This is a genomic window from Pseudomonadota bacterium (assembly GCA_037200975.1).
GTDB lineage: Bacteria > Pseudomonadota > Gammaproteobacteria > Steroidobacterales > Steroidobacteraceae > CADEED01.
In genome coordinates this window covers 1,430,870-2,353,615 of the sequence record JBBCGI010000001.1, presented here as the reverse complement: position 1 = coordinate 2,353,615, position 922,746 = coordinate 1,430,870, and the positions used below count along the sequence as shown (strand labels likewise).

Annotated in this window: 818 protein-coding genes, 1 tRNA gene, 1 other RNA gene, 6 pseudogenes and 1 riboswitch (2 of these 827 only partly in view); of the genes and pseudogenes, 486 read left to right on the top strand and 340 right to left on the bottom strand. The window is 64.9% G+C overall.

Annotated features, from left to right (window positions below; translation table 11 throughout):
* The 4 genes in view from yidC to rpmH are tightly spaced (at most 27 nt apart) and all read right to left on the bottom strand, a layout consistent with a single transcriptional unit that may run on beyond the window.
* On the bottom strand, positions 1-575 hold the 5' portion of the coding sequence (yidC, locus tag WDO72_10540; GenBank protein ID MEJ0086112.1) for a membrane protein insertase YidC. 1,165 nt of this gene lie to the left of the window's left edge; 575 of the gene's 1,740 nt are visible here — the first part of the coding sequence; the start codon lies at positions 573-575; its stop codon lies off the left edge, out of view.
* Positions 565-804, bottom strand: coding sequence for a membrane protein insertion efficiency factor YidD (gene yidD / locus WDO72_10535; GenBank protein ID MEJ0086111.1), 240 nt, complete (start codon positions 802-804; stop codon positions 565-567). Before yidD ends, yidC begins: the two co-directional genes overlap by 11 nt.
* Positions 789-1,157, bottom strand: a complete 369-nt coding sequence (gene rnpA / locus WDO72_10530) for a ribonuclease P protein component (protein ID MEJ0086110.1) — start codon at positions 1,155-1,157, stop codon at positions 789-791. Before rnpA ends, yidD begins: the two co-directional genes overlap by 16 nt.
* A 27-nt stretch (positions 1,158-1,184) precedes the next feature.
* Positions 1,185-1,319, bottom strand: coding sequence for a 50S ribosomal protein L34 (rpmH, locus tag WDO72_10525; GenBank protein MEJ0086109.1), 135 nt, complete (start codon positions 1,317-1,319; stop codon positions 1,185-1,187).
* A gap of 194 nt (positions 1,320-1,513) precedes the next feature.
* On the opposite strand from rpmH, the gene dnaA reads away from it, so the two are divergent.
* The 5 genes from dnaA (at position 1,514) to WDO72_10500 (ending at position 9,962) form a co-directional block, all read left to right on the top strand.
* The gene (gene dnaA, locus WDO72_10520; protein MEJ0086108.1) at positions 1,514-2,860 is read left to right on the top strand and encodes a chromosomal replication initiator protein DnaA; all 1,347 of its coding nucleotides are present in this window, start codon (positions 1,514-1,516) and stop codon (positions 2,858-2,860) included.
* 206 nt (positions 2,861-3,066) lie between these two features.
* Positions 3,067-4,164, top strand: coding sequence for a DNA polymerase III subunit beta (dnaN, locus tag WDO72_10515; protein ID MEJ0086107.1), 1,098 nt, complete (start codon positions 3,067-3,069; stop codon positions 4,162-4,164).
* A 24-nt stretch (positions 4,165-4,188) separates the two neighbouring features.
* Positions 4,189-5,247, top strand: a complete 1,059-nt coding sequence (gene recF, locus WDO72_10510) for a DNA replication/repair protein RecF (GenBank protein MEJ0086106.1) — start codon at positions 4,189-4,191, stop codon at positions 5,245-5,247.
* Positions 5,248-5,273: 26 nt separating this feature from the next.
* On the top strand, positions 5,274-7,688 hold the full coding sequence (gene gyrB / locus WDO72_10505) for a DNA topoisomerase (ATP-hydrolyzing) subunit B (protein MEJ0086105.1): 2,415 nt from the start codon (positions 5,274-5,276) through the stop codon (positions 7,686-7,688).
* Positions 7,689-8,048: 360 nt separating this feature from the next.
* Positions 8,049-9,962, top strand: coding sequence for a M13 family metallopeptidase (locus WDO72_10500; protein MEJ0086104.1), 1,914 nt, complete (start codon positions 8,049-8,051; stop codon positions 9,960-9,962).
* Between the two features lie 59 nt (positions 9,963-10,021).
* On the opposite strand, the gene WDO72_10495 is transcribed toward WDO72_10500, so the two are convergent.
* The 8 genes from WDO72_10495 to WDO72_10460 form a co-directional block, all read right to left on the bottom strand.
* A complete protein-coding gene (locus WDO72_10495) occupies positions 10,022-11,017 on the bottom strand; it encodes a glycoside hydrolase family 11 protein (protein ID MEJ0086103.1) in 996 nt (331 codons plus the stop codon).
* A 343-nt stretch (positions 11,018-11,360) separates the two neighbouring features.
* A complete protein-coding gene (locus WDO72_10490; GenBank protein MEJ0086102.1) occupies positions 11,361-12,329 on the bottom strand; it encodes a nucleoside hydrolase in 969 nt (322 codons plus the stop codon).
* A gap of 13 nt (positions 12,330-12,342) precedes the next feature.
* Entirely contained in the window at positions 12,343-13,299 is a 957-nt protein-coding gene (locus WDO72_10485) for a phosphatidate cytidylyltransferase (protein MEJ0086101.1), read from the bottom strand.
* Positions 13,296-13,916, bottom strand: coding sequence for a lysophospholipid acyltransferase family protein (locus tag WDO72_10480; GenBank protein MEJ0086100.1), 621 nt, complete (start codon positions 13,914-13,916; stop codon positions 13,296-13,298). Before WDO72_10480 ends, WDO72_10485 begins: the two co-directional genes overlap by 4 nt.
* Positions 13,917-14,540: a CDP-alcohol phosphatidyltransferase family protein gene (locus WDO72_10475; GenBank protein ID MEJ0086099.1), complete on the bottom strand. Its 624-nt coding sequence runs from the start codon at positions 14,538-14,540 to the stop codon at positions 13,917-13,919.
* Positions 14,541-14,612: 72 nt separating this feature from the next.
* Positions 14,613-15,371, bottom strand: a complete 759-nt coding sequence (locus WDO72_10470) for a DNA-binding domain-containing protein (protein ID MEJ0086098.1) — start codon at positions 15,369-15,371, stop codon at positions 14,613-14,615.
* On the bottom strand, positions 15,355-16,212 hold the full coding sequence (locus tag WDO72_10465; GenBank protein MEJ0086097.1) for a DUF692 domain-containing protein: 858 nt from the start codon (positions 16,210-16,212) through the stop codon (positions 15,355-15,357). The genes WDO72_10470 and WDO72_10465 overlap by 17 nt, the downstream gene beginning before the upstream one ends.
* Positions 16,213-16,218: 6 nt before the next feature.
* Positions 16,219-16,485, bottom strand: coding sequence for a DUF2282 domain-containing protein (locus tag WDO72_10460; protein ID MEJ0086096.1), 267 nt, complete (start codon positions 16,483-16,485; stop codon positions 16,219-16,221).
* 345 nt (positions 16,486-16,830) lie between these two features.
* On the opposite strand from WDO72_10460, the gene WDO72_10455 reads away from it, so the two are divergent.
* The 7 genes from WDO72_10455 to WDO72_10425 all read left to right on the top strand — a co-directional run bounded on the left by WDO72_10455 (position 16,831) and on the right by WDO72_10425 (position 27,492).
* A complete protein-coding gene (locus tag WDO72_10455) occupies positions 16,831-19,932 on the top strand; it encodes a TonB-dependent receptor (GenBank protein MEJ0086095.1) in 3,102 nt (1,033 codons plus the stop codon).
* A 301-nt stretch (positions 19,933-20,233) separates the two neighbouring features.
* Positions 20,234-21,100: a TonB-dependent receptor plug domain-containing protein gene (locus WDO72_10450; protein ID MEJ0086094.1), complete on the top strand. Its 867-nt coding sequence runs from the start codon at positions 20,234-20,236 to the stop codon at positions 21,098-21,100.
* The gene (locus WDO72_10445) at positions 21,033-23,372 is read left to right on the top strand and encodes a TonB-dependent receptor (GenBank protein MEJ0086093.1); all 2,340 of its coding nucleotides are present in this window, start codon (positions 21,033-21,035) and stop codon (positions 23,370-23,372) included. The genes WDO72_10450 and WDO72_10445 overlap by 68 nt, the downstream gene beginning before the upstream one ends.
* A 336-nt stretch (positions 23,373-23,708) precedes the next feature.
* Complete coding sequence (locus tag WDO72_10440) at positions 23,709-26,156, top strand: TonB-dependent receptor (GenBank protein MEJ0086092.1); 2,448 nt, start codon at positions 23,709-23,711, stop codon at positions 26,154-26,156.
* Positions 26,084-26,713 carry a TonB-dependent receptor gene (locus WDO72_10435; protein MEJ0086091.1) on the top strand — a complete coding sequence of 210 codons (630 nt, stop codon included), beginning with the start codon at positions 26,084-26,086 and terminating at the stop codon, positions 26,711-26,713. Before WDO72_10440 ends, WDO72_10435 begins: the two co-directional genes overlap by 73 nt.
* Positions 26,710-26,844 carry a hypothetical protein gene (locus tag WDO72_10430; protein ID MEJ0086090.1) on the top strand — a complete coding sequence of 45 codons (135 nt, stop codon included), beginning with the start codon at positions 26,710-26,712 and terminating at the stop codon, positions 26,842-26,844. Before WDO72_10435 ends, WDO72_10430 begins: the two co-directional genes overlap by 4 nt.
* A gap of 279 nt (positions 26,845-27,123) precedes the next feature.
* Positions 27,124-27,492 carry a hypothetical protein gene (locus tag WDO72_10425; GenBank protein ID MEJ0086089.1) on the top strand — a complete coding sequence of 123 codons (369 nt, stop codon included), beginning with the start codon at positions 27,124-27,126 and terminating at the stop codon, positions 27,490-27,492.
* On the opposite strand, the pseudogene WDO72_10420 reads toward WDO72_10425, so the two are convergent.
* The 11 genes and pseudogenes from WDO72_10420 to WDO72_10370 all read right to left on the bottom strand — a co-directional run bounded on the left by WDO72_10420 (position 27,455) and on the right by WDO72_10370 (position 34,768).
* A pseudogene (locus WDO72_10420) lies at positions 27,455-27,759 on the bottom strand (hypothetical protein). The gene WDO72_10425 and the pseudogene WDO72_10420 overlap by 38 nt on opposite strands.
* Positions 27,760-27,802: 43 nt before the next feature.
* Positions 27,803-28,507, bottom strand: a complete 705-nt coding sequence (locus WDO72_10415; protein MEJ0086088.1) for a beta-ketoacyl synthase N-terminal-like domain-containing protein — start codon at positions 28,505-28,507, stop codon at positions 27,803-27,805.
* Between the two features lie 142 nt (positions 28,508-28,649).
* On the bottom strand, positions 28,650-28,784 hold the full coding sequence (locus WDO72_10410; protein ID MEJ0086087.1) for a hypothetical protein: 135 nt from the start codon (positions 28,782-28,784) through the stop codon (positions 28,650-28,652).
* A gap of 19 nt (positions 28,785-28,803) precedes the next feature.
* Positions 28,804-30,471, bottom strand: coding sequence for an MMPL family transporter (locus WDO72_10405; protein MEJ0086086.1), 1,668 nt, complete (start codon positions 30,469-30,471; stop codon positions 28,804-28,806).
* A gap of 4 nt (positions 30,472-30,475) precedes the next feature.
* Positions 30,476-31,126, bottom strand: a complete 651-nt coding sequence (locus WDO72_10400; protein ID MEJ0086085.1) for an outer membrane lipoprotein carrier protein LolA — start codon at positions 31,124-31,126, stop codon at positions 30,476-30,478.
* A complete protein-coding gene (locus WDO72_10395; protein MEJ0086084.1) occupies positions 31,123-31,548 on the bottom strand; it encodes an acyl-CoA thioesterase in 426 nt (141 codons plus the stop codon). Before WDO72_10395 ends, WDO72_10400 begins: the two co-directional genes overlap by 4 nt.
* Entirely contained in the window at positions 31,545-32,282 is a 738-nt protein-coding gene (locus tag WDO72_10390; GenBank protein ID MEJ0086083.1) for a glycosyltransferase family 2 protein, read from the bottom strand. The genes WDO72_10395 and WDO72_10390 overlap by 4 nt, the downstream gene beginning before the upstream one ends.
* On the bottom strand, positions 32,251-32,664 hold the full coding sequence (locus WDO72_10385) for a hypothetical protein (protein MEJ0086082.1): 414 nt from the start codon (positions 32,662-32,664) through the stop codon (positions 32,251-32,253). The genes WDO72_10390 and WDO72_10385 overlap by 32 nt, the downstream gene beginning before the upstream one ends.
* Positions 32,661-32,924, bottom strand: coding sequence for an acyl carrier protein (locus tag WDO72_10380; GenBank protein ID MEJ0086081.1), 264 nt, complete (start codon positions 32,922-32,924; stop codon positions 32,661-32,663). The genes WDO72_10385 and WDO72_10380 overlap by 4 nt, the downstream gene beginning before the upstream one ends.
* A 49-nt stretch (positions 32,925-32,973) precedes the next feature.
* Positions 32,974-33,810, bottom strand: coding sequence for a lysophospholipid acyltransferase family protein (locus tag WDO72_10375; protein MEJ0086080.1), 837 nt, complete (start codon positions 33,808-33,810; stop codon positions 32,974-32,976).
* A complete protein-coding gene (locus WDO72_10370) occupies positions 33,803-34,768 on the bottom strand; it encodes a hypothetical protein (GenBank protein ID MEJ0086079.1) in 966 nt (321 codons plus the stop codon). Before WDO72_10370 ends, WDO72_10375 begins: the two co-directional genes overlap by 8 nt.
* Before the next feature lie 76 nt (positions 34,769-34,844).
* Between WDO72_10370 and WDO72_10365 the strand changes: the two genes are divergently transcribed.
* From WDO72_10365 to WDO72_10325, 9 genes are read left to right on the top strand one after another with little or no spacing between them, the layout of a single operon-like run.
* On the top strand, positions 34,845-35,642 hold the full coding sequence (locus WDO72_10365; GenBank protein ID MEJ0086078.1) for a class I SAM-dependent methyltransferase: 798 nt from the start codon (positions 34,845-34,847) through the stop codon (positions 35,640-35,642).
* Entirely contained in the window at positions 35,639-35,917 is a 279-nt protein-coding gene (locus WDO72_10360) for a phosphopantetheine-binding protein (GenBank protein MEJ0086077.1), read from the top strand. The genes WDO72_10365 and WDO72_10360 overlap by 4 nt, the downstream gene beginning before the upstream one ends.
* A 14-nt stretch (positions 35,918-35,931) precedes the next feature.
* Positions 35,932-36,561 carry a hypothetical protein gene (locus WDO72_10355; protein ID MEJ0086076.1) on the top strand — a complete coding sequence of 210 codons (630 nt, stop codon included), beginning with the start codon at positions 35,932-35,934 and terminating at the stop codon, positions 36,559-36,561.
* Positions 36,558-37,856 carry an AMP-binding protein gene (locus WDO72_10350; protein ID MEJ0086075.1) on the top strand — a complete coding sequence of 433 codons (1,299 nt, stop codon included), beginning with the start codon at positions 36,558-36,560 and terminating at the stop codon, positions 37,854-37,856. The genes WDO72_10355 and WDO72_10350 overlap by 4 nt, the downstream gene beginning before the upstream one ends.
* A 4-nt stretch (positions 37,857-37,860) precedes the next feature.
* Positions 37,861-38,151 (top strand): hydroxymyristoyl-ACP dehydratase, encoded by a 291-nt coding sequence (locus WDO72_10345; GenBank protein MEJ0086074.1) that lies wholly within the window; start codon positions 37,861-37,863, stop codon positions 38,149-38,151.
* A complete protein-coding gene (locus WDO72_10340) occupies positions 38,148-39,044 on the top strand; it encodes a lipid A biosynthesis acyltransferase (protein MEJ0086073.1) in 897 nt (298 codons plus the stop codon). The genes WDO72_10345 and WDO72_10340 overlap by 4 nt, the downstream gene beginning before the upstream one ends.
* The gene (locus tag WDO72_10335) at positions 39,041-40,222 is read left to right on the top strand and encodes a beta-ketoacyl-ACP synthase (GenBank protein MEJ0086072.1); all 1,182 of its coding nucleotides are present in this window, start codon (positions 39,041-39,043) and stop codon (positions 40,220-40,222) included. The genes WDO72_10340 and WDO72_10335 overlap by 4 nt, the downstream gene beginning before the upstream one ends.
* Positions 40,219-41,004, top strand: coding sequence for a beta-ketoacyl synthase chain length factor (locus tag WDO72_10330; GenBank protein MEJ0086071.1), 786 nt, complete (start codon positions 40,219-40,221; stop codon positions 41,002-41,004). Before WDO72_10335 ends, WDO72_10330 begins: the two co-directional genes overlap by 4 nt.
* Entirely contained in the window at positions 41,001-41,417 is a 417-nt protein-coding gene (locus tag WDO72_10325) for a hypothetical protein (GenBank protein ID MEJ0086070.1), read from the top strand. The genes WDO72_10330 and WDO72_10325 overlap by 4 nt, the downstream gene beginning before the upstream one ends.
* On the opposite strand, the gene WDO72_10320 is transcribed toward WDO72_10325, so the two are convergent.
* The 5 genes from WDO72_10320 to WDO72_10300 all read right to left on the bottom strand — a co-directional run bounded on the left by WDO72_10320 (position 41,410) and on the right by WDO72_10300 (position 46,364).
* On the bottom strand, positions 41,410-42,117 hold the full coding sequence (locus WDO72_10320) for a lysophospholipid acyltransferase family protein (GenBank protein ID MEJ0086069.1): 708 nt from the start codon (positions 42,115-42,117) through the stop codon (positions 41,410-41,412). The two genes, WDO72_10325 and WDO72_10320, sit on opposite strands and share 8 nt — an antisense overlap.
* A gap of 9 nt (positions 42,118-42,126) precedes the next feature.
* Positions 42,127-44,217, bottom strand: coding sequence for a glycine--tRNA ligase subunit beta (gene glyS, locus WDO72_10315; protein ID MEJ0086068.1), 2,091 nt, complete (start codon positions 44,215-44,217; stop codon positions 42,127-42,129).
* A complete protein-coding gene (gene glyQ, locus WDO72_10310) occupies positions 44,214-45,146 on the bottom strand; it encodes a glycine--tRNA ligase subunit alpha (protein ID MEJ0086067.1) in 933 nt (310 codons plus the stop codon). Before glyQ ends, glyS begins: the two co-directional genes overlap by 4 nt.
* A 79-nt stretch (positions 45,147-45,225) precedes the next feature.
* Positions 45,226-45,921, bottom strand: a complete 696-nt coding sequence (locus WDO72_10305) for an RES family NAD+ phosphorylase (GenBank protein ID MEJ0086066.1) — start codon at positions 45,919-45,921, stop codon at positions 45,226-45,228.
* 29 nt (positions 45,922-45,950) lie between these two features.
* Positions 45,951-46,364 carry an MbcA/ParS/Xre antitoxin family protein gene (locus WDO72_10300; GenBank protein ID MEJ0086065.1) on the bottom strand — a complete coding sequence of 138 codons (414 nt, stop codon included), beginning with the start codon at positions 46,362-46,364 and terminating at the stop codon, positions 45,951-45,953.
* Between the two features lie 262 nt (positions 46,365-46,626).
* Between WDO72_10300 and glnA the strand changes: the two genes are divergently transcribed.
* From glnA to WDO72_10275, 5 genes are all read left to right on the top strand, one after another.
* Positions 46,627-48,036 carry a glutamate--ammonia ligase gene (gene glnA / locus WDO72_10295; GenBank protein MEJ0086064.1) on the top strand — a complete coding sequence of 470 codons (1,410 nt, stop codon included), beginning with the start codon at positions 46,627-46,629 and terminating at the stop codon, positions 48,034-48,036.
* 187 nt (positions 48,037-48,223) lie between these two features.
* Complete coding sequence (locus tag WDO72_10290; protein MEJ0086063.1) at positions 48,224-48,757, top strand: DUF4124 domain-containing protein; 534 nt, start codon at positions 48,224-48,226, stop codon at positions 48,755-48,757.
* A 36-nt stretch (positions 48,758-48,793) separates the two neighbouring features.
* Entirely contained in the window at positions 48,794-49,885 is a 1,092-nt protein-coding gene (glnL, locus tag WDO72_10285) for a nitrogen regulation protein NR(II) (GenBank protein ID MEJ0086062.1), read from the top strand.
* Positions 49,886-49,902: 17 nt separating this feature from the next.
* Complete coding sequence (ntrC, locus tag WDO72_10280) at positions 49,903-51,336, top strand: nitrogen regulation protein NR(I) (GenBank protein MEJ0086061.1); 1,434 nt, start codon at positions 49,903-49,905, stop codon at positions 51,334-51,336.
* A 366-nt stretch (positions 51,337-51,702) separates the two neighbouring features.
* Entirely contained in the window at positions 51,703-51,861 is a 159-nt protein-coding gene (locus tag WDO72_10275; GenBank protein MEJ0086060.1) for a hypothetical protein, read from the top strand.
* Between the two features lie 33 nt (positions 51,862-51,894).
* Here WDO72_10275 and WDO72_10270 read toward each other — a convergent pair whose 3' ends face one another.
* Positions 51,895-52,848, bottom strand: a complete 954-nt coding sequence (locus tag WDO72_10270; protein MEJ0086059.1) for a dihydroorotate dehydrogenase — start codon at positions 52,846-52,848, stop codon at positions 51,895-51,897.
* A gap of 29 nt (positions 52,849-52,877) precedes the next feature.
* Between WDO72_10270 and WDO72_10265 the strand changes: the two genes are divergently transcribed.
* Positions 52,878-54,239 carry a TonB family protein gene (locus WDO72_10265; protein ID MEJ0086058.1) on the top strand — a complete coding sequence of 454 codons (1,362 nt, stop codon included), beginning with the start codon at positions 52,878-52,880 and terminating at the stop codon, positions 54,237-54,239.
* An 11-nt stretch (positions 54,240-54,250) separates the two neighbouring features.
* Positions 54,251-54,709 carry a tRNA (cytidine(34)-2'-O)-methyltransferase gene (locus WDO72_10260; protein MEJ0086057.1) on the top strand — a complete coding sequence of 153 codons (459 nt, stop codon included), beginning with the start codon at positions 54,251-54,253 and terminating at the stop codon, positions 54,707-54,709.
* 6 nt (positions 54,710-54,715) lie between these two features.
* Here WDO72_10260 and WDO72_10255 read toward each other — a convergent pair whose 3' ends face one another.
* The 4 genes from WDO72_10255 to WDO72_10240 are packed head-to-tail and all read right to left on the bottom strand — an operon-like array spanning position 54,716 to position 57,004.
* Entirely contained in the window at positions 54,716-55,741 is a 1,026-nt protein-coding gene (locus WDO72_10255) for an NAD(P)H-dependent glycerol-3-phosphate dehydrogenase (GenBank protein ID MEJ0086056.1), read from the bottom strand.
* 43 nt (positions 55,742-55,784) lie between these two features.
* A complete protein-coding gene (gene secB, locus WDO72_10250) occupies positions 55,785-56,279 on the bottom strand; it encodes a protein-export chaperone SecB (GenBank protein ID MEJ0086055.1) in 495 nt (164 codons plus the stop codon).
* Between the two features lie 39 nt (positions 56,280-56,318).
* Positions 56,319-56,579 carry a glutaredoxin 3 gene (grxC, locus tag WDO72_10245; GenBank protein ID MEJ0086054.1) on the bottom strand — a complete coding sequence of 87 codons (261 nt, stop codon included), beginning with the start codon at positions 56,577-56,579 and terminating at the stop codon, positions 56,319-56,321.
* Entirely contained in the window at positions 56,579-57,004 is a 426-nt protein-coding gene (locus tag WDO72_10240; GenBank protein MEJ0086053.1) for a rhodanese-like domain-containing protein, read from the bottom strand. Before WDO72_10240 ends, grxC begins: the two co-directional genes overlap by 1 nt.
* Positions 57,005-57,106: 102 nt before the next feature.
* Here WDO72_10240 and WDO72_10235 point away from each other — a divergent pair, with 102 nt between their 5' ends.
* The 7 genes from WDO72_10235 (at position 57,107) to WDO72_10205 (ending at position 64,302) form a co-directional block, all read left to right on the top strand.
* Positions 57,107-58,267, top strand: coding sequence for a peptidoglycan DD-metalloendopeptidase family protein (locus WDO72_10235; GenBank protein MEJ0086052.1), 1,161 nt, complete (start codon positions 57,107-57,109; stop codon positions 58,265-58,267).
* 166 nt (positions 58,268-58,433) lie between these two features.
* Positions 58,434-60,617: a bifunctional diguanylate cyclase/phosphodiesterase gene (locus WDO72_10230; protein MEJ0086051.1), complete on the top strand. Its 2,184-nt coding sequence runs from the start codon at positions 58,434-58,436 to the stop codon at positions 60,615-60,617.
* 48 nt (positions 60,618-60,665) lie between these two features.
* Positions 60,666-61,949 carry a S41 family peptidase gene (locus tag WDO72_10225; GenBank protein ID MEJ0086050.1) on the top strand — a complete coding sequence of 428 codons (1,284 nt, stop codon included), beginning with the start codon at positions 60,666-60,668 and terminating at the stop codon, positions 61,947-61,949.
* 7 nt (positions 61,950-61,956) lie between these two features.
* Positions 61,957-62,589, top strand: coding sequence for a DedA family protein (locus WDO72_10220; protein MEJ0086049.1), 633 nt, complete (start codon positions 61,957-61,959; stop codon positions 62,587-62,589).
* Positions 62,586-63,047, top strand: a complete 462-nt coding sequence (locus WDO72_10215) for an SRPBCC domain-containing protein (GenBank protein MEJ0086048.1) — start codon at positions 62,586-62,588, stop codon at positions 63,045-63,047. The genes WDO72_10220 and WDO72_10215 overlap by 4 nt, the downstream gene beginning before the upstream one ends.
* Position 63,048: 1 nt before the next feature.
* Positions 63,049-63,426 (top strand): phage holin family protein, encoded by a 378-nt coding sequence (locus WDO72_10210; GenBank protein ID MEJ0086047.1) that lies wholly within the window; start codon positions 63,049-63,051, stop codon positions 63,424-63,426.
* Between the two features lie 102 nt (positions 63,427-63,528).
* Positions 63,529-64,302, top strand: a complete 774-nt coding sequence (locus WDO72_10205; protein ID MEJ0086046.1) for a hypothetical protein — start codon at positions 63,529-63,531, stop codon at positions 64,300-64,302.
* A gap of 119 nt (positions 64,303-64,421) precedes the next feature.
* On the opposite strand, the gene WDO72_10200 is transcribed toward WDO72_10205, so the two are convergent.
* The 8 genes from WDO72_10200 to dtd form a co-directional block, all read right to left on the bottom strand.
* The gene (locus tag WDO72_10200) at positions 64,422-65,369 is read right to left on the bottom strand and encodes an EamA family transporter (protein MEJ0086045.1); all 948 of its coding nucleotides are present in this window, start codon (positions 65,367-65,369) and stop codon (positions 64,422-64,424) included.
* A 98-nt stretch (positions 65,370-65,467) separates the two neighbouring features.
* A complete protein-coding gene (locus WDO72_10195) occupies positions 65,468-67,435 on the bottom strand; it encodes an oligopeptide transporter, OPT family (protein ID MEJ0086044.1) in 1,968 nt (655 codons plus the stop codon).
* Positions 67,436-67,439: 4 nt separating this feature from the next.
* Positions 67,440-69,302: a M2 family metallopeptidase gene (locus WDO72_10190; GenBank protein ID MEJ0086043.1), complete on the bottom strand. Its 1,863-nt coding sequence runs from the start codon at positions 69,300-69,302 to the stop codon at positions 67,440-67,442.
* Entirely contained in the window at positions 69,299-70,828 is a 1,530-nt protein-coding gene (locus WDO72_10185) for a peptide MFS transporter (GenBank protein MEJ0086042.1), read from the bottom strand. Before WDO72_10185 ends, WDO72_10190 begins: the two co-directional genes overlap by 4 nt.
* 157 nt (positions 70,829-70,985) lie before the next feature.
* Positions 70,986-71,771, bottom strand: a complete 786-nt coding sequence (gene tatC / locus WDO72_10180) for a twin-arginine translocase subunit TatC (protein ID MEJ0086041.1) — start codon at positions 71,769-71,771, stop codon at positions 70,986-70,988.
* A complete protein-coding gene (gene tatB, locus WDO72_10175) occupies positions 71,768-72,235 on the bottom strand; it encodes a Sec-independent protein translocase protein TatB (protein MEJ0086040.1) in 468 nt (155 codons plus the stop codon). Before tatB ends, tatC begins: the two co-directional genes overlap by 4 nt.
* 27 nt (positions 72,236-72,262) lie before the next feature.
* Positions 72,263-72,490, bottom strand: a complete 228-nt coding sequence (gene tatA / locus WDO72_10170) for a twin-arginine translocase TatA/TatE family subunit (protein ID MEJ0086039.1) — start codon at positions 72,488-72,490, stop codon at positions 72,263-72,265.
* Positions 72,491-72,625: 135 nt separating this feature from the next.
* Positions 72,626-73,084 carry a D-aminoacyl-tRNA deacylase gene (gene dtd, locus WDO72_10165; protein ID MEJ0086038.1) on the bottom strand — a complete coding sequence of 153 codons (459 nt, stop codon included), beginning with the start codon at positions 73,082-73,084 and terminating at the stop codon, positions 72,626-72,628.
* 110 nt (positions 73,085-73,194) lie between these two features.
* Between dtd and WDO72_10160 the strand changes: the two genes are divergently transcribed.
* On the top strand, positions 73,195-73,854 hold the full coding sequence (locus WDO72_10160; protein ID MEJ0086037.1) for a c-type cytochrome: 660 nt from the start codon (positions 73,195-73,197) through the stop codon (positions 73,852-73,854).
* 12 nt (positions 73,855-73,866) lie between these two features.
* Here WDO72_10160 and WDO72_10155 read toward each other — a convergent pair whose 3' ends face one another.
* Positions 73,867-75,813, bottom strand: coding sequence for a prolyl oligopeptidase family serine peptidase (locus tag WDO72_10155; GenBank protein MEJ0086036.1), 1,947 nt, complete (start codon positions 75,811-75,813; stop codon positions 73,867-73,869).
* Positions 75,814-75,846: 33 nt separating this feature from the next.
* Here WDO72_10155 and WDO72_10150 point away from each other — a divergent pair, with 33 nt between their 5' ends.
* The 10 genes from WDO72_10150 to WDO72_10105 all read left to right on the top strand — a co-directional run bounded on the left by WDO72_10150 (position 75,847) and on the right by WDO72_10105 (position 85,516).
* The gene (locus tag WDO72_10150; protein ID MEJ0086035.1) at positions 75,847-76,782 is read left to right on the top strand and encodes an MBL fold metallo-hydrolase; all 936 of its coding nucleotides are present in this window, start codon (positions 75,847-75,849) and stop codon (positions 76,780-76,782) included.
* On the top strand, positions 76,782-77,249 hold the full coding sequence (locus WDO72_10145) for a DUF2269 family protein (protein ID MEJ0086034.1): 468 nt from the start codon (positions 76,782-76,784) through the stop codon (positions 77,247-77,249). The genes WDO72_10150 and WDO72_10145 overlap by 1 nt, the downstream gene beginning before the upstream one ends.
* 89 nt (positions 77,250-77,338) lie before the next feature.
* The gene (locus tag WDO72_10140; protein ID MEJ0086033.1) at positions 77,339-78,613 is read left to right on the top strand and encodes a thiamine pyrophosphate-dependent enzyme; all 1,275 of its coding nucleotides are present in this window, start codon (positions 77,339-77,341) and stop codon (positions 78,611-78,613) included.
* On the top strand, positions 78,614-79,630 hold the full coding sequence (locus WDO72_10135) for an alpha-ketoacid dehydrogenase subunit beta (protein MEJ0086032.1): 1,017 nt from the start codon (positions 78,614-78,616) through the stop codon (positions 79,628-79,630).
* A gap of 6 nt (positions 79,631-79,636) precedes the next feature.
* The gene (locus tag WDO72_10130) at positions 79,637-80,965 is read left to right on the top strand and encodes a dihydrolipoamide acetyltransferase family protein (protein ID MEJ0086031.1); all 1,329 of its coding nucleotides are present in this window, start codon (positions 79,637-79,639) and stop codon (positions 80,963-80,965) included.
* A gap of 3 nt (positions 80,966-80,968) precedes the next feature.
* Positions 80,969-82,366 (top strand): hypothetical protein, encoded by a 1,398-nt coding sequence (locus WDO72_10125; protein MEJ0086030.1) that lies wholly within the window; start codon positions 80,969-80,971, stop codon positions 82,364-82,366.
* A gap of 73 nt (positions 82,367-82,439) precedes the next feature.
* Positions 82,440-82,724 carry a hypothetical protein gene (locus tag WDO72_10120; GenBank protein ID MEJ0086029.1) on the top strand — a complete coding sequence of 95 codons (285 nt, stop codon included), beginning with the start codon at positions 82,440-82,442 and terminating at the stop codon, positions 82,722-82,724.
* The gene (locus WDO72_10115; protein MEJ0086028.1) at positions 82,721-82,873 is read left to right on the top strand and encodes a hypothetical protein; all 153 of its coding nucleotides are present in this window, start codon (positions 82,721-82,723) and stop codon (positions 82,871-82,873) included. Before WDO72_10120 ends, WDO72_10115 begins: the two co-directional genes overlap by 4 nt.
* Before the next feature lie 21 nt (positions 82,874-82,894).
* Positions 82,895-83,539 (top strand): methyltransferase domain-containing protein, encoded by a 645-nt coding sequence (locus WDO72_10110; protein ID MEJ0086027.1) that lies wholly within the window; start codon positions 82,895-82,897, stop codon positions 83,537-83,539.
* A 12-nt stretch (positions 83,540-83,551) separates the two neighbouring features.
* A complete protein-coding gene (locus tag WDO72_10105; GenBank protein ID MEJ0086026.1) occupies positions 83,552-85,516 on the top strand; it encodes a pyrroloquinoline quinone-dependent dehydrogenase in 1,965 nt (654 codons plus the stop codon).
* Positions 85,517-85,608: 92 nt separating this feature from the next.
* Here WDO72_10105 and gor read toward each other — a convergent pair whose 3' ends face one another.
* Positions 85,609-86,979 carry a glutathione-disulfide reductase gene (gene gor / locus WDO72_10100; protein ID MEJ0086025.1) on the bottom strand — a complete coding sequence of 457 codons (1,371 nt, stop codon included), beginning with the start codon at positions 86,977-86,979 and terminating at the stop codon, positions 85,609-85,611.
* A gap of 54 nt (positions 86,980-87,033) precedes the next feature.
* Here gor and WDO72_10095 point away from each other — a divergent pair, with 54 nt between their 5' ends.
* From WDO72_10095 to WDO72_10055, 9 genes are all read left to right on the top strand, one after another.
* The gene (locus tag WDO72_10095; protein ID MEJ0086024.1) at positions 87,034-87,474 is read left to right on the top strand and encodes a hypothetical protein; all 441 of its coding nucleotides are present in this window, start codon (positions 87,034-87,036) and stop codon (positions 87,472-87,474) included.
* Positions 87,471-88,469: an oxidoreductase gene (locus WDO72_10090; GenBank protein MEJ0086023.1), complete on the top strand. Its 999-nt coding sequence runs from the start codon at positions 87,471-87,473 to the stop codon at positions 88,467-88,469. Before WDO72_10095 ends, WDO72_10090 begins: the two co-directional genes overlap by 4 nt.
* Before the next feature lie 12 nt (positions 88,470-88,481).
* Positions 88,482-89,390: a methylisocitrate lyase gene (prpB, locus tag WDO72_10085; protein ID MEJ0086022.1), complete on the top strand. Its 909-nt coding sequence runs from the start codon at positions 88,482-88,484 to the stop codon at positions 89,388-89,390.
* Positions 89,387-90,550 (top strand): 2-methylcitrate synthase, encoded by a 1,164-nt coding sequence (gene prpC / locus WDO72_10080; protein ID MEJ0086021.1) that lies wholly within the window; start codon positions 89,387-89,389, stop codon positions 90,548-90,550. The genes prpB and prpC overlap by 4 nt, the downstream gene beginning before the upstream one ends.
* A 62-nt stretch (positions 90,551-90,612) precedes the next feature.
* The gene (locus tag WDO72_10075) at positions 90,613-92,061 is read left to right on the top strand and encodes a bifunctional 2-methylcitrate dehydratase/aconitate hydratase (protein ID MEJ0086020.1); all 1,449 of its coding nucleotides are present in this window, start codon (positions 90,613-90,615) and stop codon (positions 92,059-92,061) included.
* A gap of 6 nt (positions 92,062-92,067) precedes the next feature.
* Positions 92,068-92,748: a 16S rRNA (guanine(527)-N(7))-methyltransferase RsmG gene (gene rsmG / locus WDO72_10070; GenBank protein ID MEJ0086019.1), complete on the top strand. Its 681-nt coding sequence runs from the start codon at positions 92,068-92,070 to the stop codon at positions 92,746-92,748.
* Between the two features lie 40 nt (positions 92,749-92,788).
* On the top strand, positions 92,789-93,637 hold the full coding sequence (locus WDO72_10065) for a ParA family protein (GenBank protein MEJ0086018.1): 849 nt from the start codon (positions 92,789-92,791) through the stop codon (positions 93,635-93,637).
* Positions 93,638-93,656: 19 nt separating this feature from the next.
* Positions 93,657-94,589, top strand: a complete 933-nt coding sequence (locus WDO72_10060; GenBank protein MEJ0086017.1) for a ParB/RepB/Spo0J family partition protein — start codon at positions 93,657-93,659, stop codon at positions 94,587-94,589.
* Positions 94,555-95,271 carry a DUF6250 domain-containing protein gene (locus WDO72_10055; protein ID MEJ0086016.1) on the top strand — a complete coding sequence of 239 codons (717 nt, stop codon included), beginning with the start codon at positions 94,555-94,557 and terminating at the stop codon, positions 95,269-95,271. Before WDO72_10060 ends, WDO72_10055 begins: the two co-directional genes overlap by 35 nt.
* Positions 95,272-95,288: 17 nt before the next feature.
* Here the strand turns inward: WDO72_10055 and WDO72_10050 are convergent, their stop codons facing one another.
* Entirely contained in the window at positions 95,289-96,707 is a 1,419-nt protein-coding gene (locus tag WDO72_10050) for a M20/M25/M40 family metallo-hydrolase (GenBank protein MEJ0086015.1), read from the bottom strand.
* A 294-nt stretch (positions 96,708-97,001) separates the two neighbouring features.
* On the opposite strand from WDO72_10050, the gene WDO72_10045 reads away from it, so the two are divergent.
* The 33 genes and pseudogenes from WDO72_10045 to WDO72_09885 all read left to right on the top strand — a co-directional run bounded on the left by WDO72_10045 (position 97,002) and on the right by WDO72_09885 (position 123,136).
* The gene (locus tag WDO72_10045; GenBank protein ID MEJ0086014.1) at positions 97,002-97,415 is read left to right on the top strand and encodes an ATP synthase subunit I; all 414 of its coding nucleotides are present in this window, start codon (positions 97,002-97,004) and stop codon (positions 97,413-97,415) included.
* A gap of 11 nt (positions 97,416-97,426) precedes the next feature.
* Entirely contained in the window at positions 97,427-98,254 is an 828-nt protein-coding gene (atpB, locus tag WDO72_10040; protein ID MEJ0086013.1) for a F0F1 ATP synthase subunit A, read from the top strand.
* Between the two features lie 27 nt (positions 98,255-98,281).
* Positions 98,282-98,566 carry a F0F1 ATP synthase subunit C gene (gene atpE / locus WDO72_10035; protein MEJ0086012.1) on the top strand — a complete coding sequence of 95 codons (285 nt, stop codon included), beginning with the start codon at positions 98,282-98,284 and terminating at the stop codon, positions 98,564-98,566.
* 29 nt (positions 98,567-98,595) lie between these two features.
* Positions 98,596-99,066, top strand: coding sequence for a F0F1 ATP synthase subunit B (locus WDO72_10030; GenBank protein ID MEJ0086011.1), 471 nt, complete (start codon positions 98,596-98,598; stop codon positions 99,064-99,066).
* Positions 99,067-99,603 carry a F0F1 ATP synthase subunit delta gene (locus WDO72_10025; protein MEJ0086010.1) on the top strand — a complete coding sequence of 179 codons (537 nt, stop codon included), beginning with the start codon at positions 99,067-99,069 and terminating at the stop codon, positions 99,601-99,603.
* Between the two features lie 21 nt (positions 99,604-99,624).
* A complete protein-coding gene (gene atpA, locus WDO72_10020; protein MEJ0086009.1) occupies positions 99,625-101,163 on the top strand; it encodes a F0F1 ATP synthase subunit alpha in 1,539 nt (512 codons plus the stop codon).
* Between the two features lie 11 nt (positions 101,164-101,174).
* Positions 101,175-102,038, top strand: a complete 864-nt coding sequence (atpG, locus tag WDO72_10015; GenBank protein MEJ0086008.1) for a F0F1 ATP synthase subunit gamma — start codon at positions 101,175-101,177, stop codon at positions 102,036-102,038.
* 36 nt (positions 102,039-102,074) lie between these two features.
* Entirely contained in the window at positions 102,075-103,493 is a 1,419-nt protein-coding gene (gene atpD / locus WDO72_10010) for a F0F1 ATP synthase subunit beta (protein MEJ0086007.1), read from the top strand.
* A 12-nt stretch (positions 103,494-103,505) separates the two neighbouring features.
* Entirely contained in the window at positions 103,506-103,931 is a 426-nt protein-coding gene (locus WDO72_10005; protein ID MEJ0086006.1) for a F0F1 ATP synthase subunit epsilon, read from the top strand.
* Positions 103,932-104,039: 108 nt separating this feature from the next.
* The gene (locus WDO72_10000) at positions 104,040-104,465 is read left to right on the top strand and encodes a hypothetical protein (protein ID MEJ0086005.1); all 426 of its coding nucleotides are present in this window, start codon (positions 104,040-104,042) and stop codon (positions 104,463-104,465) included.
* 102 nt (positions 104,466-104,567) lie between these two features.
* Positions 104,568-105,959: a toll/interleukin-1 receptor domain-containing protein gene (locus WDO72_09995; GenBank protein MEJ0086004.1), complete on the top strand. Its 1,392-nt coding sequence runs from the start codon at positions 104,568-104,570 to the stop codon at positions 105,957-105,959.
* Positions 105,956-109,180: a hypothetical protein gene (locus WDO72_09990; GenBank protein ID MEJ0086003.1), complete on the top strand. Its 3,225-nt coding sequence runs from the start codon at positions 105,956-105,958 to the stop codon at positions 109,178-109,180. The genes WDO72_09995 and WDO72_09990 overlap by 4 nt, the downstream gene beginning before the upstream one ends.
* On the top strand, positions 109,156-109,647 hold the full coding sequence (locus WDO72_09985; GenBank protein MEJ0086002.1) for a PGDYG domain-containing protein: 492 nt from the start codon (positions 109,156-109,158) through the stop codon (positions 109,645-109,647). The genes WDO72_09990 and WDO72_09985 overlap by 25 nt, the downstream gene beginning before the upstream one ends.
* A 3-nt stretch (positions 109,648-109,650) precedes the next feature.
* Positions 109,651-110,685 (top strand): hypothetical protein, encoded by a 1,035-nt coding sequence (locus tag WDO72_09980; protein ID MEJ0086001.1) that lies wholly within the window; start codon positions 109,651-109,653, stop codon positions 110,683-110,685.
* Positions 110,686-110,833: 148 nt separating this feature from the next.
* The gene (locus WDO72_09975; protein MEJ0086000.1) at positions 110,834-111,349 is read left to right on the top strand and encodes a hypothetical protein; all 516 of its coding nucleotides are present in this window, start codon (positions 110,834-110,836) and stop codon (positions 111,347-111,349) included.
* Positions 111,350-111,478: 129 nt separating this feature from the next.
* The gene (locus WDO72_09970) at positions 111,479-112,105 is read left to right on the top strand and encodes a YkgJ family cysteine cluster protein (GenBank protein MEJ0085999.1); all 627 of its coding nucleotides are present in this window, start codon (positions 111,479-111,481) and stop codon (positions 112,103-112,105) included.
* 31 nt (positions 112,106-112,136) lie between these two features.
* Positions 112,137-112,592, top strand: a complete 456-nt coding sequence (locus tag WDO72_09965) for a hypothetical protein (GenBank protein MEJ0085998.1) — start codon at positions 112,137-112,139, stop codon at positions 112,590-112,592.
* Positions 112,593-112,670: 78 nt separating this feature from the next.
* Entirely contained in the window at positions 112,671-113,111 is a 441-nt protein-coding gene (locus WDO72_09960) for a GNAT family N-acetyltransferase (GenBank protein MEJ0085997.1), read from the top strand.
* Complete coding sequence (locus WDO72_09955) at positions 113,108-113,884, top strand: hypothetical protein (GenBank protein ID MEJ0085996.1); 777 nt, start codon at positions 113,108-113,110, stop codon at positions 113,882-113,884. The genes WDO72_09960 and WDO72_09955 overlap by 4 nt, the downstream gene beginning before the upstream one ends.
* Positions 113,885-113,943: 59 nt before the next feature.
* Positions 113,944-114,489, top strand: a complete 546-nt coding sequence (locus WDO72_09950) for a DUF1697 domain-containing protein (protein ID MEJ0085995.1) — start codon at positions 113,944-113,946, stop codon at positions 114,487-114,489.
* On the top strand, positions 114,486-115,154 hold the full coding sequence (locus WDO72_09945) for a DUF4386 family protein (GenBank protein MEJ0085994.1): 669 nt from the start codon (positions 114,486-114,488) through the stop codon (positions 115,152-115,154). The genes WDO72_09950 and WDO72_09945 overlap by 4 nt, the downstream gene beginning before the upstream one ends.
* Positions 115,155-115,271: 117 nt before the next feature.
* Entirely contained in the window at positions 115,272-115,505 is a 234-nt protein-coding gene (locus tag WDO72_09940; GenBank protein ID MEJ0085993.1) for a hypothetical protein, read from the top strand.
* Between the two features lie 61 nt (positions 115,506-115,566).
* Positions 115,567-116,946 carry a bifunctional UDP-N-acetylglucosamine diphosphorylase/glucosamine-1-phosphate N-acetyltransferase GlmU gene (gene glmU / locus WDO72_09935; GenBank protein ID MEJ0085992.1) on the top strand — a complete coding sequence of 460 codons (1,380 nt, stop codon included), beginning with the start codon at positions 115,567-115,569 and terminating at the stop codon, positions 116,944-116,946.
* Positions 116,947-117,012: 66 nt separating this feature from the next.
* Positions 117,013-117,519 (top strand): hypothetical protein, encoded by a 507-nt coding sequence (locus tag WDO72_09930; protein MEJ0085991.1) that lies wholly within the window; start codon positions 117,013-117,015, stop codon positions 117,517-117,519.
* On the top strand, positions 117,519-117,917 hold the full coding sequence (locus WDO72_09925; GenBank protein ID MEJ0085990.1) for a hypothetical protein: 399 nt from the start codon (positions 117,519-117,521) through the stop codon (positions 117,915-117,917). The genes WDO72_09930 and WDO72_09925 overlap by 1 nt, the downstream gene beginning before the upstream one ends.
* Positions 117,917-118,438: a 2'-5' RNA ligase family protein gene (locus tag WDO72_09920; protein MEJ0085989.1), complete on the top strand. Its 522-nt coding sequence runs from the start codon at positions 117,917-117,919 to the stop codon at positions 118,436-118,438. Before WDO72_09925 ends, WDO72_09920 begins: the two co-directional genes overlap by 1 nt.
* A 120-nt stretch (positions 118,439-118,558) precedes the next feature.
* On the top strand, positions 118,559-119,020 hold the full coding sequence (locus WDO72_09915) for a GyrI-like domain-containing protein (protein MEJ0085988.1): 462 nt from the start codon (positions 118,559-118,561) through the stop codon (positions 119,018-119,020).
* Positions 119,021-119,022: 2 nt separating this feature from the next.
* On the top strand, positions 119,023-119,409 hold the full coding sequence (locus tag WDO72_09910) for a DUF488 family protein (protein MEJ0085987.1): 387 nt from the start codon (positions 119,023-119,025) through the stop codon (positions 119,407-119,409).
* Positions 119,410-119,680: 271 nt separating this feature from the next.
* Positions 119,681-119,833, top strand: a pseudogene (locus tag WDO72_09905) (excalibur calcium-binding domain-containing protein).
* A gap of 20 nt (positions 119,834-119,853) precedes the next feature.
* The gene (locus WDO72_09900; protein MEJ0085986.1) at positions 119,854-120,168 is read left to right on the top strand and encodes a DUF2845 domain-containing protein; all 315 of its coding nucleotides are present in this window, start codon (positions 119,854-119,856) and stop codon (positions 120,166-120,168) included.
* A 4-nt stretch (positions 120,169-120,172) separates the two neighbouring features.
* A complete protein-coding gene (locus tag WDO72_09895) occupies positions 120,173-120,772 on the top strand; it encodes a glutathione S-transferase (protein ID MEJ0085985.1) in 600 nt (199 codons plus the stop codon).
* A gap of 249 nt (positions 120,773-121,021) precedes the next feature.
* Positions 121,022-122,857, top strand: coding sequence for a glutamine--fructose-6-phosphate transaminase (isomerizing) (gene glmS, locus WDO72_09890; protein ID MEJ0085984.1), 1,836 nt, complete (start codon positions 121,022-121,024; stop codon positions 122,855-122,857).
* A gap of 15 nt (positions 122,858-122,872) precedes the next feature.
* Positions 122,873-123,136, top strand: coding sequence for a hypothetical protein (locus WDO72_09885; protein MEJ0085983.1), 264 nt, complete (start codon positions 122,873-122,875; stop codon positions 123,134-123,136).
* Positions 123,137-123,160: 24 nt separating this feature from the next.
* On the opposite strand, the gene WDO72_09880 is transcribed toward WDO72_09885, so the two are convergent.
* A complete protein-coding gene (locus WDO72_09880) occupies positions 123,161-124,138 on the bottom strand; it encodes an NAD-dependent epimerase/dehydratase family protein (GenBank protein ID MEJ0085982.1) in 978 nt (325 codons plus the stop codon).
* Positions 124,139-124,228: 90 nt separating this feature from the next.
* Here WDO72_09880 and WDO72_09875 point away from each other — a divergent pair, with 90 nt between their 5' ends.
* A complete protein-coding gene (locus WDO72_09875; protein MEJ0085981.1) occupies positions 124,229-125,140 on the top strand; it encodes a LysR family transcriptional regulator in 912 nt (303 codons plus the stop codon).
* A 24-nt stretch (positions 125,141-125,164) separates the two neighbouring features.
* On the opposite strand, the gene rimO is transcribed toward WDO72_09875, so the two are convergent.
* Positions 125,165-126,499 carry a 30S ribosomal protein S12 methylthiotransferase RimO gene (gene rimO, locus WDO72_09870; protein MEJ0085980.1) on the bottom strand — a complete coding sequence of 445 codons (1,335 nt, stop codon included), beginning with the start codon at positions 126,497-126,499 and terminating at the stop codon, positions 125,165-125,167.
* A gap of 54 nt (positions 126,500-126,553) precedes the next feature.
* Between rimO and WDO72_09865 the strand changes: the two genes are divergently transcribed.
* The gene (locus WDO72_09865; protein ID MEJ0085979.1) at positions 126,554-127,054 is read left to right on the top strand and encodes a hypothetical protein; all 501 of its coding nucleotides are present in this window, start codon (positions 126,554-126,556) and stop codon (positions 127,052-127,054) included.
* A gap of 123 nt (positions 127,055-127,177) precedes the next feature.
* Positions 127,178-127,810 (top strand): TonB family protein, encoded by a 633-nt coding sequence (locus WDO72_09860; GenBank protein ID MEJ0085978.1) that lies wholly within the window; start codon positions 127,178-127,180, stop codon positions 127,808-127,810.
* A gap of 4 nt (positions 127,811-127,814) precedes the next feature.
* On the opposite strand, the gene WDO72_09855 is transcribed toward WDO72_09860, so the two are convergent.
* The gene (locus tag WDO72_09855) at positions 127,815-128,039 is read right to left on the bottom strand and encodes a hypothetical protein (GenBank protein MEJ0085977.1); all 225 of its coding nucleotides are present in this window, start codon (positions 128,037-128,039) and stop codon (positions 127,815-127,817) included.
* A 62-nt stretch (positions 128,040-128,101) separates the two neighbouring features.
* On the opposite strand from WDO72_09855, the gene WDO72_09850 reads away from it, so the two are divergent.
* The 6 genes from WDO72_09850 to mgrA are packed head-to-tail and all read left to right on the top strand — an operon-like array spanning position 128,102 to position 132,606.
* Positions 128,102-128,548, top strand: coding sequence for a DUF3592 domain-containing protein (locus tag WDO72_09850; GenBank protein ID MEJ0085976.1), 447 nt, complete (start codon positions 128,102-128,104; stop codon positions 128,546-128,548).
* Positions 128,545-129,132, top strand: coding sequence for a class I SAM-dependent methyltransferase (locus WDO72_09845; GenBank protein MEJ0085975.1), 588 nt, complete (start codon positions 128,545-128,547; stop codon positions 129,130-129,132). Before WDO72_09850 ends, WDO72_09845 begins: the two co-directional genes overlap by 4 nt.
* A gap of 24 nt (positions 129,133-129,156) precedes the next feature.
* Entirely contained in the window at positions 129,157-129,345 is a 189-nt protein-coding gene (locus tag WDO72_09840; GenBank protein ID MEJ0085974.1) for a hypothetical protein, read from the top strand.
* Positions 129,346-129,789, top strand: coding sequence for a DMT family transporter (locus WDO72_09835; protein MEJ0085973.1), 444 nt, complete (start codon positions 129,346-129,348; stop codon positions 129,787-129,789). It begins immediately after the preceding gene.
* A gap of 44 nt (positions 129,790-129,833) precedes the next feature.
* Complete coding sequence (locus tag WDO72_09830) at positions 129,834-131,609, top strand: choice-of-anchor B family protein (GenBank protein MEJ0085972.1); 1,776 nt, start codon at positions 129,834-129,836, stop codon at positions 131,607-131,609.
* Between the two features lie 10 nt (positions 131,610-131,619).
* On the top strand, positions 131,620-132,606 hold the full coding sequence (gene mgrA, locus WDO72_09825; protein ID MEJ0085971.1) for an L-glyceraldehyde 3-phosphate reductase: 987 nt from the start codon (positions 131,620-131,622) through the stop codon (positions 132,604-132,606).
* Between the two features lie 362 nt (positions 132,607-132,968).
* Here the strand turns inward: mgrA and WDO72_09820 are convergent, their stop codons facing one another.
* The 3 genes from WDO72_09820 to WDO72_09810 are packed head-to-tail and all read right to left on the bottom strand — an operon-like array spanning position 132,969 to position 137,668.
* Positions 132,969-134,276, bottom strand: coding sequence for a gluconate:H+ symporter (locus WDO72_09820; GenBank protein ID MEJ0085970.1), 1,308 nt, complete (start codon positions 134,274-134,276; stop codon positions 132,969-132,971).
* A gap of 28 nt (positions 134,277-134,304) precedes the next feature.
* Positions 134,305-135,360 carry an SMP-30/gluconolactonase/LRE family protein gene (locus tag WDO72_09815; GenBank protein ID MEJ0085969.1) on the bottom strand — a complete coding sequence of 352 codons (1,056 nt, stop codon included), beginning with the start codon at positions 135,358-135,360 and terminating at the stop codon, positions 134,305-134,307.
* A 13-nt stretch (positions 135,361-135,373) separates the two neighbouring features.
* Complete coding sequence (locus tag WDO72_09810) at positions 135,374-137,668, bottom strand: glycoside hydrolase family 3 N-terminal domain-containing protein (protein ID MEJ0085968.1); 2,295 nt, start codon at positions 137,666-137,668, stop codon at positions 135,374-135,376.
* 95 nt (positions 137,669-137,763) lie between these two features.
* Here WDO72_09810 and WDO72_09805 point away from each other — a divergent pair, with 95 nt between their 5' ends.
* Genes WDO72_09805 through WDO72_09785 form a run of 5 tightly spaced genes read left to right on the top strand, consistent with a single transcriptional unit; the run spans position 137,764 to position 142,654 of the window.
* Positions 137,764-138,111 carry an L-rhamnose mutarotase gene (locus WDO72_09805; GenBank protein MEJ0085967.1) on the top strand — a complete coding sequence of 116 codons (348 nt, stop codon included), beginning with the start codon at positions 137,764-137,766 and terminating at the stop codon, positions 138,109-138,111.
* A gap of 53 nt (positions 138,112-138,164) precedes the next feature.
* Positions 138,165-139,568, top strand: a complete 1,404-nt coding sequence (dacB, locus tag WDO72_09800; protein MEJ0085966.1) for a D-alanyl-D-alanine carboxypeptidase/D-alanyl-D-alanine-endopeptidase — start codon at positions 138,165-138,167, stop codon at positions 139,566-139,568.
* Between the two features lie 28 nt (positions 139,569-139,596).
* A complete protein-coding gene (locus WDO72_09795; GenBank protein ID MEJ0085965.1) occupies positions 139,597-141,027 on the top strand; it encodes a GTP-binding protein in 1,431 nt (476 codons plus the stop codon).
* A 2-nt stretch (positions 141,028-141,029) separates the two neighbouring features.
* Entirely contained in the window at positions 141,030-142,067 is a 1,038-nt protein-coding gene (locus WDO72_09790) for a WD40 repeat domain-containing protein (GenBank protein MEJ0085964.1), read from the top strand.
* Positions 142,064-142,654, top strand: coding sequence for a hypothetical protein (locus tag WDO72_09785; GenBank protein MEJ0085963.1), 591 nt, complete (start codon positions 142,064-142,066; stop codon positions 142,652-142,654). The genes WDO72_09790 and WDO72_09785 overlap by 4 nt, the downstream gene beginning before the upstream one ends.
* On the opposite strand, the gene WDO72_09780 is transcribed toward WDO72_09785, so the two are convergent.
* Positions 142,651-143,793: a glycosyltransferase gene (locus tag WDO72_09780; protein MEJ0085962.1), complete on the bottom strand. Its 1,143-nt coding sequence runs from the start codon at positions 143,791-143,793 to the stop codon at positions 142,651-142,653. The genes WDO72_09785 and WDO72_09780 overlap by 4 nt on opposite strands.
* A 73-nt stretch (positions 143,794-143,866) precedes the next feature.
* Here WDO72_09780 and WDO72_09775 point away from each other — a divergent pair, with 73 nt between their 5' ends.
* From WDO72_09775 to WDO72_09765, 3 genes are all read left to right on the top strand, one after another.
* Positions 143,867-145,183, top strand: coding sequence for an amidohydrolase (locus WDO72_09775; protein ID MEJ0085961.1), 1,317 nt, complete (start codon positions 143,867-143,869; stop codon positions 145,181-145,183).
* A gap of 118 nt (positions 145,184-145,301) precedes the next feature.
* Positions 145,302-146,603 (top strand): MFS transporter, encoded by a 1,302-nt coding sequence (locus WDO72_09770; GenBank protein MEJ0085960.1) that lies wholly within the window; start codon positions 145,302-145,304, stop codon positions 146,601-146,603.
* A 202-nt stretch (positions 146,604-146,805) separates the two neighbouring features.
* Entirely contained in the window at positions 146,806-146,973 is a 168-nt protein-coding gene (locus tag WDO72_09765) for a hypothetical protein (protein ID MEJ0085959.1), read from the top strand.
* A 10-nt stretch (positions 146,974-146,983) separates the two neighbouring features.
* Here WDO72_09765 and WDO72_09760 read toward each other — a convergent pair whose 3' ends face one another.
* The 3 genes from WDO72_09760 to WDO72_09750 are packed head-to-tail and all read right to left on the bottom strand — an operon-like array spanning position 146,984 to position 152,920.
* Positions 146,984-149,113 carry an ATP-binding protein gene (locus WDO72_09760; protein ID MEJ0085958.1) on the bottom strand — a complete coding sequence of 710 codons (2,130 nt, stop codon included), beginning with the start codon at positions 149,111-149,113 and terminating at the stop codon, positions 146,984-146,986.
* Between the two features lie 5 nt (positions 149,114-149,118).
* The gene (locus WDO72_09755) at positions 149,119-150,771 is read right to left on the bottom strand and encodes a protein kinase (protein ID MEJ0085957.1); all 1,653 of its coding nucleotides are present in this window, start codon (positions 150,769-150,771) and stop codon (positions 149,119-149,121) included.
* A gap of 4 nt (positions 150,772-150,775) precedes the next feature.
* Positions 150,776-152,920, bottom strand: coding sequence for a TonB family protein (locus WDO72_09750; GenBank protein ID MEJ0085956.1), 2,145 nt, complete (start codon positions 152,918-152,920; stop codon positions 150,776-150,778).
* Positions 152,921-153,146: 226 nt separating this feature from the next.
* Between WDO72_09750 and WDO72_09745 the strand changes: the two genes are divergently transcribed.
* From WDO72_09745 to WDO72_09735, 3 genes are read left to right on the top strand one after another with little or no spacing between them, the layout of a single operon-like run.
* Positions 153,147-154,076: a hypothetical protein gene (locus tag WDO72_09745; protein MEJ0085955.1), complete on the top strand. Its 930-nt coding sequence runs from the start codon at positions 153,147-153,149 to the stop codon at positions 154,074-154,076.
* 4 nt (positions 154,077-154,080) lie between these two features.
* Positions 154,081-154,560, top strand: a complete 480-nt coding sequence (locus tag WDO72_09740) for a GNAT family N-acetyltransferase (GenBank protein ID MEJ0085954.1) — start codon at positions 154,081-154,083, stop codon at positions 154,558-154,560.
* 11 nt (positions 154,561-154,571) lie between these two features.
* The gene (locus WDO72_09735) at positions 154,572-155,000 is read left to right on the top strand and encodes a rhodanese-like domain-containing protein (protein MEJ0085953.1); all 429 of its coding nucleotides are present in this window, start codon (positions 154,572-154,574) and stop codon (positions 154,998-155,000) included.
* A 73-nt stretch (positions 155,001-155,073) separates the two neighbouring features.
* Here the strand turns inward: WDO72_09735 and WDO72_09730 are convergent, their stop codons facing one another.
* From WDO72_09730 to WDO72_09700, 7 genes are all read right to left on the bottom strand, one after another.
* Positions 155,074-155,820: a general secretion pathway protein GspB gene (locus WDO72_09730; GenBank protein MEJ0085952.1), complete on the bottom strand. Its 747-nt coding sequence runs from the start codon at positions 155,818-155,820 to the stop codon at positions 155,074-155,076.
* Between the two features lies 1 nt (position 155,821).
* Positions 155,822-157,417 carry an AAA family ATPase gene (locus tag WDO72_09725; GenBank protein MEJ0085951.1) on the bottom strand — a complete coding sequence of 532 codons (1,596 nt, stop codon included), beginning with the start codon at positions 157,415-157,417 and terminating at the stop codon, positions 155,822-155,824.
* Positions 157,418-157,536: 119 nt separating this feature from the next.
* Entirely contained in the window at positions 157,537-158,811 is a 1,275-nt protein-coding gene (gene dinB, locus WDO72_09720) for a DNA polymerase IV (GenBank protein ID MEJ0085950.1), read from the bottom strand.
* 43 nt (positions 158,812-158,854) lie between these two features.
* Entirely contained in the window at positions 158,855-159,286 is a 432-nt protein-coding gene (locus WDO72_09715) for a DUF4399 domain-containing protein (GenBank protein ID MEJ0085949.1), read from the bottom strand.
* Positions 159,287-159,311: 25 nt separating this feature from the next.
* Positions 159,312-160,436, bottom strand: coding sequence for a DUF3667 domain-containing protein (locus WDO72_09710; protein ID MEJ0085948.1), 1,125 nt, complete (start codon positions 160,434-160,436; stop codon positions 159,312-159,314).
* Between the two features lie 10 nt (positions 160,437-160,446).
* Positions 160,447-163,008 (bottom strand): acyl-CoA dehydrogenase, encoded by a 2,562-nt coding sequence (locus WDO72_09705; GenBank protein ID MEJ0085947.1) that lies wholly within the window; start codon positions 163,006-163,008, stop codon positions 160,447-160,449.
* 72 nt (positions 163,009-163,080) lie between these two features.
* Positions 163,081-163,992 (bottom strand): LysR family transcriptional regulator, encoded by a 912-nt coding sequence (locus WDO72_09700; protein MEJ0085946.1) that lies wholly within the window; start codon positions 163,990-163,992, stop codon positions 163,081-163,083.
* A 93-nt stretch (positions 163,993-164,085) separates the two neighbouring features.
* On the opposite strand from WDO72_09700, the gene WDO72_09695 reads away from it, so the two are divergent.
* Positions 164,086-164,523 (top strand): DoxX family protein, encoded by a 438-nt coding sequence (locus WDO72_09695; protein ID MEJ0085945.1) that lies wholly within the window; start codon positions 164,086-164,088, stop codon positions 164,521-164,523.
* 9 nt (positions 164,524-164,532) lie between these two features.
* Entirely contained in the window at positions 164,533-165,303 is a 771-nt protein-coding gene (locus tag WDO72_09690; protein ID MEJ0085944.1) for a class I SAM-dependent methyltransferase, read from the top strand.
* Here the strand turns inward: WDO72_09690 and WDO72_09685 are convergent.
* From WDO72_09685 to WDO72_09670, 4 genes are all read right to left on the bottom strand, one after another.
* Positions 165,287-166,264 carry a malate dehydrogenase gene (locus WDO72_09685; protein ID MEJ0085943.1) on the bottom strand — a complete coding sequence of 326 codons (978 nt, stop codon included), beginning with the start codon at positions 166,262-166,264 and terminating at the stop codon, positions 165,287-165,289. The genes WDO72_09690 and WDO72_09685 overlap by 17 nt on opposite strands.
* Positions 166,265-166,355: 91 nt before the next feature.
* Positions 166,356-167,030 carry a hypothetical protein gene (locus WDO72_09680; protein ID MEJ0085942.1) on the bottom strand — a complete coding sequence of 225 codons (675 nt, stop codon included), beginning with the start codon at positions 167,028-167,030 and terminating at the stop codon, positions 166,356-166,358.
* Positions 167,030-167,593, bottom strand: coding sequence for an RNA polymerase sigma factor (locus WDO72_09675; protein ID MEJ0085941.1), 564 nt, complete (start codon positions 167,591-167,593; stop codon positions 167,030-167,032). The genes WDO72_09680 and WDO72_09675 overlap by 1 nt, the downstream gene beginning before the upstream one ends.
* 86 nt (positions 167,594-167,679) lie before the next feature.
* Positions 167,680-167,889, bottom strand: a complete 210-nt coding sequence (locus tag WDO72_09670; protein MEJ0085940.1) for a hypothetical protein — start codon at positions 167,887-167,889, stop codon at positions 167,680-167,682.
* 162 nt (positions 167,890-168,051) lie between these two features.
* Between WDO72_09670 and WDO72_09665 the strand changes: the two genes are divergently transcribed.
* The 8 genes from WDO72_09665 to WDO72_09630 all read left to right on the top strand — a co-directional run bounded on the left by WDO72_09665 (position 168,052) and on the right by WDO72_09630 (position 174,081).
* Positions 168,052-168,204, top strand: coding sequence for a hypothetical protein (locus tag WDO72_09665; GenBank protein MEJ0085939.1), 153 nt, complete (start codon positions 168,052-168,054; stop codon positions 168,202-168,204).
* Positions 168,205-168,219: 15 nt separating this feature from the next.
* Positions 168,220-168,642 (top strand): GntR family transcriptional regulator, encoded by a 423-nt coding sequence (locus WDO72_09660; GenBank protein ID MEJ0085938.1) that lies wholly within the window; start codon positions 168,220-168,222, stop codon positions 168,640-168,642.
* The gene (locus tag WDO72_09655; protein ID MEJ0085937.1) at positions 168,626-169,501 is read left to right on the top strand and encodes an ABC transporter ATP-binding protein; all 876 of its coding nucleotides are present in this window, start codon (positions 168,626-168,628) and stop codon (positions 169,499-169,501) included. The genes WDO72_09660 and WDO72_09655 overlap by 17 nt, the downstream gene beginning before the upstream one ends.
* Positions 169,498-170,460, top strand: coding sequence for an ABC-2 transporter permease (locus tag WDO72_09650; GenBank protein ID MEJ0085936.1), 963 nt, complete (start codon positions 169,498-169,500; stop codon positions 170,458-170,460). Before WDO72_09655 ends, WDO72_09650 begins: the two co-directional genes overlap by 4 nt.
* A gap of 112 nt (positions 170,461-170,572) precedes the next feature.
* Entirely contained in the window at positions 170,573-171,715 is a 1,143-nt protein-coding gene (locus WDO72_09645; protein MEJ0085935.1) for an ABC transporter permease, read from the top strand.
* A complete protein-coding gene (locus WDO72_09640) occupies positions 171,715-172,503 on the top strand; it encodes an ATP-binding cassette domain-containing protein (GenBank protein MEJ0085934.1) in 789 nt (262 codons plus the stop codon). The genes WDO72_09645 and WDO72_09640 overlap by 1 nt, the downstream gene beginning before the upstream one ends.
* Complete coding sequence (locus WDO72_09635; GenBank protein MEJ0085933.1) at positions 172,493-173,428, top strand: MlaD family protein; 936 nt, start codon at positions 172,493-172,495, stop codon at positions 173,426-173,428. Before WDO72_09640 ends, WDO72_09635 begins: the two co-directional genes overlap by 11 nt.
* Positions 173,425-174,081 carry an ABC-type transport auxiliary lipoprotein family protein gene (locus WDO72_09630; protein ID MEJ0085932.1) on the top strand — a complete coding sequence of 219 codons (657 nt, stop codon included), beginning with the start codon at positions 173,425-173,427 and terminating at the stop codon, positions 174,079-174,081. The genes WDO72_09635 and WDO72_09630 overlap by 4 nt, the downstream gene beginning before the upstream one ends.
* Here the strand turns inward: WDO72_09630 and WDO72_09625 are convergent.
* Complete coding sequence (locus WDO72_09625; GenBank protein MEJ0085931.1) at positions 174,078-175,619, bottom strand: phospholipase D-like domain-containing protein; 1,542 nt, start codon at positions 175,617-175,619, stop codon at positions 174,078-174,080. The two genes, WDO72_09630 and WDO72_09625, sit on opposite strands and share 4 nt — an antisense overlap.
* Entirely contained in the window at positions 175,612-177,507 is a 1,896-nt protein-coding gene (locus WDO72_09620; GenBank protein ID MEJ0085930.1) for an ATP-binding cassette domain-containing protein, read from the bottom strand. Before WDO72_09620 ends, WDO72_09625 begins: the two co-directional genes overlap by 8 nt.
* A gap of 76 nt (positions 177,508-177,583) precedes the next feature.
* Here WDO72_09620 and WDO72_09615 point away from each other — a divergent pair, with 76 nt between their 5' ends.
* Positions 177,584-178,246 carry a DUF6348 family protein gene (locus WDO72_09615; GenBank protein MEJ0085929.1) on the top strand — a complete coding sequence of 221 codons (663 nt, stop codon included), beginning with the start codon at positions 177,584-177,586 and terminating at the stop codon, positions 178,244-178,246.
* Positions 178,247-178,271: 25 nt separating this feature from the next.
* On the opposite strand, the gene WDO72_09610 is transcribed toward WDO72_09615, so the two are convergent.
* Positions 178,272-180,776, bottom strand: coding sequence for an EAL domain-containing protein (locus tag WDO72_09610; protein MEJ0085928.1), 2,505 nt, complete (start codon positions 180,774-180,776; stop codon positions 178,272-178,274).
* A 139-nt stretch (positions 180,777-180,915) separates the two neighbouring features.
* On the opposite strand from WDO72_09610, the gene WDO72_09605 reads away from it, so the two are divergent.
* Positions 180,916-181,641: a M15 family metallopeptidase gene (locus WDO72_09605; GenBank protein ID MEJ0085927.1), complete on the top strand. Its 726-nt coding sequence runs from the start codon at positions 180,916-180,918 to the stop codon at positions 181,639-181,641.
* On the opposite strand, the gene WDO72_09600 is transcribed toward WDO72_09605, so the two are convergent.
* The 4 genes from WDO72_09600 to aroE form a co-directional block, all read right to left on the bottom strand.
* The gene (locus WDO72_09600) at positions 181,622-182,620 is read right to left on the bottom strand and encodes a hypothetical protein (GenBank protein MEJ0085926.1); all 999 of its coding nucleotides are present in this window, start codon (positions 182,618-182,620) and stop codon (positions 181,622-181,624) included. The genes WDO72_09605 and WDO72_09600 overlap by 20 nt on opposite strands.
* 233 nt (positions 182,621-182,853) lie before the next feature.
* The gene (gene xth, locus WDO72_09595) at positions 182,854-183,645 is read right to left on the bottom strand and encodes an exodeoxyribonuclease III (protein ID MEJ0085925.1); all 792 of its coding nucleotides are present in this window, start codon (positions 183,643-183,645) and stop codon (positions 182,854-182,856) included.
* A gap of 29 nt (positions 183,646-183,674) precedes the next feature.
* The gene (locus WDO72_09590; GenBank protein ID MEJ0085924.1) at positions 183,675-185,693 is read right to left on the bottom strand and encodes a M3 family metallopeptidase; all 2,019 of its coding nucleotides are present in this window, start codon (positions 185,691-185,693) and stop codon (positions 183,675-183,677) included.
* The gene (aroE, locus tag WDO72_09585) at positions 185,690-186,514 is read right to left on the bottom strand and encodes a shikimate dehydrogenase (protein ID MEJ0085923.1); all 825 of its coding nucleotides are present in this window, start codon (positions 186,512-186,514) and stop codon (positions 185,690-185,692) included. The genes WDO72_09590 and aroE overlap by 4 nt, the downstream gene beginning before the upstream one ends.
* A 50-nt stretch (positions 186,515-186,564) precedes the next feature.
* Here aroE and WDO72_09580 point away from each other — a divergent pair, with 50 nt between their 5' ends.
* Both WDO72_09580 and WDO72_09575 read left to right on the top strand, forming a co-directional pair.
* On the top strand, positions 186,565-187,089 hold the full coding sequence (locus WDO72_09580; GenBank protein ID MEJ0085922.1) for a sigma-70 family RNA polymerase sigma factor: 525 nt from the start codon (positions 186,565-186,567) through the stop codon (positions 187,087-187,089).
* Positions 187,086-187,754: a DUF3379 family protein gene (locus WDO72_09575; protein MEJ0085921.1), complete on the top strand. Its 669-nt coding sequence runs from the start codon at positions 187,086-187,088 to the stop codon at positions 187,752-187,754. Before WDO72_09580 ends, WDO72_09575 begins: the two co-directional genes overlap by 4 nt.
* On the opposite strand, the gene rlmJ is transcribed toward WDO72_09575, so the two are convergent.
* The gene (rlmJ, locus tag WDO72_09570; GenBank protein ID MEJ0085920.1) at positions 187,738-188,574 is read right to left on the bottom strand and encodes a 23S rRNA (adenine(2030)-N(6))-methyltransferase RlmJ; all 837 of its coding nucleotides are present in this window, start codon (positions 188,572-188,574) and stop codon (positions 187,738-187,740) included. The genes WDO72_09575 and rlmJ overlap by 17 nt on opposite strands.
* Before the next feature lie 53 nt (positions 188,575-188,627).
* Between rlmJ and WDO72_09565 the strand changes: the two genes are divergently transcribed.
* Entirely contained in the window at positions 188,628-189,131 is a 504-nt protein-coding gene (locus tag WDO72_09565; protein ID MEJ0085919.1) for a hypothetical protein, read from the top strand.
* A 132-nt stretch (positions 189,132-189,263) separates the two neighbouring features.
* Here WDO72_09565 and WDO72_09560 read toward each other — a convergent pair whose 3' ends face one another.
* The 4 genes from WDO72_09560 to WDO72_09545 all read right to left on the bottom strand — a co-directional run bounded on the left by WDO72_09560 (position 189,264) and on the right by WDO72_09545 (position 194,715).
* Positions 189,264-191,840: a DNA topoisomerase I gene (locus WDO72_09560; GenBank protein MEJ0085918.1), complete on the bottom strand. Its 2,577-nt coding sequence runs from the start codon at positions 191,838-191,840 to the stop codon at positions 189,264-189,266.
* Complete coding sequence (locus WDO72_09555; GenBank protein ID MEJ0085917.1) at positions 191,840-192,307, bottom strand: DUF494 domain-containing protein; 468 nt, start codon at positions 192,305-192,307, stop codon at positions 191,840-191,842. The genes WDO72_09560 and WDO72_09555 overlap by 1 nt, the downstream gene beginning before the upstream one ends.
* Positions 192,297-193,430 carry a DNA-processing protein DprA gene (gene dprA, locus WDO72_09550; protein ID MEJ0085916.1) on the bottom strand — a complete coding sequence of 378 codons (1,134 nt, stop codon included), beginning with the start codon at positions 193,428-193,430 and terminating at the stop codon, positions 192,297-192,299. Before dprA ends, WDO72_09555 begins: the two co-directional genes overlap by 11 nt.
* A 67-nt stretch (positions 193,431-193,497) precedes the next feature.
* Positions 193,498-194,715: a LysM peptidoglycan-binding domain-containing protein gene (locus tag WDO72_09545; GenBank protein ID MEJ0085915.1), complete on the bottom strand. Its 1,218-nt coding sequence runs from the start codon at positions 194,713-194,715 to the stop codon at positions 193,498-193,500.
* A 217-nt stretch (positions 194,716-194,932) separates the two neighbouring features.
* Here WDO72_09545 and def point away from each other — a divergent pair, with 217 nt between their 5' ends.
* Genes def through WDO72_09515 form a run of 6 tightly spaced genes read left to right on the top strand, consistent with a single transcriptional unit; the run spans position 194,933 to position 202,003 of the window.
* A complete protein-coding gene (gene def / locus WDO72_09540) occupies positions 194,933-195,472 on the top strand; it encodes a peptide deformylase (protein MEJ0085914.1) in 540 nt (179 codons plus the stop codon).
* A 31-nt stretch (positions 195,473-195,503) separates the two neighbouring features.
* Positions 195,504-196,445 carry a methionyl-tRNA formyltransferase gene (gene fmt, locus WDO72_09535; protein MEJ0085913.1) on the top strand — a complete coding sequence of 314 codons (942 nt, stop codon included), beginning with the start codon at positions 195,504-195,506 and terminating at the stop codon, positions 196,443-196,445.
* Positions 196,442-197,806: a 16S rRNA (cytosine(967)-C(5))-methyltransferase RsmB gene (gene rsmB, locus WDO72_09530; GenBank protein MEJ0085912.1), complete on the top strand. Its 1,365-nt coding sequence runs from the start codon at positions 196,442-196,444 to the stop codon at positions 197,804-197,806. Before fmt ends, rsmB begins: the two co-directional genes overlap by 4 nt.
* An 8-nt stretch (positions 197,807-197,814) precedes the next feature.
* Complete coding sequence (locus tag WDO72_09525) at positions 197,815-198,414, top strand: DUF4390 domain-containing protein (protein ID MEJ0085911.1); 600 nt, start codon at positions 197,815-197,817, stop codon at positions 198,412-198,414.
* Positions 198,411-200,639: an ATP-binding protein gene (locus WDO72_09520; GenBank protein ID MEJ0085910.1), complete on the top strand. Its 2,229-nt coding sequence runs from the start codon at positions 198,411-198,413 to the stop codon at positions 200,637-200,639. Before WDO72_09525 ends, WDO72_09520 begins: the two co-directional genes overlap by 4 nt.
* Positions 200,636-202,003 (top strand): sigma-54 dependent transcriptional regulator, encoded by a 1,368-nt coding sequence (locus WDO72_09515; protein MEJ0085909.1) that lies wholly within the window; start codon positions 200,636-200,638, stop codon positions 202,001-202,003. The genes WDO72_09520 and WDO72_09515 overlap by 4 nt, the downstream gene beginning before the upstream one ends.
* Before the next feature lie 76 nt (positions 202,004-202,079).
* Here WDO72_09515 and WDO72_09510 read toward each other — a convergent pair whose 3' ends face one another.
* The 5 genes from WDO72_09510 to argS form a co-directional block, all read right to left on the bottom strand.
* Positions 202,080-202,931, bottom strand: coding sequence for a hypothetical protein (locus tag WDO72_09510; GenBank protein MEJ0085908.1), 852 nt, complete (start codon positions 202,929-202,931; stop codon positions 202,080-202,082).
* Positions 202,932-203,034: 103 nt separating this feature from the next.
* Positions 203,035-203,898: a cytochrome c gene (locus WDO72_09505; GenBank protein MEJ0085907.1), complete on the bottom strand. Its 864-nt coding sequence runs from the start codon at positions 203,896-203,898 to the stop codon at positions 203,035-203,037.
* A complete protein-coding gene (locus WDO72_09500; protein MEJ0085906.1) occupies positions 203,899-205,002 on the bottom strand; it encodes a CapA family protein in 1,104 nt (367 codons plus the stop codon).
* 4 nt (positions 205,003-205,006) lie between these two features.
* The gene (locus tag WDO72_09495) at positions 205,007-205,543 is read right to left on the bottom strand and encodes an SPOR domain-containing protein (GenBank protein MEJ0085905.1); all 537 of its coding nucleotides are present in this window, start codon (positions 205,541-205,543) and stop codon (positions 205,007-205,009) included.
* Positions 205,544-205,603: 60 nt separating this feature from the next.
* Complete coding sequence (argS, locus tag WDO72_09490; GenBank protein ID MEJ0085904.1) at positions 205,604-207,355, bottom strand: arginine--tRNA ligase; 1,752 nt, start codon at positions 207,353-207,355, stop codon at positions 205,604-205,606.
* 139 nt (positions 207,356-207,494) lie between these two features.
* On the opposite strand from argS, the gene WDO72_09485 reads away from it, so the two are divergent.
* A complete protein-coding gene (locus WDO72_09485) occupies positions 207,495-207,959 on the top strand; it encodes an EF-hand domain-containing protein (GenBank protein ID MEJ0085903.1) in 465 nt (154 codons plus the stop codon).
* A gap of 76 nt (positions 207,960-208,035) precedes the next feature.
* Here WDO72_09485 and WDO72_09480 read toward each other — a convergent pair whose 3' ends face one another.
* A complete protein-coding gene (locus tag WDO72_09480) occupies positions 208,036-208,641 on the bottom strand; it encodes a hypothetical protein (protein ID MEJ0085902.1) in 606 nt (201 codons plus the stop codon).
* A gap of 118 nt (positions 208,642-208,759) precedes the next feature.
* The gene (locus WDO72_09475; protein ID MEJ0085901.1) at positions 208,760-210,007 is read right to left on the bottom strand and encodes a S8 family serine peptidase; all 1,248 of its coding nucleotides are present in this window, start codon (positions 210,005-210,007) and stop codon (positions 208,760-208,762) included.
* Positions 210,008-210,050: 43 nt separating this feature from the next.
* Between WDO72_09475 and WDO72_09470 the strand changes: the two genes are divergently transcribed.
* Together WDO72_09470 and WDO72_09465 are read left to right on the top strand one after the other, a co-directional pair.
* On the top strand, positions 210,051-210,560 hold the full coding sequence (locus WDO72_09470) for a sigma-70 family RNA polymerase sigma factor (protein ID MEJ0085900.1): 510 nt from the start codon (positions 210,051-210,053) through the stop codon (positions 210,558-210,560).
* The gene (locus tag WDO72_09465; GenBank protein MEJ0085899.1) at positions 210,557-211,303 is read left to right on the top strand and encodes a hypothetical protein; all 747 of its coding nucleotides are present in this window, start codon (positions 210,557-210,559) and stop codon (positions 211,301-211,303) included. Before WDO72_09470 ends, WDO72_09465 begins: the two co-directional genes overlap by 4 nt.
* A 70-nt stretch (positions 211,304-211,373) precedes the next feature.
* Here WDO72_09465 and WDO72_09460 read toward each other — a convergent pair whose 3' ends face one another.
* Entirely contained in the window at positions 211,374-213,608 is a 2,235-nt protein-coding gene (locus tag WDO72_09460; protein MEJ0085898.1) for a primosomal protein N', read from the bottom strand.
* Positions 213,609-213,959: 351 nt separating this feature from the next.
* Between WDO72_09460 and WDO72_09455 the strand changes: the two genes are divergently transcribed.
* Genes WDO72_09455 through WDO72_09440 form a run of 4 tightly spaced genes read left to right on the top strand, consistent with a single transcriptional unit; the run spans position 213,960 to position 215,555 of the window.
* Positions 213,960-214,496: an RNA polymerase sigma factor gene (locus tag WDO72_09455; GenBank protein MEJ0085897.1), complete on the top strand. Its 537-nt coding sequence runs from the start codon at positions 213,960-213,962 to the stop codon at positions 214,494-214,496.
* Between the two features lie 12 nt (positions 214,497-214,508).
* Positions 214,509-214,859: a DUF3619 family protein gene (locus WDO72_09450; GenBank protein MEJ0085896.1), complete on the top strand. Its 351-nt coding sequence runs from the start codon at positions 214,509-214,511 to the stop codon at positions 214,857-214,859.
* Positions 214,856-215,041, top strand: coding sequence for a hypothetical protein (locus tag WDO72_09445; protein MEJ0085895.1), 186 nt, complete (start codon positions 214,856-214,858; stop codon positions 215,039-215,041). The genes WDO72_09450 and WDO72_09445 overlap by 4 nt, the downstream gene beginning before the upstream one ends.
* Positions 215,034-215,555 carry a DUF3106 domain-containing protein gene (locus tag WDO72_09440; GenBank protein ID MEJ0085894.1) on the top strand — a complete coding sequence of 174 codons (522 nt, stop codon included), beginning with the start codon at positions 215,034-215,036 and terminating at the stop codon, positions 215,553-215,555. The genes WDO72_09445 and WDO72_09440 overlap by 8 nt, the downstream gene beginning before the upstream one ends.
* A 4-nt stretch (positions 215,556-215,559) precedes the next feature.
* Here the strand turns inward: WDO72_09440 and WDO72_09435 are convergent, their stop codons facing one another.
* Positions 215,560-216,045 carry a cupin domain-containing protein gene (locus tag WDO72_09435; protein MEJ0085893.1) on the bottom strand — a complete coding sequence of 162 codons (486 nt, stop codon included), beginning with the start codon at positions 216,043-216,045 and terminating at the stop codon, positions 215,560-215,562.
* 64 nt (positions 216,046-216,109) lie between these two features.
* Between WDO72_09435 and WDO72_09430 the strand changes: the two genes are divergently transcribed.
* Positions 216,110-216,652 carry a TIGR00645 family protein gene (locus WDO72_09430; protein ID MEJ0085892.1) on the top strand — a complete coding sequence of 181 codons (543 nt, stop codon included), beginning with the start codon at positions 216,110-216,112 and terminating at the stop codon, positions 216,650-216,652.
* Between the two features lie 71 nt (positions 216,653-216,723).
* On the opposite strand, the gene WDO72_09425 is transcribed toward WDO72_09430, so the two are convergent.
* Genes WDO72_09425 through WDO72_09415 form a run of 3 tightly spaced genes read right to left on the bottom strand, consistent with a single transcriptional unit; the run spans position 216,724 to position 219,594 of the window.
* Positions 216,724-218,157 (bottom strand): NAD(P)(+) transhydrogenase (Re/Si-specific) subunit beta, encoded by a 1,434-nt coding sequence (locus WDO72_09425; protein MEJ0085891.1) that lies wholly within the window; start codon positions 218,155-218,157, stop codon positions 216,724-216,726.
* Positions 218,157-218,462 (bottom strand): NAD(P) transhydrogenase subunit alpha, encoded by a 306-nt coding sequence (locus WDO72_09420; protein MEJ0085890.1) that lies wholly within the window; start codon positions 218,460-218,462, stop codon positions 218,157-218,159. The genes WDO72_09425 and WDO72_09420 overlap by 1 nt, the downstream gene beginning before the upstream one ends.
* A gap of 4 nt (positions 218,463-218,466) precedes the next feature.
* Positions 218,467-219,594 carry an NAD(P) transhydrogenase subunit alpha gene (locus WDO72_09415; protein MEJ0085889.1) on the bottom strand — a complete coding sequence of 376 codons (1,128 nt, stop codon included), beginning with the start codon at positions 219,592-219,594 and terminating at the stop codon, positions 218,467-218,469.
* Positions 219,595-219,853: 259 nt separating this feature from the next.
* On the opposite strand from WDO72_09415, the gene WDO72_09410 reads away from it, so the two are divergent.
* Positions 219,854-220,411: an HNH endonuclease gene (locus WDO72_09410; protein MEJ0085888.1), complete on the top strand. Its 558-nt coding sequence runs from the start codon at positions 219,854-219,856 to the stop codon at positions 220,409-220,411.
* Here the strand turns inward: WDO72_09410 and WDO72_09405 are convergent, their stop codons facing one another.
* The 6 genes from WDO72_09405 to WDO72_09380 form a co-directional block, all read right to left on the bottom strand.
* Positions 220,412-221,179, bottom strand: a complete 768-nt coding sequence (locus tag WDO72_09405; protein MEJ0085887.1) for a hypothetical protein — start codon at positions 221,177-221,179, stop codon at positions 220,412-220,414.
* Positions 221,180-221,191: 12 nt separating this feature from the next.
* Positions 221,192-221,812: a sigma-70 family RNA polymerase sigma factor gene (locus WDO72_09400; GenBank protein MEJ0085886.1), complete on the bottom strand. Its 621-nt coding sequence runs from the start codon at positions 221,810-221,812 to the stop codon at positions 221,192-221,194.
* A 69-nt stretch (positions 221,813-221,881) separates the two neighbouring features.
* Positions 221,882-223,354 carry a S8 family serine peptidase gene (locus WDO72_09395; protein MEJ0085885.1) on the bottom strand — a complete coding sequence of 491 codons (1,473 nt, stop codon included), beginning with the start codon at positions 223,352-223,354 and terminating at the stop codon, positions 221,882-221,884.
* A 77-nt stretch (positions 223,355-223,431) separates the two neighbouring features.
* Complete coding sequence (locus tag WDO72_09390; protein MEJ0085884.1) at positions 223,432-223,998, bottom strand: hypothetical protein; 567 nt, start codon at positions 223,996-223,998, stop codon at positions 223,432-223,434.
* Positions 223,999-224,049: 51 nt separating this feature from the next.
* On the bottom strand, positions 224,050-227,262 hold the full coding sequence (locus WDO72_09385) for a CHAT domain-containing protein (protein MEJ0085883.1): 3,213 nt from the start codon (positions 227,260-227,262) through the stop codon (positions 224,050-224,052).
* Between the two features lie 350 nt (positions 227,263-227,612).
* Positions 227,613-230,888 carry a CHAT domain-containing protein gene (locus tag WDO72_09380; protein MEJ0085882.1) on the bottom strand — a complete coding sequence of 1,092 codons (3,276 nt, stop codon included), beginning with the start codon at positions 230,886-230,888 and terminating at the stop codon, positions 227,613-227,615.
* A 225-nt stretch (positions 230,889-231,113) separates the two neighbouring features.
* On the opposite strand from WDO72_09380, the gene WDO72_09375 reads away from it, so the two are divergent.
* Together WDO72_09375 and WDO72_09370 are read left to right on the top strand one after the other, a co-directional pair.
* The gene (locus WDO72_09375) at positions 231,114-231,830 is read left to right on the top strand and encodes an iron-containing redox enzyme family protein (protein MEJ0085881.1); all 717 of its coding nucleotides are present in this window, start codon (positions 231,114-231,116) and stop codon (positions 231,828-231,830) included.
* 42 nt (positions 231,831-231,872) lie between these two features.
* Entirely contained in the window at positions 231,873-232,787 is a 915-nt protein-coding gene (locus tag WDO72_09370) for a 5'-3' exonuclease H3TH domain-containing protein (protein MEJ0085880.1), read from the top strand.
* On the opposite strand, the gene WDO72_09365 is transcribed toward WDO72_09370, so the two are convergent.
* Positions 232,788-233,642: a DUF4097 family beta strand repeat-containing protein gene (locus WDO72_09365; GenBank protein MEJ0085879.1), complete on the bottom strand. Its 855-nt coding sequence runs from the start codon at positions 233,640-233,642 to the stop codon at positions 232,788-232,790. It lies immediately after the preceding gene.
* Positions 233,643-233,738: 96 nt separating this feature from the next.
* Between WDO72_09365 and acs the strand changes: the two are divergent.
* Positions 233,739-235,694: pseudogene (acs, locus tag WDO72_09360) on the top strand (acetate--CoA ligase).
* Positions 235,695-235,947: 253 nt separating this feature from the next.
* On the opposite strand, the gene WDO72_09355 reads toward acs, so the two are convergent.
* Positions 235,948-236,607: a hemolysin III family protein gene (locus WDO72_09355; protein ID MEJ0085878.1), complete on the bottom strand. Its 660-nt coding sequence runs from the start codon at positions 236,605-236,607 to the stop codon at positions 235,948-235,950.
* A 44-nt stretch (positions 236,608-236,651) separates the two neighbouring features.
* Positions 236,652-237,401 (bottom strand): hypothetical protein, encoded by a 750-nt coding sequence (locus WDO72_09350; protein MEJ0085877.1) that lies wholly within the window; start codon positions 237,399-237,401, stop codon positions 236,652-236,654.
* A 33-nt stretch (positions 237,402-237,434) separates the two neighbouring features.
* Here WDO72_09350 and WDO72_09345 point away from each other — a divergent pair, with 33 nt between their 5' ends.
* Together WDO72_09345 and WDO72_09340 are read left to right on the top strand one after the other, a co-directional pair.
* A complete protein-coding gene (locus WDO72_09345) occupies positions 237,435-238,577 on the top strand; it encodes a glycerophosphodiester phosphodiesterase (GenBank protein MEJ0085876.1) in 1,143 nt (380 codons plus the stop codon).
* A gap of 94 nt (positions 238,578-238,671) precedes the next feature.
* Positions 238,672-239,091, top strand: a complete 420-nt coding sequence (locus WDO72_09340; protein ID MEJ0085875.1) for a VOC family protein — start codon at positions 238,672-238,674, stop codon at positions 239,089-239,091.
* On the opposite strand, the gene WDO72_09335 is transcribed toward WDO72_09340, so the two are convergent.
* On the bottom strand, positions 239,060-241,249 hold the full coding sequence (locus WDO72_09335) for an acetyl-CoA hydrolase/transferase C-terminal domain-containing protein (GenBank protein MEJ0085874.1): 2,190 nt from the start codon (positions 241,247-241,249) through the stop codon (positions 239,060-239,062). The genes WDO72_09340 and WDO72_09335 overlap by 32 nt on opposite strands.
* Before the next feature lie 48 nt (positions 241,250-241,297).
* Here WDO72_09335 and WDO72_09330 point away from each other — a divergent pair, with 48 nt between their 5' ends.
* Positions 241,298-241,768: a cupin domain-containing protein gene (locus WDO72_09330; GenBank protein MEJ0085873.1), complete on the top strand. Its 471-nt coding sequence runs from the start codon at positions 241,298-241,300 to the stop codon at positions 241,766-241,768.
* 22 nt (positions 241,769-241,790) lie between these two features.
* Here WDO72_09330 and WDO72_09325 read toward each other — a convergent pair whose 3' ends face one another.
* From WDO72_09325 to WDO72_09315, 3 genes are read right to left on the bottom strand one after another with little or no spacing between them, the layout of a single operon-like run.
* Positions 241,791-242,309: a hypothetical protein gene (locus WDO72_09325; GenBank protein MEJ0085872.1), complete on the bottom strand. Its 519-nt coding sequence runs from the start codon at positions 242,307-242,309 to the stop codon at positions 241,791-241,793.
* Positions 242,310-242,333: 24 nt separating this feature from the next.
* The gene (locus WDO72_09320) at positions 242,334-242,939 is read right to left on the bottom strand and encodes a YceI family protein (protein ID MEJ0085871.1); all 606 of its coding nucleotides are present in this window, start codon (positions 242,937-242,939) and stop codon (positions 242,334-242,336) included.
* Between the two features lie 4 nt (positions 242,940-242,943).
* On the bottom strand, positions 242,944-243,495 hold the full coding sequence (locus WDO72_09315) for a cytochrome b (protein MEJ0085870.1): 552 nt from the start codon (positions 243,493-243,495) through the stop codon (positions 242,944-242,946).
* Positions 243,496-243,645: 150 nt separating this feature from the next.
* Here WDO72_09315 and WDO72_09310 point away from each other — a divergent pair, with 150 nt between their 5' ends.
* Positions 243,646-244,275: a YceI family protein gene (locus WDO72_09310; protein ID MEJ0085869.1), complete on the top strand. Its 630-nt coding sequence runs from the start codon at positions 243,646-243,648 to the stop codon at positions 244,273-244,275.
* A gap of 90 nt (positions 244,276-244,365) precedes the next feature.
* On the opposite strand, the gene WDO72_09305 is transcribed toward WDO72_09310, so the two are convergent.
* The 5 genes from WDO72_09305 to WDO72_09285 all read right to left on the bottom strand — a co-directional run bounded on the left by WDO72_09305 (position 244,366) and on the right by WDO72_09285 (position 250,631).
* Complete coding sequence (locus WDO72_09305) at positions 244,366-246,423, bottom strand: S46 family peptidase (protein ID MEJ0085868.1); 2,058 nt, start codon at positions 246,421-246,423, stop codon at positions 244,366-244,368.
* Between the two features lie 123 nt (positions 246,424-246,546).
* Positions 246,547-247,266, bottom strand: coding sequence for a hypothetical protein (locus WDO72_09300; protein ID MEJ0085867.1), 720 nt, complete (start codon positions 247,264-247,266; stop codon positions 246,547-246,549).
* Between the two features lie 12 nt (positions 247,267-247,278).
* Positions 247,279-248,496, bottom strand: a complete 1,218-nt coding sequence (locus tag WDO72_09295) for a multidrug effflux MFS transporter (GenBank protein MEJ0085866.1) — start codon at positions 248,494-248,496, stop codon at positions 247,279-247,281.
* A 12-nt stretch (positions 248,497-248,508) separates the two neighbouring features.
* On the bottom strand, positions 248,509-249,963 hold the full coding sequence (locus WDO72_09290) for an NAD-dependent succinate-semialdehyde dehydrogenase (GenBank protein MEJ0085865.1): 1,455 nt from the start codon (positions 249,961-249,963) through the stop codon (positions 248,509-248,511).
* The gene (locus WDO72_09285; protein ID MEJ0085864.1) at positions 249,960-250,631 is read right to left on the bottom strand and encodes a dienelactone hydrolase family protein; all 672 of its coding nucleotides are present in this window, start codon (positions 250,629-250,631) and stop codon (positions 249,960-249,962) included. Before WDO72_09285 ends, WDO72_09290 begins: the two co-directional genes overlap by 4 nt.
* Positions 250,632-250,727: 96 nt before the next feature.
* Here WDO72_09285 and WDO72_09280 point away from each other — a divergent pair, with 96 nt between their 5' ends.
* From WDO72_09280 to WDO72_09270, 3 genes are read left to right on the top strand one after another with little or no spacing between them, the layout of a single operon-like run.
* On the top strand, positions 250,728-250,931 hold the full coding sequence (locus WDO72_09280) for a hypothetical protein (protein MEJ0085863.1): 204 nt from the start codon (positions 250,728-250,730) through the stop codon (positions 250,929-250,931).
* 3 nt (positions 250,932-250,934) lie between these two features.
* A complete protein-coding gene (locus WDO72_09275) occupies positions 250,935-251,159 on the top strand; it encodes a hypothetical protein (GenBank protein ID MEJ0085862.1) in 225 nt (74 codons plus the stop codon).
* Positions 251,160-251,162: 3 nt separating this feature from the next.
* The gene (locus WDO72_09270; GenBank protein MEJ0085861.1) at positions 251,163-251,645 is read left to right on the top strand and encodes an aminoacyl-tRNA deacylase; all 483 of its coding nucleotides are present in this window, start codon (positions 251,163-251,165) and stop codon (positions 251,643-251,645) included.
* Between the two features lie 7 nt (positions 251,646-251,652).
* Here WDO72_09270 and WDO72_09265 read toward each other — a convergent pair whose 3' ends face one another.
* The 3 genes from WDO72_09265 to WDO72_09255 all read right to left on the bottom strand — a co-directional run bounded on the left by WDO72_09265 (position 251,653) and on the right by WDO72_09255 (position 255,192).
* Positions 251,653-252,642 (bottom strand): fumarylacetoacetate hydrolase family protein, encoded by a 990-nt coding sequence (locus tag WDO72_09265; protein MEJ0085860.1) that lies wholly within the window; start codon positions 252,640-252,642, stop codon positions 251,653-251,655.
* Positions 252,639-253,766 (bottom strand): homogentisate 1,2-dioxygenase, encoded by a 1,128-nt coding sequence (locus WDO72_09260; GenBank protein MEJ0085859.1) that lies wholly within the window; start codon positions 253,764-253,766, stop codon positions 252,639-252,641. Before WDO72_09260 ends, WDO72_09265 begins: the two co-directional genes overlap by 4 nt.
* 127 nt (positions 253,767-253,893) lie before the next feature.
* A complete protein-coding gene (locus WDO72_09255) occupies positions 253,894-255,192 on the bottom strand; it encodes an acetyl-CoA C-acetyltransferase (GenBank protein MEJ0085858.1) in 1,299 nt (432 codons plus the stop codon).
* 176 nt (positions 255,193-255,368) lie between these two features.
* On the opposite strand from WDO72_09255, the gene WDO72_09250 reads away from it, so the two are divergent.
* Positions 255,369-257,153 carry a DUF885 domain-containing protein gene (locus WDO72_09250; GenBank protein ID MEJ0085857.1) on the top strand — a complete coding sequence of 595 codons (1,785 nt, stop codon included), beginning with the start codon at positions 255,369-255,371 and terminating at the stop codon, positions 257,151-257,153.
* A 93-nt stretch (positions 257,154-257,246) separates the two neighbouring features.
* Here WDO72_09250 and WDO72_09245 read toward each other — a convergent pair whose 3' ends face one another.
* Positions 257,247-257,585 carry a DUF2845 domain-containing protein gene (locus WDO72_09245; protein MEJ0085856.1) on the bottom strand — a complete coding sequence of 113 codons (339 nt, stop codon included), beginning with the start codon at positions 257,583-257,585 and terminating at the stop codon, positions 257,247-257,249.
* A 107-nt stretch (positions 257,586-257,692) separates the two neighbouring features.
* Here WDO72_09245 and WDO72_09240 point away from each other — a divergent pair, with 107 nt between their 5' ends.
* The 4 genes from WDO72_09240 (at position 257,693) to WDO72_09225 (ending at position 261,599) form a co-directional block, all read left to right on the top strand.
* Positions 257,693-258,328 (top strand): SRPBCC family protein, encoded by a 636-nt coding sequence (locus WDO72_09240; GenBank protein MEJ0085855.1) that lies wholly within the window; start codon positions 257,693-257,695, stop codon positions 258,326-258,328.
* 45 nt (positions 258,329-258,373) lie between these two features.
* Positions 258,374-259,954, top strand: coding sequence for a glutamate--cysteine ligase (gene gshA / locus WDO72_09235; protein ID MEJ0085854.1), 1,581 nt, complete (start codon positions 258,374-258,376; stop codon positions 259,952-259,954).
* Positions 259,955-260,080: 126 nt separating this feature from the next.
* A complete protein-coding gene (locus tag WDO72_09230; protein MEJ0085853.1) occupies positions 260,081-260,281 on the top strand; it encodes a hypothetical protein in 201 nt (66 codons plus the stop codon).
* A gap of 85 nt (positions 260,282-260,366) precedes the next feature.
* Positions 260,367-261,599 (top strand): diguanylate cyclase, encoded by a 1,233-nt coding sequence (locus WDO72_09225; GenBank protein ID MEJ0085852.1) that lies wholly within the window; start codon positions 260,367-260,369, stop codon positions 261,597-261,599.
* Here the strand turns inward: WDO72_09225 and WDO72_09220 are convergent.
* A complete protein-coding gene (locus WDO72_09220; GenBank protein MEJ0085851.1) occupies positions 261,596-262,516 on the bottom strand; it encodes an isoaspartyl peptidase/L-asparaginase in 921 nt (306 codons plus the stop codon). The genes WDO72_09225 and WDO72_09220 overlap by 4 nt on opposite strands.
* Positions 262,517-262,643: 127 nt before the next feature.
* On the opposite strand from WDO72_09220, the gene WDO72_09215 reads away from it, so the two are divergent.
* Both WDO72_09215 and WDO72_09210 read left to right on the top strand, forming a co-directional pair.
* Positions 262,644-266,093, top strand: a complete 3,450-nt coding sequence (locus tag WDO72_09215) for a pyruvate carboxylase (protein MEJ0085850.1) — start codon at positions 262,644-262,646, stop codon at positions 266,091-266,093.
* A gap of 177 nt (positions 266,094-266,270) precedes the next feature.
* Positions 266,271-266,888 carry a hypothetical protein gene (locus WDO72_09210; GenBank protein MEJ0085849.1) on the top strand — a complete coding sequence of 206 codons (618 nt, stop codon included), beginning with the start codon at positions 266,271-266,273 and terminating at the stop codon, positions 266,886-266,888.
* Between the two features lie 7 nt (positions 266,889-266,895).
* Here the strand turns inward: WDO72_09210 and WDO72_09205 are convergent, their stop codons facing one another.
* A complete protein-coding gene (locus tag WDO72_09205) occupies positions 266,896-267,846 on the bottom strand; it encodes a LysR substrate-binding domain-containing protein (GenBank protein ID MEJ0085848.1) in 951 nt (316 codons plus the stop codon).
* Between the two features lie 127 nt (positions 267,847-267,973).
* On the opposite strand from WDO72_09205, the gene WDO72_09200 reads away from it, so the two are divergent.
* The gene (locus WDO72_09200) at positions 267,974-268,720 is read left to right on the top strand and encodes an SDR family oxidoreductase (protein ID MEJ0085847.1); all 747 of its coding nucleotides are present in this window, start codon (positions 267,974-267,976) and stop codon (positions 268,718-268,720) included.
* A gap of 63 nt (positions 268,721-268,783) precedes the next feature.
* Here WDO72_09200 and WDO72_09195 read toward each other — a convergent pair whose 3' ends face one another.
* A complete protein-coding gene (locus WDO72_09195) occupies positions 268,784-269,635 on the bottom strand; it encodes a c-type cytochrome (GenBank protein MEJ0085846.1) in 852 nt (283 codons plus the stop codon).
* 44 nt (positions 269,636-269,679) lie between these two features.
* Positions 269,680-269,920, top strand: a riboswitch (cobalamin riboswitch).
* A 97-nt stretch (positions 269,921-270,017) separates the two neighbouring features.
* On the opposite strand from WDO72_09195, the gene WDO72_09190 reads away from it, so the two are divergent.
* On the top strand, positions 270,018-271,940 hold the full coding sequence (locus WDO72_09190) for a ribonucleoside-diphosphate reductase subunit alpha (GenBank protein ID MEJ0085845.1): 1,923 nt from the start codon (positions 270,018-270,020) through the stop codon (positions 271,938-271,940).
* 112 nt (positions 271,941-272,052) lie between these two features.
* Complete coding sequence (locus tag WDO72_09185; GenBank protein ID MEJ0085844.1) at positions 272,053-273,096, top strand: ribonucleotide-diphosphate reductase subunit beta; 1,044 nt, start codon at positions 272,053-272,055, stop codon at positions 273,094-273,096.
* 27 nt (positions 273,097-273,123) lie between these two features.
* On the opposite strand, the gene WDO72_09180 is transcribed toward WDO72_09185, so the two are convergent.
* Positions 273,124-275,346, bottom strand: coding sequence for an EAL domain-containing protein (locus WDO72_09180; protein ID MEJ0085843.1), 2,223 nt, complete (start codon positions 275,344-275,346; stop codon positions 273,124-273,126).
* 131 nt (positions 275,347-275,477) lie between these two features.
* Entirely contained in the window at positions 275,478-276,293 is an 816-nt protein-coding gene (locus tag WDO72_09175; protein MEJ0085842.1) for a hypothetical protein, read from the bottom strand.
* Between WDO72_09175 and WDO72_09170 the strand changes: the two genes are divergently transcribed.
* The gene (locus WDO72_09170; GenBank protein MEJ0085841.1) at positions 276,292-276,435 is read left to right on the top strand and encodes a hypothetical protein; all 144 of its coding nucleotides are present in this window, start codon (positions 276,292-276,294) and stop codon (positions 276,433-276,435) included. The two genes, WDO72_09175 and WDO72_09170, sit on opposite strands and share 2 nt — an antisense overlap.
* 82 nt (positions 276,436-276,517) lie before the next feature.
* On the opposite strand, the gene WDO72_09165 is transcribed toward WDO72_09170, so the two are convergent.
* From WDO72_09165 to WDO72_09155, 3 genes are all read right to left on the bottom strand, one after another.
* Positions 276,518-277,855: a M56 family metallopeptidase gene (locus tag WDO72_09165; GenBank protein MEJ0085840.1), complete on the bottom strand. Its 1,338-nt coding sequence runs from the start codon at positions 277,853-277,855 to the stop codon at positions 276,518-276,520.
* Positions 277,852-278,238: a BlaI/MecI/CopY family transcriptional regulator gene (locus WDO72_09160; protein ID MEJ0085839.1), complete on the bottom strand. Its 387-nt coding sequence runs from the start codon at positions 278,236-278,238 to the stop codon at positions 277,852-277,854. The genes WDO72_09165 and WDO72_09160 overlap by 4 nt, the downstream gene beginning before the upstream one ends.
* 120 nt (positions 278,239-278,358) lie before the next feature.
* On the bottom strand, positions 278,359-279,630 hold the full coding sequence (locus WDO72_09155; GenBank protein MEJ0085838.1) for an FAD-dependent oxidoreductase: 1,272 nt from the start codon (positions 279,628-279,630) through the stop codon (positions 278,359-278,361).
* Between the two features lie 232 nt (positions 279,631-279,862).
* Here WDO72_09155 and glnK point away from each other — a divergent pair, with 232 nt between their 5' ends.
* On the top strand, positions 279,863-280,201 hold the full coding sequence (glnK, locus tag WDO72_09150) for a P-II family nitrogen regulator (GenBank protein ID MEJ0085837.1): 339 nt from the start codon (positions 279,863-279,865) through the stop codon (positions 280,199-280,201).
* Between the two features lie 242 nt (positions 280,202-280,443).
* Entirely contained in the window at positions 280,444-281,424 is a 981-nt protein-coding gene (locus WDO72_09145) for a quinone oxidoreductase (GenBank protein MEJ0085836.1), read from the top strand.
* Here the strand turns inward: WDO72_09145 and WDO72_09140 are convergent.
* Both WDO72_09140 and ilvN read right to left on the bottom strand, forming a co-directional pair.
* Entirely contained in the window at positions 281,408-282,793 is a 1,386-nt protein-coding gene (locus tag WDO72_09140; GenBank protein ID MEJ0085835.1) for a serine hydrolase domain-containing protein, read from the bottom strand. The two genes, WDO72_09145 and WDO72_09140, sit on opposite strands and share 17 nt — an antisense overlap.
* A gap of 14 nt (positions 282,794-282,807) precedes the next feature.
* Positions 282,808-283,308, bottom strand: coding sequence for an acetolactate synthase small subunit (gene ilvN, locus WDO72_09135; GenBank protein ID MEJ0085834.1), 501 nt, complete (start codon positions 283,306-283,308; stop codon positions 282,808-282,810).
* Positions 283,309-283,492: 184 nt separating this feature from the next.
* Here ilvN and ilvB point away from each other — a divergent pair, with 184 nt between their 5' ends.
* The 4 genes from ilvB to WDO72_09115 are packed head-to-tail and all read left to right on the top strand — an operon-like array spanning position 283,493 to position 286,784.
* Positions 283,493-285,283 (top strand): biosynthetic-type acetolactate synthase large subunit, encoded by a 1,791-nt coding sequence (ilvB, locus tag WDO72_09130; protein ID MEJ0085833.1) that lies wholly within the window; start codon positions 283,493-283,495, stop codon positions 285,281-285,283.
* Between the two features lie 15 nt (positions 285,284-285,298).
* Positions 285,299-285,718 carry a VOC family protein gene (locus WDO72_09125; protein ID MEJ0085832.1) on the top strand — a complete coding sequence of 140 codons (420 nt, stop codon included), beginning with the start codon at positions 285,299-285,301 and terminating at the stop codon, positions 285,716-285,718.
* Complete coding sequence (locus WDO72_09120; protein MEJ0085831.1) at positions 285,715-286,446, top strand: AzlC family ABC transporter permease; 732 nt, start codon at positions 285,715-285,717, stop codon at positions 286,444-286,446. Before WDO72_09125 ends, WDO72_09120 begins: the two co-directional genes overlap by 4 nt.
* Complete coding sequence (locus WDO72_09115) at positions 286,443-286,784, top strand: AzlD domain-containing protein (GenBank protein MEJ0085830.1); 342 nt, start codon at positions 286,443-286,445, stop codon at positions 286,782-286,784. The genes WDO72_09120 and WDO72_09115 overlap by 4 nt, the downstream gene beginning before the upstream one ends.
* On the opposite strand, the gene WDO72_09110 is transcribed toward WDO72_09115, so the two are convergent.
* Genes WDO72_09110 through WDO72_09100 form a run of 3 tightly spaced genes read right to left on the bottom strand, consistent with a single transcriptional unit; the run spans position 286,779 to position 291,034 of the window.
* Positions 286,779-287,468: a phosphatase PAP2 family protein gene (locus WDO72_09110; GenBank protein MEJ0085829.1), complete on the bottom strand. Its 690-nt coding sequence runs from the start codon at positions 287,466-287,468 to the stop codon at positions 286,779-286,781. The genes WDO72_09115 and WDO72_09110 overlap by 6 nt on opposite strands.
* A complete protein-coding gene (locus tag WDO72_09105; protein MEJ0085828.1) occupies positions 287,468-289,384 on the bottom strand; it encodes an LTA synthase family protein in 1,917 nt (638 codons plus the stop codon). Before WDO72_09105 ends, WDO72_09110 begins: the two co-directional genes overlap by 1 nt.
* A 15-nt stretch (positions 289,385-289,399) precedes the next feature.
* A complete protein-coding gene (locus WDO72_09100) occupies positions 289,400-291,034 on the bottom strand; it encodes a hypothetical protein (protein ID MEJ0085827.1) in 1,635 nt (544 codons plus the stop codon).
* Positions 291,035-291,157: 123 nt separating this feature from the next.
* Here WDO72_09100 and WDO72_09095 point away from each other — a divergent pair, with 123 nt between their 5' ends.
* From WDO72_09095 to WDO72_09080, 4 genes are read left to right on the top strand one after another with little or no spacing between them, the layout of a single operon-like run.
* Complete coding sequence (locus tag WDO72_09095; protein ID MEJ0085826.1) at positions 291,158-291,748, top strand: sigma-70 family RNA polymerase sigma factor; 591 nt, start codon at positions 291,158-291,160, stop codon at positions 291,746-291,748.
* Positions 291,745-292,731, top strand: a complete 987-nt coding sequence (locus WDO72_09090) for a FecR family protein (GenBank protein MEJ0085825.1) — start codon at positions 291,745-291,747, stop codon at positions 292,729-292,731. Before WDO72_09095 ends, WDO72_09090 begins: the two co-directional genes overlap by 4 nt.
* A gap of 4 nt (positions 292,732-292,735) precedes the next feature.
* Positions 292,736-295,027 (top strand): TonB-dependent receptor, encoded by a 2,292-nt coding sequence (locus WDO72_09085; GenBank protein MEJ0085824.1) that lies wholly within the window; start codon positions 292,736-292,738, stop codon positions 295,025-295,027.
* Positions 295,028-295,050: 23 nt separating this feature from the next.
* Positions 295,051-295,527, top strand: a complete 477-nt coding sequence (locus WDO72_09080) for a cupin domain-containing protein (GenBank protein MEJ0085823.1) — start codon at positions 295,051-295,053, stop codon at positions 295,525-295,527.
* 10 nt (positions 295,528-295,537) lie between these two features.
* Here the strand turns inward: WDO72_09080 and WDO72_09075 are convergent, their stop codons facing one another.
* Entirely contained in the window at positions 295,538-296,647 is a 1,110-nt protein-coding gene (locus WDO72_09075; protein MEJ0085822.1) for an NAD-dependent epimerase/dehydratase family protein, read from the bottom strand.
* Positions 296,648-296,656: 9 nt separating this feature from the next.
* Positions 296,657-298,723 (bottom strand): S9 family peptidase, encoded by a 2,067-nt coding sequence (locus WDO72_09070; protein MEJ0085821.1) that lies wholly within the window; start codon positions 298,721-298,723, stop codon positions 296,657-296,659.
* 150 nt (positions 298,724-298,873) lie between these two features.
* Between WDO72_09070 and WDO72_09065 the strand changes: the two genes are divergently transcribed.
* Positions 298,874-299,650: a GNAT family protein gene (locus WDO72_09065; GenBank protein MEJ0085820.1), complete on the top strand. Its 777-nt coding sequence runs from the start codon at positions 298,874-298,876 to the stop codon at positions 299,648-299,650.
* Here WDO72_09065 and WDO72_09060 read toward each other — a convergent pair.
* Complete coding sequence (locus tag WDO72_09060; protein MEJ0085819.1) at positions 299,636-300,340, bottom strand: alpha/beta fold hydrolase; 705 nt, start codon at positions 300,338-300,340, stop codon at positions 299,636-299,638. The two genes, WDO72_09065 and WDO72_09060, sit on opposite strands and share 15 nt — an antisense overlap.
* A gap of 251 nt (positions 300,341-300,591) precedes the next feature.
* Here WDO72_09060 and WDO72_09055 point away from each other — a divergent pair, with 251 nt between their 5' ends.
* From WDO72_09055 to WDO72_09045, 3 genes are read left to right on the top strand one after another with little or no spacing between them, the layout of a single operon-like run.
* Complete coding sequence (locus WDO72_09055) at positions 300,592-302,103, top strand: FHA domain-containing protein (protein ID MEJ0085818.1); 1,512 nt, start codon at positions 300,592-300,594, stop codon at positions 302,101-302,103.
* Between the two features lie 25 nt (positions 302,104-302,128).
* Positions 302,129-303,649 carry a threonine ammonia-lyase, biosynthetic gene (ilvA, locus tag WDO72_09050; GenBank protein MEJ0085817.1) on the top strand — a complete coding sequence of 507 codons (1,521 nt, stop codon included), beginning with the start codon at positions 302,129-302,131 and terminating at the stop codon, positions 303,647-303,649.
* Between the two features lie 54 nt (positions 303,650-303,703).
* Entirely contained in the window at positions 303,704-304,021 is a 318-nt protein-coding gene (locus WDO72_09045; protein ID MEJ0085816.1) for a PGPGW domain-containing protein, read from the top strand.
* A 17-nt stretch (positions 304,022-304,038) separates the two neighbouring features.
* On the opposite strand, the gene WDO72_09040 is transcribed toward WDO72_09045, so the two are convergent.
* Positions 304,039-305,853 (bottom strand): DUF885 domain-containing protein, encoded by a 1,815-nt coding sequence (locus tag WDO72_09040; GenBank protein ID MEJ0085815.1) that lies wholly within the window; start codon positions 305,851-305,853, stop codon positions 304,039-304,041.
* A 93-nt stretch (positions 305,854-305,946) separates the two neighbouring features.
* Here WDO72_09040 and WDO72_09035 point away from each other — a divergent pair, with 93 nt between their 5' ends.
* The 11 genes from WDO72_09035 (at position 305,947) to WDO72_08985 (ending at position 320,215) form a co-directional block, all read left to right on the top strand.
* The gene (locus WDO72_09035; GenBank protein MEJ0085814.1) at positions 305,947-307,191 is read left to right on the top strand and encodes an MFS transporter; all 1,245 of its coding nucleotides are present in this window, start codon (positions 305,947-305,949) and stop codon (positions 307,189-307,191) included.
* Positions 307,192-307,356: 165 nt separating this feature from the next.
* Positions 307,357-308,430, top strand: a complete 1,074-nt coding sequence (locus WDO72_09030) for a PA0069 family radical SAM protein (GenBank protein MEJ0085813.1) — start codon at positions 307,357-307,359, stop codon at positions 308,428-308,430.
* A 127-nt stretch (positions 308,431-308,557) separates the two neighbouring features.
* The gene (locus tag WDO72_09025) at positions 308,558-309,241 is read left to right on the top strand and encodes a hypothetical protein (protein MEJ0085812.1); all 684 of its coding nucleotides are present in this window, start codon (positions 308,558-308,560) and stop codon (positions 309,239-309,241) included.
* A 17-nt stretch (positions 309,242-309,258) separates the two neighbouring features.
* On the top strand, positions 309,259-310,134 hold the full coding sequence (locus WDO72_09020; protein MEJ0085811.1) for a hypothetical protein: 876 nt from the start codon (positions 309,259-309,261) through the stop codon (positions 310,132-310,134).
* Positions 310,135-310,151: 17 nt separating this feature from the next.
* Entirely contained in the window at positions 310,152-311,441 is a 1,290-nt protein-coding gene (locus tag WDO72_09015) for a hypothetical protein (protein MEJ0085810.1), read from the top strand.
* 24 nt (positions 311,442-311,465) lie between these two features.
* The gene (locus WDO72_09010) at positions 311,466-313,847 is read left to right on the top strand and encodes a protein kinase (protein ID MEJ0085809.1); all 2,382 of its coding nucleotides are present in this window, start codon (positions 311,466-311,468) and stop codon (positions 313,845-313,847) included.
* A 7-nt stretch (positions 313,848-313,854) separates the two neighbouring features.
* Positions 313,855-316,299, top strand: coding sequence for a PEGA domain-containing protein (locus WDO72_09005; protein ID MEJ0085808.1), 2,445 nt, complete (start codon positions 313,855-313,857; stop codon positions 316,297-316,299).
* Positions 316,300-316,307: 8 nt separating this feature from the next.
* On the top strand, positions 316,308-316,691 hold the full coding sequence (locus tag WDO72_09000; protein MEJ0085807.1) for a hypothetical protein: 384 nt from the start codon (positions 316,308-316,310) through the stop codon (positions 316,689-316,691).
* Positions 316,692-316,705: 14 nt separating this feature from the next.
* Positions 316,706-318,064 carry an FHA domain-containing protein gene (locus WDO72_08995; GenBank protein ID MEJ0085806.1) on the top strand — a complete coding sequence of 453 codons (1,359 nt, stop codon included), beginning with the start codon at positions 316,706-316,708 and terminating at the stop codon, positions 318,062-318,064.
* Positions 318,061-319,158 carry a VWA domain-containing protein gene (locus tag WDO72_08990; GenBank protein ID MEJ0085805.1) on the top strand — a complete coding sequence of 366 codons (1,098 nt, stop codon included), beginning with the start codon at positions 318,061-318,063 and terminating at the stop codon, positions 319,156-319,158. The genes WDO72_08995 and WDO72_08990 overlap by 4 nt, the downstream gene beginning before the upstream one ends.
* 13 nt (positions 319,159-319,171) lie before the next feature.
* A complete protein-coding gene (locus WDO72_08985; protein MEJ0085804.1) occupies positions 319,172-320,215 on the top strand; it encodes a VWA domain-containing protein in 1,044 nt (347 codons plus the stop codon).
* 732 nt (positions 320,216-320,947) lie between these two features.
* On the opposite strand, the gene WDO72_08980 is transcribed toward WDO72_08985, so the two are convergent.
* From WDO72_08980 to WDO72_08965, 4 genes are read right to left on the bottom strand one after another with little or no spacing between them, the layout of a single operon-like run.
* Positions 320,948-322,387, bottom strand: coding sequence for a tetratricopeptide repeat protein (locus tag WDO72_08980; GenBank protein ID MEJ0085803.1), 1,440 nt, complete (start codon positions 322,385-322,387; stop codon positions 320,948-320,950).
* 10 nt (positions 322,388-322,397) lie between these two features.
* A complete protein-coding gene (locus tag WDO72_08975; protein ID MEJ0085802.1) occupies positions 322,398-323,450 on the bottom strand; it encodes a class I SAM-dependent methyltransferase in 1,053 nt (350 codons plus the stop codon).
* The gene (locus tag WDO72_08970) at positions 323,447-323,923 is read right to left on the bottom strand and encodes a DUF2062 domain-containing protein (protein ID MEJ0085801.1); all 477 of its coding nucleotides are present in this window, start codon (positions 323,921-323,923) and stop codon (positions 323,447-323,449) included. Before WDO72_08970 ends, WDO72_08975 begins: the two co-directional genes overlap by 4 nt.
* Positions 323,924-323,929: 6 nt before the next feature.
* Positions 323,930-324,274, bottom strand: a complete 345-nt coding sequence (locus WDO72_08965) for a DUF1475 family protein (protein MEJ0085800.1) — start codon at positions 324,272-324,274, stop codon at positions 323,930-323,932.
* A 152-nt stretch (positions 324,275-324,426) separates the two neighbouring features.
* On the opposite strand from WDO72_08965, the gene WDO72_08960 reads away from it, so the two are divergent.
* A complete protein-coding gene (locus WDO72_08960; protein ID MEJ0085799.1) occupies positions 324,427-324,984 on the top strand; it encodes an NADPH-dependent FMN reductase in 558 nt (185 codons plus the stop codon).
* Positions 324,985-325,065: 81 nt separating this feature from the next.
* Positions 325,066-325,488 carry a helix-turn-helix transcriptional regulator gene (locus tag WDO72_08955; protein ID MEJ0085798.1) on the top strand — a complete coding sequence of 141 codons (423 nt, stop codon included), beginning with the start codon at positions 325,066-325,068 and terminating at the stop codon, positions 325,486-325,488.
* Between the two features lie 47 nt (positions 325,489-325,535).
* On the opposite strand, the gene WDO72_08950 is transcribed toward WDO72_08955, so the two are convergent.
* Genes WDO72_08950 through WDO72_08940 form a run of 3 tightly spaced genes read right to left on the bottom strand, consistent with a single transcriptional unit; the run spans position 325,536 to position 327,590 of the window.
* Entirely contained in the window at positions 325,536-326,159 is a 624-nt protein-coding gene (locus WDO72_08950) for a hypothetical protein (GenBank protein ID MEJ0085797.1), read from the bottom strand.
* Between the two features lie 43 nt (positions 326,160-326,202).
* Positions 326,203-326,739, bottom strand: coding sequence for a hypothetical protein (locus WDO72_08945; GenBank protein MEJ0085796.1), 537 nt, complete (start codon positions 326,737-326,739; stop codon positions 326,203-326,205).
* Positions 326,736-327,590, bottom strand: coding sequence for a hypothetical protein (locus WDO72_08940; GenBank protein ID MEJ0085795.1), 855 nt, complete (start codon positions 327,588-327,590; stop codon positions 326,736-326,738). Before WDO72_08940 ends, WDO72_08945 begins: the two co-directional genes overlap by 4 nt.
* A gap of 206 nt (positions 327,591-327,796) precedes the next feature.
* Here WDO72_08940 and WDO72_08935 point away from each other — a divergent pair, with 206 nt between their 5' ends.
* The 4 genes from WDO72_08935 (at position 327,797) to WDO72_08920 (ending at position 334,089) form a co-directional block, all read left to right on the top strand.
* The gene (locus WDO72_08935; GenBank protein MEJ0085794.1) at positions 327,797-328,516 is read left to right on the top strand and encodes an NAD(P)H-binding protein; all 720 of its coding nucleotides are present in this window, start codon (positions 327,797-327,799) and stop codon (positions 328,514-328,516) included.
* Between the two features lie 124 nt (positions 328,517-328,640).
* The gene (locus WDO72_08930) at positions 328,641-331,181 is read left to right on the top strand and encodes an EAL domain-containing protein (protein MEJ0085793.1); all 2,541 of its coding nucleotides are present in this window, start codon (positions 328,641-328,643) and stop codon (positions 331,179-331,181) included.
* 269 nt (positions 331,182-331,450) lie between these two features.
* A complete protein-coding gene (locus WDO72_08925; protein MEJ0085792.1) occupies positions 331,451-331,972 on the top strand; it encodes a C40 family peptidase in 522 nt (173 codons plus the stop codon).
* A gap of 227 nt (positions 331,973-332,199) precedes the next feature.
* The gene (locus tag WDO72_08920) at positions 332,200-334,089 is read left to right on the top strand and encodes a hypothetical protein (GenBank protein ID MEJ0085791.1); all 1,890 of its coding nucleotides are present in this window, start codon (positions 332,200-332,202) and stop codon (positions 334,087-334,089) included.
* A 3-nt stretch (positions 334,090-334,092) separates the two neighbouring features.
* Here the strand turns inward: WDO72_08920 and WDO72_08915 are convergent, their stop codons facing one another.
* A complete protein-coding gene (locus WDO72_08915; GenBank protein MEJ0085790.1) occupies positions 334,093-334,869 on the bottom strand; it encodes a DeoR/GlpR family DNA-binding transcription regulator in 777 nt (258 codons plus the stop codon).
* A gap of 101 nt (positions 334,870-334,970) precedes the next feature.
* On the opposite strand from WDO72_08915, the gene WDO72_08910 reads away from it, so the two are divergent.
* The 5 genes from WDO72_08910 to WDO72_08890 are packed head-to-tail and all read left to right on the top strand — an operon-like array spanning position 334,971 to position 342,046.
* Positions 334,971-337,742, top strand: coding sequence for a TonB-dependent receptor (locus WDO72_08910; protein ID MEJ0085789.1), 2,772 nt, complete (start codon positions 334,971-334,973; stop codon positions 337,740-337,742).
* 12 nt (positions 337,743-337,754) lie between these two features.
* Entirely contained in the window at positions 337,755-338,657 is a 903-nt protein-coding gene (locus WDO72_08905) for a DMT family transporter (GenBank protein ID MEJ0085788.1), read from the top strand.
* On the top strand, positions 338,654-339,925 hold the full coding sequence (locus tag WDO72_08900) for a D-tagatose-bisphosphate aldolase, class II, non-catalytic subunit (GenBank protein MEJ0085787.1): 1,272 nt from the start codon (positions 338,654-338,656) through the stop codon (positions 339,923-339,925). Before WDO72_08905 ends, WDO72_08900 begins: the two co-directional genes overlap by 4 nt.
* A gap of 8 nt (positions 339,926-339,933) precedes the next feature.
* Positions 339,934-341,076, top strand: coding sequence for an SIS domain-containing protein (locus tag WDO72_08895; protein MEJ0085786.1), 1,143 nt, complete (start codon positions 339,934-339,936; stop codon positions 341,074-341,076).
* On the top strand, positions 341,060-342,046 hold the full coding sequence (locus WDO72_08890; protein ID MEJ0085785.1) for a BadF/BadG/BcrA/BcrD ATPase family protein: 987 nt from the start codon (positions 341,060-341,062) through the stop codon (positions 342,044-342,046). The genes WDO72_08895 and WDO72_08890 overlap by 17 nt, the downstream gene beginning before the upstream one ends.
* Before the next feature lie 17 nt (positions 342,047-342,063).
* Here the strand turns inward: WDO72_08890 and WDO72_08885 are convergent, their stop codons facing one another.
* The 3 genes from WDO72_08885 to WDO72_08875 all read right to left on the bottom strand — a co-directional run bounded on the left by WDO72_08885 (position 342,064) and on the right by WDO72_08875 (position 343,455).
* Positions 342,064-342,366: a hypothetical protein gene (locus tag WDO72_08885; GenBank protein ID MEJ0085784.1), complete on the bottom strand. Its 303-nt coding sequence runs from the start codon at positions 342,364-342,366 to the stop codon at positions 342,064-342,066.
* Between the two features lie 54 nt (positions 342,367-342,420).
* Positions 342,421-342,600 carry a hypothetical protein gene (locus WDO72_08880; GenBank protein ID MEJ0085783.1) on the bottom strand — a complete coding sequence of 60 codons (180 nt, stop codon included), beginning with the start codon at positions 342,598-342,600 and terminating at the stop codon, positions 342,421-342,423.
* 174 nt (positions 342,601-342,774) lie between these two features.
* Complete coding sequence (locus WDO72_08875) at positions 342,775-343,455, bottom strand: energy transducer TonB (protein MEJ0085782.1); 681 nt, start codon at positions 343,453-343,455, stop codon at positions 342,775-342,777.
* Here WDO72_08875 and WDO72_08870 point away from each other — a divergent pair.
* Positions 343,455-345,047 (top strand): RHS repeat-associated core domain-containing protein, encoded by a 1,593-nt coding sequence (locus WDO72_08870; protein ID MEJ0085781.1) that lies wholly within the window; start codon positions 343,455-343,457, stop codon positions 345,045-345,047. The two genes, WDO72_08875 and WDO72_08870, sit on opposite strands and share 1 nt — an antisense overlap.
* Here the strand turns inward: WDO72_08870 and WDO72_08865 are convergent.
* The 4 genes from WDO72_08865 to uvrA form a co-directional block, all read right to left on the bottom strand.
* Positions 345,007-346,151, bottom strand: a protein-coding gene (locus tag WDO72_08865) for an IS3 family transposase (protein MEJ0085780.1) whose coding sequence is annotated in 2 segments (ribosomal slippage) — positions 345,007-345,884 and positions 345,884-346,151 — 1,146 coding nt in all. Because the reading frame shifts where the segments join, the coding sequence is not laid out codon by codon here. The two genes, WDO72_08870 and WDO72_08865, sit on opposite strands and share 41 nt — an antisense overlap.
* A 374-nt stretch (positions 346,152-346,525) precedes the next feature.
* Positions 346,526-347,845 carry a HipA domain-containing protein gene (locus WDO72_08860; GenBank protein ID MEJ0085779.1) on the bottom strand — a complete coding sequence of 440 codons (1,320 nt, stop codon included), beginning with the start codon at positions 347,843-347,845 and terminating at the stop codon, positions 346,526-346,528.
* Positions 347,842-348,135, bottom strand: a complete 294-nt coding sequence (locus tag WDO72_08855; GenBank protein MEJ0085778.1) for a helix-turn-helix domain-containing protein — start codon at positions 348,133-348,135, stop codon at positions 347,842-347,844. The genes WDO72_08860 and WDO72_08855 overlap by 4 nt, the downstream gene beginning before the upstream one ends.
* A 147-nt stretch (positions 348,136-348,282) precedes the next feature.
* Positions 348,283-353,874, bottom strand: a complete 5,592-nt coding sequence (gene uvrA, locus WDO72_08850; protein ID MEJ0085777.1) for an excinuclease ABC subunit UvrA — start codon at positions 353,872-353,874, stop codon at positions 348,283-348,285.
* 243 nt (positions 353,875-354,117) lie between these two features.
* On the opposite strand from uvrA, the gene WDO72_08845 reads away from it, so the two are divergent.
* The gene (locus WDO72_08845) at positions 354,118-355,770 is read left to right on the top strand and encodes an MFS transporter (protein ID MEJ0085776.1); all 1,653 of its coding nucleotides are present in this window, start codon (positions 354,118-354,120) and stop codon (positions 355,768-355,770) included.
* A gap of 78 nt (positions 355,771-355,848) precedes the next feature.
* On the opposite strand, the gene WDO72_08840 is transcribed toward WDO72_08845, so the two are convergent.
* Positions 355,849-356,457, bottom strand: coding sequence for a superoxide dismutase family protein (locus WDO72_08840; protein ID MEJ0085775.1), 609 nt, complete (start codon positions 356,455-356,457; stop codon positions 355,849-355,851).
* A gap of 265 nt (positions 356,458-356,722) precedes the next feature.
* On the opposite strand from WDO72_08840, the gene WDO72_08835 reads away from it, so the two are divergent.
* Positions 356,723-359,131, top strand: coding sequence for a TonB-dependent receptor (locus WDO72_08835; GenBank protein MEJ0085774.1), 2,409 nt, complete (start codon positions 356,723-356,725; stop codon positions 359,129-359,131).
* A gap of 122 nt (positions 359,132-359,253) precedes the next feature.
* Here the strand turns inward: WDO72_08835 and WDO72_08830 are convergent, their stop codons facing one another.
* Both WDO72_08830 and WDO72_08825 read right to left on the bottom strand, forming a co-directional pair.
* Complete coding sequence (locus tag WDO72_08830) at positions 359,254-360,498, bottom strand: FAD-dependent oxidoreductase (protein ID MEJ0085773.1); 1,245 nt, start codon at positions 360,496-360,498, stop codon at positions 359,254-359,256.
* Complete coding sequence (locus WDO72_08825; protein MEJ0085772.1) at positions 360,495-363,911, bottom strand: HEAT repeat domain-containing protein; 3,417 nt, start codon at positions 363,909-363,911, stop codon at positions 360,495-360,497. The genes WDO72_08830 and WDO72_08825 overlap by 4 nt, the downstream gene beginning before the upstream one ends.
* Before the next feature lie 116 nt (positions 363,912-364,027).
* On the opposite strand from WDO72_08825, the gene WDO72_08820 reads away from it, so the two are divergent.
* Genes WDO72_08820 through WDO72_08810 form a run of 3 tightly spaced genes read left to right on the top strand, consistent with a single transcriptional unit; the run spans position 364,028 to position 365,358 of the window.
* Entirely contained in the window at positions 364,028-364,840 is an 813-nt protein-coding gene (locus WDO72_08820; GenBank protein ID MEJ0085771.1) for a hypothetical protein, read from the top strand.
* Entirely contained in the window at positions 364,837-365,148 is a 312-nt protein-coding gene (locus WDO72_08815) for a hypothetical protein (GenBank protein ID MEJ0085770.1), read from the top strand. Before WDO72_08820 ends, WDO72_08815 begins: the two co-directional genes overlap by 4 nt.
* A gap of 9 nt (positions 365,149-365,157) precedes the next feature.
* Positions 365,158-365,358, top strand: coding sequence for a hypothetical protein (locus tag WDO72_08810; GenBank protein ID MEJ0085769.1), 201 nt, complete (start codon positions 365,158-365,160; stop codon positions 365,356-365,358).
* 2 nt (positions 365,359-365,360) lie between these two features.
* On the opposite strand, the gene WDO72_08805 is transcribed toward WDO72_08810, so the two are convergent.
* Positions 365,361-367,604, bottom strand: a complete 2,244-nt coding sequence (locus WDO72_08805) for a winged helix-turn-helix domain-containing protein (GenBank protein MEJ0085768.1) — start codon at positions 367,602-367,604, stop codon at positions 365,361-365,363.
* Positions 367,605-367,746: 142 nt separating this feature from the next.
* On the opposite strand from WDO72_08805, the gene WDO72_08800 reads away from it, so the two are divergent.
* The 3 genes from WDO72_08800 to WDO72_08790 all read left to right on the top strand — a co-directional run bounded on the left by WDO72_08800 (position 367,747) and on the right by WDO72_08790 (position 369,397).
* Positions 367,747-368,430, top strand: coding sequence for a hypothetical protein (locus tag WDO72_08800; protein ID MEJ0085767.1), 684 nt, complete (start codon positions 367,747-367,749; stop codon positions 368,428-368,430).
* Between the two features lie 143 nt (positions 368,431-368,573).
* Positions 368,574-368,918, top strand: a complete 345-nt coding sequence (locus WDO72_08795) for a helix-turn-helix domain-containing protein (protein ID MEJ0085766.1) — start codon at positions 368,574-368,576, stop codon at positions 368,916-368,918.
* Positions 368,891-369,397 carry an SRPBCC domain-containing protein gene (locus tag WDO72_08790; GenBank protein ID MEJ0085765.1) on the top strand — a complete coding sequence of 169 codons (507 nt, stop codon included), beginning with the start codon at positions 368,891-368,893 and terminating at the stop codon, positions 369,395-369,397. The genes WDO72_08795 and WDO72_08790 overlap by 28 nt, the downstream gene beginning before the upstream one ends.
* A gap of 3 nt (positions 369,398-369,400) precedes the next feature.
* Here WDO72_08790 and WDO72_08785 read toward each other — a convergent pair whose 3' ends face one another.
* The gene (locus WDO72_08785; protein MEJ0085764.1) at positions 369,401-369,823 is read right to left on the bottom strand and encodes a globin domain-containing protein; all 423 of its coding nucleotides are present in this window, start codon (positions 369,821-369,823) and stop codon (positions 369,401-369,403) included.
* Between the two features lie 175 nt (positions 369,824-369,998).
* On the opposite strand from WDO72_08785, the gene WDO72_08780 reads away from it, so the two are divergent.
* From WDO72_08780 to WDO72_08765, 4 genes are all read left to right on the top strand, one after another.
* Complete coding sequence (locus WDO72_08780; GenBank protein MEJ0085763.1) at positions 369,999-370,223, top strand: DUF167 domain-containing protein; 225 nt, start codon at positions 369,999-370,001, stop codon at positions 370,221-370,223.
* Positions 370,224-370,228: 5 nt separating this feature from the next.
* Positions 370,229-370,945, top strand: coding sequence for a glutathione S-transferase family protein (locus WDO72_08775; GenBank protein ID MEJ0085762.1), 717 nt, complete (start codon positions 370,229-370,231; stop codon positions 370,943-370,945).
* Positions 370,942-372,006, top strand: coding sequence for an acetylxylan esterase (locus tag WDO72_08770; protein MEJ0085761.1), 1,065 nt, complete (start codon positions 370,942-370,944; stop codon positions 372,004-372,006). Before WDO72_08775 ends, WDO72_08770 begins: the two co-directional genes overlap by 4 nt.
* 255 nt (positions 372,007-372,261) lie before the next feature.
* On the top strand, positions 372,262-372,861 hold the full coding sequence (locus tag WDO72_08765) for a hypothetical protein (protein ID MEJ0085760.1): 600 nt from the start codon (positions 372,262-372,264) through the stop codon (positions 372,859-372,861).
* Positions 372,862-372,880: 19 nt separating this feature from the next.
* Here WDO72_08765 and WDO72_08760 read toward each other — a convergent pair whose 3' ends face one another.
* Both WDO72_08760 and WDO72_08755 read right to left on the bottom strand, forming a co-directional pair.
* Complete coding sequence (locus tag WDO72_08760) at positions 372,881-373,234, bottom strand: hypothetical protein (GenBank protein ID MEJ0085759.1); 354 nt, start codon at positions 373,232-373,234, stop codon at positions 372,881-372,883.
* 201 nt (positions 373,235-373,435) lie between these two features.
* Entirely contained in the window at positions 373,436-374,491 is a 1,056-nt protein-coding gene (locus WDO72_08755) for a lactonase family protein (GenBank protein MEJ0085758.1), read from the bottom strand.
* A 298-nt stretch (positions 374,492-374,789) separates the two neighbouring features.
* On the opposite strand from WDO72_08755, the gene WDO72_08750 reads away from it, so the two are divergent.
* Positions 374,790-376,820, top strand: coding sequence for a S9 family peptidase (locus tag WDO72_08750; GenBank protein MEJ0085757.1), 2,031 nt, complete (start codon positions 374,790-374,792; stop codon positions 376,818-376,820).
* A gap of 112 nt (positions 376,821-376,932) precedes the next feature.
* Entirely contained in the window at positions 376,933-379,485 is a 2,553-nt protein-coding gene (locus WDO72_08745) for a glycosyl hydrolase 115 family protein (GenBank protein MEJ0085756.1), read from the top strand.
* 8 nt (positions 379,486-379,493) lie between these two features.
* Here the strand turns inward: WDO72_08745 and WDO72_08740 are convergent, their stop codons facing one another.
* Positions 379,494-380,210 carry a Crp/Fnr family transcriptional regulator gene (locus WDO72_08740; GenBank protein MEJ0085755.1) on the bottom strand — a complete coding sequence of 239 codons (717 nt, stop codon included), beginning with the start codon at positions 380,208-380,210 and terminating at the stop codon, positions 379,494-379,496.
* 117 nt (positions 380,211-380,327) lie between these two features.
* On the opposite strand from WDO72_08740, the gene WDO72_08735 reads away from it, so the two are divergent.
* From WDO72_08735 to WDO72_08680, 12 genes are all read left to right on the top strand, one after another.
* Positions 380,328-381,098, top strand: coding sequence for a HAMP domain-containing sensor histidine kinase (locus WDO72_08735; protein ID MEJ0085754.1), 771 nt, complete (start codon positions 380,328-380,330; stop codon positions 381,096-381,098).
* 127 nt (positions 381,099-381,225) lie between these two features.
* Positions 381,226-381,627, top strand: coding sequence for a DUF4398 domain-containing protein (locus WDO72_08730; protein ID MEJ0085753.1), 402 nt, complete (start codon positions 381,226-381,228; stop codon positions 381,625-381,627).
* Entirely contained in the window at positions 381,624-382,547 is a 924-nt protein-coding gene (locus tag WDO72_08725; protein MEJ0085752.1) for an OmpA family protein, read from the top strand. The genes WDO72_08730 and WDO72_08725 overlap by 4 nt, the downstream gene beginning before the upstream one ends.
* Positions 382,548-382,754: 207 nt before the next feature.
* On the top strand, positions 382,755-383,462 hold the full coding sequence (locus WDO72_08720; protein MEJ0085751.1) for a hypothetical protein: 708 nt from the start codon (positions 382,755-382,757) through the stop codon (positions 383,460-383,462).
* A 236-nt stretch (positions 383,463-383,698) separates the two neighbouring features.
* Positions 383,699-385,933, top strand: a complete 2,235-nt coding sequence (locus WDO72_08715) for a YgiQ family radical SAM protein (protein MEJ0085750.1) — start codon at positions 383,699-383,701, stop codon at positions 385,931-385,933.
* A gap of 284 nt (positions 385,934-386,217) precedes the next feature.
* Complete coding sequence (locus WDO72_08710; protein ID MEJ0085749.1) at positions 386,218-387,024, top strand: BON domain-containing protein; 807 nt, start codon at positions 386,218-386,220, stop codon at positions 387,022-387,024.
* Between the two features lie 177 nt (positions 387,025-387,201).
* On the top strand, positions 387,202-387,735 hold the full coding sequence (locus WDO72_08705) for an RNA polymerase sigma factor (protein ID MEJ0085748.1): 534 nt from the start codon (positions 387,202-387,204) through the stop codon (positions 387,733-387,735).
* Positions 387,732-388,460 (top strand): hypothetical protein, encoded by a 729-nt coding sequence (locus WDO72_08700; protein ID MEJ0085747.1) that lies wholly within the window; start codon positions 387,732-387,734, stop codon positions 388,458-388,460. The genes WDO72_08705 and WDO72_08700 overlap by 4 nt, the downstream gene beginning before the upstream one ends.
* Before the next feature lie 13 nt (positions 388,461-388,473).
* A complete protein-coding gene (locus tag WDO72_08695; GenBank protein MEJ0085746.1) occupies positions 388,474-389,385 on the top strand; it encodes a HEAT repeat domain-containing protein in 912 nt (303 codons plus the stop codon).
* On the top strand, positions 389,385-390,374 hold the full coding sequence (locus WDO72_08690; GenBank protein ID MEJ0085745.1) for a HEAT repeat domain-containing protein: 990 nt from the start codon (positions 389,385-389,387) through the stop codon (positions 390,372-390,374). The genes WDO72_08695 and WDO72_08690 overlap by 1 nt, the downstream gene beginning before the upstream one ends.
* A 139-nt stretch (positions 390,375-390,513) precedes the next feature.
* Positions 390,514-391,692, top strand: a complete 1,179-nt coding sequence (locus WDO72_08685) for a hypothetical protein (protein MEJ0085744.1) — start codon at positions 390,514-390,516, stop codon at positions 391,690-391,692.
* Between the two features lie 66 nt (positions 391,693-391,758).
* Complete coding sequence (locus tag WDO72_08680; GenBank protein MEJ0085743.1) at positions 391,759-392,601, top strand: PA4780 family RIO1-like protein kinase; 843 nt, start codon at positions 391,759-391,761, stop codon at positions 392,599-392,601.
* A gap of 34 nt (positions 392,602-392,635) precedes the next feature.
* Here WDO72_08680 and WDO72_08675 read toward each other — a convergent pair whose 3' ends face one another.
* A complete protein-coding gene (locus WDO72_08675; protein ID MEJ0085742.1) occupies positions 392,636-393,685 on the bottom strand; it encodes an alpha/beta hydrolase in 1,050 nt (349 codons plus the stop codon).
* 80 nt (positions 393,686-393,765) lie between these two features.
* On the opposite strand from WDO72_08675, the gene WDO72_08670 reads away from it, so the two are divergent.
* On the top strand, positions 393,766-394,467 hold the full coding sequence (locus tag WDO72_08670) for a VIT family protein (protein MEJ0085741.1): 702 nt from the start codon (positions 393,766-393,768) through the stop codon (positions 394,465-394,467).
* A gap of 8 nt (positions 394,468-394,475) precedes the next feature.
* On the opposite strand, the gene WDO72_08665 is transcribed toward WDO72_08670, so the two are convergent.
* From WDO72_08665 to WDO72_08650, 4 genes are read right to left on the bottom strand one after another with little or no spacing between them, the layout of a single operon-like run.
* Positions 394,476-395,771, bottom strand: a complete 1,296-nt coding sequence (locus tag WDO72_08665) for an ATP-binding protein (GenBank protein MEJ0085740.1) — start codon at positions 395,769-395,771, stop codon at positions 394,476-394,478.
* 10 nt (positions 395,772-395,781) lie between these two features.
* A complete protein-coding gene (locus tag WDO72_08660) occupies positions 395,782-396,504 on the bottom strand; it encodes a response regulator (GenBank protein ID MEJ0085739.1) in 723 nt (240 codons plus the stop codon).
* Positions 396,501-396,911, bottom strand: a complete 411-nt coding sequence (locus WDO72_08655) for a DUF3019 domain-containing protein (protein ID MEJ0085738.1) — start codon at positions 396,909-396,911, stop codon at positions 396,501-396,503. Before WDO72_08655 ends, WDO72_08660 begins: the two co-directional genes overlap by 4 nt.
* Positions 396,899-397,804: a MipA/OmpV family protein gene (locus WDO72_08650; protein ID MEJ0085737.1), complete on the bottom strand. Its 906-nt coding sequence runs from the start codon at positions 397,802-397,804 to the stop codon at positions 396,899-396,901. The genes WDO72_08655 and WDO72_08650 overlap by 13 nt, the downstream gene beginning before the upstream one ends.
* Before the next feature lie 191 nt (positions 397,805-397,995).
* Here WDO72_08650 and WDO72_08645 point away from each other — a divergent pair, with 191 nt between their 5' ends.
* Both WDO72_08645 and WDO72_08640 read left to right on the top strand, forming a co-directional pair.
* Complete coding sequence (locus WDO72_08645) at positions 397,996-398,364, top strand: hypothetical protein (GenBank protein MEJ0085736.1); 369 nt, start codon at positions 397,996-397,998, stop codon at positions 398,362-398,364.
* 83 nt (positions 398,365-398,447) lie between these two features.
* The gene (locus tag WDO72_08640) at positions 398,448-399,074 is read left to right on the top strand and encodes a hypothetical protein (protein ID MEJ0085735.1); all 627 of its coding nucleotides are present in this window, start codon (positions 398,448-398,450) and stop codon (positions 399,072-399,074) included.
* A gap of 78 nt (positions 399,075-399,152) precedes the next feature.
* Here WDO72_08640 and WDO72_08635 read toward each other — a convergent pair whose 3' ends face one another.
* On the bottom strand, positions 399,153-400,772 hold the full coding sequence (locus WDO72_08635; GenBank protein ID MEJ0085734.1) for a winged helix-turn-helix domain-containing protein: 1,620 nt from the start codon (positions 400,770-400,772) through the stop codon (positions 399,153-399,155).
* Between the two features lie 95 nt (positions 400,773-400,867).
* Between WDO72_08635 and mddA (WDO72_08630) the strand changes: the two genes are divergently transcribed.
* Entirely contained in the window at positions 400,868-401,635 is a 768-nt protein-coding gene (gene mddA / locus WDO72_08630; protein MEJ0085733.1) for a methanethiol S-methyltransferase, read from the top strand.
* 17 nt (positions 401,636-401,652) lie between these two features.
* On the opposite strand, the gene WDO72_08625 is transcribed toward mddA (WDO72_08630), so the two are convergent.
* Entirely contained in the window at positions 401,653-402,009 is a 357-nt protein-coding gene (locus tag WDO72_08625) for a PRC-barrel domain-containing protein (protein ID MEJ0085732.1), read from the bottom strand.
* Positions 402,010-402,242: 233 nt separating this feature from the next.
* Between WDO72_08625 and WDO72_08620 the strand changes: the two genes are divergently transcribed.
* Together WDO72_08620 and WDO72_08615 are read left to right on the top strand one after the other, a co-directional pair.
* Positions 402,243-403,523, top strand: coding sequence for a HAMP domain-containing sensor histidine kinase (locus WDO72_08620; GenBank protein MEJ0085731.1), 1,281 nt, complete (start codon positions 402,243-402,245; stop codon positions 403,521-403,523).
* A complete protein-coding gene (locus WDO72_08615; GenBank protein MEJ0085730.1) occupies positions 403,524-403,886 on the top strand; it encodes a response regulator in 363 nt (120 codons plus the stop codon).
* A 102-nt stretch (positions 403,887-403,988) separates the two neighbouring features.
* Here WDO72_08615 and WDO72_08610 read toward each other — a convergent pair whose 3' ends face one another.
* The 7 genes from WDO72_08610 to WDO72_08580 form a co-directional block, all read right to left on the bottom strand.
* Positions 403,989-405,107 (bottom strand): S8 family serine peptidase, encoded by a 1,119-nt coding sequence (locus WDO72_08610; GenBank protein MEJ0085729.1) that lies wholly within the window; start codon positions 405,105-405,107, stop codon positions 403,989-403,991.
* Positions 405,108-405,185: 78 nt separating this feature from the next.
* The gene (locus tag WDO72_08605) at positions 405,186-405,812 is read right to left on the bottom strand and encodes a hypothetical protein (protein MEJ0085728.1); all 627 of its coding nucleotides are present in this window, start codon (positions 405,810-405,812) and stop codon (positions 405,186-405,188) included.
* Complete coding sequence (locus tag WDO72_08600) at positions 405,809-406,402, bottom strand: sigma-70 family RNA polymerase sigma factor (protein MEJ0085727.1); 594 nt, start codon at positions 406,400-406,402, stop codon at positions 405,809-405,811. Before WDO72_08600 ends, WDO72_08605 begins: the two co-directional genes overlap by 4 nt.
* A 129-nt stretch (positions 406,403-406,531) precedes the next feature.
* Entirely contained in the window at positions 406,532-407,788 is a 1,257-nt protein-coding gene (locus WDO72_08595; protein MEJ0085726.1) for an ATP-binding protein, read from the bottom strand.
* Positions 407,789-407,961: 173 nt separating this feature from the next.
* Positions 407,962-408,618: a DUF1349 domain-containing protein gene (locus WDO72_08590; GenBank protein MEJ0085725.1), complete on the bottom strand. Its 657-nt coding sequence runs from the start codon at positions 408,616-408,618 to the stop codon at positions 407,962-407,964.
* 10 nt (positions 408,619-408,628) lie between these two features.
* Positions 408,629-409,243 (bottom strand): HAD family phosphatase, encoded by a 615-nt coding sequence (locus tag WDO72_08585; protein MEJ0085724.1) that lies wholly within the window; start codon positions 409,241-409,243, stop codon positions 408,629-408,631.
* Positions 409,244-409,313: 70 nt separating this feature from the next.
* Positions 409,314-409,937, bottom strand: coding sequence for a LysE family translocator (locus WDO72_08580; protein MEJ0085723.1), 624 nt, complete (start codon positions 409,935-409,937; stop codon positions 409,314-409,316).
* Positions 409,938-410,023: 86 nt separating this feature from the next.
* Here WDO72_08580 and WDO72_08575 point away from each other — a divergent pair, with 86 nt between their 5' ends.
* Positions 410,024-410,446, top strand: coding sequence for a hypothetical protein (locus WDO72_08575; GenBank protein ID MEJ0085722.1), 423 nt, complete (start codon positions 410,024-410,026; stop codon positions 410,444-410,446).
* A gap of 83 nt (positions 410,447-410,529) precedes the next feature.
* Here the strand turns inward: WDO72_08575 and WDO72_08570 are convergent, their stop codons facing one another.
* Positions 410,530-411,978, bottom strand: coding sequence for a Gfo/Idh/MocA family oxidoreductase (locus WDO72_08570; GenBank protein ID MEJ0085721.1), 1,449 nt, complete (start codon positions 411,976-411,978; stop codon positions 410,530-410,532).
* Between the two features lie 112 nt (positions 411,979-412,090).
* On the opposite strand from WDO72_08570, the gene WDO72_08565 reads away from it, so the two are divergent.
* The 12 genes from WDO72_08565 to WDO72_08510 all read left to right on the top strand — a co-directional run bounded on the left by WDO72_08565 (position 412,091) and on the right by WDO72_08510 (position 431,074).
* Positions 412,091-414,325, top strand: coding sequence for a hypothetical protein (locus tag WDO72_08565; protein MEJ0085720.1), 2,235 nt, complete (start codon positions 412,091-412,093; stop codon positions 414,323-414,325).
* A 198-nt stretch (positions 414,326-414,523) separates the two neighbouring features.
* Positions 414,524-415,048, top strand: a complete 525-nt coding sequence (locus tag WDO72_08560; GenBank protein MEJ0085719.1) for a GNAT family N-acetyltransferase — start codon at positions 414,524-414,526, stop codon at positions 415,046-415,048.
* 56 nt (positions 415,049-415,104) lie between these two features.
* Positions 415,105-416,076, top strand: a complete 972-nt coding sequence (locus WDO72_08555; protein ID MEJ0085718.1) for a LysR substrate-binding domain-containing protein — start codon at positions 415,105-415,107, stop codon at positions 416,074-416,076.
* Positions 416,076-417,566, top strand: coding sequence for a tryptophan halogenase family protein (locus tag WDO72_08550; GenBank protein ID MEJ0085717.1), 1,491 nt, complete (start codon positions 416,076-416,078; stop codon positions 417,564-417,566). Before WDO72_08555 ends, WDO72_08550 begins: the two co-directional genes overlap by 1 nt.
* 186 nt (positions 417,567-417,752) lie before the next feature.
* On the top strand, positions 417,753-419,297 hold the full coding sequence (locus WDO72_08545) for a tryptophan halogenase family protein (protein MEJ0085716.1): 1,545 nt from the start codon (positions 417,753-417,755) through the stop codon (positions 419,295-419,297).
* A 28-nt stretch (positions 419,298-419,325) separates the two neighbouring features.
* Positions 419,326-420,837: a tryptophan halogenase family protein gene (locus tag WDO72_08540; GenBank protein ID MEJ0085715.1), complete on the top strand. Its 1,512-nt coding sequence runs from the start codon at positions 419,326-419,328 to the stop codon at positions 420,835-420,837.
* A gap of 114 nt (positions 420,838-420,951) precedes the next feature.
* Positions 420,952-422,235: a cation:proton antiporter gene (locus WDO72_08535; protein MEJ0085714.1), complete on the top strand. Its 1,284-nt coding sequence runs from the start codon at positions 420,952-420,954 to the stop codon at positions 422,233-422,235.
* 113 nt (positions 422,236-422,348) lie between these two features.
* The gene (locus WDO72_08530; protein MEJ0085713.1) at positions 422,349-423,635 is read left to right on the top strand and encodes a cation:proton antiporter; all 1,287 of its coding nucleotides are present in this window, start codon (positions 422,349-422,351) and stop codon (positions 423,633-423,635) included.
* 500 nt (positions 423,636-424,135) lie between these two features.
* Positions 424,136-425,230: a putative zinc-binding metallopeptidase gene (locus tag WDO72_08525; GenBank protein MEJ0085712.1), complete on the top strand. Its 1,095-nt coding sequence runs from the start codon at positions 424,136-424,138 to the stop codon at positions 425,228-425,230.
* 78 nt (positions 425,231-425,308) lie between these two features.
* Positions 425,309-427,750: a glycoside hydrolase family 9 protein gene (locus WDO72_08520; GenBank protein ID MEJ0085711.1), complete on the top strand. Its 2,442-nt coding sequence runs from the start codon at positions 425,309-425,311 to the stop codon at positions 427,748-427,750.
* A gap of 93 nt (positions 427,751-427,843) precedes the next feature.
* Positions 427,844-429,880: a S9 family peptidase gene (locus tag WDO72_08515; protein MEJ0085710.1), complete on the top strand. Its 2,037-nt coding sequence runs from the start codon at positions 427,844-427,846 to the stop codon at positions 429,878-429,880.
* Positions 429,881-429,922: 42 nt separating this feature from the next.
* Complete coding sequence (locus tag WDO72_08510; GenBank protein MEJ0085709.1) at positions 429,923-431,074, top strand: serine hydrolase domain-containing protein; 1,152 nt, start codon at positions 429,923-429,925, stop codon at positions 431,072-431,074.
* Here WDO72_08510 and WDO72_08505 read toward each other — a convergent pair.
* The 3 genes from WDO72_08505 to WDO72_08495 form a co-directional block, all read right to left on the bottom strand.
* A complete protein-coding gene (locus WDO72_08505) occupies positions 431,031-431,486 on the bottom strand; it encodes a polymer-forming cytoskeletal protein (protein ID MEJ0085708.1) in 456 nt (151 codons plus the stop codon). The genes WDO72_08510 and WDO72_08505 overlap by 44 nt on opposite strands.
* 13 nt (positions 431,487-431,499) lie before the next feature.
* Positions 431,500-431,880 carry a polymer-forming cytoskeletal protein gene (locus WDO72_08500; GenBank protein MEJ0085707.1) on the bottom strand — a complete coding sequence of 127 codons (381 nt, stop codon included), beginning with the start codon at positions 431,878-431,880 and terminating at the stop codon, positions 431,500-431,502.
* A 219-nt stretch (positions 431,881-432,099) separates the two neighbouring features.
* Positions 432,100-432,735 carry a VOC family protein gene (locus WDO72_08495; GenBank protein ID MEJ0085706.1) on the bottom strand — a complete coding sequence of 212 codons (636 nt, stop codon included), beginning with the start codon at positions 432,733-432,735 and terminating at the stop codon, positions 432,100-432,102.
* Between the two features lie 102 nt (positions 432,736-432,837).
* Between WDO72_08495 and WDO72_08490 the strand changes: the two genes are divergently transcribed.
* The 3 genes from WDO72_08490 (at position 432,838) to WDO72_08480 (ending at position 435,409) form a co-directional block, all read left to right on the top strand.
* Positions 432,838-433,992 (top strand): redoxin family protein, encoded by a 1,155-nt coding sequence (locus WDO72_08490; protein MEJ0085705.1) that lies wholly within the window; start codon positions 432,838-432,840, stop codon positions 433,990-433,992.
* Between the two features lie 73 nt (positions 433,993-434,065).
* Positions 434,066-435,007, top strand: a complete 942-nt coding sequence (locus tag WDO72_08485; GenBank protein MEJ0085704.1) for a hypothetical protein — start codon at positions 434,066-434,068, stop codon at positions 435,005-435,007.
* A 3-nt stretch (positions 435,008-435,010) separates the two neighbouring features.
* Positions 435,011-435,409 carry a VOC family protein gene (locus WDO72_08480; GenBank protein ID MEJ0085703.1) on the top strand — a complete coding sequence of 133 codons (399 nt, stop codon included), beginning with the start codon at positions 435,011-435,013 and terminating at the stop codon, positions 435,407-435,409.
* Positions 435,410-435,423: 14 nt separating this feature from the next.
* Here WDO72_08480 and WDO72_08475 read toward each other — a convergent pair whose 3' ends face one another.
* The 5 genes from WDO72_08475 to WDO72_08455 form a co-directional block, all read right to left on the bottom strand.
* Entirely contained in the window at positions 435,424-436,323 is a 900-nt protein-coding gene (locus WDO72_08475) for an alpha/beta hydrolase (GenBank protein ID MEJ0085702.1), read from the bottom strand.
* A gap of 2 nt (positions 436,324-436,325) precedes the next feature.
* On the bottom strand, positions 436,326-436,520 hold the full coding sequence (locus WDO72_08470; protein ID MEJ0085701.1) for a helix-turn-helix transcriptional regulator: 195 nt from the start codon (positions 436,518-436,520) through the stop codon (positions 436,326-436,328).
* Positions 436,517-436,903 (bottom strand): hypothetical protein, encoded by a 387-nt coding sequence (locus WDO72_08465; GenBank protein MEJ0085700.1) that lies wholly within the window; start codon positions 436,901-436,903, stop codon positions 436,517-436,519. Before WDO72_08465 ends, WDO72_08470 begins: the two co-directional genes overlap by 4 nt.
* 135 nt (positions 436,904-437,038) lie before the next feature.
* On the bottom strand, positions 437,039-437,509 hold the full coding sequence (locus WDO72_08460) for a GFA family protein (protein ID MEJ0085699.1): 471 nt from the start codon (positions 437,507-437,509) through the stop codon (positions 437,039-437,041).
* Positions 437,510-437,514: 5 nt separating this feature from the next.
* A complete protein-coding gene (locus tag WDO72_08455; GenBank protein ID MEJ0085698.1) occupies positions 437,515-438,372 on the bottom strand; it encodes a neutral zinc metallopeptidase in 858 nt (285 codons plus the stop codon).
* A 41-nt stretch (positions 438,373-438,413) separates the two neighbouring features.
* Here WDO72_08455 and hrpB point away from each other — a divergent pair, with 41 nt between their 5' ends.
* Together hrpB and WDO72_08445 are read left to right on the top strand one after the other, a co-directional pair.
* On the top strand, positions 438,414-440,924 hold the full coding sequence (hrpB, locus tag WDO72_08450) for an ATP-dependent helicase HrpB (protein MEJ0085697.1): 2,511 nt from the start codon (positions 438,414-438,416) through the stop codon (positions 440,922-440,924).
* A gap of 54 nt (positions 440,925-440,978) precedes the next feature.
* Positions 440,979-441,728, top strand: a complete 750-nt coding sequence (locus WDO72_08445) for a TMEM175 family protein (GenBank protein ID MEJ0085696.1) — start codon at positions 440,979-440,981, stop codon at positions 441,726-441,728.
* Here WDO72_08445 and WDO72_08440 read toward each other — a convergent pair.
* Both WDO72_08440 and WDO72_08435 read right to left on the bottom strand, forming a co-directional pair.
* The gene (locus tag WDO72_08440) at positions 441,725-442,747 is read right to left on the bottom strand and encodes an NAD(P)-dependent alcohol dehydrogenase (GenBank protein MEJ0085695.1); all 1,023 of its coding nucleotides are present in this window, start codon (positions 442,745-442,747) and stop codon (positions 441,725-441,727) included. The two genes, WDO72_08445 and WDO72_08440, sit on opposite strands and share 4 nt — an antisense overlap.
* Positions 442,748-442,935: 188 nt before the next feature.
* Positions 442,936-444,933: a PhoX family phosphatase gene (locus tag WDO72_08435; GenBank protein ID MEJ0085694.1), complete on the bottom strand. Its 1,998-nt coding sequence runs from the start codon at positions 444,931-444,933 to the stop codon at positions 442,936-442,938.
* Positions 444,934-444,988: 55 nt separating this feature from the next.
* On the opposite strand from WDO72_08435, the gene WDO72_08430 reads away from it, so the two are divergent.
* Complete coding sequence (locus WDO72_08430) at positions 444,989-446,632, top strand: thioredoxin family protein (protein MEJ0085693.1); 1,644 nt, start codon at positions 444,989-444,991, stop codon at positions 446,630-446,632.
* Here the strand turns inward: WDO72_08430 and WDO72_08425 are convergent, their stop codons facing one another.
* The 5 genes from WDO72_08425 to hutC all read right to left on the bottom strand — a co-directional run bounded on the left by WDO72_08425 (position 446,633) and on the right by hutC (position 450,913).
* Positions 446,633-446,836 carry a toxin-antitoxin system HicB family antitoxin gene (locus WDO72_08425; GenBank protein MEJ0085692.1) on the bottom strand — a complete coding sequence of 68 codons (204 nt, stop codon included), beginning with the start codon at positions 446,834-446,836 and terminating at the stop codon, positions 446,633-446,635.
* A 9-nt stretch (positions 446,837-446,845) separates the two neighbouring features.
* The gene (locus tag WDO72_08420; protein MEJ0085691.1) at positions 446,846-447,739 is read right to left on the bottom strand and encodes an SPFH domain-containing protein; all 894 of its coding nucleotides are present in this window, start codon (positions 447,737-447,739) and stop codon (positions 446,846-446,848) included.
* 552 nt (positions 447,740-448,291) lie between these two features.
* Positions 448,292-448,669, bottom strand: coding sequence for a DUF1428 domain-containing protein (locus WDO72_08415; GenBank protein MEJ0085690.1), 378 nt, complete (start codon positions 448,667-448,669; stop codon positions 448,292-448,294).
* Positions 448,670-448,835: 166 nt separating this feature from the next.
* The gene (locus tag WDO72_08410) at positions 448,836-450,209 is read right to left on the bottom strand and encodes a formimidoylglutamate deiminase (protein ID MEJ0085689.1); all 1,374 of its coding nucleotides are present in this window, start codon (positions 450,207-450,209) and stop codon (positions 448,836-448,838) included.
* Positions 450,209-450,913, bottom strand: coding sequence for a histidine utilization repressor (gene hutC / locus WDO72_08405; GenBank protein MEJ0085688.1), 705 nt, complete (start codon positions 450,911-450,913; stop codon positions 450,209-450,211). The genes WDO72_08410 and hutC overlap by 1 nt, the downstream gene beginning before the upstream one ends.
* Before the next feature lie 116 nt (positions 450,914-451,029).
* Here hutC and hutH point away from each other — a divergent pair, with 116 nt between their 5' ends.
* From hutH to WDO72_08390, 3 genes are read left to right on the top strand one after another with little or no spacing between them, the layout of a single operon-like run.
* Positions 451,030-452,568, top strand: coding sequence for a histidine ammonia-lyase (gene hutH, locus WDO72_08400; GenBank protein ID MEJ0085687.1), 1,539 nt, complete (start codon positions 451,030-451,032; stop codon positions 452,566-452,568).
* A 32-nt stretch (positions 452,569-452,600) separates the two neighbouring features.
* Complete coding sequence (hutU, locus tag WDO72_08395) at positions 452,601-454,265, top strand: urocanate hydratase (GenBank protein MEJ0085686.1); 1,665 nt, start codon at positions 452,601-452,603, stop codon at positions 454,263-454,265.
* The gene (locus WDO72_08390; protein MEJ0085685.1) at positions 454,266-454,847 is read left to right on the top strand and encodes a HutD family protein; all 582 of its coding nucleotides are present in this window, start codon (positions 454,266-454,268) and stop codon (positions 454,845-454,847) included.
* 10 nt (positions 454,848-454,857) lie between these two features.
* On the opposite strand, the gene WDO72_08385 is transcribed toward WDO72_08390, so the two are convergent.
* Both WDO72_08385 and WDO72_08380 read right to left on the bottom strand, forming a co-directional pair.
* Positions 454,858-456,297 (bottom strand): M20/M25/M40 family metallo-hydrolase, encoded by a 1,440-nt coding sequence (locus WDO72_08385; GenBank protein MEJ0085684.1) that lies wholly within the window; start codon positions 456,295-456,297, stop codon positions 454,858-454,860.
* 171 nt (positions 456,298-456,468) lie between these two features.
* Positions 456,469-457,362 carry a LysR substrate-binding domain-containing protein gene (locus WDO72_08380; protein ID MEJ0085683.1) on the bottom strand — a complete coding sequence of 298 codons (894 nt, stop codon included), beginning with the start codon at positions 457,360-457,362 and terminating at the stop codon, positions 456,469-456,471.
* A 215-nt stretch (positions 457,363-457,577) separates the two neighbouring features.
* Between WDO72_08380 and WDO72_08375 the strand changes: the two genes are divergently transcribed.
* On the top strand, positions 457,578-458,573 hold the full coding sequence (locus WDO72_08375; GenBank protein MEJ0085682.1) for a putative sulfate exporter family transporter: 996 nt from the start codon (positions 457,578-457,580) through the stop codon (positions 458,571-458,573).
* Between the two features lie 277 nt (positions 458,574-458,850).
* Here the strand turns inward: WDO72_08375 and WDO72_08370 are convergent.
* The 5 genes and pseudogenes from WDO72_08370 to WDO72_08350 all read right to left on the bottom strand — a co-directional run bounded on the left by WDO72_08370 (position 458,851) and on the right by WDO72_08350 (position 463,877).
* Positions 458,851-459,075 (bottom strand): annotated as a pseudogene (locus tag WDO72_08370) (LysR family transcriptional regulator).
* A 97-nt stretch (positions 459,076-459,172) separates the two neighbouring features.
* Entirely contained in the window at positions 459,173-460,654 is a 1,482-nt protein-coding gene (locus tag WDO72_08365) for a leucyl aminopeptidase (GenBank protein ID MEJ0085681.1), read from the bottom strand.
* A 20-nt stretch (positions 460,655-460,674) separates the two neighbouring features.
* Positions 460,675-461,682, bottom strand: a complete 1,008-nt coding sequence (locus WDO72_08360; GenBank protein MEJ0085680.1) for an ABC transporter ATP-binding protein — start codon at positions 461,680-461,682, stop codon at positions 460,675-460,677.
* 15 nt (positions 461,683-461,697) lie between these two features.
* On the bottom strand, positions 461,698-462,618 hold the full coding sequence (locus WDO72_08355) for an extracellular solute-binding protein (GenBank protein ID MEJ0085679.1): 921 nt from the start codon (positions 462,616-462,618) through the stop codon (positions 461,698-461,700).
* Positions 462,619-462,773: 155 nt separating this feature from the next.
* A complete protein-coding gene (locus WDO72_08350; GenBank protein ID MEJ0085678.1) occupies positions 462,774-463,877 on the bottom strand; it encodes a hypothetical protein in 1,104 nt (367 codons plus the stop codon).
* A 149-nt stretch (positions 463,878-464,026) separates the two neighbouring features.
* On the opposite strand from WDO72_08350, the gene WDO72_08345 reads away from it, so the two are divergent.
* The 10 genes from WDO72_08345 to WDO72_08300 all read left to right on the top strand — a co-directional run bounded on the left by WDO72_08345 (position 464,027) and on the right by WDO72_08300 (position 479,470).
* Positions 464,027-464,887 carry an ABC transporter permease gene (locus WDO72_08345; GenBank protein ID MEJ0085677.1) on the top strand — a complete coding sequence of 287 codons (861 nt, stop codon included), beginning with the start codon at positions 464,027-464,029 and terminating at the stop codon, positions 464,885-464,887.
* Entirely contained in the window at positions 464,884-465,726 is an 843-nt protein-coding gene (locus WDO72_08340; protein ID MEJ0085676.1) for an ABC transporter permease subunit, read from the top strand. Before WDO72_08345 ends, WDO72_08340 begins: the two co-directional genes overlap by 4 nt.
* Positions 465,727-466,113: 387 nt before the next feature.
* Entirely contained in the window at positions 466,114-468,279 is a 2,166-nt protein-coding gene (locus tag WDO72_08335) for a TonB-dependent siderophore receptor (protein ID MEJ0085675.1), read from the top strand.
* A 28-nt stretch (positions 468,280-468,307) separates the two neighbouring features.
* Positions 468,308-469,258 carry a DUF1684 domain-containing protein gene (locus WDO72_08330; protein ID MEJ0085674.1) on the top strand — a complete coding sequence of 317 codons (951 nt, stop codon included), beginning with the start codon at positions 468,308-468,310 and terminating at the stop codon, positions 469,256-469,258.
* Positions 469,258-469,806 carry a TlpA disulfide reductase family protein gene (locus WDO72_08325; protein ID MEJ0085673.1) on the top strand — a complete coding sequence of 183 codons (549 nt, stop codon included), beginning with the start codon at positions 469,258-469,260 and terminating at the stop codon, positions 469,804-469,806. Before WDO72_08330 ends, WDO72_08325 begins: the two co-directional genes overlap by 1 nt.
* A 92-nt stretch (positions 469,807-469,898) precedes the next feature.
* The gene (locus WDO72_08320; protein MEJ0085672.1) at positions 469,899-472,436 is read left to right on the top strand and encodes a M14 metallopeptidase family protein; all 2,538 of its coding nucleotides are present in this window, start codon (positions 469,899-469,901) and stop codon (positions 472,434-472,436) included.
* A gap of 14 nt (positions 472,437-472,450) precedes the next feature.
* Positions 472,451-473,554, top strand: a complete 1,104-nt coding sequence (locus tag WDO72_08315; protein MEJ0085671.1) for an ABC transporter substrate-binding protein — start codon at positions 472,451-472,453, stop codon at positions 473,552-473,554.
* Positions 473,555-474,386: 832 nt separating this feature from the next.
* Positions 474,387-476,552 carry a TonB-dependent siderophore receptor gene (locus WDO72_08310; protein ID MEJ0085670.1) on the top strand — a complete coding sequence of 722 codons (2,166 nt, stop codon included), beginning with the start codon at positions 474,387-474,389 and terminating at the stop codon, positions 476,550-476,552.
* A gap of 21 nt (positions 476,553-476,573) precedes the next feature.
* The gene (locus WDO72_08305; protein ID MEJ0085669.1) at positions 476,574-477,524 is read left to right on the top strand and encodes a DUF1684 domain-containing protein; all 951 of its coding nucleotides are present in this window, start codon (positions 476,574-476,576) and stop codon (positions 477,522-477,524) included.
* On the top strand, positions 477,524-479,470 hold the full coding sequence (locus tag WDO72_08300) for a CocE/NonD family hydrolase (GenBank protein ID MEJ0085668.1): 1,947 nt from the start codon (positions 477,524-477,526) through the stop codon (positions 479,468-479,470). Before WDO72_08305 ends, WDO72_08300 begins: the two co-directional genes overlap by 1 nt.
* A 7-nt stretch (positions 479,471-479,477) precedes the next feature.
* Here WDO72_08300 and WDO72_08295 read toward each other — a convergent pair whose 3' ends face one another.
* Both WDO72_08295 and WDO72_08290 read right to left on the bottom strand, forming a co-directional pair.
* Positions 479,478-479,795, bottom strand: a complete 318-nt coding sequence (locus tag WDO72_08295; GenBank protein MEJ0085667.1) for a 2Fe-2S iron-sulfur cluster-binding protein — start codon at positions 479,793-479,795, stop codon at positions 479,478-479,480.
* A 10-nt stretch (positions 479,796-479,805) separates the two neighbouring features.
* Entirely contained in the window at positions 479,806-480,849 is a 1,044-nt protein-coding gene (locus WDO72_08290) for an aromatic ring-hydroxylating dioxygenase subunit alpha (protein MEJ0085666.1), read from the bottom strand.
* Between the two features lie 140 nt (positions 480,850-480,989).
* Here WDO72_08290 and WDO72_08285 point away from each other — a divergent pair, with 140 nt between their 5' ends.
* The 3 genes from WDO72_08285 (at position 480,990) to WDO72_08275 (ending at position 485,998) form a co-directional block, all read left to right on the top strand.
* The gene (locus WDO72_08285; GenBank protein ID MEJ0085665.1) at positions 480,990-481,871 is read left to right on the top strand and encodes a LysR substrate-binding domain-containing protein; all 882 of its coding nucleotides are present in this window, start codon (positions 480,990-480,992) and stop codon (positions 481,869-481,871) included.
* Between the two features lie 224 nt (positions 481,872-482,095).
* Complete coding sequence (gene nhaC, locus WDO72_08280) at positions 482,096-483,502, top strand: Na+/H+ antiporter NhaC (protein MEJ0085664.1); 1,407 nt, start codon at positions 482,096-482,098, stop codon at positions 483,500-483,502.
* 390 nt (positions 483,503-483,892) lie between these two features.
* Positions 483,893-485,998 (top strand): ATP-binding protein, encoded by a 2,106-nt coding sequence (locus WDO72_08275; protein MEJ0085663.1) that lies wholly within the window; start codon positions 483,893-483,895, stop codon positions 485,996-485,998.
* Positions 485,999-486,011: 13 nt separating this feature from the next.
* Here WDO72_08275 and WDO72_08270 read toward each other — a convergent pair whose 3' ends face one another.
* On the bottom strand, positions 486,012-488,282 hold the full coding sequence (locus tag WDO72_08270) for a hypothetical protein (GenBank protein MEJ0085662.1): 2,271 nt from the start codon (positions 488,280-488,282) through the stop codon (positions 486,012-486,014).
* A gap of 37 nt (positions 488,283-488,319) precedes the next feature.
* Entirely contained in the window at positions 488,320-489,474 is a 1,155-nt protein-coding gene (locus WDO72_08265; protein MEJ0085661.1) for a hypothetical protein, read from the bottom strand.
* A 276-nt stretch (positions 489,475-489,750) separates the two neighbouring features.
* Here WDO72_08265 and WDO72_08260 point away from each other — a divergent pair, with 276 nt between their 5' ends.
* From WDO72_08260 to WDO72_08250, 3 genes are all read left to right on the top strand, one after another.
* On the top strand, positions 489,751-490,326 hold the full coding sequence (locus WDO72_08260) for an ECF-type sigma factor (protein ID MEJ0085660.1): 576 nt from the start codon (positions 489,751-489,753) through the stop codon (positions 490,324-490,326).
* The gene (locus WDO72_08255; GenBank protein ID MEJ0085659.1) at positions 490,323-492,809 is read left to right on the top strand and encodes a serine/threonine-protein kinase; all 2,487 of its coding nucleotides are present in this window, start codon (positions 490,323-490,325) and stop codon (positions 492,807-492,809) included. The genes WDO72_08260 and WDO72_08255 overlap by 4 nt, the downstream gene beginning before the upstream one ends.
* 166 nt (positions 492,810-492,975) lie before the next feature.
* Positions 492,976-493,251 (top strand): hypothetical protein, encoded by a 276-nt coding sequence (locus WDO72_08250; protein ID MEJ0085658.1) that lies wholly within the window; start codon positions 492,976-492,978, stop codon positions 493,249-493,251.
* A gap of 43 nt (positions 493,252-493,294) precedes the next feature.
* Here the strand turns inward: WDO72_08250 and WDO72_08245 are convergent, their stop codons facing one another.
* On the bottom strand, positions 493,295-495,070 hold the full coding sequence (locus WDO72_08245; GenBank protein MEJ0085657.1) for a glycoside hydrolase family 11 protein: 1,776 nt from the start codon (positions 495,068-495,070) through the stop codon (positions 493,295-493,297).
* 604 nt (positions 495,071-495,674) lie between these two features.
* Between WDO72_08245 and WDO72_08240 the strand changes: the two genes are divergently transcribed.
* Genes WDO72_08240 through WDO72_08230 form a run of 3 tightly spaced genes read left to right on the top strand, consistent with a single transcriptional unit; the run spans position 495,675 to position 498,134 of the window.
* Positions 495,675-496,442, top strand: a complete 768-nt coding sequence (locus WDO72_08240; GenBank protein ID MEJ0085656.1) for an SDR family NAD(P)-dependent oxidoreductase — start codon at positions 495,675-495,677, stop codon at positions 496,440-496,442.
* Positions 496,439-497,686 carry an FAD-dependent oxidoreductase gene (locus tag WDO72_08235; protein ID MEJ0085655.1) on the top strand — a complete coding sequence of 416 codons (1,248 nt, stop codon included), beginning with the start codon at positions 496,439-496,441 and terminating at the stop codon, positions 497,684-497,686. Before WDO72_08240 ends, WDO72_08235 begins: the two co-directional genes overlap by 4 nt.
* A gap of 7 nt (positions 497,687-497,693) precedes the next feature.
* Positions 497,694-498,134: a hypothetical protein gene (locus tag WDO72_08230; GenBank protein ID MEJ0085654.1), complete on the top strand. Its 441-nt coding sequence runs from the start codon at positions 497,694-497,696 to the stop codon at positions 498,132-498,134.
* Positions 498,135-498,143: 9 nt separating this feature from the next.
* On the opposite strand, the gene WDO72_08225 is transcribed toward WDO72_08230, so the two are convergent.
* Positions 498,144-499,130 (bottom strand): acetylxylan esterase, encoded by a 987-nt coding sequence (locus WDO72_08225; GenBank protein ID MEJ0085653.1) that lies wholly within the window; start codon positions 499,128-499,130, stop codon positions 498,144-498,146.
* Positions 499,131-499,194: 64 nt separating this feature from the next.
* Between WDO72_08225 and WDO72_08220 the strand changes: the two genes are divergently transcribed.
* Positions 499,195-500,817: a pectate lyase gene (locus WDO72_08220; protein ID MEJ0085652.1), complete on the top strand. Its 1,623-nt coding sequence runs from the start codon at positions 499,195-499,197 to the stop codon at positions 500,815-500,817.
* Between the two features lie 56 nt (positions 500,818-500,873).
* Positions 500,874-502,907, top strand: a complete 2,034-nt coding sequence (locus WDO72_08215) for a hypothetical protein (protein MEJ0085651.1) — start codon at positions 500,874-500,876, stop codon at positions 502,905-502,907.
* Here WDO72_08215 and WDO72_08210 read toward each other — a convergent pair.
* Positions 502,879-505,386, bottom strand: a complete 2,508-nt coding sequence (locus WDO72_08210) for a TonB-dependent receptor (protein ID MEJ0085650.1) — start codon at positions 505,384-505,386, stop codon at positions 502,879-502,881. The genes WDO72_08215 and WDO72_08210 overlap by 29 nt on opposite strands.
* Positions 505,387-505,575: 189 nt before the next feature.
* Here WDO72_08210 and treF point away from each other — a divergent pair, with 189 nt between their 5' ends.
* Positions 505,576-507,198, top strand: a complete 1,623-nt coding sequence (treF, locus tag WDO72_08205) for an alpha,alpha-trehalase TreF (GenBank protein MEJ0085649.1) — start codon at positions 505,576-505,578, stop codon at positions 507,196-507,198.
* A gap of 46 nt (positions 507,199-507,244) precedes the next feature.
* Here treF and WDO72_08200 read toward each other — a convergent pair whose 3' ends face one another.
* From WDO72_08200 to WDO72_08190, 3 genes are all read right to left on the bottom strand, one after another.
* Complete coding sequence (locus tag WDO72_08200; protein MEJ0085648.1) at positions 507,245-510,385, bottom strand: efflux RND transporter permease subunit; 3,141 nt, start codon at positions 510,383-510,385, stop codon at positions 507,245-507,247.
* A gap of 2 nt (positions 510,386-510,387) precedes the next feature.
* The gene (locus WDO72_08195; GenBank protein ID MEJ0085647.1) at positions 510,388-511,512 is read right to left on the bottom strand and encodes an efflux RND transporter periplasmic adaptor subunit; all 1,125 of its coding nucleotides are present in this window, start codon (positions 511,510-511,512) and stop codon (positions 510,388-510,390) included.
* Between the two features lie 131 nt (positions 511,513-511,643).
* Positions 511,644-513,155, bottom strand: coding sequence for a nucleoside hydrolase-like domain-containing protein (locus WDO72_08190; protein ID MEJ0085646.1), 1,512 nt, complete (start codon positions 513,153-513,155; stop codon positions 511,644-511,646).
* Positions 513,156-513,338: 183 nt separating this feature from the next.
* On the opposite strand from WDO72_08190, the gene epmB reads away from it, so the two are divergent.
* The 3 genes from epmB to WDO72_08175 all read left to right on the top strand — a co-directional run bounded on the left by epmB (position 513,339) and on the right by WDO72_08175 (position 517,295).
* Positions 513,339-514,346 (top strand): EF-P beta-lysylation protein EpmB, encoded by a 1,008-nt coding sequence (gene epmB, locus WDO72_08185; GenBank protein ID MEJ0085645.1) that lies wholly within the window; start codon positions 513,339-513,341, stop codon positions 514,344-514,346.
* A 66-nt stretch (positions 514,347-514,412) separates the two neighbouring features.
* Entirely contained in the window at positions 514,413-514,943 is a 531-nt protein-coding gene (locus WDO72_08180) for an RNA polymerase sigma factor (protein MEJ0085644.1), read from the top strand.
* Positions 514,944-514,952: 9 nt separating this feature from the next.
* A complete protein-coding gene (locus WDO72_08175) occupies positions 514,953-517,295 on the top strand; it encodes a von Willebrand factor type A domain-containing protein (protein MEJ0085643.1) in 2,343 nt (780 codons plus the stop codon).
* Between the two features lie 21 nt (positions 517,296-517,316).
* Here the strand turns inward: WDO72_08175 and WDO72_08170 are convergent, their stop codons facing one another.
* From WDO72_08170 to WDO72_08160, 3 genes are all read right to left on the bottom strand, one after another.
* On the bottom strand, positions 517,317-518,141 hold the full coding sequence (locus WDO72_08170; GenBank protein ID MEJ0085642.1) for a hypothetical protein: 825 nt from the start codon (positions 518,139-518,141) through the stop codon (positions 517,317-517,319).
* Between the two features lie 91 nt (positions 518,142-518,232).
* Positions 518,233-519,603, bottom strand: a complete 1,371-nt coding sequence (locus WDO72_08165) for a GAF domain-containing protein (GenBank protein MEJ0085641.1) — start codon at positions 519,601-519,603, stop codon at positions 518,233-518,235.
* Positions 519,600-520,088, bottom strand: coding sequence for a hypothetical protein (locus WDO72_08160; protein MEJ0085640.1), 489 nt, complete (start codon positions 520,086-520,088; stop codon positions 519,600-519,602). Before WDO72_08160 ends, WDO72_08165 begins: the two co-directional genes overlap by 4 nt.
* Before the next feature lie 144 nt (positions 520,089-520,232).
* Here WDO72_08160 and WDO72_08155 point away from each other — a divergent pair, with 144 nt between their 5' ends.
* From WDO72_08155 to WDO72_08145, 3 genes are read left to right on the top strand one after another with little or no spacing between them, the layout of a single operon-like run.
* Entirely contained in the window at positions 520,233-521,189 is a 957-nt protein-coding gene (locus tag WDO72_08155) for an NmrA/HSCARG family protein (protein MEJ0085639.1), read from the top strand.
* A gap of 5 nt (positions 521,190-521,194) precedes the next feature.
* Positions 521,195-522,220: a hypothetical protein gene (locus WDO72_08150; protein ID MEJ0085638.1), complete on the top strand. Its 1,026-nt coding sequence runs from the start codon at positions 521,195-521,197 to the stop codon at positions 522,218-522,220.
* A 20-nt stretch (positions 522,221-522,240) separates the two neighbouring features.
* Positions 522,241-522,816 carry a diheme cytochrome c-553 gene (locus WDO72_08145; GenBank protein ID MEJ0085637.1) on the top strand — a complete coding sequence of 192 codons (576 nt, stop codon included), beginning with the start codon at positions 522,241-522,243 and terminating at the stop codon, positions 522,814-522,816.
* An 83-nt stretch (positions 522,817-522,899) separates the two neighbouring features.
* Here the strand turns inward: WDO72_08145 and WDO72_08140 are convergent, their stop codons facing one another.
* A complete protein-coding gene (locus WDO72_08140) occupies positions 522,900-523,265 on the bottom strand; it encodes an AgmX/PglI C-terminal domain-containing protein (protein MEJ0085636.1) in 366 nt (121 codons plus the stop codon).
* A 270-nt stretch (positions 523,266-523,535) separates the two neighbouring features.
* Here WDO72_08140 and WDO72_08135 point away from each other — a divergent pair, with 270 nt between their 5' ends.
* From WDO72_08135 to WDO72_08115, 5 genes are all read left to right on the top strand, one after another.
* Positions 523,536-524,147 carry a PepSY-associated TM helix domain-containing protein gene (locus WDO72_08135; GenBank protein ID MEJ0085635.1) on the top strand — a complete coding sequence of 204 codons (612 nt, stop codon included), beginning with the start codon at positions 523,536-523,538 and terminating at the stop codon, positions 524,145-524,147.
* Between the two features lie 21 nt (positions 524,148-524,168).
* Complete coding sequence (locus WDO72_08130) at positions 524,169-524,696, top strand: DUF2271 domain-containing protein (GenBank protein MEJ0085634.1); 528 nt, start codon at positions 524,169-524,171, stop codon at positions 524,694-524,696.
* A gap of 29 nt (positions 524,697-524,725) precedes the next feature.
* Positions 524,726-525,526 (top strand): DUF4198 domain-containing protein, encoded by an 801-nt coding sequence (locus tag WDO72_08125; GenBank protein MEJ0085633.1) that lies wholly within the window; start codon positions 524,726-524,728, stop codon positions 525,524-525,526.
* 4 nt (positions 525,527-525,530) lie between these two features.
* Complete coding sequence (locus tag WDO72_08120) at positions 525,531-526,529, top strand: FAD:protein FMN transferase (protein ID MEJ0085632.1); 999 nt, start codon at positions 525,531-525,533, stop codon at positions 526,527-526,529.
* A gap of 112 nt (positions 526,530-526,641) precedes the next feature.
* On the top strand, positions 526,642-527,514 hold the full coding sequence (locus WDO72_08115) for a YihY/virulence factor BrkB family protein (GenBank protein ID MEJ0085631.1): 873 nt from the start codon (positions 526,642-526,644) through the stop codon (positions 527,512-527,514).
* On the opposite strand, the gene WDO72_08110 is transcribed toward WDO72_08115, so the two are convergent.
* Positions 527,511-527,966 carry a hypothetical protein gene (locus WDO72_08110; GenBank protein ID MEJ0085630.1) on the bottom strand — a complete coding sequence of 152 codons (456 nt, stop codon included), beginning with the start codon at positions 527,964-527,966 and terminating at the stop codon, positions 527,511-527,513. The two genes, WDO72_08115 and WDO72_08110, sit on opposite strands and share 4 nt — an antisense overlap.
* A 38-nt stretch (positions 527,967-528,004) precedes the next feature.
* Between WDO72_08110 and WDO72_08105 the strand changes: the two genes are divergently transcribed.
* The 4 genes from WDO72_08105 to WDO72_08090 all read left to right on the top strand — a co-directional run bounded on the left by WDO72_08105 (position 528,005) and on the right by WDO72_08090 (position 534,540).
* Positions 528,005-528,964 (top strand): 2-keto-3-deoxygluconate permease, encoded by a 960-nt coding sequence (locus WDO72_08105; GenBank protein MEJ0085629.1) that lies wholly within the window; start codon positions 528,005-528,007, stop codon positions 528,962-528,964.
* On the top strand, positions 528,965-530,242 hold the full coding sequence (locus WDO72_08100) for a four-carbon acid sugar kinase family protein (GenBank protein MEJ0085628.1): 1,278 nt from the start codon (positions 528,965-528,967) through the stop codon (positions 530,240-530,242).
* Positions 530,239-531,258, top strand: coding sequence for a 4-hydroxythreonine-4-phosphate dehydrogenase PdxA (gene pdxA / locus WDO72_08095; GenBank protein MEJ0085627.1), 1,020 nt, complete (start codon positions 530,239-530,241; stop codon positions 531,256-531,258). The genes WDO72_08100 and pdxA overlap by 4 nt, the downstream gene beginning before the upstream one ends.
* A 204-nt stretch (positions 531,259-531,462) precedes the next feature.
* Positions 531,463-534,540: a TonB-dependent receptor gene (locus WDO72_08090; protein ID MEJ0085626.1), complete on the top strand. Its 3,078-nt coding sequence runs from the start codon at positions 531,463-531,465 to the stop codon at positions 534,538-534,540.
* A 96-nt stretch (positions 534,541-534,636) separates the two neighbouring features.
* Here WDO72_08090 and WDO72_08085 read toward each other — a convergent pair whose 3' ends face one another.
* Genes WDO72_08085 through WDO72_08075 form a run of 3 tightly spaced genes read right to left on the bottom strand, consistent with a single transcriptional unit; the run spans position 534,637 to position 539,271 of the window.
* A complete protein-coding gene (locus WDO72_08085) occupies positions 534,637-535,779 on the bottom strand; it encodes an alpha-hydroxy acid oxidase (GenBank protein MEJ0085625.1) in 1,143 nt (380 codons plus the stop codon).
* Positions 535,780-535,836: 57 nt separating this feature from the next.
* On the bottom strand, positions 535,837-537,135 hold the full coding sequence (rhaI, locus tag WDO72_08080; protein MEJ0085624.1) for an L-rhamnose catabolism isomerase: 1,299 nt from the start codon (positions 537,133-537,135) through the stop codon (positions 535,837-535,839).
* Positions 537,136-537,153: 18 nt separating this feature from the next.
* Positions 537,154-539,271, bottom strand: coding sequence for a bifunctional rhamnulose-1-phosphate aldolase/short-chain dehydrogenase (locus tag WDO72_08075; GenBank protein MEJ0085623.1), 2,118 nt, complete (start codon positions 539,269-539,271; stop codon positions 537,154-537,156).
* 151 nt (positions 539,272-539,422) lie between these two features.
* Between WDO72_08075 and WDO72_08070 the strand changes: the two genes are divergently transcribed.
* The 7 genes from WDO72_08070 (at position 539,423) to WDO72_08040 (ending at position 546,663) form a co-directional block, all read left to right on the top strand.
* Entirely contained in the window at positions 539,423-540,226 is an 804-nt protein-coding gene (locus tag WDO72_08070; GenBank protein MEJ0085622.1) for a DeoR/GlpR family DNA-binding transcription regulator, read from the top strand.
* 69 nt (positions 540,227-540,295) lie between these two features.
* Positions 540,296-541,255, top strand: a complete 960-nt coding sequence (gene rhaS, locus WDO72_08065; protein MEJ0085621.1) for a rhamnose ABC transporter substrate-binding protein — start codon at positions 540,296-540,298, stop codon at positions 541,253-541,255.
* A gap of 19 nt (positions 541,256-541,274) precedes the next feature.
* The gene (locus WDO72_08060; protein ID MEJ0085620.1) at positions 541,275-542,732 is read left to right on the top strand and encodes a sugar ABC transporter ATP-binding protein; all 1,458 of its coding nucleotides are present in this window, start codon (positions 541,275-541,277) and stop codon (positions 542,730-542,732) included.
* A complete protein-coding gene (locus WDO72_08055) occupies positions 542,729-543,718 on the top strand; it encodes an ABC transporter permease (GenBank protein ID MEJ0085619.1) in 990 nt (329 codons plus the stop codon). Before WDO72_08060 ends, WDO72_08055 begins: the two co-directional genes overlap by 4 nt.
* The gene (locus WDO72_08050) at positions 543,715-544,650 is read left to right on the top strand and encodes an ABC transporter permease (protein MEJ0085618.1); all 936 of its coding nucleotides are present in this window, start codon (positions 543,715-543,717) and stop codon (positions 544,648-544,650) included. Before WDO72_08055 ends, WDO72_08050 begins: the two co-directional genes overlap by 4 nt.
* A complete protein-coding gene (locus tag WDO72_08045; protein ID MEJ0085617.1) occupies positions 544,647-546,017 on the top strand; it encodes an FGGY family carbohydrate kinase in 1,371 nt (456 codons plus the stop codon). The genes WDO72_08050 and WDO72_08045 overlap by 4 nt, the downstream gene beginning before the upstream one ends.
* Before the next feature lie 190 nt (positions 546,018-546,207).
* The gene (locus WDO72_08040; protein MEJ0085616.1) at positions 546,208-546,663 is read left to right on the top strand and encodes a ferritin-like domain-containing protein; all 456 of its coding nucleotides are present in this window, start codon (positions 546,208-546,210) and stop codon (positions 546,661-546,663) included.
* A 111-nt stretch (positions 546,664-546,774) separates the two neighbouring features.
* On the opposite strand, the gene WDO72_08035 is transcribed toward WDO72_08040, so the two are convergent.
* Entirely contained in the window at positions 546,775-547,635 is an 861-nt protein-coding gene (locus WDO72_08035; protein MEJ0085615.1) for a uroporphyrinogen-III synthase, read from the bottom strand.
* Positions 547,636-547,673: 38 nt separating this feature from the next.
* On the opposite strand from WDO72_08035, the gene hemE reads away from it, so the two are divergent.
* The 18 genes from hemE to WDO72_07945 all read left to right on the top strand — a co-directional run bounded on the left by hemE (position 547,674) and on the right by WDO72_07945 (position 567,522).
* Positions 547,674-548,708, top strand: a complete 1,035-nt coding sequence (gene hemE / locus WDO72_08030) for a uroporphyrinogen decarboxylase (protein ID MEJ0085614.1) — start codon at positions 547,674-547,676, stop codon at positions 548,706-548,708.
* 5 nt (positions 548,709-548,713) lie between these two features.
* The gene (locus tag WDO72_08025; GenBank protein ID MEJ0085613.1) at positions 548,714-549,790 is read left to right on the top strand and encodes a hypothetical protein; all 1,077 of its coding nucleotides are present in this window, start codon (positions 548,714-548,716) and stop codon (positions 549,788-549,790) included.
* Positions 549,787-550,782, top strand: a complete 996-nt coding sequence (hemC, locus tag WDO72_08020; GenBank protein ID MEJ0085612.1) for a hydroxymethylbilane synthase — start codon at positions 549,787-549,789, stop codon at positions 550,780-550,782. Before WDO72_08025 ends, hemC begins: the two co-directional genes overlap by 4 nt.
* A complete protein-coding gene (locus tag WDO72_08015) occupies positions 550,685-552,022 on the top strand; it encodes a glutamate-1-semialdehyde 2,1-aminomutase (protein MEJ0085611.1) in 1,338 nt (445 codons plus the stop codon). The genes hemC and WDO72_08015 overlap by 98 nt, the downstream gene beginning before the upstream one ends.
* Entirely contained in the window at positions 552,022-553,053 is a 1,032-nt protein-coding gene (locus WDO72_08010) for a HAMP domain-containing sensor histidine kinase (protein MEJ0085610.1), read from the top strand. The genes WDO72_08015 and WDO72_08010 overlap by 1 nt, the downstream gene beginning before the upstream one ends.
* Entirely contained in the window at positions 553,046-553,738 is a 693-nt protein-coding gene (locus WDO72_08005; GenBank protein ID MEJ0085609.1) for a response regulator transcription factor, read from the top strand. Before WDO72_08010 ends, WDO72_08005 begins: the two co-directional genes overlap by 8 nt.
* Positions 553,735-554,679 carry an oxygen-dependent coproporphyrinogen oxidase gene (gene hemF, locus WDO72_08000; protein ID MEJ0085608.1) on the top strand — a complete coding sequence of 315 codons (945 nt, stop codon included), beginning with the start codon at positions 553,735-553,737 and terminating at the stop codon, positions 554,677-554,679. Before WDO72_08005 ends, hemF begins: the two co-directional genes overlap by 4 nt.
* Positions 554,676-555,677, top strand: coding sequence for a ferrochelatase (gene hemH, locus WDO72_07995; GenBank protein MEJ0085607.1), 1,002 nt, complete (start codon positions 554,676-554,678; stop codon positions 555,675-555,677). Before hemF ends, hemH begins: the two co-directional genes overlap by 4 nt.
* Entirely contained in the window at positions 555,665-556,102 is a 438-nt protein-coding gene (gene hemJ, locus WDO72_07990) for a protoporphyrinogen oxidase HemJ (protein MEJ0085606.1), read from the top strand. The genes hemH and hemJ overlap by 13 nt, the downstream gene beginning before the upstream one ends.
* A gap of 155 nt (positions 556,103-556,257) precedes the next feature.
* Positions 556,258-556,413 (top strand): hemin uptake protein HemP, encoded by a 156-nt coding sequence (locus tag WDO72_07985; GenBank protein ID MEJ0085605.1) that lies wholly within the window; start codon positions 556,258-556,260, stop codon positions 556,411-556,413.
* Positions 556,414-556,532: 119 nt separating this feature from the next.
* Positions 556,533-558,737 carry a TonB-dependent hemoglobin/transferrin/lactoferrin family receptor gene (locus tag WDO72_07980; GenBank protein MEJ0085604.1) on the top strand — a complete coding sequence of 735 codons (2,205 nt, stop codon included), beginning with the start codon at positions 556,533-556,535 and terminating at the stop codon, positions 558,735-558,737.
* A 3-nt stretch (positions 558,738-558,740) separates the two neighbouring features.
* Complete coding sequence (locus WDO72_07975) at positions 558,741-559,688, top strand: DUF6607 family protein (protein MEJ0085603.1); 948 nt, start codon at positions 558,741-558,743, stop codon at positions 559,686-559,688.
* A complete protein-coding gene (locus tag WDO72_07970) occupies positions 559,689-560,027 on the top strand; it encodes a hypothetical protein (protein ID MEJ0085602.1) in 339 nt (112 codons plus the stop codon).
* Positions 560,024-560,524 (top strand): hypothetical protein, encoded by a 501-nt coding sequence (locus tag WDO72_07965; protein MEJ0085601.1) that lies wholly within the window; start codon positions 560,024-560,026, stop codon positions 560,522-560,524. Before WDO72_07970 ends, WDO72_07965 begins: the two co-directional genes overlap by 4 nt.
* A 67-nt stretch (positions 560,525-560,591) precedes the next feature.
* Entirely contained in the window at positions 560,592-562,322 is a 1,731-nt protein-coding gene (locus WDO72_07960; GenBank protein ID MEJ0085600.1) for a DUF885 domain-containing protein, read from the top strand.
* 192 nt (positions 562,323-562,514) lie between these two features.
* Positions 562,515-566,711: an outer membrane beta-barrel protein gene (locus WDO72_07955; protein ID MEJ0085599.1), complete on the top strand. Its 4,197-nt coding sequence runs from the start codon at positions 562,515-562,517 to the stop codon at positions 566,709-566,711.
* Positions 566,712-566,788: 77 nt separating this feature from the next.
* Positions 566,789-567,013 (top strand): hypothetical protein, encoded by a 225-nt coding sequence (locus WDO72_07950; protein MEJ0085598.1) that lies wholly within the window; start codon positions 566,789-566,791, stop codon positions 567,011-567,013.
* Positions 567,014-567,093: 80 nt separating this feature from the next.
* Positions 567,094-567,522, top strand: a complete 429-nt coding sequence (locus WDO72_07945; GenBank protein ID MEJ0085597.1) for a hypothetical protein — start codon at positions 567,094-567,096, stop codon at positions 567,520-567,522.
* A gap of 16 nt (positions 567,523-567,538) precedes the next feature.
* Here the strand turns inward: WDO72_07945 and WDO72_07940 are convergent, their stop codons facing one another.
* From WDO72_07940 to WDO72_07915, 6 genes are all read right to left on the bottom strand, one after another.
* Positions 567,539-568,417, bottom strand: a complete 879-nt coding sequence (locus tag WDO72_07940; protein ID MEJ0085596.1) for an NAD(P)-dependent oxidoreductase — start codon at positions 568,415-568,417, stop codon at positions 567,539-567,541.
* Entirely contained in the window at positions 568,417-569,475 is a 1,059-nt protein-coding gene (locus tag WDO72_07935; GenBank protein MEJ0085595.1) for a hypothetical protein, read from the bottom strand. Before WDO72_07935 ends, WDO72_07940 begins: the two co-directional genes overlap by 1 nt.
* Before the next feature lie 72 nt (positions 569,476-569,547).
* Positions 569,548-570,297, bottom strand: a complete 750-nt coding sequence (gene kduD / locus WDO72_07930; GenBank protein MEJ0085594.1) for a 2-dehydro-3-deoxy-D-gluconate 5-dehydrogenase KduD — start codon at positions 570,295-570,297, stop codon at positions 569,548-569,550.
* A gap of 4 nt (positions 570,298-570,301) precedes the next feature.
* Entirely contained in the window at positions 570,302-571,138 is an 837-nt protein-coding gene (kduI, locus tag WDO72_07925; protein MEJ0085593.1) for a 5-dehydro-4-deoxy-D-glucuronate isomerase, read from the bottom strand.
* A gap of 149 nt (positions 571,139-571,287) precedes the next feature.
* Entirely contained in the window at positions 571,288-572,406 is a 1,119-nt protein-coding gene (locus tag WDO72_07920) for a LacI family DNA-binding transcriptional regulator (GenBank protein MEJ0085592.1), read from the bottom strand.
* A 54-nt stretch (positions 572,407-572,460) separates the two neighbouring features.
* Entirely contained in the window at positions 572,461-573,249 is a 789-nt protein-coding gene (locus WDO72_07915) for a 2-keto-4-pentenoate hydratase (GenBank protein MEJ0085591.1), read from the bottom strand.
* Between the two features lie 128 nt (positions 573,250-573,377).
* Here WDO72_07915 and WDO72_07910 point away from each other — a divergent pair, with 128 nt between their 5' ends.
* Positions 573,378-574,652, top strand: coding sequence for a pectate lyase (locus WDO72_07910; GenBank protein MEJ0085590.1), 1,275 nt, complete (start codon positions 573,378-573,380; stop codon positions 574,650-574,652).
* 64 nt (positions 574,653-574,716) lie between these two features.
* Here the strand turns inward: WDO72_07910 and WDO72_07905 are convergent, their stop codons facing one another.
* The 3 genes from WDO72_07905 to WDO72_07895 form a co-directional block, all read right to left on the bottom strand.
* Positions 574,717-576,318 (bottom strand): carboxylesterase/lipase family protein, encoded by a 1,602-nt coding sequence (locus tag WDO72_07905; GenBank protein ID MEJ0085589.1) that lies wholly within the window; start codon positions 576,316-576,318, stop codon positions 574,717-574,719.
* Complete coding sequence (locus WDO72_07900) at positions 576,305-577,276, bottom strand: alpha/beta hydrolase (protein MEJ0085588.1); 972 nt, start codon at positions 577,274-577,276, stop codon at positions 576,305-576,307. The genes WDO72_07905 and WDO72_07900 overlap by 14 nt, the downstream gene beginning before the upstream one ends.
* An 83-nt stretch (positions 577,277-577,359) precedes the next feature.
* Entirely contained in the window at positions 577,360-580,188 is a 2,829-nt protein-coding gene (locus WDO72_07895) for a TonB-dependent receptor (GenBank protein MEJ0085587.1), read from the bottom strand.
* Positions 580,189-580,642: 454 nt separating this feature from the next.
* Here WDO72_07895 and WDO72_07890 point away from each other — a divergent pair, with 454 nt between their 5' ends.
* Positions 580,643-581,452, top strand: a complete 810-nt coding sequence (locus WDO72_07890; GenBank protein MEJ0085586.1) for a M48 family metallopeptidase — start codon at positions 580,643-580,645, stop codon at positions 581,450-581,452.
* Here WDO72_07890 and WDO72_07885 read toward each other — a convergent pair.
* From WDO72_07885 to WDO72_07865, 5 genes are all read right to left on the bottom strand, one after another.
* Positions 581,394-581,915, bottom strand: coding sequence for a response regulator (locus WDO72_07885; protein ID MEJ0085585.1), 522 nt, complete (start codon positions 581,913-581,915; stop codon positions 581,394-581,396). The genes WDO72_07890 and WDO72_07885 overlap by 59 nt on opposite strands.
* A gap of 148 nt (positions 581,916-582,063) precedes the next feature.
* Positions 582,064-582,471 carry a hypothetical protein gene (locus WDO72_07880; GenBank protein ID MEJ0085584.1) on the bottom strand — a complete coding sequence of 136 codons (408 nt, stop codon included), beginning with the start codon at positions 582,469-582,471 and terminating at the stop codon, positions 582,064-582,066.
* Between the two features lie 70 nt (positions 582,472-582,541).
* Positions 582,542-583,159 (bottom strand): response regulator, encoded by a 618-nt coding sequence (locus WDO72_07875; GenBank protein MEJ0085583.1) that lies wholly within the window; start codon positions 583,157-583,159, stop codon positions 582,542-582,544.
* The gene (locus tag WDO72_07870; protein MEJ0085582.1) at positions 583,156-584,676 is read right to left on the bottom strand and encodes a PAS domain S-box protein; all 1,521 of its coding nucleotides are present in this window, start codon (positions 584,674-584,676) and stop codon (positions 583,156-583,158) included. Before WDO72_07870 ends, WDO72_07875 begins: the two co-directional genes overlap by 4 nt.
* Positions 584,677-584,726: 50 nt before the next feature.
* On the bottom strand, positions 584,727-585,002 hold the full coding sequence (locus WDO72_07865) for a DUF2934 domain-containing protein (GenBank protein MEJ0085581.1): 276 nt from the start codon (positions 585,000-585,002) through the stop codon (positions 584,727-584,729).
* A gap of 167 nt (positions 585,003-585,169) precedes the next feature.
* Between WDO72_07865 and WDO72_07860 the strand changes: the two genes are divergently transcribed.
* The gene (locus WDO72_07860; GenBank protein MEJ0085580.1) at positions 585,170-585,622 is read left to right on the top strand and encodes a CBS domain-containing protein; all 453 of its coding nucleotides are present in this window, start codon (positions 585,170-585,172) and stop codon (positions 585,620-585,622) included.
* A 42-nt stretch (positions 585,623-585,664) separates the two neighbouring features.
* Here the strand turns inward: WDO72_07860 and WDO72_07855 are convergent, their stop codons facing one another.
* Genes WDO72_07855 through WDO72_07845 form a run of 3 tightly spaced genes read right to left on the bottom strand, consistent with a single transcriptional unit; the run spans position 585,665 to position 588,600 of the window.
* The gene (locus WDO72_07855; GenBank protein ID MEJ0085579.1) at positions 585,665-587,068 is read right to left on the bottom strand and encodes a patatin-like phospholipase family protein; all 1,404 of its coding nucleotides are present in this window, start codon (positions 587,066-587,068) and stop codon (positions 585,665-585,667) included.
* A gap of 25 nt (positions 587,069-587,093) precedes the next feature.
* Positions 587,094-587,543, bottom strand: coding sequence for a GNAT family N-acetyltransferase (locus tag WDO72_07850; protein ID MEJ0085578.1), 450 nt, complete (start codon positions 587,541-587,543; stop codon positions 587,094-587,096).
* Positions 587,544-587,589: 46 nt separating this feature from the next.
* Positions 587,590-588,600, bottom strand: a complete 1,011-nt coding sequence (locus WDO72_07845; protein MEJ0085577.1) for a threonine dehydratase — start codon at positions 588,598-588,600, stop codon at positions 587,590-587,592.
* 83 nt (positions 588,601-588,683) lie between these two features.
* On the opposite strand from WDO72_07845, the gene WDO72_07840 reads away from it, so the two are divergent.
* From WDO72_07840 to WDO72_07795, 10 genes are all read left to right on the top strand, one after another.
* Positions 588,684-590,093, top strand: coding sequence for a PLP-dependent aminotransferase family protein (locus WDO72_07840; protein MEJ0085576.1), 1,410 nt, complete (start codon positions 588,684-588,686; stop codon positions 590,091-590,093).
* Positions 590,094-590,162: 69 nt separating this feature from the next.
* Positions 590,163-591,068 carry an SDR family NAD(P)-dependent oxidoreductase gene (locus tag WDO72_07835; GenBank protein MEJ0085575.1) on the top strand — a complete coding sequence of 302 codons (906 nt, stop codon included), beginning with the start codon at positions 590,163-590,165 and terminating at the stop codon, positions 591,066-591,068.
* Between the two features lie 67 nt (positions 591,069-591,135).
* Complete coding sequence (locus tag WDO72_07830; protein MEJ0085574.1) at positions 591,136-592,383, top strand: ABC transporter substrate-binding protein; 1,248 nt, start codon at positions 591,136-591,138, stop codon at positions 592,381-592,383.
* A 31-nt stretch (positions 592,384-592,414) separates the two neighbouring features.
* Entirely contained in the window at positions 592,415-593,437 is a 1,023-nt protein-coding gene (locus WDO72_07825) for an ABC transporter ATP-binding protein (GenBank protein MEJ0085573.1), read from the top strand.
* Complete coding sequence (locus WDO72_07820) at positions 593,434-594,345, top strand: ABC transporter permease (protein ID MEJ0085572.1); 912 nt, start codon at positions 593,434-593,436, stop codon at positions 594,343-594,345. The genes WDO72_07825 and WDO72_07820 overlap by 4 nt, the downstream gene beginning before the upstream one ends.
* 34 nt (positions 594,346-594,379) lie before the next feature.
* Entirely contained in the window at positions 594,380-595,156 is a 777-nt protein-coding gene (locus WDO72_07815) for an ABC transporter permease (GenBank protein ID MEJ0085571.1), read from the top strand.
* Complete coding sequence (locus WDO72_07810) at positions 595,134-596,558, top strand: gamma-aminobutyraldehyde dehydrogenase (GenBank protein ID MEJ0085570.1); 1,425 nt, start codon at positions 595,134-595,136, stop codon at positions 596,556-596,558. Before WDO72_07815 ends, WDO72_07810 begins: the two co-directional genes overlap by 23 nt.
* Before the next feature lie 510 nt (positions 596,559-597,068).
* Positions 597,069-597,569 (top strand): hypothetical protein, encoded by a 501-nt coding sequence (locus WDO72_07805; GenBank protein ID MEJ0085569.1) that lies wholly within the window; start codon positions 597,069-597,071, stop codon positions 597,567-597,569.
* A gap of 175 nt (positions 597,570-597,744) precedes the next feature.
* Positions 597,745-602,421 (top strand): RHS repeat-associated core domain-containing protein, encoded by a 4,677-nt coding sequence (locus WDO72_07800; protein ID MEJ0085568.1) that lies wholly within the window; start codon positions 597,745-597,747, stop codon positions 602,419-602,421.
* 18 nt (positions 602,422-602,439) lie between these two features.
* Positions 602,440-602,883 carry a hypothetical protein gene (locus WDO72_07795; GenBank protein ID MEJ0085567.1) on the top strand — a complete coding sequence of 148 codons (444 nt, stop codon included), beginning with the start codon at positions 602,440-602,442 and terminating at the stop codon, positions 602,881-602,883.
* Between the two features lie 323 nt (positions 602,884-603,206).
* Here WDO72_07795 and WDO72_07790 read toward each other — a convergent pair whose 3' ends face one another.
* The 4 genes from WDO72_07790 to WDO72_07775 form a co-directional block, all read right to left on the bottom strand.
* Entirely contained in the window at positions 603,207-603,425 is a 219-nt protein-coding gene (locus tag WDO72_07790) for a hypothetical protein (protein MEJ0085566.1), read from the bottom strand.
* Positions 603,426-603,719: 294 nt separating this feature from the next.
* On the bottom strand, positions 603,720-604,388 hold the full coding sequence (locus WDO72_07785; protein MEJ0085565.1) for a rhomboid family intramembrane serine protease: 669 nt from the start codon (positions 604,386-604,388) through the stop codon (positions 603,720-603,722).
* A gap of 104 nt (positions 604,389-604,492) precedes the next feature.
* Positions 604,493-605,176 (bottom strand): GNAT family N-acetyltransferase, encoded by a 684-nt coding sequence (locus WDO72_07780; GenBank protein MEJ0085564.1) that lies wholly within the window; start codon positions 605,174-605,176, stop codon positions 604,493-604,495.
* 68 nt (positions 605,177-605,244) lie between these two features.
* Entirely contained in the window at positions 605,245-605,586 is a 342-nt protein-coding gene (locus tag WDO72_07775) for a hypothetical protein (GenBank protein MEJ0085563.1), read from the bottom strand.
* 192 nt (positions 605,587-605,778) lie between these two features.
* On the opposite strand from WDO72_07775, the pseudogene WDO72_07770 reads away from it, so the two are divergent.
* Positions 605,779-606,006, top strand: a pseudogene (locus tag WDO72_07770) (DUF3592 domain-containing protein).
* Positions 606,003-606,692: an alpha/beta hydrolase gene (locus WDO72_07765; protein ID MEJ0085562.1), complete on the top strand. Its 690-nt coding sequence runs from the start codon at positions 606,003-606,005 to the stop codon at positions 606,690-606,692. Before WDO72_07770 ends, WDO72_07765 begins: the two are co-directional and overlap by 4 nt.
* Before the next feature lie 60 nt (positions 606,693-606,752).
* On the opposite strand, the gene WDO72_07760 is transcribed toward WDO72_07765, so the two are convergent.
* Positions 606,753-607,997 carry a glycerophosphodiester phosphodiesterase family protein gene (locus tag WDO72_07760; protein ID MEJ0085561.1) on the bottom strand — a complete coding sequence of 415 codons (1,245 nt, stop codon included), beginning with the start codon at positions 607,995-607,997 and terminating at the stop codon, positions 606,753-606,755.
* A 132-nt stretch (positions 607,998-608,129) separates the two neighbouring features.
* Between WDO72_07760 and WDO72_07755 the strand changes: the two genes are divergently transcribed.
* Entirely contained in the window at positions 608,130-608,324 is a 195-nt protein-coding gene (locus WDO72_07755; GenBank protein MEJ0085560.1) for a DUF4177 domain-containing protein, read from the top strand.
* Positions 608,325-608,336: 12 nt separating this feature from the next.
* Here WDO72_07755 and WDO72_07750 read toward each other — a convergent pair whose 3' ends face one another.
* Positions 608,337-609,584, bottom strand: a complete 1,248-nt coding sequence (locus WDO72_07750; protein MEJ0085559.1) for a hypothetical protein — start codon at positions 609,582-609,584, stop codon at positions 608,337-608,339.
* Positions 609,585-609,903: 319 nt separating this feature from the next.
* Positions 609,904-610,389: a hypothetical protein gene (locus WDO72_07745; protein ID MEJ0085558.1), complete on the bottom strand. Its 486-nt coding sequence runs from the start codon at positions 610,387-610,389 to the stop codon at positions 609,904-609,906.
* A 135-nt stretch (positions 610,390-610,524) separates the two neighbouring features.
* Here WDO72_07745 and WDO72_07740 point away from each other — a divergent pair, with 135 nt between their 5' ends.
* Complete coding sequence (locus tag WDO72_07740; protein ID MEJ0085557.1) at positions 610,525-612,375, top strand: winged helix-turn-helix domain-containing protein; 1,851 nt, start codon at positions 610,525-610,527, stop codon at positions 612,373-612,375.
* Between the two features lie 85 nt (positions 612,376-612,460).
* Complete coding sequence (locus WDO72_07735; protein MEJ0085556.1) at positions 612,461-613,231, top strand: hypothetical protein; 771 nt, start codon at positions 612,461-612,463, stop codon at positions 613,229-613,231.
* A gap of 169 nt (positions 613,232-613,400) precedes the next feature.
* On the opposite strand, the gene WDO72_07730 is transcribed toward WDO72_07735, so the two are convergent.
* Both WDO72_07730 and nhaA read right to left on the bottom strand, forming a co-directional pair.
* Positions 613,401-615,464, bottom strand: coding sequence for a ferritin-like domain-containing protein (locus WDO72_07730; protein ID MEJ0085555.1), 2,064 nt, complete (start codon positions 615,462-615,464; stop codon positions 613,401-613,403).
* The gene (gene nhaA / locus WDO72_07725; protein ID MEJ0085554.1) at positions 615,461-617,290 is read right to left on the bottom strand and encodes a Na+/H+ antiporter NhaA; all 1,830 of its coding nucleotides are present in this window, start codon (positions 617,288-617,290) and stop codon (positions 615,461-615,463) included. The genes WDO72_07730 and nhaA overlap by 4 nt, the downstream gene beginning before the upstream one ends.
* A 151-nt stretch (positions 617,291-617,441) precedes the next feature.
* Between nhaA and WDO72_07720 the strand changes: the two genes are divergently transcribed.
* The 5 genes from WDO72_07720 to WDO72_07700 all read left to right on the top strand — a co-directional run bounded on the left by WDO72_07720 (position 617,442) and on the right by WDO72_07700 (position 624,795).
* Positions 617,442-620,009, top strand: a complete 2,568-nt coding sequence (locus tag WDO72_07720; protein ID MEJ0085553.1) for an ATP-binding protein — start codon at positions 617,442-617,444, stop codon at positions 620,007-620,009.
* A 100-nt stretch (positions 620,010-620,109) separates the two neighbouring features.
* Positions 620,110-621,000, top strand: a complete 891-nt coding sequence (locus WDO72_07715; protein ID MEJ0085552.1) for a sugar phosphate isomerase/epimerase — start codon at positions 620,110-620,112, stop codon at positions 620,998-621,000.
* A 22-nt stretch (positions 621,001-621,022) separates the two neighbouring features.
* Positions 621,023-622,078, top strand: a complete 1,056-nt coding sequence (locus WDO72_07710) for a sugar phosphate isomerase/epimerase (protein ID MEJ0085551.1) — start codon at positions 621,023-621,025, stop codon at positions 622,076-622,078.
* A complete protein-coding gene (locus WDO72_07705) occupies positions 622,075-623,205 on the top strand; it encodes a Gfo/Idh/MocA family oxidoreductase (GenBank protein MEJ0085550.1) in 1,131 nt (376 codons plus the stop codon). Before WDO72_07710 ends, WDO72_07705 begins: the two co-directional genes overlap by 4 nt.
* Before the next feature lie 54 nt (positions 623,206-623,259).
* Complete coding sequence (locus WDO72_07700; protein ID MEJ0085549.1) at positions 623,260-624,795, top strand: MFS transporter; 1,536 nt, start codon at positions 623,260-623,262, stop codon at positions 624,793-624,795.
* A gap of 83 nt (positions 624,796-624,878) precedes the next feature.
* On the opposite strand, the gene WDO72_07695 is transcribed toward WDO72_07700, so the two are convergent.
* Positions 624,879-626,762, bottom strand: coding sequence for a TonB-dependent receptor (locus WDO72_07695; GenBank protein MEJ0085548.1), 1,884 nt, complete (start codon positions 626,760-626,762; stop codon positions 624,879-624,881).
* Between the two features lie 71 nt (positions 626,763-626,833).
* Here WDO72_07695 and WDO72_07690 point away from each other — a divergent pair, with 71 nt between their 5' ends.
* Positions 626,834-630,028 carry a hypothetical protein gene (locus WDO72_07690; GenBank protein MEJ0085547.1) on the top strand — a complete coding sequence of 1,065 codons (3,195 nt, stop codon included), beginning with the start codon at positions 626,834-626,836 and terminating at the stop codon, positions 630,026-630,028.
* Positions 630,029-630,112: 84 nt separating this feature from the next.
* Here WDO72_07690 and gstA read toward each other — a convergent pair whose 3' ends face one another.
* Positions 630,113-630,730, bottom strand: a complete 618-nt coding sequence (gene gstA / locus WDO72_07685; protein MEJ0085546.1) for a glutathione transferase GstA — start codon at positions 630,728-630,730, stop codon at positions 630,113-630,115.
* A gap of 259 nt (positions 630,731-630,989) precedes the next feature.
* On the opposite strand from gstA, the gene WDO72_07680 reads away from it, so the two are divergent.
* Positions 630,990-631,301: a helix-turn-helix domain-containing protein gene (locus WDO72_07680; protein MEJ0085545.1), complete on the top strand. Its 312-nt coding sequence runs from the start codon at positions 630,990-630,992 to the stop codon at positions 631,299-631,301.
* A 152-nt stretch (positions 631,302-631,453) separates the two neighbouring features.
* On the opposite strand, the gene WDO72_07675 is transcribed toward WDO72_07680, so the two are convergent.
* A complete protein-coding gene (locus WDO72_07675) occupies positions 631,454-633,637 on the bottom strand; it encodes a S9 family peptidase (protein ID MEJ0085544.1) in 2,184 nt (727 codons plus the stop codon).
* Positions 633,638-633,716: 79 nt separating this feature from the next.
* Here WDO72_07675 and WDO72_07670 point away from each other — a divergent pair, with 79 nt between their 5' ends.
* Both WDO72_07670 and WDO72_07665 read left to right on the top strand, forming a co-directional pair.
* Complete coding sequence (locus WDO72_07670; GenBank protein ID MEJ0085543.1) at positions 633,717-633,851, top strand: hypothetical protein; 135 nt, start codon at positions 633,717-633,719, stop codon at positions 633,849-633,851.
* Positions 633,848-635,053: a citrate transporter gene (locus tag WDO72_07665; protein ID MEJ0085542.1), complete on the top strand. Its 1,206-nt coding sequence runs from the start codon at positions 633,848-633,850 to the stop codon at positions 635,051-635,053. The genes WDO72_07670 and WDO72_07665 overlap by 4 nt, the downstream gene beginning before the upstream one ends.
* 425 nt (positions 635,054-635,478) lie before the next feature.
* Here the strand turns inward: WDO72_07665 and WDO72_07660 are convergent, their stop codons facing one another.
* The gene (locus WDO72_07660) at positions 635,479-636,906 is read right to left on the bottom strand and encodes an FAD-binding oxidoreductase (protein MEJ0085541.1); all 1,428 of its coding nucleotides are present in this window, start codon (positions 636,904-636,906) and stop codon (positions 635,479-635,481) included.
* Between the two features lie 117 nt (positions 636,907-637,023).
* Between WDO72_07660 and WDO72_07655 the strand changes: the two genes are divergently transcribed.
* A complete protein-coding gene (locus WDO72_07655) occupies positions 637,024-637,761 on the top strand; it encodes a helix-turn-helix transcriptional regulator (protein MEJ0085540.1) in 738 nt (245 codons plus the stop codon).
* Here WDO72_07655 and WDO72_07650 read toward each other — a convergent pair.
* Positions 637,703-638,155: a hypothetical protein gene (locus tag WDO72_07650; GenBank protein ID MEJ0085539.1), complete on the bottom strand. Its 453-nt coding sequence runs from the start codon at positions 638,153-638,155 to the stop codon at positions 637,703-637,705. The genes WDO72_07655 and WDO72_07650 overlap by 59 nt on opposite strands.
* The gene (locus WDO72_07645; GenBank protein MEJ0085538.1) at positions 638,152-638,709 is read right to left on the bottom strand and encodes a hypothetical protein; all 558 of its coding nucleotides are present in this window, start codon (positions 638,707-638,709) and stop codon (positions 638,152-638,154) included. The genes WDO72_07650 and WDO72_07645 overlap by 4 nt, the downstream gene beginning before the upstream one ends.
* Positions 638,710-638,778: 69 nt before the next feature.
* Here WDO72_07645 and WDO72_07640 point away from each other — a divergent pair, with 69 nt between their 5' ends.
* Entirely contained in the window at positions 638,779-639,165 is a 387-nt protein-coding gene (locus tag WDO72_07640; protein ID MEJ0085537.1) for a LysR family transcriptional regulator, read from the top strand.
* A gap of 9 nt (positions 639,166-639,174) precedes the next feature.
* On the opposite strand, the gene WDO72_07635 is transcribed toward WDO72_07640, so the two are convergent.
* From WDO72_07635 to WDO72_07625, 3 genes are all read right to left on the bottom strand, one after another.
* Positions 639,175-639,657, bottom strand: a complete 483-nt coding sequence (locus tag WDO72_07635) for a hypothetical protein (GenBank protein MEJ0085536.1) — start codon at positions 639,655-639,657, stop codon at positions 639,175-639,177.
* Between the two features lie 99 nt (positions 639,658-639,756).
* Positions 639,757-640,458 carry an MgtC/SapB family protein gene (locus tag WDO72_07630; GenBank protein MEJ0085535.1) on the bottom strand — a complete coding sequence of 234 codons (702 nt, stop codon included), beginning with the start codon at positions 640,456-640,458 and terminating at the stop codon, positions 639,757-639,759.
* Positions 640,459-640,489: 31 nt separating this feature from the next.
* Positions 640,490-641,212, bottom strand: a complete 723-nt coding sequence (locus WDO72_07625) for a hypothetical protein (GenBank protein ID MEJ0085534.1) — start codon at positions 641,210-641,212, stop codon at positions 640,490-640,492.
* A 238-nt stretch (positions 641,213-641,450) separates the two neighbouring features.
* Between WDO72_07625 and WDO72_07620 the strand changes: the two genes are divergently transcribed.
* Positions 641,451-645,866, top strand: a complete 4,416-nt coding sequence (locus tag WDO72_07620; protein MEJ0085533.1) for a DEAD/DEAH box helicase — start codon at positions 641,451-641,453, stop codon at positions 645,864-645,866.
* Between the two features lie 27 nt (positions 645,867-645,893).
* Here WDO72_07620 and WDO72_07615 read toward each other — a convergent pair whose 3' ends face one another.
* Together WDO72_07615 and WDO72_07610 are read right to left on the bottom strand one after the other, a co-directional pair.
* On the bottom strand, positions 645,894-646,235 hold the full coding sequence (locus WDO72_07615; GenBank protein ID MEJ0085532.1) for a hypothetical protein: 342 nt from the start codon (positions 646,233-646,235) through the stop codon (positions 645,894-645,896).
* 106 nt (positions 646,236-646,341) lie between these two features.
* Positions 646,342-648,336 (bottom strand): tetratricopeptide repeat protein, encoded by a 1,995-nt coding sequence (locus tag WDO72_07610; protein ID MEJ0085531.1) that lies wholly within the window; start codon positions 648,334-648,336, stop codon positions 646,342-646,344.
* A gap of 72 nt (positions 648,337-648,408) precedes the next feature.
* On the opposite strand from WDO72_07610, the gene WDO72_07605 reads away from it, so the two are divergent.
* From WDO72_07605 to WDO72_07590, 4 genes are all read left to right on the top strand, one after another.
* The gene (locus WDO72_07605; protein ID MEJ0085530.1) at positions 648,409-649,239 is read left to right on the top strand and encodes a methyltransferase domain-containing protein; all 831 of its coding nucleotides are present in this window, start codon (positions 648,409-648,411) and stop codon (positions 649,237-649,239) included.
* Between the two features lie 164 nt (positions 649,240-649,403).
* Positions 649,404-649,730, top strand: coding sequence for a hypothetical protein (locus WDO72_07600; GenBank protein MEJ0085529.1), 327 nt, complete (start codon positions 649,404-649,406; stop codon positions 649,728-649,730).
* The gene (locus tag WDO72_07595; protein ID MEJ0085528.1) at positions 649,723-649,911 is read left to right on the top strand and encodes a hypothetical protein; all 189 of its coding nucleotides are present in this window, start codon (positions 649,723-649,725) and stop codon (positions 649,909-649,911) included. The genes WDO72_07600 and WDO72_07595 overlap by 8 nt, the downstream gene beginning before the upstream one ends.
* Complete coding sequence (locus WDO72_07590; protein ID MEJ0085527.1) at positions 649,908-650,303, top strand: hypothetical protein; 396 nt, start codon at positions 649,908-649,910, stop codon at positions 650,301-650,303. The genes WDO72_07595 and WDO72_07590 overlap by 4 nt, the downstream gene beginning before the upstream one ends.
* Positions 650,304-650,320: 17 nt before the next feature.
* On the opposite strand, the gene WDO72_07585 is transcribed toward WDO72_07590, so the two are convergent.
* The 3 genes from WDO72_07585 to WDO72_07575 are packed head-to-tail and all read right to left on the bottom strand — an operon-like array spanning position 650,321 to position 651,944.
* Positions 650,321-650,764 (bottom strand): nucleoside deaminase, encoded by a 444-nt coding sequence (locus WDO72_07585; protein MEJ0085526.1) that lies wholly within the window; start codon positions 650,762-650,764, stop codon positions 650,321-650,323.
* Positions 650,764-651,117, bottom strand: a complete 354-nt coding sequence (locus WDO72_07580; protein MEJ0085525.1) for a hypothetical protein — start codon at positions 651,115-651,117, stop codon at positions 650,764-650,766. The genes WDO72_07585 and WDO72_07580 overlap by 1 nt, the downstream gene beginning before the upstream one ends.
* Before the next feature lie 35 nt (positions 651,118-651,152).
* Positions 651,153-651,944: an SDR family oxidoreductase gene (locus WDO72_07575; protein ID MEJ0085524.1), complete on the bottom strand. Its 792-nt coding sequence runs from the start codon at positions 651,942-651,944 to the stop codon at positions 651,153-651,155.
* A gap of 93 nt (positions 651,945-652,037) precedes the next feature.
* On the opposite strand from WDO72_07575, the gene WDO72_07570 reads away from it, so the two are divergent.
* On the top strand, positions 652,038-653,147 hold the full coding sequence (locus WDO72_07570; protein ID MEJ0085523.1) for a pyridoxal phosphate-dependent aminotransferase: 1,110 nt from the start codon (positions 652,038-652,040) through the stop codon (positions 653,145-653,147).
* Here WDO72_07570 and WDO72_07565 read toward each other — a convergent pair.
* Complete coding sequence (locus tag WDO72_07565; GenBank protein MEJ0085522.1) at positions 653,144-653,611, bottom strand: hypothetical protein; 468 nt, start codon at positions 653,609-653,611, stop codon at positions 653,144-653,146. The genes WDO72_07570 and WDO72_07565 overlap by 4 nt on opposite strands.
* A gap of 65 nt (positions 653,612-653,676) precedes the next feature.
* Here WDO72_07565 and WDO72_07560 point away from each other — a divergent pair, with 65 nt between their 5' ends.
* The 6 genes from WDO72_07560 (at position 653,677) to WDO72_07535 (ending at position 657,392) form a co-directional block, all read left to right on the top strand.
* On the top strand, positions 653,677-654,366 hold the full coding sequence (locus WDO72_07560; protein ID MEJ0085521.1) for a GDSL-type esterase/lipase family protein: 690 nt from the start codon (positions 653,677-653,679) through the stop codon (positions 654,364-654,366).
* 381 nt (positions 654,367-654,747) lie between these two features.
* Positions 654,748-655,059, top strand: coding sequence for an RNA-binding protein (locus tag WDO72_07555; protein MEJ0085520.1), 312 nt, complete (start codon positions 654,748-654,750; stop codon positions 655,057-655,059).
* 66 nt (positions 655,060-655,125) lie between these two features.
* Positions 655,126-655,524: a hypothetical protein gene (locus WDO72_07550; GenBank protein ID MEJ0085519.1), complete on the top strand. Its 399-nt coding sequence runs from the start codon at positions 655,126-655,128 to the stop codon at positions 655,522-655,524.
* 96 nt (positions 655,525-655,620) lie between these two features.
* The gene (gene mddA, locus WDO72_07545; protein MEJ0085518.1) at positions 655,621-656,391 is read left to right on the top strand and encodes a methanethiol S-methyltransferase; all 771 of its coding nucleotides are present in this window, start codon (positions 655,621-655,623) and stop codon (positions 656,389-656,391) included.
* 175 nt (positions 656,392-656,566) lie between these two features.
* Entirely contained in the window at positions 656,567-656,866 is a 300-nt protein-coding gene (locus WDO72_07540; protein MEJ0085517.1) for a hypothetical protein, read from the top strand.
* Between the two features lie 4 nt (positions 656,867-656,870).
* Positions 656,871-657,392 (top strand): DUF6036 family nucleotidyltransferase, encoded by a 522-nt coding sequence (locus WDO72_07535; GenBank protein ID MEJ0085516.1) that lies wholly within the window; start codon positions 656,871-656,873, stop codon positions 657,390-657,392.
* A gap of 60 nt (positions 657,393-657,452) precedes the next feature.
* Here WDO72_07535 and rpoD read toward each other — a convergent pair whose 3' ends face one another.
* From rpoD to rpsU, 5 genes are all read right to left on the bottom strand, one after another.
* Entirely contained in the window at positions 657,453-659,660 is a 2,208-nt protein-coding gene (gene rpoD, locus WDO72_07530) for an RNA polymerase sigma factor RpoD (protein MEJ0085515.1), read from the bottom strand.
* A 222-nt stretch (positions 659,661-659,882) separates the two neighbouring features.
* Positions 659,883-661,736, bottom strand: a complete 1,854-nt coding sequence (gene dnaG, locus WDO72_07525; GenBank protein MEJ0085514.1) for a DNA primase — start codon at positions 661,734-661,736, stop codon at positions 659,883-659,885.
* Between the two features lie 31 nt (positions 661,737-661,767).
* Entirely contained in the window at positions 661,768-661,962 is a 195-nt protein-coding gene (locus tag WDO72_07520; GenBank protein MEJ0085513.1) for a hypothetical protein, read from the bottom strand.
* Positions 661,963-661,967: 5 nt separating this feature from the next.
* A complete protein-coding gene (locus tag WDO72_07515) occupies positions 661,968-662,414 on the bottom strand; it encodes a GatB/YqeY domain-containing protein (GenBank protein MEJ0085512.1) in 447 nt (148 codons plus the stop codon).
* Between the two features lie 11 nt (positions 662,415-662,425).
* Positions 662,426-662,644, bottom strand: coding sequence for a 30S ribosomal protein S21 (rpsU, locus tag WDO72_07510; protein ID MEJ0085511.1), 219 nt, complete (start codon positions 662,642-662,644; stop codon positions 662,426-662,428).
* A gap of 126 nt (positions 662,645-662,770) precedes the next feature.
* On the opposite strand from rpsU, the gene tsaD reads away from it, so the two are divergent.
* From tsaD to folK, 3 genes are read left to right on the top strand one after another with little or no spacing between them, the layout of a single operon-like run.
* Positions 662,771-663,796: a tRNA (adenosine(37)-N6)-threonylcarbamoyltransferase complex transferase subunit TsaD gene (tsaD, locus tag WDO72_07505; GenBank protein ID MEJ0085510.1), complete on the top strand. Its 1,026-nt coding sequence runs from the start codon at positions 662,771-662,773 to the stop codon at positions 663,794-663,796.
* A 37-nt stretch (positions 663,797-663,833) separates the two neighbouring features.
* A complete protein-coding gene (gene folB / locus WDO72_07500) occupies positions 663,834-664,259 on the top strand; it encodes a dihydroneopterin aldolase (GenBank protein ID MEJ0085509.1) in 426 nt (141 codons plus the stop codon).
* Complete coding sequence (folK, locus tag WDO72_07495) at positions 664,256-664,741, top strand: 2-amino-4-hydroxy-6-hydroxymethyldihydropteridine diphosphokinase (protein MEJ0085508.1); 486 nt, start codon at positions 664,256-664,258, stop codon at positions 664,739-664,741. Before folB ends, folK begins: the two co-directional genes overlap by 4 nt.
* 105 nt (positions 664,742-664,846) lie before the next feature.
* Here the strand turns inward: folK and WDO72_07490 are convergent, their stop codons facing one another.
* Entirely contained in the window at positions 664,847-665,596 is a 750-nt protein-coding gene (locus WDO72_07490) for a pteridine reductase (protein ID MEJ0085507.1), read from the bottom strand.
* Positions 665,597-665,610: 14 nt separating this feature from the next.
* On the opposite strand from WDO72_07490, the gene WDO72_07485 reads away from it, so the two are divergent.
* The 4 genes from WDO72_07485 to WDO72_07470 all read left to right on the top strand — a co-directional run bounded on the left by WDO72_07485 (position 665,611) and on the right by WDO72_07470 (position 669,350).
* Positions 665,611-666,813 carry an SAM-dependent methyltransferase gene (locus WDO72_07485; protein ID MEJ0085506.1) on the top strand — a complete coding sequence of 401 codons (1,203 nt, stop codon included), beginning with the start codon at positions 665,611-665,613 and terminating at the stop codon, positions 666,811-666,813.
* A gap of 167 nt (positions 666,814-666,980) precedes the next feature.
* Positions 666,981-667,463: a cytochrome P460 family protein gene (locus WDO72_07480; GenBank protein MEJ0085505.1), complete on the top strand. Its 483-nt coding sequence runs from the start codon at positions 666,981-666,983 to the stop codon at positions 667,461-667,463.
* 19 nt (positions 667,464-667,482) lie between these two features.
* Positions 667,483-668,598, top strand: coding sequence for a sensor histidine kinase (locus WDO72_07475; protein MEJ0085504.1), 1,116 nt, complete (start codon positions 667,483-667,485; stop codon positions 668,596-668,598).
* Positions 668,595-669,350, top strand: a complete 756-nt coding sequence (locus tag WDO72_07470) for a LytTR family DNA-binding domain-containing protein (GenBank protein ID MEJ0085503.1) — start codon at positions 668,595-668,597, stop codon at positions 669,348-669,350. The genes WDO72_07475 and WDO72_07470 overlap by 4 nt, the downstream gene beginning before the upstream one ends.
* A 14-nt stretch (positions 669,351-669,364) precedes the next feature.
* Here the strand turns inward: WDO72_07470 and WDO72_07465 are convergent, their stop codons facing one another.
* From WDO72_07465 to WDO72_07450, 4 genes are all read right to left on the bottom strand, one after another.
* A complete protein-coding gene (locus tag WDO72_07465) occupies positions 669,365-669,631 on the bottom strand; it encodes a helix-turn-helix transcriptional regulator (GenBank protein ID MEJ0085502.1) in 267 nt (88 codons plus the stop codon).
* 203 nt (positions 669,632-669,834) lie between these two features.
* Positions 669,835-670,641 (bottom strand): undecaprenyl-diphosphate phosphatase, encoded by an 807-nt coding sequence (locus WDO72_07460; protein ID MEJ0085501.1) that lies wholly within the window; start codon positions 670,639-670,641, stop codon positions 669,835-669,837.
* Positions 670,642-670,696: 55 nt separating this feature from the next.
* Entirely contained in the window at positions 670,697-673,726 is a 3,030-nt protein-coding gene (locus tag WDO72_07455) for a prolyl oligopeptidase family serine peptidase (protein MEJ0085500.1), read from the bottom strand.
* Between the two features lie 23 nt (positions 673,727-673,749).
* Entirely contained in the window at positions 673,750-674,982 is a 1,233-nt protein-coding gene (locus WDO72_07450; GenBank protein ID MEJ0085499.1) for a multifunctional CCA addition/repair protein, read from the bottom strand.
* Positions 674,983-674,989: 7 nt separating this feature from the next.
* On the opposite strand from WDO72_07450, the gene WDO72_07445 reads away from it, so the two are divergent.
* Together WDO72_07445 and WDO72_07440 are read left to right on the top strand one after the other, a co-directional pair.
* Positions 674,990-676,039: an aminopeptidase gene (locus WDO72_07445; protein MEJ0085498.1), complete on the top strand. Its 1,050-nt coding sequence runs from the start codon at positions 674,990-674,992 to the stop codon at positions 676,037-676,039.
* Positions 676,040-676,101: 62 nt separating this feature from the next.
* The gene (locus WDO72_07440) at positions 676,102-676,827 is read left to right on the top strand and encodes a hypothetical protein (protein MEJ0085497.1); all 726 of its coding nucleotides are present in this window, start codon (positions 676,102-676,104) and stop codon (positions 676,825-676,827) included.
* A 27-nt stretch (positions 676,828-676,854) separates the two neighbouring features.
* On the opposite strand, the gene WDO72_07435 is transcribed toward WDO72_07440, so the two are convergent.
* A complete protein-coding gene (locus WDO72_07435; GenBank protein ID MEJ0085496.1) occupies positions 676,855-678,078 on the bottom strand; it encodes an NAD(P)/FAD-dependent oxidoreductase in 1,224 nt (407 codons plus the stop codon).
* 13 nt (positions 678,079-678,091) lie between these two features.
* Positions 678,092-679,489 (bottom strand): DegQ family serine endoprotease, encoded by a 1,398-nt coding sequence (locus tag WDO72_07430; protein ID MEJ0085495.1) that lies wholly within the window; start codon positions 679,487-679,489, stop codon positions 678,092-678,094.
* A gap of 21 nt (positions 679,490-679,510) precedes the next feature.
* Here WDO72_07430 and WDO72_07425 point away from each other — a divergent pair, with 21 nt between their 5' ends.
* Positions 679,511-679,711 carry a hypothetical protein gene (locus tag WDO72_07425; protein MEJ0085494.1) on the top strand — a complete coding sequence of 67 codons (201 nt, stop codon included), beginning with the start codon at positions 679,511-679,513 and terminating at the stop codon, positions 679,709-679,711.
* 132 nt (positions 679,712-679,843) lie between these two features.
* On the opposite strand, the gene WDO72_07420 is transcribed toward WDO72_07425, so the two are convergent.
* Complete coding sequence (locus WDO72_07420) at positions 679,844-680,263, bottom strand: Hsp20/alpha crystallin family protein (GenBank protein MEJ0085493.1); 420 nt, start codon at positions 680,261-680,263, stop codon at positions 679,844-679,846.
* A 588-nt stretch (positions 680,264-680,851) separates the two neighbouring features.
* Here WDO72_07420 and WDO72_07415 point away from each other — a divergent pair.
* Together WDO72_07415 and WDO72_07410 are read left to right on the top strand one after the other, a co-directional pair.
* Entirely contained in the window at positions 680,852-684,076 is a 3,225-nt protein-coding gene (locus WDO72_07415; GenBank protein ID MEJ0085492.1) for an LAGLIDADG family homing endonuclease, read from the top strand.
* A gap of 14 nt (positions 684,077-684,090) precedes the next feature.
* On the top strand, positions 684,091-684,849 hold the full coding sequence (locus WDO72_07410) for an NrdJb (GenBank protein MEJ0085491.1): 759 nt from the start codon (positions 684,091-684,093) through the stop codon (positions 684,847-684,849).
* Positions 684,850-684,986: 137 nt separating this feature from the next.
* On the opposite strand, the gene WDO72_07405 is transcribed toward WDO72_07410, so the two are convergent.
* Positions 684,987-686,267 carry an ATP-binding protein gene (locus WDO72_07405; protein ID MEJ0085490.1) on the bottom strand — a complete coding sequence of 427 codons (1,281 nt, stop codon included), beginning with the start codon at positions 686,265-686,267 and terminating at the stop codon, positions 684,987-684,989.
* Between the two features lie 249 nt (positions 686,268-686,516).
* On the opposite strand from WDO72_07405, the gene WDO72_07400 reads away from it, so the two are divergent.
* The 3 genes from WDO72_07400 (at position 686,517) to WDO72_07390 (ending at position 687,930) form a co-directional block, all read left to right on the top strand.
* A complete protein-coding gene (locus WDO72_07400; protein ID MEJ0085489.1) occupies positions 686,517-686,906 on the top strand; it encodes a hypothetical protein in 390 nt (129 codons plus the stop codon).
* A gap of 14 nt (positions 686,907-686,920) precedes the next feature.
* Entirely contained in the window at positions 686,921-687,547 is a 627-nt protein-coding gene (locus WDO72_07395) for a hypothetical protein (protein ID MEJ0085488.1), read from the top strand.
* A 161-nt stretch (positions 687,548-687,708) separates the two neighbouring features.
* Entirely contained in the window at positions 687,709-687,930 is a 222-nt protein-coding gene (locus tag WDO72_07390; protein MEJ0085487.1) for a hypothetical protein, read from the top strand.
* 88 nt (positions 687,931-688,018) lie between these two features.
* Here WDO72_07390 and WDO72_07385 read toward each other — a convergent pair whose 3' ends face one another.
* Together WDO72_07385 and WDO72_07380 are read right to left on the bottom strand one after the other, a co-directional pair.
* A complete protein-coding gene (locus WDO72_07385) occupies positions 688,019-688,780 on the bottom strand; it encodes an ABC transporter permease (GenBank protein MEJ0085486.1) in 762 nt (253 codons plus the stop codon).
* On the bottom strand, positions 688,777-689,700 hold the full coding sequence (locus tag WDO72_07380) for an ABC transporter ATP-binding protein (protein ID MEJ0085485.1): 924 nt from the start codon (positions 689,698-689,700) through the stop codon (positions 688,777-688,779). The genes WDO72_07385 and WDO72_07380 overlap by 4 nt, the downstream gene beginning before the upstream one ends.
* 133 nt (positions 689,701-689,833) lie before the next feature.
* Here WDO72_07380 and WDO72_07375 point away from each other — a divergent pair, with 133 nt between their 5' ends.
* The 4 genes from WDO72_07375 (at position 689,834) to WDO72_07360 (ending at position 697,209) form a co-directional block, all read left to right on the top strand.
* Positions 689,834-690,790, top strand: coding sequence for a hypothetical protein (locus WDO72_07375; GenBank protein MEJ0085484.1), 957 nt, complete (start codon positions 689,834-689,836; stop codon positions 690,788-690,790).
* The gene (locus tag WDO72_07370) at positions 690,787-692,760 is read left to right on the top strand and encodes a serine protease (GenBank protein ID MEJ0085483.1); all 1,974 of its coding nucleotides are present in this window, start codon (positions 690,787-690,789) and stop codon (positions 692,758-692,760) included. Before WDO72_07375 ends, WDO72_07370 begins: the two co-directional genes overlap by 4 nt.
* A gap of 100 nt (positions 692,761-692,860) precedes the next feature.
* Positions 692,861-694,723, top strand: a complete 1,863-nt coding sequence (locus tag WDO72_07365) for an ABC transporter ATP-binding protein (protein MEJ0085482.1) — start codon at positions 692,861-692,863, stop codon at positions 694,721-694,723.
* A gap of 143 nt (positions 694,724-694,866) precedes the next feature.
* Positions 694,867-697,209, top strand: coding sequence for a glycoside hydrolase family 44 protein (locus tag WDO72_07360; GenBank protein ID MEJ0085481.1), 2,343 nt, complete (start codon positions 694,867-694,869; stop codon positions 697,207-697,209).
* A gap of 129 nt (positions 697,210-697,338) precedes the next feature.
* Here WDO72_07360 and WDO72_07355 read toward each other — a convergent pair whose 3' ends face one another.
* Positions 697,339-697,647 (bottom strand): RNA-binding protein, encoded by a 309-nt coding sequence (locus WDO72_07355; protein ID MEJ0085480.1) that lies wholly within the window; start codon positions 697,645-697,647, stop codon positions 697,339-697,341.
* A 462-nt stretch (positions 697,648-698,109) separates the two neighbouring features.
* Here WDO72_07355 and WDO72_07350 point away from each other — a divergent pair, with 462 nt between their 5' ends.
* The 3 genes from WDO72_07350 (at position 698,110) to WDO72_07340 (ending at position 705,325) form a co-directional block, all read left to right on the top strand.
* Positions 698,110-698,535 (top strand): MAPEG family protein, encoded by a 426-nt coding sequence (locus WDO72_07350; GenBank protein MEJ0085479.1) that lies wholly within the window; start codon positions 698,110-698,112, stop codon positions 698,533-698,535.
* A gap of 278 nt (positions 698,536-698,813) precedes the next feature.
* The gene (locus tag WDO72_07345; GenBank protein ID MEJ0085478.1) at positions 698,814-702,278 is read left to right on the top strand and encodes a M12 family metallo-peptidase; all 3,465 of its coding nucleotides are present in this window, start codon (positions 698,814-698,816) and stop codon (positions 702,276-702,278) included.
* Between the two features lie 464 nt (positions 702,279-702,742).
* The gene (locus tag WDO72_07340) at positions 702,743-705,325 is read left to right on the top strand and encodes a TonB-dependent receptor (protein MEJ0085477.1); all 2,583 of its coding nucleotides are present in this window, start codon (positions 702,743-702,745) and stop codon (positions 705,323-705,325) included.
* Between the two features lie 100 nt (positions 705,326-705,425).
* On the opposite strand, the gene WDO72_07335 is transcribed toward WDO72_07340, so the two are convergent.
* From WDO72_07335 to WDO72_07300, 8 genes are all read right to left on the bottom strand, one after another.
* On the bottom strand, positions 705,426-705,944 hold the full coding sequence (locus tag WDO72_07335; GenBank protein ID MEJ0085476.1) for a RidA family protein: 519 nt from the start codon (positions 705,942-705,944) through the stop codon (positions 705,426-705,428).
* Positions 705,945-706,036: 92 nt separating this feature from the next.
* On the bottom strand, positions 706,037-706,651 hold the full coding sequence (locus WDO72_07330) for a c-type cytochrome (GenBank protein MEJ0085475.1): 615 nt from the start codon (positions 706,649-706,651) through the stop codon (positions 706,037-706,039).
* A complete protein-coding gene (locus WDO72_07325) occupies positions 706,648-708,216 on the bottom strand; it encodes an FAD-dependent oxidoreductase (protein ID MEJ0085474.1) in 1,569 nt (522 codons plus the stop codon). The genes WDO72_07330 and WDO72_07325 overlap by 4 nt, the downstream gene beginning before the upstream one ends.
* A 319-nt stretch (positions 708,217-708,535) precedes the next feature.
* Positions 708,536-710,092, bottom strand: a complete 1,557-nt coding sequence (locus WDO72_07320) for a biopolymer transporter TolR (GenBank protein ID MEJ0085473.1) — start codon at positions 710,090-710,092, stop codon at positions 708,536-708,538.
* Positions 710,093-710,268: 176 nt separating this feature from the next.
* Complete coding sequence (locus tag WDO72_07315) at positions 710,269-711,351, bottom strand: glycoside hydrolase family 88 protein (protein MEJ0085472.1); 1,083 nt, start codon at positions 711,349-711,351, stop codon at positions 710,269-710,271.
* A complete protein-coding gene (locus WDO72_07310) occupies positions 711,348-712,565 on the bottom strand; it encodes a DUF4861 family protein (protein ID MEJ0085471.1) in 1,218 nt (405 codons plus the stop codon). Before WDO72_07310 ends, WDO72_07315 begins: the two co-directional genes overlap by 4 nt.
* Positions 712,566-712,639: 74 nt before the next feature.
* The gene (locus WDO72_07305) at positions 712,640-713,893 is read right to left on the bottom strand and encodes an endo-1,4-beta-xylanase (GenBank protein ID MEJ0085470.1); all 1,254 of its coding nucleotides are present in this window, start codon (positions 713,891-713,893) and stop codon (positions 712,640-712,642) included.
* Complete coding sequence (locus tag WDO72_07300) at positions 713,890-714,213, bottom strand: hypothetical protein (protein MEJ0085469.1); 324 nt, start codon at positions 714,211-714,213, stop codon at positions 713,890-713,892. Before WDO72_07300 ends, WDO72_07305 begins: the two co-directional genes overlap by 4 nt.
* A gap of 12 nt (positions 714,214-714,225) precedes the next feature.
* Here WDO72_07300 and WDO72_07295 point away from each other — a divergent pair, with 12 nt between their 5' ends.
* Entirely contained in the window at positions 714,226-716,184 is a 1,959-nt protein-coding gene (locus tag WDO72_07295; GenBank protein MEJ0085468.1) for a sialate O-acetylesterase, read from the top strand.
* 82 nt (positions 716,185-716,266) lie between these two features.
* Here WDO72_07295 and WDO72_07290 read toward each other — a convergent pair whose 3' ends face one another.
* Positions 716,267-717,358 carry a Gfo/Idh/MocA family oxidoreductase gene (locus WDO72_07290; protein ID MEJ0085467.1) on the bottom strand — a complete coding sequence of 364 codons (1,092 nt, stop codon included), beginning with the start codon at positions 717,356-717,358 and terminating at the stop codon, positions 716,267-716,269.
* A 260-nt stretch (positions 717,359-717,618) separates the two neighbouring features.
* On the opposite strand from WDO72_07290, the gene WDO72_07285 reads away from it, so the two are divergent.
* From WDO72_07285 to WDO72_07275, 3 genes are read left to right on the top strand one after another with little or no spacing between them, the layout of a single operon-like run.
* Positions 717,619-718,251, top strand: a complete 633-nt coding sequence (locus WDO72_07285) for a LysE family translocator (GenBank protein MEJ0085466.1) — start codon at positions 717,619-717,621, stop codon at positions 718,249-718,251.
* On the top strand, positions 718,248-718,982 hold the full coding sequence (locus WDO72_07280) for a hypothetical protein (GenBank protein MEJ0085465.1): 735 nt from the start codon (positions 718,248-718,250) through the stop codon (positions 718,980-718,982). The genes WDO72_07285 and WDO72_07280 overlap by 4 nt, the downstream gene beginning before the upstream one ends.
* Before the next feature lie 6 nt (positions 718,983-718,988).
* Positions 718,989-720,089: a DNA alkylation repair protein gene (locus WDO72_07275; GenBank protein MEJ0085464.1), complete on the top strand. Its 1,101-nt coding sequence runs from the start codon at positions 718,989-718,991 to the stop codon at positions 720,087-720,089.
* A gap of 6 nt (positions 720,090-720,095) precedes the next feature.
* Here the strand turns inward: WDO72_07275 and WDO72_07270 are convergent, their stop codons facing one another.
* The 3 genes from WDO72_07270 to WDO72_07260 form a co-directional block, all read right to left on the bottom strand.
* On the bottom strand, positions 720,096-721,076 hold the full coding sequence (locus WDO72_07270; GenBank protein MEJ0085463.1) for an aspartyl protease family protein: 981 nt from the start codon (positions 721,074-721,076) through the stop codon (positions 720,096-720,098).
* A 130-nt stretch (positions 721,077-721,206) separates the two neighbouring features.
* Positions 721,207-721,932 carry a proteasome-type protease gene (locus tag WDO72_07265; GenBank protein MEJ0085462.1) on the bottom strand — a complete coding sequence of 242 codons (726 nt, stop codon included), beginning with the start codon at positions 721,930-721,932 and terminating at the stop codon, positions 721,207-721,209.
* A 70-nt stretch (positions 721,933-722,002) separates the two neighbouring features.
* Positions 722,003-722,878 carry a hypothetical protein gene (locus WDO72_07260; protein ID MEJ0085461.1) on the bottom strand — a complete coding sequence of 292 codons (876 nt, stop codon included), beginning with the start codon at positions 722,876-722,878 and terminating at the stop codon, positions 722,003-722,005.
* A gap of 62 nt (positions 722,879-722,940) precedes the next feature.
* Here WDO72_07260 and glnE point away from each other — a divergent pair, with 62 nt between their 5' ends.
* Complete coding sequence (gene glnE / locus WDO72_07255; protein ID MEJ0085460.1) at positions 722,941-725,832, top strand: bifunctional [glutamate--ammonia ligase]-adenylyl-L-tyrosine phosphorylase/[glutamate--ammonia-ligase] adenylyltransferase; 2,892 nt, start codon at positions 722,941-722,943, stop codon at positions 725,830-725,832.
* Positions 725,833-725,851: 19 nt separating this feature from the next.
* Positions 725,852-726,046, top strand: coding sequence for a zinc-finger domain-containing protein (locus WDO72_07250; protein MEJ0085459.1), 195 nt, complete (start codon positions 725,852-725,854; stop codon positions 726,044-726,046).
* 51 nt (positions 726,047-726,097) lie between these two features.
* Here WDO72_07250 and WDO72_07245 read toward each other — a convergent pair whose 3' ends face one another.
* The 3 genes from WDO72_07245 to WDO72_07235 all read right to left on the bottom strand — a co-directional run bounded on the left by WDO72_07245 (position 726,098) and on the right by WDO72_07235 (position 728,857).
* A complete protein-coding gene (locus tag WDO72_07245) occupies positions 726,098-727,291 on the bottom strand; it encodes a Xaa-Pro peptidase family protein (protein MEJ0085458.1) in 1,194 nt (397 codons plus the stop codon).
* A 94-nt stretch (positions 727,292-727,385) separates the two neighbouring features.
* Positions 727,386-727,778, bottom strand: a complete 393-nt coding sequence (locus WDO72_07240) for a DUF6165 family protein (GenBank protein MEJ0085457.1) — start codon at positions 727,776-727,778, stop codon at positions 727,386-727,388.
* Complete coding sequence (locus tag WDO72_07235) at positions 727,775-728,857, bottom strand: glycosyltransferase family 9 protein (GenBank protein ID MEJ0085456.1); 1,083 nt, start codon at positions 728,855-728,857, stop codon at positions 727,775-727,777. The genes WDO72_07240 and WDO72_07235 overlap by 4 nt, the downstream gene beginning before the upstream one ends.
* A 24-nt stretch (positions 728,858-728,881) precedes the next feature.
* On the opposite strand from WDO72_07235, the gene WDO72_07230 reads away from it, so the two are divergent.
* Positions 728,882-729,643, top strand: a complete 762-nt coding sequence (locus tag WDO72_07230) for a 3-deoxy-D-manno-octulosonic acid kinase (protein ID MEJ0085455.1) — start codon at positions 728,882-728,884, stop codon at positions 729,641-729,643.
* A 5-nt stretch (positions 729,644-729,648) separates the two neighbouring features.
* Positions 729,649-730,908 carry a lipid IV(A) 3-deoxy-D-manno-octulosonic acid transferase gene (gene waaA / locus WDO72_07225; GenBank protein MEJ0085454.1) on the top strand — a complete coding sequence of 420 codons (1,260 nt, stop codon included), beginning with the start codon at positions 729,649-729,651 and terminating at the stop codon, positions 730,906-730,908.
* On the opposite strand, the gene WDO72_07220 is transcribed toward waaA, so the two are convergent.
* The 3 genes from WDO72_07220 to WDO72_07210 all read right to left on the bottom strand — a co-directional run bounded on the left by WDO72_07220 (position 730,909) and on the right by WDO72_07210 (position 733,464).
* Positions 730,909-732,387, bottom strand: a complete 1,479-nt coding sequence (locus WDO72_07220; GenBank protein ID MEJ0085453.1) for a TolC family outer membrane protein — start codon at positions 732,385-732,387, stop codon at positions 730,909-730,911. It abuts the gene before it with no gap.
* Positions 732,388-732,475: 88 nt separating this feature from the next.
* Positions 732,476-732,796, bottom strand: coding sequence for a rhodanese-like domain-containing protein (locus tag WDO72_07215; GenBank protein MEJ0085452.1), 321 nt, complete (start codon positions 732,794-732,796; stop codon positions 732,476-732,478).
* A gap of 17 nt (positions 732,797-732,813) precedes the next feature.
* On the bottom strand, positions 732,814-733,464 hold the full coding sequence (locus WDO72_07210) for a protein-L-isoaspartate O-methyltransferase (protein ID MEJ0085451.1): 651 nt from the start codon (positions 733,462-733,464) through the stop codon (positions 732,814-732,816).
* A 240-nt stretch (positions 733,465-733,704) separates the two neighbouring features.
* Here WDO72_07210 and WDO72_07205 point away from each other — a divergent pair, with 240 nt between their 5' ends.
* A complete protein-coding gene (locus WDO72_07205) occupies positions 733,705-736,062 on the top strand; it encodes an EAL domain-containing protein (GenBank protein ID MEJ0085450.1) in 2,358 nt (785 codons plus the stop codon).
* Between the two features lie 8 nt (positions 736,063-736,070).
* Here WDO72_07205 and WDO72_07200 read toward each other — a convergent pair whose 3' ends face one another.
* On the bottom strand, positions 736,071-736,391 hold the full coding sequence (locus tag WDO72_07200) for a hypothetical protein (protein MEJ0085449.1): 321 nt from the start codon (positions 736,389-736,391) through the stop codon (positions 736,071-736,073).
* Positions 736,392-736,407: 16 nt separating this feature from the next.
* Here WDO72_07200 and WDO72_07195 point away from each other — a divergent pair, with 16 nt between their 5' ends.
* Positions 736,408-736,794: a VOC family protein gene (locus WDO72_07195; protein MEJ0085448.1), complete on the top strand. Its 387-nt coding sequence runs from the start codon at positions 736,408-736,410 to the stop codon at positions 736,792-736,794.
* Positions 736,795-736,823: 29 nt separating this feature from the next.
* On the opposite strand, the gene WDO72_07190 is transcribed toward WDO72_07195, so the two are convergent.
* From WDO72_07190 to WDO72_07180, 3 genes are all read right to left on the bottom strand, one after another.
* Complete coding sequence (locus WDO72_07190; GenBank protein ID MEJ0085447.1) at positions 736,824-737,612, bottom strand: redoxin domain-containing protein; 789 nt, start codon at positions 737,610-737,612, stop codon at positions 736,824-736,826.
* Between the two features lie 131 nt (positions 737,613-737,743).
* On the bottom strand, positions 737,744-738,862 hold the full coding sequence (locus tag WDO72_07185; protein ID MEJ0085446.1) for a sigma 54-interacting transcriptional regulator: 1,119 nt from the start codon (positions 738,860-738,862) through the stop codon (positions 737,744-737,746).
* A 156-nt stretch (positions 738,863-739,018) separates the two neighbouring features.
* Positions 739,019-739,483, bottom strand: a complete 465-nt coding sequence (locus WDO72_07180; protein ID MEJ0085445.1) for a DoxX family protein — start codon at positions 739,481-739,483, stop codon at positions 739,019-739,021.
* 338 nt (positions 739,484-739,821) lie between these two features.
* Between WDO72_07180 and WDO72_07175 the strand changes: the two genes are divergently transcribed.
* A complete protein-coding gene (locus tag WDO72_07175; protein ID MEJ0085444.1) occupies positions 739,822-740,187 on the top strand; it encodes a hypothetical protein in 366 nt (121 codons plus the stop codon).
* A gap of 99 nt (positions 740,188-740,286) precedes the next feature.
* Here WDO72_07175 and msrB read toward each other — a convergent pair whose 3' ends face one another.
* The 3 genes from msrB to WDO72_07160 form a co-directional block, all read right to left on the bottom strand.
* Positions 740,287-740,688, bottom strand: a complete 402-nt coding sequence (gene msrB, locus WDO72_07170; protein MEJ0085443.1) for a peptide-methionine (R)-S-oxide reductase MsrB — start codon at positions 740,686-740,688, stop codon at positions 740,287-740,289.
* Positions 740,689-740,828: 140 nt separating this feature from the next.
* Positions 740,829-742,919 carry a sodium-translocating pyrophosphatase gene (locus tag WDO72_07165; protein ID MEJ0085442.1) on the bottom strand — a complete coding sequence of 697 codons (2,091 nt, stop codon included), beginning with the start codon at positions 742,917-742,919 and terminating at the stop codon, positions 740,829-740,831.
* A gap of 229 nt (positions 742,920-743,148) precedes the next feature.
* Positions 743,149-744,435, bottom strand: coding sequence for a 6-phosphofructokinase (locus tag WDO72_07160; protein ID MEJ0085441.1), 1,287 nt, complete (start codon positions 744,433-744,435; stop codon positions 743,149-743,151).
* A 110-nt stretch (positions 744,436-744,545) separates the two neighbouring features.
* On the opposite strand from WDO72_07160, the gene WDO72_07155 reads away from it, so the two are divergent.
* Positions 744,546-745,427: an adenylate kinase gene (locus WDO72_07155; GenBank protein ID MEJ0085440.1), complete on the top strand. Its 882-nt coding sequence runs from the start codon at positions 744,546-744,548 to the stop codon at positions 745,425-745,427.
* On the opposite strand, the gene rnd is transcribed toward WDO72_07155, so the two are convergent.
* Positions 745,413-746,498: a ribonuclease D gene (gene rnd, locus WDO72_07150; protein ID MEJ0085439.1), complete on the bottom strand. Its 1,086-nt coding sequence runs from the start codon at positions 746,496-746,498 to the stop codon at positions 745,413-745,415. The two genes, WDO72_07155 and rnd, sit on opposite strands and share 15 nt — an antisense overlap.
* A gap of 45 nt (positions 746,499-746,543) precedes the next feature.
* On the opposite strand from rnd, the gene WDO72_07145 reads away from it, so the two are divergent.
* The 3 genes from WDO72_07145 to WDO72_07135 are packed head-to-tail and all read left to right on the top strand — an operon-like array spanning position 746,544 to position 749,081.
* Positions 746,544-747,104: a hypothetical protein gene (locus WDO72_07145; protein MEJ0085438.1), complete on the top strand. Its 561-nt coding sequence runs from the start codon at positions 746,544-746,546 to the stop codon at positions 747,102-747,104.
* Positions 747,105-747,119: 15 nt separating this feature from the next.
* Positions 747,120-748,493: a UDP-N-acetylmuramate:L-alanyl-gamma-D-glutamyl-meso-diaminopimelate ligase gene (gene mpl / locus WDO72_07140; GenBank protein ID MEJ0085437.1), complete on the top strand. Its 1,374-nt coding sequence runs from the start codon at positions 747,120-747,122 to the stop codon at positions 748,491-748,493.
* Between the two features lie 3 nt (positions 748,494-748,496).
* Positions 748,497-749,081, top strand: coding sequence for an LON peptidase substrate-binding domain-containing protein (locus WDO72_07135; GenBank protein MEJ0085436.1), 585 nt, complete (start codon positions 748,497-748,499; stop codon positions 749,079-749,081).
* Between the two features lie 71 nt (positions 749,082-749,152).
* On the opposite strand, the gene WDO72_07130 is transcribed toward WDO72_07135, so the two are convergent.
* From WDO72_07130 to cpdA, 3 genes are read right to left on the bottom strand one after another with little or no spacing between them, the layout of a single operon-like run.
* Positions 749,153-750,046 (bottom strand): CPBP family intramembrane glutamic endopeptidase, encoded by an 894-nt coding sequence (locus WDO72_07130; GenBank protein MEJ0085435.1) that lies wholly within the window; start codon positions 750,044-750,046, stop codon positions 749,153-749,155.
* 10 nt (positions 750,047-750,056) lie between these two features.
* Entirely contained in the window at positions 750,057-750,974 is a 918-nt protein-coding gene (locus WDO72_07125) for a TraB/GumN family protein (protein MEJ0085434.1), read from the bottom strand.
* The gene (cpdA, locus tag WDO72_07120) at positions 750,971-751,738 is read right to left on the bottom strand and encodes a 3',5'-cyclic-AMP phosphodiesterase (protein ID MEJ0085433.1); all 768 of its coding nucleotides are present in this window, start codon (positions 751,736-751,738) and stop codon (positions 750,971-750,973) included. The genes WDO72_07125 and cpdA overlap by 4 nt, the downstream gene beginning before the upstream one ends.
* 232 nt (positions 751,739-751,970) lie before the next feature.
* On the opposite strand from cpdA, the gene WDO72_07115 reads away from it, so the two are divergent.
* The 5 genes from WDO72_07115 (at position 751,971) to WDO72_07095 (ending at position 758,513) form a co-directional block, all read left to right on the top strand.
* Complete coding sequence (locus tag WDO72_07115; GenBank protein MEJ0085432.1) at positions 751,971-752,681, top strand: class I SAM-dependent methyltransferase; 711 nt, start codon at positions 751,971-751,973, stop codon at positions 752,679-752,681.
* A gap of 366 nt (positions 752,682-753,047) precedes the next feature.
* A complete protein-coding gene (gene tkt / locus WDO72_07110; protein ID MEJ0085431.1) occupies positions 753,048-755,066 on the top strand; it encodes a transketolase in 2,019 nt (672 codons plus the stop codon).
* Positions 755,067-755,098: 32 nt separating this feature from the next.
* Positions 755,099-756,112: a type I glyceraldehyde-3-phosphate dehydrogenase gene (gene gap, locus WDO72_07105; GenBank protein MEJ0085430.1), complete on the top strand. Its 1,014-nt coding sequence runs from the start codon at positions 755,099-755,101 to the stop codon at positions 756,110-756,112.
* A 10-nt stretch (positions 756,113-756,122) separates the two neighbouring features.
* Positions 756,123-757,301, top strand: a complete 1,179-nt coding sequence (locus WDO72_07100) for a phosphoglycerate kinase (protein ID MEJ0085429.1) — start codon at positions 756,123-756,125, stop codon at positions 757,299-757,301.
* 111 nt (positions 757,302-757,412) lie between these two features.
* Complete coding sequence (locus WDO72_07095) at positions 757,413-758,513, top strand: DNA methyltransferase (protein ID MEJ0085428.1); 1,101 nt, start codon at positions 757,413-757,415, stop codon at positions 758,511-758,513.
* Here WDO72_07095 and WDO72_07090 read toward each other — a convergent pair.
* Positions 758,492-759,118, bottom strand: a complete 627-nt coding sequence (locus tag WDO72_07090) for a hypothetical protein (protein MEJ0085427.1) — start codon at positions 759,116-759,118, stop codon at positions 758,492-758,494. The two genes, WDO72_07095 and WDO72_07090, sit on opposite strands and share 22 nt — an antisense overlap.
* Positions 759,119-759,275: 157 nt before the next feature.
* The gene (locus WDO72_07085) at positions 759,276-759,701 is read right to left on the bottom strand and encodes an NIPSNAP family protein (GenBank protein ID MEJ0085426.1); all 426 of its coding nucleotides are present in this window, start codon (positions 759,699-759,701) and stop codon (positions 759,276-759,278) included.
* 76 nt (positions 759,702-759,777) lie between these two features.
* Between WDO72_07085 and pyk the strand changes: the two genes are divergently transcribed.
* Genes pyk through WDO72_07065 form a run of 4 tightly spaced genes read left to right on the top strand, consistent with a single transcriptional unit; the run spans position 759,778 to position 765,709 of the window.
* Complete coding sequence (pyk, locus tag WDO72_07080; protein ID MEJ0085425.1) at positions 759,778-761,226, top strand: pyruvate kinase; 1,449 nt, start codon at positions 759,778-759,780, stop codon at positions 761,224-761,226.
* A gap of 4 nt (positions 761,227-761,230) precedes the next feature.
* Entirely contained in the window at positions 761,231-763,627 is a 2,397-nt protein-coding gene (locus WDO72_07075) for a penicillin acylase family protein (protein ID MEJ0085424.1), read from the top strand.
* A gap of 12 nt (positions 763,628-763,639) precedes the next feature.
* Positions 763,640-764,494, top strand: a complete 855-nt coding sequence (locus WDO72_07070; protein ID MEJ0085423.1) for a MoxR family ATPase — start codon at positions 763,640-763,642, stop codon at positions 764,492-764,494.
* 9 nt (positions 764,495-764,503) lie between these two features.
* Positions 764,504-765,709, top strand: coding sequence for a VWA domain-containing protein (locus WDO72_07065; GenBank protein MEJ0085422.1), 1,206 nt, complete (start codon positions 764,504-764,506; stop codon positions 765,707-765,709).
* 107 nt (positions 765,710-765,816) lie between these two features.
* Here WDO72_07065 and WDO72_07060 read toward each other — a convergent pair whose 3' ends face one another.
* Positions 765,817-766,371, bottom strand: coding sequence for a peroxiredoxin (locus WDO72_07060; GenBank protein MEJ0085421.1), 555 nt, complete (start codon positions 766,369-766,371; stop codon positions 765,817-765,819).
* Between the two features lie 62 nt (positions 766,372-766,433).
* Between WDO72_07060 and WDO72_07055 the strand changes: the two genes are divergently transcribed.
* Positions 766,434-767,543 (top strand): patatin-like phospholipase family protein, encoded by a 1,110-nt coding sequence (locus WDO72_07055; GenBank protein ID MEJ0085420.1) that lies wholly within the window; start codon positions 766,434-766,436, stop codon positions 767,541-767,543.
* Positions 767,540-768,259, top strand: coding sequence for a 4'-phosphopantetheinyl transferase superfamily protein (locus tag WDO72_07050; protein MEJ0085419.1), 720 nt, complete (start codon positions 767,540-767,542; stop codon positions 768,257-768,259). The genes WDO72_07055 and WDO72_07050 overlap by 4 nt, the downstream gene beginning before the upstream one ends.
* On the opposite strand, the gene mgtE is transcribed toward WDO72_07050, so the two are convergent.
* The 9 genes from mgtE to WDO72_07005 all read right to left on the bottom strand — a co-directional run bounded on the left by mgtE (position 768,230) and on the right by WDO72_07005 (position 775,995).
* On the bottom strand, positions 768,230-769,585 hold the full coding sequence (mgtE, locus tag WDO72_07045) for a magnesium transporter (GenBank protein ID MEJ0085418.1): 1,356 nt from the start codon (positions 769,583-769,585) through the stop codon (positions 768,230-768,232). The two genes, WDO72_07050 and mgtE, sit on opposite strands and share 30 nt — an antisense overlap.
* Positions 769,586-769,699: 114 nt before the next feature.
* Positions 769,700-770,626: an RNase adapter RapZ gene (gene rapZ, locus WDO72_07040; GenBank protein ID MEJ0085417.1), complete on the bottom strand. Its 927-nt coding sequence runs from the start codon at positions 770,624-770,626 to the stop codon at positions 769,700-769,702.
* A gap of 9 nt (positions 770,627-770,635) precedes the next feature.
* Entirely contained in the window at positions 770,636-770,956 is a 321-nt protein-coding gene (gene raiA, locus WDO72_07035) for a ribosome-associated translation inhibitor RaiA (protein ID MEJ0085416.1), read from the bottom strand.
* A gap of 46 nt (positions 770,957-771,002) precedes the next feature.
* Positions 771,003-772,442, bottom strand: coding sequence for an RNA polymerase factor sigma-54 (locus tag WDO72_07030; protein MEJ0085415.1), 1,440 nt, complete (start codon positions 772,440-772,442; stop codon positions 771,003-771,005).
* Between the two features lie 69 nt (positions 772,443-772,511).
* Positions 772,512-773,237: an LPS export ABC transporter ATP-binding protein gene (gene lptB, locus WDO72_07025; GenBank protein ID MEJ0085414.1), complete on the bottom strand. Its 726-nt coding sequence runs from the start codon at positions 773,235-773,237 to the stop codon at positions 772,512-772,514.
* The gene (gene lptA, locus WDO72_07020; protein ID MEJ0085413.1) at positions 773,234-773,917 is read right to left on the bottom strand and encodes a lipopolysaccharide transport periplasmic protein LptA; all 684 of its coding nucleotides are present in this window, start codon (positions 773,915-773,917) and stop codon (positions 773,234-773,236) included. Before lptA ends, lptB begins: the two co-directional genes overlap by 4 nt.
* A complete protein-coding gene (gene lptC, locus WDO72_07015) occupies positions 773,895-774,506 on the bottom strand; it encodes an LPS export ABC transporter periplasmic protein LptC (GenBank protein MEJ0085412.1) in 612 nt (203 codons plus the stop codon). Before lptC ends, lptA begins: the two co-directional genes overlap by 23 nt.
* The gene (locus tag WDO72_07010) at positions 774,503-775,012 is read right to left on the bottom strand and encodes an HAD-IIIA family hydrolase (protein MEJ0085411.1); all 510 of its coding nucleotides are present in this window, start codon (positions 775,010-775,012) and stop codon (positions 774,503-774,505) included. The genes lptC and WDO72_07010 overlap by 4 nt, the downstream gene beginning before the upstream one ends.
* A complete protein-coding gene (locus WDO72_07005) occupies positions 775,009-775,995 on the bottom strand; it encodes a KpsF/GutQ family sugar-phosphate isomerase (GenBank protein ID MEJ0085410.1) in 987 nt (328 codons plus the stop codon). The genes WDO72_07010 and WDO72_07005 overlap by 4 nt, the downstream gene beginning before the upstream one ends.
* Positions 775,996-776,049: 54 nt before the next feature.
* On the opposite strand from WDO72_07005, the gene WDO72_07000 reads away from it, so the two are divergent.
* From WDO72_07000 to WDO72_06975, 6 genes are all read left to right on the top strand, one after another.
* Complete coding sequence (locus tag WDO72_07000) at positions 776,050-776,286, top strand: BolA/IbaG family iron-sulfur metabolism protein (GenBank protein MEJ0085409.1); 237 nt, start codon at positions 776,050-776,052, stop codon at positions 776,284-776,286.
* 37 nt (positions 776,287-776,323) lie between these two features.
* Entirely contained in the window at positions 776,324-777,583 is a 1,260-nt protein-coding gene (murA, locus tag WDO72_06995; GenBank protein ID MEJ0085408.1) for a UDP-N-acetylglucosamine 1-carboxyvinyltransferase, read from the top strand.
* A gap of 302 nt (positions 777,584-777,885) precedes the next feature.
* A complete protein-coding gene (locus WDO72_06990) occupies positions 777,886-779,913 on the top strand; it encodes a TonB family protein (GenBank protein MEJ0085407.1) in 2,028 nt (675 codons plus the stop codon).
* Positions 779,914-779,927: 14 nt separating this feature from the next.
* Positions 779,928-782,207 carry an ATP-binding protein gene (locus tag WDO72_06985; GenBank protein MEJ0085406.1) on the top strand — a complete coding sequence of 760 codons (2,280 nt, stop codon included), beginning with the start codon at positions 779,928-779,930 and terminating at the stop codon, positions 782,205-782,207.
* 19 nt (positions 782,208-782,226) lie between these two features.
* On the top strand, positions 782,227-782,616 hold the full coding sequence (locus WDO72_06980; protein ID MEJ0085405.1) for a response regulator: 390 nt from the start codon (positions 782,227-782,229) through the stop codon (positions 782,614-782,616).
* Between the two features lie 5 nt (positions 782,617-782,621).
* Complete coding sequence (locus WDO72_06975; protein ID MEJ0085404.1) at positions 782,622-783,071, top strand: chemotaxis protein CheX; 450 nt, start codon at positions 782,622-782,624, stop codon at positions 783,069-783,071.
* A 3-nt stretch (positions 783,072-783,074) separates the two neighbouring features.
* Here WDO72_06975 and WDO72_06970 read toward each other — a convergent pair whose 3' ends face one another.
* Positions 783,075-784,262, bottom strand: a complete 1,188-nt coding sequence (locus tag WDO72_06970) for a trypsin-like peptidase domain-containing protein (protein MEJ0085403.1) — start codon at positions 784,260-784,262, stop codon at positions 783,075-783,077.
* A gap of 138 nt (positions 784,263-784,400) precedes the next feature.
* Here WDO72_06970 and petA point away from each other — a divergent pair, with 138 nt between their 5' ends.
* From petA to WDO72_06945, 5 genes are all read left to right on the top strand, one after another.
* On the top strand, positions 784,401-785,027 hold the full coding sequence (gene petA / locus WDO72_06965) for a ubiquinol-cytochrome c reductase iron-sulfur subunit (protein ID MEJ0085402.1): 627 nt from the start codon (positions 784,401-784,403) through the stop codon (positions 785,025-785,027).
* On the top strand, positions 785,027-786,268 hold the full coding sequence (locus tag WDO72_06960; protein MEJ0085401.1) for a cytochrome b N-terminal domain-containing protein: 1,242 nt from the start codon (positions 785,027-785,029) through the stop codon (positions 786,266-786,268). The genes petA and WDO72_06960 overlap by 1 nt, the downstream gene beginning before the upstream one ends.
* The gene (locus tag WDO72_06955; GenBank protein ID MEJ0085400.1) at positions 786,258-787,031 is read left to right on the top strand and encodes a cytochrome c1; all 774 of its coding nucleotides are present in this window, start codon (positions 786,258-786,260) and stop codon (positions 787,029-787,031) included. The genes WDO72_06960 and WDO72_06955 overlap by 11 nt, the downstream gene beginning before the upstream one ends.
* A gap of 86 nt (positions 787,032-787,117) precedes the next feature.
* On the top strand, positions 787,118-787,717 hold the full coding sequence (locus WDO72_06950; protein ID MEJ0085399.1) for a glutathione S-transferase N-terminal domain-containing protein: 600 nt from the start codon (positions 787,118-787,120) through the stop codon (positions 787,715-787,717).
* Positions 787,714-788,115: a ClpXP protease specificity-enhancing factor gene (locus WDO72_06945; protein ID MEJ0085398.1), complete on the top strand. Its 402-nt coding sequence runs from the start codon at positions 787,714-787,716 to the stop codon at positions 788,113-788,115. Before WDO72_06950 ends, WDO72_06945 begins: the two co-directional genes overlap by 4 nt.
* Positions 788,116-788,145: 30 nt before the next feature.
* Here the strand turns inward: WDO72_06945 and can are convergent, their stop codons facing one another.
* From can to WDO72_06930, 3 genes are read right to left on the bottom strand one after another with little or no spacing between them, the layout of a single operon-like run.
* Complete coding sequence (can, locus tag WDO72_06940; GenBank protein ID MEJ0085397.1) at positions 788,146-788,814, bottom strand: carbonate dehydratase; 669 nt, start codon at positions 788,812-788,814, stop codon at positions 788,146-788,148.
* A gap of 54 nt (positions 788,815-788,868) precedes the next feature.
* A complete protein-coding gene (locus WDO72_06935; GenBank protein ID MEJ0085396.1) occupies positions 788,869-789,216 on the bottom strand; it encodes a YraN family protein in 348 nt (115 codons plus the stop codon).
* A gap of 20 nt (positions 789,217-789,236) precedes the next feature.
* Positions 789,237-791,078 (bottom strand): penicillin-binding protein activator, encoded by a 1,842-nt coding sequence (locus WDO72_06930; GenBank protein MEJ0085395.1) that lies wholly within the window; start codon positions 791,076-791,078, stop codon positions 789,237-789,239.
* Positions 791,079-791,175: 97 nt separating this feature from the next.
* Between WDO72_06930 and rsmI the strand changes: the two genes are divergently transcribed.
* The 25 genes from rsmI (at position 791,176) to WDO72_06805 (ending at position 819,588) form a co-directional block, all read left to right on the top strand.
* Positions 791,176-792,033, top strand: coding sequence for a 16S rRNA (cytidine(1402)-2'-O)-methyltransferase (gene rsmI, locus WDO72_06925; protein MEJ0085394.1), 858 nt, complete (start codon positions 791,176-791,178; stop codon positions 792,031-792,033).
* Positions 792,034-792,128: 95 nt separating this feature from the next.
* Positions 792,129-792,497: RNase P RNA component class A (rnpB, locus tag WDO72_06920), an RNA gene on the top strand.
* 436 nt (positions 792,498-792,933) lie between these two features.
* On the top strand, positions 792,934-793,386 hold the full coding sequence (mraZ, locus tag WDO72_06915) for a division/cell wall cluster transcriptional repressor MraZ (protein MEJ0085393.1): 453 nt from the start codon (positions 792,934-792,936) through the stop codon (positions 793,384-793,386).
* Between the two features lie 137 nt (positions 793,387-793,523).
* Positions 793,524-794,450 (top strand): 16S rRNA (cytosine(1402)-N(4))-methyltransferase RsmH, encoded by a 927-nt coding sequence (rsmH, locus tag WDO72_06910; protein ID MEJ0085392.1) that lies wholly within the window; start codon positions 793,524-793,526, stop codon positions 794,448-794,450.
* On the top strand, positions 794,450-794,734 hold the full coding sequence (gene ftsL / locus WDO72_06905) for a cell division protein FtsL (GenBank protein MEJ0085391.1): 285 nt from the start codon (positions 794,450-794,452) through the stop codon (positions 794,732-794,734). Before rsmH ends, ftsL begins: the two co-directional genes overlap by 1 nt.
* Before the next feature lie 10 nt (positions 794,735-794,744).
* Positions 794,745-796,523 (top strand): penicillin-binding transpeptidase domain-containing protein, encoded by a 1,779-nt coding sequence (locus WDO72_06900; protein MEJ0085390.1) that lies wholly within the window; start codon positions 794,745-794,747, stop codon positions 796,521-796,523.
* Positions 796,520-798,028 carry a UDP-N-acetylmuramoyl-L-alanyl-D-glutamate--2,6-diaminopimelate ligase gene (locus tag WDO72_06895; GenBank protein ID MEJ0085389.1) on the top strand — a complete coding sequence of 503 codons (1,509 nt, stop codon included), beginning with the start codon at positions 796,520-796,522 and terminating at the stop codon, positions 798,026-798,028. The genes WDO72_06900 and WDO72_06895 overlap by 4 nt, the downstream gene beginning before the upstream one ends.
* Complete coding sequence (gene murF / locus WDO72_06890; GenBank protein MEJ0085388.1) at positions 798,025-799,392, top strand: UDP-N-acetylmuramoyl-tripeptide--D-alanyl-D-alanine ligase; 1,368 nt, start codon at positions 798,025-798,027, stop codon at positions 799,390-799,392. Before WDO72_06895 ends, murF begins: the two co-directional genes overlap by 4 nt.
* A gap of 4 nt (positions 799,393-799,396) precedes the next feature.
* Entirely contained in the window at positions 799,397-800,482 is a 1,086-nt protein-coding gene (gene mraY / locus WDO72_06885; GenBank protein ID MEJ0085387.1) for a phospho-N-acetylmuramoyl-pentapeptide-transferase, read from the top strand.
* Positions 800,479-801,840, top strand: coding sequence for a UDP-N-acetylmuramoyl-L-alanine--D-glutamate ligase (gene murD, locus WDO72_06880; GenBank protein MEJ0085386.1), 1,362 nt, complete (start codon positions 800,479-800,481; stop codon positions 801,838-801,840). Before mraY ends, murD begins: the two co-directional genes overlap by 4 nt.
* Positions 801,837-803,024, top strand: a complete 1,188-nt coding sequence (ftsW, locus tag WDO72_06875) for a putative lipid II flippase FtsW (GenBank protein ID MEJ0085385.1) — start codon at positions 801,837-801,839, stop codon at positions 803,022-803,024. The genes murD and ftsW overlap by 4 nt, the downstream gene beginning before the upstream one ends.
* Positions 803,021-804,118 carry an undecaprenyldiphospho-muramoylpentapeptide beta-N-acetylglucosaminyltransferase gene (murG, locus tag WDO72_06870; protein MEJ0085384.1) on the top strand — a complete coding sequence of 366 codons (1,098 nt, stop codon included), beginning with the start codon at positions 803,021-803,023 and terminating at the stop codon, positions 804,116-804,118. Before ftsW ends, murG begins: the two co-directional genes overlap by 4 nt.
* Entirely contained in the window at positions 804,115-805,542 is a 1,428-nt protein-coding gene (gene murC / locus WDO72_06865; protein MEJ0085383.1) for a UDP-N-acetylmuramate--L-alanine ligase, read from the top strand. The genes murG and murC overlap by 4 nt, the downstream gene beginning before the upstream one ends.
* Before the next feature lies 1 nt (position 805,543).
* On the top strand, positions 805,544-806,491 hold the full coding sequence (murB, locus tag WDO72_06860; protein ID MEJ0085382.1) for a UDP-N-acetylmuramate dehydrogenase: 948 nt from the start codon (positions 805,544-805,546) through the stop codon (positions 806,489-806,491).
* A complete protein-coding gene (locus WDO72_06855) occupies positions 806,491-807,462 on the top strand; it encodes a D-alanine--D-alanine ligase (protein MEJ0085381.1) in 972 nt (323 codons plus the stop codon). Before murB ends, WDO72_06855 begins: the two co-directional genes overlap by 1 nt.
* Positions 807,462-808,256 carry a cell division protein FtsQ/DivIB gene (locus tag WDO72_06850; protein ID MEJ0085380.1) on the top strand — a complete coding sequence of 265 codons (795 nt, stop codon included), beginning with the start codon at positions 807,462-807,464 and terminating at the stop codon, positions 808,254-808,256. Before WDO72_06855 ends, WDO72_06850 begins: the two co-directional genes overlap by 1 nt.
* A gap of 5 nt (positions 808,257-808,261) precedes the next feature.
* Positions 808,262-809,497: a cell division protein FtsA gene (gene ftsA / locus WDO72_06845; protein MEJ0085379.1), complete on the top strand. Its 1,236-nt coding sequence runs from the start codon at positions 808,262-808,264 to the stop codon at positions 809,495-809,497.
* An 84-nt stretch (positions 809,498-809,581) separates the two neighbouring features.
* Positions 809,582-810,796: a cell division protein FtsZ gene (gene ftsZ / locus WDO72_06840; protein MEJ0085378.1), complete on the top strand. Its 1,215-nt coding sequence runs from the start codon at positions 809,582-809,584 to the stop codon at positions 810,794-810,796.
* A 180-nt stretch (positions 810,797-810,976) separates the two neighbouring features.
* Complete coding sequence (gene lpxC, locus WDO72_06835) at positions 810,977-811,903, top strand: UDP-3-O-acyl-N-acetylglucosamine deacetylase (protein ID MEJ0085377.1); 927 nt, start codon at positions 810,977-810,979, stop codon at positions 811,901-811,903.
* Positions 811,904-812,039: 136 nt separating this feature from the next.
* On the top strand, positions 812,040-812,606 hold the full coding sequence (locus tag WDO72_06830) for a gluconate 2-dehydrogenase subunit 3 family protein (protein MEJ0085376.1): 567 nt from the start codon (positions 812,040-812,042) through the stop codon (positions 812,604-812,606).
* Positions 812,607-812,615: 9 nt separating this feature from the next.
* The gene (locus tag WDO72_06825) at positions 812,616-814,310 is read left to right on the top strand and encodes a GMC family oxidoreductase (protein ID MEJ0085375.1); all 1,695 of its coding nucleotides are present in this window, start codon (positions 812,616-812,618) and stop codon (positions 814,308-814,310) included.
* 517 nt (positions 814,311-814,827) lie between these two features.
* Positions 814,828-815,739: a M23 family metallopeptidase gene (locus WDO72_06820; GenBank protein MEJ0085374.1), complete on the top strand. Its 912-nt coding sequence runs from the start codon at positions 814,828-814,830 to the stop codon at positions 815,737-815,739.
* 210 nt (positions 815,740-815,949) lie between these two features.
* Positions 815,950-818,763: a preprotein translocase subunit SecA gene (gene secA / locus WDO72_06815; GenBank protein MEJ0085373.1), complete on the top strand. Its 2,814-nt coding sequence runs from the start codon at positions 815,950-815,952 to the stop codon at positions 818,761-818,763.
* A gap of 7 nt (positions 818,764-818,770) precedes the next feature.
* Entirely contained in the window at positions 818,771-819,169 is a 399-nt protein-coding gene (gene mutT, locus WDO72_06810) for an 8-oxo-dGTP diphosphatase MutT (GenBank protein MEJ0085372.1), read from the top strand.
* Between the two features lie 29 nt (positions 819,170-819,198).
* Positions 819,199-819,588 (top strand): hypothetical protein, encoded by a 390-nt coding sequence (locus WDO72_06805; GenBank protein MEJ0085371.1) that lies wholly within the window; start codon positions 819,199-819,201, stop codon positions 819,586-819,588.
* Positions 819,589-819,656: 68 nt separating this feature from the next.
* Here the strand turns inward: WDO72_06805 and WDO72_06800 are convergent, their stop codons facing one another.
* On the bottom strand, positions 819,657-821,876 hold the full coding sequence (locus tag WDO72_06800) for a DPP IV N-terminal domain-containing protein (GenBank protein MEJ0085370.1): 2,220 nt from the start codon (positions 821,874-821,876) through the stop codon (positions 819,657-819,659).
* A gap of 213 nt (positions 821,877-822,089) precedes the next feature.
* Here WDO72_06800 and WDO72_06795 point away from each other — a divergent pair, with 213 nt between their 5' ends.
* The gene (locus WDO72_06795; GenBank protein MEJ0085369.1) at positions 822,090-824,174 is read left to right on the top strand and encodes a prolyl oligopeptidase family serine peptidase; all 2,085 of its coding nucleotides are present in this window, start codon (positions 822,090-822,092) and stop codon (positions 824,172-824,174) included.
* 77 nt (positions 824,175-824,251) lie between these two features.
* Here WDO72_06795 and zapD read toward each other — a convergent pair whose 3' ends face one another.
* From zapD to WDO72_06735, 12 genes are all read right to left on the bottom strand, one after another.
* Positions 824,252-825,058, bottom strand: a complete 807-nt coding sequence (zapD, locus tag WDO72_06790) for a cell division protein ZapD (GenBank protein MEJ0085368.1) — start codon at positions 825,056-825,058, stop codon at positions 824,252-824,254.
* A 68-nt stretch (positions 825,059-825,126) separates the two neighbouring features.
* A complete protein-coding gene (coaE, locus tag WDO72_06785; GenBank protein ID MEJ0085367.1) occupies positions 825,127-825,735 on the bottom strand; it encodes a dephospho-CoA kinase in 609 nt (202 codons plus the stop codon).
* Positions 825,736-825,756: 21 nt separating this feature from the next.
* On the bottom strand, positions 825,757-826,581 hold the full coding sequence (locus WDO72_06780; GenBank protein MEJ0085366.1) for an A24 family peptidase: 825 nt from the start codon (positions 826,579-826,581) through the stop codon (positions 825,757-825,759).
* 147 nt (positions 826,582-826,728) lie between these two features.
* Positions 826,729-827,967 carry a type II secretion system F family protein gene (locus tag WDO72_06775; GenBank protein ID MEJ0085365.1) on the bottom strand — a complete coding sequence of 413 codons (1,239 nt, stop codon included), beginning with the start codon at positions 827,965-827,967 and terminating at the stop codon, positions 826,729-826,731.
* 13 nt (positions 827,968-827,980) lie between these two features.
* Complete coding sequence (gene pilB, locus WDO72_06770; protein MEJ0085364.1) at positions 827,981-829,729, bottom strand: type IV-A pilus assembly ATPase PilB; 1,749 nt, start codon at positions 829,727-829,729, stop codon at positions 827,981-827,983.
* Between the two features lie 204 nt (positions 829,730-829,933).
* The gene (locus WDO72_06765) at positions 829,934-830,410 is read right to left on the bottom strand and encodes a pilin (protein MEJ0085363.1); all 477 of its coding nucleotides are present in this window, start codon (positions 830,408-830,410) and stop codon (positions 829,934-829,936) included.
* Positions 830,411-830,623: 213 nt separating this feature from the next.
* Positions 830,624-832,195 (bottom strand): NAD(P)/FAD-dependent oxidoreductase, encoded by a 1,572-nt coding sequence (locus WDO72_06760; GenBank protein MEJ0085362.1) that lies wholly within the window; start codon positions 832,193-832,195, stop codon positions 830,624-830,626.
* Between the two features lie 4 nt (positions 832,196-832,199).
* Complete coding sequence (locus tag WDO72_06755) at positions 832,200-834,095, bottom strand: hypothetical protein (protein MEJ0085361.1); 1,896 nt, start codon at positions 834,093-834,095, stop codon at positions 832,200-832,202.
* Positions 834,095-834,526: a GtrA family protein gene (locus tag WDO72_06750; protein ID MEJ0085360.1), complete on the bottom strand. Its 432-nt coding sequence runs from the start codon at positions 834,524-834,526 to the stop codon at positions 834,095-834,097. The genes WDO72_06755 and WDO72_06750 overlap by 1 nt, the downstream gene beginning before the upstream one ends.
* Entirely contained in the window at positions 834,523-836,391 is a 1,869-nt protein-coding gene (locus WDO72_06745; GenBank protein ID MEJ0085359.1) for a hypothetical protein, read from the bottom strand. Before WDO72_06745 ends, WDO72_06750 begins: the two co-directional genes overlap by 4 nt.
* Positions 836,392-836,404: 13 nt before the next feature.
* Positions 836,405-838,174, bottom strand: a complete 1,770-nt coding sequence (locus tag WDO72_06740; GenBank protein ID MEJ0085358.1) for a hypothetical protein — start codon at positions 838,172-838,174, stop codon at positions 836,405-836,407.
* Between the two features lie 31 nt (positions 838,175-838,205).
* Positions 838,206-839,177: a glycosyltransferase gene (locus WDO72_06735; protein MEJ0085357.1), complete on the bottom strand. Its 972-nt coding sequence runs from the start codon at positions 839,175-839,177 to the stop codon at positions 838,206-838,208.
* A gap of 185 nt (positions 839,178-839,362) precedes the next feature.
* On the opposite strand from WDO72_06735, the gene WDO72_06730 reads away from it, so the two are divergent.
* The 4 genes from WDO72_06730 to WDO72_06715 are packed head-to-tail and all read left to right on the top strand — an operon-like array spanning position 839,363 to position 842,308.
* Entirely contained in the window at positions 839,363-840,073 is a 711-nt protein-coding gene (locus WDO72_06730) for a class I SAM-dependent methyltransferase (GenBank protein ID MEJ0085356.1), read from the top strand.
* 35 nt (positions 840,074-840,108) lie between these two features.
* Positions 840,109-841,251: a glycosyltransferase family 4 protein gene (locus WDO72_06725; GenBank protein MEJ0085355.1), complete on the top strand. Its 1,143-nt coding sequence runs from the start codon at positions 840,109-840,111 to the stop codon at positions 841,249-841,251.
* Positions 841,248-841,904 carry a class I SAM-dependent methyltransferase gene (locus WDO72_06720; protein MEJ0085354.1) on the top strand — a complete coding sequence of 219 codons (657 nt, stop codon included), beginning with the start codon at positions 841,248-841,250 and terminating at the stop codon, positions 841,902-841,904. The genes WDO72_06725 and WDO72_06720 overlap by 4 nt, the downstream gene beginning before the upstream one ends.
* Complete coding sequence (locus WDO72_06715; protein MEJ0085353.1) at positions 841,901-842,308, top strand: GtrA family protein; 408 nt, start codon at positions 841,901-841,903, stop codon at positions 842,306-842,308. The genes WDO72_06720 and WDO72_06715 overlap by 4 nt, the downstream gene beginning before the upstream one ends.
* Positions 842,309-842,338: 30 nt before the next feature.
* Here WDO72_06715 and WDO72_06710 read toward each other — a convergent pair whose 3' ends face one another.
* Together WDO72_06710 and WDO72_06705 are read right to left on the bottom strand one after the other, a co-directional pair.
* Positions 842,339-843,733: a sigma-54 dependent transcriptional regulator gene (locus WDO72_06710; protein MEJ0085352.1), complete on the bottom strand. Its 1,395-nt coding sequence runs from the start codon at positions 843,731-843,733 to the stop codon at positions 842,339-842,341.
* Between the two features lie 9 nt (positions 843,734-843,742).
* Positions 843,743-845,362, bottom strand: coding sequence for a PAS domain-containing sensor histidine kinase (locus WDO72_06705; GenBank protein ID MEJ0085351.1), 1,620 nt, complete (start codon positions 845,360-845,362; stop codon positions 843,743-843,745).
* Positions 845,363-845,482: 120 nt separating this feature from the next.
* On the opposite strand from WDO72_06705, the gene sucC reads away from it, so the two are divergent.
* From sucC to WDO72_06690, 3 genes and pseudogenes are all read left to right on the top strand, one after another.
* A complete protein-coding gene (sucC, locus tag WDO72_06700) occupies positions 845,483-846,655 on the top strand; it encodes an ADP-forming succinate--CoA ligase subunit beta (GenBank protein ID MEJ0085350.1) in 1,173 nt (390 codons plus the stop codon).
* 3 nt (positions 846,656-846,658) lie between these two features.
* Positions 846,659-847,522, top strand: a pseudogene (gene sucD / locus WDO72_06695) (succinate--CoA ligase subunit alpha).
* A gap of 187 nt (positions 847,523-847,709) precedes the next feature.
* On the top strand, positions 847,710-849,353 hold the full coding sequence (locus WDO72_06690; GenBank protein MEJ0085349.1) for an NAD+ synthase: 1,644 nt from the start codon (positions 847,710-847,712) through the stop codon (positions 849,351-849,353).
* A 31-nt stretch (positions 849,354-849,384) separates the two neighbouring features.
* On the opposite strand, the gene WDO72_06685 is transcribed toward WDO72_06690, so the two are convergent.
* Entirely contained in the window at positions 849,385-850,194 is an 810-nt protein-coding gene (locus tag WDO72_06685; GenBank protein MEJ0085348.1) for an outer membrane protein assembly factor BamD, read from the bottom strand.
* A 117-nt stretch (positions 850,195-850,311) separates the two neighbouring features.
* On the opposite strand from WDO72_06685, the gene rluD reads away from it, so the two are divergent.
* From rluD to WDO72_06650, 7 genes are all read left to right on the top strand, one after another.
* Positions 850,312-851,277 (top strand): 23S rRNA pseudouridine(1911/1915/1917) synthase RluD, encoded by a 966-nt coding sequence (gene rluD, locus WDO72_06680; GenBank protein ID MEJ0085347.1) that lies wholly within the window; start codon positions 850,312-850,314, stop codon positions 851,275-851,277.
* Positions 851,274-852,041 (top strand): peptidoglycan editing factor PgeF, encoded by a 768-nt coding sequence (gene pgeF, locus WDO72_06675; GenBank protein MEJ0085346.1) that lies wholly within the window; start codon positions 851,274-851,276, stop codon positions 852,039-852,041. The genes rluD and pgeF overlap by 4 nt, the downstream gene beginning before the upstream one ends.
* Positions 852,042-852,066: 25 nt before the next feature.
* Entirely contained in the window at positions 852,067-852,858 is a 792-nt protein-coding gene (locus WDO72_06670) for a ZIP family metal transporter (GenBank protein MEJ0085345.1), read from the top strand.
* 145 nt (positions 852,859-853,003) lie between these two features.
* The gene (clpB, locus tag WDO72_06665; protein ID MEJ0085344.1) at positions 853,004-855,583 is read left to right on the top strand and encodes an ATP-dependent chaperone ClpB; all 2,580 of its coding nucleotides are present in this window, start codon (positions 853,004-853,006) and stop codon (positions 855,581-855,583) included.
* A 49-nt stretch (positions 855,584-855,632) separates the two neighbouring features.
* On the top strand, positions 855,633-856,073 hold the full coding sequence (locus tag WDO72_06660) for an FmdB family zinc ribbon protein (GenBank protein ID MEJ0085343.1): 441 nt from the start codon (positions 855,633-855,635) through the stop codon (positions 856,071-856,073).
* Positions 856,074-856,085: 12 nt separating this feature from the next.
* A complete protein-coding gene (locus tag WDO72_06655) occupies positions 856,086-857,471 on the top strand; it encodes a transaminase (GenBank protein MEJ0085342.1) in 1,386 nt (461 codons plus the stop codon).
* Entirely contained in the window at positions 857,468-858,838 is a 1,371-nt protein-coding gene (locus WDO72_06650) for a glutamine synthetase family protein (protein ID MEJ0085341.1), read from the top strand. Before WDO72_06655 ends, WDO72_06650 begins: the two co-directional genes overlap by 4 nt.
* A 91-nt stretch (positions 858,839-858,929) precedes the next feature.
* On the opposite strand, the gene WDO72_06645 is transcribed toward WDO72_06650, so the two are convergent.
* Positions 858,930-859,631 carry a thiol:disulfide interchange protein DsbA/DsbL gene (locus WDO72_06645; protein ID MEJ0085340.1) on the bottom strand — a complete coding sequence of 234 codons (702 nt, stop codon included), beginning with the start codon at positions 859,629-859,631 and terminating at the stop codon, positions 858,930-858,932.
* A gap of 207 nt (positions 859,632-859,838) precedes the next feature.
* On the opposite strand from WDO72_06645, the gene aspS reads away from it, so the two are divergent.
* Together aspS and WDO72_06635 are read left to right on the top strand one after the other, a co-directional pair.
* On the top strand, positions 859,839-861,614 hold the full coding sequence (gene aspS / locus WDO72_06640) for an aspartate--tRNA ligase (protein ID MEJ0085339.1): 1,776 nt from the start codon (positions 859,839-859,841) through the stop codon (positions 861,612-861,614).
* On the top strand, positions 861,614-862,249 hold the full coding sequence (locus WDO72_06635; GenBank protein MEJ0085338.1) for an alpha/beta fold hydrolase: 636 nt from the start codon (positions 861,614-861,616) through the stop codon (positions 862,247-862,249). The genes aspS and WDO72_06635 overlap by 1 nt, the downstream gene beginning before the upstream one ends.
* A 28-nt stretch (positions 862,250-862,277) precedes the next feature.
* Here the strand turns inward: WDO72_06635 and mutS are convergent, their stop codons facing one another.
* On the bottom strand, positions 862,278-864,911 hold the full coding sequence (gene mutS / locus WDO72_06630) for a DNA mismatch repair protein MutS (protein MEJ0085337.1): 2,634 nt from the start codon (positions 864,909-864,911) through the stop codon (positions 862,278-862,280).
* 62 nt (positions 864,912-864,973) lie between these two features.
* On the opposite strand from mutS, the gene WDO72_06625 reads away from it, so the two are divergent.
* The 10 genes from WDO72_06625 (at position 864,974) to WDO72_06580 (ending at position 873,352) form a co-directional block, all read left to right on the top strand.
* Positions 864,974-865,486: a nicotinamide-nucleotide amidohydrolase family protein gene (locus WDO72_06625; GenBank protein ID MEJ0085336.1), complete on the top strand. Its 513-nt coding sequence runs from the start codon at positions 864,974-864,976 to the stop codon at positions 865,484-865,486.
* The gene (thpR, locus tag WDO72_06620) at positions 865,483-866,040 is read left to right on the top strand and encodes an RNA 2',3'-cyclic phosphodiesterase (protein ID MEJ0085335.1); all 558 of its coding nucleotides are present in this window, start codon (positions 865,483-865,485) and stop codon (positions 866,038-866,040) included. The genes WDO72_06625 and thpR overlap by 4 nt, the downstream gene beginning before the upstream one ends.
* Before the next feature lie 90 nt (positions 866,041-866,130).
* Positions 866,131-867,168, top strand: coding sequence for a recombinase RecA (gene recA, locus WDO72_06615; protein ID MEJ0085334.1), 1,038 nt, complete (start codon positions 866,131-866,133; stop codon positions 867,166-867,168).
* Between the two features lie 90 nt (positions 867,169-867,258).
* Positions 867,259-867,795: a regulatory protein RecX gene (locus WDO72_06610; protein MEJ0085333.1), complete on the top strand. Its 537-nt coding sequence runs from the start codon at positions 867,259-867,261 to the stop codon at positions 867,793-867,795.
* 36 nt (positions 867,796-867,831) lie between these two features.
* Complete coding sequence (alaS, locus tag WDO72_06605; GenBank protein ID MEJ0085332.1) at positions 867,832-870,453, top strand: alanine--tRNA ligase; 2,622 nt, start codon at positions 867,832-867,834, stop codon at positions 870,451-870,453.
* On the top strand, positions 870,450-871,679 hold the full coding sequence (locus WDO72_06600) for an aspartate kinase (protein ID MEJ0085331.1): 1,230 nt from the start codon (positions 870,450-870,452) through the stop codon (positions 871,677-871,679). The genes alaS and WDO72_06600 overlap by 4 nt, the downstream gene beginning before the upstream one ends.
* Before the next feature lie 114 nt (positions 871,680-871,793).
* Positions 871,794-872,030 (top strand): carbon storage regulator CsrA, encoded by a 237-nt coding sequence (gene csrA / locus WDO72_06595; GenBank protein MEJ0085330.1) that lies wholly within the window; start codon positions 871,794-871,796, stop codon positions 872,028-872,030.
* 57 nt (positions 872,031-872,087) lie between these two features.
* Positions 872,088-872,178, top strand: a tRNA-Ser gene (locus WDO72_06590).
* Positions 872,179-872,340: 162 nt separating this feature from the next.
* Positions 872,341-872,514, top strand: coding sequence for an Arm DNA-binding domain-containing protein (locus tag WDO72_06585; GenBank protein MEJ0085329.1), 174 nt, complete (start codon positions 872,341-872,343; stop codon positions 872,512-872,514).
* A 358-nt stretch (positions 872,515-872,872) separates the two neighbouring features.
* A complete protein-coding gene (locus WDO72_06580; GenBank protein ID MEJ0085328.1) occupies positions 872,873-873,352 on the top strand; it encodes a hypothetical protein in 480 nt (159 codons plus the stop codon).
* Positions 873,353-873,991: 639 nt separating this feature from the next.
* Here WDO72_06580 and WDO72_06575 read toward each other — a convergent pair.
* Positions 873,992-876,853, bottom strand: a complete 2,862-nt coding sequence (locus WDO72_06575; protein MEJ0085327.1) for a serine/threonine-protein kinase — start codon at positions 876,851-876,853, stop codon at positions 873,992-873,994.
* On the bottom strand, positions 876,850-877,416 hold the full coding sequence (locus tag WDO72_06570) for an ECF-type sigma factor (protein MEJ0085326.1): 567 nt from the start codon (positions 877,414-877,416) through the stop codon (positions 876,850-876,852). Before WDO72_06570 ends, WDO72_06575 begins: the two co-directional genes overlap by 4 nt.
* A gap of 131 nt (positions 877,417-877,547) precedes the next feature.
* On the opposite strand from WDO72_06570, the gene WDO72_06565 reads away from it, so the two are divergent.
* Positions 877,548-879,689 (top strand): hypothetical protein, encoded by a 2,142-nt coding sequence (locus WDO72_06565; protein ID MEJ0085325.1) that lies wholly within the window; start codon positions 877,548-877,550, stop codon positions 879,687-879,689.
* A gap of 706 nt (positions 879,690-880,395) precedes the next feature.
* Here the strand turns inward: WDO72_06565 and WDO72_06560 are convergent.
* From WDO72_06560 to WDO72_06550, 3 genes are all read right to left on the bottom strand, one after another.
* Entirely contained in the window at positions 880,396-881,190 is a 795-nt protein-coding gene (locus WDO72_06560) for a DUF2306 domain-containing protein (GenBank protein ID MEJ0085324.1), read from the bottom strand.
* A 322-nt stretch (positions 881,191-881,512) separates the two neighbouring features.
* A complete protein-coding gene (locus WDO72_06555; GenBank protein ID MEJ0085323.1) occupies positions 881,513-882,853 on the bottom strand; it encodes a hypothetical protein in 1,341 nt (446 codons plus the stop codon).
* On the bottom strand, positions 882,850-884,172 hold the full coding sequence (locus WDO72_06550; protein ID MEJ0085322.1) for an Npt1/Npt2 family nucleotide transporter: 1,323 nt from the start codon (positions 884,170-884,172) through the stop codon (positions 882,850-882,852). The genes WDO72_06555 and WDO72_06550 overlap by 4 nt, the downstream gene beginning before the upstream one ends.
* 751 nt (positions 884,173-884,923) lie before the next feature.
* Here WDO72_06550 and WDO72_06545 point away from each other — a divergent pair.
* The 4 genes from WDO72_06545 to WDO72_06530 are packed head-to-tail and all read left to right on the top strand — an operon-like array spanning position 884,924 to position 892,052.
* Positions 884,924-887,638, top strand: a complete 2,715-nt coding sequence (locus WDO72_06545; protein MEJ0085321.1) for a TonB-dependent receptor — start codon at positions 884,924-884,926, stop codon at positions 887,636-887,638.
* A gap of 29 nt (positions 887,639-887,667) precedes the next feature.
* Complete coding sequence (locus WDO72_06540; protein ID MEJ0085320.1) at positions 887,668-888,963, top strand: D-2-hydroxyacid dehydrogenase; 1,296 nt, start codon at positions 887,668-887,670, stop codon at positions 888,961-888,963.
* 14 nt (positions 888,964-888,977) lie between these two features.
* The gene (locus tag WDO72_06535) at positions 888,978-889,868 is read left to right on the top strand and encodes a 2-hydroxy-3-oxopropionate reductase (GenBank protein ID MEJ0085319.1); all 891 of its coding nucleotides are present in this window, start codon (positions 888,978-888,980) and stop codon (positions 889,866-889,868) included.
* A 21-nt stretch (positions 889,869-889,889) separates the two neighbouring features.
* Positions 889,890-892,052 carry an alpha-amylase family protein gene (locus tag WDO72_06530; GenBank protein MEJ0085318.1) on the top strand — a complete coding sequence of 721 codons (2,163 nt, stop codon included), beginning with the start codon at positions 889,890-889,892 and terminating at the stop codon, positions 892,050-892,052.
* 29 nt (positions 892,053-892,081) lie between these two features.
* Here WDO72_06530 and WDO72_06525 read toward each other — a convergent pair whose 3' ends face one another.
* Positions 892,082-893,356, bottom strand: a complete 1,275-nt coding sequence (locus tag WDO72_06525) for a DUF4147 domain-containing protein (protein ID MEJ0085317.1) — start codon at positions 893,354-893,356, stop codon at positions 892,082-892,084.
* 128 nt (positions 893,357-893,484) lie between these two features.
* Here WDO72_06525 and WDO72_06520 point away from each other — a divergent pair, with 128 nt between their 5' ends.
* The 7 genes from WDO72_06520 (at position 893,485) to WDO72_06490 (ending at position 902,531) form a co-directional block, all read left to right on the top strand.
* Complete coding sequence (locus WDO72_06520) at positions 893,485-894,303, top strand: FCD domain-containing protein (GenBank protein MEJ0085316.1); 819 nt, start codon at positions 893,485-893,487, stop codon at positions 894,301-894,303.
* A gap of 116 nt (positions 894,304-894,419) precedes the next feature.
* Entirely contained in the window at positions 894,420-896,033 is a 1,614-nt protein-coding gene (locus WDO72_06515; protein ID MEJ0085315.1) for an L-lactate permease, read from the top strand.
* A gap of 22 nt (positions 896,034-896,055) precedes the next feature.
* Entirely contained in the window at positions 896,056-896,937 is an 882-nt protein-coding gene (locus tag WDO72_06510; protein MEJ0085314.1) for a hypothetical protein, read from the top strand.
* Positions 896,938-897,840: 903 nt separating this feature from the next.
* Entirely contained in the window at positions 897,841-898,890 is a 1,050-nt protein-coding gene (locus WDO72_06505) for a VCBS repeat-containing protein (protein ID MEJ0085313.1), read from the top strand.
* A 518-nt stretch (positions 898,891-899,408) separates the two neighbouring features.
* Positions 899,409-899,780: a GntR family transcriptional regulator gene (locus WDO72_06500; GenBank protein MEJ0085312.1), complete on the top strand. Its 372-nt coding sequence runs from the start codon at positions 899,409-899,411 to the stop codon at positions 899,778-899,780.
* A 4-nt stretch (positions 899,781-899,784) separates the two neighbouring features.
* The gene (locus tag WDO72_06495; protein ID MEJ0085311.1) at positions 899,785-900,669 is read left to right on the top strand and encodes a hypothetical protein; all 885 of its coding nucleotides are present in this window, start codon (positions 899,785-899,787) and stop codon (positions 900,667-900,669) included.
* Between the two features lie 152 nt (positions 900,670-900,821).
* Positions 900,822-902,531, top strand: a complete 1,710-nt coding sequence (locus WDO72_06490) for a serine hydrolase (protein MEJ0085310.1) — start codon at positions 900,822-900,824, stop codon at positions 902,529-902,531.
* 431 nt (positions 902,532-902,962) lie between these two features.
* Here the strand turns inward: WDO72_06490 and WDO72_06485 are convergent, their stop codons facing one another.
* Positions 902,963-903,277, bottom strand: coding sequence for an addiction module antidote protein (locus tag WDO72_06485; GenBank protein MEJ0085309.1), 315 nt, complete (start codon positions 903,275-903,277; stop codon positions 902,963-902,965).
* Positions 903,274-903,570, bottom strand: a complete 297-nt coding sequence (locus WDO72_06480) for a type II toxin-antitoxin system RelE/ParE family toxin (protein MEJ0085308.1) — start codon at positions 903,568-903,570, stop codon at positions 903,274-903,276. Before WDO72_06480 ends, WDO72_06485 begins: the two co-directional genes overlap by 4 nt.
* Positions 903,571-904,124: 554 nt before the next feature.
* On the opposite strand from WDO72_06480, the gene WDO72_06475 reads away from it, so the two are divergent.
* Both WDO72_06475 and WDO72_06470 read left to right on the top strand, forming a co-directional pair.
* Positions 904,125-906,221 carry a hypothetical protein gene (locus WDO72_06475; protein ID MEJ0085307.1) on the top strand — a complete coding sequence of 699 codons (2,097 nt, stop codon included), beginning with the start codon at positions 904,125-904,127 and terminating at the stop codon, positions 906,219-906,221.
* Positions 906,222-906,273: 52 nt separating this feature from the next.
* Positions 906,274-907,092 (top strand): hypothetical protein, encoded by an 819-nt coding sequence (locus WDO72_06470; protein MEJ0085306.1) that lies wholly within the window; start codon positions 906,274-906,276, stop codon positions 907,090-907,092.
* Positions 907,093-907,268: 176 nt separating this feature from the next.
* Here the strand turns inward: WDO72_06470 and WDO72_06465 are convergent, their stop codons facing one another.
* Positions 907,269-909,248, bottom strand: a complete 1,980-nt coding sequence (locus tag WDO72_06465) for a TIR domain-containing protein (GenBank protein MEJ0085305.1) — start codon at positions 909,246-909,248, stop codon at positions 907,269-907,271.
* A 120-nt stretch (positions 909,249-909,368) separates the two neighbouring features.
* Here WDO72_06465 and WDO72_06460 point away from each other — a divergent pair, with 120 nt between their 5' ends.
* Both WDO72_06460 and WDO72_06455 read left to right on the top strand, forming a co-directional pair.
* The gene (locus tag WDO72_06460) at positions 909,369-910,691 is read left to right on the top strand and encodes a glycoside hydrolase family 2 (GenBank protein ID MEJ0085304.1); all 1,323 of its coding nucleotides are present in this window, start codon (positions 909,369-909,371) and stop codon (positions 910,689-910,691) included.
* A gap of 107 nt (positions 910,692-910,798) precedes the next feature.
* On the top strand, positions 910,799-912,457 hold the full coding sequence (locus tag WDO72_06455; GenBank protein ID MEJ0085303.1) for an Npt1/Npt2 family nucleotide transporter: 1,659 nt from the start codon (positions 910,799-910,801) through the stop codon (positions 912,455-912,457).
* 12 nt (positions 912,458-912,469) lie between these two features.
* On the opposite strand, the gene WDO72_06450 is transcribed toward WDO72_06455, so the two are convergent.
* Both WDO72_06450 and WDO72_06445 read right to left on the bottom strand, forming a co-directional pair.
* The gene (locus WDO72_06450) at positions 912,470-914,320 is read right to left on the bottom strand and encodes a metallophosphoesterase (GenBank protein ID MEJ0085302.1); all 1,851 of its coding nucleotides are present in this window, start codon (positions 914,318-914,320) and stop codon (positions 912,470-912,472) included.
* A gap of 11 nt (positions 914,321-914,331) precedes the next feature.
* Complete coding sequence (locus WDO72_06445; protein MEJ0085301.1) at positions 914,332-915,315, bottom strand: hypothetical protein; 984 nt, start codon at positions 915,313-915,315, stop codon at positions 914,332-914,334.
* 186 nt (positions 915,316-915,501) lie between these two features.
* Here WDO72_06445 and WDO72_06440 point away from each other — a divergent pair, with 186 nt between their 5' ends.
* From WDO72_06440 to WDO72_06425, 4 genes are all read left to right on the top strand, one after another.
* The gene (locus WDO72_06440; GenBank protein ID MEJ0085300.1) at positions 915,502-916,287 is read left to right on the top strand and encodes a methyltransferase; all 786 of its coding nucleotides are present in this window, start codon (positions 915,502-915,504) and stop codon (positions 916,285-916,287) included.
* A gap of 72 nt (positions 916,288-916,359) precedes the next feature.
* Positions 916,360-918,444 carry a copper-translocating P-type ATPase gene (locus WDO72_06435; GenBank protein MEJ0085299.1) on the top strand — a complete coding sequence of 695 codons (2,085 nt, stop codon included), beginning with the start codon at positions 916,360-916,362 and terminating at the stop codon, positions 918,442-918,444.
* A gap of 42 nt (positions 918,445-918,486) precedes the next feature.
* Entirely contained in the window at positions 918,487-919,266 is a 780-nt protein-coding gene (locus WDO72_06430; GenBank protein ID MEJ0085298.1) for an IclR family transcriptional regulator, read from the top strand.
* A gap of 106 nt (positions 919,267-919,372) precedes the next feature.
* Positions 919,373-920,671 carry an aminotransferase class III-fold pyridoxal phosphate-dependent enzyme gene (locus tag WDO72_06425; GenBank protein MEJ0085297.1) on the top strand — a complete coding sequence of 433 codons (1,299 nt, stop codon included), beginning with the start codon at positions 919,373-919,375 and terminating at the stop codon, positions 920,669-920,671.
* A 3-nt stretch (positions 920,672-920,674) separates the two neighbouring features.
* Here WDO72_06425 and WDO72_06420 read toward each other — a convergent pair whose 3' ends face one another.
* Positions 920,675-922,057, bottom strand: a complete 1,383-nt coding sequence (locus tag WDO72_06420; protein MEJ0085296.1) for a hypothetical protein — start codon at positions 922,055-922,057, stop codon at positions 920,675-920,677.
* Between the two features lie 123 nt (positions 922,058-922,180).
* Here WDO72_06420 and WDO72_06415 point away from each other — a divergent pair, with 123 nt between their 5' ends.
* A protein-coding gene (locus WDO72_06415; GenBank protein MEJ0085295.1) for a glycoside hydrolase family 2 TIM barrel-domain containing protein crosses the window boundary here: on the top strand, positions 922,181-922,746 show its 5' portion. Its footprint extends 736 nt past the window's final position; the window shows 566 of its 1,302 coding nt (coding positions 1-566); the start codon lies at positions 922,181-922,183; its stop codon lies off the right edge, out of view.

The following is a 922,746-nucleotide window of genomic DNA, read 5'->3' as shown; positions in this document are numbered from 1 at the left end:
TTGCCATCGGTCCAGGTCAACGGCACCCGGATCTCGTCCTGGCCAGGCGCCAGCGAGTACTGCGTGGCAGGGCTGGTAAATGTCTCGAGATGGGTCGGGCGACGCTCCTCGGCCTTGTCGCCGCTCAGGCCCGACTGCAGGACGTAGTTAGTCGCGGCCGAATCGCGGTTGAACAACACCACCGGCGCGGGCTGACCTTTGACCATCGGATAGCCGGTCAACTCGGCGCGAACCAGCGTGCCGCCCTTCAGGTCGATGTCGAGGACGAGCACGTCGGTCGTGACGCGCACGATGCCGCCGCTTTCGAGCACGGCGGCCGGCGCGGCCGAAGGGGCCTGGGCCGTCTGGGGGACAGCATCCGCGGCTCCGGGAGCCGCCGATGGTACCGCTAATGGAACAGTGTCCTCGATAGTCGCCGGCTTTGTCTCGATAACGGTGCCATCGGGCAGGGTCGTGCTGGTCGTGGCAGCGGGCGGCGCCGGCTTCGGCGCGTAGTCGATCTGCCACTGGCTGAAGTTGACGTAGACGGCCAGGGCGAGCGCAAGCCAGAGGAAAACGCGGATGTTATTGGTCATGCGAATGTTTCAGGCAGCGGTTCGGAACCGGATCGAAACCGCCTTCATGGAAAGGGTGACAGCGGGAAATGCGTTTGATCGTGAGCCAGATACCGCGCAGGGCACCGTGCGTTTCGATCGCCTCCATCGCGTACTGCGAGCAGGAGGGATAGAAACGGCAGCGCGGCCCGAACAGCGGGCTGATGGCGAGCTGGTACCCGCGGATCAGGAATTTCAGGACGAAGCGCATGTACGAACGACGCGTTGCCAAAGGGTCGCGAGGCTAGCACGCAGCGTTGTCGCCGGTGCTTCAGCCGAGGGGAATTTTGCCGCGACCACGATATCGACCGCAGGCAGTTCATGCTGGATCAGACGAAAGGTCTCGCGGACCAGGCGCCGCAGGCGATTGCGCTTCACCGCGTTGCCGGCCGTCTTCACGGCGACGGCAAGGCCGATGCGGGGAAATCCAAGACCATTGGGCCGCACGCGCAGCCCGAAGAAGCGATCGTCGATACGCTTGCCCGACGCATAGAGGGCATCGAACTGCAGCTTGCTGCGCAGGCGCAGTTCGGCGCCGAGGCGTAGACGATCAGTGGGCGGCATAGCTGCCCGCGCCGCGACGCTGACGCGTCAGGGAACGATTTTCTTGCGGCCCTTGGAACGGCGGCGCGCGAGAACCTTTTTCCCGCCAGTCGTCTTCATGCGGGCGCGGAACCCGGTGGCGCGTTTGCGCTTGATCTTGCTCGGCTGATAAGTGCGTTTCATGATGATCGGCCCGAAGCCGCTGATCTCTCGGAAAAAAGGGCGGGAAGGTTACGCAGCGGGTGCCGCCAGTGTCAACAATCCTCGCGAGAAAGACCCTCCAGAAAGCCGGTTGGAACGGCTAGACTCGCTCCCCCTTTTTTCCCGTAACCCCCAACCGGACAATCCACCCCGTGACAGCAGCGACCAGCGAAAGCCTGCGGGTGGAGAGCGGATTGTGGGCGCGCTGCGTGCGTGCGCTCGAGGACGAGTTGCCGGGCGAGCATTTCAACATGTGGGTCCGGCCGCTGCAGGCGGTGGAGAGCAGCGGGGCGCTCAAGTTGCTCGCCCCCAATCGTTTCGCGGTGGACTGGGTCAACACCCACTTATTGTCGCGTCTCGGTGAGATCGTCCGTCGCTTCGTCGAGGGAGATGCTCCCATCGTGACGGTGGAAGTTGGTTCGCGTGGTCCCGAGGTCGTGCAGATTCGCGAGCCGGAGCCGAACGGCATCCCGCGCCCGAAGCGCAGCGAAGGCATCGTCGTCGGTGTCCGGCTCAATCCCGATTTCACGTTCAACGGATTCGTCGAGGGCAAGAGCAATCAGCTCGCGAAGGCCGCGGCGATCCAGGTCGCCGAAAATCCGGGCCGCGCTTACAACCCGTTGTTCATCTACGGCGGTGTCGGTCTCGGCAAGACGCATCTCATGCAGGCCGTGGGTCACGCCATCAAGGCACGCGATCCCGATGCGCGCATCGCGTACATCCATTCCGAGCGTTTCGTCAGCGACATGGTCATCGCGCTCCAGCACAACAAGATGAACGAGTTCAAGACTGCGTATCGCTCGCTCGATGCGCTCTTGATCGACGACATCCAGTTCTTCGCCAACAAGGATCGCTCGCAGGAAGAATTTTTCCACACGTTCAATGCGCTGCTCGAAGGGCAGCAGCAGGTGATCGTCACGGCGGATCGTTATCCGAAAGAAGTGTCGGGTCTCGAAGAACGCTTGAAATCCCGCTTCGGCTGGGGTTTGACCGTGGCCATCGAACCGCCCGAGCTCGAGACCTGCGTGGCGATTCTCATCGGCAAGGCGCAGGCGGCGAACGTGCAGCTGCCGGAAGAGGTTGCGTTCTTCGTCGCGAAACGGATCCGCTCCAACGTGCGTGAGCTCGAGGGTGCGCTGAAACGCGTGATCGCGAATTCGCGATTCACCGGTCGGCCGATCACGCTCGAATTCACCAAGGACGCGTTGAAAGACCTGCTGACATTGCAGGCGAAATTGATCACTATCGAAAATATTCAGAAGACGGTGGCGGACTACTACAAAGTGCGCGTGGCAGATCTGCTTTCGAAACGCCGTAGCCGTTCCATCGCGCGGCCGCGCCAGGTCGCGATGGCGCTCGCGAAGGAATTGACCACGCACAGCCTTCCGGAAATCGGCGATGCGTTTGGCGGTCGCGACCACACCACCGTGTTGCATGCCTGCGGGCGGATCCGTGAGTTGCGCGTAGCGGAGCAACGCGTCGGTGAGGACTATCAAAACCTGTTGAGAACCCTGACCGGATGACTGTGGAAGGCCTGTGGATAATTTTGTGGATAAAAGAGTCCACAGGTCACACACAGGGGATGATCAGGGTGTGAGTAACTTCGTCCAGCGAGTGAAGGGAAGATAAGGGACTGATTCAAAGGCGCGATTTGGGGTTATCCCAACAGTCCACAGGCTCTACTACTGCTACTACTGACTTTAAAATCTTAAGAACAGAAGGCAATCGCATGAAGCTCTCCGCGACCCGCGAGCAAATCCTCGCTCCCCTGCAAAGCGTCATTGGCGTCGTTGAACGTCGGCAGACGATGCCGGTTCTCTCCAATGTGTTGCTGGCGGCGCGTAACAACCGGATCAGCATTACGGGTACCGATCTGGAGGTGGAGCTGGTCGCATCGGCTGACGCCAAGGTCGATCAACCGGGAGACGTGACCGTTCCGGGCCGTAAATTGCTGGACATCTTCCGCGCGCTGCCGGAAAAGACGGCTGTAACGGTGGCGACTGACGGCGATCGTGTCTCGATCAAGGGCGGAAAATCGCGGTTCACGCTTTCTTCGTTGCCCGCCGCCGAGTTTCCCGTGGTCGAAGAAATCAACGCGCAGCAGACGCTGACTCTGTCCCAGGGAGATTTCAGACGTTTGATCGACAAGACACACTTTTCGATGGCACAGCAGGACGTTCGCTACTACTTGAACGGTCTGCTGCTCGAAACGGAGGGTAAAACCCTGCGTGCGGTCGCGACCGATGGTCATCGATTGGCACTCAGCGAGGCCGAACTCGAGTCGAAAGCCAAAACCAACCAGCAGGTAATCCTGCCGCGCAAAGGTGTGCTCGAGCTGCAGCGCATCCTGGGCGGAGACGGAACGGTTGATCTGGCCATTGGCACAAGCCACGTTCGCGTGCAGATTGGCGACATTCGATTCACTTCTAAGCTCATTGACGGCCGGTTCCCCGAATACGGCCGCGTGATTCCCGCGAATCCCACCAAGCAGGTCGAGGCTGACCGTGAGGGCCTGCGCCAGGCATTGCAGCGCACCGCCATTCTCTCAAACGAGAAGTACCGCGGAGTTCGCATCAATTTGAAGACAGATCTCGTCACGATCCAGGCACATAACCCCGAACAGGAAGAGGCCGAAGACCAGGTCGAGGTCACTTACACGGGCGACGAGGTCGAGATCGGCTTCAACGTCACGTACCTGCTGGATGCGTTGGCCGCGGTGGACTCCGAGAAGGTTGTTCTTGGCCTCACCGACGGGAACAGCAGCTGTCTGGTGCGCGCGGCTGGCATCACGAGTTCGAAGTACGTCGTGATGCCGATGCGGCTCTAAGCCGCAGCTCGGCGGCCGCAGTCGATGTCGCTCGCCGAACTGCGGATCGAGAATCTGCGCAGCGTTGAATCCGCGGTGCTCGAATTTTCGCCGCAGCTCAACCTCATCTCAGGTGCGAACGGCGCAGGCAAGACATCCATCTTGGAGGCGATTTTTTTGCTGGGCCGCGGGCGGTCGTTTCGAACCCGCAGCAGCGAGAGGCTCATTCGCCACGGCTCGACGGCTTTGACCGTATTCGGCCGCACGGACGATGTGCCATCCAAGCAGGCGGGAGTAGAAATCGCGGCAGACGGCGGCACGCGGGCCAGGATCAATGGCCAGAACGCTCAATCGCTGCTCGAACTCTCCGGCGTACTGCCCGTTCAGGCGATCGACCCGGAAATCCACAAGCTCGTTGATCAGGGACCCGAGCGCCGTCGGCGCTGGCTGGATTGGCTTGTGTTCCACGTGGAACCAAGCTTCGGCCTCCATTGGGCACGCTACAACCGCGCCCTGAAGCAACGGAATGCCGCGCTGAGATCCGGAGCAGGCGATACGAAAGCCTGGGATGGCGAGCTGATCCGGAACGGCGAGGCGATCACGGCCTCCCGCCAACAGGCGCTCAATCGACTTGCTCCACGGCTTGCGAAGACTTTCGATCGATTCGGTGGCCTCGATGTCAGCGCGGGATTCTTCTCCGGCTGGGCGGCCGGTACCGCGCTCGAGGAGTCGCTTAAATCGCATCTGGAAAGGGACCGGGCACGTGGAATGACATCGTCCGGCCCGCATCGCGCGGATGTCACGCTCAGGCGGAGCAATCGCATTGCCCGGGAGACGCTCTCGCGCGGGCAGCAGAAGCTCACGGCCGTCGCCATGATCGTTTCGCAACTGCAGCTGCTCCAGGACGAGCTCGGCATGAATGCGGTGCTGCTTCTGGACGATCCCGCCGCCGAGCTGGATGAGAAAAATCTGCAGCGTTTGTTCGATGAATTGGCATCGCTCCGATGCCAGATGATTGCCACGTCGCTGACCCCGGAAACCGCGCTTTTTCAAGCACCTAAAGCGACGTTTCACGTGGAACAAGGGCGCGTGAAACGGGTATAATTCCGGCCCGTTTTTCCGAGTCAGTCATGGCCAACGACGACGTCTACGACTCCAGCAAAATCAAGGTCTTAAAGGGTCTCGACGCCGTTCGAAAAAGACCCGGCATGTACATCGGCGACACCGATGACGGCACCGGCCTCCATCACATGGTTTTCGAGGTCGTGGACAACGCGATCGACGAGGCATTGGCCGGCTATTGCGACCGCGTTGTCGTCACGATCCACGCCGATGAGTCCGTAACCGTTTCGGATAACGGCCGCGGAATTCCGACCGACATTCACCCCGACGAGGGACGCTCGGCCGCCGAGGTCGTCATGACCGTCCTGCATGCAGGCGGCAAATTCGACGACAGCTCGTACAAGGTTTCCGGCGGTCTTCACGGCGTCGGTGTGTCCGTGGTGAACGCGCTCTCCGATCATCTCTGGCTGACGATCAACAGCGACGGCAAGGTCCACAAGATGGAATTTCGCGGCGGCAATCCCGTCGCGCCACTGGCCGTCACCGGTGAGACCACGGAACGTGGAACTACGGTGCGTTTCAAGCCAAGTCCAGCAACTTTCACGAACATCACGTTCGTTTACGACATTTTAGCCAAACGTTTGCGGGAGTTGTCGTTTCTCAACTCCGGCGTGCGCATCGAACTCATCGATGAGCGCGAGGCCAAGTCCGATGTGTTCCAGCACGAAGGCGGCCTGCAGGAGTTCGTCAAACATCTGAACCGTTCGCGCTCGGGCATTCATCCCTCGGTGTTCTGGTTCAAGACCCAGGAAGGCCCGATCGGCGTCGAAGTCGCGATGCAGTGGAACGATTCGTACACCGAGTCGATGTTCTGCTACACGAACAACATTCCGCAGAAGGACGGCGGCACCCATCTCTCCGGTTTCCGCGCCGCGCTCACGCGCACGCTGAACGACTACATCGAAAAAGAGATGGCGGCGAAGAAGGAGAAGGTGCCGACCACGGGCGATGATTCGCGCGAAGGTCTGACGGCCATCCTGTCCGTCAAACTACCCGATCCGAAGTTTTCCTCGCAGACCAAAGAAAAGCTGGTCTCGTCGGAAGTGAAGGGCGTGGTGGAATCCGCCGTCGCCGAGAAGCTTTCGGAATTCCTGCTCGAGCATCCGGCCGAAGCGAAGGCCATCGTCGGCAAGATCATCGACGCCGCGCGCGCACGCGAAGCGGCCCGAAAGGCGCGCGAGATGACGCGTCGCAAAGGCGCGCTCGATATCGCGGGCCTGCCCGGCAAACTCGCCGACTGCCAGGAGAAAGATCCGGCGCTGTGCGAAATCTTCATCGTCGAGGGTGACTCGGCCGGTGGCTCCGCCAAGCAGGGCCGCGACCGCCGCACGCAGGCGATCCTTCCGCTGAAGGGCAAGATCCTCAACGTCGAGAAGGCACGCTTCGACAAGATGCTGCAGTCCGTCGAAGTCGGCACGCTGATCACCGCGCTCGGCTGCGGCATCGGTCGCGACGAGTTCGACATCAACAAGCTGCGTTATCACCGCATCATCATCATGACGGACGCGGACGTCGACGGTTCGCACATCCGCACGCTGCTGCTCACGTTCTTCTACCGCCAGATCCCGATGCTGATCGAGCGCGGCCACATCTACATCGCGCAGCCTCCGCTGTACAAGGTGAAGCGCGGCAAGCAAGAGGTCTACGTCAAGGACGACCTCGAGCTCAACACCATGCTGCTGGCCTCGGCGCTCGACGACGCGGCGCTGCACGTCAACGGCAGCGCGCCACCGCTGTCAGGTCCCGGTCTGGAAGGCCTGGCGCGCCAGTACATGGAAGTGCAGGCCATCATCAAGCGCTGGGCGCGCCGCTACGACGAGCGTCTGCTCGACCAGCTCATCTACATGCCCGAGGTCACCGCGGCGGAATTCGACCGCGTCGACTGGATGCGCGACTGGACCGCGGATCTCGCGCGCCACTTGAGTGGCCTGGCCGACAGCCCGCGCAACTATCGCGTGGAACTGCGCCAAGTCGACGGCCATCCGGCCCGCGTGATGGTCAGCAAGACCGAACACGGCTCGATCACCGAAAAAGCGCTGCCGAAGGAATTCTTCGAGTCGGCCGAGTACCGCCGCATCGTCGAGCTCGGCAAGACGCTGGCAGGGATGATCGGCGAGGGTGCGTATATCGCGCGCGATGGCGCGCGCGAAGAGATCGGCTCGTTTAAGCAGGCCATGCTCTGGCTGCTCGACCAGGCGCGCAAGGGTCAGTCCATCCAGCGCTACAAGGGCCTGGGTGAGATGAACCCGGAGCAGCTCTGGGACACCACCATCAACCCCGAAACGCGCCGGCTCATGCAGGTGCGCATCGAGGATATCCTGGCGTCGGACGAAATCTTCACCACGCTGATGGGTGACCAGGTGGAGCCGCGCCGCGAGTTCATCGAGAAAAACGCGCTGGCAGTTTCTAACCTGGATGTCTAACTACCGCGCTGTCTGACGGGCGCGCGGCGATGCGCCTCGCCCTTCTCGATGCGTAGAAGGGCCGGTCGCGGCAGGGCCTGCCCATCGCCAGCGGCCGGACATACCGGCGGGACTTCGACGCCTGACTCCGCTCGCCGCACTTTCGGGACGCTCCGGCGAGTTCGGTTGCGACGCAACGCAATGCCAGGAGTACGCTTCGGAAATCTGAACTCCTCGGTACATCCCATGCGTTTCTCCACCCTGCCTTGCGTCCTGGCGGTTCTTGTCCTGTCATCCTGTGGCAAGCAAGTCGAACCGCCTGCACCCCCACCTGTTCCTGCCAAGCCAGCCTTCGGATCCTTCGGCGTGGATCTCGCCCAAATGGATACCAGCGTCCGCCCCGGCGACGACTTCTACGGCTACGTGAACGGCAAATGGCTGGCGACCGCGACGATCCCCGCCGACCGGCCCTTCAACGGGATGATCGTCGCCCTGTTCGACAAGACCGAGGCCAACCTCCACGGCATCGTCGATGAGCTCGCCGCCAGCAAACCCGCTGCCGGAAGCGTCGACCAGAAAGTCGCCGATCTGTACGCCAGCTGGATGGACGACGCCGGCATCGAGGCGCGTGGCATCGAGCCGCTCAAGCCGTATCTCGCGCAGATCGATGCCGCCAAGGACAAGACGGATCTCATGAAGCTGGTCGGCTCGATCGACTTCCAGGCGCCCTTCAATGTCTTCGTCGAAGCAGATACCGCGGATCCGACGCGGTACACGGTGTGGGTATCGCAGTCCGGCCTCGGCATGCCGAACCGCGACTACTACATCAACAAGGGCCCCAAGTTCGACGCCTACCGCGCGGCCTATCTCGCTTACGTCACGAAGCTCTTCGAGCTCATCGGCGCTCCGGATCCGGCCGCCTCCGCGAAAAAGGTCATCAAGCTCGAGAACAAGATCGCGCAGGTTGCCTGGCCCGAGGACCTGCGCCGCAACGTCAGCAAGACGAACAACCCGATGGATCTGGCGGCGCTCGAGAAATATGTGCCGACCGTCGATTGGGATGTGGTGCTCGCGGGTGTGGGTCTCGGCGAAGCAAAAAACTTCATCGTCAATGAAACCACTGCGATACGCGACGGCGCCAAGCTGCTAGGCACGGAGCCCATTGCCGACTGGAAGGCGTACATGACTTTCCATTTCGTGGATTCGTACGCAACCGACCTGCCGAAGGCCTTCGATACGGCGCAATTCGACTTCCGCAACAAGGCGCTGCGTGGCATCGAACAACAGCGCGATCGCTGGAAGCGCGGCCTACGCCTGCTCGACGAATCCATCGGGGAAGGACTGGGCCAGATTTACGTGCGGAAATATTTTCCGCCGGAAACCAAGGCGAAGATGGACGACATGGTCGTGAACCTGCGCGCCGCACTCAAGCAGCGCCTGGCCGAGTCCGCCTGGATGGACGACGCCACGCGCGCGGAAGCGCAGAAGAAGCTCGACGCCTTCGAGCCGCGCGTCGGGTACCCGGACACCTGGCGCGACTACTCACAGCTCGTCATCGAACGCGGTAAACATTTCGAAAATTCCCGCAACGCGCGGCTCTTCGATTGGGAGCGACGTGCGAAACGCCTGAAGGAGCCGGTCGACCGAGTCGAGTGGGACATGTCGCCGCAGACGATCGATGCCTACTACAACCCGCTCAAGAACCAGATGACCTTCCCGGCCGGCATCCTGCAGCCGCCCTTGTTCGATCCGAACGCGGACCCGGCGGTGAACTACGGCGCGATCGGCGCCGTCATCGGTCACGAGATCGGCCATGGCTTCGACGACCAGGGTCGAGAGTTCGACGGGTCGGGCAAGGTTCGCAACTGGTGGACGCCGGAAACCAACGCGAAATTTCTCGCGGCGACCAAAAAGCTGGCCGCGCTCTACCACACGTACTGTCCGCTCGAGGGGGCATGCATCAACGGTGAGCTGACGATGGGCGAAAACATCGGCGACCTGGGCGGGCTGCAGATGGCCTACAGCGCCTACCAGCTTTCGCTCAAGGGCCAACCCGCGCCGGTCATCGACGGATTCACGGGCGACCAGCGCTTCTTCCTGGCCTTCGCGCAGCTGTGGCGCTCGAAGATGCGTGACGACGCCTTGCGGCAGATGCTGCTGACGGACTCACACTCGCCGCATCCCGCGCGCGGCACGTTTCCGGAACGCAATATGGATGCCTGGTATGAAGCGTTCGGCGTGAAGCCGGGCGACAAGATGTATCTGAAGCCGGAGGATCGCGTCCGTATCTGGTAACGCGCTCGAGTCAGGCGCGCGGCGGAGACTCTCCGCCGCGCGCCGTTCAGAGCATCAGGTCACGGCGTGTTGCCGTACCCGATCTGCCCGTTGCAATGCATCCACTCGCTGTTCGATCCGCCGCCGCAACGGCCGTTGGCGTATAGCCCGGTGTTGTAACTCTGGGCTTCCGATTGCCGCGTCGCACCGTTCACCTGGATGTAGTCGACCTGCACGTCACGATTGCCGCTGTCGTTGGTGTAGGCCACCGTGATGCCACCGCTCAACGACGTCGTCGCCGTGTAATTCTGCATGCTGGTGCCCAGCGTCCAGGTCTGGACGTTCTGGTTGTTGACCTTGAGCGTGATGGATTCCCCACCGGCGACGCCGCGCGCACGTACGACGATGGTCTTGCTGCCACCGCCGCCGCCACCACCGCCTGGGGGCGCACTCGTCCCCTCGCTCACCGTGATGTCAGAGCTGCCACTGCTCTGGTAGCCCTCGGTGGCCAGGATCTGGTAGTTGTGCGTTCCCAGGTTCATTCCATACGCGGCCCACGCGTCGAAGTGATTTCCAGAGGTGATGGTTCCGCCCACGCGCTTCTGCTGACGCACGCTCCAGTACTGATAGAACGTCGCGTTGCCGATGATGGAAGGTTGATTGACTCGCTGGGTCCGGTAGACGTCGTAGGTGCCGCCATCACTGGTCACCGTGCCCATGAACCCCGAGCCCGGCGGGCGCCATGATCCCCAGCTGTCCACGATGTAGTACTCGACCAGCGGATTCGTCGTCCACCCATAGAGGGTGAGATACGAATTGCCGTTCGGGCTGAAGGTGCCCGAGTAACTCACCGCGCGTCGGCTGCCCGTCTGCCAGCCCTTCCCGCCCACCCAGTTGTTGATGTTGCTCCACTGCGATGTGTACCGGCCTCCCGCCTGCAGACAGAACGTGACGTTGCCGCTGTCCTTCCAGAACGAATAGTAGAAGCCGTTGTTGGTGCCGGTCTGGTTCGCCGTGAGGCACTGCTGGGCGTTGGCCGGCGAAGCACCAAGACCTGCGATCAGGACGACAGCCATGGCGAGCTTCGTGCGCGTCACGGCGATTCTCTTCAGAACGAGACTCATAGAATTTCCCCCTCTATGTGGCGCGCGCTGGCGAGATCCGGCGCGCGAAGCGATCGACTAGTTAGTTAACGCGTGTTCCAGAAAACGAACTCGGTGTCCGTTTGCTGCGCTGCTCCTCGAGTTGTTACCGCTACCTGGCGGCCAAATAGTTATGCGCGGCGCGAATTTGAGAGTCAAGTAAGGGAAAGCGCCGGGCCGGGTAGTTCGGTGTAGGAATGGGCCGCGCCGCGAAGCGACACGTCCTTTCCCGTGGTTCCCCCGAGTCTGTTCACCGGCGAAGCGGCGCGCAGCCGGCTCAGCGATTCAGCAGCGCGATGCTCTCCGCCATGAAAGAGCCTGCGTCTATCTTCAGCGCCACTTCGGCATTGGGTTTGCCGCCCGGAATCGGTCTGGTTGCGCCATCGGCGCTGACTTCGATGTGTAATGGCGTGAGTTCATAGGGCTTGCGCGGCTGCACGAGCTGCACCGCCAACACATCGAAATATGTCGGATTCTCGCCGTTCCAGTGATTGGTGTGGCGCCAGATGGAGTTGAGCGCGGCCAACGCATCGTTGACCGCAGTACCGCGCGTAAAAACCTGCACGCGCATCTCGGGCGTCATCTTCAGGTCCGCCGTGGAATCGAGCGGTGCCACCAGCAGCGGCACACCCGAAGCAAATACCGCGCGCGCGGCGGCGGCATTCGACTTGATGTTCCACTCCGGCTCCGGCTTCGAACCGGCCGCGTAGCCACGGTAGATGGAACCTCCCATCAGCGAGATCGCACGGATCTTCTTTCCGATGCCCGGCTCCGCCTCGAGCAGCGCGGCGATATTCGTGAGCTCGCCGACCGCGATGATGGTGATTTCCCCGGGGCGCCGGTTGATCTCATGGCGCATGAATTCCACTCCGCCGGAGACATGCAGGCTGGGTGACTCGAAACCCCGCGCCCATTCGACCTGCTTCATGTACTGGAGCGGCGTGGAAATGCCGGCGTACACCGGCAGGCTCGCCCACTTGCCGCCGGCGACGTACAGGAACTTCGCGGCGAGCCGCGCCCGCGCCACGGCATCGCTCGAAACCGTCGTGACACCGAGCACCTGCAGCTCCGGGCGCTGCAGCAGCAGCGCCAGCGCGTAGACATCGTCAATGTCGGTACCGATGTCCGTATCGAAGATCACGGGCACGGGCGTGAACTTCTCGGCAGCTGCCTTCGGCTGCTGCGCAAAGACCGGCGCCGCGCTGACGCACATTGCGAGCACAAATCCGACAACTGCTGCGCGCATGGCCGACCCCGAACTACGTGTAGAAAAACCGCACGATGTGGAAAAACACCGGTGCAGCGAAGCAGATCGAATCGGTGCGATCGAGCATGCCGCCATGACCTTCGATCATGACTCCCCAGTCCTTCGCCCCCAGGCTGCGCTTGACCGCGGACAACGTCAGCCCGCCCAGGAATCCCATCAACACGATGACCGCGGAGATGGCCGCCGACTCGAACCAGGTGAACGGTGTGATCCACCACATCGCGCCACCGATGGCGGTGGCGGCGAGGCCGCCGCCGACGAAGCCCTCGACCGTCTTCGACGGGCTCACCACCGGCGCGATCTTCGTGCGCCCGAACAACTTGCCGAACACGTACTGCATGACGTCGCTCATCTGCACGACCAGCAGTAGATAGAACAACAGCAGCGCGCTGCGGCCGGCCTGCCCCGGGATCTCCAGCATCAGCAGGGCGGGTGCATGACTGAGGCAGTACACGGTCACCATGAGACCCCACTGCTGTTTCGCGCTGCGCGAGAGGAAATCGTCGATGTCGGAGCGCAACGCCGCGATCGAGGGCAGCAGCAGGAACGCATACACCGGGATGAAGATCGCGAAGATGCCGTATCGCGCCGTGCCGATCAGCACGAACTGCAGCGGCAACACCACGAAAAATGCCAGCGACAAAGGCAAACGGTCGCCGGGCCGGCTCGGCGTCAACGTGATGAATTCGCGCAAGGCGAAGAACGAAGCCAGCGCGAACAAGATCAGCGTCATCGTCGACCCGGCGAGGAACGCCACGGCGAGAATGCCGACCATCACCCACCACGCATTGATGCGCGCGGTCAGATTGGCGCGGCTTGCAGCCTTTTTTTCATCCCCCGGCCGGCGCGCCAGCAACGTGGCCACAGCCGAGGCGATACCTAACAAGATCACGAGTGCGCCGAACAGCCAGAAGAATTCGACGGGAATCGTGCGCAGGTGATCGATCATGCGGCCGCCTTGGGGTCCGCAAGCGCAATCACGGCCGCGCGCGCGCGTTCGAGAAAAGTCTCCTTGCTCTCGCCGCTCGCAAGTACGACCGGTGCACCGAAACGCACCGTGCACACGATGGGCACCGGTAGCAACGCACCCTTCGGCAGGCTGCGATGCAGGTTGTCGAGATACACGGGTATCAGCTCCACGGCAGGAAACTCCGTCGCCAGCCGGAACAGGCCGCTGCGAAAACGCGCCGGCAAGGCGCCGGTACCGCGCGTGCCTTCCGGAAAGATGATCAGCGAATCGCCGTCGCGCAGCGCGGCGCGCAGCGGCTCGAGCGGATCCACCGCCGCGTTCTCGCGCGCGCGGTCGATCAGCACGGCGCCGAAGCCGCGTGTTGCGATGTACTTCCTGATGCCCGTTCCCCAATAGTCGCGCGCGGCGATCGGCCGCGTGCGCCGGCGCAGGCTGCGCGGCAACGATGACCAGATCGCAAGCGTGTCGATGTGGCTGGTGTGGTTGGCGTAGTAGATGCGTTGCGCCGGGCCGGGAACCGTGCCGATCCAGCGCGCATAGGCGCCCACCAGCAGCTTGACCACGCCGACCAGCAGCGCGCTCGAGGGGCGCATCATCTAGCGCGCCTTCAACTGGCGCGCGATGGCGTGAATGCGTGTGCCGCACGTGACGATGGCGCCAATGGCGATGATCCACGCCGCCGCGATCACCGCACGCTCTCCGCCGTCCACGAAATATTCGCCACAGCCGATGAGACAACCGAGCGTCATGACGAACATGCGATGTTGTTTGGCCAGCGGCCCGCGAAAGTCCTGCGCAAGGCCGAAGGTTCCGCCGAGCACGCGAATGTAGGCCGTGACGGCAGCGGCCAATGCCGCGAGCCACCCCAACCACGGGATGCCGATCTCGTAGCCCAGCGCCACCAGGAACAGCGAATCCGCGACCCGGTCCGGCACCTCGTTGTACAACACACCCACTTTGGACTTCTTGCCGCCCTCGATCGCGACCATGCCGTCGAGCAGATTGCACAGCAGCCGCAGCTGGATGCCGGCCGCGCAGGCCAGCAGATTCCACGGCCTGGGCAGCAGGAGCAGCGCGGCGGCGCCGGCGGCTGCAACCAGCAACGACAGGATGGAGATCCCGTCGGCGGTGAAGCCGGCGCGGACCGCGGCAGTGGACAGGAAGCCCGCCCAGCGGGTCGAACGACTTGCCAGCGGGCGGCGGGCCTCGGGAGCATTCATGATATTTTTTTGTTGTAGTTCTGAAGGGGCCGGGTCGGCGCGCGGCATTGTGAAAGAAACTGCCCGTTCAAACTACTGCGGGCACACGGGGATCGACCCCAGGTCCACCGAGGTGACCAACCCTTCCATGAAAATGAACCCGAGGGCCTGCGAAAGGGCGCTGCCATCCAGCGCCGCGCGCTCCATCGCTTCACCCAGGGTCTCGCCGCCGGTCAGCGCACATAGATAAGAGAAGAGGCGGGGCTCCAGCGTGCGAACTCGGAGCGAATCAGCGCGTAAAAGGATCAAGCCGCACTCTGCACCCAAAGATTGATCCGCTGGAGAAGCAGTCGTGCCCTGGTTGGCCTGCCAAACGGAAAAGACCGGGTAGGCGCAGGAGTGCAGCCGCAGTGACGGCTGGAAGGCGAAAACCAGCTCTTCCAGTTGTTCGGGCGCGAAGCGCGCGAGCACTTCTGCGCCGACGGCAGGAAGTACGGGAGAGATCAGCGCCTCTTCACGCGCCCACTCGATCCGCGCGAGATCGGCGAGCCACGCATAGTCGCCATTGCTCAGATGCTCATCGAGAAAGCCTGCGAACTCCTGGCCGACGAAATGCAGGTCGCCGCTGCGCGATGGAAACGCCTTGCGATAGTGATGCGCGAGCTGGCCGAAGTACTCGTCGCCGACGCGTCGGCGGACGACTGGAAAACTGGCTGCGAGCGCCGAACGAAACGCGTGGCTGACGTTGTTGCGATAGATGGAGAGGTTCGCTGGCGGAGCGACGGGGCAGGCGGCCTGCGGGTCGCGCAGCGCCGCGGCGAACGAACTCTGCAGCTCACGCAGCGAGGCCATGCGCCTCCTCGAGCACGCGATCGGCGCGCGCGGCTTCATCGACCAGGACGCGGAGCGCGGGGATGTCGGTGTCCCATTCGATCAACGTAGGCCTCGGGCCAAAGCGCGCGATCGCACACCTGTACAGCTCCCACACCTCGTCGCACACCGCAGACCCGTGATCGTCGATCAGGATCGCGCCGTTGCGCGTATGGCCGGCGAGATGGATCTCGCGCACGCTGGCGGCTGGAACGCCGGCAATGAACGCGTGTGCGTCGAGCCCGAGATTCTTCGCGCTGACGTAGATGTTGTTGAGGTCGAGCAGCAGGCCGCAGCCGCTTTGCTCGACGACGGCGGTGAGGAAGTCCCACTCCGTGAGCCGCGAATGTTCGAAGGCCACGTAGGCCGAGACGTTCTCGATGAGCAGCTGAACACCGAGGAAATCCTGCGCTTCGCGCACGTGTGAGGCCAGCAGCATGACCGCCTCGTCCGTGTACGGCAGCGGCAGCAGGTCGTTGAAGAACTCGCCGCCGGCATGTCCCCAGCAGGCGTGTTCGGAAACCAGCGCGGGCTCGAACCGCGCGATGGCGCGTTTGACGCGCGCCAGGTGCGCACGGTCGATGCCGTCCACCGAGCCCAGCCCCAGGCCGACGCCGTGCAAGCTGAGCGGGTAGTTAGTCCGGGCGCGTTCGAGCGCGCGCGGCGCGGCGCCGTCGTGAAAATAATTCTCGGTATGCGCTTCGATCCAGCCGATGGCCGGACGCTCTTCGAGCAGCGCATCGTGATGGGCGAACCTGAGGCCGATCCCGGCGCGTGCCGGAATCGGCCCCAGCGGCACACCTCGTGTGGCGAGGCGTGACATCGGCCGTTACATCGCTTTTTCTTTGGCGGCGACGGGTTTGCCGCCCATCTTCTCGCACTCACCTTTCGGCACGTACTTCCACTCGTCCGCGCCCTTGTCGACCTTGGACTGGCCCGCGCAGGAATGTTTGGCGGTGGCGCAGTCGTTCGCGCCGGCCGCGGCGATGCCCGCGCACTTTTCCTTGGCGGGAGCATCGGCCGCCGTGGCCGCGGCGCTGCCGAGAGCGAGCAGGCTGCCGACGGCGGAGGCAATGGCGATGGTCTTCAGATTCATGAGACTTCTCCGGAGTTGTTGTCTTGGTTTACGAACTCAACGCGATACCAGACCCGGGTCGACGGCTGTTTATTTCCAGTGTCCCGTCGGCTTGGCGCATATCGCCGTCGGGCCGTCGGCGGTTCGGCGGACGATAATCCTCGCGCGGCGTTGCAAGGGCAACCGTTCCCAATCGGTGACATATGCCCGTGCGGCCGGTTGAGAATCGCAGTGCGGCATGCGTCAGCCACCGTCCCGGAACCGGTTCCCTTTTCGCAGGCCGTTGATATGCTGCGGCGGACGAAAAAGAACTCGCGGCGCCGACACCGATCGTGTGATCCGCGGATGTTTGCCTCAGGAGTCTCCATGTCCGCGTCCGGGTTTCGCGGCGCCGTCCGCGCGCTGATCGTGTTCTGCGGCCTTTTCGCCCAGAGCGCGGTGGGGTTTGCAGCAGACAGCCCAACCGACGAGAAGAGTGATGACAAACGCGTGGCCGAAGTGCTGGTAACCGGATCGCGCATCAAGCGGGCCGGCTTCGACACGCTCGAGCCTGCGCTGGTCGTAACCGGCGACTACGTGCGCAGCCGCGGCCTCACGAACGTTGCCGACGCGTTGAATGAAACTCCGGGCTTCGGCACGGGCGTCACGCCCGAAGGTGGCCAGTCCTCCTACGCGCCGGGCGTGAATTTCGTGAACCTGTTCGGTCTCGGCACGAACCGCACGCTCACGCTCGTCAATGGCCGGCGCATCGTCACGTCGAACCCGCCCGCGTTGTTCGGCCCGACCGCGCCCGGCAACCAGGTGGATCTCAACTTCATCCCCACGGTGTTGCTCGACGACGTCGAGACGCTGACCATCGGCGGTGCCCCGACCTACGGCTCGGATGCGATCGCCGGCGTCGTGAACGTGAAGCTCAAGCAGAATTACCAGGGAGTAGAAGCGTTCGGTCAATACGGCCAGCTCGACTCCGGCGGCGGCCGGAGCAACAGCCTGGGCCTCGTGGGCGGCTGGAATTTCGCCGGCGACCGCGGCAACGTCACAGCATCCGTTCAACGCAGCCGCACCGACGGCGTGCTGGCCACGTCCAACAAACGTTTCGCCGACGCGTACACGTTCGTGGGAAACCCGAATGCGACGGCGATCGCGGGCCAGACCGGGCGCACGCCGGCCAACGACGGACGCGTAAACCCGGCCATCCCGTTCAACACCGGCGCAGCGGACGGCATCCCCAACAGCGTGTTGATCCGCGACCGGCGCAGCGTCAATCACAATTACAACGGCGTCGTGTTGCCCATCGGCCTCGACAAACTACCGGACGGCCGGCTGCGCTGCTTCGGCGCCGACAGCAACAATTGCCTGCAATTCGCGCCCGACGGCAGTCTCGTGCCCTACAACCGCGGCATCAATTTCGGTACGTCGGATGCTTCGGGCGGTGACGGACTCTATTTGATGGGCACGCTGCCGCTCATGACCGATCTCGAACGCACCACCGCCACGCTCGGCGCGCATTTCGACCTGACCGACAATGTGCGGCTGTTTGCCGACGTGTTCGCCTACCACAATGAGGCGACGGAGCTGGTCGACCAGCCGGTGTTCAACACCATCAGCTTCGCGGGCAGCTCGAGCGGTCCGATCACGCTGCCGGCGAATCATCCGCTGTTGACCCAGCAGGCGCGCGACACGCTTGCGGGCCTCGGTGTCACCTCGTTCCGCATCTCGCGCGCCAGCCGCGACCTCGCGGTGAACAATTCGATCGGCAGCGGCGACCTGTACCAGGCGGTGGCCGGTGCCACCGGGAACTTCGACGCCGGAAATCGCCGCTTCGGGTGGGAAACGTACTTCAACTTCGGCCGCAACGAATCGAAGTACGAAGGCGCGCAGCTCGATCACCAGCGATTCGTCAACGCGCTCAACGTGGCGCCGGTCGGCGGCCAGCTGCGGTGCACCGCCACACCTAACTACACCGGGCTGCCGGACCCCCAGGGCCGCATCCTCGTCAACGGCGAAGGCCCGGTGGCGGATCCGGCCTGCGTGCCGCTCGACATCTTCGGCGATGGGCGCCCGTCCGCGGCCGCGCTCGCCTACGTCACCAGCATCCAGCGTGCCGACGCCGAGCTCGAACAACAGGTATTCAACGCCAACATCGGCAGCGTGTTGTTCGATATCGCCGGCGGCCCGGTCGAGTACAACGTCGGCTTCGAACACCGGCGCGAAAGCGGCGCATTCCTGCCGGACGACTACTTGTTCGCGGGGCTTGGCCGCTCCGCGCCCGTCGCGCGTATCCACGGTGACTACTCCACCAATGAATTTTTCGGCGAAGTCACCGCACCGCTGTTCTCGCACGAGAACGCGCTGCCCGGTCTTTCGCGGCTGACCCTGGTTGCGAAGGCGCGCCGCGTCGACACGTCCATCAATGGCGACTTCACGGCCTGGACCGGCGGTATCGAATGGTTTCCGGTGGAAGACGTCGAGCTGCGCGGCAACGTCACCCGTTCGCTGCGGGTTCCGGCGATCACCGAGCTCTATCTACCGGTGTCGCCGCTGTTTGGCCAGGTCAGTGACCCGTGCAGTTCCGCCTTCCTGACCGCCGGCACCCGCAAGGCCATTCGCCGTGCCAATTGCGAAAGGTTCTTCGCCGAGCACGGCCTGCCGAACGACGGTTCGTGGGTCTCCAACGCCACGACGGCCGCCGTGCCCGGCACCTCGCAGGGCGATCCAAACCTCGGCAACGAGACCTCGAATGCCTGGACCGCGGGCTTCGTGTTGCGGCCGCGCTGGGTGCCGGACCTGACGCTTTCGGTCGACTGGATAGACGTCCGCATCGACAACACGATCACGCGGTTGAGCGGCGCGGATCTGTCTTCCGCGTGTTTCGACAACGCGGCCTATCCGAATCACTACTGCGACTATTTCACGCGCGGGGCGCCCGGCTCCGGGCAGCCCGGTCAGATCACCTTCTTCCAGTCGGGCTACGCGAACGGCGCGTTCCAGTCGATGGCGGGCGTGCTCCTCGAAGGCCACCTGCGGCACGACTTCGGCGCGCTCGGGGACCTCGAGCTTGGCGTGAGCTACTACCGGCTGCGCGAGGAACTGCGTTCCGCCACGGGGCTGTCCACGACCAACAGCGAGGAGCAGATCGGCAGCCCGAAAGACACCGCGCAACTCAACCTCGGCTGGTCACGCGGCAGCCTGGGTGCGCGCTGGCAAACTAACTACGTGGGCAAGCAGCTCTACGACCGGACTTTCGACGCCGAGAGCCGCGACATCCTCGAAGTGAACGGCGACTGGGTGCACAACCTCTCAGTCAGTTATCAGCCGATGGCCAGCACCGTCGTGCGCCTCGCGGTGACCAACGTATTCGATGGCGCGCCGCCCTTCCCGATATCCGTCGACGCCTTCAACGGCAATTACGATTTCCTGGGCCGGCGTTACTCGCTATCCGTGACCTACGATTTCGGCGGCAGGTAGCCAGTCACGGCCGCTTCGCGCAAGTATGTCCCTTTTTTGCGACATTCCCCATTAATTGACCTGCTTCAGGGACGACTGGCCCACCCTCCGGACAGTCGCCGCTAAAAAGTAAGTCTTTTCTTACAGATACTTGGCCGCTCAATACAAAAGGCTCTGTTCTTTCCGGTGCCTATTGATAAGCTCCGCCACATCGATGCGTGCATGCAACATCTGCACGCATCAGAGGGGTTTACAGCAATCGCTGCTGTCGTGACGAAACCAAATTCGCCCGACCGCCGCCCAGTCTCTTGCAGGAGGGAACATGTCTTCTCATCACAGTCGCGGCGAACGTCGCGCGGCATTCATGCTTTGCGGCCTGTCCGCAGCCATCGGTTCCTCAGTCGTCTCGGCCCAGTCGCCGCCCGCCGAGGACAAAAGCCTCGAGGAAGTCGTGGTGACAGGCTCGCGCATCGCGCGCCCGAATCTCGAATCGGCGGTTCCGGTCACGACGGTCGCGGCCAGCGAGCTGTACGAGACCGGCAGCACGTCGGTCGGCGATCTGCTCAACGATCTGCCCGCCTTGCGCAGCACGTTCAGCCAGTCGAATTCGAGCCGCTTTCTCGGCACGGCGGGTTTGAACCTGCTCGACCTGCGCGGCCTCGGCACGCAGCGCACACTCGTGCTGGTCAACGGCCGCCGCCATGTCGGCGCCGACATTCTCGCCAATGCAGTGTCACCGGACACGAACACATTCCCGACCGATCTGGTCGAGCGTATCGACGTCGTCACCGGCGGCAACTCCGCGGTTTACGGCTCCGATGCCATCGCCGGCGTGGTCAATTTCATTCTCAAGAAAGACTTCGAAGGCCTGCAGTTCCGCGGCCAGGGTGGTCAAAGCAGCGAAGGCGATGCCGGCAACTACTACGCCAGCGTTCTCGCCGGTACCAACTTCTGGGATGACCGCGGCAACATCGCGGCCAACTTCGAATACGCCAGGCAGGATGCCTTCTTCGCCTCGGATCGCAGCAACCTGAGCCACCAGGGCTTGTTCGTCACGGTCGATTCGGACACGGCAGGCGACGTCAACGGCTCCGATGGTGTGTCGGACCGTCTCTACTATCGTGACGGTCCGCGCGGTCACTTATTCGAATGGCGGCAGCTTCATCGTCAATCCGTTTCAGTCGGATGATCCCGGCGTGCCGCTGCTCACGCCCTGCGGCGTGGGCACCACCGGCACTCCGCATACCTGTTCGTTCATCTTCCAGCCCGACGGTTCGCTCGTGCCGCAGACCGGCACGCGCATCGGATCTGCCGCGAACGGCAATTTCGACGGCGGCAACGGTTCCAACAACCGCGAATACGAGTTGTTCGCCATCTACCCGAAACTCGATCGATACAGCTTCAACGTCTTCGGCAACCTGAAAATCTCGGATGCGTTCGCGCCCTTCATCGAAGCCAAGTACGTTCGCACGAAATCCCTGAACCAGAGCGGGCCGGCGTTTTTCCAAGGCGGCACGATCGATGGCGACCGTGAGAATCCGCGCTTCGACAATCCCTATCTGACCGATGGCGCGCGCGCCACCATCAATGCGGCGCTCCTCGCAGGCGACAACGATCCGCTCTCGGGTGCAGATCAGTTCTCGCTGTACAAGAATCTGTCCGACCTTGGCGGCCGCGAAGAAGACGCGACGCGCGAGACCACGCGCATCGTGCTCGGCGTTGGCGGCGAAATCGGCAGTGGCTGGAGCTATGAGGTCTCCGCGAACTACGGCCGCTTCAAGGAAGAAACCGAGGTTCTCGGCAACCTGCAGATGCAGCGCTTCGTGCTCGCGATGGACGCCGCGCGCGACACGAACGGGAACATCGTCTGCCGTTCGCAGATCGATCCGGACGCGGCCTATGCCTTGTACGATGACCCGAGCACCCCGGAAGTAGAGGCTCCGGGCTACGCAACGGATCGGCTCGCAGCCGACATCGCAGCCTGCGCGCCCATGAATCCCTTCGGCGAAGGCAACATCTCCCCGGCCGCGCGTGCTTACGTGCTGCAGAACACGACCTCGGTCGCCAAGATCGATCAGCTGGATTTCAGCGCCTCGATCACCGGCGACAGCAGCGCGTGGTTCTCGCTGCCGGGCGGTCCCGTCGGCGTGGCGTTCGGCGTCGAACACCGGGTAGATAGCGTGTTCTTCGAGGCCGACGAACTGGTGTCGAGCGGCATCACGTTCTACAACGCGTTGCCGTTGCTCGATCCGCCGAAGCAGAAGGTCAGCGAAGTCTTCACGGAATTCCGCGTGCCGCTGCTCAAGGAAATGAAGGGCGCCGAGGAGCTCACGCTGAACCTCGCCGCGCGCTACTCGGACTACAACGGTTCGACCGGCGGCGTGCTGGCGTACAACGGCAGCCTGGAGTGGGCGCCGATTCACGGTGTGCGGCTGCGCGCTGGCCTCGCGCGCGCGGTGCGTGCGCCCAGCCTCGTGGATCTGTATTCCGAGCAAAGCCAGAACTTCGCGGACATCACCGATCCTTGCGCCAGCGACAACATCGCGGCTGGTTCACCGACGCGCGCGGCCAATTGCGCGGCGGCCGGCATTCCCGCCGACTTCAACTACATCTATACGGCGACTCCGGAGATCCTGAGCGGCGGTAACCCGGATCTCAAGGAAGAGACCTCCGACTCGTTCACCGCCGGATTCGTCCTGCAACCGGAGTTCCTGCCGGGTTTCAGTTTCTCGGCCGACTACTTCGACATCGAGATCGACGACGTGATCACGGCGCCGGATGCGCAGCAGATCATGGACGCCTGCTACGACGCGGCCGATCTGAACAACCAGTTCTGCAGCCTGTTCCAGCGCCTCGGGCCGGAAGGCAGCCCCGAAAATGGTCCCGAAGATGCGTACGCGCTCGAGAACGGCACCCTTCAGCAAACACTGCTGAACTATGCGAGCTCGCGGGCGCGCGGCATCGACTTCGAAGTCGCCTACGCACGCAACATCGGCGATCTGGGCAAGCTCAGCACCCGCCTGGTGTACACGCGCATGCTGCAGCGGGACGACTACCTCGATCCGGCGCATCCGGAAGATCCGGACCAGGTGTTGTATGAGCTCGGCGATCCGAAAGACGCGTTCAACCTGAATACGGACTTCGCCGCCGGCAAGTTCACGTTCGGTTATCAGCTGCGTTATCTGGGTCACATGGTCATCGACCTGGCGGAGAACGTGTTCTCGGTCGGTGGCAATCCGCCGCAGAATGCCGACTACGCCGAAGCGAAGTACTACCCGGAAGTGTTCTACCACGACGTGCGCGCGGCCTACGACATCACCGATGACGTGAACGCGTATGTGGGTGTGGACAACCTCGCCAACCGCGTTCCGCCGTTCGGCCTGACGGGCGCCGGTGGCGGCAGCGGCATCTACGAATCGCGCGGGCGGTTCTTCTACGCCGGCTTCAAGGTGGGCTTCTAGCTCTCTAGATAGTCTCGAAAACGAAGGGCCGGGCGTCAAAACCCGGCCCTTTTGCTTTTGCGCCACAGAATCGCCGCCTTTGCCGCCGGTGCCTCGCGCGGGCCAGTCAACGGCTCGTCGCGCGAACCTCTCGGTTCGCCGCAGCTAACTACTCATCCGCGGCGCTTTCAGAACAGGTGCCGTTTTCGGGCGATTCAATTCCTTGCCTCCATTGTTAACCTCCGGCTCACGGATGCGCGCGTGCAACAGACGCAGACATCAAGGGTTGTTAGTCCAGCTGCCGCGAGCGGAACGTTTCGAACACGCACCGGCAGCGCAGATTCCGCAGGAGGCTCAATGATTTCCCCACGTTATCGCGGCTTGCGCCGCGCGTTGTCGTTGCTTTGCGGTGTCACCGCGGCCGCCACCACTTCGATCGTGTCCGCACAATCCACGCCGCCCGACGATGCGGCGCTCGACGAGGTCGTCGTGACCGGCTCGCGCATCGCGCGGCCCAATCTGGAATCCGCCGTGCCGGTCACGACCGTCTCCGCGTCGGAGTTGTACGAAACCGGCAGCACGTCCGTCGGCGACCTGCTCAACGATCTGCCGGCATTACGCAGCACCTTCAGCCAATCGAACTCGAGCCGCTTTCTCGGCACCACCGGGCTCAACCTGCTCGATCTGCGCGGCCTCGGCACGCAACGCACGCTGGTGCTGGTCAACGGCCGCCGTCACGTGGGCTCCGACATCCTCGGCAACGCCGTGTCCCCGGACACGAACACATTCCCCACGGACCTGGTCGAACGCATCGACGTCGTCACCGGCGGCAACTCCGCGGTATATGGTTCGGACGCCATCGCGGGTGTCGTCAATTTCATCCTCAAGAAGGACTTCGAGGGCCTGCAGTTCCGCGGCCAGGGTGGTGAAACCACCAGCGAACACGACGCGGGCAACTACTACGCCAGCGTATTGGCGGGCACCAACTTCTGGGACGACCGCGGCAACATCGCGGCCAACTTCGAATACGCCAAGCAGGATCCGTTCTTCGCCTCGGACCGCGAGAATCTGGCGCGGCAAGGCTTGTTCGTCGTCACCGACGCGGACGGCCCGGACGCGGTGGACGGCTCGGACGGAGTTCCTGATCGCCGCTATTTCAGCGACGTTCGCTCCGTCACCATCGCCAACGGCGGCAGCATCCTGCTCGCGACGCCGATGGGTGGCACGGCTGCCCCCTGCGGCCGCGACGTCACCGGCGCGCCTTTCGCCTGTTCGTTCCTGTGGCAGCCCGACGGTTCGCTGGTGCCGCAGACCGGCGAACGCATCGGTCTCGCCCCGAACGGCAGCTTCCAGGGCGGCAACGGCACCAACAACCGCGAGCGCAACGCGCTGGCTATCTACCCGAAACTCGAGCGTTACAGCTTCAATGTCTTCGGCAACCTGCAGGTCTCGGAGGCGTTCGCGCCGTTCATCGAGGCAAAATACATCCGCACGGAGTCGGTCCGCTTCGGCCAGCCGGCGTTTTTCCAGGGCAGCACCATCGACGGCGACCGCGAGCGCCCGCGGTTCGACAATCCGTTCATCACGGACGCCAATCGCGCCACCATCAACGCCGCACGCGTGGCGCAGGGGCTGGATCCCATCACGGACGGTTCGACGCCGTTGATCTTCCGCCGCAACCTGCTCGATTTCGGCAACCGTGAAGAAGACGCGACGCGCGAGACCACGCGCATCGTGCTCGGCGCCGGCGGCCAGATCGGCGAGGGCTGGAACTACGAAGTGTCCGTGAACTGGGGCCAGTTCAAGGAAGACACGCTGGTGAAGAACAATCTCGATTCGCAGAAGTTCGGTCTCGCGATGGATTCGGTGCGCGATTCCAGCGGGCAGATCGTCTGCCGGTCGCAGATCGATCCGGATGCCGCTTATGGCTACGGCGACAACCTCGACGACCCGAACACAGAGGAACGCGAGCCGGCGGCCTTGTTCGCCGACGCGCGGCTGGCGAACGACATCGCAAATTGCGTCCCGATGAATCCCTTCGGTGACGGCAACATCACCAGACAGATGCACGACTACCTCACCGACGACACGACCTCGGTGGGCAAGATCACCGAATTCGTGGTGAACGCCACGGTGACGGGTGACTCGAGCGCATGGTTCTCGTTGCCCGCAGGCCCGGTGGGTCTGGCATTCGGCGTCGAGCATCGCACCGAAGAGAATTCCTTCCAGGCCGATCCGATCGTGTCGAACGGACTCACGTTCTACAACGCGCTGACGGCGCTGCAGGCGCCGAAGTTCAAGGTCGACGAAGTGTTCACGGAATTCCGCGTGCCATTGCTCAGGGAGAAGACCGGCGCAAAGGAGCTGACGCTGAACCTCGCCGCGCGCTACGCCGACTACAACGGCTCGACTGGCGGCGTGCTCGCGTACAACGGCGGTCTCGAATACGCCCCGATCGAAGGCCTGCGGTTCCGTGCCGGCATTGCCCGCGCGGTGCGTGCGCCGAGCCTCGCCGACCTGTACACCGCTCAGGGCCAGAACTTCGAAGCGGCCCCGATCGATCCCTGCGCCCGCGACAGCCGTGGCAACGGCTCGCCGACGCGTGAGGCGAATTGCGCGGCGGCCGGAATTCCCGCCGACTACAACTTCCTCTACACCTCGTCGATCGAGATCGTCAGCGGCGGCAATCCGGAACTCAAGGAAGAGACGTCGGACTCGTTCACCGCGGCATCGTGTGGCAACCCACGTTCCTGCCGGGCTTCTCGTTGTCGGCCGACTATTTCGACATCACCATCGACGATGTGATCACCGCGCCGACGGCGCAGGACATCATGAACGCGTGTTACGACGCGCCGGACCTGAATAACCAGTTCTGCGGCCTGTTCACGCGCAACGGCGCGGGCATCGGCCCACACGAGGAAGTGCCGTACCAGATCGTCCAGGGCAGCCTGCAGCAGTTGTCGCTCAACTACGCCAGCTCGACCGCGCGCGGCGTGGACATCGAAGCCGGATATAGCCACGACATCGGCGATGCAGGCCGGCTGACCACGCGGCTGGTGTGGACGCACATGCTGCAGCGTGACGACTTCCTGAATCCAGCCGCGCCCGGCGATGCCGATCAGGTGCTGCTGGAACTGGGCGATCCGAAAGATGCGTTCAATCTGAACACCGATTTCGCGGTGGGCAAGCTCAAGATCGGTTATCAGCTGCGTTACATCGGTCCGCAGGTCCTCAATTTCTACGAGGACACGTTCGGCCTGCAGGGTAATCCCCCGCAGAATCGGACTACGCGGACGCGCGCTACTACGGCGAGGTGTTCTACCACGACATCCGCGCAGCCTATGACATCACCGACTCGGTGAACGCGTACCTCGGCGTCGACAACCTCACGAACCGCATCGCGCCATTCGGGCTCACCGGCACCGGCGAGGGCAGCGGTATCTACGAATCGAAAGGACGCTTCGCGTACGCGGGCGTCAAGGTCAACTTCTGACCGCCTGAAGTTCCCGGCGCAAACAAAAGGCCGCCCGAAGGGGCGGCCTTTTTCATATCGCGCCGCAATCTACGGTAGTTTGACGACGTCGCCAATGAAGGCCGTGCCGCCGGTCACGTTGCCCCGCACCGCACTGGTATTCGGTCTCACTCGAGAACTCGTGGTTCTTGTAGTTGCTGCGGATGTTGACGATGGCGTTGCCACCGACGCGCTGCGCGTAACTGCGTGAGCGTGATCATCGAGGACAGGAACGCCCAGTCGCAGCCTTCCTGATCCGTCTTGTTGAAGAAATTGGTCTTCTTGTTGGTGCGCGCCCGGGCCGAGCTGCGCGGTCGGCTTCGGGTGTTTCTGCGCGCCGAAGAACAGCTTGATGCCGGGGGCGAGCTGGCCCGTGGCCTGCGCCTTGGCGAGCGCCGCCTCGAGCGAAAATTCTGCAGCGTGTCGCGCGCGTCGGCGACGGGCGAGGTCGCGAGCAGCGTCACCGCGGCGGCGGCCAGGCGCGCCGGCGGAAAGTCTGTAGGCGATCTTCTGGGTGTTCACTTGTGGTCTCCTCATTGGGTCCGCGCGAAGATCAACGACGTGTTGATGCCGCCGAACGCGAAATTGTTGTTCATCGCAATGCCGATGTCGAGCTTGCGCCGTAGATAGTCGAGATCGCCGCAGCGCTCGTCGACCGTGTGCAGATTACGCTCGGCGCGAACCAGCCGCCGTGCATCATCTGGATCGTCGCCCAGCTTTCGAGCGCGCCGCAGGCGCCGAGCGTGTGGCCGAAATGCCCCTTGAGCGAGCTGACCGGCGCCTTCTGCCCGAACACGCGGAACGTGGCCTGCGATTCGGCGATGTCGCCGTGTCGGTGGCGGTGCCGTGGGCGTTGATGTACTGCACCGCGGACTCGTCGATGCCCGCGGCGGCCATCGCCATGCGCATGACGCGCTCCATGGTGTGGGTGTTCGATGCGTCACGTGATCGCCGTCGGAATTGGAGGCGAAGCCGATGATCTCGCGTAGATGCGCGCGCCGCGAGCGACGGCCCGTTCGCGTTCCTCGAGCACCAGCGAACAGGCGCCCTCGCCGATGACCAGCCCGTCGCGGGTCTTGTCGAACGGCGCCGGCGTCGTCTTGGGCGCTTCGTTGCGAGTGGACGTGGCGTACAACGTGTCGAATACCGCGGCCTCCGACACGCACAGCTCTTCACCGCCGCCCGCCACCATCGCGTCCTGCAATCCGAAACGGATCGCCTCGTACGCATATCCGATGCCCTGACTACCCGAGGTGCAGGCGCTCGAGGTCGGGATGACGCGGCCCTGCAGGCCGAAATGCACGCCGATGTTCACCGCGGTCGTGTGGCCCATCATGCGGATGTAGGTGGTCGCATTGATGTTGCCGGACTCGCCGCTCGTGAGCATGTTGCCGAAGTCGCGGATCGCATCGTGCTGCCGGTGCTGGAGCCGTATGCGACACCGACGCGCCCCGATCTCAGGAATGCCGTGTCCGTCCTTGAGACCGGCGTCTTCGAGCGCCACTTCGCTCGAACGCACCGCCATCTGCGCGACGCGGCCCATGGTGCGCGTGGTCTTGCGCGTGTAGTGAGGCGGCAGCGTGAAGTCGGTCACTGGCGCGCCGAGCCGTGTGAGCAGGTCGCTGTAACGTTCCCAGTCCGGCATGCGTTGCACGCCGCTCGCGCCCCGCGCGCAGATTCTTTACGATCTCGGGCCAGCTCTGGCCGAGCGAGGTGACGCCGGACATGCCGGTCACGACCACGCGCCGCGTGGTGATGGATGAGCGCTCGCCCGGCTGCGCAGTCATCTAGACCAGTCCACCGTTGACGCCGATGACCTGGCGCGTGATGTAGTCCGCTCGCGCGACATCAGGAAAGCGAGTCGCGTCGAACGCCGCGCGCCGGGTCGCGATGACCTCAGGCGCGAATCCCAACTGCTGCATGACATGTGTCAGCGCTCCGTCATCTCCATAGACCTGGCGTTCGAGCAACTCCCGATCGCGCCCGCTGCCGTTCGAGCGATGCCAGGCTCGGGCTCATGCTCATGTGCCCCTGGATGCTACCGTCGTGTTCGAGCCGCGCGAACACGGGTTCCAGCGCTTCGAGCCGCTGCAGGACGAGCTCGGGTGTCGCGGCCGCGACCAGCACGAAACGCGTGTCGAACCCCACGCCTAACAAGGTACGCACGCGTTGTTCGGCGGCCACTAGTTCGGGCGGCGGGCGCTGCAGGGCGCGCACGTCGTCGCGCGGCTTCAGCATGGACGCGCCCCAGATCGTCGCCGCCAGCAGTACGGCCAGCAGCGCCCACATTGCGGGCCGCGGCAACAGCGTGAGCGGCTGGAAACGTGCCAGGCGGCCTATCCATTGCGGCACCGCGCGCGGCGGCTTCGTCCCTTCCAGATGCAGCCGCCGGAATGCGACGCTCAAGGCGCTCAAGCCGGCCGGATAGAGCAGGATGACGATCGCACACGCCGTCGCGAGGCCGACCGCGGAAAACAACGCGATCTGCCGCAGCCCGGGAATCGGCGCCACCAGCAACGTCATGTAGCCGGCGACCGTGGTCGTGCAGCCGAGGATCAGCGCCGGCACGATGTTGTGAGGCGTCGTCGCGCCGCCGCGTGATGGCATGCGATTGACGAAATAATGCAGCGCGTAATCCACCGACACGCCGATCAGGCTGGTGCCGAAGGTCAACGTGAGGATGTGCACCTGGCCGAAGGCGAGCTGGCAGGCGGTGATCGCCGCCAGCGTCGCGATACCGATCGTCAACAGCGTCACCAGCAACGGCCGCAGCTGGCGGAACACCAGCACGATGAGTACGACGACGGCGAGCAGGTCGACGCCGCCGAACGTCGCGACTTCCGACTGCGCCTTCGAGGCCGCGGCGGCAGCATGCAGGATGACACCGGACCCGGCGATCTCGGCATCACTCGCGGCGCCGGATGCCGCGGCACGCGCCGCGGCGATGGCGCCCGTCACCTTCTCCTGCGTTTCGGTGCGGTAAGGATCCTGATCCGTGGTCGCACGCACCACGGTCCAATGCCGGCCTTCGCCACCGACGACGAGAATGTCGCCCTCGAGCCGCGCCTTGCCCGAACCGGGCAGCGCTTCGGCAAATGCCGCCGAAGCCAGACCGAGTGGATCGTCCGAAATGCCGAACGGCCGCGTGAACCCGAGCGGCGTGTATGCCGCGCGCAGCGCATCACGTTCCAGCGCCCGCACGTCGTGCTCCAGCTGTTCGCGTTGCCGCGCGGATAACAACGCGGCGCGCAGGGAACGCTCGGCGCGCGCCGCGCTCACGTAGCGATCGTCGACGACGAAATCCACGCGCGCGAATGCGCCGGACCGCACCAGCGCATTGGCGAAGGCCAGACCCGTGGCGCGGAGACGGTCGCGTTCGGCCGTCCCCACCACGAAGACGAGCTCGCGGCTCGAGCGGTCGGCGAATCGTTTGACCGCATCGAGCTGCACGCGGTTCTCGGCCGTGGCCGGCAGCAAGGCGAGCAGGTTGGTTTCGATGCGCAGCCGCGGCGCCACCACGAACGCGAATGCACCTAACAAGACGAGCACGCCGGCCAGCGCCAGCCAGAAGCCCGGTGTCCGTGCGGATGGAGGGCTGGCGTCGGTCACGGCATCAGAAGCGGCGGCGTTCGTCCGCCGTCAAACCCGCCGGATCGTACGACACGCCCTGCAGCAGGATTTCCGAGCGGTCGCCGTTGCCGTCCTCGAGCACCACGCGCTCGACGGTGGCGCCGCCGCTCACGACGGCTTGGCGAAACACGCTGCCGAGCGCTTCGGCGCGCGGCTTGAGCCCGAGCACCCAGCCGGCGCCGCGCGGTTCGCCGTACAACTCGAAGTCATGCGACAACGCGCCGATGTCGAGCGCGAACAACGCGAAGAACACGCGCGACACCACCGCGAGCGCCGGTTGGTCGGCGGCCTTGACGCTGAGGGTCACGCCGCCCTCGTCGCGCTGGGTGATGCCGGACTCGGCCAGCAGGAACTGCGAGTCGAACGGTAGTTCGGTGTGCCACTCGATGCCGGCGCCGCGGGCGAACAGGAAACTGCCGGAAGACAGCAGCGGCTGCGCGAGATCGGCGAGATAGCGCCGCTGCACGAACTTGCCGCGCACCGCCTTCGCCTTCTCGAGCGACAAGGCCGTCGGCCGCGTGAGTGTCACGAGCTGCGCGGCGCTGGCCGGATGCGTGAACACCGAGTCGGCACCCAGCACCGGAGCGGCAGCGCACAAAAGCGCGACCCACGCCGCGCGGCGCAGGTTCTTCATTCCACACCCAGGCGCTGAAAGATGACCTCGGGCGACCGCAGGCACATCTCGTGCGTCTTCAGATCCACCGCGACCTGGATGCTGGTGCCCTTGCAGACCCGCAGCCCGGAGACGGCGTCGGTGACCAGGTAGTCGATGCGCAGCCGGTACTCCCATTCCCGCAAGGTGGCCTTCACGGCGAGTTTCTCCGCGAACCGCGCGGCCTTCACGTAACGCAGGTGCAGATCGATCACGGGCCAGGAATATCCGGACAGCGCCATCTGGTCGTAGTTGTAATTGAATGTTTCGAGCAACGCGCAGCGCGCGATCTCGAAATACTTGGCGTAGTTGCCGTGCCAGACGATGCCGACCGGGTCGAGATCGTGGAACGGCACCTGCAGCGTGATGCTGTGAGACCTGAGCGCGGGAACGGGAGCAGTCATGAACGGATGTTACGCGCGAGCAGCATGGGCAGCCGCCACAACATGCCGAAGAAGAGGCGCGTATGCATCCACGAGATGCGCACGTTGTCGCGCCACATCTTGAAGTGCGAGACGCCGTCTGCCGGGTACACCACCTGGGTGGGCATCGACACCAGCGGAATGCCGGCCCAGACCGCGCGCACCAGGATCTCCGGATCGAATTCCATGCGGCTGCCGAAACTGGCGTGTCTGGCGAGCGTGAGGATGGAATCGAGTGGATAGACGCGAAAACCGCACATGGCGTCTTCGATACGTGTGGACAGGGTATTGATGCGCACCCACAACGTGGTGAACTTGCGGCCGATGCGGCGCGAGGCGGGCGCGCTTTCGTCGAACAGCGGCACGCCGGTGATGATGGCCGCCGGATTCTCGCGCGCCAGCGCCGCCATGCGCGGGACCGCCGCGAAATCGTGCTGACCATCGGCGTCGATCTGCAGCGCGTGGGTACAACCGGCGGCGTGCGCCGCCCTGAAGCCGGTCAATACGGCGATGCCCTTGCCGCGATTCACCGGGCAGCGAATGAGCTTGAGCCAGTCCGATTCGTTCGCCGCCAGTTCGTCGAGCAGCGGCGCGCAACGCGCATCGCTGCCGTCGTCGACGAGCCAGCATTCGTGGCCATGCGGCTTAAGGGCGGCAACGGTCGCGCGAATCGCGTGCTCGTGATTAAAGAACGGAACTATCAGTCCCAGCCGCATCATCGGTGAATTCTATGCGTCCGCTCGCGCAGGCAGTATCGCCGCGCAGGTAGGTGAACGCGACGCTGCGTCCGTCGGCGGCGCGCGCCAGATCGAGCGTGAGCTCGGCCGGTGGCTGGACGATGGCGAGGAATTTGAGCGCGCGCAGCCCGGTGAAACGTGGCGGGAGCTCGAATTCATCGCGCGCGATGCGCACCGCCCAGTCGATCTGCGCGACCGCGGGCAGGATCGGCGTGCCGGGGAAGTGCCCGTCGAACGCGGCGATGTCGGCGGTGAGATCGAGCACGAGACGTACACGCTCGCCAGCGTCTTCGGTGTGACGCGTACGCCGCAGTATCTTCGGCAGCAACGGAGTCGGTAAAGGAGCAGCCGGCGGCGTCACGCCGCGGCGGGCTTGTTCTGTACCAGCGCGTGAATGGCGTTGACGGCATCGCCGACCGTGCGCACATGGCGAAACTGGTCGGGCTGGATCTTGCGCCCCGTCAGTTCCTTCAAGCGCAGGATCAGGTCGATGGTGTCGATGCTGTCGATCTCGAGATCTTCATAGAGATGGGCCTCGAGGGTGACCTGCGAAGGCTCGATCTCAAACAGCTCGTGCAGCACCTTGCGGAGCTGTTCGAATATTTCTTGTGTTGATTGCACGATCCCATCCCTACGAACGGCGCAAATTATAGCGAATCGTTGCGCCGCGTCAGCCTTTGAGCCGTGTTTCCCGTCGCATTTCGTGCAGCTGTTGCGCGGCGCTTACGTCAAACCAGTCCGTCAGCGCTTTGGTGAGATGGCGGGCGGCCAGCGAAGGGGGCTCGCCGCGGGCGAGAAAATCGGCCACCGGGATGGGTTCGCCCACGGCGATCACGAAATGGGCCTTGCGCGCGGGCACTCGATACCACGCGTTCCCCTTGAACAAGGTGATGGGGTCGCAGGTGATGGTCACCGGGCGCAGCGGCACCCGGGCGGCGAGCGCGATCTGGGCCGCGCCGCGCTGAAAATCGAGCGATCCGCCGGGTTTCGTGCGCGTTCCCTCGGGAAACACCATCAGCGACCGGCCGTCCCGCAGCGCCGCCACGCAGGCGGCGATCAACCCCTCACCGGTGGCATTGCTGATGTATCCGGCCCAATAGACCGGCCAGCGCAGAAAGACGTTGCGCCACAGCGCCTGTTTCACGATGCAGTCCACTTCCGGCATCAGGCCGACCAGGATCACGACGTCGATCAGCGTCGGGTGGTTGGCGATCACGAACTGGCCACGCTGCGCCAGCCGTTCCCGGCCGTGAACCTCCGTGCTCACCACGCCGAGCGTCTCCATGAGCCACAGGAATACGCGCATGGACACCGAAACCGCCCGTTGCACGCGGGCGATTCCACGGCTGCGATCCAGCGTCGAAAGTCTGAGGATGGGCCAGACCGTGAAGCCGAGAAGTACCGCGCCCAGGCCGAAACACACGAACGACAGCCCGGTACCGAAGACGCGCCACAGCCGGTTCGCCGCCCCGCTCGGCGCGAGGCGCGCTGACTGCGGCTCATTCAAGAGCGTAGGTTCCCTCGATTTCGACCAGCAATTCGCGCCGGCAGATATCGGCGCGCAACACCAGCGGCTCCGCCTCCACGGCGAACAGGCGACGGATGCGGGGAATCAGCCGTGGGTAATCCTCGCGATTGCGCAGGTAGACCTTCAAGGATTCCAGCCGCACCCGGGAGGCTCGCGGCCCGCCCGAATCGGCTTTCATGGCGGCCTCGACCAGGGCTTCGAAATTCCGTGCGGTCTCTTCGAGCTGCGCCAGAGGATCGCCGATATGCAGGCTCTCGTGGCCGACGATGCTGGCGGTGCCTGAAACCAGCAGCTGCGCGCCGCGGCCGTTCGGCACCAGCGCCGCGCGCGCGAACATCGGGCTGCGTAGCCCGTAACGCCGCGGGTACAGCGAGGCGCTCACCTGCCGCGGATTTTCGATTTGCACGCCGGGCTTGCGGCCAGCCAGGCAACACAATACGAAGCCACCCGTTTCACTGCCCAGTGCGCTGGCCGCGGGCAGATTCTGCTCGACGCCACTCGAGAGACCCACGGCGCTGTAACGCCCGGCGTTGAAGCGCCGATATCGCTCGGCCTCGCCGTCGCCCGCCGTGATGTCGACCAGGTAGTTCCAGGCGCGCAGCCAGTACGGATAGCCGCGGCTGCGAATCAGATGGTCGAGCCGCAGGTAACTGGAGCGGGTCAGCCTTTCGACGTCGTCACAGCGCTCCGCGGGCACGACCAGGTTTGCGAACAGGTAGTCGCCGTCATGCGCGAAGCCGAAGTCGCCGAACGTGCCGGTTTCGACCGGGGTGTCGGTGCTCCAGCGTTCGATCCGCGCGTCGCCGCCCAGCAGCGGCAGCGCCACGGGGATGAGGCGCGGATCGTGGCCGGGCCGGGTATCGGCGCCGAAATGAAACTCGGCCAGCGTGTGGCGGTTTTCGGGCTCGTCCCGCGAAAAATGATGTACGTGCAGCAAAGTCTAGAGTCCCAAAACTGCACAGTCAGGAAGGTTCATGCGATCATTCGCGCCCGTCTAATCCAGTGGAATATCGATGATGCCCGAGTCCAGTGGCAGCGTGTCCGGTGCCTCGCGCGTCGCCCCTCATCCCCTGCTGAAAAGCTATTACGCGGATGAGCCGGGCCGCAAGCGCCGCGTGAACGAGATGTTCGACGTCTCCGCGCCTCACTACGACTGGATCACCGGTGCCATGTCGTTCGGCACCGGCCGCTGGTATCGCGGCGATGTGCTCAAGCGCCATGGCGTCACCGCCGGCACGCGGCTTCTGGACGTAGGCTCGGGCACGGGAGTGATTGCCGCTCTGGCGCAGCAGATGGTCGGACCCACGGGTGCCGTGGTCGCCGTCGATCCGAGTGAGGGCATGCTGGCGGAAGCGAAGAAAGCCGGCGTGCGCGACACGCGCATCGGGCGCGGCGAGCAGCTGCCCGTGGCGGACGCCGAATTCGACATCCTCACCATGGGTTATGCACTGCGGCACGTCGAAGACCTGGTCGTCACGTTCCGTGAGTACCTGCGCGCGCTGAAGCCGGGCGGCACGGTGCTGCTGCTCGAGATCACGCGGCCCGAAGGGCGTTTCCAGTACCAGATGGTGAAGTTCTACCTGAAACACGTGGTGCCGGTGGTCACGCGGGTGTTCCGCCGCTCGGCCGAAGCCGAGAAGCTCATGCGTTATTACTGGGACACCATCGAGGCCTGCGTGCCGCCGGCCGACATCCTGGCCGCCCTCGAGACCGCCGGCTTCACCGCCCCCAAGCGGCACGTGCTCAACGGCATGTTCAGCGAATACTCCGCGGTCAAGCCCGCGGCGGCCAGCAGCGAGGGCAGGCCGTGAGCGCGCTAACTACCGAAGAAAAGCAGATGGCCGAGGTCATCGTCACGGCGCTCAACCTCGAACACATCCAGGCCGAGACGGTCGATCCGGCGATGCCGCTGTTCGGCCAGGGCAATCCGGGCTGGGGCCTCGATTCCATCGATGCACTCGAGATCGTGCTGGCCATCCAGCAGAAATACGGCGTCGAGCTCAAGGCCGACGACGCCTCGGTGACGAAGGCGTTCGCCTCGTTGAGCGCATTGACGCGCCTCGTGGCCGAGCGCCGCGCGGCCTGACGACAAGCCCGGTCGTGAGACCTCCCGCGCGCGCTCTCATCGTCGCGCTGTCGTTCGTGGCGAGCTCCGTTCTCATCCATGTCGCCGTGATGGGCGCCACGCCCTGGCTCGAGTGGCTGGCGTTGGTCTCGCTGGTGTTCGTGCCTTTCAGCCTGCCGTTGATCGCGTTGCGTTTTCGCGCCTGGCTGCTGTTCGCCGTACTGTGCGTGGGACTGTGGTGGCTCGTGCGTCACGGCGGCGGCCGCCCCCTGCTCTATCTGCCGTCGATCCTCATCCCTGCGGCACTCGCCTGGTTTTTCGGCCGTACGCTCGTGGCGGGCCGGCAGCCGCTGATCACCGCGGTTGCCGTGGCCGCGCGTCCCGCCACGCCGGATTACCTGCTCGCGTATTCGCGCCATCTCACCGAAATGTGGACCGGCATCTTCATCGCGATGACGCTATGGGATTTCGCGCTGGCGGCATTCGCGCCGCGCGAAGCCTGGAGTTTCATGGCCAACGGCGCCAACTACCTCGTGATCGGCGCAACGGTGACCTTCGAATACCTGTTCCGCCGGCTGCGGTTTCGCGACTACGACCATCCCGGCTTCGCCGAATATCTGCGCATCGTCGTGAGCGCCGATCCGCGCCGGATGCGCGGGCCATGAGCCTTGCGTACGTGACTCCCGCGCCCGATGGCATCGCCGCGTGGCGCGGCGGCGCGGCCGTGACGCGCGCGCAATTCGCCTGTCATGTCGAGCGCATCGCGCGGGTTCTGCCGGCCACGCGCTGGATCGTGAACCGCTGCGCCAATCGTTATCACTTCGCCGCGGCGTTTCTCGCGGTGTGCCGGCGCGGCGCCACCAACCTGCTGCCACCGGGCGTCGGGCCCCAGGCGACCGCCGAGTTGTTAGACGGCTACGAAGGCGCCTGGCTGCTCGAAGACGCGCTGGTCGAACGCGCCATCGAAGCCGGCGCCACGGACGATGCCGGGCTGCCGGCCGCCGACGTGGCGCCGCGGATTTCCGACGATCATCTGGCCGCGCTGGTGTTCACCTCCGGCAGCACCGGCAAACCGAAGGCGCATGAAAAGCCCTGGCGCGCGCTGGCCATGTCCGCGCGCTGCTGCCGGCTGCGGCTCGGCGAGCGCGCGGTGAATATGGTGGTGACCGTGCCGCCGCAGCACATGTACGGTCTCGAGACGTCCATCTTCACGTTGCTGGCCGGGGACTGGGCGTTACATGACGGCAATGCGTTCTATCCGGATGAGATCGCCGCGGCGTTGCGCGTTTTGCCCGCGCCGCGTTTGTTGATCACCGCGCCATATCATCTGCGACACCTGCTCGCGAGTCGTGTCGAATTGCCGCCGGTGGACCTGGTGTTGTCGGCCACCGCGCCGCTGTCGGCCGAACTGGCCGGCGAAGCGGAGCGGCGTCTCGGCGCGGAAGTGTTCGAGATCTACGGCTGCACGGAAGCGGGCAGCATGGCCACGCGGCAGACCGCGCACGAGGAGATCTGGACGCCGTATCCATCGCTGCGCTTCAACGTCCGCGACGGCGCAACCTCGGTGCGCGCCGCGCACCTTGCGGGCGAGGTCGCGGTGGGCGATCGCGTCGAGATCGCGCCGGACGGGCGCTTCACCTTGTTAGGCCGCGACGCGGACATGATCAAGATCGGCGGCCGGCGCGGCTCGCTGGCGGACATCGCTGCGCGCATCGCGACGTTGCCGGGCGTTGCCGATCAGGTGGTCTTCATGCCCACCGACGGCGAGACCGCACGGCCGGCAGCATTGATCGTGGCCCCGGGCCGTAGCGCCGACGATCTGCGCCGCGAACTGGCGGTGGTGCTCGATGCCGTTTTCGTGCCGCGGCCCCTCAAAGTGGTACCCGCGTTACCTCGCAATGAGCTCGGAAAACTGCCGCGCGAGCGGCTGCTCGAGCTCCTGGCGAAAGTGGAAGAATGATCCTATGACGGACTCGCAGGCCAATATCGAGGCTCCATTGACTCACCCGTGTTACGCCGGGCACTTTCCGGGCAACCCCGTGGTTCCCGGAGTTTTGCTGCTCGAGCTGGTGATCGAGGCCCTCGGCCGTGGCGCGCCGCGCGCGGTCGTCAGCGCGAAATTTCACCGGGTATTGAAGCCCGGCGAACGCTTCGATCTCGAATGGAAATCCATGAGCTCGAAGTCGACTTTCCGTTGCCTGCGCGGCCCCGAGCTGCTGGCGGAAGGCATCCTGGAATTCGGGCCGGCACCGTGACCGAACCGGTTCAATGGCACGAGCACGGCGAGCGCGGCAATACGATCGCGTTGCGTGCCTTGCGCTTCGCCGCGCTGAGACTGGGCCGGCGCGTGATCCGCCCGGTGCTCTATCCATTGGCGCTGTATTTCGCGCTGACTTCGCGCACCACCCGCCGCGTGTCGCGTGAATACCTGGCGCGCGTGTTGCCGCACCCGCCGCGCTTTCGCGACGTGCTGCGGCACATCTTTTCATTCGCCAGCATCTCGCTCGATCGCGTGTTCCTGCTGACCGGCTCCTATCCATTCAAGGTCGAGGATCACTACGACGATGGCTGCCTCGAAATCGCCCGGCAACGCGGCGCGCTGCTGTTCCTGTCGCACTTCGGCAGCTTCGAAGTCATGCGTATCGGCGCGGTCCGCCGGCACGATCTGCCGCTGCGCATCGTGCTCGACGTGAACATCGGGCGGCGGTTCATGGCCATGCTTGCCGAGCTCAACCCGGGCATTGCCGCCGGCATCATCGATTCGTCGAACCGCGGCGTGGACCTGGTGCTCAAAGTCCGCGAGGCGCTCGATGCCCGCTCGATCGTCGGGCTCATGGTCGATCGCACGCGCGCGGGCGACCGCACCGTCGCGGTGAATTTTCTCGGCGGCACCGTGCAGCTTCCCGCCGGCCCCTGGTTGCTGGCCTCGGCGCTCAAGGTGCCCGTGATGCTGGTGTTCGGCGTCTGGCGCGGCGGCGACCGTTACGAAGCCCACGTGCAGCTTCTCTCGGAGAAGGTCGAGCTGCCCCGCGCGAACCGCGATGCCGAATTGACACGGCTCGCGCAGGCCTACGCCGACCGGCTCGCAACACAGGTGCGTCTCGCCCCCTACAACTGGCTCAATTTCTTCGACTTCTGGGCACGATGAAACCGCTCGCAATTACTTCTTATACGGTGACGAGCGCGGTGGGCGCGGGCCGCGCGGCGCACATCGACGCGTTACGCGCCGAACGCACCGGTCTCACCGAACAAGCCTTCGAAGATTCGACGCTCGCCTGCTGGATAGGCGCCGCCGGCGGCCTCGAATCCGTCGCGCTGCCGCGCCGGCTCGCGCTCTTCGACTGTCGCAACAACCGGCTGGCCGAGACGGCGCTCGCGCAGGACGGCTTCCTTGATGCGGTGGGCGCGGCGCGCGCGAAATACGGCGCGCGGCGCATCGGCGTGTTCATCGGCACGAGCACGTCCGGAGTGCGCCATACCGAGCTGGCGTATCGCGATCGCGCGGCCGCCGACAGCGAGAATCTGCCCGACTGGTTCGACTACCGCACCACACAGTGCACCTATTCGATCGCCGAATTCACGCGCCAGCGGCTCGAGCTCGAAGGAATCGCAGCCGCGATTTCCGCGGCCTGCGCATCGAGCGCCAAAGTGTTCGCGTCAGCGGCGCGTGCCATCGAGGCGGGCTTCTGCGATGCGGCCGTGGTGGGCGGCGTCGACAGCCTCTGCCTTACTACCCTTTATGGATTCAATGCGCTGCAGCTGGTGTCGCCCGAGATCTGCCGGCCAGCGGATGCGCAGCGGCGCGGACTGTCGATCGGCGAGGCGGGCGGCTTCGCGTTGCTCGAGCGCGCGCCCGCGAGCGGCCAGCCGGCGTGCCTGGGCGTGGGCGAATCCAGCGATGCGCACCACATGTCGCAGCCGCGGCCGGACGGTTCGGTCGCGAAAGTGGCCATGGCCGGCGCGCTCGGAACGCTGCCTGCGGAGCGGATCAGCTACATCAACTTGCATGGCACGGCCACGCCCGCCAACGATGCCGCCGAAGACGCGGCGGTGACCGCACTGTTCGGCGCGCGGGTGCCGTGCAGTTCCACCAAGGGCTGGACGGGCCACACGCTGGGCGCGGCCGGTATCGTCGAAGCGGCGCTCTCGTTGTTAGCCATCGAACACGGCTTCATGCCGCGCAGTCTCAACACGCGCGAGCTGGACCCGGATATTCACGCGGCGGTGTTGCTGCAGGCGCGAACCGGCAAGGTCGAATACGTGTTGTCGAATTCCTTCGGCTTCGGCGGCACCAACTGCAGCGCGTTGTTCGGGGCGGCGCCATGACCGCGTGTTTCATCAGCAGCGTCGGCATCGCCGCGCCCGGGCTGGCCGGCTGGAACGCATCGCTCGACATCCTGCGCGGTGCCGCGCCGTACGTTGCGATCGCGGAGACACCGTACGCGCCCACGCTGTTGCCGCCCAATGAGCGGCGCCGCGCCACTGCCTCGGTGCGCCAGGCGTTCCGCGCCGCCGAAGATGCAGTCGCCGGCAGCGGTGGCGACGCGCGCGAGCTCGCCTCGGTGTTCGCGAGCTCGGACGCCGACATGACGGTGCTGCACCGGATCTGCGCCGCGCTGGCAAAAGAGCCGCGCGTGATTTCGCCCACCGATTTCCACAACTCCGTGCACAACGCCGCCAGCGGCTACTGGAGCATCGCGGTGCAGAGCCAGGCGTTGACCACGACGTTGTCGGCCTACGACGCGAGCTTTACGGCCGGGCTGCTGGAAGCGGTGGGGCTGGTCGACGCGCGGCGCGACGTGTTGCTGGTCGTCTACGACGCCGTGTCGCCACAGCCGTTGCTGGCGAAGCGGCCGCTGGCGGTATCAGCGAGCGTCGCGGTAGTGTTGAGCGCGCACGCCCGTGCCGGCGCGCTGGGCCGCGTCGTCATCGGTGTTGGCGACGCGCCCGAATCTCAATGCGCGAACCCGGAGCTCGAAGCGCTGCGCACCGCGAATCCCGCCCTGCGCGCGCTGCCGCTGTTCGAACTGCTGGCCGCGAAGCGGGCCGCGTCGGTGAACCTGCGAGGCACCGGCGAATCGCAACTCGCGTTGTCGTTCACACCATGATCGCCGACATCCGCGCGCTGGTGCCGCACGTTGGCGATATGTGCCTGCTGGAGCGCATCGTGACGGCGAGCGAATCCGAAATCGTCTGCGCGACGTTTTCGCACCGCTCGCCGGCGAACCCGCTGCGGCGCGACGGCCGGCTCGCGGCATTGCACCTGGCGGAATATGGCGCGCAGGCCATGGCCGTGCATGGCGGCCTCGAGGCCGCGGGCGAAGCCGCGCGCGGCGGCATGCTGGTCGCGATCCGCGATCTGAAGTTGCACGTGCAGCGCCTCGATGACATCGAGGGTGAGCTCGCGGTCCACGCGCTGAAGCTGGTGGCCAACGACAGCGGACGCATCTATTCGTTCGCGGCGCGGGCCGGCGGGCGTGAACTCGCCACGGGACGCGTGTCGGTGATGTTCGCTAGCTAGGCCTGCTGTGGGCTTCGATCCACGTCTGCACTTCTTCGTTTACCGCGCGCGGGTCGCGGCCAGCCGGATCGATCGGCGGGCCGATGATCACGCGCACCACGCCGGGCTTCTTGAGCAGGCCGCGGCGCGGCCAGAAATAACCGGCGTTGTGCGCCACCGGCACGATCTTGCGATGCTCCTGCGCGGCCAACAAAGTGCCGCTCGAGCCGTAGCGGCGCGTTTCGCCCGGCGCCATGCGCGTGCCTTCGGGGAATACCAGGATCCACGCGCCGAATCGCTCGAGCCGGTCCTTGCCCTGCGCCAGCACCTGGTTGACCGCGCTCGCGCCGGCCTTGCGGTCGATGGCGATGCAGCGCGCCAGCAGGCAGCCCCAGCCGACGAACGGGATCCACAGGATCTCGCGCTTCATGACCCAGACGAGTGGTTCGAACAGGATCATGATCGCGTAGGTTTCCCACGTCGATGAGTGCTTCATGAAGATGACGTGGTTGCCGGCCGGCAGATTCTCGCGGCCCTCGACCGTGTAGCGGATACCGCAGAACACGCGCAGCCCGAAGAACACGACGTGGGTCATCACGCCTGCCATCCGGTACCGGCCGCGGAATGACAGGAACGGCGTGATCAGGCAGTAGGCAATGGCGAACACCAGCATCCACGACATCTGGAACAGGAAGAACAGGATGGAGCCGAGCCACTGCATGCGAACTAGCTAGCCCGGCAGGCAGGAAAGGTCGGCAATACGCGTGAAGTGGTGGCGCAGCTGCGCCAGCAGCGCGAGACGGTTGCGCCTCAGGTTCGGATCCTCGGCGTTGACCATGACGTCGTCGAAGAACCCGTCCACCGTCGCGCGCAGTGTCGCGAGTTTGCCAAGCGCCGCGCCGTAGTCGCGCTTCGCCAGCGCGCGATCGACGTCGGCCACGATGCCCGCCAGCGCCTCGTGCAGCGCCTTCTCGGCAGGCTCGGTCAACAGCGCGACGTCCACCGAGCCGGCGCCGCCGCCTTCGGCCTTCTTGAGGATGTTCGCGATGCGCTTGTTGGCCGCCGTGAGGCTGGCGGCTTCGGGCAGGCCGAGGAACTTCACCAGCGCGGCGAGCCGCGAACCGAAATCCACGGGCGATACCGGGTTGCTGGCGCGCACCGCATCGAACATCTCGGTCGTCACGCCCGCGACCGCGCCGGCGTTGGCGGCATCGAGGAAGTAGGCACGCAAACGCTCGACGATGTAGTCCCAGAGCTCGGCGTCGACGGTCGGGCTGCTCACCGGCTGCAGCTGCACGGCACGCGCGGTCAACGCGCGCAGATCGAGATCGAGTTTCCTCTCGACGAGAATGCGCAACGACCCGATCGCCGCGCGCCGCAGGCCGAACGGATCTTTCGTGCCGCTCGGCTTCTGGCCGATGGCGAAGATGCCGGCCAGCGTGTCGAGCTTGTCGGCCAGCGCCACGGCGATGCCCGGGCCGCTGTTCGGCAACGTGCCGCCCGCGCCGCGCGGTAGATAGTGTTCGTCGATCGCGGTGGCCACTTCCACGGGCTCGCCATCGGCGGCGGCGTAGTAACGGCCCATGATGCCCTGCAGTTCCGGGAATTCGCCCACCATCGCGGACAGCAGGTCGCACTTGGCGAGCTCTGCGGCGCGCACGGTGCGGGCGCGATCCGCGTCGATGAGCAGCGCGATTTCACCCGCCAGCGTCGACACCCGCCGCACCTTGTCGCCGATGGAGCCGAGTTTGGCCTGGAACGTGACCGCGTCGAGTCCGGACTGGCGCGCGGCCAGCGGCTGCTTGCGGTCCTGGCTCCAGAAAAACGCGGCGTCGGACAGCCGCGGCCTGACTACCCGCTCGTTGCCGGCGCGCACCTTGTCGGGCTCGCGGCTTTCGATGTTGCTGACGGTGATGAAGTGCGGCAGCAGCTTGCCGCCCGCGCCTTCCACCGGAAAATACCGTTGGTGCTCCTGCAGCGTCGAGATCAACACCTCGCGCGGCAGCTCGAGAAAACGCGCCTCGAATTCTCCCGCGACGGCGCTCGGCCATTCCACCAGCGCGGCGACTTCGTCGAGCAGCTCGTCGTCGAGCAACGTCGCGCCGCCGAGCTGTTTGCCCGCCGCGGCGACCTGCTCACGGATCGAGGCACGCCGCGCGGCGAAGTCGGCGATCACTTTGCCACCAAGCAAAGTGGCTTCGTAGTCGGCGGGTAGTTTGAGCGGCAGCTCGCCCGGCGCCATGAAGCGATGGCCGCGCGTGGTATTGCCGGCGGCGGTATCGAGAATCCGTGCCGCTACGACCTCCGCGCCAAACAACATGACCAGCCAGTGCACCGGCCGCACGAACTCGGCGCTCGATGCGCCCCAGCGCATGCGCTTGGGGATCGGCAGTGCGTCGAGCGATTTCTGCACGATGCCGGGCAACAAACTCGCGGTGCTCAGCCCGGGTTTGGAGCCTTCGAAGAACAGGAACTCGCCTTTGCCCTCGGTGATGCGGCCGAGCGCCGACACATCCACTCCGCATTTCTCGGCGAACTTGAGCGCGGCGATGGCCGGCTTGCCGTCCTTGCCGATCGCGGCAGACACCGGCGGCCCTTTGAGCTTGAGCGTCTGCGCGGGCTGCATGGCGGACAGATCGCGGACCAGCACCGCGAGACGGCGCGGCGTCGCGAATGAGCGCAGCTCGCCGTGCGGCAGCGAGGCCTCGGACAAGCCGGCGCGAATGCCGTTTGCAAAGGCCTTCTCGAGTTCGGGCAACGCCAGCGGCGGCAACTCTTCGGTGCCGAGCTCGACGAGAAAATCTTTCGTGACGGTGTTCAAGAGGTCGGCTCCCCTTTGAGCATCGGGAAACCGAGCGCTTCACGGCTATCGTAGTAAGTCTGCGCAACCGCGCGCGCCAGCGTGCGCACGCGCAGGATGTAGCGCTGGCGTTCGGTCACCGAGATCGCCTTGCGCGCATCGAGCAGGTTGAAGGTGTGCGAGGCCTTCATCACCTGCTCGTACGCCGGCAGCGCAAGCTTCGCTTCCAGCAGCTTCCCGCAGGCGGCTTCGTAGTCGTCGAAGTGCCGCAGCAACACCGCGGTATCCGCGTATTCGAAGTTGTACTTCGACTGCTCGACTTCGTTCTGATGGAACACGTCGCGATAGGTGACGCGACCCAGCGGCCCATCCGTCCACACGATGTCGAAAATGCTCTCGACGCCCTGCAGATACATCGCGAGACGCTCGAGTCCGTACGTGATCTCGCCCGTAACGGGTTTGCAGTCGAGCCCGCCGACCTGCTGGAAGTACGTGAACTGCGTGACCTCCATGCCGTTGAGCCAGACTTCCCAGCCCAATCCCCAGGCGCCGAGCGTCGGAGATTCCCAGTTGTCTTCGACGAATCGCACGTCGTGCACCTGCGTGTCGAAGCCAAGCGCGCGCAACGAGCCGAGATACAGGTCGAGGATGTCGAGCGGCGAGGGTTTGATGACGACCTGGAACTGGTAGTAGTGCTGCAGACGGAACGGGTTGTCGCCGTAGCGACCGTCGGTCGGGCGGCGCGAGGGCTGCACGTACGCGGCGGACCACGGCTCAGGGCCGATCGAACGCAGGAAGGTCGCGGTGTGGAAGGTACCGGCGCCCATCTCCATGTCGTAGGGCTGCAGGATCACGCAACCCCGGTCGGCCCAGTACTTCTGCAGCGCGAAGATCAGGTCCTGGAAGGTGCGGGGCGGGGTGCCCAGGGCAATGTCGGGTGATGAAGGCATGTCGAGATGGTCTTTGAGCCGGCGCGCAGTATAGCCGTGGTTTTCAGCCACTTGCGCCCCGCCGCGCGCTCTTGATCGTCTACAGGTTCAGCACCCTTATTTCATAGACGTCGGCAATGGAATGGCCGTCCCAGACGTATCTCAGATGCACGCTTTGACGCACGTTCTGCACCAGCCGCGGCCGGAAGATCGCCACGCACTCGCCGCCGTCGCGGCGCACGCTGTCGAAGGCGATGCCGTTGGACCCCGCGTCGCGGATTTCACGGCCTAGCTTCTGCGAGGCCGCGTAACTGCCCGGATCGTAGACAGCCGGAAATTCCCGGCGACGCGTGCGCAGGTCGTGCAGCTCGCAGCCGACGTCCGCGAGATAACAGCGCATCTCGAGCTCCAGCGGCGGCTGGCTGGTGGCGCGCAAAAAATTCTTGCGATGAAAACGCGTTTCGGCGATCGCGGTGTCGATCGATTCGGCGGCGTAGTAGGCGCCGAAGCGGCCATCGGTGAAACGTGTGCCCTGCGGCGCGAGATGTGTGAACGGCGCCATCACGATCGACGCATTGGGCCCGCTCACGCGGTCGGCGACTGGCACCAGGCGCAGCTCGCCGATTTCATTGCGGATTCGCGGATTCGTCATCGATTCGAGTGCATAAAGGGCATCCCAATCGGCCGGATCGGCGACGCGCTCGAACAGATGGATCGTGGGCAGGCGGCTCGCCACGATGCGGTGGCATGGCGCGAACTTCACCGCGCGAGCGGTGATGTCGGAAATGGCGGTCACCGTCCGTGGTATCCGAAGGGCGTGCCGCCCTATCCACGCTCGGCATCGAGGTACTGCCGCACGACGTACAGGTCGGCGACCTGGCCGGACAACATGCGGTCGAGCGCGGAACGGCCGCCGAACAGCGGCGCGTTGTTGGGCTTGCGGATCCATTCGTCCGCGGCGCGCGTCTCCGGCAGCAGTATCTGCAGGGATTTGTAGATGCCGAGCAGATAGGACAGACGTTCGAGCGTGTCGCGCGGCAGACGCGGTTCGCGTTCCCGGCGCCATTTGAAGAAGGTGGAACGCGAAGCGATGCCTAACAACTTGAGCTGGTCGGCAACCGTGAGGCCCCACGCCTCGGCGATGTTCGCGAACGCGCGCAGGCCGGGGCCGCCCAGCGAAGTGGAGCCCGATCGCCCGGCATCAGCACCTCGGGAAGGATTCGCAATCGTGAGACTCATGGTGTTCTCCAATAGTCCATATAAGAACTATACACATGAAAAATGCATATAGGTACATTTTCTCGCTTCATGCGAGTGCGGGGCTCACTAGTGGGGCACATTTCTGACTTCAAATGACGCAAAATTCGCCGCATGCGCACCAAAAATGTGCGATCAATGGGCCGAAATTCACCTAAGTCGCTGATTTAAAAGCAAATCGGCAACTGGCACAGCGAATGCATTGAGACCGAGGCTCAAACCCCTTCCCAGAGGATCTCTAACAATGAAAGCGGCAGATGTAATCAAGTTGATCAAGGACAAAGAGGTCAAATACGCCGACCTTCGCTTCACCGACACCCGCGGCAAAGAACAACACGTAACGATTCCCGCGGCCCTCGTCGATGAGGACCTGTTTCGCGACGGCAAGATGTTCGACGGCTCGTCGATCTCGGGCTGGAAGGGCATCAACGAGTCCGACATGATCCTGGCGCTCGACCCGACCACGGCCGTGCTCGACCCGTTCTTCGAGCAGACCACGGTCAACATCCGCTGCGACATCATCGAACCGGCCACGATGCAGGGTTATGAGCGCGATCCGCGCTCGCTCGGCAAACGCGCCGAGGCGTATCTCAAGTCCACGGGCATCGCCGACGGCGCGCTGTTCGGTCCCGAGAACGAATTCTTCATCTTCGATAGCGTGCGCTGGAACAGCGGCCTCAACGAGTCGTCGTACCACATCGACTCCGTGCAGGGCGCGTGGAACAGCAACACCGCGTTCCCCGACGGCAACAAGGGGCATCGTCCCGGTCTGAAGGGCGGCTACTTCCCGGTTCCGCCGGTCGATGCCTTCCAGGACATCCGCGGCGCGATGTGCGATGCGCTCGAAGAGATGGGCCTCAAGGTCGAAGTGCATCACCACGAAGTCGCCACCGGCGGCCAGTGCGAAATCGGCGTGGGACCTGGCGGTCTCGTGAAGAAGGCCGACGAAGTGCAGATCCTCAAGTACGCCATCCACAATGTGGCGCACAGCTACGGCAAGACGGCCACCTTCATGCCGAAGCCGCTGGTCGGCGACAACGGCTCGGGCATGCATGTGCACCAGTCGCTGCAGAAGGCCGGCACGGCGCTGTTCGCGGGTGACAAGTACGGCGGCCTGTCCGAGACGGCGCTGTTCTACATCGGCGGCATCATCAAACACGCGAAGGCGATCAACGCGTTCACGAACCCGGGCACGAACAGCTACAAGCGCCTGGTCCCCGGCTTCGAAGCGCCCGTCATGCTCGCGTACTCCGCGCGCAATCGTTCGGCCTCGATCCGCATTCCGTGGGTCGCGAATCCGAAGGCGCGCCGCATCGAAGTGCGTTTCCCGGATTCGGCCGCGAATCCGTACTTCGCATTCGCCGCGATGATGATGGCCGGCCTCGACGGCATCCAGAACAAGATCCATCCGGGCGAACCGGCTGACAAGGATCTCTACGATCTCGAGCCCGAGGAGGAGAAGCACATTCCGCAGGTGTGCCATTCGCTCGACATGGCACTCGAGCACCTGGACAAGGATCGCGAGTTCCTCACCCGTGGCGGTGTTTTCACCAACGACGTGATCGATGCTTACATCGGATTGAAGACGCAGGAAGTCACGCGCTTCCGGATGTCCACTCATCCGGTCGAGTTCGACATGTATTACAGCTGCTGAGGCTGCGTGAGGCGGCGGGAAGCCACGGAAACGGCGGACGCGGGCGAAGGCCCGTCGACCGCTCCCGCCAGCCTCCCGGCCCCGAGCGTGCTGGAAATGCGGGCGGCGGCGTCTTTCAGGCGCCGCCGCTGCATTATGAGTGCTGCGTTTTGTCTGGATTCAGGTGCAGGGGCTATGCTCCTCTCCCATGAAGCGCGTATTTGCCATAGTTTTGCTGAGCTCGCTGTGCGCCGCGCCGGCGCTGGCCGAGACCTATGTGCGCGTCGAAAAGGATGGTTCGAAGACATATTCCGACCGTCCGTTGGCGGGCGGGCAGCCCGTCGAGTTGCAGCCGGCGCAAACCTATTCCGCACCGCCGGTCGACGCCGCTGCGAACTCCAACCTGCCGCGCGAGCAGCAGCTGCTCAAGGAAATGAGCGATTTCCGTTACGCGAGCTGCGTGCTCACGCCGAAGAACGACGAGACCTTCACCAATCCGCAGAGCGTCAGCGTCGGCGTCGTGTTGCAGCCGAATCTGCGGCCGGGCGATACGGTCGATCTGCGTGTCGACGGTACGAGCGTGCCCGGTCCGAGCACGTTGTCGTTCGCGCTGCCGCAGCCGTATCGCGGCGCGCACACGGTCTCGGTGCTCATCAAGGATCGATACGGCAAGACACTGTGCAACGCCAGCGCGACCTTCCACGTCTTCCGCCCGTCGATGAATTCGCCCGCGCGGCGCTAACAGGGCTGGCTACCGCATGCATGGCCGGAGGCCTGCATGGCGGTTGAACGTTTTCTTCCTTCCGCGATAGCTCACTTCGAGCCCGCCGACCTGATCGGCGCGCTCACCACGGGCATCGTCGTGCTCGATTCCGACCTGTGCGTCGTGTACGCGAATGTGGCCGCGCAGGATCTGCTGGCCGTCAGCGTCAACCAGGCGCGCGGCAAACCCTTTCTTTCGCTGGTGCTCGAAGCGGATTCGCTCGGCGTGCTCATGCGGCGCGCGCTCGAGACCGGCGAAACATTGTCCGAACGCGAGATGGCGGTGCAAGCCGGCCCGCTCGGACGCGAACGACGGGTCATCGACATCACGATGACGCCGCTCGACAGCGAATTCGAACGCAAGTACCTGCTGATGGAAATTTCCGACGCCACGCAGCGTCAGCGCATCACGCGCGAAAACGAATTGATCTCGCGTCTCGACAGCAGCCGCCAGATGGTTCGCCAGCTGGCGCACGAGATCAAGAATCCGCTCGGGGGTTTGCGCGGAGCCGCGCAGTTGCTCGAGCGCGAATTGCACGAGCACCTGCGCGAGTACACCGGCGTCATCATCAGCGAGGCGGATCGCCTGACCGCGCTGGTCGATTCGATGATTGGCCCGGCGCGCGCGCCGCAGAAGGCGCTGATCAACGTGCACGAACTGTGCGAGCACGTGTACCGCTTGTTGCGCAGTGAGGCGCGCGGCGGCGTGCTGGTGGAACGCGACTACGACCCGTCGCTGCCGAACGCCGAGGTCGACGCCAATCAGATCATCCAGGCGCTGTTGAACGTGGGGCGCAATGCCTTGCTGGCCATCGGCGAACGCGGGCGCATCGTGATCCGCACGCGCGTGGCGGCGAACGTGAACATCGGCACGACGCGCCACAAACTCGCGGCCAGCCTTTCGGTCGAGGACAACGGTCCAGGGGTGCCTCCGGATATCGCCGACACGATCTTTTTCCCGCTGGTCACCGGGCGTGCGAACGGCACGGGCCTCGGCCTCGCGGTATCGCAGGACCTCGTGACCCGTCACGGCGGCCTCATCGAATTTGAAAGCAAGCCAGGGCGCACGGTGTTCAACATCCTGCTGCCCCTACCGGAGAACGCATGAGCGTCGATCCAACCTATATGCACACAACGCCACCGCCGAACGCCAATCTACCCGCACTGCGGGTGTGGCTCGTGGAAGACGACGCCTCCATCCGCTGGGTTCTCGAGCGCGCGCTGCGCGCCAGCGGCATGGTGCCGCGTGCCTTCGATTCCGCCGAGCCCGCGTTGACCGCGTTGCGCAGCGACGCGCCCGACGTATTGCTGACCGACATCCGCATGCCCGGCAGCTCAGGCATCGACCTGCTGCGCCAGGTGCGCGAAACGCATCCAACCATGCCGGTGATCGTGATGACGGCGCACTCGGACCTGCCGAGCGCGGTGTCGGCCTACGAAGGCGGCGCGTTCGAATACCTGCCCAAGCCGTTCGACATCGATCAGGCCGTGGAGCTGGTGCGACGCGCGGGCCAGACGGCGCGCAAGGGCGACGACGTGCCCGCGCAGACGCCGGAGATCCCGGAGTTGTTAGGCAAGGCGCCGGCGATGCAGCAGGTGTTCCGCGCCATTGGCCGCCTGTCGCGTTCGAGCGTGGCGGTGCTCATCACCGGTGAATCGGGTACCGGCAAGGAGCTGGTCGCGCGCGCGTTGCACGAACACAGTCCGCGCCAGCAGAAGCCGTTCGTCGCGTTGAACACCTCCGCGATTCCGGCCGAGCTGCTCGAATCCGAGTTGTTCGGCCACGAGAAAGGCTCGTTCACCGGCGCCGACAACCAGCGGCGCGGGCGCTTCGAACAGTCGAACGGCGGCACATTGTTCCTCGACGAAATCGGCGACATGTCGACGCCGCTGCAGACGCGGCTGTTGCGCGTGCTGGCGGAAGGCGAGTTCTATCGTGTCGGTGGGCAGACGCCGATCAAGGTGGACGTGCGCGTCATCGCCGCGACGCACCAGAATCTCGAGGAGCGCGTCGAACGCGGCATTTTCCGCGAAGATCTTTATCACCGTCTCAACGTGATCCGCATCGAACTGCCGCCGCTGCGTTCGCGCACCGAGGACGTTCCGGACCTGCTGACGCACTACCTGCGCCAGGCCGCGATCGAGCTCGGTACCGAAACCAAGACGCTGGCGCCGATCACGCTCGAGCGCCTGCAGGCCTATCGCTGGCCAGGCAACGTGCGCGAACTGGTGAACCTGTGCCGCCGCCTCACCGCGCTCGCACCCGGCAGCGAGATACAGCTGCAGGATCTCCCGTCGGAGATGCACATCGTCACGCCGGCCGCGCAGACCGACTGGGCCGCGGCGCTGACGCTGTGGGCCAAGGCGCAGCCATACGACGGCACCGTCGCTTGGCTCGATCAGGCGCTGCCAGAGTTCGAGCGCGTCCTGATCCGCGTGGCGCTCAATCGCACGCACGGTCACCGCCAGGAAGCCGCCCGCGTGCTCGGTTGGGGCCGCAACACCCTGACGCGCAAGCTCAAAGAACTCGGCATGTCCGACGACGAGTCGCTGCCGTAGACAGGAGATGGTGCCGGGTGGGGAAAGTGGGGAAAGTCTTCTTTCCCCACTTTCCCCACCCGGCACCAACCCCTAACCACTCCTAGGCTTCCGCCTGCTGGCGCTGCCTCGCGCCCGGGAAGACACTCGCGAGTGCGAGGGACATCACACTTTGGGCGTTCGAGATAGCGAGATTGTTAGCGCTATCTTTTCGGCGGCTATCACGCTTTTTCCTGAGGTTTTCTTCTCAAGGGTTACATAACCGAAGCATCGCGTGATTGCCGTCGCGAATCGCAAACGCCTTTGTTTCCAGTGTCCCGAGCTTGTTCCATTCTTCGTCCCCAACAGGGATCCGGGCATTTCTGCGTCCGGACAAAGAGAGGAAACATGCAAGAGATCGTCGTCACCAGCACCAAGTACCCCGAGATCGTCGTCCAGGGTTCGCGCGTGGATTACACGTCGGACGTCGTACTGATCGTCGTGGGGATTCTCGCCGCCGCCGCCATCATCTGGCGCTACACGGCTTCGCGTCGGAGCAAAGATTGATTCGTTCCTGCTCGTTGCGCGCGGACTGACAGATCAGCAGTCCGTGCGCAGCGAGCCTACGAGGTCCGAAATGCCTCGCAGGTTGTTGAGCTCCAGGTAGTCCGCCACGCCCTTGTTGATCTTGCGGCACAGAAGCGGATCGTAGAAAAGCGCAGTCCCCAGGCCCACGGCCGTGGCGCCGGCAATCATGAATTCCAGTGCATCCGTCGCGGTGGCGATTCCACCCTGGCCGATGATGGGCACGTTGTGTTTTTTCGCGACCTCGTAAACCTGGTGAACTTTCAGCAGCGCGATCGGTTTGATCGCGGGTCCTGACAAACCACCCTGGATATTGCCGATCACCGGCCGCCGCGATTTCACGTCGATGGCCATGCCCATGATCGTGTTGATCACCGCCAGTCCGTCCGAACCCGCCTCGATGCAGCGCCGCGCGTTCTCCTTGATGTCCGTCTGGTTCGGCGAGAGTTTGGTGATGATGGGCTTGCTGGTCACCTTGCGGCAGGCCTCGACCACCTTCGCCGACATATCCGGGTAGTTGCCGAATGCGACGCCGCCTTCCTTCACATTGGGACAGGAGATGTTGATCTCGATGGCGTCGATCGGCGAATCGTCGAAGCGCCGCGTGACCTCGGCATACTCCTCGATCGTCGACCCCGAGACATTGGCGAAAAAACGCGTCTCGCTGAAATCGAGCGTCGGCAGGATCTTCTTGACCACGTGTTCGACGCCGGGATTCTGCAACCCGATGGCATTCAACATGCCGGATGGGGTTTCGTAGACGCGGTGTGGCTTGTTGCCCAGCCGCGGCTGGCCGGTGGTGCCCTTGAGCACTATCGCGCCCACGTCGCGATTCGAGAACCCCTCGATGCGGGTGTATTCCTCCCCGAAACCGACACATCCCGACAGCAGGACGATGGGTGAAGCGAGCGAAAGGCCGCAAAAATCGACCTGCAGCGGCTTGAGCAATGACTTCGGCGCGGCATTCATGGCGGGCCGCATTGTACGATGCGCCCCCCATGCAAAACCTCTCTCTGCTGCTGGCCGCTGCCCTCGTCGCCTCGACCGCCGCCGCCCAGTCCCCAGCCCCAGCCGCTATGGCTGCCCCACCCGCCAGCTCCGGCCCCAGCTTTGCGGCGTCGGATCAACTGCCGGATTCGCTTGGCTACAACGACGCCTATGCACTTTATGAAATCCGCGTCGCAGGCGAGCCGCTCTCCGAAGATCAGCAGGTTCTGCGCTGGCAGGCAGAACTGAACGCCGGACGCGCCCGCGCCGGTGCGCTGGTCGGCAACTATCTGGCATACCGTGCGTTGACCCCGGCCGATTGCGCCGCGGCCCGCGACGCGCTCCTGAAAGCCGACGAGCTCGGCAGCGACCAGGCGTCGTGGGCACTTTCCGCGCTGGAGCAGAACCAGAGCTGCGGCGACCCGGACCGCGCGAAGATCGAGCGCTGGCTCAAGAAGTCGGTGCTGCTCGACAACATCGTGGCGGCGGAACGCCTCATCGAGTGGTACGCGCCGGACGGCAGCAACGGCGATCCGGTGCAGCGTTATATCTATGCACGTGTCGCCGGCGGCTACGCGGAGGCGGTGGCGGAGGCGAATGACGCGCAGCCGCGATCGGGATATGACGCGGCTGCGTTGCAGGCGATGGAGAAGGACCTGTCCGCCGCCGACCGCGCCCGTGCCACCAGCGAAGCCACGAAAATCCTCGAGCAGATGCTCAAACGGCATCAGCGCTTCATGCGCGTGCAGCCGGTCGAATTCACGCGCGCCAGTGCCGGCGGCAAGGCGAGCCATGAGTTCGTGGCGTCGACGCTCGACTATCGCCACGAGTGCCAGTGGAACCTGCGGGGTAATTGCGCCGGCGCGCAGCGTCTGGCATTTGTCGACTTCACCAGCAAGAGCGCGGACTTCATGTCCTGCAAGATCGTGCTCAAGGCAGGTGACTTTGCCGGCGCCGCGCCGCGGGAACTCGCCCGTGAGTTCCTCATCGGGCCGCAGGCGAAGCGCACCCTCGCGCTCGGCGACGTCAACGAACAACCCGACAAGAAAGCGGTCGCGGTGACTTGCGTGCCAGTGCCGAATCTCGCGGCGAATGCCGCCGCGGGTAAATGCCGCGCAAAACTCAAGGGCACCATCGACGTCGAGAACTTCTACCCGCCCGCCGCGCGCAACAACGGCACGGAAGGGACCGCGGTGGTGCGTTATTTCGTACCGCCAGGCGCCGACGCGGCCAGCGACGCGGAGATCATGACTTCGAGCGGCGATGCGACGCTCGACGACGCGGCGCTGGCGACGATTCGCAGCGGCAAGTACACCAACGAGTGCGCTTACGGACTCAGCACGATTCGCATCGCGTTCAAACTATCGAACTGACGCGCGCTCCCATGTTTCACATCGTGGTGTTCGAGCCCGAGATTCCGCCCAACACCGGCAACCTGATCCGCCTCGCGGCCAACACCGGCTGCCAGTTGCACCTCATCAAGCCGCTGGGATTCAGTCTGGACCGCAAATCGGTGCGCCGTGCCGGCCTCGACTATGACGAGCTCGCCACGGTGCACGTGCACGACAATTTTGCCGCGGCACGCGCGGCATTGCGCGGCCGCTGGTTCGCGATTGAGACCGGCAGCGCGCGCCGGCATGTGGATGCGCAGTTCGAGGCGGGCGACGTGTTGTTGTTCGGCTCGGAGCGGCGCGGGCTGCCTCCCGAAGTGCTGGCGCAGATCGAGCCGGCGAACGTCCTGTCGCTGCCCATGGTGCCCGGCAATCGCAGTCTCAATCTTTCCAACGCCGCCGCGGTCGCGGCCTACGAAGCATGGCGCCAGCTCGGCTACGCCGGCAGCTGAGCGGCGTCACTCCACTTCGGGCCGGATCGGCCGTGTCATCAGGTCTCTAACTACATCCTTCGCGGGTTCCTTGCCGTACAGGATGCGATAGATGCCGCCCACGATCGGCATGTCGACCTTCTCGCGCAGCGCCACGTGATACACGGCGCGCGCGGCGCTGTAACCCTCGACCACCTGGCCGATTTCGCGCAGCGCGTCCTCGACGCTCTTGCCGGCGGCGAGCGCCAGCCCGAAGCGGCGATTGCGCGACTGGTTGTCGGTGCTGGTCAGCACCAGGTCGCCCAGGCCCGCCAGCCCCATGAAGGTCTCGGCCTGCGCGCCGAGCGCGACGCCGAGCCGCGTGATCTCCGTCAGGCCGCGCGTGATCAGCGCGATGCGCGTGTTGGCGCCGAACCCCAGGCCATCGGACAGCCCGGCGCCCACCGCCAGCACGTTCTTCACCGCGCCGCCGACTTCGACGCCGACGATGTCGGTCGAGGTGTAGGCGCGGAAGTTCGAGGCGTGCAGGCTCTTGGCGAGCTGATTGGCGTAGGCCGCGTCGGGCGAGGCGATGGTCATCGCGGTGGGCAGGCCCATGCCGACTTCCTTCGCGAAGGTCGGGCCCGACAACACCGCCACCGGGTAACGGTCGCCGAGCACTTCGCGCGCGACCTGGTGGGGTAGTTTGCCGCTGTCGAGCTCGAACCCCTTGGTCGCCCAGGCGAGCCGCGCATTGGCCGCGAGCAGGGGCTTCAACCGGGTGAGCAACGCGCGCAGCGAATGACTGGGAACCGCGATGATGATCGCCACGGAGTTGGCGACCGCCGCCGCCAGGTCGGCGTGGATCTCGACGCGCTCGGGGAATATCGCGTCGGGTAGATAGCGGCGGTTGTGGCGCTCGGCCGTCATGGCGGCCGCATCGGCGGTGTTGCGGCTCCACAGCCGGGTCGGATGACCCGCGCGCGCGAACTGGATCGCGAGCGCGGTGCCCCAGGACCCGGCGCCCAGCACCGCGACGGGCTCGAGCTCGACGTCGTTGGCGGTGCCGGTCACTTGTATTGCGCGGCCGAGGCGGTCACGCCGCGCGCCGTGCCAACTAGTTAGCCTGACCGGCGCCGCCGGCGCCGGCCTGGGCCGCCGCCTGCTGCATGCCACGCGCGAACAGCTGGTCGAAGTCGACCGGCGGCAGCACGAAGTTCGGGAACCCGCCCTGCGTCACCAGATGTGACACCGCGACGCGCGCGTACGGGAACAACACGTTCGGGCAGATGGTGCCGATGGCGCGGCGCGTGTCGTCGGGAGTCAACCCGCGCATCACGAACAGGCCGGCCTGTTTCACCTCGACCAGGAAAGCCGTGGCGTCGCCCTGCTTGGCGCCGACCGTCACGGTCAACACGACTTCGTTGATCTCGGGCGACACGACGTTGGCCGTGGTGTTGATGTCGAGGGAGATCTGCGGGCTCCAGTTCCCGTCGATGCGCGGCCCCTTGGGCGCTTCGTATGAACAGTCCTTGAGGTACACGGATTGCACCGTGAGCATCGGACCGGTCTGGTTGTCGGCAGCCGCCGGGGGCGCGCTCTGGTTTTCCATTGTCATTGTCCTTCGTGTGTCGGTCTGTGTTGAAAAGGTTCAGCGGCCCAACAAGCCATCGAGCTTGCCCGCCTCTTCGAGGGCGTACAGGTCGTCGCAGCCTCCGATGTGCTGCTCGCCGATGAAAATCTGCGGCACGGTGCGCCGGCCGCTGCGGGCCTGCATTTCGGCGCGCTTTTCCGGCTGCGATTCGACGTCGAACTCCTCGAAGCTGACGCCCTTCGTCTCGAGCAACTTGCGGGCGCGGGCGCAGTAGGGACACCAGCCGGTGGTGTACAGGACGACTGCCGGCGCGCTCATCAGGCCGCCTTCGAGACGGGCAGGTTTTCGGTGCGCCAGGCGGCGAAACCGCCGCGCAGCGTGAACGCCTTGGTGAATCCCTGTTGAGTAAGCTGCCGCGCCGCCGCCGCCGCCAAAGAGCCCGAATCGCAGTACACGATCACGGGTTTTTCCTTGAAGCGCTTGAAGGTGTCGCCGGCGGTGAGGATCTTGTCGGAATCGAGCTGCTTGGCGCCGTTCACGTGGCCGGCGGCAAACTGCTCGGGTTTGCGGATGTCGAGCACCAGCGCGCCCTGGTTCATGAGCCGGATGAGGTCCTGCGCGGATATGGCCGACTGGGTGACGCTGCGCATGCGCGACTCGAAGGTGACCACGAGGACCAGCGCGAGCACGACGGCGCTCGAGGTCAGCGGATGACGGGTCACGTATTCGATGAGGCGTTCCATGGGCTTGGGGGGCTGTCCGGGCGGGCGAAAAAGGGAGCGCATTATAACGACCTGCACTTTTTTCGCGGGTTCAGGTTGGCGCCGGGTGCCTAGAATATGACCATGACGTTTCAACGGTGGCCCGCGGGGCTGCTCCTCATTTGCCTGCTCGGCGCCGCGACGGCGGCCGACGACCCGAATCCGGCCAAAGCAGAGGCCGAACTCAAGGCCGTCCGCTCGCAGATCGACAAGGTTCGCGAGGAGATGGAACGCGACGCGGGCAAACGCACGCAGCTGTCGCGGGATCTGGAGGAGTCAGAGCGCGCGGTCGGCGGCGCGCGCGGCGAACTGTCGAAACTGCAGCGTGAACGCGCGGCGCATACCGCGAGACGCACCGAGCTCGCGGGCGCGCGCCGCACGGAAGAGAGCGCGCTCTCGAAGGATCGCGAGGCGCTGGCGGGGCAGATCCGCGCGGCGCACATGATCGGCCAGGAAGAGCCGCTCAAACTACTGCTGAACCAGCGCGATCCGGCGCAGACCGGCCGTGTGCTCGTTTATTACCAGTATTTCGGCCGTGCGCGCGCCAGCCAGATCGCCGCGATCAATTCGCATCTGTCCGATCTCGCCACGCTCGACGCACAGCTCGCGGCGGAAGAGGAGCGCCTCGCCGCGCTCGAAGAGCAGCGCAAGGGCGAGCTGTCGAAACTGCAATCGGCGCGCGAGCGTCGCGGCCGCGCGCTGGTGTCGCTCGATGCGGAGGCGAAGAATCGCGCGAAGGAGCTCGAACGGCTCAAGGATCAGCAGGGCGGTCTCGAAAAACTGGTGCGCGAGTTGCGCCGCGCGCTCGAGCGCATCGACAAATTCCCCACCGACAGCAAGGACGCCTTCGCGAAACTGCGCGGCAAACTCGCCTGGCCCGTGGCCGGGAAACTCGCGGCGTCTTTCGGGCAGACCCGCGCGGGCGGGGTCAAGTGGGATGGCGTCCTGGTCACGGGCGCCCAGGGGACGCCGGTGCGGGCGATTTATCACGGGCGCGTGGTGTACGCGGACTGGCTGTCGGGTCTCGGTCTCCTGACGATCATCGATCACGGCGACGGGTATCTGAGCCTGTACGGCCACAACGAGCGGCTCTTCAAGGAGGTAGGAGAGCGAGTCACGGCCGGCGACACCATCGCCACCCTGGGCGACACCGGGGGCCGCGCTAACCCCGCGCTGTACTTCGAAATTCGCAAGGGCGGGCGTCCGATCGACCCGCGCCCGTGGTTCAAGACCGGAGCCCCCTAGAGTGGTGCCGGGGTGCAATTCTCGTAATTGAGCCGGCGTCGGCGCTGGCCCCGACGCCGGCTCAATTACGAGAATTGCACCCCGGCACCACAAAAACGCCAACTGCATCAACGCCCTACGGCCACCGATAGGCCATGTTCCGCCGTTGATGTCCTTCGAAAACTCCATGCAGCCGTATGCCCAGCTGGTGCGCTCGCTGGTGCCGCGCGCGAACGCGGTCAGCTTGTTCGACAACACGGGCAAGCTTTTGTGGTCGAGCGCCGCGAGCTCGAACCCGGATCTGTTCGCCCTGGTGCTCGACGCGATCTCGCACCTCGACGACGACCGCGACGGCGTCGGTCAGCACTGCGCCTTGCCCGACGAGGCGCCGGCCTATCTATTCTGGCTGCGCGATACGCACGACAAGGTCGTCGCGATCGTGGCGGTGGTTTGCAACCGCCTGCCCTCCGATGCGCACTTCCTGCCTTTCTCCTATGTCCACGATCATTTGAAGCCCGCGCTCGAGCTGCTGCGCCGCGACCTGCTGGCGCGCGCCGACATCGAGCAGCTGAACGAACACCTGAGCGCACGCGACAAGGACCTGGAGCTGCTGCTGTCGGTCACCGGTTCACACCCCAGCTCCTCGGCTTCCGACGACCTCCAATCGTTGTTGGCCAATGCGGCCGGGCACCTGAAGTGCGTGCTGGCCGGCATCGTCGTGCCCGACAAGGGTCTCGTCCTCACGGACCCCGAGGGTGGCGACGCCAGCATCCTCATGCGTACCCAGCGGCAGTTGCTGGCCGTGACGCAGACGCGGCGCGATCCGCTGGTGATCAACAAGATCGCGACCCAGGCCGGGCAGGTCGCCATTCCGTATCGCATTCTGGCTTGCCCGCTGCGGCAAGGCTCGGGCCGCACCTCCGGCGTGTTGGCCTTGTTCCGCAGACTCGAGGCGCCGGAATTCGTCGGCCGCGACGTGCACCTCGCCGATCTCGTGGCGCACAAAATCGCGGCCAGCATCGAAACGAGTTACGACGCGTTGTCCGGCCTGCTGACGCGCGCCGCGCTCGAACAACGCGTCAAGCTCATGTTCAACGAAACCGGCGCGCGCGCGCAGCGCTGGAGCCTGCTGTACGTGGACATCGACGAGCTGCACGTCATCAACGAAAACTTCGGCATGCACGTCGGCGACCAGGCCATCGCGCAGATCGGCGACCTGCTGCGCAAACATCTGCCGGTGAGCTCCTTCGCGGCGCGCATCTCGGGCGACCGCTTCGCGATCGTCATGCCCTCGGACATCGACGAGGCGGCCATGTTCGGCGAGGGCCTGCGCGAAGGCGTCACGCGCCTCGCCACTGCCGGCGTCGACGCGCGCTTCCGGCTGTCGATCAGCCTCGGCTGCACGCCGTTCAGCGGGCGCGACGGCGATCTCGGCCGTTCGCTGGCCGAAGCCGAATCCGCCTGCAAGGCCGCCAAGGATCGCGGCCGCAACCGGCTCGAGAGTTTCCAGGAAAACGACGTCAGCATCATCCGCCGCTTCACCGACATCAACGTCGCGACCGACGTGCGCGCGGCGCTGGCGGAAAACCGCCTGCGCCTCGAAGCGCAGCTGATCGTCCCGTTCAACGACTCGGCCGATTCGAAACCGCACTACGAACTGCTGCTGCGCATGCTGGACCCCGAGGGCAACACGATCGGTCCGGATCGTTTCCTGTCGGCGGCGCTGCGTTACCAGATGATGCCCACCATCGACCGCTGGGTGATCTCGAGCGTGATCGAGCTGCTGCGCCCGCATCGCGAATTGCTGGCCCACGTGCCGGTGGTCTTCACGATCAACTTCTCCGGCCAGTCGCTGACCGACGAGGAATTCCCCGACTACGTCATACGCAGCATCGAATCCAGCCGCATCAACCCGGCGGTGTTCTGCTTCGAGCTCACCGAGAGCGCGGCGGTCGCCAGCATGAAGGACGCGGAAGCGCTCATGTCGCGGCTGCGCAAGCTCGGCTGTGGTGTCGCGCTCGACGATTTCGGCACCGGCCTGTCGTCGCTTTCCTATCTACGTTCCATGCCGGTTTCGATGCTCAAGATCGACGGCAGCTTCGTGCGCGACATCCTGCGCGACGAACGCGCCGAGTCGATGGTCCGCGCGATCGCGCAGCTGGCGCGTGCCATGAACATCACGACCGTGGCCGAATACGTCGAAACCGAGGAGATCCGCACGCGTGTGCGCGCCCTCGGCGTCGACTACGGACAGGGCTTCGCCATCGCGCGTCCGGTGCCGGTGGGCGAAGTGCTCGACGTATTGCCCGTGCTCGCGGCCGCGACGCCGGGTGCCCTCCTGCTGGAAGAACAGGCACGGCAAGCCGGCTGACGCCGGCCACGCAATTCCCCGCGGGCAATCTTGTTACCATCCGCCCCCATGAAGCTTCTGGCTCTAGGGGTGGTGATCGGCTTCCTCATCGCACTCGGCGGCAATGTGCTCGCGCATCGCGAGGCCGCCGCGCCGCCGGCGCAAGTGCGGGCAGTCGTGCCCGCACCGGCCGGCGCGCCGCTCAGCTCGAGTGAATCCGCCCAGCTCGCCGAAGTTCTCGAACGCGTCAAACGCGAATACGTCGACGACGTGAAGCAGCCCGAACTGATCGACGATGCGCTGCGTGGCCTGGTCGGCGGACTGGATCCCTACTCCTCCTATCTAGATGCCGAGGAATACGCCGACCTGCGCGTGAGCACCGCCGGCACCTACGCCGGCATCGGGATCGAGGTGTCGACCGCGGACCGGGCGCTGCGGGTGGTGCGGCCGTTCCGCGATTCCCCTGCTGCGTCCGCCGGCATCCGCAGCGGCGACGTGATCTCCGCGATCGACGGGCAAGCCGTCGGCGGCGACCTCGACGGCGCCATGGCGCGCATGCGCGGGCCGCGCGGTTCCATCGTGAAGCTGGTGGTGGTTCGCACCGGCCAGTCGCTGCCGCTCGAATTTGCCGTGGAACGCGCGCAGGTGGACGTACACAGCGTCGCCACCGTCGCGCTCGACGGCGCCTATCTATATGCGCGCATCACCACCTTCAGCGACACGACCGCTGAAGATTTCGCCGCGGGTGTCGCCCGCGTGCGGCGCGATCTCGATGCGAAACCGCGCGGCGTGATCATCGATCTGCGCAACAATCCGGGCGGAGTGCTCGAGTCGGCAGTCGAGGTCGCCGACCAGCTGCTGGAAGAGGGCGTCATCGTCACCGCCGAAGGCCGCACGCCGGCGTCGCGTTTCAGCATGGATGCCACGCCGGGCGACATCCTGCCGGGCGTGCCCGTGGTGGTGCTGGTGAATGGCACGACCGCTTCCGCCGCCGAGATCCTCGCCGGCGCGTTGCAGGATCATCGCCGCGCCGTTTTGTTAGGCCGTCGCACATTTGGCAAGGGGCTGGTGCAGACCGTCATGCCGCTCACCCACGGGCGCGCCATCAAGCTCACCACGTCGCGTTATTTCACGCCGTCGGGCCGCTCGATCCAGGGTCACGGCATCGATCCCGACGAACCGTATGACGGCGTGGACGCCGCGCCGATGGATCTCGAAGATGCGCGCCTGCGTCTGCAGCTTCCCACTCACGACAGCGGCGTGCGTGCCGCGCTCGAGCTGCTCAAGGGACGCAAACCCAAGGGCGCGCCGGCCGGCATGACCGCGAGCGCCGCGGCGCCGTCGCGCAAATAAAGGATTCATGGAATTAGTCAGCTGGGTTCTCGATCTCATCCTGCACCTCGACAAACACCTGGTCGAGCTGCTGCGCGACTACGGAATGTGGGTGTACGCCATCCTGTTCCTGATCGTCTTTGCCGAGACCGGCTTCGTGGTGACGCCGTTCCTGCCGGGCGATTCGCTGCTGTTCGCCGCCGGGGCACTGGCCGCGGTGGATACCACCGGGACGCTGTCCGCGCCGTTGGTGTCGGTGGTGCTGGTGATCGCCGCAGTGACCGGCAACACGACTAACTACCACATCGGCCGGTGGATCGGACCACCGGCCTTCAGCGGCAAATATCGCTGGCTCAAGGTCGACTACCTCAAACGCACCGAGGCGTTCTTCGTGAAACACGGCTCGATGACGATCGTCCTGTCGCGTTTTGCGCCGATCATCCGCACGTGTGCGCCGTTCGTCGCGGGCGTCGCGCGCATGCCGTACGCACGTTTCCAGGCGTACAACATTCTCGGCGGCCTGGCCTGGGTGTTGTCGTTGACCTGGGCGGGCTATTTCTTCGGCAACATCCCCATCGTCAAGGACAACTTCGGCCTGGTGGCCATCGGAATCATCGTGATCTCCATGATCCCGGTGGCGTGGGTGGCGCTCAGGAAGTGAGCATCGCGTACCGCAGCTTCGCCCACCGCGTCGACATCGGCGCGCCGGTCGAACGCGTGTGGCGCGCTTTCACGGACAGCAAGATGTTGGCACGCTGGAGCGCCCAGGGCGCGACCATCACCCCACGCGAGAAAGGGCGCATGCACGTGGTGTTCAGCGCGGAGATCGAACTCGACGCGTTGATCGATGTCCTCATCACCCCGCAACGCATCCGCTTGATTCTGCTGCCGACGCGCGGCATGCCGACCACCGACGCGGTGATCATCGAAGACTTCCTGTTCGAGCGGGCGCCGAAAACCAGTACCGTGGTGCGGCTGCTCGGCAGCGGAGTGCCATCGAGCCCCGCGTGGGTGAAGTACTATCTGTCCAAGCGCCGCTATTGGGAGCTGGCGCTGACCCGGCTCAAGGTATTCCTCGAGAAGGGCCTCGATCAGGACAAACCACAGCAAGGGTACTGACATGGCAGGTTTCCTGTTGCGCGCGCTCATCGCTGCGCTTGGCCTGTGGGCCGCGACGGCGCTGCTCGACGGCTTCGTCATCGACACGCCGGCGACGCTGATCATCGCCGGATTGTTGTTAGGCGTGGTCAACGCCATCGTACGGCCGTTCGCGTTGCTGCTGTCGCTGCCGGCGCTGCTGTTCACGCTCGGGCTGTTCCTGCTGGTAATCAACGCCGCGATGATCGGCCTCGTGGCGCTGATGCTGCCGGGGTTCAAGATCGCCGGCTTCTGGACCGCCGTCGGCGGCTCGCTCATCGTGAGCCTGGTGAGCTGGATCGGCTCCTGGTTCATCGGCTCGCGCGGCCGCGTGGAAATCATCCGCCACCGCCGCGATTGATGGGGACCGGCCCCCTTTGGGCCGTTCCTCGTTTCCTGGCAAGTGGGGATGCGCCTTGGCGTGCGCGGCATCCGGATTGGCGTACTGTGCGTATCACCTTCCATGCGCACGCAACTCCACATCGCCGGCGCGTTCAGTCTGTTCGCAGGGCTTGCTGGCGCGAGCGACGCGTCGTTCACGGGTTATGCACGCAGCCTCGATGGTCGCGATCTGCTCTATGTCGAGTCTCATTCGATCTCGGGTGGCGGTAGCGCCGATGAGACTCGCGTCGTGCTGTATCGCTGCGCTGTGGGCCTGGCGCCTTTCGCTCGCAAAGACCTCGACTACACGGACGAACGAATTGCGCCCGCGTTCGCTTTCGAAGACGCGCGCAGCGGATTTTCCGAAGGTCTGCGGCGCAATGCCGTTGGAATGGAAGTATTCGCGCGCGCAGGGTCTGCGGCGAAAATGCGCAGCGAGGTATTGCCGCCCGTCCCCTTGATGGTCGCCGACGCGGGCTTCGACGAGTTCGTGCGCACGCGTTGGGACCTGCTCGAGAAGGGCGGTTCGATCGAAGTGCCGTTCCTCGTGCCGAGCCGGCTCCACAGCGTGAACTTCAAAGTGCGCAAGGTCGCCGACGCGACCATCGGCGGCGACGTCGCCAGCGTGTTTCGCCTGTCCGTGGCCGGTCCGCTCGGCTGGTTCCTGTCCGACATCGATGTGAGTTATCGCCAGCGCGATCGGCGCCTGGTGCGTTATCGCGGTATCACCAATGTACGCAACGTGTCGGGTTCGATGCTCGAAGCGCAGATCGATTTCCCCGATGCGGATCGCAGCGACGCCACCGTCGATCTGTCCGCGTTGCGCGCGCTGCCGCTGGTGTCAGCCTGCCGGTAGCGTAAGTCGGTGCCGGGTCGGACTTAGCGGCGGCAACGATCGATTCACTCTCATGAGTGCAATTCGAAAGTCCGACCCGGCACCGACTTACTGCTGCACCGACCTGGGCCCCCACTTCCTCACCCGCAGCCGGCGGTCGACGGATCCTTCTGCTCGTCCTCATCCAGCCGCTTCACATCTTTCTTCGGCCAGCTCACCAGCGCGACACCGAGGAACATCACCACCATCCCGGCAAGCTGGTTCACGCCTAACTTCTCGTGCAGGAACCACCAGCCGAGCACCGCGGCGATCGCCGGGTTCACGTAGCTGTAAGTCCCGACCAGCGCGGGCGTCGTGTTCCGCGCCAGCCACGCAAACGCTGTGTACGCGAGGCACGAGCTCAGCAGTGTCAGATACGCCATCGCGGCCAGTCCGGGCTTCGACCATGACCACAGCGCCGCCTCGCCTTTCGCGAAGCCGATCGCCAGCATCATGATGCCGCCCAACAACATCTGCACGGCGGTGAACGGCAGCACGTCGAGCTTCGAGTGCACATTGCGGATGTACACCGTCGATGCCGACCACGAAAACACCGCCACCAGCACCAGCAACTGCATGCCGAGGTGACTGGTCTGCAACGTGCCGCCCGCTGGCCAGATGAGGAGCGCGGTGCCCGCGAAGCCGATCACGAGGCCGATCAATGTGCGCCGATCGATGGCATGCGCGCGCCGCCCGCGCGTCGCGAGCAGCGCGATCCACAGCGCCGCGGATGCATTGAGGATCGCCGTCTGGTTGGAGGCGATGTGTTGCATGGCGATGTTGGTGAAGCCATTCGCGATGACGACATTGCCGATCGCGACCACGAACATGTGGCGCCATTCGGTGGCGTCGAGCTCGAATTTCTGGCCCAGCAGCAACGCCGTGGCGCCCAGCAGTACCCCCGCGACGGCGAAGCGGATGCCGCCAAACAGGAACGGCGGCAGCGCATGCAGCCCGATGCTCGCGACCAGGTAGGTGGAACCCCAGACGAGATAGACCGTGGCGAAACACACGAGGAGTTTCGCCCGATGCGAGGATTCGGGAATCATGGTGGCGGAATCTAAGGTGCCGGGTGGGGAAAGTGGGGAGAGACGTAAGCGCGCATGCTACGCGCGCCTCTCCCCACTTTCCTCACCCGGCACCCTCTCTACGCCGGGCCGCGTTTCCCGGCGCGGTACAGCCAGTAGCCCACGACGCCCAGGACCGCGAGGCCGGCCCATTCGCCGAGCGATCCGCCGAGCTGCAGGCCTGCCGGCAGCGCGAACACGTCGGCGCTCTTGGTGCCGTAGATCGCGAAGCCGATGAAGATGCCGATCAGTGCCTCGCCGGTGATGAGGCCCGCCGCGAACAAGGTGCCGATGCGATTGCGCTTCTCGACTTCGTCTTCGCTCAGGTTCTTGCCGAACGTGCGCGTGACGAGATGGTTGAGCAGGCCGCCCAGGAAAATCGGCACCATGGTCTCGAGCGGCAGGTAGATGCCGATGGCCGCCGCCAGTACCGGCACGCGGAACTTGGCGCCGCGCGCCTTCAACACCTGATCGAGAATGATCACCGCGATGCCGATGCCGGCACCGATCATGATCATCGTCCAGGGCAGGTGTCCGCCGAACAAACCCTTCGCGACCGACGCCATGAGATTCGCCTGCGCCGCTTCGAGCGAACGCGGATGTTCGAGCGTGCGCGGCCCGATGCCGTAGCTCTGCGCGAGCATGTTCAGCACCGGCGCCATGACGAGTGCGCAGCACACCGAACCGATCGCCAGCATCACCTGCTGACGCCACGGCGTAGCGCCCACCAGGTACCCCGCCTTCAGATCCTGCAGGTTGTCGCCGGCGACGCAGGCCGCGCAGCACACCACCGCGCCGATCATCACCGCTGCCACCGGCCCGATGGCCGAGTCCTTGCCGAGGAACGCCAACAACACGAGCGCGGCGAACAGGATGGTCGCGATCGTGATACCCGACACCGGGTTGTTGGATGAACCGACCAGCCCCGCCATGTACGCGGACACCGAGCAGAACAGGAATCCCGCGACCACCATGATGACGGACATCGCGAGGCCGACCCCGACGCTGCCGACGATGCCGGTATAGAGCACCGCCAGCGGCAGCGTGAACGCCACGATGCCGACCAGCACCCATTTCATCGGCAGGTCGCGATCGGTGTGCGCCACGATCGTGTCGCTGCCGGCGCGCGCCGCGGCCAGGCCGCTCTTCACACCCGAAACGATGGACTTGCGCAGCGTGATCAACGCCCACAACCCGCCGACCAGCATCGCGCCGACACCCAGATACCGGATCTGTGCGCCGCGCAGGATTTGCGCCGTCGTCTCCGCGCACTGCTCGCCCGTGAGCCCCTGGCAGGCGCCCGCGACGGTTGCCGCAAGTTCCGGGTTATCCGCCAGGAAATACGCGTGATAAAGCGGAATCGCGATGTTGAACGACAGGATGCTGCCGGACACGACGACAATCCCGATGTTGAGCCCGACGATGTACCCGACGCCCAGCAACGCCGGCGAAATATTCGTGCCCATGTAGCCGAGATACTTGCCGACGAAGCCGCTGGCCAGCGCGCTGTCCGGCACCAGCCGCATGCCACTCGCGGCGATCATCTTCCCGACGCCGCCGATGAGCGCCGAAACGCCCAGCACCTTCACGCCTTCCTTCGGATTCTCGCCGGCACGCAGCACTTCGGCCGCGGCCTTGCCTTCCGGGAACGCCATCTGCTGATCGACGATCAACGAGCGGCGCAACGGCACCGAGAACAACACGCCTAACAATCCGCCGAGGCCGGCGATCGCGCACACCCACCAGTACTTGAAGTCCGGCCAGTAACCCATGATCACCAGCGCGGGTACCGTGAAGATGACGCCCGAGGCGATGGACGTCGCGGCCGACGCGCCGGTCTGCACGATGTTGTTCTCGAGGATGCCGCCGCCGCCGAGCGCACGCAGCACCGCCATCGAGACCACCGCCGCGGGAATCGCCGACGCGATCGTCATGCCGGCGAACAGGCCGAGGTAGGTATTGGCAGCGGCGAGTATCACCGCGAGCACGATCGACAGGATGATGGCGCGCGCAGTGAGCTGCGGCGCCGGCGCGGCGGATACGTTCATCTATCTACTCCCGGTCCCAGCCGCAGGTTTCGCCCTTGTTCTGCTCCGCCAGCCACCCTTCGAGCGGCTGGAAGTATTCCATGATCGCGGAAGCATCCATCGTGCGTGTACCCGTCAGCTGCTCGAGCGAATCCTGCCAGGGCTGGCTCGCGCCGAGCTTGAGCATGGCCGCATATTTCTCGCCGGCCGCCTTGCTGCCGAAGATCGAGCATTCCGACAGCGGGCCCTTGAAGCCCGCGGCTTCGCACAACGCCTTGTGGAACTGGAACTGCACGATGAACGACAGGAAATAACGCGTATACGAGGTGTTGCCAGGTACGTGGTACTTCGCGCCCGGATCGAAGTCCTCTTCGCTGCCCGGCACCGGACGCGAGACGCCCTGATACTTCTCGCGCAGGTCCCACCAGGCCTTGTTGTATTCGGACGGCTTGATGCGGCCGTCGAACACGCCCCAGCGCCACTCGTCGATGAGTTTGCCGAACGGCAGGAACGCGACCTTGTCGAGCGCCATCTTCATCTGCTGATTGATGACGGCTTCCTTCGACGGCGGCACCGGGCCCGCGAGGCCGATCTGGCGTAGATAGGCCGGCGTCACCGAAAGATTCACGGTATCGCCGATCGCTTCATGGAAGCCGTCGTGCGCGCCGTCCTGGAACAGCTGCGGCTGGTCCTTGTACCAGATGTAGTAATAGACGTGGCCGAGCTCGTGGTAGATGGTGAAGAGATCCTCTTCGATCGGCTTCATGCACATCTTGATGCGCACGTCGTCCTTGTCGTCCATGTCCCAGGCGCTGGCGTGGCACTGCACTTCGCGATCGCGCGGGCGTACCAGCATCGAGCGCTCCCAGAAGGTCTGCGGCAGCGCCGGGAATCCGATCGAGGTGTAGAAGCTCTCCGCGGACTTCGTCATGCGCACCGCGTCCCACTTCTGCGCCTGCAGGTAACGGTCGGCCGATTCGATCTTGACGGCCGGATACGGCTTGAGCAGGTCGTCGTACACGCGGTTCCACTGCTGCGCCCACATGTTGCCTAACAACTGCGCGGGGATCGGTTTGCCCTCGGGCACCTTGTCCTTGCCGTACTTCTGCGCGAGGCGTTTGCGCGCGTAGCAGTGCAGGCCTTCGTACAGCGGCTGCACCTGGCCGTACAGCCGCGCGGCCTCTTTCTCGAAATCCGCCGCGGGCATGTCGTACTTCGAACGCCACATGTCACCGACGTCCGCGAAACCCAGCTCCTTCGCACCCTCGTTCGACAACTCGACGAAGCGCTCGTATTTCGCGCGCATCGGCTTCGAGATGGTGTGCCATTGCACCCAGGCGTCGGTCAGCTCCTGGTAATTGCGGCTGGTGGCGATGATGTCGGACAGCTCGTCGAGGTTCTTGCAGCCTTCGCCCTTGCCATCTTTGTTGGACCCGGGCGGGCAGTACTTGCCCTCGCCGTACATCGCCTCGAGCTCGGTCGAGAGCGTCGCGAGCTCCGAGCGTTTCGCGGCGTCGGCCGGCGCCGGCGCGCTGGCCGCAATCTTGATCAGCTTGAGCGCGCGCTCCGTCGACGGATCGAGCTTGTCCCCGTCAAACACCTTCGCTTCGCCGGCCTTGCGGCTGTAGAACTCGAGATACCGGTCGGTGGCCTTCGAATTGAGGAACTGCGTGTCCACCGTGATGTCGGTGGCCATCGTCCAGCCCGCGGCGTTGCTCTCGCGATTGATGTCGACCAGTTCCTGATTGACCCTGGCCACGAAGCCGTTGGGGTCGTTCTTCTTCGGCGGCGGCTTGGGCCCCGGGCCGGGGCAGGCGGTGAGCGTGAAAGCGGCGCCGACGGCCACGGCGATCGCGGCCGCGCCGCGCAGGTAGTTAGCGGTGCTCATTTGCGGTCTCCAATCCAGCCGCGCAGGGTGCCGGCGAACAACATGATCACCACGCCGGCGCCGCCGCCGATCAGGGTCATGATCCAGAACTGGTGCGGCAATTCGGACTTGGTGAGTGAGGCGGTGTGCCCGCCCACCAGTCCCGCGACCGTGTTGCCGATCGCGGCGCCGAGGAACCACGTGCCCATCATGCGGCTGACGAATTTCGGCGGCGACAGTTTGGTCACGTTGGAGAGACCGACCGGGGAGAGGCACAACTCGCCGAACGTATGGATGAGGTAAGCCATGAACAGCCACTGCGGGCCGACCTTGCCATCGGTGGAGACCACCAGCTGTGCGGCGAACATCATGATCAGGAACCCGAAGCCCAGCATCAAGAGTCCGAAGCCCATCTTGAACGGCGCGGACGGATCCAGGTTGCGCGCGCCCAGCGCCACCCAGATCCACGCGAAGAACGGCGCGAACAGGATGATGCCGATCGGATTGATGGCCTGGTAGTACGCGGCCGGATGCATGCCCTCGTTGTAGAAGCGGCCGAGGAACGAGCGATCCGTGAAGTCGAGCGCGAAGATGTTGAAGGTCGTCGCCTGCTGCTCGAAGCCGCCCCAGAAGAGGGCCGCACACAGGAAGAAGATGATGATGACGCCGACGCGTTTCTTGTCGGCGGTATCCAGCCCGCCAAACAACAATACGTAACCGAAGAACGCGACCGCCAGCGCCACCTCCGCGACGAACAGGCCCTGGGCCAGCGATTTCTCGGAAGGCACGTTCTCACCGAGGAACAAGGTCGCCGCGCCGATCAGCGCCAGCACGAACACGGCCGCCACCATGATCCAGGTGCGCTTGCGTTGTTCGGGCGGCACCAGCGGAGCCAGCCCGGACGTTCCCAGATATTTTTCCGTCAGCTTGAACTGGATGAGGCCGATGATCATCGCGACGCCGCAGATGCCGAAGCCGAGACGCCAGTTGATGTCTTCGCCGAGGCCGGCAGCAATGATCGGCCCGAGCGCCGCGCCGAGATTGATGCCCATGTAGAAGATCGAGAAACCCGCGTCGCGCCGCGCGCCGGGCTGGCCTTCATACAACGCACCGACGACGCTCGAGACGTTCGGTTTCAACAGGCCGATGCCGAGCACCGTGAAGGCGAGGCCGCCGTAGAACACCGCGGGCGTCGCGGGGATCGCGCAGATGAAGTTGCCGATGGTGATGAAGACGCCACCGATGAAAACCGCATTGCGCTGGCCGATCAGCCGATCGGCTATCCAGCCGCCGGGCACCGTGACCAGGTAGGCGCAGCCGGCGAACAATGCGTACACCGCGCCGGCGGTTTCATTGTCGACGCCGTAGCCCGGATTCGCCGCGGTGGTCGAAGCGGCGAGGAACAACACGAGCATCGTGCGCAACCCGTAATAGGTGAAGCGCTCGAAGAACTCGGTCATGAAGAGAGTCGCGAGGCCGCGCGGATGTCCGAAGAAACTGCGGCTGTAGTCCGGCGACACGATGGTCGTCGAGTTCGGATCGTTCATTCTTATGTGCCCCGAATTTTGTAGGCGCTGTTGCGCCGCGATGGCGCCGAGTCTGACCTATGGCTGCCCGCGCCAGCAAGGCGCACGAATCAAGGGAACAGCGCTGCCAGGGCTTTCCGGGTGGCTTTATTTACAGCGCCAACGAACCGGCGTGCGATCAACTCGCCCCGGCTTCTTCCTTCTCGGCCGCTTCCGCGGCTTCGCGGCGCATCTTCTGCATGATGCGCGCCATCACCAGCCCGCCCTCGTAGAGCAGGTACATCGGGATGGCCATCGTGCATTGTGAAATCGCATCGGGCGGCGTGAGGAAGGCCGCCACCACGAAAATGCCGATCAGCACGTAACCGCGATTCGCGGCCAGCTTTTCCACCTTCGCGATGCCCGTGAGCACCAGCAGCACCACCGCGACCGGGACCTCGAAGGCCACGCCGAACGCGAAGAACATCATCAGCACGAAATCGAGGTAACTCGCCATGTCGGGCTGGTACTTCACGGCGATCGGCACGGTGCCGACGAAGAAGTTGAACATCACGGGGAACACGGCGTAGTAGGCGAACAACACGCCGATGTAGAACAGCAGCACCGAAGACACCAGCAGCGGCACCGCGAAACGTTTCTCGCGCCGGTACAGGCCGGGCGCGACGAAGGCCCAGATCTGGTAAATCACCACCGGCATCGCCGCGAACAGCGCCACGTAGAACGACACCTTGAACGGCGTCATGAACGGGCCGACCACGGTCGTCGAGATGAGCGTGCTGCCCTTGGGTAGTTTGTCGACCAGCGGTTGCGCGATCAGCGTGAACAGGTCGTTGGCGAAATACGCGCATGGCAGGAACAGCAGCAGGATTGCCAGCATCGCCTTCATGAGCCGGTCGCGCAGCTCGAGCAGATGCGACATCAACGTGCCTTCCGCCAGCTCCTCGCTTTTCTTCTCGTCGCTCACGGCGACTTCTGGTCCGGGGTAGTCAGGTCGAGTTCGCTCTGCGTGCCGCCTTCCTCGGCGGGCGCCGGCGTGGGCGCCGCGGCCGGGCCAGCGTACGGATCCGGATCGGCGGCGCGCTGCGAGGGGTGCATGTGGTGATCCGGCGGATAGAACTCCTCTTCCGGTTCAGGCGTCGCGACCGCGGCGGCGGGCAGTGCGGCGGCGGGAGCCGCGGCAGGAGTCGCCGGCGTCGCGGGTTTGGGTTTCGGATCGAGCGAGGTGTCGATGCCGGGGTCGACGTCGAACTTGCTCTCGAGGTTCGACGCCTCTTCTTCCAGCTGTTCGCGGAACTGGCGCGCCATCGCGCGCGCGCGGCCAACCCAGCGACCGACCTGCTGGGCGAGTTTGGGCAGCTTCTGCGGGCCCAGCACCACCAGCGCGATCGCGAAGATCAGCAGCAGTTCTGAAAATCCAACCTCAAACATGGAGATCTCGGCGCGAGGCGCCGCGGATCACGCCTTGTGCTCGCTCTTCTCCGCTTCTGACTTCGCGGGGTCGGGAAACTCGGCGTCCGCCTTGAGCTGCTTGACGGATTCCTCGGCGTCGCCGTCGCTCATCGACTTCTTGAACCCGCGCACCGCGGAGCCCAGATCCGAGCCGATCGTCTTCAGTTTCTTGGCGCCGAACACGAGCAGCACGATCACGAGGATGACGAGTAATTCTCTAAAACCGATGCCCATGAGCCGCTCCTGTGGGGGGCGCGCGGCCCCTCGAAAAACTGCCGGAATGATAAGTCAACAGAGGCCCCAAACCTAAGAAAGTTCGGCCCGGGGCGAGACTCCCATCACGCACTGCGCAGGACTGTTAAGTCTTTGTCATTCCTGGGCAGTTTGCAGGGGAGATCGCAGCCAGAAGGTGACCGGCCCGTCGTTCACCAGCGCCACCTGCATGTGTGCGCCGAATTCACCCGTCGCGACCTGCGCATGACGGGCACGCGCGGCGGCCACGACTTTCTCGAACAGCAGGCGCGCGAGCTCCGGAGGTTCGGCCGTGCTGAACCCGGGGCGAGTTCCCTTGTGGGTGTCCGCCGCGAGCGTGAACTGCGGCACCAGCAGCAGCCCGCCGCCGACATCGGTGAGCGAAAGATTCATGCGCCCGCCGTCGTCCTCGAAGATCCGGTAGGTCAGCACGCGCTCGAGCAGGCATTCGCCGCGCGCCAGGTCGTCGCCGCGCTCGATGCCGACGAGCGCAAGGATGCCCCGCTCAATGCTGCCCACTACGCGGCCTTGCACCGTGACGGCTGCCTGGCTGACACGCTGAATGAGTGTTATCAATCGTCGACCTCTGCGCGCCCCGCGCGCCGGGATTGTGCCCGGTGGCAATTGAGCGCCCAAGTCCTTAATATCGCGACCTGTTTTTGAGAGCTCAAAGGCTTACATCCGTCATGGCATTGCGTACTTCGCTCGTCGTCTCGCTGACCCTCACCGCCGCCGCTTTCCTCGCGCCGCTCGCGCAGGCGCAGGCGCCCGTCGGAGATGCCAAGCGTGGCCACGACCTGGCCTACACCTGCCAGGGCTGTCACGCCATTCCTAACTACAAGAACGTCTACCCCACTTATTCGGTGCCCAAGGTGCACGGCCAGCGGCCCGAATACCTGCTCGCGGCGCTCAAGGCCTACAAGAGCGGCGAACGTTCCCACGGCACGATGCACGCGCAGGCGGCATCCATGAGCGAGCAGGACATGGCGGACATCGCGGTGTACTTCGCCGGCCCCGACGTGTTGACCAAGTCGACCAACGACGTGCCGGCCGACCGGCGCCCGAAGGCGACCGAGACCTGCCTCGCCTGCCACGGCACCAACGGCGTCGGCATTACCGCCGATTACCCGACGCTCGCCGGACAGCACACGGACTACATCGAGCGCGCGTTGCACGACTACCAGAAGGGCGGGCGCAAGAACGCCATCATGGCGGGCATGGCGGCGACGCTCACGCTGGAAGACATCGTCGCGGTGGCGGAGTACTACTCCAGCAAGACCCCCGGCCTCCAGACCCTGCCGAAGAAGCGTTTCTTCTTCTCGGCCGATTCGGGTCCCGCGCACTAACTATCCTCGCCGCTACTTGGGCGCGGCGAGCTGCTTCTCCAGGAACGTCACGATCGTCTTCTGATAGAAGTCGCGGTTCGACTTCTTCCTGAACCCGTGGCCTTCGTCCTTGGCCGCCAGATACCAGACCTCGCCGCCGCGCGCACGGATCTTCGCCACCATCTGCTGGGATTCGGTCGCCGGGACGCGTGGGTCGTTGAGCCCCTGCACCACCAGCATCGGCTTGTTTATCCTGGCCGCGTTGGTGAGCGGCGAAATCCGCTGTAGATAGGCGCGCATGCGCGGCAGCCGTTCGTCGCCGTATTCGGCGCGGCGCAGGTCGCGCCGGTACGCGGAGGTGTTCTCGAGGAAGGTGACGAAATTCGAGATGCCGACCACGTCGATGCCGCCGCGCAGCCGGTCGCCGAAGTTCGCCATCGTCGCGAGCGACATGTAGCCGCCGTAAGAACCGCCCGAGACGAAGACTTTCTTCGCGTCCAGGTCCTTCTGCAGGCCGACCCAGACCAGCAGCGCGCCGATGTCCTTGACCGAATCCTCACGGTCCTCGCCGTCGTCGAGATTCATGTAGGTCTTGCCGTAGCCGGTCGAGCCGCGCACGTTCGGCGTGATGACCACGAAGCCCATCTCGCGCACCAGGAACTGGGTGAACGGATTGAAGCTCGGAATGGCCTGCGATTCGGGCCCGCCATGGATGTCGATGAGCACCGGATGCGGACCCGGCGTGGACGGGCGCACGATGAACGCGGGAATCTCGCGGAACTTGCCGCGCTCGCGATCGAAGGTCGGATATCGCACCAGTTCGGCGGGTGAGTACTGCAGCGGATCGTTCGGCCCGACCTCGCTCTTCGTATACCGGACCAGTGCATTGCGCTCGACTTCGAGCACGAACACATCGCGCGGCGATTGCGCATTTTCCAGCGACAATGCCAGACGTTTGCCGGTGCGATCGAAAGCGATGCGGCCGATCCGGCCGTCGGGCAGCGGCGGCAGGCTCTCGGTACGCGCCGCAACGTTCACCACGGTCAGGCGGCTGACGCCATCGACGTTGGCGACCCAGGCGAGATAGCGGCCGTCGTCGCTGCGCGCGAAGTCTTCGATATCCCAGGGGATGTGGCCGGTGAGGTTTTCGGCCACGCCGGTGGCGAGATCGATGCGTTTGAGTTGTTCGAACTCGCTGTCACGGTTGGTGATCAGATAGACGCCGCGGCCGTCGGCCGTGAAACGCGCGCCCGAAACGCTGGCGACGCCCTTGCCCTCGCCGACTGGCGTCAAAGCCGCGGTCGCGAGGTCCATCACGTACAGGTGCGATTCGTTCGCCGAGACGAAGTTGGTGATGAGCAGCTTGCTGTCGTCGGGCGACCAGTCCGCCACCGACCATTCCTTCTGGAAGCCGTTGTAGACGAGGCGCGGCGGCACGTTGTTAGCCGGCTCCGCCACGAACAGGTCGTAACTCACGCCATCGCGGCCGGTGCCGTGAAAGGCCACGCGGCGGCCGTCATGGCTCCAGCGCAGGCCGCCATGCAGCCCCTTGCCGTCGCTGATCATGTGCACGGCGCGGGTATTGACGTCGTAGTAGAAGACCTGCGACATCTCGTTGCCGCCGATGTCGCGCAGGAACACGAAGCCGGGCGCCACCGCCGATTGCGGCGACCGCGCGGACGACACGGGCTCGCGCGAAAAGGTGAGTTGCTCGCGCATGCCCAATGGTTGTGCAACCCGGTGCAATTGCTCGGTGTCCCCGAAGCGCGTGGCTATCAACATGCCGCCGTCGGGTAGCCAGTCGACGAAGGTCGCGCCGCGCGCGTTCATGTAATCGTCTAACTTGGCTGTTAGAGGTGTTTCGACCGGTGGAATGTTGTCGAGCACCAGGTTGCCGCGTTCCTCGATCGCGGCGTGCGCGCCCGATGCGAGTTGTATGAAAATGCAGGTTCCAATCGCCAGCAGAAAGTTACGTCTCATGCTGCTATGTTGCCGTAAGCCATGAATGCCGTCATGCCACGTCTCACGTCATTCGCCGATGGCATCACCGCCGTCGACACCGAATACGTGCGCCCGCAGATGGACGCCTCGCACGTCGTGGCCGTTAACGGACGTGCGGCCATCATCGATACCGGCCCCAACACGGCCGTTCCGCTGATACTCGCCGCGCTCGAAAAGCTCGGGGTCGCGCCCGACGCGGTGGAGCTGCTGTTCCTCACACACGTGCATCTCGATCACGCCGGGGGCGCCGGTGCGTTGATGCAGGCGTTGCCGAATGCGGTCTGCGTGGTGCACCCGCGCGGCGCGCCGCACATGATCCACCCCGCAAAACTCATCGCCGGCACCCGGGCCGTCTATGGGCACGAGCTGCACGAGAAGTTGTATGGCGAGATTCTCCCGATCGCGCGCGAGCGGGTGGTCGCAACCACCGACGGGCAGCTTTTCGAGCTCGCCGGCCGCGCCTTCGAGTGCGTGCACACACCCGGTCACGCGCTGCATCACCAGGCGATCGTCGATCGGGACACGACCGGCATCTTCACCGGCGACACCTTCGGGCTCTCCTATCGCGAATTCGATACCGCGCGCGGGCCGTGGATCACGCCCACCACCACCCCCACGCAGTTCGATCCGGCGCAGCTCAAGGCTTCCATCGTGCGGCTCATGCAGTTCAAGCCGCGCAAGTTGTACCTGACTCACTACAGCGAAGTCGGCGACTGCGCGCGCCTGGCCAACGACATGTACGACGCCATCGACGAGTTCGTGAAGATCGCGCGCCGTTGCGGGCTCGACGATCGGCGCCTGAAATTCGAGCTGCGCCAGCGCTCGCACGAATCGCTGCGCGAACACGGCTGCCAGCTGAGCGCCGACGCGATCGATGCGCTTCTCGGCAAGGACTTCGAGCTCAACGCGGCCGGTCTCATCCACTGGTTGAAGCGCGAGGCCGGCTGATGCTCTATCTACTGGTCAAATCGCTGCACATCGTCAGCGTCGTGCTGTTCCTCGGCAACATCATCACCGGCGTGTTCTGGAAATTTCACGCCGACCGGACCGGCGAGCTGCGTGCCCGCGCGCAGGCGCTGGACGGGATCATCGCCAGCGATCGCTGGTTCACGACGCCGGGCGTCATCCTCATCATCGCGACCGGCGTGATACTCGCCTGGCTGATGGACTATCCACTGCTCACGACGAAGTGGATCGGCTGGTCGCTGGTGCTGTTCGGCATTTCCGGCGCCGCGTTCTCCTTCTTTGTCGCGCCGCTGCAGAAGAAGTTGTTAGCCAACGTTCGCGCCGGCATCGCCGGCGCCTGGAACGAGACCGAATACGAAGCCCTGTCCCGCTCCTGGAAAATCTGGGGCGCGGTAGCGACGGGCGCTCCCCTCGTCGCACTGTTCCTGATGGTCTTCAAACCGACCTGACCCACGCCGCCCGCGTTCCGGGCCGCTCAGGAACCGCGGCGCAACCGCGCCCGGAATGCCCTCGATTCGCCAGCAAGGTCGAGCCGAGTATCATCCGCCTCATGCCAAGACTTCACGTTCCGCAACCCCCCACTCGGCCCGGGGACAAGCCCGACTTTTCGTACGTCGAGCTATCTCCCGCCGGCGCCATCAACAAGCCCGACGTCAACGCCCGCGCCCGCGACATGGAAGAAGTGTCCGTCGGCCTGGTGCGCGTGCTCGACGACAAACACGAGGCCGTCGGCCCGTGGAATCCGTGGCTCGAACCCGAGGATCTGCAAGTCGGCCTGCGCCACATGCTGCTGACACGCATCTTCGATGACCGCATGCAGCGTACGCAACGCCAGGGAAAGATCTCCTTCTATATGCGTTCGTACGGCGAGGAGGCCGTCGCGGTCGCGCAGGCCATGGCGCTGCAGCCCGGCGACATGTTGTTCCCGTCGTACCGGCAGCAGGGCATCTACATGGTGCGCGGCAAGCCGCTGGTCGACCTCATGTGCCAGTTGCTCTCCAACACGCGCGACATGTGCAAGGGCCGGCAATTGCCGGTCATGTACCACTGGAACGCCGGCCGCATCTTCTCGATCTCCGGCAATCTAACTACCCAGTTCCCGCAGGCCGTGGGTTGGGCCATGGCCGCCGCGATCCGCAACGAGGATCACATCGCCTGCACCTGGATCGGCGAAGGCTCGAGCGCCGAGGCGGATTTCCACCACGGCATCATCTTCGCCGCCGTCCACCAGGCGCCGGTGATCATGAACATCGTCAACAACCAGTGGGCCATCTCGACGTTCCAGGGAACGGCCGGCGGCGAGCAACGTTCGTTCGCTGCGCGTGGCCCGGGTTACGGCATCGCGGGCATCCGCGTCGACGGCAACGATTTCCTGGCCGTGTACGCCGTCACGCAGTGGGCCGCGCAACGCGCGCGCACCGGCGGCGGGCCGACACTCATCGAGCTCGTGACCTACCGCGCCTCCGCGCACTCGACCAGCGACGACCCGACGCGTTATCGCCCCAAGGACGACTACGAACACTGGCCGCTCGGCGACCCGGTAGATAGACTGAAGAACCACCTGATCGCGCGCGGCGAGTGGAGCGAGAAGCAGCACAAGGATCTGCACGCCGAGCTCGACGCTCAGGTGGTCACGGCCTGGAAGGAAGCCGTGCAGTTCGGCGCGCTGAACGAAGGTCCGCGCCTCGACCGCCACCTCATGTTCGAGGACGTCTACAAGGACTTCCCCGAAAACCTGCGCCGGCAGAGCGAGCAGCTCGCCGAGGAAATCAAACTCAATGCCGAGCTCGGTCTCGCCGCGAAGGTGGACTGAATGGCACAGATGAACATGATCCAGGCGCTCAACTCCGCCATGGACGTGATGATGGCGCGCGACCCGTCGGTGGTCGTGATGGGCGAAGATGTGGGCTACTTCGGCGGCGTGTTCCGCGTCACCGATGGCTTGCAGCGCAAATACGGCGAGCACCGCGTGCTCGATTCGCCGATCTCCGAAGGCGGCATCGTCGCCACCGCGATCGGCATGGCGGTGAATGGATTGAAGCCGGTCGCCGAGATACAGTTCGCCGATTATATCTACCCGGCGGTCGACCAGATCGCGAGCGAGCTGGCGCGCATCCGGTACCGCAGTGCCGGAGATTTCTCCTCGCCGGTCGTCATCCGCGCGCCCTGCGGCGGCGGCATCCGCGGCGGGCAGACGCACTCGCAAAGCCCGGAGGCCATCTTCACCCACATCTGCGGTGTGAAAGTGGTGATGCCTAGCAATCCGTACGACGCCAAGGGCCTGTTGATCGCGGCGATCGAAGACGACGACCCGATCATCTTTTTCGAACCCAAGCGCATCTACAACGGCCCGTTCGACGGCGACCCTAACAAGCCGGCTATTCCGTGGACCACGCACGCGAAGGGCGAGGTGCCCGAGGGGCACTACAAGGTGCCGATCGGCAAGTGCGAGATCGTGCGTTCCGGTGAGCAGGTGACCATCGTCACCTACGGCACGATGGTGTACGTCTGCGAGGCCGCGGCCAAGAAGCTCGGCATCGACGCCGAAATCATCGACGTGCGCACGATGTCGCCGCTCGATCTCGACCCGATCTGCAGCTCCGTCAAGAAGACCGGGCGCTGTGTCGTGGCCCACGAAGCCACGCGTTTTTCCGGCTTCGGCGCGGAGCTGTCGGCCAGCATCCAGGAAGAATGTTTCTGGTATCTCGAGGCACCCATCCAGCGCGTCGCCGGCTGGGACACCCCATACCCGCATGCCTTCGAATGGGAGTATTTTCCCGGGCAAGCACGGGTGGCGCTCGCGCTGCGAGCCGCGATGGGCCAGGAGTAACAAGCCATGAGCCGCTACGTTTTCAAGATGCCGGATCTCGGCGAAGGCACGGTTTCCGCGGAAGTCGTCGCCTGGCACGTCAAGCCGGGGGACCTGGTGCAGGAAGACCAGGTGATGTGCGAGGTCATGACCGAGAAGGCCGCGGTGGAAATGCCCGCGCCGGTCACGGGCCGCATCCTTTCGATCCAGGGTGAGCCGGGCGACATGGTCGCCGTGGGTTCGGAGCTGGTCGTATTCGAAACCGACGCAACTTCCGCCGCGGCGGGTGCCGAGCCGGTCGCGAAGGTCACTGCGCCGCCGCCGCCGGAGCCGCTCACTCCGCAGCGCCGTGCCGGCGACAAGCCGGGCGACAAGCTGGCTACCGACAAACAACAGATAGCCGCCGCCGCCAACGGCGCGCACAACGGCAACGGCTCGAACGGCACCGGCCAGCACAAGGCCGCGCGCGTCATGGTGTCGCCGGCCTCGCGCCGCCGCGCCGTCGAAGCCGGCCTCGATCTAACTACCGTCACGGGCACCGGTCCCGCCGGGCGCATCGAACCGGGCGACATCGACTCCGCGCTGGCCGCCGGTGCCGCGCGCGGCGCCGCGCCGTCGATGAACGCGCGCGCCAACGCCACGCGCGAACCGCGCGCCGGCACCGAGGAGGTGAAGATCATCGGCCTGCGCCGCGTGATCGCCGAGCGCCTGACCGAATCGGCCAAGAGCATTCCGCAGTACTCGTACGTGGAAGAGTGTGATCTCACGCGTCTCGAGGCGCTGCGCAAACACCTGAACGACCGGCGCCCGGCCAGCGCGCCGCCGCTGACCTTCTTGCCGTTCATCGTCGCGGCGCTGGCACGCGTGCTCGACAAATTCCCCCAGTGCAACGCGTTGTACGACAGCGCGCGCGGCGTGCTCGTCAAACACAAGGCCGTGCACGTCGGCATCGCCACGCAGACGCCGCAGGGGCTCAAGGTGCCGGTGGTGCGCAACGCCGAGTCGCGCGCGCTGCACGATCTGGCCGCCGAGATCCGCCGCGTCTCCGAGGCTGCGCGCACCAACAAGTCGCCGCGCGAGGAGCTCACCGGTTCCACGATCACGATCACCAGTCTGGGCAAACTGGGCGGTATCGCTTCGACGCCGATGATCAACATGCCCGAGGTGTCGATCATCGGGATCAACAAAGCCATCGAACGCGCCGTGGTCGTCGACGGGCAGATCGTCGTGCGCCTGATGATGAATCTGTCGTCGTCGTTCGATCACCGGTTCGTCGACGGTTTCGATGCCGCCTCGATGATCCAGGCGTTGAAGGATCTGCTCGAGCAGCCGGCCACGATCTTCATCGACGGCTGAGGCGTGCGGTTACTGCCGCTTCTCGCATTGCTGGGCACGGCGGCCGCGCAAGCGGCCATTGCCGACAAACCCGGCATACCGCAAGTGCGCGTGGAAGTCTCGCGGCGCGGCGACGAGTGGAGCGCCGAATTCCAATTCGACCGGCGGGTAGCGGCCTGGGTGTTGCCACGTTCGGATCGGACGGCGCTGGCGGGCACCCCGTGGCGCGAAGGTAGCTGGACGGTCGAAACGCGCGGCGTGAAGCTCGCGCGCCACGGCGCCTATGACGTCTTCGAGGCCGATCGCGGCGAGCTTCCGCTGCGCGTTCGCATCGGCTTCACCCCGGTCGCCGAGCGCCTGCAGGCGGACTATCCACCGGCGCTGCGTTTCACCGACGGCTCCGTCGCGCTGTTCGTCGCGCAGTTCGACCTGTTTCCGATGGATTCGCTCGCGAAGGTGCGCGCGTTACCGAACGACCTCAACAACCAGATGGTGCCCGCCGCCCAGCTGCGCTACGTGTTCGTCGACAGCGCAGGCCCGGTGCTGCTGGAAGGCAGGCGCGCGGCAGTCGCCAGCACGATCGACAAGGACACCTACGTCCTGTTCGGCGCGACGCGCCCCATCGAAACGCCGTACATGGTCGCGGTGCTCGATCCCGAACTACCTGCGTGGATCAAGGACTCCATTTCGACCGCCGTGCCGTCGTTGCTGTCGCGATATACGCAGGAGCTCGGCAAGCTGCCCGACGGGAAGCCCACGATCATGGTGAGCTGGGCCGGGCCCACCCCTTATCTGGTATCGCGCGCCGGCAGTGCGTTGCATGGCCTCATCGTCATGACGTACGAGGGCACCGGCATGCTGAACGAAACCCCCGAGCAGCGCGCGCAGGGACTGTGGTTCGTCGCGCACGAAGCGGCGCATTTCTGGCTCGGGCAGACGGTCTCGTACCAGTACGCGCGCGATGCGTGGATCACCGAGGGCGGCGCCGACTTGTTAGCCATCCGCGCCGTGGCCGAGGCCGACCCCACCTACGATCCGCGCATGGAGCTCAACCGCGCCATCGAAGACTGCATCTCGCTGACGCGCCGCAAGGGTGTCGCCAGCGCGCGCGAGCGAAACGAACATCGCGCCTACTACGCCTGCGGCGCCGTATTCGGCTTGGTGGCGGAAGCCGGCTCGGGCCGTTCGTTCTACAAGTTCGTCCGCGCTCTGCTCGACGCCAACCGGGCCGATGGCATCGTCTCGCGCGCCGAATGGCTGGCCGCGCTCGATGCCGCGACGCGCAAGCCCGACCTGTCGCGCGACATCGCGCACCTGCTCGACCGCGGCGCGCCCGAACCGGAAGACTTCATCGCCGATCTGCTCGGCCGGGCCGGTGTGGATTTCACGCTGGACACCGCCGGCGTCCCGAAGCTGCGCTGACGCGGCCCGGCACCTACAGAAAAGTGTGCGCCGGTTCCGCTTGCGTTTTCGCGGCCGTGGATACAGTCGGCGCATGCATTCGCGCTGCAAAAACTGCCTGTATTGCGGGCTCATCCAGTACGTGAGCCTCGGCGATCCGCCGCCGGTCACCCAATGGAAACGGCCGGTGCTGCTGGTCGCGGGTCTCGCGCTGACGGTGTGCACGGTGCTCGCGCTGCGCTTCGCGTGGGAGCGCAACGACGGCTCGTTCTTCGCCGCGGTGTCGATCATCGTGATGCTGGTCGGATTGCTGGGCATCGTTATCTCGGTGCGCGGCTGCGATGTCTGCGTGGCGCGGTACCTGGGCAAGACGATATGAAAGAGCCTTGCTCACTCAAGACGACGCGCGCGGCGAAGCAGCGCCAGTTCGTCGTGCGCGGCAAGAAGCGTTCGGGTTGCCGATACGCGTCCATCTTCTTCTGCCAGGGCACGGGCGATCGCGCACGCCGGACGGATTCGAGCCGCTAGTCCTGCCACAATGCGCGGCCGATGGCAGCGCCCGATGAAAACCATTTCTGGGATCAGGCGGCGGGAACGAAGCAGTTCACGCATCCGCTCGATCACGCGCGCTTCACGAATGCGGTGTCGCGCGACGCGCGCATTTTAGATTTCGGCTGCGGCCAGGGGCGCATCTGCGCCGAACTCATGGAGCTTGGATTCCTTCGGGTCGTCGGCGTGGATTCATCCGCGCAGATGATTCGCATCGCCAGGCAGGTCTGTCCCAATTTCGATTTCGCCGTGAACGACGGCAGCCAGCTGCCGTACGAGGCGGCCAGTTTCGACGCCGCGCTGCTGTTCGCCGTGCTCACCTGCATCCCCGACGATGCCGCGCAGAAAAATCTGCTGGCCGGATTCAAACGGATACTGCGCCCCGGCGGTCTATTGCTGATCAGCGATTACCCGCTTCAGACCGACGCGCGCAACCTGGAACGTTATGCGAAATTCTCGCAGGAGCCGGGCGGATACGGTTCGTTCCGCTTGGCCGAAGGGACGCTGCTGCGGCATCACCGGCGCGAGTGGTTCGCCGAGCTGCTGACGGGTTTCGAGGCCGAGGAATTCGTCGAGCTGGACGCGACGACGATGAATGGCAACCCGGCGCGGATCGCGCAGCTGTGGTGCCGCAGGTCCGCCTGAAAGGGAGTGTCGATGAACAACTACGCATTCACGCGGTTCGCAGCCGCATGCGCCGGCCTGCTGCTGGGCGCACCGACGCTGGCCGCTCCGCCGGACGGCGACTGGCCTAACTACGGCCGCACTCCCGGCGGCGACCGCCATTCGCCGCTCACGCAGATCGATCGCGGCAACGTCGGCAAACTCGCGCTCGCCTGGGAATTCAAGACCGGCGAAGCCGCCATCGAAACCGGCGAGCCCACCGCGCTCGAAACCACGCCGCTGGTTATCGAGGGGGTGATGTACATCTCGACGCCGCTCGGCAAGGCGATCGCGCTCGATCCGGTCAGCGGCAAGGTGCGCTGGTCGCGCGATCTTTCCGTCGAGCGCAAGCGCGACTTCGGCGACTGGGTGACGCGCGGTGTGTCTTTCTGGCGCGACGTCCGCGCGAAGGCCGGCGCGCGTTGTGCGCGCCGCGTGATCTTCGCGCCGGTCGACGCGCGGCTGGTCGCGCTGGACGCCGCGGACGGCAGCCTGTGCGAAGGCTTCGGCAACGGCGGCACCGTCAACCTGCTGAATGGCTTGCGCAACGCGCAATCGTTCGGTGACGAATACGAGCAGACCTCGCCGCCGGCCGTGATCCGCGATGTCATCGTGGTGGGTTCGGCGGTCGCAGACAACAATTCGACCACGGGTTCGAGCGGCGAAGTGCGCGGCTTCGATGCGCGCAGCGGCGCGCTGCGCTGGACCTGGAACCCGGTGCCGCAGGATCCGCAGGACCCTAACTACGCGAGCTGGAGCGGCAGCGCTGGAACACGCACCGGCGGCGCGAACGCCTGGTCGATCATCGCCGCCGATCCGAAACGCAACCTCGTGTTCCTGCCGACCAGTTCGCCCGCGGTCGACTACTTCGGTGGCACGCGCCTCGGAGACAACCGCTACGCGAATTCCATCGTCGCGTTGAACGCCAGCACCGGCAAGCTTGTGTGGTACTTCCAGACCGTGCACCACGACCTGTGGGACTACGACAATGCCGCGCCGCCAGCGCTGGTGACTTTGCCCGATGGGCGTGACGCCGTGATCCAGGGCACGAAGACCGCGCAGTTGTTCGTGCTCGATCGCGACACGGGCAAGCCGCTGTTCCCGGTGGAGGAACGCGCAGTGCCGAAGAGCGACGTGCCGGGTGAAGTTGCCTCCGCGACGCAGCCGCTTTCGTCGCTCGGGCCCGGCTTTCGCACACTCACCGCTGGCGACATCTGGGGCGCGACACCCGCCGACCGCGAGGAGTGCGCGCGGCGCTTCGCGACCCTGCGTTACGACGGCCCATTCACGCCGCCTTCCGAACGCGGCTCCGTGATGTTGCCCGCGCACGTCGGCGGTGTGCACTGGGGCGGCGTCGCGTACGACAGCCAACGCGGCATCGTCGTCGTTCCTAACAACACACTCGCGGCCGTGATCACGCTGATTCCGCGCGAGCAGTTCAAGGCGATGAACGAGAAGCTCACGGCGGGTGAACGTGTCGGCAAGGATTTCACCGACATGCGCGGCACGCCCTACGTCATGCAGCGCGAGATCTGGCTGTCGAGCCGGCGTTCTCCTTGCACCCCGCCGCCGTTCGGCGCGTTGACCGCCTTCAGTCTCAAGACCGGCGAGAAACTATGGGATGTGCCGCTCGGCACGGATGAGGGCCTCGACCGGATAGGCCTGCCGAAGCTGCCTCCGAACAGCGGCATGGTCAATCTCGGCGGCGCCATCACGACCGCGGGCGGCCTGGTTTTCATCGGCGCAACCCTCGACGCCTACGTCCGCGCGTTTGACGTCGAGACGGGCAGGGAGGTGTGGAAATTCAAGCTGCCGGCGGGTGGCAAGGCCACGCCCATGACTTATCTCGGCGCGGACGGCCGTCAATACGTGGTGATCGCGGCGGGTGGCGATGGAAAATCCTGGGGCAAGGCGGATTCGATCATGGCGTTCGCGCTTCCGCGGCAGCCCATTCCATAAGGGCGCGAGAGCGAGGATAGTTAGCGCGCGTGAGCGTTCGATGAGCTCGCGATCGCCGAGGAGCAGCAGGCGCGCGCGCGGCGCTACGCGCGTTAACCCAGCGAAGGAATCGGGACCTTCTGCCGCATCAGCACCAACTCCTCGGCAGCGGTTGGATGCAACGCGACCGTGCTGTCCCACTGAGTCTTCGTAAGCCCGGCCTTCACCGCGACCGCAGCAAGCTGCGCCATCTCGGGTGCGTCTTCGCCCGCGATGTGCACGCCTAACAACACATCCGTCTTTCGGTCGACCACGAGCTTCATCAGCGTGCGCTCCTGGTTGCCCGCGAGCATGTTGCGCATCGGGCGGAAGTTGGTGCGGTAGATGTCGACCTCGTCGTGGCTGCGGCGCGCATCGGATTCCGCCAGGCCGACGGTCCCGATGGGCGGCCGGCCAAACACCGCGCTCGGTACCGTGGAGTGATCGACCGGAGTCGGGCGATTGTTGTAGATGGTGTCGGCGAAGGCATGGCCGTCGCGGATCGCCACCGGCGTGAGATTCATGCGGTTGGTCACATCGCCGACCGCGTAGATAGACGGCACGTTGCTCTGCGAGAACTCGTCTACGATCACCGCGCCGGCGTCATCGAGTTTCACACCGGCCCGCTCGAGCCCGAGCCCGGCGGTGTTCGGAACGCGGCCGATGGCGTGCAGCACCACGTCCACTGCAGCGGTTTCGCCGTTGGACAAGGTGACGCGTAGTGCGCCGGCTTTCTCGATCTTCGTGACCGTGGTCTTCATCGTGAGTTTCAAGCCCGCGCGCTCGGCCTCGATGTGCATGTGTGCACGCAAGTCGTCGTCGAAGCCGCGCAGGATGCGATCGCCGCGGTGCACGATGCGCGTCTCAGCGCCGAGCCCGTGGAAAATGTTTGCGAATTCGAGCGCAACGTAGCCGCCACCGACTATCAGCACGCGGCGCGGAAACTTGTCGAGCAGGAATGCTTCATTCGACGTGATGCCGAATTCGTGCCCGGGGATGTCGTTCGGAATGTGCGGCTGCCCGCCGGTCGCGACGAGAATGCGTTCGGCCGAAAGCTCGCTGCCGGATTTCTTGAGTTTCACCTTGTGCGCATCGACGACCTCGGCGCGCTCCTCGAACGCGGTGACGTTGGCCTTCGCGAGATTGCTGGTGTACAGGCCCGACAGCCGCGTGACTTCGGTCTGCACATTGTCGCGCAGCTTCGCCCAGTCGAACGTCGGTTGCGGCACCGTCCAGCCGTAGCCGGCCGCGTCCGCAAATACCTGCGCGAACTCCGAGCCGTACACCAGGAATTTCTTCGGCACGCAGCCGCGGATCACGCAGGTGCCGCCAATGCGGTATTCCTCGGCGACCGCGACACGCGCGCCGGCTTGTGAGGCGATCCGCGCCGCGCGCACTCCGCCCGAGCCCGCACCGATGACGAACAGGTCGTAGTCGTATTTCATGGCACGATACTAGCCTGACTATCACCGAGGTCTAGAACGGAAGTGCGCTACCGCATGGTCATCTTGCTCGCGCTGACCTTGCCCGCCGCCGGTTGCCAGCTGCCGCAAATGAACCGGGGCCGGGTGATGGCGGTGACGGTGGGCGCGCACGCGGGCTGGTTCCGGCGCGTCAACGGCCGCTGGCCCGCCGACTTCGCCGAGCTCGTGCGGCTCGACTGTCCGCGACTGGATGAAGCTGCCGTCGACGCATCGCCGGCCGGACCGCCGCCGGAAAGTGACGAGAGCCTCTGCAACGTGCTGTCGGAGCTGCCGTACCCGGTCACCATGCACACGCGCGGGCGAAACCTGCGGCTCACGGTGCGGAGAAACAAAGGCCCGATCGTATGCACGCTGACAGTGCTCGCGCCCCCGCCGCAGAGCGCCAACGAACTGTCGCCGCTCATCAGGCTCAAAGTGACCGCGTTCGATTGCCCGGGAGAGGGGAAAGCGTTGTGAACACCTTCAAGGCATTTCGCATTCACGAGGAGGGCGGAAAGATTTCCGCGCGTTTCGAAGACATCGGGCTCGATGCCCTGTCGCCCGGTGAAGTGGTGATCCGCGTCGCCTACTCGGACATCAACTACAAGGACGCGCTGGCGGCGACCGGCGCGGGAAAGATCCTCAGGCGTTATCCGCTCGTCGGTGGGGTCGACCTGTCCGGCGTGGTGGTCTCGTCCGACGACGCGCGTTATCGGCCGGGCGAACCGGTGCTCGTGACCGGCAGCGGTTTGTCCGAAACGGTAGATGGGGGTTACGCGGAAGTCGCGCGCGTGAAAGGCGACAGCGTCATTCCCATGCCGGCCGGGCTCGACACACTGCGTGCCATGCAGCTCGGCACCGCGGGTTTCACCGCGGCACTGGCGATCAACCGCATGGAGCGTAATGGGCAGGTTCCCGCGCGCGGGCCGATCGTCGTCACCGGCGCGACGGGCGGTGTGGGCAGCATTGCCATCGACATGCTGGCCGCGCGCGGATACGAAGTGGTCGCCGTCACCGGCAAGGCCGGCTCGGTCGAGTACCTGAAGTCGTTAGGCGCTAGCAAGGTGCTGATGCGTGACGAGATGGCGTTCGGCACCAGACCGTTGGAAGCCGCGCGTTTCGCCGGCGCCATCGACAACGTTGGCGGCGAGATGCTGTCCGGGCTCACACGCCACGTGGATTTCTGGGGCAATATCGCCAGCATCGGGCTCACGGGCGGATTCGAGCTCAAGACCACCGTCATGCCGTTCATCCTGCGCGGCATCAACCTGCTGGGCATCAATTCATCAGCGACGCAGCGCGCGGAGCGGCTCGAGGTCTGGCAGCGCATCGCGACCGATCTGGCGCCGCGCCACCTGGCGCGCATCGCGGGCCGGACCATCGAATTCGTGCAGCTGCCCGACGCGTTCCAGGACTACATCGACGGCAAAGTGACCGGTCGCACCGTGGTGAAGATCAGTCATCGGCCGTAAACTGCCGGCAACATGAATTCTTCCAAAACCGCTCCCGCATCCGCGGGCGCCAAACTCCGCGCCGCCATCGAAGCCGAAAGGCCGTTGCAGGTGGTCGGCGCCATCAATGCGTATGCGGCGCGTCTGGCGGAAGCCACCGGCTTCCGCGCTCTCTATCTATCGGGCGGCGGCGTCGCGGCCAACTCGCTGGGGCTTCCCGATCTCGGCATCAGCACGATGGACGACGTGTTGATCGACATCCGGCGTATCACCGAAGCGAGCTCGTTGCCGTTGCTGGTCGATGCCGACACCGGCTGGGGTGGCGCATTCAACATCGCGCGCACCGTGCGCTCGTTCATCAAGGCGGGCGCCGCCGGCCTGCACATCGAAGATCAAGTGCAGAGCAAGCGGTGCGGCCACCGGCCCGGCAAAGAGGTCGTGCCCCGAAACGAGATGGTCGATCGCGTGAAGTCCGCGGTGGACGCGCGCACCGATCCCGCGTTCGTGATCATGGCGCGCAGCGACGCGCTGCAGAGCCACGGGCTCGACGAGATGATCGAGCGGCTGGCGGCCTGCGTGGCGGCCGGCGCCGATGCGGTGTTCCCCGAGGCGATCACCGACCTGTCGATGTACCGCAAGGTGCGCGATGCGGTGAAAGTGCCGGTGCTCGCGAACATCACCGAATTCGGCAAGACACCTTTATATACACGCGAGGAACTGGGTGGGGTCGGTGTAGACATCGTGCTGCACTGCTGTTCGGCGTACCGCGCGATGAATCTGGCCGCGCTCAAGGTGTACGAAGCGATCCGCAAGGACGGCACGCAGAAGAACGTCGTGAGCGCCATGCAGACGCGCGACGACCTGTACAAGTATCTCGACTACCACGCGTACGAAAAGAAACTCGACGAGTTGTTTGCCGCGGAGAAGGGGGAGAAGAAATGACTCCTGACAATGTGCCGGCCGCGGGCGCTGCGAAGCCGAAAAAATCCGTCGCGTTGTCCGGCGTCACCGCGGGCAATACCGCACTGTGTTCCGTCGGCCGCAGCGGCAACGATCTGCACTACCGCGGTTACGACATCCTCGAAGTGGCCGAGACCTGCGATTTCGAAGAGATCGCCTATCTATTGATCCACGGCCGGCTGCCCAACAAGGCGCAGCTGGCCGCGTACAAGACCAAGCTCAGGAACCTGCGCGGGTTGCCGGCGCCGGTGCGCGCGGTGCTCGAGCAATTGCCGGCCGCGACGCATCCGATGGACGTCATGCGCACGGGCGCGTCGGCCATGGGTTGCGTGTTGCCCGAGAAGGAAGATCACGATCCGGCCGGCGCCCGCGAAATCGCGGATCATCTGCTCGCCTGCTTCGGTTCGATGCTCTGCTACTGGTATCACTTCTCGCACAACGGCCAGCGCATCCACGTCGAGACGGATGACGACTCCGTGGGTGGGCACTTCTTGCACTTGCTGCACCGGCGCTCACCGCCCGGTAGTTGGGTGCGTGCCATGCACACCTCGCTCAATCTGTACGCCGAGCACGAGTTCAATTCCTCCACGTTCACGGCGCGAGTGATCGCGGGCACCGGGTCGGATATCTATTCGTCCATCACCGGCGCCATCGGTGCATTGCGCGGACCGAAACACGGTGGCGCGAACGAAGTGGCGCTGGTGATTCAGGAGCGCTACGACAACGCCGACGAGGCCGAAGCGGATATCCGCCGGCGCGTCGCCGACAAGGAGATCGTGATCGGGTTCGGGCACCCGGTGTACACGGTGTCGGACCCGCGCAACGTGATCATCAAGCGCGTGGCCGGGAAGCTGGGCGCGGAAGCCGGCGACCTGAAGCTCTACCAGGTGGCGGAGCGGATCGAATCCGTGATGATGGACGTGAAGAAGATGTTTCCGAACCTCGACTGGTACAGCGCCGTGAGTTATCACCTGATGGGTATTCCCACCGCGATGTTCACGCCGCTGTTCGTGATGGCGCGGATCACGGGCTGGAGCGCGCACGTCATCGAGCAGCGCGAGGACGGCAAGATCATCCGCCCGGCAGCGAACTACACCGGCCCCGAGAACCGCAAGTTCGTGCCGCTGGCACAAAGGCCGTAAAAGGGGACATGCCTATTTTTCGGTCGCCGAAAAACAGGCATGTCCCCTGAAGAGACGCAACGATGTCATCGCACGATTACAAATCCGCGCAACGCCCGCAGCCGGACGACCTGCTGGTCGCGATCGCGGACTACGCCAGCCACTACCAGGTAGATAGCGCCCAGGCATACGACACCGCGCGTTACTGCCTCATGGATACGCTGGCCTGCGGTTTCCAGGCGTTGAAGTATCCGGCCTGCACACGCTTGTTAGGTCCGGTGGTGCCAGGTGCGACCATGCCCGGCGGCTCGCGCGTGCCGGGCACGAGTTTCGAGCTCGACCCGGTCATGGGCGCCTTCAGCATCGGCACCATGGTTCGCTGGCTCGACTTCAACGACACCTGGCTCGCAGCGGAGTGGGGCCACCCATCCGACAATCTCGGCGCCATCCTCGCCGTCTCGGACTATCTATCGCGCCGTGCCATCCTGCTCGCCGAGAAACCGTTGACGGTGCGCGACGTGTTGACCGCCATGATCAAGGCGCACGAGATCCAGGGCGTGCTGGCGCTGGAGAACTCCTTCAATCGCGTCGGGCTCGATCACGTGCTGCTGGTGCGTGTCGCTTCGACGGCCGTCGCCACGCAGATGCTGGGCGGCTCGATGGAGCAGATCGTGAATGCGCTGTCGAATGCCTGGATCGACGGCGGCGCGTTGCGTACCTATCGCCACGCGCCGAACACCGGTTCGCGCAAGAGCTGGGCCGCCGGCGATGCGACCAGTCGCGCGGTGCGCCACGCGCTGTTCGCGCTCAAGAACGAGATGGGTTATCCCTCCGCGTTGTCCGCGAAAACCTGGGGTTTCCAGGACGTCCTCTTCAAGGGGAAGCCGCTCACGCTGGCGCAGCCGCTCGGCAGCTACGTCATGGAAAACATCCTGTTCAAGATCAGCTTCCCCGCGGAGTTTCACGCGCAGACTGCGGTGGAATGCGCGATGGCGTTGCACCCGCAGGTGAAGGACAAACTATCGCTGATCGACAAGATCGTGATCGAGACGCAGGAGCCGGGCGTGCGCATCATCGACAAGACCGGGCCGCTCTCGAACCCCGCGGACCGCGATCACTGCATTCAATACATGGTCGCGGTGCCGCTGATCTTCGGCCGCCTGACCGCCGCGGATTACGAGGACCAGGTCGCCAACGACCCGCGCATCGACGTGCTGCGGAGCAAGATGCAGGTGAAGGAGAACCCGCGTTTCACCCGGGAATACTATGAGCGCGACAAGCGCCACATCGGCAACGCGCTGCACATCACCTTCACCGACGGCTCGCCGAAACTCGAAGTCAGCATCGATTTTCCGGTGGGCCATCGCAAGCGCCGCGCCGAGGGCATACCGCTGCTGGTGCAGAAGTTCGAGGCCTCGGTGGCTGCGCACTATCCACCGAAGCAGAGCGAAGCATTAAAAGCTTTGTTCGCGCGCCCGGACCTGGATGTGATGCCAGTGAACGAGTTCATGGCCCAGCTCGTGGCCAACTGACCGCGCATGACTAACAACCTGGACGAAGCCGGCTGGAAAGCCCAACTGGATTCCGGCGCGCAGGAGCTCGGTGTCGAGCTCGATCAATCGGCGCTCGAGATCCTCTGGCGTTACGGCGTCATGCTGCGCGAGCGCAACGAACACGTGAATCTCACGTCCATCGTCTCGCCGCTCGGCATCCTGCAGCTGCACATGCTCGACAGCCTGACGCTGGTGCCGCACCTGGGCGACGCGAGGCGCATCATCGACGTGGGCACCGGCGGCGGCTTTCCCGGTATTCCGCTCGCCGTGGCGCAGCCCCAGCGCCAGTTCACGCTCATCGATGGCACGCAGAAAAAGATCCGTTTCGTCGCCGAGAGCATCGCGGCGCTCGACATCCGCAATGCGCGCGCGCATGCGGCACGCGCAGAAAGCTACGACGGTGAGAAGGATTTCGACCTGGTGGTGGTGCGCGCGGTCGGTTCGCTCGCCGACGTGCTACATAACGCGGGGCACCTGGTCGGGCCGGGCGGGCGGTTGCTCGCGATGAAGGGCCGTTTGAACGACGACGAGATCAGCGCCGTACCGCGCGGCTGGTCGGGAGAAGTTTTTTCACTGCGCGTCCCGGGCCTCGATGCCGAGCGCCATCTTGTCGCCCTGTCGCGTCACAAGTCCTCGGCCGCCCCCCGGAAAAAGCTCGAGGAATAAGCGGAACAGCCGCGCTCGTACCCGGGGTAAGATCGCCGCCATGAAGCGCATCATCGCGGTCGCGAACCAGAAGGGTGGCGTCGGCAAGACGACCACCGCGGTGAATCTCGCGGCCTCGTTCGCCGCGACGCGCCGGCGCGTGTTGCTGATCGACATCGACCCGCAGGGCAACGCCACGATGGGCTGCGGCGTCGAGAAATCCCAGATCCAGCGCGGCACCGGCGACGTGTTGTTAGGCGAGGCGGAGGCCGCCGACGTCATCATCGCGCTCGAGTCGACGCCCGGCCTGTCGCTGATGCCGTCCAACCAGGACCTGACCGCCGCGGAAGTCAGGCTACTAACTACCATGGCGGGCCGCGAGCTGCGGCTGCGCAACGCGCTCAAACCCATCCAGGACCAGTACGAAGTCATCATCATCGACTGTCCGCCGGCGTTGAACATGCTCACGTTGAACGCGCTGGTCGCGGCGCAGAGCGTGTTGATCCCGATGCAATGCGAGTACTACGCGCTCGAAGGGCTCACCGCCCTGGTCGGCACCATCGAGCAGATCAAGGCCTCCGTGAGCCCCGAGCTCGAGATCGAAGGCATCCTGCGCACGATGTTCGATCCGCGGAACAACCTGGCAAACGAGGTCAGCAGCCAGTTGATCACGGTTTTCGGCGACAAGGTGTTCCGCACCATCGTGCCGCGCAACGTGCGGCTCGCCGAGGCGCCGTCCTTCGGCAAGCCCGTCCTGCAGCACGACAAGGACTCGCGCGGCGCGCTCGCCTATCTCGCGCTCGCGGGCGAGATGCTGCGCAAGGACGATGACGCGGCCGCGGAGTCCGGATCGGCCCCGCCGCCGTCCGGCGAAGCCGCCGCTCCCGAAGGCGAGCATCCGCTGAATTGAGCCGATATCATCGCGCCCCATGAGCCTGAAGAAACCGGTCATGGGACGAGGACTCGAGGCACTGCTCGGGCAGATGTCCAACCGGCCTGCGCCGGCGCCGGCCGCGCCCGGTTCCGCGCCGCCGCCGCCCGCCAGGCTCCCGGGCGATGAGCTCGCCCATCTGCCGCTCGATCTCCTGCAACGAGGCAAATACCAGCCGCGCGTCGACATGCGTCAGGAGTCTCTGGAAGAACTCGCCGCGTCGATCAAGGCGCAGGGCATCATCCAGCCGATCGTCGTGCGCGCCGTCGAGGGCGCCGCGGCCGGCGAATCGCAACGTTACGAGATCATCGCGGGCGAGCGTCGCTGGCGCGCCGCGCAACTGGCCGGGCTGGCAACCGTGCCGGCGGTCATCCGCAAGGTGCCCGACGAAGCCGCCATCGCGATGGCGCTCATCGAGAACATCCAGCGCGAAAACCTGAATCCGCTCGAAGAAGCGCGTGCGCTCGAACGGCTCATCGGCGAATTCGGCATCACGCACCAGCAGGCCGCGGACGCGGTCGGCCGTTCGCGCGCGGCGGTGTCGAACCTGCTGCGCCTGCTCGAGCTTGCACCCGAGATCACCGCGTACGTCGAAAAACGCGAGCTGGAAATGGGTCACGCACGCGCGCTGCTCGGGCTCACTCAGCGCCGGCACCAGATCGAAGTCGGCGCGCTGGTCGCAAAGAAGGGCCTCTCCGTGCGCGAGACCGAGGCGCTGGTCCGCAGCATGCTGGCCAAGGCCGCGGGCGGCACTGCGGCCGCGAAAGATCCGCAGGCGCTCGACCCCAATGTGCGGCGGCTGCAGGACGAGTTGTCGGAAAAACTCGGCGCGAAGGTGCAGATCGAGCACAGCGGCTCGGGCAAGGGCAAGGTCGTGATCAGCTACCACTCGTTAGATGAGCTCGACGGGATCCTCGCGCACATTCACTAGTGCGCTGGCCGCTGCGCTCGCATGCGTGGCCCTGTGCGGTTGCGCCGTGCGCCCCGAATTCGGCGACGTGTTGTATTCGGATGATTTCGAGACCGGTCTCGACAACTGGCAGATCGAGGCAGAAAAGCCCGGCCGCATCGAAGCCGCCAACGGCACGCTCGAAATCGATGTGCCCGCGGGAGCGACGCTGTGGTTCAAACCGAAGCTCCAGGGTGCGGTGGCCATCGAATTCGAAGCCACCGCGGTTGCTGCCGGCGGACCCAACGACCAGGTCAGCGATCTCAGCGTCTTCTGGATGGCCAACAATCCGGATGGCGTCGAGCCGGTTTTTGCCGCGTCGCGAAGCGGTGCCTTTGCGCAATACGACAACCTGCGCACGTATTACGTGAGTCTCGGCGGCAATCGGAATACGGCGACGCGGTTCCGCCGCTATACCGGCGATCCGTCGCTGCGGCCCCTGCTGCCCCAGCACAATCTGTCGGCGCGGTCGGCCATGTTGATGCCGAACCGCAAACAAATCATCGTCCTCATCGCGAACGGCACGAACATCGAGTTTCGCCGTGACGGCCAGCCGCTGTTGCGCATGATGGATCGCGAGCCCTACACCAAAGGATGGTTCGCGTTGCGCACGACGTTCAGCCATCTGCGCATCCGCGCGCTGCGCGTCTACAGCCTCGATTAGCCGCCCGCCATTCGCGGCTATTTCTGCATCGAGTAGATCTTCACGAGGTCGTAGAGGAAGGCGCGTGCATCCAGCAGCGATTTCACGCCCACGTATTCATTGAGCCCATGAATGTTTCCGAGGTCCGGGCCCATGAACAGCGGCCCGATGCCGTAGGTGGGGATTCCCACGCCGTTCAGGTACAGCCCGTCGGTGGCACCGGCCTGCAGGACCGGCAGTACCGGCACGCCGGGGAAATACTGCGCGTTCAGCTTCTCGAACGGCGCCATGATTTTCGAGCTGAGCGGCGGCGGCGCGGAAGGCTCGCCGCGTACTTCCAGCATCGTGACCTTCACGGCAGGATCGGCAACCAGTTTCTCGAGCTGGTCGCGCACCGATTCGGGAGTCACGCCGGGAAATATCCGGCAGTTGATGTTGGCACGCGCCCGCTGGGGGAGCGCGTTGGTGGCGTGGCCCGCGTCGAGCACGGTTGCAACGCAGGTCGTACGCAGCGTGGCGTTCCAGCTCACGTCTTTTTCCGACACCAGCGCGAGCGCCTGTGCATCGTTCGGATCCGCGACGATGGCGTTCATCGCCGCCGCGACGTCGGTATTCCCTCTGGCCGCCTGGATCTTCGCCATGCCGGCGAAATACGCGCGACTCGCATCGGTGAACTGGGCGGGAAATTCATACGCCTCGATGCGCGGCAACGCGGCGGCCAGCCGGTAGATGGCGTTGTCCTTGCGCGGGCGCGAGCTGTGCCCGCCGGGGTTGGTGACCTCGAGTAGATAGTTCTGCGCGGCCTTCTCGCCGGCCTGCACGTTCATCGAGACGCGGTTGCCCTGCGCGTCCATCTCGCCCCACGCGCCTTCGTTGAGCGCGAACTCGGCGTCTATCCAGTCGCGGTGATTCTTCGACAGCCACTGCGCGCCGTTGAATGCGCCGGCGGTTTCCTCGCCGCAGGTCAACGCGAGCTTGATCGTGCGCCGCGGCTTGAACTTCTCGTTTGCGTAGCGGATGAGCGTGTCCACCCAGATCGCCGCCTCGGACTTGTCGTCCACCGCGCCACGCGCGTAGAACGAGCCGTTCTCCTCGACCAGCACGAACGGGTCGCGGGTCCAGTCTTCGCGTTTGGCTTCGACCACGTCGAGGTGGGCGAGCAGCAGCATGGCCTTTGCTTTCGGATCGCTGCCGGGGAATGAGGCGACCAGACCGCCTTCACGGGGATGATCCGGTGCGGTGAAGACCTGGACCTGCCCGATTCCCGCTGCCTTGAGGCGCGCGGCCATGCGTTCGGCCGCCAGCGTGCAGCTGCCATTCGACAAGGCGGTGTTGGTTTCGATCAGCTCTTTGTAGAGCGCGCGAAATTCAGGCTCGTCCCCCCGGGATTTCGGCTCCGCGGCGGCGGCGGTGGCACAAAAGGCGAGGGCAACCGTTGCAACGAAGGTCTTGAGCATGGGCGAGGTCCAGGGAGTGGAGTCGCCCGATACTAGACGACTGCTGCACAGGCGAGGCAACGAGCCGCGCCGGGCACCACCCACCTATTCGTAAAAGACCCGCGGAAATATCGTGTTTTCCTGCGGCTTTTTTGTTGAAGGGGCAGGGGTCGGCGTATATAATTCGCGCCCCTGGCCCAAGGCACACGTAAGTCGTTGCCAAGCCAAACAATTTTCGAACACAGCTGATCACGCCTGCGGCCTCCGTGGGCCCGAAGTTGTGTTCAAAGATTGTCGACTTGCAGTAGGAGTGTCGTGGTCACCCTCGAGTTGCCCCAAGCGAGGCGACTGGCCGGAAGCGTAGTGCTCGGTCAGGTCGTCGTTACGGTCGTGGCTGCGGCAATTTGCTTTGCGGTGTGGGGTCGTGTCGCCGGTTTGTCGGCGCTCGCGGGCGGTGGCATTTCCGCGGCGGCCAGCGCGGTTCTCGCGTTGTTCGCCTTCGGTTCTCCGGCGGGTGCCGATGCGGCGCGCGTGGCGCGCGCCTTCTACCTGGGCGAGGGCTTGAAGCTCGCGGTGACCGTGGCGCTGTTCGTGATCGTGTTTGTGACTTTCAAGGTTTCGTTCGCCGCTTTGTTCGGCACGTATATCGCAACCTTGTTCGTGTATTGGATTGCGCTGGCGAATGCGCTGCCCCCTCTGGCGGGCACTGCCACCGCCGCGAAGCGTTAGGAACGAGATAGATGTCAGCAGCCGTAGAAAATGCCGCGCACGAGCAGACCTCGAACGAATACATCGTTCACCATCTGGCCAATCTCCGGCATGGCGAAGGTTTCTGGTCTTACAACGTCGACAGCATTTTCTTCTCGGTGCTGCTCGCCGTGGTGTTCGTCGGCTTCTTCCTGATGGTGGCGCGCAAGGCCACGTCGGGCATGCCGGGCAAGGCGCAGTTGTTCGTCGAAGTGCTGGTCGATTTCGTCGACACCCAGGTCCGCGACTCCTTCCACGGCACCAGCAAGCTCGTGGCGCCGCTCGCGCTCACCATCTTCTGCTGGGTGCTGCTGTTCAATTTCATGGATCTGCTGCCCGTCGACCTCCTGCCGCAGGCCGCTCACAAGGTCGGTATCGAGCACCTTAAGGTCGTGCCCAGCACCGATCTCAACATCACGCTGGGTATGTCGATCACGGTCTTCCTGCTGGTGATGTTCTACAGCGTGAAGATCAAGGGTGCCGGCGGGTTCATCTGGGAACTGCTCACGCATCCGTTCGGCAAGTGGATGATGCCGTTCAACCTGCTGCTCAACATCATCGAACACCTGGCGCGCCCGATGTCGCTCGGCCTGCGTCTGTTCGGCAACCTGTTCGCGGGCGAAATGATTTTCCTGCTGCTCGCCGTGCTCGGCGGCAGCTTTGCGATCAATACATTCGGCGGCATCGGCGGCGCCATCGGCCAGCTGATCATGGGAACCGCGTGGGGCCTGTTCCACATCCTGGTGATCCCGCTTCAAGCGTTCATTTTCATGGTGTTGACGATCGTGTACCTGGCACAGGCGCACGAGACTCATCACTGATCATCGTAAATTTTGGTTGGAGGAAACATGGAACACATTGCTGAATACGCTCACATTCAAGGTCTCACCGCTCTCGCCGTCGGCATCATCTTCGGCATGGGCGCGCTCGGAACCGCCATCGGCTTCGGTCTGCTCGGCGGAAAATTCCTGGAAGGCGCCGCGCGCCAGCCGGAACTGACCCCGGCGCTGCAGGTGAAGATGTTCATCGTCGCCGGTCTGCTCGACGCGGTCGCGATGATCGGCATCGGCTTTGCGCTCTTCTTCACGTTCGCGAACCCGTTCCTGGGCCCGCTCACCCCGGTTGCCCAGTAAGCAATAGTTAGTTCGTCGAGGAGACGCGCGTGAATATCACAGTAACTCTCATCGTCCAGATGCTGGTGTTCGCCATCGTCATCTGGGTCGTGATGAAGTTCATCTGGCCGATCATTCTCGGTGCGATGAACGAGCGCGAGAAGAAGATCGCCGCCGGTCTCGCCGCCGCGGAAGAAGGCCAGAAGGGCCTGTCCGAAGCGCAGAGCCGCGCCGACGACGTGATCAAGGAAGCCCGCACCCGGGCGCTGGCGATCGAATCGCAGGCGCGCACGCAGGCCAACCAGATCGTCGAAGAAGCACGCAAGGCCGCGAGCCTCGAGGGTGAGAAGGCGCTGGCCTCGGCCAAGTCGCAGATCGAACTCGAGAGCAATCGCGCGCGCGACAGCCTGCGTGGCCAGGTCGTCAGTCTCGCGGTCGCGGGCGCCAAACGCGTCCTCGAAAAAGAGATCGACCCGAAGACGCACGGCGAGCTGCTCGATCAGCTGGCGGCGAAACTCTAGATGGCAGAGCGCACCACAACCGCACGGCCGTACGCGAAAGCGATCTTCGCGCTCGCACGCAAGGGCAATACGCTGGCGGCAACGTCGGCGAGCCTGATCCGTGCCGCCGAAGTCGTCGCCGACGCCCGCGTGCATGCCTTGCTGGGCAGCCCGCACGTGACGGCCGCGCAGCTGGCCGAGTTCGTCACCGGCATCGTGGGTGCCGGTCTCGACGAGTACGGCCGCAACTTCATCTCGTTGCTCGCGCAGAACCGCAGGCTCGGATTCCTCCCCGAGATCGCGGCGCTGTTCGAGCAGATGAAGGCGGACGTGGAAAACGCGGTGGATGTCGAAGTCATCTCCGCGACCGCGCTCAACTCCGACCAGGAGAGCCGTTACGTCGCGGCATTGCAGAAGAAACTGGGGCGCTCGGTGCGCCTGCACACCAAGGTCGACGGCAGCTTGTTAGGCGGCGCCGTCCTCAAGGCCGGCGATCTCGTGATCGACGGCTCGATCAAGGGCCGGCTCGAACGCCTGGCTACTGAACTGACCGCATAAGTATTTCCGAGGATTCAGAACATGTCCGTCAAAGCATCCGAAATCAGTGACCTCATCAAGTCACGCATCGAGAACTTCAAGTCCGCGAGTGAAGCGCGCAATGTCGGCACCGTCGTCACGGTGACGGACGGCATCTGCCGCATCCACGGGCTGGCGGACGTTCGCTACGGCGAAATGATCGAATTCCCCGGCAACATCTTCGGTCTCGCGCTGAACCTCGAGCAGGACTCGGTCGGCTCGGTGGTGCTCGGCGACTACAAGGGCATCCGCGAAGGCGACACCGTGAAGACCACGGGCCGCATCCTCGAAGTGCCGGTGGGTCGCGAGTTGTTAGGCCGCGTGGTCGACGCGCTCGGCAACCCGATCGACGGCAAGGGCCCGCTCAAGACCACGAAGACCGCTCCCATCGAGCGCGTGGCGCCGGGCGTCATCTATCGCAAGAGTGTCAGCCAGCCGGTGCAGACCGGCTACAAGGCCGTCGACTCGATGGTCCCGATCGGCCGCGGCCAGCGCGAGCTCATCATCGGCGACCGCCAGACCGGCAAGACCGCGATGGCGATCGACACGATCATCAACCAGAAGTCGTCCGGCATTAAGTGCGTGTACGTCGCCATCGGCCAGAAGCAGTCGACCATCGCGAACGTGGTGCGCAAGCTCGAAGAGCACGGCGCGATGGGCCACACCATCATTGTTGCCGCCTCCGCTTCGACCCCCGCCGCCATGCAGTACATCAGCGCCTACTCGGGCTGCACGATGGGCGAGTTCTTCATGGACAATGGTGAAGACGCGCTCATCATTTACGACGATCTGTCGAAGCAGGCCGTGGCCTATCGCCAGATCTCGCTGCTGCTGCGCCGCCCCCCGGGCCGCGAAGCGTATCCCGGCGACGTGTTCTATCTGCACAGCCGCCTGCTCGAGCGCAGCGCGCGTGTGAACGAAGAATACGTGGAGCAGGTGACCAAGGGCGCCGTGAAGGGCAAGACGGGTAGTTTGACCGGTCTGCCCATCATCGAAACGCAGGCCGGTGACGTGACCGCGTTCGTTCCGACGAACGTCATCTCGATCACCGACGGACAGATCTTCCTCGAGACCGACCTGTTCAACTCGGGCGTCCGCCCGGCCATGAACGCCGGCATCTCGGTGTCGCGCGTCGGTGGCGCGGCCCAGACGGACATCATCAAGCGCCTGGGCGGCGGTATCCGTCTGGCCCTCGCGCAGTACCGTGAGCTCGCGGCGTTCTCGCAGTTCGCCTCGGACCTCGACGAAGCCACCCGCCGTCAGCTCGAGCGTGGCGCGCGCGTCACCGAACTGATGAAGCAGAAGCAGTACGCCCCGCTGTCGGTGGCCGAAATGGCGCTGTCGATCTACGCCGTGAACAATGGCTTCTTCGACAAGGTCGATCGCAAGAAGGTCGTGGATGCGGAAGCCGCACTGCAGTCCTTCGCGAAGTCGGCCCACAAGGCGACGCTCGATGCCGTCAACGCGGAGCCGGTGCTCAAGAAGCACGAGGCCGCGCTGAAGTCGCTGTGCGAAGACTTCCTCAAGAACGGCGTGTTCTGAGAACTAGCTAGATGCCCGGCACAAAAGAAATCCGCGCCAAGATCCTGAGCGTCAAGTCGACGCAAAAGATCACCAAGGCCATGCAGATGGTGGCGACCAGCAAGATGCGTCGCGCCCAGGACCGCATGCGCCTGGCGCGTCCGTACGCCGACAAGATCCGCGCGGTGATCGGCAACCTCACCCAGGCGAATCCGGACTACCGCTCGCCGTTCCTGGTCGAGCGCGCAGATGTGAAGAACGTCGGCATCATCGTGATCTCCTCGGATCGCGGCCTCGCCGGCTCGTTGAACATCAACATCTTCAAGGCCACGCTGCTCGCCATGCGCGACTGGCAGTCCAAGAGCGCGCAGATCTCGATGTGCCTGATCGGCGGCAAGGCCACGGCCTTCTTCCGCCGCCTGCCGAATCCGATTCTTGCGAACACGCAGGGTCTCGGCGACCAGCCGCGCATCAAGGACCTGATCGGCACGGTCAAGGTCATGCTGGATGCCTACAAGGACGGCAAGATCGACCGCCTGCTGCTGGTGAATTCGCGTTTCGTGAACACGATGACGCAGAAGCCCGAGGTGCAGCAGTTGCTTCCCGTAGAGCCGGTGGAAGGCGCCGATCTGCAGGACCACTGGGACTACATCTACGAGCCGGACGCTTCGGCGATCCTGGATGGCCTGCTGATGCGTTACATCGAATCGCAGGTCTATCGCGGCGCGGTCGAGAATGTAGCCAGCGAAATGGCGGCCCGCATGATCGCGATGGGCGCCGCCTCGGACAACGCCGGCAAGCTCATCGGCGAGCTCCAGCTCATCTACAACAAGGCCCGCCAGGCCGCGATCACGAAGGAACTGTCGGAGATCGTGGGCGGCGCGGCTGCCGTCTGATACGGCACGTAACGAATTAGTTAGAGGTTAAGCATCATGGCCTTAGGAAAAATTACCCAGATCATCGGCGCCGTCATCGACGTGGAATTCCCGCGCGATTCGATTCCGAGGGTTTACGACGCGCTCAAGCTCAAGGACGTGGACCTCACGCTCGAAGTGCAGCAGCAGCTCGGCGACGGCGTCGTGCGCACGATCGCCATGGGTGCCTCCGAAGGCCTGAAGCGCGGCCTCGCGGTGGAATCCACCGGCAAGCCGATCAACGTGCCCGTGGGTCAAGCCACGCTCGGTCGCATCATGGACGTGCTTGGCGTGCCGCAGGACAACCGCGGCCCGGTCGCCGCGAAAGAAACGCTGCCTATCCACCGTCCCGCCCCGTCGTACGACGAACAGGCCGGCGGCCAGGATCTGCTCGTCACGGGCATCAAGGTCATCGACTTGTTAGTGCCGTTCGCCAAGGGCGGCAAGGTCGGCCTGTTCGGCGGCGCCGGCGTCGGCAAGACCGTGAACATGCTCGAGCTCATCAACAACATCGCAAAGCAGTACTCGGGTCTGTCCGTGTTCGCGGGCGTCGGTGAGCGCACCCGCGAAGGCAACGATTTCTATCACGAGATGGCGGAGTCGGGCGTCATCGACTTGAAGAACCTCGAGAATTCGAAGGTCGCGATGGTGTACGGCCAGATGAACGAGCCGCCGGGCAACCGCCTGCGCGTCGCGTTGACCGGCCTCACGATGGCCGAATATTTCCGCGACGAGACGCAGGCGAACGGCAAGGGCCGCGACGTGCTGTTCTTCGTCGACAACATCTACCGTTACACGCTGGCCGGCACCGAAGTGTCCGCGTTGTTAGGCCGTATGCCGTCGGCGGTGGGTTACCAGCCGACGCTGGCCGAAGAAATGGGCGTGCTGCAGGAACGCATCACCTCGACCAAGAAGGGTTCGATCACGTCGATCCAGGCCGTATACGTTCCGGCCGACGACTTGACCGACCCGTCCCCGGCCACGACGTTCGCGCACTTGGACGCGACGGTGGTGCTCTCCCGCCAGGTCGCCGCGCTCGGCATCTACCCCGCGGTCGACCCGCTCGATTCCACCAGCCGCCAGCTCGATCCGCTGGTCGTCGGCGAAGAGCACTACAACACCGCGCGCGGCGTGCAGGCCGTGCTGCAGCGTTACAAGGAACTGCAGGACATCATCGCGATCCTGGGCATGGATGAGCTGTCCGAAGAAGACAAGCAGACCGTGTTCCGCGCCCGCAAGGTACGCAGCTTCCTGTCGCAGCCGTTCAACGTCGCGAAGGTGTTCACGGGCCAAGACGGCAAGATCGTCTCGCTGGCCGACACGATCCGCGGCTTCAAGGGCATCCTGGCCGGTGACTACGATCACCTGCCGGAGCAGGCGTTCTACATGGTCGGCTCGATCGAAGAAGCGGTCGAGAAAGCCAAGACGCTGAACTAAGGTAGATAGACCATGGCCACAGCGCACACCGTCCACGTCGACATCGTTTCCGCCGAAGGCGAGATCTTCAGCGGCGCGGCGTCCATGGTGTTCGCACCGGGCGCGGACGGTGAGCTCGGCATCGCGCCGCGCCACGCCCCGCTGCTCACCTTGCTCAAGGCCGGTGAAGTGCGGGTGCAGACGCCCGATGGCGCCGAGCAGCATTTTTTCGTCGGCGGCGGCGCGCTCGAGATCCAGCCTAACAAGGTCACCGTGCTGGCCGACACCGCGTTGCGCGCCAAGGATCTCGACGAAGCCGCGGCACTAGCCGCCAAGCAGCGCGCGGAAGACGCCCTGCGTGGTGCCACGGACAAACTGGAACAGGCGGAAGCTCTCAAGGAGCTGGTACGCATGAACGAGCAGATCAAGCTCATCCAGAAGCTGCGCAAGGTCAAGTAGTCAGGGAAGATCGATCCTCCCACGGCTTCGCCGCGCCCGAAGCCACCCAAACCATGCGATTGATGTGTTCTCGCCCGGGGCGGAGCACACTTGCGCCGGCGAACACCCATGGACATCCCGGACTTCGAACAGATAGGCAAACGCGGCTTCTACCGGCCGTCGGCCCGTGTTTCGTTCGAACAGGCGGTCGAGATGGTCGCGGGCGTCATGCGCGAAGCCCGCAGGCTCGAGCTCATCGACCTGCTGGTCAACACCAAGGGCCTGGTCGGCTTCGGTCAGCCGAGCATCTTTGCGCGTCATTCGCTGGCGGTGGAATGGGCCCGCAGCTCCGGTCCGAATCTGCGCGTGGCGCTGGTGGCGCGGCCCGAAGTCATCGACCCGCAGAAGATCGGCGTGTTGATGGCGCAGAATCGCGGCGTCGCCGGCGATATATTCACGAACGAAGCCGAGGCGCTCGCCTGGCTCGACAGCCATCTCATCAGCGCGACGGGCACCTTCATAGGGCTGAACCCGAATCTGAAGCCGCCGCCGTAAGTCGCAGGCGACCGGGCTGCAATACCCGATGGATTAGGTGACAATCGTTTGGGCGATGGATCGCTGCAGCAAGCGATCACCTCCACTGGAACAAGAGCCATCGTGACCCACGCCACCGCCACGTCCCTCATGCCGCTGTCCGTCCTGGATGACGACGCCTGGGACGATCTGCTGAGCTACATCGAAGAGCGCCGGGTCATCCCGATCATCGGGCCCGAGCTGCTGATGGTGGGCACGGAATCCGGACCGCGGCTGTTATACGACTGGCTGGCCGAAAAACTCGCGAAGCGTCTCAACGTCGACCTGAGCCAGCTGCCCGGCAAATACACGCTGAACGACGTCGTATGCTGGTTTCTCGCCTCCCGCGGCCGGCGTGAAGAAGCCTATGTCCGGCTGCGCGGCATCCTGAAGGACGCCAATTTCGAGCCGCCCGAAGCACTGCGCCGCCTGGCGGCAATCCCGGAATTCGATCTGTTCGTCACGACCACGTTCGATGGACTGCTCGAGGCGGCCATCAACAGGGAGCGCTTCGGCGGCGCGCCATCCACCGAGGTGATCTCGTACGCCCCGAATCGCGTGGTGGATCTGCCCTCCGAGCGCGACCGGCTGCAACGGCCGGTGGTCTACCACCTGTTCGGGCGGCTGTCCGCATCGCCGACGTACGTGATTTCCGACGAGGACCTGCTGGAGTTCATCTGCGCGTTGCAGAGCGAACACCTCGCGCCGGAGAAACTCTTCCACGAGCTCGAACACAACCACTTGCTGTTCATCGGCAGCAATTTCACCAACTGGCTCGCGCGGCTGTTCCTGCGCATGGCCAAGCGCCAGCGGCTCTCCGACCCGCGTGACGTGGGTGAAATCATGGCGGACGATCACACCAGCGAAGACGAGCGCTTGGTCTCGTTCCTGCAGCAGGTGAGCGTGCGCACGCGCATCTACGTCGGCGCAGAACGCTTCGTCGCCGAGCTGCACGATCGCCTGGCTGCCCGTCGCAGGTCGTCGGCCGCGCCCGCGCACGCGGCAGGCCCCACACGTTTCCTGCCGCCCGCGCGCGAGATGCCCGACAACGCCGTGTTCATCTCCTACGCGCGCGAAGACCTGCCCGCCGTCCAGCAGATCAAGACGGGCCTCGAAGCCGCGGGGATCACCGTCTGGTTCGACATGGATCGCCTGGAATCGGGCGACGACTACGACCGCAAGATCCAGCGCAACATTGCGCGCTGCTCCTATTTCATCCCCGTGGTCTCCGCGACCACGCAGCGCCGGCTCGAAGCGTATTTCCGCCGCGAGTGGAGCTACGCGATGGACCGCGTGCGCAACATGGCCGATGGCGCGTTGTTCATCCTGCCGGTCACCATCGATTCCACGAATGCCGCCAACGCGCTCGTGCCCGACAAATTCAAGGCGCTGCATTTCACGGAACTGCCCGGCGGCGCCGTGACACCGGAGTTCGCGCAGCGCCTCGGCGACTTCATGAAGGCGCGCCAGTCATGAACGCGCAGCTCGACATCGAGAACGAAGCCGTCGCGACCATCGACGACAGCAATCCGTGGATCGGTCTCGCATCCTTCACCGAAGAAACGCGCGACTACTTCTACGGGCGTGAAGAAGAAGTGGCCGAGCTCGCCCGCCGCGTGCAGCGCAAGCTGCTCACCGTGCTTTTCGGTCAATCCGGTCTCGGCAAAACGTCGATCCTGCGCGCCGGCCTCGTGCCGCGTCTGCGCAACCAGGGTTATTGTCCGGTGTACGTGCGCGTCGATTATTCGAAGGAAGCGCCCGAGCCCGCCGAGCAGCTCAAGCAGGCGATCGCCAAAACCGCGCGGCGCTCCGGCCAGTGGACACAGGCCGGCGTCGCCGTCGAAGGCGAGACATTGTGGGAGTTCCTGCATCACCGCGACGACATGCTGCAGGACGAGAACGGCAAGACGCTCATCCCGCTGCTGATCTTCGACCAGTTCGAAGAAGTGTTCACCGTCGCGCAGTCGGACGAATTCGGCCGCGCGCGCGCCGCGCGTTTCATTGCCGACCTGGCGGATCTCGTCGAGAACCGGCCGCCGGCGTCATTCGAGGCAAAGCTCGAAGCCGACGAAACGATGGCCGAACGTTTCGATTTCGCGCGCAGCGATTACCGCGTGCTGATCTCCCTGCGCGAGGACTATCTAGCGCCTCTCGAAGGATTGAAATCCGGCATGCCGTCGGTCACGCAGAACCGTCTGCGTCTGGCGCCCATGAACGGCAAACAAGGTCTCGCCGCGGTCATGTTGCCCGGCAAGAAGCTCGTGACGGAGGAAGTCGCCGAGGCCATCGTGCGTTTCGTTGCGGGCGGCTCGGAAATCGCGAACGCGGAAGTCGAACCGTCGTTGCTAAGCCTCATCTGCCGCGAATTGAACGACACGCGCAAGGCGCAGGGCCGCAGCGAGATCTCGCTCGACCTGCTCGCGGGTTCACACGCGAGCATCCTGAGCAACTTCTACGAACGCGCGCTCGCGGATCAACCTGCCGCCGTGCGCCGCATCATCGAAGACGAACTGCTCACCGATTCCGGCTTCCGCGAGAACGTCGCGGAAGAACGGCTGCAGCGCAGCTTCGACGCCGTGGGCGCCGCGCCCGGCACGCTGGCGATTCTCGTCAACCGCCGCCTGCTGCGCATCGAGGAGCGTCTCGACGTGCGCCGCGTCGAGCTCACGCACGATGTGTTGTGCGGCGTGGTCAAGAGCAGCCGCGACGTGCGGCTCGAGCGCGAAGCGCGCGAGGCCACCGAACGCCAGCTCGCCGAACAGAAAGAACGCGCCCAGCGCACACGCACCGCGTTGATCCGCGCGCGCCAGATCGCGACCGTGTGCGTCGTGCTGGCGGTGGGCGCCGTGATCGCGGCCGGTTTTGCCTACTGGAGCACGCAGCGCGCGAAGCGCGCCGAAGCCGTCGCGCAGCAGTCCCGCAAGCAGGCCGAGCAATTGCTCGGCTACCTCACCGACGATTTCGCGCGCGAGCTCGAAAGCTCCGGCCGGCTCGACGTCGTGGCCGATCTCGCCAAACGCGAAGTCGATTACTTCCGCGCGCTGCCCGATGAGCTGAAGGGCCCTTCCACGATCCGCATGGGCGCGATCGCCCTGCAGCAGTACGCCCGCGTGGCGCGCACGCTGGGCAAAAACGATGAAGCCACGACCGCCGGCATCGAGTCCGAAAAACTGCTCACCGGGCTGCGCGAGGCCGGAGATACCTCCGAAGCAACGACCATTGCGCTGGCGCGCGGTATCAGCATCAACTCGCGCATCATGAGCGCCAATGGCGACTCGAACGCACTACCCACCGCGCAGCGGGCGGTGGACGTGCTCGCTCCACTGTCTGACAAACCCGATGCGTCGCTGGCCGTCCGCGAAGCCGAGGCGGGATTGCTGATACAACTCGGTTACCACCAGCAGTTCAACTTTTCAGATTCCCTGGCCGCGATTCCGACACTGCGAAAGGCCATGGACATCGCCACGCGCCACGGCGCCCGCGATCTCACGAACTTGTACATGGCGGACCGTTACGTGGAAGCCGCGGCCTGGATCGTGCAAGCCAGTGCCGGCGGCGGCGACAGCGCCAACGCCCGCAAGGTCGGCGCGGACGGCAACGCGCTGGCGAACCAGATCCTGGAACTGCGCCCCAGCGACAAGATCGCGCTGTACGGCCAGTCCGTGATCCTCGCCAACCTCACGGTGGTGGCGACCGACGACATGCGTCCGATGGAAGCGCTCGAAATGGGCCGCAGAGCCGTCATCGCGCATCGGAAGCTGGTTGCGTTCGACCCCGGTAATACGGTGGCCCGGAACAACCTCGCCGCCGCGCTTGCGTCGCTTTCCGACGCGCAGTGGTCGGTGGGACGAATCCAGGATTCACTCAAGACCTGGGAAGAAGCCGTCGACAGCGTACGGCTGGCCGCAAAAGGCGCTGCCGGTTTCAAATTGGCGAAAACGCGATTTCTATGGCAGCTCGGGAAAAGGCGCGCCGAGGCCGGTGACTACGCGGCGATTCCGAAGATTTCGCAGGAGATGGTCGAAACCACGCGCATCATCCGCGCGAATGTGCCCAATGAAAGCCTGCTGCCGCTCTGGGCGCAGAGCGCGACCGTCAGCCTGCCGGCGATAGTCGCGATCATGCGCAACGATCCGCAGGAGGCCCTGAGGCTCGAGCGGGAGATGTTGCCCTCGATCGAGTCGGCCGAGTCCACCGCTGTGGGCGAAGGCTCGCGGGACGTTTCGCTCTACTACCACAGCCTAACCAGAAGCCGGGCCGAGTTCATGTTGGGCGACTATCCAGCCGCGGAAGTTTCCGCGCGCACCGCGCTCGAGGCACGCAAGAAAGTGCAGTTCGGCGGCAATGTCGATGCGGCCGACCAGGACCTGGTATCGACGCAAATCGCGCTCACGCTGATCGCCCAGAACCGCAAGGCCGAGGCGGCGAAAATTCTCGAGCCTGTGGTGATACGCCGCCGGGACATGCAGGCGCGCAACCACGGCGACATGGAGACGCGAATCTGGCTCGCGGCGGCGTTGTACGCGCAAGGCGCGACCGACGCGAACCGGCGCGCGGCACTGCTGCGCGAGGGCGCGGCACTGATCGACGGCACTGCGCAGGAATACCGGAATCTCTACACCACGCGTTTATGGCGCGATCTGATCGCGCAGGGGCAACGCGGACAATTTCCATGGACCGGAAGAGGCAAACATTGAGTCCCGATGGCGCACCGTTATTCCGCTCCAGCGGCCGGCCTGGGTACACCGACGAAATTGGTGGCAATCCGCAGCGCGTGGTTGCGCGCAAGCTCGAACGCGAAGTGCAGGTGCGTTTCGCGCAGGAAGCCTGCACCGTGCAGACCAATGAAGGCCTCGTGCATGCGCGGGTCGGAGACGCCATTCTCACCGGCATCAACGGCGAACACTGGCGCGTGTCGAAGGCGCGTTTTCCCGACAAGTACCGGCCTTCCACGTCGACCGAGGTGGGCGCGGACGGCGCATACGTGAGTCTGCCCAACCGCGTGTTCGCGGTGCCGATGACATCGGGCTTCGAAGTGCTGCTGGCCGACGGCGAGTCGAAACTCACCGGGCGCGCCGGGGACTGGCTGGTCGACTACGGCGACGGTAGTCTCGGGATCGTGTCGCGGCGGGTTTTTGCGACGACCTACGAAGTGGTCAGCTGAACGATGGCACTGCATCAGAACATCCAGAATCTGTTGCTGCTCGGCGCACGGCTCGATACCGGGCCCGCGCCGACCATTCCCGAGCCGCCGCAAAGATTGCGGTCGTTGATCGACTCGCTCGCGGCCCCGCACCGGGAGTTCGACGCGCTCGCCATCCGCCTCGGACACCGCTACCGCAGCGGCTTCTGGGCTATCTACCTGCTGTCGGCGCTGGCGGTGTTGTGCGCCATGATGCCGCTCGCGCTCGGCTGGGACGACCTGACGAGCTACATGCATTCCTACGCCGCCGGCTGGGTGATCGCGGAGATCCTGGTCATCGGCGCGGTGTGGATGATCTACTGGCGCGGCCATCGCAACGACTGGCAGGGCGGATGGCTGCGCGCGCGCACCGTCACCGAGTTCACGTCCTATCTACCACTGATCGCGCCACTGGTCGATTTCTCGAAGCCGGACGAAGCGGGCTGGTATTCGCGGGTCATGCCGGCGATCGCGCACAGCACCACGCCGGACGAAGTGGCCGCACTGTGCCGCGCCAACGAACCGCGCACGCGCGAGCTGCTGGCGGGCGCCTGGAACGATCCGCACTTCGTGCTGACGTACGCCGCATGGGCCATCGGCACGCTGCAATCGCAACAGGCGTATCACACCCGTGTCGCGCGGCGTACCCACGTGCTGCAGCATCGCATCCATCGCGTCACCGCCGGCCTGTTCGCGCTGACGGCGCTGGGCGCGCTCTCGCATCTGCTGGTGCATTCGCGCTGGATCTCGCTGATCACGACGGTGTTCCCGGCACTGGCGGCGGCGCTGCACGGCGCGCTCGCTCAATCCGAGGCGTATCGGCTGGAATCCGCGTCCGAACGAGTCGCGATCGAGCTGCAGAAATCCATCGACGAGATCCGCAGGGCGGCCAATGATGGGCCGGCGGAGCAGCGCCCGGAACGCCTGCAATCCGCGGTGCGCAGCGCCGTTGCGCTGATCCTCCAGGAGCACCAGGACTGGTACATGCTCGTCCGTCCGCATCATCTGCCGCTCGGCTGACGCCGCTCAGACTCGCCCCTAGGCCGGCCGGCGGGCGCCTGTCCACCTACGCGAAAGCGTGTGCCACTTCGCATAGGTACTTCGCGCAGCCACATATTCCGGCGGATCGTCGAGGCGTAGATTGTTAGCCTGCAACGCGGGGAAGTTCATGGAAGCGATCAATCAGCTCGAGCATAGTTATTTTCTGCTGAAATCCGGCGGCGGCGATTACCACGAATGTATCCAGTGGGCGGTCGACCGGTTGCACCTGAATGAAGAAGGCGACGACGAGGACATCGTCATGCTGGCTGCTTCGTCCGCGCGGTCCGAGGTGCTCACATTCGCCGAACACCTGGTCGAACGCTACAGCGGTTACCAGGCACTCGACCCGCAGCTCGCCGCCGGAAAGTACATCGTCACCCTGCGCCACGACTACCTGCGGCACGTGGAAACGGTACGTACGCTCGAATCGAAACTGTCGGGCTTGTACGAGCGCCTCGGCTTCCCCGGCTGGCTGGCCGTGTTGTGCCGGAATTGCCGCTACGCGAAGGAAGGCCTGCAGTACCGCGAGTACTTCGAAAAGGAATTCGCCTACCTCGCGCGCCTGTGGGCCGTGGCGAACAGCCGCGCGCACTTCGAGTCGCGTTACAACCGCGCTATTTCCGCCAAACACGACGCCCTGTAACACGCCTGCCTGGCGTCGATTGCGCGCTGCCGCGCGACGCGCGAGCATGCGCGCCATGAAAACGAACCATCCGTACCCGGCCGGCCCGGGCATACGCGCGCCCGTCGGATTCACGGCCGCGGTGGTCGCTTGAGTCCATTGCCCGCGGGCGATTTTTCCGCGTGGCTGCGCGCGATGCGCAACGCGCTGGCGGGTACCGAGGGCATGGACGTCGCCTGTGGCGATTGCCGCGGCTGCTGTACATCTTCCTATTTCATAAAAATCCGTCCGCACGAAACCGAGGCGCGCCGGCTCATTGGCGAAGACTGCCTCGAGCCCGCGCCGAATTCGCCGCCGGGTACGATGCTCATGGGTTATGACGCACAGGGACACTGCGCGATGTTCCGCGGCGGCAACTGCTCTATCTACCGGGACCGACCGGAGACCTGCCGCACCTACGACTGCCGCGTGTTTGCCGCCGCCGGCACGACACCGGGCGACGAGAAGCCGGCGATCAGCGAACGTGTGGCGCGCTGGCGTTTCGAATATCCGGACGAGACCGACCGCGCCGAACATCGCGCGGTGACCGCAACGGCCAACTTCATCCGCCGCTATCCCATACAATTCCCCGGCGGGCGCGTGCCCTCGCGGCCCAGCGAAATCGCTGTGCTCGCCGTGAAGGCGTACCAAGTGTTCCTGCAGTCGACAGGCGCGGACGCCGAGACGGCCGCGGCAATCGTCAACGCCTGTCGCATGTTCGATCAGCAAGGGGTTTGAAGTTGCCGCAGGAATTCGAGCGCACCGGCGCATGACCAAGATCCGCCTCTGGGCCATTTGCGTCGCGTTCATCGCCGAACTCGTGGCCGACCTCATCATCAGTTCGATCACCCTGGCCGTGCTCGCAGACGGCACGTTGTCCGCCGATCTCGATCAGGAGGCTTTGCGAAAGGCGACCGAAGCCGTCATCGACAGCAGCGGATTCCTGATGAGCCGGGTGATCCTGGGAACCGCGACGACCATCGGCGGCGGGTACCTAGCGGCGCGGCTCGCGAAAACGTATCCGTACTACAACGGACTCGGTATCGGCCTGATCGGGCTGATCTTCGGCATTCTCCAGTGGGGCGATCCGCTATGGTTGAACTTCTTTGCGATCGTCATGACCATCCCGGCCTCTATCTACGGCGCGCACCTGGCGAAGAAACACATGATGTCGCCGCAATCACCCGCAAAGAACGACGACACGGGGCCCCGGTCCCCGGACTGACACTTATATATGCCGCGCTGTGCCTCCGGCTGCGGCTGTTGCTCGTATTCCATTGTCATGGCCACTCCGGTGACAGCAATGCAAGACAATTCCGCGAGGATCACGCTCGCAATCGAAGGCCCCGACATCGCGGCATGTTTTCCGGTCATGTCGGAGCTGCGGCCACATCTCAAGGCCGACGAATTCGTGCCCCGGATCCTGCACCTAATGAACACCACGGCCTTCGAGCTCGCCCGCCTCGATGATGGTGGCATCCAGGCCGCCGCGGGCTTCCGCGTCTCGGAATGGTTGCACGCGGGAAAATACCTCGAGATTGAAGATCTCGTGGTCGCGAGCGGCGCTCGCTCGCGGGGATATGGTGGTGAGCTGTTCGACTGGCTGCTCGCGCAGGCGGCGAGCCGCTCGTGCCACCAACTGCGACTACTGTCGGGCGTCAAGCGAACCGATGCGCATCGCTTCTACTTGCGCAAGGGAATGGTCATCGAGGCGCACTACTTTTCGATGAGCGTTCCGGCGTGAATGTCAGGGCGGCGATCCTGCGCATCATTGGCGCCGGCGGCACTTTGCTGTTTGCGTGCTTTTTTCTGCTGACGTTCTGGCGGCCGCTGTGGGTCGAAACCTTCGCGGCCGGTTTCATCAAGTCCGAAGTCGAGAGCGAACTCCACACGCGCATCGATTCGTTCGGCGGCGCCGGCACCTCCGACGTCCTGGCGGGAGCCGCGGCAACTATCTACCATAAGAACCAGCGGCAGATCGAACGGTACAAGGTGGATCTGAAGGCGCACGCCGACCGGCAGATTGCCGCCTGCATTGCGCGCATGTTGGAACTCGACGACGGCGCCCGCGAAAAGATTGGCCGCTGGCTCGAGGCGACCACGCTCGACGGCATGCTTTCGCTCGCGGCCGTCAACGAGCAGCTAAACGACGTGATTCAGGGCAGCTACCTGCGTGTTGTCGGTGAGCTCCAGCGTGACTTCAGAGTCTTCTCGGCCAGCAACTGCTTCTGCTTCCTATTGCTCCTGCTTGCGACGTTCTTGCGGCCGGAAGCCGTAAAGGCGCTGTTCGTGCCGGCACTGCTGCTCGTCGCCGCCACGCTGTTCTGCTCCTATGCCTATGTATTCGACCAGAACTGGCTGTTGACCGTTGTCTACAGCGACTACCTTGGTTTTGCATATCTCGGTTATCTAACGCTGGCCTTCCTGTTCCTGTGCGACGTCCTGCTGAACCGTGGCCGGGTGACGGCACAACTTGCTGCGTCGCTATTCGGTGCGCTGCCAGCGACTACCGGCTGACAAACAACCTCGCATTCTGGCAAGGTCCCGCCATGATCCCGGTTTTCACGAGCTGACCGATGCCGCGCTACGTCGCCCTGTTCCGCGGCATCAATGTCGGCAAGGCCAAACGCATTGCCATGGGTGATCTGCGCGTACTGCTGGCAAAGCTCGGCTTCACCGAAATCCAGACGCTGCTCAACAGCGGCAACGCGGTTTTTACGGGCGCAAAGGAGGCACCGGAGAAACTCGCGGTCCGGCTGCGCGCTGCCGTGCTGAAGAAGCTCGGCGTCGACGCGCTGGTCATCGTCAAGACAGCCGAGGACGTGACGGGCGCCATGTCCGGCAACGTGCTCGAAAAGATCGCCACCGACCCCTCGAAGCTGCTGGTCGCGATGACGAACGACGGCAAGGCGTTGGCGGCACTGAAATCGCTGGCGAAGACGGAGTGGGGTGCCGAGAAGGTCCACGTCGGCAAACACGCGGCCTACGTGTGGTGTGCGAACGGCATCCTCGAGAGCAAGGCGGCGGTCGCGCTGCTCAAGAATCTCGAAGAGAAGGGAACCACGCGCAACTGGGCCACGCTCGGGAAAATCCATGTCTTGATGGCGGGAGCCGCGAAATGATCCTGATGGGCGGCATTTGTTTCATCGTGGGCGCGCTCGCGTTCGTCGCAGTCTTCAGCTACCTCGCCGCGAAGTTCGACTATCCACGCGTCCTCGACGGCGAAGCCGCGGATGTGCTGCCACGCCTGCGGAACGGCGGCTCGGCGATGCGCGCGGTCTGGGCTATCTACGCGTTCCTGCCGCTGCTGCTGATTCCCGGCGCACTCGCCGCCACGCTTGCGCTGCCGGCCAGTCCGGGCGCGATGACCCTCGCGTTGATATTCGCCTGCCTCGGCAGTTTCGCGATGTGTCTGGGCTTGATGCGCTGGCCGAGCATGCACTGGGCACTGGCGGGTGCGTACGCGGAATCCGGCGACGAAGGCCGGCGCAGCATCGGCGCGACGTTCAAGGGTTTGAATCTCTATCTAGGCAACTACATCGGCGAGTTTCTCGGCGAGATCTGCCTGGGCGCGTTTTTCGTACTGACCGGCTTTGCGCAGCTGGATGAAAGCCGCTTTCCCGGTTGGCTGGGTGCGTGCGGCATCGCCTTCGGAATCCTGTTCATCCTCGGTGCCTTGCGCAACGTGACGGCGAAAGTGCAATGGATATCCAGCCTTAACAATGTGCTGTTGCCGCTGTGGATGATCGTGCTGGGCGGCGCGTTGCTGTGGTCCGGTCAATCTTGACGAACGGTAGATAGCGCCCGATGACCGGTTTGCGTGCCGCAGACCACCGACGAACGGCGATCTGTATCCGACCGCAGACATCCCCAGGCGAAGTTTTCGGGCGTATATTTCCGGGCCATGGGCATCGACAACAACATCGACTGGGCAGTGCCCGTAACGCCGCAGAGCGAGCAATACGGCCCGGGGCTGTCGCGCAAGGCGGCCCGGACCAGGGCGGATGAGCGCAAGGCCGCGGCCACCGGTTCCAGACTCGACGTCATGGACAAGCTGCTGGGCGAGAACAACCTGGCTGCGGTCGATGCAGGCGGCAGCGATCCCTACAACGCGACCGGCAGGCAGTTCCGCCGCTGATTCCGCGTTCGGCCGACGATGGCGGGAAACCGCCACCGCGAAACGCTAAACTCGCGGCCTCATGAAAGTCGCCGTCGTCATCCTCGCTGCCGGTCAGGGCAAGCGAATGAAATCCGATCTTCCCAAGGTCCTGCAACCGCTCGCCGGCCGCCCGCTGCTGGCGCATGTTGTTAGCAATGCCCGCGAGCTGAAACCTTCCTCCATGCACGTCGTGTATGGCCACGGCGGCGATGCGGTGCGCAGCGCGCTCAGTACGGAAAAGCTCGAGTGGTCGCTGCAGGCCGAGCAGCTCGGCACAGGTCATGCCGTCATGCAGGCCATGCCCGATGTCGCGGACGACGAGCTGGTGCTGGTGCTGTACGGCGACGTGCCGTTGATCCGCCCCGCGACGCTCGCGCAGCTCATCGCCAGCACCGGCCCGAAAGCCATGGGTCTTGTCACCGTCATGCTCGACGATGCCACGGGCTACGGCCGCATCGTGCGCGACAAGCGCGGTGCCGTGCAGAAGATCGTCGAGCAGAAGGACGCGAGCAAGGCGCAGCTCAGGATCCGCGAAGGCAACAGCGGCATCATGGCCGTGCCGGCCAAACTACTGCGCAAATGGCTGGGCAAACTCAAGAACGCCAACGCACAGGGTGAGTATTATCTGACCGACATCATCGCGATGGCGGTGAAGGACAAGATCAAGGTTGTCCCATTGATCGCGCCGAGCGTTGCCGAAGTGCTCGGCGTCAACGACAAGGTGCAACTGGCCGAGCTCGAAGGCCTGCACCGTGCGCAGCGCGCGCGCGAGCTGATGCTGGCCGGCGCCACGCTGGCCGACCCCGCCCGCATCGATGTCCGCGGCGCCGTCACCGTCGGCCGCGACGTGTTCATCGACGCCAATGTGCTCTTCGAGGGCAACGTGGTGCTCGGCGATCGCGTGCGCGTCGGACCCAATGTCGTGCTGCGCGACGTGACGATCGGCGCCGGCAGCGTGATCCATCCGAATTCCGTGCTGGAACAAAGCGTGCTCGGCGAAGGCTGCATCATCGGCCCGTACGCCCGCGTACGCCCCGGTTCGAAGCTGGGACGCGACGTACACGTTGGAAATTTCGTCGAGCTCAAGAAGACGTCGATCGACGACGGCAGCAAGGCCAACCACCTCACCTATCTGGGTGATGCCGTCATCGGTAAAGGCGTGAACGTGGGTGCGGGCACCATCACCTGCAACTACGACGGCGTGAACAAATCGACCACGACCATCGAAGATGGCGCTTTTATCGGCTCGGGCAACATGCTGGTGGCCCCGGTGCGCATCGGCAAGGATGCCACCACCGGCGCGGGCAGCACGATCACCAAGGATGCGCCGGACGGTCAGCTCACGTTGACCCGCGGACGTCAACAGACCATCGACGGTTGGAAGCGGCCGCAGAAGCAGGACAAGGACAAATCCCGATGAACGGCACGCTGTGGGTGGAGCTGAGTGGTGAGTCCATCGTTGCGCGCCTGCGTAGCGTGCCGCCGCGTGGTTAGGCGCAGCGTGTCGATCTGCTTCGCGCTCATTGCCGCCGCCACCTCTTCGGCGGCCTCGACGTGGTGCCTGGGGTTTGGGTCGCTCGGCCCGATCCGCGCCGGAATGAACGTGGAAGAAGTCCTGTTGCTCGCGGACTGGCCGGGCATGGAGACGAAGCAGCAGCCGCAGGACTGCTGGTATCTGAACTACGACGGCAACGGTGCGAATTTCCACCTGATGATCATCAAGAGCACGGTGGTGCGCATCGAATTGCGCGCCGATTCGAAACTGCGCACATTCTCGGGCGCACACATCGGCACGACAGAAGAACGGTTGAAGGAGCTGTACGGCACACAACTCGACGTCCAGCCGCATAAATACGATGAACATGGCCACACGATCACGCTCAGATCCGGCAGCGGCGAATACGGGCTGCGATTCGAAACTTCCAATGGCAAGGTGACTGCGATCCAGTCGGGACCGTGGGAGCACCTGCACTACGTCGAAGGTTGCGGCTGATGCGCGACTTGTCGACGCCGCAATCGAGTTCAACGCCCGATCGCATCCTCATCTGCGGCAATTCCGGCGCCGACAAGTCGACTCTCGCGAAATCACTCGCGGAGATTTACGCGCTCGCGCACCTGGATCTCGACACGCTCGCGTGGGAGCAGGCGAATGCGCCGACGCGGCGCGCGCTGGACCGCTCGCGAACCGAGATCGACAAATTCACAGCCGTGAACGACGGCTGGGTGATCGAGGGCGCGTACGCGGACCTGCTCGGCCTGCTGCTCGACGAATGTTCGGAGCTCATTTTCCTGAACCCGGGTGTCGAAGCCGATGAATACTTGCTCGGCAGTCATCGCTGGCTGTTCGATCGCTTCAACGGCGTGAAGCGCGAATACACCGCACTCGCCTGATGCCCGAAACCGCGCTGATCACCCGCGTCCCCGAGGCGGAGCCGTATATCTCGCGCTATCGCGATCGTTACGACCCGTCGGCGCGGCGCAACGTGCCTGCGCACGTGACCATCCTGTATCCGTTCATGGCGCCTGCGCTGGTGACCGACGAAGTACGCGCGCGGCTGCGCAAGGTTGCGGCGGCTGTGCCGCGCTTCGACTACCGCATTGCGCGCACGGAACGTTTTCCCGTCGCGTTGTATCTCGCGCCCGATCCGGACCGGCCGTATTCCGCGCTGATCGATGGGGTATTTGCCGAGTTCCCGGACTATCCACCGTTCGAGGGGAAGTTCGACACCATCGTGCCGCACATCACCGTCGCGCATGGCGATGAGCCGTTGCTGTGCGAGATCGAAGTGGAGCTGCGCATCGCACTGCCGGGCGCCGGCGTCGCGGCGCGCTGTACCGAGCTCGTGCTGATCGAGAATTCGAGCGGCCGCTGGGAGCAGATGGATGTATTCCCGCTCGGAGCATCGAAGTAGTCCGACGACGGCCGGAGGAAGCCGCCGCCATCCCGGCGGGCGCGCCGTGCAATATCCGTCTCGACATTCATTCCTAACAACCATTTCCGGAGCAATTCGGGCGCCGTGTAGACTCACGCGATGAAGATCGCCATCGTCGAACGCCGGCCGGTCAGGGTTTTCTTCCTGCGGTACACGGGACCTTTCGGCGAACCGCTCGGAAAGTTCTGGCGCGGTGTCGTGTCGCCGTGGCTGGCCGATCACGGCCTGCTCGACTGCCCGCGGTATGGCGTTGCCGTCGACAATCCGATGGATACGGCGCCCGAGAAGTGCCGTTACGACGCCTGCGTCGAAGTACCCGAAGGCTTGCGCCTGCCGGACGCCCAACAGACGACCATCCCCGGCGGGCGTTACGCGGTCACTTTCTTCAAAGGCACGGGCGCGGAAATTGGCGCCGCCTGGGGCCGTTTTGCCGGCGCGTGTTCTGCGAGTCATTCGGTCGACCTGCAACGGCTGCCGTTCGAGCACTACCCGCGCGGCGCGGCTTTCGACTCGCGGACCGGCGTATTCGCCTGCGAGCTGTGTATTCCGGTGAGTAGCTAGCGATGACCATCCGCATCATCCGGCTGGGAACGCCGCGGGCCGTCGCCGAGGGCACGCGCCTCGGCACGGTGCGCCGGCCCCCGCGCGGCGTACCTAAAGCCGATTTCGCCCGGCTCGATTGGTACGACGTGTGGTTTCCGGTGCTCGCCCCCAGCGCCGGGCTCATGAAAATCGCGCAGGCCGCCGAATCGGACCGGCAATGGGCGGCGTTCTTCCGGAAATACCGCGCCGAAATGGCGGCGCCCGCCGCCAGCCAGTCGCTCGACGTGCTGGCTGCTTTGTCCAGCCACGCCAGCCTGTCGGTGGGCTGTTACTGCGAAAACGAGCAGTACTGCCACCGTTCGCAACTTCGGGCTCTGCTGCTTGAAAGAGGCGCCAAAGTAGAGTAGTTAGCCATGGATGCGTCCATTGCTCGTTACGCTCGTTCTTTTCGCCTCCTGCCTCGCGGCTTTCGTCTGGTATCGGGACCATGCCCGCGCCGAGCGCGATGCCGCCCGGGCGTTTGTCCAGCCAGAACCCGCCGCGCCAACGCGTAGCCTCGAGGAGCGCGCCGCGGCGGCGCAGGGGACCACTTTGCCGCCGCAGGCCGCGCGTCCGAGCCCGCGGCCCGCGAGTGTCGCGCCCGTTGAGCGTGTTGCGTCCTCGACGCCCACCGAACGTTACCGATGTGATGGGCGCAGCTATTGCTCGCAGATGCATTCGTGCGAAGAGGCCAAGTGGTTCCTGCAGCACTGTCCGGGCATGAATATGGATGGCGAAGGAGACGGAATTCCGTGCGAACGCCAGTGGTGCAAGCATCCATTCAGTCCCTGATGCGGTGCTACCATCGCGCCATGAAAATCACAGCGATTCTCGCGGTGGCGATGGGCCTGGCGCCCCTCGCGGCCTCCGCCGATGAACCGTTCCGCTGCGGCAAGTGGATCGTCACCAGCTCCATGACGGTGTCGGAGCTGGGCGCGAAGTGCGGCGCGCCGACTTCTCAAGACAAGAAGGTCGAAGATGTGCGGACGCGCAACCTCAATGGCGGCATGACGAAGGTCGGCGAGACCATCACCGAAACCTGGACCTATGAGCGCGGCTCCCACGCCGCGGCGATGGTCGTGACCATCGTCGATGGCCGCATCAAGAGCATCGACGGAAAGAGATAACACGATGCTGCGGGTGCTGGGACGCGTGTCGTCCATCAACGTGCGCAAGGTGTTGTGGACCTGTGCCGAGCTCGACCTTCCTTTCGAGCGCGTGGAATCGGACCCGCAGCTGCTGGCACGTAATCCCAACGCCATGGTCCCCGTGATCCAGGATGGCAACTTCGTGTTGTGGGAATCGAATGCGATCTGCCGTTATCTCGCGGGCAAACACCCGCACGCGGCATTGTTGCCCGCGGACCCCCAGGCACGCGCGCTGGTCGAGCAGTGGATGGACTGGCAGGCCACCGATCTCAACACCGCCTGGCGCTACAGCTTTCTGGCGCTGGCGCGCAAGAGCCCGGCGCATACCGACGCCGCGGCGATCGCGCGCAGCGTCGACGAATGGAATCGCCACATGCGCATGCTCGACACACATTTCGCGCACGGCGGGCAGTTCATCACCGGCGAGTTCTTCACGCTGGCCGACGTCGTGCTCGGGCTGACGACCCACCGCTGGCTGCACACGCCGCTGGACCGGCCGCATCTCGACGCGTTACTCGGCTACTACCAGCGCCTGTCGGTGCGGCCGGCGTTCCGCGCGCATGTCAGTGCGGACGTACCGTAAAGGCGAATTCGCCGGATCGTCATCGTCCGGCCATCACCCTCGTGCAGACCGGTGTCGCTACCGCCTCCTCGAGCATTCCCGCAGCCTTGTACCGCCTCTAAAGTATTGATTTTCAACACCCAACCGCCCTGCGGGCGATCTTGTGTGAGCGGCCTATCAGAAGCGCCCGGCTGGCCGGGTTTCCTACTGCGATCGGGCCCGGCACTCAGGCAAACTAGCGCCCCCCTGGATTCCCCGGACAACTGTTAAATGTGCGGCATCGTCGGAGCCATCGCTGAGCGCAACGTCGTCCCGATCCTGATGGAAGGGCTGCGCCGGCTCGAATACCGCGGCTACGACTCCGCCGGCATCGCCGTGTTGAACGGCACACAGCACCTCAAACGCCTGCGTACCGTCGGCAAGGTGAAGATGCTGCAGGAGGCGATCGACGCGGACCCGACGCACGGCCAGGTCGGCATCGCACACACCCGCTGGGCCACGCATGGCGTGCCCTCCGAGCGCAACGCGCATCCGCACGTCTCGAATGACGGCCTCGCCATCGTCCACAACGGCATCATCGAAAACCACGAAGAGCTGCGCGAAGACCTCAAGAAGCTCGGCTACAAGTTCACCTCGGAGACGGACACCGAAGTGATCGCGCATCGCGTTCATCATCACCTGGCCTCGCAGAAAGATCTTTTCAAGGCCGTGCGCGCCACGGTGGCGGAGCTCGAGGGCGCCTACGCGCTGGCGGTAGTTAGTGAGTCCGAACCGGAGCGCATCATCCTGGCGCGCGAAGGTTGCCCCGTGGTCATTGGCCTCGGGGTCGACGAAAACTTCGTCGCCTCCGACGTCGCCGCGCTGCTGCCGGTGACGCGCCGCTTCATGTTCCTCGAAGAAGGCGATGTCGCCGACATCCGCCGCACTTCGGTCAAGGTGCTGAACAAGAATGGCGACAGCGCCGAACGTCCGATCCGCGAGAGCGAGTTGTCGGCGGACGCGGCCGAGAAGGGTCAGTACCGGCATTTCATGCTCAAGGAAATCCATGAGCAGCCGCGCGCCGTGGCGGACACGTTGACCGAGCGCGTGGCCAACGGCCGGCTGCTCGAAGCGGCGTTCGGTCCGACCGCGACGGAAATCTTCAAGCGCACAGAGCAGGTCCACATCGTCGCCTGCGGCACGAGTTTCCACTCCGGCTCCGTGGCGCGGTATTTCATCGAGCAGATCTGCAAAATCCCCTGCAACGTCGAGATCGCGAGCGAATACCGTTATCGCAATCCCGTCGTGCCGAAGAATTCGCTGTTCGTGACCATCTCGCAGTCGGGCGAAACCGCAGACACGCTGGCGGCGTTGCGGCTCGCCAAGCAGGCGGGGTATCTCTCATCGCTCGCGATCTGCAACGTGCCCGAAAGCTCGCTGGTGCGCGAGTCGGAACTGGTGATGCTCACGCGCGCCGGTCCCGAGATCGGCGTCGCCTCGACCAAGGCGTTCACGACGCAGCTCGCAGCGCTCAGCATGCTGGTCATCGCGCTGGCGAAACATCGCACCGCCGATGCCGAGCGCGAACGCAATCTCGTGCAGCGGCTCATCGAGATACCCTCGATGATCGAAAAGACGCTGACACTCGATCCGGTAATCCACGAGCTGGCCAAGCGTTTCGCCGACAAACATCACACGCTGTTCCTCGGCCGCGGCGCGTTGTCCGCGATCGCGATGGAAGGCGCGTTGAAGCTCAAGGAAATCTCGTACATCCACGCCGAGGCGTATGCCGCGGGCGAGCTCAAGCACGGTCCGCTGGCGCTGGTGGATGCGGACATGCCAGTCATCACGGTGGCGCCCAACAACGACCTGCTCGAGAAGCTCAAGAGCAACCTGCAGGAAGTGCGCGCGCGCGGTGGCGAGCTGATCGTGTTCGCGGATCCGGATTCCGGCTTCACGTCATCCGACGGCGTGACCGTGATCCAGATGCCCAAACACGTGAGTTACTTCCAGGCGCCGGCGGTGTACACGGTGCCGCTGCAGCTGCTCGCCTATCACGTCGCCATCCTGAAGGGCACCGACGTCGATCAGCCGCGCAACCTCGCGAAGAGCGTCACCGTCGAGTAAATGGGGACGGACCTGATGGATCGGAAAATCGCCGAGCAGATCGTGACGCTGATCAACGGCTACATCGATCAACTGATTTCGACGCTCGAGGCCGTCGAGCATGCCGTGTCGCCGGAGGAGTTCGCGGCGTACAAGCGCGGCGTCGCGAAATCCATCACCACGCTGGACGCCGAGATCATCCAGCGCGTCGCGCGCGGGCATCCCGATCTGCTTCCCGCCGATGACGATGCCGAATTGACCGACGAGGAATCCACCCCACCACGCAGCTCGCGCAACTGATCTGCGTCGCGCGGCGGGCGCGGCTCAAGCTGGCCGCGCCAGCGGGCCGTTCGCCTCTAGTTGCCCCAGCGACTCGAGCGTCTCACGCACCGCCGCGCGCAGCTCCGTGTGCGGTTCTACTCCCAGGACTCCGACGAGCTTCGTATTGTCCAGCGCGAGCGGCTCGCGCCATAGATAGCGCATTTCGTGCATTTCGTTGAACACCGGCACGAACGGCCGCAGCGCGGCGACCGCGAGCCACGGGAACGGCTTGATGCGCGAATAGGGCACGGCCGCGACATCGCAGATCGCCTGCGCCATCGCCACGCCCCGCGGTAGCCAGTGACCCGCGAAGTGAAAACTTTCCAGTGTATCGAATTCGGCCCGCCGCTCCACGAGCCGTGCGATCGCCTCCGCCATGTCAGGTAGATAGGCCCACGCATGTCCGACGTCGTGCGGCCCCGGATATACCACGCGGCCGAGCGATCGGTCGCGAGCCAACCCCTCCGAGAACCAGTTGTTGCGCGCGCCGGGACCGAAGAAGTCCCCGGCCCGCACGATCAAGACGCGAGTGCCGGCGCGGCTCGCCGCGTGCAGCGCCTGCTCCATTTCCACCCGGATTGCACCCTTGCGAGTCCGCGGATTCTGCGGCGAGTCCTCGGTTACGACTGGGAATACGTCCGGCCCGTAGTTGTACACGGTGCCGGGAAATACGATCGTCGCATCCACAGCCTTTGCCGCGGCGATGGTGTTCGCCAGCATCGGCAGCGCAAGGGTGCGCCAGTTGCGGTAGTGCGGTGGATTGACCCCATGCACGATCACGTCCACGCCCTCGGCCGCCCTGCGAACGTCGTCGGCATTCATCGCATCGCCCGGCACCCACTCCACGCCGTCGGCATGCCGCGGCGTCGCCGCGCGGTTCAGCGCCCGGATGCGAAAACCACGCGCCGCCAGCGCACGGCCGGTGGCGCCACCGATGCCACCCGTCATCCCGATGATCAACGCCAGAGGTTTCCCGTTCATGTGCTGCTCCGTGAGTAAGTGCGCTCAGTATTGGCGGCGGGCGAACCAAACGGAATTGCCTTAACACGCATAAACGCTATACATTTCCGAATGACTATCGAACCTGCCTGGGATTACTACCGGACCTTCCTGTCCGTGCTGCGAAATGGCAGTCTTTCCGCCGCGGCGCGCGAGCTCCACCTCACGCAGCCCACGGTGGGCCGGCAAGTCGCGGCGCTCGAGCACTCGCTTGGCGGCAAGGCGTTGTTCACACGGTCCCAGGCCGGCCTGCTGCCGACCCGCATCGCATTCGATCTGCAGCCCCATGCGGAGGCCATGGCTGCTTCCGCGGCAGTCATCCTGCGCGCCAGCACCGGCGCTTCGGCCGCTATGCGCGGTGCGGTGCGCGTGAGTGCGAGTGATGTAATCGGGATCGAAGTGCTGCCAGCGGCGCTGCGCACCTTCACGCATGCACATCCCGGCATCGCGATCGAACTATCGCTCTCCAACCAGACTGTCGATCTGCTCAAGCGTGACGCCGATGTCGCCGTGCGCATGGTGCGGCCTCGCCAACAGGCGCTGTTCGCCAAACGCGTCGGCCGCGTGTTTCTCGGCTTTCACGCGCATCGCCAGTACCTGGATCGTCACGGCACGCCGACGCGGATGGACGACCTCCATCGTCACATCGTCATCGGCTTCGACCACATGCCGGTCTACGCGAAGGGCCTGAAGTTCGGCGGGCGGCAGGTGTCGCGCGACTTGTTTGCGTTTCGCACCGACAGCGATCCCGCGCAGCTCGCGGCGGTCCGCGCAGGTGTCGGGCTCGGCGTATGCCAGTACGCGCTGGCGCGGCGCAACAGCGATCTGGTACCGGTCCTCACGAAGGAATTTTCGCTGAGCTTCGAGATCTGGGTGGTCATGCACGAAGATCAAAAGAACGTCGAGCGCGTACGCACGATGTTCGATCATCTGGCAGGAGCCATGGCGGATTATTGCGCGGCGGCGGGGCCGCCAAAAAGTTAGGCGATCCGCGTAGAGGAGAACGGGTCAGTGGCTCCGGCGGGCGCTCACGACCTTCGCCTCGAGATCGTGATCGCTCGATCCGGTGATCTCGACGTCCACGAACTCACCCACCGGTAGTTTGCCGCCCCTGGCGATGTGCACGACACCGTCGATCTCGGGCGCATCGGCCATGCTGCGCGCGACCGCAAAATTCTTGTCGACGCCATCCACCAGCACTTCCATGCGATGGCCGACTTTCGCCGCCAGCCGCTCGGAACTGATCCGCGCCGACTTCTGCATGAACCGCGCGAGCCGTTCTTCCTGGATCTCGGGGTCGACATGCGGTGCCACGTCGTTCGCCGCCGCGCCTTCCACCGGCGAATATTTGAACGCGCCGACGCGATCGAGCTGCGCCTCGTCCAGCCAGTCGAGCAACTCCTGGAACTCACCTTCGGTCTCGCCCGGGAATCCCACGATGAACGTGCTGCGCAGGGTCAGATCCGGACAGGTCTCGCGCCAGGCGCGAATGCGATCCAGCGTCTTCTCGACGAGGCCCGGCCGCTTCATACGTTTCAACACGCTCGGGCTGCCGTGCTGAAACGGAATGTCTAGATAGGGCAGGATCTTTCGTTCCGCCATCAACGGGATCACGTTGTCCACGTGCGGATACGGATACACGTAGTGCATGCGGATCCAGATACCCAGTTCCCCCAGCCCGCGCGCCAGATCGAGAAAACGCGTTTCGTACTTCTGCCCGCGCCATTCGGCTTCGCGGTAGCGGATGTCCACGCCATACGCCGAGGTGTCCTGCGAGATCACGAGGATCTCGCGCACTCCCGCGCGCGCCAGCTTCTCGGCTTCGCGCAGCACTTCGTCGATCGGCCGGCTGACCAACAAGCCGCGCATCGACGGGATGATGCAGAAGCTGCACTTGTTGTTGCAGCCCTCGGAGATCTTGAGATACGCGTAGTGCCGCGGCGTGAGCCGGATGCCCTGCGGCGGCACCAGGTCGATGAATGGATCGTGCTTCGGTGGCAGATGCTCGTGCACCGCGCCTAACACGTCTTCATAGGCGTGCGGCCCGGTGACCTTGAGCACCTTCGGATGCCGCTCGAGAATGCGTTCCGGCCGCGCACCCAGGCAACCGGTGACGATGACCTTGCCGTTCTGTTCGAGCGCCTCGCCGATGGCATCGAGCGATTCGTCCACGGCAGAATCGATGAAGCCGCAGGTGTTCACCACGACCACGTCCGCGGTGGCGTAGTCGGGAGCCACCTGGTAACCCTCGGCGCGCAGCTGCGTGATGATGCGTTCGGAGTCCACCAGCGCCTTGGGGCATCCAAGGCTGACAAACCCGACTTTTGGCTGGCGGCGGCTCATGAGGGGGCGCTATGGTACGCAAGGGCGCGCGATTTGCTACCACCAGATAACAATATGAGCAGGCCCTGGATTTCGGGCTTTTCGGCCGTGTTTTTGGCCCATTTGGCGTGGTTTGGCGTCATCGCCGCCGCCGCGCACCTCGACGGGTTCATGCCCTTCATCGTCATCCTGCTGCCGGTGGTCCTGAACGTCGCCGGCCTCGCGGCCTTCATGATCGCCCGGAGCGCCGCGCGGCATCGCCTGCTGCTGGCGCTCACGATGGCGCCGCTCACCGCCGCGCTCGGCGCCGCCTCGAATCTGCTGTTCCGCTTCATGGGTATCCCGGTCGATATCTCGGGGTTCTACAACGATGCGGGATTGTTCACGTCCTTGCTGATGTACGGCGCATTGATGTCCACGGTCGGCGGCGCGATCGGCATGTGGGTGAGCAGGAATCGTGGCGGCGAAATTCTCGCGCCCGTCACAACCGCACCCGCTGCCGCCGAAACATTGCCGGAGATTTCCGTGGCCCCCGCACCGGCGAGCGCCGAGCTTCCGCAGATCAGATCCGACTAGTTTGGCCGCGTCGTTGCCGGCACATGTTTTGTCAACTCGCCGCGCGCCGGCTTAACCCCGCTCAACACCCGCGCGCCGTTCACCTTTCAAACGGACCCACAACGGGCCCGTGCGGAGGTCGTCATGGCTGCGCGTACTGCGGAACGGCGCCCACTGGGCGCGTTGAGTCGAATGAGTCTGGTCGCGGGCGCGCACGTCGCGCTGCTGTTTGGTATCGCGGGGGGCCTCGGGGTCGTGCCGTTACCGAAAATCACCGATATAACGGCAACTTTTCTCGATGAGCCCATCGTCGATCAGCCCGAACCGCCGGTGATGCCAGACCCGGTTTTCCACGAGCGGCAGCTCACATTGCCGCAGCCGGAGCCGCTGCCCGTGCCGATCGATCAGCCGAATGAAACGATCGGCGCCGATCTGCGCCCGCTCGATGAACTTCCGTTGACGGGAGGCTCGGCGGTGGTGGAGCCGCAAATTTCCGGCGCGCGCCTCGATCCGCGTCGCCCACTCTCGCAGCCGGACTACCCGCCGCAGCTCATCCGCGAAAACGCGCAGGGGTCTGTGGACGTGGAAGTCTTCGTGCAGCCCGACGGCCGTGTCGGTGACGCGCGCATCCTCAAGAGCAGCGGCTACGAAGCCTTCGACCGCAACACGCTCGAAGAGGCAAAGCGCCGCTGGCGGCTGGTGCCGGCCACACGCGACGGTGTGGCAATCCCCCAGTGGTACCGCCTGCGCGTCGTGTTCAAGCTCAAGAATCAGTAGCGGATTACTGCGGCGCCGGTGCGGAAGCCGGCGCCGTATCCGGCTCGGCCGGGGAGGGCTCGGACGCGGGGACGTCAGTGGTGGAAGGCGCGCTCACGGCCGGCGCGGGTGCGTGATTCGCGGGCGGGATGCTCTGGCGGCACTGGCGCAGCACGAAGAACAGCCCAAACGCCGCAATCGGCACCAGGATCCATGGCCAGGGTGATCCCTTCTTCTCCGGCTCGCTCATCGTGTTCCCCACTCAATATAGACTTGAGCCTACGTATCCCGACGCCGGCTCGCAACTCTCTCGTGCAACTCACATTTCGCATCCTCGATCTCGCCGCCCGGCTGCTGCTCGCGCTGGGCGTCGGCTGCCTCTTGTTAGCTGCCTACCTGTCGTGGCTCACATTGAGTTTTTCACGCGATACCGGGCGCACCACGGCCGAAGTGGTTAGTTACCGCGAGATTCCCGACGGCAACTCGACGCGTTACGCGCCGCGGGTGCGTTACCGCACCGCCAACGGAGAAATCGTGACGATCGACGGCCAGTTCGCGACCACCAGCAAACGTTTCGCGATCGGCGAGCAGGTGCCGCTGACTTACAAGGTAGCCAAGCCCACCGAGGCGCGTATCGCGACGTTCACCGACAACTGGTTAGGGCCGTGCATCGGGGCCGTCATCGGCCTGGTCGGATTTGGCGGTGGATTGCTGGTGCGCAGGCAGACGCGGCGCGAAATGGCGAAAACGCGCCCATGAGCGCGAAATTCGATAAAGCCTACTACCAGAAGTTCTATTTCAACACGCGCACGGCGGTGGTCTCGCGCGCCGAGATGAAAGCGCGCGCGAAGCTCATCGGCGCGTACGCGGATCACATCGGCCTGCCGGTGCGGCACATGCTCGACGCCGGCTGCGGCATCGGCCTGCTGCGCGCGCCGCTGATGCGCGCCTTCCCGCGGGCGCAATACACCGGGCTCGAGTACAGCGAATACCTCTGCAAACGCTACGGCTGGACCCAGGGCTCGCTGGCCACCCACCAGGCGGATCCGTTCGACCTGGTCGTCTGTTACGACGTATTGCAATACCTGGACGATCGCACGGCAGCTCGAGCGATCGCGAACCTCGGGCGCCTGACGCGCGGGGTGTTGTACCTGTCCGCGCTCACGGCGCGCGACTGGCGCGAGAACTGCGACCGCACGCGCACGGATCGCGATGTCTTCCTGCGCGACGCCGAATGGTACGGCGCGCGGCTGCGGCGCATATTTCGCCCCGCCGGCGTCGGCTTCTGGATCCGGCGCGGCGCGCCGCTCACCACCTGGGAAATGGAAACCGCCGCAATCTGAGCGGCGCGCGGTAGACTCGCGCGCATGCCGGAAACCCTTCCCGTCGATGCCGTGAAAGCAGACGCGCGCCACCAGGATGCGCGGGCCGCGGTGTTCGCCGCCGTGCCGCAGCGGCGGGCTTCGCTCAGCAAGCGGCTTTTCTGGCGCTTCGTGTTATTCATCGCGCAGTTCCGCTGGGGCCTGAAGTTGCTCAAGCGGCTGCGAGGTAGTTAGATGACCCGCCTGCTGCCGTACCTGCTCGGTATCGTCGCCGGGTTCGGCCTGAGCGTGCAGGTCGGCATGAATTCGCAGTTGCGGCGCACGCTGCAGAACGCCAACACCGCCGCGCTCATCAGCTTCGTGGTTGGCATCCTCGGCCTCATCGCCTTGTTGCTGGTCACGCGCACGGAGATTCCCTCGCGCGACACCTTCGCGAGCGTGCCGCTGTGGGCCTGGTTCGGTGGCTTGTTCGGCGCTTTCTACGTGGCCAGCTCCACCGTGATCGCCGCGCAGCTCGGAACCACGAGCCTGCTGGCGCTGGCGCTGCTGGGCCAGCTCGCCACCGCGCTGATCATCGACCACTTCGGCTGGCTGGGCCTGCCGGAACACCCCATTACCCTGGTCCGCATGGCGGGCGTAGGCTTGCTCGGCGCGGGTGTCTGGCTCATCACACGTTGAACCGCTGCCGGTTCTCAAGCCACTCACTGCGAAGAGGAGGCGTCATGAAAACCCGGTACCTGCCCTGTGGATTCCTGCTGCTGGCGGCGTTGCTGCCCGCGGGTCTCGTGCAAGGCCATGACGATGTCGTCGGCACCCGTTTCGTCGCGTCCGGCGGTTTCGACTTCGGCAACTGCGACAGCAATCACCGCCCCTGCCGCACGCTGCAATATGCGTTGACCCGCGTCGGCCCCGGCGATGCGATCAAGATCGCCTCCGGCACCTATGACGTGTCGGGCATCGACGTCGAGAACCTGCTGCTGGGCAAAGAAGGCGTGCGCGGCGGCTATTCCGCCGAGGATCACTTCCACATCCAGGACGCCGAGACCAACCAGACCCGCGTCACGGGCGTGCCGGATCAGTTCCGCAACAACTTCATCGCGCATGGCTTCGTCGTGCTCGACGCCAACGGCAATACGCTGCCGCGCGTCGTCATGGCCAAACTACTCGCGCCTACCGGCTGCACGAACGGCGTTGCCGGCACCTTTCCATGCCACAACATCGACTACCTCGCGCAGGTACAGCTGCAGGAATTCGCGACCCAGCCGATCAGCGCCAGCAACCTGTGGGGTTTCGTCGACCAGGATGACGGCCGCGAATACGCGGTGGTCGGCCATCGCAACGGCACTGCGGTGTTCGACGTCACCGTGCCGGGCGCGCCCGTGCAGGTCGGGAACATTCCGGGCAACCAGTCGTTGTGGCGCGAAGTGAAGGTCTACCAGCTGCCGGGCGTGAACGGTGGCCCGCACCGCGCCTACGCCTACATCACCACCGAAGCGCCGGGCGGTGGCCTGCAGATCATCGATCTCTCCAATCTGCCCGCCAGCGTGACACTCGCCAACACGCTCGCCGACTTCAGCACCTCGCACACGTTGTACATCTCGAACGTGGACTACGCGACGATGGCGGCGCTGCCCAACCAGCAGGCCTATCTATACATCGCGGGGGCGAACATTTCGGGCGGCGCGTTCCGCATCTATGACCTGGTCGATCCGGTGAACCCGCATCTGGTGACTCCATCGCCCGCCGGCAATGGCTACATGCACGACTCCACGTCCATGTTGATCACGGACAACCGTACGACGCAGTGCGCGCAGGCGCACAACCCCTGCGAAGTGCTGGTGGATTTCAACGAGACCACCGTGGACCTGTGGGATGTGACGGACAAGGCCGCGCCCGTGCGCCTCAGCACCACCGGCTATCCCACCGCGAGTTACACCCACTCGGGCTGGCCGACCGCGGACAATCGCTTCATCGTCGTGCACGACGAGCTCGACGAACTGCGCCGCGCGCTCAACACACACATCTACACGCTCGACATCGCGGACCTGCGCGCGCCGAGCATGGTGACGTCGTACCTCGGCGCGACTGGTGCGACCGATCACAACGGCTACAACATCGGCAACCGTTACTACGTGTCGCACTACAAGCGCGGCCTCGTGATATTCGATTCGACCAATCCACGTGCGTTGACGGAGGTGGGCTCGTTCGACACGTACCTGACGCCGGCGGCGAATTCCGCCGGTACCGACGGCGCCTGGGGTGTTTATCCCTTCCTGCCCTCGGGCACGATCCTCGTCAGCGACATCGAAAACGGCTTGTTCCTGCTGCGCAAGAACGAGATCCAGCCGCCGCCGGCGCCGCCGGTCGTGGTGAATCCACAGCCGCCCGTGCAGGGTGGAGGCAGCGGTGGCGGTGGTGGTGGCGGAGCGTTCGATCTCGCGGCCTTGATTTTGTTGGCCGGGTTCGCGATGTTACGCGCCCGCAAATTCCGCAGCTGAGAGCGTCCCGATGGATTACCTGCCCGCCGATTCGCGTTACAAATCGATGCGTTACAACCGCGTGGGCGCGAGCGGCGTGCGGCTGCCGGCCGTCTCGCTCGGTCTGTGGCACAACTTCGGCGACGTCGACGTGTTCCAGAATGGCCGCACCATCGCGCGCCGCGCGTTCGATCTCGGCATCACGCATTTCGACCTGGCTAACAACTATGGCCCGTCGCCCGGTTCCGCGGAGGAAACTTTCGGCGCGCTGATGCGCAAGGATTTCATGCCGTTCCGCGACGAGATGATCATCTCGTCGAAAGCCGGCTACCTCATGTGGCCGGGTCCATATGGCGAATGGGGTTCGCGCAAATATCTCGTGGCGAGCTGCGACCAGTCGCTGGCGCGCATGGGGTTGAAGTACGTCGACATCTTCTACAGCCATCGCTTCGACCCGGACACGCCGCTCGAGGAGACGATGGGCGCGCTGGATTACATCGTCCGCTCGGGCCGCGCCTTGTACGCCGGCATCTCGAGTTACAACGCCGAACAGACCGCGCGGGCCGCGGCCATCCTCAAATCGCTCGGCACTCCCTGCCTGATCCACCAGCCCAGCTACAGCATGTTCAACCGCTGGATCGAGGACGGCCTCATCGCCGAGCTCGACAAGCAGCGCATGGGCTGCATCGTGTTCTCGCCGCTGGCCCAGGGCCTGCTGTCGAACAAGTACCTGAACGGGATTCCCGAAGGTTCGCGCGCGGCGAAGCACACCTCGCTCAACCCGGAATCCATCACGCCGGCGAAAGTGGAGAAGGTGAAGCAGCTCAACGAGATCGCCAAATCACGCGGGCAATCGCTGGCTCAGCTCGCGGTGGCCTGGACCCTGCGGCACAAGGTGGTCACGTCCTCGCTGATCGGCGCGAGCAAGGTCGCGCACGTGGAAGAGGCGGTCGGGGCGCTCAACAATCTGGCTTTTTCAGCCAGCGAATTGGCGGCTATCGAGGCCGCACTGAAGTAGCCGAATAATCGGATGCCGGCCGGGTCGGCACCGAATATACCTTCATCAGCAAAGCGGATCTCTCGAGCGCGCGGCCGCCGCGGGCACACGCGGCCTGGGTCTCGACGCGGCATTGCAGGAGCGGCGCAATCCGATGCTCTTCAGCCAGGAGGGCGGCGTGGAGTGCAGCGGAAGTGGCCGCGTCGCGCAGGCTGTAAACCTGGGCGAGCGGCCTTTCGGTATGTAAGGCGGCCGGCGTGAAATCATCTGACTGCTCCGGGTCGCAGCTTCTGGTTGTTACAGCAGTATCTGTCATGAATTCCCGGTTCATGACACCTGCCTCATGCCGGCTTTTCGCCGGCCCGGGAAGCGCCGGCCGGCTGCTAGGTGATGATGGCCTCCAGAATCAACACGCCGGTGATGCCGACGACCCCGACGATGCCTTCCATGAGCGTCCAGCTCAGGATGGTGTCCTTGAGCGACAGGTTGAAGTATTCCTTCGCCATCCAGAAGCCCGAATCGTTGACGTGCGAGAACATCAAACTACCGGCGCCGACCGCGAGCACCATGAGGTTCGGATCGACATGCGCGTTGGCCACGACCGGCGCCATCAACCCCGCGGCCGTCATGCCGGCCACCGTGGCCGAGCCTAACGACACGCGGATCACGCCGGCGATCAGCCAGCCAAGCACCAGCGGATCGATCGAGATTCCCGTGAGCAGGTCGGAGATGTTCTTGTCGACGCCGGTCGCCACGAACACCTCTTTCAGCGTGCCCGCGCCGGCGATGATCAGCAGGATCACCGCGATGTCCTTCACCGAGTTGCCGTAGTCGTCCATCAGCGGCTGGATCTTCATGCCGCGCGCCAGGCCGAGCGTGTACGTCGCAACGGCCAGCGCGATCAACATCACGATGAGCGGATTGGTGACGAACTTGAGCAGTGGCTGCAGGTTGTCCGGCGCCAGCGAGACCGCCATCGAGCAGGTGATCAGCCCCACCGGCAGCAGCGCGCTGGCGAAGCAGTTGAACGCGCTCGGCAGCTCGTTCTCGGGCTTGAGCGGCGCGACGAACAACGTGATGGGATTCGACTTCACGTTGCGGAACAACCGGGCGTACAGCGGCCCGGCGCAGATCATCGCGGGCAGCCCCACCAGGATGCCGTAGAAGATGGTCGTGCCGATGTCGGCGCCGAACATCGGCAGCATCGCGGTCGGCGCCGGATGCGGCGGCAGGTAGCCGTGCGTCACCGACAACGACGCGAACATCGGGATGCCGAGGTAAATGGGCGGCACCTTGGTCTGCTGCACCACCGAGAACACCAGCGGCACCAGCAGCACGAAGCCCACGTTGTAGAACAGCGGGATGCCGACCAGGAAACCAGTGAACATCATCGCCCACGTGAGGTGTTTCTCGCCGAACACGCGCATCAGCACCATGGCGATCTTCTGCGCGGCGCCGCTGTTGGCGACCAGTTTGCCGAACATGGCGCCGATGCAGACGATTCCCAGCAACCCGCCGAGGATGTTGCCGACGCCTTTTTCCAGCACGCCCGGCACTTTGTCGATCGGCAACCCCAGAAGGATCGCCGCGACCGACGAGGCCACGAGGAATGCGAGGAACGGCTGCACCTTCCCCCAGCTGATCAGCAGCACGAGTAAAACGATCGAGCCGAATACGTACCAGATTTCCATGACGCCCCCTCTAACTATTGGCCGGGATCTAGAATCCCTGGCCTTTGATGTTGAGGCGGATGCGCGCCACCATGTTGGACGAGGTCATGTACAGCGTCTTGCCATCGTCGCCGAATTTGCAGTTGGCGGTTTGTTTGCCGTCCCAGATACGGCCGAGGCGCTTGCCGTCCTTCGACAAGACCAGCACGCCACCCGGCGCGCTCGTGAAGATGGTGCCGTCGGCGGCCACGGTCAAACCGTCCGGTGCGCCCGGCGCCTTGTCGTTGGCGAGATCCGTGGTGTCGTGGAACAGCTTTTTCGCGGTGACGTTGCCGTCCTTGTCCAGCGTGTAGGCGTTGATGATCGCCTTGCTGCCTTCGGACTGTGCCACGTACAAAGTGCGCTCGTCCGGCGACAGCGCGACGCCGTTCGGCCGCGTCAGCTCCTTCTCGATGACCGTGACTTTGCCGTCCGCGCCGGCGCGATACACGCCGTTGAACGGGATTTCCTTCTCGGGCGCATCGTCGAACTTCTTGAAGCCGTACGGCGGATCGGTGAAGAACACCACGCCGTTCTTCATCTTCGTCACGTCGTTCGGGCTCGAGAACTTCTTGCCTTCGAAAGTCATCGCGACCGGCGTCTTCTTCTTCGTCTTCAGATCCAGGCGCTGGATGCCGCGGTTGCCGGTGTCCGCGATGAGAATGCTGTCGGGCCCATCGATCGCGAGTCCGTTCGCGCCTGCTTCACGCCAGATCGCCGGGTCGAACGTCACCGCGCCGGAAGGGTCCAGGAATTTCTCGAGGCCGCCTTTCTCGGACCACTTCCACATCTTGTTGCCGGGCACGTCGGTGAACAGTAGATAGCCACCGTTCTTCACCCAGATCGGACCCTCGGCCCAGCCGAAGCCTTCGGCGAGTTTCTCAATTTTCCAGTCCTTCGGCACGATGGCGTCCATCGCCGGATCCCAGCGATCGATGCGGCCATCTGTTATTTCGGTCGGCGCGTGGTTCGCCGCCATGACGGGAGTCGCCGCGCAGGCGACCGCGCCCATGGCCGCGACGATGAGCACACCCAATCCCGAGCTCGTGCCGGAAAAATTCCTCATGGAAACCCCCTCGTCAGTAGTTTGAAACCGTCACCCGCGTGGCCAGCGCCGCCGCTGGCGCGGTGCCCGCGTGTGTTTTTGTTATCTCGAACGAACCGCTGGCGCGCAGGTCCGCGGACGACGCGCCAATCCAGAAATCGATGCGGCCCGCTTCGATGAGCCACTGTCCACGCGGGCTCCAGAATGCCAGTTGTTCGGGCGTCAGGCTGAACGTTATGCGCTTGCGGGCACCGGCCGCGAGGTCCACGCGCTTGAAGCCGCGCAGTTCGAGCACCGGCCGCGCCACCGTCGCAACCGGGTCGCGGACATAAAGCTGGACGACCTCGTCGCTCGCGACCCCGCCGGTGTTTTCGACGGTGATGGAGATGTCGACGCGTTCGCCAGGGCCGACGGTCCCGGTGCTCTGCGCGAGATCGCCGTAGCGGAACTCGCTGTAGGAAAGGCCATGGCCGAATGGATACAGCGGCGTGATCGGCAGGTCGTGGAACCGCACCGTGTCCTTGGCCAGATCGGCATCGGCGGGCCGGCCGGTCGGATTGCCTGCGTAGTTGAACGGCACCGCGGCCGAGACACGCGGAAATGCCGCGGGCAGCCGGCCCGCGGGCGAATACTGACCAAACAACACGTCCGCGACCGCGTTGCCGCCTTCGACACCTAACATCCACGTCTCGAGAATCGCGGGCGCCTGTTCCGCCAGCCAGGACATCGCGAGCGGCCTGCCGTTGGCGAGCACCACCACCACGGGTTTGCCGACGGCCAGCACCTGGCGCGCGAGCTCGAGCTGGCTCGCCGGCAGCTCGAGACTCGAACGGCTGCGCGCTTCGCCCGACAGATCGTAGTCCTCGCCGATCACCAGCACCGTGGCGTCGGCGCTTTTGGCGATCTTCACCGCCCACGAAATGGCCGACAGATCGGCAGTGCGCGGGTCCGCGCCGGGCGCGGTGATGACCTTGAGCGACCGCGGCGCGGCGGCCGTTATTCCCTGCAGGACGGTGACGACTTCCTCCGCCTTGCCCTGCGCGCGCCACGAGCCGAGCGCCGACAGGCCGTCGGTGGCCAGCGCGCCGATGACCGCCAGTGTGCGCAGCTTGTCGGAGCGCAGCGGCAGCAGCTTGCCATCGTTCTTGAGCAATACGATCGACTGCCGCGCGACCGCGCGCGCCGCTTCGCGATGCTCCGGCGACGCAAGCTCGCGGGCTTCGCGTGCGACATCGTTGTACTGCATTGGATTGTCGAACAACCCGAGCTGCTCCTTCACACGCAGGATGCGCAGCACCGCCTCGTCCAGTAGTTTGAGCCGCAGCTTGTCTTTGGCGATGGCGGTCTTCAGATCCTCGGCGTACACGCCGCCGACCATGTCCATGTCGACGGACGCATCCAGCGCGAGCACCCCGGCCGCCGCGCGATCCGCCGCGACGCCGTGATTGAGCAGTTCGCCGATGGCGCCCCAGTCGCTGACCATCAAGCCCTGCCAGCCCCAGCGTTCGCGCAGCAGGCCGCGCAACAGGTCCCGGTTCGCGGTGGTCGGCACGCCGGCGATGTCATTGAACGCCGCCATGAACGATCCGGCGCCGGCACGCGCGGCCGCGTAGAACGGCGGTAGATAGACCTCCTGCAGCGTGCGTTCGGAGAGATCCGCGGTGTTGTAATCGCGGCCGCCGATCGGCGCGCCGTACGCGCCGAAATGTTTCGCGGTGGCCATCAACGACCCCGGCCGCAGGCTGTTGCCGCCCTGGTATCCATTGACCTGCGCGACCGCCATGCGCGCGCCAAGATACGGGTCTTCACCCGCGCCCTCGACGATGCGGCCCCAGCGCGGATCGCGCGCGATGTCGATCATCGGGGCGAACGTCCAGTGCAGCCCGGCGGAGGTGGCTTCATCCGCCGCGACCCGCGCCGCGCGCTCCTCGCTTTCTGGCGCCCAGGTAGCTGCCATCGCCAGCGGCACCGGGAAGATGGTCCGGTAGCCGTGCACCACATCCATGGCGAACAACAGCGGAATGCCGAGGCGCGATTCCCCGACCGCGACTTTCTGCAATTTCGCCAGCGGTTCGGCGCCCGCGACATGCAGGTAGGAACCGACGGCACCGACGCGCACGCGTTCCAGTTCGGCATCGTCGAGCCGCGAGTTGAGCGCCTTGCTGCGCCCGCCAGCGCGTTGCACCAGCTGACCGATCTTTTCGTCGAGCGTCATCTTCTTGAGCAGCGCCTCGGGACGCGCGACGGCCTGGGCTAGGGCGTGACTTGCGCAGGACAGGAAGGCGACAGCAAGGAAGGCCACGGCCGCGTGACGCAAAGGGCTCGACAAGTTCGCATCTCCCCCGTTTGAGGTCTGCGGAATCTACCCGAAACATTTGCAGGCCGGCACATGAATTCACGGCTCCGAAGCGGCACACTTGCCGCATGCAACGCCTGTGTTTCGCGCTCGATCTCAAGAACGACCCCGGTCTCATCGAGGCCTACAAAAAGTGGCACGAGCCCGGCGCGCCGCCCGCCGCCGTCACGCGTTCGATCCGCGCCGCCGGCATCGGCGCGCTCGAGATTCACCTGTGCGGCAACCGGCTGTTCATGATCATGGACGTCACGCCGCAGTTCTCTCTGGCCGCGAAGGCCGCGGCGGACGCCGCAAACCCGGATGTGCAAGCCTGGGAGAAACTGATGTGGAATTTTCAGCAGGCGCTTCCCTGGGCCACGCGCGGCCAGAAATGGATACCCGCCGAAAAAATCTTCGACCTGGCGCAACAGCCATGAGGCCATGGTGCCGGGTGGGGAATGTGGGGAAAACCGGGCCAAGTCGGTGCCGGGTGAGACTTGCGCAGTTCACGGCGTGTGCGGCACTGCTTCTGCTCGGCACCGCCGCCGCACGCGCCGCCGATCTCCTGCCCGAAGCGTATCTCGCCAAGCTCGCCGCGGCGCGAATCCCCGCCGCAGCCGCGGCCGTGGTCATCAAACCACTCGACGACGGCGCGCTGCGCTGGTCCGCGAACGACAAGAAGCCGATGAACCCCGCCAGCACGATGAAGCTCGTGACCACGTATTCGGCGCTGCACTTGTTAGGCCCCGCGTTCACCTTCCGCACCGAGCTGCTGGCCGACGGCCCGGTTACCGCCGAGGCGTTGCGCGGCGACCTGTACGTGCGCGGCGGCGGCGATCCGCACCTGGTCATCGAAAATCTCTGGCAGATGGTCACCCGCCTGCGCGGCTTCGGAATCCGCGACATCCGCGGCGATCTCGTGCTCGACAAGACCATCTTCGAACCGCTCAAACACGACCCGGGCGAGTTCGACGGCGAGGAGGGCCGCGCCTACAACGTCGGCCCCGATGCGCTGCTGCTCAATTTCAAATCCGTCGCGATCACCTTCGTGCCCGATACCGTGGCAAAGGTCGTGCGCGTGGTGGTGGTGCCGGAGGTGGCGGGCCTCAAGGCGCCGCGCACCGTGGCAGCGGCCGAAGGCGGCTGCGGCGACTGGCGCGGCAAGCTGCGCGCCGACATCAACGACCCCATGAACATCCGCATCGGCGGCGTCTACCCGCTGGCCTGCGGCGAGCGCGCCATCTACGTCGGCGCGCTCGAGCATACTAACTACTTCGCCGCGGTGTTCCGCGCGTTGTGGGAGCGGCAGGGCGGCACGTGGACCGGCAAGGTGCGCGAGGGTGCCGTGAGCCCGACCGCGCGCCTGGTCGCCGCACAGGAATCCCCGCCGCTCGCCATGCTGATCCGCGACATCAACAAGTTCTCCAACAACGTCATGACGCAGCAGCTGTTCCTGACCATGGGCGCGGCCGGCGGCGAGCCCGGCAACCCGGCGCGCGGCGCCGCCGTCGTGCGCGGCCTGCTGGCTGCCCGCGGCATCGACGCTCCCGAGCTGATCCTCGAAAACGGCTGCGGCCTCTCCCGCATCGAGCGCATTTCGGCCGGGTCGCTGGCCAACGTGCTGGGCGATGCCTGGAAGAGCCAGTGGATGGCCGAGCTCATGTCGTCGCTGCCCATCTCGGGCGTGGACGGCACCATGAAGGGCCGCGACGTGCCGGTGGGCGCCGCGCACATGAAGACCGGGCTGCTCGAAGACACCCGCGCGGTGGCCGGTTATGTCCTCGCGGCGAGCGGCAAGCGGTACGTGGTGGTGGCCATCATCAACCACCCCAATGCCCGATATGGAACCAGCGCCCACGACGCGCTGATCGAGTGGGTTTACCGGGTGGGTTGAGCCTCACAAGCCCCTATAATTCCCTCCCATGTCAGTCACACCTTCACGTGTACCGGTCACGGTACTCACGGGCTTTCTTGGCTCCGGGAAAACCACGCTCCTGAACCGCATCCTGTCGGAGAATCACGGCAAACGCATCGCGGTCATCGAGAATGAATTCGGCGAGGTCGGGGTCGATCACCAGCTGGTCATCGGCGCGGAGGAGGAGCTGTTCGAGACCAACAACGGCTGCATCTGCTGCACGGTGCGCGGCGACCTGATCCGCATCCTCGGCCAGCTCATGAAGCGCCGCGACCGCTTCGACTACATCATCATCGAAACCACCGGCATGGCCGATCCGGGCCCGGTGGCGCAGACTTTTTTCCTCGACGACGAGCTCAAGAACCAGTTCTCGCTCGACGCCATCGTGACGATGGTCGATGCGAAGCACTTCGAGCAACACGTCGAGGAGCTGAACGAACCTGCGGAGCAGGTGGCGTTCGCGGACCTGGTGCTGCTCAACAAGACCGACACCGTCGACGCCGCCGCGCTCGAGCGCATCGAGCGGCGCATCCGCGGCATCAACGGCACGGCCAAGATCCTGCGCACGCAGAATGCCAACGCGCCGATCGACCAGGTGCTGAACGTCGGCGCGTTCGACCTGCAGCGCGCGCTCGCGGTGGATGGTTCGTTCCTCGAGCCGGAATATCCGTTCGAGTGGGGCGGCGTCTATCAGCTGACGCCCGGTGACTATCTACTCAAGACGGCAGGTGTCCACGACCATTCAGAACACGAACATGGGCACGCTCACCACGGACACGACCACGACCACGCGCATCACGATCATGGCCACGCACACGAGGACCACAGCCACCAAGATCTCGACATCGTGGTCCTGCCCGTGGCCGCCGCGACAGCCGAGGCGCTGCAGGCGGCGATCGAACCGGCGGTGCGCGCTTACGCCGACCCGGCGACCGTCGTTGCGTGCCACGGCACGCTCGATGCCGCGCCTTCCCACAACGCCATCGACCTCTCCCACCCCGGTGCGGACTTCACGCTGAAGATCGAAAACGCCGGAGCGTACGCGCTGTTCTGCGAACACCACCCGCTCGAATTCGGTCTGCACCTCGCCGGCCAGCGGCCGGCGGCCGAGCGCAAGTTCGCCTCGCATCACCACGACGACGACATCAGCTCGATCGGCATCAGCGATCCGCGCCCGCTCGACCCGGCCAAGCTCAATCAGTGGCTCGACTATCTGCTCAAGACGCGCGGCCAGGACATCTTCCGCATGAAGGGTGTGCTCAACGTCAAGGGCGAGGATCGTCGCCAGGTGTTCCACGGCGTGCACATGATGTTCGACGCGCAGCCGGAACGGCCGTGGGGCGATACGCCGCGCATGAACAGCCTGGTGTTCATCGGCCGCGACCTCGATCGCGCCGAATTCGAAGCCGGTTTCGAATCCGCCGTCGCAAAGAACTAGCAATGGCCAAGCAGTCCCTGTCCTTCGCGCTCGAGCCGCGCGCCAGCGCGAACCTGGACGATTACGTCGTCGAGTGCGCCTGGTCGCCCGACGGCAAATCACTGGCGGTGGGCGGTGGTGAGGGCAAGGTGGCACTGGCCCGTTTTACCGCCGGCCAGCTCTCGCTCGCGACGGTCGGCGAACATTTGTTAGGCACGCTGGCGGTGGCCTGGCAGCCGCACGGCGGCCTGTTTGCGAGCTCTGGACAGGACGGCGCGCTGACACTTTGGGACGGCGCCGCCGGCCGCGAGAAGCTGCGGCTCAAGCCCGCGCCGACTCCCACGCAGGCGCTGGCCTGGGCGCCGGATGGCGCCATGCTGGCCAGCGCCGCCGGCAAGGGCGTGACGCTGTGGTCGTCGCTGGGGGAAAAAATCCACGCTTTCGCGCCGGCGGCCAGCACCGCCGTGGCGCTGTCCTTCGACAAACCCGGCACCGATCTCGGGGTTGCCCTGAACGGTGAAATTTGTGTGCACCGTGTCGAGAAATCCCGCTACGAGACACGGCGTTACAAGTGGCCGGCCGCGTGTCTCACGGTAAACTTCAGCGGCAATGGGCGCTTTCTCGCAACCGGCATGGCCGATGGATCACTGCATTTCTGGAACCGTTCGACGGCCAAGGATTCGCAGATGCGCGGCTATGACGGCCGCCTCGAGCTCACCGGTTTCAGCGACAACAGCCGCTATCTCGCCTCGAGCGCAGGGCTGGAAGTCGTGCTCTGGGATTTCGGCGGCAAAGGCCCCGAGGGAACGAAACCCATCGTGCTGAACGGCCACACCGAACGCGTGGACAGCTTTGCCTGGCAGCCCGGCGGCGAGCACCTTGTTAGTGCCGGCCGCGACTGGCGCATCACGCTGTGGCGCCCGGGCAAGACCACGCAGCCGATCGACGTGCAGATGGGCGATGCCGAATACAGCGTGGTGCGCTGGTCGCCGGACGGCAAGTATCTCGTCGCGGGCGAGAAGAAGGGCCGGCTGACCGTCTTCGAACTGGTGGCGCGATGACCGTCGAGCTGCGCGATCTCGCCCCCGACGAACGCAAGCTGGTTCAACAGCGATTCGAGGAGCTGGCGGGCAAACGCTTCGCACCCTCGGCCAAGCGGCCGCGCCACGAGGTGTGGTGGCCGAAAGCGCCGCTCGATGGTCGCGCCTTCCCGGAAGGTGTTCATCCGCCCGAAGGTGATGCCGGTTTCAACGAGGCGGCGCGTCTCATCGGCTTTCTCAACGGCGTCTGCGGCGGTGAGTTCTACATCGCGAACCTGAGCGCGCCGAAGCCGCACTTCCGGCACACCGGCCGGCTCGACGATGAGTTGTGCCGCTGGCTGAAGACGCGGCTGGTGTCGAACCCCACCTGTCTGCTCGCATCCACCATCGATGTATTCCTGGTGGTCGATACGCAGCTCAACTACTCGGTGATCGGCGGTCCGCCGGAAGTCATCGCCAAATTCGAAGCGCGCTTCGGCGGCGCGCAGGCCCTGCAGCAGACCTTCAGCAACTTCGTCGATCAGATGCACCTCGGGTCGGGGCTCGACGACGTGAAGTGGGCGCAGGATCACCTGCAGAAATGGTCCGGTTGGAGCGAGCCCGCCTAGGCGGCAGTGAACGACTCGCCCGACGCCGGCAGGCGCCGCAGGTTCACCGCGGCCTGGTACCGCCCCATCAATCCCTGCAACACCTTCGTCCAGCTGTAGTTAGCCAGCACGTGCTGGCGCGCGGCCCGGCCGAGCGTTTCCAGGTCGCGCTCGTACAACGCCGCGACGCCGGCCGACAGCCGGCTCGCGGCCAGCTCGACGCCGGCGTGAGTATCGACCAGCTGGCCGACGCGCTCATCCAGCAGTTCCGGGATGGCGCCGGCGCGCGGCGCCACCACCGGCCGCCCGCAGGCCAGCGCTTCGAGAATCACGAGGCCGAAGGTCTCGTGGGCGCCGGCATGGACGAAGGCGTCCGCCGAAGCGAAGTATTCCGCCAGCGTACGATTGTCGCGGCAATACGGCAGTCGCGTGACGTTGCCGGCACGCGCCGATTCGCCGCCGCCTAACAACAGCAGGTGATAGGGGTCGCCCAGCTGCCGGAACGCTTCGACCAGCACGGGAATGTTCTTCTCGGCGGAGAAGCGCCCGGCGAACACCAGCAGGCGCGTGTTCCGCGGCAGCGCCAGCTCGGCCCGCAGGTCGCGCACGCGGCGTTCGGGCGCGAACGTCTCGACGTCCACGCCGAGCGGCTGGCAGCGGGCGTGTTTCACGCCGATGCTGTGCAGGTACTCGCACATGTGGCGGCTCGGCGCCAGAACCAGTTGCGCGCGCTCGTAGGTGAACTGCACGTACGTCTCGATGAACTTCTGCACGGCGCTGCCAAGACGTCTACCGGCCAGCTGCGGAAAATTCGAATGATAGAAGGCGATCAACGGAATGCCGCGCCGGTTGGCCACGCTGGCCGCGGCCCAGGCGGGATGAAACGCGTCTCCCACCTCGATGAGATCGGGCTCCAATCGCTCGATGGCGCGCGACCAGCGCAGCGGATTTAGCGGCAACCGGTAGTTGAACGCGCCGGGCACGAGGCCGCCGGCAACCATGGAAATCCCGCCGGGCGAATGGCTGGCGTTCTCGCCGGGCACGACGAGGCTGTGACGCCAGCTGGTATGCGCACGCATCCACTCGTGTTTCGCGAGCAGATAACGCTTCACGCCACCGCTGGTGGGTGAGAAGAAAAGTGTGGCGTCGACGACGTGCATGCGGTTGGTAGGCTCGTGACGGAGTATCGGAGCGTTGCAGTGGTGCGACCAGTCAGCGCATGCTCCGTTCCTTATGTCGCCCCACGCCTACAAGATGTTCCGCACACCGCTGCTGTGGGTAGCGCTGGCCGCTGCCCCGGTGTCGTTGGTTCACGCTGCCGACTTCGACGCTGGTCTCAAAGCCGTCGATCCAAAGGTGATCGCCTGGCGGCGCGACTTTCACCAGCACCCCGAGTTGTCGGACTACGAAGTGCGCACCGCGAAGATCGTCGCCGAGCATCTGACGAGGCTCGGACTCGAGGTGACCACGGGCGTCGCGCACAACGGCGTCGTCGGGTATCTCGCGACCGGCAGGCCCGGCCCGACCATCGCGCTGCGCGCCGACATGGACGCGTTGCCGGTCACGGAACGGGTCGATCTGCCGTTCAAGTCGACCGTCAAATCTAACTACCGCGGCGAAGAGGTCGGCGTGATGCACGCCTGCGGCCACGATTCGCACACCGCCGTGCTCATGGGTGTCGCCGAAGTGCTGGCCGGCATGAAGGGCAAGCTGCGCGGCAACGTGTTGTTCGTCTTCCAGCCGGCCGAGGAAGGCGTGCCGCCGGGCCAGGCGGGCGGCGCTTCGCTGATGCTCAAGGAAGGCATCTACGAGCGGTACAAACCCGCGATCACGATCGGCTGGCATGCGTGGGCGACGCTGCACACCGGCGAGATCGGCTACCGGGTGGGACCGTTCATGGCCGATTCGAACGCCTGGAAGATCGTGGTCAACGGCCGGCAGACGCACGGTTCGCGTCCATGGCGTGGCGTCGATCCGATCGTCGTGTCGGCGCAGATCGTCAATGCGCTGCAGACCGTGGTAAGCCGCCAGGTGGATCTCACCGATCAGCCCGCGGTGTTCACCGTGGGCGCCATCAAGGGCGGCATCCGCAACAACATCATCCCCGACAGCGTCGAGATGATCGGCACGATGCGCACGTTCTCGCCCACGATGAAAAAACAGATGGTCGAAAACATCGCGCGCATGACGGAAAAGACCGCGGAGGCCAGCGGCGCCACCGCCAAGTTCGAACTGGATGCCTACAACAATCCGGTGGTGATGAACGATCCGAAAGTCAGCGCGCGCGTGCTGCCCGTATTGCGCAAGGTGGCCGGCGAGAAGAACGTGAAGGAAATTCCACTCATCACCGGTTCGGAAGACTTCGCCTACTTCGCCAACCGGGTGCCGAGTTTCTTCTACATGGTGGGCGTCTCGCCCACCGAGCAGGATCTGAAGACCGTCCCCGAAAATCACTCGCCGCTGTTCTACGTCGATGAAAAAGCAATCCCGCTCGCGACCCGCGCGCTGCTTGCGGTGGCGATGGATCTGTTGGTGTCAGGTGGGGGCTAAGTCGGTGCCGGGTGGGACTTAGCGAAGCTGACATTCATCGAAAGCAATTGCCAATATCCTAAGTCCCACCCGGCACCGACTTAGCCCCCACCTGATACCAACCCGCTCGGAAGAAGACATGAACGAACGCAGTGACACTGGCGGTGCTAACAAGAAGCACCCCTGGTTGCCCGTGGGTGGTGCCGAGCGACGCATCGTCATCGCCGGATTCATGTTGTTGTTCTGCGTGCTCGGCGGCTACTTCGCCGTGCGGCCGGTGCGCGAAACCATCGGCACCATCCTCGGCCGCGAGGCCACCCAGAACCTGTGGATCTTCACCGCATTCTTCGCGATCCTGATCGTGCCGTTCTACGGCTGGCTCGTGGCGCACATCCGCCGTTCGGTCCTGCTGCCCACGATCTACGGCTTCATGGCCGCCGCGTTCGTCTGCACCGCGCTGATCTTCGACGCCGACCCGAAGAACGCCACTCTGGCGCGGGTGTTCTACGTCGGCATCAGCGTGATGAACCTCATGTTGGTCTCGGTGTTCTGGAGCTTCATGCTGGAGATACTCACCAGCGAACAGACCAAGCGGTTGTTCGGTCTCATTGCGGCCGGCGGCACGGCCGGCGCGCTGGTCGGGCCGCTGCTCACCAGCCTGTTCGTCACGCGGATCGGCAACGCGGGCGTCCTGTATCTCGGCGCCGTCATGTTCGTCGCGGCCGTGTTCCTGCAGCGGGTGCTGATGGCGCAATGGCGCAAGCTCGCGCTGGACGGCGTGCCCGGAACGCCGCAGCTCTCCGAGCGCGACCGCGCACTTGGTGGCAATCCCTTCGCGGGCATCATGCTGGTGGCGCGCAACCCGTACCTCATCGGCATCATGCTGTTCATCGTCGGCGTGTCCGCGATCAATACCTTCCTGTACTTCGAACAGCTGCAGCTCGTCGAAGAACAGTTCGAGGAGATCACCAAACGCACGCAGGTGTTCGCGAATCTCGACGCCATCGTCCAGGCACTGGTCATCGTGTCGCAGCTGACGCTCACCGGATATATCGCGACGCGCCTCGGGCTCACCGTGTTGCTCGTGACCGTGCCCATCATCATGGTGTTCGGGCTGTCGGTGTTCGCGATCAGCGGCACGTTCGTGGTGCTGGCGCTGGCGATGGTCATCCGCCGCTGGGGCGAATACGCGTTCATCCGCCCGGGCCGCGAGATGCTGTTCAGCAAGGTGGACCGCGAGAGCAAGTACAAGGCCAAGAACCTCATCGACGTCGCGGTCTATCGCATCGCCGACGCCGGCTTCGCGCAGCTCAAGAAATTTCTCGAGGCCATCGGCCTCAACGGTACGCTCGAGGCGTTCTTCACCGCGGGAATTGCGGCCCTGTGGGCGCTCAACGGCTGGTGGCTCGGGCGCCGGCACGAGAAGGAAAAAGGCTCGTAATCGCGCACGAGCCGTAACGCGCGTCGGACGATTCCGCCCGCGCCATAGGACGGGCCCGCGACCTTTCGGGAATGGGAACACCTGCGTTTCCCGGGCGTCGGCTGGACATGCCAGCTCGCGTGATTCGCTACCATCTCCCCGACCCGGTGCAGCGGCGGCCCGGACCGCAGCTTGCATTTCCGTTCACACCCACCGAGGCGCCATGAGCAGTCTATCTACCTTCCGAGGTGTGCCGGAGCGCGATGGCGCGAATTCTGCGACCGCCACCAGCGAGACGCTGGAGTCGCGTTTCTGGACCACGATGGTGATCGTGGCATTCTTCTTCTACTTTCTCTTGACGCCCGGCGACCAGGACCAGGTGCGGGCCTGAGCCCGGGCGCTCAAGCCACCGCGGCGTTCGTCGCCTTCTTCTCGTGCGGCAGCGTGATGCGGAAACGCGTGTATTCGCCCGGCTTCGTCGCGATACCGACGCGGCCTCCGGCCTTGCTCACCAGCTCGCGCACCAGGTCCATTCCGATACCGCGCGCACCACCCGCGCCGACAGTGGTGAAGCCGGGGCGGAAGATGAGGCTCGCGAGTTTGCGCACGTCCATGGTGGCGGCGACGTCGGCGGTGAGCACGCCCTGGCGTACCGCTTCGGCGCGAATCTTGTCGTGATCGAGTCCGCGGCCGTCGTCCTGCACGCTCAACTGATAACCATCGGCACCGGCGCGCGTGAACTGCACGGCCACGGTGCCGATTTCGGGCTTGTCCTGCACGGCGCGATCGGGCGGCGTTTCCAGTCCATGGCGAATCGCGTTGTGGATGAGCTGGCCGAGGATTTTCTCCACCGTCCGGCGGTAGCCACGCGGCACGTCTTCCAGGCCCACGACCACCAGCGACACGCGTTTTGCATACATGTCCGCGAGGAATGTCGCCATCTCCTCGAGGCTGTCCTGCGAAAGATCCGACAGGCGCGCCGTTTTCTGCGTCGCCGACGGCGCCCGCGAGATGCTCGTATCACCTTCGCCCTGCATCGCGGCCTGGCGCAGGCCGGGCTGGCGGATCGTGGTGCCGGTCGCCGTGGCCGAACGCTGCGTGACGTCGACGCCGGGCTGATCGCCGTTGCCGTTCTGCGTGTGCCAGTCGCTCAGCCGCGCCACGACCTCGCCCTGGATGGCGAGATGGCTGAGAAGGTCGTCGAGCTTGACGGCCAGCGGCAGGAAATCGTTGCCGGACAAGGTCTGCTTGTCGCGCAACTTGCCGAGCGCCTCTTCGAAGCGTTCCGCACGTTCGCACACCGAGGGCAGCGGCAGGCGCTGGGCGCGTGCGTGCACGCCGCGGATCAACTCGAGGATCAATACCAGCTTTTCCCGGAAGGCCTGCGGCTCGCGCGCGGGTAGTTTGATGATGGCGCGCAGCTGGCCGGCCTTGTCGCGCGCTTCGCCGAGGAAGTTTTCCAGCCTGGCGGCGTCGACGTGCATTATTTCCTTGAGCACTTCGCTGAGCCGCGCATCCGGCGGATCGATGATCGGCGCCGTGGCGGCCTTGCCGGACTTCGCCGTTTCCGCGTCTGGCGCGGTGATCGTGGTGAGGAGGTGCGGCGCGATCTCGGGGCCGCCCGCCGCACTGTCCAGCGGATCGAAGGCCGGCAGCGAGCGCGAATTGGCGGCGGTGCCTTCGATGGTGATGTGGGCCAGCGACGGCAGCGTCATGGTCGGCGCATCGGACCGCGCGTGCGGTACGGAGGGCAGGGAATCTTCCGTCACGTCGAGCGGACCGAGCTCGAATTCGCCGGTCAGCATGGGCTGCGCCAGCGGCGTGGGGGCGGCGGCGCTGGCCGACATCGCCGGCAGCGCGGCCACGGGGCCCGCGTTCATTTCCGACGGCGCGGGGGCGGCCTGCTCCGCGGAACCGGGCTCCATCAGTTCGTCGGGTACGTACGGTTTCAGCGCCGGGCGCGCGCCGGTCTCGCCCGCCAGGCGCTTCGCGAAAGTTTCTTCGTTGAGCACCGGCACTTCGATCGTCTGCGGGACGACCCGCGGCGCCGAGATGCGCTCGATCGAAACGATGATGTGATGCACGCGCCCGTCGACCACCAGGCGGGAAAAGCGGATGGTGAGATGACGCGCGCCCGAGTGCACCTTGACCAGCGGATTGAGCGTCGCATCGACGACCGCGGTGGGCTCGGCCTTCCACAACGATTCCAGATAGGCCACCGCATCGCGGCGCACGTTGACCGGAACCAGCTCGGCGATCACCTGCACGAACGCCGTGCCCGCGCTGCAGGTATGCCCCAGCAACTCGGGCGCCACCGAGGATGCCTCGCCCATGAGCTTGTGCTCGCGATCGAGGAACAACACGCCCGCCTGCGACAGCTCGAGCATCGCGTACGACTGCGCACGCGCCACGACCAGCTGCTCGTCGCGCGAGCGAATGCTGCCGCGTTGCGTGATCGCATAGAGGGTTACGCCGATCAGCGTGATCAGCGCCAGTCCCAAAGCCACGATCGGAAAGTTGATGTATTCCATGAGGGTCAGGTCGCGCGACCGGCGGTGATCAGCGCGGCCGGGTCGATGATGCCGCCGTCGCTCATGGGGGGTCCCAACTGTTCGAGCGCGGTCAGCAGCTCATCGCAGGACGCGATGCGCTGTTCGCGCGATTTCGACATGAGCCGCTCGAGCAGCGGTTGATAGGCCAGCTGGTGCACGGGTAACTCCGGCACCGGGGCCATCACGTGCTGCTGCAACACGTCGATGGCGGAAGCGCCGAGATAAGGTTTCTTGCCCGCGAGCATTTCATAAAGGATGACACCGAGGCTATAGAGATCGGTGCGCGCGTCGAGCGTCTCGCCCTGCGCCTGCTCGGGACTCATGTAGTAAGGAGAGCCGCGCAGCACGCCGGTGCGGGTGCTGCCGTCGCCGCCGAGCAAACTGCGGGCGAGGCCGAAGTCGATCAGCACGACGCTGCCGTCGTCACGCAGCATCACGTTCGGCGGCTTGAGGTCGCGGTGGATGATCCCGGCCTCGTGCACCACCTTCAGCGACAGCGCGATCTCCTTGAGGAAGGCGATCGCTTCGTCGGCGGTCAGCGGGTTCTGCAGGCGCGCCTTGAGGTCGCCGCAGGGGAAATATTCCATCGCCAGGTATTCGACGCCGTCGTGGATGCCGTAGTCGAACAGGTCGATGATCGACGGATGGTCGAGCGCGGCGATGGCTTCGAACTCGCGCTGGAACATGATCGAACGCTGGCCGGTGTCGTTCGGGTTCGCCTCGCCCGCGTGTTTGCGCTTCGAAATCTTGAGCGCGACGTTGTGGCCGAGATCCTCCGCGATCGCGAGATACACGGCGGCCGCTTCCGACTCGCCGATCTTCTGCAGGATCGTGTAGCCGGGAATCTGGTGGTTGTCCGGCGCGACCGGCCGGACTTCTTTCACTGCGACCGGCTGCGACACCGCAATCGCAGGGAGTGACTGCGCTGCCGGATCGTTTTTCACGCTGGTCTTCACTGGCGCCGGAACCGGTGTGACGGCGGGCGGCACGGACGAGAGCGCCACTTTCGCGGCACGCGCGAGGTTGGCGTCCGTGTGCGTGGCGATGTGCGCCGGCGCGGCCGCGGGCTTCGGTATGCCCGCCATCTGCGCGGCCTGCGCGAGCGTCGCGCCGGTGTGTGTGGCGATGTGCGGGCTTGCGCCCGTCTGCGCCCCGGGCAGCGTGGCGGACTTGTCGTCTGTCTTGCCGGCCGCGAGGGCCATGCGTTCGGCGCGGCGCTGGGCCTCCTTGTCGATGGCCCGCAACGTGACCTTGATGGAGCGCTGGATGCGCGGCGGCGTCAGCAGCCGCTTGGGTAGATAGTCGGCGGCGCCCAGCCGCAGGGTGCGGATGGCGGACAGTTCGCTGCCGTTGACCGCCAGGATGATCATCTCCGGGAAACCCGGCTGGCTGCGCAGCTTGCGGATCCAGTCGAAGCTGTCGTGCGCTTCCTCGATCCCCTCCGGAAAGTCCAGCGCCAGCATGACGATGTCGTAGTCGCGCACCGTCATCGCGGTACGCACGCGGCCGAACGAAGCCCAATCCATGATGACGATGGAGGCGGTCGGCCAGCCCGAGCTCACCGAGTGCTGCAGCCATTGGGCGTACTGGTTGTCGTCTTCGACGATCAGGAACCGTTGTGTGCGCGGCGCTTCCATTTTCTTATTCTTCCGAGAACCTGATACGCACGGCGGCGCGCTGCTCGACCGGTTTGCCATTCAGCAAAACCGGCTGGTACCGCCACTGTTCGATCGCGTGGATCGCGGAGGAGTCGTATACCTTGCGCGGGCTGGAGTTGGTGACGACGATGTCCGCGGTCGAGCCGTCGGCGCGCACGGTGAATTCGAGCTCGACCCAGCCATTCAGGGAGCGATTACGCATCGCGGCAGGAAATTTGGGCGCCACGTATTCGATGCGCGCCAGCGAGTTCGCGCCGACCACGGAGCTCTGCTGGGCGGCGGCGGCGCGTGCGGCCGTGAGATCACCTTCGGCGCCATCGAGATCCGGGCTGCTGAAGCCGATGGTGCGCGCTTCGAGCAGCCAGGCGTCGGCGGCCGGCAGATCGGCGCGCGCCAGCGCGGCTTTCATCTCGCGCAGATAGGCGCCACCGAGACTCTGGCGCCCGCTCACCACCGCCGCATTGCCGGCGTCGGTGTTGATGAGCTGCAGTAGATAGGACTTGGCGCTGCCGCTGGCGGGCTGCAGCAGGTTGTTCGCGGCGAGTGCGCCGTTGAACGACTGCGTCAGCGTCGTGATCTGGTCGGAACGCGCACCGATCAGCGTGTCCTGCAGCAGGCGGCGGATGGCGGTCATTTCCTGGCGGCCGGCGCCGGCGCCATCGGCGTTTGCCAGCCAGCGCTCGGTGTCGGCGGCATTGCCGCTGTTGGCGGCCGTCGCGGCGCGGGTCAGCAGTTCCTTTTGCAGCGCGCGGGTCGTCTCCTCCAGCGCCGGATCATCCGGAGCAATCTGGCGCGCGGCTTCCAGGTAGAAGCGCGCGTTGTCCTCGGAAGGTTCGATCAGCGCGCCGGTGCGCAGGCGCGTATTCGCCAGGCGCAGATAGGTGGCGCCCTTGGCCGCCTTGTCCTGCGCGTCGGCAGTACTCACGCGGGTCAGCGCCGCGCGTTCATGTTCCATTTCGATCTGCATCGAGAGGAAGGCGCCGCGCGCCGTGGCGGGCGTGAGCGTTTCGGCGATGCTCACCATCGTCCGCGCGTCTTCAGGATTGCCGCCGGTCAACGCGCGTTCGGCGGCGCTCAGCAGGCGATCCGCCACACGCACGAGGCCTGCCTTGGCGAGTGTGTTGGCGGGGTCGAGTTCGAGCGCGCCCTGGAACAGCTCCACCGCGTTCCGGCCGGCGGGCTTGGCGAGTTCGCCGCGTTGCAAGGCCGCTTCGGCCTGCGCCAGCTGCGCCGCCAGGCGCTGTTCGTGCGTCAGTACCGGCGGCGGTGGCGGAGTCTGCGGCGCGGTTTCGAGCGGTTCGCGCGCGGCGGATTTCTGCTCGGGTGCAGCACTTGCGGCCAGCTCCGTGGGTTGCGAGACCGGCGGAGCGTCGCGCAGCCGGTCGGCCACCGACTGCGTGTCGGCGGGCGCGGCGATCACGGGAGTTTCTTCGGGGATCTGCGCCTGCGGCGCGGGCGCGATCTGCGGCACGGATCCTGCGGCTGCCGGGCCGGCTCCGGACTCGCGGACCGTCGACACCGCGGGGACTCCGCCCGGGATATGCGCGTCTCGCGACGAAAGGAAATACCAGCCGCCCGCGGCGACGGCCATCAGCGCGGCGGCCACCGCACCTAACAACCCGGTGCGGCTCCGGCCCTCCGGCCGGGGAGCCGCGGGCTCGAATCTGGAAAAATCGGGACGCGTCTGTTCGAGCGTGCGTTCGACGTTCTCGACTTCGTGGCGGCGCAGCGCGGCTTCCACGAACAGGCGCACGCGCGGCGCGGACACCGGGCGATGCAGGAAGCGATACACCACACCCGTGGTGATCTGGCTCGCCACCTTCGATTGTTCCTCGGCGGTGCCCACGACCACGAGTACCAGATCGGGCCAGGTCTCGCGCAGCCGTTCCGCCAGCGAGGCGAGATCGCTTTCGATGAACATGCTGTCTAACAACGCGACCGAAACGCGCCGGCTGTTCAGATGCGGGCGCAGTTCGTCTTCGGAGGAGACGAGGATGAGGTCGGAAGTGGTATCGATCGTGCTGCGCAACAGCCCGATCAGCGCCCTATCTTGAGTAAGCGCGGCGATCGCCACGGGCGCATGGGCGCCAGCGAGCGTGGGCGATTCGAATTCCGTCTGCGGCAGCATGATGGGGGCGGCGCGACCTTCGAAAACCTGCAAAACAAGGGGAGCGAAAGCACTTTAACAAGATATGTAAGTTTATCGGGGAAGGCCGCACCAAGGCCCTGCGCGCAAGTAATCCGTGAACTGCGTCCCGCAGGCAATGTCTCGTAACGAGACGATTTTCACAGTTGATGCGGCGCTTTCCGGGCCGGTTATGATCGCCGCCGCGGTTTCGCGAATGGAGTGCCAAATGGCCCTGAAAGCCTTCTGTTTCGTATTCCTCGCGCTGGCGGGCGCCGGTGCCCAGGCCGCGGCCCCGAGCGGTGCACAAGAGAAGGGTGCGGCGGCATTTCTGGCCGCCGTGGCCAGCGGCAGCGCCCAGGCCATCGCCCAGGAACTGCACCCGGACGAGGTCGAGAAGCTGCGCACCCGCCTGCTGACGCTGCTGCGCGCGGAAAACCTGCGCAGCGACAACACCTACCGCTCGCGTTTGTTCGGCCCCGGCCGCACGCTCGCCGACCTCGAAAGCATGACCGCGGTACGTTTCTATACCGCGCTGTCCGACCGGCTGCGGCTGCGGTCGCGCGAATACGAAAAGTTCGACTGGCTGGCCGCGGTGCCGGACGGAAAGATCGTGTACCTCGTGGGCAAGGGTGAGCCGCCCAAAGAACGCGGCTCGGTCAAGGTGACGGTCACTGTCGCGCTGATGCAGTACGGCGCGCAGTGGCGTGCCGTCGTACCCAGCGAAATCGAAGCGCAGCTCGACGATCTGCTCGAAGGCCGCACGGCGGCTGCGGCGGGGCCCGCTGGCAGCGCGGGCACGGGCGCGGCTTCGCCCGCGGCGCCGGTACCGCTCGCGCCCGGTATCAGCGAGCTGCTCGCGCGTGCCGAGGCAAGCATCGCTGCCGGTCACTGCGAGGAGTACTACAACGAGTACATGAGCCCGAATTTCAACAAGTACATCTCGCGCAGCGCGAAGAAGACCTTGATCACGGCATGCAACAACAACGAAGGGCAGCGCGAAACCATGATCACCACGCTACGCATCGTGCAGGAGCTCTCGCCCAAGTATGACCTCGGTGGATCGCGCGCCGTCTTCGACGTGAGTGGACAGGGGCTGCCTTACGAGCGCTTCGTGCTCGAACGCGACAAGGACATGCGCTGGTACATCGCGGAGTAGTTGGATGCTGAATATTCGCCCCGCCACCCGCGCCGATGCAGCGACGATCGCGAGCCTGGTGCGCGAGCTCGCCGATTACGAAAAACTGCTGCCGGAGGCCAAGGCCACCGCCGCCGATTTCCTGCGCGAGCTCGACTCGCCGCAGCCGGTCATCCACGTGTTGATCGCCGAGTGGAACGGAGAGGCCGCGGGTTTCGCGCTGTACTTCTTCAACTTTTCGACTTTCGTCGGCCGCGCGGGTCTTTATCTGGAAGACCTGTTCGTGCGGCCGGCGCAGCGTGCACACGGCATCGGGCGGGCGTTGCTGCGCGCGCTGGCGCGCATCGCGAAGGAACGCGATTGCGGCCGCATGGAATGGGCGGTGCTCGACTGGAACGAACCGGCGCTGCGTTTCTACAAGTCGCTCGACGCGCGCCAGATGAAGGAGTGGATCATCCATCGCCTCACGCCCGCCGAGATCGCCAAACTCGCGGCGGAACATTGAAGGGGAAAACCATGAACAAACAAGTACTTCCGTTGATGTGCCTGGTCGCGCTCGGTGGCGCGGGTATGGCCGCGCCGTCGATGGCTGCCGATCCACCGGCGGCCAATGCGCAGGCCGCGCAACCCATCACCCAGTCGGAGCTGCTCGACCGCCTCGAAAAGAAAGACGCGGACCTCGTGGTGCTCGACGTGCGCACGCCGGCGGAGTTCGCCGCCGGCCATGTGCCGGGCGCGCGCAACGTGTCGCACGATCTGCTGTCATCGAAACTCCCAGAGCTCGCCGATCTGCGCGACAAGCAAATAGTGCTCTACTGTCGCAGCGGCCGGCGCACCCTGCTGGCCGAGGAAACGCTGCGCCAGGCCGGCTTCACCAAACTACTGCACCTGCAGGGCGACTACCTGGCCTGGGAAGCCGAGCACCGCCCGATCGAAGGCAACTAAAAGGGGACATGCCTATTTAATTGAGAGGAAAAGGGGTCCCCTTTTCCTCTCAATTAAATAGGCATGTCCCCTTTTAGTTGCCTTCGATCGAAAAGCGGGTGCCGCGGTAGGAAAGCTCGGCGCCGGTCGGGGTGATGCGATCGACGCGCACGCCCTCGGGCAACATCTCGCCCTCGCGCAGTTTGCGCATGTTGACGAACACGAATCGCTGCGCGGGATCGACGGCATACACGTGCAGATCGAGCCGCAGATCCGGCAGTTGCACGCCCTGCGCGAGCACTTCGTCGCGTGACGGAATCGAGCCCGCGCGTTGCGCGGCGGCGGCATTAGCGCGCGTGACGCTCACGGCCGGCGCGTAGTCGCGCGAGTCGTAGTCGGGCGGCACCGAAGGCTCGTGCCTCGACAGCTGCGGCTCCTCGGCCAGCGGCGGCGTGCTGCTCGGCGCGACGACGCCAGGTTCCGGATTGCCCGCACCCATCGTGATCGACGGCGCGGAATTGATCGGGATGTTCACCGTCGTGGGGATCGTGACGGTCGCGGGCACGGTAACCATGCCGGGCGGCGCACTGTTGGTGACGGCGCCGTTCGCGGAGGCGTTGTTTGCCGCGAGCGGCTCGGCCGCCGCCGCGGCCGCCCGGGGCTCGCGCAACAGCACCCACACCAGCACCAGTACGTTGACACCTAACAACACGCCGAGCCCGACGGCCCACAGAGGAAACCGCCGACGCGGTTGCGCAACCTTCACTTCGAACAAGGCGGGCGAGGACTGCCGCTGACGGTCGGTTTCGGATTTCTTGAGCGCGTCGAGGATGAATGACATGTCAGCTCCCGGCCGAATCGTGCAGGAACGGCGTGGCGGTGTCGTTCAAGGCGGCATCGAGCGCTACCTGGGTTTGCACGCCCGCGATGCCATCGACCGCGAGGCGGTTCTTGCGCTGGAATTCCTCGACGAGGTTGACCAGCGATTGATCGAACACGTTGCCGCCTTCCTCGGCCGGCAGGCCGCTCACGCGCCGCAGGCTGTCGCGCAGCCATTTCACGCGTGTATTGCGCGCGCCAAGTGCCAGCGGCTGCGAGCCGCCGGCGGCCGGTTTCCACAACAGCACGTAGTCGCCGAACCAGCTGCGCGACAGATCGCCGATGCCGATTTCACGCTGCGCGCCGCCCAGATCGACCTGGGCATGTTCGTCGTCTAGGGCGGCAAGCACTACTTGATGGGCACGTCCGTCGGAGCCGATCACGTTGAGCACCGCCGGCCGGTTGAACAGCCGCAGCTGCGCCAGCGAGCCGCGTTGCGTGAGGCATTCGAGCCCGGACTGGATCGCCTGGCTGCAGGGGTCCACCTGGCCCGCGACGTAACGCAGGCTCCAGAGTGCGAACAGTTTGTTGAACGCATTGTCCGGATCGGTCTCGGCATCGTACTGCGCGAGCAGCTCATCGAGCGTGGGCGCGGGTTTGGGTGCCGGCGCGGGAGCGGGCGCCGCGGCCACCGGCACAGGTCTCGCGGCCGGCGTCAGCAACCGCGGCACGATCAGCACGGCGCTAACTACCGCGAGCGCGCCGACCGCGGAACCCGCGGCCCACGGCAACCAGCGCGGTTGCACGCTGCGGCCGAACACCTCGCCGGCCGCGCGCCGCACGACGCTGGCGCTGACCAGGTGGCGGTCTTCCGTGAACGCGCCGAGCAGGGCGCGATCGCTGATGATGTTGATGAGCCGCGGCACGCCGCCGGAGAGGCGCCGGATCTCGCGCAGGCCGCCGTTCGAGAACACGTCGCGCGTCGCACCGGCGACGCGCAGCCGGTGGCGCACGTACGCGGCGGCTTCGTCACCCGAGAGCGGATCGAGGTGATAACGCCCGGTGATGCGTTGCGCGAGCTGCCGCAGCTCGGTGCGGCCCAACAACTCGCGCAGCTCCGGCTGGCCGATCAGGATGATCTGCAGCAGCTTCTGGGTTTCGGTTTCGAGATTGGTCAGCAGGCGGACCTGCTCCAGCACCTCGACGCTCAGGTTCTGCGCCTCGTCGACCACCAGCACGATGCGTTTGCCCTCGGCGTGCGCCTTGAGCAGGTGGAAACTCAGCAGATCGACCAGGTCCTTGAGGCTGCCTTCGGAGCGCGCCTCGACGGCGATGCCCAGTTCCTCGCAGATCGCCAGCAGGAACTCCGCCGGTGTCATGCGCGGATTGAGGATCAGCGCGATCTCGGCGTGTTTGGGCGCCTGCGCGAGCAGCGATCGAACTACCGTGGTCTTGCCGGTGCCGACTTCGCCGGTCAGCTGGATGAACCCGCCCGCTTCGTTGATGCCGTACACGAGGTGCGCCAGCGCCTCCGCGTGCCGTTCCGAGAGGAACAGGTAGCGCGGGTCGGGCGTGATCGAAAAGGGCTTCTCGTTGAGGCCGAAAAAGGAGGCGTACATGGCTGGTCGTGGGGACTGCGGTCTTGGCGAAAACGCCGCATGGGTTAAACGGGCGGGAAGTATTACACGGGCTTTCCGGCCCGGGGTATCGGCGGGCAAAGCGCCGGCCGGCGGCCTGATTACCGCCGCGGAGGCGGTGTCGGCGAGGTCCGACTGCGCCGCCGTCCGGGCGCTTCCTCGGACATATCCTCCGCGGGTTCATCGGCCCCACGCGCCTCGGGCAGGGCGCTGCCGCGGCGCACGGCGAAGTTGCCGAACCGTTCGCGGATGAGGTCCACGGCGGCATCGAGGGCCGTGGCGTTCGAGGCCCCGGCCGTTGCGGCCGAAGGCGCGGCAAACAGATCCATCTGGTCGGCCGCATGCAGGTGATTGACGCCCACGCCTAACAACCGCACGCGCGCACGCGGCTGCTCGCCGAGCCAGGCGGTGAGCAGCTCCGCGGCGATCTTGGCGATGGTGCGTGAATCGGTGGTCGAGGGCTCGAAGCGTTTCTGCCGCGTGAAGGTGGTGAAATCCGCGCGGCGGATCTTGACCTGCACGCAGCCGGTGGCGAGATTCTGCGCACGCATGCGCTGGCCGGCGCGATCGGCGAGCCGCAGCACCTCGGCCTGCATCCTGGCGTGATCCGCAAGATCGCTGAAAAACGTCTCCTCGGCGCTGATCGATTTCTCGTCCCATTCGGACATCACCGGACGATCGTCGATGCCGGACGCGCGTTCGCGCATGCGCTGCGAGTCGCGGCCGAAGATCGGCCACAAGACACTGTCGGGCGCGGTGCGCAGTTGTCCGAACGTCGCCAGCCCGGCCGCCTCGACGCGTTCGCCCAACTTCCGCCCGAGTCCCGGCAGCCGGCGCACGGTCAGCGGATCGAGCACCGCCCGCATGTTGCCGTCGTGCACCACCGTCAGGCCGTCGGGCTTCTCGAGATCGGAGGCGATCTTGGCCACCAGTTTGTTAGGCGCGACGCCCACCGACGCGCCGAGCTGGGTGACGGCGCGTATCCGGTCCTTGATGCCGCGCGCGATCGTGATCGCGTCGCCCTTCAGCGCGAGGCTGGCGGTGACGTCGAGGAAGGCCTCGTCGAGCGACAGGCCTTCGACGATCGGCGTGTAGTCGTGAAAGATCGCGAACACTTCGTGCGACACGTCGCGATACACGGACATGCGCGGCTTGACGCAGATGGCGTGCGGGCAGCGGCGCAGCGCCTCGCGGATCGGCATGGCCGAACGCACGCCGAATCTGCGCACCTCGTAACTGGCCGCGGCTACCACGCCGCGGTTGCTGGTGCCGCCCACGATCACGGGCTGGCCCCGCAGGCGTGGATCGTCGCGCTGCTCCACGGATGCGTAGAACGCATCCATGTCGACGTGCAGGATGGCGCGCAGGGCGGTCATGCCGTGTTGCTTGCCGCCGGATCGAACGAACGTTTCCGGACCGCTATTTTTCGACGGTGATGGTGATCTTCTTCGAGATCACCGCCGGCTCGTGCGGCACGTGCAGGAAATCGCCGAACACCAGCAACAACGTATGTTTGCCCGGCGCGAGCGTCAGCGACGTCTCCGTCTGCCCCTTGCCGAAATGCAGGCTCTTCTCGTTGGCGGGGATCGGCTGCGACAGATCGGCGGGCGCGTCGCCGTCGATGACCAGATGATGATGGCCGGTGTTGTCGAACTTGATTCCGGCGGGCGCGATGCCCATTCCCTTCAGGCCGAACACCACCGTCACCGGGCTCTTCACTTTCGCGCCATCCTTCGGCGACACGATGTACACCTCGGCGCCCGCGGGCGACGGCTCGCGCGCCTGCGCGAGGGACGCTGCGAGCGCGAAGGCGCCGCTGCAGACCAGCGTAACTAACAACTTGGATTTCATCGATATCTCCTCGGGTTGGAGTCGGCTACAACGTCAACGCGCTGTAGATGACGGTGAGCAGCAACATGGCGACCGATGTCACGAGGTAGGCGGCGCCCAGTGTGAAGTACTTCGCCAGCGTGAGGCTGCGTCCCTGTCGATAGACGTTGCGCATGGCGCGGTAGATGTACCACACCGAATAAAATCCCACCGCGGTGCCGAGCCAGCCCACGACCGGACTCATGAACGGCACCCGCGCCACGAGGATGAGCAGCGACGCCGCCAGGAAGATGAAGGCGTGATTGTGGATCAGGAACAGCAGGTGTTCGACGTAGTAACGCTTCGGCCGCCAGTACAGCAGCTTCATCACCAGCGCCAGCAGCGGCAGGAAAACGAACATCGCACGCGGCACGTTGTGGACGACCACCTCCCCGAGGCTGCTGCCGTCACCACTCGCCAGGCGCTGGCAGCGCTCGCGCAGATTCCTGCGGAACGCGCTGTCGGTACCCGACTGCTTCTTGAGCGACTCGCAGAAATCGTTGAGTCCGCCGAACGACACGTTGACGTTGCGGTTCGTCTTGCCGCCTTCCTCGTGCGCCGGCGCGGCAGCGTCCGCGTTCTTCGCGGGAGCGGAATCTGCGGCGGGCAATGGCTTGATTCCCTTTGCCTCGCGTTCCGCGGCTTTGGCCGCTTCGTTCCGAAGGTAGTCGGCGGTGCGCTTGCGCATCAGCTCGGGCAACGGGTTGTCGGGCGACTCGAACTGCTCCGCCTGCTCGAGCAAGGTCGCCGAATCGAGCGTCTCGCTCGGATTTTCGGGTTTCACGTTCACCTTGTCGGGAATGCCGACCAGGAAGAACACCACGCTGATCACGATGTACAGGCGGAATGGCGGCAGGTAACGCGCGCGCCGACCGTCGAGGAACTCGCGCGTCAGCAGGCCCGGCCGCGTGAGCAGGTAGACGAGCGTGCGCCACAGGCGCGAATCCGCGTGTGTGATGCTCTCGAACGCTTCGCTGGCGAAATGCGTGACCGTGTGCACGTGCGGCTCGTGCCGCTGGCCGCACTGCGCGCAGTACTCGCCCGCGAGCGGCGCGCCGCAGTTGGTGCACACCAGGGTCTGCGGCGGCGGCGGTTCTGGCGGACTAACTACCGGAACGGGTGGCGAATTCATCGTCGCGGGTTCAGGCGACCTGGCCGGAATTGCGATGGAAATCGCCCACTTCGAGCGGCTCGCGCGGCGTTTCCGCCTGCGCGCCGAGCTCGTGCGATTCGAAGTCGTCGACGCTGATGAGCTCCATCACCTTGCGATCGTAGTCGCGCAGCATGGCGGCCTCGTGTTCGGAGACGATGCCCTGCTGCAGCGCCTGCGCGATCTGCCCCGGCACGTCGAGCGCCGTGACCTTGCCGGTCTTCACACCTTCGACGCGGATGCGTTTTTCCACCGGCTCGGCGGTCTGCGCCATGACCAGCGCTTCCTGCAGCAACCCGAGCGGATTGCCCGGCTCGAGCGTGCGGTACACGTACTTGCAGAGCCGGTCGCGCACTTCGGTGACGTTGAGAACCGAGTCGGCCAGCGTGCGGCCGAGCCGGTCGCTGGGCGCCGAATACGCGCGGCCACCCGGGAAGATCAGCACGCGCATCACCGCGCCGAGAAACCGATTGGGGAAGTTGCGCAGGAAGTCGTGCAGCTGATCCTGTGCCTTGTAGAGCTGGTTGCGGCAGGCCCACTCGACGATGGGCAGGTCTTCCGCCGGGCGGCCCTGGTTCTCGTGATGTTTGAGCACCATCGAGGCGAGATACATCGCCGACAACACGTCTCCGAGCCGCGCCGAGAGGTTTTCCTTCTTCTTGAGATAGCCGCCGAGCGTGAGCATGGCGACGTCCACGGCGAAGGCGAACGACGCCGAGAAGCGCACGATGTGCTGGTAGTAGCGCTTGGTCTCACCGACATCGGGTACGTGCGTGAAACGCGCGTGGGTCAGCGCCATCACGAACGAACGCACCGCGTTGCTGATCGTGAAACCGACGTGGCCGAACAACGCGGCGTCGAAGTCGTTGACGCCCTGCTTGCGGTCGGGATTACGCGCCGCGTTCATTTCCTTGAGCACGAACGGATGGCAGCGGATTGCGCCCTGACCGAAGATGATGAGCGAGCGCGTGAGGATGTTCGCGCCCTCGACCGTGATCGCCACGGGGATCACCTGGTAGTTGCGGCCTAGATAGTTGCGCGGCCCCAGCTGGATTCCCTTGCCGCCGTGTACGTCCATCGCGTCGTTGGCGACCTGGCGCCCCATTTCCGTGACGTGATACTTGAGCATGGCCGAAGGCACCGATGGCTTCTCGCCGCCATCGATGGCGCCCGCGGTGACGGAGCGCGCCGCGTCCATCGTGTAGGTGTAGCCGACCATGCGCGCGAGCACGGCCTCGACGCCCTCGAACTTGCCCACCGACATGTTGAACTGGCGGCGGATGCGTGTGTATGCGCCGGAAGCGAACACGCCGGCCTTCGCGCCGCCGGTCGCGTTCGACGGCAGCGAGATGCAGCGGCCCACGGACAGCTGCTCGACCAGCATGCGCCAGCCCTGGCCCGCCATCTTCACGCCGCCGATGATCACGTCGAGCGGCACGAACACGTCCTTGCCGGACAGCGGCCCGTTCTGAAACGGCACGTTGAGCGGAAAATGGCGGCGGCCGATGTTGAGTCCCGGCGTATTGCGCGGGATCAGCGCGCAGGTGATGCCGTAGTCCGATTTCTCGCTGCCTAACAACTTGTCCGGGTCATAGAGGCGGAACGCGAGGCCGACCACCGTGGCGATCGGCGCCAGCGTGATGTAGCGCTTGGAGAAGTTGAGCTTCAGGCCGACGATCTCCTTGCCCTGGTACAGCCCCTTGCAGACGATGCCGGTGTCGGGCAACGAGGCCGCGTCGGAGCCGGCGCGCGGATGTGTCAGCGCGAAACACGGCACTTCCTCGCCGCGCGCCAGGCGCGGCAGGTAATGGTTCTTCTGCTCCTCGGTGCCATAGTGGTTGAGCAGCTCCGCGGGCCCGAGCGAATTGGGCACGGCGGTGGTCGCGGCCAGCAGTCCCGCGCGGCTCGCGAGTTTCACCAGCACGCAGGAATGCGCATACGCGGAAAATTCCAGCCCGCCGTATTTCTTCGGGATGATCATCGCGAAGAAACCCTTGCCCTTGAGGTAGTCCCACACCTTCGGCGGCATGTCGCCGCGTTTGTGCGTGACGTCCCAGTCGTCGTACATGCGGCACAGTTCCTCGCACGGGCCGTCGATGAAGGCCTGCTCTTCCGCGGTCAGCACCGGCGCCTTCGAGGCTAACAACTTGCCGAAGTCGGGTTTGCCGGTGAACAACTCGCCGTCCCACCACACGGTGCCGGCTTCGAGCGCTTCCTTCTCGGTCTGCGACATCGACGGCAGCAGGCGCATGTAGGTGCGCATGAATGGGCGCGTGATCAGCGCCTTGCGCAGCGGGCGCACGTTGAACAGCCACAACGCGCCGAGCATCACCCACAGGAAACCTTTCCAAAGTCCGGTGGGGGTGACCCACGGGTTCCAGGTGTAGCCAGCGAGCAGCAGCGTGAACACGACGGTGAACGCGATGAGAGGCAGCCGCTTGTAAGCCATGAAGACCACGGCGCCGATGAACAACAGCGTGAAACCCGTGCCAACCTTCGCCACATAGGCGGCGCCGGCGATCAGGGAAAGAATGACCAGGATTGCGCCGAGCATAGAAGAAGCCCCTCGTTTCGCAGTTGCGAAACTATAGCCATTTCCACCGCGGGAAGCGCGCGCGCAGCGGGCTCATGCCTGGCCTTCGAATGAGCGCCGCGCGGCCGCGATCGCATCGCCGATGACGCTGAGGAACGCACGGATGCGCGCGGTGTTGCGCAGGTCCTTGTGCGTGACGATCCACAACTCGCTCGCGGGCTCCGGCAGGACCCCGCAGATGCGCCGTATGCGGTCATCCGCGTCGGCGAGGTAACAAGGAAGCAGCGCGATGCCGAGGCCGGCACGCACGGCCATGAGCTGGTTCACGAGACTGTTGCTGCGATAGAAGATCCGGTCCGACGGCACGTGCGCCGCGATCCAGTCGCCCGCGACGATGCGCGACGGCTCTTCCCAGCCGATGACCGACTCGCGCGAAAAATTGAAGGCGCCGCCTTCGCGCCGCAAATTGCCGTGCTGCAGTCCGCCGTACAACGCCCAGGCGACGCCGGTCAGCCGGCGGCCGAACAGGGCGGGGTCGGTGGGCCGCCGCACCCGCAACGCGATGTCCGCCTCGCGCCGGCCGAGATCGAGCATGCGATTGTCGATGCTCAACACCAGCTGGATGCGCGGGTGCGCCGCGTGGAACTGCGCGAACAGGCGCGGCAGGACGGCATGCGACAACGTCTCCGAGGCGGTCACGCGCAGTACACCCGAGAGCTGCTGGTCGCGCCCGCTGATGTCCCGGTCCAGCGCCAGCAGTTCCGTCTCGACGCGTTCGGCGCCGGCCGCCGCGCGTTCGCCGGCCGCGGTGAGCTGATAACCGCGCGGCGAGCGGTCGAACAGCCGCACGCGCAGCCGCCGCTCGAGCGTGTTGAGCCGGCGGAACACGGTGGACAGGTCGACGTCGAGGCGTTCGGCCGCTCCCGCCAGCGTTTTTTCGCGCGACAACGCGAGAATCAGCGGCAGATCGCTGACGGAAAGGGCGCTTTCTTCGTTTGCAGCCATGCAAAGTGTGTTTGCCATACGGCTAATGGCTTTGCAAGCACGCCCATCTAGCATCTCTCCATCGCAATCACGCGATCGAAACGGGAGATTGTCATGTCTGCATTGATCGGAAAGGGTGGCGACGCCGCCTCACTGTTGCTGCGCGTATCGCTCGGTGTCATGTACCTGACGCACAGCATCGTGCTGAAAGTTTTCACGTTCGGCTTCGCCGGTACCGCGGGTTACTTCGCATCGCTCGGGTTGCCGTCGTTCACCGCTTACGTCGTGATCGCCGCAGAAGTCATCGGCGGAGTATTGCTGCTGGCGAACGTCGCCACCGGCTGGACCGCGCTCGCACTGCTGCCGGTTCTCGGCGGCGCCTTCTGGGTGCACTCGGGCAACGGTTGGGTGTTCAGCGCCGCAGGTGGTGGCTGGGAATATCCGCTGTTCCTGATCGTGGTCTCGGTGGCCGTCGCGCTGCAGTATTTCGCTGCCCGCAACGTCGCCGCGAACCGCTCCCAGGTGTTTGGCGCGGCTGCACAGCAGGCGTAAAAGGGCGGCATGTCGAATGCCGAACTTTTCACCAGCGTCGCGCGCGAGTACGCGAACTTCCGTCCCGGCTATCCACCGGAGTTGTTCGCATGGCTCGCGCGCGTTTCCGCGTCTTTGAACGCCGTGTGGGATTGCGGCTGCGGCAGCGGCCAGGCGAGCACGGCGCTCGCCGGACACTTCGCGGTTGTGTACGCGACGGACGTGGCCGCAGAGCAGATAGCCGCGGCGAAACCGCATCCGCGCGTGCGGTACAGCGTCGCATCGGCCGAAAATTCCGGACTGGCGGACGCCTCCGTCGATCTCGTCACCGTGGCGCAGGCGCTGCATTGGTTCGATGTCGAGGCGTTTTACGCCGAGGCGCGGCGCGTGGCGCGTCCCGGCGCGTTGCTCGTGGTGTGGAACTACCCGCGGCCGAAATTCGCCGACGCCGCACTCGATCGCAGATTCCTCGACTTCTATCGCGACGTGGTCGGGCCGTACTGGCCGCCGGAGCGCCGCCACATCGAGTCAAACTACTCGACGCTGCCGTTTCCATTCGAGCAGCTCGAAGCGCCGCCGTTCGGATTGAACCTGGACTGGAGAATCGAGCAGGTGATCGGCTACGTGAGCAGCTGGTCGGCCACCGCGCGTTACCGCAAGGCGGTGGGCGCAGACCCGGTGCCGATGCTGGCCGAATCGTTGGGCGCCATCTGGCCCGGCGCCGGCGTCAGCGTGCCGCTGCACATGCCGCTGGGATTACGCGCCGGGCGTCTGCGCCCGGTGACTAGATCAGTTCCTTGACCCCGTCGCGTTCTTCGCGCAGTTCCTTGTCGGTGGCATCCATGCGTTTGCGCGAGAAGTCGTCCACGCCCAGACCCTGCACGATCTGGTAGTCGCCGTTGGCGGTGGTGACCGGATACGAATACACCACGCCTTCCTTGATGCCGTAGCTGCCATCCGACGGCACGGCCATGCTGATGAAGTTGTCGGCGGCCGTGCCGAGATGCCAGTCGCGCATGTGGTCGATCGCGGCCGATGCCGCCGAGGCGGCCGACGATGCGCCGCGCGCCTTGATGATGGCGGCGCCGCGCTGCTGCACGGTCGGAATGAAGGTCTCTTCGTACCACTTGCGGTCGACCAGTGAATGCGCGGCCTTGCCATCGACGGTGCAGAAGTTGAGATCCGGATACTGCGTCGCGGAGTGGTTGCCCCAGATGAGCATCTTCTGGACCTTGGTGACGTGGCTGCCGGTTTTCTCGGCGAGCTGCGAGACGGCGCGGTTGTGATCGAGGCGCGTCATCGCGGTGAAATTGCGCGGGTTCAAGTCCTTGGCGTTGGCGCGCGCGATCATCGCGTTGGTATTGGCCGGGTTGCCGACCACCAGCACGCGGATGTTGCGATCGGCGACGTCGTTCATCGCCTTGCCCTGCGCGGAGAAGATCTGCGCGTTGGCCATCAGCAGATCCTTGCGCTCCATGCCGGGGCCGCGCGGGCGCGCGCCGACCAGCAGGGCGGCCTGGCAATCCTTGAACGCGACGCGTGCGTCGTCGGTGGCGACGATCTTGTTGAGCGTGGGGAATGCGCAGTCGTTGAGCTCCATCACCACGCCCGCGAGCTGTGGCAGCGCCGGCGTGACCTCGAGCAGATGCAGGTTCACCGGGGTGTCGGCACCCAGCATCTGGCCGGAGGCAACGCGGAAGGCCAGGGCATAACCGATCTGGCCGGCGGCACCGGTGATGGCGACATTGACAGCGGGTTTCATCGAAGGGCTCCCAGGCGGCTATGAACAGGCCAGAAAAATGCGGGCCGGAATTCTAGCAGGGAGCTTGTGCGCTTGCCTTCAGGTCGGCCCGCTAGCGGTCCGGGGACACGGCGTAGGCCCGATGCTGGCGTTTGTATTCGGCGTACTCGGCATCGGCCTGCGCGTTCATGCCGGTGGCACGCAGCCGTTCGATCTCCGCGAGCCAGCGCTTCGAATCGCCGCGGAAGGCCGGCGACTGCGGTACGCGCGCGTATCGGTTGGCTTCCGCTTCGGAGACGAAGCCGCCGGGAGAAGCGGGCGCAGGTGCCGCACTGGGGCTGAGCTCGATCACGATGGAATTGCCGGCGGTGTCGGCCGCGCCGTCCGCGCTTTCGGCGGGCAGTGCGGCTTCAGTGTTTGCCCTGTCAGGCGCAGAGTTGTTAGGCGCCTGGGCTTCGGGCAACGTGGCCGCCGGTGCGGCCGGATAGTCGAGTCGCTGCGCGACAGTCTGCACCGTCACCTCCGGCGTGGGCGCGGGCTTGACCGGCATGCCGACGTTCAGGATCACCGCCAAAGCCAGCACCAGCGTCGCCGCGATGGCCAGCGGCGCGCCCCATCGCGGCCCCTTGTACACGCGCTGCGGCCGCGTACCTTCGAGCGCCTCGCGCGCCTGGCGCAGCACGAGGCGATCCAGCTCACCGGGCGGCTCGAGCGGATCTTCGATGCCGCGAAAGAGCGGCTTGCGGCGCGTCAGGAATGCTTCGAATTCATCGTCGGGGCGGTTCATCATGCCTCCGCCGCGGCCAGCGCCGCTTTCAGTTTGCCGACCGCGTAACGCAGCCGGCTCTTCGCCGTTTCGGCGCCAACGCCGGTCACGCGTGCGATTTCCTCGAGTGACAGATCCGATTCCTCGTGCAGTAGATAGACATCGCGCTGCGCAGGCGGCAACGTGGCGAGCGCCGCGCGATAACGCCGCGTCGTCTCGTCGCGTGCCAGCCGCACGTCCGGCAGCTGCTCGGCATCCGCCGGCAACAGGTCCGCGGCGTCCGCGTCCTCGATGCCCATTCCCGCCGGACGGCTCTTCGTGCGGCGACAGTGATCGATGAAGCAGTTGTGCGCAAGCGTGAACAGGAAGGTACGGAATTTCGCGCGCGGCTCGTAGCGGGCGCGGTTGACGATCACGCGGCTCCACACTTCCTGGAACAGGTCGTTCGCGACTTCGCCGTCGCGCGCCTGGCGCACCAGGTAACGATAAAGAGCGCCGCGATGGCGTGAATAGAGCGTTTCGAAAGCGCGCATTTCTCCGCGTGCATACGCAAGCATCAGTTGCGCGTCGTCGTCCTCACTCATCGCCGCGACTCTACGCGGAGTTGCGCGCGGCAAGCGCGTCGACGTTTCTGAAGTAGTGAGGCCGTCCACCGTGATGAGTGCCGCATTCACGGCTGGATCGCTTCCGCCGCGGCGGGGGACAAGATCGACATCGCGAGCAGTTCGCGCTGCGGAGCGAAGTACGGGTCCGCGGTGGGGGTATGGGCGCAGGTCAGGGCCACTTCGCGCGCCGGGGAGGACAGGTCGTGCATCAGACCGGCACCGACAGCGCCGTGCGCGACCACAATTCCTAAGATAAACAATAGTTTGGATTTCATGTGGCCCCCGCGCCGGATTTGAACGCCTCATGGCTTGCAACGCGGCAGAAACTTTTTTCGGGTTAGGGCTTGTTTCTGAGTTGGTGTTGTAGTTATATATAACACCAACACGTAGGGCGAATCGCATAGGGCGAGACGCCACGAAACCGAAGGAAGACGATCATGAAGACCCTGAACCTCAAATCCGTAGCCAGCGCGTTTGCCGCACTCGCCGTGACCCTCGCTCTGAGCTACACGTTCACCAGCTCACTCAACCTGAAACTCGCCCAGCGCGACTACAGCTTCGCGGCCGCCCTGACCGCCTCGGTTCGCTGAACCAGGAGCAACCAGATGGACCCGCAATGGGACGATGGCCAGCCGATATACCGGCAGCTGCGCGATCGAGTGGTGGCGATGATCCTCGAGGGAGTCCTCAAGGAGGGTGATCCGCTCCCCTCGGTCCGCGCCGTCGCGGCGGAATTTCGTCTCAACCCGCTGACCGTTCTCAAGGGATACCAGCAGCTCGTCGATGAGCAGCTGGTCGAGAAGAAACGCGGGCGCGGCATGTTCGTCAACAGCGGAGCACGGCAGGCCCTCATGAAAGACGAACGTGTGTATTTCCTCGAGACGGAATGGCCGAAGATTTACGCGACCATCGCGCGGCTCGGTTTCTCCACAGAAGAACTCATGAAACGCGGTGCGAAATCGGTCCCGGTGTCACAGCCGTTCCCGACCCGCGCCTCAACGGAAGATGAAGATGACAGCAATCATTGAAGCTCGCGGTCTCACGAAGAGCTACGGCAGCACGCAAGTGCTGCGTGGCATCGACCTCAACGTCCAGCCGGGACGCATCGTCGGCCTCATCGGCCCGAACGGCGCCGGCAAGACCACCGCCATCAAGGCGATCCTCGGCCTCACCGCGTTCGACGGCGAACTGAAGGTGCTCGGCCGGGATCCACGCACCGAGCGCAACCAGCTGATGGAAGAGGTGTGTTTCATCGCCGACGTCGCGGTGTTGCCGCGCTGGATCAAGGTGTCGCAGGCGGTCGACTTCGTCGCCGGCGTGCATCCGCGCTTCGATCGCAAACGGGCGCTGGATTTCCTCGCCCGCACCGACATCAAGCTCGGCAGCAGTGTCCGCCAGCTCTCGAAGGGCATGGTCACGCAGCTGCACCTGGCGCTGATCCTGGCCATCGACGCCAAACTACTGGTGCTGGACGAACCCACGCTCGGCCTGGACCTGCTGTTCCGCCGCTCGTTCTACGACAACCTGCTGAACGACTACTTCGACAAGGAGCGCACCATCCTCGTGACCACGCACCAGGTCGAGGAGATCGAGAACATCCTCACGGACATCGTCTTCATCCAGCACGGCAAGATCGCGCTCGACGCGGCCATGGAAAACCTGGGCGAACGTTTTACTCAGCTCGTGCCCACCGCCGGCAATGTCGACGCGGCGCGCGCGCTCAAGCCGTTCTACGAGCGCGAAGTCTTCGGCCGGATCGCCATGCTCTACGACGGACGCAACCAGTCCGAACTCGCGCCGCTCGGGGAAACCCGCGCGCCGTCGGTCACGGATCTGTTCGTCGCGATGATGCAGCCCGCCGGTACGCAGTCGAAGGAGGCCGCATGAACTCCACATTCCCCATGCTGATCCGCCGCGAAATCTGGGAACACAAATCGCTGTGGATCGCACCGCTCGTCTGGGTGGGCCTCATCACGCTGTTCTTCAACTGGGCGATGCTGCACGTACCTGATGGCGGAAACTCCGGCATCAAGATCGACGGACGCCCCGTCGGAGAGCTGTCGCTGGACAACCAGCAGAAACAGCAGGTGCAGCAGGCGCTCAACATGCCCGAGGAGCGCAAGGAAAGCGTTTTCGCGGTCTCCTACCTCGCGATCTTCGGGCTGATCTCGGTGTTCATGACGATCGTCGTGTTCTTCTACCTGATCGACTGCCTGTACACCGAACGCAAGGATCGCAGCATCCTGTTCTGGAAGTCGCTGCCGGTTTCCGATACCAACGTCGTGCTGTCGAAACTGGCGGTGGCGCTGCTGGTGGTGCCGATCGGCGTGATACTGCTGAGCGCCGTCACGCAATTCGTCAACTACCTCACGGCATCGGCGATCCTGCACGACACGGTCATCGGCCAGATGTTTCCCGACTGGAGCTTCAGCGCCTGGCTGCGCTCGCAGGCCATCGCCTTCGGCGTGATGCTGGGCGGCGTGTTGTGGTACGCGCCGATCGCGGGCTACCTGCTGCTGTTGTCGAGCTGGGCGAAGAACAAGGTGTTCCTGTGGGCCATCCTGCCGCCGATCGCGCTGCCGGTGCTGGAGAAGGTCTTCCTGCAGAGCGACCACGTGCTCGATTTCCTCGGCCGGCGCTTCACGGGCTACATCGAGCTCATGAAGGTGGATCCGAACGCGTTCGAAGCGGGCACCAATGACCGGCTGCCGGCGGTGGACGACGTGTACAACGCGTTCCACCTGTCGAACATGTTCACCAGCGTTGAAATGTGGCTCGGAGTCGCCGCCGGCGCCGCCATGGTGTTCGTCGCCATCCGCATCCGCCGGTACCGCGACGAATCCTGATCCTCTGTAGTTAGAGGGGCGAGCGCCGGCCGGAATCCGGCGCGCGCCCGGCGGTGCGGGTGGCGTTACCCTTCCCCAAAGGCGTCACCCGCACCGCAGTCCCTCGCGCGGCGTGGCTCCAAGGTACACTCCGGGCCGGATGTACCTGCGGCTACAACGCGACGGCGACGCTCTCGACGCCGAACTCTCCGGCGAATGGCGCGGCGCGAATCTGCCCGCCATCGACGCCGAAATCGCCGCGCACTCCTTCGCGGGTGCTCGGTCCCTCAAGGTCACGGTTCCCGACACCGTCACGCTCGACCTGGCCGGTGCCTGGCGGCTGCGTGAATGGCTGAAAGCGGCCGAGGCCGCGGGCTTGAACATCCAGTTCGATGGCCCACCGCCCGGTCAGCTCGAGCTCATCGATCACACGCTGGCGGGCAAGGTGCGGCCCACTCCGCCGTCTTCATCCGAGTCCGCCTTCGAGCCGGTCAGCGCGCTCGGCAAACAGGTGACGCGCCGCGTGCAGGCCGTGAAGCTGGCGCTCGACTTCATCGGCCGCGCCTGCGTCGCGTTCGGGCGCGCCTGCACCAGCTGGCGCCGCCTGCGGCCCGCTTCGATCGCGCGGCATGTTTACGAGACCGGCATCACCGCCATTCCGATCGTCTCGCTGATCGCCTTTCTGATCACGCTGATCATCGCCTACATCGCCGCGCAGCAGGCGCGCGCGTACGGCGCCGAAATCTTCGTGGTCGACATCGTCACCGTCGGCGTGTTGCGCGAGCTCGGCGTGTTGCTGACGGCCATCATCGTCGCCGGCCGGTCCGGCTCGGCGTTCGCGGCCGAGATCGGCGCGATGAAGCTCAACGAGGAAGTCGACGCGTTGCACGCGATCGGCGTGGAACCGCACGAGGTGCTGATCGTGCCGCGCGTCATCGGCCTCGTGATCGCCATGCCGCTGCTGGCGGTCATCGCCGACGGCATCGGGCTCACGGGCGGCGCCTTGTTGTGCAAATGGCTGCTCGACATGCCGCTGGTGCTGTATCTCGAGCGTGTGCAGGACGCGATCGCGCCCACCACCTTCTGGGTGGGCATCATCAAGGCGCCGGTCTTCGGCCTGCTGATCGCTCTCTCCGGCACGTACCGCGGCCTGCAGGTCCGCGATTCCTCGCGCGAGCTCGGCCGCCTGACTACCGTCGCCGTCGTGCAGTCGATCTTCCTGGTCATCTTCGCCAACGCGATATTCGCCATCGCGTTCTGGCAGTTGGATATCTGATGGCCGAACCGCTCATCGAAGTCCGCGGGCTCGTGAACCGGTTCGGCCGGCAGATCGTGCACGACGGGCTCGACATGACCGTGTACCGCGGCGAGGTGTTCGGGATCGTCGGTGGCTCGGGGGCCGGCAAATCGGTGCTGTTGCGCTCGATCCTGGGGCTGCAGCGGCCGCAGGCGGGCGAGGTGCGAATGCAGGGGCGCGATCTCACGCAATTGACTGTGGCGCAGCTCAAGGACATCAAGGCGACCTACGGAGTCACCTTCCAGCAGGGTGCGCTGTTCTCCTCGCTCACGGTCCTGCAAAACGTGCAACTGCCGATGCTCGAACACCTGCGGTTGACGCCGCGCGCACTCGAAGAACTGGCGATGCTCAAGATCCGGCTGGTGGGCCTGACGGACGAGGCGGCGCGCAAATACCCGGCGCAGCTGTCGGGCGGCATGATCAAACGCGCCGCGCTGGCGCGTGCCCTCGCGCTCGATCCGGCGCTGCTCATGCTCGACGAACCGACCGCCGGCCTCGACCCGATCAGCGCCGCGGCGTTCGACGCCTTGCTCATGGACCTGCGCGAGCAGCTAGGACTCACCGTCGTCATGATCACGCATGACCTCGACACCATCTTCAGAACCTGCAATCGTGTCGGGGTGATCATCGACCGCAAGATGACGAGCGACACCCTGGCCAACATCACCGCCAATCCACACCCGTGGATCCAGGCCTACTTCCATGGGGAACGCGCCGTGCGTTTCGGCCAGGGCGCCGTACAGCATGTGAACAACAATGGAACGTGAAGCTAACTACACCGCGGTCGGCGCCTTCGTGCTGCTGGTCGCGACCATGGCGAGCCTGTTCGTGTACTGGTACGCGGGCAGCGCCGATGCGCGCGACTACGTGCGTTACGAGATGTATTTCGAGGGCAGCGTCTCGGGCCTCAATCGCGGCAGCACGGTGCGTTATCTCGGTGTCGACGTCGGGCGCGTGGTCGCGATCCGCATCGACAAACGCGCCTCGGACCGCGTGCAGGTGATCTCGGACATCGACTCGCACACACCGATTTCGAAGGAAACGCTGGCCTCGCTGTCGATGCAGGGCGTGACCGGCCTGCTGTACATCGACCTGCTGGCCAGCGACAAGAACAAGGGCCGCATGCCGTCGGTACCGAGCGAGATCTATCCGGTCATCGACACCGTGCAGTCGAATTTCGACCGGTTGCTGTCGAGCCTGCCCGACCTCGTCGGCCGTGCGACGGAGGTCGTCGATCGCGCCTCGCGCGTGTTGTCGGACGAAAACCTCGCCGCTTTCGCCAAGACGATGCAAAACGTCGAACGGACGTCCGAGTCGTTGCCCGGCGCCATGCGCGACGCCGCGGCGGTGGTGGCCGAGCTCAAGGCCACCATGGCGGATGTGCGCGCCGCGGCCACCGGCGCGCGCCAGCTCATCGACACCTCGGGGCCGAATCTCACCGCGGCCTCCGAACGTCTGCGCGCCATCTCCGAGAATCTTGCCAGGACCAGCGCGAGCCTCGACCGGCTGATGGCCGACCACCGCGAGGACCTCGGGCTGTTCCTGCGCGACAGCCTGCCGGAAATCGAGCGGCTGCTGCGCGACGGGCGCAGCGCCGCGCAGGAATTCCGCGAGCTCTCGCGCAGTCTCAAGGCCGATCCTTCACAAATGATCTATGAGCCGAGTTACCGCGGCGTGGAGATTCCGCGATGAATGTCAGGCTCCTTGCTGTCAGACCCATCGCACTGCTGCTGGCCCTGCTCGCCGTGGGCGGCTGCGGTGGTGTCTTCGAAAGCGCGATACCGGCGGCACAGGCATTCGTACTGCGGCTCGCGCCGCGTCCCACCGCGACGCCATCCACCACGCCCCGCGGCAGCGTGTTGTTGCAGCGGCCCGAAGCCGGCCCCGGCCTCGATTCCGATCGCATCGCGCTGCTGCGCAGCGACAACCGCTTCGATTTCTACGCCGCGAGCCGCTGGGCCGCGCCTGCGCCGGACATGGTCGAGAGCGTGATCGTCGAAGCGTTGCGCGCGGGCGGCAATTTTTCCGCGGTGTTCGACGACACCTCGCCATACGCGCCGCGTTACAGCCTGCGGGTGACGCTGCGCCGCTTCGAGGCTGACTACACATCCGCGGGGCGCGCACCCACGGTGTACGTGGCGCTCGATTGCACGTTGGGCCGGCATCGCGACCGCGAATTGCTCGCGAGTTTCACCGCGCAAGGATCTGCCGTGGCGAGTGAAGACCGCCTGACGGCGGTGGTGGCGGCCTTCGAGGCGGCGACCGCGACGGCGATGGCGCAGCTCGAGCAGTCGACGGCGGCGGCGCTCGACGCGGAGCAGGCGCCCGCGGAAAGCAAACCCTAGAAGGTAGATAGGCCGGAGGCTTCCATGAGCCGGTACAGCCAGTACGTCCCCTGCGCGGGGTCGGCATAGGCGCCGAAGTCGGCGCTGTACTCGAGCGGCGGCGGGCCGCGATTGGTCCACAACGAATCGAACCAGGTATTGATGCTGGTGGCGATCTCCGAATTCAGCGGCACACTCGCGGCGATGTTTACCTCGAGATTGAAATCGTCGATGTTGCGGCGGGTCAGGTTCGCCGAACCGAGCGTGAACCAGAATTCCGTGGCGGTGCGCAGCGCCACGATTTTGCTGTGGAACTGCTCGCCGTGGGTGCGGAACCAGCGCACCTTGATGGCGCCGTCCGACGCGGCCGCGAGCTCGGTGGCGACCGAGCGGTTCGGGATGCCGTTCTTGGTGCGGCCGAAGGCGTCCTTGTTCGGGTCGAGCAGCACCCGCACCGCCACGCCGCGTTTCGCCGCCGCCACCAGCGCCCGCACCACGTCGCGTTCCGATAGATAGAACATCGCGACGTCGATGCTGTCGCCCACGCGCGTGCCTTCGACATTACGCACGATCGCGGCGCGGATCTCGCCTTCGGTGAGCACCTGCACGCGTGCGGCATTCTCCGGCTGCGCGATCGCCGCGCCGGCCGGAGGCGCAGGCGGCGTCCAGTCGCTGCGCCAGCCCGAGCCGCGGGCCAGCGCCAGCTCGCTCTCGAGCAGCGGCCACAACGCGGCGCCCGACACCTTGAGCCCGACGTTGGAATGCAGGCTGCTCGCGTCGTGCGGGTTCGCGGAGGTGACGATGCCGGTGATGCCACCGCGGCCGTCGTCGGCGATCAGCACCTTGCGGTGATCCGCCTTGAAATTGAGCAGCCGGGCCCAGGCGCCGAGGCTGACCTGGTCCGGACCCGCATCGAGTGGATTCGGCAGCCACGCATCGCCCGAACCGTCGCCCGACCACCACTTCATCGTGAGGCGCCACAATGCCGAGTAGATAGGGTTCGAATCGCGCAGCGCGTCGAGATCGACGCGCACCGTGTCGACGCCGGCGCCGCGCAGGGCCGCCAGGTCGCGCGAGGGCAGGCCGCCGTACACGTCGTTGATGGGATCGTAGAGCAGCAGCACCTTGAGGGCGGGGACTTCGCGCTTGCGCTCCAGCAGCGCGTCGCGCAGCTCCGCCGACAGCTCGCGATGCGGCTTCGCATCGAGCGCCGCGCCGCGCTGGCTGTTGAACAGGAAGAAGTCGAGCACCAGGTATTCGCGCGCTTCGCCGATCACCTTGAGCATGGCATCGAAGATCTGCTGCCGGATCACCGGTGCGCCGAAGCTGTCGGCGCTCGTGACATCGGCGAGGAACTGCAGCTGTGCGAGTGGCGTCTCGACGATGGCGCCGCGGATGCTCACGCCCGCGGGCAACGGTTTGTACAGGTTCCACAGCGCGACGGCGGCCCACAGGGCAAGGAAGCCATAGAAAAGCTTCCGGCCGAGGCGACGCTTGCGCGGCGGCGCCACCGGAGGCGGAGACGGGTCTATGGGTGTCGCGTCAGGCTCTTCAGCCATCGGCGGATTCTAGCCGCTCCGACAACTCCAGCCAGCGTGTCTCGAGTTGTTCGATGTCGCGCAGGACAACCGCGTGCCTCTCGGTCACCTTGCGCGCATGCGCCGCATCGCGCGCATAGTCGAGTCCGGCTATCTCCGTCTCGAGTCTGGCGCGTTCCTGCGTGAGCTTGGACAACGAGGTCTCGATGGCCTTGACCTCCTGACGCCTGGGGGCGAGGTCCTTGCGCTCGGGCGTGCCCTTGCCCTTCTTTTCACGGCGTTCGGGCGCTGGTTTGGGCGCCGCGGGTGTCGCCGCGTTGCCGCCGCGCTTCTCGAGCCAGTTGGAGTAGTCCTCGAGATCGCCATCGAAATCCCGCACAGCGCCTTCGGCCACCAGCCAGAACTGGTCGCAGACGCTGCGCAGCAGCCCGCGATCGTGCGACACCACGATGACCGCGCCGGCGAAATCCTGCAGTGCGGTGATCAACGAATGCCGCATTTCGAAATCGAGGTGGTTGGTCGGCTCGTCGAGCAGCAGCAGGTTGGGGCGCTCGGCGACCAGGATGGCCAACGCGAGACGCGCGCGCTCGCCGCCCGAGAAATGCACCACCGGCTCGAACACGCGATCGCCGCGGAAGCCGAAGCCGCCGAGGTGATTGCGGCGGCGCTGCTCGTCCCACTGCGAACGCACGCCCATTTCGTCGATGCGGTTGGTGAGGGCGACCAGCGCCGTGTCGCGCGAGTCGAGCCGGTCGACTTCGAGCTGCGCAAAGTTGCCGACGATCAGATCCGGCGAGGCCACGCGGTCGCCGCCGAGCGGCGGCAAAGAGCCCGAAATGAGCTTCATCAGCGTGGATTTTCCGGCGCCGTTGCGGCCGAGAATACCGATGCGCTCGCCCGGGTTGATCGAGCGGTTCACGCCCGCGATCACCCGGCGTTCGCCGTAGCCCGCATCCGCGTGGTCGAGCGTGACCAGCGGCTGCGGTAGTTTGCTGGCCGCCGCGAACTCCCATTCGAAGCCCTCGATCTCCTGGTAGGTGGCGATCGTCTCGAGTTTGCCCAGCGCCTTGATGCGGCTCTGCACCTGGCGCGCCTTGCTGGCCTGCGCGCGGAACCGGTCGATGAACGAATGCAGGCGCGCGACCTCGCGCTGCTGGCGCGCGGCCATCGCGGCGGACTGCTGGATGCTGGCGGCGTGCTGGCGCTGGAAATCCGTGTAGTTGCCGGTCCAGTGCGTGAGCTGGTTGTTCTCCAGATTGACGATCCGGTTGACGATGTCGTCGAGGAACTCCCGATCGTGGGACACCAGCAGCAGGGTGCCCGGAAAACGCTGCAGCCAGGCTTCGAGCCACAACACCGCGTCGAGATCCAGGTGGTTAGTCGGCTCGTCGAGCATGAGCACGTCGGCGCGCGACATCAGGGCGCGGGCCATGTTGGCGCGCATCTGCAGGCCGCCCGACAGTTCCTTGACCTTGCGGTCGATGTCGCCGGGCTCGAACCCCAGGCCGTCGGCGAGTTCGGCGGCGCGCGCCGCGGAGGTGTAGCCGCCGGCGAGATCGTAGTCGCCGAGCAGGTGCGCCTCCTTCATGCCGTCGTCGGCCGCGCGCGCCTTTTCGAGCTGCGCTTCGATGGCCATGAGGTTGGTGTCGCCGCCGCGCACGTACTCGAGGACGGTGGATTCGGTGCGCGGCAATTCCTGCGACACGGAGACGAAATTGAGCTTGCCCGGCACCGTGTAGTCGCCGCCGTCGGCGCCCAGATCGCCGCGCAGCAACGCCAGCAGGCTCGATTTGCCGCACCCGTTGCGCCCGACGATCCCTATCTTGTCGCCCCGGAAAATGGTCAGGTTCGCGCGGTCGAAAAGGACCGCCGCGCCGCGGCGCAATCGCAAATCGCGAAGTTCAAGCATGAGTGGGTTCCAGCATGGGGGCGCGATTCTAGGTGAGCGCGGCTATGCTGTCGTCGGTGATTGGACGGGCATATTCATGAGCCAGCTACTACTCGACCTCCTGCAGTCTTCGTTCGCCGGGCATGGCATCCCCTGCGAGCGCAGCGAGAACCTGATCCACGCCAGGGACGGCCTGCGCGTCGAGCCACGGGTCTTCCCGCGTAAAGACGTTCGAGGCACCGCCCAGGTGCAGGTCGATTTTGCGATCGAATCACCGCGGCTTCCGGGCTTGCCGCTGGTCGATTCCTTCGCGGGTGTCGGCAATACCCGGGACGACGCGGAGCGCAACGCCGCCGGAAAATTCCTGCAGGGATCTTTCCACGTCATCGCTGCGGCCCTGGGCGGCCACACGGATGACGCGGAGGTCGAATGGGAAGACTGGTCCGCGGGCGAGCGCGCCTGGAAGGTTTGCACCGGCCCGGTGTTGATGGTGGCGAGCCGCGAAGGCGCGCGCATCGAAGGTGTCGCGGAGTTTTTTCCACAGCTCGCATCGCTGTTCTGCGAATCGCTCGAGCCCGGGCCGCACTGGATGCGCGTTTTCCTCGGTGCGGTCGACGGCAAACACATGGGCGGCGAAGTGCTGGTCGACGGTGCCGTCTGGGCGGCCGGGCAGCAACTGCTCGACGGCCACGCCTGGGTTTATCCGCAAGGGTATGCGTCGTTCCGGCACCTGCTCATCGCGCTGCCGCTGGACGCCTGACCCGAATGTAGTTAGGCCGACGTGCTCAGACGCCGCGCGGCTTGCTGGAGATCTTCTCGTTCTTGCTCATCTGGGTGAGCATTCCGGCGAAGGCCGGCCCGGTCTCCTGCTGGCGGACGAGCAGGAGTCGCAGCTCGGCGAGTGTCACCGGCTCGCCGAACAACTTGCCCTGGCCGAAGCCGCAATGGTGGCGGCGCAGGAAGTCGAGGTGCCCGGTGGTTTCGACGCCCTCGGCGATCACGTTCATCTTGAGGCTGCGTCCCATCTCGATGACCGTGCGCACGATGGTCGCATCGCTCTCGTCGTCATCGACGTCGCGCACGAAGGACTGGTCGATCTTGAGCGTGCCGATCGGAAACTGCTGCAGCGCGGACAGCGACGAATAACCGGTGCCGAAATCGTCGATGGATAGATGCAGGCCCATCGCGTAGAGCTCGTCGAGCAGGTGCAACGTGCGTTTGCTGTCCGCCATCAGCGTGGTTTCGGTGATCTCGAGCTCGAAGCAGGTGGGCGAGACGCCGTGTTTGCGGAACACGGAACGGAAACGCAGGATGAAACTCGCCTGGCGCAATTGCTTGAGCGACAGGTTCAGCGAGATGCGGCCCGGATTGGTCACGGTCTGCTGCAGCTCGCGATAGTCCTGGCAGACGCGGTTCAGCACCCACTCGCCGACCTCGAGGATGAGGTTGGTTTCCTCGGCCAGCGGAATGAATTGCGAGGGCGGGATGTCGCCGTGCCCGGGCAGGCGCCAGCGCAGCAGCGCCTCGGCACCGACGATGCGGCCATCGCGCAGGTCCACCTTCGGCTGGTAGTGAACCTGGAATTCGTCGCGCTCGAGCGAGCGGCGCAGCTTGCTCTTGAGCATGAGCCGCTCGACCGCGGCCGCGTTCATTTCGGGCGAATAGAACGCGAACGAATTGCCGCCGTTCTGCTTCGAGTGATACATCGCCGCATCGGCGTTGCGGATCAGGTCGATCACGTTCTCCGCGTCGCGCGGACAAAACGCGACGCCGATGCTGGCGGTGAGGAACACTTCGTGTTCCTGCAACTGGAAAGCGCGCGAGATCTCCGCCAACACGCTGCGCGCGAGCTGCGCCACGGTGCCGCGGTTGTCGGCTTCGCCGGCCAGGTCGTCGACGAACATCGCGAATTCGTCGCCCGCCAGGCGGCCGATGGTGGTTTCCTGCGGCAGCGCGCGCATCAGGCGTTCGGTCAGGATCTCGAGCGTGCGATCGCCGGCGGCGTGGCCGAAGGTGTCGTTGATCTCCTTGAAGCGATCCATATCGAGATACAACAGCGCCAGCCCGGTCTTGTTGCGGATCGCGCGCGCGATCGCCTGCTGCAGCAGGTGCTGGAACTGCATGCGATTCGGCACTTTCGTCAGCGCGTCGTAACGCGCCAGATACCGGATGCGCCGTTCGGCGCGTTTGCGCTCGGTGACGTTGCGCACCACGAAGATGGTGCCCTGGTACTGCGGGTCGTCGGTGGTGATCTGCGAGCCGGTGATGGCCACCGGAATGGTTTGGCCATGCCGTGTCTTCACCACGGTTTCGCGCGTGTCCGATGAGGCGCGCAACATGTCGAACTCGGGACGCTCGCGTTCGTCGAGGATCGAGGCGATGCCGCGGCCGACCAGTTCTTCCTCGCCCCAGGCGAGCAGCTTGCAGGCCGACTGGTTCGCCATGCGGATCACGCCGTCGGGCGAGGTCACGAACACCGCGTCGGTCATGCTGCCGAGCACGTTGGTCAGGTAGTTCTTGTTGATCGTGGTCTGGCGCAGCTTCTGGCGCATGCGTTCGAGGGCGGCCTGCAGCTCGCCCAGTTCGTCGCGGCGGCCTACTTCCATCGGGCGGGAGTAGTCGCCCTGCGCGATGCGGTCGGCGCTCCGGATGAGCGAGGTGATCGGCTGATGCACGCGGCGGCCGGCCCACCAGGCGAGCGCGAAGCCCAGCGCCAGCGTGACGACGCCCAAACCACCGGCGAGGAACAGCGCCTTGCGCATCTGCCGCAGCTGCATCGAATCGAAATGGGTCAGTGCGCCGGCGGATTCCGGCGAGCTTTCGAGCGAGCGCACCTCGACTTCGACTTCCCCGACCGTCTGCGGCGTGTCGATGCCGGGCAGCGTCTGCACGCTGGCGCGCACCGGCACGGTGGCACTGCGTGTGATGGAACTGCTGGTGTCGCCCGAGCGCTGCCAGGTGTACAGCTCGCTTCCCGCGGTGTTGCGCAGCACGACGCCTAACAACGTGGTGTCGCGCTTGAAGGTATCGAGCTGCGCGACGATCGCGCTTCGATCGCCCTTGAGGACGCCATCGGCGACGCGTTCGGAGATGTGCTGTGCGAGATCCGACGCGCGCAGCGCAAGTTCGCCCTCGACACGTTTGCTCGCGTCGGCGGTGGCCGAGCCAAGCAGCGCGGAATGCTGCGAGCGATTCTCGTAGACCATGACGGAACCCACGGCCAGCGACACGACCACGGCCGCGAGCACGGCGACCGCGATGTATTTGCTCTTGAAACTGACGATGGTCACGGTGCCGAAAGGGTCCGAAGGTCTTGTAATTTGCGGGCAATCTTACCCGCGCAATTCCGGGGTGGGCCACATTCGAAGGCCTCCTACCGGGTCGCGATGAGCATTAGTTCCGCAGAAAGCCGGAGGGTACGATGCCGGCATGCCCGAATCTGCGCAATTCACGCTCGAACAGCTGACCGGCCGGGACCGCGGCCACCTGACGGACCTTTCCGACCCGCGCTGCAGCTTGCATAACGAGGTCGTCCGGCCATTCCTCGCCATGCGGGCGGCGGCCGCGGCAGTCGGCATCGACCTCGTGGCGTTCTCCAGCTTTCGCGATTTCGACCGGCAACTCGCTATCTGGAATGGGAAATTTCGCGGCGAGCGGCCCATGCAGGACCGGGCTGGAAAGCCGCTGGATGCCACCGCGCTGTCACCCGCCGACAAGGTTGCGGCGATCCTCTGGTGGTCCGCGCTGCCGGGGGCCAGCCGCCATCACTGGGGTACGGATTTCGACGTGCTCGACGGGAAGGCGCTGCCCTATGGTTACCAGTTGCAAGTCGTGCCGGCCGAGTACCAGCCGGGAGGGCCCTTCGAGCGGCTGACGCGCTGGCTCGACGAGCACATGCACGCTTTTGGGTTCTACCGCCCCTACACGACCGACCGCGGCGGCGTGCAGCCCGAACCCTGGCACCTGTCCCACGCGAAGGTGGCGGCGCGTGCGCAGCGGCAGCTATCGCTCGAGGCGCTGAAAAGTGTGCTGGTGGATGCGGCGATCGAGGGGAAGTCCGCGGTGCTCGACGCCCTGGCGCGTAACTACTCGAGCTACGTGGTCAATGTGGATGCGGCGCCCGAAGGCGCGCTCCTCAGCCCCAGACTTTCTTGATGGCGCCGAGCATCAGCGTGCGCGTGGTCGCCATCGAATCCTCGACCCCGGTGAACACCGGCGGCTGACGCCGCAGCAGACGCCAGTTCTCGCTGCGCAGGATGCGCTGCAGGTATTCGAGATTGCGGTCGATGGATTCCATGTACGGGTTGTGACCGCCGTACAGCACTTCGAGATAGCGATACGCGCGGTTGAACTCGCCGTCGAGCCGCTTCGCGCGCATGTCGAACACGAACTTCGGCGTCTGGCGCAGCAGGTCGAGGCCCGAGGCGTAGCGCACCTTCACGTGCCCGTTCTCTCCGATGGGCAGGGCCACCCCGGCGAGTACGAATTCGGCATAGAGCCGGTCGCGGCATTTTTCGAGATAACAACGATCCGCCATCTGCGCCATGAGATCGGCGGTGCCGACCAGGTGCCCGAGCTTGTGATCGCGTGCATCGGGCGTGACGATGTTCTTGAACGGGCGTTCGTACCCGGTGTAGTGGATGATCTCGGCGGCCACCGGCGCCCACGATCCCATGTCGATCTTGGGTAGATAGTCCTTGAGGAAAGCCGCGCCGCGCGACACGTGGATGGTGGTGAACTCGGCGCCGTTCGGCACGTCCGCGTCGCGCGTGGAGCGCAGGTATCCCACGTCGTGGAACAACGCGACCACGATGCCGAGCATCGCGCGTTCGGCACCGAATTTCTGCGCGTCGGGCACCTGCAGTTCGTGGCCGACGATCAGCCGCGCGGTGGCGAGCGTGATGTCGAGCGTGTGCTGCTGGTCGTGATAAACCGTGTCGACGCCGAAGTAACCCGGCATGCGTCCCGAGAACATGCGCTCGAAGTCGTGGAAGACGTGCGCGAAGGCGGGAAATTTCTGTCCCGGCCAGACCTGGCCGAACAGTTCTTCGATCGCGGCACGAACATCGGGAGCCGAGCTCACGAGTACCGTGTCGGTGACGTCGTAATCGCTGCGGCGGGCCTCGGCGCTCACGTGTGCCTTGGAGGAAGCACTAACAAGATGCGCGAGTCTAGGCAGGGGGTTTTCAAAAGACCAGCGGACGAACGCTGCCCTTGGATCGGGCGTGACCTGCGTCACGGAGGAGTGCGTCGCAGATCGCGCCACCTCTCCGGCTACTGTAAAGCGGCCGGCTCGAACCGCTGTCCCGGGTCTTCCGCGCGAGCCATGTGCCCGCCAGGGAACGGGTTTCCCGTCTGCCCTTCCGGTCAGCCCGAGGCCGGGCCGGTGCGAAACGTCGCAATCACGGGCGTGTGATCGGACGCGCGTTCGGCGCGCCTCGGTTCCACATCGATGCGCACGCCGGCGAGCCGTGGCAGCAACGGCTCGTTCACGAGGATCAGGTCGATGCGCAGCCCCGCGTTGCGACGAAAACCCGCCTGGCGGTAATCCCACCAGCTGAATGACTTCTCCGGTTGCTCGAAGCGGCGAAATGCGTCGGCCAGCCCCAGGTCGGTGATGCGTTTGAGCGCCGCGCGCTCTTCCGGGCTGACGTGGACGCAGCCGGCCCACTTCGCCGGATCGTGCACGTCGCGATCCTCGGGCGCGACATTGAAATCGCCGAGTACCACGAGATCCGGATGTTGCGCGGCCTCCTGCGCCAGCCAGCGCGTGAGCGCCTCCAGCCATTTCATCTTGTAAGCGAATTTTTCCGAACCGGGCGCCTGGCCGTTCGGTACGTACAGATTGATGACGCGGTATCCGGCGATGTTCGCCGCCAGCACGCGCCGCGGCGGATCGTCGAACTCCGGGATGTCGCGCACGAAGTCCGTCATCGGATGCCGCGAGAGCAGGGCCACGCCGTTGTAGGTCTTCTGGCCGCTGAAGACGCTGTGGTAACCGGCGGCGGTGAATTCCGGATGCGGGAAATCGGGGTCCTGCATCTTGGTTTCCTGCAGCGCGACCACGTCGGGTGAATGGGCCCGCAGCCACTCGAGCAACTGCCCGCCGCGCACGCGCAGGCTGTTCACGTTCCAGGTGGCGATCTGAAACTCGTTCATCGAATTCACGCCACCATTCGCGGCCGCGCTCAGGAAGCGAGGCCCTGCTGGCGCAGCAGCGCGTTCACGTCGGGCGGACGGCCGCGGAAATCCACGAAGGCATCGAGCGCCTTGCGGCTGCCGCCCTGCGACAGGATGGAATCGAGGAATTTCTGCGCGACGCCGCGATCGAACACGCCCTGTTCTTCGAACGCGGAGAACGCATCCGCCGCGAGTACCTCAGCCCATTTGTAGCTGTAGTAACCGGCAGCGTAACCGCCCGAGAAGATATGGGCGAAGTTGTGCGGAAAGCGATTCCACTCCGGCACCGCGAACACGCCGTTCTCGGCGCGCACTTCTTTGAGGATCTCGAACACGCGCGCGCCCTGCGCCGGGTCGTACTCCGCGTGCAGACGAAAATCGAACAGCGCGAATTCCAGCTGGCGCATGGTCGCGAGCCCTGCCTGGAAGGTGCGCGAGCCCAACAACTGGGCTTGCTGGTCCGCGGGTAGCGGCGCGCCGGTCTCGAAATGGCGAGCCATGTTGGCGAGCACTTCGGGGCGCCAGGCGAAGTTCTCCAGGAACTGGCTGGGTAGTTCGACCGCGTCCCACGAAACGCCATTGATGCCGGCGATGCTCGGATACCCCACGCGCGTCAGCATGTGGTGCAGGCCATGACCGAACTCGTGGAACATCGTCACCACGTCGTCGTGCGTGAGCAGCGGCGGTTTGCCTGGCGCAGCCGGCAGGAAATTGCAGACGAGATAGGCGACCGGAATCGTGTGCTCGGAACCGAAATCCTTGCGGCCGACGCAATCGTCCATCCACGCGCCGGCGCGTTTCTTGGGCCGCGCGCAGGCGTCGAGATAGAAACCGGCGCGCGCCGCGCCGTTCGCATCCCGGATTTCGAAGAAACGTGCGTCGGCGTGCCATACGGGCACTCCGGGGCGTTCGACGATGTTCACGCCGAACAGTTTTTCCGCCACGGCGAACAGCGCCTCGAGCACGCGCGGCAGGGGGAAGTAAGGCCGCAGTTCTTCCTGCGAAATCGAGAACAACTTCTGTTGCAGCTTCTCGGAGTAGTAACCCACGTCCCAGGCATTGAGCTTGCGGCCGGCGAACTGCTCGAGCTCGGCGAATTCACGCTGTGCCGCGGGTTTCGCGACCCGTGCGAGCTGGCGCAGGAAATCGAACACCGCCTGGTTGGACGGTGCCATACGCGTGGCGAGCGCATAGGCCGCGTAGTTGGGGAAATCGAGCAGCCGTGCCGCCTCGTGGCGCAAGGCCAGGATCTGCGCCATCACCCCGGTGTTGTCGAATTTTCCGGTGGACGGGCCGCGGTCGGACGCGCGCGTCGACCAGGCTTCGTAGAAATCGCGGCGCAGCGTTTCGGAATCGGCATCGGTGATCACGGCGACATACGTGGGTTGCTCGAGCGCGAACACCCAGCCCGGCAGATTCTTCTCGACGGCGCGCACGCGCGCCTGCTCGACGATCACGGGATTGATGCCGGCAAGCTCGGCCGCGTCGGTGACGTGGCGCGTCCACGAGTTCATCGCATCGAGCACGTTCTCTTCGAACTTGGCGCCGAGCTGTGCCAGTTCCTGCACCACGGCCTTGTACCGTTCCTTGCGCTCCTGCGGCAGGCCGACACCGGCGAGACGGAAATCCTCGAGTGCGCGCTCGATGACGCGGCGCTGCTTCGGATCGAGCTGGCCGGCCTCGTTGGCGGCGATCGCGCGGTAAGCGCGGTACAAAGGCTCGCTCTGCGCCAGATCGGTCCAGTAGTTAGACAGCAGCGGCAGGCAGGCATTGTAGCTGGTGCGCAGCGCGTCGGAATTGAGCACGCCGTTCAGATGGCTGATGGGCGACCAGGTGCGCGACAGCCGGTGCGACAGCTGTTCGAGCGGCAGCACGGTGTTGGCGAACGTCGGATGCGGCTGCGCTTCGAGCGTCGCGACTTCGCCGCGGCTGCGTTGCAGCAGCTCGCGGATGGTCGATTCCACGTCGGCGGCCTGGATGCGGTCGAAGGCGGGCAGGGCGGTGCCGCTGATATTTGCGTCAGTCATTTCATTCCGAGGGCGGTGAGCACGGGTTCGGTATTCGGGCGCACGCCGCGCCATAACGTGAACGCTTCGGCGGCCTGTTCCACCAGCATGCCCCAGCCTTTATGGGCTCGGCCGCAACCCTGTTCAATGGCCCAGGTCACGAAGGGCGTGGCGGACTTGCTGTAGCTCATGTCGTAGCAGACGGTGTGGCTGCCGATCACGTCGCCGTCGATGTTCGGAACGGAGCCGGTCAATCCCGCCGCGGTCGCGTTGATGACCAGGTCGAACGGATCGAGTCCGACATCCTCGAAGCCGCAACCGCGCACCGGCCCGAGATCCGAAAACAGCGAGGCAAGATTCACCGCGCGATCCGTGGTGCGATTGGCGATCACCAGTTCGGTGGGTCCGAGCTCGAGCAGCGGGGCGATGACGCCGCGCGTGGCGCCGCCGGCACCCAGGATCAGGATGCGTTCGTTGGTGATCTCGAGCGCGAGATTCTTGCGCAGGTCCGTCACCAGGCCGTGGCCATCGGTGTTGTCGCCGAGCAGATCGTGCCCGGCGTTGAGCATCAGGGTGTTCACGGCGCCGGCGCGATCCGCGCGGGTAGTGAGCTCGTTGGCCAGCTCGGCGGCCGCTTCCTTGTGTGGTACGGTCACATTCAGACCGCGCCCGCCGCGCGCGAAGAACTCCAGCACCTGCGCGCGGAAGTCCCCGGGGGCGATGTCGTAGAGTCGATAGACCAGGGACTGTTCGGTCTGCTTCGCGAAGAGTCCGTGGATGAAGGGCGACCAGCTGTGATTGATCGGATGACCCACCACTCCGTACTGATCCGGTGCCTTCATAGTGGGATGAAAATGAGTGAAATAAGGGTCACGTCAGGCCGGTCTTATACATGAACCAAAGCCCGCGCGGAACGACGCCCCAGGCGCCTTTTTCGCGTCTTCTCGAGATGTTGCGCCCCGATCTGCTGCGTTTCGCCCTGTGGCTGGCGCGCGATCGGGCGGTGGCCGAGGACGTGGTGCAGGAGACGCTCATCAGGGCCTGGAAGTCCCGCGAGGAATTGAAGGACCCCACGGCCGCGCGGCCCTGGCTGCTGACCATCGTGCGGCGCGAGCACGCGCGTCTGTTCGAACGCAAGCGTCTGCCTACCGTCGATGTCGATTCGGTCGAGGCGCTGGGCGACCCGGCACTCGCCAGCGATGGCGACGCGGGGCTGCACGACCTGCGCGGCGCCATCATGAAATTGCCGGATGAATATCGGGAGCCGCTGGTGATGCAGGTGTTAGGTGGATTCAGCACGGCGGAAATCGCCGCCGAACTCAAGCTCACGCAGCCCACGGTGCTGACGCGCCTGTTTCGCGCGCGCAATAAATTACGCGTGATCTACGGTCTGGCACCGGCGGAGGACGTCGAATGAACGCGGGCTCTCCCGAATGCGTCCACACGCGCCTGCAGATCGGCGGCGATCCCCATGACCTGCCACCCGGGGTGACTGCGCATCTGGCGACCTGCGCCGCGTGCCGGCAATTTCTCGAAGAGACGCTGCTGCTGGACCGGCGCCTGCGGTCAGCGCTCGAATTGCCACTGGCGAACTTCCGCACGCGACCCGTGGCGGCGCCGGCGCGGCGCTACGCGTTGGCCGCATCGGTGGCGCTCGCCATGCTGCTGGCCGGTGGATTCTGGGCGTTCAGACCGCAGTCCGCGCTGGCGGGCGAAGTAGTCGCGCACGTGCTCGAGGAAGGCAGTAGTTGGAACGGGCAGACGCTGTTGCCGCCGGCGGAGGTTGCCGGCGTGTTGCGTACCGCGGGCGTGCAGCTCGACGCGTCGCTGCCCGTCATCTACGCGTATCCGTGTCCGTTCCGCGGCCACCGCGTCGCCCACCTCGTCGTCCAGACCGGCGGCGGCCCCGTGACCGTGATGCTGCTGGTGCACGAGAAGGTTTCGAAACGCACGCAGTTCGCGGAGAGCGGGTTGCACGGCGTGCTGCTGCCGGCGCGCACCGGCAGCGTCGCGGTACTGGCGCGCGACGGTGCGCAGGTTCCGGAAGTTCTGGTCGCGCGAGTTGTCAGCGCGATTCGGTAGGGGCGAGTATTTCGCAGCCCGCCTGTGCGGACCCGAGCAGCGAGACGAGCTCCGGCAGCCACTCGCGCATTTCTTCCTCGAGTAGATAGGGAGGGTTGACCACGGCGAGGCCCGAGCCGTTGAGCGCCGCGCGCGAGTCGGGCGGATGCACCCACAGCAGCGAACCGAGCACCGGCCGCGGCAGCGCACGCTGCAGTTTCGCGAGCCAGGCGTCGAAATCGGAGCGCAGCTTGAGCGGTACCCACAACACGAGCACCGCGCCTTCGAAGCGCGCCAGCGCGTCGATGGCTGCCTGGCGCACCAGGGCGAAATCCTCGCGTTCCTCGTACGGCGGATCGATCAGCACGCAACCGCGCCGCTCCGGCGGCGGCAGCAGCGCGCGCAATCCCGCGAATCCATCGCTGCCTTCGACGCGCGCTCGCGCCGAAGAGTCGAGCAATTTGCGCAGGTGCCCGGCCTCTTCGCGCTGGCTCTCGAAGAACACCGCGCGATCCACCGGCCGCAGCACCTGCAACGCAAGCAGTGGCGAACCGCGGTAGTGCAGGCTGCCGCCGTGCACGCCGCTCGCGGCCATGTCCCGGTAACGCGTCAACGCCGCGTGCCGCGGCGTGGCGGCCAGCAATTTCGCCACGCCCGCCTGCCACTCGGCGGGATGTTCCGCGTCGCCGGGATGCAGGTCGTAGTCGCCACGACCCGCGTGGGTGTCGACGAACAGCAGGCCCTTGTCCTTGCGCGTGAGCGCTGCAAGGATTTCGAGTAGCGCGACGTGTTTGTGGACGTCGGCGAAGTTGCCGGCGTGATACTGATGGCGGTATTTCATGGAACCCTGACGATGCGACGCAGGCGTTTATACAGTTGCGCAAGGAGATTTACATGGCGAAAGCATTCGCAGGCATCGTGTTCGCAATGGCCGCCGCGATTCCCCTCGCGGCGTGCGGGGGAGACAAGCCACCCGTGAAAACCGGCATCGCCCCACCCACTCGTATTCCCGAGGTACCCGCCCCTGCCAGCCCGGCTGGAGAGGCCGTGTCCGTCGCGAGCATCCCGCTCGATGCGCGCCGCGCGGTCGTGGCTGATGCAGCGCGGCGCTTCAAAGTCGCGCCGAGTGCGGTCGTGCTCACGCAGGCGGAAAAGGTCACGTGGAGCGATTCCTCGCTCGGCTGTCCTGAACCGGGCGGGATGTATGCGCAGACGCTCGTCGAGGGCTTTCGAATCGTCGCGAAGACGGACATCGGCAGCCTGACGTACAACACCGATCGCGGCGGCCGGGTGGTGAGTTGCGCGGCCGCGCAGCGGCCGGGGCCCAAGAAGGCCGCGCCTCCGATGATGGACACCGAGCCGCGGCCGTACCCGCCGCCGTCGGCGCCGGACAAGTAACAAGGCAAGCTCCGCCCCGCACGGCTTCCATATCCCGTCCGCACCGCCTAACTAGAATGGCCGGATCGGCCTACCACCGGCACACATGAAAAAGCCCCGCGCTGGCGGGGCTTTTCGTTCGATGCCTGGCGTTTACTTCGCCTTGGACTTTGCCGGCGTCTTCTTCGGCACAGCCGTCGCGCTTTTCGTGCTGGCTGCCTTCGGCGCGGTTTTCTTCTTCGCGGGAGCCGCTTTTTTGGCGGGCGCTGCCGCCGCATCGGTGGCGACGGATGCCTCGGCTTTGGGCCTGGCCGCGGCCTTGCCCTTGGCTTTTTTCACCGGCTTCTCGGTGGCGCCTTCTGCTCCGGGAGGTGAGGCCGTCTTGGCGGGCGCGCCCTTCTTGCGGCCGAAGCGCGTGCCGCGCAGCGGCGCGGCGGCCAGCAATTCGCGGCACAACTCGAGTGGCACCGACTTCGGGTCCGTGTCCTTCGGAATGCGCGCGTTGCGTTTGCCGTCGGTGATGTACGGGCCGTAGCGGCCGTTCAGCACCTGGATGTTGTCGACCCCAAAGTCGACGATGATCCGGTTCGCGTCGGCTTCTTTCTTGAGCCGGATGACTTCGAGCGCGCGTTCGAGCGTGACCGTGTACGGATCGTCCGGCGGCTTGAGCGATACGTACTTGGCGCCGTATTTGATGTACGGCCCGAAGCGGCCAATGTTCGATTGGACCGGTTCGCCGTCGGCGGTGTTGCCCAGACTCACCGGTAGTTTGAAGAGCTCGAGCGCCTCGGGCAGCTTGATGAGGTCCATCTTCTGGCCCGGACGTAAACCCGCGAATTTGGGTTTCTCTTCGTCGTCCTTCGTACCGATCTGCACGAACGGACCATAACGGCCCATCCGCACGGTGATGGGTTTGCCGCTGACCGGATCCTTGCCGAGTTCACGCGCCTGCGCGACTTCCTCGCGCGACACATTCTTCTCGATGTGCTCGACCTGGGTGATGAACGGCTTCCAGAATTTCTTGAGCGGCTCGGTCCAGTTCTCTTCGCCGCGCGAGACGGCGTCGAGCTCGTCTTCGAGCGCGGCCGTGAAGCCGTACTCCACGTATTTGTGGAAATGTTTCGACAGGAAACTGCCGACGATCTTGCCGATGTCCGTCGGGATGAACCGGCGGTTGTCCATGTCGACGTACTCGCGGTCCTTGAGCGTCGAGATGATCGTGGCGTAGGTCGATGGGCGGCCGATGCCATGTTCTTCCAGCGCCTTCACCAGCGAGGCTTCCGAGAAACGCGGCGGCGGCTCGGTGAAGTGCTGGTCGCCGTGCACATTAAGAAGAGTGACGACGTCGCCTTCCTTCATGGCCGGCAGGAGGCGATCGTTTTCGTTCTCGGGCTTCGAGTCGTCGACGTCTTCCTGGTAGACGGCCATGTAGCCCGGCTTTACGAGCGTCGAACCATTGGCGCGCAGGACGTGGCGTCCGGCACCATTGCCGGCTTCCGCCTGCTTGCTCGGCTGCATGTCGACCGCGACGGTGTCGAACAAGGCGTGCGACATCTGCGAGGCCACCGCGCGCTTCCAGACGAGCGCGTACAGCTTGAATTGATCCGGATCGATCTTGCCTTCGACCTGGGACGGCAGGATTGATGCAGAGGTGGGACGAATCGCCTCGTGCGCTTCCTGCGCGTTGCGCGACTTGGTCTTGTAGATGCGCGGCTCTTCGGCCACGCCTTCCTTGCCGTATTCCTTTTCGATCACCTCGCGCATCTCGCGAATCGCGTCGTTCGCGAGGTTCACGGAGTCCGTACGCATGTAGGTGATGAGGCCGATGCTGCCCTCGCCGAAATCGACACCTTCATAAAGCTGCTGCGCGAGACGCATGGTGCGTTGGGCGGAGTAGCCGAGTTTGCGCGCGGCTTCCTGCTGCAGCGTAGAGGTGGTGAATGGTGGCGACGGGTTGCGCTTGCGCTGCTTCTTGTCGATCGAGATGACGTGCAGGAAACCCTGCGCCGTGTCGTTCAGCGATTTCTCGACATCGCGCGCGGAACCCTCGTTGGTGAAGCTGAACTGCTCCACCCGCTGACCGTTGAACTCGACCAGCTTGAGGGGGAAGGTCTGCGCGCTGTGTTCACCTTCGGCTTCGAGCGTCCAGTATTCCTGCGGGATGAACTTGCCGATTTCGTCTTCGCGTTCGCAGATCATGCGCAGCGCGGGGCTTTGCACGCGGCCGGCGGACAACCCGCGGCGGACCTTCTTCCACAGCAGCGGCGACAGGTTGAAACCCACGAGGTAGTCGAGCGCGCGGCGCGCCTGCTGGGCGTTCACCAGATCGAGCGACAGGTCGCGCGGCTCGGCCACGGCGCGCTGCACCTCGCCCTTGGTGATTTCGTAGAACACCACGCGTTTGACGGTCTTGTCCTTGAGCTCGCCGCGCTCTTCGAGCAGCTCGCGCAGGTGCCAGGAGATCGCTTCGCCCTCGCGGTCGGGGTCGGTCGCGAGGTAGAGGTTCTTCGACTTCTTGAGCGCGCGCGAGATGGCGTCGACGTGTTTTTCGTTACGCTCGATCGAGCGATACGTCATCGCGAACTGTTTGTCGGGATCGACCGCGCCTTCTTTCGGCACGAGATCGCGGACATGGCCGTACGAAGCGAGCACCTCGAAATCCTTGCCGAGGTACTTCTTGATGGTTTTCGCTTTGGCCGGCGACTCGACGATGACTAGGTTTTCAGCCATCAGTTGGGAAGCGCATCCAGTTCGTCGAACACCAGGTCTTCCATGCGGGCGCAGGCTTGTTCCTGCCCTGGCTGGCTGGAGAGCACCATGAGCACCAGCCACTTGAGCCGGTCGATGTCGACTTCGTCACCGTCGAGCGCGACCAGGCGGTCGATGACAATCTCGCGCTGGAGGGGCGACAAGATGCCTTCCTGTTCGAGCTGCAGCAGGTAACCGCGGCAGCTGGTGGAGATGCGCTCGACTTCGTCGGCGGAGAACACGCGCAACGCGCGCGAGGACAGATCGGGGCGTGAACGTTCGCCGGCGAGATCCGCCAGCCAGTCGAGCGCGCGTTCGACGTTGTTGCGGCCAAAACCGGCGCGTTCGAGATCGGCGGCGAGAGTCTCGCGCTCAGGCACATCGGGTGTCTCGGCCAGCATGTACTGGTCGAACACGTAAATAAGAATGTCTAAAACGCTACCGGTCATGTGAAAGTTGCTGTCCCGCCATGCGGCTGTATCGGCCGCCGGGGTGCGGCGCCACGTGCCCGTCGAGTTCCAGAATCAGCAGCATCGAGGCGATCGATTCGCTGTTCATCCCCGTGCGTTCGATCAAGCTGTCGACGCTTGCCGGCTCGAAGGCGAGCGCATCTAACAGGATTTTGTATTCCTTGTCCAACGGCGATTTTTTTTGGAGCCCTTCGGAGGGCGCTGCAAGTAGTTGGTCCGCAAGGGAAATCTTGAGCTCACCGAGCACGTCCTCGGGAAGCTCGACCAGCTTTGCGCCTTGACGGATGAGCTGATGGCAACCGCGGACGAACGGATTGTGGATGGAGCCGGGTATCGCGAAGACCTCGCGACCGGCATCGCCGGCGAGACGGGCAGTGATCAATGACCCGGATTCGCGGGCTGCTTCGACGACCAATGTGCCCACCGCAAGTCCCGCGATGATGCGGTTGCGGCGCGGGAAGTGCTCGCGCAGCGGCGGCACTCCGGGCGGGAATTCGGACACCACCGCGCCGCTGGCGGCGATGCGGGCGGCGAGCGCCTTGTGCTGCGGGGGATAGACGTCGTCGAGCCCGTGCCCGAGCACCGCAACGGTGAGCCCCCCCGCGGACAATGCGCCCTCGTGACATGCGGCATCGATGCCCAATGCAAGGCCGCTGGTGATGGTGAGACCCGCGCGCGCAAAGAACGCGGCGAATTCGCGCGCGGTGGCGCGGCCGCCAGCCGTCGGATTGCGGCTGCCGACCATGGCGAGCTGCGGCTCGCCCAGCGCCTTGACGTCTCCGAGCACGAACAACACGCCGGGAGCGCCGGGCGACTGCCGCAGCGCTTCCGGGTAATACGCGTCGGTGGCGGCCAGCAGCGTGCAACCGGCGGCTTCGAGCCAGCGCAGGTCGGCGTCGACACGTGCGGCATCCGGGCAGCGCAGCCATTGAACCATCCCGGTAGTTAGCTCGAGGCGCGCCAGCGTCGCGATGTCGGGACGATCGAGCAGCGATAGATCGGGGCTGGCGGCCACGAGGCGTGCGAATTGATCGGCGGTGAGGCCGGGAGCACGCGCCGCGAGACACAGGCGGCGAAGGTCGAAATGCTGCTCGGCGTGCATGAGGCAGCATAAAACGAAAGGGCCAGCACGGAGGCTGGCCCTAATCGTCTGAATGTCGAGAAATGCGTTACGGGTTGTAGACGCGATCCGCGACCTGCATCGGCCCGCGTGCGCCGATCACCAGGCCGTAACTCACGCGGTCGAACACCTTGAAGACGATCATCGTGCCGGCCCGTTCGTAAGGCAGCTGCACCATCTCGCCATAGGGATTCTTTTCCCACGGCGCCTTGCCGTACTTGTCGTGCACGACCTCGCCCTTCTGGTCGATGGCGAGCACCGCGCCGGGCGTGAGGCCCTGACGTGCGCCGCGATTGATCACGACGACCTGGAACTGACCGATCTGCTCGGCCTCGTCCGCGACCGCGATGATCTGTCCATTGATGTTAGAGGCCGGCGCATGCGGCGTGAAAGTCAGCGGCACATCGCCTTCCTGCAGTATCAGGCGGTCGCCTTCGAGCGCCTCGCGCGCGCCTTCGGTGAGGATGGCCTTGCTGATCGTGCCCGGATTGTTGACCACGGCGGTCGCGACGTACGCGGCCTGATAACCCACGAGGTCCTTGGATTCCGGATCCACGATCGCCTCGCCGATGTGCATGACCGCGTAGCGCTGGTTCAGCGGCGCGTTGAGGTTCTTGACGTAGATCTCGTGTCCCGTCCCACCGATCATGTGGTGATCGCGGAATCCGAGAATGTGCGGCGCAGCCAGCGCTTCATCCTTCGTGAGCACACTCGGCTTGCTCAGGAACGCGGCGATGGCGGCAAACGGAATCGCGTCGACCGGACCGTCGAGTTGTTCGCTGCGCAGACGCGGCTGCAGGCGCGCGCCGCTGTACTGCGAAATGCTCACGCTGGCGCTGCTGCCGTCGTGACCATAGGCCAGCGACAACACGTCGCCCGGATAGATCAGGTGGGGATTCTCGACCTGCGGATTGATCTGCCAGATCTCGGGCCAGAACCACGGGTCCTTGAGAAACACCGCGGCGATGTCCCAGAGCGTGTCGCCACGCTTCACGGTGTAGTTCATCGGCGCATCCGGACGGATGAGCTGCGCGGTCTGCACCGGCGCGGCATCGGCAACCGGCGCTTCGTTCATGGCCGCAACCGCGGCTTCAGTGGCCGTGAGGTCGTCAGCGCTGGTATCCGCAGCGTTGACCGGTTCCGCGGCCATGGGCGGCGGCGCGGCTTCAGCCGCGGGCGGTGCCGATTTGCAGCCGGCCACGAGCAGCAGCGCGGCAGCAATGAAGGCCGTCAGGGCGAAGAGACGCGGGGTCAGAGTTCCGAGCACGCGCGGCTCCCTAAGTTGTTGATTAAGAGACATCCTCCACTCCTCAATCCTGGGTGGGGCAAGCGGACCCCACTGTTATAATCCGCCGCGGCACGAGGGCATACGATCTATTGTCAAGTTTGTGCGCTGGATCACGGGTCCATCACCCGCTCCGCTCCATGCGTTCCTTGTCCACGGTCGGATCGCCCAAACATTAGCAGCAATCGAGCGGAACATCATGGCGCGCCTGCAAATTCTTGAATACCCCGACCCCCGTCTAAGGACCAAGGCCACCCGCGTGGAGGTCTTCGACGCCGCGCTCGCGCAGAAGGTCGCCGACATGTTCGAAACCATGTACGCCGCGCCCGGAGTGGGGCTGGCCGCGACCCAGGTCGATTTCCATAAGCGTCTGATAGTCATGGATGTTTCGGAAGGAAAGACCGATCCCCGGGTCTTCTGCAATCCGGAGATCCTGACGCAGGAAGGCGTGGGGATCACCGAAGAAGGCTGCCTGTCGGTACCGGGCATTTTCGACGAAGTGAAGCGGGCCGCGGTCATCCGGGCACGCGCCCAGGACGTCAACGGCGCGACCTTCGAAGTCGATCTCGACGGGCTCGCGGCGGTGTGCCTGCAGCACGAGATGGATCACCTCGAAGGCAAGCTTTTCGTCGACTACCTGTCGGATCTCAAGCGCGAACGTATCCGCAAGAAGCTCGACAAGGATCGCAAGGAGCGCGCCGCCAAACAGCGCGAGCCCGCTGCCTCCCGCGCGTACTGATACGAACAAGAACTCCAAGCCTTCGGGCGTTATGAACTCTTTTAGAATTGCCTTCGCGGGCACGCCGCAATTTGCGCTGCCCGCGCTCCGTGCGCTGCTCGGCTCCACGCATCGCGTGGTCGGCGTGTTGACGCAACCCGACCGGCCGGCCGGCCGCGGACGGGAGCTGCGCGCCTCGCCGGTCAAACTACTCGCGCTCGACGCCGGCCTGCCGCTGGCGCAGCCGGCGACCCTGAAGACACCCGAGGGCCGCGCGCAGCTTTCGCTCTGGGCGCCCGATCTCCTGGTCGTGGTCGCCTACGGGCTCATCCTTCCACCCGCGGTGCTGGCACTGCCGCGCCGCGGCTGCCTCAACATCCACGGCTCGTTGCTGCCGCGCTGGCGCGGCGCGGCGCCGATCCAGCGCGCGATCCTCGCGGGCGACACTGAAACCGGAGTGACCATCATGCAGCTCGACGAGGGCCTCGACACCGGCCCGACATTGCTCGAGCGACGGCGCCACATCGGCACGCACGACACTGCCGGCGACCTGCACGACGCGTTGTCTGAACTCGGCGCGGCCGCCCTGCTCGAAGCCATCGACGGCCTCGCGGCCGGCACGCTGGCCGCGCGCCCGCAGCCGGCGCTCGGGGCTAACTACGCGCCCAAGATCGAAAAGTCCGAGGCGCGGCTGGACTGGAGTTCCGCGGCCGCCGATCTCGACCGGCAGGTACGAGCCTTCAATCCGTGGCCCATGGCCGAAACCCGCTTCGCCGGCGAATCGCTGCGGGTGTTACGCGCATCCGTAGCGGGCGGCACGGCTGACGCGGCCGCACCCGGTACCTTGTTGGGTATCGCGGAAGATGGACTTCGGGTCGCCTGCGGCGAGGGCGTGCTCGCGGTGCGCGAGCTGCAGCGCGCCGGGAAAAGGCCGGTTTCGGCGCGCGATTTCGCCAATGCCGTCCGCCTCGACGGCATCAGGTTCGGCACATGAAACGCTCCGTCGTGCGAAGAAATCCCCCGCCCCAGCGACGCGCGCGCCATGCGCCTGGCGCAGAAACCATGGCGCATGCGGCCAGCGCGGTACACGACGTGGTGTACGAGGGCCGTTCCGCGGACGCCGCGCTGGAAGCGGCGCACGAACGCGTCGACCGCGCCGCCGTGCGCGCCATCGCGCTCGGCACGCTGCGCTGGTACCTGCGGCTGCAGCCGGCGCTCGCGCCCTTGTCGAACCGCCCGTTCGACGAGCTCTCGCCAAAACTCGCGGCACTGCTGGTGACCGCCGCGCACCAGGTCGAATACTCGCGCGGCGCGCCCGAAGCGCAGGTGCACCTGGCCGTGGACGCGAGCCGCGTGATCGGCGAGGGCCGCGCTTCGGGCGTGGTCAACGCGATGCTGCGGCGTTTCGTCGCGCAGCGCGCCGAGTTGTTAGCCGTCGCCGATGTCGAGGTTGCGCAACGTCACGCGCATCCGCGCTGGCTGGTCGAAGCGCTGCGTGCGGCCTGGGGCGAACGTCACGAAGAAATTCTCCGTGCCAACAACCAGCATCCGCCGATGGTCTTGCGGCTCGATGCCGCGCTGCCCGCCGACGATTTTCTGCGTTCGTGGCGTGCGCTCGGGCGCGATGCACAGGTCGTCGCCTGGCGGCCGCAGGCGGTGGTGCTCGAACGGCCCGCGGCCGTGCAGGCGTTGCCCGGCTTCGAAGCCGGTGCGGTGTCGGTACAGGATGCCGGTGCGCAGCTCGCCGCGCTGCTGCTCGATTGCCAACCGAAGATGCGCGTGCTCGATGCCTGCGCCGCGCCGGGCGGCAAGACCCTGCACATCGCGCAAATCACGCCGGATCTCGCCGAACTCATCGCCGTGGACGACGACGGTCTGCGGCTCGCGCGGGTGCGCGAAAACCTGCAGCGTGCCGGTCGCGACGCGATCCTGGTCACCGCCGACCTGCGCGAACGGCCCGCGTCGTTCGAAGCCGCGCACTTCGATCGCATCCTGGTGGACGCGCCCTGTTCGGCCACTGGTGTCATCCGCCGCCATCCGGACATCAAGCTGCTGCGGCGCGCGAGCGACATCGACGGGTTCGTCGCGACCCAGCGGCGGATTCTCGCCACCGCGTTCGAACTACTGCGGCCCGGCGGACGTCTCGTCTACTGCACCTGCTCGGTGCTGCCGGCGGAGAACGAGGCGGTCGTGCTGGCCTTCCTGGATGGCGAGCCGCGCGCCGCGCGTGGCGCCTGGCCGGAAAACCTCGTGTCACCGCCGGGGCTGCTCGAACGCAGCGTCGGCTGGCAGCTGCTGCCCGGTGGCGGCGCGGGCACCGATGGCTTCTACTATGCTTGCTTGACCAGAAAATAGAGGAACCGATGCAGTTCCGCCGCGCCAACAGTTTCCTGCCCCTGCTGTTCGCAGTACTCGCGACAGTGGTCGGCGTGGGGCTGGGCGGGGTTGCGCGGGCCGATCCTCTCGACGGCGTGCTCGAGGTGCGGTCGGCATATGTGGCTGTCGACCAGGGCGTCTTCCAGCTGTTCGCGCGCATCGCCTACCCGGTGAACGACGACATCCGCGCCGCGCTCAAGGACGGGCTGATGCTCACCTTCGACCTCGACGTGATCGTCTCGCGCGAGCGGCGCTTCTGGGTCGACGAAACCGTCGCCGAATACACGCTCAAACGCGAGCTCATCTATCACGCGGTCAGCGATCGCTACGTGACGCGCGATCTCGACGCGCGCAGCGGCGAACAACACAGCTACGCCACTCTGGAAGAAGCGCTCGAAGCATTGGGCACGGTCGAGGCGTGGCCATTCCTGGTCTCGCCGCAGTTGTCGATGAACCGGCAGTACCGGGTGTCCCTGCGCGCCGGCGTGCGGCGTGGGCGGCTGCCCGATACGTTGCGCGTGCTGCTGTTCTGGACCGATGACTGGCATCGCGAAAGCGAGTGGTTCTCATGGTCCCTGCAGCGATGAGGCGCCTCGGCACCCTCGGGTTAATAGCCCTCTGGGTGCTGGTCAGCGGCGGTCTGCTGCTGCTGTTGGCGCTGGCGGTGCAGAACTCCCAGCGTTTCAGCCAGCTGCAGGCGTGGATCCTGCTGCTCAACGCCATCGCGGTGGTCACGGTCAGCGTGCTGCTGGCGCGCAAGATCATCGAGCTGGTGCGGGCATTTCGCGCCGGTGTGCCGGGCTCGCGCCTCACGGCGCGCACGGTCGCGATCTTCGGTTCGCTGGTGATCGCGCCGCTGATCATCGTCTATCTATTCTCGCTCGAGTTCCTGAATCGCGGCATCGACAGCTGGTTCAAGGTGGAGATCAAGCAGGGCCTGTCCGACGCGCTGGAGCTGTCGAAATCCGCGATGGACGTGCGCATGCGCGAATACGCGCGCAGCACGCAGCTGTTCGCGAACCGCCTCGCCGACAGCCCGCCGTCGAACTGGGCCTCGGCCACCGACGAGCAACGCGTCGAGAGCGGCGCGCTGGAGGTGGTCGTATACGGCACGCTCGGCCAGGTGCTCGCCGCCAGCAGCACCGGCACGCCGACCAATCTGCCGCGTGCCTCTGCCGAAGTGACCAGCGCGATCGCCGGCGGCAATCTGTACTGGAGCCTGGAGCCGCTGTCGGAAGACGACTACCTGATCAACACGGCGGCGCCTATCGCGACCTCGCCCGGATCGAGCGAAGGTCGCTTCGTGGTGGCGCTTTATCCGGTGCCGCCGCAACTCGTGCGCCTTTCCGAGGCCGTGCAGCACTCCTATTCGCAGCACAGCGATCTGACCGAGCAACGCGAGGGAGTGAAGAATCTCTTCGGCCTCACGCTCACACTGGTGCTGCTGTTGGCAATGCTCACCGCCATCTATGGTGCTATCTACTCGGCCGAGAAGCTGGTGCGGCCGGTCCAGGACCTGATCGCGGGCACACGCGCGGTGGGCAAGGGGGACTTCGGCACGCGGTTGCCGCTGCCGTCGCGCGACGAGATGGGATTCCTCGTGCACTCGTTCAACGACATGACCAAGCGCTTGCGCCGCGCGCGCGAAGAAACCACGCGCAGCCAGCAGGCGGTCGAACGCGAACGCGAGCGGCTCTCCATCATCCTGGCGCGCCTGTCTACCGGCGTCATCGCGATCGGCCGCGACCTGAAGCTGCGCAGCGCCAACCAGGCCGCGAGCAACATCCTCGGCGTCGACCTCGAGCGGGGCGTCGGCCAGCCGCTGGCGGCGCTGCAGGAATCCAATCCGCGCTTCGCCCGGTTCGTCGGCGAGGTCGGCGTCCGGCTCGCAAAGGGCGAGGAAGAATGGCGCGAGCAGATGGACCTCAAACCGGAGATGGCCGGCGCTCGCGTGCTGGTGTGCGCGTGCACGCCGCTGCCCGGTGACGAACACGCCGAGAACGACGAGGAGCGGCAGGGCGGCTTCGTCATCGTGTTCGACGACATCAGCGCATTGCTGCAGGCGCAGCGCGACGCGGCCTGGGGCGAAGTGGCCCGCCGGCTCGCGCACGAGATCAAGAACCCGCTCACGCCTATCCAGTTGTCGGCCGAGCGCATGCGCCGCCGCTACCTGCACCAGATGACGGGCGAGGACGCGCAGATCCTCGATCGTGCCACTTACACGATCGTGCAGCAGGTCGAGGCGATGAAGGCCATGGTCAATGCGTTCAGCGAATACGCGCGCGCGCCGGACATGAAAGTCACGCGTTTTCCGTTCAACGCGCTGGTCACCGAGGTCGCCGATCTGCATCGCGTGCAGGAATCGGGCGTCCAGATCGACGTCGAGCTCGATCCGCGCATCGACCAGGTGGAAGCCGACCGTGGCCGGGTGCGCCAGATCCTCAACAACCTGATCGTGAACGGCGCGGAGGCGGTGGAAGGCGTTGCCGCCGGCCGCGTCACGCTGGCCACGCATTTCGAATCCGCGGGCTCCGCGGAGTACGCCACCATCACGGTGTCCGACAACGGGCCCGGCTTCGCGCGCGAGGTGTTGGGGCGGGCCTTCGATCCCTATGTCACCAGTAAACCCAAGGGCACCGGTTTGGGCCTCGCGATCGTGAAAAAAATTGTCGAGGAGCATGGCGGACGCGTGGAAGCCGACAATCGGCCGGAAGGCGGCGGGCGCGTGCGTGTATCCTTGCCCTTAACAGACGGATCCCGACAGCTGGTGGCGCGCGACAAACGCGTTGAACCACGGAAGGAGCGAGCATGAGCGCCGCACACATTCTGGTCGTCGATGACGAAGCCGACATTCGCGGCCTGCTGAAAGAGATTCTTTCGGAGGAAGGGTATGACGTGGACGTGGCGGGTGACGCAGGGCAGGCCCGCGCGTTGCGCGCCCGCCAGTTGCCCGACCTGGTGCTGCTCGACATCTGGATGCCCGACACCGATGGCATCACGCTGCTGCGCGAGTGGCAGGCCGCCACCGCCGAAGCATCCTGTCCGGTGGTGATGATGTCCGGGCATGGCACGGTGGAAACCGCGGTCGAGGCCACGCGGCTCGGCGCCTTCGATTTCGTCGAGAAGCCGCTGTCGCTGCAGAAGCTGCTGCGCACCGTCGAGCGCGCGCTCGAGGCCGGCAAGCGAAAGCGCCACGCCGGCAAGTTGTTAGCCGCGTCGCCGGGCGTGCCGGTGGGCCGCAGCCGCATCATGCAGCAGCTGCGCGCCGATCTGGCGCAAATCGCTTCCAACGATTCCCCGGTGTTGCTGGTCGGCGAGACCGGCACCGGCCGCGAAGCGTTCGCGCGTTTCATCCACGATGCGAGCGCGCGCGCGCCGCGTCCATTCGTCACACTGATCTCGAGCACGTTGCGCGCCGACGGCGCCGAGCAGGTGTTGTTCGGTACGGAGTCCGCCGGCCAGGCCGCACCGGGCGTGCTCGAACGCGCCGCGGCCGGCACCTTGTTCATCAACGAGCTCGAAGATCTGCCGGCGCAGGCGCAGCGGGCGCTGCTCGGAGCGCTGGAGAGCGGCCAGTTCACGCGGGTGGGCGGGCACACTCCCGTCACTCTCAAGGCGCGCATCATTTCCTCGTCGCGCCCCGGCATCGAGTCGCGCAGCGACGATTTCCGCCGCGACCTGCTCGCCCACCTGAACACCTTGCTCGTGCGGGTGCCGCCGCTGCGCGAATACACCGAGGACGTGCCCGACCTGCTGCGTCACTACGTCGATCGCCTGGTCGACGGCGAGGGCCTGCAGTTCCGCAAATTCAGCGTCGCGGCGCAGAACCGGCTGCGCAACTACCCCTGGCCCGACAACGTCCGCGAGCTCAAGAATCTCGTGCAGCGTCTGCTGCTGCAGGGTGGTGGCGAAGAAATCCGTCTGGAGGAAATCGAACGCGAGCTCGCCGCGCAGGCACCGAGCGTCGAACCGCTGGTCAAGCAGGACTTGCTGGCGCTGCCGCTGCGCGAAGCACGCGAGCAGTTCGAGCGCGCCTATCTACAGCAGCAGCTGCTGCTGTGCAACGGCAAGGTGGGGCAGCTGGCGAAACGCGTCGGCATGGAGCGCACGCACCTCTATCGCAAGCTGCGCTCGCTCGGCGTGGATTTCCGCAACATCAGCGACGAGCCCGAGTAGCTGGCGAGTGCCGCTCTTCGCTCTCACGGACGCCGTCGCTTCGACGGCGTTTTCCTGTGTGGCGCGAAGCGCCTGACTAAGGGTAACCGGATTCGTTCGGATCCGGCGTGACCGTGATGACGCGGAACACACCTTCATACGCGGACTTGAGCGAGAACTCGACCCGCCCCACGCCCTTGTACATGTACACCATGCGTTGCAGGTCCCGCGCGCCGTAGTTGAACGGCTGCCACTGCTTGCCCGTCATGCGCTGCGACTGGTTGGTCGGCGGACCTAACAAGTCGTTCACTTCCTGCTGGCTCATGCCGACGCGGATCAGGCCGAGGTCGACCACCTTCGCGCCGGCGGCGGGCGCGGCGGCCGGGGCAGCAGCAGGAGCCGCGGCCGGAGCCGCAGCGGGTTTGGCGGCCGCCGGTTTGGCGTTTTTCTTGCCCTTGGTAGCTGCAGCAGGTGGCGGTGGTGGCGGTGGTGGCGGCGGCGGGGGATTGCGCAGCAGCTCGAGATTCACGGTGCCGGCGACATAGGAGCTGGTCGCACCCTTCGCCAGGTTCTTCGACGCCTTCTCGCAGTGGCCGCGCAACCGGCGGTGCACCGATTTGTCGTCGGCGACCTGGTCGAGCACGGCCTTGTAACGATTGTTGCCCGAGTTGCCGAGCGCGCGGCACAACCAGGCGGACGCATCCACCGTGTCGCGCTCGTTGCCGGCCAGCGGATATTTCTCGAGCAGCACCTGCGCCGCAACATCGAGGACTTCCGGATTCGTGACGCTGGCGTTGTACAGGCTCTGCGCAACATCCTGCAGCGTGCTCGGCCCGCCCTTGATGAGACGGTCGACATAGCTCTGGTCGGCGGGGTTCAACTCCGCGAAGCTGGCGCCGCTCGCGAGCAGGCAACCCACGAACAACGATGCGATGGCTGGCTTCTTCATGGTGACTCCCTGATTTCAGGTCACGTTTGTTCTGGGGCGCGACTCTAACATCCGGCCGCCTTGCCGGCGATGCGCACCGTCCATCTAGCGCAAAACCGTGGCGTCAGGGTTCACGGCTCGCAGGCGCGACGTTGGCACGCAGAAAGGCGTACAGGTCCGACACTTCTTCATCCGAGAAGTAAACGAACCGGCCACGTGCCACCGGACTCATCATTTCCAGTTCCCGGTCGCCGAGTGCCTTGCCGGTGCGCATCAGCCGCATGAATGCGGCCAGATCATAGCCGGCGATCACGGCCAGGTCGGGCGCGGTCTCGTCGCCAAACGGAGCGTCCGCGTGCAGGGTGAGCCCATGGCATTCGATACAGGTGGTCATGGCGAGATACTCGCCGCGCACGATCCGCGGGTCTGGGTCATTCGCATGCCGGAGCGCGGGCACACGAGGGATAAACGCCGGAATTGCCTGATTCGTTCCGCGTGCCAGGCGCAGGCGGATGCCCCAGGGCAGCCGGGCCACCGGCAGGGCCACAGGTTCGACGGGCACGGCGCGCAGGTAGGCGATGATGTCCGCGACGTCCGCATCGCGCAGGCGGATGAAGTTGAACGCCGGCATGTCGTACATCGCGCGACCGTCGTGCGCGATGCCGTGGCGCAGTGCCGCTTCGACTTCGGCCGCGCTGCGGGTGCGCGCGTACAACGGCAGATTCGGCGCGACCGCATATCCCCACATCTGCTGGCCCTGCAGTCGGTCGCCATGACAGCCGCGGCAGCCGCGCGTGCGAACCAGGTGATCGCCGCGCGCGATGGCCGCCGCGTCGGTGGGAATGGCAAACCGGAACGGCGGCGGTTGCGGAAACGATCGCAGGTGCGCTTCGCTGGCAACGTAGATCCAGCAGAAACCCGCGGCCGCGACCAGCAACAACGCCAGCGACGTTCCGGCCAGCCAGCGAACGACGGCGCGGCCGCGCATTCAGCGGCGGACGCCGAGCGTGCCGTCGTCGGCGATGGTCAGCGTTCCATCCGGGAAGGCCGCGAGCGTGAGCGTACGTACGACGACACTGGCCGTGCGCGCCGGATCGAGCGACGGGCCCGCGGGCCGCAATTGAATCGTCGATTCGAGGCGGCCTGAAACGAAGCGCCCCTCGTCGTCCAGCGTGCACAGCAGGATAGGCGCGATCCCGCGCAACCCTTCCACGCTGATGCCGTAATACGTGGCGAAGTTGCCGAGGCTGTAGGCGATGAGCCGGTCGCGGTACAGCTCCATCGGGCGCACGACGTGCGGCCCATGGCCGAGCACGAGGTCCGCGCCGGCGTCGATCATCGCGTGCGCGAATTCGACCACGTTGCCGCGATCCTCGCCGACGAAGATTTCCCGCGCGAACGGCAGGATCTCCGCGCCGGCGCCTTCCGCGCCGCCATGGAACGACACGATCACGATGTCGTGCGTCGCGGCCAGCTGTTGCACGAGCGCGCGCGCGATGTCGGGTTCGTTGAGCAGGTTGGAGCCGACGTTCGGCGCGAACGCCGCCAGCGCGATGCGCCGGCCGTTCGCGATCCAGCTCGCGGTGGTGCCTTCGCGCCCCGAGTGCACGATGCCGCGCGCATCGAGCGCGGCCATCGTCGAGGAGCGCCCTTCCTCGCCGAAGTCGCGCGCATGGTTGTTAGCCAGGCTCATCGCATCGAAGCCGGCGAGCCGGTAGTAGGTGGCGTACCGCGTCGGCGTGCGGAACAGGAAACAGATGCGTTTGTCCTTGCACAACTTCACCGGTTCGCCGCCGTCCATCAACACGCCTTCGAGATTGCCGAAGGCCACGTCGGGTGCGGAAAGGATCGGTGTCACGGCGTCGAGAAACGACAGGCCATCGTCATCCGGCAGGATGTTCTCGGGATAGTCGGTGCCGAGCATGGTGTCGCCGACTGCGGCCAGAGTCAGGCCCGGATGAGTCGGTGGTGGAATCGCCGGAGCGGAGGGTGCGGTGGGCGCCGCGGGCCCGGGCGGTGGCTGCGTCGCGCAGGAAGACACGAGCAAGGCCACGAAAAGGAGGGGCGCCGCGGTCGCGTAACGCCCGGACACCCGGCTAGTCTCCCACCCGGATCACGAGCGCATCGTCGAACTCCGCGGCGCGCAGCCGGGCGCGCAGGCGGTTGAGCTCGGCCAGATCGCTGATCGGACCGATGCGCACGCGATGCCAGACGTCATCATCGACCGCCACGCGTTGCACGTTTGCGTCGATACCCTGTTTCTTGAGCAGCGCCTGGATGCGGTCCGCTTCTTCCTGCTTGCGATACGAGCCGGCCTGCAACACATAGACGCCCGGGCGCTCGATCTGCGCGCGGGCGGTGTCGCGCTCGCGCGAGACCTCGCGATCTTTCTCGGGTACCACGACTTCGAACTTCGGCAACATGTCGTAGAAGTCGTAGTTTTTCGGGCCGTCCTCGGTGTCACCGGCGGCAGCCGATTTGCCCGAACGCGGCTCGGGCTTCGGGACTTCCGCCGGGACGGCCGCCGCATTCTTCTCGCGGTAGTTCTGCCAGACGAGTACCAGCACCGACAAGGACAACCCGACTGCCAGGCCAAACGCGAACTCGCGATAACGCGAGAATTCCAGGCGCATGCCACCGCCGCGCGTGCGCTTGAAATCCCGGCTGGTGATTTTCGCGGCCAGTGCCTGCTCCTACATCGTCTCGGGCGCGGAGACGCCGAGAATTCCGAGGCCGTTGCGGATGACCTGTTGCACGGCCAGCACCAGCGTCAGACGCGCATTACGCAGCGCGGCGTCTTCGACGATGAACTGCTCGGCGTTGTAATAGGTGTGCAGTGTGTTGGCAAGGTCGCGCAGGTAATGCACCAGCGAATGCGGGGCGCGGCTCAGCGCGGCGTGTTCGACGATTTCCGGATACTTCGACAGCGCCGTGATCACCGTCTGCTCGTGGGAGTTGGTCAGCAGCGCGAGATCGGCGGCCGCTGCGTCATAAAGGTGGCCCTTCGACCCGAGCTGCTTCATCACCGAGGCCACGCGCGCATGCGCGTACTGGATGTAGTACACGGGATTCTCATTGCTGCGGGATTTCGCCAGCTCCAGGTCGAAATCCAGTGCCTGGTCATGGCCGCGCAGCAGGTAGAAGAACCGGCAGGCGTCGTTGCCGACTTCATTGCGCAGGTCACGCAGCGTGACGAAGTTGCCTTCGCGTTTGCCCATCGCGAGCTTCTCGCCGCCGCGAAACAGGCTCACCAGCTGCATCAGGCACACTTCGAACGAATCGGCGGGGCGGCCGAGCGCCACCAGCGCGCCGCGCACGCGCGCGACGTAGCCATGATGGTCCGCGCCCCAGACGTCGATGAGCAGCTCGTGGCCGCGCTGCAATTTGTCGAAGTGATAGGCGATGTCGGAGGCGAAGTAGGTCTTCTCGCCGTTGGCGCGCACGACCACGCGGTCTTCGTCGTCGCCGAATTCCGTGGACTTGAACCACTCGGCGCCGTCTTTCGTATAGACGCGGCCGCTCTTGCGCAGCTCCGCGAGTGCGCGGTCGATGGCGCCGCCCTGATTGAGCGCGCGCTCCGAGTACCAGCGGTCGAAATACACGCCGAACTCTTCGAGATCGTTGCGGATGTCGGCCATCATCGCGTCGCGCGCGAAGATCACGATGGAATCGAACTCGGCGTTGCCCAGGGCGGCCCGCGAGTTGGCGATCAGGCCATCGATGTGTTTGTCCTTGTCGCCAGCCGGTGCGTCGGGCGGTGCGCCGGCCGCGATCTTTGCGGCAGGGCGCTGGAGCGTGTTGCCGCGCTGCGCATGCAGCGCCTGCGCCACCGGCAGGATGTACGGCGCGCGATAACCGTTCGACGGAAACGCAACCGTCTCGCCGCAAAGCTCGAGATAACGTAGATAGACGCTGACCGCGAGGATGTCGATCTGCCGGCCGGCATCGTTGACGTAGTACTCGCGATAAACCGCGTGACCGGTGGCGTCGAGCAGGTTGCAGAGCGTCGCGCCGTAGGCGGCGCCGCGGCCGTGGCCCACGTGCATCGGGCCGGTGGGGTTTGCGGACACGAACTCGACCATCACCTTGCGGCCGGCGCCCACCTTGCCGTGGCCGTAGGACGCGCCTTGTGCGGCGACGGCCTCGAGGCCCGAGAGCCACGCGTCGCGCGCCAGCCGGAAATTGATGAACCCGGCGCCGGCGATCTCCGCGCTGGTCACGAGAGCGCTTTTGGGCAGCGCGGCGATGATGGCCTCTGCCAATTCGCGCGGATTCTTGCGCGCGGCTTTCGCGAGCCGCATGGCGATGTTGCTGGCGAAATCGCCGTGTTTCTCGTCGCGCGCGCGTTCGACCACGACCTGCGCCGGATCGACCGGCTCGGCCAGAACGGTGGGAACAAGTGATCGCAACGCCTCTTGCAGCAGGCGCTCTAACTCGGATTTCACGGGGGGACCTGTCTGGAACTCGAATTGACGGGCCGAATCTTAGCAAGGAACGTCCCGGTATCCCCTTCACACCTGTAAACCGAAAGCCCGCGTGCGCGTTGATCTCCTCGCAGGCCTCATTTTCCACAGGAGATTCCCGATGAAGACCACCCTTTCGACCTGCGCCCTCACGCTGGCCGCCCTGTTCGCCGGCGCCACGTTCGCCGGCGACAAACCGACTTCCGATGCGCCGGGCGGCAATGTCCTGCGCGCGGACCAGGATGGTGACGGCCGCGTGTCGCGCGCCGAGGCCACCGCCGCGGGTTCCGAACGTTCCGGCGAATGGTTCGACAAGCTCGATCTGAACAAGGACGGCTACGTCACCCCGGACGAGATGAAGCAGGCGCGCGCCACCCGTCGCGGCGACATGAAGCAGAAGATGGAAGAACGCTTCAAGGAGGCCGACATCAACGCCGATGGTCAGCTGTCGCTCGATGAAGTGCAGGCAAAGTTGCCGCGCCTGGCCGATCGTTTCGCCGCGCTGGACACGGACAAGAATGGCCAGCTCAGCAAGGCGGAACTGGCGCACGGCCGTCCGCACCGCGGACCGCAGCCCCAGAGTTGAAACAGGGCTGTTCGATACTTTGCAATGAAAAGGCGGCGGAACCCGTGCGGGTTCCGCCGCTTTTTTTGCCACCTGTCTACTGGCGAGCCGTGCTCACCGACGCATCACCCGAGGCGTTCGCATTGGCATTGGCGCTGGCCTGTACCGGGGACGTGAAGCTGCGCGGCTGCGTCGTGGGCATCGACGTAGCGCCCGGCATTTCGGTCGCCGGCGCGGCGTTCTTCACGGAGTCGAGGCGGCCGGTGAGGCTGCCCGCGGCATTTCCGTTGGCTGCGCCGCTGACACCCGGACTCGCCTGGTTCGCAGTCGCCGCTGCACCGCCTGCGCCGTTCACCGAACCCGCGATGCCATTGTTTGCGGCGTTCGCGGCACCGCTGGCGGCGCCCTGCGCCGTGCCCCGCGTGGTCGCAGCGCGGTCGCGCACGCGGCCGGTGGTGTCACGAGTGCGATCGACGGCGCCCGACGTGTGACGGCGCAAGGTATCGCCGCGATCGAGACTGCCGCCGATCGAGCCGCCGGCATTGCCCATTCCACTCACGCTTCCCATGCCGCCGCCGAGCGTGCCGCCCAGCGAACCGCCGAGCCCACCCGTGGCGCCGCCGCCGAGAACCTGGGCCTGCAGCAGTGGTGCGCCGCAGATCAGCGCAAACGCCGCAGCCGATTTGATGAAGTACTTGTTCATGGATCTCTCCTGGAATTTGCGCTGCGGGACATCCGCAGCTCTCAGGAGGTACTACGACCGGGAGGCCCGATTTCTTCCCTGGCGCCCGGAAGTTTCCATTTGACTTAACCCACTCTACTTATAGGGCGTCGACGAGGCCGGCGCCGTACACATCGTCGCGGCCCTGCGCGCCGAGATCGCGCGCGGCTCGCGCCAGTTCATCGAGCGCACGCTGACGTTGCGCGGCATCGGGCGCCGCGATGCGAGGAGCTAACAACCTTGCGACGAGTGGCGCGGCGAATGAGGTGCCGCGTACGGCGGCGCAAGAATCGGGTGCCGCCAACGCAGCGTTCTCGTTGACACCGAGCGCCGCGAAATCGACCTGTTTGCCGCGACCGGCTTCGACCAGCACGCGCTGCTTTGTGTCCACCGCGGTGACGCCGATGACTCCCTCGTAACTGGCGGGAAACAACGGCGGCGCCGCGGGCCCATCGTTGCCCACCGCGGCGACGATGGCGTAACCCTGGCCGACGAGGCTGCGCACCACGCGCTCGAGCAGTACATTGCGCGGCCCGACCAGGCTCACATTGATCACCGCCACGCGCTCGCGTGCCATCCAGCCGAACGCGGCGGCGACCGCGTCGACCGCTCCGCCCGCAGGCAGACCGCAGTACACGTCGGCGGCGAACAGCTCATTCACGGATTTGTCGCGTACCGCGAGCGAGGCGACCGCGGTGCCATGCGCGCCCGGCACGGCGGCGCCATTGCAGCCGAAGCGATGCAGGACGATTCCCGCCAGCGCGCGATGTTTGTCGTCCACGCCGCCGTCGATGAGGCCGAGGCGCGCGCCGGCACCCGCGGGCCCTGGCGCGGCGGACCCGGAAACGGCAGCAGCGATCGCGCCGCTGTCCAGATAGACATGGTTGTAGTCGTAGCTGCCTGCGGGGTCTAACTTCCGCAGGCGCTTCAGGCCGCGGCTCGCGCTCCAGCCGGCGGGCGCCTGCAGCACCGTGATCCGCAAGCCGAGATCGGCGAGTTCCTGGGTACGCAGCACGCGGAAATCGGCCTTCAGTGCCAGCGCGAGTGCCGCTTCGGAGATGTCGATCGCCACCACTTCGGCGCGCACGATGAGCTCGTCGTTCACGCGGTCGAGCTCGGCGCGATGTTCGCGCCAGGCGCGTTCGATTCGCAGAGCGCGCACCGCGGAAAGCTCGCGCAGCGGGCTGCCGACGCCCCGGGTGAGATCCTGCACGCCAGGCAGCGCTGCGTTCGGCGTGGGCAATTGCGGGAGTTGCACCTGCGGCACCGGCAGCTGCGCGGCGGCGACGCCCGCGAGCGCGACGCACAGCACGAATCCGCGCGTGAATACTGCGAGAACTTTGCGCACGGAAGAAAACACCCTCGCCAGACGTATTATCCGCCATGAAAACATGACTGACGGGATGGAGGAAATCGGTGAACGCATCGTCGGGCTGCTGCCGCGGCTGCGCCGCTTTGCGCGCTCGTTGTCGCGAAATCAACACGACGCCGACGACCTCGTGCAGACGGCGGTCGAACGCGCGTGGAAGAACAGCGATCAGCTGCGGCCCGGCGCGAATCTCGGCTCGTGGATGTTCGGCATCATGAAGAACGCCTGGGTAGATGGTTTGCGCGCGCGCCAGAGGCGCGGCGAGGTGCCTTTGCCCGAGGACAGCGGCTCGCATCCGGCGGTATCGCCCGCCGATACCGACGCGAACCTGTGGTCGGTGTCGGAGGCGATGGGCAAACTACCGGAGGAGCAGCGGCTGGCCATCGCGCTCGTGCTGGTCGAGGGGATGTCGTACAAGGAAGCGGCCGAGGTGCTCGAAGTTCCGATCGGCACGCTGACGAGCCGTCTGGCGCGTGGCCGTACGGCGCTGGCCGCGGCGCTTGCCGATGAAGACAGGGGAGATCCGGCGTGAACTACGACGACGAAACGCTGATGGCCTACGCCGACGGCGAGCTCGATGCCGTGCAACGCGCTGCGATCGCCGCCGCCGTGGAGAACGACCCGGGGCTCGCGCGCCGCGTGGAAAAACATCGCGCGCTGCGGGCGAAAGTGGCCGGTGCTTTTGCGGAGGTGGTCAATCAGCCGCTACCCGAGCGGCTGGTGTCCGCGGCCAGAGCCAATCCGGCGCCCGCGTCGCGCGGCGGCGGCAAGGTGCTGAAATTTCCAACGAAAGGCGACCGCGTGCCGGGGCGCGGCTGGGGTTTTCGTGAGTGGGGTGCCATGGCGGCGAGCGTGGTGCTCGGCGTCGTGATTTCGTGGCGGGTGTTCGCGCCGGCGGAGCAGGGCCTGTTCGCCGCGAACGGCGGCGCACTGGTGGCGCGTGGTGAACTCGCCAACGCGCTTGACCGGCAACTCGCCAGCGATCAGCGCCGCGAGGAGCCGGTGCAGATCGGCGTCACGTTCAAGGCGCGCGATGGAAACTACTGCCGCAGTTTCACACTGCCCGCGACGCGGACGGCCGGCCTTGCGTGCCGCGCCGGCGGCGATTGGCAGGTTGCGGCTACTGCAGTCGCGGAGCTTCCGGCGGGGCAGCTGCAGCAGGCGGCGGGCGCGATGCCCGCGGCGATTCTCGCGGCGATCGAGAGGCGTATCGCCGGCGAGGCGCTCGATGCCGCCGGCGAGGAGAACGCGCGGCTGGGTGGGTGGGATAGATAGGGTGCCGGGTGGGGAAAGTGGGGAAAGCGGCGAAGCCCGCTTTCCCCACTTTCCCCACCCGGCACCCTATCTAGAAAAGATCTAGAGGATCCACATCCAGCGACCAGCGCAAATCGCGCGGCGTCTTCAATGTTTCCACTTGCGGCAGCCATTCCGCGAGCAATCGGTGCACCGGCGCGCGGTCTGCCGATTCAATCAACAGCTGCGCGTGGTAACGCGCCGCGCGCTTCGCCATCGCGGCCGGTGCCGGTCCCAGCAACTTGAGCCCGCGCGGCGGCCGTGCCAGCTGCCGCGCCTGGCGCAGGAAATCGATCGCCGACGGCAACTCCGTGGCCGACGCCCGCAAGGCCGCGACGTGCGCGAACGGTGGCCAGCCCGCCGCCTGGCGTTCCGCCAGTGCCGCCACGGCGAAGCCGTCGTAACCCGAATCGAGCAGGCTGCGTAACAGCGGGTGATCGGGATATTCGGTCTGGATCAACACTTCGCCGGGCCTGGTGCCGCGGCCGGCGCGGCCCGCCACCTGCACGATGGTCTGTGCCACGCGTTCGGGCGCGCGGAAATCCGTGCTGAACAATCCCTGGTCGGCGTTGAGCACGACCACGAGTGTCACGTTCGGAAAGTCATGACCCTTGGTCACCATCTGCGTGCCCACGAGGATGCGCGCTTCGCCGCTGGTGATGCGGCCGACGACCTCCTCGAGGTCGCCGCGCCTTCGCACCACATCGCGGTCGAGCCGCGCAATGGCCACGCCCGGGAACAGCGCGCCCAGCGTCTCTTCCACGCGCTCCGTCCCCTGGCCGACGTGTTTCACGGCGTATCCGCATTGCGGACAGTTCGACGGCAGCGGCGCATCGGCGCCGCAGTGATGGCAGCGCAGCCGTGCGGCGTTGAGATGCACGGTCAGCCGCGCATCGCAGTCACGACAGGGCGCGATCCAGCCGCAGGCGGTGCAGGCGAGCGTGGGCGAATAGCCGCGCCGGTTGATGTACACCAGCACCTGCCCGCCATCATTCAGGTGTCGCTGGATGGCCTCGACCGCGGGAGTCGCGATGCCCGCGCGCACCGCGTGCTCGCGCAGGTCGATGACCGCCGCGCGCGGCGGCAGCGCCTGGCCCGCGCGGCGCGGCAGCGACAACTGCGTGAATTTCCCGCTGGCGACGTTCTGCAGCGTCTCGAGCGCGGGCGTCGCCGAACCGAGCACGATCGGCGCCGCCGCGCGCTGCGCGCGCAGGATCGCAAGATCGCGCGCCGAATAACGAAAGCCGCTCTCCTGCTGCTTGAACGACGCGTCGTGTTCTTCGTCGACGATCACGATGCCGAGATCCGAAAGCGGCGCGAACACCGCCGAGCGCGTGCCGAGCACGATGCGCGCCTCGCCCGACAGGCACTGGCGCCAGGCCGCGAGCCGCTCCGTGTCGTTCAGCGCCGAATGCAGCAGCGCCAGCGGCACCGTGAATCGTTCGCGGAAACGGCCCACCAGCTGCGGCGTGAGTCCGATCTCGGGCACCAGCACCAGCGCACGTTGCCCGCGCCGCAGCACGTGTTCCACCGCATGTAGATAGACCTCGGTCTTGCCGCTGCCGGTGATGCCGTACAGCAGGAACGGCGCGAAGCGATTTTGCGCCGCGTCGATGGCGGATACGGCCGTCGACTGCTCCTCGCTCAAGGCCGGCTTCGCGCCGCGCACGAGCGCGGCACCGGACGCTTCGGCCGCCGGCTCGGCGGGAACCTCGGCGGAAGACGCGAAGCCGCGCGCGATCAGCGCGCGCATCGGTGTGCGCCAGTCATCGAACCGCTCGCCCAGTGTTTCACTGGCGAGGCCCGGCTCGGTGCGCAGCATCCCGAGCAGCTCGCGCTGACGCTTCGCTCTCGTCAGTTCGTTCGCGTCGAGCGCCGCAATGCCCGCATCGCTCGCATACCACCGCTCGGTCACTGCCTGTGCCGGCGCGCCTTCGCGCGCGAGTTTGGGCAAGGCCGACGCGAACACCTCGCCGAGGGGGTGGTGGTAGTACTGCGCGGCGAACTCCAGCAGGCCGAGCACGCGTTGGTCGAACACCGGTTCGGCGTCTAGCACTTCGAGCACGGGTTTCAACTTCTCGCGCGGCAAGTCCGAGGAGGCGGCGAATGAATGGATGACACCGATGAGGCGCTGGCGTCCGAACGGCACGCGCACTCGCGCCCCGACCGTCGGGTCATGGCGCCCGTCCGTCGCTGGCAGGTAGTCGAACAGTCGGCGCAGTGGTGTATCCAGCGCGACGCGCAGGATTTCCGGATTCGTCAATGCCGCACCCCAAAGGTTGTCCACAGTGCGTGTGGATAAGTCTGTGGATGGCGTCGGCGGAAGCCTACAAAAATGGCTTGTTTTTGCAGTTTCCCGTTTAACTGATCGAATCGTGAGCACATGCGCGCGTATCTAATGGAAACAACCAGTTACAAAAATGGACACGCGCAACGGCGTGTCTTATTGCACACATGTGACGCGAAGCCTGCGGGATTGTTCGTAAGTTCCTGATTCACGGAATCGCAATACGCGGATCGTCCCGGTCAACGAACCGGTTCCGGGTGCGTTACACCCACCATGACCGCGTTTGTTACGCTCGCCGGCGTTTATAACACGCTCGATTTCCGGATCGGGCGTAGTCGGAATTCCCAATCAATGACGAACAGCCGTGCTCTCGATCAGTTCCTGGCCGGTGTCGAGAAGCGCGCGTTCAAGATCGCGCAGCTGGGTTTGCGCAACGACGACGACGCGCTCGATGCCGTGCAGGATTCCATGATGAAACTGGTGCAGTCGTACGGTTCGCGTTCCGTCGAGGAGTGGCGGCCGCTGTTCTATCGCATCCTCGCCAATCGTATTCGCGACATGCAGCGGCGGCGCACGGTACGCGGCCGCATCATGGCCTGGCTGCCGGTGCGCGCGGATGAGGACGAGGAATTCGATCCGATCGCGGAAGCGCCCAGCCCCGATGTAGGCCCGGCGAAGCGCCTGGAGCTCGACGAGGCGATCGGTGTGCTCGAGACCGCCGTGGCGGCGCTGCCGCCGCGTCAGCAGCAGGCCTTCCTGTTGCGAAATTTCGAAGGCCTCGATGTGGCCGGCACAGCGAGCGCGATGGGCTGTTCGGAAGGCAGTGTGAAGACGCATTATTTCCGCGCGCTGGAAGCCCTGCGCGCGAAACTGGGTGAAGTGTTCTGAAGGCCGCGACCCATGAATGAGCAGACACCGTTCGAAAAACGTACGCAGGATGTGCTCGACGAGAGCGCCGCGCGGCTTGACGGTCGCACGTTGTCGCGCCTCACGCAGGCGCGCCACGCGGCGCTCGATCAGCTGCAGCAGCCCGCGCGGCATTGGTGGCGTTCCTATGTGCCGGCGGGCGCTGCGGCCGCCGCGGTGCTGGCGGTGGTGATGTGGTCGCGTAATCCGGTCGTGGAACCGACGCCGACCGCGAGCCCGGTCGAGGACATCGATCTGCTCGCCGATGCCGATGCGCCCGATTTCGTCGACGACGGAGAAGACCTCGAGTTCTACGAGTGGGCCGCGGGCGAAGTGGAGTCATGAGCGAGCCGAAGAAAACCGAGCCCGACGAAGACCTGCTGGAATTCCTGGGCGGCATCGACGAAGTGAACGAGGACTCGCAGGACGGGGATTTCTCGGATTTCCTCGCCAAGGCCGACATCGACAATCTCGCGGGCAGCGGCAAGAAGCCGAAAGCTCCCGTCGAAGGCAAAGATCATGACTAGCCGAAACGTGCTCTCACGCCGCGCGGCGCTGGCCGCGCTGTTTGCAGTGGGCCTGCATTGCGCGGTTGCCGGCCGCGCGCGCGCCGACGAGCCGGTTGTCAGTGCCCCGGCGCCGACGAGCTGGGAATCTCTGAGCGCCGAGGAACAGAAGACGCTCAGCCGGTTCCGCGAGCGCTGGAACTCGCTCGACCCGGCGCAGCAGCAGCGCCTGTTGCGCGGCACGCGCCGCTGGGCGGCGATGTCGCCCGAAGAGCGGCAGAAGGCGCAGGAGCGGTTTTCGCGTTGGAAGGACTTGAGTCCCGAGCAACGCGAGCTGGCGCGCAAACGCTGGCACCGTTACCAGCAGCTGCCGCCCGACCAGAAGGAGCGCGTGCGCGACAACTACCACCGCTTCAAGAATCTCACGCCCGAGCAACGCCGCCGCCTGCGCGAGCGCTGGCAGAACGCCTCACCCGAGGAACGGCAGCGCATGCTCGAGCGGCGCCGCGCCCGCCAGGAGCGGCATCAGCAGTAGCTAACTACTTCGCCGCCTCCGGCGCCGGGGTTTTGGGGATCTTCTTGCCGGCCGCGGCCGAAGCCGGCGTCGCCCAGTTGATCACGTAATACGTCGCCGGCGAATCGCCGATGTTCTGCACCGCATGCGGCTGCATGGACGCATAGAACAGGATGCCACCCGCGTTCACCACGACTTCCTTGCCGTTGACGTGCGCCTGCAGCGTGCCTTCCTTGACGATGACCATCTCTTCGTTCGGATGCGTATGCGGCGGGTGCGATGCGGTGTGCGGATTGAGCGTGGTGATGTGCATCTCGAGCCGGTCGAGCGTGCGCGTCGCCTGATCGACGATGTCGCGGCGTTCGCCGACCTCGGTCTTCCTGACCACCATGTCCTTCCACGCCCAGGCGGTCGAATCGAGGACCTGTGACGGCGTATTGGCGACGGTGACGCAGGCGAATGTGACGGCGGCCGCGATGGATGCGGCAATCAAATCTCGGCGCGTGATCATGAAACCCCCTCGTGATGTCCGGTCGAGCCTACAAGCACGGCCGTATGGCTACAATACGCGCGCCATGAAATCCGAGGAGCGGGCAGTGGGTTCCAAGCTGGAAGAGATCATCGAACGCGCGTTGTTTGCGTCGCGCTGGATTCTTGCGCCGATATTCCTCGGGCTGTCGCTGGCGTTATTGGCGCTGGGTGTGAAATTTTTCCAGGAAGCCTGGCACGTGTTCCAGCACCTGCTCACGATGGAAGAATCCGACCTGGTGCTCATCGTGCTGTCGATGATCGACATCGCGCTGGTCGGCAGTCTCATCGTGATGGTGATGTTCTCCGGCTACGAGAACTTCGTATCGAGCATCGATACGAAGGGCAGCGACACCCTGGGCTTCGGCAAGCTCGATGCCGGAACGCTCAAGCTCAAGGTCGCCGCGAGCATCGTCGCGATCTCCTCGATTCACCTGCTGCGCATTTTCATGCAGGCCGAGAACACCGATAACGAAAAGATCATGTGGTACATCATTCTCCACATGACCTTCGTGGTGTCCGCCGTGTTGCTCGGCGTGCTCGACAAGATGTCGTTCGCCAAACACCGCGACCATTCGCCGACCGCCTGAAGGTGCCGGGTGGGGAAAGTGGGGAGAGGACTCCCCACTTTCCCCACCCGGCACCTTCAGGCGCGGCACCCTTATCCCGCCGCCTTGATGGCGTTGACGAGTTCTGCCGCGGCTTTCTGTCCGTCGCCGTACAACATGCGCGTGTTGTCGAGGAAGAACAGCGCGTTCTCGATGCCTGAGAACCCAGCGCCCTGGCCACGCTTGATGACGATGACGTTCTTCGCCTTGTCCGCATTCAGGATCGGCATGCCGTAGATCGGGCTCGATTTATCCGTGCGCGCCACCGGGTTCACCACGTCGTTCGCGCCGATGATCAGCGCCACGTCTGCCGTCTCGAACTCCGCGTTGATCTCCTCGAGATCCGCGATGAGGTCGTAGGGCACGCCGGCTTCGGCCAGCAGCACGTTCATGTGGCCGGGCATGCGGCCCGCCACCGGGTGGATGGCGAACTTCACGGTGACGCCGCGATCGATGAGCAGCTGGCACATCTCCCAGACCTTGTGCTGCGCCTGCGCCACGGCCATGCCGTAACCGGGCACCACGATCACCTTCTGCGCGAACGCCATCATGACGCCGACGTCGGAGGCCTCGATGGGTTTCATCGAGCCGCTCACGGCGGTCGCGGCCGCGCCGCCGCCCGAACCGAAATCCGAGAACAACACGTTGGCCAGCGAGCGGTTCATGGCCTTGGCCATGAGCTGCGTGAGCAGCGTGCCGGCCGACCCCACGACGGTGCCCGCAATGATCATCGCCGCGTTGTCGAGCACGAAGCCTTCGAAGGCGACCGCGAGCCCCGTCAGCGCGTTGTACAGCGAGATGACCACGGGCATGTCGGCGCCGCCGATGGGCAGCGTCATCGCAATTCCAAACAGCAGCGCGAGTACGAAGATCAGCGTGACGTGCAGCGGATCCGCGCCGTGGTGCAGAACGACGATTGCGCCCACCACGAGTGAGCCCAGAAACAGCGCCCCGTTGACGAACTTCTGCCCGCCGAAGCGGATGGTCTTGTTGAGCACCCCCTGCAGCTTCGCCCAGGCGATCAAACTACCGCTGAACGAGATGGCGCCGATGATGCCGCCGATCACGGCCAGTGACAGCACCATGCTGCTGTGGCCTACCGCCGTGCCCGCCACATGGGCCATGGCCGCCCGATACAGCTCCACCGCGGCGATGGCCGCGGCCGCGCCGCCACCCATGCCGTTGTACAGCGCGATCATCTGCGGCATGTCGGTCATCGCGACGCGCCGTCCGCTCCACCAGGCGATCAGCGAGCCGAGCACGATCGCGGTGATGATCCAGATGTAATTGGTCATCCCCGGGTAGAGGAAAGTGACCAGCGTGGCGACCAGCATGCCGGCGCCGGCCCACAGGATGCCGCTGCGCGCGGTGACCGGCGAGCTCATGCGCTTGAGCCCGAGGATGAACAGCGCGGCCGTCAGGAAATAGCTGATGTCGATCAGCAGAAAGGGCGTGAAAAAACCCGGTTGGGAGATCGCGGAATCCATTAGTGACCGCCTCCGGTCTTTTTCTTCGCGCCGGAGGACTTGAACATCTCCAGCATTCTTTCGGTGACGACGTAACCGCCGACGGCGTTGCCGGCGGCCAGCAACACACCGACGAAACCGATGATCTTCTCGAGCGGCGTGACCGCGCCACCGAGCGCGACCATGGCGCCGACCAGCACGATGCCATGCACGAAGTTCGAGCCCGACATGAGCGGCGTATGCAGGATCACCGGCACCTTGGCGATGATCTCGTAGCCGGTGAAGGCCGCGAGCATGAAGATGTAAAGCGCAACGATTCCAGTCATCTGATTAACCCTCCACCGCTTTCCGGGTGGCTTCATGTTTGATCGCGCCGTCGTGCGTGAGCACGGCGCCGGCGAATACTTCATCGGCCCAGTCGATCTTGAGCTCACCCGCCTTGTCGATGGCGGGCTTCAGGAAGTTGAGCAAGTTGCGGGCGTACATCTCGCTGGCGTTGTAGGCAAGCGTGCCGGCCAGATTCACCGGCCCGATGATCTTCACGCCCTGGTGGACGACGGTTTCTCCCGCGCGGGTCAGCTCGCAATTGCCGCCCTGTTCGGCGGCGATGTCGACGATCACCGAACCGGCGCGCATGCGTTCGACCGCCGCCTTCGAAATGATGACCGGCGCCTTGCGGCCCGGCACGGACGCGGTGGCGATGACTGCATCGGCGGCGCCGATGCGCGCATCGAGCGCTTCCTGCTGTTTGGCCTTTTCCTCGGGCGTGAGCTCGCGAGCGTAGCCGCCGACACCATCGGCGCTGACGCCCGTCTCGACGAACTTGGCGCCCAGCGACTTCACCTGTTCGCGCGTTGCGCTACGCACGTCATACGCCTCGACGACCGCCCCCAGCCGGCGGGCGGTGGCAATGGCCTGCAGGCCCGCGACACCGGCACCGATGATCAGCGCCTGCGACGGGCGGATCGTGCCGGCCGCGGTGGTGAGCATGGGCATGAACTTTTCGAGGTTGTTGGCCGCGATCAGCACGGCCTTGTAGCCGGCCAGCGAGGCCTGGGACGACAGGGCGTCCATCGATTGCGCGCGCGAAATGCGCGGGATCAGCTCGACGGCGAAGCTGGTGATCTTGCGGTCGCGCAGCGCTTTCACCTCTTCTTTACGGGCATGCGCCTGCATGAATCCTACGACCACCGCGCCGGGTTTTAGCTGCCCGATCTGCTCGAGGCTGAGCGGGGCGACGGTCAGCAACACGTCCGCCTGCGACAGGATCGCGCTCGAGCTGCTGGCCCATTCGCCCTTTTTATAGAGGGCGTCCGGGAACTGGGCTCGCACGCCGGCGCCCGGCTCGAGCACCACGCGCGCACCCGTGGCAATGAACTTGTCGACCACCTCGGGCACGAGGCTGACGCGAGTTTCACCGGGCGCGCTCTCTCGCAGCGCGCCTATCGTGATCGGCATTGGGCTTGACTCCCCGTACTTCTAAGGACGAGGCCTGTGGCTATGTCACCAAAGGCCTTCTTTTCCTGTGTTAAATGAATGTCTTGCGACGTTGAATTCTCGCACACGACTGGTCTATCTTACATGCCTCATGTTGGGCATCGACCTAGAAAAAGCAGATGACGGGTATTCGTCGCAGCTGCATCCCGATCTGCAGCTCATCGCGGGCAATACTGCCCGTGCGCTCTCCCAGCTCGTCCTGCGCACGGACGTGTCCGGAATGCCGCTCGAATGGATCGACTACAAGGAAGCCGCGCGGCTCTATCACCAGGAGCAGGTGGCGTATACCTGCGGCAGCCCGCTATTCAAGCTGTACGGCGGCGTGAGCGCACTCACGGGTTTTCGCACCGTGCTCGAGGTGAATTCCATCGTCGCAACCGTCGGGCACACCGGCAACCCCGGCAATACGCGCCAGGATTACGTGCCGCCGCTCAACAACCAGACGTTGTTCCGGCGTGATGCTCATTTCTGCCTGTACTGCGCGCAGCGTTTCCCGGTGCGCGAGTTGTCGCGCGATCACATCCGCCCGTTCAGCCAGGGCGGCCGGGACGTGTGGATGAACGTGGTGGCAGCGTGCCGCCGCTGCAACAACCTCAAGGCGTCGCGAACGCCCGAGCAGGCAAAGATGCAGCTGATCGCGGTGCCGTTCACGCCGACCTACGCGGAGTACATTTTCCTGAAGGGCCGGCGCGTGCTCGCCGATCAGATGGAATACCTGCGCGCGCACTTCCCCAGGCATTCGCCGCTGCACGCGCGGATCCGGAAGTACCTGAGCTAACTACTTCGCGTTGACGCGTAACCAGTATCTGGCCACGACTTCCTCGTGGTCGGGAGCGTGGCCCCGGACGATCAGGTCGTAGTTGCCCACCTCGAGCTCGCCAACGTCGAGCAGCTCGAACGACAACTGGTTGCGGGCCACCGGCGCCTGCCGCGCCGAACGGAAAACCAGCCTCGAGTTGCTGCGCTTGACGAGCTCGATCTCGTATTCCGGGTACTGCGGCGTGTACGGAGCGGCACCGCCCCCGCACTCGAGCAACATGCTGCCGTCTTCGCAGGTGAGGACGACGACGTCCGGCTCCAACACCAGTTTGGCCGGCGCGTCAGCCGGCGCAAAAACCAGATCTGGCTGGCTGGCAATGCCGCGAACCGATGCGAGCCGCACGGTGCGCGAGGCCATCCGGTGGGATGATTCGCGTTGCTCGGCGGCCGTGACGGACGCGATCTGCTCGGCGTTTCGTTGCGGCAGCACCAGGGACAGACCGAGCGCCACGAGTCCGAGCACGAAGCTGGCGGCAATCGCGCCGCGCCAGCGATGGCTGGGCGTCAACGGCTCAATGGCGGCGCCGCGCTTCAGCCAGCCGCGCCGCGCCGCACTCGCGATGCCACGCCGCAGCCGGCGTTCCATCTCGACCTCGGCGGACAGCTCGGGGGACGCAACTAGCCAGGCCTCGAACTCGGCGCGTTCGGAACGGGACAGGTCGCCCGCGACATAACGCGAGACCAGCTTCGTCTGCTCTTCGAGAGAATTCTGATCGAGAGACTTCATGAGTGAGTTGTGTCACCAGGGGCCAAAATGTCTCACCCAAAATGTGAAAGACAGCGCCAAGGGCAACAAAATTGCTGTGATTCGCGGGAAAAGGGCCAGGTGAGGCGCGCGCCGCTCAATGATGGTGCGCAGCCGGCTGCGCGCGCGCATCAGCACGCGGTCGAAATGCTTAGGGGAAAGTCCGAGGTCCCGGCACAGCTGCTGCTTGTCCGTTCCATCTAGATAGAAGCGGACGATGACCTGCCGGTCGCGCTCGGTGGGTAGCTCTTCGATGAGATCCGCGACCGACTGGGCAAGATGGCGGTCGTCGGAGTCGGACAGATCGCTCGGCTCCATCTCGAGGTTGTGCGCCAGCTCATCGATGAGCTCCGAGTCGACGACCGTCTGCTGCCGCAGCATCTTGCGCGCCGCGTTGAGCGCGAGATTGCGCGCCGTCGCCGCGGCGAAGGCGAACACCTTGCGTGGGTCGTCGATGGTGCGCGCGCGGACGCGCTCGATGACGATATGCAGGGTCTCCTGCGCGAGGTCCTCGGGATCGATCCAGCGATGAAAGGCGCCGAATCTCAGCACCGCCAGGACACCCGGACGCAACGCAACCAGCATTTGCGATTCAGCCCGCGCGTCGCCGGCCAAGGCGGCGGCGACGATGCGTTCGATCTCGTCGACCGGTGCCGTGCTCAAGCGACACCCGCGCCGCGGTAGTTAGTTGCATCCGAGCGCCTCCATGGCGCCACGGCAGTCCGCGCCGGGATCGACTTTCGCGAGCTCACGGAGGAATTCGACATGGACCCATGGATACCGCGTGGAAGCGCTGCTCTTGCTCCTGCAGAACAGCAGTTGTTTTATCTGCTGGGCGTCGCATGTGTTCAGCGGCGGGCTGCCCCAGACGAGAGCTACCGCACCGGAAACATAGGCCGCGGCGCTCGAAGCTCCCGCCGACCCGGACAGTGCGTAACCTTGCTCGGAATTCTCTGTGGTTGTCACCACGATGTCCACGCCGGGAGCCTGAATCCGTCCGTCGTCGGGATCTGGTCGTCCCTTAGGATTGAACAGATCGTGGCCGCGCATGTCGGCGGGGACGGCGGCGAGCACCCCGGGTATGCACCGATACTGCGAGGGGAAGTACTCCCGCACCGTCTCGTCGATGTCGAGGCTGGTCGCGTACCCGGTGATGAGCAGGCGGCGGTTCGCAGCTTTGCCGCCGACCGCATTGCTGACGGCCTGGGAAATGGCGCGACTGTCCACGGGCCACTTCGCACTTATGTTGATGATGTCCGCGTCGTCCAGAACCGCCGCGTCGATGCCGGCCGCGATCGTCGAAAGCCTTCCGAGGAGGCCGTGGTCGATACGGCTTATGACGATGGGCAACAGCTGGCTATTGGGAGCGACCCCAACGATTCCGATTCCGTTGTCCATGCGGCCGCCGATCGTGCCGGCCATTTCGGTGCCGTGGGGATAACAGCGTCCGCTGGTTGCGCACCGCGCGTTGAGCTGGCCGCCCTGCGAATGCGGTGACTCGTGAGAAACCATCCGCAGCACGACACCCGTGCCGAGATCCTGATGGGCCGCATCGATGCCCGAATCGAGTATCGCGACCAGGCGGGGCAGCGAGCGGGCGGCGACTCCAGAGTCCCAGCCTATCTTGGTGTGACCCCAGAGCTCATCCATGCACGGATCGTTCGGGTACGTGGCGCGCGCCGTGCGTTGCCAGCAATTGCGGATCGAGGAGTCCTTTGCCTCGAGCTCCATAGACGTCGTCAGGAAATCCGGGCCGTCGCAATCGGGCTCCGCGTACTCGATCTGCGGCGCGTCCAGCACCAGCCGCAGCTCCCGTGTCGACATGCGACGCGAGAACTCGGCGACGACGAAATTGCGGGAGCGCTCGATGCCGCGCACGCGTCCGGTCTGCTTGAGCCGGTCGATGAGCTGGCGAAGATTGGTCCCCTCGCTGGGGAAGATGATCAGACGCGCGGCGACCGGATTCGATTTCGACTGGCCGTTCGCGGCGGCGAGATGGCGTTTGGAGAAACTGCCGGCCCACAGCGCGCAGGCGGCCCGCAGGTCGAACGGCCGGTCGCCGAGAGAATCCAGATAACTTGCGACCGCGGGTGGGGCACGCTGCCCACCCGCGACCCAAGATTCATCGTTAGTGCAAAGGTGAGGAGAACTCGCCAACGCAAGCGATACGCCGCAGCTTGCCGCGATTAGCGGACTCAGCAGCGCGACCAGTCGCCGCGATGGCGAGCGCAATGTCAGCCGCCGCCGCCGCCCTTGCCCGTGGCCTGACCGTTCTCCGTAACGCGTGACGGCGAGTCCACGAGGATCGAAATGACGCGTTCTCCGCCTTCACCCTGGACGAAAAACACGATCATGTCGTTGAGTTCGACCGCACCCTTCACCTTGGCGGGCCGCATCGCGATGTCGCGGCTTCGCAGGCGATGGCAACTTGAAAGTACCTCGGCGTTGCCGGCTTTTACATCCTCGAGCGTGCAATAACGCGTGCCGCGCGTGAACGTGAGCGTGACGCCGCAAGGAACCGCGAAATCCATGCGCCACGGTTGGCTCTGATTCGCGGCGGTGCGCGTACAGACTCGAATCACGTTGTCGTCCGAGTCGAATACGAACGTCATCTTGCCGCCGATCGGGATGTGGTCGTTGATCGTCGATGTGTCGATCGTGTATTCCCTGCCGACCCAGCCCGTCAGGGTCTCGTCCAGCTTCGCGTCACCCGCGAGCGATGGTGCCGCGCTCAATGTCAGCGCTGCGGTCAGAAGCGAGATGCCAAGCTTCCTGCCGCGATTGATTGGGTTCCAGTTCATGAGTGATACCTCTCCTTGATGCAGCCGTTTGTTGATCAAAAAATGCGGCCATCACGGAAACTGATTGGCACGCACCACGAAACTCGACCAGACCGACGGCGACGCACTGGCGCGCACCCGCAGCTGGGCGGTGCGCAGCGCTTCCGCCGCGTTCCCGGACGCCTTGTACGCGCGGTAAAACTCACTCATGAGTCGCGCTGTCGACGCGTCTTCGATGGGCCACAGTGCCGCGACCACCGAACGGGAACCGTTGGCTAGAAATCCGTAAGTGAGACCGAGCACTCCCTCGCCGCGCAATTCGCTGCCATCGCCGGTCGCACACCCCGAAAGCACGACAACGTCGGCGCGCAGGCCGAAGCGCGTGATGTCGCCTGCGGTGAGCGCGCTGTCCGGCAGCAGCTTTCCGTCCGCACCGTACTCGCTCAGATAGAGCGCCGATTGCTCGGGGGAATCCCGCCGCGCGCGGGCATGCGTGGCGAAGTGCAAGACCGCGAGGTTGTTTGCGGCCAGCTGACGCACCTGCGCGATCGTCGCGTCGAACCCGGAGAGCTGCAGCGTGTCTGCGCTGCCGAACGCCTTGACGACCGCGGTTGCTTCCATCGCAGAGTAGGGCAGCCGCGTGAGCTGATTGGCGGAGGGCGGCGGTGGTCCGCGAAAATTTCCGCCGCTCGCACTGCTGGCGAGTTGCAGGCGTCGATCGTCGGGGGCATATACCGGATCGGACACGACCGCGGCACGCGCGGTGTGGGCGCTCGCCGCGCGCGGCGGCATGAGAGCCAGTGTCAATGACGGCGCATAACTCAGCACGAAGCGGTCCAATAGCGCCGCTGGTTCGTTCGCCGCGAACGGCAGCGCCGCGAACGGCACACTGTTCAACAGCCCATCGGGGATGACGAGCATCCGTTTCTCGCCGCTCTGCTCGAGCAGCTGGCCAAACAACATCGCCGACAATTTGCGCTGCGCCTTGTCGCCGGCCTTCGCACGACGAATCTCTTCGATCGCGTCGTCGACGGCACGCTGCAGAACTTCGCGGCCCGGTAGCGTCGAATGTCGCAATCCGCGCTTCGACAGCAACCAGGCATGGCTCGCGGTGTCGCCCACAAAATAGGCGAGCACGGCGGTGTGCGCGGGCAGGCGCTTCTGTACCTGCTGAAGTGAAGCCGCCAACACGTGCTCACCGGCCGCAATGCCGCCTTGCGTCAGGCGGTGCCGGTCGATAAGGGCGCGGGTTTCCTCGATCGCACGCCGTACTTCGAGAGTGCCCGCATCGTCGGCGTCCTGTCTTTGCATGCGCGCTTCGAGGCGCAGCTGTTGCGACGTAAGGCGCGCGCGCAGCGCTTCGGCATTTGCGTCATCGGTCCGCATCCCGCCACGCACGTCGAAGGCGAGTTCGTCGGCAAGCGAACGGGCACGCACATCCTCCGCCGTTCGAAACGCGCGCCAGACCGCATCCTCCGGATTGCCCTCGACATCAGCCAGATCGACCGCGATGCGCGCCTCGAACGGCGAGTACCGCGCGGAAAGAAAACGCGCGCGCCACTCGGGATTGGCGGACTTGGCGCGAATCCGGCTCACGATGGCAATCGCCTCATCCGCGGCGGCGCCGGCCGCGGCGAAATCCTTGCGGGCGAGCAGCAGGCGCGACAGCTCGGTATTCGTGTCGATCCGATCGAACTCGAAGCCGAACGCAACGAACTGTTTGTCGGCGGCACGCAGATCCTCGATTGCCGCGCGCTCGTCGCCTTGTGCCAACCGGATGTATGCGCGCTCCTTCAGCGCGCTGGCTTGCACGATGGAGTTGGGGAACGCGAGCGGACTGGCGAGTTCGTCCTCGGCCGCCCCCAGTTTGCCGAGCGCGCGCAATTCTCCGGCGATGAGGGCGCCGGTGCGCGCCACGCCGTTCGGGTTTGCGTCGATCCGCGCAGACTTGCGCAGGTAGTCGAGGGATTGCTCGTGTAATCCGAGCGCCGAGGAAACGTTGCCTGCGACGCGCAACGTCATTGCAAGGCCGCGCGTGTCCGAGACCTGCTCTTGCGCCACGATCGCCGAGCGCAACGTCTCGAGGGCCCGTTCCGCGTCGCCCATCTGGAAGTACAGGCTGCCAAGCGCGGCCAGCTCGGTGGCGCGTTCGTCGTGGTCATCGACCTTGGTGAACAGCTCGAGAGCCTCGGTGTGGACTTCGAGAGCGCGGTCGAAGTCTCCGAGCGAGATCAGCGCGAATCCGTAGTTAGCCAGCAGAACCGCGTAGGTGTACGGCTGCAGGTCCTTGTCGATCACCGGCAGCAGTTTTTCGTATTCGAGCGCGGACTGCGCGACGAACCCACGGCGATAACGTACCCACGCCAGGTTTCCCAATGACTTCGCCTGTTCGGAGATGTCCTTGTTGGCAACCGCCATCTCGACGGCCTGCGAGAAAAACTCGTCGGCGGAATCGTAGTCGCCGACGTTCAACGCCCGGATGCCGCGCATGTTGACCGCGTATTCCGCACGTACCGGCATGCCGCGCGCGCCAAAAAACTTCGCGGCCTCGGCCAGGCGCCGGTCGGCCGCCTCGTACATTCCTTTTTGTTCCGCCCGTTGTGTGCCGGGATTCATTCCCGAAGCGATTTCCAGCTCGATCGCGGCGCGCAGCGCGGCAGCATTCTGGACGCCGGCGTCATCGTCGATGGCCGCATAGGCTTCCGTCGCAGTCTCCGTCGCCCTGACGGCCGCCGGCCACTCGTCGCTGAGATATTGCACATTGGCGAGTTCGTAAGCCGCCGCCGCGCGCGCCGCATCGTCGCGCGCTGCTTCGAAGCGCGTAATTGCCTCGTGCATCCGGTCGGCCGCGCGCGCCGCCGCTTCCGGCTTGCCGATCGCGGTTTGTTCGAAAGCCTCTCCGAAAACCTGGAAGCCCAGCTCGAGATCGGATGGTGATGCACGCAGCCCGCGCTTCCACCGGGCGATGCGCAGCGTGGCGTGGCCCCTCTTGGTTCGATGATCGACGCTGCGCAGCCGCACGCGCAGCTGGCCGGGTGCATCCAGGCTAACTACCTTGAACAGCGACCCGTGCCGCGGTGTCTTGTCTTCCAGTTCGGCATGGGTCACGCCAGCGTCGATGATGACGCGCACGTCGATCTCCCGCTCGCGTACTTCGATCAGGTACGCGCCCGGCTGCAGATCGCGCGTTATCGGGGGTTGCTCGTCGCCCGAGACATCCGCTTCGGTCGAGAACTCGACCACCGGATCCTGGCGCACGCCGTTCGAGCAGGCGTTTACGCCCATGACAAAGGCGACGCAAACGACGACTTGCGGGACGCCGATTCGCGAGAACGTTTCCAAAAAGATTGCGACGCGATCGCGCACGGACATTTGCAGCCGATCTCACGCGGCGGGGACTAGTGTTTATAGACCGGTGCATTCTGCCGCAATTACAGGTGGAATTTGTAGGCAGGGTTTGTAGTAAGTCCGTCCGAAGAATATTTTCGCCGATGAGGTCTGCAGGTGAGAGAAAACCGGCAGTCGTGACACTTAATACAAATGGCTCGTGCGAACGCGACGAGTCGATGGCGCGTCACGCGCGTCGCAGATCCCGGAAATCGCTGAGTAGATAGTTCGCCAGCCGCCGCTGGCGTTCAGGGAAAGCCGCTGGTACGCACCACGAAACTCGACCACACGGCGGATGCAGCCGTGCCGCGCGTGCGCAGCTGCGCCACTCGCAAGGCATCGGCCGCGTGCCCGGACACCCGGTAGGCGGCATAGAACTCTTCCATGAAGCGCGCGGTCAACGCGTCTTCGACCGGCCACAACGAGCCGATGACCGTGTGCGAGCCGTTCGCCAGGAACCCGTAGGTCAGTCCGAGCACGCCCTCGCCGCGCAGTTCGCGGCCGTCGCCCGTGGCGCAACCGCTCAGCACCACGACGTCGGCGCGTAGTCCGCTGCGCGCGATGTCATCGGCGGTGAGGCGATCGGCAGCCAGTGGAGTGCCGTCGGCCGCGAATTCGGTCAGGAACAATGCCGACTGCTCCGGCGCATCCTTGCGCGCCACGGCGTGCGTGGCGAAATGCAACACGTCGAGATCGCGCGTCGGCAGTTCGATCACTCGCCGCACGGTCGCATTGAAGCCGGTGAGCTCGATGACTTCGGCGCCCTCGAAGGCGCGTGCCACCGCGCGCGCTTCGATGGCGGAATAGGGCAGGCGGGCGAATCCGGTGACGGGCTCTTCGCCGCCGCGATAGGTGACCTGATCCCGCGCGGCCACCGTCAGACGGCGGTCGTCCGGCGTATAGACGGGATCGGAGATTACGGCCACGCGGGTGTGTTGCGATGCGCTGTGCACAGACGGCCGCATCGCGAGCGCCAGCGAAGGCGCGGCGGTCAGCACGAAGCGGTCGATGAGCAGCTCGCGCGGTTGGCCGTGCGGCATGGTCAACGCGGCGAACGGCAGGCCGTTGAGAGGACCGTCCGGCAGGATCAGCAGCCGCTTGGCGCTGACGCCGTTGAGCAGGTTGCCCAACAAGGGCGCGAATGCTTCATTCGACGGCGTATCGAGACGCGATCTCTGGCGCCGCACGAAATCGCCGACCAGACCTTGCAGCGCGCGCCGGCCGGGCAACGTCACGTGCCGCAGCTCGGTGCGCGTCAGCAACCAGCCGTGCGAGCGCACGTCGCCGACGAAATACGCCAGCACGGCGGTATCCGCCGGCAACGCGGCCTGCACCGCGGCGCGCGATTCGGCGATCGCCAGACCGGAACTGGATTGCACTCCACGGCTCAGGCTGCGCGCCTCGAGACGCGCGCGGGTTTCGTCGATTCGACGACGCAACTCGAGCAACGCGTCCTCGCTCATGTTTGGCTTGCGCGTGCGCCTTTCGAGATCCACCTGCAGGGCGGTCATCTGTTCGCGCAGCCGATCGATCTGTTCGTCGTGCGGAACGGCGCCCGCATGTTCGCTGTGTGTCAGACGATCGGCCAGCGAACGGGCGCGAATCGCTTCGGCGGTGCGAAACGCTTTCCAGATCGCACCCGGATCTTTCGGGCTCGCGCCCGCGAGGTCCACTTCGATGCGCGCCTCATAAGGTGCGTAACTCGCTGACAGAAAGCGCGCTCGTGTTTCCGGGTTGGCCGCTTTCACGCGGATCCCGGTCTCGATCCGCACCGCCGTGTCGGCGGCGTGGGCGGCGCCCCTGGTGTCGCCCGCTTCGAGCAACGCGAGCGCCAGCGCGGAGCTGGTGTCGATGCGATTGAAGTCGAGCTTGAGTCGCTCGTAGATCGCATCCGCCGCGTGCAGGTCGTCGAGGGCTTCGCGATTGCGATGTTGACGCAGTCGCAACCGCGCACGTTCGGCAATTGCATCGGCGCGAGTGGATTCGTCGGTCGTGCGCATCACCTCGGACAACGTCGTCTCGGCCCCACGCAGGTCCCCCAGAGTGCCGAGCTCGCCGGCGATCAACACCCGGGTACGGTCGATGGTTATCCCGTTCTTGTCGCGTTTCTCCGCGCTGCGCAGATATTCGAGCGCCAGGTCGTGCTGGCCGAGCTCGGCCGCGGCATTTCCGGCGAGCCGCAGCGCGGAGACGTGTCCGTCCCGATCCTGTGAGCGTTCGTACAGCGGCAGTGCGCTTTCGATCGTCGCCAGTGCGCGTTCGACATTGCCCGAGCGGAACTGAATCGCCGCCAGCGCGCCGAGCTCGCGCGCCGTCTGGCTTTCGTCGCCGCGCGAGGAAAAAAGGTCGAGCGCTTCGGTATGCAGAACCAGCGCGCGATCGAACTCGCCCAGCGCGATGAGCGAGTAGCCGAGGTTGCTGATGATGGTCGCGTACATGTCCGGATTCCGGTCGCGCTCGATCAGCGGCAGCAGGTCGCCATACATCGCCGCCGCCTTCACCACGTCGCCCTTGTGCTGGGCGATGAAGGCGAGGTTGTGGATGGCGGCCGCCTGGAAGAATTTGTCGTCACGCGCACGCGCGCGCACGAGCAGCTTCTCGTAGAGGCGTGTGTTCAGATCCGTGCGGCCGAGAATCGATTCGCGGATACAACCCAGATTGATCGCGTACATCGCGTCGGTCTGAAGGCCGTGCAACTCGAAAAACTTCTGTGCGTCCTGCATCCGTTCCGCGGCCTTGTCGAGCAGCGCACGCTGCTCGGTGCGCGGCACATCCGGGCTCATCTTTGCGGCGAGGTTGAATTCGTGCAGGCCGAGCAGCATCGCGGCCCGTTTTTCCCCGACCTCGTCGTCCGTCTGTCTGAAATGCGCCAGCGCATCCTCGGCCGTGCGGCGCCCTGATTCGAAATCGAACAACAGGTTGAATTCGACCCAGCCACGCTGGTACTCGGCCTCGGCCAGCGACTGGATATCGTTGGCGGCGCGGAAGTGCGCGGCCGCCTGACGCAGCGGAGCGATGGCCGCCCGCCACGATCCGGTGTCGGATTTCGCGACCAGCTCACTGCTCCTGCCCAGTTCCTCGAAGCCGAGCAGCCGTTCGTCCGGCGGCGCGTCGGCTGCCGCCGCCGGCCAGCGCAACACGCGTATCGCGGCCGCGCCCCGCCAGCCGCGCTGGTCGATGCTGGACAAGGTCAGGCGCACCACGGCGGGCTGCTCGAGGCTAACTACCAGCCGGTGCAGCCCGTGGCGTAGAAACGCATCGGTGAGTTCCGCGTGCCTCGTCGCGGCATCCACCTTGACGCGCAGATCGATGTCGCGTTCGCGGATCTCGAGCAGATAGACACCCGCCCGCAACTGCCGGGTCACCACCTGGGGCTTGTTGCCTTCGATGTTGAGTTCGGTGGAGTACTCGACCAGCGGCTCCGTGTCGAAGCCACTCGTGCATCCGGAAAGGCAAAGCACCCAGGCAGTGCAGAAACTCTGGAGCAGGCGAAGCCGCAGGGGCGATGTGTTCTTGGGAGCCAAACCCGGCCTTTGCGCTTGGGTGGCGCGAATCTTCGATGTTGTGGGGCCAATGTTTACAGGCACCTGCGCGCGGCCGCAATCGCGGCTAGAAAAAGTAGGCAGGGTTTGTAGTAACTCCTTGATTGAAAATAGTTTGTGGTTATGACAGCGCAAGGTGAGAGAAACCCTGAAGTCGTGACACTACATAGGAGACCGCCGCAAAGCCCCATGGAAAGTCAGGTCCGGATGAATAGCGCCGACGTTTTTTCCCTCGAGTTCGACATGCTGACGCGGACCTCGTCACTGGCGAAAATCCTCGAGCGTTTCCGCGGCGGCCAGCTCGGCGCCAGCACTCATCGACAGCTGCTGCTCGAGCTCAACCATGTGATCAATGTGCACTCACGTCTGCGCGAAGTCGCAGCCGACGTGGTGCCCCCAGAGGACTGGTCCGCGTGGCAAGACCTTTTATCGGTCCCCGCGCTGGCCTTTGAACAAGGACGTTCCTTTCTCGACGACCTGCGGTCGCTCGGGCTCAATGCCCTCGACAGCGTGTCGCTCACACCACTTCCCCAGACCATCGCGCTTGCCGCCTATGCCCACTACCAGCTGGTGGAACGCGCGACGGTGGGACTGGTGGGTTACCTGTGGTTCTTCGAACGGATGCCGCGCCTGCTCTATCCGCTGTGGGGTGAGGCGTGCCGCCGTGGTGGCGTTCCGGAGAAGGCGCTCCACGCGCTCGCAGAAGGATCGGTGGTAGACGAAGCACGCGACGCGCAGGTGATCAATTGCTGCCAGCAGATCGTTCGCAAGCCGCGCGATCTGGGGCTCGCGACGCAAAGCCTGCATGACACCGCGGAGTTGTTCGCCACGATGTTGGACGCCGCATTGCAGCGGGCCGAGCGGCGCCATCAGCCCGCGGCGGACAGCGGTGCGGCCAACAGCGGGATTGGGCGCGTCGCCTAGGGAAGCCCGCCAGGGCTCATTCTTTCCGTTTAGTATCCGCGCGTGATTTACCTCATCGACGCGTCGGTCTACGTATTCCGCGCTTATTACTCCATGCCGCCGGACATGACAGACCGCGATGGCAATCCCGCACATGCAACCTTCGGCTTCGCGCGTTTCCTCGGCGACCTGATCGAACGCGCGCAACCGCGTTACATGGCGGTCGCCTTCGACGAGAGCCTGTCTACCTCGTTCCGCAACCGGATCTTTCCCGCCTACAAGGCCAATCGCGATCCGCCGCCGGCCGATCTCAAGTTGCAATTCGAGCGTTGCCAGGAATTCTGCCGGCATGCAGGCATCCCCGCGTTCAGCCATGCCGAATACGAAGCCGACGACATCGTCGGCACGCTGGCGACCCGCTGCCGGCGCGAGGGTCTGCCCGCGACCCTCGTGACCCGTGACAAGGATTTCGCGCAGCTCATCCGCGAGAACGACGTGTATTGGGATTACACCGACAACGCCAGTTATCGGTATCACCAGATCGAAGACCGCTTCGGCGTCGCGCCCGAGCGTTTCGCGGATTTCCTGGCGCTCATGGGCGACAGTGTCGACAACATCAAGGGCGTGCCCGGTGTCGGCTCCGTCACCGCCGCGGCGTTGATGAAGGAATTCGTGTCGCTCGAAGAGCTCTACGACAATCTCGATCGCGTTGCCGAAATCAAGGTGCGCGGCGCGAGCAAACTAGCCGCGAAACTCGCCGAGCATCGCGAGGCCGCTTTCCTGGCGCGACGCCTCACCGAGATCGCCTGCGACATGCCGCTCACCGTGCAGCGCCACGAGCTGTCGCGCCGCGCGCCCGACGTGACTGCGCTCACCTCATTCTTCGATCGCCACAATTTCGGCCCGCTGCTGCGCAAGCAGGCCGAGCGGCTGGCATTGCTGCCGCTGTCGTTTCAACAGGCAGGTGCGGCGGCCTGACTACCGCTCGACTGCTTCGTCGCGGCGCTTGTCCGACGGAATCGTCACCCTGCCGCCGATCGAATCGTGTTCGATGTCGCCGGAGCTGTCGTCACTCACCGTGAAATCGCCGCTGATGTTCACGGCGAAGATGCTGCCCGAACTGTCCGAGTCGACCACGAAGCTGCCCTTGACGTTTTCCGCGCGGATGTCGCCCGAGCTGTCCTGCTCGACCCGGACGTTCCCGGCGACCGTCTCGACATGGATATCGCCCGAGCTGTCCTGCACCACGTCCACGTCGCCGCGGACACCCTCGATCTCTATATCGCCCGAGCTGTCGCGGACCCGCACGCTGCCGGCGGAATCGACTTCGAGATCGCCCGAGCTGTCGTTGACGTCGGCGAGATCGGCGATCCGGCTGATTTCCAGATCGCCCGAACTGTCCTGCACCTGCAGCGCCTTGAGATCCTCGAAGACGGCGTCGCCGCTGGAATCCGTCGCCTCGACCGGAAGGTTGGAGGGCAACGCGATGCCGATGTCTATGTATGCGTATTCGCCGCGGCCCCAATTCCAGCCGCCGTCGTTCTGCGGCATTGCAGTCTCGACGTAAACCACGTTGCCTTCGCGGCGCACGGTGATCTGTGTGCCGTCCAGCAATTCCTGCTTGGCGGCGCAGGCGACTCCACGAGCTTCGATGCGCACGGCATTGCCGCGGCCGACGACTTTCATGTCGCCAGCGCCCGTGCGGATCACGACTTTTTCGACGCCCTTGGCATCGATGCCGGCGGAACGATCGGCGCGGAAATCACAGTCGCCCCACGCGAAAGCGGTGGCCGGACCCGCGGCAAGGAGGATCAACCAGTATCTGGAACGCATGCGATTTCTCCCGGATTGCGAGGCTTGTGTTCTTGAGACTGCCCAGAGACCGTTTGGGTTTACAGGACCGCGCAATTCATACGGTATCCTCCGCCCGTGAGCGACCAAAACATCAAATCCGTTCTCATCGAAGAGCGAAGTTTCCCCCCTTCCGCCGAATTCACCTCCACAGCCCGCCTGAAGCCCGCGGACGTGGCGCGGTTGCGGGCCGAAGCGGCCATGGATCACGAGGGTTTCTGGGCTCGGCAGGCGCGTAGCGAGTTGCGCTGGCACAAGCCGTTCTCGGTGACGCTGGACAGCTCGGACGCGCCGAACTACCGCTGGTTCGGCGACGGCGAGCTCAACGTCTCCTATAACTGTCTCGACGTGCACCTCGAGGAGCGTGGTCACAAGACCGCCCTCACGTTCGTCGGCGAGCCGGGCGACGTGCGTCACGTGTCGTATCGCGAATTACACGCCGACGTGTGCCGCTTCGCCAATGCGCTGCTCGCGCAGGGCGTGAAGGCCGGCGATCGGGTCGTCATCTACATGCCGATGACGCCCGAGGCCATCGTGGCAATGCACGCCTGCGCGCGTATCGGCGCTGTGCATTCGGTGGTATTCGGCGGCTTTTCGGCGCTGTCGCTCAAGGATCGCATCGAGGACGCCGGCGCCGTGGTGCTGGTGACCGCGGACGGCGGCTGGCGCGGTGGCAAGGCCATCGAACTCAAGGAAGCCGCGGACAAGGCGCTCGCCAGCGGCTGCCCGACCATTCGCCATGTCATCGTGCTCAAGCGCACCGCGCAGGACATTTCGATGTATCCCGGGCGCGACTTGTGGTGGCACGACCTGGTCGATGGCCAGACGCCCGTATGCGAGCCGGTGTGGGTCGATGCCGAGCATCCGCTGTTCCTGCTGTACACCTCGGGCTCCACCGGCAAGCCGAAAGGCATCCAGCACTGCAGCGCAGGCTATCTACTCGGCGCGAAACTCACCACCAAGTGGGTATTCGACGTCAACGAAGATGACGTCTTCTGGTGCACGGCCGACATCGGCTGGGTGACCGGGCACAGCTACGTCGCCTACGGGCCGCTCGCCGCGGGCGCCACCGTCGTCATCTACGAAGGCGCGCCGACCTTCCCGCACGCGGGGCGTTTCTGGCAGATCATCGAGTCGCTCGGCGTGACGATCTTCTACACCGCGCCTACCGCGATCCGCGCGTTGATGAAACTCGGCGACGACATCCCCGCGCGTTACGACCTGACGAAGCTCAGGTTGTTAGGCTCGGTGGGCGAGCCCATCAATCCCGAAGCCTGGATGTGGTACCACGAACACGTCGGCCGCGGCCGCTGTCCGATCGTCGATACCTGGTGGCAGACCGAAACCGGCGGCATCATGATTTCGCCGCTGCCGGGTTACACCGCTACCAAGCCGGGTTCGTGCACGCAGCCGCTGCCGGGGATCGACGCCACCATCGTCGACGCGCGCGGCGATGAAGTGCAGGGCGCCGCTGCCGGCGGTTATCTCGTCATCCGCAAACCCTGGCCGTCGATGCTGCGCACGATCTGGGGCGACAACGAGCGTTATCTCAAGACCTACTGGGAGACCTTCCAGAACCGCTACTACGTCGCGGGAGACTCCGCGCACCGCGACAAGGACGGTTACTTCTGGATCATGGGCCGCATCGACGACGTGCTGAACGTCGCCGGGCACCGGCTCGGCACGATGGAGATCGAATCCGCGCTGGTGGCGCATCCGAAGGTCGCCGAGGCGGCCGTGGTCGGCAAGCCGCACGACATCAAGGGCGAATCCGTGTTCGCGTTCGTGGTGCTGCGCGGCGATCGCCCGACGGGCCCCAGGGTCGAAGCGTTCACGAAGGAACTGCGCGACTGGGTGACCGAGCAGTTGGGCGCGATCGCGCGGCCCGACGACATCCGTTTCGCCGACAACCTGCCGAAGACGCGCTCGGGCAAGATCATGCGCCGCCTGCTGCGTGCCATCGCGCGCAACGAGGACATCACGCAGGACCTGTCGACGCTCGAGAATCCCGCCATCATCGAGCAGCTGCGCGGCGACGAAGGCGCGCAGCCCGCCGCGAAGAAAACCGCACCGAAGAAAAAGGCTCTCCCGCCCCGCAAGAAGGGGAAGAAGACGGCGAAAAAGGCCAAGGCCGCGAAGAAACCCGTCGCCCGCGCCCGCGCCAGCGCCAAAACCCGCAAGGTTGCAACGAAGCGGCCGAAGCCGTTGAAGCGCGCGAAGCCCGTGCGCAAGGCGCCGCGAAAGAAACCGGCGGGCGCCCGGCGCAAGAAGTAGCCCGCCCGGTCCCTCAGTCCTTGCCGCTCACGAGGCTCAGCACGGCGGCGAAATGGCAGGCGACGCCGCCGAGCACGAACAGATGCCACACGGCGTGCGTGTAGCGGCGCGATTTCCAGATGTAGAAAGGCACACCGCCGGTGTACAGCAATCCGCCGGCGCCGATCCACGCGATTTCCGCCGTCGTCAGGCTCGCGCGCAGCGGCTGGATCGCGACCACGATGAGCCAGCCCATCCCGAGATACAGGATGGTCGACAGTCGCGGGTAGCGGAAGCCGACCGTGGTCTTCGCGACGATGCCGAGCACCGCGAGAGTCCACACCACGCCGAACAGCGACCATCCCCACGCGCCCTGCATGGCCACCAGAGTGAACGGCGTGTAGGTTCCCGCGATCAGTAGATAGATCGCCGAATGGTCGAGCTTGCGCAGGTACAGCTTGCGTTCGGGCGAACGCTCCCAGTGATAGATCACCGAAGTCGCGAACATGGCGAAGGCGGTCACGCCGAATACCATGGCGCCGGCCAGGCGCAAAGGGTCGCCGGCGGCGGCCCAGGCCAGCCAGGGAATCGCGATCGCGCAGGCCACGATGCCGAGCCCGGCAGTGAGCGCATGCGCGAATTCCTCGGGACGGGAATAGGCGGGGCGCGAGTGAGAAGGGACGGCGGTTGTCACCCGCCGGAGCTTATGCCAGCCGCGCGCCGCGGCGTTATCTCACCTCACCGGCTTGCAGTCTGCCCGGCCTCCGGATACTCGGCTTTCGGCAGCTGCACTTCGCCGGTCAGGATGCGCTTGAGGTAGTCGGGCGCGATCAGGTGGCAATACTGGCGGCCGTTGTTGCCGTTCTTCGAGCCCACGCGCAGGTTTGGGCCCTCGCCGCGCAGGGTCTTGGCGCGGATGCGCAGCGTGCCGCCGGCGTCCGTCTGCACCATGGTGAAAGTTTCGAGCCACTGGGCTTCGTTCGCGGACTGTTCATCCGGATCGAGCAGTACCGCGATCGGCCCCTTGAACGGCATCTTCTTCTTTTGCCGGTCGGTGAGTGTCAGCATCACGGCGTCGAGCGTGCGGCGGTTCAGCCGCGCGCAGGTGGTGGATTCACCGGCGGCAGTCGCGCCATATTCGGCACGGATGCGCTCGGCGCTGTGCAACTTGCAGGAAATCATGCGCGGCTTCAGGTGCTGCTGATCGGCGTAACCCACGAACTGCAGCGTCTCGAGCGGTTTCACCTGCGGCGAGGCGCGCGAAAAGGCCTGGAAGTCGGTTACCACCACGTTGCGGGCGGGAACGCGCGCGGTCGCTATTTCCTTCTGCGCAGCGGCGCAGTAGTCGTTGAGCGCCGGCAGCGTCAGCGGCTGGCCGACCACGACGGGGCGCCGGTCGCTGGCGCATCCCGCCAGCGCGAGCCCGAGTGAAAGACAAGCTGCATTGCGCACCGTAAGCTTGAGCCAGTTGCGGGCAGTGGTTTTCATGGGCGCATTACCCCCGTTAGAGAAGAGTGTTCGATGCAGCACGAAACAAGACGACCTGTGCAGCGCGGGGCATTCTGGCGTTACGTCATGTCCGGTTTCGTGGGCGCAGTTCTCATGACGGCGAGCTCGTTGGCGGCGGAGCCGCGTCCATTTGTCATAGCGCATCGCGGCGCCAGCGGGTATGTGCCCGAACACACACTCGCTGGCTACTTCATCGCGATCACTCAGGGAGCGGACTACGTCGAACCCGATCTCGTGATTTCGAAAGACGGTGCGCTGCTGGCGCGCCATGAAAACGAAATCGGCGGCACCACCGATGTCGCCTCGCACCCCGAGTTCGCCGCGCGCAAGGCCACCAAGTCCATCGACGGCGAGCAGGTCACCGGCTGGTTCACCGAGGACTTCACGCTCGCCGAGTTGAAGACCCTGCGCGCGCGCGAACGGTTGCCGGAACTGCGGCGCGCGAATACGCGCTACGACGGCGTGTTCGAAATCCCGACCTTCGACGAAGTGCTCGACCTGGTGGCCGCCGCCGATGCGCAGCGCGCCCAACTCGCGCGCGACGCGGGCAAGCCGCCGCCGCCGCGCATCGGGGTCTATCCGGAAACCAAGCATCCGAGCTACTTCGCAACACTCGGTCTGCATTTCGACGACCGGATGCTCGCGTCGCTCGAACGCCACGGCTACAGCAAACGCTCGGATCCGGTCTGCCTGCAGTCCTTCGAGGTCGGAAATCTCAAGACGCTGCGCGGCCGCACGGATTTGCCGCTGGTGCAGCTCGTCGCGCCCGCCGGCCAACCGTTTGATTTCACGCTGGCCGGCGACCGGCGTACCTACCTCGACATGATGTCGGACGCGGGTCTGACGGAGATCGCCACCTATGCCGATGCCATCGGCCCGCACAAGGGAATGGTGGTCCAGTTTTCGGGACGTACCCCCGTAGATAGCGGCCTGGCGAGGCGCGCGCGCGCCAAGGCGTTGGGAATCCACGTCTGGACGTTGCGCGCGGAGAACGAATTCCTGCCAGTTGATCTAAGATCGGCGGGCGACGCAGCCGCGCACGGTGATCTCGCCGCCGAGATCCACGCGCTGCTCGACGCGGGAATCACCGGTTTCTTTTCGGATCACCCCGACCTTGCCGTGCGCGCGCGCGACGAGTGGTGGGCCAGCAAATAAGAAGGGAGTACGAACATGGTCGAGAAATGCACCAAGGCTCTTTGTATTGCGTTCCTGTTGTTGCAGGTCGCCGCCGAACTGGTTTGATGGTCCGTTGATGCCGCAACCGTTTCATCTCGCCATTCCGGTTCACGACCTGGCCGCGGCGCGGGGTTTCTATGGTGAACTCTTCGGCTGCCCGGAGGGGCGCAGCAGTTCCGAATGGGTGGACTTCGATTTTTTCGGCCACCAGGTGGTTGCGCACCTCGACCCAGCGAAGAAAAAACATGTCCACCACAACGAGGTAGATGGGCACGATGTGCCCGTGCCGCATTTCGGCGTCGTCATGGAGTGGGAAACGTGGCACAAGCTCGCCGAGCGCCTGCGTAGTCTCGGGACGCGCTTCGAAATCGAACCGGGTATCCGCTTCGCCGGGCAGGTGGGCGAGCAGGCGACCATGTTCCTGTACGACCCGTCCGGCAACGCGCTCGAATTCAAGACCTTCAGGGATCCTTCGCGGCTGTTCGCGAAGTAGTTGGAGGGGTCGTCGCGCGCGTGCGCGCGAGGCCGAGGCGCACCAGTTTCGCGGTCACGCGCTCGCTGAAATTTTCCGGCCGGCCGAGCTTCAACCTTTCCAGGCAGCCGTCATCTTCGTGGCGCGCCGGCGTGAACAACGCCCGCGCGATCGTACCGAGCCGCGCTGTTTTTCCCGCGGTGTGGTCCTTGAGCCAGCGCAACGCCCGGGCCAGATCCACCTCCTCGCGCGTGAGATCGGTGCCGAACGGATACTCGGAGAACAGACCGGCCGCACGCTGGGCCGCAAAGGATTGTTCGAGCCGCGCGGGCAGGTTTTGCCGGTACTGCTCCGGAATCCGGTAACCCGCATCGATCTTGTGGGCGCGTTTGGCGGCCGCCAGCAGATCTTCCTGAAAACGCGAGTCCGCGATATTCAACATGGCGGCGACGCATTCGCCATCGGTGCGGCCGCGCAGATCGGCGATGCCGTATTCGGTGATGGCGACGTCGCGCAGATGGCGCGGGATGGTCGTGTGACCATAAGAGGTCACGATGTTCGAGGTGACCTTGCCGTCCTTGCGACGCGTCGAACGCACGCACAACACGGAACGTGCGCCAGGCAGCGCGTGCGCCATCGCCACGAAGTTGTACTGGCCGCCGACGCCCGAGACCACGCGTCCATCTTCCAGGCCGTCGGAAACCGCGGCGCCGAGCGTGGTCAGCATCATCGCCGTGTTGACGAAGCGTGAATGGCAGCGCTGGGCGATGCGCAGCTCCTGGTCGCTGCCGTACAGCTGGTTGATGTAGCCGACGCTGCGCATGTCGAACAGGCGGCGCTCCGATTCCGGCAAGTCGCGCAGCGCCGCATAAAATGCGCGCGGACCCAGCAGGAAACCCGCATGCATGACGGTGCCGCCCTGCAGCTCGAGGCCCAGGCAGTCGCGCGCGAGCGCAGCGCGGGTTTTCGCGCTCGACAGGTCCGCATCGATGCACGCGCCATCGGGCGAAACGATCGCGCCCTGGTCGAAGCGGGTCTCGCTGCGCAGGATGCCGGCGGCCTTGAGCGCGGCGACGTCGACGGCCTGGAGCCGTGGCCCCGCTCCCGCGGCCAGCAGTCCTTCGAGCAGCGCCTCGTCCACACGTGTGCTCGAGCCGTTCGCCGCGAGAGCCCGTTGTAGCGGTAGATAGTCGTAGACGCGGCGCCGCAGGATGCCGGCGCGATACAGGTCGAGCATCTGGTCGACGAACATTTCGGTGGCGCCGAACAGGCCTGCGGTGAAGGATTCCCGGCCGCCGCAGCTGTCGATCAGTGGTGCGGCGCGCTCGGTACCGGCGTCGCGCAGCGCGCGCCGCCAGGCATCGTTCTGCTGGTGCCGCAACAGCAGCGAGTAGACGATGGAGTCGCCGAGCTCGCCAATGCCGATCTGCAGCGTGCCCGCGTCGTGCACCAGCGCGCTGGCGTGTAATCCAATGGCGTGGTCCACCGTGGAGAGGGAAGGGTTCGGCGGCGCGTACAGGTCGTAGTCGTAACGCGAGTGATCGAGCAGCAGGTCGAACGCGTCCGGCCCCGCATTCGCCGCGCCGAGCATGAACGGCATCTCGCGGTGCACCTGCCCCACCATCACGATCGCATGCCCCGCGGCGCGCAGCTTCGCGATCTCGGGCATGAGATCGATGGTCACGTCCGGATTGCTGCCGAGGCTGATCTCGGCGGCTCCGCCCGCATTGCGCCGCGCGACGACGTGTGCGATCACGTTGACGCCGCGCTGGAGCAGGTCGCGCGCGACGTGCGTGTAGTTTGCCGAAAGATAGTGCGACTGGGCGTGGGCCGATCCGAGCAGCGCCCCCGGTTCGAGGAAGAATTCGATGACGTGCACGTTGGGCGGCACCGTGCCCTTGCGCACCGCGGTGAGGTAATCGAGCTCGGGGTAGTTGCCGAAGATACGTGCTGCCAGCGGCTCGATGAACCGCCGCTCGAGATCGCTGCCGCCGGTCGGCTTGCGCAGGCTCAGCGCCGTCACGATGGTCAGATCGAGCGTCGCATCGCCGCGCGCGCGGCGGAAGAACTCGTTGGCGATGAGATTGGGTTTACCGATTCCCAGCGGCAATGCAAGACACACCCGCTTGCCGACCCGACGCAACGTTTCCTCGACTATCTCGCCCACATCGTCAAACATTTGCGGCATGCCGCTACACTACCTGCGTTCGCGCGAGGGTCAATTCAAATGAATGCGCCAACGAATCTGAAAACACCGGCGCTCGACCCGATGACGCTCGTGCCCCGCACCGGATCCGGTTATCCCGAGCCGTATCGTTCGCGTGTCGTGCCGCGCGAGAAACGCGCGCTCGGCAATGCGCTCGGGCTCATGAAGATCGGTATCAATCACACGACCTTGCCGCCCGGCAAGGAATCGTCGATGCGCCACTGGCATTCACACGAGGAGGAATTCGTCTTCGTGCTGAGCGGGGAGGTGGTGTTGCGTACCGATGCGGGCGAGCAGGTGCTCACGGCTGGGATGTGTTGCGGATTTCCGCCCGGCAAGGCGGATGGGCATCAGCTCATCAATCGCAGCGGCGCGCCCGCGGTGTATCTCGAGGTGAGCAATCGCGATCCGGCCGACGAGGCGGAATACCCGGACATCGATCTCGTGTATCGGGGCGGCGTGTTTACCCGCCGGGACGGCAGCAAGTTCTGAAGGCGCGGATTCCGGGCTGCCGTTATTGCAGCGTGGGCAGCTGCGAGATCACGCGCGCTTCGCCTTCGAGCGGTGCCGCTCGCCACAACGTGAAGCGCTGGTTGACCTGCGACGCCAGGGCGTTCGCGATGTTGCGATGATCGAATCCGGGTAGTTTGCTCAGGTGCGAGAGCAGGTCGTGCCGGGTCGCCAGCTCCTGGCCGATGAGTACCCCGGCGTTGCCGGCACCCGCGAGCACGAAAAAATATTCCTCGGAAAGGTTCACGCCCTGGGTCATCACGATGGAGACCTCGCGCAATTCGGCCCAGCGGACGAATTCGCTGTCGCCGCGCGCCAGCCGCCGCAGTACGCCCTCATCGGTGATCTGCAGGTCTTCACCGCGTTTGCGCAGCTCCCAGGTGAGCAGCCAGGGTTCGAACGCGAAGATGAGAAAGAACGTGAAAGCAATGCCCGGCAGCCACCAGCTGGTGATGTTCACCCACGCGGGGTAGGACGACAGCAGCGCGACGGCGAGCGAGATCGCGACCCATACGCGTCTCATGGAACCAGTGCCGGCCATGACTGGTTACCTGGCGGCCCTGATCAGCGCAACCTTGTATTGCAGCTTCACTTCGTCGCCCACCCACTCGGTGGATTTCCAGTCGCCCTGGCCGATGCCGTAATCGAGGCGCTTGAGCGTGATTTCACCCGAAATCTCCGCGCCGGTCGCCGTGGTCTTGATCGTCAACGGCACACGCAGATCCTTCGTCACGCCATGCAGCGTGAGTTTGCCGACGGCCTCGACGCCTTTGGCACCCTGGGCAAACGTGGACGCAACGAACTGCGCGGTTGGAAATTTCTTCGGGTCGAGCAGGTCGGCGCTGGCGAGTGTGTCGTTGCGGTCCTTGTCCTGCGTCTCGAACGACCCGGTCTGCACCGTGACCTTGAGCGAGCTCGCGGCGAGATTCTTCTCGTCATAGTCGAGGACGGTCGTGAATTGCCTGAACTCGCCATGGTCCTCGGCACCGGCTTGCTGGAAGGAGAAGTTCAGGGTACTGCCGGCGGGCGCCTGTACGTAGTGGGCGATTCCGGCCGCAACCGCGGGTCTGGCCGGCGCCGGGGGCTCCGCTGCAGAGGCGGCGTTGACGACGATGGCGGTAGCCAGGGCCGAGACGGCGACATAGTTAGTCATGGTGTCACTTGACGCCGCCGAAGGGCAACATGCGCTTCAATACGTCGTTCCGGTCGATGAAATGATGCTTGAGTGCTCCAGCGATGTGCAGCGCCGCGACGCCGACCAGCAATGCGAACAGCAGGTGGTGGACACGGTTCATGAGGTCGAACATGTACTCGCTCTTGCCGACCAGGTTCGGGAACGCGAACAGGTTGAACCAGCTGACGGTGTAGGTCTTCGCCGAGGACATCAGCCAGCCGGTGATCGGCATCGCGAAGATCAGTGCGTAGAGCAGGACGTGGGAGAGTTTCGCGAGTACTCGCTCCCACGGTTTCGTTTCCGCGCTCAGATCGGGAACTGGATTCAGCCAGCGCCACACCAACCGGATGATCGCCAGCATCAGGATCGTCATGCCGAAGGACTTGTGATAACCCAGCGCCTTGAATTTCGCGAACCCGGTCAGCGCTTCCGCGCGTTCCGCGATGATCCATTGATTGATGATCAGCAGCACGATGAGCCAATGCAGCGCCTTCGAGAGCGCTCCCCAGGATCGTGTCGTGTTGCGAAAAGTCATGCCGGGTAAGCTAGCCGGTGCGCAGGGTTCGGGTCAAAGCCACGGAAGAGAGAGGCACATGCCATGAGCAGGTTTTCCGCGGGATCCGGTTCCCGGCTTGTTACAACTGTCATGGTATTGGCACTGTGCGCATGTCAGACAACGCCACCGGTGGTCGAAACACCGCCGCCCGCGCCACCGGGCCAGCAATCCACGGCGATTCCCGCGGGCGCGCACGAATACAAAGTGATCGCGGAAGAATCGCTGCTGCAGATCCTGGTGTATCGCGGTGGCACACTGGCCCGGCTGGGGCATAACCACGTGATCGCGTCGCATCATCTCGCGGGCAGCGTCTATCTCACCGGCGATCTGACGCAGACCCGTTTCGAAATTGCGTTTCCCGTCGCCGAACTGACCATCGACGAGCCGGCGATGCGCGAGATGGCGGGCGCGGATTTTCCGCCAGGTGTTCCGCAGAGCGCGCGCGACGGCACGCGCAGCAACATGTTGTCGGAGGCTTTGCTCGACGCCGCAAGATATCCGGCCGTGCGGCTGCGTGCCACATCAGTGTTGGCCACCGGCGAGACCTTCGACGTGGACGTCGAGATCACGCTCAAGGACCAGGTCCATCACGTGCGCGTGCCGATGCAGGTGAATCGCCAGGTTGGAGCCATATCCGCGAGCGGCGAGTTTCCGCTCAAGCAATCGGACCTCGGATTGAAACCCTTCAGCGCGGCGCTGGGTGCGCTGCTGGTCGTGGATGAGATGCGCGTGCGGTTCGATGTGCACGCGCGGGAGTAGCGCAGGGTGGAGGACCGGAAGTCGGTGTCAGGTGGGACTTGTTTTCGCAAGTCCCACCTGACACCGACTTCCGTGCCTCTCGAGACCTAACTAACGACCGAGCTCCGCCAGCAGGGCGTCGGCGTCGTAGACCTTCGACAACGCCTCCTTGATGATCGCCGGATGCACGGCGATGGCGCGGTTCTTCGCGGTGTCGAACCAGTACGAGCCCGAGATCGAATGGATGTTGCCGTCGAACAGCAGCCCCACGATTTCGCCCTTCGCGTTGATCAACGCGCTGCCCGAATTTCCGCCGACGATGTCGTTGTTGGTGGAAAGGTCGAACGGCGTGTTCATGTCGAGCTTGTCCTTGACGCGCAGCCAGCTGTCCGGAATGCGGAACGGATCCGCGCCGGTCGCACGCTCGAAGGCGCGCGCCAGGCGGGTGAACGGCGGGACCGGCTTGCCGTTTTCGGTCCAGCCCTGAACGGTGCCCCAGTTCAGGCGCAGCGTGAACGTCGCATCCGGATACACGCTGGTCCCGAGCGCGGCGAACCGGGCCTTGGCCAGGCGCTCCGTGGCGGAACGGATCGGCGCCTCGACGCTGTCATCGTAGGTTTTGCGAATGGCGCGGCGGCCGGGCTCGATGGTGCGCGCCATCACGATGAACGGATCGGTCGATTCGGCGATCGCCTTCGAGCCGCCTTTCCACAGCGCGAGGCGCACGGCCGGGTCGGCGAGCTTCGTTTCACCCACGAGCCGTTTGGCGAGGCCAGCGGGAGATTCCTTCGACAACAACTGGTGCACCACTTCATGATCCGGCCCCAGCCATTCCCGCATACGCTCCAGACCCATGCTCAGGCGCAGGATCTCGATTTCCGGGTAGATAGGCACGGCGGCACCGAGCTGCTGCTCGATGCGCGGCAGTTCGCCATCGGTGTACTCGCGCAGCCGTTCGCCATTGGGCTTGTCGCGTTCGGCGGCGCCGCGCACCAGCGAGCGCGCGAAGGTGGCGAGACGGCCGGGGAACCCCGCACCGGACTCGACGTACGTCAGCGGCTGCGTCATCCCCCGCTCCACGGCCAGCGCGGCTTCGATTTCCTTCCACGGATCGCCGATTTCCTTCCTGAGCGCCGGGCTGGCGGCGATCTTCTTCTGCAGCGCCTGCTGCTCGGCGGTCTTCGCCGCGAACAACGCGTCCTCGTTGAGCGCGTCGAGCTGCTTGCGGCGCACCTTGATGGAATTCTCGACGCTGTTGAGCAGGTCGGCGGCGATGCGCTCGTTGGTCGGGTTCTGTGCCGAGAACTGGATGAGCCGGCCGCGATACTCCGAATTGCGCAACAACCACTGCGGGATGTCGACGGCGCGCTGCTCCTTGAGCTGCGCGACGGTGAGCAGGCGGTCGGTCGACCCGGGATGGCCCGACACGAACACCGCTTCGCCGGCCGCGGGACCGGCGAAGTTGATCTTCATGTAGTCAGGCGTGACGGCCGGCTTGCCGTCCTGGTAAGCGCGCAATACACCCATGTCGATGTTCCAGCGCGGGAACTGGAAGTTGTCCGGATCGCCGCCGAACGAGGCGATCGCCGCCTCGGGCGCGAACACGATGCGCAGGTCGGTGTAGCGCCGGTACTTGTACAGCCAGTACTGGCCGCCGTCGTACAACGTGACGGCCTGGCACTTGAGCTTCGTCGTCGCTTCGCATTCGCTTTCGAGGCGTGTCAGCGTGGCCTTGCGGATGTCGTTCGCCGCCGCCTCCGGTTTCCCGGCCGTGGCCGCATTCACCGTGGCGGTGATGTCGTCGGTGGCGGTGAGTACATCCGCGATCTGCGTCTGGCATTTCTTTTCTTCTTCGTGGGTCTTCGCCAGGAAGCCGTCTTCCACCAGGCTTTTTTCCTTCGAAGACAGATCCGCGAGGCAGGCCTCGACGCAGTGATGATTGGTGAGGATCAGCCCTTCGCCGGAAATGAACGAAGCGGTGCAGTTCGACAGGCGAACGGTCGCGGTGCGCACGCGATCGAGCCAGGCCTGGTCGATATTCGTCTTGAGCGCGGCGTTCGCCTTCGCCAACGGAAAGCCATGAAAAGTCCACATGCCCTCATCGGCCTTTACCGATGAGCAAAACAAAACCATCAATGCGGCGACGGCCGCGTAGACAGATCGAATCATTGGGGAAACTCCGTGAAATACGTGCCGCTGGTGCGGACTGTGAGGCGGATTATCCTCACTTTCGGCCGCACGCGCATGGGCGGAATGCCGCGTGAGCCTCTCGCCTCGGCGCGCGCACGGTGACTAGTCGACGGCGTTGATCAGCAGAAGATGGGTGCCTTCGGGCGCTTCGAGCAGCGCGTTGTGGCGCGGGTCGAGGCCACGCGGCAGATCCTCGGACAATTCGCAGCCGAGCGCGCGCAGGCGTTCGATGCGCTCCCCCATGTCGGCCGCGGCGAACACCAGCATCGGCACGTCGAGCATGCGCGGGCGGTGTACGGCCAGATCGACGTGATCGCTGGTCATCGACATGCGCAGGTACGGCGTTTCACTTTCATCGAGCGCCACGAAACCGAGCGGCTCCCAGAATTCGCGCATCGGCTGGAATTCGCCGGCGGGCATGCTGATCTCGGCGAAGTCGCCGCACAGCGAGCTCTCGCCGCGTTCACGCTCGCCGGCAAAATGCGTCGGCGCTTCCTGCACGCGTACGGCCTGGCCGGACGGGTCGAAGAAGCCCAGTTCGTTGAAGGCGTCTTCCCCGACGCGTTTCCACGCGAGCTCGATGCCGTGTTTCTCGATGATGTGTGCGTGCGTTGCCACGTTCGCGTGCACGTACGTAAGAATGGGCGACGGAAATTTGAACTGGTGCAGTCCGAGAAAAAGTTTGCCGTCGGTCAGCACGCCGTACGGATGCTGCCAGGTGTCGGTGGTGCCGCAATGAGTGAAGCCGAGCCGTTCGTAGAAGGCCACCGACTCCGCGATGTCCGGCGTCTCGATGCTGATTTCGTGGAACTTTCCTAGCACTGGCGCGCAAGTCTACGCGGGCGGTCCGGCCTTGCCTATGCGCGGATTCGCGAAATTTTCCAGCGCCTTGAGTCCGACGACACCGACACCGGTCAGCGCCGCGCCGATCGCGCAAAACCACAGCGCCGGCAACCAGCTCGTGGCCGGCACATATCCCATGGCCTGTACGGCCAGTGCCGACAGCGCCAGCTGCGAGAAACCGAAGACGCTCGACGCGACGCCGGTGTAGTTCGGCGCGAGACGGATGCCGTGTGCGATGACGTGCGGCAACGTGAGGCCCTGGCCGAAAGAGAACACCATCATCGGCGCGAACACGTACAGCGGATGCGTGAAGCCCAGCAGGACCAGTGCCAGCGCCACGAGCGCGCCGATGAATTGCAGCGCGAGGCCGGCGTTCATCTGCACGGCGACCCGCGCCTGTGCGCCCGCGCGCGACACCAGCAGGTTGCCGAAGAAGAATCCCACGGCGAGGAACAGGTAGTAGAGGCCGAAGCGGTCGGCGGGCATGTGCTGCACCGTCACCATGACGTGTGGTGCCATGGAGACGAACACGAAGAACAATGCGTAGATGAGCGCAGCCTCGAGCACATACCCGGCGAACGCGGGCCGCGCGATGACGGCGCGCGATTCGCGCCACAACACGGCGAAGCTGTGCGAATTCGCGTTGGCGGCGCGTGTCTCGGGCAGCCATGCGAAGCAGGCGGCGGAAATTGCGACGGCGGCGGCCGCGAGCATCAGGAAACCGGATCGCCAGCCCGAGTAACGCGCGATCAATCCGCCCGCATACGGCGCGAGCGACGTGCCGAGCACCAGCGCCATGGTGAGGATGGCGTACATGCGCGCGAGCTCGCGTTCGTGGAACAGGTCGCCGACGCTGGCGCGCGACACCGTGATGCCGGCGCCTCCGGCCGCACCCTGCGCGATGCGCGCCAGCACGAACCAGCCCATGGTCGGCGCGATGTAACACAGCAGGGCGGCGACACCGGACAACGCGACGCCGCCGATGAGTATCGGGCGCCGGCCGAAACGATCCGCGAGCGGCCCCGACACGAGCACGCCCACCGCGAACGCCACTAGATAGGTAGTGAAGGTGAGCTGCGTGGCGCCGGCGTCGACGCCGTAGAACTCACCGATCTGCGGCAGCGCCGGCAGGAACAGGTAGTTGCCCACCGACCCGATGGCGCTGCAGGCCCCCAGCAGCGGAATGAGATGGCGTGCGCGCACGCTCACGCGTGCGCCCGGTCAGATGCCGCCGACGCAGACGTACTTGAGTTCGGTGAATTCCAGAATTCCGTACTTGGAGCCCTCACGTCCGGCGCCGCTCTCCTTGATGCCGCCGAAGGGCGCGACTTCCGTGGAGATGAGGCCCGTATTGAGGCCCACGATGCCATATTCGAGCGCTTCGGTGACCCGCCAGGAGCGAGCGAGATCTCGCGTATAGACGTAGGCCGCGAGACCGAACTCGGTGTCGTTGGCGAGGCGGATGGCTTCTTCGTCGGAATCGACGCGGAACAGCGGGGCGACCGGGCCGAAGGTTTCTTCTTTCGCCAGGATCATCTTGCTGTTGACGTTGGTGAGCACGGTCGGCTCGTAGAACGTGCCGCCGAGTGCATGGCGATGGCCGCCGGTCGCGACCGTCGCGCCCTTGGCCTTCGCATCCGCGATGTGCGCTTCGACCTTGGCGAGTGCCTTGGCGTCGATCAGCGGCCCCTGGTCGGTTTCGCCCTTCAGGCCATCCCCCACGCGCAGCTTCTGCACGGCCGCGATGAGTTTCTGCGTGAACGGGTCGTAGACCTTCGAATGCACGATGAAGCGGTTGGCGCACACGCAGGTCTGGCCCGTGTTGCGGTACTTGCTCTGGATGGCGCCGGTGACCGCGGCGTCGAGATCGGCATCCTCGAGCACGAGGAACGGCGCATTGCCGCCGAGCTCGAGCGCGACCTTCTTGACCGTGGCCGCGCACTGCGCCATGAGTAGTTTGCCCACCGCGGTGGAACCCGTGAACGACAACTTGCGGACCTTGTCGTTGCCGGTGAACTCGCCGCCGATCGCGATGGCGTCGCCGGTGACGACGTTGAACACGCCGGCCGGAATGCCGGCGCGCCGCGCGAGCTCGGCCATCGCGAGTGCGGAGAAGGGGGTCTGTGGCGCCGGCTTGATGACGATGGGGCAGCCGGCCGCGAGCGCCGGGGCGGCCTTGCGCGTGATCATCGCGGCCGGGAAATTCCATGGCGTGATCGCGGTGACGACGCCGATGGGCTGGCGCAGCACCATGATGCGTTTGTCGGGCTGGTGGCCGGGAATGAGGTCGCCGTAGATCCGTTTGCCTTCCTCGGCGAACCACTCGATGAACGATGCCGCATAGGCGATCTCGCCTTTCGATTCCGCCAGCGGCTTGCCCTGCTCGGCGGTCATGATGACGGCGAGATCGTCGACGTTGGCCATCATGAGGTCGAACCAGGTGCGCATCAGGCGCGCGCGCTCGGCGGCAGTTTTCTTCGCCCAGGCGGGCATGGCGGCGTGCGCGGCGTCGATCGCACGGCGCGCTTCCACGGCTCCCATGTTGGGCACCGTGCCGAGCGATACGCCGTCGGCGGGATTGCGGATCTCGGTAGTTAGTCCGGAAGCGGCCGGCGCCCACTCACCGGCGATGAAGCCGCGTTCCTTCCACAAGGTCGGGTCTTTGAGCTGGATCACTTTTTCTCCATTTGCGCGGTCAGGAACGCGTGGGTGCGCTCGAGCGCCAGCCTGGCGCTCGCGGCGTCGTAGCTGCCGCGTTCCTCGCAGTTGAAACCGTGGTCGGCCGGATAGAGATGGAATTCGCCCGTAGGGTCCGCGGCGCGGATCTTCTCTATGTCGGAGGCCGGGATATATGGGTCTTTCTCGCCGAAATGGTAGAGGACCGGGCGGCGCGGCGATTTCGCCAGGTGATCCTTGATCTGGCCGCCGTAATACGACACCGCGCAGGCGACCGGCAGCTCGCAGGCCGCGAGGTAGGCGAGAGTGCCGCCCCAGCAATACCCCACGACGGCGACTCTTCCCGCGTGTTTGACGACATTGATCGAGGCCGCCATGTCGAGCAGGGTTTTTTCCTTCGGGATCTGCAGGCGATAACCGCGGCCCTCCTGGACTTCCTTCTCGGAATAACCGAGGTCGATGCCGCGGCGGACGCGGTCGTACAAACAAGGCGCGATGGTGACGAAGCCCGCAGCGGCGTAGCTGTCGGCCACACCGCGGATGTGGCGGTTCACGCCGAAGATCTCCTGGGCGATCACGACTGCGCCGCGCGCCGCACCCGGAGGCGCCGCGAGCCAGGCGTTGAATTCATGACCGTCGCGGGCCATGAGGGTCGTGAATTCACCCATTAGGGCGGCTCCATTGATGAGAGGTGCGCATTGTACGGCGAGCCGTGGGGACGACTTCTACCCCAAAGGTATTATTCGTGGCGTAAGGAGGCGCCCATGAAAACGCTATCGATTGTCCTGTTGTTGCTGGCGGTTGCGCGCGCGGATGCCGGCGAAAATCTTGCCGAGCTCACCGGGCAGGTGCGCGCCACGGAGATTGCGTTCGCGAAGACACTGGCGGACCGCGACGTGAAGGCCTTCACGCGCATGATCGCGCCCGACGTCATCTGGCTCGCCGACACGACGCTGCGCGGGCCGTAGCAGGTGCTTACGCGCTGGCAGAAATACTTCGATGCGCCGACAGCGCCTTTCTCGTGGACCCCGGAGATCGTCGAAGTGCAGGAGGGCGGCACACTCGCGCTCAGCAGCGGTCCGGTGTTGAGCCCAGAGGGCAAACGCATCGCCACCTTCACGTCCATCTGGCGCCGCGAGGCCGGTGGCGAATGGCGGATCGTCTTCGATCGTGGCAGTCCGGTCTGCGCTGAATGATGCATGGCGACTGACTACCCCGTCACGATGGCGATCCGCGTGTTGCGGCAGCACAAGGTGGAATTCACGCCGCACCTGTATGTGTGGGAGGCGCGCGGTGGCACGGCTGCGTCGGCGCTGCATCTCGGCGTCGACGAACACGTGGTCGTGAAGACGCTGATCTTCGAAGACGACGCGAGGAAGCCGCTGTGCATCCTCATGCACGGCGATCGCGAGGTGTCGGCGAAGAATCTCGCGCGGCAACTCAAGCACAAGAGCGTGGCGCCGTGCGCTCCCGAGGTGGCGGACCGGCACTCCGGCTACCAGGTCGGTGGCACCTCGCCGTTCGGACTCAAACGCGCCATGCCCATCTACTGCGAGAGATCGATCGGCGATCTGCCGCGTATCTACATCAACGGAGGCGCGCGCGGCTTCCTGGTCGGGATGTCGGCGCAGGATCTGCTGAGGGTGTTGAAGCCGGAGCTGGTCGACGTCGCGATCGCCTGAATCAGTGTCAGGAAACTGCTTTCACCACGCGATTGTCGAGTGTGCCGAAGATGTTTTGGTTGTCGGCGCCGGTCATTTCGATGGACACGCGATCGCCGAACTGCAGGAACGGCGTGCGCGGCGCGCCATGTTCGAGCTGTTCCAGCATGCGTTTCTCCGCGAGACAGCTTGCGCCCAGGCTGCGGTCGTAGTTCGAGACCGTACCCGAGCCCACGATGCTGCCCGTCACGAGCCGGCGCGTTTTCGTCACGTGCGCGATCAGCTGCGCGAAGCTGAAGGTCATGTCGACGCCAGCGTTGGGATGGCCGAAATCCCGGCCGTTGATGCGGCTCACTAGCGGCAGGTGGACCTTGCTGTCTTTCCACGCGTCGCCGAGTTCATCGGGTGTCACCGCTACCGGGGAAAACGCTGTCGCGGGTTTGGACTGGTAGAAGCCGAAGCCCTTGGCAAGTTCACCGGGGATCAGGTTGCGCAACGACCAGTCGTTCACCAGCGCGAGCAGCTTGATGTGGCTCGCGGCGGCGCGGGCGTCCGTTCCCATGGGCACGTCGTCGGTGATGACAGCGATCTCGGCTTCGAGGTCGATGCCCCAGGCGGCGTCGCCGAACGGCACGTCGTCGCGCGCGCCTAACAAGTCGTCGGAACCGCCCTGGTAGACCAGCGGGTCGGTCCAGAAGGTGGCCGGCATCTCCGCGCCACGCGCCTTGCGCACCAGCTCCACGTGATTGACGTACGCACTGCCGTCGACCCAGTGATAGGCGCGCGGCAGCGGGGCCGCGCATTGCGCCGGGTCGAACGGCATGACGTCGGCGTTGCCGGGCTGCGATTCGAGCACCGCGGCGCGGGCCGCGAGCCGCGGCGCCAGCGCCTGCCAGTCGTCGAGCGCCGCCTGCAGCGTCGGCGCGATGCCCGGCACCGGCAGGCAGCGCGTGAGATCGCGGCTAACTACCACCAGGCGGCCGTCGCGGCCGCCGTGCCTCAGGCTGGCGAGTTTCACGTGGCGGACTTCCAGCTGTCGACGTAGGCAGGCCATTCGATCTGCGCCGCGGCGGGAGCGATCTCGAGTGCGTCGCGCGTGTCGATCATCACGGCGTATTCGTCGGTCGCCGGCTTGGCCTGGTTGAACACGTTCTTCAGCGCCTTTGGATGCGGGCCGTGCGTGAAGCCGCCCGGATGCATCGTGATCATTCCGGGGTGGATGTTGTCGCGGCTGAAGAAATTGCCCGCGTGGTAGAAAATGACTTCGTCGTAGTCGTCGTTGTTGTGGAAGAACGGCACTTTCATGGCGCCCGGATCCGATTCGAAGGGCCGCGGCACGAACGTGCAGACGACGAATCGATCGGCGACGAAGGTGGTGTGCGCCGAGGGTGGCAGGTGATAACGATGGCTCATGAGCGGCCGCAGATCGCGCACGTTGATGCGCGCGACGCACAGGTCGCCATGCCAGCCCACCGCATCGAGCGGATTGAATGGATAGGTGACGGTGGAGATGGCGTTGCGGCGCTTCACCTGCACGCGCCATTCCGTTTCGCCCTGGCTGTCCTTGAAGAGCTCGTCGATACGCGGCGTGTCGAGCATGGCGGCATCGAAGATGGCGTGCGGGCCGACCAGCCCCTTGTCAGGCAGGCGGAACGAGTTGTTGGTGGCTTCGATCAGCAGCGCGCGCAGTGGCTCGGCGCATTCGACGCGCCACATCGTGCCGCGTGGAATCAGCAGATAGTCGCCGGCTTCGAAGGAAAGATGGCCGTAGTCGCAGAAGAATTCGCCGCGACCGGAATGTACGAACAGCAGCTCATCGCCGTCGGCGTTTCGAGCGAGCGCCGGCATGTTCCGCTCGCAACGCCAGAAGCGCAGGCGGATGGAGGCGTTGTGCAGCAGCTCCGGCGCGGACCATGGCGAGGGCGCGTCGCCTGTGAGTTTCGTGCAGTCGAAGGCGTGGGGCCGCAGCGGCCCTTCGAAATTCGTCCAGCCGGTCGGAGGATGGCGGTGATATAGGTGCGCGGCCGGGCCGAAGAACCCTTCCTTGCTGATCTCGCGCTCGTACGTGCCCGCCGGCAAGTCGGCATGCGCCTGCCGGGAGGCCTGGCCTTCAACCTTGGGGAACTGGACGTAGCGCTTCATGAACCACCTCGCGCGTGCGGGCGGTCAATTTAGTTTCATCTGAAACCAATTGGAAGGGCCTAAGTCGGTGCCGGGTGAGACTTGCGGGAATTCGAAAGAATTCCCGCAAGTCTCACCCGGCACCGACTTAGGCCTTCTCGAGGATCGCGACTACGCCCATGCCGCCGGCGGTGCACAGGGAAATCAGGCCGCGTCTGGCGGTCGGGGACTCCGCCAACTGTTTGGCCAGCGAGGCGACGATACGCGTGCCGGTGGCCGCGAACGGATGGCCGATCGCCACGCTCGAGCCGTTCACGTTGAGTTTCGAACGGTCGATGCTGCCAAGCGGCCGGTCGAGCCCGAGGCGTTCCTTGCAGTATTCGGGCGATTCCCACGCCTTGAGCGTGCACAACACCTGCGCCGCGAAGGCCTCGTGGATCTCGTAGAAATCGAAATCCTGCAGCGTGAGACCGGCGTCCTTGAGCATCGAGGGCACGGCGTAAGCGGGCGCCATCAGCAGCCCCTCCTTGCCGGTCACGTAGTCCACCGCCCACTGCTTGCTGTAGCTGAAGTACGCGAGCACCGGCAGGTTGCGCGCGCGCGCCCAATCTTCGCTGGCGAGCAACACCGCCGAGGCGCCGTCGGTGAGCGGCGTGGAATTGCCCGCGGTCAGCGTGCCCTGGCCGCTGCGCCGGTCGAACACCGGCTTGAGCGTGGCTAACTTCTCGAGCGTGCTGTCCGCGCGCACATTGTTGTCGATCTTCAGGCCCTGGTACTCGCTCACCACCAGGTCGCTGAAAAAGCCGCGCGCCCAGGCGGCGCCGGCGTTGACGTGCGAGAGATTCGCGAGCGCATCCTGGTCGGCGCGCGAGATCTTCCAGGTCTTCGCCATCTGCTCGCAGTGTTCGCCCATCGAAAGCCCGGTGCGCGGTTCCAGCACGCCCGGCATCACCGGTTTGAAGTGCCGCGGCCGCAGACCGAAGAACGGCTTGATCTTCTGCCACGCGCTGCGCCCGCGAAATGCGCGCAGCAGCAGTTGCTGGTATTCGCGCGAATAGACGACGGGTGGATCGCTGACCGTATCGAAGCCGCCGGCGATGCCGGAGTCCATCTGTCCGAGCGCGATCTTCATCGCCACCGAGATCGTGGCATCGAGGCCTGTACCGCAGGCGCGCTGCATGTCGAGCCCTGGCGTGGCGGGATCGAGCCCCGACGACAACACACACTCGCGCACCAGGTTGAAGTCCTTGGAGTGCTTGAGCACCGCCCCGCCCGTGACGTCGCCCAGGCGTTCGCCTGCGATGCGGAACTTCGCCACCAGCGCCTGCAGCACCGCGGTGTACATGTCCTGGTTGCCGACGCGCGAATAGGCGCCATGGCCGCGCGCGAAGGGGATGCGCATGCCGCCGACGACGGCGACACGGCGAACGTTTGATCCGACCAGCATGGTGCGACTCCCGCGGAAAGGCGGCGGCTAGGATGCCACGCGGCGGGCGCGCCGCGAAGAACCGCGGCGCCTCATCGTCATGGCCTTGCGCTTCGTCGAGTACCCGGCGCATTCCAGCGCGATTGCCGGGATTCGATGAGCAGTCAAGCGATACCGGCCTGCTACCATCGGCCACCATGCGCAAGTACCTCGTCTTGTTAGCAGCGGCGCAGCTCGGCGCCTGCGCCAGCGCGCCGCGATCCGTCTCACCCGATGCCGCGCTGAACGCGCTGGTCGAGGAATACTTCGATCGTTCGCTCGAGCTGTCGCCGATGGATGCCACTTCGATCGGCGATCCGCGCTTCGACGACCGTCTCGACGAAACCACTACCGCGGGTTTTCGCGAGCGGCTGCTCGCGAACGATCGCGCCTATCTCGATCGCGCGCGGCTCATCGACGCGGCAAAACTTTCGCCCGGCGCGCGCATCACCTGGGAAATCTTCACCGGCGAACGCGAGCTCGCGCTCGAAGGCCAGAAATACCCTGAAGAGCTGCTGCCGCTCAACCAGATGAGCTCGCTGCCCATCGATCTTGCGGTGTACGGCTCCGGCAGCGGGCCGCAGCCTTTCAAGGACGCGCGCGACTACGACCGCTTCCTCACGCGCCTGCGGCAGTTTCCGCGCTGGGTGGATGGTGCCATCGCCATGATGCGCAATGGCATTTCGCGCGGCATCACATTGCCGCGTCCGGCGATGGCCAAGGTGGTGCCGCAGCTGCGCGAGATCGTCACTGCGAAAGTCGAAGACAGCGTCTTCTGGCGGCCGCTCGCGGACCTGCCCGCGGCGATCGGCGCGCGGGATCGCGGCCGCATCGTCGCGGAATACCGGCGCGCCCTCGCGGCCGAAATCCTGCCCGCCTACGCGCGGCTCGCCGATTTCATCGAACGTGACTATCTACCCGCGGCGCGCGCGACGGTGGGCTGGTCCGACCTGCCCGACGGCGCGAACTGGTATCGCTGGCGCATCCGCCGCGCGACCACCATGGACATGCCGCCCGAGCAGATCCACGCGCTCGGGCTCGCCGAAGTGGCCCGTATCCGCGGCGAGATGCTCGCGGTGAAGGAGCAGGTGGGTTTCAACGGCGATCTGGCCGCATTCTTCAAGTACCTCGAGGAAGATCCGCAGTTCTACTTCGGCAGCGAAGCGGAGTTGTTAGGCGCCTATCAGGAAGTCAAGCGCCGCGTCGACGGGCTGCTGCCGAAGCTGTTCGCGGATTTTCCGCAGGCGGACTACCAGATCCGGCCGGTCGAGGCGTTTCGCGCCGCATCCGCCGCCGGCGGCTCGTACCAGGCGCCCTCGGCCGACGGCAAGCGGCCCGGTATTTTCTACATCAACACGTTCAACCTGAAGGCACAGCCGCGTTTCGGCATCGAGACCCTGTCGTTGCACGAAGCCTCGCCCGGCCATCATTTCCAGATCTCCATCCAGCAGGAGTTGACCGGCCTGCCGCGTTTCCGCCGCTTCAATGGCTACGTGTCGTATTCGGAAGGCTGGGCGCTGTATGCCGAATCCCTCGGCAAGGAGCTCGGCGTGTTCACGGATCCCTATCAATGGTACGGCCGGTTGTCGGATGAAATGCTGCGCGCGATGCGGTTGGTGGTCGACACCGGGCTGCACGCGAAGGGCTGGACCCGCCAGCAGGCCATCGACTACATGCTCGAGAATTCCACGCTCACCGAAAGCGACGTCACCGCCGAAGTCGAGCGCTACATCGTGTGGCCCGGCCAGGCGCTCGGATACAAGTTGGGCCAGCTCCACATCAGTGCGTTGCGCGCGCGCGCCGCGCAGCAGTTAGGCGCCGATTTCGACGTGCGCGAATTCCACAGCCAGGTGCTGCGCGACGGCGCCGTGCCGATGGATGTGCTGACCGCGAAGATCGACCGCTGGATCGCCTCGAAAGGCAAACCGCGCGCGGTCAAATGAGGGGTGCCGGGAAGGGGGTTCGGGGGTTCGCCGGGCGCAAGCGCAAGGCGAATGCAAACAGCCGCGAACCCCCGAACCCCCTTCCCGGCACCGCTACTTGTTGTAGCCGTAGCCGAGCGACTCGATCTCGACCACGACGCCGCCCTCGAAGCGCACGCGTTGCATGAGCTTGTTAGGCCCGAGGTTGTACACCCAGGCCTCGACGGGAATCTCGATGAAATCTTCGCCGATGTAGTACGGCCGCCCCTGCGTCCAGATCACCGGCCGGCGGAATACGCTGCGTTGCGTGATCACGTCGTCGGGCTCGCCGCATTTCGCGGCGACCTCACCGCGCGTGTCGCCCTCGCTCACGATCTTCGTGCCGCAACGGAACGCGAACGCCGGGGAAGTGGCCAGGAACCCAAGGACGATGAGCAGCGCGGCGCGTTTCATGCCACGAAAATATGCCCATTTCGCTTAACGGACAATGAACGAACGTCCGCTGCTACGATGGCCGCGACATAACGAACTTTTCCGGCGGCAGGCGGCACTCACTCTTCATGGGTACGGCGAAGCGATGGACTGCGGCAGGCCTGGTTCTGGCACTCGCCACCGCTGCGAGCGCCTGGGGCGCCGATTTCGAGCTGACCGCCGCTGAAACGCAGCGTCTCGCAGCCCGGCAAATAGTCATTCGCGCTAATCTCGATTCCGGGCAACGCAAGGGCACGGTGCGCGCGGCCGTCATGATCGATGCCGCGCCTGCCGTGGTGTTCGGGATGATGACGCGATGTGCGGACGCCCTGCAGTACGTGCCGCACCTGCGTGTCTGCCGGCTGCGCGAGCAGGCGGCGGATGGCAGCTGGATGCTCATCGAGCACGAGGTCGATTTCGGCTGGTACTCCCCGCGCGTGAAATATGTCTTTCGCGCCGACCTCGTCCCCGACCGCAGCATCGAATTCCGTCAGGTCCACGGCGACTTCAAGGCCAACGAAGGTGTCTGGCAGTTCGAGCCGGATGAGACCGGGCAGCGCACCCTGCTGCGTTATCGCGCCTACATCGATCCACCCGCCTTCATTCCGAACTGGCTGGCACGCTCGACCTTCAAACGCGAAATGCCCCAGATGCTGACCGACCTGCGCAAACGTTGTGAGGCCGAACAGGTCCGGAATACCCGCGAGAGCGCCTCTCCCCATTGACCGATTGCGCAACCTCACCGGGTACCGGCAAGATGCCGCCCCTTCATGAGAGCCGCCATCGACCGACAGTTCGAACAGACGCTCGCGGCGCTCATCAACAGCGGCGAGCCGCAGATCATTCAGGGCGGCCGCAAGGGTCTCGAAAAGGAATCCCTGCGCGTCACGCCCGACGGCCACATCGCGCAGACACCGCATCCGGCGGCGCTCGGCAGCGCGTTAACCAACGAACACATCACCACGGACTACTCCGAGGCGCTGATCGAGCTGGTGACGCCCACCTTCCGCACCAGCTGGGAGTTGCTGCAGTACCTGCTCGACCTGCATCAGTTCGTCTATCAACATCTCGGTGACGAGCTGTTGTGGGCCACCTCGATGCCGTCGATTCTCGACGGCGATGCCAGCATCCCCATCGCGCAGTTCGGCAAGTCGAACATCGGGCGCATGAAAACCGTTTACCGCGAGGGCCTGGGCGTGCGCTACGGCCGCATCATGCAGGCCATCTCCGGCGTGCACTACAACTACTCGTTCCCCGAGAAGATGTGGGACCCGTGGGCCGACGTCGTGCAGTCGCGGATGCGCGGGCAGGCATTCATCTCCGAGCGTTATTTCCACCTGCTGCGCAACTACCGCCGCCACGGCTGGCTCGTGCTCTATCTGTTCGGCGTATCGCCGGTGGTGTGCAACTCCTTCCTGCGCGGCCGCAACGTGACATTGCCGCGCCTGTCGAAGGACACTTCGTACGAGCCGTACGCCACCTCGCTGCGCATGAGCGATCTCGGTTATCGAAACCGCAACCAGGCGGGCCTGTCGGTCTCGGTCAACAGCCTGGACGAATACGTTCGCGACCTGTCGCGTGCCATCAGCACGCCGCATGCGCCGTACGAGAAGTTAGGTGTCGAGGTGAACGGCGAATACCGGCAGCTCAACGCCAACATCCTGCAGATCGAGAACGAGTACTACAGCTTCATCCGTCCCAAACGCGTGGCTCGCTCGGGCGAGCGCCCGACCAAGGCGCTGCTGCGCGCCGGTGTGGAATACGTCGAGGTGCGGGCGCTCGACGTGAGCGCGTTCGACCCGGTCGGGGTCAACCAGAACAAGCTGCGTTTCCTCGAAGTGTTCCTGGCGCTGTGCCTGATGAAGGATTCGCCGCCGATCGAGGTGTCAGAGCAGGACACGCTCGATGCGAACCACGTGACGGTCGCGCGCCGCGGCCGCGAGCCCGGGCTCACGCTGACGCGCGATGGGCGGCCCGCATCGATGCAGTCGTGGGCGCGCGAGCTGCTCGATTCGATGCAGGGCATCGCCGAGATCTTCGATCGGGGCGATGCGGCCAAGCCCTATTCGGCGGCGCTGGCGGTCCAGGCGGCGAAGATCGAGAACGTCGCTTTGACGCCTTCCGCCCGGATGCTGAGCGAGCTCGAGAGCACCGGCGAGTCGTTCTTCGACCTCGCCTTGCGCATGTCGAAGCTCCACAAGGAGTATTTCCTGGCGCTGCACGCGCCGAATGTCGAGCGCCAGGCCGAATTCAGGGCCGAAGCTGATGAGTCCCTAAGGGCGCAATCGCACATCGAGGCTTCAGATCGGATGTCTTTTGCCCAGTACCTGGCCGAGTACTCGGCGGGATAAAACTGTGACGCAAGTCTAAGTCTTGACATATGTGCGAAATCTTGTTCTCGGAGCCTATCCTTTAACAATCGGCGGATTAGAATCCCCGCCAGAAGACCGAAAGGTCCACAGCTTCAGGGACGGATAATGAAAACCAAGAATCAGAGCGAGCAGGACCTGCTCGACTTGGGTAACTCGAACGCAGCAAACGAAGATGGGATCTCGCCCGCCGTTCAGCGTGAGATCGCGACTCCGGTGCGCAAGCAGGCCTGGAGCCCGTACGAAGTCTGGCGCACGCGCGTGAAGACACATTCCCGTCCCCATCCGCTGGATTCCGCGCCGCGTTAATCGCGCCTCTCGCGGCAGTTGCACGCCAGCCGCCGAACACATACAAAGCTCCTCTCGATCAGCGAGATCCACAGGGTCAGGACGTATGGCGCCCACGAAAATATCGTCGCCAAGTACTTCGGACGCGGCGCGTCTGCTCGCGACGGGTTTTCGTTTCCTGCGTTTTCCCGAACCGCTCGAAAGTGAATACCAGACCGGGCATCGCAAGCGCCTGCACGGCTGGAACCGCATCGCGATCATCGTGTCGGCCTGCACCGTCGTAGGTTTCGCGATCCTCGATCACTTCGTGCTCTCCTCCGAGCACTCGCGCATCACCAATCTGGTCCGCTTCGGCATGCATGTGCCCGCCGTCGTCCTCATGCTGGTGTTCACAACCCAGCGTTTCTACGATCGCTGGTACGAGCTCGGCATCACGATCATCGCGCCGCTGTTTGGCATCGGCACCGTGATCATGTCCGCGTTCTCGCCAGCCGGCGAAGTGCCACTGGTCGGCGGCCGGCTGCTGCTGGCGTCGTTCTTCTTCTACTTCATGATCGGTCTGGGGCTGCGCGCCGCCATCCGCGCCAACCTGATCGTGTTCGCGGCGCTGGTGATCGCGTTTCTCGCCGGCACCATGCCGACCGCCACGGCCACTTACCTGATGTTTACGCTGTTCACCGCGAACCTGGTCGGCTGCGCCGGTTCTTACGCGCTCGAACACGCAAATCGCACCGCCTTCCTCGAACACCGGCAGCTCACCGAGGTCGCGACTCACGACGGCCTCACCGCGTTGCTCAATCGCGCCGCCTTCGAAGACCAGATCCGCCGCGTCTGGCAACAGGCGCAGCGCGATCGCCAGACGGTCGCGGTCATCATGATCGACCTCGATTGCTTCAAGGCCTACAACGACAAATACGGCCACATCGCCGGCGACGATTGCCTGCGCCGGGTGTCGAGCGCGTTGCGCGATGCCGCGCGCCGCCGGCCGCTCGATTTCGTCGCGCGTTACGGCGGCGAGGAGCTCGTGGCCGTGTTGTACGGCGCCGATAAAGCCTATGGTGAAAGCATCGCGCGCGGGCTGCTCACGGCGGTGCGCGAGCTGCGGATTCCGCACGCCGGTTCCGTTGCGCAGCCCTACGTCACGGTGAGCGTCGGCGTGGTGTCGGTGGATGCCTATCGAGTGGCCACACACGATGCCGCCGTCGCGTTGGCGGACCAGGCGCTGTACGCCGCCAAACACCAGGGCCGCGATCGTTTCGTGGGCGTCGAACATGGCGCCAACAAGGCAGATCCGGCCGCGACCGCGGTGCTGCCGCTGCGCGAAGTCTCCACGGCCTAACTAGTCTGCTGACGGTAGATCGCGACCTCGCGAACGCCGTCCGAGCTGCGCCGGCCGCGGAACATTCCCTCGCTGTTGAACTCGAGCACGATCTTGCCGCGAGTGTCGATCGCGATGACGCCGCCGTTGCCGCCGAGCGCCGCCATCTTTCCAAGCACGTTGTCGACCGCGGTCTGTAAAGGCGCTTTCAGGTATTCCACCTGCGCGCTGATGTCGTGGGCCAGCACGCTGCGGATGAAGTATTCGCCGTGGCCCGTAGCCGAAACCGCGCAGCTGGCATTGTTTGCATAAGTCCCCGCGCCGATCACGGGCGAATCGCCGACCCGGCCCCAGCGTTTGCCCGTCATGCCGCCGGTGGATGTGGCCGCGGCGAGATTTCCCTTGTCATCCACTGCCACGGCGCCCACGGTGCCGAAGGCCGCGAGTTCGTTCTCGCGCGTGACGATTCCGCCGAGCAGCCGCTGCAATTGCTCCTGGCGCACCGGCGTGCGGAAGTATTCGTTGGAAACCAGTTCGACCGCCTGCGAGCGCGCGAAATCTTCGGCGCCTTCGCCAACCAGCATCACGTGCGGCGACTTGTCCATCACCAGCCGCGCCAGTTCGATGGGATTCTTCACGTGCCTGAGGCCGGTGACCGCCCCGGCGCCCAAGGTCCTGCCGTCCATGACCGAGGCATCTAGCTCGGCCACGCCATCGCGATTCAGCACCGCGCCACGTCCCGCGTTGAACAACGGATCGTCTTCGAGCATGCAGACTGCCGCGATCGCCGCATCGAGGCTCGAACCGCCCCTTTCGAGAAGGCCATAACCCGCGTCGAGTGCGGCCTCGAGACCGGCCAGGTACTCGCGTTCCTGCTCCGCGCGTAGATCGCCGCGCGCCAACACGCCGGCGCCACCGTGAATTGCGATTGCGAACATGCCTTCTCCTCGAATCCGCACAACCCAAGTGCATGCGAGCGTCACCAGCACCGAAATTGACGGCGGATTGGCCTGGCAATTTCGATAAGATTCCGCGTCCGGGGAATCATATTAGAAGAAGCCATTCATGCTGACTCGCATCCGCAGCCTGCTGGTCGCCAATCGCGGTGAAATCGCGATTCGCGTCATGCGTGCCGCCAACGAATTGGGCATCCGCACCATCGCGATCTACTCGCAGGAAGACCGCTTCTCGCTGCATCGGACCAAGGCCGACGAGGCGTACCTGGTGGGGCGCGGCAAGGCGCCGGTCGATGCCTACCTCGACATCGAGGACATTCTGCGCATCGCCGCCGAAGCGAAGGCGGATGCCATTCATCCCGGCTACGGTTTTCTTTCCGAGAATCCCGATTTCGTCGAGGCCTGCAACCGCGACGGCGTGATCTTCGTCGGCCCCACGCCCGACATCATGCGCACGCTCGGCAACAAGGTCGCCGCGCGCAATCTGGCCACCTCGGCGGGCGTGCCGGTGATGCCCGCGACTCCGCCGCTGCCGGCGGACATCGAGACTTCCAAGCAGCTGGCCGCGCAGGTCGGTTATCCCGTCATGCTCAAGGCGAGCTGGGGTGGCGGCGGGCGCGGCATGCGCGTCATCGAGAGCGACGCGCAGCTGACGGAGCTGCTGCCGGTGGCACGCCGCGAAGCCAAGGCGGGGTTCGGCAACGACGAGGTGTATCTCGAAAAGCTGGTGCGCAAGGCGCGGCACATCGAAGTGCAGATCCTCGGCGATACCCACGGCAATCTCGTACACCTGTTCGAACGCGACTGCACCGTGCAGCGGCGCAACCAGAAGGTGGTCGAGCGCGCCCCCGCGGCATTCCTGACCGACGCGCAGCGCGCCGAGTTGTGCGGTTACGCGCTGCAGATCGGCCGCGCGGTGAAATACCGCAACGCCGGCACGGTGGAATTCCTGCAGGACGCGGAAACCGGCAAGTTCTACTTCATCGAGGTCAATCCGCGCATCCAGGTCGAACACACGGTCACCGAGGCCGTGACGAACATCGACCTGGTGAAGGCGCAGATCCGCATCGCCGATGGCGCGAAGATCGGCGACGAAGCGAGCGGCGTTCCGAAGCAGGAGGACATCCACCTGACTTCGCACGCGCTGCAATGCCGTGTCACGACGGAAGATCCGGAGAACGGCTTCTCGCCTGACTACGGCAAGATCACCGCGTATCGTTCCCCGGCGGGTTTCGGCATCCGGCTCGATGCGGGCACGGCGTATGCCGGCGCCATCCTCACGCGTTCGTACGACTCCATGCTGGTGAAAGTGACCGCGTGGGCGCCGAATCCGGTCGAAGCCATCGCGCGCATGCATCGCGCGTTGTGGGAATTCCGCATTCGCGGCGTCGCCACGAATCTGCGCTTTCTCGACCAGGTGATCACGCATCCGAAGTTCGCGCACGCCGAATACACGACCAAGTTCATCGACGAGACGCCCGAGCTGTTCAAGTGGGAAAAGAAGCGGGATCGCGCCACGCGCGTCCTGTCGTTCATCGGCGAAACCATCGTCAATGGCAATCCGGAAGTGAAGGGGCGCCTGAAGCCCAAGAGCATGGTGCTGGCGCGCATGCCGAAAGTGAACGTCGCAAAGGCGCCGCCACCCGGCACCAGGCAGAAGCTCGAGGAGCTCGGCGCGGCCGGTTTCGCGCAATGGATGCTCGCGCAGAAACAAGTGCTGATCACCGACACGACGATGCGCGACGCGCACCAGTCGCTGCTGGCGACACGTATGCGCCAGTCCGACATGGCGGCCATCGCGCCTTACTACGCGCACATGTTGCCGCAGCTGTTCTCGGTCGAGTGCTGGGGCGGCGCCACGTTCGACGTCGCGATGCGCTTCCTCAAGGAAGATCCGTGGTCGCGCCTCGAGCAGCTGCGCACACTCATGCCGAATCTGCTGCTGCAGATGCTGCTGCGTTCGTCCAATGCCGTGGGGTACACCAACTACCCGGACAACGTCGTGCGCGCGTTCGTGAAACAGGCGGCGGCTTCCGGCATCGATGTGTTCCGCGTGTTCGACTCGCTCAACTGGGTCGACAACATGCGCGTCGCCATCGACGCGGTGCTCGAGACCGGCAAGCTGTGCGAAGCGGCCATCTGTTATTCGGGCAATCTCTCGTCGCCGAACGAAACCAAGTACACGCTCGACTACTACCTCGAGATGGGCCGCAAGCTGAAGGCCGCCGGCACACACATCCTCGGCATCAAGGACATGGCGGGCCTGTGCCAGCCGAACGCGGCGTTCATGCTCGTGAAGGCGCTCAAGCAGGAGCTTGGACTGCCGGTGCACTTCCACACGCACGACACGTCCGGCATCGCGGCGGCGAGTGTGCTCGCGGCGGTGGCCGCGGGCTGCGACGCCGTCGACGGCGCGATCGATGCCATGTCGGGTTTCACGTCGCAGCCGAACCTCGGCTCCATCATCGAAGCGCTGCGGTACAGCGAACGCGATCCGGCCATCGACCACGGCGCCGTGCGCGCCATCTCGATGTACTGGGAGCAGGTGCGCAAGAACTACCTCGCGTTCGAGAGCGACATGCGTGCCGGCGCCTCCGAGGTGTACGTGCACGCGATGCCCGGCGGGCAATACACCAATCTCAAGGAGCAGGCACGTTCCGTCGGCCTCGACGATTCGCGCTGGCCCGAGGTGTCGCAGGCGTATGCCGATGTGAACCAGATATTAGGCAACATCGTGAAGGTGACGCCGTCCTCGAAGGTCGTGGGCGACATGGCGATCCTCATGGTGTCGTCCGGGCTCACGAAGGAACAGGTCATCGACCCCGCCTTCGAAGTCGCGTTCCCCGAGTCGGTGGTGCAGATGATGCGCGGCGACCTGGGCCGGCCCGAGGGCGGCTGGCCCGAGGGCATCCAGAAGAAGGTGCTCAAGGGGCAGAAGCCGCTCGAACAGCGGCCGGGCGCGCTGATGGCGCCGCTCGACCTGGTGGCGGAACGCAAGAAGCTCGACGAGAAATTGGGCCGCGCCGCGACCGACACGCAGTTCGCGTCCTACCTCATGTATCCGAAGGTTTTTCTCGACTACGCCCGGGACCGCACGGCATACGGCGACCTCGCCATCCTGCCGACGCCGGTGTTCTTCTACGGCATGGAGCCGGGCGAAGAGGTCAGCGTCGACATCGAACGCGGCAAGACGCTGATCGTGCGCTTCGTGGCGATGTCCGAAGTACGCGACGACGGCACGCGCCAGGTGTTCTTCGAGCTGAACGGCCAGCCGCGTTCCATTGTCGTGACCGACAAATCGCAGGTCGCCAAGCGGCCGCCGCAGCGCAAGATGGAAGCGGGCAATACGAAACATGTGGGCGCGCCGATGCCCGGGACCATCGCCACCGTGAAGGCCGTGGTCGGCGCGAAAGTGGCCAAGGGCGATCTGCTGCTGACCATGGAAGCCATGAAGATGGAAACCAGCGTACGCGCCGAAGCCGACGGCACCGTGGCCGAAGTGCTCGCAAAGCCGGGCTTGCAGGTCGATGCGAAGGACCTGTTAGTCGTTCTTTCGTGACAGCATCGTGAAAAGTGCGGGCGGCCTGAGAATTTCTCATCGGCCGTTCGACATTTGATCGCACCGTGATGGCGCGAGCGGGGAAATCGCGCGCACCAAGCGTGCGGCGGCCGACGGAGTTCGCAACTTCCGCTTCTGCAATGGAAACGCGCGCCGCGTTTGCTTACGGTCGCGCCCATGAAAACTTTCAATGACAAGGTCCGCCTTCGATTTGCCGCCGTTCTCTCATGCCTGTTCCTTTCGGCGTCGGTGCCCGCCGGCGCAGCCGGGGGTGATTCCGGCGTAACGGGTGAGGAACTCGCGGTGTGGAGCGTGATGGCGGCAACCATCGCCAGCGACAACGCGGATCGTCCTTACAAGCTCTGGTACTTCAAGTCGGACTTCAGCGCCGCGAATTTCATCTCGATCGCGATGGACGATCCGGACCGCGAGGAATTCTGCGGTCTTTCCGCGCAGGATTCGCAGGCCATGCTCGAGCAGCTCAAGGCGGTCGGCGCGGCGCCGGTCGTGCTGGAAGAAGCCACCGCGGAATTCGCCGGTTTCAGGCTGGCGCGCAAGAAGAACCCACGCATGCGTTATTTCGCGATGTCGCGTGTGGTCTTCAATCCCACGCTCGACAGCGCCTGGCTCTCGATCGAGCTCAACGGCGAGCGCGGTTCCATCGCGCGGCTGGACAAGGTCGACGGTGAATGGAAGCGGACTTCGCGCTGCGGCGCCTGGTACATGCCGGAGGGGAATTCCGCGGATGAACCCCTGCGGCTCGAGAGCCGGGTTCTCGGTCAGCGCAAGCGGTAGAGCCGTCTCATCGCGGATCTGATGTCAGCAGGCGCGTGCACGGACTCTGCGCGAACAACTCGGCCACCCAGTCGACGAACACGCGCACTTTGGTCGACAGATGCCGGTTGGCGGCATACAGCACGTGCACGGGCAGGGGCTCGGGTTGCCAGCTCTGCAATACCGGCACCAGCTCGCGCGTCGCGCCACTGGCCGAAACCATGAACGAGATGATCTGCCCGAGTCCGAGGCCGGCGCGCAGGGAGGCGAAGTGCGCGGCGGAATCGTTGACCGCGACGCGCGGATTCGGCTGGATCTCGATACGTTTGCCGTCGCGCTGAAACAGCAGCGGCCGCATCCGGCCGCTGCGCGGAAAGAAATAACCCGCCAGCGTATGGCCGGATTCGAGATCGGTGGGGTGGCTCGGCATCGCATGGGTTTCGAAATACGCGGGCGTCGCGCAGGTGAGCCAGCGCAGATCGCCGATGCGCCGCGCCACCAGCGACGGTTCGAGCAGCGGCCCGCCACGGATCACGCAGTCGACATTGTCGCCAATGAGATCGGCGGGGCGGTCGCTGACGCCGCATTCGACGGCGATGTCCGGATACCGCGCGAGGAACGCCGGTAGCGCCGGCAGGATGATGAACGTGGTCACGGCGGCGCCGGCGTCGATACGCAACCGGCCGCGCGGCTTTTCCTTGGCGTGCGTCACGCTCGATTCGATGTCCTCGAGATCGCCCAACAACCTCACGACCCGTTCGTAGTACGCCGAGCCGTCGGGCGTGACGCTCACGCGGCGCGTGGTGCGATTGAGCAGCTTGATGCGCAGATGATTCTCGAGGCCCTGGACGAGCTTCGTGACCGTCGGCTTCGGGATGCGCAGCGAGTTCGCGGCATTCGTGAAAGTGCCGGAGTCCACGACGCGCACGAAGACGCGCATGGCGAGCATCTGGTTGAAGCTGGACGGAGCGATTGGCATCGGGTCGATTATTCCCTATTGGGAATAAAGTTGTCACTTGTGGGCTATTTATCGCCACCGGCATAGCTAATAACTTGGCTGCAACGCGAATCCACGCGCCAAATCATCGAATGAAAGGAATACGACCATGACCAAGAAACTCACAGGAAAAGCCGCCCTGGTAACCGGCGGTGCGCGCGGAATCGGCGCGGCCATCGCCCGCTCACTGGCCGACGACGGCGCGGACGTGGCGATCAGCTACGTCAGTTCGCCCGACAAGGCGAAGGCGCTGGTGCGCGAGCTGCAGGACAAGGGCGTCCGCGCCGTGGCCTTCAAGGCCGACCAGGGCAAAACCGCCGAGGTGGCGGAGCTCGTCAACAAGGTTGCCGAGCATTTCGGCCACCTCGACATCCTCGTCAACAACGCGGGCGTGTTCATCACAGGTCCGGTCGGCAGCGTGACGGTGGAAGACGTGGAGAAGCAGTTCGCGATCAACGTCGGCGGCGTCAATGCCGCGGTGCGCGAGGCGGCGAAGCTCATGAAGGACGGCGGGCGGATCATCTCGATCGGCTCGATGGGCGGCACGTCGTCGCCCTGGCCGGGCATCGCCGACTACTCGGCGACGAAGGCGGCGGTCGCCGCGTACACGCGCGGCTGGGCGCGCGATCTCGGGCCCAAGGGGATCACCGTCAACGTGATCGAGCCGGGCCCGATCGACACCGACATGAACCGCGACGACGAGCGCGACTTCGTGCAGGTATTGAAGGGCGGCACGGCGCTCGGCCGTTACGGCAAGCCGGAGGAAATCGGCGCGACCGTCGCGTTCCTGGCGAGCAAAGGCGCGAGCTACATCACCGGCGCGACCATCGCGGTGGATGGCGGCTACAACGCCTGAGGCGGCTCTAACTATCCCGCGCGGCGGGCCGGGGCACGGGCTCCGGCCGCGCCGCCGGCGCGTTCAGCCCGCGTCGCGCGAGCGCAGGTAGGTGTACATCGCGCGCACTTCATCCGCACTGAGCGGCGAAAAGCGCGCCCGGGCGGTCTCGCCCATCAACGGAAGTTTGCGGTCGCCGAGCGCGACGCCTTCCAGCATCAGGCGCGCGAATTGTTTGTCGGTGTACGTTTTCGCGACCGCAAGCGGTGGCGATTGAGCGAGGGCGTCGCCGTTCAGGTCCTGCCCGTGACATTCGCTGCACAGGTTCATGACGAGGTAGCGCCCGCGGCCCACCGGATCCGCGGGATCGACCGGGATCTGCGATTCATTCAGCTCGGCTACTTCCCGCGCGCTCGATTTGAAATCGCCCTTGGCGACGATCATGCGGCCGAGCGGACGCATTTCGGTTGCGCCGCTGATGCCGCCGCGCGCCGGCACCGCGCGCACGTAAGCCAGGATGCGGCCGAGATCCTCATCGTTCATGTGGGCGAACATGCTCGCCGGCATGAACCAGGTGCTGGTGCCATCGCGCCGCACGCCGCCGCGGATCAGGTTGACGAGATCCGGATCGCTGTACTGGGGCACGGCGGTGGTCACGTTCGGCGCGACGAATCTCACCAGGTTCGGAATGTCGAGCGGCACGGCGCCCGCGAGATTTTCGCCATGGCAGTGCATGCAGCCACGCATGCGGGCGAGACGTTCACCTTCGGCGATCGACGCTGCATCGGCGGGTATGGCCGGCACCTGCGGAGCCGCCAGCGTGAAGCGGTGATCGAACTCCGCCTCGGAGGCGAAATAGATCCACACGCAGCCCACCACGGCGACCACGACCAGGCCCGCGACCACGAATCCCGTCCACTGCAAAAACTTTTTCATACGTTGCAACCACAAGATGTTGACAATCCATCGACGAAAAACACAACATCTTGTCGTGCATCGGTTCGCGCGTGAGCGCGATGAAAAGGGAACACGGTCAGAGGAGATTCTTGAAAAAGAGTTCCGCGAATCCGTGGCTGCCCCCGCAACTGTAGACCGCGAGCGATTCTTCGCAACCCCTTTCGGGGGTTGTTAGGCCACTGGGAGCCGCAGGGTTCTTGGGAAGGCCGGAAGTTCGTGACCGAGCGGTGAGCCAGGAGACCTGCCGGGCACACTTTAGACTTCTGAACGGACGGGGTGTGCCGGCAGCAGCGTTGAAGCTTTCTGCCGTCCGCAGAATTTCGCGCCGCTCCGCTCTCTCCGAAAAAACAGGGAGAGAGCGATGTCTACACCGGCGGCGGCAGATGGAATTTCCGGACATACGCGCGCGAAAAAGCGCGCTCCTCGCAAGATCACCGGCGTCACGCCGCTCACTCCGGGCAGCGACGGGGCGAAGGCGGCACGCGCCGCCATCGAAGTGAAGACCGACCCCTCCCGCGACGCGCTGCTGACGAATTTCGGCCGCGCCACGTTGCAGGACCGCTATCTACTTGCCGGCGAAACCACGCAGGACCTGTTCGCCCGGGTCGCGCGCGCCTATGGCGACGACGCCGCGCACGCGCAGCGGCTGTACGACTACATGTCGAAGCTGTGGTTCCTGCCGGCCACGCCCATCCTCAGCAACGGCGGCACGTCGCGCGGGTTGCCTATTTCCTGCTTCCTGAATGCAGTCGAGGACAATCTCGACGGCATCGTCGGAACGTGGACGGAAAACGTCTGGCTGGCCTCGAACGGCGGGGGCATCGGCACGTATTGGGGTGGAGTGCGTTCCATCGGCGAGACGGTGAAGGGCTGCGGCCAGACCTCGGGGATCATCCCGTTCGTGCGCGTGATGGATTCGCTCACGCTGGCGATCTCGCAGGGATCGCTGCGCCGCGGCTCCGCGGCCGTCTATCTGGATGTGCATCATCCCGAGATCGAGGAGTTCATCGAGATCCGCAAGCCCTCGGGAGACTTCAACCGCAAGAGCCTGAACCTGCACCACGGCATCTGCATCACCGACGAATTCATGCAAGCGGTGCGCGATGACCTGCCGTTCGCGCTGCGCAGCCCGAAAGACGGCGCAGCGCTGCGGACGGTGTCGGCGCGGCACCTGTGGCAGAGGATTCTCGAGACGCGACTGCAGACCGGCGAGCCCTATCTGCTCTTCAGCGACACGGCCAACAACCACCTCAGCGCACACCAGCGCGAACTCGGCCTCAAGGTCCGTCAGTCGAACCTGTGCAGCGAGATCCTGCTGCCCACGGGTGTGGATCATCACGGCAAGGCGCGCACCGCGGTGTGTTGCCTGTCGTCGGTGAACTTCGAGACCTGGGACGAGTGGAGCGACGAGCCGCGGTTCATCGAAGACGTGCTGCGCATGCTCGACAACGTGCTGCAGGAGTTCATCGACCACGCGCCCGCGAGCATGGACAGCGCGAAGTACTCCGCCGCGCGCGAGCGATCGGTAGGCCTCGGCGCGATGGGTTTCCATTCCTACCTGCAGAACAACGGGCTGCCGTTCGAAAGCGCGCTGGCGCGTGCCGCCAACCTGCGCATGTTCAAGCACCTGCGCCGCGAGGCCGATGCCGCCTCGCGCGTGTTGGCCGAAGAACGCGGCGCCTGCCCGGATGCCGCCGAGCGCGGCGCGCTCGAGCGTTTCAGCCACAAGCTCGCGATCGCACCGACCGCCAGCATCTCGGTGATCTGCGGCGGCACCAGCGCCTGCATCGAGCCGATCCCGGCGAACATCTACACGCACAAGACGCTGTCGGGATCGTTCAGCGTGCGCAATCCGGCGCTGGCGAAATTGTTCGATTCCAAGGGGCTCAATGTCGAGGAGACCTGGCAATCGATCCTCGCGCACGAGGGATCGGTGCAGCATCTCGAAGGTTTGACCGATGACGAGAAATCCGTATTCCGCACCGCGTTCGAGATCGATCAGCGCTGGGTCATCGAGCTCGCGGCGGATCGCGCGCCGCTGATCTGCCAGGGCCAGTCGTTGAACCTCTATCTACGCAGCGACATCCACAAGTGGGACCTGCTGATGCTGCACTGGACGGCCTGGGAGCGCGGCGTGAAGTCGCTGTACTACTGCCGCTCGAAGAGCGTGCAGCGCGCCGGGTTCGCCGGCGTGGAGGCCGACAACACGCGGGTCCTGGCGGTCAAACCGCTGAGCCCCGAAACCGACGATGCGAAATACGACGAGTGCCTGTCATGTCAGTGAAGAGATAAGAGATGGTGCCGGGTGGGGAAAGTGGGGAGAGCGTTCCCACCCGGCTTGCAGCATCCAACCCCTTCAACGCTCTCCCCACTTTCCCCACCCGGCACCATCCACCATGCAAATCGAACTGCTCAACAAACCCGGCCTGCTCACGCCATCGCGCAGCTACAAACCGTTCCGTTACCCGTGGGCCATCGAGTACTGGCGCCGCCAGCAGCAAATCCACTGGATGCCGGAGGAGATCCCGCTCGGCGAGGACTGCAAGGACTGGAACAACCGCATCACCGATGCCGAACGCAACCTGCTGACGCAGGTGTTCCGCTTCTTCACGCAGGCCGACGTCGAAGTGCAGGACAACTACATGGAGCGCTACGCGCGCGTATTCCGCCCCACCGAGATCAAGATGATGCTGGCGGCGTTCGCCAACATGGAAACCGTGCATATCGCAGCGTACGCGCTGCTGCTGGAAACGCTCGGCATGCCGGACAGCGAGTTCACCGCGTTCATGGACTACGCGGCGATGCGCGACAAACACGACTATCTGCAGGGCTTCGGCGTCGAAACGGACGCCGACACGTTGCGCACGCTCGCCGTGTTCGGCGGCTTTACCGAGGGGCTGCAGCTGTTCGCGAGTTTCGCCATCCTGTTGAACTTCCCGCGGCACAACAAGATGCGCGGGATGGGACAGGTGGTCTCGTGGAGCGTGCGCGACGAAACCCTGCACTGCGAGGGCATCATCCGGCTGTTCCACACCTTCGCGCAGGAAACCGGTGCGCTGACGCAGTCCGTCAAGGATGACATCGTCGATTGCGCCCGGACCGTGGTGAAGCTCGAGGACCGGTTCGTCGATCTCGCCTTCGAGATGGGACCGATCGAAGGGTTGTCCGCCGCGGAGATCAAGGCCTACATCCGCTACATCGCCGACTGGCGCCTCAAGCAGCTGGGGCTGCCGCAGGTGTACGGCGTGAAGGAACATCCGCTGCCCTGGCTCACGGCCATGCTGAATGGCGTCGAGCATGCGAACTTCTTCGAGACGCGCGCCACCGAGTACGCGAAGGCCGCGACCGGCGGCGCGTGGCACGGCGACGAGGGCGCGTGGGGGCTGTTCGACCGGCGGGTGGCGCGGCGTGGGCAACTGGAGCTCCTGCCCGGTAGTTGATCGGCGGATAGATAGATGCCGTGAACTTCAGTTGCTCGTGTTGCGGCGTGCCGCGCTTTTCGATTCGCTCTTGAGTTTTGTCTTTCCCGGATGGAGCAGCGGCACTTCGAGCGTCGCGTCTTCGACGAAGGCGCGCATGCCCGCGATGATCCGGTTCAGCAAGGGAGCGAGTTCCTCGGCGGGCACCGCGCGGCCGAAAAGATGACCCTGCCCTTCGGGGCACACAAATTCCTGCAGTGAGGCGAGTTGCGCGGCCGATTCCACGCCCTCGGCAACCACACGGATCTGCAGGCTCTTGCCGAGCGTGATCACGGCGCGCACGATGCTCGCGTCGTCGGGGTTGGTGTTGAGTTCGTGCACGAACGCACGGTCGACCTTGAGCGTGTCGATCGGAAAGCCTTTCAGGTGGCTCAGGCTCGAATAACCGGTACCGAAGTCATCGAGCGCCAGCCGCACGCCCAGCGCCTTGAGTGCATTCAGCACGACTGCGGTCGAGGTCGCGTCCTGCATCAGGAACGTTTCCGTCAGCTCCAGCTCGAGTAGCTGCGGTGCCAGGCCACTCTCGGCGAGAGCCAGACGCACGCCCTCGACGAAATCCCTGTCGCGCAGTTCCGCCGCCGACACATTGATGGCCATTCGCATCGACGGCAGGCCGGCAGCCTCCCAGGTCGCGGCCTGTCGGCAGGCTTCACCGAGAACCCAGCGGCCGATCTGAATGATGAGTCCGCATTCCTCGGCGATCCCGATGAACTGCGCAGGCAGAAACAAGCCGCGCTGGGGATGACGCCAGCGCAGCAGCGCCTCCACGCCGGTGGGTGCGCCGCTCCACAGGTCGAGGATCGGCTGATAGTGCAACACGAATTCATCCTGTGCGATGGCCTGGCGCAAGCCATCTTCGATCGCCTGGCGCTCGAGTGCGCGTACGTTCATGTCCTCACGGAAGAACTGGTAATTGCCGCGGCCGCACTCCTTCGCGTGGTACATCGCAAAATCGGCATTCTTCAACAGCGTTTCCGCATCCTTGCCGTCATCCGGAAAGATGACGACCCCGATGCTCGCGGTGACGTGCACGTTGTGGATATCGATGGAGTAGGGCGCGCTCAACGCCGCGAGAATCTTCTCCGCGCGAATGCCGGCGTCCAGGCCGCGGGTCAGCTCCGGCAGCAGGATCACGAACTCATCTCCTCCCTGGCGGCTGACCGTGTCCGAGGTGCGCACGCAGCCCAGCAGCCGCTGTGCCATCAGGATCAGCAGGCGATCGCCGACATCGTGGCCGAGCGAGTCGTTGACGTTTTTGAAGCGATCCACGTCGAGGTACATGACGGCGAGCTTCTGCGAGTGCCGATGCGCAAGCGCCATGCCCTGCCTCAGGCGGTCATGGAACAGGAGTCGGTTGGGGAGATCTGTCAGGCTGTCGTGCTGCGCCTGGTGTGACATCCTGAGCGACAGCGCGCGCGTCGAGCTCACGTCGTGGAAGACCATCACCGCGCCCGTGACCTGCCCGCGGCGATCGTGAATAGGCGCCGCCGAATCTTCGATCGCGGCCTCGACTCCGTCGCGCCTGCTCAAAACGCTGTTCGGGGCGAGCAGAACGGTGCGATTCTCGCTCATGGCCGCAGCCATCGGATTCACCGCGACTTTACGGGTGCTCGCATCCAGCACGCGAAACACCTCATCGACGTGACGTCCCGCCGCTTCGGCTCGTGCCCAGCCGGTCAGGGCTTCCGCGACCGTATTGAGATATGTCACCCGGCCGCCGTTGTCGCAGCTCATCACGGCGTCGCCGATCGAATTGAGAGTGACCTCGGCGCGTTCTTTCTCTTCGAAGAGGGCGCCGGTCATTGCCGCGCGATCGATCATGCTCGCCACCGCCTTTGGCAGCAGATAGTCGTCGAGCCGTGCCTGCAGCAGATAGTCCTGTGCGCCATGCTGCACCGCCTGCCTGGCGATTTCCTCGTGCTCGGACGCGCACAACACGAGGACCGGTATGTGCGGCGCAATCGCGAATATCTGCTCGAAGGTGGTGAGCCCCTGGCTGTCGGGCAGGAACAGGTCAACGAGCACCGCGGCCAGGGCGCCGTCTCCCGGCCGGTCCGCCGTCAGGCGTTGCAAGGCATCGGCGCAGGTCTTGACCCAAACCACCCGCAGCGAAGCGGTGGTGCTGGAGAGCGCCGCTCGTACCGCTGCGGCATCCGCGGAATCGTCCTGGACCAGGAGCACGCTTCGATAGTTAGGCATAGGAATCGGCATCGGCCTGCGGGAGTTTTCCGATCGATTCAACCAGCCGGGCCCGGCGCGTACTGTGCGTTGTCGAACATAGTGGCACGAGCGGAAATCGCAGCCGGATTCTTAAGGGGGATTAGCAGGTAGTTAGCACTCTGTCAGAGTGGTCCCACGGACATGGCGACGCCATAGTTGCCGCAGGGCGGCTGACACTTGTTGTCGAGATTGATCTCGAGGCCGAAGCGTTCCGCCAGCAGCTTCGTGAGTGGCTGGCGCAATGCGTACGCATCGAAGTTCTGCGGATCGCGCACGGCTGCGGAAACCCGTACGTCGTAACGCGGCGAGATCATCCAGAAATCCCGCCGGGCTTCGGGATCCGCCGAGGCCCTCTGTTCCGTCCAGACGGCCGATCGGTGGATCGCGTATACGATCGCCACGATGTCGATGAGGTTCGCGTTGCGGATGAGGACGCCATTTTCATCGGCGACGACGCGATATCGCTCCGCCATGCCGGGCGCCGCCACCGTCATCACGATCCGGCCGCGGCGCAGCGAGAGCGAATTGGCGATGAGCACTTCATGGCGCCGCTGCCGGTCGGCCAGCGCGCCCGCCAGTACCGGCGCGGTGACGATTGCCAGCACGCAGAATGTCATGCAGGCCGTGGCCCAAAAACCGGGGTAAGGCAACACATCGCTGACATCCCGTTCCCGGCGTTCCGCTTCCGCGCGAACGCGGGTTTGCTCGAGCCCGGTGCGGGCGATCGCCATGCGGACACAAAACGCGCTCGCGGCCAGAGCGGCCAACATGGATTGCCAGACCCAGGCGCCTGTCAGGCCGAGCGCGTGCGCGGGTGCGACCAGCGGCGACAGTTCATCCGCGAGTGCGACCAGGCGCGGCGGCGCGGGATCGGGGGAATACGCCACCGGGAAGCCGATCCAGCCGCCGAGCGCGTACAGCCATGCGCACGGGAACATGAACTTCAGCGCTGCCGCGCGCCACAGCCAGAGCCTGAAGGTCGCGCGGTTGGCGCGCGTGATGAATGTGCAGGCCGCGATGCCGCCGCAGAAGAGCAACGATTGCCACAAGTGGTCGACGAACGCCTCCATCAGCGGCTGAACGCACACCTACAAATATGGCTGCGACAACCACATATGTAGTAGTAATTGCGACAAGAACCTGCGAAGCCTCGCATGGGTGTCTATTCCGGAAAATGCGCGCGCGCGAGCGCCAGCGGCCCGCAGGGCGCCTGGCAGCGCTGATTCACGTAGATCTCGAGATCGAAGCGCTCGGCCAGCAGCCTTGTGACCACGCCGCGCAACGCGGCGAGGTCAAAGGATTCCGGCTTGTTCATCGGCTGCGGGGTAGTGAGGCGCACGTCGTAGCGCGGAAAATCCATCCACGTGCTTTCGCCCTGCAGCTGCGAGCCCTGCATTCCATAAGCCAGCGCCACGATGTCGCGCAAGGTGCTGCCCTGGATCAGCACTTCGTGTGTTTTCACCACGACTGTCGGACGTGTATCCGCCTCTGCGGCGACTGCCACCTTGAATTGCGCCGCGGCGAGCGTGCGCGAATTCTGTGTCAGCAGTGCCTGGCGCCGCAGCGCGGTGTCGGCGGCGCCGGTCATCAGCGGGATTCCAGCGCAGGCCAGGGCGCCCAGCAATAACGCATTTGCTTTCACGAGCCCGATGGCCGCCGGACGCGCGCCGGCCAGGATGTGACGGATTCGTTCGGTGAGATTGCCGGACAGCGCGGAGACCGGGAACGCGACGCGCGGGCGACCGATGCAATGCCGGCACACCTCCAGGATGCCCGCTGCGTACACGGAACGATCGTGGCCGTCCTCGAGCACGGCTTCGTCGCAGGCGCGCTCCCGTTCCTCGATCATCTGCCGGCCTATCCACCAGACCGCGGGGTGGAACCAGAACAGCACTTCCACGGCACGATGAACATGCGTCTTGAGATTGTCGTAGCGGCGGATGTGCTCGCGTTCGTGCGCCAGCACCGCATTCATCTGCGTGCCGGTCAATCTCCCGAGCAGCGCGACCGGCAGCAACACCACCGGATGGAAACTTCCCGCCACGGCCGGTTCGACATCCGCATCCGTGACGCGTGCATCGGGCGGTGCGCCCGGCGCCGATCGCGCGGCCCTGGCCAGCGCATCTGCTGCGCGCCACGCCGCGAGCCAGCGCGCCGCCACTATTGCTGCGCCGGCCAGCCACGCTGCGAACAATATCGCGGTGAAAAATCCGTCACCTCCCGAGGCCACGACGTGCAGCGACGCCGGCGACACCACCGGCCCGACCGCCTGCACCGCCGGATCGAAGAAAAATGGCTCGCTGCCGACCGGCGTGGGTAAACCTGCCCAGGAACCCAGGCCATACAGCGCCGCGAACGGCACGAGGAACTTCACCGACGCCGTCAACCACAATGAATGGCGCAGGGCCGCGCCGTTCGACCGGCAAAGCCGCGCGATTCCCCAGACACCGGCGCAGAACAGCGTCGACTGCCACAGGTGATCGAGCAGCGCAGGGATCACTTGTTCTTTTCCCTGGCGTCGTGTGTGCGCAGCACCTCGAGGGCATCGTCGATGTCTTCGCGCGAGATCTTGCCCATCTCGACGAGATGCGCCATCACCGGGCGCACGCTGCCGCCAAACAACCCGATGATTTCCTTGAGCAGGCGCGTCTGTACCGAGGCGCGCGACGTCGTGGCTTCGAATACGTGTGCGTTGCCGATCTTGCGGGTGCGGCGCACGGCGCCCTTGGTTTCGAGCCGGTACACCATGGTCTGCACGGTGGTGTAGGCGGGGCGGCCCTTCTTCACGACCGCTTCGTGGATCTCGCGGATCGAGCAGGCGCCGCGGCTCCAGAACTCCGACATGATGCGCAACTCGAGCGCGCTGAGTTTCGGCTGTGCCACGCAACCTCCGCTGTGGATTGTCGTTGACTCTATGACAGCTGTAGTAGAAAAGGCAAGATGGTAACGGCGGCGAGCTGCCTGGCCCCGGGCGAAGCGCGCCGCGCGTTCAGGACAACCCCCTCAACATTCCTTGAGCGGGTTCGCGTCGTCCGCCAGTTTCGCGCGGTCCGGCCGCGCGCGCGCGGGAATCATCTTGCGCGCCGCCATCTGGTCCTTGGTGTGATTCACCGTTTCCACGGCTAACAACTCGCCGGCCTTGAGATAACAGACGCTGAACGCGCGTGACGCGGGATCGCCGCGCACGATCATCTCGTCGAACCCGTGCGTCAGCCCGACGATCACCAGCTTGAGATCGAACTGATCCGACCAGAACCACGGCACCTTGTCGTGCGGGGTTGCGATGCCCAGCATGTTGAGCGCCGCGCTCGTGCCCTGTTCGAACGCGTTGTCCACGGATTCCAGCCGCACGCGCGTTCCATAATGGATGCTCGGGTGCCGTGCGTTGTCGCCCGCCGCCCAGATGTGCGGGTCCGAAGTGCGGCAAAATTCGTCGACGAGGATTCCGCGATCGCAGTCGATGCCGGCATCGCGCGCCAATGCGTCCATACCCTCGACGCCGACCGCGACGAGCACGAAATCCGCGGCGATCTCGCTGCCATCGGCGAGACGCACCGCGGCCACCCGCTGTGCGCCCACCGCGGCACGGTGCGCGGCGGCGGCGTCCGTCATCGAATCCGCTGCGACGAGCGCGGCGACCGCCACGCCGCACCGCAGCTGCACCCCATGACGCCGGTGCTCATCCTGGTAGAACCGCGAGACCACCGGAGCCGCCACCCGGTTCATCACGCGGTCCGCGGCTTCGAGCACGGTGACTTCGAGCCCGGCCTCCCGGCACGTGGCCGCAACCTCGAGGCCGATGTACCCACCACCTACGATCACCACCCGCCGGCCCGGTGCGAGCTCCGGGCGCAGGCGATCCACATCGGCGACGCTGCGCAGGTAGTGCACGCCGGCCAGTTCCGCTCCGGGCAACGTCAGCCGGCGAGGGTGGCTGCCGGTGGCCAGCAGCAGTCGGTCGTATTCGATCGCACTGCCGTCGGCCACTTCGACCCGGCGCCGCGCGCGATCGATACGCACGGCCGCGAATCCGAGCCGCATGTCGACGGCATGCCCGGCGTAGTGCGCCGCGTGCCGGATCAACAGGCGGTCGCGCTCGAACGTGCCGGCCAGGAATTTCTTGGACAGCGGCGGACGTTGGTAGGGCAGCAGCGCCTCATCGCCGATCAACGTGAGCGCGCCGGTGTGCCCCCGCTTGCGCAGAGTCTCCACCGCTTGCGCCGCAGCCTGTCCAGCGCCGACTATCACGATCCGACTGTCCAACTGACTACTCATCCCACACACCTATATAGATAAGAGAGACCGTCGCCCCCGGTTCCGGCGCACCAATTGTGGGCGATGCCGGATCGAGCGCGCTAAATTAGGGCCGACAAATTCTCGCTGCGGGCGGCCAATACTGAAATTGCCGCTATGTTGAGCTTTCGGGATACTGGCACGGAAGGTGCACTGCGATTAAGGCTCGCCGATGTCGGCGTCCAGATTCACTAAAGAATTGGGAGATAACGAAATGAAATTGGTCACCGCCATCATCAAGCCTTTCAAACTCGACGACGTGCGCGCGGCGCTGTCCGAGATCGGCGTATCCGGCATGACGGTGACGGAGGTGAAGGGTTTCGGTCGCCAGCGCGGCCATACCGAACTCTATCGCGGCGCTGAGTACGTCGTGGACTTCGTCCCGAAAACCAAAATTGAAGTCGCCGTTCGCAGCGACCTGGTCGATCAAGTCATCGAAGCGATTCTGAAGGCTGCCAAGACCGGCAAGGTCGGCGACGGCAAGATCTTCATTACCGATATCGATCGCGTCATCCGCATCCGCACCGGCGAGACGGACAACTCGGCGCTGTAACGCGCGACCAAAACCGCAACTGTTGATGTACGACGGCCCGCTGCTCTTCCGGCAGCGGGCCGCCGTTTGACGGTGTGGTGCGGCCACCGGGAATACCTGCCGCCCTCCTGGTGAAGGCCCTATCTACCGGGCGCTGGTGGCGTTCGGCAGCGCCGAAGAACACCAAACCAAAAGACTGGATTTCTCGCCGAACACGGTGAGCGGAGTTACTCTCCCGGACCCCAAGGTTCCCGGAGTTGCCCATGACGCGCGCCATCCGCATTCACGAAACCGGCGGGCCGGAGGTCATGCGGCTCGAGGACGTCGAGGTCGGGCCGCCTGCCGCGGGCGAAGTGCAGCTGCGCCATACCGCCATCGGCCTCAATTTCATCGACGTCTACGATCGCTCGGGTCTCTATCCGCAGAAATCGATGCCAGCCGGGCTTGGCCGCGAAGCCGCGGGCGTGGTCACGGCAGTCGGCAAGAAGGTGCGTGGCTTCAAGGTGGGCGATCGGGTGGGATACGTCCACAGCGTTCCCGGGTCGTACAGCGAGCTGCGCAATGTGCCGGCCGCACCGCTGGTGAAGATTCCCGCGGGCGTCAGCGACGAGCAGGCGGCGGTGCTCATGCTCAAGGGCATGACGGTTTGTTATCTGCTGCGCCACACGCACCGCGTGCGGCGCGGCGATGTCATCGTGCTGCACGCGGCGGCAGGTGGTTTGGGACTGATGTTGTCGCAATGGGCCAAGGCGTTGGGCGTCACCGTGATCGGCATCGTCGGCAACGACGAGAAGGCGCGGCTTGCGCGCAAGAACGGCTGCAAACACGTGCTGGTCCGCGGCCGCGACGATGTCGTGGCGTCGGTGCGAAAGCTGACCAAAGGCGTGGGCGCCGACGTGGTCTACGATTCGGTGGGCAAGGATACGTTCTTCGAATCGCTCGATTGCCTGCGCCGGCGCGGACACATGGTGAGCTTCGGCAACGCCTCCGGCCCGGTGGCGCCGTTCGTTCCGGCGGAACTCGCCAAGCGCGGTTCGCTGACGCTGACGCGCCCGACGTTGTACGACTACACCGCGACCCGCAAGGATCTCGAGAGCGTGGCGCGCGAAACTTTCGCCGCGGTGAAGAAGAAGTGGGTGAAGGTCGCGATCAACCAGCGCTACCAACTGGCCGACGCCGCGCAGGCGCATCGCGATCTCGAAGGCCGGAAGACCACCGGCGCGACGGTCATCTTGCCCGCTTGAGGAAGTAAGACCAGTCGGGTCCGCGTATCACGAGTTCGTCCGCGCGCGGGTCGAAGCGCAGGAAGTAGCCGATCTCGCGCAGCTCGAACTCGTGGCCGCCGAGTGCGGTGAGCTGGAAATCCCGATTCTGGAGCGTGACGATGGGCGCATCCGTGCCGGCTTTCACGGCGAGCTGGATCGGTTGGTCGGGCGGCCGGAACTGCCGGAACGCGGTCTGCTGCGGCAAACCACCGGCCGAACGCCATTCGCCGACGTACGCGGCCTGCTGCGCGGTAGTTAGCTTGGCTGGTTCGAAGGTCGGCGGCTTGCGCCCTCGCTCGAAGATGAGCGCCAGCGCTTCGTCGACGATCTCGTCCATCGACAACACTGAGGCATTGGTCGCGTAGGAGATTGAAATGCCGCTGTCCGGGAAATGATAGACGCAGGAGCGAAAGCCTTCGATGTTGCCGCCGTGGCCGTAACCTTTCTGGCCCGCGACCTCGTAAGGCCACAAGCCCATTCCCGACCCGCCATCCTGGTCGCGCATGTTTGCCAGCGAGTGTGCGGTCACGATCTTCGTCGCGAACAGCGCATCGATGAATTGCACGAGCTCCGCGGGCGTGGAGATCAGCCCGTCGGCGCCGCCGTGGATGGACGGGTCCGTCGGCGTCAGCGCCACCCAGCCACCGGGCGTGAGCTGGTAGGAAATACTCTCGAGGCTCGCGATGCCGCCGCCGGCGTAATACGTGCGCGACATTCCGAGCTTGGCGCTGATCTGGCGCTGCAGGATCTCGTCGTACGAACGCTCGTAGATCTTTTCGAGCACGTAGCCGAGCAATAGATAGTTGCTGTTGTTGTACTCGACGCGCTCGCGCGGCGGAAACTTCGCGCCTGCGGTGGTGATGATCTGCAGTATCTGCGCGTGTGTCTTCGGTGTCGTGCGCCACGTCTGGAAATTCGCCACGCCGGTGTAGTCGGCCAGGCCGCTGCGATGCTGCAGCAGGTCGCGGTAGGTGATGTCGAGTGCGTTCGGCAGGTCGGGGTAGAACTCCGCCAATTTGCTGTCGAGCGTGATGCTCGCGCCTTCGACCAGCTGCATGACCAGTACGGCAGTGAAGAGCCCGGAAACGGAGCCGATGCGGTACCGCGTGGCGGTCTCGGTGGGTTCCTGCTTGCCGTTCGCGATCCTGGCGAAACCCACCGCGCGTTGGTACTTGAGCACGCCGCGTTCCGAGATGGCGATGCTGCCGTTCGCGAGCTGGTGATTTGCCAGCGCGTCGAAGTAGGCGTCCATCTTTTTTGCCGGGACAGACACCTTCGTGTCCGCGGCGGGGCAGAGCGTGGAGGCGACAGCCAGCAGCGTCGCGGACAGCCATCGACGCGTGGACATCCGGTGGGCGCTGGTTATCTGACTACGTGAAGCGCGCGGGCATTACGCCCGACCGCGAGCGCACCCGAACGCACCACCTCGACGATGTCGGTGCGCTCACCCAGGTGGCTCACGAAAGTATTCACTTCCGCTTCACTCGCCGTGAGCTCGACCACGAAGCCCTCGGGCGACGGCTCGAGCACGCGGCCACCCGCGCGCACCACGTAACCGCGCACGGAGTCGATCAGCTGGGGTTCCACGCGCAGCTTGAGCACCACGAGCTCGCGCTCGATGTGTTCGCCGCGTGTCAGGTCTTCCACCGCCACCACGTCGATGAGCTTGTTGAGCTGGTTGACGATCTGCAGGATCACGCCGTCCGCACCCTTGGTCGTGAGCGTCACGCGCGATACAGAAGGGTCATCCGTGGCCGCCACCGACAGCGACTCGATGTTGTAACCGCGGGTGGAAAAAAGCCCGGTGACGCGGGTGAGCGCACCGGCCTCGTTCTGCAAATGGATGGCGATGATATGACGCATGAAAGAGCAGGCTGGGGCTGACGAAACGGCGGCCAGAATAGCGGGTTGCGCCCCATCCATTCAACGAAAGCCTGCAAACTGCTAGGCTCCGGCAGCCATGGCCAATCCCCCCAAAGTCCGAGATTTGTCTTCGCAGGCGAAGCCTGCGAACCCCTCCATCCAGCATCCGCTCGCCGGCCAGAAGATGACCGGCGCGGAGATGATCGTCCAGGTATTGGCGGACGAGGGTGTATCGACGATTTTCGGCTACAGCGGCGGCGCCATCCTGCCCACGTACGACGCGGTCTTCTGCTACAACGAGGCGCGCCGCGACAAGGGCGAGCCGCAGATGCCGCTCATCGTGCCCGCCAACGAGCAGGGCGCGGGCTTCATGGCGGCGGGATACGCGCGCGCCAGCGGCCGCGTCGGCTGCTGCATCGTCACCTCCGGCCCGGGTGCGACCAACACGGTCACACCCATCCGCGACTCGATGGCCGATTCCATTCCGATCGTCGTGATCTGCGGCCAGGTGCCGCGGAGCGCGATCGGTACGGACGCATTCCAGGAAGCGCCGGTGCCGTCGATCATGGGCTCGGTCGCCAAACACATCTTCCTCGTCACCGATCCGGAAAAGCTCGAAGCGACGGTGCGCACCGCGTTCGAGATCGCGCGCACGGGCCGGCCGGGTCCGGTCGTCATCGACGTGCCGAAAGACGTGCAGAACTGGTCGGGAGAATTCAAGGGCACGGGCTCGCTGCCGATGCCAGGCTACCGCAAGCGCCTCGAGACGCTAACTACCGACATCATCGACGCCACCGAGGCGAACCACTTCTTCGAGATGCTGGGCGAATCGCAGCGGCCGCTCATCTATGCGGGCGGCGGCGTGATCAACGGCAACGCGGCGGCCGAACTGCGCGAATTCAGCCAGGCTTTCGGCATTCCGGTGGTCACCACGTTGATGGGCATCGGCGCGGTCGACACCACCGACAAACTCTCGATGCGCATGCTGGGCATGCACGGCCAGGCGTTCGCCAATTATGCGGTGGACGACTGCGATTTCCTCATCGCCATCGGCGCGCGTTTCGACGACCGGGTGGCCGGCAATCCCGCCAAGTTCGCGCCGGGCGCCAAGTACATCGCGCACTTCGACATCGATCGCGCCGAGATCAACAAGGTGAAACGCGTGCAGTGGAGCCACGTCGGCCTGCTGCCCGAGGCGCTGCGCACGCTCACGACGCACGGTAAACGCGCCGGCTTCGAGCGCGATCGTACCCAGTGGCTGGCACACCTCGACGAGCTGCGCACCAAGTACGCGATGAATTACGACCGCGGCAGCGAAAAGATCCAGCCTTACTACGTGCTCGAAGAGATCAATCGCATAACGAAAGGCGAGGCCATCATCTCCACCGGCGTCGGCCAGCACCAGATGTGGTCCGCGCAGTATTTCGACTTCAAGCAGCCGCGGCTGTGGCTCACCTCCGGCTCGATGGGCACCATGGGTTTCGGCCTGCCGGCGGCCGTCGGTGCGCAGTTCGCGCGGCGCGACAAACTCGTCATCGACATCGATGGCGACGCCTCGGTGCGCATGAACATCGGCGAAATGGAAACCGTCACCACCTACAGCCTTCCCATCAAGGTCGTCGTGCTCAACAACAACGGCGACGGCATGGTCAAGCAGTGGCAGAAGCTGTTCCACAAGGGGCGCCTGTCGGCCTCCGAGAAGACGCTGCACACCAAGGATTTCATCAAGGCCGCGCAGGCGGACGGCTTCAAGTACGCGGTGCGCCTCGACCGGAAGTCCGACGTACCCACCGTGATCGAGCAGTTCCTCGCGTTCGAGGGCGCAGCCTTCCTCGAAGTGATGATCGATCCCGATGCCGGCGTGTACCCGATGGTCGGCCCGGGCCAGCCATACGCGGCGATGATCACGGGCGACTGGATCCCTTCGCGCAAGAAGGTCGACGTCAAGCCGCCCGGCGCGAGTGAAATGTTCTAACTACGGGCCGATGCGATGAAGTACCTGCATACCATGGTGCGCGTCACCGACGTCGACGCCTCGCTCAAGTTCTATTGCGACGCACTGGGTCTCGAAGTGCTCAACCGCAAGGACTTCCCGCAGGGCAAGTTCACGCTCATTTTCCTCGCGGCACCGGGCGATGGCACCGCGCAGGTCGAGCTCACGCACAACTGGGACCCCGAGCCCTACGGTGGTGGCCGCAATTTCGGCCATCTGGCTTATGCGGTGGATGACATCTATGCCACCTGCGAGCGCCTGCAAAAACACGGCGTGACGATCAATCGCCCGCCGCGCGACGGCCGCATGGCTTTCGTGCGTTCGCCGGACAACATCTCCATCGAACTACTGCAGAAAGACGGCTCGTTGCCGCCGCGCGAGCCCTGGGTGTCGATGGCGAACACCGGCGTCTGGTGAAGCCGCCTTCATCCGACCGCCGGGCCGCGTTTCGCAGTGGCCAGCGCGCGATCGTTCCCTCGCTGTTCGGCGCCGGAGCCTGGGGCATGGTCAGCGGCGTGGCCATGGTCAAGGGCGGCCTCGCGGTGCCGTGGGCCATCATGATGTCTTTGCTGGTGTACGCCGGATCGGCGCAGCTCGCGGCGCTGCCGCTGATCGTGGCCGGTGCGCCGCTATGGGTGATCGTCGCCACCGGGCTGGTCACCAATTTGCGCTTCGTCATCTACAGCGCCGCGTTGCGGCCGTACTTCGTGGATCAGCCGGCGCGCAAACGCGCCGCGATCGGCTTCTTCATGACGGATTTCACGTTCGCGCTGTTCATGCGTTACGCGCAGGAAGGCAAACTACCCGGCCGCGATCGTGACGCCTGGTTCGCCGGCGTCTGCACCAACAACTGGGTGACCTGGCAGGTTTCCGCGCTCACCGGCATCGTGGCGGCCAGCTACGTGCCGACTGACTGGGGACTCGAATTCACCGGCACGCTGGCGCTGGTCGCGCTGGTCGGCCCGAGCCTGGTCACGCGCCCGGCGCTCTCGGGCGCCATCGTCGGGGCGGTGGTGGCGCTGCTCGCATATCACCTGCCTTTCAAGCTCGGCCTGTTCTGCGGCGCCATCGCCGGCATCGCCGCCGCGACGCTGACGGATGCCTGGCAGCAGCGTTCGCCGCCCGCGCCAGCGGAGTCGGCATGAACGATCCGGTCTCCGGAATCGCGCTGGGCGTGGTGATCGTCGGGCTGGCGCTCTCGACCTTCGTCACGCGGACGTCCTTTCTCGTCGCGGGCGCGCGTCTGCGGTTGAGTCATCGCGTCGAAGTCGCGCTGCGTTACGCGCCGGTGTGCACGCTGGCCGCCATCATCGTGCCGGACGTGCTGATGCACGGCCCGCACGCGACGCTCGATCTCTCGATGCTCAATCCGCGCCTGATCGGCGCGGCGGCCACCGGGCTGTGGCTGTGCTGGTCGCGCAACATTTTCGGTTGCCTGGCGATCGGGATGGGCGCTTACAGCCTGGCCCGGCTCTATCTATAACCTGGGCCGCGGCAACAGCCACGCGTACAGCGTCAGCAACACCCACCAGACGAGTGCCGCGCTCGCGAGGTCGTGCGACAGGAAATGCGCGCCGCGCGCCTGCTGCCCGATCGAGAACGTCACTCCGATGCCGATTCCGAGCGCCAGCGCCCAACGCGCCGCGACCCGGCAGCGGTCGCGCAGCGCGAAAAAAATGCTCATGAGTGCGAATCCCGACGACGAATGCGCACCCGGAAAACACTGCGCGCGGGGTAGATAGTCCGGGCGATCGGAGAACAGGGCGACGTACGGGCGGTCGCCGCCGAACCCGGTGAGGTCCCAGGGGCAGTCGACGTTGGTCGACACCTTGAGCAGGCCGACCAGCGCGGTCGACGCGGCAATGCCGACGAACACGTACAACGCCTCGCACCGCCACGGCGCCAGCCGCGCGACTTTGAATGACATCGCCCATGCCGCGAGCGCCAGTACCGCGGCGCCACGCACTACCCAGCGCCCCGCGTCATGGATGAGATCGTGCGCCCACCAGTCGCCGGCTCCCGCACCGAGCCAGCCGCGGTTGGCGGAATAAAACAGCGCATGGGCGATCGGCCGGTCGAACTGGCCGAGCTCGAGCAGCGCGAAGGCCGTCAACAGGCACATGCCGGGCCACAGGACCAGCGCGCGCCAATCACGCAGATTCATCATCAGTTGTAGCGGCGCTCGTGGAACAGCTCGGAGGCCGTCTGGTAGTAGGCGATGGCGAGGTCGTTCAGCTCGGCGTTGTGCGGCGCACGGCGGTACGAATCGGTGGCGACGTCGTAGAAGAAATTCTCGGTGCTCTTCTGCAAGCCGAGGATCGCCAGCTGGTTGCCGCGCAGGATGGCGACGTCATGATTGTGGCTGAAGAACACCACGCGGTCGGCGGCATTCGTGTGCAATACGTCCTGGCCGAAGAACGGCGCATGATAGGGCAGGCCTAACAAGCCCAGCACCGTCGGCGCGACGTCGATCTGCGTCGTCAGCGCGTCCACGCGCTGCGGCTTCAGGTATTTCGGTGCGTAGATCAGCATCGGAATCTCGTAGCTCTTGATCGGGATGTCCTGCTTGCCGTACACACGCGCGCCGTGGTCGGCCACCACGATGAACACGGTGTTGTCGAACCAGCCGTGGCGCTCGGCCTGCTCGAGGAAATAACCCTGCGCGAAGTCCGCGTAACGCACGCCGGATTCGCGGCCCCCGCCCACCGGCTTCACGCCCGGAACGCCGGTGCGGAACGTGAACGGCTTGTGATTGGACGTGTTCATGACGATGGCGAAGAACGGCTTGCCGCGCTTCGACAGATCGTCGAAATGATCGAGCGCCAGATCGAACAGATCCTCGTCGGAGACACCCCAGATGTTTTCGAAGCGCGTCGGTTTCTTGATCGATTTGCGATCGAGCACTTCGAAGCCGTTGTTGGCATAGAAATAGTTCATGTTGTCGAAGTAGCCGTAGCCGCCGTACAGAAAGCTGGTGTTGTAGCCCTGGGCGCGCATCACCGAGCCCCAGTTGGCGATGTTCTCGTTGCCGGGGCGGCGCACGATCGAGACACTCGGGATCGGCGGAAAGGACGCGGTGATGGCCTCGAGCCCGCGCACCGTGCGTGTGCCCGAGGCGTACATGTGGCGGAACCACAAGCTCTTCTGCGCGAAGCGGTCGAACTCGGGCGTCCAGTCGCGCTGACTGCCGTAGAGTTTCGAGAACTCCGCGCCGAACGATTCGCTGGCGATCACCACCACGTTCATCTTGCCGAGTCCGTCGTCGCGCGCGGGAAATTCCCGGTCGATACGGCCCTCTGCGAGACGCGTGAACTCACCGCCGCCCTGCGACAGCGCCTTCTCGAGCTCCGCGAGATTCTGCTGGCGATCGCGGCTGGCGTAATACGCGCCGTAATCGATTTCGCTGGTGCGCATCGCACGGAAGAAACTCATGGCGCCGTTGGTGGCCAGTTCGTTGGCCACGCGGTTACGCGACAGGCTCAAGGTGCTGCTCTGGAACGTCAACGCCGCCACCGCCGCCACGGCGGCATACAGGGCCAGCGCGCCGAAGCGCTGCTTGCGCGTGACCGGCAGCGCCGCGCCCGCGCGCAGCTGCCTGCGCAGCAACAGCACCATCACCGCGGCCAGCGCCGCGCCCGCGACCAGCACGGTGAAGACGGGGTACTCGCTGCGGATGTCGCCCACGACTTCGGTGGGATACATCAGGTAGTCCACCGATACCAGGTTGAAGCGCGAATCGAATTCCTCGAAGAAAAAATACTCCGCCACCGCGACGAAGGTGAGGCCGAACATCCACAGGAACGCGCCCACCACGATGCCGGCATTCACGGCCCGGGAGGCACGCCAGCGATCGGACAACAAGGCGAGAAACAGCGCGAACGGCGCCAGTAGATAGAGCGCCTGGACGCCGTCGGAGATGGCGCCGGCGGGAAATATCCACAGCAGCGAGGGCAACGAGACCTGCTGTTCGAAGCCGAACTGCGCCCACAGCACCAGACGCAGCGCCGCTCCCAATGCGACGTACCACGCCGTCAGCGTGACCAGCGGCCAGAAGCGCGCGAGTGAAGGGTATCGTTCGATCATGGGGTAGTCCTATGCTCAGAAGCTGCGTTTGGTTTCGATCAGGAATTGCACGTTCTTCAGCGACGAATCGCCGTTGAGCGGAAAGGCGACGTCCAGGTGCAGGACGTTCGCGAGCGCGGAGCGGGAATTGGACAGCCGCAGGCCGAAGCCCACGTCGCTGAGCGTTCCCTGCTGCGGCGTCCGGATGGCGCCGCTGCCGAAAGTGCGGCCGACATCGGCGAACACCGCGGCGCCGACGTTGAACAGCTGCCACGGGTACCACTTGGTGAAGAAGCGCTGTTCGACCGTCAGCAGGCCACGCGCATCGCCCGTCTGGTAGCGCAGTGGATAGCCGCGCAGACCGTTGTCGCCGCCCAGCGTGAGCTCGGTGTCCGCGTCGAGCGCGTGGCCGACGTCGCCCTGCAACGCGGTGTAGAACAGGGTGTTCTCGCTAGTGCGCCAGTAATAACGCGCGCTGGCGGAGAGCAGCGAATTGTCGTTGCCGTCGCCGATTCGGCTCGCGAGGGTCGCGCCGAAGAACAACGTGTGATGCGGGTAGATGCGCCAGCCGCGGCTGGCCGAGGCGCGTAACAGCGTGGCCGTCCGGTCCGAGCCGAAGATCGCCGCCGACTGGCCCACCTCGACCAGGTACCGCCGGCCGAACTCGAAATCCTCGGTGCGCTCGATCTGGTCGAGGTTGGTGCTGGTGACGAAGTCGTCCTGGATCCACTCCATCGCGGCGTACGGATAACTGAGCCGGCGGTCGTCCGGCAGCCTGGCGCTTGGTAGATAGGCAGGGTCGTCGGCGAAACGCGCCTCGTCGTACCGCAGGCCGACCGTCAGGCGCCGCACCCAGCCGTCGTCCCAGCCGCGCGACGTGCCGAAATGCAGGTCGGCGCTGCGCAGGTCGCGCCGGTAGGCATCGACGCGTTCGCCGAGCGCATAACGATGCAGCACGCCGTCGTCCTCGCCTACGGACAGGCCGGCGGTCCAGCGCGTGTCGAACGAGTAGAAAGGCCGTTCGATGCTGAGCGAACTGGCCGTGCCGTCGCTGTTGTCGGCGTAGCCGAGCGCGGTGGTCCAGCGCGAGCCCAACACGTTGGGATCTCTCCACTGAAACGTCGTCGACGAGCGTTCGGCGTCGGAGTGCGAACCGAGGGACAGGCGTTTGCCCATGCCGAGCACGTTGTAATCGTCGAATTCGATGCTGGTGCTGTTGGCGCCGCCCTTGCGGCCGTACGACAGGCCGGGACTCATCGTCCAGACATCGGATGCGGTGACTTCGACATCGACGACGCCGTCGCGAAACGCGATCGCGCGGACTTTCGGTTCGCGGATGTAACGCAGGCGGCGCAACGCGCGCTCGGTCTCCTCGAGCACGCGCGCCGAGAACTCGTCGCCTTCCGCGAACAGCAATTGCGCGCGCAGTACGGACTCGCGCGTGTCGATGTGCACGCGATTCGCCAGGCGGTACAGGCGCTTGTTCTCGCCGGGCTTCGTCGTATCGAAGATGTCGCCGACATTGATGTAGATCGCGCCGATGCGCGCGTGCGCCCGCTCGAGCTCGGCGGCCGCGGGAACGGCCGCTGCGATTTCGACCGCGCGCGTGGTAGCGCAGGGCAGGGTGAGCAGCACCGCACAAGCGGCTGCCGCAGGCTTTGTCAGTGGCATGCGCGTAGGACGGGACGACCTCGCGCAATCAATCGCGATACCGGCGCGAATACCCATCCGGGTAGCGGTTTTCTGCGCGATCCGATTGATTGTGGTGGTGTGCGCCGTCTAACCTGCGAGCCGATGGAAGACGACCGGCTGGTAGAGCGGCTGTTGGCGCGCGACGAGGCCGCCCTGCGCGAGTTTTTCGACGAGTACTTCGGGCGCCTGTACCGTTTTGCCTTCGCGCGCCTGCGCGGCGACGCGGCCATGGCGGAGGATGCAGCCCAGGCCGCGTTGATTCGCGGCCTGCGCGGATTGGCGGGTTTTCGCGGCCAGGCCAGCCTGTTTTCCTGGCTGGCGCAGATCTGCCGCAACGAGATGGCAGATCTCGTGGAAAAATCGACGCGCATCTCGGCTCACACGACGAGCCTGGATGCGGACGGGGCAGGACGCGATGCCGCACATGCGGTCGCGGACGCGCAAGCCGGCGGCGAAGTACCGCTGGCGCGCGGCGAGAGAATGAAGGTCATCCGCCAGGTGCTCGACGAGCTGCCCGGCAGGTACGGAGAGATGCTGGAACTCAAATACATAGAGGAGTGGAACGTCGAGCGCATCGCCGCACGTGTCGGCCTGTCGTTCGAGGCCACCCAGTCGCAGTTGCAACGCGCCCGGCTCGCATTCCGCTCCGCGCTCGCGGTGCGCGGCGTGGCCGTGCAGGATCTGCTGCCATGAGCGAACTCGACGACGAAAGAGAAACCGCCGCCCTGTTGGGGCAACTCAAGGCCGAGCCTTCGGTGGCCGCGCGCGCGCGGGCGTTCGCGAAGCTCAGCGAAGAATTTCACGCGGCCGCGCGGCCTGCCGGCGCGTTCTCCGCCACGCGTCGCTGGGCGGTTGCGGCCGCGGTGGTGATACTGCTGGGCGCGGGCATGACCTGGCAGGCGTTGCAACCCGGCGCGGACGTCGCACACCTCGAGGCGCTGGACGGCTCGCTGGTCTCGCAGGGCGCGCACTGGTTCAGCGGCGACACGCAGGTGCGCGAAGGCGCGGCTCTCTCGGCCGGCGATTCGCTGACCGTGTCGAACGACGGCGGCGCGTTGCTGCGCATCTCGCCCGATCTGACGGTTCGCCTCGCCGCCGGTACCCACGTGCGGCTCGATCGCGCGGATGAAATCGAACTCACCGTGGGTGAGGCTTTCGTCGACGCAACGCCCGGCACCCATTCCGCGTTGCGCATCGTCACGCCGCATGGCGTGGTCACGCACCTGGGCACGCAATACCTGGTGCGCTCCGAACGCAACGAAATCGAAGTGTCGGTGCGCGAGGGCCGCGCGCAGCTCCAGACGGGCCAGGCCACGACGGTCGCCGCGGCCGGTGAATGGATGGTGCATCGCGACCGGGACGGTGGCGTGCACACCGGCTCGCTACCCGTCGACGATGCGCGCTTCGACTGGGTCGCGGCTTTGCCGACCGATTTCAAACTGGATGGGGCGACACTCGGCCAGTTCCTCGCGTGGTTCCATCGCGAAACCGGGCTCGCACCGATTTACGCCGAGGGCCTCGACGGCGGACACTTGGGCGACGTGCAACTCAAAGGTTCGATCGACGATCTCGAGCCGCTCGAGGCCTTGAGCCTGGTTCTCGCAACCGCCGATCTCGCCTGGCACCGCGATGGCGCGAAAGTGATCATTGAGCAACGTTCGGCCAAGGCCGGCTGATTCCTTGAAATTGCGCGCCGTCGCGCTGATGGCAATCTGCGCGCTATCTACCGGCGCCGCATGGGGCATCTCCGCCGGTGCGCCGTTGTCCGCCGCGCTCGACGAATTGCAACGCAGCGGGCTGCGCGTGGTGTATTCCTCCGCGTTGGTCACACCCGGGATGCGCGTGCTGCAGGACCCCGGCCGCGGAGTGCCCGAGCAAATCGCGGGTATCCTGCTGGCCGAACACGGCCTCGCGCTTTCACCCATACGGCCCGGTGTCTTTGCGGTGGTGCGCGCGGATCCTATTGCATCGCCCGCGCCGGCCCAGGACTTGCCGCCTGAAGAAGTCGAAGCGGCGCCGCTGGAAGAAGTCGAAGTTTTCGCCAGCCGCTATCGCGTCGCGCCGCGCAACGATTCGGGGGCCGCCGAGCTCAAGCGCGAGGACATCGAAGCATTACCGGGTCTCGACCAGGACGTGTTGCGCGTAACCCGCTACCTGCCGGGCACGGCGACGAATGGCGTTTCGTCACGCCCCTACGTGCGCGGCGGGCGGCAGAACGAGCTGGCGGTCTACTACGACGGCATCCCGCTGTTCGAACCCTTCCACTTCAAGGATTTCCAGGGGTTGTTAGGTGTGCTGGACCCCGCGGTCGTGGGCAGTCTCGATTTCTACAGCGGCGTATTGCCGGCGCGTTTCGGCGACCGGCTGTCGGGCGCGCTCGACATCGTGCCGCGCGCGGCCGGTACCGACGACACCTGGATCTTCGGCCTCTCGCCACTGTTCGCCTCGGCCGTGACCAGCGGCCGTTCCGACAGCCGCGGCATCGAGTGGCTGGGCGCCGCGCGCACCAGCGTCGTGGGTCTCGTGCTCGACGATCTCGATGCGCGCGTCGGCGATCCGGATTTCTCGGACGCACTGGTACGCGTCGCGATGCCGGTGGGTGACAAGGGAAAACTCGTCGCCGGCTGGATGCTGCTCGACGACGCGCTCGACTTTCAGCGCGACGACGACAGCGAGCGCGCACGTGCCAGCTACCGCGATGGCACCGGCTGGCTGCGCGGCGAGTTCAGCCTCGACGACACACTGAACCTGCACGCCGCGTTGTCGCACACGGAGCGGCACACGACGCGCCGCGGCTCCATTACGCGCAACAACACGGTCGGCAGCGTCGACGACGTGCGTCGCCACGATGCTACGACGGCACGCGTGGAACTGCTGGGACGAAGCGGCAATTCGCACTGGGTCGCCGGTATCGAAGCCCAGCACTACGCGTCCGAATACGAATACCGCGGCGAGGCGACATTCGAGCCGCGTTTCGCAGCCGCCTTCGGCCGTCCGGCGGCTTTCTCCTTTGCACAGGATCTCGCCGTCGGCGGCGACGAATACGCGGCCTATCTATTCGATGCCTGGGAACTGTCCGCCGCGCTGACCCTGAATGCGGGTCTGCGCTGGGACGCACAACGTTACGACGGCTTCAGCGATTCGCAGTTGTCGCCGCGGCTGGCGCTCGAGTACGAACCCAACGAGCGGTGGCGGCTGCGCGCCGCGCTCGGCCGCATGTACCAGGCCGAGCGTCCCGACGAACTGCAGATCCAGGACGCGGAGAGCGTCTTTCACGCGGTGCAGCGCGCCGACCAGGCCGTGCTGAGCCTCGAGCGGCGCGTGGGGCGCGACTGGTCGTTGCGAATCGAAGCATTCCAGAAACGCATCGCCGACCCGCTGCCCATCTACGAGAACCTGCTCGACGCACTGGTGCCGCTGCCAGAGCTCGAGGTCGATCGCGTGCGGGTCGCGCCGCAGGCGTCATTGGCCTACGGCGTCGAGACCACGCTGCGTTGGCAACCCGCCGAGCGCTGGGCGGGATGGATGGCGTACAGCTGGACGGAATCGGAAGACGAGTTTCCAGGCTTCAAGCGCGCGCGCACCTGGGACCAGCGTAACGCGGTGAATGCCGGTCTGTCGTGGACGCGGCGGCCCTGGCAGTTGTCGGGCACCGTGCAGTGGCGCAGCGGCTGGCGGCGCAATGCGCTCGAGCTCGCGGATCCCGCGACCGGCGCGCTCGTGCTCGCACCGCGCAATTCGCTGGCCTACCCGCGCGTCGTATCGGTCGACCTGCGCGCCACGTGGACGTTGCCGCTGCGCGCCAGCGCGCTGCATTTCTACGCCGACATCGGCAACGCGGCCAACCGGCAGACGCCGTGCTGCACGAACTATGCACTGGAGGAAACCGCCGGCGTCTGGTCGCTGCACCGCGACTACGACAGCACCTTCCCGCGCTATGTCTTGTTAGGAGTGAACTGGGAAATCCCGTGACGTTTTTTTGTTAAGGTTGCGGCATGGACAAACCCAGCCTCAACATCGTGCGCGCCGCCGATATAGCTGCGCACGCGCAGGAATTTTCGCATCCATGGAACCCGCGGTCCCTCATGCACGGCACGCAGCTGGCGCGCGCGGTGGGCCTGCGGCGCACCGGCGTGAACTTCATGCGTATACCGCCAGGCAAGGAAGCGTACGTCTACCATTCGCACCGGCATGAAGAAGAGTGGATCTACGTGTTGTCCGGCCGCGCGATCGCGCTGATCGACGGAACGGAATACGACGTCGCTCCCGGCGATTTCATCGGTTACCCCACGCCTTCGGTCGCGCATCTGATGCGCAACCCCGGGCAGGACGATCTCGTCTATCTATCGGGCGGCGAACACCTCGACTTCGACGTTGCGGAATTTCCCACCCTGGGCAAACGCATGGTGCGCAGCGGCCAGCAGGTCGAGATCTACGACGACGCGGACGCGCAGCCGTTCGGCCCGCTGTAGTCAGGCCGGTTCAACCCGCCGCCTGCTTCGCCTTCCACGCCGCGAGCACCGCCACCTCCTTGTCGGCGGCGATGCCAGCCTTCAGTTTCTCGCGCTCTTCGGCCGGGCGGGTGAGATGCCACGCCAGCGTGTCGTCGACGGTCTTCTTCAGCGGCGAGATCTTCAATCCCTTCGCGAGTGCGGCCTGGTTGCTGGTGCCCGCGAACGCGGCCTCGTCGCCGGTGGCCGGCAGCCACACGGGCATCTCGCTCCAGGGTTCCACCTTTTGTTCCTCGAGGAACGCGGCGGGCAGCCAGGTCGCCTTCGGGGGCGTCGGCGGCCTGGCTTGTTTGTTGGCGGCCGCAATGCAGGCGCCGGTCAATTCGCCGAACTTGAACTCGTTGACGTTCGACACGAGGTTGTACGTCCCCATCGTGCGTTCTTCGACCGCCTTCAGCGTGAACGCGGCGAGATCGCGCACGTCGATGATCTGGAACGCATCGGTGGGGGCACCCGGAGCGATGAATTCACCGCCGCGCGCGGCGCGCGCCGGCCAGTAAGTGAATCGATCGGTGTTGTCGTCGGGCCCCACGATGAGCCCGGGCCGGATGACCGTGGTGCGGCCCGGCAGCGCCTTTTCCGCTTCCTTCTCGCACAGTGCCTTCAGCGGCCCGTAAGTTTCACCGTCCACTTTCTCGATGGTTTCGTCGGCGAGTTTGCCCACCGGTGAGTTCTCGTCATGCGGCACGCTGAAGTTCGGGTAGACCGAAATCGAAGAGACGAAGACATACTGCTTGATTCGCGGCGCGAGCAATTCCGCTGCTGCGCGGACCTGGCGCGGCACGTAGCCGGAGTTGTCGATGACGACATCCCACTCGCGGTTCTTGAGGCCGTCTATCTCGCCGTTGCGGTCGCCCTTGATGCGTTCGATGTCCGGAAACTTGTCGGTGTGGGTCTTGCCGCGATTGAAGAATGTGAGCGTGTGGCCGCGTTCGAGCGCCAGCGCCGTCATGTGCAGACCGATGAAACGGGTGCCGCCGAGAATCAGGATCTTCATCGGCTTGATCTTGCGTCCCCAGGCGGGCACGGCGGCGGAGACGGCGCCGGCCGCGGCCAGCGTGAGCAATGTGCGGCGTTTCATGACAGCTCCTTACTTCGCACCGGGCGCGGCGTACGTGGCCACCCAGTCGTGGACGGTCTGGTACCAGAACAGCGAATTCTGCGGCTTCAGCACCCAGTGGTTCTCATCCGGGTAATACAGCAGCTTCGAAGGCACGCCGCGTTTCTGCAGCGTGTTGAACAGATGGATGCCGTGGTTGAGCGGCACGCGCAGGTCGAGCTGGTTGTGGATCACGAGCGTGGGCGTGCTGAAATTGCCGGCGAAGGTGTGCGGCGAATACTTCGCGAACTCTTCGGGCTTGTCCCAGTAGTTGAAGAACCGCTCGGTCTCGGCGCCGTAGTCCGAGCCCTGCTGCGCGAACATGTCGTAGACCGCGGCGTGCGCGACCAGCGCCTTGAACGGATGCTTGCGGCCTAACAAGGTGGTGGCGAGGAAGCCGCCGTAGCTGCCGCCCGCCGCCACCATGCGGTCGCTGTCGATGTACGGCTTGGCCATCAGCCACTCGGCCGCCTTGATGGTGTCCTCGTACGGCAGGCTGATCCAGTCGGGGTTGATCGAGTCGGTGAAATCGTTGCCGAAGCCGCTCGAGCCGTGGAAGTTGTGCCAGGTCACGACATACCCCCAGCTCGCGAATACCTCCGCGTTCCAGCGCCACTGCAGGCCGTCGGTCATGGAATTGTGCGGGCCGCCGTGCAGCAGCATCATGAGCGGGTACTTCTTCGTCGCGTCGAAGCCGGGTGGATAGATCACCCACATCTGGATGTCGGCGCCCTCCGCACCCTTGTAGGTGACGCTCTCGACCTTCCCCTGGTCGAGCGCGGCGAGCGCCGCGTCGTTGAACGTGGACAGTTTGATGGCCGCGCCGCTGCGGGCGTTCAACGACACGAGCGTCGGCGGCTCGGTGAAACTCTGGCGGATCGTCACCAGCGCCTTGCCGTTGCGCGACAGTGCGAGTCCGCCGAATGAGGATTCCTTCGTGATCGCCACGGGTTTGCCGCCATCGAGGCGGAAGCGATACACGCGTCGCGCACCTGAATCGTCGATGGTGCCTAACAAGGAGCGCGAGTCGCGTTCCCAGACGAGGCCGCTGACCGAGCGATCCCAGTTCTCGGTGAGGCCGGCCGTCGTGCCGGCGGCGCGGTCGAACATCATGAGCCGCGCGCGATCGCCATAGAAAGTGGGGATGCGCTGTTGTGTGTAGGCCAGCCGCCGGCCATCCGGGCTGTACCGCGGCGAGTCGTCGTCGGCCTGGTTGTCCGCGGATATGTCGCGCGCCGGCTTGCAGCCACAGGTGGGCAGCAGGATGACGTCGAAGTTGGCGCGCAGGCCGGTCTTGTCGACGTTCGCCGTGAACGCCACTTCGAGACCATCGGGCGAGATGTCGTACGAGAATGTGTCGACATCCTGCTTCGAGAGGTGATAACCCGACATACGCGTGATCGCGGTGACGGCCGTCTGGTCCGTGCCGTCGATGGCGATCGAAAACAGATGCGGTTCCGTATCGTCGAGGTAGTGATCGAAATACGAGATCGGCGCCCGGGTCCAGACACGCCCGGTCATCTTCGACGATTCGCGTTCCTTCTTGCGCGCGCCCTGGTCTTCCCAGCGCACGAGATCCGGCCACACATCGCTCACGAACGCGATGCGCATGCTGTCCGGAAACCACCGCGGCACCGACGCCCCGGTAGGTAGATTGGTGACGCGCCGCGCCTCGCCACCGTCCACCGCGATCAGGTAGATCTGGCTCTCGGTGTCGTCGCCGCGGCGCGAGACGAAGGCGATCCACTTGCCGTCCGGGCTCACGGTGGCCTGCGTGTCGCTGGCCTTGTCGCTGGTCAACTGCCGTGCGGCGCCGCCGGCCACCGGCAACAGCCACAGATCGGTCAGTCCCTTGTTCTCGGCTGCGTCGTAGGTCGTGACCGGCACGACCGCCTGCGTACCGTCGGGCGTGATCGCCGGATCGGCGAGGCGCTTGAGAGTCCACATCTTCTCCGCCGTCAGTTGCCGCGGGTTGGATGGCAACGAATTCTGCGCAACGGCGGCGGCGGCGGCGGCGGCAAAGGTGAACGCGAACAGCGAAGCGGCGATGCGATGCATGAATTCCCCGCGGATGGTTTGGCGCCGTTTCTGCCGTGGCGCGAATGAACGCCATTCTGACGAGGCACGATTTGTCGAGGCAAGCTTTTCCCGATCGCCTCGACCCGGTGTGCCTTCGTTCAGGCGAGCAGTGGTGCGAGAATCACGGCCATGACGGACGCGCCCAACAAGAACTACCGGCTCAACGAATTCGGCCAGCCCGTAGGTCTCGATCTGCCCGGCTGGATATCGCCGCCGTTTCCGCCGCACCTGACGTTGACCGGGCGTTATTGCCGGTTGGAGCCGCTCGATGCAGCGAGGCACGCGGCCGACCTCTACGAGGCGCAGGCCGAGGATCGTGACGGCACGCGCTGGACGTACTCGTTTCATGGGCCGTTCGCGGATTTCGCCGCATACCGGCAATGGGCGGAGGGCGCGCAGACGTCGCGCGATCCGCAGTTCTACGCCATCGTCGACGCGCAAAGCGGCCGCGCGGTGGGTAGTTGCAGCTACCTGCGCATCGATCCCAGACACGGCGTGATCGAGGTGGGCAACATCTACTTTTCGCCGCGGCTCGCGCAGACCCGCGCCGCGACCGAAGCCATGTTCCTGGCTGCGGCGAACGTATTCGCGCTCGGCTACCGGCGCTACGAGTGGAAATGCGACAGCTGCAACCTGCCGTCGCGGGCCGCGGCCGTGCGCCTCGGGTTCAGCTACGAAGGCATGTTCCGCCAGGCCATCGTCAACAAGGGACGCAACCGCGATACCACCTGGTTCGCGATCATCGACGGTGACTGGAACGGCGGCCTGAAGGACGCCTATCTACGCTGGCTGGATCCGGCGAACTTCGACGCCGCGGGCTTGCAGAAGCTGCGCCTGTCCGAACTCACCGCCCGCTTCGTCCAGCGCGACTCGGCCGAGGCGCCGCCGCCTCTAGAGAAATACTGACAGCTGTTTCGCGACCAGCTGCGGCTGCGTCTCGAGGATGCGTTTGTCGTATTCGGGCAGATCGACCACTTTCGCGCCGGGCTTGAGTTTCGCCACGCGCCCGCCGGCTTCCCAGAAATTGTCGCGCGGCCGCAGGACCAGCAAAGGTTGTTTGACGAGTGGCAGGCGGCTTTCCGCTTTCCAGTCGATGAGCGCGGCGCGCGCTGCCAACGCGCCAGGCGGCGTCCCCTCGGGCGCCGACAGATCGCGATAACTCCGGCGCTCGCTTTCGTCGAGCGCCGGAGCGCCGACCATGATCACCTTGCGAACCACCTTCGGCCGCGAGATGGCGAGCTCCGCGGCCACCGCCGCGCCCGAGTGCGCGCCTAACAAGTCGATCTGCCGGAAACGCATCGAATCGAGGAAATCCCCGATGGCTTCCGCAAAACCCGCCACCGACAACGCGCCGGGCGGGCCGTCGGATTCGCCGCATCCGGGCGTGTCGGGGCTGTACACCGAACGCGTCAGGCCGAGAATTTTCGACAGCGGCAGGAACGCACGCCCGGTGGTGCTGCTGGCATGCAGGCAGATGAGGGTGGTTTGCTCGTCGAAGCCGCCACCCGCCGGGATGGCGTTGTGAACGTGCAATTGGCCGTAGCGGCACTCGAAATAGGCACGGCGCAGGCGCGGCGTCGCGGTTTGTGTGTCCATCGGGGCGTCACGATACCGCAAAGAGCCGGGTTCGAATCGCCTCGCCGCCCGGGAGAACCCTGAGCGGTTGCCGGCCCGCCGTCCGGATCGTCGGCGGCCTCCTACCGCAGGCGACGGCCGGAACGCGCGGATTTGACAGAAATGCGAAGCGCATTCGCATTTCGAAGGTCCGCGTAGAAGTTCTCATCCAACCCGCGGAACCCCAGGGCTAGAATTCCCGCAGAAAAATCAGGCTCTGGGGAACATCCGCGATGCCACCGGTGAATACGAGCGCGTCCACGACCGACGTCGACAATGAGGCGACGGCCGAACTGCCGGTGCTCGACGTTGCGGCCTACGAGTCGACGCTCGAAACCATTTCGCACACCGACAACTGGGTAGCGCCCGCCGTGAGCGCGCCGCAGGAAGCGGAATCGACCGCGATGATGCCGGCACCGGCAGCCGCGGCAATGCACGATCCGCTCGAGCACAGCGGAACGCTCGAGATGCCGGCGTTGCCGCCCGTCGCGGAAGCCAAGGCCGGGAAGGGCAAGGCCAACAAGATCACGATGGCGACCGCCGTGCCCGTGCCACAGGTCGCGCCCGCGCCGCGCACCGCCTCGGCCGCCGCTCCGATCGTGCTGCCGCCGTCGCCGCCGCTCATCGAAGAACTGCGCAATGCGCTCGCCAGCACGGAACGGCGCATCGTGGAATTGAACGAACGTGCGCGGATCGGCGATGCCGAGCGCGGCGTCGCCATCGCCCGCGCCAACGCGGAGACCGTGCAGCTGCGCGAGCAGTTAGGCAAGAGCCTCGAAGCGCTGCACACCGCGCGCGCGCGCCTGGGTGTACAAAGCGCCGATCAGCCCGGGCTCGAAGACCAGTTGTTCGCGAGCGGCGAACGCATCGCGGCGCTCGAGACCGACTGCGCCACCCAGGCGAAGATGATCGCGGCGAAGAACACGCTGCTGAATTCCGCGCAGGAACGCTGCTCGCGTCTCGAAGCCGACATCGTCAACCTGCGGGCTTCGGTGGCGCGCCGCGACCGGCAGATCGGCGTGCTCGAGGCGGATCTGCAGGCGCGCCAGCAGCGCGAGAGTTCGATGGGCGCGCGCCTCACCGACGCGCTCGCCGCCACCGATCCGCACGTGCCGCACCTGCGCGCGGAGATCGTCGCGCTCAACGAACAGATCCGCACGCTCAATGCCGAGCTGCGCGCCGCGCAGACGCGCGCCGGCGAGAAGGACGAAGACCTGCAGGTGGCGGAAGAAAGCATCCGCAATCTCGAAATCGAAGTCCGCGACAAGACCGGCAAGCTCGAAGAGGCCAATGTCACCGTCGATGAATGGCGCGCGGTCATCGCCGAGAGTCAGCGCTCCATCCTGCAGCGCGACAGCCGCATCCAGCAGCTCGAAGGCGATCTCGAGAAACGCGTCGCGGCAGTTGCCGCGGTCGAAGCCGCCGCGCAGGCCGGCGACGAGGTCACGCTCGAAGGTCCGGCGCGCGTGCTGATCCGCACCAATGGCAACACCGATTTCGTCCACGTGCTCGGCCGCCGCACGCGTATCGGCCGCGGCCCGGACAACGAACTGGTGCTCGATACCAAGCACATCAGCCGCTACCACGCGGTGCTGCTGGCGGGGCCGGTGCATACCTCGATCGAAGACCTGAACAGCACCAATGGCGTGTTCGTCAACGGCAAACGCGTCGCGCGGCAGGTCCTCAAGGACGGCGACCGGGTGACGGTAGGCAGGACGCAGTTCCGCTACACCGTGCGCAGCTGACACGCTGTTAAGATGTCGGTCCCTTATGACCGACAACTACATCGAGCGAATCCTCCGCGCCCGCGTCTACGACGTGGCGATGGAATCCCCACTGGAAGCGGCGCCGCGGCTGTCACGCCGCATCGGCAACACCGTGTTGCTCAAGCGCGAGGATCTGCAGCCGGTGTTCTCGTTCAAGTTGCGCGGCGCGTACAACAAGATCGCGCACCTGTCGGAGTCGGTGGCGAAACGCGGTGTGGTGTGTGCATCGGCGGGTAATCATGCGCAGGGCGTGGCGCTGGCCGCGAAGAAGCGCGGCATTCCCGCGACGATCGTGATGCCGCAGACGACGCCCAGCATCAAGGTCAGCGCGGTGCGGGATCTGGGCGGCGAGGTCGTGTTGCACGGCGACGACTACGACAGCGCGTACGAACATGCGCAGACCATCGTGCGCGAACGCAACCTGGCGTTCGTGCACCCGTTTGACGACCCGGACGTCATCGCGGGCCAGGGCACCATCGCGGTGGAGATACTGCGGCAGTCGCGCGGCGACATCGACGCGATCTTCGTGCCCGTGGGCGGTGGAGGTCTGATCGCCGGCATCGCCGTGTACGCGAAGTATCTCAATCCCAAGCTCCGGATCGTCGGCGTGGAGCCGGTCGATGCGGCCGCGATGTACGAATCGTTGCGCGCCAAGAAACGCGTGATGCTCGATCGCGTCGGCATCTTCGCCGACGGCGTCGCGGTGCGGCGCGTCGGGGAGGAAACCTTCCGCCTGTGCCGCGAACACGTCGATGAAGTCGTGCTGGTCGACACCGACGAAATCTGCGCCGGCATCCAGGACGTGTTCGAGGACACGCGCAGCATCGTCGAGCCCGCCGGTGCACTCGCCGTCGCCGGCATCAAGAAGTACTGTGCGTTGAACCAGTGGCAGGACAAACGCGTCGTCGCGATCAACAGCGGCGCCAACATGAACTTCGATCAGCTGCGTTACGTGGCCGAGCGATCGGATCTCGGCCAGGCACGCGAAGCGCTGCTGGCGGTCGAGATTCCCGAGCAGCCGGGCAGCTTTCTCAAGTTCTGCGAAATTCTAGGCTCGCGCGCCGTCACGGAATTCAACTACCGCTACGGCACCAAGGAACGCGCGCAGATTTTCGTCGGCTTCGGCCTGGCGCGCGGGCGTGACGAGCGCGATGAAGTGATCGTGAGCCTGCGGGCCGCGGGTTACGGCGTCACCGACATGACCGACAACGAGATCGCGAAGTTACACGTGCGTTACATGGTGGGCGGTCACGTGAACGGCAACGTCGCCAGCGAGCGACTGTTCCGTTTCGAATTTCCCGAACGCAAGGGCGCGCTGCTGAAATTCCTGCGGGCCATCGGCACCCGCTGGAACATCACGTTGTTCCACTACCGCAACCACGGGTCCGACTACGGCCGCGTCCTCGCCGGAATCGACGTGCCGTCCGCTGACACGGCCGACTTCCTCGATCACCTCAACGTGCTGCACTATTCCTACAGCGACGAGACTAACAATCCGGTCTACCGGATATTCCTCGGCTCCTGAGCGGTTTTCACGCCGTCGCCGGGAACACCGGCCGGGAACACCGGTCTGTGTAGAATGCCCCCGGCTGCCGTCATCAGGTCTCTTTTGGTGTTCGACGACAAACACCCGCTCTTTGGCACCTACAAGATCGCCAAGCGTATCGCCATCGGCATCGTGGGCGGATCGGTGCTGGTGGTCGGCATCCTGATGATCGTGTTGCCCGGCCCGGCGTTCGTCGTCATCCCGGTCGGTCTCGGCATCCTGAGCCTCGAATTCGCCTGGGCGCGCATCTGGCTGAAGAAAGCGAAGGCGAAGGCCGAGCAAATGGCGCGCAATTTCCAGGCCAGGAACGGCCAGAACAAGAACGGTGGCGACCCTCCGCCCGCGGCCTGACTAGTTAGTCTCAGCGGCTATTCGATCGGCAGTTCGAACATGAGCTCGCGCGCGAAGCGCACCGGCGGCGAGCCGAACGACAGCACCTTGTCATGATAATCCTTGAGGTTGAATGCCGCGCCGGCGCGTTGCTCCGCTTCCGCGCGCAGTGCGAAGTGTTCCTGCGCACCCACGAAGTAGACGGGTAGTTGGGCCGAGGTGAGCTGGGCGCGTGTCCACTTGCCGGCCGCCTCGCGCTCCTCCTGGAACGCCGACTCCATCAGCAGCTGCATCGCCGCTTCGCGCGAGATGCCGTCGACGTGTACGGCCTGGTCGAGCAGCGCATTGACGACGGTGCGGACGTACCACTTGAGCTGGATGAGTTTCATGAGCGGATCGCCGTCCATGTAGCCCTGTTCGACCATCAGGTGCTCGGCATAAACGGCCCAGCCTTCGACGAACGGCCCCGAGCTCAGCACGGCGCGCAGCGTCGAGGGATACTTGTTCGCGTGCGCGAGCTGTAGATAGTGCCCGGGCATGGCCTCGTGGATCGTGAGGTTCTGGATCGACCGCGAGTTGTATTCGCGCAGGAAGGAATCGACCTGGGCGCGGGTCCACTGCGCCGGGATCGGCGAGACCGCGTAGAAGGTTTTCTGCGCGGGCTCGAGCGGGCCGGGCGAATCGCAGTACGCCAGCGCCACGCCGCGCTGGAATTCCGGCATCTCGATGATCTCGAGCGGCTCGTCCGGCAGTGTCACCAGGTTTTTCTCGCGCACGAAACGCGTGGTGTCGAGCAGCGCGGCGCGCGCGGCGTCGAGCACACCGTCGCGCTGCGGGTGTTGCGCGTAGGCGAGTTCGAGTGCGGCGCGGATTGCGCGTTGCCGTTGTGCATCGACCGGTTTGTCCGGGAGGGGCGGCGCCGCGCGCTTCTTGTTCAGCGCGGGATCCTTGAGCACCGTGCGCGCGATCTCATACATCGCCACATGCGACGCCTCGAGCTCCGCCTGCGCGCGTATGCGGATCTGGTCGCGCGTCAGCGGCGAGAACAACGCCAGCGCGAGTTTCTGGTCGTAGAGATCCTTGCCGAGCCGGAAGTCGCCCTTGGCATCGGGCGTGAGCCGCTTCTCGAGCCAGATCTGCTGCTGGTTGAGCGCGCTGCGCGCCTTCGCGATGCTGGCGCGCAGGGTTGCCTGCTGTTCGGCGGGCAGCGCGGTCAGTTGCGCACCGATCTCGCCGTCGAGCATCGCCACGAGCCCGGCGTTCTGCCGGGCCGCGGTCTCCGCGAAAACTTTCGGCACGCGCGCGGGCACCAGCACTTCGCGCTGCTGCGCGAGCAGCCGCGGCAGCTCGTCGAGCCGTTTGCCGAGATTGCGCATGCGTTCGTCGAGCGGGGCGAACTCGCGCGCGATGAGGTTGTTGAGGCCGTCACCGGCGATGCGCGTGTAGACGAGCGGATTCCAGCGCCACTCCTCCAGGGTCTGCAGTTGCCAGCGGTCGAACTCGAGGTCGTGGCGCAGCAGCAGCGCGTCCACCTGGTTGGCGCGCGACAGCTTCGCCGTCTCGATCGAATCCAGCGCCGATAGATAGAGCGCGGTGAACTCCAGCTTGTTCTGCCAGCCGGCGGCGCTCACGTCGTCCAGGCGATCGTCGAAACGGTGATCGCCGAGCCGGGTCGCGTTGACCGGAGAAAGCGCGGTGGACTCGCGCAGGTAACGCGCGGCGAGCGCCTCGAATTGCGGGTCGGCGCTGGGTGGCGGCGGGGGCGGAGCCGGCGGCGGCTCGGGCAGTGGCGGCAGCGGCGCGCACGCGCACAGGGCCAGAACCGCGGCACAGGCAATGACTCGCCTCTTCATCGCATCGCCCTCGTCAAAACGGACGCAATGGTCACCGGAGCGCGACGTTACCAGTTAAAGTGCGGGCTCGCAGCTTCGAGTCCCCCGCGCACCTTGAGTACGAATTCCCGTTCGCCTGCCTTGCAGGCGTTGAGCCAGCCCGATTTCGCCCGCTATGCCTTCGCGCGGCTGTCCGGCACGCTGGCCTGGCAGATGATCAACGTCGTCGTCGGTTTCCAGGTGTGGAAGCTCACGCGCGACCAGCTCGATCTCGGTTTCATCGGTCTGGCGCAGTTCCTGCCGTTCCTCGCGCTGGTGTTGCCGGGCGGGCAGATCGCGGACCGCTTCGACCGGCGCATCATCATCGCCTGCGCGTACACGGCGGAACTCACCGGCGCCGCGATCCTGCTGTGGTTCACGTTGTCGGGCAGCACGCGCGTCGGCATCGTGTTCGGCGCGGTCATGTTGCTAGGCGTGGCGCGCGCCTTCTGGGCGCCCGCGGGCCAGGCGATGACGCCGAATCTGGTGCCGAAGAACATGTTGCCGGGCGCGGTGTCGGTCAACGCGGTGTTGTTCCAGAGCGGCGTGATCGTGGGCCCTTCGATCGGCGGCCTGCTCGCGATCTTCGGCTACCACGTCGTGTACGGCATCGCGTGCGCGCTGCTGACGCTCACCGTGTTGCTGGTCGTGAACGTACGGCCGGTGCGCCCGCAACCCTCGCAGGGTCCGGCGACCCAATGGCGCTGGCACAACGTGCTCGACGGTTTCCGTTTCGTCGTGTCGAAAAAGCCTTTGTTAGGCGCGATCTCGCTCGACCTGTTCGCGGTGTTGTTCGGCGGCGCGACCGCGCTGTTGCCGGTGTTCGCCACCGACATCCTGCACGTGGACAGCGCGGGCCTCGGGCTGCTGCGCGCGGCGCCAGGCGTGGGTGCGGCGATCGTTGCGCTGGTACTCGGCCTGCGCGCGATCGAGCGGCACGCCGGGCGCTGGATGTTCGGTGGCGTCGCGGTGTTCGGCGTCGCGACCATCATTCTCGGCCTGTCGACCAACTTCTGGCTGTCGCTGTTCGTGCTCGCCTTGTTAGGCGCGGGCGACATGGTCAGCGTGTTCGTCCGCCAGCTGCTGGTGCAGCTCGAAACGCCGGATGCGATCCGTGGCCGCGTGAGCGCGGTGAATTCCATGTTCATCGGCGCGTCGAACGAACTCGGAGAATTCGAATCGGGCGTGACCGGAAAATATCTCGGCACGGTGCGGGCCGTCGTGCTCGGCGGCTGTGCGACGCTCATCGTCGTCGGCTCGTATATGAAAATCTTCCCCGAGCTGCGCAAGCTCGACCGCTTCCCCGAACCGACGCACTAGGAGAGTGGTGCCGGGGTGCAATTCTCGTAATTGAGCGAGCGTTGTTGTGACCACCCGGCACCGGCTCAATTACGAGAATTGCACCCCGGCACCACTCTCCGTACAGCTCCGCGCACCCAGCCGAACTGGATTTACGCGCGACCTGTACATAAATACAGTTCGCGCATGGCAGGCTCAATCAAAGGCCGGGGTGCGTTGTCACAGCCCCCCGGCCGCTTCGACAAGCTGACGCAAACCCTCGAGCACGACGGCTGGTACGAGGACGAAGAACCCGACAAGCGCGAAACCATCGTGTTGCCCGAGCCCGCGCGCTCGATCATCAGCCGCAACAAATCGCCCGACATCCTTTTCCAGGCGTCCATCAATCCATACCGCGGCTGCGAACACGGCTGCATTTATTGCTACGCCCGCCCCAGCCACGCCTACGTCGGCCTTTCCCCAGGCCTCGATTTCGAAACCAGGCTCTTCTACAAAGCCGACGCCGCCAAGGTGCTCGAATCCGAACTCGCGGCGCGCAACTACAAACCCGCGCCGATCATGCTCGGCGCCAATACCGACCCATACCAACCACTGGAAAAATCCCTCAAGGTCACCCGCTCGATCCTCGAAGTCCTGCTGCGCTGCAGGCATCCCGTGACCATCACCACCAAGGGCGCGCTCGTCGCCCGCGACGTCGATCTGCTCAGCGAGCTCGCGCGCGACGGACTGACGCGCGTGATGTTCAGCATCCCGACGCTCGACAACGACATGAAGCGCGTTCTCGAACCACGCGCCGCCGCCGCGGGCGCGCGCCTCAAGGCCATGCGCGTGCTGGCGGAGTCCGGCGTGCCGGTGGGCGTGCTGGTCGCGCCGATCATCCCCATCCTCACCGAACACGAGATCGAGGCGGTTCTCGAAGCCGCACGCGAGGCCGGCGCTACCTACGCCGGTTACACCGTCGTGCGCCTGCCATGGGAAGTGAAAGACCTGTTCCGCGAATGGCTAGCCGAACATTTTCCCGCGCGCGCCGCGCACGTCATGTCGGCGATCCGCGCCATGCGCGGCGAACGCGACAACGATCCCGAGTTCGGGACCCGCATGCACGCCACGGGTCCGGTGGCGCAGCTCATCCGCCAACGCTTCGCACTCGCGGTGCGGCGCCTCGCTTTCGTGGCCGACCGAAGAAATGAGCTGCCGACGAATCTCTTCCGGCCTCCCGTACGTACTCATCCCCAGATGTCCCTGGATCTGCCTTTGTAACTTTGTGTAAGCGCGCATTAAGTTGGGAACCCCAATGCGCAGCATGAGGTCACAAAGTGACGATGCTGCAACGTGGCATACTTGCCGCGCCCATCGACATCCCTCATCTCGTCCTGGGAGAAGGTCCATGAAGAGCGCAATCCGCGTGAGTTATGCCTGCCTGGGAGTAGTTCTCGCCAGTGGTTGCATGCAGGCGCGCATCGAAGAATCGCGCGAAATGGCCACACCCATCGCCAAGGGCGAACGCGTCGTCATCCTCGCCAAGCCGCAAATCGAAGGCGCCGGCGCCGAAGACGATTTCATGGATTGCATCGGTGAAGGTCTGGACGGCGGCCGCCATGGCATCGCGGTCCACGACAACAACGATTTCGTCGATCAGATGTTTCCGTGGTTCGAGCCGAGCACCGCACCCGGCAAGCCCGAGGCCATGAGCGCGTTGCTCGCCCGTCCGGGCGTGGCGGAGCAAGTCACGAAGACCGGCGTACGTTATGTAGTCTGGCTCGATGGCAGCACGCGAAAAATCGACGGCGGCGGCTCGCTGGCCTGCGGCGCGGCGCCCGGCGGCGCCGGTTGCATCGGTTTCGGCTGGTGGCAAAAGGAATCGGACTACGAAGCCACGATTTGGGATTTGAAACAGGCCAAGTCGGCGGGTAGCGTCGGCACCAACGTCACCGGAACTTCCGCCATCGTAGGGGCCATTGTTCCTTTGCCGTTCATCGCGCGAGTCCAGGCCACGGCATGCAACCGCATGTCCAACCAGCTGCGCAGCTTTTTCTCGGGAACCGACGCGCAACCCGCCGGTACCCATTGATTACCGCAGGAGGCCGCATGCGCACCTTTAATGTGATCAGCGTTGCCGTCGTGGCAGCGGTGCTCGTGGGCTGCGCTTCAACCAGCGGTGGTGGTGGTGGCGGCATGCCATCCGGTGGCGGTGGTGGCGGCGACAGCGGTGGCTCGCCCGGCGGCAGCAGCGGAATGCCCGGTGGCGATAGCGGCAGTAGTGGGATGCCCGGCGGCAGCAGCGGAATGCCGGGTGGCAGCAGTGGTTTGCCCGGCCTTCCCGGCGAGAGTGGCATGCCATCGAGTTCGTTGCCCGGTCTGCCCGGCGAATCGGGTGACGGCAAGTCCGGAGACTCGAGCAGCGGCTCGGAAAAGAGCGGCGGCGCGAGCGGCGAATCCGGCGGCAAATCCGGCAAGGACGGCAAGTCCGGCAGCGCCAACCCCGAAGGCCCGGGCGGCGCACAGACTTCCGAAGAGCGTCGCCAGTCCAGCGAAAAGAGTCTCGACGACTCGCTCGGAGACTTCGACAAGACACTGAAGAAAGAACAGGAACGCGTGGCGAAGGAACGCGACGCGAAGGGCCAGGGCAGCGCCGACGGCGAAGGCGAGAACGGCTCGGGCGCAAGCAGCGATTCTGCGGGTGGTTCCGGCGGAACGCCCGGCGGGCGCGAAGGCGATCTCAAGTCCGAAGGCGGCAGCGCCGGTGGCGACAAGAATGCCGGCCAGAACAGTTCGAACGCGTCCAACCAGAGCGGCAAGTCCATCGGCGGTGGCGGCGGTGGTGGTGGTGGCCCGCAGACCAGCGGCAACGACGACGACATCGTCGCGCGGCGCCTGCGCAAGGCCGCCGAGGAAGAGACGGATCCGGAGCTCAAAGAACGTCTCTGGAAGGAATACAACGACTACAAGAAGTCGGCGAAATGAAGTCTTGAGGTGATGTCATGACCAACAAACTTCTTGCGGGAGCGGTGCTGGCGGCTTCGATGTCGCTCGCCGCTTGTGTTACGAGCGAAACCAGGCCCGTTCCAAAAGTCGTTCCCAAGCAGGCCACGGTGCACATCCCCGAGGCCGAGCTGCTCGACGTCGGCATCCGCGTGTTCGACCCGGGCATTCCGAAGAACCTCGAAGCCGACGAAGAAGCCCTCGCCAAGAAACGCATCTACCCCGACCTGCGCAAGGCCGAGGCGCGTTACATCCCCACGCTGTTGCGCGAGACGCTCGAGTCCACCGCGCAGTGGGGCGCGGTGCGCGTCATTCCGGACACCGCCGATTTCGTCGATTTGATCGTCACCGGCCAGCTCATCGATTCCAACGGCGGCTTTCTCGCGGTCGACGTCACCGCCACCGACGCCGCGGGTCGCGTGTGGATCAAGGACAAGCGTTACAGCAGCCTGGTCGATCTCGGCGCCTACAAGACCACCGCGTCGATGAAGGCGCGCGATCCGTTCCAGAATGTCTATTCGGAAATCGCCAACGACCTGGTCGCCGCGCGCGACCTGCTGACGGCGCTCGATCGCGAGAACATCCGCAAGGTCGCCTCGTTGCGCTTCGCCGCAGACCTGGCGCCGGAAGCCATGGCCGGCATGACCGCCAAGGATTCCAAGGGCATCACGCAGGTAGTGAGACTGCCGGCCGATGGGGATCCGACGCTCGGCCGCATCGAGAAGATCCGCGAGCGCGACACCGCGGTGGTCGACACCGTCAACGATTACTACGCGAGCTTCCACGATTCGATGGAAGACTCCTACGGCAGCTGGCGCCAGACGAGTTTCTCCGAGCTCGAAAAGGAAATGCGCGCCAAGTCCAGCGCCCGCACGCGCACGGTGCTCGGCGCCGCCGCGCTCATCGCCAGCATTTTCGCGCCCAACAGCTGCGGCAGCTACGACTACAACTGCCGCCGCATCGAGAACGCCGCGCGCAGCGCCGGCACGCTCGGTGGCATCGCCGCGGTCCTCTCGGGCATGAAGAAATACGCCGATGCGCGCACCCACGCCGACGCGCTGAAGGAGCTCACGCTGAGCTTCCAGTCGGAAGTGGCGCCGCAGGTGGTCGAAGTCGAAGGGCATACGCTGCGCCTGACCGGCACGGCCGAAGATCAGTACCGCGAGTGGCGCAAGCTGCTCAAACAGCTCTATCTCGAGGAAACAGGGGCCGCGGCCGCGCCGCCTCCCGTTGCTCCCGCTCCGGCCACCACCACGGCGACCAGCAACCTCAAGCCTCCATCCAGCTAATAGTTAGTCGCCCCTAGACGACCCGTGACAAACCAGAACCAGGCCGGCACCAAGCTGTGCGGCCGTTTCGTGCTCATCGAAAAACTCGGCGCCGGCGGATACGGCGAGGTATGGCGTGCGCGTGACGAATTACGCGACACCGAGATCGCGGTAAAAATCCTCTACGCGCAGTTCGCGAACTCCGAACCCGCCTGGGAAGTCTTTCAGCGCGAGTTCACGCTGACCGCGCGGCTCAATCATCCGGGGGTGCTGCGGGTATTCGAGCCGGTGCGCGGCCCCGACGCCACCGTGTTGCCCATGGTGCTGGCCGGTGGCGGCGACCTGCGGCAGATGCGCGGCGCCGCGTACACCAAGATCCTGCCGCTGCTCATCGACATCGCCGCGGCGCTCGAACACGCGCATGCGCGGCGCATCGTGCATCGCGACCTCAAGCCCTCCAATGTCCTGCTCGACAACGTCGGCCGTCCGTTGCTGGCGGATTTCGGCGCCGGCGCTTCCGAAGGCGACAACACCTCGGGCCCGCCGGGTTCGCCGTTCTCGGCGAGCCCACAGCAGCTGGCGGGCGAACCGGCGCGTCCGGCCGACGACATCTACGGCTTGGGCGCGCTCGCCTATGAGCTGCTGTCGGGATATCCGCCTTTCTACCCGGCCTTCGATGCGAAGCGCATTGCCACCGAACCGGTGCCGCGGCTCAAATCCGTCAAACCGATCCCCCCGCGGCTCGAACTACTCGTGTCGTGGCTGCTGGCCAAGCAGGGCCGCGAGCGTCCGCCGTCGATGCGCCACGTGGCCGACGAAATGAACGCGGTGTTGCAGGACACGCTCGGCCTCGACAATGCGCCGGGAGAAACCGCAGCGCAGACCGAGGCGGCCATTCTCGGCGCGGCGGCCGACAACCTGACACCCGCGGTCATGGCGGAAGACTTGCCGCCGCCGATGAGCACGGTGCGCGAGCTCGAAGAGATCGACCCGGGCATGTTGCCGCAGGTCGACGAACTGCGGGCGCAGGTGGTACGCGAGCAGCGCGCACGCAATCGCCGCCGCGGCTGGACCATTGCGGCCGTGCTGGTGGTGGCCGCGGTCGGCGTCGGGCTGCTGCTGCCGAAGATCGCCAGCCAGCAAAAAGTGGACGTCGCCTCGCTCAACGTGCCGGCCGGCCCGACCGACGCGGACGTCGCGGCGGAGAAACAAGCCGCGGAACTGGCGAGCAAACACAACGAGCTCGGCAAGCGCGTGCTCGAGCTCGACTCACGCGCCGCGGCGCAGTGGGCCGGGTCCGATTTCGCCGCGGTGCGCAAATCGCTCGATGACATCGGCGGCCTGCTCGAGCGCCGCAAGTACGCGGACGTGGAAGTCCCAATGGCCGCGCTCGAAAAGACGCTGACCGAAATCGAGACCCGGATACCGGCGGCATTGGCCGCGCAGCTGTCGGAGGGCAAACGCGCGCTGACGGCCGGGGAATTCGAAAACGCCCGGCAAGCCTACGAAACGGCCTTGAAGATCGAAACGGTCAACCAGGAAGCCACCGACGGGCTGGCCAAGGTTGCCGCCGCGAGTGGCGTGTTGCCGACGCTGGTCGACGCCGAGAACGCCGAAAGCGCCGGCAATCTGCCGAAGGCCCAAGAGCTGTTCGCGGATGTGCTCAGGCGCAATCCGGGCAACACGGCTGCGACCGAAGGGCTGGCGCGCGTGCGGCGCAGCCAGGCGGAGAACGCATTCAACGCCGAGCTGGGAGCGGGCCTCGCCGCGCTGAACGGCGGCCGCCTCGCCGAGGCGCGCACGCACCTTGAAGCCGCGCGCCGCCTGCGCCCCGACAGCAGCGAAGTGGGCGCGGCGCTGCAGCGTGTCGGCGACACCGGCGTCGGCCGCAGCATCGCGGACGAGGAACAACGCGCCGCGAGCCTCGCCGCCCAGGAACGCTGGGCCGAGGCGCAAACAATCTACGACGACGCCCTGGCTCGCGATCCTTCGCTGCAATTTGCGATCGCCGGCCGCGCGCAGGTCGCGCCCCGCGCGGAACTCGGCAAGCGATTGCAGGCACTAATAGACAAGCCGGAACGCCTCGCAGAAGACAACGTGCGCGCCGACGCCGAGCGCCTGCTGGCGCGCGCGCGCGCGCTGCCGCAGGGGCCGGTCATCCGTTCGCAGGTCCAGCGCCTGGAACTGTTGCTGCCCACGTTCAATCAACCCGTCATGCTCGCGCTCGAATCCGACAACGCCACCGAGGTCGCCATCCAGCGGGTGGGCTTCTTCGGTGCTTTCGAACGGCGCCAGGTGGAGCTCAAACCCGGCAAATACACGGTCACGGGCAAACGCAGCGGTTTCCGCGACGTGCGCCGCGAGATCACCATTTTCCCGGGTCAGTCCGAGCAGATCGTCGTGATCCGCTGCCTCGAACCTATCTGAAACTGCAATGGAACCCTCCCTCACCTACGACGCCAACATCGTCCTGCGCACCGAGCAGGGCGATTCGCATTTCGGCGCGCGCGTGGTGGTCGATCCGGGTTCCGGTGCGATGCGCGCCGATCACACCGACGCGCCTTCGCTGGTCGACGCGCCGCCGCTGGCCGGCATCCGCGCGGTGTCCGGCCGCTGGCTGCTCGACGCCGCCTCCGACGGCCGCGTCAGCATCAACGGCGTTCACATCGCTGGCGCGCGCATCATCATCGCGGGCGATGTCATCACCATCGCCGGTTCGCAGCTGCTGGTGGAAGACGCCACTCCCCAGAGACTGGCGCTGCGCCGCTTCGATCTCGAAGGCACGGAGACGTTGCCGCCCGTGGGCGACAGCGTGCGTGCCGTCCCGCTGCCGGCCGAAGACCTGTCCATCGACATGGGCGAAGTGCCGAGCATCGAAGGGTTCATCGCGCCGCGTATCCGCAAGGCGGCCCGGGGCCGCTGGAATTACGCCGCGTGGGTGATGGGGGTGCTGCTGCTGGCGGTGCTCGGCCTGTTTGCGCTGCTGCAGCCCATCGCGCTCGATCTGCAACCCGGCGATGCAAAGGTCAAATCGGCGGGCGGTTTTTCCTGGCAGTCGGCCGCGAGCGTGTTCGTGTTACCCGGCGATCACACCCTGCGCGCCACGCGCGAAGGTTACGTCCCGGCCGAAGTGCGCGTGACGGTGGGCGGCCCGGCGCAGGCGCGCGCACTCATCCACCTGGTCAAACTACCCGGCAAGCTGGTGGTGGATACCGGCGGAGTGGCCGCGGAGATTTCCGCCGACGGTGCGCCGCTCGGGCGTGTCCCCGGCACCGTCGACGTCCCGGCGGGCGAGCGTACGCTCACGTTCAAGGCGCCGCGTTATCTCGACCACGTGCAGCGCCTGGCCGTCGAAGGCGGCGGCAAGAAACAGGATCTGAAAGTCGCGCTCAAGCCGAACTTCGCGGTCGTCGCGCTCTCGTCCGTGCCCGATGGCGCGCAGATCGAGGTCGACGGCAAGCCGGCGGGCGTCACGCCCGCGAAGATCGAGATGGATTCGGGTATTCGCCGCGTGCAGGTTTCCGCGCCGGGTTTGCGCGTCTGGACTTCGAGCGTGGTGGTCAACGCCGGCGTGCCGCAAACCCTGGGGCCGATCGAGCTCGGCGCGGCCGATGCGCGCGTCACCGTGCGTTCGGTGCCGTCGGGCGCGCAGGTGACGACCGGCGGCAGTTTCCGCGGCATCACGCCCCTGACCATCGATCTGTCGCCCGGCGTATCACACGCGGTGAGCATCGCGCGCGCGGGTTACGCGCCGTGGACGCGCGAAGTGTTCGCCGAAGCCGGCAAGGAATCCACGCTCGATGCGCGGCTCGCGGCGCTGCTGGTCGATGTGCGCGTGCAGGGCGAGCCGGCCGATGCCGAAGTGTTCGTGAATGGCGATTCGCGCGGCAAGGCGCCGGCGTCGTTGCAGCTGCCGGCGAGCCGCTGGCACATCGAGGTGCGCAAGGAGGGCTTCAATCCGTATGTCACCGAGCTCGTGCTGGCGCCGGGCATCGCGCGCACGCTCGACTTCAAGCTGGTGAACCCGAAGGACGTGGTGGGCAATTCGGCCGCGAAGCTCACCACCAAGTCCGGCATCAAACTACTGATCGTCTCCGGCGGCACCTACCAGGCCGGCAGCGACCGCCGCGAGCAGGGCCGCAGGCCCAACGAGGGGGCGCACAAGGTCACGTTGATGCGGCCGTTCTACCTGGGCGAACGCGAGATCACCAACGCGCAGTTCCGCCTGTTCCGCGCGACGCATAATTCCGGCGCGGTGGGCAACGTGTCGCTCGATCTCGACAAACAACCTGTGTCGCGCGTCACCTGGGACGAGGCGGCCGAGTTCTGCAACTGGCTGTCGGCGGAAGAAGGGCTGCCGCCGGCCTATCAAGGCAGCGCCGACAGCGGGTTCACGCTGACGGTGCCCGTGACCATCGGCTACCGGCTGCCCACCGAGGGCGAGTGGGAATTCGTCGCGCGCGCCGCGAGCACGGGCAAGCCGCTCAAGTATCCGTGGGGCAACGATCTGCCGGTGGTGTCCGGCACTGCCAACTTCGGCGGCAGCGAAGCGTTCGAAGTGCTGGGCGCCGCGCTCGTGGGGCACAAGGACGATTTCATCGGCGCGTCGGCGCCGGCGTTGTTCCCGCCCAATGCGCTCGGCTTCTACGACCTCGCCGGCAACGTGTCGGAGTGGGTCACCGACAAATATCTTTCGTTCGTCGCCTCGACACCGGTCACGGATCCGCTCGGCCCCAGCGACAGCAAGGGGCACGCCTATCGCGGCTCGAACTGGCGTTCGGTCAGCGCGACGGAGTTGCGCTTCCCGTGGCGCGAGGGTTCGGCGGAGTCGAGCGACGTGATCGGTTTCCGCGTCGCGCGTTACGTGGCGCCGGAATAGGAGGCAACATGCAGAAACTCATCGGCAGCGTACTGGCGATCGGCGTGGCGGGAGTGGCTGCCATCGCGGCGACCACCGCGATGCTCAATACCCCGCATCGCATCGGCCCCGCGGCCGTGACGACCACTCACGTCACGCCTGCGCAGGATCCGGCCGCGCCCGCCGCGGCGAAGCCGGCCGTTCCGGAAAGCGGGAAACCTGCGACGCCCGGCGGCACGCCGGATGCTGGAAAACCCGCGGCGCTGCCCGGCGCGGCGGCTCCCGCTGCCGATTCCGCCAAGGAACAGGAAGGCGAAGACAAGGATCCCTACGAAGGCATCGCCCCCGAGGAACTGCCGCCCGATCTGCAATACAACGCGGATTCGAGCGTGAGTTTCCCCACCAACATCTGATTAGTTAGACACGCATGTACGGCATCCATTTCGACCACCACACGCTGACCATCGCCCGCGACGGCGAACTGGTCGCGAACGAGCCGCTGGCGGTCGAGATTGCGGCGCGCGAGCCGCGCTTCGGCCGCGACGCGCTGGCCGCCTCGCGCGGCCGGCCGGACGAGGTGTCGCTCACCCACTGGCGCGAGCTCGGCAAGAATGACGCCGCGGCGCGTGCCGTGGCGCTCGAGTTGCATGCGCACCTGCGCGCGCTCGGCGTCAGCGAGCGGGTCGACGCGGTCGTAGCCGTGCCCGCCGATCTCGATGCCACTGCGTTGACCAGCCTGCGCGGCGCGTTCAGCGCGGCCGGTTGCGAGGTGCGCGATTTCATCGACGCCGCCGCGCTCACCGCAGCCGCAGTCACGGAACGGCCTCACTACGTCATGCTAGAAGCCGGCTGGCGTTCCGCCATCGCGACGCGTGTCGCGGGCGGGCCGGAATGCGCGGTCGAAGAATCCTTCGTGAGCGAACGCGCCAATCTGCTCGACGTCTACGACCTGTGGCTGGTCGCCGTCGCGGGGGCCATGGTCAAGAACACGCGCTTCGATCCGTTGATGAGCCTGCCCGTCGAACAGCGGCTGTTCGCCGACCTGCCCGCGCTGGCCGCGCGCGCCGCCACTGAATCCAAGGTCGAAGCGGCGCTCGAATCCGACGGCGCGCGTTTCGCGGTGGAAGTGGATTCGCAGCTGTTCGCGGATGCCGCGCAGCCTTTCTACCGCGAGCTCACGCGTCTCGCACGCCTGGCGCGCATCGCGGGGCAGGGCGCCGCGCTGGTGTTGCCGGCCGAGTCGCGCCGCTGGCCGGGCTTTCTCGCGCGGCTGCTCGAGCTCGAGCAGGACGGTCTGGTCATCGTGCCGGCCGGTCTTGCCGCGGTGGCCGCATCGTTGCAGACAGTGGATCCGGCTGCGACCGCGCCGCGCCTGCGCCGGCACGTCGCGCGCCTGGCGGATCACAGCCTCGCGGGCGAAGTCGAATACGTTTCCTCGGTGACCACTTCGCCCGGGCGTTCACTTCCGGTGACGCACATTCTCTTTGGCGGCGACTCGATGCGTTTTCCAGAGGTGGGTCTGGTCATCGGCACCGAGGAAGTTTCCAACACGCCGCACATCACGCTGCCGCGCGCTGCCGCCGGCGTGTCGCGCCGGCATTGCTCGCTGCGCCGTGAGGGCGAGCGCACGGTGCTCATCGATCACAGCCGCCACGGCACCTGGGTGAATGGCGCGCGCGTGCGCGAACGCGCTCCGGTACGCCCCGGCGATCGCGTCCGGGTCGGCACGCCCGGCGTCGAGTTCACGCTGATTTCCGCGGCGGCCTTCGCGAAAGACACACCGTGAAGAAGAAGCGCAAAGCGTTCGAAGTCTTCACGCTGTCGTTCCTCGACTGCATCTGCTGCGGCTTCGGCGCGGTGGTGTTGTTCTACACCATCGTGCAGGCGCAGGCCGGCGCGCAGGAAATCCTGCGGCTCGACACGCTCACCGGTGAAGTGAAGAAGCTCGAAGAAGAAGTGAAGGACGGCACCAAGAACCTGGTGGTGTTGCGCAACACGCTCGAGAAGACCGACGACGATGCGGCCAGCGCGCAGGCGCGCGCCATACGCGTCGCGAAGGAACTGAAGGAACGCCGCGAGCAATCCACCGAGTTCGACGAAGAAAGCCTGGCGCGACGCGCGCACATCAACCAGTTGAAAGCCGACATCAAGTCGATGGAAGAAGGCATGAAGCGCCTGCAGGGTGGCGCGCTCGACAAGGGCCCCGCCGGGTCGCGAGTCAAGGCGTTCCGCGGCCGCGGCGATCGCAAGTACATCAGCGCGCTGCGCGTGAAGGGCAAACGCATCCTCGTGTTGCTGGACACCTCCGCCAGCATGATGGAAGACGACGTGGTGAAAGTGATCCGCTTGCGCAACCAGCCCGAGGCCGCGCGCCGTGCCGCGCCGAAATGGCGCCGCGCGCTCGACATGGTCGAGTGGATCACCGCGCAGCTGCCGGACAACAGCCAGTTCCAGGTGTACGGCTTCAACGTGAAAGCGAAAGCCGTGCAGGGCGACACGCAGGGCAAGTGGCTGGCCTCGAACGATCCGCGCGTGATCAACAACGTGCTGACCGCCACGCGCAACATTACGCCGGGCGACGGCACGAGCCTGGTGAATGCGCTGCTGTCCGCCCGGACCATCAACCCGGCGCCGGACCAGATCATCCTCATCACCGACGGACTGCCCACGCAGGGGTCGGTGGCGCCGTCACGCAAATTCATCAACGTGCGCGAGCGCGAGAAGCTGTTCGACGATGCCGCCAAGACGGTGACGAAGGACATGCCGATGGACGTGGTGTTGCTGCCAATGAAGGGCGACCTGCTGGCGGCCCACGCGTACTGGCGGCTCGCGCGCCGCACCGGCGGTTCGTACGTCATCCCCTCGCGCGACTGGCCCTAGTTAGAAGCACCCCATGCACAAACGCCGCGAATTCGAAGTCTTCACGCTGTCGTTCCTCGACTGCATCTGCTGCGGTTTCGGCGCCATCATCCTGCTGCTGGTGCTGACCGACGTCGGGCAGCCGATCGTCATCGAGCGCAGCGAGAAGGACCTCAAGGGTCAAATCGACGCGCTGCAACGGCAGCTGTTCGACCTGCGCGGCGAAACCGACATGCTCAATCGCGAGCTGCAGGGCCGCATCAAGGTGAAAACCACCGAGGAATTGAAGATCTCGGCGCTGGCCGGCGATCTTTCCAAGATCCGCGGCGAGTTCAAGGCCAGCAAGGGCGAAGCGTCGGTCACCAACATCGTCGAAACCGAACTGGTCGCCGCGCACCAGACGTTGACGGCGGAAATGCAGCGGCTGCTCAAGAACGCGCCCAAACGCATCGACCAGGTGGCCGCGGTCGGCGGCATACCGGTCGACAGCGAATACATCATCTTCTGCATCGACACGTCGGGCAGCATGCAGAGTGACAACTGGGAGAATGCCCAGAACGTCATGAAAGAGATCCTCGACATCTATCCCAAGGTGAAGGGCATCCAGGTGCTCGACGACGAGGGCAAGCCGATGTTCGCGAGCACCCGCGGTCAGTGGCTGCAGGACACGCCGGCGCAGCGCGCCAAGATCATGTCGACGATGGTCAACTGGAAGCCGTACAGCAATTCGAGCCCGGTCGAGGGCATCGGCGCGGCGGTGCAGGGCTGGTGGGCGGCCGACAAAAAGATCAGTGTGTATGTCATCGGCGACGACTTTACCGGCGGTTCCATCGAGGCGGCGCTCGCGGCGGTGCGTAAATACAACCCGGTCGATCGCCAGGGGCGGCACCGCGTGCGCATCCATGCCATCGGGATGCCCGACGGGCCGAACTCCCCGCCGTTTATCAATGCGCGGTTTGCTGCTCTAATGCGCGCCATGTGCGACGACAACGAAGGCACCTTCGTCGGCCTCACCACCGGCGGTCCGAGCTGCGCGGTCAAGGTGGACGTGCTCGGTTCGCCCCGTTGTATTAGTTAGAGCCGCCGGATCAGGGACCCACAATGAACATGCGTCGTCTCTCGCCGATATTCGTCTACACCGCGCTGGTATTCGCGAGCGGATGCGCGACCATCGCGGTGCGGCCGGAAGGCGATCTGCCCAAGCCGCTGGTCGTGGCGACGCCCGCCAAGGTGGCCATGGTCGTGACCCCGGAGACCGGCAACTACGTCCACAAGGAATCTCGCGCCAGCGTCGACTACGAAGCGCAGCTCGGCGCCTCGCACAAACACATCTTCGAAGAGATCTTCAAAGCCGAGTTCACCGAGTCCAAGGTCTTCGACAGCGTCGACAAGGCGCGTAACGAGCCCGGCGTGCTGGCCATCTTCGAACCGCGCATCGAGCAGTTTTCGTTCGCCAACGCCAAGGAAACCGGCGGCATCTACTGCGCGGTGACCATCCGCTACCAGATCCTCATCTACGCGCCGACCGGCGAGCTGGTCGATACGTTGTCGCTCACGGGTTACGGCAGCGGGCCGGCGCCGAAGATCGGCAACGGCGAAGAAGAACTGGGGATCGCGTCGTATGCCGCGATGCGCGATGCGGCGGCGAAATTCCTCACGCAGTTCCCGGGGCTCGAGGTTGCGAAGCCGTTGCTGGTTTCACAGGCCCTGACGCCGAAGGTTCAGCCGCTGCCGGGTTCCGCGGAAGCCGCGGCCGCGCAGGCGGAAGTGACCATCGAAGCGGTACCGATCAACGATACGCCGGTGGCGACTACGGCTTCGGCGCCTCTTCCTTCTTCTGCGCCTCTTCCGCCGGGGCAGGCGCCGGCTGCTCCGGAGATTTCTCCGCCGCCTTCCCAGATGACGTCTCGTTATCCGGCGACGGCGCCCTGACCAGCACGCGCTCGACGAAGACCACGTCGTTGGTCGCCACGGCCGCGCCATTCTCGATGCGCGGCGCGTAACGCGAACGCCGCATCGAAGTCACCGAATTGCGCACGATGCCTTCGGGCACGTCGGTGGTCGGCGAGCTCACATTTTCCAGCCGGCCATCGCGCGTCACCGTGAAGCGCAGCTCCACCGCCTTGAGCTGCGCCTCCTTCGGGTCGAGCTGCGAGCGATCTACCGAGCTGACCGACGGCCGGTAGGCGAGCACGCGCGGCCACTCGAGCAGTTTGGTGTCGTGCGCGTCGCTCAGCGACTTCCAGGCCTCGGCATACGAGTCGTAGGCGCGGCGAGTGTTGCTCGCGACCAGGTACCAGTCGCCGAGATCGGTGAGCACCACACCACGCAGCAGCGGGTCGGCCGGCTGGACGGAATCGATGATCGCGAGCGCGGCGGTCAGCGAGGTTTCGCCGCGGCGCTGCTGGCTGCCTTCCGGGAACACCTGCGCGCCATTGGTGCCGGTGTTGAACGTCGCGCCGTTGTCCGCGCCCTCGATTCCGTAGAAAGCCTCGAGCCGGAAGGACCGCGCGATGCCGCGCAGCGGCGGAATGCGGCGCAGGTCGTTGGGCGGGCCGTTTTTCTGCAGGATCGCGAGCGAGCGCTCGTAGGTGTTGCGCTCGCTGGTGTAGCGGCGGTCGTCTTCGTACCAGCGCGCCAGCTTGTCGAGGCGGTCGAGAAGTTTGATGGAGCTGCGGCCGTACGCGGCTTCCTCGACGCGCAGCGCGTAACCGGCTTCTTTTTCCGACTCGGCGTACCGGCCCGTGGCCGCATAGGCGTCCACCAGCGCGTCGATGAATTCCACCTGGCCGATGTTGAACAGGCCGTCGTTGTTGCGCGAGAGGTCCGCGGCGCGTTTCAGCGCCACCACCGCCGACTCCGGATCCTGCGCGCCGAGAAAGCTGACGCCCAGGCCGTGCAGCGGACGAATCTGCGCCTTGTCCGCGATCGAGGATTTCGCCTGCAGGATGCGCAACGTGCGCTGATAGTTCTCGATGGCGGCCGGATAGTTGCCGAGCTTGTAGTGAATGGTCGCGAGATTCGTCAGTGGATTGGTGAGCGCAAGCTCGTCCGGTCCGTATTGTTCCTCGGTGAGCTTGACCAGCTGTTCGGCCAGCGGCTGCGCTTCGACGTACCGCTTCGCCTGGTAATCGACGAGGAACTGTTTGTAGACCGCGATGCGATCCGCATCGCTGACGGCGAAAGCCGGGGCGACCGCCAATACGAATGCGACGGCTGCGAGACCGCCCAGATACTTTCGTGCTGCCATGCGGGCGACTCTACCGCTTTTCAAACAGGTAATGCGATACCAGCCATTCGCGACCGCCGTCATATGCCCACAGTTCCGCGCAGGACATGAAGAAGACGCGCCAGTACACCCACCAGAGCCGCGCGCCAGCGCGACCGTAGGTACGTTCGAACAGGGGAAATAGTTCCGCGCGATGGCGGTCCATGTTCGAAAGCCAGGCTTCGCTGGTGAGGGCGTAGTGCCAGCCCGGCACCTGCCAGTGTTCGAGCAGGCGCACGTCGCGCTGGAAATACAGCAGCAGGCTGTCGCTCGGCATGATGCCGCCGGTGAAGAAGTACCTGGCCATCCAGTCGGTTTCGTCCCGGACTTCGAACGGATAGGCATATTTCACGTGTGTGAATATGTGTACGAACAACGTGGCGGTCGGCGCCATCCACGAGGCCACCGTTGCGAGCAGCGTTTCGTAGTTGCGCATGTGTTCGAACATCTCGACCGACACCACGCGGTCGAAGGCCGTGCCGGCTGGGAACGAAAGCCGGTTGACGTCGCAGGTGATCACCTCGAGATTCCCGAGGCCACGCGCGCGGGCCTGCGCGTCGATGTGTTGCTTCTGCGTGCGCGAGTTGGACACCGCCGTGATACGCGCCTTGGGGTAGTTAGCCGCCATCCACAGGCTCAGGGAACCCCAGCCGCAGCCGAGCTCCAGGATACGGTCGCCGTCCGCCAGCCGAGCCCGCTGGCAGGTGAGCGCCAGCATGCGCGCCTCCGCCGCGTCGAGGTTCGCGGCGGCCGGCGCCTTCGGGTGCGGGTAACAGGCGCTCGAATACTTGAGGTGTTTGCCGAGCACCCGCGCGTAGAACTCCGTCGGTACCTCGTAGTGTTGCTCGTTGGCCGCCGCGGTTTCGATCGCCACCGGGCTGCGTTCCAGCTGGCGGATGAAATCGATGAGTCGCTGCTGCTGGCGTTCGGGGTCGCGCTGATCCTCCTCGCGCAGGCGCGCGGCCAGCAGTGAGCGGATGCGCTGGCGGATCAGGAAATCCGGGATGACGTCGCGCTCGAGCAGGCGCATGGCAAGCGAAGTCATCGCGCCTCCCGCGAAGATGCCGGGGTCAGGTGACGCAACACCGGTTCGAGAACCCTGACCAGGACGAAAGCGGTGGGCGGCGCCAGCACGAGCCAGCCGAGCGTGGCATGCGCGATCGCCGTGGAGAGGGCACTGACGGCGGTAAACACGTCTTTCGACAGCAGCGCGAGCCCCGCTTCGAGCGTGATCGGAAAACGCGGCGATCGCGCCAGCCATTCGCCGAAACGCAGCAGCGGGATGATCGACAGCAGCTGCAGCGGCGTCAGTAGATAGTTGACCAGCTGGATGGCCGGCATGTTGAGGCGCAGGGCCAGGGCCGCAAGCGCGCACAAGGGCGTCGAGATTCCGAGGATCGGCACCAGTCCGAAGACCACGCCCAGCGCGAGGCTGAGCGCCAGCTTGCGCGGCGTCACGCCCTGCCTGAGCAGCGCGAGCAGCGGCGCGACCAGTCGGCGTTGCAGGAAACCGCGCATCGGGTGTCAGGAGTTCCGCGCCGACAGCAGAGTCCCCATCGAGTCGGCATTATTCAGGCGAGCCAGCTGCCGCAGGACAAAAGCCGACATCGCGATGTTGCCGAGCGCCATGATCGCGACGAACCACAGGATACGGGGCAGCGCCCGGGTCTCTTTCCACAACACCCAGACGTAGAAGGTGATGAATCCGTAGTACGCGTCGATGAGCGTGGCAATAGTCCACAGGTTGTCGGGGGGAGTGGTGAGGCCACCCCACGCGAAGACGGATTGCCGGGTACTGGCCCAGGCGGTGTAAGCCGCGAGCGACAGGCAGATGAATCCGAACAGGAGCTGGAGGCTGCGTTTTTGCATCGCGGGCCTTTGGAATGCCGAGGCTTGGGGACAATGGGGCTGTCGATGATACGGAAGGGGCCGGGCGCTGGATGCACCGGCGCGGGCGTGCTCACCTTCCTACAGATCGATAGCGTGAATTTGCGATGATGCGGCGCATACAGGAGTGATGAATGCCCAAACAAATCGGTTATATCGTCGGCAGCCTTCGCAAGGATTCGAACAACCGCAAGCTGGCGAATGCGCTCATCAAGCTCGCGCCACCGGATTTCAGCTTCAAGGAGCTCAAGATCGGCGATCTGCCGCTCTACAACCAGGACGACGACAAGGCGCAGGCACCGGAGGTGCAGCGTTTGAAGAGCGAGCTGCGCGCCTGCGACGCGGTGATCTTCGTGACCGCCGAATACAACCGCTCACTTCCGGGCGTGCTCAAGAACGCGATCGATCATGCGTCGCGGCCCTATGGGCAAAGCGCCTGGGCAGGAAAACCCGCGGGCATCATCGGTTGCTCGCCTGGAGCGATCGGAACTGCGATCGCGCAGGGGCATCTGCGCACCTGCCTTGGATTCCTCGACATGCCGACACTCGGGCAGCCCGAGGCATACCTCCAGGTCAAGGATGGTTTCTTCGACGAGGCCGGCGGCGTAGCCAATCCGGAGACCCGGAAATTCCTGCACACCTGGATGGACAAATACGTGGCGTGGGTGAAGCGGATCACGCTGGCGGGCTGAAAACGTTCGCTGCGAGAAATTGCCCTTTTGGGGCAGATATATAAGTGTCGCCGCGCCTGGCTCCCGTGGCACAACGCCGCGATGCCGGTTGCCAGAAGCCTGAACCAGTCACTTTCCGAGCTGCGGCGCCTGAGCGCCGCGCGCTTTCGGCGTGCGCGCGTCGTCGAAGTGGCACAGCTGCTCTCACGGCTGCTGGCTTCGTCGCGGACGGTCGCCATCGAAGAACGTGCCGGCGGCATTGCTTTTCGCCTGCAGTCGACTGAACCGCCCGCGGACGACGAGCCCGCGTTCACTCTCACCTGCGTGCTGCATCATTCCGTGGCGGCGGAACTGACCGCCGCCGAGCAGGCCGTCGCCGAACAGTTGTGCGAGGGACGGACCCTCGCGCAGATTGCGCATCTGCGCGGCGTCACGACGAATACGGTCAAGTCCCAGGTGCGGCAGATCTTCCGCAAGCTCAACGTCGAATCGCGCGTGGCACTCGTGCGCCGGCTGTGTCCGTGAATGCGCGCGGGCTGGCGCCATCGAGCATGGCGCCAGCCCGCGTACCGCTAGTTTGGCAAGAGACGGAAGAAGACATCGACCATCTGCACGCGCCCCGGCTTGCCGCGCTGCAGGGCCCATGCCCAGTAGGGAATGAGATTGCCCGCGGCATCGACATACCTGCGCATCTTCGGAATGGTGCCGAGCGCGGTGATGCCGAAACTCCTGAGCGTGCGCATTTCATCGTAGGTTGAAATGCCGTCGGCGTTGACGTCGCTCCAGATGCGCAGCTGCGGCCAGATGGCATCCGCATCCGTGATGAGCCCGTCATCGTTGCCGCCGAGCTGGCGCGCGTCGTATTGCGCGAGGCCGACGAAACCATTGGGCGCGGGACGTCCTTCGAGCAGCAGCGGCGTACCGACCCCGAACAACTCGGCACCATCGTCGACCAGCCCGTTGCCGGTGCGATCGAGGGCGAGGAAACCCTCATCGCCGCCGCGGCGCAGCCACTGCACGGAATCGCGAATGCCGTTGGCGTCGACGTCGAAACGGACGCCGATTCCCCTGGCGCCGAGGTTGAAGCCGTCATGGCCCAGGTCCATGACGATGGGGTCGCAATTGGTCAGCGCGTGGCAGACGTTGCCCGCGCCGAGCGCGACGAACGAAAAAACAATGTACTTGAGACTATTCATGATGACCGTCCTTGGTGATGATGAAATTCCGATCGCAGGGGTGTCAGGCACATCCCTCGTCGTCGCGCGTGCCACCGGCCGGCACGACCATGATGAATGGATAGGACGAGCCCTTCGAGATTTCGCCAGCGCCGATTGCGATCCCGAACCCGGGAATGCCGAGCGTGTAACTGGCCTCCACGGCTTTGGAAGACCAGTTGTACGCGCAAGCGACTCTTGATCCTGCCGCCAGGAGTTCGAAGCCGGGCATGTCGACGATGGCCGGCAACCGTTCGGGTATGGTGGTGATCAGCCCGAACCCGCCGATGACACCCTCACGTGAAAGCGAGCGTTGGCCGCTCGTGGGGATCATGACGCCGGCGACACACGCCGCGGTATAGGCGCCGCTGACGGTGAGCCGGTTGTAGTTAGTGCGGCCGATGGCCGTGTGGCCGAGCGACACCCCGGCGGTGGTGCCGACTTGACGGATGTTCAAGACCACCGTGTCGAGCTCCACCGCCGCGGCATCGCGTGGTGTCAGCACGATCAGCGCGGCGGCGAGCGCGGCAAGCGGGCGGCCGAGAGAATGAGCGGCGTTCATGGCTTTGTTCCTTTGGCCTGCGCGGTGGCCTGTTGCTCGAAATCGGGCTGACGAACGGCGGCGAGTGTGCCGGCAATGCCGGCTGGTTGATCGCTCGGCGACCAGATTGTGGTTGACGTTCCTTCGCTCATCGCGGACAGCAGGATGCGCGCCCCGTGCGCGCCGATCGAATCCAGCAGGCCGACCGCCCATTCACGCGTCGCTTCGGAGCCGGCACGTTGGAGTTGATATATGTACGACAGCACCACCGACTCCGGTACGGGCCGCTTGATCTTGTCGTACTTTTTAACGACCTTGCTGAACCCCAGCGCGATCGGAAGTTTCTTCTGATGGGCCTCGACGTTGGCGTCGCGGCTGGCGAGGTACGCCTTGAGCTTCGAGGATTCCTCCGCCGTAAAGCCGCGATTCGTGAGGACCTGCGAAAGCAAATCCCACTGGTAGGTGGGCAGCAGCTCCGCCAGCTTCCGGTCGACGCGTTCCCACTGCGGGAACGAATTGAAATCGATGTTGTAACTGCCGTCGCCGCGACTCACCAAACCCAGCTCGGAGACCTCCCCCAGCGGCCGGCGCAGGTCGATCGCCTGTTGTATCTGCCAGATGAGGTCGAGCCGGCTGCCTGCCAGCGCGCGGTTGGTGATGAGTTGTTCGGTAGCTCCATCCTGCAGCTCCGCGAAACGCGCCGAGAACGCCTGCGCCTGGCTGCGCAAACTGGCGGCGTCCTTCATCATGGGCGCCTTCACTTGCTCGTCGAAATCCACGGCCTGCGCGCTGCCCGCCAGGCCGGCGAGCATCAAAAAAAAACCCGCCGCGACCCGCAGACGCCGGCCGTGACGGTAACTGGATGAATTCATGTTCCACTCCTGTGTAGCGACTAATAGGAAGTCATTCCCCAACACGCAGCTTATGCACCGGCGTTTTCGCCGCATCACCCGACCGGGTGACCAGAGACATTTGCGCCGCGAACCGCAAGCTTCGCACCCGGCGCCTCACAACCCGCATCGGTTCGCCGGGCGATCTCCGGCGCGCCCGCACAATATTTCTTGCTAAGCTCCGGCGCGTGAGCACAACTCCAAAAATCGCGCTGGTGGCCGGCGCCACCGGCCTCATCGGCGGGTTTCTCGTCAACACGTTGATCGCGGCGCCGGAATACTCGCGGGTGTATGCCCTCACACGCCGGCCGTTCGCCAAGGATCATCCCAAGCTCGCCAATCGGATCGTGACCTTCGAACGCATGGCGGAGCAGCTCAAGGGCCTGACCGCACACGACGCGTTCTGCTGCATCGGCACCACGATCGCGGAGGCCGGTTCGCAGGAAGCTTTTCGCGAAGCGGACGTCGATGCGGTGCTGCTGTTCGCACAGGCGGCGCGCGCCGCGCAGGTCAGCCGCTTCGTGGTCGTCTCGTCGGTCGGCGCGGATGCGAAGTCGAAGAAATTCTATCTACGCACAAAAGGTGAAATGGAAGAGGCCGTGTCGCGTCTCGGGTTCGCCTCCGTCGACATCCTGCAGCCCAGCCTGTTGTTAGGCCCGCGCAAGGAGCTGCGGCCGATCGAGATCACCGGCCGGATTTTCGCGCCGCTGCTCAATCCGCTGCTGACCGGCTCGCGCGAGCAATACCGCGCGATCCCGGCCGAGACCGTGGCGCGCGGCATGTTGGGCGCCGCGCGACGTGGCGCACGCGGTATTTACCGCTACACCTACGGGGCCATCAACCAGCTGGCGCAGATCAAGTCGAACCAGCCGAATGCCGTGCCCGCGGCCAAAAAGAGCTCCGCCTGACGTTGGTGCAGCCGCAACCGTGACGCGGCACGCATTTGCGCCGCCCCACATTTCGTAAAGTCAGGGCGATATCAGGGACGCTCGTATGCGTTGCAGGGACGCAACCTAAGCCCATGGGAAGTTGATGAGCGGCAATCCGTACAGCTCGGTCTTGCGTAATGGCCTCACACGCCGGCTGTGGGCGATCATTTGCGTCGCCATGCTCATCCCGGTGGGGCTCGCCGTGGTGTCGCGCTGGTTCGACGCCGAGGAACGCCGCGCGAATCAGCAGAACCAGGAATTGACCACGTTGTCGCGCGAGAAGGCATCGACGCTGCTCTTCAATGCGCGTGGCTTTCCGGAAGATTTCTCGCGCGGCCTCGAAGGCCGTTACTTGGTGGTGCTCGACGGCGCCGGCAGCGCGCGCTTCAGCAGCAGCCCGGTTCCGGAAGATCTCGTGCAGTTGTTTGGCCAGCGTGCCCCGCATGCGGTGGGTGCGCCGGGCGGTACCACCGTCCTCGCGTGGTATGCGTCCGGGCGGGAGTGGCGCGGCGCGATGACCTACGTGCCGCCCGCCGCGCCGGGCGACCTGCTGTCGGCCAACACGGTGATCGTGTTCGCGCCCGAGGTGAGCTTCGGCACCACGCTCGGCGAGCTCGCCTCGATCTCGCTCGGACTGGTGCTGCTGACCATCGCCGTGGCATTCGCGGTCGCGGCCATCATCAGCGAGCGGTATCTGCCGCCGCTGCGTTCGCTGCAGCGCGGCCTCGTGCGCCTGCGCGAACGCCGCTTCGAATCGCTGCCGCGCAGCCCGGTGGCGGAGTTCGCGCCGCTCGAACGCGAGTTCAATCTCACCACGCTCGCGCTGCAGCGCGACTGGCGCGCCTTCGAGGTGCTCGGCGAAGTAGACAGGGCGCTGCTGGCCGCGAGCGAAATCGATCGCGCGCTCGACGTGATCCTGCCGAAATTCCGCGAGCTCACGCGCAGCCAGTGCGTGGGCGTGATCCTGCTCGATCCGACCGCGCACGCCCACGGCCGCATGTTCATGGCGGCACTCGGCGCCGATGAGCTGCCCGTGCAGCGCGTGTCGTTCGACTCGTCGATGATCGCCACCGTGCGCGAGGCGCCCGAGGGGCTCACCATCGCGCGCATCGAAGAGTCGCGGCATGCGTTCCTCGCCTCGATGCGCGACGCCGGCGCGGAATTCTTCTGGCTCTGGCCCGTGATCGACGACGAGCGGCTGAGCGCGCTGCTCATCGTCGGTTATCACAGCGAACCGGCCCGCGATCCGGCGGTCGCGACCTACGGCGCCGCGTTCGCCGAGCGTCTGCGCGCGGCACTCTCGAACAGCGCACGCGACGAACGGCTGTATCGCCAGGCGCACTACGACCCGCTCACGCAGCTGCCGAACCGCGCATTGTTCCGCGACCGGCTTTCGCAGGAACTGGCCGCCGCGACCACGGGGCTCACGCGCGGCGCGCTCATGTACGTCGATCTCGATCACTTCAAGCGCGTCAACGACACGCTCGGCCACAGCGCCGGCGATCAATTGCTGTCGATCGTGGCGCATCGTCTCAAGGCCTGCACGAAAGAGGGCGACACCGTGGCGCGCCTCGGCGGCGATGAATTCACCGTGTTGTTGCGCAACGTCGGCGACGTGGACACGGTGCGCAACATCGCCGACCGCGTGATCCGTTCGCTCGCGCTGCCGGCCAGTCTCGGCGGCCGCGATTACCAGATGCGCGCCAGCGTCGGTGTCACGCTATTCCCCGACGACGGCGTCGATCTCGAAGACGTCATCCGCCAGGCGGACCTCGCGATGTACCGCGCCAAGGCGCAGGGGCGCGGGCGTGCCATTTTCTTCGAGCGCGAGATGGCGCAGCGCAAGGCGAGTTTCACCGACAGCGGCCTGCATCGCGCGCTGCGGCGGCGCGAGCTGTCGCTGTTCTACCAGCCGCAGTTCTCGCTGGCGGACAATCGCTTGTGCGGCGTCGAGGCGCTGCTGCGCTGGCAGACGCGTTACGACGGCATCAAACTACCCGGCGAATTCATCCCGGCCGCGGAGCATTCCGGCCTCATCACCGACATCGGCGGGTTCGTGCTCGATACCGCCTGCAGCCAGTTCGCGGAGTGGACCCGCGCCGGCATCGCGCCGCGCATGTTCTCGGTGAACGTGTCGGTGCAGCAGCTCAAGGACAACAACTTCGTGCGCATGGTGCAGACCGCGCTGCACCAGCACGGCATCACGCCCGCGAGCCTCGAGCTCGAGATCGTGGAATCCGTGCTGGCGGACGCGGAAGTCGAAGACCCGCTGCGCGCGCTGGCCGCGTTGGGCGTGAAACTGGCGCTCGACGATTTCGGTACCGGTTATTCGTCGTTGAATTATTTACGACGTTATCCCGTGCACACGGTAAAACTCGACCGCAGCTTCCTGGAAGAAGTCCCACAGAACGATTCGGCCGGTTCACTGGTCGAATCCGTCATCACCATGGCACATACCCTTGGAAAACGTGTGACCGCCGAAGGCGTGGAGACTGCCGGGCAGCTGGAGTTCCTGCGCTCGCGCGGCTGCGAGTCGGCGCAGGGTTACTACCTCGCGCGGCCGATGTCCGCGTCCGCGTTGACCGAGATCCTCGAATCGCGCCGGCCCGGATCGGAGATCGGAGATGCCCGCGCCGCCGGCTAAAAAGGGGACATGCCTATTTTTCAGGCCTGGCCTTTTTTCCGCGGCGGATTTTGACCCTTCGTCCGCACTCAAGGGAGCGCGCCCTTCGGGTTCCGGAAAACGAGGCTACGAAAAGCTACATCTTCAGAATGGGCGCGCTGATGTGCACTAGGGGCTTTTCGCTTCACGCCCCGTTTTCCGCGCGCTCCATTCGCGCGAACGAAGGGTCAAAATCCGCCGCGGAAAAAAGGCCAGGCCTGAAAAATAGGCATGTCCCCTTTTTAGCGGTCGTGCTCGCTCTGGGCGGATGTGCCTCCGCTCCTTCCACGCAACCCGCACACACACCGCAAACCCAATCTCCGTCGACCGTCGATGACACGCGCTCCGGTGACGAGTGGGACGGCAGCGGCGGCGCGGTCAACATGCGCAATCGCGGCGAGGCGCTCGCGGACTTCGCGCTGCGCCTGCGCGGCACGCCGTATCGTTACGGCGGCGCGTCGCTCGATGGCTTCGATTGCAGCGGACTCGTTTTCTACGCGCACCGCCAGCTCGGATTGACCGTGCCGCGCACTTCGCGCGAGCAGGAAGAAGATGCCGAGAACATCAAGCCGCGCAAATTGCGCCGCGGCGATCTCGTGTTCTTCAAGATCGGCGGCCGCCACGTGAATCACGTCGGCATCTACATCGGCAAACATCGTTTCGTGCACGCGCCGGGCGCGGGCAAACCCGTGACGATCAATTCGCTCGACGATGACTTCTACGCGGAAAGTTTTTTTTCGGCGGGACGTTACTGGGACCGCCTGCCGCACTGATACTGCAGCGCAAGAAATTCCAGCGCTTATGTCGCATTTCTCTTAGTGGAATCAATATTTCGGTCTGTGTTCTGCGACAGCGTGCTCAGTTTCGCCGTTGACCGTATATGCGATGGTTCGCACACTCCAAAGCGAGTAAGTAAAGAGTCGCGTCCGGGAAGGGGCGCGGTTCCTTCCAGGCATTCGGGGACAGTTTCCACCACATGAGCGCAAAGCCAGATTTTGTCGTGAACACTCTGACGCGACCCACAGCCGGAACCGCGACGGGCGGTTTCGTGATCAACCTGACCTCGTCGACCACGCCGATGGCGCTGTCGCAGCCGAAAGATCCGACACTCGCGCAATACACATTCTTCGTCAGCCGCCGCCGCGAAGACGGCCGTGAGCGATTCCGCCTGCACATGGGTTATTTCGAGAGCCAGCAGGCCGCCGAAGAGATGCTGCAGATCGTGCGCGAGGTTTATCCGCAAGCCTGGGCCGGCGAAGCGCCCGGCAAGAAGCTGCGGGCTAACAATCCCTCGCTGCCGCAAGGCGCCGCATCAGCGCCGGTCGCGCCGCGCGCCACCGCGCCAGCGCCTGCTCCGGTTGCCGAAGCCGCGAAACCCGCTGCCGCTGCGCCTGCAGCTCCGGCCGTCGAGGAGCGTCATCCGTTCGCGTCGACGCCCGCGCCCGCCGTGACAGCCGAATTCGAACCCGAGCCGTTCGTTCTCACCGACGATGAGCCGCGATTCAAACCGCTCGACGCGAAAACCGTCGACGTGCCGGTCGTACACCCGCCCGTGGCGAAGCCGGTAGTTAGCCAGCCGGCCGCCGCCGCGCCCGTGGCCGTCAAACCGGCGCCCGCGCAGCCGGTTGCGAAAGCTGTCGCCGTGCCCGCAAAAGCTGCCGCACCTGCGAAGCCGGCTGCTGCCGCGAAGCCCGCCGCGAAGGCCACCGCGCCCAAGCCGCCTGCCGCAAAATCCGCGGCTGCGAAGCCCGCCGCCGCCGCGCCGAAAGCCGCCACTGCCGCGAAACCGCCGCTGGTCGCACCGAAGATCGCCGCCAAGGTTTCCGCTCCCGCGTTGACCGCGTCCGCACCCGTCGCGAAACCCGCGGCGCCGAAGGCGCCGCCGCCGGATCCCACGGTGCAGATGCCGGCCATGCAGATGACGGTGATGCCCGCGACACCCTCGCTCACCAACGTGCGCCAGGTCATCGAGGAGCTCGACGATCTCTCCGACACGCAGACTATCCGCCTGCTCGAGCGTCATTCGCCGTATCGCGAAGGCTCGCAGGAAGCGTCGGTGGACGAGGCGATCCGTGTCATCAAGCCCGAAGACGCGCAGTCGATGCAGGCCATCAAGAGCGAAGTGAAGCGCAATGCGCCCGTGCTGTTCGCCGTGCAGCTCGACTGGTCGGTCACGCCCTTCGACATGGCGAAGGTCGCGCCGCTCGCCATCTTCAACGCCTACACGCTCTACACCACCGAAGCGAATCGCGAAGGCCGCACCTGGTACGGCTTGCGCCTGGGTTTCTTCAGCGATGCCGTCTCCGCGAAGCAGGTCGCGTACTACGTGCGCTCCGACTTCAAGACCGTCTCCGTCGTGCCCGTGACGACCATCGAGAAAGAGCGCGCCAACGATCTGAACGCGGCGCGCAGCGGCATTCACCGCGCGGCGAACATCAAGGAAGGCCCGGCCCCGACGCCGGCTTCCATGTCGCAGTCGAACGCCAGCGGCGTCTTCAAGCTGCTCGAAGACGATCTGCCCGCGATGATCGAACAGGACGTCGACGGCGAAACCTCGCCGCGCTTCGGCAAACAGACGAATGCAGCGGCGCCGGCCGCCACGAAACCCGTGGCCGCGGCTGCCGCCGCGCCGGAACCGAAAAAACACGCGCCGGCCTCCAATGCCCGCAAGCCCGGTGCGGGCTCGCGCCGCAACGCGCATGCGCAAGTCGACGAAGAGACGCTGGATCAGACGCTCGAAATCCTCGGCGCCAGCACGCTCGAGATACAGAACGACAGCACCGGCGACACCGGCGTGCGGCACCTGCGCGTCAAGGTCGACAAGAAGGGCTCGAAGTTCGCCTCGTTGATCGAGCGCCTGTCCGGCGGCAAGAAAGAACCCTTCCGCTAGTAGCTAGACGAGCTGCACCTCGACGCCCCGTCCGCGGATCGTCTCGATCGCGCGCGTATCGGCCGCCTTGTCCGTGATCAGCAGATCGACCGTATCCACGGGCGAGATCACCGACAGATTGCGCCGCAACAGCTTCGACGAATCCGTCACCGCGATCACCTTGCGCGCGATGCGGATCATCTGTGCGTTGAGCTGCGCCTCGAGCACGTGCGGCGTCATGAGGCCCACCTCCGGATCCAGGCTATCTACTCCGAGGAACAAGGTGTCGGCCTGCAGTTCCCGCATCGCGTTCTCGGCCGGCGGCCCGGACAGCGACCACGAGCGCCGCCGCAACACGCCGCCCGGAATGACCAGGTTGATGAACGGCGCGCTCGCCAGCATCACGGCGATGTTGAGCGCGTTGGTGATGACGTTCAGCGATTCGAACTTGAGCCCGCGGATCAGCTTGGCAATCTCCGCGGTGGTGGTGCCCGAATCCAGCAGGATCGTTTCGCCTTCGTGAATATGCGCGACCGCCGCCGCGGCGATCCGCAATTTCTCCGCGCGCCGCATGTTCTGCTTGATGTCGATCGGCAGCTCGTCGGATTCGCGCCGCGGCAGCGCGCCGCCGTGCACGCGCACCAGCGCGCCGATCTCGTCGAGCGCGACCAGGTCCGCGCGGATGGTCACCGCCGACACGGAGAACTGCTCCGCCAGCTCGACGACCGTGACCTGCGAGCGTTCCTCGAGAAGCCCACGGATCTTCCGGCGCCGTTCCTCGAGCCCAACCAGCTGTTTCATGGCCTCCCCCTCAATTCGAAAGCAAACGAAAGTTATTTGTTCTTGCGAAAATAGGCAACTAGCATCGTCGCGAACTCGCTCACAAGGGATGACGCGCTGCCATGAACAAGAAGAACGCCACTCTCGCCCTGATGCTGCTGTGCAGTGCGACGGTGCACGCTGCCGATGAAGAAACGCTCGACGAAGTCGTGGTCGTCGGCACGCGCGCGGCGCTGGTCGAGTCGCGCGATCTCAAGAAGTCCGCCGGCATCGTGCAGGACTCGATCGTCGCCGAGGACCTGGGCCGCTTCCCCGACGCCAACGTCGCGGATTCGCTGTCGCATATCACGGGTATCACCATCTCGCGCACGCGCGGCGGCGAGGGGCAGTACGTCAGCATCCGCGGCCTCGGTCCCGAATACAGCATCGTGACGCTGAACGGCCGCATCCTCGCCACCGATGGCGATGGCCGCGAATTCGCGTTCGACGTGTTGCCGTCCGAGGTGATCAACGGCGCCGACGTCTACAAATCTGCGGACGCCGCGCATCTGGAAGGCAGCATCGGCGGCACGATCAATCTGAGCTCGGCCAAGCCGCTCGACCAGGCCGGCATGCATATGCGTTTCTCGGCCGACGCCGACTACAACGACATGTCGGAAAAAAACGGCTACAAGGCCAGCGGCGTGTTCAGCAGCACTTTTGCCGGCGACACCTTCGGAGTGCTGCTGACGGCGACCTACCAGGACGTCACGGATCGCTCGGATGCCGTGCAGGAATTCTCCATCAACCCGGATTCGCCAGGCTCGTTCGATGCGGACGGCGACGGCGAGATCTCGGCCGACGAGAGCGACTTGTTAGGCCTGTGCTGCACCAGCTTCGGCGCGCGCGTGCAGAACAAGAAACGCACCGGCGTCACGGGTGTTCTGCAGTGGAAGCCGAGCGAGACCTTCAGCATCAGCTTCGATGCGCTGTTCACGCGGCTCGATGCGCCGACCGTGGGTTATCACGAGTCCTTCTATCTAGAAGATTCCATCCTCGACGAGGAAACCGGCCTGCACCGCTGGAGCGACGTCAGCATCGACGATCACTGGGTGACCGGCATGACCGTCGCCGAGCTGGTGCCGGAGATCTCCACGATCACCGAGTACCGCGTCGTCGACACCACGCAGTTCGGCTGGAACGCCGAGTGGAAGGCCACCGACAAACTGGCGTTCGACTTCGACGCCTATCGTTCGCGCTCCGTGCGCGACTCCGGTGGCAAAGACACCTGGGTCGTGTCGGGCATCGGCGGAAACCATACGGCGCGCGTCGACATGAACGACAACGCGCTGCCGGATATCTCCGTGACGCTCGAAGACGGCCGCGATCTCGCGACCGCGCTGGCCGCCGGCGAGCTCGGCAACGACGACTATGGCCTGCACTACATAGGGCTCTCGGGCACGGACGTCGAGGACACCGTCACCGGCTTCACGCTCGGCGGCTCGTTCGCCGTCGACGCGGGAGTGTTCAAGTCCGTGTCGTTCGGCGCCGCGCGCACCGAACGCACCAAGGTGCGCAACACCGTCGAGAACGACACCAACGGCGGCTCGTGCCAGTACTGCAACCTGTACACGACGACCTTCGGCAGCCTCGGCGCCGACGTCGTGCGCAGCGTGTCGCTGCCGAATTTCATGCACGGCGCGGGCGGGCACTTCCCGCGCACCTTCATCCGCTTCGACGTGCCAGCCTATCTACAGGCGCTGCACGCACTCGACGGCCAGCCCATCCTCGATGAAAACGGCGATCCGACCGGCGACGTCTACGACGCCGACAACACGGCGCCGGAGCTCAATCCCGTGCAGTCGTACGACGTCGAGGAAGACACCGATGCGTTGTTCGTCAAGGCCGACCTCAAGGCGGACAACTGGTACCTGAGCGCGGGTGTGCGCTGGATCTCGACCGACACCACGGCGCGCACCGCCATCAACGACATCGTGTACGTCGACGATCCGACGCCCGAGGTCCCGACCTCGAGCCCCGATGTCACGTACAGCGAGGCCGAGCCGCTCACGCAGAATGGCAGTTACAGCAAGCTGCTGCCGTCGTTCAACGCCGGCTACTGGTTCACCGAAACGCTGGTGCTGCGCGGCGCGGCCGCACGCGTCATGGCGCGTCCGTCGCTGAACCAGCTCGCGCCGACGCGCACCGACAACACGCTCGATCGCACGTTCTCCGTGTTCTACGACGGCAACGCCGATCTCGAACCGGTGTTCGCCGATCAGGCGGATCTGTCGCTCGAGTGGTACTTCGACGAAAAGTCGGTGCTGAACGCGGCGGTGTTCTGGAAGAACATCGAAGGATTCATCACTTATGAATTGCAGGAGAACCAGGACATCGGCGTCATCGGCAGCGTCGGTGGCGCGCCGGACGCGCCCATCCTCTACGACGTCAGCCGGCCCATCAACGGCGACAAGGCCAAGGTCACGGGCTTCGAGCTGGGTGGTCAGCACTTCTTCCCGAGCGGTTTCGGCCTGCGCGCCAGCTACACGTATACCGACACCAAGGCGTACATCGATGGCGTACACGTCGGGCAGCTCGAAGGCGTGTCGAAGTCGGCATACTCCGCGGCACTCATGTACGAGCAGGGACCGTGGGATGCGCAGGTCGCGGTCGACTACAGCGGCGAATACACCGAGGTCACCGACGCGGTCGGTGGCCTGTCGCAGATCGGGGCGCCGATCACCTGGGTCACGGCCTCGGTGCAGTACCAGATCAACGACGTGTTCGGAGTTTCGCTCGAAGGGCGCAACCTGAGCGACGCGCACTACCGGTCCAATCTCGGCCGCCCGGATATCCTCGCGGGCTTCGAGTCCTGGGGGCGGACGGTGATCGCCAGCGTCAGCCTGAAGTTTTAGGCTGTAGCTGGCATGCGCAACTGGTTGGCTCACGCGTTGATCACCATGCTGTTGTGGGGCGTGTGGGGCGCATTCGCGGGCTTGCCCGGCGAACACGGCCTGCCCGAAACGCTCAACTACTGCGTCTGGGCGCTCACGATGATTGCGCCCGCGCTGATCGTGATGAAAATGAGCCGCGAGGCGCTCAAGCGCGACGGGCGCTCGATCGCGCTCGGTCTCGCGATCGGCGTGCTCGGCGCGGGCGGGCAGCTGCTGCTGTTCCACGCGGTGCGCATCGGGCCGCCGTATTTGATCTTCCCGATCATCTCGTTGTCACCGGCGCTGACGATTGCGTTGTCCTTTGGGTTGTTAGGGGAGCGCACCGGCAAGCTAGGGCTGCTGGGGATCGCGCTGGCGCTGCTGTCGCTGCCGCTGTTCGACTACCGCACCGACGGCGAGCCCACCGGCTACGGCCTGTGGTTCCTGCTCGCGCTCGCCATCCTCGTCGCGTGGGGCGCGCAGGCGTATTTCATCAAGCTCGCCAATGCGACCATGGATGCCGCCAGCATCTTCTTCTACATGACGCTGAGCGGGTTGTTGTTCATTCCCGTCGCGCTGGCGATGACGGACTTCTCGCAGCCCATCAATACACACGTGGACGGCTGGGGACTCGCGGCGGTCATTCAAATGCTGAACGCCGTCGGCGCGCTGACGCTGGTGTTCGCCTTCCGTTACGGCAAGGCCATCATCGTCTCGCCGATGGTGAATGCGGGTGCGCCGTTGCTGACGGCGTGTATTTCCCTCGGGCTCGCGGGCTTGATGCCGGGCCCGCTGAAACTCGCGGGCATCGCGCTGGCGCTCGGCGCTGCGTTGCTGCTGGCGCTGCAGCCCGAGGAACAAAAGCCCGAATCGCAGAAGATAGAGCCGATGCGATGAAGGGCCTCCTCGATATTCTGGCGCAGCACAAGCGCGGCGAAAACGTGGGCATCTACTCGTTGTGCACGGCGCATCCGTGGGTCATCGAGGCCGCCATGCACGAGGCCAAGAACACTGGCACGCCGCTGCTGATCGAAGCCACCTGCAACCAGGTGAACCAGTACGGCGGCTACACCGGCATGAAGCCCGCTGACTTTCGCGAGTTCGTGTATGCGATCGCCGCGCGCGTCGGCCTGCCGCGCGACCGGGTGTGGCTCGGCGGCGATCACGTCGGCCCGAATGTATGGCAGAAGGAACCGGCGGACACCGCGATGAAGCGCGCCGACGAACTGGTGGCCCAGTACGTCGCCGCGGGTTTCCGCAAGATCCACCTCGATTGCTCAATGGCCTGCGCCGGCGATCCGGTGCCCTTGCCCGAGGAGTTGATCGCCGCGCGCGCGGCCCGCCTGGCGCTGGTCGCCGAGCGCGTCTGGCAGGAGGCCGGCGGTGAGGCGCCTGTCTACGTGATCGGCACCGAGGTGCCGGTTCCGGGCGGCGCCGCCGAGGAATTGCAGCAGTTGACGGTTACTTCGCCAGAAGCGGCAACCCTGACTATCGAAACGCATCGCCGGGCGTTCGCCGCCGCGGGGCTCGAATCCGCCTGGCCGCGCGTCATCGCGCTGGTGGTACAGCCCGGCGTCGAGTTCGATCTGCACAAGGTGGTCGACTACCAGCCGGACAAGGCACGCGAGCTCAAGGCGAGCGTCGAGCGCGACCCGCAGTTCGTGTTCGAGGCGCACTCCACCGACTACCAGACGCCGGAAAATCTCGCCGCGCTGGTGCGCGATCATTTCGCCATTCTCAAGGTGGGGCCGGGCGCGACGTTTGCGCTGCGCGAGACGCTCTGGGCGTTCGCCGCCATCGAGCGCGAGCTGCCCGGCCTCGAAAATCCCGCCAGACTTCCCGAGGTCGCGCTACGCGTGATGCGCGAGGATCCCAAGCAGTGGCGCGGCCATTATCATCATGCCGCGAACGAGTCGCTGGACTTGGCGTATAGCCTGAGCGACCGGATCCGGTACTACTGGCCGCACCCGGAAGTGACGCAGGCCTGCGGGAAGTTGCTGGACAATCTGAGGAGCCGTCCGTTGCCGTTGACACTGGTTAGTCAGTACCTGCCGCGCCAATATGCGGCGATTCGCGCGCACGAACTCGACACTTCGGTCGAAGCGCTGCTGCGCGACGGCGTGGCGCATTCGATTCGGCCCTACCTGCGAGCGTGTGGCGCATGAGCGCGGAAATGAAAACCAATGGCGGCGAGTGGACCGCGCGCGAGATCGCGCAGCAGCCGGCCGTGTGGCTGGCGGTCGCCGATCTCGTGGCGCAGGAACGCGCGCGGCTCGACGTCTTTCTCGCGCCACTGCTCGAGGATGCGAAGGTCCGCATCGTGCTTACCGGTGCCGGGACCTCATCGTATATCGGCGGTTGTCTCGCACCGGGCATCGCGCACCATCTCCGCAGGCGCGTCGATTCCATCGCCACCACCGACCTGGTTTCAGGCCCGGCGTTGTACCTGCAACGCGACGTGCCGACCTTGCTGGTGTCGTTCGCGCGCTCGGGCGGCAGCCCGGAAAGCATCGCCGCGGTCGACGTGGCAGAGCGCGCCCTGGAGCGCGTGTTCCATCTCGTGATCACGTGCAACGCCGAAGGCGCGCTGGCGAAACGCATGGCCGGCGCGAGAAATGCCTGCGTACTCGTGTTGCCCGATGCGACCAACGATCGCGCCTTCGCGATGACGTCCAGCTTCACGTCGATGGTGCTGGTGGCCGCGCTGGTTTTCGGCGTGATTCCCGCCAACCGGGTCCCGGCGCTGGCGCGCGCCGCCGAGACGGCATTGCCGCGCGCACAGGCGCTGGCGGCGACTCTCGCCGCGCAGGGCTTCGAACGCGTCGTCTATCTGGGCAGCAATGCCTTGCAGTCGCTGGCGGCCGAATCCGCGCTCAAGATGCTCGAGCTCACCGACGGGCGAACGGTGGCGGTCTCGCACTCGGTGCTGGGCTTCCGCCATGGGCCGAAGACCATCGTCAATGCGCGCACGGCAGTCGTCGTGTTCGTATCCAACGATCCGTACACGCGCGCGTACGATCGCGATCTGCTCGAAGAGCTGAGCCGCGAAGCGCGAGCCGGCGCCATCGTCGCCGTGGGCGCGGATGTCGGCGCGAGCAACTACGAGCGATTGGAGCTGGCCGGCACGCGCGATTTCAGCGACCTCGAGCTCGCGCTGATCGATGTCATTCCCGCGCAGTCGTTCGGCTTGGCGCAATCGCTGCGCTTCGGGCTGACGCCTGACAATCCGAACGTCAGCGGCGTCGTCAGCCGCGTGGTGCAGGGCGTCACTATCTATCCCTGGACGCGCGAGCCGGCCGATGTTCCTCGGCGTTGACGGCGGCGGAACGAAAACTGCGTTCGTGCTGATCGACGCACGGGGCGACATCCGTGCCAGCCACGTGACCGGCAGCGTCAGTCACCTTTCCGAGGGCGTCGAGCGCGCCACGGCCTTGCTGCTCGAGGGTATTCGCACCGTTCTCGCGCGCGGTGCCACGGCCACCGCGCAGGTCGATTTCGCGTTCTTCGGGTTGAGCTCGTACGGCGAGGACAGCGCGGTGACCGCGCGCCTCGATGCCATGCCCAGCGCCATGCTCGATCCGCGCCGCTTCCGTTGCGGCAACGACATGCTGGGTAGTTGGGCCGGCTCGCTCGCCTGCGCGGACGGGATCAGCGTCATCGCCGGGACTGGCTCGATGGCGTACGGCGAACATGCCGGGCGCAGCGCGCGCGCGGGCGGCTGGGGCGAACTGATCGGAGATGAGGGTTCGGCGTACTGGATCGCGCGCGAGGGGATGAGCCTGTTCTCGCGCATGAGCGATGGGCGCGCGCCGCGCGGACCGCTGCATGCACTGGTGCGCGAGCGGCTGTGTATCGACGACGATCTCGACCTGTGCGCGCGTATCTACGGTGCCGATGCGCAGAGCCGCGGCGCATTCGCGCAGTTCGCGCGGCTGGTGCACGAGGCCGCGGAGCGCGCCGACCCCGGCGCGCGCGCGATTTTCCTGCGCGCGGCCGCCGAGCTGGTCGGCGCGGTGCGGGCGGTGCGCCGCGCCATCGAGGCGCCGGCCGCGCTTTCGGTACCCGTGTCGTATTCCGGCGGGGCGTTCGCCGGGTCGCCGTGGCTGGTCGATGCGTTCAATCTGGCGCTGGCGGGTGAGCCGGTTCCGTACGAATGCCGCACGCCGGTGTTTCCGCCGGTGGTGGGCGCGGCGTTGTACGCGGCGCGGCTCGCGGGTACGCCGCTCAGCGCAGTGGCGTTGGCGCGGCTGCGCGAGCAGTGCGCTGGTGCGGCGTTGCCTGCCTGAGGTAGTGCTGGCACTGCTTACTTCTTGCCGAACAACGCCTCGAGCGCGGCCTTCGATGCGTCGACTTCCGCGGTGTTGGGCGCCACATACGCACCCACCTTCGGTTTGAAGTGATCGCAGAAGTTCGCCTGCGTCTTGTCGCGCACTTCTTCGGCGGTGGGTTCGCGGCAATGCTTCGCGACGCGCGTGTCGTACTCCACGCACAGCTTGCAGACGTGCAGCTCCGAATGGCAGACCTTGCATTCATCGAGCCGCCGCAACGGCAGCGACAGCGCTTCGAGCGATGCGCCGCATTTCCAGCAGAGAAGCCCGTGAGCCATGGGACGCAACGTTAGCGAATCGCTTTGCCGAGCGCCACAATTGGCCGCGCGCGCTCACGGCAACGCGGCATCGATTTTCATCATTGGCTCGGCAATCTCAGGATTGCCACCGGCGCCACTTGCAGCCCCGGGCGGATCGGGCTTGAGGATGAGGATGGAGACAAGCTCATGCTCAACTAGATAGAGTCGCTCACTCTCCCGGTAGACCGCAATTTTGCGCTGACAGCCGGCCATGGATATCCGTAAACAATCTGTCCCACGCGACGAATGGAACTTGTGTAAGGTCGTTTAGCAGAGCGGTGGATCTTCGAAGTTGCAGGCGTGCGGCTTCTTTGTAATCGCGAAGTCGATCGGAACGGAGTGGCGCGTCCGCCCACCGAGGAATTCAGTGGCTCTTGTCTATGCGTATTAGCGGGTAACCAGCCTCTCGGTAGACCCCAGAATCACTGTGAGGCTCGCTTTCATCGCACGGGGCACGCCCAATACCATTCCCGGGATCCACTTCGTGTCGCGCGCGTAGCTCTTAGCCGCTTCATTGGTGGAGTCGTTCCCAGTACTGCGCACTACCTCCGCCGAAATGACGTTGCCATCGTCAGCTTTCTCCACCACCACTACGACGGTAGCGATCTGGCCAGGCGGCAAGTCGGCGCGCGCGGAGTAGGAGGCGAGTTCCGGCATGCCAGTTGAGTCGAGATGGGGCAGTTCAAGGCTGTGAATGCCGGAAGGATCCTCGATCGAAATCGGCAAAGGAGCGGAAATCGAAAATTCGATCTCTGACGCCACGATCGCAGGTTCCTTGATCGGCACGGAAACCGCGGGCAAATCGAAGAAGCGCGCCTCAATGGGATCGACCCGCTGCTGCGCCACCAATTGCCGGATGGACATGTGTGCGAACACATGCCAGATGATTACGTGGATGGCGCCCACAATAAGAAAAGTAAGCGCTCGGGAAAACTTACGCCCACGCCAGACGTGTGCCGCTCCCGACACGCCCGATTCGGCCGACGTGATTATGTCGGCAGGCGCCGATTTCCCCGTCTCAACGACGAATTTGTACTTTACAGGCATGGCGTCGACGGAGTTTTTCATTGCGATCAGCGTTCGACAGCACGGTCTGGGGAAATAGTACTCCAAGAATTCAGCAACGCGAGCGCCCGACGCCACGTTGCGTTCCCGCGCTCGAAAGTTCGTCGCGGCAGCTGTCACAAAATGCCTTTTTCGTCGAGCTCAAGTACGAAAAGAATGGTGCGTTGAAATCCGAGCGAAAACGCGACGGTAGAACCATTACGTATACGCTCGACGGCAACAATCGCCCCATCGTCAAGGATCTATCGGACAACACGAGTTCGCCCGATGTGTACTTCGACTACGACTTGCGCGGGCTGTTGTTGTATGCGCGATTCGGTAGTGAGAGCGGTCAGGGAGAATCAAACATCTACAACGGCTTTGGTTTGCTCGAGACGCAGAGCAACGACGTCGGAGGCACTGCTCGTAAGCTTTTCTATCGTTATGACGAAGATGCAAACCGCACGCGCATTACCTACCCGGATGGATATTTCTACGCATATGCGTTCGACGGTCTGGATCGCGTTATCGGTGTTGGCGAATCGAACACCGCAACACCGGCATCGGCGACCACGTCATTGCTTACCGTCGGATACGGTGCGGACGGCACGCGTGCGAACCTGACGCGGGCGGGCGGCGCCATTACCGGCTACGCACGCGACAACGCCCAGAGGCTCGACAGCTTCACGCAGGATGTGTTGGGCACCGCTGACGACCTGGAGAATTTCTTTTCATACAACCCCGCCGGTCAAGTCACCCAGCTCATCCAGGCGAATGCGCAGTACAACTACACCGAGGCTGCCAATCGCACCGGAACCTACGTGCCTAACAGGCTGAATCAGTACGCCGCTATTGCCGGCACCGCGATTTCCCACGACACCAACGGCAACCTGACGAATGACGGCGATCTGGTGTACTCGTACGACATCGAGAACCGGCTGATCGGCGCGAGCGGCACACTCGAGGGGGTCAGCACCAGTGCGACGCTGAGCTGGACGCCGCTCGGCAAGCTGTCGCAAATCACCAGCGGCGGGACGAGCACACAATTCCTGTATGACGGAGATGCGCTTGTTGGTGAATACGTCAATGACACGATGGTTCGGCGCTATGTTCATGGAGACCAGGTCGACGAACCTTGGGTTCAATACAACGGCAGCGCAGTGGGTGGAGCTCAACGTCAGTACCCGCTCGCCGACCATCAGGGAAGCGTCATCGCCATCACCGACGGCTCTGGATCGGTTCAGCATCGGCTCAGATACGACAGCTATGGGATTCCCGCCGCTTCGAATGTGGGGCGATTCGGGTTCACGGGCCAGGCGTGGATACGAGAGTTGGGTTTGTTTCACTACAAGGCGCGTTTCTATTCGCCGAGGCTTGGAAGGTTCCTGCAGACGGACCCCATCGGGTATCAGGACGACTTAAACCTATATGCGTATGTGGGCGGTGATCCGCTTAACAAAACGGATCCTACGGGTCAGTGCCCATGGTGCATTATCGGTGCCGCGATCTCAGAGGTGGTCCCGCTTTTTTTTCTAGACAGTTTTCGCGGCCGGGATAAGTGGGAGCCGGCGGTGGTTAAGCTGCCGCCGCGAGGGGCAGAGATGCAAGCGATTTGAAGTAGACGTGATCGGGCGTTTTCCGGTCAAGCGCCGTGTGTGTGCGGCGCGAGTTGTAGAACATGAAGTACCTGCCGATGCCAGCCCTGGCCGCCGAGACGCCTTCGTAGGCGTGTAGATAGACCTCTTCGTATTTCACCGACCGCCACAACCGCTCGACGAACACGTTGTCGCGCCAGCAACCGCGGCCATCCATGCTGATCCTGATGCGATGGCGAGTGAGCATGCCGATGAAGGCACTACCGGTGAACTGCGACCCCTGATCCGTATTAAAGATCTCCGGCGTCCCGAAGTTCGCGATGGCTTCTTCCACCGCTTCGATGCAGAACTCCGCGCTCAAGCTGTTGGAGATGCGCCAGCCGAGCACCCGGCGCGTCGCCCAGTCCATCACCGCGAACAGGTACACAAAGCCACGCGCCATCGGGATGTAGGTGATGTCGGCTGCCCACACCTGGTTCGGCCGATCAATGACCAGCCCACGAAGCAGGTAGGGGTAGATAGCGTGCCCAGGATGGCGCTTGGAAGTGTTCTTGCGGCGATAAATGGCTTCGATGCCCATCTTGCGCATCAGCGTCGCCACGTGTCTGCGACCCACGCGCAAGCCTTGATGGCCCAGCTGGTCCTGCAGCATCCGGCTGCCCAGGAACGGAAGCTCGGTGTGCAGTTCGTCGATCCGGCGCATGAGATCCAGATCTTCTTCCGACGTCGGCACGGGTTCGTAGTACAGCGAGGCGCGCGATAAATCGAGTAGTTGCGCCTGGCGCGTCAGGCTCAAGTCGTGTTCGCGTTCGATCATCGCTTTGCGCTCGAGCCTGGAACTCGTCCGAGCGCGCCGGATAAAAAATCATTCTCCAGCGCAAGCTGCCCGATCTTGGCGTGCAGCTCCTTGATGTCCACCGCTGCCGGTTCTCCCGAGCGCGGAGCTCCGCCGGAGAAGACATCTCCCGCTCGCTCTAACAACTGCATCTTCCACTGCGTGATCTGGTTCGGGTGCAGATCGAAGCGTTCCGCTAGCTGCGCTAGCGTCTCCGTCTCTTTAAGAGCTGCTAGAGCAACTTTGGCCTTGAAGGCAGCTGAGTGATTGCGTCGTGATCGTCGTGTCATGGTCTTCCGTCCTGTGGAGCGATATCCTCGCCCGAGTCAGGCCGGCTTTCCACTTATCCCGCTGTCTCACTAACCGGGGCCACCTCTAAGAACCCAGAAGGCCGACGCGATTGGGATGCAGAGGAGAAGATTCTGGATGGGTTCAAACCAGGCACGGCCAAGCCAGAAAAGTGAGCCTGTGGCGGCGGACCGACGCACAAAGATCGAGAAACCAGCGCATTCAGCGATTGCAGATTCGATTGCCGCACTCAATCAAAAGTTAGTTAGCATACGCTGTCGAGGTCTCCTGGAAGCTCCTGACCACGATGAGTACTGGGCGGGAACCAAAGCGCCCGCGTGGACGTGGTGGACGACCATGCTCTTTGCTTGCGGGATCACAACAACGTGGCATCGACTTTCGTCATCGGCCCGGCCATGCCGATCAGCTTCTTCGCCTGTTCGCCCACGAATGCGCTGATTCGTCGCACGAACTCGTTCTCCTCTCCCGCGTACACCGCATCAATGGCCTGCGCCGCTGCCGCCGCCGCTGCCGCAGCGCCCATGCGCCGCATCTCGCGCGCCAGCACAGCGCGCGGCGTCGCCGTGCGGTGCGCGAAATCGGCCCACCCATAGGCGCCCACGTCCGGCAGCAGGAACTCATCTCCATATGCCATGGCCAGCTCGTGCACCAATCCCTCGTACTGCACCACACTGACCAGGTCATAGAACGGCGCGAGCGCAAGCCCATCGGCGCGGCAGAAGAACGAGACGTTCTTGCCATGTGCATCGACATTCCCCACTAGATAGTTGAACAACGCCCAGCGCAGCAGCAACTGCCGGGTCAGCGCCTTGCGCACGGTGTAGTCGGACACCGAGAACAGGCGCTCGAAACTCACGCCATCACGGATCTCGCGCACGTCCCTGCCGGAACCGAAATTGCGTTCGTACTTGTAGGACACGGGCAGATTGAGCGCCTGGCAGCCGTCGATCATGTGCAGTCGCCGCACACGGCCGTGTTCCGGTATGCGATCGAACCGCTCCACCACCAACACGGGATTCGGCAACCTCAGGATAGACAGCGGCGCCACCGGCAGCCCGAGGCGGGCCGCGAGGCTCATGCAGAAATGCTCGTTTGCCACGAGCATCGGCAAGCGAGCCTCCGCGGGCGGCTCGGGCTTGAGAATATGGGTCGAGGCGAGCTCACCCTCGACTAGATAGAGGTGTTCGTCCTCGCGATAAATCGCTAGTTTGTCCTGATAACCGGCGATGGACATCCGCACGCGACCGTCCCACACGGCGAATGGCACGTGCGCGCGGTCGTCGATCCGCCGCTTGAGTTCTTCGCGGCTGACTTCCCGGCGCGATGAAGTTTGCATTTGCGGAGTCGTGTCGCCGTCGAGAAACGACAACGCACCGGCGGTTTCCTGCCCGAGTGCGCGCACGAGTCCGTAGATGTTGTTCTTCGAGACCTGGTGCGTCGTCGACACGATGTCGAGCGCGCGGCCTTCCGGCAGCAGGTTCTCGAGAAAGCGTCGCACGGTGCCCGTGGCCGCGGGCGGGCCCTGCATCAGGATGTGCGGTGAGATCGAATAGGAAGATGGTGACGCCGGCCAGCGCGCGTCGTAGGTGAACGAGAATTGCTCCTCCAGCGATTCGTATTCCACGGCGCCCACGCGCGCGGCCCCGTCGAACACGCCGAGTGCGTGCGTGCTCATCGATCAGTTGAGCGGGGATCAGGCGAGTTGGCGGCGGCGACCGCCCGGCGCAACTTCGATTTGTCGACGACGATCATCGCGAGGCCGAGGCCATCGAGCACTTTGAGCACCCGGCCGGTACTCACTCCGGAACTGCCGTTTTCAAGTCTCGACAGCAGATCGACCGAGACGCCGCACAGCGCCGCCGCATCGTCGATGCGCAGGCTGCTCTCGCGACGTTGAGCGCGAATGAGACTGCCTAGTGTCTTCAATGAGTCGACGCCTGTTTCGGAATACTGGAAACTGCTCATGGGAGGTGGTGAGTCACTACGTTATTTCGGAATAACGGAAATATTGCCGGGGCGACCAGGTGTTGTCAAGGAAATTTCTGTTATTCCGAAACACCCCGACATTCTTATGCATGCCGCTGGCCGCCGGGACAGCAGCCGGCGCGCGCGCTACGCGCGCCGGTCGCGCAGAAATTCCCTGAGCACTTCCCCGGTATGCGACTGCGCGGCCTTCGCGACGACCGCCGACGGCGGACCCGCGGCCACGATCTTGCCGCCGCCATTGCCGGCCTCGGGTCCCATGTCGATGATCCAGTCGGCCTCGGCCATCACATCGAGATTGTGCTCGACCACCACGACCGAGTTGCCCGCATCGACCAGCCGATGCAGCACATGAATCAGCTTCTCGACGTCCGCCATGTGCAGGCCCACGGTGGGTTCATCGAGCACGTACAAGGTGTGCTGCAGTCGCTGGCGTGGCGCGCGCCGTTCCTCGCCTCGCACTTTCGCGAGCTCGGTCACTAGTTTGATACGTTGTGCCTCGCCACCCGACAGCGTCGGGCTCGGCTGGCCGAGCGTGAGATAACCGAGCCCGACATCCTGCAACAGCCGCAGTGCGTGGTGAATGGAAGGATGCGCGGTGAAGAACTCCACCGCGTCGTCGATGTTCATCGACAGCAGGTCGCCCACGGACTTTCCGCGCCACAGGATGGAAAGCGTCTCGCTGTTGAAGCGCCGGCCGCGGCACGAGTCGCACAACACTTTCACGTCGGGCAGGAAGTTCATCTCGATCGTCTGCATGCCCTGGCCTTCGCAGGCGGGGCAGCGTCCTTCGCCGGTGTTGAAGGAGAAACGGCTGATGCCGTAGCCCGCGATCTTCGCCTCGGTGGTGTTGGCATAGATGCGGCGGATGTCGTCCCAGAACCCGATGTAGGTCGCGGGGCAGGAGCGCGGCGTCTTGCCGATCGGCGTCTGGTCGACTTCGAGCACGCGGTCGATGAGCTCTGCGCCGCGCACCTGCGCGAGCCCGGTCAGCTCGGGTAGTTTGGCGCCGCGCGGCAGCTTGGTCGTGAGGCGCTTGAGGTTGGTGTACAACACGTCGCGCGCGACCGTGGACTTGCCCGACCCGGACACACCCGTCACGACGACCAGCCGCCCGAGCGGCACGCCGATGTCTTCCTTGTGCACGTTGTGCAGCTCGATCTTGTCGAGTCGAAGATGGGGCGAACGCGCGTTGGTGGCGCGGCGCGGCGCGGCGGAATGCTGCAGCGGATTCTTGAGGAACCGGCCGGTGATGGAGTCCGGATTCTTCTTGAGCTGCTCGACCGTGCCGGCCGCGACTACCAGGCCGCCGCGCACGCCGGCGCCGGGGCCGAGATCGATGACGTGATCGGCGCGGCGGATCGTGTCCTCGTCGTGTTCGACGACCACGAGCGTGTTGCGGTTCTTCGCGAGCTCGGCCAACGCGTCGAGCAGCACCTTGTTGTCGCGCGGGTGCAGGCCGATGGTGGGCTCGTCGAGCACGTAACAGACGCCCTGCAGGTTCGAACCGAGCTGCGCGGCGAGACGGATGCGTTGCGCCTCGCCGCCCGACAGTGTCGGCGCGGCGCGGTCGAGCGGTAGATAGCCAAGTCCTACGCGCTGCAGGAACGCCATGCGCGACTTGATCTCGGCCATGAGGTCGCGCGCGATCTCGGTTTCGCGCTTGTTGAGGCGCAGTTTGGCGACGAACGCGACGGTCTCGTCCACGCCCAGGTGCGTGAGGTCGGCGATGTTGAAGTCACGGAACCTCACGTGCAGCGCGATCTGGTTCAGGCGCTGGCCGCGGCAGGTTTCGCAGGTGTGCGCTTCGCCTTCGGCGGAGTCGGCCCAGGCGTTTTCCTCGCCGCTTTGCTCTGCGTCGAAGCCCTCGAGCTCGAGGCCGGTGCCGAAGCAACCCTCGCACCAGCCGTGTTTGGAATTGAACGAGAACAGCCGCGGATCGAGCTCGGCGAAACTCGTGCCGCAGGACGGGCAGGCGCGCTTGATGCTGAACACCTGCACTTTGGGTTTCTTCGCTGTGGACTCGAGATCGAGCGCGTGCAGCAGGCCCTTGCCGAGTTCGAGCCCGCGGATGACGTTGCGCTCGAGCAGGTCGGCGCTGTCGCCCTGCACGTTGATCTGGTTGATCGGCAGCTCGATCGTGTGTTCCTTGAAACGGTTGAGCCGCGGCCACTGGACGGTGGGGATCATCTCGCCGTCGACGCGCAGGTTTTTGTGGCCGCGGGCGTGGGCCCACTTGGCGAGCTCGGTGTAGTAACCCTTGCGCGCCACCACCAGCGGGGCTAACAACAAAATGCGGCCGCCCTTGTGATGTTTCAGCAGGCGTTCGGCGATGGACTTCGCCGTCTGCGGCTCGATGGCGACATCGCAGGTGGGGCAGAACTGCGTGCCGAGCTTCACGTACAGCAGGCGCAGGAAATGATAGATCTCGGTGAGCGTGGCGACCGTGCTCTTGCGGCCGCCGCGGCTGGTGCGCTGCTCGATCGCGACGGTGGGCGGGATGCCGTAGATGGCGTCGACGTCGGGGCGCGCGGACGGCTGCACGAACTGGCGCGCATAGGCGTTCAGCGATTCGAGGTACCTCCTTTGGCCCTCATTGAAGATGATGTCGAACGCCAGCGTGGATTTCCCCGAGCCGGAAACACCCGTGATGACCGTGAACGCCTCGCGCGGTATCTCGACGTCAATGTTGCGCAAGTTATGTTCGCGCGCGTTGTGGACGACGATGGAAGCGGTGCCGGGAAGGGGTTTCCGGGGTTCGGGCGGGGGCTCCGCAACTTTCAGTGCCGACGGTTCCGAACCCCGGAAACCCCTTCCCGGCACCGCTTGCCCCACCGCCAGCTCGTAGTCCCGCAGCGCCTTGCCGGTATGCGAGGCGGCGTGGGCTTCGACCTGCGCCGGTGTGCCGGCAACGACCAGCTGGCCGCCCGCATCGCCGCCTTCCGGCCCGAGGTCGATCAGCCAGTCGGCCGAGCGGATCACGTCGAGGTTGTGTTCGATCACCAGCAGCGAATGCCCGATCTTGAGCAGCTTGCGGAACGCGCGCAGTAGTTTGGCCACGTCGTCGAAGTGCAGGCCGGTGGTCGGTTCGTCGAACAGGAACAGCTTGCCGCGGATCGACGGCGTATCGTCGGCCGCGGCTTCCGCCAGATGCCCCGCCAGTTTCAACCGCTGCGCCTCGCCGCCGGACAAGGTCGGCACGGGCTGGCCCAGCTTCACGTACTCGAGGCCCACGTCCACCAGCGGCTGCAGCCGCACGGCGACGCTGGAATTGCCGCGGAAAAACGCCAGCGCCTGCGTGACGGTCATGTCCAGCACGTCGGCAATGCTCTTGCGCGTGCCGTCCGCGCCCTCGCGCTTGATCTCGAGCGTCTCGGCGCGATACCGCCGGCCGTCGCAATCCGGGCAGCGTAGATAGACGTCGGACAGGAACTGCATCTCGACGTGTTCGAAGCCGTTGCCGGTACACGTCGGGCAACGCCCCGTGCCCGAATTGAAGCTGAACGTGCCGGGCGTGTACTTGCGCGCCTTCGCCACCGGCTCGCTGGCAAACAACTCGCGCACCACATCGAACGCGCCGACATAACTCGCCGGGTTCGAGCGGGTAGTTCGGCCGATCGAGCTCTGGTCGATCATCACCACGTCGTCGACCAGTTCCGCGCCATCGAGACGATCGAATTCGCCCGGCGCCTCGCTGGGCTGGCCCTTGGCCTTGCGCAGCGCCTTGTACAACACGTCTTCGATGAGCGTGGACTTGCCCGAACCCGACACGCCGGTGATACACACCAGGCGGCGCAGCGGAAATTCCACCGTGATGTTCTTGAGGTTGTGTTCGCGAACGCCGGTGAGCTTGACGGCCTTCTGCGCCGGCACCATGCGCGCACGCGGCTCGTTGTCCGGCACCTTCGGCTGCACGGCGCGCGGCGCGACGATCTTCGCGCCCGAGAGATACTGACCCGTGAGCGAGCGCGGGTTGGCGCGAATCGCCGCCGGCGTGTCGAACGCGACGATCTCGCCGCCGCGTTCGCCCGCGCCCGGGCCCATGTCCAGCAACCGGTCCGCCGCCAGCATGATCTGCGGGTCGTGTTCCACCACTACGAGCGAATTGCCCGCGTCGCGCAGGCGGTGCATCACCTGCGTGACGCGCTGCATGTCGCGCGGATGCAGGCCGATGGACGGCTCATCCAGCACGAACAGCGTGTTCACCAGCGATGTGCCCAGCGCGGTAGTCAGATTGATGCGCTGGACCTCGCCGCCGGACAAGGTGCGCGACTGCCGATCCAGCGTGAGATACCCGAGCCCGACCTCGCACAGGTACGAAAACCGCGAGCGCACTTCGCCTAACAACAGGTCCGCGGCTTCGTCGAGCGGCGGCGGCAGCCGCAGCGCATCGAAGAAGGCGCGCGATTTGTCGAGCGACAGCAACACGAGGTCGTGCACGTTGCGGCCCTCGATGCGCCACAGCAACGCATCGGGCTTGAGCCGCGAGCCGTGGCAGACGTTGCAGGGCGTGTACGCGCGGTACCGCGACAACAACACGCGCACGTGCATTTTGTAGGCCTTCGTCTCGAGCCACTCGAAAAAACGCTTGGCCCCGTACCAGACTTTCTTTTCCCACTTGCCTTCGCCTTCGATGACCCACTTGCGTTGGGCGTCCGTCAGCGCGTACCAGGGCGTATCGAGCGGGATGTCGCGCTTGGTGGCGAACTTGACCAGGTCGTCCTGGCACTCTTTATAGGACTTCGTCTGCCAGGGTTTGACGGCGCCGCCGGCCAGCGTCTTGGTTTCGTCCGGCACCACCAGACCGTAGTCGATGCCGATGATGCGGCCGAATCCGCGGCAGGCCTCGCAGGCGCCGACCGGTGAGTTGAACGAAAACAGCGACGGCACCGGGTCGCGATACGACAGGTCACAGTCCGCGCAGTGCAGCTCGATGGAGTACTTCCAGCTAACTACCGTCTTCGGCCCTTCTTCTATGGAAGAGGGGCTGTCGTCGACCACGTGCAGATTCACGCGTCCGCGGCCCACGCGCAGCGCGGTTTCGATGGACTCCATGACGCGCGCGCGTTCGGCGTTGCCGAGGCGGACACGGTCCTGCACCACTTCCAGCGTGTCGCCGTTGCGTTCATGGATGCGTGTGTAGCCCTGCTGCTCGAGCAGCGCACGCACCTCGGTTTCCTTGAAATTCTTCGGCACCGGGATCGGAAAGCAGATGTACACGCGCGGATCGCCGGCCGCCGCGGCGCGCGCGGTGGCATCCGCGTAGATGCTCTCCGCGCTGTCGCGCCGCACGGGCTTGCCGCAGTTGCGGCAATGGAGCGTGGCGGCGCGCGCGAACAGCAGCTTCAGGTGGTCGTTGAGCTCGGTCATCGTGCCGACGGTCGAGCGCGAGGTGCGCACCGGGTTCGTCTGGTCGATGGCGATTGCGGGAGGGATGCCGTCGATGCGGTCGACCGCGGGTTTGTCCATGCGATCGAGAAACTGGCGCGCGTAGGGCGAGAACGTCTCGACGTAGCGGCGCTGGCCCTCGGCGTACAGCGTGTCGAACACCAGCGAGGATTTGCCCGACCCGGATACACCCGTGACCACCACCAGCTGCTGCAGCGGAATGTCGATGCTCAGGTTCTTGAGGTTGTTCTGGCGCGCGCCGTGCACGGAAATGCAGGCGTACGAATGCGCCTTCTTCGCCGGGGGCTTGCGGGAGGTGACGGGCTTATCCATGTAGTCGAGGGTTGGACGTAGTCGCGGACCGAATAGTGTACCGGGCCTGTCAAGGGGAGGGTGCCGGGTGGGGAAAGTGGGGAGAAGGCGGAAAAGGGGACAGATCTATTTTCCGCTCGCCGCGTCGCTGAACCTGCACCAACCCAAGGAGCGGAAAATAGATCTGTCCCCTTTTCCGCCTTCTCCCCACTTTCCCCACCCGGCACCCTAGAATCCCGGAACAACAAGAAGCAGGGGGTCCACGTGGCAGGGGATGTGCAGGCAGGCGTTCAACCGATCTCTTCGGCCCACAAGCGCGTCATTTTCGCGTCGTCACTCGGCACGGTGTTCGAGTGGTACGACTTCTACCTCTACGGCTCGCTCGTCACGATCATCACGAAGAAGTTCTTCTCCGGGATGAACGACACCACGGCCTTCCTGTTCGCGCTGCTGGCCTTCGCGGCCGGGTTTTTCGTACGGCCATTCGGTGCGCTGGTGTTCGGCCGCCTCGGCGACCTCGTCGGCCGCAAGCACACCTTCCTCATCACCATCGTCATCATGGGCGCCTCGACCGCCCTCGTCGGCTGCCTGCCGACGTACGAGACGATCGGTGTCGCGGCGCCGATCATCTTCATCGCGCTGCGTCTGCTGCAGGGCCTCGCGCTCGGCGGCCAATACGGCGGCGCGGCGACGTACATCGCCGAGCACGCGCCGCCCGGCCGGCGCGGTTTTTACACCAGCTGGATCCAGACCACCGCCACGCTGGGTTTCTTCCTTTCGCTGATCGTCATCCTGGCGTGCCGTTCGTTCATGCCCGACGGATATTTCGAAGACCAGGGCTGGCGCCTGCCTTTCCTGCTGTCGATCGTGCTGTTGCTGATCTCCACCTACATCCGCCTGCAGCTGCAGGAATCGCCGGCCTTCCAGGAGATGAAGGCCGCGGGCACCTTGTCGAAGGCACCGCTGTCCGAATCGTTCGCACGCTGGTCGAATCTCAAGATCGTGTTATTGGCGCTATTCGGCGCCACCGCCGGCCAGGCCGTCGTCTGGTACGGCGGCCAGTTCTACGCCTTGCTGTTCCTCGAGAAGACGCTGCAGGTCGAGCCGACGAGCGCGCAGCTGGTGATGGCCGCGGCGTTGCTCATCGCCACGCCGTTTTTCGTCGTGTTCGGCTCGTTGTCCGACCGGATCGGCCGCAAGAAGATCGTCCTCACGGGTTGTCTGCTGGCGGCGCTCACGTACTTCCCCATCTTCCAGGGCATCGCGCATTTCGCGAACCCCGCGCTGGATGCGGCGGTGAAGTCCTCGCCGGTGATGGTGCTGGCGGACCCGGCGGATTGCGCCTTCCAGTTCGACCCGATCGGCAAGAAGAAATACACCAGCGGTTGCGATCTCGCGAAAGGCGCGCTGGCGCGCATGGGCGTGTCGTACTCGAACGTTGCCGCCACGAGCGGCCCGGCGCAGGTGAACATCGGCGACGCAAAAATCGAGGTGCTCCCGCTCGAGCAGGGGCTCAGCGCGGCCGACTACAAAAAAGGCCAGGACGCAATCACCGCGAAACTCAAGGAAGCATTGGCCGCCGCGGGTTATCCCGCGAAGGCGGACATGGCGGCGTTCAACTACCCGATGGTCATCCTGCTGTGCACGATCCTCGTCCTGTACGTGACGATGGTGTACGGCCCGATCGCCGCCTGGCTCGTCGAGCTGTTCCCCGTGCACATCCGCTACACGTCGATGTCGCTGCCGTATCACATCGGCAATGGCTGGTTCGGCGGATTCCTGCCGGTCACGGTGTTCGCGATCGTCGCGGCCACGGGCAACATCTACAACGGCCTGTGGTACCCGATCATCGTCGCCGCGATCACCATCGTGATCGGTGGCCTGTTCCTGCGCGAGACCAAGGATTCCCCCGCCTGATCCGGGCCTGCCGCCCACACGGGTGGCGGCGGCCCTCGCACCCGCCAGCACGCGCGCCGCGTAGTTAGCCCGCGCGGTTCAGTGGATCACGCCGCAGGCGATACGCGCACCCGAGTTGCCCGCGGGCTGGCTCGCGTAATCATCTGCCTTCTCGTGCAACACGATAGCCTTGCCGTGCACGTCGTTCGGCTGGCCGCTCGTGAGGCTCACGCCGCCCGCGACCACGTCGACCTGCGCCGCGCCGTTGGCGTCCGACTTCGCATTGAGCATGTCGCCCGCGTGATGCGCGGCGCCCTGCGGGTTGCCGTGCTGCGCATTGGTCGGATTGAAGTGCCCGCCCGCGCTGCTGGCGTCCGGTGCGCTGCAGTCGCCTTTCTCGTGGATGTGGAAACCGAATTCGCTGTTAGGAGGCAGCCCCTGAAGAGACCCGGTCAGGCGCACGGAATCTCCTTCGGCGCTCAGTGCCAGCGTGCCGGATGCCGTGTGCCCATTCGTCGGCGTGAGCTGCGCGGCAGCACCGGCTGATGGCGGTGTATCCGCGGCCGGCGGCGCATCGGCAGGCGCGGGCGTGGCGGTGGTGGCGGGCGCATCCGCCGTGTCGGCGGTTCTGGCGGCTTCGTCGCGCGACCCGCATCCGGCGATGATCACCGCGGCCGCACACAGGGGAATCAAGTACTTCGCGTTCATGCGTCCTCCGGGTATCAGGGCGCGCACTTTGACCCGCGCCGCGCGGCCGGTCAGTCGGCGTGCAGTCCGCATTCGCAGTGCGAATGTCTTACCCAGGCGCCAACGCGGAACTCGTTGCGTGCACGCGTCGGAGCTTGCGACGAGCCGCGCGCGCCTGGCGGTCAGCCGCGCCTTTTCCGCTACACTTCGGCCCACAAGTGGTGCGCGGTCAGGGAAGGTCGCATTCATGCCCGCCGTGCCCACGAAAAAACGAGGAGTGGGAAGCATGAAAACCGGTATCGCCCGCGGCACCGCCGCGTTGCTGTTAGGTCTGCCGATCGGGGTCATGGCGCAGGGAGCACCGGCAACCGCCACTGACGACGAGATCAACGAGGAGATCATCGTCACCGCGCAGAAGCGCGCCACCAGCCTGCAGGATGTGCCGTTCTCGATCGCGGCCCTGACCAACGAGAACATCAAGGAATCCGGCGCGACCAACATCGTCGAGCTGGCGCGCAACGTTCCGGGCCTCTATATCACGGACCTCGGGCCCGGCCAGAGCCAGGTTGCGATCCGCGGCATCAGCGCCGGACAAGTCATCCGCGACCAGCCCGGGGTGAAGGAATCCGTCGGCATCTATCTCGATGAATCGCCGATTTCGGTCGCGCTGTTTACTCCCGATCTCGACCTCTACGATCTCGATCGTGTCGAAGTGCTGCGCGGCCCGCAGGGCACGTTGTTCGGCGCGAGTTCGTCTTCGGGCACGGTCCGCTACATCACCGCGCAGCCCGACATCGGCAAGTCCGGCGGCTCGCTCGATTTCACGCTGCAGAGCGTCACCGACGGCGAAGTCGGCGGCTCGCTGCGCGGCGCGGTCAATCTACCCATCGGCGAAACCGCCGCGATGCGCGTCGTGGGTTATCGCAGCGAACTGCCGGGTTTCATCGATTCCGAGTACCCGGACCGCCGGACCCGCGAGGACGTGAACAGCGGTTCGCGCACCGGCGGACGCATCGCGTTCCGGTTCGAGCCCAGTGAAAACGTCACCATCACGCCGCGCGTGGTCTATCAGAAGCTCGAGACCGACGGTTATCCGCGCATCGACGTGTACAACATCCTCGGCAACGTCTACACGACCACGGAAACGCCGGTCGATCCCGGCAAACGCGGGCAGATCACGCAGTTGCGCGAGGGCCTCACCGACGACTTCACGATGGCCGATCTCAAGCTCGAATTCGGCTTCGGCAATGTCGGGCTGACCAGCGTGACCAGCTACACGGACCGCCAGGTCGAGGTGGTGCGCGACGCGAGCCAGCTCACGGGCAGCGTCACCATCGATCTCGGCGGCACCGCCGACGATGCGCGCCTCAACTCGCCACTCATCGACAAGACCGATTTGCAGGTATTGAGCCAGGAGTTGCGCCTGGGCTCTTCGGGTGAAGGTCCGTTCCAGTGGGTGGCGGGCGCGTTCTACCAGAAGGTGGACCGCAAGTACGGCCAGACTCTGCCCACGCCCGGATACGATGCGTTGACGCAGGAGCTCATCGAGGCGGACAGCGCGGACTTCGGCGCGCCGCCCGACACGCCGTTCTATTCGCGGCTGTCGTACGACTTCAAGCAGTTCGGTTTGTTCGGCGAGGCTACCTACCGCTTCAGTCCCGCGTGGGCGCTGACGGGTGGTCTGCGCTACTACGACTTCAAGGAAGATCGCCTGCTGACGTTCGCGGGTGTGTTCGCGGATCCTTCCATCTTTCTCAACGAGCCCGGTTCCACCAGCTCGGACGGTTTCTCGCCGCGCGTGATCCTCGCGTTCAGCCCGAGCCGCCAGATGCAGTTCACCGCGCAGGTGTCGCGCGGCTTTCGCCTCGGCGGCATCAACGATCCGCTGAACGAAGGTCTGTGCAGCACTTCGGATCTTGCGACCTTCAGCGGGCATCCGGGCTGGGACGACGAGAAGGTGTTGAACTACGAATTGGGCGCGAAGACGCGTCTCGCCGACGGCCGCGTCACGCTGAATGGCTCCATCTTCAGGACCAAGATCGACGGCCTGCAGGTGGTCGCGGATGCGGGCACCTGTTCGTCGCGCATCATCCTCAATGCGGATGCCGAATCGAATGGCGCGGAGATGGAGCTGTTCGTGCATCCCGACGAACACTGGGACTTTGGCGTGTCGGCTACCTACACGAAGGCGGAGCTCACGGAGACGCAGGTCAATGGCGCCGGCGCGGTCATCGCGGGCATCCGCGACGGGAACCGTCTGCCGACCTCACCGAAACTGCAGGCGGTGGCGACGCTGGCGTACAACTGGGCGCTGAGCAGCGCGCTCGAAAGCTACGTGCGATTGACCGTTCAGCACGTGGGCGATTCGTACACACAGATCGCGGACCAGGAACCCAACTTCGGCCTCATCTCCAACGATCCGGACCGTCCCGCCGGTGCCGCGCGGCTCATCGATCTCGGTGGAATTCCCGCCAACACCGACATCGCGTTCTCGGCGTTGCTGCCGGAATACGACATCGGCAACCTGCGCTGGGGCATCAAGACCGATCGTTGGGAAGGCGCCTTGTTCGTCAACAATCTGTGGGACGAGCGCGCGTTCACGTCGATCGATCGGGAACGTGGCCGCAGCGCGCGCGTGGGTTACCTGACCAACCCGCCACGTACCATCGGCGTGAATTTCCGCATGAACTTCTGAGGGGCATTCCTCGCTTGCTGGCAAAAGGGGACGCGCCTCCACAGCGCGTCCCCTTCGTCAAACGACGGCGCCAAGGGCGAAAATCGTTGCGCGGTCACATCAATAAATAGGCATGTCCCCTTTTAATGGACCGCGCGGTTTTGCTGTTCGGCTTTCGTGCCCAGGCTGAACCGCGGTTCGGGCGTCTTCAGTTTTCCGGTCAGCAGTTCTGCCGCGTAGCGCCCGACTTCGGGTCCGTGCTTGAACCCGTGGCCTGAACCCGCGCCCACCAGCAACACGTTGTTAGCCGTCGGATGCCGGTCGATCAGCAAGTCGCCGTTCGAGCTGTTTTCATACTGGCAGACACGCTCTTCGTTCAAAGGCGCGCCGGCCAACGCCGGGAAACGCTTCGCCAGATACGCGCGTGCATCGGCCAGCGAGCCGGGTGAGGTGACCCGATCGCCGCGATCCGGATCGATCGGCGGGCCATGTTTGTCGTTCGCCACCTTGAAGCCGCGACCTTCGAGATCGGGCATGCCGTAGAAAATGTCGCCGTTGTTGAAATCCGCCCAGCCGGGCAGGGCGCCGCCGCCGAAGCGCGCATCACCCGCCGGCACGCCGAAGAAGAACACCTCTTGGCGCGTCGGGAAAATGCGCGGCCCGAGCAGGTGTGCGAACACCTTCGGCAGCCACGGCCCGCAGGCGAAGATGTAGTTAGCCGCCGCCTCGGTTGACCCGTCCGGGAGCGCGATCGAGCTCAACGGTTTCGACGCATCCGGCGGCTTCACGGCGCCGACGCGATACTCGCCACCGGCCTTCACGAACTGCTTCACGAGCGTCTGCACCGCGCGGCGCGCCATCAACACGCCGAACTCCGGCTCCAGCAAGCCCACTTCGATGTCCTTCCATGCAACCTGCGGATACCGCGCCTCGAGCGCGGCGCGATCGAGCTCCAGCGTCGGCAGCTTCAGCCGCCGATGCACCTCGAGCGACTGGTCGACATACGCCTCGCGCTGCTGGAAAAAGAACAACACGCCGATCTGATGCAGGATCGGCAGCCCGGAAAGATCCGACAGCCATTTCCACTGCGGCAGCGAGTCGAACGCGAAGCGCGTGTAGATCTCGTCCGCCCCGTACGACCCGCGCGTGAGCCGCGACTCGCCGCCCGACGACGCGCGCGCATGCGCGGCGCCGAATGCATCGAGCAGCAACACGCGCTGCCCGGCCTTGCGCAGATGCCAGGCCGTCCACGCGCCGAACACGCCCGCGCCGATCACGATCGAATCCCAGGATTTCGTACCCGCCATTTTCTTCCCCTCGCCGCGCACGCCGCTGGCGACGCCCGCGGCCAGCGCCGAAGTGATCACACCGCGGCGCGTGACCTTCAAGGATGGCCCCCCGCGGCGCCTTCTGTGACCGCCGACTGCATCGCGCGATTGCTCGTGCCGAACGCCGCTTCCGGCCCCGGCCCGCGGCTGCCATCGAGCGCCCGCAGGAACGCGACCACGTCGCGCAGCTGCGCTCGCGTCAGTATCTGCCCGTAGATCTCCGGCATCGACGACGGCGCTGCGACGCGCTGTTTCACCTGCTTCGCATCGACCGTCACCTGCGACCCGTCCGCCTGCTTGAGCACGACTTCGGTGGCCGAATCGCTCACCAGCGTGCCGGTCGCGGTCTCGCCATTCGCGAGCGTGAGTGTGACCACGTCGAACCCCGCGGCGATGTGCGCGTTCGGTTTGATCACCGCCTCGAGCAGATATTCGACCGGATGCTGCGCGCCGATACGCGACAGGTCGGGCCCCGCCTCACCACCTTCGCCTGCCACCTTGTGACAACGCGCGCAAGGCAACACCGCGTTGCCGAAGAATTCCTGCGCGCCGCGCCGCGAATCGCCGCCCGCCAGTGCGAACCCATACGAAGCCAGCGCGTTGCTGGCGCCAGCCCACGAAGCCTTCTGCTTCTCCCAGCGTGCCTTCACCGCCGGGTCGTCGCTCTTCTCGACCGCCTCGATCAATTCCACCTGCGCGCCCGCCTTGACCTTGCCGGCCGCGAGCTGATCGATGGAGCTCACCATCAGCTTCGCCGCTTCGGCGCCCTTCAGCTGCGCCATCGACAGGAACGCGGCCTGTTGCTCGGCCTCGGAACCGGTGGCCGCGAGCTTGCGAACCATGGGCAATGCGCGCTCGGGCGAGCGATGCGCAACGATCTGCATGGCCGCCAGGCGCAGCGTGGCCACGCTGGATTTCTGCGCGGCGTCGATCGCGGGCAGGACGTCGTCGCCGCCGAACGCGTCGAGCGCCCGCAGCGCGCCGGCACGCACCGCCTCCGGCGCCTTCTCGTTGCCCACGGCCGCCACCAGCGTGGGTGCCGCCGCCCGCAACCGCAGCGTGCCGATGGCTTCGAGCGTCGCCAGCTGCACGGCCTCGGGCGCGCCGCCTAACAACTTCGGCGCGATCGCGGCGACCGCGTTCGCGGCCGCGGCGCCATCGCGCTTGGCGAGCGGCCGGAAGATGCCGACGATACGGTCGCGCTGCGGCACCTCGGCCCACAGGCCGAGCTGCAACAACGCCTCGGCGCGCATGCCGGGCGTGGCGCTGTCGCGCAGCGCGTAATCGGCCAGCGCCTTCGCGTTGCCCGCGCCACCCAGTCGGTAGTTCGCGTTGATCGCGCGTTCGACGTACGCCTCGTCTTTTGCCGGCGCATTGGCGAGCCGGCCGGCCAGCGCGCCGTACGCGGCTTCGACCGGCACGTCGTTGATCGCCTCGGCCGCTTCACGCGCGATGTAGGCATCGGCGTCGTCGAGAAATCCGCCCAGGGCCGGGTCTTTGAGCTCGCGGTAAGCGAGCACCACGCCCAGGCGAACCGCGCCGGAAGAATTTTTCGCGGCCGCGTCGAGTGCGGCGTTCTTGCCGATGGAAGCCAACGCATGCGCCGCCGCGAATCGCAGGTACGCATCCTTGTTGTCGTTCGCCTTGAGCAGCGCGAGCAAGGCGGGCGTGGACTTCGCGTCCTTGAGCTTGCCCAGCGACTGTGCCGCGAAGAACTGTACACGCGGCGCGGCGTCGTTCAGTGACTTCACCAAGACGGCCTGTGCCGCCGCCGCCTTGATGTCGCCCAGTCCCTTGGCGGCTTGCGCGCGCACCTCCGGATCGGCATCGGTCAGCAACTGCACGAACAGCGGCGCGACCTTGGACCCCTTGCGGCCCAGCTGCGTGAGCCCCCACACCGCGTGCAGACGCGCGAGCGGATTGGCGCTCTTGTTGGCCGCCACGGGAGTGAACGCCTTCGCGCTGCCGTCACCGCGCGACGCCAGCTCGAGCTGCGCCTCGAGGCGCGCGCGGCGGTCCGCGTGCGAAAGCAGGGCGACGAGCGCTTTCGTGTCCGTGTTCTTGAAGCCCGCGGCCAGTAGTTTGGCAAGGTCGGCGCTGGCCTGCGCCCGCGCCGCGTCCTGCTTCACCGGCGTGATGCCGTAGATGCGCCCCTTATGCGACTTCGGCCAGCCGTCCACCCAGTCGGATAGATAGAGCACGCCATCCGGCCCGAACGTCACGTCGGTCGGCAACACGCCGCCCATGAACTGTTCGCTGCTGGTGGGCGAGAACGTCGCGCCGTTCTGCTTGACGGTGTACGTCTGGATGCCGCTGCGCGCGATGCTGCCCTTGAAATGCGTGATGAAGAAATGCCCGGCGTATTCGGGCGAAAGCCCCGTGCCCGGGTAATACGTGAGACCTGACGGCCCATCCTCGATGTTGCACACCGGTGGAAGTAGATAGGCAGGCCGCTCTGGAAAACGCGGCTTCCACAATCCTTCGCGCATCCACGGGCCGCCCTTGCCGAGCGGCGCGTGCTGGTAACCGATGCGCCAGCCGTTGTCGCCGCCTTCGACGAGGTACACGAGGCGTTCCTGGTCGCCCTGGTCGCTGTCGTTGTCGCCGGTGAACAGATTGCCGTGTTCGTCGAACACCAGTTCCTGCGGATTGCGCAGGCCGTGCGCGAACATCTCGAACTCCGTGCCGTCCGGATTGGAGCGGAACACCGCGCCTTCATCCGGGTAGTCGACGAGCTGGCCTTCCTTGCCCTTCACGTGGGTGCCGCGATCGCCGATCGAGTAATAGATCTTGCCGTCGTGGCCCATCGCGAGGCCGTGGAAATCGTGGCCGGTGAAGTTGTAACGCACGCCGAAACCGCGCAGCAGCTCGGTCTTCTTCACCGCGCCTGCTTCACCTTCCAGCAGCCACAGGCTCGGGATGTTGGTGAACCAGACCTGGCCATGACGCGCCAACACGCCCGAGGCGATGCCGTCGAGCTCGCTGTTGAAACCATCGGCATAAACGCTGGACTTGTCCGCAACGCCGTCGTGATCGGTGTCTTCGACCAGCCGGACCACCTCGCCTTCGATCGAGAATTCCTTGGCCTGATCGCCGAACACCTTGCGATGCAGGGCCGCGCGGTCTTCGATGGAGCGCGAGGCCATGTCGAGCTCGAGCATGCCCATGTAGTCGCGGATGTCGAGCACGCTGGTGCGGTAACGATAGGTCTCGGACACGAACAGCCGGCCCTTCTCGTCGAAGTCGATGGCTACGGGATTTGCGAGCATCGGTTCGGCGGCCCACAATTTCGCCTGGAAGCCGGCCGGTAGCGAGAAGCGCTTGAGTGCGAGCGTCGCATCGTCGGAGGCCGGATCCATCACCGGCGTCGGCAGGCGTTCGGCTTTGTCGAGTTCGAGCGTCTGCGAGGAAACCGTCGAAATGCCGGCAATGAAGAACACCGCGAGACGGGAGATCAGAACGGAAGGTTTCATGGGATCCCGATTGTTTTGGAAGGGCTTACAGCACGGCGAATGATATCCGGATGCGGCGTATCTGCCTCACCGTGCGGAGCTTGAAGTTGACATCAATAGAGTGAATTCTGGCGCGCATGCGCCGACTGAACCGGTCCACGGTCAAATCCATCCTCGTTTTTGCCGCCATCCTCGGACTGGTGAAGCTCTGGCAGTACGTCGAGATGAAGGGGCCCGCGCCCACCCGGAAGCAGGGCTCCGCCACCCCGGTCGAAACCGGGAATGTCGAGCGCACCGACCGCAAGTCAGAGTCCGTGCGAGCCGATTTCGATTTCTACCTGCTGACCATGAGCTGGCATCCAGCCTTTTGTTCCGATGGCCATGAAAACAAGCCGGAGTGCCGGGTCCGCCAGCCGCATCCGCTCGCGATCCATGGATTGTGGCCGGAGAAACTCGATGCCGGCGCCTATCCCCACGATTGCCAGGCGCCAGGCCTCGATCTCGCGCCGGCGCTCGCTCACGAGCTCGAGGAGTACATGCCTGGCATGGAGTCGAACCTGCACGAACACGAGTGGCGCAAACACGGCGGCTGCACCGGGCTCGACGACGATGCATATTTCGAACAAACGCTCGATGGCGCGCGCCACCTGGACGCCGCGCTGCTCGGCAGACTAACTAGTCTGGCGGGACGAGAAACATCGCCGGCAGAATTGCGTGCTGCGGCCGACGTTTACCAGGCGGGCCTCGGCGCATCGGTCACTTTCCAATGCCGTACCTTGCGCGGCGTACCGGCGGCCCTGCGCAGCCGCCCGTTTCTCATCGAGGTACGTCAATGTATCGACGACGACGGCGCGAACGGCGCGCCGGGCACGCTGCTCGACTGCGGCGCCGTCAATCGCCGCGACCAGGGTTGCGGCCGCTCGTTCCGCATCGCGGAGTTGTCGCCGTGAACGTGCAACTGCGCGAATTGTTCATCGCCTACGGCGTCACCGCGCTCGCGATGTTGTCGGGATTGCTCGCGATGCGCGCCGACGCACGCGCGTATTGGCGCTGGCCGGTGTATTCCGCGATGGCGATGGTGCTCGGCGTGGTCGCGTGGAATCAGCTGCGTGCGCACGTGTTGCCGCCGCAGTGGATCGCCACCCATGCGTACACGCTGTATTACGGCGCACTCGGTTTGTATGCGCTGACCGGTGGCGCGCTCGGACTCTTGCTTGGCCGGTTGACCCGGGGTAAAACGCCCGGGTCCGCACCATAAGGAAATAACATGGCCAAATCGAAGAAGAAAAAGCCCAGCAAGAAGGAAATCGACAAGCTGCGCAAGAAAGTGAACGCCGTCACCAAGGAATTCTTCGAAACCTACGGTGGCGACGGTGGCTATAACTACCTGCTGGTAGGCCCGGGACCGATTCCGCCACCCAAGCTCGAGATCGACATCCTCAACCTCGCGACGAAGCCGGCCAAGTAAGGCTAACTTCCTTCGGGCATCTCCACGCCGGCGAGATATGGTTCGCGGCTCGCGTGCCACGTGGCACGCCAGCCGCGCTTCCAGGCGGCCTCTAGCGCCGCGGCGGCTTCAGTTTTCCTGCCCTGCAGGCTCAACGATTCGGCGCGCAGCAGGGGCGAGCCGAAGTGCCGGCCGCCGTTCTTCTCGTACGTATCGAGCATGCGTTCGAGACCCGCGAGTAGTTTGAGCGCCGCGTCGCGGTTGCCGCCGCCGTTCAATTCGATGGCGGCGTGGATCAGGGCGACCGAATACTCGTAGCGGATCTGGCTGCCGTCGTACAGATCCGCGCCGTACAGCGGCAGGATGCGTTGCGCATGCGCGAGCGTGGCGCGCGCCGCGGCGGCATCGTTCGCCATGAGCTGCATGCGCGCGAGCTCGGCCAGGTCCGCGCTGGTCTGCGCGAGCGCGGCGGCGTCGCGTTGCGCGAGCCAGGCTTTCAACTCGCCGGCACCGCCGGCGGCGAACACCAGCTGCGCCTGCCGCGAGAGCGCGGCGAATGACGCGTCCTCCGGCATGTCTTCCAGCACCTGGCGTGCCTCATCGATCTTGCCGAGTGTCAGCAGCAAATCGACTTTCTGATCGGCAACCTGCCAGTCCGAGGGTGCGAGTTCGTGCGCCGCATCGACCCACTTGAGGGCCTCCTGCGTCTCGCCCTGCGCGCGTGAAATCCACGATGTCGCGAGCGGTCCCCAGTAGTGAGTCGGCTCGAGGCCGCGCGCGCGTGCACATGCGGCGCTCGCCTCCGCGTAGTTCGCCAGTTCCACCAGCCCCATGCAGCGATACACGTGGGCCAGGAAATCGAGCGGATCGAGGCTGGCGGAGATCGAGTAGTTGCGCAGCGCTTCTTCGGGATCCGCGCGCCGGTCGTAGACGTTGCCGAGAAAGCGATGGCTCGCGGCGTCGTTGGGATTCGCGGCGATCGCCTGTTCGAGAATCGGCAGCGCTTCATCGGTCCGGAACTGCTCGTTGAGCAGCCAGCCCTTGACGGCCAGCGCCTCGGGCAGCTTCGGGTTGAGCGCCAGCGCCTGGTTGATGATCGGCTCGACGTCGGCGGAGACGTCTTCGAGCGGCGTGCGGTTGAGGGACAGGTCGTTGAGCAGCGTCTCCGCCAGGCCGACGTGCGCCAGTGCGTAACCTGGATCGGCGGCCACGGAGCGGCGGAAGAATTCCACCGCCTTGACGTTGTCGTCGGCCGTGCGTTTGCTCTGGCGGGCGCGCCCGAGTAGATAGAGCTCGTAGGCTTCCATCTTTTCGGGCTGGCGTTTCGCCCAGGTCTCGGCGATGTCCGCGGACAGCTCGAGGTGCAGCGCCTCGGCCACCGCGCGCGACACTGTGTCCTCGATGAGGAAAATGTCGCCGATGGGCAGGTCGAAGGACTTGGACCACAGGTGCAGGCCGGTGGCCGCGGTGATGAGCTGCACCGTGATGCGCAGCTGGTCGCCCGAACGCCGCAGCGAACCTTCGAGCACGTGCGTCGCGCCGAGCGTGCGGCCGATTTCGCGTACGTCGGTGTTCTTGCCCTTGAACGCGAATGCCGAGGTGCGCGCCACGACGCGCAGCGTGGGGATGTGCGCCAGCCAGTTGGAGAGCTCGTCGGTGAGGCCGTCACACAGGGCCTGCTCGCGCTGATCGACGCTCATGTCGACCAGCGGCAGCACGACGATCGTGGGAAGGTCTTCGGCGCGGGCGCCGGCGCCGAACCAGCCACCCGGCATGCGCCAGACGACCACCGCGAGTACCAGGGCCGCCAGGATGCTGCCGAATCCGAGCACCAGGCGATTGAGCGGCGCGCGCCGATCGGTCGCCCTCCGGCCGATGGCAGCCCCGGTCTCGAAACTCGTGGGGACGTAGTCCGAAGTCTGGGCTGGCAGCGTCGGGATGGCCGGTTCGGGGTCGAGCCTGGCGACGAACCGGTAACCCTTGCGCGGCAGGGTCTCGATGTAACGCGGGGTTTCGGCGTCGTCGCCCAGCGCAACGCGCAGCTTGCGCACGGCGCTGTTCAGGCCGGTATCGAATTCCACCACGCCGGTCGGCCACAGGCGGGCGATCAACTGCTCCCGCGTGACGACTTCGCCGGGCCGCGTGACCAGTTCCTCGAGAATCTGCAGCGGCTGGTCCTGCAGGCGATGGGTGTTGCCGTGCTTCGAGATTTCCCCCGAATCGAAGTCGATCGTCCAGCCGTCGAATCGGATTTCCCGCTTATCCATGCACCCGCCGCGTTTCCCGGGTCCCCCGGGGGGTGAATCATAGACAAGTCAGCGCCGGATCAGCGCCCGTCCATCGCCTGCGGGGGGCCGCAGGGCGAATCTGTGCCCCGCAAAACGCGAAAAGCATCTCCCGGAGGAAATGATGAATGTCACTGCGCAACGCAGCATTGCTCCCGCTCCCACGCCGGAAAAGACCGGCCCCGGCCCGAAGCCGCCGCCGAAGCACCTGTCGGCGCGCGCGCTCACCGCGCTTGTTAGCCAGCTGACGACCGGCTATCCCAACCCGGACGGTCCGGAAGATCCGCCGGGTCCGCTCGATCCGTATATCCGCCGTGCGCTGGAGCGCTCGGTGATCGGGATGGGGGCTGGCACCCATTTGTGGCGGGTGGTCGCGGAGAAACATCCGGAGATCTGGGATGTCATCGGCGGAGATCCGTTGTCGCAGGTGGCGCTCAATCCGCAGCCGCTGCCGCCGAGATCGGCGTTCCTCGCCGCCATCGTGCAGGAGTTCACGGAGCGCATGACGAATGTCGGCGAGCTGGCGGACCTGATCCCGCGGCCGGGCGGTGAGCGCGGCATCATCATTGTCGGCGGTCACGTGGCGCGGTTCGTCGACGAGATCTGCGGCAACGGCATGCGCGTGAAGTGGCCGTTCCCGTGGCCCGCGCCCGCCTGGTTCACCGAACAACTCAATGGCCCCGACCTCATCGTCATGGGCACCCAGTTTCAACAGTGCGCCGTGATTGCGATGGACCGCGATCTCGGCCGCACTTTCGCCGATGCGGCGCATGCACTGCTGGAGGCCGGAGCCGCGCGGCTGGTCTGAGCCATCGTTTTTTACAGGGACGGGCCTCATCCCCGCAGCTCGAATCGCCCCATTCGAACCTTCGAGGCCCGTCCTTTTTTAAATAGGCATGTCCCCTTTACTGGTTTTGACATGTGACCAAAAGGTCACATATAGTTTCCGCCATGATCAGCGACGATCTGGTGTTCAAGGCTCTGGCCGATTCCTCACGCAGGTTCCTGCTGGACCTGCTGCACGAGCGTGACGGTCAGACGCTGGGCGAGCTCGAGTGGGAGCTCGAGATGACCCGCTTCGGGGTCATGAAACATCTCAAGGTGCTCGAAGAAGCCGGCCTCGTGATCACGCGCCGGGAAGGGCGCGAGAAGCTGCATTTCCTCAACGCCGTGCCCATCCGTCTCATCCACGACCGCTGGATCGACAAATACAAGGAGCGCGAGTTGTCCGCGCTCGTCGACCTCAAAAAATCCCTGGAGAAAGCGAAATGCCCACCGCAGCGCAAGAGAGCCTGAACTCGACCACTCATATCCACGAGATCTACATCAAGGCGACGCCCGCCGCGATCTGGGATGCCGTGACCTCACCCGAGTGGACCGCGAAGTATGGCTACCGCGGCATGTCCGAGTACGAGCTCAAGGCCGGCGGCAAATTTCGCGCGCTGGCCAACGCGCAGATGCGCAGCTTCGGATTGCCCGAAGTCATCGTCGACGGCGAAGTGATCGAGGCGAGTCCGCCGCACAAACTGGTACAGACCTATCGCTTCCTCTTCAACGACGCGCATCGCCAGGAAGGTTTCTCGCGCATCACCTGGGAGATCGTGCAGACGGAGCTGGATTTTTGCCGCCTCACCATCACGCATGAAATCCCGGCCGGTGCGCCGATGATGAAAGGCGCGGTCACCAGCAAGTTCAACACGCAGGGCGGTGGCGGCTGGAACTGGATCCTGAGCGACTTGAAGTCGCTGCTCGAGACCGGCAAGACGATGTCGTAGAAGTCAGGCGGCCTGCGCGGCGTCGATGCTCGACCCGCGCAGGCGCTGCGACAACACACCGAAGATCCGGATCCACGCCGCTTTCACCGTGGGCGTGAAATCCCGGCGCAGCGCTTTCTCGAGCGTCCACAGCAGCGCAGCCGCGACGGTGCCATGGTGTGCATCGGTCAGCCCGAACGTGGGGTGGCGGATGCCGACCTCACGGATCGCGGCCATCAACACGTCGGCGCGATCGAGGCCGCGCACGGTGGCGTCGAGCAACTGCACGAACTTGCGATTGCTGGCGTGCAAGTCGTCGTCGTACAACAGCCGCAGGCCCGGGTCGAGCTCGGACAACTTCACGTAAAACAGCTCCGCCGCGATCTGCTTCACAGGTTTGATCGCCAGCCAGCTCTTCTGCACTAACAGGATGTCTTCGCCCGTCATCGCGCTCTCCGTCCGTCACTGGATAGGAGCAAGCGCTGTGCCAACACCGCGTGCCCGATTACCTGCTTTGCACACGTATTTCTGCCCGCGCATGCACCGCGGAATTCCCTCGCGCGGTGCGGCGTGCGCGGCTTTGGAGCAAGCGGCACGGTTTCCCGCATAATGCCGCGCGCTCATGAGAACCATCCGACTCAAGGTAAAGCCCGGCGCACGCCAGGAAGATTTGACCGAATGTGACGACGGCAGCTGGCTGGCGCGCGTCAAGGCGCCGCCCGTCGATGGCAAGGCGAATGCCGCGGTGATCGCGCTGGTCGCCGCGCACTTCGGCTTGCGCAAGGCGCAGGTGAGCATCAAGAGCGGCGCCGGCGGCCGCATGAAATGGGTCACGCTCGAGGACTGAACCACATGATCACGCTGTACACCTTCGGCCAGTACTTCGGCCTGCCCGACCCCAGCCCGTTCGTCATGAAGTGCGAGATGTTGCTGAAGCTCGCGAAGCTCGAATACCAGACCAACACCAGGGGCTTCGGCAAGGCGCCGAAAGGCAAGCTGCCGTACATCGACGACAACGGCGCCATCGTCGCGGATTCCACGCTCATCCGGATGTACCTCGAGCAGAAGTACGCCATCGACTTCGACCGCACGCTCTCGCAGCGCGATCGCGGGATCGCCTGGGGCCTCGAGAAGATGCTCGAGGATCACGTGTACTGGGCAGTGGTGTACTGGCGCTGGATGATCGACGCGAACTTCGACCGCGGTCCGCGAGGATTCTTCAAGCGCGCGCCGGCGATCATCCGCCCCATCATCGTGAAGCTGGTGCGCCGGAGCGTGCGCTCGAAATTACACGGGCACGGCCTGGGGCGTCACAGTGAAGCGGAGATGACGGCGATGACGAGCCGCGCCTTCGAAGCCCTGTCGCAGATCCTGGGCGGCAACAAATACCTGATGGGCGACGAACCCTGCGGCGCGGATGCGACGGCGTTCGCGTTCATCGCCAGCTCGCTGACGAAGACCTTCGAGTCGCCGCTGCAGGCGAAAGTCGCGAGTCTGCAGAACCTCGTCGCGTACCACGAGCGCATGATGGCCGAGTTTTATCCGGGTTTTGGAGCGAAGCAGTCATGAAGGCGATTCGACGAGGGGGATCGGGGCGATGGATTGCCGCGCTGCTGGCGTTGCAGCTCTCGGTTGCCGCGCTGGCGGACGGATCGCCCGGCGAAACGCGCGCGGCCTATCTGGCGGTGCTCGAACGCCCGCGGGTCGCGCTGCGGCCGGAACTCGCCCCGATGCCTGCGGTGGACGGCCTCGAGAAATTCCACCTGTGGTTCAGCGCGGATGCCACTGAGCGCGTGCCCGGCTATCTACTGCTGCCGGAGCCGGCGCGGTTCAAGGGCAGACGGCCGGTGGTCATCGCGCTGCACGGCACCGGCGGCAACAAGGACAACGACCAGATCGTGCGCATCGTGACGCTGGCGGCGAAGGCCGGCTTCATCGGCGTGGCGATCGACGGGCGTTTTCATGGTGAGCGCACCAGGGCCGGCACGGGCGCGGCCGAATACAACGAGGCCATCGCGCAGGCCTTCAAGAGCGGGCAGGGGCATCCTTTCTTCTACGACACCACCTGGGACGTGATGCGGCTCATCGACTACCTGGTTACCCGCAAGGACGTCGATGCCGGGCGCATCGGCTTGACGGGAATTTCCAAGGGCGGCATCGAAACATATCTCACGGCCGCGGCCGATCCGCGCGTCGCGGCAGCCGTGCCCTACATCGGCGTGCAGAGTTTCCAATGGGCGCTGGAAAACGGCGCCTGGCCAGCACGCATCGCCACCATCCAGAGCGGCTTCGACGCGGCGGCGCAGACCGCGGGCAAGCCCGCGCGCAATGTGGCGTTCGTGCGCGAGTTCTACGCACGCGTGGTGCCCGGCATCGACGGGCCGTTCGACGGCCCCGCGATGCTGCCGCTGATCGCGCCGCGGCCCTTGTTAGTGATCAACGCGGATTCGGATGCGAACACGCCCGTGGCCGGAGTGCGCTTGTCGGTGGCGGCTGCCAGGCCGGTGTACGCCGCGGCGAACGCGGCTGACAAGCTGCAGCTGGTGATCCAGGAAGACACGCCACACCGCGTGAATCCGGACAGCATCGACCGCGGCATCGCATGGTTCGTGCGCTGGCTAACACCTTGACGTACCGGCGTCGTTCATGAGCCGTCCGAGCTGTAGGAGCATGCCGCTGGCGACGTAGCGGATTTGCTGTTCTACTTTTCGGGCCGGGTTTGAGTTCGCCGCATCCACGAGACGCCGTTAGCATCGCCGTCATCGTTCATTCGGGACCTGCCGCAAGTCTGACGCCCGTCGTTTCGATGGCACGGGCGCTCGATTCAGAACAACAGCCGGGGGACCTGTGTTCGCCGGTGGACAGGAAAAATCAGGGTCCAGGGGATGCCAGGAAAACGACGCGGGATATCCGCCAGTCAGCTTGCGCGTGACTACGGCGTGAGCCTCAACGAATTCGTCAGCGAAGTCATTGCACTGCTTGCAAGTCTGGAGGGCCATGACGCTTCCGGCACCGCGCCCGCGCGCCGCCGGGAAATTTGCGCAGCGGCAGCCGCCGCGATGACCTCGGCGCTCGATGCGTCGACGCTCACGCCCGAAGAGCGCGCCCACCTCGATCCGCTGCTCAAGGATGTCCTGCTGCCGTTCTGGAACCAGCATTGCGCCGGCAACGCCGAGGCGTTGGCGTCCATCGACACGCGCGCGGCGCAGTACCTCGCCGCGCGCGACGCGGCGAGCCAGGTGAAGACTGCGGTCGGCATCGTTACGGAGCTGGTCGAAGCGCTGCAGGTCTCGCAGGAAAACAGGGACGCGCTGGTGCGCACACTCGCGCCGTCGTTCGCGCACCGCATGGTCGCGGATCTGTACCGCATCAACACTCTGCGCACCAAGTTCGGGATCGAGTTGTCGCTGCTGGTCACGATCTGCACGCTGCTGCAGATGTCGATGAGTTTCGACACCATCCTGCGCGTGCTGCGCCTGGCCTGAGCCCGCGCTCCGAAACTAGCTAGGGGCTTTCTTTCGCCAGGCGTTCCAGCTCGATGCCCACCACTTCGATCGCGCTCGTCACGGCCAGCAGGAACGGCGCATCGAGCGGCTTGCCGGCGAACTTCTCGTCCGCCAACGCAACCAGTTCTTTCGCGCACGCCGCGAGCAGCCCGAGCTCAAGGGTCTTGGCCATGCCGCCCGCACGCCGTGCCGCGAATCGCAATTCCTGCCAGGCGGCCTGATCAGCCGCTATCAGCTGGGGAACGCTGCGCCGCATGTGCTCCACGTCTTCGAGCGTGCGCTGCAGGAATAGCTCGACAAGTTGTTTGCGCTGTTCCTCCGCCGTGGAGCCGGAGCCGCTAACTTCATTCATTGCTGGACACGATAGCTACGGCCGCATGGCGGGGGAACCGCAGGCCGCTGGGCATCAACGTCCGTTGAATCCCACAACAGCGATCGTGGGATTGCGGAATGTAATCGCGCGGCGCTCGTATCCAACCAACAGGCGTAGCCATTCGGAGACGAATCGCTCTCCTGACAGAGGCGCCCCAACAAGTTCCCCGCGTGTGTGTCCTCAGCGCAGGAAAGCGACCGCCATGGGTTTCACCAATGTTATGGGCTCACCTTTCGGCTGCAGCTCGCCGCTGTCTGCATCGACGCTGAACACCGACACGTTCGCGCCTTCCTGGTTGCTGACGATCAGCCATTTGTTGGTGGGGTCCAGCGTGAAGTAACGCGGCACCTTGCCGCGCGACGGCGTGCGCTGCTTGAGCGTGAGCTCACCCGTGCGCGCGTCGATGGCGTAGACGACCAGACTGTCTTCGCCGCGATTGGAGGCGTACAGGAACTTGCCGTCCGCGCGCACCGCGATTTCCGCTGCGGTGGACGGATCCGTGAAGCCGGGCGCCAGCGTTTTCACCGCCTGGAACTGCGTCAACGTGCCTTTGGTCGCATCCCAGTTGAACGCCATGACTTCATTGGCTATCTCGGCAATGACGTACACCCACTTGCCATTCGGGTGGTACGCGAGGTGCCGCGGCCCCTGGCCTCCGGCCACCTTGGTGGCCGGCGGATCGTTGGGCGTGAGCTTGCCGGTCTTCGCGTCGAACTTGTAGATGACGATCTGATCGGTGCCGAGATCCGCGACCAGGCCGAACTTGTTAGAGGGGTCGGTGCGGAACCAGTGCGCGTAGGGTTTCGTCTGGCGCTGCGGATGTACGCTCGAGCCCTCGTGTTGCACGAAGGCGGTCTGCTGATCGAGCGAGCCGTCCTTCGCGAGCGAGTAGATTTCGACGTAGCCGCCGCCGTAATTCGCATCGAGCACGTAGTGCCCGGTCGCATCCACGCTCACGTAACTCGGCCCGCGTCCTTTCGCTTCCTTGTAGTTGAGCAGCTTCAACGCCGCGGTTTTCTTGTCCACCGCGAAGGCGCTCACGCCGCCCGGAGTGCCGGTGTTGCACATGTAGAGATGTTTGCCGTCCGCGGACAACGTGAAATGCGCTGGGTCGCGCGTCTCGATGACCATGCGCGGCGCGGACAACACGCCGGTGTCGGCGTCGAACTCGGCCACGGTGATGCCCATCCTGGCCGGATCCTGGGTGGCGATATAAATCAGCGAGGTTTTGGCCATGGCGGTTGTCGTTGAGGTGGCGATGAGAAGGGTGAGCAGAAGCCGGCTGACGCTTGATCGATGCAGCGCATTTTTCATTATGTCGTTCCGTACTGGTGGCGAACCGCTGGAGCCTCGAGCGGGGCCGCAAGCATGCCATAAGCCGGGCATGCCGCCGGTGTGACGATCAGGGCAGGCAGCCGATCTCGCGTTGTCGCCTGATCGGGTGATGCCGTCATTCCGCCGCAGCCGGATCGTCAGACCGTTACACCTCTATATAATCCCCCGCCTTGCAGGATGGCGGCGAGGAGCCGAACACATGAAAACCTTTTTTTCCGGCATGCTTGGTGCCGCTTTGATCATTCCAACTCTCGCAGCGGCGCAGAAGCCGCCGACCGCCGCCGAGGCGGTGGCCGGTTCCACGGTAATCCCGCGTTCCGCGTTGTTCGGCAATCCCGAAAAAACGCAGGCGCGTATCTCGCCGGACGGCAAATACCTTTCGTACATCGCGCCGCGCGATGGCGTGCTCAACGTGTGGCTCGCGCCGCGTACCGATCCGGACAACGCCAAACCCATCACCAACGACCAGAAGCGCGGCATTCGCCAGCATTTCTGGGCGTACGACAACAAACATGTGTTGTTCGTGCAGGACGAGGGCGGCGACGAGAATTTCCACCTGTACGCGGTGGACGTGGTCACCGGCACGCAGAAGGATCTCACGCCTTACAAGGGTATCCAGGCGCAGGTCGTCGGCCTGTCGTGGAAGAAGCCGGGGGTCGCCGCCGTGGCGCTCAACGACCGCACACCCGAGTGGCACGACATCTGGGAAGTCAATCTATCTACCGGCAAACGCGTGTTGATCGAGCAGAACACGCAGGAATTCGCCGGCTACGATCTCGACCTCGACCTCAAGCCGAAGATGGCCACCAAGACCACCGCGGAAGGCGGGGAATTCCTGCGGCGCGCGGGCGGCAAATGGGTCAGCCTGCTCAAGTTCGGCCAGTCGGATTCGCTCACCACGGCGTCGATCGGTGTCGAAGCCGGCGGCACGACGGCGCTTTTGCAATCTTCGGTGGGGCGCGACAAATCCGCGCTGGCGCGGGTCGATCTCGCCAGCGGCAAGATCACGGTGCTCGGCGCCAGCGAACAGGCCGACGTGGAGAGCATCTGGACCGATCCGCGGGACCGCTCGCCGCAGGCGTACACGGTCAACTATCTCAAGCCCGAGATCACCGTGCTCAAGCCCGCGTTGCAGAAGGACGTGGACCTGCTGACCAGGGAACTGGGCGACGGCTTTGCGGTCACCAATCGCACGCTGGACGACTCGTTGTGGACGGTGTCGACGGATGACGCGTTGGCGCCGGCGTCGGCCTATCTATACGACCGCAAGGCCGGCAAGCTGACCAAGCTGTTCGATCAGCGGCCCGCGCTGGCGAAGGCGCCGCTGGTGCCGATGCAGTCGCTCGAGCTCAAGGCGCGCGACGGCCTCACGCTCGTGTCCTACCTATCGCTGCCGCCCGGCTCGGATGCGAACGGCGACGGCCGGCCGGATTCACCCGTGCCGCTGGTGCTCAACGTGCACGGCGGTCCGTGGGCGCGCGATGCGTACGGGTTCGACAACGAACACCAGTGGCTGGCGAATCGCGGTTATGCCGCGTTGTCGGTGAACTACCGCGGCTCCACCGGCTTCGGCAAGAACTTCATCAACGCCGCCGACAAGGAGTGGGCCGGCAAGATGCACGACGACCTGCTCGATGCCGTGAGCTGGGCCATCCAGGAGAAGATCACGACGGCGGACAAGGTCGCGATTTACGGCGGTTCGTATGGTGGGTATGCGACGCTGGTCGGGGTGACGTTCACGCCGGATACGTTTGCCTGCGGCGTGGATATCGTGGGGCCGTCGAATCTCGAGACCTTGCTGTCCTCCATCCCGCCGTACTGGAAGGCGTTCTACGAAGAGTTCGCGACGCGCGTGGGCGATCCGCGCACCGAGGCCGGCAAGAAGTTGTTAGCCGAACGCTCGCCGCTGTTCAAGGTGGATGCGATCAAGAAGCCGCTGCTGATCGCGCAGGGCGCGAACGATCCGCGCGTGAAGCAGGCCGAGGCCGATCAGATCGTGAAGGCGATGAAAGCCAAGAATCTGCCGGTCACGTACGTGCTGTATCCGGAAGAAGGCCACGGCTTCGCGCGGCCTACGAACCGCGTGTCGTTCTACGCCATCGCGGAGGGTTTCCTGAGCCAGTGCCTGGGCGGCCGCTACGAGCCGATCGGCAACGACTTCAAAGGTGCGAACCTCAAAGTGCTGGAAGGCGCAGACAACGTCCCAGGTCTGAGCGACGCGCTGAAGTAAGAGGGAAAAAGGGGACAGATCTATTTTTCGCGATCGCCAAAGTGCATCCGGGCAATTCGGGGAAAATAGATCTGTCCCCTTTTCTGAACCTTTCAGGTAGTTTTCGCGGGCTATGAAGAACATGGCCTGCGGCGCTGCCGCTCTGATCCTCTGCGCATTCGCGCCGGTTGCGCTGGCTTGCAAGCTACCGGTCTCAGTCTGCGATCGCGCCGCGAAGACCAGCTTCCCGCTCATCAGCAAGGGTCATCCCGCAGCGTTGTTGATCGAAGAATCGGCCAACTCCGCCGTCAAGCTCGCCGCTGCGAACTTCGCCACCGATCTCGAGCGGGTGAGCGGGCAGGCGCCCGCGAAGCTCACTGCTCCGGCTGCCGCACATGCCGACCTCATCATCGCCGGCGTCATCGGCCAGAGCGCATTGCTCGACGAACTCGCTCGCACCGGCAAGATCGACATCGCCGACCTGCGCGGCCAATGGGAAACGTACCGCCAGATCGTCGTCGACAATCCGCTGCCGACTGTCCGGCGCGCTCTGGTGATCGCCGGCTCCGACCGCCGCGGCGCGGTGTTCGGCCTCTACGATCTTTCTGAAAAGATAGGCGTCTCCCCCTGGCACTGGTTCGCGGACGTCCCCGTCACCCGCAAGAGCGATCTTTACCTGACCGCCGGCGCGCGCCGCGACCAGCCCAAGGTGCGTTACCGCGGTTTTTTCATCAACGACGAAGCCCCGGCCTTCAGCACCTGGGCCGCTAACAAGTTCGGCGGCGCCAGTTCCAAACTGTACGCCCACGTGTTCGAACTGCTGCTGCGGCTCAAGGGCAACTATCTATGGCCCGCGATGTGGCAGCCGCGCGCGTTCAACGACGACGACCCTGACAACATGGTCCTCGCCGACGCCATGGGCGTCGTCATGGGCACCTCACACCACGAGCCCCTGACTCGCGCGCAAGCCGAATGGCATCGCAACAAGGAACAGGGCATCACCGGCGGCAAGTGGGACTACCGGACGAACGCCGACAACCTGCGCAAATTCTGGCGCGGCGGCGTCGAACGCATGATGTCCAAGGGTGACGGCCAGGGATACGAAGCGCTGCTCACCGTCGGCATGCGCGGTGACGGCGACGAGCCCATGTCCGAAGGCACCGCCACGCAGCTGCTCGAATCCATCGTCGCCGCGCAACGCGAGATCATCCATGACGTCACGGGAAAACCCGCCGACCAGCAGCCGCAGGTCTGGGCGCTGTACAAGGAAGTGCAGGACTACTACGACCACGGCATGAAAGTGCCCGACGACGTCACGCTGCTGTTCGCCGACGACAACTGGGGCCAGGTGCGCCGCCTGCCTACCGGCGACCTGAACCGCAAAGGCGGCTACGGCGTCTACTACCACTTCGACTACGTCGGCGGCCCGCGCAACTACAAGTGGCTCAACACCAACCAGATCGAGAAGACCTGGCAGCAGATGGACCTCGCGTATCAGCGCGGCGCCCGAGCGTTGTGGATCGTGAACGTCGGCGACATCAAGCCGATGGAATTCCCGCTGAGTTTCTTCCTGGCGCAGGCGTGGAACCCGGAAGCCATGACGCCCGCCGCGCTGGCTAACTACCCGGAAGCCTGGGCGCGCGCCACGTTCGGCCCGGCGCAGGCCAGGGAAATCGCCAGCCTCGTGACGCGCTACAGCCAGCTCGCCGCCCTGCGCAAGCCGGAGCTCATCGACGCCACGAGCTTCCCGCTCACCGAAACGGCTGGCCGCACGCCCGACGGGCGGGATTTCTACACGCTCCTCGATCGCTGGAACCAACTCGAAGCGGCTCTCGCGAAGGCGAAGCAACGCGTGCCTGCCGCGCAAAGCGACGCATTCTTCCAGCTCGTCGAACACCCGATCGCCGCGCTCGCCAATCTCTACTGGCTGTATCACGCCGTAGCCCTCAATCGCTGCTACGCGGACGCCAACGATCCGCGCGCGAACCATTTCGCCGATCGCGTCAAAGCCCTGTTCGAGCGCGACCAGGCGCTCGCGGACCAATACCACGCGCTCAACGGCGGCAAATGGGACGGCATGATGCTGCAGACCCACATCGGTTACACGACGTGGCAGCAGCCGGACAAACAGGTGATGCCCGAGGTGCGGCGCGTCGCGACCGTCGGCGCCCCGATCGCGCCGGCCAATATCGACGAGCCGGTTCCAGCGCGCACCATCGCCATCGAGGCTGTGCGTTTCACCAAAGCGCGAGCCGGCGCCGGCCTCACATGGCGGGCAATACCAAATCTGGGTGACGGAGCCGGCGCCGTCGTCGCGCTCCCGCAAGGCCGGCCCGCGACCACCCAACGAGACGCCGTCTATCTACAATACGCAGCGGCCATCCCGCAAACCGGCGACGCCACGGTCGCCCTGCACCTGCTGCCCACCCTGCAGACCTCCGGTGGCGTCGACATCCGCATCGGCGTCTCCATCGACGACGGCGACATGCAGACGCTGGCGATGCGCCTCATGCCCTCGCCGGGCCCGCCGACGATGCAGGAACAGCACGACTGGGAAAAAGCCGTCATCAACAACGAGTTCGTACTCGAAGCGAAGTTTCCGGCCCTCGCGAAAGGCAAACACGCGATCAAGGTCTGGCGCCTGGACGACAACGCACTGCTCGCGAAGCTGATCGTCAGGCAATAGACGCGGATTCAGCCCGCGCTCGGCGGTGCCAGCCGGTCGGATTCCTTCCTCACCACCGCATAACACTCGCACGACATCTCTTCGAGCTTCGGCCGATCGAGCACCGTGATCTTCCCGCGGCTATACCGGATCACTTCGAGCGCCTGCAGTTTCCCCGCCGCCTCGGTCACACCCTCGCGCCGCACCCCTAACATGTTGGCGATCAGCTCCTGCGTCATCTTGAGCTCGTTCGACGGCAGCCTGTCCAGCGACAACAACAGCCAGCGGCACAACTGCTGCTCCAGCGAGTGATGCCGGTTGCACACCGCCGTCTGGAACATCTGCGTGAGCAACGACTGCGTATAACGCAGCAGGATGTGGAGCATCTCGCCGTGGCGGTTGAATTCCTCTTTCAGCCTGATTCCCGGCAGCCGGTACGCCTGTCCCGCGCTTTGCACGATGGCCCGGCTCGGCGTCGTTTCGCCGCCCATGAACAGCGACACTCCGATCGCACCTTCGTTGCCGACCACCGCGATCTCTGCCGAGGCGCCGTTTTGTAATCCGTACAACAGCGAAACGATGCAATTGGTGGGAAAGTAGATGTGGCGCAAAGCCGCACCGGACTCGTACAACACTGCGCCGAGCGGCATCGGTACCAGTTTCAGATAGGGCGCCAGCCGTTCGAATTCGGCATGTGGCAGGGCACGAAGAATGTGGTTTTCGCGCGGGCTCGGTGCTGGGCTCATCCGCGCGGAGTCTATGCCCAATTCCCGGACTGTGTTCGTTTGCGAACAGACACGGGGAGGGCCCGGAAGTAGGCTCCGGGCACGCGCTGCAGGTATTCGGCAGCAGGAGAACTACCGATGATGCAACTGATCCGAAGTGAGCTCCGCAGCCCCGCCATCCGCGTTCCCGGGCGTCTCGTGAACGCGCGGCCCGATCGACGCACCGATGAAATCGCCTCGATCTCGCACGAGATGCGGAATTCACTGGCCGTCGTCCGCAATGCGGCCCGGCTCCTGCGGGCGCCCGCGAGCGCCGTCCATGTCGACAACGCGCGCGCGCTCATCGAACGCCACGTCGCGCAGCTGGCCTTGCACGTCGAGGATCTGCTCAACACCGCCTCGCAACCGAACGGCAAGCAGCGCGCGCTGTATCGATCGCATGTCGATCTCCGCACCGTCGTTCAGCACGCCGTCAGCGCGATTTCGCCGGACATCGCGCAGCGCGGGCATCGTCTGGTCACGGATCTACCCGATGAAGCGCTCTGGGTGCATGCCGATGCCGCGCGTCTCGAACAGGTCTTCGCGAACCTCCTGATCAACGCCGCGAAATACACACCCAACGGCGGCGACATCGTGATTCATCTCAAACGCGAGGGCGCGCAGGCGAGCATCGTCGTGCGAGATTCCGGTATCGGCATGGAGCCTGCGGTGCTGGCGCGCGTCTTCGAACTTTATTCACAGGCGGATTCCATGGCGCCGCACTCCGAAGGCGGTAGCGGCATCGGTCTTGCGGTCGTGCGCGACCTGGTGGAAAAACACGGCGGCTCCGTGCACGCCACCAGCCCCGGGCTCGGGCACGGTAGTGAGTTCACCGTGTTGTTGCCCGTGATGTGGGGCAGTGCGCCGTGATCTGGCTGTCTAACTAATTACGCGCTATGTACGGCCGCGTACCGACCGCGGCCGTGCGCCGGCGCACACTCGGTTCTCTGGTGGATCCCGCTCCCGAGCAATCCATCGTCATCAGTAGAGACCGTGTATGAAGTTTTCCACCGAGATCACCCGCGCTGCCCGCCGCCGCCTGCGCATGACGTTGCCCGTCCTGCTCGCGTGCAGCGCTGCGTTTGCCGCCGCGCCGATCCCCACCACGAACCTGCAATCCGCCCAGCAGGCGATTGCCAATGCCGAACGTGTCGAAGCTGCGACCTTCGCGGCCGTCGAGCTCGCCGAAGCACGCAGCAAATTCAGCTCCGCGCAGCAGGCGGTAAGTGAGAAAGAGATGGTTGCCGCCGCGCGGCTTGCCGACGAAGCACGCGCAGCCGCCGAGCTGGCCGCCGCCCGCACGGGCGCCGCCAAAGCCAATGCCGTCAATGCGGACATCAAGCGCAGCACCGCCACGCTCGTCGAAGAGATGCAGCGCAAGACCGGAGACAAACAATGAACTACACCAACTACTCGATGAAGACGGCAATCGCCGTGGCCGTCGCCGCCAGCCTGTTCATCGGCTGCGCTTCAACTCCGAAGAAGCCGTTGGGATCCGAGCAGGTGCGCGCCAAACTCACCGCGCTGCAAGGCGACCCGGTGCTCGCCAGTGGCGCGCCGGTCGCGCTCAAGGATGCCGAAGCCGCCGTGCGCGAAGCCGAGCGCACCGAGAAAAATATCGATCTGGCCGCCCACCGCGTCTACATCGCCGATCACAAGGTCGACACGGCCCGATCGCTGGCCGAGACGCGAGTCGCGGAACTGGAACGCACGGCGTTGAACGAGCAGAGCGAGAAAGCACGCCTCGACTCGCGCACGCTGGAGGCCGACCGTGCCAAGGCGGATGCCAATCGCGCGAAGACGGATGCCCTGGTCGCGCGCGCTGACAGCGCCGAGCAGAAGCTGGCCGCCAGCAATGCGCGCGACGATGCGGCCAATGCCATGCTCGCCGCTAATGCCTCGCAGATGCAGGCCGCAGAGCTGCAGCGTCAGCTCGAGATCCTGCAGGCGAAGCCGACGGATCGCGGACTGGTGCTCACGCTGGGCGATACGTTGTTTGCCACCGGCAAGTCCGAGCTCAAGTCGGGTGCCTCGGCGAATCTCGATCGCATCACGGCATTCATGACCGAGTACCCGCAGCGAACCGCGGCCATCGAAGGCTTCACGGACAGCATGGGTAGTGAGGACATGAACCAGTCCTTGTCCGAGCGCCGTGCCAGCGCCGTGAAGAACTATCTAGTCGGGCAGGGCGTGAGCTCCGCGCGGCTCAGCTCCTCGGGACGCGGCGAGAACTCGCCCATCGCGGACAACGACTCGGCCGCCGGCCGGCAGCAGAACCGCCGCGTCGAAGTCGTGATCAACCAGCCCACCATCGAATAATCGATAGCCGCCGACTGGCGGCGAACCTCTTGGCCCGGAGCGGTCCGTCTCACTGCGGACCTGCCCGGGCCATTTTTATGGGGACATGCCTATATTCCTGGCAAACAGTGTCACGTCTGTCAGTCGCGACTGGATCGACGCCCAAGCGTTGTGACCTCCCCAAGGTTGGCGTACCTTCGCGATCGAGGAATCGAAGGGAGATAGTCGATGGCCGCTGTCGTCCGCAGTCGTGCCTACTACGTCGTCGCGCTTGCGCTTGCAGCGTGGTGCGCGCTCGCATTCGCCAGGACCTTCTACCTGCGCTACTGGTTCGACGTCCCACCGCTCACCGTGCTGCTGCATTTGCACGGCGTCGTCTTCACCGCCTGGTTCGTGCTGTTCGCGATCCAGGCGCGCCTGATCTCGAAACAGGACTATCAAACACATAGAAAGCTAGGCATCGCCGGTGCCGTGCTCGCCGGTTTGATCGTGATTCTGGGTCTCGCCACCGCGGTGGCTTCCGCGAGCGCCACACGCCCACGCGGCATGGGCATGACCTCTGCGCAATTCGTGCTGCTGCCGACGCTGGCCATCGTGTTGTTTGGCGCGTTCGTGTCGGCGGCGTTGTACTGGCGGCGCAAGCCACAGATCCATCGCCGGCTGATGATGCTTGCCATGATTTCGGTCCTCGGCCCGCCGTCGGCGCGCGTGCTGCTTCTGCTGGGACTGCAGGGCCACTTTCTACTGATGCAAACGTCCGTCACCGCGGCCTTCGTCATTGCGTGCCTGGCCGCCGATTGGGTGAAGCATCGCTCCGTGCATCCGCTGTATGCCATCGGCGGCACATTGCTCGTGATCTCCTGGCCTCTGCGCGCGTGGGCCGCGCGAACGCCCGCGTGGGAAGCCGTCGGCAACTGGATGGCATCGTTGAACTGAGCTGCCGTCGGGCGGGGCGCTCAAATCCGCGATTTTTTGACAATCCCGCGTTCGCCCCTACACTCCCGCCCCATCCAGCCCCTGGCAGTAGCCGCAAGGCCAACCTCGGGGTTTCCTGACATATCGGGAAAGGTGTTGGCCGGCGTAAGTCCCGGCTCGAATCGCGCTCCGGCGGCACTCTATATATAGGTGTGGCGCCCGGCCCGGCTCCAACTCCCTTTCCCCGGAGTTGTTCGATGTCCGCCGCCGCCAAAGAACTCACCAGCTATCGCAAGTATTGGGCCGCACGCTTCGGCGTCGCGCCGTTCCTGCCCATGTCGCGCGCGGAGATGGAGCAGTTAGGCTGGGACAGCTGCGACGTGATCATCGTCACCGGCGATGCGTACGTGGACCACCCGAGCTTCGGCATGGCCATCATTGGCCGAGTGCTGGAGGCGCAGGGGTTTCGCGTCGGCATCATCGCGCAGCCGGATTGGCAGAGCGCCGAGCCGTTCAAGGCGCTCGGCAAACCGAACCTGTTCTTCGGCATCACCGGCGGGAACATGGATTCCATGGTGAACCGCTACACCTCGGACAAACGCATCCGCAGCGACGACGCGTACACGCCCGGCGGGCAGGGCGGCTCGCGGCCCGATCGTTCCGTGATCGTGTATGCACAACGCGCACGTGAGGCGTTCAAGGATGTGCCGATCGTCATCGGCGGCATCGAAGCGTCGCTGCGCCGGATCGCGCATTTCGATTACTGGAGCGAGAAGGTGCGCCGCTCCGTGTTGTTGGATGCGAAGGCCGACATCCTCGTGTTCGGCAACGCCGAGCGGCAGATCGTGGAGATCGCGCATCGCGTCGCGGCCGGGCAGAAGATAGACGAGATCACTGATCTGCGTGGCACGTCGTTCGTGCGCAAGAGCCACGACTTCATCGAGATCGACTCCACGCATGTCGACACCCCCGGCAAGCTGAACCCGCCCATCGATCCGTACGCGATGGAGCCCGAGATCCGCAAGGCGAACGAGCAGGCCGCCGCCGTCGAGGCCGGCGAAGCCGCGCCGACGGAAGTGGTGCCGGGCAGGGGGTTGCGGGGTTCGCAGCATTCTTCCGACGCCAACCCCCGGGAACCCCTGCCCGGCACCACTGAGGTGATCGTGAAGTTTTCTCGGCGCGTGAAGGGCGAGGACCGCGAGCGCAGCGTCATCCGTATGCCGTCGCACGAGCAGGTGGTCGCCGACCCCGTGCTGTACGCCCATGCCAGCCGCATCCTGCATCTCGAGAGCAACCCCGGCAATGCGCGCGCGCTCGTGCAGCGCCACGGCGATGCGGACGTGTGGCTGAATCCGCCACCCGTGCCGCTAACTACCAAAGAAATGGACGCCATCTACGATCTGCCGTACGCACGCGTGCCGCACCCCGCCTACGGCAAGGCCGAGATCCCCGCGTACAAGATGATCAAGTTCTCGATCGCCATCCAGCGCGGGTGTTTCGGCGGCTGCACGTTCTGTTCGATCACCGAGCACGAGGGCCGCATCATCCAGAGCCGCAGCGAAGCTTCGGTGCTGAAGGAAATCGAGAAGGTGCGCGATACCGTGCCCGGCTTCACCGGCGTGATCAGCGATCTCGGCGGGCCGACGGCGAACATGTATCGCATCGCGTGCAAGAGCCGCGACATCGAGAAGGCCTGCCGCAAACCGAGCTGCGTGTTTCCCGGCATCTGCCCGAATCTCAACACCGACCATTCCGCGCTGATCCAGCTGTATCGCAAGGCGCGCGCGTTGCCGGGCGTGAAAAAGATCCTGATCGCGAGCGGCGTGCGATATGACCTCGCGATCGAGAGCCCCGAGTATGTGAAGGAGCTCGCGACGCATCATGTCGGCGGCTATCTCAAGATCGCGCCCGAGGCGATCGGCGAGGGGCCGCTGTCGAAGATGATGAAGCCCGGTGTCGGGTCTTACTACAAGTTCAAGGAGCTGTTCGACAAGTTCAGCAAGGCCGCGGGGAAGGAGCAGTACCTCATTCCGTATTTCATCGCGGCGCATCCGGGAACGACGGACAAGGACATGCTCGAGCTGGCGTTATGGCTCAAGGGCAATGGGTTTCGGGCCGACCAGGTGCAGGCGTTCCTGCCGGGGCCGATGGCGACCGCGACGGCGATGTATCACACGTTGAAGAATCCGCTGCGCAAGGTGACGCGCGACAGCGAGGAAGTGGTGATTCCGAAGGGGATCAAGCAGCGGCGGTTGCACAAGGCGTTTTTGCGGTATCACGATCCTGACAACTGGCCGGTGTTGCGCGAGGCGTTGCGGCAGATGGGTCGGGCGGATCTCATTGGCAACGGGAAGATGCAGCTGGTGCCTGGGTATCAGCCCGCGGGCACCGGCGATGCAGCGGAAGGGAAACGGGGCGGACGTTCGCATCGGCCGTTCAAGACCCAACACCTTGGTTTGCCGACGGTGCCGTCAAAACCGCGTTCGAAGTAATGCCTCCGTTGCAATGCTGCGAGCCTTGCCTTGATCTTTGCTCGTAGTGCGGTTGTTTGCTGCGCGCCGCATCAGCGTGTTCGCCTACATACCGTAGGAGCGTTCCACGGTACTTTGGCTGGTTAGATCGAACCCGGTACTCCGCACTCCTGCGGGTCGCAGGGCCAGATCGTCGTATTCGCAGCCATTTGCATCGCCGATGCATCCGCGGCGCAACTCTTCTCTTCGGGCCGGCAAAGCTCCTGCCCCCAATCAGTACCCCATTCGAATTCGGAGAATCTTCAATGATCACTCGCAATCTATTGCTTGCCACAGCCATCGCCGCCGCCATCGCGGGCAGCAGCGTCGCTTACGCGGCCGCCAAGCCTTCGCAGGAAGTCATCGACGCACGCCAGGAGTCGCAGATCTGGACGACTTATGCGCTCAACCCCTATCTGCGCGCGCGCGACTTGCACGTCTCGGTGCATGAAGGCAAGGCGACGTTGACCGGCAACGTGCCGGAAAGTGTCAACAAGGATCTGGCCAAGCAGATCGCGCTCGGTGTCGACGGCATCAAGTCCGTCGACAACAAGATCGAAGTGCAGGACAAATACGTCGAGCCGGCGCAGAGCGCGGAACGCGGGTACGGCGAGAAGATCGACGACGCGACGATCAGCTCGACGGTGAAGTCGAAGCTGCTGTGGAGCCGTTACGCTGATGGCCTCACCGCGGACGTCGACACTACGCGCGGCAAGGTCATGCTCACGGGCAAGGCCGATACGCAGGAAGCCAAGGACGCCGCCGGCAAACTCGCGATCAACACGCGCGGCGTGTCGTCGGTCAACAACCAGCTCGTGGTCCAGAGCGCGAAGCCGGGCCTCGTCAAGGCGGAAGTCAACAACATGGCTGACGGCTGGATCACCACGAAGGTGAAATCGACGTTCATGTATTCGACCAACGTCGACGGCTCGGACATTGGTGTGAAGACCAATGCGGGCGTCGTGACGCTCAGCGGCAAAGTGGATAGCGGCGCGGAACGCTCGCTCGCCATCGAGCTCGCGCGCAACGTGCGCGGCGTCAAGAGCGTGGATTCGAAAGAACTGACCATGTAAAGAAACAGTCGATACTGGCGCCGTGCTTGCCGCTCAAACGGCGAGCACGGCGCCTTTTTCGTTTTGGCCCAGGCGTGACGCGGGCGTCTTCGACCCCGATAACTATTTGATCGGCAAGCGTTTGCGCGCATCCTATGGCGCCCCCTAACCTTTTCTTGGTCCTACCGTCCAAGTTCCGTGCTCACCCTCCTTAAATCCTGGGTTCAACCGGACGCCTTCCACACCGTCCTCAATGAACGCAGCGGCCGTTGGTACAACGCCTGCCTGCGCATCACGCGCGACGCGGACCTGGCCGCTGACGCAGTCCAGGAAGCCCTGCTCAAAGCCTGGGACCGCCGCCACGAATTCCGCGGCGACGCCGCGCTCGATTCCTGGATCCACCGCATCGCGCTGAACGCCGCGATCGACCTCACGCGCAAACGCAAACGCCGAGCGGAAGAAGAGCTGCACGACGACGCCTTCGAAGCGCCGCACGTTGAAACCCCCGAAGCCGAGTTCACCCAGGAAGCGCTCGGCCGCGACCTCGCGGTCGCGATGCAGCGCCTCTCCGCGATGGAGCGGCAAGCCTTCCTCCTCAAACACATCGAAGGCTGGCGTCTCGACGAGATCGCCGAAAGCCTGCAAACAAACATCAACAATGTGAAGAGCGTGCTGTTTCGCGGTGTCCGCAAACTGCGCGTCGATCTGCACGTGTGGCGGAGCGAATCATGATTTCCGACGACGACCTGCTGCTCTACTACTATCGCGATGGCCTCGAGCCGGACGAACGCACGCGCATCGGTGCGGCGCTCGCCGAACAGCCGGAGCTGGCGCAGCGGCTGCATCGCCTTATTAGCCGGCTCGATGCATCGGCGGCGATTCCCGAAGTCCCGGTGCCGGCCGAAACACTTGCGCGATGGCGGGCGGCTCTCGATCAGGCTGCAACCAGTCAGACCGCCCGCGCGTCGCGTGAAATCCGCCGGCCTGCATCGAATGTCCGCTGGCTCGCTGCGGCTGCGGTCGTGCTCGTCGCCATCGTCTCGGTTTTCCAGTTCACCCGCGAGCCGGCGCCTGAGCGAACCGCGGCGATTACGACGCCAAACGCGCAGCCCGCAACTGGTGAGGCGAACGCCTCGGCCTACGAGCGCGGCCTGAAATCCCACCTCGCAAGAACCGAGCAACAGCTCGCCTCATTGGAAAACGCCACGCCGGAAGACCGCAAGCGCCTGATCGAAACCATCGTCGAGCAGAACCGCATCTACGCGCTCGCCGCCGAGCGCGCCAACGAGCCGCAGCTCGCGCGCGTGCTGCGTGCTTTTTCGCCGGTGCTCGAAAGTCTCAAGCAACCGGACGGCAAAGCGGACGCCAGCGTCGCGCAGCTCGCCTTCGAATTCCGTGTGATGCAAAGCCGGCTCGCTGCCGGCACGGCATCCAACCCCCAATCCAAGACATTGTAGATAGAGGTATTTCATGAAACTCATCCGTACCACGATGCTCGCGCTGCTTTTGGCAGGCGCAGCCGGCGCGCAGGCCCAGGACGCCGACCGCGAAGACCGCGCGCCCACCGAACAGGAAGAGCTCGCGATCGCCGCGCTCGAAGGCCTGATGGCGCAGCCGTCGGAGCGTGCGCTGCCGATCCTCAAAAAGGTTTTGATCGGGACGCAGCCGACGATCGTCAAACGGCGCGCCTTGTTCGTCTTGAGCCAGATCGGTGCTCCGGAAGCGCGCGACCTGCTGATGCAGACGGCCCGCTCGACGAACTCGGAGCTGCGCGGCGAAGCGATCCGCAGCATCGGCATCAGCGGCGACCCGAAGTCGCTCGACGCCTTGCAGGACGTCTACAAGACCGGCGACGCAGAACTGAAAGAAGACATCCTGCAGGCATGGATGATCGCGGGCCGCAAGGAACCCGTATTCCAGGTGGCGCTGAATGCAAAAACCGAAGAGGAAGCTTCCGACGCGATCCGCATGCTCGGCGTGATGGGCGCCAGCGAAGAGTTGCGCAAGCTAGCCGACCGGCCCATCGCGGCGAGTGGTTTGCTCCAGGCCTACGCGATCAGCGGCGATCTCACCGGCCTGCGAAAAATCGCTGACGGCAATGGCGAACATTCGGTGCGGCTCGACGCGGTGCGCAATATCGGAATCATCCAGGGCGATGCTGCGCGCACCGCGCTGCGCGAGATCTACACGCGCAACACCGATGCCGAGATGAAGGAAGCCGCACTCCAGGGCATGCTGATCGCGCAGGACGAGCAGGGCGTGCTCTCGCTCTACCGCGCCGCGAAGACCACCGAGGAAAAGCGCTCGCTGCTGCGCATGCTCTCGATGATGAACGGCGACGCCGCGCTCGAAGCCATCGACGCGGCGCTGGATAAAAAGTGATGAGAACCACAAGCATTCAAGCGGCTGCGATGTGCGCCGCGCTCGCATTCGCATCGCAGGCCCGTTCGGCCGATCTGCCGCTGCCAAAGGACGGCTGGGCGAGCTGGGAAGTGCAGGCCGTGGAAGACTCTCCGGCCTGGTGTTGCTGGAGTAGTTCGGACAGCGCGGCCGCGGACACGTCTGCCAGCAAACTCGACGCCGACCGCCAGGGATACGGCTCTCGCGACAAAGCCAGGACCGACGCCATCCGCGTCTACGCGCGCTTCGCGGGCGGAAAGGTCGAGAAAGTGCGCGCGCTGGCCGCCACGTGCCCGGTGGAATCCAAGACGCCTATCCAGAAGCTCGACCACGTCGAAACCGACGACAGCGCGCGCTGGCTCATCGGCCTCGCCAAGACACCAGACAGCGAATTCGGCGAGGAAGCGCTGGGCGCGCTGGCGATGCATCGCAGCGCCGTCGCCTTCGACGCCTTGAGCACGATGGCGCGCGTCGATGCGCAGGAGGAAATACGCAAGCGTGCAATCTTCTGGCTGGCGATGCTGCGCGGCACGGCCGGCGCGGACATCACCACCCATGCCATGTTCAACGACCCGAGCGCGGAGGTGCGCAAGCATGCGGCCTTCGCCATCACGCTGTCGAAGTCGCCGCGGGTGAGTGCGGATCTCATCAAACTAGGCAACACCGACAAGGACGGTGACGTCCGGGCGCAGGCGTGGTTCTGGCTCGCGCACAACGGCGCCGCCGACGTGGAGAACTCGATCATCGCGGCATCGAAGCAGGACGCCGACAACAATGTGCGCGAGCTGACGATCTTCGCGCTCTCTCAATTGCCGGACGAGCGTGCGACACCGGCCTTGATCAAGGCCGCGGAGGACAAGTCCCTGTCGCGCGAGCAGCGCAAGCGTGCGCTGTTCTGGCTGGCACAGTCAGAGTCGCCCGGCGCGCAGACGTATCTGGACAAGGTGCTGGCGGGGAATCGCCCGAACTGAGCTGTGCGCGGGACTAACCAGGACGGGTGGGCCGCGCCGGGATCCATGGAATCGAGGTTAGCCGCAGTTCGTTGTCCAAAACACCTGGCAATTCCGTATCTCCTGTTGAGGCGCTTCGTTCGCCGCGAGGGAGATGCACATGAAAACTTCAGTTTCGGGTTCCGTCATCCTGCTGTTTGCGCTCGGCACGGCTTACGCGCAGAAGGCGGCGACGCCGCAGCAACGGGCGGCTTCTCCGGCGCAGCGGGCCCAGGCCGCGTCCACGCCCGCCGTTTCGCGTCCAGCGGCCACGGCACTTCAAACGCAGCCCTACGCCGCCGCCGCAAAGGCAACACTGCCGGGCAATCTGCTCAGCGTCGAAGATCGCGCAATTATTATCGTGGGTGGCAAACCGGTCGCCGCCGGCGCGATCAAACAACAGCTGCAAACGGAGCTGCGGCAGGCGTCGGTTCCGGCGTCCGCCAGGATCAGCCGCACTTCACCTCAAGGCGCACCGGTGCGCGATCTGCCCGGCCGTTTCGGGGCGTCGGTCTCGGATCGAGTGGAGGCCGTCCGGCAGCCGGCACGAGTGGGTGGCTCGCTGAACAGTCGCGACTCCATCAAGGCGGCTCCCGCGCTCTCGTATACCGAGATGCTCAACTACTGCAAAACGCATCCGGCGGAGATTTCCCGCGTGCGCGGCACGGTGACGCCGAACGGCCGTTTCAAGATCGAGGGCATGTGTTTCGGCGACCAGACGGGCAGCGTCGAAGCCATCGGGCAATTTCCGGGCGGCAACATGCGCCTGGTCTTCGAAAGCTGGAGCGATTCCGAGATCGCGGCATTCGTGCCGGCGGTGTCGGGCGCGATGGATCACACGATTGCGCTGACGATAGTGCGCACGGACAAGTCGCGATCGCCCGCGGCCCAGGCGAAATTCATCGCGACTCGCCAGCAGATGCCGGTACCGCCCGCATTCTGGAACCAGAACCCCAACTTCATCGCGATCGAAGTGGACCAGGGCGGCGGTGACATCTTCTCGGGCTACAAAGTGTGGGGTGCGGGTTCTCCGCAGCGCTCCACGCCGTTCTGGCTGCGCATCAATCCGGCCTGCGAGCTCGACAGCGCGGCCTGGAGCTCGCGAACCGGACGCGTCGATGCCTTCAACGGCTGGGACAAACCCGGTCCGCCGAACACGGCCAACGTCGACGTCGTCTGGACGCCGCGCTGCGTGACGCAGACGACTAACTACGTGTTCGCGAGCAGCTCGCAGCGGATCTGCAGCGTGGAATTCTCGCTTTCCGCCTGGGCGAATTGCCCGGTCGGTCTTGCGCCATAGGTCGCGGGGCCTCAAAACACGGGCAAATCGCCGCCCCGGTGCGTAATCGCGTAGCATGCCGCCGGCATGAAAACCCCTCCCGGCCTGCAGCCGCTCATCGACGATGGCGTCATCGACGAAGTCCTCCGCTCCCTCAAATCCGGCAAGGAAGCCACGGTTTACACGGTGCGCACCGGCACGCAGATTCGTTGCGCGAAGGTCTATCGCGACATGGGCCAGCGCAGCTTCCAGAAGCGCGCCCAGTACCAGGAAGGCCGCAAGGTGCGCGGCAGCCGCCAGGCGCGCGCGATGGCCAAGAGCACGCGTTTCGGCCGCAAGGAAGCGGAGTCGGCCTGGAAGAACACCGAGGTGGACGCGTTATACAAGCTGGTCGAAGCAGGCGTGCGCGTGCCGAAACCGTTTGGTTACTTCAACGACACGCTCGTCATGGAGCTCGTCGTGGACGCGGCAGGCGATCCGGCGCCGCGGCTCGGTGAGGTCGATCTCACGCCGGAGGTCGCACGTGAATACCACGCCTTCCTGATCCGCCAGGTGGTGCGCATGTTGAGCATCGGGCTCATCCACGGGGATTTGTCGGAGTTCAATGTGCTGGTCGCGGCGGACGGCCCGGTGATCATCGACCTGCCGCAGGCGGTGAACGCCGCGGGCAACAACGCGGCTTTCGCGATGCTCGAGCGCGACGTGAACAACCTGCGCGGCACGCTGGGGCGCTTCGCGCCCGAACTACTCGCAACCGAGTACGCTCGTGAGATCTGGTCGCTGTTCAGCGAGGGTCACCTGCAGGCGGATAGCAAGCTCACGGGTGTGTTCGCGCGCGAAGAAGGCATCACGGACCCAACCAACGTGATGAACGTCATCGAAGACGCGCGCGAGGAAAACATCCGCCGCGAGCTGGGGCGCCAGGGCTAACGTCGCCGGGCGTCCGAACTGCGCTTGGTAACGCCTACCGGTGCAACTTCGTCTTCAGAATGTCCCGCACCACGGCGAGCGACGCGTTCGAATCCGCATGCCCCGTATCCGGCACCAGAAAGAATTGCTTCTTCGGTGCCTGAATCCAGTCGAGATAATCCCGCGCGATTTCCGGCACCGCGTTCATGTCCACCGCTCCATGCACCAGGTAGATCGGGATCTCGAACTCGCGCCCAAGCGAGCGCAGATCGATGTCCATCATCGGCCCGGTCATCGACTGACCGACGAAGTTGAAGTGCGCGAAGTTCAGGTCGTCGGCGGCTTCATAGTCCGCCAGATCCTTCTGCGTCGCATATTCGGCTGACGGCGTCATGTCCGGCTTGCTCGCCGTTGCGAGCCTCGACTGGTAGGCAACACGCCACTTCCGAAACGTGCGCCACTTGGCGTAGCCCACCCACGGCTGCGGACCCAGCTGCGCAAGCTCTTCCACCGCAACGGCGTCCTTCGTCTCCCGCGCGTACGCCAGCACGCGCTCATGACTCGCGCGCGAGTTCTCGCGCATGTTCACGAGCTGTGCGGTGCCGATGTACACCGCGAACAGATCCGGGCGTTGTTTGGCCATGCGGATACCCACCAACGAGCCCCACGAACCGCCGACCAGCACGATCTTCTTCTTGTGCAGATGAGCGGTGAGGTGCTCGGCGACCTCGATGCCATCGAGCACGATGCGCTCGTATGAAAGCGTGGCCTCGATCGACGGACCGCTGCGGCCATAACTGCGGCCCGCGCCGCGCTGATCCCACTGCACCAGCGTGAAATCCTTCTCCCATCCCGCGAACATCGCGTCGGCAAACGGGCTGAGCGCATCGCCGGGGCCGCCATGCACGAACAACACGACGGGGTTGTCGCGATTCGCTCCCTTGATGGTGATCCACTGTTCGATGCCGCCAATTGTTACGAATGCACTCTCGTCGATCGGAGTGGCAGCGCCGACACGTGAAGCGCAGCTTGCGAGCCCCAGCAACAGGACGATGCCGCCGGGCGAGAGCCACCACGAACGCGTATGGACCGGAATCGCAGACATGCCGCGATTCTAATCGCAATGCATGTGCGATTCGCCGAGCGCTCGCCGCCGTTGCAAAATCCCGCTATAACGGGCGCCGCATGACCAAACCACGGCACCACAACGAACACCACCGCACCGGCAACCTGGGCTGGCTGCGCGCCGCGGTGCTGGGCGCGAACGACGGCATCGTCTCCACCGCGAGCCTCATCGTCGGCGTCGCCGCCGCCGGCACCGAACAACAAACCATCCTGCTGTCGGGCATCGCCGGCTGGGTGGCGGGCGCCATGTCGATGGCGGCCGGCGAATATGTCTCGGTGCATTCTCAGGTGGACGCCGAAAAAGCGGAGCTCGTGGTCGAGAAGCAGGAGCTCGAGGCGGATCCCGCCGCCGAGCTGCGCGAACTCGCGTCTATCTACGTGAAGCGCGGCCTCGAGCCGGAGCTGGCGAAACAGGTGGCTGCCCAGCTGTCGGCCCATGACGCGCTCGGTGCACATGCGCGCGACGAGCTGGGCCTCACCGCGGAGCTGGCGCCGCGGCCGATCCAGGCCGCATTTTCTTCTGCGTTGAGTTTCACCGGGGGCGCCGCGTTGCCGCTGCTGCTGGTGGTGTTCGTCCACGGCGCCAAGCTCATTCCGGTGGTGTCGGTCGCGTCGCTGCTGTTCCTCGCCTTGTTAGGCGGCATCGCTGCGCGGGCGGGTGGGGCGAACGTGACGAAAGGCGCGATGCGCGTGACGTTCTGGAGCGCATTGGCGATGGCCGTTACCGCGGGCGTCGGCGCGCTCGTAGGCACCACCGTCTAACAGGAATGTCAGGTCCTGGCGGGCAGCGGCCATTCCAGTGCCAGTTTCGCTCCACCCAGGCTTGCACTGGCGCCCGCCACCACGCGGCCGCGATGTAGTGCCGCGATCCGCGCGACGATCGCCAACCCCAGGCCGAACCCGCCCGTGTTGCGGTTGCGGCTGGTGTCGAGACGCGTGAACGCCCGGAAGATCGAGGTGCGGTCGCCTTCCGGAATGCCTTCGCCGTCATCTTCCACCGACAAGCGGTACACGTGGTCGTCGCGCGCGATGGTGATACGGACGGTGTCGCGCGCGTAGCGCAACGCGTTGGCCAACAGGTTGCTGAGGGCCAGCTCCATCAGGCGCGGCTCCATCCATGCCTCACCGAGCCCGTCTTCCCGCACCGTGTCGATGCTGCGCGGATGTTGCCCGCTCGCGGCGACGATCGCCGCCAGCCACGGTTCCACCGGCACGTTCTGCAACTGCATGCGCAGGCCGGGGTGATCGAGCCGCGCGTAGTCGAGCATGTCGGAGATCAGGTCGTCGATCTGCTGCACGTCGTTGTTGATGTCGCGCAGCTGGCCGCGCAGATCCTCATCGACTTCGCCTTCGAGCACCGCGGCCGCGAAGCGCACGCGCGCGAGCGGCGTGCGGATCTCGTGCGACAGCGCCGCGGTCATCTCCTTTTGCGTCTGGATCAGCTGGCTGACGCGTGCGGACATGTCGTCCAGATTGGTGGCGAGGCTCGTCAGCTGCGTGGTGCGCGCCGCGGTATCGAGCGGCTCGCGATAGTCGGAGGCGAACTTCTGTGCGGCGGAGGTGAGCACGGTCAGGTCGCGCAGCAGCGGCCGCAGCCACAGGCCGACGACCGCCAGGATGGACGCATAGAAGATGATGGGCAGGAAACGGCTGAGCGCGCTTTCCGGAGGCGGATTGAACGGGCCCATGCGGATGGATCCCTGCAACGTGGCCGACTGGTACAGGAAGTAGATGTTGCCGGCGTCGTCGGTGAGCGCGCGCGGACCGGGATCGCTGGCCTTGGCGCCGGCGATATCGCCCGCGTCGAGCAGATCGACTTCGAGCCCGAGACGCTGTGCGATATGCCCGGCGACCGCGGCGCGTTCGGCCGGCGGCGCCGCGCCGAGCTCGGATTCCATGAGGCGAAACGTCGAGATGAGCCACGGATCCGCGGTGCGCTGCTCGTGCGATTGCAGCGCGCTGAACCCGGCGTCGAGCAGCACCGCGACCACCAGCAATCCGCCGGCGAGCACCACGTACGAGCGGATGAACAACCCGCGGTGGCGGGCGTTGAGCCAATCCCTCAAGGCCGGTCCTTCAGGACGCGAGCTCCCAGGCGTCAGGCACTAGCAAGTATCCCTTGCCCCACACGGTCTTGATGCGCGTGGGCGCCGCGGCGTCGTCACCGAGCTTGCGGCGCAGTTTGGAGACGCGGCCGTCGATGGAACGGTCGAGCCCGTCGTAGTCGATGCCGCGCATGGTGCGGAACACTTCATCGCGGCTCACGAGCTCACCGGCGCGATGTGCGAGCAGGCTCAGCAATTCGAATTCCTGCGTGGTGAGCGTGACGGCTTTGCCGGACAACCAGACCTCGCGCGAAGTCTCGCTGATACGCAGCGCGCCTAACATCAGATCGGCTTTGCGTTCGCCAGTGGTTGCCGGGCCGCGCTCCACGCGCCGCAGCAGCGCGCGCACGCGCGCCAGCAGCACCATCGGGTCCACCGGTTTCATGACGTAATCGTCGGCGCCTGCTTCGAGGCCGATGACGTGGTCGAGGTCCGTGTCGCGCGCGGTCAGCATGAGGATCGGCACGTCGTGATGTTTGCGCAGCTCGCGGCAGATGGAGAGGCCATCCTTGCCGGGCAGCAGCAGATCGAGCAGCACCAGCCGCGGGCGCTCGCGCGCGAAACGTTCGATGGCGCGGTCGCCGCGTCCTTCGACCGCGATGCGCAGGCCGTTCTGTTCCAGGTAGGTGGCCGTCAGTTCAGCGAGACGGGCGTCGTCCTCGATGAGCAAAATGTCGATGCTGGCGCCGTTCATAAAACATCCCACACGTGCCGGGAGCGCCGCTCGCGCCGCCGGTCGGCCGAGTCCACGCGCAGGACCGAGATTTTGACCTCCGCGAGGGGTTCTTCGCCAGCGGGAGACGTGAGCCAGTAGCGGAAATCCTCGCTGACCTGCCGCTGTTGCTGCAGATCGCCGGCGCGCGCGCTGGGCCAGCAGCGCAGCGGGGTGGGCTGGCCGCCGTCGTTGAGGCAGTACTCAGCCGCCACGATGCTTTTCCAGCGCACGTCGAAGGTCATCGCGCAGCTGGTGGCGCCCTTGTCGAGCACGCACAGCAGCGGCTTGACGATCAGGCTCACGCGCGGTTCCGCCGCGGCCGTGAAGGCCGGCAGCGCCGCGAGCAGACCGCACGCGATGAAGAGTCCGCGCTTCAGAACTGCCATCCCACCCCCGCGAAGTAGCCGAACACATACTCCTGGTCGACCAGCGGGCTGTTCGCGATGTCGTTCTGCAGGCGTTCGTAATTGGCGGACAGCGCGAGCCGCACGCTCTTCGTGAGGTAGTAGCTAGTCCGAAGTCCCGCTTCCCAGCCGACGCCGCCGCCCGGGTGGTATTCGAACAGCACGTTGCTGGATTCGCCCTGGTGCACGCCCCAGTAGTAGTCGCTGAGCTTCGAATTCTTGTAAGACAGCCCCACGCTCGGCGCGACGGTCAGCCGTCCGTGCGTCCAGCGATACGAGTAGTCGGCCGAGATTTCATAGCCGTCGTGCGTGTTGCTCGCGTCGTGAAAGCCGCGCAGCGTCGCGTTGCCCCATTCGCCGCCAAACAACATTTCGACGCCGGCTTCGATCGCGTAATCGCGCTTCGGTGGTTTGAGCGGGACGGGCGCTTCGAGGGGCAGCCCGGTTTCCGGGTTCAGCGCCAACATGGTGGCGCCAAAACCGGCGCGCGCGAAGGTCACGTAGCGGGTGTTCGTCTTGCTGAAGAACGTGCGATCGCTGTTGACGCGCGCCATGAGATTGGCGGTGAAGAAGCGGTTGTCGACGGCCGTGAAGCCGATGTCGCCGTTGTCGAAGAACCAGCGCTTGCCGAACCAGGCGATGTCCACGTCGACGATCACCGGGATGTCGTCGGACTGGATCAGCGGGTTGGTGCGTTCGCCGTATCCGAGCGCGAGGCCCAGCCGCCACGAACGCTCGGGCGGCAGGTTCGACGGCGCGGGCGACGGCGTCGCGGCCGGCGTGCTCGCGGCATCCTCGGCGCGCGCCACCGGCAGGCCCGACAGCAGCCCGGCCGCCATCACCGCCAGCAGGGTTTTCTGGACACGAATTCTCATGGCGCCATTCTAACTAGCACGTGCCCGTGAGCGGCCCGCAGCGCCGCATTTTCCTGTGTGAAAAGTGTGAAAAAGTGTAGCCGCCGGGACGAACAGAATTTGACGAATTCACTCAAATCTCGCGACAGACCCACCCGCGGCGCACCGCTAGCCTGAAATACACGGCATCTCGGCCGAGGGGAGTCTATGTCATGCGTCATCCGGGCAATTGGATCGCTGTGCGCGTTTCGCTCGCCGTCCTGGCGGCAACCTGCGGATTGACCGGCTGCGGGGCCGATGGTTCGAATCCGAAGGACATCAGCATCGACGTGCCGGACGAAAACGGCGTGTTGCGCAAGGTGCGCTCGGCTTCGGAGCTGGAGGGGTTGCTCAAGGGCACGCTGCCCGAAGCCACTCCTGGCGTGACGACTGCGCTGATGGCGGGGACGCCACCGGCGATGGAGGACTTTTTTTACGCGAACCGCTCGTCCATCGACGGTGACGCGGTCTGGTACGTGCACGACGGAGCCGATTGGTCGAGCCAGCGGCCCACGCCGGAGCAGGTGCAAGGGCTCTTCTAGCTGCCAGCGGATCTTCATGGAACCGGGGGAGTGCGCCGCGACACTCACGGACGCTGACTTCTATAACAACTCCGGAGTTTCCAATGAAGATCAAACGCATTCTGGCTGTGGCCAGCCTCCTCGCGGCGGGGACCGCGGTGGCAGGTGGTTCGAATTTTGGCGTGCTGTTCAGTTTCGATAGCGGAGTCGGCGTGCAGCCGTTTCGCAGTGCCGCAGGCGCGCCGGTGCTGAACACCGTCGCGGGAGTGGCGCCGGGCGGCGCTCCGTGGCTGATCAGCGAGTTCGATGCGGTGATCCGCAAGAACGGTGACGTACGCGCGCACGGCGAAGGGGTGTTGCTCGGTGGCGCCGATGGCATCGGGACGCGCGCCGGCCCGCGGCAGGTCGTGTTGTCGCTGTTCTGCCGCAATGTTCCGGTGCCGCCGGCCGTGTCGGCTGCGTTGATCCTGACGCCGTTCAATTCGGAGCCCGTGGATCTCGATGAAGACGGCGATTTCGATGTGCGCGGCAAGCTGACGGATGCGACGGGTGCCACTCCGCCGCTCAATTGCGGTGACACGGTCGACAATCGGCCGGTGCTGCTGATCCGCTCCGTGACTCCGGCGACGGCGACCACGCCGGCGGTGCCAGGTGCGTGGTTCGCGGCGGGCCTGCTGTCGAGCCGGCATGGTGGCAATGGCGGCCACGGCGGCGGTCACGGCGACTACTGAGTTGTTGTTGGGTGCCGGGGTGCAATTGTCGTAATTAGAGTCAGGCCTAATTACGACAATTGCACCCCGGCACCCACCTCATTTGAGCTTCGCCATCATCGCGATGAAGCGCGGTTCGGCGCGCAGCGAATCGTAGTCCTGGTCCTTCTCGACCCAGTCCTTCTTTCCCCAGCCTTTGCTGAACATGCGCTCGAGCAGGTCGAGCGCTTCGTCTTTCAATCCGAGCTTTGCGCGCAGGCAGGCGCCGTTGATGACCACACCCATGTCGTCGGGGTACATCGATTCGGCGCGCCGCGCCCATTCGAGCGCGCGTTCCGTCTGGCCATCTTCCATCAACGCGCCGGCGCCGAAAGACAATACGCGCGCACTGAGCGGGTTTACCTCGAGCAGGCGTTCTGCACGGCGCACCGCCTCGCGGTTCACGACGCGCGCCTCGTCATACTGGCCTAACTGCCGCATGGATTGCGCCTGCAACAGCGGGCTTTCGAAATCCTCCTGCCGCACTTCGCCGGCCTTGCGCCACAGCTCGATAGACTTTGCGGTGTCGCCCGCGGCGAACGAAGCGCGTCCGTAGTAGTAATACGCGTCGAACAGGTTTGGGTTGATACGCGCCGCGGCTTCGAAGTGCGGACGCGCTTCCTCGTAACGCCGCAGGTTCGACAATGTGTACGCGCGCGCCAGGTGCGCATCGGCCAAGTCCGGCGCGAGCTCCATGGCAATGCGGCTGGCACGCTCGGCCTCGCGCAGGTCCTCCTCCTTCGAACCCCACCACTCATACAAGAGTGCATGCAGCGTCGCGAGGCCCGCCCACGCCGGCGCGTATTCCGCGTCGAGTCCGATCGCGCGCTGATACAGCTCGCGCGCCTCATCCATGTTGGGCTGCTGCATCGTGTGCATGCGTTGCCGCCCACGCAGGAAACACTCGTACGTCTCGAGCGCGGTAGGCTGGCGCCGCACGGCGCGCCGCTCGCGGGTAGATAGCGCGCCGCCGCGCAACAACGTTGCCACCTTCTCCGCGATCTCGTCCTGCACCGCGAACACATCGCCCGCGTCGCGATCGAACTTCTCCGACCACTGGTGATAGCCGCTGTCCACGTCGATCAGCTGCACCGTGATCCGCAGCCGGTCGCCGGCCTTGCGCACGCTGCCTTCGAGCAGGCTCGTGACGCTGAGTTTGCGGCCGACCTCGCGCAGATCGTGATCGCCGCGGAACTGGAACGACGACGTGCGCGCCGCCACGCGCAGGCCTTCGATGTGGGTCAACGCGTCGATCAATTCCTCGGCGAGGCCTTCGCACAGAAAGTCCTGATCGCGATCGGGGCTCATGTCGGCGAAGGGCAGAACTGCAATGGTCGCCTGGCCCGCGGGCGCCGCTGCCATTGTTGCTGCCGCGCCCGCCACCTCGGCTGCGAAGCGATAACCCAGCCGATGCCGCGTTTCGATCAGTTGCTTTGCATCGTCACGCAGCGCCTTGCGCAGTTCCTGGATGCAGGTTACGAGCGCATCGTCACTGACCACGGTGCCGCGCCACACGCTGGCGAACAACTGCTGCTTGGAAACCGGTGCGCCCGATCTTTCCAGCAGCGCGGCCAGTACCAGCGCGGCCTTGCGCGTGAGCTTCACTTCGCTGCCGTCTTCCCACAGCCGCGCGGTCGCGGGCTCGAAGCGGAAGCTGCCGAAGGTGAGGTGTGAATCCATGGAATCCCGGCCAAATCCCGGCGTTGTCCCGGGATTCGGGTGGCCCGGCGCGCCTAAGCTTTTGGCACAACGACACCATCGAGACAAGGGATTCCATGAAGCGCCTGGCCATTTTTCTGTACGGCATCGTCTGCTATGCGGTGTTTTTCGGGACGTTTCTGTACGCCATCGGGTTCATCGGCAATTTGTGGGTTCCGAAGTCGATCGATTCCTCGAGGGACGTGGCGCTCGGAACCGCGCTGCTGGTGAACCTCGGACTGCTCGGGTTGTTCGCCGTGCAGCACAGCGTGATGGCGCGACCGTGGTTCAAGCGCGCGTGGACGCGCATCGTCCCCGAGCCTGCCGAGCGCAGCACTTACGTGTTGTTCTCGTCGCTGGCGTTGATCGCGCTGTTCTGGTTCTGGCAGCCGATGGGTGGGGTGGTGTGGAACATCACGTCGGCCGCGGGCATCGATGCGATGTATGCCTTCTACGCGGCGGGCTGGGTGCTGCTGCTGTACGTGACGTTTCTCATCGATCACTTCGACTTGTTTGGTCTGCGGCAGGTGTGGCTGCAGCTCGTGGGCAGGCCGTTCACTGCGGTGACGTTCAAGACGCCATGGCTGTATCGCCAGGTGCGCCATCCGCTGTATGTGGGGTGGCTGATGATTTTCTGGGCGACACAGACGATGACGGTTGCGCATCTCGTGTTCGCGATCATGACCACCGCGTACATCCTGGTTGCGATCCAGTTCGAGGAGCGCGACCTGATCGCGGCGCATCCCGAGTACGCTGAGTACAAGAAGCGGGTGCCTTCGTTGATTCCGTTCACCAGGCGCCGCAAGTCGCAGAGCGCGCGCGTCGCGAGCCGCCGCGCCCTGTGACGCGGCGGCCCGATGCTTCAGCTCACTTTGTAATAGTCGTTGGTGCGCGTGACGTACGATGCGGCGCCGTCGGCCTTGGTCAGCTGGTCGATCGAGTCCGCAGGCGCGGCCTTGAGCTGTTCCTTGCTGTACGGCACGACGTAGCTCTCCTCGCTCTCGACGTAGTCGAGCGCGGACCACGGAATCGGATGGTACTTCTCCTCGATTCCGAGGAACCCGCCGAAGCCGACCACGGCGAACAGGATTTTGTTCGACGTCTTGTCGAGCACGATGTCTTCGACTTTGCCGATCTTTTCACCGGCCGTGTTCTTCACGCTGCTGCCGATGACTCGCTTGGCGCGGATAGCCGCGGTATGTCCGGATGCGGTGGGCATTGCAATTTCTCCATGGGTCTTGTTTGGCAGTTCAGCTTACGGATGGGAGACCGGTCTGCTGCATAGGAGAAGCCCGCGCGCCGCTGTCAGAGACAGGACGGTGCCGGGGTGCAATTGTCGTAATTTAGACGAAGGGCTCAAATCTAATTACGACAATTGCACCCCGGCACCACTTCAGTTTGGGTGGAAGGTGCGGATTGCCGACGCGTCGCAACAAAGGCATCCTAAGGGTCATGCAGCTCGTGCGAGATCCACTTCTCGATGCAGTCACTGCGCTCGCTTCCGCGCGAGACGAGGCTTCTGTTTGCGCCATCGTTCGCAAGGCGGCGCGCGATCTCAGTGAAGCCGACGGCGTGACCTTCGTCCTCAAGCAGGGAGATCACTGCTACTACGCCGATGAAGATGCCATCGCGCCGCTGTGGAAGGGCAGGCGTTTCCCGATCGAAGCCTGCATATCCGGCTGGGTGATGCTCAACAAGACGCACGCGGTCGTCCCCGACATTTATGTCGATGAGCGAATTCCGCATGACGCCTATCGCCCGACGTTCGTGAAGAGCCTGGTCATGGTGCCGGTCCGTCGCGAAGATCCGATCGCCGCCATCGGCGCGTACTGGGCGCGTTATCACGCCGCGACGCCGGCGGAAATCGGTGTATTGCAAAGCCTCGCGGACGCCGCCGCGCTGGCGCTTTCCAACGTGCAGCTCGATGCCGAGCTCAAGGCGGCCTTGCGCCAGGAGCGGGAAGCGCGCGCCAGCGCCGAGAGTGCGAGCCGGCTCAAGGACGAATTCCTCGCGCTGCTGTCGCACGAGTTGCGCACGCCGCTGCACGTGATCAACAACTGGTTGTGGCAGCTCAAGCAGGGCAAGAGCATCCAGCCGTCGATTCTCGACAAGGCGCTCGAGGTGATCGAACGCAACACGGCGTTGCAGAGCCGCCTGGTGGACGACCTGCTGGACGTGTCGCGCGCCGCGGCCGGGAAACTCTCCATCGAATCGAAGCTGGTCGAGATCGGTGCGCTGGCGGCCGCGGCGGTCGAACTGGCGCAACCATCGGCGCGCGAGAAATCCATCAAGTTGTCGCTCGATGCGACGGATCGGCTTCATGTATGGGGCGATTCCGACCGGCTGCAGCAGGTGTTGCTGAACGTGATCGCCAACGGCATCAAGTTCACCGGCAAGGGCGGCAATGTGAACGTCCACGTCATGCGCGATGGTTCGCGCGCCGTGATCGAAGTGACGGACAACGGTGCTGGCGTGCCGGCCGATTTCCTGCCGCACATGTTCGAGCGCTTTCGGCAGGGAGACGTGGGATTGACGCGCCGCCAGGGTGGGCTGGGTCTGGGGCTCACGATCGTGCGCGAGATCATGGCGCTCCACGGCGGGACCGTGAATGCGTTCAGCGCCGGGCCGAACCAGGGAACGACGATACGGCTGGAATTCGCCGTGGCCGACCAGGCGAATGCTGGCGGCGAACTGATGCAGCAGGCACGTCGCGCCGATACCCCGGTGCATTGAATGTCGGCCACCAAGGTTCTGGTCGCGGAAGACTATGACGACGCGCGCGACGTGATGTCGATGGTGCTGCAGTCGGTGGGCTTCGAGGTGTTCGAGGCGCGCGATGGCATCGAAGCGTTGCAGGCGGCGCGCGTGAACAAACCTTCGGTCATCATCATGGACATGTTCATGCCGAACATGGACGGGTTGACCGCGACACGGGTCCTGCGCGACGAACCGGATCTGCGCCGCATCCCCGTGATCGCGCAGACCGCGCAACCGAGCGTGATCTCGGGCTCGCGCGAGTTGTTCGACGCCGTGCTGGCGAAACCGTGTTCGCCGGAGCTGCTGATCCGCACGATCTCCGATGTGTTGGCGCGGTAGGAGAGGGGAGAGTGGTGCCGGGGTGCAATTCTCGTAATTGAGTCGTCGTTCTTGCACGCGCCAGCGCCGGCGCAATTACGAGAATTGCACCCCGGCGCCGCTCTATCTAATCGTCACCGCGATCTCATCGCTGCGGAAGTTCGATTCGCGGCAGGCGACGCGCAGCAGGCCCGAGGAGCGGCGTAACACCGCGGCGGGGATGGTCATCTTCCCGACGCCCGCGCGAGCATGGGCGAGCTCGCGCCAATGTTCGTCGCCGTGCGGTTTGAACAACGCCACGGCGTTCACGCACAGCGCCGACGCGTAACGCATCCGCCAGGTGACGGTGGCGTCGTTGAGCGAGGACCAATCGAGCGGCCCTTCGGTGGCGAGCTCGATCGGCCCGAGCACCGCATTCGCCACATTGAGCACGCGGCCGCCCCGGCAACTGCCGGCGAGCGCCGGATCCGGCGTGCCGCTGACGACCAGATGCTCCTTGATCTCGTGATATCCCCAGCCGGGATTCAGCGCTTTCACCAGCGCGGCACAACCGCTCACGTACGGCGCGCCGATGGCGGCATTCGACAATCGTGTGTGTCCGCTGCCGCGCCAGGCCGGCACGTGCGCAAAACCGGGGGCGGCCAGATCGGCGCCGGCCGCCGGAAAGCCGGACAGCGGCGTGCCAGCCTCGTCGACGGACAGCACCGCGATCTGGTTGGGCACCGGATCGTCTTCGTCCCCCGCCAACGGCGCCGGACAGTGTTCGGAAGCGGCGCACACCACCAGCGCATTACGCGCGGCGGCGTATTGGATCGCGCGCCGCACGGCCGGCAGCGTGAGCTCCACACCGGGTGCGATGTTGATGATGCACGCGCCCATCTCGACGGCGTATTCGATGGCGTGCGAAAGATCGAGCGCCTGCGGACCCGCACCGCAGGCGAACCGGACCGGCAGGATGCGTGCCTCCGGCGCGACGCCCGAAAAGCGCTCGACGTCGCTCGACCGTCCCGCCGCCACTCCCGCCGCATGTGTGCCGGCGATTTCATGTTCGCCGCGCACCGGCAGCGCCGCCATGTCGCGATGGATGTTCGGCCCGATCAGCGGGTGATCGACCTGCACGCCCGCGTCGATGATGCCGATGATCACGGCGCTGCTGCCGCGCGTCCTGGTCCACGCGCGCTCCACACCGAGCCATTCGAAAGCTGCGCCGAAGCGGCCCTCAGGGGCCGCGGCAATCGTCATGGGAACCCCTCGGCTGTTTCGGATGATCAGCCGCAGTCAGTCTTCTGCGACGAGCCGCGAGACCCTGACACCGGGGAATCAGAATTTGACGAAGCCGAAATCCAGGGGTTCTTCGTCGGAGGATTGCTTGCGTACCCGCAGCGAGTAGGCACCCCGTTCGAGCCGGTCGCTGTCGATCACGACTTCGAGGCTCATGGGGGAGCTGGCGTGCAGCGCATACAGCGTTGCCAGCGTATCGACTTCTTTCTTCGGTTCGAGGCGATCGAGCGACACGACGTAGTGCACACCGGTGTCAAACAGCCCCACGATCTCGACGCGCACCAGGCCTTTTTGCAGCGCCGGCGCGGTATCGGCGCCGCGCACCATCGCGAGCCGCATCGTCGTGCCGACGTGCGGGCTCTTGCCTTCGATCGCGGCAAGCAACGGCTGCGCACCGTCCGGATTCGCGCGGAACGCGTAGAAACCCGCCGCCAGGCACAGCAACACCGCGGCGGCCGCGGCCAGCCGCCAGCGCATCGGGTGGTTAGAGCGCACGAACTCCGCGGTCGAGCCCCGCGCCACCTGCGCGAGGCCGGTCTTGAGCCGCTGTTCGAATTCGACCTGCTTCGCGAACTCGGGATTTTCCAGGCAATAGTGTTCGAAGGCCTCGGCTTGCGCCTGGCTCATCTTTCCAGCGACGTATTGTTCAATTTGTTGCTGATTCATAGGCCGAGACTCAGCAGGTCGCGCTTGGCGAACCCCCGTTCCTCGAGGATTTGCCGAAACCGCCTGCGCGCACGGCTCAACGCCTGGTTGAACGCCGCCTCGCTTAAGTCCATCTCTTCGCAGATGAGTTCCTTGTCATGGTCGTCTAGATAGAACCGCTTGAGCATCAGGCGATCCCGGGCATGTGGTAATTCGCGCAGTAGCGCACGTACCGCCAGGGCCGCCTCGAGATCCGCCGCAAGTCCATCTACGCCCTGCGACGGGTCGGGATTGCGATCTGTAAGATCGCTATCGATGTCTGTCTTCTGTCGCTCGGCCTTCCGCAGTGACGCAATCGCGAGATTTCTTGCGGTTTGGGCGGCGAAAGCCGCCAGCTTCAGGGGATCTTCGATGCCGGGGCCCCGCAGGCGCTGGATGACGACTAACAGCGTGTCCTGGACCAGGTCCTGCAGCAGGCCGTGGTCGCCTCCCGTACGGCGGCGCAATAACACGCGCAGGCCGGGCTCGAACTGACGAATCAGCTCGCTTTCAGCCGAGACATCTCCTGCACGGATGCGGCGCGTCAGTTCGCCGCCTGGAATGAAATCCATACCCCTTGCGACCCCAGGAACCCTTTTCGGTGTTTCTTGCCGGCGATCTTACCCGGCAACCGGGGCTGGGGGGCTGCAACCGCGGGCCCGGCTGACATAAGCGCCGCGCTGCGGCGCCCCGCCGGGTTTCTAGCCCACGGCCTCGATGAATTCTTCGTGGGACTGGGAGATAGGCAGGCGGATGTAGAACGTCGTGCCCTTGCCGACTTCGGTTTCGAAATCCAGGGAGCCGCCGTGCGCCCTGGCCACACCCCGCGCGATAGATAGTCCCTGGCCGGTGCCGCGCCCGACTTCCTTGGTGGTGAAGAACGGATCGAAGATGTGGGCGCGGATCTGCGCGGGAATTCCACCGCCGGTGTCGGCGACGGATATCACCACGTGCTGGTCCACGACGCGGGTTTTCACCGTGATCTTGCCGCGGCCGCCCGTCTCCTTGACGACATCCGCGATCGCGTGCGCCGCGTTCACGAGGAGGTTGAGGACGACCTGGTTGATCTGCCCGCCATGGCAGGTGATCGCCGGCAACGGCGCGAAATCGGTTTCTAGATCCGCGACCATCTTGTATTCGCTGCGCGCGATGACGAGCGTGCTGTTGATGGCGCGGTTCAGGTCGACCTGGCTCATCTCGTTCTGGTCGGCGTGCGAGAAATCCTTCATCGAGCGCACGATCTCGGCGATGCGCGACAGGCCGTCGGATACGCGGGACAACGCCGGAGGCAGCTCCTCGCGCAGGTATTCGATGTCCTCGCCGGCTTCGGGTCGGGGCGTCATCGCGGCGTGCAGCTGGTCGATGTACGCGAGCAGTTCGACGACGCCTTCGCTGATGAACGACACGCTGTCGTTGAGATACTGGATCGGCGTATTGATCTCGTGTGCGACTCCGGCCGCGAGCCGGCCGATCGATTCGAGCCGCTCACCCGAGGCCATGCGCTGCTCGGCGGCTTTGCGATCGGTGATGTCGAGCCCGGTGCCGACGATGCCGGTGAGGTTGCCATTGGCGTCGCGCAGCGGAATCTTGTTGGTGATGATCACGCGGTCCATGCCGCGCATCTTGTCGAAGGCGACTTCTTCGATATCGATGAGCGGCTTGCCCGACTTCATCATCGCCTGCTCGTCGTTGTAGAACTTCTGAGCCATTTCGGCTGGAAAGAAATCGAAGTCGGTTTTGCCGATCAGTTCCTGCGGCGACACGCCCATGCGGTTCGCGACCAGCTTGTTGCAGGCGGTGAAGCGGCTCTGCGCATCCTTGGCGTAAATGAAGGCGGGGATCAGGTCGATCATCGTCCGCAACACGTTGCGTTCGTGCGCCAGCGCGTCCGTGAGGTTGCGGCGCTCGGCGCTGGGTGACTCGAGTTCGGAGTCTTCTTGCGGGGGAAGGCTGTTCACGGGTGCCGGTAAGCAGTCGAACGGTAAACCGATAACGGCTCGGCCGCATGAAACTGAAGTGTATGAATGAGCCGCGCCGGAACTGGCGCACAGTCGCGGCAAGCGGCGGCAAACTTGCGTGATGTTATCGATGACAACTTTGGCGAAGCCGCGCCGCGGGAGAATCCCGGCAGTTAGGTCTGCGCGAGCCGCAGATTGTCGAAAGCCGCGTCGAAGCCCGCGCCCTCCGGCGCGGCGCACATCACGCCCACCTGTACTTCGACGGCCGGCGGAAAATATCCTTGGCGGACCGTGAGGAAGGTCTTGCCGTCGGTCGAGCATTGCGCCTCGATCGAATCTTTCTTGCGCGCGACGCGCCACCACACGGGCCCGGTCTGCGACAGGTCGTCGAGCGTCGACCAGTCGGAGAAATCGTGTGTGAACACGACGCTCGCCCAGCGGCGGCTCTCGAAGAATTCCGAGCCGCATTTCATCCAGTGTTTTTCGTCGAGCCGCACCATGAGGCCGGCCTGGTCGTATAACGAGGCATATTTACCAATGACGCGGGCCTCGAAGGTGAACTCACCGCTCACCGGGAGATGAAAGAAGTGCCCGTTGTCGGTGATGTATCCGTAATACGTCTTGCGCCAGAAATCGGTCTTGGGCTTCGAGCGCGCCATGACGCCGCCTTCGGGATACGAAACGCGGGCCGGCTCGTTCGTCCAGCTCATGCGTGCAGTGAGGTCGCCGCCGGTGCGCGTCATGGCCGCGGCGCGTGCGTCGGCGCCGATGCCGGCAAACAAGGCGGTGCCTGCCGCACCGGCCAGGAAGTCTCTGCGGGTGTCCGTCATGATTCGCCTCTCACAGGTCGAGATGGGGTAGATAGGCACGCAGCTCGGCGCGGCAGCCGGCCGGGTCGCGGAACTGGATCGCATGCAGGCCGCTCTCGCGCGCGGCGATGACATTGCGCAGCAGGTCGTCGATGAACACGCTCTCGGCCGGCACGATGCCGGTTTTTTCGACCAGGTGTTTGTAGATGGCGGGTTCGGGCTTGAGCAGCAGGATCGCGCCGGAGATCACCAGCTGCTTGAAGTGCGCGAAGAATTTGTCGCGCTTGATGAGGTAGTCGTAGGTGCTCACGGGCATGTTCGAGAGCACGTAGAGATTGATCCCGGCGGCCGCGAGCTCCTCCAGCAGCGTGATGGTGCCGTCGATGGGCCGCAGCGATTCGAAGCAGGCGCGCATCAGCTGCAGGACTTCGCCGGGACTGCGTCCCGAAAGCCGGGCGAAGTGCTGGGCGGCCGCCTGTTCCGTGAAGGTGCCGCGATCGAACTCGTGCCAGTCCGGATGCTCGAAGATCGTGGCGCGCAACTGCGCCTGCACCACCGGATCGGGATACAGCGTCGCGATCACCTGCGGCGGATTCCACTCGAGCAGCACGCCGCCGACATCGAAAACCACGTTGCGGATGTTCATGTGGGCCCGATGATCAGGCGCATGAAACCGTACGTCAAAATTTACTGGCAGACCGGGCCAGACCTCATTTTCAGCGCGGCGAGGCGAGCAGCTTGATGCCGAAGAAGACGAGCGCGGTGCCGAACACACGCTCCACCCACAGCAGCGCGCGCGAACCCTTGAGCGCACGGGCGCCGCGCACCGCGAGCTGCGCGTAGCTGAGCAGCGCGATGCCGTCGATGAGGACCGTCACCGCCAGCATGATCGACAACTGCAACAACAGCGGATGATCCGGCCGGATGAACTGCGGCAGCAGCGCGAGCACGAACAGCAGGTTCTTCGGATTGGTCAGCTGCACGCCCAGCCCCTGCAGCACCAGGCCGCCATGCGCAGGCGGCGCGGCGGCGGCGGTAACCTTGGCTGCCGTGCGCGGCTTCGAAAAAATCATGCGCGCGCCCAGGTACATGAGATAGAGCGCGCCAACAATACGGATTGCGGTCACGGCGCCGGAGAAACTCGCGAGCAGCGCGGCGAGCCCGAATGCCACGGCGCTGAAACACACGAGGTGACCTAGCAATATGCCGGCAGTGCCGGCGACCGCCCCGCGCATTCCATGGCGCGCGCCCTGCGACATGGCAAACATCACGGCAGGGCCGGGGGAGAGCGCAACCAGCGTCCAGGTCGCGAGATATATGAAGAATACGTCGAGTGACATGGCGGGAAATCTATACTGTCGCGTGCGCGCCGTCCCGGATCAGCTGACGGAAGAATTCGCGCACTGGCCTGAAGGAAGGGAATCGGATGGACCTGACGACGACATTGAGTGAAAGTTTGCAGCCGGCGCTCGAGCGCTTCGACGTGCGGCTGCTGCGGGCCGACGCGACCGAGGCCATCTTTCTGGGCCAGACTTTCGCGCTGCATCTGTTCACGTTCCGCGATGACGTCGATCTGTTCTATGTCGAACGGGGTGCCGACGGCAAGCTGCTGGAATATGCGCTGCGCCCACTCGTCATGGCGCGGTTCACGAAAGAAGACAACGCGCTGTACGGCGATCCCGTGACCACGCGTGAGGTGCTGGCCGCGGGTCTCGCCGTTTTTGCCTGCGGTCTGACAGGCCGCTGCGAAGATCTTCTGCGCGGCGAGAAAAGCTGGCTCAAGCGCGATGTGTGGGAAGGATCTCCCGCCAACGAATTCGCAGAAGAGGCCCTGCGCGGCAAGCTGTGAAAAAGGGGACAGATCTATTTATTGACGACCACATGTAAGCCCAGACCCGTTCGGTCAATAAATAGATCTGTCCCCTTTTTCAGTCAGGCCTTCGCGGGCATCGGGACTTTGATATCGCGCGTCGGCATTGGCGCGACCGCCGGTGAGGTGAGGCCGGTCACCAGGTCCGCGATCTTCACCGAGTTGCCGGAGATGAAGCTCTTGTTGGCCGACGCGCCGATCAGGCACGAATACAGGCCGCTGCGTTCGTCCGCGGCCCGTTTGTATTTATCGGGTTCGGCCGTGCCGAAGACCTCGGCCAGCATGACGTTGTCGCCGCCGCCGTGGCCGCCAGCGCCGGTCCAGGGCTCGATCTCCTGCGGCCGGCCGCGCAACGGGATGATACGCGTCGTCACGCGGTCCGCTTCCTCGCCCTGGTAGTTAGTCGCGCCGGCCGCCACCGCGCCGCCTTCCACGATCGAATGTTCGAGCCGGCCCTTCGTGCCGTTGAACGCGATCATGTAGCCCTCCCAGGCGTTGAACGCATTCAGCGAATACGACAACGTCGCGCCGGTCTTGTACTTCACGATGACGTTCATCGTGTCCTCGATGTCGATGTCCGGCCGGAACACGCAGCGGTCGCGGAAATAGCCGTCGTACTTCTCGTTGTCGAGATACAGATCCTTGAAGTTCTGGTCGGCGCCGATGTCGAGGTAAAAAGTGCACTTCTCTTTCTCGGGGCACGTCAGGCAGCGCTCGTGGTAGCTCTCGAGTCCGAAACGTTTCGCCATCGCCGGCGTATAGAACTCACGCTTGCCGTACGCCTGCACGATCTCCGGTTCGCTGCCCAGCCACCAGTTCACCAGATCGAAGTGATGCGTCGCCTTGTGGATCATCAGGCCGCCGGAAGTTTCCTTGTGGCTGTGCCAGCGGCGGAAATAATCCGCGCCGTGCAGCGTGTTCAGCAGCCAGTGGAAATCCACCGACATCACGTCGCCGATCGTGTTGCTCATCAGCAGGTCCTTGACCTGCGTGCGCGGCGGCGAATAACGGTAGTTGAACAACACGCGCAGGTGGCGGCTGTTGCGCTTGCACGCGTCGACGATCTGTTGCGCCTTCTCGGGCGTGGTCGTCAGCGGTTTCTCGGTGATGACGTCGCAGCCCGCGTCGAGCGCGCGCACGATGTATTCATGGTGGAAGCCGTCGGGGCAGGTGACGATGACGCAGTCCGGCTTGGTCTCCCGGATCATCCGGTCGAAGTCGGCCGCCAGATATTTCTTCGGCGGCTTGCTGCCGGTCTTCTTGAGATTGGGCGCGATGAAACGCAGCGCGGTATCCAGGCGGCCCGGGTTCACGTCGCAGATGCCGACCAGATCGTTGTTGGCCGGGAAGGTCTCGGTGATGGCGGTCAGGTACATGCGCGACCGGGAGCCCACGCCCACGTTCACGTATTTGCGGCGGCCGGTGGCCGCGTAGCTGATCGTAGATAGGCCCACGGCCGCGGCGCCGGCGGTTTTCAGCAATACGCGCCGGTCAATCGTCGACTCACTCATTTATATGTCCCCCGCGTTGGTCGTGACGTACGATCCGTACAACGATACCGCAAATCCGCTCAACCGCGATCATCCGCGAGCACACTTAATGTTTGGCTCATACTCCGCCGCCATGTCGCCACGCGCGCTTTCTGCCTGCCTGCTCGCCGCGCTCGCGTGTTTCGCGTCGATGAGCATCGCCGCGCCGATCGACCGCCACGCGCTGGTCACTCGCCACAATCCGGCCATCACCGCGATCGATCCCGCTGCTCCGTTCATGGTCGGCAACGGAAATTTCGCGTTCACCGCGGATATCACCGGGCTGCAGACTTTCCAGCAGCAGTATTCGCCGCTCGTTCCGCTGCTCACCGAGGCGCAATGGGGCTGGCACAGCTATCCGAACCCGAAAGGTTTCACGCTCGAGCAGGCGCTGAAACCCATCAAGACGCGCGGCAAGACCCGCAAGTACCCGTCGCTCGACAGCTGGGACGAAGCCAGACAGGAAAACATCCAGTGGCTGCGCGAGAACCCGCACAAGTTTTCGTTGGGCCGTGTCGGCCTGCATCTCGTGCACGCCGATGGGAAGCCGGCCGTGTTCGCGGATCTGTCCGCGACACACCAGTCGTTGGACCTGTGGAGCGGGCGGCTGAACAGCAGCTTCGAGTTCGACGGAGTGCCGGTCGAGGTCGAGACCTCCGTGCATCCCGATCGCGACCTGCTGATCGTGCGCCTGCGTTCGAAACTGCTGGCGGACGGACGGCTCGGTCTGGCGCTGAAGTTTCCAGGCGTGTCGAAGTCGCTGAATCCGGATCCTGCCGACTGGACGCACCCCGAGGCACACACCACCCGCGAGACGGCGCGGGACGCGGGCGGTCTCACGCTGGCGCGGCAGATCGATGACACGTATTACTCGGTGAAGGTGTCATCGGACCGCGAGCTCGACATTGGCGCGCCGGCTGCGCACGAATACCGGCTGACCGCGCCCGGCTCGATGCAGATGACCTTGTTAGTGGAGTTTGCGCCGAAGGCGGCGGCGGCGTTGCCGGATGCGGAAAGCGCACGCGCCGCGGTGGCGCAGTGGTGGGAAAGTTTCTGGAAACACGGCGGCGTGGTGGATTTCACCGGCAGCAAAGACCCGCGCGCGAACGAGCTCGAACGGCGCATCGTGTTGTCGCAGTACCTGACCGTCGTCAATTCCGCCGGCGCCTACCCACCGCAGGAAGAAGGCCTGTTCTCCAACAGCTGGAACGGCAAGTTCCACCTCGAGATGCACCCCTGGCATGCCGCGCACTTCGCGGTGTGGGGCCGGCCCGAGCTGCTCGAACGCAGCATGCCGTGGTATCTCGAACACCTGAACGAAGCGAAGGCGCGCGCCAAGGCGAACGGCGTCGGCGGCGCCTGGTGGCCGAAGATGGTGGGTCCGGAAGGGCGCGAAAGCCCCAGCAAGGTGAACCCGTTCATCATGTGGCAGCAGCCACATCCTATCTACCTGGCGGAAGTGCTGTACAACGCGCGCAAGGATCGCGCGACGCTCGAGAAGTACCGCGAGCTGGTGTTCGAGACGGCCGAGATGCTGGCCACCTGGCCGTACTTCGACCGCAAGGAACAGCGTTTCATCTTGGGGCCGCCCGTGATCCCGGCGCAGGAAAACTTCGAGCCGCTCACGACCTTCAACCCGACCTTCGAGCTCGAATACTGGCGCTTCGCGATCGAAACCGCGCAGCAGTGGCGCCTGCGTCTCGGGCTGCACAAAGATCCGAAGTGGGACAACGTGTTGTTCCGGCTGTCGAAGCTGCCGGAAAAAAACGGCATCTATCTAGCCGCCGAATCCCAGCAGGACCTGTGGGAGCGCGCGCGTTCGCCCGAATGCTCGCACGGCAAAACCGTGCCCGAATGCCCGAACCGCGACCATCCGTCGTTCGTCGCGGCGCTCGGCCTGCTGCCCGGCTGGGGCGCGGATCGCGAGACCATGCGCCGCACGCTGAATGCGGTGCTGAAAGACTGGGATCTGCGGCAGACCTGGGGCTGGGACTGGCCGATGCTGGCGATGACGGCGACGCGGCTCGACGAGCCCGAGAAGGCCGTGGATTTCCTGCTGTCGGATGCGAAGAACTTCAACTTCGGCACCTCGGGCATGACGCCGCGCGTGCATCTCGACCAGAACGTGGGAGAGCTTCTGACGAGCTCGTCGCCCGACGGCCCAGGCTATCGGCGCGCCGCCGAGACCTATTTCCCGTCGAACGGCTCCTTGTTGTTGGCGGTAGGGTTGATGGTGGCCGGCGGCAGCGACGTGGTGGAGCTGAACCCGGGTTTTCCGCCGAACGGGAAGTGGATCGTGCACAGCGAAGGCATCATGTCGTTGCCTTGAGCGTTGACAGATTCTTTCCGTGCACGTACTTTCAGTGCGTGCTCAATTTCAGCCGTAATTCGTATTCGCGGTCACCACATCATGTGGAGGCCGGTGATTGAGCGCACGAAACTGACGTAACGTCTCAACCAGAACCAGCCTCCCTCGCGGAGGCGTTTTTTTGTTCGCATCCGCCGGGGGGCTCCCAAGGAAGCGAACATGACGACCGAACGACTCCAGATACGCCCCATCGAACCGGCCGACGTGCCGGCGCTGCTCAGCATCATCGCGGAGTCGCGCCGTGAATACGGCATTGCCGCGCCCGGTGTCGAACTGCTCGAGCCCGCGGATCGCTCGCTGTACGACAGCTACCAGCGGCAGCGTTCGCTGTATTTCGTCGCCTTGTTAGACGGCGAAGTCGTGGGCGGCGCGGGCGTCGCGCCGTTCGCCGGCGAGGAGCCGCTGACCTGCGAGCTGCAACGCATGTACCTGCGGCCCGACGCGCGCGGCCGCGGCATCGGCGATGCCTTGCTGCAGCGCTGCCTTGCGGCAGCCAGGCAATTCCTGTACGTGCGCTGTTACCTGGAGACGGTGACGCAGATGCATGCCGCGCTCGAGTTCTACGGGCGTCACGGGTTCCGCAGGTTGGAGGCACCGGCCGGTAGATCGGGGCACGGGCACGACGACCGGTGGCTCATGCGCGGATTGCGGGCATCGGCGGCGCTCCCGGCCCATGTTTCGTAGGGCCGGCGGGCCGTTCGCGGCGAAGTCCGGCGCGAAGCGCGCTAGACTCGCCGCGCATGACCCTCACGGAGCTCCGCTACATCGTTGCGCTCGCGCAGGAGCAGCATTTCGGCCGCGCCGCCGAGCGTTGCCACGTGAGCCAGCCGACGCTGAGCATCGCCGTCAAGAAGCTCGAGGAGGAGCTCGGCGTGTTGTTCGAGCGCGGCAAGACCAAGATCCTGCCGACACCGCTCGGCGCAAAGATCGTCGGCATGGCGAGCCGCGTGCTCGAGCAGGCGGCGGCAATCAAGGACGTGGCGGAAGCCGACAAGGACCAGCTCGAAGGGCCCATCGCGCTCGGCACGCTGCCCACCATCGGACCCTATCTACTGCCGCAGTTCATCCCGTTGCTGCAGGAGACCTCCAGCAAGCTGGCGTTGTACGTGGAGGAGGGCAGCACCGGCGAGCTCGCCACCAAGCTGCGCAATGGCGACCTCGACGCGATCCTGGTGACCGCGCCGTTCGTCGAAGCGGACGTCGTCGTGCAGCCGCTGTTCGACGAGCCGTTCGTGCTGCTGCTGCCGGCCGATCATCGGCTGGCTAACAAGGTGCAGATCGCCGCGGCGGACCTGCTGCCGGCCGAGCTGCTGCTGCTGGGCGAGGGCGATTCCCTGCGCGGGCAGGTGCTGCAGGCGTTTCCGCATCTCGACCCCGCGCATGAAAGCGGCGCCGGTGTGCGCACGTTCACGCAGGGCGCCACGCTCGAGACACTGCGCCACATGGTGGCCTCGCGGCTCGGGGTGACGATCCTGCCGCAGACCGCGGCGGAAGCGCCGCTTTATGCCCCGAATCTGCTGACTACCCGCCCCTTTGCGGCGCCGGCCCCGAAACGCAGCCTGGTGCTCGCCTGGCGGGTTAGTTTCCCGCGACATAAGGCCATCGACCTGCTGCGGCGCGCGATTCAGGCCAGCAGTTCGGCCTACTGGAACTACAATACGGCGCAGTCCCAGGGGGCGCCTGGGGTGATGGTCGAAAACCGAAACTGGTGATGAAACCCCTTTCGAAAATCGTGATCGTCGGCGGCGGCACCTCCGGGTGGCTCGCCGCGTCGATGTTGAGCCAGCACCTCAAACCCGAGCTGTGCGAAATCGAGCTCATCGAATCCGAAGAGCTAGGCACCATCGGCGTGGGTGAATCCACGGTGCCGCCGTTCGTCGGACTGATACAGCGGTTGGGCATCGACGAAGCGGAATTCGTGCAGGCCACCGACGCCACCTACAAGCTTGGCATCAAGTTCGTCGGCTGGCACCAGCGCAGCGATTCGTACTTCCACCCGTTCGGCGTGATCGGCAAGCCGATCGGCAACCACGATTTCTACCAGTGCTGGCTCAAGGCGCGCGAGCAGGGCAACACCTCGCAGCTGCAGGACTTCTCGCCTTGCAACGTGATGGCGGAGCAGGGCCGGTTCTTCCACCCGTCGAAGGCGCGCAACACGCCGATCGGTGGGGCTAACTACGCGCTGCACGTCGACGCGTTGCTGGTGACGAAGTTCCTGCGCAAGTATTCCGAAGCGCGCGGGCTCAAGCGTACCGAGGGCAAGGTGGTCGAGGTCGCGCAGCGCGACGATGGTTTCATCAAGAGCGTGAAGCTCGAGAACGGCCGCGAGATCGCGGCGGACTTCTTCATCGATTGCACCGGCTTCAAGGGTCTGCTGATCGACAAGACGCTGGGCGTCGAGAACGTCGACTGGTCGGCGTACCTGCCGTGTGATCGCGCGGTGGTGTGCAAGACCGGCAACAAGGGGCCGCTGCTGCCGTATACGCGCGCGACGGCGCAGGCGGCGGGGTGGAGCTGGCGTATCCCGCTCAAGAATCGTGTCGGCAACGGCTACGTGTATTCGAGTCGCTTCGCGACGGATGCTGCCGCGCGTGCCACGTTGTTGCGCATCATCGATTCCGCCTGCATCGAAGATCCGCGCGTGATTCCGTACACCACGGGGCATCGGCGGCAGTTCTGGAAACACAATTGCCTGTCGCTGGGATTGTCGTCGGGATTCATCGAGCCGCTCGAGGCGACGTCCATCCACCTGATCGCGCGCGGCATGGATTTCTTCCTGCGCTACTTTCCGGATCGCGATTGCGATGCGGCGCTCATGCGCGAGTACAACCGCCGCATGACGTCGGACTTCGAAGAAGTGCGCGATTTCATCGTGCTGCACTACGCGGCCACGGCGCGCGACGACACGCCGTTCTGGCAGTGGTGCAAGAACATTCCGCGTCCCGATTCATTGCGTGAACGCATCGAGCTGTTCAAGGCGCATGGCGCGATGCGCGAGGGTGTGGACGAATTGTTCCGCGCCTCGAGCTGGCAATCGGTGTTCGAAGGAATGGGCATCCGGCCGCACGGCCACTGCCCGCGCGTCGAGAACCTCGACTACGCGACCATCGAGCAGACGCTGCGCAACGCCAAGGCCGCGATCGCCGGCATGGTCGAACATCTCCCCACACACGAGCAGTTCCTGCAAACCCAGACCGCATAAGGTGCCGGGCATTAAGGTGCCGGGTGGGGAAAGTGGGGAGAAGGTGGGCCGGCAGATAAGCCCACCACCGCGTGTCTTCTCCCCACTTTCCCCACCCGGCACCTTAATGCCCGGCACCTCCCTCATTTAAGGATTCAATAGCGCAGGCATTGTTCGCGCTTTGAAGCGACGGCAGCCTTCGTTCCCATGCAGAACGAAGCTCTGGAGCCAGGCTCCATCCGGAAAGTCGTCATTGCCGGTGGCGGCACCGCAGGCTGGATGGCCGCCGCCACACTCTCGACGTACTTCGGCAAGTTGCTGGACATCACGCTGGTCGAGTCCGAACAGATCGGCACCGTCGGCGTCGGTGAATCCACGGTGCCGCCGCTCGTCACCCTCCATGGGTTGTTAGGAATCGACGAACAGCACTTCATGCGCGAGTGCGCCGCCACCTTCAAGGCGGGTATCTGGTTCGAGGACTGGGGCCGGATCGGCGACAAATACATGCACCCCTTCGGCCGCCACGGCGAGTCGACCTGGGTGGCGGAGTTCCACAATTTCTGGCTGCATGCGCGCGCGCAGGGTTTGCAGGTGCCGCTCGGCGAATACTGCTACGAATGGCTGGCCGCGACGCAGGGCAAGTTCGGCAAGCGCGAGAATCCGCGCATCAACTACGCCTATCACTTCGATGCGGCGCTGTACGCGCGTTACCTGCGCAAGCTGTCCGAGCCGCGCGGCGTCAAGCGCGTCGAAGGCCAGATCAAGACGGTGCGCACCCACGAGCAGAGCGGCTTCGTCGAGGCGCTCGAACTCCATGACGGGCGCATCGTCGAGGGCGATTTCTTTCTCGACTGCACGGGGTTTCGCGGGTTGCTCATCGAGGGCGCGCTTCGCACGGGTTTCGAGGACTGGTCGCATTGGCTGCCCTGCGACACGGCGGTCGCGTTTCAAACCATTGTCGATACACCGCCGCAACCGTATACGGCCTGTTACGCCCACACCGCGGGCTGGCGCTGGAACATCCCGGTCCAGCACCGGGTGGGAAACGGAGTGGTGTTCTGCAGCCGCTACATGTCGGAGGACGAGGCTCGTCACCGGTTGGTGACCGAGTCGGGCGGCCGCGCAGTGAAGGAGCCGTGGCTGGTCCGCATCAAGGCCGGCCGCCGACGCAAGGCCTGGAACAAGAACGTGGTGTCGTTCGGCCTCGCGTCCGGCTTCGTCGAGCCGCTCGAATCGACCAGCATCCACATGATCATGTCGGCCGCGGTGCGGCTCGCGCACCTGTTCCCGTTCACCGGCGTCAAGCCGGCGATGGTCGACCACTACAACGAACTGGCCCGGCGCGAGATCGAGCACATCCGGGATTTCGTCTGCATGCACTACTACTGCACGCAGCGCGACGACAGCGCCTTCTGGCGGGATTGCCGCAAGATGGAGATCCCGGAGACGCTGCGCAGTCGCATCGAGCTCTTTCGCGAATCCGGCTTTCTCTACCAGGGTGACAGCGAGCTGTTCCGTGTCGATTCCTGGATCGCGGTGTTCATGGGGCAGAACATCGAGCCGAAGAGTTATCACCACTACGCGCGCATGAGCGACGCGAATCTCGCGCAGTACATGGCCAAGATCCGGGCGGACGTGGCCCGTGTGGTCGGCGCGCTGCCGGCGCACGGCGACTTCGTCCGGCAGTACGCCGGGGCCAGCGCCGAGGCGTGGGGCGCGGTCTCCCCACTTTCCCCACCCGGCACCTTATGATTCCCACCCTCGGTCGAAGGGGGTGAGGATGGACAACGCGCAACCCGGACCCGGTGCGGTCAGGAAGGTCGTCATTGCCGGCGGTGGCACCGCGGGGTGGGTGGCGGCGATGACGTTGTCGAGCCAGTTCAGCAAGCTGCTCGACATCACGCTGGTCGAATCGGAGGACATCGGCACCGTCGGTGTGGGTGAATCCACCGTGCCGCCGATCGTCGCCTTTCACAAGTTGTTAGGCATCGACGAGCAGCATTTCATGCGCGAGTGCGCAGCCACGTTCAAGGTCGGCATCTGGTTCGAGAACTGGGCGCGTATCGGCGACCAGTACATCCACCCATTCGGCCGTCACGGCCAGTCCGCGTGGATGTCGGAGTTCTACGCGTTCTGGCTGCACTCGCGCGAGCAGGGCTCGAAGGTGCCGCTGGGCGAATACTGCTACGAGTGGCTGGCTGCGATGAAGGGCAAGTTCGCGTTGCGCGAGAACCCGCGCGTGAACTACGCCTATCACTTCGACGCGGCGCTGTACGCGCGTTACCTGCGCAAGATTTCGGAAGCCAAGGGCGTCAAACGCGTCGAGGGCAAGATCAAGCGTGTGCTGACGAATCCACAGACGGAGTTCGTCGAGTCGCTCGAGCTCGACAACGGGCAGAAGATAGACGGTGACTTCTTCATCGACTGCACGGGCTTTCGCGGATTGCTCATCGAAGGCGCGTTGCATACCGGCTTCGAGGACTGGTCGCACTGGTTGCCCTGCGACAGCGCGGTCGCGTTCCAGACCGTGGTCGACGAACCGCCCGCGCCGTATACGGCCTGTTACGCGCATGAAGCGGGCTGGCGCTGGAATATTCCCGTGCAGCACCGCGTCGGCAATGGCGTGGTGTTCTGCAGCCGGTACATGTCCGACGACGAGGCGCGCCATCGTCTCGTCACCGATTCGGGCGGCCGCCCGGTCAAGGAGCCCTGGCTCATCCGCATCAAGGCGGGCCGGCGCCGTAAGGCGTGGAACAAGAACGTGGTGGCGTTTGGCCTCGCCAGCGGTTTTGTCGAGCCGCTCGAATCGACCAGCATCCACATGATCACCACGGCGGCGGTGCGGCTCGGGCATTTCTTCCCGTTCGGCGGCATCAAACAACCCGCGGTGGATCACTACAACGAGTTGTCGAAGTACGAGATCGAACGCATCCGCGACTTCGTCTGCATGCACTATCACTACACGCAACGCGACGACACGGCGTTCTGGCGCCATTGCAGCAAGATGGAAATCCCCGACAGCCTGCGCACGCGCGTAGAGCTGTTCCGCAAGAGCGGTTATGCCTACAAGATCGAAGGCGAGCTGTTCACCGTGGATTCGTGGCTCTCGGTGATGATGGGTCAGCGCATCGAGCCGGAGACCTGGCACCAGCTCGCGCGCGTCGACGAAAAGCAGCTCAAGGATTTCATGACGAACTACCGCGCGCAGGTGGCGCAGGTCGTGAACGCATTGCCGTCGCACGGCGATTTCGTCAAGCAATACGCGGGTGCGAGCGCCGACGCGTGGAAGTAGGCGGGTGCCGGGTGGGGAAAGTGGGGAGAGCGGCGGCAAGATGTGTGCTGCGTTCCACTACGTCCGCCCGCCACTAGCTACCACTCTCCCCACTTTCCCCACCCGGCACCCTCCATGCCCGCCACCAAACTAGCGCTGCTGTTCTTCCTGCAGCTCGCTGTCATCCTTGCCGTGAGCCGTGCGTGTGGCTGGGCGGTGCAGCGCTGGCTGCGCCAGCCGCCGGTGATCGGGGAGATGATCGCCGGCGTGGTGCTTGGGCCGTCCTTGTTTGGCGTGCTCGCGCCGCAGACGCAACAACTGCTGTTTCCGCCGGATTCGCGCCAGATTCTCTACGTCGTCGCGCAGCTCGGCATCGGGCTTTACATGTTCATCGTGGGCCTGGGTTTTCGCAGCGATCACTTCCGCAGCCAGGTGCCGAGGGCGGCGGCGGTCTCGATCTCCGGCATCGTCGTGCCGTTCGTGCTGGCATTGTTCGCGGCACCGGTACTCATGCGAATGCCCGGCCTGTTCGCACCCGGCGTAAGCCGCTTCGACGCCACACTGTTCTTCGGCGCCGCCATCGCGATCACCGCGTTCCCGGTGCTGGCACGCATCATCCATGACCGCGGCTTGCAGGACACCGCCATCGCAACCTTGTCGCTGTCCGCCGCGGCGATCGGTGACGCCGTCGCCTGGTGCGTATTGGCGGTGGTGCTGGCGAGCATCGGCGCGGGCGCGGCGGTGGCCGTCATCGCCATCGCCGGTGGCATCGCGTTCTCGGCACTGCTGATCTTCTGGGGCCCGACCTTGCTGGCGCCGCTCGGTCGCGCCGCCGAACGCGAGCAGGCCGCCGGCCGGCCGCTGGGCTCCGGGTTGTTAGCCGTCGCGCTGATCGCATTCGCACTGGCCGCATTCACGGCCGACGGCATCGGGCTGCACGCGGTGTTCGGCGGATTCCTGATCGGCACCGCCATGCCGCGCGGCGTATTCGCCGAACGCGTGAAGGCGGCAATCGAGCCGCTGACGCTCGCCTTCCTTCTGCCGGTGTTCTTCGCCTTCTCGGGTCTCAATACACAGCTGGGCATGGTCAACACGCCGCAGCTGCTGTGGATCGCGATGGCAGTTCTCGCAGCCTCGATCTTCGCGAAGCTCGTCGCCTGCTGGGGCGCGGCGCGCCTCGCCGGCATGGAAAATCGCATGGCGCTGGGTATCGGCGCATTGATGAATGCGCGCGGACTGACCGAACTAGTCATCATCAACATCGGGCTGCAGGCGGGCATCATCGGGCCGCCGCTGTTCTCCATCCTCGTATTGATGGCGATCGTGACCACCCTCATGGCGGCGCCGCTTTTCGAAGCGTTTTACGGCCGCGCGGCGCGCTCCCGAGGAGAGCTGCCGCCGCTGGCGGGTCGTTCATAGGCAGAATCAATCAGCGGCCCGCTGCCTCGCCGCCGAAGCCTTGTTTATAAAGTCCCCACGTCGCGCACACGCCCAACAAGAGGCGCAGCCGGCGATTGAGTACCGGGGGGTTCATGGGCGTCGCGAAGCTTTCGATTACCTTTTTCCTGCAGATGGCCGTCATCCTGGCCACCTGCCGCGTCATTGGCTGGCTGGGCCAGAAGTATCTGAAACAGCCGCAGGTCGTATGCGAAATGATCGCCGGCGTCCTGCTGGGACCGTCGTTGTTCGGCCTGGTGGCGCCCGAAATCCAGAAACATGTTTTCACGCCGGAAAACAAAGGCGTGCTGTACGTGGGCGCGCAGTTCGGTGTCGGCCTGTACATGTTCCTGGTCGGTCTCGGTTTTCGCCGCGACCACTTCAAGGCGAACGCGCACAAGGCAGCGTCCGTTTCGATCGCCGGCATGGCCGTGCCGTTTCTCGTCGCCCTCGCGATCACGCCGTGGCTGCTGACGGTGCCGGGGCTGTTCTCCGAGAAGGCGACGCGATTCAGCGCCACGCTGTTCATGGGCGCGGCCATCGCCCTCACCGCCTTCCCGATGCTGGCGCGCATCATCCACGAGCGGGGCTTGAGCAATACCGCGCTCGGCACCTTGTCGTTGTCGGCCGGCGCGATCGACGACGCCGCGGCCTGGTGCGTGTTGGCCGTGGTGCTCGCGACCTTCGGCGCGGGAGCGGGCGTTGCCTACACCGCCATCATCGGCGGCGTGATCTTCGCCGCCTTCATGATGCTCGTGATGCCGCGACTACTCGCGCCGCTGGCGCGCCGGGCACAACGCGACCTGGCTCTCAACAAACCTCTGAACGACACCTTGCTGGCCATCGTGGTCGGGCTGTTCATGTTGTCCGCGTTCGCGGCGGACATCATCGGCCTGCACGCGGTGTTTGGCGGCTTCCTGCTGGGCTGCGTGATGCCGCGCGGCGCGCTGGCCGATCAGACCCGCAAGAGCCTCGAACCGTTCACCGTCGTGATCCTGCTGCCGATGTTCTTCACGTATTCGGGGCTGAACACCCAGCTCACGCTGGTCGCGGACCCCAAACTACTCGGCATCGCGCTCGCGATCCTCGCCGGCTCCATCTTCGCGAAGTTCGGCGCCTGCTGGGCGGCGGCGCGGCTTTCCGGCCAGGACAACCGCACCGCGCTCGGCATCGGCGCGTTGATGAATGCGCGCGGCCTGATGGAGCTCATCATCGTCAACATCGGATTGCAGGCGGGCGTCATCGGTCCGGCACTGTTCTCGATGCTGGTGCTGATGGCCATCGTCACCACGCTCATGGCTTCCCCCATCTTCGAGGTGGTGTACGGCAGGCAGGCGCGCGCCAGCGGTGAGCTGGCGGCGCTCGGAGGCGCGGCAAGTTGATGGCCCGAAGCGCCTGAGGTTGAGTGAGCGCCCTTCGTGGCGTGCGGTTGTTTGCGTGCGGCGCCCCCGCTGAGCATGCAGACCCGTTCGCGCGAGGGGCGCCTTTTTTGCCTCGCTTCCGTCCACGCCTCCGAATCCGCCTTTCCCTTGCGGTTCCACGGAGGTTTCTCGAATTTAACGGCGGCCGCCTTGCGGCGTTGTGAACGCTATCACTCAGGTGTGCAGGCCGCGCGCCGTTAAATGAGCAATGAAAAGAAAGTCATTCGCGGCCCTGTCACATCCACGCCAAGGGGGCTCGCTGGGGAAGTCATTCGCGCTCGTTTTTCTGTTGGGCGTCTTGTTTGTCCTCGCCGTCATGCAGGCCGCCGCGGGCCCCCATCTGTAGGAATTCGCGCTCCCGCCTTGGTGCGCTGCCGTACATGACCTATCGGACCGATTGACTGGACGCGGCCCGGACGAGGCCTCACTGTGACCGTCCTTCCCGGACTCCCGAGCACAGCTTGCGACTTTTCTCCTGCGACAACTGCAACCAGGTGCTGTTCTTCGAGAACAGCCGCTGCATGACGTGCGGCATGACGGTTGGCTATTGCGTCGAACTGGCCAAGTTGGTGACGCTTCAACGCCAGACCGGTTCGAGCAATGGTTCGGTCTACGAGGTGTTCTTCGCGAACCAGGGCATTCGTCATTACCGGCAGTGCAAGAACGCGCGCGATCACGATGCCTGCAACTGGCTGGTGCCGGCCGAGAGCGGGCGGCAGTTCTGCGCGTCGTGCAGTCTCACCGAGGTCGCGCCCGATCTGTCGAACGCGGACAACCGCGCGGCGTGGCTCGGCATCGAATCGGCCAAGCGCCGGCTGCTGTACACCATCTACGGATTGAAGCTGCCGATCTCCTCGCGCCAGGACTGGCCCGCCGAAGGCGTGGCATTTCATTTTCTGCGCGGCACCCAGGCCGAGCCCGTGATGACCGGCCACGACGAAGGCATCATCACGCTCAACATCGCCGAGGCCGACTCCGCCTTTCGCGAAAACATGCGCGAGAAGATGGGCGAGGGTTATCGCACGGTGTTAGGCCATCTGCGCCACGAGATCGGTCACTACTACTGGGACCGGCTCATTCGCGACGGCGATCAGCTGCAGTCATTCCGCAATCTGTTCGGCGATGAAACGCTCGACTACGAACAGGCCGTGCAGCGCCACTACGAGAACGGACCACCCGCCAACTGGGCGGAGTCGCACGTCAGCGCGTACGCGACGATGCATCCCTGGGAAGACTGGGCGGAAACCTGGGCTCACTACCTGCACATGGCTGATACGCTGGAAACCGCCAAGAGCCACGGCCTCGCGGTGCGGGTGCCCGACGCGGAGAAGAAGGGTGAGCGCATCGCGACCGATGCGTTGGCGTTTCGCGATTTCGAATCGCTGACCGCGAGCTGGAACGCCGTGACGCTGGCATTGAACAGCCTCAACCGCAGCATGGGCATGAAAGACGCCTATCCGTTCGTGTTGTCGGCGCGCGTGCTCGAGAAACTGCGCTTCGTGCACGACGTCATCCAGCGCCTGAGCGCGGCGTCGGCGGTGAACGCGGCGGCCTGATCCTGCCGGGCGGCAACCGGATTTGTAGAATCTGCGCGGGAATCCCTACTATGCGCGTTCGCACACGAGGGGGTTCTCATGCGTCGGTTCTTGCTCCTGGCATTGGTTCCAGCCACCGCTCACGCGGCTGACGAATTCAAACTCAACTCCGCGGAGTACTTCGAACGCCCTGGCATCAACGTGATGTACGGGCAGGACTACTACCCCGAAGGTCACCAGGGTGGTTTGAGCATCATCATGCACGACGAGCGCATCGCTTCGAATGGCGACGTGCGTCTCGAAGCATCGCCGGGGCAGTGGTCGCCGATCCCCAAACCCGGCAAACGCGAAGTGGATGCGGCCACGCAGGAAATCCGCGTGAAGCTCGCGTACCCGGACGCGGAACGCGATCGCAAGGGATTCAATCCCATCGAATACCCGGATCTCAAACTGAATTACACCGTGCGTGCGCGGCCCGACGGCGAATCCATCCGCGTGAGCGTCGACTTCGACGCGCCCATTCCGCAGGAGTGGGTGGGCAAGGTCGGTTTCAATTTCGAACTGTTTCCGGGATTGCTGTTTGGCAAGTCCTACCAGCTCGGCAAGAGCGATGGCGTATTCCAGCAGCAGCCGAGTGGCCCGGGAGAAACGCCGTCGCTGGCGCGCGGCAAACGGCTCGAGATCGCGCCCGAGACGGAGCTTTATCACCTGACCATCGAGTCGGTGCGCGGCGGCGAGCTCGAGTTGCTGGATGGCCGCGGCAATCACAACAACGGCTGGTTCGTCGTGCGTTCGCTTGCGCCGGCGGGAGCCACCGTCAACGCGATCGAATGGCGCATCACGCCGCACGCGAAGGCGGGTTGGCTCCGCACGCCGGTGATCCAGGTGTCGCAGGTGGGGTATCACCCGGCGCAGCCGAAGCAGGTGCTGATCGAGCTCGATCCGCGCGATACGCATCGCGAGAACGTGGTCCTGCAGCGGATCGGGTCGGTCGGGCAGGTGAAGACCATCATCGATCGCAAGCCGCAAGAGTGGGGCAGATTCCTGCGCTACCAGTACGCGCGCCTCGACTTCAGCGAGGTGAAGGAGCCGGGCGTGTACGTCGTCAAGTACGGCGCGCTGCGTTCCAATCCGTTCCGCATCAACACCAACGTCTTCACGCGCGAAGTCTGGCAGCCGACGCTCGAGTATTTCCTGCCGGCGCAGATGTGCCACATGAAGGTGCTGGAGAAATACCGGCTATGGCATGGCGCCTGCCATCTCGACGACGCGCGCATGGCGCCGGTGAATCACAACCATTTCGACGGCTACCTGCAGGGGCCGTCCACGCTGACTAACTACCAGCCCGGCGAGCCGGTGCCGGGACTGAACCGCGGCGGCTGGCACGACGCGGGCGACTGGGACATGCGCGTGGAGTCGCAGGCCGACACAATCTACGGGCTGGCGCTGGCGTGGGAGCTGTTCCACGTCGACTACGACAACACCAGCATCGATCAGAAGACGCTGGTCACCGAGATTCACCAGCCCGACGGCAAACCCGACGTGTTGCAGCAGCTCGAGCACGGCGTGTTGTCCGTGGTCGGCGGATACGAGTCCATGGGCCGGCTGTATCGCGGCATCATCGAGCCGACGCTGCGCCAGTACGTGTTCCTCGGCGACGGCGCGTTGATGACCGACAACGTGGTGTTCGATCCGAAGAAGACACCCGAGGCGACGGCGCCGGCCGTGGGCTTGCCCGGATCGCCCGACGATCGCTGGGTGTTCACGGAAGAGAATGCACGGCGCGAACTGCTGACCGCCGGCGCACTCGCGGCCGCGTCGCGCGCGCTGCGTGGCTACAACGACGATCTCGCGGCACGGTCGCTCAAGGCCGCGGTGGCGCTCTACGATCGCGCAACGCCGACGGAAGAAGTGGCGCGCGCGAGCGCGGCGGCCGAGCTGTTCATCGCCACGGGCGACGCGAAGTACCGGCGCCTGCTGATCGAGCAGCGCGAGGGCATCGCGAAGAACATCGATCACGTGGGCTGGGCCATGGGCCGCACGATTCCGCTGGTCAAGGACGAGGCGTACACGAAGGCCCTTCGCGACGCGGTTGCCGCGTATCGCATCAAGGTCGACGCGCTTGCGAAGGAGACGCCGTACGGCGTGCCTTACAAGCCGGACATCTGGGGCGCGGGCTGGCTGATCCAGCGTTTCGGCTGGGATCAGTGGATGTTGCACTTGTCGTTCCCCGATCTGTTTCCGCGCACCTACGCGCTGCAGGCGCTGAGTTTCATCCTCGGCGTGCATCCGGGTTCGAACACGGCGTCGTTCGTGTCGGGTGTCGGCGCGAAGTCGCTGACCACGGCGTACGGCTTCAATCGCGCAGACTGGTCGCACATCCCGGGCGGCAGCGCCTCGGGCACGGCGTTGATCCGGCCGGATTTCCCCGAGCTCAAGCACTGGCCGTTTTTCTGGCAGCAGACGGAATACGTGCTTGGACACGGCACGATGGACTATCTACTATTGGTATTGGCGGCGGACCAGGAGCTCAATCGCTGACATGAAGGTTGCCGTGCGGAAACCGATCGCGGCGGAAGACGCGGCTTCTCAACCTCGAAAGACGCATGCAGACTGTCGCCAGAAGGGGGGCCGATGCCTATCACGCAATCTCTGTTCATCGCGATTGCCTGTTCCATCTCCGCTGTAGTGGTGGCACAGCCACCGCCGGTGGAAGCATACGGCCGGCTTCCGGCCATCGACTCCGCCGCGATCTCTGCGGACGGCAAACGCGTAGCGCTCTCGGTGGGTTTCGAATACAAGGCCGGCGAGGCAAACCAGGAGCTGACAGCGCTGCGAATCGTCAATCTCGACAGCGGCGCCATCGAACACACGTTGCCATCGCCTGCGGGCAATACGCTGCGCGGCGTCGGCTGGGCTGATGACCAGCGAGTCTTCTACTTCATCAGCGCGCCGGCCAACACGAGGGACCTGCTGCCGAGCACCTGGCCGACGTTTCGCGGCAACCGCCACGAGATCTTCCGCACGGGCGTCTTTACACTCGAAACCAGGACCGCAGTCCAACTACTGCGATCCGCGGAGTTCCGGACCAACCTCTCTCTGACCGGTTTGTATGCACCCATCGAAGGCGACGCGGGCTTCGTGCGGATGATCGCGGTGGGCGGGGCCGCGACGATGAACGCCGTACCGCGGCTCGCGGTCTATCGCGTAAACCTCGCCAATGGCGTCGGTTCCCCATTTGCCGATGGTAATGCCCAGACACGCGGCTTCATGCTCGATGAGCGCGGCGATGTCGTCGCGCGCGTCGACATCAACGACAACAGCAATCGCTGGCAGCTCTACACCTACGAAGGCGGCAAGGACCGCATGATTCTCGAGGATGTATCGGAAATGGGAATGCCGCTGCGCCTCTACGGACTGCTCCAGGACGGCCGCATCGCGGCGGTGGATCCGCACGAAGACGGCGCACGCGACACGCTGCTGGCGATCGATCGGAAGACCGGCGCGAAATCTGCGCTGGAAAAGACCGGCGGTGGCGACGGCGCGCCGATCGGTGATCCATGGACGCATCGAGTCGTCGGCCTCGCCTGGACCGACGATCTGCCCAAGCAGATGTACTTCGACGATCAGTTGCAGACGCTGTACACGGCAATCCAGCAATATTTCGGTGGCGGCTACGCAAAACTGCAGTCGTGGTCGAGAGATCGTTCGCGGGCGCTGGTATTCGGCGAGCGCGCCGGCGATGCGGGCGCCTACTACGTCTACGATCGCGAGACGAAGAAATTGCGCGTGCTCGGCAAGCTGTATCCGGCGCTCGGCACCGCGCAGAGCCTGGGTGACCGGCGCGCCATCAAATACAGTTCCCGCGACGGGACGCCGATTCCAGCCTACCTGACACTGCCGGGCGGGACCGAACCACGCAACCTGCCGCTCGTGCTGTTGGTGCATGGCGGCCCGCACGCGCGCGATGACTTCACTTTCAACTGGTGGGCGAGCTTTCTCGCCTCGCGCGGCTACGCCGTGCTGCAGCCAAACTACCGTGGGTCGATCGGCTACGGCTACGACTGGTTCAACGCCGGACGCGGCGGCTGGGGCGACGGCGTCATGCAGACCGATGTCGAGGATGGCGTCGCGGCACTCGCGAAGAGCGGCTACGTCGACGCATCCCGCGTCTGCATCATGGGCGGCTCGTACGGCGGATACGCGGCACTGGCGGGCGCAACGCTCACGCCGGAGCGTTATGCGTGCGCGGTGAGCATCAACGGACTGAGCGATCCGGAAAGACTCCTCAACGACTCACGCAGCGGGGATCGCGGAAAGCGCGGCGCGAGCGCCGAATGGTGGGGCCGCTCGATGGGCAGCGACATGGATCACCTGCACAAGGTATCGCCGATCGCGCAGGCTTCTCATGCACGTGCGCCCATTCTGATCATGCACGGCGCCGACGATTCGGTCGTGCCGGTGGAGCAGTCGCGCTCGATGAGCGGCAAGCTGCGTCGCGATGGCAAGGACGTGAAATACATCGAATTGAAGGGTGACGATCACTGGCTGTCGGCTGCCTCGACGCGCACGCAGATGCTGAGCGAAGTGGAAGCTTTCCTGGCGGAGCATCTCGGTGGCAAGGGCGGTCCGGACGGAAAGAACACGGCAACGCCCGCCGAACCAAAGTGATGCTGTTGTCTTGCGGCAGGTTCCGCGCGACGATGCGCCCCGATGCACGTCCGGCGCCTGATCCTGTTCTGCTTTGCGGCGATCCTGCCGCTGGCGGTTGGCGCCGCCGAAGTCCCCGCGACTGACGCCGCAATCCGCGAACTGGCGCGCACCTGGCTCACCGAGAACGGCGGCGTGGGCTTGTCGATCGGCGTGTTCGTCGATGGCCAGCGCCGTTTCTACAACTTCGGCGCGACCCAGCTCGACGGCAACAAGCCTCCCACCAAGGACACCATCTACGAGATCGGCCCGATCTCCAAGACGCTCACAGGCCAGCTGCTCGCTCGCGCGATCATCGAAGGCCGCGCAGCGCTCAACGACGAGGCGGCGAAGTATCTCGACGAGCCCTATCCGAACCTCGAGAACGACGGCGAGAAGATTCGTCTGATCCATCTCGCCAACATGACGTCGCAGCTCGCGGACAACATCCCCGACGTCACGCAGGTGCGCTCCGTGCCGGGCGAATCGCTGGTCGTTTCGCGCATGAAGGTGTTCGGTAGTTACACGCGACCGGAATTCCTGCGCCAGCTGCATCGCGTCGCGCCGCGGCGGGCGCCCGGCTCCGACCCCGCGCATTCGAACGTGGGCAGCGTGTTGCTCGGTGTGGTGCTCGAGAAGATCTACGGCGAGCAGTTCGAGCGGATCCTGATTCGCGAGATCGAGAAACCGCTGCGCATGGGCAGCGGCACGCAGCCCAACGCCAAACTACTTGCGAAGGGGTACTCGAAGGATGGTGAGGAACTGCCGCCGTACGTTGCGCCGATGAGCTGGGCCTCGGGTGCGCTGCGTTACAGCGCCGACGACCTGCTCAAATTCGCCTCCTGGCAGGCAGTGGAACGTGACGCGTCGGTGAAGTTCGCGCACCAGCCCACTTGGTTCACGCTCGACCGCAAGCAGGCCGTGGCTTTCTACTGGATCATCGCCGAGTCGCCGCAGGGCCGGCGGCTCATGTACTCGGGCGGGACGGATGGATTCACCAGCGTCTGCGATCTGTATCCGGACAAGCAGGTCGCGCTGGTGCTGCTCTCGAACAAGGCCGCGGAAGGCGCGCAGGGATCCCTGCGCGCGCTGTCCGCGAAGATCGTGGGGCTGTTGCGCCCCGCCGATCAGATCAGCCCGCTTTCGTCAGAAGCTGTTCTGCCTGCGGGTCGCTGAGGGGTTTGTCGCTGCGCATCGCAGCGGCGCCCTTGTGGTTCATGTCGATGCTGCCGCTGAACTGCGCACCATCCGCGATGCCGACGCGCGGCGCGTAGATGTTGCCCTTCACCTTGGCGGACTGGCGGATCGACACCGATTCGCTGGCGTAGATGTCGCCATCGATGCGGCCTTCGACGATCACGAACTTCGCGCGGATGTTGCCGGTCACGCCGCCTTCCTTGCCGATGCTCAGGGAGCGCGTGTGTTCGATCGTGCCCTCGAGCTGGCCCTGGAATTCCAGGTCTTCCTCGCCGTAGAGCTCGCCCTTGAAATGCAGCGTCGGGCCGAGCACGCAGGCCGTGCCCGGGGCGGGCTGCGGCGCGGCGGAGGTGGGAGGCGCCATCTTGCCGTCGGAAAATCCTTTGTTCATGGTTCTCTCCACTTCAACGGGCCGCGCCGGCGGCGGTGGATCCTGCGGCCCCATTCCCAACACTCGGCTCCATGGTGACGCTGCCATTGAAGTTCGCTCCCTCGGTGATGCTGACGCTCGGCGCGCGGACGTTGCCGCGCACGATCGCCGACTGGTTGACCTTGATGCTCTTGCGGGCGTTCATGTCGCCCTGCACGCGGCCTTCGACGTCGATGCTCGCGGCGGTGACCGTCGCGATCACTTCGCCTTTCGGCCCGACGACGACGCGTTGCTGGTGGATGATCGTGCCTTCGATGCGGCCCTCGACCTTGATGTCTTCCTGGGCTTTGAGCTCGCCCTTGAATTTGAGGGTCGGTCCGAATACCGACATGCGTTCGGCGGAAGCGTTGCTCATGCGATCGATCTCCCTGCGAGGTTGCCAGATGTGAAGCGCGGCATAGATTGCGCCGCGCGCATGCAACAGAACCGTGTCGCAATTCGCAGCCGTAGGCGATTGCCCGGCGATGGCGCGCAATATGTCGAAAGGCGGCCGGCACGTTTTTCCAGTGGCAGGGGCCGCACCCGGATGGCGCATCGCGATGCGAGCATTTCCTCGAGAGGAAATATTCTCTTGCTAGGAAGCTGGGACCGCGCTCATCAAGGCCAGCGGCCGGTCGTCGGGATCGGAGAAGATCGCCATCCATTCCTCCGTGCCGTCGGCATGGCGGTGGACCAGGTGCGGCGCGTGCGTGAACTTCACGCCGCGCTCCTGCAACGCGGTGTGAGCAGCCCCGATGTCCGGCACGCGCAGGTAGAGAATCGATTCCTTCGCGACGCCGCTCTGCTCCTGCGACAACATCAGGCGTGTGCCGCCGCAGTCGAAGAAGGCGAGGGTTCCGAAGGTGTAGAGATGCCGCAGGCCTAACATCTCGCGGTACCACGCTTCCGATACCTGGATGTCGCCCACGGTGCGTGCGATCTGACCGATCGGCCCGAGAGCCAGCGGTGGAGGTTTTGCCATCGTCTTTCTCCTGCGGGCCGCCAGCGCGCCATCGCGCGGCGCGCGGAACCACGCCTTGAGGGCGCGGCGATCGCGCAGACCGAGCTTGGCCAACGCGTTGGACATGTGGAATTTCACGGCATCCACGCTCACGCCGCGCCGCCGCGCGATCTCGACGTTGGTCATCCCGTGCTGGGCGGCGTGCACCGTCCGCCATTCGGAGGGAGTCAGGATATCGGCGTGTTTCGGCCGTCCGCGCATGCGTTTCATGGGCAGATCGTAGGCTGGATGGGCTGGATTTTCCCTACCCGGCACCGCTGGCTCCGGCTATCCTGACCGCCTCACGAAGGGGTGAGGATCCAAGGAAAGCTCATGAAACGCTGCACTTCCAGCCGCGGACTGTTTTTGTCGGTCGCCCTGTTGTTTGCCGGCGCCGTGTTTGCGTCCGAACAACCGCCGACGCTCGCCATCGGTGCCGCGATGCCCTCGTTCTCGCTGCCGGCGGTCGACGGCAAGACCTACACCGACCAGTCCTTCAAGGACGCGAAGATCCTGGTGCTGGTGTTCACCTGCGCACACTGCCCGACGGCGCAGGCCTATCAGGAACGCATCAAGAAGCTCGTGACGGATTACAAACCGAAGGGCGTCACGCTCGTCGGGATCAATCCGAACCACGCGGATGCGGTGCGGCTCGATGAACTCGCCTACAGCGATCTTTCCGATTCGTTCGACGAAATGGTCGAGCGCGCGAAGCAGGAGAAGTTCAACTTCGTCTGGCTCGACGACGGGCCCAAACAAGAGGTGTCGCACAAGTACGGCCCGATCGCGACGCCGCACGTGTTCATCTTCGACCAGGACCGCAAGCTGCGCTTCGAGGGCCGCATCGACGATTCCGAGCGCGAGTCCAGCGCGACGAAACACGAAACGCGCGATGCGCTCGACGCGTTGTTGGCCGGCAAGGCGCCGGCCGTGACGACCACCAACGTGTTCGGTTGCTCGGTGAAGTGGGCCGACAAAGTGCCCGACTACGCCAGGTACAAGGCGAAGTGGGCCGCGGAGCCGGTGACGCTCGAGAAGGCGGATGCCGCGACGCTTGCCGCGATCCGCGCCAACAAGGACTCCGGCAAGATCCGCTTCATCAATGTCTGGGGGACGTGGTGCCCCGCCTGCGTGGCCGAGTTCGACGAGCTCGTCGAACACAACCTGCGCTTCCGCATCCGCGGTTTCGAGATGGTGACGATCGCGGAGGAGGATCCGGCCGACGAGGCCAAGGTGAAGGATTTCCTCACGCAGCGTCACGCGTCGATGAAGAACTACATCTTCGCCAGCGCCGACCGCGACGCGATGGTCAAGGCCTTCGATCCCACCTGGCGCGGCATGGCGCCGTACACGCTCATCGTCGATGAGAAGGGCACGGTCATCTACAAGGAAGTCGGCTCGATCGATTTCCTCGCGATGCGGCGCGCCATCGTGCCGGCGCTCAATCGGCTGACTCCGTGGCAAGGCCTGAGCCCCATCAAGCCGTAGTTCTTAGGGTGCCGGGTGGGGAAAGTGGGGAAAGCCGCTTTCCCCACTTTCCCCACCCGGCACCCTCCAGATCATGAAAACCGCGACGCTCTCACTACTTGCCACGACCGTCGTTTTCGCCGGCACATCTATCTACCTGGCCCTCGAGCTCGGCAAGGCACGCGACGCGCTGTCCGCCGAGGTCGCGGCGCGCAACACGCAGGTCCCGCGTGAGCCGCAGCGCGAGGTGCACGAATCGCTCGACCTCGACGTCGACGAGCACGGCGCGGACATGCCCGAAGTGCCGGCGGCGGCCGGCAAACCGCCGGCGCCGAGCGAAGCGCCGTCCGCAAACCGCTCCTTCGCCGGCAGGAACGACGAGCGCCCGGCCGGCGGCTTCAACTCCGCCGCGGCCCAGCGTCAGCGCCGCCTCTCGCAGGAAACGCGTCTGCGACAGCAGTTCTCGGACATGCCCGGCGAGCTTGGCCTCGACCGCGCACAGGCCGACAAACTATTCGACCTGCTGGCAGACGCGCAGATCGCAAGCGCCAACAACCGGCGCGCCTACGCCGACGACCCCCTCGGCGCCCGCGCGCTCGCGGATGCGGCCCGGCAGGAGCGCGATGCGCAGATCAATGCGCTGCTCGGACCGGACAAGGCCGCGGAATTCCTGTCGTTCGAGAAGAGCATTGGCGCGCGTATGCAGGTCGGGCGCATCGATGCGGACATGACGGCGGCCGACATCCCGCTGCGCGATGACCAGCGCCAGGCGATGATCGTGGCGATCGCGGCCGAACAGGCCGCGCGCCCGGCGCCGCAGCGCGTTCCGGGCGGCAACGACCAGGACTATCAAAGCGAATTCCTTGCCTGGCAGGCCGATTATTCGAAGCGCGTGCAGGCAACCGTCGAGCCGCTGCTCTCCGCCGAACAACGAGCCCGCTACCGCGAGGCGACGGAGCTGCAAAACGCGCGGCGTGCGCAGCAGCGGGCGCGCGCCGAACAGCGGCGCAACGCGAATCAGCAGCAGCAACCCTGATTCATGCAGACGCTCGGCCTCATATCGCTGGTGGTGGCGGATTACGACGAGGCGCTGGCGTTCTACGTCGGCAAACTCGGCTTCACGCTCGTCGAAGACAGCTTCGTTCCCGAGCAGAACAAGCGCTGGGTGGTCATCGAACCGCCCGGCGCCGCGGGCCAGGGAGCCAAACTACTGCTGGCGCGCGGTTCCAACCCGGAGCAGGTTTCCCGCGTGGGCAAGCAGACCGGCGGCCGCGTGTTCTTGTTTCTGTATACCGACGACTTCTGGCGCGACTACAACCACTACCAGTCCCAGGGCGTGGAGTTCCATCGCCCACCCAGCGAAGCGCCGTACGGAACCGTGGCGGTGTTCAAGGATCTGTACGGCACTTTGTGGGACCTGGTGCAGCTGAAGCGTTGACGCCCTGCGGCGGATCACTTCGCGGGCGTGGCGAGCCTCAGCAGCGCGGCATCGAGCACCCGCGCAAACTTCTCCGGCTGGTCGAACATCACGAAGTGGCGTGCCGGTGAGATCGACACGACTTCGAGCTGGGGCACGCCCGCGAGCAGCATGCGGTAGTAGCCGCCCTTGCGCTCCTCGTCGATCCCCATCGGCGCGAAGTCCGGCGCATTGAAGGGCGAGATCTCGACCACCGGCACCTTGATGTCGGTCAACTTCGCGCGCAGGTCGAGCGCAAACACCTGTGCGGCGTAGTCGGCCGTGGCGCCGATGTCGCTGCGGCTCGTCTGTTCGGCGAGCCGGTCCGCGGTTGCAGCATCGATGGACCCGACCTGCTTCATGTAACCATGCTGGCTGGCAACGAACTGCTCGCGCGTCTGGCCACCGAACTGCGCACGCACACCGTCGGCCAGTTTGCTGCGGTCGCCTGTCTGGCCTTCAGTGCCGGGAAATACCGGCAACCCATCGACCGCGATGACGCCCGCGATGAGATCGGAATGTCCGGTCGCGAATTTGAGCGACAACGTGCCGCCGAGGCTGTGCCCCACCAGCACCGGCCGCGCGATCTTCCGCGACTCGATCAGTTTTTCGATGTCGCCCTCCAGCGTCTCGAGTGTCGTGCCCGCCACGGGCTGGCGGCCATCGAAGCCGGGCAACGTCAGTAGATAGACGGCGTGGTCCTTTTCGAGGCGCTGCGCCGTGTCCGCCCAGACCCAGGAACCGCTGGCGAGGCCAGGGATGAAGATGACCGCCGGGCCCGCCGACCCCCGTTGTTCGATCTGCAAGGCGCCGACCTCGAACGCCGCAGTTTCCGAGAACACAGGCGCAGCCAGGGAGAGCGCGAGCGCGAAGCCCGCGAAAACATTGCGATTCATGGTTATTCCTCGTTGATGAAGATTTTTTCGATCGACTTGCCGAACAACTTCGCGATGGCGAAGGCGAGCGGCAGGCTCGGGTCGTACTTGCCGGTTTCGATGGCGTTCACCGTCTGGCGCGACACCTCGAGCCGGTCGGCGAGTTCGCCCTGGCTCCAGCCGCGATCCGTGCGCAGATCCCGCACGAGATTTCTCATCGGCTGGCCAGGTTGCGGACACACTGGAACGCACCCCAGACGAAGCCCATCACCGGCCAGACCCAGAACATGCTCAGCCGTGGGAATCCGGCGCCTTCGAGAAAGCCGTAGGTGAGCGACAACCCGGCCGTGACCGCCGCCGCGATTGCGAGGCCTTCGAGGCTGCGCAGCCGCACGAACTCATCCATGCGGCGGAACTGCCGCGCGATCACCCAGATGGCGAAGCCGATGGGGATCATCGGCGTCAGCAGCACGGCCGTGCGCAGCGCGCCGACTTCCATCGTCTTGGCAAGGGTGAGCGAGCCGAAAAGAACCGCGATGTAGGCGGCCATGGAAGCGCCCAGCTCCAGCTGGTATTTCCGGCGGACGTCGCGTTCGAGCATCTGATTCTCCCGTCTCTCTGGTTGTAAAGGATGCTTGACAGGTTAGACGGGTGAAATCGCCTTGTCAAGCTTCCTTTACATGGGAGATTTTGGCTCCTCGCGGAACTCGCGGCAGCCGGCTCGCGCGGGAACTAGTTAGTCAGGATCGCCGCCGCGTTGAAACGTACGCAGGTTCGCGAGGAATTCCTGCGCGACCGCGGATTCCGCCGTGCGCTCCGCGGGAACGTCTTCGCAGAATTTCACCCAGGGCAGGCGGCTTTCGACGCCGTATTGCTTCACGAGGGTCACGTCTTCGGGGCGATCGAGCGAGCCCATGGTCACGTACATGCGCGACGTCGGCAGGTTGTACTTGAACGACAGCGGTGTGCCGCACTGCGCGCAGAACGCGCGCTGCGCGAGATTGGAACTGGCGAAGAAGCTGGGCGTGCCGCGAGTCCAGGCGAAGTTGTCAGGCGAACCGCCGGCGAGCGAGGCGAACACGCCGCCGGTGGCGCGCTGGCACATGCGGCAATGACATACGTGGGAGTTTTCGAGCGGTGCGAAGAACGCGTAACGCACCGCGCCGCATTGGCAGCCGCCGGTGGCAACGGGTTTGCGCTCGTCCATCGCGCCTACTGGAAAGTGTCGCAGTCCTGCACGCTGCCGGACGCATAACCCTTGCGGAACCACTGCTGGCGCGCGGCGCCGGAACCGTGCGTGAACGACTCCTGGTTTACGTGGCCCTGCACACGTTTCTGAATCGTGTCGTCACCCACCGCGGATGCGGCGTTCAGCGCTTCGTCGATGTCGCCGGCTTCGACCAGCTGGCGCGCCTGGTCGGCGTTGTGAGCCCAGATGCCGGCAAAACAATCCGCCTGCAGTTCGAGCTTCACCGACAACGCATTGGCGTCCGCCTCGGACGCGCGCTGCTGCGCGGCGTGCACCTTCTCGGAGGTGCCTAACACGGTCTGCACGTGGTGACCGACTTCGTGTGCGATGACGTAAGCCTTGGCGAAATCGCCTTGTGCGGCAAATTCCGTTTCGAGCTGCCGGAAAAAGGCGAGGTCGATGTACACCATCTGATCGGGCGGGCAGTAGAAAGGCCCTGCTGCCGACGTCGCCGATCCGCAACCGGTGTTGATGCCTTCCGAGAAAAGCGCCAGTTGCGGCAGCGGATATTCGCGCCCGGCCTGCTTGAAGATCCCGGTCCAGGTTTCTTCGGTATCGCCGAGCACGTGGGCGACGAACTGCCCCGCTTCGTCGTCCGGCGCGCCGGCCACGACTGGCGCTTCCGCCTGTGGCTGCGCGCCACCACCGCCGAGCAGGCCCATGATGAGACGCGGATCGACGCCCGCGAAGTACGCGACGATCAACAGGACGATGCCGCCCAGGCCAAACTTCATGCCGCCGCCGCCGCCGCCACCACCACCCGTGCTGCGGCCGCGGTAATCCTGGACGTTCTGACTTTCTTTGCTGTTGCGCCAGCGCATGGCCCGGGATGTTAGCAGAGGGTGCGTAAAATACCCGCCTCATGAAATCCGGTTTGCCCATCGACGAAGTCCTGCCCGCGTTGCGCCGCGCACTCGTGCACGGCCGCAACGCCGTGCTCGAAGCGCCGCCCGGCGCCGGCAAGAGCACCGTGGTTCCGATTGCGCTGCTCGACGAACCGTGGTTGCGCGGCGGCAAGATCGTGATGCTCGAACCGCGCCGGCTGGCGACGCGTGCCGTCGCGACGCGAATGGCGCATACCCTCGGCGAATCACCCGGTGAAACCGTCGGCTTCCGCATGCGTCAGGAGACACGTGTCGGCCGGCGCACACGCATCGAGGTCGTGACGGAAGGTGTCTTCACCCGCATGTTGCAAAGCGATGCGGCGCTCGAAGGCGTCGCAGCGGTGCTGTTCGACGAGTTCCACGAACGCAACCTGCACGCCGACACGGGTCTCGCGTTCGCGCTCGATTCGCAGGAGAACCTTTCGCCGCAGCTGCGGCTGGTGGCGATGTCGGCCACGCTCGACGGCGCGGGACTTGCGAAGTTGTTAGGTGATGCGCCGCGTGTCACCGCGAGCGGGCGTATGTATCCCATCGACGTGGTGCACGTCGGCAACGGACTGCCGTTGCTGCCGGGCGGACGCGAATCGCCGGAGCTCGGCGTACTGCGCGCGATCAAGCGCGCCCTGGCAGAGGCGGAGGGCGACATGCTGGTGTTCCTGCCCGGCGCGGGTGAGATCCGCAGGGTGCAGGGCATGCTGGGCGACATCGGCGCCGGCGTGGACATCACGCCGCTGTACAGCGAGCTCGCCGCGGGCGCGCAGGACGCGGCGCTCGCGCCCGCGAGGCCCGGCCGCCGCAAGATCGTGCTGGCCACGAACATTGCCGAGACCAGCCTCACCATCGACGGCGTGCGCATCGTCATCGACGCCGGACTCGAGCGCCGTAGTTTGTTCGATCCGTCGAGCGGCATGAATCGCCTCGAAGTGCAGCGCATCTCGCGCGCCTCGGCGGAACAACGTGCCGGCCGCGCCGGCCGCACCGCGCCGGGTGTCTGTTACCGGCTGTGGGGCGAGGGCGCGGAGCGCAGTCTCGCGGCGTATGCACCGCCCGAAATCTGCGTCGCCGATCTCGCGCCGCTGGCGCTCGATCTTGCGGTGTGGGGGACGGAAGCCGGCGCGTTACGCTGGCTGGATGCGCCACCGGCCGCAACACTCGCGAGTGCGCGCGACCTGCTGCGGCGCCTGGGCGCACTCGATGACGCTGGCAAGGTCACGGCACACGGCCGGGCGATGCAGGAATTTCCGGCGCATCCGCGACTCGCGCACATGTTGTTGAAGGCGCGCGAACTCGGCGCGGCGCCGCTCGCGGCCGAGCTGGCTGCGTTGCTGTCGGATCGCGATCTGTTGCGCACCGGCGGTGGTCCGCGCGACAGCGACGTGCGTACACGTCTCGAGGCACTGCGCCGTGGCGGCGGCGATGTCGATCGTGGTGGGCTCGAGCGCGTACGCCGCTCACAGCGCACGTTCGAGCAGCAGCTCGCATCCGGCGGCAAGGCAGGCGGTGCGGCTGCCGACATCGAAGCCGGCGTGTTGTTAGGCCTGGCGTATCCCGATCGCATCGGCCGCCGCCGTTCCGGCGCCGACGCGCGGTATCAGCTCAGCAATGGTCGCGGAGCGGTGTTCGCCAGCGCCGAATCGATCGCGCGCGAGGAGTTCATCGTCGCGGTGGATCTCGACGACCGCGAGCGCGAAGCGCGCATCCAGCTCGCCGCGCCACTGACGAAAGCCGATCTGCTCGAGTTCTTCGCGCCGCAGCTGCGGCGCGCCGACGAGCTGGCGTGGGACGAGCGCACCGAATCCGTAGTCGCCCGGCGGGTGATCCGCCTCGACGAATTGCTGGTCGAAGAGAAGCCGCTCAACGAAGTGCCGCGCGCCGCCAGCGCGGCGGCCATGCTCGAGGGCGTGCGTTCGCTCGGGCTGGATGCGCTGCCGTGGGATGACGAGAGCCGCGATTTCCTGGCGCGTTGCGAGTTCGTGCGCGCGTGGGGCCGTAGCGACCTCGGCGCGTGGCCCGATAACACGCGCGCAGCGCTGGCGAGCGATCTCTCCTGGCTCGAGCCGTTCCTCGAAGGCATCACGCGGCGGTCGCAGCTCACGCGCGTGCCGCTCATGGACGCGCTGCGCAGCCGCCTCGACTATGCACAGCAGCGCAAACTCGATGAACTTGCGCCCACCCACGTGGGTCTGCCGACTGGCTCGAATGCGCGCATCGATTACGTAGATGACAATGCGCCGGTCGCCTCGATGCGCATGCAGGAGGTGTTCGGCCTCGCCGCCACACCGCGCATCGGCGGCGGTGCCGTGCCGGTCACCTTCAAACTACTGTCGCCGGCACGCCGGCCCTTGCAGGTCACGCGCGATCTCGCCAGCTTCTGGCGCAACGCCTACGTGGAAGTGCGCAAGGACATGCGCGGGCGCTATCCGCGCCATTACTGGCCAGAGAATCCGCTCGAAGCCGAGCCCACGCGGCGCGTGAAACCTCGCGCCTAGGCGCGGGCAACGCGCGATGGGCTAACATGCAGGCGGAATTGCGGGGAGCCACTTATGAACGAGAGAGCCGCCGGACATGCCGGCCTGCGTGACCGCCTGCCGCTCGCACCGAAGCGCGAGGCGCTGTTCCGCTGGCGCGGCAACGAGGTATCGCGCGTCGAGGGGTTCACGGACGCGGTATTCGCATTCGCCGTGACGCTGCTGGTCGTCGCGTTGGAAGTCCCGCACACTTACGAAGGGCTGCTCGACGTCGTGCGCGGCTTCCCGGCCTTCGTCATCTGCTTCGCCCTGTTGATGACTTTCTGGAACGCCCACTACCGCTTTCACCGGCGCTACGGCATGGAAGACGTATTCACCCGCGTCGTCACCATGGCCATCCTGGTGCTGGTGTTGTTCTTCGTCTATCCACTCAAGTTCCTGTTCACGATGGTGACCGTGAACCTGTTCGGCCTGGCGATGCACGACGCGCCGCATCTCGAGTCGCTCGCGCAGGTGGATACGCTCTACGTCATCTACGGCCTGGGTTTTGCAGGTGCCTGGACTCTGTATGGGCTGCTGTACCTGCACGCGTTGCGCGCGCGCGAGAGGCTGGGGCTCAACGCCTCCGAACTGATGCTGACGCGCGGCTCGCTGGTGGAGAACGCGGTCTACGTGGGCGTCTGCCTGCTCTCGGTCGCGTTGGCGCTGTTCACGGACCAGGCATCCCTGCCGGGCCTCATCTACTTCCTGATAGGGCCGCTGATGGCATTCGTGGGCCGGTGGTACGGGATCAGGGCGCGTCATCTCGCGGTGGCCGGTAGCTAGATACGGATGACCACCTTGCCGAACAGCTGCTGCGAATCCATCCAGGCATACGCGGCCGCCGCATCCGCATATCCGAACACCTTGTCTACGTGCGGCCTGAACGGGTTCTTCGCCAGGAAGGTATTGAGCGCTTCGAAGTCCGTGCGCGACCCAACGTAGACTCCCGACGCCGTGACGTTGCGGCCCATGAGCGACAGGCCGGGAATGTCGCCGCCAAAACTGCTCAGGCCGCCGATCAGCGCGACGTGGCCGCCGAGCGCGAGGCTCGCCAATGTCCTGGCGAGCGTGTCGGTGCCGCCGACTTCGAGTGCCTGCTGGACTCCACCGCCGCTGGCTTCGATCACCGCCTTCTCCCAATCCGGCGCGCCGCGATAGTTGATCGTCGCGGCCGCGCCGAGCGTCCGCGCGCGCGCGAGTTTGTCGTCGTCGGAGCTGGTGATGATCGGCCGGGCGCCGAGAGCCTGCGCGAGTTGCAGGCCGAAAATGGAAACACCGCCGGTTCCCTGCAGCAAGACGTGATCTCCGGGCTGCGTGCGTCCGCGCGTGACGAGTGCATTCCAGGCCGTCACGCCCACGCAGGGCAACGTCGCCGCCTCCTCGTCGGATAGATAGCCCGGCACGGCGACCAGGCCGTTCTCATCCAGAGTCACAAACTCGGACAACATGCCGTCGACGGCGCCGCCGAGCGAAGTGAGCATGTCCGCGGGCTTCGGCCCCCCGCTCAGCCACTGCTGAAAGAAGATTCCCGCGACGCGCTGGCCCGCCGCGAAACGCATGACCCGGGCGCCGATGGCGGCGACTTCTCCCACGCCGTCGGACAGCGGCACCAGCACCGGCCGCCGCGGACCCGGGTACTGCCCGCGCCGTACATAGATGTCGCGGCGGTTCAGCGACATCGCGCGCATCCGCACGAGCACCTCAGTGTCGCCAGGTTGTCTGACCGGGGCGTCGACGAGGCGCAGTTCCGCGGGTGCATCGCCGCGGGCGTGTAATTGATACTGGCGCTGGACGGTCTGCATGAAATCCTCCGGCCGGAATGCCGGAGAATTCTAGCGAGGCGGTCAGAGGTTACGCGCCCTATAGCGCGCGTCGTCGCAGGCGCGCTGCGCGTCATTGCGCTGATGTTCGAATTGACCAGGCGATATGCCAGCCGCTTGCGATCCCTGGGCGCGAGGACCCGCACGAGAAACCTGTTCTTCTAACAAGGTCAAACCGGGGCGCCATCTTCGCGTTCAACCGCAACGACGGCGGCACGCGGTGGCAGGCCATTACCATCCGGCCAATGGCTGCGAGGATCGTCCAGCGTGCCGCCTTCGCCCGGGTGCTGAACGGACAGGAACAACGTGCGTCCGTCGGGTGTGAATTCGCAGCCCGACAGTTCGCAGCCGGTGGGCCCGCTCGCCAGTTGCTGCAGAAGCCCCCGCTGCGGACCGCTGGTCGGCACCACGTAGCAGCCGTTGTTAGGCCGGTCGCGTGTGTCGGTATCCGAAACTATCCACAGGCGGCCCTGCGGATCGATGCCGAGATTGTCGGGGCAATACACCGGGCTCAGGTCGGCGCGGTGGGTGTAGCCCGCAAAATAGGTGTCGGTGCCCTTGAGATTGGCCGCGGCGAGCTCGCGCGCGTCGGCGATGAACGTGCCTTCCCGCGGATCGCCGGCCAGCAGAAATACATTCCACGAGAATTTCCTGGCCGTGGCATCGTCATCCGCTTCCGCGATTTCGATGATGTGGCCGGAGGAGTTGTCCGTGCGCGGATTCGCGGCGTTGGTGGCCACGTCGACCGTGCGGCCTTCCCACTCCGTGGTGCCTTCGGTGTGCCCGCGATTCTCGGTCTTGGTACAGGCAACGTAGATGCGGCCGGTGACCGGGCTCGGCTCCACGTCCTCCGGACGATCCATCGGTGTCGCGCCTAACAAGTCGGCCGCGGCCCGCGCCTTGATGACCACGTCGCCCTGGCTCGCATAACCCGCGCGGGAATTCAGCGGGCCTTTCTCGTCGTGTACGAGCGGCAGCCATTCGCCGGTGCCGTCGGCGTCGAAACGCGCCGCGTACAGCGTGCCGTGATCGAGCAGGTCGCGGTTCGCCGCCGGGTTTTTCGGATCGAAGCGATCGCGCGTGACGAACTTGTATACGTACTCGAACTTGTCGTCGTCGCCCATGTAGGCCGCGACGTGCCCGGTCCTGCCGACGATGGTGTTGGCGCCCTCGTGCTGGAATCTCCCGAGCGCGGTGCGCTTGCGCGGCACGGACTTCGGATCGTGCGGATCGATCTCTACCATCCAGCCGAAGCGCAGTGGTTCTTTGGGCTCGTATTCCGCATCGAAACGCCGGTCCTGGTGGTCCCAGCCGTAGAAGCTGTTCTCGCGCAGCGTGAAACGCCGGTAGGCGTCCGCCAGCGCGGCGTCGTCACCGGGCTTGCTGAAGTTCTTGCCGCCCGCGAAGTAGTCGTCGACGTTTTCCTCGGAAGTTAGATAGGTGCCCCAGGGCGTCTTGCCGGCGGAGCAGTTGGCGAATGTACCGAGCACGCGCACGCCTTCCGGGTCACCCTTGGTCCGCAGTAGCGCGTGCCCGCGGGCCGGTCCCGAGATTTCCATCGGTGTCCGGGCCGTGATGCGCCGATTCAGGGATCCGCCGGTGTCGCGTGCCCAGCCATGGCTGTCGCGCTCGATCTGCATCACCGCCACGCCATGCGCCGCCTGCAGGAACGCGACGGCGTATGGATGTTCCGCCATCCACGCCTTGCGATCCGCGAGCCGCATGCCCGCGCCGCGATGCCCGGGCCACAGCAATTCGCCATTGGCGTATTCGTGGTTGACGCAGAGCAGGCCCGTCCCGGCGCGCCCTTTGCGCAGCCCGAAGAACTGCACGGCGTCGGCGTTGGTGCCGAAGCGCCGCTCCTGCTCGGCGGGCGCTTCAGGCCCCAGCCATTTCGTGGTCGTCATCACGCGCGTGTCGAAATCGCGCGTGCCGGTTACCAGGCTGTCACCCCAACGGGCGATGACGTTCGAGCGATAACCCTCCGCCACCACGAAGTCGTCGCCCTTGTACGGCGCGATGCTCTTGAAAGTATTCGGAAGTCCGGAGTTTCCCTGCGTAGGAATCCGCGCATATGCGGCCAGCCCGACCGTCGCAGCAGTGCCGGCGAGCACGCTGCGGCGGGACAATCGCGCCGCCAGTATGGTTTCGAACACGGGTCCTTTCATGGTCGCGCATGCTAACGTGACGACCTTTCGGCGCAAAGCGTAAGGAAGATCACCCATGGCCCACGGCAGTTCATTCGCGCGCGCGGTGGCGACCGTCACGATGTTTGTGTCAGTGCTCGCGGCGTGTGGCCGCGGCGATGCCGCCTCGACTCCGAAGCCGGTTCCCGTGCCCGCGCCTGCGGTGGCCACGGATCTCGCCGCGGTCCACGCAGATGCGCCCGGCATCGCATGGTTCAACGGCGACGTCGACGCAGCATTCAAATCCGCGCAGGCGGCTAACAAGCCCGTGATGTTGTACTGGGGTGCGCAGTGGTGCCCGCCGTGCAAGCAATTGAAGTCGGCCGTCTTCAGCCGGCCGGACTTCATCGAGAAATCGAAGATGTTCGTCGACGTGTATCTCGATGGCGATCTGCCCGACGCGCAGAAGTATGGCGATGAATTCCGCGTGACTGGCTATCCCACCGTCGTGGTCTTCAAACCCGACCGCACCGAGATCACGCGTATCGCCGGCAACATGGATTTGTCGCTGTACGCGGGTGTGCTCGACGATGCACTCGCGGACGTGCGGCCCGTGAAGGACGTGCTCGAGCTCGCCGTGAAAGGTGCCGCGCCGCTCGGCGCCACGGATTGCCGGCGGCTCGCGTATCACGCGTTCGATCTCGAAGACGACGGCGTGTTTGCGGGCGAGAAGTTGCAGACCGCATTCGAGAACGCCGCGCGGCTGTGCCCGGCCGATCTCGCCAAGGAACGCGCGCGTTTCCCCATTCTCGCCGCAGCCGAAGCGGCCACCTTGCAGAAGCAGGCCCTGGAGAAGGGTGGCAAGGCCGACAAGGCATTGACCGTGCTCATCGTCCGCGTCAACGAATCGCTCGCCAACAAAGAGCTTTCGATGGCGAACGCCGACGCGCTGCGCGCCCTGCCCAAGGAGTTCTATCTAGCCGCCCGCCAGACGATGCCGCAACTTGCGCCCGCGTTGCGTGAGCGCGTGATGGCGATCGGCGATGCGACCACCGCGAACCCGCTGTTCGCGCCCGCCGACCAGCTCGCCGCGCAGCTCATGAAGATCCGCGTCGCCAAGGCGTACGCGGTGGACGGCAAGACGCCGACCGATGTGCGCAGCGTCGCGCTCGCGACCGCGACGAAAATGCTGGCGGCCAAGCAAGAACCCTACGTGCGCGCGGGCGTGGTGAATTCGGCCATCAACATCTACATCGCGCTCGACGACTGGGAACGTGCGCGTGACCTGCTGGCGCTCGAAGCGTCGACCTCGAATACACCGCATTACTACCTCGGGGACCTGGCGGATGCGGAAGAACACCTGGGCAACAACCAGCGCGCGCTCGAGTTGTTAGGCGAGGCATATCAGAAAGCCAAGGGCCCCGCGTCGCGGTTTCAGTGGGGTTATCAGTACCTCGACGGGCTGCTGCGCCTGTCGCCCGACGATACGGCCACCATCGAGAAGGTGGGCGCCGCCGTCATCGGCGAGCTCGACGGGCCGAATCGCATTCACCGCCGCACGTTGTCGCGGCTGACCCGCCTCGACAAGGCGCTGCGCGAGTGGAACACGACGCCAGCGCGGGCGGCCGTGGTGGCGAAACTGCGCTCGGACGTGACACAGGCCTGCGCGCAATCGAAGGGTGATGTCGCGAGCGAGTCCGGCTGCAAGAGTTTTGGCAACACCGCGGTCGCCTCGACCTGACTACTCTTCTTTCCGTATGCGGCGCGTATTGGTGCGCGTCGCGGTGCTGACCGCGCGCCCCCGCTTGCTGAGCGCCTCGCGCAGCAGCCATTCGATCTGTCCATTCACGCTGCGCAGCTCCTGGGCTGCGAGCGCCTCGATCGCGGCGGCGACCGCCGGATCGAGGCGCAGCAGGAATGCCTTCCGGGAGGGGGGCTCGCTCAAGCGCCCACCTTATTGATAGAGCGAACCGGCATTGATGACGGGCTGCGCCTCGGACTCCGCGCACAACACGACCAGCAGGTTCGACACCATCGCGGCGCGCCGCTCGGCATCGAGCTCGACCACGCCGCGTTCGGTGAGGCCCTGCAACGCCATCTCCACCATGCTGACCGCGCCCATCACGATCTGCTTGCGCGCGCCGATGACGGCCTCGGCCTGCTGCCGGCGCAGCATCGCACCCGCGATTTCCGGCGCGTAGGCGAGGTGGGTGAGGCGCGCATCTTCGACGCGCAGCCCGGCCTTCTCGAAGCGATCCTGCAACTCGGCCTTGAGCTTGCGGATGATCTCCTCGCCGCCGGCGCGCAGGGTCAGTTCACCGTCCGATTCGTCGACGTGATCGTATGAGTACTCATTGGCGAGATGGCGCAGCGCAGACTCGGCCTGGATAGGCACGTACTGTTCGTAGTGGTCGATGTCGAGCACCGCACGCGCCGTGTCGCTGACCTTCCAGACGATCGCGGCGGCGATCTCGATCGGATTGCCGCGTTTGTCGTTCACCTTGAGCTTCTCGCTGTTGAAGTTGCGCAGGCGCAGGGAAACCTTCGTCTTGTTGTAGAACGGACTCGCCCAGCGCAGGCCGGTGCTGTAGTCCGTGCCGCGATACGAGCCGAAAAGCATCAGCAACGTCGACTGGTTCGGCTGCAGGATGTAGACGCCCTTGATGAGCAGGATGAAGGCCAGCACCAATCCGACGATCACGAGCGGATGCGGATGGCCCGACGGGCCGTTGACCGAGAAGTAGATGTGCAACGGGATTGCCGCCAGCGCCGCCACCGCGAGCAGCAGGGCGAGATAGCCGCTGTAACTCTTGAAATCGACTTCTTCCGTACCACCAGGCGCATTCATTTCTGTTCTCCCAAACATGAATTGACTCGAACGGCGCTGATACTAGAGTGATATCACTTTGCAAGCAAGCCGCATTTGACGTTATGCAGGTACAATCGCGCCCGGTCGGGCCTGTAGCACAGCGGTTAGTGCAGGGGACTCATCTATATAGGTGCCTGCGCGCGGTAACGCGCGCAGTGGACGGGATGAATTCAGGGAAACCTTCGCGCGTGAGAAATCGAGCGCGCATGGCAATCCTGAGCCAAGCCGGAGCGGCAGTTCCGGAAGGTGCAGAGACTACCTGGGGGCTCGTAGCGCCCTTGATGACAGGCTAGAGCGTCCCGCACCCCACCGGGTGGCTAGTTAGGCCACTCGAGGGTGAAGAGATAGTCCACGCGGGGCGGAAACGCTCCGGGAACGTGAATCCCTTGGTCCTTGGTTCGAATCCAAGCAGGCCCACCAACTCCAGAAAGCGTCAGCGCAGCATGCGCGTGAAACCGAGCGCTCGCAGCAGCTGCAGATTTTCAGATCACCGCGTTACGGGTGTTAAAGCACGTATTTCATTCGCGCTGCCTACGCTTCGACGATCGGCTTGAAGCCGGCCCAGGCCATGCGGCTCATGTCGAAGGGCATGTTGGTGGGATCCATCAACTTTGAGAGGCGCGGATCCGCCATCACCTTCTTCATGACGCGTTTCTGGTCGGCCTTCGACTTGTAGATGATCCAGGCGAACACCACCACCTCGCCCGGCTTCGCCCTGGCGAGCTTCGGAAAGAGGGAGGTGTAAGTCTTGCCATCGTGCTTGCTGGTGAGCTGGTTGGCGACGCACTCGACGTACTCAAGCGCCCCGTGGTCACGCCAGACTTTGCTGGCCACGCGGGCGATGCGGCGGTAACGCGCGAGATTCTTCTTGGGGAGGGGCAGGACGAATCCATCGACGTATCTGGACATGCGTTTCTCCTTGCTGGTTACTTCCAGTCGAACGGCGGGCTCCCATTTCGACACCCGCCGGAAAAATATTCTTCGAGCTCTGCCAGGCCTTGTTCCAGGAAACGACGTTCCAAGGACTGCCGGCTGCGCTCGAGGGCTCGCCGGCAGGATTTGCGGGCTTCCGCTATCAGCGCAGCAGCTCGCCGAGCGCGTCGGAGAAACGCGCCGCAACACGCGCGCGGGCATGATGCTCGCCGCCCGACACGACTTTCCGCCCAGCGCTCCACACCGTATCCACCGCGGTGGCGCCCGCGAATATCCAGCTGTCGAGGCAGGCGTCGCCGCGGCGATGGAGCATCGACGGATGCCGATCGGAGAGCGCAACGATATCCGCGAGGTATCCGGGCGCGAGTTGTCCCGTACGTTCGCCGAGCACTTGCGCGCCGCCCGCGAGCGCGCGCTCGAACAGGCCGCGCCCGGTCGATCGTGCGGAGTCCACGTGCAGGGAGTTGCGCTCCCGGTGCACGAGCCGCTGACCGTATTCGAGCAGTCGCAATTCCTCGGCGAAGTCGATCAGCACGTTGGAATCCGTGCCGATGCCGAAGCGCCCGTGGTTCGCCAAGAAATCCTTCGCCGGGAAAATCCCGTCACCGAGATTGGCTTCGGTGATGGGGCAAAGTCCCGCGACGGCGCCGCTGGCTGCCAGCCGGATCACCTCCTGCGGCGAAACGTGAGTGGCGTGCACGAGGCACCAGCGCGCATCCACGGCGGCATTATCCAGCAGCCATTCGACGGGCCGGCAACCCGCAAACGCCTGCCATTGTTCAACTTCGGCGACTTGCTCGGCGATATGAATATGCAGCGGCGCGCCTCGAGACAAGGCCGTGAGATCGCGCAGTTCATCCGGCGTGATGGCGCGCAAGCTGTGGGCCGCTGCTCCAAGTGCACCGAATTCGAGACGGCCGACCGCCCGTCGGCTGCCTTCCAGCAGGCGCTCGAACGATTCCACGGAATTGATGAAGCGACGTTGCGTTGCCGCGGCAGGTTGGCCGCCGATTCCCCCGTGCGCATAAAGCACCGGTAGCAAGGTGAGCCCGATGCCGGTGTCATGGGCAGCCGCGCAGAGCCGCTCGGCATGCTCCGCGAGGTTCGCATACGGCACGCCCTCCGGCGCGTGGTGTAGATAGTGAAACTCACCGACCCGCACGATCCCGGACTCGAGCATTTCCACGTATGCCAGTGCGGCAATCGCTTCGAGCTGGTCCGCGGTGAGCTTCTGCACGAACCCATACATGGCCTCGCGCCATGACCAGAAGCTGTCGGACCCGCGGCGGTGCTCGGTCAGCCCCGCGATGCCGCGCTGAAACGCGTGGCTGTGAAGGTTGTTAGCGCCGGCGACGCCGATCGCGAATCGTTCATCGCTTGCGTCGGCTGTCGTGTTGATTTCGATCCGCTCGATCCTTCCCGCCGCGATTCCGACGCGCACGCCTTCTGCCCACCCCTGCGGCAGAAGAGCGCTCGCGAACCACAACGTGTGCGGACGATCGTTAGTGATCGGCATCAGGACTCCGACGGCCGGAATCGCGCCGTGAGCGACAGACGTTCGCCGGGGAATATCTGGCGAACGTCCGTGATGAGTTGGCCGCGCTTCCAGGTGCGCCGCTCGAGAGCCAGGCACGCGGCATTCGCAGGGATCTGCAGACTGCGCGCCAATTTGGCAGGCGCACTGATGGCCGTGATCGTGTGCTGCGCCTCATTCCAGGGAACATGCGACAACAGCCAGGTGCCGGGCGCGATCTGCGAAAAATCGATGTCGGCGGCGGTGGGGACAGCCGCGAGACTGATCAATCGTTCTTCGAGTGCGAACGGCGCTTCGTTCTCGAAATGCAGACAACGCAGGTCCAGCAGGTGTCCGCCCGCCGCCAGTTCGGCTTCGCTCGCCGACTGCGGCTCGCGTTCCTTGCGCGACAGCAGCTTGAATCGATACGCAAGATTGCGTCCCAGGATGTCGCTCTGGATGTCGGGAATCTCGAGGATTGCCGCGTGGTGCGTCGGCGCCGCGACGAACGACCCGACGCGGCGCTGGCGCCGGATCAAGCCGCGCTTGGCCAGCGCCGAGAGCGCCTTGCTCACGGTCATGCGCGAGCAGTCGTAGGTTTCCATCAATTCGTGTTCGAACGGAACCCGGTGGCCTGGCGGCCAGCGCCCGGAACAGATCTTCTTTTCGAGGTCGCCCTGTATTTTCTGGTGCAGCGTCGCTGACATTCGTGGCTTTCCGAGGATTGCAGTCCGGATGATGGCATCGAGTAGACAGCATCGCACCCGGTCTTGTATATGTATAGACATATGGGTCAGCAACCGACCCCGGCGCGGGAGCTGCGATGCACACGGTCATTACGATTCATCCCGGGCACACGACGCTGGCCCAGTGGCAGGAGTTGTATGCGGGTGCGAACGTGCGGCTCGATCCCGCCTGCCTGCCGCGCGTGCTGGCGGGTGCGGATGCGGTGCGGAGAATCATCGCGCGCGGCGAGCCGGTGTATGGGATCAACACCGGCTTCGGGAAGCTTGCGTCGATCCGCATCGGCGACAAAGAACTGGGTCTGCTGCAGCGAAACATAGTGCTCTCGCACGCGGCGGGAGTAGGCGAGGCTACGCCGCCGAAGATAGTGCGGTTGATGATCGGCCTGAAACTCGCGAGCCTGGCACAGGGCGTCTCCGGCGTGCGGCCCGAATGCATCGAGATGCTGGAGAAGTTGGTCAATCTCGAACTGACGCCGGTGATCCCATGCCAGGGATCGGTCGGCGCTTCCGGAGATCTCGCTCCGCTCGCGCATCTCACGGCCGCCATGATGGGCGTGGGCGAAATCGAGATGGGCACCAAGGTACTGCCTGCTGCCGCGGCCTTGGCCGCCGCCGGGTTGCAACCTCTGGTACTGGGTCCGAAGGAAGGGCTCGCGCTTCTGAACGGCACGCAGTATTCGACTGCGTGGGCACTCGCCGGGCTGTTCGAGACGCATCGCGTGTTCAATACCGCGCTCGTCGCGGGGGCGCTGTCCACCGAAGCGGCCAAGGGCTCCGACACGCCCTTCGATGCGCGCATCCACGAATCTCGCCGTCACGTGACCCAGATAGAAGTCGCCGCGACTTTGCGCGCGCTCATGCAGGGCTCGCAGATTCGCGCTTCTCACCTGCACAACGACGTGCGCGTGCAGGACCCGTACTGCTTGCGCTGCCAGCCGCAGGTCATGGGGGCGGTGCTCGGCTTGCTGCGCAATGTGGCCGACACGCTGGCGGTGGAGGCCAATGGCGTCACGGACAACCCGTTGATCTTCAGCGACTCGACCGAGTCGCTGTCGGGCGGCAATTTTCACGCGGAGCCGGTCGCGTTCGCCGCGGATATTCTTGCGATCGCGCTGTGCGAGATCGGCTCGCTGGCCGAGCGCCGCGTGTCGCTGCTGGTCGATCCGGTGCTGTCGGGACTGCCGGCTTTTCTGGCCGTCGAGCCCGGTTTGAATTCGGGCTTCATGATTCCGCAGGTGACGGCTGCGGCCCTGGCGTCGGAGAACAAGCAACGCGCCTATCCCGCCAGCGTGGATTCCATTCCCACCTCCGCCAACCAGGAAGACCACGTGTCGATGGCTGCCCATGCGGCGCGCCGTCTGCTGCCGATGGCGCAGAACACGGCGTCCATCGTGGCCATCGAACTACTGGCGGCCGCGCAGGGCTGTCACTTTCATGAACCTTTGCAGTCGAGCGCCGCGCTGGAACGCGTGCGCGGCACGATCCGCGGGCGCGTGAGTTTCATGGATCGCGACCGGTACATGCATCCGGATCTGGTCGCCGCGCTCGAGCTCGTACAGCACAACCGCATCATCGACGCCGTCGCGGGAATAGACCTCCCGGCGCTGAGCGCCTAACCACCGTAAACCCGCAGACAGGTGATCGCCCCATGACCCGACTCGACACATCACGCGTGATCCGCGCTGCGCGCGGTCCGCAGCGGACTGCGCAATCCTGGTTGTGCGAAGCGCCGCTACGCATGTTGATGAACAATCTCGATCCGGAAGTGGCGGAGAACCCGCAGGAACTGGTGGTCTACGGAGGAATCGGCCGGGCCGCGCGCAACTGGGAACAGTACGATCGCATCGTCGCGACGCTCGAGCGCCTGCGCGACGATCAGACGTTGCTGATTCAATCGGGCAAGGCCGTCGGCGTGTTCGAGACGCATGTCGATGCGCCGCGCGTGTTGCTGGCGAATTCGAACTTGGTGCCGCATTGGGCCACGTGGGAGCACTTTCACGCGCTGGATCGTGCCGGCCTGATGATGTTCGGCCAGATGACGGCCGGTAGCTGGATCTACATCGGCAGCCAGGGCATCGTGCAGGGGACCTACGAGACTTTTGTCGAGGCAGGTCGGCAGCACTACAAAGGATCGTGGCGCGGCCGCTGGATCCTCACCGCAGGCCTCGGCGGCATGGGTGGTGCGCAGCCGCTGGCCGCGGTGATGGCCGGTGCATCCTGTCTGGCGATCGAATGCGATCCGACGCGCATCGAGATGCGGTTGCGCTCCGGCTACCTCGATGCGCAGGCGCAAAACCTCGATGAGGCGCTCGCCATGATCGATGCGGCCAGCCGCCGCGGCGAGGCGAAATCCATCGGGCTGCTCGGCAACGCCGCGCAGGTGCTTCCGGAATTGCTGCGCCGGGGCGTTCGCCCGGACCTCGTGACCGATCAGACCTCGGCGCACGATCCTCTCAACGGCTATCTACCGCTTGGTTGGACGCTGGAGCAATGGCGCGAGCGGCGAGTGAGCCGGCCGCAGGAGGTCGTGGAGGCGGCGAAGGCCTCGATGGCCGAACACGTGCGCGCCATGCTCGGCTTCCATCGCCTCGGCATTCCCACGGTCGACTACGGCAACAACATTCGCCAGGTGGCGAAAGAGCAGGGCGTGCAGGATGCATTCGCATTCTCGGGCTTCGTGCCGGCGTACATCCGGCCGTTGTTCTGCCGCGGCATCGGGCCGTTTCGCTGGTGCGCGCTGTCGGGTGATCCAGAAGACATCTATCGCACCGACGCCAAGGTCAAGGAGCTGCTGCCGGACAATAAGGACCTGCATCGCTGGCTCGACATGGCGCGCCAGCGCATTCGCTTTCAGGGCCTGCCGGCGCGCATCTGCTGGGTCGGGCTCGGCGAGCGCCACCGCCTCGGCCTTGCGTTCAATGAAATGGTCGCGAAAGGCGAGGTGTCCGCGCCCATCGTGATCGGCCGCGATCATCTGGATTCGGGATCGGTGGCTTCGCCCAATCGCGAGACCGAGGCGATGGCCGACGGGTCCGACGCGGTGTCCGACTGGCCATTGCTCAATGCGCTGCTGAACTGCGCATCGGGCGCCACGTGGGTGTCGCTGCATCATGGTGGCGGCGTCGGCATGGGCTTCTCACAACACGCCGGTGTCGTGATCGTGTGTGATGGCACCGAGGCGGCGGGCCGCCGCATCGCGCGGGTGCTGTGGAACGATCCCGCCACGGGTGTCATGCGACACGCGGATGCAGGCTACGAAATCGCCGTGCAATGCGCGATCGAAAAGGGTCTGGACCTGCCGGGCATCCTGTAAATGAAATCGTCGACGGTCATGTCTTTTGCGCGGACGGCTTCGTCCCCGTGGAAGAACGGCCTGGGAAGGACGACCGAACTTGCGATTCATCCTGCGGGCGCAGGCAGCGACGACTTCGAGTGGCGCGTCAGCATTGCGCAGCTCGATGTTTCGGCGCCTTTCTCAAACTACCCGGGTATAGACCGTTGTCTGGCCGTGCTGCGCGGAGAGATGGTGATGTTGCGGCCGTCGCAGCCGCCGCTGACGCTGACGCCGCACTCGCAACCCGTGCGCTTTGCGGGCAGCGACGCCGTGGAAGGCCGCGTGGTCCGCGGGCCCGTGCTCGATCTCAACGTCATGTGCAAGGCGTCGCACTGGCGCGCTACTTTGCGGCGAATGCGGTGGTCGACGGATACGGCCGTGCCGATCGCCGCGCCCGCAGTGCTGTGTTCGATATCGAACGGGATCGACATTGAGATCGACGGCAGTGCAAGCCGGCTCGACTTGTACGACGCCGTCCTCGTGCAGCTTGATACGGTGCTGCGCATCAAGGCATCGCAGCCCGTTGAAGCCTATCTAATAGAGCTTCAACGCCAGCCCTGAGCCGACCGGCTCAGCGACGAGGCGGCTTGGGCGGCAGGCGTTGCCACTTGCCTGCGTACTGCGCGCCGAGCCAGACACCGACGGCGTACGTGGCCGCGCTCTGACGTATTGCCGCCGGATCGATTTGCGCCATGGTGTCGTTGGCGGTGTGGTGGACGTCCAGGTAATAGGTGCCGTCCAGTTCCGGCCCGAGGATGGGCATGCCGCGCGCCACGAACGGCGACAGGTCGGCGTTGCCGGGCGCCTCGTTGGTGCCGCGGTCCATCTTGAGCGGCCGGAGCACGCGATACATCTGGTCGATCACGCCGACATCGGCCGGATTCACGCGAGTCGAGAACTGCCACACGGGTCCGGCGCCATAGTCCGATTCCAGACCCAGCACATGATTCGCGAGTGTCTGTTCCTGCGCGGCGAAGTAGGCGCGTGATCCCGCGGAGCCATTCTCTTCGTTGGCGAACAGCACCACGCGCAGCGTTCGCCGCGGCTTGAGTCCCTGCGCGTGGATCAGATGCGCTGCGGTGAGCACGAGGCCCACGCCCGCGGCGTTGTCGATCGCACCCACGCCCATGTCCCACGAATCCAGGTGCGCGCCGAGGATGACGATCTCCTGCGCGAGGTCGGTGCCTGGGATCTCACCGATGACATTGGCGGATCGCTGCTTCGGCAGTTCGCGGGCGGTGCTCTTGATCCGCAGACGCACCGTGCGGCCGCTGGCGAACTGTCGTTGGAGCGCGTCGGCATCCGGGTTCGAAATGGCCATCGCCGGGATGCGTGGTACGTCCTGCGGCTGGCGCGACCCGCCGGTATGAGGGAAGCGCTGCGCGCTGGTGCTGATGGAACGGATGACCACGCCCACGGCGCCGAGCGCCGACGCGGCGGAAGGACCTGCGCCGCGCACGCTCACGGCGCGCGAGTATTCGACCCAATCGCGCCGCCGCTCGATGGGGTTGTTGAAGAACACGATGCGATCCTTCACGGCGCCGGCAGGCAGCGCCGTGAGCGCCGCCAGATCCTTGACCATGACCGCTTCGGCTTCGATGCCGGAGTTCGGGGTGCCGACGGTGCCGCCCAACGCCAGCGTGGGCATGGGCTGTGGCCACGGCTCGAGTACGGCGAATTCCGCCTCGCCGCGCACCCATTGCGGCACGTCGACTTCTTGCGTGTGTACGTTCTCGAAACCCAGGCGGCGCATCTCTTCTTGCGCCCACACAACGGCCGCGCGGTCGCCCGGTGTGCCCGAGAAACGCGGCCCGACTTCCGTGGTGAGCGATTCGGCCAGCTGATAGGCGGTGGAGTCGCCCTGCGCCCGCTTGAGCAGGGCTTGCGCGGCCGCGAGGTCCGAGCGGCTGAAACTCGCCGGCGTCTGGCTGGTGGCGCTCGCAGCTGCGAGCAGTGCGAACAGGGTGATGCTGAGCTGAATGCCTGGCCGGCGCATTGCGTGTGTGGTCATCGCAAAGACGTTAGCACAGCCCGTTACGCCTTCAATCGCGTTCCGCCTTCTCATTCCACATTTTCATAAGGCCGACTGCGCCGCATGCAGGCATACGTGGCGCCGAACTGAAGCGTTGCAGTGACCGGCGGAGGCGTGAAGCCCTGCCAGTGGAGCGACGACGGCTCCTAACTACCTGCCGGCGGCGAAATCGATGAATGCCTGTTGCAGCGGCCCCGCTTTGGCGCCGCGGCGCACCGCGCACCACAAGGTCCGTTCGAGTTTCAGCCACGGTGCGCGCAACACGACCAGGCGTCCGGCCCGCACACTCTCGTCCACGACGAGGGAAGAGAGGCAGGCAACTCCGAAGCCCGAAGCGACGGCACTCAGTATGGCCTCGGAGTCTTCCAGCCGCAGCCGTTCGGTCGGCAGTGGCAGCGAGATTGCCGCCAGCGCGTGTTCGAGGATCTCGCGCGTTCCGGACCCCGGCTCGCGCATGACCCAGTCGAGCGAGCCGAGCTGCTCGGGGCGCAAGGTGCGGCTGCGACTGCGCCACCGTGCCGCGCTGACGATGATCTGCATCTGGTCCTTCCGCCAGGGCGTCACCTCCAGCGGGGCATCGGCGATCGAGCCCTCGACATACGCGACATCGGCTTCATACGACTTCAGCGCACGCGCCGCGACCGTGGCATTGCCGATCGACAACGTGATGCGCACCAGCGGATGCTGGTTGCTGAACATGCCAAGCATGGGCGCGATCAGGTGGCGCCCGATCGTGGTGCTCGATGCGATGCGCAGCTCGCCGCGTAATTGACGACCGCGCCCGGCGAGCAGTGCCGGAAGCGCACCCGCCCTTTCGACCAGGTCGGGCGCCTCGGTGAGCAGCAATCGTCCACGCTCGGTCAACAGCAGCTTGCCGCGCAGGCGGTGAAACAGCGAGGTCTCGAGCAATCGTTCGAGCTGCCTCAACGCCATGCTGGCGGCGGATTGAGTGAGGTGCAGCGCCCGTGCCGCGCGGGTCACCTGCCCATGCCGAGCGACCGCCAGAAAGACTTCGAGTTGCCTGAGACTGATCGCCGCGCGCATGCCGCCAGCATATCAATCGGATTGATAGTCGGCCGAAGAACTATGCGTTGGACGAAATGCGCCTTCGACCATGACGATGCCGCGACGAGTTCTGTCGACGCACTCTGTCGACGCCACCTGACGATCTGCGTTCGGCCGCAGTTTCTCCTCAAGACAACGCGGTTTGCAGAATGCAGCACACAGCGAGCGAAGCGCATCGAACCATCGGGCAGGGGATGCGCGCGGCGTGGTCGAAGAATCTCGCCGGGCTGCTCGCAAGCGCGATCATCGGCGCGGCCGCGATCATGATCGCGCGCTGGTCCCGCAGTTCGATGGTCAGCCCTCTCGTGACTGCCCTGCTGCTGGGCGCCATCGCGCGCACGATATTCGGTATCCGTCCGGCCCTGATGGACGGCGTCAAGTTCTCGGCACGCCATGCGCTGCGCGCGGGCATCGTCGTTCTGGGCCTGCAATTGTCCGTCGGGCAGGTGCTGGATATCGGCGCCGCGGCCGTGTTCATCGTGGTCGTCGGGCTCGTGACGACCTTTCTGTCGACGCTCGCGCTCGGGGCCTTGTTAGGTGTCGATTCGCGCCTCGCGCAGCTGATCGCCGCGGGCACCTCGATCTGCGGAGCCTCGGCGGTCATGGCGACGAACACGGTCGTGGGCGCCGAGGAGGAGGACGTGAGCTACGCGCTTGCCTGCGTCAGCCTGTTCGGCACCGTGGCGGTGTTTCTTTTCCCGGCGATGGCCCACGCTCTTCGACTGGACGCGCAGTGCTACGGACTGTGGGCGGGCGCCTCCATTCACGAGATCGGGCAAGTCGCCGCTGCCGCACAAGCAGGCACGCCGGCCGGGGACGTCGCGATGGTCGCAAAGCTCTCGCGCGTGGCTTTGCTCGCACCGACCGTTCTGCTGCTGTGGGCAATGAAAGACCGGCAAGCGCCTGCCCGCGGTGGTGCCTTGATGGCCGTCTTCCCGTGGTTTCTGCTCGGATTCCTCGTGCTGATGCTGGTTGGCAGCAGCGGGCTCGTCTCCGAGCATCTGAAAGATTTCGGTGTGCAGGTCGCCGTGGTGCTGCTCACGGTGGCCCTGGCGGCCCTCGGTCTCGACCTCGACGTGCGAAAGCTGCGAAGTCGCGGGTGGCGGCCGCTGCTGCTCGGAGCGGCTGCGTCGATCTTCATTGCGGTGGTGACGCTCGGCTGCATCCTCGCGTGGAAAGCGGGGCGCTGATCGGTCGCCCACGCTGCATGCCTTGGTCGTCCGCTGCACGGTGCGGCACACATGGCCGCGACCGCGGGCTACGAAGGTGATGGACGCAGTCGGCACCGCCGCTCGTCGCGACGTCACTCGCGCGAAACTTTCTCCGCCAGGCAGCGGGAAAAAATCAGCTCTTGGCGATTGAATCCGGGACGGAGAGCAAACCGCGGGCGCGCGGGCAGCGCAGCGCAGGACCGTCCTCGGAGATATCGCCACAGTCGACCAGCAAGCTGCGGATCTCCGCCACGTGCGCGAGGATCGCGCGGGCATTGAGCACCACGCTTTCGCCAGGCTCGGTCACGCGATCGAGGCACTTGCCGATACGGACGAAGAGATGGAATCCCAGTTCGTCCTCGAGCTGTTTGATCTGTTTTGAAACGCCGGATTGTGTTGCGTGCAGCCGTGCTGCTGCCGCAGTTACATTCAGGTCGCAATCGACCACGCCAATTACATAACGCAGTTGTGTCAAGGTCATCCGCAATCTCCCGTGGCGCGGCACCTCATCCTCCCACCCCGTACGGAAAACTAGCATACGACTTTGACGACTGCGTATCTGCTTGTGGGAATTCGCGTTATTCCAGTCGGCCTGGCGCTTCGTGATGATCTTCGATGAAACGATTGAGCACGCGGACGCCGAAGCCCGTGGCACCCGCGACCGCGAGCGGCGAACCGGACGGATTGCGCCAGGTGGGCGATGAGATATCCAGGTGCGCCCATGGCGTCGTTCTGACGAAGTTGCGCAGAAAACGCGCGGCGATGCTGGCTCCGCCGAAGCGAATCGCCGCGATGTTGCGCAGATCGGCCGCATCGCTGCGCAGATGCCGGTCGTAGCTTTCGGGCATCGGCATGCGCCACAGCGGTTCCTTTTCCGCCTCGCCAGCGGCCAGCAGCGCCTGTGCCAACGCGTCGTCTTCGCTGTAGAGCCCCGCGTAGTCGGTGCCGAGCGCGACCATCACCGCGCCCGTGAGCGTGGCTACATCGATCATCGCGCGCGGGCTGAAGCGTTCTTCGCAGTACCACAACGCATCGGCCAGCACGAGGCGACCCTCGGCATCCGTGTTCAACACTTCGATGGTGCGCCCTGAAAGCGACTTCACGATGTCGCCCGGGCGCGTCGAATGGCTGTCGACCATGTTCTCCACGAGACCGAGCACGGCCACGGCATTCACGGGCGCCCTGCGCTGCGCCAGTGTCAGCATGAGTCCGGCGATGGCGCCCGCACCGCCCATGTCCGACTTCATATCCTCCATGCTCGAGGCGGGTTTGATGGACAGTCCGCCGCTGTCGAAGGTGACGCCCTTGCCGACAAATGCGACCGGTGCAGCGGCGGGATCCGGTGCGCCGCTCCAGCGCAGGATGGCGAGCTGACTTTCGAAGGCACTGCCCTGGCCAACGGAAAGCAGCGATCCCATGCCAAGCCGGGTCATCTCCTGCACGCCGAGAATCTCGATCTGCAGTTGCGGCCGTTCGAGTTCACGAAGGCGGTTTGCGAACTCCACCGGGTTCAACACGTTCGCGGGTTCCGAGCTCAGATCCCGCGCGAACAGCACGCCATCGGCAACCGCCTCGTGCCGGATCGACGCGCGGTGCGCGGCCTCGACATCGTCGGCCACGATGCGCAGCTGGCGCAGGACCGTCTGCTCGGCGGGGCGGAGGAATTGCCGATGGCGGTGAAAGCGATACATGCCGAGCCGCGCGCCGAAGGCCGCGCGCGCCGCGATCCCGGCGCTGGCGTGTGGCAGTCGCAGAATCAATTCTTGCGAGCCGACTGAGTCGGCTGCCTGGCAGGCGTATGCGGCGATTTCCTCCACGGGCAATTCTTCCGCGGATGTTCCGGCACCGATGAGAAACACGGGTCTCGCGGCGATGACGACGGCGTGCGATTCCAGTTTGCCGCGGAAACGGGAGTTGAAAGCGCGTGTCAGTGCTCCGCCGAGCTGCGCATCGAGCTGTCGTCCGTGAGCGCACAGACTGCCATCTTCGAAGGCGAGCACGGCTATCGTCTGGTCGGGCAGCGCGGCGGTTGCCTCGCCGGCAATGAACTCAGTGATCATGTGTGCAGGTTCGCTCCGATTCAGAAATGCAGCGTGTCTTGCGCTGCCCACGTCAGCAGGACCTCGCCGGTGGGAATCTCGGCGCGCGCCGGCACATGCGCGATCCACGTGGCGGAACCTACGTCGACCGACACATGCACCTGGCTGCCGTGATAGACGGTGCTCAGCACCCGGCCCGGCAGATGCGCGGCGCCGGCAGGCACTGCGCCGGTGGTGCAGATCGCGAGGTTTTCAGGGCGCACACCGATCTGCGCGGATGCGACATCCAGCGCCAGCGGACGGCCGGCGGCGCGGTGCGCCTGAACATCGAGCACGTTGACCGGGCCGAGAAACTCCGCCACTTCCCTGGAGCCCGGGTGCATGTACAACTCCCGCGGCGTTCCGCGTTGCAGGATGCGGCCGCCCCGCATCACGCCGATGCTGTCCGACAGCGCCATGGCCTCCTGCCGGTCGTGTGTGATGAAGAGAGTGGTGATGCCGAGTTGCTGCTGGATGCGACGCAGCTCGGCACGCAGATCCTCGCGCAGAGCCGCATCCAGCGCCGAGAAGGGTTCGTCCATCAGCAGCAGTCGCGGTGGATGCGCCAGCGCGCGCGCGAGGGCCACGCGTTGTTGCTGGCCGCCGCTCAATTGCGCCGGATGGCGTTGCGCCAGTCCTTCCAGTCGTACCAGTGACAGCATTTCGCTGGTGCGCGCGGCGATGTGCGCGCGGGAGGCACGCCGCTCGCGCAGACCGAAGGCGATATTTTCCGCCACGCTCAGATGGGGGAACAGCGCGTAGTCCTGGAACACCACGCCGACGTTGCGCTGGCGCGGTGGCGCATTCGTGAGATCCACGCCGTCGATCAGCACGCGGCCGCTGTCCGGCTCGGTGAACCCGGCGATGATGCGCAGTGTCGTGGTCTTGCCGCATCCGGAGGGCCCGAGCAGCGTGAGCAGAGTTCCGTGCTCGACGCGCAGGTCGGTTGGCTGCAGTGCGACGACGTCGCGAAACCGCTTGGCAATGCCTTCGAGTATCAGTCCGGCCACGATGCGTGCCCGGGTTCAGCGCGGCTGCGCGAGGACCGCGCTCTGGAATCGCTGCGTCCAATCGCGCATGTCGATCTGCTCGTATGGAGGCACGTAGCCATGGGTCAGTGCCTGCTCGTCGAGAATCGAGAAGCGGTAGCCCTTGCCCGCCTGCTGGTCGGCCCGTGCGTCGCGCAGCGCATCGCGATTCACGGGGATCATGCCGGTCTCGCGACCGATGGTCCGCTGCGCTTCGGCGGAAATCAGCGCGTTGAGAAACGCTTCCACGGCTTGCGGATTGTGGCTGCCGCGCGGCCGTCCGAAATAGCCGCGCGCGACCATGATCCGCTCGTCAGCCGCGGCGAGATGCACCATGCCCATCTCCAGTCCGGATTTCTGGAAGCGTTGGGCGGCTCCATCCGTGGACATCGCTGCCCATAGTTCTCCGGTCTCGAACAGCTGGCCGATCAGGGCGGCCGAAGTGAAATAGGAGTGCGGACTGATGCGGGCGAGGGCGTCGAAGCCGGGCTGAGGATTGCTGACATCGCCGCCGCTTTCATGGATCAGCGCCGCCAGGCCGTACAGCCCGGTGTAGTGGCCGAGATCTCCCAGCATCACTCGGCGCGCCAGGCGCGGATTGGCGAAGTCGCTGAGCCGCTGCGGAGGATCGATGCCCTCGGCGCGGAACTTGGCTGCGTTGTAGATCAGCCCCGGCTCGTTGGTCCAGAACGGCACGCGATATTCATCGTGCAGGCCGGGCACGAGTTCCTGCACGCGCGGAATCAGCGTCAGATCGAAGCGCTCGAGATAGTCGGCCCGGCGCAGCGCCACGTAGGTCTCGTCGTCGAGTTCCATCAGGTCGAAGGGAGGAGGGCCGCCGCGCGCCGCGATCAGCCGGGCCATGGCAGCCTGTGCGTTGGCCTCGACGAAGCGCACGGTGATGTTGCGCGCCGACATCTCCGCTGCGGTCACGCGCCGTATCCGTTCCGCCCAACCGCCTCCATAGGTTGCGATGACGATGACGTTCTTGTCCGCGGCGGGAGTGCTCTGCCGGCACGAGCAGAGCGTGGCGCAGGCAGCCAGCAACAGAGCGAAGGCGAGGCGTCGGTGTGTCACGCGATGCCCGGCACTCCGATCTCGCGGCGTTCCGTCAGAACGCGCCGGTCCACTCCGTGACGCTTTGCGATGTCGTCGATCTCGGACTCCGAGAACAGCGCGAGCCGGCCGTTGCTCCACACGACCTGGTCGTCGAAGGCGATGGTCGCGTCGAATATCGCACCGCTGATCTCGCCGGGTTCCGTGCCGCAAAAGTGAAAGTGGCTGTAACGCGGGCTGCCAAAAGCCACATTACTCCAGCGATCCGACTCGGCCAGCGCATCGCCGCGAAAGAAAGTGGTGGAATTGATGCCCGTGTGCCAGCCGAACAGCGCACCCCGGTCACCACCATAAAAGAGCTTACCTACCCGAGTCAGGTGTGCGTCCACGGTGGCGGCCAGCACGGTCTGGCCGGAGATGTCCACGATGCGCCCGTTGTCGATGTGGAACGTGACCGGTGTGGGCAATGGCAACTCGCTGCCGGGGTAGTCGTGAATGCCCGTCGAGGTGAGCGCATGGGTGAGCACGAGCCGGCCGCTGAGCTTGTCGGCGCTGATCGGCGGAATGATCATCGTCGGGAAATTGCCGATCGAAAAAGGCTTGACGGAAATTTTGCGTGCGCGGCCCACTCGCATGATCGCGCGCGAGCCATTGGCGCAGACGATGGTGTAACGCTTGGCGCGCCGGAGCAGCGCGAGGATGCGTTCCAGCACTTCGTCGAACACCGCCACGGGCGTGCGGCCGAAGTCCTCGGCCAGGTAGTCATCATCCAGGGCGTAGCTGATGACCTTGGTGCCGCCACCGGACACTTCGCGGAACCGCAACTGATCGCCGATGCGATGCAGGAACACCGTGTGATCGGCCTGCTCCAGCGCCGCCTGCAAAGGCGCGGGCAGATCTTCCGGTCCGGTCGTCAGCGGCAGGACCAGCACTTCGGCGTGCGCGCCGAGGCGTTCGGCTTCGGCAACGAGAGGGTCGGCGAGGTTGTCTTGATAGCGGCCGGTGCCGGGTGGCTCCGTCACGATGAGCAGCTTCCCACCGCGGCGCACGCGGGCGCCCGCGATCAGCAGATTGCGCGCACCTGCGGCGATGGCGTCATGGTTGGGGGGCGTTGGGCGCATCGAATTCCTGTAATCCGCAGAGTGCGGCAATGGTAGCGGATCACATTGAAATCCCGCCCGCAAATGGTGAATCATCCTTAGGCGCGCAGTGACACCGCGCCCTATCATCTCCAGTGTCCAGGATCCGTGGTCAGCAGGTACCGTCCAGGATGAGACCGGCCTTACGTCGCATCGTTCTGCTGATCGCGCCTCACCTGCTGTTGCTCGTGGTGTTGCTGGCGGCGACGCAGGCGATCTTTCTGGAAATGAGCCTGCATCGCGATGTGGGCATGGGACAGATCGATCCCGCGACGTCCGTCGACAATTACGTCGCCGCATTCAGCGGCCACTTCTATCTACCCAGTCTGCGACTCACGCTGGTCATTTCGGCGGTCGTCGTGGTGTTGTCCATCCTGGTGACGTACCCGGCCGCTTATGCGCTGGCCCGCCTGTCGCCGCGGATGGCCTCGTGGACCATGGCGGCGGTGGTCAGCTCATCGTTTCTTGCGGGAGCCGTGAAGCTGCTCGGGCTCGTCATCCTGTTCGGGATGGAAGGGCCGTTCAATCGCGCGCTGCGTGCGCTGGGCATCGCGGACGAAGGATTCCGTCTCATCGGCACGTTGTCGGGTGTGATGGTCGGTTATGCCTACCTGTCGATCGCTTTCTCGCTGACCATGCTCTACACCGCGCTGCGCACGATTCCGGTGGCCTGCGAAGAAGCCGCGGCGGCGCTGGGCGCGAGCAAGTGGCGCACTTTCCTGCGCGTGACCTGGCCGCTCAGCCTGCCGGTCGTGATCGCCACCGCGCTGATCCAGTTCAACCTGCTGATGGGCGCATACGCGGTGGCCGCGGTGCTGGGTGGTGGGCGCGTGCTGACCTTCCCCGTGCTGATCCAGCGCACCTTGATGCAGTTCAACGACTACGGCATGGCGGCTGCATTGTCCGTGATACTGCTGTTGCTGGTGATCGTCGTGAATCTTGCCGCCGATCGCCTGGGCCGTCCGCATCACGGCATGGCGGCTCCGCCATGAGATTTCGAAACGTGGCGCAAGTGGCGTGCCGGACCTGGCTCGCGATCCTCATCGTGCTGCTCTACGCACCTATCCTGGTGGTGCTGGGCGCGTCCCTGGATCGCGGACCCGACGTGGGGCCCGCAGCCTTTCTCCGCTTTCCTCCGCAGGAAATCACGCTGCGCTGGTATTTCAGTATTCAGCCGGCCATGTGGGAGTCAGTGTGGTTCAGCGTGCGGCTCGCGGCCGCGACCGCCGCGGCTGCGCTCGCACTGGGTGTGCCGGCGGCGCTGGGTCTGGCTCGCGTGGGTCCGCGGACTTACCGCGCCTTGGGCTCGCTGTTCCGGATGCCATTGCAGATTCCCTACATCGTCACGGGAGTGGCCTTCCTGCAGGCCTATCACGCACTCGCAGTCGCTTCGGGCGTGCAGTTCGCCGGAACGTTCTTCGGTCTGTTCCTCGCGCATGTATTCGTGGCCACTCCTTATGTAATCAGTGCGACGGTGGCCGCACTCGGTGCCGCCGCGATCCGGATCGAGGATGCCGCGCTGGCGTTGGGCGCGAGTTATCCGCGAGCGCTGCTGCGCGTGACCCTGCCGCTGGCGATGCCCGGCGTATTCGCCGGCGGGCTCTATGCGTTCCTGGTTTCGTTCACCGATGTCACCGTGTCGGTGCTGCTGGGCGGTGTGGGCTCGGCCACGTTTCCGGTGGCCATCATGAACGCCATCAACGGCGAGCTCGATCCGGCCGTGCCCGCGGTTGCGAGCCTCGTCTTCCTGAGTTCTGTCGGGGCGGTGCTGCTGCTGCAACGGCTGCTGGGACTGCGCGCGCTGCTGGCTTCCAGCCGGCACGGCGGCTGAGCGCAGCACCGTCATCCGGCGGGCTACATTCCATCGCCATATATAAGTATGAAAATTGATTGCTTCACGGGCCCGATCACCTTTGGCAAGGTGCCGCGCCACGATCGAGGCACCTGGCTCACGAGATGAAACAAGAAACACCCGCCATGCGCGCCGGCTGCACCGCCGCGCCGCACCCGATTCCCATGTGTGCCTGAAGGAATCGGGCTTCCGCACGCAGCGCTGCTGCGACCGCGGAAGCAATCTCTGATCTAAAAAATCGCAATCATCATCGGCTTCGCAGTGGCGATAGGACAAATCGCCATTTCAAGAGCCGTGGTCGGGACTCATACACTTCAAGTCCCTTCCGATAACCAGAATTACACAACATGTTATGGGAGAGAAACCATGGAGTTCGAGTTCGACACCGTTCAGTCAGCCCTGCGGCGCAACAGGTCGCATAACAGCGGACTTCACGTCCGCGCCCTGACGCTCGGAGTGGCGGCTGCCATCAGCTTTTCCGCCCATGCGCAAACCGCGGCCACTAACACCGAAATGACCGAAGTGCTGGTCAGCGCCAAGCGCGTGATCGATTCGGGCGCCAGCGCGCTCGGCACGCGCACGCTGCGCGACACGCCGTTTTCCGTGACTGCGATCAGCAGCGAAGACATCGAGAAGCATCAGGCCGCTTCCCTCGCTGCGGTGTTCTCGAAGGATGCCAGCGTGGCGCGTGAAGGTGGCACGGACTACAACATGTACGCGCAGCGAATCGCCGTACGCGGTTTGTCGCTCGACTGGGTGAACAGTGTGCGGGTCAACGGCCTGCCCCTTACCTATTATGGAGCGACGCTGCCGCTGGAGTCGGTCGAGGAAGTCCAGCTGCTGAAGGGCTCGAGCGGCTTTCTCTACGGGGTCGGTGCGCCAGGCGGCATCGTCAACTACCTCACCAAGCGACCGACCGATCAGCCGCTCTTGAACTTCAGTGTCGGCTACCGTTCGGATCAGCTGTTCTCGCAGCACCTCGATGTGGGTGGCCGCGTTGGCGACGGCGGGTTTGGTTACCGCATCAATCTGGTGAACGAGCAAGGCAATACTTACGCCGACTCCGACGTGGATCGCAAGGCCGCGACCGCCAACTTCGAAGTGCCCATCACCGACAATCTGAAATGGGTCACCGACCTGCTGTACCAGGACAGCCAGATCGCCCGGCCCGAGCCGCTGTTCGTCCTCGACACCACCGTGTACCGCGACGAACGTTTGCCGGATCCTGTCGACGCCACCCGCAGACTGGCCTCGGACCAATCGTTCAGCAACACCGAGTTCGCGTCGGGTACCACTGGACTCGAGTGGAGGATCAGCGACGGCTGGGATCTGAACGTCAACTACGGCAAGACCTACACCGAGTACCGCTTTCCGTACGAGACGTTCCGACTGCGTGACCAGGGCGGCACCTACGTAAACCGTCTGGCCGACTACTACGACGTGTTCAATTACGACTTCGCGCGCGCGCTGGTGCAGGGTCACTTCGACACCGGACCGGTCTCTCACCACCTGACGGGTGGCGTGAGCTGGCAGGATCTGATCATCACATACGGCACGACTAACTACACGCCGGTGGACCAGCCTGGTGGGAATCTTTACGACTACTCGCCCGAAACCTGGGCCAATGTGTATGACGGCACTCCGCCGCACAGCAAAGGCAGCCACTACCTGGAGAAATCCGCCTACCTGAGCGACACGGTGGGCCTCACCGAGAAGTTGTCGTTCTTGGCGGGCCTGCGTTTCACGCAGTATCTGCAGGAGTCGTACAACGTGAACACTGGTGCGCGCACCAGCGTCTACGAGAAAGACGTCACGACTCCGACGCTGGCGCTGATCTACAAGCCGCAGGAAAGCGTCACCTCCTATCTGAGCTACGTGCAGTCCCTGCAGCAGGGTCCCATCGTGGGCACTTCCTACGTGAACGCGGGCGAGCTGCTGAATCCCATCGAGAGCGATCAGTACGAGCTGGGCGTCAAAGTCGAGAAGACCACCTGGGCCCTTTCGGCGGCGGTCTTCCGCTTGTCCAAGGGCGCGACCTACGTGAACAGCGCTAACTACACCGTACAGGGCGGCGAGCAGCTGTATGACGGTGTCGAGCTTGGTGGTCGTGTTCGTCTCGGCGAGAGCTGGACGGTGGGCACCTCGGTAGTCGTGCTCGATGCCAAGTACACCAAGGGCGTCAACGACTGGCTGCTGGATCGTCGTCTGCCGGGTGCCTCGAAAGTGAGCGGCGCTTTCGATATCAACTACGACGTGCCAGCGCTGGCAGGTCTGAGCGTGCACGCCGACGTCAAATACCTTGGGGACAAGGTCGTCAATCACATCCAGGCCGGTGACCTGAGCGTGTACTCACCGGGTTACGCGGTGGCGAACTTCGGCGGCAACTGGCGCACGAAGGTGGCGGGCCGGGACGTGGCCTTCAATGCCGAAGTGCGCAACCTGCTGGATCGTCGCTACTGGGACGGTGCGACCAGCGCGTTCTCGCCGGGCGCGCCGCGCACGGTGGCAGTCAACGCCCGCGTCGACTTCTAAGCGGGTGCATCACGTGCGGAGCGAAGTCATGAAGAGGTTGCCGATCGCGCTGGCGGTGGTGGGTATGACATGGATGTCGCTCACCGGTTGGAGCAATGCGGCGTCCACGGGCGCGAGCCGCGCGGAGAATTCCGTGCAGGATGCCTCGCTGGTCCAGGAGATCGAGGACTACCGCAAGAAGCGCGTCGAGGGTCTGCTCAAGCCTGACGGCTGGACCGCGACCATCGGCATGCAATGGCTGGAACCGGGCCGATACTCCGTGGGCAGCGCGGCGGGCAGCGACATCCGTCTCGCCATCGGTCCGGCGCGCCTTGGCGTCGTCGAGGAGAAGGATGGCCGCGCGCTGTTCACTGCCGAGCCGGGTGTGCCGGTGGTCGTCGACGGAGCGGCGCCGACCGGGCCCGTGGAACTGAAGCGCTACGGCAAGGGCACTCCTGCGACGAACGTGACTTACGACGGGGGGAAGGGTTCGCTCAGCTTGATCGTGAGTGGCGGGCGTCGCGCGCTGCGCGTACGCCACGCCGACGCGCCGGCGCGTCTGAACTTCAAAGGCCTCGACTACTATCCCATCGATGCCGGCTGGCGCATCAAGGGAAAGTTTTTGCCACATGAATCGGGACGCATGGTGCCCGTGCTGGACATCCTGGGTGGATTGAATGACCAGGCGAATCCGGGCGTCGTGGAGTTCGAGCGCAATGGCAAGACATTCCGCCTCGAGGTGATAGGAGACGCTGCTCGCGGGCTGTCATTGATGTTCGCCGACCGCACCAATGGCAAGGGTAGTTATCCTTCCGGCCGATTCCTCTACACAGGTCTGCCGGACGCCAACGGCGAGGTCGTGATCGACTTCAACCGCACCTACACGCCACCCTGCGCTTTCACCGAGTTCGGTACCTGCCTGTTGCCGCCGCCGGAGAATCGCCTCGATCTCGCAGTGACGGCCGGAGAAAAGACGTACTCGGGCGCAACGCATCTGTGATGACGTCTCGATCACGGCGTTGGTGTTTCACGGGCTGCCTGCTCACGCTGTTCGTGGCGGGCTGTGGCCAGAGTCCCGAGTCAGTCACTGCCCAGGCTGCGCCGGCGAAGGCGGTCGAGTCCCCGGCCGCCGTTCCGAAAAGCGCCACGGAGTTTCCGGCCTTGCGCCTGCCGCTCATCGGTGGCGGCGTCTACGATCTGACTTCTCAACGGGGGAGCTGGGTGGTGGTGAACTTCTGGGCGACCTGGTGCGCGCCGTGCGTGAAAGAGATGCCGGAGCTCTCCGCGTTGCACGACGCGCACGACCACGTGAATGTCGTCGGCCTTGCCTACGAGCAGATAGAGCCGGAGGCACTGCAGAAGGCGCTCGCCAGGCGGCCCGTTTCCTACCCGATCGCCATCGTCGATCCCTTCGAGATGCCGCCGGGAATCGCCGCTCCCCGCGGGCTGCCCATGACGTATCTCATCGATCCGCAGGGAAACGTGAAGCGCGAATTCCTGGGCCCGGTCACGCGGGCGGACATAGAACGGGCGATCGCGGCGAGTTGACCCTTTCATGCACCGTCGAGCGCCTCGCGCCTATCTACTGATGCGCTCATGGTTTCGGACGGCGCCCCACACTTCGAGGAGATAGTTTCGTGATGAATCCGGCAAGGCTGATCGTTGCGCTCGCGTCGTTGGTATCGGGTCTGGCTCAAGCGCAGACCTCGCCCGAGGCGTTTCTCGGACACAAGGTCGGGGCGGATCGGAAACTTGCCGATACCCGCCAGATCAACGCCTATTTCACCAAGCTGGCCGCGGAGTCGAAGCGCGTGTCGGTGGTGGAGATCGGCAAGAGCACGCTCGGCGTGCCGATGCTCATGGCGATCGTGACTTCGGAAAAGAACATGCCGAATGTCGATCGCTACCGGGCGATCACGAAACGTCTCAGTGATCCGCGCGGGCTGACGGCTGCGGATGCGCGGAAACTCAGCCAGGAAGGCAAGGTCATCGTGCTCATCACGCACGGCCTGCATGCCTCGGAAGTGGGCTCGTCGCAGGCCTCCATGGAGACCGCGTACAGATTGGCCGTCGGCGATACGCCGTTCGACGCGGCCAAGGTCCTGGACGATGTGATCGTGTTGCTGGTTCCCGTCGCCAACCCGGACGGGCTCATCATGATCTCCGACTGGTACAAGAAGTACCTCGGCACGAAGTACGAGGGCGGCGACATCCCCTGGCTGTACCACCACTACGCCGGCCACGACAACAATCGCGACGGCATCATGTACAACCTGCCCGAGACGCGCGCCATCGACCAGGTGCTGTGGCACGACTGGTTTCCGCAGATCATGGACGATCCGCATCAGATGGGCGCAACGGGTGCGCGCATATTCGTGCCGCCCTACATGGAGCCCGCCGACCAGAACGTGCACCCGCTCGTCTTCCGTGGCATCGGCCTGATCGGCTCGCGCATGACCTACGATCTGCAGGCAGCCGGCATGAAAGGCGCGGTCCATGACCAGATATTCGCGTCGGCATGGTGGAAGGGCACGCTGACCTGCGGCGCGACGGTGCGCAACACGACCGCCGTATTCACCGAGATTGCCTGGACCAACATCGCGACCCCGGTGCACATCGATCCCGCCGAACTCGAGCCTTACTACACCCGCAAGAGCTTGCACTTCCCGGACCCGTGGCCGGGCGGCTGGTGGCGCCTGCGCGATGTGGTCGACTACGCGGGCAAGACTTCCATGAGCCTGATCGAGACGGCGTCGGCGCAAAAATCCGACTGGCTCTACAACTACTACCAGATGGGACGCGACGCGGTCGAAGGCGAACATCCCGGCGATCCTTATGCCTTCGTCATTCCGGCCGCGCAGCACGACAATCCGACCACGCTCAAGCTGATCGAAGTGCTCAAGTTCGGCGGCGCGGAAATCCAGCAGGCGACGGCGCCTTTCGTTGCGGACGGAAAGTCCTTCGCCGCCGGCGATTTCATCGTCTTCTCCGCGCAACCCTATCGGCCCTACGTCGTGAACCAGCTGAGCCGCGACAGGAACTACCCCGACGATGCGGTTCCCAGCGTGCTGCGCGACGACGCGTCGTGGTCGCTGCCGCTGCAGATGGGCGTCGAGTACAGCCAGATCGAGAAACCGTTCAAGGCGGAATTCAAGAAGCTGGTCGACATTCCCGTGCCGTCGGTGTCCGTCCCAGCGACGTCTTATGTGGTGTTCGATACGCGCGCGAATGCTTCGTACGCGGTCGCCGCCGCACTGCTCAACGCTAAAAACGCGGTGTATCGTTCGAGCGGTGCGCTCGAGGTCGGCGGGACCACGCTGCCGGCGGGCAGTTTCATCGTCGAGTCCACCGCCCAGGTCAAACAAGCCCTGCCCGCGCTGCTCGACAAGTGGCGCGTCGAAGCCTACGGGCTCGACAGTATCCGCAACCTCGACATCAAGCCGCTATCCAAGCCGCGTATCGGTGTCTATCAATCGTGGCGCCCGAACATGGACGAGGGCTGGGCGCGCTACGTTCTCGATGACCTCGGGTTCGAGTTCACGACTTTGCACAACGCCGACCTGAAGGGCGATCTGACGCAACAGTTCTCCGTCATCCTGTTCGCCAATGAATCTGCGGACCGCATCAAGTCCGGCAATTCGGCCGACAGCGAATATCCACCGGAGGTGCAGGGCGGCATCGGCGCGTCAGGCGTTGCCGCACTGAAGGCGTTCGCTGCCAAGGGCGGGACGATCGTGGCGGTCGACAGCGCGGGCATGCTCTTTACCAAAGAGTTTGGTTTGCCGGTTCGCAACGCGCTCGAGGGACTGAAGACCGATGATTTCTGGATACCGTCTTCACTGGTGCGCATCGAAGTCGACAACACACAGCCGCTGGGCTACGGCATGCCGGACGAAGCCACCGCGATGTTCATTCAAAGCGCCGCTTTCACTCCGCAGGTGCCAGACACCGGCGAATCGCTGACCCGGATCGTCGCGCGGTATCCACGCGATCACGTCCTGATTCAAGGAGCGATGAAAGGCAGCGAGAAACCCATCAGCGGCCGGGCAGCCGTGCTGGAAGTGAAGCAGGGCCAAGGCCGCGTGGTGCTGATCGGTTTTCGCGATCACCACCGGGCGCAGACCTACGGAACCTACAAGTTCCTGCTGAATGCCTTGCTCTCCCCGGCGCAGAAATAGCGGGACACGTTCGCATGGCCCTGAAACCGCCCCTGGACACGCTTTGGTACACACGTTGTCCGGCGCCTACCGCCGCTTCGGTCGCCATCAAGCAGGGCTGGCTCAACGAGGAGTTTTTGGCCGACGGCATCGAGGTCCGTTCCCTGGCCTCGGCCACCGAGCGCAGCGTCCATCTGTCTCACTACACGCAATCCCAGGCCAACGCCTTTCGGTTTGGCGGATACGTACCGCCGCTCGTCTCGGCCTCGCGGGATGTCGATGTGCGGATCCTGGGTTTGAGCTGGCCGGATCGCACGGCCGCGGTGCTGGCGCTGCAGGATTCCGGATTGAAACGGCCGGAGGACCTGCGCGGAAAGCGGCTCAGCGTTCCACGGCGGACTCGCGACAGCGTCGACTGGTGGCGCGCACTCGTCATGTCCGGATATCGCGCCGCCTTGCGCAGAGCCGGTCTCGAGCCTGGCGACGTCGAGTTCGTCGAGATAGATATCGAACGCTCGTACATCGACGATGCCGTCACCGGTCAGGATGCCGGACGGTCGCTCTGGGGTGCACGCAGTCAGTTCGCGGTGCAACGTGAGGAGATCTACGCGTTGTTACGTGGCCAGGTGGACGTCATCTACAGCGACGCTGCGATGGGCGCGGTGGTGAAAGCTTTCCTGGGCCCCGTGGTACTGATCGATCTCACGGCGCCCGAGGAAACGGGGGACGTACATGCGGCCCAGCCGCTGGTGTTGACGGCCACCGGCAGCCTGGTCGATTCGCATCCGGACATCGTGGCCCGCTGGCTGGCGCGGCTTCTCGAGGCGGACGAATGGGCGCGCAACCACGAACGCGACGCGCTGCAGATCATTGCTCAGGACACGGGTCTGCCGGTGGATTTCGTCACGGATGCGTATTCATCGCGCATCCATCGGCAACTGGACCTGACGCTGTCACCGCTGCGGCTGGAGTTGCTGCGGGCCAAGGGCGATGAGCTCTTCGCCGGTGGATTCCTCGCACGCCCACTCGATTTCGCGAAGCTGGTCGATCCGCAGCCCTTGCTCGAGGCGCGCACGATCTTCGAGAGTCGCCGTGCACCGGCGGCGCGATCTGCCGGCAGCGTCACGCGCCCGCGCTGACATTTCCAACCGCCGGATCGAACCGCTTCGTCCGCGCGAATCAGCGCTGCGAGGAGCCGGATGCGTCGAACGTGAGCGCGTGACAGGCGCATTCCACAAAGTCTCCGCGACGCTTGCCCATGGACAGCGGCACGTTGCGCAGAACCACATGCGTTTCATTCGCTGCCCATCGGTCCGGACGTTGGCCGGAAGATTTCCTAAAATCTATTTTAGGTCTTCTAAACAGTTGTTGCCGCTGAGCTGTCGTGGTTACGAACCCGTTACCGTCGATGCGCAGCCTTTCCGCCTCCGATGCCGTCGCGCGAACGGGCGGTATTTCTGATGCCGCATCCGGGCCCGGTGTGTTCTCCGGCGCCATCACCGGCTCAATCAACGCCTGAAATCTCCCCCGCGTCCATCGTTCGATACGCGTCGGTGACAGCTTTGGAACCGGCTTGCGACGGTCTTTTCCCTGTGTTCTAAGTTTCAACAACCGCCGCGCACGCTAACAACAGTCCAGCGCGGCGACAGGGAACGAGAAGGCATCGCGTACTGAAACTTTGTTAGTTGAGACACTAACAAGCTCCTTCGAGCATCGATCGAAGGGGTGCTCACAAGTATTGGAAAACGCGTCATTCGACCATCAATTTCGCTATCAGGCTTCGCCGAAAAGTGAGTATCGAGATGCGTGTGCCCGACGCTAGATTGCGCCCCCCGACCTGGAACGACGACCAGATGAAGAGCTCACAGGAACCCGGTTTTCCACGATCGCTGGAATCCTGTCGCTGGGCATCAGTATCGGCGACTAATAACCCCTCTCATGAACAGCATTGCAAGTTACCGGAGTGAAACCATGAAGCTCGAGTTCAACGCCGCCCCGTCGGCCCCGCGACGGAGCACGTCGCGCAACCGCGGACCGCATGTCCGTGCCCTGACACTCGCGGTGGCGGCGGCGATCAGCTTTTCCGCCCACGCGCAAACCGCGTCCAATCGTGACGACCTGGACGAAGTTCTGGTCAGCGCCAAACGCGTGATCGATTCGGGCGCCAGCGCGCTCGGCACGCGCACGCTGCGCGACACGCCGTTTTCCGTGTATGCGATTGGCAAGGAGGACATCGAGCGGCATCAGTCCGCTTCCCTGCCCGCGGTGTTTGCGAAGGACGCCAGCGTCGCACGCGAAGGCGGCACGGACTACAACATGTATGCGCAGCGAATCTCCGTGCGCGGCTTGTCGCTCGACTGGGTGAACAGTGTGCGGGTCAACGGCCTGCCCCTTACCTACTATGGGGCGACGCTGCCGCTCGAAGCGGTGGAGGAAATCCAGTTGCTGAAGGGTTCGAGCGGCTTCCTCTACGGTGTCGGCGCGCCAGGCGGCATCGTCAACTACCTCACCAAGCGACCGACCGACCAGCCGTTGTTGAACTTGAGCGTCGGCTACCGTTCGGATCAGCTGTTCTCGCAGCACGTCGATGTGGGCGGCCGCGTCGGCGAAGGCGTATTTGGTTACCGCATCAATCTGGTGAACGAGCAGGGTGAGACTTACTCCGGCTCCGACGTGGATCGCAAGGCCGCGACCGCCAATTTCGAAGTGCGCATCACCGAGAATCTGAAATGGGTCACCGACCTGTTGTACCAGGACAGCAAGATCGACCGGCCCGACCCCTTGTTCGTCCTCGACACGACCGTGTATCGCAACGATCGTTTGCCGAAACCGGTCGACAGCACCCGCACGCTGGCGTCGGACGACGTGTTCAGCGACACCGAGTTCGCTTCCGGCACCACCGGACTGGAGTGGCGGATCAGCGACGGCTGGGATCTGAACGTCAACTACGGCAAGACGTATACTAACTACCGCTTTCCGTACGAGACGGTCCGCCTGCGGGACGAGGGCGGCACCTACGTAAACCGGCTGAACGATTACTATGACGTGTTCGATTACGACTTCGCGCGCGCGCTGGTGCAGGGTCGCTTCGACACCGGGCCGGTCTCCCACCACGTGACGGCCGGCGTGAGCTGGCAGGATCTGATCCTCAACTACGCCACGACCAACTACACGGCGGTGGACCAGCCCGGCGGGAATCTTTACGACTATTCGCCCGAAGAGTGGCCCAACGTGGGCGCCACACGGATCGACGGCATCAAGGCCAGCCAGTACCAGGAGAAATCCGCCTACCTGAGCGATACGGTGGGCCTCACCGAGAAGTTTTCGGTGTTGGGAGGTCTGCGTTTCACGCGGTATCTGCAGCAGTCGTTCAACATTTTCACCGGCCTGCGGACCAGCCGCTACGAGAAGGACGTCACGACTCCGACGCTGGCGCTGATCTACAAGCCGCAGGAAAGCGTCACCGCCTATGTCAGCTATGTGCAGTCCCTGCAGCAGGGACCGACCGTGGGTGTTACCTACGTGAACGCGGGCGAGCAGCTGAATCCCATCGAGAGCGATCAGTACGAGCTGGGCGTCAAAGTCGAGAAGACCTCCTGGGCGCTCTCGGCGGCGGTCTTCCGCTTGTCCAAAGGTGCCACCTACGTGGACGGTGCTAACTACCTGGTACAAGGGGGCGAGCAGCTCTATGACGGTGTCGAGCTGGGTGCTCGTGTTCGTCTCGGGGAGAGCTGGGTCGTGGGCAGCTCGGCGGTCCTGCTCGATGCCAAGTACACCAAGGGCGTCAACGACTGGCTGCTGGATCGTCGTCTGCCGGGTGCCGCGCGTTTGAGTGGCGCGTTCGATATCACCTACGACGTGCCTGCGCTGGCTGGCCTGAGTCTGCATGCCGACGTCAAGTACCTTGGGGACAAGGTCATCAACCACATCCAGGCCGGCGATCTGAGCGTGTACTCACCGGGCTACGCGGTGGCCAACATCGGCGGCAATTGGGGCACGAAGCTGGCTGGCCGGAACGTCATCTTCAATGCCGAAGTACGCAACCTGCTGGATCGTCGCTACTGGGACGGCGCGTTCAACGCGTTCTCGCCGGGTGCGTCGCGAACGTTGGCGGTCAACGCGCGTATCGATTTCTAAGCGGGTGTGGGGAGTTCAGTCATGAAGAGGTTGACCACGCTGGCGGTGGTGGGTGCGACATGGATGTCGCTGAACGGTTGGAGTACTGCGGCGCCCACCGGCGCGAATCGCGCGGAGAGTTCTGCGCAGGATGCGGCGCTGGTCCAGGAGATCGAGGACTACCGCAAGAAGCGTGTCGAGGGTCTGCTCAAGCCTGACGGCTGGACGGCGATCATCGGCATGTATTGGCTGGAGCCGGGCCGATACTCCGTGGGCAGCGCGGCGGGCAGCGATTTCCGCCTCGCCATCGGTCCGGCGCGTGTCGGCGTCATCGAGGAGAAGGACGGCCATGCGTTATTCATTGCCGAGCCGGGCGTGCCGCTGGTCGTCGATGGAGCGGCGCCGAACGGGCCCGTGGAATTGAAGAAGCGCGACAAGGGCACCCCTGCGACGACCGTAGCCTTCGACGGCGGCAAGGGTTCGATCAGCTTGATCTTGAGTGGCGGGCGTCGCGCACTGCGCGTGCATCATGCGGATGCCCCGGGGCGCCGCAACTTCGCTGGCCTCGACTACTGGCCCATCGATGCGGGCTGGCGCATCAAGGGAAAGTTCGTGCCACATGAATCGGGACGCGTGGTGCCCGTGCTGGACATCCTGGGTGGATTGAATGACCAAGCGAATCCGGGCGTCGTGGAGTTCGAGCGCGGTGGCAAGCAATTCCGACTCGAGGTGATCGGAGACTCCGCGCGCGGGCTGTCGTTGATGTTCGCGGACCGCACCAATGGCAAGGGTAGTTATCCTTCCGGCCGATTCCTCTTCACGCCCCCGCCGGATGCCAACGGCGAAGTCGTGATCGACTTCAACCGGACCTATACGCCACCGTGCGCCTTCACCGAGTTCGGTACCTGCCTGTTGCCGCCGCCGGAAAATCGCCTCGATCTCGCGGTGACGGCCGGAGAAAAGACCTACGCGAAAGCGGGCAGCCATCTGTGATGAAGCCGTTGCCGGGTTTCGGCTCGGCACTGCTGGGTGCGGCGCTGGTTTTTCTGTGTTGCGCGCCGCTGCACGGCGCGCCGCCCGCAGGCGCTCTGCCCAGCGACATTCCCGCGACCTTCAAGCCCCATACCGAAACCTTCGACTACGTCAGGCGCGAGGAAATGATCCCCATGCGCGACGGCGTGAAGCTGAAGACCTTCATTGTCGTCCCCAAGGGCGCCCGCAACGCGCCCATGCTGATGAATCGCACGCCCTACGGCGCGTCCAGGACCGTCTCGCGCACCGAGAGCCCGAACCTCGCCTCGGTGGTCGGCCAGATGTTCGATACCGCCGTCGCCGCCGGCTACATCATCGTCGCGCAGGACGTACGCGGGAGATACGGCTCCGAAGGCGACTATGTGATGAACCGTCCGCTGCGGGGACCGCTCAACCCGACCGACGTCGACCATGCCACCGACACCTGGGACACCATCGACTGGCTGGTGAAGAACGTCCCCGAATCCAACGGCCGCGTCGCCACCATCGGCGTCTCCTACGGCGGCTTCACCACCATCCTATCTACCGTTCGCCCGCATCCGGCGCTCAAGGCGGCGGTGCCCGTCGCCCCCATGATCGACGGCTGGATGGGTGATGACTGGTTTCACTACGGTGCCTTCCGCCAGGCCAGTTCGCTGGATTTCATCTACGAGCACGAATCCAGCCGCAGGAACCAGGAGAAGTGGTGGACCGGCGTACGCGACACCTATGACGAATATCTGCGCGCCGGCAGCGCCGGCGCCCTGGCTGCTTCGCGCGGACTGGAGCAGTTCGGCTTCTGGCGCGCGCTGGTCGAGCATCCCGCCTACGACAGCTTCTGGCAGGAACAGGCGGTCGACAAGCTGCTGGCGCGTGAACCGCTGATCGTCCCGACGCTGCTGGTCGCGTGCCTCTTCGACCAGGAAGACATCTACGGCGCGCCCGCCGTGTACAAGGCGCTCGCCTCCAAGGACCCGCGCGGCGAGAAGCTGCACCTGGTGATGGGTCCGTGGTCCCACGGGCAGAGCTTGCGCGACGGCAGCAGCCTCGGGCTGCTGCGGTTCGATGGCGATACCGGCGGATGGTTTCGCCGGCAGGTGATGCAGCCTTTTCTGGACCACTATCTGAAAGATGCGCCCGCGCCGCAGCTGCCGCCCGTGCTGGCGTACGAGACCGGCGTCAACCGCTGGCAGCGCTACGATGCCTGGCCGCGCGCCTGCGCGCAGGGCTGCCCGGAAACTTCGCGCTCGCTCTATCTACTGTCCGGCGGGCAATTGAGCTTCGAGCGCCCGGCCGCCGCGGGCGCCCGGTACGACGAATACGTTTCCGACCCCGCCAAGCCCGTGCCCTACCGGCAACGCCCGACGCTGAGCAAAAGCGCGACGAATTCCACCTGGCGGGAGTGGCTGGTGGATGACCAGCGCCACGCGGCTTCCCGGACCGACGTGCTCGTCTACGAGACCGCGCCGCTCGCCGAGCCGGTGCGCGTGGCGGGTGAGCCCATCGCACATTTGTTCGGCTCCACCAGCGGCACCGACGTCGACTGGGTGGTGAAGATCATCGACGTGTGGCCCGACGAGGATCCCAACCGTCCGGAGCTCGGCGGCTACCAGCAGATGCTTTCGGCCGACATCCTGCGCGGCCGCTATCGGGAGGATTTTGCGCAGGCCCGCCCGGTGGCCGCGGGCAAGACGCTGCCGTACCGGCTGCCGCTGCCCAACGTCAGCCATACCTTCCTGCCGGGCCACCGCATCATGGTGCAGATCCAGTCGAGCTGGTTCCCGCTCTACGACCGCAATCCGCAGAGCTTCGTACCTAACATCATGTACGCCAAGCCCGGGGACTTCGTGAAGGCCACGCAGCGTATCTGGCACACGCCGCAGGCGCCCAGCGCCATCGAGCTGCCGGTGATCGGCGCCGGGACGTGAACCCGGTTCACTCGTGCGGTGCCACCGTGAGGGCGAGTCCGTCCAGATTGTCGTTGAATTCGATCTGGCAACTGAGGCGGGAATTCGCCTCTTTGTAGTACTCGAGCTCCTGCAGGAGTTCCGACTCCTGCGGATGCCGTCCAGGCAATTTGTTCAGCCACTCTGTGGCGACGTAGATATGGCAGGTGCCGCAGGAACATTGCCCGCCGCATATCGCCGCTACGCCAAAATCGTTGCCGTGGAGTATCTCCATCAACGACGATCCCGACTTGCCTTGTACTTCGACGACCTCGGCAGATCGGGTGGTCACGATCAGTTTTGGCACAGCCGTCCTCTTATCCGACTGATGGAACGGCTTCTTCCGCGCGAATCAATACAGCCAGGCGGCGGCGGAATCGTGTGGGCCCGGCGTCGCTCGGCAGGTCGATGTTCGGCGTGCGTGGAGACTGCATTCCCTTGTCCACCACTTCCAGGATCCGCTTGTCTTCTTCGAAAGCTGCGCGGACCGAAGTGGCAAACGACGCGGAAACCTGTTCGTCGTCAGGGGCGAAGTTGCGCGTCTGGAACCAGAAGTAGCGGGTCGTATGTTCATCGACCGGCGTCATGAAGTTGTAGCTGTCCATCCGGAATGTGTCCGGACAGTCCCGACCTTCCGGGCCCCCCGCGCCTGCGGGTGCGAACACGGCACGGATGACCGCATGGCTCGGAAACCGCACTTCGTAGAATTGTTGCCGGTCGGCGCGCCCGGTGAATTTGACGAACTTCGCGTAGAAGGGCGCCACCTCGACATCGAGCATCCAGCGTGAAACCGCCACGCCGTTGGCCAGGACAGCGGTCTCGAGGGGCGTTTCCGCACAGGCCGAATCACCAAAAGAGCTGCGATGTACCCAGGCAACGTGCGTCGGGTCGAGCAGATTGTCAGTGATGTACAGGTAGTTGCAGGCGACCACCATCGAATCGATCGCAGTGCAGCCCCATTCCGGATCGCCCCAGTTGTCCACGTGAAAGATCGTTTGCGGGTCTGCCAGTTCCGCATTGCCCATCCACACCCAGATCAGTCCGTAACGTTCGGCAACCGGATAGCTGCGTACCCGAGCCCGTGCCGGGATCGATCCGGTGGCGGGAGAACGCACGCACGACCCGGACGCATCGAATGTCAGCCCGTGATAGCCGCATTCCACGTAGTCTCCACAACGCCTGCCCATGGACAGCGGCACTTTGCGGTGCGGACAAGCGTCCTCCAGGGCTGCCACCTGGCCGTCTTCCTTGCGATACAGCAGCACGTCCTCGCCCAGCATCCGCACGCCGAGCAGGTTGTTCGTAACGACAGAGGACGCCTCAGCGGCGTACCAGGCGTTGCGCAGTACAGGGTGTTTCATTCGCTGCCATCTTCGTTCAAGTGTTGTGAGCTTGCTTTATGGGTTTGGGCGTTGACAGGGATATTTCATGAAATCTATTTTAGGTCTTCTAAAGAATCGATCGCCGTAGAGGTCTCGTGGTTACTGACAAGTTACCGTCCATGCGAAGCCTTTGCGCCTTCGATGCGGTCGCGCGAACGGGCAGTGTTTCCGATGCCGCAGCCGAGCTGCGTGTGTCATCCGGCGCCATCAGCCAGCTCATTCAACGCCTGGAAACGCAGCTCGGCATACAGCTGCTGGAACGTTCGGGGCGAGGAGTTAGGCTCACCTCGAGTGGGCGCGTATATCGCGATCAGATTGCGCCCGCGCTCGCCGCGCTGTCGCGCGCGCAACAGGATATCCGGCGTGCGCAGAACTCTTCCGCACTGGTCATCAGCGCGTTGCCGTCCCCGGCGAATACCTGGGTCAGATCGAGCCTGTACGAGTTCCAGAGTCGTTATCCGCGCGCCGAGATTCACCTGATCGGAACGGAGTCCGAGCCGGATTTCGACGAGGACAAGATCGATTTCCGCGCATCGTATGGCCGCCCATCGCAGCGACTGCAGCGTTATTCCGAGCTTTTCACCGATGTCGTGTGCCCGGTCTGTTCCGCATCGCTGCTGCGCAAGACCCCACTGCGCGAGCCGGCCGACATACTTCGTTTCCCGCTGCTCGACATCAAATGGAACCACGTATTCACGCCGCCTCCCGGATGGCGTGAGTGGTTTTCGAGTCTCGACGTGAAGGTGGGGAAGATCCGCACCGTGTTGAGTTTCTCGCTGTCGCGTGCCGCCATCGATGCCGCGGTAGATGGGCAAGGTTTCGTGCTCGCGCAGCGATCGATGGTCGAAAACGATTTGCAATCCGGCCGCTTGATCGCGCCATTCACACACTCTCTCCCCATGCCGGAGCCGTACTTCCTTTCATGGAGCGGCAACGCCTTGAAGAAGCCGTACGGTGCTCCGCTGCATCGCTGGTTGCTCAAGGCACGGACATCGCGCTAGTCCCGCGAAGCGCGCAGGACTCGTCGCTCGAGACGGTTCGATAACCAGCTCGTAACCAGGCCGGGGCTTGCTTGCGCCCCTCCTGTGTTTGTGATTTAAGTTTCAAACAGCGCTGCGCACGCCAACAACAAGGAAATAGCCAACGCCATGAGTGCGCGAGATTTCATGCACGTCGCGACACGGGGCGTTGCACAGGCGCTTCCGACACCCGAAGAGTTGAATCGATGAAAAAACAAGTGGATCCCGGATTCCTGCGATCACTGATCGCCTTCGGTGGCGTCATCGCGATAGTGATCGTTGGAATCCTGTGGCTGAAGATAAGCCTCCACAGCTTGCTGTTGATCGCGCTCATCTGGGTTGCCGGCCACTCCGCAGCGCTCGGGCTTCGCTTCGACGAGATCAAGACCGCGATGATCTCGGGGATCGAGAAGGGACTGGGCGCGATCTTCATATTCTTTCTGATAGGTGTACTCGTCGCGGCCTTGATCGAAGGTGGCACGATCGGCGGCCTCATCTACTACGGCGTGGACATACTCCACCCGACCTTCTTTCTGCCCGCTGGATTCGTGCTTTGCAGCCTCATGTCGCTCGCGACGGGCACGTCCTGGGGCACCATCGCGACGTTAGGCGTCGTGCTGATGGGGCTTGGTGGCGCGTTGGGCATCCCGCTGCCAGTCATCGCGGGCATGGTGGTCTCCGGCGCATGTTTCGGCGACAAGATGTCGCCGGTGTCGGATACGACGGTCCTCGCTGCCATGAGCGCGGACACCGATCTCTATTCCCACATCAAAGCGATGATGTATACGACCGTTCCGACGTGGGTCATCAGCTTCATTTTGTTCCTGCTGGTCGGTCTGCACTACGGCGGACAGGCTGTGTCCGCACAGGAATTGCTGGAGCTCAAGCAACATCTCGCCAGCGAATTTACGATCAGCCCGATATCGCTGCTCCCCCTGCTCGTGCTGCTCGTGCTCAGCGTCAAACGCGTGCCCGCCGAAGTGAGCATGCTGAGCAGCGTGCTGGTCGCCGCGGTGTTGGCGGTCGTGATTCAAGACCGCACGGCCGCGCAAGTGCTGAACAGCTTGAACGACGGCTACACCGCACATACGGGAGTCAAACAACTCGATTCGCTGCTGAGCGGCGGCGGCATTCAACGCATGATGTGGACGATGTCGCTTGCGTTGCTGGCATTGTCGCTCGGCGGCATCTTGAATCATGCAGGCTTCGTTCGGGTGCTCATGAGCGGGCTGCTGACGCGCATCAGGCGCACCGCCAGTCTGATGGCGACCACCATCGGCGCCGGCGTCGTCGCCAACATGAGCATGGGTGAGGCCTATCTATCCATCATCTTCTGCGGGCAGATATTCAAGAAATCGTACGAGAACGACAATCTCGAGAAATCCATGCTGTCGCGATGTCTGGAGGAAGGATCGACGCTCAGCACGCCGCTGATCCCGTGGACTACCTCGGGCGCCTTCATCACCGGAGTGCTCGGCATGTCGCCGTTGGAATACGCACCGTGGGCGTTTCTTAACTACATCAATCCACTGCTGTCCATCGCTCTCGCCTATGCCGGATTCGGCATATTCAGACGGATTCAACCGGGCGGAAGCAATCCGCAAGCGGCGTAGTCGAGGCTGGCTGCGGCCTATCTACCTGGAGCGCCGAAGCGCACACCCTCGTCCCGGGATATCGGCCGGGAACGAGTGGAGACTCATCGTGGCGGGCGGCGATCCTGCAGGCCGCGTCATTCGATCGGGCGGCGCGCACGCCACACCATTGCAAGGGCCGAGCGCAGGAACCTCCAGCGCCACGCCCCGTTCGCGACGAAACCCGGCAGCCGAGAACCATGCGCAGGCAGTAAAGACGCGATTTGCATCCGGATTGCAGATCGTTGCGCAGCTTTGAGTCGAATTGAATATCTGTCCTCGTCGAAACAAATCTCCTGACTGTTCCCGAATAATTATGCGGTCCTACCTACTATCGCGTCCGCATGGGGAAGCTTGTACATTCATCGGTAGATGTCTGAAGGTGAACAGCGATATCGCGAACTATTCGCTACCTTGCTCGAAGGGTACTGCACCATCGAGATGGTCTTCGATGAGTACGGCAAGGCGGTCGATTACCGCTTCCTCGAGGTAAACCCCGCCTTCGAGAATCACACGGGGATGACCAACGCGCGCGGCCGGCTCATCAGTGAATTGGCCCCCGGCATCGAATCGCACTGGATTGAAATTTATGGCCGGGTAGCGATCACCGGCGAGCCCGTGCGGTTCGAAGCCAGGGCCCAGCCGCTGGGGCGTGATTACGAAGCGAGGGCCTACCGGCTCGGCCAGCCTGAAAAATGCAATGTCGGTGTCGTCTTCAACGACATCACGGAGCGCAAGAATGCCGAACGCACGCTGCGCGCGCAGTTCGACATCATCAATCTCCTGAACCAGATCACGCGCGCGGTGGCGGAGCGCAAGGATCTGCCCGGGATTTTCCAGGTGGTGATCCGCTCGCTCGAAGACAAACTACCCATCGATTTCGGCTGCATGTGCCTGTACGACGCGCCCACAAACGACGTGACAGTCGTCAACGTCGGGCGATGCACCGAAGTCGCGCTGGCCATGGCACTCGGCGATCAGGCGCGCGTCCACGTCGGCGCCGATTGCATTGCCAAGGCGGTGATCGGACAAGTGATCTACGAGCCGGATACGAGAGTGGCGGAGTCGCCGTTTCCGACCCGGCTCGCGCAGGGCGGATTCCACTCGATGGTCGCGGCGCCCATTCTCATCGAGGGCAAGGTGTTCGGTGTACTGGTTGCGGCGCGCAACGCGCAAGACGGTTTCAGCAGCGACGAGCGCGATTTCCTCCGGCAATTGAGCGAGCACGTGGCGCTCGCCGTGCAGCAGGCCCAGCTCAACGGCGCGCTGAAATCCGCCTACGAAGATCTGCGCAAGACCCAGGAAAGCGTGCTTCAGCAGGAGCGGCTGCGCGCGCTGGGACAAATGGCGAGCGGCATCGCGCACGACATCAACAACGCCATCTCGCCCGTCTCGCTATATACCGATTCCTTGCTCGAGCGGGAGGTCAATCTCAGTGCGGAAGGCCGCGGCCAACTGCAGGTCATCCAGCGCGCCATCAGCGACGTCGCCCAGACCATTGGCAGGCTGCGCGAGTTCTACCGGGCGCGCGAGTCGCAGATGAACCTCACGCATGTGAAGCTCAACGAACTGGTCCAGCAGGTCGTGGATCTCACGCGCGTACGCTGGATCGACATGCCGCAGATGCTGGGCATCACGATCAAGGTGCAGACGGAGTTTGCGTCCTCGCTGCCGCTTGTATTGGGAGCGGACAATGAAATTCGCGAAGCGCTCATCAACCTGGTGTTCAACTCCGTCGACGCAATGCCCGCGGGTGGAACGCTGACATTGCGCACGCGCGTCGACCGCGCGCACGTGCACGTCGAGGTGGCTGACACGGGTGTGGGCATGGATGAGGACGCCCGTCGTCAGTGCCTCGAACCCTTCGTTACCACCAAGGGTGAACGCGGCACAGGCCTGGGGCTCGCGATGGTTTACGGCATGGTGAAGCGGCACAACGCGGATATCGCCATCGAAAGCGAACCGGGGCGCGGCACGACTTTTCGCGTGACTTTCGCCGCAGCACTGACCACCGCAGAAGTGCCAATCCAGGTAAGAACGCCCGCCGTCGTGCCCGCAGCGCTGCGCATACTTCTCGTCGATGACGATTCCGTGCTGCTTAAATCGTTGTGCGACACGCTCGAGGCCGACGGCCACACCGTCGTGACCGCGAATGGTGGGCGACAAGGCATCGAATTGTTTAGCGAAGCGGATGGATTCAGCCGGCCTTTCCGCGTGGTCATCACCGATCTCGGTATGCCCTACGTCGATGGGCGCCAGGTGGCGACGGCGGTGAAGTTCATTCTGCCGTCCACCCCGGTGATCCTGCTGACTGGATGGGGGGATCAGTTGCTCGCTGAGGGAACTATTCCCGCCAACGTAGACCTGGTGCTCGCCAAGCCACCGAGAATTCGTGATCTGCGCGAGGCGCTCGTACGCTGCTGCGGCGCGGAGGCCGCACCTGCAAAAGGGGACGGATCGCTCCGTCCCCTGGCGTGATTCCGCCGTGCCCTCACTCGCCGTTCGACCGCACCCGTCGCAGCACGAACCCAAGTATCAACATCAGCGCCAGCAGCATCGCCGCGTCGACTGCGCCACCCCCGCCACTCTTGCCGCCCCCGACATTGCCGCCGTTCCCCGCATTACCGCTCGGCGGTTCGGGTACCGGCGGCGCCGGTGTCGGGGGCGGTGACAGATCGGGTGGCTCGATCGAGAACCGGTCGATCTGTCCCGGATTGGTGAAGCCATCGGTGACCTTTTTCACCGGATTGCCATCCGCGTCGAAAGTCGTGAGCGTGAGACGGTAGGCGCCGGTGCCCACGCCACGCAGCTGCACGTCGTAGTCGTCCAGCGGCAGCAGCATCGTCCAGCCAAACGTTCCGTCGTCATGCTCGAAGCCCATGCTGTGAATGCCGGTGCCGAGCTCCTGCGTGACGATCATGCCGTTGTCGGTCAGCACCCGCTTGCCCTGGGAGTTGGTCGCCGTAATCTCCACCGGGCTTTCGGTGGTGATCATCACGCCCTCGGGTGTGATCGGGCAGGCGAGCGGCGTGGCCGTGGGCCGCGGCGCCGGCGTGGAGCCGCCATAGGTGAATTCCTGCTGGTTGGTCGGATAGCTGCCCTCGAAGCCATCGAAGCTGTTGGTCTCGGGCTGGATCCTGCCTTTGTTAGGGTACAAGTTGGCCGGCGTGCGCAGGTAAAGCCCGCTGGTGGCAGTGGACGTGAGCAGCGTTTCGCCGTCGGGGCCGGCTGCGCTATGCAGATTGAGCGGCGAGATCATCGGTGTCCCGTTGATCACGATGCCCGTTTCCCGGTAGTTGGTTCCCTTGACGTACACGACCACGCCCACGTGGCCCGCGCGCGTGACGGGCGAATCGATACCGAGAATCAGGTATTGCCCGCTCGTGACGCCGCCGTAGGACAGGTTCGCGAACACCTCGGGGTGATCGATGTGGATCTGTTTCAACCGCGCCGAGATGTCGTCCTCGTAGAGATTGCATTGCAGGTTGTACTTGTCGGTCTTGTAATCGAAGTACGGCGCGAGGGCTTCCATGGCGAAGCGTGTTTCCTCGTAGCTGCCACTGCGGAAGGGAATGGCGACCTTCGCGACGTACTCGTTGTTGTCGGGATCGGAGTCGTTGCTCGCCTTGACGCGGAATTCGACGCCTTCGGGGTTGCCCCGGAGCTTCTCGAAGTTGCTGCCGAGACCTCTCTGCAGCGCGTCGAGGTCGGTGGCGTCGTAGATTCGCGCGACGATTTCGACCTGGGCGCTGCCCTTCGCGGCGACGCGTTCCCATTTGCAGAGGACCCTGCCGCCGATCGGCCGCTCGACGGCGGGATCCGGCGCGTTCAGGATATCTCCCGGCATCTTGCAGTCCGCTCCGGTCACGCCTTGAACGACGGCGGTAAATGGAAACTGTGCCAGCAGGTCGACATTCTCCGCGTCGAGATCGCCGAGGTTGGTCAACGTGGCGCGATACGTGGCGATGAGCCGGCCTTCGTCCCAGTTCAATTCCGTCAGCGATCCGAGCGCGGTCACATCGATGTCGGCGACGTCGCGCATGTCGCCGTCGACGGGCACGAAGAACTCTGCGGTCATCGGCCTGCCGTTGGCCACGTCCGGCGTTTCGGCGTAGTTGATGCGCACCCGCACCTTGACCCAGGTCGGCCCGATCATTCCATTGGGCCGCGGACCGTTGAACGTGATTTCGCACTTGAGCGCGGCGGGACCGCGCGTGCGCCACACGGCTTCTTCCTTGGTCGCGGGTCCGCCGTATATATATGTGTGATAACTCGGGATGGCGCCGCAGACCACCGAGCCGCTGTTGGGGTCCTCGGAGCCTTCCGGGCGGCGGATGGTGAACAGCGGTGGCAGTCCGGACGTACTCTTGTACAGCGCCTGTTCGCAGGGCATCTCGCGATACTGATTGTCATGACGGACGTCGATGACGCCGCAGTTGACGATCACGGGCGCGCCGACCTCCGCATAACAACCCGAGGGTCTCCACTCGTAGGTGTGCGCACTCCAGTAGTCGCAGACCGTGACTGCGGGGACCGTGTTCACGACCACCGAACTACCCGATCCGAGCCGTCCGGCCGCATTGCCCGAGACGCGCAGGCTGATCGCGGGGCACGCGCCGCCGGCAGGTTGGCCCGCGACATAGATACATTCCGGCAGGGGCAGGGTCGGCGGCGGTGTGGCGCGGGCTTCGGACGGAAACAACGCGGCGAGCGACAGCGCCGCCAGGGCCAGCTGAGAGAGAAACCTGGGATGAGTTTTCATTGTGGTGTTCTTCGGTAGTCGGGGTTCTGGACAGGGCTCACGGAACCCGCTGCAGCTCTTCGGAGCCGGCGGGTTGTAGATAGGGATCGTTGGTCGAGATGTATCCGCCGTCTTCGCCGCGCAGCACGCGGTTGTAGTCGGTGGATTCGCGCACCACGCCACCGCTCGCCGGATCGGCGTAGGTGTTGTATTCACCGATGCCCTCGAGCGTGCGGCGCTGGATGCGCTCGTCGGTCGCCTGGGAGTTGCTCCAGACGTTCGAATAGATCTGCGCGACTTCGCGGTTCGTCTGCATGCGGATCTGGGCGCGATCGGCGGCGCCGCGCGCATTGATGCGCGCCATCTGGCCGGTGTGCCACGTCGCGATTTCCTGGCGCTGGCGCGCCGAGATCTGCGCGATGAGCTGGCTGGACGTGCGCTGCACCTGCGCCTGCCACTGCGGGTCGGGATGCAGCGACTTCATGAAGCGGTCGCTGAAGTCCGCATCCGGTTCGCCGCCTGCGACGCGATACGCGTAGACGAGGGGCGAGCTGATGCAGACGTTGCCCTGCAGCTCGGACGTGGAGAGCATGGCGGTCAGCAGCTCGCGCACTTCCACGGATCCATCGTGATACGCGATGAGCAGCTCACCGGCGGTGTTCTGGACTCGCGCGCCGTTCGAAGCTTGCGGTGCCGGGGCGAGATCGGGGCGATCGCGATAACGCAGCACGCGCACGCCCGGGTAACGCTGCGCCACCGACTGCAGGAATTGCCGCGTGTCACGGATGGCAAGCGGCGGACAGGGATTCATCGGGATGTCCGTGCCCTGCAGCTGCCAGCTCAGGCCCGGCATCAGCTCGAGCGCCCGGCGGCCATCGGGCGAGACGGCGAGCCAGTTGACGCGCAGATGATTCGAGACACATTCGCTGCGCCGGTCCCAGCCGATGCCGCCGCGGGTCTGCCAGTCGCCGGGCAGCTGCGCGCGGGCCGCGATCATGGGCTGCCCGAAGCCTTGCTCGTCCATGAGCTGTGTTTCGACGAGGGGCGCGGCTGCAGCGGGCGCCTCGCTCTCTGCTACGGCGGGCGCCGCGATGCCCGCTACGGCAGGCGTCTCGACGCCGGCAACGACGGCGGATGTTCCGGTTTGGCTGGCACCGCAGCCGGCGAGGGCTGCGAGCAGCACGATGATCGGCAGTGGGCTCGAATCGCGCATGGTTTCTCCCCGAAAATGACGTTCCACCGACTTACGCGCCGTGTTCGGGCTACGAGGCTCATTCCCGGGGAAAGAATTTTTCCAGCGGCCCTGATGAGCTTTGGCGGCGCGGTTGACGCGTATTCCTCGACACCCCGCCATGCGCTACGAACCATGCACGCCGCCGCCATTCACATAAGCACCAGCGCCCCGGTGAGGGATTGGCGCGCTTTGCGCAGCCTTGTGGGCTTCCCCCATAATCCAAAAAAAGGACCACGGCACACCGCGGCGCACCTGTTGAAACCCTCCGACTCCACCGATCGAGACGTCACCGCTCTATTGCAGGACATGCAGCAGGGCGTACCCGGCGCGGCCGATCGCCTGGTGCCCGTGGTCTATGCCGAGCTGCATCGCATCGCCGAAGCGGCCATGCGTCGGGAAAGCAGCGGTCACACCTTGCAGCCCACGTTGCTGGTCGATGAAGCGTTCATGCGCCTGATCGGCCAGGACCGCTCTCCATGGCAGAACCGCTCGCAGTTCTTCGCGCTGGCCTCGCAGACCATCCGCCGCATCCTGGTCGATCACGCGCGCGCCCGCCGCCGCCTCAAGCGCGATCACGGTCTGCGCGTGACGCTCAGTGATGACTTGCCCGAGGCGCCTGGGAATTCGCTCGACCTGCTTGCGCTCGATGAGGCGCTGACTCAGCTCGAAGCTTTTTCGGCACGCCAGGCGCGCGTGGTGGAGATGCGGTATTTCGCCGGCCTCGAGATCGAGGACACCGCGGCCGTGCTCGGCGTATCACCCGCCACGGTCAAGCGCGACTGGATATTCGCGCGCGCGTTCCTGTTGCGCGCGCTCGATCCGAAGCCGTGAACGATTCCAGCCGCATCTGCCTGACGCCGGAACAGTTTGAACGGCTGCAGGGTTTGTTCGACGAGGCCCTGTCGCGGCACGGCGAAGCGCGGCGCGTGTGGCTCGCGCAGATCGCGGCGGACGATCCGGCTTTGCACCGGGAACTGCTGGCGTTCGTGACGGCGCACGAGCGCAGCGACACGCTGCTGAGCTCGCCGCTGCGGCTGGCGTTGGGCGAGGACGATGACGCCGCGCGCTGGGCCGGCGCGCGCATCGGTCCCTGGCAGATCACGCGACGCATCGGTTACGGCGGCATGGGCACGGTATTCGAGGCGGTGCGCGCCGACGATCAATACCGAAAACGCGTCGCGGTGAAGGTGCTGCATCGCTTCGCCGCCGGCCCCGACGCCGTGCGGCGTTTCAAGGCCGAGCGCCAGATGCTGGCGAATCTCGATCATCCCAACGTCGCAACGCTGCTCGACGGCGGCGTGACCGACGACGGCCAGCCCTATCTGGTCATGGAGTACATCGACGGCGCGCCGATCACGCAGTGGTGCGACGCGCAGCAGCTCGATCTGCGGCAACGCATCCGGATCTTCCTGCAGGTATGCGCGTCGGTCGAAAGCGCGCATCGCAACCTGATCGTGCATCGCGATCTCAAGCCCGCCAACATCCTGGTCACTGTGGACGGCCAGGTGAAGCTGCTCGATTTCGGCATCGCCCGCCTGCTGACCAGCGCCGACGACGCGGACGCGGCGCCGCCCACGCTCGCGATGCAGCGTTCGTTCACACCGGAATACGCGGCTCCGGAACAGGTGCGCGGCCTGACGGTCGGCACGCCCGCCGATGTGTACTCCCTCGGCGTGGTGTTGTTCGAGCTGCTCGCGCGGCGGCGGCCCTACGAGCTCAGGACGCGTTCGTATCCGGAGATCGAGCGCGTGGTGTGCGGGAGCAGCGTGGCGAACGCCGGAGTCGACGAGGACGTCGATGCCATCCTGCAAATGGCGCTGCGCAAGGAGCCCGAACGGCGCTACGGCGGCGTCGCGCAGCTGTCGGCCGACCTGCGCAACTATCTCGACGGACTGCCGGTCACCGCGCAGCGCGACAGCGCCCTGTATCGCCTGCGCAAGCTCGTGGCGCGCCGCAGGCTGGAATCGGCCGCGGTGGCCGTCGCCGCGCTGTCCCTGGTCACCGGATTGGTGATCGCGCTGGTCCAGGCGGACCGTGCGCGGCAGCAGAGCCAGCGCGCCGAGCAGGTGACCGCGTTTCTAACTACCATGCTGGGCGCCGCCAAGCCGGATTCACTGGGCAAGGACGTGAAAGTCCGCGAAGTGCTCGATTCCGCCGCGCAGCGCGCCGAAACACTGAAGGCCACGCCGGCGCTCGAAGCCGAGATTCGCACCATCATTGGCGATACCTACATTGCGCTCGGCGAATATGCCTCCGGCGAAACGCAGTTCAAACGCGCGCTCGACGCACAGCGCCTGCAGACACCCCGCGGCAGCCACGACATGGTGCTCACGCTGAGCCGTATCAGCCACGCGCAGGAATTCGACGGCCGTTACGAAGACGCAAGCGCCACGCTCGATTCGCTCAACACGATGGCGGTCCGCTTTCCATTCACCGAGTCCGAAGAGCTCTCGGATCATCTCGACCAGCAGGGGCGCGTGCTCACCCGGCTCGGCCACACCGAACAGGCGGTGCCGTACCTGGAACGGGCGCTCGCCGAGCTCGAACGCGGAACGCCCGACGACGCGGCGCTATCCACGGCTTATGCCAACCTCGGCATGGTCAAGGGCGAGCTCGGCCAGAACGAGGCGGCGCTCGCGTTCTTCACGAAGAGCGTCGCGGCGGCGCGCCGTGCATTCGGCCCCGCGGATCCGCTGCTGGCCGAAAAACTTTCGCCGTACGCGTCGATGCTCGACTACGCGGGCCGGATAGAGCAGGCGGGAGAGGTCTATCGCGAGGCCATCGAGATCCGCCGCAAGGCGCTCGGCGCGGACCATCCAGAATACGCGTGGACACTGAACAACTATGCCGATCACCTGATGCGGCAAGGCCGCTATGCGGAAGCCGCGTCGTTCGCGCGCGAAGTGCTGGCGTTGCGCGGCAAGACGCTGCCGGACTCGAACGTCATCGTCGGCACCACGTTGAACGTGCTGGGCCGCTCGCTCGGCCCGCTGGGGCAGGCGCAGGAAGCCGACAAACTACTGCGCGAATCGCTGGCGCTGCGTCGCCAGTATCTGCCCGAGGGCCACTGGGCCACGACGTCGGTGGAGAGCATGATCGGCGCGAACCTGGTCCTGCTGAAGCGTTATGCGGAAGCCGAGAAAATCCTGCTCGATACCGAGCAGCGCCTGCTGGCTGCGCGTGGCGAAGGCGCACCCGTCATTGCAGATGCGCGGCAGCGGCTGGTCATGCTGTACGAGGCGTGGAACAAGCCGGAAGAAGCGGCGCGGTGGAGAAGCAAATTGCCGCAAGGCAACGCGGCGGCCGCACGCTGAATTTTCCTGCCGCCCGCGTACCTTGTAGGCGCACATCACCCGGATCGCGGGATGTCGGCCGTTGGACTCGCCCGCGTGCGCTTGCGAGCATCGCTGCATGGATTCACGTGCGTCGATATCGAGAGGCCGGCTGGAACACGCCGAAGCGCTGCTGAGAGAGGTTCTCATGCGCGACTTCGACGCCGAGCCGAGAGGTGATGCGGGCTCGCTCGGCCGGATCCTCATTCATATCGTGAACATGCATCGCGCGGTCAGCACGTCAACGGATGAGCCCGGGAACGTCGCCAAGAGATTGGGTGATTTCGCCCAGGTCCTGGGGCGCATGAAGCCACCGAACGCGGATTCGGCGGCGCGCTTCACGAGGCTGGCGGGCGCGCTGCAAGCGGCCAGATCGGGACTGGAAAACCGGGTCGAGCAGCCGTTCACGCAACCGTCGGCGTAAAAGAAAAGACCCCGGCCGGGCCGGGGTCTTTGCGCCACGAACGCTAGTTGAAATTGTCGGAGATCTTTCCGAACCCCGTGACTCCATTGCAGTGCATCCATTCGCTGTAGGAACCGCCGCCGCATCTGCCGTTGGCGAAGGCGCCGGTGTTGTACTGCATGTTTTCCGCCTGCCGCGGAACCTGACTGTCGACCCGGACCCAGTCGATGACCACATCCTTGGTGCCGCCATCATTGTCGTACTTGACGTTGATGTCGCCATCGCCGAGCACGGTGACGGTGTATTCCTGGAACGCGGTCGTCAGCCACCATCCGCTGTTGACGGACTGGCCGTTGATCAACAGGTGAATGTGTTCGCCACCGGCGTTGCCGCGGGCGCGAATCGTGATCTGGTGATCCTGCTTGAGCGGGCCGTAGTTCACCGCGCCACCGCAATACAACCATTCGGTGAACGACCCGCCGCCGCAGTTGCCGTTCGCATAGGAACCGGTATTGACCGCCACCGCTTCGGTCTCGCGTTTCACGCCGTCGACGGATAGATAGTCGATCCGGGCGGCCTTGCCGTTCGCAACCGCGTCGTCGTTGGCGAATTCGAGCCCGATCTCGCCCTCTCCATACACCGTTTCACTGAAGGTCTGAAAAGCGGAGGTGAGGGTGCGTCCCTGGTTGATGCGATTGCCATCGCGCAGCAGGAAGAGCTGTTCGCCGCCCTTGTTGCCCTGCGCGCGGTAGGTGACGGAACGCATCATCGAGCTGCCCTGCGTGACCGTGACGGTCGCATTGACCGACTTGGTTCCGTCCGGGCTGATGATCGCGAGCGTGCACGTGCCGGGGCTCTGGCCGAACAGCAGGAATTTCCCGTGGTAGAGATCCAGCCCTATCTTTCCGTTGCAACCGCTGGTGGGAACGACGGTCGAGCTCCAGTCGGAGTAGTCGGCCGGCAAGGTCCAGTCGACGATCGACCCGGCGCCTACCTCCAGGTTGAAGGTGGCCGGTGTCGCGGTGATGGAGCTCGGCGCCGGAAGCGTGACGATATCCAGCTGCGACACGTTGACGGTACCAGTGCTCTTGTAGCCCTCGGCCAGAAACGCGACTTCGTACAGTTCGCCCGACATGTCGAGGCCGAGTTTTTCCCACGCGGCGAAGTGCTGGCCGATATTGATCGTGCCGGAAATCACGCCGGCCGGGCTCGGGGTCTGATTGTTGGTGCCGCGATTTTTTCGCACGCTCACGTATTGCGAGAAGTTCTGGTTTCCCCACGGCGTGGGCTGGTTGTTTCTCGTCGTCTTGATGACTTCGTAGATGATGCCGTTGATGGCGATCATGCCAAGGGACTGGGCGGTGCCGTCCTGGGCGTGGTTCCACTGGTACCAGTTTTCGATGATGTAGAACTCCGCGGTCGAGCCCGTGCCGTTGTAGTTGTGCACCCAGCCGTAGACGCCGATGCTGGAATTGCCGTCGGCCACGAACTGCGGCCGCCAATCCGCCGTGTAGGTGAACTGCAGGCCGCCGCGTTGCTTCCACGACTGCCCGGTGCTCGAGCCGTAGAAGAGGCCGCGCCGCGCGAGATAGTCGTCGGCGTTGGTCCAGGTTCCGCTGAAGGTGGCGCCGGCATTGACCGTCATGCATTCGTCGGCCGGAGACGCGGCATTCGCCGGATTCCACAACTCATAACGAAAGTTGTCCCGCGTACCGGTGCGTTGATTCACGCTGGTCGTCAGACAGTATTGCTGGGCGCTGGCATCCTGGATGCCGAGCATCAGGACACCGAAGGCGAGGCACAGTTTCAATGCCGTGCCGGATATGGCTCTATTTTTCATGATGGTCAGTTCCCTCTGTTTGTCAGCGTTAACAAATCGCGGCGATGGGCGTCCGGAGTTATCTATCTACTAGCCGCGCCGGATGTCATCTGACGAGTAGTCAGGTTGACCGCCGGAAAGACGCCGGCCTTACTACCACGGGGCGGAGTGGTAGCGCTATCGAGAATTCCCCTCATCGTCGAAATTCGCTGCCGCCGCGGCGTAGCAATCGCCTTTCAGCGCAAGGTTTTTCGTCCGACGAAGAAGTTCTCGCGAAGCGCCCGGAATTTTCCGGGGTTTCCAGTAGCCGGCCGCGCGCGGCTCCCGTATCTAACTACTTGGCAGATCGTTCGTATCGACACCGGGGGAATTGGATTCAGCCGTGTCGGCTGGAAGCGCAGGCAACGGATTCGCCGCCGCGCCGGTAGCGGGACACGCGATCCCGATGATGCCGCTTGCTGCAGTACAGTGGATCCCACGCAAGTCGCGGTATCGACTGACAGTTGACCACCGGCCCGCCATCCGATATTCGTTTGCCGTGAACGCAGCGCAGACCCGACGCAGATTCCTCCACTTCGCCGTGCTCGGGCTCGCGGCGTGGCCACTCGCAGCAAAGGACCGTACCGTGCGTCGTATCTTCATCACCGGTTCCACGGATGGCCTCGGCCGCGCCGCGGCGGAAACCTTGATCCGCGACGGCCACCAGGTGGTGTTGCACGCACGTTCCGCGTCGCGTGTATCCGCACTGGCGGACCTGAAACCCAAGGCGGCGGGAATCGTCATCGGAGACCTGAGCAGCGCACGCGAAACCAAAGCCCTCGCGGAGCAGGTCAACAAGATCGGTCACATGGACGCGGTCATCCACAACGCCGGCATCTATCGCGAGCCGAATCGCGGGCCGACACCGGAAGGCCACGCGAAGGTGCTCGCGGTCAATACACTCGCGCCATACCTGTTGACGGCGCTCATCACACGGCCCGGCCGGCTCGTCTACCTGAGCAGCGGCATGCATCGCGGCGGCGAAGACTCGTTGCGCGACATCGATTGGACCGAGCGGCGCTGGAACACGAACCAGGCCTACTCCGACAGCAAGTTGTTCGTCACCACGCTCGCAATGGCGGTCGCCAGGCACTGGCCCAATGTGGTCAGCAGCGCGGTCGATCCGGGCTGGGTGCCCACGAAGATGGGCGGCGCCGGTGCGCCGGACGATCTCGAGGAGGGCCATCTCACGCAGACCTGGCTGGCGACCAGCGATGACGCGGCGGCGAAGGTCAGCGGTGGCTACTGGCATCATCGTCAGCGGCAGAAGCCGGAAGCGCCGGCGCTCGATCCCGCGTTCCAGGACCGGCTCATGGCGAAGCTGGCCGCGCTCACCGGTATCACGCTGTTTTGAACAATACTTTCGACGTGGTGATCGTCGGTGGCGGAGCGGCCGGGATTGCTGCCGCGCGCCGTCTCTCGCAGACCGACCTCTCGACCCTGCTGCTCGAAGCGAGCCCACGCCTCGGCGGGCGTGCCTGGACTCACGAGGTCGCGGGGTCGAATCTCGACCTCGGCTGCGGCTGGTTCCACTCCGCCGAACGTAATGCCTGGGTACACATTGCCGAGGCCGCGGGATTCCCCATCGACCGCAGCGTTGCCAAGTGGGGCGTCCAGTATCGCGATCTCGGGTTTCCGAAGGATCAGCAGGTCGAGGCGCGCCGCGCCTTCGATACCTGGATGCGCGAGCTCGAACACGCGCCGCCACCCGGCGACTGCGCCGCCGACGCCCTGCCCGCGGGCGGCGAGTGGACTAACTACATACGCGCCATCGGTGGATTTATCAGTGGCGCCAGCCTCGATCGCCTGTCCATCGCCGACTACCTGGCGTACGACGAGGCGTCCTCGGAAAACAACTGGCGCACGCCGGCGGGCCTCGGAACCGTCGTCGCGAGAGGCTTTCCGCAACGTGTACCGCTGCGCCTGGCGACTTCCGTGGATGCGTTGACCCTGAGCGCCGCGGGAGTGTCGCTCGCAACCACCGCGGGTACGGTGACCGCACGCGGTGCGATTCTCACGGTCTCTACCGCGGTGCTGGCCGGTGATGCACTGAAGCTGCCCGCGGAGCTCGCGCCCTGGCGCGAGGCCGCGAACCAGCTGCCACTGGGCCGCAATGAAAAGCTTTTCTTCCAGATCGTCGGCGACGCACCTTTCGCGCCCGAGTCGCAGGTGCTGGGTGATCCGCGCGATGCGCGCACCGGCTCGTACTACATCCGGCCGCTCGGCTCCCGGACGATCGAGTGTTTCTTCGGCGCGGAAGGCGCGCGGATGATCGAGGAGAGTGGGCCCGTCGCAGGTTTCGATTTTGCTCTCGGACAACTGGCCGCCTTGTTCGGCACAGACATTCGCGCCGCACTGCGTCCGCTGGCCGCGTCGGCCTGGAGCGGCAGCAAACTCATTGGCGGCGCGTACAGCTACGCACTTCCAGGACACGCGGCTGCGCGCCAGACGTTGGCGCAGCCGTACGACGCACGCGTGTTCTTTGCAGGAGAAGCAACCAGCGCGGGCGACTTCTCCACCGCGCATGGCGCCCACGACAGCGGAGTGCGGGCGGCCGAAGAAGCCATCGCGTCCTTTGCATTGCGTTCCGGACGATAACCAGTCGGTGCATCACATGCGCACATTGCCGGTATTGATGTTGACGCTGCTGTCATGGCCGGCAACCGCAGCCGAAGACCCGCGGATTTCCTACCTGGAGCAGCAGGTGCGCAACCTGGACCGGCAGGTGCAGGCGTTGACGCGGCAGGTGGACGCGCTGCGCAACCGCGCCAGCCGGATTTCGCCGGAGCCCGGCGCGCCGCCAGTTGCCGCCGCGTCCGGTGAGCTGCCGCAATGGGTTGATGCGGCGAAGTGGCGGCAGCTGCGGCCTGGCATGAGCGAACTCGAGGTGATCGGCACGCTGGGGCCGCCGACTTCCACGCGCGAAGAGGGCGGCGCGCGCGTGCTGCTCTATGCGCTGGAGATCGGGTCGTCCGGCTTCCTGGGCGGCAGCGTTACGCTGCGCGACCGAGCGGTCAGTGAAGTGCGTCAGCCCGCCCTGCAGTGACCGGTCGCTTCAAACATGCGCGACCAGCCACCGGCGGATTTCCTCGCGCATCGCCGGCGTCTCGAGATGGGCGCTGTCGTAACGCAGCAGTTTCCAGTTTTCGGGCACGCCCGCCGAACCGTAGACATCTTTCAGCTCCCGATCGATTTTTTCGAGACCGGCCACGGGCGTGAGCGCGTCCAGATTGCCGGCCAGCGACAGGTGCGCGCGCGGCGCGATCAGCGCGTTCATCTGCCCTGCGGTGAAGTGGGTGAGCAGATCCGGCACGTAGTAATAGATGCCGTGGCCCTTGAGCCCGCCGACTTCCACCAGCGTGTGCCAGTCTGTCAGGCAACAAATGTCGACCACGACCTTGAGGCGCGGATCGAGCGCCCCCGCCCATTGCGCGGTGGAGCTGCCCATCGACATGCCGACCGTCGCCAACCTTTGGGTGTCGACGTCGGGGCGCGTGACTAGATAGTCGACGGCCTTGAGCGCGTCGTAGACCATCATTCCCCACAACACGCGGCCGTGCCACAACGTGTCCTTGAAGAAATCGAGCTCGGTGCGTGTGGCGCGCTCGCCGAAGATCCACGCGTCGAAGCACAACGCGTTGTAACCGAGCGAGGTCAGGAACTCCGCGTACGGCGGCTTGTACATGTACTCGCGGCCGTCGATGAATTCGGCCTTGCCGATCTGATACCCACCGCCGTGCGAGTGGTTGAAGAGCACCGTGGGAAGCCTGCCGCCCGCGCCCTTGGGTTTTGCGAAATACGCCGGCGCCGGTTCCTCGCCATTGAGGTCCAGGACGAGTTTTTCGAGCGTGTAGGTCCCGCGGTCTTCCGTGGAAACGAGTTGCGCGCCAACCTTGCGATCTCGCGGCGGCAGCCTGCCCATGAGATCGTACAATTTCTTTCGACTCGCGGCGGCTGACCCCTGCGAATTCGCGCTGGAGATTTCCGCCTGGGTCGCCATGAGCACGCCGGCGCCCGCCTGCAGCAGTGTTCTTCTTTTCATGTGCGATAATTTACTCGCTCGCGCAAATCGCGAATACTGTCCGGCACGTTTTTGGGGGTCAGCGATGAATATGATTTCGATCCGGCGCGTTTCGCGCGTATGGCTGTGCGCATTCACGGTCCTCGGCGGCCTCGCGACGGCTGCATCGGCGCAGAACAGCGCGCCGCTCGCACGCAACGACGTCGAAGCCGCGATGCGGCGTGCCACCGAGTTCATGGTCGACAAGGTCGCGTATCGCGGCGGTTACCTGTGGAATTATCTGCCGGACATGTCGCGCCGCTGGGGCGAGATGGAAGCGCGCGACACGATGATCTGGCTGCAGCCGCCGGGTACCTCGAGCATGGGCCACGTCTTTCTCGATGCGTATCACGCCACGGGCGACGAGTACTATTACCGCGCCGCCGAGCAGGTCGGATCCGCGCTGATCTGGGGACAACATCCGAGCGGCGGCTGGAACTATGTGGTCGATTTCGCCGGCGATCGCAGCCTGCGCGACTGGTACGCGACGGTGGGACGCAACGCCTGGCGCCTGGAGGAATTCCAGCACTACTACGGCAATGCGACTTTCGATGACCAGGTCAGCACGGATGCGGCGATGTTCCTGCTGCGGCTTTATGTCGAAAAGCTGGACGCGCGCTACAAACCCCCGGTCGACCGCGCCATCGCGTTCGTCCTCAACAGCCAGTATCCGATCGGCGGCTGGCCGCAGCGTTTTCCGCTGAACTACGAATTCGCCAAACACGGGCACGACGATTATTCGTCGTATCTCACGTTCAACGACGACGTCGTCTGGGAAAACATCTCGTTCCTGCTGCTGTGTTACCAGGTGCTCGGCGAGCAACGGCTGCTCGACCCCATCACGCGCGCGATGAATTTCTTCCTCGTGTCGCAGCAGGGCGCGCCGAATCCGGGCTGGGCGCTGCAGTACACGCTCGATCTAAAACCCGCGGCCGCGCGCACCTACGAGCCGCTGGCATTGGCGACCCACACCACCGCCAGCAATATCGATCACCTGCTGACGTTCTATGAACTGACGGGCGACACGCGTTATCTCGCGCGCGTTCCGGACGCCATCGACTGGCTGGAGAAGGTGAAGTTGCCCAAGCCCGTCGCGGGCGGAAAGACGCATCCCACGTTCGTCGAGCTCTCGACCAATCGCGCGTTGTATGTGCATCGGCGCGGTTCCAACGTCGCCAACGGCGAGTACTACGTGGACTACGATCCGGCGCGCGGCATCGGCCACTATTCCACCACCCGCAAGATCGACACCGCGGCGATGCGCGCGCGGTACGACCAGCTGCGCAAGGCAGACGTCAAGACGCTCGTGAAGGGATCGCCACTCGTGGCGGGCGCCGGTCTCGTCGCGCTGCCGCGTTTCTTCGCAGCAAGATACGCGCCGCCCGTGCCGCAGGACCTGGACGCACAGACGCGTGCGACGCTGGCGGCGCTCAATTCAACCGGGTACTGGCCGGCCCCGCTGCCGCAGACCAGTCATCCGTATCGGGGGCAGGCCAAGAGTGGCAACGTGCCGGGCGATTTCGCGACGACCTACGTCGGCGATGAATCGGACACTTCTCCGTATACCGACACGGTCGCGACACCGTCGATCTCGACGGCGAAGTACCTCGAGAGCATGAATATCCTGATTCACTGGACGTCCCAGGCACGGCAAGACGCCGCGAAGTGAAGTCGGCGTGAGTTCCGATATCACGCGGCGCAATCGCGGCGGCACACTGCAGCCGGATGCCCGGGAAACTCGTGAAACTCGCGTCGATTTTTTGCGCCGTGGTCGCATCTGCCGCGGTCGTCCAGGCCGCGCCGCCGCCGCTCGCCTTTCGCATCGACGAAGGACAGAACCTCAACAGCTTTTTCCGTGAGGGGCCGGTTGCCGCGCATCTGTTGCTGCGGTCGGGCACCGAACCTCGCATCCTGGTCGTATTTCCGGCGGGCAACGGCGGCGTCGGTCTGTGGTTCGGGAAGACGACGCAACCCGTCGCGTGGAAGATCGTTACGCCGCCCCGGCCGGTCACGGCGCTCGATGCACAGCGGCGTCCGCTGTACGGCATCGAGTTCGAAGTGGAGGCCGATGCGACGGAGCTGCGGCCCGACGGCGCCGTCCTTTCGTCGGTGCGTGTATTGCGTGACTACGAGCTGCAGCGCAAGGCGCCGGCCGAGGTGCTGGTCGAGCCGTCCAATTCCGATGGAAGCATCTCGTGGCGGCGCGATCGGCTCGACGGCGCCGCGGGTTTTGCGCTGCGCATCGGCGCCGGCAGCGGTACGCATCTAGCTACCACGGGATTCGCCGCCGCGCCGGGCAAGCGTCTGCGTCTCGAGGTACGCGCCCTGAGCGGCGAAACGCCGCTCACGCCCCTGCGGACAGTGCTCACGCCGCGCGCCGGCAACGATCCACGCGCCCGCGACGCCTTGTCGTTTCTCAGTTACCACGAAAAATTCCTCGCCGGATCTTGGCGCTTCGACACCTATTTCGGTCGCGATACCCTGATTTCGGCCCTGTTGCTCGCCCCCGTGCTCGAACCCGAGGCGCTGGAGAGCGCCATCGCCTCGGTGCTCGATCGGCTCGCGCCGAATGGCGAGGTCGCGCACGAGGAAGACATCGGCGAGTTCGCGGTGCTGCGAAATGCGCGTGAAGGACGCGGCAAGGATGCGACGCCTATCTATGACTACGGCATGGTCGACGATGACTTCCTGCTCGCGCCGCTGGCCGCGCGCTGGCTGCTCGAGGACGAACGCGGGCACACACGCGCCGCGGAATTCCTTTCGAGCCGCGGCCCGGCTGGCGAACGCCGCGGAGCGGCAATCGTGCGCAACCTCGTGTGGATCGCCGAGCGTGCGGCGCCCTTTGCGGACGCGCCGCGCGCGACCAACCTGGTCGGGATTCAATCCGGCCGCATGACGGGCAACTGGCGCGACAGCGAGCAGGGACTGGGACGGGGGCGCTACGCTTACGACGTCAACGCAGCGCTCGTGCCGGCGGCACTCGATGCCGCCGCGCGGCTCGCCGCATCCGGGCTGCTCGATCGCTATCTCGACGCCGCGCAGCGGCGCTCGCTCGCGCAAGCGGGCGAACGCGCGCGTTTGTGGACCGCGAACGCGCCGCGGCTGTTCGCGGTCGACATCCCCGCTGCGCAGGCGCGCGCGGCTATCGGCGCCTACGCGCAGGAGATTGGAGTAGATAGCGGCCGAGCGACGCGTTCCCTGGGCAATGCGTCGCTCTCGTTCCACGCGTTGTCGCTGGGCGCGCAGGGTGATCCGGTCCCGGTCCTCAACTCGGACGAAGGCTTCAGACTGCTGCTGACCGATCCTTCGCCGGAAGAACTCTCGAGATGCGTTACGGCCATCATGCGGCCGTTTCCCGCCGGGCTCCTGAGCGACGCGGGTCTGCTGGTTGCCAATCCCGCGCTGGCCAGCGCCGATCTGCGCCGCGAATTTTCGCGCTTCGCGTACCACGGCACCGTTGTCTGGTCGTGGCAGCAGGCGCTGCTGGCCGCGGGCTTCGACCGCCAGCTGAAACGCCGCGATCTGCCCGCGCCGGTGCGTGCGTCGCTGCAGCGTGCGCGTTCGGATTTGTGGGCGGCAATCAACCGCGCTTCGAGCCTGCGCACCTCGGAACTCTGGTCGTGGTCGTACCGCGACGGGCAATACCGGCCGGAGCCCTTCGGCCGCCCCGGAGCCGAAGCGGACGAATCGAACGCCGCGCAGCTCTGGAGCACCGTTTACCTCGGGCTGACTACCAGAGGTACTTCGCCTGGAAATTGACTTCGCTGCCCTCGATCGGCCGGGCCAGCAACACGCCGCCGGAACCGGCAGCCACGCCGAAAATGCGAGAGTTACTCTCGGTCAGCCCGAGTTCGTCGGACAGGTTCGACCCGCGCAGCGCGAACAGCCAGTGTTCGCCTACGCTGGCGGTGACGCCGACATCCCAGGTCTGGTACGAACCTAGCTGCTGCAACGCGGACTGATCCTGCGTGTGATCGCCGACGTGAGTGTAAGTGACGTATGCATCGAGGTCGGCGGAACCCATCGACCAGCGATAACTCGGCGTCAGCATGTAGCGCAGCTTGGGTTGCCGCTGCAGCTGCCGTCCTTCGATGGGGGCGCAGCCGTCGCCAGTCACGACGTTGCTGTACGGAAAACACGCGTCGAAGTCGGTGTATTCACCGTCAAGGTAGTTGGCGACCACCTGGAACCTGAAATGTTCGCCCGGGGTGATCGCGCCGATGAGATTGATGCCCTTGGACTCGGAACCGAACAGGCGCAGTTCGTTCGGCAGCGGCACGCCGTTATCGTCGGTGGGCGTGTATTGCAGGCCGGTGAATTTGCGGAAGTAGGCGCTGACGTCTGCGTAGACCAGGTCGTTCTGGAACTTGAATCCCACTTCATAGTTGCGGACGATCTGCATGGGCGGCGTGTTCCCCGTCGTGCTGCCGCGAATGCCATTGTCGAAGTCGAGAAAATGCCCGCCGCGGTTCACGCGGCCGTAGACGGACATGGTGTCGGTGAAGCTGTAGTTGGCGCCTGCCGTCCACGAGGTGAAGTCCTGGTCGTAGTCGGTGACGGCGAAGGTCCCGTTACAGACCGGCACGGCGTTGTTGTAGATCGTCAGCGCGTCGCCGTCGAGATCGACATTCGACAGATTGCAGACGCGATTGGTGGCGTCCTCGTTCTCGAAACGCACCGACGCATCCAGCAGCCATTTGTCGATGCGCCACGAGTCCGATAGATAGATCGCCCGATTGAAGGCGTGCCCGCGCTCCGTGATGTTGAAGGAGCCACCGTCGAGGAAACCTTGCTCGTCGGTGCGTTGCGCCGTCTGGCCCAGGCCGTTGACGTAGCTCACGGTGATCGGACGGGCATTCGGCTCGTTGGTCATCAACATGTGATTGCCGAGTGCCCATTCGTCGTCCATCGTGTAGTAGGCGAGGTACACGCCGAGCGTCAACGTGTTTCCATCAAAGAGCTCCTTGCTCAGGCGGAAATCATTGTTGATGTTCTCGAGCTCTTTGTGGATGAACCACCAGCCCTGCGAGATGACGCTCTGGTCGGGTGCGACGGCGCCACCGCCGACGTACGTGGCGGTCGCCGAGCCCGGCGGCAGTTCGAGGCCGCCGAGGTCGGTGGAAAGCGTGTACAGCTCGTCGGAGAGCGCCGCGGGGTTGGCACCCGAGAACAACGCGTTGGTGTCGACGTCGCCGCTGTTGAACAGGAACTTGTTGCTGATCGACCAGCCGTTCCCGAATTCGTGATCGTAGTTGGCGCCGAGGAAATACATCTGCGCGCCGCGGCCATTGGCGAGATCGGCGTTGGTGCCGCCGCCGGGATACCCGTCGAGCCGCACGTGCCGTATCGCATTGCTGTTGTACGTCGAGGTGAGCGGATCGAAGCCCGGGTATTTGCTGAAATGGTCGGTGCCGGTCTGGATCACCGGGATCGGCGTGATGAATTGATTCTTGTCGTCGAGGTAACGCGCATACAGCACGAGATTGCCGGCATCGGACTCACGCTTGAGCGTCGCCGTGAGCTGGCCGCCCTCATCGGCCTTGAACTGCGGATCGCGTACGCCGTCCGAGGTGCGCCAGAAGCCACCGACGCTGCCGTACCAGTTGCCGCCCAACGGAAAACCCGCGAAGCCATCGAGACGCATGAGATTTTCATCGCCGTAGGTGAGGCCGAGGCTGCCCGTGGGCGTATCGGTGCCGGTCTTCAGCAGGAAATTCGCGGTGGCTCCCATCTGCCCGCCGGCGAATACCACCGACGGGCCGCCCTGCAGGATCTCGGCGGATTTCACGGTGTCGTCAAGGCGGAAAATACTCGTGGTCTCGAAGAAGGACAGTGTCGGCATGCCGTACAGCGGCGATCCCATCAACAGGGTGGTGAAGTACGGCGCGTCGCCGCCGCCCGGAAATCCCGCGATCTCGATGTTTGCGCCGGTCTGGCCGCCGGTCGATTCCGGCCACATGCCGGGCGATATCTTGAGCAGATCCGCGGTGCTCTTCGGATTCGCACGGCGGATCTCCTCTTCGTTGGCGGTGACGATGTTGTAGCTGGCTTCGAGTTTCTTGACGCCACCGATCGCGCTGCCGGTGACGACGATGGTTTCGAGTGAGCTATTCTCGTCCGTACTGTCAGGCGTCTGCGCTTCCGCCTGCGCCTTCACCTGCGCGGTGGTGAGTAATGCGATCGCCAGCAGCGCGACTACCTCGGGCGCGCGGACGCGCGAAAAAATTTGTTGCGGCATACACAATCCCCTCGTGTTCATGCTCTCAATGGCCGCGAGCATGTGACTGACACGAAGTCACTTCTTCCGAGACCGGCGAATTCGGTTGTCTCAGCGTTACTCGATCAATTGTCAGCGCGCGGCTACATCAGCGCCGTGCGCGCCCGCCGATCTGGATTTCCGGCGGCACGCGGCGTATGACCTGCGTGCATGAAACGAAAACTCTGCGACACGGCGCGCGCCGGCTTCGCGCTCGCGTTGTTGTTTTCCTGCCTTGCCGCATTCGCTGCGCCGGCTGCTGCGCCGCAACCGCCGTCCGTTGTCTTTCGCGGTCTGTTCGAAGATGTGCAACGCAGCGGGATCTTTCCGGACAGCAAGACTTTCCCCGATTCGGTTCCCAACGCGGCGCCGGCGGAAATCCTTGCCGCCTATAGGCGCGAGCGGGCCGAACCTGGTTTCGAATTGCGCGCCTTTGTCAGCCGTCACTTCACCGTCGCCACGATTCCGGACGCCGAATACGTCGACGATTCGCGCGCCGGCGTGTGCGCGCATATTGATGCGCTGTGGCCGGTGCTCACGCGCGGACCGGACGCCGCGGCTGCAGGCTCGTCGCTGCTGCCGCTGCCGCACCGGTACGTGGTGCCGGGCGGAAGATTCCGCGAGGCCTATTACTGGGACACGTATTTCACGATGCTCGGCCTCGAGGCCTCCGGGTGGCATGATCTCGTGCGCGAGATGATCGACAACTTCGCTTTTCTCATCGACACGTACGGCCACGTGCCGAACGGCAACCGGACTTACTACCTGAGTCGTTCGCAGCCGCCGTTTTTCGCCGCGATGATCGCGTTGGCCGCGCAGCGCGATGGCGAGCAGATCTATGCGAAGTACCTGCCGCAGCTCGAGCGCGAGTACCAGTTCTGGATGGAGGGCGCGGCGACCCTGGCTCGCGGCACTGCGCACCGGCGCGTCGTCAGACTCGCCGATGGAGCCGTGTTGAATCGATACTGGGACGATCGCGCGGCGCCGCGCGATGAAGCCTGGCGCGAAGATGAAGCGACCGCCGGCGCTGCCCGCCGCCCCGCGGCCGAGGTGTACCGGAATCTGCGCGCCGCCGCCGAGAGCGGCTGGGACTTCAGCTCGCGCTGGCTGGCGGATGGCAAGACGCTGGCGACGATACGCACCGTCGATTTTCTGCCCGTCGACCTCAACAGTCTCCTGTATCAACTGGAGATTGCGATCTCGCGCGGCGCCGCCGCGCGCGGTGACGCGGCGGCGAGCGCCCGCGCCCGGGCACTGGCCGACCAACGCGCGGCCGAAATGCGGCGTCTTTTCTGGAACACGAAGCGCGGCGCATTCACCGACTACCTCTGGACCGAGCGCCGCGCGTCGGATGCGGTCACTGCCGCTGGACTCTATCCGCTGTTCTTCGACATCGCGGAGCGCGGCCAGGCCGCGCCGCTGGCCGACGCCACGCGGCTCAACCTGCTGCGCCCCGAGGGCATCGTGCCGACGGCGGTGAGGAGCGGGCAACAATGGGACGCACCAAACGGCTGGGCGCCGCTGCAATGGATCGCAATCAGCGGCTTCGCCCGGTATGGCGAGGAAGGCCTGGCACAGGCCATCGCCGCGGGCTGGGTGCGGGAAAATGTCGCCGAGTTCGCGAAGACCGGCAAGCTGGTCGAGAAGTACGACGTCACCGGCGATGCGGACGCGCGCGGCGGCGAGTATCCGACCCAGGATGGGTTTGGCTGGACGAATGGCGTGCTGCGCGCGCTGCTGGCGAATCCAGAGCGCACGGACGGCTGCGTAACGCGCCGGCCGGGGGCTAACTAATCGGCACGCATCGAGGCGTTACGCCAACTCGCAATTCCCCGATTCCTCACCCGGCACCGACTTGGCGTCTTCCTGCCAGCCGCCGCACGCCGACGAACAGCAGCGGCACGAAGAAAATCGCCAGCAACGTGCCGGTGGTCATGCCGCCGATGACCGCCGTGCCGATCGCGATGCGGCTCTGCGCGCCCGCACCGGTGGAGATGGCCAGCGGCAATACGCCGAAGATGAACGCGAGCGATGTCATGAGGATGGGGCGCAACCGCAGTCGCGCGGCCTGCAATACGGCGGTACGCGGATCGACGCCCTGACGTTCCGCGTGTTCGGCGAATTCCACGATGAGGATGGCGTTCTTGGCCGCGAGCCCCATGGTCGTCAACAACCCGACCTGGAAGTACACGTCGTTCTCGAGGCCGCGCAGCCACACCGCCATCGCCGCGCCTAACAAACCAAGCGGCACGACCAGCAGCACGGACACTGGCACCGACCAGCTTTCGTACAACGCGGCCAGGCACAGGAACACGACCAACAGCGAAATGGCATATAGATAGGGCGCCTGTCCGCTCGACAGCCGCTCCTGGTACGACAGCCCGCTCCAGGCGATCGAAGTGCCCGGAATGTCGGCCGCCAGTTTCTCCATGCGTTCCATCGCGTCGCCGGTGCTGCGCCCCGGCGCGGTGGCGCCCTGGATCTCGTAGGCGCTCAGGCCGTTGTAGCGGCCCACGGTGACGGGCGCCTGGTGCCAGGAGGTGCTGGCGAACGCGGAGAACGGCGCCATCGATCCGTCCGCCGTTCGCACGTACCAGCTGCCAAGATCCTCGGGGCGGCTGCGGAACTGTGCGTCACCTTGCACGTAGACGCGTTTGACACGGCCGCGATCGATGAAATCGTTGACGTAATTGCCGCCCCAGGCTGCCGACAGCGTGGCATCGACATCGTGCTGGGCGAGCCCCAGTGCGCCCACCTTTTCCTGATCGATGTCGACGCTGAGCGCCGGCGTGTCCTCGAGCGAGTTCGTGCGGACATTCGTGAGCGAATCGTCGGCGCGCGCGGCGGCCAGCAGTTTGTCGCGCGCCGCCTTGAAATCCGCGCGGCTCAGGTTGCCGCTGTTCAGCAATTCCATCGTGAAGCCGCTCGACTGGCCGAGCCCGCGCACCGGCGGCGGGTTCAGCGCGAAGAATTCCGCATCGCGGATGCGCGCCAGCGTTTTTGTCGCACGCTGCGTGATGGCGGCGGCGCTGCGCGATTTGCCCTCGCGCACATCCCACGGAGCGAGGGCGATGAAACCGCGGCCGGCATTTTGCCCGGCACCCGCCTGGCTCTGGCCGACGATCGTGAAGATGATCGGCACGTTTTCCTTCTCGTCATTGAGGAAGTAGTGCTCGACTTCCTTGACCGCGGCCAGCGTGCGCGACTCGGTCGCGCCCGGGGGCAGCGTGAACTGCAATTGCGCGCGGCCTTGGTCTTCGACCGGGAGGAAACTGGTCGGCAGCGCCAGGAACACCACGACCAGCACCAGCACCAGCACCAGGTATGCGCCGAACGCGATGCGGCCGTGATCGAGCACGCGCTCGACCGTGGCCCGGTATTTTTCGGCCATGCGTTCGAACCAGGCCTGAAAGCGATCGCCGACGCGATGCATCGCCGCGGTCACGCGTTTGCGGCGCGCGATGAGCTCCGGCGTCGGAGGCTTGAGCAGCGTCGAAGCCAGCGCGGGCGAGAGCACGATCGCCACCACGACGGACAACACCATGGCCGCGACCATCGTGATGGAGAACTGGCGATAGATCTCGCCCACCGAGCCGCCGAAGAACGCCATCGGCAGGAACACGGCCGACAACACGAGTGCAATCGCGATCAACGCCGTCTGGATCTCGCCCATCGAGCGCACCGTGGCATCGTGCGCGGAGACCCCGGGCTCCTCGCGCATGACGCGCTCGACGTTCTCGACGACCACGATGGCGTCGTCGACCAGCAAACCGATGGCCAGCACCATGCCGAACAAGGTCAGCGTATTGATGGTGAACCCGCACACCGCCAGCACGCCGAACGTGCCTAACAACACGACGGGCACGGCGATGGCCGGAATCAGCGTCGCGCGCCAGCTCTGCAGGAACACGAACATGACGATGACGACCAGCAGGATCGCTTCGAGCAGCGTCTTGACGACCTCCTCGATGGACAATTTCACGAAGTCCGTGCTGTCGAGCGGAAACGCGTAGCGATATCCGGGCGGGAAGGACTTGGCCTGCCGCTCGACTTCCGCCTTCACGAGCTCCGAGGTGCGCAACGCGTCGGCGCCGGGCGCGAGCTGCACCGCGATGCCGCCGCCGGGATGGCCGTTGAGACGCGTCACGGTGCCGTAACTCTCGCTGCCGAGCTCGACGCGCGCCACGTCCGAAAGCCGCACGGTCGAGCCGTCGCCGCGCGTCTTGACGATGACGCGGCGGAATTGTTCCGCATCGGTGAAACGCGAACGCGCCGTGACGGTGGCGTTCAGCATCTGTTCCGGCGAGGTCGGTTGCGCGCCGAGCTGGCCGGCCGCCACCTGCGTGTTCTGCGCCTGCAGCGCCGTGATGATGTCGCCGGGCATCAATCCGAAGCTCACGAGCTTCGACGGATCGAGCCAGATGCGCATCGCGTACTGCGAACCGAACACGTTCATGTCGCCGACGCCGGGCAGGCGGCCGATGGCATCCTGCAGGTTCGAGACCAGATAGTCGGATACGTCGCCGCTGCGCGCGACGTCCGATTCATCGTAGACCGACAGCACCATCAGGAAGTCGGGGTTGGACTTCGTGACCACCAGGCCCTGCGCCTGCACCTGCTGCGGCATCCGCGGCAGCGCTTGTTGCACCTTGTTCTGCACCTGCACCTGCGCGATGTCCGCGTCGGTGCCCTGATCGAACGTGAGCGTCACGGTGGCCGTGCCATTCGCACTCGAGCTCGAGGAGAAATAGATCAACCCGTCGATGCCGGTGAGCTGCTGCTCGATCACCTGCGTCACGCTGGACTCGAGCGTCTCGGCCGAAGCGCCCGGGTAGTTTGCCCGGACGTTGACCGAGGGCGGTGCGATGTCCGGATACTGCTCCACGGGCAGCGTGCGGATGCCCGCGACGCCGCCCAGCATGATCAGGATGGAGATGACCCATGCCAGCACGGGCCGTTCGATGAATACGCGGGACAGCATCGTCAGTCAGCGGCGAGCGAAAGCGATCCACCGCCGCCAGCGGAGGCGGCAACTTTCAAGGGCACCGGCTTGACGGCCTGGCCCGGCTTGATGCGGCCCAGACCTTCGACGATGAGTTTGTCGCCGGCCGCGAGCCCCGAAGTCACCAGCCACTTGTCGCCGACGGTGCGGTCCGCGACCAGCGTGCGCATTTCGGCCTTTGAATCCTTGTCGACCACCAGGGCCGTTGCGTTGCCTTTCACATCGCGCGAGATGGCCTGCTGGGGCGCAAGGATCGCGTGTTGCGCCTCGACCGGCGAGAACTCCGCGCGCACGTACATGCCGGGCAGCAGCAAGCCTTCGGGATTCGGGAAACGCGCGCGAATGGTGACGGTGCCGGTGCTCGCATCCACCATGGATTCCGCGAATTGCAGCACGCCCTCGTGGCGGTAGCGGCTGCCGTCCTCGAGAACCAGGCTGACGGCGGTGGACGCACGCGTGACACCGCCGTCGGCCAGTTGCCGGCGCAGCCCCAGCAACACGCCGCTCGACTGCTGGATGTCGACGAAGATCGGGTCGAGCCGCTGGATGGTGGTGAGCGGCTCCGCCTGGGCGGCCGACACCAGCGCGCCGGTGGTGACCACGGAGCGGCCGATGCGGCCGGAGATCGGCGCGCTGACCTGCGTGAACTGGCGATTGATTTCGGCCGTTTCGAGTGCGGCGCGGGCGCGTTCGACGGCGGCGGCGGCGGAATCGGCCGTCGCCTGCGCGTCCAGCAGGTCCTGTCGGCTAACTACCTGCGCCTTGGCGAGTTCGGTGAAGCGGTCGGCGCGGGCCCGGGCCGCGTCGCGCGTGGCGATGGCGCTCGTGAGGTCGGCGCGCGCCTGGCCCGCAGCGGATTCGTAGATGCGCGGATCGATGCGGTACAACACGTCGCCGGCGCGGACCGTCGAGCCTTCGGTGAACAGCCTGGCCTGGATGATGCCGGACACCTGGGGCCGAACTTCGGAAGTTTCGAATGCGGCGGTGCGGCCCGGCAGCTCCACCTGCAACGGCACGGACTCCGGCTTCAGCACGACGTAGCCGGCTTCAGGTTCGGATTTCGCGCCGGCCTTGCCGGAGTCTTTTCCACAGCCCGCGAGAGCCAAGGCAAGTGCGAGGGAAATCGAAATTATTGTTGTACGCAAGCAGCCGCCAGGGATCGGATACAGCTTGGAGCCTAACAAGGCGCACAGGTTCCTGTAGATAATGTAGGAGCCGTCTGACGTTGCGATCCGTTTTACTTATCGGTAGCGGCGCCGCCCGGGTGAACCCTGAGGATCACGCGCCGGTAAGACGTGAGCCGCGGGGTTCCGGTATCGGTCACCGCAAGAATCACGTGCGCGATGCTCGCCGGGCATGAGTCCGGGGAGGGAATCCACACCGGCCGGCAGCCGGCGGTTACGGTCGCCGTCGCACGTGCCGCCCGGTCGTTGGTGATTTTCACGTCCGCCAGCTTCTGGCCCGGGGTGAATCCCGCCTCGGGGTAGTGAAACCATCGGAAAGACAACGCGTTGCGGTCGGGGTCGGTGCTGCCGGAGGCATCGAGCAGTACCGATTGGCCGGCCTCGGCATCCAGGTAGATAGGTGCCGTGCCGGTGGCGCCGGCGACCACGGCGACCGGCGGATGGTTGGCGGTCGCGTACGTCTTGAACGTCCAGTCCATGCGGGCGGAGAATTCATTCTGGAATGCTTCGCGCCAGCGCCAGATCGTGGCCTGGTCCGAGACATGCGGTTTGTTGTCGGCACCGATGACGGTGTCCTGCGAAGTGACACGCGGGAACAGATCGCCGCCCTGCGTCCAGATCGCGTGAGTCTCGCCGTACGGTTGAAGAAATTGGTAACGGCCACCCCAGCCGCCCCAGGACGGATTGCGGAAGCTTTCGAGGCCATTGCCGGTCAGGCCGAGAAACGAGGGAGTGTCGCCTTCCATGATGAAGGCGAACTTCGGATAGTGTTTGCCCAGCGGGCCCTTGGCGCGAATGTGCGTGTCCAGCCATTCGTTCGTGACGGTGCTGCCGTCCGCTCCGGCGCCATTGCGGTAGTACACATCGCCGCTGATGCCCGTCCAGGTCGCGTACCCGTATTCACCCGCGTTCGGCGGACTGGGTTTCACGATATAGAAGAGTCCGGGAAATTCACGCCGGATCCAGGGGCCCCCGTCATCCTGGTCGGAGATCGAATACACGCGCAGCCGTGCGAGGACATCGCCCAATGCGTTCGCGTCGCGGGTGGCGCGCACCTGGATGAGCGCTTCGGCCAGCGTATTCGCGCCGCCCCAGAGCGCGATCCACAATGGCCGCGGGTCGGCGCGATCCGCGGCGGCGATGAGGCTGGCGGCACCGGTAGTTAGTGGACGGTCCCCGAGCGCCGCCATTCCATACGCCGCGGGCCCCTGTGTCACGAGGGCATCGAGGTGGGCGGCGGTCGGCCAGTCCGCTGCATGTTTCAGCAGGTTTTCGCGTACCTCGGCGTACGCCGCGATGACTTCGTGCAACGTGTCCGGCCGCACCTTGTCTTTCTGCCACGTGGAAGTGGTGGCGACGAGGCCTTCCAGATCGATCTCATTGGAATACAGCAGCAGGCGAACCAGCGACATCTGGTCGTCGGGCTCGTTGCCTATGTCGGTCAGCACGAGCAGGCGCGGCTTGCCGGTGAAATTGTCGACGGCGTCGGGGTTCACGGCCGCGCCGAGATTGCCCGATGCACCCACGAGGAAAACCGATGCAAGAAGTCCGATTCGCCGATTCATGCTGCTGCTAGATCCTGATCTCAGTGCGACGAAAGCGGGGCCGCGGTAAATAGTAGCCCCGGATGGCGGCGGGTGCGCCTTTGCAACTATCCTATGGGCACATCGCGCTGCAGGCGGAAAGCCAGGAAGACTGGTTCCGCAACATCCGCATCACGCAGCTCGCCAAACAGGCCCATCGCATTCATGAACCACGTTTCCTGGCAACGGGAGCTTTCCCGCGCCATAACCAATCCCGCCGACCTGCTCGCCGAGCTGGGGCTTGACGCGGATCTGCTCGAGCCCGCGCGCGCCGCCTCGCAGACATTCGCGCTGCGCGTGACGCGCAGTTACCTGTCGCGCATGCGGCACGGCGACCGGCACGACCCGTTGTTGCGGCAGGTCCTGCCGCTCGCGGACGAGTTGCTGGCGGTGCCGGGATACGAATCCGATCCGCTGCACGAGCACGAGGCGACGCGTGCGCCGAATCTGCTGCAGAAATATGCAGGGCGCGCGTTGTTGATCACGACCGCGGCCTGTGCCATTCACTGCCGTTACTGCTTTCGGCGCGAATTTCCGTATTCGGCGCAAGTGGAGGAGGACGGTGCCGGCCGTTGGAGCGCTGCGCTGCGCGCCATTGCCGCGGATGTTTCCATTGAAGAAGTGATCCTGAGCGGTGGCGATCCGCTGTCGCTCGCCGATGCGCGGTTGAAGTCGCTGACCGATGCGATCGACGCGATTTCCCATGTGCGCCGCATTCGCGTTCACACGCGTCAGCCGGTCGTGCTGCCATCGCGCGTCGATGCCGGGGTGTTGGACTGGCTGCGCGGTGTGAAGAAACCCGTGATCATGGTTCTGCACGTTAATCATGCGAACGAGATCGATGCCGAGGTGCGTGCCGCCTGCACGGGCTTGCGCGGCGCGGGCGCGACTTTACTCAATCAATCCGTGTTGCTGCGCGGGGTGAACGACGATGCGGATACATTGCAGAAGCTGTCGTGTGAACTGATGAACGCGGGTGTCTTGCCTTACTACCTGCATCTGCCGGATCGCGTGCGTGGGACGGCCCATTTCGAAGTGAAGGAATCCGCCGCGCAGCGCCTCATCGAACAGCTCAGTGCGCGGCTGTCCGGATACCTCGTGCCGCGCCTGGTGCGCGAGATCCCGGGCGCGGCTTCGAAGACCGCCATAAATCAAGCTTTTTCATCGACTTAGCAGGGCCGCCCAAGGAAGCGTGATGGGCCCGCGTCTAATGGATGACTTCCAGAAAAATGACACCGGATGGATGACCAGGCGCTAATCCGAAAGGCTCAGGGCGGGGATGCGAATTCCTTCGCCGAGCTATTGGATTTGCACTACGACACCATCTACCGGTTCGCCTGGAAGTGGTGCGGCCACAAGGCCAACGCCGAGGACATCGCGCAGCTTGCCTGCATCAAGCTGGCGTCGAGTCTCCGGCAGTTCCGGTTCCAGTCGGCGTTCACGAGCTGGCTGTACCGCCTCGTGATCAGCTGCGCGCAGGACTGGCAACGCAGCCAGGCGCGTCACGCTCACGACGAGATGCCCGAGGTCGAACACGCGGGTGAGCTCTCGCCGGCTGAAGACCGCATCTATCTCACGCAGTTGCTCGAGCAGCTGGGAGAGCTCGGCGAAGGCATGAAGGAAACCGCGTTGCTGGTGCACGCGGAGGGCATGAGCCACGCGGAAGCGGGCGTCGTGCTCGGAGTTTCGGAATCCACGATTTCCTGGCGGCTTCACACGATCCGCAAACATATGAGCAAGAGTGAAGCGCGCCAAGGCAGCAATAGATAGCGGCAGCCCATGAAACCCAACTCATACGAAAACCTCCTGAAGGAAACCGCCGCCCCGCCGCCGGATCCGCAGGCGCGCCTGCTCGCCAAACGCGCGGCGCTGGCGGAATTCGCGCGCGTCAACGGCGAACAGGCCACGCCGGCGCAGCCGAAAGCCGGTTTCTTCCAAGGTTTGTCAGACGCGCTGCGTCTATCCCGTGAACGCAAGTCACACGGGAGCGATGTCATGGGCTGGAATGCTAGGTCGAAAATGTTTGCCGGCGCTGCGAGTGTCTGTCTCGCCGTCGTCGGTTTCGCGGTCGTGTGGCCGATGATCAAGGACGGCAACTCTGCGCGCCTGCTCGAGAAGGAGCCGGCCGCGTTTACGATCCCGGAGCCCGCGCGTCCGGAAGTGCCGGCGTCCGAGCCCGCTGCCGCCGCCGCGTCGACAATGGACGAAACAGCGGCTGCCGTGCAGCCGATGCAACGGCGCGACGATGGGCGTGTTCGAGCACAGATCGAGCTGAAGAAAGCGGAAGAGGAAAAGGTGGCCGGCGTCATCGGGCCGGAAGCGACCCGCGCCACGCTCGAAGCGGCGGCCAAAGATGAGCGTGCGCAGGCGAAACTGCGCAAGGAAGCCGACGCGGTTCCAGCGGCGGACATCGGCGTGCTTCCCGATGCCAATCTCAGCGACGCACTTCAACGCATCCCCGGTGTGTCGGTCAGCCAGACGCCGCCGCCGGAAGCTCCGGTCGCGAATCAGGCCGTTACCGACCCAGCCGGTGACGAGTTGCAGGAAGTCGTCACGACCGGCCGGCGTGCGGGCGGCAGGACGGCTGCGCCACACAAGGGTGTGGCGGCGCCAAGGCCTAACAGCGGGCAGGGCGTCGCCGGCCTGTTTGCCCATCTCCCGGCCAAAGAACCCGCGCTGCTGCCGCCGCCGCCCGAAGGCCGCGACAAGTTCGAACATTTCGATTCGAACGCAGTGAAGCAGGTCGCCGACGATCCGGTCTCCACGTTTTCTGCGGACGTGGACACATCGTCGTACAGCTTCATTCGCCGGCAGTTGAACGCGGGAATCCTGCCGCAGAAGGATGCGGTGCGCGCCGAGGAGATGATCAACTACTTCGATTACTCATGGCCCGCGGCCGATTCGCGCGAACGCCCATTCCGTCCGACCGTCGTGGTCGGCGACTCCCCGTGGGGCAAGGGCCGCAAGCTCGTGCACATCGGCATCAAGGGGTACGAGCTCGACGCGCGCCAGCGTCCGGATGCGAATCTCGTGATGCTGCTCGACGTGAGTGGCTCCATGTCATCGCCCGACAAACTGCCGCTGGTGAAGGAATCCATGCGGCTGATGGTCAACGCGCTCAAGCCGACCGACACGGTTGCGATCGTGGTGTACGCGGGGGCCGCCGGCATGGTGTTGCCGCCGACACAGGTGGGTGAAAAGGAAAAAATCCTGGCCGCGCTCGCCAGCCTGGAATCGGGCGGTTCGACCGCCGGCGCCGAAGGCATCGAGCTCGCCTATCAACTCGCGGAGCGCTCCTTCCGCAAGGAAGGCGTGAACCGCATCCTGCTGTGCACCGACGGCGACTTCAACGTCGGCATCGACAACACGAACGAGCTCAAGGGCTTCGTCGAGCGCAAACGCGAGAAGGGCATCTTCCTCTCGGTGCTCGGCTTCGGGCAGGGCAACTATCGCGACGAGCTCGCGCAGGCGCTGGCTCAGAACGGCAACGGCGTCGCCGCGTACATCGACACGCTGAGCGAGGCGCAGAAAGTGCTGGTGCAGGAAGCGGGCGCTTCATTGTTCACCATCGCGAAGGACGTGAAGCTGCAGGTGGAATTCAATCCGGCGACGGTCGCGGAATACCGGCTCGTGGGATATGAAACGCGCGCACTCAAGCGCGAGGATTTCAACAACGACGCCGTGGATGCGGGCGATGTGGGCTCGGGCCACAGTGTCACCGCCATCTACGAGATCACGCCGGTGGGTGTCGACGCACGTATGGTCGAGCCGGATCGTTATGCGAAGAAGCCGGATACGCCGGCCGCCGCCGCCGGCAATGCCGGCGAATACGGCTTCCTCAAGATCCGCTACAAACTACCGGAGAGCAGCACGTCGCAGCTCATCGAGCAGCCGATCCGCATCGGCGCCGACGGTGCCGGCGCGTCGATCGCGCGCGACGTGGCGTTCTCGACCGCCGTGGCGGGGTTCGCGCAGTTGCTGCGCGGCGGCCAGTACACCGGCACGCTGAGCTACGACGACGTGATCAAGCAGGGCTTGGCGGCGCGCGGCGACGATCCGTTCGGTTATCGCAACGAATTCGTGCAGCTCGTGCGACGCGCCCAAAGCGCGCGCGGCATGTAACGGACTGCGCGCCTCACGAATCTACTTCTTCGTTTTCACCTGGAAGCCCGCCGGGATGTCGAACGCATCGGCGGGCAATTCCGCGGCCACAATCTTGGTAACGGTCGTGCGGATATCGCTGGCGACCGCTTTCGCCATCATTCCGGCGAGCGGCCCATCGCCCGAGGCGGACACGGTGATATGACTCTCGAGTGCCATGCCCGCTTCGGCCATCTTTCTTGTTAGCGCGGCGTAAGCCTTGGCTTGCGCCGCAGTGGCCGGAGACTTGGCAGTGCGCGGGTCGCCGAAGATGAAGCCCGAGTCCGCCGCGGCTTTGTAAAAAGCCTGGTAGTCCGCGATACCCGGCACCGTGGTGCCGAGACAGACGGTGCCCGACATCACCATGTCGAGATCCATGCCTTCGCCCATCTTGCCCGTCGGGCTGAACGGCAGGGTCACCTTGACGTCGTGCACGGTGCAGGGATACCCCGCGACCGACCTGGTTTGCGCCGTCTTCGTCAGCGTGGCCTGCAGGGAACCGACACCGACTTTCGCAAGCTCGCGGGTGATCGACGCGAGCGGAGTGACCGTCGCGGACTTCTTGTTCGCGTCCACATCGACGAAACGCAGATTGTCGATGTCGATGATCAGCGTCCGCGCCCTGCCCAGGATCGTCTGGTCGGAACGCTGGCGTTTGCCCTTGATCTGGTTCGTGCCCTCGCCACCGACGTCGATGAACGAAGCCTTGCCGGCCGTGATCGTCGTGATCGTGACATCGGCGTGCGCGCCGGCTGCGCAGACGAGCAACAACACCATCCCTGGAATCTTGTTAGTCGACATCCTGGTCTGCTCCCTCGATGAGTTCATGCCGGCATGGCGGCGGCATTTATAACTCACCGTTCGCGACAGCTGAATGTCTCGCGCCGCCGACAGGCGGCGAGACCGGGTCCAGGCGGATTCAGCAGGCGTCTTGTTCCAGGACGATCGGGCGGCTCACGGCCAGCAACAGCCGGCCGCGTCCGGCCTTCTCGAGCCGGATCGCCGCGTTCTGTTCGGCGAGACGGCGTTGCAACAGCAGCAGCCGCACTTCGAGGTTGTCCTGCACGTCCGGCAGCCGCAGCTCCGGTGCGAGCCGCAATTCGCGATTGGAAAATTCGCGGCGGCCGCTGCGCAGGAATTCGGCCACGAGTTTCCACAGGATGGCGCCGGCCACACCGCGGATCAGGTACACATCATCGAGGAATACGCTGTTGTCGCGGCCGAAACGTCGCAGCCGCAGTGCCGGCGCGCTATCTACCGCGGGCGCGGCGGGCGCGACTGGGGCGGCCGCCGGAGCCGGCTCCTGGTCCTGCGGCTGCAGCAGGCTCATCGCCACCGCGAATTGTCCGCACAACATCATCAACGCGTCTTCATCGTCATAGCCGAAGAACTGGTCGTGCCCGCTCTCGGCCAGCAGCGCGCCGAGCACGCGGCCGCGGGCGCGCAACGGCACGGCGATCTGGCTGCGAGGCTCCTTGAGCCCGGGTAGCCGGATTTCTGCGCGCGCCGCCGGGGCGATGCCCTGCGCGTCGGCGCGCTCACGCGCCGCGCGGGCGTAGGTCGCCATGTTCATCATGTGGCCGACGCGGATCGGCACGCCTTCGCGCACCGCGGTGCCGACGATGCCTTCGCCGAGCGAGATCTCCGCGCCCGCACCGTCGAAATCGTAACCGCGGCTGGCGAGCAGCGTGAGCACCTGCTGCGACCCCTCGAACAGCCACAACATCGCGTTGTCGATGCGCAGCAGCTCGCCCAGGCCCTCTAACAAGGTGTCGAGCAGCTCGCCGAGCTCGGCGCAGTTCGCCATGCGTTCGGACAACCGCCGTGAGTTCACCGCCAGGTCGACGCGCGGCTGCACGGCAGGAAATTCACGGCGGCCGGGGACGCGCCGCATCTCGAGCACGCGGTAGATGTCCGCGCCGCGCAGGTGAAACACCTCGGCCATGCCGGCGTGGCTGGCGACACCCATCAGTTTGGCGCGCAGGCGCTCGAACACGGGTCCCGCGGTTTCGGTGCGCACGTACTCGAGCTGCAACACGACGCCCGCGCCGGTGTACGGGTCGTCGAGCGTCAACGACGCGCGGCGCGTGGCCAGCACGTTTTCGCGGCTGCGGTTGAGGAACTGATAGGAGAGCGCGACGTGCAGCGGGTCGACGTACTCCGCCAGCGACAGGTAACTCACGTTCGGCACACGGGCCGCCGAGGCGGTGGCGAGTACCGGCGGCACGACACCTTCCATCATGCGGCGCACGCCGAACAGCGTCAGGCCGTCTTCAAAGCCCGGCATCATCGTTCCAGGTCCACGGGTTTGAGCTCGACCGCATTGCCCGCGCCCGGGCCGGGCGTCTGGTTGCGCGCGCTCATCGGCGTGAAACGGATGGCGACGAGATCCGAGTCGGGCGGGGTGTACCAGGCGTTGGTGTACTCGGGTGGGAAACCGTAGGCGTCGAGCTGCGCGCGAAACGCGGCGTGCCGGGCGCTGACCAGCGGCCGATAGGCGGCGCCGCCACCGCGCACCACCGCGTCGGTGCCGATGAAACTCATCGAGCGGAAGTTCGCGGGCAGCGTGACGTTCACGGCGATCTGCCCGTTCTGGCGCACCGCGTCCAGCACTTCGAATCCGGATTCCGCGGAAATGATGACGACCAGCATTCCCGCTTCGTGTTGCGCGGCCATGCCGCGGCAGACCACCGGCCGGCCCGAGTTCGTGCAGCCGCCAACCTGGTGGGCCACGCCGGCAGCCAGCAGATCGATCATTTCCTGGGTAAGCGCCATCTTCTTGTTCTAACGATCCCCATCCCGCCGCACACGTTAGCGTGAAATTAAGAAATCGCTAAGTGCGACTTAGCAAACGGGACCGCCGCAGCTACCTAACCTGCAACTCCCCGCCCTGACGGGCTTTTTACCGCGGAGTTTCCAGTGTCCAAACCCATCATCACGGTCTTCGGCGCCACCGGCGTGCAGGGTGGGGGACTGGCGCGGGCGCTGCTGGCGGATCCGTACCGCCATTTCGCGGTGCGCGCGGTCACCCGCCGGCCCGACTCCGCGGCCGCGACGGCGCTGCGCTTCGCCGGCGCGGAAGTCGTGCTGGCGGATCTCGATGACGGCTGCAGTGTGCTGCGCGCGCTGGAAGGTGCGTACGGGGCGTTCTTCGTCACGAATTTCTGGGAGCATTTCTCCGCCGCGAAGGAGCTGACTCAGGCGCATCACATCGCCGCGGCGGCCGCGCAGGCCGGCGTGCGCCATGCCGTCTGGTCGACGCTCGAGGACACGCGCGATTTCCTGCCGGCCGATGGCCGCCGCATGCCGGTGCTGCAGGACCGGTTCAATGTGCCGCATTTCGATGCGAAGGGTGAAGCGCATCGGTTCTTCGCGCAGCAGCGCGTGCCGGTCACGTATCTGTACACGTCCTGTTACTGGGAAAACCTCATTCACTTCGGCATGGGCCCGCAGCGCCAGGCGAATGGCTCGCTAGCGGTGACCTTTCCGACCGGCGACGCGCGTATTCCGTGGATCGGCGCCGCCGACATCGGTAGCGCGGCGCGGGAAATCTTTCTCGAAGGCGAAGCGCTGGTCGGCGAATCGATCGGCATCGCGGGCGAACATCTCTCTGGGGCCGAGCTCGCGGCCGGTTTGAGCGCCGCGCTCGGCGAACGCGTGAACTACAACGCCGTTACGCCGGAGGAATTCCGCGCCTTCGATTTTCCCGGTGCGGATGAGCTCGGCAACATGTGGCAGTTCAAGCGTGATTTCGCAGCGGCGTACTGCGCGCGGCGCGATCTCGCGCGTGCCCGCGCATTGCATCCTGGAATCGCCAACTTCGCGACGTGGCTGGCGGCTAACAAGCAGCGGATCCCGCTCGCGCGCGCGGCCTGATCTCCATGCTGCGAGAGGGAATCAAATGGCTGTCGTTGCTGGCGCTCGCGTGCGCCGGCATGCAGCGGGCCGTGAACGCGGCGCCGCCGCAGCGGCTGTCCGATACGGGCCTGTATGTCGCCGGATCGGCTTCGATCGTGCGTGATGATGTTTTGCCGTTCGCGCCGCAGTACCCGTTGTGGTCGGACGGCGCGGTCAAGCGCCGCTGGATCTGGCTGCCGCCCGGCACGAGCATCGACGCCACGCAGCCGGACGCGTGGGATTTTCCGCGCGGCACGAAGTTGTGGAAAGAGTTCAGCCAGGGCCGGCGCATCGAGACGCGTTTCATCGAGCGCCAGGCTGACGGCGAGTGGAGCTTCGCGAGCTACGTCTGGAATGCGGAGGGCAGCGAAGCGACGCTCGTGCCCGCCGCGGGTATTCGCGCGTTGGCAGTGCCGGCGGCGCCGGGCGGCCGCTACGAGATACCGGCCGAGGCGGATTGCCGCGCCTGCCATGAAGGCGCGCCCGTGCCCGTGCTGGGTTTCAGCGCCTTGCAGTTGTCGAAGGACCGCGATGCCCTGGCGCCGCACGCCGATGCGCCGGGAGCCTGGCCCGATCTGCGCTCACTGACCGCGCGCCAACTGCTCAAGAATCTGCCGCCGGAATTGCTGGCGCAGCCACCGCGCATCGCCGCGGCCAACTCCGTCGAGCGGGCCGCGCTCGGTTACCTGCACGGCAACTGCGGCCACTGCCACAACGACGACGGCCCGCTGGCCGTACTCGACATGACCCTGGCGCAGCGCGTCGCGCGGCCCGCGGCCGCCGGCGATGTGCTGCGTTCGCTGGGCGGCGTCCCCAGCCAGTTTCGCGCCGCGGGCGCGCCCGCAGGCGCGTCACGCGTCGCGCCGGGCCACGCGGCCGCCAGCGTGCTCGCGTTGCGCATGAATTCCCGCGATCCGCTGCAGCAGATGCCGCCGCTCGGCACGGCCGTCGCCGACCCGCAAGCGCTGGCGTTGATCGCGCGCTGGATCGATGGTTTGTCCGTTCAATAATGTAGTTAGAGGAGAAGCTCGTGAGTTCGTTGAAGATGTTCGTGAGAATCGCGCTGGTGGTCGTCGCTTCGTTCGCGCGCGGCGCGGCGCCGCCAGCCGCCACCGCCGTCAGCGAAGTGCTGGCGCGCGGCAAATACCTGGTCACCATCACCGGCTGCAATGACTGCCACACGCCGCTCAAGATGACGCCGGCCGGGCCGGCGCCCGACATGGATCGCATGTTGTCGGGACATCCCGAGCAGCTCGAGATGCCCGCCGCGCCGGTGCTGCCGGCCGGCCCGTGGCTGGTGAGTGTGGGGGCGACCAACACCGCGTGGTCCGGCCCCTGGGGCGTGACCTTCACCGCGAATCTCACGCCGGACCGCGAGACCGGGCTCGGCAAATGGAACGTGCGCACCTTTACCGACACGATTCGCACCGGCCGGCACCTGGGGCGCGGCCGCGAGATCCTGCCGCCGATGCCGATCCCGATGTACAAACACTTCACCGACTCGGACCTGGCGGCGATCTTCAGCTACCTGCAGTCGATTCCGGCGGTGAAGAACAAGGTCCCTGAGCCGCGCCCGCCGGCGACGCTCGCGGCCGCGAATCCCTGAGGTGATGGATATCGACGGGGCCCCGCACGGCCCCGTCATGTCCGCCGCCGGCGGGCCGCCGGCCTAGCTACCCGTGCAGCGGCTCATGCGGCGCTGACCAGAGTCAGCTCCTTGGTGAAGGTATTGGGGGCTTGCGGGGCGAAGCGGAACAGCCTGATGCGCTCGCACAGCTGGTTCTCGAATTCCGGCGCATGGAGCTGGCTCGATTTCACGCGGCACGCGGCCGGCGCGCCAGCCGCATCGATGTCGATCTCGAAGACGATCTTCCCCGCGAGACCGGGCCGGTCGCGCAGCGCGCGCGCGTACAGCGCGTAGATCGCGCCCTTGTTGCGGTCGAAGACGGTCTCGTTGGCTCTGGCGCTGTCAGCTGGCGGGTCGGCATTCGCGGCGGCCTGGCTGCCCGAGACATACGTCAGTGCCACCAGGACGGACAACAACAATGACTTCATGGACTTGCGCGCTCCTGGCCGATGATTAAACGACCGGCGGCATTCTGCCGCGATCCGGCGAGGTCTGGCGCGGTGCCATCCCTCTTATATGAAGAGTCCTGTTGCAAATAAGAATTCTTCTCATGTAGCGTTCGCACTCCAAATCTGTACGGGATTCCCGAATATGTTCAGTCGAAGTGCGTTGCTTGCCCGCCAGGCGGCAGCGTTGCCGTTCTCTTTCGCGGCGTTCGCGCATTCAGCGTATTTCGACGTCCGCGAGTAGCTCCCCGCATGGATCCCCGCCGCCGGATGATGTTGTACCGGACGATGCACCAGTGGCACTGGATCAGTGCCGGCATCTGCCTCGCCGCGCTGCTGTTGTTCAGCATCACGGGCGTCACGCTCAATCATTCGAGCGCGATCAGCGCGCAGCCGCGCGTGAGCAAACACGAGGCGTTGTTGCCCGAAACGCTGCGCGGTCAGCTCGCCGGCGATCACGCCACGGCGGACGAAGTGCCCGCGGACATCGCGGCGTGGATCTCCCGCGAGTTCGACCTGTCGACTCGCGGCGCGACGCCCGAATGGTCGGACGAGGAGCTCTATCTATCGGCGCCCGGGCCCGGCCGCGATGCCTGGGTATCCATCGACCGCGAAACCGGCGCCGCGAAATCGGAAGCCACGGATCGCGGCTGGGTTGCGTATTTCAACGACCTGCACAAGGGCCGCAATACCGGCCTCGTGTGGATCGTGTTCATCGACGTGGTCGCCGCGGCCTGCCTGTTCTTTTCGATCACGGGCCTGGTGTTGCTGGTGATCCAGGCCAAACAGCGCAAGGCGACCTGGCCGCTGGTCACGGGCGGCATCGGCATCGTGGTCGCATTGATGATTTTCTTCGCGCATTAAATAGTTAGTCGGAGCATACGAATGATTGGAAGATTTCAACGTACCGTGGCCCGTTGCGTGACGGTGTTGGTGCTCGCGCTCGGCGCCACGGCCGCACCCGCGGCGGAACTCGAGCTCAACGTCGAGATCCCCACCTTGCCGGTGGCGGAATATCACCGCCCGTACGTCGCCATCTGGATCGAAGGTGCAGATCAGACGATCGCGGCCAACCTCGCCGTCTGGTACCAGACGCGCGGCGATCACACCAAGTGGCTGCCGGACCTGCGCCAGTGGTGGCGCCGCGGCGGCCGCGACCTGAAGGTCCCCGTGGATGGACTGACGGGTGCGACGCGGCCCGTCGGCCAGCACATACTCAAGTTCGATGCCGCCGCCGAGCCGCTGGCCAAGCTGGCGCCGGGCAAATACGAGCTGGTGGTCGAGGCGGTGCGCGAAGTCGGCGGCCGCGAGGCGGTGCGTATTCCCTTCGAATGGCCCATCAAGGGCGCCAAACAGGGCGGCGCGAAGGGGACGAAGGAGCTCGGCGCGGTGGCGCTGAAGTTGAACCCGTGAACGCGGTACTAGTTAGCAGGGGGAACCACATGAAAACGAAGCTCGCGGGAATGTCGCTGTTGTTGCTCGCGCTGGCGCCGGGCGCGGAGGCCGCGCGCGCCTGGCTGCTGCCGTCTCAAACCGTGCTGGCGCGCTCGGGCGGCTGGGTCACGGTGGACGCGGCCATGGCGGACGACCTGTTCTCGTTCAACCAGGGCGCGTTGCCGGTCGATGCGCTCATCGTGACGGCGCCGGACGGACAGCCGGTTGCCGGTCAGAACATCGCCAAGGGCAAGACCCGCAGCAGCTTCGATCTCGAACTGCGCCAGCCGGGCACTTACCGCGTCGCGGTGGCGGACGACGTGGTGATGGCGCGCTGGGAAGAAGCGGGCAAGCCGAAGCGTTGGCGCGGCACGCCCGCGGAGATGGCCACGGGAATTCCGGCCACCGCCGAGAAGCTGGAGCTGCAGCAGATGCAGCGGCGCATCGAAACCTTTGTCAGCGTGGGGCCGCCCTCCGCATTGGCAGACGGCGGCGCGGGGCTCGAATTGGTCCCCACCACGCATCCCAACGACCTGTACGCGGGTGAAACCGCGAAGTTCCGCTTCCTGCTCGACGGCAAGCCGGCGAAAGATCTCGAAGTGGAAATCATCGCGGGCGGCACGCGTTATCGCGATGCGCCGGACGAAATGCTGCTCAGGACGGACCAGGACGGGCTGATCAGCGTCAAGTGGCCCGCGGCCGGCATGTACTGGGTCGACGCGTCGATCGAAGACGAGAATGCGACGGTCCCGAAGGTGAAGAAGCGCCGCGCCTCGTACAACGGCACGTTCGAAGTCCTGACGCAGTAGTCAGGTGCGATCGATCATCGCAGCGGCGGGCCTGCTGCTCGCCGGCTGCCAGTCGATGACGCCGCCCGTGACCTTGCTCCAGGGCGAGACGATGGGCAGCGCGTGGACGGTGAAGATCGCCGGCGCGTTGCCGGCACCGGCGGCGCAACTGCAGGCGGGCGCACAGGCGCGGTTCGAAGACGTAAACCAGGCGTTGAGCACGTATCGACCGACGTCCGCGCTGAGCCGGTTCAATGCCGAGGACTCCGGCGCCTGGGTGCCGATCGATCCGGAACTCGGCGCGGTCCTCTCCTACGCACTGAGCCTTGCGCAACGCAGCGAGGGCGCCTACGACGTCACCGTCGGACCACTCGTGAATCTCTGGGGTTTCGGTCCCGATCCGGCGCAGGACCATGTGCCCGATGAAGCGGCGATCGCCGCCGCGCGGGCACTCGTGGGCTGGCGCAAGGTGGAGGTGGATGGTTCGCAGAGTCGCGCGCGCAAGGCGCCGGGCGTACGCGTGGATCTGTCCTCGCTCGGCAAGGGCCGGGGCGTCGACCGCGTGGCGGAATTCCTCGACGCGGCCGGCGTCACTAACTACCTCATCGACCTGTCGGGCAAGCTGCGGGCGCGTGGGCGCAACGCGGCCGGCGAGCCGTGGCGCGTGGCGGTCGAACAACCCGGCGCCGACAACGCGGCTGGCGCCATGCCCGCATCGATCGCGCTGCGCGATGCGAGCGTGGCGACCGCCGGAGATTATCGGCGCTACTTCGAAGCCGGCGGGCGGCACTACTCGCACATCATCGATCCGCACACCGGTTTTCCCGTGGCGCATGCGACCGTCTCCGCGACCGCGATGGGCGCCACGTGTATGGCGGCCGACGCGCTGGCCACCGTGCTCATGGTGATGCCGCCCGAGGCTGCGCTGCGGCTTGCGAACGAGACGTCCCTTGCCGCGCTGCTCATCGGGCGGGATGGCGACGCCTTCCGCCTCACACCCAGTACGGAGTGGCCGGCGGAATAACGCGATCTCGCGATGCCAGCGCGGCTCTGTAGGCGCGCACTGGCGTATGCCCGGGTCATATCCCGACAAATGCGGCGGCTTGTTAGGCCGCCGCCGGGTGCAAAATCCGGATGTGAGCAAGCGACGCACGTTCTGGCAGATCCTCAAAGGGACGACGGACAACTGGCTCGAGGACCAGGCGTCGAGCATCAGCGCCGCGCTCGCGTTCTACTGCGCGTTTTCGCTGGCGCCGCTGCTCATCATCATCGTGTCGATCGCCGGGTGGATAGTCGGCGGCGAGCTGGCCTATTCGTACGTCGGAACCCAGCTGACGTTGCTGTTCGGCAAGCCGAGCGCCGATCTGATTCTCGAGGCCATGCGTGGCGCGCAAAGCGTCGACGGCATCTGGGCGACCGCGGTCAGCGTGGTGATGCTGCTGATCGGCGCGAGCACCGTGTTCGCGGCACTGGAAAGCGCGCTGCAACAGGTGTGGGGTGGCCGCGAGGCGTTGCACCGCAACTGGCGTGCGACGGTGCGCGCGCGGCTCATCTCGTTCGGCTTCGTGCTCGCGATCGGTTTCCTGCTGCTGGTGTCGCTGACTCTGACCACGGCGCTGGGCGCGCTGCGCGGTTACATCCTGCGCCACTTCGAGGGGCTGGTCGGGCTCTTTGCCCTGCTGGACTTCCTGATCTCCATCGGCCTCGGCACCGGGCTCATCGCGCTGATGTATCGCTATCTACCGGCGAAGCGCCTGCCGTGGCGGGAAGTGCTGATCGGCGCGCTCTCGACCGCGCTGCTGTTTCATCTCGGCCGCTGGGGAATCGGCCTCTATCTGGGGCACGCGACGCAACCGACGGCGTATGGCGCGGCGGCATCGTTCGCCGCGTTGTTGCTGTGGCTGTACTACTCGGCGCAGATCTTTCTGTTCGGCGCGGAGTTCACGGCCTGCCTCGGCCGCTCGCGCACGCCGGTGCCGATCGCGCCCAAAGCGCGGAAGCCCGCCTAACGCCGCAGGATGCTGAACTTGCCGAACGCGACGCCGATCTCCCAGCCTTCGCCGGTGCCGCTCAGGGCCAGGGAGACTTCGCCCTTCGTGACGACCTGGCCCTTGGCGGACTTGACCGCTCCGGCCTGCGCTTCGGCGCTGATGTAGCTGCCGAGCAATTCGCGGATGTCGCTCACGCCGGAAAATTCTCCGGTGCCGTTCTTGATGGTCGACTTGCCCACGGCGGGGCCGCCGCCGCGTGCTTCCAGACGCACGCGCATCGATTGTCCGTTGGTGCACGTGATGGTCCCCGTGCCGGTCGAGCGCTTGTAGAATGCCGCCCACCCGCTGATCGTGAATTTCAGCTTGCAGTCGACGGCGCCGGCCCGCGCGGGCACGCTCAGCGCCGATGCGGCGACGAGAACGATGGCCAACGACAGGCGGAGCCAGGCCGGACGAGTGAAGTTGTTCATGGGCGCGCAACCTACGCGCGCCCGAAGGGGATGGCAAGATGACGCAGATTCCCATCAAGCGGGCGATCGAGCGCGTGCCTGGCGGCATGATGGTCGTGCCACTGCTGTGCGGCGCTTTCTTCGCCACCTTCTTCGCGGGCACGGCGAAATTCTTCGGCTCGTTCACCGGCGCGTTGTTCACCGGTGCGTTGCCCATCCTCGCGGTGTTCTTCGTGTGCACTGGCGCCAGCATCGACTTCAAGGCCACGCCTTACATTCTCAAGAAGGGCGGCAGCCTGTTCGCGGTCAAGGTCGCGATCGGAATCTTGTTAGGCATCGTGTTCGGGCGGCTGCTGGGCGAGGCGCCGGTCAGCGCGGGCATGTTCGCGGGTATCTCGACCCTCGCCATCGTCGCCGCGATGAACGACACCAACGGCGGGTTGTACATGGCGCTGATGGGGCAATACGGCCATCCGCGCGATGTGGGTGCCTACACCGTGATGTCGCTCGAGTCCGGCCCGTTCCTCACGATGGTCACGCTGGGCGTCGCCGGACTCTCGGCGTTTCCGTGGCCGACGCTGGTCGGCGGCATCCTGCCGCTGCTGTTCGGCATGTTCATCGGCAATCTCGATCGCGAGATGCGCGAATTCCTGAAGCAGGCGATCCCGGTGATGATCCCGTTTTTCGCCTTCGCGCTCGGCGCCAATCTCGATCTCGCCAGGGTGTGGCAGGCGGGGTTGTTAGGGCTCGGCCTCGGCATCGCCGTCGTGGTAGTCACCGGCATCCCGCTGTTCTTCGTCGACAAACTCACGGGCGGCAGCGGCGTCGCCGGAGTCGCCGCGGCGTCGACGGCCGGCAATGCGGTGGCGGTGCCGGCCATCATCGCGAGTGCGAATCCCGCCTACGCGGATGCGGCGGCGCAGGCCACGATCCTGGTGGCCGCCTGTGTCGTGGTGACGGCGATCCTGGTGCCGCTGGTCACCGCCTGGACCGCGCGCCGCGTGGGTGAGGCGCGGTAGATGGGTGAGCGGTGGCTCATCCTGGCCGACGATCTTTCGGGAGCGGCCGACGCGGCGATCGCCTTCGCCCGGCGCGGCCACCGCACCGAGCTCAACTGGGGTGAACACTTCGCCGGCGACTTCGGCGCCGTCACCGCGCTGGCCCACGATTGCGACAGCCGGCGCCTCGGCGCCGCGGCGGCGGGTGCGGCACATCGCGCGGCCGCGGCGCGCGGCCTGCGGCGCGGCGCATTCTCCATGTTGTACAAGAAGATCGATTCGACCCTGCGCGGGCAGCCGGCCGCCGAAATCGCCGCGCTGTGCGGAGGTTTGCCGGCGCCGTTCGACCGGCTGTGCGGAATCTTTGCGCCAGCCAATCCGGCCATGGGCCGAACTACCGTCGACGGGCGGGTGTTCTTACACGGTGAGCCGCTCGAGTCCACGAAGATCTGGCGCCGCGAACACAGCTATCCGGACGCGGATCTCGCCGGGATCGTCTCGAGCGCGGGGCTGCACGCCATCAAACTACCGCTCGCGGTGGTGCGTGCCGGCGGCGCCGCATTGCGCGAATCATTCGTCGCGGCCGAAGCGGCGGCCACGGCCGGCGCCGGCACGATACTGATCTGCGATGCCGAAACACCCGAGGACCTCGCGCGTATCGCCGGCGCGGCGCGCGAACGTGCGACCTCGCGATTCTTCATCGGCAGCGCCGGCCTCGCGAATGCGCTGGCCGAGGGCACGCCGCCGGCGGAACGGCAGCCGCTGGCCATGACGCCGTCGCGGCATGGCGCGCTGATCGTCGTCGGCTCGCTGGCGAGCGTCGCGCGGACCGCGGCGCGCTCGCTCGTGCAGGTGAACGGCGTGCGGCACGTGGTATTCACGGTCGATATCCTGATGGCCGGCGACGCTCGGATGCGGACGCAGATGGCGCTCGACATCCGCGCCGCGCTCGACCGCGGCACCGACGTGTTGGTCGAAATGCCGCTCGACGAAGCACCCGGCCTCGAGATCGGCCCGGCGCTGGTGCGCGCGCTCGCGACCAGCCTCGCTCCCGCGTTGTCGCGCATGAGCGGCCTCATCGCGACCGGCGGCGAAACCGCCGCGGCGCTGCTGAAGCAGTGCTACGTTGGCCAGATTCGGCTGGTGGACGAGATCGAGGCAGGCACCTCGCTCGGCATCATGGTGCGGGACGACAGCGTGCCGGTCATCACCAAGCCGGGCGCCTTCGGAGATTCGCACAGCCTGGTCCGCGCGCTCGACAGACTGCGCTCGATACGACAGACGGGAAAACTGGCATGAGCCCACCAAGCGAAATCCTCCCGCACGGAATCCTTCCCACGATCGCGATCACGATGGGAGACGCCGCGGGCATCGGTCCCGAGATCATCATGAAGGCCATGGCGTCGGCCGACGTGCATGCGATGTGCAAGCCGCTGGTGGTCGGCGATGGCGAACGCCTGCGCCGCGCCGGAGAACGGGTCGGCAGCAAACTCAAGGTGGAAAGCCTCGATGATCCGGCGGAAGCCGCGTACGGACACGGCAACGTGGAGTGCATCGACCTCGACAACATTCCCGCCGATCTGCCGTTCGGCCAGACGTCGGCGATTGCCGGCGAGGCCGCGTACCGCTACATCGAGCGCGCCGTGCGCATCGTGGAATCGGGCGGCGCGCAAGCCATCTGCACCGCGCCGCTCAGCAAGGAAGCGCTGCATCTGGCCGGGCACAAATATCCGGGGCACACCGAACTGCTGGCCGCGCTGACCAACACTCCCGAAGTGTCGATGATGCTCGTGGCGCCGAAGCTGCGCGTGATCCACGTCACCACCCACATGGGCTTGCTGGATGCGATTGCGCACATCGACGCGCCGCTGGTCGAGCGCGTCATCGCGCGCGCACACGACACGCTGGTGCGCGCGGGAATCAAGCAGCCGCGCATCGGCGTCTGCGCCATCAATCCGCATGCCGGCGAAAACGGTTTGTTCGGTCGCGGCGAAGAAGCCGCAAAGATCGATCCGGCGATCGCGAACTGCCGCGCCCGCGGCTGGGATGTGAGGGGTCCGCTGCCTGCCGACACCTTGTTCTTCCTCGCGGCGCGCGGGGACTACGACATCGTCGTCGCGATGTATCACGACCAGGGTCACGGGCCGATCAAGGTGATGGGCCTGGAGGCCGGCGTGAACATCACGATCGGTCTGCCCGTAGTGCGCACATCGGTGGACCATGGCACCGCATTCGACATCGCGGGCAAGGGCATCGCGGACGAACGCAGCCTCATCGAGGCGCTGCGTCAGGCCGCGGAACTCGCGCCGAAGTAACGCGCGGCCATGGCCTGGACGGTCCAACCTACTTCAATAAAAATTCATTGCACTAATGAGCGAATTCTCGTTCACGGACGGGCCGTGTCCCCCGCAATGTCTCCTCCTTTGCCTGCAAATGTGTTAATTCTTGCGCCTTCTGATCGCGGATGATGCTTTTTGATCGAACGGCACCGCGAGTGCCAAAAAAACAGAGGGGGAAACATGAAGGCCATTTATAGGTCGGCCCGGGCTCGTGTCACGCGGACAAGCGAGCTCGTCCTGGCCAGTCTTGCGTTGATCGTCGCGAGTCCATTCGGATTCGCCCAGGAACAAACTCAGCAACCGGAAGAAGGCGAGGTCATCGTCGTCACCGGTTCGCGTATTGCCCGTGAAGTCACCGATGCTTCCACACCTCTGGCGATCATCAGCGCCGAGGACATCAAGCTGTCGGGTTCGCCGACCGTGGACAAGGTGCTCGGCGATTCGCCGCAGTTCGTGCAGGCGACCAACGGCGGCGCGACGGCCAACCAGGTACCCGCGGGATCCGCGGCCGGTGCGGCCTACGCCAACCTTCGTGGTTTCGGTCCGACGCGCAGCCTGACGCTGGTCAACGGCCGGCGGTTCGCAATCTTCGGTCCGGAGCAGGTCACCGATCTCAACACCATTCCGACCGCGTTGATCGAACGCACGGAAGTGGTGACGGGCGGTTCCTCCGCCGTGTACGGCTCCGATGCCATCACGGGGGTCATCAATTTCATCACGAAGAAAGATTTCGAAGGCGTGCAGGTCGGTGGCCAATACGGCTTCGACAGCTCCACGAGCACGCCCACCTGGAATGCGGACCTCACGCTGGGTGGCAATTTCGCCGAAGGCCGCGGCAACGCGGTGGTTTCGCTCGGCTACTACAAGCGCGAAGGATTCACCCGGGCGGAGCGCGGCGATTGGGCGGAACTGCCCATCGGTGAAGGTTGCGTCACTCCGGAATCCTGGAGTGATAGTTTGATAGGCGTCGCCAACGGGGCGAGTGCCGCGAACTGCGCGACCTCGGGCGGCCGGATGGGCTTCGTGTTCTCGGGCAGCGGTGACATCCCGAACGGGCGCTACACGTTGAGGCCCGCACAGCTGGCGGATGCCGCGGTGCAGACGGCCCTGACAAATTCCGGGCTGGCAGGACTGGGTTCCAACGGATTCACGTTCAACGACGCGGGGTCGACCCAGCGGCTGGTGCAAAGGCCGGCCGACGATTTCAACCTGACGCAGTTCAACTATCTGCAGGTGCCGCAGGAGCGGTGGATGCTGAATGCATTCACGCACTACGACTTCGCGCCGCAGGCCACGGGTTACCTGGAATTCCATTTCAGCAACAACACCGTCGACCAGCAGCTCACGCAGTCGAACATCAACGGCGAGTTCCTGTTCAACGTCAACAATCCGTATCTCGACGCGAACATGCGGTCGTTGTTGGTGGCGCTCGATGCGGCGGAGCCGACGACGGGCAGCACGTCCTTCTCGCAGGGCGCGATCACGCAGACGACCACGCGCAACGACGGCCTGGCGTTTTTCAACGCGGGCCGGCGTCTGGTGGAGCTGCCCTACCGGCACAATGTCGATGACCACAACGTCTGGCGCACGGCCCTCGGCATGAAGGGCGATCTCGGCAATGCCTCGGACAAGTTCCTGCGCAATCTGTCGTACGACGTGTACTACAGCTTCGCGCGTTCCGAGGACAGCAGCCGCCAGGAAGGTGCCGCGTCGCGCAGCCGTTACGCGCAGGCGTTGCTGTCTGTCAACGGCGCGCCACCCGTCGCCAACATCTTCGGACAGAACCTCTCCGAAGCGGCCGTCAACGCCATCGCCATCTCGTCGACCAACGTGACGAATGCCGAACAGGAAGTGATCGCGGCGACACTCGGTGGCGAGGCCTTCGACCTGCCGGCAGGAGCGGTCGATTTCTCTCTCGGTGTCGAGTGGCGTTCCGCCGAAGCGCAATACATTCCGGACCAGTTCCTGCGCTCGGGCGACGTGATCGGCTTCAATCCCGGTCTGCCGACCGGGGGCAAGGTGACGTCGAAGGATTACTTTGCCGAGCTGCGCATTCCGGTCCTGGCGAATATTCCGGCGGTCCAGAATCTGAGCATCAACGGCGCGTTCCGCAGTTCGGACTATGACCTCGACGGCGTCGGCCGGGTATCGACCTATCTGTATGGTCTCGATTGGCGGGTCAACCCGTCGCTCGGATTCCGCGGGCAGTTCCAGCGTGCCATCCGGGCGCCTAACATCGCCGACCTGTACGGCGGGTTGCAGCTGAACTTCAATACACTCACCGATCCGTGCTCGAGCCGCAATACCGCGAACCAGACAGAGGCCGTGCGGGCGGTTTGCATCGCGACCGGCGTGCCGGCCGGTTCGGTGTTCAGTGCTGGCGTGCAGCCGGAGAACATCATTCCGACCCGTTCGGGCGGCAACGCGGATCTGCAGGAAGAGAGCTCGGACACGCGCACGATCGGTGTCGTGTTCACTCCGGAGTTCGCCGACTCGCTCGCCGTGACCATCGACTGGTTCGACATCAAGCTCGATGGTGCGATCGCACAGCTCGGTGGCGGTGCGCAGAACACGCTGAACCTGTGTTACCTCACGGTCCAGGACGCGAGCAGCGACTTCTGCCAGGCAGTCCATCGCAATACCGGCACGGGCGCGATCACGGTTCCGTTCAGTCTCGATGTCCTGCAGGCGAACATCGGTGCGCTCGAGACCTCGGGTGTCGATCTGAACGTGCGTTACGGGCTCGATGCGGGCTTCGGATTCGGCGGCGCCAGCCACTTCGACATCAGCTCGGCGTGGACCTACACGGATGAGTTCACGGTGACGCCGATGCAGGCAGTGCCGGAGAACAAAAACCGCTGCGTGGGTTCCTATGGCTCGACCTGCGGCGAACCGATCCCGGAGCTGAAGGGCGTGACGCGTGTTACCTGGACGTCGGGTGACCTGGGCGTGAGCCTGCGGCATCGCTTCATCGACAGCGTGACCACCGACCGGTACGTGCTGCCGAAGACTTCGGGCGGTACTCCCCCGGCGTTGAACACGTTCACGAATCCGACGCTGCCGAAGCGCAGCTACTTCGACCTTTCGTTCACCTACGACATCGGCGACAAGGCCGAGGTGTACGCGGGCGTGAACAACCTGCTGGACGAGGATCCGCCGATCGTCGCGGGTTTTGGCGGTTACGGAAATACGTTTCCGGCGACCTACGACTACGCTGGGATGACGGTGTTCCTGGGCGTCAACATCAAGACGTTCTGAAGGTAGACAGGACGCCGCCGGCATGCGAATGCCGGCGGCGTTTCCATTTCAGCGGCTTGTCAGAGGCGACGAACGGGCCCGGCCCGTCGCGATCGGCTAACTACGATCGACGAGGATGTCGCGCGTGACCTTGCGGACGTCGTTGGCGCCCGTGAGCGCCAGACTCACGGCGAGCTCCTTGCGGATGATGTCGAGCGCCAGCGATACGCCGGCCTCGCCGCGCGCGGCCAGCGCATAGAGGAATGCCTTGCCCATGAGGCAGCCCTTGGCGCCGAGCGCGAGGGCTTTGAGCACGTCCTGGCCGGTGCGCACGCCACCATCGAACAACACCTCGGCGCGGCCTTCGACTGCTTCGACCACCCGCGGCAACATGGAGATGGTCGATGGCGCGCCATCGAGCTGCCGGCCGCCATGGTTCGACACGACCATCGCGTCGACGCCGTGTTCGCAGGCGAGCCGCGCATCTTCGGGATCGTTGATGCCCTTGATGATGATCTTGCGCGGCCACTGTTCGCGCAGCCAGGCGAGATCTTTCCAGGTGACGGTCGGATCGAACTGCTGCGCGATCCACTCGGACAGCGTCTTGAGGCCGCCGGTGCCTTTCATGCGCGTTTCGAGATTGCCGAACGTGCGGCGCTTGCCGGTGAGCACCTTGAGCGCCCAGGCAGGGCGCATCGCGACCTCGAACATGTTCTTGAGCGTGAGCTTCGGTGGAATCGACAGGCCGTTTTTCGGATCGCGCCGGCGCAGGCCCTGCACGGGCATGTCGACCGTGAGCATGATCGCCGAGCAATTCGCAGCCTTGGCGCGCTCCAGCAGTTCCTGGTTGAAGCTGCGATCGCGCATCAGGTAGACCTGGAACCAGAACGGCTTCTGCACCGCGCTGCGCACGTCTTCGATCGAGCAGATGGACATCGTGCTCAGGCAGAACGGGACACCGAATGCTTCTGCGGCGCGCGCGCCCAGCATCTCGCCGTTGGCATGGAAGAGGCCGGTAAGCCCGGTGGGGCCGATGCCGAGCGGGATCGACCAGTCTTCGCCGAGGATGTTCGTGGCGAGTTGCTGCTTCGACACATCCACCATGACGCGCTGGCGCAGCTCGATGGCGTGCAGGTCGGAAAGATTGCGATTGAAGGTGACTTCGTCGTACGAGCCGCGATCGGCGTAGTCGAAGATGGCGCGCGGCACGCGGCGGCGCGCGAGCTCACGAAGATCGGCAATGCTGTTGATGACGGTCATGAGGGCATTCTGCGTTTCCTGGCAAACGGGGAACGGGCCAACGCGCCTGACCCCATTTCAGACTATGCCACCACCGAGACTTTGTTTGCCCGGCCGATTTTGCCCGCACTTCTGCCGATAGCCGCTGGCGCGATATGCCGCGACCGGATCGATGGCCGCGCCTTTCTGCAGGCGCGCCTGGGCGAGAATCGGCGCCACATCCGTGGTAAAGCCGCGCTTCAGCGTCTGTGCCGCCATCAACACGTCGTTGCCGCTGCGGAATTCGTTCAGCTTCGGGCGCTCCACGAGCAACGCCTGGGCGTACGCGCGCTGCAGCTCGATGGCGCTGGTCATGAGGCTTTCGACTGGATCGGTCACGTTGTGCGACTGGTCGAGCATGTGCGCCGGGCGGAAGTTAGGCGCCCTGGCGAGCTCGGCCTCGACCAGTTCGTTGAACACCAGGAACAGCCGGAACGGTTCGATGGAACCGGCGTCGAGATCGTCGTCGCCGTACTTGGAGTCGTTGAAGTGGAAGCCGCCGAGACGCTGCGCGTGCACCAGGCGCGCGACGATCATCTCGATGTTCACGTTGGGCGCGTGGTGGCCGAGGTCGACCAGGCAGAAGGCCTTGGGGCCGAGGGCCTGCGCCGCCATCAGCGAGCTGCCCCAGTCCTGGATCACAGTCGCATAGAAGGCTGGCTCGTACATCTTGTGCTCGATGAACATCCGCCAGTCTTCCGGCAGCGTCTTGTAGATGGACGCGGCGGATTCCAGATACCGCTCGAACGCGCGCCCGAGGTGCGACTGGCCGGGAAAATTCGCGCCGTCGCCGATCCACACCGTCAACGCCTTGGAGCCGAGCTTCTTGCCGGCGTTGATGCACTCGATGTTGTGGGCGATGGCCTGCGCGCGCGTCGCCGCGTCGACGTGCGTGAGGCTGCCGTACTTGTACGACAGCGACTGGCCCGCCTGGTCCTGGAAAGTGTTCGAGTTCATCGCATCGAACCCGAGCCCGAGCGCGGCGCCGTGCTCGCGCAACGCCGCGTAGTCGTCGGTCTTGTCCCACGGGATGTGCAGCGACACCGTCGGTGTCGCGCCCGTCAGTTTGTGGATGACGGAGCAGTCTTCGAGCTTCTCGAAGATATTGCGTGGTTCACCCAGGCCCGGAAACCGGCCGAAACGCGTGCCGCCCGTGCCGACGCCCCACGAAGGCACGGCCACCTTGAAATTCGCGACCGCCCGCGTGATGTCGTCGATCTTGATGCCGCGGCGTTCTAGCTGGAGCCCCAGCGCGGTGTAGTCGGACGACAACGCGCCCGCGAGCGGCTTGTTGGCGGACGCGATGTAGCTCGCGTCGCGCGGATCGGCGTAATTCATGAACCCTCGCGCGAAGAATCAGCGGGTGAAGGCACCCGCGTTGCCGGCATCGACGTTCACGATATTACCGGTCGACTTGGCCGAACGCTCGGAGGCGAAGAACGCCACCGCTTCCGCCACGTCTTCCGGATATACGCTGCGCTTGAGCAGGCTGCGTTCCCGGTACACCGATTCGAGATTGTCGACGCTGGTCTTGTTCTGCGCGGCGCGCTGGGTGGCCCATTCGCCCTGCCAGATGCGCGAACCGCGCAACACGGCGTCCGGATTCACCGTGTTCACACGGATGCCGAGCGGGGCGCCTTCGAGCGCGAGGCAGCGCGCGAGGTGCAGCTCGGCGGCTTTGGCCGTGCAATACGCCGCAGCTCCCGGCGAGGCGGCCAACGCGTTCTTCGAGCCGATGAATACGATCGAGCCGCCGATGCCCTGCGCCTTGAACAGCTGGAATGCCTGGCGCGCGACCAGGAAATACCCCGTGGCGAGGATGTCCATGTTCCGCTGCCAGAGGGCCAGCGTGGTGTCTTCGACCGGCGCGGCGGACGCGATACCGGCGTTCGAAATGCAGATGTCGACGCCGCCGAACTTCCATGCGCTGTCGCGGAAACCGGCAATCACGGCGTCCTCGCGTGTCACGTCCACCCAGGAGGATGCGACCACATCGTTGCCGTATTTCTTCCTGAGCTCCGTTTCGGCTGCGGACAGCGCATCGCGATCGATGTCGCAAATGACGACGCAGGCGCCTTCATCCATGAGCCGGCGCGCGGTCGCGAGGCCAATGCCGCCGGCGCCGCCGGTGATCAGCGCCACGCGGCCGGCGAGCGCTTTCGGCTTCGGCATGCGCTGCAATTTGGCTTCTTCGAGATCCCAGTATTCGATGTCGAACGCTTCCTGCTCAGGCAGGCCGCGGTAGGTAGACACACTGGCCGCCCCGCGCATCACGTTGATGGCGTTGACGTAGAACTCGCCGGCGATCCGCGCGGTAGCCTTGTCGGCGGCAAAGGTCATCATGCCCACGCCGGGCACCAGGTACACCACCGGGTTGGCGTCGCGCATCTTCGGCGAGCCGGGGCGCTTGCAGCTCTCGTAATACTTCGCGTAACGCTCGCGATAGGCTTCGATGGCCGGCTTCACGCGCGCGGCGAGGTCCGCGACGCTGTCGCGCGCGGCATCGAACGGCAGCACCAGCGGCCAGATCTTGGTGCGCAGGAAATGATCGGGGCAGGAGGTGCCGAGCGCGGCGAGCGCGGCGAGCTTCTCGCCGCCCACGAAATCGAGCACCGTTTCGCTGTCGTCGAAGTGCCCGACTTTCAGTACCGGCGCGATGCCCGCGGGTGCGGTGGATATGGCGCCACGGATGATCGGCATGATGCCGGCCGCGATCTCGCGGCGGCGATCGATCGTGAGCGCGGGAATGGCGACCGCGCCGAATGGCCGTTTGCCGCGCGAATTCGTATTCAGCCAGGACGTGGCCCGATTGATGATGTCGAGCGTGTTGTCGTAGCAGGCCTTGGACGTATCGGCCCAGGTGAAAAGCCCATGCGCTTCGAGGATCGCGCCTTTCAGATGCGGATTCTTCTGCGTGAGCTCGCGCAGTTTCAGGCCCAGTTCGTAGCCGGGCCGGATCCATGGCAACCAGCCGATCTCGTCACCGAAAATCTGCTTCGTCAGGGCCTGCGAATCGGCCGATGCCGCGATCGCGATCAGCGCATCCGGATGCATGTGATCGACATGCGCGTGACGGACGAGCCCGTGCAGTGGGGTGTCGATGCTGGCCGCGCGAGGATTCAGGTTGAACGCGCAATGCGCGTACAGCGGCACCAGCGTGCTGTCGCTGTCCTTGTTCTTGTAGAACTTCTCGAGCGCGAGAAACTTCTCCATATATAGAGTGGAGAGGCCGTCGAGTTTCATCGTGCCGAGATCGCCGCCCGAGCCCTTGACCCAGAGCACGGCGACTTCCTTGCCCGTCAGCGGATCCTTTTCCTTGAGCTTGGCCGAGGTATTGCCGCCGCCAAAATTGGTGATGCGTTTGTCGCTGCCCAGCAGGTTGGAGCGATACAGAAGCAGCTCGGCAGGCGAAAGCTTGGCCGCATGGGCCTCATCCCAGCGATTCTCGATTTCCAGCGGCACCTGGGGCGCAATCTGAACCACACTCATCCCATGTCTCCGGCCAGAACGGCGCTAAAGTAGGCGTCCGGTCTCTCTTTTTACGGTGAGGCTGTTTAACACACGAAGCCGTCATATACAATCAATCACGTTCAGAATCGATCACGGCTTCCCTCTGGAGTGATCAATGTTGGAAAAAGAACGCCATAACCTGATTTTGAAGCTTGTCGATGAGCGCTCGATCGTGAGCGTCGGCGATCTGCTCGCGTTGCTCGGCGCCTCCGAGGCGACGATTCGCCGCGACATCAATGCGTTGTCGGAGCGGGGCGAGATCAAGCGCATCCGCGGCGGTGCCGAGGCCGTGCGCCCACGCCATCAGCCGCACCTGGTTGGCATGCCTTTCGCGATGAGCCAGGACGTCAGCGTCCCGCAGAAGCGGGCGATCGCGCGCGCCGCCGCGGCGCTCATCGCGCCGGGCGAAAGCATCATCATCAACGGCGGCACGACGACGTACGCCCTGGTCGAGTTTCTCGAAAACTCCGATCTCGACATCCTGACCAATTCGTTCCCGATCGCCGCGAAGCTGTTCGCCACGAGCCGCAATCGCATCACCTTGCCGGGCGGCACGATCTTCCGCGAGCAGAACATCGTGTTGTCGCCGTTCGAGAACGACGCCATCGAGAGTTTCTGGGGCAACAAGCTGTTCGTCGGCTGTTACGGATTGAATCGCTTCGGCATGATGGAAGCGGATCCGCTCGTCGTGCAGGCCGCGACCAAACTACTGAAACGTTCGGAACACGTGATCGTGATGGCGGACAGCTCGAAGCTGCGCCGCAAGTCCGCGATGGTCGTCGCCGGCCTCGATCGCATCAACACCATCGTCACGGACGACGGCGCCAGGGCGGAGGAGCTCCAGGAGTTCCGCAGCGCGGGCATCCAGGTCATCGTCGCGAAGGTCACTGAAGAAGACGAGTTGCGGAAACTCGCCTGACGTTCAAGTTCTGGGGGAAGCGTGAAGAAGATCCTGACCGCGGGCGCGTGCGCCCTTCTTGTCGTCTGCATGGCCGCCGGCGTCGCCGGTTGCGGCAAGAGCGAACCGGCAAAGCCGGCGCACACACGCGTGGGTGTGGTCGCAAAATCGCTGGGCAATGGCTTCTTCGATGCGGTCCACAAGGGCGCGGAAGAGGCTGCCCGCGAGCTCGATGCCGAAGTGATCTTCACCGGTCCGACGACGCCGACCGCGGAGGGGCAGATCGAAGTGCTGAACGCGTTGATCGCCCAGCGCGTCGATGCGATCGCGGTTTCCGCGAACGATCCCGACGCGCTGGTGCCCACGTTGAAGAAGGCCATGGAGCGCGGCATCGCCGTCATTTCGTATGACTCGGCGGTCGCGCCCGCGGGACGTCTCGTGCATCTGGCGCCTTCGTCGGATCAATTGATAGGCGAGACCGTGGTCGCGATGGCCGCCGAGCTTTCGCCCGGTGGCAAGGGAAAGTTCGCGGTCGTGTCGGCGACGCCGACCTCCACCAACCAGAATTCGTGGCTCGAGCAGATGCGCGCCGCATTGCCACAACACGCCGGGCTCGAAATGGTCGGCGTGGTCTACGGCGACGACGTTTCCGACAAGTCGTATCGCGAGACGGTGGCGCTGCTCAAGCAACACCCCGACCTCGCCGTGGTGGTCAGCATCAGCTCGGTCGGCATCGTCGCAGCCGCGCGCGCGGTCGAGGATCAGGGCCTTGCGGGCAAGGTCAAGGTAACCGGCCTGGGCTTGCCGTCGGAACTCGCCGGGTACGTGCAGAAAGGCGTGGTGCCGAAATTCGCGATCTGGAATCCGATCGATCTCGGGTACGCGAGCACGCAGATCGCCGTGCGGCTGGCGCGCGGCGCGGACGCCAAACTACCCGTGCCCACGGGACGCATGGGCAGCGTGACGTTTGGCGCGGATGGTGTCGGCGCGATGAGCAAACCTTTCATCTACGACGCCAGCAACGTAGTGGAATTCGCGCAGGTTTTTTGAGGCAGGCGAGTCGCCCAGCGTGCCTACACCTCACCTGACGCTGAGCGGCATCCGCAAATACTTCGGCGGCGCGCGCGCTCTCGAATGCGTCGCGCTGCAACTGCATCGTGGTTCCGTCACCGCGTTGATCGGCGAGAACGGCGCGGGCAAATCGACGCTGGTCAAGATCCTGTCGGGCGTCCATCAGCCGGACGACGGCGAAATCCTGCTCGACGGCAAGCCGGTACGGATTGCGGACCCCATGGATGCGCGGCGGCTCGGCATCTCCGTCGTGCACCAGGAATGCATGGTGTTTGACAACCTCGACGTGGCCGAAAACCTTTTCATCAATGCGCATCCGGCGACTCGCGGCCTGGTGAATTGGGCCGAGATGCGGCGTCGCGCGACCGCCGTGCTGCGCGATCTCGATGCGGACTTCGAGGCGGATACATCTGTCGCCAGCCTGAGCATCGCGCAGAAACACGTGGTGCAGATCGCGCGTGCGCTGGTGGAGGAGACGCGGGTGCTGATCCTGGACGAACCGACGGCATCCCTGTCGAAGCGTGAATGCGCGGAGTTGTTCCGCATCGTGCGCAAGCTGCGCGACTCCGGCTGCGCGCTGCTGTTCATCAGCCACAAGTTCGACGAGGTCTTCGAGATCGCCGACCGGTACGCGGTGTTTCGCGACGGTAGTTCGGTGGGCGCAGGATCGCTCGCCGACACGAATCACGATGAATTGATCCGGCTCATGGTGGGTCGGCCGGTCGAACAGCTGTTTCCGAAACTTGCGACGGAACCTGGCGATACGCTGTTGCGCGTCGAGCAGCTGGGCCGCAAGGGCGAATTCGAAGACATCTCCTTCACGTTGCGGCGCGGCGAGATCGTCGGGCTCTACGGCCTGGTGGGCGCAGGCCGCACGGAGCTTGCGCAGGTGTTGTTTGGCATCCACCGACCCGATACCGGAAGGTTCGTGCTCGACGGCGATGCGCGCGCCGCCGGGATCGCTCTGGTGCCGGAAGACCGCCAGTCGCAGGGCGCGGTGCTCGCGTTCTCGGTTGCTGCCAATGTTGCGTTACCCAACCTGGCCACGCTCGCGCCGCGCGGGATGTGCAGCGAAACCGCCGAAGACGACCTTGCCCGTGAGTGGATAGACAGGCTGGACATCAAGGCGCAGGGGCCGAGGCAGGCGGTGCAGAATCTCTCGGGCGGCAATCAGCAGAAGGTGGTCATCGCGAAGTGGCTGGCCCGCAAACCCCGCGTACTCATCCTCGACGAGCCCACCAAGGGTATCGATGTCGGCGCGAAGGCCGCGGTGCATGCGGTCACGAGCGAGTTCGTGAAAGACGGCAACGGCGTGCTGATGATTTCCAGTGACCTGCCGGAGATCCTCGGCATGTCGGATCGTATCCTGGTGATGCGCCGCGGCCGCCTGCGTGGTGAATTCACGCGCGCCGAGGCGACCGGCGAGCTGCTGCTGCGCGCGGCCAGTGACGCATGAACAAGGTCACACCACGCCTGTCCGAAGGAGCCCGCCGCGATCTGTCGCTGGGCGCGCTCGCGCTCGGGATGTGTGCCGCGGTCACCTTCGCGTTTCCGGGCTTCGCCTCACCCGCAAACCTGGCCGGACTGCTCGACGACACCGCGCTCCTCATCATGCTGGCACTGGGCCAGATGCTGGTGATCCTGGTGCGCGGCATCGACCTGTCGATCGCCGCCAATCTTGCGCTGTGCGGGATGCTCGCCGCGCTGTTCAATCGCGCGTTGCCCGACGCCGGAGTGTTGCCCGTGCTGGTGTTGTCGCTCGCCAGCGGCGCCATGCTCGGGGCGCTGAACGGCCTTCTGGTGTGGAAGCTGGCGCTGCCGCCCATCGTGGTCACACTGGGGACGATGTCGGTATACCGCGGAGTCATCTATCTACTGTCCAGGGGCGCATGGGTCAACGAGAATGAAATGACGCGCGCATTCCTTGGTTTCACGCGCGCCACGTTTCTCGGCCTGAGCACCTTGTCGTGGCTGGCGCTCGGGTTCGCGGCCGCCTTCATATTCGGGCTGCGCCGCCTGCGTATGGCGCGCGGCCTGTACGCGGCGGGTGGCAACCCCGAGGCGGCGGCGTATGCCGGCATCGATACGGGCCGCATGCAGTTCATCGCGTACACCGTCTGCGGCGCCATCGCCGGCCTGTGCGGTTACCTGTGGGTGGCGCGCTTCGCGGTTGCGTATACGGACATCGCTCTTGGCTTCGAGCTGCAGGTCATTGCCGCATGCCTCATCGGCGGCGTAGCCATCGCCGGTGGCAAGGGATCCGCGCTCGGCGTGGTCATCGGTTGCCTGTTCATCGGCATCATCAGAAGCAGTTTGCCGTTGGTCGGCATTTCCGCGTTCTGGCAGATGTTCATCAATGGGGTGGTCATCCTGCTGGCGGTGCTGTTGAGTGCGCGTTCGCGCGTGCACAACCGGGCCATTCTCGAGGTCCCGCGCGCATGAAGGTTTCGCCGCTGCTGCGCTGGGAGACGATGCTGGCCGTGGTGGTCGTGCTCGAATTCGTATTGTTCTCGAACATCTCGCCGTATTTCCTGAGCGTCGACACGTTGTCCGACGCCAGCTTCAATTTCACGGAGCGCGCGCTGGTGGCGTTGCCGCTGGCGCTGCTGATCATCGCCGGCGAGATCGATATCTCGGTGGCCGCGATCATTGCGCTGGCTTCGGTCGCCATGGGGCTGGGCGCCGCGCACGGTGTCGGCACACCAGGTCTCGTGTTGCTGGGGCTCGGCACCGGTTTGGCCGCCGGCATGATCAACGGCGCGCTGGTGACGGTCGGGCGTGTGCCCTCCATCGTGGCGACGATCGGCACCATGACGTTGTTCCGCGGCGCCGCCTACGCGGTGCTCGGAGATCGTGTACTCAAGGACTACCCGGCGTCGTTCGCCGCGTTCGGTCAGGGCTACTTCGCGGGGCCGGTCTCGAACGAACTGGTGTTGTTCGCCGTTTTCGCGGTGTTGTTTGCCGTGTTCCTGCACCGTACGCGCTGGGGGCGGTCTATCTACGCGATCGGCGCGAACCCGGTGGCGAGCCGTTTCGCCGGCGTGGCCGTGAACCGGTATCGATTTGCCTTGTTCGCCCTGACGGGCCTGTTCAGCGGACTGGCGGCGGTGCTGCTCACCTCGCGGCTCGGCTCCACCCGGCCGTCGATCGCACAGGGCTGGGAGCTCGAGATCATCAGCATCGTCATTCTCGGCGGCGTTTCGGTGTGGGGCGGCAAAGGCAGCATTCCCGGCGTGGTGCTGGCGGCGCTGGTATTCGGTCTCGTGACATTCGGCCTCGGCCTCATGAATATCCCCGGCATCGTGATGTCCATCTTCATCGGCCTGTTGCTGATCCTCGTGGTCGCCGTTCCGGCGCTGTTGAATCGGCGATGAGTACCGCGCCGCTGATCGCGGTCTTCGACGTCGGCAAGACCAACGCCAAGTTGACGCTGGTGGATCCGGCGCTCGGCCAGGAGATCTGGAGCACGCGCCGCGCCAACGAAGCGGTCGAGTCGCCGTCGGGCCGGCAGCTGGATGTCGTGCGTATCGAAGCATGGTTGCTCGACGCGCTGCGCACCGCGCCCGAACGTGAGCGCATCTCGGTGATCGTGCCCATCGCGCATGGCGCCGCGGCGGTGCTCATCGACCACGCGGGCGAAGTGATCGCCGCGCCCGACTACGAAGACACGTGTTTCGACGAAGTCGCGGACGAATATCGCGCGCTGCGCGATTCCTATTCCCAGACATTTTCGCCGCACCTGCCGCAGGGCCTCAATGTCGGCCGCCAGCTCTACTTCCTGCAGCAGCGCCGCGCCGCGGAGTTCCAGCGCGCCGCACATATCCTGATGTATCCGCAGTACTGGGCTTGGCGCCTCTGCGCGGTCATGGCCAGCGAGGTCACTTCGCTGGGCACCCACACGGATCTGTGGCGCCCGCAGGAGAGGGTGTACTCGACGCTGGCGCGCAAACAGGGCTGGGCGCGGCTCATGCCGCCGATGCGGTCGGCGCCTGAGCGCCTGGGCCGGATTCGCGACAGTGTCGCCGCGGCCACCGGACTTGCGGCCGGGTGCGAGGTCGTCTGCGGCATTCACGATTCGAACGCGTCATATCTGCGCTTCCTGCTCGATCGCGAGCGCGAGGCGTTCACCGTCGTGTCGAGCGGGACGTGGACCATCGTCATGGCGAATCGCGGCGATCTGCGCCGGCTGCGCGAAGAACGCGACATGCTCGCCAACGTCAATGCCTTCGGCGCACCGGTCGCGACGGCGCGGTACATGGGTGGGCGCGAGTACGAGGCCATCGCGCCTGGGACCGCGCAACCGACGCTTGAAGCCCTGGAAGCGGTATTGCAGCTGGGTGCGATCGCATTGCCTTCGTTTTCCAGCGCCGGTCCGTACGCGGGTCGCCAAGGCCAGCAGGAGAACGTCGCCGGACTTGATGAAACGCGCCGCGCCGCGCTGGCGACGGTGTACTCGGCGCTGATGACGGCGCAGTTGATCGAGTCGCTGGGCGCGGGCGGCGAGATCTTCGTCGACGGCCCGCTGGCTCGAAACGCGCTGTTCGCGGGATTGTTAGCCGCGTGCGTGCCGGTCGGAACCGTGCGTGTCAACGCCGAGGGCGGCGGCAACCGCGTGGCGGCGCACCTGGCGGGCCTGCCCGCGCCGGCGGTGAGTGCGCTGCAGAGCATCGCGCCGCTGCGTGTCCCGGGCTTGCTCGAATACCAGGCGACCTGGCGCCATCGGCTCGAACAGAAGGCCTAAGCGGCAGGGCGCAACACCGCCGCGGCCCGTGGTAGATAGGCTGCGGCGCGCTGGCACGAATACCTCGCGGTCAGCCGCGGCGCGCCCGGATGCGTCGTATTCGCATTGGCATTCGCATGTCTGAAATCCCCGCGCGACTCGTCTACCATCCGGGCCGGTTGCGACGATTCACTGTTAGGAGATACGTGCCATGACCGACTCGCCGATGGATGCAAAACTCACCAAGAAAGTGCTCGAGAGCCTCAACCGCATTCTCGAGCTCGAGCTGGCGGGTGTCGTGCGGTACATGCATTACAGCTTCATGATCTTCGGTCACAACCGGATCCCGATCGTCGCGTGGTTGCGCGAGCAGGGCAACGAATCGAACGCGCATGCGGTGCTGGCCGGGGAACACATCACGACCTTCGGCGGGCATCCGTCGCTCAAGATCGGCGGGCTGCTCGAAACAAGCAAACACGACGTGAACGAAATCCTGAAGGAGGCTTACCAGCACGAGAAGGAAGGCCTCGACGAGTATCACCGCCTGCTGGACCTGGTCGCCGGCAAGGAAATCATGCTCGAGGAGTACGCGCGCGATCAGATCGCCGCCGAAACCATGCACCTGGCGGACATCCGCAAGATGATGCGCAAGCCCGGCTCGCTCTAGGAGAAAAAGGGGACAGATCTATTTTCGAGAATTAAAGGGGACAGATCTATTTTCCGCGAGCGCATCTTCATGGTCCCCACTGCCCGGTGGCGGAAAATAGATCTGTCCCCTTTAATTCTCGAAAATAGATCTGTCCCCTTTTTCTCCTGCCGCCGGCTCCACGCCGCGATCGAGAAAACGCAGCGACCATTCGAGCGGTGTCTCGGCATCGTGGTTGTAAGCGCGCTGCCACTGCGGTGGCGCCTGTTCCCGCCAGCTGCGCAGCGTCGAGCCACCCACCAGCACTGCCGGTCCCGGCGGTAGTTCGAAGCCGCCCGCTGCGGAAAAATTCTCTATGGCGGATGGGCTCCAGAAGGCAAGTCCCAGCGGTTGATTCGGGCTGCGCAACGCCGCGAGCTCCGCTGCCAGATTCGGCGGCGCCACGGTCGCATACACCGCCTGCGTCCGCACGCGCAAGCGCGCGCCGAGTGTCGCAACCGCGGCAAGGTGCTCCGCCTGGCGCAGCGCCGCGTCGCTGGTGGGATAGAAAATCTCGGCGCCATCGGGCACCAGGTTCGACTGAACCACGTCGCGGGCCAGTTCCTGCACGCCGCCATGCGCGGTGATCGAGACCTTGATGCCGCGCGCCGCGAGCGTCGCCGCGGTGGCCGGCGCGATGGCAGCGACGAGAGTGCCAGGCGGCACCTCGACGCGCGCCGCTGCCGCGCGACTGGTGACGAACAGCAGCGCGGGTCCGGCCGCGCCTATCTGCCGCAGCTGCGGCCAGTCGTGCCATTGATGCTCGATGCAGCAGATCGCGAGCGCGTCGAATGCCTGCCGCCGCAGCTGGATGACGAGGCTGTCGGCATGCGGCTGCGACTTGGTGATGATCCACGTAAACGGCAATGGCGGCTCCGTCGGGGATGTTAGCTGCGTATTCGCCGACGCGTTCCAGCCGTGACATAGCTGTGACAGATCGGAACGCGCACGCACGTACGCTCGTGGTTGATTTCCCTGGAGTTTACCGTCCGATGCAATCGCGCGAGCGTTTCCTGGCGGCGTTGCACGGCGATGCCGTCGATCGCCCTCCCGTGTGGCTCATGCGACAGGCGGGCCGCTATCTGCCGGGTTATCGCGCCCTGCGCGCCGAACACAGCTTTTGGGACGTGTGCCAGAACCCCGAATTGTCCACGCGCGCGGCATTGGAGCCGCTCGATCGCTACGCGCTCGACGCGGCGATCGTCTTCTCCGACATCCTGGTCGTGCCGCTGGCGATGGGTCTGGGTGTGACCTTCGGTCCCGGCGAAGGACCGCGCATCGCGAAGCCGCTGCGCAGCGCCGCCGATTACGATGCCTGGCAGCTCGACGGCGTGCTCGACCGCATTGCCTATCTGCCGCGCGCCGTCGCGCATCTCAAGAAAACGCTCGATGGCCGTTACGGCATCCTCGGGTTCGCAGGCGCGCCCTTCACCTTGTTCGCCTACTGCGTCGAGGGCGGCGGTAGCGAGGATTTCCGCGAAGCCCGCACGCTCATGCATCGCGATCCGGACTTGGCGCGCCGCGCGCTCGGCTCCATCGCCGACGTGGTTGCGGATCTGCTGCTGGCGCAGGTGGACGCCGGCGCCGACGCCGTGCAGTTGTTCGATTCGTGGGGCGGGCTGCTCGCGCCGGACGAATACCGCGACTTCGCGTTGCCGGCCCTGCAGCGCATCACCGCGAAACTCAACGCGAGGAACGTACCGACGTTGCTGTTCGTGCGCGGCGGCCATCACCTGCTTCCCTTGCTGGGCGAGAGCGGCGTCACGGGATTTTCGCTCGACTGGCGCACCGAATGGCAGGTCGCGCGCGACCTGTACCCGGACCACCTGCTGCAGGGAAACATCGATCCGGTGCTGTTGTTAGGCAGCGCGGACGTCATCCGCCAGCGCACGCGGGCGTTGCTGGAAACGATGCAGCGCACCAGCGGCGGCAAACGCTGCATCCTCAATCTCGGGCACGGCATCCTGCCGGGCACGCCGCCGGAAACCGTCGCCGCGCTGGTCGAGACCGCGGCGGAATTCGCGTAAGCGTCATGATTCCGCTTGCCCTGGTCGGCATGAGTTATCGCGAGGCACCCTCGGCGGTGCGCGCGGCGCTCGCGGCCTTCGACTCCGAGGCAAGCGGCCCGTCCAAACAACTGCTCGACGCCGGTGAAGTCACTGGCATCGTGCGCATCGAGAGCTGCGCGCGCGTGGAGTGGTTGCTGGCTTCGGCGCGCCCGTCCTGGGCGGCCGAGCTGTTCGGTGCGGCGCTGATCGGCGCCGCCGAAAACCCCGACCACCTGCGGCCGCGTGCGCGCCACGGCGCGGCTGCGGTAGGTGGACTGCTGCGCGTCGCGGCCGGGCTCGACTCCGTCGCGCAGGGCGAACATGCCATCGGCAATCAGGTGTTGCGATCCTTCGAACGCGCGCACGAGGCCGGCACGGTGTGCCGCAATCTGCACGTCGCCTGGCGCGGCGTCGGCGAGATGCTCAATCGCGCGCGGCGCATCCTGCCGCAGGGACGCACCGGTGGCGTCCAGGCGCTGGTATTGCAGCGGATGGCCGAGCTGCCGCGCGATGCACCCATCGCGGTATTCGGTCTCGGCGAGATCGGCCGCGCGACGTTGCGCGCGCTGGCGGACGCGGGTTTCACCGCGGTGGAGAGTTTCAATCGCGCCAGCATGCGCGCCTTCGAAGGTGCCGTGGCACGCGCACGCACGGTGATCGTCGCCTCCGGCGCGCCACAGGCATGGTTGACGCTGCCCGAGGGCGGCGGCCGCGCGGTGTTCGATCTCGGCAGTCCGCTGCAGTTGGCCGCGGCGCCGGGCTGGCAGCTTACCGCGCTCGACGAACTACTGGACGGCAACGGCGCGGTGCTGCCGGAAAACGAATATACCGCGCTCGATGCCGAGTGCGCCGCCAGCGCGGAGAAAGTGTGCCAGACGTTGCTGGCACCGCCACCCAGCGACACACTGGCGACCATGACCGCCATGCGCTCGGAATTCATGCAGAACAAACTACCCGGCCTGCTCGAAGGATTGCCGCCGCAGCGAGCCCGCAAGCTGACCTCGGAAATGAACGCGGTGCTGCACGAATTCATCTGCGCGGCGCGGCGGGAAACCCCATGAGCAGCGGCTCGACGGGTAACCGGCAGATCGGCTCTCGTGGCAGCGACCTCGCGCTGTGGCAATCACGCACGGTCCTGGCCGAGCTGCGCAAGGCCGCGCCGTTACCCGCGTGGAAATCGGAAATCACCGTGATCGCCACGCGCGGCGATCTCGACCAGTCGCCGTTGCTGGTCGGCAAGATGGAGAAAGGGTTCTTCACGCGCGAGCTCGAGCTAGCCCTGCTCGACCGGCGCATCGACCTGGTGGTCCATTCGTTGAAGGACCTGCCGACCGCGATGCCGGAGGGATTGCTGAATCACACCATCCTCCCGCGCGCGACCGCGGCCGACTGGCTGCTGATACGCCACGAATTCTTTGCGCCGCGTGAAGACGGCCTGCTGCCGCTCAAGGAAGGCGCGCGGGTCGGCGCGTCGTCGTTGCGCCGCGGCGCCTTGTTAGGCCGGTTCGCGCCGCAGGCGGTTTCGGTGCCGCTGCGCGGCAACGTGCCCACCCGGCTGCGCCGGCTCGCCGAGGGCGTGAATGTCGATGCCATCGTGCTGGCGGCCGCGGGTCTCACACGTCTCGGGCTCGATCTGTCGGCGTTTGCCGTGATCGAATTGCCACCGGAATGGTGGATCCCTGCGCCCGGGCAGGGTGCGCTGGCCGCGCAGTGCCGCGTCGGCGATGCTGAAATCGAGGCGCAGATCGGCATGCTGGCCGATGCCGGCTGCGTGGCGGCCACGCGCTGGGAGCGCGATTTCCTGCGCGTCATCGAGGGCGGTTGCTCGACGCCTTTCGGCTGTTACGTGACGTGCACGCGCGCGCACCTGGGACTCGCCACCGAGCGCGGCTGGGCGGCGCGCAGCATCGATCTTCCGCAAGACTTGCCACTCAATCAGACCGGGGAATCCCAACGTGACTCATTCATCCGCGGAGCCGTCGCCGGCTGCAAGCCCATCGACCTCTCAGAAACTGCCGCTCGCGCGTTCGGCCGCGTTATACGCCCGCGCTGAAGCGCTGATCCCGGCGGGCGTCTCGAGCCCGGTACGCGCCTTCCGCAAGGTCGGCGGCACGCCTATCTTCTTCAAGCAGGCGCAAGGTGCGCACGCCACCGACGAAGACGGCAATCGTTACCTCGACTTCTGCATGGCGTGGGGTCCGCTGATCCTCGGGCACGCGCACCCGCGCGTGGTCGAAGCCGTGCAGCGCGCCGCCGCGGACGGGCTCGCCTTCGGCACCGCGTATCGCGGCGAAGGCGAACTCGCGGAGCGCGTGCTGGCGGCCTATCCATATGCCGATCAGGTGCGCTTCGTGGTCAGCGGCACGGAGGCGGTGGCCACCGCAGTGCGTCTGGCGCGCGCCTCCAACGGCCGCCGGCGGATCCTCAAGTTCGACGGCTGCTACCACGGTCATGTCGATTCGCTGATGGTCAAGGCGGGCAGCGGCGTGATCACGCAGGGGCTTGCCGACAGCGCCGGGGTGCCCGCGCAGGTCGCGGCCGACACGCTGGTCATTCCGCTCGGCGACGTCGCTGCGCTGGAACAGGCATTCCGGGAGCAGGGCAAGGACATCGCCGCGGCGATCATCGAACCTCTGCCGGCCAACAACGGTCTGCTGATCCAGTCGCACGAGTATCTGCGGAAGTTGCGCGAACTCACGCGTGCGAATGGCACGGTGCTGATCTTCGACGAAGTCATCACCGGATTCCGCTTCGGCTACCACGGCTACGACAAGGTGTCAGGCGTGGAGCCCGACCTCACCACGCTCGGCAAGATCGTTGGCGGTGGCCTGCCGGTTGCGGCGGTGCTCGGCAAACACGCATTGCTCAAGCAGCTGGCGCCGCTCGGGCCGGTTTACCAGGCGGGTACGATGGCGGGCAATCCAGTCTGCCTGGCGGCCGGCATCGCCACTTTGACCGAGCTCGCCGAAGGCGGCGCCTACCGGCACATCGAGATGTTAGGCAAACACCTCGACGCGGCCTTCGCGAAGCATGCTCTCAGGAACCAGGCGCAGCTGCCGCGTGTCGGCCCGATCGTCTGGCCGTATTTCGACGTCAATGCCACGTTGCCCGTGGCGGCTTCATCCATCACCGCCAACGCCATCACCGACTACCATGCGCGTTACCGCGGCTGGCTGGCGCGCGGCGTGTACCTGCCGCCGTCGGCGTACGAGGTCTGTTTCCTGTCCGCGGCTCACACCACGGCGGATATCGATAAACTGCTCGACGTGCTGGCCAGCAACGACAGGACCTGATGCGCAGCGGATTCAGACAGTGGTTCGCGGAACGCGCCGAGCTCATCGTGCTCGGCGTGACGTTGGTCACGACCGCCGCATTGGTCGTGTGGTGGACCATCCTGCTGCGCGGCGAGATGCGCACCAACGAGATGCTCGAGCGCGAACTGCTCGGCACGCGCGTCGAGCTGACCACGCAGCAGGTGGCCGAGCGCCAGGTCGAGCTCGCGGCGCATCACGACCGGCGCAATGTGATGCTGGTGGGCGAATCCACGTTGTTAGGCTTGCTGCTCTCGGGCAGTCTCGTGTTGCTGTTCCTGCTGGCGCAACGGCGCAAGCAGCAGCGTGAGGACATGGAAAAGCTGCTGCAGTTCACCAGCCACGAATTCAAGACGCCGGTGGCGGGCGTAAAGGGGCTGCTGCAGAGTCTGGCGATCGGCAGTATTCCCGACGCGCAACGCGCCGAATTGATTCAGCTCGGCCAGCTCGAATGCGACCGGCTCGAACACCTGGCGGAAACCATCCTTGCCTACCAGCGCGCCATGTCGCGCGACCCGCGCGCCGGCGTGCAACGTATCGACGCGGCCCGTTTCATCGCCGACCTGCTCGCACATCGGTCGCGCACTGCCAGCGGCGGCGATGTCCAGATTGCGGTCGTCGATGCGGTCGCGGTGCTGGCGGATCGCGACGGACTGCGCGTGATTCTCGAAAACCTGCTCGACAACGCGCAGAAATATGGCGGCGGCAGTGTGCGGATCGCGGCCGGCGTGAGTGAGGGCCGCTGGCGGCTCGACATCAGCGACCAGGGCCGCGGATTCGCGCCGAATGCCGCGGAGAAACTGTTCGACATCCACAATCGCGGCAGCGGCGAAGGTATTACGCACGGCGCGGGTCTCGGGCTCGGGATCGCGCGGCAGCTCGCGCGCCGCATGGGTGGCGACGTGTCGGCGCATAGCGCGGGGCCGGGTCTGGGCGCGGTGTTCAGCGTCACCCTGATGCTGGCGCCTCACCCGACCCTGCCGCTCGGGTCGGAAGGCGCGGCGCATGGTTGACCGCATTGCCATCGTCGAGGACGAACGGCTGGTGCGCGAGCTGGTCGCGGTAAACCTGCGGCACGCGGGTTACGAGATCGTCGCCGCGGAGGATTTCGAGCAGGGTAAACAGATCCTGGCCAAACAGGACTTCCAGCTCGCGATTCTCGACGTCATGTTGCCGGGCGGCGATGGTTTCGCGTTGACGCGCTGGGCGCGCGACCAGGGCGTGCGTGCGCCCATCCTCATGCTCACGGCGCGCAGCGACACCACCTCCAAGGTACGCGGTCTCGACGCCGGCGCGGACGACTATCTACCAAAGCCTTTCGACGTCAACGAGCTGCTGGCGCGCGTGCGCGCGTTGCTGCGGCGCGCGAGCGGGCGCCCGGTATCGGCACCGCCGCGACTGGTATTCGCCGCGTACTGGGTGCGTTTCGACACCGGCCAGGCGCTGACCAACGAAGGTGAAGTGTCGCTGTCGGACAAGGAGCTGCGATTGATGGAGGTGTTCTCGGCGAACGAGAACCGTGCCTTGACGCGCACCGACCTGCTCGAAGAAGTCTGGGGAATGGATCAATTCCCCACCGACCGCACGGTCGACAATTTCATCCTGCGGCTGCGCAAGTTGTTCGAGCCCGACCCCGAAAATCCCGTGCACATCGTCACCCTGCGCGGCCGCGGGTATCTCTTCAGGAGCGCGCCGTGAGCGGTATCGGCAGCGCCGAGATCGAAGCGGCGCGGGAGTACTTTCTCGGCCTGCACACCCGGCTCACGGAGCGCTGGCAGTCGCTCGATCCGGCAAACCCGCAGCGGCGCGACGAATGGCAGCGTCCCCCCGGCGATGTGCTGAGTGGTAGCGGTCGCCTGTCCGTCATAGAGAATGGCGCGACCTTCGACCGCGCCGGCGTGGCCTTCAGCGACGTCACCGGTGCCAAACTACCCGCGGCGGCCAGCGAACGGCACACGGAGCTCGCGGGTCAGCCGTTTCGCGCGATGGGCACCAGCTGCGTGGTTCACCCGGTGAATCCCTATGCGCCGACATCGCATGCCAACGTCCGGCTGTTCACCGCGCGTGGGGGAGAAGTGTGGTGGTTCGGTGGCGGCTTCGACCTGACTCCTGTCTATCCATTCGACGAGGACGCGCGCGCCTGGCATGAAGCGGCGCGTGCCGCCTGCGAGCCGGCCGGCACGCAGGCCTATGCGCTGCTCAAGGACGCCTGCGACAAGTATTTCTGGCTGCCGCATCGCGGGGAAACCCGCGGCATCGGCGGCTTGTTCGCCGACGATCTGAACCACTCGACGCCGCAGATCGGCGGCGGGTTCGAGCATTGTTTCGCGTTGATCCGCCGCATCGGCGATGCCTATTTGGAGACTTACACGCAGGTCGTACGCGCCCGCGCCGCGACGCCGTTTGGCGCGCGCGAGCAGGATTTCCAGCGCCTGCGACGTGGCCGCTACGTCGAGTTCAACCTGGCGTTCGACCGCGGCACGCGTTTCGGATTGCAATCGCAAGCGCGCACGGAATCGCTGCTGATGTCCATGCCGCCGCGGGCCGAGTGGCGCTACGACTACCGTCCGGCGCCGGGTACGCCCGAGGCGCGGCTGGCGGACTATCTGCAGCCGCGCGACTGGCTGGACGAGGCATGAAATCCGGCGTGCTGCTGGTCAACTCCGGCACCCCCGCGACCCTCGCGACGCGTGACGTACGCGCCTTCCTCGCCGGCTTGTTGGGCGATCCGCGCGTGGTCGAGCTGCCGCGGCTGCTGTGGTGGCCGATCCTGCACGGCATCATCCTGCGGATTCGCCCACGCGCGAGTGCGAAAAAGTACGCCGCGATCTGGACGCCCCGCGGGTCGCCGCTCGCGCTCGAAAGCGAAGCATTGCGCCGCGCGCTCGAAGAGTCGTTGCGAGCCGAAGAGATCCCGGTGGCACTCGCCATGCTCTATACCGGCGGAGCCACGGTGCCGCAGGCGATCGCCGCACTTCGCGCCGCAGGTGTGGACGAGATCATCGCGCTGCCGATGTTTCCGCAGTACTGCGGCGCATCCACCGGTGCCGTGTTCGACCAGGTGACCGCCGCATTGGGAGCGCTGCGCCACGTTCCAGCGCTGCGCTTCATCTCCGAATATCACCGGCAGCCTGGCTACATCGACGCGCTTGCCGCGAGTGTGCGGGAGCACTGGCGCGAAGCGGGCGGCGCGCGCCACCTGCTCATGTCCTTCCACGGCATCCCGGAGCTCTTCGTCACGCGGGGCGATCCGTATCGCGCCCATTGCCAGCGTACCGCGGCGCTGCTGGCGCAGAAGTTAGGCCTGGCCGCGGATGCGTGGAGTCTGTCGTTCCAGTCGCGGTTCGGGCGCGCTCGCTGGCTGCAGCCGTACACCAGCGAGCTGCTGGCGGGAATGCCGAAACGCGGCATCGCCAGTGTGAGCGTGATCTGCCCGGGCTTCGCCGCGGACTGTCTCGAAACACTCGAGGAAATCGCCATGGAGAATCGCGACGTATTCCTCGCCGCCGGTGGCGAGAAGTATCACTACATCCCCGCCTTGAATGCACGACCGGACCACGTCGCTGCGTTGCGCGCGGTGGTGCTCGGTGGAGCCGTGGTGGGGCAGGGCGAGGTCGCGAACACATGCTCTGGCTGAAAGCATTCCATGTCGTGAGCGTGATCAGCTGGTTCGCGGCACTGCTGTACCTGCCGCGGCTGTTCGTTTATCACTCGCAGATTCAGATCCAGGGTGCGGCCATCGACGACGCCGCGGGCAATTCACGCTTCAAGGTGATGGAGCGCAAGCTGTTCAAGCTCATGACCTTCGCGGCGGTGCTGGCCATCGGCTTCGGCGTCTCGATGCTGGCGCTGGCGCCGGACTATCTACTCATGCGCTGGCTGCAGTTCAAGCTGCTGTTGGTGTTTCTGCTGATCGGTTATCACGGAGCCTGTTTCGCGCTGCTCCAGCAGTTCGCGGCCGACCGCAATTCGCGCTCGGAGCGCTGGTACCGCGTGTTCAATGAACTGCCGGCGCTGCTGCTCATCGGCATCGTCATCCTCGTGGTCGTCAAACCGTTCTGACATAACGGTCCACGGGTTCGCTCAACTGCTTGATTCAACAGGTGCTTGCAAAGCGCACGGGTGAGTCATATCCTTTGCCGCAAATGCGAATCGTTCTTATTTAAGGTCTCGACATGTCGCCCACCCATATAAAAGAGTCGCTGCCCCCGCCGCACTTGCCCGCAAGCCCAGCCGTATCGCGTCCCGCGAGCGAACGGGTTGTATCGACCAAGGACCTGCTGAACGGCGCGCACCGCATCTGGATCGAACACGCCGCCGAACGTTACCTGTTGCAGGTGACGCGCAGCGGCAAACTCATCCTGACAAAATAACGTCCACGCACTAACTAGTTTCCAAGATCCGGTCAGCCACCTAGGCGCCCTGGGCTCCCCCTCAGGCGCAACCCCAGGCAGCCAGCCCTTCGCGCAATGCGCGGTACAAAGAGGTTGGCATGAAATTCCCCGCAGTCCCTGTCAGTACGCTCGCTGTCGCGCTCCTTGCCGGTCCGGCAATGGCCGCTCCGGCGCAATCCGCGAGTCCCGAGACGCCGCTCGACGAGATCACCGTGAGCGCGACCAAGATCGCCACGCCGCTGCTCGAGGTGCCCGCCACCGTGTCGGTCATCGGCAGCGAGGATTTCGAACGGCGCGTCGACGGCGACATCCGCGACCTGGTGCGCTACGAGCCCAATGTATCGGTACGCAACAACGTCGACCGGTTCGGCCTGTCGAATTTCAACGTACGCGGCATCGAGGGCAACCGTGTGCTCATCGAGATCGACAACGTGCGCATCCCCGACACATTCTCGATCGGCAGCTTTTCGAATGCCTCGCGCGACGGCATCGATCTCGATCTGCTCAAGCGCGTCGAGATCGTGCGCGGCTCGGCTTCGTCGCTGTACGGTTCCGATGCCATCGGTGGTGTCGTGGCGCTCACCACCAAAGATCCGGCGGATCTGCTGCGCGAGCGCGATTTCTACCTCGGCGCGCGCGGCACCTACGGCGAGGCGCACGACGGCAGCAGCGGCTCCGTCACCGCTGCCGGCCGTTTCGGCCGCTTCTCCGCGCTGGCGGTCTACACGCACCAGGAAAACGGCAGTTACGAAAACCACGGCACGAACGATGCGTTGAACGGCACGCGCACCACGCCCAACCCGCAGGACGGTTACGGCGACGGCGTGCTGCTCAAGGGTGTCTTCAATCCGGGCGATACGCAGGCGCTGCGACTGACGTTCGAAAGCTCGCGGCACGATCAGTTCACCGACGTCATCACCAGCCGCACCGCGACTGCCGCCCTCGACACCACCTCGCTGACCGGCGACGACGACGACGAACGCCAGCGCGTGTCGTTTGAGCATGAGTTCAGCGAGCTCGGCTTCGCGCTGCTCGATGGCGGCGTCTGGCGCATCTACGACCAGAAGTCCAAGACGCGCCAGTACACCACCGAGAATCGTACCGTGCGCGCCGGCGCAGTGACCACGCTACGCGTGCGCGACCGCGTATTCCAGTTCGACCAGGACCTCAGCGGTGGGGAAGTCACCCTGTACAAGACCTGGGAGACGGGCGCGCTCAGCCAGCGCGTCACCGTCGGCCTCGAATATCTCGATACTCACACCGAACAATTGCGCGGCGGCGTCGAGCGGAATCTGACGACCGGCACGGTCACCTCGCAGGTCGGCCCGGATCTGTTCCCGGTGCGCGATTTTCCGAACTCCGACACGCGCTCCAGCAGCATCTATCTACAGGACGAGATGCGCGCCGGCCGCTTCATCGTGACGCCGGGCGTGCGTTTCGACCGTTACGAACTCACGCCGCGCCCGGACCCAATTTTCGCCGCCGACAATCCGGGGGTCACCCCGGCGCCGGTCGACGACGACAGCGTTTCGCCCAAACTAGGCGTCGTGTTCCGCGCCCTGGATACGCTGTCGGTGTTCGCGAGCTACAACTACGGCTATCGTGCCCCGCCGTATGCCGACGTGAACGTAGGGTTCACGAATCTCGCCGGCGGCTACACCACCATTCCGAATCCGGATCTCAAACCCGAGAGCAGCGACAACTTCGAGGCGGGCGTGAAATATTCGAACGACGGACTGCGTCTCGATTTCAGCGCGTTCTACAACACGTACGACGATTTCATCCAGTCCTTCGCCACTGTGGGTATCGATCCGCAAAGTGGACTGCTGGTGTTCCAGTCGCAGAACCTGGATTCGGTGCGCATCTACGGCGCCGAGGCCAAGGCCGTCGTGCCGTTCGGCCCGCTGACCTGGCAATCCGCGATCGGTTACTCGCGTGGCACAAATCGCGAGACCAACAAGCCGCTTGATACCATTGACCCGCTGCGCGTGGTCACGGGTGTCGACTATCTACCGGCGGGCGCACGCTGGAATACAGGGCTTGCGATCACCTGGGTCGATGGAAAATCGCGTGTTGACCCCGAAGTTTCGCAGTTCCTGCCCGGCAGCTATCTCACCATCGACTTCTACGGCGAGTTCCGTGTTGGCGACCACCTGCGCCTGAACGCCGGGGTCTACAACCTTACCGACGAGAAATACTGGGACTGGGCCGATGTGCGCGGCCGTCCGTCGACCGACGTCGCCATCGACCGCTTCACGCGTCCCGGACGCACCGCGTCCCTCAGCCTCAAAGTGGAGTTCTAAGACATGCGTGCGAACCACACCGTTTTCGCCCTGGTCTTATGCGCTGCATTCGCGCAGGGCGCGTTCGCGCGGGATTCCGCGGCCTTCGAGCGTGATCGCAAAGCCATCCTCGCCATGGCGGGCGATTTCGAGGTGAAGTTCAAGTTCGACGAGACGGTCGCGTTGCGCGAGGGCTACGAACTCAAACACGACAAGTCCGCCGGCTTCGAGACCGTGCTGGTCGCCGAGGACACCGGCAGGAAAATCGTGCTGCAGCACATCCTCGTGAGCAAGGACGGCGAACATGTCGTCAAACACTGGCGCCAGGACTGGACCTACGAAGACCGCGACCTGCGTGAATTCGCCGGTGGCCGCACCTGGACGGGCCGCCATCTTTCCGCCAGCACCGTGCGCGGCACCTGGACGCAGGCGGTGTACGAAGTGAACGACGGCCCGCGCTACGAAAGCTACGGTAGATGGGTGCACGACGGCATGTACTCAGCCTGGCAATCCGCCGTCACGTGGCGGCCGCTGCCGCGCCGCGAATATTCCACGCGCAAGGACTACGACGTGTTGCTGGCCGTGAATCGCCAGGCGATCACGCCCTGGGGCTGGGTCCACGAGCAGGACAATACGAAATGGGACCGCTCCAACACGGCCGTCCGTCCGTACATCGCGCGCGAGCTCGGCGTGAACGAATACCGCTGCGTCACGGATTTCGATTTTGCGCCGGCACGCGCTTACTACGAACGCACCCGGGGTTACTGGGCAGCTGTGCGCGCCGAGTGGGCGCATCTGCTGGCGGGCACCAGGCCAGTCGAAGTAGCCGGCGGCGCGGAGGTGGCCGAAGCACTCGATCGCGTCTACGAGATGGCGAACGAGACGACGCCCGAGGCGGGCCGTATCGCGGAAGCGCAGCAACTGATCCGCGCCGCGGTCAAACCGCAGGTCCACGCCGTCGCGCAGCGTTGAATGTTCGCGCCAGTACTCGAAGCGCCCCACGCCGCGGAACAGACCGCGGCCGAGACCGCGCCGCAGCGCGAGCAGCTGCGCGCGGCCGTGCGGCAACACGTGCTGGCGCTGCGCTTCGATCCTGACGATGCCACGTCGTGGCATCACCTCGGCGACGCACTCGCGCAGCTCGGCGATCGCGCCAGTGCGCTGACCGCGTTGCGCAACGCATTGCTGCTCGACGGCGCGCGCACCGATACGCAGCTCGCGCTCGGCAAGCTGCTGTTCGATTGCGGCCAGCTCGATCACGCGCTGGTCTATTTCGCGCGCGTCACCACCACCACTTGCGGTGAATCATGAAACACACCCTCGAAGGCAATGTCATCACGCTGGTCACCGCGCTCGATGAGGCGTCGATGTTCGTGCTGTTCGCCGCGCGTACCCATCGCGCGAACCAGCAGCGCTCCGTCCGCCGGCGCCAGTGCCTGTGCCATCTCTTTCATTCGGCCGGCATGTGCGGCTCGCAGATCCTGTTTGCCGAATTGCAGAACACGCTCATCGCGGACGACACCTGGGGATTCCAGCCGGCGGAACGCGGCGCGCGCGTCGTCAACCGGCAGGAGATGCTGCTGCTCGCGGCGCTGTCCCACTGGCAGCGGCATCCCGCCGACACATCCGATCTGCCGCTGCGCGGTCTCGCGCCGCCGGCCGCGCGGCGCATCGCCGCGCCACTGGCGCGCGAGTTCGCGCAACGCATGGTTTACAGCGGCCTGCTGCTGGACTTCCATTCGCCCGAAGCGCGGCACGACGCCGCGGCGTCCACTTCCACCACGGCGGGCGCGGCTCTCACGCATTGACCTTGGCGGGCGCCGGCCCGCGGCATCCATTACGATCCGGCGCTGCCCGTTTCGCCGGAGCCTCGTCATGCGTATCCGCCTGTTCGCCGCCGCGTTGAGCGCCGCCATTCTCGCCGCCTGCGCCCGCGAGCAACCGAAACCCGCCGACGCACCCCCTGCGGCGGTGGCCGCGAGTCCGAAGAGCTGGCCACAGTTCGTCGACGCGTTCATCGAGTCGCGTTTCAAGGCCGACCCGTATTTCGCGGTCGATTCCGGCCGCCACGAATACGACGGCCTGATGCCCGACTGGAGCCGCGACGCGCTCGAGGCGGACGTCGCGCAGCTGCGCGCCCAGCGCGCCAGCCTCGATGAGTTCGACGCTGCGGCACTCCAGCCCGAACAGCGTTTCGAGCGCGAATACCTGCGCTGGGTCATCGGCAAGGAGTTGTTCTGGCTCGCAGACGTCGGCGAGCCGTTCCGCAATCCCGCCTGGTATCTCGGCAAGCTGGATCCTTCGATGTACCTGACGCGCGAGTACGCGCCCTTGCCGCAGCGCCTCACCGGATTCCTCGGTTACGCACGCGCCATACCGAAACTGGCCGCTGAGATTCGCGCGAATGTGCGCACGCCGATCCCGAAAGCCTTCATCGAGCGCAGCGTCGCCGCCTACAGCGGCTACGCGACCTTCTTTCGCACCGAGATGCCCGCGTTCTACCGCGATCTCGGCGACGAGAAGCTGAAGCGCGATCTTACCCTGGCCACCGCGGACGCGGCGGTATCCATGGACGAGCTCACGCAATGGCTGGAGTCGCAGCGCGCCACCGGCACCGACGACTTCGCGCTCGGCGCGGCGAAGTTCTCGCAGATGCTGCGCGACACGGAACACGTCGACACTTCGCTCGAGGAGCTCGAACTGGCCGGCCGCAAGGATCTCGAGCGCAATCTCGCGGCACTCGCGCAGGCGTGCGCCGCCTATGCGCCGAAGGCGAAGCTTTCGGCCTGCGTCGACAAGATGCGCGCCGACAAACCCACCGGCGGCACCATCGATGGGGCGCGCGCGCAATTGGCGGAGCTGCGCAAATTCGTCCTGGATCGCAGGATCGTCACCATCCCGAACCAGGAACAGGCGCTGGTGGCAGAGTCGCCGCCGTACAACCGCGGCAACTTTGCCTACATCAGCATTCCGGGGCCTTACGAGAACCCGGCCATCAAGGCCACGTACTACGTCGCGCCGCCGGACGCCCGGTGGAGCGCGGCGGAGCGTAATGCCTATCTGCCCGGAAAGGCCTATCTACTATTCGTGTCCGCGCACGAGGTGTGGCCGGGCCACTACCTGCAGTCGCAGTTCGCGAATCGCAATCCTTCGCGGGTGGCCGCGTTGTGGTGGGACTACGCTTTCGGAGAAGGCTGGGCTCATTACGCCGAGGAGATGATGTACGACGCCGGCCTCGGCGACGGCAAACCGGAGATGCGCATCGGCATGTTGACCAACGCGTTGCTGCGGGACGTGCGTTTCATCTCCGCCGTCTGCCTGCACAGCGGCTGCATGTCGCTGGCGGAATCGGAGCAGATGTTCCGCGAACAGGCGTTCGCGGATGCCGGCAACGCGCGCCAGCAGGCGCTGCGCGGCACCTACGACCCCGGCTATCTCTCGTACACGCTCGGCAAGTTGATGATCCGGAAATTGCGCGCCGACTGGCTGGCGGCAAATCCGCAGGCGTCGCCCCTGCAGTTCCACGACCGCTTCCTGTCGTACGGCGTGCCGCCCATACCCCTGGTGCGCAAGGAGATGCTGGGAAAGGAAGACACGCTGCTCTGATCGGCGCGTCGCTGCGAAAACACCTTAAGTGAAATCGGGTCATTTGCACCCCGTTATGAGACATCCATTCCCTTAAAACGCTAATGCCGGCCCTCAAAACGCCGATGGCAGTACTCAAGAGGTCATTTCCGCAATCTGTTGCGGGCCTCGTGACGGAAAAACGTCTGGGTACGGTCGGAAGGAGTTTTGAGAATGCGTCAGTTCAAGCGCGGATGGCTCGGCTCTCTGGTGTTCGCTGGTTGCGCGGCGGCATTCGCGCCCGTGGCTTTCGCCCAGGCGACCTACTACACGAACTCGGACAACGAGAACAACTCACACACCCACGTCGCGGACAACGACATGGACGTGTCGCTCGGCAATACCAACGGCGTCCACCCGATCGAATTCAACGTCGATGTCACGCAGGTGCCGCTGAACTCCGGCGTCATCACCTTGCGGGCGCTCGACGTCGACGAAGAGCAGGGCGAAGTCGACGACGTCTACTTCAACGGTCATTACCTCGGCCGGCTGACCGGCGCGGACAACGTCTGGAGCGTCACCTCGTTCAACATCAATCCCGCCTGGTTCGTGCAGGGCCGGAACCTGGTGCAGGTCAACGTGGATACCGGCGGCGACTCCACCCAGTGGGTCACCACGATCGACTGGGCGCAGATTCTCGTCGACGGCGGCGGTGCGGCCGATGGCGACACGCGCAGCGTGCGGATCACCGGCACGTCGGTGAATGCCGGCGCGGTAACGATCAGTACGTCGACCACGGTTCATCCAACTACCGGCGGCACCTACCGCCTGCAGATCAGCCTCATCGATCCGAACGGCAACGCGGTCACGGTCTCGACCAGCGATTTCGCGGCCGCCGCGGGAGTCGACACGGTACGCAACGTGAGCCCGGTATATCCGCTGGCGAGTGTCTCCGGCACGTACACGGTGCAGGCGCAATTGTTCTGGCTCGATCCGAACCACGGCAATTTTCCCTTGCAGCAGGACATCGCCTTCGCGCAGTTCACGCATACGACGGGCGTGGGCGCGAACGGCTTCAACAACGACAGTGACGGCGACGGCCTGCTCGACAGCCAGGAAGCCACCCTCACCACCAACCCCAACAATGCGGATTCCGACGGCGACGGGGTCGATGACGGGGCGGAGGTCGGCCCGAATCCGGCCGCGCCGCTCGATACCGATGGCGACGGCCTCATCAATGCGATCGAATCTTCGATCACCGATACCGACGGCGACGGCGTTTCGAACCAGCTCGACTCGGCTAACAACAATTCCTGCGTTCCGGCCGCGAACAGCGCCCCGTGCCTCCTGCTCGACACGGACGGCGACGGCCTGACCAACGGCCAGGAAGACGCACTCGGCACGAATCGCAACAACGCGGACACCGATGGCGACGGCGCCAACGATGGCGCGGAAGTCGGCGGCAATGTCAACGCGCCGCTGGACACGGATGGCGACGGCATTCCGAACGTGCTCGAATCGTCGGTCGCGGACAGCGATGGCGACGGCGTCGTCAACCAGAACGACGCGGCCAACAACAATCCCTGCGTGCCGAACGTCAGCAGCGCCCCATGCCTGGGGCTCGACAATGACGGCGACGGCCTGACCAACGGCCAGGAAGACACGCTCGGCACGAATCGCGACAACGCCGACACCGATGGCGACGGCGCCAACGACCACGCCGAAGTCGGCGGCAACGTGAGCACCCCGGCCGATACCGATGGCGACGGCCTCATCAACGCGCGCGAATCGTCGCTGACGGATTCGGATGGTGACGGCGTGCCGAACCAGCTCGACCCGTCTAACAACGATCCGTGTAATCCGAACGGCAACAGCGCGGCCTGCCTCGCCGCCGACAGCGATGGCGACGGCCTCACCAACAGCCAGGAAGACGCGCTCGGCACCAGCCGCGGCAATGCAGACACCGACGGCGACGGCGTCAACGACGGTGCGGAAGCGGGCGGCAATCCGGCCAATCCGATCGACACCGATGGCGACGGCGTTCCGAACGTGCTCGAGTCATCTATTGCCGATGCGGATGGCGACGGCGTTCCGAACCAGACCGATTCGGCCAATAACAATCCCTGCGTGCCGAATCCGGCCAGCGCGGCCTGCCTCGCGGCGGACGATGACGGCGATGGCCTGAGCAACGGCGACGAAGACACAAACGGCACCGACCGCAACAATCCCGACACCGACGGTGACGGCATCAACGACGGCGCGGAAGTCGGCAACCCGGCGGATCCCACGGACACCGACGGCGACGGTATTCCCGACGTTCTCGAAGCGGGCGACAGCGACGGCGACGGCATCGAAAATGCCGCCGACGCCGACAGCGACAATGACGGCATCCCGGATGCCGCCGAAGTGGGTGCCGATCCGCTGCATCCGTTCGACACGGATGGCGATGGTACGCCTGACTACCTGGATCGCGACAGCGACGGTGATGGCATGCCCGATGCGCTCGAGAAGGGCAACGATGCATCGCAGCCGGTCGACAGCGATGGCGACGGCACGCCTGACTACCTCGATCTCGACAGCGACAACGACACGTTGCCCGATGCGCGCGAGAACAACGCCAGCGGCATCGACACCGACGGCGATGGCATCGACGATGCATTCGACGTGGACGAAGTGGGTGGCGGCGACATCGACGGCGATGGCGTGGCGGACGCTGCGATGCCGCGCGACACGGACGGCGATGGCCTGGCCGATTTCCGGGACGCTGATTCCGACAACGACGGCATTCTCGATTCGTTCGAGGGCACGCCGACGCTGCTGACCGACACCGATGACGACGGCATCCCCGACCTGCGCGACCTCGACTCCGACGACGACGGCCTGGCCGACGTGGTCGAAGCCGGCCTGATCGACGCCGACGGCGATTCCATGATGGACGCCGGCCAGACGCGCACCGGGAACCCGCGTGACACGGACAGCGACGGCACGCCGGACTTCCGCGATCTCGACTCCAACAACGATGGCGTGCACGACATCGTGACCGCGGGACGCACTTCGTCCGATGCCAACAACGACGGGCGCGTCGACGCCGGTGCGGACAGCGACGAAGACGGCATCCGCGACCGCGTGGATGCGGCGCCGCTGGTGTTCGGCAGCTTCGCCGATCGCGATGGCGATGGCGTATCCGATGCCCTGGATCTCGACATCGACAACGACGGCATTCCGAATGCGCTCGACGGCGCGGACGACACGGATGGCGATGGCTTGCCGAACCTGGCGGACCTGGACAGCGACGGTGACGGCGTCGCCGATATCGTCGAAGCGGGTGGCGTCGATTCCAATGGCGATGGCGAAGTGGACAATTTCGTGGACGTCAACCACAACGGCCTGTCGGATCAGTTCGAGCCGGGCCTCGGCGGCCATGCGCTGCCGCTCCCGGACAGCGACGACGATGGCGTCGACAATCATCGCGATCTCGACAGCGACGGCGACGGGATCAGCGACGTGCTCGAGAGCGGCGGCGTCGATGCGAACGGTGACGGACGCCAGGACGGCGCCGACGACGATCGCGACGGCATCTCGGAAGTGGTCGTCGGGACGGCGCCCGGCGGGCACACGCTGCCGCGCGCCGATACCGATGGTGACGGCATCCCGGATGCGCTCGATCTGGACAGCGACAACGATGGCATCTCCGACGCCCGCGAAGGCCGCTTCGATTCCGATCACGACGGCATTCCCGATTCACTCGACCAGCCCGGGCATCTCGAAACCGCGGTGCGCGGCGCCGGTGCGATCGATCCGCTGACGGTGGCGGGGTTGTCAGGCGCGCTCGCGCTGCTACTGCTGCGCCGCTTCCGGCCGGCGCGCAGCTTCGCGCCGGCGCTGGCTGCGGCGCTGGTGCTCGCACATCCCGGCGCCGCCAGCGCCGCCGAGCCGACTACCGAGGGTTGGTACGCAGGCCTCGACGCCGGCCTCTCGCGCCTCGAGCCACGCAACCGCGACGGTGGTTTCAAGGTCGATGACGACCAGAGTACCGGGTTCCGTGTCAGCGCCGGTTATGCCTGGTCGGCGCACTGGAGCGCCGAAGCGTTTTATGCCGACGGCGGCAAGGCCGGCATTTCATCCGACAACCCGGGCGTCGGCCACCTGGGCGACATCGAATACAAGATGCTCGGCGTGGGTGTCGAATGGCTGCCGCTCGCGGCGGGCCGCGAGGCGAAGTTCTTCCCGCTGCTGAAGCTCGGCGCGGTGCAGATCGACAACAGCAGCAGTTCGCCGGCGATCGCCTACGAGAAACTCAACGACGTCGGCGTATACATCGGCGGTGGCGGCGGCGTACGCGTCGGCCGAAGCTGGCTCGCGCAGGCGGAGGTCGTCAGTTACGACAAGGACGAGCTGTTCTTCACGATCGGCATCCGCAAACACTGGTAGCGGCAGGACTCGGCGGAGACCGGCCTTCACGCGCTCGCCTTCGTAGCTAACTACTATAATTCCGAATACCGCGCCCGATGCCCGGCAAGTCGTACGGCCTGCATGAGGCAAGCGCGTTACCCGGCGATGACGCTTCCATCACGCTCGACACGGAATTCCGGGCGCGTATCGGCACTGCGGATGTCGCCGAACGGGAACATCGTGTGAGTTTGTGTCACGAACGGTCTTTTTTTGTGCGCGGAATCGCGCCGCGCACCCGGCCGGACGCAAATATGCGCAAGAAACTGCAAGCGGGGGACTGACTACTGCGTCGGCAACCTCCGACAAGTGGTAAGGTTTTCCGCTGAGGGAACTTCCCGGAAAAAGTGTGCTCCGATACGACATGCGCAAAATAACTTTCTCTGTGGCGTCGTGCGCCGCGGTAGTGGGAGTTGCGCTCGCCCAGGTCGAGGCGAGCAGCAGCACGTATTTCCTCGACGTCGATCCTGCCCGGTACGCAGGTCCCGCCGGACAGCGGCTGGTGATGCAGGTCGGCGATCAACCGCGGCAACTGGCCTTCACCGCACAGGATGAAATCTGCGTGCAGTTGCGGCGCGCCGCCGATAGCGGGGTCATCCTCGCCCACGTGCGCGTCCTCAAGCCCCAGCCGCACGATGCCGCCGTCGTCAAGGTTGCCGGTCCCGGCATCTCGCCCGGCACGTATCGCAGCACGCCGTGGGGAATGTTGTTGCGCGTGGTCGCCGACAAGGATGCCGGCAACGATCAGGTCAAGCCGCTCGGCCTCGCCAACGCGCCGGTCTGCTCGCTCTAACTACTGTCCGGATTGCTCAGGAATTGTTCGGCCGCACCGCATCGATGATGCGGCTCTCGTTGTCGCGGTCGAAACCGAGCTCGAGCGCGCGGCGATAGAGCCGTTCGGCGGCCAGGCCGAATTCGTGGCTCGCGCCCAGCTGGCGCGCCAGGCGCAGCGCGTATTCGATGTCCTTGAGGCGCAGCGCCGGCGTGAAGTTGACGTTGGTGGCATGGTCGCCCGCGACAAAGCGGCGCACGTTGCGTACCACCTGCGGGCTCGCCGCCTGGCCGCTGCCGATCGCATCCGCCACTAGCTTCAGATCGAGACCCGCGCCTTGCGCGAGCGCCAGTCCTTCCGCGGCCGCGCCGATCTGCACGGCACCCATGAGGTTGATCATGAGTTTGTACACGGTGCCCTGACCGACGGGTCCGAAGTGCAGCACGCGCGTGGCGAGCGAGGTGAGGATGGGCCGTGCGGCGTCGAGATTCGCCGGCTCCGCTCCGACCAGCAACGTCAGCGTGCCGGATGCGGCGGCGTCCGGGAGCCCGGTCACGGGCGCATCCACGTACCTGAAGCCCCGCAGACGAACCTGCGCCGAAAGTTCCAGCACCCAGTCGTGCGACAGCGTCGAACATTCCACGCACAGCGCGTCGGGCGCGTTCTTCGCGGCCAGCGCGCCCTCGGTCCCCAGCCAGGTGGCACGAGACGATTCATCGCTCGCCGTCATGCCGATGATGACGTCGGCGCCCTGGGCAGCCTCGCGTGGCGAGTCCGCGACGCGCGCGCCGAGAGCCTGCAAGGACGCGGTGCGCGCGGTGGTGCGGTTGTACACCGTGAGTGTGTGTCCGGCCGTCAGCAGGCGCGCGGCCATGCCTTGCCCCATGTTGCCGAGCCCGAGGAATGCGACGCGCATCAATGGAACCCCAGGGCGCGTTTGACGGCGGCATTGTCGAGCGCGTGGATTCCCGCGCGGTCGAGCCGCCACTTGTCCATGTACTGCACGGGTCTGATCAGCTCGACACCCGCTGCCGCGAGCAGCGTCTCGAGCGGTTCGTCGGAGTACGGCGCTGGCGGTCCAGCCTTGAAGGCGCCGAACAATCCGTCCCAATGCACGGGTAGATAGGCAGCGGGCCGCAGCACCGGCAACACGAGGTTCGCCACGTCGACGCCTCCGGTCGCTATCCACAGGTCGACCGACTCGACGCCCGCCGCGCGCATGGCCGCGGCGAGGTTGTCGAGCGGCGCGCCGTAGTTCCTGCCGTCGAGCACGATCGGATCGCGCAGATCGACCGGGCTGGCCGAATCCTGGAAGAACCAGCTCAAACGTCTCGCGGGTCCGTCGACCGTGAACAGATAGGCACGATTGCCGCCGCCGTTCGGGAAATCTTCGGCGACTCCCGCGCGCAGGCCGCCGGCACTCGGCACGGGCACGCGGCTGAGCTCCCGTGGGTTGTGCTGTGCCGGATTCCTGGCCGGATCGCCGCTGTGATTCCAGCGCACGACATACATGTGCACACCCGCAGCGAGCTCGAAGTGTTCGCCCCCCAGCACGGGAGTGCAGCGTCGCGCCGCCACTTTTTCAGCGCGCACCTGGAAGCAGGTCGTGGGCGAGCCGATGACCCTGGCGCCGGAGAGTTTCGCCCAGGTTGCAGTGTCGAACGAATGGTCGAAATGGCTGTGGCCGGTGAGCAGCAGGTTGACCGCGGCTTTGCCGCCAATGGCCTCGAATACCTCGCGCACCGCGGCTTCATCCGCACGCATCGCGCGACTCGTTGCGTCGACCCCGCCGCCGCCGTGGAACAGGTCCTGCGGCAGCCGCGTGATGTAGCCGTCGGCGAGAATCTGCTGGTCGCCCACCGCGAAGTGCATGTTTGCGATCGACATCCAGGTGATGTCGACATGGTCGGGCGCGGCACGCGCGCCGGGGCACGCCGCCAGCAGGACCAGCAGGCAGAACGCAATGCGATTCACTCGGCGAACCTCGGCTCACGGTGTGAGCCGGCATCATAACGGGGTCGCGCGGCGAATGACCCGGCTACTGACCTATCGGGCGAGCCATCCGCCGTCGACCGGCAGGACGATGCCCTGCACATAGTTCGAGGCGTCCGAAGCCAGGAACACCGCGGCGCCACCCAGATCTTTCGGGTCGCCCCAGCGCCCCGACGGAATCCGCCCGAGAATTTCGGCATTCCGCTTCACGTCCGCCTGCAGCGCGGCCGTGTTGTTGGTGGCGAAATAGCCGGGCGCGATCGCGTTCACGTTGATTCTCGACACCGCCCACTCGTTGGCCAGCAGCCGCGTGAGGCCGGCGATACCGCTCTTGCTGGCGGTGTAGGACGGCACACGGATGCCGCCCTGGAACGAAAGCATGGAGGCGATGTTGATGATCTTGCCACCGCCGCCGGGAATCATGTGCCGCGCCGCTGCCTGCGACAGGAAAAACACCGCCTTCAGGTTCACGTCGAGCACCGCATCCCAGTCGGCCTCGGTGAAATCGATGGCGTTGTTGCGGCGGATGATGCCGGCGTTGTTCACCAGGATGTGCAGGCCGCCAAGCTGCTGCACGATGTCGGCGACGATGGCGGAGTAGTCGGGCTTCGCGCCCAGGTCGGCACTGACCCAGTGGCCGCGGCGGCCGAGGGCCTTCACTGCTGCCAGCGTTTCGGCCGGATCGCTGCGGCCGATGCAGGCGATATCCGCGCCCGCGGCGGCCAGCGCTTCGGCGATCGCACGCCCGAGGCCGGTGTTCGCGCCTGTGACCGCGGCGACGCGGCCTGTCAAAGCGAAGCTCATGTGCTCAACGCAACACGTTCATCGGCACCCAGGCGACGTCCTTGTATTCCTGGTTCTCGCCGCCCATCGCCCAGATGAAGCTGTAGTTGGACGTGCCGCAGCCCGTGTGGATGGACCAGGGCGGCGCGATGACGGCCTCCTCGTTGGCGACGAAGATGTGCCGTGTTTCGTGCGGCTCGCCCATGATGTGCACGACGCGGGCGTCGGGCTTCAGGTCGAAATAGAAATACGTCTCGGAGCGGCGCTCGTGCAGGTGGCAGGGCATGGTGTTCCACACGCTGCCTTCCTTGAGAGAAGTGAGCCCCATCAGCAACTGCGCCGACTTGCAGATGTCCGGGTTGATGTACTGGTAGATAGTCCGTTCGTTGGCGGTGGCGGGCGCGCCGACCGGCATCGGATTCGCCCTGGCGATGTCGATCTTCACCGTCTCGTAACGCGCGTGTGCGGGCGTGCTCGCGAGGTAGAACTTGGCGGGCGTCGCCGCCGAATCCGAGGCGAACGACAGACCGGTGGTCCCCATCGGGACGTACAGGCCTTCGCGCGCGGCCAGCGCAGTGGCCTTGCCGTCCACGGTGACCTTGCCCGGGCCGCCGATGTTGATGATGCCGAGCTCGCGCCGCGCCAGGAACGGGCCCTTGTTGAGTGCCGGCACTTCATTGAGGTCGACGCTCTTCGACACCGGCATCACGCCGCCGACGATCATGCGTTCGATGTGGCTGAAGGTGAGGGTGGCGTCGTCCGGCACGAACATCTCGCTGACGTGGAACAGCTCGCGCAACTTCGCGGCGTCGGCGGATTGAACGATGCTCTGATGGGCGGCGTGTCTCGTCTCGAACTTCATATTGATTGTCCCGGGGGCTGGCGCATTTCTGAAGGGGGGCGATTCTACCGCGTCTTTTCCCGGGAGGAAACCGGTGTCATATTGCGGCTTCGGGTCCGCGACGCGACCGGCGCCGCGGTCGCGCCGGTCGTGAAATCGATCAGACGTGGCTACCGCGTGGGCGGCTGGCAGGAGTCGCGGATGACCAGGTGCGGCTCGAGCGGAGTGACCACCGCATGCGAGCCGGTGGCCGTCTCTGGATGCAGGATCTTGAGCGCCGCCATCCGGCCGAGTTCGCGGATCGGCAGGCGGATCGTGGTCAACGAGGGCAACAGGCGCGACGCCAGCGGGCCGTCGTCGAAGCCGACGATCGACAGATCGCCTGGAATCGAAAGCCCGAGTCGATTCGCGACGCGATACACGCCGGCGGCCATTTCGTCGTTGCTGGCGAAAATCGCGGTCGGCCGCGGGGTCAGCGCGAGCAGCTTCTCGGCGCCCGCGACGCCGCTCTCGTAGGTATAACCACCCTCGACGATGAGTTCCGAACCCAGTTGCAGGCCGCGCGCGACCAGCGCGTCGCGAAAGCCCGCCAGGCGTTCGATGCCCGAACGGAAGCCGGCCGGGCCGGCGATGTAGCCGATGCGTTTGTGGCCGAGCGAGACGAGGTAGTTAGCGACCTCGGCCACGGCGAGACGGTCGTTCGACGTCACGATACGCGACGGATCGTCGAGCTGGGTGTAGGTGATGCGTACGTAGGAGCAATCGGCCGCGGTCAGCGCGCGCGTCAGCTCGTCGTTTTCCGAGATGGGCGGCAGCAGGATCACGCCGCGCAGTTTCTGCCGCTCGACGAAGCGGCGTACGCCGGCGATGTAATCCGGCTTCTTGCGGTCGCAGGGATGCACCACCACTTCGTATTCGGAGTTGCGCACCGCGTCGAGCGCGCCTTCCATGCAGTTCACGATGTACTGCGCATTCGGATTGTCGTAAACCAGCCCGATCAGGAACGACTTGCGGAAGGCGAGGCCGCGTGCCTGCGGATCGGGGACGTAGCCAAACTTGTCGATGACCGCCTGGATCCGCGCGCGCGTGTCTTCCTGCACCAGCGGCGACTGGTTGATCACGCGCGACACCGTCTTCTTCGACACGCTCGCGAGGCGCGCAATGTCGTTGATGGTGGCGTTGCGTCCCGGCTTGATGGCCAGCGGCTTCGAGGCACTGGCGATCCGCGCGGGGGCGGGCACCTTGGACGTAGCGCCTCTGGCGGCGGCCTTTTTCTGGGTCCGTGTCATGGTGGCAGATTGTACGTAAGGGCACGTCCCGCGGGCAGACATGTCGCCTAACAATCAGTCCGGCGCGACCGGCGCCATGGGTACCGTCCGGCAACGCAGGCTGCCGAGGCCGGAAAACGTCGCCTCGGCCGACTGTCCGGCGCGGACCGAATGGACCCCGGTCACTGCACCGGTGGAAACATATTCACCCGCGCGCAGGGCGCGGCCGCGGCGCGCATTGCAGCGCAAGGCGAAAACCAGCGAGGCCAGGGGCCCGCCGCTCACGCCGGCTGCGGTGCCCCGGCCAATCACGGCGCCGTCGATGCGCGTTTCGCAGTGCAAGGATTCGAGACTGCGGCTTTGCCAATCGGCCACCTCGACGCCGAGCAACAGCCCCGCGTTGTTGCCGAAATCGCTGGCCACCACGGCCGGACCGTAGTCATTGATGTTCGCCAGCGGACTGCTCGCGATCTCGATGCCAATGAACATCGTCTTCACGAAGCGCTGGGCTGTCTCGATTGTCCACTCCGAGACATTCGCCGGAGCATCTTTGGACAATTCAAAGACAAACTCAGCCTCGATGGCCGCGAAACCATTGGCAAACACCGGCACGTCGACGGAGTCGACTCCGTCGGAACGCAAGATGCTGCGCGTGAATATCGGCCCGACGAGCCGCTGCGCGCCAAACTTCTGACTCAGCGGTTCGGGAATCCAGCCGACTTTCCAGCCGGCCACCGTGTCGTGCCAGAGCGAGATCGCCTCGTCCTGGCATCGATAAGCGGAATCCAGATCCTGTGGCATGGGACCCGGATATTTCGAGAACGAGCCGGCCGAACGGCGTGCCTTGACGAATTCGGCAGCCATCCCTTTGGCGTCGAACGCAAGGTCGGTAACAACGGAGACCAATGTGAGCCCTTCTTAATGTCGCAACGCTGACGGGCAGTGTTATATAGGGAAACCGGTGTCATTTTCAATGTTTCGAGGGGACATGCATGTCAAATCGCTCTGTTCTGCTGACGGCTTTACTTTTTACACACCTGGCAACTGCCGCACAGCCGCGACTCGCTTTTCCGGGCGCCATGGGCGCCGCAGCGACGACACCGGGTGGGCGGGGCGGTGAAATCGTCAAGGTCACGACCCTCGCTCCGGCGGGCCCTGGTTCGTTCCTGGAGGCTGTACAAAAAGTCGGGCCACGCATCGTGGTATTCGAAGTGGGCGGTGTGATCGACCTGGCCGAAAACACCGTCCGCATCACCGCGCCCAATCTAACTATCGCCGGACAGACCGCGCCGGCGCCGGGTATCACGCTGATTCGCGGCGGCATCGACATCGCCACACACGACGTGGTGGTCCGGCACATCCGTGTAAGGCCCGGGGATGGCGGCCGCGCGCGGCTGTCCGGCAACGACTATGACGCGATCTCGACGCTCGGCGGCGCGTACGACGTGATCGTCGACCACTGCACGCTCACCTGGGCGACCGATGAAAATCTCTCGGCTTCCGGCCCGCGTTTTACCGGCGACACGCCGGCGGAATGGCGCGAGGGCACGTCGCACCGGATCACCTTCAGCAACAACATCATTGCCGAGGGGCTGGCGACGTCGGTGCACATCAAGGGCGAACATTCCAAGGGCTCGCTGATCCACGACAATGTCTCCGACATCCTGATCGTCGATAACCTGTACGCGCACGACAAGGAGCGCAGCCCGTTGTTCAAGGGCGGGGTGCGCGGCGCCATCATCAACAACCTCATCTACGATCCGGGCCAGCGCGCGATCCACTACAACCTCATCGCCGAGGAGTGGGGCGACCATCCTTACCAGACCGGCGAGATGACGGTCATCGGCAACGTGCTGCGCGGTGGCCAGTCGACGGTTGCGGGGCTGCCGCTGGTGACGGTCGGCGGATCGGGCGATCTCGCGCTGTATGAGCGCGACAATATCGCGGTGGATCTGTGGGGCTCGCCACTGCCGATGCGCGGCACGTACACCACGGCGCCGATCAAGATCCTCAAGCTGCCGGTTCCGATGCTGCTCGGCGTTACCCCGATGCCGGCGCGGGCGGTGCAGGATTACGTGGTCAAGAACGCCGGCGCGCGCAACTGGGATCGGGACCATGAAGATGCCCGCGTGGTCGCCGACACCATCGAAGGCCGCGGCTTCATCATCGACAGCCAGTCCGCATGGGGCGGCTATCCCAAGCAGGAGCTGACAGTGCAGCCCTTCGATCCCGCCAAGTGGAACCTCGAAGACATGACGCCGAGATAAGAAGATGGTGCCGGGTGGGGAAAGTGGGGAAAGCCGCTTTCCCCACTTTCCCCACCCGGCACCGTCAGGTTCCCTGCTGGATGAACGGCACTTTCTCGAAGAGGCGGCGCTCGGCGCCGCGCGGATCGTCCACCAGCCGCGACTCGACGTTGAACACCATGGTCTGGCGCCGCGGCAGCGTATACGGCTCCCATCGCGCCAGGCCCGGGTAGTTGGGATCTCCGCCGCGCGCGAACGCCAGCAACGCCTGCTGCATGGTCGCCGACACGCGGCGCGCCGCGTCGCCGTCGCCCGTCAGCGATTCCGGCGCGGTCAACGTGCCGAACATCAGCGGAATATCGAGCGTGTGGAACGCGCCCCATTTGCCGCCGTCCTGCGGCGAGCCCCAGTCGAGTTGATAGGCGAATGCCGGTGAGCCCTGCGCCGCGCGCAATTCCGCCTCGACTATGGCCGCGCGCCACGAACGGCCCGCCGTGGTCGCCGAGAAGAACACGTCGGTCGGGGAATACTGCGGATACAGCGCGCGATAAGTTTCCACGACCAGCGCACCCGAGATATCGACGCGCAACTCGGCTTCCAGCCGCTGCGGTAGTGTTTCCCAGCTCAGCGTCCATGACGCCGGATCGCCGCGGCCGATGAGTGAGCGGGTCTCGTCGTGTGTATTGCCGATCATCATCGGCACGCGGGCCGATTGGGCCGGCGCGTCTGGATAGAAAGGGTGGCGCGTGAGCGAACGTTCGTCGAGCACCGGCCCCATGTACACGCTGCCGCGACCGATGTACGGATCCACGCTGGCCGCGTGAGCGCGCTGCAAGTCCGCGACCGGCAGCGCGGCAAGGTCGCCGGCGCGTTCGACCGAAACGCCCAGTTTGTCCAGCAGCACTCGCGCGCGGCCGGCCGCATGTAACGGACCCGACGCGGTCAATTGCTGCCCGCTCATCGTGGCCGCGCGGTGAAACAGCCCCGCGGCGGCCGGCATGGCCATGAGAGTCGCGATCTTGGCACCGCCGCCGGACTGGCCTAACAACGTGACGCACTCCGGATCGCCGCCGAACACGCCGATGTTGTTGCGCACCCATTGCAGCGCCAGCACCAGGTCGAGCATTCCGGCGTTTCCTGAATCGGGAAAACCGGGCAGGTACAGATAGCCGAACAGGTTCAACCGGTGATTGAGCGTGACCACGACCACGTCGCCACGCCGGCACAACGTGGAGCCGTCGTACAGCGGGCTCGACCCCGAGCCGCCCGAATACCCGCCGCCGTGGATGTACACGATGACCGGCCGCGGCTTCGCGCTCCGCGCGAGCGGCGCGAACACGTTGAGGAACAGGCAATCCTCGGATTGATTCGGCTCCGGACCGCTTTGCGGGCTCGCCGGCCCGTATCCCACCGCATCCAGCACGCCGCGCCACGGCGCCGGTGGCAGAGGCGGCTGGAATCGGCGCGCGGCGGTATCGGCGCCGTAGCGAATGCCGCGGAACACCTGCAAGTCCGCGTCGACGAGACCGCGCACCCGTCCGGCGGCGGTGCGCACCACGACCGATTTCCCCGCGGCGCGCGCCAACGGCGCGAGCGTCAGTGCGCCGGCCGCCGCGGCGCCAGCACCTAACAAGCGGCGACGTTGCAGATCCACGCCCGCGCCGGCCGTAAGTTTACTGCGCGACATGGCGTGCCCAGTTCTCGACCAAGGTCGGCCAGGCCGCGACGTCCTTGCCCGCGACGGCGCGTAATCCAAAACCGTGCCCGCCCTCATCGAAGACGTGCAGCTCGCTGCGCACGCCAGCCTTTTTCAATGCCGCGTACATGAGCAGCGAATTCTCGACCGGCACGCTGGTGTCGTCGCCCGCGTGCACCAGCAGCGTGGGCGGCGTGTCGGCCGTGACGTTGCGGTCCGGCGAGTAGCGCGCCAGCTCGGATTCCCGCACGCCGCCTGCGAGCAGCTGCGCGACCGAGCCGGCGTGCGCAGCTGCACCAGCGGTCGCGATGACCGGATACATCAATACCGCGAAGTCCGGCCGTGCGGACAGATCGTCCGCGGCGTCGCGGCGCTGGTAGGAAAGTTTCGGTTCGGTGATGAGCCTCGCCACCAGGTGGCCGCCGGCCGAGAAACCCATGACGCCGATGCGCGGCCGCGATTGCCCGGCCTGCAACGGCTGGCCACGCAGCACGCGGATCGCGCGCAGCGCGTCGTGCACGGGCGCATCGGGTCCCGATGCCCAGCCATCGCCCGGCATTCGATAACGCAACACCGCGCAAGAAAAGCCGCGCGCACTGAACCACTCCGCGGCTTCGAATCCCTCCTTGTCGATCACCACGCGCACGTAGCCTCCGCCGGGCACGATCAGCAGCGTGATGCCGTTGGGCGTGCCCTTGGCGGGAAACAACGTGAGCATCGGAGTCGTGACGTGTTCCGCGAATCGATCGCGCAGCGGTCCTTCCGGTGAACGGTCGATGAGCGCCTCTTTCGCGGTGACATTGCCGGCGCCCGGCGTGCCGCCCGGCCACAACGCGATGGTGGCGCCGCCGGGTTCGGCGGTGGGTACGGGTGCGGCCATTGCGGCGATGGGAGCCATGATCATGATGACCGCGAGCATGATCCGTCGGCGTTGCGGAGGCAATTTCATGGCGCCGATTATGGCCGCCCATGAAAAAAGGGGACAGATCTTTCGATCTGTCCCCTCCAGTTTCGAGGTCTAACTAGTAAGCGTCAGAACTTGAAGCGCGCACCCAGGAAGTAGATGCGGCCCTGATGGTGGTAGTACGACGGCCGGTCGGCGGACGAATCCACCCACTGGTCCTGCACTTCGTCGGTGAGGTTCAGTCCCTCGAGCGAAACCGTGAAGTGGTCGTTGATCACGTACGAGGACGAGAAGTCGATGTTCAGCGTTTCGGCCGTACCTTCCACGTCGTTGTTGTCGCGACCGGGCACCGTCGTCAGGTAATCCGAACGATAGGCCGCCGAGACGCGCGCGCTGAACTTCTTGTTGTCGAAGTACAGGGTGGCGTTGTAGGCCTTCTTCGAAAGACCGGTGAGGTCCGTCGAGACCAGCACCGCGCCGGCCGAGTTCAGGTAGTCGACTTCGGATTCCACACCCGTGTAGTTGAAGATCGCGCCGAAGTTGCTCCAGACACCGGGCAGGAAGGTGAACGGCTGCTGGTAGCTGATTTCGAAGCCCTTCAGGTCGCCGCCGGGCGTGTTCGCCGGCAGGTTGAAGTCCCAGTTCACGCTCGGGTCGCAACCGATGGTCGCACCGCAAGCCGCGATCGCCACGCTGTCCGGCAGACCGAGCGGGTTGTCCGTGAACGGACGGCTTTCCCGGATCGTCTGCACGAAGGTGTCGATGTCCTTGTAGAAGATCGCCGCGGACAACAGAGCTTCCGGAGCGAAGTACCACTCGAGGCCGAGATCATAGGCCTTGGCGCGGAACGGCTTGAGGTCGGGGTTACCGGCGGTGACGCCGCGCGAGTTGCCGGACACGCTCACCGAGGCGCCAGGATTCAGCTGGCCGAGGTTCGCGCGTGTCATGACCTTCGACGCGCCGAATCGCAGCAGCAGCGAATCGGTGAAGTCGAACACCAGGTTCATCGAGGGCAGCACGTCCGAGTAGTCGCGGTCGACGCTGATCAACAGCGGCACCCCGCTCGAGAACGTATAGCCGCTCGAGGTCTGGTCGGTCTGCACGTAGCGGACGCCGACGTTGCCGCGCAGCGTGTGCGAGCCGAGCTCGTACTTGAAGTCGCCCTGCACGAAGGCACCCGTGTCGGTTTCCTCGACTTCGTTGTTGTTGCCGAGGGCCGGCTGGATACCCATCGTGTACACCGACTGGTTGTACAGATCGAGGGCGCTCGCGGCGGCGATCAGGTCCGGGGTGAGCCAGCTCGTGACGCTGCCGGCGGGCAGATCGAGTCCGTTACCGAAGTGGGTGATGGTGCTGTAGTCCGAGATCGGCACGCCCATGGCCGCAACGATGTTGGTCTCGAGGTTCGCGGTGGTGCCGTTGGAGCGGCGCAGTTCGGTCGACTTGTAGACGTAGTTCTTCCACTGCGGACCGGCCTTCAACGTCCACGAATCGGACGCCGTCCATTCAACGTCGAACGACGCCGTCTGGAAGCTGTTGATCGTGCTCTGCGGGCGCAGGCGGATCTGGCTCAGCGACCACGTCGCGGGATTGTTGACGTCGGCCGTACCGTACGAGAAGTAAGGCTTGCGGCTGTCGTCACGATAGTCGTAGATGTATCCGTCGACGTTGTTCGCATCGAACAGCAGCGTGGTCTGGATCGGGTTGTCGTGGTTCGCTTCCGCGAAGCCCACGAGGCCGTTCAGTTTCAGCGTGTCGCTGAAGGCGTGTTTGCCTTCGAGGGTCACCTGCGTGAACTTCGTGGTCAGCTCGTCGTGACGCGCTTCCGAGCGGATATCGACGTCGTTGAACTCGCCGTAGACCATGGTGGACGTGCCGTTGCTGCCGTCCTGCCGGATCTCGACGTTGACCGGATTCACGTCGCCGAGGGCCGTCGCGCCCGTGGTGCTGAACACCGGGGACTCGAGGAAGATCTCGTCGCGCTTGGCATCGAACTTGGCGAACATCGCATCCAGGCTGAAAGTCGTGCTCTCGCTCGGCGCGAACTGCAGGCCGGCGGTCACGCCGAGACGCTGCTGGTCGTGCTCGTATTTGTCGTAGCGCGGAATACGCGGGCGGTAGGCGGCGTTGATCTCGGCCAGCGTCGCCGTGCCGGTGTAGGTCGGGTCGAGCGGGCCGAAGCCGGCGCCGGGCGCCCAGCGCACCGTGCTCGTGCCTTCGTCCGCGAGCTGGCGGTCGCTGTACGCGACCGAAAGCAACGCGCCGAACTTGCCGTCCGCGAACGTATTGCTGATGAGGAACGCAGCGCGCGGATCCGTCTGGCTGTTCAGGTCGTTGTAACCGGCCTGCAGGGAACCGGCGATCGTCAGACCGTCGTAGTCGAACGGGCGGCCCGTGCGCAGGTCGACCGTGGCGCCGAGCGAACCTTCTTCGGTGTCGGCCGACGCGGTCTTGCGCACCGTGATGTTGTTGAACAGCTCGGAGGCGAACGTATTGAAGTCGAAGGCGCGGGCGCGGTTCGTGCCGCCCGACGCGTCGGTGCTGCCGTTGGCGCTCATGGCTTCGATGCCGTTGATGCGCACGCGCGTGAACTGAGGACCCAGGCCGCGCACGGAGATCTGGCGGCCTTCGCCGGCGTCACGCGCGATGACCACGCCGGGTACGCGTTGCAGCGACTCGGCCAGGTTCAGATCGGGGAAATCGGCGATATCTTCGGCGACGATCATGTCGATCGAGCCGACCTGCGCCTGTTTGGCGTCGAGCGCGGCGTTCAGACTCGCGCGGAACCCCGTGACGACCACCTCTTCGACGGATTCAGTGTCTTGGGCGGCGTTGCCGGGCGTTGCATCCTGCGCGGCCGCGCCGGTGGCGAAGCTCAGCAGGGTGGTGGCAGTGATTACACTGCCGACGCGGAACAGCTCAATGGCTGCCCCGGATTTTTTTTTCGAATCGGACATCTCGGACCCCTCCAGACATGAAACCGAAATGGCTCATGCGAAACAGTTGAAATTCTGCGTCGGCCGCCGCCGCTTGGGCGCCGCCGGAGCGCTTTATCCCACAAAAATGACACCGGTAGCAACCTTGAGTGTGTGTCAATGACGAAAGGGTTGTATTTCCTCGCAAAAACAAAAAAGACATGGGACCCCTAGGAACTAAGTCAAAGGGCGCTTGTGTGATTCACGCGACACTTTCGTGAGCGGTAAACCCTGGTCGAATACATGGAAATAATGACACCGGGCGCAGTTCCCCGGTCCCGGCGCCATGTCCCGCGCATTGGGTCACGCTTTCCGGGCCTCGCCGCGGATGAGGCTGGCAGTAGGAATGAGCTTATACAAGACGCGCAGAACTCCTAACTATGCACGCGCCCGGAATCCGCTATCGGGTGGCGGCGCAAGCGACGACATTACCTTCATGAGAACCAGGCTGTTCATCGTTGCGGCGACCGGCGCGCTGCTGCTCGCCAGCGGTTGCGAAACCGTGCGGACCACGAACGCCGGCGCCGTGGGCGTCGATCGCAAACAGCAGATGCTCGTGTCGACCGAAACCGTGGAGCAGGGCGCCGCCGAGGCGTATGCGGCGGAACTCAAGGCTGCGCGCGAAAAAGGCGTGCTCAACACGGATCAGGCGCAGCTCGCACGCGTGACCACGATCTCCAGACGCCTGGTGGCGGTGACGCCGGCATTTCGCAAAGACGCCACGGCGTGGAACTGGCAGTTCAATCTGCAGAAGACCAAGGAGCTCAACGCCTATTGCATGCCGGGCGGACGCATCATGGTTTATTCCGGGCTCATCGATCAGCTCGATCTGTCCGATGCCGAGATCGCCACCGTGCTCGGACATGAAATCGCACACGCGCTGCGCGAACACACGCGCGAAAGGGTGTCGCGTGCGTACGCTCAACAGCTGGTGTTGTCGGGCGCCGCGGCGGTCGCGGGCGTGAGCGACGCGACCGCGAACATGGCCAACATGGTGGCCGAGGTCACTTTCCAGCTGCCGTTCAGCCGCGAACAGGAATCCGAGGCGGACGACATCGGGCTCGAACTGATGGCGCGCGCCGGCTACGACCCGAACGCCGCCATCTCGCTGTGGAACAAGATGAGCGCCGCGGAGGCTTCCGGAACGCCCAAATTCCTCAGCACCCACCCGGCTCCGAAAGAGCGCATCAAGGATATTCAGAAGAATCTGCCGCGCGTGTTGCCTCTGTACGCGAAGCGTAATTGAACTGCCGCTCGCCTGGTGGCGTCACGGCCGCGATGGCGCGCCGGAATGCCACCAGCGGCGGCAGGGCCGCGAGGAAGAGTTCCGGGTCGAGCGGCTTGCGCGCCAGCCACACCGGCGCCTCCGACAGCCACGGCACCTCGGCGTTGGCCGGATCTCCCGTCAGGATGATCGTCGGCACCGCATGGCCTAACAACCTGGCGAATTCCTCGGCCACTTCCGTGCCGGTCATGCCGTCACCCAGGTGGTAGTCGACGATCAGCACGTCGAGGCGGCCGCGCAACGATTCCACCTGCGCGAGGGCCTGCATGGCGGACGCCGCCTCGCGCGTCTCGAATCCGGCGATACGCATCAGCAGCGCGGTGGAGCGGCGCAAATCCTCGTCGTCCTCCACGTGCAGGATCAGTCCGCGAGCGGCGGGCGTCGGCAGTTGGAGCGGCAGGATGGCAGCGAGTTGGGCAGACATGACACGCTCCGCGGGGCGTTTGTGCGACCAATCTGTCGGACGAGTCTTTGCGCGCGCGCATCGCCCGTCAATACGGACGACTCCTACGGCGCGAAGTTCTGATCGGCGCGGAACGTTATGGAAATTTAATGTCCGTGCTGCGACGCGATCATTGCACCGCGCGCGACACTTTCTGACAGAGGACAGCGTACGAAGGCGGAATCTCGATCACCGCAGTGGCGCCGCGCCGCATCGCGGCGACTGCTTCGGCCACATCGTCGGGATCGGTGATCACGAAAATCGGCAGGTTGCGTTGCAATTCGCGCGCCTCCTGCAGGAACTCGCCGACCCGTTCTTCACGCAGGTCGTCCGCAATCACGAGGCAGCCGGCATCGGCGGAGCCGGCCTGCGCCAGCGCCGACTCGAGCGAAGCAGGCCAGACGACATTGGTGAACCCGCGCAGTGCACGCAGCACTTCACGTGTGCGTTGTGAGGATTGTCCGGCAACAATGATGGTGCGCACGCGGTCCCGGCCGTCGTGTGCTTTGGCGCTGTCTTTGTCATCCGGCTCGACCATCGGGCGCGAAGTTTTGCACCCCGCCGGCGGCTGTTGAATACGTATTTTCTCGTGTGTCGGGCACGCGACCTTATTGCGGCGGCGCCACAGCCATCATCATGCGCACCAGCTCGGCCAGCGAACCGGCTTCCATTTTTTGCATGACGTGCGCGCGATGTATTTCCACGGTGCGCTGGCTCACGCCCAGGTCTCCGGCCACCATCTTGTTTGCCTTGCCCCGCGTCACGAGATCGAGCACTTCGCGTTCGCGCGGGCTGAGCGACGCCAGCCGGTCGCGGATCCGGTCGGTTTGCCTGAGGCGCGCGCGATATTCCGTGTCGCGCTGCAGTGCGCGCTGCACCCGGTCGAGCAGCTCCTGGTCGCGGAATGGTTTCTGCAGGAAATCGAAGGCGCCGTGTTGCATCGCCTCGACGGCCATCGGTATGTCGCCGTGCCCGGTGATGAAGATCACCGGGATGGTCGCACCACGCACGTTGAGCTCGTGTTGCATCTCGAGCCCGCTCATGCCGGGCATGCGTACGTCCAGCACCAGGCAGCCGGGCTGCGCGGTGTCGTAGTTAGACAGGAAGTCCTGCGCCGAGGGTGCCACCTCGGCGGACAGGCCCGCCGACTTCAGCAACAGCCGCAGCGAATTGCGGACCGCGTCGTCGTCATCCACCACGAATACGGTTTGCGGAAGTTCTTTCATCGCGGGGACTCCTGGTGCGCCGGAAGGACGAAAAAGAAGCAGGCGCCTCGCGGCTGGTTGGCGCGATAGTCCAGCCGTGCGTCGTGCGACTTGATGATGGAACGGCTGATGGCGAGCCCGAGGCCAGTGCCGGTCGCCTTGGTCGTGAAAAACGGTTCGAAGATCTTCTGCGCGACATCGCCCGCGAGACCAGGCCCGAGATCGCTGACCGAGACCTCGACATCGCCCCCGTTGGTGAGGCGCGTCGTGATGAGCACTTCGAACGCGTTGGTTCCGGAAACGGTGTGATTCGCCTCGTACCCCTGTGCCTCGAATGCGTTGTGCACGAGATTCATGAGCACCTGCTGGATTTGTACCCCATCCACCGTCACTTTCGGCAGCGACTGCGACAGGTCGAGCGCCAGGCGTCCGTCGTGCACACGTGCGTCGCTCGCCAGCAACGCGTGCACCTCGCGTATCAGGTCGTTGATGTCCTGCGTTTCGCGGCGTACGTCCTCATTGCGCACCAGCGAACGGATGCGGCGGATGATCTCGCCGGCGCGCAACGCCTGCAGGGAAATCTGTTCGATCGCCTCCGCCACCTCCGGCATGTCGGGCGCAGGCATGCGCAAAAGCCGGGTGCACGCCTGCGAGTAGTTGGCGATGGCGGCGAGCGGCTGGTTGAGTTCGTGGGAGATGCCGGCCGCCATTTCGCCCATGGTCGCCAGGCGCGAAACGCTGTTCATGCGTTCCAGCGCCTTGTGCGCTTCGCTTTCCGCGTGCCGCTGGTCGGTGATGTCCTCACCCGAAAGCATGATGCCGGTCGCGATGCCGTCGGAATCGTGCAGCGCGACGCCGCGCCAGGTGATCAGCCGATGTTCGCCGTCGGAAGCGCGCACGTGATACTCGAAGCTCTGGGGCTCATCGTTTGCGCTCATCAGCAACGCCCGAAGCGCCGCGCGCGCCAGCGCGCGATCGTCCGGCGCCACGCATGTATCGATCCAGTTGCGATTCATGATTTCGGCGCCGGTTCTCTTCAGTACCCGAAAGGCGCGCTGATTGACCAGCTGCATGATGCCGCCGCGATCGGTGGCGACGAGCATTACCTGGGCCAGATCGAGATACAGCCGGTTGAGCTGGCGCTCGCGATCGAGCGTCGCGAGCGCCTTGCGGCGCAGGTGCGTGTCATGCAGGAAGCCGACGAACTGCGGCGGATCGGAATGGGGAATGCGGCCGACACTGAGGAAGACGGAGAATTCGGTGCCATCGCGATGCCGGACCCACACGTCTCGACCCCTGCCGAGGATCCTGGTCTGGCCGTCGGCCAGATGACGCTTGAGGTGGTCGTCGTGCTGCAGCCGGTCGGTCGTGGTCATCAGCATGCTGACGTTGCGGCCGATCGCATCGGCGGCCCGATAGCCGAACATCGCCTCGGCCGAGGCGTTGTAGGCCTGAATGCGGCCACGATCGTCCATGATCACGACCGCATCGAACGTCGCCTCGAGGAGGGCGAGTACGTCGGGTGTCGGCGCGGTCATGCCGCGCGAAGATACTCCTTGCGCGAGCCGGCGGTGAAGCGGGTAACTGGTTAGTTGAGGTCCGCGGCGCTGCGCATGAGCTTCGCGTCGACCTCGGCCTCGGCGGCGAGCCAGTCTTCCGTTTCGTGGCCCGGCGCGAAGCCGCGCTTCTCAGCGCGGTAGTAAGCGGCCTTCGCGATCAAGGCCGCGCGCTGCCCGGGCCCGACGAAACTGGCGGGAGCATTCGGGGATTTGGCCTTTTTTGCCGCGGGCACGACGCCTGCCGCGGTCTTGCGCGGGGCGCGCTTCTTGATCGTCACGGTTGGTGGAGTTTTTTCGCGTGCCATCGTTGCGTCTCCTCGGGGTTTGTATGAGCGAATCTTCCGCAGCGACGATGAGCATCGCTTTCAGGAACAGGGACATGCGCAATTATCCCTATTGATAATGTTGAATATGCGCCGTCTTATTGAACGCAGGCTGAAATTTTTTCATGCGTTGGAAAAGGGGAGTCGAGATGAACGCCTACGAGCTCTGCCAGCGTCACGTGGTCACCGTGCGCCGGCATGAGGATCTAGCCACTGCCGCGCGGATGATGCGCGAGAGAAATGTGGGTTGCCTGGTCGTGGTGGAGGCGGGCGCGAGCGGCGGCGAAAAGCCCATCGGCATGCTGACCGATCGCGACATCGTCACCAATGTGATCGCGCGCGATACGGATCCGCGCAGTCTGATGGTCGACGACGTCATGACCCGCCTTCCGGTGGTGGTGTGGGCGAGCGCCTCGCTGGAAGATGCGCTGCAACGCATGCGCAGCGGCGGCGTACGGCGCGTGCCGGTCATCGACGACCGCGGGCGTCTCGCGGGTATCCTGGCTCTCGACGACATCTTCGAATACATGGCGCAACACGTGCCCGTCGCCGCGACACCCATGCGCCGCGAGGCACGCCTCGAAAAGGCGATGCATCCGTGAGCCACCGCGCTCAAAGAGCGCTTGAGGCCTGTCTGCGCCCGCTTACTTGCGGTGCGCGTTGCCCTCGCGGGCCGTTTCCTCGAGAAATCGGCGCATCTCGGGCGACTCTTCCACCAGCAGGCGTGCGGCGCGGCGCAACCGGATGATCTGTTCCGACGACAATGTGAACGCCGTCGGGACCCGGTCCAGGTATTCACGCTCCTGCGGCTCCTTGACGCGATCAAAACTGAGTTCGACCAGGTCGACGTCGAATTTGTCGCAGTCGGGAATCGCCAGCGCGACCTTGCAGCGCGTATTGCGCACTTCCTTTTCCCAGCGCCCGACCCGCTGGCGCATGAGGTTCATCGTCTCGAAGCTGTAGCGGTTGAAGGTGACGCTGACCACCGCATCCATGACCTTCTTGATGCCGAGCGGCCTGGGCGTCTTGGCGAACTTCGGATCGAAGCCGGTCCGCGCGTCCACCACGATGAACAACATGCGGCGCGCGCGCGAATAGCCGTTGCGGCGCAACGCGTCCGTGACACTTTCGCCGAGCGCAACTTCATCGAGGATGGCGCGCGCGCCCAGGTTGTCGGCCAACGCGCCGTCGGCGAGATGCAGGTAGGGGTAGTTCTTGCTGTCTAGATAGGAGAGCAGCCGCTCGGCCCGCTCGCGCCGGTAGACGTCCTCTTCCCCGGCCGCCTCGGGGCCGACCGAATCCGGCGGGACGTAGCCGCACTGGCCGGCGAACGTGCGCATCACCAGCGGCGCAAAGTAGATGGGCGTATCGGCCGAGGCGAACACCGCGCGGGCGACCGGCACACTCTTCGGGTCGACACACACGCCGTTCATCTGCTCGCGCGTGAATGCGAACGGTTTCGCGCGCACCAGGTCGGTGGCGGTGACGATGACACGCGGCGAACGCGTCATGAGGTCGTAGACGGTCGCGTTGCGGAACAGTTCTTCGTCGAAGTATTCGACTTCCAGATCGCTGCGGCTCACCAGTGGCTTGGCAAGCCGCGGCCAGTTGACCGGCGCGAGCACCTTGCGCCACAGGTCTTTCTCGGTGTCGTGATTGAGGAAACGCGGCGCGTAACTCTCGAAGGTCTCCTTGCCGAACAGCGAGTAGTAAGCCGCGGTGAAGGCGCCGCCCGAAACCGCCGAGATGAGATCGACCTCGTCGAGCAGCGAGTGCTGCTCGCCGTCGGGCGTGATCACGTTGATGTCACGCAGTGCTTCGAGCACGCCGTAGGAGAAGGCGGCCGCGCGTTTGCCGCCGCCGGAGAACGTGACCACCACGAACAGCTTGTCGGAGTTCGCCTCGACTCCGGGCGCCATGATGGGCGCGGTCAGCGGGATGATTTCCTTGAGCGCTTCTTCGCGTTTCGGTGCGCTGAAGCAGGCCGTGAGCGAGGCGGCTGCGGCAGCGGCAAGCGTTGCGGACCGCACGAGACGGTGCATTTTCATGCGCCGCAGTATACGGGTCGCGGCTTCAGCCAGCCTTGGTGGATACCTTGCCGGCGTAGATGTCGGGCCTGACGATTTCCATCAGATTGCCAGCCGCGCCGGCAACCACGAAGCCGTTCTGCCGATACAGCCCGTGCGCGTCGCGCGTGGCCAGCATCACGCGGCGCGCGCCCGAGAGGGCGGGGTGCGCCATCACCTCGCGCATCATCCATTTCGACAGTCCGCGGCCGCGATGCTCCTCGAGCACGTAGACATCGCAGAGATAGGCGAACGTTGCGTAGTCCGTGACGACGCGGGTGAAGCCGACCTGCGCGCCGCCGGCGTTTTCAAACAGGCCGAAACACAGCGAGTGGCTCACCGCGCGCGCGACGATTTTGAGCGGAATACCCGGCGACCAGTAGGAAGGGACGAGGTAAGCGTGGATGGCGTGCAGGTCGAGCCGCGCGCGGTCGGTGGATATTTCGTAGCCGTCCATGTCAATCGACCGTGCCGAACGGCAGGTTGGCGATGTCCACGGCTGGCTAGTACTTGCCGGCGAGCACGTCGGCGAACACATTCGTGTCGACGTTGCCGCCGGTCAGCGCGATGCCGACCTGTTTGCCCTGGAGCGTTTCGCGCTCGCGCCACGCCGCCGCGTATGCCGCGGCTCCCGCGCCTTCGGCCACGTTGTGGGTCTTCGCGAAGAGGTCGCGCATGGCGGCGGCGAGTTCGCTGTCGGTCACTTCGACGATGCGGCTGACATTGGCAAGAATGATCGCGAGCGCGTCGGCATCGGCCTTGCGGCAGGCCATGCCATCACCGAGGCGGGTCTCGACCGGCGCTTCGACCACCGTGCGCGCCGCGAAGGATTTCGCATAGGTGCGCGCATGGGCCGACACCACGCCGACGATCTGCGTACGCGGTGAAAATGCATTACGCGCGGCGGCCGCGGCGCACACACCCGACCCCATGCCGATGGGTACGTAGACGACGTCGAGGCCGGGCGCGGCGGCGAACAATTCCGCCCAGTAGCTGGTCACGCCGAGCACGATGTCGGGGTGGAACGAGGGCACCGTATGCAGGCCGTCGCGTGCGCCGATGCGCAAGGCTTCTTCGCGGCACTCCTGGAAATCCTGGCCGTGTTCGATCAGCTGGACGCCGAGCGCGCGCATGGCGGCATTCTTCTCCACGCTGTTGCCGTGCGGCACGAGCACCGTGGCGGGTAGTTTGAAGCTGCGCGCCGTGAGACCGACCGCCTGCCCGTGATTGCCGCGCGTCGCCGTGATGACGCCCCGGCAGCCGGGTTCGCGCTCCATGAGCCGCTGAAAATAGGTGGCGACGCTGCGCGCCTTGAATGCGCCGATCGGCGTGTGGTTCTCATGTTTGATCCACACTTGCGTGCCGAACGCCGCCGCGACCTGCGGCCAGACGTATTGCGGCGTTGGCGGCGCGATCGTGCGCACCACCTGCATCGCGGCCTCGATGGCGGCGCGGTCGGGCAGGGTGACCGGCGGGTAGTTCGGCGTGGCGGCCGGTGCGTTTACGGCATTCATGGGCATGGAAATATACGCCACGCCCCAGTACAGTTGCAGTACAGTTTTATCCCCAACCCGCCTTCACTGGCCCGCTCTTCTATATGTCGCTCCAGCAGACCAAGCAGGACCACCGCCTGCCCGCCCAGCTCGCCGCGCGGTTCGCGCAGCGCATCGAAAACCACGCGCTGCGGCCCGGCACGCGCCTGCCGTCGATCCGCGACTGCGCGGAAGAATCGCGCGTCAGCCGCTCAACCGTGGTCGAGGCCTACGACCGGCTGATCGCCGCCGGCCTGATCGAATCGCGCCGCGGCTCGGGTTTCTACGTGCGTATGCGCGCCAGCAAACCATCGCAGCGCCGCGCCGTCGCGCATACGTTGCCCGGCACGGTGCTCGATGTGAGCTGGCTGCTGCGCGCGCAGCGACGTCAGTCTCCGGGCAGCGAGCAGCCCGGCGCGGGATTGCTGCCGGAGAACTGGCTCGATCACGAGTTGGTGTCCGCGGCCGTGCGCAGTGTCGGGCGCAGCCGCGGTTCGTGGCTGCTCAAGTACGGCTCCGTCGAGGGCTATCTACCGCTGCGCGAGGCGTTGTCCACGCGCCTGGCGTTGAACGGCATCGCCGTGTCGCCGGAGCAGCTCATCACCACCGCCGGTGCCACGGAGGCCATCGATCTGGTGGCGCGCCGCTTCCTCGCGCCGGGCGACACGGTGTTCGTCGAAGATCCGGCCTGGTTCGTGATGTTCGCGCGCTTCGCCGCGTTCGGCGCGCGCATTGTCGGTGTGCCGCGCGGGGCCGACGGTCCCGATCTCGCCGCGCTCGAGAGCCTGCTGGCGCGCGAGAAGCCCAAGCTCTTCATCATGAATTCGGTGCTGCACAACCCCACGGGTTCCTGCCTCACCGCGGCCAACGCGGCGCGCGTGCTGGAGCTCGCCGCGCGCCACGACTTCATGATTCTCGAAGACGACATCTACGGCGACCTCTCGGGCCGTCACGCCGTGCGGCTCGCCGCGCTCGACGACGGGCGGCGCGTCATCTACGTCGGGGGGTTCTCGAAAACGCTCGCGGCGAGCCTGCGCGTCGGCTTCGTCGCGGCGCACCCGGCGCTGGCGCGCGAGCTGCGCGACATCAAGGCACTGACGGGTCTCTCTTCACCGGAGCTGTGTGAACGCGTGGTCACGCGGGTCATCGTCGAGCGCAGTTATGAACGCATGCTCGAAGCGGTACGCGTCAAGCTCGATGAGTGCCGCACGCGCACGTACGAGGCCATCGTGCGCATGGGTGCCAAGGTCGCGGGACCGCCGCCCGGCGGCATGTACCTGTGGGCGGATTTCGGGCGCGATACCAACGAGCTGGCTACGGCCGGTAGCCGCGAGGGCATCCTGCTCGCGCCCGGTAGCCTCTTTTCCCCGACGCAATTGCCGACCACCTGGATGCGCGTGGCCGCCGCGACCTGCCTCAACGAGGCTGCGATGAAGTTCCTGGCTCGCTCGATGCAGCCAAAGCGCGGACCATGACGCGGCTTCTTTCACTGTGGGTTGAATGGCGCGGTGGCCCCCGCCGCATTCTTCGCGAACGGAGGCACCATGAAAGATCTCGCGGGCAAGGTGGCATTCATCACGGGCGGCGGCAGCGGGGTCGCGCTGGGCCAGGCCAAGGCGTTCTCCGCGGCGGGCATGAAGGTCGCGATTGCGGATATTCGTCGCGATCACCTCGACCAGGCGCTGGACTGGTTCAAGTCGAAGAATGCGCCGGTCGTCGGCATCGAACTCGACATCACCGACCGCAAGGCGTTCGCCGCCGCGGCGGATGAGGCCGAGCAGAAGCTAGGTCCCGTGCAGTTGCTGTGCAACACCGCGGGCGTCAGCCAGTTTGGCCCGGTGCAGAAGGCCACCTACGAGGATTGGGACTGGCAGATGTCGGTGAACCTGGGTGGCGTCATCAATGGCGTGCAGACCTTCGTGCCACGCATGATCGAACGCGGGCAGCCCGCGCACATCGTCAACACGGCTTCGATGGCCGGGTTCCTGCCCATCGGCGGCGCGACTATCTACTGCACCACGAAGTTCGCCGTGCGCGGTTTCTCCGAGTGCCTGCAGCAGGATCTCGCGCCGGCCGGCATCGGCGTGTCGGTGTTGTGCCCCGGCGCGGTCAACACCAACATTCATGAAGCCGTGCTCACGCGCCCCAAACACCTGGCCAACACCGGCTACTACGGCGCCGACCCCATGGTCATGAAGGGGCTGAAGGAAGTCATCGCGCCGGGCTACGACCCGGTGGAGCTCGGTGAAATCGTGGTGCGCGCGGTGCAGGCCAACCAGCTGTACGTCATTCCATACGCCGAGTTCAGAACTCCCATGCAGGAACGCCTCAATATGGCGCTTGCGGTGATTCCCGATCCCAAAGATGACCCAGGAATGGCCGCGCGCGAGGCCGCGATGAATAAGCGTCGCGCGGAGCGCGCAGCGGAAGCGCAAAAGAGCCGCAGCTGAGCCTAGAATAGCCCGCAAAGCCGGCGGGCCCATGGGCGGGCACGTCGCATACAAAAAGGGGCTCGCCATGTTCTCCCGATCCGTCCAACGGTCTCTGTTAGTCATGTTCTGCAGCGCCGCATTGACGCTCGCAGCCTGCTCGAAGAAGGAAGATGACGCGGCGAAGAAAGACGCCGCCGCGATGCCATCGACCGCGCTCGAAGGCGCGCTCGACATCGTCGCCTGGCCTGGCTACATCGAACGCGGCGAATCCGACAAGGCTTACGACTGGGTGACGCAGTTCGAAGCGGACACGGGTTGCAAGGTCACCGTGAAGACCGCCAACACCTCCGACGAAATGGTCGCATTGCTCACGAGCGGCGGGCAGCAGCCCAGCCCTTCGGGCGACGGCTCGTGGCCGCCGGCCGGCAACGCGCCTTACGATCTCGTTACCGCATCGGGTGATGCTTCGCTGCGCCTCATTCGCGGCGGCACGGTGATGCCGGTATCGCTCGAGCGTATTCCGGGCTACGCGAATGTCGATCCGCGCCTGCAGGAAGCGGCCTGGCACTTCGTCGACGGCAAACACTACGGCGTGCCCTACCAGTGGGGCCCGAACGTGTTGATGTACAACACCAAGACCTTCAAGAAGCCGCCGACCTCCTGGTCGGTGGTGTTCGAGCCGCAGAAGCTGCCGGACGGCAAACCCAACAAGGGGCGCGTGCAGGCGTACGACGGTCCTATCTACATCGCGGACGCCGCGTTGTACCTGATGGCCAAGAAGCCCGAGCTCGGCATCAAGGATCCGTACGAGCTCAACGAGACCTCCTATGCGGAGGCGCTGAAACTGCTGCGCGGCCAGCATCCGCTGATCCAGAAGTACTGGCATGACGCCAACGCGCAGGTGCAGGACTTCACCAACGAGGGCGTGGTGGCTTCCGGCTCCTGGCCGTTCCAGGCGAACACGCTGATCGCGAACAAGCAGAACATTGCCACAGTGGTGCCGGAGGAAGGCGCGACGGGTTGGGCCGACACGACCATGCTGGCCGTCGGCGCCAAACATCCGAACTGCGCCTACAAGTGGCTCGAGTGGTCCATCTCGCCGAAGGTGCAGGGCGACGTCGCCGCGTGGTTCGGCTCGAACCCGACGGTGCCGAAGGCCTGCGAAGGCAATGAGCTGTTGGGCGCGGAAGGTTGCAAGACCAACGGCATCGAGAACTTCGAGAAGATCAAGTTCTGGCGCACGCCGGAGGCGAAGTGCGCGTCGCACGTCGAAGGCTGCGTGCCTTACAACCGCTGGGTCACGGACTACGTGGCGGTGATCGGCGGACAGTAAGCGCGGCTTACCACCTCACCCGGTCCGGCGCATGACGGCGGCCATCGAGTTCCGCGAGGTCTCGCGCGTCTTCGGCGACGTGCGCGCAGTCGACGATGTGTCGTTCGCGATCGAGCCGGGTGAGTTCTTCGCGATGCTCGGGCCGTCGGGCTCCGGGAAGACTTCCTGCCTGCGGCTGGTGGCGGGCTTCGATTCGCCCGACCGCGGCCAGGTGTTGCTCGACGGCAGCGATGTGTCGTCGGTGCCGCCGTACGACCGCGACGTCAACACGGTGTTCCAGGATTACGCGCTGTTCCCGCACATGAACGTGTTGCAGAACGTCGCGTACGGGCCGCGCGTGCGCGGCGTGTCGCTGGTCGATCGCGAGAAACGCGCCCGCGAGATGCTCGAGCTGGTGCAGCTCGGCGCGCAGGGCGAGCGGCGCCCCGCGCAGTTGTCAGGCGGGCAGCGCCAGCGTGTGGCGCTGGCGCGCGCGTTGATCAATCAACCCAAGGTATTGCTGCTCGACGAACCGCTCGGCGCGCTGGATCTCAAGCTGCGCGAAGAGATGCAGATCGAGTTGAAGGAGCTGCAGCGCCGCCTCGGCATCACGTTTGTCTACGTGACGCACGACCAGGGCGAGGCGCTGTCGATGGCCGACCGCGTCGCGGTATTCAACAAGGGCAAGATCGAACAGCTGGCCGCGCCGCGCGAATTGTATTCACGCCCGGCGACGGCGTTCGTCGCACGTTTCGTCGGCAGCGCCAACGTGGCGGGAGCCGCGCTCGCACAATCCATCACCGGCGCGGCCACGCCGTTCGCGATCCGCGCGGAGAATCTCGTGGTGACTGCGGAGCATGCTTCGACGCCGCCCACCTGCGTCGGCACGCCGGGCTCTGTAGTGGCCGTGCAGTATCACGGCGCCGCGAGCCGCTGGCAGGTCAAGCTCGATGCGGGCGACGTGTGGAGCGCGCTCGTCACCGAGGAGGACGCGCGCGATCTCGCGGGGCTCGCCGTGGGAGCGCGCGTCAAACTATCCTGGCCGCGAGACGCGGCAGTACCGCTCTCGTCATGAGCGTGCGCGCGGCGTCGACGTTCTTCTACCGACGCCCCAACTGGTATCTCGCGCTGCTGCTGGTGCCGCCGCTGCTGTGGTTCGGCACGGTGTACCTGGGGTCGCTGTTCGCACTGCTGGCCCAGAGCTTCTACAAGATCGACGATTTCACCGCGCAGATCGTGCGCGAGCCGACCCTGGCTACCTACAAACAGGTGGTCACGCAGCGCGCCAACATCGACATCGTGCTGCGCACGCTCGGCATGGCGGTCGCGGTGACCATCGCCTGCGCGATCATCGCGCTGCCCATCGCTACGTACATGGCGCGTTACGCGCGCGGGCGCATGAAGGCGTTCTTCTACGTCGGCGTGATGTTGCCGATGTGGACCAGCTATCTAGTGAAGGTATATGCCTGGCGCCTGTTGCTCGCGAAGGAGGGCATCATCGCCTGGGTGTTCGGCAAGCTCGGATTGCTCGGCTTGCTGGAGACCGCGCTCGAAGCACCCGGTATCGGCGGACCGTCGCTGTCGTCGTCGTATATCGGCATGTTCATCGTGTTCGTGTACATGTGGCTACCGTTCATGATTTTGCCGATGGCCGCGGCGCTCGAGCGGGTGCCGGGATCCTTGCTGCAGGCCTCCGCGGATCTGGGCGCGCGGCCCGCGCAGACGTTCCGCAATGTCGTTTTGCCCTTGGCCGTGCCTGGCATCGCCGCGGGCTCGGTATTCACGTTCTCGTTGACGCTCGGCGACTACATCATCCCGAGCGTGGTCGGCGCGCCGGGTTATTTCATCGGCATGATGGTGTACGTGCAGCAGGGCACGGCGGGCAACATTCCGCTGGCAGCCGCATTCTCCGTGGTGCCGATCGTGCTGATCTTCGCCTATCTATCCATCGCCAAGCGCTTTGGGGCCTTTGATGCCCTTTAAGCGAAGCTACCGTCCCGATCGGCCCTCCTGGCTCATGCGCATCGGCGCGTTCGGTGGCCTCGTGTTCATGCACGTGCCGGTGTTCATCATCATCCTGTACGCGTTCACGACCGAGGACCGTACGTACCAGTTCCCGCCGCCCGGGCTCACGTTGCACTGGTTCGGGAAGGCCTTCGCGCGCGCGGATATCTGGTCGAGCCTGTCGCTGTCGCTGGCCGTCGCGGCCTGCGCCACGGCGATAGCTATGGTGCTCGGCACGCTGGCGGCCTTCGCGCTGGCGCGCGCCCGGTTTCCGGGAAAGGATTCGCTGACGGTGTTGTTGGTCTTGCCGATCGCGCTGCCCGGCATCGTTACCGGCATTGCGTTGTTAGCCGCCATGAAGCTGGCCAACCTCGACGCGTCGTTCGTGACCATCGTGATGGGCCACGCCACGTTCTGCACGGTGATCGTCTACAACAACGTGATCGCGCGCCTGCGACGCCTGCCGGCCAACTGGGTGGAAGCTTCGATGGACTTGGGCGCCCACGGCCTGCAGACGCTGCGGTATGTGTTGCTGCCACAGGTGGCGACAGCCTTCCTCGCCGGTGGCATGCTCGCCTTCGCGTTGTCGTTCGATGAAATCATCGTGACGATCTTCACGGCGGGCAAGGAACGCACGTTGCCGATCTGGTTCTTCAACGAGCTGTTCCGGCCGCGCGACCGGCCCATCACCAACGTGGTGGCGGTCATCGTGATCGCGGTGACGCTGATTCCGATCCTGCTGGCTTACTACTTCACGAGGCCTGACGATGAACACGAAACTGCTCGTTAACGGCAAGCTGGTCAAAGGCAAGGGCGAGGAGCTCGGCGTGCTCGACCCGGCCACGGGCAAGATGATCGCGCAGGTGGCCGAGGCGTCGGAGGAGCAGATCGGCGCGGCCGTGAAAGCGGCCGCGAAGGCGTTTCCCGGCTGGGCCGGCACGGTGCCGAAGGATCGCGGCGCCCTGCTCATGAAACTCGCCGACCGCATCGAGGCCGAGGCGATGGAGTTCGCGAAGCTCGAATCCACGAACTGCGGCAAGCCGCTGAACGCCGCGTTGAACGACGAAATTCCGGCGATCGCCGATGTGTTCCGCTTCTTCGCGGGTGCGGCGCGGGTGCTCAGCGGTTCGGTCGCCGGCGAATACCTGCCTGGTTTCACCAGCATGATCCGCCGCGATCCGATCGGCGTGATCGCGTCGATCGCGCCCTGGAACTATCCACTGATGATGGCCGCCTGGAAGATGGGCCCCGCGCTCGCGGCCGGCAACAGCATTGCATTGAAGCCATCCGAGCAGACCCCGCTGACCGCGCTCAAGCTGGCGACGATCTGCGCGGAGCTGTTTCCGCCCGGCGTGGTGAACATCGTCTGCGGACGGGGCAATACCGTCGGCGCGCCGCTGGTGGCGCAGCCCGAGGTCGCGATGATCTCGCTGACCGGATCGATGGCGAGCGGCGAGAAAGTGCTCGCAGCCGCGGTGAACGGCACGAAACGCACGCACCTCGAACTGGGCGGCAAGGCGCCGGTCATCGTGTTCGACGACGCGGATCTCGAATCCGTCGTGAGCGGCGTACGCACTTTCGGTTTCTACAATGCCGGGCAGGATTGCACCGCTGCGTGCCGCATCTACGCCGGGCCGAAGATCTACGACAAACTGGTGGCTGATCTCTCCAGCGCCGCGAGCAGCATCAAGGTGGGCATGCAGGAGGAGGAGGGCGTCGAGATGGGCCCGCTGATCACCGCCAAACAACGTTCGCGCGTATCGGGATTCGTGCAGCGCGCCGTAGAGAAACGGCATATCGAAGTCACCGCGGGTGGCAAACAGAAATCCGGCGGCGGATTCTTCTACGAACCCACCGTCATCGCGGGCGCCAGGCAAACCGACGAGATTGTGCAGAAGGAAGTGTTCGGGCCGGTCGTCAGCGTCACGCGCTTCAAGGATGAGGATCAGGCCATCGAGTGGGCGAACGATTCCGACTACGGGCTGGCGTCGTCCGTGTGGACGAAAGACGTCGGCAAGGCGATGAAGGTCGCCGCCAAGCTGCAATACGGCTGCACGTGGATCAACACGCATTTTATGCTGGTGAGCGAGATGCCGCACGGCGGCATGAAGCGCTCAGGTTATGGCAAGGACCTGAGCGTCTACGCGCTCGAGGACTACACGGCTGTGCGGCACGTGATGGTCAAGTTTTAATCGGGCCGTCTACCTAGCACAATTGATCTTCTGGGATCAGTGTGGAGTCGACAGGGCGCCCACCTGACGTTCGCTATTCAGGTCTATCTTCAGATCCCAAGCTTTCCGCGCTTATTTCGGATGGCGGAGAACTTTTTGGCAATATGTCCCTTGATTCGAAGCGGGATATATCGCCATGCATTGGCGCCTTCCGCAGCGTCGGGTTCGGATTGAACGCGGCGATACCAATGCTGAAATATTCGTTAATGGCGATCACGCTGCCAATGATCTGCTGAAGCTCTAGTTAGCCGGCAGTTTGACGAAAATCGGATCGAGCCCTCCGCGTAGGAAAACTTTGCTCCTAAGCGATCCTTCGAATCAGGGACTTATCACCCCGCCTCGTCTTCAGCAAGCTACTACTACTATGTAGGGACACGCTTCCGTCGGTCGCGAACGAGGTCATTCATCGTTTTGCAATTAGTCGGGTGGCAGACTGCCCTCCAGAGTCGTCTTGGCTTGGAGGGTTGCCTAGTGAGCCGCTTTATCGCCTGTCTTTTAGCTATATCGGCAGGGTCAGTCGTAGCGCAGTCTTCTCCGGACTCGGCACTCCAAGTTGACTCTCCTCGTGCGTCGATCGCGACTCTCATTCAAGTCAGCAAACGAAATGCCGCGGGCAAGATCGAAGAATTTACTGATGCGCGCGGACGGCGCCATGCAGTGACCTACGATGGTGCTAGCCAAGTTCAGGCAGTTCGGAAAAGCGCCGATCGAGTCTACTTCGATGACTTGCTTATCGTGACGCATGCGGATGATGGTCGCCTGGTCATCATTCGGTTTGGAGATGGCAATATTTGGCTGTTTAGTTATGCCGTCGACGGCATTCAGCAAGTGCAGGATCGATACGGCAATCTAGTTACACGCAAGGTGGAGCAGGATGGTTCGTCAATACTGCTAGATGAGGCGGACGCTACCCACTCGATGGCAGCAAATGTGGCCAAGCTAGATCGTCTCCTTTCCGCGTTAGACAACTAGGAAGGTCGACTCAAGCAAGCGTTGCCAGGGAAGCCATTCCGGACCAGTGCATTTGTTTTGTGGACCGCAGTTGAAGACCACGAAGCGATTCGCCTGCTTTGTTGTATTTGCCTCGTCGCTGTTCCTCGCATGGCCACACTTTGCCGAAGCAATCAATAGAGACTAGGGAGAGACAGTGATTCGATTCAAACCACTGGTGCGAATTGCGCTGTTCCTGGCTGCGATCATGCTTGGGCCGCCCTCATTTTCTGCTTGCAAACCTGACAGCATGTATCTAGGAAAATGGAACTGGGTATACACCACCGGCCCAGGATCCTGGAATTGGGCTTCTTGCCAAAATCTCTCGGCAACGGCGATGAGTGCATGCTGGACACCAATCATGCTCAGCGCCTTTTGCGGACCTGGCTATCACTGCAAGGCAAATCCGCTTCAGTGCACACAGGTATACATGGATAGATGCGTCGAACTAGGTCAAAACGCCGTCGGCTTTCGCGATTCTGACGGCGGCTTTTGTTGCAACAGCACTTGGGAAGTTGCCGGTCGTGCAACGGAACCTTACGACGATAACTGCGGGCCGTATGTAACCATAAAGCCTCCGCCGGAAGCGCAGTGCGGCGAGGATTGCAATAGTCTTGGAGATCCGATCAATCCAGCAAATGGCGGTGTATTCGCTGAAGAGAAGGACATCGCTGGCCCTGTTCCTTTCGAGCGATATTTCAACAGCGCAAGTTCCGCAACGAGCCGTATGAGCGCCGGCTGGACGCATAGCTACAGCCGGAAGGTCACCCGTCTGCGCAACGCTGGCCGCTACCGGCCATATGCGGCCGGTGGCGGCAACTCGTCTTCTTATTCAAATGAATCGGATGCATGCACGGCTGGGTTCGCGGAAATTCGATCGCAAGTCCCTGAATGGGTGACGGCGACGGCGACCTTCTCCGGTGGCAGTTGCAACGTGTCATCTGGCGGCGGTGGCACGATTGGCACGGTTTCGATGCTATACAGCGTCCCGCCACTCGAAGAGCCGACCGCAACGACAGTCGGCTTTTCCGTCAGTCGAGATGACGGCCGCGTCATCCGCTTTCCCGTGGATGGATCCACGCCGCAAGGCATAAAGCTGATGTTGTCACTAACTGTCGGTGGTTTCACGATCATCGACGAAAACGACAACGTCGAATCATACAACTCTGACGGACAGCTGACTGCGATCACCAGCCGTGCTGGTGTCGTCCTGACAATGGGCTACGACGCTTTCGGCAAACTTACATCCGTCACTGACAGCTACGGACACGCCATAACACTCGGCTACGACGCGAAGAGCCGAGTGGCGACCGCTACTGGGTCCGCCTCTCAGATTTTTCAGTACGGTTACGACGTCGCAGACCGTTTCGCCTCGGTCACCGCGCCGGATAGCACTACAAAGACATACCTCTACGAGAATGTCGCGTTCCCGAATGCACTCACTGCCGTCAAAGATGAGAACAACAGCGTCCTGTCGACTTGGACGTATGATGCCGAAGGACGCGCAACTCATACCGAAGAAAATGGCGGTGCCAGCGCGGTAACGCTCGTCTACAACACCGATGTAAGCGTGACGGTTACTGATGCGTTGGGCGCGGTGCGCACTTTTACGTATGAGCGCCATGGCGATCTCAATCTTGTGGGCAGTATTACCGGATCCCAGTGCCCAACTTGCCGAGAAGGCGCGGCGACGACATACGATACCGCCGGGTTCGTAAGCAGTCGCCGGGACTACAACGGCAACTTAATCTGCTATGAAAATGATGCCCGCGGCCTCGTATTGGTACGGGTCGAAGGCTATGCACCGGGCATCTCGGCGTGCCCGGTCAGTCTATCTACCTACACACCGGCCCCCGGCACGCGCCAACGCAAGATTACCACCGCCTGGCATACGACCCTCCACCTACCGATTTCGATCACCGAACTGAATCGCACGACGACTTTCACGCACGACGCCACCGGAAACGTGATCACCCGTATTGTGACGGACACTTCCGTCACGCCCCACGTCTCGCGCACTTCGACCTACACTTACGATGCTTTCGGTCGCGTACTGACCGAGAACGGTCCGCGCACCGACAGCACAGACCTCACTACTTACACTTATTACACCTGCTCCAGTGGCTACCAGTGCGGACAACTCAACTCCGTTACCGATGCCGCCGGCCATTTGACGACCTACAACTTGTACAACACGCACGGCCGACCTACGCAGATCACAGACCCGAACGGCCTCGTGATAAGTCTCGCCTACGATTTGCGCCAGCGGATTACCGATCGATGCATAGGCTCCATCCTGCCGGGATGCTCCGGCGGCGAGCTCACGCGTCTCGACTACTGGTCCACTGGGTTGCTGAAGAAGGTCACCAATCCCGACGGGAGTTACATTGAGTACACCTACGACAGTGCACATCGCCTTACTCAGATCAATGACGGAGCGCTCAACAAGATCGTCTACACACTCGACAATATGGGAAACCGCACCGCGGAGAACACATACGACCCGAGCAATATGCTCAAGCGCACCCACACCCAGGTGTTCAACACGCTGAACCAGCTATTGAAGGACGTGAACGCGGCGGGCACCGCCAACGTGACCACCGTGTTCGGCTACGACAACAACGGCAACCAGATCTCGGTCAATGCACCGCTCGCTCGCAACAGTTCGAGCCTTTACGACGAACTGAATCGTCTCAAGCAGATCACCGATTCAAACTCCGGCATCACGCAGTTCGGTTACGACGCGAACGACAACCTGACTTCGGTCGCTGATCCCCTCGGCCTTGTTACTACATACCTACCCAACGGCTTTGGGGAAGATGTAACAATCAACTCGCCGGATACCGGGTTGACGACGAACACATACGACAGCGCTGGCAACCTCAAGACGTCGCTTGATTCACGCGGCGCGCTGAGCACCAACACATACGATGCCCTCAATCGACTTACGCTCGCTCAGTACACAGGAGGTTCCTATCCAGCCATACCTGTTTCGCGAAGCTACATTTATGATTCTTGTCTCAATGGCAAGGGGCAACTTTGTCAGATGACCGATCCGGCCGGGACGACATCCTGGACATACGATACACGCGGCCGCGCGGCAACCAAGGCGCAAACTTTCACCTATGCGTTTTCGCCTTACACAAAGACCTATCAAGTTCATTACGGATACAACGCAGCCGGCCAGCTTGACTCGATGACTTATCCGTCCGGGATGGTGGTGAACTATTCGTATTCCAACGGGCGGATCTCAAGCATCACGGCCACAGTTGGTGGAGCGCTTCAGGCAGTTTTATCAAATGCCACTTATGAACCCTTCGGCTCGATCAAAGGCTGGACTTGGGGAAATGGATCGGCAGCGTCGCGCACTTCAGACACTGACGGTCGAATTAGCGGCATCAACTCGCCTGGAATGTCGCTTGCGTATCAGTATGACGACGCGTCCCGAGTTACTGCCATCACGGACCAGCTCGACTCTTCCAATAGCTGGTCGTACAGTTACGACGGACTCGATCGACTAACAAATCAGTCGAAATCTGGCTGGAGCGCTAGCTATCAGTACGACGCCAACGGGAATCGGACGACGGAGTCAGGAAGTTTCTACGCCACTCCTCACACGTACGTCTACGACTCTCCACGCACCAGCAATCGACTGTCGAAAGTAATGGGTGTACTTACCGGGTCCGGTGGCGCATATAGCACTCAGCTAAGCGAGTACTATTACGACGCGCGCGGCAATAGCAGCCTTGGGCCGTATGTATATCCGTACTTTGACGCGGCGAATCGACTCTACGCGCGCGGGGGTGCACGTATATTCATCAATGGACTCGGGCAGCGCATTCGCCGTGAATATGCTGGTGAGAGGCATTGGACGTACGATGAAGCGGGACATGTTCTCGGGCAGTACGACTACCTCATGCAGTATTTGCCCGCTTCTTACAACACCACGCCCATGGAAACGATTTGGCTTGGGGACTTGCCAGTCGCCGTTGTCTACCAACAATTCGCTGGCGAGTTTGACCCCAACGACGGCTGGTACGTCGTTGGACTCACGCCGCCGAAGCTGCTGTATGTGCAGGCGGATCAACTCGGGACCCCAAAACTTCTCACAAAGCCTTCTGACAACACTGTCGCGTGGCGCTGGGATCCTGATGCCTTTGGCGCCGGGTGGGTAGGCGGCGAACTTGAATTTTCACAGCGATTTCCGGGGCAGATTCAAGACCCGGACTCGAATACGTTCTACAACTACTTCAGAGACTACGATCCGGCGAACGGCAGGTACGGAGAATCAGATCCGATCGGACTGCATGGTGGTGTGAACACCTACGCATACGCGCTCGGTAGGCCGACCAGTCTCTTCGACTCACGTGGCCTGGATGTCGACGTTATCATCAACAACAACGCCGGGATAACGGGGACGCACGCAGGTCTTTACATCAACACCCAAGGCCGGATTTTGTATGATCCAGGCGGTAGTTATCGAAATGACATCAAGGGTTCGATGAATGTTCTTGATGGTGCCGATGCGAATCTGAGCGACTACATCAAGTTTCAGCAGACGGACGGGAGTAACGTAGAGATATTCCAATTTCCGCTTACTTCTGAACAAGATCGGCAGATCCTCAAGAACATCGAAGATCACGAGCGCTGTGATCCCGGCGATTGTTCGAAATGTGTTTCGGATGTGCTTCGCGGCGTGGGCCCGTTCAAGAATCTAGGTGAATATCGTTTCCCATCAAATTTGGCAAACAAGCTTCGGCAGTTGCAGCAATCAGGTGGTGGCCAAAACCCTGCCGATCTCTCATCGCCGTATTTGGCACCGTCAGGGTATTAGGACTCAGAGGCTACAGTCGTGATTGACCCACCTCGCGTGCGTGTCTTAGCAATCGGGATCGTTGCACTAGTGGTATATGCCGCTATCTACCATGAAGCTCTCGATAGACACTTGCAGGGTCACGGCCTTGCATTCTTTGCTGGCCTGGGTGCGGTGATCTTGCTCAGTGGTTCGTACTTTGCTCCGCAAAGACAAATCGTCTGGCTCTTTTGGGGGACGATTTCTCCCGTTCTTGCATCTGCAGTTGGATACGTGATGGTGAAAAGCGTCCTCTATTTTCAATACGGTGATTTGGGGGCCAACATCTCATTTGGTTCGAGGGTGCTAGTCGCGCTTGGCTTCCCCTATTTCGCTTGCAGTGTTTGGACGTTGTCAGTTGCACTGCCGCTCATAGGAATGACTAGCCAGTACTTGCTGCCGGCTGCCGATCGTGCCGCACCCCCGAAGGACGCCAAGCTATGAGTTGCTGCCCGCGGTAGCGCAAGAGACATGACTTGCGCGATGCGTTTACGAGCGATGGAGCTAGGAAGGGAAGCCTCGCGGCGGCCGTTGTTTAACAGAGGGTGCGGGCCCCGGTGTCGCTTTACCTGCTACGCAGGATAGCCTCGCTTGCTTTTGTAGCCCATTTTGGCCCAAACGCGAGCGGCCAGAGGGCACGTTGTGCCACAAGAGCCGCCGCGAGGCTATCCTGCATCACCTCGAAAACGGTGCGGAAAAATGACGCGCCTTAGCGCGGCAGCATTGTGTAATCCCCTCGTTTTCGCGGACCGTTCAGAAGTGGGGGGTTAGGTTGATTTTGCCATCAAGCTCAGCTGTTCCAACCAAGCGGCGACGGCGAAGCCCGGAAACGAACGCCGCACCGCCAATGACATTGCATATCTCGTCGGCTGATCGATGGTCGTAAGCACGCGCAGTCTTCTGCCGTCAACGGTGCGATCATGCACGAAGGCCAACGTCCAATGCTGGTTCGGACGTGTGACGATCGTGAGCAGCAGACGAACCAAGCTCCTGAAACGCTTGTGATGCTAGTCCCGCAAACTCAAGCGTTCCAGGGCATACAGCCGATGCACGCGTTTGTCGTTCACCGTCCAGCCTTCACGCCGAAGCATCACGTGCAATCTTCTATAACCGAACCTGCAGCGTTGCTTGGCGAGCGCCTTCAGCCCTGCACGTGGGGCTGCCCGTTGCGATCCGGCAGCCTCCGATAGTGCAAGCCCAAACAGTGGATGGGCGTCAATGCGGACGCTCGCCGCTCTCTCATCGAGCAGTTCTCCGCGAACCATTCACTATCTATCGGGTCAATTCCAGCGCGCGCCCCGTGTACCGTAAACGGGGCGGCGTTTCGGTTCCGGCGGCTCGTTCGAGAACACATTCCAGAATGCAAGCTTGTACAATGCGCCCGCGATGAACCCCGAGAAATGCGCGACGTGATTGACGGCGCCACCGTCCGCATTTCTATACGCCGCGATATCGAACGCCAGGAACGCAAGGATGAACAGGAACGCCGGTATCTCGATGGTCCGTACGATCCACAACCACCACACGAAGCAGTCGATGTCGTCCTTCGGGTAGCGGAACAGGAACATGCCCATGTATCCCCACACGATGCCGGACAATCCGACGGTGGGAATCGATTCCTTGGTCACCGCCGCATACGCGAGATTGGTGACCAGCACGAACACCACGAACGCCAGTAGATAGCCGGATGCCGAGATGCGCGTCTCGATGGTGCGCGCGAAGCAATAGAAGAAGAACAGGTTGCCGAGCAGGTGCCAGATGTCGGTGTGCGTGAACACCGAGGTGAACATCTTGAGCGGGTCGAGCTGGTCGGGATAAAACGCCAGCGCGAGCTGGTCGGCGTTGGTGCTGGCGAATACGTGGACGATGACACACGCCACGCAGACGAACAGCGTGAAGATCGGAATTCCGTTGGAGCCCTTCTTGCCGAGCGGAACGATCAGGAACATGGAGCGACAAGATAGCCCTGTTCGGCGCCGCGGTCACGCGGAAATCGCCACGCTACGGGTTTCCATGTGAGGCTCGCAGCCGCCCTCGAATGGTTTCGTTTCGTTCACGCTGTTGTCCTCGATATGACTCTGCAGATCGTTTCGCGGCGGATCTGAAACCCCATCTTTTCGTACAACGCCCGCGCGCCGGTGTTGTGGCTCATCACGTGCAGGAACGTGGTCTTGCCGCGCTGCATCTGCCGCCGGATGAGCTTCAACGTGAGCTTCCTGGCGAGGCCGCGCCCCTGGAAATCCGGATGCGTGCAGATGCCGCTGACTTCGTGAAGGTCGCCGGCGCAAAAGCGCTCCCCGGCCATCGCGATCAGGCGGTCTCCATCGAAATAGCCGAAGTATTCGCCGAGCTCGGGCGTGCGGATGCCGAACGGACCGGGGTTCGTGAGCTTCGCCAATGCCGCGGCCTCGACCGCATGTTCGGGGCGCAGAGCCACGGCGTCGGGCGCGGCATCCGAATCGGGCAGCGCCGCGCTCCAGACCATCTTGAACATCGTCGCCTCCTTCTCGATCTGCCAGCCATGCGGAGGCGTGCCGGTCCAGATATCGCAATAGAAGGATTCGCCAGGGGCGCAGATTTTTTCCAGCGCGGGGAAATCCGGCCGTTCGGGATTCGCAAAGCCGAGGATGGGAGAGAAACCCTGTGCGTAGCGCCGCACGTCGCCATCTCCGGTCGCGAATTTGGCGTGCGGGCCGGACAGGCAATTCCACATGATGTTGTCGAGCAGCGGGTACATGGCGCGGATTCTGCCGGGAACGAACCTACCAACCTACCCGATTCTTGCGCAGCACTGCTTCGTTGAGATCACTTTAGAAAAACTGATCCCACCGCCACGGCGAGCGCAATTGCAGCCATTCCGATGGCGGCCAGCGCGAACCGTCGCGTCTTCGCGCGTTCGATCGCCACGGCCCGCGCGGCGTCGTCCAGCGCGGTGACGACGCTCTTCAACTGCTCCGCCAGTTCCTTGATCTGTTCCGCGTTGGTGGCCACCGCGGTCTGTAGTTCGGCGATCTGCTGACTCACGATTTCGGCCTGGTTTGCGGCTGCCTCGACTTTCTTGCGCGTGAAGCCCGGCTTCACGACGCCGATGATGGTGTCGAGATTGTTGAGGACGAGTTTGCCGACGGTGAGCCATGGAACTGCCATGCCGGGGATTCTGGCACAACCTCCGGTATCTTCCTGTCAGCCTGCTCTATCATCGAAATGGAATCGAGATGGGGTCTTGCGGCCGGGAGGTGCATGAGGAAATTCCGCGGTTTCGTCTACGTATTCCTCGGCGTCGGCATCCTGATGCTGATCGTCGCGTTGGCGTTGTGAAACAAGACGCGCAGCTTCGTCGCGCGCGCCGCCTCGACGCAGGTAACGGTCACGGAATTGATCGAGGTGCGCGAAGATGACGGTGGATCGAGCACCTTCAAACCTGTGGTGAAGTTCGCCGCGCCGGGCGGGGAGCAGATCACGTTCACCTCGTCCTACAGCAGCAGACCACCCGCCTATGACGTGGGTGAGACCGTGGATGTCCTGTTCGTGCCGGGCGACGCGCGGATCAAGGGGGAGGACCGATGACGCGGCTGGTCCTGCTGCCCGGCCTCGATGGCACCGGAGAGCTGTTCGCGCCGTTCATCGATGCGCTGGCCGGGTTTCCAGCGCAGGTCGTCGCGTATCCGCCGGATCGCGTGATGTCCTACGCGGAGTACGCAGCGCATGCACGCGCCCAACTACCGCGCGACGAGGATTTCGTGCTGCTCGCGGAGTCTTTCTCCGGGCCGATCGGGATTGCGATCGCGGCTTCCGCCCCGTCCAATCTCAAGGCGCTGATCCTGTGTGTGACGTTCGCTTCGAATCCGCTGCCCGTCTTCGGTATTTTCAGCCGGCTGATCGGTGCACTGCCGCCCGCACGCCTGCCGCCGCAACTCGCCGCGCCGTGGTTGTACGCGGGTCGCGCATCACCGGAACTGCGACGCGTCCACACAGAGGCGATGGCGCAGGTGGCGCCGAAAGTCGTCAATGCCCGGGTCGCGGCGATACTGAAGGTCGACCACCGCATGCTGTTACAAAAGGTAGCCGTGCCGCTCTTGTACCTGCGCGCGACGCGCGATCGGCTGATTCCGAGGTCGGCTTGCCGCGCGATCCAGCGGCTGCGGCCGGATATGGAGATTGCGGAGATCGAAGCGCCGCATTTTCTGCTGCAGACAGAGCCGCAGCGCTGCGTTGCCGCCATCATGAACTTCCTGCGGTCCAGCGGAATCTGACTACCCGCGGGGCGGGCCGGCGCCTGAGGGGGAGGTGGCGCCAGCCCGCGGCTCGATTCGTCAGTCGTATCCCATGCAGCTCGCGTAGTAACTCACCGTCGCGGGCCAGTCCGAGAAAATGCCGAGGATCCCGACGTCCTGCGCCAGCGTATCCAGCGCGTAGTACATGTCGCTGTCCTTCTTGATCGCGCGGCCTTCGGGATCGAACGCATAGTAGAAACCCGCCTTCGACGCGCCCTGGCGCAGGTCCGCGCGCTCGAAGCTCCAGGTGATGATGCCGAGGCCCGCGGCCTTGATGTCATTCGCGTACTGCGACGGAACGACCTTGTCGTTGCCGTCCACCGCCAGCAGCGCGGGAATCGGCGGCGCGAAAATGTGCACGCCCTTGCGCCGCACGTCGCGCAGCTCCGCCGCGGTCAGGCGCGGAAAGCCGGCGCTCGGATCGACGTCATCCAGATAGACCGCCTGGCGGCCGAAGGCCGGCTCGCGCTGCACCCAGTACACCACGTCGTCCAGATTGAAGGACTGAGCCCACACGTCGCGCGGTTCGACCCGCGCGCGCTTGAACTCGTTGATCATCGCCTGCGCGTAGTTGGCCTGGCTGCCGAACACCTGGGCGACGCGCGCCGGGTTGCCGGCCTTGAGCTCGGGCGTGTGTTTGACGCCGAGACTGCGATTGAGCGCGATGCTCTCCTTCAGCGTGAGCAGCGTGCCACGGCTGTTGTAGAGATCCGTGCGAAACGCGGCGGTACCACCGAGATATCCCGCGGCGGTGGTGGCGGCGGGATTCGACGCATCCATCTTGCCCTTGAGCGACTTGAACTGCTTGAGCGTGAGGTCGCTTGCGCAGCACTTGGGCGACGAGTTCGCGCCGGACCAGGGCACCGAACAACTCGCGTTGAGGTCCGTGTCGACGATGTTGGTGGTGGTGTGGAGGTCGCACTCGTCGTGGCGGCAGACGAGCTGGCCGTCCTTGGTGAACGTCACGTCGCACTCGACAATTCCCGCGCCCATGCGCGCGCCGGCTTCGTAGGCTTCCTTGGTGTGTTCGGGCATCTGCAGCGGCGCGCCGCGATGCGCGATCGAGAAATCCGTGCGGCGGAACGGGCCGTCCTTGCACTTGAGCAGCCGCGATTTGAGCGGGCCCGGGTCCATGCCTTGCACGAGGAAGAACGGCCGCTCGCCTAACTGGATGTTGTCGTCGCGGTCTTGGTGATCGTGGCCGTAGTCGCCGGCCAACGCGGTGCCGTTCAGAAATGCGAAGACGAAACTCGCCGCGACCGCGGCCATGGTTGCAAGACGCATGATGACTCCCTGTATGTGCGACCTGCCGCCATGATTCGATGAGCGTGTGTCATCGCGGTGACCGCCCTTTGAAGTCTTTGCGACGCGACTATCGCCGGCGTGCGACTATCCGCGTCCCCCGCGGAGAAGAACATGAAAAAGATCGAGTACAAGACCGCCCTGTTGCCTTACAAGACCGGCATCTTCCAGTCGGATTCGCTGGAAGTCGCAGAGGCGCTCAACAAGCTCGGCGCGGAGGGCTGGAAGCTCTCGCAGATCGTGCTGCCTTCCACGGTGTGGGGTCGGGCGAACACGATGGTGGCCATCCTCGAACGCGCGGTAGATTGACCCGGCACAGATTCAGTCGCGCAGGGGAATCTTTCCGGTCGCGATCATCAGCTCGATCTTGCGGCGATTCGGCGGGAAGAGCTTGTCGAAGTCCCTCAGAAACACAACGTTGACTACCTGCATGTGGAGCTCGTCGAGCTTGCGAAACAGCAGCACGTAGCCCGCGCCGTTCGGGCCGCGCTGCAAATACTTGTCGAACCCGTGTGCCGTGATGCCGTCGAATTTCTCGAGCGGCGAGAGATCGGGATACATCTCCGCGCGCCGCTGCGCCGCGATCGGCACGTACTCTTCGAGTGAGCTGCGGTCCTGACCCAGTTCCGGCGCGAGCAGGTCGACTTCGAAGCGCACGCCGATCACCTTGTTGCTGGAATCGTTCGGCTCGAGCACACGCGCATATTTGGTGTCGAGCGTGGTTTCGCGCCAGCCGTGCGCCGGCGTCAGATCCCAGCGGAAAGTCTTCTCGTATTTCTTCAGCAGCGTGCCGATGGCCGGCGCCTCGTCGCCCCGGCCGACACTCGCGGCCATGAAATGCAGCTTGTCGTTGCGATTCAGGTCGCCGGTGATGAAATCCGCGATCGACGCGCAGACCTGCGGCCAGTGCCGCGTGTAGAAATCGCGATCGAGCACCGCCTGCTTGTAGTGCTCGCGGCCGAGGCCGTAACCGGTGACCAGATTGCGCAGCACGACGCCGCTCGGCTCGCGCACGCGGAACATGCGATAACGAATCGTCTGCGCGGGAGTCAGTTCGTCCGTCGTCGTGTAGACGCCGGCCATCCACAGGCCGACGAATTCGCTGTCCATCACCAGCACGTAATCGAAACCATCCGCCGCCGCCGCGGGTGTCAGCTTGTCTGTCTTCCGGGCGTCGACGTAACGCGCGCGGTCGGTGGTCGTCGTCACATCGAACACCTTGGAGCGCTTCGTGAAACTCTTGCCGATTGCGTCGGCCAGCGCCGGTGTGCGCTCGAAACCCGCGAGTGTTTCGTGTAGTTGGGCCTCCAGCGGTGCATTGCGGCTCTTCTGAACGGCACCGTTGATGAGCGCCATGATCAACCCGCCCACCAGCACCTGCCGTGCGTATTCGCCATCCGTGACGAGCGCAATACGCAGCGGCTCATCCTCGGTGGGGAGGATCGCGAGCACGCGAACCTGGCGCTTTCCGGCGGCCGAGCCAGCGTCGCTGATGCCGTCCGCGCCGTTGGCCAGGCAACAAAATCCCATCAAGAGCCACGGCAGCCGCCGCAACACGTCCAGATTCATGGCCAACCTCCCGGGGAGCGCCATCATCGGGCAGTTAGGCGGAGATTGCCAGATGGACGCCTGGTGGTATGAGGCGAGCGCACAAGGAGTCCCCCATGGAAAGGTCCGTCGTCCCGCCAGCCAGCGCGGCCTCATTGACCGAACGCCGAACATGGGCGCTGCGGCTCGGCGGCGAGATCGGCGACCACCACGTGAGGGTCGCAACGTAGTTAGACGCCGCCGGTTGGCAGGCGCACTGTCAGAAGCGGACAATACGCGCCCGATCGAGGCGCGACTCCGCCCGGCTTGAGCTGCGCCGGGCGGAGTCGCAAGTCCGCCCTTACCGGAAGCGGGCTCCGGTCGCGTACGAACAGCCGGGCGCGCCGAGCGTCGTGCCACGCGTATCCTTCACCTCGAAGCTGCCGCCCTCGGCGACGAAACTCATCGAATCGTTGGACACCTTCGGCGTGCCGCGGATCACCTGCGTGCCTAGATAGATGCCGGTGACGTCGAAGCGCTGGAAAGTCAGCGCCTGCGCGAACGTAGTGCGGCCGGTGCGCCACCAGGTGCCGTACCCCGCGCCGCGCGTCGAGTTCGGCAGTGACGGGCCGGTTTCAGAGACCGTGCCACCCGATTGAAACGACAGGATTCCGGCAAAGGGTCCGGCGAGATTCGCGCCCGAGACGCAGTCGCGGATGAAGACCTGCGTGAGCCATACGCCCTGCAGCTGCGGGACCGGCTGGTAGCGCGAGTCATGCCCGTACGCCGCGGATATCCCCAGCAGCACCACCGAGCCCCTGAGCAGAAGTTTGTTGAAAGCATTCATGTTCGTTCTCCGTTGTTTGGATAGGCGCCAGCCGGCGCTTGTGGGCGGCGACTGGCGGGCCGTACTCTCACCGGCACGCACTGAACGGGCTTTGGCCCGCGTTGATGGGTTCTGAAACGTTCTGAAAAGGCGCGCATGACGGCGAAATCGCGAGGCGACTACGAATTCAGCGGCTTTCGCGTCGAGACCGCGGGCCGCCGCCTGGTCGATTCGCAGGGAAATCGCGTCGACATCTCGGCGCGCGCATTCGACGTGCTGCTGTATCTCATCGAACGGCGCGGCGAGGACGTGTCGAAGGAGCACCTGCTGGCCGCCGCGTGGCCGGGCATGGTCGTCGAGGACAACAATCTCAATCAGGCGATCACGGCGCTGCGGCGCGCGTTCGGCGAACAACGCAGCGAGCCGCGCTACATCATGACGGTGGCCGGCCGTGGCTACCGCTTCGTGGCGGCGGTCGAAGAAGTGGAAGCGGCGGTACGGACCACGGCGCCCGCCGCGACACCGCCTGCGCGTGGTACCACCGGGCGTTACGCGCTGGGCTTCGCGGTGCTGGTGCTCGCGGCGTGCCTCGCCTTCTTCTTCATGCGCAAAGGCCCGCCGCCGGCGCCCGCGGATGCGCCGATCGAGTCACTCGCGGTCCTGCCCTTCCGGCCCTTGCTGCGCGAGCAAAGCAATCCGCCGCTCGAGCTCGGCATGGTGGACGCGTTGATAGGCCAGATCGGGGCCTTGCCCGGAGTCACGGTGCGGCCGCTGAGCACCGTCGCCGGGTTCACCGATGCGAATCAGGATCCGCTCGCAATCGGCAGGAAGCTCGGCGTGGCCGCGGTGCTCGAAGGTACATTGCAAAAAGAAGGCGACCGCCTGCGCGTGAGCGCGCGGCTGCTGCGGGTGAGCGACGGCCGTTCCTTGTGGAGCGGCAGCTTCGATGAGCAGATGACCGGCATCTTCGAAGTTCAGGATGCGATCGCCGACCTCGTGATGCAGACACTGGCTGGCAAGCTCGGCGCGCCGCCGCGCGTCGCCGCGCGGCCGACCCTCAATCCCGAGGCCTACCAGTTCTATGTGAGCGGGCTTTTCAATCTCACGCGGCGCGACATCGACGGCTCCGCCGCGGCGATCGAAGATTTCCGCGCCGCCATCCGCCAGGATCCGTCGTATGCGCTGGCCTGGGCGCGAATCTCCAATGTGCGCGCGATGCAGAGCGCGTTCGGAATCCTGCCGGCGTCGGTCGCGTTGCCGGAGGCGCGGCTCGCCGCGCAACACGCCATCGAGCTCGACAGCGAGCTCGCGCTGGGGCAGGCCGCCATGGGCCATGTGCTGGTGCAATTCGATCGCAACTACGCGGCGGGTGAGCAGTACTACGCACGCGCGCGTCAGCTCGATCCGGACTCCGGGATCGTTCACCTGTGGTCGTCGATCAACTATCTATTTCTCGGCCGCACGGCAGACGCGTTGTCGGAGGCGCAGCGCGCGCAGGAAGTGGAGCCGGGCAATCTGGCGCTCAGCGCGAACGTCGGCCGCGTGTTGTATTACGCGCGCCGCTACCAAGACGCTGCCGCGATCGAGTCGCGCCTGCTGCAACTGGTGCCGGCGTTCGACGATGCGCATTCGATCCTCGGCCGCGCATTACTCAAGCTGGGCAAGGTGGAAGAGGCGCTGGAGCAATTCAATTTGCGTACCAAGTCGAGCCCCGGCAGCTTCGGCGACCTCGGCCGCGCCTATGCCGCCCTGGGGCGGAAGGCAGACGCGGATGCGCAGATCGCGGCGCTGCGCAAGCACGCGCAGGCAGGGTTCGGCATGGCGTACGACATCGCGACCATCCACGCCTTGTTAGGCGAAGTCGCGCCGGCGTGCACGGCGCTGCGGCAGGCGTTCGCCGATCACTCGCAATTGATCGGCACGTTGCGCCTCGATCCCGACTTCGACGCGTTGCGTGGCGAGCAGTGCGTCAAGGACGTGGAGCGCGAGTTGTACGCGCAGCGCTGACGATTACGGATTCTTAACGCTTCTTAACGCAACTGGCACGACGCAGTGCAGGTCTAGCCAACACCTTCATCACGAGGAGTTGGCCATGAACAATCGCACCACTGCTCTTAGCGTATTCGCCGCTGCATGCGCCGCGGCCGCATCCGCCGCGCACGCGGCGCCGCTCACCGACAACCTGAGTATCGAGATGTTCGCCGGCGGCAATGCCGCGATGCCGGGTTCGTTTCGAGGTCAGACGTTGCCGCTCGAGACCGCCGATCCGGCCGGATCGACCGTTTATCACGATCTGAAGTTCGCGGATGCCTACGATCAGCGTTACACCGCGGGCGCCGAGCTCGACTACGCATTCAACCCGCGCATCACTGCATTTGGGCGCGCCGCCTATTCGCAGTTCGACGGGTCGACCCACGAGATCGGCCGTTTCGAACCGGAAGCGCCCGCCGCGTTCGAGAGTGTCAACGCGCGGTTCCACGATACGGCGACACGCGAGTTCGATCTCGGTACGCGTTACACCTTCGCACCGGGCGCGAAACTTCGGCCGTTCGTCGGTGCCGCTGTGGGTGCGACGCGTCTGTCGGCGACGCGCGCGGAATTCGATCACGTCAGCGACACGGGCCGGACGCCGGTGGAGTTGAGCCGCGCCGCGACGGTGTTTCAGCAGCGGGTCGAGACGGGCCTGCAGTACTCACCGATGGAGAACTTCGATCTGCGCCTGACGGCGGCCGCCAGCCATCTCGACGCCGGCAGGCGATCCGACGATCCGAATCTCGCCGCAGTGGGCCTCGACAGCGCGCACGGCGAGCTGCGCGGCCACTGGGACTACCCCGCCGAGCTAGGCGCCGTGTGGCACTTCTGACGTTAAAGGGGACATGCCTATTTTTCGTTCAGAAAAAGGCGTTCAGAAAAAGGGGACAGATCTATTTATGCGCCCCTGGGCACCTTTCCGGCACCGCCAGCTGCGCATAAATAGATCTGTCCCCTTTTTCTGAACGCCTTTTTCTGAACGAAAAATAGGCATGTCCCCTTTAACTCCGGAAGCCGACTCGCGTGTGGCTGCCATCGCAGAAAGGTTTGGTATTGCTATGCCCGCAACGACACAGCTTGGCGGACTCGACGCGCGCCACCACGCGACCGGTGCCGCTGATGATCTCCATATTCCCGCGCACCTGCAGCGGCCCATCTACCAGAGGATCGATCGCCAGCGGCCCGTCACGTACCGGCAACATGTCCGCTTTGCCGGTAGGTGGCTCGCCGCTGGCGGCGAAGTTGATCTCGTGATGCGACCCGTCGCAGAACGGTTTGTTCTTCGACGCGCCGCAACGGCACAACGTGTAGCGGTAACTTCCCGCCGGCGCGCCATCGAGCCGGATATCGGCGCGGATCGCGTACGGGCCGCCTTCACGCACGGAGACCAGGTTCACCGGGGGCGCGGATTCATCCGGCTGGCCATCTTTTCGCTTGTATCGAATCGCACCCGACACACACACGTGCGCAATCTCGGTCAACGCATCGGTGGACATCGCATCGGGATTGATCCACGGCCCCTTCACATTCGCGATGAAGACCTTCGGCCCCCACGTCACGCAGAAGCGCGAGTGAATGCACTTCTTGCCTTCATAGATGAGCGTGAGATCGCGCCCCTCGATGTAGTCGACTTCATCGACCGTGCGCGGCGTGGGCGCGACGTTGCCCGGCTCGATGACCGCCGCCCCCGCGCCGCTGCCGGCGGTACCGGCGGGGGCGGGTGGTACGGCGGCAACCAACGCGGGCGCCGGCCGCGGCGGCGCGCCCGCGCTCAAGACGACGGGCGAATCCTGCTCGATCGTGGCGAAGGTGCGCTCCGCGCGCTGCAACAGGTCGCTCAGGATCCGCAGCGCCTGCGCCACGCGTGCATCGCCATTCACCGCGAGCTGCGTCGCGCCGACGGTCAGCTCCCGCAGCCGCTCGAGAAAAAACTTTCCGGCGCTTACGCCGGGCGGTAACGGCGCCGCGTCGCGCAACGCCGTGAACGACATGCCGGCGTTGCAGGTGGGATTCGAAGGCCCCGCGGGCAGGCGCGCGGCACGTTCCGCGAGCGGCGTCATCGCGCGCATGAGCCCGAGCCCCAGGTCGATGCACAGCGCCTTGGCCGGATGCGGACGCGGCACCAGGTACGAATGCGAGATCAGCCGCAGCATCAGCATGTACGCGGTGTTGGCGAGATCCACCGTCGCCGCCGCTTCTTCGTTCTCGAGCCACACGCGCGCGCCCGGCCGCACCGGCCGGCGCAACACCGGGTTCACCGCAGCCGGAAACGCCGGCGCAAACGCGGGGTTCGCCGTCTTCAGCGCCAACAGCTCCTTGCGGATCTCCATGAAGCGGCAGTAATGCGACTCATCGTTCTCGATCAACGCGCCTTCGCCCTGGCTGATGATGGCCTCGAACGCGGCCAGCGCGGTCTTGGAGCAGATCACCGGATCGCAACCCTGGAAATCGATCTCCTTGCGCGAGATTTGCAGGTTGCGGTCGCCGCAGAACGCTTCTTTCTCGCCGACACGCGCCACGAACGCGGCCAGGTTCTTCGACAAGGTTTCGTAGAACTCGCCCACGGTCTCGTAGTCGATCGGCATCGGCGTGACGCGACGCCGCGCGTCGCCACGCGTGAACTGGAACTCGGGCGCGAACCCCGCGCCGTCCGGCTCGTCCGCGCCGGTGGGCCGCTCGAGGTAGATGAAATGCTGCAGCACTGCCTCGCTGAACGGTGCCAGTCTAACTACCACGTTGGCCGGCAGCGAGCCGGTGTCGAGCGGAAAATTGAGCCGGCCGAAACGCGGGCTGCCGCCCAGCGCCGCCGTGATGTTCCACACCGCGGTGAGGTGCCCCATTTCCTCGACCGCGACCTTAAGGATGCAGCGGCGCCAGCGATTCGTGGCCTCCGCCTCCGCGGCGGTCAGGCCGTCTTCCAACGTGGTCTTGAGACTGAAGGCCGCATACAGATACGTGCACATCAGGTTGTGTTCGAGCTCGGCGGCTTCGTACAGCTGGTGCACGAGCGATTCGCGCGAGATATCGCGCGCCGCGGCGGGTTCGGGGATCATCACGGTGCTCATGTTGCGGCCCTGTCGTTGTCGGTTGGCGGCGCTCCCCACAGCACCGCGACGCCGATGATGGCCGAAAGTACCGACGCTGCAAACACCGCAATCTTCGCCGCGGCGAAATCTTCCGCGACCGGGAACGCCTGCCCGGCGATGAACAGCGACATCGTGAAGCCGATGCCCGCCAGCGCGCCCGCGCCGGCCAGGTGCCGCCACGAGTAGGCGGCCGGCTTCTCGGCCACGCCGAATTTCACCGCCAGCCACGAGGCCAGGATGAATCCGGCGGGTTTGCCGATCGTGAGGCCGCAGACGATCGCCGCCATCAACATGCCATGGCCGCCGAGCACTTCCGCGGCGATCACGACCCCGGCGTTCGCCAACGCGAACACCGGCAGCACGAGATAACTCGAACGCGGGGCGACATTGCGCAACAGGCGGTCGGCCGGCGACTCGAGCCGGTCGTGGACGGCGTCGAGCTGCGCGAGCGCGGGCGCCGACGGCCCGACGCGGAACTGCTCGCCGCCGCGCGCCGCTTCGGCCGACAGGATGGCGTCCGCCTGGGCGCTCAACGCCAGGTAGTTAGGTGGCGGGCGGGTGGGGATGAACGCCGCCAGCAGCACACCGGCGAGCGTGGCGTGCAGCCCGCCCGCATGGACGCAGGCCCACAACACCACGCCGGTCAGAACGTACGGTGTGACGCGATACACCGCCGAGCGGTTGAGCAGCGCCAGGAAGCCCACTGCCGCCAGCGCTCCCAGCAACGCGACGACGTTCAGCGCGTCGGAATAGAAAATGGCCACCACGATGATGGCCCCGATGTCGTCGACAATAGCCGCCGCGGTCAGGAAAATGCGCAGCTCCACCGGCACGCGCGCGCCCATGATGGCGATCAACGCCACCGCGAACGCCGTATCCGTGGCCATCGGCACGCCCCAGCCGTTCTGCCAGCTTCCGGCCGGCACCAGCGCCGCATATATAAGAGCGGGAACGACCATGCCGCCCACCGCTGCGGCGATGGGCAGGGCGGCGCTGCGCCGCGAAGCCAGGTGCCCGACCGTAAATTCGCGTTTTATCTCGAGACCCACCACCAGGAAAAATACCGTCAGCAACGCATCGTTCACCCAGTGCGTGAGCGACATGCGGAAATCGGCATCACCCAGGCTCAGGCCCAGGTTGGTGTGCCAGAAGGCCGCGAACGCCGCGCCGAAGGAAGAATTGGTGATGAAGACGGCTAACAGAGATGCCAGCAGCAGGATCACGCCGGTGGACGGCGCCCAGCTTGCGAAACCCAACGCGGCCGTGCGCACGCGGTGGCCGAGAGAACCCAGCATGGCATCCGTGAACGAGGCTTCGTCCCACGGACCATCGTAGCGGCGGCTGTTGATGAAGAAGGTCGGCGTGAATCGCACGCCGCTGGCGTGCGAACTGGCGATGTCCGATTCGACACGCGCCTTCGCCTCGCGTTCGACGAAATCCACATCGCTCGTGCCGCGTTCTTCCAGGCGCAGATCCGCGGCGACGGCGACCAGGTCTTCCTCGGTCAAGGTGCGCGAGCGGGTCATCAACGCGACGTGCGCGCTCCAGAATTCGTCCGCCGTCTGCGCCTGCTCGATGAGCTCCGCCGCGCGCCGCGCGATATCGCTACCAGTGATCGGCCGGTGCCGGAATACATAACGCACGCGGTCGCCTAGCTGATTGCGCACTTCGCTGATACGTTCATTGGCCGCGCGGCAATGCGGGCAGTCGTAGCTGCCGTATTCGACCAGCGTGATTTCCGCGCGCGGCGGTCCTAACACGTGATCGCGCGAGGCATCGACGGGCCGGTCGAGGCGATTGTTCATGATTTCCGGGAAAAGAACGTGGGCCTCTTAGGATCAACTGCCGGGCGTTCGCGCGCAATCTTCTTTAGTATTGATTTCAGGGAGTAGTCTCGTCCGCAACAGGGAGTGACTAGTGGACGTTCATCGAGAGCTGAAGCCCGGAAAGGATTTCTTGGTTGCACTTGGAGTCTGCCTGGTGGCGGGCATTGCCGTGTTTTCCGCGCCGGTCAGCGCCTTTCCCACTCTTCACACCATTCTCAACACCGGTATCGCGCTGCTGGCGATCCTGTTGTCGCTGCTGTTCTGGGACCTGGGCTGGCGGACGGGCGAGGCGCAGCAGCGCTTCAACGGCATCGTGTTCGCGGCGGTAGGCATTCTCGAAGTGCTGCACGTGCTGGCGGCGCTCGAGCCGTCGTCCGCTTCCGAGCCGCTCAACGAGGTCCTGCGGCAGTTCCGCACGGGTACCTGGGCGCCGCCCTCCTATCTACTGCCGTTGGGCCTCGGCGCCGCGGTGTGGAGCGCGCGTAACCCGCGCGTCTCGCAGGTGGGTTTCGCGTTGTGCGTGTTGTCGGCCGGCGCGATGCTGTTCGCGTTGTTCCAGCTGCTGCCGCGGTATTCCTCGCCAGGGTGGTTCGGCATCATCCGTCCCACACTGGTGCTGGTGCCGGTGTTGTGGCTGCTGGCCGGTGCGTTTTTCTGGCGGCGCCGGCACGGCGACCGCATCGCGCACACGCTGGCGTTTTATGCGCTGCTGCTCGCCCTGGCCAACGCGCTCATGTTGTATTCCGAAGAAGCCACCAGCAAGTTCGCGATGACCGCCCACTTCGGCGTGTTCGGCGGCGGGCTCTATCTGCTGCTGAGCCTGGCGCGGATGGGCGCCGTCGACACCGCGCGGCGCATGCGCGCGGAACGCGAACTGGTGCGCAGCAACGTGGAGCTCGAGACTCGGGTGCGGGACCGCACCCGCGAGATCGAGGTGGTGAACGCGGATCTGCGCCGCGAGGCCGAGGTGCGCCAGCAGGCCGAGCGGCGCGCGCTCATGCAGCTCGAGCGCCTCGAGCTGCTGGAACGCATCACGCGCGCGATCGCCGAGCGGCAGGATCTCGCCAGCATCTTCCAGGTGGTGGTGCGCAGCGTGGAAGAACATCTGCCGGTCGATTTCGCGACGCTGTGCGACTACGACCATCGCGCCGGGATACTCACGGTGAGCCGCGTCGGTGCGGGCAGCGCCGCGCTGGCGCTCGATCTCGCCATGACCGAGCGTTCGCGCATCGAGATCGACGAGAACGGGCTGTCGCGCTGCGTGTCGGGACAGCAGGTGTACGAGCCCGACATCACCGAGGTCGAATTCCCGTTTCCACAGCGGCTGGCGCGCGCGGGGCTGCGATCGTTCGTGGCCGTCCCGCTGATGGTGGAGCAGCGCAGCGGCGTGTTCGGCGTGCTGATCGCCGCGCGGCGCGCGCCGAACGCATTCAGCAGCGCCGAGTGCGAGTTCCTGCGCCAGCTCTGCGACCACGTGTCGCTGGCCGCGAATCATGCGCAGCTCCACCAGGCACTGAAGCAGGCCTACGACGACCTGCAGCTCTCGCAGAGCGCGGTCATGCAACAGGAACGGCTGCGCGCGCTCGGCCAGATGGCGAGCGGCATCGCGCACGACATCAACAACGCCATCTCACCGGTGGTGTTGTACGTCGAATCGATCCTGACCCACGAAACCGGCTTCAGCGAGCGGGCGCGCAAGCAGCTCGAGATCATCCAGCGCGCCACCGGCGATGTCGCGCACACCGTGGCGCGCATGGGCGAGTTCTACCGGCAGCGCGAAACGCAGCTCGAATTGAGCGAGGTGAACGTCAAGGAAGTGCTGACGCAGGTGCTCGACCTCACGCGCGCGCGCTGGAGCGACATGGCGCAGCAGCGCGGCGCCCTCATCGAAACGGCGATCGACGACGGCGATGAAAACCCGGTGGTGATGGGCATCGAAAGCGAATTGCGCGAAGCGCTGGTGAACCTCGTGCTGAATGCGACCGACGCGATGCCCGAGGGCGGCACGCTCACGTTGCGCACGCGTCACCGGCTCGAATCCGGCAAGGGCGTGAGGCGCCGGGTGTTCATCGACGTCGTCGACACCGGCGTCGGAATGGACGAGGCCACGCGCCGCCGCTGCCTCGAGCCGTTCTTCACGACCAAGGGTGAACGCGGCTCCGGCATGGGGCTGGCGATGGTCTACGGCATCACCCAGCGTCACGGCATCGACATCGAAATCGTGAGCTCGCCCGGCGCCGGCACGATCTTCCGGCTGGTTTTCCCGCTGAGCTCGCCGGCGCCGCAATCGACCGCCAGCATCCGCATCCGCAAGGTTCCGAGTCACACCAAGATCCTGCTGATCGACGACGACCCGCTGCTGCTGAGCTCGCTGCGCGAGGCGCTGGTCAACGAAGGCCACCAGGTGCAGACCGCCAACGGCGGCAAGGTCGGCATCGACGCATTCATGGACGCGCTGCATGCCGGCACGCCGTTCCCGGTGGTGATCACCGATCTCGGCATGCCTCATGTCGACGGCCGGGCGGTGGCGTCGGCCATCAAGGCGGCGGCGCCGAAGACGGGCATCATCATGCTGACCGGCTGGGGGCAGCGGTTGATAGCAACGGGCGAAGTTCCGGAAGAGGTCTCGGCCGTGTTGAGCAAGCCGCCCAAAATGGGCGAATTGCGCCAATGTCTCGCGGAATGTCTGGGCAACTAGCGGAATGAGTTTGGCAGGACAAAGCAGCCCCCGGCCTGCTTGACGACCCCCGGTGTGATGGCTTGTACTCCCGCGTCCAGATCATTCGAGGGGGTCCAAGATGTTGAGCCGTCGTTCATTTCTTGTGTCCGCAGGTGCCGGCATGGCCGCGGGATCGCTCATGACAAATGTGTCGTTCGCGGCCGGTAGCAAAATCCCGCTCGGCATCCAGCTCTGGACCGTGAAGGCCGAGGCGGAGAAAGACCTCGAAGGCACGCTGCGCCAGCTTCATGCGCTTGGCTTCCGCGAAATCGAATTCGCCGGTTACTACGGCAGGAGCGCCGCCGACATCGGCACGCTGCTGAAATCCATCGGCCTCGTCCCGACCAGCACTCATGCCGGCGCCGATCTCATTGCGGCCAACCCGGACCAGATCATCGCGGACGCGAAGACGCTCGGACTCAAATACATCATCTGCTCCTCGCCCATGTCGGATGCGGCCAAGGCCAAGCTCGACTGGGGCAAGAAGATGGATGCGCTCGACCTCGGCGACTGGAAGCTCAATGCGGATCTGTTCAACAAGTTCGGCAAGCAGGTGAAGGCCGCCGGTCTTACGTTCGGTTATCACAACCATCACGTCGAATTCAAAAAGTTCGGCGAACACTCGGGCTTCGACACGTTGTTTGCATCCACCGATGCCGACCTCGTCAAGATCGAGCTCGATGTGGGTTGGGCGGTGGCCGCGGGTGAAGATCCGGTCGCCATCCTCAACAAGTACAAGAGCCGCGTCGTCGCGTTACACGTGAAGGACATCGGCAAGCTCGATGCCGATCCGCACAAGGCGACCACCGTCGCCGTGGGCCAGGGCACGATCGACTGGAAGAAGGTCATCGGCGCCGCGCACGCCAACGGCGTGAAGCACTACTTCTACGAGCAGGAAGCGCCGTTCATCCGGCCGGTCATGGAATCGGCCAGGATCAGCGCCGACTACCTGTCGAAACTCACTGTCTAACTAGCTGAATTCTGAGGCGAGCGTGAAGACCATCAAGGGACCTGCGGTATTCCTGGCGCAGTTCGCGGGCGGCGGCCCGCATCTGCAGAATCTCAACGACATGGCCAAGTGGGCCAAGGAGTGCGGTTTCATCGGCGTGCAGCTGCCGAGCTGGGACGCGCGCGTCATGGATCTGGCGAAAGCCGCCGAGAGCAAGACGTATTGCGATGAGCTGAAAGGCACGATGGCCAAACACGGCATCGAACCCACGGAGCTGTCCGCGCATCTGCAGGGCCAGCTGGTGGCCGTGCATCCGGCCTACGACCTGCAGTTCGACAACTTCGCGCCGGCCGAGGTGCACGGCAATCCGGGCAAGCGCCAGGCCTGGGCCGTGAAGCAGATGGAATACGTCGCGAAGGCCAGCAAGAACCTCGGGCTCAAGAACGTCGCCGCATTCCCGGGCGCGCTCGCGTGGCCCTATCTATATCCGTGGCCGCAGCGTCCGCCCGGCCTGATCGAAGCCGCGTTCGACGAGCTCGCAAAGCGCTGGAAGCCCATCCTCGACATCTTCGCGGAGCAGGGGCAGAACTGCTGCTTCGAAGTGCATCCGGGCGAGGATATTTTCGACGGCACCACGTTCGAGATGTTTCTCGAGCGCGTGAAGGGCCACACGGCCTGCAACATCCTCTACGACCCCTCGCACTTCGTGCTGCAGCAGCTCGACTACCTCGAGTACATCGACATCTACAAAGACCGCATCAAGATGTTCCATGTGAAGGACGCGGAATTCCGTCCGACGGGCCGGCAGGGTGTGTACTCGGGTTACGCGCCGTGGGTCGGCCGCGCCGGCCGCTTCCGTTCGCTCGGCGACGGCCAGGTCGACTTCAACGGCATCTTCTCGAAGATGGCCGCCAACAACTTCGAAGGCTGGGCGGTGCTCGAATGGGAGTGCGCGCTCAAACATCCGGAAGATGGCGCGCGTGAAGGCTCGGTGTTCATCAAGAAACACATCATTCGCGTGACCGAAAAGGCCTTCGACGATTTCGCGGCCGGTGGTGACACCTCCGTCGCGCTCAAGACGCTGGGCCTCATGAAATGAGGCCATTGCGCTGGGGGATGATCGGTGGCGGCGAGGGCGCCTTCATCGGCGCCGTACATCGCATGGCCGCGCGTGTGGATGGGCGGTATCAGCTCGTCGCGGGCGCCTTCTCCTCGGATGCCGAGAAAACCAGGCGTTCCGCGCTCGCCCTCGGGGTGGATGTTGAGCGTGCCTATCCGAGCGTCGATGCGCTGATCGCGGGCGAGGCCCAACGGGCCGACGGCGTCGAAGTGGTTTCGGTAGTTACCCCGAATCACATGCACTACCCGCAGTCGGCCGCGCTGCTCGAAGCCGGGCTCGACGTCATCTGCGACAAGCCGCTGACTACCAATCTCGCGGATGCCGAAAAGCTGGTCGCGCTGGCGGCCCGCAAGCAGCGCTTGTTAGGCGTGACGTTCAACTACACCGGGTACCCGATGATCCGGCACGCGAAGCAACTCATCGCCGATGGTGCGATCGGCACGCTGCGCGTCGTGCAGGTGGAATACCCGCAAGGCTGGCTTGCGACCGCCATCGAGAAAAGCGGGCAGAAGCAGGCCAGCTGGCGTACGGATCCCAAACAAGCCGGCGCGGGCGCGCTGGGTGACATCGGCTCGCATGCCTTTCAACTGGCCGAGTTCGTCACAGGCGCAAAGGTCGAGGAAGTGGCGGCCGACGTGACGGCCATTGTTCCGGGCCGCGTCATCGACGACAACGTGAACGTGCTGCTGCGTTTCGCCGACGGCGCGCGCGGCAGTTTGTGGGCCAGCCAGGTGGCCATCGGACGTCTCAATTCACACCGGTTGCGCGTGTACGGCGAGACGGGTTCCATCGAGTGGTTCCAGGAGCGGCCGGAGGAATTGCTGGTCGTCGCAGCGGGTGCGTCGCCGCAGACCGTGCGGCGCGGCGATCCGGGCACGCCGACGAGTTCAGTAGGCTTGCCCGGCGGCCATCCCGAAGGTTTCATCGAAGCCTTCTCGCAGCTCTACACCGATTTCGCCGAACGCGTGACCGCGCGGCTCGAGAACCGCGCGCCCAAGGCGGCGTCCCTGTTTGCGCCGGATGCCGTGACCGGCACGCGCGTGATGGCATTCATCGAAGCGGTTTTGAAATCGGGCCAGGCGAACAGCGCCTGGACCCGGATCTGAAATATTCGACGGGAAGATTCTCTAACTAATACGAAGTTCGAGGGGGTTGGGAGCATGAGTACAGAAGCCACTATGACCGGCGCGATGCCGGCTTCAGCCGAGGCCAGGAAAACTTTCGCGGTGTGTTTCGCCGCGCTGGTAGCGACATCCTTTTGCTTCATCCTCCGCGCGTTTTCGATAGACGCGTGGGGGGTGGAGTTTGGTTTGTCGGAAACCCAGAAGGGCGAGCTCGCGGGTGTCGGCCTGTGGCCGTTCGCGATCAGCATCGTGTTGCTGTCGCTCATCATCGATCGCATCGGGTTCAAGATGACGCTGTGGTTCGCCGCGGCGTGCCACGTGCTGGGCCTGATCCTCATTCTGCAGGCAGATGGCTACTGGTCGCTGTACTGGGGCACCTTCGTGCTGTCGCTGGGTAACGGCGCGGTGGAGGCAGGCATCAACCCGCTGATCGCGCGCGAGTTCCGCCACGACAAGGCGACCTGGCTCAACCGTCTGCATGCCGGATGGCCCGCGGGCTTCGTGCTCGGCGGCATTCTCGCCATGATGTTCCCCGCCGGCATGGGCTGGCGTTACCAGATGGCACTGATCCTCATCCCGGTGGTCACGTACATCGTGATGCTGCTGCCACGCCAGTTCCCGCCCAGCGAACGCGTCGCGGCCGGTGTGTCGTACCGCGAGATGCTGGCGGAGGCCGGCTTCGTCAGCGCCTTCGTCGTCGCGCTGCTCATGGTGTTCGAACTGGCGCGTGTGTTCGAGTGGGGTGACGCGCTCAAGTGGGGCCTCATCGCCGCGCTGACCTTCGGCTATGGCCTGTGGTCGCGTTCGGCTGGCAAGCCGCTGTTCATCGTGATGATCCTCGTGATGATTCCGCTCGCCATCACCGAGCTCGGCACGGACAGCTGGATCACCTCCATCCTCACGCCCGCGATGACCGATCTCGGCGTCAACGCCGGGTGGGTGCTGGTGTATGCGATGGCGATCGTGCTGGTGCTGCGGCTGTTCGCAGGCCCGCTGATTCACCGGTTCTCACCGCTGGGTCTGCTGGCCATCTCCGCGTTGATCGCGATCGCCGGATTGCTGCTGTTGTCGAACTCGAAGGGCGCGGCGGCGATCGTGATCGCAGCCACGGTGTACAGCTTCGGCAAGGCGTTCTTCTGGCCGACCTCGCTCGGCGTGGTGGCCGAGCAGTCGCCGCGCGGTGGCGCCATCACGCTGAACGTGGTGGCCGGCATCGGCATGCTCGGCGCGGGCGTGATCGGCGGCCCGCTGATCGGCAAGGTGCTGGACGGCCAGATGGTGCACGGCGTCGCGGCCTACGATGCGAAGAACAACACGCAGCTGGTCGAGACGCTGAAGATCGATCGCACCGGCATCTTCGGCGGTTATACCGCCATCGATCCCACCAAGCGCGCGACGCTCGCGGGCGATGAGAAAGCCGCGGTCGATGCGGCCGAACGCGAGTCGAAACACGATGCGCTGCGCAAGATCGCCATCCTGCCGGGCATCATGTTCCTCGTGTACCTCGGCCTGATCCTGTATTTCCGCAGCCGCGGCGGCTACAAACCCGTGGTCCTGGATCTCAAGAAATAAATCGGGACACTCCCGCTTTTCCGGCAAAAGGGGACAGACCTCAAAAGTCTGTCCCTTCTTTTTTGAAGCGCCCGTAGCTCACGTCAAAGACTGAATTTCACGCCCGCGCGCGGCAGGATTCCGCGCGACTCGTTGCCGATGAACTCTTCGAATTTCTCGTCCGTGAGATTGTCGATGGCGAGATAGGTCTCGAAGCGCGGCGACAGCTGCCACACCGCGCTCACATCGATACGCGTGTACGGCGACAGCCGCACGTCGCCCGTCGCGATCGACGAATCGAACGCGGATCCCACGTATGTCGCCGCCGCGGAGAACCGCAACGTGGTGAGCGGCATCCAGTGCGCCGACGCGCCCGCGCGCCACTCGGGCCGGTTGCGCAGTTCGCCGCCGGTCGAGGCGATGCGGTTTTTCATATTGGTGACGCTTGCGTCCAGCAGCCACTGTTCGCCGACCGCCACCTGTCCGGCGAGCTCCACGCCATGCGAATCCACGCGATTGCGATTGACCAGCATCGGCGGCGGGCCGGAATCGAAATCGATGGCGTTGCGGAACGCGCCGTCGAACCACGTGGCGCTCCAGCGCGCCGCGCCGCCTGACAAAGTCTGCGACAGCTCCAGCTCGTGCGACTCGCCGCGCTCCGGCACGAGATCGGGATTGCCCACCAGCGGATGGCCGAGCGCGTACAGCGACGGCAGCTTGTACGCCTTGCCCCAGGCGCCCGCCAGCGTGAAGCCGCTGCCCGCGAATTCATAGGCCACGCGCACACGCGGGCTCGTCACGGAAGACTCTCCATCCGGCTTGTCGACGCGCACGCCTGCCTGGGTGGATAGCCCGAAGTGCGTGTCGAGCCGCACCTCCGCGAACGGCGCCCACGAAGTGCGCGTCAATTCGAACGAGGTCGGCAACACGAAGCCGCCGCCGAAGTCGAGCGAACCGTCGCTCACGCCTGCCTCGCGCAGCCAGTCGACGCCGTAGGCCAGCGAGACGAGGTCGGAAAATTTCTGCGTGCCCGTGAACGTGGCGGATGTGCGCTCGATGCTGGAATCAACGAGGCTCGGCGGCACGCCGAACGGATCGCGCACGCCGGGTGCGATGCCGGGCGAATCGATACGGTCGTTGCGATCGAAATATCCGAGCGCCAGCGAGAAACTCGCGTCGCCGGCGCGATGGGTGAGCGCCGCGCCGAACACGGCTTCGTGCGCAGCGCGCTTTTCCGTGTCGCGAATCGCAGCGAAACCATAACCGCCGCTGTCGTCGGGGAAACTGGCGCGTTCCGAATCCGCGTAACGGCCCGACACGCTGAGCGTGGTCGAATCGCCGAACGCGGTGTCGTAGCTGCCCGACACGCGCTGCGCTTCGAAATGATTGCCGCGCACGACCTCGCCTTCGTTGCTGTCGCTCACGCCGAGATTCCAGTTGCCGCCGGCCACGGGGCCGCCGGCGCGCAGGCTGATCTCGCGCGTGTCGAACGCGCCGCCCATGGCGTCGAGCGACGCATGGGATTTCTCCTGCGCCGTCTTGCGCGTGACGATGTTGATGACACCCGCCAGCGCGTCGCCGCCATACACGGCGGAATAAGGACCGCGCGCGATCTCCACGCGTTCGACATCGGCCACGTCGAAGGTGGAGAAATCGAACGAGCCGCCGCGCGCGTTCGTGGGGTCGTTGACACGCACGCCGTCCACCAGCACCAGCGTGTAGTTAGGGTCGGCGCCGCGCATGTACAACGAGCCGGTACCGCCGCGCCCGCCGACCTGGTCGATGTGTATGCCCGCGACCCGCCGCAGCAGGTCCGACAGCCGCGTGGGTTTTTCGACGTCGAAATCTTCGCGCCGGAGCACGGTGATATTCGCGGCGACGTCGTCGGCCGGCGTCGCGACGCGCGAACCGGTGACCACGATTTCAGGCGCCGATGTGGCGGGGCCGGCGGCGCCGCTGGCGGCCATCAGCAGTACGAGAATGGACATGATTGATTGAAAGCAGCCCGGTTTCGGAAGGGAAATGGTTCAGTTAGTGTAGCCGCACCGAAGGGGGTTCCATGCTGAAGATTCGCCGCCACACGCTGGCAGTACTGACCATTGCCGCGCTCGCGAGTTTCACCAGCGCGCGGGCGCAGATCGCCGGGACCACGGCGGGCCCGTTCCGCGATACCAAAGCGTGGACACAGGCGGGCGGCATTCTGTCAACGAGCGCGGCCGGGCTCGACAACGCACTGGCCACGCGCGCGGCGTATGCCGACAGCGTCACCACGTTCGAGTACCGCGCGCCTAAAGGGGCACGCGCGAACCTGTATCTGCAGGGCCGCTACGGGTTCGAACTATCGGGCACCGGTGACTGGCAAAACTTCTCGCTGCGCTTTCGCGCGCCGCGCTTCGACGAGGGTTTCGACAAGCAGCAGAACGCGCTCGGTATCGAGGCGCGTACCGGCGCCACGGTGCAGCGGAATGTCGTGTTCGACAAACCCACGGCCGGCGCGCGCTGGGACAACGAGGATTTCCGCGGCCCGATGATCCTGGTGGTGCTGCAGGGGCCATTCGAAGTCCGAAACCTCAAACAGGACCCCGCGGATTTTTCGCAGCTGACGGTGCCCGCGGTCTCCGGCGGCGAAACCAACGAAAAAGATCTGCGCGATCTGGTTGCCTTCGGCAAGGACACGTTCGATTCCGTCGGCTGTTCCGCCTGTCACCTGGTCGAGCCGAACTCGACGGCCGTGAGCTCCGGCCCGAACCTGTTCGGCCTGTTCCGCCCCGAGCCGCGCGCGCGGGAAATCGTCGAAGGCGGGGAGGGCCATCGCTTCCAGGTCAAGGCCGGCCGCGAGTATCTGCATCACTCGGTGCGCGCGCCGGCGGATCAGCTGGCGGTCGCCGAGGGCGGCGCGACCAAAGGGGAAGCCTATCTACCGGTGATGCCGCCGTTCGCGAAGGAAGTGCTGACCGATCAGCAGATCGACGCGATCGGCGATTACCTCGCGACCTTGAACGAACCGGGCCAGCGCGGCCCGCTCGTCAAGCTCGCGGGCGTCACGCCCGAGCCACCCTACGATCCCATCGCGGATCGCCTGCAGTGGCTCGTGAACGATGAAGTGCGGCTGCAACGCGGCCCGCTGCCCGGTACCTCCGGCCGCGCCATCCACGTCGGCAATCCGGATGGCGTGAACTACAGCTTCGACCCGCGCATCCTCGCGATCGTGAAGATCTGGCAGGGCGGCTTCCTCGACATGACGGGCGAGCTCACCAATCGCGGTGGCAAGGGCCTGGCGCTCGGCTTCGACAGCCGCGAGTTGAATTTCGGCGCGAACGAATACCTGCTCGCGCCGCTCAACGCCGCGGGCAGGACGATCGACTTCTCGTTCAAGGAAGCGAAATTCGGCGATCTCGCCACGATGCGCGAGGCGTTGTATAGCAAGGAAGACCAGCTGCCGCGTATTGCGGCGGTCGATGCGCAGTTCCTGGGTTACTCGCGTGACTCGCGCAGCAAGACCGCGGCGCCGGTTTTCAAATACCGCGTCGGCAAGAACGTCGTCGAGATCGGCACGACGATCTCCGGCGAGGGCAAGGTGACGATCGCCGTGAGCGGCGACCTGAAGGCGGCGCAGACGTTCGCGCTGAACGCCGGGTTGCTCGTGGGCGCAACCGTCAGCGACGGCAAGCTCGAGGGCGGTCGCTGGACGCTGCCGGTCGGCAAGGTGAGCGCCACGCTGAGTGCCACGACCACAGTGGCGGCCAAAGCCTGGCGCCCGGCGCCGTCCACCTACGCGTACAAACGCGCGCCGCTGGTCAAGGCCGCGGCCAGCGCCAAACTACCGGCCGGCTACAGCATCGAAAACTACTATCCGCCCAAGGACAACTACGGGCGCGACCAGCTGTTCGAGGCGCTCGGGTTGGCGGTCGCGAAGGACGGCACTATCGTCGTCGCCACGCGTAATGCCGGCATCTGGCGGCTCGTCAATGGCGAATGGCGCATGTTCGCTGAGGGGCTGTTCGACAGCCTCGGCGTCGTGGTCGAAGACGGCAAGGGCCTCACGGTGGTGGCTGGGCAGAAGGCCGAGCTCACGCGTATCAGCGATACCAACGGGGATGGGTTTGCCGACAAATACGAGACGCTGTTCGACGCGTTTTCGTATCACTCCAACTACCACACGTACATGCACGGTCCGGTGCGCGGCAAAGACGGCGCGTACTACTTCGCGCTCAATCTCGCCCATGGCCCGTCCAACGAGTTTTATACGGCCGGCGGCAACGTGATGGGCACGTGGGGCGGCTTCAACGGCTGGGCGATTCGTGTCGAGCCGAACGGAAAGTTCGAGCTGTTCGCGAACGGCATGCGCAGCCCGGCCAGTCTCGGCGTCGGTCCCGACGGACGGATCTGGTACACCGACAACCAGGGCGACTTCGTCGGCACTTCAAAGATGTTCGAACTGCGCAAGGACGCGTTCTACGGGCATCCCGCCGGTCTCGTCGATCTGCCCGGCATGACGCCGGACTCGCCCGAGATCCAGTGGGAAAAGGTTGCCGCACGCAAGGCACAGCCGGTCATCATGTTCCCGCACAACCGGGTCGCGAATTCGCCGGGCAATCCGGCCTGGATCACGCAGAACAAGTTCGGCCCGTTCAACGGGCAGATGCTGATCGGCGATCAGACGCAGTCGAACCTGCTGCGCGTCGTCACCGAGAAAGTCGACGGCGTGGAGCAGGGCAGTGTGATGCCGTTCTTCGAGGACCTGGAGTCCGGCGTCATGCGCCCGGTATTCCTGCCGGACGGTAGTTTGCTGCTGGGCCAGACCGGCCGCGGCTGGCAGGCGAAGGGCGGCAAGATCGCGAGCCTGCAGCACGTGCGCTGGGACGGAGAAACCGTCGCGCCCGGAATCGTCGCGATGAGCGCGACGCCCGCGGGCTTCAGGCTGACTTTCACGCAGCCGCTCGGCAATGGCGTGTCCGCGGAGATCCTGAAATCCGCGCTGACAATGGAAACCTGGGTGTATCGCGACGCGCCGGACTACGGCTCGCCGGAACTGGACCTGCACGCAGCGCCGATCACCGCGTTCGTGGTCGGCGCGGATCGCCGCAGCATCGAGATGACGCTGGCGTCGATCGATCTGCCGCAGATCCATCCGCGCCAGACGCCGCGCATCTATCACGCCAGACTGGCAGCCCAGACGCTGTTCGACGCAAATGCGCCGGCGCAGCTCGATGCGTATTACACGCTGGCTCGTTTCCCGGCGAATAAAAAGTAGTTTGTTGGCGCGCCGCGGCTGGCGGACCGATCGAAGCGAAGAGACGGCCGCGGCGCCTTCGGGCTCCGCGGCCGGTTGATCGTCTCAGGCGGCCTTTTTGTTCAGGCCTTCGGCTTCCATCGCTTCCTGGACTTTCGGGCGCGCGGCGACACGTGCCTGGTATTCCTTCAGCGACGGCCATTTGCCGAGATCGATACCGAGGAAGTTGGTCCAGTTCACCACCGTGAATAGATAGGCGTCCGCCACCGTGAAGGCATCCCCGGTCAGGTACTTCTTGCCCTTGAGCTGCGACTCGAGCCAGTCGAACTTCTTGAAGAGATTGGCGGAGGCGTATTCCTTCACCGCCGGATCGGCCGTGGGGTTCCACAGCGGCGAGAAACTCTTGTGCACTTCGCTCGTGATGTAGTTGAGCCACTCCTGCAGGCGATAACGCTCGAACGAGCCGTTCTTGGGAGCGAGGGTGCCGTCGCCTTTCTGATCGGCGAGGTACTGCATGATCGCCACGCCCTCGGTCAGGGCCTGGCCGTTGTCGAGTTTGAGCGCGGGCACCGCGCCCTTCGAGTTGATGGCGTAATAGTCGGAGCCGTCCTCGAGCTTCTTGGTCTTCGTGTCGACGCGCTTGAGGTCGAACGGCAGGCCGAGCTCACGCAAGGTGATGTGGGTGGCGAGCGAACAGGCGCCGGGGGAGAAATACAGTTGCATGGAGCGACTCCGTTTTACGTTGTTTTCAATGCGGGACCGGATTCTGTCGACGCGCGCACCGCGGCACAAGTACTTACCTGACGGTAAGTGGGATGCAGATGGCCGGGTTGAGTACTTACCTTTCGGTAAGTATGGATTCTTGCGGAAATGGTGCGCAGCCGCAGGCGGACTTGCGTCCGCCGCGTGATATCTTCGCGCGATGCCGAAAAATCATCCGCCCGCAAACATATTCAGTTCCGCATGTCCCTCGCGCCGCGTCATGGCGGTGCTGGCGGAGAAGTGGACCCTGTTGATCGTCAGCGCGCTGGCGGACGGGCCGATGCGCACGGCGCAGATCCGGCGCGGCGTGGATGGCGTCTCGGAAAAGATGCTCATCCAGACGCTGCGCAAGCTGGAAGCGTTCGGGCTCGTGAGCCGCAAGAGTTATCCCGAAGTGCCGCCGCGCGTGGAATATCGCCTGACGGCGCTGGGCAAATCGCTGGCGCGCCTGGCGGGTTTGTTTGGCCGCTGGGTGGAGCGCAACGCGGTGAACCTGCTGCGGGCCGAGCAATCCGGCAAAGCCGCAGCCTGACGAAAAGGGGACATGCCTATTTTTTGAAGCAGGTGTTGAAAAAGGGGACAGATCTATTTATCGAGCAAGGCTCTTTCTGCTCAGACGACATTACCGATAAATAGATCTGTCCCCTTTTTCAACGCCTGCTTCAAAAAATAGGCATGTCCCCTTTATTGGGTGATGCCGGCTTGGTCGAGGATGAACGCGTACTGCTCCGCGTATTCCCGGTAGTGCTCGAAGCGGCCCGACTTGCCGCCGTGGCCGGCTTCCATGTTGGTCCGCAGGACCACGAGGCTGTTGCCGGTGCGCCGCGCGCGCAGCCGCGCGACGTACTTCGTCGGTTCGTAGTACTGCACCTGGCTGTCCCACAACCCCGAGTGCACGAAGATCGCGGGATAGTCGTGGGCGCCTAACTGGTCGTACGGCGAATACGACAACATGTAGTCGTAGTACTTCTTCTCTTTCGGATTGCCCCACTCGTCGAATTCATTCGTCGTGAGCGGAATGCTCTCGTCCAGCATCGTCGTCACGGCGTCCACGAACGGCACGCCGGCCACGATGCCCGCGTAGTCAGAAGGCGCCAGGTTGGCGATCGCACCCATCAGCAACCCGCCGGCCGAACGCCCGATCGCGAACACGCGCTTCGGATCGTTGTACTTGTGCGCGCCGAGCCAGCGCGTGACGTCGATGAAATCGTTGAACGTGTTCTGCTTGTTGAGCAGCTTGCCGTTTTCGTACCAGGCGCGGCCCATCTCCTGCCCGCCGCGGATGTGCGCGATCGCGACGACGAAGCCGCGGTCCAGCAGCGAAGGCGGCATGAACGAGAATTCGGGATCGTACGACAGTCCATACGATCCATACCCGACCTGCAGCAGCGGTGCGGTGCCGTTGCGCGGCGTGGTCTTCGCATACACGATCGACACCGGGACCTTGGTGCCATCCCGCGCGGTGGCCCAGGCGAATTCCGTGGCGTATTTCGCCGGGTCGTATCCGCCCAGTACCGGCTCGCGCTTGAGGAATTTGCGTTCGTTGGTGTTCGAGTCGTAGTCGTAGGTGGTGCGCGGAGTGACCATCGACGTGTACGTGTAACGCAGCGTGTCGCTGTCGAACTCGCGATTGACGTCCAGCGCCATCGTGTAGCTGGGCTCATCGGCCGTCACGAACACATCCGCGCCGCCCTTCCACGGGCGAATGCGCAACTTGCGCAGGCCACCCGAGTGCTCCTCGATGGTCAGGAAGTTGCGCGCGACATCGTATGCGTCCACGAACGCGTCATCGCGATGCGCGACCACGTCCTGCCATTTGGCGCGATTGCCCTCGTCGCCCGGGTTCACCGCGACGATGCGGAAGTTCTTCGCCTGGTAGTTGGTGCGCACGATCCAGCGGCCATTGGCGTGTTCGACCTGGTATTCATGATCGCGCTCGCGCGCCAGGAACAGCTTGAACTCCAGCTTCGGCGACGTGGCGTCGGCGAACCACACCTCGGAGGACACCGTACTCTGGGTGTGGATCACCAGGTATTTGTCGTCCTTGGTCCGATACAGCTGCGTGTAGAAGCTCTCGTCCTTCTGCTCCCATACCGTCGAATCGCCGGTGTAGCTGGCCCCGCGCAATGAATGCCGCCGCACGCGGAAACCGAGCAGCGTGGTGGGATCCTTCTCCACGTACAGGAATGTGTCGTTGTCGCCGGCCCAGACGAGATTGTTCTCGACGTTGGGCAGCGCGATATCCAGCACCTTGTGCGTCGTCAGATCCATCACCTTCGCGACGTATTGACGGCGGCCGACCGTGTCCTCCGCCCACGCCATGAGTTTGCTGTCGGGGCTGATCGCGATGTCGCCGATCTCGAAGAAGTCGTGACCCTTCGCCAGTTCATTGACGTTGAGCAGGATTTCTTCGGGCGCGTCCGCCGCATCGCGGCGCCGCGCGTAGACCGGATACTCCTTGCCGGTCTCGAAACGCTTGTAATACCAGTAGCCGTTCATGCGGTACGGGACGGTGGAGTCGTCCTGCTGCAGGCGGCCGATGACCTCGTCGTAGACCCTGGTCTCGAGGGCCTTGGTGTGGCCCAGCATCGCATCCGCGTACGCGTTCTCCGCCTTGACGTAGGCGAGCATCTCGGCGTTCTCGCGTTTGTCGTCGCGCAGCCAGTAGTACTCGTCGGTCCGGGTGCCATTGGGCGAGACCACCTCGTGAGGCTTCCGCGCGGCAACAGGTGGCTGCATGCCTTGCAAGGCGGCGGTTGCTGGAGCGGCGATGACGGGCGGAATTTGCTTCATGTTGCTACTGCAGGAAATGAGGGGAATGGCGGTGATGGCGAACAGCAATGTAGCGGCGAAACGAGTGATTGCCATGGCCAGCGCCCCTCGGAAGTGATGGCGCATTCTAGCCGCGGCCGCTCAACCCGGAGCGCAGATCAGGCATCATGCCGCCATGTTCACGATCGGCAATCCGCTGAAATTCGCCGACTTGCGCGATTTGCCGCGTGGCGGTCTGACATTGGCGATTTCGGAATCCGCGTACACGGCCAGAGACCGGGGCGCCGCGGCAGTGGCGCAGCACGGATGACGGTACCGGTCGAGTTCCTGATCTTCGGCGTCACCTTGCTGGGCGTGGCGGTATTCCATCGCCACACGCTGATGATCGCACTGCTCGGTCTCGCGGCGGTCACCGGCTACAAGCTCGCGTTCGGCGATTTTCACGGCCAGCCCGGCCTCATCGGGCTGCAATGGCACCTGCTCGAAGAGTGGGTGATCGTCACCAATCTGTTCGCGCTGCTGGTGGGCTTTGCGCTGTTGTCGCGCCACTTCGAGAAAAGTGGCGCGCCGCACCTGTTGCCGCGTTTCCTGCCCGACGACTGGAAGGGCGGCGTCGTGTTGCTCGCGCTGGTGTTCTTGTTGTCCGCATTTCTCGACAACATCGCCGCGGCGATGATCGGCGCAACGGTGGCGGGTTCGGTGTACGGCGGCAGGGTGCACATCGGTTTCCTCGCGGCGATCGTCGCGGCCGCGAACGCCGGCGGCGCCGGCAGCGTCATCGGCGACACCACGACCACGATGATGTGGCTCGATGGCGTTTCACCGTTCGACGTGTTGCACGCTTACGTGGCCGCCATTGCCGCGTTCGTCGTATTCGCGATACCGGCCGCGCGCCGCCAGCAGCGCCACTCGTCGATCGAGAAAAATCCCGGCGCGAATGTGGAAGTGGATTGGGCGCGCGTGATCGTGGTCGTACTGATCCTCGCGGGCGCCATCGCCGCCAACATCTACGCGAACCGATTGCCGGACGGCCAGGGCGCGGCATTTCCGTACATCGGCGCGACCGTGATCGGCATCATCCTGCTGCTCACGCCGTGGCGCCGGCCCGACTGGCGCGCGGTGCCCGCAGCGGCGCAGGGCAGCGTGTTCCTGCTGTCGCTGGTGTTGCTGGCATCCATGATGCCGGTGGACCAGTTGCCCGCGGCATCCCCCCAAACTACCTTCGGCTTGGGCTTCGTATCGTCCGTGTTCGACAACATTCCGCTCACCAAGCTCGCGCTCGAGCAGGGCGGCTACGACTGGGGTGCGCTCGCGTATGCGGTCGGATTCGGCGGCTCGATGATCTGGTTCGGCTCCTCAGCGGGCGTCGCCGTAGCCAATCTCTTTCCGGAGGCCAAGTCCGTAGGCCAGTGGCTGCGCCAGGGCTGGTACGTCGCCGTGGGCTACGTCGTAGGCTTCCTCGTACTCATGGCCGTTCTCGGTTGGCATCCGCACGCGCCCCACCGTTTCTGAGCGGCGCCCCGACACCAGGATGAACAACGCGAGCACCCAGTGGAACGCCACGGGAATCGCGCCTGCGCGCCAGAAATCGGCGCCGTGGTCGATGACGTTCACCCCGAGCCGTACCGCCATCACGACGAAGTAGAGGCCGGCGAAGATACGCAGCGCGCCGGCGCCGCGCGGATTGGCGCGCGCGAAGCAGCCGGTGCGCACGCGCCGGTTCCACGCCACCGCCGCCATCAGCATGAGGATGGCGATCTGTGCGGGCAGCAGCAGTGGATAGGGCAGCAGGCCCGAGTACCAGGCGTCCATGCCAGGCAGCCAGTTCGGCTGCAGCAGCAAAGTTTCGAGCTGGCCGAGCACCCGCGCGGCGAACAGCGCGATGCAGCTCCACAGCAGCACGGCGGCGGTGCAGGAGCGGTAGATGGGTCGGCGCGTCATGCGAAGAGCCCCCGCGTATGCCGGTACCAGTCGCTCTGCAGCACGCCCTGCGGATCCGCCGCCAGTTTGGCTGCGAGAAATTCCCGTATCGCCGGATGCGCGGCTTCGACCTGCGCCGCGTTCGCGAAACGATGATAAGTGAGGAAGTAGCTGCCGCCCTGGCGCAACGCGTGGTCGATGAGCCGGCGGAAATGCCCCGCCGCGCGTTCGATGTCCTGCGGTCGATGGTCGACGTGCAGGTTGAAGATGACGCAGGCCCAGCTCTCGCGCGCCCACGGCAGCGCGGTTTCCCGTTCTTTGTCGATGAGCCGGATCGTGCCGTAGATGAAATCGACGCCGTTCAGACGGAAATCCCGGCGTACGTCGTTCATGAAGTGCAGCAGCTTCGAACGCGGCACGTACAGCTCGGTGATCATCTCGCTGCCACGCACCGCGGCGCCCAGCCGATGGTCGAGCGCGCCGTGGTAGTCCTCCAGATAGAGATTGAGCTGGTGCGTGTCGCTCCAGTAGAGCTGGCCATGGGTCGCGAGATAAAACTCGGTGAAGCGGCGGAACGCGGTGCGTTTGTCGTCGTGCGCGAGCGTCAGCAGTTCGTTCCAGTCCTGCTGCGACAGGCGGCGCTGATCGGCCGGGATCGCGCGGCTCTCGTCGACCGGCCGGTAGCTGGACAGGACGCCGGTGCGCAGGAATTCCGGACTGTCGGGCGCGGTGGCGAACTGGAAATCGCCGTACAGGTGCCCCGCGGCGATGCGGTCGTCGAATGCCTCGATCAGCCCGTCGATGTCGAGCTGCGCGACGCAGCGCTCCACCTTCACGCGCGGCACCAGCCGCAGCGTCACGGCCGTGACCACACCGAACAAACCGTAGCCACCGACCACGTGACGAAACAGCTGCGGATGTTCCGACCGGCTGCAGCGCACCAGCCCCCCGGCGGGTGTGACGACTTCGAGGCCCTCGATGTCCGAGACGAATGGCTGTGCGGCGAGGCCGCGACCGTGGATGTTGGCGGCGACCGCGCCGCCCAACGTGAGCCGGTCCGCGCCCGTCTGCTTCTGGCGGATTCCGAACGCCGGCCCCGTGCCACGCTGCAGCGAAAGATAGCCGCGGATCACATCGGGCCAGGTGATGCCGGCCTCGACTTCCAGCAGCGCGCGGCCGCGATCGAACCAGCGCACGTGTTTGAGCTGGCGCATGTCCAGCAGCGTGGAACCGCGCAGGAACTGCTGACCGCCCATGGCATGTCGGGCGCCGGCGATGCTCAAGGATTCGCCGCGTTTGCGGACTGCGGCCACCGCGTCGGCCACGTCGCCGACGCATTGCGGCTCGACGATGCGCGCCACGGGCGTGTGATTGAGCGCCGAGTGGGTGTCGTTCACCCACAGCGGGCCCTGAACCTTGCTGACCGATCGGAGTCGCGTTTGCATGGAGCGCAAATTCCTCCGTGCGGCGGCATTCGGCAATACCCGGAAAGTGGGTATTACATACCGATACCCACGGTACGGGCGCGCGACGCGGGTTTTTGAGGCAGAATCGCCCGCGCCATGGGAGAAACCTCGCGAATCATCCTCGCGCTGAAGCGCGGCCTGCGCTCACGCGGCATCACTTACGCCATGCTGGCCCGGCGCATCTCGCTGTCCGAGCCGTCGGTGAAGCGCATCCTGTCGCGCGGCTCCTTGAGCCTGCCGCGGCTGGAGAAGATCTGCGAAGCGGCCGGGCTTTCGATGGAAGAGCTGGTGCGTCCCGTGTCCTCCGGTCCGGCGGAAACCTCCAGCACATTGTCCGCCGCGCAGGAGACCGCGCTGGCGGCCGATCCGCCGCTGCTGGCCTGCTTCTATCTACTGACCAATGGGCACACGCCGCGCGAAGTGGCGGCCGAATTGAATGCGGACGAAAAACAGCTGCGTCGCTGGCTGGTGAAACTCGACAACCTGCACCTGGTGGAGCTGCGCGCGCGGCTCGGCGCGCGGCTGCGTGTGCACGCGCCCATCTCGTGGCGCGAGGACGGGCCCATTCGCCGCACCTACGAGCAGCAGGTGCGCGACGAATTCATGCGCTCCACTTTCCAGGCGCAGGACGAAACGCTGCATTTTCGCAGCGCGGAGCTGTCCGAGGCATCCCGCGTGGTCCTGCAGCGCAAGCTGGCGCGGCTCACCGCGGATTTCAACGAACTCGCCGAGCTCGATCGTCACCTGCCGAGCCGCGACAAACGCAGCGTCGCGCTCATGATGGCGTGCCGGCCGTGGGTGTTTTCGATGTTCGACGGTTTGAAACGACGCTGATCGCACCCACCGCCGCGAGCAGGGCGAACGCGCCCACCCACGCGTAGTAACCCGCCAGCAGTTTTTCGAGCTCATTCGCCCGCGCCGCCTGCACCAGCCAGTACAGATCGAGGATCAGGCAGATCGAGGCGCCCTGCAGGAAGCGCGCGGCGTGCTGAACCCGGTTGCGCGCGAGCATGAGGAACATGATCGGGAACGCGACGTTCGTCAGCGCGCTGAACACCTGGGGAATTGCATCCTCCGGCGCCGTCGGGAACGAATGGCGAAACGGTCCTTCGAGGGCGGCGCGGAAAGCGGCCCAACCCGCGTAACCGTCGATGACCGGCAGGAACCAGGACGCGAGCCATGCGGCCAGCGCGATCCGCGCCAGCAGCCATTGCACGCGGGAATTCATTCGTGCGCGACCTTCGTCACGACGACATCGACTGTGGCCGCGTCGTCGCCACTCAGCTGCAACACCAGATCGCGGTTCGCGGGTAGTTCGAACTCGACTACCTTGTGCAGCAACTCGCAGCCGCCGCGCCCTTCGTGCGCCACGGAGTCGATGGCCTTTCGGCCGTCGAGCACGTCGATCCAGTGGCGCGACGTGAGCGAGATGCGGTAACGGCCTGCGCCGCCGGTCTTGAAGAACAACAGGCCGGCCGTGGCGTTTTCGCTCTTGCGCTGGCGTGCCGGCGGCGCCGCGAACGAAACGGAACCTTGCGGCACCAGTGTCGCGGTGACGTGTTGGCTTTCTTCGAGGCGCACCGGATTCACTTTCGGATCCGCGGAGGCGGCCAGCAGCATCGCCGGTTTCTTCAGCGCCGCGAACTCGCGCGCGAGATTCCAGGTGAAGGAGTCGCAGCCTTGTCCGGTCTGCGGGGCGGGTTCATCGGCGGATGCAGGCGCCGCGACGCACAGCGCGGAGCACAACGACAGGATTGTGGCCCACCTCTTCGTGCAGTTCATTTGCCCCCCTCGTCGACACGCGCAATGCTTGCGCGTATACAGCCTATCGCAAACCCGGGAGGCCGTGACATGCAGCTGGTGAGATTCCGCGTAGACCTCGCGCCACGTTGTTCGCTGGGGCCGGGGAAAATCTCGCTGCTCGAAGCGATCGCGGAATTGGGTTCGCTCACCAAGGCCGCGGTCTCACTCGGCATGAGTTACCGCTACGCCTGGCTGTTGCTGCAGGATCTGAATGCCTCGTTCACCGAGCCCGTGACGCACGCCACGGTCGGAGGTGCGCGCGGCGGCGGCGTGAGGCTCACCAGATTCGGTGGGGAAGTGGTGCGCCGCTATCACGCCACGAGCCACCGCATCGATGCGGCGGCGCGTCGTTCGCTCGGACCCTTGCTCGGGAAGGCCGCGAAACGCCCGCGGGCCGCTGACAAACGCGCGCGCTCCGTCAAGCGGCCGGCATAGGCCCAAAGCCTATTGGCGCGGAAATTCCGCGTTGATTTCCTTGTCCGAGTCGGAGAGCTGGCAGCGTCCTTCGCCGCCGCCCGCCATGCCGCGTTGCGGGCTGATCAAGGTGAACCGGCACCGCATGTGATCACCGTCGGGTGAATGCAGGTTGGCCAACACGCGCCCGCTGTAGGTTTTCACGAACTCCGGGCCGGGATCGGCAGCCCAGTAGCGCCAGGCGCTGCGGCGATAGGGGCGGCCCCAGCCATCCCACAACGGATCGAGACGGTCGACGCGCGTGTCGCGCGTGATCTGAAAATACGTGCCTTTGAAGACACGCCCGGAAGCGAAAGTGGCGGTGATGTTGCCCGAAACGCTATCGGTGCTCTCCCAGGTGAATGCCACCGGCCGGTTGGAGCCGCGGACATTGCCCGAGCCGGTGCCGGCCGTCTGACAGGCGGTCATCGCCAGCGTCGCGATCGCGACACCCATCAACCATTGTTTGTTCATGCGCGCATCGTGGCGCATGGCGGCGGGCCGCAATGCCAGACAAACAACTCAGGGCGTGTCGGTCAATGCCGGCTTTGGTCGAGGCCCGGCGGCCGCTCGTCAATCGCCGGTCGGCGAAAGACGGAATTCGAGCACCGTGCGGTTTTCTTCGAGCCAGCGGGCCAGTCGCGCGGCTGCGGAGCGGTCCGTGGTCTGCAGCGTCATCTTGTGCCGCAGCATGCGGTCGGCGCCCGAACCTTCGAGCCGGTAGCTGAAGTTGGCGATGCTGAATCCGAGGCGCTTCAGCAGCTCGCGCATGCCTTCTTCCGAAAGATTGCCTTCGCGCTCGTACTTGACGTCGAAATAGTAGAAGGCCTGGGTCGGCACCTTCATCTCGATCCAGCGGAATACCGACAGCACCGCGAGCGTCATGATCACCGAGATGATCATCGGTAGATAGAGGCCGACGCCGGCCAGTACGCCGATGGCGGCCGTGATCCAGATGGACGCCGCGGTCGTGAGGCCGCGCACGTTGAGGCCTTCCTTGACGATGACGCCGGCGCCCAGGAAGCCGATGCCGGTCATGATGCCCTGCGCCATGCGGGTCGGGTCGAGCCGCGAATCGCCGGGCGTGCGCACCCAGTGGTCTTCGTAGACGGTGACCAGCATCAGCACGGCCGACGCCAGGCACACCAGGACGTGGGTGCGCAGGCCCGCGGGCCGTCCATGAAAGGAGCGCTCGTAGCCGATGAACGAGCCGGCGGCGAGGGCGGCCAGCAGCCTCACCAGCATTTCGATGTCGTCTGCGCGGATGTCGAACATGGTGGGAGAGTCGCGCGCGCGGCCGCCGCCGTCAATGTTCGCCGTGGCGTGCGCGCCGCTCGAGCGCCTTGCGCGCGACGCTCAGCCAGTTGGCGGGCGTGAGCGGACACAAACACACCAGCATGTCGCCCTCGGCGTGGCCGGGGTTCATGTGCGCAAAGAACAGCAGATCGGGACTCGCGCCCGCGCGCAGCTCGAGCGGCGCGGCTGTTTCACGCAGGCGCTTCTGCCCCGAACGGACCGCGACGCCGCGGGCCGGCCGCCACGCCGGGCCGTACGTCTGCGTGGCCAGCTGGTCGATGAGCGCCGCGCGCGGCTCGGGGGTGGGCGCGTCGTAACGCGGCCAGTAGGTCTGGAAGTTGCGCGGCAGCAGCAGGTAGCTCTTGTAGCTGAAGGTGTCGAAGAACCAGTAGATAGGGTGCAGCGGATGGCGCAGCAGCGTGCGCAGGAACATGCGCAGCCCGAGCTTCTGGATCAGGTTGCGGCCGCGCCAGTTCTCGCGGATCAACACGTGGACGGTGGAGATGACGGCGATGCGCCGGCCGCGAAAGCGCGTTTTGTAGATGTCGATGGCCGCCATGCCGACCAGCGCGCCGTTCATGCGAAACATCGCGATCGACTGGCGCCGGCGCAGCTCCGCCTCGGCGTAGTCGCGTTCGACGTCGTAGAACTCGAACGTCAACGCCCAGATGTCGTCCCACTCCGCCGGCGTGATCGCGGCGGTGGGTCGTACGCTGGTCCGCACCCGGTCCATGGATATCTGCTGCCTCGGCTGATGTGCGCGCATGTTTACACGGCCCGGCGCGAAGCCGCCCCGGGGAGGCAACCGAACGACCTGAAATGCGACGGGATACCGCCCGCTCCGGCGTTGCTCAAGTGGTGTATCTGCCGGTTTCGCAACGATTTCCTACTTGCGAGTAGGGATATACAGGGGAGAGTCGCGGCCGGCGCTGGATGGATTGCTCCCCGGGCACTCCTATATAAGGTGCGACATGCCCCTTCCCCAGTTTCACCCCGCTGTCCACGCGTGGTTCGCCAGCACGTTTCCGCACGGCGCCACCCCGGCGCAGCTCGAGGCATGGCCGGCGATCGCGAGCGGCCAGCATGCGCTGATCGCGGCACCGACCGGGTCGGGCAAGACGTTGGCCGCGTTCCTCGCCGCGATCGATTCGCTGGTGCGCGAGGGTGCCGCCGGCGCGCTGCGCGACGTCACGCGCGTGGTGTACGTGTCGCCGTTGAAAGCGCTGTCGAACGACATCCAGCGCAATCTCGACGCGCCGCTCGCGGGGATTTCGGCGGAGATGCTCAAGAGCGGCGCCTGCGCGCCGCAGATCCGTGCGCAGGTGCGCACCGGGGATACCTCGCAGTTCGAACGCGCGGCCATGCGCCGGGTCAACCCGCACATCCTGGTGACCACGCCGGAGTCGCTCTATCTACTGTTGACGAGCGCCTCCGGGCGCGAGATGTTGCAGAACGTCCGCACCGTGATCGTGGACGAGATCCACGCCGTCGCGCAGACCAAACGCGGCGCGCACCTGTCGCTGACGCTGGAACGGCTGGCGGCCAACGCCCTGCAGCCCGTGCAGCGCATCGGCCTGTCCGCGACGCAGAAACCGATCGAGGAAGTCGCGAAGTTCCTGGTGGGGGCTAAGTCGGTGCCGGGTCGGACTTACGGGAGTTGCGCGCGCGGCGAAACGCTCTCGCTGTTGCCCCACGTGCAACTCCCGCAAGTCCGACCCGGCACCGACTTAGCCTGCCGCATCGTCAACAGCGGTCACGTCCGCGAGCGCGACCTCAATCTCGTGATGCCGCCTGCGCCGCTCGAGGCGGTGATGTCGGGCGAAGTGTGGGCGACGGTGTACGACCAGCTGGCGCAGCTCATCCAGGAACATCACACCACGCTCATCTTCGCCAACACGCGCCGCATGGTGGAGCGCGTCTCGCGCCACCTCGCCGAGCGTATCGGCGAAGAACACGTCGCGGCCCATCATGGCTCGCTCTCGAAGGAGACGCGGTTCAGCGCGGAGCAGCGTCTCAAGGCGGGGCAGCTCAAGGTCATGGTCGCGACGGCCTCGCTCGAGCTCGGCATCGACATCGGCGACGTCGAGCTGGTCTGCCAGCTCGGCAGCCCGCGCGCCATCTCCGTGTTCCTGCAACGCGTCGGCCGCGCCAACCACTCGGTGGGCGGCGTGCCGAAGGGCCGCATCTTTCCGAGCAGCCGCGATGAAATGATCGACTGCGTGGCGCTGCTGGATGCGGTCCGGCGCGGCGAGCTCGACCGGCTGCACATTCCCGAACATCCGCTCGACGTGTTGTCGCAGCAGATCGTCGCCGAGGTCGCCGCGCGCGAATACGGCGAGGACGAGCTGTTCGAACTGGTGCGTGGCGCGTATTCATATCGCAATCTGTCCCGCCACGACTTCGACGCCGTCGTGCGCATGCTCGCCGAAGGCATCGACACCAAACGCGGCCGCCGCGGAACCTATCTACATCGCGACGCCGTCAACAAGGTACTACGCGCGCGCAAGGGCGCGCGGCTCACCGCCATCACCTGCGGCGGCGCGATCCCCGACAATGCGGATTACCAGGTCATCATGGAGCCCGCCGGAATCTTCGTCGGCACGCTGAACGAGGATTTCGCCATCGAAAGCCTGGCGGGCGACATCTTCCAGCTGGGCAACACCTCGTATCGCATCCTGCGCGTCGAAGCCGGCAAGGTGCGCGTCGAGGACGCGAAGGGCCAGCCGCCTAGCATTCCGTTCTGGCTGGGCGAGGCGCCGGCGCGCACCGACGAGCTTTCGTTCGCCGTGTCGCGCCTGCGCGAGGACATCGAAGCGCTGCTGCCCGAGGTGACTGCCGAGACCATCGCCGCCGCCATCGACACCGTCGAGGCGCGTTACCACCTGCCGCGTCCCGCCGCGCACCAGATGATCGAATACCTCGCCGGCGCCAAGGCGGTGCTTGGCAAACTACCGACATTGAACACGCTGGTGTTCGAGCGCTTCTTCGACGAATCCGGCGGCATGCAGCTCATCATCCATGCCCCGTTCGGCGCGCGTATCAACCGCGCGTTCGGCCTCTCGCTGCGCAAGAAATTCTGCCGCACTTTCAACTTCGAACTGCAGGCGGCGGCCACCGAGGACGCCATCATCCTGTCGCTCGGTGAGACCCACAGCTTCGAGCTCGAAAGTGTCGCGCGTTTTCTCAACAGCGCAACGGTCGAAGACACGCTGATCCAGGCGATGCTGGATTCGCCGATGTTCACCGCGCGCTGGCGCTGGAACGCCAGCATCTCGCTCGCGATCCGCCGCAACTCCGGCGGCAAACGCACGCCGCCGCAGATCCAGCGCATGGCGTCCGAGGACCTGATCGCGGTGTTGTTCCCCGATCAGATCGCCTGCGCCGAAAATTTGAGCGGACCGCGCGAGATCCCCGATCATCCCCTCGTCAAACAGACGCTAGACGACTGCCTGCACGAGGCCATGGACCTCGAAGGCTTGAAGGCCTTGCTGCGCGCACTCGAGAGCGGCGAGAAGAAAGTGCTGGCGCGCGATCTGCCGACACCATCGCCGCTGGCCGCGGAAATCCTCACCGCGCGGCCCTATGCCTTCCTCGACGACGCCCCGCTCGAGGAGCGCCGCACGAACGCCGTCGCGCAGCGCCGCTGGCTCGATCCGGAATCCGCCTCCGACATGGGGCGTCTCGATCCGGCGGCTATCTCCACGGTGCGCGAGCAGGCGTGGCCCGAGGTCACCAACCCCGACGAGCTGCACGATGCCATGCACGCCATGGGCTTCATCACCGAGCAGGAGGGTGCCAGCGCCGGCTGGGTTCGGCATCTCGAGCAGTTGATCGATGCGCGGCGCGCCACGCGCCTGCACCACGGCAGCCATACGTTCTGGGTCTGCGCGGAGTGCCTGCCGCTGGTCCAGTCGGTCTATCCACAAGGGTGGCTCGATCCCGTGATCAGCGCGCCGCCGGAAAAGGCCGGCAAGGTCTGGCAACGCGAAACCGCGATCACGGATCTCGTGCGTGGTCGCCTGCAAAGCCTCGGGCCCGTCACTGCGCGCGACCTGGCCGAATCGTCGGGCCTCGAGAATTCCGAGATCGGCCTCGCGCTGGTCGAGCTCGAAAGCGAGGGCTTCGTGTTGCGCGGCCGTTTCACGGAAGAGGCGGGCGCGCCCGAGGCCGTGCAGATGGGCGCTGCCACGCTCGAGTGGTGCGAGCGCCGCCTGCTGGCGCGTATCAGCCGCTACACCATCAAGACGCTGCGTGCCGAGATCGAACCGGTGAGCTCGGCGGATTTCATGCGTTATCTCTTCGACTGGCAGGGTGTGACGCGCGCGCCGAAGCCCGAGGGCGTCGAGAGTCTGGCCAGGGTCATCGAGCAGCTCGAGGGTTACGAAGTGCCCGCGGCCGCATGGGAAGCGGACGTGCTGCCGGCGCGGTTGAACGAGTACGACCCGCACTGGCTGGATAGTTTGTGTTTGTCAGGCCGCGCGTTGTGGGCGCGGCTCACGCCGTCGAAGTCGCCTGGCGCGGCACCGGTGCGAACCACGCCCATCGCGCTCGTCTCGCGCAAGAACTGGAGCCTGTGGCATTCAGTCGCCGCGGCGCCGCGCGAGGAAATGCAGTTGTCACACGGCGCAAAGGCGCTGTTCGACTACCTCACCGGCCACGGCGCCTCGTTCTTCGACGACATGGTGGCCGGGTCCAATCTGCTCAAATCCCAGGCCGAGACCGCACTCGGCGAGCTCGTCTCGGCGGGCCTCGTGAACGCGGATAGTTATTCCGGTCTGCGTGCATTGCTCATTCCGAGCGACAAGCGCCGTCAGCTCGTGGCGCGCCGGCGGCGCATCGCATTGTTCGGACTCGAAGACGCGGGCCGTTGGAGTCTTATCCGTCGTGGCAAGACCGCTGGCGATGCCGAATCCATCGAGCAGGTCGCCGACATCCTGCTGCGCCGCTACGGCGTCGTGTTCCGCAAGTTGTTCGAGCGCGAGGCAAGCTGGCTGCCGCCATGGCATCAACTGCTGCGCGTGTTCCGGCGCCTCGAGGCGCAGGGCAAGATCCGCGGCGGCCGTTTCGTCGCCGGCATGGCGGGCGAACAATATGCGCTGCCCGAGGCGGTGTCCGCGATGCGCGCGATCCGCAAGCTGGAAACGAAGGGCGCTCTCGTTTCGCTGAGCGCCGCCGATCCGCTCAATCTCACCGGCATCATCACCCCGGGGCAACGCGTGGCCTCGTTGACCAACAATCGCGTGCTGTATCGCGACGGTATTCCCGTGGCGCTGCACGCCTCCGGCCAGTCCGAGTTCATCGTGAAGATGGAGCCGGAGAAGGAATGGGAGGCGCGGCAGGCGCTGGTGCGAAAGCGCATGGCGCCCGGGTCGGCACGGCCGACCTGATGATCTGACTGCCAGCCGCGAGGCGTGTCAGAGCTTCGGGAACCCCATGTCGTCCTCGTCGTTCACGGTCTTGTTGACCTTGAAGTACACGCGCCGTCCGGGGTTCCCCGACGAGGTGATGTACACGACGGCATACCGCTCGGCGCCGAATTCCTGGATCTCATACGGGTCGGCATCCCAGCCGGGGTAGTGCGTGCGGATCCAGCGCTTGATCTGGCGGTCGATCATGAGCTCGTTGGTGGCGACGATGCGCACGGCGCTGTTCATCGACCCGCCCGGCACGTTCGGATCGGGGATGTCCACCTGCGCGCCCGCGAGCGGGGCGGCGCCTAACAATGTGAGGACGAGAAAATTCTTCAGTGCCTTCATAAGACCCCCTTGCGTGGCCAATAAATCACAGCCGCCGAAGCGCCGTCAATCATGACTTTGATGGCTGCCGGCCACATCCGGTTTCCCGCCAACCGGGCCACCGGCATCAACGCAAGCCGACGGAATGCGCGCCGCGGGCGAACATCGACGCGGCATCCTCGGAACAGCGGAACGCGCCGAGGAAATCCGCGACGGAATAGTGGTCCACCCGCTCGGCGATCTTCCTGCGGTACACCTTGGCTTCGTCGAGCCGGCCGGCCAGCCCGAGCGTGATCGCCGCGATCGCCATGATGTGCTGGTGCGCATTCGGGCGTGCCGCCGCCTTGATGGCCCAGTCCGCCGCCGCATCGTGTTGCCCGAGCCTGGCGAGCGCCAGGGCGCGCGCACCGAGCATGGCGAACAGCATCGGATCGAACGGCGACAGCAGGCGCGAATGGTCCGAAAACGAGATTGCCGCCGCCGGATCGCCCGATTGCGAGTGCACGAAGGCCAGCGTGTAGTGCGCCGTTGCGTAGTTAGGGCTCAGCTCGACGGCGCGTTCGAGCTCGACGATCGACTGGTCCTGGTTGCCGCGCAGCCACATGGCGCGGCCCATCGCCCAGTGCGCGGCCGGGTCGCGATCGTCGACCATCAGGCTCTTGCCCGCTGCGTCGAACGCGCGGTCGATCTCCACCGCAGGTTTTTTCCAGCCGAGGAACGCGTTCTGGAAATGCGCGAAGGACAAACCCGCGTAGGCGCGCGCGAAGGTCGGATCGAGCTCGACCGCCTGCGTGAAGAACTGGCGCGCGCGTTCGTTGTCGGCCTTGTTGAAGCGGTACATGTGCCACAGGCCGCGGTGGTGCGCTTCCCAGGCGTCGAGCGAGCTCGGCGGCTTGAGGATGGCGCGATTACGCTCGACCATTTCGATCTCGTGCGCGATCGAGGCGACGATGCGATTGCCGATTTCATCGAGCACCAGCAGCGCATCGTCGTGGCTTTCCTCGAACTGCTCGGACCACACGATGCGCGCGGTGCGAGTTTCGATCAGCTCGGCGGCGACGACAAGTTTGCGCGGCGCGCGCCGCACCGAGCCGCTCACGACGTAGTCCACATTGAGGATGCGCCCGGCTTCCTCCGGCCCGATGCTGCGATCGCGCAGCGCGAACGTCGTGCCCTGCGCGATCACGAACATGCTGCGCAGCTTCGCGAGCCGCGTGGTGACGTCGTGCGCCAGTGCATCGGCGATACCGCCACGTTGGTCGGACTCGGACGAACGATCCACCAGCGGCATCACCGCGATGGACGCGCGGCGCGACGCGGCGGGCGTATCGGGTGAAAACTTCCGGATCTCGGTGAGATTCGCGCTGATCAGCCCGTTCGCCCCGCCGGGCTGCGTTTGCTCCAGCGCGGTCTCGCGGGCGCGTTGCCAGCAATCCCGCAGCGGTCCGCTTTCGAGGCCGTCTCCTTCGAATAGTTTGACCGCGGCGGCGAGGTGCGCCTCGCCCTCGGCGATGCGGCCATGGCGCGCCAAGGCGCCGAGCAGCAGCTCGTGTGCGCAGGTGTCGAAAGGCGACAGGCGCAGCCACTCATCTATATAGGGTGCCGCTGCTTCGTGCGGCAGGGCGCGGGCGAGATTCTCGAGCAGCACGGTCTGTATGCCACGGAACCGGCGGCGTTCGGCGATGATCCAGGTGTCGAACATCGGGCTGCGCGCGATCTCGAGCCCTTCGAGCAGCTCCCCGGCAAACAACGCGGCCAAGTCCTTCTGCCGTTCGACGCCTAACTTCTGAATGCCATGTTCGGGTGCCCGGGTGACCTCGCGCGTGTCGACGTCGCAGTCGGAGAGGTCGAGCCGGATCGAGCTGCCATCCGCGACCACGCGTTTGCGGCCGGGTTCGTCGATCAGCCCGCGAATCTTGGACAGGCACCAGCGCAGTTCGCCGCGCGGATCGTTGGGGACGTCCCACAGCAGTTCGCAGATCTGCGAGCGCGCCACCGGCCGGCTGGCGAGGACCAGGTAACCCAGCAGCGCGCGCACCTTGCGCGAGGACGGGAGCTTCACGACCTCCGCGCCGCGCGACAGCTGCAGCGGGCCGAGCAGCCTGAATTGCAACGCTTCCACGGCGTTTCCCACGCCCGCTACCACGGCTGAACCTTATGGTCGTACTTCGGGTTGGTACGGAAGAGGGGAATCATGAGCGCAGTACTTTCGAGAAATTCTCCGCGAATCGGCAATCGCGAGGCCTTCACGCGCCGGCATTCCGCCTGGGCGAGCGGAGATTATGCCGTCGTCGGCAATGCTCTGCAGATGGTTAGCGAGCAGCTCTGTGAAAGAGTGAATTTGTGTCAGGACGAGCGTGTGCTCGACGTGGCCGCCGGGAATTTTCACGCTTCCATGGCCGCCGCGCGCCGCTGGTGCGAGGTGACCGCCACCGATTTTGCCTCCGACCTCGCCGGCCGCAGCCGCCCGCGTCTTGAAGTGTCCGCGCTCGGCGTGCAGCTCGTCGATGCCGATGCGGAGGCGCTGCCGTTTCCGGACCAGAGCTTCAGCGCGGTGATCTCGGCGTTCGGCGTCATGTTCGCCGGCGACCAGGAACGGGCTGCCTCGGAGATGATCCGCGTCTGCCGCCGCGGCCGTCGCCTCGGGCTTGCCAGCTGGACACCCGATGGATTCATGGGCCACCTGTTCCAGACGATAACGAGGCACGCGCCGGGGTGCGCGAACGGCGCGTCGCCATTCGATTGGGGCACGGAGCAGCGGCTCGACGAACTGTTCGCCGTCTATGGCCGCGTCGAGAGCACGCGAAAACGGGTGGCGCTGCGCGCCCGCACGCCGATGGACTGGGTGGACAAACTGCGCGCCAGTTATTCGCCCGTGCTCAAGATCTTCGCGCAGCTCGACGGCGCGCAGCAAAAAGCCCTGCGCTCGGAATTGTTAGAGCTGGTGCAGCGATTCAACCGCGCCCAGGATTCGACCATGCTGGTCGATGCCGAGTACCTCGAAGTCGTCGTGCAGCGGCGCTGAACCAAACCGCGCCGCAAGCCCCCGCACGCGCGGATTGGCGCGGCGCGCGCATTTAGCCGGACGCCTGCGGCGGAATTGCGGTACCGTGAACCGCGTTCCCCAACCCCGGCTGCTTCATGTTGCGTCTGAATTTCCGAACCGTAAAAGGTGATTCGCCGACGCTCATGCTCGCTTCGAGCATCCGCTTTTGTGCCGACGGGACACTGCGTGCCTCCGACAACTACGTCGTCGCGCGCTGCGTCGAGGGTTGCTGGCAGGTCGGCGGGCGCCTGCATCGTGAGCTCGATTGTGAAGGTCCGGTGCGGGTGCGCGTCACGACGGGCATCAACGAGCCGGCGGTGCATTTCGGGCCGTTCGCGCACGTGCGCACCGCGCGCGGCATGCTGTATGGCGACGAAACCTGTCTCAATATCCTCATGCCGGGCAGAACCCCGGCTGGCACGTCGGGGCACGAGCTGACGCTGCTTTCCGTCGGAGGGCCGAATGGCTAAACCTAACTACGACCGCGTCAAGCGGCAAAAAGAAATGCAGCGCAAGCAGAAGAAGCAGGAAAAGCTCCTCAAGAAGCAGGCGCGTGCCACCGAAGGCCTGCCGGGCGATTCGCCCGAGGGCGCGGCCGGCGAATCGCTGCCGATCGAAGCGGTGGCCTTGGCCCCGAAACTCGAACCATGAAGTTCGCGGTAGCGAGCTCGGCGAACGCGCGCGGCCAGATGCGCGAACGCCAACGGCGTGACCGGGCGGCGACGCCCACCATGAAGGCAAAGTATCCGCAATTCGGATCGCTGCGGCTGGTGTTCGATTTCAGCGGCGCCGGGCCGTTCACGCCCGCGCCGCAGGTCAACGTCATGCATCCGCCGGCGAAGGCCTATTTCGTCTTTCCGTGCCCGCATGCCGACTGCGATGGCGAGTTCGATCTCACCACGCCGATCGATGCACTGGCGCGCGATGGCGCCGCGCTTGGCAGCGGCCACCTCGGTTGCCCAGGGCAGCGCAGCGTCGACCGCAAGGGCCGCGCGCCCTGCGGTCTCGAGCTCGAATACAAGATCGAAGTATTGCCGGAGTAGTTCGGCCCGGTTTCAGCTCACGGCTCGCCGATGTCTTCGTTCCAGACCTCGGGAAACGCGGCGATGAACTCGCCCAGCATTTTTTCGCAGGCGCCGGATTCGAGGTCGACGACCTTGACGCCGCGTTCGCGCAACCAGTCGATGCCGCCGCGGAACGTGCGCGACTCGCCCACCACCACCGTGTCGATCTGGAACTGCACCACCAGGCCGCTGCAGTACCAGCAGGGCGCGAGCGTGGTCACCATGATGGTGTCCCGGTAGTTGCGCTGGCGGCCGGCCTTGCGGAACGCGTCCGTTTCGCCATGGACCGAAGGATCGCCTTCCTGCACCCGCCGGTTGTGGCCGCAGCCTAACAACCTGCCGTCGTCGTGGAACAGCGCCGCGCCGATCGGGATGCCGCCTTCGTCGAGTCCGCGTTTCGCCTCGGCGATCGCGACGTCGAGCATGGCCTGATAGTCCATCAGGCGTCGTCCGATGCGTCGAGCATCTGGCTTTCGCCCGTCAACTCGTCGGGATTGCGATGGAACAGCCGCGCCAGCTCCGCGGCCCGTTCGCCGAAGTCGCCGTAGAGGTCCTTGTGTGCGCCGAAGCGCGGCTGGCTTGCGGCAACAAAACCGATGGCGGGCAGCAAACGCTCATAGATCCGCGCCACGCTCCCGGGATGGCTGCGCTCGCGCGTGCAGAGGACGTGCAGGAACGCGCTTGCCGTATCGGCGTCTCCTGCCGAATCCTCTGACAGCAGGAATTCCGAGAGCCGAAAGATATAGGTCTCGAAGGCCGGTTGCGGCATGTTCAGCAACTCACCGATGTGCATCTCGAATCCGGCGGCGCCGATCTGCGCAGGAATTTTCAAAACGCGCTCTTCACCGTGCCACCGTCGACACGCAACGCCGCGCCGGTCGTGGACGATGCCAGCGGGCTCGCGACATAGGCCACGAGCGACGCCACTTCCTGCGGCGTGCTGAAGCGCTTGATCAGCGAAGTGGGGCGCACGCTCTTGAAGAACTCCGTCTCGAACTCGGCGCCGGATTTGCCTTGTTCCTTCGCGAGCTGTTCGACGAAATCTCCGACGCCGCGCGATTTCGTCGGCCCCGGAAGAATGCTGTTCACGGTGATGCCGGTGCCGGCGACCGCTTCGGCCAGACCTCGCGCGACGGCGATCTGCGCGGCCTTGGTCATGCCGTAGTGGATCATCTCGGCGGGAATCTGCACGCCGCTCTCACTCGAGATGAACAGGATGCGGCCCCAGTTCGCGCGCCGCATGGCCGGCAGGACGAGCCGCGCGAGCCGCGCTCCGCTCAACACGTTCACGTCGAAGAAACGCATCCAGTCGGCGTCCGGGATGTCTTCGAACGGCTTGGGTTCGAAAATGCCGAGGCTGTTCACCAGGATTTCGATGCCGGGGTGAGTCGCGACCAGCATGTCGGCGACGTCCGCTTTCGACAGGTCGCCGGCGAAGCCGATCGCGTCCTTGTTGACCGCCTTGCGGATCGACGCAAGCGCCGCGTCCACGCCGGCTTGCGTGCGTCCGGTGACGATGACGCGCGCGCCTTCGGCGGCGAGGGTTTCGGCGATCGCGTAGCCGATGCCGGCGGTGCTGCCCGTGACGAGCGCGAGTTTATTGGCGAGTTGCAGGTCCATCGTTGTCCCAGTTGTTGATGTCAAGCCACGCCTGAGCGTGCGTGGATTCGAGGTGGCATTGAGCGCATGCCGGCCGCGCATGATGATACCGCCATGAAAGTCCCGGCATTCAAGCTCGATCAGTGGCTGGCGGCCCATGAGTTCGCGGTGCCCCCGATCCGTTACAACCTGGCTTCGAGCACCGGGCCGTCGTGGACCGTCGAGGAAATCATGCGGCTGGGCGGCGGCACGGCGCGCGATCTCGACGACCTCCGGTTGTCCTACGCACCACCGCAGGGCAGCAAACTACTGCGCGAGCGGGTCGCCGCTGTGCACGGCGTCGATCCCGACCACGTGCTCGTGATGACGGGTGCGTCGGAGGCGCTGGTGGCGCTGACCGCCCTGTTCGCGGAGGCTGGCAGTTCGATCGTGTTGCCGAAGCCCGCGTACCCCGCGGTGCCGGTGCTGGCGCGCGCCTGGGGCATGCGCGTGCGCGAATACGAGCTCGAAGCCGAGCACGGATTCGCGCAGACCGCGGCGCGCGTGCTGGCGGCAGTCGATTCGGACACGCGTGCCGTATTCGTCAACACGCCGCACAATCCCACTGGTTCGACGATGGCGGCCGCCGAGCAGCGTGCGCTGGCAGAAGAGCTGGCCGCCGGCGGCATTCCGCTCATCGTCGATGAGGTCTATCACCCGCTGTATCACGGGGCCGCCATTCCGAGCGCGAGCGTGTTGCCGAACACGATCCTGCTCGGTGACTTCGCGAAGGCATTGTCGCTGCCGGGTCTGCGCGTGGGCTGGCTCATCGATCGCGATGCGCGCCGCCGCGAAGCGCTGCTCGACCTGCGCAGCTATTTCACGATCTCGAATTCACCGTTGTCGGAGGCGATCGGTGCGCATGCCTTGGCGAATGCATCCGCGATCCACGAGCGGCTGCGCGCTGTGGCGCGCGCCAATCTCGCGTTGTTGACGCAGTTCATGGCGGCGCACCGCGAAAGGCTCGGCTGGGCGCCACCCACCGGCGGCACGACGTGTTTCCCGTGGCTGCGCGACGGCCGCGACGCGCGTCCGCTGTGCGAAGCACTGGCAAAGGCCGGCGTGCTGACCGCGCCCGGCGATTGTTTCGGCATGCCGGCGCACATACGCGTGGGGTTCGGCGCGATGCAGACGGGTTACGCCGATGCGCTCGAGATCTTCGGCGCGGTGCTCGCGAAAATCTAACTACCGTCGGCGTGTGCGAGGTCCGGCGGCAGCCGCACATTCGCGGCCTTGAGCTCGCGTACCTTCTCGATCACCGCCAGTCGCTTCAGATCGCGGTCGGGCTTCGAGTTTCGCGAAGTCACGAATGCACCGAGTATGGCGACGATGGCGGTGACCAGCGCGCCGACCAGCCCGCTGGTCAGCACCGTCTGCGCCTGCTGCAGCTTCGCCCGTTCGTCTTCCAGCGCCTTCACCTGCGAGTTGAGCGACTGGTTGATGCTCTCGCCCTTCGCCAGCGCCTGTTCGAGCTTGAGCAGGCTGGCCTTGGCGGCTGGCGACAGGTCCGGCGAACCGCCGCCGGCCATGGCCGTCCGCACTTCATCGGATGCCTCATGGATCTGCCGGATGGCCTCGGCGTGTGTCGCGGTGGCACCCGCAGCCAGCAGTACCGACGCCATCACGAGAAACCGGCTCTCTCTTTTCATCGCTCGCTCCCGGCTTGCGCCTCGAGCCCCGCTCACATAGCGTTCAGCGCATCGAGGGGGATTGAATGAACCTACGCACATTCGCCGCATCACAATTGCTGACGGCTACCCTGCTGTCGGCGGCCGCACTTTCGCAAGCGCAGTCCGCCGCGTTGCAGGAGCGATTCGAGAAAAAAGTCCAGGAGTACGCGGCCGCGGATCTCGCGCAGGCGCCGCCGGCCGGGGCGATTCTTTTCGCGGGCGACTCGCAGTTCTATCGCTGGAGCACCATCCACGAAGACCTGCCGGGTTACACACTCGTCAATCGGGGCATCGATTCGTTCCAGACGAGCGATCTCATCCGTTACGTGGATCGGCTCGTCACGCCTTACAAGCCGCGCCTCATCGTGCTGCACGTCGGCGGCAACGACGTCCACAACGGCAAGTCACCCGCGCAGCTGCTCGCGGGTTTCAAGACGCTGGTGGCCGCCGTGCACGCCAAACTACCGGGCGTGCGGATTCTCTGGTCGAGCATCACGCCGGGACCGGGCCGCTGGGACGAAGCACCACAGCGCCGCGAGGCCAATCGCGTCATGCGGGAATACATCGCGACGCAGCCCGATCTCGGCTTCATCGATCTGTGGGACGCGATGCTCACGCCGGACGGCAAGCCGCGCGAGGACATCTGGGTGGCCGACCGCGTGCACCCCAATCACGCCGGCTATCTGATCCGGGTGAAGCTCACGCAGCCGTTTCTCGGCAAGCCCGACAGATAGACGAAAAGGGGACATGCCTATTTATGAAAAAGGGGACAGATCTATTTATTGATGGAATGCGCTCGTATGCAGACGGCCGTTCGGTCAATAAATAGATCTGTCCCCTTTTTCATAAATAGGCATGTCCCCTTTTCGTCTTCCCGCAAGCCGGGGCCCCGGTTGGGCGATCGCAGCCACAATATGACGGCGACTGCAAGTTCCGAGGCGAAAAAGGCTTTTTTCCTGTACCTTTGCGCCCGGCTTGTGATTCCTCGTCTTGTCCGTCCCTGGGCTTCCGCGTCGTTCTGACGCACGTTTGGCCAGAGTCAGTCACCTCAAAGTCTCCGCAAACCACGTCGGCAGGGTTACGCCTGCTATCTATTTTTTTCTGAGGATCTTCTCTTGACCAAACTTTATGTGGGCAATCTGCCCTTCAGCGCGACGGAAGACTCCGTTCGCACCCTGTTCTCCACCCATGGCACCGTTGAAAAGATCGCGCTCGTGAACGATCGCGACACGGGCCAGCCGCGCGGCTTCGGCTTCGTGGAAATGTCGAGCGCCGATGCGCAGCGCGCCATGCAGGCCCTCAACGGCCAGGACTTCGGCGGTCGCCCGCTGAAGGTCAACGAAGCGCAGGACAAACCCCGCGGCGGTGGCGGCGGTGGTGGTGGCGGTTACGGCGGCGGCGGTGGCGGCGGCTACGGTCGTCGTTAATAGCTGATCGTTAAGTAGAACTCGGGCGGGCATTGCGCCCGCCCGAGTTCGTTTTGGAGACTCCCGATGAAACTCAAGACAGTTGGACCCGAAGGCGCCCGTAACCTGCTGCGCGAAAAGCAGCGCCGCAATCGCCTCATGTCGAAAGAGCTGCGCGTGCAGTTTCCGCAGCTGTCTTCCATTCGTCTCGATTTCGCCTTCAGCGACGAGACCTCGCAACCGCCGGCGCCACAGTCGATCGTGCTGCATCCGCCCGCGCGCGCCTATTTCGTCTACCCGTGCCCGTACGCCAGCTGCAATGGCGAATTCGACCTGGCCGCGCCGGTCGCGGACGTGGCCGAACAGGGCCACGATCACACCGCCGGGCACACCCGCTGCAAGGGTGAACGCGTGCGCGGCCGCCAGGGCAAGACGCCCTGCGATCTGCACATCGAATATTCGATCGCGGTCGGCAAGCAGGCCTAGCCGATAGAACCCGGGGCGCGATTCCACGCCCTTTCCCACGCTGACTCCCACGGTCGCGCTCTAACTTGCGCGGCCTGGACCTATTGGGAGTCAATCATGATCAAGCGTCTGTCCATCTTCCTGTACGGCGTCATGAGCTACGCCGTGTTCTTCGCCACGTTTCTCTATGCCATCGGCTTCATCGGCAATTTCGGCGTGCCGCGCACGCTCGATTCCGCGCCGGGCGGAAGCTTCGTGACCAGCCTGCTGGTGGACCTGGGGTTGTTAGGCTTGTTCGCGGTGCAGCACAGCGTCATGGCGCGGCCCGCCTTCAAGCGCTGGTTCACACGCGTGGTGCCTGAATCCGCCGAGCGCAGTACCTACGTGTTGTTCTCGAGCCTGGCGTTGATCGCCCTGTTCGCGCTCTGGCAGCCGCTCGGCGGCACGGTCTGGGCGGTGCAGGACGCCACCATTCGCGGCGTCATCTGGGGCGCCTTCGCGTTCGGCTGGGTGCTGGTGCTCGCGGCGACGTTCCTCATCAACCACTTCGACTTGTTCGGTCTGCGCCAGGTGTGGCTGCAGTTGTCAGGCAAGCCGTACACCCATCTCGCCTTCGGTACGCCCGGGCCGTACAAGCTCGTGCGGCATCCGCTGTATGTCGGCTGGCTGTTCGTGTTCTGGTCGACGCCGACGATGACCGTGTCGCACCTGCTCTTCGCGATCATGACGACCGCTTACATTCTCGTTGGAATCCAGTTCGAGGAGCGCGACCTGGTGGCGCATCTCGGTAAGGACTATCGCAACTACCGTGAGCGCGTACCGATGCTGATTCCCTTCACGCGCAAGCGGAACGCCGATGACCCCTTCCTGCGCCGACAGCGCTACTGAGAGAAGCGGTACGTGCGGCGCGCAGGGAGGCGCGCCGGCCGGACGATTGATCGGTAGTAGTGAATAGTCTTTCTAATCAAATAGTTATACACAATTATCCAATTAGCCGGATATCAACTACCATGCCGGCATGCGGCGTCCCGGCAAACCTCCCAAGCAAGGTGTAACCGACTGGGTGCCGTTCTTCGACGCGGTGGACGAAGTGCGGCGCAGCCGGCGGTTCGAAGCGCTGAAGCGCCTGTATTCGCGCTCACGTCGAACACGGGAGCGCGCCCTCATCAATTCGACCGCGTGCGCCTTGGCGGCGGAGTTCGGTGAAGCGCCTCCGTGGTGGGCTACGCGCCCGCACGTCCTGTCCGAGCCCTGGTTCGTTTCGGGCATGGAGAATCTCAAGGCCTCCGCACTGGTGGAAAGCCCGCTCGCTTTTCGCCGCAACAACGTGTTCGTGCTCGGCAACTTCCTGTCGCGGATGTGAACGCGTGACCCAACAGGAAATTCTTCGGGCGTTCCAGGCGCTCAACGATGAGCTGGCTCGCGAAGGAATCAAAGGCGAGGTGGGTGTCGTGGGCGGCGCGGCGATGGTGCTGGCATTCAACGCCCGGCAATCTACGCGCGACGTGGACGCGGTGTTCGATCCGTCGAGCAAGGTGCGTGCCGCGGCCGCGCGCGTGGCTGCGGCGCAGAAGCTGCCCGCCGACTGGCTCAACGATGCCGTCAAGGGTTTCATGCCGGCGGACACCGAGCCGCGCTCGATTCTTCTGGATCTTCCGCATCTCGCGGTATGGACACCGCCGCCCCAATATCTGCTCGCCATGAAGGCGATCGCCGCGCGTTTCGACAGCAACGACGCGCAGGATCTGCGCACGTTGATCCGTCACATCGGGCTTCGCCGGGTCGAACAGGTGCTGGAAGTAATCGAGCGTTACTACCCGCGCAACCAGATACCGGCCAAGACCCAGTTCTTTCTCGAAGAGTTGTTCGAGAAAGACCCGCAGGGTTAGGCGCGCAGATGCGAAAAGGCCGCGTTTCCGCGGCCTTCTCTATCTACCTTGCGCCTTCGCTCAGTCCTCGATCAGGAAGCTGCGCAGTTGCTCACTGCGGCTGGGATGACGCAGCTTGCGCAGCGCCTTGGCTTCGATCTGACGAATACGCTCGCGCGTCACGTCGAACTGCTTGCCGACTTCTTCCAGCGTGTGGTCGGTGTTCATGTCGATGCCGAACCGCATACGAAGCACCTTGGCTTCACGCGGGGTCAGTTGCGCAAGTACCGAGTGGGTGGTCTCTCGCAGCGACTCCATCGTCGCCTGGTCGATGGGCGATGCCACGGAAGTGTCCTCGATGAAGTCGCCGAGGTGTGAATCCTCGTCGTCGCCGATCGGCGTTTCCATCGAGATGGGCTCTTTGGCGATCTTGAGCACCTTGCGAACCTTGTCTTCCGGCATCTCCATGCGCACGGCCAGTTCTTCCGGCGTCGGCTCGCGGCCCATCTCCTGCAGCATCTGCCGCGAGATGCGGTTCAGCTTGTTGATGGTCTCGATCATGTGCACCGGGATACGAATCGTGCGGGCCTGATCGGCAATGGAACGCGTGATGGCCTGGCGGATCCACCAGGTCGCATACGTCGAGAACTTGTAACCGCGACGGTATTCGAACTTGTCCACGGCCTTCATAAGGCCGATGTTGCCTTCCTGGATGAGGTCGAGGAACTGCAGGCCACGGTTCGTGTACTTCTTTGCGATCGAGATCACGAGGCGCAGGTTGGCCTCGACCATTTCCTTCTTCGCGCGGCGGGCTTTCGCTTCGCCGATCGAGACCTCACGGTTGATCTCCTTGATGTCCGTGATGGTGAGGTGATAGTCCTTCTCGAGCTGGCCGAGCTTGTCCTGCCGGCGCGAGATTTCTTCATGCAGACGGCCCATGGCCGCCGACCACTTCTTGCCGCCCTTGATCTGCTTCTGCAGCCAGCGGTTCGACGTCTCGTTCTTCGGGAACGAGAGGATGAACTCCTTGCGCGGCATGCCGGCGTCGCGCACGGCAATGATCATGATTTCTTTTTCGAGCTGGCGGACCTGGTTCACCTGGTGGCGCAGGTTGCCGATCAGCGCCTCGAACATGCGCGGCGCGAGCTTGAGCTCCATGAACTCGTCGGACAGCTTCTTGCGGACCTTGAGCGTCTTCGGATCCTTCGCGCCCATCTTCTCGATGTGCGTGAGCGAATTGGCGAGGTACTTGCCGACCGCAGCGAAGCGGCGCGCGGCCTCTTCCGGATCCGGGCCGGTGTCGACGGCTTCTTCTTCCTCGCCGCTGCCGTCGCCTTCTTCGGTCTCTTCGCCCTCGGTCTTCTCTTCAGGCACGGGCGCCGTCAGATCCATCTTGGTCGGGTTCTGCGGCTGCGCGATGACGTCGGGCGCGTTCGGGTCGATGAACCCAACGATGATATCGACCAGGCGTGCGCCGCCGGTCTTCACCGGCTCGTAGGCACGCAGCAGGTATTCCGCGGTCGACGGGTAGTTGGACAGCGCCAGGCGCACGGCGTCGAGGCCTTCCTCGATGCGCTTCGCGATGCGGATTTCGCCTTCGCGCGTGAGCAGTTCGACCGTGCCCATCTCGCGCATGTACATGCGCACCGGGTCGGTGGTGCGGCCGAGCTCGGCATCGAGCGCGGCCAGCGCGGCGGCGGCTTCTTCGATGGCTTCTTCGTCGGTGGGCGCGGAAGGCTCGGGCGCGAGAATGCTCTCGTTGTCCGGCGCCTTCTCGTACACCGGAATGCCCATGTCGTTAATCGTGTTGACGATCTCTTCGATCTGTTCCGGATCGACGATCTCCGACGGCAGGTGATCGTTCACCTGCGAATACGTGAGGTAACCCTGTTCCTTGCCGCGCGCGATCAGCAGCTTGAGCTGCGACTGACGCTCTTCGGGCAGCACGTTGCGGCGCGCCGGAAGATTGATGAGTTCGGAATTACCTTTCTTGCCCTTCTTGGCATCGGCAGCTACCGGCGCGGCGGCCGCTGCTGCGGCACGCGCAGCCGCGAGTTTCTGCGCGGGCTTGAGCTCGACCACCTTCGCCTTGGAATCGGCGACGGGTGCGGCGACCTTTTCAGTCTTCCCCTTCGCCAACGGCTTCTTCACTTCGGCATGTTTGCTGGCGCCCTTGGCCACATGCGCGGCCTTCTCTTTGACGTGCGCGGCAGCAGCGGGCTTGGCCGTTTTCTTGGGCGGCTTGGCTTTGGAGGCGGGAGCAGTAGGGCGCTTATGCTTTTGTGTCATTTGATTCCGTACGCAGGGCGTATTGCGGTCAGACACCGTGGGGTTGCCGACGGTGCGATCAAGGTGGCTTGCGGGAAAGGGGGCGCATTCTACGCAAAGACCCACGGCTTGACAAAGCAAAAATAGCCCGTGGGTCAACGACTTCCGTTCAAAGTTAGACGCAAAATTCGGGCCAAAAGGGTCATGGCCGGCAAACTTTTAACGGCCAACCCGGCCCGCGCTTCAGGCGCTTTGCGTCAACTTGCTCTTGGACAGGTGGATGGCCACGTTGAGTTCCTTGAGCTCAGCGCGTTCATCGTCCGTGAGATCGGCTTTGGCCATGAGTTCGTCGTGCCGGCGCAGGGTCGGCTCCATCGCCAGCGTGTCGATGACCGAGGCCAGTTCGAGCGCCGCGCCGGCTTCTTCCACGCCGACAAATTCCTCGCCGGCCAGCGCGCGCATCCGGGCACCTTCGGGCCGGTCGCGCCAGCGCTCCAGCAGCTGGCCGGTATGCGCGGCCGGTTCCTGTTGCAGCTGGTCGATGAGCTCGAAGAGAAAACGGGCGCCCGGATCGTCATTGAGCTCGAGCTGCGTGAGCTGGGCGCCCGACACTTGCGCGGCGATCTGCGGGAAATGAACCAGGTGTTTGACCGCCTTCGTGATCAGGCTCTTGCCGCCTCCGCCATCGCGCGGACGCTGCGTTGCGCGGCGCGCAGGGCCCGATCCCGAGAAGCCGGATTCCGCCGCCGCACCCGCGCCGGTAAGGTGATTGCCCGCCGTGTCTGTGACTTCGTTGAACCATAATTGGTTCAATCTGGCAGGAGAGAGCCGGATCGCCTCAGAAAGGCGATCAATCAGCAGGTCGCGGTAGACGCCGGGCGCCACCTTGGAAACCAGCGGGCGGGCCAGTTCCGCGAACTGGGCACGACCGTCGGCATGGCTCAGATCCGCCTGCTCACCGAGCGCGGTGACCAGATATTCGGACAGCGGCAACGAGCTTTCGAGCCGCTTCTCGAAGGCCTCGCGGCCTTCGACTCCCACGAGTGAATCCGGGTCGTGACCCTCGGGCAAAAACAGGAAGCGTATCTGGCGGCCGTCGCGCGCTTCGGGCAGCGCATTGCCGAGCGCACGCCAGGCTGCGGCGCGACCGGCCTTGTCGCCGTCGAAGCAGAACACGACCTCGTTCACCAGTTTGAAGATCCGGCGCAGGTGTTCGGGAGTGGTCGCCGTACCGAGGGTGGCGACCGCGTAGTTCACGCCGGCCTGGTGCAGGCGCGCGACGTCCATGTAACCCTCGACCACCATCAGGCGCTTCAGGGTGCTGCGGCTCTGGCGCACCTCGTAGAGCCCGTACAGCTCGCGGCCTTTGTGGAAGAGCATGGTCTCGGGCGAGTTCAGGTACTTGGGCTCGCCCGCATCGATGATGCGGCCGCCGAAGGCCAGCACCCGGCCGCGCGAATCGCGGATGGGGAACATCAGGCGGTCGCGGAAGCGGTCGTAGTGCCGGTCCATCGTGCGGCTGTCGGTGCGCTCGCGTTCGATGATCAGGCCACAGTCGGCCAGCACCTTGCGATCGTGGTCGTTCGCGCCGAAGCGCTTGAGTACGTCGTTCCACGAATTCGTCGCGAAGCCGATCATGAATTTGTCGACCGTTTCGCGCGTGAGGCCGCGCTTGTTCGCGTACTCCTTTGCGCGGGCGTCGTTGGGCAACACGCCGGCGAAGTACTTCGCGACGCGCAGGTTCATGTCGTAGAGCGGAGCGGTGCTGCCGGCGGTATCGGGCTGCGTGCCGCCGGCCTCGCGCGGCACGTCGAGACCGAGCCGACTAGCTAGTTCCTCGATGGCCTCCGGAAAGCTGAGCTTGTCGTATTCCATCAGGAACCCGAGCGCGGTGCCGTGCGCGCCGCAGCCGAAGCAGTGATAGAACTGCTTGACCGGGCTCACCCAGAATGACGGGGTTTTCTCGTTGTGGAACGGGCAGCAGGCGCGGTATTCGCGGCCGGCTTTCTTGAGCTCGACGCGCGAACCGATGAGCTCGACGATGTCCGCGCGGGCGGTCAGGTCGTCGATGAAGCTCTGGGGGATGCGGCCGGCCATTTGCGACAGATTCTACTGTCGGGTCGTTCCGTTATCGCAGGATCGCGAGCGCCACGACGATGCAGAGCAGCAGTGCCGCGATCGATCCGCCGATCACGAGCGGCAGCCGCCCGCGCGGGAAATGCCCGAGCTCACGCCGTTCCGCTTCGATCTTGCGCGAGATGAAGATGCAGACCAGCGCGATCAGGATGAGCGCGCCAGCGGTGGCCAGGCCTCTGCCGCCCATGGCGGCTAACCGCCGAGCTTGGCTTTGATGCGGGCGCCGACGGCGCCCATGTCGGCCTTGCCGGCCGCTTTGGCTTTCACCACGCCCATGACCTTGCCCATGTCCTTGATGGACGCGGCGCCGGTCGAGGCGATGGCTTCCGCGATCAACGCATCGAGATCGGCATCGGACAACTGCGCGGGAAGATAGGGCGCGAGCACCGCGATCTCGGCGGTCTCCTTGGCAACGAGGTCCGCCCGTGCGCCCTTTTCGAAGGCGACGATGGATTCCTTGCGCTGCTTGATCATCTTCTCGAGCACGGAAGTGATCTGCGCGTCGTCGAGCACGATGCGCTCGTCGACTTCACGCTGCTTGATCGCGGACTGCAAAAGACGAATGACCGCGAGACGATCCTTTTCGCCGGATCGCATCGCGGTCTTCATGTCTTCGGTGATGCGCTCTTTGAGCGTCATCTCAGGAGAGCTCAGCTCGGACGCGGACGCGCCGTGTATTCACGCGGGCTGTTGCGCTTGAGGTGACGCTTCACGGCGGCAGCCTTCTTGCGCTTACGCTCCTGCGTCGGCTTTTCGTAGAATTCGCGCCGGCGGAGCTCGGTGAGCACGCCCGCTTTTTCGCACGCGCGCTTGAATCGGCGCAGGGCGGCATCGAAATATTCGTTTTCTCGTACGCGAACGCTCGGCATCGAAACCTCAACCCATTGATCTGTTTGGAGTTTTGCCACAACCTGCCTTGAGCAGGGGTGGCGATTCTATAGACGGGCCTCTAAAAAGCAAAGCCCTGCGTACATGTCGGGCCTCACTCTATATCTATGCGCATCCTGGCCCTCGAATCTTCCTGCGATGAATCCGCGGTTGCCGTCTATGACGAGGCAGCCGGTCTGCTGTCGCACGAGATCCACAGCCAGATCGATCTGCATCGGGTTTACGGTGGGGTCGTGCCGGAGCTGGCCTCGCGCGACCACGTGCGCCGGCTGCTGCCCCTGGTGAAAACCGCGCTGGCGGACGCGAAAACCACTCCGGACCAGCTCGATGGCGTGGCTTACACGGCCGGGCCCGGGCTGATCGGCGCCCTGCTGACCGGCGCGGCGCTGGGCCGCTCGCTGGCGTACGCCTGGAACGTGCCGGCGGTGGCGGTTCACCATCTCGAAGGGCACCTGCTCGCGCCGCTGCTCGAGGACGATCCGCCGCCGTTTCCGCACCTGGCGCTGCTGGTTTCGGGCGGTCACACGATGCTCATCGACGTGGATAAGGCGGGAAGCTACGCCGTGCTCGGCGAAACGCGTGACGACGCAGCCGGGGAAGCCTTCGACAAATCCGCGAAGTTGTTAGGGCTGCCGTATCCCGGCGGGCCCGAGCTTGCGAAGCTGGCCGCCGCGGGCAACGCCTGGCGTTTCGAATTTCCGCGGCCGATGCTGGATCGCGCCGGGCTCGAGTTCAGCTTTTCCGGCCTGAAGACGGCGGTTTCGCTGGCGGTGAAAAGCGAGGTGGCCTCGGGCGGCCTCGATCACGGCACACGCGCCGACATCGCGGCGGGTGTGCAGGAGGCGATCGTCGAGACGCTGACGGCCAAGACGTTGCGGGCGCTGGAACAAACCGGCTACGACGCGCTGGTGGTCGCAGGTGGCGTGGGCGCCAACCGTCTGCTGCGCGAGCGTCTGGCCGCGGCGCTCGCGCGCCAGGGGGCGAAAGTCTTTTACCCGCGCATCGAGTTTTGCACCGACAATGCCGCCATGATCGCGGTGGCCGGCATGGCGCGCCTCAAGGCGGGTTTTCACGAGGGCCCGGCGATCCGCGCGCGGGCGCAGTGGCCGCTGGCCGAGCTGGCGCGCGGTTAGTAGTTAGCAGGGAATCCTTCGACCGATGGCAAATAAGATGAGCAGCGGCCCCAAGACGTTCACGATCCCAAGCTCGGCGTCGACGGCCGACAAGGGCGATCGCATCTTCCTGCACGGGCTGGCGGTGGAATGCATCATCGGCTTCATCGAGTGGGAGCGGCGCACGAAGCAGACGGTGGTGCTCGACGTCGAGATGCCGGTGGATTGCGCGCGCGCTGCGGCGTCGGACGATGTGGTCGACACGCTCGACTACAAGAGGGTCGCGAAGCGGCTCATTGCATTCGTGAGCGGATCGGATTTCAAGCTGGTGGAAACGCTGGCGCATCGCGTCGCGCTGCTGATCCTCGAGGAGTTCGAGGTCGAGTGGGTGCGGTTGTCGGTGAACAAACCGGGGGCGATCCGTGGATCGAAGGACGTGGGCGTCGCGGTGATGCGGACGCGCGCGGACCTGGCGCGTAAATGACCGCCGTCTATGTCGCGGCGGGCAGCAACGTCGACCCGGAACCGAACCTCGTGCGCGCCTGTGCCGAGATCGCGCAGACCTGGCCCGACGCGCGCTTCTCGCGCGCCTATCGGAACGCGGCGGTTGGTTTCGAAGGACCCGAGTTCATCAACCTGGTGGTCGGATTCACGACCGATCAATCGCTGCGTGAAGTTCTTGCGCGGCTGCATGCAATCGAGATTGCGTGCGGCCGGCCGCGCAATGCGCCGAAGTGGGCGTCGCGCACCATGGATCTCGACATCCTGCTGTACGGCGACCTGATCGAGAAAACCGCCGAGTACACCGTGCCGCGGCCGGATCTCATCCGGCGGCCGTTCATGCTGGGCCCGATGGCGGAGATAGCGCCGGAAGTCACGCATCCCGTGTCTCACAAGACGATGGCCGAGCTGTGGCGCGAGTTCGATCGCGGCGGTCACGTGATGACGCCCGTGACCATCGCGTGAAGTCGGAGCCTAAGTCGGTGCCGGGTCGGACTTACGAAATTGGCTGAGCGTTGCCCATACCTGCCAGCTCGGTAAGTCCGACCCGGCACCGACTTAGACTCCGACCTACCACCCAACGCTGCGGCCGCCATCGACGGCGAGTATCTGGCCGGTGATGAACGGCGCCGAGGTCGCGAAGAACAGCACGGCGCGTGCGATGTCCAGGGGCGTACCCATGCGCTTGAGGATGGTGCTGTCGACGATCTTCTCGCGCGCACCGTCATCGGACTGCCCCTCGGGCCACAACACCGGCCCGGGCGAAATCCCGTTCACGCGCACTTCGGGGCCGAGTTCCTTCGCGAGCGATCGCGTCAGCATGTGCAGCCCGGCTTTTGCCGCGCAGTACACCGTGTAATTACGCAGCGGGCGCAACGAATGGATATCGACGATGTTCACGATCAGCCCGTTCGACTTGCGCAGCGCGGGCGCCGCGGCCTGTGACAGGAACAACGGCACCTTGAGGTTGCTCCCCATCAGGTCGTCCCACGCGGCCGGCGTCACTTCGCCGATGGGCGTGGGATAAAACGACGACGCATTGTTCACCAGCACATCGAGACCGCCGAAAGCGCGCTGCGAGAATTCCACCAGTGACGGCAGCTGGCCCACGTCCAGCAGATCCGCCTGTATCGTGACGATGGATTTCGGACGTTTGGCGTTGAGTTCGTCGGCGAGCTGCGCTGCTTCGTTGGCCGATCGTCGATAGTGCACGACGAGGTTCGCACCAGCCTCGTGCAGGACGCGGGCGATCACCGCGCCCACGCGCCGTGCGCCACCCGTGATCAACACCGTCCTGCCCGTTAGACTTCGGTCACTCATTTACGATGCACTCTATGACTTCTGCCGCCTCCGTCACAACCTTGCCGCCGCTCGAGCCCGACGAGCAGGCCCATTCCGACCGCGTGGTGGCGCATATCCGCGCCTTCATCGCCGAACGCGGTGGCGTCATGGGTTTCGACGCGTTCATGCGCCTGGCGCTGTACGCGCCCGGGCTCGGCTACTACAGCGCTGGCGCCACGAAAATCGGTGACGCCGGCGATTTCGTCACCGCGCCGGAGGTTTCGAACCTGTTCTCGCGCTGCCTCGCGCGCCAGGCCGCGGACGTCCTGCGCGACATCGGCGGCGATGTGCTGGAGCTCGGCGCCGGCTCCGGACGCATGGCCGCGGACATCCTCACGGAGCTCGCGACGCTCGATGTCCTGCCGGACCGTTATCTCATTCTCGAGGTGAGCGCCGATCTCGCCGCGCGGCAACGCGAGCGGCTGTCGCAGCTGCCGGCGGAACTCTCGCGCCGCGTGCAGTGGTTAGACCGGTGGCCCGAGCCGCCGATCCGCGGCGTGGTGCTCGCCAACGAAGTGCTCGACGCGATGCCATTCGAACGATTCGTGCTGCGCGCGCAGCCGGGCGGCATCGGCGTGTTCGCGCTCGGGGTTGCCTTCGAAGGCGACCGGTTCGTCTGGCGCGAGACCTCCCCGACGCCCGAGCTCCTGCATGCCGTCGCGGACATCGTCGAGGCACTGCCCGCGCCGTTGCCCGATGGTTACGTGTCCGAAGTCTGCCTGTCGTTCCAGCCCTGGATCGCGAGCCTCGCGGCGCATCTCGAGGAAGGCGTAGCGCTGTTGATCGACTACGGTCTGCCGCGCGCGCAGCTCTATCATCCCGAGCGCATCACGGGGACGCTGCGCTGCCATTTCCGCCATCGCGCGCACGACGACCCGTTCGTCAACGTCGGGCTGCAGGACATCACCGCGTGGGTGGATTTCACGCGTATCGCCGAAGCGGCCGACAGCGCCGGCCTCGCAGTGCAGGGCTTCGCGACCCAGGCCGCGTTCCTGATCGGCGCCGGCATCGAGGCCGTGCTGACTGCCGACCTGCAGGCGGCCGGCGACGACATGAAGGCGCAAACGCGGCTCGCCGGCGAAGCGCGCCGGCTGCTGCTGCCCGGAGAGATGGGCGAAGTTTTCAAAGTGATCGCGCTGGCGCGGCAGTACGAATCCCCGCTCTCGGGCTTCGCCACGCAGACGCTCACGCTCTAGCAAACCCGGATCGTGCTGGTCCGCGGGCCAACTTCTGCCGGCCGTCCCGAAAACACGCACCGGTTCTGTAAATAGTTCCTCCCGCTCGTCACCAGTTCCGGCCAGCTGGTCAAACAACCTTTCCGCCAGGGCCGAGTTTGCGTTATTCCCTGTGCATGACAACGCGAATGTCCGGCCGGGCGATTGCGCTCGCCATTGCGGGCGTGCTGGCCGCCGTCGCGGTTGCACGAACGCCAGACAACGTCTACTTCCCGCAGGGCTACCGGGACTGGCAAGTCGTCAAGTTCAAGCTGATCGGCCCCGGCAACCCTAACTACGAAAGGCAGGGCGGCTTCCGGCATCATTTCGCCAACCCCACGGCGCTCGGGAGCTGGGGACACTTTCGCGACGGTTCGGTCATCGTGGACGAACGCGTCCTCGCCGCCCCCGACGAACACGGCGTGTGGCAGGCGGGCCTGCTCGGCCACGTCGCCGTGATGCGCAAGGACCGCAAACACTTCGCCGACACGGGTGGCTGGTATTTCAACGTCTTCAGCTCGAACGACACCGCCATCGGACTGACGCCCGCCCAGGCGAAGGCCGCCTGTTTCGATGCCTGTCACAAGGCGCAGGCAGCGCGTGACTTCGTATTCAGCGACCCGCGTCGCTGAGGGTTAAGCTCCCGGGCCTGTGAGAATTCCGCGCAAGATCAAGCCCTGGGCTTTCTACTTTCTCGGCTGGACGCTGGTCGGCGCCATCTACTTCGGCCAGAACGTCACGCGCCGTTTCTATTGGGAAGATCCGAATCCGTGGGCGGACCTGCGTTACTGGTTCGCCAACATCTACATCTCGGCCCTGCTGACGCCGTTGATCATCTTTGCCGGGCGCCGCTGGCCGCTCGAGCGGCAGAACCTGGCGCGCGTGCTCGCGCTGCATCTGCTGCTCAGCATCGCGTGGACTGTCTCGCGCCTCGGCCTCGAGGCCGCGTTTCATCTCGGCTGGAACGAGTTCTGGCCCATCGTGCCCGCGATCACGTTCCAGAGCGAGATCACGCTGCTGTTCATCTTCGGCTTTCACACCGGCATTCTCGCGTACTGGGTGGTGCTGAGCATCCAGTCGGCGATCCGCAACTACTCGCGTTTCCAGGAGCGCGCGCAGGAGGCGCTGCGACTGGATCTGCGCACTTCGCAGCTCGAGACCCAGGTCGCGCAGGCGCGGCTCGGCGCGCTCAAGGCGCAATTGCAGCCGCACTTCCTGTTCAACACGTTGAACGCCATCGTGGTGCTGGTACGGCAGCAGAAGGGCCAGCAGGCGGAGGAGACGCTGGCGCGTTTCAGCGACCTGCTGCGCGCGGTGCTCGCGGACATGGATGCGCAGGAGGTGACGCTGGCGCGCGAGCTCGAGTACCTGAAGCTCTATCTATCCATCGAGCAGGTGCGCTTCTCGGACCGGCTGCGCGTGGACATCGACGTCGATGCCGAACTGCTCGACGCCGCCGTACCCCACATGGGATTGCAGCCCATCGTCGAGAACGCGATCCGGCACGGCATCGGCCAACGCGCCACGCCGGGTGTCATCGAGATTCGCGCCGCGCGCGTGGGCGATGTGTTGCACCTGACCGTCCGCGATGACGGCCCGGGATTCAGCGCACCGGGCGCCGGGGGGTCGAGGCTGGGCCTCACAAACACGCGCGCGCGGCTCAAACAACTCTATGGCGATGGGTCGTCGCTCGACACCGCCAACGATGCGCGCGGTGGCGCGCTGGTGACGATGACCTTGCCGTTTCACTGCGCGGAACCGAAATGAACGTCCTGATCGTCGACGACGAGCCGCTGGCGCGCGAGGGTATCGCGCTGCTGCTGCGCGACGAGGCGTCGATCACCGGCATGGCGCAGGCCCGCAACGGCGCCGAAGCCGTCGCGATGATCCGCGCCGAGCGGCCGGATCTGCTGTTGCTCGACGTGCAGATGCCCGAGCTCGACGGCTTTGGTGTGCTCAAAGAGCTCGGCGCGGACGCGATTCCGCCGGTCATCTTCATCACCGCGCACGACAAGTACGCGATCCAGGCATTCGAGGTGAACGCCATCGACTATCTGCTGAAACCGGTGACGCGCGAGCGATTTTCGCAGGCACTGGGGCGCGTGCGCGAGCGGCTGCGCATCCAGGGAGCGGACAACCGCCACGTCGTTTCGCTGCTGCAGCAGCTATCGCTGCAGCCGAAGTACCTGGCGCGGATCGCGCTGCGCGCCGCCGGCAAGATTTCATTCGTGGGTATCGAGGACATCCTGTACGTGCAGGCGGCGGAGAACTACGTGCAGCTGCACCTCAAGGGCTCGCGCCACCTGTTGCACGTGCCGATCGCGACGCTCGAGGCATCGCTCGATCCGGCCATGTTCCTGCGCATCCACCGCTCGTTGATCGTGAACCTGCGGCATATCCAGCAGCTCGAGACGGGGCCGCACGGCGAATACATCGTGCTGCTGCACGGCGGGGCGCGCCTGCAGTCGAGCCGCAGCTGCCACGAGAAGATCAAGCAGTGGGCGGCGAACCCTTTCTAGCCGGGTAGTTTGCTTCAGGCGCTCATCGCGCTGGCGCCGTGCTGCGCGTTGTCGGCGGCCGCGACCGGCGGCTGGTCGACGAACACGAAGTCCGCCGGATTCACCTCGGCCCAGAACGACAGCGCGGCGAGGCCGTCGGCGTCGGGGCGTTTGTTCTGCGCCATGCGTGCGAGAGTGGATTTGCCGATGCCGATTTCGCGTGCGACCTGGCGCCACGACGCGGCGCGCTGCGTGCGCTTGGCATTGACCGCCTGGTAGAACTTCTCGAAGTCGAATTTCATGTGCCCGATCTTCGGGACGTACCGCCGCGCGGTGAAGGGAATTTTGACGAAGTGGAGATTTCCGGTGACGAACGCAAAAGGGGACATGCCTATTTAGGAGAAAGGAGCCAGACCGAATTATTGATGGAACGCGCCCGCAAATGGCAGGTTGTTCGTTCAATAGATAGATCTGTCCCCTTTTCCCTAAATAGGCATGTCCCCTTTTACCAGCGGACCACGCCGGTGTAGGCGGTGACCAGGATTAACACGCCGAAGGCGATGCGGTACCAGGCGAAGGATGCGAAGGAATAACGGCTCACGATCCGCAGCAGGAATTTGGTGGCGAGCAACGCGCTGACGAACGACACGACGCAGCTCACGGCCAGTGTCTCCACTTCCGCCGTCGCGAATTCGGCGCGCGCCTTCCAGATTTCGAGCGCGGTGGCGGCCAGCAGCACCGGCAGCGCGGCGAAGAACGAAAATTCGGCGGCGGTGCGGCGCGACAGGCCGCATAACAAGCCGCCGATGATGGTCGCACCCGAGCGGCTGGTGCCCGGAATGAGCGCCAGCGCCTGGAACAGGCCGAGCTTCACCGCGTCGAGCGCCGTCAGCTGGTCGACGTTCTGCACGCGTTCGGTATGCGTGCGTTTCTCGGCCCACAGGATGATGACGCCGCCGACCACCAGCGCGATGGCGACCGACACCGCGTTGAACAACACCGCCTTGATCTGATCCTCGAAAAGCAGGCCCAGCACCGCGAGTGGCACCGACACGATGAACAGATTGATCACGAAGCGGCGCGATACCGCGTCCTTGTGCAGCGTGAATGCCGTGTGCAGCAGCTTCTGGCGGAATTCCCAGCACACCGCGAGGATGGCGGCGCCCTGGATGATGATGAGCTGCCGGTCGACCGCCGCGCCCTCGAGACCTAACAAGGAGCGCGTGATGATCAGATGGCCGGTGCTCGAGATCGGCAGGAACTCGGTGATGCCTTCGACTAACCCCAGGATGATCGCTTCGAGCCAGGACATGTGCGTCTCTTCACTTGCGGGGCGCGCAGTTTACGGGATGTGCGGAATACCCGCCTCAAGAACCGCCGAGCCGCGTGGCGACGATCTCCTGGCCGTTGTAGTGATATTGCAGGCCGGTGACGGCGCCCGCGCCATCGCGCCGGAACGTCACCGGTGTGCCCAGGCCGAAGATGGCGAAATCGTCGCCGGTTTCGGCCTCGAGCGTGAAGGCGCGGCCGCCTTCGGGCGCGCTCGCGCTGATCGTGTCTCCCGCCCGCACGACGTTGATCAGCCCGCCACCGCCGATCTGCCCGGCGTCGATCTGGTAGCGTCCGGTGAGCGCGTCCAGCGCCGCGCCCGGTAGTTTGAAGCCGGGCGGCGGCGGCGCACGCAAGTGCGCGCGGGCGCGCAACACCGCATCGCCGGGCACCGTGAACGTATCGTCGCGGCGCCAATGGCGATCGAAGATTCCCGCCGCGATCCAGCCGCGGTCGGGCAAAAGTCCGGGCGACTGCGTGACGTGCCGGCCGTCGACGATGGTCCAGTCCCAGAAATTCATCGGGAAGCCGTTGAGCGCATGCCAGAACTGCTGCGGGTTCCAGTAACGCAGGCCGGCAGGTGAGGTCGCCTCGACCAGCAGCACGTAACGCTGCGAATTCTCCGGGTGCGGGTAGATCAGCTGCGCGACCGCATCGCGGGCCGCGAATTTGCGGCCGCCGATCGTGATCGCGGCCGGCGTGACGGCGATCGGCAGCTGCGGTGCGAGCCGCGCGCTCACCGCGTTCGCGGTCGCGCCGCCCAGCAGCAGCAGCGAGTAACGCCGCGCGACGTCGGGCGTGATCTCGGTATCGCGATACACGCGTGGTTTGACGTGTTGCCAGCGCTCCCACACGTCGACGAAGGCATCGGCCTTGGCGGCGAGCCCCGCATTCATGGCGGAGTCCTTCGAAGTCGTTCCGATCACGATGGCGAACGGTGTGTCGAAGAAGTAGCTGAGCCGGCCTTCGCGGGCGCGATTTTTGTCGCCCGCGCTGCCTTCGAAGCCCGGCGCCGTAGCGCCGTAGACGCCAGTCTTCGGCAGCGACGACAGAAAGCGGCGGCCATTCCACACGACATTGAGCTTGCCGCTGCCACGCTGCGTGAGCATTCCGGGTGGCGGGCTGAATACGATACTCGCCACGTTCTTCGTGTCGATCCGGATGGTCTCGCCGTCCACCACGCGGGCGCGGGCCTCGATCATCTCGAACGGGTTCTGCCACATCGACACCGTGAGCCAGTGCGCCGCGGCACCGGCCAGGTCGTACGAACGCAGCCGCACTTCGCGCGGCTCGGTCACGCGCCGGTGTTCGAGCAGCCAGTCGGCGATTTCGTCGCGGGCGCGCAGGTCTTCGTGCCCGCGGCCGGGAATCTCGCGGTAACGCACGTCATAACCCCAGCGCTGCAGCAGCTGCACGCCGTGTCGCGATTGTTCCACCGGCACCGCGTTGTCGCGATCTCCTTGCAGCACATACAGCGGAACATGGAGCAAGCCCTCGGCGCCGGCGAACGAGGAGTGCGCCTCGTGCAGGAAACGCTCCATCGGACGCGTCGCCTCGGGGTTCGTGTAGTTGTAGCCGTTGACGTTGATGCGGTAATCCCAGCCGCCAAACACCGGCGCGGCCGCGGCGAACACGCCGGGATGACGCGAGGCGATCAGCCAGGTGCCGTTGCCGCCCATGGATTCGCCCGTGAGATACACGCGCTCCGGGTCTATCTTGAAGCGCTGCGTGGCCGCGTCGAGGCAACGCAGCACGTCGGCTTCACCCATCCAGCGGTAATCGACGTTGCCCCGGCCCATGGGCTCGAGAACGATGAGGTCGTGGCGTTCGGCCACGCCGTTGTGGCGGTCGGCGATCGACCACCAGCGCACGTACGGCGGGTTCGCCGGGTTGTAGCCGTGCAGGAACAGCAGCGCGGGCAGCGGCTTGCCGGCCTCGAACGTGTCCGGTAGATAGGCGCGGCAGAACTGTGTCGAACCGTCGATCTCGTCGGTCCAGCCGAGCCGGACGAAACCGCTGTTGCGGGCGCCACCCACCTTTCCGGCGCGCTCGAGCGCGAGCTCCGCGAACTCCATCAGCGGGGAGTGCAGTTCGCGCCAGCCGCCGTCGCGACGATCGCGCGCCATCTCGGCCAGCATCTTCACCTGCTCGCTGGCGCCCGGGGCGGCAGCGGCCTCGAGAAGGCGCTGCGCGGCGGCCTGTGCATCGCCCTTGAACCAGGGCAGGTGAACGATGACGGTCTCGCCCAGCGCGTTCTGGCTGCGCACACGGATTTCGTACGGCCCTTCCGGCCATGGCGTCGCATCGAATGTCGCTGCCGCAGCGCGACCGGCCCGCTGCGTGCCGAGCACGCGACCGCCCGGCGCAATCGCCTCGTATTCGATCGTGGGTTGGCTCGCGTTCGACGTCGTGCCCGGAAACACCTGCAGCGCGCCGCCGACTTCCATCAGGTACGGCGCCATGCCGGTTGCCGATTCGCTCACGAAACCCGGTTCGACCACGCGCAGGGTCAGCGGCACCGGCCGATCGAGCCTTTCGACGCGTAGCAGGACGAGGTTGGTGCCCTGATTGAAGGGCGCCTCATAAGTCGCGCCGTCGATGACGAACGCGGGCGAGCTCTGTGTGCCGCCTATCCACCGCCCGTTGACCCACACGCCGAGCACGTTTCCGCCGATCAGCAGCCGGGCATTGCCGGCATTGGCGCGCTCGATGCTGGCCAGCGCGATGCCGGCTTCGCCATCCTTCATGCCCGCGGCGCTGAAGCCATCGAGGATGTCGCCGTACGAACCCTGCGCGCGCCAGCTGGCGGCGCTGCCGTCGGAGAAGTTTTGCGCGGTGCCGCGTGTTGGTAAACCGATCTGAGTGGCCGCGCCCGGCTTCGCGATTTCATCCGCCTGCGCGGCCCGCACCGGGCCTAGCAACAGCCATTGCCGCACATAGCGGCCTTCGTCGCCGAGCCACAGGTCGCGGGACGCGGCGGCGGCGGTATTGGAAGCGGGCGCGGGTTGTTGGGCGCCGGCGCACAGCGCGAAGCCGAGCAGGAGAAACCAGCCTGACATCTTCATCATCGAGCCCCCTCGATCGACCGGGTTCAGGTCTTTGGTATGGCCGCCTTCAATTCTTCGATGGCCGCGATGCGCATCTTGCGCAGCTGCTGGCCGATCTGCTCGCCCGTCAGGCCGCGCCGTTCGTCCGCGGACATCGCAACGGCCGCCGCCGCCGCCTGCGCCTGCGCGAAATAGGCGCGTTGCGGGTAGGGCTGCTCTTCCAGACCGCTGCGGCCGCGTTTGTCCGCTTCGCAGGCCAGCAGGAAATCGGCGAACCGTTCCGGGCGCCGCAACGCATCGCAGCTTTCCAGCGTACTCAACACCGTCGCCGCGCGCAGCTCGAACGCGCGATGCACGTGGGTGTGGAAACGCGCGGTCATGACACCCAGTTCGCGCAGGTGGTTAGGCACGCGCAGGCGCGCGCACAACTGTTCGACCAGCGCCACGCCGGTTTCCTCGTGGCCGTGATGCGAGGGCAACATTTCGGCGGGCGTCACGCCCTTGCCGAGATCGTGCATGAGCACCGCGAAACGCGCGGCGCCGCCGCCGCCGAGCTTCACCGCCGCACGCAACGCGAGCAATTGGTGAACGCCGGTATCGATCTCGGGATGCCATTTCTCGGGCTGCGGGACACCGAACAATGCGTCGATCTCCGGGTAGACGACCTGCAACGCGCCGCAGTCGCGCAACACGCCGATGAATACGTCGGGCCGCGGCTCGCCGAGAGCCTTTTCCGTTTCCGTCCACACGCGTTCGGCCACCAGCGCGTTGGCTTCGCCATCGGCGACCATCTTGCGCATCAGCGCCAATGTTTCATCGGCGACCCGAAAACCCAGCGGCGCGTAACGCGCGGCGAACCGCGCCACGCGCAGGATGCGTACCGGGTCTTCGACGAACGCCTCGGACACGTGCCGCAGCAGCCGCGCGTCGAGATCCTGCCGGCCGCCATAGGGGTCGACGATATTGCCCGCGTCATCCTCGGCCATCGCATTGATGGTCAGGTCGCGGCGGCGCAGGTCGTCCTCGAGTTTCACGTCGGGTGAGAATTCGGTGGTGAAGCCGCGATATCCGGGAGCCACCTTGCGCTCGAGCCGCGCCAGCGCGTGTTCTTCCTTGGTTTTTGGATGCAGGAAGACGGGGAAGTCGCGGCCCACCGGAAGGTAGCCCGCGCGTTCCAGTTCGGCCGGAGTGGCGCCCACGACGACCCAGTCGCGTTCGGACACTGCACGCCCGAGCAACCGGTCCCGGACCGCGCCGCCCACCAAGTACACTTGCATGCCACGCATGTTAACCAAAGTCAGACCGGCGCTTCTGGTCGCCGCAAGCCTCGTCTTCCAGGGCTGCGGGGCGCTGTACGTCGCCCAGGCGGCCAAGGGTCAGCTGCAGATCCTCACGGCGCGCAAACCGATAACACGCGTCATCGCCGACCCGCACGCTCCGGCCGATCTCAAGGCCCGGCTGGAATCGGTGCGGGCCGCGCGCGAGTTCGCCGCGCGCGAGCTCGGGCTGCCTAACAACAAGAGCTACACCACGTACGCGGACCTCGAACGCGAGTACGTCGTCTGGAGCGTGGTCGCGACGCCGGAGTTCTCGGTCCAGCCCAAGGAGTGGTGTTTCCCGGTGGTCGGCTGCGTGGCCTATCGCGGTTACTTTCACGAGGCCAGCGCCGAAAAGTTCGCCGCCCGCCTGCGCGACGAAGGATTCGACACGATGATCGGCGGCGTGCCCGCGTATTCCACGCTCGGCAAGTTCAACGACCCTATCCTCAACACGATGATGAGCTACGGCGACGACGAGCTCGCCTCGATCATGTTCCATGAGTTGTCGCACCAGCTGGTCTACATACCGGATGACACCTCGTTCAACGAGGCGTTTGCCGTCGCGGTGGAGCGCGAGGGGTTGGCACGCTGGCTGAAATTCCGCGGCCGCGAAGCGGACCTCGACAAGTACCAGAAGCGGCGCGTGCGGCAGGCGGAGGCCATGCACATCGTGGCGCGGTATCGCACGCAGCTGGAGGCGCTGTATCACACGCCGCTCGAGCCGGTTGCGATGCGCGCGCACAAGGCGGAGATTTTCGCGGCGCTGGTGCGCGAACTGAAAGCCCTCGATGCGCGTTACGGCACGCAATCGGGCCTGGCCGCCGAGCTCGAAGGCAAGCCTAACAACGCGCGCCTCGCCTCACTCGCGACGTATTACGACTGCGTGCCGGGTTTCGAACGGATGATCGCGCAGAACGGCCACGACCTGCCGCGCTTCTATGCGGCGGCGCGCGAACTCGCCAAGCTGCCGCGCGACCAGCGGCGCGCACAGGTGTGCGCCAGCGAGGCGCAATGATTATGTTGCGTCAATAAATTGGCATGCAGCCGCGCGCGAAGCGCGTGGCATGATCGCCGCGCTTGCCCACGCTCAACAAACCGAAGCCGTTTCTCGATGCGTCGCGCCGCGACTGGCAGTTCGACACGTTCGCGTGGCTGCTGCGCAGCAGCGGCGGCTTTCCGAAGTTCATCGAGACCACGCTGGTGCTGCCCACCGAGGATCATTTTCCCGATCGCGGCATGAGCGGGCACGCGGGTGTCAGTGCCTTGTTCCGCCGCGTGCGCGATCACGCCGGCATGTCCGAGTGGCCGTGCGCGGTGGAGCCGCAGACAGAAAAGCCGCGCACCAACACGGGCAACACCGATCGCATCCCGATCATCACCTACCGGCCCGATACGCTCGAGCCGATGTCGCTGGTGGCAACGTTCTCGCGCGAGCTGGCACATTTTCTGGTCGACACCTTCGAAGAACCGGTGCCCGGCGGCGATGCATTGCTCGAGCCGGCCGTGGACATCGCGGCGGTGTTCATGGGCTTCGGCCTGTTCATGGCGAACTCGGCCGTACACACGTCCGACTTCCATCTGAACGAGGGTGAGCTGGTGCATGCGCTGGCGATGTTCTGCCTGCTGCGCAAGGTGCCACCGGAGTCCATCCACCGGCACCTGAATCCGCACCTGCGCAAATACCTGCGGCTCGCGGCGCGTGATCTCGTGCAATACGAGTTTCAATTCCAGCGGCTGCGCAAGGTGTTGTCCACCTCGATGGAAGAGATCGCGGACCGGACCCTGCCGACGCGCGTCCTGTAAAGAGCGAACGGGCCCGGCGCGCCGCGGCTATCTACTCCGGCAGATCTCCGCCAGCGCGCGCAGCCGCCGGCCCGATTGCGGCCCGGTGTACGGGTTGTCGCGGTCCCAGGCATAACCGGCCAGGACTGCGCAGATCATGCGGCGGATGTTGGGCGTCTGGCGCGGATAGAAGATGACGTCCTGCAGGCTGCCGTCGTACCAGCCCGCGACGAAATTGCGAAAGGTCTCGACGCCGTAGTTGAGCTCGTCGGCGAACTCGCGTTCCCAGTCGACGCTTTCGCCCTTGAGCTGCCTCTCGAGCACGCCGGCCGCGAGGATCGCGGACTTCATCGCGATCGTGACGCCCGAGGAGAAGATCGGGTCGAGGAATTCGGCGGCATTGCCCAGCAGCGCGAAATGTTTGCCGTGCAGCCGGGTCACGGTGGCGGCGTAGCCGATCAGCTCGCCGACCGGCCGCACGGTCTTCGCCTTCGACAGCAAGTCGAGCAGCCGCGGCTCCTGGCCCAGCGCCTGCCAGAACTGCTCTTCGAGCGTTCCGTTGCGCGCCTTGTGGTGCTCGATCGACGAGACGATGCCCACCGACGCGTTGCCATCCGAAAAAGGAATCAGCCAGGACCAGATCTCGTGGTTGTCCGGATGGATGCCCGCACGGATCTTCTGGCGATCGAAGGCGCCGGCGACGGTGTTGTCCTTCACATGGCAGAAGATCGCGGCGCGCGACGGGAATGCCGATGGCCGATGCAGGTCGAGTAGTTTGGGCAGCGTGCGGCCGAAGCCGGAGGCATCGAGCACGAACCGCGGTTCGTGGATGTCAACGCTGCCGTCGGCGGCGCGGCTGGTCACCCGCGGCTTCTCGCCGCTGAAATCGACGGCCGTGATCTCGACCTCGAAACGGATCTCGGCGCCGGCTTTCAACGCCTCGCGCGCCAGCGTGTCGTCGAAATCCGCGCGCTGCACCTGGAACGTGAATCCCAGCCCGGCGCTCGACTTGTCGGCGAAATTGAATTCCGAGGTGCGGCCGTCGCGATCGAACACCGCGCCGTTCTTGTACTGGAAACTTCTGACCTGCACGGCTTCGAGCAGGCCGGTCTCGCTGAGCATCTGCGCGCTGTAGGCGAGCAGGCTTTCACCGATGGAAAAGCGCGGGAATAGTTGGCGCTCGAGCACCAGCACCTTGAAGCCGCGCCGTGCGAGCAGCGCCGATACCATGGAGCCGGCGGGGCCGGCGCCGATTACGAGTACGTCGAGCATCGGGTACGCCGACTCAGGGCGAGCGCAGCGGCACCAGGATGAGCGTGGGCCCGCGCTGAATGGTGAGCACGAGCGTGCCGCCGCGCTTGGCGACTTCGCGCAGCTCCTTGACGTTCGCGATGGTCCGTCCATTGACGCCCACGATCCGGTCGCCGGTTCGAAGCTTGGCGAGGTCCGCTGCGCTGCGCGGTTCCACGGTCCGCAGCGCGACGCCGCCGTCCGGGGCATCCGTAAGTGTGGCGCCCACCAGGCTCGGGTGAATCAGGTTGGTATCGGTGGCGGTACCCGCGCCGGATTTGCCGGCCACGGCCGGTGGGGTGGCCGGCAGATCGTTGATGACCGCGACGATGTGCTGCGGCTTGCGATCGCGAATGATGGCGACGTCCAGCTTGTCGCCGACGCGCGAGAGGCCGATTGCGTTGCGCAGCTCGCTGTTCGACTTGATCGTCTGACCGTTGATGCTGGTGATGACGTCGCCCGGCTTGATACCGGCCTTGTCGGCCGCGGAGCCGTCAGTCACCTGCGACACCAGCACGCCCTGGGTGTTGGGAATGTTCAGCGACTTCGCCATGTCGGGCGTCAGCGAATAGATGTTCACGCCTAACAACCCGCGCTTCACCGAACCGAACTTGATCAGCTGGTCCATGATGCTGTGGGCCATGTTCACCGGGATCGCGAAGCCGATGCCGATGTTGCCGCCCGAGCGCGACAGGATGGCACTGTTGATGCCGACCAATTCGCCGCGCAGGTTCACCAACGCGCCACCCGAGTTGCCCGGATTGATCGACGCGTCGGTCTGGATGAAATCTTCGTAGCCGTCTGGGTTGATACCGCTGCGGCCGAGGCCGCTGACGATGCCGGAGGTCACCGTGTGCTGCAGGCCGAACGGATTGCCGATGGCGACCACGAAGTCGCCGACCTCGAGTTTGGTGGAGTCGCCCAGCGCGACCTGGACCAGCGTGTCGGACGGCACTTTGAGCACCGCGACGTCCGAGGGCACGTCACTGCCGACCACGGTGGCGGTCAGATCCCGCCCGTCTTGCAGGGTTACGGTGATTTCAGTCGCGTTATCAACGACATGCGCGTTTGTAACGATATACCCGTTTTTTGCATCAAAGATGACGCCGGAACCTGCGCTCTGGAACTGGCGCTCGCGGGGGCCCATGTCCGGTATGTCGAAGAAGCGGCGGAAGAAGGGGTCCTCGAGGAGCGGATTCTGCGGCGAGCGTTCGCGGATGGTGCCGCGGGTGGCGATGTTCACGACGGCCGGCGAGACGCGCTTGATCATGGGCGCGAGCGTCGGCACCGGGGCGTCACCTACTGCCTGGGGCAATGCCGCGTGGCCGGCGAGAGTGAGCATGGCGGCGACGGCGGCCAGCGCGAGCGAGAAGGTGTTTGGACGAATGAACATGACGAAGAGGATACTCAAACGATGATCAAGTTTCTCTTGTGGTGCCTGCTGCTGGTTGTCTGCTGGCCGGTCGCGATCCTGGCGTTGTTGTTGTGGCCACTGGTGTGGCTCATCGCGCTGCCATTCCGCCTGCTCGGCATCGCCGTGGATGGGGTGTTCGGGCTGCTGCGCGCGATCATCACTTTCCCGGCACGTGTGCTGGGTGGCGGCCAGCCCCGCTAGGCGATCGGCGGATCGCGAACTGCCGCGCGCAAACAGGCGCAAACAAAAAGAGCCGGACCCTTTCAGGTCCGGCCCCTTTCCATCGAGGCGTTGATTGAGTGGGAGCGGGCCGTGGCGGCCGGCCCCGCGCGATTACGCCGCGAGGACCTCGATGCGGCGCGGCTCGGCCTTCGCCACTTTCGGGATCGCGAGCGTGAGGACGCCGTCCTTGAACTGCGCGGTGATCTGATCCGTCGCGACGTTCTCCGGCAGCGTGAAGGTACGCACGAACTTGCCACTCACGCGCTCGACGCGCGAATAGTGGCCGTCGACTTCCTTCTTCTCGATGCTGCGCTCGCCGCGCAGGGTGAGAACACCTTTCTCCGCCGTCACGTTGATATCCGCGGGCGCAACGCCCGGCAGGTCGGCGCGAACGACGAAACGTCCGCCTTCCTCATGGATATCGACCGCCGGCGTCCAGGACGCGTCGCGGGCTGCGGTTTCGAAAGTTTGATCGAGCTCCCGATGCAACCGGTTCAACAGCGCCCAGGGCTCGTAACGCACAACAGTCATGGCTCAACTCCTTATTCGATACGGTAGAAAAATTTTCGCTAACTACCGGGGACTTCCGGTGTGTCGCGTGGCACCATTTCTGGTCCCGGTAAATCTCGTATCAAGTGGCTTGAAATCACGTTGTTTGGAACGATTTCGCGGCGCCGTTTTCTGGGGCTTCCGGGCGCGTTTTCCAACAAGCTGTGGACGAGTTGTGCGTAAACGGTGGGCAGGGGGTGGACACAAAATCTTGTGTCGGGCCCGAATCCTGCATCTGTCAAAAAACCGCTTGTTGACACGCGATTTCTGCGGCACAAAATGTCATAACTCATTGTTAATACAATGGAATAGCGAACCCCAATTATGACAGCGATGTTTCTTGACGTGCCGTTTTCACGTCTCTACTCTTCCGACCCCAACACAAGATGTTGTGTCGCGACATCTTGATGGTTGGGGAGCCGGGGAGAGGAAATGGTGGCTGTCTGACAGCGGTCACCCCACAAGAAGACGCGCTAAACCTCCAAGAACTGGGGGTATGGGTCTTTTCTTTCTCCGGTTCGGGCGTTTCAGGCAAAAACATCCGGAACATCGGGGGACAGGTACCCATCCATGAATAGCGTGGTCAAGCTCGAACACAAAGACGTCGATGCCATTCCTTTCCAGGAAGCGTCGCTCGACATCTGGGACAAGAAATACCGCTTGTCCGCCAAAGATGGCACTCCCGTCGACAAGACCATGGACGACACGTACAAACGCGTCGCGCGTGCGTTGGCGGACGTCGAACTCGAGCCCGTGCGCGAGCTGTGGAACGAACGTTTCCTGTGGGCGCTGCGCCGTGGCGCCATCCCCGCGGGCCGCGTCACCTCGAATGCCGGCGCGCTCGAACACAAGCCCGCCACCTCCACCATCAATTGCACGGTGTCCGGAATCATCGGCGATTCGATGGACGACATCCTGAACAAGGTCCACGAGGCCGGCCTCACGCTCAAGGCGGGTTGCGGCATCGGTTACGAATTCTCGACGCTGCGTCCGCGCGGCGCCTACGTATCGGGCGCCGGTGCGTATACGTCCGGTCCGCTGTCGTTCATGGATATCTACGACAAGATGTGTTTCACCGTGTCGTCGGCTGGCGGCCGCCGCGGCGCGCAGATGGGCACGTTCGACGTGGGCCATCCCGACGCGATGGAATTCATCCGCGCGAAGCGTGAGGCCGGGCGTCTGCGCCAGTTCAACCTGTCACTGCTGATCACCGACGAATTCATGGCCGCGGTGCGCGCTGACAAGGACTGGAACCTCGCCTTCCCGCTGCTCACCAAGGAATACGATCCGGCCGAGCACCAGCTCGACGACGTCACCAAGTTCGTCTGGCGCGAATGGCCCACGAGCAAGAACTACGTCACGCGTGAAGACGGCCTGGTGTGCTGCAAGATCTACAAGACGCTGCCGGCCCGCCGCATGTGGGACGTCATCATGACCTCGACGTACGATTTCGCCGAGCCCGGCTTCATCCTCATCGACCGCGTCAATGAGATGAACAACAACTGGTGGTGCGAGAACATCCGCGCCACCAACCCATGCGTTACCGCGGATACCTGGGTGCAGACCGGCGACGGTCCGCGCCAGGTGGCAGAATTGATCGGCACCCAGTTCAGTGCGCGCGTCGACGGCGTCGATCACGCCAGCAGCCCGGAAGGCTTCTTCCGCACGGGGCTCAAGCCGCTGGTGAATCTCACGACCAGCGAAGGTTATTCGCTGCGCCTCACGGCCGATCACAAGGTGCGCCGCATCTCGACGCTGACGCGCTGGCGCATGGCCACCGAGTGGTGCGCAGCGGGCGACCTCGCCACGGGCGACAAAGTGCTGCTGCAGGATCATCGCAAGGCCCCTTCATGGGCCGGCGCCGCCGGTTCGAAAGACATGGGGCGCAACGAAGGTTATTTGATGGGCCTCTTGGTCGGTGACGGCACCGTCAACGAATCCGGCGCGCAGCTGTCGGTGTGGGCACGCCCCGCGGTCGGCAACAGCGACGTGGGCGTGGGCGGTCCGAACTCCGTCATGGCCGCGGCGCTCGATGCCGCGCGCCGCTGCGACACCACGGGAGACGGCGCCGGCTGGCATGAAGTCGGCCGCCGCGGCGAATTCCGCCTCGGCATGGGCGCCTTGACCGACCTCGCGCGCGACTTTGGCCTGCGCCCCGGCCGTCAGACCGTGACGCCAGCGATCGAGCGTGGCTCGAGCGAGTTCTATCGCGGCTTCCTGCGCGGGCTGTTCGATACCGACGGCAGCGTGCAGGGCACGCAGATGAAGGGCGTGTCGATCCGCCTCGCGCAGTCGGACGTCAGTATGCTCGAGGGCGTGCAGCGCATGTTGCTGCGTCTCGGCATCGCATCGACTATCTACCGCAATCGCGCGCAGCCGGGTCTGGTGGTCACGGGCGAAAACGTGGCGCGTTTCTCGGAGGCCATCGGCTTCAACGACACGGTCAAGCGCGCGCGCCTCGCTGGCCTTTTGGGCAGCTACAAACGCACGCTCAATCGCGAACGTTTCGTCGCCACGGTCGAGAGCGTGCGCACCGATGGCAACGAGGACGTGTACGACGTGCAGATCCCCGGCATCAACGAGTTCGACGCCAACGGCCTGCATGCGCACAACTGCGGCGAGCAGCCGCTGCCGCCGTATGGCTCGTGCCTGCTGGGTTCGGTCAACCTCACGCGTTTCGTGAAGAACGCCTTCACGGATTTCGCCGAGTTCGACTGGAACGAGTACCGCGAAGTCGTGAAGGTGTTCACGCGCATGCTCGACAACGTCTGCGAGATCAACGGCCTGCCGCTCGAGCAGCAGCGCAACGAGATCATGCGCAAACGTCGCCATGGCATGGGTTTCCTCGGCCTTGGCAGCACCATCACCTGCCTCGGCATGAAGTACGGCGCCGAGGATTCCATCAAGTTCACCGAAGACGTCTCGCGCGAGATGGCGGTGGCCGGCTGGGAAGCGGCGCTCGAGCTCGCGAAAGAGAAGGGTCCCGCGCCCATCATGAAGGAAGAGTTCACCGTCACCGCCGAGATGCTGCGCAAGCGCCCGGAGATGAAAAAGGACGGTTGGAAGATCGGCGACCTGATCCCGGGCCGCATCCTGCATGCGCGTTACAGCCGCTACATGCAGCGCGTCGCCGAGACATCGCCGTGGCTGGTGGACCAGCTGTCGAATGTCGGCGCGCGGTTTACGCACCACAGCTCGATCGCCCCCACCGGCACGATCTCGCTGTCGCTGGCGAACAATGCGTCGAACGGCATCGAGCCGTCGTTCGCGCATCACTACTTCCGCAACGTCATCCGGCCCGGCAAGAAGAGCAAGGAGAAAGTCGATGTCTTCTCATTCGAGCTTCTCGCCTATCGCGAGCTCATCAATCCGCGTGCGATGCCGAATTCAACGATCCCGGCCGAACAGCTGCCTGAGTATTTCACGACGGCAGATGACATCACGCCTCGAGAACATGTCGACATCCAGGCGGCGGCGCAGAAATGGGTCGACAGCTCCATTTCCAAGACTGCGAACGTGCCTACGGATTACAAATACGAGAGCTTCAAAGACATCTATCTGTACGCCCATGAGAAGGATCTGAAGGGCTGCACCACCTTCCGCTTCAATCCGGAAGCGTTCCAGGGCGTGCTCGTGAAGGAAGAAGATCTCAAGAACACCACCTACGTGTTCACGCTCGAGGACGGCTCGGAAGTTTCCGTCAAGGGCGATGAAGAGATCGAATACGACGGCGAGAAACATTCCGCCGCGAATCTGTATGACGCCTTGAAGGAAGGCTACTACGGGAAGTTTTGAGACAGGACCAAACCATGTCAGCCATCAAGATCGACAAGAAGATCGCGAAGTATCGCGTGCTCAAGCCCGAGGACAAGGCCGCCGAAAGCGCCGTCCCGGTCGTAGCCGCGCCGGTCGCGCCCGTGAAGTTCGAGCCCGCGGTGGAGATGACGCACGATCGCCAGGGCCGTTCGTCCAAGGTCGTCCGCATGACCGAGGAAGTGCAGCGCCCCGAGATGCTGGTGGGCTCTACCTACAAGATCAAGACGCCGGTCTCCGATCACGCGATGTACGTGACCATCAACGACATCATCCTGAACGAGGACACGCCGTACGAGCAGCGGCGCCCGTTCGAGGTGTTCATCAATTCGAAGAACCTGGATCACTTCCAGTGGATCGTGGCGCTCACGCGCATCATCTCCGCCGTGTTCCGCAAGGGCGGCGACGTCACGTTCCTGGTCGATGAGTTGAAAGCCGTTTTCGATCCGCGAGGGGGATACTGGCAGGCGGGCGGCAAGTTCATGCCGTCGATCATCGCCGAGCTGGGCTACGTCATCGAAAAACACCTGCAGACGATCGGTCTGCTCAAGAAGGTGGAGCTCGACGACAACGAGAAGAAGCTGATTGCCGAGAAAAAAGCAGAATTCGTGGAACGCACCAAGCAGACCGACGCTTTCGCCAAGTCGCATTTTCCGGATGGCGCGCAGTTGTGCGCCAAGTGCAGCACCGCCGCCGTCGTCATGATGGACGGCTGCATGACCTGCCTGAACTGCGGCGACTCGAAGTGCGGCTGAGCTGAGTAGCGAGGCGGAAGTACACAAATACGCGTGTCATCGGTGGGTTCCCCGCCCGCCTCCCGGCTCCTGCGGGACATTTGATACGCGCTTCTTCAAGGCAGTCGAGAGACTGCCTTGTTTTTCACGCTCGTCCCTCAGGCCGCGGCAGTTTCGCTGGCCTTCGCCACCAGCGGCAGGCGGATATAAAACGTCGTGCCCTTGCCCGGCACCGTCTCGAAACGCAGCGAACCTTCGTGCGCCTTCATGACGCCACGGGCAATAGATAGCCCCTGACCCGTGCCTCGGCCGACTTCCTTGGTCGTGAAGAACGGTTCGAAGATCCGCTTCTGGATCGCCTCGGGAATGCCGCCGCCGGTGTCGCTGATGCTGATGACCGCGTGGGTGTCATCCGCATAGGTGCGGACGGTGATCACGCCCTTGTTGTTGGTGCCCTTTACCGAGTCGCCGATGGCGTGCGACGCATTCACGACGAGATTCAAGATCACCTGGTTGATCTGCCCGCCGTGGCAGGTAATGAGCGGCAAATCGCCGAATTCGGTTTCGAGCTCGGCGACGTATTTGTATTCGCTGCGCGCGATCACCAGCGTGCTGTTGACGGCGCGGTTCAAATCCACCTGACTCATCTCGCGCTGATCGACGTGCGAGAACTCCTTCATCGAGCGCACGATCTCGGCGATGCGGCCCAGGCCGTCCGCCACGCGATCGAGCGCGGGGGGCAATTCCTGTTTCAGATCCTCGATGTTTTCATCGGGCTCGGGAGGGGCGGGCAGGGCGCTCTGCAATTTGTGATTGTGGACCATGAGGTCCTGCATCGCCTCACGGATGAAGAACACGCTGTCGTTGAGATACTGGATAGGCGTGTTGATTTCATGCGCGACGCCGGCCGCGAGCCGGCCGATGGATTCGAGCCGTTCGCCCGATGCCATGCGTTGCTCGGCGCGTTTGCGTTCGGTGATGTCGAAGCCGAGGCCGATGATGCCGATGACCATCCCGTTCTCGTCGCGCAGCGGAACCTTCGAGGTGACGACGATGCGTTCCTCGCCGGTCGCCTTGTCGAGCCCGGGTTCTTCCAGCTCCAGGATCGCCGTGCCCGACTTGATCAAGGCCTGCTCGTCGTTGAAAAACTTTTCCGCGAGCTCCGGCGGCCAGAAATCGAAATCAGTCTTGCCCAGCGCCTCTGCGGAGGTGGTGCCCATGTGGCGGGCGAGATGTGCGTTGATGGCGATGAAGCGGCTATGGACGTCCTTGGCATAGATGAACGCCGGGATCAGGTCGATCATCGTGCGCAACAGCGTGCGCTCATGGGACAGCGCGGTCGCGAGGTCATGCCGCGCCGAGCGGGCCGCTTCGAGCTCTGCGCTCAGACGAAAGCGGGTATGGCCGCCCTCGCTTTCAATGTCCGGATTCTCAGGCATCGCGCTCACTCCCTCTCCAACGCGTAGGTATCGGCTCACGCGGGTTTTACTGCAGAGCCGTCCCGCGGAGTGGGACCGTCGTCACGCTGGTGGATGATCCTGAGCCGGTGGACGACACGCCTAGGGGTAAAAAAGGCGGGCTTTCGGGGGTGTGGGTCTTACGCGGGTGGTCGTCGCGTCCTGCAGGTTTGCACTAGCGAAATGCGCACAATTCCGCCTACCTACCAACCGGATACGACTGGAGCAATCATGAAACTGGGTGCAATTTCCGCCGCGATCGCGGCTTCGTTCATGCTGGCGGCGCTGGCGTTCGCCGATGCGGCGCCGACGGCTAACAAGTGGCGCATCGAACTCGATGGTCAGGCGCTCAAGACCGGTGACATCCAGTTCCGGGTCACGCCTCGCCAGGGCGAGTCGACCGACATCACCGTCAACATCCGCAGCGGCCAGGCCGAGAACAACGTCGCCAGGGACGTGCGTGATGCGTTCGCCGCGAAATTGAGCCCCGAGCGTTACAGCGTGGAAGTCGACGACGGCGAAGACATCCTGATCAAGAAGAAGGACGGCCAGCCGGACTTCGCGCTCGAACTGCTCGAGTCGAATGTGCAGAACGTCAGCATCAAGATCGAGGGCGAATAGAGGAGCAGACGAGCATGAAAAGCATATCGGTCCTCTTGGCCTGGCTTGCGTTGGCCACGGGCGCCGCCGTTGCCGCCAACAATCCGCCGTTGTCGGGCCGCTGGAACATCGCTCCGACGGGTAGTGCGGCATCGACCGGCGAGTTGTTGTTTCGCATGACGCCGGCAGACGGTGAGGATCCGGTGGAAATAACCGTGTCCGTGAGTTCCGGCACCAACGACATCGGTGTGGCCCGGGATATCCGCCAGGCGCTCAGCACCCAACTCGCGCGGGATCGATTCAACGTGCAACTTGGCGAAGGCGCGAATGTGCTGGTGACGGATCCGGGCGGCAAGCCTAACTTCTCGCTCGAGCTGCTGGATTCGGATGTCGAGAACCTGCGCGTCGTGGTTCAAAGCATCGACGCGGCGGCGTCCCCCACAGTTCCGGAGCAGGCGGTGCCCGCCGCTCCGCCACAGACGGCTCCCGCGCCGAATACCGCGCCGGGAAACGCCGTGCCGCCGACTGCGCCGTCGCCTGGGAATGCGGGTCAGCCAGCCGCTCCGCCACCGGCGAACGCACCGCCCGTGCCGCAGGGCGCGCCGGCGCCAAACCCGGTGCCGGGCGGTGCGCCTCCCAGCGCGCCCCCGCCATCGAACTGACCTGATTTGCGCTGGCGAAGACCTGCCTGGTGCCATGTAAGACTCGTCCTTCTTTCACACAGCGTTCGCGACGATGGATGGGCGTGTCTGCGTACGGCAAGCTTCAAACCAGTCGGTGCCGGCCTACATCTGGGTCGGAGCTGTAAACGGAAGGGAAAGACATGAGTTCGACCAAGATCATCGCTCTCGTATTGATCGTCGCCGGCGTGCTGGGCCTGGCATACGGCAAGTTCACGTACACCAAGGAAACGCATGACGCGAAGGTTGGCCCCATCGAACTTTCGGTGAAGGACAAGGAAACCGTGAATATCCCGATGTGGGCCGGAATCGGCGCCATCGTGGTCGGCGCCGGGCTGTTGCTGGCCGGCGGCCGCAAGATCTGATTCAACCGCGCGGGGAGTTGGTGTCAGGTGGGACTTGCGGGAATTGGCGGCTGCCGCTAGTTCCCGCAAGTCCCACCTGACACCAACCTCAGTTCTTGAGCTTGTAGCCCGTGCGGAACATCCAGTGGATCACGGCCAGGCACAGGACCATGAATCCCAGGGTCATGCCGACGCTCAGGCCGACGTTCACGTCGGAGACGCCGTAGAAGCTCCAGCGGAACCCGTTGACCAGATAGACCACGGGATTGAACAGCGTGATCTTCTGCCACACGGGCGGCAGCATCGAGATGGAATAGAAGCTGCCGCCGAGAAAGGTGAGCGGCGTGACGACCATCATCGGCACGATCTGGATCTTCTCCCAGCTGTCCGCCCAGACGCCGATCAGGAAGCCGAGCAGCGAGAACGTCACCGACGTCAGCACCAGGAAGGAGATCATCCAGAAGGGATGCAGTATCTCGAAAGGCACGAACAGGCGCGCGGTGATGAGGATGATGGTGCCCAGGATCACCGACTTGGTCGCCGCGGCGCCGACATAACCTAACAAGGTTTCGGCGATCGAGACCGGCGCCGACAACAGCTCGTAGATCGTGCCGGCGAATTTCGGCATGTAGATGCCGAACGACGCATTCGAGACGCTCTCCATGAGCACGGTCAGCATGATGAGTCCGGGCACGATATATGCGCCGTAGCTGACTCCATCGATGCTCATCATGCGTGAACCGATCGCCGACCCGAACACGACGAAATACAGCGACGTGCTGATCACCGGCGTGGCGATGCTCTGGAACAGCGTGCGCCAGGTGCGCGACAGCTCGAACTTGTAGATCGCGCGGACCGCGTGCAGGTTCATGGGCGTGCCCTCACGAGGTTCACGAAGATGTCCTCGAGCGAGCTCTCCGCCGTGTGCAGATCCTTGAATTCGATGCCTTGCTCGTTCAACTTGCGCAGCAGCCCGGCAATGCCGGTTTCGCTCGCCTGGGTATCGAAGCTGTAGACGAGTTCGGTGCCGTCCTTCGCGAGCTCGAGCGGCAAACCCGCGAGCGCGGCGGGAATGGCCGTGAGTGCCGTCTGCAATTGCAGCGTGAGCTGCTTCTTGCCGAGCTTGCGCATGAGGGCCGACTTCTCCTCGACCACCACCAGCTCGCCCTTGCTGATGACGCCGATGCGGTCGGCCATCTCCTCGGCTTCTTCGATGTAGTGCGTGGTAAGGATGATCGTGACGCCGTTGTCGCGCAGCGCGCGCACCATCTGCCACATGTCGCGGCGCAGTTCGACGTCGACGCCCGCGGAGGGTTCGTCGAGGAACAGGATATTGGGTTCGTGCGACAGCGCCTTGCCGATCATGACGCGCCGTTTCATGCCACCAGACAACGTCATGATCTTCGAATCCTTCTTGTCCCACAGCGAAAGATCGCGCAGGACTTTTTCGAGCACCGCGGGACTTTTCGGCTTGCCGAACAGACCCCGCGAGAACGCCAGCGTATTCCACACCGTCTCGAACATGTCGGTGGTGAGTTCCTGCGGCACGAGCCCGATCTTGGCTCGGGCCGCGCGGAAATCCCGCACGATGTCGTGGCCGTCGGCGACCACCGTGCCGGTGGACGCGGTGACTATTCCGCAGATGATGTTGATCAGCGTGGTCTTGCCGGCGCCGTTCGGGCCGAGCAGCGCGAAGATCTCGCCGCGGCGGATCTCGAGATCGACATTCTTGAGGGCGTGAAAACCCGACGCGTAGGTCTTTGACAGACCCGAAACTGTGAGCACGGACATACCCGTACGTTATCGGTACGGCGAGTGCTTCTCAATGACCCAATGTGGGTAGCGAGACGACGATAGATGATTCCAGGTTAAGCCTTGCTTGCCTGAAACGGACGGGATTCAATGCGGCGGTCGGGGAGGAATCATGAAAGCGATGATTTTGAGCAGCGTGATGCTTGCGATCGCCGGTGGCACCGGGCTCGCGCACGGCGCCGATGCGTCCGCCGCTGGCGCGGCCGCCACGAATTGCACTTATCGCGCCGAGCCGTCGACTGCGGCCGGGCCGATCGCGCAATCGGAAACGACGTTGATATCCGTCGCGCCCGCCGCGGGCGGCGACGTGCGCCGCGATAGCGTGATCGTTTTCGACGTCGAATATCGCATCAAGGATTTCGTGGCCGACCGCTTTTTCCTGATGCCGCTGTTCAAGACAGCCGGACTTGGTTCGTCCGCGCCCGGTGGCCCGTCCGACTATCCGTACCTCGCGACCGCGGCCGGCAAGGTTCATATGTGCGTGCCGCTCGCGGAAATGTACGACAAGCCGACCATGGAGTGGCCTCTCACGGTCGAGATGCATCTCATGCAATCGCGGCCCGATGGGTCGAGCATCGCAGTCGCGAGCGCGCGCAAGGTGAAGTTCAACTCGCTCGATATTCCTGCTGGAACCTTCGAGCGTCAGGCCGACCGGCCGGTCGAGTATTACGACGCGCTGGGAAGGGCATGGGATTTCTTCGAAAAACGGCTGGCGCAGTACAAGGCGTGTAACCAGCACTTTGCGGACCGGCAACCGGCGCTGATCAAGGCTTACCGTAGTTGGGAGGCGCGCCATTCCGATACCCTCCGGTTCGTGTCGGACCTGCAGTTCGATGAATACCTTCATTCCTCGGGTGGAGATGCCGCGCGGGCCACCTATCTTTTCGACGCAGTACGCGCCACCACTCTCGATGGGTACTCGCAGATGCCGGTGCAAATGTTGCGGCAGCAGTGCGAACTGGCGCTGTCCGAGTTTTCGGATTCCGAGGACCCGACCGACAACATCATCGAAGACGAAGTGGCGTACCTGCGCAAGTGGCACGCAGCCCGCAAGAAGGCGGCGCCATGAAAGCGCATGCGCAAGCACTCTGGCTGCTGCTGGCTTTTGCCAGTGCGGAGTCGTTCGCGGCCGCGCCTTCGGCGGAAATGCAGAAGAAAGTGCGTGCCGCAACCTTCGAGGTGGTGGTCCCGAAGGCTGTGGAGACCGGCGTTACCTACGAACGGCCTTTGCCTCTCGAGCTGGTGCCGTTCGTCGTGCGCAACGATCGCTACTGGCCCATCGGCACGGCGTTCGCGATCGGCCCGGATACCTTCGTTACCGCCGCGCATGTACTGCGCTCCGCGCTCGGTGGCGCCGGCGGTCCCCCGGTGATGCGCAGCGCGGATGGGAAGATCGTCGCGATCGAATCGGTGCTCAAATATTCCGCGCACCAGGACTTCGCCGTTTTCAAGACGGGAGCCGCGGCCGCGACGCAGGTGCTGGACACGAACCAGCTGGCCGCGATCGACGAACCCGTATTCGCGGTCGGCAACGCGCTCGGCGAGGGCGTCGTAATCCGCGATGGATTGCTCACCTCGCTCACGCCGGAAGACCAGGATGGGCGCTGGAAATGGCTGCGGTATTCGGCCGCCACTTCGCCCGGCAACAGTGGCGGGCCGTTGCTGAACAGCGCGGGCGAGGTCATCGGTGTCGTGATCGGGAAATCGCCCGGCGAGAATCTCAACTACGCGCTGCCCATCGAGTATGTGACCGGCGCGCCCATGGAGGCGCGAATCGATCTGCGCCTGCCGATGCGGTTGCCCGTGCTGCGCGACACGCTGGTCGCCACTTTTGACGCGACGCTGCCGCTGCCGATGGGGCTGTCCGATTTCGCCAGCCGCCTGCGAGCCGAGACGCTGCGAATGTACCGCGAGCAGCGCGCGAAGTTGCTCGCGCAAAACCAACAGGTGCTGCTGCCGCGCGGCAAGGCGGACAAACTACTGGCGTCGGTCGCCCGCGCGTATTGCCCGATGCTGGTCGTGCAGGATGAAGATGGCACGTGGCACGTCGACGATAATTCACGCAACACCGAGGACTTGCCCGACGACGGGCACTTCTGCTCGCGTATATCCGGGGAAGTTCCTCACTTCCTGATTGATCGCGGGACGAATACCGAACCCCGCTTTTACCAGGACCGGCGCTTCGCCATGGATCTGCTGCTCAAGGCATCGCGGTTTCCACGCCTGGTGGGCAGTGATAGCGTCATCGTCACCTCGCTCGGCCCCGCGAAGCGCGACGTAGAGTACCGCGATCGTTTCGGCAGGCGCTGGCGCATCGCGACGTTCGGACTGCCGTACATCGATTCGAGCGTCATCGTGATGATGCTGCCGACACCGCAGGGCTACTCCGGCATGTTGCAGTTCGCCGAACGAGGCGGCGAGGACCTCGCGCACGAGCAGCTCACGTTTCTGAGCGACTACTTCTACGTGTCGTACTCCGGCACGCTGGCGCAATGGCGCACGTTTCTTGGCCAGCCGGATCTGCGTCCGGCGGCGTTTGAAAAGGTCAGCTTCGGCCGCGATGCCGACGGTGTGCACTTCCGCTCTCCGCGGATCGACTTCGATCTACCGCCGGGCCTGATGAAGCTCGACGACCAAGCGGTCATCAACGTGCAGATGAGCTACGCGCTCGAAGGCGCCAAACTCGTCTGGGATATCGGTGCCATCTACGTGAGCACGGACGCCGACGACAAGATGTTTGTCGGTTTCGTCCGGCAGCCCAAGCCGGCAGGCGGCGCGGGCAAGGAACTGAACGAACGCTGGAACGAGATCCTCGACAGCAAAGGTGACTTCAGCACCGAGCGCGGACACGACGCCGATTACAAGAAGTTCTGGCGCCGCGCGGCGATCGACGCCACGTCACGGCCGGGCGCGCCGGTGAATCGCGCCGCCACCGTGTTTTATGAAGCCATTTCCACGATCAATGACGCCAAGCTGCCCCGCGCGGTTGACGACATGCAGGACTTGCTGCTCGAAAATGCGCGCGTCAAGGAAAAGTGAAAACCTTCGATGTGCCCAGCGCGTCTGTGAACGGCCGCGTAATCCTGCCGGAGACTGACGCCACGCCCAGGTAATTTCACTGTACGCTTCGCACGCAGACATGGTCGCCACGCCCCGCAAAGCCAAAGAAGCCGACATCCACGGCGAAGCGCTCAATTCCCCACGCCAGTTCTTCGGCGTCTTCAAGTACAGCAAGCGCGCCCTCGAACTGGTCTGGGCGACCAGCCACAAGCTCACCTTCCTGCTCGCCTTCTTCACGGTGCTGGCCGGCGTGCTGCCATCCGGCGTGGCCTGGGTGGGCGCGCGCATCGTCGACAGCGTGTTGTCGGCGACCCGCAATCACGCCGCCAACGGCGAGGTCGACATCATGCCGGTGCTCGGCTGGGTGGCGGCCGAGGCGCTGATCCTCGTGGTCATCACCGCCGCGCATCGCGGCATTACGATGTGCACCTCGCTGCTCAAGGCGAAGCTCTCGCACCGCGTGAACACGATGATCCTCGAGAAGGCGCTGACACTCGAGCTCACGCACTTCGAGGATTCCGAGTTCTACGACAAACTCACGCGCGCGCGCCGCGAAGCGTCGAGCCGGCCGCTGTCGCTCGTGACGCGCACCTCGGGTCTGTTGCAGAACGCCATCGCGATCACGAGCTTCTCGGTGCTGCTCGCGGGTTTCTCGCCGTGGGCGGTCGTCGTGCTGATCTTCGGTGGTTTGCCGGCCTTCTTCGCGGAAACGAAATTTTCGGGCGACGCCTTCCGGTTGTTCCGCTGGCGCGCGCCCGAGACGCGTATGCAGACCTATCTCGAGACGGCGCTGGCGCGCGAAGACCACGCGAAAGAGGTCAAGCTGTTCGACCTCGGCAAGCTCTTGTTAGGCCGGTACGTCGCGATCTACGAGGGGCTCTACCAGCAGGATCGCAATCTCACGCTCCGGCGCGACATCTGGGGATTCTTGTTCACGCTGGTGAGCATCGCGTCGCTGTACGCGGCGTATGCCTGGTGCGCGGTGGAGGCCGTGCGCGGCGCGATCACGCTCGGCGACATGACCATGTACATCATGTTGTTCCGCCAGGGGCAGGCCGCGGTGACCGCGAGCCTCGGCGCCATCGGCGGCATGTACGAGGACAACCTGTATCTGTCGACGTTGTACGAGTACCTCGAACAACCCGTCGACGAGGCGAAGGGAACGGCGGTCAGCGGCCCCGACCCGGAGGCCGGCGTGCAGTTCGAGAACGTCGAATTCCGCTATCCGGGCTCCGACCAGATCGCGATCACCGGCGTCAACCTGCAGATCAAGCGCGGCCAGAGTCTCGCGCTGGTCGGCGAAAACGGCTCCGGCAAGACCACGCTGATCAAACTACTGACGCGGTTGTACAAGCCCACTTACGGACGCGTGTTGCTCGACGGCCGCGATCTGCAGGAGTGGGATCCAACCATCCTGCGGCGCCGCGTCGGCGTCATCTTCCAGGACTTCGTGCGTTACCAGCTCATGGTGGGCGAGAACATCGGCGCCGGCGACGTTCGCGAGTTCGAGAATCGCGAGCGCTGGGCCGAGGCTGCCGCGCAGGGCAAGGCCGAACCGTTCATCAACGAGATGCCGCTCAAATACGAGACGCAGCTCGGCAAATGGTTCAAGGACGGGCGCGAGCTGTCGGGCGGCCAGTGGCAGAAGATCGCGCTGTCGCGCGCCTTCATGCGCCACGATGCCGACATCCTGGTGCTCGACGAACCCACCGCGGCGATGGATGCCGCGGCCGAAGCCGAAGTGTTCGAGCACTTCCGTTCGCTGATGGGCAAACGCATCGCCATCGTCATCTCGCATCGCTTCTCGACGGTGCGCATGGCGGACCAGATCGTGGTGCTGGACGAGGGCCACATCGTCGAGCGCGGCAACCACGAGTCGCTCATGAAGGAAGACGGCATCTACGCCAAGCTCTTCACGCTGCAGGCGCGCGGCTATCGTTGACCTTCGGTTGGCGGCCGCTGTCTTGCGTGACTCGCGGACAACTCGCTGACTGGCGGAAAATAGCGTCGCACATTGGCGATAGCTGTTTTTCGAATCCGCGCGCGCGTAAATTCGACACCTCCAAGGGGGTCCGGATGCATTCCATGAACATCCTGCGTGCTTCAATGTGCGCGCTGCTCGGGTTGCTGGTTTCCTGTGGTGGAGGAGGCGGCAGCAGCAGTGGTGGTGGCGGCAACCCGCCGCCTGTGCAGAAAACCTTGTTTGTCGCCACACAGCCCGCCGGGCAACTGGCGGGCGGCGTGTTTGCGACGCAACCCGTCGTCCACGTGCGCGCCAACGGCGCCACCGATACATCGGACAACAGCACCGTCGTAACCGCTTCGATCGTTGCGGGAACCGGCACTGTGGGTGCGATGGTGGTCGGCAATGCCACCGCCACGGCGGTCGCCGGCGTCGTGACCTTTACCAATCTCGGTGTCGATCTGGCAGGCGGCGGCTACCAGTTGAATTTTTCTGCACCCGGCCTGGCCGCGGTGAACAGTGCGGCATTCGACAGAACCTCGCCGGTCGTGCGCTCTCTGGCGATTGCGATTCAACCCTCGGGTGGAACGCCAGGCGCCGCATTCGGCACGCAGCCGGTGGTGAACGTGCGCCGGAATGCGGTGCTGGATCCCACCGACAACGCGACCGTGGTGACCGCCTCGCTCGTCGCGGGCAGCGGCACCGCCGGCGCGGTGTTGAGTGGAACCACCACGGCGACCTCGGTCGCGGGAGTCGCGACGTTCACCAACCTCGCGATCAACCTCGCCGGGGCGGATTACAAATTGCGTTTCACCGCCACGGCAGTGAATCCGGCGGACAGCGCGATTTTTGCCGTGGCAGCCGCGGGCGCGGTGATTCCGCCGTCGACGCCGCCCGCCAGCGACGTGAGTTTCTCGATCGACAGCACGCAGGACGTGCGCGCGATTTCGCGTTTCATCTACGGCATGAATGGCTGGGACGCAGTGCGCCCGAAGAATCTGGCACTGTCGCGTTCCGGCGGCAATCGCATGACGGCGTACAACTGGGAGACCAACGACAGCAACGCCGGCGCGGATTTCCTGAATCAGAACGACACCTTCCTCGGCGGCGGCTCGGTACCGAACGGCGCGGTCAAAGGGAGCCTGGAAGACGCGCGCGGCGCGGGTGCCGGCATGATCGTCACCATGCCGATCATCGGCTACGTGTCGGCCGATCACAACGGTGGTGGCGACGTCGCCAACACGGCTAACTACCTGGCGACGCGTTTCCGCGTGAGCCAGGCGAGGAAACCCACCGCCTTCACGTTGACGCCCAACACGGCTGACGGATTCGTGTACCAGGACGAATACATCAACTTCCTCGACAAGACCTATCCGGGCGCATTCGCGAGCGCAACAACGCCGATCATGGTCAATCTCGATAACGAGCCCGACCTCTGGCAGCACACGCACGCGCGACTGCGCGGCGACACGAATCCCGCCACCCAGGCCGGCACCACGGCGACCTACGCCGAGATGATCCAGCGCACGGTTGAATATGCCGGCGCGGCGAAGGACGTGAACGCAAATGTGCAGATCCTGGGTCCGGTGAGCTACGGCTGGCAGGGTTACGTCCGTTTCCAGGATGCCGCGGATGCCAACAATCGCGATTTCCTCGAGTTCTACCTGGCGGAAATGGCAGCCGCGGGAAACACGGCAGGACGCCGGCTGCTCGACGTGCTCGATGTTCACTGGTATCCAGAGGCGCGCGGCGCATGCAGTGCGAATCCGATGGATGGGTGCCGCATCAGCGATGCGGCCGGAGTGGGCGAGGCCGCGGTGGTCGCCGCGCGCGTGGCGGCACCGCGCAGCCTGTGGGATTCCACGTATCGGGAGACGAGCTGGATCCAGCAGTCGCTCGGGAACGGGCAGGGCATCAACCTGCTGCCGCGGCTCAAGGATAAGATCGCCGCCAACTACCCGGGCACGAAACTCGCGATCACCGAGTACAACTACGGCGGCGCCAATCACATCTCCGGTGCGATCGCGCAGGCGGACGTGCTCGGCATCTTCGGACGGGAAGGGTTGTACGCCGCCACGCTGTGGCGGCTCGAGGCCAACAACAATTTCATCTATGGCGGCTTCGAAGCTTTCCGCAACTACAACGGCGCGAACGGCAGTTTCGGCGACACCAGCATCCGGGCGGCGAACAGCGATGCCGCGACGACATCGGTGTACGCGAGCGTCGATGCAGCCAACCCGGCGCGTATGGTGATCGTGGCTATCAACAAGGACGCGGCCCCGAAGACCGCGGCGATCGCGGTGACCCACACCGCGCAATTCCACAGCGCACAGGTCTATGCGGTGACCAGCACGAGCCCCGCCGGCGCGCCCGTGGCGCAGACGCCGATCAACATCACCCAGACCAATGCGTTCCAGTACTCGATGCCGGCGAACAGCGTGACGACGCTGGTGCTGGTGCCGTAAGTCGGTGCCGGGTCGGACTTAGCGGAAGCAGCCTTAGGGCTGCTTCCGCTAAGTCCGACCCGGCACCGACTTACTCCCTCCAAAAAAAAACGGCGCCCGAAGGCGCCGTTCAAGTCGATTGCTTCGATGTTAGAAGCGACCGCGGCCACCGCCGCCGCCACCACCACCGCCGAAGTTGCCACGCGGGGCGCCGCGCTCGCGCTCCTGCGCCTCATTGACCTTGAGCGGACGACCGCCGAAATCCTTGCCATCGAGCGCCTGCATGGCGCGGGTGGCATCGGCGTTCGGCATTTCGACGAAACCGAAGCCACGCGGGCGGCCGGTCTCGCGATCGTTCACGAGGGACACCTTGTCGACGGTGCCATGGGTTGCGAAGAGGGCGCGCACCTGATCTTCGGTGGCGGAGAAAGGAAGATTACCAACGTAAAGTTTAGTCACGGAAAAACTCACAGAAAATTGACACGGTGACAGATCGAGCCCTGTCTGCTGGATCGCGGAATACTTTGATTGGCGACGCCGCGAATGCGGGGTCGTGTCGACGCGGTATTTGCAAGCCGCTGGCGACGGTACAGGAAAGATTCGCGCGACGCGACTGGTTCGACTCGAAATTGCCCGCAAAACCCCGCCTCGCCCCCTTCCGGGGCAGGTCCGGCACGCCGCTCCTCTTCTATAACAACGATGCCGGCGGTGAGTTTCGTCCCGGGCCGGCCGGGGGCAAATGACACCGGTTGCATTCGACCCGACGACGACCCGGGCCTGCGCCACGATGCCGCCACGTGGCACCGCCACCAACCCGTGAGACGCCGGCAATCGCCCGGCACGAACCTTCGCCATCAAACTACCTGCCGGCCGGAGCTGGGCTAGGCTGCGAACTGCCCGTGACGAATCGCCGGAGACCCGATGCCCGACCTCAATCTGATCTACCCCATGCTGGCCATGGTGCTGCTCACCTTCGGTGTCGCCGTGGCGCTCTTCCGGGCGCGTCTGCGCTCGATACGCGAAGGCCATACGCCGAAGACGTACTTCAGAACGTTCCAGGGCGCCGCGGAACCCGAATACCTCATCAAGTCCACGCGGCACTTCGTCAACCTGTTCGAGGTGCCGACGCTTTTCTATGCAGGATGCCTCGCGGCGCTGGTGGCCGGCGTGACCGGACCGCTCATGCAAGCGTTGGCGTGGGGTTACGTCGCCACGCGCGTAATGCATGCGATCGTGCACATCGGCGGCAACCGCCTGCGCAAACGCATGACCGCGTACTTCCTCAGCTGGTTGTTCCTGCTCGCCTTCTGGATCTCGCTCGGCGTCGACGTTGCGACCCGCCACTGACGTGAGATCCCACTCCAATGGAACATCGCCTCCACGAGCGGAACCCGTGGGCGCTTGCCGAATTGATTCATCCGGCCGCCTGGCGCCGCCCGGTTCAACCCGATTTTATGTCGCACCGGCGGACGTTGCGGCCTGCGTCACTGATTCAAACTCGCACCGGTTGCATCGGCGCCCTGTGCAAGTGCACGCGCGATAAGGTTCCGTCCTGTTCGCGCGAGCCGGTTGCCCTGGAACGTGCTGAATAAAAACGTTGCCTGGGACGGCGAAGGGACACATCGGTGCGAGGAAGTGGAATCCGTTTTCCGCAGTGGGCGGCATTTATCCTGCTGGCGTTCCAATTCGCGGGCATTGCCAGTGCCGAGCAGATCCAGTTCGCGGAACCCGTCTCGCTGACCCTGAGCGGCGCTACCGCCCAGTTCGACGCCTATGGCCGCCGCTTCTCGCTGACCCTCATCGACAACGAACGGGTCCTCGCGAAGCTGTCCGCGCAACGCAAACAACAGCTGCAACGGTATCGCCTGGTGCGCGGCTCGCTCGACGGCCAGCCCGGCTCCTGGGTGCGGCTGACCGAATCGCCGGCCGGCATCGAGGGAGCGATCTGGGATGGCCATGACCTCTACGCTGTCACCCGATACGGCAAGATTGCCGCCAAACTAACTACCCCGTTCGCGGCGGCGCCGGACCAGGCCGTGGTCTACCGCCTGTCGGACACGCTCGACGCGCTGCCGCGCGATTTCTGCGCGCTCGCGGGTGATACCCCCGCGACCAAGATCACGACCAGCCTCGACCAGTACCGTGTCATCATGCACGGCCTGGATGCGCAGGCGGCCGTCGTCGGCGCGACCCTGACACGCCAGCTCGAGATCTCGCTGATCGGCGACAGCGCGCTGGCGGCGACCGAGGCCGATCCGGTCGCGGCGATGCTGGCGCGCCTCAACATCGTCGAAGGCATCTACAGCGAGCAGCTAGGCCTGCTCGTGCTGGCCACCGACGTGCGCATGTTGCCCGCCGATGCCGATCCGCTGACCAGTACCAAGGGATCGACGTTGCTCGAACAACTCGGCGCCTATCGCGCGGCCACCGCCGAAGTGCGCACGCGCGGCCTTGCGCACCTGGTCACCGGCAAGGATCTCGACGGCACGACGGCGGGTATCGCCTATGTGCGCACAGTGTGTGCGCTCGAGACCGGTGTCTCGGTCAGCGAACATTCCTACGGCACCACCATCTCGGCGCTCATCATGGCGCACGAGCTGGGCCACAACCTCGGTGCCGAGCACGACGGCGCCGCGGATACACCCTGCGCCAGTGTCGGCGGCGGTTTCATCATGGCGCCGGCGGTGAGCGGTTATGCCACCTTCTCGCAGTGCAGCCTCGACACCATGCGGCCCGTCATCGAATCCGCGAGCTGCATCACCGCCGCGGATTTCGCCGACGTCGCGATCAGTACGCCATCGGCCAACGTGAACGGGGAAGGCGGTCTGCCCATCACGCTGCCGTTCGTGGTCGCGTCGCGCGGTACGCAGGCAGCGCAGAACGTCAGATTCACGGTGACGCTGCCTGACAACCCCGCCTTCTCGATCGATTCCGCCACCGGCTCGCAAGGCGATTGCACGATCACCGGCCTGAGCGCCACGTGTACGTTCGGTGAGATTGCCGCCGGCGAAGAGCGGCAGGTCAGCGTCATCGCGCGCAGCACCCTGGCGGCGAATTTCAAGGTGCAGGCACGCGTCGCCGGCGACAACGACCGGCTGAGCTCGAACAACAACAAACAGATCAACGTCTCGGTGCGTTCCGGCATCGATGCCGCAGTCACGATGTCCGTCAGCGAGGCGAACCTTCCCGTGGGCGCGCCGCTCGAAATCTACGCCGACGTGAAGAGCCTGCGTGCGCTCGCCGTGCGCAACGCCGTGTTGTCGGTGAATCTCAACCAGCCGGTCGTTTCGGCCACCATGCCGGGCGCTATCTGCACGGTGAATCCATTCGCGGTGAGCTGCACGCTCGCGGAAATCGCGCCCGGGGCCACGCATCGGCTCACAGTGCTCGCCGACGCGACCACCGCGGGTCCGCTGTTCGCGGCCGCCAACATCAGCACGTCCGGCGACGGCGACTTCTCCAACAACTCCGCCAACACCACCGCCTGGGTGCAGGCCGAACGCGACGTCGAATTGACCGCCGGCCCGGCCTCGGTGGACTTGGGCGTGGAGGCCGTCTACGAGGTGCCGTACACGCTGCGCTCGCGCGGGCCTCAGCCGGTTGCGAACGTGACCTTGTGGATCGCACTGCCGCCGAACGCGCTCGAGGTCGACTCGGTGGATACGGGCGGTGTGACCTGCACGCGGCCCGACGCCGTCACGCTGCGCTGCGAACTGGGTGCGCTCGCGGCGGGCGAGACTCGTGACGTGCGGTTGCGCGTCCATGCGCCGCGGCCGGTGACCGCGAGCATCAACGCGAGCGCCGAAGCCGGTGACGACGGCTACAGCGGCAACAATTTCGCCGGCGTGCAGCTGCGCGTCGACAACCTCATCGACTTGCTGGTGGCGATGGCTTCCGGTGGCTCCGGAGTCGAGGGCGCCACGTTCGAAGGTCAGGTAGTGCTGCGATCGAACGGGCGCCAGACAGTGTCGAACGGCACGCTCGACATCGACCTGCATTCCGCCGGCGTGCTGCATTCCGCATCGATTCACAACGGCGCGGCCTGCGACGTGCTGGACGGGCGGCGCGCGCGCTGCCAGCTCCCGGACCTGGCGCGCAATGCCCAGCTGTTCGTCGATTACCGCGCGGAATTCCCGGAGCCCGGCAGTTTCGATGTCACGTTTACGGCGGCTGTTGCCGGCGACACCGCGCCCGACAACGATTCGCTCACGCGCCCGGTGCTGGTGCGGCCTTACAACGATATCGCGGTTTCAGGCGATCTCGATCTGCCGCGGCTCATTGCCGGCGAGCGGCTCGAGCGGACCTTTACCGTGACCGCCGGACGCCGCGCCCTCGCCACCGCGCGCTTCGTCGCCAACCACTATCTACCGGCGCTGGCGGTGACTTCGATCATCGCCAGCGCGGGGGAGTGCGCGGTGGATGAGGTGCAAGGTGGCACTTGCGAGTTCGCCGACCTTGCGGCGAATGCCAGCGTCATCGTCACCGTGGGTTACGAGGCGGGCGCCGGGACGCATGCGGACGACATCTCGGTGAGTGTGACGACGCCGGGCGACGTGGCGTCGGGCAACGATTTCATCCGGGGGCACGTCGAGACACTCGCGCCGACCGACCTGGAGCTGCGCGTGGGCGCGAGCGTCGGCGGGGCGAAGCTCGCGACCATCGCTTTCCCGCGAATCGACGTCGTCAATGGCGCCGAGAGGGCCGTCGACGCCCGCCTCGAGATCACGCTGCCGGCGCAGGTGTCGCTGGTGAGCATCTCGGCGTCGAACGCGATCTGCAGTGGTTCGGCCGTCCTGCGCTGCGATTTCGCCGACCTCGACGCAAACAGCACCTCGACGGTGAACCTGAGCATACGCGGGACGGCAAACGGGACCTTCACGAGCGCGCTCCGGATTTCGTCGGCCAACGATCGCAACAGCGCCAACGATTCACGCGACGTGGCGATCGAAATCTCCAACAGCGCCGGCGCGCCGCAGGCGCAGACCAAGGCCGGCGGCGGCGGGCGGTTCGAGTGGTTTGGCCTCGCGGTGCTGCTGTCGCTGGTCGTGAGGAAAAGCGGAAAAAGGGGACAGATCTATTTTCTAAAATAGATCTGTCCCCTTTTTCCTTGCACCAAGCGCGTGCCGAATTCTCGAACCGTTGCTTTCAGCAAACAGCGCACGCTCTAACTTCGTGCACGCCTAGCCTGCGCGCGATTGCGCGACAAACCCGCAAAAACCTGCACCACAACGGCAACTTGCCGCGCGCCGCGAGCATTTTTCTCGCCGCCGCAACAGCTCGCGTCCTCATCACCCAGCGCACGCGGCTTTCCGCACAACCTCCGGCATTCACGCGAATTTTTGCGAGTTGTTAGGCCGCCGCGGCGTGTGTGTTTCCGCGCTCTCGCGGCGGTTGGCCGGATTATTGCAACACTCTTTGCATTCTTGCCGGGCGCAGCTCAGGGGTCTAACGAGCAGGAAGAAAACGCTTTGTCCGCTTCATTGCCGGGCAATGGCCCAAAGTCCGATGCGCCCGTCGAGAGGAAGAAAAACTTTTCTATACGGGAGAACAATTCATGCGTATCAATCGCGCCACACGGCACAAGGCCGCGAAGAAGGCCGACAGATGGATGCTCAAGTCCACGGCCCTGCTGCCACTCGCAATCTCATCGGTGCTGGCACAGGCCCAGGAAGCCGCCACCGAGGAACCTGAACCGGAGACCGTCATCGTCACCGGCACGCGCGCGACGGGTGTCGACACTTTCACCAGTTCCTCACCAGTGCAGGTGCTCGCCGCCGAAGACATCAAGTCCGCCGGCAAGCCCGATCTCATGAACGCGCTGGCCAATACCGTACCGTCGTTCACCGCGCAGGCATTCGGCGGCGACATGGCGAACCAGACGCTGCAGGCGAAGATGCGCGGCCTGAGTCCCAATCACACGCTGGTACTCGTGAACGGCAAGCGCCGGCACACGACCGCCAGCCTCGCGATCCTCGGCGGCCCCTACCAGGGCGGCGCGGGCGTCGACCTCAACTTCATCCCGGTCGATTCGATCGACCACGTCGAAGTGCTGACCGAAGGTGCGGCCGCGCAATACGGCACGGACGCGATCGCCGGCGTCATCAACATCATCCAGCGGAAGCAACCTTCCGGCGCGAGCGTGAGTTATTCGCGCGGCGGCAACTACGCCGGTGACGGCGACACCAACAACTACTCCGGCAACATCGGGTTCGGGGCGACCGGCGGGTCGTTCATCAATTTCACGGCCGAGTATCGCGATCATGCGCATACCGATCGCGGCGAGATCGATCCGCGCACTGTGGGCGGGGGCAACATCGGCACGTTTCCGGGATCGAACATGCCGTTGGCGGAAGGTTATCCCTACCTCAACAAGATCTTCGGTGACGCGGCCTACGACATCAAACTCGTCGCGTTGAACGCCGGCATTCCGATCGGCGACGATGCCGAGGTCTACGCGAGCGGGACCTGGGGCGAAAAACACGCCGCCTCGTTCGAGAACTATCGCGTTCCGACCCGCGTGACATACACCGATCCGGAGTCGGAAGAAGTCACCTACTTCGCGCCCTTCGGTTTCAACCCGCGCGAAGAATCCGAGGAGACCGACTACCAGGCCACGCTCGGCTTCAAGGGCAGCGCCGGCAGCTGGGACTGGGATATTTCGTCGACGTACGGCGAAGACGACATGGACATCTTCACGCGCGATTCGGCCAACGCCACGTTGTTCTCGCAGACCGGCACCACGCCGGTGAATTTCTACGACGGCAACTACACACAAACGCAATGGACGTCGAACCTCGACATCACCAAGGAGATCGACCTCGGTCTGGCGGCGCCCATGAACCTCGCGTTCGGCCTTGAATACCGCCAGGAAGAGTGGACGGCCTCGCCGGGCGACGAGTTCTCGCGTTACTTCGAAGGCGGCCAGTCGTTCCCCGGCATCAGCCTGTCGGATTCGGGCAGCCACGACCGCGATGTCACGTCGGCGTACGTCGATGTCGTGATCTCGCCGATCGAGGCGCTGCGTCTCGACCTGGCCGGGCGCTACGAGGACTACAGCGACTTCGGCGACACGACCGTCGGCAAGCTGAGCGCGCGTTACGAGCTGACGGATTCCTTCGCGTTACGCGGCACGGCCAGCACGGGCTTCCGGGCGCCGACGCTGGCGGAGTCCTACTACTCGGCGACGAACGTCGGCCCGACCACGGCCTTCGTGCAGATGCCGCCCAATGCGCCAGCGTCCGCGTTGCTCGGACTCGGCTCGGGGCTGCAACCCGAGAAGTCGACCAACTACTCGCTGGGTTTCGTGTTCCGTCCGGACAAGGCGATGTCGCTGACGTTCGATCTGTACCAGGTGGAGGTGCGCAACCGCATCGCGGCGACCAGCACGTTCTACGGCACGATCGACGGCGAGTTGTTCTCGCAGGCGATCGTCGATGCCATCATCGCGAACGGCAACGTGCTCGATCCGGAAGTCACCGCCGAAGGCGACACGGGCATCAACCTGTTCACCAACGGCATCACCACGCGCACGCGGGGCGTCGATCTGGCGTTCAACTACGGCATGGAGATGGGCAGCGCGAACGTGGACTGGAGCGTGGCCGCGACCTACACCGAGACCGAAGTGCTGTCGATTCGTGACACGCCGACCGAGCTCGGTGATCAGGCGTTGTTCGACCGGGTGGCGCTGGCGGATCTCACGGAGACCGCGCCGAAGTTCCTCGTGAACCTCGGTGCGAAGTTCGAATGGGAGCGCCTGTCGTTCAGCGTGCACGAACTGGTGTATGGCAAGTCGGCGCAGTACGAGAATGACGGCGGCGAAGTCGCTGACTTCTACGGCGAGGACGTGCCTGCCGGGACGCCCGCTCCGGATCCGGTCACCGGCCTGCGCTACATGCGTACGGAGATTCCGGTGACGCCGATCACGAACCTCGAAGTGTCCTTCAAGGCGATGGACACGCTGAGCTTCACGGTGGGCGCAACCAACGTGTTCGACAAGTACCCGAACAAGCGCAACGGCATCTTCCGTGCCGCGCAGTTCGGTACGGGCGACACCGGTGTGGTGGCGGGGTATCCGTCGTTCTCGCCGTACGGCATCAACGGCGCGTACTACTACGGCAAGATGGTCTTCACGTTCTGATGTGAAGGGAGAGGGTGGGCGGGCGCAAGGGCTCGCTCGCCCACCCTCGAAGATGGTCAGAGGCCCTCGGGTTGCCCGAGGGCCTTTTCATTGGCCGCAGTTACTTGGCCAGCTGGACTTCGATTTCGACCAGCATGCCCGGCGCCACGAGGCCGGCGACCTGGACGGTGGAGCGGGCCGGCAGATTGGGCTGCTCCTTGGTGCCGAAGTACTGCGTGTACGCGGCCATGAATCCTTCGAAATCCATGCGGCTACCCTTGGCCGGGTCGCCGACCAGGTAGACCGTCATCGCGACGACGTTGCCGAACCCCAGCTTCATCTCGTCGAGGGATTCCTTGATGCGCGCGAATGTGCTGAGCGCCTGGGTCTTCGTGTCGCCCCAGTAGGCCGCGCTGCCGGGTTCGGCTTTCGGGTCCAGCGGCGCCGGCGTCGTGCCGCTGTGGAAGATGATGGTCTTGCCGGCGGGGACTTCCACCGCGCGCGCGATCGGGAACGTGCTGCCGCCCGGCAGCGGGTGACGCACGACATCCGCGGCGCCGGCGGCGGAGGCCAGGCTCAAGGCGAGAGCCCCGCCGACCGCGGCTTGGATGAGGTTTGACGGGCTAGCTAGTCTTCGCATGTGAGCTCCTTGGGGGTTGGCGGAGGGTGCCGGGTGGGGAAAGTGGGGAGAGCGGCGTCCGCCGCTCTCCCCACTTTCCCCACCCGGCACCCTCATTTCAGCGTGTTGATATACGCCACCACATCGGTGATGGCCTTCTCATCCGGCAGCGTCGCGACGATTGCGCGCATCTGCGCGCCGTAGACATCGCGCTCGTCGGTGCCGCGCAAACCCTTCTGGTAGTTGGCGAGCTGCACGACCAGGTACCAATCCGAACGCGCGGCCAGCGCCGGTGAGTTCAGCGTCTGATTGCCTTCGCCCCGGGCGCCATGGCAACTCGCGCAGTTCGCATACAACGCTTTACCGTGCGCGATGTCGCCGCTCACCGTGGCGGCGGGACGCTTCGACTTGAGCGTGCCGATGTAATCGACGGCAGCCTGCAGCGTGCCTTCCTGCTTCAGGCGCATGCCCACGGGGCCCATCTCGTGCCCCGCGGCGTCGTCCGCCGGCACACCACGTATACCGGCGGCGAAATTCTCGAGCTGCCTCGAGAGGTACCAGGGTTCCACGCCCGAAATCTTGGGCGCGCGGATGCCGTAATTGCCGTTGGCATCGGCCCCGTGGCACAGCAGGCAATAGTCGAACTTGTTCTCCGCACGCGCACTGCCGGTAGCGAATACCGCTTCGACGACGAGCACGCCCAGCGCGATCCAGTGTTTCTTGTTCATGCCGCCACCGCGTTCTTGCCCGCGCGTTCGCGCGCGTCGATCTCCGCGATCGCGTGATGCGCCGATGCCATGGCGCCCTCCTGCCAGCCCGGGTGATAACTCACCTGGTCTCCCATCAGGAAGTGGTTGCCAACGGGCGTCTGCAAGGTCTTGAACCATTTCTTCGACAGATCCTCGTCCCACTGCGCAGCGCAGCCGAGCATGTGATTCATCTGGTGCCAGGCCACGCTCACGCCGGTTTCGACGTAGCTGCCGTAACCCGGGTGAATCTTCTCGCCTTGCGCGATCGCGAGCTTGAAGCGATCCGCAGGGGCGAGCCGCGCGAATTTCTCGCCGGCATTCGGATCGAACGTATACGCGCCGAGCATCACGCCCTTCTTGCGATGGATGCCGTGCGCCGGATACCACAGCTGCTGGATGTCCTGCAGCGTCCACGAGATGCCGCCGTAGATGCCTTCCTTCTCCCAGAACCGTTCCTTCATCTGGAAACCGATCTTGAACAGCTTGCCGCGCGGAATCGCGGTGAAGCCCGCGGCATATTCCTTCGGGAAGTTGTGTTCGATGCCGGCCAGCAGCTGCATCGGAATGCAGTTGAGGACGTAATCCGCCTTGGCGGTGATGTATTCGCCATTGCGGCGATAGGTGACCTCGACGCCTTTCGGCAGCACCTTGATCGCCTGTACCTGCGATTCGAGCTGCACGAGGTGGCCGATCTTGCGCAGGAACCCCGCCGGCACCCGATCCATGCCGCCGATCGGCTCCATCATCATGGCGGCCTGATCGTCGGTTTCGCCGAAACTCATGATGGCCATGAACTTCGACTTGAGCAGTTCGCGGCCGTCGAGCGGCGTCTTGAGGAAGTCCGGACTGGTGTAGTCGTGTTTGGCGAGCCCTGCGTTGCTCGAGCCCACGTACCTGAAGCTCGGGTCGAGGGTACCGAGATATTTGAGGTATTCGCGCAGGCGGTCGTAGTCATCCTTCGTGAGCGGTGCCGCGAACTGTTCCGGCGTCATGGACTTCGACATGAGCTCGGCCACGAAGCCGCGCGAATCGGTCATGTATTCGCGCGCGCGGATCGGCTTGCCGCCGAACATCGCGTCGTCCTGGACCCAGGCCAGGCGGTTGTCGTTGATGAACGGCTCGAGCTCGACGTCGAGCTCCTTGCAGTAGTTGAGCAGTGCCTGGTGATGGCCCGGGATACGCGCCGGGCCGCAGTTGAAGTAGAGATCCGGGTCCTTGTCGAAATTGCAGACCTGCGGAAAACCGGTCTCGTCGATGCGATCGCCGTTGCGGACCGTCATGTTGCGGCCGCCGGCGCGGAACGAGGCTTCGAGAATCTGGACGTCGTAACCTTTCTTGTTGAGTTCGTAGGCCGCGGTCAGGCCGGAGATGCCGGCGCCCAGGATCAGGACCTTTCTGGGCTTGGCGAGCGCGGCGATGTCGGGACGCTCGGCGCGCGCCTGCGACATGAGGCCGAGCGCCATGGCGGCGCGATAGACGGCGGTCGAGCCGCCGACCGAGCCCGCAATGTTCAGGAAGTCGCGGCGCGACACAGTTCGATTCATGGATACCCCACCCGCCAGCTGGTTGTTCTTGGAAAGACGGATAACGCGTCTGAGAACGGACACGCGCGACCCGTAGTGTGCGCCACCTTGGTGAAATGCACATTCAAGTTGCGTGCCACCGACAAACGCTGGAACCGCGGCGCCGAGAGGCACGCGGAAGTTGCTGCGCGAAGCGCGCTGCACCGCGGCGCGACAAGAAAATGAGGACAGTCCCCATTAGCTGGCAAAAGGGTCGGAAGTGGCGGCGATCCCCAGTGCTGATAAAAAAGGGATGCGCCATGCGACGCATCCCCTCAATCGAAAACAGGCATGTCCCGTTTTAGAGAGCGTCGGAGTTCGAAACGAACGCCACGTGCGTCCCATCCGGCGACCACGACGGCACGTTGATCGTGCCCTGGCCGCCGTAGATGTACGCGATCACTTTCGGCTTCGCGCTGCCGTCGGTCGGCATGATGCGCAGCAGGCAATGCTTGTAGTACGGGTGGTTAGCCGGCTCCACGTCGAGCCCGTACGAAATGATGGTGATCCACTTGCCATCGGGCGAGAAGTGCGGGAACCAGTCGTTCCACTTGTCGTCGTTGGTCACGCGTTCCTGGCCGGTGCCGTCGGGTTTCATGCGCCAGATCTGCATCTGCCCCGAGCGCGTGGAATTGAAATAGATCCACTGGCCGTCGGGCGAAAACTCGGGGCCATCATCGAGGCCGGGTGTGTTGGTCAGGTTGATCTCTTTGCCACTACCGTCGGAGGCGGTCTTGTGGATATCCCACTCGAGCACCTTCGGGTCCTTTTTCGTCGGGCGGCCCGCGGTGTAAGTGAGCCATTTCCCGTCGGGCGACCAGCCGTGCATGTACGAAGGTGTGAGCGGCGTGATGCGCTTGGGAACACCGCCGCGCGTCGGCATCGTGAAGATGGTGGACTGGCCCGCTTCCGTGCTCTGGTCGCTGATGGCGAGCTGCGTGCCGTCGAACGACAGCACGTGGTCGTTGTTGTTGCGGATCGCGAAGCCGGTGTCGATCAGCGTGGGTGTGCGCGTGGCGAGGTCGAATTTCCACAGGCGGCCGCGCGTGGCGGGGTCGCCGCCGCTGGCGTTGTAGAGCAGCGCTGCGCCGTCGGGCAACCAGTTGGGCGCTTCGAACGGCACGCGCGAGGAGTACACCACGCTGCGATGCCCGCTCGCGACGTTGAGGATCTCGAGCCGGCTGCCGATGTAGTCGCGATACGGCGTGAAGCCCACCTTCACCGGCTTGATCACGCGCACGTTGCGAAAGATCGCCGTTTCCTTCACGTCCACGTTGTGCGAGGAGAGAAACAGGCCGACGTAGGCTTCTTCGGGCACGTTCGGGGCGTCGTCGATCTGCGAAATTTCGAACGGCTCGCCGGGGCGCGCCGCGGAGAGGATGAATACAGAGCCGCGCCGCTCGAGCTGGATGACGGTCGCGGTTTTCGCCGCCGGCATCTCGATCTGCGCCGTGTCTTCGCCTTTGGCCTTGCGAAACTGCAGCGAGACCAGTCCGTCGCCGTGGATCGCGCCATCGACGTACGCCGAATCGAAATCGGCGATCGACGTGCGCGCCATGATGCCGGCCTTGCGGTGCGGATCGACGCCCTTGCCCTGGAATTCCACCTGCGCCTGCACGATGAAGTCGCCCTTCATCTTGCGATAGGCGAACTGGAACTCGTCGCGTTTCGCCCAGATGTTCACGCCGCCCGCACTGAGCGTGTACACCTGCGAGTCCGCGTTGTACGCGGCGTAGCCGCCGATCTTGGGCGAGCCGATGTCGCCATGAGCTTCGAAATCGCCGAGCGGCCCGCCGTTGGGCGAGGCCACCGCCAGCGTCGAGAACGCCAGCGCCAAAAACAGGAAAATACCCTTCATTGCAAATCCCCCTCTAGTGAATGGTGCCGGGTGGGGAAAGTGGGGAGAGCAGATAAGTCGGTGCCGGGTCGGACTTACGGATCCGGCTGAAACGTGCATCGACGCAACTACGTCCGTAAGTCCGACCCGGCACCGACTTATCTGCTCTCCCCACTTTCCCCACCCGGCACCTTCCGTCACCGCAACAACGCCGTCGCGGTCCACAACATCGGTGCCTGGCCGTGCGCATCGCCGGCCACGCGCGGGCGATCCAAGTAGTACTGCAAGTCGTCCTTCTTGCCGGTGCCCACGCACACTTCGCGCAGATCTCCATCGGCGGTGAGATATCCGACCAGCGCGATCCACGCCTTGCGTGCCGCGGGGCCGTACGTGTCTTCGGGCAGCCAGCCGTTCTTCACGCCGCTGACGAACGCGTACGTGAACATCGCGGTGCTCGAAGACTCCTCCCAGCTCTCGGAATGATCGATGAGCTGTCGCCACATGCCATTGTCGGCCTGGTGTACGAGCAAGGTCGCCATCATCTTCCTGTAAGCCGCGAGGATCGGTTTGCGCAGTCGGTGATTCGCCGGCAGCTCGCGCAGCAGCTCCGTCATGCCCACCGCAACCCAGCCATCGCCACGGCCCCAGAAGAACTTCACGTCGGGCGCATGGAAGAAGAGCCCGTTGGGCTGCTGCAGTTTCTGTAGATAGGCATCCATCTCGAGCGCGGTGCGCTCCAGGTACTTCGCATCGCCCGTGGCGCGATACGCCTGCACCTGCAGCGCCGTGATCATGTACATGTCGTCGATCCACCAGCGCGTCTGGTTGGTCAACCCGTCGGGCGTCGGCCGGTCCCATTGCGCGTCCGCGAACGTCAGACCCATGGCGCGGTACTGGTAACGTTTCGCCTGCAGGTACAACTCGAGCGGCAGCTGCCCGAACACCGCGCCGTCGACGTGATCGGTGCGCGGCACGCGCGGGCCATCGACCGCGAGAAACGGTTCGAAACGTTCCTCCAGGCGCCTGGCAAGATCCACATCCCCGGTGGTCTGCGCGAACTGCAACGCTCCCACCCAGGTATTCACTGCCGCGTAGTGCAAGGCCTTCGGCCCGCGCGCATTCAATTCCATGTGTGGCGTCGGGATGAAGCGTTCGGCCACCCGTTTGCCGACCTCGCGCGGATCCGTGCCCGCGGGCCAGTCGCCGAAATTCCCGTTCTGCGCGAATGCGCCGGCGGCAAGCAGCAGACAGCCGGCTAACAGGATGGCTCGCCCGTTCACGGGCGCGCGCTCACGGAGATGACCAGCGGCCTCGCTACTCCCGCCGCGAAGGTTTTCACGTAGCTCTCCCACGCAGCGCGATCCTTGAACTGGCCGCTTCGGTCCCATCCGGCACCGGTGAAGTAACGCACGGGCACCCCATCAGTGGCTTTCACCAGCAGCAGATGATTGGTCACGCCATTGCCGTTCGGTCCATCCGCGGCGATGCCTGCGGAGACGGCGTCCGGCGCGAGGATGGCCGCAACCCCGACTCCACCGTCCTTGTTCTGCTCCCAGATACTGATCCATCGGCCGTCGGCATCTTTTGTGATGACGGCCGGTGGGTCGCCTGGCGCGAGCTTGTGCTCGGTCAGCCCGACGCCCACGATCCCCTCCGGCTCCGGAAGATCGAACACGCTCTCGACGGCATCGAAATTCACGCCGCAATCGACGGTGAAGTGTTTGGTCTCGGAGACCAGCCCGGATCCCGCGTCGAACGGCGCGTACTCGAGCTTGAACGAGGCACGCCGCGGCCCGTTCGCCAGCACCCGCGCGGTGGCGAAGTTGTCCGAGGTCCACAACTTCTTGCCGTCCCACACTCCCGTGCCGCCCGCGCCGCGCGCACCACCCATGTTGTAGAGGTCCAGGCCTTCACCTTCGCCATCGGCGTGGAACTGGTCGTGGCCCTTGGCGTACCAGCGATCGACGATGGGGTAAGTGACTTTCTTGGCCCACACATCGATGCCGCTGCCGCGCAGGCGCTCGCCCACGGCCGCGGCCGTCTCGCTGTTCAGCGTCGCGCCGTACATGCGGTGCGCGATGCGGTCGTTCTCCCACGCCATGTCGTCGAAGCGCTCGGGCACGACGCGCGCATAGACGCAGGACTTCTCCGGCGCCGTTGCAGCCGCGACCGTCTCGACGGAGAACACCGCCTGCTTCTGCCCGGCGGCGAAATCGTACGAGAACACCAGGTCGTCGTAGCGGGCGCCGTGGTGGTCGTGCTGGTAGTTAGTGACCTGCGATGGCAGGATGCGGCCTTTCGGATCCCTGACTACCAGGTGGTACATGCGCAGCCCAGGCGCAACCGCGTCGATCTGCGGAAAGGGTACGGAGACGACGGCGCCCGGACGCGCGGCGCCGAGATCGTTGGTGACGGTGATGGACGCACCGGCGGCGCCGGCAGCCGAAGCAAAACCCAGCGCGCCCATGAAGACGCCCAGACAGAGTCCTTGCAAGATTCCCCCTCACCGGCGCTGGCCGGACAGACGCGCGCTCGGCCCGTTCGCCGAAGCCGGCCGATTATGCGCGCTCAGGGAACCGTGATTGAAGAGTCCACGACCGTCCAGAACGCCCACTTGGGGTTTCCCGCGATATCGAACAGCAGCGGGCGGTTGGTGCGATTGACCGGCCAGGCGTTGAGCCAGGTATGGTTGTCCGCGATACCCCAGAGGCTCACCGACGTGACGCTCGGCCGGTTGAAGGCGTTGAACAGCGCGCGGTACAGCGTGGCCTGCTGCGAGAGCACCGACTGCGGTGGATTCGCGCCGAGGTCGGCGAGGCAGGGCGGGATGGTGCGCGCCGAGAAGCAGTCGCCCGGGTCGTTGTAGATGGAGACGTCGAGCTCGGTGACGTGGTTGACGAGCGTGGAAGACAGCGCCTCGACGGCGGCAAACGCGGCGGTGACCTGGGACACGTCCGCATTCAGACTGAGATGCAGCTGGTGGCCCACGCCGTCGATCGGCGCGCCAGCGTTGATCACGTCCTGCACGATCTTGAGAACGTTGGCGCGTTTGCCCGGGAGCTCGGTGTTGTAGTCGTTCAACATCAGCTTGATGCCGGGCTTGTTCATCGCCGTGCGTACCTGGCCCGCGATCATGAAGGCGTCGACGACATAGTCCTTGCCGTCGAGCCCGCCGTTGGCGTACGCCGCATACCACAGGCTGTCGTGACGATAAGGATCCGCCGCGTTCGGCGTGTCGGTGGCGACCTCATTGACCACATCCCACGCGTAGACGTTCGGGAAATGATTCATCACGGCGGTGATGTACGTGCGCAGGTGCTGCTGCACCGTCGCGCGGTATCCCAAGGTGTCGTTGAGGTTGCCCACCACGAACCAGGTCGGCACGGTCTGATGCCACAGCAGCGTGTGGCCGCGCACCTGAATGTTGTTAGTCGCGGCGAAGTTCACGAGCGCATCGGCCGGGCCGAAATTCGGCTGATCCGCGGGCTGCGCCGGCGCCGTACCGGGTTTGTTGGGCCAGATGGTGTCCGGCTTCATCGCATTTTCGGCGGTGATGCTGCTGAAGTGCTTCTGCAGGATCGCGGCGTCGGTGCCGCCCGTCGAGCCCACTTCGATGGCCGCGCCGATGGGGAAATTCGCCATGCCGTACTTGGCCGCCAGGATCGTCTTCAGCGCGGGCGCGGTCGACGGGCTCGGCAGCTGCGGTGTGCCGCCGCCGCCACCGGCGGGTGGCGGAAGCGAACCACCGCCACCACCACCACCACAAGCGACCAGGGCCGCGGCCAACAGGGCGGCGAATCCGCAACTCGAGAATCTGCTCATTGAATCCCCTTGGAAAACCAGCTGGGCTTTGAAATACCTGCCGCCAGGACCGCACGGACCTCTTGCGCGTGCGGCGCCGCCAGCCCTAACAACCCGCTCTGTTTCGAAATGCCGTGCTCGCGTGCCTGCGCAACGGATATAGAGCACGTCACCGGGCGTGAGTTCCGCCAGCGGCCCGCGTCGCAACGCCATGGCGAGTTCATCCGTGCCGGATCGGCCTGCGCAGCGGCGCGCTCCGGCACGCGGGCGGCCACGATTTCTGCACGAAACGTCTTGAGATCGACGCCCCGACGGACCAGTATTTGCGCGCGTTCGGACATGAGGGGTGGAAGATGTTACAGCGAATCGCCGCGCGGCTGGCATGGGCAGGCCTCGCGGCTACGGCGATGAACAATGCGCGTGCCGACGCGACACTCATGGACGCTTTGTTCACCGATCACGCGGTCCTGCAACGCGATCGGCCCATCGAAGTCTGGGGTCACGCAAATGCCGGCGACAGCGTCACTGTCACGCTGGCGGATGCGACGCAGACCGCCCGGGCCGATGCGCAAGGCCGCTGGGCGCTGAAATTGCCGGCCCAACGGGCTGGCGGGCCGTTCACTTTGTCCGCGCGCACTGACACGGCGGCACAGAACGCCGACGATGTGCTGGTAGGCGACGTGTGGTTGTGCTCGGGCCAGTCGAACATGGCGTTCTCGGTGCGCGGCGTGCTCAATTCGCGCGCGGAAATTGCCGCGTCGGCCAACGGCGCCATTCGCGAGCTCAAGGTGGCGAACGTCAGCAGCACCACGATTCTTGCGTCGCTCGACAAGGCGGAATGGAAAGTCGCCTCGCCGGACACGACCCAGGATTCTTCCGCTACCTGTTATTTCTTCGCGCGCGAGCTCGAAGCGCGGACTCATGTTCCGCAGGGGATGATCGTCTCCGCCTGGGGCGGATCGAAGATCGAAACCTGGATCAGCGAGAGCGCGTTACGCGCAGCCGGTGGATATGAAACCTCGCTCGACGTGCTGGGCGAGTACCGCAGCGATCAGACGCGCGCCGCCGCGCAGTGGGGCGAAGTCTGGCAGAAATGGTGGCTGGCGCTGCCGTCGACACCCAAGGGCAAACAACCCTGGCTGGCGAACAAGGCAGATGGCGCCGAGTGGCGCGCGGCGCCCGCGGAGTTGACGCCGTGGGAGAGCTGGGGCGTGCCGGCACTGGCGGCCTACGACGGCATCGTCTGGTATCGCACGCGGGTCAGGCTCTCGGCCGCGCAGGCGAAGCTCGGGGCGACGTTGTCGCTGGGCCCGATCGATGAGGTCGACCTCACCTGGGTCAACGGGCGCGCGATCGGCAGCAGCGCGGGCGGCGACCGCAAGTATCCCGTGCCGGCCAAACTACTGAAGGCGGGCGAGAACCTGGTCGTCGTCAACGCGCTCGACACCTACGCCAGCGGCGGCATGTACGGCACGGCCGAAAAACGCGCGCTGCAGTTCGCGGACGGCACCAGCATTCCGTTGCGCGGCTGGGAGTACCAGATCGCGCCCGCGGGTGTCACAAATCCGCCGCGCGCGCCCTGGGAGCCGACCGCGGGCAACAGCATGTTGTACAACGCGATGATCGCGCCGCTCAGAAAATTCGGCGTGCGCGGCGTGGCCTGGTACCAGGGAGAATCGAATACTTCCGTACCCGAAGGGAAACGTTATGAATCGCAGCTGCGCGCGCTGATGGCGGACTGGCGCAAGCAGTTCGATACGCCGCTGCCGTTCCTCGTGGTGCAACTCGCCAATTACGGTCCGATGGCGAAGACGCCGGTCGAGAGTGGTTGGGCGCTGACGCGGGACGCCGAGCGTCGTGCGGTCGAAGCCGATGGGAATGCCGGGCTGGTCGTTACCTACGACATCGGCAATCGCGATGACGTGCACCCGACCAACAAACAGGAAGTGGGGCGCCGGCTGGCGCGCGCGGCGCGCCACGTGGTGTTCGGCGAGTCGTTGTCCGCGTCCGGCGCGCAGCCGAAATCCGCGCGTCGCGATGGCGGCAACGTCGTCGTGACGTTTGGCGATTTCGAAGGCGCGCTCACCGTGTACAACGCGAAAGACCCGAGCGCTTTCGAGTTGTGCGGGGCGGCCGAGGGATCCTGCCAGTTCGTGTCGGCGCGTTTGTCTGGCGGCGGAAGCGTGACGCTCGACGCCGGGGATGTGCCGGCGCCTGCTCGCGTGCGTTTCTGCTGGGCCGACAGCCCGCTGTGCAATCTCTATGACGGCGCGGGATTGCCCGTGACGCCGTTCGAGATCGCGGTGAAGTAAGTCGGTAAGTCGGTGCCGGGTGAGACTTGGCTGCGCCCGCATGCGGGCGCAGCCAAGTCTCACCCGGCACCGACTTACTACTTCAAACCAGCGAGACCGGCCGGCGTTTCTTGATGGACTCGTAGATAGCCATCAGGTACTTCACATCCTGCAGGCCCATCTCGCCCGGCACCTTCGTCGGGCGCTTGTTGATGATGCAGTCCGCGAAGTCATCGAGCTCCGTCGCGAACTGGTCGGTGAGCGGAAAATTGATCTCGGGGCCGTCGCTGCGCCGGCCACGATTGCCGCTGTAGAAATACGCCGGCTCCAGGCCGAACGAGCCACGCGTGGTCGCCGCGCGGAAGCCCGCGAGGCCGTTCGCCGCATAGGTGCTCACGCATTGCGTGACCACGCCGCCGGGGAACTTGGTCTGCCAGGTGATGGTTTCATCCACTTCCTTGAACTTCACCGGGTCGGTCTTGACCTCGGCGGCGCTGATCCAGATCGGATCTTCGCCGGTCAGCATGCGGGTGGTCTGCAGACAGTAGATGCCGACATCCATCAGCGCGCCGCCGCCCGCGAGCTCGCGTTTCAGACGCCACTGGGTCGGATCGCCGATCGCAAAACCGAAATTCGCGTCGATCACCTTGACGTCGCCGAGCACTTTCTCGCGCGCCAGCCGCACGCATTCCAGGTGGTTAGGCTCGAACTGGCAGCGATAACCGACGCCGAGCATCTTGCCAGCCTTCTTCACCGCGTCGATCATCTGCTGGCAGCGCTCGACGGTGATCTCCATCGGCTTCTCGCAGAACACGTGTTTGCCGGCGGCCGCGGCTGCCAATGCGTGTTCGAGATGCAGGGAGTTCGGCGTCACGACGTAGACGATGTCGATGTCCTTGTTGTCGGCCATGCGGCCCATCGTCTTGTAGTCGTAGACGTTGTTGTCGGGCAGGTTGTATTTCTGCTTCCACTCGGCCGCTTTCGCGGGCGAGCCGCTGACGATGCCCGCCAGCCGGCAATTGCGTGTCTTGAGCAACGCAGGCGCGATCTGGCCAGTGGAGAGACTTCCCAGCCCCACCAGCGCGACTCCCAGCTTGCGTGCGGGCGCTTGCCCGGACACTACGCTCGAAAAGAGCGGGGCGGCGGCGAGGGCGGCGGTCTGGGCGAGGAACTGACGGCGCGGGTTGTGCGGCATGGCTACGAATCCTCGGAGCAATTGGAGAAAAAGCTGCCGGAGTCTAGCCGAATGCCCGCGGAGCCGGAGGGCCCACCGGTACGCTGGCGACGGGAACAACCGCGCGGCCGCGCTCACTTGAATGGAGAACCCACTCGTTCGAGGCGAAATCCAGGTCTTTTCTGACTTTTGGATGTGAGCTCGAAGTGCCACCGCGCGCTTTCGCAGGCCCAGAAAAGCTTGTTTGCCAATCGTGGGGGCCGCGTTGCACAGTGCCGCCCATGCTCGGCATTCATCACTACGGGTGGTTCCTCGCGACCGCCATCGTCCTCGTCATCACGCCTGGCCAGGACACGTTTTTCATTCTGGGACGCAGCCTCTCGGGTGGCCGCGCCGCCGGAATCGCCGCGGCGCTGGGCATCAGCGCCGGCAGCGTGATCCACACCTTCGCGGCCGCGCTTGGCCTTTCGGCGCTCCTCGCGACGTCGCCATACGCGTTCATGGCGGTGAAGTTTGCGGGCGCCGCGTATCTCGTCTACATCGGCGTGCGCGCCTTGTGGAGCCGCGCGAGCGGACTGCCGGGCGGGCAGGGCGTGGCGGCCGGCGATGGGCAGTGGGCGGCATTCCGCCAGGGTGTGTTGTCCAATCTGCTCAATCCCAAGGTGGCGTTGTTCTTCCTCGCGCTGATGCCGCAGTTCATCACCGCGGGTAGCACTAACAAGGTGGGCGCGTTCCTCGCGCTCGGACTGTCGTTCGTGGCACTCGGCGTGGTGTGGTGCGTCGTCCTGGCGATCGGCGCTGCGCATTTGCGCGGCGCCTTCCTGCGGCGCCCGTCGATGGCGAACGTGCTCGGCAAGATCGCGGGCGTCATGTTCATCGCGCTGGGCCTGAGACTCGCGACCGCGCGGCAGTGAACGAACCGGCTGATGATTTCCCCCAGGCGGGCCGCAAGCGGCTGATCCTGCCGTCCGCGATCGGCACATTGGGCACGGGTGCCGCCGACATCGAACCCGAGCTGTTCGAGGCCATGCAGAATGGCGCGGTCTTCATGATGGGCGACAACCCGGCGCTGCCGCGCATGCCGGAAAAACCCACGCTGCTCGATTTTTTCCGGCTGCGATTCGGGTCGATCTCGCGCCGTCACCACTATCTCTCCGCGAAGCTGGCCCTCGAAGCGGGCCAGGACGAGAAGATAGTCATCGCCTGTTTCCTGCATGACATCTCGAACGGCGCCCTGGTGCGTTGCGACCACGGCTACTGGAGCGCGCAGCTGATCGCGCCGTACGTGAGCGAGGAGGTCGCCTGGGCGGTGCGCTACCACCAGCCGCTGCGATATTTCGCCGACGAATCCGTAGGGTACGAATACCCGGAAGCGTACCGGCGCTACTTCGGCGCGGACTATCAGCCGCCCGAATACATCCGCCGGGCGCATGAAGAGGCACGGGCGCACCGCTGGTACATGACGTCGCGACTGGTGACGATGTTCGACAAGTACGCGTTCGAGCCGGGGCCGGAAATCGATCCCGCCATGTTCGTGGACATCATCGGGCGGAATTTCCGGCAGCCGGCGGAGGGCCTGGGGTTCGACGGCTCGCCGGTGGCGCACATGTGGCGCTCGATGATCTGGCCTAACAACTTCCTGTAGGGCGCGATGGCCACCGAACTCAGGGAACAGTACGGGAAAGAAGTGCCGCGCGCGATCGCAAAAATGATCGTCGCGGTGCATCCGGCGTTTCCGGAAAAAGTATTTCTGCACGACGCGCTGGCCGGCTACGCGCCGCTGTCGCTGACGGCCCGCGGTTCCCACATCGCGGCCGCGCTGCACAAACACCTGCCGCAGGATTACCCAAAGGCGGTGGTTATCCTGCTGGCCTCGGCCACGCAGGCGCACGACTACCGCGGCGGCATGGGTTCATTCCTCTTCATGCCGCATCTGCTGTTCGTCGCGCGGTTTGGACTGGATCACTTCGAAGAATCAATGCGCGCGCAACACGCGCTGACGCAGTTGTTCACCGCGGAATTCAGCATCCGAGCGTTTCTCGAGAAACATCCCGCGCGAACGCTGGCGCGCCTGCGGCAATGGGCGACCGATCCGAGCGAACACGTGCGCCGGCTGGTTTCCGAAGGCACGCGGCCGCGATTGCCATGGGCGGCGCGGCTGCGGGCGTTTCAGCAAGACCCGCGGCCGGTGCTCGAGCTGCTCGAATTGCTCAAGGACGATCCGGCGTTGTACGTGCGGCGCTCGGTGGCCAACAACCTCAACGACATCGGCAAGGATCACCCGAAGATCCTGACTACAGTCGCGAAACGCTGGTTGCGGGGCGCGAGTGCCGAACGGCAGTGGATAGTCAGGCACGCGCTGCGTTCGGCGGTGAAACGGGCGGATGCGGGCGCGCTCGCGGCGCTGGGTTACGGTGCGAAGGCGGATGTGGGCGTGCGCCAAGTTTCGATCGCGCCCGCGCGCGTGACGATCGGCGGCAGCGTCAGCGTGTCGTTCGAGCTGGTCAACAAAGCGGCGAAACGGCAACGCGTGATGGCGGATCTCGTGGTGCACTTCGTGAAGTCGCGCGGCACCGGTGCGAAGACTTTCAAGCTCCGGGCGGTGGACCTGCCGCCGCGTGGGCACGTCGTCCTGTCGAAGAAGATAACGCTGCAGCAGCTCACCACGCGCAAGCACTACGCGGGAGTGCATCGGGTGGACGCGCTGCTCAACGGCGGTGTGCGTCCCCTCGGAAAATTCGTGCTGGTGTAGCGGGGGTCAGCGCTGGACGATGCGCGAGGCCGACCGCTCGCCGTACATGCTCACTTCGTTGCGGCGGTAGTCGATGACCAGCCGGTCGAGCACGCCGATCATGTCCATGCCGATGAGCATGGCGGGCTGCTCATGTAATCGCCAGAGTTTGAACACGTGGAAATCGGCGAAGATGACTTCCATGTTGGTGAGCGTCATGTCCCCCATGGTCGCTTCCTTGATCTCCTGCACGTCACCGTCGGTGATGTCCGGAGTGGCGCCGTGGACCACCGCCGAAACCACCTCGCGTTTCTTGCGGCGGTTCTTATTCATTTCCCGCTGCAACGCGAGGTTGCCGAGCGTGCGCTCCGCACCGGTGTCGATGACGGCTTTGGCTTTGATGCGGCGGCCGACGCGTATGTCGACGATCATCAGGCCGTTGTCGTTCCGTTCGGCGCGCGCGGTGACCATGCTGTAGTGCGGACGTTTGCCGTTCGATTCGAGCACGCTGACGCGGTCACGCTTGAAGTCGACGTCGATGCGTTGATCCTGGAAGCCCGCGACGCCGAGGATGCCGTCGGCATTGCCCATGATCGAGGTGAAGATCACCGGCAGGTCCTGCTTCTCGAAACGCAGCGCGCCGATCTCGATGCTGTCGACCGGCACCGTGAAGACTTCGGCGGCGCCCGTGACGCCGTTCAACATGACGTTGCGGCCGACGGACGGCGACAGATTCAACGCTTTTGCTAGATGGGGCGCGAGCGTCGAGCGGCTGGCGCCCGTATCGATGACGAAGCGGAATGGACCCTTGCCGTTGACCATGACGTGCGTCATCACGCGGCCGATGCGGTCGAGTCGCGTGGGCGCGGCAAACAAGGGTTCGGGATCGCCCAGTGCGCCGGAAAGATCTTCGGGAGTGCGGGGAATGCGCGAGCCGATGTTGGGTTCGGCGAACAGGTCGCGGGAACAGAGGCCCCCGCCCAGCGCGAGCAGCGCCTGTAGTGCCATGCGACGGTTTGTCGGCCCGACCCTCATGGGCGATCAAGCTACGCCTGAATTTGGGCGAAAGAAACAGCGTCGCGCCGAAACGTGCGCGCCGCACGGTGTCATGTCCCAGTTTCGAACCCTTCGGCGCTCGTCAGGGGATCGAGGGGTCCGGCAACGCGTGAAACGCATTACGTAACGACTCGCCCCAGCCGTCACGGATCACTTTGAAATAGGCGTCGTCGGCGCCGATGCTTCGATGCAACGAAATCTGCAGGGCGTCGTGGCGCACGATGGCGAGGTCGAGCGGCATGCCGACGGATAGATTGGAGCGGATGGTGGAATCCATCGATATGAGCGCGCACTTGGCCACCGCGGCGAGCGAAGTGTCGGCTTTGACCACCCGATCGATGATGGGCTTGCCGTACTTGGATTCGCCGATCTGGAAGTAACGCGTGTCGGCGGTGGTCTCGATGAAATTGCCAGCCGAATAGACGTGGAACAGGCGCGGCGCTTCGCCGCCGATCTGCCCACCGATGATGAACGTGGGGTTGAACTCGATGCCGTGCTCCTTGAGCGGCGCGGCGTCGCGCGTGTACACGTCGCGCACCGCATCACCCACCAGGCGCGCGGCATCGGCCAGCGTGCGCGCGGTGAGCAGGCTGTTCTTGGCCTGCGTGACGCGTTCGCGCAGCAGCCCGGTGACCGACTGGCTCACGGCGAGATTGCCGGCCGACAGCAGCACGATGACGCGCTCGCCCGGCATCTCGAAGAAGGTCATCTTGCGGAAGGTGCTGACGTGATCGACGCCGGCATTGGTGCGCGAGTCGGACAGGAATACCAGGCCTTCGTCGACCTGGACGCCGATGCAATAAGTCATCTACAACCTCTAACTACAGACTAAAAGGGGACATGCCTATTTTCCGGGAGGGAAAATAGGCATGTCCCCTTTAATGCGTTTGGTAGGCGTTGCCGCCGAGGTCGTTCATCGTGGCGGAGTCGAAGCGCCGGCCGACGCCGGTGAACGTCGAGCGCGCCACGTAGATCTCGGCGCCTTCGGACGCTTCGTAGGAGCCACGCGTGCCGCCGATGCTGCTGTTCACGATGTGTACGCGCGCCTGGCGCGCGATGATGCCCACGCCGCCGGCGCGGATGTTGGTGTTGCTGATGTACAGATCGCAGCCTTTCTCGACGATGAGCGCGTCGCCCGTGAATTCGATGGTTTCGCCGTCGATGCGCATGAGCCGGTCGCCCTGGCAGATGATGGGGTCGGTACGTTTTTCCACGTTCGATGCGACCGCTTCGGCATGGGAGGCGCCCATACCCTTCATGGGTTCATTCCGCGTGATGCTGTAGCCCGGGCCCTCGAGCGCAGCTTCGTTGCCCGCAACAGTCCGATCGCCACCGCGCGAAATGCTGAACCCCGGACCTTCGGAGACCGCCTTGCCATGGCTGGGCGGCACCGGCTCGGCGTCTTCGGTAATTTGATCGGCGGGCGCTCCGGCGGATGCTACGGTCGACGGTTCGGATTCCGCGGCGCTCGTGCCGCCGAGCATGGGCGCCGGCGCTGCGGGTGTGCTTGCCGACTTCGCCGGCAATGGCGTCGCGATCAGATCTTCGAGGCGCAGCGTGTGAACGGTGCCCGTGACGGTATCGCGCACCGTGAAAACCCCGGCCGAGTCATCCGTCGCGATGATTTCGAAGGCGGGATTGCGCGCCAGCGCGGCCTTCGCCCAGTCGATCTCACGCACCTGTTCTTGTCTGGCGCAGGCGCCGAGAAGCGTGAGAGCGGCGGCGCCGGCAAGCGCTGCGATGGGGGTTTTCATGCGGAGAATCGTAGGCCGTTGCGCGCCGTCTGCAAGCGGTATTTCGAGTAAAGTGCGCGCCGGTGACACCGGAACTCTCCGTCTACTGCGAGCAGCAACTGATACGCGTGCGCGAATCCGGCGCGTTGGCGCTGCTCGACTCATCCTCCGAACTACGCGCTTCCCTGCCGGCGGTGCTGGCCGCCAGCGATTTCGTCTGTACGAGCCTGGCCCGCGATCCATCCCTGGCCAAATGGCTGATTGACGATGCGCGGTCGTGTTCGGTACTGGCGCCGGGCGACATGGCCAGGCGGCTTGCAGCGGCACTGACCAGCGCCCCGGACCAGGAAGGCGTCATGACCGCGCTGCGCCGGCAGCGTGAGAGGGAAATGATACGTATCGCCTGGCGCGACCTGGCGGGCTTCGCGCCGCTCGTCGAAACGCTCGCCGACACCAGCGCCTTTGCCGATGCCGCAATTGCCGCCGCGGTCGACCACGCCATGCAGGATCTGTCACGTATCTACGGCGAGCCGCGCAGCCTCGCCGGCGAGTTCCAGGCGTTCATCGTGCTCGGGATGGGCAAACTAGGTGGGGGGGAGCTCAACTTCTCCTCCGATATCGATCTCATCTTCGTGTTTCCGGAGAAGGGAACGACGGCCGGACCTCGCGCGATCGACAACGAGGATTTCTTCACGCGCCTGGGCAGGCTCGTGATCCGCCTGCTGGGCGAACGGACGGCCGACGGCTTCGTATTCCGCGTCGACATGCGCCTGCGCCCATTCGGCGACAGCGGACCGCTCGCCGTGAGCGGCGCCTTCCTCGACGACTACCTGCAGACGCACGGCCGTGACTGGGAGCGATACGCCTGGATCAAGGCGCGTGCCATCACCGGCATCGACGCGTACCGGCTCATCCAGTCGGAAACCGTGCGGCCGTTCGTGTACCGGCGTTATCTCGATTTCGGCGTGTTCGAATCGCTGCGCGAGATGAAGGGCCTCATCGAAAAGGAAGTGGCGCGGCGCGACCTGGCGGAACACGTGAAGCTCGGCCCCGGCGGCATCCGCGAGATCGAATTCATCGTGCAGGCGTTCCAGCTCATCCGCGGCGGCCAGGATCGCCGCATGCAGACGCCGTCGTTGCTGACGGTGTTGCCGGCGCTGGCCGGCGGCAAGCTGCTGCCGGCGCGTGTGGCACAGCAGCTCGAAGCGGCCTATCTATTCCTGCGGCGCCTGGAGAACCGGCTGCAGATGCTGGCCGACGCGCAAACCCACACCGTGCCGGCGGACTCGCTCACGCGCGAACGCATCGCGCTCGCGATGGGCTTCCACGACTGGGAAACCTGCGCCGCCGAGCTCGATCTGCATCGTGGCCGGGTCACGCATGCGTTCCAGGAAGTCATGTTTGCGCGCAACGCGGCCGCGAGCGCCGAGGTGCCGGGCGTGAGCGGCATCGTCGAGGCGTGGGTGCGCGGCGCCGACGTGGAGACCTTCGGCAGCGCGCTGTCGGCGCGCGGCTTCCGCGATCCGGCCAGGGTCGCGGGCATGCTGGCCGAGTTCCGGGCGTCGGCAACGGTGCGCCGGCTGGATGCGCCGGGCCGTGCGCGGCTCGACACGTTGCTGCCAAGATTGTTAGCCGCGATCGCCGATCTGCAATCCGATGAACCCTCCTCGCAGGCAGATGTGCTGCGCCGCGTGCTCAAGGTGCTCGAGGCCATCGGCTCTCGCTCCGCGTATTTCGCGCTGCTCAATGAAAATGTGCAGGTGCGCCGGCGGCTGGTCGAGCTTGCCGCCCTGGGCGAATTCCTGTCCGCCCAGATCGCCTCGCATCCCTTGCTGCTCGACGAGCTGCTCGACGATGCCGCGATCGGCCTGCCGCCGCCGCGCGCCGAGCTCGAAACCGAGGTCGCGGCGCGCATCGCGCACCTGTCCGAAGACGAGCCCGAACGCCAGGTCGAGATGCTGCGGCAGTTCCAGCGCGCGGCGATCTTCCGCGTGGCGACCGCCGACCTGACCGCGCGGATCCCGCTGATGCGGGTCAGCGACTACCTGACCGAGATCGCCGAGATCATCGTCGAGCAGGCGATGCGGCTCGCCTGGACGCAGATCACCGCGCAGTTTGGCGTGCCTCACTACCTGGACAAAAGCGGCGCGGCACCGGTGCGGCGTGCCGTCAGGATCTGCGCCGTCGGCTACGGGAAGTTAGGCGGCAACGAACTCGGGTATGCGTCCGACCTCGACCTGGTGTTCCTGCACGATTCCGGCACCGAAGGCGCCGAAACCGATGCGGCCAAACCCGTCGACAACCAGGTGTTCTTCATCCGCTTCGCGCAGCGCGCGATACACCTGCTAACCATGCATTCGGCCGCCGGCCGGCTCTACGAAGTGGACGTGCGGTTGCGGCCTTCCGGCAAGGGCGGCATGTTGATCACGCGTGTCGGCGCGTTCGCCGAGTACCAGGAAAAGGAAGCCTGGACCTGGGAACACCAGGCGCTGCTGCATGCGCGCGCGGTGGCGGGTGATGCGCAGCTGCGCGCCGAGTTCGAACGGGTGCGCGTCGACGTGCTCATGCGATTCGTCCGGCGGGATACCTTGCGCACCGAGGTGAAGGACATGCGTTTGCGCATGCGCAAGGAACTGAGCCGCGCGCGGCCCGGGTCGGGGAAGTTCGACATCAAGCAGGATCCTGGCGGCACCGCCGACATCGAATTCCTCGCGCAGTACTGGGCGCTGCTGCACGCGGGCACGCATCCACCGGTGGTGATGTTCGCCGATACGATAAGGCAGCTCGAATCGGTGGCGTCCGCCGACCTGGTGCCCCAGCTGACGGTCGATGTGCTGACGGACGCCTATCGGAAATACCGCGAACGTTCGCACCACCTGTCGCTCGAACAGGCGGAACCCGTGGTCGACGCGGGGGAATTCACCGCGCCGCGGGCGGCAGTGACGGCGATCTGGAACGCGACGATGGGCGAGTGAGGCCCTATAATCCGCGCCCATGCCAGCCGCCAAACCGCTCATCCAGCCCAACGCGCAGAACGAATACAAAGTGGACGCCAGCGATCTGCCGCTCGCGTGCCCGATGCCGGAGATGTATCTGTGGAATTCCCACCCGCGCGTTTATCTGGCGATCGAGGAGACGGGCTGGGCCAAGTGCCCGTATTGCAGCGCCGAGTACACGTTGAGCAGATGAAGGCCCCCGGGCCGGTCCTCGCGACACGGCCACGACGGGATGCCTTCGCGCTTACCCGAACGGACGATCGATCGACGTTGGTGGCGTCGAGAACCAGATGGGTTTCTCCGCCCCCATGTGGAAACAATCCTCGAGCCGGATGCCGAACTTTCCCGGTAGATAGATCCCCGGTTCGTTCGAGAAACACATGCCTTCCGCCAGCGGCGTCGTTTCGCCGTGCACCAGGTTGACCGGCTCGTGCCCGTCGAGGCCGATGCCGTGGCCGGTGCGGTGCGAGGTGCCGGGTAGTTTGTAGCCCGGCCCGTAACCCCATTGCTCGAGCTGCGCGCGGACGGCGTCATCGACCTTGCCCGCGGGCAGGCCGACGCGCGCGGTGTCGTTGCCGATACGCTGCAACGCATGCATCTGGCCCCAGACCTTGCGCTGCCCGGCGTTCGCCTCGCCGAACACGAAGGTGCGCGAGATGTCGGATTGATATCCCTGGACGGTGCAGCCGCAGTCCATCAACACGACCTCGCCGTCGCGTACCTGCTGCGGCTGGCTGGAGCCATGCGGATACGCGCTGGCCTCGCCCAGCAAGATGAGCGCGAACTCGGGTGAGCCCCCGAGCGCGGCATGCGCGGAATCCATCATGTCGCCGATGTCCTTCGGGCTCATGCCGCGTTCGATGCGCGGCGCGGTGTGCCGATAGGCGGCGATCGTGATGTCGGAGGCCTTCTGCATCAGCGCCAGTTCGGCCGCGGATTTGACCATGCGGCAACCGCGCACGACCGGCGCGCCGTTGACGATTTTCACGCCTGGCATGGCGCGACGCAGCCCGTCGACGGCGAAGTAACGCACCGTCTCTTCCATGCCGATGGGGGCAGTGACCTTGCGATCGCGCAGGATGCCGGCCACGGTCTGCAGGGGATCCTGGTCTTCCTGCCAGACACGAATGTCCGCCGGCACCTTGAGGCTTTCGTGGACTGAAGGCTCCTCGAAGTGCGGCGTGACGATCGCGAGGTCGCCGTCGCGCGGCAGGATGGCGGCGGTGAGCCGCTCGCTGCGCCACCATTCGATGCCGGTGAAATAGATGAGCGAGGCGCCGGGTTCTATGAGCAGCGCGCCGATGCCGTGTTGCCCCATGAGTTTGCGGGCCTTGTCGATGCGCGCGAGATATTCGGCGCGTGCGATCGGCGTGACATCGGCGGTCATGGGTTTGAGGCCGGCGGTGGCTTCGGCCGCGAACAGGCGCGTTGGGCGCATCGCTGCGTAAGCCGCCGCGGCGGCGGTCAGGGCAAGCACCTGTCGTCGGCTCGTGGTCACGTTTGCTGTCTCCCCGCTTTCCCCACCCGGCACCCTACTGGTACTGCTTGTACGACTTCTCTTCGACGATGGTCGAGCCTAACAAGGTGTTGATGCGTTTCTTGATTGCGGCGCGTTCGTCGTTGGTGACGTACACCGCGCGTGCGAGTTCGATGAACTTCTCGCCGAAGCGCCGTGCGTGTTCTTCGTCGCGGATGTCGTCCTCGATCACCCACAGGGCTTCGTTGACGCGCGTGAGGTTGGCTTCCTCCGCGCCGAGATCCACGGCCGCGGCGCCCGATTCGCGCCAGGTCTTCTCGAGCAGCGCCAACTCGTGTTTGACGTTTGCGACCTTGGCGGCGTCGCTCATGCGTGCCGCCTTGATGCGCAGGATGGTGATCTTGTCGAGCAATTCACCGGGAGAGATCGGAACCAGGATGTCTTTCATGGGAGTCGGGCCTCTTCACCCAAGGCTAACAGCTCATCGAGCTTCGCGGTGACGGCGGCGACTTCGATCAGTTCCATGACACCGGGCAGCTCGATCTTCTTCGTCCACGGCAGTTCATCCGGGGACTTGCCGAGAAACTTTCGCGCGGCGGCTTCGTAAGCGTCCACGCACCAGCGGCGCGAGAGATACGGACCGCTGCGCGCGGGATTCGTCGCGGCATACAGGCCGATGACCGGCGTGTCGACCATGGTCGCCATGTGCGCGGGACCGGAATCCGGCGTGACCAGCACGGTCGCGCGCGCCAGCAGCGCCAGCAGCTGCGGCAGCGTGTCGCGGCCCACCTGGTCGACGAGCGGCACGGTGGCGTGTTTCGCGATCGCCTGCGCCATCTCGCGTTCGAGCGCGCTCGGGCCGCCGCACAGGACGATCCGCATGCCGTGTTTGTTTGCCGCGTGATCGGCCACCGCGGCGTAGCGTTCCGGCAGCCAGTTGCGCGCGCGATGGCTCGAACATGCGCTGATCACCAGAGTGGGTTGCGAGTCGGGGATGAGATGTTCGGCGTACGCGAGCGATTCGGCCGGCAACGGGATATCCCAGCGCACGCGTTTGTGCGGCACGCTGAACGTGTCGGCGAACCCCAGGAAACTATCCAGTACGTGTTCGCGCCGGCGCTGCGCGATGCGCGCATTCGTGAACAACCACTGCAGCTCGCGCGCGCGCGGTTTATCGAAACCCAGTTTGACCGGCGCGCGGATCAGCGCGGCGCTGGCGCTGGCGCGGATCGACAGCTGCAGGTGCAGCAGCAGGTCGAAGCTGCCACGGCGCCGCATCTCCGTTCGCAACCGGCCGAACGCCGGGAAGCCGGCGCCCTTGTCCACGGTGATAAGCTCCACATCCGGAATGAGGCTCATCAATTTCGCTTCGAGTTTGCCTATCACCCACGTGAAGCGGGTGCGCGGCCACGCGTCCTGCAAGCTGCGCAGCAGCGGCACGACGTGGCAGGTGTCGCCGATGGCGGAGAGCCGCAGCAGGCAGACTTTTTCCGGCGCGGTGGCCAGCGAATATGGAATGGCCTGCACGCATGAATCCGTGGAAGTGAGGGGATGAGGCGTCACTGGCCCGTGGGCGCGGAAGTCAGCGAAGCCGCCTTCGATGGCGGCCGGATGCTATACGACACCCAACGCACGAGCAATTTCTCGGTGGATTTTTTCGAGCCGGAATACTGGCGCCAACACGATTCCATCGAGGGCACGGCCCGCGGCCGCGGCACCACGTGGTTCATCCGCACCGGCGATTCGAGCTTCGTGCTGCGTCACTACCGTCGCGGCGGCTTGATGGCAAAAGTTTCAAAGGACGTCTACCTGTGGGGCGGCGAAGCAGAAACGCGTTCGTTCGCCGAGTGGTATCTCACTTATCACCTGCATCGCGCCGGCCTGCCCGTGCCGGTGCCCATCGCGGCGCGTTATCAGCGGCGCGGGCTTTTCTATCGCGCGGACCTCATCACCCAGCGCATCGAGAACAGCGAATCGCTGGCCGCGCGGCTCCTCAAGGGGCCGCTGTCGTTCACGCAGTGGATCGCGGTGGGCCGCTGCATCCGGCGCTTTCACGACGCCGGCGTCCATCACGCCGATCTGAATGCGCACAACATCCTGCTCACTCCCGAGCAGGTGTACCTGATCGACTTCGACCGTGGCGAGCTGCGCAAACGCGGCTGGTGGGCCGACACCACGCTCGTGCGGCTGTATCGATCGCTCGAAAAGGTGACGCTGCTGGCGGCGCCGCAGAGCTTCACGGACGAGGATTGGCATTCGTTGCTGGCCGGTTATCGCGAGTCAGCGGGGCTGCCGCAGTCGGATCTCGCGTAGTCCGCGTGCGTTTCTTCTACACCTGCATCGCCTATCTGATCGCGCCCATCGTGGCCGGTGCGTTGGCGCTGCGCGGGTTCCGCGACCGCAGCCACTGGAAAGGTTTCTCGCAGCGTTTCGGCTTCGGGCCGACGGTGGCGGGCCGCAGCATCTGGGTGCACGCGGTTTCCGTGGGCGAAGTGCAGGCCGCCGTGCCGCTCGTCGAGGCATTGCTCAAGCGCTTCCCACACATCCCGCTGGTGCTGACTACGGTGACGCCGACCGGGCGCGCACGGGCGCAGTTCCTCTTCGGCGCACGCGTCGAGGTCCGTTACGTGCCCATCGATCTGCCGGGGTCGGTGCGACGCTTCTTCGATCGGGTTCAGCCGCAACTCGCGGTCATCCTCGAGACGGAGATATGGCCGAACCTCTATCACCGTTGCGGGCGGCTCGGCGTGCCGCTGGTGCTCGCGAGCGCACGCATCTCGCCACGTTCGGTGAAGAGTTATCGCCGGTTGGTGGGCCTGTTCCGCGAGACGCTGTCGCACGGCATCTTCATCGCCGCGCAGAGTCCGGCCGATGCCGAACGGTTCCGCTCCATTGGCGCCAATCCCGAACACACCCACGTGGTCGGCAACATCAAGTTCGATTACAGCCACCCGGCCAACATCGAGGCGAAAGGCGCGGCAAACCGTCGCTTGTTAGGGGCGGACCGCCCCGTGTGGGTGGCCGGCAGCACCCACGCGCGCGAAGAAGACGTAGTCATCGCGGCGCATCGCATGCTGCGTACACGCCATCCGCAAACATTGCTGGTGCTCGTGCCGCGCCATCCGCCGCGATTCGCGGAGGTCGCGGAGGCCTTGAAAGACCAGGGACTGAAGTTCGTGACATTCACCAGCGGCGCTGCGATCGCCGAGGACACCGAGGTGTACCTGGTCGATACGCTGGGTGAGCTGCTGGGTTTCTACGCGGCTGCGGATGTGGCCTTCGTCGGCGGCAGTCTCGTGCCCATCGGCGGACACAACCTGCTCGAACCGCTGTCGCTGGGACTGCCCACCCTGAGCGGGCCGAATACCTTCAACGCCGCGGATATCTCCCGGCGGCTGGTCGAACGCGGTGCCGTGCGTATCGTGCACGATGCCGCGGAGCTGGCGGCCGCGATCGGCGGCCTGCTGGCCGATCCCATCGCCCGCACCCAGATGGGTGCGGACGGCAGGAAAGTCATCGAGGAGAATCGCGGCGCCGTGGGACGCCTGATGCGTTTCCTCGAGCCGCTGCTGCCCTAGCTACTGGGCAGCCGGCGTCGCCGGATCCACCGTCGGCGGATTCTGCGGCGGCGGTGGCGCTTCGAGCCAGGCGTTCACGTCTTCGAGCGCCTTGCGGTCGAGGATGCCGGCGGCCTGCTTGAGCGTGAGGATGTTGATCATGTAGTCGTAGCGGCTGCGCGAATACGCAGTCTGCGCCGCGACCAGCGTGCGGCGCGCGGCCAGCACGTCGACCGCGGTGCGGGTACCCACGTCATAACCGGCCTCGGTGGCGCGCAACGCCGTGGCCGAAGATTCCAGGGCCTGCTTGAGCGCCTGCACGCGCGAGATCTCCGACACGACGCCCAGATACGCATCGCGCGCGGAGCGTTCGGTTTCGCGCGACACACGCTCGACGCGCTGCTTGGCGGCCTGCCAGCGGTACGATGACTGGCGCACGCGCGACGACGTTCCGCCGCTCGACCAGATGGGCACCGTGACCTGCAGGGAAATCGACTTGTCGGTGTCGCCGTCCTGGTTGGAGGTCAATGTGCCGCCGTTCGGAAATCCGGGCACGGCCGGAAAATCGTTGTCCTCGTCCTGCTCGAAATGCGATTTTCCGACGACCAGGTCGACCTGCGGCATGTGGCCGGCGAACTGCACGCGCACGTCATCGCGCGCGATGTCGGCGCCGAGTCGGCTCGATGTGAGCGCCAAGTTCTGCTCCATCGATGCCTCGACCCACTTCTGCGGATCGGCCGGTTCGGGAATGGCGAGGGGCATCGTGCCACGCGGCGTCGCGAGCACGGCGTACTGCATGTCCGTGATCTCGCGCAGGAGTTCCTGCGAGGTCGCGAGCTGACGTTTGGCCGCAATCAGGTCCGCGGCGGAGGTATCGCGCGCGGCGCGCGCTTCCTGCACATCGGTAATGGCGATGAGACCGACCTCGAACCGCTTGTCCGCCTGTTCGAGCTGGCGCGAGATCGCGTCGAGCGAGGCCTGCTGTGCCTGCACGTTGTCCAGTGCGGCGAGCACGTTGAAGTACGCAGTGGAGACACGCAGCGCGAGATCCTGCTGCGCCACGCCGTAATCGGCATCCGCCTGCGCGACGTACTTGCCGGCCTGGTGCAGCCCGGCGAGCTGGCCCCAGTTGAAAATGCTCTGGCGCAGGTTCACCGACCAGCTGGTGCTGTCGGTGGTGGAATTGCCGCTGCCCGTCTGCGTGAAGATGGTCTGGGGTAACGGATCGGTTCCCGGCGGGGCGGTGGGATCATCGATCAGGCGCTGCGACGTGCTGGTGCCGTTGCCTTCGTCGCGGCTTTTGCTCCACTGCCCGGCGATCTGCGGCAGATAAGCCGCCCACGCCTGCGGGCGGATCTCGCGGGTCGCCTTGCGCGTGTACTCCGCTTCGCGCACCAGCGGGTCGTTGATCACGGCCTGATCAAAAATCGTGAGCAGATCTTCGCCAGAGGCGCAGACGGTAGCCAGGCATCCCAGGCCCAGGGCAAGTAAACGACGCATTAATAAGAGTCCTCTTTAGTGTTGTAGTTCACTATATCACCTGCCCGATGGGTCAAGGCAATGCACGCGGTGAAAAAACTTAGACGTTTCAGTACTGGGGAACGGTTGCATCGACCGACTCGCTCCAGGCAGATATTCCGCCGGATAGGTTGGCGACGTTGGTAAATCCTTGGTTCGTAAGAAAATGCGCCACTCTCATCGACCGGCCACCCGCGTGGCACATGACGATCGTCTCGGTGTCCCGCGAGAGCTCCGCAAGCCTCCCCGGCAGCTCGTTCATGGGCAGATGTACGACGTCCGGGATGCTCGCAAGTTGCAGTTCCCAGGTTTCGCGAACGTCGATGACCAGCGGCTTCTCGCCGCGATCGCGCCGCGCCTTGAGCTCTGTGACAGAAATCTCGCGAACCATCTGGCACCCCGGCCGGTTCAGAACTGAAATGGTTCGGGCCGGCGCGCATTCTCGAGCGCGTCGATCGCCGTTTCGAACAGACCGGCACTGCTCCAGCTTTCCGCGGAGGTCCGCGTAACCAGTAGCGCTTCCTGCGGCTGCTTTTCGCCGACGACCACGAACAACTTGCCATCCACTGCTAACGCGCGGGCAAAGCGTTCGTCGTACAAGGGAAGGGCGCCACATACCGCAATGAGCGCATAGTCCTTACCCAGTTCCAAGTTGAAAGTGTCACCCGTGACCACGTCGACCTGGCCAAACCCCGCGCGCTTGAGATTGCTGCGGGCGGCCGCCGCAAGGTCCGCATGGATTTCGATGGCGCGGACACTCGCGCCCATCGCCGAGAGGCACGCCGGCACGTAACCGGTGCCGCAACCGACCACCAGCGCGCGCATTCCGGGAGCGGCGGCCAATGCCTGCAGGAGCCGGCCGACAATTTTCGGCGCCAGCATGTGCTGGCCGCTGCGCAGCGGGATGTCGGTGTCCGCGAAGGCGACTTCGGCGTATTTCTCGGGGACGAAAAATTCACGCGGCGTGCGACGCATGGCATCGAGCACGCGATCGTCGAGCACATCCCACGCGCGAATCTGCTGCGTGATCATCTGGACGCGCGCGAACTCGGTCTGCATGGAGAACTCCTTGACTGGGATGCTACTTATTCTGCCCGAAAGCTGGGAAACGTAGGACTTTTAGTGCGTCGTTGCGGCGCGGAACTGGTCGGCATATCGCTGGTTTTTATGGTTAATGTCGCATCGGCGCTTGGCTTGGCTCCGCTATTCTGACTTCTGGGCATGGACGCCCTGCACAAAACTAACGGACTAATAACAACGAAGGTTTGCTGCGGGATGTCGATTCTTGGGTTGATCTGTGTGCTGCTCGCACTCGTGGCGACGCTGCTGTTCGTGCTGTTCGTATTCCAACGGCGCGATCTGCGGGCGGTCTCCGAGTTGTCGCTGACGGTGCAGCGGGCGGTGAGTGGCGAACGTTTGCCGCAGCGCATCGAGATCGATGAGAAGGATCACGACCAGCTCGACGTGCAGGCGCTCGGCGTTTCCGTAAACCAGTTGTTGTTGCGCGCCACACGCAGCGGGGCGCAGACAAAATCCGGTCCCAAACTATTCACCGAGCTCGGCGAACGGATTCACGAGGCGGTGCTCGTGCATCGCGACGTGATCCTGTACGCCAACAGCCAGTTCGCGAGTTTCGTCGGCGTCGAGCGCGTCAACCTGATCGACCGCCGGCTCGCCGACCTGGTGGCGCCCGAGTACGCCGAGCTGGTCGCCGAAAACCTGCGCCGACGCCTGGCGGGCGCACACGGCGCGGAGCGGTTCGAGGTCGAGATGGTGGGCATGCAGGGGCAGGTGAGCCTGCTCGAGCTAACTACCTCGCAGATCGACTTCGAAGGCAACCCCGCGCTGCTCGTGACCGGCGTCGAGGTGATCCCGACGAAGAAGCTGCGCGCACTGGCGAGCGGCAAGATCGACGAGAAGGAAGCCGCGGCGCGCGCCGCGCTGGTGGCGCCGCCGTTGCCGCCTCCGCCGCCGCCCGTGCCGCCGCTGCAGGTGTTCGCCATGCAGTCGCTGGGCGAAGCCATCGTCACGACAGATCTCGAAGGCCACCTGGTGTATCTGAATCCGGCGGCGGAAAAACTGCTGGGCGTCGTTCAGGCGCAGGCGCGGGGCCGCCTGCTCGAGGAAATCGTCGGGCTGATGGATTCCAACGACCGCAAACTGCTGGCCGACCCGATCAAGGAAGCCGTCGGCGGCGGCGATGGCACGCCCCACAATCTGAGCCGTCGCGCGGTGTTGCTCGGCAAGGCTTCGGGGGAGGAGCGCGCCATCGAGCTCGCCGCATCGCCGCTGCGCGACGAGCGCGGCGATCTCGTTGGCGCGGTCGTCCTCATGCACGACGTGACCGAGCTGCGCGGCCTGCACCGCCAGATGTCGTACCAGGCGACGCACGATGCGCTGACCGGCCTCGTCAACCGCCGCGAATTCGAACGCCGGCTCGACGAGGCGGCCGATATCGCGCGGCGCGGCGAGGCGTCGCACATGTTGTGCTACCTGGACCTCGACCGATTCAAGATCGTGAACGATACCAGCGGCCACCTGGCCGGCGATTCCATGCTGCGAGAGGTCGCCAAGCTGCTGCGCGAAGCCGTGCGCGACTCGGATACGGTCGCGCGCCTGGGCGGCGACGAGTTCGGCATGTTGCTGGTAGGTTGTCCGCTCGACAAGGCGCGGCAGATCGCCGACGACGTGTGCCGCTCGATCGCGACCTATCGTTTCGCGTGGCACGACCGCGTGTTCAACGTCGGCGTCTCCATCGGCCTGATCGAAATCGGCCGTGAGGCGGGCACCGTCGAGCAATTGCTGGCGGCCGCCGATTCCGCTTGTTACGTCGCGAAGAAAGAGGGCGCCGGCCGCGTTTCGGTGTACTCGGCGCGTGATGAAGCGATGGCGCGCAGCACCGGCGAAATCGAATGGCTGCAGAAGCTGCAGTCCGCGCTCAAGGAGGAACGCTTCGCGCTCTACTATCAGCCGATCGTCTCCGCCTACGGTGCGGATACTGTCGGCCCCTCGATGGAAGTGTTGCTGCGCATGCTCGATGAGAACGGGGCCGAGATCGCGCCCAGCGAATTCGTCGCCGCGGCGGAACGGTATCGATTGATGGCGTCGGTCGACCGTTGGGTGGTGCAGACCACATTCACGGCGCTGTCGCGTAATGCCTTCCAGCTCGCGCCGGATCGCAGCGTCGCCATCAACATCTCGGGTCAGACGCTCGGCGATCCGCAGTTCCTCGAATTCGTGGTCGAGATGCTCGACCGCACGGGAATCGCGCCCGACCAGGTGTGCTTCGAGATCACCGAGAGCGCGGTGATCGGCAACATGGACGCGGCGCGCCGCTTCGTCGGCGTGCTGCACGGCATGGGCTGCAAGTTCACGATCGACGATTTCGGTTCGGGCGTCGCGTCGTTCTCGAGCCTCAAGAATCTGCCGCTCGACTACCTGAAACTGGACGGCTCGTTCATGCGCAACCTGTCAAAGGACTCGGTGAGCCAGACGATGGTGACAGCCATGATCAAGCTGGCCCGCACGCTCAATTTCAAGATCATCGCGGAACAGGTCGAAGACAGCGCCGCGCTCGATGTCGCCCGCAAGATGGGCGTGGATTTCGTCCAGGGGTTCGTGATTGCGCGGCCCGCCCGGCTCGCGCTCGCGGCCTGACCAACCAGTTAGGAAACGATCGGGGAGATTTCGATGCCACTCGCGCACAGCCAGAACGCCGCACCGTGCCGCTTTCGCGGCGAACACCCCACCGTCACGCGTCCCGCGACGCGTTTGCCGCTCGTGAGCGGCGTGGCCCGGATGCGCGCAGGCGCCTGGTGCCATGCGACCACGCGTGGCTTGCGCGCCAGCAGCCGGCCGCGATTGCGCGTTTCGGCGCGCCGCCCGGCGGCGAGGAATGCGCCGCCGCGCCGTTCCTCCTGAGATTGTTTCGCCCGGGGGCACGGGCTGCTACGGTTGTCCGCGCGGTGCGTAAGAGCGACGCGCAACGAGCGGAGAATTGCAGTGAAAAGAGTGACCGGCATCGGCGGCATCTTCATCAAGTCGGCGGATCCCGCGCGCCTGCGCGAGTGGTACAAGACGCACCTTGGCATGAACATCGAAGATTGGGGTGGCACCGCGTTCCGCTGGAAGGACGCGCAGAATCCCGACGGCGCAGGCACCACCGCATGGAGCATCTTCGACGCGTCGTCCAGCTACTTCAGCCCGAGCCAGGCGCCCTTCATGGTCAACTACCGCGTCGACGACGTGCACGCGCTGATCGCGGCACTACGTGCCGAGGGTTGCCAGGTCATCGACAAGGTGGATGAATCTGAATTCGGCAAGTTCGGCTGGGTGGTCGACCCGGACGGCAACAAGATCGAGTTGTGGGAACCGCCGGCGGGGCAGTGATGCCCTCGGGAAGTTAGCTGCGGCGGCGCTCAGCCGTCGGATTTCAGTTCCGCGCGGATCGCAGAATCGATCCACGCTTCGCTCGGTCGGCCGCTCCAGCGTTTTTCCACGCGGCCATCGCGGCCGATCAGATAGCTCAATGGATAGAACTTGCCGGCGTTGTAGAACGGCGCGGCGTCGGCCAGCCGGCCCTGAATCCCGTCGAATCGATTGATCCGCAGGAAGTCGGCCAGCACGGGAGGCTCCTCGAGCGAAACGTACAACACGACGAATCCATCGTCGGCGTGTGCATTCTGCAACTTCGACAACATCGGCATCTCGCGCCGGCACGGCGTGCACCAGGTCGCCCAGAAGTTGAGCAAGACGACCTTGCCCCTGAGCTGGGACAACGCATGTAGTTTGCCGTCGGCGTCGTAGTAGGTCAGCGTCGGCGCCGGCTGGCTCATCGTCGGCATCGACATGGCGATCGGGGCGGAGCCGCCGATTATCCGCATGAGCATCACCGCGCCACCGCACACCGTAATAAATGCCAGTGGCAATCCAAAGCGCAGCCGGTTCGGCACCGGCCGGCGCAGCCACAACCAGACGCCCGCCAGCGAAATCGCCGCCGCCACGTAGAACGACGGAGCCTGGTACCACGGGCGTTCCGGTCCAAAGCGGCCGGTGATGAACGCATATACGAGGCCGCCGGCCAGCGCGAAACCCGATAGCGTCGCCATCCAGCCGAGCTCGCGGCGCCGGCTGCGGAACAGCGCCGCGCCCACGGTGATGAGAACGAGGGCCACGGCCAGTACGAGCGGAATCGAAACACTGCGCATGCGGCGCGAGATTAACGGCGCAAGTCGCGGGTCATCAGCGGGTCAGGCGCAGCCGCCGTGTAGGACGATTTCGCGTCCTGATGAATGGCTGTCGCAACGAGTCGCGCAGCCTTCCTGACGGAGCGCAATCGTCAGGGTTGCTGCGGTCGGCCGGATTCAGGCGTGGGAGCGACCTGCGCACGGGAAATCCCCAACTTCTTCATCCGGTGACGAAGCGTGGCGGGCTTCATGCCGAGCTTCAATGCAGCCCCGGAATTGCCTTCGATCACCCAGTGCGTGGCGTTGAGCACCCGCAGGATGTGTTCGCGCTGCACGTGGTGCAACCCGGTGATCTCGGTGTTTTCGAGATCGATCGGCGCGGTGGAATGGGCGGCCGGGACGCGGTGCATGCCGGTCGCCGCGGCCGCCATTTCGCCGCGATCGTCCGGCGCGAACTGCGCCAGCATTTCGGGCGGGATCTTGAGCAGTGGCGAGGTGTTCAGCAGCAACGCGCGTTCGACCAGGTTTTCCAGTTCGCGCACGTTGCCCGGCCACGGATAACGCGTGAGCGCCGCGAGCGTGTCGGGATCGATGCCATCGACCCGGTGGCCCGTGCGCCGCGCATATTTCCGCACGAAGAGCTGCACCAGCAAGGTGATGTCCTCGGCACGCGCGCGCAACGGCGGCAGCTCGACCGGGAAAACATTGAGCCGGTAGTAGAGGTCTTCGCGGAACTGCGCGTCGTGTGTGAGGCGGCGCAGGTCGCGGTTCGTGGTGGCGACGATTCGCACGTCCACGCGGCTTTCAGCGCCATGGCTGACGCGGTCGGATTCCTGCCGCTGCAGAATGCGCAGTAGTTCGGCCTGTGATTCGAGGCTGAGCCCGCCGATCTCGTCGAGGAAGAGTGTGCCGCCGTGGGCCAGCGCGAAGGTCGTATCGAGCGCGGCCTCCTGGTCGCGCAGCGCGGCGCAATCGAGCTTGATCAGCGCGCCCAGCGACCGGCGGCTCGCGGCATGGATCGCGCGCGCGATGAGTTCCTTGCCGGTGCCGGTTTCACCCCAGATGAGTACGGTCGCATCCGTAGGTGCCACACGGGCGACGTTCTCCAGTACCCGGGTGAGCCCGGCGCTCGCGCCGATGATCTGGTCGAAGTCGTGAATCGACTGGATTTCCCCGCGCAGGTAGCGATTGTGCGCGCGCAGATATTCGAGCTCGCGTTCGGCCCGCTGCAGTCGCTGTCTGAGCTCTTCGATTGATTCGTCCCCTGACATTCTCTTGGGACAGTCGTGATGGCTGCGCCGAGTATAGGGGAGCGCCACTTCCGCGCACATCTCGTCATTCGCGGTGTAACACACCGTCCGGATCGCAACGGGCGAGGGCGGTTTGCGCGGCCGGCCACCCTCGGGGAAACCGGCACCCGCCCAGGGTCAGTGCCGCTGCCGCCCCTCAAGTAGTTTGTCGAGGGAGAAGAATCCACCGCCGCAGGTGGCGAGCACCAGCAACATGTAGCCCCACAGATAGTGCTGGCCGCGCGCGGCTTCGAAGCCCTCCCCGCCGAGCACCTGCCAGTACGAGTAGAGAGCCAGGGCATTGACCGCGAACAGCCCGATGGCACCGGCCCGCGTGAACAATCCCAGCACTAACAACAACGGGAAGAACAGCTCGCCGAAAGTGCCGGCGACGGCGGCTGCGACGGGCGGCAGCAGTGGCACTTGGTATTCGTACCGAAACAGCTCGAGCGTGGAATCCCAGGTGGTGAGCTTGATCCAGCCCGAATGGAGGAATTGCCAGCTGACCCACAGGCGCGTGCCGAGCAGCAGGAACGAGCGCAGGCGGTCGAGCCCGCTGCCGAGGGTCGAGTGAAGGTTCGCGGTCTTCCACAGGATGTTCATGAAGTCTCCAGATGGGCGGTCATAAAGCTGGACGCGGTCTTTTTCGCTACGGCGTCGACCTTGTTTGTCAGGCGGGCATCGTTTTCCTGCCACAGAAAACGGCCGGGATGACGGCTCCGGGAAGGCGCCTTTCCCAGCCGTCGGAAACCAGACCAATCAAATGCTTACGAGATAGCCGCGGTTGTTTGCGCCGGCCCCGGGCCACACCGCCGATACCGTTGTGGGTTCTGCGCCAATCGCTGCTGATGAGACCGGCGAATGCTGCAAGAAATTGCGCCTGACGACCGCAACAATTTGGGGTAGTTTCGGCCGCTGAGCCGACTCGGGAGACGAACGCGATGCAACTGTCGCAAATGTGGCGTGAGCATCTGCAAGCGGGCTGTCCGCCGGCAGTGTGCGGCCTCAGCATCGCGGGCACGGTGGCTCGTGAGCTCGACGCCGAGATCACGGCCTGTGTCAGCGCCTGTGTGACCCATACGCTCAAGATGGATACCCGCATCGAGCGGCGGCTGCATGACATTGCCCACGCGCTCGAGAATTTCCAGGATCAGGGCACGCCGGAAGTGGCCGCGTATTGCACCCGCCTGAACAAATTGGTGAGCGCCGTGCTGGTCAATGCCGGCCCGATGGCGGAAGCGGCTAACAACAACGACAAACTCGAATCCACCGGCGAAATGATGCGGCCGAGGATGAAGCGCAGGTAGCGGAGAGCGGTGCCGGGGTGCAATTGTCGTAATTAGCGAAGGGTGGCGCCCCAGCGCCACCCTTCGCTAATTACGACAATTGCACCCCGGCACCGCTTCCTACTTCGGGTCGAACTTCAGCGAAACGCCGTTCATGCAATAGCGCTCGCCGGTCGGGGCAGGCCCGTCGTTGAAGACGTGGCCCAGGTGGCCGCCGCAATTCTTGCAGTGAACCTCCACGCGCGTCATGCCGAAGGTCTTGTCGGTGGTGGTCGCGACCGCGCCGGGCAGCGGCTTCCAGAAGCTGGGCCAGCCCGATCCGCTTTCATACTTGGTGCTGGATTCGAACAGCGGGTGTCCGCAGGCCGCGCAGTTGAATTGCCCGGTGCGCTTCTCGAAGTTGAGGGGGCTCGTTCCGGCGCGCTCGGTGCCGTGCTCGCGCAGCACGCGAAACTGGTCGGCGGACAGCTCCTGCTTCCATTCCTGTTCGGACTTCTCGACCGCAAATTTTTCGTCAGTCATGGCGAATGCTCCTCGGGTCTCGATCGGACCGGAAATATGGGGTCGATATTTCCAGCTCAAACAAAAAGGGGACGGCCCTGGCAGGCGCGCCCCCTTTTGCTAGGGCCGGTCCGCGAGGACCGGCGGAAAGTCCCCAATAGCTACAACAGCGGCACCAGCAGCAGCGCCACGATGTTGATGATCTTGATCAACGGGTTGATGGCCGGGCCCGCGGTGTCCTTGTAGGGATCACCGACCGTATCGCCGGTCACCGACGCCTTGTGTGCATCCGAGCCTTTGCCGCCGAAGTGGCCTTCCTCGATGTACTTCTTCGCGTTGTCCCAGGCACCGCCGCCGGTGCACATGGAAATGGCGACGAACAGGCCGGTGACAATCGTGCCGATCAGCAGACCGCCGAGCGCGCGGATGCCGGCGCCCGGGCCCATCAGCCAGTTCAGGCCGAACGCGATGATCACCGGGATGACGATGGGCAGCAGCGAGGGAATGATCATTTCCTTGATCGCCGCCTTGGTCAGCAAGTCCACCGCGCGGCCGTATTCCGGCTTCGCGGTGCCTTCCATGATTCCCTTGATCTCGCGGAACTGCCGGCGCACTTCCTCGACCACCGCGCCCGCGGCGCGGCCCACGGCTTCCATCGCCATGGCGCCGAATAGATAGGGCACGAGGCCGCCGATGAACAGGCCGATGATGACGGCCGGATCCGACAGCGAGAACGCCACCATCTCGCGGCCGGTGGCGAGCAGATGCGTCTCGAGGTTGTGCGTGTAGTCGGCGAACAGCACCAGCGCGGCGAGACCGGCCGAGCCGATCGCGTAACCCTTGGTCACGGCTTTGGTCGTGTTGCCGACCGCATCGAGCGGGTCGGTGATGTCGCGGATCTTCTTGTCGAGGCCGGCCATCTCGGCGATGCCGCCGGCGTTGTCGGTGATCGGGCCGTAGGCGTCCAGCGCCACGATCATGCCCGTGAGCGACAACATCGACGTCGCGGCGATCGCGATGCCGTACAGGCCGTGGCCCGCGCCACTGGCTTCACCCAGCTGGTACGCGCCGAAGATCGCGAAGCAGATCGCGATGACCGGCAGCGCCGTCGACTTCATCGACACTCCGAGGCCCGCAATGATATTGGTCGCGTGACCCGTCTGCGACGCCGCGGCCACCTTGCGCACCGGCGAATATTCGGTCGCGGTGTAGTACTCCGTGATCACAATCATGGCGGCCGTCAGCGCGAGGCCGATCAGCGTGCAATAGAACATGTTCAGCTGCAGGTTCGGCGTCGCGTCGGTATTGGCCATCAGCTTTTCGGTGATGAACCAGAACGCCGCCGCGGAGATGAGGCCGGACACGATCACGCCCTTGTACAGCGCGTTCATGATCTTGCCGCCTTCCGAGGTCTTCACGAAGAAGGTGCCGACGATGGAGGAGACGATGGACGCAGCGCCGAGCGCCAGTGGGTAGAGCACGGCGTTTTCGCCGAGGCCCTGCATCACCAGGCCGCCTAACAACATCGTGGCGACCAGCGTCACGGCGTAGGTTTCGAACAGGTCCGCGGCCATGCCGGCGCAGTCGCCGACGTTGTCGCCGACGTTGTCCGCGATGACGGCCGGGTTGCGCGGGTCGTCTTCGGGGATTCCCGCTTCGACCTTGCCCACGAGGTCCGCGCCGACGTCCGCACCCTTGGTGAAGATGCCGCCACCGAGCCGCGCGAAGATCGAGATGAGCGAACCGCCGAAGGCCAGGCCCACCAGCGCATGCAGCGCGGCGTCGGAGCCGATCTTCGGCTGGAGGAATGCGTAGTAGCCGGCAACGCCTAACAACCCGAGGCCGACCACCAGCATGCCGGTGATGGCGCCGCCCTTGAAGGCGACCTGCAACGCGGCGTTCAGGCCGTTATTGGCCGCTTGGGCGGTGCGCACGTTCGCGCGCACCGAGATGTTCATGCCGATGTAACCCGCGAGCCCCGAGAGGATCGCGCCGATCGCGAAACCGCCGGCGGAGTACCAGCCCAGCGGCGTCAGACCGATGATCGCGAACAACACCACGCCGACGATGGCGATGGTGGTGTACTGACGGTTGAGATAGGCCTTGGCGCCCGCCTGGATGGCCGCGGCGATGTCCTGCATGCGCGCGTTGCCAGCCGGCAGCTTGAGGATCGCCATCATCGAGAACACGCCGTACAAAACGGCGATGACGCCGGCGCCAATCGCCAGCCACAGCCACGTCGTGGCAACCATGCGGAACTCCTTGCGAAATCAGGTGCTTAGTTGTTTTAAGGGCGCGCCGTGCTGGAAGCCCGCCACCCCGAAAGGGCGCGCACTATAACAACGTGGCGCCACCCGGCCAACCGCTGTCGGGGCATGACAACGTGAGACAGCGCCGCAGGTCGCATCGGGGTACGCCCAACGGCGAGTCGGCGGCGCCCGGCGGCTGGCGGTGCGCGATAAACGCCGCCGGCGTGCCGGATCAGGGTTTGAATTCGGTGCTGAGCTTCTTCTTCACCGCGACGCCCTTGATCTGGACATAGGCGGGCAGGCCATTCTTGTACGGCGGGTAGTCTTCGCCCTCGATCAGCGGCTCGAGATAGGCGCGGCATTTTTCGGTGATTCCAAAACCGTCCGCGGTGATGAAGTCGCGCGGCACCATCTTCTCGACATTGGCCACCTGCGAAAGCGGTACATGGCCGACGACCCACTTATACGGCTTCGACTTCTTGCGGATGATGACGGGCATTACCGCGTCGTGCCCGCTGGTCGCCAGTTCCACCGCGGCCTTGCCCATCGCATAAGCCTGCAACACGTCGACCTTCGAGGCGATGTGGCGCGAGGCGCGCTGTAGATAGTCCGCCACCGCCCAGTGATACTTGTAGCCGTGCGCTTCGCGCACCATGTTCGCGACCACCGGGCCTACACCCCCCAGCTGCGTGTGGCCGAAGGAATCCTTGGTGCCGGCATCGGCCAGGAATTTTCCGTCGGCGTAGTGAGCACCCTCCGAAACCACGATGACGCAGTAGCCGTAATCCGTGACGCACTGTTTGACCTTGGCGAGGAAGGCTTCCTTCTCGAACGCGATCTCGGGAAACAGGATGATGTGCGGCGCCTGGCTCGGGCCCTTGCCCGCCAAACCACCGGCGGCGGCGATCCAGCCGGCATGGCGGCCCATCACTTCCATCACGAATACTTTCGTCGAGGTCTTGGCCATCGAGGCGACGTCGAGCGCCGCTTCGCGCGTCGACACGGCGACGTACTTGGCGACCGAGCCGAAACCCGGGCAGCAGTCGGTGAGCGGCAGATCGTTGTCGACGGTCTTCGGCACACCGACGCAGATGACCTTGTGGCCGAGCTGATCGCCGATCTGGGACACCTTGTTAGCCGTGTCCATCGAATCGTTGCCGCCGTTGTAGAAGAAGTAGCCGATGTCGTGCGCCTTGAACACTTCGATCAGGCGCTCGTACTTGGCGCGGTCCTGCTCGAAGCTCTTGAGTTTGTAACGCGCCGAGCCGAACGCGCCGGCCGGCGTGTATCTGAGTCCTTTGATCGTCGCGCGGGATTCCTTGCTGCAATCGATCAGGTCTTCGGTCAGCGCGCCGACGATGCCGTGCCGGCCGGCGTATACCTTCGCGATCTGCTTCGATTTCATCGCCGCTTCGATGACACCGGCGGCGGACGCGTTGATGACGGCGGTGACGCCGCCCGACTGAGCATAAAACGCGTTCATGGGCTTCGGTTTCTTGGCGGCGGGGCGTTTGCTCATGGGTTCTCTCGTTGTCTCGCGAAATGTCTCGGCGGTGTTTGCCGAACGTGAGTGGTTTGGGTACTGTGACGCCCCTTCGAGGGGGCAGGTAGTAGGGTCAAGAATCTAGCATGCGCATCGTATTCATGGGCGCGCCCGGATCGGGCAAGGGCACTCAAGCCCAGCGTCTCGTAAAGCATTTTGGAATTCCGCAGATCTCGACCGGAGACATCCTGCGCAAACATCTTTCCGAGGGCACGCCGCTGGGGTTGCGTGCCAAGGAGATCATGGCCGCGGGTGGTTACGTCGACGATGAAACGATGCTCGCGATCATTCGCGCGCGCCTGTCGGAAGCGGATGCGCAGCAAGGTTTCATCCTCGACGGATTCCCGCGCACCGTCGCGCAAGCCGACGGCCTCGCCAAACTTCTGGCTGATCTCGACACGCCGCTCGACGCGGTGGTGCTGTTCGAAGTCGACAACGATCAGCTGATCAAACGCCTGTCGGGCCGCCGCGTGTGCGAGTTGTGCAAGAACGTGTTCAACATTCACACCGCGCCGCCGTCGGTGCCGCCGGAGTGCCTGCCGGGCCGGCACGAACACCAGGTCGTGCAGCGCCCCGACGATGCGGAAGACACCGTGCGCGAGCGCCTGCGGGTCTACGAAGAAAAGACTCGCAAGCCGGTGTCGGGTTTTTATTCCTACACCGGGCTGGTCCGCACGGTCGACGCCGAAGGCGACATCGACGTGGTCACGCAGCGCCTGCTGGACACGCTCAGCGCCGGTGGCGGCACGCTCGTTTCGAAACCCGCGCCGAAAAAACGCGCTGCCAAGCGCCGCGTTGCGGCCAAGACGAAACCGAAGGCACGCACGCGCAAGGTGGTCCGCAAGAAGGCGGGCCGCAAGACCGCGAAGACCGCGGCCAAGCGTCGCCCTGCGGCGCGCAAACGCGCGAAGGTCCGCAAGGTTGCGCGCAAGGCGCGGCCCGTGCGCCGCCCGTCAAAGCGCCGCTAACAACCTCGCGCCGACCACGTCTTTCCGCCAGCCGCGCAGCAGGCTCACGTCGCGTTTGCCCGTGGCGAGCTTTTCCAGCTCGCGCTTCGTGGACAACACCTCGGCGTTGATCTCGAGGCTCTGCGCAATCTCCGCCGATACATCGGCGAGCCGTTTCACCAATGCGAGCAATGCCGGATCGGGGCGCTCGCGCCGCGGCAAGGGCGGTGGCGGATCGGGAATCGCAGCGTCGCGCACCAGCGCGAGCAGTTCGTCGCCGCATTTGCGGACTATGGACTCCTGCATCTCGGGTAATGCCGCCAGCGCGTCGAGATCGCGCGGCAGCCGCACCAGGATTTCCCGCAGCGTGACGTCATCGACGATCCAGCCGCGCGGGCGGTTGCGCTCGATGGCGCGCCGTTCGCGCCAGGCCGCGAGGCTCTGCGCGAGCCGTTGCCGGTCCGGGTCGAGGGCGGGCAGGCCCTTCACCTTTTTCCACGCGTCGTCGGGATCGACCCGCAGGGCATCGGCATTGGCGAGCGCGGCGAGATCTTCCTCCAGCCACGCGATGCGGCCCTTCGCCGCGAGCGTGTCTAACAAACTGGTGCGCAGCGCGGCGAGATGGCGCACGTCGTCGAGCGCGTACTCCTGCTCGGCCGCGCTCAGCGGCCGGCGCGACCAGTCGGCGCGGGTGTGCGCCTTCGACAATTCGACGCCGAGCAGCCGGCGCGTGAGCTCGGCATAACCGATCTGCGCCGGATGACCGGCCAGCGCCGCGGCGATCTGGGTATCGAACACCGGCTGCACCAGCCCGACCGCGGGCAGCATCACCTCGAGATCCTGGCGCGCCGCGTGCATGACCTTGACGGTGCCAGCGGCGGTGAGCAGCGGGGCGAGCGGGCTCAAGTCCGCGCCTTGTTGCGCGAGGGTGAGTGGATCGATACACACCGCGTGCGCGCCGTGGGCGATCTGCACCAGGCACAATTCGGCGCGGTAGGTTTTCTCGCGCATGAATTCGGTGTCGAGCGCGAGCACCGGCGCCTGCGCGGCGCCGGCGACGAATGCTGTCAGCGCATCGGCCGAGTCGATCATCAAGGGCAACGTGCTCCGGGTGACGTGTACAATCCCGGCCGCATTATGCTTGCGAATCTGCGCGCATTGTTCGGCGTCGTCGTCGACATCGTCTTCCTGCGGCGCGGGCCGGAAAACATGCCGGCGTCCAACACGCTGCTCGGCATCGTCGTCGTGGTCTACGTCGCGCTCTACACGCTTGCCTACCAGGCGTTCATCCTGCCGGCGTTGCCAGTGACGCCACGCGCCTGGTCGGTGCAGATCGTGGCCAACGCGCTGCTCGAGGTGTTGTGGTTCCGGATCGGCTTCCAGCTCGCCGGCAAGCCGGAGAGATTCGTGCAGACGGTGACCGCGATATTCGCGACCAGCATGTTGTTCATCCCGGCGCTGGCGGTGATCGGCTCGCTGCTTCCCTACATGAAGGAAGGGTCGACCGCGCAGCCCCCGGCGCTGGCGGGGTTCCTGTCCGCGTTCATCATGATCTGGATGATCGTCATCCTGGTCCGCATCGTGAGTGCGGCGTTCGAATGGACCTGGCCGCGCGCGATTCTATTTCTGATCGGCGCGAATTTCGTGCCGGTGATCATCCTGGCGATCGTCTTCGGCGATTCCCAGAAACCCGTCTAGCGTCTGGATTCCGGCATGCACGTTCACATTCTCGGCATCTGCGGTACGTTCATGGGCGGCATCGCCGCCATCGCGAAGGCGGCCGGGCACAAGGTCACGGGCTCCGACAAGAACGTCTATCCACCCATGAGCACGCAGCTCGAAGCCCTCGGCATCGAGCTCACGCAGGGCTTCGAGGCGGCGCAACTCGCGCCGCGGCCGGACGTGGTGGTGGTCGGCAACGTCATGACGCGCGGCATGCCGGTGATCGAGGCGCTGCTCGAGTCGAACATTCCCTACACCTCGGGCCCGGAGTGGCTGGCGCGCGAAGTGCTGCGCGACGTCCACGTGCTCGGCGTGTCCGGCACGCATGGCAAGACCACCACCTCGAGCATGCTGGCGTGGATCCTCGAACACGCCGGCCTCGAGCCCGGATTCCTGATCGGCGGAGTACCGGGGAATTTTTCGGTCAGCGCGCGGCTCGGTGGCGGGAAGTTCTTCGTCATCGAGGCCGATGAATACGACACCGCGTTCTTCGACAAACGCGCCAAGTTCGTGCACTACCGCTCGCGCACGCTGATCCTGAACAACCTCGAATTCGATCACGCCGACATCTACGAGAATCTCGGCGCGATCCAGAAGCAGTTCCATCACCTGGTGCGCACGGTGCCGGGCTCGGGCCGCATTCTCTGGAACGCCACCGATCCGAACCTTAAGGCCGTGCTCGCTATGGGTGCGTGGACGCCGCGCGAAGGTTTCGCGAAAGCCGCCGTGCCCGATGCGCACTGGACGCTCAAACTACCTGAGGGGGGAGACTTTTCCAGCTTCGCGGTATGCGAGGGGGGCACACCGCTCGGGACCGTGCGCTGGGGATTGTTAGGCGCACACAATGCCGAGAATGCGCTGGCCGCCATCGGCGCGGCGCGCCACGCGGGCGTCGGCGTCGAGCGTTCCATCGCGGCACTGGGCGAATTCAAGGGCGTGAAGCGCCGCATGGAGCTGCGCGGCGAAGTGAACGGGATCGCGGTGTACGACGACTTCGCGCACCACCCGACCGCCATTGCCTCGACGATCGACGGGTTGCGCCGCAAGGTCGGCCGCAAACGCATCGTCGCGGTGCTCGAGCCGCGCTCGGCCACCATGCGCATGGGTGTGCATCGCGACACGCTGGCGCCGTCGCTGGCGGGGGCGGACACGGTGTGGATGTTCGCGCCGCCCGATCTCGGCTGGGACGCGGGGGCGGCCGTGGCAACTCTCGGCGCGAAGGGGAAGGTCGCCCGGTCGATCGACGAACTGGTCGCGGGGCTCGCCGCCGGCGCGGCGCCCGGCGACCAGATGCTCATCATGAGCAACGGCGGCTTCGGCGGGCTGCACGGCAAACTACTCGAGGCGCTGGCCGGGAGGCCGTAGAAGGTGGCGGCGGAAAACAGCGTCATCCCCCTGTTTCCGCTGCATACCGTGCTCTTCCCCGGCGGTCCGCTGCCGCTGCGCATCTTCGAAACCCGCTACACCGACATGGTGCGCCGCTGCATGCGCGCCGGCGAGCCGTTCGGCGTGGTGCTGATCCAGCAAGGTGATGAGGCTGGCGAGGTGGCGACCACGGCGACCGTCGGCAGCACCGCGCGCATCGCGGACTTCCACACCTTGCCCGACGGGTTGTTAGGCATTTCGTGCGTCGGGGAACGCAAGTTCCGTGTGCAGCGCGTGTGGCGCGCCGCGGACGGGCTCAACATGGGCGAAGTGCAATGGCTGGCAGCGGAACCCGAATTGCCGCTGCCGCCGGACTATGAGCGATTGGCCTCCGCGGTACGACGCGCACTCGACGATCTGGCGGAACATTATGAACACGTCGAAAAGAAGTTCGCGGATGCCGCCTGGGTGAGCGCGCGGCTGGCGGAGCTGCTGCCGATCGAGCTCAACGACAAGCAGGCGCTGCTCGAGATGGAAGATCCGATCGCGCGCCTCGATGCGTTGATGACGTTGGCCCCGGAGGCGTAAGTCGGTGCCGGGCAAGTCGGTGCCGGGTCGGACTTAGGCGAGGTGACGCCTGCACCATCGTGGCGTGGCGCCTAAGTCCGACCCGGCACCGACTTGCCCGGCACCGACTTACGTCCATACCAGCGATACAGCGCGAATCCGATCACCACGATCCACGCCAGCACCATCCAGCCGATGAATCCGTCGTAGTCGCTCAGCATCCAGGTCGCGGGTCCTTCGGGGTTGCGCACCGAGCTGCCGCGCACGATGAGGATGACCGCGACCCATCCGGCATGCAGGCCTACGCAGGCGGCGATGTTGCCGGTCAGCGCGCGTACCATGCCTAACAACACGCCCACCGCCGTCAGGCACAGGAAGGCGTCCAGTATGGGCACCGGCTGGGCGAGTACTCCCGCCAGCATGTCGATGCCGCTGCCCGAATTCACCTGCTCCGAAGGAATACGCACGCGCGAGAAGAAATGCGTGGCGGCATACACCAGGGACACCAGCACGATCGCGGCCGCAGTACCCGATTCGCGCGCGATCGCCGAATGCATGACGCCGCGCATGAAAACTTCTTCGATCAGCGCCACGGCGACGCCGGAAACGATGCCGAGCGCGACCAGCTTCACCAGCGACAACGCGTCGATCGATGCGCTCGGCTTCCAGATGCGCATGTCGAGCAACACCATGGTGGCGACCACCGGCGCCATCAGCACCACGCCGAGCAGCCAGCCCTTCGCGGCCTCGCGGAAAAATGCGCCCGCGGGCAGTGCGAACCCCAGGCTCACGCGATCGGCGACCTTGAGCCGGCGCGCGACGAGGATGAACCCGACCAGGAACGTGAGCATCGCGACGCGGCTCGCGACGCGATGAAACTTGAAGCCGGCATCGGCCGGCAACATCAGCCACACGGGGTAGGCGAGGAACGCGATGCCCGCCAGTGCCAGCGCGATCAGCCCGAGAAAGATCGCGAAGCTGCGCACGTGCTGGCGATCAGCGGGAGCCGGGAGCCGCGGGCAGCGGCAACGGCTTGTGGCCGGCGCGCGTGAGCAGCTCGAGCAGGCCGTCGCGGCCCACGAAATGCAGCGTGCCCACCACCACCAGGTAATCCTGGTCTTCGTCGAGCAGCGCCTCGATGTGCGGCAGCCACTTGCGGTTGCGCTTGCCTAACAACTCGTCGTAGAGCGCCGGCGCCTGCGCGCGCTCCTTGATGAATTCCTTCTCCAGGCCGCGCATGTCGCCGCTGCGCCAGGCGCTGACCAGGCGGTCGAGGTCTTCGTGCATCTTCGGCACATCGTTGGCGGAATCGACCAGGAACTTGCTCTGTTCCTCGAGGCTGCGCGAATCGAAGATGCTCAGCTGGTCGATCACGGTCTCGAGGCCGTCGATGCGTTTGCCGTCCGTCCGCGCGCGTTCGGTGAGCTGCATGTCGATTCCGAGCTGCGGGTCGAAGCCGGACTTCACCAGCGCGAACTGCGTGAGCACCATGGCCGCGGCCCACGGCTCCAGCCGCGCAATCACGAGCTCGGGCAGATCGAGCGACGCGGCCAGCTTCGCCACTGGCGCGTAACGCTCCGCACCCATGACGCCTTCCAGATCCTGATCGGCGGGCAAGGTGCCGTTCGAGGTGACGAACTGCACGGCCTCGAGCGGATCGAGGTCGTCGAGATCGACTTCCATCACGATGACTTTCGAGGCGGCGTAGGCGCGCTCGAGCTGCGGCGAGAATCCGGCGTGTTCCGGCGGCAGGGCGTGCACCGAGCCCGCCAGATAAACCGTGTTGTGCGCGCCCTTGATCGACCACACCGAGCTCTCGTCGCGCGCCTGCGCGAGTCCTGAGCCGGCAACGAACAACAGCCAGCCCGCGAGGCCGCGGGCGAGGCCTCGCCGGAAAGATTCACGGAAAATCATGCCGCGGATTCTGCGGCAGTCAGGAAGTGCACGCCAGTATCGATGGCGCCGTTGGAATGCAGGGTCAGCAGGCGATACGCTGGCGGCTGGTTGTCGATCACGAATTGGTCCGAGCGCGGCTGGAACTGCGCGCAGGTCGAAGGCGTCGCCAGCAGCCGCACGCCGCGGCGCGTGCCTTCGAAATTCTGGTGCACGTGGCCCCACGCCACCGCCTTGACCTGCGGATGGCTGTCGATCACCGACCAGAATTCATTGGCGTTCGCGAGCCCGACATTGTCGAGCCAGCGGCTGTGCATCGCGACCGGATGATGATGCAGGCACACCAGCGCATGACGCTGGCGGGCGCGGCCGAGGTCCTCGTCGAGTTTGGTCAGCATTTCGACGCTGAGGTTGCCGCCGGCCTGGTTGGCCACGACACTGTCGAGCATCACGATGCGCCAGGCGCCGATGTCGGCGGGGCCGTCGAGCTCGAACGGGCGGCCCGCGAGCGCGGCGCGCATCTGGGGAACGAAATCGTGGTTGCCGGGAATGCAAAGTACGGGTTTGCCGAAGCGCGCGAACAGGCGGCGGAAGTGTTCGTAGCCGCCCGCATCGTCCTGCACCAGATCGCCGGTCACCAGGATGGCGTCACAAATGGCAAGATGGCCCGACGCATCCGACAAGGTGCGCTCGAGGGTTTCGTAGGGATTCACGCCGCGCAGGGACGCGGTCGTGTCACCGAACAGATGTGGGTCCGTGAACTGGATGACTCTTATCGCACTCATTCATTCGGACTCTACAAACATGGCGGGAGTGGGCCGGTGATGTACGTCACGACATGCTTCATGGCTCTGTAACGTGGTGAACCAGGTCGCAAACTACCGCCGGAAAAATGTGAAGCCGCGTCGGTATATAGCGACTTTCCGAAGGTGTTTTCGGCCTCACGAACATTGGTAAATCGCACATGAAATATTGGACCTCGCATGAACGCTTGCGTGCCCGAAGAGGGAGAGCAAAGTGTCAGCCAACATGAAGAGACCGGGCAAGACTGATCCGAGCCGCCCGCGGGAAGACGGCTACGACTACAAGCGCGAGTTCTATCGCAGCTCCCAGGTCGCGGAAGACTATGACTTCCATCGCTTCAGCAGCCCCGAACGCCAGAAGCGTAATGCGCGCAAATGGGCGGCGATCCGCGCCGCGCTGCGCGAAGCCACCGGTGTCCGCACGATTCTCGATCTACCCTGCGGCACCGGCCGTTTCACCGGCGGCCTCGCGCGCGAAGGATTCGAGATCATTGGTAGCGATATCTCGCTCGAGATGCTGCAGAAGGCCGCCTCCGTCACCGCGAAAGCCGAGCTGCCGTCGATTCGCGGTTACGTGCAGGCCAACGCCGAGGCGCTGCCGTTGCGCAACGACTCGCTCGATTGCGTCGTCAGCATCCGTTTCATGATGCACGTCGACCCCGCCACACGCGTGCGCATGCTGCGCGAGTTCGGCCGCGTCTCGCGCCGCTGGGTCATCGTCGACTACCGCCACTGCTACACCTTCCGCTACGTGCTCACCCACACCTTCGGCCGTCTCGGCCTCGGCCGCACGCCCCTGTCGCGCGTCTCCCGCAAAGAGCTGGACCAGGAGTTCACCGACGCCGGCTTCGCGATCCGCAAAGTCATCCGTGTCTCGACTCCACTCCTCTCCGACAAGTGGATCGTCCTCGCCGAAAGAGCCTGATGAGGGGACGCGGTGCTGGGATTCTGAGAGCCACGTGGGGCCGGTCAGGAGGAATCCGGGGACCGCGGACGGTGGTGGAAAGATGGCGTTCGCCGGGCGGGATTCGATCCTCCGCCTGCGCGCGTGGAGAGCGCCGAGTCGGAAGCGTGATGCGGAGCCGTAATGCCTCTGAAACTTGCTAATTCTGCTCACGTAGCCTCCGCATAGCTTCCGGCGAGGGAACGCGAAAAATTGTCCTCCCGGACAATTTTTCAAGCGCGCTCTCCCCGCGCGCAGGCGGAGGATCGAATCCCGCCCGGCGAACGTCATCTTTCCAGCGCTTCCGGTTGCCCCCGGCTCCCCCCTATCGGACAATGCGCGCCCTTTATGAGCACCCCAGCCCCCACCCCCTCCCGCCGCACTCTCGCCAACGCGATCCGTGCGCTCTCCATGGACGCCGTCCAGGCCGCAAATTCGGGCCACCCCGGCGCCCCCATGGGCATGGCCGATATTGCCGAGGTGCTGTGGCGCGACGTGCTCAAGCACAACCCCGGCAATCCGCGCTGGTGGAACCGCGACCGCTTCGTGCTCTCGAACGGCCACGGCTCGATGCTGCTGTATTCGCTGCTGCACCTGACCGGCTACCCGGTCACGATCGACGAGCTCAGGAATTTCCGCCAGCTCGGCAGCCGCACCGCCGGCCATCCCGAGCGCGATCTCGACATGGGCATCGAAACCACCACCGGCCCGCTCGGCCAGGGTTTCGGCAACGCGGTGGGCATGGCGCTCGCCGAGAAGTTGTTAGCCGCGAAATACAACCGCGAAGGCCTGACGATCGTCGATCACCACACCTATTGCTTCGTCGGCGACGGCTGCCTGATGGAAGGCATCTCGCACGAAGTCGCCTCGCTCGCCGGTACACACAAACTCGGCAAGCTGATCGTGTTCTACGACGACAACGGCATTTCCATCGACGGCAAGGTCGTGGGCTGGTTCAACGACGACACGCCGAAGCGCTTCGAAGCGTACGGCTGGCACGTCGTGAAGAACGTCGATGGCCACGACGCCGATGCTGTCGCCGCCGCGTTGAAAAAGGCGCGCGCCCGCAAGGATCAGCCGTCGCTCATCTGCTGCAAGACCATCATCGGCTGGGGCGCGCCTAACAAGCAGGGCACCAAGTCCGCGCACGGCGAGGCGCTCGGCCCGGATGAAGTCGCGCTCGCCCGCAAGACGCTCGGCTGGGATTCCCCGCCGTTCGTCATTCCCGAAGACGTCGCGAAGGCCTGGGATCACCGCGAAGCCGGCGCCGCGGCCGAAAAGAAATGGACGCGCGTATGGCGGCGCTACAAACGCGAGCTGCCCACCGAAGGCGCCGAATTCGAACGCCGCATGAAGGGCGAGCTGCCGGCCGACTGGGCCGAGATCGCGCATGCGGCGATGACCGCGGGCGCGGCGGTCACCGGTTCGCAGGCGACGCGCGCCTCGTCGCAGATCGCGCTCAACGTGTTAGGCCCCAAGTTGCCGGAGATGCTGGGCGGCTCGGCCGACCTCACGGGATCCGTCAATACGAAGCGCAAGGATTCGATCGACCTCACGCCGGACAACGCGAAGGAAGGCAACTACGTCTCCTACGGCGTGCGTGAGTTCGGCATGACCGCGATGATGAACGGCCTGGTCGTGCACGGCGGCTTCCGCCCCTACGGCGGCACGTTCCTGGTGTTCTCTGACTACGCGCGCAACGCGGTGCGGGTCGCGGCGATCATGCACGCGCCGACCACGCTGGTTTACACGCACGACTCCGTCGGTCTCGGCGAGGACGGCCCGACGCATCAGCCCGTCGAGCATCTTGCCTCGTTGCGGGCGATGCCGAACCTGCATCTGTGGCGTCCCTGCGATGCGGTCGAATCCGCGGCGTCCTGGGTCGCGGCGCTCGAGCGCACCAAGGGCCCGACGGCGCTCGTCTTCACGCGCCAAGGGCTGCCGCAGAACGCGCGTACGCCCGAGCAACTGGTGGCGCTGCGCAAGGGCGGCTACGTGCTCATCGACTCCAACGGACCGCCCGAAGCCATCGTCATCGCGACCGGCTCGGAAGTGGGCATTGCGGCTGAAGCGGTGAAGGAACTGCAGGCCGCGGGCCGCCGCGTGCGGCTGGTCTCCATGCCCTGCTGCGAGGCGTTCGATGCGCAACCCGCGCCGTATCGTGAAAGCGTGTTGCCGGCTTCGGTCATCCGCAGGCTCGCGATCGAAGCGGGCGCGACGCAGTCGTGGTGGCGCTATGTAGGCAGCGCCGGTCGCGTCATGGGCATCGAAAGTTTTGGCGCTTCGGGCAAGGGCCCGGACCTGTTCAAGCATTTCGGCCTCACCACCGCCGACGTGAAGACGCACCTCGAGCAACTGCTCGGCTAATTCGTACAGAGTGAAATAGAGGAATCGAGAAGATGGCCATCAAAGTAGGTATCAACGGTTACGGACGTATCGGCCGCAACATCCTGCGCGCGCTCTACGAGACGAAGCGCACCAACGAAATCCAGATCGTCGCGGTCAACGACCTCGGCGACGCGCAGACCAATGCGCACCTCACCCAGTACGACACCGCGCACCACAAGTTCCCGGGCACGGTCAGCGTCGAAGGCGACCACATCGTCGTCAACGGCGACAAGATCAAGGTGTTCGCGCAGCGCGACCCGGCGAAGATCGACTGGGCCTCGGTCGGAGCGGAATACGTGTTCGAGAGCACCGGCTTCTTCACCACCAAGGCGGATGCGGGCAAACACCTGGCCGGCGGCGCGAAGAAGGTCGTGATCTCGGCCCCGGGCGGCAAGGACGTGGATGCCACGGTCGTCTATGGCGTGAACCACAACGTGCTCAAGAAAGAACACACCGTGATCTCCAACGCGTCGTGCACCACGAACTGCCTCGCGCCGCTCGCGAAGGTGTTGAACGACAAGATCGGCATCGTCAGCGGTCTGATGACCACGATCCACGCGTACACGAACGATCAGCGCCTCACCGACGTCTATCACGAGGACATCCGCCGTGCGCGCTCCGCCACGATGTCGATGATCCCGGCGAAAACCGGCGCGGCCGCGGCCGTGGGTCTCGTGCTGCCGGAACTCAAGGGCAAGCTCGACGGCTTCGCGATCCGCATCCCGACGATCAACGTGTCGCTGGTCGACCTCACGTTCGTCGCCAAACGCGCCACGACTGTCGAGGAGATCAACAAGTTCGTGAAGGAAGCGGCCGACGGCGCCATGAAGGGCGTGCTCGCTTACACCGACAAGCAGCTCGTCTCCATCGACTACAACCACGATCCGGCTTCGTCGACCTACGATTCCACGCTCACGCGCGTCACCGAAGGCACGTTGGTCAAGGTGTGCTCCTGGTACGACAACGAGTGGGGCTTCTCGAATCGCATGCTGGACACCACGATCGCCTGGTCGAAAGCCTCCTGAGATTTCGGTCATGAAGGTGCTCCGCATGGCGGACCAGGACCTCGCCGGGAAGCGGGTCCTGATTCGTGAAGATCTGAACGTGCCCATCGAGGGCGGCAAGGTCACCAGCGATGCGCGCATCCGCGCCTCGTTGCCGACCATCAAGCTGGCGCTCGAGAAGGGCGCGAAAGTGTTCATCTCCTCGCATCTCGGCCGCCCTGAAGAGGGTGTGTACGCGGAAGAATTTTCGCTCGCGCCCGTGGCTGCGCGCCTTTCCGACTTGTTAGGCGTGCAGGTGCCGCTCAAGAAGGACTGGCTGAGCGGCGTCGACTGCCCGGCCGGCAGCGCCGTGCTGCTCGAGAACGTGCGCTTCAACAAGGGCGAGAAGAAGGACAAGGAAGACCTGGCGAAGCAGATGGCCGCGTTGTGCGACGTGTTCGTGATGGACGCGTTCGGCACGGCGCATCGCGCCGAGGCTTCCACGCACGGCGTCGGCAAGTTCGCCAAGATCGCCTGCGCGGGCCCGTTGCTGGTGGGCGAGCTCGAAGCACTCGAGCGCGCGCTGGCGAAGCCGGCGCGGCCGCTGGTGGCCATCGTCGCCGGGTCGAAAGTGTCGACCAAACTCACGGTGCTCGAATCGTTGCTGGCCAAGGTCGACAAGCTCATCGTCGGCGGCGGCATCGCGAACACGTTCCTCGCGGCCACCGGCATCAACGTGGGCAAGTCGCTGCACGAAGCGGACATGCTCGACATGGCGCGCAAGCTGCTCGAACAGGCGCGGGCGCGCGGCGCCGAGATTCCCTTGCCGACCGACGTGGTCGTGGCCAAGGAGTTCGCCGCGACCGCGCACGCGGACGTGCGCGGCATCCACGACGTGCGGCCGGACGAGTTGATACTCGACATCGGTCCGGACACCGCCGAGCGGCTCGGCGCGATCCTGCAAACCGCCGGCACGATCATCTGGAACGGCCCGGTGGGTGTGTTCGAGTTCGATCAGTTCGGCGAAGGCACCAAGACCATCGCGCAGTCGATCGCCCGGAGCCCGGCGTTTTCGCTGGCCGGCGGCGGCGATACGCTGGCGGCGATCGAGAAGTACGGTGTCGAGGAAGGCATCTCGTACATCAGCACGGGCGGCGGCGCGTTCCTCGAGTTCGTCGAGGGGAAAACATTGCCGGCGGTGGCGATGCTCGAGTCGCGCGCCGCGGGTTGATCCGCCTGTTCCGTTGACATAAGACGTCTGGACGTCTTAAGGTGCGGCACGATGCGCGCGCCCGCCAACAAGAAGAAACAACCCGGCGAAGTGCGCGACGCAATCATCGCGGTGCTGACCGAGCGCACCCAGGGCGCGCCGGTAAACGATATCGTGGTCGGCGTTCAGCAGCTCATCGGGCGGTCCGCGCCCTCGAGTGTCCGGTCGTACTTGCGGCTCAATACGCCGCAGCTTTTTCGGCGCAACACCCGCGGGTTCTATTCACTTCGTGGCGCAAGCGAAGGTCGCAAGAGCGCACCGGCTGAATACCTCCCGAGCCGCAGTGGCGCTCCGTGGCCAAGCTTTTCGGCAGGCAACTCCAGGATCTTTCGTTGCGATTGTTTCGATTGGCTGCGCGAGCGCGAAGCGAGCTCGATTCATGCGGTCGTGACCGATCCGCCATACGGATTGTTCGAATACACACCCGAGCAACTTTCGAAACTCAGAGAACGGAAGGGCGGTGTGTGGCGAATTCCACCCGCCTTCGACGGAACCGAGCGGGCGCCGTTGCCCCGGTTCACCGTCCTTCGCGAACGCGACCTTCATGCCCTGGGCCAGTATTTTTTCGAGTGGGGCCGGGCGCTCTTGCCGGTTCTGGTTCCCGGGGCGAACGTCATTGTCGCGAGCAACCCGCTGCTGAGTTTCATCGTCTCCAGCGCCCTGGCGCGTGCGGGGCTGGAACGCCGCGGCGAACTGGTGCGTCTCGTGATGACGATGCGAGGGGGAGATCGGCCGAAAGCCGCTCACGAGGAGTTCTCCGGAGTCAGTGTCATGCCGCGCTCGATGTGGGAACCGTGGCTGCTGTTCCGCAAACCCCTGGAGGGTCGTGCGCAGGACAACTTGCGCAAATGGCGCACCGGAGGTTTTCGCAGACCGAGTGCGGATCGGCCGTTTGGCGATGTCATCAAGTCGGCGCCGACCAACAAGCGCGAGCGCGAACTCGCCCCCCACCCGAGCCTCAAGCCCCAGGAATTTCTCCGCGAGGTAGTGCGCGGCGTGTTGCCGCTTGGAGAAGGCCTGGTCCTCGATCCGTTCGCGGGCTCGGGTTCGACTCTCGCCGCGGCAAACGCGGTCGGATACTCAAGTATCGGCCTGGAACGCGACGAGCAATACTTTTCGATCGCCCGCCTTGCCATTCCGAAGCTTGCTAACTACAAGGCAAACAAGCCCTGAGCGGGCAACTTGTAGACCCAGCTCTCCCGCAGTTTCTTTATTCCGTCCTTGTGCAACGTGGCAGTTCGAGTGCCCAGTTCGCCGCGCGCATTCTTCCTGAAGTCGTCGCGCGTGACTTGCCCGAGATAAACCTCGGAAAATTCCATCGCGCGCCGCTCTCTGGCCGGTTCGGTCGTGGTATCTACGTCGTACACGAACACGCACATCCACTGGTCGCGCGCGCCGTGTGTGTCGACGGCTCCGCCACGTTTTCTGGTCGTCTTGATCTCCACTCCGTCCGTGCCCGCCTGCACGCGGTCATTGGGATATACGCCGCGCACCACCAGGTCCGGGTGACCGTTGAAAAAGATGTTTGGCGTGAGCGATCGGGAGTGTTTGGCCAGGCTCGACGTCACCATGTCGGACAGGAGGCCGGACATGATCGCGGGGCGCAGCATGTCGTCGAGGCGCGCCAGTGACTTGCCGATGAGCCCCTGATTCACGTCGTAGAAGAAATCGTAAACGTCCTGCATCGCCATTTCGAAGTCGGCGATTCGAAGTCCAAATGGCAGTTGCACATCCGGGTTGAATGCAGCCTTTACGACCTGGTTCTTCGTGAGTGGCACTTTGGTTCGCCGGAATCTCGTCAGGCAGGGGTGATGTAGGTGCAGCGGCGGGCGAACGTTACTTGCGCCCTCCTAGTTAGGCAAGCCGGCGGCAGGCTGGAGACTTCCGGATACTTCGTTCGCGGCGGACTGCGTGGACACGGCCACCAGAACGCGCCTACTTCAAGGGGGAGTAATCGGTTGCGTCCAGGAACACGGACTCCACCCGCTCCACGATCTTGCCGCCGTCCGCCTCCGACGCGGCGGCGATCTTCTTCCACTCCGGATCCGCACTGAACGCCGCCCAGTTCGCCTTCGCCGCGTCCCGGCTCGCGTGCGAGATCACATAAGTCAACGTGGTTTCCTTGGCCGGACTGTCCTGCGATGTCCAGTACGCGACATTGGTCATGCCGTGTTTCTCGAACATCTTCATGGTGTGTTCGCGAAAGCGTTTGTGCAGGGCTTCGAGGCGTCCGGGGAACGTGTGGTAGATGCGCAATTCGAACACGCGGCCCGGCACGGGCGCATCGGCTGCGCGCGCCGATAGCAGGCCTGCACCCAGAACCAGCCCCGCCGCAAGAATCAACCAGGATTGCTTCGACATTTACGCCCCTCGGGATTTGGAATTCCGTCTTTGATTATGCGCCGGCCCGTCGATTCGCATGGCAGAATGCGCCGCCATGCAAGACCGCCAGATGCACTCCCGAACCAAGATCGTCGCCACGCTGGGTCCGTCCACGGACTCCATCGAAACACTGACCGAGATGGTCCGCGCCGGCCTCGACGTCGCACGCGTCAACTTCTCCCACGGCAAACACGAAGAACACGGGCGTCGCATCGACCTCGTGCATGAAGCCGCGCGCCGCGCCGGCCGCTATGTCGGTATCCTCGCGGACCTCGGCGGCCCCAAGATCCGCATCGAAAGCTTCACCAACAAGAAGGTCGATCTCAAGGACGGCCAGGCTTTCGCGCTCGACACCGCGCACGACATCAACGCCGGCAACGAAGAAGTCGTGGGCTGCGCGTACAAGGATCTGCCGAAGGACGTGAAGGCCGGCAACATCCTGCTGCTCAACGACGGTCTCATCGAGCTCAAGGTCACCCAGGTTTCCGGCACGCGCATCGACACGGTGGTCATTGCCGGTGGCGAGCTGTCGAATCGCAAAGGCGTGAATCTCAAGGGCGGCGGCATCTCCGCGCCGGCGCTCACCGACAAAGACCGCGAAGACATCAAGTTCGCGTGCGGCAAGGGAGTCGACTACGTCGCCGTGTCCTTCCCGCGCGACGCCGCGGACATGAATCTCGCGCGCGAGCTGGTCGTCGCCGCGGGCGGTCACGCGCATCTGTGCGCGAAGGTCGAGCGGCACGAAGCCATCCACAATCTCACCGAGATCATCGACGCGTCGGATGTCGTGATGGTCGCGCGTGGCGACCTCGGCGTGGAAATGGGTTACGCCGCCATCACGGGCTTGCAGAAAACCATCATCCACGAATCGCGCACGCGTAATAAGGTCGTGATCACGGCCACGCAGATGATGGAATCCATGATCACGAGCCCGGTGCCGACGCGCGCCGAAGTTTCGGACGTGGCCAACGCCGTGATGGACGGTACCGACGCGGTGATGCTCTCGGCGGAAAGCGCCGTCGGCAAACACCCGATCAAGGCCATCCAGGCGATGGAAGAGGTAATCACCGGCGCCGAGAAATACCAGCTCACGCACAGCCGCATCCGCCATCGCGTCGACGGCATGGTCGACCGCACGGAAGAAGCGATCGCGATGGCCGTGATGTACACGGCGAATCACATGAAGGTGCGCGCGATCGTCGCGCTGACCGAATCCGGCACGACGCCGTTGTGGATGTCGCGCTCGCGTTCGGACATTCCGATCTACGCGTTCACGCGCCACGAAGCCACGCGCCGCCGCGTGACGCTGTATCGCGGCGTGTTCCCGGTGCCGTTCGATATCCCCGAAGTGCGCACCAACGAACTGTTCAAGGCCATCCTCACGATGATGCTGCAGCTCGACCTGGTCGAAAAAGGCGAGCTGGTCATCGTCACCAAGGGTGAGCTCACCGGTATCACCGGGGGCACCAACGCCCTGACCATCCTGCGCGTTCCGCAGGACTGAACACATGCGGTGGATGCGCGGTGCGCGATGGACGGTGATCGTCGTCGCGGTGCTGGCGTTCACCGCTTTCGGTCTTGCGTGGTGGGCGATGCGCCAGAGTCTGCCGCAGCTGGACGGCAGGGCGGACGCGCCGGAACTCACCGCCGAAACTTCCATCGAACGCGATGCCGCGGGCCGGCCGGTGATCACCGCCGCGTCCCGCACCGACCTGGCATTCGCGACCGGCTACGTCCACGCGCAGGATCGGTTTTTCCAGATGGATCTGTCGCGGCGGCTCGCCGCCGGCGAGTTGTCGGAAGTCTTCGGCGCCGTCGCTTTGAATACCGACACCCGCTCGCGGCGCTTCGGTTTTCGCGCCGTCGCGCAGCGCGTCGTCGAGCGGGCGCCCGCGGACGAACGCGCCGTGATCGAGGCCTATGCGCGCGGCGTGAATGCCGGATTGCATTCGCTGCGCGCCCGGCCTTGGGAATACCTGCTGCTGCGCGCCAGCCCGCACGACTGGCTGCCGGAGGATTCCGTGCTGGTCGTGCATTCGATGTGGTGGCAGTTGCAATACGGCACCATCACCGCCGAGCTCGACCGCCGCCGGCTGGAGCGCGCGGCCGCCGCCTCGGCCACACCCGCGGCGGCCCACCAGCTCATCACGTTCGTGTACGCCGGGCACTCGGACTGGGACACGCCTAACTATTCTGCCGAGGCGCCCTGTGTGCAGGCGGCCTGCACCGACAGTGCGCGCGTGCTGACCCAGCCGTTCCCGGCGCTGCTGCGATTCGCCACGGCAACTGCAACGGGCGAAGCGGACGAGGCCAAGCCCGGCAGCAACAACTGGGCGGTGGCCGGCATCCACACGCGTTCGGGCACGGCGCTGATCGCCAACGACATGCATCTCGACCTGGGTGTGCCGGCGGTCTGGTATCCGGCGCGGCTGCGCCTCACCGGCGCCGCACCGCTCGACATCACCGGCGTCACCTTGCCCGGAACGCCCGCGGTCGCAGCCGGCTCGAACGGGCAGGTGGCCTGGGGTTTCACCAACAGCTACGGCGATTTCTCCGATGTCCGTTTCGGGCCCTGCGAGAGCGGCGACTTCCGGCTGCGCCGTGAACACATCCTGGTGCGCGGTGCGGCGGCGGCGGAAGTCGAATTTCACGACGTGGACGCCAGCGTCGTACTCGACGGGCCCGAATATGCCGGCGACGTCGCCAGTGGCAACTGCGCGCAGGTCGCCTGGCTCGCGACCCGCCCGGAGGCGACCAACTTCGGGTTGTTAGGCATGGAAAGCGCGCACAACATCGACGAGGTGCTGGCGCTGGCACCGCGCGTCGGTATCCCGGGCCAGAACATGGTGGTCGGCGACACACGCGGCCGCATCGCCTGGACACTGCTGGGCCGCGTCCCGCGCGGCACGGGGCCGGACCGATTGTTCGGCGAGCTGCAGTTTCGCGACGCGACGGATCATCCGCGCATCGCCGATCCGCCGGTGGGGCGCGTCTGGACCGCGAACCAGCGGGCGGTCGATGGCGAGCTCGAGATCGTGCTGGGCGACGACGAGGTGGATGTCGGCGCCGGCGGTTACGACATCGGTGCGCGCGCGCGGCAGATTCGCGACGATCTGCTGAGCCTCGCAAAACCCGCCACCGAGGCGGACATGCTGACTATCCAGCTGGATTCGCGCGCGCTGTTCGTCGCGCGCTGGCGCGATCTGCTGCTCGGGCTGATCGACGAAGACGCCATGCACGATGGGCCGCGGCGGCGCGAATTCCGCGAGCTCGTGAGCCGCTGGCAATCCGCGGCGAGCCCGGAGGCCGTCGGCTACCGTCTGGTGCGCGAATTCCGCGGCCATACGCTCGACTCCCTGTGGCAGGGACTCACCGCGGCGCTGGCCGGCACGCAGTTCGCGGCGCGGCGACCATCACAATTCGAGGCGGCCGGGTGGCGCCTGGTCCACGAGCGGCCGAATTCCATCACGCCGCCCGGTGGCGGCGGCTGGCGTGAATTCCTGCTGCGGCAGCTGGATGCATCCATCGATGCGCTGGCGGCCGAATGCGGCGCGCTCGAGCGCTGCACATTCGGCAGCAGCGAGCCGGTGCGTGTGCGTCATCCCCTGTCGCGCGCGCTGCCATGGCTGTCGCGCCTGCTCGACATGCCGACCATGGAACTGGCGGGAGATCACCACATGCCACGCGTGCAGGACGGCTCGTTCGGCGCGTCCGAACGATTCGCGGTGTCGCCCGGCCGCGAGCGCGACGGTTATCTCGAATTGCCGGGCGGGCCCTCGGGGCATCCACTGTCGCCTTTCTACCGCAGCGGTTTCGACGACTGGGCGGAAGGCAAGCCGACACCATTCCTGCCCGGCCCCGCAGCGCATAAGCTCGTGTTGCGGCCGACCGGTGCCGCTCCCTAGAGCAGCGCAATCATGGCCGACGCCCGTTTCTCAGGCACCGAACGCTACGTCGCAACGCCCGACCTCATGATGGCCGTCAACGCCGCGGTGACGCTGGCGCGGCCGCTGCTGATCAAGGGCGAGCCCGGCACGGGCAAGACGCAGCTCGCCGAGGAGATCGCGCGCTCGCTGGCGCGGCCGCTGTACGAGTGGCACATCAAGTCCACGAGCAAGGCGCAGCAGGGCCTGTACGAGTACGACGCGGTCTCGCGCCTGCGCGATTCGCAGCTCGGCGACGAGAAGGTGCGCGACATCCGCAACTACATCGTCAAGGGGCGGTTGTGGGAGGCGTTCGATTCGGCGGTGCAGCCGGTGTTGCTGATCGACGAGATCGACAAGGCCGACATCGAATTCCCCAACGACCTGCTGCGCGAGCTCGACCGCATGGAGTTCTTCGTGCACGAAACGCGCGAGCTCGTGAAGGCGCGCCACCGCCCGATCATCCTGATCACCAGCAACAACGAGAAGGAATTGCCGGACGCGTTCCTGCGGCGCTGCTTCTTCCACTACATCCGTTTTCCCGATGCGCAGACGATGGAGAAAATCGTGCGCGTGCACTTCCCGGATCTCAAGCAGGAACTGCTGGCCGAGGCGCTCGGCGCGTTCTTCGACGTGCGCGAAACGCCGGGTCTCAAGAAAAAACCCTCGACCTCCGAGCTGCTCGACTGGATCAAACTACTGCTGGCCGAGGACATCCCGCCGGAGGCGCTGCGCGGCGACGATCCGAAGAAGACCATCCCGGTCCTGCACGGCGCGTTGCTCAAGAACGAACAGGACGTGCACCTGTTCGAGCAGTTGGTGTTCCTCAACCGGCGCGCGGGACGTTGAGCGCCGCGCATGCTGGTGCGCTTCTTCACGGATCTGCGCGCCGGCGGGGTGCCGGTCACGCTGCCAGAATTCCTGTCGCTGCTGGAAGCGCTCGAAGCGCGGGTCGCTGCGCTGTCGGCCGAGGAGTTCTACTACCTCGCGCGCCTCGCGCTGGTGAAGGATGAACGGCATTTCGATCGCTTCGACCGCGTCTTCGCGGAACATTTCGAAGGCGCGCAAAAACTGTTCGAGAAGATCGCCGCGGAGCTGCCGCCCGAGTGGCTGCAGCAGCTGAGCGAGCGGCTGCTCACCGCAGAAGAGAAGAGCAGGGTCGAGGGGCTCGGCGGCTGGGACAAGCTGCTGGAAACGCTGCGGCAACGCCTGCGCGAACAGCGGGAGCGCCACGAGGGCGGCAACAAGTGGATAGGCACGGGTGGCACTTCGCCGTTCGGCCACGGCGGATTCAATCCCGAGGGGGTGCGCATCGGCGGGCCCGGGCGCCATCGCCGTGCGGTCAAGGTCTGGGAGGCGCGCGACTATCGCAATTTCGACGACGGCGTCGAGCTCGGCACACGCAACCTCAAGATGGCGCTGCGCCGGTTGCGACGCTTCGCGCGCGAGGGCGCGGCCGAGGAGCTCGATCTCGACGGCACCATCGACGCCACCGCGCGGAATGCCGGAATGCTGGATCTGAAGCTGGTGCCGGAACGGCGCAATGCCGTGAAGCTGCTGTTGCTGCTCGATGTGGGCGGCTCGATGGAGCCGCACGTGAAGATCTGCGAGGAATTGTTCTCGGCGGCGCGTGCCGAGTTCAAGCACCTCGAATACTTCTACTTCCACAATTTTCCGTACGAAAAATTGTGGCGCGACAACCGGCGGCGCTTCAGTGTCTCGACCAGCACCACGTCGCTGCTGCGCACCTTCAATCCCGACTACCGCGTGGTATTCGTCGGCGATGCGACCATGAGTCCATACGAGATCGAGCAGCCGGGCGGCAGCGTCGAACACTGGAACGAAGAATCCGGCCGTGTGTGGATGGAACGCATCGCGGCGCACTTTCCCCGCCTGGTCTGGCTCAATCCCGAGCCCGAGGACCGGTGGCAGTGGACTGCGTCGGTCGGGATCACGCGCCAGCTCGTCGGCGAGCGCATGTTTCCGCTGACCCTCCAGGGGCTCGACGGCGCCATGTATGCGCTCAAACGCGGCGGGGCGCAGCCGCCGCTGCGCGTCAGCTAACAAGCCATCCGCGCGCAGGCCGGCGACGAAAAGTAGACGCTGACAAAAGAAAACGCCCGGCGGTGGAGACCACGCCGGGCGTTTTTTCTACCGGACGAAGTCCGCGATCAGCCGGCTTTCGCGGGCGAGTGCGCCTTGATCTCGGCGAGCACCATGTCCGAGTGACCCTTCGGGTCGACCTTCTCCCAGTGTTTGACGATCTTGCCGTCGGGGCCGATCAGGAATGTCTGGCGGCTCGCCAGTTCGACGCCAGGCGCCGGGCTCCAGATCACGCCGTACGCCTTGATCGCTTCCTTTTTCGGATCGGCAAGGATCGTGAACGGCAAGCTGTGGTTCTCTGCGAATTTCTTGTGCGAATCCACGTCATCGGCGCTGACACCGAGGATGACCGCATCGGCCTTGCGGAAGGCGAAGATGTTGTCGCGCAGTTCGCAGGCCTGGGTGGTGCAGCCCGAGGTTTCATCCTTCGGGTAGAAATAGAGCACGACCCACTTGCCCTTGTATTCCGAGAGCGAGTGCCAGGCGCCCGCCTGATCCTGTAGTTTGAAGACCGGTGCGGCGGCACCTTCGGCCGGCGCCTTGGCGGCATCACCCGCGAGGACGCATACACTTGCGGTCGCCGTTACGAGGGCGGTGACCAAAATCCTTCGAAGTGCGAGCATGAGGTTCTCCGTGAGATATGGGCGTCGTGGGGGAGCGGGATATTAGCAGTGTCGCCGGTAACGTGACTCGCGCAGGATTGATCCTGACGGGTGGAGGTGCGCGCGCCGCTTATCAGGTGGGCGTGCTCAAGGCACTTTCGGAGATACATCCGCGTCCGGACTGGCCTTTTCCGATCATCGTGGGCACCTCGGCCGGTGCGGTGGCCGCGGCCATCCTGGCCGGCAATGTGTTGCGCTGGCACCAGACCGTTTCGGATATCGAACAGGTGTGGGCCAATTTTCGTGTTCACCAGGTATTCCGCTCCGATGCCATCGCCATGCTCCGGGCCGGCGGCCGCTGGATGGGGTCGCTGCTTACGGGCGGCGCGATGGGGCCGCCCAAATCGCTGCTCGACAACTCGCCGTTGCGCGAACTGCTGTCGAAGGTCACGGACTTCGACGCGATCCGCGCCAACGTCGCGCGCGGCGACCTGCGTGCGTTGGCGCTGTGCGCCACCAGTTATTTCACCGCGCGCTCCGTGTCGTTCTTCGAGGCCGACACCACGGTGAGCGAATGGTCGCGCGCGCAGCGTCACGGCGAACGGGTGCCGCTGTCGCTCGACTACCTCATGGCCAGCCTCGGCATTCCTTTCCTGTTCCCGCCGATGTCCCTGCACGGGGAATATTTCGGCGACGGCGCCATGCGCCAGACCGCGCCCTTGAGTCCCGCGATCCATCTGGGTGCCGACCGTCTGCTGGTGGTCGGTGTGCGTCCGACGCATCTCGATCTCATCCCGCGGTTCGTCGCGTCGGATTCCCCGCCGACACCGGGCCAGCTGTTCGGCTACATGCTGGACACCTTGTTCAGCGACCAGATCTCCGCCGATCTCGAGAATCTGCATCGCATCAACCGGCTCTCCGCGCTGGCCGGCAGTGTCGTCGGGACGCGGCAGATCCAGACGCTGATGATCGCGCCGAGCATCGACCCGTCGCAGCTCGCGCTGCGCCACATCGACACGTTGCCGCTGAGCCTGCGCGCGCTCATGCGCATCATCGGCGCGCGGGGCGCGTCCGGCAGCCTGCTCGCGAGTTACCTGATGTTCGAAGCGGCCTACACGCGCGAGCTCATCGAGCTCGGGTACCGGGACACTCTCGCCAAGCGCGACGAAGTCACCGCCTTCCTTGAGCCGTGACACTCGCCGGCAACGAGATTCACGTGTGGATGTCGTTCGAGCGTCCGGAGGATGAAGCGGCGCTCGCGCAGCTCGACTCGCTGCTGCCACCCCCCGAGCGCGAGCGGCGGATGCGCGCGGCGCGCGCCATGCAGCGCTGCGTACTCGCAGGTTACGCCGAGGGGATCGGCCCCGCGGCATTACGCTTCGTGCAGGGCGAATACGGCAAACCTGCGCTCGCGCCCGAGTTCGACCCGCTCGGCCTGCATTTCAATCTCACACACACACGGGGGCTGGTGGCGATCGCGGTGAGCCGGCATCGCGACGTCGGCGTCGACGCCGAGAACATGCTCGCACGCACGGTGCCGTCGCGGCTCGCGCACCGCTATTTCACGGCAGCGGAGGCGCGCAATCTCGAGGCGCTGCCGCCTGCGCGCCAGGCGGCGCGTTTCTATTCGTTGTGGACGCTCAAGGAATCCTGGATGAAGGCGACCGGCCGCGGCGTCGGCGCAGGACTCGACAATGCCGCGTTCTCGCTCGACGACGATGATCGCGTCCAGGGGCTCAGCTTCGCGGCCGACGACGCCTCGGACTGGCGCTTCTGGCAATACGCGCCGTCGCGGCAGCATGTCATGGCGCTCGCATTACGCGCGCCCGGCGCGACGCACGGCGTTACCGTGTCGACCCGCGAATGGCGCCCGGGGCGTTCAGGTCAGGAACAACGCGCCCAGGCCTAACAACGTGGCGAAGCCGATGCAGTCCGTGAAGGTGGTCAGGATGACACCCGCCGACAGCGCCGGGTCGATGCGCATGCGCCGCAGCAGCAGCGGCACGATGACGCCAACGGCGGCTGCACACAGTAGATTGATGAGCGTCGCCGCTGCGATGATGGCGGAGATCTTCCAGGTGCCGTACCAGACGATGGTGACGCTGCCGACGATGACGGCCCAGATGATGCCGTTGAGGCCGCCGACCGCGATCTCCTTCCACAGCAGGTATCTCGCGTTCACCCACTCGACCTGGCCGAGTGCAATGCCGCGGATGATGAGCGTCACGGTCTGCGTGCCGGCGATGCCGCCCATGCTCGCAACGATGGGCATGAGTGCGGCCAGCGCCGCGACTTTTTCGATCGTGCCTTCGAAGCGGCTGACGACCGCGGCGGCCAGGAACGCGGTCACCAGGTTGATGCCCAGCCACACGAGCCGGCGGCGCGTCGATGGGAATACGCCGGCGAAGACGTCTTCCTCGTCGCGCAGGCCGGCCGCGGACATGACCTCGTGTGCGGCTTCCTCGCGGATGACGTCGACGACGTCGTCGACGGTGATGCGGCCTAACAACCGGCCGGTGTCGTCGACCACGGCGGCCGACACGAGGTCGCGATCCTGGAAGAGCCGCGCGACGTCGTGTGCGGGCGTAACCGGCGCGATGCGCGGCGCCTCGGGGTCGATCAGGTCGCCCACCGGCTTCTCGGGGTCTTCGGTCAGCAGCGTCGTCAATGCCAGCGTGCCGAGATACCGGTCGTTGCGATCGACGACGAACAACCGGTCGGTCTTGTCGGGCAACTCGCGGCGCATGCGCAGGTAACGCAACACCACTTCGACCGTCACGTCGCCGCGCACGCTCACCGTGTCGGTGTTCATGAGGCCGCCGGCGGTATCCGGCTCGAAGGCCAGCACCGTGTTCAGCCGCTCACGATCCTGCGCGTCCATCGACTTGACCAGCTGCAGGCTCACGGCCTCGGGCAGGTCGCCGACCAGATCCGCGAGGTCGTCGAGTTCCATGTCCTCGGCGGCCGCGAGCAGTTCCTCGGCGTCCATCCCGTCGATGAACGACTGGCGCACCTCGTCGCTGAGCTCGACCAGCACGTCGCCTTCGATCTCGGGCTCGACGAAGTTCCACACCACCTCGCGCTGCGCGGGCGGCAGCGATTCGATCAGCAGCGCGATCTCGGCCGGGTGCATCGCGGCGACCATGCGCGCCGCGCCACGCCACGAACCCTCGCGCAACGCGCCGCGTAATGCGGCCAGGCGGCGTTCTTTCGTCGGTGTGCGGGTGGCTTCCATGTCGCGGCGGAGTGTAAAGCCGGGTGCGTCCGTATTCCCAGGCATAAATGCCACATGCGAAAACGCCGGCTGAGTGCCGGCGTCCGTAAAAAATCTGCAGAGCGCGACGTCCGGCTAGGCGACGGAACTTCCCGAGAGCGTGGGGGCACTGGTGAGCGTGGGTGCGCGCGTGATGGAACGCATCTCACCGAGGGAATTGTGGCGGATCGCGACGACGGGGTAGTTCTGCGAGAGCCGCTCGGCGATACGTTCCGCGAGGTACACCGAGCGGTGGCGGCCACCGGTGCAGCCGATGGCGATCGTGAGGTAACGGCGGTTCGCGGCCTGGTGCTCGGGGATACGCGCGGCGACGAACTGCAGGATGTCGTCGCACAGCCGCGGCACGCTGCGCTGCCCCTCGAGAAAGCGGATGACGTCCGGATCGAGGCCCGTGAGGGCGCGCAACGAGGGATCCCAATAAGGATTCGGCAGCGAGCGCGCATCGAACACGAAATCCGCGTCGCCCGGAATGCCGTTCTTGAAGCCGAAGGATTCGACCAGCAGCGACAACCGGCCGGCGCTGCGTTTCTCGACGCGCTGGCTGATGAGCTCGCGCAGGTCGTGGACACCCATGCGCGAGGTGTCGACGACCAGGTCCGCGGCGTTGAGGATGGGCTCGAGCAGCCGCCGTTCGATGGCGATGGCCTCCTTGAGCGAGACGTGATCGGTGCTGATCGGGTGTTTGCGGCGCGTCTCGGCGAAGCGGCGCAGCAGCTCGTCGTCGTTGGCGAGCAGGAACACGATTTCGCACTGGATGCCGCTCTTCTTCAGCTCTTCAATGAGCGGCGGTACGGTTTCGATCTCGGCCGCCGCGTTGCGCGCATCGACGCCCACCGCCGCGCGCGAGTACTGCGACTCGTTGCCGCGCAGCGTGTGGGAGATGAAGGGCTTCAGCAGGGCTGCCGGAATGTTGTCCACGCAGTAGAACCCGGCGTCTTCGAGCATGTGCAGGGCCACGCTCTTGCCGGATCCGGACAGCCCGCTGACGAGGATGAGGCGCATCGTGTGCCTTCAGCTCCTCACGGCCTTGCGCGTTTCCGCGGCGTGTTTGTCGGCCTTCATTTCCTTGTGCTTGATGACGCGCCGGTCGAGCTTGTCGGCCATCAGGTCGATCGCCGCGTACATGTCTTCCTCGGTGGCGTCGGCATGGAGGGAGTTGCCGCGCACGTGCAATGTGGCTTCGGCCTTCTGTCGGAGTTTCTCGACTGTCAAAACGCAATGCACGTCGATTACATGGTCGAAATGACGGGAAATACGTTCGAGCTTCTTCTCGACGTATGAGCGCATCGACGCGGTGACTTCGACATGATGACCGGAAAGCGACAATTGCATGGTGCGTCTCCTTTTTGCCTGACTACTTCGTGACTTCCAAAATTTCCTACCGGTTGCCGGCCGCCTTGGCCTTGCGTTCGTTCGAGGGTGCGAGCCCGAGCGCCTCGCGATACTTCGCGACAGTGCGGCGCGCCACGGCGATGCCTTCGCCGGAGAGCAGCTCGGCGATGCGGCTGTCGGACAGCGGGTTGCCGGTGTCTTCTTCCTTGATGAGCTTGCGGATCTTGGCGCGCACCGCGGTGGACGACGCACCGCCGCCATCGGCGGCCTCGACCTGGCTCGAGAAGAAATACTTGAGCTCGAACACGCCGCGCGGCGTGTGCATGTATTTGCTGGACGTGACGCGCGAGATGGTGGATTCGTGCATGTCGATGGCCTGCGCGATGTCCTTGAGAATCATCGGCCGCATGCTCTCCTCGCCGTGTTCGAGGAACGCCGTCTGGCGTTCGACGATGGAGCGCGCGACTTTCATGAGCGTCTCGTTGCGGATCTCGAGACTCTTGAGCAGCCAGCGTGCTTCCTGCAGCTGCGCGCGCATGGAAGAGTGCCCCGCGCCGCGGCCGAGCATGTCGGCGTAACTCTGGTTGAGACGCACGCGCGGCAGCGTCGAGCTGTTCACTTCCACCGTCCAGCCACGATCGGTGCGGCGCACGAACACGTCGGGCACGACGTATTCGGCCTTGGCGCTGGATACGGTCGAACCGGGACGCGGATGCAGTCCGCGCACCAGCGCGACGGCCTGTGCGAGTTCATCGTCCGACGCCGACAACTCGCGGCGCAGCAGCGTCAATTCGCGATCGGCGAGCAAGTCGAGGTGTTTGTCCGCGATGGCGAGCGCGAGGCGCAGGCCGGGCGTGTCCGCATGCAGGGTGCGCAGCTGCAGCGTCAGGCACTCGCCGAGATTGCGCGCGCCGACGCCGGCCGGATCGAGCGTCTGTACGAGTTTGAGGACACGCTCGACTTCCGCCGCGTCGGCCGTGACTTCGGGCAGCAGCGTGTTCGCCACTTCCTCGAGCGGCTCGGTGATGTAGCCGTCGTCCTTGATCGCATCAACAATAGCGCGTGCGATCGCGAGTTCGCGCGGCGCGAGGTTGGCGTATTCGAGCTGGCCGACCAGATGATCCTGCAGCGACAGCGTGACGTCGTCGGCGACCTCGGAGGCGCGTTCGTCGTCGTCGCGCCAGGAATCCGAACCGGCGCTGCGCTCGGTCCAGTTGTCCTCGACGACTTCGGCTTCGACCGTGACTTCGGGAGCCGGCGTCGCATCGACGCGCTTCTCGTCCGGCATCGGATGCGGTTCGAGGGATTCGAAGGTGCCGGTGGCTTCGTATTCGTCCACGGGCTCGAGCATCACGTTGCTTTCGAGCTGTTCGCGGATGTGCGCCTGCAGCTCCATGGCAGGCATTTGCAGGAGGCGGATAGCCTGCTGCAGCTGCGGGGTCATGGTCAGTGTCTGACCCAGCTTCAGCTGCAATGACGGCTTCATCATCGACACGGGCGGAGGTGCCCCCAACGCTATGAAAAAAATAGTTTTTCCGGCGAGCCCTGACGGGCGCTACATGCGGAAAGACTGGCCCAAGTACACCTCACGGACTTGGGGGTTGGCAAGGATTTCCTCCGAGGACCCGGACGCAATTACGGTTCCTCCCGAAACGATGTAAGCGTGACCACAGACACCTAAGGTTTCTCTGACGTTATGGTCGGTGATCAGCACGCCAATGCCCTTGGCGGTGAGCTCCGTCATGATTCTCTGGATGTCGATGACCGACAAAGGGTCGACGCCCGCAAATGGCTCGTCGAGCAGCACGAAACGGGGCTCCGCGGCCAGCGCGCGCGCTATTTCGACGCGCCGGCGCTCGCCGCCCGACAGCGCCATGCCGAGACTCTTGCGCACATGGGCAATGCGCAGCTCGCCGAGGATCTGCTCCAGCCGCTCCTGGCGCCCGGTTTCATCCAGGTTGTCGCGCGTCTCGAGGATCGCCATCACGTTGTCTTCGACCGTCAACTTGCGAAACACCGAGGCTTCCTGCGGCAAATACCCGATGCCCGCGTGCGCGCGCTGGTGCATCGCGAGGTGCGTGATGTCGCGGCCGTCGATGGTGACCGTGCCTTTGTCGGGTGGCACCAGTCCCACGATCATGTAGAACGCCGTCGTCTTGCCGGCGCCGTTCGGGCCTAACAAACCCACGATCTGCCCGCTCGCCACTTCGACGGAGAGATCGGAGATGACCTGGCGTTTCTTGTAGCTCTTGGCGAGGTGGGACGCGCGCAGCACGCTCATGGTTTCTTGTCCGGCGCCTGCTTCGAGCACGGGCTGCCGGCTTCGGTCTTCGGCTGGATCGTGATGCGGATGCGGCCATCTCCAGTCTGCGTGGTGTTGGTGTGCGACTGGCCTTCGACCCGCTGCTGATTGATGTTGTAGACCAACTGCTGGCCGGTGATCTCGTTACAGCCGTCCGAGAGCCAGGCGTTGTCGCGCAGGCTGATCCGCCCGCCGAGCGCCTCGTACGCGATGGTATTCGCGTGACCGCGCGAGGTGCTGTTGTCGTCGCGCCGTTGTTCGAACTCGGCCGGCGTGCCGGTGGCGACGGCCTCGGAGATGAGGTTGTTGCGGAATTCGACCACGGCCTTGTCGGAGCTCAGGTTGCCGCCGCTGGCCTTGATGCGCACATTGCCCGAAAAAGTCCAGCGACTGTTCTCGAAGGCGATGCCGCCGGTGGAGCGCGCCTCGGCGGCTTCGATGCGGTTGTCGCACTGCCGGATCGACACGTCGCGCAGCAGCGTGCTGTTGTCGCGGTAGTTGATCTCGACCGGTTTCGCCTCGACCACGATTTCGGGGTTGGCGCAGTCCGCCGCCATGCTGAGTGCCGCGGACGCATCGCTGCCTAACAACAACGCCGCGAGGGCGAGCGGTGCGAGTGCGAAGCACACGATGCGATTACTTGTTGGAAAAAGTGCCATGCACATCCGATTCTAGACGCAGGGTGCCGGCCTTCAAGTCGGCCTGCATGCCGACCGCGTCGAGCTCGTGCCCGGCCCAGCGCAGCTTCACCGGTGCACGGGTCTCGATGAATTCGGTGGGAGTGTTGATCCGCATGTTGTCGGTGCTCAGGAGGAGCGGTGCCTGCGACCCGGGGGCGTGACCGGTCACCAGCACGTTGCCGTTCAGTTGCACGTCGTCTCCATCGGCGCGTACCTGACCACTATCGGACTTCAGGTGCCAGACTTCGGCGGCCGCTTTTTCCGAAGGCGGCGCTTCGCCCGGCACGGTGCCCTGCGCGCCGGGGTGGTAGTCCATGTCGAGGGTTTCGAGATCGATCACGCCGGAATCGCCTTGCTGGCGGATCACCTTGGCATTCAGCCGGTATCGTTCGCGTCCGTCATAACCGGTTTCGATGACCTGGGCATCGAGCGCCGCATAGCCGGGGTCGGGCAGCGTGATGGCCGCATCTGCCGCCGTGTCGCCGCGCCCGGCGCGGCCGATGAAGTAGGCGCCGGTGACGATCGCCATCACCAGCAGGTAACCGAGGGCGCGCGACCAGGACTTCATGCGCGCAACCGGCGCGCGTCGAGCAGCCAGTCGCAGACTTCGCGCACCGCGCCGTGACCGCCGGGACGCGAGGTGACCAGGTGTGCGGCGGCCAGCGCATCGGCATGGGCATCGGCGACCGCGATGGCGAGGCCCGCCACGCGCAGGATGGGCGCGTCGGGCGTGTCGTCGCCGACGCAGGCGCAGTGCTCCAGCGCCACCTTGCGCGCCTTCAACAGGCGCGTGAGCGCCGCAAGCTTGTCGGTCGCGCCCTGCGTGACGTGTTTGATGCCGAGCTCGCGCGCGCGTTGCGCGACGGCGGCGGATTTGCGGCCGGAAATGATGGCCACGGTGATACCGGCGGCGCTGACCTGTTTTATCCCGTGGCCATCGCGCACATGAAACGCCTTGAGCGTTTCGCCCTTCGCCCCGTACAGCAGCCGGCCGTCGGTGAGCACGCCATCGACGTCGAGCACCAGCAGCTGCACGCGACGCAGGGCCGGGTGGAAACTCGCGACGTCGCTCACAGGACTCCGGCGCGCAGCAGGTCGTGCACGTTGAGCGCGCCGACCAGGGCGCCCGCCGCATCGGTCACCGGCAGGGCGGTGATGCGATGTTTCTCCATGAGATGCGCCGCTTCGGCCGCCAGCTCGGTCGCGGTGATCCGTTTGCCGGGTGAATTCATCACCTCGCGCATGGTGACCGCGTGGACGTCGGCCCGCCGGTCGAGCACGCGGCGCAGGTCGCCATCGGTGAAGACGCCGAGCAGCCGGCCGTCTTCGAGCACGGCGCACATGCCGAGGCCTTTCTTCGACATGACGACCAGGCCTTCGGCGAGCGTCGCCTCCGGACTAACTACCGGCAGGTCGTCGCCGCTGCGCATGATGTCGGCGACGTGTAACAGCAGCTTGCGGCCGAGCGCGCCGCCGGGATGCGAGCGGGCGAAATCCTGCGGCGTGAAGCCGCGCGCCTCGAGCAGCGCCACGGCCAGCGCGTCGCCAAGCGCCAGGGTGGCGGTGGTGCTGGCGGTGGGCGCGAGGTTGAGCGGGCAGGCTTCCTCGTCGACGCTCACGTCGAGGTGCACGCTGGCGGCACGGGCCAGTGCCGATCGGGGATTGCCCGTGACGGCGATGATGGGCACGCCCAGGCGCGAGAGGTGCGGGATCAGCAGCAGCACCTCGGCCGTCTCGCCGGAATTGGACAGGGCCAGCAGTACGTCGCTGCGCGTGATCATGCCGATGTCGCCATGGCTGGCTTCAGCGGCATGCATGAAGAAGGAGGGCGTGCCGGTGGAAGCCAGGGTGGCGGCGATCTTGCCGGCGACGTGGCCCGATTTGCCCATGCCCGTGACGATCACCCGCCCCGGGCATTCGAGGCAGATGGCGCAGGCGCGCGCGAAACCGGCGTCGAGCCGGGGGATGAGCGCCGCGATCGCCCGCCCTTCGATCTCTAGGGCTTTGCGTCCGGCCGCGATCAGCGCGGCCGGATCGGGTTTGACCTGGGCATTCATGCAGGAATCATAACGCTTAAGGTCCGCTAAGATCGCGCCATGAACTCCCGTGTCATGACCCCGGAAAGAGTCGCCGAGCTGATTCGCAGCGGATTGCCAGGCGCCACCGTCAGCGTCGAATCCGACGACAACACCCACTTCGCGACGCGGGTGATAACAGCTGCCTTCGAAGGCAAGCGGCCCATCGCCCGGCACCAGCTCATCTACCAGACGCTCGGCAATCTGATGGGCCGGGAGATCCACGCCTTGTCGATCGAAGCGTTGACGCCCGCCGAGCACTCCGCGAAGTAAGATCGCGGCCCAGCAAACGACCCCAGCGAGACATTCCGTGGACAAACTGCAGATCAATGGCGGCATCGCGCTCGAGGGCGAAGTGCGGATTTCCGGCGCCAAGAACGCCACCTTGCCCATCATCGCCGGCGCGCTGCTGGCCGACGGGCCGGTGACCATCCGCAACGTTCCGCACCTGCAGGACGTCACCACCATGATCGAGTTGTTAGGCCGCATGGGCGTGTCGGTGACCATCGACGAGAAAATGCAGATCGAGATCGACGGCACGACCACGCGCGAATGTTTCGCGCCGTACGAGCTGGTCAAGACCATGCGCGCCTCGATCCTGGTGCTCGGGCCGCTGGTGGCGCGTTTCGGCAAGGCCGACGTGTCGTTGCCGGGCGGCTGCGCGATCGGCGCGCGGCCCGTGAACATCCACGTCGCGGGCCTGCAGGCCATGGGCGCGAAGATCGACATCGAGGGCGGTTATATCCGCGCGCGCGCCGGCAGGCTGAAGGGTGCGCGGCTCAATCTCGAAACCGTCACGGTGACGGGTACTGAAAATCTCATGATGGCGGCGACGCTGGCGGATGGCGAAACGGTCATCGAGAACGCCGCGCGCGAGCCGGAAGTGGTCGACCTCGCGAATTTCCTGATCGCGATGGGCGCGAAGATCCGCGGCGCTGGCACGGACAAGATCGTCATCCAGGGCGTGGAGAAGCTGCACGGCACCAGCTACGAAGTGCTGCCCGACCGCATCGAAGGCGGCACCTACCTGGTCGCCGGCGCGATCACCTCGGGCCAGGTGCGCATCAAGAACACGGCGCCCGAACATCTCGACGCGGTCACCGCGAAACTCATGGAGGCTGGCGCGAAAGTCGGCATCGGACCGAACTGGATCGAAGTCGACATGAAGGGCAAACGGCCGAAGTCGGTCGACGTCCGCACCGCGCCGTATCCCGCGTTTCCCACCGACATGCAGGCGCAGTTCGCCGCGCTCAATACGATCGCGGACGGCGTCGGCACGATCGTGGAAACCATTTTCGAGAACCGCTTCATGCACATGCTCGAGATGCGGCGGCTGGGCGCCGAGATCCGCCTCGAGGGAAACACCGCCATCATCAAGGGCGTTCCCAAGCTCACCGCCGCGCCCGTCATGGCCACCGATCTGCGCGCCTCGGCCAGCCTGGTGCTCGCCGGCCTCGTGGCCGAAGGCCGGACCGAGATCGAGCGCATCTATCACATCGACCGCGGCTACGAGGCCCTCGAAGAAAAGCTGGCGCAGATCGGCGCGCAGATCCGGCGCGTACCAAACTAGCCTCGGCTAGGTAGCTCGAGTCCGAAAACGCTGTTTTTAGCGGCTGGAATGCGCAACTAGCCAGTCGCGTCTCCGTTTGCCCGCAAATGGAAAATGTCCTACTGCACCATTTGTGATCCAGGTCGCGGTACAGCCTTCCCTGGCGCGCTTCTCTGTGCCGTATGTGACGCATTGCCGTTCAGCGGCAACCCGCTGACTTAATACTGTCCCTCACTGTCGTTCACCGGAGACGGGTCATGAAAGCCTGTCCGCCGCGAACATCGATCGCCAGCAAAACTAGTTCGATGAGAGGTCGACGATCCATGCAAGCACGTTCTGAACTTGGCGCGGCTGCGCACAGCGAATCACCCGCCGGCCGGAGCAATCCGGGATCGAGCTCCTTCAAATCGAAGAAGCCGCTGGCGCTCATCGCCACCCCGGACCTCGAGCTGTGGGGACAACTGGGACCGATGCTCGAGTCGACCTGTGCCCTGCGGCACGCCGACAGCCTTGCCAGCGCTGCGGCGATGCTCAAGCCGGGCACGCGCACCATCCTCATCGCCGACCTGCGCGGCCTGAATCCCGAAGACTTCGCGCCCATCAGCGCAAGCTTGCATAACCCCGTCGTCATCGCCGTCCGCGATGCCGCCTCGTCCGGCACGGTCGATGCCCTGATGCTCGAAGGCGCCCTACAGGCGCTGGTCGACACCCCGATCGAACCCGCCGCGATGCTGCGTGCCGTCAGCGACGCAGCGCGCATTTCTTCGACGGCCGATGCGCTGAACGCCGTCACCAGCTCCGGAAGCGGTAGTTCGGGCGGTGAACAGAAATCGAAATCGCCCATCGTGATGGTCGGCATCGTCGCCGCCGTGCTCGCGGTCGGGGGCGGCGCCTGGTTCTTCATGAAAAAGGGTTCGACGGACGGTACGCCGGCCGCCGCGTCCTCTGCCGCCACCGCGCCGGCCGCTGGCGCCGCTCCGTCCGCGGCCACCGCCCCGGCGGCGTCGCTCGACGAAGTGCTCGAGCGTGCGCGCCTCGCCATGGATGAGCGCCGCTATATCGAGCCTGCCAAGAACAACGCGCTCGACTATTTCCGCCAGGTTCTGACCCTCGAGCCGGGCAACGCCGAAGCCACCGAAGGCTTGAAGCGTCTCGGCGGCCTGCTGATCGCGCGTGCCCGCACGGCGCTCGATGAACGCCGCTTCGACAACGCGCTGGCCGAGCTCGAAGCCGCGCGCAGCATCGATCCGAACGATCAGCGCCTGGTCGAAGTCGACGCCAAGCTCGACTCGATGCGTGCGCAAACCGCGCTCGCGCAGATCCAGGCGACGCTCGCCGCGCAGAACTTCGATCGTGCGCAATCGCTGCTCGAAGCCGCGCAGAAAGATGCGCTGCTGCCGCCGGCGCAGATCGCGCAGCTTTCCAAGGACCTCGACGGAAAGCGTCGTGCGGTCACCATCGGCCGCCTGGCCGCGACCGTCGACGCGCGTCTCAACAGCGGCCGCCTCGTGTCGCCGAACGACGAGTCCGCGAAGGATGCGATCGCCGCGTTGCGCGAAGCGGGGGCTTCGAACGAGCTGGTGGCGCGCCTCAACAACGATCTGAACCAGAAGCTGCTGGCGGCCGCCCGCGATGCGGCTTCGAAGGGCGACCAGGCAGGCCTGAATGCCATGCTGGCCGCGGCGCGCGACAACGGCGTGTCCGCCGCCGCGCTCAATGCCGCGCAGCGCGACATCACCGCCGCCACGCAGAAGCAACAGCGCACCAACGACGACATTGCGCGCTTCGCCAAGGCTGCGCAGGATCGCCTCGCGAGCGGCAACCTGCTGGCACCAGCGAACGATTCGGCCGTCTCGAACGCCGAACGCCTGCGCCTGCTCGATGTGCGCAATCCGACCACGGTGCAGGTGATCCGCGACGTTCGCGCGCGTCTGATTTCGGAAGCGCGGGCAAAATTGTCGGGCAACCGCCCGGCCGATGCCTCCGCCCTGCTCGATGCAGCCGAAAGTCTCGGTGGTGATGCCGACCTCGCCGATTTGCGGGCGTCGGTCGCGAGCGCTCAGCAGGCTGCGGCCACCGCCGCCGCCGCGCCCAAACTACCGCCTCTGAAGATGACGCGCCCGCCGCGTCCGAAGTATCCGGCTTCCGCCAAAGGCGTCGAAGGCTGGGTGCGGGTGGAATTTTATGTGACGCCGGAAGGCCGCACGGAACGCGTGCGTGTCCTGTCGAGCGAGCCTGCGGGCCTGTTCGATGCGGCGGCCATCTCGGCAATGGAAGGCGCCCGGTTCGAAGAGTTTGAATCGACCGACTCGCGTCTGGCGGTTCAGCGCATCGTCTTCAAGCCGGAGTGATGGAGGGAGTATCTGTGAGCAAGACCAAGATCCAAACCGGTAAAAAGCTTTCGACCCGCATGCAGGGCGCCCGCGCCGTGTGGGTGGCCGTGGGTATTCTCGCGCTGGCGTTCCTGGTGGGCGTTCTCGCGCCGGCCTGGTACTTCGCCGGACGCCTGGTCGACAACAACACCGCGGTTCGCGCCATCGGCGAATTGCAGCAGCAGCCCTCGCGCATGCAGGCCGCACTCAGCTCGATCCAGGATCGTTTGCGCGCGCGCGGCTTCGTGCGTGACTCCATCGAACAGTTGAAGCGCGCCACTTCGCAATTCGAAAGCGCCACCGCGACGCTCGAGGCCGGCGGCGGCTCGTCGACCTTCGGTGGCCTCGGCAACGACGACGACGTGCACAACACCATCGTCGAGATGACCCAGGCGTGGAAAAAATATCAGCCGGCACTCGCGCCGGTCGCGAACTTCACTTCGATTCCGTATTCGGACAGCGAACGTGAAGGCACGCAGCTCAACGTGGACGGCCGCGACCTGCAGCAGAAGGTCACGAACGCCGTGACCCAGGCGCGCGCGTACACGCCGCAACTCGAAAAGAATCTGGCGCAGATCATCGCCGGGCTGCAAAGCTCCTCCGATGCATTGGCGACCGCGCTGCGCACCGTGGTGCTGATCGGCGTGGGTCTCGCGGGTGCGCTCGCGGCGCTGGTCGGTTATCTCTCGCTGGCGCGCGGCAAACAGGCCGCCGCCGCGACGGCCGCCCGTCAGCAGACGGAAGACATCCTGCGCACCGTGCGCGAGGGTTTGTTCCTGCTCGATGCCGATCTCAAGATCGGTGAGATCCACTCTGACGCGACCGCGCAGCTGTTCCAGCGCGAATCGGTCGCCGGCATCACCTTCGAAGACCTGCTGCGCAACCTGGTGTCCGCCAAGACGCTGGCGATCGCCACCAAGTTCGTCAAGGTGTTGTGGAGCGAGCGCACCAAGGAAAACCTGATCCGCTCGATCAACCCGCTCAACGAAGTCGAGCTCCAGGTGGGCGAGAAGGGCAGCAAAGACGCCGAGCTGCGCTACCTGGAATTCAACTTCCACCGCGTGCGCCGTGACGGCGCGATCACCCACGTGCTCGTGTCGGTCGCCGATGTGACCGCGCGCGTGGCGCTGGCCGCGCAGCTCAAGGGTGCGCAGGATTCCGCGCAGACGCAGATGGACGCGTTCCTCTCGATCCTGCATGTGGATCCGAACCAGCTGTCCTCGTTCCTCGACGATTCGGACGTCGCCTTCAAGATGATCAACGCCACGCTGCGTGACCCGGCGCGCGACAGCGCCTCGTTCCGCCGCAAGATCGACGGCCTGTTCCGCCAGATCCACAGCATCAAGGGTGAAGCGGCGGCCATCGGGCTCGGCAGCATGGAAACGCGTTCGCATGCGCTCGAGAGCGATCTCGCCGCGTTGCGCGAACGGACAGATCTGACCGGCGACGACTTCCTGCCGCTGCTCACCAAGTTCGACGATCTCGTGTCGCACTCGCAGTCGGTGCGCGAAATGGTCACGAAGCTCGCGAGCTTCCGCGACAGCTTCGCGCCGAAGGCCGGCCACGCGTCCGCCGCTGGCGGCCATGCCTCGGCGAGCACCGGCGACACCACCTCGCGTCACCGCGCGCTCGGCGCCGATTCCTCGCCTTCCGGCGAACATGCGGCCGAAGCGACCCTGCAGCGTTCGGCTCGCGAGGGCTTCGTCGCCTCCGCGCAGCAGCTCGCCGATCGCATTGCCAATGACAACGGCAAGAAGGTCGTGGTGACCTGCCGCGGTCACGACCAGGTACCGGAGAGTTATCGCCGCCCGGTCAAGGACGTGCTGATCCAGCTCATTCGCAATGCCGTCGTGCACGGCATCGAGACCCCGGCCGAACGCCAGGCGCAGGGCAAGGCGGCCGAAGGCCATATCCGTATCAATTTCGAGATGACCGAGGGCGGCCGCGCGTTCCGTATGCAGTGCGAAGACGATGGCCGCGGATTGACCCCGGAAAAGCTGCGCAAGACCGCGGTGGCCAAGGGGATCATTTCGCAGGCCGACGCCGCCGCGCTCTCCGACCAGGAAGCGATGATGCTGGTGTTCCGTTCCGGCTTCTCGACCGCGAAGGACGTTACCCGCGATGCCGGCCGCGGCGTCGGCATGGACGTGATCGCCGAGATCGCCGCCCGCCTGGGTGGCCGCATCTCGCTGAATTCCGAGATCGGCAAGAACATGAAGTTGTCGTTGTCGTTCCCGGCGCAGGCCAATGCCGCCGGCGTCGTCGCGGCCTGAGGGAGGAGAGTCTTAGACCATGAGTGCCGTGCCCAAACCGCGCCAACAGCTGCGCATGATGATCGTGGATGACTCGAACGTGATGCGCCGTCGCATCGAACGTTCCCAGCAGAACGACCAGCTCGAAGTGGTCGGCACCGCGGTGAACGGGCTCGACGCGGTCACCAAGTTCAAGCAATTGCTGCCCGACGTCATGACGCTCGACCTGACCATGCCCGAAATGGACGGCATCGAGTGCGTCGAGCACGTGATCAAAATCAAACCCGATGTGCTTATACTCGTGGTGTCCGCGCTGGCCGATAAAGCGACCGCGGTCGAAGCCATCGAAAAAGGCGCCAACGGATTTCTGTGCAAGCCTTTTACGGACGACCAGCTCAATGAAGCTCTCGCCGAGTTGATTGGGGAGTAAGGGACATGTTGGACGCTGAAGAAGTTCGAACTTTCGTGCAGGGCACTGTGCACTTCTTCGAGACCGCGACGGGCCATGCCGCCACGGTCGGATCACCCTATCTGTGCATCGACAAGTCGGCCGTGGTCCAGGACTACGCCGGCGTCATCGGCATCTCCGGCAATCGCGAAGGCAAGGTGTACTTCACCGCGCCGCGCGGCATGTTGTCGGTCATGTTGATGTGCATGAACGAGACGGACACCGGCGAGCAGAACGTCCGCGACCTGGTGGGCGAAGTCGCCAACACCATCTCCGGCAATGCGCGCCGCGATTTCGGCCGCAATTTCGTGATCAGCACACCGACCGTCTGCGACCGCACCAACGCGTCGACCGCGGCTGCGACCACGGGACGTTCGTTCGTGATTCCGATCAACTGGCGCAGCTACGCCGCCAACGTCGTGGTCTGCCTGCAGTAAGGGCTATTTCGTCCGGGGCCGCTCGGACACCAGCACTTCCGTCGCGAAGCGCTCAGCGCCGCGGATACCCGTGATCTCGATCTTCTTGCCCGGCTTGACGTTGGCGATACGCGTCAACGCATCCTGCGCGCTTTTCACCGCCACGCCGTTGACCGTCAGCAGGATGTCGCGCAGTTCTATGCCGACCTCGGTGGCGGGACTTCTCTCGTAGAGCCTGACGACCACCACACCCGCCTGCGGCAGGTTGAAACGCCGCGCCTCGAGCTCATCGACGTCCGCGGGAACGATGCCTATCCACCCGCGCACGACGCGGCCCTTGGTCAGGATTTCGTTCATGACGCCCCGCACCAGGTTCACCGGGATGGCGAAGCCGATTCCTTCGACGCCCAGGTTCTTGGCCAGCACCGCGGTATTGATGCCGATCAATTCGCCGTTGGTATTGACGAGCGCGCCGCCGGAATTTCCCACGTTGATCGGCGCATCGGTCTGGATGAAATTTTCGAAGGTGGCCACGCCCAGCTGGCCGCGCCCGGTGGCGCTGACGATACCCTGGGTCACGGTCTGCGACAGCCCGACGGGATTGCCGATCGCCAGCACGACGTCTCCCACGCGCAGCCGGTCGGAGTGACCCAGCGGCATCACGGGCACATTCTTCTTGAGATCGAGTTGCAACACGGCGAGGTCGGTATCCGGGTCCCGGCCGACGATCTTCGCATCCGCGATGCGGCCGTCGGCCAGCTGGGCGCGGATCAGGTCGGCCGAGGCGATGACATGATGATTGGTGATGACGTGTGCCTCGGTGTCGACGATGACGCCCGAACCGAGGCTCTGTTCGACGCGCTGGCGGTAGCGAGGCTGCGCGTCGCCAAACAACTCTTCGATGGCATTCGGGCGGATGAGCTCGGTCACGAGCCGCGCCGTATAGATGTTGACCACCGCCGGCGCGGCGCGATCCACGGCCTCGGCATAGGAACTCACGGCTCGCGGCGGCGCCTCGGCCGCCGCCACGGCTGCGGCTGGTGGCGCAGTCGTGACGGGCAAGGGTGCCGGTTGCGGCGCGGCCGGCGCAGGTGCCGCACGCCCCGCGATCAGCTCCGGGCGGAACATGACGGCCACGAACGCCGCGGCCAGTCCGACGATCGCAGAAACGGAAATGAAGGCAATGATTCTCAGAAACGGGCGAGTCGACATGAGCCGGATAATCCTCGTCGGGCGAAGGTCTTAGCGCTGATCCGCATGTGTATAATGCGCCGCCTCCCGGGGTCTCGCAGCCGCGCATTTGGCGCGTGGGCTTAGCGCCGGGAAGAATGAACGATCCTGAGGTCAAGAATGAGCGATCACGCGGCCGACGATACCGTCCCCGAAGTCGACGAGAGTCGGCGCAAATTTCTGATAGCCGCCACCGCCGGTACCGGTGCTGTCGGCGCAGTGCTGACGGCGGTGCCCTTCGTGGCATCGTGGAAGCCTTCGGAGAGTGCCCGCGCCGCGGGTCTGCCCTCCGAGGTCGATCTGTCGAAGATCGAACCGGGCCAGATGGCCACGTTCTTCTGGCGCAAGCAGCAGATCTACGTCGTCAAGCGCACGCCGGAAATGCTGGCGTCGCTGGCTTCGCATGACGGCGAGCTCAAGGATGCGAAGTCCGAGGAGTCGGATCAGCCCGCGTACGCGAGGAACGAGTCGCGCGCGCTCAGGCCCGACGTGCTGGTGCTCATCGGCACCTGCACGCACCTTGGGTGTCTGCCGAAACCGCGTTTCATGCCGGGCGATGCTTCGGTCATGGCGAACTGGCCGGGCGGCTTCTTCTGCCCCTGTCACGGTTCCAAGTTCGATCTCGCGGGGCGCGTGTTCCAGGGTTCGCCGGCTTCGGTGAATCTCAAGATCCCGCCCTACAGCTTCGAGGGTGACAACAAACTCGTCATCGGCGTGGATACGCAGCCGGCGAAGGGGGTGGCCTGATGTCCGCCTCAATAGAAAAGAGCGGCGGGTTCCGCGCCTGGCTCAACAAGCGACTGCCGGTCGATCAGTTCGTAGCCGACCAGCTGACCGGTTACTACGCGCCGAAGAACTTCAACATCTGGTATTTCTTCGGTTCGCTGGCGCTGCTGATGTTCGTCATGCAGATCGTCACCGGCATCTTCGTCACGATGCACTTCAAACCGGGTGAGGCCACCGCCTTCAACTCGGTGCAGACCATGGTGCGTGAAGTACCTTACATGTGGCTGATCCAGACCATGCACGCGGTCGGCGCATCCTTCTTCTTCATCGTCGTGTACCTGCACATGGCGCGGGCACTGATGTACGGCAGCTACAAGGCGCCGCGCGAAGTGTTGTGGGTCATCGGCATGCTGGTGTACCTGGCGCTGATGGCCGAGGCGTTCATGGGCTATGTGCTGCCGTACGGCAACATGTCGTACTGGGGCGCGCAGGTGATCATCAACCTGTTCGGCACGATTCCGGGCATCGGCCCCGATCTGGTGGAATGGATTCGCGGCGACTACGGCATCGGCGATGCCACGCTGACGCGGTTCTTCTCGCTGCATGCCGTCGCACTGCCGTTCATCATCGCGCTGCTGATCGGGCTGCACCTGGTCGCCCTGCGGCAGGTGGGTTCGAACAATCCCGATGGCATCGAAATCAAGGCGAAGCTCAAGCCGGATGGCACGCCGCTGGACGGCATCCCGTTCCATCCCTACTACACGTTGAAGGACATCGTCGGCGTGGGGCTGTTCCTCACCTTGTTCGCCATCGTGGTGTTCTTCATCCCGACCTTCGGCGGCCTGTTCATGGAAGCGCCGAACTTCGAGCCCGCGAATCCGGTGTCGACGCCGGAACACATCGCGCCGGTGTGGTACTTCACGCCTTACTACGCAATCCTGCGCGCCGTCCCGGATCAGAAGATCGGCGCGTTGCTGATGGCGTTGTCGGTGGCGGCGTTCCTGTTCCTGCCGTGGCTCGATCGCGCGCAGAACAAGTCGATCCGTTACCGCGGCATCACCTCGAAGCTGCTGCTGGGCACGTTCTTCGTGACATTCGTGATGCTGATGTGGCTGGGCCTCAAGCCCGCCGATGGCATCTACGTGCTGCTGGCGCGCATCTTCACGGCGTTGTACTTCGGCTTCTTCATCCTGCTGCCGTTCGTCTCCAAGGCCGATGGCAACGGACCGGTTCCCGATCGAGTGACCTACCATGCTCACTAACAAGTACGCGATTGCCGGCGTTCTCGCGTTGTTGCTCGGTGCGGGCGCGGTTTCGGCCAACGAAGGCGGACACGCCGCGTGGGCCCGATCGGCCGACAGCGAAGTCGCCAACCTGCCGTCGCTGCAGCGTGGCGCGCGCAACTTCATGAATTACTGCTCCGGCTGTCATTCGCTGAAGTACATCCGCTACTCGCGTGTTGCCGCGGACCTCAAGATTCCGGACGACCTGCGCGACGAGTACCTGGTCAAGCCAGGTGCCAAGTTCTCCGACTACATCAAGTCGTCGATGCCCGACCAGGATGCGATCGAATGGTTCGGCAAGGCGCCGCCGGATCTGTCGCTCGTGGCGCGTTCGCGGGGCAGCGACTGGGTGTTCAATTTCCTGACCACTTTCTATGCGGATCCCGCCAGTCACCAGACCGGGGTCAACAACGAGCAGTTTCCCGGCACGGCGATGCCACATGTGCTCGCCAGCCTGCAAGGCGTGCAGACCGTCGCGTGGAAGAACGTCGAACACAAGGGTGAAGACGGCAAGCCGGTGATTACGAAGGAGTTCGAGAAATTCGAGCCCGGCGTGATCGGCTCGCTGAGCGCCGCGCAGTACGATGAATTCGTGCGCGACACGGTCAATTTCCTGCAGTACGTCAGCGACCCGACCCAACTCGAGCGCGAAGGCCTCGGCATCTGGGTCGTCCTGTTCCTGCTGATGTTTACCGGGATCGCGTACCTGCTCAAGAAGGAATACTGGAAGGACGTCACCTGAACGGCGCCCTGCCTCTTGCTCGCGCAAGCAAGTCGTATCTCGCCGTCGGGCGGGGAGAACACTGAGTGTCGAGCCGCCGTGCAACGATGACGCTGTTTTCGGCGCCCGATGACCCCTGGAGTCACCGGACGCGCATCGTCATAGCCGAAAAGGCCATCGAGATCGAAATCGTCGATGTGCCGCCGGGGAAGTACCCGGAAGACCTGCTCGATCTGAACCCGTATCACACGACGCCGACGCTGATCGATCGCGATCTCGTGCTCTACGACTCGCGCGTGATCATGGAATATCTCGACGAACGATTCCCGCATCCGCCGCTGATGCCGGTCGACCCGGTGTCGCGCGCGCGCGCGCGGCTCGCCCTCTACCAGATCGAACACGACTGGTACGACCTGGCGCGCAAGATCGATGCCCCCGGGACGAAGGATCTGGCGCAGTTGCGCAAGGTGCTGCGCGACAACGTCCTTGGCAGCGCGGACCTCTTCAAGCTCAAGCCGTTCTTCCTGTCGGACGAATTTTCGATGGTGGACGCGACCATCGCGCCGATCCTGTGGCGCCTGCCGCGCTACGAGATCGACCTGCCACCGCAGGCGCAGCCGATCCTCAAATACGCCAGCACCATCTTTTCCCGGCCGGCGTTTCGCACCAGCCTGTCGGAGAACGAGCGGGAGATGCGCCTGGCATGAACGATCGCGCGCGTAATTCCAAGCGCCCATATCTCATACGCGCCATGCACGGCTGGATGATGGACAACGGCGAGACGCCGCACGTCATCGTGGATGCGGAAAAAGCCGGTGTCGAAGTGCCGCGCGCCTACGTCAAGGATGGCAAGGTCGTGCTCAATCTCTCATCCACCGCCACGCAGCGGCTGGTGATGGGCAACGACTGGATCGAGTTCGAAGCGCGATTCGCCGGCGTGGTGCACCACGTGCGAATTCCGGTGAGCACGGTGCTCGGTATCTATGCGCGTGAGACGGGCGAGGGCATGGTGTTCTCGGAGCAGGATCTCGGGCCCGAGCCGCCGACCAAACCCACGCCTCCCGAAGACGGCAGCCGGCGGCCGCAGCTCAAGGTCGTCAAGTAGTTAGATGGTGCGCGGTTGGCCGCGCGCCGATCATGTTTCGCTGGCCGGCCGGGGGCCGGCTAGACTCGCCAGCGCGGTGTCATACACCTGCGCGGCTTCACGGAAATCCGATACGGTGGTGCGCAGGTCACGCAGCAGCCCGTCCTTGATGCCGTAGATCCAGCCGTGGATATCCAGCTGCTGCCCGCGCTCCCAGGCATCGCGCACGATCGTGGTCTGGCACACGTTGGCGACCTGCTCGATGACATTGAGCTCGCACAGCCGGTCGGAGGCGAGCGACTCGCTCGCGCAATTCGCGATCGTATGCGAATGTTTTTCGTGCACGTCCTGCACGTGGCGCAGCCAGTTGTCGGCGAGCCCGACGCGCGAACGGCGCAGCGCCGAGATGACGCCGCTGCAGCCGTAGTGGCCGACCACGAGAATGTGTTTGACCTTGAGGATATCGACCGCGAACTGCATGACCGACAGGCAGTTGAGATCGGTGTGCACCACCATGTTGGCGAGGTTGCGATGCACGAAGATGTCGCCCGGCAGCAGGCCCACGATCTGGTTCGCGGGCACGCGGCTGTCGGCGCAGCCGATCCACAGATAGTGAGGCGATTGCTGGCGTGACAGCTTGGGGAAGAACTCCGGATCCTGGCGATGGATCTGGTCCGCCCAGGCTTTGTTGCTTTTGAAGAGCTGGTCGAGGGTGCGCATGTGGGCGCGACCTTAAACGTCCGCGTCCGGTTTGGCAAAAGCGCGGGCACCGGCTCAGGCATCGAATGCCTGTCGGAGCCATTCGATGCTGCCGTCCCTGACAACGATGACATCGAAGCGCACGCGGCAATTGCGCAATTCGCGGTGCTGCTGCAACAGCAGCGAAGTCGTGGCTGCGATCCGCCGCTGCTTGGGCCGGGTGACGCTGGCAGCGGCGCCACCGAAGCGGTCGCTCGCACGGGTGCGGACTTCTGCGACCACGAGCAGGTCGCCGGCACGCGCCACGACGTCGAGCTCGCCGATGCGGCGCAGGAAATTGCGCGTGACGATGGTGAAGCCCTGCGCCTCGAGAAAGGCGCAGGCGCTGTTTTCGGCCAGCGTGCCGGTCTGACGGCGATCCATGCCGTTTCTGCCTTGCTACATCATTGCGCGGGGGCCGCCGCCGTTGCGTTGCCGTCCAGCGGCGTCGGTGCGCCGCCCTTGATGCGCACCCAGTCGAGCTCGCGGCGCACACGCCCCTGCGCGTCGATGCTGAGTGTGCCGGTGAGCCCCTGCGGATTGATCGGGCCGTTCCGCTGCAGGGCGGACGCGACGCGCATCGCGTCATAACCGAAGGCGAACAGCCGGCCCCGCTTCGCGGCGGAATCTCCGAACGCCTGCCGCGCCGCTTCACGGACGTCGGCAACGAGTTCGTCGTTGCCCAACATCCACGGCATGTCGGGGAACATCATTCCCTCGATCTCCTGGTTGGCGGACGGGTGCGGCTCGTAGGCGTCGCCAAGTGTGTACGTGGGGATGTCGCCTGCGAACTGATAACGCAGCTGCGGCCGCAACTGGCGTGCAGTGACGTACTGGCCCGGCGCGAAGATGAACTGGATGTCGGGGCGCCGGCGCGGAGTTTCGAATTCGAGCTTCTGGCCGATCGCGGCCTGGATACGCTGCTGGCGCGCGACGCTGTCGTCGGTGCGCAGCACCTGCATGATGCTCGGGGTGAAATCCTTCTCCGCGCTGTTGTAGCTCGCCTGACCCAGCACATAACCGCCGGCCGAACGCAGTTCTTCATCGAAGGCCGCGGCGACACGAGTGCCCCAGTCGCCTTCGGGCGTGAGTACCACGCCGCGACGGCGGCCACTGGCGCCTATGTAACGCGCCACGGCGCGCGCATCGTCTTCGGGCGACAGTGCGAACTGGAAAAAACGCTCCGGGGTCGCGCGGTCGCCCGGCAGGAAATTCAGCGCCAGCAGCGGCGGGCGGGTAGTTAGAAGGTCGGCGGTCGCGAGTACTTCTTCGCGGGTCAGCGGGCCGACGATGAATTCCGCGCCGGCGGCGCTCGCCTCCGCCACGGTGTCGGCGATCGAGGCGCTGGCGGTGTCGTAGACGCGCAATCGCGGCCGCGTATTCGCCGGCAACTGGTAATACGCGGTCATGAAGCCGTCGCGGATCTGGGCCGCGGCCTGCGACAGCGAGGTGCGCCCACCCAGCGGCAGCATGAGCGCCAGGTGCGGCGCGGCTTCGAGTTTCGCGGCCGGCTCTTCGATGCCGACGCCGGGTTCGCCCGACAGCGCCACCAGCGCCGGGTGAGCCGGGAAACGCGCGCGGAACGACGCCATGCGCGTGGCTCCGAGCGTCGGATTGCGGGCATTGTCCGCGGCCACGGATGCGGCTTCGAGCCAACCGCGAATCGTGACGTCGCTGCCCGGCGGCGGGTTGAGCGACACACCGCGTTCGGCCGCGGCGCGCAGCTGGCCTAACAACTCCGAGCGCGCGATACGCGCGTCGCCGGGGCCGACCAGGCGCTCGCGCGCGAGCTCGGAGCGGATACCATCGACGAGATGGCCGGTTGCCACCGCGACGTACTGGCGTGCTTCGTAATAACGCGCGGCGGCCGCCGGCGCGCTGGGTGTCTGCATCGCGGTGATCTCGCGCCAGGCATCATCGCCGCGGCCCTGCGCCACGGCCGACTGCATGCGCAACAGACCCTGTTCGAGCGCCTGCAGCTGCGTGAGGCCGCCGGGCAGGCTGGCGAGCACGCGATCGGCGTCGGCGGCGCGGCCCGCGGCCAGCCACGCGCGGATGGCGCGCAGCCGGAACTCAACGCTGTCGTTGCCGCTGGTTTCAGCCGCGAGCCGTTCATAAATAGTGGCCGCACCCGCGTGGTCGCCCGAACGCAGCAGCGTTTCGGCGCGATCGACATTGGGTGGCCCGCCGCGGCCCGGAGTGGTTGGGCAGCCGGCCAACAGCAGCGCCGTTGCAATGACGGCCAACGCCGTAAAAATTCCGGGCGAGAATGATCTGTGCAGAGCCGTCATACGTCGAATAGCCTTCACGGGTGGCGGTGGCGATGCGCGGTGGAGAAGTATAGTGGCAGCGAACTTGGGGCGTCTTGCGGTGATCTCGACGCCGATCGGCAACCTGGGCGATCTGTCGCCGCGTGCGCGCGACGAACTCGCGGCGGCGGAGCTGATCGCGGCGGAAGACACGCGCAGGACGGGGCAATTGCTGACAACACTCGGGTTGTCGCGGCCGCTGGTGTCGCTGCATGAACACAACGAAACCGAGCGCATCGGCGAACTGCTGGAGAAACTGCGCGGCGGTGCGCGCATTGCGCTGGTGAGCGATGCGGGCACACCACTGTTGTCGGACCCGGGATTCGAGCTGGTGAGGCGCGTCTCGCAGGAAGGCATGACCGTGGTCGCCGTGCCGGGACCTTCTGCGATTACTGCGGCGCTCAGCATTGCCGGATTGCCGACGGAACGGTTTTCATTTGAGGGGTTTCTTCCGGCGCGGCTTGCGGAGCGGCGCACGCGGCTTGCCGAGCTCGCGATCGAAACGCGTACGCAGGTCTTCTTCGAAGCGCCACATCGCATTGCCGAGGCGCTTGAGGACATGAGCGCCGCATTTGGCGCGACCCGGCGCGCGGCCGTCGCACGCGAGCTCACGAAGGTATTTGAGACCGTGTATCGCGGAACTCTGGCGGAGCTTGCAGCGAATGCGCGCACCGACGCGAACTTCACGCGCGGAGAGATCACCGTGGTGGTCGAGGGCGCGCAGCGCGCGCCCGTTGCGGACGGTGCGCGCGTGACGCTCGATGCCGCGCTGCGCGCGTTGCTTCCGGATCTCTCGCCGAGCAAGGCGGCGGCAGTGGCGGCGCGGCTCACCGGTGCGAAGCGCAACGACGCGTACGCGCTGGCGCTCGAGCTTTCGAAAAAGCCCGACTGAGCGGCGCGAGCGCCGCCGGGCGCCTTCGTCGAAGAGCGCCCACGCGCCCAACCGCGCTGCTTGTGAACGATGAGGCATGTCGTTATGGTGCGCGCGGAGTCGGCCGGACGGTCGCTGCATTTCTCGCGAAATGTGGAGGAAAGTCCGGGCTCCTGCGGACGAGGTGCCAGGTAACGCCTGGGCGGCGTGAGCCGACGGAAAGTGCAACAGAAAATAAACCGCCTAAGCGTCAGCAATGACGCCGGTAAGGGTGAAACGGTGCGGTAAGAGCGCACCGCGCCGGTGGCAACATTCGGCGGCACGGCAAACCCCACCTGGAGCAAGGCCAAATAGGGAAGTCGCCACGCAAGTGGCAGCGGGTGTCCCCCTGCGCTTCCGGGTAGGCCGCTTGAGGTCGCCGGTGACGGCGATTCCAGAGGAATGATCGTCCTCGACAGAACCCGGCTTACAGGCCGACTCCTTCTTTTAGTTAGAGGCCGCGCACGGCTAACAACCTGCGGGTTGTTAGGTGCGGGCAAATTCACGGCGCGGGCCGGCCGGTGTTTGGCCGCCGCCACGCACGGCGTTTCCGGTCGCCCGCGACCGCGGAACCACTGGCTCAATGACGCCCCTAATCGGATAATTAACCCATTAGTGGTTCAAAACGGCCCGAAAGTCCCGATTGGGGGCCATACAGCGGACAAGTTCATGACCTACTGTATGAGCTTGCGATGACAAGCCACTGATCGATAAGAGGCTAGTGCCCAAGTTATGGCACAGCGACAACCCAAATCCGACGTAAGTGGCTGTCGCTACGGGAAAATTCTGTGACTTAATTCTTGACCGCGCCCACGGCCGTTCCTATAGTGGCGTCAAGTGGGAAAAAGTGGGGAGAAATGGGCTTAACCCGCCTATTCATTCATGTTTCGCGGTGCAGCAAAAGTTTCCTTGGACGACAAGGGCCGGATGGTTCTGCCCACCCGGTATCGGGAGCACGCACTCGAAAGAAGCCAGGGAAAGCTGGTTGTCACGGTGGATCGGGATCAATGCCTCCTCCTTTACCCCTTGCCCGACTGGGAACAGATCGAACGCAAGTTGATGAGCCTGCCGTCGCTGCACGCGCAGGCGCGACGGCTGCAGCGGCTGATGGTGGGTCATGCCACCGAGCTGGATCTGGACGGACACGGACGTTTGCTGTTGCCGGCCGAGTTGCGCGAGTTCGCGCTGCTCGAGCGGCGCGGAATGCTGGTCGGTCAGGGCAATCGCTGCGAGCTGTGGGAAGAGGGACGCTGGAACGAGCGCCGCAACCTGTGGCTGTCGAACGAAGCGGCCGAGACCGGGCTCGCGGCGGAACTGGATTCGCTGACTCTTTGAGACCCGGCGCATGAGCGTCGGAAGTCGATGTGATGGTCAATGGGGTGGGATGCCGATCCGCTGTGCGGCCGGTGTCCAGGTGGCAAAGGCGTTTGAAAATGGGGGCGGACTGACAGCCGCTTGTTAGGAGCAGTGGTTTGAACGCACACGTTCCGGTGCTTGCCCGGGAAGCGTTCGAGGCACTCGCTGTGCAAGCGGACGGCCTATATATAGATGCGACGTTCGGGCGCGGCGGTCACACGGCACTCATCCTCGGGGCACTCGGCTCCGAAGGGCGCGTGCTCGCGTTCGACCGCGACCCGGCGGCCATCGAGGCCGGCCACCGCCGTTTTCCCGACGAAGTGCGGCTTGCGCTCGTCGGCGCGCCGTTTGCCGATATCGCCGCGCGCGTGCCGGGGCTCGTTTCGGGCCGGGCCGTGCGCGGCATCTTGTTCGACCTCGGCGTCTCCTCGCCGCAGCTCGATGACCCCGCACGCGGTTTCAGCTTCCGGGCGGACGGCCCGCTCGACATGCGCATGGACCCGACGAGCGGCGAACCGGTTTCCGCATGGCTCGCGCGAGCGGGCGAGCCTGAGATTCGCGAGGTGATCGCGACGATGGGAGAAGAGCGCTTCGCACGGCGCATCGCAGGGGCCATCGTCGCCAACCGCGCCGCGCATCCGCTGACGCGCACGCTTCAGCTGGCCGAACTCGTCGCGCGCGCGGTGCGCACGCGCGAGCCGGGCAAGAACCCTGCGACCCGCACGTTCCAGGCGCTGCGTATGCACGTCAACGACGAACTCGGACAGCTGCGGCGCGCGCTCGCTGGCGCGCTCGACCTGCTCGAGGTCGGCGGCCGGCTCGCGGTCATCAGCTTCCATTCGCTCGAAGACCGCATCGCCAAGCAGTTCATCCAGGGCCACTCGACGGTCGATCCGGTGTTTGCGGGCCTGCCGCTGATTCCGGATTCCGCGCAGCCGCGGTTGAAACGCATCGGCAGCAAGACACGCGCGAGCGAAGCGGAAACCGCCGCCAATCCGCGCGCGCGTTCGAGCGTGCTGCGCGTCGCCGAGAAGCTGCGCTGATGGCCGGTCCCTCGAACAAGCTGCTGCTGCTGGCGGTGCCGGTGTTGTGGATTGCGGCGCTCGCCTCGGCCGCCGGGGCTATCTACTCCAAGCACCGGGCGCGCGAGTTGTTCGTCGAGCTCGAGCGTCTCAACGTGCGGCGCGACAACCTCGAAATCGAATGGGGCCAGCTGCAGCTCGAGCAGAGCGCCTGGTCGACGCACGCGTTCGTGGAAAACGTGGCCGGCACCAAGCTCAAGATGGCGATGCCGCCGCCGAAGGACATCGAGCTGGTGTCGCCGTGAACGCGCGCCCATGAAGGTATTTCCGGGCAAACGCCGCGAGCCCCGCGGCCGTGGCGAGAGCAGTGCGGGTGCGCCGCGCGACGAGGCGCGGGGTTTCCGCTGGCGCGCGAATTTCGTGCTCGGGCTCTTGGTCTGCGGTGCGCTGGGGCTCACCTGGCGCGCGGTCGAGCTGCAGCTCAAGGATCACAAGTTCCTCGCCGGCCAGGGCGATGCGCGTTTCACGCGTGTGGCCGAGATCACGGCGACGCGCGGCACGATCACCGACCGCTATGGAGAGCCGCTCGCGGTCTCGACGCCGGTCGATTCGGTGTGGGTGAATCCGAAGGAGCTGGCGCTCGCGAGCGACCAGCTGCCGCGCCTCGCGAAGGCGCTGAAGCGCGACAAGAACGACATCGCGCGGCGTCTGACCTCGAATCTCGATCGCGAATTCCTCTATCTCGCGCGGCACATGCAGCCGTCGGAGGCACAGAAGATCCGCGCGCTGGAGATTCCCGGCGTGTATCTCATGCGCGAGTACCGCCGCTACTACCCGGCCGGCGAAGTCGCGGGCCACATCCTGGGGTTCACCAGCGTCGACGATGAGGGCCAGGAGGGCCTCGAGCTCGCGTTCGATCACTGGCTGGCGGGTGAGGACGGCGCGAAGCGCGTCATCCAGGATCGTTACGGCAAGATCGTGCAGAACGTCGAAGAGATTCGCGCGATGCGGCCGGGGCGCAACCTCGTCTTGTCCATCGACCTGCGCATCCAGTACCTCGCGTATCGCGAGTTGAAGGCCGCGATCCGCGATCAGCGCGCCAAGTCCGGCTCGGTGATCGTGCTCGACGTCGCCACGGGCGAAGTGCTGGCGATGGTCAACCAGCCTACCTACAACCCGAACGATCGCGACCAGATCAACGCGAAGGTCTATCGCAACCGCGCGGTCACCGACATCGTCGAGCCGGGTTCGTCGATCAAGCCGTTCGTCGTGGCGGCGGGGCTCGCCTCCGGCCGGTTCGACGATCGCAGCATCATCGACACCAACCCGGGCTACATCAAGGTCGGCGCCAAACTACTCGAAGATCCGCACAACCTGGGCGCGATCGGGCTCGCGACCATCCTGGCGAAGAGCTCCAACGTCGGCATGACCAAGGTCGCGCTGTCGCTCGAGCCGGCGCAGATGTACGGCACGTTGACCGCGCTCGGCTTCGGCCAGGTCACGACCAGCGGTTATCCGGGCGAATCGGCCGGCTTGCTGCCTCACTACTCGCACTGGCGGCCGGTGGGCATTTCGTCGATGTCGCGCGGCTACGGCCTGTCGATCACGCCGCTGCAGCTCGCGCACGCCTACGCGACGGTCGCGTCTTTCGGTATTTCGCGGCCGATCTCCTTCCTGCGCGTCGAGACGCCGCCGCCCGGTGAGCGCGCGCTCGACGATGGCGTCGCCCATACGCTGGTGCATCTGCTCGAGGCCGTGGTGGCCCCGGATGGCGGCGGCAAACAGGCGGCGATTCCCGGTTACACCGTGGCCGGCAAGACCGGCACTGCGTGGAAGGCCACCGCCGGCGGTTATGCCACCGATCGATATCTCGCCGTGTTCGGCGGCGTCGCGCCGGCGAGTAATCCGCGGCTGGCCGCGGTCGTCATGATCGACGAGCCGGGCGCGGGCAAATACTACGGCGGCGATGTGGCCGCGCCGGTGTTCGCGGGCGTGGTCGGTGGTGCGTTGCGCCTGCTCGCCGTCCCGCCGGATGCGCCGGTCGCCGATGAAACCGAACCGCCGGCGTCCCATCGGCAGGTGGCCACGCGGTGAGCGCCGCCACGCAGAGTCTCGCGAGGTTGCTGGACGGTCTGGCCGCGCTGCCGCACGACGTGGAAGTCAGCGATCTCACGCAGGACGGGCGCGCCGCGCGTCCCGGCTGCGCCTTCCTCGCGGTGCGCGGATCCGCGGAACACGGCTTGGCCTACGCGCCGCAAGCGGTCGCCAATGGCGCGCGCGCCGTGTTGTGGGAGCCCGCGCCGGTGGCGGTGGTGCCCGACCTGCCGTCCGAGATCGTGGTTGCGCCCGTGCCCAACCTGCGCGAACACGCCAGCGCGATCGCCGACCGTTTCTTCGGCACCCCGTCGCAGGGATTGTCCATCGCCGGCATCACCGGCACGAACGGCAAGACCACCTGCGCCTATCTACTGGCGCAGGCGCTGGAGATCGCCGGCCGTCCGGCAGCGTACATGGGCACGATCGGCACCGGCCGGCCGCGCGCCTTGCGCGCCAGCGCCCTGACCACCGGCGACGCCGTCACCGTGCAGCGGACCTTGTCCGAGTTGCGCGCCGACGGGGCCGCCAGCGTCGCGATGGAAGTCTCCTCACACGCGCTCGATCAATCGCGCGTCGGTGCCGTGCGGTTTCGTACCGCGGCGTTCACCAACCTGACGCGCGATCATCTCGATTACCACGGCACCATGGAAAACTATGGCGCGGCGAAGACGCGGCTGTTCACGCGCGCGGACCTGAAATCGCGCGTGATCAACGTCGACGACGCGTTTGGGCGGCAACTGGCCATCGATCCGAAAGGCCGCGGCCGGCTGATCGTCACCAGCCGCGGGCACCAGTCGCACACACGCGCGGCGGCGGGTTTCGTCCGCGCCATGCACGTCTCGCTGTCGACGCGCGGCATCGAGCTGGAATTCGATTCGAGCTGGGGAACCGGCGCGTTGACCGCGCCGCTGATGGGCGACTTCAATGTCGACAACCTGCTGACCGTGATCGCGGTGCTGCTCGACTGGGACCTGGATCTCGAGCAGGTGATCCGCGTGTTGTCGCAGGTGCGCGCCGCGCCCGGCCGCATGGAAACCTTCGGCGGCGGGAACGCACCGCTCGCGGTGGTCGACTACGCACATACGCCCGATGCCCTGCACAAGGCCTTGTCCGCGGCGCGGGCGCATTGCGCCGGCCGGCTCGCGGTGGTGTTCGGTTGCGGCGGCGATCGCGACGCGGGCAAACGTCCGCTCATGGGCGCGATCGCGGCGGAACTCGCCGACGACATCCTGCTGACCGACGACAATCCGCGCACCGAGTCGCCGCAAACCATCGTCGCGGACATTGCGCGAGGAGTTCCGGCCGGCCGCGCGTTTCGCGTCGAACACGATCGCGGCGCCGCGATCCGCGAGTCGCTGACGCGCGCCGCGCCGGCCGACGTCGTGTTGATCGCCGGCAAGGGACACGAGGACTACCAGATCTACGGCCGCGAAAAGCGCGCCTTCAGCGACCAGCAGGTCGTGAAGGCTGCGCTCGGCGCGCGCACCGGCGGTGCGGCATGAATCGCAGCCTGTCGTCTTTCGCGAGGACCTGCGGCGGCGAACTGATCGGCGCCGATCGTGCCTACACCGGCGTGTCGACCGACACGCGCACGATCAAACCCGGCGAACTGTTCGTCGCGTTGCGCGGGCCGCGTTTCAACGCCAACGATTTCATCTCGGCCGCGGAAACCGCGGGCGCCGCCGGTGCGGTGGTGGACACACGCGTCGACCGCCCGCTGGCGCAGGTGCTGGTGGGCGACACGCAGGAAGCGCTGACCAACTCCTCGGCCGCGTGGCGCGCGCAGTTCACATTGCCCGTGGTGGGAGTCGCCGGCAGCAACGGCAAGACCACCGTGAAGGAAATGCTGGGCGTCATCCTGGCGCGCACCGGCGCGACGCTCGCCACGCGTGGCAGCCTCAACAATCACATCGGCGTTCCGCTCACGCTGCATCGTCTCGATGCGACGCATCGCGTCGCGGTGATCGAGATCGGCGCCAACCATCCGGGAGAAGTCGCGGCGCTGTGCAAGCTGGCGCGTCCGACGGTCGGGCTCATCACCAATGCGGGTGCGGAACATCTCGAAGGATTCGGCAGCATCGAGGGCGCGGCGCGCGCCGAAGGCGAGATGATCGCGGACCTCGACTCCGCGCACACCGCGATCATCAATGCCGACGACGAATTCGCGCCGCTGTGGCGCTCCATGACGCGCGCGCGCATCGTCACGTTCGGTATCACAGGCGCCGCGGATTTTTCCGCCGGCGACATCCATACCGCCATCGATGCCGGCGGTTTCGTCACGCGTTTCAAATTGACCGCGCCGTCCGGAAACACGCCGATCGAATTGCACCTCGCCGGCCAGCACAACGTCGCGAACGCGTTGTGCGCCGCGGCCGCCGCCTGTGCTGCCGGCGCTTCGCTCGAAGACGTGCGGCTCGGCCTTGCCACAATGCGCCCGGTTCCTGGCCGATTGCAGTTCAAAACCGCGCCCAGCGGTGCCTGGATCGTGGACGACTCTTACAACGCCAACCCGAGTTCGATGAAGGCTGGCATCGAAGTGCTGGCCAACGTCGACGCGCGGCGCTGGCTGGTGATGGGCGACATGGGCGAGCTCGGCGATCACGGCCTCGAGAGCCATCAGGACATCGGCCGCTTCGCGCGCAACCACCGCATCGACCGGTTGTTTGCCACCGGCAAGTTGTCGGCGCTCGCGGTCGAGGCGTTCGGCTCGGGCGGCGAATGGTTTTCGGATACGGAAGCAATGGCAAGGGCGGTCAATTCGGAACTCACGCGCGAGGTCTGCGTACTGGTCAAGGGGTCGCGCTCGAATCGGCTGGAGCGCGTCGTGGAGGCCCTGACGGGTGCCGGCGCAAGTCACGGACACTGAACAAATGCTGTATTGGCTCGCCAAGATACTCACGCCTCACTACTCGGGATTCAACGTCTTCTCGTACCTGACGTTGCGCGCGATTTTCGCCGTGATGTCCGCGCTGCTGCTGGCGCTGTTCATCGGCCCCTGGATGATCGAGCGGTTGAAGGGCGGGCAGATTGGCCAGGTGGTGCGCGACGATGGCCCGAAGTCGCATTTTTCGAAGGCCGGCACGCCGACCATGGGCGGGTTGCTCATCCTCGTGGCGATCTTCGTCAGCACGCTGCTGTGGGCGGATCTATCCAATCGATTCGTCTGGGTGGTGCTCGGCGTCACGTTCTTCTTCGGCCTGATCGGCTTCTGGGACGACTACCTCAAGCTTGCGAAGAAGAATCCGAAGGGTCTCATTGCGCGTTACAAGTATTCCTGGCAGTCGCTGGTCGGATTGGTGGCGGCCGTGTTCCTGTTCTACACGGCGAAGGCGCCGTCCGAGACCACGCTCTATCTACCGTTCTTCAAGAACTTCGCAGTGCCGATGACGGCCGCGGCGTTCATCGTGCTCACGTATTTCATGATCGTCGGCATGAGTAATGCGGTGAACCTGACCGACGGGCTCGACGGGCTGGCGATCATGCCGGCCGTCATGGTCGCGGTGGCGCTGGGCGTATTCGCCTACGCCAGCGGCAACGCGAAGCTGGTGCAGTACCTCGACATTCCCGCGGTTCCCGGCGCGGGCGAGCTGCTCATCTTCTGTGGTGCACTGGCCGGCGCAGGGCTCGGGTTCCTGTGGTTCAACACCTATCCCGCGCAGGTGTTCATGGGCGACATCGGCGCGTTGGCGCTCGGCGCCGCGCTCGGCACCATTGCCGTGATCGTCCGGCAGGAAGTCGTGGCGCTGATCATGGGCGGCATCTTCGTCATCGAAACGGCGTCGGTGATCATCCAGGTCGCGTCGTTCAAGCTGACCGGCAAACGCGTCTTCCGCATGGCGCCTATCCACCATCACTTCGAGCTCAAGGGCTGGACTGAGCCGAAGGTGATCGTGCGTTTCTGGATCATTGCCTTCCTCCTCGTGCTGGCAGGGCTCGCGACCCTGAAACTGCGATGACCGCCCAGGCCGCACAAACCGCGCGCAACGCTGTGATCGTCGGCATGGGCCGCACCGGCTTGTCGGTCGCCCGGCACTTGCAGCGCAGCGGTTTTCGCATCGCGTTGACCGACAGTCGCGAGGCGCCGCCGGAGCTGGCGGGTGTCAAAGCGTTGGGTGCCGCCGTCGTGGCGCGTACCGGGGGATTCGACGCACGGCTGCTGGAAAAGGCCGACATCGTCGTGACCTCGCCGGGCGTGCCGCTCGACGACCCGTTCTTCGTGCAGGCGCGTGCGCGCGGCCTCGACATCGTCGGCGACATCGAATTGTTCGCGCGCGCCGCGGATGCACCCGTGGTCGGCATCACCGGCACCAACGGCAAGAGCACCGTGACGACCTTGTTAGGCCGCATGGCCGAGCGCGCCGGCGTACGCGTGCGTGTCGGCGGCAATCTCGGCCAGCCGGCGCTCGACCTGCTGGATCGCGGGCCCACCGATCTGTACGTGCTCGAGTTGTCGTCGTTCCAGCTCGACACCACGCACTCGCTCAAGCTCAAGGCTGCGGTGGTGCTCAACGTCTCCGCGGATCACATGGATCGTTACGCGACGCTGGATCACTACGCCGCATCGAAGGCGCGGATCTACGCCAACAGCGAGACCGCGGTGGTGAACGCCGACGAGCCCGAGGTGCTGCGCATGCCGCGCACGGGCCAGCGCGTGATCTCGTTCAGCCTGCTCGACCCGAAGGCCGATTTCAGCCTGGTCACGCCGCCCTCGGATAAGCAGCCGTGGCTGGCGCGGCGCGGTTCGGCGTTGCTGCCGCTCGCCGCGCTCAAGATCTCCGGCCGGCACAACGCTTCGAACGCATTGGCAACCCTCGCACTCGGCGACGCGTTGCGTCTGCCGCTCTCGCCGATGCTCGATGAACTGCGCGATTTCACCGGGCTGCCGCACCGCTCGCAATGGGTGGCAGATCTCGCGAACGTGCGTTACATCGACGATTCGAAGGGCACCAACGTCGGCGCCACGCTGGCCGCGGTCAACGGCCTCGCCGGTCCGCTGGTGGTGATCGCTGGCGGTGACGGCAAGGGTCAGGACTTCTCGCCGCTCGCACCCGCCTTTCGCGGCAAAGTGCGCACCGCCGTGTTGTTGGGTCGTGACGCCGGCCTGATCGAAACCGCGCTGGCTGGCATCTGCCACACCGCGCGAGTGAATTCGATGGAAGAAGCCGTGCAGGCCGCGGCGCGGTTCGCGCAGCCGGGCGACACCGTGTTGTTGTCGCCGGCCTGCTCGAGCCTCGACATGTTTCGCGACTATGCGCATCGCGGCAACGTGTTCGCCGCCGCCGTGAAAGAACTCGTTCCGGGAGCGGCGAAATGAGCGGCAAGGCGCGCGCGCTGCACATCGACGCGGTGGCCTTGTCGCTGGTCGCCGCCATCGTATTGCTGGGGCTGATCATGGTCACCTCCGCATCCATCTCGATCGCGAGCAAGGAATCGGGCAATGCGTTCTCCTATCTAGAACGCCAGCTGGTGTTGTGCTGCATCGGCTTCGTCCTCGCCGCGCTGGTGTTCTGCATCCGCACCGACTACCTGGAGAAGATGGCCTGGCCGCTGCTGATCGCGGCGGTGGCGTTGCTGTTCTTCGTGCTGATTCCGGGCCTCGGCCACGTGGTCAACGGCAGCCGGCGCTGGATCCGCGTCCTCGGCTTCAACTTCCAGGCTTCCGAGCTCGCGCGCGTGCTGGTGCTGATCTTCATCGCGAGTTACGCGGTGCGCCGAGAACAGGAACTGCGCAGCACGGCGATGGGGTTGATCAAACCCATCGGTCTCCTGGGGTTCATCGCGTTGCTGCTGCTGGCCGAGCCGGATTTCGGCGCGGCGTCGGTGCTGTTCGTTTCGGGCTTCGGCATCCTGTTCATCGCCGGCGCGCGCCTGCGATACGTGCTGCTCACGGCGGCCGCCGGGGCGGGCGCGATGGCGCTGCTGGTGATGCTCGTGCCGTACCGCATGGCACGCGTCACGTCCTTCCTCGATCCGTGGGCGGATCCGTTCAACAGCGGCTTCCAGCTCACGCAATCGCTGATCGCGATCGGCCGCGGCGAATGGTTCGGCGTCGGCCTGGGCGAAAGCGTGCAGAAGCTGTTCTATCTACCCGAGGCACATACCGATTTCCTGTTCGCGGTGCTGGCCGAGGAGCTCGGCCTGGTCGGCGTCGCCTTGACACTGGCGCTGTTCATCGCGCTGGTGTGGCGCAGCTTCTGGATCGCTCAGCTCGCTTCGCGCGCCGGCCTGCGTTTCCAGGCCTACCTGGCCGCCGGATTCGGGTTGTGGCTCGGCGCACAGGCGCTGATCAACATCGGCGTGAACATGGGCGTGTTGCCCACCAAAGGCCTGACGCTGCCGCTCATGAGTTACGGCCGCTCGAGCATGATCGTCACGCTGGCCTGGGTCGGGTTACTGCTGCGGGTCTACCACGAAGCCATGCAGAACACGCGCGGCATGGCGACAGCGCGTGGCGCCAACGACGCGCGGCCGGCGCGCATCGCGGGAGCCACGGCATGACCTCCCCGCAGGCCGCCGTGACCTCGCGCCCGATCCTCATCATGGCCGGTGGCACCGGCGGGCACGTGTTCCCCGCGCTGGCCCTGGCGCGCCTGCTGCGCGCCGCCTCGCATGAAGTCGTCTGGCTCGGTACGCAGCGCGGACTGGAAGCGCGCATCGTGCCGGCCGAGAAGATAGAGATCGAGTGGCTCTCCATGAGCGGCCTGCGCGGCAAGGGTGCGATCACCTTGCTGGCGGCGCCGTTCAAACTCGCGCATTCGATCTGGCAGGCGCTGCGGATCGTCCGGCGCCGCAACCCGGCGCTGGTGGTCGGCTTCGGTGGTTTCGTCACGGGCCCGGGTGGCGTGGCGGCCTGGCTCACGCGGCGGCCGCTCGTCATCCACGAACAGAATGCGATCGCCGGTTATTCCAACCGTTGTCTCGCGCATCTGTCGCGCCGAGTGCTCGCCGCGTTCCCGAATGCGTTTCCGAGAGGCGTCGATGTCCGCGTCGTGGGCAACCCGGTGCGCGCCGACATCGTCATGCAGCCGCCGCCGGCGGAGCGTTTCGCGCGCCGCGAGGGCGCGCTGCGCCTGCTGGTGGTCGGCGGTAGTTTGGGGGCGTCGCGGCTCAATGCCGTGGTGCCGTTCGCGGTGGCGCAATCCGGCCTCTCGCTGCGCGTCCGCCACCAGGCCGGCGTCAACGGCATCGACGCGGCGCGCGCCGCGTATGCGCAGGCGGGGGTGGCTGCCGACGTCTCGCCGTTCATCGACGACATGGCGCGCGCCTACGCCGACGCGGATCTCGTGATCTGCCGCGCCGGGGCACTGACGATTTCCGAACTCGCCGCCGTCGGCGTGGCCGCGGTGCTGGTGCCGTTTCCCGCCGCGGTCGACGATCACCAGACCGTCAACGCGCAATACCTGGTGCGCGAAGGCGCCGCCGTGCTGATCGCGGACCGTGAGCTGACCGCCGAGCGGCTCGCAGCCGAGCTCAAGACGCTGTGCCAGCGCGGCAAACTACTGGCGATGGCCGAACGCGCGCGACTCGTCGCGAAGCCGCGCGCCGCCGAAGAGCTGGCCGCCGTCTGCCTCGGGCAGCTGGAGGCCGCATGAGCGATCGCATGCGCCGCATTCATCGCATCCACTTCGTCGGCATCGGCGGCAGCGGCATGAGCGGCATCGCCGAAGTGCTGGTGAATCTCGGTTACGAAGTGCAGGGCAGCGACCTCAAGCCAAACCCGGTCACGGAGCGGCTCGCGAAACTCGGCGCGCGCGTGATGATCGGCCACGCGGCCGAAAACGTCGGCAATGCCGATGTCGTGGTGACCTCCACGGCGGTGTCGGCCGAGAATCCCGAGGTCGCGACCGCGTTGTCGCGCCGTATTCCGGTCGTGCGCCGCGCCGAGATGCTCGGCGAGCTCATGCGCTTTCGCTACGCGATCGCGGTGGCGGGTACGCATGGCAAGACCACGACGACGAGCCTCGCGTCCTCGATCCTCGCCGAAGGTGGCGAAGACCCGACCTTCGTGATCGGCGGCCTGTTGAAGAGCGCCGGCACCAATGCGCGGCTCGGCGCCGGCAAATACCTGGTCGCCGAAGCGGACGAGAGCGACGCGTCGTTCCTGCACCTGAACCCGATGATCGCGATCGTCACCAACATCGACAACGATCACCTCGGCACACACGACGGCGATTTCGAGCGGCTCAAGCACAGCTTCGTCGAATTCCTGCACAACCTGCCGTTCTACGGACTCGCGGTGCTGTGTGTCGACGATGCGCACATCCGCGGAATCCTCACCAAGGTCAATCGCCCGGTGGTCGGCTACGGCTTCTCGGAAGGCGCCGACCTGCGCGCGGAGAACCTGCGCCGCGAGGGGCTGCGCACGCACTTCGACGTCGTGCGCCGCGCCGACGGTCTGCGCCTGCCGGTCACCGTCAATCTACCCGGACTGCACAACGTGCTGAATTCGCTCGCGGCCATTGCCGTCGCGCTCGAGATCGGCATCGCGCACGAGGCGATTCAGCGCGCGCTCGCGAACTTCCAGGGCATCGACCGGCGTCTCACACACGTCGCCGACATCAGGCTGGCCGGCGGCGGCGATCCGGTCACGGTGGTCGACGACTATGGCCACCACCCGACGGAAATCGCCGCGACGCTCGATGCGATCCGGCAGGGATACGCGGGCCGCCGCGTCGTGCTGGCGTTCCAGCCGCATCGCTACACGCGCACGCGCGACCTGCTCGACGACTTCGCCACGGTGCTGTCCACCGGCGACGCGCTGCTGGTCACCGAGGTGTACGCCGCCGGCGAGGCGCCGATCGCCGCGGCCGACGGGCGCGCCATCTGCCGCGCGATCCGCACGCGCGGCAAGGTCGAGCCGGTGTTCGTGGAAAAGGTCGAGCACCTGGATGAAGCACTACGCGCCGTGCTGAAGCCCGGCGACGTGCTGCTGACGATGGGCGCGGGTTCCATCAGCGCCGTGTCGCACGCGTTGCCCAGGAAGTTAGGGGCCGCCTCGGCCCGGAGGCAGGCGTGACGTGCGCACCGCCCGTAACAAACTCGGTTGGGAGCCGGCTTTCATGAGCGCCGGAATGCTGGTCGTCGATGCCGCGTTCGATGCGCGCGTGAAACGCGGCGAGCCGATGTCGCGCCATACGTCCTGGCACGTCGGTGGACCCGCGGACGTTTATTTCAGCCCGCGCGATCGCGCCGATCTGCTCCAGTTCCTCGGCACGTTACCCGAAGGGACGCCGCTGTTCTGGCTCGGTCTCGGCAGCAATCTACTGGTGCGCGATGGCGGCATCCGCGGGGTCGTCATCGACACGCAGAGCGGACTCACGCGCCTCGAGCGCGCCAACGACACCACCGTCACCTGTGAAGCCGGCGTGCCCTGCGCGCGCCTCGCGCGCCAGTGCATCAAGTGGCGCTTGGGTCCGGCCGAATTCCTCGCGGGTATTCCCGGCACGCTGGGCGGCGCGTTGACCATGAATGCCGGTGCGTTCGGCGCAGAGACCTGGCCGCGCGTGCGCAGCGTGGACGTGTGCGACGCGCGCGGCGTCGACCGCCGTCGCGATGCGCGTGAATACACCTACGGTTACCGGCACGTCGTGCCGCCCGTGGCCGGCGAGTTCTTCCTCGCGGCGACGCTCGAATTCGAATACCAGCCCGGCCTCACCGACGAGGCGATGCGCGAGTTGCTGGCCAGACGCAAGGAAACGCAGCCGATCGGCGAATGGAGCTGCGGCTCCACGTTCACCAATCCGCCGGGCGAACACGCCGCGCGCCTCATCGAGGCCGCCGGACTCAAGGGCTTTCGAATCGGGGACGTCATGGTTTCACCGAAGCACGCGAATTTTCTCGTCAACGTCGAGGCCGCCACGGCTGCCGACGTGGAGAAACTCGTTGCACACATCCAGGAAGAGGTGCAGCGCAAGTTCAACATCGCGCTCGTGCCGGAATTCCGCACGGTCGGGGAGCACGCCTGATGCGTCTGCGTCATGACCCCAAAGTAGTTCGTCACGTTACTGATGCGAAGGATTTCGGTCGCGTCGCCGTGTTGTTCGGCGGTACCTCGAGCGAACGCGAGATCTCACTGTTGTCCGGCAACGCCTGCCTCACGGCGCTCGGCAAACGCGGCGTCGATGCCCATCCCTTCGATCCGCGCGACAAACCGTTGAGCGAGCTCATCGCGCGCAAGTTCGACCGCGTGTTCATCGCCTTGCACGGGCCCGGCGGCGAAGACGGCACCTTGCAGGGCGCGCTCGAATTCCTCGGCCTGCCGTACACGGGCAGCGGCGTCATGGGTTCGGCCATCGGCATGGACAAGCTGCGCACCAAGCGGCTCGCCCAGGCGGTCGGCATTCCGACCACCGACTACATGGTGCTGCGCTCGCCCGCCGACCTCGACAACTGCATCGAGCGGCTGGGCCTGCCGATGATCGTGAAGCCGGCCACGCAAGGGTCCTCGGTCGGCATGACCAAGGTCGAGACGGCCGAGCAATTGCCGGGCGCCTACCAGGCCGCCGCGTTGCTCGAGCCGGATGTATTCGCCGAGCCGTGGATCACGGGCGCCGAGTACACCGTCGCGGTGCTGCAGGGCCGCGCGTTGCCGTCGATCCGCATCGAGACCCCGGCCACGTTCTACGACTACCAGGCGAAGTACTTCCGCAGCGACACGAAGTATCACTGCCCGTCCGGTCTATCTACCGAGGCGGAGAAACATCTCGCCAGCCTGGCGCAGGCGACGTTCGCGGCGGTCGGGGCGGAAGGCTGGGGCCGCGCGGATTTCATGATGGACAAGGCCGGCAAGCCGTATCTGCTCGAGATCAACACGGTGCCGGGCATGACCGATCACAGTCTGGTGCCGATGGCGGCGCGCGCGCTCGACATCAACTTCGAGCAGCTGGTGTGGCAGGTCCTCGAGACCAGCTTCAGCCGCACGGCGGTAACCATCTGATGTGGAATAAACCCAGGAACAGGCGCAAGGCCGAGGAACGCCGCTGGAAAATTTCCGGCGCGTGGCTGGCGCGTTTCGGCATCGCGGCGGCGGTGCTGGCGGTGCTCGGCATCGCGTTCACGCTCACGTTGGGCACACTCGACCAGAACATCACGCAGGTGTCGGTGACCGGCCGCTTCCAGCGCGTGTCGCCGATCGAAGTCGAGCAGGCGGTCAAGGCGCGCGTGCGCGACACCGGCCTCATCAGCGTGGACCTGGCGGCCGTGCAACGCGCCGTCGAACAACTGCCGTGGGTAGATAGTGCGACCGTCGACCGCCAGTGGCCGCGGGCGCTCAGCATCCGCGTCGTGGAGCAGGTGGCCGCCGCGCGCTGGGGCGCGAACGGGTTGCTCAACACGCGCGGCGAGCTGTTCATCTCGGAGGCGCGGCACATCCCGCCCGAGTTGCCGCGCCTGTCCGGTCCGCGCGGCAGCGAGAACGAAGTGGCGCGGCGTTATCTCGCCGCGCAGGGGCAACTCATCGAGGCGGGCATGCGGCTGACGGCGGTGCGCCTCGATGCGCGCGGCGCCTGGGAATTCGATCTCGACAATGGCATCACCGTGCGGCTCGGCCGCCGCCAGGTCGACGAACGCTTCGCGCGTTTCGTCGCGGCCGGCGTCGGGCAGATCGCCGCGCATGCCAGCGACATCGGCTACGTCGACATGCGTTACACCAATGGATTCGCGATCGGCTGGCGCGCGGGCGGTCAACGCGTCGCGGCCGGCGCGGCAGAGGACGACAACTCGGATGGCTAATTTTCGTGGCTAAGCGCCCTGACAAGAATCTCATCATCGGCCTCGACGTCGGCACGTCGAAGGTGGCCGCGCTGGTCGGCGAAATCGCGCCCGACAATTCGATCGAGGTGATCGGGCTCGGCGTGCAGCCCTCGCGCGGTCTCAAGAAAGGCGTGGTGGTCAACATCGAATCCACCGTGCAGTCGATCCAGCGTGCGATCGAGGAAGCCGAGCTCATGGCCGGCTGCGAGATCCGTTCGGTGTTCGCCGGTATTGCCGGATCACACGTGCGCAGCCTGAACTCCCACGGCGTGGTCGCGATCCGCGACCGCGAGGTGAGCGAGGCCGACGTGCAGCACGTGGTCGACGCGGCCAAGGCCGTCGCGATTCCGGCGGACCAGAAGATTCTCCACGTGTTGCCGCAGGAATTCATCATCGACGGCCAGGAAGGCATCCGCGACCCGATCGGCATGTCGGGCGTGCGGCTCGAAGCCAAGGTGCACATCGTGACCGGCGCCGACAGCGCCGCGCAGAACATCGAGAAGTGCATCCAGCGCTGCGGTCTCGAAGTCGACGACATCGTGCTCGAACAGCTCGCCTCGAGTTTCGCCTGTCTGACCGACGACGAGCGTGAGCTCGGCGTGTGCATCATCGACATCGGCGGCGGCACCACGGATCTCGCGGTGTTCTCGCAGGGCGCCATCCGCCACACGGCCGTGATCCCGATCGCCGGCGACCAGGTTACCAACGACATCGCCGTCTCGATGCGCACGCCGACGCAGTACGCCGAGGACATCAAGGTCAAATACGCCTGCGCGTTGTCGCAGCTCGCAAACCCCGACGAAAGCATCGAAGTGCCGTCGGTGGGTGACCGGCCGGCGCGGCGCCTGGCGCGCCAGACGCTGGCCGAAGTGGTCGAGCCGCGTTACGAGGAGTTGTTTGGTCTTGCGCGCGAGGAACTGCGCCGCTCGGGCTTCGAGGAGATCGTCGCCTCGGGGATCGTGCTGACCGGTGGCAGCGCCAAGATGGAAGGCGCGATCGAGCTCGCCGAAGAGGTGTTCCACGTGCCGGTGCGCCTCGGCGTGCCGCAGCACATCCGCGGTTTCAGCGACGTGGTGCGCAACCCTATCTACTCGACCGGCGCCGGCCTGCTGCTGTACGCCCGCGACAACGCGCTGGCGGGCAATCGCGGCCGCTCGATTTCGGGCAACGCGCGCACCATGGCCGAGCGCATGAAGAACTGGTTTCAGGGGAATTTCTGACCGGGTTTGCCGGGAAGAAAGCCTGTTGTTAGGTGATGAAAACGAAGCTGACAGCTTTGAATCAACAAGTGAAGGAGCGACACAATGTTTGAACTAATGGACGCTTACAGCCAGAACGCTGTAATCAAGGTCATCGGGGTCGGAGGCGGCGGCGGCAACGCGGTCGCACACATGGTCTCGAGCGGCATCGAAGGCGTGGAATTCCTGTGCATCAACACCGATGCGCAGGCACTGAAACACTCGAAGGTGAAGACCGCGTTGCAGATCGGCTGCAACATCACCAAGGGTCTCGGCGCCGGCGCGGATCCCGAGATCGGCCGCCAGGCGGCGATCGAAGACCGCGATCGCATCATCGAGATGATCGAGGGCTGCGACATGTTGTTCATCACCGCCGGCATGGGCGGTGGCACGGGCACGGGCGCGGCGCCGGTGGTCGCGCAGGTCGCGAAGGAACTCGGCATCCTCACGGTGGCCGTGGTCACGCGGCCTTTCGAAATGGAAGGCAACAAGCGTTCGCTGGTGGCGAACCACGGCCTCGCCGAACTCGGCAAGTACGTCGACTCGCTGATCACGATCCCCAACCAGAAGCTGCTGACCGTGCTCGGCGCCAAGACCACGTTGTTAGACGCTTTCAAGAGCGCCAACCACGTGTTGCAGGGCGCGGTGCAGGGCATCGCGGAACTGATCACGCGTCCCGGCCTCATCAATGTCGACTTCGCGGACGTGCGCACCGTCATGAGCGAAACCGGCATGGCGATGATGGGCTCGGGCGTCGCGCGCGGTGAAAACCGTGCCCGGGAAGCCGCCGAAGCCGCGGTGTCCTCACCCCTGCTCGAGGACATCAATCTGTCCGGCGCGCACGGCATCCTGGTCAACGTCACGGCGGGCATGGACCTGTCGATCGGCGAGTTCCAGGAAGTCGGCAACATCGTCAAACAGTTCGCCTCGGATGACGCCACCGTCGTGGTGGGAACCGTCATCGACCCGGAGCTGTCAGACGAAATGCGCGTCACTGTGGTGGCGACGGGCCTCGGCAAACCGGAAGTCGTGGCCAACACCCGCGGAAACTACGGTCGCGAAGTTCCCACGTTGCAGAAGGTGGTTCCGCAGGCGGCAGCGCCTGCTGCGGAACCGGCCATGCGTGTGGTCCCGCGCCGTCCGCTGACAGCCGCCGACTACGCCGCGTTGGACAAACCGGCGGTGCAACGCCAACGCGCCGTCGGCGATGGTCTGCATGCCGCGCCCGATGCCGAAGATGTGCTGGATATCCCGGCATTTCTGCGGCGCCAGGCCGATTGAGGCGAGGTCGATCGGAAGACTGACCAAGGCAACTGTGTTACGGTAGCGCCCCTTTTTGGGTCGCGGTGCCCCCAAGAATCCTGGACGAAGGTCCAGGAGTCGAAGTGGCTCGCTCCCCGCCGCCCTCTGGGTGGCGCTACCCGTGCACCACGGCAACGTGGCAGCGGGAGATGCAAGCTGATGCTCGGACAACGCACTCTCAAAAATTCCATTCGCGCCCAGGGCGTCGGTCTGCATACCGGCCAGAAGGTGTTGATGACGTTGCGGCCCGCGGCTCCGGACACGGGCATCGTGTTCCGGCGCACCGATCTCGATCCGCCCGTGGATATCCATGCCACCGCCAACAACGTCGGCGACACCCAGCTCGGCACCACTCTTTTTAATGGCGACGCGCGCGTCTCCACGGTCGAACACCTGCTGTCGGCGTTCGCCGGCCTCGGCATCGACAACGCGCACGTCGAAGTAAGCGCCCCCGAAGTGCCCATCATGGATGGCAGCGCGGGCCCGTTCGTGTTCCTGCTGCAGTCGGCAGGTTTCGAAGACCAGCGGATTCCGAAGAAATTCGTGCGCATCAAGCAGCGCGTGCGGGTCGAAGACGGCGACAAATGGGCCGAATTCAAGCCCTTCGACGGCTTCAAGGTGAACTTCGAGATCGAATTCAACCATCCGCTGTTCAAGCGCCGCGCGCAGACCGCGTCGATGGATTTCTCGACCACCTCGTTCCTCAAGGAAGTCAGCCGGGCGCGCACCTTCGGTTTCATGCGCGACCTCGAGATGCTGCGCGCGCGTAATCTGGCGCTCGGCGGCAACCTCGACAATGCCATCGTGCTCGACGATTTCCGCGTGTTGAACGAAGACGGCCTGCGTTACGAGGACGAGTTCGTCAAACACAAGATCCTCGACGCGATCGGCGATCTCTATCTACTCGGGCACAGCCTGATCGGCGAGTTCAGCGGCCACAAGTCCGGCCACAAGCTCAACAACCAGCTGCTGCGCAAACTCATCGCCGACACCTCGGCGTGGGAATCGGTGGTGTTCGAGAAGCCCTCGGACGCTCCCATCGCCTACGTACAGCCGCCGCCGGTTCCGGCCGGTTCGACCATCTAGAAGCCCTCCCGGGCGGCAAGGCTTTGCCGCGCCCGTGTTCCCGCGTCGACGCGCGCGGATAGTTTGATCCGGCGCACGGCTTTCCCATCCAGTTCGATGCAACGTGGCCGATAGAGCGGGGCGGAGGAGCTGCCTTTTGTCGGTCAAGGATCCAAAACTCAATCGCCGGGCCATGCTGCTGGGCGCCGTTTTCCTGGTGGGCGGCGCCGCGGCATTGACGCGTTTCTCGCGCCAATCGAGCGCGGACGGCAGTCGCGGGCCCGTGTTCTCGGCCGACCAGTTCGCGCTGCTCGAGCAGGTGACCGAGGTGATCATTCCGGCCACCGATACTCCCGGGGCGATCGGCGCGGGTGTACCCGCGTTCATCCGCGACCTGCTCATGAACTGGGGCAGCCTGGAATCGCGCGCGCAGATTGCCGGGGTTCTCGAGACCATCGAGCAGCGCACCTGGTCGAAACATGGCGCCGCCTTCCTCGAACTACCCGACTCGCAGCGCCTCGAGCTCATGCGTGTCTACGACGAGGAAAGCGTCAGGGCGCATGACCCCGCGTATCGCAAATTCAAGCAGATGGTCCTGCTCGGTTACTACCACTCCGAGATCGGGGCGACTCAGGAGCTGCGTTTCGAGCTCGTGCCCGGCGCGTGGCGCAGCTGCCTGCCGTTGAATGAAGTCGGGCGCGCCTCCGCGTTCTGGACGAGCTGAGCACGCACCATGGATTTCGACGCCATCGTCGTAGGGTCCGGAATCAGCGGCGGCTGGGTCGCGAAGGAGCTGTGCGAACGCGGCCTGCGCACGCTGATGATCGAGCGCGGACGCCACGTCAATCATCGCAAGGACTACCTGGATTTCAGTCCGCCGTGGGAGTTGCCGAATCGCGGGCTCGTGCCCGAGGACGAGGTCAAGGAACACTACGCGATCCAGGGAACCAGCTACGCATTCAACGCGGGTACCAAGCAGTTCTGGGTCAAGGACAGCGAACATCCCTACAGCACGCCCGACGACCGCTCGTTCCTCTGGTACCGCGGTTATCACCTGGGCGGCCGCTCGCTCACCTGGGCGCGCCAGACCTACCGTTTCAGCGACATCGATTTCTCGGCTAACAAGAAGGACGGCCACGGCGTCGACTGGCCGATCCGTTACGCCGACATTTCGCCGTGGTACGACCGCGTCGAGCGGTTCGCCGGCATCTCGGGCGCGTCGGAAGGCCTCGAGCAATTGCCGGACGGGCAGTTCCTCCAGCCCATGGATCTCAACTGCGCCGAGCATGCGTTCAAGGAGCGCCTCGAGAAGCAACACCCGACCCGGCGCGTGACGATCGGCCGCTGCGCGAATCTGTCCGAGCCCACCGAAGAACACATCAAGCTCGGCCGCGGACCGTGCCAGCTGCGCAGTGTCTGCGACCGCGGCTGCGGCTACGGCGCGTATTTCTCCACGCTCAGCAGCACGCTGCCAGCGGCGCAACGCACCGGCAATCTCACGGTGATCACGGACACCATTGTCGAAAGTCTCGACTACGACCATGCGAAGCGCCGCGTCTCCGGCGTGCGCGTCATGGACACGAACACGAAGCAACGCCGCAGCTACCAGGCGCGCGTCGTGTTCGTCTGCGCATCGACGATCCCGACGGCGCAAATCCTGCTCGCCTCGCGTTCCGAATATTTTCCGGACGGACTGGCGAATCGCTCCGGTGCGGTCGGCCGCTATCTCATGGATCACGTGCAGGGGGTCGGCGCGATCGGCACGATGCCGGGCTTTCTCGATCGCTACTACTACGGCCGCCGGCCGACGGGCATCTACATCCCGCGCTACGCGAACGTCACCGAAGACAACTCCGCGCAGTTCGTGCGCGGCTATGGATTCCAGGGCAAGGGCGAACGCCCGAGCTGGGATCGCGGCATCGACCAGGTCGGGATCGGCGCCGGCCTCAAGCAGGGGCTGCGCGACCCAGGCCCCTGGCAGATGGTGCTGTTCGGCTTCACGGAGATGCTGCCGCGGGCGGACAACCGCGTGACGTTGCATGCGACCCGCAAGGATCAGTGGGGTATCCCGCTGGTCCATATTGACTGCACCCACGGCGAAAACGACCTGAAGCTGGCGGCGCAGGCGAAGCAGGACGCGCAGGACATGCTGAACGTGGCGGGTTGCGAGAACGTCCGTAGCCTGTTCCCGCAGGTCTCGCCGCCGGGCAGCAGCGTCCACGAGATGGGCACTGCGCGCATGGGGCGGGATCCGGCAACTTCGGTTCTCAACGCCCACAACCAGGCCCACGACGTGCCCAATCTGTTCGTCACGGACGGGTCGTGCATGACCTCTTCGGGCTGCGCGAATCCCTCGCTGACCTACATGGCCCTGTCCGCACGGGCCGCGAACCATGCCGCCGACCGCCTCGCCTCGGGCGAGCTCTGACGCTCCGTCAGCGCCGCGCAGGCGCCGTCCGGCGCGGCCGTACCCGCACCTCGAAGCCTCGATATCCGGGCACCAGCTCGCGCAGCCGAGGTTCGAGATCAACCAGCAAAAACCGCATTCTGGCGGCCCAGGCAGAGGATTCCGCGATCACCGTAAGTGTTCCGCTATCCAGCGAGCAGCCATTTACCTTATTGGCCAGTGCGCTTCCAAAGGCATCCATTACTGCGACTTGCCACTCGGAAGCCGGGGGCGTCGAAAGGGCACGCTGGGCGAGAGCTGGCAGACGCGCCGACATTAAGTCACCGACGGTCCTGGGAGCTGAACCCGGACGGACCGTTTGCTTGTTTCGGAGAGGTCTTTTGGGCATAGTTTCGCGCCTGCTGGGCCTTACGGTTTTGCCGGACCACACTCTCAATGGGAGTCGACGGATGAGGTTGCCAGCGAGGTGCAAGTCATTGAAGCACAAAGAACAGGATCGTAAAGATCCGGTTTGCCGCGATATCCGGGAGCTGGCGCGATGAACATCATCTTTTTTTCGCGCCGCGAAGGTCGAGCCCGGCACTTCAATCTCGCTCATCCCCTGGCCGTTGCGGCGTTCGCGACGGTGCTGGTCGCCATCCTCGCGACCGCCTTCAGCCTCGGCCTCAAGATCGGCGAGAGCAAGAGCCATCCGCGCGGTATCTCCACCTGGTCGGCCACGCTCGCCGAGCAGCAATCCGAGATCAAGGAACTGAAAGCCGAGCTGCAACGCCGCGTCGACGCGGTGGCCATGCGCATCGGCCAGATGAACGCCCACGTGATCCGCCTCGATGCGCTGGGCAAGCGCCTCACGCAGATGGCGAACATCGACAACCGCGAATTCGATTTCGAGAGCCAGCCGGCCGTCGGTGGGCCCGAGTCCGACATCGGCGCCGCCATGCAGGCGCCCGACCTCAATACGCTGCTGAATGGTCTCGAGCAGAAGATTTCCTCCCGCGATGCGCAGCTCGCGGCGCTCGAAAACGCCCTGCTGTCGAAGAAGCTCGACGAGCAGATCCGGCCCGATGGCCGGCCGGTGCGCGAAGGCCACATCTCCTCGTATTTCGGCGAGCGCCAGGATCCGTTCAACGGCCACCAGGCGTTCCACAAGGGCATCGACTTCGCGAGCCCGCAGGGTTCGGACGTGGTCGCCGTCGCCGCGGGTGTCGTCACGTTTGCCGGCGAGAAGGCCGGATACGGCAACCTCGTCGAGGTCAGTCATGGCAACGGCCTGATCACGCGTTACGGCCACAATCAGAGCCTGGCTGTCGGCGTGGGCCGCACGGTCTCCCGCGGTGACACCCTGGCGTACGTCGGCTCCACGGGCCGCTCCACCGGTCCACACGTGCACTTCGAAGTGCTCAAGGCCGGCCGCCAGATCGACCCGCTGACCTTCATCGGCCGCAACTGATCCGTCCCCGAATTTCGATTCGAAAAGCCCCGGCCTGCCGGGGCTTTTCATTTCTGCTTGTGCTCGCGATGGTCCAGCCCCATCTCCCAGCGCTCGCCAGGGTGGAAACCAGTTCCGTGCGCTCGGGTCTATCCGTAGAATACCGGCCCGGCTGCGCTACACCCGGCCTAAGTATTTGTCGGCCTTGAAGTTTTCTCCCAAGGATCTCTCGTGCTCAATCTTCTGACGCGGCTCTTCGGCAGCCGCAACGACCGCATCGTCAAAGCCTATGAGGCCACGGTGCGCAAGGCGGCTTCGTTCGAGTCCGCCCTGCAGGCCTTGAGCGACGAAGCCCTGGCGGCCAAGACCGGCGAATTCCGCCAGCGCATCGCCGAGGGCGCGACGACCGCCGAGCTCGCACCCGAAGCATTCGCGGTGGTCCGTGAAGCCGCGCGGCGCACGCTCAAGATGCGCCACTTCGACGTCCAGCTGATCGGCGGCCTCACGCTCGATGAAGGCCGCATCGCCGAGATGCGCACCGGCGAGGGCAAGACGCTGATGTCGACGCTGCCCGCCTATCTCAATGCGCTCACGGGCGCGGGCGTGCACATGGTCACCGTCAACGAGTATCTCGCGCAGCGCGATGCCGACTGGATGGGGCCTATCTACAAGTTCCTGGGGCTCACGGTGGGCGTGATCCGCAACCAGCAGGATCACGCCGAGAAACGCGCCGCGTACCTGTGCGACATCACCTACGGCACCAACAACGAATTCGGTTTCGATTACCTGCGCGACAACCTCGCGTTCAGCCTCGAGGAGCGCGTGCAGCGCGGCCTCGCGTTCGCCATCATCGACGAAGTGGATTCGATCCTCATCGACGAGGCGCGCACGCCGCTCATCATCTCCGGCCCCGCCGAGGAGAACGACGAGCTGTACCTCAAGGTCGACAAACTCGTGCCGCGGCTCAAGAAGCAGCTCGTGGAAGAGGGCGAGGGTGACTTCTCCGTCGATGAGAAGCAGAAGAACGTCCACCTGACCGAAGCCGGGCACGAAAATGTCGAAGCGCTGATGCTCGAATCCGGTTTGCTGCGCGAAGGCGAGAGCCTGTACGACAGCGCCAACATCCGGCTGATGCATCACCTGACCGCCGCGCTGCGCGCCCACGCCATCTACAAGCGCGACGTCGAATACATCGTGCGCGGCGGCGAAGTGATCATCGTCGACGAATTCACCGGCCGCACGATGCCGGGCCGCCGCTGGTCCGACGGCCTGCACCAGGCGGTCGAGGCGAAGGAAGGCGTACGCGTGCGCGCGGAAAACCAGACCGTCGCGTCGATCACGTTCCAGAACTACTTCCGGCTCTACAAGAAGCTCTCCGGCATGACCGGCACGGCCGACACCGAAGCGCCGGAGTTCATGCAGATCTACAACCTCGAGGTGGTCGTCATCCCGACGCATCGCCCGATGATCCGCAAGGACAATCCGGATTTCGTGTATCTCACGCAGTCGGACAAGTTCAAGGCGATCATCGAGGACATCGAAGATTGCGTGAAACGCGGGCAGCCCACGCTGGTCGGCACCACGTCCATCGAAACTTCCGAGCTGCTGTCCGGCGTGTTGAAGGAACACGGCATCGCGCACGACGTGCTGAACGCCAAACAACACGAGCGCGAGGCGCACATCGTCGAGAACGCCGGCATGCCCGGCCGCGTGACGATCGCCACGAACATGGCGGGCCGCGGCACCGACATCAAACTAGGCGGCAATCTCGAGGCGGAGATCGAAGCCGCCGCGGCCGCCGCTGGCGATGCCGGTCTCGACGAAGTCACCGCCGCGCGTATGCGTGCCGACTGGCAGGTGCGCCACGACCAGGTGCTGGCCGCGGGTGGCCTGCACATCGTCGGCACCGAACGCCACGAATCGCGCCGCATCGACAACCAGTTGCGCGGCCGTTCGGGCCGCCAGGGCGATGCGGGTTCGAGCCGCTTCTATCTATCGATGGAAGACAACCTGATGCGCATCTTCGGCGATCCGAATCGCACGAAGCGCCTGCTGGCCATGGCCGGCATGAAGGAAGGCGAGGTCATCGAGAGCGGCATGCTCACGCGCCAGATCGAAAAGGCGCAGCGCAAGGTGGAAGCGCACAACTTCGACGTGCGCAAGCAGCTGCTGACGTTCGACGACGTGGCGAACGACCAGCGCAAGGTCATCTACCAGCAGCGCACCGAGCTCATGGGCGCCGAGAACCTCGCCGACGCGGTGCGTGGCATCCGCGCCGAAGTGGTCAGCGAATTACTCGACCAGTTCCTGCCGGCGAACGTCAGCCACGAGGATTGGAATCTCGACGCGCTGGCGAAGTCGATCGCGAAGAATTTCGCCACGCAGGTCGATCCGGCGCAGTGGCTCAAGGACCAGCCCGATCTCGAAGAATCGACGCTGCGCGGCCGTATCGCCGGCGCGATCGATGCGATGTACGACGCGAAGGTGGAGCGCATCGGCGTCGATGCCGACGGCAAGCTCATCATGCGCATGATCGAGAAGAAGATCATGCTCAACGTGCTCGACCAGCAGTGGCGCGATCACCTGGGCGCGATGGACTACCTGCGTCAGGGCATCCACCTGCGCGGCTACGCACAGAAGGATTATCGCTACGAGTACAAGCGTGAAGCATTCGAACTGTTCGCCGCGATGCTCGAACGCATCAAGTTCGATACCGTCACTCTACTGGCTACGCTCGATGTGCAGGTGAAGTCACCCGAGCAGCTCGAACGCGAGGAAGAGGCGCGCCGTGCGCGGCTCAATCGCGCGCTGCAGGCGCAGCACGCCGAGGCCGCCTCGTTGACGCAGCTCGCCGCTGGCGACGCGCAACCGCAGCAGGCGCCGCCCGCGGGTGCGCCGCGCCAGGGGCCACCGCCGGCACCCGCGCAGCTGCCGCCGCAGCGCCCGGTACGCGCCGCGCCCAAGGTCGGCCGCAATCAGCCCTGCCCGTGCGGCAGCGGCAAGAAGTTCAAGAACTGCCACGGCGTGCTCGAGGGTGTCGAGTAAGCCCGAAGTGGCGGATAAACCCCGGCTGCGCGTCGTCGCCGCGGCGCTGTTCGATGCCGAGCGCCGCGTGCTGATCGCCGAACGGCCCGCGGGCAAACACATGGCCGGCTGGTGGGAATTCCCGGGCGGCAAGGTGGCGAGCGGCGAGACCGATACCGAGGCGCTGGTACGCGAGCTGCGCGAGGAGCTCGGCGTCGAAGCGCGGCCCGATCACGAAGTGATGCGGTTGAGCCACGACTATCCGGACCGGACGGTCGACCTCGTGTTGTGGCGCGCGACGCTCACGAGCGGCGCCCCGCAGGGTCTCGACGGGCAGCAATTGAAGTGGGTGGATTGTCAGTCACTCGGCAATGAGCGGATGCTGCCCGCCGACACGCCGTTCATAACGGCGCTGCAGCGATTATGATTCAACGCGAACCAACTACTGGAACCGACATGGCACAGGAACAGCAGCAGCTCCCCGAAATCAAACTCGACGCGACCCAGTTGTATCGCGAAGAGATCTTCACCGACCGCAAGGCGGGCACGTTGCGCCGGCTGGTCCCTGTGCTGCCGGACGGCAAGGACGATGCCGCGCGCGCGGTGCTGTATTCCGGCCAGACCCAGCTGCTGACCCCCGCAGGCGTGTTGCCACTGGCGTTCGAACTGGAAGCCGCGTCGCTCGAAGATGCCTGCAACAAATTCCCCGAAGCGGTGAAGATCGCCATCGAACAGGCGATCGAAGAGGCGCGCGAGATGCGCCGCGAACAGGCATCACGCATCGTCGTGCCCGATGCCGGCGGCATGGGTGGCCCTCCGGCCGGCGGCGGACGCATCAAGCTGTAGTGCGTTAAAGGGGACATGCCTATTTTTCGGGCCGGATCTTCCGGCCCGAAAAATAGGCATGTCCCCTTTCAATGTGGGATTGGGCCTAGCTCGCGGTCGAAGAAGCGCACGATCTGCGTGCTGGCATGCAAACCGGTGGTGCTCTGGCGGATCGCTCCGTGTTTGCCGCCGGGGTAGGTCATCAAGTCGAACGGCTTCTGCAGGTCCTGCAGCTTCTTCATCAACGCAGTCGTGTGCGCGAACAGCACGTTGTCGTCGGCCATGCCGTGCACGATCAGCAGCGGGCGGTTCAACTTGTCGGCAAACGTGAGCACGTTGCCGGCGGCGTAGCCCGCGGGGTTCGCCTGCGGAGTAGATAGGTAGCGCTCTGTGTAGTGCGTGTCATACAGCGCCCAGTCGGTGACCGGCGCGCCGGCGACACCGGCCGCGAACGTGTCGGGCGCCTGCATCAGGCACATCAATGCCATGTAACCGCCGTAGCTCCAGCCGAAGATGCCGACGCGCTTCGCATCCACGAAGGGCAGGCCACGCAGGAATTCCACGCCCCGCACCTGGTCGGCGACCTCGATGCCGCCCAACCGGCCGCCGAGCGCCGTCTCGAAACGCGCGCCGCGGAAGCCACTGCCGCGATTGTCGAGGGCAAACACGACATAGCCGTGTTGCACCAGGTACTGATGAAACAGCGAGCCCCAGGCATTTTTCACGCTCTGCACGCCCGGGCCGCCATACACGTCGACGAGCACCGGATATCGCTTGCCCGCCTCGAGGTGACGCGGCTTCAGCAGTTTGTACTGCATGAGCTGGCCGTCAGCGGCCGCCAGCGTACCGAACTCCGCCGTCACGTGTTCGTCGAGGTATTGCGCGTACGGGTGCGCGGCGTCCAGATTGTTAGGCAGCAACACCGACAGCGGCGCGCCGCCGGCCCGCCGCAGCGTCACGCTTCTCGGGTGGTCCGCATCGGAGAAAACGTCGACGAACACGCTCGCGTCCATCGACATGTCGATGCTGTGCCAACCCGCACCCGTCGTGACACGCGTGGGTGCGGCGGGAGCGTCGAGCGATACCCAGAACATCTGCCGTTCGACGGGTGAGGGCAGGTTGGCCACGAAATACACGCGGCGCGTACGTTCGTCGACGGCCCGGATCGCGGCCTCCGGCGATTCGCCGGTCACCATGTATTCGCCCGACGTGAGCTGTCGAATCAGCTTGCCGTCGTTGCCATATAGATAGAGATGCTGGAAGCCGTCGCGTGAGGAAGCCCAGATGAACTGCGGCGCGCGCTGCAGGAACGTGAGCTCCTGATGCAGCGGCACCCAGGTGTCGCTGTGCTCGGCCAGCAACACGCGGCCGCGGCCCGTGAGCGCGTCGAACCGCAGCAGCTCCAGCGTCTTCTGGTCGCGGCTCTGCCGCTGCACGGCGAGTCCGCGCGAATCCGGGAACCAGTCCACACGCGGTAGATAGATGTCGGTCTGCGGACCAAGATCCAGCTGGAGGCGGCTGTCGGCGGCGAGATCCGCGACAAACAGGTCGACGCGCGCGTTCGCGGCACCCGTGGCCGGATACCGCTGCCGCACGATTCGTGCGCCCGCGGCCTGGATCTCGAAGCGTTCGATTTCAGCGACCGGCGCCTCGTCCACCCGTGTCAACGCGATGTGCCGTTCATCGGGTGACCACCAGTAGCCGGTGTCGCGATCCATCTCTTCCTGCGCGATGAATTCCGCCATGCCGAAGCTCACGAGGCCGCCGCCTTCGCGCGTGACCGCGCGCTCGGCACCATTCGCCAGGTCGATGACGTACAGATTCTGGTCGCGCACGAAGCTGACGAAATGCGAACGCGGCGAGAAGCGCGCGTCGGTCTCGTAGCCTTCCGTGCTCGTAAGCCGGCGTACCGCAACGGCGGGTTTGCGCGCCAGGTCGTATACATACAAATCGCCATTGAGCGGAATCAGCAGATGGCGGCTGTCGGGGGCGAAGCTGTATTCGACGATGCCCGAATAGGCGCTGGTGCGCTGACGTTCGCGCCGCGCCTCCTCTTCGGCAGACAAGGCTTTATCCGCGCCGGCGAGTGTGCGTGAGTCGACCAGCCGGCGATCGCGTTTGGCAGCGACATCGTAGGCCCACAGGTCGAAGCGATCCCTGTCGTCTTCGCGCGCACGCAGATAGGCGATGAGTTTGCCGTCGGGCGAAATCTTCACGCCGCGCAGCGTCGGGCCCGACAGATCCGGAGCGGCAAACAACCGCGCGAGCGGCAGTTTTTCCGCGAGCGCGGGGACAGCGGCAATCAGCATCAATGCCACCGTCAACCACGCTGCGCCAGGACGAAAATAAAGTCCGTCGCGCCGGACAGGCGCGCGTACGCCTTTTGTTACACTGCCGTTCAAAATCATGACGGGAGTTTAGGGATGGTCACGAGTCATCGCTACCTGTGCGCGGCATTGGCCGGCTCACTCGTTCTCGTTTACGCATGCGCGACCAGCCCAAAGGCCGAGAACAACCCGCCCGTGAGTCCAACCAAAATCCAGTATCCGCCAGCGGCGCGCGGCGAGGTGGTCGCCGAGTACCACGGCGTGCGCGTACCGGATCCATATCGCGGTTTCGAAGATCCGGATGCGAAGGCCACGCGCGACTGGGTCAGCGCGGAAAATGCGCTGGCGCAGCCCTATCTCGAAAGACTGCCGCAACGCGCCTGGCTCGGCGAGCGGCTCAAACAACTCTGGACCTACGAGCGGTTCGGGGTGCCGGAGCGCCAGGGCAACAACTATTTCTATCTGCGCAACGACGGCACGCAGGATCAGAGCGTCCTCTACGTGTCCGCGGGCCTCGATGCGACGCCACGCGTGTTGATGGATCCCAACGGCAAACGCGATGACGCCACCATCGCGCTGTCGCAGTTCGTGCCGAGCCCGAGCGGCGAAATCCTGGCGTACGCACTGTCCGATGCCGGTAGCGACTGGAACACCTGGCACTTCCGTCGCGTCGCCGACGGCGTCGATCTGCCGGTCATGCTCAAGTTCAGCAAGTTCCATGCGGTCTCGTGGGCGCGCGACAACTCGGGGGTCTACTACAGTCGCTATCCACTCAAGCCCGGGCAGAACACCGCGACGGCGGAGCGCGGCGACGATGCCGGTCGGCCCGACGTGTATTTCCACAAGCTCGGGGACGAGCAGGCGGCGGACCGCCTCGTCTATCGAGTGGCAGACAATCCTGACTACGTCCCCGCCGCGCAGGTTACCGAAGACGGCCGTTATCTGATCATCGACCTTTCGTACGGCTACGATGCCAACGCCATCCGCGTGCAGGATCTGCGCAAGAAGGACGCGAAGCCGAAGGACGTGTTCGGCGCGTGGGACGCGTTGTACCAATTCCTGGGTTCCAACGGCGATGAGCTCTATTTCTTCACGACCAACGCCGCGCCGCGTGGACGCGTGATTGCGGTCAATGCCAACAACCCAGCGCCCGCAGCGTGGCGCACCGTGGTGCCGCAGGATGAACTGGCGATCACGAGTTCCAGCTACATCGGCGGACGTTTCGTGGTCGAGTACTCGCGCGACGCGTGCAGCGCCGTGCGGTTGTACGAGGCGAGCGGCGTGCCGGCGGGTGAGGTGAAGCTGCCTGGGCTCGGCACAACCAAGGGTTTCTCGGGCAGCGGCACGAATTCCGAGACGTTTTTCTCTTACACCGATTTCCTGTCGCCGCAGCGCATTCTGCGTCTCGATGTCGCGAAGAATTCCGTCAGCGATTTCCGCACGCCGAGCGTGCCCGCGGATTTTTCGCCGTTCGTGACGGAGCAGGTGTTCTATGGCAGCAAGGATGGCACGCGAGTGCCCATGTTCATCATTCGCCGCAGAGATGCGCCGCGCGATGGCAGCCAGCCGATTGTTCTCTACGGATACGGTGGCTTCAACCAGATCATGTCGCCCGGGTTCAATCCGGCTATCCAGTCCTGGATCGAGATGGGCGGCATCTACGCCGTCGCGAACATCCGCGGCGGCGGCGAATACGGCGAGGAGTGGCATCGCGCCGGCACGCGCCTGAAGAAGCAGAATGTGTTCGACGATTTCATCGCCGCGGCTGAATACCTGATCCGCGAAAAATTCACGAATCCGAAGCGGCTTGCGATCCGGGGCGGCAGCAATGGCGGGTTGTTAGTGGGTGCGGTGATGACACAGCGGCCGGAGTTGTTCGGCGCCGCGCTACCTGCTGTCGGCGTGATGGACATGCTGCGGTACCAGATCGCGAGCGCCAATGCGCGCCAGTGGTCGACCGACTTCGGTCTCTCCGACGACCCGGCGGAGTTCAAGGCTATCTACGCCTACTCGCCGCTGCACAATCTGAAGGACGGCGTGTGTTATCCGCCCACGCTGGTGACGACCGCGGATCACGACGACCGCGTCGTGCCGTGGCACAGCTTCAAGTTCGCGGCCGAACTGCAGCGCGTCCAGGCCTGCGGCAATCCGGTGCTGATCCGCGTCGAAACTCGCGCGGGGCATGGCGCCGGCAAACCGGTCTGGATGCAGATCGAGGATATTGCGGATCAGTTCGGATTCGTGGCGAATGCGCTTGGAGTGACGGCGCCGGCAAACTGACGCCTGTCTACTTCCAGGCAATCTCACGGACGGCGTCGATTCGACGCCGTTTTCCTATGTGGGGCGTGAGCCCCTGACTAAGTACAGCAGGTCAGCGTGAACGGCACGTCGTCCGGCGTCTGCACCGGCCGCGTCTGCAACCCATTCCACGCCAGCAGCCGGACGCTGCAACGGTAGTGAGACCCGCTCGTCTCCGGATACAACCCCGAATCCGCCGGCAGCGCGATACGCACCAACTGGATAGGCGTGTCCCGCTCGAAGGTGATGTGATAAACCCCGGCACGCGCGATCTCCTGCCGTGGCTTGCCATGCTGCCGCGTGATCCACAACAGTTCGGCGATGGCATCACACAGCGGCCGCAACGTGGCTAACCAATCGTTGAACGAGCGCGCCCGCGCATCGGTCGCCTGGTTCAACCAGAAGAAGAAGTCCGGCAGGTCGAACTCGCAGGTGCCGCCCGGGATCGCGCTGCGATGTTTGATCGCGGAAAGGAATTCCGAATCCTTCAGCCCCGCGAGGTAGTTGGAGCCGCAGGCAACAAGGTCTGCCCGCAGGCGCAGCAGATTGCTCATCACGGTCCGCAGGCGCGCGGAGTCGACCCCCGGCTTGCTCTGGAACACGTTGAGCTGCGCGAGATGGCGCTCGAGCTCCTTCTGCACGTCCGCGCGTACGTCGCCGCGCGCGGCAATGGCGAGGATGTCGAGCAGGCTGCCCATGGCGGCGCGGCTGCCCCACTGGCTCTGCATCTCGTTGTGATACAGCGCCTGGTTATAGAGAAAATCGAGGCGCAGGAACGTGCGCATGCGCTCGTTGAGCGGCTGCTCGAATACGAGCGGCGCGGCCTGCGGGGCCGGCGGATGCTGTGGTTGGGCCTCTTCGGACATCGCCGTATTCTGCGCGTGCCCGCCCTCTGGCGTAAACCGCGCAGATTCTTCTCTATCTTCGTCCGCATTCATGTCGCGACCTTATCCGATTGCGCACGGCTTGCGGCGACGTATTGCCGATGAAGCCTCTCCACCTGATCGCGCAGGGCGGCGACATCGCCGTTGTTGCTGACGACGTCGTCGGCCACGGCAAGCCGTTCCGCGCGTGTCGCCTGCGCGGCGAGCATGCGCTCGGCCTCCGCCCGCGGGGTCCCGTCGCGCGCCTGCAGCCGGGCAAGCTGCAATTCAGGTTCGCAGTCCACGACCAGCACCCGATCGAAGCGCTGCGCGCCGCCCGTCTCGACCAGCAGTGGAATCGCGACCATGACGTAGCTGCCCTTTCGTGCCTTGCTGCGTCCGTCCGTCAGCTCGCGGATGGCCGGATGGGTCAATTCCTCAAGCCAGCGACGCTCGGCAGGACTCGAAAAAATGCGCGCGCGCAACGCGCGTCGGTCGAGGCTGCCATCCGCGGCGCACACCGCGGCGCCGAAGTGCTCGACGATCTTCGCCAGCAGCGTCGTTCCTGGGGCCACGACTTCGCGTGCCAGCATGTCGGTGTCAACGAGAGTCGCTCCGAGCGCGGCGAAAAGATTGGCGACGGTGGTCTTGCCGCAGGCGATCCCGCCGGTGAGCCCCACTCTGAAGCCGTGCGACATCGTTCAGGCGTGCGGCGTGAACAGCGCGAGATAGCGCGACACGACGGCATGGCCCGCGATCAGCGCCAGCCAGCCGGCGATCGCCAGAAACGGACCGAACGCGAGCTGCGTGTCCTTGCCCTTGCGCTGGCGGATCATGACGAACACACCGAATATCGCACCGACGCCCGACGCGAACACGATGATGGGCAGCAACATCTGCCAGCCCAGCCAGGCGCCGAGCGCGGCGAACAGCTTGAAGTCCCCATAACCCATGCCCTCCTTGCCGGTGAGCAGCTTGAACGCCCAGTACACGCTCCACAGGCTCAGGTACCCGGCGACCGCGCCGATGATGCTCTCGCGCGGCCCCACCGGATCGCCTCCCGGCGCCCAGACCGGGTGCCACAGACTCACGATCAACCCCAGCCACAAAAGTGGATAGGTGAGCTGGTCCGGGAGGTACTGCGTGTCGAAATCGATCATCGTGAGCGCGATCAGCAGCCAGGTGAATGCCAGGGCCGCGAGCGCCAGCCCGCTGAAACCGAAGTGCCAGGCAATGAACCCGGACAGCAGGCCGGTAGCTAGCTCGACGGCGGGATAACGCGCGCTGATGGGTGTCTTGCAATTCGCGCACTTGCCGCGCAGCGCCAGCCAGCTCACTACCGGAATGTTTTGCAGCGCGGTGATCGGCGCCTTGCACGAGGGGCAGGCAGAGCGAGGCGTGATGATGTTGAACACGGGCGGTGCCACGGCCTCACTGCCGGCGAACGCCGCACATTCCGCGCGCAACTCGCGATCCATCATGATGGGAACACGATAGATCACGACGTTCAGGAAACTGCCGACCATCAGTCCCAGCGCGACGCAGCAGCCGATAAACAGCGCCGGGGTCGCCGCAAGTGTGTCGAAGAACTCCATAGGCCCTGTATCTCTCTCTCTGAAAAAGAAACGCCGCGGGTTGAGCGCGGCGTTTCGGGTCCGACAGCGTCGAGTGGCTTACACCACGGCGCCCAGTTTGAAGATAGGCAGGTACATCGCGATGACCAGACCGCCGACCAGCACGCCGAGGATTGCCATGATCAACGGCTCGAGCAACGAGGACATGCTGTCGACTGCGTTGTCCACTTCCGCTTCGTAGAACGTTGCGACCTTGCCGGACATCGCATCGAGCGCGCCCGCTTCTTCACCGACCGCGATCATCTGGATGACCATGTTCGGGAACAGGCCGGTGTTTTCCATGGCGCGTTGCAGACGCTGACCGGTGGCGACTTCATCGCGCATCTTGAGTACGGCGTTCTCGAACACAATGTTGCCGGTGGCACCGGCGACGGATTCGAGCGCTTCGACCAGCGGCACGCCGGCGGCGAACATCGTCGACAACGTGCGCGCGAAACGCGCGACGGACGATTTGTACATGATGGGCCCGATGATCGGGAACTTGAGCAGTGCGCGGTCGAGGAACTCGCGCATGGCCTTGGAACGTTTCTTGAAATAGAAAAACGTCCAGAAGATGCCGGCGACGACCATCGCTACGAAGACGCCGTTGTCCTGCAGCCCACGCGACAAGTCGATGACGAATTGGGTAAACGCGGGCAAATCCGCGCCGAAACCCTTGAACAGCGATTCGAACTGCGGAATCACGAAGATGAGTAGGATCACGGTGACTACGACCGCGACGACCATGACCGCCGCAGGATAGAACAAGGCTTTCTTCACCTTCTTCTTCAGCGCTTCGGTCTTTTCCTTGTAGGTCGCGATTTTGTCGAGCAGCGTTTCAAGCGCGCCGGCCTGTTCGCCCGCTTCCACGAGGTTGACGAAAAGATCGTCGAAATGCAGCGGATGTTTGGCCAGCGCTTCGTGCAGCGAAGTGCCGCCTTCGACGTCGGCCTTGATATCGAGGATCAGTTTCTGCATCGCGGGCTTGTCGTTGCCGTTGCCCACGATCTCGAAGGCCTGCACCAGCGGAATGCCTGCGGCGAGCATGGTCGCGAGCTGGCGGCTGAAAACGGCGATGTCCTCGGCCTTTACCTTGCCGCCGCTCTTGAAGGCCTGCGACTGTTTCTTGATCTTGCTGACCGCGATGCCCTGACGGCGCAGGTCGGCACGCAGCGCAGTTTCGTCAGGGGCGAGGCTCTTGCCCGTGATGCGGTTGCCTTTCTTGTCCATGCCGGCCCATGAGAAAGGAACGTCGCGCTTGACGCCTCGGGCGGATTGAGTTGCTGCTGCAGTTGCCATGGATTACAGGTCCTTATTCGAGCGTGACGCTGTTTACTTCTTCGAGACTGGTCAAGCCCTGCCTGACTTTCTCCAATCCCGCGCGGCGTAGATCCCACACGCCTTCCTTCGCCGCCTGGTCGGCGATGTCGATTGCATTGCCGCCTTCCATGATGATGCGTCCGAGCGCTTCGGTTACTGGCATGACCTGGTAGATGCCGCAGCGGCCCTTATAACCGTCGCTGCAGGCCGAGCAACCTTTGGCGCCATAAATCTTGATGCCGGCTTTGACGTCGGCTTCCTGGAAACCTTCTTTGAGCAGCGCTTCGGCGGGCACATCGACGATGACTTTGCACTGCGAGCACAACTTGCGCGCGAGGCGCTGCGCGATGATCAGGCTGACTGACGTCGCGATTGCATAGGGCTTCACGCCCATGTCGACCAGACGCGTGAGGGTTTGCGGCGCGTCGTTGGTGTGCAGCGTGGACAGCACCAAGTGGCCGGTCTGTGCGGCCTTGATGGCGATCTCCGCCGTCTCGAGGTCGCGGATTTCGCCGACCATGACGACGTCCGGATCCTGGCGCAGGAACGCGCGCAGCGCGCTCGCGAAGGTGAGGCCCACCTTGTTGTTGACGTTGACCTGGTTGACGCCGGGCAGATTGATTTCCGCCGGGTCTTCCGCGGTCGAGATGTTCGTGTCTTCGCGGTTGAGGATGTTGAGGCCGGTGTACAGCGACACGGTCTTGCCCGAACCCGTGGGCCCGGTGACGAGGATCATGCCCTGCGGCTTCGCCAGGTTCTTGAGATAGATCTCGCGCTGGAACGGCTCGTAACCCAGCGCGTCGATGCCGAGCATCGCGGACGACGGGTCGAGAATACGGCAGACGATCTTCTCGCCGAACAAGGTGGGGCAGGAGCTCACGCGGAAGTCGATCGCGCGAGTCTTCGAAAGCTTCATCTTGATGCGGCCGTCCTGCGGCACGCGGCGCTCGGCGATGTCGAGGCGCGACATGACCTTCAGGCGCGCGGAGAGCTTCATCGCGAGCTGCACCGGCGGCTGGGCCACTTCCTTCAGCACGCCGTCGATGCGCAGACGGATGCGGTACATCTTCTCGTACGGCTCGAAGTGGATGTCGGAGGCGCCGCGGCGGATGGCATCTAACAACAATTTGTTGACGAAGCGCACGATGGGCGCGTCTTCGATGTCGTCGCGCGATACCCCGGCGCCTTCGGCCTCGTCGTCGCCGCCGGTAACATCGAGGTTTTCAAGATCGAAGCCGGTCTCGTCGTCGACGAGATTGGGCATGGCGGTGTCGGCCTGCTCGACCGCCTTGTCGATGGCCTTCTGCAGTTTGTCGTCTTCGACGACCACCGCCTCGATGCCCATGCCAGTCTGAAACTTGATCTCGTCGATCGCATGCAGATTGGTCGGGTCCGCGACTGCGAGGAACAAGCGCTTGCCGCGACGATATAAGGGCAGGCAGCGATGCTTCTGGACTAGTTTGTCCTGAACCAACTTGACGATGTCGAGATCGACGCTGTGTGAGTCGAGGTCGTACAACGGCACGCCGAATTCGGCAGAGGCGGCGATGGCGATGTCGCGCGCTTTCGCGGCTCCAGCGGAGATGAGCTGCGTGACGAAACTGGATTTGCGGTCCTTGGCGGACTGCAGCGCACTCAGCATGGCCGCCTCTTCGACGACGCCGTCCTGCACGAGCCTCTGCGGCAAGCCACCGAGACCCGAGCGATTGCCGCCGAGCGCTAGAGATGCGTTGTCATTCATGCGGTTACGTGCAAGCGAAGAATCCCGCTGGGGTCCGTAGTCTACTCAAGGACCCGAGGCAGGCAATTGTTAAATCTGCCGTCAATAGTCGCATAGGCAGCACCGAACACGCGTGACCGGGCTCCCAAAAGAAGAAGCCCCTCGGGAGAGGGGCTTCGACCTTCGGCAAATGCTTGCCGAATCAACAGCTGAATCGACTCCCGCTTACAAGCGGCAGGTCGAGGGCAGGTACTTCGCGGTAACCGAGGTGTTGTTGGCACCAGCGGCCGGCGTCGGGGAACCCACTTCAGTTTTGTAACCGCAGTTCCAGATCACGTCGCCGTTCGGGCTGGTGGTCGGGCGCAGGGCCAGGAGCGGATTCGCCGTCAGGTTCGCGTTCGCATTGACACCACCGTAGGTGATGTTGATGGTGCCGTCGTCAACTTCGACGCTCGCCACATACTTGCCCGACTTGACGGCAGTGAGGCCGAGGGCCGAATTGTCCGCCGGCCAGCTGCCCGTCTGAGCGAACTGCTCGGCAACGGCGGCCTTGAGGTCGGCAGCCAGGTTCAGGCCTTCCGTCACCTGGGCGCGGATCGTGTAATCCTGATAAGCCGGGATGGCGATCGCGGCGAGAATGCCGATGATGGCCACCACGATCATCAGTTCGATGAGGGTGAAACCCTTTTGAACAGACTTCATGTAATAAATCTCCAATTGCGTGGTGTAGAGGAATGAGTCAGCGGCATTGCTGCCTGCTGTGCGGACATTGCAATCGATATGCCAGAAATTTTCTGCCGACCAATCGACTGATTTGGAACGGGTTTGTCGCCGAACGGCGAAGTCCCCTTAACTTAGCTTCGTCATTAGCTGACGACACCCGGTCCGATTCGCGTCACAAACTGACGCAAATTGTCAGCTCCTGCCATCGCGGGCTTCGTGATATTCGTCTTCCGCGTTCACCGCCCAGATGGCTTTCTTGCTCGCGCCTTGCGCGATGGATTCCACGGCCGCCTTGGCCGCGAGCATCGAATGATCCTGGTTGTTGTAGCGATGCATGCCGTTCCGGCCGATGGGGAACACGTTGTCCCATTCGTCGAGAAAACTGCGCACCGCGCCGATCCCGCGGTACTCGCCGAAGTACGCCGGATAGGCCTTGGGTACGCGTACCACGGTGCCGTCGAGCACGTCGGCGAGATCGATGAGTCCGATCTTCGCGAGCTCGCGCGCGGCGAAGTCGAGGAATTCAGGATCGCGCATCGACCAGAGCGCATCGCCTTCACTACAGAAGTATTCGAGGCCTAACCACACGGTATTCGCGTCGGCGACGAGGTGTGGACTCCAATTGTTGAATATCTGCAGTCGGCCGAGCTTGACGTCGGGTTCCTGCACATAGATCCAGTTGTCCGGTGGCAGATTCGCGGCCGCGGCGCCTTTGCCGGTCGGACGCATCTTGCGCACCAGCAGGCCCACCGTCATGAAGTCGCGATACGGCAGCGCGCTCGCCACGCGCGCGATTTCCACATCCGCGGGTTTCAGCATTGCGGTCAGATCCTTGACGGGCATCGTCGAAAAAAAATAATCGCAGGGCAGGCGCGTCACACCGCCGCCGGTTTCGTCGCGCACACTCACGGCGCTGACACGATTGCGTTCGGTATGCAGTTCGACCACGCGATGCTGCAGGCGCAGTTCGCCGCCTTTCGTCTGCATACGCTTCGCCGCGACTTCCCACATCTGGCCCGGCCCGAACTTCGGGTAGAGAAAACGTTCGATGAGGCTGGTCTCGACTTTCTTCTGGCGCGTGTCGCCCAGCGCGCGGAAGGGCTTGAGCAGCGCGTGGCCGATCGCCTTGCTGATCGATAGTCCCTTGATGCGCTGCGCACCCCACTCGGCCGAGATCTCGCTACAAGGGACGCCCCATACCTTCTCGGTGTAGTCCTTGAAGAAGGTGCGATACAGACGGTCGCCGAAGCGATTGATCAGAAAGTCTTCGAGCGAGACTTCGTTCCGGCGCGGGAACAGCCGTGCGTTCATGTAGCTCAGGCCGACGGCGCTCATGTAGCCGAAGCCGAGATTCGTCACCGTCGCGAGGTTTACTTTCAGTGGATAGTCGAAGAACTTGCGGCGATAGTAGATGCGCGACAGGCGCGAGCGCACCAGCATCACTTCGTCGGCCTCCGCATTCCCGGCGGCGCCCGCGGTGAACGGCCGGCTCTGGCCTTGATAGGTGAGCGCGAGGTCGGTGGTGTCTTCGCCCGCGGCGACCGGCAGCAGGCTCTGCCACCAGTTCATCACCCAGTCGGATTTCGAGAAGAAGCGGTGACCGCCCAGATCCATGCGGTTGCCGCGGTAGTTGATGGTTTTCGAGATGCCACCCACCTGGGTGTCGAGTTCGATCACGACAGGCTTGACGTCGGTGTGGGCGAGCAATTCGTGTGCGGCGGTGAGGCCGGCGGGGCCTGCCCCGGCGATGATGGCTGTCTTCATGCGTTTAGTTGGCTACTCGAGTAGGTATGGAGTCGCACCGATACAGTCGCAGCTTGCGATAACTCGCCGGCAGGCCAGCCGGCGCCTCGGCCAGCCCCGGACCTTCGAACACGGCGCGGGTTACAAGGAATATTCCCGCCAGCGAGCGACAGGCGTCGGCGAGCGTGCGCGCGGCTTCGCCGCCCGCACTGCGCTTCTCGCCGATGAACGTCAGCGCCTGCGTCGACGAACTGCCTTTCATGAAGGGGATGAGCTGCCGTTCCCGCGCCATGAACTCCAGCGCTGCCGCGCGTGAGAATACGCCGGACGAGCTTTGCCGGATCGAGAAATACGACGGACGCTCGAGCAGCAGCCAGGCGGACTCCGGCGAATCGATCCACACCACCTCGCTGCGTGGCGGGATCAACGCGCGCCAGGACGCGAATGCGGTATAGATGCCCGCATCGAAATCCCGTCGCGTCCAGCTGGCGAAGTTCACGGGCGCTAGTGCGGCGCAGGCGCCTAGCAGCACGAGCGCGGCTGCTGCATTCGCGCCGCGCCGCGCCGGGCTTTGCGCCAGGGCGAACAGGCCGATGAGAAGGAGAGCGGGCAGGAGGCCGCCGACGAACAGCCAATGCACCTGGTCGAACAGCGCCGGCGCCGAGGTTTGCTCGTACGCATTCGCCACTGTCAGGCAGCGTCCGGCCAGCGCGGTGCACGCCGTGACTCCAAACAACAACGTGGCGCCGACCAGCAACCAGCGCTGGTACCTGAGGGCGCCTTGATTCCGGAGGGCGAGGACGGCGACAAATGCGGCGACCAAGGCGATCGTCGGAGCGAACGGCTCGTCACGCGCGATCCATAAGGCAGCCAGCGCGAACAGCGCCGCGCGGCCCAAAGGCCCGCGGCGCCACAGCTCAACCCCGATCGCGGGCAGCACCAGTAGCGCCACCAGCGTCGCGGGCCAGAGCCAGCGATATCCCTGTCCTTGAACGACGAGCGCGATGCGCAGCCAGTCGGCGCCGATCACCATGATCGCCATTCCCAACGCCGCTGTGAACAGGACTGCGACGCAAAGCTGGCGCGCGGTCGCGTCCGCGAGCACGCGCGCGCCTAACAACAGGGTGAGCAATGCGGGGCAGGCATGCAGCCAGTCGACGAGGCGCCAGCGGCCTGCGAACAGGTAGCGCGCGTAATCGTCGAGGAACTGATCCCACGGGGCATCGACGCGCAACGCGTCGATTGCAGGCAGTGAACCCAACAATGCCAGCAGGATGAGACCAGCGCCCGCGGCCGCCGGCAGATACCAGCGCCGCCCGGGGGGCAGCCCGAAGAACGCGACGATGGCGAACGCCGGCGCTGCCATCAGCGGATGCATCGAGGCGCTCGCGACCAAGAGCGCCGCCGCGAGCAGCCGGCGACCTGAGATCATGGCCAGCACCGCGCCGAGCGCCAGTGCTGCGGCGGGCATGCGCGGCGTGACGAAGGGCTCGAGCAAATTGAACACGCCATACGGGCCGTAGTCGTTCGGCAGTGCGATCAGGAATGCGAGGCCCAACAACGCCAGCGGCTTCGGGACGAGCCGCCAGACAAGCAGGAGTGCGGCAAATTCGAGCGCGAGAGTGGCGATGAACGTGATCCATGCTGCGGCGGTTTCGAGGCCGAGCCAGCCCGTCAGCAGTGAATAGACGGACGAGAACAACGTGAAGCGATCCTGGGAGCCGAAACGTAGGAACAGATCGCCCGCGTACAACTCGGGCTTGAGATGCGCCATGGCCTGAATGGAGTACAACACCGCGTCGTGATACAGCCCCCGATAGTTAGTGGCGAGGAGCCACAGGCCTGCCAGCGCGAGCCACGGCAGCGCGCGCGCAATCCTTGTCTCTCCCAGTCGGGAGACTGCCGGCGCTGCTCCGTCCATCAGGTGGCGTCCCCGGGCTTGCCAGCCGCAGACGCGCGCGGCGAGAACAGCACAAACTTGCGCAGCAGATAATTCACGCCAAACGTGACGCTGGCGGCCGCGAGTTTTCCTGCCAGGATCGATGCGCCGGCGCGTCCGACCATGAGCGCCATGATGGCAGTATTGACGGCGAGGCTGGCCGCGCCGAGCGCGACGAACATCGCGGCTTCCAAACTGCGCAGACGCACGCGGTGATATCGGAATACGAACCGCACAGACAGGAAGTACGCGACGACGCCACCCGCGATAAAGGAACAGGTGGCAGATACGAGGTAATGAATGCCCCAGACTTTCGTGAGCAGTGTCAGCAATCCGAGGTCGACGATCAGTGCGACGCCCGAGATCAACCCGTAGCGCACGATCTCGGCTCTCAGCAATGACGAGAGGTTCATGGAACGGCAGCGGTGTTCGCAATGCCGGCGCAGGAGTAGAGCTTCCAGTCGCGTAGTTCCGGGGGCAGCGAATCGGCCGCGATCGCAAGCGGCGCTGTCTCGAGCGCGTCACGCGTGACGACGAAGGGGGCCGTAGTTGCGTGGCAGATCGTTTGCAACGCCACCGCTTTGCGCGACTCGTCGCTGGCGAACCGTGGCTGCGAGCCGGAGGTGTCCGCGCCGTCCGAAAACGACTTGAGCTCGATCAGCCGGTCGCGCAACACCATGGCGGCGTCGCGCGAGAACAGCGCGCTTGCGCCCTGCAAGTTCGACACGTAGTTGGGCCGCTGCAGCACCAGCCAGGCGGCCATCGGATTCTGGTACCACAGCACCTCGGTGCCTTGTGGTATTCGGTCGCGCCAGGCCGCGAACGCGCTCACGTTGGCGGCGGACCAGGGCGTTCGATTCCATTGCGGCAGCGCCGTGCATGCGATGACGGCCGCGAACGCGAAGGATCCGGCCGCAGCGATCGCGAGCAGTTTCGGCGTTGCACGCGCGACGGCCAAGCCGACGGCAATCAACACGAGCGCAGGAATGACGCCGGTGCCGCTGACGGCGCGAATACTGCGCAGCCACCCCGGCACAGCGTCCTGGTTGATGATCGCGCGCGCCACGATGACACTCGATGTGAGGTTGATGACTGCCGCGAGCGCGAGCACCGCGCACATCCCCCACAAGACGACGCGCAAAACCGGCAGCTCCTGTTTGATCCACGGCGTCACCAGCACGAGGGTCGCCGCGAGCAGTGCGGAAGACAGCGCAAATCGTTCATCGGCCATGAGGAAGGCAGCCAGCAGCGCGACCAGCGCAATGCGCGCGATCATGCCGCCGCGCCACAACGCGATTGCGACCATGGGCGACACGAGCAGCGCGATCGCGCCCGCGAGCCAGGCGATGCGCCAAGTCTGTAACTGCGTCATGAGCACCAGACGCATGAAGTCCGAGCCGACGATACTGAGTGCAATTCCGAGCGCAAGCGCGATCAGCGCGGCGCGACTCACTTCGCGCACACGACCCGCGGAAACCCATTGCATGGCCGCGTACAGGACGGTCGCGATCACGATGACCCGCGCCCAATCGAGCTTGCGCCATTCGAGCGGGAACAAATAAGGCAGGCCGCTGTGAATCAGTGACCACCAGTCCTCGTCGAAGCGCAGCTGCGTGCCGCGCAGCGCGAGCAACGTGAATACGGCTAACAACCCGACGCCCGCCGTGGCGAGCAACACCGTCCGTTGCCGCTTGGAGAATACCTCGAGGAACACGCCCATGCCGAGGCCGGTCAGCGCCATGATCGGGTGCATCAAGCCCCCTGCGAGGATCGCCGCGGCCGCGAGCTTGAAGCGCCGGTCGAGCGCCGCGGTGAGCGCGAGTAACACGAAGGCCTCGGCCAGCAAGCGCGGCGTCACGAAGTCTTCCATCACGAAGAAGACCTTGCGAGCGCCGTACGTGAACGGGATGACGCAGACCAATCCGACGCCGAGCCAGACGAGGTGCGCCGGCAGCACGCGCCGCGCGAGCAGCACCAGGGCTGCGGCGAACGCGGTATGGAATAGGAAGGTGAGCACCGCCGCCGCGGCGCCGACGCCCAGCGTGCGAATCATCGCAGCGTAGAGCGGGCCGAAAAACGTGAAGTGCTCCTGCGAGCCGAAGCGCAGGAAGATATCGTTGGCGAGATCGGCGGGAAACACCCGCGCCAGTGCCTGGATGGTGTAGAGCTGCGCGTCGTGGAAGATGCCGGGATACGGATGCTGGAGCGCCCAGAGTCCGAAGATCAGCGCCGCGAGTGCGACGAATCGCAGGATCGCGGTTTGGTTCATGCCGCTCATCGAACGAATGCGCTCATGGCGATGAAGCCCCGGGTAGCTTGCGCTGGGACGGCAATGGAGTTGCCGCCGACCACACCTCGCCGTGGTCTTCGCGGTAGACAAGGTGGTAGTTCGGGAAGTGCCGCTGGATCGCGGCGGCATTCGCTTCCTCGCCGAGATCCATCATGCGCACGACGTCCTTTCGCAGGAACGGATCGTTCTGCACGAGATCGTAGGGATAGAACCCCACACCTGCGACGACGATTACGCGCGGCTCGGTGCCGGCATATTGCGGCAGCTGACCCACGTGGCCGTCGATGAACTCACGGATCTGCACGGCGCGCAGTCCGACCGCGGCGAACAGGCTGAGGACCGCGCATGCGATGACGTACGTACGCGTGTCCGCATCCGCCGCGGCGGGGGGCTCTGAGGCGAGAGCCTCCCTGGGTGGAGGTGTATTCGAGGGTGCGAAGAGGAAGCCGGTCGCGAGCAATGGCAGTACCAGCCAGGCCGAATGAAAGTAGCGGAAACCCCAGCCGTGTCCCTGGTCCGCCACGAAAAACAGATAGCCGGTGAAGGTCAAAAGCGCGCTCGCAGTCAGCGTGACGAAGCGCGCGTCATGCCGGACGCGCGCCGCGCCGGCGAACGCCAGCAACAACACGCAGGGCGCGGCCCACAAAAAAAGTTTGGTGAGTCCGACGAGGCGCGCGTACCAAAGCCGTGGAGTAGGCCAGGCAAAAGCCGACATGAGGCCGTCAAGGCCGTTGGCAGCGTCGGTGGGCGCGACACCTCCGAGCTTGAGCGTGCTCGAGTGCAGGAACCAGCCGATCCCCAGCACGATGCACAGCGGTAGATAGCCCGCGCACAACATGGCGATCTTGCCGACTGGCTTCGCCTGCAACGCGAGCCACACGAACCACGGCAGCGAAAACAGGAGGTGCGGTACCGGATTGTGCAGCGTGAACGCGATCGAACCCACCACGCCGGCCAGGAAGAGCCGGCGCGCGGCCGGCTCCATCAGCAGCAACGCGAACAGCGCGTTCGCCAGCATGTGCGCGGTCATGGAGTAGTACGAGATGCCGTCGGCAAAGATCACCGGCGAGGCGAGCGTGAGCAGCGTGACCATCCCCGCCGCCTGGACGCCGCCGAACAGCCGCAGTGCGAGCCGGTTGAGCACGACGACGGTGAGGCCCGTGAGCACGGGATTGCAGGCCCACGGAATGCCGAGCAGCGTGAACGGCGTGAGCAGGAGCGAGAATGACGGCCAGTAGCTGGAGGAGACCTCGCCGGTCGCTTTCGAAGCGTTGAGAAAGAAGTTCTGGAAGCTTTCGGGAATGAGAAAGTTCAGCAGGTCCAGAGGGAACTTCCCGGAAATATGGCCCGCCGCGAACACCTGGCTCTGGAAAGTCGCGGCATATTCGTCCATCGACAATGGCTGGTTGCGATAGACGACCAGCGCGCCGAGCGAGAGCAGCGTCGCGACGGCGCAGCCGATGGCGACCGGGTGATCGCCCAGCCAGTGCAGCAATCGATCGAGCCCTGCCCAATGGGGGACGAACAAGGCTATCAGCAAGATGCCAAGCGCGAGCATGGCGGCGCCATAGTCGTAGAACGTGAACAGCACGAAGAAGATAGGCGCGAGACCGCCCGGGTCGCCGCTCAGCCGCAATTGCTGGATCCAGATGACACAGGCGGCGGTCACCAGCGCGCCAACGATCATCAGTGCACGTACCGCCGCGGAACGACCCACGGGCAGGCGGGCAAACAATCCGCTCGTCACAACTCCGGTTGGCGTGTCAGTCATTGGATGATTCGCGGGCGAATGACGCGCGCGCTCAGAAATTGTGCTCGGCGTGGAACAGCGGGATATCGAGGTATCGCAATCGCCGCAGCTCGCGCCGGGCATTGGTGATCGAATCGAGGATCACGCCCGCCGTGCAGCTCAGCGATCCGATGATCATGAGGCCCATCGCGAGGATGGCGGTGGGCAGACGCGGGACCATCCCGGTTTCGAGGTATGTGACCAGCACGGGGTAGCCGAACACCAGCGCCGTGGCGAAAAACAGCAGGCCGATCAGCCCGAAGAACTTGAGCGGCCGCTCTTCCTTCACCACGTGAACGATCGCGGCGCCGATGCGCAGGCCGTCCCGCACGGTGTGCAGTTTGCTGGCCGAGCCCTGCTCGCGATTGCCGTAGCGCGTCGGAAAATCCGTGATCGGCATGCGCAGTTCCAATGCATGCACGGTCAGCTCCGTCTCGATTTCGAATCCAAAAGCGAGTGCCGGAAACGACTTGACGAAGCGCCGTGAAAAAGCGCGATAGCCTGACAACATGTCCGCGCAACGGTCGCCGAAGATGTTGGCGACCATACCGGTCAGCGCGCGATTGCCGAATTTGTGGCCCATGCGATAAGCGCCGGCGGATTCCGCTATGCGAACGCCGGTCACCATGTCGAGCTCATCCTGCAGCAGCCGTTCAGCGAGCAACGGCGCGGCGCTCGCATCGTAGGTGCCGTCGCCGTCGATCAGCAGATAGACGTCGGCCTCGACGTCGGCAAACATGCGCCGGACGACGTTGCCCTTGCCCTGCAAAGGCTCGCGGCGAACAATCGCTCCGGCTTTCCGCGCGACCTCGGCCGTCCCGTCCGTCGAGTTGTTGTCGTAGACGTAAATGGCCGCTTGTGGCAGCGCATTGCGCAAATCCCCGACCACACGGGCTATGGCCACTGCTTCATTGAAACAGGGGACCAGCACGGCAATGTCGGGCTTGCGGCGCACATCCCGCGGCGTAGGTTCGAGCGAATGCATCGTGCACATTATGTCGCACACGCGGTAGTCTGAAGCGTGACCTCGCGCACGGTCGCATCGATGCCGGGGCGAAGCGTGACTCAACGCACGCCCGCCGGCCCGACACGCGAATTGGTGCCGCGATCACGATTCTGCCGACAGCCTCGTATTACGCTCGCCACCTACATTCTGGAAGATCGAAGCCCATGACGAGTGCCGATCAGCGCTATTCCGACGGTGCGTACCTCGCCGCCAATCCGAGCTGGGGCGAGGAAGACAGTGTCTGGAAGGCCGAGCGGATCCATGCGCTGTGGCGACGTTCGGGCTGGCCGGTCCCGGCGACCCTGGCGGAAATTGGCTGTGGGGCGGGACTCATCCTCGCGACGCTCGCACGGGAATTCCCGGCGACCGTCGCCTACTCGGGCTTCGACATCGCTTCCGCCGCCATCGAAATGGCGCGCAAACGGGGCGGTCCGCACCTTTCGTACTACTGCGAGGACCTGACGAAGTCCGACCGCCGGTTTGACGCCCTGTTGTGTATCGATGTGTTCGAGCACGTCGAGAATCCGTTCGAGTTCCTGCGCACGATCCGCCGCCTCGCGCCGGTCGTGATCTTCAATATTCCCCTCGAGATGCACGTCGCCGGCGTACTCATCAATCACCAGCAGTGGACTCGCCGCCAGTACGGACACCTGCACTTCTACACCGCCGCTGTCGCGTTCGAAACGCTGAAGGAGTGCGGGTATTCGGTCATTGCGCATGACTACGTCAGTCGTCTCATGGATCAGCCGCGCAGCGCGAGCGAGTACGTCTTCTGGCTGCCGCGCAAGATCCTGTCGCTGGTGAACAAGGAGCTATCCGCACGCATCCTGGGTGGCACGTCCCTGCTGGTCATGGCACGGACCCACGGGGCGTGAGCGCGGATCAGCGCCACGCGTCTGACGAAGAGCGGATGCCGACTGCGCTCCTCGTGGCCCATCACTATCCACCGCACGTCGGCGGGCTCGAGCTGGTCGTCGAGCGGCAGGCACAGAGCCTGGCCGAGAATGGCTATCGCGTGGTCGTCCTGACTTCCCGGTCCGGATCGGCTGCGCGCGCGGATGAGCCTCGCGCGGGAATCGAATTGATCCGGCTGTCGTGCGCGCACTTCTTCGAAAAGCGCTTCTTCATACCGTTCCCACTGTTTTCCCCGCGTCTCGTTCCCGCGGCCTGGAAGCAGCTGAAACGGGCGGACGTCGTGCACATCCACGATGTGTTCTATATGAGCTCCTGGATTGTCGCGGCATTGGCTTTCATCGCGCGCAAACCTTTCTTGCTGACCCAGCACGTCGCGCTGGTGGATCATCCCAGCCGCTTCGTGATGTGGGTGCAACGACTTGTGTACGCGACGGTCGGCCGATGGATCTTCGCGCATGCGCGCAGCATCGTGGCCTACAACGAAAACGTGCGCGCCTTCCTGCGTTCCCGGCGCGTGCCGGAGGAGCGCGTGCTCGTGCTCGCCAATGGCATCGATACCGCGCTGTTTCGTCCGGCGAGTGCCAATGAGCGCCGCGACATTCGCGGCCGATGTGAGCTGCCGCAGGATCGGCCGCTGGTCCTGTTCGTCGGCAGGCTGGTGGAGAAGAAGGGCTATCAGATCTTGCTCGACGCCAAGAGCGCCGCCTTCGATCTCGTGTTCGTCGGGCCTGGCGATGTTCCGGCTGCGGGACGTGTGCCGGGTGTGCACTGGCTGGGCGCCCTGAATCAAGCCCAGACAGCCGAGATCTATCGGGCGTGCGATGTCTTCGCATTCCCCGCGATCGGCGAGATATTCACGCTGGCGATGCAGGAAGCAATGGCGAGTGGACTGCCCGTGGTGACGACCGACGATCCGGCGTACGCCGGCAGCATCGTGTCGGGTCAGGTCGTGCTCGCCGAGCGGCGCGCGGACGCGTTCCGGCGGGCGATTCAGGACTTGCTGGCCGACCCGGGCGCGTTGCGCGCCATTGGCACGCGCGGCCGCGAGCTGGCGGCCCGGCATTTCGACTGGCACGCGAATTTCGGGCGGATGTTGACTATCTACTCCGGGACAAGGATGAGGGAGAGCGTGGCGTGAAATTCTGGTTCGAAGGGGATGGGCTTGCGGCGATGGCGCTCGAAGGCGCGGTACGAGCGTTTGCAAGGCGCCGCGAACTTGCTGGCCGCAGCGTGCTCGATCTTGGCTGCGGAACGATGCCCTACCGGTCCATCTTCATCGCGCGCGGCGCGCAGTACATCGGAGCGGACATCGATGGAAAGCCCGATCTGCTGATCGGCTCGGACGGTGCGGTGCCCCTCGCGGACGAAAGCGTCGATGTCGTCGTGTCGTTCCAGGTGCTCGAACACGTACGCGACGTGCCTGCGTATCTGGCGGCGATCAAGCGTGTGCTAAAAAAGGACGGGTACCTGTTCCTCTCGACGCACGGCGTGTGGCCCTATCACCCGCATCCGACCGACTACTGGCGCTGGACGCGCGATGGCCTGCGCGTGCAGCTCGAAGAGGCCGGGTTCGAAATACACCGCATGACCGCGCTGTGCGGCCCGGCCGCGTGGATTCCGATGTTTCCGATGCTCGTCGGCATCAAGCTGCTCGGGCCGCTGTGGTTCCTGCTGGCGCCACTCAACCTGTGCGTGAATCTGCTCGCGTGGACCGCGGATCGCCTAACGCCCGCGGGACTGCGCGATACGAACGCCGCGATCTTCGCGGTCGAGCTCACGAGAAAACCTTGATATCCCGGCAGCGCATCGACGAGCTCACCCGGTATGTCGTGACCGGGGGGCTGTGCGTGCTGCTCAACGTGGGCATTGCGTACGCGCTCACCGAATACCTGGGGATCCACTATCTACTGTCGCTAGCCTTGTGCTCGATCATCGTGACGGTGGTCGGCTTCGTGCTCAACAAGTCGTGGACGTTCCGCACGCATGGCTCGGCGGCGCTGCCGGAATTCCTCCGTTATTCGCTTGTGACGGGCATGAACATCATCATCGGCATGTGCTTCTGCGCGCTGCTGGTGGAAAGGCTGCACGTTCCCTATCTCTATGCGATCGCGATCGTCGGGGTCGTGTTTGCGCCGCTCACGTATCTCGTGCATCGTGCGTGGACGTTCGGATTGTCCTGGCTCTACGGGAAATGACGCACTGAATGTTTGCGCGAACCCGGGCGGCTACTCGATCCCCAGCTTCTTGATCCGGTAACGCAGCGCGCGAAATGTCATGCCGAGCGCCTTGGCCGCCGCCGTCTTGTTGTAGCGCGTCTGCTCCAGAGCCTTGATGATCGCGGCGCGCTCGACATCTTCGAGCTGCTCGCCGAGCGGGTGACGGCCGGACGTTTCCTTCTCGCCAGGTTTGCTTGCACCGGCGGCACGCTGCGCGATGGCTTCGGGCGAGGCACCGGCGGAGTTGGGACGCGGCACCGCACGCAATTGCAGATCACCGACGTCGATCCGGCCCTGGTTGCAGAGCGCGAGCGCGCGCTCCAGCACGTTTTCCAGCTCGCGCACGTTACCGGGAAACGAGAATTCCTCCAGCAATTTGAGCGCCGCCGGCGTGAGCGCCGGCGACTCGACGCCGAGCCGGCGCGACAGTCGGTGCAGGATGGCATCGGCGAGATCGGGAATGTCCTCGGCGCGCTCCCGCAGCGGTGGGACTCGCAGTTCGATGACATTGATGCGGTAGAAGAGATCCTCGCGAAATTTCGACTGTGCGACCAGATCACCCAAGTTCTTGTGGGTCGCGGACAGGATGCGCACATCGATTGCGGATTCGCGCTGCTCGCCGATCGGCCGGATCGACTTTTCCTGGATGACACGCAGGAGCTTCACCTGCATGTGCAGCGGCAGGTCGGCCACCTCGTCGAGAAACAGAGTCCCGCCCTCCGCGAATTGAAACAGTCCAGTCTTGTCGGTTACGGCGCCTGTAAAGCTGCCGCGCTTGTGGCCGAAGAATTCGCTCTCCATGAGCTCCGAGGGGATCGCGCCGCAGTTCACCGGGACGAACGGTTCCTCCGCGCGCGGACCCGAGGCGTGAATCATGCGCGCCACCAATTCCTTGCCGGTGCCCGATTCGCCGAAGATGTGCACCGGCGCCTGGCTGCGCGCGACGCGCAGGATCATCTCGCGCAGTCGATGCATTCCGGGCGCGCTGCCGATCAGCTGCGTGCCGGTGCGCGTCGATGCGCCGATGTCGCCGCGCTGCGAAAGTTTGAGCGCGGTCGAAACGATGCGGCGCAGAACGCCGAGATCCAGCGGCTTGGAAACGAAATCGAAAGCACCGAGCTTGAGGGCACGCACGGCTGATTCGACGTTGCCGTGCGCAGTAATGACCGCGCACGGCACACCGGGACAATTTGCCGACATCCACTCGAGCAGGTCGAGCCCGTCTCCGTCGGGCAATCGCATGTCGGTGAGACACAGGTCGAAATGATGAGCCTTGAGGAGTTTTTTGGCGCCGGTGACGTCGCCGGCGGACTGCGTGGCAAGCTGCATGCGCGACAGTGTCAACGCCACCAGCTCCACCAGATCCGGCTCATCGTCGACTACCAAAACCATGGGCGCTGCCATGCGGAGTTCCTACGCTACCCAGCGTTCCGGGTCGCGGAACACAATGCGGAACAAGCTGCCCCCGCTGGTGCGGGGCTCATATAGAAGAGTGGCGCCATTGGTCTGCGCCAGTTCGCGCGCCAGGAACAGGCCCAATCCTGTGCCGCGCTCGTTGCCGGTGAAGAATGGTTCGAAGATTCTCTCGCGATGCTGCACCGGAATACCCGCGCCGCGATCGGCCACTTCAAGGAACGGACGCGCCGTGGAGGCGAGGCGCCCGACGCGCAACTCGATGACATTGCTGTCGTTCTCGGTGGAGCCGTACTTCACGGCGTTCTCGCAGAGATTCCAGACGATTTGCCGCAGTTGCGATGGATCGGCTTGTACCTCGACGTCGCCGAGAAGTGAGGACGTTGCCAGGCGTTCCGGCGGAATCTGCATGGTCGCGCAGAACTCGGTACGGAACCCCTCGAGCCAAGCCGCCAGCACAACGCGTTCGGGACGGGAGCTTTCGCGCCGCGCCATCGACATCACGTTCTCGATGATCTGCCGGACACGGTCGCCGTTGGTGCGCACGATTTCCGTCAGGCGCTTGTCTTCCGCGGAGAGCGACGCGGATTCGGCCAGCAGCTGCGCGGCATGGCTCATGGCGCCAACCGGATTGCGGATCTCATGCGCGATGCTCGCGGACAGACGGCCCAGCCCCGCGAGCTTGGATTGCTGGATCTTGGCCGCCAGCAACTCGGTGTCTTCCAGGAACACGATGACGGGAGACGGCTCGGAACCGCCGAGCGAGGCGAAGTGCGGCTGGATCACATGGCCGCCGTCGGCTGCGACGAACGTCGAGGGCGGCGCTGCGGGCGCCGTGAGGCGCGCGCGCCAGGTCTCGAGTAGATAGAGCAATTGCGGCGACGCCTCGCCCAGCAACGCGCCCGGGTAAGCGCTGCGATCGCCGAGCAGCTGCGCTGCGGTTTCGTTGATGAGGCGGACACGATTCTCGTGGTCGACCACCACGATGCTCTCACGCAGGTGCTGCACAATGTACTGAGACAACTGCGCCAGGTTGGCGAGGTCCACCTGTTGCCGGCGCACAGTTGCTTCCGAGTCCCGCAGCCGGCGCGCGAGGGGCCAGGCGAGCAGAGCCACCAGGAATACGATTCCGCCCAGGATGCCGGTGGCCGGATAATCGACCGCGTCGGCCGTGCCCGTGACGTGCCCGCCTATCTGCTGGGCCAACAGCGCGAGGGTGGCGAGCGCGGCCAGTACGAAAGCGTCGCGATTGTCCGCCAGCAGCGCCATGGCTCCGACCGGCACGACGAACAGGATTCCGAGGCCGCTCGCGACACCGCCGCTCGAGAACATCAGCAGGCTGATGGCGATCGCGTCGACCATCGCGTGCACGAACGTGGTGGCGCGCAGATTGGGCAGCAGGCGCCGGCCGCCGACGACTATCGCAACGCCAGCGGCGAAATAGACCACGCAGGTCCACAGGAACAGCTCCGGCCTTGCGCCGCCGAGCAAGCTGCTGGTGCCGGCGAACGCAAACAGTGCATAAAGCGACGGCGGAACCAGCAGCCGGTAGAGATTGACCAGCCCAATGACGCGCCAGGCGAGATCAGTCGGAGCAGTGTGCGCAGCGGCGAGCGGCATCGGGCGCGACTGTAGCAGACAGCAAGGAGTTGCAGCGCACACGCGCGCAGTTGCAACTGGCGACTGCGGCACGATTCCGGGAGAATACCGGCTCTTTTTCCCTCCTCAAGTTCGGGGCCTATGAATCTCCACGAGTACCAGTCAAAAGAAGTTTTCCGCGAGTTCGGAATTCCCGTCCCCACCGGCTTCGCGGCGAAAAGCGCCGACGAGGCTGTCGCCGCCGCGGAGAAACTCGGCGGCACATTGTGGGTGGTCAAAGCCCAGGTGCACGCGGGTGGCCGCGGCAAGGCGGGCGGCGTGAAGCTGGCGCGCGACCTCGATACCGTGCGCTCCGCCACGGCCGACATGCTCGGGCAAAGGCTGGTCACCAAACAAACAGGTCCGGAAGGCCTGCCCATCGAAACCGTGTACGTGGAAACGGGTTCGGACATCGAGCGCGAGATCTACCTGTCGCTCACGCTCAACCGGGAGCGCGGCCGCGTGGCCGTCATCGCCTCCGCTGCCGGCGGCATGGACATCGAGGAAGTCGCCGAGCACTCGCCGGAGAAAATCCTGCGCGTCGACATCAACCCGGCCGCCGGGCTGCAGGCCTACCAGTGCCGCAAGCTCGCCTTCGGCCTGGGGTTCAAGGGTCCCCAGATCGGCAAATTCCAGTCGATCCTCATGGCGCTGTACCGCATCTATCTCGAGCGCGACGCTGCGCTGCTCGAAGTGAATCCGCTCATCGTCACCAAGGCCGGCGAGCTGGTCGCCCTCGATGCCAAGATCAACATCGATGCGAACGCGGTGTTCCGCCAGAAGGCGGCTGCGGCGATGCGCGATCCTTCGCAGGAAGACCCGATCGAGCGGCAGGCCAGCGAACACGACCTCAACTATGTCTCGCTGGACGGCGACATCGCCTGCATGGTCAACGGCGCCGGTCTCGCGATGGCCACGATGGACCTGATCAAGCTGCACGGCGGCAACCCGGCGAACTTCCTCGACGTGGGCGGCGGTGCCACTGCCGAGCGTGTCACTGCGGCGTTCAAGCTCATCCTGTCCAACAAGAAGGTGCGCGCGATCCTGGTGAACATTTTCGGCGGCATCGTGCGCTGCGACCTGATCGCCGAAGGCGTGATGATTGCCGTCAAACAAGTCGGCGTCGCCGTGCCCGTGATAGTGCGTCTGGAAGGCACGAACGCCGAGCAGGCGCGCGAGATGCTGGCGCACAGCGCGCTCGCCATCACGCCCGCCACCGACCTCACCGACGCGGCCAAGAAGGCCGTTTCGCTCGCTGCCAATGGCAAGAAGTAAGTCATGAGCATCCTCGTAAACAAGAACACGCGTGTCATCGTGCAGGGCTTCACCGGTCAGCAGGGCACGTTCCATACCGAACAAAGCATCAAGTACGGCACCAGGGTCGTGGGCGGCGTCACGCCCGGCCGTGGTGGTGAGAAGCACCTGAATCTGCCGGTGTTCGACACCGTGGCGGACGCGGTCAAACAGACCGGCGCCACCGCCAGCGTCATCTACGTGCCGGCGCCGTTCGCGGCCGACGCCATCCTCGAAGCCAGCGATGCCGGGATCGAACTCGTCGTTTGCATCACCGAAGGAATCCCGATCAACGACATGGTGCGCGTGAAGGCGACGCTGGCCGGCTCCGGCACGCGGCTCATCGGCCCCAATTGCCCGGGCATCATCACGCCGGGCGAATGCAAGATCGGCATCATGCCGGGGTTCATTCACAAGAAAGGCCGCGTCGGCATCGTGTCGCGTTCCGGCACGCTCACGTACGAGGCCGTGTTCCAGACCACCAACAAAGGTCTCGGCCAGAGCACCTGCGTCGGCATCGGCGGCGATCCGGTGCGCGGCATGAACTTCGTCGAGGTGCTCGAGTTGTTCGAACGCGATCCGCAGACCGAAGGCATCATCATGGTCGGCGAGATCGGCGGCACGGACGAAGAAGCCGCGGCGGATTTCATCCACAAGTACGTCACTAAACCCGTCGTCGCCTACATCGCGGGCGTGACCGCGCCGCCGGGCAAACGCATGGGTCACGCCGGCGCCGTCATCGCGGGTGGCAAGGGCACCGCGGCCGACAAGTTCCGCGCCCTGGACAAGGCGGGCGCGCGCACCGTGAAATCCCCGGCCGATCTCGGCAAGGCCATGGTGGAAGAGCTCGCCAAGCGCCGCGCCAAACCGGTCAGGAAACCCGTCGGGCCGAACGTGCTCATCATCGAGCAGCGCACGAAGAAGACCTCGTCGACCTTCAAAAAGCCGGCGCCGAAGAAAAAAGCGGCGCCCCTGAAGAAGAAGGCCGCCAAGAAGAAATCCAAGACGGCGCGGCGCGCGAAGTAACGCGGCCGCGGTGGCATCTCCTGACAAGCTGCGGATCGCCCTCGGGCAGTTGAACCTGCTCGTGGGCGACATCGCGGGCAACGCGAAACGCATCGTCGCGGCCGCGGAGCGCGCTTGCGGGGAGCTAGGCACCGACCTGCTGGTGCTGCCGGAGCTCACGTTGTCGGGGTATCCGCCCGAAGACCTGCTGTTCCACCGTGGCTTCCGCGCGCAGGTCGACAAGGGCCTCGACACCGTGCGCGGCGCGAAGGCGTCTTGCGGCGTGGTGGTCGGGTTCCCGGAATATGCGGGCTCACAGCTGTTCAATTCCGCCGCGCTGATCGAAGGCGGCGAAGTACGCGCCACGCATCGCAAGAGCGCGCTGCCTAACTACAAGGTGTTCGACGAGAAGCGATATTTCAAGGCGGGCAGCCAGCCGACCGTGGTGGATTTCCGCGGCTTCCGTATCGGTATTCTCGTCTGCGAGGACATCTGGGAGCCGGAGCCCGCGCAGCTGGCGCGATCGGCGGGCGCCGAGATGTTCGTCGTGCTCAACGCGTCGCCGTTCGAACAACGCAAGCAGGAGAATCGCGAGGACATCGTGCGCCGCTGCGTGCGGGATCTAGGTCTCCCCGTCGTGTACGTCAACATGCTGGGCGGCCAGGACGAACTGGTGTTCGACGGCAATTCATTCGTCATGGATGGTGCGGGCGTGGTCGTGATGCGCGCGCCGCCGTTCGAGGAAGGGCTCTACCAGGTCGAGTTCGAACGCGTGGGCGGCGTCGTGCGCGTGTTGCCGGGTCTCGTCGCCCCGATGCTCAGCGATGCCGAAAGCGTCTATCACGCGCTGGTGCTCGGCGTGCGCGACTACGTCGGCAAACACGGATTTCCGGGCGTCGTGATGGGTCTGTCGGGCGGCATCGATTCGGCGCTGACGCTGGCCATCGCCGTGGATGCACTGGGCAAGGACCACGTACACGCCGTCATGATGCCGTCGCCCTATACCTCGCAGATGAGCCTCGACGACGCGCGCGCGCAGGCGGACATCCTCGGCGTCAAATACAGCGTGTTGCCGATCGGCGAGATGATGAAGGCGGCCGAGGCCACTCTCGCCGGGGAATTCGCCGGCCGCAATCCCGACACCACCGAAGAAAACATCCAGTCGCGCTGCCGCATGGTGCTGCTCATGGGCATCTCCAACAAGACCGGCAAGATGCTGCTGACCACGGGCAACAAGAGCGAGATGGCGGTGGGTTATGCCACCTTGTACGGCGACATGGCAGGCGGTTTCGCGCCCATCAAGGACTGCAGCAAGCTGCTCGTCTATCGGCTGGCCGAGTATCGAAATTCCGTGGGGAGCCCGGCGGCGCCGGCGATTCCGCGCCGCGTGATCGATCGTCCGCCGTCGGCCGAGCTGCGGCCCGACCAGAAGGACAGCGACTCGCTGCCGCCCTATGAAGTGCTGGACCCGATCCTCGAAGCGTTCATCGAGGAAGATCTGTCGGTCGATGAAATCTGCGCACGGGGCTTCGACCGGGCGACCGTGGGGCGCGTGCTGGATCTGGTCAAACGCAATGAATACAAACGCCGGCAGGCACCGCCGGGTGTACGGGTGAGCCGCCGCGCGTTCGGCCGCGACTGGCGATACCCGATTACCAGCGGTTACCGGCGGTAGTTAGCGGGGTAGTGAGAGTCGTGGCGGCTCGTTACGAGGCGAGCCACAATTTCCACCACTTGCGCTTGGGCGCCGCTTTCTTCTCGCCCATTTCGCCCTCGAAATTCTGCCGATACATCGTGCGGGTCTGCGCGGCGAGTTCCTTGAGATCCATTTTGTCGTAGCAGTAGGCCATGATCTCGAGCGCCTCGCGCACCGCGGGCGCGCCGTCGAATTCTTCGATGGCCACCTTGGCGCGCTGCGCGGCGGCGACGTACGCACCGCGGCCCACGTAGTACCGCGCCACGGCGATTTCGTAATCGGCCAGGCGATTGCGCAGGTACACCATGCGACGGCGCGAATCGTGCGCGTAGTCGCTGTTCGGATATTGCTCGACGACGGTGGCGAACGACGCGAACGAGCGGCGGGCCTCGGACGGCGGCCGCTGGTTCAGGTCGACGCGGAACCAGCGTTCCATGAAGTTCGGCATGCGCTCGAAATCGGTGAGGCCCTTGAGATACCAGGCGTAGTCGATACGCGGATGGGTCGGGTTCTCGCGAATGAAGGTGTCCGCGGCGTCGATGGCGGACTCGGATTCGCCCGCGCGGTAGTAGGCGTAAATGACGTCGAGGCGGGACTGCCGCGACTCGGCCGCGAACGGGTAGCGGGCCATCAGCGCTTCGTAGATCTTGACGGCCAGCGGGTAATCGCCCTGCTGGAGGGCGCGGTGCCCGCGTTCATAGACCACCGCGGGGTCGGTCATGGGCCCCTCGGCGCCGTCCTTGGTCTTGCAGGCGGTCAGCCCCAAGCCCAGGGAGATGGAAATGAGTGTCAGGATTCCGGCCGTACGCAGTGATCGCATGAAGGGTTGTGCCGTTTCTCTAGATTGCCGGGTAATTGAACTTGCCGGATTTTTGAATTTGATATGGTCGCCGGACGCGTGAAGTATAGCGGCCCCCAGCAGGCTCGGACCACACGGTTGACCCCCAAGTTCCAGACCCATCGCCTCGAATTGCCCTCCGAATTCGCCGGCCGGCGCCTCGATCAGGCGCTCGCACAGCTGCTGCCGCAGTATTCGCGCACCCGCATCCAGAACTGGATCGACTCCGGAGCGGTCCTGGTCAACGGACTGGTGCCACGCGCGCGCGACCTCGTGACGGGCGGTGAAACCGCCAGCGTCGAAGCCCGCATCGAGGAGCAGACCGGCATCGCCGCGGAAAAACTGCCGCTCGACATCGTCCACCAGGACGCGAGCATCATCGTATTGAACAAGGCGCCGGGCGTGGTCGTGCACCCGGGCGCGGGCAATCGCGAACATACCTTGCAGAACGCGCTGCTGGCGCACGACGCGAAGCTGCGGCGCGTGCCGCGCGCCGGGCTCGTGCATCGTATCGACAAGGACACCAGCGGGTTGTTAGTCGTGGCGCGCACGCTGGAAGCGCACACCGCGCTGGTCGCGGCGCTTGGCGCGCACGAGATCGAGCGCGAATACCTGGCGGTGTGCACCGGTGCGATGACCGGCGGCGGCACGGTCGATGAACCCATCGGCCGTCACCGCACTCAGCGAATCAAGATGGCGGTGCGCGCGGACGGACGTGCCGCGGTCACTCACTACCGCATCGAGAAACGATTCCGCGCACACACGCTCGCCCGCGTGAGTCTCGAAACCGGCCGTACGCACCAGATCCGCGTTCATCTCGCGCACATCGGTTATCCGATCGTCGGCGACCCCGTGTATGGCGGCCGCAAGCGCCTGCCGGCCGGCGCCAGCGCGGCGCTCAGGGCCGCGCTGGAAGGCTTTCAACGCCAGGCGTTGCACGCCGCGCGGCTTTCGTTCGCGCATCCAAAGACACACAAGCCCGTGACTTATGCGGCGCCGCTGCCGGCTGATCTCACCGGGTTGTTGGACGCGCTGGAACGCGACCGGCGCGAGGCTGGCAAATGAGCGGCGCGGCGGCGGGCGAGTCGTTGCTCGAGTTCGACTGGCGGCTGCCGCACGGCGTCGCCGCCGCGTTCACCACGCGCTGCGGGGGAGTAAGCGAAGCGCCGTGGGATTCGTTCAATGTCGCCGCGCACGTCGGCGACGCGCCGGAATCGGTGGCCCGCAACCGCGCGCGGCTGCGAACGCAGCTGGCCCTGACGGCGGAGCCGTTGTGGCTCAGTCAGGTGCACGGCGTGGTGGTGTCGGACCTTGATGCCACGGGCGAGTCCGGCGCACCCGTCACGGCCGATGCTGCGGTCGCGCGCGCCGGCGGCCGCGTGTGCGTCGTGATGGTCGCGGATTGCCTGCCCGTGTTGTTTGCCAGCCGCGATGGCGCTGTCGTCGCGGCCGCGCATGCGGGCTGGCGCGGCCTGGCCGCGGGAGTTCTCGAGCGCACGGTGGCTGCGATGGGTGTGCCCGGAGGACGTCTCACGGCCTGGTTAGGTCCCGCAATCTCGAAGCTGCATTTCGAGGTAGGCGAGGAGGTTCGCACCGCGTTCGTCGCGGCCGATGCCGGTGCCGCCGCGTTCTTCGCAGCCAACGAGCGTGGACGCTGGCAGGCCGACCTCGCCGGGCTCGCCCGCCGCCGGCTGGCGGCGCTGGGCATCGACGATGTGGCCGGTGGCGAGTGGTGCACCTACGCGGATCCGCGGCGGTTCTATTCGCATCGCCGGGACGGCAGGGGCGGTCGCATGGCGGCGCTCATTTGGAGAGACGAGCGCGCTTGAGCGTGCGTGTTAGCATTTCCGGCCCTTGAATACGCTGCTCCTCATCGTTCTGTTCACGCTGTTCTCAGGCGTGGTTTCGGTGCTCGCGGCCGGCCTGTTCCTGGCGTTGCCGGCGCGGCAGCGCGAGAGCGTCATGCCGCATATGGTCAGCTTCGCCACTGGCGCCTTGTTAGGTGCGGCGCTGCTCGGCCTGATCCCGCACGCAGTGCTCGGCGCGGGCAGCGAGCGTGTGCACGAAGTCGGCATCGCGTTGATCGCGGGCATCGCGCTGTTCTTCGTGCTGGAGAAGTTCCTGCTCTGGCGCCACTGCCACGACGATCACTGCGACGAACACACGGTGGGAGACGCGCACCATGCGCACGCCCGCCAGAAGGCAAGCGGAGCGCTGGTGTTGGTCGGCGATTCGCTGCACAACGCGCTCGATGGCGTGTTGATCGCCGCCGCCTTCCTGACCGATACGCATCTCGGCATCGTGACCGCGCTCGCGATCATGGCGCACGAAATCCCCCAGGAAATCGGCATCTTTGCCGTGTTGTTGAATTCCGGAGTCTCGCGCGGGCGGGCGCTGCTGCTCAATCTGCTCGCGAGCCTGACCGCCGTGGTCGGCGGCGTCATCGGTTATTTCGCGCTCGAGTCGGCCCTCGCGGCGCTGCCATTCGCGGTGGCCGTGGCCGCCTCGAGTCTGCTGTACGTCGCGGTCGCCGATCTGATTCCGGGCCTGCACCGAAAAGTGGATCCGCGCTCCAGCATCACGCAGGTTCTGCTCATTGGCTGCGGTATTGCGATCATCGCCTTCGCCGAAAATCACGCTCACTAAGAAGCGCGAGGCCGGGGTGACGCCGGCCGATTGCACCTCGGGCAGCGACCTGCCCAACAAATACCTGCCGTCAGCCTGCCGCGATCGAGGTGCGAGCCCTTCCAGCCCTTGAACGTTTGCCGCCGGAGCCCCACCTTGTGCGCCTATGCGAATGGACAAACTCACCAGCCGATTCCAGTCGGCCCTTGCCGATGCCCAGTCCCTGGCCGTCGGCCGCGACAACCAGTTCATGGAACCCGCGCACGTGCTCGGCGCGCTGCTCGATCAGCAGGACGGCAGTACGCGTCCATTACTCGTGAAAGCCGGCGCCAACGTCGCCAAGCTGCGCAAGGATCTCGACGCGGCGCTCGACAAGCTTCCGACGGTGCAAGGCACACCCGGCGACGTCCATGTCTCGCAGGATCTCGGCCGGCTGCTCAACGTCACGGACAAGCTCGCGCAGCAGCGTAAGGATGAATACATCTCGAGCGAGTTGTTCGTGCTCGCCTCGTTCGAAGACAAGAATACCCTCGCCAAACTACTCAAGGACGCCGGTGCGTCGAAGGCCGCGATCGAAAAGGCCATCGAGCAGGTGCGTGGCGGTGAAGCCGTGAACGACAGCCATGCCGAAGAAAAGCGCGGTGCGCTCGAGAAATACACGGTCGATCTGACCGCACGCGCGGCGAGCGGCAAGCTCGATCCGGTGATCGGCCGCGACGATGAAATCCGCCGCACGGTGCAGGTGCTGGCGCGCCGCACGAAGAACAACCCGGTGCTCATCGGCGAACCGGGCGTCGGCAAGACCGCGATTGTCGAAGGGCTCGCGCAACGCATCATCAACGGCGAAGTGCCCGAGGGCCTGAAAGGCAAGCGCATTCTCGCGCTCGACATGGGTTCTCTCATCGCTGGCGCGAAATTCCGTGGTGAGTTCGAAGAGCGCCTCAAAGGTGTGCTCAACGACCTGTCGAAGCAGGAAGGCCAGGTCATCCTGTTCATCGACGAGTTGCACACCATGGTCGGCGCCGGCAAGGCCGAGGGCGCCATGGATGCCGGCAACATGCTCAAGCCCGCGCTCGCGCGTGGCGAGCTGCATTGCGTCGGGGCCACGACGCTCGACGAGTACCGCAAGTACATCGAGAAGGACGCCGCGCTCGAGCGCCGCTTCCAGAAGGTGCTGGTCGAAGAGCCGACGGTCGAAGACACCATCGCGATCCTGCGCGGACTGCAGGAGCGTTACGAGGTGCATCACAAGGTCGAGATCACCGATCCGGCGATCGTCGCCGCGGCCGTGCTCTCGCATCGCTACATCGCGGACCGGCAGCTGCCCGACAAGGCCATCGACTTGATCGACGAGGCCGGCGCGCGCATCCGCATGGAAATCGACTCCAAGCCCGAAGTGCTGGACAAGCTCGAGCGCCGCATCATCCAGCTCAAAATCGAGCAGGAGGCGCTCAAGAAAGAGAAGGACGACGCGACGAAGAAGCGTCTATCTACGCTGCAGGACACACTCAAGGGCCTCGAGAAGGAATACTCGGACCTCGAAGAGATCTGGAAGAGCGAGAAGGCCTCGCTGCAGGGCGCCGCCACCGTGCGCGAGGAGCAGGAGCAGGCCAAGCTCGACATGGATACCGCTCGCCGCAAGGGCGACCTCACGCGCGTCGCGCAGATCCAGTACGAAGTGCTGCCGGCGCTCGAGCGCAAGCTCGCGCAGGCGACCATCGCCGAGAGCAAGGAAACGCAGCTGGTCCGCAACAAGGTGACCGAAGAGGAAATCGCGGAAGTGGTTTCCAAATGGACCGGCATTCCAGTTTCGAAAATGCTCGAGGGTGAGAAGGACAAGCTGCTGCGCATGGAAGAGGCGCTCAACAAACGCGTCGTCGGCCAGGATGAGGCGGTGAAGATCGTTTCGAACGCCATCCGCCGCTCGCGCGCTGGCCTGTCCGATCCGCGCCGACCGAATGGTTCGTTCCTGTTCCTCGGCCCCACGGGCGTCGGCAAGACCGAGCTCTGCAAGGCGCTGGCGGAATTCCTGTTCGACACGGAAGAGTCGATGGTGCGCATCGACATGTCCGAGTTCATGGAGAAACATTCCGTCTCGCGCCTCATCGGCGCGCCGCCGGGATACGTGGGCTACGACGAAGGCGGGCAGCTGACCGAAGCGGTCCGTCGCCGCCCGTACGCCGTGATCTTGTTAGACGAGGTCGAGAAGGCGCACCCGGACGTATTCAACGTGTTGCTGCAGGTGCTGGACGACGGCCGCTTGACCGATGGCCAGGGCCGCACGGTCGATTTCCGCAATACCGTGATCATCATGACGTCGAATCTCGGGTCCGATGTGATCCAGACGTTCGCCGGTGAAGGCAACTACGCGAAGATGAAGTCGGCGGTGATGGAAGTGGTCCAGGCCAACTTCCGGCCGGAGTTCATCAACCGCATCGACGACATCTGCGTGTTTCACCCGCTCGGCACGGCACAGATCCGCGCGATCGTGGACATCCAGCTCGCGCAGCTCAAGCGCCGATTGCTGGACCGCAATCTCGAGCTCGTGCTCGACGATGCCGCGCTGAACAAACTCGGCGAGGCGGGTTACGACCCGGTGTATGGCGCACGCCCCCTGAAGCGCGCCATACAGCAGCAGGTGGAGAATCCGCTCGCGCAGGCGATTCTGTCGGGCAAATTTCTGCCGGGAGATCGCATCCGTGGCCACGCCGACGGGAACGGCTTGATATTCGACAAGGCGGGTTGACACGGCGCAGCCTCGCTATAATCGCGCCGGTCGATCTTCCGGGGATGTCATGCCTTTCTACGAATACGAATGTCCGCACTGTGGCCACCACGAAGAGGCGCTGCAGAAGGTCACCGACAAGCCGCTGAAGAAGTGCCCGAACTGCGGCAAGAACGGCCTCAAGAAGCTGATGTCCGCGCCGCTGTTCCGCCTCAAAGGGTCGGGCTGGTACGAAACCGACTTCAAGTCGGACAAGGAAAACAAGCGCAATCTCGCAGGCGCCGACAAGGAAGAGACCAAGGCCGAGACCAAGGCGGACACCAAGGCGGACACCAAGGCGGACACCAAGTCCGACTCGAAGTCGGACGCCGCCAAACCTGACACTGCGAAAGCGGAATCTTCGAAGAGCGAGCCCGCCAAGCCGGCAGCCGAAAAAGCCAGCAAGTCGGCGCGCAAGCCGGCCGCGGCGCGCGTCAAGACCAAAACAAAGCCGGCGCGCAAGCGCCGTTGAATCCCGTCCGCCATGAACTACGCGCGGCGCCCCGGCATCGACAGTGAAGCGCTGAGCCGGCTCGCGGCGCGCGAGCGCGAGAGCTTTACGGCGACCCACACTGAATCCGCGCGGCTCGCGCAGGCGAGCGCCGCGCACTGGCTGAACGGCGTGCCCATGCACTGGATGCGCGACTGGAGCACGCCGCATCCGCTGTTCGTGCGGCGCGCCTCGGGGGTCGATGTCGAGGACGTCGACGGCAACCACTACGTCGATTTCTGTTTCGGCGACACCGGCTCGATGTTCGGCCACTCGCCCCCTGCGATCGCACGTGCGCTGGCCGAGACTGGTGTCGCGGGCATCACCTCGATGCTGCCCGCGGAGCGGGTCGCGCGTGTGGGGGAAAAACTCGCTGCGTTGTTCGGCCTGCCGTTCTGGCAGATGACGCAGACCGCCACCGATGCAAACCGCGCGGTGCTGCGCTGGGCGAGAGCGATCACCGGCCGCGCGCGCATTCTCGTGTTCGACGGTTGTTACCACGGCACCGTGGAGGAAACGCTGGTCCGCGCGCTTCCTGATATGAAAGACAAGGGCGGCACGCGCGCCCGCGCCGGGCTCATCGGCATGAATCACGATGTGAGCGCGACGACCGATGCCGTTCCGTTCAACGACATCGCCGCGTTGGAGAAGGTTTTGGCGCGCGGCCGCACCGCCGCGTTGATCGCCGAGCCCGTCATGACGAACATCGGCATGGTGCTGCCCGAAGAAGGCTTTCTGCACAAGCTGCGCGAGGTCACGCGCCGTCACAACGTGCTGCTGATCCTCGACGAGACGCACACCCTGTCTACCGCGCGCGGTGGCTACGCGCACGCGCAGGATCTGCAGCCCGACATCTGGGTCTGCGGCAAGGCCATCGCCGGCGGCATGCCCTGCGCCGTGTTCGGCTTCACCGCCGAGGTGGAGGCCGGCATGCGGCGCGTGCAGCAAGACCGCGCTGGCGGGCATTCGGGCATGGGCACCACGTTGTCCGCGAACGCGCTGGCGCTGGCCTGTCTGGAAGCCTGCATCGATGAGCTCATGACGCCTGCTAACTACTCCGCCATGCAGTCCTGTGCGAGTTATCTATCGGAAGGCCTGGGCCGCGTATTCGCGGCGCAGTCGCTGGCCTGGCACGTGGCGCGCGTCGGCGCGCGCCTCGAGTTCGGGTTCGGCAAGCCGGCGCGCGACGGCGTCGAATCCGAGCGCACCGCTTGGCCCGAGCTCGAACACGCGATTCATCTGTACCTGCTCAATCGTGGAGTGTTGCTCACGCCGTTCCACAACATGATGTTGTGCTCCCCCGTGACCACCACGGCGCACGCCGACACGCTGCTCAAGCACCTGTCGGCGTGTCTGAAAGAGGTCGGAAGTACGTCATGACGAGTTCGACCGGCATCGCCAGCCAGCAGGAACTCGCGGCGTTCGTCGCGGCGCATCCCGACGTGTTGGCCGTGCAGATCATGATCACCGATCCCTCCGGCGTGCTGCGCGGCAAATCGGTGCGAGTCTCCGAACTCGAGCGCATCTTCGATACGGGCCGGCAGGTGGCGGGGTCGATACTCGGGCTCGACATCACCGGCGTCGACGTCGACGACACGGGCCTCGTATGGGACACGGGTGATGCCGACATGACCGCGCGGCCGGTCGCGGGCACGCTGGTGCGCGCGCCGTGGATTGCAGCGCCCACCGGGCAGTTGCTGCTCACCATGTTCGACGGGCGCGGCCAACCCGCCGCCGCGGATCCGCGCCACGTGCTGGCGCGTGTCGTCGAGTCGTTCGCCCGTCAGGCGCTCACCCCCGTCGTTGCCTGCGAGCTCGAGTTCTATCTACTGAAGGAAGAGGCGGGCGGCAAGCTGGTGCCGGCCGGCGGTGGCCGCGCGAGCGAGCGCCAGAAGATAGACGCCTATAGCCTGACGCGGCTCGACGACCTCGCGCCGGTGTTCGACGATGTCTATGCCGCGGCGGCGACGCAGGGCTTGCCGGCCGAAACGTTGATGTCGGAATATTCACCCGGGCAGTTCGAGATCACGCTGCATCATCGCGCGGATGCACTGCGCGCCGTCGACGAGGCGGTGATGTTCAAGCGCATCCTGCGCGGTGCGGCGCGCAAACACGGGCTCATCGCCTGTTTCATGGCGAAGCCATTCACGGGTCGCGCGGGCAGCGGCCTGCACGTGCACGTCAGCATGAACGACGCGGGCGGCAACAACATGTTTGCCAGCGAGGATCCGGCCGGGACTCCGGCGCTGCGCCATGCCATCGGCGGAATGAAAGCGGCGATGGCCGAATCGATGGCGATATTCGCGCCCAACGCCAATTCCTACCGGCGGTTCGTCAGCGAGAGTTACGCGCCGATCGCGCCGATCTGGGGCATCAACAATCGCTCGGTGTCGTTGCGCATACCCGCCGGCCCGCCGATCTCGCGGCACGTCGAACACCGCATCGCAGGCGCCGACGCGAATCTGTATCTGGCCGTGGCCAGCGTATTGGGCGGGGCGGGGCGGGGCTTGCGCGATCGCGCCGATCCCGGAGCTCCGGTCGAAGGTAATGGATATGCGCAGTCGGCCGCCAGGGTGTTGCCGTCGACCTGGCGCGAAGCGCTCGATGGCGCCGCAGCCTCCACGTTCCTGCGCGAGACGCTGGGCGAGGAATTCATGAAGATCTTCCTCGCCATCAAGAACCAGGAATGCGCGCGCTTCTCCGCCGAAGTCAGCGAACTCGACTACGCCTGGTATCTGCGCAACTGAGCGGTGCCGGGCAGGGGGTTTCGGGGTTCGGCGAGGTAGTCGCGAACCCCGAAACCCCCTGCCCGGCACCGCTCAGCTGCGCTTTTCGGATTCATGTCTTCTTGGCCGGCGCGGCGGGCGGCGTTTCCTTCGCGACGAGGTACTTCACCGCGGCGATGATTTCGTCATCGTTCTTGAACGCATCGTTGTTCACGCGGTACTTGCCGGCCACCACCAGCGTGGGTGTGCCGGAAACCTGCATCGCCATGATTTGCGTATCGGCCTGACGCATCTTTAGATCGACGCTGAAGGACTTCGACGCATTCACGAAGTCCGCGGCTTTCACGCCCGTCACGCGTTGATAGAATTTCGCCGCGTCGTCGATCGACGGCAGCCGGCTTTTGATCCGCTGCGAATTCTTGTCGATGATGCCGAGCTCGTCGGTGGTCCAGATCGCCTCGAACATGGCGTCGTGCGCTTTTTCGGCGACGCCCAGCGACTGCGCCGTGAGGTAGGCGCGCTGGAACAAAGGCCAGTTCTCGGCGGTATTCCACGATGCCGGCAGATACGTCAGCTGCGCATTGGCGGGCAGCGCGGCCTTGAGCTTTTTCATGGTGGGCCGGAAGTGATTGCAGGCCGGACAGCCGTACGAAAAGACTTCCATCACTTCCACTTTGCCCGGGCCGACCGTGGTGCGCTGGGCCTGCGGCAGCACGCTGTAGTGTTTGCCTGCCACAAACGTGGCGGCCTGTGCCGCGGAGCCGGCCGCCAGCAGGGCGGTGGCCGTCAAGAGAGCGATCAACGGACGCTTCATGTGTACCTCAGTTCTTTTTGAATGGGGCGGGCCAGCCCATACGACCGCCGCCGCGACGGATGATTCCACGAGCCGCGCGGCAGTTAAACCACCGTCGGCAGCCTATCGCCGGGCGGGTGCACCGTAGCTGAACGGCATTGTTTCCGAAGGCGCCGCCAACCCGGTAACATCGCCGCCCTTTCCCCATTGCCAAATTCCAAGGTTTCCATGCGTTCTCACTACTGCGGCCAGGTCAATGAAAAGCTGGTTGGTCAAGAGGTTACGGTCGCCGGCTGGGTTCATCGCCGACGCGATCATGGCGGCGTCATTTTCGTGGACATCCGCGACCGTGAAGGCCTGCTGCAGGTGGTGATCGACCCGGACGACAAGGCCCAGTTTGGCGAGGCCGAGAAGCTGCGCAACGAGTTCGTGATCAAGGTGCGTGGACTGGTGCGGGACCGCCCGGCCGGCACCGCCAACGCCAACCTGGCCTCGGGCAAGGTCGAGTTGTTAGCGCGCGAACTGGTGACGCTCAACCGGTCCGAGCCGCTGCCGTTCCAGCTCGACGAACACGTCAGCGAAGAGGTGCGCCTCAAGTACCGCTACATCGATCTGCGCCGCGAGGAGATGAGCAAGCGCCTGCGCCTGCGCCACAAGATCACGCGCGCGATGCGCCACTACCTGGACGATGCCGGTTTCGTCGACATCGAAACGCCGGTGCTCACGAAGGCCACTCCGGAAGGCGCGCGCGACTACCTCGTGCCGTCGCGCACACACGCGGGCAAATTCTTCGCGCTGCCGCAGTCGCCGCAGATCTTCAAGCAGCTGCTCATGGTCGCGGGCTTCGACCGCTACTACCAGATCGTCAAATGTTTCCGCGATGAAGATCTGCGCGCCGATCGCCAGCCTGAATTCACGCAGCTCGACATCGAGACCTCGTTCCTTTCGCAGGAACAGATCATGGAGCTCATGGAGAAGTTGACGCGTCACTTCTTCAAGGACGGCATCGGCGTGGATCTGGCAAATCCGTTCCCGCGCATGGCATACGCGGAAGCCATGCGCCGGTTCGGTTCGGACAAGCCCGACCTGCGCAACCCGCTCGAGCTCGTCGACGTTGCCGACCTCGTCGCAACCTGCGATTTCAAGGTGTTCGCCGGCCCCGCCAAGGATCCAAAGGGCCGCGTCGCGGCATTGCGCGTGCCGGGCGGCGGCGCGATGCCGCGTTCGCAGATCGACGACTACACCACCTTCGTCGCACGTTACGGCGCGAAGGGCCTCGCCTACATCAAGGTGAACGAGACGGCGAAAGGCAAGGAAGGACTGCAATCGCCCATCGTGAAATTCCTGTCCGATGACTCCGTGAAGGGGATTCTCGAACGCACGGGCTCCAAAGACGGTGACCTGATTTTCTTCGGCGCCGACAGCGCCAAGGTAGTTAGCGATGCCATCGGAGCGTTGCGCCTGAAAGTGGGCGTCGATCAGAAGCTGACCCAGGAAGGCTGGCGGCCCCTGTGGGTCGTGGACTTCCCCATGTTCGACTGGGATCCGGACGAGAAGCGCTGGGTCGCCATGCATCACCCGTTCACCTCGCCGGTCAACGACGACGTTGCTGCCCTCAAGGCGAAGCCAGACGGTGCGTTGGCCAAGGCCTACGACCTCGTGCTGAACGGCAGCGAAATCGCCGGCGGCTCGGTGCGTATCTTCCGCCAGGACATGCAGTCGGCGGTGTTCGACCTGTTGGGCATCGGACCCGAGGAAGCCCAGCTCAAGTTCGGCTTCCTGCTGGATGCGCTCAAGTTCGGCGCGCCGCCGCACGGCGGCATCGCGTTCGGTCTCGACCGGCTGGTCATGCACATGACCGGCACGGAGAGCATCCGCGACGTCATCGCGTTCCCGAAGACGCAGACGGCGGCGGATCCGCTCACCGACGCGCCCACCGAGATCAGCGAGAAGCAGCTGCGCGAAGTGCACATTCGAGTGCGGACGCCCCCGCCCGCGAGCTGATGGCGCGCGAAGCCGCAGTCTTCGTTCACGGATTGTGGCTCACCGGTGCCGAGTCGGCGCTTTTGCGGCGGCGATTGGCCGCGCAACACGGCTTCGCCTGCCACAGCTTCAGCTACCCGACCGTGGGTAGTTCGATGGAGCCGGTGCTCGAGCGACTCACGCGTTTCGTCAGCAGCATCGAGGCCGACCGCCTGCATTTCGTCGGCCATAGCCTGGGCGGCATCGTGCTGCATCGCTATTTCGAGATCGCGAGGGATCTGCCGCCGGGCCGCGTGGTGTTCCTCGGTTCACCAGCCGTCAAGAGCAAGACCGCCGAGCGCGTGGGCAAGCTGCCGGTATTGTCGCGGCTCATCGGCCGCATGGTCATCAACGAACTCGTTACGCCCAGCGGCGCGCGCGAATGGCGCAACGAACGCGAGCTCGGTTTGATCGCGGGCTCGCGGCCGCTCGGTCTCGGCCGCTTCTTCGCGCGTTTCGACGAGGATTGCGACGGCACCATTGGCGTCAGCGAGACCAAACTACCGGGCCACACCGCGCATGTCACCTTGCCGGTGAGCCACATGGGAATGCTGGCTTCGCGCGGCGTGGCGGAGCAAGTGGGCGAATTCCTCGCCCATGGCCGCTTCGTTTCGTAGCGGCGCAGGCCTTCCAGCCCGGCATCTGTCAGCCGAGCAGCGCCCGCAACTTGTAAACGAGATCCAGCGCCGCGCGCGGCGTCAGGTCGTCCGCGCTGACCGCGCGCAACGCCGCCTCGAGCTCCAACAAGCGCGGGTCGGGCGGCGCAGCCGCCGGTGGCTCCAGCGGCAACTGCGCCTGCGGCGTGTGCGTCGATGCGGCGCGGCCACGCGAACGTGGGTTGTGCGCGGCGTCGGTCTGCGCACCGCCGCCTTTTTCCAGCGCCGCGAGATATTCGCGCGCGGCGGCGATGACTTCGCGCGGCACGCCCGCGAGCTGCGCCACCGCAAGTCCGTAGCTGCGGCTCGCCGGCCCTTCCTTCACCGCGTGCAGAAACACGATTCCGTCGCGATGTTCGGTGGCGTCCAGATGCACGTTCGCGCAGCCGTCGACTTCGTTCGCGAGGCTGGTCAGTTCGAAGTAGTGAGTCGCAAACAAGGTGAACGAACGGTTCACGCGGGCGATGTGGCGCGCCACCGCCCACGCGAGCGACAGACCATCGAACGTGCTGGTGCCGCGGCCGATCTCGTCCATGAGGATGAGACTCTTGTCCGTCGCGTTGTTGAGGATGTTGGCCGCTTCGGTCATTTCCACCATGAACGTGGAACGGCCGCCGGCGAGATCGTCCCCCGCGCCGATGCGCGTGAAGATGCGATCGAGCGGGCCACAGATGAATTTCTCCGCCGGCACGAAGCTGCCGACGTGCGCGAGCAGCGCGATCAACGCGCCCTGGCGCATGTAGGTGGACTTGCCGCCCATGTTAGGTCCCGTGACCACCAACATGCGCCGCGAGGCGTCGAGCACCAGGTCGTTGGGCACGAACGCGCCCTCGATGAAATGCTCGACCACGGGATGGCGGCCGCCGCGGATTTCGAGCCGCGTCTCCGCGACCAGCGTGGGCTCCGTCCAGCCGAGTTCGGCGGCGCGCTCCGCCAGCGCGGTCAACACATCGATGGAGGACAGCGCGCCGGCCGTAGCCTGCAGCGCACCCAGCCGATCGATGAGCTGCGTCAAAACGATGTCGTAGATCTCGCGCTCACGCGCCAGCGCCTTGTCGCGCGCGCCGAGCACCTTGTCTTCGAAGCCCTTGAGCTCGGCGGTGATGAAGCGCTCGGCGGATTTCACCGTCTGGCGACGGATGTAATCCTTCGGCACGCGTTCGGCGTGTTGTCGATTCACTTCGATGAAGAAGCCGGACACGCGGTTGTACGACAGCTTGAGCGACGGAATGCCGGAACGTTCGCGTTCGCGCCGCTCGAGCTCGAGCAGGAATTCATCCGTGTGAGTGGATATCTGCCGCAGCTCATCGAGCTCGGCGTCGTAGCCGGGGGCGATCACATCGCCTTCGCGCAGCACCACAGACGGTTCTTCCGCGATCGCCTGCTGCAGGAGATCGAACACGTCGGCGTGTTCGCCGATGGTGTCGGTCAGCTCGACGATGAGCGGCGCCTCGATGCGTTTCAATGCGGCGCGCAGGCCGGGCAGCGCGCCGATGGAGCCGCGCAGGGACGTGAGGTCGCGCGGCCGCGCGCTGCGCAACGCGACGCGGGCGAGAATGCGCTCGACGTCGCCGATGGCGCGCAGCGGTTCGCGCAATCCTTCGAAGCGCCGCGCGTCGACCAGCAGCGCGATCGCCTGGTAGCGGCGTCGCAGTTCCTGTTGATTGGTCAGCGGGCGATTGAGCCAGCGGCGCAGGGCGCGCGAGCCCATCGGTGTCACCGTCGCATCGAGCAGCGCAAACAACGTCGCGGAATCCTGCCCCGACAGCGACACGTCGATTTCCAGATTGCGGCGCGTCGCCGCGTCGAGATGCAACGCGTCGCCGCGCTCCTCGACTACCAATGTGTTGATGTGCGGCAGCGCAGTCTTCTGCGTTTCGCGCACGTACTGCAGCAGACCGCCGGCGGCCGCGATCGCGAGCGGCAGATCGTCGGCGCCGAAGCCACGCAGATCGAGCGTGCCGAGCTGATCAGTCAGCAGCCGCGAGGCGCTGGAGAGTTCGAAGTGCCACGGCGGCCGCGAGCGCAATTCGCCCTGGGTGATCTCGCCCAGTTCTCCCGCCTGGTCCTCGGGGCCTAACAACTCGGCGGGCTTGAGGCGTTCGAGCTCGGCTTCGAGCGCGTTGTCGCCGTCGCACTCGAGCACGTTGAAGCGGCCGGCAGCGAGGTCCAGCCAGGCGAGGCCGAAACGCACGCCTTCCTTGTCCGCGCGCCGCACCACGGCGGCCAGCAGTGTTTCACGGCGTTGTTCCAGCAGCGCGTCATCGGTGACGGTGCCCGGCGTGACCACGCGCACCACCTGCCGTTCGACCGGTCCCTTCGATTTCGCGGGATCACCGATCTGCTCGCACAACGCGACGGATTCGCCCTTGCGTACGAGGCGAGCCAGATAAGTCTCGACGCTGTGATACGGCACGCCCGCCATCGGAATCGGCTCGCCCGCGGATTGCCCGCGCGAGGTCAGCGTGATGTCGATGAGTTTCGCCGCGCGCCGCGCGTCGTCGTAGAACAGCTCGTAGAAATCGCCCATGCGATAGAAGAGGAGCGTGTTCGGGTGTTCGGCCTTGATGCGCAGGTATTGCTGCATCATCGGCGTGTGCTGGCTGGCGGCGTTCTGGTTCATCGCGGACCCGGAAGAGCGGGCGGCTAGCGTACGCGAAGCGCCCGCATGCGAGAATCACGCCCATGAAAATCCCTTCCGATCAGACGCTGTCGGCGCTCGTGCGGGAAGTGGGGTTGCGGCTGCACGGGTCGCAACGCCGGCTGGTCGCCGCGGAATCCTGCACCGGCGGCTGGATCGCCAAACTCGTCACCGATATCGCCGGCAGTTCGGAGTGGTTCGACTGCGGCTTCGTGTGTTACTCGAACGCGGCCAAGACGCGCGACCTGGGCGTGCCCGAAAAGCTGATCGAAACCGAAGGCGCCGTGAGCGATGCGGTGGTACGCGCGATGGCCGAGGGCGCGTTGGAGCGTACGGCCGGGAACGTTGCGATCGCGGTCAGCGGCATCGCGGGCCCGGGCGGCGCGGTTCTGGGCAAACCCGTGGGCACGGTGTGGTTTGCGCTGGCGCTCAAGTTTCCCGATCGCGTCCAGTGCGAAGGGCATCTCATTCAATTCAACGGCGATCGCGATGCGGTGCGGCGGCAAGCGGTCGAATACGCGCTCAATCTGTTGAAGGCGTTGCCGCCGCCGCCGTGAGCTCGTTGCGGCTCTTCTTTGCGCTGGTGCCGTGTGCGCAAGCGGGTACGTCTCTGGTCGCCGAAGTTGCGCCGCTCGTCGCGCAGCTGCAGGCGCAGGCGGTGCCCGCGCAGAATCTCCATGCCACACTGTGTTTCGTTGGCGCGGTCGAGAGTGAACGACTCGATGCGCTGCGCGCGGTGGCGGCGACGCTGCGTGGCGACCGGGCAACGCTGACGTTCGATGCGCTCGAGATCTGGGACAAGCCGAAGATTTTGTGCGCGACCGCAGGGATTGGTGGTGGCGCACAGCCTGCCGCCGAACTCGCGCAACATCTCGGCGAGGCCATCATCGCCGCGGGTTTTTCTCCGGACATCAAACCGTTCCGTCCGCATTTCACGTTGGGCCGCAAGGTGCGCAGTGAATTGGCGGCGGGCCTCGAATGGCCACGGCCGCTTGCAATGCCTTTGGTGATGCGCGCGGATCGATTCGCGTTGATGGAGAGCAGGCGGACTGAAGCGGGCTCACTATACAGTGTCGTCGACACATGGCCACTGGATAGCCGAGAAACTTAGTATTTCGCAGAGAAATAGCTGTGTATTTATACAGGGAGCTGTGATAAATTTTTTTCCATCAAAACGCTCGCTGCTAAAGGGGATTTCGCGATGGATGACAACCGCAAGAAGGCACTGGTTGCCGCACTGAGTCAGATCGAGAAGCAATTCGGCAAAGGTTCGGTCATGCGTCTCGGCGACGCGGCCGCCTCGTACGACGTCGAAGCCGTCTCCACCGGTTCGCTGGGCCTCGACATCGCGTTGGGTATCGGCGGCCTGCCGCGCGGTCGCGTCATCGAGATCTACGGGCCGGAGTCTTCCGGCAAGACCACGCTCACGCTGCAGGTGGTCGCCGAAATCCAGAAGCTGGGCGGTACCGCCGCGTTCGTGGATGCCGAACACGCGCTCGATCCTTCCTACGCCGAGAAGTTAGGCGTCAACGTCAACGAATTGCTCGTCTCGCAGCCGGACACGGGCGAACAGGCGCTCGAAATCGTCGACATGCTGGTGCGTTCCGGCGCGGTGGATCTCGTCGTCGTGGACTCGGTCGCCGCGCTCACGCCCAAGGCGGAGATCGAAGGTGAGATGGGCGAGCCGCAGATGGGCCTGCACGCGCGCCTCATGTCGCAGGCGCTGCGCAAGCTCACCGGCAACATCTCGCGCTCGAACACCATGGTCATCTTCATCAACCAGATCCGCATGAAGATCGGCGTGATGTTCGGCAACCCGGAGACGACCACCGGCGGCAACGCGCTCAAGTTCTATGCGTCCGTGCGTCTCGACATCCGCCGCATCGGCGCCATCAAGTCGGGCGAAGAAGTCGTCGGCAACCAGACGCGCGTCAAAGTGGTGAAGAACAAGGTCGCTCCGCCGTTCCGCGAAGCCGAGTTCGAAATCATGTACGGCCTCGGCATCTCGCGCGAAGGCGAAATCATCGACATGGGTTCGGCGCAGGGCATCATCGAAAAATCCGGTGCCTGGTACAGCTACAAGGGCGAGCGCATCGGTCAGGGCAAGGACAACGCCCGCGAATTCCTCAAGGGTCGTCCCGAGCTCGCGCAGGAAATCGAGCTGCAGATCCGCGCCAAGCTCGTGCCGGTGAAGCCGGCCCGCCCCGAGCTCAAGAGCGTCGGCGGCAAAGAGGACTGAGTCTCCAGTCGATGTGTATACGGGTAGTTCACGAGCGGGGGCAGACGTAAAAGTCTGCCCCCGTTTCGTATGTACTCTCGAACTCAAGCCATGCGCCGGCCGGGCGGAAAAAAGCCTCTCGACGAAAAGGTCGCAGGCGATCCCAAGGCCGCTCACACGGCCGCGGTCACCTTCCTCGCCCGGCGGGATTTTTCCACCGCCGAATTGCGCCGCAAGCTCAAGGAGCGCGGCTACCTCCCGCCCGCCATCGAATCCGCGCTCGCGGATCTCGAGTCCCATCGGCTGGTCGACGATCGGCGTTATGGTGACAACCTGGTCGCGGCACGGGCGCGCCGGGGGCAGGGCCCAGCCCGTATCCGCAACGAACTGCGCCGGGCGGGCCTCAACGCCGAGGCCGTCCAGACCACCATGGACCAGGCCAAGGAGGACGGGCCGGACTTCCTGAAGCTGGCCAGGGCAACCCGGGCCCGCAAGTTCGGCGACGTAGTCCCGAAAGACCGCAAAGAACGCGCGCGGCAGGCCAGATTTTTGCAATACCGAGGCTTTTCAACGGATCATATCCGCGCTGTTCTGGAGGGGGCCCCCGATGATGATTCGGACCTCGATCCGGGCAGCGAACCCGTTTAAAACTCTCCGAGCCCCATGCCCAGCACACCGCCTTATATGAGCGCGGCGGACGTCCGTCGCGCCTTCCTCGAATTTTTCCGCGATCGTGGCCACACCGTGGTCGCATCCTCCAGCCTCGTTCCGGGCAATGACCCGACGCTGCTCTTCACCAACGCCGGCATGGTGCAGTTCAAGGACTGCTTCCTCGGCAAGGAAAAGCGCGACTACGTGCGCGCCACCACCAGCCAGCGCTGCGTACGCGCCGGTGGCAAACACAACGACCTCGAGAATGTCGGCTACACCGCGCGCCATCACACCTTCTTCGAGATGCTCGGCAACTTCTCCTTCGGCGACTACTTCAAGAAGGACGCGATCCGGTTCGCCTGGGATTTCGTCACCGGCACTTTGAAGATCGACCCGGCGCGGCTGATGGTCACCGTGTACGCCACGGACGACGAAGCGTTCGACCTCTGGCACAAAGAAGCCGGCGTTCCGAAAGAGAAGATCGTGCGCATCGGCGACAAACCGGGCGGCGGCTCGGACAATTTCTGGCAGATGGGCGAAACCGGTCCCTGCGGCCCGTGCACCGAAATCTTCTACGACCACGGTGCGCACATCCCCGGCGGCCCTCCCGGCTCGCCCGATCAGGACGGCGATCGCTGGGTCGAGATCTGGAACCTGGTGTTCATGCAGTTCGACCGCTCGGCGGACGGCAAGCTCACACCGCTGCCGAAACCCTCGGTCGATACCGGCGCGGGGCTCGAGCGCATGTCGGCGGTGATGCAGGGCGTCACCAACAACTACGACATCGATCTGTTCAAGAACCTCGTGAAGGCCGCGGCCGCGCTCGCGAACACCACGGATCTCACCAATAGCAGCCTGCGAGTGATCGCGGATCACATCCGCGCCTGCACGTTCCTCATCATCGACGGCGTTACGCCTTCGAACGAGGGCCGCGGCTATGTGCTCCGGCGCATCATCCGCCGCGCGATCCGCCACGGTTACAAACTCGGCATCAAGGACGCGTTCTTCTACAAGCTGGTCGCCACGCTCGCCAGCGAGATGGCGGTGGCATTCCCCGAGCTAACTACCGGCAGGGCGCTGGCGGAGCGCGTGCTCAAGCAGGAAGAAGAACGCTTCGCCGAAACGCTCGCCAACGGCATGCAATTGCTCGACGGCGCGTTCGCAGCGGCCAAGGGCGGCAAGACGCTCGACGGCGAAACCGTCTTCAAGCTCTACGACACGTATGGTTTCCCGGTCGACCTCACCGCCGACATTGCGCGCGAGCGCGGCGTCTCCATCGACCACGCCGGCTACGAGGCCGCGATGGAAGTGCAGCGTAAACAATCGCAGGCGGCCAGCAAGTTTGGCGTCGATCTCTCGGGCGGCATCCAGCTCGAAGGCAAGACCAGTTTCCTGGGCTACGAAGCCACCACCGACGTCGGCAAGGTCGTCGCGTTGTTGAAGGCCGGCGCGACGGTGCAGGAATTGAATGCGGGCGAAGAAGGCGAAGTCGTTCTCGACCGCACTCCTTTTTATGCAGAGTCGGGCGGCCAGGTTGGCGATGCGGGCGAGCTCGGCAATGTCAGCGCGAACTTCCAGGTCACCGACACGCAGAAGCGCGGCGCCGCGTACTCGCACCTGGGCACGCTCACGAAGGGCATCATCAAGATCGGCGACAGCCTCGCTGCGAACGTTGATTCGGTGCGCCGCGATGCCATCAAGGCCAATCACTCGGCCACACATCTTTTACACGCCGCGTTGCGCAAGGTGCTCGGCACCCACGTTCAGCAGAAAGGCTCGCTGGTGGCGCCCGATCGCCTGCGTTTCGATTTCTCGCATTTCCAGGCGATCACCGCCGACGAGCTCACGCAGATCGAACGCCTGGTGAACGCCGAGATCCGCAGAAACACCGCAGCCGAAACGCGCGAGATGCCGTACGACACGGCCGTCGCGCAAGGCGCCATCGCGTTGTTCGGCGAGAAATACGAAAAGGACGTGCGTGTGCTGCGCATGGGCGATTTCTCGATGGAGCTGTGCGGCGGCACCCACGTCGCCCGTTCGGGCGATATCGGCATCTTCAAGATCTTGAGTGAAAGCGGCGTCGCGGCGGGCGTGCGCCGCATCGAAGCCATCACTGCCGAAGGCGCGCTCGATTACGTTGAACACACCGATGCGCTGATCAAGGAAGTCGCCGGCCTCGTGCGCGGCTCGCGCGACGATGTGAAGACCAAGGTGGCCGATGCGCTCGAGCGCATCCGCCAGCTCGAGAAAGAAAACCGCGAGCTCAAGAACAAGCTCGCGAGCGGGCAGGGCACGGATCTTTCAGCAGGCGCCACGGATATCGCGGGCGTGAAACTGGTCGCAGCGCAGGTCGACGGCGCCGACGCGGGCGCGCTGCGCAATGCCGTCGACCAGCTCAAGGACAAACTCAAGTCCGCCGTCATCGTGCTCGCCTCGGTCGATGCCACTAACAAGATCACGCTCGTGGCCGGCGTCACCGCCGACCAGACGGGCAAGGTGAAAGCCGGTGAACTTGTCGGCAACGTTGCCGGGCAGGTAGGCGGAAAGGGCGGTGGCCGTCCGGACTTCGCTCAAGCGGGAGGCAACAATCCCGCGGCATTGGGCGCTGCATTGTCGAGCGTCGAGGCATTCGTGCGTGCCAAACTCGGTGCGTGAGCGCGCCTAGAACGATCGTCCAGAAATACGGCGGCACCTCGGTGGGTTCGGTGGAACTCATCCAGCGTGTCGCGGCCAAGGTCGCGGCCGTGCGCGAGCGCGGCGATCGCATCGCCGTGGTGGTCTCGGCCATGGGCGATCACACCGACCGCCTGGTCGATCTCGCCGCCGGCATTTCGCGCGAACCGAATCCGCGCGAAATGGACGTGTTGCTCTCGACCGGCGAGCAGGTTTCGATCTCGTTGCTCGCCATGGCGCTGTGTGAACGCGGCATTCCGGCAAGGTCATTCACCGGCAGCCAGGTGCGCGTTCGCACCACTAACATCCACCGGCGGGCGCGCATCACCGCCGTTGAGGTCGCCCGACTGCAGCACTCCCTCGACAACGGCGAGGTGCCGGTGGTCGCCGGCTTCCAGGGAGTCGACGACGACGGTGATATCACCACCATCGGCCGAGGTGGCTCCGATACCAGCGCGGTGGCTCTGGCAGTCGCACTCAAGGCATACGAATGCCAGATCCTCACCGATGTCGACGGCGTGTACACCACCGATCCGCGCATGGTTCCCGAAGCGCGGCTGCTGTCGCGTATCTCATTCGAAGAGATGCTCGAGCTTGCGGGCCAGGGTTCGCGCGTCCTGCACCTGCGCTCGGTCGAATTCGCAGCGAAATATCAGGTACCGCTGCGCGTGTTGTCGTCGTTCCGCCCCGGTGCCGGCACGCTCATTTGCAAAGAGGAATCGAACGTGGAAGCTCCGCTCATCTCAGGCATCGCGTTCAACCGGGACGAAGCCCAATTGACGATTTCGGGGCTGCCCGACACGGCCGACTGCATCGCACGCGTCCTCAGGCCGATCTCAGCGGCTAACATCGAGGTCGACATGATCGTGTTAGCCACGGCGCGCGATGGCCTCAAGGACTTGTCATTTACGGTGCATCGTGACGACTACCTCGAGGCACAGCGTATCGCGCAAGACGTCACGAACGGATTCCCGGGCGCGCGACTGACATCCGATGACAAGGTCGCGAAGGTCGCGGTTGTCGGAGTCGGCATGCGGTCGCATGCGGGCGTTGCGGCGCAACTCTTTGAATCGCTTGCGGCGCAGGGCGTGAAAGCGCTACTCATTTCCACGTCGGAGATAAAGATCGCCGTGTTGGTGGCGGAAGACAAACTCGAGTCTTGTGTCAAACGCCTGCACCTGGATCTGGGACTTAACAGCCCGTTATGAGACGCCGATCTGTGGTCAGCGCGTAGGACGAGTGCTAATGTTCCGCACCGTTGTCCAGCCCGGCATTCAGGCACGGATGGCAATAATAAAGAGGCTCCATGGAGGGCCCGAAACATGCTCATTTTGACGCGGCGGGTTGGCGAATCAGTGGTGATCGGCGAGGACGTGACCGTCACGGTACTCGGCGTGAAGGGCAATCAGGTGCGCATCGGTATCAATGCGCCGAAGACCGTTGCCGTGCACCGCGAAGAAATCTTCGAACGCATCAAGAATGGGCGCGCCGCGGGCGAGGGAAATGTGCCTGCCGAGGGTGAAAACACCATCGCCCCGAGGGAAAGCCTGCCCGCCTGACCTGTTTCGCGCGATTTTTGCCAGATCGCTCTCCGGCTCATTATGATTGCGCCCCCCGGAGAGATGGCCGAGTGGTCGAAGGCGCGCCCCTGCTAAGGGCGTAAGGGCCAAAAGCCCTTCGAGGGTTCGAATCCCTCTCTCTCCGCCAATTACTATTTTCACGGCAGCTCAGGCTGTCTCGGAAATCGGAATTTCCCTTGAAACTCCGCATGTTCCGAGATCTCGGCGTCTCATACCGTTGCGCCTAGTCTCGCCGTCGTGATGGTACTTTTGATGGTATCTCCGGCGGTGAGCGGGGAGATACCATCAAATGCTCACCGACACGCAAGCTCGTGCTGCAAAAAAAGGCATTCGGACGCGCCGCCTCGCGGACGCTGGGGGTTTATACCTTCAGATCGATCCGAACGGCCGGCGCTACTGGCGCTACAACTATCGCTTCGCCGGCAAGCAAAAGACGCTCACCCACTTTCATTCGCCGCTTTAGTTGCAGTTGCAACATCAAGGTTTGAACTCAGAAATCAAAAACGTCGGAATCGCATTTTTGAGTTACTGAGTCGACCGTAGGTAGGCCGAGATAGTTACCGGTAAACAGGGATCTCTTTGTTTGATCTTCAGGTCTACGGGCAGGCTGGCAGCGAGTTGACGGTCGCCTTGACGTTAATCCGGTTTCGCGCCTTGTCGAACGTATAGCAGACTTGGTTGTTTCACGTTTCAGTGGGGCTTCATCCTCTCGAATGATACGGTCAGATACATTAGTCCTGTGAGCGTCGCGCCATGGCCTTCACAGCAGCAACTCATAGAGAGGGCGGATTGAAATGACTCTCTTACGATTCGCAACCGCCATGACGGCATTGCTTGTCTGCACAAGCGTCGCAAGTGCGGAAGGAATTGAGCTCGCAGGTGGAGCTCGCGACCCCGGTGTCAAGCGTTGGATCTGGTATCAGATCATAGGCCCCCGAAACCATCCGCTGCCTATCGTTTACCTATCCACGCAGTCCTTCAAGACAAAGTCGAATGAATTTCTTATCGTCTTGCCGCTAGCAAAATATCAAGTCGTCTCAGCACACACCCAGGCACGCATTGCGCGTACTGACTGCCCCGGCGAAAAGCCTCGCGGAGACATTTGGTACACGGTCGAAATAGGCGTACATGTTGATAAGCACACTCGACGTTGTTTGTTGCCGCAGGAATCGGCGTGCGACTATCTGTCTGGTGTATTGAAATTGTCTGGTGTCGATTTGACCGCTACGGAGCGGCAGCCGATAGTCAACTTCATGGCAGAAGTGCGTTGCGACACTACGAGCATGGAGGGTGCGGAATAGCACTGGAACTAAACCGTGGACTTATGACACGGTCGTGCTCGAAGCGCGCCGGCTGTTCTGGCGAATTTCGAAGTTGAGGCACGCCAGTGTCGCGTGGCCAACATGTCGCAGCGTCGATTCTTCATGTGGTGGCAAATCTGGTGGCAAATATGGGGAGTTAGGGGGATCGGAGGGGACATGTGCGCTTATGCGCATCAGCAACTTGCTGATTCCATTCACTCCTCGCCTAAAGCAAGTCATTGCCAAGTTTCGCGCAATAAGCGGTCGATACCTCACTTGACGGGCGCAAATGTTAGGTAGTTAGGAAGGGACTGAAAGGCAATCGCTTCCGTAGCCAGAACGCATCCCGCGTTCCGATCGAAGGCGCTTAATCGATCGCGCGCCGCCAAATAGCAAAGACTCTTCGCACTTCGCTCGTTGGACACCACGACCATGCTGATTGGTCCGGTTAGCCCTTCTTAAAGCGTCCTTTAATAGAGGTGGGAACCGGATCGGCCGCATCGATTTGTTCGGGCTGTGGTGGTTTGGTGATCCGTTGCCACAGAGTTTCGTGGCGGGATCGAAGTCATTGGCTGCCAGGGCTGCGCGTTCCGCGGCGCGCAACGGCGCGCAATCATTGATCGAAGCGTTTCGTCTCAGTCACGGCGTCCTCGTGGCAGCTCGCAGTTTCTGCGCGAGTGCCTCCGCTGCCTTCAGACCGCTCTGTTGCGGCAACACGCTTTGCCGCAATACCGGCAGCGCCGGCGCGAGCAACTCCGAGGCTTCCCTGCGCTGGCCGCGCGTCGCCAGGATTTCCGCCAGCTCGTAACTCGCGAGCGCAACCTCGAAGGCATTGCCTGCCGACGGCAGCCGGCGCAGCGCTTCGCGCTGGCTGCGCTCCGCCGTGACCAGGTCGCCGTCCAAGCGGGCGAATGCCGCCTCGAAACGCAGCAAGCGCGTGAATTGCAGATCCGAGTCGGGCAATCCACTTCGCAGGGCACGTGCCCGCGCCTCGACCAGCAAGCGCCTGCCGCCAACGGAATCTCCCGCCTGCCGCCGCGCCTCCATGTGCTGGATCACGAGCTCTGCGAATTGCCCGGAATCCTCACCCTGCGTGTCCCGGACTATCGGTAGCAGTTGCTCCAGGCTCGACATCGCCTCCCGCCACTTTCCGCAGTCGAGCAGCACCTGGACGTGATTGCGCTCGAGTGACACGCGAAACGTGTCGGTCGGGGCGAGGACTGTCTGGTTCATATTCGCAACTGCCTGGTGAATCTGCCGCTGGCTCAGGTCGTAGTCGCCCATCGCGGAATTCAGAATCGCCAGGCTGCTCAGCGCGGTGGCGAGATTGCGCGGTCCTGAATCTGCAGCAGGCATTAGTTCGAGCGAATGCGTCAGGGTCGCCCGCGCCTCACGGTAACGGCCCTGTGCGCGCAGCGACTTGCCGAGTACGTTGTAGAGCACGCCAAGTCGCGTCATTCCGACGCCACCGGTTTTCTCCAGCATGCCGATGGCTTCTCGACTGACCGCCTCGGCTTCCGCAGCGCGGCCCTCCATCATCAAGCCCTCGATCCGATTGCGCAGCAAAACGAAACGCTGCGGGGAATCGGCCGGAATCCCGCGCCGGTCCGCGAATGCCAGCCCCTGCTCGCTCGACTGCAGCAGCCGGGCGCGATCGTCGGTGAAGTTGGCGATGCTGCCGAGGTCCGAATACAGCCGCAGCACCACATCCACGGGCGGGTCGCGCATGGCGAGCGCCATCGCAAGCGCCGCCTCGGCGCGCTTGCGGCAGGCATCCCAGCCGTACTTCACGACGTGGCCGAGAGTCTGATGAGCCAGCGCCCGCAGTTGCTGTTCGGGATCATCGGGCGCGAACCGTGTGCGCAGCGCGGCGGCCCGATCCGAGACCGCGAGACTCTGCTCGGTCTTTTCCAGGCTGCCGAGCGTGTCGGAATAGACGACCAGGTCGTCGGCCAGCGCGAGCGCCGCGTCGCGTCCTTCCCCCTCCACATCTCGAGTGCCTGCTTCGAGCAACTCGGCGGCTTGCTGGTACTGCCCCACCGAAGCGTACAGCCGCCCGAGCATGCGCTGCACCGGCTGCCGTATGCGTGGATCGGCGGCGCCGCGGCGGTCGAGCTGCTGGCGCGCGCTGTCGAGCAACTGCCGCACGCTCACTTCGCTGTTGAGTGCCTGCTCCGGTGATGCAGCCGCCAGCGTGTCGGCGAGGAACTGCAGCGACTCGCGCGCGCGGGCGCTCTCGCGCCTCGCCTCGTGCGCCTGCCACAGCGACAACGCGATGCCGCCGATCAGCGCCAGCGATACCGCCGCCACGGAGGCGGCCAGCAGCCGATTGCGTCGGAGCCAGAGCCGCGCGCGTTCTCCCGGACCGGCGTGTGCCGCGAGCACCGGCTGGTTGGCCAGCCAGCGCCGCAGATCGGCGGCCAATTCTTCGGCGCTGCCGTAGCGCGCCAGCGGATCGTGACGCAGGCAGCCGGCAACCACCGCCGCCAGACCACCGCGCAGCCGCTTTGCCAGCGACGCCGCATCGGTCTCGCCGCGCAGCGCGGCTTCGGAAGTCGACGCGTGCGCGGCGGCCCTTGTCAAAGGCTCCGCATCGCCTTGCAACTGCTGCACTTGCCGCGCGAGCGGCGTGTCCCGCGAGATGCCAAACGGGTGTGAGCCCGCCAGCAACAGGTGCAACACGATGCCCAGTTGCCAGATGTCGGTGGCCGTGGTGACGGGCGCGTCGTGCAATTGCTCCGGCGCGGCATAACCAAAGGTCACAGCGCGCTCGGTGAGCACCGTGACCTCCGGATCCTGCAGTTGTTTGGCAATGCCGAAATCCAGCAGCTTGACGTGACCGGCCGCGTCCACCAACAGGTTCGAGGGTTTCAGGTCACGGTGCACCAGCAGGTTGCGATGCGCGTGGCCCACGGCGTCGATCACTTGCAGGAACAGTCGCACGCGCGCACGCACGTCCCGCCGATGTTCGTTGCACCAGCGATCGATGGCGATGCCATCCACGTGCTCCATGACGAAGTACGGATCACCATCGGTGGTGAAGCCGCCATCCAGCAACGCGGCGATGTGCGGATGTCGCAGGTGCGCGAGTATCTGCCGCTCGCGCAGGAATCGTCCGCGGATGGAGGAAAAATCCTCCGCCGCGTGCACCAGCTTGAGCGCAGCGCGCTGCTGGTAGGCGCCGTCGGCGCGTTCCACTTCGAAGACCGTGCCCATGCCGCCGCGGCCGGCGATCGCGACGATACGCCACGCGCCAATGGTTGCTCCCGGTTGCACTTCTAGAGGCGCCCGCCCGAGCGCGGCGCTCCACTGCGCCAGGTTGTCATCGAATGGATCGCCGGAACCGGCATCGGCCGCCAGCATGGACTCGATTCTCTTTCGCAGCGGCGCCTCATCGGCGCACAGTTCCGCGAGTTTCGCTGCGCGGGCATCGCCCGGGAGATCCGCGACTTGCTCGAAGATCTGCAGCGCGCGGCGGGTCTCTTTTTCGTCGAGGCTCAAGCGCCCAGCTCCGCCAGCAGCAGCGCACGCGCCTTGCGCCAGTCGCGGCGCACCGTGTAGTCCGGCATATCCAGGATGCGCGCGATCTCGGCCACGTCGTAGCCGCCGAAGCAGCGCAGCTCGACCACGCGCGCCATGCGCGCGTCTATCTTCTGCAGTGTCTCGATGGCGTCGTCGACGATCAGCACGCCGAGCACATCGGCCGACGCCGCGACGGCATCCCCTTCGTGCAGCGCGAGCGTCGTGCCACCGGCATCGCGTTTGTCGGCGCTGGAGTGTCGCGCGTGGTCGACCAGCACCTGGCGCATCGCGCGCGCCGATAACGCCAGCAGGTGATGTCGATCATTCGGCGATGGCAGTTCGCCTCCGGCCAGTTTCAGGTACGCCTCGTGCACCAGCGCGGTGGTTTCGAAGGCGCCGCGATTGCGCCGCAGCTGTCGGCGTGCGGCCAGTTTGAGCTCCTCGTACAGCGCGGCGTACGCGGCATCGAGAGCCTGCGCGTCACCATCGCGGGCGAGGGCGAGCAATTGAGTGACCGGCACGTGGGCGGCTGGAGGCTTCATGACTTCGCGCTTCTTCACGTCGCCGAGTTTCCCACATCAAAAGAAAGCCTCGCGACCGTGTACGAAAACGCCCGTCATTTCGTATCTACATCCGAAGCGCCGGGGTTTCCGGCCGCCGCGGAGATTATGTGATGAGAACCGCCCTCGGATCCCTCTGCCTGCTGGTGTTGTTGATCTCCGGCTGCGGTGGCGGATCGAACGACACGCCATCGACGGACCCCGTCGTTGTCCCGCCGGCGGCGGTCGCGCCCAGCATCACGGCTCAGCCCGCGGCGACCAGCGTCGCCGCGCCGGCAACGGCGACTCTTTCCATCTCGGCTGGCGGCACCGCGCCGCTGACCTATCAGTGGCGCAGCTCCACCGACGGCACGACCTGGATCGATATCGCGGGAGCCACCGGCGCGAGCTACGTCACCAGCGCCACGGACGTCGGCATGAACGGCCGGTACTTCTCCGTTGTCGTCAGCAACAGCGCCGGCAGCGTGACCAGCGGCAGCGCGCAGCTCACGGTGATTGCCACCACGCCGCCGGACCCAGGCGGCGGTGGCGGAGGCGGCAGCGGTCCGAGCGGCGAATTTCCGCACGCGGCGAACCCGTTCACCGTCGCCGTGACGCCCGCCGACAACGCGATTGCGTATTTCGATGTCGCGAGTTCCACGGATGCCACCGTCCAGGTTCCGGGCGGGGCGGCCGACATCGCCGTCGCCGAGGGTGTCACGGCGACCATCGGCATTCCGGGCAACGCGTTTCTCGAAGATCAGTCGCTCGCCGTCACGCAGGTTTTGCTCGCCGCGGTGGACAGCGCACACCCGCTGCCATTACACGCGGTGCGCGGCGCGTTCCATCTCGACCCGGCGGACGCCGCCATTCCTGAGCTCCAGACTAACAACCGCCTGCGCATCACGTTCACGCTCACCCAGGCGGCGCTCGACGCGCTGGGTGGTGAGCCGGTGATCTTCTCGGCGCGCGCGGACGGCACGCAGCTGCACCTCGTCCCCGTTTACAAGAATGCCGATGGCGCATGGTCGTCGCTCACGCTCACGACCGTCGTTGACCACCTCGGCCTGTTCGGCATCGCCACACTCGACGACGCGCAGGCCGACCTGCTCTCCACGTCCTGGCCCGCCGAAGACAGCGCCCAGCTCGAGGCCGCCCTCGCACCGCCGTCGTACGGACTGCGCAAGGCCGAGCTCGGCACTCCCGCTGGCGCGCTCGCCGGCCGCGCGCGACTCAAGACGAACGTGCGTGCCGCCGCCGCCGGTAACGAAGACTGGTACGCACAGATGCGGGCCCGCGTCGACGCGTACTACAACGACGTCGTCGCGCCCGCAGTTGCGGCCGCGAATGCTCCGGACGCGGACCTCGCGCAGTTCCGCGATGCGACGCAGAAACTGTTCACGTGGGCGCGGGAGCGTCAGCTTCTTGGCATCCACGACGAAGCCGACTCGACCACCACGTCACTGGTAACCGATTACACGAAACGCGGTATCGACATCGCGATGCAGGACTGCTCGGCGAACCGCAATTCCGCGGCCGTCGTGCAGCTCCTCGGCATGCTGCGGCAGGCCGCGCTGCTCGGCGTCGAGACGGTCACCGACCTGGATTGGGTGATGAATACCTGTGGCCGCTCGACCTACGACATCTCGATCGACTGGAACCAGATCCACACCTACGAAATCGACTACGACAACCCCAACCCGGAGACCGCCTTCACCGGCAAACTCCGCGAAAGCTTCACGACCAGCGGCAAGCTGCACAAGGCGGAGGCGCTCGAACTGACCGGCACCCGCATCGAGCAATCTTCTACTTACGAGGCGATCTGCGCGGAAGGCGCATGGCGCTGCAGGTACGAGAAATTCTCGATCACCGCGGATGACTCGAATGCCGAGGTCCAGCAGTGCGGCGTCCCCGGCTTCTTCGTGAGCTATCGCGTGGATCGCTGGAACCTGGATGCGCGCGGGCACAACGCCTCGCCGTATTTGTACCTGTGGTTCCAGAACGCCAATGGATGTGCCGATTCGAGTTTTTTGGTCGGGACGCCCCATGGGACCAAGACGTCCTATGACATTAGCGGAAATGCCACGCAAACCACGGTCTACTCCTCCGACTCCGTCGATACCAGGACGTGGAGTGGCGGCGCGAATCTCGGGTCGAGTTCCAGGATCGTCCGGGCCTCGGCCCCGATCACGGGAACGAGCGTGGCGCCGGGTGCCACGCAGCGTTGGACCACGAGCCTCAAAATCAAAGTCACCGAGGTGGTGCCCGTGAACTGAAGAAGTTTGTCTGTGAGAATGCGTCACCGCGGCTGAGTTGCGCATTTCGCTCACACTTTGACCGACTGGCAGTCAGCGAAGTTGCCGGGCGCTGCGGAATCCAATCGCGAAAGGATTCGCGCCTTGCTTTATTCGTCCCGCGGTCTTCCGGGCCACTGCTCGAATTCCGTGGTTGCAACAAGGCTGCTCACTGGAGCGCAGCGTATCCATATGCATAAAAATTCGCGAGATGACCTGGTGGCAAATTCGGCTTGAGGTCATCACTTCTAACAGCATGAGCGCGGACTTGTGCAACGATGCGGTGGAAGGAGCCATCGCGAAGCGGTCTATCTACACGCCTTCGAAGGCGTCTCTGCGGCCAGGTGACCTGACCTTAAGATCCCGGACACTGGCTTGACCTGAAGTTTCCGGACATCTTTCGCGGGAGGGCGGCTTCGGCGGGAATCCCCTCAATACTTACGTGGGAGTTTCAAGCCAGAAAATGATGGTATGTGGCAAGACCTCACTCAAAAACATCTCACCGAACCAACAGCTTATAAAGCTGACTTGCTTCCTCTCTCTCCGCCAATTCTTACTTGCCGTTGCGAACGGGGTCAGGTCGACTATCCCAACAATTGAGTGACCACGTGTTGCGAAAGAGTTCATCGCGCGGCCCGCGCGGCGATGGCGTGCCGCGAAGCTTCCCGGCGGTCTGCGTTACGGCCCGTCAGCCGAAGAGCCGCTGCACGATCGCAGGCCCCCAGTAGAACCTGGTGAAGTAGTAAGTCCCAAGCAACAGGAAGCCGCCAGCCGCGACGAACACTACCGTCGCGGCAAATTTCCCGGCGACCGACGCTTCCCTGCGCGCCGAGCGCAGCAGCACTTCCACGACGAGCAGATTGGGAATGTAGAAGAAGAACGCCATGACCTGGTCGAACGGGCCGCGAAAAGTTTGGCTGTGTCCCATGCCGCCCGTGAGCAGCAGCCAGAACCCATAGTCCATGCGATACAGCCACGACCCGATGGCGAGCGCAAAGAGGCGCAGCGCCCACGCGCGGTGCGCGTCGAACTGACGTGCACGCGCGTATCGAAGAGCCTGCACCGCGCAGAGCACCGTGAGCGCGCCATAAAGCCCGAAGCCGAGGCTCATCACGGGCCCGCCGATCGTGCCGCGGACGAGGATGAACGCGAGCCCGCCCAGGCCCGCGAGAATCGAAGCGCTCACGTAGATACGCCCGATCCATCGATGCACCGCCGGCAGTCTTGCGCGAACGGCGCCGATGAGCTGGATGCTGCCGAGAGCGAGGATGATGCCCCCCGCGGCGAAATGCGCACCGATACCGACCGTCGCCACCGCGCTGCCCGGCTCATACAGGCCCGGGAGAACCCCGTTCCATTTCGCCATTTCGCCGTCGTATAGCGCGGCGGCATAGAAGGCCAGGATGTAGAGGCCGAAGAGCCCTGCGCTGATCCACGTGATGCAGGCGAGCCCCATCCAGCTCCAGCTCAGAAGTCGATTCACCCACGGGGAACTCTCGGGTCGTGGAGCAGTGCTATGTAACATTCAGTGCGCTTCGCTTTTTTTCCAGACGCCGTCTAACACTAACCCACCGCGGCGGCAATGCCAGGCCCACGGCAAGCCGGTGGCGCCGATGTGGAGTTCGCGGTACGGAGCGGCGCGAGCCTTGCCGCTGTGCACCTGCGGGCGGTGGTGGAGCTGCGGGGCGCGAAGCTGACTCCAACGAATCTTTATCGGATCCATCTGGAAAGCGCCATCCTCGAGGAGGCCGACGCCCGGCCGACATGGTGGCAGTCACCGACGTCGAATCGCGTTGGGCAAATCGCTACGAAAGCGTGTTTGGCAACGCATTCATCGCAGGTGCAGGCGCCGCGCTGGCACTGCGGCGGCGCTCGTATTGACGCCCCAATGCCCAGGCGCTCAGTCCCCACGCGCCCGAGGCGATCACACCGACGGCCATGGCACCCTGAAACCCAATGCCCATCGACCGCAACCCCGCTTGTCCCCACGCAGCCGTCAGATCGCCCAGCCGATAGATCACCGTGTCGATGACGTTCTTGACCTTGTAGCGCTGCTCCTGGGGAACGACTGTGAAGCAGATCTCGCGACTGGGTCTGGCGATGGCGTACTGCGTGACGCGGCGGAGGCCCTGCATGGCCTGAATCATCAGCAAAGTCGGTGATAACGCGAACAGCACGAACGACGTCGCCATCAGTACTGGATTGAGGATGAGGCTCGCGGTCACACCGAAGCGCAGGATGAATTGCTTCAGGCCAAACAACAGCAGCGCAAAAGAACAGAGGTTCACTGCCAGATCTATCTCCGCCAGCGCCTGTGTTCTGGCCTCCACGCCGGCGAAGGCGTTGGCGATGAAATCGGTCTGGATGAAGTAGCCGATCGTCGAGATCCAGGTCATCAGCAGGAAGAACACGGCGAGGTTCGAGAGATACAACGACTTGAAGAGGGCGGAAAAACCGTCGAACGGATGGCCTTTGAGCCCGTGATCCATTGTCGAACGCTGCGCTTCCTCGTGGCTTTGCTGAAGCAGGACCTTCTCGCGCATGAGCCGGCCGACCAGCAGGATGACCAGCACAAGGCCCGCGGCGGCGACCACCAGCAGCCCCTGAATGCCGACCATCGTCGAGAACAAGCTGGCCACGAGCGGGCCCGCGATGGCTCCGAGGCTGCCGCCGGCTGCGATGAACGGGATGAGTCGGGCAGCTTGGTCTGCGGTGAACACATCGACGATCAGGCTCCAGAAGAGCGAGACCATGAACAGATTCACCACGCTGAACCACCAGTAGAACGCCGTTGCGAGCAGGTGGTTTTCAGGAGCGATGCCGAAGAAGAAAACGAAGATCAGTAGATTGAGGATCAGGAACCAGAACACGCCGATGAGCACACGAGACAGTTTGAATGTGCCGACCAGCCACGCGAACACGGGAGCACAGAGAAGAGTGAGCAGGAACGTTCCAGTGAACAGGTTCTGGAGCTGGTCGACTCCGACCACGGTCGCCATCGCATCTCTGACCGGACGCAGGATGTAGTAGCTGCCGAGCAGGATGAAGTTGCAGCAAAAGGCCACGATCGTAGCCTTGCGCTCGTGCGGCGCGGCAGCGTCGAAGGTTCGGAACCAGCGACGCGGACCCGGCCGTGACGAAGTCACTCGTGTCTCGTAGCCCCGCCAACGATATCGTCGCCCCGCACGCTCTCGTAGCGTTTGCCCAGCAGCCAGGCGACCGGGAACCAGACCGCCGCCACCACCGCACCGAAGATCGCCATGCCGCCGATGCCGAACGGCAAGATGAACGAGCTCACCCACGCCGAGCTCACATCACCGAAGCGGTACACCACGGTGTCGATGACGTTCTTGGCCTTGTACTTGCTCTCCTGGTCCACCACCGTGAACAGCATTTCGCGCGTGGGCTTCGCCACCGCGTACTCCGCCACGCGCCGCAGCACCTGGATGCCGCCCAGCACCATCAGCACCGGCGACAGCAGCACCGCCACGAAAGCGACCACCATGATGACCGGGTTCACCAGCAGGCCGGTAGTCACGCCGAAGCGCGAGATGATGCGCCCGGTGCCGAACAGCTGGATGAACACCGCCCCCGTGTTCACAGCCAAGTCGATGGTGGCGTAGGCCTGCGTGCGCGCTTCGCGGCTGTCGAAGGCTTTGGTGATCAGGTCCCCGAGCTGGATGTACACGATCGTCGAGATCCACGTCATCAGCAGCAGGAACAGCGCCAGCAGAAGTAGATAGGGCGAGCGGAACAGCAGCTTGAAGCCATCGAACGGATTACCCGCCAGACGCCGGTCGAGTGTCGTGCTCTGAGTTTCGACCCCCGCGGCGACCATGCGCCGTTTCTCCGCCGTGAGCATGCGCACCAGCACCGCGGTGAGCACGAAGCCCAGCGCCGAGATGAGCATGAGGTTGTTGTTGCCCACCGACTTCACCAGCACGGTGGCGACGAGGGGCCCTGCGATCCCGCCGAGGGTGCCACCAGCCGCAACGAAGCCGAACAGACGCTTGGCCTGCGTGCGCGAGAAGATGTCGGCCATGAACGTCCAGAACACCGAGATGATCAGGATGTTGAAGGTGCTTACCCAGATGTAGAACGCCGCGGCTTCGCCGCGATCCTTGCCGTCGGCAGATTCGAACAGCAGATAGAAGACCAGGATGCTCAAGCTCACGAAGCCGTACACGCAGGGCAGGAACGTGGAGAGCTTGATGCGCGAGGCGAGCCACGAGTACAGCGGCGCGAACAGGAAGCTCGCTATGAAGGTTCCGGTGAACAGCTCCTGGATGTTCGCCATGCCGTACACGGTGCCCATTGCGTCGCGCACCGGCTTCACGATCGAGTAGCTGCCGAACAGCAGAAAGAAAAACACCATGCTCAGTATCACGGCGCGCATCTCGTACGGTTCGATGACGGCGGCCGATTTGAAGAGCCGGGCGAGGCCATTGGGCGATTTGTCGTTCATGTCGATCCAGCTGTTGTGTTCTTGGGTTTCGCCGTCGATACGCGCGTCGCGATCCGCGCCAGGAATTCTAGGGGCTTTGGCGCCCTTGCTTGCCCCAAAGTTCCGGCCGCGGAAGTTTCGAGCGCGTCATGTGGATATAATATTGACCAAGAAATAAATATAGCAAATAATTCTTACCAAACTTGCGATACGTGAGCGGGATATGCAAAGCGGGGAAGGCAACGAGAGTCGGCCGGAGGCGGAATACGCTTGGCGTACACACATGAATATGTGGTGTTCGAGACGGCCCTTACGTGCTGGAACGGCAGCAGCGTTCATTTTTTCGTGGGCGTCGGCGCAAGTTTGCTGTATATATTGACCACAACATAGTTTGGCTTGAATAAATATCCAAGAGAACGTAACGCAGCTTTCGTCTTCTAGGGCAGGCGAAATCAGGCACCGCCGGTTCGGGCGTCCAATCTCTGGCTACTTGTTCTGCCTTCGGGGTATCAGTCGAAAATTTCGCGGAGCAAGACTCCGCTTTGGGGGAAAAATCATGTTTTTGTCAGTTACTGACGAGGCCGCCGTGACGCGCGCCGTTGTCCAATCGAAAGCTCGCGCTCTTCGCACTTTGGCACTGGCGACTACGTGCGCGCTGTCCATGGCCGTCCACGCGGCCGATGCCCCACCCAATGCCGACCCGGCCGCACCATCTCAAAGTCCCCCACCAACCGTTGTTGCGGAATCTTCCGAAGGCGACGTGGAAGAAGTCGTGGTCACAGGATCTCGCCTGGTACGCGCAGCCGGCTACACCGCGCCGACGCCGGTGACCGTGTTGAGCGCCGACAGCCTGGCGCAAAAAGCGCCGACCAGCTTGCCCGACGCGCTCAATCAGATTCCGGTCTTCCAGGGCTCGATCAGCAACTCGCAGGATCGCAACTCGACCTCGAACCGTGTGCGCACGGGCAATTACCTCAACCTGCGCTCGCTGGGGCCGCAGCGCGTGCTGGTGCTTCAGGACGGCATGCGCCTGCCGCCGACCGGCAATGCCGGCGGCACCGATGCCAACATGATTCCGCAGATGCTGATCGAGCGCATCGACGTCGTCACCGGCGGTGCGTCGGCTGCGTACGGCTCGGACGCTGTCTCGGGTGTCGTCAACTTCATCATCGACAAGAATTTCGAAGGGCTGAAGCTGCAGGGGCAGGGCGGTATCTCGTCGCGCAGCGACAATGATTCCTACCGCGCGGGCGCCGCCTATGGCCGCTCGCTGTTCGACGGCCAGATGCATCTGACCTTCAGCGCCGAGACCTCGCACACGGATGGCATCAAGGACAAATCCACGCGCAAGCTGGTGAACGAAGATTGGGCGGTGATCGGCGCGGGTACCGTGGCCGATCCGTTCCGCAACGTGACGGGTGTGAAATTCAACACGGGGTCGGATGGTGGATACATCTCGTCGGGTCCGGCAGCGCTGATCCGCCAGCAATTCCTGCCGGACGGCAGCGTCGGCCCGTTCGATCCCGGCGTTCCGACCGGGCGCGCCGGCCTCGGCTTCGGCGGTGACGGATATGCCTACAAGCACGATTCCACACTCGTTGCCGCGTCGACCACCAACCAGTTCTTCGGTCGCATGTCCTACGATCTGGGCAACGACATGGAAGCCTTCGTGCAGGCGAGCTTCAGCACCGCGAAGAACTGGGACGCGGGTTCGAGCTCCTCTTCCACGGGCAACGGTGGCCCGCGCATCTTCGCGGAAAACGCGTTCCTGGATCCCGCTGTCCGCGCCCTGTTCGGCACCGCGCCGAGCATCCAGATAGGGCGCAACCTGCCCGAATATCCGAATTCCCCGGTGGAACAGCGGACACGTGCCCTCATCGCGAACGCCGGCATCAGCGGCTCGTTCGGCGACAGCAGCTTCAAGTGGGACTTCACGTACAGCTACGGCCGCACCCGCTTCAACAACGAGACGATCCAGAACAACAACATCCGCTACTACGCGGCTTTGGATGCGGTGGTTGATCCGGCCAGCAGCCAGATCGTGTGCCGTGTCACGCTGACCAATCCGACGACGGCGCCGGGCTGCGTGCCGATCAACCTGCTCGGCGCCGGCTCGATCACGCAAGAGGCGCTCGACTACGTGCTCGGCGTCTCGACGTGGGAATCGATCAACGAACTCCACGACGTCCAGTTCAGTGTTACGGGCGAGCCGTTCTCGACATGGGCGGGTCCGGTCGCGACCGTCGTGGGAGCCGAATATCGCAACCAGAGTCTTGACCAGACCAGCAACAGCGACACCGCGGTCACCCTGGATCCCGCGGCGTTGGGTCTGCGCGGCGTGCCGGTTGACACGCGCATCTACGGGACCAGCGTGAGCTTCGCCAAGGGCAGCTACGACATCAAGGAGCTGTTCACCGAAGTGTCCGTGCCGCTCGCCAAGGATGTATTCCTCGCCAAGTCGCTCGAACTGAACGGCGCGTTCCGCTACACCGACTACAGCACCAGCGGTGCGGTGAAGACCTGGAAGCTGGGCAGCACGTACGAGCCGGGCGGCGGAGTGCGCTTCCGCGCAACCCTGTCGCGCGACATTCGCGCGCCTACTCTTTATGAGTTGTATTCGGGTGAATCGCTGCGCGGCCAGTCGTACTCCGACCGGTTGACGAACTTGCTGACCAGCTACAGCGAGGTCAACCGAGGCAATCCCGACCTGCAACCGGAAATCGGTAACACCTTCACGGGCGGTATCGTGTTCCAGCCGACGTTCCTGTCGGGCTTCGCGATCTCTGCCGACTACTACCGCATCAAGATCAAGAACGCGATCGCGAGCCAGTTCACCAGCATCCAGGTGCTCGACCAGTGCGCCAACAGCAACTACACGAGCCCGCTGTGCGCGCAGGTGATCCGCTACCCCGACACGAACCTGATCCGGCGCGTGAATATCTTCCAGACGAACGTTTCGAGCATTCAAAATGAAGGCGTCGATCTCGAGACTTCATTCCGCACGGAACTCGCGGGTGGCCAGTTCAGCGCGCGCATCCTGGGGACGCGTCTGTTGAGTTACACGACGCAGGGAAATTCGGCCGCGCCGACGATCGAATACGCGGGCGTCGCGGACTTCTCCGATGTCGGCGGCATTCCGTTCCCGATGCCGAAGTGGCGCGGTAATCTCGATCTCAACTACACCCGCGGTGGGTTCACGGTGAGTGCGCAGGAGCGCTACATCGGCAGCTACAAGAGATCGCATCTGTTCGTGTACGCGGAGAACGACATTCCGTCGATCGCCTACACCGACCTGAGTCTCAGCATGGAATTGCACCCTGGCAGTGGACCGGCGTTGCAGGTGTACACGACGATCAACAACCTGTTCGACAAGGATTATCCGCTCGTGCCGCTCAGCGCCAACCCGGGCCTGCCGATCGCGACCTTCCGGTCTATCTACGACGTGGTCGGCCGCTACTACACGCTCGGCGTGCGCGCCAAGTTCTGACATCCACTGCATTCCACAGGAGATCAATCATGATCGGTGAGCGAAAACTCGAGAAAGGCGTGCAGCGGATGGCCAGCCCCCTCGCCGGGCGTTGGTCGACGGCGCTGTCACGGATGGTCCTCGTCGTCGCCTGCGCATTTCCGCTCGCGAGTCCAGGCGTAGTGTCCGCGGCCGAGGACGATGCCGCTGCGGCTGCTCCGCCTTACACCGGTCCGTTGACCATGACGGACGAGGAAGTGGCGGCCCTCATCCAGCGCCTGGGCCTCACGCTCACCGAGAAACCGGTGCGCGAGATGGTCAAGGGCTGGCGCAAGCCGAAAAAAGCGATTGTCTTTGCGGAGCGATCGCCGCAGTGGATTCCGTGGCTGCGCACGGCAGCGCCGGATCTGAAGATCATCGTCGTGGATCGGGGCGCGCCAAGACCTTTGACGAAGGAATTTCTCGCACAAGTGGCCGACGTCGACATACAGATAGGCGGCTCGTGTTCCAAAGACCTGCTCGCCGCTGAAAAGAAGCTGCAATTCATCCAGTCCTCCCACGTTGGAGTGGAAGGCTGCTTTACGGGTGACGTGCCGAAGCGATTGCTCGATGGCGACGTCATCATGGCGAACCAGAAGAGAGCGTACGGCGGGCCCATCGCCACACATGCCATCGCCATGATGCTGGCTCTGCAGCGCGGTCTGGACTTGTACGTGCGCATGAACGATGCCGAGCAGTTCGTTCCGACACCCTATCGGTTGAGATTCCCCCAGGGGCAGACCATGTTGGTCGTGGGCCTCGGCGGGCTGGGCACCGATGTGGCGAAGGTTGCGCACAAGTTCGACATGAAAATCATCGGCACGCGGAACTCGAGCCGCGAAAAACCGGACTTCGTCGACTATGTCGGGCTCGCCAACGAACTACCCGATCTGATCGGCAAGGCCGATGTCGTGGTTGCGGCGGTGCCTTTGACCGATCAGACGAGGAAACTTTTCAATGCCGACATGTTCGGCCGCATGAAGAAGGGTGCGTTGTTCATCAACGTGGCCCGCGGCGGTCTCGTCGATAGCGCCGCTCTGGTCGCCGCACTCAAGTCAGGTCAAGTGGGTGGTGCCGGACTCGACGTGACCGACCCGGAGCCGTTGCAGAAGGGCGATCCTCTGTGGCACGCACCTAACATCATCATCACGCCGCACATGTCCGCGCACTTCAGCGGCGCGGACGACGGCGTCGAGAGACTCGGCAACGAAACCATCGAGGCGTGGGCGGTCATGCGTGAAAACGTGCGTCGCTATATCGCCGGCGAGCAGATTTATTCGATCGTCGACACGAAGGTCGGCTACTAAAAAGAAGGTTCACGATGAAGATCGGCTTCGTAGGCACGGGGATCATGGGCCGACCGATGGCCGGGCACCTTCAGGCGGGCGGCAACGAACTCCTCCTCGTTGCGCATCGCTCGAAACTGCCCGAGGAGCTGATCGCCGCCGGCGCACAGGTCTGTGCGTCGGCGGCGGTGCTGGCTGCCATGGCGGACGTGGTCATCCTGATGTTGCCCGACACGCCGGATGTCGAAAGCGCGCTATTTGGCGCGGGCGGCGTGGCGGAGGGTTTGCGCCGCGGTACCTGCGTCATCGACATGAGTTCCATCGATCCCATCGCAACGCGCGGTTTCGCCGCAAGAATTGCGGACCTCGGATGCGACTACGTGGACGCGCCCGTGTCGGGTGGTGAAGTGGGCGCGAAGGCCGCGTCGCTCACCATCATGTGCGGCGCCGACAGCGCGGTGTTCGAACGGGTCAAACCGCTGTTCGCACTGATGGGCAAGAACATCACGCGCGTGGGTGAGGTCGGTGCGGGGCAGGTGGCGAAAGTCGCCAACCAGATCATCGTCGCATTGAACATCGAAGCGGTCGCCGAAGCGCTGCTGTTCGCCACCAAGGCGGGCGTGGATCCGGGCAAGGTGCGCGAAGCGTTGCTGGGCGGGTTCGCCGCGTCGCGCGTTCTCGAGGTGCATGGCAAGCGGATGATCGACCGGACTTTCGCGCCTGGCTTCCGCATCTCCCTGCATCAGAAAGATCTGAATCTTGCGCTCAACAGCGCACGCTCATTGGGAATGGCGCTGCCGAACACGGCAGCCACGCAGCAGTTGTTCAGCGGCTGCGTTGCGCAGGGCGGCGCGGACTGGGACCACTCGGCGATGGTGCGCGCGCTCGAAAAACTGGCTGGCATCGAAGTCGCCGCCGGCAAATAAACAAGAAACGAGGGGAAAGTCATGAGTGATCTGTTCACACGCCGCGGCGTCCTGCAGGCGATGTCCATGGCCGGCCTGTCGGTGACCGGCGGTGCCTTCGATGCGCTCGCACAGACTTCTCCCGGAGTGCCGGGCAAATTCGACCCGCGCCGCTGGTGGACGCGCGACTACCGCATCGTGCAGACGAACCTGCGCGAGATCGACATCCTCGAGAATCCGAAAGAGATCGCGCGCGCGGTGCGGGAGTTCGGCGGCACTGCCATCGTGTCGAACATCGGCGGCATCATCGCTTTCTATCCGACGAAGCTGAAATACCACCACCGCAATCCGTATCTCAAAGGGGACTTCGTCAAGGCGATGATCGAAGCCGCGCACGCCGAGAATCTCGCCTATCTAGGGCGGTTCGACACGTCGAAAGGCATGGGGCTTGTCTACAAGGACCACCCCGAGTGGTTCATGGTCAATCGCAACGGCACGCCGCGCGAATACGAAGGAACCTACCAGGCGTGCCCGAGCGGCATGTGGCTGCAGGACTACGCGCTGCAGATCCTTCGTGAAGCGCTCAAGCAGTACAAGCCCGATGGCGTGTTCTTCAACGGCGTGGGTTTCGGACAGAACGACTACGCCGGCATCGATCGCGGCAGCTGCGTGTGTGAGAACTGCCGGCGGGAATTCCGCGCGATGTTCGGCCTCGAACTACCCACCAAGGAAGGGTTCACGGATCCCAACTGGCGCAAGTATCTCGAGTACCAGGAGCGGGTCACCGCGGGAATCAACGCGAAGATGGACAAGCTCGCCGCGGAGCTCATTCCCGGCGTTCCGATCTTCCGCCATGAAGAATACGAGCACGTGGGCCGCGGCGAATTGCAGCGGCGCGTGGCACGACCTGCGCCCGAGTGGCAGTACCAGTCCGGCGAGCAGTTGCGCGGCGCGAAGGCGCGCAATCCAGGCAAGCCCTTTTCGGCCACCTCGACGACTCACGTCGACTATCCGTGGCGGCAGGTCACCGAGACATCCGACTACCACATCAATCGTTTCGCACAGATGCTTGCCCACGGCGGCAAGCTCGACCTGTATCTCATGGGTTCACTGGCGGATCAGGACGACCCGAGTTACCTGCCGCCCTTGTCCGCGCTGTTCAAGTGGGAAGCGGCCAATACGCGCTTCTACACCGGCCTCAATCCGGCCGCGCGCGTGGGAATCTATGAATCGCGCGTGACGCAGCGCTACGGCGCGGCGACTCCGTTCGCGCAATACCGCAATGGTGAGGTCCGTGGCGCCATCAGCGCGCTCGTCGATTCGCGCATCGCGTTCCAGGCCGTCAGCAGCGAGCGGGTGGCCGACGGCACCGTGTCGTTGAACGAGAACTTCGATGTCATCTTCGCGCCCCACGTGTTGTGCCTTCCCGAGCGCGAAGCGGCGGCACTCGACCAATTCGTGGCGCAGGGCGGCCTGCTCATTTCGACCGGCATGACCGGGGGATTCGATGCGGAGGGCAAGGCCCTCGAGCGCATTCCTCTGGCTTCATTTCCTTTCGAGAAATACGGGACACCGGAGAAGGTTGCCGGTTGGACGCTCGATGCCGCGAAGAGCCAATTCGAGTTCGCGAAAGGAAAGGTGCCGATCGATGCGTACTACTTCGGGGGCACGTCGAAGGCAGGGGCTGACAACCTCATTCCGTTCGCTCCCGACCAGCGCTTTGGTCCGCCTGAATTCAGTTATGTAGTGCCGGGCACAACTGTGCGCACCAGCCCGGGCGTGGCGCATCTTGCGCATGGCAAAGGCCACGCCGTGCACATTCCGTGGCTCATCGACTGGCATTACTACCGCGACGGGTTGCCTATCCACCAGCAATTGCTCGCGGGGCTCATCGCGAAGTACGCGCCGGCGCAGCGCGTGACACTCACCGGCACCGGACCGGTCGAGCTCGCGGTTCAACGCCGCGGCGAGAAATCCTTGCTCGTGCATGTCATCAACTACGCCGGGCAACGCAACGGCCGTTACGACACGCCGCCGGACCTCCACGGTCTGAGTATCGGCATCGTGTCGTCGCCTTCGCAGTCCGCCGCCGCGCTGGTTGCGGGGCAGTCGATCAAAGGTGTGAGTCGCGCGGGTGATCCCGACCGTCTGTGGTTCGATCTGCCGCCGGTGGGAGCTTTCGAAGCCATCGCGATTGGCGACTGAACGACGCGCGATCCTGATCAGCCGCGGAGTTACTTCGGAATGATCAGGATCGCGCGGAAGTCGTTGACGTTGGTGCGGGTCGGGCCGGTCCTGATGAGATCGCCGAGCGCGTCGAAGAAGCTACCGCTGTCGTGCGCGTCGAGGTGCGCAACGGCGTCGCATCCCAGCGCGCGTGCGCGCGCCAGCGTGTCGGGGGACCACAGTGCGCCAGCAGCTCCGCCGCTCGCGCCATCTTCGCCGTCGGTGTCGCCGGCGATGGCCCACACGCCGGCGGAATCCGCGAGCGCTGCGCCGAGCGCCAACAGGAACTCGCTGTTACGCCCGCCGCGTCCGGCGCGACCGCCGGTGATCGTGACCGTCGTCTCGCCGCCGGAAAGGATGACTCTCGGTCGCGTGCGCGGGCCGAGCGCGTGCCGCGCCATCGCGACACCCACTTCGCGGGCCTCACCTTCCAGATCGTCACCCAGGTTTTCGACCGCGAGCCCCGCGTTGCGGGCGACCTCCGCGGCCGCGGCGAGAGCAGCACCAGGCGTGGCGATCAACCGGGATTCACAACTGTTGCCAGCCGGCGCGGGCACCGATGCCGTGCGCAGGCGTTCGATCACCGCAACGGGCAGCAGATGCTCCCACCGCGCGATGATGCTGGTCAGATCGAGGCCCGCGTCCAGGTCCGGCACGGTCGGGCCAGACGCGATCGCGGCAATTTCGTCTCCCGGGATGTCGCTGATGGCCAGCGTGACCACTCTTGCGGGTGCAGCCGCAGCGGCGAGCCTGCCACCCTTGATCGCCGAAATTCGTTTGCGGACGGCATTCATCGCGCGGATGTCGAGCCCCGACTGGAGCAACACACGATTCGTCGTCTGCTTGTCCGCCAGCGTGATTCCCGGTGCGGGAAGCGCCATGACCGAGGATCCGCCGCCGGAAATCAGTGCCAGGACGAGATCGTCCGGGCCCAGGCCCGATACGGAATCGAGAATCTCCTGCGCGGCCGCGACACTGTTCGCGTCCGGGACCGGATGCGCGGCTTCCCGGACGGTGATGCGCCGCGTCGGCGCGCCGCTGCCGTACGGAACGACGACCACGCCGCTCAATGGCACATCGGGCCACGCGGCTTCCACCGCGGCAGCCATTGAGCCCGCGGCTTTTCCCGCCCCGACTACCAGGCAACGTCCGGCCGGCCGGGCAGGCAGATGGGCTGCCAGGACTTTGCGCGGATCGGCGCTCGCGATTGCGGTATCGAACAGCTTCCGCAAAAGGGCGCGTGCGTTGGCGTCGTCCCATGTTGTTGTTGTCGAACGGTCCATCTCGTCCCTGTCCAGATGGTGAGAGTATTGAGCAGTTTTTAAGTTTAGCCAAGTTTTTTTACCAAAATTCTGTGATCCCCATTTGCTGTGGTTAGCTGTTGACGGTCGATTCAATCAAATGCAACTCTATGTTCACAGGTAATCGGAAGGTGCCAATGACTACGCAAACGATCCGGCCGGCAAAACTCGCGGATGCGATTGCAGCCCATATTCAGCAGATGATCCTCGAAGGGTCGCTGCACCCGGGCGAGCGGCTGCTGTCGGAACGGGAACTGTCGGAAAAGCTCGACGTATCCCGACCGTCGCTCCGGGAGGCACTCGACAAGCTGGTGGCCCGAGGGCTCATCACGGCCAATGCGCAGGGCGTCGCACACGTCAGCGAAAACGTCGGCAAGAGTCTGCGCGACCCGCTCGAACTGCTGATGGACGAGCCCGACGCGCGCATCGACTGCCTCGAACTGCGCTCTGTCGTCGAGGCGGCCGCGGCGGGTCTTGCGGCGGAGCGCGCCTCCAAAGTGGACCGCGACACCATAAAAAGCCGCTTTGAAGCCATGGTCGCGGCGCATAAAGAACAAAGTGTCGACAAGATCGCGAAGACGGACGCCGACTTTCATTTCGCCATCTACGAGGCCAGCCACAACCTCATGATGCTGCACTTCATGCGCAGCCTGGAGGGCATCCTGCGCTCCAATGTCTACCTGAATCGCAAGAATCTGTACGAGCACAGGACCGAGAAGGATTCACAGCTTCACGAGCACCAGGCCATCTACGACGCCATCATGAAGCGGGATCCCGAGGCGGCGCGCGAGGCGGCGAAACTCCACATGACCACCGCCATGCGCACCCAACGCGAGATCTACGAGGCCGAGCAGCGCCTGGAGGCCTCGATCCGGCGTCTGGCACGCAGCGATCTGGTTTCGAACCGCAAGACCAAAAACATCAGCTGACCCGTTTACTTTTCGGAGAACTTTTCTTACCATTCTGACTGCCAGGCCTCATACTGGGGCCCGGGCCGGATGGATAGTTAGAAAAAGTGCGGCACGAGACCGCGAGGGGAAGGCTCATGTTTCATCAGCTCGTGACCCCGGTCGGCGCCAGCTTGCTGCTGTCATTCGCCGTCGCGGTCATTCCGATCGCGGTGGTTCTCATCATGCTCGGTGTCATGCGCCGACCGGCCTGGCAGGCGTCCAGCGCCGGATTGTTGGTGGCGTTCATTCTCGCAACTCTCGTCTGGAAACTTCCCGCGAAACTCGCGCTCAGCAGCATCGCCGCGGGCGCCACGTTCGCCGCCTGGCCGGTGATGTGGATCGTCGTCAACGCGCTACTCCTCTACAACATCTCCGTGGCATCGGGTCGCTTCGAGGCGTTTCGAGCCTGGATGGTGCAGCACCTGCCGAATGACAGCCGCGTCGTGCTCGTCGTGATCGGTTTTTCATTCGGTTGCCTGCTCGAGGGAGTCGCTGGGTTCGGTACGCCGATCGCCATCACCAGTGCGCTGCTGGTCGCGCTGGGTTTTCGCGCGCTCGACGCCGTGGTGTTCACGCTCATTTTCAATACAGCACCGGTCGCATTCGGAGCACTCGGTTCGCCGGTAATCACGCTGGGCGCCGTGACCCAGTTGAGCGACGTCACGCTCGGCGCAATGATCGGCCGGCAACTGCCGTTCATCGCGCTGCTGCTGCCGTTCTATGCCATTGCGGTTTTCGGTGGCCTGCGCGCGGTGCGCGGCGTGTGGCCCATCCTGCTCGTGGCCGGTGGCTCGTTCGCGCTGGTGCAGTTCATTTCCTCGAACTATCTAGGTTATGCGCTGACCGATGTGCTGTCCTCGCTCTGCTCGCTCATCCTCACGCTGGTCTTCCTGACGATCTGGCGTCCGGCGCCGGACCCTCGCTTCTCGTTGGCCGGCTTAGGCAGAACGTCGGCTGTGTCTTCCGGCGGTGGGCCCGGCTTGTCTGTGTGGAGCGGGTGGCTGCCCTGGCTCATCCTGTCGGCAGTCGTCATCGCATGGGTGCACTTCAAGGTGAATCTCATCGGCCAGATAAAGGTGGAATGGCCCGGGCTGCACAACGCGGTGTTCATCACGACTTACAACAAGCCTTACGCGGCGGTCTGGACATTTCAGCCGCTGGCCACTGGCACCGCGATCCTCGCGGCGACTTTCATTACCGCGATCCTGGTGCGGTTGTCCTTGAAGCAGTTCCTCACTGCGCTCACCGGAACCATTCGCCAGGCCCGACTACCGTTGCTGACCACGCTGATCATCGTCGGACTGGCCTATCTGATGAATTATTCGGGCATCGCATACACACTCGGTGTCGGCGTGGCTTCGGTCGGTTTCCTGTTCCCGCTCGTGTCGGCGTTCCTCGGCTGGCTCGCAGTGTTCCTTTCGGGAAGCGACACCTCGGGTAATGCGCTGTTCGGCAATCTGCAGGTGGTCGCCGCGCATCAGCTCAATCTGAGCCCGGTCCTGATGGCAGCGACCAATGCCTCGGGCGGCGTGATGGGCAAGATGATCTCGCCGCAGAACATCTCCACCGGCACGTCTACCACCGATCTGCGCGGGCAGGAGGGCAGCGTGCTGGCTCGAACTTTCCCTCACAGCCTGGTCCTGACGCTGATCCTCGGCATCATCGTGCTGCTCCAGCAGTACGTGTTCCCCGAAATCATCCCGCATTGAACCGCGCGGAAGAGATTCAGATGTGCCGCGTGGGGAATATTTGCAGGCGCTGACGCTGGTCATCCTGTTTGCGCTGTGCGGTTGCGCTGCGAGCCCGGCAAAGCGCGAGGTGGAGAATCCCTATCTTCAGCAATTCTGGCAGTCGGAAGCGGAGGGCAGGTTATTTCCGCCCGTCACCGAGTTGATGCCGCAGACGTCGCTGCAGGACGCCTACACAGTGCAGGAACGAATTGTTTCCGAGCGACTCGCGAAGGGCGACAAGGTCGCGGGCTACAAAGGTGGATTGATGTCGGCGGCCTCGCTTGCCGCAAGACACGTGAGCGAGCCTCTCACGGGTGTCTTGTTCGCGAGTGGCGATGCGCGGGACGGCGCGCGGATCTCGCTGTGCGGCTATCGCCGGGCGGGGTACGAATTGAAACTGGGTTATGTGTTCGCACGCGAAGTGCGCACCCGGATCGAGAGTCTCGACGAGTTGCGGACACGGGTCCGTGCGGTACAGCCCGTCGTCGAGCTACCGGACATCGCCTACCGCGATGACAAGACCTATAACGCCGTCGACATGGTGGCAGCTAACATCAGTGCTGCGCAGTTCGTGCGTGGAATCGCCAGACCAGCCGGCACCATCGATCTCGATGCCTTGAAGGTGACGCTGAAACGCGATGGCGTGGAGATAGCGCGCGGACACGGACGCGAGTCGCTTGGCGCGCAATGGGAGAGCCTGCGCACGATCGTCAATCTCGTGATTGCGAATGGCGGCCGGATCGCGGCCGGGCAGATCGTCTTGACCGGCAGGATAGACAACAAGGGTGATCTCATCCCCGGCACGTATTCGGCAGACTACGAGTCTCGCGGAGTGACCCGCTTCACCGTAGTCGCCTGTTCACGCGGTTTGATTCTGAGATAAAGGCGAAGGCATCGGAAGAGGTGCCATGCGCGAGTGAGCATTGCCACTCAGCACGATCAACAGACCGCGCCTTGCCAACTCGCGCAACGGAGCACCCATCCGTCGTTCGTACGCTGCCGGGTCGAAGGGAGTGTCAATTTCGGTCGGCACATGTTGATGAAAAGTGAGCCGCCCCCTGCTTTTCCTGTTCCAACAGGAATTTGGTGAGCTTCCACATTGCCGCTGATCCGCGCCCATCCTGCCCGCGCCACGCCTCGCCTTGTAGGTCGCGTGCCTTGGGTTCTTGCTCCAGCGAGACGAAAGATCCTGTCCCCGTTCGATGAACGCGTGTAGTGGAGTGCGCGAGCAGGACTCTTCAGCCGGAAGTGCCGGTAATGCAAGTGACGGCCTCATCATGAGAAGGGCAGTCTGTTGAGCAACCATGCGGCCTCCTGAGTACCACCATCCCGATTGGCGAACTTACTCTCGGGTAGTTTGTCTTTGAATTGTCGATGACCATGGCGGATGAAATCTTTATCACTACCGCCTATGAGACCGGTTGGGCGAGGCGGGGTTCAGGTCGACTTTGAAATTCCAACCTTTCGCAATTGCAGAAAATGGCGCGCTAGTTAGCATTGCGTGACGGTAACTGCGTTTCTCCGCCACGGGGTAGCCGTCTCGCCTCTTGCCGGGAATATGCACATACTCGCTAACAAGGGGGGCGACCCCGAACAAGCAGATCGCGCAATCATCGGGAGTGACGGTCTCATGCATAAAAAATTGTCGGCGACTAAGACTTTGGCAGGTTTCTGCTTGCTCACCGTCTTGCCGTCGACTTGGACCACTCTCGCCGCGGATCGTCCAGTGGCGCCGGCCGGAACGCCTACCGCCTCCTCACGATTCCCCCAGTACGATCATGCACTTGTGCTTGAGAAAACTGCCGAGACATCCGCAAATGTAAGCGTCGGGGATGTCAACGGGGATGGCTACCCAGATATCGTGATCGCCAAGGGGCGGCACTGGCCATTGAAAAGCCGCGTATTGATCGGGGATGGTCGGGGGCATTTCTCATCAAGCTATGACCTTAGCGATAGCGCGTATCGATCGTATTCTGCGCGTCTGGTGGACATAGACGCGGACGGCTTCCTGGATGTAGTGCTGAGCAATGACGCGCCCGACCCCAAGCTTGTATACCTGAACGATGGGAAGGGTCATTTCCATGCGGGTTCAAGCTACGGCCGGCCAGAGTGGGCAACACGAAATGTCACAGTTGCGGATCTGAACGGCGATGGCCTGCCCGACATCGTTGTGGCCAATCGCGGTAGCAAAAGCTCTAACTACATATGCCAGAACAAAGGAAAAGGTCAATTCGACACGGCGTGCGCTGCGTTTTCAACCGAGTCCGCAACGACTATTGCAGCCGCCGATTTCAATCGTGATGGATTGATCGATCTCGCCGTTCCGCATCGTGACGGCGGTCAAAGCTATGTTTATCTCGCTGGCCCCAAGGCCACGTTTTCGAACCTGAGGCGGGTCCCGTTTGGCTCTCCCGACGCAACAATACGGATGGCCGAGGCGGCAGACTTTGACGGCGACGGTCTGCAGGACATCGTGACGATAGACGAACGGCAGGGCGTCGCCATCTTCTTGGGGCGGAAGGACGGCGCTTTCACACCGGGGATGGCGATCGACAATGGCAACGCAGTGCCATACGCACTCGCAGTTAAGGATCTCAATAGTGACGGAAGGGCCGACATCGTGGTCGGTAACGTCGAAGCACAATCGACTATCTTTTTTAACGATGGCCCCGGTCGTCATTTCTCGCCTGTCCACTTTGGCGATAACCGGGGCACCGTGTACGGCATCGCGATGGCCGACCTCGACGGAGACGGCGTGGTAGATATTGCAGTTGCGAGATCCGACGCTCCCAACGTTTTGTACTTTGCGAAATCGCAGTCGGCGAACATTCCATGAAGTTGCTTACCGGGCTTGGCCTGCTTTGATGGATCGAAAGCTAGTGCATCCTGCGGCAAGCTCTGGTTGCAAATCTGGTGGCAAATACGGGGACTTCTGGGGATTGCAGGGGACAGGCAGGTGTTTATTGTTCAGTAACTTACTGATCCAGGAAGTCACTCGCCCGAGTTCGAATCCCTCTCTCTCAGCCAAAATTCCCATTATAAATTAAAAAATTACGCGATTGTTCGCGGCGTTGCAGAGCTTTAGCAGGGATTCGAATCGACGGGGCATTTCCAGCGCCTCGTTTCGCCAAGCAAGCAAACCAACGTCAGCGCTTCGCATAGCGCCTCTAACTACTCGACAGCTGCGCCAGCTTTTTAGACGCGATTCCACATATCGCGATGACTGTCGCAGCCTTTGCTGCTCCGTCGAGTCAGAAGCAGTTCCCTGAATACGCTCTCCGTCCGAGGAGGCTTGTCTTTTTATTGTACTACGTGTACTAATAGTACACACAATACAAAGGCGATCACGCTTCCATGCAAATCTCGATCGACGAACGATTGACCGAGCCGGTGTTCTTGCAGCTCATCACGCAGATTCGTGAGGCAGTAAAGAATGGCCAGCTAAAGCCCGGCGCGCCGCTACCCACCATTCGCGAACTTGCGGCTGAGCTGCAAATCAATCCGAACACCGTCGCCAAGGCCTATGGGCTGTTGGAACGCGACGCCGTGATCGAGACACGCGGTCGCAAGGGTTCGTTCGTCCATCTCAATGGCAAGAAACACTCAAAGGTCGATCTCGGCTCTCAGGCCAGCTCGGTTCTCGCACAGTGCATCGCTTCACTACGCGAGACCGGCCTCACGGATTCCGAAATCCGCAACGCATTTGTCAGTGTCATGAAAGGGTAAAGCAATGACTCCCGATCTTCAGACTCTCCTTATCGCGATCGTATTCGCAGCGCAGATTTACGTGCTCTCGTTCTACACGCCAATGCGCTGGCAGGGATATCACGCGCGTTTGTTTGAGAAGTTTCCACGCGAGGAATATCCGTCGCTGCATCCGTTACTCCGAGAGGAGCTGGAACGCAAATTCGCGCTCTTCAGACCAACGCACTTGGTCATTGGCGCGGGCTCAATCCTCGCGTTTCTGGGTGCTCTCATCTTCGCGGACAGCGCGCGGGGTTTGGCGGGACCGATGATGACGTGCCTCCTACTGCAGGTGATGCTACCGATATACATCGCGCTGCCATTGGAGTTCAGAATCCAAAAGGGTTTGCGTGCCATGCCACCCCCGAGCCGACGATCTGTGGAGCTGCGTAAGTGGCGGATAACCGATTTCGTTTCACCGGTGTGGGTCGGGTTCGGTATCGCCGTGCAGGCGCTGAATCTTGCCTGCGCAGTGGCTGTGTACCTGTACCGCCCAGGTACATTGGGCACCTTCCCTGCCGGGATCGGCAGCGGAGTGATGCTGTTGGCAATGGTTTATGTGCTTTTTGGTGGCGGGAACACCGTGGCTACTCGCGCGGACCCGTTCATGTCACAGGCGGATACGTTCGATGTGCGGCGGCGAATCTACCGCGGTCTCTTTGTAGTTAGCGCAGCGTTCGGCGTCGTAGGACCGTTCACGCTTCTTGGCAATGCGGGGCTCGTCCACTTTGTTTTCGATTACCAAGCCGTGTGTTTGAGCGTCACTCTTCAGCTCGTTGGACTCATGCTGGTGTCGGGACAGAATCGGGATCTCAACACGCGGGACTTCAGCGTCTATCGCGCAGACGGCAGCGCGCAGGTGGCACGATGAAAACTGTGCGGAATCCTGGCGAGTCATGCAGCACCGCATGGCGCCTGGCGGTCCTGACTTGCTATCGATGCGTCGTCGTCGCGCCAATCGGCTGTCTAACGGGTACCGCCTTCGCGGCGGGTTCGACCACCACTGAGGAACACGTCCGACGTGTGGAAGAGGGCATCGTCCCGCGCGTGCTGGTAACCGGCGAGGTGCCCGCCACCCAGTCGCTCGAGGCGCGGATGACGGAGCTCAACGTGCCGGGTGTGAGCATCGCGGTGATTCACAAAGGACGTATCGAATGGGCCCGCGGATTTGGCGTCGCGCGGGCGGGCGGTGGGCCCGTCACGGCCAACACGTTGTTTCAGGCCGCTTCGATCAGTAAGCCGGTGTTCGCGCTTGCTGTGCTACGGCTCGTGGACGTCGGAAGACTGAACCTCGACGCAAACGTTAACGACTTTCTGAAGGCTTGGAAACTCCCCGACAATGATTTCACGCGCCAGTCGAAGGTGACTTTGCGTGGGCTCCTTACGCACTCTGCGGGGCTCACCGTGAATGGATTTCCTGGTTACGCCGCCGGCGCACCACTGCCGACGACAGTACAGATTCTCGACGGCACACCTCCTGCAAATTCCGCCGCGATCCGTGTGGACATCGTGCCGGGGACGCTCGCTCGGTATTCCGGTGGAGGCTACGTGGTCGCACAGCAGTTGCTGCAAGACGTGACCGCCGTTCCGTTGTCGAAGCTCATGCACGATTCGGTGCTCGCGCCGCTCGGTATGACTCGAAGCACTTACGAACAGCCGCTTCCCCTTACACGCATGTCCGAGATCGCGCTGCCGCACCGCGCTGATGGCAAGCCCGTCGAAGGAGGGCCGCACACCTATCCAGAGATGGCGCCGGCCGGACTTTGGACAACGCCGACCGACCTCGCGCGCTACGCGCTCGGTGTGCGAGCTTCGCTCGCCGGCAAATCCGGCGGAGTGATCTCGGCCAAGACAGCGCGAGCAATGCTCACGCCGGTCTTCGGCGGTCAAGCACTTGGTCCGCAGACTGGCGGTTCGACGGCGCGAAAATACTTCGCGCATGACGGCGCAAACGAAGGCTATCGGTGTTTGCTGGTCGCTTATGAGGATGGCGAAGGCGCCATCGTGATGACCAACAGCGACAGCGGTGGAGATCTCATGGGCGAAGTACTGCGCACCATCGCGTACGTCTATGAATGGCCGGACTTCGCGCCGTCGATTCGCACGTTGTCCGTGGTGAAGCCGGAGTTGCTCGATCGCTACGTCGGCGCGTATGAGCTGAATGACGGCACTCCGTATGTGGTCCGCAAGGAAGGCGATCGGTTGGTGGGTCAAGCGATCGGGCAGGCCCCCACGCCGCTTTTCCCGTCGTCCGATCGCGAATTCTTCTCCAAGGACATCGATGTAACGGTGAGCTTCACTGTGAGCTCGGGCGGTCCAGCCACCGCGGTCCGCCATCGGCTCAACGGCTGGGAACGAAACGGACCGCGAATGGAAGAGGCAAGGGCACGACAATTAATCGGAACCGCCGAAGGAATCATGCGTCGCTTCAAGGACCAGACCCCACTGCCCGGGTCGGAGCCGGCGATTCGAGCGCTACTCGCTGGTCTCGCGAGCGGCAAGCCCGACTTCGAACGAATGAAACCAAGTTTCGCGGATTTCGTGCGTCAGCAGTTGCCAAATCTTCAGCAGCTCATGGGAAATCTGGGCGCTCTCAAGAGCCTGACATTCAATCGAGTGGCGGTGGAAGGTGATGACCAGTTTGACGCGGACTTCGAGAGAGGCGCGATTCGCATCGGCGTGCTACTCGGTGAAGATGGCCTTATCAACGGCGTACAGTTTCAGCCGAGATGAGAATCTACCGGATGCACCGACGGAGGTCTGGTTGCGCCGGTCAACTACAGGCCGACGATACGCGTGGTGATTGCCTGGATCAGATGTCTAATTGAATAGGTAGCCGGACTTGTATTGGCGTGCTAAAAAATTGCTCGGGCTGCTGTGGAAACTGACGTTTTCTCGCGAGGTATTTCCTGAGGTATGGATTTTCGGGAATATTCGAAAAGCGCTGTAATTCATGCACTTCTGGAAGCGGTATGAATCCCTCTCTCCCGCTAATTCTCAGAGTTGCTCTGCGTGACTTTCTCAGGGGAGCGGAAGCAAGTCAGTGTAGGGTTTAGCGCTAAATGCGACCGATACTTCAGCGACCTTTGCTGATGCGTGGTTCCCACGAAACGCCCGAACTCTAGGCCAGATGCGAAGTGCCGCCGATCTGACAGATCGCTTTGCTACGTGGTCACAGTCAGCTTCACACCGAGCGAATCCACCAACTTTCGAACCGTCTCGTAACGAACCTTCGCCCCTGGAGCGAGCGCTTTGTAGAGGCTTTCGCGTCCGAGACCCGACGCTTCAGCCACGGAAGCCATGCCCCGCGCCTTGGCGACATTTGCGACGGCGCGCAAAAACATATCGGGGTTTGGGTCTTCCAGGGCGGCGGCTAGGTATTCTGCAACTACCGCCTCACTATTGAGATGGCGTGACACGTCGAACGGCGCGAGTCGCCGCGCAACCGCCGCTTTCGCCTTTGTCTTTTTCGCAGTCATATCTTTAACTCCCGCGCCATCTTAAGCGCGTGTTTGATGTCTCGCCTCTGAGTCGACTTGTCGCCGCCAATCAGAAGCGCGTAAATGAATGTGCCACTTCGTGTGAAATACACGCGGTAACCAGGCCCGAAGTGAATCCGCATTTCACTCACGCCCTCGCCGACAGGCTGGCAGTCACCGAAGTTGCCAAGCGCCGCAGAATCCAGTCGCGAGAGGATTCGCGCCTTGCCTTTCGCATCCCGCAATTTTTCGAGCCACTGCTCGAATTCACGCGTTGCAATAAGACTATTCACTGACGCACAGTGTATCCGAATAGATACAGAAGTGTAGTGAGTTTTCACTGTCTATAGATATGAGAGGAAAACCGCATTTCCGGCGGGAGGGGGAATGCCGAGGGCCCGCGGTATCAGTGGCCACCGCCAGCAATAAGCGTGGGCAGGCCAATTCCTACAGTCGGCATGACCAATTAATACAAGTGGTCAGACAGACTGTTGTATTTGGCCTTACCAATTGCTAGGGTTCCCTCGTTCACTACAACTGCTGGGGGGCAGTACCGATGAACTCCAAACACGTCGAGCCGTCGCTCGTCGCCGCGGCGTATGCGCCGCAGTCGCGACCGCAGCCACCATGACTCAGCCGCAAGAGCGGCAGCCCGGCACGTGTAAAAAACTCAATCCAACAGGGGGATCCAACATGACTCGCTCGAGAAGGGGAATTCGCGCCCGAGTGGCGCTCGCGATCGGCAGCGTTTGTTTGATCGCATCGAGTGCGAACGCGCTGGCTCACGGCTTGCCCGCCTTCGCCAACGCCACATCGAGTTCACATCAGTAACAGGGGAGTACTTTCTATGTTCCACAAGACTTGCACAGGCAAACATGTCCTTGCCGTCGTGCTGACCGTGCTGCCAGTTCTGGCGTTGGGTCCGCAACCTTCCGCCGCCGCAGAACCGCCCGGAGACGAACTACCGTTCATTTACGAGCTTCCTAACCTCTTCCAGTTCAACGACGGCAAAGCGCTGACGACCCTCCAGCAGTGGGAGGCTCGCCGCGAAGAGATCAAGGATTACCTGCAGTACTACGAGTACGGCTATATCCATGAGCCGGACCGTCTGACCGCCTCCAGGACCGGAAACACCCTGCGCGTCGACATGGAAGTGGATGTCAAAGACGCAAGCGGGCAGGTCGTAGCCGTCAAGACAGCCGGCTTCAGTGTCGCCGTCACCATTCCCACCGCCGATCAGTATCCGGCCGCCTACCAGAACGGCGCGCTGATCGAAAAACTCCCCACCTTCATCGGCGGGAACCCCCTAACTACCAACGGCCAGATCACGGGGCAGCAGCTCGGGTACGCGTCCGTAGCCACGCCGAACGTTTCCTCCGACACCAGCGCGGGCCTGCCGACCGGCGTCTACTGGACGCTGTTCCCCTACGTTCAGGGCGACGTCAAATATGACACCGGTACCCTCATTGCCCAGGCCTGGGGATTTCACCGGGTGGTCGATGCGCTCAAGATCCGCAACGCGCAATACCCGGACGGCCTGTTCCCCGAGATCGACGACACCAGGCTGATCACCTACGGCTTCTCGCGCGGCGGCAAGATCGCCATGTTGGCATCCGCGTTCGACGAGCGGCTGTACATGACGTGGGTGGGCCATTCCGGGCAGTTCGGCGCCTCCACCATCCGTTATACCTACGACTCGAAGAAGTACCCGGCCGGCAACAACGCCAACGCCACCAGCTACACCGCCGCCGAGATGGACCCGGCGTCCTTCTATTCCGGCGTCACCGGCGCACGCAAGGAGCAGATCGACCGGGCCTACGATGGTACTAACTACTTCCGCTGGTTCACCTCCCGGCTGCCGGCAAATTTCGGCCAGGAAAACAAACACCAGCTGCCGATCGACCACCACATGACGCTGGCGTTGATCGCGCCCCGCCCGCTGATGGTGTTCGAAGGCATGGACGACTTCTGGAACGGCGCCGAAAGCGTGGCGATTTCGGTCAATGCCGCGCGCCTGGCCTACCAGATGTACGAGGGCACCGGCGCCTACCGCGCGGGTTACGGATATGAGGACTACATCGGCTACATCGCCTCGCCGAAACTCGCGCACGCGACCAACAACACGGAGAAGGCCAACTTCTACGCCATGGCGCAGCTGGTCCTGCGCGGGATAGACCCGCGCTACGGCTCGGAAAGCACCGCCGGCTACGTCGCCACCGCGACCGCGCCCGTCACGGTGATGCCGGGCTTCGAATACAACCCGTTTGCGGTGACCGATCCGTCCGCGATGCCCTGGGCCTTCCCGGGTCAGTACAGCCTCGGCACGACCCCTGATCTCAGGTTGTTAGTCGAGGGGACCAAGAGGAATCTGACCATCCTGTCCGACGCTCCGGCAGTCCAGCTTCTCTCCCCGACCGGCGGGGTGCTCGACACGGCGGCCACTTTCAAGGGCAGGGCCACGATACGTCTCGATGCTGACGAGGATCCGAGCACGGGGCCGTACACCCTGCGCACGGTCGGATCAAAGAAGGTGGCCAAGCAGGTCAAGATTCCCTTCTACTCGTGGGAATTCATGATGCGGCCCGAGATCACCACGATCGAAAACTCGTGGTACATCAGCTTCCCCGAGCGCATCAACAACCTGGGCGAAGACCAGGCGATCTTCTACTACGACACTCGCTCTGCCGCGGAGCTCGCGGGCGACATGTGGACCGGCAACGATCCGGTGCCCAGCGTCCAGGTGCAGAACTTCGGCGTGATGCTGCGCTCCTTCCAGATCCACCACAAAGTGGGCATCGCCGGCGGCGGCAGCAGCGCCGCATCCTTTGGGCCTGCGTTCCCAGCACCGAGCCGCATGTTCATCGACAACCTGCAGTTCCCGGACTTGTTCCCCGGGTTCACGTTCGACCTGCAGATGGACATAGCGCCCACGTTGGCGAACTGAGGCCGTGACGATGCAAACCCAAACTCATGTGGAATCTGTAGGGAGAAAACGTATGTACAACAACACAATGCATCGTGTCGTCGCCGTGGCCTGCGTCCTGTGCATCGCTGTAGCAGGCTCGGCGCTGGCCGGAGACCGGGGTCGGGACGGACACCGGCACTCGGGCTGGGGCTGGGGCCATCACTGGATCTGGAATTGGAACTGGGGCTGGGACCGCGACCGGAACCGGGACCCGGAAAAAGGGATCGTCGATCTTGCGACTAACTACGGCGCGTCCGGCGCCATCGCCTCGGTGGCCGGCCTCAGCGGCGCAACCGACAGCATCCAGGTCACCTTTGCAAAGCCGATGCATCCCGGGAACTTCGGCATGGGCGTGAACTTCGCGAAGGCCTGGACCAAGACATGGAACGCCGACAACACCGTGCTGACCATCGGTGGTGATATCGACTTCTCCGCCACCGCCGATCCCGCCCTGATCGTCTACCTGATGCAGACCGAGGCGGAGAGGACGGATATCTCGGAGCCCAACATCTTCAAGTTCCAGGACATCAAGGTGAAGGGGATCAAAGCCGGCAACGATCAAATCAACGTGGACTTCAACATCCTTTCCGCCAACGGCAAGGGCTACAGCGTCTACGTTGCGAAATCGCAGGCCGGTCATTTCAAACGCTACGACCGTGTCGATTTCCACTCGAAGGGCGTGCACATCAAGGGCCTGGAGGACGGCGAGACCTACTGGGTGTACCTGGAATACAAACGCAACGGGCTGGTTGCGACCAGGACGGCTCCTGTGGCCGTTGCAATCCCGAAACATCGGGGTAAAGACGATCACCGGGGCAAAGATGACCACCGGGGCAAAGACCATCGGTGAGAACGCTTCCGTCTGGACCGTGACCACCGCCGACCCGGCGGCAGTCCGGCACTGAGGAGCAAAACGACGGCGGCCGGATCAAGCGATCCGGCCGCCGTTTTGCCACTTGCGCAGGCGGACGCGAGCCTGACAAACATTGTTAGTGGCAGTCATGTCCCGCGGTCTGCAGTGCAGCGTCAAATCATCCGGCAGAACGGCGCCGGCGCCTTTTCATTGCAGACATCGGGCCTGGTGTGGGTCGTTTTCCAGTATTTCAAAAGGCCGAGTTGTTCGGCCACCGCCGGGAAGCCCGGATCGGCCAATATTCCACGCATGCGCTGATCCCAGAAGATCGATGGCCCCGGATATTTCTGCGTCATCGCTATCCGGGTCGCGATCTGGAAAGCTTCGTGGTTCGCGCCGAGATCTGCGAGCAGCCTCGCGACCGCTTCCCCCTTCTGGTCTTCAGGCAGCGCAAGGAGAGCCTGGACAGCTCGCGCCTTGGCTCCCGAATCTGGCGAGGCCAGTGCGCGATAGCCATTCAACAACGCCGCGCGCAGCTCTGCCGAAAACGATAGCGCCGGGTCGAGCAGGAGGTTGATGTCACCAACCTCCGTTGCCTTGAATTTCGTGAGCCGTTTTGCGAAGTCGGCATTCGGCGCAAGGTCGATCGCCGCGTCGAAATAGAGTTTCGCCTCGTCAGGCTTTCCGGCGACGACCAGCGCCTGGGCCAGAGTCAAAGGCGTATAAACATAGAGGGCCAGCATGTCGTCGGCCTGGCGCAATTGTTCGAGCGCTTCGGCAGTGCGGCCGACACTCAGCATCATCCACCCGTATTGATGGTGCTCGCACCCGCAATCCAGCCGCCGCGCCGCGACAGCGCGTTTGAACAGGTCTTCCCGACCTAACCAGTCGCGCGGATCGAGCAGCATGGCTTTGATGTACAGCGCTTCGCTGTTCCTGCTGTCGATAGCTACCGCCCGGTCGGCTGCTTCACGTCCACTTGCGCGCGCCTCGTCGGCGATCCGATCGTCGTCCGCGCTCAACATGACTTTCCAGTACGCCCCAGCGATCGCGGCCCAACCCCAGGAAAAGTCCGGAACGGCAGCGACCACCCGTTGCGCGGGGATCAGGGCTTTCCGTCCCTCCTGCAGATTGGGATCCCAGTGTCCTTCACAAAACTGCATGTAGTCCCTGAGGACTGGGTCCGGCAGCGCCTTGTAGTAGGTGGATGCTCCGAACAGTCCACAGCGGACTACATTGCCGGCATCCACGGCGATGTGGCGTGGAACCCTCGAGACTTCATTCCCGTCGTAGTTGAAGGTGTGAGTCCACAAGGTTGCGCCGGAGTGCTCGTTGCCCATGCGAGTGATTACGCGGATCGTGTGTCCGTCCCGCTGGATCGTCCCACCCAGTGTGTAAGCTGGCGTTGCACCCGGCGCCGGTGCTGGTGCGGTCGAAACATCCACGACGCCGTCGACGTTGAATGCCGCGGTAATCTCCGCGTCTACGGCATCCCGAAGAGTTGCAGGCAAGTCTGCGGACAGGAGCTGGAATCCCGTCAGGCGAACCGCCATGGCGTGAGCCGCGGCTGCGGCTTGGGGCGGTCGTTGTGCCCACCACGCCCCGGCACCCGCAATCAGCGCGAGCAGGCCGGCGACCGCGATCGCCATCCCGCGCCACGAGGAGAAAGCCGGGCGGCGGGAAGCGGGCGTGGCTGCCGCGGCGGCCACCGGCCCGGAGCCGGCAATCTGCCCGATCCGTGCAACCAGCGTGTCGATCGCACTGTCCCAGCCTTCGAACGCGTTGATCCACTGACGTGTCGACAATTCGTAGGCGAATGCATCGCTCGGCTCGACGTCTTTGAGGCGCAGCGCGATGACCGGCACGTCGTAGCGGCTGGCGAGCGAGAGTTCCTTCTTGATCTCACTGCTGGTATTGGCTGCGTCCGAGAAGACGAGGATCACCGCACGAGCGGTGCGAAGCGATTGCACGATCGCCTCCTGATAATTCGCGCCGGGCGGCACGTCCCGCGTGGAAATCCAGCACTTGGTTCCACGGCTTTCGATGGCTTTGCAGACCTTCAGCGCCTCGGCGCGGTCGGCGGTCGCGTAGCTGATGAAGACCGCGGGAGGTCCCCGATCTTCGCTGCCGATTGCCGACCCTTGTTCGTTCACCGCGCCTCCACTACCGGAATGTCAAAGTCTATGGCCCTTTGGGGGGCCAAGAGAAGCGGATAGGTGACAGTGCCTGTCCACAAAATACCCGGAACTCCAATATCCTCGGCGGCGACATCGATGGACACCATACAACGCACACTGATCGTCGGTATCGTCATCGTGACGCTGATGGCATGGGCCCTGGTGACCGTGGACCTGGCGAGCGGTGGCCGCCCTGATCCTCCGGCGCTGCGCGCCGCCGCGACTCTGCTGGACGGCTCCTGGCGATTCCATACCGGCGACGATGCCCAATGGGCGAACGCCAATACAGACGACGGCGAGTGGGAGACCATCGATTTGACCGCCGAGCCGGGCTCGCACGACGGCGACGTGGGTCTGCCCGATTACGTAGGCGGGTGGATGGCCCAAGGACACCCCGGCTATCGCGGCTATGCCTGGTATCGACGCGCAGTGACCGTGCCGCCCGGACCCGCATCGTGGGACATTCTCGGCCCGACCCTCGTCGATCACGGCTACGAACTCTATTGGAACGGTCAGTTGTTAGGCGGGTCGGGCAGGCTCGGTAGAGACCCACGCGTCGTCGGCACGCGGCCGCTGCAGTTCGCGCTGCCCGCCGATGCGGCAGGCACTCGTGGCATCCTCGCGGTCCGCGCATACATGCTTCCGGGTTCGGGAGGCAGCGCAGACGGCGGCGGCATGCACAGCGCGCCCCTACTGGCGCCGCGGCCGAAAAGCGACGCGCTCCACCGCGTGCAATGGCATCGAACCATCGCGGGTTACATCGCCGACTTGGTCGAGCCGATCGCCATGTGGGCACTCATCGGCCTGGCGCTCGGGTGCTGGCCTCGCAGCAGCCACAGGGGTTTCCTGGCCTTTGCCGGCATCGCGCTTGCGCTCATGGCGGCCAGGCGCCTCAACAATGCAATCGTCGCGTGGACCGATCTTCAATCTCTAACTACCTATGGGTGGCTGGCCTCATGGATGTGGGCGCCAACGATCGCCGCCTGGACGTGGGCCTGGAACCGCTGGTGCCCGCGTCCGTGGCGAAGCATCGACGTGCTGGCCGTCGTGCTGGCGGCCGCCGGGATCATCGGCGCCGTGACGCATTCGGAGAGCGTGACAAACGGCAGCCGGCTCGCGTCGCTCGCGCTGTTTGTCGTGATAGCCGCACGTATTGTCCGCAGCGGCCCCATTCGCATCCTGGCGTTGGTCACCTTGGCCTCGATCATGGCCGGGTTATTCGGCGGCGAGCTGCTCGATACGATCGGCGTACCGGGCATCTGGTTTCCGTTCGGCATCGGCGTGTCGCGTACGCAATACGTCTACGCGATCGCCATCCCGCTCCTGGCCTTTTTGATCGTGCGAACCTTGCATTCGACGAGCGCAAACCTGCACGATGCACCGGTGGCTGAAGCCAGTTCGATTCCCCGGTCAAGCTGACGATTTGTTGATGCGTATTTCCGGAGGGGAGCAGCTCGCCATGCAGATTCGGCGCGAGCTTTGTACATAACAACATTTCCGACAGACCCTCCGTGCAGGAATAACACATGAGCAATGGCGACAGCGGCTTGAGCCGCTTCGAGCGCCTGCTGTCCCTCATCACACGCGTGCGGCCCGGCGAGGGCCGTGCCGCCTTGCTGTTTTTCCTGCACGGTTTCCTGCTGCTCTCGTCCTTCCAGGTCATGAAGGCATTGCGCGAAGCCTTCATCCTCACCAGGTTTTCCGCCGAGACGCGTTCCTATGTCGTGGCGCTGGTGGCGCTGTCGTTGATGTTGATCGTTCCGCTGTACGGCTGGTTACGGCGCCATCTCGACGGCGTACGGCTGCTGCGCATGGTCACCGTCTTCTTCGTCGTCACGACGCCGCTGTTTGCCTTGCTCGCCCATTTCAAAGTGCCGATCGCGATCCCGTTCTATATCTGGGTCGGTACGTACGGCGTCATGGTTGTCTCGCAGATGTGGGCGTTCGCCGCGGACTCCTTCAACGTCAAGACGGGACAGCGGTTGTTCGTGGTAATCGCGCTGGGCGGCAATCTCGGCGCACTGGCCGGTGCCAAGATCACGCAGCTGGCCGCGGAGGCGCTGACACCGCTCGGCCTGATGATCCTTTCGACCAGCACGCTTGCCGCGACGCTGTTCCTCGCGACCGCCGAACGCGCGGCGGTACCGCCCGGTTCGCGGGTCACATCGCCGGAGCAACCCCGGACCGCTCCACATTTGTTAGGCGGCATCGGCCTGGTCTTGCGCGACCGCTACCTGCTGCTGATCGCACTGTTCGTGGTGCTGCTGAACTGGATCAATTCCACCGGCGAATTCATCCTCGCCGACTACATGAAGGCGCACGCCCAGACGCTGGTCGCGGCGGGCGAGGGCGCGGGCAGCATCAACGTGGTGCTGGCCGAGCTCTATGGCAACTTCAATTTCTGGGTGACGTTGATCGGCCTCGGCATCCAGCTGCTGCTGGTTGCGCGCATCTATCGCGTCGTGGGAGTACGCGGTGCGCTGCTGGTCCATCCGGTCATCTTGGCCGTGGGATACGGGGTGCTTGCGCTCGCGCCGATGGTGGGCGGCTTCATTCCGATCTTTTCATTGATCCGCCGCATCAAGGTTGCGGACAACGGCGTCGACTATTCGCTCATGAATACGACGCGCCAGACGCTTTTCCTCCCCGTGGATCGCGATTCGAAATACGAGGGCAAGATGGCGATCGACACCTTCTTCTGGCGCTTCGGCGACGTGCTCCAGGCATTGGCGGTGTACGTGGGACTCAACCTGCTGGGGTGGACGACGCACGATTTCGCGCTGCAGAACTTCGTGCTGTCATTGATCTTCATCGCGCTGGCGAATTCGATGGGACGCCAGTACAGCCGCAAGGTGCTGGAAAGTGTCACGAACCACGCGCCCGAGGCGGTCGAAGCCATTCCCGATCTGCACTGTTTGCCCGGCAAGCCGTTCAGGCACTCGCTTCCGGCCAATGCATTCGTCGATCCCGATCCCGGCGACGTGCTGGTCTATCGCGCCTGTTGCCATGACGGGCGCCCATTGCCTCGCTGGCTGCGCTTCGATGCGTGGAAGCAGACCTTCGTGGGCGTTGCTCCGCACAACCTCGAGATCACGGAGCTTCGTATCACCGTCATCGCCAGCGACCTGGAAGGCCTGCGCGCCCGCAGCAGCTTCGTTCTCAGGCGCGTGAACGTGGCGCTCTGAAGTCGCGGGCGATCACGGAGAATTTCCCACCGCGGATACCGGCAGTGCGAGCAGGACATCGCGACGCGACAGAAGGGCACTGCGTCCGCGCGCATCGAGCAGCTCGCCCAGTGACGCCCGCAGTGCGGCGTCGTCCAGAGTAGTCAGGCGGCGGCGCAATTCCGCACCCGGTGTTGGCGGCTTGGTCTTTAGATAGGCGGGCAGGCCGCGCGTCGTGCCGAACGCGCGATCGTGGGCCGTGCCGTATACGAGTGCATTGTTCGAATCGAACAGGATCGACTCGGCCGTACGCTCCTCGTTGCCGATGAGCGTGTCGAACGCGTACAGGAGCTGGAATTGCGACTCGGCGCTGCAGTAACCCTCGCCGAGCGATGCTTGCCGCTGCTGCAGCTGGGCCTGCGTCACCCATTTCAGCGGACGAGCCTGCAGCACACCGCGCTGCCCCTGCACCTCGCGCTCGACCGTGGCCGGCACGATCCCCAGTTGCAGCAGCCGGTCCAGACGAAAGGCCGCGACTTCCTTGCGCGCCGCGCCCGCCGTGCGCACCAGGAACACCGCCGGAATGCGTCGGCCATCGAGAACCACCGCGACGTCGAGTTCATTCGGGGCGCGAGGCCCCGTCACGGCTACCTCGCCATCGCGCAGCGCCGCCAGCACGCTGGCATCGTCGAGCTGGTTCGGCGCGACGAACAGGCCTTCGGGTTGCGGTGCAGCCGCATCGCTGGAACCTGCGTAGCGGGCCGTGAGCCCGGACGCCTGCAGGATGAGCGCCGTGGGGCGACCTTTGTACGCCACGGGATTCATGCCGGTGTCGAGCTTCACGACGCGACCGTCGAACCGCGTGACCGCCCGCGAATTGCGGGTCGGCGTGTGGCCGATCACCAGTTTCGTGGCGCCGAACTGTTTCAGCAGGGGCAAAAGCACGTCGGTTTCCGACACCTCATTGCACAGCGCCGTGCCGCGATACCAGTTGGGTCCGGCCTCCGTGAGAAGCGGGTTGTTAGTCAGTGCGTCGAGGCGCTGGATCGCGTTCCTCACCCCCGCCTCGACGTTCTCGGGCGGAATTTTCGCAAGACGCTCGTTGGCAAGCCTGGAACGCGCGCCGTAGTCATCGCCCGCCAGCAGCAGCTTCGCCTGTTCGAGTCGGGCGGCGGAGCCTAGATAGTCCGTCAACGCCGTGTGATAACGGACGTTCAACTCCGGAAGCGTGAGGCCCTGCAGGCTGCGTGACGGACCGGCGTGCATGAAGAGTGTGTCGTTGATGGTGATGGCAACGGGCAGGGTCAGCAGCCACTGGCCGTACTTGCCCGCGGGGGCAAAGGCTGCGAGATGCCCGAAATAGCCGGGCGGAAATTTCTGATCGAAGGGTGCACAGGGCGCCGTGCACTGTTGCTGCCAGATCGCGCGCTGCCGTTCGCGCTCGGCCGCCGGCTCCAGGTCCACATACTGCGCGTATTCCGCGGCATCGATGTAACGCAGGTCGCCGAGGAGATTCATCACCTCGTGATTGCCGAGCAGCACGTGCAGGTTTCCACCCGCCGTCTGTGCTTCGCGCTGCAGCTTCATCAGCAGGTCCAGGACCTTGCGCGAATCCGCGCCACGATCCAGCAGGTCGCCCAGGCTGACGACGTGCGATGTCCCGGCGGCCCAGCGGTCCTCGGCGTCGAGCACGACGGTATCGCGGAGTAGTGAGTGCAGTTCCGTGTACGCACCATGCACATCCGCGAAAGCGATCACGCGGTCGACGCCGCTCCATTGCACCTGCGCGGCTTGTGCCCATGCCTGCCGCGGACCGGCGCAGGCGATGGTCGTGAGCAGCACGACCAACAATGCTCGCGGAGCGAAACGGCGCGGCGCAGACATCGGCGGATACCTCATGAAGTTGCGCCCACCACGGCAATCTCACCGCTGTCGATCCGCTTGAGCAGGTTCTTCAATTGCCGATTCAACGCGCCAATCTCGGAACGGGTCAGGCCCACCTGCAAGAAGTCTCCGCGCCGACGCACTCCCTTGGTGGGGAACAGGTTCTGGCCGGCAGGTACGGCAACGAATTGCCGGCCCTGCAGTTTCCATTGCGCAAGGACGCCAAGCCGCTCATCGAGGATCTCCGGCGTGATCTTGCGCAGCCGTTCGACGGTGTCGGCCGGGAGGCGATTCACGCGCATCACCTTCCACAGCTCGCCGCGATCGCTGTCGGTAGAGGCGAACGCGACTCCGTGGTCGATCGAAAAGACGCGTGCGCCTTTGCGCTCCTTGCTGATGATGAAATTTCCCAGGTTGGAATCGCGGTGTTCTATCAGGAAAGTGAAGATGTTCAGCTGGCCGATGTGCCGTGCGTAGACGGCATCGCTGGCGAATTGCTCCGGATCGTAGACATCTGCGATCACCGAGATGTCGCTGAGCCAGTACTGCACGACACACATGACCTGGTCTGCGGCAATGAAGGTCCGCGTGACATCGCCTGAATACTTCGCGACGTCCACCACCGGCACCATGCGCAGTGCCGTGGGCGGCACAACATACTCGGCGGAATCGAGAAACAGCTTTTGCAGCTCGTAAGCCGCAACATCATAACGTGGCACGTTGTTGAAGGACTCCGCGCCGGGTTCCGCCTTGCGCAGCTTGACGCGCAGCGGCGGTGCGCCACCGAAAGAGACATCGGCACGCAAGGTGATGTCGCCCTTTGCTTTCGGCCTGCTGATCTCGGCCTGCGTTATCACCAACGGCTCGGCGGCCAGCAGTTTTTCGAGCTGGGCTACCGGCTGGAGGATGTTGGCGTCCTGTGCGAGGACAATCGCGAACGGCGCCGGCAGCAGCGCCGCGATGAGCGCAGCCGTCAGGTGGAACTTCATTCGCATAAGGCCTCCAGTCTCATCGCGGACGGTTTTCATTTTCTGTCGTCTCCCCCACTGTTCAAACGCGGGCGGCGGATGTCAAGTCCGCGGTGAGGAGTACGTTCAATTCCCAAGGGCCCTGTTGGTAGGCGAAGGCGTACCATCGTTGGAGCTCGTGCTCATCGCAATCGACTGAACGGAGAAACCATCATGAATATCGGCTTCCGCCATCGATCGACCACCACACTCGCGGCCGCCATTTGTTTCGTAACCCTGGCGTCGGCAGGAGCCGCCGAACTTCCCGTGGTTCCCAAAGCCATCTCCGCCGCAGTCGCCGATCCTGCACGGCCCCAAGCGGACCGTGATCGCGACGCGGACCGCAAGCCCGCGGAGTCCATCGCCTTCGCGGGACTGAAACGAGGCCAGCGCATCGCGGACCTGCTGCCGGGCGGCGGCTATTTCACGCGTATTTTCAGCGGTGTCGTCGGGCCGAAAGGCCAGGTCTTCGCGGTCGCGCCGCCCAAGCGGCCGGATGCGCCCGCGGATCGACCGGAACCTGCGGCAGCCGTGCGTGCCATCGCCGCCGATGGCCACTACAAGAATGTGACCGTGTCCGTGGAGAAGGTCGCGGAGCTGAAGCTCCCCGAGAAACTCGACATGGTCTGGACGTCGCAGAATTATCACGACGTGCACAATGCGCAGAACATCGACGTCGCGGCGTTCAACAAGACGGTGTTCCAGAGCCTGAAACCAGGCGGCATCTACATCGTCATCGACCACGCCGCCGAGAAGGGCACGGGTTTCACCGTCACTTCGACTTTGCATCGCAGCGATCCCGACGCCGTGAAAACGGAAGTGATGGCGGCGGGCTTCGAGTTCGTCGGCTCGAGCGACGTCATCGCGAATTCAGCCGACGATCACAAGACCGCCGTCTTCGAAAAGGGTCTGCACGACAAGACGGACCGCTACCTCCTGAAATTCCGCAAACCGAAGTGATCGGGTAAGGAAGTGCCCGCGGGCAGCGCGAAAGGTGATAGTGGGTCGGCGGGCGTGATCTACACATGCCCGATGCACGCGCAGATCCGTCAAACCGGTCCGGGCTCTTGTCCGATCTGTGGCATGGCGCTCGAACCTCTCATGCCCACTGCAATGGCGGACGGCTCGGAGCTGCGAACGGTCAGGCAGAAGTTCTGGATTTCCGCCGCCTTGAGCATTCCGGTCGTCGCGATCGCCATGCTGCCCCATCTGTTCGACATGCACCTCTCGGCTGCCACGGCTTCGATACTGAGGTTTGCCGAGTTGCTGCTCACGGCTCCGGTCATCCTGTGGGCGGCCGCGGACTATTACCGGCGCGGCTGGCAAGGCGTCACGCATCGCTCACCCAACATGTACACGCTGATCGGTCTCGGTGTTCTCGTTTCGTACGTCTTCAGCCTGTTCGCCACCTTCGATCCGGCAGCCTTTCCGCCCGAGATGCGCGATGCGCACGGGATGGTCGGCGTCTATTTCGAAGTGGCGGCGGCCATCGTCGCGCTGGTGTTGTTAGGCGAGTGGCTCGAGCTCGGGGCGCGCGGTCGCACGAGTCTTGCCATCCGCCAGCTGCTGGATCTGGCACCCAGGACGGCGCGGCGTGTGCGCGCGGATGGCACCGACGAAGACGTGGCGCTCGATGCGATCGCGGTGGGCGATCGCGTGCGTGTCCGCCCCGGCGAAAAGGTGCCGGTGGATGGGCACATCGTGGAGGGCCGCTCCACGTTCGATGAGTCGATGCTGACGGGGGAACCGCTGCCGGTCGACAAAGGTCCCGGTGATCGCGTGGTCGGCGCCACCATCAACCAGACCGGATCGGTCGTCGTGGCGGCGGAGCGCGTGGGCGCCGATAGTTTGCTGTCGCAAATAGTCGCTCTCGTCGCACAGGCCCAGCGCAGTCGCGCCCCACTGCAGCGCCTGGCGGACGTCGTTTCCGGGTGGTTTGTCCCCGCGGTGGTCGTCATCGCGGCGGCGACCTTCCTGGGCTGGTGGTTCCTGGGGCCGGAGCCACAGCTCGCCTATGCGCTGGTCAACGCGGTCGCGGTACTCATCATTGCCTGTCCCTGCGCGCTGGGGTTGGCCACGCCCATCGCGATCATGGTCGCGAGCGGGCGGGGCGCGCAGCTGGGCGTGTTGTTTCGAGACGCCGAAGCCATCGAATCCTTGCGCGAGATCGACACCCTCGTCATCGACAAGACCGGCACGCTGACGGTGGGCAAACCTGCGTTGCACCGCGTGATGGCCGTTGCGCCGTGGTCCGAAGACGAAATCCTCGGCCTGGCTGCCGCGCTCGAGAAGTCGAGCGAGCATCCGCTGGCGCGCGCCATCGTCGAGGGCGCCACGCGGCGCAAAGTCGCACCTGCCGAGGTATCGGATTTCCAGTCCGTCACGGGAAAGGGCGTGACAGGAAGGTCTTCGGGAAAAACTCTGGCATTGGGCAACGCCGCGCTGATGAAAGATGTGGGCGCAGTCGTCGAGAGTCTGCAGTCGGAAGTCGATACGCAGCGGGCCTCGGGACGCACCGTGATGTTCGTGGCGGTAGATGGGAAACTCGCCGGCGCCATCGCCGTCGGCGACCCGATCAAGGACACGACCCCCTCGGCGCTCAAGGCGTTGCGCGCGGACGGGCTCCGCATCGTCATGCTCACGGGCGATGCGCGCGGCACGGCCGAAGCAGTCGCGAAGAGCCTCGACATCGACGAGGTGATCGCGGAGGTTCAGCCTGCCGACAAGGCCCGCATCGTGGAGAAGCTGCAGAACGAAGGCCGAAAAGTGGCGATGGCGGGCGATGGCATCAATGACGCGCCCGCGCTGGCACGCGCACGTGTGGGCATCGCAATGGGCACGGGCACCGACATCGCCATGGAGAGCGCCCAGGTGACCCTGGTCAAAGGCGACCTGAACGGTATCGTGCGCGCACGGCAGTTGAGCCGCGCGACCGTGCGGAACATCCGGCAGAACCTCGCGTTTGCATTCGGCTACAACGCACTCGGAATTCCGATTGCGGCGGGCGTGTTGTATCCAACTACCGGGCTCCTGCTTTCGCCGCTGATCGCGGCGCTGGCGATGAGCTTCTCGTCCGTCTCGGTCATCAGCAATTCACTGCGTCTGCGCGGCGCATGACTTTTCCCTTGCGCCACGCGTCGCGCTAGGATCATCGCCCACATGCCACGCTATATCGTCCAGCCTCTGCTGAAGGCCATCGACGTTCTCAAGTGTGTCGGCCAGCATCCCGAGCCGCTCTCGCTCAAGGAGATTGCGCTTCTCGTTGGTCTGCCGAAGACCACCGTATTCCGTTATCTGCGGACTTTTCAGTCCGCGGGCATGATCGTCTACGAGAAGGAACGCGACCTCTACCGCATCGACACACGTATCGTCGGCATGATCAACCTCGGCAACGAGATGGAGCGGCTGCGCAAGGTCTGCCTGCCGCACATGCAGACGCTGTGCAATCTGTCCGGTGAGACGGTCAATCTGGGTGTGCTCGAAGGGTCGGACATTGTGTACCTGGAAATCATTCAGTCCCCCGCTGCGACGAAATTTCAGGCGCGGGTGGGAAGCCGGCATCCCGTGCATACGACGTCGATCGGCAAGGTCATGCTCGCCAACATGTCGGCGGAATCGCGCACCGCCGCGTTGCCACGCGTGCTTCGCCAGCGCACGCGCCGCTCCATTCTCGAACGCAAGAATCTCTTCACGGAGCTCGACACGATCAGCTCTCTCGGCTTCGCGGAAGACGATGGCGAGAACGAAGATGGCGCCCTCTGTGTCGGGGCGCCGGTATTCAATGCGTCGGGGTCGGTGATCGCGGGCCTGAGCGTTTCGGCCGTTGCCGCCAACATCCGGGAAGATTGGAAGCAGCAGATGACGCCGCGCATCGTCACCGAGGCACGCTCGATCTCCGCCGAGCTGGGCTTCGAGGCTGCGTTGCACGTCAACCGTTGAATCGAGCGCCCGCGTTCCGCGTGGCGAAACACCCGAGGCTCGTCTTTTCCGCGCATTTCAGCCATTTATGTGGTGCTCCAGTCTCGTCACCAGCATGGATGTACCGATGCCCCTGAATACCTTTGAGCGCTCACGTTCGCGCATGTCGGCCGCAGCGCAGTTCCTCGCCGGGGGCGTCAGCAGCAATTTTCGCCTGGGAATTTCTCCGACGCCGCTCGTCATCGAGCGGGGCGAGGGTCCCTACCTGTTCGATGCCGATGGCAACCGTCTGATCGACTACTACCTCGGGATGGGCCCGATGATCCTGGGGCATGCACCGGAAGAAGTGATCGGCGCCGTTCGCGAGCAGCTCGAGCGCGGCATCCTGTTCGCAGGTCAGACCGAGATCGAATTCGAGGCGGCACGACTCGTGTGCGAGTTAGTGCCCTGTGCCGAGCGCGTGCGGTTCGGCTCCTCGGGGACCGAAGTGATCCAGGCCGCGCTGCGGCTGGCGCGCGCGGCCACGCAAAAACACACCGTCATCAAATTCGAAGGCCACTACCACGGCTGGCTCGACAACGTTCAATGGAGCGTCACGCCGTCCGCGCAACAGTGCGGGCCGGTGGAGCGTCCTAACAAGGTGCCGGGCACCTTGGGGCAGGACATCCTGTGTGGAGCGAATCTCGAAGTGCTGGCCTGGAACGATCTGGGCGCCGTCGAACGGCGGCTGGCATTGGGCGACGTCGCCGCGGTCATCATGGAGCCCGCGATGTGCAACACCAGCGCCATCGCACCCCACGAGGGATATTTGCAGGGCGTCCGCGCTGCTTGCAGCAGGCAGGGTGCCATCCTGATTTTCGACGAAGTGATCACCGGCTTCCGGTTGTCAGCCGCGGGTGCGCAGGGACTGTTCGGCGTCACGCCCGATCTCGCGACCTTCGGCAAGGCGATTGCCAGCGGCTTTCCCGTCGCGGCCCTCGCGGGGCGCGCGGATCTCATGGACCTGTTCGGCTCGGGCCGGGTACTGCACGGCGGCACCTACAATGCCCATCCCGTCAACATGGCGGCCACCGTTGCGACCCTGCGCCGTCTCGCCAGGGGCGATGTCTACGCGACCATCGAAAAACACGGCCGGCAACTGATGGCGGGCATCGACGACATCCTGCAGAGAGCCGGAATTCCGGCGCGCGTGCAGGGGTTCCCGGGAATATTCCACGTGGCCTTCGGCGTCACCACTCCCGTCGCCTCGTTCCGCGACACCTTCCCGATCGATCGCGCCCGCTACGTCAGGTTCACCACGGCGTTGCTCGAACGAGGCGTCCGCGCGCTGGAGCGCGGCGCATGGTTCCTGTCTTCCGAACACGACGAGAAGATCATCGCCACCACGCTGGCGGGCGTGGCGAGCGCGGCCGAGGCCGTTGCCTGAGGTTCAGCGCGCCCTGATCTTGATGAGGCTGAGCGACGGCGCGGCCACGTTCTTCAAGACCAGCGCCTGACCAAGTTCGATCGCAACGGATTCCACCTGGGTCAGATCGTGGCTGCCGTCCAGCAGGTACACCTCGGCAGTCGCGCCTTTCTTCCAGGGTGTGTTCTGGAGATTCACGGAATACCGTTCGTGGGTCGAGACCTGATTGCTGATCATCAGCGTGGCGGATGCGCGGTCCTGCGCCATTCCCGCCAGCACCGCGAAGGAAACTTCGTCCGAGCCCTCGGTGCCATCCGCCGCGACACGCACCGGCGTGTCGAGCATCCAGCGGAACGCCCGGAAGGCATAGAAGCCCTTGTAGGGCACGCCGTGGTTGTCGAACAGACCCCAGAAGAAAGCGGTTCCCGTGTAATAGTTAGCAATGTCGATGCTGCTGTCCTGCAGGTGGGTGAGCATGGCGCCTGCGTATGCGGCGCCCTCCGCGCCGTGGATGCGCTCGAAAATCTGCTTGGTGTACAGCGGTTCGACGTGCATCCGGTTCCAGTCCCCGGGGAAGAAGTTCCATTCGTTGAGGTGGGACTCGGCATGCGGATAACCGGCCTCGTCCACGAGCTTGCGGATGAGCGCCGCGCGCGGCGGTATCAGATGCGGCCGCACGCCGTAGTTGTGCCACGAGACGAAATCGACCGGCAGCTGGCGTTCGTGGCTGTACGCGAGGAAAGCCCGTAGGAAATCGAGATTCGAAGCGAGCGCGGGCCCGCCGACTTTCAACGACGGATCGTGTTTCTTCAGAGCGCGGGCCGTCACTTCGTACAGCCGGAAGTACTGCTCCTTGGTGCCCGCCCAGAAATTCGGAATGTCGGGCTCGTTCCAGATTTCCCAGTAGCGAATGCCGAACTTGTACCCGTTGGCCCAGCCTTCGTTGTAGTGACGCACGATGTTGACGCTGACTTTCGCCCACGTGTCGTAATCGCGCGGCGGTGCGTTGTAGTACTTCACCTTGGAGAGTTCCGCGCTCTCGCCCAGGCGGAAGATGATCTGCGCGCCCAGGTCGACGATCGACTGGAGATATCGATCCGTCGTGGCAAAGTTGTAGCTGCGCGGATCGTCCGGATCGGCGGACGGGTTCGGGAAGATGACGTGCATGTCGCCGGCGGCGTCGTAGACCCACGGCGTATCGTGTGTGCGTATGTAGCGCACGCCCAGCTCCTTGTATTCCGCCGTGAGGTCGACCGAGCCGCGTACGGCGAGCGGTCCGCTGTGCAGGTCGTGGACAGGGCGGATCTTCCCCGTTTCCTTCGCGAAGTCGACCGTCAGATTCTTTGTATCCGCCGCGGCGATCGGCACCTGGACGAGCAGGGCAAGGACGATGAGGAGTGTTTTCAAGCGATTTCTCCCGGCGGCTTTCAGCTCGCGCGGACGTTAGCATGGCCGCGACGCGCGACTGCGGCCGCGCGATTCACGTGGCGAAACGACAAGTGATGGCATGCCAGCGTGGCTTCGAGTTTCATGCAACGCATGATTGCGCGAATCGCGGCTGTGCTCGTTTGTGCGCTGACGTTCGGCGTCGGCGCGGTTGGCGCGCCGCCGACCGTGCGCATCGTCGCAAGCGCGGAGGGTGGCTACTCCCTCGAGCGCAATGGAGCGCCGTACTACATACGGGGCGGCGGTGGATGGACCTTTCTGGATGAGCTGGTCGCGGCAGGCGGCAACTCCATTCGCACCTGGGGACACGAAACGATCGATCCGGTCGCCCTCGACGAAGCTGCGAAGCGCGGTCTGACTGTCACGGCCGGCTTGTGGCTGCCGCATCCCAGCGAGGGCTTCGACTACTCGGATGCGCGGCAGGTGAAGCGCCTGGTTTCGCGCCTGCGAACCTACGTGCGTCGCCATCGAAATCATCCGGCGCTGCTGCTCTGGGGCGTGGGCAACGAAATGGAGATCGAGGGTGCGAACGCCGATCTGTGGCGCACGGTCGAGGCGGTGGCGGCGATGGTTCGTCGCGAGGATCCGCGTCATCCGACCATCACCGTGCTTGCGGAAGTGACGCAGGAGAAGATAGATGCGCTGCGCGC

Coding starts and splice junctions, on each gene's coding strand:
- hrpB (MEJ0085697.1), top strand. CDS start 438,414: ATGAAATCCGGTTTGCCCATCGACGAAGTCCTGCCCGCGTTGCGCCGC.
- WDO72_09430 (MEJ0085892.1), top strand. CDS start 216,110: ATGAAATCCGAGGAGCGGGCAGTGGGTTCCAAGCTGGAAGAGATCATC.
- WDO72_08110 (MEJ0085630.1), bottom strand. CDS start 527,966: ATGAACAACTTCACTCGTCCGGCCTGGCTCCGCCTGTCGTTGGCCATC.
- ntrC (MEJ0086061.1), top strand. CDS start 49,903: ATGCACACAACGCCACCGCCGAACGCCAATCTACCCGCACTGCGGGTG.
- WDO72_10155 (MEJ0086036.1), bottom strand. CDS start 75,813: ATGAGACGTAACTTTCTGCTGGCGATTGGAACCTGCATTTTCATACAA.
- WDO72_09000 (MEJ0085807.1), top strand. CDS start 316,308: ATGCAGAAACTCATCGGCAGCGTACTGGCGATCGGCGTGGCGGGAGTG.
- WDO72_07845 (MEJ0085577.1), bottom strand. CDS start 588,600: ATGAATGCCGTAAACGCACCGGCCGCCACGCCGAACTACCCGCCGGTC.
- WDO72_06435 (MEJ0085299.1), top strand. CDS start 916,360: ATGCACGCGCAGATCCGTCAAACCGGTCCGGGCTCTTGTCCGATCTGT.
- WDO72_08980 (MEJ0085803.1), bottom strand. CDS start 322,387: ATGGCAGCACGAAAGTATCTGGGCGGTCTCGCAGCCGTCGCATTCGTA.
- WDO72_07390 (MEJ0085487.1), top strand. CDS start 687,709: ATGAGTTCGACCAAGATCATCGCTCTCGTATTGATCGTCGCCGGCGTG.
- WDO72_08380 (MEJ0085683.1), bottom strand. CDS start 457,362: ATGCGCGCGGCGATCAGTCTCAGGCAACTCGAAGTCTTTCTGGCGGTC.
- WDO72_07065 (MEJ0085422.1), top strand. CDS start 764,504: ATGCTGGTGCGCTTCTTCACGGATCTGCGCGCCGGCGGGGTGCCGGTC.
- pyk (MEJ0085425.1), top strand. CDS start 759,778: ATGCAAGACCGCCAGATGCACTCCCGAACCAAGATCGTCGCCACGCTG.
- WDO72_09485 (MEJ0085903.1), top strand. CDS start 207,495: ATGAAGACCACCCTTTCGACCTGCGCCCTCACGCTGGCCGCCCTGTTC.
- WDO72_08520 (MEJ0085711.1), top strand. CDS start 425,309: ATGCGTCGGTTCTTGCTCCTGGCATTGGTTCCAGCCACCGCTCACGCG.
- WDO72_08745 (MEJ0085756.1), top strand. CDS start 376,933: ATGAAGAACATGGCCTGCGGCGCTGCCGCTCTGATCCTCTGCGCATTC.
- WDO72_07620 (MEJ0085533.1), top strand. CDS start 641,451: ATGCCCCTTCCCCAGTTTCACCCCGCTGTCCACGCGTGGTTCGCCAGC.
- WDO72_06535 (MEJ0085319.1), top strand. CDS start 888,978: ATGAAGATCGGCTTCGTAGGCACGGGGATCATGGGCCGACCGATGGCC.
- WDO72_08510 (MEJ0085709.1), top strand. CDS start 429,923: ATGCACGTCCGGCGCCTGATCCTGTTCTGCTTTGCGGCGATCCTGCCG.
- WDO72_07125 (MEJ0085434.1), bottom strand. CDS start 750,974: ATGATTTTCCGTGAATCTTTCCGGCGAGGCCTCGCCCGCGGCCTCGCG.
- rsmB (MEJ0085912.1), top strand. CDS start 196,442: ATGAAACGCTCCGTCGTGCGAAGAAATCCCCCGCCCCAGCGACGCGCG.
- WDO72_08350 (MEJ0085678.1), bottom strand. CDS start 463,877: ATGCGCCCAACGCCCCCCAACCATGACGCCATCGCCGCAGGTGCGCGC.
- WDO72_07875 (MEJ0085583.1), bottom strand. CDS start 583,159: ATGAAAGAACTTCCGCAAACCGTATTCGTGGTGGATGACGACGACGCG.
- WDO72_07070 (MEJ0085423.1), top strand. CDS start 763,640: ATGGCCGACGCCCGTTTCTCAGGCACCGAACGCTACGTCGCAACGCCC.
- fmt (MEJ0085913.1), top strand. CDS start 195,504: ATGAACTCTTTTAGAATTGCCTTCGCGGGCACGCCGCAATTTGCGCTG.
- WDO72_06765 (MEJ0085363.1), bottom strand. CDS start 830,410: ATGAAGTCTGTTCAAAAGGGTTTCACCCTCATCGAACTGATGATCGTG.
- WDO72_08970 (MEJ0085801.1), bottom strand. CDS start 323,923: ATGCGCGGTTTCCTGCAACGCCGACTGGTCGCGCCGCTGCTCGCGCTG.
- WDO72_08700 (MEJ0085747.1), top strand. CDS start 387,732: ATGATTTCCGACGACGACCTGCTGCTCTACTACTATCGCGATGGCCTC.
- WDO72_08825 (MEJ0085772.1), bottom strand. CDS start 363,911: ATGAAACCTTCCGTTCTGATCTCCCGTCTCGCGGTGTTCTTCATTGCC.
- WDO72_08635 (MEJ0085734.1), bottom strand. CDS start 400,772: ATGGATTCACACCTCACCTTCGGCAGCTTCCGCTTCGAGCCCGCGACC.
- WDO72_06730 (MEJ0085356.1), top strand. CDS start 839,363: ATGACGAGTGCCGATCAGCGCTATTCCGACGGTGCGTACCTCGCCGCC.
- WDO72_07030 (MEJ0085415.1), bottom strand. CDS start 772,442: ATGAAGCCGTCATTGCAGCTGAAGCTGGGTCAGACACTGACCATGACC.
- WDO72_07350 (MEJ0085479.1), top strand. CDS start 698,110: ATGCCCGACCTCAATCTGATCTACCCCATGCTGGCCATGGTGCTGCTC.
- WDO72_09915 (MEJ0085988.1), top strand. CDS start 118,559: ATGAAGATCGCCATCGTCGAACGCCGGCCGGTCAGGGTTTTCTTCCTG.
- WDO72_09640 (MEJ0085934.1), top strand. CDS start 171,715: ATGGCCGAACCGCTCATCGAAGTCCGCGGGCTCGTGAACCGGTTCGGC.
- WDO72_09175 (MEJ0085842.1), bottom strand. CDS start 276,293: ATGTTCCCGTGCGCATGGCTGTACGCGCTCGGCGGCTGGATCGGCTTC.
- WDO72_08175 (MEJ0085643.1), top strand. CDS start 514,953: ATGAAACCCAACTCATACGAAAACCTCCTGAAGGAAACCGCCGCCCCG.
- murC (MEJ0085383.1), top strand. CDS start 804,115: ATGAGCGATCGCATGCGCCGCATTCATCGCATCCACTTCGTCGGCATC.
- WDO72_09860 (MEJ0085978.1), top strand. CDS start 127,178: ATGGCTGCGCGTACTGCGGAACGGCGCCCACTGGGCGCGTTGAGTCGA.
- WDO72_10350 (MEJ0086075.1), top strand. CDS start 36,558: ATGAGCCTTGCGTACGTGACTCCCGCGCCCGATGGCATCGCCGCGTGG.
- WDO72_08090 (MEJ0085626.1), top strand. CDS start 531,463: ATGAAGGCCATTTATAGGTCGGCCCGGGCTCGTGTCACGCGGACAAGC.
- treF (MEJ0085649.1), top strand. CDS start 505,576: ATGAAACGAAAACTCTGCGACACGGCGCGCGCCGGCTTCGCGCTCGCG.
- mpl (MEJ0085437.1), top strand. CDS start 747,120: ATGCACGTTCACATTCTCGGCATCTGCGGTACGTTCATGGGCGGCATC.
- WDO72_07405 (MEJ0085490.1), bottom strand. CDS start 686,267: ATGCCTGAGAATCCGGACATTGAAAGCGAGGGCGGCCATACCCGCTTT.
- WDO72_10290 (MEJ0086063.1), top strand. CDS start 48,224: ATGAAGCGCGTATTTGCCATAGTTTTGCTGAGCTCGCTGTGCGCCGCG.
- WDO72_08855 (MEJ0085778.1), bottom strand. CDS start 348,135: ATGAGCAGTTTCCAGTATTCCGAAACAGGCGTCGACTCATTGAAGACA.
- WDO72_07470 (MEJ0085503.1), top strand. CDS start 668,595: ATGAACGTCCTGATCGTCGACGACGAGCCGCTGGCGCGCGAGGGTATC.
- WDO72_06430 (MEJ0085298.1), top strand. CDS start 918,487: ATGCCACGCTATATCGTCCAGCCTCTGCTGAAGGCCATCGACGTTCTC.
- WDO72_07660 (MEJ0085541.1), bottom strand. CDS start 636,906: ATGCAAACGCGACTCCGATCGGTCAGCAAGGTTCAGGGCCCGCTGTGG.
- WDO72_08695 (MEJ0085746.1), top strand. CDS start 388,474: ATGAAACTCATCCGTACCACGATGCTCGCGCTGCTTTTGGCAGGCGCA.
- WDO72_09635 (MEJ0085933.1), top strand. CDS start 172,493: ATGGAACGTGAAGCTAACTACACCGCGGTCGGCGCCTTCGTGCTGCTG.
- WDO72_09950 (MEJ0085995.1), top strand. CDS start 113,944: ATGCCGCGCTACGTCGCCCTGTTCCGCGGCATCAATGTCGGCAAGGCC.
- WDO72_08440 (MEJ0085695.1), bottom strand. CDS start 442,747: ATGCAGACCGTCCAGCGCCAGTATCAATTACACGCCCGCGGCGATGCA.
- WDO72_09225 (MEJ0085852.1), top strand. CDS start 260,367: ATGGCGCCCACGAAAATATCGTCGCCAAGTACTTCGGACGCGGCGCGT.
- WDO72_07855 (MEJ0085579.1), bottom strand. CDS start 587,068: ATGAAAATGCACCGTCTCGTGCGGTCCGCAACGCTTGCCGCTGCCGCA.
- WDO72_09735 (MEJ0085953.1), top strand. CDS start 154,572: ATGAACAAACAAGTACTTCCGTTGATGTGCCTGGTCGCGCTCGGTGGC.
- WDO72_06565 (MEJ0085325.1), top strand. CDS start 877,548: ATGAGAACCGCCCTCGGATCCCTCTGCCTGCTGGTGTTGTTGATCTCC.
- WDO72_07895 (MEJ0085587.1), bottom strand. CDS start 580,188: ATGTCCGATTCGAAAAAAAAATCCGGGGCAGCCATTGAGCTGTTCCGC.
- WDO72_09770 (MEJ0085960.1), top strand. CDS start 145,302: ATGAACGAACGCAGTGACACTGGCGGTGCTAACAAGAAGCACCCCTGG.
- WDO72_08640 (MEJ0085735.1), top strand. CDS start 398,448: ATGAAGATCAAACGCATTCTGGCTGTGGCCAGCCTCCTCGCGGCGGGG.
- WDO72_08780 (MEJ0085763.1), top strand. CDS start 369,999: ATGAGAACCATCCGACTCAAGGTAAAGCCCGGCGCACGCCAGGAAGAT.
- WDO72_09655 (MEJ0085937.1), top strand. CDS start 168,626: ATGACAGCAATCATTGAAGCTCGCGGTCTCACGAAGAGCTACGGCAGC.
- WDO72_08430 (MEJ0085693.1), top strand. CDS start 444,989: ATGGCCCACGGCAGTTCATTCGCGCGCGCGGTGGCGACCGTCACGATG.
- WDO72_09780 (MEJ0085962.1), bottom strand. CDS start 143,793: ATGCACGTCGTCGACGCCACACTTTTCTTCTCACCCACCAGCGGTGGC.
- WDO72_08340 (MEJ0085676.1), top strand. CDS start 464,884: ATGAGATTTCGAAACGTGGCGCAAGTGGCGTGCCGGACCTGGCTCGCG.
- WDO72_07590 (MEJ0085527.1), top strand. CDS start 649,908: ATGAAGTTCGCGGTAGCGAGCTCGGCGAACGCGCGCGGCCAGATGCGC.
- mraZ (MEJ0085393.1), top strand. CDS start 792,934: ATGTTTCGCGGTGCAGCAAAAGTTTCCTTGGACGACAAGGGCCGGATG.
- WDO72_06550 (MEJ0085322.1), bottom strand. CDS start 884,172: ATGAACGACAAATCGCCCAATGGCCTCGCCCGGCTCTTCAAATCGGCC.
- WDO72_08580 (MEJ0085723.1), bottom strand. CDS start 409,937: ATGTCACTCGACGTATTCTTCATATATCTCGCGACCTGGACGCTGGTT.
- WDO72_07305 (MEJ0085470.1), bottom strand. CDS start 713,893: ATGAGCAGATTCTCGAGTTGCGGATTCGCCGCCCTGTTGGCCGCGGCC.
- WDO72_07220 (MEJ0085453.1), bottom strand. CDS start 732,387: ATGCGTCGTTTACTTGCCCTGGGCCTGGGATGCCTGGCTACCGTCTGC.
- WDO72_06525 (MEJ0085317.1), bottom strand. CDS start 893,356: ATGGACCGTTCGACAACAACAACATGGGACGACGCCAACGCACGCGCC.
- WDO72_07415 (MEJ0085492.1), top strand. CDS start 680,852: ATGAATAGCGTGGTCAAGCTCGAACACAAAGACGTCGATGCCATTCCT.
- WDO72_07870 (MEJ0085582.1), bottom strand. CDS start 584,676: ATGACCGCGCCGACACCCGACGTACTCGCCCTCCTCGAGGCGACGTTC.
- WDO72_09745 (MEJ0085955.1), top strand. CDS start 153,147: ATGGCCCTGAAAGCCTTCTGTTTCGTATTCCTCGCGCTGGCGGGCGCC.
- WDO72_10220 (MEJ0086049.1), top strand. CDS start 61,957: ATGGAATTAGTCAGCTGGGTTCTCGATCTCATCCTGCACCTCGACAAA.
- kduD (MEJ0085594.1), bottom strand. CDS start 570,297: ATGAGCTTCGCTTTGACAGGCCGCGTCGCCGCGGTCACAGGCGCGAAC.
- WDO72_10415 (MEJ0086088.1), bottom strand. CDS start 28,507: ATGCCGGACTGGGAACGTTACAGCGACCTGCTCACACGGCTCGGCGCG.
- WDO72_10230 (MEJ0086051.1), top strand. CDS start 58,434: ATGCAGCCGTATGCCCAGCTGGTGCGCTCGCTGGTGCCGCGCGCGAAC.
- WDO72_08025 (MEJ0085613.1), top strand. CDS start 548,714: ATGATTCCGCTTGCCCTGGTCGGCATGAGTTATCGCGAGGCACCCTCG.
- WDO72_07245 (MEJ0085458.1), bottom strand. CDS start 727,291: ATGCGCCCAACGCGCCTGTTCGCGGCCGAAGCCACCGCCGGCCTCAAA.
- WDO72_10475 (MEJ0086099.1), bottom strand. CDS start 14,540: ATGAATGCTCCCGAGGCCCGCCGCCCGCTGGCAAGTCGTTCGACCCGC.
- WDO72_08135 (MEJ0085635.1), top strand. CDS start 523,536: ATGGATCCCCGCCGCCGGATGATGTTGTACCGGACGATGCACCAGTGG.
- WDO72_07325 (MEJ0085474.1), bottom strand. CDS start 708,216: ATGAATCGAACTGTGTCGCGCCGCGACTTCCTGAACATTGCGGGCTCG.
- WDO72_08755 (MEJ0085758.1), bottom strand. CDS start 374,491: ATGGCCAAAACCTCGCTGATTTATATCGCCACCCAGGATCCGGCCAGG.
- WDO72_07910 (MEJ0085590.1), top strand. CDS start 573,378: ATGTCAAATCGCTCTGTTCTGCTGACGGCTTTACTTTTTACACACCTG.
- WDO72_08565 (MEJ0085720.1), top strand. CDS start 412,091: ATGTCGCCACGCGCGCTTTCTGCCTGCCTGCTCGCCGCGCTCGCGTGT.
- hemJ (MEJ0085606.1), top strand. CDS start 555,665: ATGCTCTGGCTGAAAGCATTCCATGTCGTGAGCGTGATCAGCTGGTTC.
- WDO72_08570 (MEJ0085721.1), bottom strand. CDS start 411,978: ATGAGTGAGTCGACGATTGACCGGCGCGTATTGCTGAAAACCGCCGGC.
- WDO72_08480 (MEJ0085703.1), top strand. CDS start 435,011: ATGCAGACGCTCGGCCTCATATCGCTGGTGGTGGCGGATTACGACGAG.
- glyQ (MEJ0086067.1), bottom strand. CDS start 45,146: ATGCCTTCATCACCCGACATTGCCCTGGGCACCCCGCCCCGCACCTTC.
- WDO72_08180 (MEJ0085644.1), top strand. CDS start 514,413: ATGGATGACCAGGCGCTAATCCGAAAGGCTCAGGGCGGGGATGCGAAT.
- WDO72_09470 (MEJ0085900.1), top strand. CDS start 210,051: ATGACTGACGGGATGGAGGAAATCGGTGAACGCATCGTCGGGCTGCTG.
- zapD (MEJ0085368.1), bottom strand. CDS start 825,058: ATGTCCGAAGAGGCCCAACCACAGCATCCGCCGGCCCCGCAGGCCGCG.
- WDO72_07425 (MEJ0085494.1), top strand. CDS start 679,511: ATGATCAAGTTTCTCTTGTGGTGCCTGCTGCTGGTTGTCTGCTGGCCG.
- WDO72_07815 (MEJ0085571.1), top strand. CDS start 594,380: ATGCGCATCGGCGCGTTCGGTGGCCTCGTGTTCATGCACGTGCCGGTG.
- WDO72_09040 (MEJ0085815.1), bottom strand. CDS start 305,853: ATGAAGAGGCGAGTCATTGCCTGTGCCGCGGTTCTGGCCCTGTGCGCG.
- WDO72_09725 (MEJ0085951.1), bottom strand. CDS start 157,417: ATGTACGCCTCCTTTTTCGGCCTCAACGAGAAGCCCTTTTCGATCACG.
- WDO72_09140 (MEJ0085835.1), bottom strand. CDS start 282,793: ATGTCCACGCGTCGATGGCTGTCCGCGACGCTGCTGGCTGTCGCCTCC.
- WDO72_07575 (MEJ0085524.1), bottom strand. CDS start 651,944: ATGGACCTGCAACTCGCCAATAAACTCGCGCTCGTCACGGGCAGCACC.
- WDO72_08485 (MEJ0085704.1), top strand. CDS start 434,066: ATGAAAACCGCGACGCTCTCACTACTTGCCACGACCGTCGTTTTCGCC.
- WDO72_09425 (MEJ0085891.1), bottom strand. CDS start 218,157: ATGGATTCCGCGATCTCCCAACCGGGTTTTTTCACGCCCTTTCTGCTG.
- dprA (MEJ0085916.1), bottom strand. CDS start 193,430: ATGCACGCCGAGCAGCATTTCGACCTTCGCCGCCTGTGTCTCGCGGCG.
- WDO72_07585 (MEJ0085526.1), bottom strand. CDS start 650,764: ATGGACTATCAGGCCATGCTCGACGTCGCGATCGCCGAGGCGAAACGC.
- WDO72_08915 (MEJ0085790.1), bottom strand. CDS start 334,869: ATGAAACAGCTGGTTGGGCTCGAGGAACGGCGCCGGAAGATCCGTGGG.
- WDO72_09390 (MEJ0085884.1), bottom strand. CDS start 223,998: ATGAACTGGAACCCAATCAATCGCGGCAGGAAGCTTGGCATCTCGCTT.
- WDO72_07550 (MEJ0085519.1), top strand. CDS start 655,126: ATGAAACTCAAGACAGTTGGACCCGAAGGCGCCCGTAACCTGCTGCGC.
- WDO72_08645 (MEJ0085736.1), top strand. CDS start 397,996: ATGCGTCATCCGGGCAATTGGATCGCTGTGCGCGTTTCGCTCGCCGTC.
- WDO72_07745 (MEJ0085558.1), bottom strand. CDS start 610,389: ATGAATGCTTTCAACAAACTTCTGCTCAGGGGCTCGGTGGTGCTGCTG.
- aspS (MEJ0085339.1), top strand. CDS start 859,839: ATGCGTTCTCACTACTGCGGCCAGGTCAATGAAAAGCTGGTTGGTCAA.
- epmB (MEJ0085645.1), top strand. CDS start 513,339: ATGAACCACGTTTCCTGGCAACGGGAGCTTTCCCGCGCCATAACCAAT.
- WDO72_06500 (MEJ0085312.1), top strand. CDS start 899,409: ATGCAAATCTCGATCGACGAACGATTGACCGAGCCGGTGTTCTTGCAG.
- WDO72_08710 (MEJ0085749.1), top strand. CDS start 386,218: ATGATCACTCGCAATCTATTGCTTGCCACAGCCATCGCCGCCGCCATC.
- WDO72_08415 (MEJ0085690.1), bottom strand. CDS start 448,669: ATGTCCAGATACGTCGATGGATTCGTCCTGCCCCTCCCCAAGAAGAAT.
- WDO72_09700 (MEJ0085946.1), bottom strand. CDS start 163,992: ATGGCTGCAAACGAAGAAAGCGCCCTTTCCGTCAGCGATCTGCCGCTG.
- WDO72_09215 (MEJ0085850.1), top strand. CDS start 262,644: ATGCTGACTCGCATCCGCAGCCTGCTGGTCGCCAATCGCGGTGAAATC.
- WDO72_07980 (MEJ0085604.1), top strand. CDS start 556,533: ATGAAATTCCCCGCAGTCCCTGTCAGTACGCTCGCTGTCGCGCTCCTT.
- rlmJ (MEJ0085920.1), bottom strand. CDS start 188,574: ATGAAATACCGCCATCAGTATCACGCCGGCAACTTCGCCGACGTCCAC.
- hutU (MEJ0085686.1), top strand. CDS start 452,601: ATGACCCGACTCGACACATCACGCGTGATCCGCGCTGCGCGCGGTCCG.
- WDO72_07700 (MEJ0085549.1), top strand. CDS start 623,260: ATGAGTACAGAAGCCACTATGACCGGCGCGATGCCGGCTTCAGCCGAG.
- WDO72_09030 (MEJ0085813.1), top strand. CDS start 307,357: ATGGCAGGCTCAATCAAAGGCCGGGGTGCGTTGTCACAGCCCCCCGGC.
- tatB (MEJ0086040.1), bottom strand. CDS start 72,235: ATGTTTGAGGTTGGATTTTCAGAACTGCTGCTGATCTTCGCGATCGCG.
- WDO72_07340 (MEJ0085477.1), top strand. CDS start 702,743: ATGCGTATCAATCGCGCCACACGGCACAAGGCCGCGAAGAAGGCCGAC.
- WDO72_08895 (MEJ0085786.1), top strand. CDS start 339,934: ATGAAAACCAATGGCGGCGAGTGGACCGCGCGCGAGATCGCGCAGCAG.
- WDO72_08335 (MEJ0085675.1), top strand. CDS start 466,114: ATGGAGTTCGAGTTCGACACCGTTCAGTCAGCCCTGCGGCGCAACAGG.
- WDO72_07290 (MEJ0085467.1), bottom strand. CDS start 717,358: ATGCCGCACAACCCGCGCCGTCAGTTCCTCGCCCAGACCGCCGCCCTC.
- WDO72_08215 (MEJ0085651.1), top strand. CDS start 500,874: ATGCCCGGGAAACTCGTGAAACTCGCGTCGATTTTTTGCGCCGTGGTC.
- WDO72_08085 (MEJ0085625.1), bottom strand. CDS start 535,779: ATGACCGTCATCAACAGCATTGCCGATCTTCGTGAGCTCGCGCGCCGC.
- WDO72_09940 (MEJ0085993.1), top strand. CDS start 115,272: ATGGGCATCGACAACAACATCGACTGGGCAGTGCCCGTAACGCCGCAG.
- WDO72_08810 (MEJ0085769.1), top strand. CDS start 365,158: ATGGCCAAATCGAAGAAGAAAAAGCCCAGCAAGAAGGAAATCGACAAG.
- WDO72_09625 (MEJ0085931.1), bottom strand. CDS start 175,619: ATGGCTGAAGAGCCTGACGCGACACCCATAGACCCGTCTCCGCCTCCG.
- WDO72_09350 (MEJ0085877.1), bottom strand. CDS start 237,401: ATGAAAACCACTGCCCGCAACTGGCTCAAGCTTACGGTGCGCAATGCA.
- WDO72_07145 (MEJ0085438.1), top strand. CDS start 746,544: ATGCTTGCGAATCTGCGCGCATTGTTCGGCGTCGTCGTCGACATCGTC.
- WDO72_06950 (MEJ0085399.1), top strand. CDS start 787,118: ATGACGCTGTTTTCGGCGCCCGATGACCCCTGGAGTCACCGGACGCGC.
- WDO72_08250 (MEJ0085658.1), top strand. CDS start 492,976: ATGCGCGACTTCGACGCCGAGCCGAGAGGTGATGCGGGCTCGCTCGGC.
- WDO72_10130 (MEJ0086031.1), top strand. CDS start 79,637: ATGAGCCGCTACGTTTTCAAGATGCCGGATCTCGGCGAAGGCACGGTT.
- murD (MEJ0085386.1), top strand. CDS start 800,479: ATGACCGCCCAGGCCGCACAAACCGCGCGCAACGCTGTGATCGTCGGC.
- rimO (MEJ0085980.1), bottom strand. CDS start 126,499: ATGAGCCGCCGCCAGCCAAAAGTCGGGTTTGTCAGCCTTGGATGCCCC.
- WDO72_09795 (MEJ0085965.1), top strand. CDS start 139,597: ATGTCAGTCACACCTTCACGTGTACCGGTCACGGTACTCACGGGCTTT.
- WDO72_10150 (MEJ0086035.1), top strand. CDS start 75,847: ATGCCACGTCTCACGTCATTCGCCGATGGCATCACCGCCGTCGACACC.
- WDO72_08445 (MEJ0085696.1), top strand. CDS start 440,979: ATGAACGAGAGAGCCGCCGGACATGCCGGCCTGCGTGACCGCCTGCCG.
- WDO72_07450 (MEJ0085499.1), bottom strand. CDS start 674,982: ATGCAAGTGTACTTGGTGGGCGGCGCGGTCCGGGACCGGTTGCTCGGG.
- folK (MEJ0085508.1), top strand. CDS start 664,256: ATGACCGCCGTCTATGTCGCGGCGGGCAGCAACGTCGACCCGGAACCG.
- WDO72_10225 (MEJ0086050.1), top strand. CDS start 60,666: ATGAAGCTTCTGGCTCTAGGGGTGGTGATCGGCTTCCTCATCGCACTC.
- WDO72_07820 (MEJ0085572.1), top strand. CDS start 593,434: ATGAGCGTGCGCGCGGCGTCGACGTTCTTCTACCGACGCCCCAACTGG.
- WDO72_06475 (MEJ0085307.1), top strand. CDS start 904,125: ATGTTCCACAAGACTTGCACAGGCAAACATGTCCTTGCCGTCGTGCTG.
- WDO72_10200 (MEJ0086045.1), bottom strand. CDS start 65,369: ATGATTCCCGAATCCTCGCATCGGGCGAAACTCCTCGTGTGTTTCGCC.
- WDO72_06780 (MEJ0085366.1), bottom strand. CDS start 826,581: ATGGTCGGCAGTTTCCTGAACGTCGTGATCTATCGTGTTCCCATCATG.
- WDO72_07075 (MEJ0085424.1), top strand. CDS start 761,231: ATGCGGTGGATGCGCGGTGCGCGATGGACGGTGATCGTCGTCGCGGTG.
- WDO72_09605 (MEJ0085927.1), top strand. CDS start 180,916: ATGCCCGAATCTGCGCAATTCACGCTCGAACAGCTGACCGGCCGGGAC.
- WDO72_10480 (MEJ0086100.1), bottom strand. CDS start 13,916: ATGATGCGCCCCTCGAGCGCGCTGCTGGTCGGCGTGGTCAAGCTGCTG.
- WDO72_09560 (MEJ0085918.1), bottom strand. CDS start 191,840: ATGGCTGAAAACCTAGTCATCGTCGAGTCGCCGGCCAAAGCGAAAACC.
- WDO72_08945 (MEJ0085796.1), bottom strand. CDS start 326,739: ATGAACGCCGCTCATTCTCTCGGCCGCCCGCTTGCCGCGCTCGCCGCC.
- WDO72_07595 (MEJ0085528.1), top strand. CDS start 649,723: ATGGCTAAACCTAACTACGACCGCGTCAAGCGGCAAAAAGAAATGCAG.
- WDO72_10335 (MEJ0086072.1), top strand. CDS start 39,041: ATGAAACCGCTCGCAATTACTTCTTATACGGTGACGAGCGCGGTGGGC.
- atpD (MEJ0086007.1), top strand. CDS start 102,075: ATGGCCTTAGGAAAAATTACCCAGATCATCGGCGCCGTCATCGACGTG.
- WDO72_08275 (MEJ0085663.1), top strand. CDS start 483,893: ATGTCTGAAGGTGAACAGCGATATCGCGAACTATTCGCTACCTTGCTC.
- WDO72_10455 (MEJ0086095.1), top strand. CDS start 16,831: ATGTCCGCGTCCGGGTTTCGCGGCGCCGTCCGCGCGCTGATCGTGTTC.
- WDO72_07250 (MEJ0085459.1), top strand. CDS start 725,852: ATGCCAGCCGCCAAACCGCTCATCCAGCCCAACGCGCAGAACGAATAC.
- WDO72_06955 (MEJ0085400.1), top strand. CDS start 786,258: ATGCTCACTAACAAGTACGCGATTGCCGGCGTTCTCGCGTTGTTGCTC.
- WDO72_07210 (MEJ0085451.1), bottom strand. CDS start 733,464: ATGCAGACCGAGTTCGCGCGCGTCCAGATGATCACGCAGCAGATTCGC.
- atpB (MEJ0086013.1), top strand. CDS start 97,427: ATGTCAGCAGCCGTAGAAAATGCCGCGCACGAGCAGACCTCGAACGAA.
- WDO72_08560 (MEJ0085719.1), top strand. CDS start 414,524: ATGACGACCGAACGACTCCAGATACGCCCCATCGAACCGGCCGACGTG.
- WDO72_08290 (MEJ0085666.1), bottom strand. CDS start 480,849: ATGAAACACCCTGTACTGCGCAACGCCTGGTACGCCGCTGAGGCGTCC.
- WDO72_08910 (MEJ0085789.1), top strand. CDS start 334,971: ATGAACAAGAAGAACGCCACTCTCGCCCTGATGCTGCTGTGCAGTGCG.
- WDO72_06495 (MEJ0085311.1), top strand. CDS start 899,785: ATGACTCCCGATCTTCAGACTCTCCTTATCGCGATCGTATTCGCAGCG.
- pilB (MEJ0085364.1), bottom strand. CDS start 829,729: ATGAATGACAACGCATCTCTAGCGCTCGGCGGCAATCGCTCGGGTCTC.
- WDO72_10205 (MEJ0086046.1), top strand. CDS start 63,529: ATGCGCACGCAACTCCACATCGCCGGCGCGTTCAGTCTGTTCGCAGGG.
- WDO72_09365 (MEJ0085879.1), bottom strand. CDS start 233,642: ATGCGTTCCAGATACTGGTTGATCCTCCTTGCCGCGGGTCCGGCCACC.
- WDO72_09980 (MEJ0086001.1), top strand. CDS start 109,651: ATGGCACTGCATCAGAACATCCAGAATCTGTTGCTGCTCGGCGCACGG.
- mgrA (MEJ0085971.1), top strand. CDS start 131,620: ATGGATTACCTGCCCGCCGATTCGCGTTACAAATCGATGCGTTACAAC.
- WDO72_09095 (MEJ0085826.1), top strand. CDS start 291,158: ATGGAAGACGACCGGCTGGTAGAGCGGCTGTTGGCGCGCGACGAGGCC.
- WDO72_09125 (MEJ0085832.1), top strand. CDS start 285,299: ATGAAGTACCTGCATACCATGGTGCGCGTCACCGACGTCGACGCCTCG.
- lpxC (MEJ0085377.1), top strand. CDS start 810,977: ATGCTCGGACAACGCACTCTCAAAAATTCCATTCGCGCCCAGGGCGTC.
- rhaS (MEJ0085621.1), top strand. CDS start 540,296: ATGGCCGCCGGCGTCGCCGGTTGCGGCAAGAGCGAACCGGCAAAGCCG.
- WDO72_07690 (MEJ0085547.1), top strand. CDS start 626,834: ATGCTGAAGATTCGCCGCCACACGCTGGCAGTACTGACCATTGCCGCG.
- WDO72_06655 (MEJ0085342.1), top strand. CDS start 856,086: ATGAACTACGCGCGGCGCCCCGGCATCGACAGTGAAGCGCTGAGCCGG.
- WDO72_08590 (MEJ0085725.1), bottom strand. CDS start 408,618: ATGACGGACACCCGCAGAGACTTCCTGGCCGGTGCGGCAGGCACCGCC.
- grxC (MEJ0086054.1), bottom strand. CDS start 56,579: ATGAGCGCGCCGGCAGTCGTCCTGTACACCACCGGCTGGTGTCCCTAC.
- WDO72_09250 (MEJ0085857.1), top strand. CDS start 255,369: ATGCGCAAGTACCTCGTCTTGTTAGCAGCGGCGCAGCTCGGCGCCTGC.
- WDO72_09875 (MEJ0085981.1), top strand. CDS start 124,229: ATGACTATCGAACCTGCCTGGGATTACTACCGGACCTTCCTGTCCGTG.
- WDO72_07410 (MEJ0085491.1), top strand. CDS start 684,091: ATGTCAGCCATCAAGATCGACAAGAAGATCGCGAAGTATCGCGTGCTC.
- WDO72_07755 (MEJ0085560.1), top strand. CDS start 608,130: ATGAAAAAGATCGAGTACAAGACCGCCCTGTTGCCTTACAAGACCGGC.
- lptB (MEJ0085414.1), bottom strand. CDS start 773,237: ATGAGCGTGCTGCGCGCGTCCCACCTCGCCAAGAGCTACAAGAAACGC.
- WDO72_08800 (MEJ0085767.1), top strand. CDS start 367,747: ATGAATGTCACTGCGCAACGCAGCATTGCTCCCGCTCCCACGCCGGAA.
- WDO72_07265 (MEJ0085462.1), bottom strand. CDS start 721,932: ATGACTTATTGCATCGGCGTCCAGGTCGACGAAGGCCTGGTATTCCTG.
- WDO72_06650 (MEJ0085341.1), top strand. CDS start 857,468: ATGACGAGTTCGACCGGCATCGCCAGCCAGCAGGAACTCGCGGCGTTC.
- WDO72_06440 (MEJ0085300.1), top strand. CDS start 915,502: ATGAATATCGGCTTCCGCCATCGATCGACCACCACACTCGCGGCCGCC.
- WDO72_09345 (MEJ0085876.1), top strand. CDS start 237,435: ATGCAGCACGAAACAAGACGACCTGTGCAGCGCGGGGCATTCTGGCGT.
- glmU (MEJ0085992.1), top strand. CDS start 115,567: ATGAAAGTCGCCGTCGTCATCCTCGCTGCCGGTCAGGGCAAGCGAATG.
- WDO72_06540 (MEJ0085320.1), top strand. CDS start 887,668: ATGATCGGTGAGCGAAAACTCGAGAAAGGCGTGCAGCGGATGGCCAGC.
- atpA (MEJ0086009.1), top strand. CDS start 99,625: ATGTCCGTCAAAGCATCCGAAATCAGTGACCTCATCAAGTCACGCATC.
- WDO72_10390 (MEJ0086083.1), bottom strand. CDS start 32,282: ATGCGGCTGGGACTGATAGTTCCGTTCTTTAATCACGAGCACGCGATT.
- WDO72_08650 (MEJ0085737.1), bottom strand. CDS start 397,804: ATGAGAATTCGTGTCCAGAAAACCCTGCTGGCGGTGATGGCGGCCGGG.
- WDO72_07615 (MEJ0085532.1), bottom strand. CDS start 646,235: ATGAAGGCACTGAAGAATTTTCTCGTCCTCACATTGTTAGGCGCCGCC.
- WDO72_08860 (MEJ0085779.1), bottom strand. CDS start 347,845: ATGAGCACGCACGCACTCGGCGTGTTCGACGGGGCCGCGCGCGTGGGC.
- WDO72_07320 (MEJ0085473.1), bottom strand. CDS start 710,092: ATGAAGGGTATTTTCCTGTTTTTGGCGCTGGCGTTCTCGACGCTGGCG.
- WDO72_09755 (MEJ0085957.1), bottom strand. CDS start 150,771: ATGGAAGCGCCGCGCACACAACGGTTCCTGATCGTCGAAGACGACAAC.
- WDO72_08655 (MEJ0085738.1), bottom strand. CDS start 396,911: ATGGCAGTTCTGAAGCGCGGACTCTTCATCGCGTGCGGTCTGCTCGCG.
- WDO72_08985 (MEJ0085804.1), top strand. CDS start 319,172: ATGCACAAACGCCGCGAATTCGAAGTCTTCACGCTGTCGTTCCTCGAC.
- WDO72_09065 (MEJ0085820.1), top strand. CDS start 298,874: ATGACGGACGCGCCCAACAAGAACTACCGGCTCAACGAATTCGGCCAG.
- gor (MEJ0086025.1), bottom strand. CDS start 86,979: ATGAAATACGACTACGACCTGTTCGTCATCGGTGCGGGCTCGGGCGGA.
- WDO72_08050 (MEJ0085618.1), top strand. CDS start 543,715: ATGAAGGTTTCGCCGCTGCTGCGCTGGGAGACGATGCTGGCCGTGGTG.
- gap (MEJ0085430.1), top strand. CDS start 755,099: ATGGCCATCAAAGTAGGTATCAACGGTTACGGACGTATCGGCCGCAAC.
- WDO72_09405 (MEJ0085887.1), bottom strand. CDS start 221,179: ATGAAGTCTCTCGATCAGAATTCTCTCGAAGAGCAGACGAAGCTGGTC.
- WDO72_09105 (MEJ0085828.1), bottom strand. CDS start 289,384: ATGATCGAACGATACCCTTCACTCGCGCGCTTCTGGCCGCTGGTCACG.
- yidD (MEJ0086111.1), bottom strand. CDS start 804: ATGCGCTTCGTCCTGAAATTCCTGATCCGCGGGTACCAGCTCGCCATC.
- WDO72_10005 (MEJ0086006.1), top strand. CDS start 103,506: ATGGCCACAGCGCACACCGTCCACGTCGACATCGTTTCCGCCGAAGGC.
- WDO72_08715 (MEJ0085750.1), top strand. CDS start 383,699: ATGTCCGCCGCCGCCAAAGAACTCACCAGCTATCGCAAGTATTGGGCC.
- WDO72_09180 (MEJ0085843.1), bottom strand. CDS start 275,346: ATGCCGATTCCTATGCCTAACTATCGAAGCGTGCTCCTGGTCCAGGAC.
- WDO72_08840 (MEJ0085775.1), bottom strand. CDS start 356,457: ATGAACGCGAAGTACTTGATTCCCCTGTGTGCGGCCGCGGTGATCATC.
- uvrA (MEJ0085777.1), bottom strand. CDS start 353,874: ATGGATAAGCCCGTCACCTCCCGCAAGCCCCCGGCGAAGAAGGCGCAT.
- WDO72_07480 (MEJ0085505.1), top strand. CDS start 666,981: ATGTCCGGCCGGGCGATTGCGCTCGCCATTGCGGGCGTGCTGGCCGCC.
- WDO72_08460 (MEJ0085699.1), bottom strand. CDS start 437,509: ATGGACGAGCGCAAACCCGTTGCCACCGGCGGCTGCCAATGCGGCGCG.
- WDO72_09620 (MEJ0085930.1), bottom strand. CDS start 177,507: ATGCTTGAACTTCGCGATTTGCGATTGCGCCGCGGCGCGGCGGTCCTT.
- WDO72_06735 (MEJ0085357.1), bottom strand. CDS start 839,177: ATGCATTCGCTCGAACCTACGCCGCGGGATGTGCGCCGCAAGCCCGAC.
- WDO72_09100 (MEJ0085827.1), bottom strand. CDS start 291,034: ATGCCACTGACAAAGCCTGCGGCAGCCGCTTGTGCGGTGCTGCTCACC.
- WDO72_07455 (MEJ0085500.1), bottom strand. CDS start 673,726: ATGATGAAGATGTCAGGCTGGTTTCTCCTGCTCGGCTTCGCGCTGTGC.
- msrB (MEJ0085443.1), bottom strand. CDS start 740,688: ATGACTGACGAAAAATTTGCGGTCGAGAAGTCCGAACAGGAATGGAAG.
- WDO72_09615 (MEJ0085929.1), top strand. CDS start 177,584: ATGAGCCAGCTACTACTCGACCTCCTGCAGTCTTCGTTCGCCGGGCAT.
- rpmH (MEJ0086109.1), bottom strand. CDS start 1,319: ATGAAACGCACTTATCAGCCGAGCAAGATCAAGCGCAAACGCGCCACC.
- WDO72_10110 (MEJ0086027.1), top strand. CDS start 82,895: ATGGCAGCGCCCGATGAAAACCATTTCTGGGATCAGGCGGCGGGAACG.
- WDO72_06610 (MEJ0085333.1), top strand. CDS start 867,259: ATGCGCCGGCCGGGCGGAAAAAAGCCTCTCGACGAAAAGGTCGCAGGC.
- WDO72_10185 (MEJ0086042.1), bottom strand. CDS start 70,828: ATGAACGATCCGAACTCGACGACCATCGTGTCGCCGGACTACAGCCGC.
- WDO72_08730 (MEJ0085753.1), top strand. CDS start 381,226: ATGAAGTTTTCCACCGAGATCACCCGCGCTGCCCGCCGCCGCCTGCGC.
- WDO72_10145 (MEJ0086034.1), top strand. CDS start 76,782: ATGCTCTATCTACTGGTCAAATCGCTGCACATCGTCAGCGTCGTGCTG.
- WDO72_09685 (MEJ0085943.1), bottom strand. CDS start 166,264: ATGAAACCCGCTGTCAATGTCGCCATCACCGGTGCCGCCGGCCAGATC.
- WDO72_06990 (MEJ0085407.1), top strand. CDS start 777,886: ATGCAAGCACGTTCTGAACTTGGCGCGGCTGCGCACAGCGAATCACCC.
- WDO72_06460 (MEJ0085304.1), top strand. CDS start 909,369: ATGGACACCATACAACGCACACTGATCGTCGGTATCGTCATCGTGACG.
- WDO72_07515 (MEJ0085512.1), bottom strand. CDS start 662,414: ATGACGCTCAAAGAGCGCATCACCGAAGACATGAAGACCGCGATGCGA.
- WDO72_08140 (MEJ0085636.1), bottom strand. CDS start 523,265: ATGAAGTCATTGTTGTTGTCCGTCCTGGTGGCACTGACGTATGTCTCG.
- rnpA (MEJ0086110.1), bottom strand. CDS start 1,157: ATGCCGCCCACTGATCGTCTACGCCTCGGCGCCGAACTGCGCCTGCGC.
- WDO72_09515 (MEJ0085909.1), top strand. CDS start 200,636: ATGAGCGCCGCACACATTCTGGTCGTCGATGACGAAGCCGACATTCGC.
- WDO72_09750 (MEJ0085956.1), bottom strand. CDS start 152,920: ATGCTGCCGCAGACGGAATTCGAATCGCCCACGCTCGCTGGCGCCCAT.
- WDO72_09240 (MEJ0085855.1), top strand. CDS start 257,693: ATGGGTACGGCGAAGCGATGGACTGCGGCAGGCCTGGTTCTGGCACTC.
- WDO72_10485 (MEJ0086101.1), bottom strand. CDS start 13,299: ATGATCGATCACCTGCGCACGATTCCCGTCGAATTCTTCTGGCTGTTC.
- WDO72_08160 (MEJ0085640.1), bottom strand. CDS start 520,088: ATGGCGCTTACCCAGGAAATGATCGATCTGCTGGCTGCCGGCGTGGCC.
- WDO72_09880 (MEJ0085982.1), bottom strand. CDS start 124,138: ATGAACGGGAAACCTCTGGCGTTGATCATCGGGATGACGGGTGGCATC.
- WDO72_08540 (MEJ0085715.1), top strand. CDS start 419,326: ATGGACAACGCGCAACCCGGACCCGGTGCGGTCAGGAAGGTCGTCATT.
- WDO72_07625 (MEJ0085534.1), bottom strand. CDS start 641,212: ATGGACCGGGTGCGGACCAGCGTACGACCCACCGCCGCGATCACGCCG.
- WDO72_10240 (MEJ0086053.1), bottom strand. CDS start 57,004: ATGGAACGCCTCATCGAATACGTGACCCGTCATCCGCTGACCTCGAGC.
- WDO72_08775 (MEJ0085762.1), top strand. CDS start 370,229: ATGATCACGCTGTACACCTTCGGCCAGTACTTCGGCCTGCCCGACCCC.
- WDO72_09510 (MEJ0085908.1), bottom strand. CDS start 202,931: ATGAAGAAGCCAGCCATCGCATCGTTGTTCGTGGGTTGCCTGCTCGCG.
- WDO72_09820 (MEJ0085970.1), bottom strand. CDS start 134,276: ATGGAAATCTGGTACGTATTCGGCTCGATCGTTTTACTCGTGCTGCTG.
- WDO72_07460 (MEJ0085501.1), bottom strand. CDS start 670,641: ATGTCCTGGCTCGAAGCGATCATCCTGGGGTTAGTCGAAGGCATCACC.
- WDO72_09785 (MEJ0085963.1), top strand. CDS start 142,064: ATGACCGTCGAGCTGCGCGATCTCGCCCCCGACGAACGCAAGCTGGTT.
- ftsW (MEJ0085385.1), top strand. CDS start 801,837: ATGAGCGGCAAGGCGCGCGCGCTGCACATCGACGCGGTGGCCTTGTCG.
- WDO72_07465 (MEJ0085502.1), bottom strand. CDS start 669,631: ATGAAATTCGACTTCGAGAAGTTCTACCAGGCGGTCAATGCCAAGCGC.
- WDO72_09840 (MEJ0085974.1), top strand. CDS start 129,157: ATGCCGGAAACCCTTCCCGTCGATGCCGTGAAAGCAGACGCGCGCCAC.
- WDO72_08435 (MEJ0085694.1), bottom strand. CDS start 444,933: ATGAAAGGACCCGTGTTCGAAACCATACTGGCGGCGCGATTGTCCCGC.
- murG (MEJ0085384.1), top strand. CDS start 803,021: ATGACCTCCCCGCAGGCCGCCGTGACCTCGCGCCCGATCCTCATCATG.
- WDO72_09565 (MEJ0085919.1), top strand. CDS start 188,628: ATGGCGAAAGCATTCGCAGGCATCGTGTTCGCAATGGCCGCCGCGATT.
- WDO72_08515 (MEJ0085710.1), top strand. CDS start 427,844: ATGCCTATCACGCAATCTCTGTTCATCGCGATTGCCTGTTCCATCTCC.
- WDO72_06585 (MEJ0085329.1), top strand. CDS start 872,341: ATGCTCACCGACACGCAAGCTCGTGCTGCAAAAAAAGGCATTCGGACG.
- WDO72_06945 (MEJ0085398.1), top strand. CDS start 787,714: ATGAACGATCGCGCGCGTAATTCCAAGCGCCCATATCTCATACGCGCC.
- dnaN (MEJ0086107.1), top strand. CDS start 3,067: ATGAAGCTCTCCGCGACCCGCGAGCAAATCCTCGCTCCCCTGCAAAGC.
- WDO72_10400 (MEJ0086085.1), bottom strand. CDS start 31,126: ATGAAGAACCTGCGCCGCGCGGCGTGGGTCGCGCTTTTGTGCGCTGCC.
- WDO72_06725 (MEJ0085355.1), top strand. CDS start 840,109: ATGCCGACTGCGCTCCTCGTGGCCCATCACTATCCACCGCACGTCGGC.
- lptA (MEJ0085413.1), bottom strand. CDS start 773,917: ATGGCACTTTTTCCAACAAGTAATCGCATCGTGTGCTTCGCACTCGCA.
- raiA (MEJ0085416.1), bottom strand. CDS start 770,956: ATGCAATTGTCGCTTTCCGGTCATCATGTCGAAGTCACCGCGTCGATG.
- WDO72_09335 (MEJ0085874.1), bottom strand. CDS start 241,249: ATGTTTGACGATGTGGGCGAGATAGTCGAGGAAACGTTGCGTCGGGTC.
- WDO72_08190 (MEJ0085646.1), bottom strand. CDS start 513,155: ATGAATCGGCGAATCGGACTTCTTGCATCGGTTTTCCTCGTGGGTGCA.
- WDO72_07880 (MEJ0085584.1), bottom strand. CDS start 582,471: ATGGTCGAGCCGGATGACAAAGACAGCGCCAAAGCACACGACGGCCGG.
- WDO72_09015 (MEJ0085810.1), top strand. CDS start 310,152: ATGACCAACAAACTTCTTGCGGGAGCGGTGCTGGCGGCTTCGATGTCG.
- WDO72_07300 (MEJ0085469.1), bottom strand. CDS start 714,213: ATGTCCGAACGCGCGCAAATACTGGTCCGTCGGGGCGTCGATCTCAAG.
- WDO72_06485 (MEJ0085309.1), bottom strand. CDS start 903,277: ATGACTGCGAAAAAGACAAAGGCGAAAGCGGCGGTTGCGCGGCGACTC.
- WDO72_08410 (MEJ0085689.1), bottom strand. CDS start 450,209: ATGCCGATCACTAACGATCGTCCGCACACGTTGTGGTTCGCGAGCGCT.
- recF (MEJ0086106.1), top strand. CDS start 4,189: ATGTCGCTCGCCGAACTGCGGATCGAGAATCTGCGCAGCGTTGAATCC.
- WDO72_10095 (MEJ0086024.1), top strand. CDS start 87,034: ATGGTCATCTTGCTCGCGCTGACCTTGCCCGCCGCCGGTTGCCAGCTG.
- WDO72_07670 (MEJ0085543.1), top strand. CDS start 633,717: ATGTTCACGATCGGCAATCCGCTGAAATTCGCCGACTTGCGCGATTTG.
- WDO72_08305 (MEJ0085669.1), top strand. CDS start 476,574: ATGAAGAGGTTGACCACGCTGGCGGTGGTGGGTGCGACATGGATGTCG.
- WDO72_09455 (MEJ0085897.1), top strand. CDS start 213,960: ATGACGAACAGCCGTGCTCTCGATCAGTTCCTGGCCGGTGTCGAGAAG.
- WDO72_07765 (MEJ0085562.1), top strand. CDS start 606,003: ATGACGCGGCTGGTCCTGCTGCCCGGCCTCGATGGCACCGGAGAGCTG.
- WDO72_09815 (MEJ0085969.1), bottom strand. CDS start 135,360: ATGAGGAATTTTTCCGGCACGAGCTCGGGATTGGGTGTGCTCATCGTC.
- WDO72_09060 (MEJ0085819.1), bottom strand. CDS start 300,340: ATGGACACACAAACCGCGACGCCGCGCCTGCGCCGTGCCTATTTCGAG.
- WDO72_09575 (MEJ0085921.1), top strand. CDS start 187,086: ATGAACGCGGGCTCTCCCGAATGCGTCCACACGCGCCTGCAGATCGGC.
- WDO72_07160 (MEJ0085441.1), bottom strand. CDS start 744,435: ATGAGCAAACGCCCCGCCGCCAAGAAACCGAAGCCCATGAACGCGTTT.
- WDO72_08785 (MEJ0085764.1), bottom strand. CDS start 369,823: ATGACGGGCGAAGACATCCTGTTAGTGCAGAAGAGCTGGCTGGCGATC.
- WDO72_07060 (MEJ0085421.1), bottom strand. CDS start 766,371: ATGCTCGCACTTCGAAGGATTTTGGTCACCGCCCTCGTAACGGCGACC.
- WDO72_09435 (MEJ0085893.1), bottom strand. CDS start 216,045: ATGATCACGCGCCGAGATTTGATTGCCGCATCCATCGCGGCCGCCGTC.
- WDO72_06635 (MEJ0085338.1), top strand. CDS start 861,614: ATGGCGCGCGAAGCCGCAGTCTTCGTTCACGGATTGTGGCTCACCGGT.
- WDO72_07485 (MEJ0085506.1), top strand. CDS start 665,611: ATGACTTCTGCCGCCTCCGTCACAACCTTGCCGCCGCTCGAGCCCGAC.
- WDO72_08995 (MEJ0085806.1), top strand. CDS start 316,706: ATGTACGGCATCCATTTCGACCACCACACGCTGACCATCGCCCGCGAC.
- WDO72_06775 (MEJ0085365.1), bottom strand. CDS start 827,967: ATGGCAACTGCAGCAGCAACTCAATCCGCCCGAGGCGTCAAGCGCGAC.
- WDO72_08320 (MEJ0085672.1), top strand. CDS start 469,899: ATGAATCCGGCAAGGCTGATCGTTGCGCTCGCGTCGTTGGTATCGGGT.
- WDO72_09740 (MEJ0085954.1), top strand. CDS start 154,081: ATGCTGAATATTCGCCCCGCCACCCGCGCCGATGCAGCGACGATCGCG.
- WDO72_08300 (MEJ0085668.1), top strand. CDS start 477,524: ATGAAGCCGTTGCCGGGTTTCGGCTCGGCACTGCTGGGTGCGGCGCTG.
- WDO72_10325 (MEJ0086070.1), top strand. CDS start 41,001: ATGATCGCCGACATCCGCGCGCTGGTGCCGCACGTTGGCGATATGTGC.
- rpsU (MEJ0085511.1), bottom strand. CDS start 662,644: ATGCCGAGCGTTCGCGTACGAGAAAACGAATATTTCGATGCCGCCCTG.
- WDO72_09385 (MEJ0085883.1), bottom strand. CDS start 227,262: ATGGGCGTAAACGCCTGCTCGAACGGCGTGCGCCAGGATCCGGTGGTC.
- WDO72_09210 (MEJ0085849.1), top strand. CDS start 266,271: ATGAAAACTTTCAATGACAAGGTCCGCCTTCGATTTGCCGCCGTTCTC.
- tkt (MEJ0085431.1), top strand. CDS start 753,048: ATGAGCACCCCAGCCCCCACCCCCTCCCGCCGCACTCTCGCCAACGCG.
- WDO72_10395 (MEJ0086084.1), bottom strand. CDS start 31,548: ATGACTGCTCCCGTTCCCGCGCTCAGGTCTCACAGCATCACGCTGCAG.
- WDO72_08880 (MEJ0085783.1), bottom strand. CDS start 342,600: ATGGCCGGCTGTCAGCGCAAAATTGCGGTCTACCGGGAGAGTGAGCGA.
- WDO72_06520 (MEJ0085316.1), top strand. CDS start 893,485: ATGTTCACAGGTAATCGGAAGGTGCCAATGACTACGCAAACGATCCGG.
- WDO72_06980 (MEJ0085405.1), top strand. CDS start 782,227: ATGAGTGCCGTGCCCAAACCGCGCCAACAGCTGCGCATGATGATCGTG.
- WDO72_08625 (MEJ0085732.1), bottom strand. CDS start 402,009: ATGCCCACCGCATCCGGACATACCGCGGCTATCCGCGCCAAGCGAGTC.
- WDO72_09245 (MEJ0085856.1), bottom strand. CDS start 257,585: ATGAAACGCGCCGCGCTGCTCATCGTCCTTGGGTTCCTGGCCACTTCC.
- WDO72_07270 (MEJ0085463.1), bottom strand. CDS start 721,076: ATGGCACTACAGGCGCTGCTCGCGCTGGGCGGGGGCCTCTGTTCCCGC.
- WDO72_09920 (MEJ0085989.1), top strand. CDS start 117,917: ATGCCCGAAACCGCGCTGATCACCCGCGTCCCCGAGGCGGAGCCGTAT.
- WDO72_10470 (MEJ0086098.1), bottom strand. CDS start 15,371: ATGGCCTCGCTGCGTGAGCTGCAGAGTTCGTTCGCCGCGGCGCTGCGC.
- WDO72_10115 (MEJ0086028.1), top strand. CDS start 82,721: ATGAAAGAGCCTTGCTCACTCAAGACGACGCGCGCGGCGAAGCAGCGC.
- WDO72_10450 (MEJ0086094.1), top strand. CDS start 20,234: ATGTCTTCTCATCACAGTCGCGGCGAACGTCGCGCGGCATTCATGCTT.
- WDO72_09830 (MEJ0085972.1), top strand. CDS start 129,834: ATGAAAACCCGGTACCTGCCCTGTGGATTCCTGCTGCTGGCGGCGTTG.
- rnd (MEJ0085439.1), bottom strand. CDS start 746,498: ATGATCGACTCGGCCGATGCGCTGACAGCATTCGTCGCCGGCGCCGCG.
- glnL (MEJ0086062.1), top strand. CDS start 48,794: ATGGCGGTTGAACGTTTTCTTCCTTCCGCGATAGCTCACTTCGAGCCC.
- WDO72_07730 (MEJ0085555.1), bottom strand. CDS start 615,464: ATGAGCACCGTGATGATCCCCGAACCCGCCGCGGCGCGCGATATCTCG.
- WDO72_08760 (MEJ0085759.1), bottom strand. CDS start 373,234: ATGAATGAAGTTAGCGGCTCCGGCTCCACGGCGGAGGAACAGCGCAAA.
- WDO72_07780 (MEJ0085564.1), bottom strand. CDS start 605,176: ATGTACCCGCTGCTCGACAACATCATGTGGAATTGCCTGTCCGGCCCG.
- WDO72_07810 (MEJ0085570.1), top strand. CDS start 595,134: ATGAACACGAAACTGCTCGTTAACGGCAAGCTGGTCAAAGGCAAGGGC.
- WDO72_09190 (MEJ0085845.1), top strand. CDS start 270,018: ATGTCTACACCGGCGGCGGCAGATGGAATTTCCGGACATACGCGCGCG.
- WDO72_07370 (MEJ0085483.1), top strand. CDS start 690,787: ATGAAAGCGCATGCGCAAGCACTCTGGCTGCTGCTGGCTTTTGCCAGT.
- WDO72_09115 (MEJ0085830.1), top strand. CDS start 286,443: ATGAACGATCCGGTCTCCGGAATCGCGCTGGGCGTGGTGATCGTCGGG.
- WDO72_09665 (MEJ0085939.1), top strand. CDS start 168,052: ATGAAGACCCTGAACCTCAAATCCGTAGCCAGCGCGTTTGCCGCACTC.
- ilvB (MEJ0085833.1), top strand. CDS start 283,493: ATGACCGGCGCGGAGATGATCGTCCAGGTATTGGCGGACGAGGGTGTA.
- WDO72_08210 (MEJ0085650.1), bottom strand. CDS start 505,386: ATGCCGCAACAAATTTTTTCGCGCGTCCGCGCGCCCGAGGTAGTCGCG.
- WDO72_09410 (MEJ0085888.1), top strand. CDS start 219,854: ATGCCGCTCGAATGGATCGACTACAAGGAAGCCGCGCGGCTCTATCAC.
- hemH (MEJ0085607.1), top strand. CDS start 554,676: ATGAAATCCGGCGTGCTGCTGGTCAACTCCGGCACCCCCGCGACCCTC.
- rapZ (MEJ0085417.1), bottom strand. CDS start 770,626: ATGCGCCTCATCCTCGTCAGCGGGCTGTCCGGATCCGGCAAGAGCGTG.
- WDO72_08770 (MEJ0085761.1), top strand. CDS start 370,942: ATGAAGGCGATTCGACGAGGGGGATCGGGGCGATGGATTGCCGCGCTG.
- WDO72_08545 (MEJ0085716.1), top strand. CDS start 417,753: ATGCAGAACGAAGCTCTGGAGCCAGGCTCCATCCGGAAAGTCGTCATT.
- WDO72_06745 (MEJ0085359.1), bottom strand. CDS start 836,391: ATGAGCGGCATGAACCAAACCGCGATCCTGCGATTCGTCGCACTCGCG.
- WDO72_06470 (MEJ0085306.1), top strand. CDS start 906,274: ATGTACAACAACACAATGCATCGTGTCGTCGCCGTGGCCTGCGTCCTG.
- WDO72_09990 (MEJ0086003.1), top strand. CDS start 105,956: ATGAACGCGCAGCTCGACATCGAGAACGAAGCCGTCGCGACCATCGAC.
- WDO72_08345 (MEJ0085677.1), top strand. CDS start 464,027: ATGAGACCGGCCTTACGTCGCATCGTTCTGCTGATCGCGCCTCACCTG.
- WDO72_09075 (MEJ0085822.1), bottom strand. CDS start 296,647: ATGAAACGCCGCACATTGCTCACGCTGGCCGCGGCCGGCGCCGTCTCC.
- WDO72_08900 (MEJ0085787.1), top strand. CDS start 338,654: ATGAAGGGCCTCCTCGATATTCTGGCGCAGCACAAGCGCGGCGAAAAC.
- WDO72_07330 (MEJ0085475.1), bottom strand. CDS start 706,651: ATGAACAAGAAACACTGGATCGCGCTGGGCGTGCTCGTCGTCGAAGCG.
- WDO72_10365 (MEJ0086078.1), top strand. CDS start 34,845: ATGATGCCCGAGTCCAGTGGCAGCGTGTCCGGTGCCTCGCGCGTCGCC.
- WDO72_09925 (MEJ0085990.1), top strand. CDS start 117,519: ATGCGCGACTTGTCGACGCCGCAATCGAGTTCAACGCCCGATCGCATC.
- WDO72_08310 (MEJ0085670.1), top strand. CDS start 474,387: ATGAAGCTCGAGTTCAACGCCGCCCCGTCGGCCCCGCGACGGAGCACG.
- WDO72_09375 (MEJ0085881.1), top strand. CDS start 231,114: ATGAATAGCGCCGACGTTTTTTCCCTCGAGTTCGACATGCTGACGCGG.
- WDO72_07375 (MEJ0085484.1), top strand. CDS start 689,834: ATGAAAGCGATGATTTTGAGCAGCGTGATGCTTGCGATCGCCGGTGGC.
- WDO72_07180 (MEJ0085445.1), bottom strand. CDS start 739,483: ATGAACATCCTGTGGAAGACCGCGAACCTTCACTCGACCCTCGGCAGC.
- lptC (MEJ0085412.1), bottom strand. CDS start 774,506: ATGAAGTCCTGGTCGCGCGCCCTCGGTTACCTGCTGGTGATGGCGATC.
- WDO72_07835 (MEJ0085575.1), top strand. CDS start 590,163: ATGAAAGATCTCGCGGGCAAGGTGGCATTCATCACGGGCGGCGGCAGC.
- WDO72_07760 (MEJ0085561.1), bottom strand. CDS start 607,997: ATGCGTCTTGCAACCATGGCCGCGGTCGCGGCGAGTTTCGTCTTCGCA.
- WDO72_09145 (MEJ0085836.1), top strand. CDS start 280,444: ATGACGCGCGCCATCCGCATTCACGAAACCGGCGGGCCGGAGGTCATG.
- WDO72_09590 (MEJ0085924.1), bottom strand. CDS start 185,693: ATGACTGACGCAAATATCAGCGGCACCGCCCTGCCCGCCTTCGACCGC.
- WDO72_08470 (MEJ0085701.1), bottom strand. CDS start 436,520: ATGAGAAATCTCGTGCGGGATCTGCGCACGGATCGCGGCTGGAGCCAG.
- WDO72_08610 (MEJ0085729.1), bottom strand. CDS start 405,107: ATGACGATTGCCGCGGCCCCTGAGGGCCGCTTCGGCGCAGCTTTCGAA.
- WDO72_09270 (MEJ0085861.1), top strand. CDS start 251,163: ATGGCGACTGACTACCCCGTCACGATGGCGATCCGCGTGTTGCGGCAG.
- WDO72_09705 (MEJ0085947.1), bottom strand. CDS start 163,008: ATGCTCGGCGCAATCCTGGTCATTCTTTCCCTGATCGCCGGCGCCGCC.
- WDO72_07955 (MEJ0085599.1), top strand. CDS start 562,515: ATGCGTCAGTTCAAGCGCGGATGGCTCGGCTCTCTGGTGTTCGCTGGT.
- WDO72_07635 (MEJ0085536.1), bottom strand. CDS start 639,657: ATGAACAAACAATGGTTGATGGGTGTCGCGATCGCGACGCTGGCGATG.
- WDO72_10195 (MEJ0086044.1), bottom strand. CDS start 67,435: ATGAACGTATCCGCCGCGCCGGCGCCGCAGCTCACTGCGCGCGCCATC.
- WDO72_06740 (MEJ0085358.1), bottom strand. CDS start 838,174: ATGACTGACACGCCAACCGGAGTTGTGACGAGCGGATTGTTTGCCCGC.
- WDO72_07940 (MEJ0085596.1), bottom strand. CDS start 568,417: ATGCGCGTCGCATTCCTCGGGCTCGGCAACATGGGGCAAGGCATGGCC.
- WDO72_07605 (MEJ0085530.1), top strand. CDS start 648,409: ATGAGCGCAGTACTTTCGAGAAATTCTCCGCGAATCGGCAATCGCGAG.
- aroE (MEJ0085923.1), bottom strand. CDS start 186,514: ATGAAGGCACCGGATCAGTACGGAGTGGTGGGTCATCCGATCAATCAC.
- WDO72_09555 (MEJ0085917.1), bottom strand. CDS start 192,307: ATGACCGGTAGCGTTTTAGACATTCTTATTTACGTGTTCGACCAGTAC.
- WDO72_08790 (MEJ0085765.1), top strand. CDS start 368,891: ATGCCCACCGCAGCGCAAGAGAGCCTGAACTCGACCACTCATATCCAC.
- WDO72_08600 (MEJ0085727.1), bottom strand. CDS start 406,402: ATGGATTTCATTCCAGGCGGCGAACTGACGCGCCGCATCCGTGCAGGA.
- WDO72_08890 (MEJ0085785.1), top strand. CDS start 341,060: ATGTTCCTCGGCGTTGACGGCGGCGGAACGAAAACTGCGTTCGTGCTG.
- WDO72_08130 (MEJ0085634.1), top strand. CDS start 524,169: ATGATTGGAAGATTTCAACGTACCGTGGCCCGTTGCGTGACGGTGTTG.
- petA (MEJ0085402.1), top strand. CDS start 784,401: ATGAGCGATCACGCGGCCGACGATACCGTCCCCGAAGTCGACGAGAGT.
- WDO72_08270 (MEJ0085662.1), bottom strand. CDS start 488,282: ATGAAAACTCATCCCAGGTTTCTCTCTCAGCTGGCCCTGGCGGCGCTG.
- WDO72_09765 (MEJ0085959.1), top strand. CDS start 146,806: ATGAGCAGTCTATCTACCTTCCGAGGTGTGCCGGAGCGCGATGGCGCG.
- WDO72_06800 (MEJ0085370.1), bottom strand. CDS start 821,876: ATGCTGATTGCCGCTGTCCCCGCGCTCGCGGAAAAACTGCCGCTCGCG.
- WDO72_07295 (MEJ0085468.1), top strand. CDS start 714,226: ATGTTACAGCGAATCGCCGCGCGGCTGGCATGGGCAGGCCTCGCGGCT.
- dnaG (MEJ0085514.1), bottom strand. CDS start 661,736: ATGGCCGGCCGCATCCCCCAGAGCTTCATCGACGACCTGACCGCCCGC.
- WDO72_08950 (MEJ0085797.1), bottom strand. CDS start 326,159: ATGAATAGTCTCAAGTACATTGTTTTTTCGTTCGTCGCGCTCGGCGCG.
- WDO72_07705 (MEJ0085550.1), top strand. CDS start 622,075: ATGAGGCCATTGCGCTGGGGGATGATCGGTGGCGGCGAGGGCGCCTTC.
- WDO72_08455 (MEJ0085698.1), bottom strand. CDS start 438,372: ATGCGCTGGCGCAACAGCAAAGAAAGTCAGAACGTCCAGGATTACCGC.
- WDO72_07380 (MEJ0085485.1), bottom strand. CDS start 689,700: ATGTCCGTGCTCACAGTTTCGGGTCTGTCAAAGACCTACGCGTCGGGT.
- WDO72_08685 (MEJ0085744.1), top strand. CDS start 390,514: ATGAAAACTTCAGTTTCGGGTTCCGTCATCCTGCTGTTTGCGCTCGGC.
- WDO72_10490 (MEJ0086102.1), bottom strand. CDS start 12,329: ATGCGCGCAGCAGTTGTCGGATTTGTGCTCGCAATGTGCGTCAGCGCG.
- WDO72_10065 (MEJ0086018.1), top strand. CDS start 92,789: ATGAAGCGCATCATCGCGGTCGCGAACCAGAAGGGTGGCGTCGGCAAG.
- WDO72_07360 (MEJ0085481.1), top strand. CDS start 694,867: ATGAACATCCTGCGTGCTTCAATGTGCGCGCTGCTCGGGTTGCTGGTT.
- WDO72_09205 (MEJ0085848.1), bottom strand. CDS start 267,846: ATGCCAATCGCTCCGTCCAGCTTCAACCAGATGCTCGCCATGCGCGTC.
- WDO72_07395 (MEJ0085488.1), top strand. CDS start 686,921: ATGAAAAGCATATCGGTCCTCTTGGCCTGGCTTGCGTTGGCCACGGGC.
- WDO72_07825 (MEJ0085573.1), top strand. CDS start 592,415: ATGACGGCGGCCATCGAGTTCCGCGAGGTCTCGCGCGTCTTCGGCGAC.
- WDO72_08490 (MEJ0085705.1), top strand. CDS start 432,838: ATGAAACGCTGCACTTCCAGCCGCGGACTGTTTTTGTCGGTCGCCCTG.
- WDO72_07365 (MEJ0085482.1), top strand. CDS start 692,861: ATGGTCGCCACGCCCCGCAAAGCCAAAGAAGCCGACATCCACGGCGAA.
- WDO72_08365 (MEJ0085681.1), bottom strand. CDS start 460,654: ATGATCACTGAGTTCATTGCCGGCGAGGCAACCGCCGCGCTGCCCGAC.
- WDO72_07430 (MEJ0085495.1), bottom strand. CDS start 679,489: ATGTTCATTCGTCCAAACACCTTCTCGCTCGCGCTGGCCGCCGTCGCC.
- WDO72_07680 (MEJ0085545.1), top strand. CDS start 630,990: ATGGCGGTGCTGGCGGAGAAGTGGACCCTGTTGATCGTCAGCGCGCTG.
- WDO72_08265 (MEJ0085661.1), bottom strand. CDS start 489,474: ATGCGCGATTCGAGCCCACTGCCGATCATCGTGCTGCTCGCAGCCCTC.
- WDO72_09450 (MEJ0085896.1), top strand. CDS start 214,509: ATGAATGAGCAGACACCGTTCGAAAAACGTACGCAGGATGTGCTCGAC.
- WDO72_07950 (MEJ0085598.1), top strand. CDS start 566,789: ATGCCCGGCAAGTCGTACGGCCTGCATGAGGCAAGCGCGTTACCCGGC.
- WDO72_06975 (MEJ0085404.1), top strand. CDS start 782,622: ATGTTGGACGCTGAAGAAGTTCGAACTTTCGTGCAGGGCACTGTGCAC.
- WDO72_10135 (MEJ0086032.1), top strand. CDS start 78,614: ATGGCACAGATGAACATGATCCAGGCGCTCAACTCCGCCATGGACGTG.
- WDO72_09845 (MEJ0085975.1), top strand. CDS start 128,545: ATGAGCGCGAAATTCGATAAAGCCTACTACCAGAAGTTCTATTTCAAC.
- WDO72_06755 (MEJ0085361.1), bottom strand. CDS start 834,095: ATGGACGGAGCAGCGCCGGCAGTCTCCCGACTGGGAGAGACAAGGATT.
- dinB (MEJ0085950.1), bottom strand. CDS start 158,811: ATGACCGCCCTGCGCGCCATCCTGCACGTCGACATGGATGCGTTCTAC.
- WDO72_09185 (MEJ0085844.1), top strand. CDS start 272,053: ATGCAAATCGAACTGCTCAACAAACCCGGCCTGCTCACGCCATCGCGC.
- WDO72_07865 (MEJ0085581.1), bottom strand. CDS start 585,002: ATGGCACGCGAAAAAACTCCACCAACCGTGACGATCAAGAAGCGCGCC.
- hemC (MEJ0085612.1), top strand. CDS start 549,787: ATGAGCAGCGGCTCGACGGGTAACCGGCAGATCGGCTCTCGTGGCAGC.
- WDO72_08875 (MEJ0085782.1), bottom strand. CDS start 343,455: ATGAAAAACTCCGTCGACGCCATGCCTGTAAAGTACAAATTCGTCGTT.
- WDO72_10260 (MEJ0086057.1), top strand. CDS start 54,251: ATGTTTCACATCGTGGTGTTCGAGCCCGAGATTCCGCCCAACACCGGC.
- WDO72_06455 (MEJ0085303.1), top strand. CDS start 910,799: ATGAGCAATGGCGACAGCGGCTTGAGCCGCTTCGAGCGCCTGCTGTCC.
- nhaC (MEJ0085664.1), top strand. CDS start 482,096: ATGAAAAAACAAGTGGATCCCGGATTCCTGCGATCACTGATCGCCTTC.
- WDO72_08555 (MEJ0085718.1), top strand. CDS start 415,105: ATGACCCTCACGGAGCTCCGCTACATCGTTGCGCTCGCGCAGGAGCAG.
- WDO72_07215 (MEJ0085452.1), bottom strand. CDS start 732,796: ATGGTTCGCGAGATTTCTGTCACAGAGCTCAAGGCGCGGCGCGATCGC.
- WDO72_08315 (MEJ0085671.1), top strand. CDS start 472,451: ATGGCCCTGAAACCGCCCCTGGACACGCTTTGGTACACACGTTGTCCG.
- alaS (MEJ0085332.1), top strand. CDS start 867,832: ATGAGCGCGGCGGACGTCCGTCGCGCCTTCCTCGAATTTTTCCGCGAT.
- WDO72_09055 (MEJ0085818.1), top strand. CDS start 300,592: ATGCCACCGGTGAATACGAGCGCGTCCACGACCGACGTCGACAATGAG.
- WDO72_08620 (MEJ0085731.1), top strand. CDS start 402,243: ATGCAGCTCGTGCGAGATCCACTTCTCGATGCAGTCACTGCGCTCGCT.
- WDO72_08680 (MEJ0085743.1), top strand. CDS start 391,759: ATGAAAACCCCTCCCGGCCTGCAGCCGCTCATCGACGATGGCGTCATC.
- WDO72_07285 (MEJ0085466.1), top strand. CDS start 717,619: ATGCTCGGCATTCATCACTACGGGTGGTTCCTCGCGACCGCCATCGTC.
- WDO72_07005 (MEJ0085410.1), bottom strand. CDS start 775,995: ATGAATGCCCAGGTCAAACCCGATCCGGCCGCGCTGATCGCGGCCGGA.
- WDO72_07240 (MEJ0085457.1), bottom strand. CDS start 727,778: ATGAAAGACATCCTGGTTCCGATCTCTCCCGGTGAATTGCTCGACAAG.
- WDO72_08835 (MEJ0085774.1), top strand. CDS start 356,723: ATGAAAACCGGTATCGCCCGCGGCACCGCCGCGTTGCTGTTAGGTCTG.
- WDO72_10300 (MEJ0086065.1), bottom strand. CDS start 46,364: ATGAGTCTCACGATTGCGAATCCTTCCCGAGGTGCTGATGCCGGGCGA.
- WDO72_09320 (MEJ0085871.1), bottom strand. CDS start 242,939: ATGACTAACTATGTCGCCGTCTCGGCCCTGGCTACCGCCATCGTCGTC.
- rpoD (MEJ0085515.1), bottom strand. CDS start 659,660: ATGACACAAAAGCATAAGCGCCCTACTGCTCCCGCCTCCAAAGCCAAG.
- WDO72_07260 (MEJ0085461.1), bottom strand. CDS start 722,878: ATGAAAACCCCCATCGCAGCGCTTGCCGGCGCCGCCGCTCTCACGCTT.
- WDO72_07740 (MEJ0085557.1), top strand. CDS start 610,525: ATGACGGCGAAATCGCGAGGCGACTACGAATTCAGCGGCTTTCGCGTC.
- atpE (MEJ0086012.1), top strand. CDS start 98,282: ATGGAACACATTGCTGAATACGCTCACATTCAAGGTCTCACCGCTCTC.
- WDO72_07100 (MEJ0085429.1), top strand. CDS start 756,123: ATGAAGGTGCTCCGCATGGCGGACCAGGACCTCGCCGGGAAGCGGGTC.
- WDO72_07155 (MEJ0085440.1), top strand. CDS start 744,546: ATGCGCATCGTATTCATGGGCGCGCCCGGATCGGGCAAGGGCACTCAA.
- WDO72_07830 (MEJ0085574.1), top strand. CDS start 591,136: ATGTTCTCCCGATCCGTCCAACGGTCTCTGTTAGTCATGTTCTGCAGC.
- WDO72_09020 (MEJ0085811.1), top strand. CDS start 309,259: ATGCGCACCTTTAATGTGATCAGCGTTGCCGTCGTGGCAGCGGTGCTC.
- pdxA (MEJ0085627.1), top strand. CDS start 530,239: ATGAGCCCACCAAGCGAAATCCTCCCGCACGGAATCCTTCCCACGATC.
- WDO72_07190 (MEJ0085447.1), bottom strand. CDS start 737,612: ATGCGCAGTGTTTCGATTCCGCTCGTACTGGCCGTGGCCCTCGTTCTC.
- WDO72_09285 (MEJ0085864.1), bottom strand. CDS start 250,631: ATGGGTGAATTCACGACCCTCATGGCCCGCGACGGTCATGAATTCAAC.
- WDO72_06580 (MEJ0085328.1), top strand. CDS start 872,873: ATGACGGCATTGCTTGTCTGCACAAGCGTCGCAAGTGCGGAAGGAATT.
- WDO72_08965 (MEJ0085800.1), bottom strand. CDS start 324,274: ATGCAAAAACGCAGCCTCCAGCTCCTGTTCGGATTCATCTGCCTGTCG.
- WDO72_10120 (MEJ0086029.1), top strand. CDS start 82,440: ATGCATTCGCGCTGCAAAAACTGCCTGTATTGCGGGCTCATCCAGTAC.
- WDO72_09070 (MEJ0085821.1), bottom strand. CDS start 298,723: ATGCATCGCATCGCCGCTTCGCTGTTCGCGTTCACCTTTGCCGCCGCC.
- WDO72_09110 (MEJ0085829.1), bottom strand. CDS start 287,468: ATGATGAATCTGCGTGATTGGCGCGCGCTGGTCCTGTGGCCCGGCATG.
- WDO72_06750 (MEJ0085360.1), bottom strand. CDS start 834,526: ATGAACCTCTCGTCATTGCTGAGAGCCGAGATCGTGCGCTACGGGTTG.
- WDO72_06515 (MEJ0085315.1), top strand. CDS start 894,420: ATGTTTCATCAGCTCGTGACCCCGGTCGGCGCCAGCTTGCTGCTGTCA.
- WDO72_08200 (MEJ0085648.1), bottom strand. CDS start 510,385: ATGCTGTCCCGCGTATTCATCGAACGGCCCGTGCTGGCATGGGTCATC.
- WDO72_08905 (MEJ0085788.1), top strand. CDS start 337,755: ATGCGCAACTGGTTGGCTCACGCGTTGATCACCATGCTGTTGTGGGGC.
- murF (MEJ0085388.1), top strand. CDS start 798,025: ATGAATCGCAGCCTGTCGTCTTTCGCGAGGACCTGCGGCGGCGAACTG.
- WDO72_08475 (MEJ0085702.1), bottom strand. CDS start 436,323: ATGAATCGCAATGTTTTCGCGGGCTTCGCGCTCGCGCTCTCCCTGGCT.
- WDO72_07675 (MEJ0085544.1), bottom strand. CDS start 633,637: ATGGCAATCACTCGTTTCGCCGCTACATTGCTGTTCGCCATCACCGCC.
- WDO72_06825 (MEJ0085375.1), top strand. CDS start 812,616: ATGGATTTCGACGCCATCGTCGTAGGGTCCGGAATCAGCGGCGGCTGG.
- WDO72_08245 (MEJ0085657.1), bottom strand. CDS start 495,070: ATGAAAAATAGAGCCATATCCGGCACGGCATTGAAACTGTGCCTCGCC.
- WDO72_07750 (MEJ0085559.1), bottom strand. CDS start 609,584: ATGAATCTGGACGTGTTGCGGCGGCTGCCGTGGCTCTTGATGGGATTT.
- WDO72_10500 (MEJ0086104.1), top strand. CDS start 8,049: ATGGATACCAGCGTCCGCCCCGGCGACGACTTCTACGGCTACGTGAAC.
- WDO72_07580 (MEJ0085525.1), bottom strand. CDS start 651,117: ATGCACATCGGTGAGTTGCTGAACATGCCGCAACCGGCCTTCGAGACC.
- WDO72_08575 (MEJ0085722.1), top strand. CDS start 410,024: ATGGACCTGACGACGACATTGAGTGAAAGTTTGCAGCCGGCGCTCGAG.
- WDO72_09440 (MEJ0085894.1), top strand. CDS start 215,034: ATGACTAGCCGAAACGTGCTCTCACGCCGCGCGGCGCTGGCCGCGCTG.
- WDO72_08535 (MEJ0085714.1), top strand. CDS start 420,952: ATGCCCGCCACCAAACTAGCGCTGCTGTTCTTCCTGCAGCTCGCTGTC.
- WDO72_07840 (MEJ0085576.1), top strand. CDS start 588,684: ATGTCGCTCCAGCAGACCAAGCAGGACCACCGCCTGCCCGCCCAGCTC.
- WDO72_10465 (MEJ0086097.1), bottom strand. CDS start 16,212: ATGTCACGCCTCGCCACACGAGGTGTGCCGCTGGGGCCGATTCCGGCA.
- WDO72_08165 (MEJ0085641.1), bottom strand. CDS start 519,603: ATGATGCCGGGCTTTGAAGACGGCCTGACGCTGTTCGGCGTGCGCCGC.
- WDO72_08385 (MEJ0085684.1), bottom strand. CDS start 456,297: ATGACCACACACGCAATGCGCCGGCCAGGCATTCAGCTCAGCATCACC.
- pgeF (MEJ0085346.1), top strand. CDS start 851,274: ATGAGCGGCGCGGCGGCGGGCGAGTCGTTGCTCGAGTTCGACTGGCGG.
- WDO72_08375 (MEJ0085682.1), top strand. CDS start 457,578: ATGCGCGCGGCGTGGTCGAAGAATCTCGCCGGGCTGCTCGCAAGCGCG.
- WDO72_10025 (MEJ0086010.1), top strand. CDS start 99,067: ATGGCAGAGCGCACCACAACCGCACGGCCGTACGCGAAAGCGATCTTC.
- WDO72_08960 (MEJ0085799.1), top strand. CDS start 324,427: ATGCCCAAACAAATCGGTTATATCGTCGGCAGCCTTCGCAAGGATTCG.
- WDO72_09525 (MEJ0085911.1), top strand. CDS start 197,815: ATGCAGTTCCGCCGCGCCAACAGTTTCCTGCCCCTGCTGTTCGCAGTA.
- WDO72_09985 (MEJ0086002.1), top strand. CDS start 109,156: ATGGACCGGAAGAGGCAAACATTGAGTCCCGATGGCGCACCGTTATTC.
- WDO72_07400 (MEJ0085489.1), top strand. CDS start 686,517: ATGAAACTGGGTGCAATTTCCGCCGCGATCGCGGCTTCGTTCATGCTG.
- WDO72_06855 (MEJ0085381.1), top strand. CDS start 806,491: ATGCGTCTGCGTCATGACCCCAAAGTAGTTCGTCACGTTACTGATGCG.
- WDO72_09680 (MEJ0085942.1), bottom strand. CDS start 167,030: ATGAACCGCCCCGACGATGAATTCGAAGCATTCCTGACGCGCCGCAAG.
- WDO72_07335 (MEJ0085476.1), bottom strand. CDS start 705,944: ATGCGAAGACTAGCTAGCCCGTCAAACCTCATCCAAGCCGCGGTCGGC.
- WDO72_07275 (MEJ0085464.1), top strand. CDS start 718,989: ATGGCCACCGAACTCAGGGAACAGTACGGGAAAGAAGTGCCGCGCGCG.
- WDO72_09280 (MEJ0085863.1), top strand. CDS start 250,728: ATGAAAACGCTATCGATTGTCCTGTTGTTGCTGGCGGTTGCGCGCGCG.
- WDO72_07735 (MEJ0085556.1), top strand. CDS start 612,461: ATGAACAATCGCACCACTGCTCTTAGCGTATTCGCCGCTGCATGCGCC.
- clpB (MEJ0085344.1), top strand. CDS start 853,004: ATGCGAATGGACAAACTCACCAGCCGATTCCAGTCGGCCCTTGCCGAT.
- WDO72_08330 (MEJ0085674.1), top strand. CDS start 468,308: ATGAAGAGGTTGCCGATCGCGCTGGCGGTGGTGGGTATGACATGGATG.
- WDO72_09695 (MEJ0085945.1), top strand. CDS start 164,086: ATGTCTGCATTGATCGGAAAGGGTGGCGACGCCGCCTCACTGTTGCTG.
- WDO72_09195 (MEJ0085846.1), bottom strand. CDS start 269,635: ATGAAAAAGTTTTTGCAGTGGACGGGATTCGTGGTCGCGGGCCTGGTC.
- WDO72_09885 (MEJ0085983.1), top strand. CDS start 122,873: ATGGATCGGAAAATCGCCGAGCAGATCGTGACGCTGATCAACGGCTAC.
- WDO72_09325 (MEJ0085872.1), bottom strand. CDS start 242,309: ATGAGACGCGTATGGGTCGCGATCTCGCTCGCCGTCGCGCTGCTGTCG.
- WDO72_08690 (MEJ0085745.1), top strand. CDS start 389,385: ATGAGAACCACAAGCATTCAAGCGGCTGCGATGTGCGCCGCGCTCGCA.
- ilvA (MEJ0085817.1), top strand. CDS start 302,129: ATGACCGACAACTACATCGAGCGAATCCTCCGCGCCCGCGTCTACGAC.
- WDO72_09910 (MEJ0085987.1), top strand. CDS start 119,023: ATGACCATCCGCATCATCCGGCTGGGAACGCCGCGGGCCGTCGCCGAG.
- WDO72_09155 (MEJ0085838.1), bottom strand. CDS start 279,630: ATGAGTAGTCAGTTGGACAGTCGGATCGTGATAGTCGGCGCTGGACAG.
- mgtE (MEJ0085418.1), bottom strand. CDS start 769,585: ATGGAAGCCACCCGCACACCGACGAAAGAACGCCGCCTGGCCGCATTA.
- WDO72_10000 (MEJ0086005.1), top strand. CDS start 104,040: ATGGACATCCCGGACTTCGAACAGATAGGCAAACGCGGCTTCTACCGG.
- WDO72_09670 (MEJ0085940.1), bottom strand. CDS start 167,889: ATGAAATCCAAACTATTGTTTATCTTAGGAATTGTGGTCGCGCACGGC.
- nhaA (MEJ0085554.1), bottom strand. CDS start 617,290: ATGAACAATCGCCTCGACCGGCCCGTCGATGCCTCGCGCGATCACGTG.
- WDO72_08105 (MEJ0085629.1), top strand. CDS start 528,005: ATGACGCAGATTCCCATCAAGCGGGCGATCGAGCGCGTGCCTGGCGGC.
- WDO72_09790 (MEJ0085964.1), top strand. CDS start 141,030: ATGGCCAAGCAGTCCCTGTCCTTCGCGCTCGAGCCGCGCGCCAGCGCG.
- WDO72_08550 (MEJ0085717.1), top strand. CDS start 416,076: ATGAAACCCCTTTCGAAAATCGTGATCGTCGGCGGCGGCACCTCCGGG.
- WDO72_08660 (MEJ0085739.1), bottom strand. CDS start 396,504: ATGAACGGCGCCAGCATCGACATTTTGCTCATCGAGGACGACGCCCGT.
- WDO72_09220 (MEJ0085851.1), bottom strand. CDS start 262,516: ATGTTCGCAATCGCAATTCACGGTGGCGCCGGCGTGTTGGCGCGCGGC.
- WDO72_08885 (MEJ0085784.1), bottom strand. CDS start 342,366: ATGGCTCACGGGCTTCTCTGCTGGAAATGCGGCGCATCGCTCGAAGCG.
- WDO72_08500 (MEJ0085707.1), bottom strand. CDS start 431,880: ATGAGCAACGCTTCCGCCGAACGCATGTCGGTATTCGGACCGACCCTC.
- WDO72_08675 (MEJ0085742.1), bottom strand. CDS start 393,685: ATGTCTGCGATTCCGGTCCATACGCGTTCGTGGTGGCTCTCGCCCGGC.
- WDO72_08615 (MEJ0085730.1), top strand. CDS start 403,524: ATGTCGGCCACCAAGGTTCTGGTCGCGGAAGACTATGACGACGCGCGC.
- WDO72_07185 (MEJ0085446.1), bottom strand. CDS start 738,862: ATGTCAGGGGACGAATCAATCGAAGAGCTCAGACAGCGACTGCAGCGG.
- WDO72_09445 (MEJ0085895.1), top strand. CDS start 214,856: ATGAGCGAGCCGAAGAAAACCGAGCCCGACGAAGACCTGCTGGAATTC.
- WDO72_09775 (MEJ0085961.1), top strand. CDS start 143,867: ATGTCGCCCCACGCCTACAAGATGTTCCGCACACCGCTGCTGTGGGTA.
- WDO72_07665 (MEJ0085542.1), top strand. CDS start 633,848: ATGACGGTACCGGTCGAGTTCCTGATCTTCGGCGTCACCTTGCTGGGC.
- WDO72_09965 (MEJ0085998.1), top strand. CDS start 112,137: ATGACCAAGATCCGCCTCTGGGCCATTTGCGTCGCGTTCATCGCCGAA.
- WDO72_07695 (MEJ0085548.1), bottom strand. CDS start 626,762: ATGTCCATTCTCGTACTGCTGATGGCCGCCAGCGGCGCCGCCGGCCCC.
- WDO72_08055 (MEJ0085619.1), top strand. CDS start 542,729: ATGAACAAGGTCACACCACGCCTGTCCGAAGGAGCCCGCCGCGATCTG.
- WDO72_09710 (MEJ0085948.1), bottom strand. CDS start 160,436: ATGAATTCGCCACCCGTTCCGGTAGTTAGTCCGCCAGAACCGCCGCCG.
- WDO72_08765 (MEJ0085760.1), top strand. CDS start 372,262: ATGCCAGGAAAACGACGCGGGATATCCGCCAGTCAGCTTGCGCGTGAC.
- WDO72_07890 (MEJ0085586.1), top strand. CDS start 580,643: ATGAGAACCAGGCTGTTCATCGTTGCGGCGACCGGCGCGCTGCTGCTC.
- WDO72_08820 (MEJ0085771.1), top strand. CDS start 364,028: ATGCGCCGACTGAACCGGTCCACGGTCAAATCCATCCTCGTTTTTGCC.
- WDO72_07905 (MEJ0085589.1), bottom strand. CDS start 576,318: ATGTCGCGCAGTAAACTTACGGCCGGCGCGGGCGTGGATCTGCAACGT.
- WDO72_08070 (MEJ0085622.1), top strand. CDS start 539,423: ATGTTGGAAAAAGAACGCCATAACCTGATTTTGAAGCTTGTCGATGAG.
- WDO72_10320 (MEJ0086069.1), bottom strand. CDS start 42,117: ATGCAGTGGCTCGGCTCCATCCTGTTCTTCCTGTTCCAGATGTCGTGG.
- WDO72_08220 (MEJ0085652.1), top strand. CDS start 499,195: ATGAATATGATTTCGATCCGGCGCGTTTCGCGCGTATGGCTGTGCGCA.
- WDO72_07630 (MEJ0085535.1), bottom strand. CDS start 640,458: ATGTTCGACATCCGCGCAGACGACATCGAAATGCTGGTGAGGCTGCTG.
- WDO72_07520 (MEJ0085513.1), bottom strand. CDS start 661,962: ATGGGCGGCAGAGGCCTGGCCACCGCTGGCGCGCTCATCCTGATCGCG.
- WDO72_08975 (MEJ0085802.1), bottom strand. CDS start 323,450: ATGACTTCGCTTGCCATGCGCCTGCTCGAGCGCGACGTCATCCCGGAT.
- WDO72_10265 (MEJ0086058.1), top strand. CDS start 52,878: ATGCAAAACCTCTCTCTGCTGCTGGCCGCTGCCCTCGTCGCCTCGACC.
- WDO72_09305 (MEJ0085868.1), bottom strand. CDS start 246,423: ATGATTCGATCTGTCTACGCGGCCGTCGCCGCATTGATGGTTTTGTTT.
- WDO72_06625 (MEJ0085336.1), top strand. CDS start 864,974: ATGAAAATCCCTTCCGATCAGACGCTGTCGGCGCTCGTGCGGGAAGTG.
- mddA (MEJ0085733.1), top strand. CDS start 400,868: ATGAAGCGCCTGGCCATTTTTCTGTACGGCATCGTCTGCTATGCGGTG.
- gyrB (MEJ0086105.1), top strand. CDS start 5,274: ATGGCCAACGACGACGTCTACGACTCCAGCAAAATCAAGGTCTTAAAG.
- WDO72_09900 (MEJ0085986.1), top strand. CDS start 119,854: ATGAAAATCACAGCGATTCTCGCGGTGGCGATGGGCCTGGCGCCCCTC.
- WDO72_06450 (MEJ0085302.1), bottom strand. CDS start 914,320: ATGTCTGCGCCGCGCCGTTTCGCTCCGCGAGCATTGTTGGTCGTGCTG.
- ftsZ (MEJ0085378.1), top strand. CDS start 809,582: ATGTTTGAACTAATGGACGCTTACAGCCAGAACGCTGTAATCAAGGTC.
- WDO72_07900 (MEJ0085588.1), bottom strand. CDS start 577,276: ATGAAATTGCCTCCGCAACGCCGACGGATCATGCTCGCGGTCATCATG.
- glnK (MEJ0085837.1), top strand. CDS start 279,863: ATGAAATTGGTCACCGCCATCATCAAGCCTTTCAAACTCGACGACGTG.
- WDO72_09630 (MEJ0085932.1), top strand. CDS start 173,425: ATGAATGTCAGGCTCCTTGCTGTCAGACCCATCGCACTGCTGCTGGCC.
- WDO72_08725 (MEJ0085752.1), top strand. CDS start 381,624: ATGAACTACACCAACTACTCGATGAAGACGGCAATCGCCGTGGCCGTC.
- WDO72_10235 (MEJ0086052.1), top strand. CDS start 57,107: ATGACGTTTCAACGGTGGCCCGCGGGGCTGCTCCTCATTTGCCTGCTC.
- WDO72_08740 (MEJ0085755.1), bottom strand. CDS start 380,210: ATGAGCCCAGCACCGAGCCCGCGCGAAAACCACATTCTTCGTGCCCTG.
- WDO72_09080 (MEJ0085823.1), top strand. CDS start 295,051: ATGGACAAACCCAGCCTCAACATCGTGCGCGCCGCCGATATAGCTGCG.
- WDO72_10050 (MEJ0086015.1), bottom strand. CDS start 96,707: ATGCTCAAGACCTTCGTTGCAACGGTTGCCCTCGCCTTTTGTGCCACC.
- WDO72_09960 (MEJ0085997.1), top strand. CDS start 112,671: ATGCAAGACAATTCCGCGAGGATCACGCTCGCAATCGAAGGCCCCGAC.
- WDO72_06900 (MEJ0085390.1), top strand. CDS start 794,745: ATGAAGGTATTTCCGGGCAAACGCCGCGAGCCCCGCGGCCGTGGCGAG.
- WDO72_06710 (MEJ0085352.1), bottom strand. CDS start 843,733: ATGGCAGCGCCCATGGTTTTGGTAGTCGACGATGAGCCGGATCTGGTG.
- WDO72_07165 (MEJ0085442.1), bottom strand. CDS start 742,919: ATGGTTGCCACGACGTGGCTGTGGCTGGCGATTGGCGCCGGCGTCATC.
- WDO72_08125 (MEJ0085633.1), top strand. CDS start 524,726: ATGAAAACGAAGCTCGCGGGAATGTCGCTGTTGTTGCTCGCGCTGGCG.
- WDO72_07230 (MEJ0085455.1), top strand. CDS start 728,882: ATGAGGCGTCACTGGCCCGTGGGCGCGGAAGTCAGCGAAGCCGCCTTC.
- WDO72_09170 (MEJ0085841.1), top strand. CDS start 276,292: ATGAACTTCAGCGCTGCCGCGCGCCACAGCCAGAGCCTGAAGGTCGCG.
- WDO72_06445 (MEJ0085301.1), bottom strand. CDS start 915,315: ATGCGAATGAAGTTCCACCTGACGGCTGCGCTCATCGCGGCGCTGCTG.
- WDO72_08005 (MEJ0085609.1), top strand. CDS start 553,046: ATGGTTGACCGCATTGCCATCGTCGAGGACGAACGGCTGGTGCGCGAG.
- WDO72_09730 (MEJ0085952.1), bottom strand. CDS start 155,820: ATGTCATTCATCCTCGACGCGCTCAAGAAATCCGAAACCGACCGTCAG.
- WDO72_06850 (MEJ0085380.1), top strand. CDS start 807,462: ATGTGGAATAAACCCAGGAACAGGCGCAAGGCCGAGGAACGCCGCTGG.
- WDO72_09835 (MEJ0085973.1), top strand. CDS start 129,346: ATGACCCGCCTGCTGCCGTACCTGCTCGGTATCGTCGCCGGGTTCGGC.
- WDO72_08010 (MEJ0085610.1), top strand. CDS start 552,022: ATGCGCAGCGGATTCAGACAGTGGTTCGCGGAACGCGCCGAGCTCATC.
- WDO72_08465 (MEJ0085700.1), bottom strand. CDS start 436,903: ATGCTCGAACGCGACGTCCGCCGGAAATACCAGCTGGAGCTGGGCGCT.
- WDO72_08720 (MEJ0085751.1), top strand. CDS start 382,755: ATGGCCGCTGTCGTCCGCAGTCGTGCCTACTACGTCGTCGCGCTTGCG.
- WDO72_07560 (MEJ0085521.1), top strand. CDS start 653,677: ATGAACCTACGCACATTCGCCGCATCACAATTGCTGACGGCTACCCTG.
- WDO72_10060 (MEJ0086017.1), top strand. CDS start 93,657: ATGAGCCTGAAGAAACCGGTCATGGGACGAGGACTCGAGGCACTGCTC.
- WDO72_09805 (MEJ0085967.1), top strand. CDS start 137,764: ATGCAACGCCTGTGTTTCGCGCTCGATCTCAAGAACGACCCCGGTCTC.
- WDO72_06660 (MEJ0085343.1), top strand. CDS start 855,633: ATGCCTTTCTACGAATACGAATGTCCGCACTGTGGCCACCACGAAGAG.
- mutS (MEJ0085337.1), bottom strand. CDS start 864,911: ATGAACCAGAACGCCGCCAGCCAGCACACGCCGATGATGCAGCAATAC.
- WDO72_09045 (MEJ0085816.1), top strand. CDS start 303,704: ATGCCCCCGGCTGCCGTCATCAGGTCTCTTTTGGTGTTCGACGACAAA.
- WDO72_08170 (MEJ0085642.1), bottom strand. CDS start 518,141: ATGAACTCATCGAGGGAGCAGACCAGGATGTCGACTAACAAGATTCCA.
- mraY (MEJ0085387.1), top strand. CDS start 799,397: ATGCTGTATTGGCTCGCCAAGATACTCACGCCTCACTACTCGGGATTC.
- def (MEJ0085914.1), top strand. CDS start 194,933: ATGGCGCGCCTGCAAATTCTTGAATACCCCGACCCCCGTCTAAGGACC.
- hemE (MEJ0085614.1), top strand. CDS start 547,674: ATGCAATCGCGCGAGCGTTTCCTGGCGGCGTTGCACGGCGATGCCGTC.
- WDO72_06760 (MEJ0085362.1), bottom strand. CDS start 832,195: ATGAAGACAGCCATCATCGCCGGGGCAGGCCCCGCCGGCCTCACCGCC.
- gstA (MEJ0085546.1), bottom strand. CDS start 630,730: ATGCAACTGTATTTCTCCCCCGGCGCCTGTTCGCTCGCCACCCACATC.
- WDO72_07655 (MEJ0085540.1), top strand. CDS start 637,024: ATGGGAGAAACCTCGCGAATCATCCTCGCGCTGAAGCGCGGCCTGCGC.
- WDO72_06805 (MEJ0085371.1), top strand. CDS start 819,199: ATGGCACAGGAACAGCAGCAGCTCCCCGAAATCAAACTCGACGCGACC.
- WDO72_07565 (MEJ0085522.1), bottom strand. CDS start 653,611: ATGAAAAGAGAGAGCCGGTTTCTCGTGATGGCGTCGGTACTGCTGGCT.
- WDO72_09580 (MEJ0085922.1), top strand. CDS start 186,565: ATGAACCAAAGCCCGCGCGGAACGACGCCCCAGGCGCCTTTTTCGCGT.
- hutC (MEJ0085688.1), bottom strand. CDS start 450,913: ATGTCAGCGACGCTGCACCAGAAAATACAGGGCGACCTCGAAAAGAAG.
- WDO72_07885 (MEJ0085585.1), bottom strand. CDS start 581,915: ATGTCTGCCCAACTCGCTGCCATCCTGCCGCTCCAACTGCCGACGCCC.
- WDO72_09675 (MEJ0085941.1), bottom strand. CDS start 167,593: ATGAGTGAGGACGACGACGCGCAACTGATGCTTGCGTATGCACGCGGA.
- WDO72_07490 (MEJ0085507.1), bottom strand. CDS start 665,596: ATGAGTGACCGAAGTCTAACGGGCAGGACGGTGTTGATCACGGGTGGC.
- WDO72_07860 (MEJ0085580.1), top strand. CDS start 585,170: ATGAACGCCTACGAGCTCTGCCAGCGTCACGTGGTCACCGTGCGCCGG.
- WDO72_07785 (MEJ0085565.1), bottom strand. CDS start 604,388: ATGTTCCTGATCGTTCCGCTCGGCAAGAAGGGCTCCAACGGAATTCCG.
- folB (MEJ0085509.1), top strand. CDS start 663,834: ATGAGCAGCGGCCCCAAGACGTTCACGATCCCAAGCTCGGCGTCGACG.
- WDO72_08100 (MEJ0085628.1), top strand. CDS start 528,965: ATGGGTGAGCGGTGGCTCATCCTGGCCGACGATCTTTCGGGAGCGGCC.
- WDO72_08940 (MEJ0085795.1), bottom strand. CDS start 327,590: ATGAATTCATCCAGTTACCGTCACGGCCGGCGTCTGCGGGTCGCGGCG.
- glmS (MEJ0085984.1), top strand. CDS start 121,022: ATGTGCGGCATCGTCGGAGCCATCGCTGAGCGCAACGTCGTCCCGATC.
- WDO72_07960 (MEJ0085600.1), top strand. CDS start 560,592: ATGCGTATCCGCCTGTTCGCCGCCGCGTTGAGCGCCGCCATTCTCGCC.
- WDO72_06935 (MEJ0085396.1), bottom strand. CDS start 789,216: ATGGATCGCCGTCAGACCGGCACGCTGGCCGAAAACAGCGCCTGCGCC.
- recA (MEJ0085334.1), top strand. CDS start 866,131: ATGGATGACAACCGCAAGAAGGCACTGGTTGCCGCACTGAGTCAGATC.
- WDO72_07385 (MEJ0085486.1), bottom strand. CDS start 688,780: ATGAACCTGCACGCGGTCCGCGCGATCTACAAGTTCGAGCTGTCGCGC.
- WDO72_09760 (MEJ0085958.1), bottom strand. CDS start 149,113: ATGGAATACATCAACTTTCCGATCGTGGCTTTGGGACTGGCGCTGATC.
- WDO72_08805 (MEJ0085768.1), bottom strand. CDS start 367,604: ATGGATAAGCGGGAAATCCGATTCGACGGCTGGACGATCGACTTCGAT.
- WDO72_08495 (MEJ0085706.1), bottom strand. CDS start 432,735: ATGAAACGCATGCGCGGACGGCCGAAACACGCCGATATCCTGACTCCC.
- cpdA (MEJ0085433.1), bottom strand. CDS start 751,738: ATGAGTGCGATAAGAGTCATCCAGTTCACGGACCCACATCTGTTCGGT.
- WDO72_09330 (MEJ0085873.1), top strand. CDS start 241,298: ATGAATGCGCCAACGAATCTGAAAACACCGGCGCTCGACCCGATGACG.
- WDO72_08735 (MEJ0085754.1), top strand. CDS start 380,328: ATGATGCAACTGATCCGAAGTGAGCTCCGCAGCCCCGCCATCCGCGTT.
- WDO72_10190 (MEJ0086043.1), bottom strand. CDS start 69,302: ATGAGCACCGCTAACTACCTGCGCGGCGCGGCCGCGATCGCCGTGGCC.
- WDO72_09415 (MEJ0085889.1), bottom strand. CDS start 219,594: ATGCCGATCACGATAGGCGCGCTGCGAGAGAGCGCGCCCGGTGAAACT.
- WDO72_07715 (MEJ0085552.1), top strand. CDS start 620,110: ATGTTGAGCCGTCGTTCATTTCTTGTGTCCGCAGGTGCCGGCATGGCC.
- WDO72_09495 (MEJ0085905.1), bottom strand. CDS start 205,543: ATGCGCCTGGAATTCTCGCGTTATCGCGAGTTCGCGTTTGGCCTGGCA.
- WDO72_07945 (MEJ0085597.1), top strand. CDS start 567,094: ATGCGCAAAATAACTTTCTCTGTGGCGTCGTGCGCCGCGGTAGTGGGA.
- prpB (MEJ0086022.1), top strand. CDS start 88,482: ATGAATTCTTCCAAAACCGCTCCCGCATCCGCGGGCGCCAAACTCCGC.
- glnA (MEJ0086064.1), top strand. CDS start 46,627: ATGAAAGCGGCAGATGTAATCAAGTTGATCAAGGACAAAGAGGTCAAA.
- WDO72_07850 (MEJ0085578.1), bottom strand. CDS start 587,543: ATGGACGGCTACGAAATATCCACCGACCGCGCGCGGCTCGACCTGCAC.
- WDO72_07645 (MEJ0085538.1), bottom strand. CDS start 638,709: ATGAACTGCACGAAGAGGTGGGCCACAATCCTGTCGTTGTGCTCCGCG.
- WDO72_06685 (MEJ0085348.1), bottom strand. CDS start 850,194: ATGCGATCACTGCGTACGGCCGGAATCCTGACACTCATTTCCATCTCC.
- WDO72_07175 (MEJ0085444.1), top strand. CDS start 739,822: ATGCAACTGTCGCAAATGTGGCGTGAGCATCTGCAAGCGGGCTGTCCG.
- WDO72_06960 (MEJ0085401.1), top strand. CDS start 785,027: ATGTCCGCCTCAATAGAAAAGAGCGGCGGGTTCCGCGCCTGGCTCAAC.
- WDO72_07000 (MEJ0085409.1), top strand. CDS start 776,050: ATGACCCCGGAAAGAGTCGCCGAGCTGATTCGCAGCGGATTGCCAGGC.
- WDO72_07570 (MEJ0085523.1), top strand. CDS start 652,038: ATGAAAGTCCCGGCATTCAAGCTCGATCAGTGGCTGGCGGCCCATGAG.
- WDO72_09505 (MEJ0085907.1), bottom strand. CDS start 203,898: ATGCGCGGCCGCGCCGTCGTTCGCTGGCTGGCCGGAACGTCGCTGGCG.
- WDO72_10495 (MEJ0086103.1), bottom strand. CDS start 11,017: ATGGCTGTCGTCCTGATCGCAGGTCTTGGTGCTTCGCCGGCCAACGCC.
- WDO72_09660 (MEJ0085938.1), top strand. CDS start 168,220: ATGGACCCGCAATGGGACGATGGCCAGCCGATATACCGGCAGCTGCGC.
- csrA (MEJ0085330.1), top strand. CDS start 871,794: ATGCTCATTTTGACGCGGCGGGTTGGCGAATCAGTGGTGATCGGCGAG.
- WDO72_07920 (MEJ0085592.1), bottom strand. CDS start 572,406: ATGACACGGACCCAGAAAAAGGCCGCCGCCAGAGGCGCTACGTCCAAG.
- WDO72_08750 (MEJ0085757.1), top strand. CDS start 374,790: ATGAAAACCTTTTTTTCCGGCATGCTTGGTGCCGCTTTGATCATTCCA.
- ilvN (MEJ0085834.1), bottom strand. CDS start 283,308: ATGCGTCATATCATCGCCATCCATTTGCAGAACGAGGCCGGTGCGCTC.
- WDO72_08505 (MEJ0085708.1), bottom strand. CDS start 431,486: ATGAACAAAGGATTTTCCGACGGCAAGATGGCGCCTCCCACCTCCGCC.
- rhaI (MEJ0085624.1), bottom strand. CDS start 537,135: ATGAATTACGCCGATCCGCGCGACGCGAGCTACATCGCGTCCGCCAAC.
- WDO72_10440 (MEJ0086092.1), top strand. CDS start 23,709: ATGATTTCCCCACGTTATCGCGGCTTGCGCCGCGCGTTGTCGTTGCTT.
- WDO72_09005 (MEJ0085808.1), top strand. CDS start 313,855: ATGGAACCCTCCCTCACCTACGACGCCAACATCGTCCTGCGCACCGAG.
- WDO72_09520 (MEJ0085910.1), top strand. CDS start 198,411: ATGAGGCGCCTCGGCACCCTCGGGTTAATAGCCCTCTGGGTGCTGGTC.
- WDO72_06645 (MEJ0085340.1), bottom strand. CDS start 859,631: ATGAAGCGTCCGTTGATCGCTCTCTTGACGGCCACCGCCCTGCTGGCG.
- tatA (MEJ0086039.1), bottom strand. CDS start 72,490: ATGGGCATCGGTTTTAGAGAATTACTCGTCATCCTCGTGATCGTGCTG.
- WDO72_09315 (MEJ0085870.1), bottom strand. CDS start 243,495: ATGACTTTTCGCAACACGACACGATCCTGGGGAGCGCTCTCGAAGGCG.
- WDO72_10105 (MEJ0086026.1), top strand. CDS start 83,552: ATGAACAACTACGCATTCACGCGGTTCGCAGCCGCATGCGCCGGCCTG.
- WDO72_10075 (MEJ0086020.1), top strand. CDS start 90,613: ATGTCATCGCACGATTACAAATCCGCGCAACGCCCGCAGCCGGACGAC.
- WDO72_08040 (MEJ0085616.1), top strand. CDS start 546,208: ATGACCGACTCGCCGATGGATGCAAAACTCACCAAGAAAGTGCTCGAG.
- rsmG (MEJ0086019.1), top strand. CDS start 92,068: ATGACTAACAACCTGGACGAAGCCGGCTGGAAAGCCCAACTGGATTCC.
- WDO72_08530 (MEJ0085713.1), top strand. CDS start 422,349: ATGGGCGTCGCGAAGCTTTCGATTACCTTTTTCCTGCAGATGGCCGTC.
- WDO72_09895 (MEJ0085985.1), top strand. CDS start 120,173: ATGCTGCGGGTGCTGGGACGCGTGTCGTCCATCAACGTGCGCAAGGTG.
- WDO72_07600 (MEJ0085529.1), top strand. CDS start 649,404: ATGCTCGCTTCGAGCATCCGCTTTTGTGCCGACGGGACACTGCGTGCC.
- WDO72_06425 (MEJ0085297.1), top strand. CDS start 919,373: ATGCCCCTGAATACCTTTGAGCGCTCACGTTCGCGCATGTCGGCCGCA.
- WDO72_06970 (MEJ0085403.1), bottom strand. CDS start 784,262: ATGTCGACTCGCCCGTTTCTGAGAATCATTGCCTTCATTTCCGTTTCT.
- WDO72_07915 (MEJ0085591.1), bottom strand. CDS start 573,249: ATGGCTGCCGAATTCGTCAAGGCACGCCGTTCGGCCGGCTCGTTCTCG.
- WDO72_08585 (MEJ0085724.1), bottom strand. CDS start 409,243: ATGAACATCCGCAACGTGGTTTTCGATGTCGGCGGCGTGCTGCTCGAG.
- WDO72_10460 (MEJ0086096.1), bottom strand. CDS start 16,485: ATGAATCTGAAGACCATCGCCATTGCCTCCGCCGTCGGCAGCCTGCTC.
- WDO72_08225 (MEJ0085653.1), bottom strand. CDS start 499,130: ATGAAAAGAAGAACACTGCTGCAGGCGGGCGCCGGCGTGCTCATGGCG.
- WDO72_08955 (MEJ0085798.1), top strand. CDS start 325,066: ATGCCGGTTGCCAGAAGCCTGAACCAGTCACTTTCCGAGCTGCGGCGC.
- WDO72_08930 (MEJ0085793.1), top strand. CDS start 328,641: ATGAGCGGCAATCCGTACAGCTCGGTCTTGCGTAATGGCCTCACACGC.
- WDO72_06530 (MEJ0085318.1), top strand. CDS start 889,890: ATGAGTGATCTGTTCACACGCCGCGGCGTCCTGCAGGCGATGTCCATG.
- hutH (MEJ0085687.1), top strand. CDS start 451,030: ATGCACACGGTCATTACGATTCATCCCGGGCACACGACGCTGGCCCAG.
- WDO72_07975 (MEJ0085603.1), top strand. CDS start 558,741: ATGCGTGCGAACCACACCGTTTTCGCCCTGGTCTTATGCGCTGCATTC.
- WDO72_10410 (MEJ0086087.1), bottom strand. CDS start 28,784: ATGCAGCAGTTGGGATTCGCGCCTGAGGTCATCGCGACCCGGCGCGCG.
- WDO72_08325 (MEJ0085673.1), top strand. CDS start 469,258: ATGACGTCTCGATCACGGCGTTGGTGTTTCACGGGCTGCCTGCTCACG.
- kduI (MEJ0085593.1), bottom strand. CDS start 571,138: ATGAAGTTCGAGACGAGACACGCCGCCCATCAGAGCATCGTTCAATCC.
- prpC (MEJ0086021.1), top strand. CDS start 89,387: ATGACTCCTGACAATGTGCCGGCCGCGGGCGCTGCGAAGCCGAAAAAA.
- WDO72_08795 (MEJ0085766.1), top strand. CDS start 368,574: ATGATCAGCGACGATCTGGTGTTCAAGGCTCTGGCCGATTCCTCACGC.
- can (MEJ0085397.1), bottom strand. CDS start 788,814: ATGCGCACCCTCGACCAGCTCTTCAAAAGCAACAAAGCCTGGGCGGAC.
- WDO72_09855 (MEJ0085977.1), bottom strand. CDS start 128,039: ATGAGCGAGCCGGAGAAGAAGGGATCACCCTGGCCATGGATCCTGGTG.
- WDO72_07965 (MEJ0085601.1), top strand. CDS start 560,024: ATGAAACACACCCTCGAAGGCAATGTCATCACGCTGGTCACCGCGCTC.
- secB (MEJ0086055.1), bottom strand. CDS start 56,279: ATGGAAAACCAGAGCGCGCCCCCGGCGGCTGCCGACAACCAGACCGGT.
- WDO72_08355 (MEJ0085679.1), bottom strand. CDS start 462,618: ATGTCGGCGCGCAACATCACCGTGCGCTTCGTCGAGGCCAACGCACAG.
- WDO72_08150 (MEJ0085638.1), top strand. CDS start 521,195: ATGCTGCGAGAGGGAATCAAATGGCTGTCGTTGCTGGCGCTCGCGTGC.
- WDO72_07650 (MEJ0085539.1), bottom strand. CDS start 638,155: ATGAATTCCCGCGTGCAATGGCTGCTGGCGCGGATCGCGCTGGCCGCA.
- WDO72_08670 (MEJ0085741.1), top strand. CDS start 393,766: ATGACCAAACCACGGCACCACAACGAACACCACCGCACCGGCAACCTG.
- WDO72_09650 (MEJ0085936.1), top strand. CDS start 169,498: ATGAACTCCACATTCCCCATGCTGATCCGCCGCGAAATCTGGGAACAC.
- WDO72_10210 (MEJ0086047.1), top strand. CDS start 63,049: ATGGCAGGTTTCCTGTTGCGCGCGCTCATCGCTGCGCTTGGCCTGTGG.
- xth (MEJ0085925.1), bottom strand. CDS start 183,645: ATGAACGAGTTTCAGATCGCCACCTGGAACGTGAACAGCCTGCGCGTG.
- WDO72_07445 (MEJ0085498.1), top strand. CDS start 674,990: ATGTTAACCAAAGTCAGACCGGCGCTTCTGGTCGCCGCAAGCCTCGTC.
- WDO72_07775 (MEJ0085563.1), bottom strand. CDS start 605,586: ATGGCAGTTCCATGGCTCACCGTCGGCAAACTCGTCCTCAACAATCTC.
- mddA (MEJ0085518.1), top strand. CDS start 655,621: ATGATCAAGCGTCTGTCCATCTTCCTGTACGGCGTCATGAGCTACGCC.
- WDO72_09025 (MEJ0085812.1), top strand. CDS start 308,558: ATGAAGAGCGCAATCCGCGTGAGTTATGCCTGCCTGGGAGTAGTTCTC.
- WDO72_06820 (MEJ0085374.1), top strand. CDS start 814,828: ATGAACATCATCTTTTTTTCGCGCCGCGAAGGTCGAGCCCGGCACTTC.
- WDO72_08420 (MEJ0085691.1), bottom strand. CDS start 447,739: ATGAATGCGCCTGGTGGTACGGAAGAAGTCGATTTCAAGAGTTACAGC.
- gshA (MEJ0085854.1), top strand. CDS start 258,374: ATGAGAGCCGCCATCGACCGACAGTTCGAACAGACGCTCGCGGCGCTC.
- WDO72_09480 (MEJ0085902.1), bottom strand. CDS start 208,641: ATGAACAAGTACTTCATCAAATCGGCTGCGGCGTTTGCGCTGATCTGC.
- WDO72_09715 (MEJ0085949.1), bottom strand. CDS start 159,286: ATGAAATCCAAGTTGTTAGTTACGCTGGTCTGCAGCGGCGCCTTCGCG.
- WDO72_09255 (MEJ0085858.1), bottom strand. CDS start 255,192: ATGCTGGTCGGATCAAACGTTCGCCGTGTCGCCGTCGTCGGCGGCATG.
- WDO72_10275 (MEJ0086060.1), top strand. CDS start 51,703: ATGCAAGAGATCGTCGTCACCAGCACCAAGTACCCCGAGATCGTCGTC.
- WDO72_10055 (MEJ0086016.1), top strand. CDS start 94,555: ATGAGCTCGACGGGATCCTCGCGCACATTCACTAGTGCGCTGGCCGCT.
- WDO72_08045 (MEJ0085617.1), top strand. CDS start 544,647: ATGAGTACCGCGCCGCTGATCGCGGTCTTCGACGTCGGCAAGACCAAC.
- WDO72_09945 (MEJ0085994.1), top strand. CDS start 114,486: ATGATCCTGATGGGCGGCATTTGTTTCATCGTGGGCGCGCTCGCGTTC.
- sucC (MEJ0085350.1), top strand. CDS start 845,483: ATGAATCTCCACGAGTACCAGTCAAAAGAAGTTTTCCGCGAGTTCGGA.
- WDO72_09260 (MEJ0085859.1), bottom strand. CDS start 253,766: ATGAAGCGCTACGTCCAGTTCCCCAAGGTTGAAGGCCAGGCCTCCCGG.
- WDO72_09200 (MEJ0085847.1), top strand. CDS start 267,974: ATGACCAAGAAACTCACAGGAAAAGCCGCCCTGGTAACCGGCGGTGCG.
- WDO72_09865 (MEJ0085979.1), top strand. CDS start 126,554: ATGAGCAGGCCCTGGATTTCGGGCTTTTCGGCCGTGTTTTTGGCCCAT.
- WDO72_10270 (MEJ0086059.1), bottom strand. CDS start 52,848: ATGAATGCCGCGCCGAAGTCATTGCTCAAGCCGCTGCAGGTCGATTTT.
- ftsL (MEJ0085391.1), top strand. CDS start 794,450: ATGGCCGGTCCCTCGAACAAGCTGCTGCTGCTGGCGGTGCCGGTGTTG.
- WDO72_06705 (MEJ0085351.1), bottom strand. CDS start 845,362: ATGCCGCTCGCCGCTGCGCACACTGCTCCGACTGATCTCGCCTGGCGC.
- WDO72_07435 (MEJ0085496.1), bottom strand. CDS start 678,078: ATGCTCGACGTACTCGTAATCGGCGCCGGCCCCGCCGGCTCCATGGTA.
- WDO72_10330 (MEJ0086071.1), top strand. CDS start 40,219: ATGACCGCGTGTTTCATCAGCAGCGTCGGCATCGCCGCGCCCGGGCTG.
- WDO72_07420 (MEJ0085493.1), bottom strand. CDS start 680,263: ATGACTGTTGTGCGTTACGAGCCCTGGGCGCTGTTGAACCGGTTGCAT.
- atpG (MEJ0086008.1), top strand. CDS start 101,175: ATGCCCGGCACAAAAGAAATCCGCGCCAAGATCCTGAGCGTCAAGTCG.
- WDO72_07085 (MEJ0085426.1), bottom strand. CDS start 759,701: ATGTCGAAGCAATCCTGGTTGATTCTTGCGGCGGGGCTGGTTCTGGGT.
- WDO72_09230 (MEJ0085853.1), top strand. CDS start 260,081: ATGAAAACCAAGAATCAGAGCGAGCAGGACCTGCTCGACTTGGGTAAC.
- WDO72_09420 (MEJ0085890.1), bottom strand. CDS start 218,462: ATGACTGGAATCGTTGCGCTTTACATCTTCATGCTCGCGGCCTTCACC.
- WDO72_08285 (MEJ0085665.1), top strand. CDS start 480,990: ATGCGAAGCCTTTGCGCCTTCGATGCGGTCGCGCGAACGGGCAGTGTT.
- WDO72_10345 (MEJ0086074.1), top strand. CDS start 37,861: ATGACGGACTCGCAGGCCAATATCGAGGCTCCATTGACTCACCCGTGT.
- WDO72_07640 (MEJ0085537.1), top strand. CDS start 638,779: ATGCAGCTGGTGAGATTCCGCGTAGACCTCGCGCCACGTTGTTCGCTG.
- WDO72_08390 (MEJ0085685.1), top strand. CDS start 454,266: ATGAAATCGTCGACGGTCATGTCTTTTGCGCGGACGGCTTCGTCCCCG.
- WDO72_06570 (MEJ0085326.1), bottom strand. CDS start 877,416: ATGAAGCCTCCAGCCGCCCACGTGCCGGTCACTCAATTGCTCGCCCTC.
- WDO72_07970 (MEJ0085602.1), top strand. CDS start 559,689: ATGTTCGCGCCAGTACTCGAAGCGCCCCACGCCGCGGAACAGACCGCG.
- WDO72_10160 (MEJ0086037.1), top strand. CDS start 73,195: ATGGCATTGCGTACTTCGCTCGTCGTCTCGCTGACCCTCACCGCCGCC.
- WDO72_09090 (MEJ0085825.1), top strand. CDS start 291,745: ATGAGCGAACTCGACGACGAAAGAGAAACCGCCGCCCTGTTGGGGCAA.
- WDO72_08605 (MEJ0085728.1), bottom strand. CDS start 405,812: ATGAATCAGCAACAAATTGAACAATACGTCGCTGGAAAGATGAGCCAG.
- tsaD (MEJ0085510.1), top strand. CDS start 662,771: ATGCGCATCCTGGCCCTCGAATCTTCCTGCGATGAATCCGCGGTTGCC.
- WDO72_09975 (MEJ0086000.1), top strand. CDS start 110,834: ATGGAAGCGATCAATCAGCTCGAGCATAGTTATTTTCTGCTGAAATCC.
- WDO72_09690 (MEJ0085944.1), top strand. CDS start 164,533: ATGTCGAATGCCGAACTTTTCACCAGCGTCGCGCGCGAGTACGCGAAC.